Annotated in this window: 869 protein-coding genes, 8 tRNA genes, 1 other RNA gene, 8 pseudogenes and 1 riboswitch; of the genes and pseudogenes, 488 read left to right on the forward strand and 398 right to left on the reverse strand. The window is 61.0% G+C overall.

Features of this window, described 5'->3' with window-relative positions:
- Window positions 1–25: 25 nt before the first annotated feature.
- From PSH94_RS03470 to PSH94_RS03510, 9 genes are all read right to left on the reverse strand, one after another.
- Window positions 26–958, reverse strand: coding sequence for a sigma 54-interacting transcriptional regulator (locus PSH94_RS03470; RefSeq protein ID WP_305436481.1), 933 nt, complete (start codon window positions 956–958; stop codon window positions 26–28).
- Window positions 959–1,224: 266 nt separating this feature from the next.
- A complete protein-coding gene (gene ychF / locus PSH94_RS03475) occupies window positions 1,225–2,325 on the reverse strand; it encodes a redox-regulated ATPase YchF (RefSeq protein ID WP_253510373.1) in 1,101 nt (366 codons plus the stop codon).
- A 21-nt stretch (window positions 2,326–2,346) separates the two neighbouring features.
- Window positions 2,347–2,931, reverse strand: a complete 585-nt coding sequence (pth, locus tag PSH94_RS03480; RefSeq protein WP_095169011.1) for an aminoacyl-tRNA hydrolase — start codon at window positions 2,929–2,931, stop codon at window positions 2,347–2,349.
- Window positions 2,932–3,098: 167 nt separating this feature from the next.
- Entirely contained in the window at window positions 3,099–3,695 is a 597-nt protein-coding gene (locus tag PSH94_RS03485) for a 50S ribosomal protein L25/general stress protein Ctc (RefSeq protein WP_034095781.1), read from the reverse strand.
- A 138-nt stretch (window positions 3,696–3,833) separates the two neighbouring features.
- Window positions 3,834–4,775, reverse strand: a complete 942-nt coding sequence (locus tag PSH94_RS03490; RefSeq protein ID WP_003171603.1) for a ribose-phosphate pyrophosphokinase — start codon at window positions 4,773–4,775, stop codon at window positions 3,834–3,836.
- A gap of 46 nt (window positions 4,776–4,821) precedes the next feature.
- Window positions 4,822–4,896: transfer RNA gene (locus PSH94_RS03495), tRNA-Gln, on the reverse strand.
- 37 nt (window positions 4,897–4,933) lie between these two features.
- Window positions 4,934–5,737: a 4-(cytidine 5'-diphospho)-2-C-methyl-D-erythritol kinase gene (gene ispE / locus PSH94_RS03500; protein WP_266247463.1), complete on the reverse strand. Its 804-nt coding sequence runs from the start codon at window positions 5,735–5,737 to the stop codon at window positions 4,934–4,936.
- Between the two features lie 49 nt (window positions 5,738–5,786).
- Window positions 5,787–6,404 carry a lipoprotein insertase outer membrane protein LolB gene (gene lolB / locus PSH94_RS03505; RefSeq protein WP_305436485.1) on the reverse strand — a complete coding sequence of 206 codons (618 nt, stop codon included), beginning with the start codon at window positions 6,402–6,404 and terminating at the stop codon, window positions 5,787–5,789.
- A 4-nt stretch (window positions 6,405–6,408) separates the two neighbouring features.
- Window positions 6,409–8,133, reverse strand: coding sequence for a tetratricopeptide repeat protein (locus PSH94_RS03510; RefSeq protein ID WP_181079591.1), 1,725 nt, complete (start codon window positions 8,131–8,133; stop codon window positions 6,409–6,411).
- A 183-nt stretch (window positions 8,134–8,316) separates the two neighbouring features.
- On the opposite strand from PSH94_RS03510, the gene hemA reads away from it, so the two are divergent.
- The 6 genes from hemA (at window position 8,317) to PSH94_RS03540 (ending at window position 13,681) form a co-directional block, all read left to right on the forward strand.
- Window positions 8,317–9,606, forward strand: coding sequence for a glutamyl-tRNA reductase (gene hemA / locus PSH94_RS03515; protein WP_266245905.1), 1,290 nt, complete (start codon window positions 8,317–8,319; stop codon window positions 9,604–9,606).
- Window positions 9,603–10,685 (forward strand): peptide chain release factor 1, encoded by a 1,083-nt coding sequence (gene prfA, locus PSH94_RS03520; protein WP_181079593.1) that lies wholly within the window; start codon window positions 9,603–9,605, stop codon window positions 10,683–10,685. The genes hemA and prfA overlap by 4 nt, the downstream gene beginning before the upstream one ends.
- Entirely contained in the window at window positions 10,686–11,516 is an 831-nt protein-coding gene (prmC, locus tag PSH94_RS03525) for a peptide chain release factor N(5)-glutamine methyltransferase (protein ID WP_285427858.1), read from the forward strand.
- Window positions 11,510–12,265, forward strand: coding sequence for a molybdopterin-synthase adenylyltransferase MoeB (locus PSH94_RS03530; RefSeq protein WP_305436488.1), 756 nt, complete (start codon window positions 11,510–11,512; stop codon window positions 12,263–12,265). Before prmC ends, PSH94_RS03530 begins: the two co-directional genes overlap by 7 nt.
- Window positions 12,258–13,052: a glutamate racemase gene (murI, locus tag PSH94_RS03535; protein WP_305436490.1), complete on the forward strand. Its 795-nt coding sequence runs from the start codon at window positions 12,258–12,260 to the stop codon at window positions 13,050–13,052. Before PSH94_RS03530 ends, murI begins: the two co-directional genes overlap by 8 nt.
- 110 nt (window positions 13,053–13,162) lie before the next feature.
- The gene (locus PSH94_RS03540; RefSeq protein WP_181079597.1) at window positions 13,163–13,681 is read left to right on the forward strand and encodes an acyloxyacyl hydrolase; all 519 of its coding nucleotides are present in this window, start codon (window positions 13,163–13,165) and stop codon (window positions 13,679–13,681) included.
- Window positions 13,682–13,737: 56 nt separating this feature from the next.
- On the opposite strand, the gene PSH94_RS03545 is transcribed toward PSH94_RS03540, so the two are convergent.
- The 12 genes from PSH94_RS03545 to PSH94_RS03600 all read right to left on the reverse strand — a co-directional run bounded on the left by PSH94_RS03545 (window position 13,738) and on the right by PSH94_RS03600 (window position 23,733).
- Complete coding sequence (locus PSH94_RS03545; protein WP_181079598.1) at window positions 13,738–14,043, reverse strand: YkgJ family cysteine cluster protein; 306 nt, start codon at window positions 14,041–14,043, stop codon at window positions 13,738–13,740.
- Between the two features lie 54 nt (window positions 14,044–14,097).
- Window positions 14,098–14,577, reverse strand: a complete 480-nt coding sequence (locus PSH94_RS03550; RefSeq protein ID WP_305436493.1) for a DUF2878 domain-containing protein — start codon at window positions 14,575–14,577, stop codon at window positions 14,098–14,100.
- On the reverse strand, window positions 14,570–15,841 hold the full coding sequence (locus PSH94_RS03555) for a cyclopropane-fatty-acyl-phospholipid synthase family protein (RefSeq protein WP_305436494.1): 1,272 nt from the start codon (window positions 15,839–15,841) through the stop codon (window positions 14,570–14,572). The genes PSH94_RS03550 and PSH94_RS03555 overlap by 8 nt, the downstream gene beginning before the upstream one ends.
- Window positions 15,828–16,637 (reverse strand): DUF1365 domain-containing protein, encoded by an 810-nt coding sequence (locus tag PSH94_RS03560; protein ID WP_181079601.1) that lies wholly within the window; start codon window positions 16,635–16,637, stop codon window positions 15,828–15,830. The genes PSH94_RS03555 and PSH94_RS03560 overlap by 14 nt, the downstream gene beginning before the upstream one ends.
- Entirely contained in the window at window positions 16,634–17,881 is a 1,248-nt protein-coding gene (locus PSH94_RS03565; protein WP_181079602.1) for an NAD(P)/FAD-dependent oxidoreductase, read from the reverse strand. Before PSH94_RS03565 ends, PSH94_RS03560 begins: the two co-directional genes overlap by 4 nt.
- Entirely contained in the window at window positions 17,878–18,660 is a 783-nt protein-coding gene (locus PSH94_RS03570; protein ID WP_305436496.1) for an SDR family oxidoreductase, read from the reverse strand. The genes PSH94_RS03565 and PSH94_RS03570 overlap by 4 nt, the downstream gene beginning before the upstream one ends.
- Window positions 18,657–19,079, reverse strand: a complete 423-nt coding sequence (locus PSH94_RS03575; protein ID WP_181079604.1) for a nuclear transport factor 2 family protein — start codon at window positions 19,077–19,079, stop codon at window positions 18,657–18,659. The genes PSH94_RS03570 and PSH94_RS03575 overlap by 4 nt, the downstream gene beginning before the upstream one ends.
- A complete protein-coding gene (gene phrB, locus PSH94_RS03580; RefSeq protein WP_305436497.1) occupies window positions 19,072–20,517 on the reverse strand; it encodes a deoxyribodipyrimidine photo-lyase in 1,446 nt (481 codons plus the stop codon). The genes PSH94_RS03575 and phrB overlap by 8 nt, the downstream gene beginning before the upstream one ends.
- A complete protein-coding gene (locus PSH94_RS03585) occupies window positions 20,518–21,447 on the reverse strand; it encodes a MerR family transcriptional regulator (protein WP_253510386.1) in 930 nt (309 codons plus the stop codon).
- Between the two features lie 15 nt (window positions 21,448–21,462).
- On the reverse strand, window positions 21,463–22,422 hold the full coding sequence (locus PSH94_RS03590) for a DUF523 and DUF1722 domain-containing protein (protein WP_181079607.1): 960 nt from the start codon (window positions 22,420–22,422) through the stop codon (window positions 21,463–21,465).
- Between the two features lie 112 nt (window positions 22,423–22,534).
- Window positions 22,535–22,750 (reverse strand): TIGR02450 family Trp-rich protein, encoded by a 216-nt coding sequence (locus tag PSH94_RS03595; RefSeq protein ID WP_305436500.1) that lies wholly within the window; start codon window positions 22,748–22,750, stop codon window positions 22,535–22,537.
- Window positions 22,747–23,733: an NAD(P)/FAD-dependent oxidoreductase gene (locus tag PSH94_RS03600; protein WP_253510390.1), complete on the reverse strand. Its 987-nt coding sequence runs from the start codon at window positions 23,731–23,733 to the stop codon at window positions 22,747–22,749. The genes PSH94_RS03595 and PSH94_RS03600 overlap by 4 nt, the downstream gene beginning before the upstream one ends.
- A gap of 198 nt (window positions 23,734–23,931) precedes the next feature.
- Between PSH94_RS03600 and PSH94_RS03605 the strand changes: the two genes are divergently transcribed.
- Both PSH94_RS03605 and hemH read left to right on the forward strand, forming a co-directional pair.
- Window positions 23,932–24,831: a TIGR01777 family oxidoreductase gene (locus PSH94_RS03605; RefSeq protein WP_266245917.1), complete on the forward strand. Its 900-nt coding sequence runs from the start codon at window positions 23,932–23,934 to the stop codon at window positions 24,829–24,831.
- Between the two features lie 14 nt (window positions 24,832–24,845).
- Window positions 24,846–25,871, forward strand: a complete 1,026-nt coding sequence (gene hemH / locus PSH94_RS03610; protein ID WP_305436502.1) for a ferrochelatase — start codon at window positions 24,846–24,848, stop codon at window positions 25,869–25,871.
- 5 nt (window positions 25,872–25,876) lie between these two features.
- Here the strand turns inward: hemH and PSH94_RS03615 are convergent, their stop codons facing one another.
- Together PSH94_RS03615 and algW are read right to left on the reverse strand one after the other, a co-directional pair.
- Window positions 25,877–27,970, reverse strand: coding sequence for a TonB-dependent siderophore receptor (locus tag PSH94_RS03615; protein ID WP_305436504.1), 2,094 nt, complete (start codon window positions 27,968–27,970; stop codon window positions 25,877–25,879).
- Window positions 27,971–28,079: 109 nt separating this feature from the next.
- Window positions 28,080–29,234 carry a Do family serine endopeptidase AlgW gene (algW, locus tag PSH94_RS03620; protein WP_181079613.1) on the reverse strand — a complete coding sequence of 385 codons (1,155 nt, stop codon included), beginning with the start codon at window positions 29,232–29,234 and terminating at the stop codon, window positions 28,080–28,082.
- A gap of 102 nt (window positions 29,235–29,336) precedes the next feature.
- On the opposite strand from algW, the gene PSH94_RS03625 reads away from it, so the two are divergent.
- From PSH94_RS03625 to cysN, 4 genes are all read left to right on the forward strand, one after another.
- A complete protein-coding gene (locus PSH94_RS03625) occupies window positions 29,337–30,095 on the forward strand; it encodes a Nif3-like dinuclear metal center hexameric protein (protein WP_305436505.1) in 759 nt (252 codons plus the stop codon).
- 173 nt (window positions 30,096–30,268) lie between these two features.
- Window positions 30,269–31,186 (forward strand): sulfate adenylyltransferase subunit CysD, encoded by a 918-nt coding sequence (gene cysD, locus PSH94_RS03630; RefSeq protein ID WP_003208447.1) that lies wholly within the window; start codon window positions 30,269–30,271, stop codon window positions 31,184–31,186.
- 104 nt (window positions 31,187–31,290) lie between these two features.
- Window positions 31,291–31,632 carry a four helix bundle protein gene (locus tag PSH94_RS03635; protein ID WP_236218003.1) on the forward strand — a complete coding sequence of 114 codons (342 nt, stop codon included), beginning with the start codon at window positions 31,291–31,293 and terminating at the stop codon, window positions 31,630–31,632.
- Between the two features lie 53 nt (window positions 31,633–31,685).
- Window positions 31,686–33,584 (forward strand): sulfate adenylyltransferase subunit CysN, encoded by a 1,899-nt coding sequence (cysN, locus tag PSH94_RS03640; protein WP_305436507.1) that lies wholly within the window; start codon window positions 31,686–31,688, stop codon window positions 33,582–33,584.
- Between the two features lie 110 nt (window positions 33,585–33,694).
- Here cysN and PSH94_RS03645 read toward each other — a convergent pair whose 3' ends face one another.
- The 3 genes from PSH94_RS03645 to PSH94_RS03655 form a co-directional block, all read right to left on the reverse strand.
- The gene (locus PSH94_RS03645; RefSeq protein ID WP_305436509.1) at window positions 33,695–34,594 is read right to left on the reverse strand and encodes an acyltransferase; all 900 of its coding nucleotides are present in this window, start codon (window positions 34,592–34,594) and stop codon (window positions 33,695–33,697) included.
- Window positions 34,595–36,694 (reverse strand): phosphate acetyltransferase, encoded by a 2,100-nt coding sequence (gene pta, locus PSH94_RS03650; RefSeq protein ID WP_253510400.1) that lies wholly within the window; start codon window positions 36,692–36,694, stop codon window positions 34,595–34,597.
- Window positions 36,695–36,773: 79 nt separating this feature from the next.
- On the reverse strand, window positions 36,774–37,064 hold the full coding sequence (locus PSH94_RS03655) for a DUF3565 domain-containing protein (protein ID WP_370694740.1): 291 nt from the start codon (window positions 37,062–37,064) through the stop codon (window positions 36,774–36,776).
- On the opposite strand from PSH94_RS03655, the gene PSH94_RS03660 reads away from it, so the two are divergent.
- Window positions 37,063–37,548, forward strand: a complete 486-nt coding sequence (locus PSH94_RS03660) for a peptidylprolyl isomerase (protein ID WP_181079620.1) — start codon at window positions 37,063–37,065, stop codon at window positions 37,546–37,548. The genes PSH94_RS03655 and PSH94_RS03660 overlap by 2 nt on opposite strands.
- A 213-nt stretch (window positions 37,549–37,761) precedes the next feature.
- On the opposite strand, the gene rpsT is transcribed toward PSH94_RS03660, so the two are convergent.
- Window positions 37,762–38,040 carry a 30S ribosomal protein S20 gene (rpsT, locus tag PSH94_RS03665; RefSeq protein WP_016976313.1) on the reverse strand — a complete coding sequence of 93 codons (279 nt, stop codon included), beginning with the start codon at window positions 38,038–38,040 and terminating at the stop codon, window positions 37,762–37,764.
- 253 nt (window positions 38,041–38,293) lie between these two features.
- On the opposite strand from rpsT, the gene murJ reads away from it, so the two are divergent.
- The 6 genes from murJ (at window position 38,294) to ispH (ending at window position 45,756) form a co-directional block, all read left to right on the forward strand.
- Window positions 38,294–39,832 carry a murein biosynthesis integral membrane protein MurJ gene (gene murJ, locus PSH94_RS03670; protein WP_181079621.1) on the forward strand — a complete coding sequence of 513 codons (1,539 nt, stop codon included), beginning with the start codon at window positions 38,294–38,296 and terminating at the stop codon, window positions 39,830–39,832.
- A 119-nt stretch (window positions 39,833–39,951) separates the two neighbouring features.
- Window positions 39,952–40,890 carry a bifunctional riboflavin kinase/FAD synthetase gene (ribF, locus tag PSH94_RS03675; protein ID WP_253510404.1) on the forward strand — a complete coding sequence of 313 codons (939 nt, stop codon included), beginning with the start codon at window positions 39,952–39,954 and terminating at the stop codon, window positions 40,888–40,890.
- Between the two features lie 14 nt (window positions 40,891–40,904).
- Window positions 40,905–43,736 carry an isoleucine--tRNA ligase gene (gene ileS / locus PSH94_RS03680; RefSeq protein WP_305436514.1) on the forward strand — a complete coding sequence of 944 codons (2,832 nt, stop codon included), beginning with the start codon at window positions 40,905–40,907 and terminating at the stop codon, window positions 43,734–43,736.
- Window positions 43,729–44,238 (forward strand): signal peptidase II, encoded by a 510-nt coding sequence (lspA, locus tag PSH94_RS03685; RefSeq protein WP_181079624.1) that lies wholly within the window; start codon window positions 43,729–43,731, stop codon window positions 44,236–44,238. The genes ileS and lspA overlap by 8 nt, the downstream gene beginning before the upstream one ends.
- Window positions 44,239–44,245: 7 nt before the next feature.
- A complete protein-coding gene (gene fkpB / locus PSH94_RS03690) occupies window positions 44,246–44,683 on the forward strand; it encodes an FKBP-type peptidyl-prolyl cis-trans isomerase (RefSeq protein WP_181079659.1) in 438 nt (145 codons plus the stop codon).
- Window positions 44,684–44,808: 125 nt separating this feature from the next.
- A complete protein-coding gene (ispH, locus tag PSH94_RS03695; RefSeq protein ID WP_181079625.1) occupies window positions 44,809–45,756 on the forward strand; it encodes a 4-hydroxy-3-methylbut-2-enyl diphosphate reductase in 948 nt (315 codons plus the stop codon).
- On the opposite strand, the gene PSH94_RS03700 is transcribed toward ispH, so the two are convergent.
- Window positions 45,710–46,291 carry a GspH/FimT family pseudopilin gene (locus PSH94_RS03700; RefSeq protein WP_285427870.1) on the reverse strand — a complete coding sequence of 194 codons (582 nt, stop codon included), beginning with the start codon at window positions 46,289–46,291 and terminating at the stop codon, window positions 45,710–45,712. The genes ispH and PSH94_RS03700 overlap by 47 nt on opposite strands.
- 207 nt (window positions 46,292–46,498) lie before the next feature.
- On the opposite strand from PSH94_RS03700, the gene pilV reads away from it, so the two are divergent.
- The 5 genes from pilV to thiO all read left to right on the forward strand — a co-directional run bounded on the left by pilV (window position 46,499) and on the right by thiO (window position 49,812).
- Complete coding sequence (gene pilV, locus PSH94_RS03705; protein WP_305436516.1) at window positions 46,499–46,984, forward strand: type IV pilus modification protein PilV; 486 nt, start codon at window positions 46,499–46,501, stop codon at window positions 46,982–46,984.
- Entirely contained in the window at window positions 46,981–47,688 is a 708-nt protein-coding gene (locus PSH94_RS03710; RefSeq protein WP_305436518.1) for a PilW family protein, read from the forward strand. The genes pilV and PSH94_RS03710 overlap by 4 nt, the downstream gene beginning before the upstream one ends.
- A 7-nt stretch (window positions 47,689–47,695) precedes the next feature.
- The gene (locus tag PSH94_RS03715; RefSeq protein ID WP_285427872.1) at window positions 47,696–48,226 is read left to right on the forward strand and encodes a PilX N-terminal domain-containing pilus assembly protein; all 531 of its coding nucleotides are present in this window, start codon (window positions 47,696–47,698) and stop codon (window positions 48,224–48,226) included.
- Between the two features lie 12 nt (window positions 48,227–48,238).
- On the forward strand, window positions 48,239–48,640 hold the full coding sequence (locus PSH94_RS03720) for a type IV pilin protein (RefSeq protein WP_305436519.1): 402 nt from the start codon (window positions 48,239–48,241) through the stop codon (window positions 48,638–48,640).
- Window positions 48,641–48,702: 62 nt separating this feature from the next.
- Window positions 48,703–49,812 (forward strand): glycine oxidase ThiO, encoded by a 1,110-nt coding sequence (gene thiO / locus PSH94_RS03725; RefSeq protein ID WP_305436521.1) that lies wholly within the window; start codon window positions 48,703–48,705, stop codon window positions 49,810–49,812.
- Here thiO and PSH94_RS03730 read toward each other — a convergent pair.
- Complete coding sequence (locus PSH94_RS03730) at window positions 49,799–50,032, reverse strand: PP0621 family protein (RefSeq protein ID WP_181079631.1); 234 nt, start codon at window positions 50,030–50,032, stop codon at window positions 49,799–49,801. The genes thiO and PSH94_RS03730 overlap by 14 nt on opposite strands.
- A 127-nt stretch (window positions 50,033–50,159) precedes the next feature.
- Entirely contained in the window at window positions 50,160–51,185 is a 1,026-nt protein-coding gene (locus PSH94_RS03735) for an outer membrane protein assembly factor BamD (RefSeq protein ID WP_169867962.1), read from the reverse strand.
- A 149-nt stretch (window positions 51,186–51,334) separates the two neighbouring features.
- Here PSH94_RS03735 and rluD point away from each other — a divergent pair, with 149 nt between their 5' ends.
- From rluD to PSH94_RS03770, 7 genes are all read left to right on the forward strand, one after another.
- Entirely contained in the window at window positions 51,335–52,297 is a 963-nt protein-coding gene (gene rluD / locus PSH94_RS03740) for a 23S rRNA pseudouridine(1911/1915/1917) synthase RluD (RefSeq protein WP_024073341.1), read from the forward strand.
- Complete coding sequence (gene pgeF / locus PSH94_RS03745) at window positions 52,294–53,019, forward strand: peptidoglycan editing factor PgeF (protein ID WP_253510418.1); 726 nt, start codon at window positions 52,294–52,296, stop codon at window positions 53,017–53,019. The genes rluD and pgeF overlap by 4 nt, the downstream gene beginning before the upstream one ends.
- A 131-nt stretch (window positions 53,020–53,150) precedes the next feature.
- Window positions 53,151–55,715: an ATP-dependent chaperone ClpB gene (gene clpB / locus PSH94_RS03750; protein ID WP_305436524.1), complete on the forward strand. Its 2,565-nt coding sequence runs from the start codon at window positions 53,151–53,153 to the stop codon at window positions 55,713–55,715.
- 301 nt (window positions 55,716–56,016) lie between these two features.
- Window positions 56,017–56,092, forward strand: a tRNA-Asn gene (locus PSH94_RS03755).
- A gap of 9 nt (window positions 56,093–56,101) precedes the next feature.
- A tRNA-Pro gene (locus tag PSH94_RS03760) sits at window positions 56,102–56,178 on the forward strand.
- A 5-nt stretch (window positions 56,179–56,183) separates the two neighbouring features.
- Window positions 56,184–56,259, forward strand: a tRNA-Lys gene (locus tag PSH94_RS03765).
- 94 nt (window positions 56,260–56,353) lie between these two features.
- A tRNA-Pro gene (locus tag PSH94_RS03770) sits at window positions 56,354–56,430 on the forward strand.
- Window positions 56,431–56,542: 112 nt separating this feature from the next.
- Here the strand turns inward: PSH94_RS03770 and PSH94_RS03775 are convergent.
- From PSH94_RS03775 to PSH94_RS03785, 3 genes are read right to left on the reverse strand one after another with little or no spacing between them, the layout of a single operon-like run.
- A complete protein-coding gene (locus tag PSH94_RS03775; protein ID WP_181079634.1) occupies window positions 56,543–57,841 on the reverse strand; it encodes an NAD(P)/FAD-dependent oxidoreductase in 1,299 nt (432 codons plus the stop codon).
- A 60-nt stretch (window positions 57,842–57,901) separates the two neighbouring features.
- Entirely contained in the window at window positions 57,902–58,075 is a 174-nt protein-coding gene (locus PSH94_RS03780; protein WP_181079635.1) for a DUF3094 family protein, read from the reverse strand.
- A 51-nt stretch (window positions 58,076–58,126) separates the two neighbouring features.
- Entirely contained in the window at window positions 58,127–58,756 is a 630-nt protein-coding gene (locus tag PSH94_RS03785) for a DUF1780 domain-containing protein (protein ID WP_181079636.1), read from the reverse strand.
- A gap of 173 nt (window positions 58,757–58,929) precedes the next feature.
- Here PSH94_RS03785 and PSH94_RS03790 point away from each other — a divergent pair, with 173 nt between their 5' ends.
- Window positions 58,930–59,619, forward strand: a complete 690-nt coding sequence (locus PSH94_RS03790; protein WP_181079637.1) for an energy-coupling factor ABC transporter permease — start codon at window positions 58,930–58,932, stop codon at window positions 59,617–59,619.
- 65 nt (window positions 59,620–59,684) lie between these two features.
- A complete protein-coding gene (locus PSH94_RS03795) occupies window positions 59,685–59,900 on the forward strand; it encodes a hypothetical protein (protein WP_003171680.1) in 216 nt (71 codons plus the stop codon).
- Here PSH94_RS03795 and yacG read toward each other — a convergent pair.
- Genes yacG through PSH94_RS03815 form a run of 4 tightly spaced genes read right to left on the reverse strand, consistent with a single transcriptional unit; the run spans window position 59,897 to window position 62,788 of the window.
- Entirely contained in the window at window positions 59,897–60,097 is a 201-nt protein-coding gene (yacG, locus tag PSH94_RS03800) for a DNA gyrase inhibitor YacG (protein ID WP_181079638.1), read from the reverse strand. The genes PSH94_RS03795 and yacG overlap by 4 nt on opposite strands.
- On the reverse strand, window positions 60,094–60,720 hold the full coding sequence (gene coaE, locus PSH94_RS03805; RefSeq protein ID WP_181079639.1) for a dephospho-CoA kinase: 627 nt from the start codon (window positions 60,718–60,720) through the stop codon (window positions 60,094–60,096). The genes yacG and coaE overlap by 4 nt, the downstream gene beginning before the upstream one ends.
- Entirely contained in the window at window positions 60,717–61,583 is an 867-nt protein-coding gene (locus PSH94_RS03810) for an A24 family peptidase (RefSeq protein WP_181079640.1), read from the reverse strand. Before PSH94_RS03810 ends, coaE begins: the two co-directional genes overlap by 4 nt.
- A complete protein-coding gene (locus tag PSH94_RS03815; protein WP_305436527.1) occupies window positions 61,580–62,788 on the reverse strand; it encodes a type II secretion system F family protein in 1,209 nt (402 codons plus the stop codon). The genes PSH94_RS03810 and PSH94_RS03815 overlap by 4 nt, the downstream gene beginning before the upstream one ends.
- 197 nt (window positions 62,789–62,985) lie before the next feature.
- Between PSH94_RS03815 and PSH94_RS03820 the strand changes: the two genes are divergently transcribed.
- From PSH94_RS03820 to PSH94_RS03835, 4 genes are all read left to right on the forward strand, one after another.
- Window positions 62,986–63,399: a pilin gene (locus PSH94_RS03820; protein ID WP_181079661.1), complete on the forward strand. Its 414-nt coding sequence runs from the start codon at window positions 62,986–62,988 to the stop codon at window positions 63,397–63,399.
- A 35-nt stretch (window positions 63,400–63,434) separates the two neighbouring features.
- A complete protein-coding gene (locus PSH94_RS03825; RefSeq protein ID WP_305436529.1) occupies window positions 63,435–64,835 on the forward strand; it encodes an O-antigen ligase in 1,401 nt (466 codons plus the stop codon).
- Window positions 64,836–64,883: 48 nt separating this feature from the next.
- Window positions 64,884–64,956: transfer RNA gene (locus PSH94_RS03830), tRNA-Thr, on the forward strand.
- Window positions 64,957–65,104: 148 nt separating this feature from the next.
- A complete protein-coding gene (locus PSH94_RS03835) occupies window positions 65,105–65,410 on the forward strand; it encodes a DUF6388 family protein (RefSeq protein WP_305436531.1) in 306 nt (101 codons plus the stop codon).
- Window positions 65,411–65,471: 61 nt separating this feature from the next.
- Here the strand turns inward: PSH94_RS03835 and nadC are convergent, their stop codons facing one another.
- A complete protein-coding gene (gene nadC / locus PSH94_RS03840) occupies window positions 65,472–66,320 on the reverse strand; it encodes a carboxylating nicotinate-nucleotide diphosphorylase (protein ID WP_181079644.1) in 849 nt (282 codons plus the stop codon).
- A gap of 244 nt (window positions 66,321–66,564) precedes the next feature.
- Between nadC and PSH94_RS03845 the strand changes: the two genes are divergently transcribed.
- The 5 genes from PSH94_RS03845 to PSH94_RS03865 all read left to right on the forward strand — a co-directional run bounded on the left by PSH94_RS03845 (window position 66,565) and on the right by PSH94_RS03865 (window position 72,924).
- The gene (locus PSH94_RS03845; RefSeq protein WP_305436533.1) at window positions 66,565–68,715 is read left to right on the forward strand and encodes a DUF1631 domain-containing protein; all 2,151 of its coding nucleotides are present in this window, start codon (window positions 66,565–66,567) and stop codon (window positions 68,713–68,715) included.
- Window positions 68,716–68,776: 61 nt separating this feature from the next.
- Window positions 68,777–69,337: a 1,6-anhydro-N-acetylmuramyl-L-alanine amidase AmpD gene (gene ampD / locus PSH94_RS03850; protein WP_181079646.1), complete on the forward strand. Its 561-nt coding sequence runs from the start codon at window positions 68,777–68,779 to the stop codon at window positions 69,335–69,337.
- Window positions 69,337–70,173 carry a regulatory signaling modulator protein AmpE gene (gene ampE / locus PSH94_RS03855; protein WP_181079647.1) on the forward strand — a complete coding sequence of 279 codons (837 nt, stop codon included), beginning with the start codon at window positions 69,337–69,339 and terminating at the stop codon, window positions 70,171–70,173. Before ampD ends, ampE begins: the two co-directional genes overlap by 1 nt.
- A gap of 1,488 nt (window positions 70,174–71,661) precedes the next feature.
- Window positions 71,662–72,366 (forward strand): methyl-accepting chemotaxis protein, encoded by a 705-nt coding sequence (locus PSH94_RS26020; RefSeq protein WP_370694759.1) that lies wholly within the window; start codon window positions 71,662–71,664, stop codon window positions 72,364–72,366.
- Between the two features lie 126 nt (window positions 72,367–72,492).
- Complete coding sequence (locus PSH94_RS03865; RefSeq protein WP_305436536.1) at window positions 72,493–72,924, forward strand: hypothetical protein; 432 nt, start codon at window positions 72,493–72,495, stop codon at window positions 72,922–72,924.
- Here the strand turns inward: PSH94_RS03865 and PSH94_RS03870 are convergent.
- Both PSH94_RS03870 and cra read right to left on the reverse strand, forming a co-directional pair.
- Window positions 72,871–73,647 carry a TatD family hydrolase gene (locus PSH94_RS03870; RefSeq protein WP_181079650.1) on the reverse strand — a complete coding sequence of 259 codons (777 nt, stop codon included), beginning with the start codon at window positions 73,645–73,647 and terminating at the stop codon, window positions 72,871–72,873. The two genes, PSH94_RS03865 and PSH94_RS03870, sit on opposite strands and share 54 nt — an antisense overlap.
- Window positions 73,648–73,649: 2 nt before the next feature.
- Entirely contained in the window at window positions 73,650–74,645 is a 996-nt protein-coding gene (gene cra, locus PSH94_RS03875) for a catabolite repressor/activator (protein WP_181079651.1), read from the reverse strand.
- Window positions 74,646–74,939: 294 nt separating this feature from the next.
- On the opposite strand from cra, the gene ptsP reads away from it, so the two are divergent.
- From ptsP to PSH94_RS03895, 4 genes are all read left to right on the forward strand, one after another.
- Window positions 74,940–77,798 (forward strand): phosphoenolpyruvate--protein phosphotransferase, encoded by a 2,859-nt coding sequence (ptsP, locus tag PSH94_RS03880; protein WP_266245961.1) that lies wholly within the window; start codon window positions 74,940–74,942, stop codon window positions 77,796–77,798.
- The gene (pfkB, locus tag PSH94_RS03885) at window positions 77,799–78,740 is read left to right on the forward strand and encodes a 1-phosphofructokinase (RefSeq protein ID WP_305436538.1); all 942 of its coding nucleotides are present in this window, start codon (window positions 77,799–77,801) and stop codon (window positions 78,738–78,740) included.
- A gap of 11 nt (window positions 78,741–78,751) precedes the next feature.
- On the forward strand, window positions 78,752–80,470 hold the full coding sequence (locus tag PSH94_RS03890; protein WP_305436541.1) for a PTS fructose-like transporter subunit IIB: 1,719 nt from the start codon (window positions 78,752–78,754) through the stop codon (window positions 80,468–80,470).
- A gap of 140 nt (window positions 80,471–80,610) precedes the next feature.
- A complete protein-coding gene (locus tag PSH94_RS03895) occupies window positions 80,611–82,152 on the forward strand; it encodes an alkaline phosphatase (protein ID WP_285427884.1) in 1,542 nt (513 codons plus the stop codon).
- Window positions 82,153–83,001: 849 nt separating this feature from the next.
- On the opposite strand, the gene PSH94_RS03900 is transcribed toward PSH94_RS03895, so the two are convergent.
- Window positions 83,002–85,527, reverse strand: a complete 2,526-nt coding sequence (locus PSH94_RS03900; RefSeq protein WP_305436543.1) for a sulfite reductase flavoprotein subunit alpha — start codon at window positions 85,525–85,527, stop codon at window positions 83,002–83,004.
- A gap of 128 nt (window positions 85,528–85,655) precedes the next feature.
- Entirely contained in the window at window positions 85,656–87,956 is a 2,301-nt protein-coding gene (locus PSH94_RS03905; protein ID WP_305436545.1) for a TonB-dependent siderophore receptor, read from the reverse strand.
- Between the two features lie 205 nt (window positions 87,957–88,161).
- Between PSH94_RS03905 and PSH94_RS03910 the strand changes: the two genes are divergently transcribed.
- Both PSH94_RS03910 and PSH94_RS03915 read left to right on the forward strand, forming a co-directional pair.
- The gene (locus PSH94_RS03910; protein WP_253510447.1) at window positions 88,162–88,842 is read left to right on the forward strand and encodes a Fe2+-dependent dioxygenase; all 681 of its coding nucleotides are present in this window, start codon (window positions 88,162–88,164) and stop codon (window positions 88,840–88,842) included.
- A gap of 1 nt (window position 88,843) precedes the next feature.
- A complete protein-coding gene (locus tag PSH94_RS03915) occupies window positions 88,844–89,590 on the forward strand; it encodes a tetratricopeptide repeat protein (RefSeq protein WP_305436547.1) in 747 nt (248 codons plus the stop codon).
- Between the two features lie 35 nt (window positions 89,591–89,625).
- Here the strand turns inward: PSH94_RS03915 and PSH94_RS03920 are convergent, their stop codons facing one another.
- From PSH94_RS03920 to PSH94_RS03940, 5 genes are all read right to left on the reverse strand, one after another.
- On the reverse strand, window positions 89,626–90,789 hold the full coding sequence (locus PSH94_RS03920) for a type III PLP-dependent enzyme (protein WP_014716890.1): 1,164 nt from the start codon (window positions 90,787–90,789) through the stop codon (window positions 89,626–89,628).
- Between the two features lie 396 nt (window positions 90,790–91,185).
- A complete protein-coding gene (locus PSH94_RS03925) occupies window positions 91,186–92,343 on the reverse strand; it encodes a betaine/proline/choline family ABC transporter ATP-binding protein (RefSeq protein WP_181080583.1) in 1,158 nt (385 codons plus the stop codon).
- Window positions 92,340–92,993, reverse strand: coding sequence for an ABC transporter permease (locus tag PSH94_RS03930; protein WP_115129013.1), 654 nt, complete (start codon window positions 92,991–92,993; stop codon window positions 92,340–92,342). Before PSH94_RS03930 ends, PSH94_RS03925 begins: the two co-directional genes overlap by 4 nt.
- Before the next feature lie 12 nt (window positions 92,994–93,005).
- Window positions 93,006–93,899, reverse strand: coding sequence for a glycine betaine ABC transporter substrate-binding protein (locus tag PSH94_RS03935; protein ID WP_266245965.1), 894 nt, complete (start codon window positions 93,897–93,899; stop codon window positions 93,006–93,008).
- Between the two features lie 20 nt (window positions 93,900–93,919).
- Window positions 93,920–94,672: an ABC transporter permease gene (locus tag PSH94_RS03940; RefSeq protein WP_232925194.1), complete on the reverse strand. Its 753-nt coding sequence runs from the start codon at window positions 94,670–94,672 to the stop codon at window positions 93,920–93,922.
- 296 nt (window positions 94,673–94,968) lie between these two features.
- Between PSH94_RS03940 and PSH94_RS03945 the strand changes: the two genes are divergently transcribed.
- From PSH94_RS03945 to PSH94_RS03995, 11 genes are all read left to right on the forward strand, one after another.
- Window positions 94,969–96,552 carry a peptide chain release factor 3 gene (locus PSH94_RS03945; protein ID WP_181080586.1) on the forward strand — a complete coding sequence of 528 codons (1,584 nt, stop codon included), beginning with the start codon at window positions 94,969–94,971 and terminating at the stop codon, window positions 96,550–96,552.
- Between the two features lie 180 nt (window positions 96,553–96,732).
- Window positions 96,733–96,972 carry a hypothetical protein gene (locus tag PSH94_RS03950; RefSeq protein ID WP_278407298.1) on the forward strand — a complete coding sequence of 80 codons (240 nt, stop codon included), beginning with the start codon at window positions 96,733–96,735 and terminating at the stop codon, window positions 96,970–96,972.
- A gap of 1,064 nt (window positions 96,973–98,036) precedes the next feature.
- A complete protein-coding gene (locus PSH94_RS03955) occupies window positions 98,037–98,924 on the forward strand; it encodes an ATP-binding cassette domain-containing protein (RefSeq protein ID WP_370694741.1) in 888 nt (295 codons plus the stop codon).
- Window positions 98,921–99,712 (forward strand): ABC-2 family transporter protein, encoded by a 792-nt coding sequence (locus tag PSH94_RS03960; RefSeq protein WP_305436550.1) that lies wholly within the window; start codon window positions 98,921–98,923, stop codon window positions 99,710–99,712. Before PSH94_RS03955 ends, PSH94_RS03960 begins: the two co-directional genes overlap by 4 nt.
- A complete protein-coding gene (locus PSH94_RS03965; protein ID WP_305436551.1) occupies window positions 99,712–100,494 on the forward strand; it encodes an ABC transporter permease in 783 nt (260 codons plus the stop codon). The genes PSH94_RS03960 and PSH94_RS03965 overlap by 1 nt, the downstream gene beginning before the upstream one ends.
- Before the next feature lie 41 nt (window positions 100,495–100,535).
- Window positions 100,536–106,637: a non-ribosomal peptide synthetase gene (locus tag PSH94_RS03970; protein WP_305436552.1), complete on the forward strand. Its 6,102-nt coding sequence runs from the start codon at window positions 100,536–100,538 to the stop codon at window positions 106,635–106,637.
- On the forward strand, window positions 106,594–107,547 hold the full coding sequence (gene sbnA / locus PSH94_RS03975; protein ID WP_278407307.1) for a 2,3-diaminopropionate biosynthesis protein SbnA: 954 nt from the start codon (window positions 106,594–106,596) through the stop codon (window positions 107,545–107,547). Before PSH94_RS03970 ends, sbnA begins: the two co-directional genes overlap by 44 nt.
- A gap of 50 nt (window positions 107,548–107,597) precedes the next feature.
- Window positions 107,598–109,361 carry a non-ribosomal peptide synthetase gene (locus tag PSH94_RS03980; protein ID WP_305436554.1) on the forward strand — a complete coding sequence of 588 codons (1,764 nt, stop codon included), beginning with the start codon at window positions 107,598–107,600 and terminating at the stop codon, window positions 109,359–109,361.
- Window positions 109,362–109,364: 3 nt separating this feature from the next.
- Window positions 109,365–110,603 (forward strand): condensation domain-containing protein, encoded by a 1,239-nt coding sequence (locus PSH94_RS03985; protein WP_278407311.1) that lies wholly within the window; start codon window positions 109,365–109,367, stop codon window positions 110,601–110,603.
- Between the two features lie 56 nt (window positions 110,604–110,659).
- The gene (sbnB, locus tag PSH94_RS03990) at window positions 110,660–111,709 is read left to right on the forward strand and encodes a 2,3-diaminopropionate biosynthesis protein SbnB (RefSeq protein ID WP_278407313.1); all 1,050 of its coding nucleotides are present in this window, start codon (window positions 110,660–110,662) and stop codon (window positions 111,707–111,709) included.
- 60 nt (window positions 111,710–111,769) lie between these two features.
- Window positions 111,770–114,010 (forward strand): PhpK family radical SAM P-methyltransferase, encoded by a 2,241-nt coding sequence (locus tag PSH94_RS03995; protein ID WP_278407315.1) that lies wholly within the window; start codon window positions 111,770–111,772, stop codon window positions 114,008–114,010.
- Window positions 114,011–114,548: 538 nt separating this feature from the next.
- Here PSH94_RS03995 and PSH94_RS04000 read toward each other — a convergent pair.
- From PSH94_RS04000 to PSH94_RS04050, 11 genes are all read right to left on the reverse strand, one after another.
- The gene (locus PSH94_RS04000; protein WP_305436557.1) at window positions 114,549–115,520 is read right to left on the reverse strand and encodes a peptide ABC transporter ATP-binding protein; all 972 of its coding nucleotides are present in this window, start codon (window positions 115,518–115,520) and stop codon (window positions 114,549–114,551) included.
- Window positions 115,520–116,488 carry an ABC transporter ATP-binding protein gene (locus tag PSH94_RS04005; protein ID WP_181080589.1) on the reverse strand — a complete coding sequence of 323 codons (969 nt, stop codon included), beginning with the start codon at window positions 116,486–116,488 and terminating at the stop codon, window positions 115,520–115,522. The genes PSH94_RS04000 and PSH94_RS04005 overlap by 1 nt, the downstream gene beginning before the upstream one ends.
- A gap of 10 nt (window positions 116,489–116,498) precedes the next feature.
- A complete protein-coding gene (locus PSH94_RS04010; RefSeq protein ID WP_003188486.1) occupies window positions 116,499–117,410 on the reverse strand; it encodes an ABC transporter permease subunit in 912 nt (303 codons plus the stop codon).
- Window positions 117,411–117,420: 10 nt separating this feature from the next.
- A complete protein-coding gene (locus PSH94_RS04015; protein WP_305436558.1) occupies window positions 117,421–118,431 on the reverse strand; it encodes an ABC transporter permease subunit in 1,011 nt (336 codons plus the stop codon).
- A 76-nt stretch (window positions 118,432–118,507) separates the two neighbouring features.
- Window positions 118,508–120,103 (reverse strand): ABC transporter substrate-binding protein, encoded by a 1,596-nt coding sequence (locus PSH94_RS04020; RefSeq protein WP_181080590.1) that lies wholly within the window; start codon window positions 120,101–120,103, stop codon window positions 118,508–118,510.
- 79 nt (window positions 120,104–120,182) lie between these two features.
- Window positions 120,183–121,577 (reverse strand): OprD family outer membrane porin, encoded by a 1,395-nt coding sequence (locus tag PSH94_RS04025; protein WP_181080591.1) that lies wholly within the window; start codon window positions 121,575–121,577, stop codon window positions 120,183–120,185.
- Window positions 121,578–121,747: 170 nt separating this feature from the next.
- Window positions 121,748–123,292, reverse strand: coding sequence for an ABC transporter substrate-binding protein (locus PSH94_RS04030; protein ID WP_370694760.1), 1,545 nt, complete (start codon window positions 123,290–123,292; stop codon window positions 121,748–121,750).
- A gap of 364 nt (window positions 123,293–123,656) precedes the next feature.
- Window positions 123,657–125,285: an ABC transporter substrate-binding protein gene (locus PSH94_RS04035; RefSeq protein WP_305436561.1), complete on the reverse strand. Its 1,629-nt coding sequence runs from the start codon at window positions 125,283–125,285 to the stop codon at window positions 123,657–123,659.
- 258 nt (window positions 125,286–125,543) lie between these two features.
- Window positions 125,544–127,145, reverse strand: coding sequence for an ABC transporter substrate-binding protein (locus PSH94_RS04040; RefSeq protein WP_305436562.1), 1,602 nt, complete (start codon window positions 127,143–127,145; stop codon window positions 125,544–125,546).
- Window positions 127,146–127,250: 105 nt separating this feature from the next.
- Entirely contained in the window at window positions 127,251–130,058 is a 2,808-nt protein-coding gene (locus PSH94_RS04045; protein ID WP_305436563.1) for a dermonecrotic toxin domain-containing protein, read from the reverse strand.
- A gap of 350 nt (window positions 130,059–130,408) precedes the next feature.
- Window positions 130,409–131,119 (reverse strand): SIMPL domain-containing protein, encoded by a 711-nt coding sequence (locus PSH94_RS04050; RefSeq protein WP_181080596.1) that lies wholly within the window; start codon window positions 131,117–131,119, stop codon window positions 130,409–130,411.
- Window positions 131,120–131,362: 243 nt separating this feature from the next.
- Here PSH94_RS04050 and PSH94_RS04055 point away from each other — a divergent pair, with 243 nt between their 5' ends.
- From PSH94_RS04055 to PSH94_RS04065, 3 genes are all read left to right on the forward strand, one after another.
- On the forward strand, window positions 131,363–132,625 hold the full coding sequence (locus tag PSH94_RS04055; RefSeq protein WP_181080597.1) for an ATP-binding protein: 1,263 nt from the start codon (window positions 131,363–131,365) through the stop codon (window positions 132,623–132,625).
- On the forward strand, window positions 132,618–133,178 hold the full coding sequence (locus tag PSH94_RS04060) for a response regulator transcription factor (RefSeq protein ID WP_003171731.1): 561 nt from the start codon (window positions 132,618–132,620) through the stop codon (window positions 133,176–133,178). Before PSH94_RS04055 ends, PSH94_RS04060 begins: the two co-directional genes overlap by 8 nt.
- Window positions 133,179–133,278: 100 nt before the next feature.
- Window positions 133,279–135,003: an ABC transporter ATP-binding protein/permease gene (locus tag PSH94_RS04065; protein ID WP_305436566.1), complete on the forward strand. Its 1,725-nt coding sequence runs from the start codon at window positions 133,279–133,281 to the stop codon at window positions 135,001–135,003.
- Between the two features lie 74 nt (window positions 135,004–135,077).
- Here the strand turns inward: PSH94_RS04065 and PSH94_RS04070 are convergent, their stop codons facing one another.
- Window positions 135,078–135,515, reverse strand: a complete 438-nt coding sequence (locus PSH94_RS04070; protein WP_034095870.1) for a YhcB family protein — start codon at window positions 135,513–135,515, stop codon at window positions 135,078–135,080.
- Window positions 135,516–135,662: 147 nt separating this feature from the next.
- Between PSH94_RS04070 and PSH94_RS04075 the strand changes: the two genes are divergently transcribed.
- The 3 genes from PSH94_RS04075 to zapE all read left to right on the forward strand — a co-directional run bounded on the left by PSH94_RS04075 (window position 135,663) and on the right by zapE (window position 138,846).
- Complete coding sequence (locus PSH94_RS04075; protein ID WP_181080599.1) at window positions 135,663–136,292, forward strand: alpha/beta hydrolase; 630 nt, start codon at window positions 135,663–135,665, stop codon at window positions 136,290–136,292.
- A gap of 24 nt (window positions 136,293–136,316) precedes the next feature.
- Window positions 136,317–137,672, forward strand: a complete 1,356-nt coding sequence (locus tag PSH94_RS04080; RefSeq protein ID WP_305436567.1) for a tryptophan--tRNA ligase — start codon at window positions 136,317–136,319, stop codon at window positions 137,670–137,672.
- Window positions 137,673–137,751: 79 nt separating this feature from the next.
- Entirely contained in the window at window positions 137,752–138,846 is a 1,095-nt protein-coding gene (gene zapE, locus PSH94_RS04085) for a cell division protein ZapE (RefSeq protein WP_305436568.1), read from the forward strand.
- Between the two features lie 33 nt (window positions 138,847–138,879).
- On the opposite strand, the gene PSH94_RS04090 is transcribed toward zapE, so the two are convergent.
- Complete coding sequence (locus tag PSH94_RS04090) at window positions 138,880–139,776, reverse strand: GlxA family transcriptional regulator (protein WP_181080651.1); 897 nt, start codon at window positions 139,774–139,776, stop codon at window positions 138,880–138,882.
- A gap of 244 nt (window positions 139,777–140,020) precedes the next feature.
- On the opposite strand from PSH94_RS04090, the gene PSH94_RS04095 reads away from it, so the two are divergent.
- Window positions 140,021–141,157, forward strand: a complete 1,137-nt coding sequence (locus tag PSH94_RS04095) for an acyl-CoA dehydrogenase family protein (RefSeq protein ID WP_305436569.1) — start codon at window positions 140,021–140,023, stop codon at window positions 141,155–141,157.
- Window positions 141,158–141,278: 121 nt separating this feature from the next.
- On the opposite strand, the gene PSH94_RS04100 is transcribed toward PSH94_RS04095, so the two are convergent.
- Window positions 141,279–142,319: an NADP(H)-dependent aldo-keto reductase gene (locus PSH94_RS04100; protein WP_181080603.1), complete on the reverse strand. Its 1,041-nt coding sequence runs from the start codon at window positions 142,317–142,319 to the stop codon at window positions 141,279–141,281.
- A gap of 249 nt (window positions 142,320–142,568) precedes the next feature.
- Between PSH94_RS04100 and rplM the strand changes: the two genes are divergently transcribed.
- From rplM to PSH94_RS04140, 8 genes are all read left to right on the forward strand, one after another.
- Window positions 142,569–142,997, forward strand: coding sequence for a 50S ribosomal protein L13 (gene rplM / locus PSH94_RS04105; protein WP_003171742.1), 429 nt, complete (start codon window positions 142,569–142,571; stop codon window positions 142,995–142,997).
- Between the two features lie 14 nt (window positions 142,998–143,011).
- Window positions 143,012–143,404, forward strand: coding sequence for a 30S ribosomal protein S9 (gene rpsI, locus PSH94_RS04110; RefSeq protein WP_002555064.1), 393 nt, complete (start codon window positions 143,012–143,014; stop codon window positions 143,402–143,404).
- A gap of 266 nt (window positions 143,405–143,670) precedes the next feature.
- A complete protein-coding gene (gene petA, locus PSH94_RS04115; RefSeq protein WP_034095877.1) occupies window positions 143,671–144,264 on the forward strand; it encodes a ubiquinol-cytochrome c reductase iron-sulfur subunit in 594 nt (197 codons plus the stop codon).
- Window positions 144,264–145,475: a cytochrome bc complex cytochrome b subunit gene (locus tag PSH94_RS04120; protein WP_034095878.1), complete on the forward strand. Its 1,212-nt coding sequence runs from the start codon at window positions 144,264–144,266 to the stop codon at window positions 145,473–145,475. The genes petA and PSH94_RS04120 overlap by 1 nt, the downstream gene beginning before the upstream one ends.
- A complete protein-coding gene (locus tag PSH94_RS04125; protein ID WP_181080604.1) occupies window positions 145,475–146,257 on the forward strand; it encodes a cytochrome c1 in 783 nt (260 codons plus the stop codon). The genes PSH94_RS04120 and PSH94_RS04125 overlap by 1 nt, the downstream gene beginning before the upstream one ends.
- Window positions 146,258–146,402: 145 nt before the next feature.
- Entirely contained in the window at window positions 146,403–147,020 is a 618-nt protein-coding gene (locus tag PSH94_RS04130; protein WP_032886246.1) for a glutathione S-transferase N-terminal domain-containing protein, read from the forward strand.
- Between the two features lie 17 nt (window positions 147,021–147,037).
- Window positions 147,038–147,457 carry a ClpXP protease specificity-enhancing factor gene (locus PSH94_RS04135; RefSeq protein WP_181080605.1) on the forward strand — a complete coding sequence of 140 codons (420 nt, stop codon included), beginning with the start codon at window positions 147,038–147,040 and terminating at the stop codon, window positions 147,455–147,457.
- A gap of 159 nt (window positions 147,458–147,616) precedes the next feature.
- Entirely contained in the window at window positions 147,617–148,363 is a 747-nt protein-coding gene (locus tag PSH94_RS04140; protein ID WP_181080606.1) for a FadR/GntR family transcriptional regulator, read from the forward strand.
- On the opposite strand, the gene PSH94_RS04145 is transcribed toward PSH94_RS04140, so the two are convergent.
- Window positions 148,364–149,002, reverse strand: a complete 639-nt coding sequence (locus tag PSH94_RS04145) for a hypothetical protein (protein WP_181080607.1) — start codon at window positions 149,000–149,002, stop codon at window positions 148,364–148,366. It lies immediately after the preceding gene.
- A 137-nt stretch (window positions 149,003–149,139) separates the two neighbouring features.
- Window positions 149,140–150,294, reverse strand: a complete 1,155-nt coding sequence (locus tag PSH94_RS04150) for a phospholipase (RefSeq protein ID WP_181080608.1) — start codon at window positions 150,292–150,294, stop codon at window positions 149,140–149,142.
- 234 nt (window positions 150,295–150,528) lie between these two features.
- Between PSH94_RS04150 and kdgD the strand changes: the two genes are divergently transcribed.
- The 5 genes from kdgD (at window position 150,529) to PSH94_RS04175 (ending at window position 157,073) form a co-directional block, all read left to right on the forward strand.
- Window positions 150,529–151,440 carry a 5-dehydro-4-deoxyglucarate dehydratase gene (gene kdgD, locus PSH94_RS04155; protein ID WP_253510464.1) on the forward strand — a complete coding sequence of 304 codons (912 nt, stop codon included), beginning with the start codon at window positions 150,529–150,531 and terminating at the stop codon, window positions 151,438–151,440.
- Between the two features lie 54 nt (window positions 151,441–151,494).
- Window positions 151,495–152,940, forward strand: a complete 1,446-nt coding sequence (locus PSH94_RS04160; protein ID WP_266245983.1) for an aldehyde dehydrogenase family protein — start codon at window positions 151,495–151,497, stop codon at window positions 152,938–152,940.
- Window positions 152,941–153,038: 98 nt separating this feature from the next.
- A complete protein-coding gene (locus tag PSH94_RS04165) occupies window positions 153,039–154,403 on the forward strand; it encodes an MFS transporter (RefSeq protein WP_181080611.1) in 1,365 nt (454 codons plus the stop codon).
- Between the two features lie 11 nt (window positions 154,404–154,414).
- Window positions 154,415–155,968: a galactarate dehydratase gene (gene garD / locus PSH94_RS04170; protein WP_285427898.1), complete on the forward strand. Its 1,554-nt coding sequence runs from the start codon at window positions 154,415–154,417 to the stop codon at window positions 155,966–155,968.
- 163 nt (window positions 155,969–156,131) lie between these two features.
- Window positions 156,132–157,073 carry an AEC family transporter gene (locus PSH94_RS04175; protein WP_305436570.1) on the forward strand — a complete coding sequence of 314 codons (942 nt, stop codon included), beginning with the start codon at window positions 156,132–156,134 and terminating at the stop codon, window positions 157,071–157,073.
- Here the strand turns inward: PSH94_RS04175 and PSH94_RS04180 are convergent.
- From PSH94_RS04180 to gatC, 6 genes are all read right to left on the reverse strand, one after another.
- Window positions 157,070–157,450, reverse strand: a complete 381-nt coding sequence (locus PSH94_RS04180; protein WP_285427899.1) for a carboxymuconolactone decarboxylase family protein — start codon at window positions 157,448–157,450, stop codon at window positions 157,070–157,072. The two genes, PSH94_RS04175 and PSH94_RS04180, sit on opposite strands and share 4 nt — an antisense overlap.
- A complete protein-coding gene (locus tag PSH94_RS04185) occupies window positions 157,447–158,493 on the reverse strand; it encodes a calcium/sodium antiporter (RefSeq protein WP_253511994.1) in 1,047 nt (348 codons plus the stop codon). The genes PSH94_RS04180 and PSH94_RS04185 overlap by 4 nt, the downstream gene beginning before the upstream one ends.
- 67 nt (window positions 158,494–158,560) lie before the next feature.
- The gene (locus PSH94_RS04190; protein WP_181080614.1) at window positions 158,561–158,932 is read right to left on the reverse strand and encodes a septal ring lytic transglycosylase RlpA family protein; all 372 of its coding nucleotides are present in this window, start codon (window positions 158,930–158,932) and stop codon (window positions 158,561–158,563) included.
- Between the two features lie 155 nt (window positions 158,933–159,087).
- On the reverse strand, window positions 159,088–160,533 hold the full coding sequence (gatB, locus tag PSH94_RS04195) for an Asp-tRNA(Asn)/Glu-tRNA(Gln) amidotransferase subunit GatB (protein ID WP_181080615.1): 1,446 nt from the start codon (window positions 160,531–160,533) through the stop codon (window positions 159,088–159,090).
- 10 nt (window positions 160,534–160,543) lie between these two features.
- On the reverse strand, window positions 160,544–161,995 hold the full coding sequence (gatA, locus tag PSH94_RS04200; RefSeq protein ID WP_305436571.1) for an Asp-tRNA(Asn)/Glu-tRNA(Gln) amidotransferase subunit GatA: 1,452 nt from the start codon (window positions 161,993–161,995) through the stop codon (window positions 160,544–160,546).
- A gap of 16 nt (window positions 161,996–162,011) precedes the next feature.
- Entirely contained in the window at window positions 162,012–162,299 is a 288-nt protein-coding gene (gene gatC / locus PSH94_RS04205; protein ID WP_005784804.1) for an Asp-tRNA(Asn)/Glu-tRNA(Gln) amidotransferase subunit GatC, read from the reverse strand.
- Between the two features lie 210 nt (window positions 162,300–162,509).
- Between gatC and mreB the strand changes: the two genes are divergently transcribed.
- From mreB to tldD, 8 genes are all read left to right on the forward strand, one after another.
- Entirely contained in the window at window positions 162,510–163,547 is a 1,038-nt protein-coding gene (mreB, locus tag PSH94_RS04210; RefSeq protein ID WP_002555108.1) for a rod shape-determining protein MreB, read from the forward strand.
- 170 nt (window positions 163,548–163,717) lie between these two features.
- Window positions 163,718–164,800 carry a rod shape-determining protein MreC gene (gene mreC, locus PSH94_RS04215; protein WP_219855377.1) on the forward strand — a complete coding sequence of 361 codons (1,083 nt, stop codon included), beginning with the start codon at window positions 163,718–163,720 and terminating at the stop codon, window positions 164,798–164,800.
- Window positions 164,800–165,288: a rod shape-determining protein MreD gene (mreD, locus tag PSH94_RS04220; RefSeq protein ID WP_181080617.1), complete on the forward strand. Its 489-nt coding sequence runs from the start codon at window positions 164,800–164,802 to the stop codon at window positions 165,286–165,288. Before mreC ends, mreD begins: the two co-directional genes overlap by 1 nt.
- A gap of 51 nt (window positions 165,289–165,339) precedes the next feature.
- A complete protein-coding gene (locus PSH94_RS04225; protein WP_305436574.1) occupies window positions 165,340–165,936 on the forward strand; it encodes a nucleoside triphosphate pyrophosphatase in 597 nt (198 codons plus the stop codon).
- A 70-nt stretch (window positions 165,937–166,006) separates the two neighbouring features.
- Window positions 166,007–167,464 (forward strand): ribonuclease G, encoded by a 1,458-nt coding sequence (rng, locus tag PSH94_RS04230; protein WP_181080619.1) that lies wholly within the window; start codon window positions 166,007–166,009, stop codon window positions 167,462–167,464.
- Between the two features lie 76 nt (window positions 167,465–167,540).
- On the forward strand, window positions 167,541–171,356 hold the full coding sequence (locus tag PSH94_RS04235) for a YhdP family protein (protein ID WP_305436576.1): 3,816 nt from the start codon (window positions 167,541–167,543) through the stop codon (window positions 171,354–171,356).
- Window positions 171,357–171,419: 63 nt separating this feature from the next.
- Window positions 171,420–172,268, forward strand: coding sequence for a carbon-nitrogen hydrolase family protein (locus PSH94_RS04240; RefSeq protein WP_305436578.1), 849 nt, complete (start codon window positions 171,420–171,422; stop codon window positions 172,266–172,268).
- A 16-nt stretch (window positions 172,269–172,284) separates the two neighbouring features.
- The gene (tldD, locus tag PSH94_RS04245; RefSeq protein WP_253510477.1) at window positions 172,285–173,727 is read left to right on the forward strand and encodes a metalloprotease TldD; all 1,443 of its coding nucleotides are present in this window, start codon (window positions 172,285–172,287) and stop codon (window positions 173,725–173,727) included.
- Window positions 173,728–173,771: 44 nt separating this feature from the next.
- On the opposite strand, the gene yjgA is transcribed toward tldD, so the two are convergent.
- Window positions 173,772–174,293, reverse strand: a complete 522-nt coding sequence (yjgA, locus tag PSH94_RS04250) for a ribosome biogenesis factor YjgA (RefSeq protein ID WP_181080623.1) — start codon at window positions 174,291–174,293, stop codon at window positions 173,772–173,774.
- 108 nt (window positions 174,294–174,401) lie between these two features.
- On the opposite strand from yjgA, the gene pmbA reads away from it, so the two are divergent.
- The 6 genes from pmbA (at window position 174,402) to PSH94_RS04280 (ending at window position 179,652) form a co-directional block, all read left to right on the forward strand.
- Window positions 174,402–175,748 (forward strand): metalloprotease PmbA, encoded by a 1,347-nt coding sequence (pmbA, locus tag PSH94_RS04255; protein WP_181080624.1) that lies wholly within the window; start codon window positions 174,402–174,404, stop codon window positions 175,746–175,748.
- 144 nt (window positions 175,749–175,892) lie between these two features.
- The gene (locus tag PSH94_RS04260; protein WP_181080625.1) at window positions 175,893–176,288 is read left to right on the forward strand and encodes a FagA protein; all 396 of its coding nucleotides are present in this window, start codon (window positions 175,893–175,895) and stop codon (window positions 176,286–176,288) included.
- Window positions 176,281–177,657, forward strand: coding sequence for an aspartate ammonia-lyase (locus PSH94_RS04265; protein WP_305436581.1), 1,377 nt, complete (start codon window positions 176,281–176,283; stop codon window positions 177,655–177,657). The genes PSH94_RS04260 and PSH94_RS04265 overlap by 8 nt, the downstream gene beginning before the upstream one ends.
- 26 nt (window positions 177,658–177,683) lie before the next feature.
- Window positions 177,684–178,112 carry a hypothetical protein gene (locus PSH94_RS04270; RefSeq protein WP_181080627.1) on the forward strand — a complete coding sequence of 143 codons (429 nt, stop codon included), beginning with the start codon at window positions 177,684–177,686 and terminating at the stop codon, window positions 178,110–178,112.
- A 1-nt stretch (window position 178,113) separates the two neighbouring features.
- Entirely contained in the window at window positions 178,114–178,725 is a 612-nt protein-coding gene (locus PSH94_RS04275) for a superoxide dismutase (protein WP_253510480.1), read from the forward strand.
- Window positions 178,726–178,758: 33 nt separating this feature from the next.
- The gene (locus PSH94_RS04280) at window positions 178,759–179,652 is read left to right on the forward strand and encodes a ZIP family metal transporter (protein WP_305436584.1); all 894 of its coding nucleotides are present in this window, start codon (window positions 178,759–178,761) and stop codon (window positions 179,650–179,652) included.
- A 12-nt stretch (window positions 179,653–179,664) separates the two neighbouring features.
- On the opposite strand, the gene PSH94_RS04285 is transcribed toward PSH94_RS04280, so the two are convergent.
- From PSH94_RS04285 to PSH94_RS04330, 10 genes are all read right to left on the reverse strand, one after another.
- Entirely contained in the window at window positions 179,665–179,937 is a 273-nt protein-coding gene (locus PSH94_RS04285; RefSeq protein WP_305436586.1) for an HPr family phosphocarrier protein, read from the reverse strand.
- 16 nt (window positions 179,938–179,953) lie between these two features.
- Window positions 179,954–180,811, reverse strand: a complete 858-nt coding sequence (rapZ, locus tag PSH94_RS04290; RefSeq protein WP_181080631.1) for an RNase adapter RapZ — start codon at window positions 180,809–180,811, stop codon at window positions 179,954–179,956.
- Between the two features lie 2 nt (window positions 180,812–180,813).
- Complete coding sequence (ptsN, locus tag PSH94_RS04295; RefSeq protein WP_181080632.1) at window positions 180,814–181,278, reverse strand: PTS IIA-like nitrogen regulatory protein PtsN; 465 nt, start codon at window positions 181,276–181,278, stop codon at window positions 180,814–180,816.
- Window positions 181,279–181,288: 10 nt separating this feature from the next.
- Window positions 181,289–181,594 (reverse strand): ribosome hibernation-promoting factor, HPF/YfiA family, encoded by a 306-nt coding sequence (hpf, locus tag PSH94_RS04300; RefSeq protein WP_027604812.1) that lies wholly within the window; start codon window positions 181,592–181,594, stop codon window positions 181,289–181,291.
- A 75-nt stretch (window positions 181,595–181,669) separates the two neighbouring features.
- Window positions 181,670–183,163 (reverse strand): RNA polymerase factor sigma-54, encoded by a 1,494-nt coding sequence (locus PSH94_RS04305; protein ID WP_285427906.1) that lies wholly within the window; start codon window positions 183,161–183,163, stop codon window positions 181,670–181,672.
- Between the two features lie 184 nt (window positions 183,164–183,347).
- Window positions 183,348–184,073: an LPS export ABC transporter ATP-binding protein gene (gene lptB / locus PSH94_RS04310; protein WP_048723959.1), complete on the reverse strand. Its 726-nt coding sequence runs from the start codon at window positions 184,071–184,073 to the stop codon at window positions 183,348–183,350.
- The gene (lptA, locus tag PSH94_RS04315; protein ID WP_034095915.1) at window positions 184,073–184,606 is read right to left on the reverse strand and encodes a lipopolysaccharide transport periplasmic protein LptA; all 534 of its coding nucleotides are present in this window, start codon (window positions 184,604–184,606) and stop codon (window positions 184,073–184,075) included. Before lptA ends, lptB begins: the two co-directional genes overlap by 1 nt.
- Window positions 184,593–185,165, reverse strand: coding sequence for an LPS export ABC transporter periplasmic protein LptC (gene lptC, locus PSH94_RS04320; RefSeq protein ID WP_181080634.1), 573 nt, complete (start codon window positions 185,163–185,165; stop codon window positions 184,593–184,595). Before lptC ends, lptA begins: the two co-directional genes overlap by 14 nt.
- 8 nt (window positions 185,166–185,173) lie before the next feature.
- Entirely contained in the window at window positions 185,174–185,698 is a 525-nt protein-coding gene (locus tag PSH94_RS04325) for an HAD family hydrolase (RefSeq protein WP_181080635.1), read from the reverse strand.
- Window positions 185,699–186,673, reverse strand: coding sequence for a KpsF/GutQ family sugar-phosphate isomerase (locus PSH94_RS04330; RefSeq protein ID WP_181080636.1), 975 nt, complete (start codon window positions 186,671–186,673; stop codon window positions 185,699–185,701).
- Window positions 186,674–186,973: 300 nt separating this feature from the next.
- On the opposite strand from PSH94_RS04330, the gene PSH94_RS04335 reads away from it, so the two are divergent.
- From PSH94_RS04335 to hisC, 10 genes are all read left to right on the forward strand, one after another.
- Window positions 186,974–187,783, forward strand: coding sequence for an ATP-binding cassette domain-containing protein (locus tag PSH94_RS04335; protein WP_105520876.1), 810 nt, complete (start codon window positions 186,974–186,976; stop codon window positions 187,781–187,783).
- Window positions 187,783–188,580, forward strand: a complete 798-nt coding sequence (gene mlaE, locus PSH94_RS04340) for a lipid asymmetry maintenance ABC transporter permease subunit MlaE (protein ID WP_167417298.1) — start codon at window positions 187,783–187,785, stop codon at window positions 188,578–188,580. The genes PSH94_RS04335 and mlaE overlap by 1 nt, the downstream gene beginning before the upstream one ends.
- Window positions 188,580–189,047 (forward strand): outer membrane lipid asymmetry maintenance protein MlaD, encoded by a 468-nt coding sequence (gene mlaD, locus PSH94_RS04345; protein ID WP_003171814.1) that lies wholly within the window; start codon window positions 188,580–188,582, stop codon window positions 189,045–189,047. Before mlaE ends, mlaD begins: the two co-directional genes overlap by 1 nt.
- Before the next feature lie 11 nt (window positions 189,048–189,058).
- On the forward strand, window positions 189,059–189,706 hold the full coding sequence (locus PSH94_RS04350) for a phospholipid-binding protein MlaC (RefSeq protein ID WP_181080639.1): 648 nt from the start codon (window positions 189,059–189,061) through the stop codon (window positions 189,704–189,706).
- A complete protein-coding gene (locus tag PSH94_RS04355; protein WP_181080640.1) occupies window positions 189,703–190,008 on the forward strand; it encodes a lipid asymmetry maintenance protein MlaB in 306 nt (101 codons plus the stop codon). Before PSH94_RS04350 ends, PSH94_RS04355 begins: the two co-directional genes overlap by 4 nt.
- Window positions 190,009–190,122: 114 nt before the next feature.
- Window positions 190,123–190,362 carry a BolA family protein gene (locus PSH94_RS04360; protein ID WP_010567702.1) on the forward strand — a complete coding sequence of 80 codons (240 nt, stop codon included), beginning with the start codon at window positions 190,123–190,125 and terminating at the stop codon, window positions 190,360–190,362.
- Window positions 190,363–190,385: 23 nt separating this feature from the next.
- Entirely contained in the window at window positions 190,386–191,651 is a 1,266-nt protein-coding gene (gene murA, locus PSH94_RS04365) for a UDP-N-acetylglucosamine 1-carboxyvinyltransferase (protein WP_181080641.1), read from the forward strand.
- Between the two features lie 328 nt (window positions 191,652–191,979).
- Complete coding sequence (gene hisG, locus PSH94_RS04370; protein ID WP_003188599.1) at window positions 191,980–192,615, forward strand: ATP phosphoribosyltransferase; 636 nt, start codon at window positions 191,980–191,982, stop codon at window positions 192,613–192,615.
- Between the two features lie 125 nt (window positions 192,616–192,740).
- A complete protein-coding gene (gene hisD / locus PSH94_RS04375; RefSeq protein WP_253510487.1) occupies window positions 192,741–194,060 on the forward strand; it encodes a histidinol dehydrogenase in 1,320 nt (439 codons plus the stop codon).
- A gap of 3 nt (window positions 194,061–194,063) precedes the next feature.
- Window positions 194,064–195,116, forward strand: coding sequence for a histidinol-phosphate transaminase (gene hisC / locus PSH94_RS04380; protein ID WP_253510489.1), 1,053 nt, complete (start codon window positions 194,064–194,066; stop codon window positions 195,114–195,116).
- A 63-nt stretch (window positions 195,117–195,179) separates the two neighbouring features.
- Here the strand turns inward: hisC and PSH94_RS04385 are convergent, their stop codons facing one another.
- Together PSH94_RS04385 and upp are read right to left on the reverse strand one after the other, a co-directional pair.
- Entirely contained in the window at window positions 195,180–196,454 is a 1,275-nt protein-coding gene (locus PSH94_RS04385; protein WP_034095928.1) for a uracil-xanthine permease family protein, read from the reverse strand.
- A 2-nt stretch (window positions 196,455–196,456) separates the two neighbouring features.
- Window positions 196,457–197,095 carry a uracil phosphoribosyltransferase gene (gene upp, locus PSH94_RS04390; RefSeq protein WP_181080644.1) on the reverse strand — a complete coding sequence of 213 codons (639 nt, stop codon included), beginning with the start codon at window positions 197,093–197,095 and terminating at the stop codon, window positions 196,457–196,459.
- Window positions 197,096–197,258: 163 nt separating this feature from the next.
- Here upp and PSH94_RS04395 point away from each other — a divergent pair, with 163 nt between their 5' ends.
- The 3 genes from PSH94_RS04395 to PSH94_RS04405 all read left to right on the forward strand — a co-directional run bounded on the left by PSH94_RS04395 (window position 197,259) and on the right by PSH94_RS04405 (window position 198,684).
- On the forward strand, window positions 197,259–197,816 hold the full coding sequence (locus tag PSH94_RS04395; RefSeq protein ID WP_181080645.1) for a hypoxanthine-guanine phosphoribosyltransferase: 558 nt from the start codon (window positions 197,259–197,261) through the stop codon (window positions 197,814–197,816).
- 3 nt (window positions 197,817–197,819) lie between these two features.
- The gene (locus tag PSH94_RS04400; protein ID WP_181080646.1) at window positions 197,820–198,287 is read left to right on the forward strand and encodes a WbuC family cupin fold metalloprotein; all 468 of its coding nucleotides are present in this window, start codon (window positions 197,820–197,822) and stop codon (window positions 198,285–198,287) included.
- Between the two features lie 109 nt (window positions 198,288–198,396).
- Window positions 198,397–198,684: a PA4642 family protein gene (locus PSH94_RS04405; RefSeq protein ID WP_124403101.1), complete on the forward strand. Its 288-nt coding sequence runs from the start codon at window positions 198,397–198,399 to the stop codon at window positions 198,682–198,684.
- A gap of 68 nt (window positions 198,685–198,752) precedes the next feature.
- Here the strand turns inward: PSH94_RS04405 and mqo are convergent, their stop codons facing one another.
- Window positions 198,753–200,261, reverse strand: coding sequence for a malate dehydrogenase (quinone) (gene mqo, locus PSH94_RS04410; RefSeq protein ID WP_305436595.1), 1,509 nt, complete (start codon window positions 200,259–200,261; stop codon window positions 198,753–198,755).
- A gap of 728 nt (window positions 200,262–200,989) precedes the next feature.
- Window positions 200,990–201,223 carry a hypothetical protein gene (locus PSH94_RS04415; protein WP_181080649.1) on the reverse strand — a complete coding sequence of 78 codons (234 nt, stop codon included), beginning with the start codon at window positions 201,221–201,223 and terminating at the stop codon, window positions 200,990–200,992.
- Window positions 201,224–201,419: 196 nt separating this feature from the next.
- On the opposite strand from PSH94_RS04415, the gene PSH94_RS04420 reads away from it, so the two are divergent.
- The gene (locus tag PSH94_RS04420; RefSeq protein WP_181080650.1) at window positions 201,420–202,004 is read left to right on the forward strand and encodes a YajG family lipoprotein; all 585 of its coding nucleotides are present in this window, start codon (window positions 201,420–201,422) and stop codon (window positions 202,002–202,004) included.
- 274 nt (window positions 202,005–202,278) lie between these two features.
- Here the strand turns inward: PSH94_RS04420 and PSH94_RS04425 are convergent, their stop codons facing one another.
- The gene (locus PSH94_RS04425) at window positions 202,279–202,488 is read right to left on the reverse strand and encodes a hypothetical protein (protein WP_181078604.1); all 210 of its coding nucleotides are present in this window, start codon (window positions 202,486–202,488) and stop codon (window positions 202,279–202,281) included.
- Window positions 202,489–202,669: 181 nt separating this feature from the next.
- On the opposite strand from PSH94_RS04425, the gene PSH94_RS04430 reads away from it, so the two are divergent.
- The gene (locus tag PSH94_RS04430; protein ID WP_253510495.1) at window positions 202,670–202,927 is read left to right on the forward strand and encodes a hypothetical protein; all 258 of its coding nucleotides are present in this window, start codon (window positions 202,670–202,672) and stop codon (window positions 202,925–202,927) included.
- A gap of 19 nt (window positions 202,928–202,946) precedes the next feature.
- Here PSH94_RS04430 and PSH94_RS04435 read toward each other — a convergent pair whose 3' ends face one another.
- Window positions 202,947–204,110 (reverse strand): 1-acyl-sn-glycerol-3-phosphate acyltransferase, encoded by a 1,164-nt coding sequence (locus PSH94_RS04435; protein WP_253510497.1) that lies wholly within the window; start codon window positions 204,108–204,110, stop codon window positions 202,947–202,949.
- Window positions 204,111–204,242: 132 nt separating this feature from the next.
- On the opposite strand from PSH94_RS04435, the gene PSH94_RS04440 reads away from it, so the two are divergent.
- Genes PSH94_RS04440 through PSH94_RS04450 form a run of 3 tightly spaced genes read left to right on the forward strand, consistent with a single transcriptional unit; the run spans window position 204,243 to window position 205,354 of the window.
- Entirely contained in the window at window positions 204,243–204,425 is a 183-nt protein-coding gene (locus PSH94_RS04440) for a CPXCG motif-containing cysteine-rich protein (protein ID WP_305436596.1), read from the forward strand.
- 11 nt (window positions 204,426–204,436) lie between these two features.
- Window positions 204,437–204,697, forward strand: coding sequence for a putative signal transducing protein (locus tag PSH94_RS04445; protein ID WP_305436598.1), 261 nt, complete (start codon window positions 204,437–204,439; stop codon window positions 204,695–204,697).
- A 36-nt stretch (window positions 204,698–204,733) separates the two neighbouring features.
- On the forward strand, window positions 204,734–205,354 hold the full coding sequence (locus PSH94_RS04450; RefSeq protein WP_305436600.1) for an SOS response-associated peptidase: 621 nt from the start codon (window positions 204,734–204,736) through the stop codon (window positions 205,352–205,354).
- A 15-nt stretch (window positions 205,355–205,369) separates the two neighbouring features.
- Here the strand turns inward: PSH94_RS04450 and PSH94_RS26025 are convergent, their stop codons facing one another.
- Complete coding sequence (locus tag PSH94_RS26025) at window positions 205,370–206,212, reverse strand: methyl-accepting chemotaxis protein (protein WP_370694761.1); 843 nt, start codon at window positions 206,210–206,212, stop codon at window positions 205,370–205,372.
- A 63-nt stretch (window positions 206,213–206,275) separates the two neighbouring features.
- Window positions 206,276–207,508 (reverse strand): annotated as a pseudogene (locus tag PSH94_RS26030) (methyl-accepting chemotaxis protein); the annotation flags it as partial.
- 244 nt (window positions 207,509–207,752) lie between these two features.
- Here PSH94_RS26030 and PSH94_RS04460 point away from each other — a divergent pair.
- Window positions 207,753–208,571 carry a M48 family metallopeptidase gene (locus PSH94_RS04460; protein ID WP_181078590.1) on the forward strand — a complete coding sequence of 273 codons (819 nt, stop codon included), beginning with the start codon at window positions 207,753–207,755 and terminating at the stop codon, window positions 208,569–208,571.
- Window positions 208,572–208,643: 72 nt separating this feature from the next.
- On the opposite strand, the gene PSH94_RS04465 is transcribed toward PSH94_RS04460, so the two are convergent.
- The 3 genes from PSH94_RS04465 to PSH94_RS04475 all read right to left on the reverse strand — a co-directional run bounded on the left by PSH94_RS04465 (window position 208,644) and on the right by PSH94_RS04475 (window position 211,483).
- Window positions 208,644–209,228 (reverse strand): TMEM165/GDT1 family protein, encoded by a 585-nt coding sequence (locus tag PSH94_RS04465; RefSeq protein ID WP_181078622.1) that lies wholly within the window; start codon window positions 209,226–209,228, stop codon window positions 208,644–208,646.
- Between the two features lie 89 nt (window positions 209,229–209,317).
- Window positions 209,318–209,437, reverse strand: a riboswitch (yybP-ykoY riboswitch).
- Window positions 209,438–209,488: 51 nt separating this feature from the next.
- Window positions 209,489–210,487: a class I SAM-dependent methyltransferase gene (locus tag PSH94_RS04470; protein ID WP_181078588.1), complete on the reverse strand. Its 999-nt coding sequence runs from the start codon at window positions 210,485–210,487 to the stop codon at window positions 209,489–209,491.
- 30 nt (window positions 210,488–210,517) lie between these two features.
- On the reverse strand, window positions 210,518–211,483 hold the full coding sequence (locus PSH94_RS04475) for a 2-hydroxyacid dehydrogenase (RefSeq protein WP_305436605.1): 966 nt from the start codon (window positions 211,481–211,483) through the stop codon (window positions 210,518–210,520).
- An 84-nt stretch (window positions 211,484–211,567) separates the two neighbouring features.
- Between PSH94_RS04475 and PSH94_RS04480 the strand changes: the two genes are divergently transcribed.
- The 5 genes from PSH94_RS04480 to PSH94_RS04500 all read left to right on the forward strand — a co-directional run bounded on the left by PSH94_RS04480 (window position 211,568) and on the right by PSH94_RS04500 (window position 220,594).
- Window positions 211,568–212,200, forward strand: coding sequence for a LysE family translocator (locus PSH94_RS04480; protein ID WP_034095946.1), 633 nt, complete (start codon window positions 211,568–211,570; stop codon window positions 212,198–212,200).
- A gap of 167 nt (window positions 212,201–212,367) precedes the next feature.
- Window positions 212,368–214,050: a fatty acid--CoA ligase gene (locus tag PSH94_RS04485; RefSeq protein WP_181078582.1), complete on the forward strand. Its 1,683-nt coding sequence runs from the start codon at window positions 212,368–212,370 to the stop codon at window positions 214,048–214,050.
- Between the two features lie 328 nt (window positions 214,051–214,378).
- Window positions 214,379–216,238 (forward strand): DUF1302 domain-containing protein, encoded by a 1,860-nt coding sequence (locus tag PSH94_RS04490; RefSeq protein WP_181078580.1) that lies wholly within the window; start codon window positions 214,379–214,381, stop codon window positions 216,236–216,238.
- Window positions 216,239–216,266: 28 nt separating this feature from the next.
- Window positions 216,267–217,631 carry a DUF1329 domain-containing protein gene (locus PSH94_RS04495; RefSeq protein WP_181078578.1) on the forward strand — a complete coding sequence of 455 codons (1,365 nt, stop codon included), beginning with the start codon at window positions 216,267–216,269 and terminating at the stop codon, window positions 217,629–217,631.
- A 236-nt stretch (window positions 217,632–217,867) separates the two neighbouring features.
- Window positions 217,868–220,594, forward strand: coding sequence for a LuxR C-terminal-related transcriptional regulator (locus PSH94_RS04500; protein ID WP_305436607.1), 2,727 nt, complete (start codon window positions 217,868–217,870; stop codon window positions 220,592–220,594).
- A gap of 12 nt (window positions 220,595–220,606) precedes the next feature.
- Here PSH94_RS04500 and PSH94_RS04505 read toward each other — a convergent pair whose 3' ends face one another.
- From PSH94_RS04505 to PSH94_RS04520, 4 genes are read right to left on the reverse strand one after another with little or no spacing between them, the layout of a single operon-like run.
- Entirely contained in the window at window positions 220,607–221,167 is a 561-nt protein-coding gene (locus PSH94_RS04505) for a membrane integrity-associated transporter subunit PqiC (RefSeq protein WP_253510507.1), read from the reverse strand.
- A gap of 17 nt (window positions 221,168–221,184) precedes the next feature.
- A complete protein-coding gene (locus PSH94_RS04510; RefSeq protein ID WP_305436608.1) occupies window positions 221,185–222,837 on the reverse strand; it encodes an intermembrane transport protein PqiB in 1,653 nt (550 codons plus the stop codon).
- Window positions 222,821–223,462 (reverse strand): paraquat-inducible protein A, encoded by a 642-nt coding sequence (locus tag PSH94_RS04515; protein ID WP_181078571.1) that lies wholly within the window; start codon window positions 223,460–223,462, stop codon window positions 222,821–222,823. Before PSH94_RS04515 ends, PSH94_RS04510 begins: the two co-directional genes overlap by 17 nt.
- The gene (locus PSH94_RS04520; protein ID WP_181078569.1) at window positions 223,459–224,049 is read right to left on the reverse strand and encodes a paraquat-inducible protein A; all 591 of its coding nucleotides are present in this window, start codon (window positions 224,047–224,049) and stop codon (window positions 223,459–223,461) included. Before PSH94_RS04520 ends, PSH94_RS04515 begins: the two co-directional genes overlap by 4 nt.
- Window positions 224,050–224,217: 168 nt before the next feature.
- Here PSH94_RS04520 and PSH94_RS04525 point away from each other — a divergent pair, with 168 nt between their 5' ends.
- Window positions 224,218–224,862 carry an MBL fold metallo-hydrolase gene (locus PSH94_RS04525; RefSeq protein ID WP_305436610.1) on the forward strand — a complete coding sequence of 215 codons (645 nt, stop codon included), beginning with the start codon at window positions 224,218–224,220 and terminating at the stop codon, window positions 224,860–224,862.
- Between the two features lie 208 nt (window positions 224,863–225,070).
- Window positions 225,071–225,841, forward strand: a complete 771-nt coding sequence (locus PSH94_RS04530; protein WP_181078566.1) for an OmpA family protein — start codon at window positions 225,071–225,073, stop codon at window positions 225,839–225,841.
- A gap of 68 nt (window positions 225,842–225,909) precedes the next feature.
- Here PSH94_RS04530 and PSH94_RS04535 read toward each other — a convergent pair whose 3' ends face one another.
- From PSH94_RS04535 to PSH94_RS04550, 4 genes are all read right to left on the reverse strand, one after another.
- On the reverse strand, window positions 225,910–226,491 hold the full coding sequence (locus tag PSH94_RS04535) for a BON domain-containing protein (RefSeq protein ID WP_034111799.1): 582 nt from the start codon (window positions 226,489–226,491) through the stop codon (window positions 225,910–225,912).
- Window positions 226,488–227,081, reverse strand: a complete 594-nt coding sequence (locus tag PSH94_RS04540) for a phosphoheptose isomerase (protein WP_024073509.1) — start codon at window positions 227,079–227,081, stop codon at window positions 226,488–226,490. Before PSH94_RS04540 ends, PSH94_RS04535 begins: the two co-directional genes overlap by 4 nt.
- A 92-nt stretch (window positions 227,082–227,173) precedes the next feature.
- Window positions 227,174–227,545, reverse strand: coding sequence for a YraN family protein (locus PSH94_RS04545; protein WP_181078565.1), 372 nt, complete (start codon window positions 227,543–227,545; stop codon window positions 227,174–227,176).
- Entirely contained in the window at window positions 227,545–229,356 is a 1,812-nt protein-coding gene (locus tag PSH94_RS04550; protein WP_305436612.1) for a penicillin-binding protein activator, read from the reverse strand. The genes PSH94_RS04545 and PSH94_RS04550 overlap by 1 nt, the downstream gene beginning before the upstream one ends.
- 187 nt (window positions 229,357–229,543) lie before the next feature.
- Between PSH94_RS04550 and rsmI the strand changes: the two genes are divergently transcribed.
- The 20 genes from rsmI (at window position 229,544) to PSH94_RS04650 (ending at window position 250,943) form a co-directional block, all read left to right on the forward strand.
- A complete protein-coding gene (gene rsmI, locus PSH94_RS04555) occupies window positions 229,544–230,449 on the forward strand; it encodes a 16S rRNA (cytidine(1402)-2'-O)-methyltransferase (RefSeq protein WP_181078562.1) in 906 nt (301 codons plus the stop codon).
- A 96-nt stretch (window positions 230,450–230,545) separates the two neighbouring features.
- Window positions 230,546–230,899, forward strand: an RNA gene (gene rnpB / locus PSH94_RS04560) — RNase P RNA component class A.
- A 355-nt stretch (window positions 230,900–231,254) separates the two neighbouring features.
- Entirely contained in the window at window positions 231,255–231,710 is a 456-nt protein-coding gene (gene mraZ / locus PSH94_RS04565; RefSeq protein WP_003171868.1) for a division/cell wall cluster transcriptional repressor MraZ, read from the forward strand.
- Window positions 231,707–232,654 (forward strand): 16S rRNA (cytosine(1402)-N(4))-methyltransferase RsmH, encoded by a 948-nt coding sequence (gene rsmH, locus PSH94_RS04570; RefSeq protein ID WP_370694742.1) that lies wholly within the window; start codon window positions 231,707–231,709, stop codon window positions 232,652–232,654. The genes mraZ and rsmH overlap by 4 nt, the downstream gene beginning before the upstream one ends.
- The gene (gene ftsL / locus PSH94_RS04575) at window positions 232,651–232,944 is read left to right on the forward strand and encodes a cell division protein FtsL (protein ID WP_124361353.1); all 294 of its coding nucleotides are present in this window, start codon (window positions 232,651–232,653) and stop codon (window positions 232,942–232,944) included. The genes rsmH and ftsL overlap by 4 nt, the downstream gene beginning before the upstream one ends.
- On the forward strand, window positions 232,944–234,686 hold the full coding sequence (locus tag PSH94_RS04580) for a penicillin-binding protein 2 (protein WP_181078617.1): 1,743 nt from the start codon (window positions 232,944–232,946) through the stop codon (window positions 234,684–234,686). Before ftsL ends, PSH94_RS04580 begins: the two co-directional genes overlap by 1 nt.
- Entirely contained in the window at window positions 234,686–236,149 is a 1,464-nt protein-coding gene (locus PSH94_RS04585; RefSeq protein ID WP_305436614.1) for a UDP-N-acetylmuramoyl-L-alanyl-D-glutamate--2,6-diaminopimelate ligase, read from the forward strand. Before PSH94_RS04580 ends, PSH94_RS04585 begins: the two co-directional genes overlap by 1 nt.
- Complete coding sequence (murF, locus tag PSH94_RS04590) at window positions 236,142–237,512, forward strand: UDP-N-acetylmuramoyl-tripeptide--D-alanyl-D-alanine ligase (RefSeq protein ID WP_253510519.1); 1,371 nt, start codon at window positions 236,142–236,144, stop codon at window positions 237,510–237,512. Before PSH94_RS04585 ends, murF begins: the two co-directional genes overlap by 8 nt.
- Entirely contained in the window at window positions 237,512–238,594 is a 1,083-nt protein-coding gene (mraY, locus tag PSH94_RS04595; RefSeq protein ID WP_034111805.1) for a phospho-N-acetylmuramoyl-pentapeptide-transferase, read from the forward strand. Before murF ends, mraY begins: the two co-directional genes overlap by 1 nt.
- A gap of 6 nt (window positions 238,595–238,600) precedes the next feature.
- Entirely contained in the window at window positions 238,601–239,947 is a 1,347-nt protein-coding gene (gene murD, locus PSH94_RS04600; protein WP_305436618.1) for a UDP-N-acetylmuramoyl-L-alanine--D-glutamate ligase, read from the forward strand.
- Window positions 239,944–241,167, forward strand: a complete 1,224-nt coding sequence (gene ftsW, locus PSH94_RS04605; protein ID WP_370694743.1) for a putative lipid II flippase FtsW — start codon at window positions 239,944–239,946, stop codon at window positions 241,165–241,167. The genes murD and ftsW overlap by 4 nt, the downstream gene beginning before the upstream one ends.
- On the forward strand, window positions 241,157–242,227 hold the full coding sequence (murG, locus tag PSH94_RS04610; protein WP_253510523.1) for an undecaprenyldiphospho-muramoylpentapeptide beta-N-acetylglucosaminyltransferase: 1,071 nt from the start codon (window positions 241,157–241,159) through the stop codon (window positions 242,225–242,227). Before ftsW ends, murG begins: the two co-directional genes overlap by 11 nt.
- Complete coding sequence (gene murC / locus PSH94_RS04615; RefSeq protein ID WP_181078552.1) at window positions 242,220–243,668, forward strand: UDP-N-acetylmuramate--L-alanine ligase; 1,449 nt, start codon at window positions 242,220–242,222, stop codon at window positions 243,666–243,668. The genes murG and murC overlap by 8 nt, the downstream gene beginning before the upstream one ends.
- Window positions 243,665–244,621 carry a D-alanine--D-alanine ligase gene (locus PSH94_RS04620; protein ID WP_305436620.1) on the forward strand — a complete coding sequence of 319 codons (957 nt, stop codon included), beginning with the start codon at window positions 243,665–243,667 and terminating at the stop codon, window positions 244,619–244,621. The genes murC and PSH94_RS04620 overlap by 4 nt, the downstream gene beginning before the upstream one ends.
- Before the next feature lie 4 nt (window positions 244,622–244,625).
- Window positions 244,626–245,495: a cell division protein FtsQ/DivIB gene (locus PSH94_RS04625; protein WP_181078548.1), complete on the forward strand. Its 870-nt coding sequence runs from the start codon at window positions 244,626–244,628 to the stop codon at window positions 245,493–245,495.
- Window positions 245,496–245,510: 15 nt separating this feature from the next.
- The gene (ftsA, locus tag PSH94_RS04630) at window positions 245,511–246,773 is read left to right on the forward strand and encodes a cell division protein FtsA (RefSeq protein WP_253510525.1); all 1,263 of its coding nucleotides are present in this window, start codon (window positions 245,511–245,513) and stop codon (window positions 246,771–246,773) included.
- A gap of 117 nt (window positions 246,774–246,890) precedes the next feature.
- Window positions 246,891–248,087, forward strand: a complete 1,197-nt coding sequence (gene ftsZ / locus PSH94_RS04635) for a cell division protein FtsZ (RefSeq protein ID WP_266247976.1) — start codon at window positions 246,891–246,893, stop codon at window positions 248,085–248,087.
- A 112-nt stretch (window positions 248,088–248,199) separates the two neighbouring features.
- The gene (gene lpxC, locus PSH94_RS04640; RefSeq protein WP_003171886.1) at window positions 248,200–249,111 is read left to right on the forward strand and encodes a UDP-3-O-acyl-N-acetylglucosamine deacetylase; all 912 of its coding nucleotides are present in this window, start codon (window positions 248,200–248,202) and stop codon (window positions 249,109–249,111) included.
- Window positions 249,112–249,463: 352 nt separating this feature from the next.
- A complete protein-coding gene (locus PSH94_RS04645; RefSeq protein ID WP_253510526.1) occupies window positions 249,464–249,937 on the forward strand; it encodes a type III secretion system chaperone in 474 nt (157 codons plus the stop codon).
- Window positions 249,930–250,943, forward strand: coding sequence for a hypothetical protein (locus PSH94_RS04650; RefSeq protein ID WP_305436623.1), 1,014 nt, complete (start codon window positions 249,930–249,932; stop codon window positions 250,941–250,943). The genes PSH94_RS04645 and PSH94_RS04650 overlap by 8 nt, the downstream gene beginning before the upstream one ends.
- 63 nt (window positions 250,944–251,006) lie before the next feature.
- Here PSH94_RS04650 and PSH94_RS04655 read toward each other — a convergent pair whose 3' ends face one another.
- The 6 genes from PSH94_RS04655 to PSH94_RS04680 all read right to left on the reverse strand — a co-directional run bounded on the left by PSH94_RS04655 (window position 251,007) and on the right by PSH94_RS04680 (window position 260,486).
- Window positions 251,007–252,500 carry a sensor domain-containing diguanylate cyclase gene (locus tag PSH94_RS04655; protein ID WP_181078539.1) on the reverse strand — a complete coding sequence of 498 codons (1,494 nt, stop codon included), beginning with the start codon at window positions 252,498–252,500 and terminating at the stop codon, window positions 251,007–251,009.
- Window positions 252,501–252,587: 87 nt separating this feature from the next.
- Entirely contained in the window at window positions 252,588–253,916 is a 1,329-nt protein-coding gene (locus tag PSH94_RS04660; protein WP_305436627.1) for an OprD family porin, read from the reverse strand.
- A gap of 270 nt (window positions 253,917–254,186) precedes the next feature.
- Window positions 254,187–255,551: a heavy metal sensor histidine kinase gene (locus tag PSH94_RS04665; RefSeq protein WP_181078535.1), complete on the reverse strand. Its 1,365-nt coding sequence runs from the start codon at window positions 255,549–255,551 to the stop codon at window positions 254,187–254,189.
- Entirely contained in the window at window positions 255,541–256,218 is a 678-nt protein-coding gene (locus tag PSH94_RS04670; protein WP_181078533.1) for a heavy metal response regulator transcription factor, read from the reverse strand. Before PSH94_RS04670 ends, PSH94_RS04665 begins: the two co-directional genes overlap by 11 nt.
- 9 nt (window positions 256,219–256,227) lie before the next feature.
- The gene (locus tag PSH94_RS04675) at window positions 256,228–259,323 is read right to left on the reverse strand and encodes a multidrug efflux RND transporter permease subunit (protein ID WP_266247987.1); all 3,096 of its coding nucleotides are present in this window, start codon (window positions 259,321–259,323) and stop codon (window positions 256,228–256,230) included.
- Window positions 259,320–260,486 (reverse strand): efflux RND transporter periplasmic adaptor subunit, encoded by a 1,167-nt coding sequence (locus PSH94_RS04680; protein WP_305436629.1) that lies wholly within the window; start codon window positions 260,484–260,486, stop codon window positions 259,320–259,322. Before PSH94_RS04680 ends, PSH94_RS04675 begins: the two co-directional genes overlap by 4 nt.
- 213 nt (window positions 260,487–260,699) lie before the next feature.
- Here PSH94_RS04680 and PSH94_RS04685 point away from each other — a divergent pair, with 213 nt between their 5' ends.
- The 3 genes from PSH94_RS04685 to PSH94_RS04695 all read left to right on the forward strand — a co-directional run bounded on the left by PSH94_RS04685 (window position 260,700) and on the right by PSH94_RS04695 (window position 263,174).
- Complete coding sequence (locus PSH94_RS04685; RefSeq protein WP_034111815.1) at window positions 260,700–260,933, forward strand: hypothetical protein; 234 nt, start codon at window positions 260,700–260,702, stop codon at window positions 260,931–260,933.
- 163 nt (window positions 260,934–261,096) lie between these two features.
- The gene (locus PSH94_RS04690) at window positions 261,097–261,873 is read left to right on the forward strand and encodes a transporter substrate-binding domain-containing protein (protein ID WP_266247993.1); all 777 of its coding nucleotides are present in this window, start codon (window positions 261,097–261,099) and stop codon (window positions 261,871–261,873) included.
- Between the two features lie 131 nt (window positions 261,874–262,004).
- Window positions 262,005–263,174, forward strand: coding sequence for a transporter substrate-binding domain-containing protein (locus tag PSH94_RS04695; RefSeq protein ID WP_305436631.1), 1,170 nt, complete (start codon window positions 262,005–262,007; stop codon window positions 263,172–263,174).
- A 40-nt stretch (window positions 263,175–263,214) separates the two neighbouring features.
- On the opposite strand, the gene PSH94_RS04700 is transcribed toward PSH94_RS04695, so the two are convergent.
- From PSH94_RS04700 to PSH94_RS04725, 6 genes are all read right to left on the reverse strand, one after another.
- Window positions 263,215–263,958, reverse strand: coding sequence for a YkgJ family cysteine cluster protein (locus PSH94_RS04700; protein WP_305436633.1), 744 nt, complete (start codon window positions 263,956–263,958; stop codon window positions 263,215–263,217).
- A 101-nt stretch (window positions 263,959–264,059) separates the two neighbouring features.
- Window positions 264,060–264,542 carry an N-acetyltransferase gene (locus PSH94_RS04705; RefSeq protein ID WP_305436635.1) on the reverse strand — a complete coding sequence of 161 codons (483 nt, stop codon included), beginning with the start codon at window positions 264,540–264,542 and terminating at the stop codon, window positions 264,060–264,062.
- Between the two features lie 3 nt (window positions 264,543–264,545).
- Window positions 264,546–265,448, reverse strand: a complete 903-nt coding sequence (locus tag PSH94_RS04710) for a chemotaxis protein CheV (protein WP_181078520.1) — start codon at window positions 265,446–265,448, stop codon at window positions 264,546–264,548.
- 64 nt (window positions 265,449–265,512) lie between these two features.
- Window positions 265,513–266,487, reverse strand: coding sequence for a D-glycerate dehydrogenase (locus PSH94_RS04715; RefSeq protein WP_181078518.1), 975 nt, complete (start codon window positions 266,485–266,487; stop codon window positions 265,513–265,515).
- Between the two features lie 119 nt (window positions 266,488–266,606).
- On the reverse strand, window positions 266,607–267,575 hold the full coding sequence (locus tag PSH94_RS04720) for a LysR family transcriptional regulator (RefSeq protein ID WP_181078516.1): 969 nt from the start codon (window positions 267,573–267,575) through the stop codon (window positions 266,607–266,609).
- A gap of 99 nt (window positions 267,576–267,674) precedes the next feature.
- Window positions 267,675–269,870, reverse strand: a complete 2,196-nt coding sequence (locus tag PSH94_RS04725) for a hypothetical protein (RefSeq protein WP_305436636.1) — start codon at window positions 269,868–269,870, stop codon at window positions 267,675–267,677.
- A gap of 191 nt (window positions 269,871–270,061) precedes the next feature.
- Here PSH94_RS04725 and PSH94_RS04730 point away from each other — a divergent pair, with 191 nt between their 5' ends.
- From PSH94_RS04730 to PSH94_RS04745, 4 genes are read left to right on the forward strand one after another with little or no spacing between them, the layout of a single operon-like run.
- Window positions 270,062–271,573 (forward strand): efflux transporter outer membrane subunit, encoded by a 1,512-nt coding sequence (locus PSH94_RS04730; RefSeq protein WP_181078512.1) that lies wholly within the window; start codon window positions 270,062–270,064, stop codon window positions 271,571–271,573.
- A 10-nt stretch (window positions 271,574–271,583) separates the two neighbouring features.
- Complete coding sequence (locus tag PSH94_RS04735; RefSeq protein ID WP_181078510.1) at window positions 271,584–273,761, forward strand: FUSC family protein; 2,178 nt, start codon at window positions 271,584–271,586, stop codon at window positions 273,759–273,761.
- Window positions 273,751–273,951, forward strand: coding sequence for a DUF1656 domain-containing protein (locus PSH94_RS04740; RefSeq protein ID WP_003171907.1), 201 nt, complete (start codon window positions 273,751–273,753; stop codon window positions 273,949–273,951). Before PSH94_RS04735 ends, PSH94_RS04740 begins: the two co-directional genes overlap by 11 nt.
- A gap of 10 nt (window positions 273,952–273,961) precedes the next feature.
- Window positions 273,962–274,822, forward strand: coding sequence for an HlyD family secretion protein (locus PSH94_RS04745; RefSeq protein ID WP_181078508.1), 861 nt, complete (start codon window positions 273,962–273,964; stop codon window positions 274,820–274,822).
- Between the two features lie 38 nt (window positions 274,823–274,860).
- Here PSH94_RS04745 and PSH94_RS04750 read toward each other — a convergent pair whose 3' ends face one another.
- The 16 genes from PSH94_RS04750 to yaaA all read right to left on the reverse strand — a co-directional run bounded on the left by PSH94_RS04750 (window position 274,861) and on the right by yaaA (window position 294,860).
- Complete coding sequence (locus PSH94_RS04750; RefSeq protein ID WP_266248001.1) at window positions 274,861–275,262, reverse strand: nuclear transport factor 2 family protein; 402 nt, start codon at window positions 275,260–275,262, stop codon at window positions 274,861–274,863.
- Window positions 275,263–276,075, reverse strand: a complete 813-nt coding sequence (locus PSH94_RS04755) for an SDR family oxidoreductase (protein WP_305436638.1) — start codon at window positions 276,073–276,075, stop codon at window positions 275,263–275,265. It abuts the gene before it with no gap.
- A gap of 14 nt (window positions 276,076–276,089) precedes the next feature.
- Window positions 276,090–276,554: a multidrug transporter gene (locus PSH94_RS04760; RefSeq protein ID WP_181078502.1), complete on the reverse strand. Its 465-nt coding sequence runs from the start codon at window positions 276,552–276,554 to the stop codon at window positions 276,090–276,092.
- 260 nt (window positions 276,555–276,814) lie between these two features.
- A complete protein-coding gene (locus PSH94_RS04765) occupies window positions 276,815–278,266 on the reverse strand; it encodes a mannose-1-phosphate guanylyltransferase/mannose-6-phosphate isomerase (RefSeq protein ID WP_181078500.1) in 1,452 nt (483 codons plus the stop codon).
- A 149-nt stretch (window positions 278,267–278,415) separates the two neighbouring features.
- Window positions 278,416–279,072 (reverse strand): alginate O-acetyltransferase AlgF, encoded by a 657-nt coding sequence (locus tag PSH94_RS04770; protein WP_253510557.1) that lies wholly within the window; start codon window positions 279,070–279,072, stop codon window positions 278,416–278,418.
- Between the two features lie 16 nt (window positions 279,073–279,088).
- Window positions 279,089–280,264, reverse strand: coding sequence for an alginate O-acetyltransferase (locus PSH94_RS04775; RefSeq protein ID WP_181078496.1), 1,176 nt, complete (start codon window positions 280,262–280,264; stop codon window positions 279,089–279,091).
- A gap of 11 nt (window positions 280,265–280,275) precedes the next feature.
- Window positions 280,276–281,808: an MBOAT family protein gene (locus PSH94_RS04780; RefSeq protein WP_181078494.1), complete on the reverse strand. Its 1,533-nt coding sequence runs from the start codon at window positions 281,806–281,808 to the stop codon at window positions 280,276–280,278.
- 189 nt (window positions 281,809–281,997) lie between these two features.
- A complete protein-coding gene (locus PSH94_RS04785) occupies window positions 281,998–283,107 on the reverse strand; it encodes a mannuronate-specific alginate lyase (RefSeq protein ID WP_253510559.1) in 1,110 nt (369 codons plus the stop codon).
- Window positions 283,108–283,115: 8 nt separating this feature from the next.
- Complete coding sequence (locus PSH94_RS04790; protein ID WP_305436639.1) at window positions 283,116–284,564, reverse strand: alginate O-acetyltransferase; 1,449 nt, start codon at window positions 284,562–284,564, stop codon at window positions 283,116–283,118.
- An 11-nt stretch (window positions 284,565–284,575) separates the two neighbouring features.
- A complete protein-coding gene (gene algG, locus PSH94_RS04795; protein WP_253510563.1) occupies window positions 284,576–286,144 on the reverse strand; it encodes a mannuronan 5-epimerase AlgG in 1,569 nt (522 codons plus the stop codon).
- Entirely contained in the window at window positions 286,144–287,631 is a 1,488-nt protein-coding gene (locus PSH94_RS04800; RefSeq protein ID WP_181078486.1) for an alginate export family protein, read from the reverse strand. Before PSH94_RS04800 ends, algG begins: the two co-directional genes overlap by 1 nt.
- Window positions 287,628–289,142, reverse strand: a complete 1,515-nt coding sequence (algK, locus tag PSH94_RS04805) for an alginate biosynthesis TPR repeat lipoprotein AlgK (RefSeq protein ID WP_258197660.1) — start codon at window positions 289,140–289,142, stop codon at window positions 287,628–287,630. The genes PSH94_RS04800 and algK overlap by 4 nt, the downstream gene beginning before the upstream one ends.
- 8 nt (window positions 289,143–289,150) lie before the next feature.
- Window positions 289,151–290,317 carry an alginate biosynthesis protein Alg44 gene (locus PSH94_RS04810; RefSeq protein ID WP_181078485.1) on the reverse strand — a complete coding sequence of 389 codons (1,167 nt, stop codon included), beginning with the start codon at window positions 290,315–290,317 and terminating at the stop codon, window positions 289,151–289,153.
- Between the two features lie 37 nt (window positions 290,318–290,354).
- Window positions 290,355–291,824 carry a mannuronan synthase gene (alg8, locus tag PSH94_RS04815; protein WP_034137041.1) on the reverse strand — a complete coding sequence of 490 codons (1,470 nt, stop codon included), beginning with the start codon at window positions 291,822–291,824 and terminating at the stop codon, window positions 290,355–290,357.
- 104 nt (window positions 291,825–291,928) lie between these two features.
- Window positions 291,929–293,245: a nucleotide sugar dehydrogenase gene (locus tag PSH94_RS04820; RefSeq protein ID WP_305436643.1), complete on the reverse strand. Its 1,317-nt coding sequence runs from the start codon at window positions 293,243–293,245 to the stop codon at window positions 291,929–291,931.
- Between the two features lie 835 nt (window positions 293,246–294,080).
- Entirely contained in the window at window positions 294,081–294,860 is a 780-nt protein-coding gene (yaaA, locus tag PSH94_RS04825; protein ID WP_181078481.1) for a peroxide stress protein YaaA, read from the reverse strand.
- Between the two features lie 120 nt (window positions 294,861–294,980).
- Between yaaA and PSH94_RS04830 the strand changes: the two genes are divergently transcribed.
- On the forward strand, window positions 294,981–296,102 hold the full coding sequence (locus PSH94_RS04830) for a polysaccharide deacetylase family protein (RefSeq protein WP_181078479.1): 1,122 nt from the start codon (window positions 294,981–294,983) through the stop codon (window positions 296,100–296,102).
- 342 nt (window positions 296,103–296,444) lie between these two features.
- Window positions 296,445–297,839: a PhoH family protein gene (locus PSH94_RS04835; RefSeq protein ID WP_253510567.1), complete on the forward strand. Its 1,395-nt coding sequence runs from the start codon at window positions 296,445–296,447 to the stop codon at window positions 297,837–297,839.
- A gap of 46 nt (window positions 297,840–297,885) precedes the next feature.
- Here the strand turns inward: PSH94_RS04835 and PSH94_RS04840 are convergent, their stop codons facing one another.
- Genes PSH94_RS04840 through PSH94_RS04850 form a run of 3 tightly spaced genes read right to left on the reverse strand, consistent with a single transcriptional unit; the run spans window position 297,886 to window position 302,533 of the window.
- Window positions 297,886–300,948: a MexW/MexI family multidrug efflux RND transporter permease subunit gene (locus PSH94_RS04840; RefSeq protein ID WP_305436645.1), complete on the reverse strand. Its 3,063-nt coding sequence runs from the start codon at window positions 300,946–300,948 to the stop codon at window positions 297,886–297,888.
- Window positions 300,945–302,096, reverse strand: a complete 1,152-nt coding sequence (locus PSH94_RS04845) for an efflux RND transporter periplasmic adaptor subunit (protein WP_181078473.1) — start codon at window positions 302,094–302,096, stop codon at window positions 300,945–300,947. Before PSH94_RS04845 ends, PSH94_RS04840 begins: the two co-directional genes overlap by 4 nt.
- A 23-nt stretch (window positions 302,097–302,119) precedes the next feature.
- A complete protein-coding gene (locus PSH94_RS04850) occupies window positions 302,120–302,533 on the reverse strand; it encodes a VOC family protein (RefSeq protein ID WP_181078471.1) in 414 nt (137 codons plus the stop codon).
- A gap of 47 nt (window positions 302,534–302,580) precedes the next feature.
- Between PSH94_RS04850 and PSH94_RS04855 the strand changes: the two genes are divergently transcribed.
- The gene (locus PSH94_RS04855) at window positions 302,581–303,507 is read left to right on the forward strand and encodes a LysR family transcriptional regulator (RefSeq protein WP_181078469.1); all 927 of its coding nucleotides are present in this window, start codon (window positions 302,581–302,583) and stop codon (window positions 303,505–303,507) included.
- Here PSH94_RS04855 and ribD read toward each other — a convergent pair.
- The 6 genes from ribD to PSH94_RS04885 form a co-directional block, all read right to left on the reverse strand.
- A complete protein-coding gene (gene ribD, locus PSH94_RS04860) occupies window positions 303,486–304,592 on the reverse strand; it encodes a bifunctional diaminohydroxyphosphoribosylaminopyrimidine deaminase/5-amino-6-(5-phosphoribosylamino)uracil reductase RibD (RefSeq protein ID WP_305436648.1) in 1,107 nt (368 codons plus the stop codon). The genes PSH94_RS04855 and ribD overlap by 22 nt on opposite strands.
- Entirely contained in the window at window positions 304,589–306,292 is a 1,704-nt protein-coding gene (locus PSH94_RS04865) for a WD40 repeat domain-containing protein (protein WP_305436650.1), read from the reverse strand. The genes ribD and PSH94_RS04865 overlap by 4 nt, the downstream gene beginning before the upstream one ends.
- A 69-nt stretch (window positions 306,293–306,361) precedes the next feature.
- Window positions 306,362–306,961 carry a GTP cyclohydrolase II gene (gene ribA / locus PSH94_RS04870; protein WP_181078464.1) on the reverse strand — a complete coding sequence of 200 codons (600 nt, stop codon included), beginning with the start codon at window positions 306,959–306,961 and terminating at the stop codon, window positions 306,362–306,364.
- A gap of 71 nt (window positions 306,962–307,032) precedes the next feature.
- On the reverse strand, window positions 307,033–308,040 hold the full coding sequence (locus PSH94_RS04875; protein ID WP_305436651.1) for an SUMF1/EgtB/PvdO family nonheme iron enzyme: 1,008 nt from the start codon (window positions 308,038–308,040) through the stop codon (window positions 307,033–307,035).
- A 64-nt stretch (window positions 308,041–308,104) separates the two neighbouring features.
- Window positions 308,105–308,851 carry a class I SAM-dependent methyltransferase gene (locus tag PSH94_RS04880; protein ID WP_305436652.1) on the reverse strand — a complete coding sequence of 249 codons (747 nt, stop codon included), beginning with the start codon at window positions 308,849–308,851 and terminating at the stop codon, window positions 308,105–308,107.
- Between the two features lie 90 nt (window positions 308,852–308,941).
- Window positions 308,942–309,388, reverse strand: coding sequence for a DMT family transporter (locus PSH94_RS04885; protein WP_181078458.1), 447 nt, complete (start codon window positions 309,386–309,388; stop codon window positions 308,942–308,944).
- 187 nt (window positions 309,389–309,575) lie between these two features.
- Between PSH94_RS04885 and moaC the strand changes: the two genes are divergently transcribed.
- The 3 genes from moaC to moaE are packed head-to-tail and all read left to right on the forward strand — an operon-like array spanning window position 309,576 to window position 310,740.
- Window positions 309,576–310,049, forward strand: a complete 474-nt coding sequence (gene moaC, locus PSH94_RS04890; RefSeq protein WP_305436654.1) for a cyclic pyranopterin monophosphate synthase MoaC — start codon at window positions 309,576–309,578, stop codon at window positions 310,047–310,049.
- Window positions 310,046–310,288, forward strand: a complete 243-nt coding sequence (gene moaD, locus PSH94_RS04895) for a molybdopterin converting factor subunit 1 (RefSeq protein ID WP_181078455.1) — start codon at window positions 310,046–310,048, stop codon at window positions 310,286–310,288. Before moaC ends, moaD begins: the two co-directional genes overlap by 4 nt.
- 2 nt (window positions 310,289–310,290) lie before the next feature.
- Window positions 310,291–310,740, forward strand: coding sequence for a molybdopterin synthase catalytic subunit MoaE (gene moaE / locus PSH94_RS04900; protein ID WP_181078453.1), 450 nt, complete (start codon window positions 310,291–310,293; stop codon window positions 310,738–310,740).
- Window positions 310,741–310,782: 42 nt separating this feature from the next.
- Here moaE and rhlB read toward each other — a convergent pair whose 3' ends face one another.
- Complete coding sequence (gene rhlB, locus PSH94_RS04905; RefSeq protein WP_370694744.1) at window positions 310,783–312,246, reverse strand: ATP-dependent RNA helicase RhlB; 1,464 nt, start codon at window positions 312,244–312,246, stop codon at window positions 310,783–310,785.
- Between the two features lie 102 nt (window positions 312,247–312,348).
- Window positions 312,349–313,005: an alpha/beta hydrolase gene (locus PSH94_RS04910; protein ID WP_181078451.1), complete on the reverse strand. Its 657-nt coding sequence runs from the start codon at window positions 313,003–313,005 to the stop codon at window positions 312,349–312,351.
- A gap of 345 nt (window positions 313,006–313,350) precedes the next feature.
- Between PSH94_RS04910 and PSH94_RS04915 the strand changes: the two genes are divergently transcribed.
- From PSH94_RS04915 to PSH94_RS04930, 4 genes are all read left to right on the forward strand, one after another.
- On the forward strand, window positions 313,351–314,382 hold the full coding sequence (locus PSH94_RS04915) for an amino acid ABC transporter substrate-binding protein (protein WP_034096005.1): 1,032 nt from the start codon (window positions 313,351–313,353) through the stop codon (window positions 314,380–314,382).
- Window positions 314,383–314,454: 72 nt separating this feature from the next.
- On the forward strand, window positions 314,455–315,636 hold the full coding sequence (locus PSH94_RS04920; protein WP_305436656.1) for an amino acid ABC transporter permease: 1,182 nt from the start codon (window positions 314,455–314,457) through the stop codon (window positions 315,634–315,636).
- Between the two features lie 10 nt (window positions 315,637–315,646).
- On the forward strand, window positions 315,647–316,744 hold the full coding sequence (locus PSH94_RS04925; protein ID WP_181078446.1) for an amino acid ABC transporter permease: 1,098 nt from the start codon (window positions 315,647–315,649) through the stop codon (window positions 316,742–316,744).
- 11 nt (window positions 316,745–316,755) lie between these two features.
- Window positions 316,756–317,520, forward strand: coding sequence for an amino acid ABC transporter ATP-binding protein (locus PSH94_RS04930; RefSeq protein WP_034096008.1), 765 nt, complete (start codon window positions 316,756–316,758; stop codon window positions 317,518–317,520).
- Between the two features lie 49 nt (window positions 317,521–317,569).
- Here PSH94_RS04930 and PSH94_RS04935 read toward each other — a convergent pair whose 3' ends face one another.
- On the reverse strand, window positions 317,570–318,052 hold the full coding sequence (locus PSH94_RS04935; protein WP_305436657.1) for a type II toxin-antitoxin system MqsA family antitoxin: 483 nt from the start codon (window positions 318,050–318,052) through the stop codon (window positions 317,570–317,572).
- A complete protein-coding gene (locus PSH94_RS04940; protein ID WP_305436658.1) occupies window positions 318,049–318,360 on the reverse strand; it encodes a type II toxin-antitoxin system MqsR family toxin in 312 nt (103 codons plus the stop codon). Before PSH94_RS04940 ends, PSH94_RS04935 begins: the two co-directional genes overlap by 4 nt.
- Window positions 318,361–318,519: 159 nt before the next feature.
- On the opposite strand from PSH94_RS04940, the gene PSH94_RS04945 reads away from it, so the two are divergent.
- Together PSH94_RS04945 and PSH94_RS04950 are read left to right on the forward strand one after the other, a co-directional pair.
- Complete coding sequence (locus PSH94_RS04945; RefSeq protein ID WP_305436660.1) at window positions 318,520–319,179, forward strand: FadR/GntR family transcriptional regulator; 660 nt, start codon at window positions 318,520–318,522, stop codon at window positions 319,177–319,179.
- Window positions 319,169–320,434 carry a CynX/NimT family MFS transporter gene (locus tag PSH94_RS04950; RefSeq protein WP_285427814.1) on the forward strand — a complete coding sequence of 422 codons (1,266 nt, stop codon included), beginning with the start codon at window positions 319,169–319,171 and terminating at the stop codon, window positions 320,432–320,434. Before PSH94_RS04945 ends, PSH94_RS04950 begins: the two co-directional genes overlap by 11 nt.
- Here the strand turns inward: PSH94_RS04950 and PSH94_RS04955 are convergent.
- The 8 genes from PSH94_RS04955 to PSH94_RS04990 all read right to left on the reverse strand — a co-directional run bounded on the left by PSH94_RS04955 (window position 320,431) and on the right by PSH94_RS04990 (window position 328,153).
- Window positions 320,431–321,078, reverse strand: a complete 648-nt coding sequence (locus PSH94_RS04955) for a DUF1120 domain-containing protein (protein WP_181078437.1) — start codon at window positions 321,076–321,078, stop codon at window positions 320,431–320,433. The genes PSH94_RS04950 and PSH94_RS04955 overlap by 4 nt on opposite strands.
- 18 nt (window positions 321,079–321,096) lie before the next feature.
- A complete protein-coding gene (locus PSH94_RS04960; protein WP_266248030.1) occupies window positions 321,097–322,236 on the reverse strand; it encodes a DUF1120 domain-containing protein in 1,140 nt (379 codons plus the stop codon).
- 11 nt (window positions 322,237–322,247) lie between these two features.
- Window positions 322,248–324,668, reverse strand: a complete 2,421-nt coding sequence (locus PSH94_RS04965; protein ID WP_370694762.1) for a fimbria/pilus outer membrane usher protein — start codon at window positions 324,666–324,668, stop codon at window positions 322,248–322,250.
- A 103-nt stretch (window positions 324,669–324,771) separates the two neighbouring features.
- Window positions 324,772–325,464, reverse strand: coding sequence for a fimbria/pilus chaperone family protein (locus PSH94_RS04970; protein WP_181078431.1), 693 nt, complete (start codon window positions 325,462–325,464; stop codon window positions 324,772–324,774).
- 31 nt (window positions 325,465–325,495) lie between these two features.
- Window positions 325,496–326,077 (reverse strand): DUF1120 domain-containing protein, encoded by a 582-nt coding sequence (locus PSH94_RS04975; protein ID WP_305437714.1) that lies wholly within the window; start codon window positions 326,075–326,077, stop codon window positions 325,496–325,498.
- Window positions 326,078–326,209: 132 nt separating this feature from the next.
- Window positions 326,210–326,827, reverse strand: coding sequence for a DUF1120 domain-containing protein (locus tag PSH94_RS04980; RefSeq protein WP_305436665.1), 618 nt, complete (start codon window positions 326,825–326,827; stop codon window positions 326,210–326,212).
- Between the two features lie 37 nt (window positions 326,828–326,864).
- Window positions 326,865–327,482, reverse strand: coding sequence for a DUF1120 domain-containing protein (locus PSH94_RS04985; RefSeq protein ID WP_181078425.1), 618 nt, complete (start codon window positions 327,480–327,482; stop codon window positions 326,865–326,867).
- Window positions 327,483–327,529: 47 nt separating this feature from the next.
- The gene (locus tag PSH94_RS04990; protein WP_305436666.1) at window positions 327,530–328,153 is read right to left on the reverse strand and encodes a DUF1120 domain-containing protein; all 624 of its coding nucleotides are present in this window, start codon (window positions 328,151–328,153) and stop codon (window positions 327,530–327,532) included.
- Window positions 328,154–328,610: 457 nt separating this feature from the next.
- Between PSH94_RS04990 and PSH94_RS04995 the strand changes: the two genes are divergently transcribed.
- From PSH94_RS04995 to dacB, 7 genes are all read left to right on the forward strand, one after another.
- Window positions 328,611–329,417, forward strand: coding sequence for a response regulator (locus tag PSH94_RS04995; RefSeq protein ID WP_253510597.1), 807 nt, complete (start codon window positions 328,611–328,613; stop codon window positions 329,415–329,417).
- A gap of 181 nt (window positions 329,418–329,598) precedes the next feature.
- Complete coding sequence (locus PSH94_RS05000; protein WP_181078419.1) at window positions 329,599–330,234, forward strand: response regulator transcription factor; 636 nt, start codon at window positions 329,599–329,601, stop codon at window positions 330,232–330,234.
- Window positions 330,235–330,327: 93 nt separating this feature from the next.
- The gene (locus tag PSH94_RS05005; RefSeq protein WP_253510599.1) at window positions 330,328–330,798 is read left to right on the forward strand and encodes a nuclear transport factor 2 family protein; all 471 of its coding nucleotides are present in this window, start codon (window positions 330,328–330,330) and stop codon (window positions 330,796–330,798) included.
- Window positions 330,799–330,834: 36 nt separating this feature from the next.
- Entirely contained in the window at window positions 330,835–331,110 is a 276-nt protein-coding gene (locus PSH94_RS05010; protein WP_181078415.1) for a GIY-YIG nuclease family protein, read from the forward strand.
- A gap of 76 nt (window positions 331,111–331,186) precedes the next feature.
- On the forward strand, window positions 331,187–332,122 hold the full coding sequence (locus PSH94_RS05015; RefSeq protein ID WP_305436668.1) for a glutathione S-transferase family protein: 936 nt from the start codon (window positions 331,187–331,189) through the stop codon (window positions 332,120–332,122).
- Window positions 332,123–332,232: 110 nt separating this feature from the next.
- The gene (locus PSH94_RS05020) at window positions 332,233–334,653 is read left to right on the forward strand and encodes a TonB-dependent receptor (RefSeq protein WP_305436669.1); all 2,421 of its coding nucleotides are present in this window, start codon (window positions 332,233–332,235) and stop codon (window positions 334,651–334,653) included.
- Window positions 334,654–334,735: 82 nt separating this feature from the next.
- Window positions 334,736–336,181, forward strand: coding sequence for a D-alanyl-D-alanine carboxypeptidase/D-alanyl-D-alanine-endopeptidase (gene dacB, locus PSH94_RS05025; RefSeq protein WP_305436670.1), 1,446 nt, complete (start codon window positions 334,736–334,738; stop codon window positions 336,179–336,181).
- A gap of 1 nt (window position 336,182) precedes the next feature.
- Here the strand turns inward: dacB and PSH94_RS05030 are convergent, their stop codons facing one another.
- Window positions 336,183–336,962 carry an IclR family transcriptional regulator gene (locus PSH94_RS05030; protein ID WP_181078407.1) on the reverse strand — a complete coding sequence of 260 codons (780 nt, stop codon included), beginning with the start codon at window positions 336,960–336,962 and terminating at the stop codon, window positions 336,183–336,185.
- A 120-nt stretch (window positions 336,963–337,082) separates the two neighbouring features.
- On the opposite strand from PSH94_RS05030, the gene hmgA reads away from it, so the two are divergent.
- Genes hmgA through PSH94_RS05050 form a run of 4 tightly spaced genes read left to right on the forward strand, consistent with a single transcriptional unit; the run spans window position 337,083 to window position 341,725 of the window.
- Window positions 337,083–338,366 (forward strand): homogentisate 1,2-dioxygenase, encoded by a 1,284-nt coding sequence (gene hmgA, locus PSH94_RS05035; RefSeq protein ID WP_305436671.1) that lies wholly within the window; start codon window positions 337,083–337,085, stop codon window positions 338,364–338,366.
- Window positions 338,367–338,369: 3 nt separating this feature from the next.
- Window positions 338,370–339,656 carry a fumarylacetoacetase gene (fahA, locus tag PSH94_RS05040; protein WP_285427808.1) on the forward strand — a complete coding sequence of 429 codons (1,287 nt, stop codon included), beginning with the start codon at window positions 338,370–338,372 and terminating at the stop codon, window positions 339,654–339,656.
- Between the two features lie 11 nt (window positions 339,657–339,667).
- On the forward strand, window positions 339,668–340,312 hold the full coding sequence (gene maiA, locus PSH94_RS05045) for a maleylacetoacetate isomerase (protein ID WP_305436672.1): 645 nt from the start codon (window positions 339,668–339,670) through the stop codon (window positions 340,310–340,312).
- 42 nt (window positions 340,313–340,354) lie between these two features.
- A complete protein-coding gene (locus tag PSH94_RS05050; RefSeq protein WP_305436674.1) occupies window positions 340,355–341,725 on the forward strand; it encodes an aromatic acid/H+ symport family MFS transporter in 1,371 nt (456 codons plus the stop codon).
- Window positions 341,726–341,777: 52 nt separating this feature from the next.
- Here the strand turns inward: PSH94_RS05050 and PSH94_RS05055 are convergent, their stop codons facing one another.
- Window positions 341,778–342,581: a SirB1 family protein gene (locus tag PSH94_RS05055; protein WP_253510612.1), complete on the reverse strand. Its 804-nt coding sequence runs from the start codon at window positions 342,579–342,581 to the stop codon at window positions 341,778–341,780.
- Window positions 342,582–342,765: 184 nt separating this feature from the next.
- On the opposite strand from PSH94_RS05055, the gene PSH94_RS05060 reads away from it, so the two are divergent.
- Complete coding sequence (locus PSH94_RS05060) at window positions 342,766–343,806, forward strand: Glu/Leu/Phe/Val dehydrogenase dimerization domain-containing protein (protein ID WP_305436676.1); 1,041 nt, start codon at window positions 342,766–342,768, stop codon at window positions 343,804–343,806.
- 32 nt (window positions 343,807–343,838) lie between these two features.
- Here the strand turns inward: PSH94_RS05060 and PSH94_RS05065 are convergent, their stop codons facing one another.
- Complete coding sequence (locus tag PSH94_RS05065; protein ID WP_012722374.1) at window positions 343,839–344,099, reverse strand: YebG family protein; 261 nt, start codon at window positions 344,097–344,099, stop codon at window positions 343,839–343,841.
- Window positions 344,100–344,522: 423 nt separating this feature from the next.
- Here PSH94_RS05065 and PSH94_RS05070 point away from each other — a divergent pair, with 423 nt between their 5' ends.
- The 3 genes from PSH94_RS05070 (at window position 344,523) to PSH94_RS05080 (ending at window position 345,840) form a co-directional block, all read left to right on the forward strand.
- Window positions 344,523–344,768: a DUF6124 family protein gene (locus PSH94_RS05070; RefSeq protein WP_181078393.1), complete on the forward strand. Its 246-nt coding sequence runs from the start codon at window positions 344,523–344,525 to the stop codon at window positions 344,766–344,768.
- 175 nt (window positions 344,769–344,943) lie between these two features.
- On the forward strand, window positions 344,944–345,183 hold the full coding sequence (locus PSH94_RS05075; RefSeq protein ID WP_181078391.1) for a type II toxin-antitoxin system RelE/ParE family toxin: 240 nt from the start codon (window positions 344,944–344,946) through the stop codon (window positions 345,181–345,183).
- Window positions 345,184–345,351: 168 nt separating this feature from the next.
- Window positions 345,352–345,840: a phosphate-starvation-inducible protein PsiE gene (locus PSH94_RS05080; protein ID WP_181078389.1), complete on the forward strand. Its 489-nt coding sequence runs from the start codon at window positions 345,352–345,354 to the stop codon at window positions 345,838–345,840.
- Here the strand turns inward: PSH94_RS05080 and PSH94_RS05085 are convergent.
- Together PSH94_RS05085 and PSH94_RS05090 are read right to left on the reverse strand one after the other, a co-directional pair.
- On the reverse strand, window positions 345,837–346,154 hold the full coding sequence (locus PSH94_RS05085; RefSeq protein WP_181078387.1) for a DUF3509 domain-containing protein: 318 nt from the start codon (window positions 346,152–346,154) through the stop codon (window positions 345,837–345,839). The genes PSH94_RS05080 and PSH94_RS05085 overlap by 4 nt on opposite strands.
- A gap of 309 nt (window positions 346,155–346,463) precedes the next feature.
- Window positions 346,464–347,840, reverse strand: a complete 1,377-nt coding sequence (locus PSH94_RS05090; RefSeq protein WP_305436679.1) for an L-serine ammonia-lyase — start codon at window positions 347,838–347,840, stop codon at window positions 346,464–346,466.
- Window positions 347,841–347,977: 137 nt separating this feature from the next.
- Between PSH94_RS05090 and PSH94_RS05095 the strand changes: the two genes are divergently transcribed.
- Window positions 347,978–348,925: a LysR substrate-binding domain-containing protein gene (locus PSH94_RS05095; RefSeq protein WP_305436680.1), complete on the forward strand. Its 948-nt coding sequence runs from the start codon at window positions 347,978–347,980 to the stop codon at window positions 348,923–348,925.
- Window positions 348,926–349,139: 214 nt separating this feature from the next.
- On the forward strand, window positions 349,140–349,550 hold the full coding sequence (locus tag PSH94_RS05100) for an HPF/RaiA family ribosome-associated protein (RefSeq protein WP_034096034.1): 411 nt from the start codon (window positions 349,140–349,142) through the stop codon (window positions 349,548–349,550).
- A 60-nt stretch (window positions 349,551–349,610) separates the two neighbouring features.
- On the opposite strand, the gene PSH94_RS05105 is transcribed toward PSH94_RS05100, so the two are convergent.
- Window positions 349,611–351,119 carry an MFS transporter gene (locus PSH94_RS05105; RefSeq protein ID WP_305436682.1) on the reverse strand — a complete coding sequence of 503 codons (1,509 nt, stop codon included), beginning with the start codon at window positions 351,117–351,119 and terminating at the stop codon, window positions 349,611–349,613.
- 105 nt (window positions 351,120–351,224) lie between these two features.
- Here PSH94_RS05105 and PSH94_RS05110 point away from each other — a divergent pair, with 105 nt between their 5' ends.
- Window positions 351,225–352,097 carry a LysR family transcriptional regulator gene (locus tag PSH94_RS05110; protein WP_305436683.1) on the forward strand — a complete coding sequence of 291 codons (873 nt, stop codon included), beginning with the start codon at window positions 351,225–351,227 and terminating at the stop codon, window positions 352,095–352,097.
- Here PSH94_RS05110 and fecA read toward each other — a convergent pair whose 3' ends face one another.
- The 3 genes from fecA to PSH94_RS05125 form a co-directional block, all read right to left on the reverse strand.
- On the reverse strand, window positions 352,098–354,437 hold the full coding sequence (gene fecA / locus PSH94_RS05115) for a TonB-dependent Fe(3+) dicitrate receptor FecA (RefSeq protein WP_285427803.1): 2,340 nt from the start codon (window positions 354,435–354,437) through the stop codon (window positions 352,098–352,100).
- Between the two features lie 90 nt (window positions 354,438–354,527).
- The gene (locus PSH94_RS05120) at window positions 354,528–355,466 is read right to left on the reverse strand and encodes a FecR domain-containing protein (protein WP_305436685.1); all 939 of its coding nucleotides are present in this window, start codon (window positions 355,464–355,466) and stop codon (window positions 354,528–354,530) included.
- Window positions 355,463–355,951 (reverse strand): sigma-70 family RNA polymerase sigma factor, encoded by a 489-nt coding sequence (locus PSH94_RS05125; protein WP_305436687.1) that lies wholly within the window; start codon window positions 355,949–355,951, stop codon window positions 355,463–355,465. The genes PSH94_RS05120 and PSH94_RS05125 overlap by 4 nt, the downstream gene beginning before the upstream one ends.
- Window positions 355,952–356,122: 171 nt before the next feature.
- Between PSH94_RS05125 and PSH94_RS05130 the strand changes: the two genes are divergently transcribed.
- From PSH94_RS05130 to PSH94_RS05150, 5 genes are read left to right on the forward strand one after another with little or no spacing between them, the layout of a single operon-like run.
- Window positions 356,123–356,425, forward strand: a complete 303-nt coding sequence (locus PSH94_RS05130; protein WP_181078368.1) for a DUF3649 domain-containing protein — start codon at window positions 356,123–356,125, stop codon at window positions 356,423–356,425.
- Entirely contained in the window at window positions 356,422–357,996 is a 1,575-nt protein-coding gene (locus PSH94_RS05135; protein ID WP_305436688.1) for a PepSY domain-containing protein, read from the forward strand. Before PSH94_RS05130 ends, PSH94_RS05135 begins: the two co-directional genes overlap by 4 nt.
- Complete coding sequence (locus PSH94_RS05140; protein WP_305436689.1) at window positions 357,997–358,323, forward strand: DUF3325 domain-containing protein; 327 nt, start codon at window positions 357,997–357,999, stop codon at window positions 358,321–358,323. It begins immediately after the preceding gene.
- A gap of 13 nt (window positions 358,324–358,336) precedes the next feature.
- Complete coding sequence (locus tag PSH94_RS05145) at window positions 358,337–358,912, forward strand: RNA polymerase sigma factor (protein WP_286670994.1); 576 nt, start codon at window positions 358,337–358,339, stop codon at window positions 358,910–358,912.
- Entirely contained in the window at window positions 358,909–359,886 is a 978-nt protein-coding gene (locus tag PSH94_RS05150; RefSeq protein WP_305436690.1) for a FecR family protein, read from the forward strand. The genes PSH94_RS05145 and PSH94_RS05150 overlap by 4 nt, the downstream gene beginning before the upstream one ends.
- On the opposite strand, the gene PSH94_RS05155 is transcribed toward PSH94_RS05150, so the two are convergent.
- Both PSH94_RS05155 and yejK read right to left on the reverse strand, forming a co-directional pair.
- The gene (locus tag PSH94_RS05155; protein WP_181078360.1) at window positions 359,887–360,237 is read right to left on the reverse strand and encodes a glutaredoxin family protein; all 351 of its coding nucleotides are present in this window, start codon (window positions 360,235–360,237) and stop codon (window positions 359,887–359,889) included.
- Window positions 360,237–361,241 carry a nucleoid-associated protein YejK gene (gene yejK, locus PSH94_RS05160; RefSeq protein ID WP_123480628.1) on the reverse strand — a complete coding sequence of 335 codons (1,005 nt, stop codon included), beginning with the start codon at window positions 361,239–361,241 and terminating at the stop codon, window positions 360,237–360,239. Before yejK ends, PSH94_RS05155 begins: the two co-directional genes overlap by 1 nt.
- Window positions 361,242–361,637: 396 nt before the next feature.
- Between yejK and PSH94_RS05165 the strand changes: the two genes are divergently transcribed.
- Window positions 361,638–361,919: an HU family DNA-binding protein gene (locus tag PSH94_RS05165; RefSeq protein WP_003188840.1), complete on the forward strand. Its 282-nt coding sequence runs from the start codon at window positions 361,638–361,640 to the stop codon at window positions 361,917–361,919.
- A gap of 68 nt (window positions 361,920–361,987) precedes the next feature.
- On the opposite strand, the gene rlmF is transcribed toward PSH94_RS05165, so the two are convergent.
- Complete coding sequence (gene rlmF / locus PSH94_RS05170) at window positions 361,988–363,004, reverse strand: 23S rRNA (adenine(1618)-N(6))-methyltransferase RlmF (protein WP_181078358.1); 1,017 nt, start codon at window positions 363,002–363,004, stop codon at window positions 361,988–361,990.
- A 224-nt stretch (window positions 363,005–363,228) separates the two neighbouring features.
- Between rlmF and PSH94_RS05175 the strand changes: the two are divergent.
- Window positions 363,229–364,646, forward strand: a pseudogene (locus PSH94_RS05175) (IS1182-like element ISPfl3 family transposase).
- A 116-nt stretch (window positions 364,647–364,762) separates the two neighbouring features.
- Here PSH94_RS05175 and PSH94_RS05180 read toward each other — a convergent pair.
- The 4 genes from PSH94_RS05180 to PSH94_RS05195 all read right to left on the reverse strand — a co-directional run bounded on the left by PSH94_RS05180 (window position 364,763) and on the right by PSH94_RS05195 (window position 370,108).
- Window positions 364,763–367,609 (reverse strand): valine--tRNA ligase, encoded by a 2,847-nt coding sequence (locus PSH94_RS05180; protein ID WP_305436692.1) that lies wholly within the window; start codon window positions 367,607–367,609, stop codon window positions 364,763–364,765.
- 123 nt (window positions 367,610–367,732) lie between these two features.
- Window positions 367,733–368,122 carry a DNA polymerase III subunit chi gene (locus PSH94_RS05185; RefSeq protein WP_181078354.1) on the reverse strand — a complete coding sequence of 130 codons (390 nt, stop codon included), beginning with the start codon at window positions 368,120–368,122 and terminating at the stop codon, window positions 367,733–367,735.
- A gap of 7 nt (window positions 368,123–368,129) precedes the next feature.
- Window positions 368,130–368,558 carry a DNA polymerase III subunit chi gene (locus PSH94_RS05190; RefSeq protein ID WP_305436694.1) on the reverse strand — a complete coding sequence of 143 codons (429 nt, stop codon included), beginning with the start codon at window positions 368,556–368,558 and terminating at the stop codon, window positions 368,130–368,132.
- 59 nt (window positions 368,559–368,617) lie between these two features.
- A complete protein-coding gene (locus PSH94_RS05195; RefSeq protein WP_305436695.1) occupies window positions 368,618–370,108 on the reverse strand; it encodes a leucyl aminopeptidase in 1,491 nt (496 codons plus the stop codon).
- Window positions 370,109–370,393: 285 nt separating this feature from the next.
- Between PSH94_RS05195 and lptF the strand changes: the two genes are divergently transcribed.
- The 10 genes from lptF to tadA all read left to right on the forward strand — a co-directional run bounded on the left by lptF (window position 370,394) and on the right by tadA (window position 380,761).
- Window positions 370,394–371,512 (forward strand): LPS export ABC transporter permease LptF, encoded by a 1,119-nt coding sequence (gene lptF / locus PSH94_RS05200; RefSeq protein WP_253510642.1) that lies wholly within the window; start codon window positions 370,394–370,396, stop codon window positions 371,510–371,512.
- A complete protein-coding gene (lptG, locus tag PSH94_RS05205; RefSeq protein ID WP_305436698.1) occupies window positions 371,505–372,584 on the forward strand; it encodes an LPS export ABC transporter permease LptG in 1,080 nt (359 codons plus the stop codon). Before lptF ends, lptG begins: the two co-directional genes overlap by 8 nt.
- Before the next feature lie 151 nt (window positions 372,585–372,735).
- Window positions 372,736–374,535: a translation elongation factor 4 gene (gene lepA, locus PSH94_RS05210; RefSeq protein WP_181078344.1), complete on the forward strand. Its 1,800-nt coding sequence runs from the start codon at window positions 372,736–372,738 to the stop codon at window positions 374,533–374,535.
- A gap of 5 nt (window positions 374,536–374,540) precedes the next feature.
- Complete coding sequence (gene lepB / locus PSH94_RS05215; protein ID WP_181078343.1) at window positions 374,541–375,395, forward strand: signal peptidase I; 855 nt, start codon at window positions 374,541–374,543, stop codon at window positions 375,393–375,395.
- 146 nt (window positions 375,396–375,541) lie between these two features.
- On the forward strand, window positions 375,542–376,231 hold the full coding sequence (gene rnc, locus PSH94_RS05220; protein WP_033902449.1) for a ribonuclease III: 690 nt from the start codon (window positions 375,542–375,544) through the stop codon (window positions 376,229–376,231).
- The gene (gene era, locus PSH94_RS05225; RefSeq protein ID WP_305436699.1) at window positions 376,224–377,126 is read left to right on the forward strand and encodes a GTPase Era; all 903 of its coding nucleotides are present in this window, start codon (window positions 376,224–376,226) and stop codon (window positions 377,124–377,126) included. The genes rnc and era overlap by 8 nt, the downstream gene beginning before the upstream one ends.
- Before the next feature lie 142 nt (window positions 377,127–377,268).
- A complete protein-coding gene (gene recO, locus PSH94_RS05230) occupies window positions 377,269–377,958 on the forward strand; it encodes a DNA repair protein RecO (protein WP_266248078.1) in 690 nt (229 codons plus the stop codon).
- 52 nt (window positions 377,959–378,010) lie between these two features.
- Window positions 378,011–378,754 (forward strand): pyridoxine 5'-phosphate synthase, encoded by a 744-nt coding sequence (pdxJ, locus tag PSH94_RS05235; RefSeq protein WP_034096056.1) that lies wholly within the window; start codon window positions 378,011–378,013, stop codon window positions 378,752–378,754.
- A gap of 127 nt (window positions 378,755–378,881) precedes the next feature.
- A complete protein-coding gene (locus tag PSH94_RS05240; protein ID WP_181078338.1) occupies window positions 378,882–380,264 on the forward strand; it encodes a multicopper oxidase family protein in 1,383 nt (460 codons plus the stop codon).
- On the forward strand, window positions 380,264–380,761 hold the full coding sequence (tadA, locus tag PSH94_RS05245) for a tRNA adenosine(34) deaminase TadA (RefSeq protein WP_181078336.1): 498 nt from the start codon (window positions 380,264–380,266) through the stop codon (window positions 380,759–380,761). Before PSH94_RS05240 ends, tadA begins: the two co-directional genes overlap by 1 nt.
- A gap of 140 nt (window positions 380,762–380,901) precedes the next feature.
- Here the strand turns inward: tadA and cmoB are convergent, their stop codons facing one another.
- From cmoB to PSH94_RS05280, 7 genes are all read right to left on the reverse strand, one after another.
- Entirely contained in the window at window positions 380,902–381,858 is a 957-nt protein-coding gene (gene cmoB / locus PSH94_RS05250; RefSeq protein WP_305436702.1) for a tRNA 5-methoxyuridine(34)/uridine 5-oxyacetic acid(34) synthase CmoB, read from the reverse strand.
- Window positions 381,855–382,598 carry a carboxy-S-adenosyl-L-methionine synthase CmoA gene (cmoA, locus tag PSH94_RS05255; protein ID WP_305436703.1) on the reverse strand — a complete coding sequence of 248 codons (744 nt, stop codon included), beginning with the start codon at window positions 382,596–382,598 and terminating at the stop codon, window positions 381,855–381,857. The genes cmoB and cmoA overlap by 4 nt, the downstream gene beginning before the upstream one ends.
- A 133-nt stretch (window positions 382,599–382,731) precedes the next feature.
- Complete coding sequence (locus PSH94_RS05260) at window positions 382,732–383,154, reverse strand: hypothetical protein (protein WP_305436705.1); 423 nt, start codon at window positions 383,152–383,154, stop codon at window positions 382,732–382,734.
- 154 nt (window positions 383,155–383,308) lie between these two features.
- On the reverse strand, window positions 383,309–383,953 hold the full coding sequence (locus tag PSH94_RS05265; RefSeq protein WP_305436707.1) for a lysoplasmalogenase: 645 nt from the start codon (window positions 383,951–383,953) through the stop codon (window positions 383,309–383,311).
- Between the two features lies 1 nt (window position 383,954).
- Window positions 383,955–384,344, reverse strand: coding sequence for a protease inhibitor I42 family protein (locus PSH94_RS05270; protein WP_305436709.1), 390 nt, complete (start codon window positions 384,342–384,344; stop codon window positions 383,955–383,957).
- Between the two features lie 190 nt (window positions 384,345–384,534).
- Window positions 384,535–386,955: an endopeptidase La gene (lon, locus tag PSH94_RS05275; protein ID WP_181078326.1), complete on the reverse strand. Its 2,421-nt coding sequence runs from the start codon at window positions 386,953–386,955 to the stop codon at window positions 384,535–384,537.
- Between the two features lie 145 nt (window positions 386,956–387,100).
- Entirely contained in the window at window positions 387,101–388,090 is a 990-nt protein-coding gene (locus PSH94_RS05280) for a GntR family transcriptional regulator (protein WP_253510650.1), read from the reverse strand.
- A gap of 336 nt (window positions 388,091–388,426) precedes the next feature.
- Between PSH94_RS05280 and PSH94_RS05285 the strand changes: the two genes are divergently transcribed.
- The 13 genes from PSH94_RS05285 (at window position 388,427) to PSH94_RS05345 (ending at window position 403,478) form a co-directional block, all read left to right on the forward strand.
- Window positions 388,427–389,758, forward strand: a complete 1,332-nt coding sequence (locus PSH94_RS05285) for an amidase (protein ID WP_305437715.1) — start codon at window positions 388,427–388,429, stop codon at window positions 389,756–389,758.
- 11 nt (window positions 389,759–389,769) lie between these two features.
- Window positions 389,770–390,648 (forward strand): polysaccharide deacetylase, encoded by an 879-nt coding sequence (locus PSH94_RS05290; protein ID WP_266248086.1) that lies wholly within the window; start codon window positions 389,770–389,772, stop codon window positions 390,646–390,648.
- Window positions 390,649–390,671: 23 nt separating this feature from the next.
- Window positions 390,672–392,012 carry an MFS transporter gene (locus tag PSH94_RS05295; RefSeq protein ID WP_181078320.1) on the forward strand — a complete coding sequence of 447 codons (1,341 nt, stop codon included), beginning with the start codon at window positions 390,672–390,674 and terminating at the stop codon, window positions 392,010–392,012.
- A gap of 10 nt (window positions 392,013–392,022) precedes the next feature.
- Entirely contained in the window at window positions 392,023–392,784 is a 762-nt protein-coding gene (locus PSH94_RS05300; protein WP_266248088.1) for an SDR family NAD(P)-dependent oxidoreductase, read from the forward strand.
- 443 nt (window positions 392,785–393,227) lie between these two features.
- A complete protein-coding gene (locus PSH94_RS05305) occupies window positions 393,228–393,977 on the forward strand; it encodes an SDR family NAD(P)-dependent oxidoreductase (protein ID WP_181078316.1) in 750 nt (249 codons plus the stop codon).
- Between the two features lie 13 nt (window positions 393,978–393,990).
- Entirely contained in the window at window positions 393,991–394,290 is a 300-nt protein-coding gene (locus PSH94_RS05310) for a hypothetical protein (protein WP_181078314.1), read from the forward strand.
- A complete protein-coding gene (locus PSH94_RS05315) occupies window positions 394,287–395,261 on the forward strand; it encodes a GTP-binding protein (protein WP_305436711.1) in 975 nt (324 codons plus the stop codon). Before PSH94_RS05310 ends, PSH94_RS05315 begins: the two co-directional genes overlap by 4 nt.
- On the forward strand, window positions 395,258–396,436 hold the full coding sequence (locus tag PSH94_RS05320; RefSeq protein WP_181078309.1) for a PotD/PotF family extracellular solute-binding protein: 1,179 nt from the start codon (window positions 395,258–395,260) through the stop codon (window positions 396,434–396,436). The genes PSH94_RS05315 and PSH94_RS05320 overlap by 4 nt, the downstream gene beginning before the upstream one ends.
- 210 nt (window positions 396,437–396,646) lie before the next feature.
- Window positions 396,647–398,983, forward strand: a complete 2,337-nt coding sequence (locus PSH94_RS05325) for a bifunctional diguanylate cyclase/phosphodiesterase (protein ID WP_305436713.1) — start codon at window positions 396,647–396,649, stop codon at window positions 398,981–398,983.
- A 195-nt stretch (window positions 398,984–399,178) separates the two neighbouring features.
- Window positions 399,179–399,856: a methylamine utilization protein gene (locus tag PSH94_RS05330; RefSeq protein WP_305436715.1), complete on the forward strand. Its 678-nt coding sequence runs from the start codon at window positions 399,179–399,181 to the stop codon at window positions 399,854–399,856.
- Window positions 399,840–402,191, forward strand: coding sequence for a bifunctional diguanylate cyclase/phosphodiesterase (locus PSH94_RS05335; RefSeq protein ID WP_181078303.1), 2,352 nt, complete (start codon window positions 399,840–399,842; stop codon window positions 402,189–402,191). Before PSH94_RS05330 ends, PSH94_RS05335 begins: the two co-directional genes overlap by 17 nt.
- A gap of 10 nt (window positions 402,192–402,201) precedes the next feature.
- Entirely contained in the window at window positions 402,202–403,059 is an 858-nt protein-coding gene (locus PSH94_RS05340) for a DUF3034 family protein (protein WP_181078301.1), read from the forward strand.
- Window positions 403,059–403,478, forward strand: coding sequence for a group 1 truncated hemoglobin (locus PSH94_RS05345; protein WP_370694745.1), 420 nt, complete (start codon window positions 403,059–403,061; stop codon window positions 403,476–403,478). The genes PSH94_RS05340 and PSH94_RS05345 overlap by 1 nt, the downstream gene beginning before the upstream one ends.
- Window positions 403,479–403,894: 416 nt before the next feature.
- On the opposite strand, the gene PSH94_RS05350 is transcribed toward PSH94_RS05345, so the two are convergent.
- A complete protein-coding gene (locus tag PSH94_RS05350; protein WP_305436716.1) occupies window positions 403,895–406,312 on the reverse strand; it encodes a glucose/quinate/shikimate family membrane-bound PQQ-dependent dehydrogenase in 2,418 nt (805 codons plus the stop codon).
- Between the two features lie 572 nt (window positions 406,313–406,884).
- The gene (locus tag PSH94_RS05355; protein ID WP_253510663.1) at window positions 406,885–408,903 is read right to left on the reverse strand and encodes a TonB-dependent receptor; all 2,019 of its coding nucleotides are present in this window, start codon (window positions 408,901–408,903) and stop codon (window positions 406,885–406,887) included.
- Between the two features lie 149 nt (window positions 408,904–409,052).
- Between PSH94_RS05355 and PSH94_RS05360 the strand changes: the two genes are divergently transcribed.
- Entirely contained in the window at window positions 409,053–409,286 is a 234-nt protein-coding gene (locus tag PSH94_RS05360; RefSeq protein WP_034096082.1) for a VF530 family DNA-binding protein, read from the forward strand.
- 4 nt (window positions 409,287–409,290) lie between these two features.
- Window positions 409,291–409,917 (forward strand): Pr6Pr family membrane protein, encoded by a 627-nt coding sequence (locus PSH94_RS05365; RefSeq protein ID WP_305436718.1) that lies wholly within the window; start codon window positions 409,291–409,293, stop codon window positions 409,915–409,917.
- A gap of 79 nt (window positions 409,918–409,996) precedes the next feature.
- Here PSH94_RS05365 and PSH94_RS05370 read toward each other — a convergent pair whose 3' ends face one another.
- Both PSH94_RS05370 and PSH94_RS05375 read right to left on the reverse strand, forming a co-directional pair.
- Entirely contained in the window at window positions 409,997–410,764 is a 768-nt protein-coding gene (locus tag PSH94_RS05370) for a siderophore-interacting protein (RefSeq protein ID WP_305436719.1), read from the reverse strand.
- Window positions 410,761–411,309 (reverse strand): PadR family transcriptional regulator, encoded by a 549-nt coding sequence (locus PSH94_RS05375; protein ID WP_181081868.1) that lies wholly within the window; start codon window positions 411,307–411,309, stop codon window positions 410,761–410,763. The genes PSH94_RS05370 and PSH94_RS05375 overlap by 4 nt, the downstream gene beginning before the upstream one ends.
- A gap of 525 nt (window positions 411,310–411,834) precedes the next feature.
- Here PSH94_RS05375 and PSH94_RS05380 point away from each other — a divergent pair.
- The 7 genes from PSH94_RS05380 (at window position 411,835) to PSH94_RS05410 (ending at window position 419,577) form a co-directional block, all read left to right on the forward strand.
- Window positions 411,835–412,326, forward strand: coding sequence for a CS1 type fimbrial major subunit (locus PSH94_RS05380; protein WP_253510667.1), 492 nt, complete (start codon window positions 411,835–411,837; stop codon window positions 412,324–412,326).
- 119 nt (window positions 412,327–412,445) lie between these two features.
- Entirely contained in the window at window positions 412,446–414,971 is a 2,526-nt protein-coding gene (locus PSH94_RS05385) for a CS1-pili formation C-terminal domain-containing protein (protein ID WP_181081870.1), read from the forward strand.
- Window positions 414,972–415,057: 86 nt separating this feature from the next.
- Complete coding sequence (locus PSH94_RS05390; protein WP_305437716.1) at window positions 415,058–416,236, forward strand: hypothetical protein; 1,179 nt, start codon at window positions 415,058–415,060, stop codon at window positions 416,234–416,236.
- Window positions 416,237–416,325: 89 nt separating this feature from the next.
- The gene (locus tag PSH94_RS05395) at window positions 416,326–417,507 is read left to right on the forward strand and encodes a hypothetical protein (RefSeq protein ID WP_370694763.1); all 1,182 of its coding nucleotides are present in this window, start codon (window positions 416,326–416,328) and stop codon (window positions 417,505–417,507) included.
- Between the two features lie 35 nt (window positions 417,508–417,542).
- A complete protein-coding gene (locus PSH94_RS05400; protein ID WP_370694764.1) occupies window positions 417,543–418,283 on the forward strand; it encodes a molecular chaperone in 741 nt (246 codons plus the stop codon).
- Entirely contained in the window at window positions 418,283–418,816 is a 534-nt protein-coding gene (locus tag PSH94_RS05405; RefSeq protein ID WP_305436722.1) for a CS1 type fimbrial major subunit, read from the forward strand. Before PSH94_RS05400 ends, PSH94_RS05405 begins: the two co-directional genes overlap by 1 nt.
- A 20-nt stretch (window positions 418,817–418,836) precedes the next feature.
- Window positions 418,837–419,577: a molecular chaperone gene (locus tag PSH94_RS05410; RefSeq protein WP_181081874.1), complete on the forward strand. Its 741-nt coding sequence runs from the start codon at window positions 418,837–418,839 to the stop codon at window positions 419,575–419,577.
- 954 nt (window positions 419,578–420,531) lie between these two features.
- Here the strand turns inward: PSH94_RS05410 and PSH94_RS05415 are convergent.
- Window positions 420,532–425,652, reverse strand: coding sequence for an NEL-type E3 ubiquitin ligase domain-containing protein (locus tag PSH94_RS05415; protein ID WP_305436723.1), 5,121 nt, complete (start codon window positions 425,650–425,652; stop codon window positions 420,532–420,534).
- A 98-nt stretch (window positions 425,653–425,750) separates the two neighbouring features.
- Window positions 425,751–428,840, reverse strand: coding sequence for a transglycosylase domain-containing protein (locus PSH94_RS05420; protein WP_305436724.1), 3,090 nt, complete (start codon window positions 428,838–428,840; stop codon window positions 425,751–425,753).
- A gap of 533 nt (window positions 428,841–429,373) precedes the next feature.
- On the opposite strand from PSH94_RS05420, the gene PSH94_RS05425 reads away from it, so the two are divergent.
- Window positions 429,374–430,783, forward strand: coding sequence for an amino acid permease (locus PSH94_RS05425; RefSeq protein ID WP_181080497.1), 1,410 nt, complete (start codon window positions 429,374–429,376; stop codon window positions 430,781–430,783).
- Window positions 430,784–430,826: 43 nt separating this feature from the next.
- On the opposite strand, the gene PSH94_RS05430 is transcribed toward PSH94_RS05425, so the two are convergent.
- From PSH94_RS05430 to PSH94_RS05465, 8 genes are all read right to left on the reverse strand, one after another.
- On the reverse strand, window positions 430,827–431,960 hold the full coding sequence (locus tag PSH94_RS05430) for an OpgC domain-containing protein (protein ID WP_181080498.1): 1,134 nt from the start codon (window positions 431,958–431,960) through the stop codon (window positions 430,827–430,829).
- A 170-nt stretch (window positions 431,961–432,130) separates the two neighbouring features.
- Entirely contained in the window at window positions 432,131–433,750 is a 1,620-nt protein-coding gene (locus PSH94_RS05435) for an FMN-binding glutamate synthase family protein (RefSeq protein WP_305436725.1), read from the reverse strand.
- Window positions 433,751–433,833: 83 nt separating this feature from the next.
- Complete coding sequence (bglX, locus tag PSH94_RS05440; RefSeq protein WP_305436727.1) at window positions 433,834–436,086, reverse strand: beta-glucosidase BglX; 2,253 nt, start codon at window positions 436,084–436,086, stop codon at window positions 433,834–433,836.
- Complete coding sequence (locus tag PSH94_RS05445; protein ID WP_370694746.1) at window positions 436,083–437,678, reverse strand: glucan biosynthesis protein; 1,596 nt, start codon at window positions 437,676–437,678, stop codon at window positions 436,083–436,085. The genes bglX (PSH94_RS05440) and PSH94_RS05445 overlap by 4 nt, the downstream gene beginning before the upstream one ends.
- Before the next feature lie 243 nt (window positions 437,679–437,921).
- Window positions 437,922–439,322 carry an ATP-binding protein gene (locus tag PSH94_RS05450; RefSeq protein ID WP_305436729.1) on the reverse strand — a complete coding sequence of 467 codons (1,401 nt, stop codon included), beginning with the start codon at window positions 439,320–439,322 and terminating at the stop codon, window positions 437,922–437,924.
- Complete coding sequence (locus tag PSH94_RS05455; RefSeq protein ID WP_305436731.1) at window positions 439,319–441,136, reverse strand: DAHL domain-containing protein; 1,818 nt, start codon at window positions 441,134–441,136, stop codon at window positions 439,319–439,321. The genes PSH94_RS05450 and PSH94_RS05455 overlap by 4 nt, the downstream gene beginning before the upstream one ends.
- Window positions 441,133–442,068 (reverse strand): cytochrome-c peroxidase, encoded by a 936-nt coding sequence (locus PSH94_RS05460; protein WP_370694765.1) that lies wholly within the window; start codon window positions 442,066–442,068, stop codon window positions 441,133–441,135. Before PSH94_RS05460 ends, PSH94_RS05455 begins: the two co-directional genes overlap by 4 nt.
- Window positions 442,069–442,125: 57 nt before the next feature.
- A complete protein-coding gene (locus PSH94_RS05465) occupies window positions 442,126–444,024 on the reverse strand; it encodes a bifunctional diguanylate cyclase/phosphodiesterase (RefSeq protein ID WP_305436734.1) in 1,899 nt (632 codons plus the stop codon).
- Between the two features lie 180 nt (window positions 444,025–444,204).
- Here PSH94_RS05465 and PSH94_RS05470 point away from each other — a divergent pair, with 180 nt between their 5' ends.
- Complete coding sequence (locus PSH94_RS05470; protein ID WP_181080507.1) at window positions 444,205–445,506, forward strand: HD domain-containing phosphohydrolase; 1,302 nt, start codon at window positions 444,205–444,207, stop codon at window positions 445,504–445,506.
- A gap of 48 nt (window positions 445,507–445,554) precedes the next feature.
- Window positions 445,555–445,971, forward strand: coding sequence for an NUDIX domain-containing protein (locus PSH94_RS05475; protein WP_305436735.1), 417 nt, complete (start codon window positions 445,555–445,557; stop codon window positions 445,969–445,971).
- A gap of 8 nt (window positions 445,972–445,979) precedes the next feature.
- Here PSH94_RS05475 and metR read toward each other — a convergent pair whose 3' ends face one another.
- Window positions 445,980–446,897 carry a transcriptional regulator MetR gene (gene metR / locus PSH94_RS05480; RefSeq protein ID WP_305436737.1) on the reverse strand — a complete coding sequence of 306 codons (918 nt, stop codon included), beginning with the start codon at window positions 446,895–446,897 and terminating at the stop codon, window positions 445,980–445,982.
- A 182-nt stretch (window positions 446,898–447,079) separates the two neighbouring features.
- On the opposite strand from metR, the gene PSH94_RS05485 reads away from it, so the two are divergent.
- The 5 genes from PSH94_RS05485 (at window position 447,080) to PSH94_RS05505 (ending at window position 450,689) form a co-directional block, all read left to right on the forward strand.
- Window positions 447,080–448,099, forward strand: coding sequence for an alpha/beta fold hydrolase (locus tag PSH94_RS05485; protein WP_181080509.1), 1,020 nt, complete (start codon window positions 447,080–447,082; stop codon window positions 448,097–448,099).
- 54 nt (window positions 448,100–448,153) lie between these two features.
- Window positions 448,154–448,807, forward strand: coding sequence for a DsbA family oxidoreductase (locus PSH94_RS05490; protein WP_305436739.1), 654 nt, complete (start codon window positions 448,154–448,156; stop codon window positions 448,805–448,807).
- Between the two features lie 183 nt (window positions 448,808–448,990).
- Entirely contained in the window at window positions 448,991–449,911 is a 921-nt protein-coding gene (locus PSH94_RS05495; RefSeq protein WP_181080511.1) for an arginase, read from the forward strand.
- Window positions 449,908–450,288, forward strand: a complete 381-nt coding sequence (locus tag PSH94_RS05500) for an EamA family transporter (RefSeq protein ID WP_181080512.1) — start codon at window positions 449,908–449,910, stop codon at window positions 450,286–450,288. The genes PSH94_RS05495 and PSH94_RS05500 overlap by 4 nt, the downstream gene beginning before the upstream one ends.
- Window positions 450,285–450,689, forward strand: coding sequence for an EamA family transporter (locus tag PSH94_RS05505; protein ID WP_181080513.1), 405 nt, complete (start codon window positions 450,285–450,287; stop codon window positions 450,687–450,689). Before PSH94_RS05500 ends, PSH94_RS05505 begins: the two co-directional genes overlap by 4 nt.
- A gap of 63 nt (window positions 450,690–450,752) precedes the next feature.
- Here the strand turns inward: PSH94_RS05505 and PSH94_RS05510 are convergent, their stop codons facing one another.
- A complete protein-coding gene (locus PSH94_RS05510) occupies window positions 450,753–451,523 on the reverse strand; it encodes a MipA/OmpV family protein (RefSeq protein ID WP_305436741.1) in 771 nt (256 codons plus the stop codon).
- Window positions 451,524–451,752: 229 nt separating this feature from the next.
- On the opposite strand from PSH94_RS05510, the gene PSH94_RS05515 reads away from it, so the two are divergent.
- The 6 genes from PSH94_RS05515 to PSH94_RS05540 all read left to right on the forward strand — a co-directional run bounded on the left by PSH94_RS05515 (window position 451,753) and on the right by PSH94_RS05540 (window position 459,059).
- Window positions 451,753–452,451, forward strand: a complete 699-nt coding sequence (locus PSH94_RS05515; protein ID WP_181080515.1) for an MtnX-like HAD-IB family phosphatase — start codon at window positions 451,753–451,755, stop codon at window positions 452,449–452,451.
- Entirely contained in the window at window positions 452,444–453,838 is a 1,395-nt protein-coding gene (locus tag PSH94_RS05520) for an aspartate aminotransferase family protein (protein WP_181080516.1), read from the forward strand. The genes PSH94_RS05515 and PSH94_RS05520 overlap by 8 nt, the downstream gene beginning before the upstream one ends.
- A complete protein-coding gene (locus PSH94_RS05525) occupies window positions 453,835–454,689 on the forward strand; it encodes a carboxylesterase (RefSeq protein WP_305436743.1) in 855 nt (284 codons plus the stop codon). Before PSH94_RS05520 ends, PSH94_RS05525 begins: the two co-directional genes overlap by 4 nt.
- 89 nt (window positions 454,690–454,778) lie before the next feature.
- Window positions 454,779–455,906 carry a GNAT family N-acetyltransferase gene (locus tag PSH94_RS05530; protein ID WP_305436745.1) on the forward strand — a complete coding sequence of 376 codons (1,128 nt, stop codon included), beginning with the start codon at window positions 454,779–454,781 and terminating at the stop codon, window positions 455,904–455,906.
- The gene (locus PSH94_RS05535) at window positions 455,903–457,672 is read left to right on the forward strand and encodes a HAMP domain-containing sensor histidine kinase (RefSeq protein ID WP_266248136.1); all 1,770 of its coding nucleotides are present in this window, start codon (window positions 455,903–455,905) and stop codon (window positions 457,670–457,672) included. Before PSH94_RS05530 ends, PSH94_RS05535 begins: the two co-directional genes overlap by 4 nt.
- Window positions 457,662–459,059, forward strand: coding sequence for a sigma-54 dependent transcriptional regulator (locus tag PSH94_RS05540; protein WP_181080520.1), 1,398 nt, complete (start codon window positions 457,662–457,664; stop codon window positions 459,057–459,059). The genes PSH94_RS05535 and PSH94_RS05540 overlap by 11 nt, the downstream gene beginning before the upstream one ends.
- Before the next feature lie 63 nt (window positions 459,060–459,122).
- On the opposite strand, the gene PSH94_RS05545 is transcribed toward PSH94_RS05540, so the two are convergent.
- The 11 genes from PSH94_RS05545 to PSH94_RS05595 all read right to left on the reverse strand — a co-directional run bounded on the left by PSH94_RS05545 (window position 459,123) and on the right by PSH94_RS05595 (window position 471,502).
- Window positions 459,123–459,461, reverse strand: coding sequence for a GlpM family protein (locus PSH94_RS05545; RefSeq protein WP_253510736.1), 339 nt, complete (start codon window positions 459,459–459,461; stop codon window positions 459,123–459,125).
- The gene (locus PSH94_RS05550; protein ID WP_305437717.1) at window positions 459,461–460,741 is read right to left on the reverse strand and encodes a sigma-54 dependent transcriptional regulator; all 1,281 of its coding nucleotides are present in this window, start codon (window positions 460,739–460,741) and stop codon (window positions 459,461–459,463) included. The genes PSH94_RS05545 and PSH94_RS05550 overlap by 1 nt, the downstream gene beginning before the upstream one ends.
- A 53-nt stretch (window positions 460,742–460,794) precedes the next feature.
- Window positions 460,795–462,696, reverse strand: coding sequence for a sensor histidine kinase (locus tag PSH94_RS05555; RefSeq protein WP_181080523.1), 1,902 nt, complete (start codon window positions 462,694–462,696; stop codon window positions 460,795–460,797).
- A 78-nt stretch (window positions 462,697–462,774) separates the two neighbouring features.
- A complete protein-coding gene (locus PSH94_RS05560) occupies window positions 462,775–463,509 on the reverse strand; it encodes an amino acid ABC transporter ATP-binding protein (RefSeq protein WP_042560754.1) in 735 nt (244 codons plus the stop codon).
- On the reverse strand, window positions 463,506–464,177 hold the full coding sequence (locus PSH94_RS05565; RefSeq protein ID WP_181080524.1) for an ABC transporter permease subunit: 672 nt from the start codon (window positions 464,175–464,177) through the stop codon (window positions 463,506–463,508). Before PSH94_RS05565 ends, PSH94_RS05560 begins: the two co-directional genes overlap by 4 nt.
- Complete coding sequence (locus PSH94_RS05570) at window positions 464,177–464,923, reverse strand: amino acid ABC transporter permease (RefSeq protein ID WP_181080525.1); 747 nt, start codon at window positions 464,921–464,923, stop codon at window positions 464,177–464,179. Before PSH94_RS05570 ends, PSH94_RS05565 begins: the two co-directional genes overlap by 1 nt.
- Before the next feature lie 194 nt (window positions 464,924–465,117).
- Window positions 465,118–466,044: a glutamate/aspartate ABC transporter substrate-binding protein gene (locus PSH94_RS05575; RefSeq protein WP_305436748.1), complete on the reverse strand. Its 927-nt coding sequence runs from the start codon at window positions 466,042–466,044 to the stop codon at window positions 465,118–465,120.
- Between the two features lie 368 nt (window positions 466,045–466,412).
- Complete coding sequence (gene glpD, locus PSH94_RS05580) at window positions 466,413–467,951, reverse strand: glycerol-3-phosphate dehydrogenase (RefSeq protein ID WP_181080527.1); 1,539 nt, start codon at window positions 467,949–467,951, stop codon at window positions 466,413–466,415.
- Between the two features lie 275 nt (window positions 467,952–468,226).
- Complete coding sequence (locus PSH94_RS05585; protein ID WP_027604598.1) at window positions 468,227–468,982, reverse strand: DeoR/GlpR family transcriptional regulator; 756 nt, start codon at window positions 468,980–468,982, stop codon at window positions 468,227–468,229.
- Between the two features lie 83 nt (window positions 468,983–469,065).
- The gene (gene glpK, locus PSH94_RS05590; protein WP_181080528.1) at window positions 469,066–470,571 is read right to left on the reverse strand and encodes a glycerol kinase GlpK; all 1,506 of its coding nucleotides are present in this window, start codon (window positions 470,569–470,571) and stop codon (window positions 469,066–469,068) included.
- A 76-nt stretch (window positions 470,572–470,647) separates the two neighbouring features.
- Window positions 470,648–471,502 (reverse strand): MIP/aquaporin family protein, encoded by an 855-nt coding sequence (locus PSH94_RS05595; RefSeq protein WP_034096127.1) that lies wholly within the window; start codon window positions 471,500–471,502, stop codon window positions 470,648–470,650.
- A gap of 325 nt (window positions 471,503–471,827) precedes the next feature.
- Between PSH94_RS05595 and ybaK the strand changes: the two genes are divergently transcribed.
- A complete protein-coding gene (gene ybaK, locus PSH94_RS05600) occupies window positions 471,828–472,298 on the forward strand; it encodes a Cys-tRNA(Pro) deacylase (protein ID WP_253510745.1) in 471 nt (156 codons plus the stop codon).
- 55 nt (window positions 472,299–472,353) lie between these two features.
- On the opposite strand, the gene PSH94_RS05605 is transcribed toward ybaK, so the two are convergent.
- Together PSH94_RS05605 and argF are read right to left on the reverse strand one after the other, a co-directional pair.
- Complete coding sequence (locus PSH94_RS05605) at window positions 472,354–473,463, reverse strand: ABC transporter ATP-binding protein (protein WP_305436751.1); 1,110 nt, start codon at window positions 473,461–473,463, stop codon at window positions 472,354–472,356.
- On the reverse strand, window positions 473,460–474,380 hold the full coding sequence (gene argF / locus PSH94_RS05610) for an ornithine carbamoyltransferase (protein ID WP_253510748.1): 921 nt from the start codon (window positions 474,378–474,380) through the stop codon (window positions 473,460–473,462). The genes PSH94_RS05605 and argF overlap by 4 nt, the downstream gene beginning before the upstream one ends.
- Before the next feature lie 438 nt (window positions 474,381–474,818).
- On the opposite strand from argF, the gene PSH94_RS05615 reads away from it, so the two are divergent.
- Window positions 474,819–476,927, forward strand: a complete 2,109-nt coding sequence (locus tag PSH94_RS05615) for a molybdopterin oxidoreductase family protein (protein ID WP_305436752.1) — start codon at window positions 474,819–474,821, stop codon at window positions 476,925–476,927.
- Between the two features lie 87 nt (window positions 476,928–477,014).
- Window positions 477,015–477,353: a Grx4 family monothiol glutaredoxin gene (gene grxD, locus PSH94_RS05620; protein WP_060753947.1), complete on the forward strand. Its 339-nt coding sequence runs from the start codon at window positions 477,015–477,017 to the stop codon at window positions 477,351–477,353.
- Window positions 477,354–477,421: 68 nt separating this feature from the next.
- Here grxD and bfr read toward each other — a convergent pair whose 3' ends face one another.
- On the reverse strand, window positions 477,422–477,892 hold the full coding sequence (bfr, locus tag PSH94_RS05625) for a bacterioferritin (RefSeq protein ID WP_181080533.1): 471 nt from the start codon (window positions 477,890–477,892) through the stop codon (window positions 477,422–477,424).
- Between the two features lie 201 nt (window positions 477,893–478,093).
- A complete protein-coding gene (locus PSH94_RS05630; RefSeq protein ID WP_058423779.1) occupies window positions 478,094–478,312 on the reverse strand; it encodes a bacterioferritin-associated ferredoxin in 219 nt (72 codons plus the stop codon).
- A 238-nt stretch (window positions 478,313–478,550) separates the two neighbouring features.
- Here PSH94_RS05630 and PSH94_RS05635 point away from each other — a divergent pair, with 238 nt between their 5' ends.
- Window positions 478,551–479,153: a peroxiredoxin gene (locus PSH94_RS05635; protein ID WP_003231418.1), complete on the forward strand. Its 603-nt coding sequence runs from the start codon at window positions 478,551–478,553 to the stop codon at window positions 479,151–479,153.
- A 65-nt stretch (window positions 479,154–479,218) separates the two neighbouring features.
- Here PSH94_RS05635 and rnt read toward each other — a convergent pair whose 3' ends face one another.
- The gene (gene rnt / locus PSH94_RS05640) at window positions 479,219–479,890 is read right to left on the reverse strand and encodes a ribonuclease T (protein WP_181080534.1); all 672 of its coding nucleotides are present in this window, start codon (window positions 479,888–479,890) and stop codon (window positions 479,219–479,221) included.
- Complete coding sequence (gene pyrC, locus PSH94_RS05645; RefSeq protein WP_181080535.1) at window positions 479,887–480,933, reverse strand: dihydroorotase; 1,047 nt, start codon at window positions 480,931–480,933, stop codon at window positions 479,887–479,889. Before pyrC ends, rnt begins: the two co-directional genes overlap by 4 nt.
- A 156-nt stretch (window positions 480,934–481,089) precedes the next feature.
- Here pyrC and PSH94_RS05650 point away from each other — a divergent pair, with 156 nt between their 5' ends.
- The 3 genes from PSH94_RS05650 (at window position 481,090) to PSH94_RS05660 (ending at window position 484,594) form a co-directional block, all read left to right on the forward strand.
- Window positions 481,090–481,998, forward strand: coding sequence for an OmpA family protein (locus PSH94_RS05650; protein WP_181080536.1), 909 nt, complete (start codon window positions 481,090–481,092; stop codon window positions 481,996–481,998).
- 129 nt (window positions 481,999–482,127) lie between these two features.
- Entirely contained in the window at window positions 482,128–483,345 is a 1,218-nt protein-coding gene (locus PSH94_RS05655; RefSeq protein ID WP_034096138.1) for an argininosuccinate synthase, read from the forward strand.
- 616 nt (window positions 483,346–483,961) lie between these two features.
- The gene (locus tag PSH94_RS05660) at window positions 483,962–484,594 is read left to right on the forward strand and encodes a response regulator transcription factor (RefSeq protein ID WP_181080537.1); all 633 of its coding nucleotides are present in this window, start codon (window positions 483,962–483,964) and stop codon (window positions 484,592–484,594) included.
- An 84-nt stretch (window positions 484,595–484,678) separates the two neighbouring features.
- On the opposite strand, the gene PSH94_RS05665 is transcribed toward PSH94_RS05660, so the two are convergent.
- The 4 genes from PSH94_RS05665 to metG form a co-directional block, all read right to left on the reverse strand.
- Window positions 484,679–484,861 carry a PA3496 family putative envelope integrity protein gene (locus PSH94_RS05665; RefSeq protein WP_253510761.1) on the reverse strand — a complete coding sequence of 61 codons (183 nt, stop codon included), beginning with the start codon at window positions 484,859–484,861 and terminating at the stop codon, window positions 484,679–484,681.
- A gap of 107 nt (window positions 484,862–484,968) precedes the next feature.
- The gene (gene nth / locus PSH94_RS05670; protein ID WP_181080539.1) at window positions 484,969–485,607 is read right to left on the reverse strand and encodes an endonuclease III; all 639 of its coding nucleotides are present in this window, start codon (window positions 485,605–485,607) and stop codon (window positions 484,969–484,971) included.
- Window positions 485,608–485,775: 168 nt separating this feature from the next.
- Window positions 485,776–486,738 (reverse strand): electron transport complex subunit RsxB, encoded by a 963-nt coding sequence (gene rsxB, locus PSH94_RS05675; RefSeq protein ID WP_305436755.1) that lies wholly within the window; start codon window positions 486,736–486,738, stop codon window positions 485,776–485,778.
- A gap of 118 nt (window positions 486,739–486,856) precedes the next feature.
- The gene (gene metG, locus PSH94_RS05680; RefSeq protein WP_181080541.1) at window positions 486,857–488,908 is read right to left on the reverse strand and encodes a methionine--tRNA ligase; all 2,052 of its coding nucleotides are present in this window, start codon (window positions 488,906–488,908) and stop codon (window positions 486,857–486,859) included.
- A 171-nt stretch (window positions 488,909–489,079) separates the two neighbouring features.
- On the opposite strand from metG, the gene apbC reads away from it, so the two are divergent.
- Window positions 489,080–490,174, forward strand: a complete 1,095-nt coding sequence (gene apbC, locus PSH94_RS05685) for an iron-sulfur cluster carrier protein ApbC (protein ID WP_181080542.1) — start codon at window positions 489,080–489,082, stop codon at window positions 490,172–490,174.
- A gap of 497 nt (window positions 490,175–490,671) precedes the next feature.
- On the opposite strand, the gene PSH94_RS05690 is transcribed toward apbC, so the two are convergent.
- The 9 genes from PSH94_RS05690 to PSH94_RS05730 form a co-directional block, all read right to left on the reverse strand.
- On the reverse strand, window positions 490,672–492,090 hold the full coding sequence (locus PSH94_RS05690) for an IS1182-like element ISPfl3 family transposase (protein ID WP_305435084.1): 1,419 nt from the start codon (window positions 492,088–492,090) through the stop codon (window positions 490,672–490,674).
- A 111-nt stretch (window positions 492,091–492,201) separates the two neighbouring features.
- Entirely contained in the window at window positions 492,202–492,525 is a 324-nt protein-coding gene (gene fdxA, locus PSH94_RS05695; protein ID WP_181080543.1) for a ferredoxin FdxA, read from the reverse strand.
- Between the two features lie 142 nt (window positions 492,526–492,667).
- Window positions 492,668–495,247 (reverse strand): DNA mismatch repair protein MutS, encoded by a 2,580-nt coding sequence (mutS, locus tag PSH94_RS05700; RefSeq protein WP_305436757.1) that lies wholly within the window; start codon window positions 495,245–495,247, stop codon window positions 492,668–492,670.
- A gap of 51 nt (window positions 495,248–495,298) precedes the next feature.
- Complete coding sequence (locus PSH94_RS05705; RefSeq protein WP_305436759.1) at window positions 495,299–496,288, reverse strand: tyrosine-type recombinase/integrase; 990 nt, start codon at window positions 496,286–496,288, stop codon at window positions 495,299–495,301.
- 10 nt (window positions 496,289–496,298) lie between these two features.
- Window positions 496,299–496,493: a DUF4224 domain-containing protein gene (locus PSH94_RS05710; RefSeq protein ID WP_005785292.1), complete on the reverse strand. Its 195-nt coding sequence runs from the start codon at window positions 496,491–496,493 to the stop codon at window positions 496,299–496,301.
- Between the two features lie 2 nt (window positions 496,494–496,495).
- Window positions 496,496–496,717, reverse strand: coding sequence for a hypothetical protein (locus tag PSH94_RS05715; protein WP_305436761.1), 222 nt, complete (start codon window positions 496,715–496,717; stop codon window positions 496,496–496,498).
- 36 nt (window positions 496,718–496,753) lie between these two features.
- On the reverse strand, window positions 496,754–496,981 hold the full coding sequence (locus tag PSH94_RS05720; protein WP_177039655.1) for a hypothetical protein: 228 nt from the start codon (window positions 496,979–496,981) through the stop codon (window positions 496,754–496,756).
- Between the two features lie 49 nt (window positions 496,982–497,030).
- Complete coding sequence (locus PSH94_RS05725) at window positions 497,031–497,210, reverse strand: hypothetical protein (RefSeq protein WP_305436762.1); 180 nt, start codon at window positions 497,208–497,210, stop codon at window positions 497,031–497,033.
- Between the two features lie 49 nt (window positions 497,211–497,259).
- On the reverse strand, window positions 497,260–497,550 hold the full coding sequence (locus PSH94_RS05730; RefSeq protein ID WP_305436764.1) for a hypothetical protein: 291 nt from the start codon (window positions 497,548–497,550) through the stop codon (window positions 497,260–497,262).
- A 115-nt stretch (window positions 497,551–497,665) separates the two neighbouring features.
- Here PSH94_RS05730 and PSH94_RS05735 point away from each other — a divergent pair, with 115 nt between their 5' ends.
- A complete protein-coding gene (locus PSH94_RS05735; RefSeq protein WP_305436765.1) occupies window positions 497,666–498,319 on the forward strand; it encodes a hypothetical protein in 654 nt (217 codons plus the stop codon).
- A gap of 25 nt (window positions 498,320–498,344) precedes the next feature.
- On the opposite strand, the gene PSH94_RS05740 is transcribed toward PSH94_RS05735, so the two are convergent.
- Both PSH94_RS05740 and PSH94_RS05745 read right to left on the reverse strand, forming a co-directional pair.
- Window positions 498,345–498,857 (reverse strand): DUF4406 domain-containing protein, encoded by a 513-nt coding sequence (locus PSH94_RS05740; RefSeq protein WP_305436767.1) that lies wholly within the window; start codon window positions 498,855–498,857, stop codon window positions 498,345–498,347.
- A 43-nt stretch (window positions 498,858–498,900) separates the two neighbouring features.
- Complete coding sequence (locus tag PSH94_RS05745; protein ID WP_305436768.1) at window positions 498,901–501,042, reverse strand: DNA cytosine methyltransferase; 2,142 nt, start codon at window positions 501,040–501,042, stop codon at window positions 498,901–498,903.
- An 81-nt stretch (window positions 501,043–501,123) separates the two neighbouring features.
- Between PSH94_RS05745 and PSH94_RS05750 the strand changes: the two genes are divergently transcribed.
- Window positions 501,124–502,071, forward strand: a complete 948-nt coding sequence (locus PSH94_RS05750; protein WP_305436770.1) for a HEPN domain-containing protein — start codon at window positions 501,124–501,126, stop codon at window positions 502,069–502,071.
- A gap of 92 nt (window positions 502,072–502,163) precedes the next feature.
- Here the strand turns inward: PSH94_RS05750 and PSH94_RS05755 are convergent, their stop codons facing one another.
- A complete protein-coding gene (locus PSH94_RS05755) occupies window positions 502,164–502,796 on the reverse strand; it encodes a hypothetical protein (protein ID WP_305436772.1) in 633 nt (210 codons plus the stop codon).
- A 103-nt stretch (window positions 502,797–502,899) separates the two neighbouring features.
- On the opposite strand from PSH94_RS05755, the gene PSH94_RS05760 reads away from it, so the two are divergent.
- On the forward strand, window positions 502,900–503,877 hold the full coding sequence (locus tag PSH94_RS05760; protein WP_305436773.1) for a putative phage abortive infection protein: 978 nt from the start codon (window positions 502,900–502,902) through the stop codon (window positions 503,875–503,877).
- Window positions 503,878–503,909: 32 nt separating this feature from the next.
- Here the strand turns inward: PSH94_RS05760 and PSH94_RS05765 are convergent, their stop codons facing one another.
- From PSH94_RS05765 to bet, 5 genes are all read right to left on the reverse strand, one after another.
- Window positions 503,910–504,224, reverse strand: a complete 315-nt coding sequence (locus tag PSH94_RS05765; RefSeq protein ID WP_305436776.1) for a hypothetical protein — start codon at window positions 504,222–504,224, stop codon at window positions 503,910–503,912.
- Window positions 504,225–504,292: 68 nt separating this feature from the next.
- Window positions 504,293–504,763, reverse strand: coding sequence for a hypothetical protein (locus PSH94_RS05770; protein ID WP_305436777.1), 471 nt, complete (start codon window positions 504,761–504,763; stop codon window positions 504,293–504,295).
- Entirely contained in the window at window positions 504,760–505,002 is a 243-nt protein-coding gene (locus tag PSH94_RS05775; RefSeq protein ID WP_305436778.1) for a hypothetical protein, read from the reverse strand. The genes PSH94_RS05770 and PSH94_RS05775 overlap by 4 nt, the downstream gene beginning before the upstream one ends.
- The gene (locus PSH94_RS05780; RefSeq protein ID WP_305436780.1) at window positions 504,999–506,627 is read right to left on the reverse strand and encodes a YqaJ viral recombinase family protein; all 1,629 of its coding nucleotides are present in this window, start codon (window positions 506,625–506,627) and stop codon (window positions 504,999–505,001) included. Before PSH94_RS05780 ends, PSH94_RS05775 begins: the two co-directional genes overlap by 4 nt.
- The gene (gene bet / locus PSH94_RS05785; protein WP_305436782.1) at window positions 506,624–507,430 is read right to left on the reverse strand and encodes a phage recombination protein Bet; all 807 of its coding nucleotides are present in this window, start codon (window positions 507,428–507,430) and stop codon (window positions 506,624–506,626) included. Before bet ends, PSH94_RS05780 begins: the two co-directional genes overlap by 4 nt.
- A 133-nt stretch (window positions 507,431–507,563) precedes the next feature.
- Between bet and PSH94_RS05790 the strand changes: the two genes are divergently transcribed.
- Window positions 507,564–507,830: a hypothetical protein gene (locus PSH94_RS05790; protein ID WP_305436783.1), complete on the forward strand. Its 267-nt coding sequence runs from the start codon at window positions 507,564–507,566 to the stop codon at window positions 507,828–507,830.
- Window positions 507,831–507,932: 102 nt separating this feature from the next.
- Here the strand turns inward: PSH94_RS05790 and PSH94_RS05795 are convergent, their stop codons facing one another.
- From PSH94_RS05795 to PSH94_RS05825, 7 genes are all read right to left on the reverse strand, one after another.
- Window positions 507,933–508,127, reverse strand: coding sequence for a hypothetical protein (locus PSH94_RS05795; RefSeq protein ID WP_122736550.1), 195 nt, complete (start codon window positions 508,125–508,127; stop codon window positions 507,933–507,935).
- The gene (locus tag PSH94_RS05800) at window positions 508,124–508,315 is read right to left on the reverse strand and encodes a hypothetical protein (RefSeq protein WP_104503097.1); all 192 of its coding nucleotides are present in this window, start codon (window positions 508,313–508,315) and stop codon (window positions 508,124–508,126) included. Before PSH94_RS05800 ends, PSH94_RS05795 begins: the two co-directional genes overlap by 4 nt.
- A complete protein-coding gene (locus tag PSH94_RS05805) occupies window positions 508,312–508,749 on the reverse strand; it encodes a hypothetical protein (protein WP_305436786.1) in 438 nt (145 codons plus the stop codon). The genes PSH94_RS05800 and PSH94_RS05805 overlap by 4 nt, the downstream gene beginning before the upstream one ends.
- A gap of 14 nt (window positions 508,750–508,763) precedes the next feature.
- Complete coding sequence (locus PSH94_RS05810) at window positions 508,764–509,153, reverse strand: hypothetical protein (protein ID WP_177054292.1); 390 nt, start codon at window positions 509,151–509,153, stop codon at window positions 508,764–508,766.
- A 21-nt stretch (window positions 509,154–509,174) separates the two neighbouring features.
- Window positions 509,175–509,372 (reverse strand): hypothetical protein, encoded by a 198-nt coding sequence (locus PSH94_RS05815; protein ID WP_305436788.1) that lies wholly within the window; start codon window positions 509,370–509,372, stop codon window positions 509,175–509,177.
- Between the two features lie 517 nt (window positions 509,373–509,889).
- Window positions 509,890–510,675: a hypothetical protein gene (locus PSH94_RS05820; protein ID WP_305436789.1), complete on the reverse strand. Its 786-nt coding sequence runs from the start codon at window positions 510,673–510,675 to the stop codon at window positions 509,890–509,892.
- A 72-nt stretch (window positions 510,676–510,747) separates the two neighbouring features.
- Window positions 510,748–510,987, reverse strand: coding sequence for a hypothetical protein (locus tag PSH94_RS05825; RefSeq protein WP_305436791.1), 240 nt, complete (start codon window positions 510,985–510,987; stop codon window positions 510,748–510,750).
- 571 nt (window positions 510,988–511,558) lie between these two features.
- Between PSH94_RS05825 and PSH94_RS05830 the strand changes: the two genes are divergently transcribed.
- Window positions 511,559–511,831 (forward strand): DUF1654 domain-containing protein, encoded by a 273-nt coding sequence (locus PSH94_RS05830; RefSeq protein WP_305437718.1) that lies wholly within the window; start codon window positions 511,559–511,561, stop codon window positions 511,829–511,831.
- A gap of 48 nt (window positions 511,832–511,879) precedes the next feature.
- Here PSH94_RS05830 and PSH94_RS05835 read toward each other — a convergent pair whose 3' ends face one another.
- From PSH94_RS05835 to PSH94_RS05860, 6 genes are all read right to left on the reverse strand, one after another.
- Window positions 511,880–512,455 carry a hypothetical protein gene (locus PSH94_RS05835; protein WP_305436793.1) on the reverse strand — a complete coding sequence of 192 codons (576 nt, stop codon included), beginning with the start codon at window positions 512,453–512,455 and terminating at the stop codon, window positions 511,880–511,882.
- 117 nt (window positions 512,456–512,572) lie between these two features.
- The gene (locus PSH94_RS05840) at window positions 512,573–512,899 is read right to left on the reverse strand and encodes a DUF2388 domain-containing protein (RefSeq protein ID WP_078825152.1); all 327 of its coding nucleotides are present in this window, start codon (window positions 512,897–512,899) and stop codon (window positions 512,573–512,575) included.
- Window positions 512,900–513,005: 106 nt separating this feature from the next.
- Window positions 513,006–513,326: a hypothetical protein gene (locus PSH94_RS05845; protein ID WP_305436795.1), complete on the reverse strand. Its 321-nt coding sequence runs from the start codon at window positions 513,324–513,326 to the stop codon at window positions 513,006–513,008.
- Entirely contained in the window at window positions 513,319–513,720 is a 402-nt protein-coding gene (locus PSH94_RS05850) for a hypothetical protein (protein WP_305436796.1), read from the reverse strand. The genes PSH94_RS05845 and PSH94_RS05850 overlap by 8 nt, the downstream gene beginning before the upstream one ends.
- Window positions 513,721–514,057: 337 nt before the next feature.
- Complete coding sequence (locus PSH94_RS05855) at window positions 514,058–514,297, reverse strand: hypothetical protein (protein WP_305436797.1); 240 nt, start codon at window positions 514,295–514,297, stop codon at window positions 514,058–514,060.
- Window positions 514,298–514,301: 4 nt separating this feature from the next.
- Complete coding sequence (locus PSH94_RS05860; protein ID WP_305437719.1) at window positions 514,302–515,138, reverse strand: S24 family peptidase; 837 nt, start codon at window positions 515,136–515,138, stop codon at window positions 514,302–514,304.
- Window positions 515,139–515,250: 112 nt separating this feature from the next.
- On the opposite strand from PSH94_RS05860, the gene PSH94_RS05865 reads away from it, so the two are divergent.
- The 19 genes from PSH94_RS05865 to PSH94_RS05955 all read left to right on the forward strand — a co-directional run bounded on the left by PSH94_RS05865 (window position 515,251) and on the right by PSH94_RS05955 (window position 523,993).
- Window positions 515,251–515,487, forward strand: coding sequence for a hypothetical protein (locus PSH94_RS05865; protein WP_017479602.1), 237 nt, complete (start codon window positions 515,251–515,253; stop codon window positions 515,485–515,487).
- 80 nt (window positions 515,488–515,567) lie between these two features.
- Window positions 515,568–515,993 (forward strand): phage regulatory CII family protein, encoded by a 426-nt coding sequence (locus tag PSH94_RS05870; protein WP_305436798.1) that lies wholly within the window; start codon window positions 515,568–515,570, stop codon window positions 515,991–515,993.
- A gap of 69 nt (window positions 515,994–516,062) precedes the next feature.
- Window positions 516,063–516,914, forward strand: a complete 852-nt coding sequence (locus PSH94_RS05875) for a BRO family protein (protein WP_305436800.1) — start codon at window positions 516,063–516,065, stop codon at window positions 516,912–516,914.
- A gap of 1 nt (window position 516,915) precedes the next feature.
- Entirely contained in the window at window positions 516,916–517,893 is a 978-nt protein-coding gene (locus tag PSH94_RS05880; protein ID WP_305436801.1) for a phage replication protein, read from the forward strand.
- Window positions 517,880–518,668, forward strand: coding sequence for a hypothetical protein (locus PSH94_RS05885; RefSeq protein ID WP_305436802.1), 789 nt, complete (start codon window positions 517,880–517,882; stop codon window positions 518,666–518,668). Before PSH94_RS05880 ends, PSH94_RS05885 begins: the two co-directional genes overlap by 14 nt.
- The gene (locus tag PSH94_RS05890) at window positions 518,665–518,853 is read left to right on the forward strand and encodes a DUF1382 family protein (protein WP_305436803.1); all 189 of its coding nucleotides are present in this window, start codon (window positions 518,665–518,667) and stop codon (window positions 518,851–518,853) included. The genes PSH94_RS05885 and PSH94_RS05890 overlap by 4 nt, the downstream gene beginning before the upstream one ends.
- Window positions 518,850–519,107: a hypothetical protein gene (locus PSH94_RS05895; protein ID WP_305436804.1), complete on the forward strand. Its 258-nt coding sequence runs from the start codon at window positions 518,850–518,852 to the stop codon at window positions 519,105–519,107. Before PSH94_RS05890 ends, PSH94_RS05895 begins: the two co-directional genes overlap by 4 nt.
- Window positions 519,104–519,655 carry a hypothetical protein gene (locus tag PSH94_RS05900; protein ID WP_305436806.1) on the forward strand — a complete coding sequence of 184 codons (552 nt, stop codon included), beginning with the start codon at window positions 519,104–519,106 and terminating at the stop codon, window positions 519,653–519,655. The genes PSH94_RS05895 and PSH94_RS05900 overlap by 4 nt, the downstream gene beginning before the upstream one ends.
- Window positions 519,652–519,879 (forward strand): hypothetical protein, encoded by a 228-nt coding sequence (locus tag PSH94_RS05905; protein WP_305436807.1) that lies wholly within the window; start codon window positions 519,652–519,654, stop codon window positions 519,877–519,879. The genes PSH94_RS05900 and PSH94_RS05905 overlap by 4 nt, the downstream gene beginning before the upstream one ends.
- Window positions 519,876–520,346 (forward strand): hypothetical protein, encoded by a 471-nt coding sequence (locus PSH94_RS05910; protein WP_305436809.1) that lies wholly within the window; start codon window positions 519,876–519,878, stop codon window positions 520,344–520,346. Before PSH94_RS05905 ends, PSH94_RS05910 begins: the two co-directional genes overlap by 4 nt.
- Window positions 520,343–520,603 (forward strand): hypothetical protein, encoded by a 261-nt coding sequence (locus tag PSH94_RS05915; protein ID WP_305436810.1) that lies wholly within the window; start codon window positions 520,343–520,345, stop codon window positions 520,601–520,603. Before PSH94_RS05910 ends, PSH94_RS05915 begins: the two co-directional genes overlap by 4 nt.
- Entirely contained in the window at window positions 520,600–521,235 is a 636-nt protein-coding gene (locus PSH94_RS05920; RefSeq protein ID WP_305436812.1) for a recombination protein NinG, read from the forward strand. The genes PSH94_RS05915 and PSH94_RS05920 overlap by 4 nt, the downstream gene beginning before the upstream one ends.
- Window positions 521,232–521,909: a hypothetical protein gene (locus PSH94_RS05925; RefSeq protein WP_305436814.1), complete on the forward strand. Its 678-nt coding sequence runs from the start codon at window positions 521,232–521,234 to the stop codon at window positions 521,907–521,909. Before PSH94_RS05920 ends, PSH94_RS05925 begins: the two co-directional genes overlap by 4 nt.
- Before the next feature lie 183 nt (window positions 521,910–522,092).
- Window positions 522,093–522,371 carry a hypothetical protein gene (locus tag PSH94_RS05930; protein WP_305436816.1) on the forward strand — a complete coding sequence of 93 codons (279 nt, stop codon included), beginning with the start codon at window positions 522,093–522,095 and terminating at the stop codon, window positions 522,369–522,371.
- A gap of 130 nt (window positions 522,372–522,501) precedes the next feature.
- Window positions 522,502–522,840 carry a hypothetical protein gene (locus PSH94_RS05935; protein ID WP_010211438.1) on the forward strand — a complete coding sequence of 113 codons (339 nt, stop codon included), beginning with the start codon at window positions 522,502–522,504 and terminating at the stop codon, window positions 522,838–522,840.
- Window positions 522,837–523,181 (forward strand): hypothetical protein, encoded by a 345-nt coding sequence (locus PSH94_RS05940; protein ID WP_305436818.1) that lies wholly within the window; start codon window positions 522,837–522,839, stop codon window positions 523,179–523,181. The genes PSH94_RS05935 and PSH94_RS05940 overlap by 4 nt, the downstream gene beginning before the upstream one ends.
- A gap of 163 nt (window positions 523,182–523,344) precedes the next feature.
- A complete protein-coding gene (locus PSH94_RS05945; protein ID WP_269133011.1) occupies window positions 523,345–523,554 on the forward strand; it encodes a hypothetical protein in 210 nt (69 codons plus the stop codon).
- The gene (locus PSH94_RS05950) at window positions 523,551–523,742 is read left to right on the forward strand and encodes a hypothetical protein (protein ID WP_305436819.1); all 192 of its coding nucleotides are present in this window, start codon (window positions 523,551–523,553) and stop codon (window positions 523,740–523,742) included. The genes PSH94_RS05945 and PSH94_RS05950 overlap by 4 nt, the downstream gene beginning before the upstream one ends.
- On the forward strand, window positions 523,739–523,993 hold the full coding sequence (locus PSH94_RS05955) for a hypothetical protein (protein ID WP_305436821.1): 255 nt from the start codon (window positions 523,739–523,741) through the stop codon (window positions 523,991–523,993). Before PSH94_RS05950 ends, PSH94_RS05955 begins: the two co-directional genes overlap by 4 nt.
- A gap of 4 nt (window positions 523,994–523,997) precedes the next feature.
- On the opposite strand, the gene PSH94_RS05960 is transcribed toward PSH94_RS05955, so the two are convergent.
- Complete coding sequence (locus tag PSH94_RS05960; RefSeq protein ID WP_305436822.1) at window positions 523,998–524,426, reverse strand: hypothetical protein; 429 nt, start codon at window positions 524,424–524,426, stop codon at window positions 523,998–524,000.
- An 82-nt stretch (window positions 524,427–524,508) separates the two neighbouring features.
- Here PSH94_RS05960 and PSH94_RS05965 point away from each other — a divergent pair, with 82 nt between their 5' ends.
- From PSH94_RS05965 to PSH94_RS06060, 20 genes are all read left to right on the forward strand, one after another.
- Entirely contained in the window at window positions 524,509–525,123 is a 615-nt protein-coding gene (locus PSH94_RS05965; protein ID WP_305436823.1) for a putative metallopeptidase, read from the forward strand.
- A 32-nt stretch (window positions 525,124–525,155) separates the two neighbouring features.
- A complete protein-coding gene (locus PSH94_RS05970) occupies window positions 525,156–525,632 on the forward strand; it encodes a DUF2280 domain-containing protein (protein WP_034097514.1) in 477 nt (158 codons plus the stop codon).
- Window positions 525,607–526,926 (forward strand): terminase, encoded by a 1,320-nt coding sequence (locus PSH94_RS05975; protein WP_305436825.1) that lies wholly within the window; start codon window positions 525,607–525,609, stop codon window positions 526,924–526,926. Before PSH94_RS05970 ends, PSH94_RS05975 begins: the two co-directional genes overlap by 26 nt.
- Entirely contained in the window at window positions 526,926–528,386 is a 1,461-nt protein-coding gene (locus PSH94_RS05980; protein WP_305436826.1) for a DUF4055 domain-containing protein, read from the forward strand. Before PSH94_RS05975 ends, PSH94_RS05980 begins: the two co-directional genes overlap by 1 nt.
- Window positions 528,304–529,416, forward strand: coding sequence for a minor capsid protein (locus PSH94_RS05985; RefSeq protein WP_305436827.1), 1,113 nt, complete (start codon window positions 528,304–528,306; stop codon window positions 529,414–529,416). The genes PSH94_RS05980 and PSH94_RS05985 overlap by 83 nt, the downstream gene beginning before the upstream one ends.
- An 8-nt stretch (window positions 529,417–529,424) precedes the next feature.
- On the forward strand, window positions 529,425–529,910 hold the full coding sequence (locus PSH94_RS05990; RefSeq protein WP_305436828.1) for a DnaT-like ssDNA-binding protein: 486 nt from the start codon (window positions 529,425–529,427) through the stop codon (window positions 529,908–529,910).
- A gap of 83 nt (window positions 529,911–529,993) precedes the next feature.
- On the forward strand, window positions 529,994–530,767 hold the full coding sequence (locus PSH94_RS05995) for a hypothetical protein (protein ID WP_305436829.1): 774 nt from the start codon (window positions 529,994–529,996) through the stop codon (window positions 530,765–530,767).
- A gap of 3 nt (window positions 530,768–530,770) precedes the next feature.
- The gene (locus tag PSH94_RS06000; RefSeq protein ID WP_305436830.1) at window positions 530,771–531,748 is read left to right on the forward strand and encodes a major capsid protein; all 978 of its coding nucleotides are present in this window, start codon (window positions 530,771–530,773) and stop codon (window positions 531,746–531,748) included.
- A gap of 56 nt (window positions 531,749–531,804) precedes the next feature.
- The gene (locus PSH94_RS06005; RefSeq protein ID WP_305436832.1) at window positions 531,805–532,110 is read left to right on the forward strand and encodes a HeH/LEM domain-containing protein; all 306 of its coding nucleotides are present in this window, start codon (window positions 531,805–531,807) and stop codon (window positions 532,108–532,110) included.
- A gap of 10 nt (window positions 532,111–532,120) precedes the next feature.
- The gene (locus PSH94_RS06010; protein ID WP_305436834.1) at window positions 532,121–532,498 is read left to right on the forward strand and encodes a hypothetical protein; all 378 of its coding nucleotides are present in this window, start codon (window positions 532,121–532,123) and stop codon (window positions 532,496–532,498) included.
- Between the two features lie 2 nt (window positions 532,499–532,500).
- Window positions 532,501–532,893: a hypothetical protein gene (locus PSH94_RS06015; RefSeq protein WP_305436835.1), complete on the forward strand. Its 393-nt coding sequence runs from the start codon at window positions 532,501–532,503 to the stop codon at window positions 532,891–532,893.
- Window position 532,894: 1 nt separating this feature from the next.
- Window positions 532,895–533,479, forward strand: a complete 585-nt coding sequence (locus tag PSH94_RS06020) for a hypothetical protein (protein WP_305436836.1) — start codon at window positions 532,895–532,897, stop codon at window positions 533,477–533,479.
- A complete protein-coding gene (locus PSH94_RS06025; protein WP_134657770.1) occupies window positions 533,476–533,904 on the forward strand; it encodes a phage tail terminator-like protein in 429 nt (142 codons plus the stop codon). The genes PSH94_RS06020 and PSH94_RS06025 overlap by 4 nt, the downstream gene beginning before the upstream one ends.
- 39 nt (window positions 533,905–533,943) lie before the next feature.
- The gene (locus PSH94_RS06030) at window positions 533,944–534,603 is read left to right on the forward strand and encodes a phage tail protein (RefSeq protein ID WP_134657769.1); all 660 of its coding nucleotides are present in this window, start codon (window positions 533,944–533,946) and stop codon (window positions 534,601–534,603) included.
- Window positions 534,604–534,612: 9 nt separating this feature from the next.
- The gene (locus PSH94_RS06035; protein ID WP_134657768.1) at window positions 534,613–534,993 is read left to right on the forward strand and encodes a phage tail assembly chaperone; all 381 of its coding nucleotides are present in this window, start codon (window positions 534,613–534,615) and stop codon (window positions 534,991–534,993) included.
- 17 nt (window positions 534,994–535,010) lie between these two features.
- Complete coding sequence (locus tag PSH94_RS06040; protein WP_305436839.1) at window positions 535,011–535,316, forward strand: DUF1799 domain-containing protein; 306 nt, start codon at window positions 535,011–535,013, stop codon at window positions 535,314–535,316.
- 27 nt (window positions 535,317–535,343) lie between these two features.
- Complete coding sequence (locus PSH94_RS06045; protein WP_305436841.1) at window positions 535,344–538,400, forward strand: phage tail tape measure protein; 3,057 nt, start codon at window positions 535,344–535,346, stop codon at window positions 538,398–538,400.
- Entirely contained in the window at window positions 538,400–538,738 is a 339-nt protein-coding gene (locus PSH94_RS06050) for a phage tail protein (protein ID WP_305436843.1), read from the forward strand. The genes PSH94_RS06045 and PSH94_RS06050 overlap by 1 nt, the downstream gene beginning before the upstream one ends.
- A 9-nt stretch (window positions 538,739–538,747) precedes the next feature.
- Window positions 538,748–539,500, forward strand: coding sequence for a phage minor tail protein L (locus PSH94_RS06055; RefSeq protein ID WP_305436845.1), 753 nt, complete (start codon window positions 538,748–538,750; stop codon window positions 539,498–539,500).
- A gap of 2 nt (window positions 539,501–539,502) precedes the next feature.
- Entirely contained in the window at window positions 539,503–540,303 is an 801-nt protein-coding gene (locus PSH94_RS06060; protein WP_305436847.1) for a C40 family peptidase, read from the forward strand.
- Here the strand turns inward: PSH94_RS06060 and PSH94_RS06065 are convergent.
- Window positions 540,290–540,676 carry an Imm41 family immunity protein gene (locus PSH94_RS06065; RefSeq protein ID WP_236264699.1) on the reverse strand — a complete coding sequence of 129 codons (387 nt, stop codon included), beginning with the start codon at window positions 540,674–540,676 and terminating at the stop codon, window positions 540,290–540,292. The genes PSH94_RS06060 and PSH94_RS06065 overlap by 14 nt on opposite strands.
- A 71-nt stretch (window positions 540,677–540,747) precedes the next feature.
- Between PSH94_RS06065 and PSH94_RS06070 the strand changes: the two genes are divergently transcribed.
- A complete protein-coding gene (locus PSH94_RS06070) occupies window positions 540,748–541,002 on the forward strand; it encodes a hypothetical protein (protein WP_236264698.1) in 255 nt (84 codons plus the stop codon).
- On the opposite strand, the gene PSH94_RS06075 is transcribed toward PSH94_RS06070, so the two are convergent.
- A complete protein-coding gene (locus PSH94_RS06075) occupies window positions 540,995–541,225 on the reverse strand; it encodes a hypothetical protein (protein WP_236264697.1) in 231 nt (76 codons plus the stop codon). The genes PSH94_RS06070 and PSH94_RS06075 overlap by 8 nt on opposite strands.
- A gap of 157 nt (window positions 541,226–541,382) precedes the next feature.
- Between PSH94_RS06075 and PSH94_RS06080 the strand changes: the two genes are divergently transcribed.
- From PSH94_RS06080 to PSH94_RS06125, 10 genes are all read left to right on the forward strand, one after another.
- On the forward strand, window positions 541,383–541,787 hold the full coding sequence (locus tag PSH94_RS06080) for a GNAT family N-acetyltransferase (protein WP_236264696.1): 405 nt from the start codon (window positions 541,383–541,385) through the stop codon (window positions 541,785–541,787).
- Between the two features lie 128 nt (window positions 541,788–541,915).
- A complete protein-coding gene (locus PSH94_RS06085) occupies window positions 541,916–542,236 on the forward strand; it encodes a hypothetical protein (RefSeq protein WP_305436854.1) in 321 nt (106 codons plus the stop codon).
- An 8-nt stretch (window positions 542,237–542,244) separates the two neighbouring features.
- Entirely contained in the window at window positions 542,245–542,667 is a 423-nt protein-coding gene (locus PSH94_RS06090; RefSeq protein WP_122560937.1) for a hypothetical protein, read from the forward strand.
- Window positions 542,668–542,722: 55 nt separating this feature from the next.
- Window positions 542,723–543,316, forward strand: coding sequence for a tail assembly protein (locus PSH94_RS06095; RefSeq protein ID WP_154949674.1), 594 nt, complete (start codon window positions 542,723–542,725; stop codon window positions 543,314–543,316).
- A gap of 414 nt (window positions 543,317–543,730) precedes the next feature.
- Window positions 543,731–547,459, forward strand: a complete 3,729-nt coding sequence (locus tag PSH94_RS06100; RefSeq protein ID WP_305436856.1) for a DUF1983 domain-containing protein — start codon at window positions 543,731–543,733, stop codon at window positions 547,457–547,459.
- 325 nt (window positions 547,460–547,784) lie between these two features.
- The gene (locus PSH94_RS06105) at window positions 547,785–548,441 is read left to right on the forward strand and encodes a hypothetical protein (protein ID WP_305436857.1); all 657 of its coding nucleotides are present in this window, start codon (window positions 547,785–547,787) and stop codon (window positions 548,439–548,441) included.
- Between the two features lie 31 nt (window positions 548,442–548,472).
- On the forward strand, window positions 548,473–549,369 hold the full coding sequence (locus PSH94_RS06110) for a hypothetical protein (RefSeq protein WP_305436858.1): 897 nt from the start codon (window positions 548,473–548,475) through the stop codon (window positions 549,367–549,369).
- Between the two features lie 42 nt (window positions 549,370–549,411).
- A complete protein-coding gene (locus PSH94_RS06115) occupies window positions 549,412–549,945 on the forward strand; it encodes a glycoside hydrolase family 19 protein (protein ID WP_305436860.1) in 534 nt (177 codons plus the stop codon).
- On the forward strand, window positions 549,942–550,460 hold the full coding sequence (locus tag PSH94_RS06120; RefSeq protein ID WP_286800728.1) for a lysis system i-spanin subunit Rz: 519 nt from the start codon (window positions 549,942–549,944) through the stop codon (window positions 550,458–550,460). Before PSH94_RS06115 ends, PSH94_RS06120 begins: the two co-directional genes overlap by 4 nt.
- A 67-nt stretch (window positions 550,461–550,527) precedes the next feature.
- Window positions 550,528–551,322: a DNA adenine methylase gene (locus PSH94_RS06125; RefSeq protein ID WP_181081220.1), complete on the forward strand. Its 795-nt coding sequence runs from the start codon at window positions 550,528–550,530 to the stop codon at window positions 551,320–551,322.
- Here the strand turns inward: PSH94_RS06125 and PSH94_RS06130 are convergent.
- Window positions 551,319–551,999, reverse strand: a complete 681-nt coding sequence (locus PSH94_RS06130; RefSeq protein WP_305436864.1) for an SOS response-associated peptidase family protein — start codon at window positions 551,997–551,999, stop codon at window positions 551,319–551,321. The two genes, PSH94_RS06125 and PSH94_RS06130, sit on opposite strands and share 4 nt — an antisense overlap.
- Window positions 552,000–552,082: 83 nt before the next feature.
- Between PSH94_RS06130 and PSH94_RS06135 the strand changes: the two genes are divergently transcribed.
- Window positions 552,083–552,292: a hypothetical protein gene (locus tag PSH94_RS06135; RefSeq protein WP_305436865.1), complete on the forward strand. Its 210-nt coding sequence runs from the start codon at window positions 552,083–552,085 to the stop codon at window positions 552,290–552,292.
- On the opposite strand, the gene PSH94_RS06140 is transcribed toward PSH94_RS06135, so the two are convergent.
- Window positions 552,271–552,996: a hypothetical protein gene (locus PSH94_RS06140; RefSeq protein ID WP_305436867.1), complete on the reverse strand. Its 726-nt coding sequence runs from the start codon at window positions 552,994–552,996 to the stop codon at window positions 552,271–552,273. The genes PSH94_RS06135 and PSH94_RS06140 overlap by 22 nt on opposite strands.
- 541 nt (window positions 552,997–553,537) lie before the next feature.
- On the opposite strand from PSH94_RS06140, the gene PSH94_RS06145 reads away from it, so the two are divergent.
- Window positions 553,538–554,700, forward strand: a protein-coding gene (locus tag PSH94_RS06145) for an IS3 family transposase (RefSeq protein WP_305436868.1) whose coding sequence is annotated in 2 segments (ribosomal slippage) — window positions 553,538–553,793 and window positions 553,793–554,700 — 1,164 coding nt in all. Because the reading frame shifts where the segments join, the coding sequence is not laid out codon by codon here.
- Between the two features lie 890 nt (window positions 554,701–555,590).
- Here the strand turns inward: PSH94_RS06145 and PSH94_RS06150 are convergent.
- Entirely contained in the window at window positions 555,591–556,505 is a 915-nt protein-coding gene (locus tag PSH94_RS06150; protein ID WP_305436870.1) for a LysR family transcriptional regulator, read from the reverse strand.
- A 122-nt stretch (window positions 556,506–556,627) separates the two neighbouring features.
- On the opposite strand from PSH94_RS06150, the gene lysA reads away from it, so the two are divergent.
- Together lysA and PSH94_RS06160 are read left to right on the forward strand one after the other, a co-directional pair.
- On the forward strand, window positions 556,628–557,860 hold the full coding sequence (lysA, locus tag PSH94_RS06155) for a diaminopimelate decarboxylase (protein WP_305436872.1): 1,233 nt from the start codon (window positions 556,628–556,630) through the stop codon (window positions 557,858–557,860).
- Window positions 557,861–558,212: 352 nt separating this feature from the next.
- Window positions 558,213–558,695, forward strand: coding sequence for a GNAT family N-acetyltransferase (locus tag PSH94_RS06160; protein ID WP_305436873.1), 483 nt, complete (start codon window positions 558,213–558,215; stop codon window positions 558,693–558,695).
- Window positions 558,696–558,733: 38 nt separating this feature from the next.
- On the opposite strand, the pseudogene PSH94_RS06165 reads toward PSH94_RS06160, so the two are convergent.
- Window positions 558,734–558,871: pseudogene (locus PSH94_RS06165) on the reverse strand (transposase domain-containing protein); the annotation flags it as partial.
- 141 nt (window positions 558,872–559,012) lie between these two features.
- Between PSH94_RS06165 and PSH94_RS06170 the strand changes: the two are divergent.
- Window positions 559,013–559,612 (forward strand): histidine phosphatase family protein, encoded by a 600-nt coding sequence (locus PSH94_RS06170; RefSeq protein ID WP_102863185.1) that lies wholly within the window; start codon window positions 559,013–559,015, stop codon window positions 559,610–559,612.
- Here the strand turns inward: PSH94_RS06170 and PSH94_RS06175 are convergent.
- Window positions 559,598–560,695 (reverse strand): annotated as a pseudogene (locus PSH94_RS06175) (IS66 family transposase); the annotation flags it as partial. The gene PSH94_RS06170 and the pseudogene PSH94_RS06175 sit on opposite strands and share 15 nt — an antisense overlap.
- Between PSH94_RS06175 and PSH94_RS06180 the strand changes: the two are divergent.
- Window positions 560,694–561,524 (forward strand): annotated as a pseudogene (locus tag PSH94_RS06180) (DUF4113 domain-containing protein); the annotation flags it as partial. The pseudogenes PSH94_RS06175 and PSH94_RS06180 sit on opposite strands and share 2 nt — an antisense overlap.
- 49 nt (window positions 561,525–561,573) lie before the next feature.
- Here PSH94_RS06180 and PSH94_RS06185 read toward each other — a convergent pair.
- Window positions 561,574–562,479 carry a DUF3800 domain-containing protein gene (locus tag PSH94_RS06185; RefSeq protein ID WP_305436876.1) on the reverse strand — a complete coding sequence of 302 codons (906 nt, stop codon included), beginning with the start codon at window positions 562,477–562,479 and terminating at the stop codon, window positions 561,574–561,576.
- 677 nt (window positions 562,480–563,156) lie between these two features.
- Here PSH94_RS06185 and PSH94_RS06190 point away from each other — a divergent pair.
- The 23 genes from PSH94_RS06190 to recX all read left to right on the forward strand — a co-directional run bounded on the left by PSH94_RS06190 (window position 563,157) and on the right by recX (window position 578,963).
- Window positions 563,157–563,891 (forward strand): XRE family transcriptional regulator, encoded by a 735-nt coding sequence (locus PSH94_RS06190; protein ID WP_181080545.1) that lies wholly within the window; start codon window positions 563,157–563,159, stop codon window positions 563,889–563,891.
- Between the two features lie 595 nt (window positions 563,892–564,486).
- A complete protein-coding gene (locus PSH94_RS06195; RefSeq protein ID WP_181080546.1) occupies window positions 564,487–564,831 on the forward strand; it encodes a phage holin family protein in 345 nt (114 codons plus the stop codon).
- A gap of 21 nt (window positions 564,832–564,852) precedes the next feature.
- Window positions 564,853–565,368 (forward strand): hypothetical protein, encoded by a 516-nt coding sequence (locus PSH94_RS06200; RefSeq protein ID WP_181080547.1) that lies wholly within the window; start codon window positions 564,853–564,855, stop codon window positions 565,366–565,368.
- A gap of 3 nt (window positions 565,369–565,371) precedes the next feature.
- On the forward strand, window positions 565,372–565,983 hold the full coding sequence (locus PSH94_RS06205; RefSeq protein WP_266248159.1) for a phage baseplate assembly protein V: 612 nt from the start codon (window positions 565,372–565,374) through the stop codon (window positions 565,981–565,983).
- 9 nt (window positions 565,984–565,992) lie between these two features.
- The gene (locus tag PSH94_RS06210) at window positions 565,993–566,325 is read left to right on the forward strand and encodes a phage baseplate protein (RefSeq protein WP_181080549.1); all 333 of its coding nucleotides are present in this window, start codon (window positions 565,993–565,995) and stop codon (window positions 566,323–566,325) included.
- Window positions 566,322–567,317, forward strand: a complete 996-nt coding sequence (locus PSH94_RS06215) for a baseplate J/gp47 family protein (RefSeq protein WP_253510778.1) — start codon at window positions 566,322–566,324, stop codon at window positions 567,315–567,317. The genes PSH94_RS06210 and PSH94_RS06215 overlap by 4 nt, the downstream gene beginning before the upstream one ends.
- The gene (locus tag PSH94_RS06220; RefSeq protein ID WP_181080551.1) at window positions 567,314–567,952 is read left to right on the forward strand and encodes a phage tail protein I; all 639 of its coding nucleotides are present in this window, start codon (window positions 567,314–567,316) and stop codon (window positions 567,950–567,952) included. The genes PSH94_RS06215 and PSH94_RS06220 overlap by 4 nt, the downstream gene beginning before the upstream one ends.
- Window positions 567,949–568,491, forward strand: a complete 543-nt coding sequence (locus PSH94_RS06225) for a hypothetical protein (protein ID WP_266248160.1) — start codon at window positions 567,949–567,951, stop codon at window positions 568,489–568,491. Before PSH94_RS06220 ends, PSH94_RS06225 begins: the two co-directional genes overlap by 4 nt.
- 62 nt (window positions 568,492–568,553) lie before the next feature.
- Complete coding sequence (locus PSH94_RS06230) at window positions 568,554–569,306, forward strand: hypothetical protein (RefSeq protein ID WP_266248161.1); 753 nt, start codon at window positions 568,554–568,556, stop codon at window positions 569,304–569,306.
- A gap of 9 nt (window positions 569,307–569,315) precedes the next feature.
- Window positions 569,316–569,552: a tail fiber assembly protein gene (locus PSH94_RS06235; RefSeq protein WP_266248162.1), complete on the forward strand. Its 237-nt coding sequence runs from the start codon at window positions 569,316–569,318 to the stop codon at window positions 569,550–569,552.
- A gap of 86 nt (window positions 569,553–569,638) precedes the next feature.
- Window positions 569,639–569,812 carry a hypothetical protein gene (locus PSH94_RS06240; protein WP_181080555.1) on the forward strand — a complete coding sequence of 58 codons (174 nt, stop codon included), beginning with the start codon at window positions 569,639–569,641 and terminating at the stop codon, window positions 569,810–569,812.
- A 2-nt stretch (window positions 569,813–569,814) separates the two neighbouring features.
- Window positions 569,815–570,981, forward strand: a complete 1,167-nt coding sequence (locus PSH94_RS06245; RefSeq protein ID WP_305436879.1) for a phage tail protein — start codon at window positions 569,815–569,817, stop codon at window positions 570,979–570,981.
- On the forward strand, window positions 570,981–571,487 hold the full coding sequence (locus tag PSH94_RS06250; protein WP_305436881.1) for a phage major tail tube protein: 507 nt from the start codon (window positions 570,981–570,983) through the stop codon (window positions 571,485–571,487). Before PSH94_RS06245 ends, PSH94_RS06250 begins: the two co-directional genes overlap by 1 nt.
- 50 nt (window positions 571,488–571,537) lie before the next feature.
- A complete protein-coding gene (locus PSH94_RS06255) occupies window positions 571,538–572,110 on the forward strand; it encodes a phage tail assembly protein (RefSeq protein ID WP_266248165.1) in 573 nt (190 codons plus the stop codon).
- Between the two features lie 127 nt (window positions 572,111–572,237).
- Window positions 572,238–574,076 (forward strand): phage tail tape measure protein, encoded by a 1,839-nt coding sequence (locus PSH94_RS06260; protein ID WP_305436882.1) that lies wholly within the window; start codon window positions 572,238–572,240, stop codon window positions 574,074–574,076.
- Window positions 574,076–574,459 carry a phage tail protein gene (locus tag PSH94_RS06265; protein WP_253510800.1) on the forward strand — a complete coding sequence of 128 codons (384 nt, stop codon included), beginning with the start codon at window positions 574,076–574,078 and terminating at the stop codon, window positions 574,457–574,459. The genes PSH94_RS06260 and PSH94_RS06265 overlap by 1 nt, the downstream gene beginning before the upstream one ends.
- Window positions 574,452–574,664 (forward strand): tail protein X, encoded by a 213-nt coding sequence (locus tag PSH94_RS06270; RefSeq protein ID WP_181080561.1) that lies wholly within the window; start codon window positions 574,452–574,454, stop codon window positions 574,662–574,664. Before PSH94_RS06265 ends, PSH94_RS06270 begins: the two co-directional genes overlap by 8 nt.
- Before the next feature lie 9 nt (window positions 574,665–574,673).
- Complete coding sequence (locus PSH94_RS06275) at window positions 574,674–575,684, forward strand: contractile injection system protein, VgrG/Pvc8 family (protein ID WP_305436883.1); 1,011 nt, start codon at window positions 574,674–574,676, stop codon at window positions 575,682–575,684.
- A gap of 21 nt (window positions 575,685–575,705) precedes the next feature.
- The gene (locus tag PSH94_RS06280; RefSeq protein ID WP_305436885.1) at window positions 575,706–576,263 is read left to right on the forward strand and encodes a glycoside hydrolase family 19 protein; all 558 of its coding nucleotides are present in this window, start codon (window positions 575,706–575,708) and stop codon (window positions 576,261–576,263) included.
- The gene (locus PSH94_RS06285) at window positions 576,251–576,763 is read left to right on the forward strand and encodes a lysis system i-spanin subunit Rz (RefSeq protein WP_181080564.1); all 513 of its coding nucleotides are present in this window, start codon (window positions 576,251–576,253) and stop codon (window positions 576,761–576,763) included. Before PSH94_RS06280 ends, PSH94_RS06285 begins: the two co-directional genes overlap by 13 nt.
- An 81-nt stretch (window positions 576,764–576,844) precedes the next feature.
- On the forward strand, window positions 576,845–577,345 hold the full coding sequence (locus tag PSH94_RS06290; RefSeq protein ID WP_253510814.1) for a CinA family protein: 501 nt from the start codon (window positions 576,845–576,847) through the stop codon (window positions 577,343–577,345).
- Between the two features lie 83 nt (window positions 577,346–577,428).
- A complete protein-coding gene (gene recA, locus PSH94_RS06295; RefSeq protein WP_123714828.1) occupies window positions 577,429–578,487 on the forward strand; it encodes a recombinase RecA in 1,059 nt (352 codons plus the stop codon).
- A gap of 8 nt (window positions 578,488–578,495) precedes the next feature.
- Window positions 578,496–578,963 carry a recombination regulator RecX gene (gene recX, locus PSH94_RS06300; RefSeq protein WP_181080566.1) on the forward strand — a complete coding sequence of 156 codons (468 nt, stop codon included), beginning with the start codon at window positions 578,496–578,498 and terminating at the stop codon, window positions 578,961–578,963.
- Window positions 578,964–579,087: 124 nt separating this feature from the next.
- On the opposite strand, the gene PSH94_RS06305 is transcribed toward recX, so the two are convergent.
- Together PSH94_RS06305 and PSH94_RS06310 are read right to left on the reverse strand one after the other, a co-directional pair.
- On the reverse strand, window positions 579,088–580,200 hold the full coding sequence (locus PSH94_RS06305) for a TIGR00730 family Rossman fold protein (RefSeq protein WP_253510817.1): 1,113 nt from the start codon (window positions 580,198–580,200) through the stop codon (window positions 579,088–579,090).
- 363 nt (window positions 580,201–580,563) lie between these two features.
- Entirely contained in the window at window positions 580,564–580,998 is a 435-nt protein-coding gene (locus PSH94_RS06310) for a PA3611 family quorum-sensing-regulated virulence factor (protein WP_253510820.1), read from the reverse strand.
- 178 nt (window positions 580,999–581,176) lie between these two features.
- Here PSH94_RS06310 and PSH94_RS06315 point away from each other — a divergent pair, with 178 nt between their 5' ends.
- The 3 genes from PSH94_RS06315 to PSH94_RS06325 all read left to right on the forward strand — a co-directional run bounded on the left by PSH94_RS06315 (window position 581,177) and on the right by PSH94_RS06325 (window position 583,225).
- Window positions 581,177–581,896, forward strand: coding sequence for a tRNA-uridine aminocarboxypropyltransferase (locus PSH94_RS06315; protein ID WP_305436888.1), 720 nt, complete (start codon window positions 581,177–581,179; stop codon window positions 581,894–581,896).
- Between the two features lie 240 nt (window positions 581,897–582,136).
- Entirely contained in the window at window positions 582,137–582,787 is a 651-nt protein-coding gene (erdR, locus tag PSH94_RS06320) for a response regulator transcription factor ErdR (protein WP_181080570.1), read from the forward strand.
- 75 nt (window positions 582,788–582,862) lie between these two features.
- Window positions 582,863–583,225 (forward strand): diacylglycerol kinase, encoded by a 363-nt coding sequence (locus tag PSH94_RS06325; protein WP_003172176.1) that lies wholly within the window; start codon window positions 582,863–582,865, stop codon window positions 583,223–583,225.
- A 3-nt stretch (window positions 583,226–583,228) separates the two neighbouring features.
- Here the strand turns inward: PSH94_RS06325 and PSH94_RS06330 are convergent, their stop codons facing one another.
- Window positions 583,229–584,155 carry a LysR family transcriptional regulator gene (locus tag PSH94_RS06330; protein WP_305436889.1) on the reverse strand — a complete coding sequence of 309 codons (927 nt, stop codon included), beginning with the start codon at window positions 584,153–584,155 and terminating at the stop codon, window positions 583,229–583,231.
- Between the two features lie 124 nt (window positions 584,156–584,279).
- On the opposite strand from PSH94_RS06330, the gene fpr reads away from it, so the two are divergent.
- Window positions 584,280–585,059, forward strand: a complete 780-nt coding sequence (fpr, locus tag PSH94_RS06335; protein WP_181080571.1) for a ferredoxin-NADP reductase — start codon at window positions 584,280–584,282, stop codon at window positions 585,057–585,059.
- Window positions 585,060–585,144: 85 nt separating this feature from the next.
- On the opposite strand, the gene tsaA is transcribed toward fpr, so the two are convergent.
- From tsaA to rimO, 5 genes are all read right to left on the reverse strand, one after another.
- Entirely contained in the window at window positions 585,145–585,840 is a 696-nt protein-coding gene (tsaA, locus tag PSH94_RS06340; RefSeq protein ID WP_181080572.1) for a tRNA (N6-threonylcarbamoyladenosine(37)-N6)-methyltransferase TrmO, read from the reverse strand.
- 3 nt (window positions 585,841–585,843) lie between these two features.
- The gene (locus tag PSH94_RS06345) at window positions 585,844–586,305 is read right to left on the reverse strand and encodes a DUF1456 family protein (protein ID WP_181080573.1); all 462 of its coding nucleotides are present in this window, start codon (window positions 586,303–586,305) and stop codon (window positions 585,844–585,846) included.
- 66 nt (window positions 586,306–586,371) lie between these two features.
- Window positions 586,372–587,082, reverse strand: coding sequence for an rRNA pseudouridine synthase (locus PSH94_RS06350; protein ID WP_305436891.1), 711 nt, complete (start codon window positions 587,080–587,082; stop codon window positions 586,372–586,374).
- 71 nt (window positions 587,083–587,153) lie between these two features.
- Window positions 587,154–587,627 carry a GNAT family N-acetyltransferase gene (locus tag PSH94_RS06355; protein ID WP_266248182.1) on the reverse strand — a complete coding sequence of 158 codons (474 nt, stop codon included), beginning with the start codon at window positions 587,625–587,627 and terminating at the stop codon, window positions 587,154–587,156.
- 102 nt (window positions 587,628–587,729) lie between these two features.
- Window positions 587,730–589,070: a 30S ribosomal protein S12 methylthiotransferase RimO gene (gene rimO, locus PSH94_RS06360; RefSeq protein WP_181080576.1), complete on the reverse strand. Its 1,341-nt coding sequence runs from the start codon at window positions 589,068–589,070 to the stop codon at window positions 587,730–587,732.
- A gap of 288 nt (window positions 589,071–589,358) precedes the next feature.
- On the opposite strand from rimO, the gene PSH94_RS06365 reads away from it, so the two are divergent.
- The 3 genes from PSH94_RS06365 to PSH94_RS06375 all read left to right on the forward strand — a co-directional run bounded on the left by PSH94_RS06365 (window position 589,359) and on the right by PSH94_RS06375 (window position 593,163).
- Window positions 589,359–591,260: a potassium transporter Kup gene (locus tag PSH94_RS06365; RefSeq protein ID WP_181080577.1), complete on the forward strand. Its 1,902-nt coding sequence runs from the start codon at window positions 589,359–589,361 to the stop codon at window positions 591,258–591,260.
- A 125-nt stretch (window positions 591,261–591,385) separates the two neighbouring features.
- Window positions 591,386–592,492 carry an NADH:flavin oxidoreductase/NADH oxidase gene (locus PSH94_RS06370; RefSeq protein ID WP_305436892.1) on the forward strand — a complete coding sequence of 369 codons (1,107 nt, stop codon included), beginning with the start codon at window positions 591,386–591,388 and terminating at the stop codon, window positions 592,490–592,492.
- A 485-nt stretch (window positions 592,493–592,977) separates the two neighbouring features.
- Window positions 592,978–593,163, forward strand: coding sequence for a hypothetical protein (locus PSH94_RS06375; RefSeq protein WP_181079101.1), 186 nt, complete (start codon window positions 592,978–592,980; stop codon window positions 593,161–593,163).
- Window positions 593,164–593,204: 41 nt separating this feature from the next.
- Here the strand turns inward: PSH94_RS06375 and PSH94_RS06380 are convergent, their stop codons facing one another.
- The 9 genes from PSH94_RS06380 to PSH94_RS06420 all read right to left on the reverse strand — a co-directional run bounded on the left by PSH94_RS06380 (window position 593,205) and on the right by PSH94_RS06420 (window position 605,347).
- On the reverse strand, window positions 593,205–594,830 hold the full coding sequence (locus PSH94_RS06380) for a glucan biosynthesis protein D (RefSeq protein WP_181079104.1): 1,626 nt from the start codon (window positions 594,828–594,830) through the stop codon (window positions 593,205–593,207).
- Between the two features lie 357 nt (window positions 594,831–595,187).
- Window positions 595,188–597,050, reverse strand: a complete 1,863-nt coding sequence (locus PSH94_RS06385) for an NAD(P)-binding protein (protein ID WP_305436894.1) — start codon at window positions 597,048–597,050, stop codon at window positions 595,188–595,190.
- A 66-nt stretch (window positions 597,051–597,116) separates the two neighbouring features.
- The gene (locus PSH94_RS06390) at window positions 597,117–598,541 is read right to left on the reverse strand and encodes a gamma-aminobutyraldehyde dehydrogenase (protein ID WP_285427755.1); all 1,425 of its coding nucleotides are present in this window, start codon (window positions 598,539–598,541) and stop codon (window positions 597,117–597,119) included.
- A gap of 170 nt (window positions 598,542–598,711) precedes the next feature.
- The gene (locus PSH94_RS06395) at window positions 598,712–599,521 is read right to left on the reverse strand and encodes an ABC transporter permease (RefSeq protein ID WP_253510856.1); all 810 of its coding nucleotides are present in this window, start codon (window positions 599,519–599,521) and stop codon (window positions 598,712–598,714) included.
- Window positions 599,511–600,443 (reverse strand): ABC transporter permease, encoded by a 933-nt coding sequence (locus tag PSH94_RS06400; RefSeq protein WP_305436896.1) that lies wholly within the window; start codon window positions 600,441–600,443, stop codon window positions 599,511–599,513. Before PSH94_RS06400 ends, PSH94_RS06395 begins: the two co-directional genes overlap by 11 nt.
- Window position 600,444: 1 nt before the next feature.
- A complete protein-coding gene (locus PSH94_RS06405) occupies window positions 600,445–601,479 on the reverse strand; it encodes an ABC transporter ATP-binding protein (RefSeq protein ID WP_253510863.1) in 1,035 nt (344 codons plus the stop codon).
- Between the two features lie 143 nt (window positions 601,480–601,622).
- Window positions 601,623–602,774 (reverse strand): putative ABC transporter substrate-binding protein YdcS, encoded by a 1,152-nt coding sequence (ydcS, locus tag PSH94_RS06410; RefSeq protein ID WP_181079121.1) that lies wholly within the window; start codon window positions 602,772–602,774, stop codon window positions 601,623–601,625.
- A 71-nt stretch (window positions 602,775–602,845) separates the two neighbouring features.
- Window positions 602,846–604,303 (reverse strand): gamma-aminobutyraldehyde dehydrogenase, encoded by a 1,458-nt coding sequence (locus PSH94_RS06415; RefSeq protein ID WP_181079124.1) that lies wholly within the window; start codon window positions 604,301–604,303, stop codon window positions 602,846–602,848.
- Between the two features lie 132 nt (window positions 604,304–604,435).
- Complete coding sequence (locus PSH94_RS06420) at window positions 604,436–605,347, reverse strand: LysR family transcriptional regulator (protein ID WP_181079127.1); 912 nt, start codon at window positions 605,345–605,347, stop codon at window positions 604,436–604,438.
- Window positions 605,348–605,514: 167 nt separating this feature from the next.
- Between PSH94_RS06420 and PSH94_RS06425 the strand changes: the two genes are divergently transcribed.
- The 16 genes from PSH94_RS06425 to PSH94_RS06500 all read left to right on the forward strand — a co-directional run bounded on the left by PSH94_RS06425 (window position 605,515) and on the right by PSH94_RS06500 (window position 621,854).
- Window positions 605,515–606,222, forward strand: coding sequence for a tellurite resistance TerB family protein (locus PSH94_RS06425; RefSeq protein ID WP_181079130.1), 708 nt, complete (start codon window positions 605,515–605,517; stop codon window positions 606,220–606,222).
- Window positions 606,223–606,372: 150 nt separating this feature from the next.
- Window positions 606,373–607,995 (forward strand): methyl-accepting chemotaxis protein, encoded by a 1,623-nt coding sequence (locus PSH94_RS06430; RefSeq protein WP_181079133.1) that lies wholly within the window; start codon window positions 606,373–606,375, stop codon window positions 607,993–607,995.
- Complete coding sequence (locus tag PSH94_RS06435; protein WP_181079136.1) at window positions 607,995–608,507, forward strand: chemotaxis protein CheW; 513 nt, start codon at window positions 607,995–607,997, stop codon at window positions 608,505–608,507. The genes PSH94_RS06430 and PSH94_RS06435 overlap by 1 nt, the downstream gene beginning before the upstream one ends.
- The gene (locus PSH94_RS06440; protein WP_266248198.1) at window positions 608,504–609,757 is read left to right on the forward strand and encodes a protein-glutamate O-methyltransferase CheR; all 1,254 of its coding nucleotides are present in this window, start codon (window positions 608,504–608,506) and stop codon (window positions 609,755–609,757) included. Before PSH94_RS06435 ends, PSH94_RS06440 begins: the two co-directional genes overlap by 4 nt.
- Complete coding sequence (locus PSH94_RS06445; RefSeq protein ID WP_266248200.1) at window positions 609,754–610,452, forward strand: chemotaxis protein CheW; 699 nt, start codon at window positions 609,754–609,756, stop codon at window positions 610,450–610,452. Before PSH94_RS06440 ends, PSH94_RS06445 begins: the two co-directional genes overlap by 4 nt.
- Complete coding sequence (locus tag PSH94_RS06450; protein ID WP_181079144.1) at window positions 610,449–612,716, forward strand: hybrid sensor histidine kinase/response regulator; 2,268 nt, start codon at window positions 610,449–610,451, stop codon at window positions 612,714–612,716. The genes PSH94_RS06445 and PSH94_RS06450 overlap by 4 nt, the downstream gene beginning before the upstream one ends.
- A complete protein-coding gene (locus PSH94_RS06455) occupies window positions 612,713–613,723 on the forward strand; it encodes a chemotaxis response regulator protein-glutamate methylesterase (protein ID WP_305436903.1) in 1,011 nt (336 codons plus the stop codon). Before PSH94_RS06450 ends, PSH94_RS06455 begins: the two co-directional genes overlap by 4 nt.
- Before the next feature lie 51 nt (window positions 613,724–613,774).
- Window positions 613,775–614,776, forward strand: coding sequence for a PleD family two-component system response regulator (locus tag PSH94_RS06460; protein WP_181079150.1), 1,002 nt, complete (start codon window positions 613,775–613,777; stop codon window positions 614,774–614,776).
- Between the two features lie 163 nt (window positions 614,777–614,939).
- Window positions 614,940–616,035, forward strand: a protein-coding gene (gene prfB / locus PSH94_RS06465) for a peptide chain release factor 2 (RefSeq protein WP_098100956.1) whose coding sequence is annotated in 2 segments (ribosomal slippage) — window positions 614,940–615,011 and window positions 615,013–616,035 — 1,095 coding nt in all. Because the reading frame shifts where the segments join, the coding sequence is not laid out codon by codon here.
- Between the two features lie 83 nt (window positions 616,036–616,118).
- On the forward strand, window positions 616,119–617,621 hold the full coding sequence (lysS, locus tag PSH94_RS06470; protein ID WP_305436904.1) for a lysine--tRNA ligase: 1,503 nt from the start codon (window positions 616,119–616,121) through the stop codon (window positions 617,619–617,621).
- Window positions 617,622–617,727: 106 nt separating this feature from the next.
- The gene (locus PSH94_RS06475; protein ID WP_181079154.1) at window positions 617,728–618,444 is read left to right on the forward strand and encodes a TetR/AcrR family transcriptional regulator; all 717 of its coding nucleotides are present in this window, start codon (window positions 617,728–617,730) and stop codon (window positions 618,442–618,444) included.
- Between the two features lie 15 nt (window positions 618,445–618,459).
- The gene (locus tag PSH94_RS06480; RefSeq protein ID WP_305436906.1) at window positions 618,460–619,008 is read left to right on the forward strand and encodes a hypothetical protein; all 549 of its coding nucleotides are present in this window, start codon (window positions 618,460–618,462) and stop codon (window positions 619,006–619,008) included.
- 21 nt (window positions 619,009–619,029) lie between these two features.
- Window positions 619,030–620,307, forward strand: coding sequence for a flavohemoglobin expression-modulating QEGLA motif protein (locus PSH94_RS06485; protein WP_181079161.1), 1,278 nt, complete (start codon window positions 619,030–619,032; stop codon window positions 620,305–620,307).
- 27 nt (window positions 620,308–620,334) lie between these two features.
- Window positions 620,335–621,240 (forward strand): alpha/beta hydrolase, encoded by a 906-nt coding sequence (locus PSH94_RS06490; RefSeq protein WP_181079164.1) that lies wholly within the window; start codon window positions 620,335–620,337, stop codon window positions 621,238–621,240.
- Entirely contained in the window at window positions 621,237–621,563 is a 327-nt protein-coding gene (locus PSH94_RS06495; protein ID WP_305436908.1) for a hypothetical protein, read from the forward strand. The genes PSH94_RS06490 and PSH94_RS06495 overlap by 4 nt, the downstream gene beginning before the upstream one ends.
- 117 nt (window positions 621,564–621,680) lie before the next feature.
- On the forward strand, window positions 621,681–621,854 hold the full coding sequence (locus PSH94_RS06500) for a hypothetical protein (RefSeq protein ID WP_181079167.1): 174 nt from the start codon (window positions 621,681–621,683) through the stop codon (window positions 621,852–621,854).
- 50 nt (window positions 621,855–621,904) lie between these two features.
- On the opposite strand, the gene PSH94_RS06505 is transcribed toward PSH94_RS06500, so the two are convergent.
- The 3 genes from PSH94_RS06505 to PSH94_RS06515 all read right to left on the reverse strand — a co-directional run bounded on the left by PSH94_RS06505 (window position 621,905) and on the right by PSH94_RS06515 (window position 623,798).
- The gene (locus tag PSH94_RS06505) at window positions 621,905–622,690 is read right to left on the reverse strand and encodes an OmpA family protein (protein ID WP_181079170.1); all 786 of its coding nucleotides are present in this window, start codon (window positions 622,688–622,690) and stop codon (window positions 621,905–621,907) included.
- Window positions 622,691–622,745: 55 nt separating this feature from the next.
- Window positions 622,746–623,171, reverse strand: a complete 426-nt coding sequence (locus tag PSH94_RS06510; RefSeq protein ID WP_065886057.1) for a DUF4398 domain-containing protein — start codon at window positions 623,169–623,171, stop codon at window positions 622,746–622,748.
- Window positions 623,172–623,453: 282 nt separating this feature from the next.
- Window positions 623,454–623,798 carry a pilin assembly protein gene (locus PSH94_RS06515; protein WP_181079173.1) on the reverse strand — a complete coding sequence of 115 codons (345 nt, stop codon included), beginning with the start codon at window positions 623,796–623,798 and terminating at the stop codon, window positions 623,454–623,456.
- Between the two features lie 180 nt (window positions 623,799–623,978).
- Here PSH94_RS06515 and ppc point away from each other — a divergent pair, with 180 nt between their 5' ends.
- The 7 genes from ppc (at window position 623,979) to PSH94_RS06550 (ending at window position 631,197) form a co-directional block, all read left to right on the forward strand.
- Window positions 623,979–626,624: a phosphoenolpyruvate carboxylase gene (gene ppc / locus PSH94_RS06520; protein ID WP_305436910.1), complete on the forward strand. Its 2,646-nt coding sequence runs from the start codon at window positions 623,979–623,981 to the stop codon at window positions 626,622–626,624.
- Between the two features lie 279 nt (window positions 626,625–626,903).
- Complete coding sequence (gene adk, locus PSH94_RS06525; RefSeq protein WP_181079179.1) at window positions 626,904–627,551, forward strand: adenylate kinase; 648 nt, start codon at window positions 626,904–626,906, stop codon at window positions 627,549–627,551.
- Between the two features lie 90 nt (window positions 627,552–627,641).
- Window positions 627,642–628,328 carry a tRNA (adenosine(37)-N6)-threonylcarbamoyltransferase complex dimerization subunit type 1 TsaB gene (tsaB, locus tag PSH94_RS06530; protein ID WP_305436911.1) on the forward strand — a complete coding sequence of 229 codons (687 nt, stop codon included), beginning with the start codon at window positions 627,642–627,644 and terminating at the stop codon, window positions 628,326–628,328.
- A gap of 149 nt (window positions 628,329–628,477) precedes the next feature.
- Entirely contained in the window at window positions 628,478–628,780 is a 303-nt protein-coding gene (locus PSH94_RS06535) for a hypothetical protein (RefSeq protein WP_181079185.1), read from the forward strand.
- A complete protein-coding gene (locus PSH94_RS06540; RefSeq protein WP_181079188.1) occupies window positions 628,780–629,640 on the forward strand; it encodes a DUF72 domain-containing protein in 861 nt (286 codons plus the stop codon). The genes PSH94_RS06535 and PSH94_RS06540 overlap by 1 nt, the downstream gene beginning before the upstream one ends.
- A gap of 27 nt (window positions 629,641–629,667) precedes the next feature.
- Entirely contained in the window at window positions 629,668–630,495 is an 828-nt protein-coding gene (locus PSH94_RS06545; protein ID WP_266248217.1) for an oxaloacetate decarboxylase, read from the forward strand.
- A 3-nt stretch (window positions 630,496–630,498) separates the two neighbouring features.
- Window positions 630,499–631,197 carry an extensin family protein gene (locus PSH94_RS06550; RefSeq protein ID WP_305436914.1) on the forward strand — a complete coding sequence of 233 codons (699 nt, stop codon included), beginning with the start codon at window positions 630,499–630,501 and terminating at the stop codon, window positions 631,195–631,197.
- A 3-nt stretch (window positions 631,198–631,200) separates the two neighbouring features.
- On the opposite strand, the gene PSH94_RS06555 is transcribed toward PSH94_RS06550, so the two are convergent.
- On the reverse strand, window positions 631,201–631,821 hold the full coding sequence (locus PSH94_RS06555; RefSeq protein WP_181079196.1) for an energy transducer TonB: 621 nt from the start codon (window positions 631,819–631,821) through the stop codon (window positions 631,201–631,203).
- Between the two features lie 96 nt (window positions 631,822–631,917).
- Between PSH94_RS06555 and PSH94_RS06560 the strand changes: the two genes are divergently transcribed.
- Entirely contained in the window at window positions 631,918–632,700 is a 783-nt protein-coding gene (locus tag PSH94_RS06560) for a class I SAM-dependent methyltransferase (protein WP_253510902.1), read from the forward strand.
- A gap of 6 nt (window positions 632,701–632,706) precedes the next feature.
- Here PSH94_RS06560 and PSH94_RS06565 read toward each other — a convergent pair whose 3' ends face one another.
- Entirely contained in the window at window positions 632,707–633,342 is a 636-nt protein-coding gene (locus PSH94_RS06565) for a TetR/AcrR family transcriptional regulator (RefSeq protein ID WP_305436916.1), read from the reverse strand.
- 93 nt (window positions 633,343–633,435) lie between these two features.
- Between PSH94_RS06565 and PSH94_RS06570 the strand changes: the two genes are divergently transcribed.
- The 3 genes from PSH94_RS06570 to PSH94_RS06580 are packed head-to-tail and all read left to right on the forward strand — an operon-like array spanning window position 633,436 to window position 638,203.
- On the forward strand, window positions 633,436–634,536 hold the full coding sequence (locus PSH94_RS06570) for an efflux RND transporter periplasmic adaptor subunit (protein WP_305436917.1): 1,101 nt from the start codon (window positions 633,436–633,438) through the stop codon (window positions 634,534–634,536).
- Window positions 634,537–634,541: 5 nt separating this feature from the next.
- Complete coding sequence (locus PSH94_RS06575; RefSeq protein WP_181079209.1) at window positions 634,542–637,607, forward strand: efflux RND transporter permease subunit; 3,066 nt, start codon at window positions 634,542–634,544, stop codon at window positions 637,605–637,607.
- Window positions 637,608–637,609: 2 nt separating this feature from the next.
- Window positions 637,610–638,203 carry a LysE family translocator gene (locus PSH94_RS06580; RefSeq protein ID WP_253510913.1) on the forward strand — a complete coding sequence of 198 codons (594 nt, stop codon included), beginning with the start codon at window positions 637,610–637,612 and terminating at the stop codon, window positions 638,201–638,203.
- Window positions 638,204–638,309: 106 nt separating this feature from the next.
- Here the strand turns inward: PSH94_RS06580 and PSH94_RS06585 are convergent, their stop codons facing one another.
- The 3 genes from PSH94_RS06585 to plsB are packed head-to-tail and all read right to left on the reverse strand — an operon-like array spanning window position 638,310 to window position 641,979.
- Window positions 638,310–638,999: a DUF4197 domain-containing protein gene (locus PSH94_RS06585; protein WP_181079215.1), complete on the reverse strand. Its 690-nt coding sequence runs from the start codon at window positions 638,997–638,999 to the stop codon at window positions 638,310–638,312.
- A 22-nt stretch (window positions 639,000–639,021) separates the two neighbouring features.
- Window positions 639,022–639,423, reverse strand: coding sequence for a YbaY family lipoprotein (locus tag PSH94_RS06590; protein ID WP_181079218.1), 402 nt, complete (start codon window positions 639,421–639,423; stop codon window positions 639,022–639,024).
- Between the two features lie 51 nt (window positions 639,424–639,474).
- Window positions 639,475–641,979: a glycerol-3-phosphate 1-O-acyltransferase PlsB gene (gene plsB, locus PSH94_RS06595; protein ID WP_181079220.1), complete on the reverse strand. Its 2,505-nt coding sequence runs from the start codon at window positions 641,977–641,979 to the stop codon at window positions 639,475–639,477.
- Between the two features lie 182 nt (window positions 641,980–642,161).
- Here plsB and PSH94_RS06600 point away from each other — a divergent pair, with 182 nt between their 5' ends.
- Window positions 642,162–642,371 (forward strand): cold-shock protein, encoded by a 210-nt coding sequence (locus PSH94_RS06600; protein ID WP_034096225.1) that lies wholly within the window; start codon window positions 642,162–642,164, stop codon window positions 642,369–642,371.
- A 78-nt stretch (window positions 642,372–642,449) separates the two neighbouring features.
- Here PSH94_RS06600 and PSH94_RS06605 read toward each other — a convergent pair whose 3' ends face one another.
- The 4 genes from PSH94_RS06605 to PSH94_RS06620 all read right to left on the reverse strand — a co-directional run bounded on the left by PSH94_RS06605 (window position 642,450) and on the right by PSH94_RS06620 (window position 647,543).
- Entirely contained in the window at window positions 642,450–642,827 is a 378-nt protein-coding gene (locus PSH94_RS06605; protein WP_181079223.1) for a hypothetical protein, read from the reverse strand.
- Between the two features lie 51 nt (window positions 642,828–642,878).
- Window positions 642,879–643,688: a putative RNA methyltransferase gene (locus tag PSH94_RS06610; protein ID WP_181079225.1), complete on the reverse strand. Its 810-nt coding sequence runs from the start codon at window positions 643,686–643,688 to the stop codon at window positions 642,879–642,881.
- Window positions 643,688–644,839 (reverse strand): succinyl-diaminopimelate desuccinylase, encoded by a 1,152-nt coding sequence (dapE, locus tag PSH94_RS06615; RefSeq protein WP_285427745.1) that lies wholly within the window; start codon window positions 644,837–644,839, stop codon window positions 643,688–643,690. Before dapE ends, PSH94_RS06610 begins: the two co-directional genes overlap by 1 nt.
- Window positions 644,840–644,951: 112 nt before the next feature.
- Window positions 644,952–647,543: a glycosyltransferase gene (locus PSH94_RS06620; RefSeq protein WP_305436920.1), complete on the reverse strand. Its 2,592-nt coding sequence runs from the start codon at window positions 647,541–647,543 to the stop codon at window positions 644,952–644,954.
- A gap of 210 nt (window positions 647,544–647,753) precedes the next feature.
- On the opposite strand from PSH94_RS06620, the gene tcdA reads away from it, so the two are divergent.
- Window positions 647,754–648,563, forward strand: a complete 810-nt coding sequence (gene tcdA, locus PSH94_RS06625) for a tRNA cyclic N6-threonylcarbamoyladenosine(37) synthase TcdA (protein ID WP_370694747.1) — start codon at window positions 647,754–647,756, stop codon at window positions 648,561–648,563.
- Window positions 648,564–648,584: 21 nt separating this feature from the next.
- On the opposite strand, the gene PSH94_RS06630 is transcribed toward tcdA, so the two are convergent.
- The 4 genes from PSH94_RS06630 to PSH94_RS06645 form a co-directional block, all read right to left on the reverse strand.
- A complete protein-coding gene (locus tag PSH94_RS06630; RefSeq protein ID WP_181079236.1) occupies window positions 648,585–648,998 on the reverse strand; it encodes a SufE family protein in 414 nt (137 codons plus the stop codon).
- Window positions 648,995–650,200 carry an aminotransferase class V-fold PLP-dependent enzyme gene (locus tag PSH94_RS06635; RefSeq protein WP_305436924.1) on the reverse strand — a complete coding sequence of 402 codons (1,206 nt, stop codon included), beginning with the start codon at window positions 650,198–650,200 and terminating at the stop codon, window positions 648,995–648,997. Before PSH94_RS06635 ends, PSH94_RS06630 begins: the two co-directional genes overlap by 4 nt.
- A gap of 69 nt (window positions 650,201–650,269) precedes the next feature.
- Complete coding sequence (dapD, locus tag PSH94_RS06640; protein WP_181079241.1) at window positions 650,270–651,304, reverse strand: 2,3,4,5-tetrahydropyridine-2,6-dicarboxylate N-succinyltransferase; 1,035 nt, start codon at window positions 651,302–651,304, stop codon at window positions 650,270–650,272.
- A 32-nt stretch (window positions 651,305–651,336) separates the two neighbouring features.
- Complete coding sequence (locus tag PSH94_RS06645) at window positions 651,337–651,645, reverse strand: arsenate reductase (protein WP_231980866.1); 309 nt, start codon at window positions 651,643–651,645, stop codon at window positions 651,337–651,339.
- Between the two features lie 266 nt (window positions 651,646–651,911).
- On the opposite strand from PSH94_RS06645, the gene PSH94_RS06650 reads away from it, so the two are divergent.
- Entirely contained in the window at window positions 651,912–653,549 is a 1,638-nt protein-coding gene (locus PSH94_RS06650; protein WP_305436926.1) for a Na+/H+ antiporter, read from the forward strand.
- A gap of 18 nt (window positions 653,550–653,567) precedes the next feature.
- Here the strand turns inward: PSH94_RS06650 and PSH94_RS06655 are convergent, their stop codons facing one another.
- The 4 genes from PSH94_RS06655 to map all read right to left on the reverse strand — a co-directional run bounded on the left by PSH94_RS06655 (window position 653,568) and on the right by map (window position 659,219).
- Complete coding sequence (locus tag PSH94_RS06655) at window positions 653,568–654,275, reverse strand: M12 family metallopeptidase (protein WP_305436927.1); 708 nt, start codon at window positions 654,273–654,275, stop codon at window positions 653,568–653,570.
- A 132-nt stretch (window positions 654,276–654,407) separates the two neighbouring features.
- Entirely contained in the window at window positions 654,408–655,607 is a 1,200-nt protein-coding gene (dapC, locus tag PSH94_RS06660) for a succinyldiaminopimelate transaminase (RefSeq protein ID WP_181079250.1), read from the reverse strand.
- Between the two features lie 58 nt (window positions 655,608–655,665).
- Window positions 655,666–658,368 carry a [protein-PII] uridylyltransferase gene (locus PSH94_RS06665; RefSeq protein WP_253510927.1) on the reverse strand — a complete coding sequence of 901 codons (2,703 nt, stop codon included), beginning with the start codon at window positions 658,366–658,368 and terminating at the stop codon, window positions 655,666–655,668.
- Between the two features lie 68 nt (window positions 658,369–658,436).
- Window positions 658,437–659,219 carry a type I methionyl aminopeptidase gene (gene map, locus PSH94_RS06670; protein ID WP_181079256.1) on the reverse strand — a complete coding sequence of 261 codons (783 nt, stop codon included), beginning with the start codon at window positions 659,217–659,219 and terminating at the stop codon, window positions 658,437–658,439.
- A 387-nt stretch (window positions 659,220–659,606) separates the two neighbouring features.
- Here map and rpsB point away from each other — a divergent pair, with 387 nt between their 5' ends.
- The 23 genes from rpsB (at window position 659,607) to ispD (ending at window position 685,756) form a co-directional block, all read left to right on the forward strand.
- The gene (gene rpsB / locus PSH94_RS06675) at window positions 659,607–660,344 is read left to right on the forward strand and encodes a 30S ribosomal protein S2 (RefSeq protein ID WP_049709669.1); all 738 of its coding nucleotides are present in this window, start codon (window positions 659,607–659,609) and stop codon (window positions 660,342–660,344) included.
- Window positions 660,345–660,535: 191 nt separating this feature from the next.
- Window positions 660,536–661,399, forward strand: coding sequence for a translation elongation factor Ts (gene tsf, locus PSH94_RS06680; RefSeq protein ID WP_181079258.1), 864 nt, complete (start codon window positions 660,536–660,538; stop codon window positions 661,397–661,399).
- Window positions 661,400–661,608: 209 nt separating this feature from the next.
- Window positions 661,609–662,352, forward strand: coding sequence for a UMP kinase (pyrH, locus tag PSH94_RS06685; protein WP_003189161.1), 744 nt, complete (start codon window positions 661,609–661,611; stop codon window positions 662,350–662,352).
- The gene (gene frr, locus PSH94_RS06690; protein WP_034096240.1) at window positions 662,349–662,906 is read left to right on the forward strand and encodes a ribosome recycling factor; all 558 of its coding nucleotides are present in this window, start codon (window positions 662,349–662,351) and stop codon (window positions 662,904–662,906) included. Before pyrH ends, frr begins: the two co-directional genes overlap by 4 nt.
- A gap of 17 nt (window positions 662,907–662,923) precedes the next feature.
- Entirely contained in the window at window positions 662,924–663,679 is a 756-nt protein-coding gene (uppS, locus tag PSH94_RS06695; RefSeq protein ID WP_034096241.1) for a polyprenyl diphosphate synthase, read from the forward strand.
- Window positions 663,680–664,489: a phosphatidate cytidylyltransferase gene (locus PSH94_RS06700; protein ID WP_305436930.1), complete on the forward strand. Its 810-nt coding sequence runs from the start codon at window positions 663,680–663,682 to the stop codon at window positions 664,487–664,489. It begins immediately after the preceding gene.
- Window positions 664,486–665,676 (forward strand): 1-deoxy-D-xylulose-5-phosphate reductoisomerase, encoded by a 1,191-nt coding sequence (gene ispC, locus PSH94_RS06705; protein WP_181079263.1) that lies wholly within the window; start codon window positions 664,486–664,488, stop codon window positions 665,674–665,676. The genes PSH94_RS06700 and ispC overlap by 4 nt, the downstream gene beginning before the upstream one ends.
- 52 nt (window positions 665,677–665,728) lie before the next feature.
- A complete protein-coding gene (gene rseP / locus PSH94_RS06710; RefSeq protein ID WP_181079266.1) occupies window positions 665,729–667,081 on the forward strand; it encodes a sigma E protease regulator RseP in 1,353 nt (450 codons plus the stop codon).
- A 74-nt stretch (window positions 667,082–667,155) separates the two neighbouring features.
- Complete coding sequence (gene bamA, locus PSH94_RS06715) at window positions 667,156–669,543, forward strand: outer membrane protein assembly factor BamA (RefSeq protein ID WP_253510931.1); 2,388 nt, start codon at window positions 667,156–667,158, stop codon at window positions 669,541–669,543.
- Between the two features lie 45 nt (window positions 669,544–669,588).
- A complete protein-coding gene (locus PSH94_RS06720; protein ID WP_003219314.1) occupies window positions 669,589–670,092 on the forward strand; it encodes an OmpH family outer membrane protein in 504 nt (167 codons plus the stop codon).
- A gap of 3 nt (window positions 670,093–670,095) precedes the next feature.
- Window positions 670,096–671,151, forward strand: coding sequence for a UDP-3-O-(3-hydroxymyristoyl)glucosamine N-acyltransferase (gene lpxD / locus PSH94_RS06725; RefSeq protein ID WP_181079272.1), 1,056 nt, complete (start codon window positions 670,096–670,098; stop codon window positions 671,149–671,151).
- A 111-nt stretch (window positions 671,152–671,262) separates the two neighbouring features.
- Window positions 671,263–671,703 carry a 3-hydroxyacyl-ACP dehydratase FabZ gene (gene fabZ / locus PSH94_RS06730; protein ID WP_003172281.1) on the forward strand — a complete coding sequence of 147 codons (441 nt, stop codon included), beginning with the start codon at window positions 671,263–671,265 and terminating at the stop codon, window positions 671,701–671,703.
- Window positions 671,700–672,476: an acyl-ACP--UDP-N-acetylglucosamine O-acyltransferase gene (gene lpxA, locus PSH94_RS06735; RefSeq protein WP_181079275.1), complete on the forward strand. Its 777-nt coding sequence runs from the start codon at window positions 671,700–671,702 to the stop codon at window positions 672,474–672,476. The genes fabZ and lpxA overlap by 4 nt, the downstream gene beginning before the upstream one ends.
- A 2-nt stretch (window positions 672,477–672,478) precedes the next feature.
- Window positions 672,479–673,618, forward strand: a complete 1,140-nt coding sequence (lpxB, locus tag PSH94_RS06740) for a lipid-A-disaccharide synthase (protein ID WP_253510935.1) — start codon at window positions 672,479–672,481, stop codon at window positions 673,616–673,618.
- Window positions 673,615–674,247 (forward strand): ribonuclease HII, encoded by a 633-nt coding sequence (gene rnhB / locus PSH94_RS06745; RefSeq protein WP_181079281.1) that lies wholly within the window; start codon window positions 673,615–673,617, stop codon window positions 674,245–674,247. The genes lpxB and rnhB overlap by 4 nt, the downstream gene beginning before the upstream one ends.
- Window positions 674,248–674,323: 76 nt before the next feature.
- Complete coding sequence (gene dnaE, locus PSH94_RS06750) at window positions 674,324–677,845, forward strand: DNA polymerase III subunit alpha (RefSeq protein ID WP_181079284.1); 3,522 nt, start codon at window positions 674,324–674,326, stop codon at window positions 677,843–677,845.
- A 140-nt stretch (window positions 677,846–677,985) separates the two neighbouring features.
- A complete protein-coding gene (locus tag PSH94_RS06755) occupies window positions 677,986–678,933 on the forward strand; it encodes an acetyl-CoA carboxylase carboxyltransferase subunit alpha (RefSeq protein ID WP_181079287.1) in 948 nt (315 codons plus the stop codon).
- A 160-nt stretch (window positions 678,934–679,093) separates the two neighbouring features.
- Window positions 679,094–680,404 (forward strand): tRNA lysidine(34) synthetase TilS, encoded by a 1,311-nt coding sequence (tilS, locus tag PSH94_RS06760; protein WP_305436932.1) that lies wholly within the window; start codon window positions 679,094–679,096, stop codon window positions 680,402–680,404.
- Window positions 680,405–680,677: 273 nt separating this feature from the next.
- The gene (locus PSH94_RS06765; RefSeq protein ID WP_071488807.1) at window positions 680,678–682,309 is read left to right on the forward strand and encodes a CTP synthase; all 1,632 of its coding nucleotides are present in this window, start codon (window positions 680,678–680,680) and stop codon (window positions 682,307–682,309) included.
- 5 nt (window positions 682,310–682,314) lie between these two features.
- Entirely contained in the window at window positions 682,315–683,160 is an 846-nt protein-coding gene (gene kdsA, locus PSH94_RS06770) for a 3-deoxy-8-phosphooctulonate synthase (protein WP_003189190.1), read from the forward strand.
- A gap of 152 nt (window positions 683,161–683,312) precedes the next feature.
- Entirely contained in the window at window positions 683,313–684,602 is a 1,290-nt protein-coding gene (gene eno / locus PSH94_RS06775; protein ID WP_181079292.1) for a phosphopyruvate hydratase, read from the forward strand.
- 171 nt (window positions 684,603–684,773) lie between these two features.
- The gene (gene ftsB / locus PSH94_RS06780) at window positions 684,774–685,052 is read left to right on the forward strand and encodes a cell division protein FtsB (protein ID WP_003172294.1); all 279 of its coding nucleotides are present in this window, start codon (window positions 684,774–684,776) and stop codon (window positions 685,050–685,052) included.
- Window positions 685,049–685,756 (forward strand): 2-C-methyl-D-erythritol 4-phosphate cytidylyltransferase, encoded by a 708-nt coding sequence (gene ispD, locus PSH94_RS06785; protein ID WP_181079295.1) that lies wholly within the window; start codon window positions 685,049–685,051, stop codon window positions 685,754–685,756. Before ftsB ends, ispD begins: the two co-directional genes overlap by 4 nt.
- A gap of 130 nt (window positions 685,757–685,886) precedes the next feature.
- On the opposite strand, the gene PSH94_RS06790 is transcribed toward ispD, so the two are convergent.
- Entirely contained in the window at window positions 685,887–686,783 is an 897-nt protein-coding gene (locus PSH94_RS06790) for a LysR substrate-binding domain-containing protein (protein WP_305436935.1), read from the reverse strand.
- Window positions 686,784–686,892: 109 nt separating this feature from the next.
- Between PSH94_RS06790 and PSH94_RS06795 the strand changes: the two genes are divergently transcribed.
- The 8 genes from PSH94_RS06795 (at window position 686,893) to rpoS (ending at window position 694,091) form a co-directional block, all read left to right on the forward strand.
- Window positions 686,893–688,005, forward strand: a complete 1,113-nt coding sequence (locus PSH94_RS06795) for an S-(hydroxymethyl)glutathione dehydrogenase/class III alcohol dehydrogenase (protein WP_305436936.1) — start codon at window positions 686,893–686,895, stop codon at window positions 688,003–688,005.
- Window positions 688,006–688,095: 90 nt separating this feature from the next.
- Complete coding sequence (gene fghA, locus PSH94_RS06800) at window positions 688,096–688,941, forward strand: S-formylglutathione hydrolase (protein ID WP_305436937.1); 846 nt, start codon at window positions 688,096–688,098, stop codon at window positions 688,939–688,941.
- 54 nt (window positions 688,942–688,995) lie between these two features.
- A complete protein-coding gene (ispF, locus tag PSH94_RS06805) occupies window positions 688,996–689,469 on the forward strand; it encodes a 2-C-methyl-D-erythritol 2,4-cyclodiphosphate synthase (protein WP_124385465.1) in 474 nt (157 codons plus the stop codon).
- Window positions 689,466–690,524 (forward strand): tRNA pseudouridine(13) synthase TruD, encoded by a 1,059-nt coding sequence (gene truD / locus PSH94_RS06810; RefSeq protein WP_305436940.1) that lies wholly within the window; start codon window positions 689,466–689,468, stop codon window positions 690,522–690,524. The genes ispF and truD overlap by 4 nt, the downstream gene beginning before the upstream one ends.
- Window positions 690,512–691,261: a 5'/3'-nucleotidase SurE gene (gene surE / locus PSH94_RS06815; protein WP_181079309.1), complete on the forward strand. Its 750-nt coding sequence runs from the start codon at window positions 690,512–690,514 to the stop codon at window positions 691,259–691,261. The genes truD and surE overlap by 13 nt, the downstream gene beginning before the upstream one ends.
- 41 nt (window positions 691,262–691,302) lie before the next feature.
- Window positions 691,303–691,938, forward strand: a complete 636-nt coding sequence (locus PSH94_RS06820; RefSeq protein WP_181079416.1) for a protein-L-isoaspartate(D-aspartate) O-methyltransferase — start codon at window positions 691,303–691,305, stop codon at window positions 691,936–691,938.
- Window positions 691,939–692,145: 207 nt separating this feature from the next.
- Window positions 692,146–692,982 (forward strand): peptidoglycan DD-metalloendopeptidase family protein, encoded by an 837-nt coding sequence (locus PSH94_RS06825; RefSeq protein ID WP_181079312.1) that lies wholly within the window; start codon window positions 692,146–692,148, stop codon window positions 692,980–692,982.
- A 104-nt stretch (window positions 692,983–693,086) separates the two neighbouring features.
- Window positions 693,087–694,091 carry an RNA polymerase sigma factor RpoS gene (rpoS, locus tag PSH94_RS06830; RefSeq protein WP_181079314.1) on the forward strand — a complete coding sequence of 335 codons (1,005 nt, stop codon included), beginning with the start codon at window positions 693,087–693,089 and terminating at the stop codon, window positions 694,089–694,091.
- 209 nt (window positions 694,092–694,300) lie between these two features.
- Here the strand turns inward: rpoS and PSH94_RS06835 are convergent, their stop codons facing one another.
- A complete protein-coding gene (locus tag PSH94_RS06835; protein WP_002554837.1) occupies window positions 694,301–694,510 on the reverse strand; it encodes a cold-shock protein in 210 nt (69 codons plus the stop codon).
- A 389-nt stretch (window positions 694,511–694,899) separates the two neighbouring features.
- Here PSH94_RS06835 and dcd point away from each other — a divergent pair, with 389 nt between their 5' ends.
- Both dcd and PSH94_RS06845 read left to right on the forward strand, forming a co-directional pair.
- Window positions 694,900–695,466: a dCTP deaminase gene (dcd, locus tag PSH94_RS06840; RefSeq protein ID WP_034096266.1), complete on the forward strand. Its 567-nt coding sequence runs from the start codon at window positions 694,900–694,902 to the stop codon at window positions 695,464–695,466.
- Window positions 695,467–695,573: 107 nt separating this feature from the next.
- Complete coding sequence (locus tag PSH94_RS06845) at window positions 695,574–695,771, forward strand: hypothetical protein (RefSeq protein ID WP_010212420.1); 198 nt, start codon at window positions 695,574–695,576, stop codon at window positions 695,769–695,771.
- A gap of 21 nt (window positions 695,772–695,792) precedes the next feature.
- Here PSH94_RS06845 and pdeM read toward each other — a convergent pair whose 3' ends face one another.
- The 14 genes from pdeM to PSH94_RS06915 all read right to left on the reverse strand — a co-directional run bounded on the left by pdeM (window position 695,793) and on the right by PSH94_RS06915 (window position 710,536).
- The gene (gene pdeM, locus PSH94_RS06850) at window positions 695,793–696,443 is read right to left on the reverse strand and encodes a ligase-associated DNA damage response endonuclease PdeM (protein WP_266248281.1); all 651 of its coding nucleotides are present in this window, start codon (window positions 696,441–696,443) and stop codon (window positions 695,793–695,795) included.
- Entirely contained in the window at window positions 696,443–698,923 is a 2,481-nt protein-coding gene (locus PSH94_RS06855; protein ID WP_305436943.1) for a ligase-associated DNA damage response DEXH box helicase, read from the reverse strand. The genes pdeM and PSH94_RS06855 overlap by 1 nt, the downstream gene beginning before the upstream one ends.
- Window positions 698,924–698,980: 57 nt before the next feature.
- A complete protein-coding gene (locus tag PSH94_RS06860) occupies window positions 698,981–699,745 on the reverse strand; it encodes an ABC transporter ATP-binding protein (protein WP_305436944.1) in 765 nt (254 codons plus the stop codon).
- A gap of 13 nt (window positions 699,746–699,758) precedes the next feature.
- Window positions 699,759–700,877 (reverse strand): succinylglutamate desuccinylase/aspartoacylase family protein, encoded by a 1,119-nt coding sequence (locus PSH94_RS06865; RefSeq protein ID WP_305436945.1) that lies wholly within the window; start codon window positions 700,875–700,877, stop codon window positions 699,759–699,761.
- 9 nt (window positions 700,878–700,886) lie between these two features.
- Entirely contained in the window at window positions 700,887–701,597 is a 711-nt protein-coding gene (locus PSH94_RS06870) for an ABC transporter permease (protein WP_181079329.1), read from the reverse strand.
- Window positions 701,594–702,322, reverse strand: coding sequence for an ABC transporter permease (locus PSH94_RS06875; protein ID WP_181079331.1), 729 nt, complete (start codon window positions 702,320–702,322; stop codon window positions 701,594–701,596). Before PSH94_RS06875 ends, PSH94_RS06870 begins: the two co-directional genes overlap by 4 nt.
- A 57-nt stretch (window positions 702,323–702,379) precedes the next feature.
- On the reverse strand, window positions 702,380–703,159 hold the full coding sequence (locus PSH94_RS06880) for a transporter substrate-binding domain-containing protein (RefSeq protein WP_181079334.1): 780 nt from the start codon (window positions 703,157–703,159) through the stop codon (window positions 702,380–702,382).
- 201 nt (window positions 703,160–703,360) lie between these two features.
- Entirely contained in the window at window positions 703,361–704,995 is a 1,635-nt protein-coding gene (locus PSH94_RS06885; RefSeq protein WP_181079337.1) for an ATP-dependent DNA ligase, read from the reverse strand.
- Window positions 704,992–705,996 (reverse strand): ligase-associated DNA damage response exonuclease, encoded by a 1,005-nt coding sequence (locus PSH94_RS06890; protein ID WP_181079339.1) that lies wholly within the window; start codon window positions 705,994–705,996, stop codon window positions 704,992–704,994. Before PSH94_RS06890 ends, PSH94_RS06885 begins: the two co-directional genes overlap by 4 nt.
- A gap of 258 nt (window positions 705,997–706,254) precedes the next feature.
- On the reverse strand, window positions 706,255–708,696 hold the full coding sequence (locus PSH94_RS06895) for a penicillin acylase family protein (RefSeq protein ID WP_305436946.1): 2,442 nt from the start codon (window positions 708,694–708,696) through the stop codon (window positions 706,255–706,257).
- 163 nt (window positions 708,697–708,859) lie between these two features.
- Window positions 708,860–709,066: an SEC-C metal-binding domain-containing protein gene (locus PSH94_RS06900; protein ID WP_181079345.1), complete on the reverse strand. Its 207-nt coding sequence runs from the start codon at window positions 709,064–709,066 to the stop codon at window positions 708,860–708,862.
- Window positions 709,063–709,545, reverse strand: coding sequence for an LEA type 2 family protein (locus PSH94_RS06905; RefSeq protein ID WP_181079348.1), 483 nt, complete (start codon window positions 709,543–709,545; stop codon window positions 709,063–709,065). The genes PSH94_RS06900 and PSH94_RS06905 overlap by 4 nt, the downstream gene beginning before the upstream one ends.
- A gap of 17 nt (window positions 709,546–709,562) precedes the next feature.
- The gene (locus PSH94_RS06910) at window positions 709,563–710,033 is read right to left on the reverse strand and encodes a YchJ family protein (RefSeq protein ID WP_253510982.1); all 471 of its coding nucleotides are present in this window, start codon (window positions 710,031–710,033) and stop codon (window positions 709,563–709,565) included.
- Between the two features lie 5 nt (window positions 710,034–710,038).
- Complete coding sequence (locus tag PSH94_RS06915) at window positions 710,039–710,536, reverse strand: DUF6231 family protein (RefSeq protein ID WP_253510985.1); 498 nt, start codon at window positions 710,534–710,536, stop codon at window positions 710,039–710,041.
- A gap of 359 nt (window positions 710,537–710,895) precedes the next feature.
- On the opposite strand from PSH94_RS06915, the gene PSH94_RS06920 reads away from it, so the two are divergent.
- Entirely contained in the window at window positions 710,896–711,654 is a 759-nt protein-coding gene (locus PSH94_RS06920; RefSeq protein ID WP_181079356.1) for a collagen-like protein, read from the forward strand.
- 49 nt (window positions 711,655–711,703) lie between these two features.
- Here the strand turns inward: PSH94_RS06920 and PSH94_RS06925 are convergent, their stop codons facing one another.
- On the reverse strand, window positions 711,704–712,168 hold the full coding sequence (locus tag PSH94_RS06925; protein WP_253510991.1) for a CopD family protein: 465 nt from the start codon (window positions 712,166–712,168) through the stop codon (window positions 711,704–711,706).
- Window positions 712,169–712,267: 99 nt separating this feature from the next.
- Between PSH94_RS06925 and dinG the strand changes: the two genes are divergently transcribed.
- The 5 genes from dinG (at window position 712,268) to pdxH (ending at window position 720,018) form a co-directional block, all read left to right on the forward strand.
- On the forward strand, window positions 712,268–714,412 hold the full coding sequence (gene dinG, locus PSH94_RS06930) for an ATP-dependent DNA helicase DinG (protein ID WP_181079360.1): 2,145 nt from the start codon (window positions 712,268–712,270) through the stop codon (window positions 714,410–714,412).
- Between the two features lie 90 nt (window positions 714,413–714,502).
- On the forward strand, window positions 714,503–716,800 hold the full coding sequence (locus tag PSH94_RS06935; RefSeq protein WP_181079363.1) for a beta-galactosidase: 2,298 nt from the start codon (window positions 714,503–714,505) through the stop codon (window positions 716,798–716,800).
- 82 nt (window positions 716,801–716,882) lie between these two features.
- A complete protein-coding gene (locus PSH94_RS06940) occupies window positions 716,883–718,028 on the forward strand; it encodes a serine hydrolase domain-containing protein (protein ID WP_181079365.1) in 1,146 nt (381 codons plus the stop codon).
- A 142-nt stretch (window positions 718,029–718,170) separates the two neighbouring features.
- Window positions 718,171–719,340: an OmpA family protein gene (locus PSH94_RS06945; protein WP_181079368.1), complete on the forward strand. Its 1,170-nt coding sequence runs from the start codon at window positions 718,171–718,173 to the stop codon at window positions 719,338–719,340.
- A 27-nt stretch (window positions 719,341–719,367) separates the two neighbouring features.
- Entirely contained in the window at window positions 719,368–720,018 is a 651-nt protein-coding gene (pdxH, locus tag PSH94_RS06950) for a pyridoxamine 5'-phosphate oxidase (protein WP_181079370.1), read from the forward strand.
- 54 nt (window positions 720,019–720,072) lie between these two features.
- Here pdxH and PSH94_RS06955 read toward each other — a convergent pair whose 3' ends face one another.
- Window positions 720,073–720,315 (reverse strand): hypothetical protein, encoded by a 243-nt coding sequence (locus PSH94_RS06955; protein WP_181079373.1) that lies wholly within the window; start codon window positions 720,313–720,315, stop codon window positions 720,073–720,075.
- A 157-nt stretch (window positions 720,316–720,472) separates the two neighbouring features.
- Between PSH94_RS06955 and PSH94_RS06960 the strand changes: the two genes are divergently transcribed.
- Complete coding sequence (locus PSH94_RS06960; RefSeq protein WP_181079376.1) at window positions 720,473–720,937, forward strand: glycine zipper 2TM domain-containing protein; 465 nt, start codon at window positions 720,473–720,475, stop codon at window positions 720,935–720,937.
- A 77-nt stretch (window positions 720,938–721,014) separates the two neighbouring features.
- Here PSH94_RS06960 and nhaA read toward each other — a convergent pair whose 3' ends face one another.
- Entirely contained in the window at window positions 721,015–722,190 is a 1,176-nt protein-coding gene (nhaA, locus tag PSH94_RS06965; RefSeq protein ID WP_305436947.1) for a Na+/H+ antiporter NhaA, read from the reverse strand.
- Window positions 722,191–722,406: 216 nt separating this feature from the next.
- Here nhaA and PSH94_RS06970 point away from each other — a divergent pair, with 216 nt between their 5' ends.
- Window positions 722,407–723,501, forward strand: a complete 1,095-nt coding sequence (locus PSH94_RS06970; protein WP_305436948.1) for a PLP-dependent cysteine synthase family protein — start codon at window positions 722,407–722,409, stop codon at window positions 723,499–723,501.
- 45 nt (window positions 723,502–723,546) lie between these two features.
- Here the strand turns inward: PSH94_RS06970 and PSH94_RS06975 are convergent, their stop codons facing one another.
- The 3 genes from PSH94_RS06975 to PSH94_RS06985 form a co-directional block, all read right to left on the reverse strand.
- Window positions 723,547–725,163, reverse strand: coding sequence for an NAD(P)/FAD-dependent oxidoreductase (locus PSH94_RS06975; RefSeq protein WP_253511003.1), 1,617 nt, complete (start codon window positions 725,161–725,163; stop codon window positions 723,547–723,549).
- A gap of 106 nt (window positions 725,164–725,269) precedes the next feature.
- Complete coding sequence (locus PSH94_RS06980; protein ID WP_181079386.1) at window positions 725,270–725,941, reverse strand: COG3650 family protein; 672 nt, start codon at window positions 725,939–725,941, stop codon at window positions 725,270–725,272.
- A 95-nt stretch (window positions 725,942–726,036) separates the two neighbouring features.
- Window positions 726,037–726,636: a short chain dehydrogenase gene (locus PSH94_RS06985; protein ID WP_181079389.1), complete on the reverse strand. Its 600-nt coding sequence runs from the start codon at window positions 726,634–726,636 to the stop codon at window positions 726,037–726,039.
- 103 nt (window positions 726,637–726,739) lie between these two features.
- Here PSH94_RS06985 and PSH94_RS06990 point away from each other — a divergent pair, with 103 nt between their 5' ends.
- The gene (locus PSH94_RS06990) at window positions 726,740–727,648 is read left to right on the forward strand and encodes a LysR family transcriptional regulator (RefSeq protein WP_181079392.1); all 909 of its coding nucleotides are present in this window, start codon (window positions 726,740–726,742) and stop codon (window positions 727,646–727,648) included.
- Here the strand turns inward: PSH94_RS06990 and PSH94_RS06995 are convergent.
- From PSH94_RS06995 to PSH94_RS07035, 9 genes are all read right to left on the reverse strand, one after another.
- Complete coding sequence (locus PSH94_RS06995) at window positions 727,645–728,130, reverse strand: DoxX family protein (RefSeq protein ID WP_181079395.1); 486 nt, start codon at window positions 728,128–728,130, stop codon at window positions 727,645–727,647. The genes PSH94_RS06990 and PSH94_RS06995 overlap by 4 nt on opposite strands.
- The gene (locus tag PSH94_RS07000; RefSeq protein ID WP_305436949.1) at window positions 728,127–728,903 is read right to left on the reverse strand and encodes a DUF2063 domain-containing protein; all 777 of its coding nucleotides are present in this window, start codon (window positions 728,901–728,903) and stop codon (window positions 728,127–728,129) included. Before PSH94_RS07000 ends, PSH94_RS06995 begins: the two co-directional genes overlap by 4 nt.
- On the reverse strand, window positions 728,900–729,775 hold the full coding sequence (locus PSH94_RS07005; RefSeq protein ID WP_181079400.1) for a DUF692 domain-containing protein: 876 nt from the start codon (window positions 729,773–729,775) through the stop codon (window positions 728,900–728,902). The genes PSH94_RS07000 and PSH94_RS07005 overlap by 4 nt, the downstream gene beginning before the upstream one ends.
- 31 nt (window positions 729,776–729,806) lie before the next feature.
- Window positions 729,807–730,103 (reverse strand): DUF2282 domain-containing protein, encoded by a 297-nt coding sequence (locus tag PSH94_RS07010; protein WP_181079403.1) that lies wholly within the window; start codon window positions 730,101–730,103, stop codon window positions 729,807–729,809.
- A gap of 174 nt (window positions 730,104–730,277) precedes the next feature.
- Window positions 730,278–730,979, reverse strand: coding sequence for an ABC transporter ATP-binding protein (locus tag PSH94_RS07015; RefSeq protein WP_181079406.1), 702 nt, complete (start codon window positions 730,977–730,979; stop codon window positions 730,278–730,280).
- 1 nt (window position 730,980) lies between these two features.
- Window positions 730,981–731,748, reverse strand: a complete 768-nt coding sequence (gene livG / locus PSH94_RS07020; RefSeq protein ID WP_181079408.1) for a high-affinity branched-chain amino acid ABC transporter ATP-binding protein LivG — start codon at window positions 731,746–731,748, stop codon at window positions 730,981–730,983.
- Window positions 731,745–732,998, reverse strand: coding sequence for a high-affinity branched-chain amino acid ABC transporter permease LivM (locus PSH94_RS07025; protein ID WP_181079411.1), 1,254 nt, complete (start codon window positions 732,996–732,998; stop codon window positions 731,745–731,747). Before PSH94_RS07025 ends, livG begins: the two co-directional genes overlap by 4 nt.
- A complete protein-coding gene (gene livH, locus PSH94_RS07030) occupies window positions 732,995–733,918 on the reverse strand; it encodes a high-affinity branched-chain amino acid ABC transporter permease LivH (RefSeq protein ID WP_034096299.1) in 924 nt (307 codons plus the stop codon). Before livH ends, PSH94_RS07025 begins: the two co-directional genes overlap by 4 nt.
- Before the next feature lie 229 nt (window positions 733,919–734,147).
- Complete coding sequence (locus tag PSH94_RS07035; RefSeq protein ID WP_253511024.1) at window positions 734,148–735,275, reverse strand: branched-chain amino acid ABC transporter substrate-binding protein; 1,128 nt, start codon at window positions 735,273–735,275, stop codon at window positions 734,148–734,150.
- Window positions 735,276–735,630: 355 nt separating this feature from the next.
- On the opposite strand from PSH94_RS07035, the gene PSH94_RS07040 reads away from it, so the two are divergent.
- Entirely contained in the window at window positions 735,631–735,933 is a 303-nt protein-coding gene (locus tag PSH94_RS07040) for a DUF2288 domain-containing protein (RefSeq protein ID WP_305436951.1), read from the forward strand.
- Window positions 735,934–736,294: 361 nt separating this feature from the next.
- Here PSH94_RS07040 and PSH94_RS07045 read toward each other — a convergent pair whose 3' ends face one another.
- From PSH94_RS07045 to PSH94_RS07055, 3 genes are all read right to left on the reverse strand, one after another.
- Complete coding sequence (locus PSH94_RS07045; protein ID WP_181081560.1) at window positions 736,295–738,472, reverse strand: hypothetical protein; 2,178 nt, start codon at window positions 738,470–738,472, stop codon at window positions 736,295–736,297.
- A gap of 204 nt (window positions 738,473–738,676) precedes the next feature.
- The gene (locus PSH94_RS07050; protein ID WP_305436952.1) at window positions 738,677–740,941 is read right to left on the reverse strand and encodes a bifunctional diguanylate cyclase/phosphodiesterase; all 2,265 of its coding nucleotides are present in this window, start codon (window positions 740,939–740,941) and stop codon (window positions 738,677–738,679) included.
- Window positions 740,942–741,079: 138 nt separating this feature from the next.
- Window positions 741,080–741,445 carry a YkgJ family cysteine cluster protein gene (locus PSH94_RS07055; protein WP_181081558.1) on the reverse strand — a complete coding sequence of 122 codons (366 nt, stop codon included), beginning with the start codon at window positions 741,443–741,445 and terminating at the stop codon, window positions 741,080–741,082.
- 254 nt (window positions 741,446–741,699) lie between these two features.
- On the opposite strand from PSH94_RS07055, the gene PSH94_RS07060 reads away from it, so the two are divergent.
- On the forward strand, window positions 741,700–743,046 hold the full coding sequence (locus PSH94_RS07060; protein WP_181081557.1) for an MFS transporter: 1,347 nt from the start codon (window positions 741,700–741,702) through the stop codon (window positions 743,044–743,046).
- Between the two features lie 120 nt (window positions 743,047–743,166).
- Here the strand turns inward: PSH94_RS07060 and rapA are convergent, their stop codons facing one another.
- Window positions 743,167–746,013: an RNA polymerase-associated protein RapA gene (gene rapA, locus PSH94_RS07065; protein ID WP_181081556.1), complete on the reverse strand. Its 2,847-nt coding sequence runs from the start codon at window positions 746,011–746,013 to the stop codon at window positions 743,167–743,169.
- A 218-nt stretch (window positions 746,014–746,231) separates the two neighbouring features.
- Between rapA and PSH94_RS07070 the strand changes: the two genes are divergently transcribed.
- Window positions 746,232–746,573 carry a hypothetical protein gene (locus PSH94_RS07070; protein ID WP_034137285.1) on the forward strand — a complete coding sequence of 114 codons (342 nt, stop codon included), beginning with the start codon at window positions 746,232–746,234 and terminating at the stop codon, window positions 746,571–746,573.
- Here the strand turns inward: PSH94_RS07070 and PSH94_RS07075 are convergent.
- From PSH94_RS07075 to PSH94_RS07085, 3 genes are all read right to left on the reverse strand, one after another.
- On the reverse strand, window positions 746,570–747,751 hold the full coding sequence (locus PSH94_RS07075) for an aminotransferase class V-fold PLP-dependent enzyme (protein ID WP_305436953.1): 1,182 nt from the start codon (window positions 747,749–747,751) through the stop codon (window positions 746,570–746,572). The genes PSH94_RS07070 and PSH94_RS07075 overlap by 4 nt on opposite strands.
- Window positions 747,748–748,215, reverse strand: a complete 468-nt coding sequence (locus PSH94_RS07080) for a RidA family protein (RefSeq protein ID WP_181081554.1) — start codon at window positions 748,213–748,215, stop codon at window positions 747,748–747,750. The genes PSH94_RS07075 and PSH94_RS07080 overlap by 4 nt, the downstream gene beginning before the upstream one ends.
- A gap of 91 nt (window positions 748,216–748,306) precedes the next feature.
- Window positions 748,307–749,179: a LysR substrate-binding domain-containing protein gene (locus PSH94_RS07085; protein WP_305436954.1), complete on the reverse strand. Its 873-nt coding sequence runs from the start codon at window positions 749,177–749,179 to the stop codon at window positions 748,307–748,309.
- Between the two features lie 133 nt (window positions 749,180–749,312).
- Between PSH94_RS07085 and PSH94_RS07090 the strand changes: the two genes are divergently transcribed.
- Window positions 749,313–749,474, forward strand: coding sequence for a hypothetical protein (locus PSH94_RS07090; protein WP_181081552.1), 162 nt, complete (start codon window positions 749,313–749,315; stop codon window positions 749,472–749,474).
- Window positions 749,475–749,617: 143 nt separating this feature from the next.
- A complete protein-coding gene (gene ccoM / locus PSH94_RS07095) occupies window positions 749,618–749,734 on the forward strand; it encodes a cytochrome c oxidase subunit CcoM (protein ID WP_277309687.1) in 117 nt (38 codons plus the stop codon).
- Window positions 749,735–749,887: 153 nt separating this feature from the next.
- Here ccoM and PSH94_RS07100 read toward each other — a convergent pair whose 3' ends face one another.
- Together PSH94_RS07100 and PSH94_RS07105 are read right to left on the reverse strand one after the other, a co-directional pair.
- The gene (locus PSH94_RS07100) at window positions 749,888–751,363 is read right to left on the reverse strand and encodes an inorganic phosphate transporter (protein ID WP_181081551.1); all 1,476 of its coding nucleotides are present in this window, start codon (window positions 751,361–751,363) and stop codon (window positions 749,888–749,890) included.
- A gap of 290 nt (window positions 751,364–751,653) precedes the next feature.
- Window positions 751,654–751,854, reverse strand: coding sequence for a hypothetical protein (locus PSH94_RS07105; RefSeq protein WP_054898413.1), 201 nt, complete (start codon window positions 751,852–751,854; stop codon window positions 751,654–751,656).
- A gap of 553 nt (window positions 751,855–752,407) precedes the next feature.
- Here PSH94_RS07105 and pcaR point away from each other — a divergent pair.
- The 11 genes from pcaR (at window position 752,408) to pcaC (ending at window position 763,091) form a co-directional block, all read left to right on the forward strand.
- Window positions 752,408–753,250 carry a pca regulon transcriptional regulator PcaR gene (gene pcaR, locus PSH94_RS07110; protein ID WP_025855315.1) on the forward strand — a complete coding sequence of 281 codons (843 nt, stop codon included), beginning with the start codon at window positions 752,408–752,410 and terminating at the stop codon, window positions 753,248–753,250.
- 146 nt (window positions 753,251–753,396) lie between these two features.
- The gene (locus PSH94_RS07115) at window positions 753,397–754,737 is read left to right on the forward strand and encodes an MFS transporter (RefSeq protein WP_253511038.1); all 1,341 of its coding nucleotides are present in this window, start codon (window positions 753,397–753,399) and stop codon (window positions 754,735–754,737) included.
- A 141-nt stretch (window positions 754,738–754,878) separates the two neighbouring features.
- A complete protein-coding gene (locus PSH94_RS07120; RefSeq protein WP_305436955.1) occupies window positions 754,879–755,739 on the forward strand; it encodes a CoA transferase subunit A in 861 nt (286 codons plus the stop codon).
- Window positions 755,736–756,515 (forward strand): CoA-transferase subunit beta, encoded by a 780-nt coding sequence (locus tag PSH94_RS07125; RefSeq protein ID WP_181081548.1) that lies wholly within the window; start codon window positions 755,736–755,738, stop codon window positions 756,513–756,515. Before PSH94_RS07120 ends, PSH94_RS07125 begins: the two co-directional genes overlap by 4 nt.
- Entirely contained in the window at window positions 756,512–757,714 is a 1,203-nt protein-coding gene (gene pcaF / locus PSH94_RS07130; protein WP_305437720.1) for a 3-oxoadipyl-CoA thiolase, read from the forward strand. The genes PSH94_RS07125 and pcaF overlap by 4 nt, the downstream gene beginning before the upstream one ends.
- Window positions 757,715–757,737: 23 nt before the next feature.
- Entirely contained in the window at window positions 757,738–758,442 is a 705-nt protein-coding gene (gene pcaH, locus PSH94_RS07135) for a protocatechuate 3,4-dioxygenase subunit beta (RefSeq protein WP_181081547.1), read from the forward strand.
- A gap of 1 nt (window position 758,443) precedes the next feature.
- Window positions 758,444–759,010 (forward strand): protocatechuate 3,4-dioxygenase subunit alpha, encoded by a 567-nt coding sequence (pcaG, locus tag PSH94_RS07140; protein ID WP_253511048.1) that lies wholly within the window; start codon window positions 758,444–758,446, stop codon window positions 759,008–759,010.
- 193 nt (window positions 759,011–759,203) lie between these two features.
- Complete coding sequence (locus PSH94_RS07145) at window positions 759,204–760,499, forward strand: MFS family transporter (RefSeq protein ID WP_181081545.1); 1,296 nt, start codon at window positions 759,204–759,206, stop codon at window positions 760,497–760,499.
- 19 nt (window positions 760,500–760,518) lie between these two features.
- Entirely contained in the window at window positions 760,519–761,883 is a 1,365-nt protein-coding gene (locus PSH94_RS07150; protein WP_266248337.1) for a 3-carboxy-cis,cis-muconate cycloisomerase, read from the forward strand.
- A 10-nt stretch (window positions 761,884–761,893) separates the two neighbouring features.
- On the forward strand, window positions 761,894–762,685 hold the full coding sequence (gene pcaD / locus PSH94_RS07155; protein WP_181081543.1) for a 3-oxoadipate enol-lactonase: 792 nt from the start codon (window positions 761,894–761,896) through the stop codon (window positions 762,683–762,685).
- A gap of 10 nt (window positions 762,686–762,695) precedes the next feature.
- The gene (gene pcaC, locus PSH94_RS07160; protein ID WP_181081542.1) at window positions 762,696–763,091 is read left to right on the forward strand and encodes a 4-carboxymuconolactone decarboxylase; all 396 of its coding nucleotides are present in this window, start codon (window positions 762,696–762,698) and stop codon (window positions 763,089–763,091) included.
- A gap of 20 nt (window positions 763,092–763,111) precedes the next feature.
- On the opposite strand, the gene PSH94_RS07165 is transcribed toward pcaC, so the two are convergent.
- From PSH94_RS07165 to PSH94_RS07195, 7 genes are all read right to left on the reverse strand, one after another.
- Complete coding sequence (locus tag PSH94_RS07165) at window positions 763,112–764,011, reverse strand: polysaccharide deacetylase family protein (protein WP_305436956.1); 900 nt, start codon at window positions 764,009–764,011, stop codon at window positions 763,112–763,114.
- Window positions 764,012–764,095: 84 nt separating this feature from the next.
- Window positions 764,096–765,346 (reverse strand): OprD family porin, encoded by a 1,251-nt coding sequence (locus PSH94_RS07170; RefSeq protein WP_305436957.1) that lies wholly within the window; start codon window positions 765,344–765,346, stop codon window positions 764,096–764,098.
- A gap of 141 nt (window positions 765,347–765,487) precedes the next feature.
- Window positions 765,488–767,101 (reverse strand): J domain-containing protein, encoded by a 1,614-nt coding sequence (locus PSH94_RS07175; protein ID WP_305436958.1) that lies wholly within the window; start codon window positions 767,099–767,101, stop codon window positions 765,488–765,490.
- A gap of 11 nt (window positions 767,102–767,112) precedes the next feature.
- On the reverse strand, window positions 767,113–768,810 hold the full coding sequence (locus PSH94_RS07180; RefSeq protein WP_305436959.1) for a molecular chaperone HscC: 1,698 nt from the start codon (window positions 768,808–768,810) through the stop codon (window positions 767,113–767,115).
- A gap of 176 nt (window positions 768,811–768,986) precedes the next feature.
- Window positions 768,987–770,444 carry an AdeC/AdeK/OprM family multidrug efflux complex outer membrane factor gene (gene adeC, locus PSH94_RS07185; RefSeq protein ID WP_181081537.1) on the reverse strand — a complete coding sequence of 486 codons (1,458 nt, stop codon included), beginning with the start codon at window positions 770,442–770,444 and terminating at the stop codon, window positions 768,987–768,989.
- Window positions 770,441–773,602 (reverse strand): efflux RND transporter permease subunit, encoded by a 3,162-nt coding sequence (locus PSH94_RS07190; RefSeq protein WP_181081536.1) that lies wholly within the window; start codon window positions 773,600–773,602, stop codon window positions 770,441–770,443. The genes adeC and PSH94_RS07190 overlap by 4 nt, the downstream gene beginning before the upstream one ends.
- A 3-nt stretch (window positions 773,603–773,605) precedes the next feature.
- Window positions 773,606–774,751, reverse strand: a complete 1,146-nt coding sequence (locus tag PSH94_RS07195) for an efflux RND transporter periplasmic adaptor subunit (protein ID WP_181081535.1) — start codon at window positions 774,749–774,751, stop codon at window positions 773,606–773,608.
- Window positions 774,752–775,037: 286 nt separating this feature from the next.
- Here PSH94_RS07195 and PSH94_RS07200 point away from each other — a divergent pair, with 286 nt between their 5' ends.
- Window positions 775,038–775,670, forward strand: coding sequence for a TetR family transcriptional regulator (locus PSH94_RS07200; RefSeq protein WP_181081534.1), 633 nt, complete (start codon window positions 775,038–775,040; stop codon window positions 775,668–775,670).
- A gap of 241 nt (window positions 775,671–775,911) precedes the next feature.
- Here PSH94_RS07200 and PSH94_RS07205 read toward each other — a convergent pair whose 3' ends face one another.
- Genes PSH94_RS07205 through PSH94_RS07215 form a run of 3 tightly spaced genes read right to left on the reverse strand, consistent with a single transcriptional unit; the run spans window position 775,912 to window position 778,492 of the window.
- Complete coding sequence (locus tag PSH94_RS07205; RefSeq protein ID WP_253511065.1) at window positions 775,912–776,967, reverse strand: alkene reductase; 1,056 nt, start codon at window positions 776,965–776,967, stop codon at window positions 775,912–775,914.
- Window positions 776,968–776,994: 27 nt separating this feature from the next.
- On the reverse strand, window positions 776,995–778,161 hold the full coding sequence (locus PSH94_RS07210) for an MFS transporter (RefSeq protein WP_181081532.1): 1,167 nt from the start codon (window positions 778,159–778,161) through the stop codon (window positions 776,995–776,997).
- 13 nt (window positions 778,162–778,174) lie between these two features.
- Window positions 778,175–778,492, reverse strand: a complete 318-nt coding sequence (locus PSH94_RS07215) for a helix-turn-helix transcriptional regulator (protein ID WP_181081531.1) — start codon at window positions 778,490–778,492, stop codon at window positions 778,175–778,177.
- 155 nt (window positions 778,493–778,647) lie between these two features.
- Between PSH94_RS07215 and PSH94_RS07220 the strand changes: the two genes are divergently transcribed.
- Window positions 778,648–779,226: an ACP phosphodiesterase gene (locus tag PSH94_RS07220; RefSeq protein ID WP_266248347.1), complete on the forward strand. Its 579-nt coding sequence runs from the start codon at window positions 778,648–778,650 to the stop codon at window positions 779,224–779,226.
- Window positions 779,227–779,264: 38 nt separating this feature from the next.
- Here the strand turns inward: PSH94_RS07220 and PSH94_RS07225 are convergent, their stop codons facing one another.
- On the reverse strand, window positions 779,265–780,056 hold the full coding sequence (locus PSH94_RS07225; protein WP_181081529.1) for a lysophospholipid acyltransferase family protein: 792 nt from the start codon (window positions 780,054–780,056) through the stop codon (window positions 779,265–779,267).
- Entirely contained in the window at window positions 780,056–780,811 is a 756-nt protein-coding gene (gene olsB, locus PSH94_RS07230; RefSeq protein ID WP_034096335.1) for an L-ornithine N(alpha)-acyltransferase, read from the reverse strand. The genes PSH94_RS07225 and olsB overlap by 1 nt, the downstream gene beginning before the upstream one ends.
- Before the next feature lie 184 nt (window positions 780,812–780,995).
- Between olsB and PSH94_RS07235 the strand changes: the two genes are divergently transcribed.
- The 4 genes from PSH94_RS07235 (at window position 780,996) to PSH94_RS07250 (ending at window position 784,318) form a co-directional block, all read left to right on the forward strand.
- Entirely contained in the window at window positions 780,996–782,069 is a 1,074-nt protein-coding gene (locus tag PSH94_RS07235) for a serine hydrolase (protein WP_305436960.1), read from the forward strand.
- On the forward strand, window positions 782,066–782,380 hold the full coding sequence (locus PSH94_RS07240; protein WP_253511075.1) for an amidase: 315 nt from the start codon (window positions 782,066–782,068) through the stop codon (window positions 782,378–782,380). Before PSH94_RS07235 ends, PSH94_RS07240 begins: the two co-directional genes overlap by 4 nt.
- Window positions 782,381–782,568: 188 nt before the next feature.
- Window positions 782,569–783,159 carry a YceI family protein gene (locus tag PSH94_RS07245; RefSeq protein ID WP_305436961.1) on the forward strand — a complete coding sequence of 197 codons (591 nt, stop codon included), beginning with the start codon at window positions 782,569–782,571 and terminating at the stop codon, window positions 783,157–783,159.
- A 1-nt stretch (window position 783,160) separates the two neighbouring features.
- Entirely contained in the window at window positions 783,161–784,318 is a 1,158-nt protein-coding gene (locus PSH94_RS07250; RefSeq protein ID WP_253511082.1) for a phosphatidylserine/phosphatidylglycerophosphate/cardiolipin synthase family protein, read from the forward strand.
- A 114-nt stretch (window positions 784,319–784,432) separates the two neighbouring features.
- Here the strand turns inward: PSH94_RS07250 and bglX (PSH94_RS07255) are convergent, their stop codons facing one another.
- Window positions 784,433–786,724, reverse strand: coding sequence for a beta-glucosidase BglX (gene bglX, locus PSH94_RS07255; RefSeq protein WP_181081524.1), 2,292 nt, complete (start codon window positions 786,722–786,724; stop codon window positions 784,433–784,435).
- Window positions 786,725–786,962: 238 nt separating this feature from the next.
- On the opposite strand from bglX (PSH94_RS07255), the gene PSH94_RS07260 reads away from it, so the two are divergent.
- The 4 genes from PSH94_RS07260 to PSH94_RS07275 all read left to right on the forward strand — a co-directional run bounded on the left by PSH94_RS07260 (window position 786,963) and on the right by PSH94_RS07275 (window position 790,363).
- Complete coding sequence (locus PSH94_RS07260) at window positions 786,963–787,574, forward strand: LemA family protein (protein WP_253511085.1); 612 nt, start codon at window positions 786,963–786,965, stop codon at window positions 787,572–787,574.
- Between the two features lie 18 nt (window positions 787,575–787,592).
- Window positions 787,593–788,321: a YgcG family protein gene (locus PSH94_RS07265; RefSeq protein ID WP_266248357.1), complete on the forward strand. Its 729-nt coding sequence runs from the start codon at window positions 787,593–787,595 to the stop codon at window positions 788,319–788,321.
- A 31-nt stretch (window positions 788,322–788,352) separates the two neighbouring features.
- Window positions 788,353–788,970, forward strand: a complete 618-nt coding sequence (locus PSH94_RS07270; RefSeq protein WP_305436962.1) for a TPM domain-containing protein — start codon at window positions 788,353–788,355, stop codon at window positions 788,968–788,970.
- A 157-nt stretch (window positions 788,971–789,127) separates the two neighbouring features.
- Window positions 789,128–790,363, forward strand: a complete 1,236-nt coding sequence (locus PSH94_RS07275) for an SAM-dependent methyltransferase (protein WP_181081143.1) — start codon at window positions 789,128–789,130, stop codon at window positions 790,361–790,363.
- Here the strand turns inward: PSH94_RS07275 and PSH94_RS07280 are convergent.
- The 4 genes from PSH94_RS07280 to PSH94_RS07295 form a co-directional block, all read right to left on the reverse strand.
- A complete protein-coding gene (locus PSH94_RS07280) occupies window positions 790,347–792,902 on the reverse strand; it encodes a TonB-dependent receptor (protein WP_305436963.1) in 2,556 nt (851 codons plus the stop codon). The genes PSH94_RS07275 and PSH94_RS07280 overlap by 17 nt on opposite strands.
- A 126-nt stretch (window positions 792,903–793,028) precedes the next feature.
- A complete protein-coding gene (locus tag PSH94_RS07285; protein WP_305436964.1) occupies window positions 793,029–793,997 on the reverse strand; it encodes a FecR domain-containing protein in 969 nt (322 codons plus the stop codon).
- Entirely contained in the window at window positions 793,994–794,533 is a 540-nt protein-coding gene (locus PSH94_RS07290) for an RNA polymerase sigma factor (RefSeq protein WP_181081140.1), read from the reverse strand. Before PSH94_RS07290 ends, PSH94_RS07285 begins: the two co-directional genes overlap by 4 nt.
- A 199-nt stretch (window positions 794,534–794,732) precedes the next feature.
- Window positions 794,733–795,749, reverse strand: coding sequence for a DUF4917 family protein (locus tag PSH94_RS07295; RefSeq protein ID WP_181081139.1), 1,017 nt, complete (start codon window positions 795,747–795,749; stop codon window positions 794,733–794,735).
- A gap of 124 nt (window positions 795,750–795,873) precedes the next feature.
- Here PSH94_RS07295 and yiaY point away from each other — a divergent pair, with 124 nt between their 5' ends.
- The 6 genes from yiaY (at window position 795,874) to PSH94_RS07325 (ending at window position 802,384) form a co-directional block, all read left to right on the forward strand.
- Window positions 795,874–797,022, forward strand: a complete 1,149-nt coding sequence (gene yiaY, locus PSH94_RS07300; protein ID WP_181081138.1) for an L-threonine dehydrogenase — start codon at window positions 795,874–795,876, stop codon at window positions 797,020–797,022.
- Between the two features lie 111 nt (window positions 797,023–797,133).
- On the forward strand, window positions 797,134–797,808 hold the full coding sequence (locus PSH94_RS07305) for an NAD(P)H-binding protein (protein WP_305436966.1): 675 nt from the start codon (window positions 797,134–797,136) through the stop codon (window positions 797,806–797,808).
- Entirely contained in the window at window positions 797,808–798,761 is a 954-nt protein-coding gene (locus PSH94_RS07310; protein ID WP_181081136.1) for a LysR family transcriptional regulator, read from the forward strand. The genes PSH94_RS07305 and PSH94_RS07310 overlap by 1 nt, the downstream gene beginning before the upstream one ends.
- Window positions 798,762–798,863: 102 nt before the next feature.
- Entirely contained in the window at window positions 798,864–800,057 is a 1,194-nt protein-coding gene (locus tag PSH94_RS07315; protein WP_266248366.1) for a CaiB/BaiF CoA-transferase family protein, read from the forward strand.
- Window positions 800,054–800,995 carry a hydroxymethylglutaryl-CoA lyase gene (locus PSH94_RS07320; RefSeq protein WP_253511112.1) on the forward strand — a complete coding sequence of 314 codons (942 nt, stop codon included), beginning with the start codon at window positions 800,054–800,056 and terminating at the stop codon, window positions 800,993–800,995. Before PSH94_RS07315 ends, PSH94_RS07320 begins: the two co-directional genes overlap by 4 nt.
- Before the next feature lie 60 nt (window positions 800,996–801,055).
- Window positions 801,056–802,384, forward strand: coding sequence for an MFS transporter (locus PSH94_RS07325; protein ID WP_305436967.1), 1,329 nt, complete (start codon window positions 801,056–801,058; stop codon window positions 802,382–802,384).
- Window positions 802,385–802,391: 7 nt separating this feature from the next.
- On the opposite strand, the pseudogene PSH94_RS07330 reads toward PSH94_RS07325, so the two are convergent.
- Window positions 802,392–802,517, reverse strand: a pseudogene (locus PSH94_RS07330) (EamA-like transporter family protein); the annotation flags it as partial.
- On the opposite strand from PSH94_RS07330, the pseudogene PSH94_RS07335 reads away from it, so the two are divergent.
- From PSH94_RS07335 to PSH94_RS07350, 4 genes and pseudogenes are all read left to right on the forward strand, one after another.
- Window positions 802,516–802,740 (forward strand): annotated as a pseudogene (locus PSH94_RS07335) (LysR family transcriptional regulator); the annotation flags it as partial. The pseudogenes PSH94_RS07330 and PSH94_RS07335 overlap by 2 nt on opposite strands.
- 89 nt (window positions 802,741–802,829) lie before the next feature.
- Complete coding sequence (gene fos, locus PSH94_RS07340; RefSeq protein ID WP_305436968.1) at window positions 802,830–803,240, forward strand: fosfomycin resistance glutathione transferase; 411 nt, start codon at window positions 802,830–802,832, stop codon at window positions 803,238–803,240.
- Between the two features lie 49 nt (window positions 803,241–803,289).
- On the forward strand, window positions 803,290–803,931 hold the full coding sequence (locus PSH94_RS07345) for a LysE family translocator (RefSeq protein ID WP_181081130.1): 642 nt from the start codon (window positions 803,290–803,292) through the stop codon (window positions 803,929–803,931).
- A 118-nt stretch (window positions 803,932–804,049) separates the two neighbouring features.
- A complete protein-coding gene (locus PSH94_RS07350; protein WP_305436970.1) occupies window positions 804,050–804,577 on the forward strand; it encodes a DUF4142 domain-containing protein in 528 nt (175 codons plus the stop codon).
- 55 nt (window positions 804,578–804,632) lie between these two features.
- Here PSH94_RS07350 and PSH94_RS07355 read toward each other — a convergent pair whose 3' ends face one another.
- From PSH94_RS07355 to PSH94_RS07400, 10 genes and pseudogenes are all read right to left on the reverse strand, one after another.
- Window positions 804,633–805,058, reverse strand: a complete 426-nt coding sequence (locus PSH94_RS07355; protein ID WP_181081128.1) for a low affinity iron permease family protein — start codon at window positions 805,056–805,058, stop codon at window positions 804,633–804,635.
- 130 nt (window positions 805,059–805,188) lie between these two features.
- Complete coding sequence (locus tag PSH94_RS07360; RefSeq protein ID WP_285428648.1) at window positions 805,189–805,689, reverse strand: methylated-DNA--[protein]-cysteine S-methyltransferase; 501 nt, start codon at window positions 805,687–805,689, stop codon at window positions 805,189–805,191.
- Window positions 805,690–805,790: 101 nt separating this feature from the next.
- Window positions 805,791–806,123: a hypothetical protein gene (locus PSH94_RS07365; protein WP_305436972.1), complete on the reverse strand. Its 333-nt coding sequence runs from the start codon at window positions 806,121–806,123 to the stop codon at window positions 805,791–805,793.
- A 142-nt stretch (window positions 806,124–806,265) separates the two neighbouring features.
- The gene (locus PSH94_RS07370; RefSeq protein ID WP_305437721.1) at window positions 806,266–806,571 is read right to left on the reverse strand and encodes a DUF6482 family protein; all 306 of its coding nucleotides are present in this window, start codon (window positions 806,569–806,571) and stop codon (window positions 806,266–806,268) included.
- 38 nt (window positions 806,572–806,609) lie between these two features.
- A pseudogene (locus PSH94_RS07375) lies at window positions 806,610–806,768 on the reverse strand (DUF3833 family protein); the annotation flags it as partial.
- A gap of 202 nt (window positions 806,769–806,970) precedes the next feature.
- A tRNA-Gly gene (locus tag PSH94_RS07380) sits at window positions 806,971–807,044 on the reverse strand.
- A gap of 169 nt (window positions 807,045–807,213) precedes the next feature.
- Window positions 807,214–808,098, reverse strand: coding sequence for an alpha/beta fold hydrolase (locus tag PSH94_RS07385; protein ID WP_305436973.1), 885 nt, complete (start codon window positions 808,096–808,098; stop codon window positions 807,214–807,216).
- 304 nt (window positions 808,099–808,402) lie between these two features.
- Window positions 808,403–809,095 carry a pseudouridine synthase gene (locus PSH94_RS07390; RefSeq protein ID WP_305436974.1) on the reverse strand — a complete coding sequence of 231 codons (693 nt, stop codon included), beginning with the start codon at window positions 809,093–809,095 and terminating at the stop codon, window positions 808,403–808,405.
- The gene (locus tag PSH94_RS07395; protein WP_305436975.1) at window positions 809,095–809,307 is read right to left on the reverse strand and encodes a cysteine-rich CWC family protein; all 213 of its coding nucleotides are present in this window, start codon (window positions 809,305–809,307) and stop codon (window positions 809,095–809,097) included. The genes PSH94_RS07390 and PSH94_RS07395 overlap by 1 nt, the downstream gene beginning before the upstream one ends.
- A gap of 84 nt (window positions 809,308–809,391) precedes the next feature.
- Window positions 809,392–811,014 carry a methyl-accepting chemotaxis protein gene (locus tag PSH94_RS07400; protein ID WP_181081120.1) on the reverse strand — a complete coding sequence of 541 codons (1,623 nt, stop codon included), beginning with the start codon at window positions 811,012–811,014 and terminating at the stop codon, window positions 809,392–809,394.
- Window positions 811,015–811,330: 316 nt separating this feature from the next.
- On the opposite strand from PSH94_RS07400, the gene PSH94_RS07405 reads away from it, so the two are divergent.
- On the forward strand, window positions 811,331–811,711 hold the full coding sequence (locus PSH94_RS07405; RefSeq protein WP_181081119.1) for a hypothetical protein: 381 nt from the start codon (window positions 811,331–811,333) through the stop codon (window positions 811,709–811,711).
- A 150-nt stretch (window positions 811,712–811,861) separates the two neighbouring features.
- A complete protein-coding gene (locus PSH94_RS07410) occupies window positions 811,862–812,284 on the forward strand; it encodes a DUF3757 domain-containing protein (protein ID WP_305436976.1) in 423 nt (140 codons plus the stop codon).
- Between the two features lie 3 nt (window positions 812,285–812,287).
- On the opposite strand, the gene PSH94_RS07415 is transcribed toward PSH94_RS07410, so the two are convergent.
- On the reverse strand, window positions 812,288–813,400 hold the full coding sequence (locus tag PSH94_RS07415; RefSeq protein ID WP_305436977.1) for an enoyl-CoA hydratase/isomerase family protein: 1,113 nt from the start codon (window positions 813,398–813,400) through the stop codon (window positions 812,288–812,290).
- Between the two features lie 138 nt (window positions 813,401–813,538).
- Between PSH94_RS07415 and ung the strand changes: the two genes are divergently transcribed.
- Window positions 813,539–814,231, forward strand: a complete 693-nt coding sequence (gene ung / locus PSH94_RS07420; RefSeq protein ID WP_253511132.1) for a uracil-DNA glycosylase — start codon at window positions 813,539–813,541, stop codon at window positions 814,229–814,231.
- A gap of 28 nt (window positions 814,232–814,259) precedes the next feature.
- Here ung and PSH94_RS07425 read toward each other — a convergent pair whose 3' ends face one another.
- From PSH94_RS07425 to PSH94_RS07445, 5 genes are read right to left on the reverse strand one after another with little or no spacing between them, the layout of a single operon-like run.
- Window positions 814,260–815,297 carry an AbrB family transcriptional regulator gene (locus tag PSH94_RS07425; RefSeq protein WP_266248383.1) on the reverse strand — a complete coding sequence of 346 codons (1,038 nt, stop codon included), beginning with the start codon at window positions 815,295–815,297 and terminating at the stop codon, window positions 814,260–814,262.
- Window positions 815,290–816,804: a tripartite tricarboxylate transporter permease gene (locus PSH94_RS07430; protein ID WP_305436979.1), complete on the reverse strand. Its 1,515-nt coding sequence runs from the start codon at window positions 816,802–816,804 to the stop codon at window positions 815,290–815,292. Before PSH94_RS07430 ends, PSH94_RS07425 begins: the two co-directional genes overlap by 8 nt.
- 1 nt (window position 816,805) lies before the next feature.
- Window positions 816,806–817,264, reverse strand: a complete 459-nt coding sequence (locus tag PSH94_RS07435) for a tripartite tricarboxylate transporter TctB family protein (protein ID WP_181081112.1) — start codon at window positions 817,262–817,264, stop codon at window positions 816,806–816,808.
- A gap of 59 nt (window positions 817,265–817,323) precedes the next feature.
- Window positions 817,324–818,313, reverse strand: a complete 990-nt coding sequence (locus tag PSH94_RS07440) for a tripartite tricarboxylate transporter substrate binding protein (RefSeq protein WP_181081147.1) — start codon at window positions 818,311–818,313, stop codon at window positions 817,324–817,326.
- Between the two features lie 44 nt (window positions 818,314–818,357).
- Window positions 818,358–818,531, reverse strand: coding sequence for a hypothetical protein (locus tag PSH94_RS07445; RefSeq protein WP_305436981.1), 174 nt, complete (start codon window positions 818,529–818,531; stop codon window positions 818,358–818,360).
- A gap of 236 nt (window positions 818,532–818,767) precedes the next feature.
- On the opposite strand from PSH94_RS07445, the gene PSH94_RS07450 reads away from it, so the two are divergent.
- Together PSH94_RS07450 and PSH94_RS07455 are read left to right on the forward strand one after the other, a co-directional pair.
- Entirely contained in the window at window positions 818,768–819,439 is a 672-nt protein-coding gene (locus tag PSH94_RS07450) for a response regulator (protein ID WP_181081110.1), read from the forward strand.
- A complete protein-coding gene (locus tag PSH94_RS07455) occupies window positions 819,432–820,817 on the forward strand; it encodes a sensor histidine kinase (RefSeq protein ID WP_305436982.1) in 1,386 nt (461 codons plus the stop codon). Before PSH94_RS07450 ends, PSH94_RS07455 begins: the two co-directional genes overlap by 8 nt.
- Here the strand turns inward: PSH94_RS07455 and PSH94_RS07460 are convergent, their stop codons facing one another.
- The gene (locus PSH94_RS07460; RefSeq protein WP_266248390.1) at window positions 820,818–821,639 is read right to left on the reverse strand and encodes an HDOD domain-containing protein; all 822 of its coding nucleotides are present in this window, start codon (window positions 821,637–821,639) and stop codon (window positions 820,818–820,820) included.
- Between the two features lie 36 nt (window positions 821,640–821,675).
- Complete coding sequence (locus tag PSH94_RS07465) at window positions 821,676–822,617, reverse strand: folate-binding protein YgfZ (protein ID WP_266248392.1); 942 nt, start codon at window positions 822,615–822,617, stop codon at window positions 821,676–821,678.
- 141 nt (window positions 822,618–822,758) lie between these two features.
- Between PSH94_RS07465 and PSH94_RS07470 the strand changes: the two genes are divergently transcribed.
- Together PSH94_RS07470 and PSH94_RS07475 are read left to right on the forward strand one after the other, a co-directional pair.
- The gene (locus tag PSH94_RS07470) at window positions 822,759–823,013 is read left to right on the forward strand and encodes a succinate dehydrogenase assembly factor 2 (protein ID WP_034096390.1); all 255 of its coding nucleotides are present in this window, start codon (window positions 822,759–822,761) and stop codon (window positions 823,011–823,013) included.
- On the forward strand, window positions 822,997–823,443 hold the full coding sequence (locus PSH94_RS07475) for a protein YgfX (RefSeq protein ID WP_181081106.1): 447 nt from the start codon (window positions 822,997–822,999) through the stop codon (window positions 823,441–823,443). Before PSH94_RS07470 ends, PSH94_RS07475 begins: the two co-directional genes overlap by 17 nt.
- Here PSH94_RS07475 and nadB read toward each other — a convergent pair.
- Window positions 823,412–825,028, reverse strand: coding sequence for an L-aspartate oxidase (gene nadB, locus PSH94_RS07480; protein WP_181081105.1), 1,617 nt, complete (start codon window positions 825,026–825,028; stop codon window positions 823,412–823,414). The two genes, PSH94_RS07475 and nadB, sit on opposite strands and share 32 nt — an antisense overlap.
- Window positions 825,029–825,491: 463 nt before the next feature.
- Here nadB and rpoE point away from each other — a divergent pair, with 463 nt between their 5' ends.
- From rpoE to PSH94_RS07500, 4 genes are all read left to right on the forward strand, one after another.
- On the forward strand, window positions 825,492–826,073 hold the full coding sequence (gene rpoE / locus PSH94_RS07485) for an RNA polymerase sigma factor RpoE (RefSeq protein ID WP_003172477.1): 582 nt from the start codon (window positions 825,492–825,494) through the stop codon (window positions 826,071–826,073).
- A gap of 32 nt (window positions 826,074–826,105) precedes the next feature.
- Complete coding sequence (locus tag PSH94_RS07490) at window positions 826,106–826,693, forward strand: sigma-E factor negative regulatory protein (protein ID WP_003172479.1); 588 nt, start codon at window positions 826,106–826,108, stop codon at window positions 826,691–826,693.
- Window positions 826,694–826,709: 16 nt separating this feature from the next.
- Entirely contained in the window at window positions 826,710–827,678 is a 969-nt protein-coding gene (locus PSH94_RS07495; protein ID WP_305436985.1) for a MucB/RseB C-terminal domain-containing protein, read from the forward strand.
- Window positions 827,679–827,913: 235 nt separating this feature from the next.
- A complete protein-coding gene (locus PSH94_RS07500; RefSeq protein ID WP_181081103.1) occupies window positions 827,914–829,356 on the forward strand; it encodes a DegQ family serine endoprotease in 1,443 nt (480 codons plus the stop codon).
- 67 nt (window positions 829,357–829,423) lie between these two features.
- Here the strand turns inward: PSH94_RS07500 and PSH94_RS07505 are convergent, their stop codons facing one another.
- Window positions 829,424–830,857, reverse strand: coding sequence for a M48 family metalloprotease (locus PSH94_RS07505; protein WP_181081102.1), 1,434 nt, complete (start codon window positions 830,855–830,857; stop codon window positions 829,424–829,426).
- 95 nt (window positions 830,858–830,952) lie between these two features.
- Here PSH94_RS07505 and PSH94_RS07510 point away from each other — a divergent pair, with 95 nt between their 5' ends.
- Window positions 830,953–831,192: a sulfurtransferase TusA family protein gene (locus tag PSH94_RS07510; RefSeq protein WP_181081101.1), complete on the forward strand. Its 240-nt coding sequence runs from the start codon at window positions 830,953–830,955 to the stop codon at window positions 831,190–831,192.
- 57 nt (window positions 831,193–831,249) lie between these two features.
- On the opposite strand, the gene PSH94_RS07515 is transcribed toward PSH94_RS07510, so the two are convergent.
- Together PSH94_RS07515 and PSH94_RS07520 are read right to left on the reverse strand one after the other, a co-directional pair.
- Window positions 831,250–831,723 (reverse strand): peroxiredoxin, encoded by a 474-nt coding sequence (locus tag PSH94_RS07515; protein ID WP_181081100.1) that lies wholly within the window; start codon window positions 831,721–831,723, stop codon window positions 831,250–831,252.
- 10 nt (window positions 831,724–831,733) lie between these two features.
- Window positions 831,734–832,294, reverse strand: coding sequence for a glycine cleavage system protein R (locus PSH94_RS07520; protein ID WP_003172487.1), 561 nt, complete (start codon window positions 832,292–832,294; stop codon window positions 831,734–831,736).
- Window positions 832,295–832,567: 273 nt separating this feature from the next.
- Here PSH94_RS07520 and dapA point away from each other — a divergent pair, with 273 nt between their 5' ends.
- From dapA to PSH94_RS07545, 5 genes are all read left to right on the forward strand, one after another.
- Window positions 832,568–833,446: a 4-hydroxy-tetrahydrodipicolinate synthase gene (gene dapA / locus PSH94_RS07525; protein WP_305436988.1), complete on the forward strand. Its 879-nt coding sequence runs from the start codon at window positions 832,568–832,570 to the stop codon at window positions 833,444–833,446.
- A gap of 17 nt (window positions 833,447–833,463) precedes the next feature.
- The gene (gene bamC, locus PSH94_RS07530) at window positions 833,464–834,579 is read left to right on the forward strand and encodes an outer membrane protein assembly factor BamC (RefSeq protein ID WP_181081098.1); all 1,116 of its coding nucleotides are present in this window, start codon (window positions 833,464–833,466) and stop codon (window positions 834,577–834,579) included.
- Window positions 834,580–834,583: 4 nt separating this feature from the next.
- A complete protein-coding gene (locus PSH94_RS07535; RefSeq protein WP_181081097.1) occupies window positions 834,584–835,342 on the forward strand; it encodes an MBL fold metallo-hydrolase in 759 nt (252 codons plus the stop codon).
- Between the two features lie 27 nt (window positions 835,343–835,369).
- Complete coding sequence (gene purC / locus PSH94_RS07540; RefSeq protein WP_010212191.1) at window positions 835,370–836,083, forward strand: phosphoribosylaminoimidazolesuccinocarboxamide synthase; 714 nt, start codon at window positions 835,370–835,372, stop codon at window positions 836,081–836,083.
- Between the two features lie 82 nt (window positions 836,084–836,165).
- Window positions 836,166–836,255 (forward strand) — tRNA-Ser (locus tag PSH94_RS07545).
- Window positions 836,256–836,343: 88 nt separating this feature from the next.
- Here the strand turns inward: PSH94_RS07545 and PSH94_RS26035 are convergent.
- On the reverse strand, window positions 836,344–836,535 hold the full coding sequence (locus PSH94_RS26035; protein WP_370694748.1) for a DUF1508 domain-containing protein: 192 nt from the start codon (window positions 836,533–836,535) through the stop codon (window positions 836,344–836,346).
- A gap of 29 nt (window positions 836,536–836,564) precedes the next feature.
- Here PSH94_RS26035 and PSH94_RS07550 point away from each other — a divergent pair, with 29 nt between their 5' ends.
- Window positions 836,565–837,002, forward strand: coding sequence for a hypothetical protein (locus tag PSH94_RS07550; protein WP_305436990.1), 438 nt, complete (start codon window positions 836,565–836,567; stop codon window positions 837,000–837,002).
- Between the two features lie 160 nt (window positions 837,003–837,162).
- Here PSH94_RS07550 and nadS read toward each other — a convergent pair whose 3' ends face one another.
- Window positions 837,163–837,450 (reverse strand): NadS family protein, encoded by a 288-nt coding sequence (gene nadS / locus PSH94_RS07555; RefSeq protein ID WP_181081085.1) that lies wholly within the window; start codon window positions 837,448–837,450, stop codon window positions 837,163–837,165.
- 2 nt (window positions 837,451–837,452) lie between these two features.
- The gene (locus PSH94_RS07560) at window positions 837,453–837,767 is read right to left on the reverse strand and encodes a type II toxin-antitoxin system RelE/ParE family toxin (protein WP_181081084.1); all 315 of its coding nucleotides are present in this window, start codon (window positions 837,765–837,767) and stop codon (window positions 837,453–837,455) included.
- A 595-nt stretch (window positions 837,768–838,362) separates the two neighbouring features.
- Between PSH94_RS07560 and PSH94_RS07570 the strand changes: the two genes are divergently transcribed.
- Both PSH94_RS07570 and PSH94_RS07575 read left to right on the forward strand, forming a co-directional pair.
- Window positions 838,363–838,536 (forward strand): hypothetical protein, encoded by a 174-nt coding sequence (locus PSH94_RS07570; RefSeq protein ID WP_305436993.1) that lies wholly within the window; start codon window positions 838,363–838,365, stop codon window positions 838,534–838,536.
- Between the two features lie 108 nt (window positions 838,537–838,644).
- Window positions 838,645–838,854 (forward strand): hypothetical protein, encoded by a 210-nt coding sequence (locus PSH94_RS07575; RefSeq protein ID WP_305436995.1) that lies wholly within the window; start codon window positions 838,645–838,647, stop codon window positions 838,852–838,854.
- 99 nt (window positions 838,855–838,953) lie between these two features.
- Here the strand turns inward: PSH94_RS07575 and PSH94_RS07580 are convergent, their stop codons facing one another.
- From PSH94_RS07580 to PSH94_RS07610, 7 genes are read right to left on the reverse strand one after another with little or no spacing between them, the layout of a single operon-like run.
- Window positions 838,954–840,450: a hypothetical protein gene (locus tag PSH94_RS07580; RefSeq protein WP_305436997.1), complete on the reverse strand. Its 1,497-nt coding sequence runs from the start codon at window positions 840,448–840,450 to the stop codon at window positions 838,954–838,956.
- A 48-nt stretch (window positions 840,451–840,498) separates the two neighbouring features.
- The gene (locus tag PSH94_RS07585) at window positions 840,499–842,418 is read right to left on the reverse strand and encodes a response regulator (RefSeq protein WP_253511163.1); all 1,920 of its coding nucleotides are present in this window, start codon (window positions 842,416–842,418) and stop codon (window positions 840,499–840,501) included.
- Window positions 842,408–843,271: a sensor histidine kinase KdpD gene (locus PSH94_RS07590; RefSeq protein WP_181081079.1), complete on the reverse strand. Its 864-nt coding sequence runs from the start codon at window positions 843,269–843,271 to the stop codon at window positions 842,408–842,410. Before PSH94_RS07590 ends, PSH94_RS07585 begins: the two co-directional genes overlap by 11 nt.
- Entirely contained in the window at window positions 843,264–844,271 is a 1,008-nt protein-coding gene (locus PSH94_RS07595; protein WP_253511167.1) for an ATP-binding protein, read from the reverse strand. The genes PSH94_RS07590 and PSH94_RS07595 overlap by 8 nt, the downstream gene beginning before the upstream one ends.
- Window positions 844,262–844,666 carry an anti-sigma regulatory factor gene (locus tag PSH94_RS07600; protein WP_181081077.1) on the reverse strand — a complete coding sequence of 135 codons (405 nt, stop codon included), beginning with the start codon at window positions 844,664–844,666 and terminating at the stop codon, window positions 844,262–844,264. The genes PSH94_RS07595 and PSH94_RS07600 overlap by 10 nt, the downstream gene beginning before the upstream one ends.
- Entirely contained in the window at window positions 844,663–845,025 is a 363-nt protein-coding gene (locus PSH94_RS07605; RefSeq protein ID WP_181081076.1) for an STAS domain-containing protein, read from the reverse strand. Before PSH94_RS07605 ends, PSH94_RS07600 begins: the two co-directional genes overlap by 4 nt.
- Before the next feature lie 2 nt (window positions 845,026–845,027).
- The gene (locus tag PSH94_RS07610) at window positions 845,028–845,879 is read right to left on the reverse strand and encodes an STAS domain-containing protein (RefSeq protein WP_181081075.1); all 852 of its coding nucleotides are present in this window, start codon (window positions 845,877–845,879) and stop codon (window positions 845,028–845,030) included.
- Between the two features lie 168 nt (window positions 845,880–846,047).
- On the opposite strand from PSH94_RS07610, the gene PSH94_RS07615 reads away from it, so the two are divergent.
- Window positions 846,048–846,950: a LysR family transcriptional regulator gene (locus PSH94_RS07615; RefSeq protein ID WP_181081074.1), complete on the forward strand. Its 903-nt coding sequence runs from the start codon at window positions 846,048–846,050 to the stop codon at window positions 846,948–846,950.
- On the opposite strand, the gene PSH94_RS07620 is transcribed toward PSH94_RS07615, so the two are convergent.
- Together PSH94_RS07620 and PSH94_RS07625 are read right to left on the reverse strand one after the other, a co-directional pair.
- Window positions 846,942–847,700: a substrate-binding domain-containing protein gene (locus PSH94_RS07620; protein ID WP_253512073.1), complete on the reverse strand. Its 759-nt coding sequence runs from the start codon at window positions 847,698–847,700 to the stop codon at window positions 846,942–846,944. The genes PSH94_RS07615 and PSH94_RS07620 overlap by 9 nt on opposite strands.
- Complete coding sequence (locus tag PSH94_RS07625) at window positions 847,700–849,004, reverse strand: MFS transporter (protein ID WP_181081073.1); 1,305 nt, start codon at window positions 849,002–849,004, stop codon at window positions 847,700–847,702. Before PSH94_RS07625 ends, PSH94_RS07620 begins: the two co-directional genes overlap by 1 nt.
- A 198-nt stretch (window positions 849,005–849,202) precedes the next feature.
- Here PSH94_RS07625 and PSH94_RS07630 point away from each other — a divergent pair, with 198 nt between their 5' ends.
- From PSH94_RS07630 to PSH94_RS07640, 3 genes are all read left to right on the forward strand, one after another.
- The gene (locus tag PSH94_RS07630; protein ID WP_181081072.1) at window positions 849,203–849,346 is read left to right on the forward strand and encodes a hypothetical protein; all 144 of its coding nucleotides are present in this window, start codon (window positions 849,203–849,205) and stop codon (window positions 849,344–849,346) included.
- Between the two features lie 122 nt (window positions 849,347–849,468).
- Window positions 849,469–850,392 (forward strand): LysR substrate-binding domain-containing protein, encoded by a 924-nt coding sequence (locus PSH94_RS07635; RefSeq protein ID WP_181081071.1) that lies wholly within the window; start codon window positions 849,469–849,471, stop codon window positions 850,390–850,392.
- Window positions 850,393–850,447: 55 nt separating this feature from the next.
- Complete coding sequence (locus PSH94_RS07640; protein ID WP_305437001.1) at window positions 850,448–850,810, forward strand: 5-carboxymethyl-2-hydroxymuconate Delta-isomerase; 363 nt, start codon at window positions 850,448–850,450, stop codon at window positions 850,808–850,810.
- A 33-nt stretch (window positions 850,811–850,843) separates the two neighbouring features.
- Here the strand turns inward: PSH94_RS07640 and PSH94_RS07645 are convergent, their stop codons facing one another.
- From PSH94_RS07645 to PSH94_RS07655, 3 genes are all read right to left on the reverse strand, one after another.
- Entirely contained in the window at window positions 850,844–851,779 is a 936-nt protein-coding gene (locus tag PSH94_RS07645; RefSeq protein ID WP_253511170.1) for a LysR family transcriptional regulator, read from the reverse strand.
- A gap of 137 nt (window positions 851,780–851,916) precedes the next feature.
- A complete protein-coding gene (locus PSH94_RS07650) occupies window positions 851,917–853,104 on the reverse strand; it encodes a cyanate transporter (protein ID WP_181081068.1) in 1,188 nt (395 codons plus the stop codon).
- A gap of 169 nt (window positions 853,105–853,273) precedes the next feature.
- Window positions 853,274–854,899: a 5-guanidino-2-oxopentanoate decarboxylase gene (locus tag PSH94_RS07655; protein ID WP_305437003.1), complete on the reverse strand. Its 1,626-nt coding sequence runs from the start codon at window positions 854,897–854,899 to the stop codon at window positions 853,274–853,276.
- 109 nt (window positions 854,900–855,008) lie between these two features.
- Between PSH94_RS07655 and PSH94_RS07660 the strand changes: the two genes are divergently transcribed.
- Complete coding sequence (locus tag PSH94_RS07660; RefSeq protein ID WP_305437004.1) at window positions 855,009–855,905, forward strand: LysR substrate-binding domain-containing protein; 897 nt, start codon at window positions 855,009–855,011, stop codon at window positions 855,903–855,905.
- A gap of 115 nt (window positions 855,906–856,020) precedes the next feature.
- Here the strand turns inward: PSH94_RS07660 and PSH94_RS07665 are convergent, their stop codons facing one another.
- Entirely contained in the window at window positions 856,021–856,635 is a 615-nt protein-coding gene (locus PSH94_RS07665) for an NAD(P)-dependent oxidoreductase (protein ID WP_305437005.1), read from the reverse strand.
- Window positions 856,636–856,670: 35 nt separating this feature from the next.
- Window positions 856,671–857,537: an MBL fold metallo-hydrolase gene (locus PSH94_RS07670; RefSeq protein ID WP_305437007.1), complete on the reverse strand. Its 867-nt coding sequence runs from the start codon at window positions 857,535–857,537 to the stop codon at window positions 856,671–856,673.
- Window positions 857,538–857,643: 106 nt separating this feature from the next.
- Here PSH94_RS07670 and PSH94_RS07675 point away from each other — a divergent pair, with 106 nt between their 5' ends.
- Both PSH94_RS07675 and PSH94_RS07680 read left to right on the forward strand, forming a co-directional pair.
- Window positions 857,644–858,558, forward strand: a complete 915-nt coding sequence (locus PSH94_RS07675; RefSeq protein WP_181081063.1) for a LysR family transcriptional regulator — start codon at window positions 857,644–857,646, stop codon at window positions 858,556–858,558.
- A gap of 90 nt (window positions 858,559–858,648) precedes the next feature.
- Window positions 858,649–858,825 (forward strand): hypothetical protein, encoded by a 177-nt coding sequence (locus PSH94_RS07680; protein WP_181081062.1) that lies wholly within the window; start codon window positions 858,649–858,651, stop codon window positions 858,823–858,825.
- On the opposite strand, the gene PSH94_RS07685 is transcribed toward PSH94_RS07680, so the two are convergent.
- Window positions 858,818–859,693, reverse strand: coding sequence for a helix-turn-helix domain-containing protein (locus PSH94_RS07685; protein ID WP_181081061.1), 876 nt, complete (start codon window positions 859,691–859,693; stop codon window positions 858,818–858,820). The two genes, PSH94_RS07680 and PSH94_RS07685, sit on opposite strands and share 8 nt — an antisense overlap.
- Before the next feature lie 180 nt (window positions 859,694–859,873).
- On the opposite strand from PSH94_RS07685, the gene pobA reads away from it, so the two are divergent.
- Together pobA and PSH94_RS07695 are read left to right on the forward strand one after the other, a co-directional pair.
- A complete protein-coding gene (gene pobA / locus PSH94_RS07690) occupies window positions 859,874–861,067 on the forward strand; it encodes a 4-hydroxybenzoate 3-monooxygenase (RefSeq protein ID WP_181081060.1) in 1,194 nt (397 codons plus the stop codon).
- 64 nt (window positions 861,068–861,131) lie between these two features.
- Window positions 861,132–862,649, forward strand: coding sequence for an MDR family MFS transporter (locus PSH94_RS07695; protein ID WP_285428636.1), 1,518 nt, complete (start codon window positions 861,132–861,134; stop codon window positions 862,647–862,649).
- A 66-nt stretch (window positions 862,650–862,715) separates the two neighbouring features.
- Here PSH94_RS07695 and PSH94_RS07700 read toward each other — a convergent pair whose 3' ends face one another.
- Both PSH94_RS07700 and PSH94_RS07705 read right to left on the reverse strand, forming a co-directional pair.
- Window positions 862,716–863,555 carry a cache domain-containing protein gene (locus PSH94_RS07700; RefSeq protein ID WP_305437009.1) on the reverse strand — a complete coding sequence of 280 codons (840 nt, stop codon included), beginning with the start codon at window positions 863,553–863,555 and terminating at the stop codon, window positions 862,716–862,718.
- Between the two features lie 50 nt (window positions 863,556–863,605).
- On the reverse strand, window positions 863,606–864,379 hold the full coding sequence (locus tag PSH94_RS07705) for a transporter substrate-binding domain-containing protein (RefSeq protein ID WP_253511207.1): 774 nt from the start codon (window positions 864,377–864,379) through the stop codon (window positions 863,606–863,608).
- A gap of 364 nt (window positions 864,380–864,743) precedes the next feature.
- Between PSH94_RS07705 and PSH94_RS07710 the strand changes: the two genes are divergently transcribed.
- From PSH94_RS07710 to PSH94_RS07740, 7 genes are all read left to right on the forward strand, one after another.
- Complete coding sequence (locus PSH94_RS07710; RefSeq protein WP_181077987.1) at window positions 864,744–866,114, forward strand: glutamine synthetase family protein; 1,371 nt, start codon at window positions 864,744–864,746, stop codon at window positions 866,112–866,114.
- Window positions 866,115–866,215: 101 nt separating this feature from the next.
- Complete coding sequence (locus PSH94_RS07715; protein ID WP_181077989.1) at window positions 866,216–866,812, forward strand: class I SAM-dependent methyltransferase; 597 nt, start codon at window positions 866,216–866,218, stop codon at window positions 866,810–866,812.
- Window positions 866,813–866,937: 125 nt separating this feature from the next.
- Window positions 866,938–868,071 (forward strand): ribonuclease D, encoded by a 1,134-nt coding sequence (gene rnd, locus PSH94_RS07720; protein WP_305437011.1) that lies wholly within the window; start codon window positions 866,938–866,940, stop codon window positions 868,069–868,071.
- Window positions 868,068–868,361 (forward strand): YcgL domain-containing protein, encoded by a 294-nt coding sequence (locus PSH94_RS07725; RefSeq protein WP_181077992.1) that lies wholly within the window; start codon window positions 868,068–868,070, stop codon window positions 868,359–868,361. Before rnd ends, PSH94_RS07725 begins: the two co-directional genes overlap by 4 nt.
- Window positions 868,362–868,467: 106 nt before the next feature.
- Complete coding sequence (locus PSH94_RS07730) at window positions 868,468–869,400, forward strand: D-2-hydroxyacid dehydrogenase (protein WP_253511220.1); 933 nt, start codon at window positions 868,468–868,470, stop codon at window positions 869,398–869,400.
- A 165-nt stretch (window positions 869,401–869,565) separates the two neighbouring features.
- Entirely contained in the window at window positions 869,566–871,170 is a 1,605-nt protein-coding gene (locus PSH94_RS07735; RefSeq protein ID WP_305437014.1) for a hypothetical protein, read from the forward strand.
- 50 nt (window positions 871,171–871,220) lie between these two features.
- Entirely contained in the window at window positions 871,221–873,068 is a 1,848-nt protein-coding gene (locus PSH94_RS07740) for a serine/threonine-protein kinase (protein ID WP_305437016.1), read from the forward strand.
- 116 nt (window positions 873,069–873,184) lie between these two features.
- Here the strand turns inward: PSH94_RS07740 and PSH94_RS07745 are convergent, their stop codons facing one another.
- Complete coding sequence (locus PSH94_RS07745) at window positions 873,185–873,769, reverse strand: nitroreductase family protein (protein ID WP_253511223.1); 585 nt, start codon at window positions 873,767–873,769, stop codon at window positions 873,185–873,187.
- Window positions 873,770–873,922: 153 nt separating this feature from the next.
- Here PSH94_RS07745 and PSH94_RS07750 point away from each other — a divergent pair, with 153 nt between their 5' ends.
- Entirely contained in the window at window positions 873,923–874,372 is a 450-nt protein-coding gene (locus tag PSH94_RS07750; protein ID WP_043046481.1) for a YcgN family cysteine cluster protein, read from the forward strand.
- Window positions 874,373–874,383: 11 nt separating this feature from the next.
- Window positions 874,384–875,604, forward strand: coding sequence for a hypothetical protein (locus PSH94_RS07755; RefSeq protein WP_253511226.1), 1,221 nt, complete (start codon window positions 874,384–874,386; stop codon window positions 875,602–875,604).
- 86 nt (window positions 875,605–875,690) lie between these two features.
- Here the strand turns inward: PSH94_RS07755 and PSH94_RS07760 are convergent, their stop codons facing one another.
- The 3 genes from PSH94_RS07760 to PSH94_RS07770 all read right to left on the reverse strand — a co-directional run bounded on the left by PSH94_RS07760 (window position 875,691) and on the right by PSH94_RS07770 (window position 877,323).
- Complete coding sequence (locus PSH94_RS07760; protein WP_181078002.1) at window positions 875,691–876,041, reverse strand: DUF2892 domain-containing protein; 351 nt, start codon at window positions 876,039–876,041, stop codon at window positions 875,691–875,693.
- Window positions 876,042–876,108: 67 nt separating this feature from the next.
- Window positions 876,109–876,576: an RNA methyltransferase gene (locus PSH94_RS07765; protein ID WP_034096446.1), complete on the reverse strand. Its 468-nt coding sequence runs from the start codon at window positions 876,574–876,576 to the stop codon at window positions 876,109–876,111.
- A 372-nt stretch (window positions 876,577–876,948) separates the two neighbouring features.
- Window positions 876,949–877,323 (reverse strand): YajD family HNH nuclease, encoded by a 375-nt coding sequence (locus PSH94_RS07770; protein ID WP_181078004.1) that lies wholly within the window; start codon window positions 877,321–877,323, stop codon window positions 876,949–876,951.
- Between the two features lie 107 nt (window positions 877,324–877,430).
- Here PSH94_RS07770 and PSH94_RS07775 point away from each other — a divergent pair, with 107 nt between their 5' ends.
- A complete protein-coding gene (locus tag PSH94_RS07775) occupies window positions 877,431–878,351 on the forward strand; it encodes a ParB/Srx family N-terminal domain-containing protein (protein ID WP_285428632.1) in 921 nt (306 codons plus the stop codon).
- A 58-nt stretch (window positions 878,352–878,409) separates the two neighbouring features.
- Here the strand turns inward: PSH94_RS07775 and PSH94_RS07780 are convergent, their stop codons facing one another.
- Window positions 878,410–879,096 carry a spermidine synthase gene (locus tag PSH94_RS07780; RefSeq protein ID WP_181078007.1) on the reverse strand — a complete coding sequence of 229 codons (687 nt, stop codon included), beginning with the start codon at window positions 879,094–879,096 and terminating at the stop codon, window positions 878,410–878,412.
- A 78-nt stretch (window positions 879,097–879,174) separates the two neighbouring features.
- Here PSH94_RS07780 and PSH94_RS07785 point away from each other — a divergent pair, with 78 nt between their 5' ends.
- Window positions 879,175–879,453: a hypothetical protein gene (locus PSH94_RS07785; RefSeq protein WP_181078009.1), complete on the forward strand. Its 279-nt coding sequence runs from the start codon at window positions 879,175–879,177 to the stop codon at window positions 879,451–879,453.
- Here the strand turns inward: PSH94_RS07785 and PSH94_RS07790 are convergent.
- Window positions 879,450–879,923: a cyclic nucleotide-binding domain-containing protein gene (locus tag PSH94_RS07790; protein ID WP_181078011.1), complete on the reverse strand. Its 474-nt coding sequence runs from the start codon at window positions 879,921–879,923 to the stop codon at window positions 879,450–879,452. The genes PSH94_RS07785 and PSH94_RS07790 overlap by 4 nt on opposite strands.
- A 65-nt stretch (window positions 879,924–879,988) precedes the next feature.
- Window positions 879,989–882,043, reverse strand: coding sequence for a S9 family peptidase (locus PSH94_RS07795; protein WP_266248457.1), 2,055 nt, complete (start codon window positions 882,041–882,043; stop codon window positions 879,989–879,991).
- A gap of 24 nt (window positions 882,044–882,067) precedes the next feature.
- On the opposite strand from PSH94_RS07795, the gene PSH94_RS07800 reads away from it, so the two are divergent.
- From PSH94_RS07800 to PSH94_RS07810, 3 genes are read left to right on the forward strand one after another with little or no spacing between them, the layout of a single operon-like run.
- Entirely contained in the window at window positions 882,068–882,598 is a 531-nt protein-coding gene (locus PSH94_RS07800; protein ID WP_181078015.1) for an MFS transporter, read from the forward strand.
- 30 nt (window positions 882,599–882,628) lie between these two features.
- Window positions 882,629–883,405 (forward strand): class II glutamine amidotransferase, encoded by a 777-nt coding sequence (locus PSH94_RS07805; protein WP_181078017.1) that lies wholly within the window; start codon window positions 882,629–882,631, stop codon window positions 883,403–883,405.
- Window positions 883,406–883,416: 11 nt separating this feature from the next.
- Window positions 883,417–883,959 carry a DUF2937 family protein gene (locus PSH94_RS07810; RefSeq protein ID WP_181078019.1) on the forward strand — a complete coding sequence of 181 codons (543 nt, stop codon included), beginning with the start codon at window positions 883,417–883,419 and terminating at the stop codon, window positions 883,957–883,959.
- Window positions 883,960–884,012: 53 nt separating this feature from the next.
- On the opposite strand, the gene PSH94_RS07815 is transcribed toward PSH94_RS07810, so the two are convergent.
- The gene (locus PSH94_RS07815; protein WP_305437022.1) at window positions 884,013–884,930 is read right to left on the reverse strand and encodes a LysR family transcriptional regulator; all 918 of its coding nucleotides are present in this window, start codon (window positions 884,928–884,930) and stop codon (window positions 884,013–884,015) included.
- Window positions 884,931–885,105: 175 nt separating this feature from the next.
- On the opposite strand from PSH94_RS07815, the gene PSH94_RS07820 reads away from it, so the two are divergent.
- The 3 genes from PSH94_RS07820 to PSH94_RS07830 are packed head-to-tail and all read left to right on the forward strand — an operon-like array spanning window position 885,106 to window position 887,479.
- Window positions 885,106–885,849, forward strand: a complete 744-nt coding sequence (locus PSH94_RS07820) for a 5-oxoprolinase subunit PxpA (protein WP_305437023.1) — start codon at window positions 885,106–885,108, stop codon at window positions 885,847–885,849.
- Window positions 885,846–886,550, forward strand: a complete 705-nt coding sequence (gene pxpB, locus PSH94_RS07825; RefSeq protein ID WP_305437025.1) for a 5-oxoprolinase subunit PxpB — start codon at window positions 885,846–885,848, stop codon at window positions 886,548–886,550. The genes PSH94_RS07820 and pxpB overlap by 4 nt, the downstream gene beginning before the upstream one ends.
- On the forward strand, window positions 886,547–887,479 hold the full coding sequence (locus tag PSH94_RS07830; RefSeq protein ID WP_305437026.1) for a biotin-dependent carboxyltransferase family protein: 933 nt from the start codon (window positions 886,547–886,549) through the stop codon (window positions 887,477–887,479). Before pxpB ends, PSH94_RS07830 begins: the two co-directional genes overlap by 4 nt.
- 123 nt (window positions 887,480–887,602) lie before the next feature.
- Here the strand turns inward: PSH94_RS07830 and PSH94_RS07835 are convergent, their stop codons facing one another.
- From PSH94_RS07835 to PSH94_RS07845, 3 genes are all read right to left on the reverse strand, one after another.
- Window positions 887,603–888,781 (reverse strand): VWA domain-containing protein, encoded by a 1,179-nt coding sequence (locus tag PSH94_RS07835; RefSeq protein ID WP_095184104.1) that lies wholly within the window; start codon window positions 888,779–888,781, stop codon window positions 887,603–887,605.
- Window positions 888,781–889,626: a MoxR family ATPase gene (locus PSH94_RS07840; RefSeq protein WP_003189627.1), complete on the reverse strand. Its 846-nt coding sequence runs from the start codon at window positions 889,624–889,626 to the stop codon at window positions 888,781–888,783. The genes PSH94_RS07835 and PSH94_RS07840 overlap by 1 nt, the downstream gene beginning before the upstream one ends.
- A gap of 106 nt (window positions 889,627–889,732) precedes the next feature.
- A complete protein-coding gene (locus PSH94_RS07845; RefSeq protein ID WP_253511262.1) occupies window positions 889,733–890,809 on the reverse strand; it encodes a DUF748 domain-containing protein in 1,077 nt (358 codons plus the stop codon).
- Between the two features lie 125 nt (window positions 890,810–890,934).
- On the opposite strand from PSH94_RS07845, the gene cysK reads away from it, so the two are divergent.
- The gene (cysK, locus tag PSH94_RS07850; RefSeq protein ID WP_305437028.1) at window positions 890,935–891,909 is read left to right on the forward strand and encodes a cysteine synthase A; all 975 of its coding nucleotides are present in this window, start codon (window positions 890,935–890,937) and stop codon (window positions 891,907–891,909) included.
- Window positions 891,910–892,036: 127 nt separating this feature from the next.
- On the forward strand, window positions 892,037–892,975 hold the full coding sequence (locus PSH94_RS07855; protein WP_253511265.1) for an aspartyl/asparaginyl beta-hydroxylase domain-containing protein: 939 nt from the start codon (window positions 892,037–892,039) through the stop codon (window positions 892,973–892,975).
- Window positions 892,976–893,029: 54 nt separating this feature from the next.
- On the opposite strand, the gene acnA is transcribed toward PSH94_RS07855, so the two are convergent.
- The gene (gene acnA, locus PSH94_RS07860) at window positions 893,030–895,771 is read right to left on the reverse strand and encodes an aconitate hydratase AcnA (protein ID WP_305437030.1); all 2,742 of its coding nucleotides are present in this window, start codon (window positions 895,769–895,771) and stop codon (window positions 893,030–893,032) included.
- A gap of 196 nt (window positions 895,772–895,967) precedes the next feature.
- On the opposite strand from acnA, the gene rlmM reads away from it, so the two are divergent.
- Together rlmM and tusA are read left to right on the forward strand one after the other, a co-directional pair.
- On the forward strand, window positions 895,968–897,044 hold the full coding sequence (rlmM, locus tag PSH94_RS07865) for a 23S rRNA (cytidine(2498)-2'-O)-methyltransferase RlmM (protein ID WP_181078039.1): 1,077 nt from the start codon (window positions 895,968–895,970) through the stop codon (window positions 897,042–897,044).
- 133 nt (window positions 897,045–897,177) lie between these two features.
- Window positions 897,178–897,423: a sulfurtransferase TusA gene (tusA, locus tag PSH94_RS07870; protein ID WP_034096464.1), complete on the forward strand. Its 246-nt coding sequence runs from the start codon at window positions 897,178–897,180 to the stop codon at window positions 897,421–897,423.
- Here tusA and PSH94_RS07875 read toward each other — a convergent pair.
- Entirely contained in the window at window positions 897,420–898,814 is a 1,395-nt protein-coding gene (locus PSH94_RS07875; RefSeq protein WP_266248472.1) for an MATE family efflux transporter, read from the reverse strand. The two genes, tusA and PSH94_RS07875, sit on opposite strands and share 4 nt — an antisense overlap.
- Window positions 898,815–898,954: 140 nt before the next feature.
- On the opposite strand from PSH94_RS07875, the gene pdxB reads away from it, so the two are divergent.
- Window positions 898,955–900,097 (forward strand): 4-phosphoerythronate dehydrogenase PdxB, encoded by a 1,143-nt coding sequence (gene pdxB / locus PSH94_RS07880; RefSeq protein WP_181078043.1) that lies wholly within the window; start codon window positions 898,955–898,957, stop codon window positions 900,095–900,097.
- A gap of 58 nt (window positions 900,098–900,155) precedes the next feature.
- Here pdxB and PSH94_RS07885 read toward each other — a convergent pair whose 3' ends face one another.
- The gene (locus PSH94_RS07885; RefSeq protein WP_181078044.1) at window positions 900,156–900,329 is read right to left on the reverse strand and encodes a PA1571 family protein; all 174 of its coding nucleotides are present in this window, start codon (window positions 900,327–900,329) and stop codon (window positions 900,156–900,158) included.
- 208 nt (window positions 900,330–900,537) lie between these two features.
- On the opposite strand from PSH94_RS07885, the gene PSH94_RS07890 reads away from it, so the two are divergent.
- On the forward strand, window positions 900,538–902,346 hold the full coding sequence (locus PSH94_RS07890) for an ABC transporter ATP-binding protein/permease (protein WP_305437033.1): 1,809 nt from the start codon (window positions 900,538–900,540) through the stop codon (window positions 902,344–902,346).
- Window positions 902,347–902,349: the final 3 nt, after the last annotated feature.

The following is a 902,349-nucleotide window of genomic DNA, read 5'->3' on the forward strand; positions in this document are numbered from 1 at the left end:
TGTAGAGTTTCACCGGCTACAGAGGTCATTCTCCATTGAGTGAGATTCCCAGCTGCTTGATCCGATGATAGAGCGTCCTTTTCGCGACACCCAATTCAATCGCCACGGCGTCGATACAGTATTCATGTTGACGCAGTGATTCCTCGATCAACGATCTTTCCATCTGGTGCAATCGTGACTTCAGGCTCTGGTCGGCTTCATGGCGGGGTACCACTGGCGCTGAGAATGTGGGGAGCCCCAGCACGAAGCGTTTCGCTGTAGAGCGTAATTCGCGGATATTGCCTTTCCAGGGGTGTTGCAACAGTTGCTCCAGCAATAGCTTGCCAAGAGGGCTGGGTTTGGAACGCTTAAAGAGTTGGGCCTCTTGCGCAATCATATCCAGAAACAATGGGATGATCCGCTCTCGCCGGTCCCGCAGGGGCGGAAGGTAGATACTGACGACGTTCAAGCGATAGTAGAGGTCCCTGCGAAAGGTGCCTTGCTCGACCATCTCGTGCAGTGATTGTTGGGCGGAGGCGATGACGCGCATGTCGACAGAAATAGATCGAGTTGAGCCCAGGCGTTCGACACTGCGCGATTCCAGTACGCGTAATAGTTTGGCTTGCAATGGGAGCGGCATACTGTCGATTTCATCCAGATACAGCGTCCCCAGATGTGCGGCTTCGATAAAGCCCGCCCTCGACTGCACGGCGCCAGTGTAGGCACCGGTGTTTACGCCGAATAGCTGGCTCTCCGCAAGCGTTTCTGGAATGGCCGCACAGTTCACGGCAATGAAGCTGCCTCGCCGCGCCGATAGGCGATGAATCCGCTGTGCAAGGGAATCTTTTCCGGTGCCTGTTTCTCCCAGTAAAAGCAGGTCAATGTTGAGCGTAGCGGTGCTGTTTAGTATGTTCTCAATGTCCGGACCTTCGATGAGTGAAATGTCTATTTCATTGTCCCTGTGCTTGGAGGCCGGCATTAAGAAGTGCTCCATTATCGCAATGCAATCGAGCGCAGAGTATCAAGCGGATCGCCAAAACTTAAAGTAGTCATTTTCTGGAATGATGTAGGAAAAAGTTCATGGTGTGGGTCTGGAGTTATATTTTTTAACTTTTAATTAAAGAAGGTTGGGCAAGTAGGGTAAGTCGGGAGAGGGATTGTGCGCTCGGCCTTGAAGAGATGGGCACAAAAAAGCCGATGCAGGGCATCGGCTTTTTTATTTGTAACGGAAGTGCTGAGTGATGTTTATACGTTAAAGCGGAAGTGCATCACATCGCCATCTTTAACAATATATTCCTTACCTTCCAGTCGCCATTTACCGGCTTCCTTGGCACCGGCTTCACCTTTGTACTGAATGAAGTCGTTATAGGCGATGACTTCGGCACGGATAAACCCCTTCTCGAAGTCGGTGTGGATCACACCTGCCGCCTGTGGAGCGGTGGCGCCGACCTTTACGGTCCATGCGCGGACTTCTTCGACACCGGCGGTGAAGTAAGTCTGCAGGTTGAGCATTTCGTAACCGGCGCGGATTACGCGATTCAGGCCAGGCTCTTCCAGGCCGAGGGCCTCAAGGAACATGTCTTTTTCTTCGCCGTCGTCGAGCTCGGCTATTTCTGCTTCGATCTTGTTGCACACCGGAACAACGATGGCGCCTTCTTCGTCGGCAATGGCCTTGACCACATCAAGCAGTGGGTTGTTCTCGAAGCCATCTTCGGCGACGTTGGCAATGTACATCACAGGCTTGGTGGTCAGCAGGTGGAAGCCTTTGATCACGGCCTTCTCGTCGGCGCCCATGGTTTTCATCAGGCTACGTGCCGGCTTGCCCAGGGTGAAGTGCGCGATCAACTGCTCCAGCAGGCCTTTCTGGACCACGGCATCCTTGTCGCCGCCCTTGGCATTACGCGCGACTTTCTGCAGTTGTTTTTCGCAGCTGTCGAGGTCGGCGAAGATCAGTTCCAGGTCGATGATCTCGATATCGCGCTTCGGGTCGACGCTGTTGGAGACGTGAATCACGTTCTCGTCTTCAAAGCAGCGGACCACGTGGGCGATGGCGTCGGTCTCACGGATGTTGGCCAGGAACTTGTTACCCAGGCCTTCGCCTTTCGACGCGCCGGCTACCAGGCCCGCGATATCGACGAATTCCATGGTGGTCGGCAGGATGCGCTTGGGATTGACGATCGCCGCCAATGCGTCCAGGCGCGGGTCGGGCATCGGCACGATACCGCTGTTGGGTTCGATGGTGCAGAAGGGGAAGTTCTCCGCCGCAATACCGGACTTGGTCAGGGCGTTGAACAGGGTGGATTTGCCGACGTTGGGCAGGCCGACGATGCCGCAATTGAATCCCATGGTGTTTCCCCTCGGTAAGAGTCAGGCCTTCTGGCTGTGCAGGTTTTTCATCGCACGGTTCCATTCACCGGCGAGGATATCCGGCAGCACGCCGAGGGCAAAATCGATGCTGGCATCGAGTTTTTCCTGTTCGGCGCGTGGCGCACGACCCAGGACGAAATTTGAAACCATACTGGCAACGCCTGGGTGGCCGATGCCGAGCCGCAGGCGGTAAAAGGTATTCTGATTGCCCAACTGCGCGATGATGTCGCGCAGACCGTTGTGGCCGCCATGGCCACCGCCTTGCTTGAGCTTGGCGACGCCGGGTGGCAGGTCCAGTTCGTCATGGGCCACCAGGATTTCCTCGGGTTTGATCCGGAAGAAGCCCGCAAGCGCCGCGACAGCCTGGCCGCTGCGGTTCATATAGGTGGTGGGAATCAGCAGACGAACATCCTGACCCTGATGCGAGTAACGCCCGGTCAGGCCGAAATATTTGCGATCGGCCACCAGGTTGACACCTTGGGCGTGGGCGATGCGCTCAACAAAAAGGGCCCCCGCGTTATGCCGGGTCTGTTCGTATTCGGCGCCTGGATTTCCCAGGCCAACGATCAGTTTGATGGCAGTCACGACAGGGGCCCTTCCTTTGGAGTTGTGGATAACGTCGCCGCGACCTGTGTGCGGCGAAAGTGGACGACAAAGATCATTTACTCAAGAGTAAACGTCGCGTTATCGCCCGCTTTCTCGCTACGTTTCGGTCCGCGATGTTTCCTCAAGCTCCGGCAAGACAGAGTGAATTACTCTGCAGCGCCTTCTTCAGCTTCTGGAGCAACGCGTGGAGCGTGTACGTTGGCAACTGCTTTGTCATCACCGTGAGCCAGTGCAACGAACTCAACGCCTTTTGGCGCCTTGATGTCGGACAGGTGAACGATGGCGCCGATTTCCAGAGCCGACAGGTCGACTTCGATGAACTCAGGCAGGTCTTTCGGCAGGCAGGTCACTTCGATTTCGTTCAGGACGTGCGAGATCTCGCCGCCTTTCTTGACCGGAGCTTCTTCACCAACAAAGTGCACAGGCACGATAGCGGTCAGTTTCTGGCCGGCAACAACGCGAACGAAGTCGGCGTGCATGATGAACTGCTTGGAAGGGTGACGCTGCATCGCTTTAACGATGACGTTCTGCTTGGTGCCGTCGACGTTCAGCTCGATAACGTGGCTGTAGGCAGCTTCGTTTTCGAACAGCTTGGCAATTTCCTTGGCCAGGATGGTCACGGATTCAGCAGGCTTGCTACCACCGTATACAACGGCAGGAATGTTCGCGGCGTGACGCAGGCGGCGGCTCGCACCTTTCCCCAGGTCAGTACGCGCTTGGGCGTTCAGAGTAAATTCAGTCATTTTGTATCTCCAAAATAGCCATCATCGAGTGGCGTTTGCGACCAGCGCCAGGCTCGATATGGGCAAAAAAGCCCCGCCCCAACACAATGCTGGGGCGGGGCGCTTTTCGTCAGTGCTGTGTTGCCAAGGGGGTTGCCCTTAACGGAACATCGCGCTGATCGATTCTTCGTTGCTGATGCGGCGAACCGCTTCGGCTACGACCGGTGCGATATCCAATTGACGGATACGCGCACAGGCTTGAGCGGCGGCGGACAACGGGATGGTGTTGGTCACCACCAGTTCGTCCAGCACGGAATTTTCGATGTTCTCGATCGCTCGGCCCGACAGCACAGGGTGCGTGCAGTAGGCGAAGACTTTGGCCGCACCGTGCTCTTTCAAGGCTTTCGCCGCGTGGCACAGGGTGCCGGCGGTGTCGACCATGTCATCAACCAGAATACAGGTACGCCCTTCGACATCACCGATGATATGCATCACTTCAGAGTGATTGGCTTTTTCACGGCGTTTGTCGATGATCCCGAGGTCCACGCCCAGAGATTTGGCAACTGCCCGTGCACGCACGACGCCACCAATGTCCGGGGACACGATCATCAGGTTTTCAAAGCGCTGGTCTTCGATGTCATCCACCAGGACGGGGGAGCCGTAGATGTTATCTACCGGAATATCGAAGAACCCCTGAATTTGGTCTGCGTGCAGGTCAACCGTGAGAACACGGTCGATGCCTACCACGGTCAGCATGTCAGCCACGACTTTCGCGCTGATGGCCACACGTGCGGAACGCGGACGGCGATCCTGACGGGCATAACCAAAGTAAGGGATTACAGCTGTGATTCGAGTCGCTGAGGAGCGGCGGAAGGCATCAGCCATCACGACGAGTTCCATCAGGTTATCGTTGGTCGGAGCGCAGGTCGGCTGAATAATGAAGACATCTTTACCGCGGACGTTTTCATTGATCTCGGCTGTAATTTCGCCGTCGGAGAATTTACCGACAGAGATGTCACCGAGAGGGATATGCAGCTGACGTACGACACGTCGAGCCAGATCGGGGTTAGCGTTCCCCGTAAAGACCATCATCTTGGACACGCGCAGTACCTAGAGGCTGAGGGTAACCTGGATGAGTATAGGAAAATGGCAGGGGCGGCTGGATTCGAACCAACGCATGGCAGGATCAAAACCTGCTGCCTTACCGCTTGGCGACGCCCCTGTATCTGTTGCAACGAGTACCCAGTACTCGATTCCTTTTAGAGCAGACTTTGCAGCTTGCGATGCAACATCGAAACGTTGCTTCCCTTTGCTACAAACCCTGTAAGGGTCTCTGTAAGAAGGGCCGAGACTTTATCAGCTTCAGCTTTGCTTGGGAAGCCCCCAAACACACAACTTCCAGTTCCGGTTAATTTTGCTTCGGTAAATTTACCTAACAAATTCAATGCGTTACGTACTTCTGGATAACGCCTTGCTACAACCGGTAAGCAGTCATTTCGACTGTTTCCCTTGGGAACGGGGCGCACTTTAATGGGAGGAGAGTTACGTGTCAACAGCGGATCTGAAAAAATTTCTGCTGTACTTACAGATACTTGCGGGACAAGCACGACATACCACGGCTCGTCGGGCTCCACAGGGGTCAGTTTTTCCCCCACGCCTTCGGCAAAAGCCGCGTGGCCACGCACGAAAACCGGGACGTCGGCACCCAGCGTCAAGCCCAGCGCCGCCAGGCGATCAGGGTCCCAGCCGAGCTGCCACAGGTGGTTAAGACCCAGCAGAGTGGTTGCGGCATTCGAGCTGCCACCGCCGATTCCACCGCCCATGGGCAGGATCTTATCGATCCAGATATCGATGCCGAGCGCGCAACCCGATTGCTCCTGGAGCTTTTTCGCGGCGCGCACGATCAGGTTGCTGTCGTGGGGTACGCCGTCGAATTCCGTATGCAGGCGAATCACACCGTCTTCGCGCACGGCGAAGGTCAATTCATCACCGTAATCGAGAAATTGAAACAGCGTCTGCAGCTCGTGGTAACCGTCTTCACGGCGTCCGAGAATGTGCAGCATCAAATTGAGTTTGGCCGGGGAGGGCAGGGTCAGTTTTTCTGCGCTCACGTCATTGCCCCAGCTTGCGCGGTTGCCAGTCCTTGATCACCAGCGTGACGTCCAGATCGGTGCCGTGCAGCTTGATGCGTTCAGGCAGCCAATAGCCGTTCTGTTGCACGTAGCTTAAGTATTCAACCCGCCAGCCATCCTGTTCCAGGGTGGCCAGGCGGCTGTCGCCGTTGAGGCTCAGGCGACTCTTGCTGTCCGGGGCTGGCAGCCCGCGAACCCACCAGACGAGATGAGACACCGGCAACTTCCAGCCAATCTGCTCTTCCAACAGAGCCTCCGGGGAGCTTGCTTCGTAGCGGCCCTGGTTGGCCACTTCAAGGCTGACTTGCCCCGGCCGGCCGGTCAGGCGCGCTGCGCCACGGCCCAGTGGGCCTGAGAGGCGAATATCGTAGTAGTCCTGGCGCTGCAGCCAGAACAATGTGCCGCTGCCGGAATCTTTCGGCGCGCGAACGCCGACTTTCCCCTCGATCTGCCAGCCATCGATGCTGGCCAGCTGATTCTTGTGCTGCTGCCATTGCGCCGGGTTGCCCTGGCCTTCAACGGATTCGCGGGTGCCAAGGCCGGAGCAGCCGGCAAGTAAGGCGATAAGACTGAATATTGCAACGTGGCGCAAAAACATAAGCTTAAAGGGTCTCGGATCCGGTCAGGCGCTTGATGGTGCCGCGCAGAATAGGGCTTTCAGGTTGTTCCTTGAGGAATTTCTCCCAGATCTGGCGGGCTTCACGTTGCTTGCCATTGGCCCACAGCACTTCGCCCAGGTGAGCGGCGACTTCCTGGTCGGGGAAGCGTTCCAGTGCCTGGCGCAGCAACCGTTCAGCCTCATTCAGATTGCCCAGGCGGTAGTTCACCCAGCCGAGGCTGTCGAGTACGGCCGGGTCTTCCGGGTTGAGCTTGTGCGCCTGTTCGATCAGTGCCTTGGCCTCGTCGTAGCGCGTGGTGCGATCAGACAAGGTGTAGCCCAGAGCGTTGAGCGCCATCGCGTTGTCCGGATCGCGCTTGATGATCAGGCGCAGGTCTTTTTCCATCTGTGCCAGATCATTGCGCTTTTCCGCCTGCATGGCGCGGGTGTACAGCAGATTCAAATCGTCGGGGAATTGCAGCAGGGCTTGCTGCAGCACTTTCCAGGCGCGATCGCCTTGATTGTTGGCCGATAATGTCTCGGCCTGGATCAGGTACAGCTGGATGGCGTAGTCCGGCTCGGCAGCCCTCGCCGCGGCCAGGCGCTTTTCCGCTTCATCGGTGCGGCCGTTACTCGTCAGGATATCAGCCTGGCGCAGTTGCGCCGGCAGGTAGTCGTTGCCGGGGCCGACCTGGGCATATTCGAGCAGCGCAGCCTGTGGATCGTTGCGTTCTTCGGCAATACGGCCAAGGTTCAGGTGTGCCGAGTCCACATGGCTTTCGCGCTGGATCAACTCTTCCAGATACCCTTTGGCCTCGTCCCAGGCTTTGGCTTCCAGGCACACCAGGGCCAGCGAATAGCGCAGTTCGTCGTCGTCCGGGTATTGCTGGACCAGATTGGCGAACTGCACTTTAGCGTCCTCCATACGGTCCTGTTCCACCAGCGTGCGGGCGTAAGTCAGGCGCAGGCGCTTGTCTTCCGGGTATTTCTTGATGCTTTTTTCCAGCAGCGGAATCGCTTCCTTGCCGCGATTGAGGGCCTGCAGCAGGCGAGCGCGCAGCAGGATCGGGGCGATCTCGCCGTCGTCCGGCGGGTTCTGCTCCAGCAGTTTCAAGGCCGCCTCGGCCTCGTCATCCTGCTGCAGCAACAGGGCCTTGCCGAAAATCAGCTGACTGTTCTTCGGGTGCTTTTGCAACAAGCGGTCGAAACTTTTCATCAGGCCATTGCGGGTGTCCTGATCGGTGTCGGCGGCCGACAGCGCGAGGAAGTCGAAATGGGTGTCGCCCTTGCCCTGCAGGACTTTCTCCATATACACCATGGAGTCGTCATAGCGTCCGGCCCGCGCCAGTTGGATGGCTGCGGCCCGCTGTGCTTCCAGGTCGTCCGGGGCGTTCTTTGCCCAGATCAGTGAAGTATCCAGCGCCGCTTGATCGGCCCCCAGGTACTCGGCGATGCGAAACGCGCGCTCGGAGATGCCCGGGTCCTGCGTATTGATGGCCTGGGTGACGTAGTTGTCCAGCGCAATGTCGAAGCGATTGCGTTGGCCGGCCAGTTCGGCAGTCAGCAGGCTGTACACCGTTTCTTCACTGAACGATGAATACACCTTGGGCTTTTCTGGGGCGGGGGTGCTGTCTTCCGCCGGCGGCGTACCGTCCGGCTGCGCGGGGGCCATGGCCTGGCAGCCGCTGAGGAAGACAAAAGCAAGGAGCAACGCGGAAGATCTATTCATATAGGAAGAGGACGACTAACCTGCGGTCGGATCATCATGACACAAGCCTTCGGTCAAACATAACCGAGTCTCAGTGCGCGCCTTTTATAGGCACAAGGTATAGGGACAATAGACGACGGTGGTTGTTCTGAATCTTTCGAAGTAGGACAATCGCCGGCTTCCCGACATCATCAGCGATATTGAATGGCCTTCCTCGCACTCGGTATTAACCACAAGACTGCCTCTGTAGACGTGCGCGAGCGCGTGGCGTTTACGCCTGAGCAGTTGGTTGAGGCCTTGCAGCAGCTCTGCCGGCTCACCGACAGTCGCGAAGCTGCGATCCTTTCGACCTGCAATCGCAGCGAGCTCTATATAGAACAGGAACATCTTTCGGCGGATGTCGTTCTGCGCTGGCTGGCCGATTACCATCATTTGAGCTTCGATGAGCTGCGCGCCAGCGCTTATGTGCACGAAGAGGATGCGGCAGTTCGTCACATGATGCGCGTGGCATCCGGTCTCGATTCGCTGGTATTGGGCGAGCCGCAGATTCTGGGCCAGATGAAATCCGCCTACGCCGTAGCGCGCGAGGCCGGCACAGTGGGGCCGCTGCTGGGCCGGTTGTTCCAGGCCACCTTCAATTCCGCCAAGCAGGTGCGCACCGACACCGCTATCGGCGAGAACCCGGTGTCGGTGGCGTTTGCCGCCGTCAGCCTGGCCAAGCAGATTTTCAGCGACCTGCAGCGCAGCCAGGCGCTGCTGATCGGCGCCGGGGAAACCATTACTCTGGTCGCCCGTCACCTGCACGACCTGGGAGTCAAGCGTATCGTGGTGGCCAACCGCACCCTGGAGCGTGCCAGCATTCTGGCCGAGCAGTTCGGCGCCCATGCGGTGCTGTTGGCGGATATTCCCGCTGAACTGGTACGCAGTGACATTGTCATCAGCTCCACCGCCAGCCAGTTGCCGATCCTGGGCAAAGGCGCGGTGGAAAGTGCGCTGAAACTGCGCAAGCACAAGCCGATTTTCATGGTGGATATCGCCGTTCCCCGGGATATCGAGCCTGAAGTCGGCGAATTGGACGACGTTTACTTATACAGCGTCGACGATCTGCATGAAGTGGTCGCCGAAAACCTCAAGACGCGGCAGGGCGCAGCCCAGGCCGCCGAGGAAATGGTCAGCACCGGCGCCGAAGATTTCATGGTGCGCCTGCGCGAATTGGCGGCGGTGGATGTGCTCAAGGCGTATCGTCAGCAGGGCGAACGTCTGCGCGATGAAGAGCTGATCAAAGCTCAACGTCTGTTGGCTAATGGCAGCAGCGCTGAAGAGGTGCTGATGCAATTGGCGCGGGGCCTGACCAACAAATTACTGCATGCACCCAGCGTACAGCTGAAGAAATTGACCGCCGAAGGCCGCCTCGATGCGCTGGCCATGGCCCAGGAACTCTTTGCCCTCGGTGAGGGCGCGTCAGACAGCTCTTCGGATAAAAAACCGCAATGAAAGCGTCACTGCTCAATAAACTGGACGTGCTCCAGGACCGTTTCGAAGAACTGACCGCATTGCTTGGCGATGGCGAAGTCATCGCCGATCAAGCCAAGTTCCGTGCCTATTCCAAGGAATACGCCGAAGTTGAGCCTGTGGTCGCCACCTACAAAAACCTGCTCAAAGTGCAGGCGGACCTGGAAGGCGCCCAGGCGCTGCTCAAGGACAGCGACCCGGACATGCGTGAAATGGCCGTGGAAGAAGTCCGCGAGGCCAAGGAAAAGCTTGCCGAACTGGAAGGCGACCTGCAGCGCATGCTGCTGCCCAGGGACCCCAATGACGGGCGCAACGTATTCCTTGAGATCCGCGCCGGCACCGGTGGCGACGAAGCCGCGATTTTTTCCGGCGACCTGTTTCGCATGTACTCGCGCTACGCCGAGCGTCGCGGCTGGCGGGTGGAGATCCTGTCCGAGAACGAAGGCGAGCACGGCGGCTATAAGGAAGTCATTGCGCGTGTCGAAGGCGACAATGTCTATGGCAAGCTGAAGTTCGAGTCCGGCGCGCACCGTGTACAACGGGTGCCGGCCACGGAATCCCAGGGCCGCATTCACACCTCCGCATGCACAGTGGCCGTGTTGCCCGAGCCGGACGAGCAGGAAGCCATCGAGATCAACCCGGCGGACCTGCGCATCGACACTTACCGCTCGTCGGGCGCCGGCGGCCAGCACGTCAACAAGACCGACTCGGCGATTCGTATCACTCACTTGCCGTCGGGCATCGTGGTGGAGTGCCAGGAAGAGCGCTCCCAGCACAAGAATCGGGCGCGGGCGATGTCCTGGCTGTCGGCCAAGCTTAACGACCAGCAAACCAGCGCCGCTGCCAATGCGATTGCCAGCGAGCGCAAACTGCTGGTGGGTTCGGGCGACCGTTCCGAGCGTATTCGCACCTACAACTTCGCCCAGGGCCGAGTAACCGACCACCGGGTCAACCTCACCCTGTATTCCCTGGACGAGATCCTCGCCGGCGGCGTGGACGCGGTCATCGAGCCGTTGCTCGCCGAATACCAGGCCGACCAACTGGCGGCGATAGGTGAATAAATGACCATCATCGCCAGCCTGTTGCGCGCCGCCGACCTGCCTGACTCGCCCACCGCGCGTCTGGACGCCGAACTGTTGCTGGCCGCGGCCCTGGGCAAATCGCGCAGTTACCTGCACACCTGGCCGGAAAAAATCGTCAGCAGCGAAGACGCCCTGACATTTGCCGGCTACCTGCAGCGCCGCCGTGCGGGCGAGCCCGTGGCTTATATTCTCGGCCAGCAGGGCTTCTGGAAACTCGACCTTGAAGTGGCGCCGCACACGCTGATCCCGCGTCCGGAGACCGAAATGCTGGTGGAGGCGGCGCTGGAATTGTTGCCCGCTACACCCGCCCGGGTGCTTGATCTGGGCACCGGCAGCGGCGCGATTGCCCTGGCCCTGGCCAGCGAACGCCCGGCCTGGCAGGTCACCGCGGTCGACCGTGTGTTGGAAGCGGTGGCCCTGGCCGAGCGTAATCGCCAGCGTCTGCACCTGGCTAACGTCACGGTGCTCAACAGCCATTGGTTCAGCGCCCTGCATGGTCATACCTTCGACTTGATTATCAGCAACCCGCCGTATATCGCCGACAACGATCCGCATCTGGTGGCCGGTGACGTGCGTTTCGAGCCGGCCAGCGCCCTGGTGGCGGGCCATGATGGCTTGGATGACCTGCGGTTGATCATCAAAGACGCGCCGGCCCACTTGAATGCCGGTGGCTGGTTGCTGTTGGAACACGGTTACGATCAGGCCCCTGCGGTGCGCGACCTGTTGCATAGCCAAGGGTTTGAGCACGTGCACAGCCGCGTCGACCTGGGCGGCCACGACCGTATCAGCCTGGGGCGCCGGCCGTGCTGACCGACCAGGAGCTGTTGCGCTATAGCCGACAGATTCTGTTGCAGCATGTGGACATCGACGGCCAGTTGCGCCTCAAAAGCGCCCGCGCCCTGATCGTAGGCCTCGGCGGCCTGGGCGCGCCGGTCGCGCTGTATCTGGCGGCTGCGGGAGTGGGCCAGCTGCATTTGGCGGACTTCGACACGGTCGACCTGACCAACCTGCAACGTCAAATCATCCATGACACCGCCAGCGTCGGGCAGACCAAAGTCGACTCGTCCATGGCGCGCCTGAGCGCGATCAACCCCGACATCCGCCTGGTGCCCCATCGCACCGCGCTGGACGCCGATTCGCTGGCCGCTGCCGTGGCCGGCGTGGATGTGGTACTCGATTGCAGCGACAACTTCTCCACCCGCGAGGCGGTCAATGCCGCCTGTGTCGCCGCCGTCAAGCCGTTGATCAGCGGCGCGGCGATTCGCCTGGAAGGCCAGCTGTCGGTGTTCGACCCGCGTCGCGCCGACAGCCCGTGTTACCACTGTTTATACGGGCACGGCAGCGACGCCGAGCTGACCTGCAGCGAAGCCGGCGTGGTCGGCCCGCTGGTGGGGCTGGTCGGCAGCCTGCAAGCCCTCGAGGCCCTGAAGCTGCTGGCCGGTTTCGGTGAACCGTTGGTCGGGCGTTTATTGCTGATCGATGCCTTGACCACGCGTTTTCGCGAGCTGCGGGTCAAGCGTGACCCTGGCTGCAGTGTCTGCGGCACTCGCCATGGGTAAGGACGCGCCGATCGGTGTGTTCGATTCCGGTGTCGGCGGCCTGTCGGTGCTGGAGGAAATCCAGCAACTGCTGCCCCACGAGTCGCTGCTTTATGTGGCCGATGGCGGACATATCCCCTATGGCGAGAAAACTCCGGCCTTTATCCGCGAACGTTCGCGTTTGGTCGCGGCGTTTTTCCGTGAGCGGGGCGCCAAGGCGTTTGTGATTGCCTGCAACACGGCCACCGTTGCCGCCGTTGCTGACCTGCGTCTGGATTACCCCGATTGGCCGTTGGTGGGCATGGAGCCCGCCGTCAAACCCGCCGCCGCCGCGACTCGCAGCGGTGTGGTCGGCGTGCTCGCCACCACCGGCACCCTGCAAAGCGCCAAGTTCGCGGCGTTGCTTGATCGTTTTGCCGCCGATGTGCGCGTGATCACCCAACCCTGTCCGGGCCTGGTGGAACTGATTGAAACCGGCGACCTGGACAGCCCGGCCCTGCGCCAGTTGCTCCAGGGCTACGTCGGGCCGCTGCTCAGTGGCGGTTGCGACACCATCATCCTTGGCTGCACTCACTATCCCTTCCTCAAACCGCTGCTGGCGCAGATGCTCCCGCCGAGCATCATCCTGATCGATACTGGCGCCGCAGTGGCACGTCAACTTAAGCGTTTATTGAGTGAACGCGACGTGCTGGCCGGCGGCGAACCTGCGATGGCGCAGTTCTGGACCAGTGGCGATCTGTCTCACTTCAGAAATGTCCTACCGACACTATGGAAACATCCCGGAATTGTGCGAAGCTTCCGCACGTGAAAATTTCGTGAAATTTCGCCATTAGAAGCTGAACTTCTGTCACTGCGCAGGCTTCTATAGCGAGATTGCTTGTACAAAAAACCATACAACTCGTTCGGAAGGGATGTTTTATGAAGCGCTTGTTCTGTTTGGCTGCGATTGCAGCCGTCGCGGTAGGACACTCGTTATCGGCGCAGGCCGCCGGCCTCGAATTCGGCCTGGGGGCCACCAGTGATTCGACGCTGACGTATCGCCTGGGGCTGACGTCGGATTGGGACAAGAGCTGGATGCAGAGCGACATGGGGCGCCTGACCGGTTACTGGAGCGGCGCTTACACGTATTGGGAAGGTGACGACCGCGCAGGCGCCAGCAGCCTGTCGTTCTCGCCAGTGTTCGTGTATGAATTCGCCGGGCAGTCGGTCAAGCCGTATATCGAGGCCGGCATCGGTGTGGCGGTGTTTTCCCGCACCAAGCTGGAAGACAACAACATTGGCCAGGCTTTCCAGTTCGAAGACCGCTTGGGTTTCGGGCTGCGCTTTACCGGTGGGCATGAAGTGGGCATCCGCGCCACGCATTATTCCAACGCCGGTATCAGCAGCAACAACGATGGGGTAGAGAGCTACGCGCTGCACTACACCATGCCGTTGTAACCGCCCCTCCCGTAAAACCCTTGCGGCAGGGGGCTTGCCTCCTACCGCATGGCGCATCAGCGATACGCCGTGGCAATGCCCTGGCGTTCGTCCAGACACTCCGGTGCGCCCATCTCGAATTCGCGACAAATCAGCGGTCGCCGCTCGTAAATTGTGCACATCATCGTGTCCCGATCCAGCGCCGCGCACCAGCCGTCGTCCAGGCGCAGCATGACTTCACCGCCCCAATCGTCCGTGTCGATATAGCGCTGCGGTACACCCGTGTCGGTGATCAACATGACTTCCAGCTGACAGCAGCACGCCGCACACGTAGAACAGGTGACGGCGGGTTCAGCAATTTGCAGGTGGGGGATGGTGTTCATAGGCGCGCAGTGTAAGGCAAGCGCAGGCTGTGGGTGTGAAAGGTCTGACAGACGTCAGCGCGCCAGCCGATGCAATCCGACAAAAACCGCCGCCCACAGCAGTGCCAACCCGCTGAGCGTCGGTGCCAGGGCGAAGCCAAATCGCACCCCCGCCAACTGGCTGCCGGCGTAATACGACAGCGGCCCACCCACCGCGCCCAGCAAGGCGGCCAGCCACCAGGGTTGCGCGCTCCAGGCCAGGCAATGCCGCAGCGTGGTCGCCAGTAGGGCCCACAACAGCATCAGCCAGAACGGGATCAACGGCCCCGGTTCGCTGAACTGAAACACCCCCGACACCCGCAGCAAGGTGTCCAGCACAGTGCCCGCCAGGCTCACGCCGATAATCAGCGCGCCGTCCTCGGCCCATGAACTTATCCACAGCAGGTGAACGGCCAGGACTGCCGCACCCACCAGCAACCAGAGGCTGTCGCCGCCCAGCACGCAGGCAAACCAGCCGCACTGGAACAGCGCGGCGTTGGCCACGGTTTTAAGCATTGAAGCGTCCGAGCAGGGGTGGGTTGATGGCTGCGGGCTTGGCCAGCAGCAATTGAGCGGTGCCGATAGTGCGCTCCATAAAGCCACCTTCGCAGTAACACAGGTAAAACTCCCACAGCCGCAGGAAGTATTCGTCGTAGCCCAGTTCCGAAAGGCGGCCATGGGCGCGGCGAAAATTCTCATGCCACAGGCGCAGGGTTTTTGCGTAGTGCAGGCCGAAGTCTTCCATGTGCAACAGGTTCATGTCGGTGTCGCGGCCGACGATGTGCAGCATGTTCTGCACCGAGGGCAGGGCGCCGCCGGGGAAAATGTAGCGTTGGATAAAATCCACACTGCGCCTGGCCTGCTCGAAACGCTGTTCGCGAATGGTGATGGCCTGCAGCAGCATCAGGCCGTCGCGCTTGAGCAACTGCGCGCATTGCTTGAAGTAGGTGGGCAGAAAGCGATGGCCCACCGCTTCGATCATCTCGATCGACACCAGTTTGTCGTACTGCCCCGTCAGATCGCGGTAATCGCTCAGCAACAGGGTGACCTGGTCCTGCAGGCCCAAGGCGAGGATTCGTTGCTGGGTGTAGGCGAACTGTTCTTTGGACAACGTCGTGGTGGTGACCTTGCAGCCGTAATGCTGCGCCGCATACAGCGCCATGCTGCCCCAGCCGGTGCCGATTTCCAGCAAATGGTCGCTGGGTTTGAGCGCCAGTTTCTGACAGATGCGTTCCAGTTTGTTCAGTTGCGCCTGTTCCAGCGTGTCGTCGGCCGTCAGAAATTGCGCCGCCGAGTACATCATGGTCGGGTCCAGAAACGCTTCGAACAAGTCGTTGCCCAGGTCATAGTGAGTGGCGATATTTTTTTGCGAGCCCTTGCGCGTATTGCGGTTGAGCCAGTGCAGGCTTTGGGTGAGCGGGCGCGCGAGGCGGGCCAGGCCACCCTCCATCGCGTCGAGTACGTCCAGGTTGCTGACCATCACCCGCACTACGGCGGTCAGGTCCGGACTGGTCCAATGGCCGTGGATAAATGCCTCGCCGGCGCCGATCGACCCGTTGGCCGCCACCAGGCCCCACACGGCCGGATCGACGATCTGGATTTCCCCCAGCAGGTGCGCTTCCCGTGCGCCGAACACTTGGCGTTCACCATCCTCGATCACCACCAACTGGCCGTGGCGCAATTGGCTGAGTTGACGCAGCACACCCTTGCGCAGCAGCGCGGTGGTCATGCCGTTGACGTTCAGGCGGCTGGCCTTGACCGATAAGCTAGGGGATTTCATGGCGATGTTCCTTGGTATACCCGACGGCGGTGCGAGAGGCGCCATCGGCGGCCCGGTGGGAGAAAATCGGTGTACGTTTAAGCAACAGACGCAAGGCCTGCCAGTAAATCGCCAGGCAGGTCTTGGCGGTCATCCACGGAAAGCGCCACAGGTAGCGGTGCAGGCTGGCGCGGGTCAGCGCCTCTTTGTGCAGGCTGAGGGTGGCGTCGAAGACTTTCAATTCGCCCTGCCAGTCGGCCATGTGCACGCCGAGCCGCTCGGCGGGCGGGCTGAAGCTCATGCGGTATTGCAGGTCGCGCGGCAGGAACGGCGACACATGGAACGCCTTGGCCACGGCAAAATGCTGGTGCTCGTCCGCACCCAGAGCCTGGGCCGGCAGCACGTAGCGATAGCGCTCGCGCCAAGGGGTATTGGTGACTTCACACAGGATCGCGGCCAGTTGCCCGTCGGCCTCGAAACAGTAGAAGAAACTCACCGGATTAAAAGCCAGGCCCCAACTGCGGGCCTGGGTCAGTAGGCAGATAACGCCCTGGGGTGTACGCCCCAGCGCCTTGCCGACTTCCTGGCGCACGGCATCGCTCAGGCTCATGCCGTGGCCGGTCAACTCACGCAGGTAGTCCTGCTGGCGAAAACCAAAAGGCGCCAGGCGGCTGCGCCCGGCCAGGGGCGAGAGCCCTAGCACGTGGTCTTCTTCACTCAAATCCAGGTACAGCAGGCCGATGCGGTAGCGAAACGCATGGCCCTTGGGCGCAAACCGGCGATGGGCGATCCAGCCGCTGTACAGGGCACTGTTCACAGGGTTTCCCCAAAGGCTTGCGCCACGCGCAGGGCGCTGACTACGCCGTCTTCATGAAAGCCATTGGCCCAGTAGGCGCCGCAATAATGGGTATGGCGGGCGCCGTTCAATTCTTCCCAGCGGTTCTGGGCGGCGACGGCGCCCAGGCTGTATTGCGGATGGGCATAGGTGTAGCGCGCAAGAATCTTCAGCGGGTTGATCACCGCCGTCTGGTTGAGGCTCACGCAGAACGTCGTGGCGCTGTCGATGCCTTGCAGGATGTTCATGTCGTAGGTCACGGCAGCCTGGGCCTGGCTGTCGCCGGTCAGCCGGTAGTTCCAACTGGCCCAGGCCAGTGTGCGATCGGGCAGCAGGCGCGTGTCGGTGTGCAGCACCACGTCGTTATCGGCATAGGGCAGGGCACCGAGGATCTCCTGCTCCGCCTGGCTCGGGTCGCCGAGCAACGCCAGGGCCTGGTCGCTGTGGCAGGCGAACACCACGCGGTCAAAGGACTCACTGCCGGACGCGCTGTGGATAACCACGCCGTCCTCGTTGCGCTCGACGTTATGCACAGGGCAGCTCAAGCGGATCCGCTCACGAAAACCGCGAGTCAGGGGTTCGATATACGCACTGGAGCCGCCTTCGATCACGCACCACTGTGGGCGATTGTTCACCGAGAGCAGGCCGTGATTCTTGAAAAAACGCACGAAGAACTGCAACGGAAAGCCCAGCATGTCCGCCAGCGACATCGACCAGATCGCCGCGCCCATCGGCACGATGTAGTGGCGCACGAAGCGCTCGCCATAGCCGCCGGCGGTGAGGTAGTCGCCCAGGGTCATGTCGGCGCTGATGCGGTGTTCCTGTAAATCCAATGGCGCCTGGCGATTGAAGCGCAGGATGTCGCGCAACATGCCCCAGAAGCCCGGCGACAGGATATTGCTGCGCTGAGCGAACAAGCTGTTGAGGTTATTGCCGTTGTACTCAAAGCGCGTGCGCTCGTCGCACACCGAAAAACTCATCTCGGTGGGTTTGAACGCCACGCCGATCTGCCCCAGCAAGCGAATGAAATTGGGGTAGGTCCAGTCGTTGAACACGATGAAACCGGTGTCCACCGCGTAGTGCTGGCCTTCCACCGTGACCTTGACCGTATGGGTATGGCCCCCAATGCGGTCGCCGGCTTCGAACAGGGTGATGTCGTGACGGCGGTTGAGCAGGTAAGCGCTGGTCAACCCGGCGATGCCGCTGCCGATGATGGCGATCTTCACAGGTCGTCCTTCTTCGGCGGAGCACTGCGCAACATGCGCTTGCCGATGATCAACTGCGCGCGGTTAGGCAGCTTCGACAAGGGCCACAGGGTGGCGATAAGCAGCGCGGGGAAGGCGATCTCCAACGGCCGCTTGTGCAGTTTGGCGAAGATATGCCGCGCGGCCTTGTCGGCGGGCCAGCTCAGGGGCATCGGGAAGTCATTGCGTTCGGTCAGGGGCGTGTCGACAAAGCCCGGGCTGATCACCGTGACGTCGATGTTTTCCGGCGACAGGCTGATGCGCAGCGATTCGAACAAATACCGCAGGCCGGCCTTGGAGGCGCCGTAGGCCTCGGCGCGCGGCATCGGCAGGTAGGTCACGGCGCTGGCGACGCCCACCAGGTGTGGCGTCAGGCCGGCGCGCAACAGCGGCAGCGCCGCTTCGATGCAATAACTGCTGGCCAGCAGGTTGGTGCGCACCACATGCTCGATGATGGACGAGTCGAACTGGCGGGCGTCGACGTATTCGCAGGTGCCGGCGTTGAGGATCACGGTGTCCAGCGCGCCCCAGGCGTGGGTAATGTGTTCACCGATTTCGCGCACGGTCTGGCTGTTGGTCAAGTCGCCGGCCACCACCAGCACTTGGCCGGGGTAACGTTGCGCCAGGGCCTCCAGCGGCTCTTTGGAGCGTGAGCTCACGGCCACTTGGGCGCCGCTGTTGAGCAGCTCCTCGGCCAGCGCGGCGCCGATGCCACTGCTGGCGCCGGTCAGCCAATAACGACGGGGCGTCACGCTATTCATCCCACTCTCCTTTTCAGCCAACTGACCACTTTGCCGAGTACGGGCAGGTGTTCATACAGCAGGGCGCCAGCGTCGAAATAGTCACGATGGCGGTAGACCTTGTCACGCCACATCAGGTGCGAGCAGCCTTCCACGCGAATCACCCGGCCATTGGCCAGGCGCGGGTGGCAGAAGCTCATTTTCCAGCGCAGGTAGCCTTCGCCTTCGGCCACCTGATCGAAGCCGTGAAAGTCGAAACGCAGTTGGCTGACATTGCCGTACAGCGTTTCGAAATATCGGTGCAGCGCGGTCAGACCGTGCACCTCGTGCAGCGGATCGGTAAAGACGATGTCCTTGCTGTACAGGCTGTCGAGCAGGTGCAGGTTGTGCTTGTCCAGCGTGGCAAAGGTGTGGGCGAAGCGGCGCAGAAAGTCACTCATGGGCACCCCCGGCGGCTTCGCGCGATGGCAGGCTGCGGAACGCGGCCAGGGCGCGCTCGCGGGATTTTTTCAGATCGACGATGGCGCGGGGGTAATCCGCCACGCCAAACAGGCCGCCAACCGCATCGGGGTTGTGGACTTCCTTTTTATTCAACCCGGCCAGTTCCGGCAGCCAGTGCTTGATGAACACGCCGTCGCGGTCGAATTTTTCCGACTGGCTCAGCGGGCTGAAAATCCGGAAATACGGCGCCGAGTCGGTGCCGGTGGACGAACTCCACTGCCAGCCACCGTTATTGGCGGCCAGGTCGCCGTCGATAAGGTGGCGCATAAAGAAACGTTCGCCTTCACGCCAGTCGATCAGCAGGTTCTTGGTCAGGAACATCGCCACCACCATGCGCAGGCGGTTGTGCATCCAGCCGGTGTCGAGCAACTGACGCATCGCCGCGTCGATGATCGGCAGGCCGGTGCGCGCCTGTTGCCAGGCGGCGAGGTCCTCGGGTGCGTCACGCCAGGCCACCGCTTCGGTTTCGGGGCGGAAGGCGCGATGGCGGGACACGCGCGGGTAGCCCACCAGAATATGTTTGTAGAACTCACGCCAGAGCAGTTCGTTGATCCAAGTGATCGCACCGATATCGCCGCTTTCGAACTCGCCCTGATTGGTTTGCAGCGCCGCGTGCAGACACTGGCGCGGCGAGATCACACCGGCTGCCAGGTAGGCCGACAATTGGCTGGTGCCGGGCTTGGCGGGGAAATCGCGCTCATCCTTGTAATAGCTGATCTGCGCGTCGGCGAAGGTTTCCAGGCGGCGCCGGGCTTCATCTTCGCCGGCAGGCCAGAGTGCGCGCAGGCGCTCGCTGGGCGGTTCGAAGCCATCGACGGCGGTTGGCACGGCGTCGCTCTCGATGGCGAGTTTTTGCTGCGCCTTCGGCGCGTTCACCAGACGCGGCAGGGCGCTGTGCAGGCGGGTGTAGCAGACCTTGCGAAACTGGCTGAACACTTGGAAATACGTGCCGCTTTTGGTGAGCACACTGCCGGGTTGAAAAAACAGTTGGTCCAGGTAGCTGTGGAAAGTCACGCCATCGGCTTCCAGCGCCTTGGCCACCGCTGCGTCGCGGCGGCTTTCATGAATGCCGTACTCTTGGTTGACATGCACCGAGGCCACGCCCAGCTCGCCGCACAATTGGCTGAGCACGGCGGGCACCTGGTCCCAGGTGGCGGCGGTGCGGATCAGCAGCGGGATGTTGAGTGCGCCCAGGGACTGGCTCAAGTGCTGCAGGTTGCGCAGCCAGAAATCCACTTTGCACGGTGCGTCATCGTGGGCCCGCCATTGTTCGGGCGTGATCAGGTAAACCGCCACCAGCGGGCCGCGCTGGCTCGCGGCGGCCAGGGCGGTATTGTCGTGAAGGCGCAAGTCGGTGCGCAGCCAGATCAGGTGCATTTAGACGAGTCCACGCTGGAGCAGAAGCTGGTGGGCCGACAGCGGGTCTTCGGCGACGGACAGATCGGCAAGGTCATGGCTGAGCAACGCCAGCTCGGCCTGATGAATGCTCACCGTGGGACCGACCAGCAGCGTCGGGCAGTCAACACCGCCCAACAGTTTGGCGAAGGCCGGCAGTTGCAAGGCCTTGCTTGAATACAGCAACACTGCGCGTGGTTTGAGATGTTCCACCGCCAGCGCCAGTTCGCCGGCGGGCAGCGGCCAGTCGAAGACTTCCACCGGGCAATCGGCGCTGCTGGCCAGCCAGGCGCTGAGCCACAGGTGCGGCTCCAGCGGCAGGTCGGATTGATTGATCAACAGCAGTGGCGCGCCGTGCAATTGGCGATTGTTGTGGTAGATGCGCGCGCCGAATTTGCTGCGCAGCCATGACAGAAAAAACACCCGCTCCATCTGAGCGCCGAACTGGCCCTGCCAGCGTTGCTCCAGTTCCTGGATCAGCGGCAGCAGCAGTTGCTCGCACAGGGTGCGCGGCGGGTAGAGCGCCATGGCCTGGTTGAAGGCATCGTCCACCCGGCGCTCGGCCAGGTCGCTGATGGCCTGCACCAGGGTCTGGCGCAGGCTCTGCCATTCGTTGGCAACGCTGTCGGGGCTGGTCTGGGCGGAGTCGATCAGGTTTTTCACCTGGCTGACCGGTACGCCTCGGTTGAGCCACGTCAGGATGGTGTGAATACGTTGCACATGCTCGGCACTGAATAGACGATGCCCTTTGGGCGTGCGCTGGGGCACGATCAAGCCATAGCGACGTTCCCAGGCGCGCAGGGTCACTGCGTTGACGCCGGTCTGACGCGCGACCTCACGGATCGGCAGCCAGCCATCTTCAAGGGCTTGGGCAATGTCTTCGCCGGGTTCTTCGTGCACGGCGGTTTTCATGACGCTTTTCATGGGTTAGATCGCATTTCGCAGGCTGAGATTTTCCGGGTGCGGCTGCAAGTACGCCTGCTGCGCGATGTAGCGGTCCGGGTGTTGGCGAAAGTGGTGCTTGAGCAACGTCAGCGGCACCACCAGCGGCACGATGCCGTGGCGGTATTGGCCGATGACGGTTTGCATTTCCTGTTTGTCGTCTGCGCTGATTACCTGCTTGAGGTAGCCGCTGATGTGCTGCAGCACGTTGCTGTGGGTGCCGCGGGTGGCGCATTTTTTCAGGCCGGTCATCAATTCGCTGAAGTAGCCGGCGGCCAGTTCTTCCAGCGGGATGCCTTTGTCCATCGTGCCCAGCAGGTGGCCGAGGCTTTTGTAATGTTGCGGACTGTGGGCCATCAGCAGGTACTTGTAGCGCGAGTGAAAGGCCAGCAAGCGATGGCGGCTCAAGCCTTCGGCCAGCAGTGCTTGCCAGCTTGCATAGACGAACACGCGGGTAAGGAAGTTTTCCCGCAGGACCGGGTCGTTCAGGCGCCCGTCCTCCTCTACCGGCAGGTTGGGGTGGCGCGCGCAGAACGCCTGGGCATAGATGCCGCGACCGCCGCCGTCCACCGGTGTGCCGTTTTCACGATAGACCTTGACCCTTTCCAGGCCACAGGATGGTGACTTCTGCATGAAGATGTAACCGCACAAGTCAGTATGTTCGCGCGCCATCTGCCGGCCGTAATCGTCCAGCGGTTGGGTGACGTTGAGCGCACGGTTCACGGTACCGACGGCCTGCGGCTGGGCAGCGTCGCCTACCAGGCGGATCGGCTCGCGGGGAATGCCCAGGCCGATGGCCACTTCCGGGCACAAGGGAACGAAGTCGAAATAGTCGGCCAGGGTCTGGCAGCAGAGCAGGGATTGCTTGTGTCCGCCATTGAAGCGCACGTTCTCGCCCAACAGACAGGCACTGATAGCGATCTTCGGTTTGGGGCTGTTGGACATGGGCAAACCTCTGCGAAATTCCTATACAAACTCTATAGCCTGTACAACTAAATCTCATCATAGGTTTGATGCTGTACAAGTCAAATTATTTGTATAAGTTTTTGCGCGAATGTTATTTCCAGCCGATTGTCCACGTTTCGGCGTCCTGCAGGGTCTGCCACCGCAGCCGCTCGCCACGCCGGGTCATCACTGCCTGCAGTTCGAGTTCGAGCACGGTGCCTTCCTCATCACGAAACAGCTCAGTGACCAGGAAATGTTTTTCCTTGTTTTTCGGGTGTGCTGCTGTCCATTTCGACAGCAGCAATTTATCCGGGTTGATGCGGTTCATTGCAGATGCTCGATCAGACGGCGCGCCGCTTCCTGGCCACTGAGCCAGGCGCCTTCCACGCGGCCGGACAGGCACCAGTCGCCGCAGACATACAACCCCAGGTCAGCATCGGCGAGTACGCCGAACTCATGGGCGCTGGACGGTCGCGCATACAGCCAGCGATGGGCAAGGCTGAACGAAGGCTCGGGCATGGTGCTGTGCAGCAACTCGGCGAAGGCACCGTGCAGGTATTCCGTGATTGCTTCCTTGGACAGGTCCAGGTGGGCCTTGCTCCAAGCGCTGGTGGCATGCAGAACCCAGGTGTCGAGGCGCGTGTCGCGCCCTGGCTTGCTGCGGTTGCGTGCCAGCCAGTCGAGGGGGCTGTCTTGTACGAAACAGCCTTGCATCGGGGTGTCCAGCGGTGTGTCGAAGGCCAGGGCGACGGCCCAGGTGGGGTCCATTTTTACCCCGGCGGCGACGCTCGCCAGTTTGGGCGCGGCCGCCAGCAGGGCGCTCGCTTGGGGCGCCGGGGTGGCGATGATCACGTGGCTGAAAGGCCCGTGATTGCCGCCGTCGGCGTCCTGCAGGTTCCAGTGATGTTTGCCCTGGAACACCTCGGTGATGCGGCAACCGAACTGCACCGGCAAATCATCCAGCAGTGCGCGAGTGATGGCACTCATGCGTGGTGTGCCGACCCAGCGCACCTGTTCATCGGGGGAGGGAGTGAGCTGGCCGGACTTGAATTGGTAGAGCTTGGGTAGCCACTGATCGACCACGCCCTGCGCCTGCCAGCGCTGCACCTCGGTGGCAAAACGCCGATCACGGGCGGTGAAGTACTGGGCGCCCATGTCCAGCGCACCGGCATCGCTGCGCTTGCTGGACATACGCCCGCCGCTGCCGCGACTTTTATCGAAGAGTTGTACAACATGCCCGGCCTCTTTTAACGCTCGGGCGGCGGAGAGACCGGCAATACCGGTACCGATAATCGCGATGGGTAGAGTCATGGTGAGCCTCATTTACCGTTGCGTACAGGCTACGCCGAGACCAATAGCTGTACAATATTGTTTTTTGGTATAAGTTTTGGCGTACCTGAACCGTTGACGTGTCCTATGGTTAACCATACGCCACGCCCAACTACGAATTGATCCCTGCTTATAAAATAGACCAGTGATCGGCGGCGAACGTTACATGAGGAGCGTCCCATGCATATTTTGCTGACCGGCGGTACCGGCTTGATCGGTCGCCAGCTCTGCCAACACTGGCTGGCCCAGGGGCATCGCCTGACCGTGTGGAGCCGTCATCCGGAAGAAGTGGCGTCGCTGTGCGGCGCACAAGTACTGGGCGTTGCGCGCCTGGAAGAGGTGATCGGCGCAGTGGATGCGGTGGTCAACCTGGCCGGCGCACCCATCGCCGACCGCCCGTGGACCCATAAGCGCAAGGCACTGCTGTGGAGCAGCCGCATCAGTCTTACCGAAACCCTGCTGGCCTGGCTCGAAGGCCTTGAGCAGAAACCGGCGGTGCTGGTGTCGGGCTCTGCGGTGGGTTGGTACGGCGACGGCGGCGAGCGCGAACTGACCGAAGCCAGCGGCCCGGTGCAGGACGATTTCCCCAGCCAGTTGTGCATCGCCTGGGAAGAAACCGCCCAGCGCGCCGAAGCCCTGGGCATTCGCGTGGTACTGGTGCGTACTGGCCTGGTGCTGGCTGCGCAGGGCGGCTTTTTGTCGCGGTTGCTGCTGCCCTTCAAGCTGGCGCTGGGCGGGCCGATCGGCGATGGACGGCAGTGGATGCCGTGGGTGCATATCAAGGATCAAATCGCCCTGATTGATTTTCTTCTGCACAAGGAAGACGCCAGCGGTCCTTATAATGCGTGCGCGCCACACCCGGTGCGTAACCGCGAGTTCGCCAAAACCCTGGGCCAGGTGCTGCATCGTCCGGCGTTCATGCCTATGCCGGCCTTCGCGCTGAAGGTGGGGCTGGGCGAGTTGTCGGGGTTATTGCTGGGCGGGCAGAAGGCCGTACCCGAACGGTTGCTGGCGGCCGGTTTCACTTTCCAGTTCACTGAGTTGCGCGCGGCTCTGGACGACTTGTCCACCCGCCTCTAGAGATAGGATGTTGCATGACGGATCACGCGTTGTTACTGGTCAACCTGGGTTCACCGGCGTCCACTTCGGTGGCCGATGTGCGCAGCTACCTCAACCAGTTTTTGATGGACCCTTATGTGATCGACCTGCCATGGCCGGTGCGACGCCTTTTGGTGTCGCTGATCCTGATCAAGCGCCCGGAGCAGTCGGCGCACGCCTATGCGTCGATCTGGTGGGAGGAGGGCTCGCCGCTGGTGGTACTCAGCCGGCGCCTGCAAGCGCAGATGACCGCGCAATGGACCCAAGGCCCGGTGGAGTTGGCGATGCGTTACGGCGAGCCGTCCCTGGAAACCACCCTGACGCGCCTGGCCGCCCAGGGCATCCGCAAAGTCACGCTCGCGCCGTTATACCCGCAGTTTGCCGACAGCACCGTGACTACGGTGATCGAAGAAGCCCAGCGCGTGGTGCGTGATAAGAAACTGGATGTGCAGTTTTCGATCCTGCAGCCGTTCTACGATCAGCCGGAGTACATCGAGGCATTGGCGGCGAGCGCTCGGGCGTATGTGGAGCAGGATTACGATCACCTGCTGCTGAGTTTTCACGGCCTGCCGGAGCGGCACCTGACCAAGCTCGACCCCACCGGCCAGCATTGTTTCAAAGATGCCGACTGCTGCAGGAACGCGTCGCCGCAGGTGCTTGCCACCTGCTATCGCGCGCAGTGCTTCGCCGTCGCCCGTGATTTCGCTGCACGCCTGGGTTTACCGGACGGCAAATGGTCGGTGGCATTCCAGTCGCGGCTGGGCCGCGCGAAGTGGATCGAACCCTACACCGAGGCGCGCCTGGAGGCGCTGGCCCAGCAAGGCGTGAAAAAGCTGCTGGTGATGTGCCCGGCGTTCGTCGCCGATTGCATCGAGACTCTGGAAGAGATCGGCGATCGCGGCCGCGAGCAGTTCCGTGAGGCCGGTGGCGAAGAGCTGGTGCTGGTGCCCTGCCTGAACGACGACCCGCAGTGGGCGGCGGCGCTCAATACCCTGTGCGAGCGCGCGCCGCAGCAACTGTAGCTGCGTTATAGGTCGAGGGTCAGGCTGACCGTGAGATTGCGCGGTTCGCCTGGGCTGACCCAATAACTGCTGTAGGACCGTTCGTAGTACTTTTCATCGAACAGGTTGTTAAGGTTCAGGCCCACCGTCACGTTTTGCGTGGCTTTGTAATGGGCCAGCAGGTCGACGGTGTGGTAGGCGGGCAGTTCAAAGCTGCCGCCGGCTTCCCCCGAGCGATCCCCCACATAGGTGAATGCTGCGCCCAGGTCCGAGCCGCGCAGGGCGCTCTCCTGGAATTCATACACCCCCAACAGACTGCCGCTGCGCTTGGCCACGCCAAGGATGCGGCTGCCGGCTGGAATGGTGTTGTCACCCTTGGTCACCTCGGCATCGATGTAGGCGAAGGCGCCGATCACGCGCACGGCGTCGGTCACTTGCCCGGTCAGTTGCAGATCGAAACCCTGGCTGCGGGCCTTGCCCATGGCGCGGTTGGTGTTGGTGGCCGGGTCGAGGGCCAGCACGTTTTCCTTTTCGATATGGAAGGCGGCGAGGGTGGCGCTGAGGCGGTCGTCGAACAGTTCGCTTTTGACCCCCACTTCATAGCCCACGCCTTCTTCAGGCTTGAAGGTTTTTCCCGTAGCGTCCAGGCCGCTATTGGGCTTGAACGAGGTCGAGGCGTTGGCGAACACACCGATTTCTGGCGTGAGCTGGTAAAGCAATCCTGCGCGCTGAGTCAGGGCGTCGTGGGTTTGGCGGCTGGTTGGGGCGTTACGGGTAAAGTCATCGACGGTTTGTTCGAAATGCTCAACGCGCGCGCCAATCATGCCGCGCAGGCGGTCGGTGAAGACGATCTGGTCCTGCAGGTTCAAGGCGTGGCTTCTGGTCTGCTCGAAGAAGTCAGTGCCGGAGCGCGCGCCGTTGGGTTTGGGCTGGCCGTAGACCGGGTTGTAAAGGTCGATGGGGTAGCTCCCCGCGACCGCAGTCACGCGCTCGTTCTTGCGGTAGTCCTCGTATTCGGTGCCCACCAACAGCTCGTGCTGCCAACTGCCGATGTCGAACAGGCCGCGCAGTTCCAGCTGGGTGATGCTGTCGTGCCAGCCCATGGAGCGTTCGCGGTAACGGCGATTGAGGGTGTGACCGTCGGCATTCAGCGCGCGGTTTTCCGAAGCATCGCCCCACAGGCTGCCTTGTTTGTAGTGGCTGGCCAGGCGCAGTTTCCAGGCATCGTTGAGGTGATGTTCGAGGGTCGCCTGCAGGCGGTTGTTGTGGTTGTCGATGTCGCCATCGTTGGGTTCGCCGAGGAATGTGCGGCGCGATACGCCGGGAGCGTCGACGATGCCACGGTCGAAGGTGGAGCTGTGGCGCACGAACTCACTTTCCACCAAGAGCGTGGTGTCCGGGTCCAATTGCCAACTGAACGACGGCGCGACAAACACCCGCTTGCTGCCGACGTGATCGCGGAAACTGTGGTTGTCCTCCACCGCCAGGTTGACCCGTGACAGCACGTTAGCTTGGCTGTCCAGCGGGGTGTTGACGTCCAGTGCGGTGCGATAACGATCCCAACTGCCTGCGCTGGTTTGCAGGGTGGTGAAGGCTTCGGGTTGAGGTTTCTTGGTGACGATATTCACCGTACCGCCGGGATCGCCGCGTCCGTAGAGGCTCGCGGCAGGGCCCTTGAGCACTTCGATACGTTCGATATTGGCGGTGTCCGGCGTGCTCGGGTAGCCACGGTTGGCGCTGAAGCCGTCCTGGTAGAACTCCGACGTGGTGAAACCGCGCACGCTGTATTCGTAAAGGGTCAGGCCGCCGAAATTGTTTTGCTTGGACACCCCACCGGCGAATTCCAGCGCGCGTTCCACGTTGGTGCTGCCCAGGTCCTTGAGTACCGTGGCCGGAATCACGCTGATGGACTGTGGGATGTCGCGCAGGGCCGTGTCGGTTTTGGTCGCGCTGGCGGAGCGGGTGGCGCGGTAGCCCTTGACCGGGCCGGTGGCGGATTCATAGGCATCGGTGGTGACGCTGATGGCTTCCAGTTCCAGGCGGTTGTCTTCGGCGAAGGCCGGGTCCAGCAGCAATCCCAGGGCCAGGCCAGCCAGGGGAGCGATTTTTCGAGACGGCATGAGAGAGCGTTCCAATAACAGTATTGAAACAATATAACATGCCTAATGAGAATGAATCGCTACGAAATATCACCCGCGTGCCTGTCAACGGGCACGTGGATGAGGTCGATTATTCCTCTTCTTTTACTGGGGCTGGCGGTGGGCGCAGGCCGATTTCGGCTGACAACTTGATCTCCTTGCCATTGCGCATGACCTGGATCGCAACCTTCTCGGTTGGCTTGATCCGCGCCACCTGGTTCATCGACTTGCGCCCGTCGCCGGCCGGTTCGCCGTTGATGCTTAGAATCACGTCACCCAGTTGCAGGCCGGCCTTCTGCGCCGGGCCGTCGCGGAAGATCCCCGCCACCACGATGCCGGGACGCCCGGTCAGGCCGAACGACTCGGCCAGCTCTTTGGTCAGTGGCTGCACTTCGATGCCCAGCCAGCCGCGAATCACCTGGCCGTGTTCGATGATCGACTTCATCACCTCCATCGCCAGCTTCACCGGAATCGCAAACCCGATGCCCTGGGAGCCGCCGGACTTGGAGAAAATCGCCGTGTTGATGCCGGTCAGGTTGCCATTGGCATCCACCAGCGCGCCGCCGGAGTTACCCGGGTTGATCGCGGCGTCGGTCTGGATAAAGTCTTCGTAGCTGTTGAGGCCCAACTGATTGCGCCCGGTGGCGCTGATGATGCCCATGGTCACGGTCTGACCGACCCCGAACGGGTTGCCGATCGCCAGCGCGACATCGCCTACGCGCAAACCATCGGAGCGGCCGAGGGTGATCGCAGGCAGGTTCTTCAAATCGATCTTCAGCACCGCCAGGTCCGTCTCCGGATCGCTGCCCACCACGCGGGCCAGAGTTTCGCGGCCGTCACGCAGGGCCACCACAATCTGATCGGCGCCGCTGGTCACGTGGTTATTGGTGAGAATGTAGCCTTCGGGGCTCATGATCACTCCGGAACCCAGGCTGGACTCCATGCGCCGCTGTTTGGGCCCGTTGTCACCGAAGTAGCGGCGGAACTGTGGGTCTTCAAACAGCGGATGCGCCGGTTTGTTGATGACTTTGGTGGTGTACAGGTTGACCACCGCCGGAGCGGCGATCACCACTGCGTCGGCATAGGTCACCGGGCCTTGCACCACCGTGGTGGTCTGCGGGGCCTGTTGCAGGTTCACATCAAGGCTGGGTAAGCCCACCAACTGGGGGAAACGCTGAATGATCAGCATCGCGATCAGCACGCCGGCCAGCAATGGCCATCCAAAAAAACGCAGCGCCTTGAGCATCAAGTAAGTCCTGACAGGTTGCAGGGGGCGGGGGAGCGCCCATAATGTCGCGCATTATACGAGGCTGCGAGCGCCTCTGAACGGGATATTTAGGAGACTTTCATGGCCGTCCCCCTTACCACCCTCGTCGAGGAAGCGGACCGCTACCTCGGCAGTGCAAAAATTGCTGATTACTGCCCCAACGGCCTGCAGGTCGAGGGTCGTCCGCAGGTGATGCGCATCGTCAGCGGCGTGACCGCCAGCCAGGCGCTGCTGGATGCCGCCGTCGAGGCCCAGGCCGATCTGGTGCTGGTTCACCATGGTTATTTCTGGAAAGGCGAAAACCCGTGCATCACCGGCATGAAGCAACGTCGCCTGAAAACCCTGCTCAAGCACGACATCAGCCTGCTGGCCTACCACCTGCCGCTGGACCTGCACCCCGCCGTCGGCAATAACGTGCAGCTGGCGCGGCAGTTGGACATCACCGTCGAAGGCCCGCTGGACCCGGATAACCTGAAAGTTATCGGTCTGGTCGGCTCCCTTGCCGAGCCCTTGTCGCCCCGCGACTTCGCCCGCCGCGTGCAGGACGTCATGGGCCGCGAGCCGCTGCTGATCGAGGGCAGCGAGATGATCCGCCGCATCGGCTGGTGTACCGGCGGCGGCCAGGGCTATATCGACCAGGCGATCGCCGCCGGTGTCGATCTGTTCCTCAGCGGCGAGGCGTCCGAGCAGACCTTCCACAGCGCCCGCGAAAACGACGTCAGCTTCATTGCCGCCGGCCATCACGCCACCGAGCGTTACGGCGTACAGGCGCTGGGCGATTACCTGGCGCGGCGCTTTGCCTTGGAGCATTTATTCATCGATTGCCCCAACCCGATCTGACGCGCACTCCTGCGTTTGAGCGGGTCCGACCGGCCCTCGACGCCAAACCTTGGGGCATATTCATATATCGTTTCGGTCTAGATGGCGCCCTAAATAGAAGAAGTTGCTGTGCTAGCATGCCCCGCTCGAACACGGCCCGCTGGCCGTCCATAAGATCGTTTTCGTGAGTAGCCATGGTCGACAAACTGACGCATCTGAAACAGCTGGAGGCGGAAAGCATCCATATCATCCGCGAGGTCGCCGCCGAGTTCGACAACCCGGTGATGCTCTACTCGATCGGTAAAGACTCCGCCGTGATGCTGCACCTGGCACGCAAGGCGTTTTTCCCGGGCAAGCTGCCATTCCCGGTGATGCACGTCGACACCCGCTGGAAATTCCAGGAGATGTACAAGTTCCGCGACAAAATGGTCGAAGAACTGGGCCTGGAGTTGATCACCCACGTCAATCCGGATGGGGTGGCGCAGGGCATCAACCCGTTCACCCACGGCAGCGCCAAGCACACCGACATCATGAAAACCGAGGGCCTCAAGCAGGCCCTGGACAAGTATGGTTTCGACGCAGCATTCGGCGGCGCCCGTCGCGATGAAGAGAAATCCCGCGCCAAAGAGCGCGTGTACTCGTTCCGCGACAGCAAACACCGCTGGGACCCGAAGAACCAGCGCCCGGAGCTGTGGAACGTCTATAACGGCAACGTCAACAAGGGCGAGTCGATCCGCGTGTTCCCGCTGTCCAACTGGACCGAGCTGGACATCTGGCAGTACATCTACCTGGAAGGCATCCCGATCGTGCCGCTGTACTTCGCCGCCGAGCGTGAGGTGATCGAGAAGAACGGCACGTTGATCATGATCGACGACGACCGCATCCTTGAGCACCTGTCCGACGAAGACAAAGCCCGCATCGTCAAAAAGAAAGTCCGTTTCCGTACCCTTGGCTGCTACCCGTTGACGGGCGCGGTGGAGTCCGAAGCCGAAACGCTGACGGACATCATTCAGGAAATGCTCCTGACGCGAACTTCCGAGCGCCAGGGCCGGGTCATCGACCATGATGGCGCCGGCTCCATGGAAGATAAAAAACGGCAGGGGTACTTTTAAGTTTCGAGTTACAAGCGGCAAGCTGCAAGTTAAAGGCGGTATGCGTAATTTGGCGGTTTGGTGCTTGCAGCCGGTTGTTGCGAGCCGCTATCGAGTGACTCGTAATGGACTTCGAGAAGTTGGTCGTTTGGCAGAGAAGCAAATGTTTAGCGGTGGGAGTTTACCGGGAGTTGGCGCAATGCAGGGATCTTGGTTTTAAGGACCAGATCACTCGCTCTGCACTTTCGGTGCCCTCCAATATTGCTGAGGGTACGGAGCGTCGCAGTGCTAAAGAAAAGGCGCGTTTTCTTTGGATAGCGAAGTCTTCTTGTGGTGAGTTACGGACACAGATTCTCATCGGTAGCGACATTGCTTACATCGCCCGCCCGCTGGCTGAAAACTGGATTACAGAAACTCGCGAGCTCTCAAAAATGCTCTGCGGCCTGATCAACAAAATTTCTGACTAGCTGTACGCCGACAAGCTTGCCGCTTGAAGCTTACAGCTCGGAGCTTGAACCCAATGAGCCATCAATCTGATTTGATCAGCGAGGACATCCTCGCCTACCTGGGCCAGCACGAGCGCAAGGAAATGTTGCGCTTCCTGACCTGTGGCAACGTCGACGACGGCAAGAGCACCCTGATCGGGCGCCTGCTGCACGACTCCAAGATGATCTACGAAGACCACTTGGAAGCCATTACCCGCGATTCGAAGAAGTCCGGCACCACCGGTGACGATATCGACCTGGCCCTGCTGGTCGACGGCTTGCAGGCCGAGCGTGAGCAGGGCATCACCATTGATGTGGCTTACCGCTACTTCTCTACCGCCAAGCGCAAATTCATCATCGCCGACACGCCCGGCCATGAGCAGTACACCCGCAACATGGCTACGGGTGCGTCCACCTGTGACCTGGCGATCATTCTGATCGACGCGCGCTATGGCGTGCAGACCCAGACCCGTCGCCACAGCTACATCGCCTCGTTGCTGGGCATCAAGCACATCGTAATCGCCGTCAACAAGATGGATATCAACGGCTTCGACCAAAACGTCTTCGAGGCCATCAAGGCCGATTACCTGAAGTTCGCCGACGGTATCGCATTCAAGCCGAGCACCATGGCGTTCGTGCCGATGTCGGCGCTCAAGGGCGACAACGTGGTGAACAGGAGCGAGCGTTCGCCCTGGTACACCGGGCAGTCGCTGATGGAGATCCTCGAGACCGTCGAGATCGCCAACGACCGCAACTACACCGACCTGCGTTTCCCGGTGCAGTACGTCAACCGTCCGAACCTGAACTTCCGTGGCTTCGCCGGCACCCTGGCCAGCGGCATCGTGCACAAGGGCGACGAAGTCGTGGTGCTGCCGTCGGGCAAGAGCAGCCGCGTCAAATCCATCGTCACCTTCGAAGGTGAGCTGGAGCACGCCGGCCCCGGCCAGGCGGTGACCCTGACCATGGAAGACGAGATCGACATCTCGCGCGGCGACTTGCTGGTGCATGCCGACAACGTGCCGCAGGTGGCCGACGCCTTCGATGCCATGCTGGTGTGGATGGCCGAAGAACCGATGCTGCCGGGCAAGAAATACGACATCAAGCGCGCCACCAGTTACGTGCCGGGTTCCATCACCAGCATCGTGCACCGCGTGGACGTGAACACCCTGGCCGAAGGCCCGGCGAGTTCGTTGCAGTTGAACGAGATCGGCCGCGTCAAGGTCAGCCTCGACGCCGCCATCGCGCTGGACGGTTACGACAGCAACCGCACCACCGGCGCCTTCATTGTCATCGATCGTCTGACCAACGGCACCGTGGCGGCCGGCATGATCATCGCGCCGCCGGTGAACCATGGCGGTGCGTCGCACCACGGCAAGTTGGCCCATGTGGCAACCGAAGAGCGCGCGCTGCGCTTCGGCCAGCAACCGGCTACGGTGTTGTTCAGCGGGTTGTCGGGCGCCGGTAAGAGCACCCTGGCCTATGCGGTCGAGCGCAAGCTGTTCGATATGGGCCGTGCCGTGTTCGTGCTGGATGGCCAGAACCTGCGCCACGACCTCAACAAAGGGCTGCCGCAGGATCGCGCCGGGCGTACCGAGAACTGGCGGCGTGCCGCGCATGTGGCGCGTCAGTTCAACGAAGCCGGCCTGCTGACCCTGGCCGCGTTCGTCGCACCGGACGCCGAAGGTCGTGAACAGGCCAAGGCGCTGATTGGCAGCGACCGCCTGCTGACCGTTTACGTGCAGGCATCGCCGCTGGTGTGCGCCGAGCGCGATCCGCAAGGCCTGTATGCCGCCGGTGGGGATAACATTCCTGGCGAGTCCTTCCCGTACGACGTGCCGTTGAACGCCGACCTGGTCATCGACACCCAGGCCCTGTCGCTGGAAGACAGCGTCAAGCAAGTGCTGGAACTGTTGCGTCAGCGCGGCGCGATCTAAGCTCGCGCAGTCAAATGTGGGAGGGGGCTTGCCCCCGATAGCGATGTACCCGTGACAGAGGTACTGACTGACACACTGCTATCGAGGGCAAGCCCTCTCCCACCTTTTGATTATCGTTTGTCTGGGAAGTCTTTATGTAGCTTGTCCAGTAACGCATCCTTCTCTTCCCACAGCTGGTTGATCCACCCCTGGAACGCCAGTCGATACTCCCCATCCTGCTCATAGTTCTTGCCGATGAACTCACGCGGGATCTGCACCTCATCAAACCGCACCACCACGTCCTTCACCTTCCCGCATAGCAAGTCCCAGTACCCAGGGCGCCCGGCGGGGTAGTGGATAGTCACGTTCACCAGCGACTTCAACTGTTCGCCCATGGCATCCAGCACAAACGCGATACCGCCGGCCTTGGGCTTGAGCAGGTAGCGAAACGGTGAATTTTGCTGCGCGTGCTTGCCCGGCGTAAACCGCGTGCCTTCGGCGAAATTGAAGATGCCCACCGGGTTGTCGCGAAACTTCGCGCAGGTCTTGCGGGTGGTTTCCAGGTCCTTGCCTTTCTTCTCCGGGTGTTTTTCCAGGTAGGCCTTGGTGTAGCGTTTCATGAAGGGAAAGCCCAACGCCCACCACGCCAGGCCAATCACCGGCACCCAGATCAACTCCTGCTTGAGGAAAAACTTGAGCGGGCGAATGCGACGGTTGAGCACATATTGCAGCACCATGATGTCGACCCAACTCTGGTGATTGCTGGTCACCAGGTAGGAATGCTGGTAGTCCAGGCCTTCAAGGCCGGTCACGTGCCAGCGCGTGTGCCGGACCAGGTTCATCCAGCCCTTATTGTTGGTGACCCAGGCCTCATGGGTGTGGTTCATCAGCCATTCACTGAAGCGCTTGGCAAAGGGCAGGGCCTTGAACAGCGCCACGACGAACAGGAACGAACACAGCAGAATTGTGTTCAGCGCCAGCAACAGCGATGCGATCACCCCGCGTACGGCGGCAGGCAGAAAATCCAGCATTTAGATATCCATAGGTCGGTTGGCGGCTTGGATCGCAGTCAGTGCGATGGTGTACACGATGTCGTCGACCTGGGCGCCGCGCGGCAGGTCGTTGACCGGTTTGCGCAGCCCCTGGAGCATCGGCCCCAGGCTTACGCAGTCGGCGCTGCGCTGCACCGCTTTGTGGGTGGTGTTGCCGGTGTTCAGGTCCGGGAACACGAATACCGTGGCCTTGCCGGCGACCGGGCTGTTGGGCGCCAGTTGCCGCGCCACGGTTTCGTTGGCGGCGGCGTCGTATTGCAGCGGGCCGTCGATCAACAGTGCGCTTTGCTGTTCATGGGCAAGCAGAGTGGCTTCGCGGACTTTCTCGACTTCTTCGCCGCTGGCCGAGTCGCCGCTGGAGTAACTGATCATTGCCACGCGCGGGGTAATGCCGAACGCCTGCGCCGAGTCGGCGCTCTGCAGGGCGATCTCCGCCAGTTCGGCGGCGCTGGGGTGCGGGTTCATCACGCAGTCGCCGTACACCAGCACCTGTTCGGGGAACAACATGAAGAACACCGACGACACCAACGTGCAACCCGGTGCGGTTTTAATCAACTGCAAGGCCGGGCGGATGGTATTGGCGGTGGAATGGATAACCCCGGATACCAGCCCGTCGACTTCATCCAGGGCCAGCATCATGGTCGCGATCACCACGGTGTCTTCCAACTGCTGCTCGGCCATCGGCGCATTGAGGCTCTTGCTCTTGCGCAGCGCCACCATTGGCTCGACGTACCGCTCGCGGATCAGGTCCGGGTCGAGAATCTCCAGTCCTTCGGGCAATTCGATGCCTTGGGCACGGGCCACGGCTTCCACGTCCGCCGGCTTGGCCAGCAGCACGCAGCGCGCAATGCCGCGAGCCTGGCAGATGGCGGCGGCCTGCACGGTCAGCGGCTCGCTGCCTTCGGGCAGGACGATGCGCTTGTTGGCGGCCTGGGCGCGCTGGATCAACTGGTAGCGGAACACCGCCGGCGACAGGCGCATCTCCCGCGGCGTGCCGCAGCGTTGGTGCAGCCAGCGTGCATCGAGATGGCCGGCGACGAAATCGGTAATGATCTCGGCGCGCTCGCGGTCATCGATGGGAATTTCCTTGTTCAGGTTGTTGAGCAGGTTGGCGGTCTCGTAGGAGCCGGTACTCACCGACAGCACCGGCAGCCCGGCCTGGAAGGCGCCGCGGCACAGGTCCATGATGCGCGGGTCGGGCAGGGTGTCGCTGGTCAGCAGCAACCCGGCCAGGGGCACGCCGTTGATGGCGGCCAGGCTGACGGCCAGGATAATGTCGTCGCGGTCCCCGGGGGTCACCACCAGCACGCCGGGCTTGAGCAGTTCCACGGTGTTACGCATGGTGCGGGCGCAGATGATGATGCGGGTCATGCGCCGGGTTTCGTAGTCGCCGGCATTGAGGATCTGTGCGCCCATCAGGTCGGCGACGTCACGGGTGCGCGGGGCATTGAGTTCAGGCTGGTAGGGAATGCAGCCTAACAGGCGGAAATCGCCACTGCGCAGCAAGGGCGAATGTTCCTTGAGGCGCGCCGAGAAGGCTTCCATGCTTTCGTCAGTGCGCACCTTGTTGAGGATTACGCCGAGCACTTTCGGGTCTTTCGGCCCGCCGAACAGTTGGGCCTGCAGTTCCACGCGGCCGGACAGCTCGGTGAGTACTTCGTTTTCCGGGGCCGAGACCAGGATCACTTCCGCATCCAGGCTCTTGGCCAGGTGCAGGTTGACCCGTGCGGCATAGCTGGCGCTGCGGGTCGGCACCATGCCCTCGACGATGAGCACATCCTTGCCCACGGCGGCCTGCTGATACAGGGTGATGATTTCTTCCAGCAGCTCATCGAGCTGGCCGTCCCCGAGCATCCGCTCTACGTGGGCCAGGCCCAGGGGCTGTGGCGGCTTGAGGCCGTGGGTGCGCGCCACCAGTTCGGTGGAGCGTTCGGGGCCGGTATCGCCTGGGTGAGGTTGGGCAATCGGTTTGAAGAAGCCGACTTTCAGCCCGGCTCGTTCGAGGGTGCGCACCAGCCCGAGGCTGATGGAGGTCAGACCCACACCAAAATCGGTGGGCGCGATAAAAAAAGTCTGCATGCGAATTCTCTGGAGGTGCATGGCTTCGGTGGCGCCCTATAACTGAGCGCCTGCCGGGAATCAGGTGCCAAGGTTATCGCTATTCGTGGGCTTGCGCACACCAGCCGCAGGCAAAGCGCTGGCCTATTTTTTTGCTGCGTTGCAGCGGGTCGAGTACCCAGGCGCGGGATTGCCAGGGTGGCTGGTGGCGCAGGTGCTGGGTGTGGCCGCAGGACAGCTCGACAACCCATTGCTGCTCGGCGTCCAGGTGGAAGCCGAGGATGCGGGAGACCGTTGGTCGGTCCCGTCCGTCCGGGTTCTGTTCGCTTTCGGGCAAATCCTTGTTTAGACTTGTCCGTTCTTCATTCTTATGCAAAAGGTCTCGCCCCATGACGATCGCCGCTAACAAGGCTGTCTCCATCGACTATACCCTGACCAACGACGCTGGTGAGGTCATCGACAGCTCAGCCGGCGGCGCGCCGCTGGTCTACCTGCAAGGCGCAGGTAACATCATTCCAGGCCTGGAAAAGGCACTGGAAGGCAAAAGCGTTGGCGATGAGCTGAACGTTGCCGTGGAGCCTGAAGATGCCTACGGCGAATACTCCGCCGAACTGGTCAGCACCCTGAGCCGCAGCATGTTCGAAGGTGTTGATGAGTTGGAAGTGGGCATGCAGTTCCACGCTTCCGCGCCGGACGGTCAAATGCAGATCGTCACAATCCGTGACCTGGACGGCGACGACGTTACCGTCGACGGCAACCATCCCCTGGCTGGCCAGCGCCTGAACTTCCAAGTGAAGATCGTTGCCATCCGCGACGCTTCCCAGGAAGAAGTGGCCCACGGTCACGTCCACGGTGAAGGCGGTCATCACCATTGATTGATGTTTTGATCAAGCGGTAGCAAAAACGCCTCGACCGGTTCGGGGCGTTTTTTTTGTGCCCGAAAATACACCGCGATCAAAATGTGGGAGGACTTGCCCACCGGTGGAGCTGCGATGATTTTCAGGCACAAACAAAAATGCCCCGGACCTTTCGGTACGGGGCATTTCTTAACTGTTACGCAACCTGGGCTGCGTTGCAGTTGTTACCACTCAGGCTGCAGCAGCAACGCTCAGAGCCTTGATGTGGCCATTCAGGCGGCTCTTATGGCGAGCGGCCTTGTTCTTGTGGATGATGCCTTTATCGGCCATACGGTCGATAACCGGCACAGCCAGAACGTAGGCTGCTTGAGCTTTTTCAGCGTCTTTGGTGTCGATGGCTTTAACTACATTCTTGATGTAGGTACGAACCATGGAACGCAGGCTGGCGTTGTGGCTGCGACGCTTCTCAGCCTGTTTTGCACGTTTTTTGGCGGAAGGTGTGTTGGCCACCGTCGAGCTCCTCGAAAGACTTTTTAGGAAATAGCAAACAAAATAGGCCGCGAATCATGCCGATGACTTGATGGGTTGTCAAGGGCGGCAGATGCGAACTGCTGAGTGGTCGATCTTAAGAGGCGGGTGATTTATTTCCGGCGCTTGACCTGTAAACTCGCGAGCTTTGGCGCTGTGCTGTTGCAGGCGCGCAGTATCGCATAAGTGGGCGCACAGTTCGCCTGCTCTTTATCCATAGGCGCAAACTCTTTCAATGAATCTGCTCAAATCGCTGGCTGCCGTCAGCTCTATCACGATGATTTCCCGGGTTCTGGGGTTCGTGCGTGACACCCTGCTGGCGCGCATCTTTGGCGCCAGCATGGCCACGGATGCCTTCTTTATCGCGTTCAAGTTGCCCAACCTGCTGCGGCGCATCTTCGCCGAGGGGGCGTTCTCGCAGGCGTTCGTGCCGATTCTGGCGGAGTACAAGACCCAGCAGGGCGAAGAGGCGACGCGAACCTTTATTGCCTACGTCTCGGGCCTGCTGACCCTGGTATTGATGCTGGTGACCGCCCTGGGCATGCTCGCCGCGCCGTGGGTGATCTGGGCCACGGCGCCCGGCTTTGCCGACACCCCGGAAAAATTCGCGCTGACCACCGACCTGCTGCGCGTGACCTTTCCTTATATATTGCTGATTTCCCTGTCTTCCCTGGCCGGGGCCATCCTCAATACCTGGAACCGTTTCTCGGTACCGGCCTTCGTGCCAACGCTGCTTAACGTCAGCATGATCATCTTTGCGCTGTTCCTCACCCCGTACTTCGATCCGCCGGTGATGGCGCTGGGCTGGGCGGTGCTGGCCGGTGGCCTGGCGCAATTGCTTTACCAGCTGCCGCATTTGAAGAAGATCGGCATGCTCGTGCTGCCGCGCCTGAACCTCAAGGACACCGGCGTCTGGCGTGTCATGCGCAATATGTTGCCGGCCATCCTTGGCGTGTCGGTCAGTCAGATCTCCCTGATCATCAACACCGCGTTCGCTTCGTTGCTGGTATCGGGTTCAGTGTCGTGGATGTATTACGCCGATCGCCTGATGGAGTTGCCCTCCGGTGTGCTGGGCGTGGCACTCGGCACAATCCTGCTGCCGACCCTGGCGCGAACCTACGCCAACAAGGACCGCCAGGAATACTCGCGCATCCTCGATTGGGGCCTGCGCCTGTGCTTCGTGCTGGTGCTGCCGTGTTCCCTGGCGCTGGGTATTCTGGCTGAGCCGCTGACAGTCTCGCTGTTCCAATATGGTCAATTTGACGCCCATGACGCCCTGATGACCCAGCGCGCGCTGATCGCCTACTCCGTCGGCCTGCTCGGCATCATTGTGATCAAGGTGCTGGCGCCGGGCTTCTACGCCCAGCAGAACATTCGCACGCCGGTGAAAATCGCGATTTTCACGCTGATCGTCACGCAGTTGCTCAACCTGCTGTTTATCGGCCCGCTGGCCCATGCCGGTCTGGCCCTGGCGATCAGCGCGGGCGCCTGCATCAACGCCGGCCTGCTGTTCTACCAACTGCGCAAACAGCAGATGTTCCAGCCGCAGCCAGGCTGGGGGATGTTCGCGGTCAAACTGCTGGTGGCGGTGGGGATGATGTGCGCCGTGTTGCTTGGGCTGATGCACTTCATGCCCGCCTGGGACCAGGGCCATATGCTCGAACGCTTCATGCGCCTGGGCGTGCTGGTGGTCGCTGGGGTAGTGGTGTACTTCGGGATGTTATTACTGCAAGGTTTCCGGCTGCGGGATTTCAATCGCAAGTCGCTGAGTTAGAGAGTTTGCCGCTATAAAACCGGTGTTTTATCGATTCGACCCATTTGCCCTGCGCTGTTGCCTGTCGTCCGGGGCAGTGTGTGGTTATAATCGACCACTTTATGAGCAAGAAGCGCGTTATGCAGCTGGTTCGAGGTCTCCACAACCTGCGCCCCCGGCATCGGGGCTGCGTCGCCACTATTGGCAACTTTGACGGTGTTCACCGTGGCCACCAGGCTATCCTGGCCAGGCTGCGCGAGCGTGCGGTCGAGTTGGGCGTGCCCAGCTGCGTGGTGATTTTCGAGCCGCAGCCGCGGGAGTTCTTCTCCCCCGAGACCGCGCCGGCTCGTCTGGCGCGCCTGCGCGACAAACTGCAGCTGCTGGCCGAAGAAGGCGTGGACCGTGTCCTGTGCCTGGCCTTCAACCAGCGTTTGCAAAGTCTCAGCGCTGCCGAGTTCGTCGACCGCATCCTGGTCGATGGCCTGGGTGTGCAGCATCTGGAGGTCGGCGACGACTTCCGTTTCGGCTGCGACCGGGTTGGGGATTTCGACTTTCTGCAACAGGCCGGCATCCGCCAGGGCTTTACCGTCGAGGCCGCGCAAACCGTCGAGCTGGACGGCCTGCGTGTAAGCAGTACGCAGGTGCGCAATGCCCTGGCCGCCGCCGACTTCGCCTTGGCCGAGCGTTTGCTCGGTCGCCCGTTCCGCATCGCCGGGCGGGTACTGCACGGCCAGAAGCTGGCGCGCCAATTGGGCACGCCGACCGCCAACGTGCAACTCAAGCGCCGCCGTGTGCCGCTGACCGGGGTTTACCTGGTCAGCGTCGACATCGACGGTCAATCGTGGCCGGGAGTCGCCAACATAGGCGTCAGACCCACGGTTGCAGGTGATGGCAAGGCCCACCTGGAAGTTCACCTTTTGGATTTTGCCGGTGATTTGTATGACCGGCGTTTGACGGTGGTTTTCCACCAGAAGCTGCGTGAAGAGCAGCGTTTCGCCTCCCTCGAGGCGTTGAAAACGGCGATCAATGCGGATGTCGCCGCCGCCCGTGCACTAGCCGCACCTAGCGCCCATCGCTAACCGAAGAGCCTTAAATGACCGACTATAAAGCCACGCTAAACCTTCCGGACACCGCCTTCCCAATGAAGGCCGGCCTGCCACAGCGCGAACCGCAGATCCTGCAGCGCTGGGACAGTATTGGCCTGTACGGAAAGTTGCGCGAAATTGGCAAGGATCGTCCGAAATTCGTCCTGCACGACGGCCCTCCTTACGCCAACGGCACGATTCACATCGGTCATGCGCTGAACAAGATCCTCAAGGACATGATCGTCCGCTCGAAAACCCTGTCGGGTTTCGACGCACCTTATGTTCCAGGTTGGGACTGCCACGGCCTGCCGATCGAGCACAAAGTCGAAGTGACCCACGGCAAGAACCTGGGCGCGGACAAGACACGCGAACTGTGCCGTGCGTATGCCACCGAACAGATCGAAGGGCAGAAGTCCGAGTTCATCCGCCTGGGTGTCCTGGGCGACTGGGCCAACCCCTACAAGACCATGGACTTCAAGAACGAGGCCGGTGAAATCCGTGCCTTGGCCGAGATCGTCAAAGGCGGTTTCGTGTTCAAGGGTCTCAAGCCCGTGAACTGGTGCTTCGACTGCGGCTCGGCCCTGGCGGAAGCTGAAGTTGAGTACGAAGACAAGAAGTCCTCGACCATCGACGTGGCCTTCCCGATCGCGGACGAGGCCAAGCTGGCCAATGCGTTCGGCCTGGCCAGCCTGGCCAAGCCGGCGGCCATCGTGATCTGGACCACCACCCCGTGGACCATCCCCGCCAACCAGGCGCTGAACGTGCACCCGGAATTCACCTACGCCCTGGTGGATGTCGGTGATCGCCTGCTGGTGCTGGCCGAGGAAATGGTCGAGGCCTGCCTGGCGCGCTACGAGCTGCAAGGTTCGGTGATTGCCACCACCACCGGTTCAGCGCTGGAGTTGATCAACTTCCGTCATCCGTTCTATGACCGTCTGTCGCCGGTGTACCTGGCCGATTACGTCGAGCTGGGTTCGGGTACGGGTGTGGTTCACTGCTCGCCTGCCTACGGCGTGGACGACTTTGTGATCTGCAAGAAGTACGGCTTGGTCAACGATGACATCATCAACCCGGTGCAAAGCAACGGCGTCTATGTGCCGTCGCTGGAGTTCTTCGGTGGCCAGTTCATCTTCAAGGCTGACAAGGCCATCATCGACAAGCTGCGCGACGTTGGCGCACTCATGCAGACCGCGACTATCCAGCACAGCTACATGCACTGCTGGCGCCACAAGACGCCGCTGATCTACCGCGCCACCGCGCAGTGGTTCATCGGCATGGACAAAGAACCGGTGGCCGGCGACACCCTGCGCAATCGTGCCCTCAAGGCCATCGAAGGCACCGGCTTTATCCCGGCCTGGGGCCAGGCGCGCCTGCACTCGATGATTGCCAACCGCCCGGACTGGTGCATCTCCCGCCAGCGCAACTGGGGCGTGCCGATCCCGTTCTTCCTGAACAAGGAAAGCGGCGAGCTGCACCCGCGCACCGTTGAACTGATGGAAGAAGTGGCCCAGCGCGTTGAACAGGAAGGCATCGAGGCCTGGTTCAAACTGGACGCCGCCGAGCTGCTGGGTGACGAAGCGCCGCTGTACGACAAGATCAGCGACACCCTCGACGTGTGGTTCGACTCCGGCACCACCCACTGGCACGTATTGCGCGGCTCGCATCCGATGGGGCATCAGACCGGCCCGCGCGCCGACCTGTACCTGGAGGGTTCGGACCAGCACCGTGGCTGGTTCCACTCCTCATTGCTGACCGGTTGCGCCATCGACGACCACGCGCCGTACCGCGAATTGCTGACCCACGGCTTCACCGTCGACGAAAACGGCCGCAAGATGTCCAAGTCCCTGGGCAACGTGATCGCGCCGCAAAAAGTCAACGACACCCTGGGTGCCGACATTATGCGTCTGTGGGTGGCGTCTACCGACTATTCCGGCGAAATGGCCGTGTCGGAGCAGATTCTGCAGCGCAGCGCCGATGCCTACCGTCGTATCCGTAATACCGCACGCTTCCTGCTGTCGAACCTGACCGGTTTCAACCCGGCCACCGATATCCTGCCGGCCGAGGACATGCTCGCCCTGGATCGTTGGGCCGTGGACCGCACCCTGCTGCTGCAGCGCGAGTTGCAGGAACATTACGGCGAATACCGCTTCTGGAACGTCTACTCCAAGATCCACAACTTCTGCGTGCAGGAGCTGGGCGGTTTCTACCTCGACATCATCAAGGACCGCCAGTACACCACCGGCGCCAACAGCAAGGCGCGCCGTTCGGCGCAGACCGCGCTGTACCACATCTCTGAAGCGCTGGTGCGCTGGATCGCGCCGATCCTGGCCTTCACCGCCGACGAACTGTGGGGGTATCTGCCGGGCGAGCGTAACGAGTCCGTGATGCTCAACACTTGGTACGAAGGGCTGACAGAACTGCCGGCTGACTTCGAATTGGGCCGTGAGTACTGGGAAGGTGTGATGGCGGTCAAGGTTGCGGTGAACAAGGAGCTGGAGGTTCAGCGCGCGGCCAAGGCCGTTGGTGGCAACCTGCAGGCCGAAGTCACGCTGTTTGCCGAAGAAGGCCTGAGCGCCGACCTGGCCAAGTTGAGCAACGAGCTGCGTTTCGTGTTGATCACTTCCACCGCCAGCCTCGCGCCGTTCGCCCAGGCTCCGGCGGATGCCGTGGCTACCGAAGTGCCTGGCTTGAAGCTCAAAGTGGTCAAGTCGGCCTTCGCCAAGTGCGCCCGTTGCTGGCACTGCCGTGAAGATGTCGGCGTGAACCCCGAGCATCCGGAAATCTGCGGTCGCTGCGTCGACAATATCAGCGGTGCCGGTGAGGTTCGCCACTATGCCTAACGCCGGCCGTTTCGGACGTCTGGGTTGGCTCGTATTGAGTCTGCTGGTGCTGGTCATCGACCAGGTCAGCAAGGCTCACTTCGAAGGCTCCCTGGAAATGTTCCAGCAAATCGTAGTGATCCCTGACTACTTCAGCTGGACCCTGGCCTACAACACTGGCGCGGCGTTCAGCTTCCTCGCCGACAGCGGCGGATGGCAGCGTTGGCTGTTCGCCCTGATCGCGGTGGTGGTCAGTGCGGTGCTGGTGGTCTGGCTCAAGCGACTGGGCCGCGATGACACTTGGTTGGCCGTGGCCTTGGCCCTGGTGTTGGGTGGCGCGTTGGGTAACCTGTACGACCGTATTGCCCTGGGCCATGTGATCGACTTCATCCTGGTGCACTGGCAGAACCGCCACTATTTCCCGGCGTTCAACTTCGCCGACAGCGCGATCACCGTCGGTGCAATCATGCTGGCGCTGGATATGTTCAAAAGTAAGAAAACCGGAGAGACCGTCAATGACTGAACAAGTATTGGCTGAGCAACGCATCGGCCAGAACACGGAAGTCACTTTGCATTTCGCACTGCGCCTGGAAAACGGCGATACGGTCGACAGCACGTTCGACAAGGCTCCGGCGACCTTCAAGGTCGGCGACGGTAACCTGCTGCCGGGTTTCGAAGCCGCCTTGTTCGGTTTCAAGGCCGGCGACAAGCGTACCCTGCAGATCCAGCCGGAAAACGCGTTTGGCCAGCCCAATCCGCAGAATGTGCAGATCATCCCGCGTTCGCAGTTCCAGGACATGGAGCTGTCTGAAGGCCTGCTGGTGATTTTCAACGATGCGGCGAATACGGAGTTGCCAGGCGTGGTCAAGACGTTCGATGACGCGCAAGTGACCATCGACTTCAACCACCCGTTGGCCGGTAAAACCTTGACGTTCGATGTGGAAATCATCGACGTTAAAGCACTTTGATCAACGCCCCGATTTAAATACGGGAGCGGGCTGGTGTGGGAGCGGGCAAGCCCCCTCCCACCTTTGATCTTCATTGACAGTTCAGTAGCGTCAACTCTGACCAAGCGCCAGGCACGAGGCACAGCATGCAAATCAAACTCGCCAACCCCCGTGGCTTCTGCGCCGGCGTGGACCGGGCGATCGAAATCGTCAACCGCGCTCTGGAAGTCTTCGGGCCACCGATTTATGTGCGTCACGAAGTCGTGCACAACAAGTTCGTGGTCGAAGATCTTCGCGCCCGCGGCGCGATCTTCGTCGAGGAACTCGACCAGGTGCCGGACGACGTTATCGTTATCTTCAGCGCCCATGGCGTTTCCCAGGCCGTGCGCAGCGAAGCGGCGGGCCGAGGCCTGAAAGTCTTCGATGCCACCTGCCCACTTGTCACCAAAGTTCATATCGAAGTGGCGCGTTACAGCCGCGACGGCCGCGAATGCATTCTGATCGGCCATGCCGGCCACCCGGAAGTTGAAGGCACCATGGGCCAGTATGACGCCGGCAACGGTGGCGCCATCTACCTGGTCGAAGACGAGAAGGACGTGGCCAACCTGCAGGTGCGCAATCCGGAGCGTCTGGCGTTCGTGACTCAGACCACCTTGTCCATGGACGACACCAGCCGCGTCATCGACGCCCTGCGCACGCGCTTTCCGGCGATCGGCGGGCCGCGCAAGGACGATATCTGCTACGCCACGCAAAATCGCCAGGATGCGGTCAAGCAATTGGCCGATGAGTGCGACGTCGTCCTGGTGGTTGGCAGCCCGAACAGCTCCAACTCCAATCGCCTGCGTGAGTTGGCCGAGCGCATGGCCACCCCGGCGTACCTGATCGACGGTGCCGAAGACCTGCAGCGCGATTGGTTCGATGGCATTGAGCGTATCGGCATCACGGCGGGTGCTTCAGCCCCGGAAGTGCTGGTGCGTGGCGTTATCCAGCAATTGCACGCGTGGGGTGCGACCGGCGCCGATGAGCTGGCCGGGCGTGAGGAAAACATTACTTTCTCCATGCCCAAGGAGCTGCGGGTTCGCTCGCTGCTCTGAGCGCGAGGTTGCCCGAGTAACCGCGGCACAAGGCCTGTTCGGCCTTATCGCTGCGCAGGCTGATGCGCCCGCTGGGCGCCAGCACTATCTGGTGCAGGCTGCGGGCGTTTTGCGTGTCGCACACATGCACGGTGCCGGCGCGAAACCCTCCCCCCGAAAATACCGGTTCGCCCAGCCCGCTGAAGCGTACCTGGTTCTTCAACGGCCCGTTGCCTACAAGCGGTATGCGTCCGTTGTCCTGACGCTCCAGCAGGATCGGGTTGTCATCGTCCAGATGGCCGCGCCCGCTCACGTCGACAATGATCCGCCAACCGTGGCTCCAATCGCTGTTCAGGGCATGAATGACCACCGGTCGATTGCGTGCGATGGCCTCGGCGCGTGCGAAGCGCAGTCCGTTCGCCAATGAGTGTGCTGCGCCTTGCCGCTGCTGTGATTCCAGCAGGTGCTTGAAACCGGGTACGGTGATGTGAGCCAGAATGCCGCTCACGATCAGCCCGAGCAGCAATTCGATCAGGGTGAATCCTCGTTGTTTCATGGGTTGTCCCTCCGTGGACGCGGCTGAATATGTCAGGTGCAGACCAAGGTATAGCGCCTGGGTCTCGGCCTTGGATGATGGCCTTTATGTCCAAAGTATTTCCCTTTGTTCCTGGCGCGGCACGGGCGAAAAGCTGGCGCTAGTCTTGGGTCACACAGCAGGTTTTTGCCTGCTCTCTTTCGACCCTCGACACGGATGACGATGGTGATGCTCGCTTATTCCAACGCTTATTTTTTTGTTGCATTACCTCGGCACCAAGCCGGCACGACACTGATCGAGGTCCTGGTAGCGGTACTGATTCTTGGCGTTGGCCTGCTGGGCGCGGCGGTTATCCAACTCAACGCGTTGAAGTCCACCGACAGTTCGAGAATGACCAGCCAGGCCAGCTTTATTGCCTACGATATGCTCGACCGAATCCGTGCCAACGCCGGTGCCGACTACGCGTGGGGGCGTGCCGCGCGGGCCCCGGCCAGTGTTGCCGGCGCGAGCGTGCGCGACCTCGACCTGCACGATTTCGAGGCCAATATCCTGGGGTTCGCCGGGGAGAGCGGCGCAGGGGCGGTGGTCGTCAATGCTCATGACGTGACTGTCAGTATCAGTTGGGATGACAGCCGAGGCAGCGGCATCCCCGGCACGCGCGAAACCTTCACGTTGACCAGTCGCCTCGACGCCGATGTGGAGAGCATGCGATGAACCCGTTCATTCGCGGTTTCAGCCTGGTGGAGTTGCTGCTGGCCATGACGCTGGGCTGGGTGCTGGTGGCTGGCGTCAGCCAGGTTGCAATCCCTTCCCGAATGACACACGCCAGCCAACAGGCAGCGATGTTGTTGCAGGACGATGCGCGGTTCGCACTCGGCAAGATGGTTCAGGATATTCGCCAGGTCGGCATGTTCGGTTGCCTGGCCAGCGCTGGCATCGAGCACGCGCCACCGGCCTTTGATCGGCCCGTAAGCTGGAGCGCCGTTGCAGGTTCGAAATCGCTGACCCTGGTCACCGCCAGCGTAGGTGACGGCGCCGGCAGGCCGGACTGGACGGTGCTCTCCGACTGTACGGGCACCGCCCAGGCTTATGCCGGGCATTCACCTGTTCCCGGCCCTGGGCAGATGCGTTTCGCGGTACGCCAACTCACCTACACCTACGAGGCGGGTCAATTGAAGGTCAGTACGCCGGCCGCGCCAGCCAAGGCGGTGCTGGTGGATAACGTGCGGGCGTTCGAGATCAGTTTCGGCGTGGCCGCCGACCCGGCATCGACGCAGGTGGCTCGTTACGACGCCAGCCCGGCCGACGACTCGTTGATACGCAGCGTGCGTATTCAAATGACGCTGCAGGACCCGACCGCTCGCGTCAAGGATCAAACGTACAGTGTCGTTGCGGCGCTGCGTAATCGTCTGGGGTAGGGCGGCCATGGAGCGCACCGCAAGTATTCATCTTCGCCAGGCAGGCATGGTGCTGCTGTTCAGCCTGGTTTTCCTGCTGCTGTTATCGCTGATCGGCCTTTCCTCGATGCAAGCGGTGGTGGCCCAGCAAAAAATGGCCGCCAGCTTCTGGCATCGCAACCAGTCGCTGCAAAGCGCCGAGAGCGGCTTGAGGTTTGGAGAGTGGAGCATACGGCGCAGCGGCGTGGGGTTGCCGCCGTGTTCTTCGCCGGTCACCTGCGCCCCGCCGGAGGAGGCGTTTACAGTCATGAATGCTGGGACGCACCCGGTTTCGGCGATTACCTGGGTCGCGATTAAGGGCGGTCTTTATGGCGTTCAGTCATTGGGTGCTGGCGTGGGGATTGTGCATTTACCGGCGCTGACACCGGCCGCGCTCTATCGCGTGACGGCAGTGGGCCTCAATGGTCAGTCGCGCACCGTGCTGGAAAGCGTGTATGCGCGGGTGGATGGGGAGGGCGGCTCACGATTTCGGCGGGTGTCCTGGCGGCAACTTCAATAAGGAGCAAATGCAATGGGCAAGGAAAGCCGAGGTTTTACCCTGATTGAGCTGCTGGTCGGCGTGGTGCTCATCGCGCTGCTGGCCGGGATTGCTTACCCCGGTTACACCGGCCATGTGAGAAAAGCCTACCGTGCGCAGATCGTCGCCTTACTGACTGAGCAGGCACACGAGCTGGAGCGTTTTTATACCAGGAACGGCACTTTTATTGATGCAGGCGGCGTCAGTGCCGGTAATGATCGCTATAGAATCACCGTCGTATTGAACCCTCAGGATTTCCATCTGCTGGCTACGCCTGGGGCTGACTCGCTCATGGTCGGCGACGCTTGCGGCGAATTCAGCCTGACCAGCACCGGCGCGAGGAGCAATCCAGGTGCGCAGCCGGAGATGTCGCGCCAGGCGTGCTGGGGGCAATGATGCAAATGCTGGATGATTGGGCGCCGGGTGCGCTTGTTCCTATTTATCGGCTGGATCAAATGATGGCTAAGCAACAGCGGGTAGTGATTGTCGGTGGCGGAGTCATCGGCTTGTTGACGGCGTTCAACCTGGCGAACCAGGGCCAGGCGGTGGTGCTGCTGGAGCGCGCCGGCGTAGGGCAGGAGTCTTCATGGGCAGGCGGCGGCATTGTTTCGCCGCTGTATCCGTGGCGCTACAGCCCGGCGGTCACGGCGTTGGCCCATTGGTCGCAGGATTTCTACCCGCAATTGGCCGAACGCCTGTTTGACGCGACGGGCGTCGACCCGCAGGTTCACGTCACCGGCTTGTACTGGCTCGATCTGGACGACGAGGCTGAGGCCCTGGCCTGGGCCGCGCGGGAGGGGCGCCCGCTGAGCAAGGTGGATGTATCGGCCGCCCATGATGCCGTCCCCGTGTTGGGCGACGGGTATTCCCAGGCGCTGTACATGGCCGATGTGGCCAACGTGCGTAACCCGCGCCTGGTCAAATCCCTCAAGGCCGCACTGCTGGCGTTGCCTGGCGTGACGGTTCGCGAACACTGCGAGGTTGCCGGTTTTGTCGTGGAGCATGGTCGCGTAGTGGGTGTTAATACAGCTGATGGTCCGATCCTTGGGGATACGGTAGTACTGGCGGCCGGGGCATGGAGCGGGGAACTGCTGGGTACGTTGGGCTTGTCGCTGCCGGTTGAGCCGGTCAAGGGCCAGATGATTCTGTACAAGTGTGCTTCGGACTTCCTGTCCTGCATGGTCCTGGCCAAGGGCCGTTATGCAATTCCGCGACGGGATGGGCATATTCTCATTGGCAGTACCCTGGAACACGAAGGCTTTAATAAGGCGCCTACCGACACTGCGCTGCAAAGCCTTAAAGCTTCCGCCGTCGAGCTGATCCCCGCGCTGGCGGACGCTGAAGTGGTAGGGCACTGGGCCGGCTTGCGGCCCGGCTCGCCGGAAGGCATTCCCTTTATTGGCCAGGTTCCGAATTTCGAGGGGCTGTGGCTCAACTGCGGGCATTACCGCAATGGCCTGGTGTTGGCGCCAGCCTCCTGCCAGCTATTTACCGACTTGTTGCTGGGGCGAACGCCGATTATCGACCCGGCGCCTTATGCACCCGAAGGCCGGCTCAACGCTGGATAGACTTCGGCCCCTGTTCCAGGTGCGCTTGGGTGCAATACCACTCCTGGCGCAGGCTCAGGGCTCGATCCTGCGGCACATGCACGCCGCAGTGGGCGCAGCGCACCATCAGCGCTGCATTCGGCTCGCTGGCGCGCTGCTGCCTGGCGGCCGGGCTTTTGAACTTGCGCCAGAACCATACTGCGGCAGCAATGACGGCGATCCAGAACAGAAGACGAAGCATGATGGGCAGTTTCTCTACAGGGAATGCGCCAGTTTAGCCAAGGACGTGGCAAGCGCACAGAGCAATAATGCCGGCCCATGAAAAAGGGAGCTCCGAAGAGCTCCCTTTTTTGCCTTACGCCGACGGGTCAGTCGAAGACGCCGAAGGTCATGTAGCTGAACCACGAGCGGTCCTGGTTGTTGCCCAGGGCCTGCGGTTCTTCCTCTTCGATCACGTCGCCGTTCTCGTCGTGGGGCTTGAGGTCCGAAGGAATGGCGTCCTTGGCGTCCTGGAACTGCTTGATCACATCCTGGTTGGCGCGGGTTTCGCCCGGCGGCAGCGGTGGACGGGATTCGATCAGGCCCAGGGTGTACTTGCTCAGCCACGAGCGATTGTCGGCTTCGGCAACCTGGGGCACGAACTGGCCGTCCTTCAGGCTCGGATGATCCGGATAGTTAAGCTTGAGGGTTTCAAGGCTGGTAGTGGCCAGTTCATCCAGGTGCAGGCGCTGGTAGGCCTCGGTCATCACAGCCAGGCCATCACCCACGGATGGGGTTTCCTGGAAGTTCTCCACCACATAGCGGCCGCGGTTGGCGGCAGCGACGTACGCCTGACGGGTCAGGTAGTAGTGAGCGACATGGATCTCGTAGGACGCCAACAGGTTGCGCAGGTAGATCATGCGCTGCTTGGCGTCCGGCGCGTAGCGGCTGTTGGGGTAACGGCTGGTCAGTTGGGCGAACTCGTTGTATGAGTCGCGCGCCGCGCCGGGGTCGCGCTTGGTCATGTCCAGCGGCAGGAAGCGCGCCAGCAGGCCCACGTCCTGGTCGAACGAGGTCAGGCCCTTCATGTAGTAGGCGTAGTCCACGTTCGGGTGCTGCGGGTGCAGACGGATGAAACGCTCGGCGGCGGACTTGGCGGCTTCCGGCTCGGCGTTCTTGTAGTTGGCGTAGATCAGCTCGAGTTGGGCCTGGTCAGCGTAGCGCCCGAACGGATAGCGCGACTCCAGTGCCTTCAGCTTGGCTGTGGCGCTGGTGTAGCTATTATTGTCCAAGTCTTTCTGAGCCTGTTGGTACAGCTCGACTTCGCTCAGGTTTTCGTCGACGACTTCCTTTGTTGACGAGCAAGCAGCAGTCATGGCGAGGATGGCGATCAGCAGCAGGTGTTTCACTTGCATGGCGGCTTGCGTCCCTATGACGGCCGCTGTCTTGGGCGGGGCCGTCCTGTTATGATGAGCGCCCCGTTGAAAGCCTCGGGGCAAAAGACGCCGTATTTAACCACAAGCGCGCAGCCGAAACCAAAGGCTGTGCCACGCCTAGTCTGAGCATGTCCGATAAAATTGAACTTCGCGCAGAGGTGCCGTCCGAATTGGGCGGCCAACGCCTCGATCAAGTCGCCGCACAATTATTCGCTGAGCACTCGCGCTCGCGCCTTTCCGCCTGGATCAAAGACGGCCGCCTGACTGTGGATGGAGCGGTTATCCGCCCGCGAGACATAGTCCATGGCGGCGCGATTCTTGAGCTGACTGCCGAGCAGGAAGCCCAGGGAGAGTGGGTCGCCCAGGACATCGAGCTGGATATCGTCTATGAAGACGACGACATCCTGGTCATCAACAAACCCGCAGGCCTGGTGGTACACCCGGCGGCCGGGCACGCTGATGGCACTTTGCTCAATGCCCTGCTGCACCACGTACCGGACATCATCAATGTGCCGCGCTGCGGCATCGTGCACCGACTGGACAAGGACACCACCGGTTTGATGGTGGTCGCCAAGACCATCCAGGCCCAGACTCAATTGGTCACCCAGTTGCAGAGTCGCAGCGTCAGCCGGATCTACGAGTGCATCGTGATCGGCGTGGTGGTGGCCGGTGGCAAGATCAACGCCCCTATCGGCCGCCACGGCCAGCAGCGCCAGCGTATGGCGGTGATGGAAGGTGGTAAGCAGGCCGTGAGCCACTACCGTGTGCTGGAGCGTTTCCGTTCCCACACCCACGTGCGGGTCAAGCTGGAAACCGGTCGTACCCACCAGATTCGTGTGCATATGGCGCATATCAACTTCCCGTTGGTCGGTGATCCTGCCTACGGCGGTCGCTTCCGCATTCCGCCGGCGGCCAGCGCGACCATGGTTGAATCGCTCAAGTCCTTCCCTCGTCAGGCGCTGCATGCACGGTTCCTGGAACTGGATCATCCGACGAGCGGTAAGCGCATGAGCTGGGAATCGCCGCTGCCGGACGATCTGGTGTGGTTGCTGTCGCTGCTCAAGCAGGACCGCGAGGCATTTATCGGATGAATGACTGGCTGATGCCTGACTGGCCCGCGCCGGCTCAGGTCAAGGCCTGCGTCACCACCCGTGCGGGCGGCGTCAGTCTGGCGCCGTTCGACAGCCTCAATCTGGGCGATCATGTCGAGGACAGCCTGGAGGCGGTCCTGGAAAATCGCCGGCGTCTCTCCCAAACCTTCGATATCCAGCCAGCCTGGCTGCGTCAGGTCCACGGCGTGAACGTGGTCGAAGCCGATCCCGGCCGTACTGTCGAGGCCGACGCCAGTTGGACCGGCACGCCAGGTATCGCGTGCACATCAATGACCGCCGATTGTCTGCCGGCCCTGTTCTGTAACCGCGCCGGAACGCGCGTGGCCGCCGCCCATGCCGGTTGGCGCGGCCTGGCGGCCGGCGTGCTGGAGGCGACGGTCGATAGCCTGTGCGTCGAGCCTGCCGATGTATTGGTCTGGCTGGGCCCGGCGATTGGCCCGCAGGCGTTTGAAGTCGGGCCGGAGGTGCGTGAAGTGTTCATGCAACAACTGCCGGCGACCGCCCAGGCGTTCACGCCGAGCCGCAATCCCGGCAAGTTCATGGCCGACATCTATCAACTCGCGCGCCTGCGCCTGGCTGTGCGGGGAATCAAGGCGGTCTATGGTGGCGGTTTGTGCACCGTCACCGATCCGCGCTTCTTCTCTTATCGCCGCAGTCCTCGTACGGGTCGATTCGCCTCCCTTATCTGGCTTGAGCGCTAGACTCTCCTGATCTACGTCAACTGCCGGCTGCTTGAATCTCCCAGAATCGACCACATCTATAAGGGTATCTGACAGGTTTCTTCATTCAGGATGTGTTTATAGATCCGGCCTGCTCAAAAGGAAGGTGACTAATGCGTATTGATCGTTTAACCAGCAAATTGCAGTTGGCCTTATCGGACTCTCAATCCTTGGCGGTGGGCCTCGACCACCCGGCCATTGAGCCTGCGCACTTGATGCAGGCGCTCCTGGAACAGCAAGGTGGTTCCATCAAGCCCTTGCTGATGCAGGTGGGCTTTGACGTCAACAGCCTGCGCAAGGAGTTGAGCAAAGAGCTCGACCAACTGCCGAAAATCCAGAACCCGACGGGCGACGTGAACATGTCCCAGGACCTGGCGCGCCTGTTGAACCAGGCCGATCGTCTGGCTCAGCAAAAAGGTGACCAGTTCATCTCCAGTGAACTGGTGCTGCTCGCCGCGATGGATGAGAACAGCAAACTGGGCAAGTTGTTGCTGGGCCAGGGTGTCAGCAAGAAAGCCCTGGAAAATGCCATCAACAACCTGCGCGGCGGCGATGCGGTAAACGACCCTAATCATGAGGAGTCGCGCCAAGCCCTGGACAGATACACCGTCGACCTGACCAAGCGCGCCGAAGACGGCAAGCTCGACCCGGTGATCGGTCGTGACGACGAAATTCGGCGCACCATCCAGGTCCTGCAGCGTCGCACCAAGAACAACCCGGTGCTGATCGGTGAACCTGGCGTGGGTAAAACCGCGATTGCCGAGGGGCTGGCCCAGCGCATCATCAATGGTGAAGTGCCGGACGGCCTCAAAGGCAAGCGCCTGTTGTCCCTGGACATGGGGGCGCTGATTGCCGGTGCCAAGTTTCGCGGTGAGTTCGAAGAACGCCTCAAATCCCTGCTGAACGAGCTATCCAAGCAGGAAGGGCAGATCATTCTGTTTATCGACGAACTGCACACCATGGTCGGCGCCGGTAAAGGCGAGGGCTCCATGGATGCGGGCAATATGCTCAAGCCGGCATTGGCCCGCGGCGAATTGCACTGCGTGGGCGCCACGACGCTCAACGAGTACCGCCAGTACATAGAAAAGGATGCGGCCCTTGAGCGGCGCTTCCAGAAAGTGCTGGTGGAAGAGCCGAGCGAAGAAGACACGATCGCGATTTTGCGTGGCCTGAAAGAGCGTTATGAGGTTCACCACAAGGTGGCGATTACCGATGGCGCGATTATAGCGGCGGCCAAATTGAGCCATCGCTATATCACGGACCGCCAGTTGCCCGACAAGGCGATTGACTTGATCGACGAAGCGGCCAGCCGTATTCGTATGGAGATCGACTCCAAGCCGGAAGTGCTCGACCGTCTGGATCGGCGCTTGATTCAACTGAAGGTCGAATCCCAGGCCCTCAAGAAGGAAGAGGACGACGCGGCGAAGAAACGCCTGGAAAAACTCCAGGAAGAAATCGTGCGCCTGGAGCGTGAGTACTCGGACCTCGAAGAAATCTGGACCTCGGAGAAAGCCGAAGTGCAGGGCTCTGCGCAGATCCAGCAAAAGATCGAGCAGTCCCGCCAGGAACTGGAAGCGGCGCGCCGTAAAGGCGACCTGAACCGCATGGCCGAGTTGCAGTACGGGGTTATCCCCGACCTGGAGCGCAGCCTGCAGATGGTCGACCAGCATGGCCATAGCGAGAACCAGTTGTTGCGCAGCAAAGTGACCGAGGAAGAAATTGCCGAGGTCGTCTCCAAGTGGACCGGCATTCCTGTGTCGAAGATGCTGGAAGGCGAGCGCGACAAGCTGATGAAAATGGAAAGCCTGTTGCATCAGCGCGTTATCGGCCAGGAAGAGGCGGTGGTGGCGGTGTCCAACGCGGTGCGGCGTTCGCGTGCGGGGTTGTCCGACCCGAACCGTCCAAGCGGCTCGTTCATGTTCCTCGGCCCGACCGGTGTGGGTAAGACCGAGCTGTGCAAGGCCCTGGCTGAGTTCCTCTTCGATACCGAAGAGGCCATGGTGCGGATCGATATGTCCGAATTCATGGAGAAGCACTCGGTCGCGCGCTTGATCGGTGCGCCACCAGGCTATGTGGGCTACGAAGAGGGCGGTTACCTGACCGAAGCTGTGCGGCGCAAGCCTTACTCGGTCATCCTGCTGGATGAGGTCGAGAAGGCCCACCCGGATGTGTTCAACATCCTGCTGCAGGTGCTGGAGGATGGCCGTTTGACCGACAGCCATGGGCGTACGGTGGATTTCCGCAACACGGTGATCGTGATGACGTCCAACCTGGGCTCGACACAGATCCAGGAACTGGTCGGCGATCGCGAGGCGCAACGCGCGGCGGTGATGGATGCGTTGACCTCACACTTCCGCCCGGAATTTATCAACCGGGTCGATGAAGTGGTGATCTTCGAGCCCTTGGCGCGGGATCAGATCGCAGGCATCACCGAGATTCAGTTGGGTCGCCTGCGTGGTCGCCTGGCCGAGCGCGAGCTGTCTCTGGACTTGAGCAGCGAAGCGTTGGACAAGCTGATCGCAGTGGGCTACGACCCGGTGTATGGCGCACGGCCTCTGAAACGTGCGATCCAGCGCTGGATCGAAAACCCGCTGGCGCAGTTGATCCTCTCGGGCAGTTTCATGCCGGGGACCAGCGTCACGGCCAGCGTGGAAAACGACGAAATCGTGTTCCACTGAGGCCTGGTCGCCGGTTGAGAAGGGAAGGCCCCGCATTGCGGGGCCTTTTTTTTCGCTAGGGCGTTGAACTGTAAGGCAAAGGCTTGTAAAGTGCGCCCCGCAGCAACGTCAGCCCACGGGTTTCTTCTCCCCAAGAGGAAATCAGAAACAAGCGCAAATCATTGTCTTAAAAGCAATTTAAAGGGTTGACAGGGGTTTTTAAGATTGTAGAATAGCGCGCCTCAGAGACACGAACGTAGCGATACGCAAGGGTCGAAGAGGAAGTAAAAAAGCAGTAAGTTGTACGTTTGAAGTGCTAAGTTCCGTGATAGCTCAGTCGGTAGAGCAAATGACTGTTAATCATTGGGTCCCAGGTTCGAGTCCTGGTCACGGAGCCAACTTCAAATCGGGGTATAGCGCAGTCCGGTAGCGCGCCTGCTTTGGGAGCAGGATGTCGGGAGTTCGAATCCCCCTACCCCGACCATATTTGGGTCGTTAGCTCAGTTGGTAGAGCAGTTGGCTTTTAACCAATTGGTCGTAGGTTCGAATCCCACACGACCCACCATTTTTGAAACCAGTTAGCGCTGGGATCAGATCTTAAGATCAGAGGCCAAAAGCACTGATCGAAGAAGGCGACTGAAAGGTCGCCTTTTTATTACCGGGGTATAGCGCAGTCCGGTAGCGCGCCTGCTTTGGGAGCAGGATGTCGGGAGTTCGAATCCCCCTACCCCGACCATATTAAAAATCCTCGTATCGAAAGATACGGGGATTTTTTTTGCGCGCGAAAACTATGACTATGCAAGAGGGGGCTTACTCTCACATCGAACAAGCCCCTCCAGACCCTACTGTCAGTGCAGCTTGAGCCTCGGCTCCGTCCCGCGTCCAATCCGGCTGCCCAGCATCAGCATTGCCGTACGAAACACGCCGTACAACGCCATCTGGTGCATGCGGTACAGCGACACGTAGAACATCCGCGCCAGCCAGCCCTCCAGCATGACACTGCCAGTCAGGTTGCCCATCAGGTTGCCCACCGCCGAGAATCGCGACAGCGAGATTAACGACCCGTAGTCAGTGTATTTGTACGACGGCAACGCCTTGCCTTCGATCCGTAGCTTGAGCGACTTCGCCAACAGCGAAGCCTGCTGATGCGCGGCCTGGGCGCGTGGCGGCACGTTTCGGTCGGTGCCTGGTTGCGGGCACGCGGCGCAGTCACCAAAGGCGAAAATATTATCGTCGCGGGTGGTTTGCAGCGTCGGCAGCACCTGCAACTGGTTGATGCGGTTGGTTTCCAGGCCGTCGATGTCCTTGAGGAAGCCCGGCGCGCGGATACCGGCGGCCCATACCTTCAGGCTGGCCGGAATCACCTGACCGCTGCTGGTGATCAGCGCATCGGCTGTCACTTCGCTGACCGCCGAATTCGTCAGCACCGTCACCCCCAGTTTCTCCAGGGTTTTATGTACCGGCGCGCCGATGCGTTCCGGCAGGGCGGGCAATACCCGCGGGCCGGCTTCGATCAGCGTGATGTGCATGTTTTCCGGCTTGATCCGGTCCAGCCCATAGGCCGCCAGCTCATGAGCGGCGTTATGCAGCTCGGCAGCCAGTTCAACGCCGGTCGCGCCGGCGCCGACGATGGCGACACTGATTTTTTCTACCACGTCGGTTTGCCCGGCATGGGCGCGCAGGTAGTGGTTTAGCAATTGCTGGTGAAAGCGCTCGGCCTGTTTGCGGGTATCGAGGAACAGGCAGTGCTGTGCTGCGCCCTCGGTGCCGAAATCGTTGGTGGTGCTGCCGACAGCGATCACCAGGCTGTCGTAGCCCAGCACGCGCGCAGGCACCAGTTCGCGGCCTTCCTCGTCGAGGGTCGCGGCCAGTTGGATTTTTTTCTGCTCGCGATCGAGCCCGCTCATGCGCCCCAGCTGGAACTCGAAGTGGTTCCATTTCGCCTGGGCGACATAATTGAGTTCGTCTTCCGAAGAGTTCAAGGATCCGGCAGCCACCTCATGAAGCAGAGGTTTCCAGATATGGGTCAGGTTGGTGTCGACCAGCGTGATGCTGGCGGTGCCGCGCTTGCCCAGAGTCTTACCCAGGCGGGTAGCCAACTCCAGGCCGCCGGCGCCGCCGCCGACGATAATAATACGATGGGTCATGGGGATATCTCGCAAGGCTAAAAGAAATCGGAGCAGTTACCCCCGCGAGCGCCAGGCAGCTCATAGCGTGAGGTAACTCAACAGGCGGCTCAGCAGACCAAGCCCGATCACGGCCACCAGCACCACACAAAGGAGCAGCCAGGGCCTGAAAGGCTTGCGCTCGACTCTGTTCTGGGAGAGTTGCAGGTACTCTTCGACACGCTGTTGGTCTTCGGGTTTCAGGCGGCTGGTCATAAAGGCCTCGTCAGGTAGACGTTGCAAAGGGGCGCCACGTTACAGCAGGGCTCAGAGGCTGATGCCCACGTCGAACACTATGCTGCGGCCCAGGTTGTTGCGCAAGAAATCCGGCGCGTCCGGATGGGCGAACAACACCCTGGCAAACGTCGGCCCCACCAGCGACAGCGAGCGCCAGCCCTGGCGCAGGTACTCGGTTGGCGGTGGGAAGTGACTGTTGAGGTCGAGCACCTCACGTTTGAGGCTCGCGAAGGCGACAAGATCCAGTTCGCCCAGGTCCATCCCGCGTTCTTTGTAGTTATGTGCCTTCTTGCGCAACGTAGGCGCCAGGCGCATCAGGAATTCATGCGCCGGAATGCGGCGCGGCTTGGCCTCGCGACGTACCAGCTGACTCAGGGAAAACGCGCTGCGTCGACGTAGCAACTCATCGCGCCATTCGTCGTTCAGTCGTCGGCCCTCATCCAGCACGAAAAACACCTCGAAGCTGGCATCGCGAAACAACACGTCCGGCGGCTCTTGCCCTGCAGGGTGAAACTCCTCGGCGCGGTAGGGCACATTCAGGCCTTGCAGCAGGCGCTGGCATACCCAACGCTCACGCTCCCATTTGCGGGCATTGGATAGGAACGCATTGGCTTGTTCGGCCGCTACGGTGAGCAGGCGCAAGTAATCTGAGTCATCCATAGGTGCAGCTTAGCGTCCAAATGATGACCGCAGGAAGTCCCGCCGCAAAAGCTCGGTGTAGACTGAGATCTCCTGCAATCAAGCCAGTACGAGGAGTGAGCGGTGAGGGGTTTCGGAGGGCTTTCCTACAATCTTACGATCGCGTGTCTCCCGGCCATGGGGCAGGTGAGGCCATGATCGGCGCCGCGGTGCTGGCACCGCAGACCCTCGCTGTCGGTTGGCTGTTGTTTGCGCCAGTGGTGGCATGGGCGGTACTGCGCTCGCCGTGGGTCGAGTTGTTGGCCGACCGACGGCGTCAGCATTTGTTGTTCGGGACGGTGTTCGCGCTGTTCATGTTGTGGCTGGTTCGGCGCGATTTCGACACCGGGGTTTCCTACCACTTCATCGGCATGACGGCTGTGACGCTGCTGCTGGACTGGCCACTGGCGATTGTCGGCGGTGTTGCCGCGCAATTGGGCCTGGTACTGCTCGGGCGCCAGGACCTGGCCGCAATCGGCGTCAATGGCCTGCTGTTGATGGTGCTGCCGGTACTGATCACAGAAGGCGTCGCGCTAAGGGTGGAGCGTGCGCAGCCACGCAATCCCTTTGTGTACATCTTCTGTTCCGGTTTTCTGGCTGCTGCGCTCTCGGCGTTGGCGTGCCTGCTGCTGGGGCTGGGGTTGCTGTGGTTCGATGGGCTTTTCGCCATGCCGGAATGGTTGGAGGATTTCATTGGTTATCTGTGGCTGATCATCTTTCCGGAAGCCTTTATCAACGGCATGGTCGTCAGTGCGCTGGTAGTGTTTTGTCCGGAATGGCTGGAGACGTTCAATCGCACACGCTACCTCTCAGCGCCCTGGAAGGACGACGATTCGCTGCGTTGATCCAGGTCAAACCGCGCGCGCCAAGGCAGGCCCATGCTCTGCGAAATTTTCCAGGAGTGCGGATCATGAGTGTGTATGAGTGGGCACGGCAGGAACTTCGCAGAAGTCAGGACGCGGCCCAGGAAATCGGTTTCGACCCCGGCTTGACCCTGCGCGCCATGCTCAGCGCGGTGGTGCAGCAGAGCAAGGGCGTGCGCAGTTTCGAAGACCTGGCCGACGAGCTGCAATACCTGGCAGAAAACCTCGACGACCAGCAGGAATATGCGTTTATGCGCCCTTAGTGGCGGGGTGGCAGGTCTTCGGAAAATAATTCGTCTTCGGCGTCCGGGGCCACCGGGATCTTGTGCTCTTCGCTGGCCCAGGCGCCCAGGTCGATCAGCTTGCAACGGTCCGAGCAGAACGGCCGGTTGGGGTTGGTCGCTTTCCATTCCACGGGTGCGCCGCAGGTTGGACAGTCGACGGTCAAGGGTTGGCTCATGATCGGCCTCCACGCAAAGTAAGGTAAAAGTGGTGCAGTCGCTCGACCTCGTCGTGCAGCCAGGCGAGGTCTCTGTCATTGACCAGCACGTCGTCGGCATGGTTCAGGCGGTCTTCGCGGCTGGACTGGGCCTTGAGAATGGCCTGCACCTGCTGTTCGCTGATGCCGTCGCGCTGCAGGGTACGCTGAATCTGCAGTGATTGCGGCACGTCGATCACCAGGATGCGCTGGGTCATGCTGTACTGGCCTGATTCGATCAGCAACGGTGACACCAGAATCGCGTAGGGCGAGCGCGCCTGCGCCAGATGGCTGCGAATTTCTTCGCCAATCAGCGGGTGCAGAAGGGCTTCCAGCCAGCGGCGTTCCTCAGGGACTTCAAAGATCAGCTTGCGCAGGGCGGCACGGTCCAACCGACCATCCGGCAACAGCACGCCGTCGCCAAAATGTTCGGCGATGCGTGCCAGTGCAGGACGCCCTGGTTCGACCACCCAACGTGCGGCGTGGTCGGCATCCACCATATCGATGCCCAGATCGACAAAGTGCTGAGCCGCCGCGCTTTTACCGCTGCCGATGCCACCGGTCAGGCCGAGTATCCACGGAGTTGGAACAGAAGAAGGACTCATTGGAAACCGACAGACTGCAAATAGAAGTCGGTTATTTGACCACCCCAGAGCAACGCAATCCAGCCGGCAATCGCCAAATAGGGTCCAAACGGCATGGGTGTGGATACCTGGGCCTTGCGCAGGCGCATCAGGGTCAGCCCGGCAAACACGCCGACCAATGACGCCACAAATAGCGTCATCGGCACGATTTGCCAGCCACCCCAGGCCCCGAGCAGAGCCAGTAACTTGAAGTCGCCGTGACCCATGCCGTCCTTGCCTGTGATCAGCTTGAACAGCCAGAACACCGACCACAGGCTCATGTACCCGACCACCGCGCCCCACACCGCGTCGGACAACGGCACCAGCAATGCGAAATTGTTGACGATCAGACCCAGCCAAAGAAGCGGCAGCACCAGCACATCCGGCAGCAACTGATGGTCGGCATCGATCAGGCTCATCGCCAGCAGGCCCCAGGTCAGCAGCATCACCGCTGCGGCTTGCCAGCCAAAACCAAAATGCCAGGCCACCAGCGCCGACAGCACCCCGCAGGCGAGTTCGGTGAAGGGGTAACGAGCGCTGATGGTTCCCTTGCAGTGGGCGCACCGGCCCCCGAGGAGCAGGTAGCTGAGCAGCGGGATATTGTTCCAGGGGCGGATCGGCTGCTCGCAATGGGGGCAGCAGGAATTGGGGTGCATCAGGTTATAGGTCGGCCCCGCTGCTTCGGCAGGAAAACCCAGCACTTCGTGGGCTTGGGCACGCCACTCCCGTGCAAGCATCTTCGGCAGGCGCCACACCAGCACATTGAGAAAGCTGCCGACGATCAGCCCCAGCAAAGCCGTCAGCGCCACAAACAGCCAGGGGGATTCACTCAACAGCTGGCTCAAAATGCGCTCCCCAATTGGAAGACCGGCAAGTACATGGCGATGACCAGCGCGCCGACAATGCCTCCCAGTACCACCATGATCAGCGGCTCCATCAGACTGGTGAGGTTATCGACCTGATTGTCTACCTCGGCCTCATAGTGGCTGGCGACCTTCTCCAGCATCAAGTCCAGCGTGCCGGACTCTTCACCGATGGCGGTCATCTGGATCGCCATGCCGGGAAACAAGCCGCTGGAGGCCATGGCGCGGTTCAGTTGCATGCCTGTGGATACATCGCGACGCATATGTTCGATTGCCTGTTTGAATGGCCTGGAACCGACGGCGCCGGCCACGGAATCCAAGGCCTGCACCAGCGGAACCCCCGCCGCGAATGTGGTTGAGAGCGTGCGGGCGTAGCGGGCCACGGCCGATTTCTGCAGCAGTTTGCCTGCCAGCGGCATTTTCAACAAACCCCCATCCAGCCAGTAGCGAAAGCGTGAAGATGTTCGATGCGCCTGGCGTAGCCCCATGCACCCCGCGCCAAGCCCCAATGCGACGAGCCACCAGGCTTGTCGCATGAATTCCGACAGGGCGATGACGGCCAAGGTAAAGTCCGGCAACTGACTGCCGACGCCAGCGAACAGGCCCTGGAACTGCGGCACCACTTGCACCAGCAGCACAGCGGTAACCACCCCGGCCACCGCCAGTACGGCGATGGGATACGTCATGGCTTTCTTGATCCTGGCTTTGAGCTGCTCGCTTTTTTCCAGATGAACCGCTACGCGCTCCAGCAGGGTTTCAAGCGCGCCGGCCTGTTCGCCGGCCGCTACCAGGTTGCAGTACAGCTCATCGAAATACCGCGGATGCCTGCCCAATGCGTCAGCCAGGCTGGTGCCGGCGGCGATCTGCTGTTTCAGCGCTTGCAGCAGTTCACGCACGGCCCGGTTTTCGACACCTTCGCTGATCAGGTCGAGGGCTTGCAGCAAGGCAATACCAGCCTTGAGCAATGTGGCCAGTTGACGGGTTAACAGGGCGATGTCGGCGGTGTTGATCGGCACCGCGAAACTTGGCAGCAGCAGGGCTTTCCTGCGCACACGGCTGGGGCGAATGCCTTGCAGGCGCAGTTGCGCCTTGACCAGGGCCGGACTGTGCGCGGTGCTTTGCCCGCACACCCTGCGCCCTTTGCGCGTGGTGCCTTCCCAGGTGTAAGTCGTCGAAGCGTTGTTCATGTCACGGTTCCGCACACGGTCGTTGAGCTTCAAAGCTTAGTCAGGCGGTGAGTTGGGGCAGGCTGCGGCGGCGGATAAAATGTCAGAATATGCGTCTTGCACGCGATTGACGCTCGGCGGATGAGTACACTGGCGCCGCTGCACAACACGGGGCGCAGGAAGCGCCTTGTCATGAGTTCTTTTGGAGAATGAAAGTGATGCGTCAGAAAGGCTTTACTTTGATCGAGTTGTTAATCGTCGTGGCAATCATCGGCATCCTGGCCACCATTGGCCTGCCCATGTACACCACCCATCAGGCCAAGGCCAAGTTCACTGCCGGCCTGGCGGAAATCACTGCGTTAAAGGCTGGGTACGAAGACACGCTCAATCAGGGCACGGTCCCTACCGTGGCCTTGATCGGTGGCACCAGTCCTACCGCCAACTGCAAGATCGACGTGACCGGCGACGTTGCCACCGGCGCAGGTGGCATCAGCTGCGAAATCCTCGACGCGCCGGCGCCGGTCCTGGGCAAGACCATCAGCCTGACCCGCAACGCTACCAGCGGCTGGACCTGCACCACTACTGCCGAGGCCAAATACGTCGCCAAGGGCTGCGCCGCCGGCGGCGCGTGACGGTGCCTGCACCCACACGCACGTCGAGCTGGCCAATGACATTATCCGTACAGCGGCGCGGCAGTATTTTCCTGGTGCTGGCTGTGTGCCTATTGGTGGTGGGTATTTGCACGCCGTTCGGTGGGCACGATCTACAGCGGGTCATGCAGATTGCCATCGGGTTCTGCGCGGTGCTGTACGGTATTTCGGTGACGCCCACTGAACCCTGGGTGGATCGCCAGACGGCGTTGGGCCTGTCGGTAATCGTGGGCTTGGGCGTGACGTCTTCGCTGCTGGCCCATCAGCCGCTCTGGGCGCTGACCGAAGTGGCACTGTTCGTCAGCTGCGCAGCCATCGCGCTGGCCTTTGCATCGCTGCGCCGTCATGGCGGTGAGCCTTTGGATCGGGCGCTGCTGCTGATCGTTGTGCTGCTGTGCCTGATCAAAACGTTTCAGTACCTGTACGCCGGCGTGCTTGCGTTCGCCAGCGGCGGGCCCACGTTGAACCCGGACCTGCTGTTGTCGAGTTTTTCCAATAAGCGTTTCTACGGTCAGTTCCAGACACTCACGCTGCCGTTGCTGGCGCTTCCTCTGCTGTTACCCACCGTTTCTCGCTCACTGCGGGGGATGGCCTTTGCGTTGCTGTGCGCCTGGTGGTTGATTGCGATCAGCGGCGGTACACGCGGCACCTGGCTGGGCATGGGGGTGGCGGGAATGGTACTGGCGCTGCTCGGTCCGTGGGGGCGGCGATGGTTGGGTTGGCAGTTGGCCGCAATGCTGGGCGGCTTGTGGGTTTACTGGCTGCTGTTCACGGTGCTGGCGACCTACCTGGGGATCGAGACGTCCAATGACGCCAGCGAGCGCCTCACCACTTCACTGTCGGGGCGCGGCCCGATCTGGTGGCAGGGTTGGCAGATGATCGCCGAGCGGCCGTGGCTGGGGTTCGGCCCGATGCATTTTGCCGATATTGCCAACAAGGTTGCCGCCCATCCGCATCAGGCTGTATTGCAGTGGGCCAGCGAGTGGGGTGTGCTTTCGACGTTGTGCGTGGCGGTTTTGGCAGGACGCAGTGGCTGGGCCACGGTTGCTGTGTTGCGTGAGCGCGCGCGTTCAAGTGAACGCGCGGACCTGCTGCGCTTATGCCTGTTTGCGGCGTTGGTGGGTGCCCTGACGCAGTCCATGGTCGACGGTGTGCTGGTGATGCCCAATTCCCAGGTCTGGCTTGCGCTGGTCGTGGGGTGGCTGATGGCGTTGCATCGTTGGCGAACACCTGCAACGGCGACTTGGCCGTTGGCCTGGACGGTGTGGAAAGTGTTGAGTGTATTGGCGATCGCGTTGCTGGTGCATGTCGCGCTGCGCGATGTGCCCCACATCAAGCAGGCCCAGCGGCAGTACCTCGACGCCACGGGCAGTTACCTGCAGCCTCGCTTCTGGGCGCAGGGTGTCATCGCCCGCTGAAGGCCGCGAGTTGCCGGACGCCCGATGCGGTGCTAGCTTTAGTCCACCGCCCGTGTAGCTCAGCCGGTAGAGCAGCGCACTCGTAACGCGAAGGTCGCAGGTTCGATTCCTGTCTCGGGCACAAAGGCAACAGCGTTTCAAGGCAACGTTTTCAGCTGATCCCAGAATGGTTCTGAAGGCCAGACGAGCCGGCATCCATGCCTGTTCTTTTGTATCTGCGCAACCTGATGTCCCAGATGCATCCCCATTCCTCGATCTAAGAGAACACCATGACCACGACCGAAATGACCCAGGAAGCGCGGCACGAAGCAGCTCTTGAACATTACCTCAAGGAGTCGCCGCAGCTTAAAGAAGAGATCAAGGACCTGAGCGCCGATGACCAGCACGACCAGATCCAGTGGGCATTCGAGGACGAGGCCGAAAGCCAGGGCCTGCAGCCTTGGGAATTGACCCTCAAGTACACCTCGACACCGGAAGAATTCGAAGCTCAGCGGCTGGTCCTGCACAAGGAAGCGGCCGAGGTGCTGGGCGTCGAATGGGACGAGTATTGCGAGATGAATAACCTGGTGGTTTAGATAAGAGCCGCACGCTTCAAGCTGCAAGTGTTCACTCGACTTGCTTGCAGCTTGAAATGCCTCAAATACTGAGCCGCATCGACAGATCCACCGCCTTCACATCCTTGGTCATCGCACCGATGGAGATGTAGTCCACACCGGTCTCGGCGATGGGCAGCAGGGTGCTTTCATTGATACCGCCGCTGGCTTCCAGTTTCGCCTTACCGCCGCTCAGGCGCACGGCTTCGCGCATGTCCTCCAGGCTCAACTCATCAAGCATGATGATGTCGGCGCCCGCCGCCAATGCTTCGCGTAACTCTTGCAGACTTTCCACCTCGATTTCCACTGGCTTGCCGGGGGCGATCCTGTGCGCGGCAGTGATGGCCTGCGCAATGCCCCCGCAGGCCGCGATGTGGTTTTCCTTGATCAGGAACGCATCGTACAAACCGATGCGATGGTTGTGGCAGCCCCCGCAGGTCACGGCGTATTTCTGCGCCAGGCGCAAGCCCGGCAGGGTCTTGCGGGTATCCAGCAATTTGACTGGAGTGCTGGCGACGAAGTCCGCCAGGAACCGGGCGCGTGTGGCGACTCCGGACAGCATTTGCAGGAAGTTCAGCGCACTGCGTTCGCCGCTGAGCAGCGAGCGCGCCGGGCCCTCTAGGTGGAACAATGCCTGATTGGGGCTGACGCGCTCGCCATCGGCCACCTGCCAATGCACGGCGACCCGAGGGTCCAACTGGCGGAACACCGCGTCCACCCACGCCGTGCCGGCGATCACCGCTGCGTCGCGAGTAATGATGGTGGCCTTGGCCAGCCGTTCGGCAGGGATCAGCTGCGCGGTGATGTCTCCACTGCCGATGTCCTCCAGCAGCGCACGGCGCACGTTGGCTTCAATTTCGGCGGTGAGGTCGGCAAGACGCAGATTCGGCATAACAGGCTCCACAAACAAAGTGCCTCGATTATAGGGGGTGTGTGCCTGCGAACCCAGCGGCCTGCTGATTTATGCGCGAATGTCAGAGCGTGCTGGCGTAACCCCCCTCGTTTGCAAGATAATCTCGCGCCTTGCAATTGGCGTCATAGCTTTGACGTCCTGGTGGTGGCCGGCTTTTGCCAGCGAGCGTGCTGGCGCGCAGCCGGTCCCGCCCCATTCGATACCGCCGTCTCAGGAGGCCAGGATGCACAATGACGGAAAGGTGGTGCCGATCAACAAGGCGCACGCCACGCCATCGCCGCTCGCCCGCCTGCCGGTTGTGTTGCTGCAGGTTCGCGACAAGGCGGCGCAGCAGCTGCAGCAGGGCTTGCAGGACCTGTTCGATAACGCCGACGACACCTTGTTTGAAATGGCCGACAAGGCCCGCAGCAACGTCGACCACCATATTTTCTTTGAGGCCATGCGCGACCTGCGCCTCAAGCGCAAGAATTTCGAGCGCGTGTTCATGGAGCGCCTGTTCGCGGCCTTCGCCAGCCTGGGCGAAGCCGGGCGCGGTGAGCTGCAACTGGTGCCGCTGGTGTCTTACGAAGCTGCGCCCACGACGCCCCGCGATGCACTGGAAAAAGCCGTGGCACTGGAGGCCATGCTCGAGCGTGTGCGGCATCGCGACGGGCTGGCGCTGGCGCAGCTCACCGCACGGCTGAGCGCCGTGTTGGGCAGTCACCTGGCCGAATGTGAAAACCCCCTGGGGCCGGCGCTGCTCTGCGAATGCTTCCTGCAGGCGGGGCGCAGCCTTGGGGTGGAAATCCGCGTCAAGCTGATCATGCTCAAACTCTTCGAAAAATACGTCCTCAGCGATGCCGATCAACTGTATGGCGAAGCCAATCAGTTGCTGGTCGCCACCGGCGTGCTGCCTGAACTCAAGGCCGCGCCGTCGCGGCGCGCGGGTGAGCGTGCCGCTCGTGAGCAGCGGCACGAAGAGGCGTTGCCGCCCACCGAGTTGCCCGTCGACGAGGGCGGCCAGCAAGCCTTCGCTGCGCTGCAAACCTTACTCAAAGCCGTGCGCGGCAGTGTGGCGCCGACCCTGGAAGCCAGTCACCAACCGCAGCCCATCGCCACCCGCGACCTGTTGCGACTGTTGTCCCATTTGCAGCAGTACGTGCCGACGCCGCAGGTCGAGGACGAGTTCGATCTGCGCAACCAGCTTGAGCAATTACTCACCCGCGTCAGCGTCAAGAGTGGCAAGTCGCGGGTGGTGGAAGAAGCCGACGAAGACGTGATCAACCTGATTGCGCTGGTGTTCGAATTCATCCTCAGCGACTGCACCGTCCCCGATACCTTCAAGTCATTGATCGCTCGCCTGCAGATTCCGATGCTGAAAGTGGCGGTGCTGGACAAGGGCTTTTTCAGCCACGCCAGCCATCCGGCGCGACGCCTGCTCAATGACATCGCCGCCGCGACCATGGGCAGCAGCGTGGGAGAAGACGAGCCGCGCGACCCCCTGTACCTGCGCGTCGAGCAACTGGTGCAGCGCTTGCTCAATGAGTTTGTCGACGACGCGGCGATTTTTTCCCAATTGCTCACCGAGTTCAGGGCCTTTACCGCCGACGAACAACGGCGCAGCGCGCTGCTCGAACAGCACACCCGCGAAGCCGAACAAGGCCGCGTACGCACCGACGAGGCGCGTCAGCGGGTGGCCGATGCGCTCAATCGGCGACTGCTGGGCAAAGTACTGCCGCAGGTGGTGGTGCAGTTCCTGCAACAGGCCTGGAGCCAGGTGCTGTTGCTGGCCAGCCTCAAGCATGGCGAGCAGTCGGTGCACTGGCAGGCGGCCTTGCGCACCATGGACGACCTGATCTGGAGCGTCGGCCTGCACGACGACACCGAAGCCGGCCGGCGTTTGCTGGAGCAGTTGCCTGGCCTGCTCAAGGCGCTGCGCGACGGTTTGAACAGCGCCGCGTTCGATCCTTTCAGTGCCCGAGAATTCTTCGTGCAACTGCAGGCGTTGCATGTGCAGCCGGCCGAGCGCATCGACGGGTTGATCGAAGTGCGCGAGCCTTTCGTGCTTGGCACGTTGCCAGGCGGGCCGGCGATCGACCTGCCATCCGACGATCCCGATCTGCTCAAGGTCCATTCACTTCGGGTCGGCGCCTGGATCCTGCGTCAACAGGACGCCACCGTTGCCTTGCGCTGCAAGCTCGCCGCCATCCTGGCACCGGCCAATACCTATGTGTTCGTCAACCGCGCGGGGCTCAAGGTGCTGGAGCAAAGCCCCGGCCAACTGGCGCTGGCATTCAAGCAGGGCGGTTTGCGGGTGCTGGATGACAGCCCACTGTTCGAACGCGCGCTGGCCGCGGTGGTTGACAGGCTGCGGCAACTCAATCACGCCAAGTGATCGCAACCACGGGGTCGAACGCGGCATACTGGTCATCTGTTGTCCCGTTCAAGGAACCTGTATGCAGTTGGACCCCGCCAGCGGTTGGTGCCAGGGCATTGCTCATTGCCCCTCGCCCAACTTCAACGAGCGCCCCGCAGGCGAGATTTCACTGCTGGTGGTGCATAACATCAGCCTGCCACCGGCTCAGTTCGGCACCGGCAACGTGCAGGCTTTTTTCCAGAATCGCCTGGATGTCACGGAACATCCCTACTTTGAAGGGATTGCCGACCTACGGGTCTCTGCGCATTTTCTGATTGAGCGCGACGGCGCGGTGACGCAGTTTGTGTCCTGCCGCGACCGGGCCTGGCATGCCGGTATTTCGCGGTTCGAAGGACGGGAAACCTGCAACGATTTTTCCCTGGGCATCGAACTGGAAGGCACGGATGACCTGCCGTACACGGATGCCCAGTATGCGTCGCTGACCGAGCTGACCCGGCAATTGCTGACGGCTTATCCGGACATCACCGCGCAACGCATTTGTGGTCACAGCGATATTGCCCCGGGACGCAAGACCGATCCCGGCCCCGCTTTTGATTGGGCGCGCTTTCGCAGCGCCCTGCAGGATGGAGGACACACCTGATGAGTTTCCTGGTACTGGTGCTGGCTGTATGGATCGAGAAGTTCTCGGCCCTGCGTCATCGGTTGCAGCGCGATGGCGGCTGGCTGCGCGAACTGGCCAGGCTGGAATCAAGCCCGCGCCTGGCACAGCGGCCCTGGCTGATCCTGACGTTACTGGTGCTGCTGCCGGTGGCCGTGCTGGCGCTGTTGCTGATGGTGCTGGAACCGGTGGCCTATGGTTTGCTGGCACTGCCGGTGCACCTGCTGGTGGTGATCTACAGCCTGGGCCGTGGCGATCTGCTGGCTGATCTGGGGCCGTTCCGCGACGCCTGGCGGCGCGGCGACCTGCAGGCCGCCGAACATGTGGCCGAGCGCGACTTGGCGCTGGGTGCCGACAGCGGCGAGCAACTGCTCGAGCGCGTGCAGGGCCATCTGTTGTGGCAGGCTTACCAGAGTTTTTTTGCGGTGATCTTCTGGTATTTCCTGCTCGGCCCGGTGGCCGCCCTGGCCTATCGTCTGCTGGCACTGGCCAGCGAGCACAGCCTCAACCCTTTGGTTGCCGAACGCGCCGGGCAACTGCGCCACGCGTTCGACTGGCTGCCGGTGCGCTTGCTGGCGGCCAGCTTTGCCTTGGTAGGCAACTTCGTCGCGGTCAGCCGAGTGATGCTCCACGAGTTGCTGAGCTGGGACATCAGCGCAGCCCAACTGGTAGAGAAAGTCGGCCTGGCCGCCGCCGAAATCCCGGCTCCCGCAGTAGGCGCCGAGGGCATCAACAGCCTCGACCGGTTATGGGAACTGCTGCTGCGTGCCGCCGTGCTGTGGTATGCCGGTTTCGCCATCTGGACCGTCTTGCCATAACGGCTATACGCGATACCGTGGGAGCGCGCCGGCTCCCACGGGTTGTTAACCTTAAGTTACAAAACTCCCTGTTGAATTGAGCTATATAGACAGAGCGCCACTAGTGGCCTTCTGCCGCGCTCCTGCGCCCTTAATAAAAATAAAAGAAAAGGGAGTTCACCTGTGAAGAGCTTGCTCTATCCCGCCGTCGCGCTGATGAATCGCCTGAGTTTCGGTATGAAGTTCAGCCTGATCAGCGTGTTGTTCCTGTTGCCGATGCTGGCGACCAACGCGTTCCTGGTGCGTGACGCCTGGCGCGAATTCCAGGGCACTCGCGTCGAACTGCAAAGCCTGGATGTACTCGGCAGCAGCCTGGCCCTGCGCCGCGACCTGGAAACCCTCAACAACCAGGTGCAGATCAATGCCACGCTCGGCCAGTCCGCCAAGGTTGGGGATCTTGAAAGCACGATCAGCGCCCTGGAACAGAGCGTGCTGAGCCGTTTGCAGGGCCTGGCGCCCATAAGCGTCGACCCGGAGCACGTCGCGGTGTTTGAAGCCAAGCGCGCTGAATTGCTCGATGCCTTCAAGGCCCAGCAACAGGAAACCTCGCTACTGAGTAAAAGCGCGCTGATCGGCAAACTGTTGAACAAAGCGCAGATGCTCGGCCAGATCATCGCCAGTCAAGCCGGGCTGAGCCGCGATCCCCAAAGCGACTTGCGCCAACTCAGCGACTTGATCACCAGCGTCACGCCGCAGGTAAGCCAGACGCTGGGGGAGGGGCGCGCGATGGGAGCCTTTTCCCTGGGGCAAGGTTTTCTCAACTCATCATCCAGCACTCGCTTTGATGAACTGCTGCAGCAGCTGGAAAAACTCCACGCCGAGTACGCCTTGAAACTGCAGGATGCACTGGGCTCCAGCAGTGCCGCGCACACGGCGCTCGACGGCCTGGCCAAGGCCAGCAATGCCAGCCTCAAGCAGGGCAGCGAGTTGTTCGAAGAACGGGTGGTCATGGCTGAAACCCTCGACGCGTCCTGGCAGGGTTTTTATGACGATGTCAGCCAACTGATGGCCAAAACCTATGAACTCGATGAGGCCACCCTGGGATTTCTCGATCAGCAGTTGCAGCAACGCCTGGCGCAGAAGCGCCTGCATATGGTGGTGCTGGTGTCGGCGCTGACGGCGGTGTTTTTGCTGATCTTTTACTTGTACGCCGGTTTCTACGCCTCGACGCGCACCACGTTGCGGCACTTGGGCCAGATGATGGACGACGTGGCGGCCGGCGACATGACTGTCACCTTTGTGGCGCGCAGCCGCGATGAGCTGGGCGAACTCGGCCAGGTATTCAACGGCACCGTGGCAAAAATCCATGACTTGATCGAGCGTGTCGGCCACACCGTCAGCCAGGTCGAGCGGCAGGCCGGCCAAGTGGAAGTAGTCTCCGACTCCAGCAACCAGGCGGTCCGTGGCCAGCGCACGCAGATCGAACAGGTCGCGACAGCGATGAACCAGATGTCTTCAACGGCCCAGGAAGTGGCGCGCAACGCCGCCGCCGCGGTGGGCAGCGCCCAGCGTGTCAACGAGGAAACCGTCAACGGCCGGGGCCTGGTGCACTCCCAGCAGAGCAGCATTGCGTGTCTGGCGACGGAGATCGACCAATCGGTGCGGGCCATCCATCAATTGGCCAGCGACAGCCAGGCCATCAGTCGCGTATTGGATGTGATCAAAAGCATCGCCGAGCAAACCAACCTGCTGGCGCTCAACGCGGCGATCGAGGCGGCGCGCGCTGGTGAGCAGGGGCGTGGTTTCGCGGTGGTGGCCGACGAAGTGCGCACCCTGGCGCGCCGCACACAGCAGTCCACCGAAGAGATCGAGCAGATGATCAGCCGCCTGCACCAAGGCGTGGAGGCGGCCGTCACGGCCATGGGCAGCAGCCATGAAATGGCCAGTGGCACGGTCGGGCAATCGGAAAAGGTCCAGCAAGCCCTGGACAATATTCTCGGCGCCGTCGGCCTGATCGTGGACCAGAACCAGCAGATCGCCGCTGCCGTGGAGCAGCAGACCGCCGTGGCCCACGATATCGACCAGAACATCGTCGAAATCAATCGTGCCGGCGAGCATGCCGCCGACGGCGCACAACAGACGGCGGCGGCCAGTCGACAGTTATCGCTGCAGGTAGTCGAGTTGAAGCAATTGATCGGCGCGTTTCGCGTGTAGGGCGCAGGTGTAGGACTAGCCGTTTAGAGCTGTGGTGCGGGTCTGAATTTTCGCGAGCGCCTTTTCTGTTCACGTAAATGAGTGAAAATTTATTTCACTCAAACCGGGAACCGAGGAGGCACCACGATGACCGCTGCACTCGGCATCAAAGGGCATTGCGCCCATTGCGACATCACATTTGAACTCAAGCCTTGGCAATTGAATGCCATCGCCATCGAGGAGCCGTTCGATTGCCCGTATTGCCAGCGAATCCTGCAGTTGAACTGCCCTGTGCAGTTGCGTCATTTCAAGGCGCTTGACCGTTGGGCGCTGGTGCGGCCGAGCATGGTGGCATTAACCTGCATGGTGCTGATCGTGGCGCTGGTGGCTGAGTGGCTTGGGCTGATCAGCGTGATCGGGCAGTTCAACATTTCACTGATGGTGGTGCTGCTGCATTACCTGGTACTGCGCTATGCGCGTCACCGCCAGCGCATGACCCTGGACCTGCACGTTGTCAGCCCCGTGCTACCAATTGAACAGCTCGCGCGCATTGCGGGTGCTCGCCTCAGCCAGCGCTAGCGGGCTGAGGCCCATGCGTTCGGCCAGGGCGCGGCAGATGTCCGGCAGGTGCTCGGGGCTGTTGCGCTGGCCGGGATACATGGCGGGCGGCATGTCGGGCGAGTCGGTTTCCAGCACCACCGCGTCCAGCGGCAAGTGCGCCAGCACCTTGTGCATGCGCAGCGCCTGAGGCCAGGTCGCGGCACCGCCCAGGCCCAGCTTGAAACCGAGCTTGATGTATTCGCGGGCTTCCTCACGGCTGCCGGCAAACGCATGGATGATGCCGCCACGTGGCACGCGTAGGCGCTTGAGGGTGGCAATCACCGCCGCATGGCTGCGACGCACGTGCAGCAGGGCGGGCAGCTGAAAATCCACGGCCAGCCGCAGTTGCGCCTCGAACAGGTGTTGCTGACGCTCGCGGTCCAGGTCTTCGAGGAAATAATCCAGGCCGATCTCGCCCACCGCACACAGCTGCCGATGGCCGCGCAGGCGAGTCAGCCAGTCGCCCAGTTCGGACAGGTCGGCGGGGCGGTGATCGTCCAGATACACCGGGTGAAGGCCGAACGCAGCGAACAGGCCGTCATCGGTCTGCACCAAGTCCCACAGCCGCTGCCAATTCTGCCGATACACCCCCAGCACCACCATGCGCTGTACGCCCAGCTCGCGGCTATGGGCGAGGACTTCCCGGCGGTCGCTGTCGAACTCCGGGAAATCCAGATGGGTGTGGGTGTCGATCAGCGTCACGTTCACGCCTCGTGAATACGCTGCTTGAAGGTGCGGCCGATGGCGTGCACGCCCGGTTGGTACTGCTCTTCTTCGATGGCGGCCAAGGCCAGGCGCAGTGCGGTGTCGGCGATCAACTGATGCTGCTGGGCCATGGCGTTGACCGGCAGCGGCAGGAAGTCCAGCAGTTGAGTGTCGCCGAACGTGCCCAGGCGCAGGGGGCGCGATTTGAGCGGATAGTCGTGCAGTGCATCGAACACGCCTTGCAGCAGGACATAGGACGTGGTCACCAGCGCGTCAGGCAAGTGGCCCAGCCGCTGTAGCAATTGCTCCATCAATTGTCGGCCACAGTCGCGACTGAACGCTTCACCGTGCTCGATGAGCATCTCACCGGTAAAACCCTGCAGGGCTTGCTGAAAACCGGCGGCGCGCTCCTGGCTGATGCTCAGCTCGGGGCGTGCGCCGATCAGTACGATTTGCTTGGGCAGCGGTTGCAGCAGGCTGCTGGTTAACTGATGGCAGGCCTGACGGTCGTCGCTGACCACCGAGCAGAACTGTGTCGACTCCATCACCCGGTCAATCGCGATCACCGGCAGGCCCTTGGCTTGCAATTCACGGTAACTGTCATCGCTGGTGGGCAGGCAACTGGCCACGAATAACGCATCGCAACGTCGGGCGCGGAACAACTGCAGTAATTGGCGCTCGCTGTCGGCGTCGTCGTCGGAGCTGGCGATCAGCAGCTGATAGCCCCGCGCACGCGCGCCTTGCTCCAGCAATTTGGCGATGCGTGCGTAACTGGGGTTTTCCAGGTCAGGCAGAATAAAGCCCAGCGTGCGCGTGTGCCGGCTGCGTAGCCCGGCGGCCTGGGGGTTCGGCGTAAAGCCGTGGGCGTCGACGACCGCTCGCACCCGCTCGACGGTCGCGTGGCTGATGCGTTGCTGGGCGGCTTTGCCGTTGATGACATAACTGGCGGTGGTCACGGACACACCGGCCAGACGTGCGATATCACTGAGTTTCAAACCGGGATTTCCTTGTTTTTTGGAGCTCGCCCCGACATTTTGTCCAATCGTAACCGATTCCGGCGCACGACCAATGTCCCAGCTCAATCGCCGAGTGGTCCTTCAAGGATGCACAATTAACGCGTAATCTGCCTTAAATTCTAGATTAAACGTTTCAGCCAGCGTATTTTTACGACGTTCGCGACCGAGCGGCTCCTGCCAACTGACCGCTCAGTCAGTGATTTTCAAACACCCCTACACTGTTTTATTCAAAACAATACCTAGTGCGCCCAGCGCACTCACTAGGAGAACGGCATGCTTGAGCTCACTGTAGAGCAGATATCCATGGGCCAGGTGGCTGTGGATAAATCTGCTGCCTTGCACCTGCTCGCTGACACACTGGTGGCCGACGGCCTGGTCGCCGAAGGCTATTTAAGCGGCCTGCAAGCCCGTGAAGCCCAGGGCTCGACGTTTCTCGGCCAAGGTATTGCGATCCCCCACGGCACCCCCGAAACCCGCGATCAGGTGTTCTCCACCGGCGTGCGCCTGCTGCAGTTCCCCGAAGGGGTGGACTGGGGCGACGGCCAGGTCGTGTACCTGGCCATCGGCATCGCCGCCCAGTCCGACGAACACCTGCGCCTGCTGCAACTGCTCACCCGCGCCCTCGGCGAGACCGACCTGGGTGAGGCGCTGCGTCGCGCCGCCTCCGCGCAAGCTCTGCTGAAATTGCTGCAGGGTGCACCGCAGGAGCTGGCGCTGGATGCACAGATGATCAGCCTGGGCGTGTCCGCCGATGATTTCGAAGAGCTGGTCTGGAGAGGGGCACGCCTGCTGCGCCAGGCCGATTGCGTCAGCAACGGCTTCGCCGCCGTATTGCAACAGGTCGATGCACTGCCATTGGGCGATGGCCTGTGGTGGCTGCACAGCGAGCAAACCGTCAAACGTCCGGGCCTGGCGTTCGTCACCCCGGACAAACCCATGCGTTACCTTGGCCAGCCGCTCAACGGCCTGTTTTGCCTGGCCAGCCTGGGCGAAGCGCACCAGGCCCTGCTTGAGCGTTTGTGTGCGCTGCTGATCGAAGGCCGTGGCCAGGAACTGGGCCGAGCCACCAGCAGTCGCGCGGTGCTTGAAGTACTGGGCGGCGAACTGCCCGCGGACTGGCCGAGCGCGCGCATCACCCTGGCCAACGCCCACGGCCTGCATGCGCGGCCGGCGAAGATCCTCGCGCAGTTGGCCAAAAGTTTTGACGGCGATATCCGCGTGCGCGTCATCGACGGCCCGGCCACCGCGGTGTCGGTCAAGAGCCTGAGCAAGCTGCTCAGCCTCGGCGCTCGCCGCGGTCAGGTGTTGGAGTTTGTCGCCGAACCCGGCATTGCCGGTGATGCGTTGCCGGCACTGTTGGCGGCGGTAGAAGAGGGGCTCGGTGAGGCGATCGAGCCGCTGCCGACCGTCAGCGCGCAACCCGCAACCGTGGACATAGAACCGGTGATCAGCGCGCCAGCGTCAGGCAGCCAGCTCCAGGCGATCGCCGCTGCGCCGGGAATTGCTATCGGCCCGGCCCATGTCCAGGCCCAGCAGGTGTTCGACTACCCGCTGCGCGGCGAGTCGTGCGCGATTGAGCGTCAGCGTTTGCAGGCCGCCCTTGCCGACGTGCGCGGTGATATCCACGGCCTGATCGAGCGCAGCCCGTCCAAGGCGATCCGCGAGATTTTCATCACCCACCAGGAAATGCTCGACGACCCGGAACTCACCGACGAAGTCGACACGCGCCTCAAGCAAGGCGAAAGCGCCGAAGCCGCGTGGATGAGCGTAATTGAGGCCGCCGCCAAACAGCAGGAATCGTTGCAGGATGCGCTGCTCGCCGAGCGTGCCGCCGACCTGCGCGATGTCGGCCGCCGAGTGCTGGCGCAACTGTGCGGCGTCGAAACCGCGCAGGAACCGAACGAACCTTACATCCTGGTGATGGACGAGGTCGGCCCCTCCGACGTGGCGCGCCTGGACCCGGCCCGCGTCGCCGGTATCCTCACCGCTCGCGGCGGCGCCACGGCCCACAGCGCCATCGTCGCCCGCGCGCTCGGCATCCCCGCGCTGGTCGGCGCCGGCTCGGCGGTGCTGCTGCTTGCCGCCGGTACGCCGCTGCTGCTGGATGGCCAGCGCGGGCGCCTGCATGTGGACCCCGACACAGCCACCCTGCAACGCGCCACCGTCGAGCGCGACACCCGTGAACAACGCTTGCAGGCCGCCTCGGCCCAGCGCCACGAACCGGCGCTGACCCGTGACGGGCATGCGGTGGAAGTGTTCGCCAACATCGGCGAGAGCGCCGGCGTTGCTGCTGCGGTGGAGCAGGGCGCCGAAGGCATCGGCCTGTTGCGCACCGAGCTGATTTTCATGGCCCATCCGCAAGCCCCGGATGAAGCCACCCAGGAGGCCGAATACCGCCGCGTGCTCGACGGCCTCGGCGGACGCCCACTGGTGGTGCGCACCCTTGATGTGGGTGGCGACAAGCCCTTGCCTTACTGGCCGATTGCCGAGGAAGAAAACCCTTTCCTGGGTGTGCGCGGCATCCGCCTGACCTTGCAGCGCCCGCAGATCATGGAAGCGCAATTGCGCGCGCTGTTGCGCTCGGCGGACAACCGCCCGCTGCGCATCATGTTTCCCATGGTCGGCAGCGTCGACGAGTGGCGCGCCGCCCGTGATATGACCGAGCGCCTGCGCCTGGAAATCCCGGTGGCCGACCTGCAACTGGGGATCATGATCGAAGTGCCGTCGGCGGCCTTGCTGGCGCCGGTGCTGGCCAAGGAAGTGGACTTTTTCAGTGTCGGCACCAACGACCTGACCCAATACACCCTGGCCATCGACCGTGGCCACCCGACCTTGTCGGCCCAGGCCGATGGCTTGCACCCGGCGGTGTTGCAATTGATCGATATCACCGTGCGCGCCGCCCATGCCCATGGCAAATGGGTTGGCGTGTGCGGCGAACTGGCGGCGGACCCGTTGGCGGTGCCGGTGCTGGTGGGCCTGGGGGTGGACGAGCTGAGCGTGTCGGCGCGCAGCATTCCCGAAGTGAAGGCGCGTGTGCGCGAATTCAGTCTGAGCCAGGCCCAGCGCCTGGCACAACAAGCACTGGCGGCAGGTTCCCCCGCCGATGTGCGAGCCCTCGTGGAGGCGGTGTAAATGGCAAGGATTCTGACCCTGACGCTGAACCCGGCGTTGGATCTCACGGTGCGCCTGGCCCGCCTGGAACCGGGTGAAGTCAACCGCAGCGAAACCCTGCTGACCCACGCCGCCGGCAAGGGCGTGAATGTGGCGCAGGTGCTGGCCGACCTGGGGCATCAGCTGACCGTGGGCGGTTTTCTCGGTGCGGACAACCCGCAGGCCTTTGAAGCGCTGATCGCCCGTCGTGGTTTTGCCGACGCGTTTATCCGCGTGCCGGGGGAAACCCGCAGCAATATCAAGATCGCCGAGCAGGACGGTCGCGTCACCGACATCAATGCACCGGGGCCGCTGGTGAGCGAGCAGGCGCAACAGGCCTTACTCAACCAGCTCACTCTGATCGCTCCCGTTCACGATGCGGTGGTGGTCGCCGGCAGCTTGCCGCGTGGCGTCAGTGCGCAGTGGTTGCACGATGTGTTGGTGCAGTTGAAGGGCCTCGGTTTGAAAGTCGCCCTGGACACCAGCGGCGAGGCGCTGCGTGCCGGCCTGCGTGCCGGCCCGTGGTTGGTCAAGCCGAACACCGAAGAACTGGCCGATGCCCTCGACTGCCCCACCGATTCCCTCGAACAGCAACGCCAGGCCGCGCAGCGCCTGCACGCTCAGGGCGTGGAGCATGTCGTGGTGTCCCATGGCGCCGACGGTGTTAACTGGTTCAGCCCAACGGCGGCGCTGCACGCCACGCCGCCCAAGGTCAGCGTGGCCAGCACCGTGGGTGCCGGGGACTCGTTGCTGGCCGGCATGCTCCACGGTCTGCTCAGTGACGAAGCGCCCGAGCAGACCCTGCGTCGCGCCACGGCGATTGCCGCCATGGCCGTGACGCAGATCGGTTTCGGCATCAGCGATGACGCGCAGTTGGCGCATCTGCAAAGCGGCGTCGATGTACGACCGCTCACAGAACAATAAGAGGGTTAGTCATGAAGTTAGCCATTGTTACTGCCTGCCCCAACGGCATGGTCACCAGTGTGCTGTGCGCCCGCTTGCTGGACGCCGCCGCGCAACGCCAGGGCTGGAGCACCAGTGTCGAAGTAGTGGATGTGCAACACTCCGAGCGTGCGTTATCCGAAGCGACCCTGGCCGCCGCCGAGTGGGTGTTGCTGGTCAGCAGCACGCCGGTGGATATGCAGCGCTTCGTCGGCAAGCGCGTGTTCCAGAGCACACCGGCCCAGGCGTTGGCGGATGTGGAGGCGGTGTTGCGTCGCGGCGCTGAAGAGGCCCAGGTGTATGTCGCCAGCCAGGCACCCGTGGCGGCGAAAAACGCCCCGCGCATCGTCGCCATCACCGCGTGCCCGACCGGCGTGGCCCATACCTTTATGGCCGCCGAAGCCTTGCAGCAGACGGCCAAGCGCCTGGGTTACGACTTGCAGGTCGAGACCCAGGGCTCGGTGGGCGCGCGTACGCCGCTGAGCGCCGAAGCCATCGCCAAGGCCGACGTAGTGCTGTTGGCGGCGGACATCGAAGTGGCCACCGAACGCTTTGCCGGCAAGAAGATTTACCGTTGCGGCACCGGTATTGCCCTCAAACAATCGGAAGCGACCCTGAACAAAGCCCTGGCCGAAGGCACGGTGGAGAGCGCGGCCGGTGCAGCGGTAGCCAAGCCGGAAAAAACCGGGGTCTATAAGCACCTGCTTACTGGTGTGTCGTTCATGTTGCCGATGGTGGTGGCGGGCGGCTTGCTGATCGCCCTGTCGTTTGCGTTCGGCATTCATGCGTTCGAACAGGAAGGCACCCTGGCGGCGGCGTTGAAAACCATCGGCAACAGCGCGTTTACCTTGATGGTGCCGCTGCTGGCCGGTTATATCGCCTATTCGATCGCCGACCGTCCGGGGATCGCGCCGGGCATGATTGGCGGCCTGCTCGCCGGTACTTTGGGCGCGGGCTTTATCGGCGGCATTTTTGCCGGTTTCCTGGCCGGTTACTGCGTCAAAGGGGTCACGCGCGTGGTGCGCCTGCCGCAGAGCATGGAAGCCCTCAAGCCGATTCTGATCATCCCGTTGCTGGCGAGCCTGTTCACCGGCCTGGCGATGATCTACCTGGTGGGCCCGCCGGTGGCGCGCATGCTCAGCGGCCTGACTGAGTTCCTCAGCACCATGGGCACCACCAATGCCGTGCTGCTGGGTATTCTGCTGGGCGGCATGATGTGCGTGGACCTGGGGGGGCCGATCAACAAGGCTGCGTATGCATTTTCGGTCGGCCTGCTGGCCGCCCATAGCGGCGCGCCGATGGCCGCGACCATGGCCGCCGGCATGGTACCGCCCATCGGCATGGGCATCGCCACGCTGCTGGCGCGGCGCAAATTCGCCCAGACCGAACGCGAAGCCGGCAAGGCCGCGATGATCCTCGGTATGTGCTTTATCTCCGAAGGTGCGATCCCTTTCGCCGCCAAGGACCCGCTGCGCGTGATCCCGGCGAGCATCGCCGGCGGTGCGTTGACCGGCGCGCTGTCGATGTACTTCGGCTGCGTACTGGCTGCGCCCCACGGTGGTTTGTTTGTGCTGGTGATCCCGAATGCGATCAACCATGCGTTGCTGTATCTGCTGGCGATCGTTGCGGGCAGCCTGCTGACCGGGGTGGTGTATGCGCTGATCAAGCGGGCGGAAGTGGTGGAGCTGAGCGTCGCGCCGGCCAACGCCTGACACGGTCCGGCAGGGCCTGAACATGTGGAAGGGGGCAAGCCCCTCCACATTTGGATCTCGGCTCAGCGCAGGGTGAGTGTCACATCCGCTTCATTCCCGTATGGTTAAGTGCCTCTTTTGAGACTCAAGAGGGCACCTGCATGAGCCACTTCGATCTGGGCCGTCGCCGCGTGATGCAAGCCGTCGGCGCCGGTCTGTTACTGCCGGGCCTGGCGCCGGCGGTGATTGCGTCGGTCAAGGACCGGCCGCAACTCACCGATGGCGTGCAGTCCGGCGATCTGCTGGGCGACCGCGCGATGATCTGGAGCCGCAGCGACCGCCCGGCGCGGATGGTGGTGGAATGGGACACCCGCAGTGTGTTCAGCAACCCGCGCCGTTTCGTCTCGCCGCTGGCCGACAGCCGCACGGACTTCACCGCCCGCGTCGAACTCACCGGGTTGCCCGCCGACCAGGCGATTTTCTACCGCGTGCACTTCGAAGACGCCCAGAGCGGCGTTTCCAGCGAACCGTGGTTCGGCCATCTGCGCAGCGTGCCGCAACAGCGCCGCGATATTCGCTTCGTGTGGAGTGGCGACACCGTCGGCCAGGGCTTCGGCATCAACCCGGATATCGGCGGCATGCGCATCTACGAAGCCATGCGCCTGCGTCTGCCGGACTTCTTTATCCACAGCGGCGACACCATCTACGCCGACGGCCCGGTGCCGGCACAACTGGCGACCGAAAGCGGGCGCATCTGGCGCAATATCACCACCCAAGCCAAGAGCAAAGTCGCCGAAACCCTGGACGAATACCGCGGCAACTATCGCTACAACCTCATGGATGAAAACGTGCGCCGTTTCAACGCCGAGGTGCCGCAGATCTGGCAGTGGGACGACCACGAGGTGATCAACAACTGGTCGTCGAGCAAGCAGTTGGACGAGCGCTACCAGACCCGCGATATCAACACGCTCGTAGGCCGTGCACGCCAGGCCTGGCTGGAGTATTCGCCGATGCGCCGCCAAAGCGCCGACGGCGGCGGGCGCATCTATCGCAAGCTCAGTTATGGCCCGCTGCTGGATGTATTTGTGCTCGACATGCGCAGCTACCGTGGCCCGAATGATGACAACCTGGGGGCGGCCAAACCGTTTCTCGGTCGTGAACAATTGGACTGGCTCAAGGGCGAACTCAAGGGTTCAACGGCGCAATGGAAAGTCATCGCCGCCGACATGCCTATCGGCCTGGGCGTGCCCGACGGCGAAGTCAGCCCCGGCGTGCCGCGCTGGGAAGCCATTGCCAACAATGATCCAGGCCCGGCCCAGGGGCGCGAGCTGGAAATCGCTGAGTTACTTGGTTTTCTGCGCGCACAGCAGGTGCGTAACCATGTGTGGCTGACAGCCGATGTGCACTACTGCGCCGCGCACCACTACCATCCCGATCGCGCCGCGTTCCAGGATTTTGAACCGTTCTGGGAGTTCGTCGCCGGGCCGTTGAACGCCGGCAGCTTCGGGCCCAATCCGCTGGATAAAACGTTTGGGCCTGAAGTGGTGTTCGAAAAAGCGCCACCGGCGCAGAACACCTCGCCGTTTGCAGGGTTTCAGTTTTTTGGCGAGGTGAATATCGATGGCCAGACGGGAGAGTTGACGGTGATCCTGCGCGACTTGGATGGAGTCTCGGTATTCGAACAGAAGTTGCAACCCACCTGACTTGAAATGCAATTCCAATGTGAGAGGGGGCTTGCCCCCGATGACGGTGTGACAGTCATTTATCAGACGAGCGATCCACCGCTATCGGGGGCAAGCCCCCTCCCACAGTGGATCGCGCGGCACTCCAGGATTTCGAGCCGTTCCGGGAGTTTGTCGCCGGGCCTGAAGTGGTGTTCGAAAAAGCGCCACCGGCACAGAACACTGACTTGAAATGCAATCCCAATGTGGGAGGGGGCTTGCCCTCGATGACGGTGTGACAGTCATTTATCAGACGAGCGATCCACCGCTATCGGGGGCAAGCCCCCTCCCACAGTGGATCGCGCGGCACTCCAGGATTTCGAGCCGTTCCGGGAGTTTGTCGCCGGGCCTGAAGTGGTATTCGAAAAAGCGCCACCGGCACAGAACACTGACTTGAAATGCAATCCCAATGTGGGAGGGGGCTTGCCCCCGATGACGGTGTGACAGTCATTTATCAGACGAGCGATCCACCGCTATCGGGGGCAAGCCCCCTCCCACAGTGGATCGCGCGGCGCTCCAGGATTTCGAGCCGTTCCGGGAGTTTGTCGCCGGGCCTGAAGTGGTGTTCGAAAAAGCGCCACCGGCACAGAACACTGACTTGAGATGCAATCCCAATGTGGGAGGGGGCTTGCCCCCGATGACGGTGTGACAGTCATTTATCAGACGAGCGATCCACCGCTATCGGGGGCAAGCCCCCTCCCACAGTGGATCGCGCAGCGCTCCAGGATTTCGAGCCGTTCCGGGAGTTTGTCGCCGGGCCTGAAGTGGTGTTCGAAAAAGCGCCACCGGCACAGAACACTGACTTGAAATGCAATCCCACATTGGGTGACCTCAGTAGACGTCGCGGCGATAGCGGCCTTGTTCGATCAAGCGCTCCACCGCCTCACGGCCGAGGATATCCACCAACGCCTGATCCACCCCGGCAGCCATCCCCTGCAAGCTGCCGCACACATAAATCGCCGCGCCATCGGCCAGCCATCTGCGCAGTACATCCGCCGACTCGCGCAGGCGATCCTGCACGTAGATTTTCTCTGCCTGATCGCGGGAGAACGCCAGGTCCAACAGCGCCAGATCGCCGCTGGCCAGCCAGCCTTGCAGCTCGTCCCGGCACAGGTAGTCGTGGGCGATATTGCGTTCGCCGAACACCAGCCAGTTGCGCTGCTGGCCTTGGGCAATGCGCGCTTTAAGCAAGCTGCGCAGGCCGGCCAGCCCGGTGCCGTTGCCCAGCAGGATCAGCGGCACCGGCGCGTCCGGCAGGTGGAAGCCACTGTTGCGTCGCAGACGCAGGCTGATCGCGCCGCCGAGGGGCGCGTGTTCGGTGAGCCAGCCCGAGCCCAGGCCCAGGCGGCCGTCGGCGTGGCGTTCCTGACGTACGATCAATTCGAGCACACCGTCGCCGGCAATCGAGGCGATGGAGTATTCGCGCATGCCCAGCGGCACCAAGGCGTCCACCAGCGCCTGGGCGTGCAGGCCGACCAGGTGCGCGCGGTTGTCCGGCAACTGGCGAGTGGCCAGTGCCTGGTCGAGGGTTTGTGCCAGCCCTTCGATCAGTACGCCGTCGCTGCCTTGCAGGCCCAGGCCCGCCAGAAAGTGCTCGACTGCCGAAGGGGCGTTGCGCGGCAGGATTTCCACCAGGTCGCCGGCGTCCCAGTGCTGCGACGACGTCGACGTGAGGCCCAGCAGGTACACGCCCGCGCCGACGCTGCCGGGGTTGAGCAGGGTGCGCTGGCTCAGTGTCCAGTGTTCGTACTGGGTGCTTGGCCAGGCGGCGGCCGGGGCGTGGCCGGTCAGTTCGCCCAACTGTTGCTGCCAGTGCAGCAATGCGTGGGTGTCGCCGCTGTCCACTTCCACCGGGGCGAATAACGCTGTGCCGCCCTGGTTGGTCAGCCAGAAATGCAGACGCCGGGCGAAGCCGCAAAAGTGCGGGTATTGGCGATCGCCGAGGGCCAGCACCGAGTAGTTCAAGCCCTTGAGCGACAGGCCCTGGCCGAGCACGCTGCGCTCGAAGCCACGGGCATTATCGGGCGCTTCACCGTCGCCGAAGGTGCTGACCACGAACAGCGCGTTGTGCGCCTGGCGCAGCTCATCCGCGCTGACGCTGCCCAGCGCCTGCACTTTCACCGGCAGGCCGGCAGCCTGCAGTTGCCCGGCGGTCTGCCAGGCCAGTTGTTCGGCGAAACCGCTCTGGCTGGCAAAGCCGATCAGCCACGCCGAGGCATCGCTGGGGTTGGCGCCGAGGCGCTGGCGAGCGTCGCGCACCTGGCGTTTTTTGCGACGGCGATCCAGGTACAGCAACCAGCCCGTGATAAAGAACAACGGCATCAACAGTGAACTGACGGTCAGCACGATCCGCCCGATCAAGCCAAAGTAGCTGCCGGTGTGCAGTGCATAAATGCTGGTCAGTAACTGAGCCTTGAGGCTCTTGCCGGCGTAGCGATCATGGGATTGGACCTCGCCGGTGGCCGGGTCCAGGTTGATCTGGTTGAGCGCGCGGTCATGGGGCGAGTCGCTCAGCAGGTAATACACGGTAGCCGGTTGCCCGGCAGCGCCAGGCATGCGGATGTTGTAGGCGCTCAGGTCAGCGCCGGCGTTGCTGTAGAGGCTGCTCCAGATTGCGTCGTAGTTGGCCACCGGTGCCGGGCCTGCGGGCGCTGGGCCGCGCGTGCGTACCCGTTCGTTCTGCGGGGCGTCGGACAACAGTTGGGTCAGCCCTCGGCTGTACCAGTCGTAGGACCAGAACAACCCGGTGAGCGCCGCCAACAGGTAAAACAGCAGGCACCAGGTGCCGAACACTGAGTGCAGGTCCCAATTGAAGCTGCGGCCCTTTTTGCGCCAGTCCAGGGTCAGCCAGGCGCGCCAGCTCGCGACCTGGCGCGGCCAGCGCAGGTACAGGCCGGAGAGGCAGAAGAACACCAGGATCAGGGTGCAGGCGCCGGTGATCTGCCGGCCGGTTTCGCCGATGGCGAGGAAGCGGTGCAGTTGCAGGATAAAACCCAACACATCCTGGCCGACGGCATCGCCCAGGTACTCGCCGGTGTACGGGTCGAAGTAGCGCATCGGGCCACGCCGTTCACCCGGCGGCGGGGTGAAGGCCACGCGCGCGGCATTGCCGCTGTCGCGCTCTACCCACAGCATGGCGACGGTCTTGCCTTCGACGGCTTCGAGCTTGCGCACCAGTTCGGCCGGCGGCAGCACGCCGGCTTCGCGTTTTTGTACGTGCAGGACGCTGGGGTTGAGAGCCCGCAGTATTTCATCCTGGAACGACACGGCCGCTCCGGTGATCCCCATCAAGGCCAGCACCAGCCCGGCAGTAATGCCGAAAAACCAGTGCAACTGAAACAGGGTTTTCTTCAACACGTCGGACCGCCTCGTTCATCGGGATATAAGTGCCACGGCGCGCATTATGCCGTGGGTTGTCGAGAAACTTTGTTGTTTAACACGCAAAAGCCCCACGCATCCGATGCGTGGGGCTCAGGGCCGAGCGTTTAGAAATGGAAGCTGGTGGTCAGCAGCGCCGTGCGACCGGCGGCCTGGTTGGCGAAGTGCGCGGAGTAAGCCTTATCGTAGTAGACCTTATCGGTCAGGTTCTGCACGTTCAGTTGCAAGTCGACGTTCTTGGTCAGCTTGTAGCTGGCCATGGCGTCGTAGCGGGTATAGGACGGCACATACACGGTGTTGCCCACGTCGCCGTAAACCTGGTCGACATAGAACGCGCCGCCGCCAACGGTGAACTTGGGTGTAAGGGCATAGGTGGTCCACAGGCTGAAGGTGTTCTTCGGCGTGTTGGGCATCTGGTTGCCTTCGTTGGAGCCGGCGCTGATCACCCCGTTGCGGCCGTTACGGCCAGCCTTGACCAGTTGGCTGTCCAGGTAGCTGTAGCCGGCGAACACTTGCCATTGCTCGGTGATTTTGCCGCTGGCGGACAATTCCACGCCGTCGACCCGCGACTCGCCGGCGTTCTGGTAGGTGAGGGCGTCCACCAGAATGCGGGTGTTTTTCTTCTCGGTGCGGAATACGGCGGCGGTCAGCGAAAGGCGGTCGTGGAACAGGTCCCACTTGGTGCCCAGCTCATAGTTGACGGTTTCTTCCGGTTGCAGATCGCTGGTGGCCGCGCCGGCAGACAGCGGGTTGCCGTCCGAGCCTTCGCCGACCAGGCCGCCGGGCGGGGTGGCCGAGGTGGCGTAGGAGGCATAGATGCTGCCGTTTTCCAGCGGTTTCCAGACCAGACCGGCCTGCCAGTTGAAGAATTGGCTGTCGTCCTTGATTTTGCTGCGTGCTTTGACCGTCGCACTAGGCACCGCATTGGTGTTGGCTTCGGTGTCGAAAGTGTCGTAGCGCAGGCCGACGTTAAGCAGCCATTTCGGGTCCAGTTCGATAGTGTCGAACACGTACGCGGCGCGGCTGGTGGCTTTGGTGTTGGTGCCGTTGTAGTTGCGCGCGACGGAACCGGTCCAGGCGTCGTCCGGGTTCGGGTTGCTCAATGAGGTGCATTGGCCGCCCAGGCCGCCTTTGGCCGGCGTGCACACCGGATTCGCGTTCGGGCTCACGGTGTAGCTGCTGACGCGGGTTTCTTCACCGGTGAATTCCAGGCCGGTGGAGTAGGTGTTTTTGAAGCCCAGGGCCTGGAAGCTGCCGAACAGGTCGGTCTGGTTGGTGGTCGTGGTGGTGGTGGATACACGCGAATTGGCCCGGCGCCACACGGTGCCGAACTTGTTCACGTTGAGTTTGCTGTCGTCGGGCTGGGTCAGCACGTAGTCCTGGCCGGTACTGCCGTGGCGCAGGGTGTTTTTCAGCGTCATGTTGTCGTTCAGGTCGTGCTCGATGGAGAACGTGCTGATGTCGGCGCGGGTCTTGCGGAAATCGCGGTCTTTGAGGCCGTAGAAGTTATTGCTGTCGCCGCCGTCGTTGGGTTTGTCGTGGACGTGGGCGGTGGCGGTGGCCGAACCGTAGCCGTAGGGAATCCCCGAGTCCGGCAGGTCGTCGCTTTCCAGGTGGTAGTAGCTGAGGTTGACGCGGGTGGGGGTGCCCAGGCCGAAGGTCAGCGAGGGCGCCACGCCCCAGCGGTCGTAATTGACCGCGTCGCGCCCGGCCACGTTCTGTTCGTGGCTCATCAGGTTCAGGCGGAATGCGGCGCTGTCGTCGAGGAACTGGCGGTTCACGTCGAGCACGTAGCGGCGGGTCTGGTCGGAACCGTAGGTGAAACCGCCGTTGGTGAAGTCCCGTGCCTGCGGGGTTTTGCTCACCAGGTTGAGGCTGCCACCGGCCGAGCCGCGTCCGCCGAAGGAAGAGTTCGGGCCTTTGCTGACTTCGATGGACTCGATGTCGAAAATCTCACGGCTCTGGCCGCCGGTGTCGCGCACGCCGTCCAGGTAGGTGTCGCCCTGTGCATCGAAACCGCGGATGAAGGGACGATCGCCCTGAGGGTTGCCGCCTTCACCGGCGCCGAAAGTGATGCCGGGTACGGTGCGCAAGGCATCCTGCAACGAGGTGGCGGCGGTGTCCTTGAGCACTTGTTGCGGCACTACCGTGACCGAGCGCGGCGTATCCACCAGCGGCGCGGTGTATTTCTGTGACGCGGCTTTTTCTACCTGATACGAGGTAGTGTCCTGCTCTTCGCCGGTGATGCTGGTGGCGCCCAGGGAGATGCTGTTGCGCTGGCTTTTTTGCTCAGTGTCCTCGGCCGCCTGTGCCAAGTGGGTCACCGTCGTTGCGCCAAGGGCAACGCCGATGGCCGAGGCCAGCAAACGTGGTGAACTGGCCGGAATTTTTTGTGCAGTGCGCGACATGTCGTGTCCTTTCCCCAAGGATGTAAGGCGGCGGAATATAGGGTGAACACGACTTTCTATCAATTGCGATACATTGCTAATTGCATTGAATTTACATTCTTTACACTTTTACCTTACGGTTTTTACGCGTTCATCCGTCTCCGGGTTTTACAGCGTTGATAAGAATCAATATCATTGGCGCCCCTCCGCACCTAGGTACCACCCCATGCTGCTGCACATTCCCGGCCTGTTCTCCCGCGAGGAGGTGCAACGCATTCGCCTGGCCCTGGAAAACGCCGATTGGGCCGACGGTAAAATCACCGCCGGGCACCAGTCCGCCAAGGCCAAGCACAACCTGCAATTGCCCGAAGGCCATCCCTTAGCCAAGGAAATCGGCGCGGCGATGCTCGAACGTCTGTGGCAAAACCCGTTGTTCATGTCGGCGGCGTTACCGCACAAAGTCTTTCCACCGTTGCTCAACTGCTACACCGCCGGCGGCAGTTTCGACTTTCATATCGATAACGCCGTGCGCCAACCCAAGGGCAGCCCTGAGCGCGTGCGCACCGATTTGTCGTCCACCGTGTTTTTCAGCGACCCCGACGACTACGACGGCGGTGAACTGGAGATCCAGGACACCTTCGGCCTGCAGCGAGTCAAGTTGCCGGCCGGCGATATGGTGCTGTACCCCGGTTCCAGCCTGCACAAAGTCAACCCTGTGACCCGGGGCGCGCGATACGCCTCATTCTTCTGGACCCAGAGCCTGGTGCGTGAAGACAGCCAGCGCACGCTGCTGTTCGAGATGGACGGCGCGATCCAGCAACTGACCCGCGATGTGCCCGATCATCCGGCGCTGATTCAGCTCACCGGCACCTACCACAACCTGTTGCGCCGCTGGGTCGAGGTCTGAGATGAGTTTCCTGTTGCGTCGCCAGGAAGTGCTCACGGTCGAGCAGTTGCAGAACATGCTCGACGGCTCCCCGGTGCGGGCTGCCCAGGCGATTCTGATCGCGGCGAAGGAGGGCGTGGTCGATGCCCAGGCCTTGCTCGGGCAAATCCTGCTGGAAGGCCGTGGCATTGCCCGCGATGAAGCGCTGGCGCTGCGCTGGTTCCGCATCGCGGCGCAGGGCGGTCACCGCATGGCGCGCAATATGGTCGGCCGTTGCCTGGAGCACGGCTGGGGTTGCGCGGCCGATGCGGTGGCAGCGGCGCAGCACTACCGTCTGGCCGCCGAGGCGGGGCTGGATTGGGGGCAATACAACTACGCGAATCTGCTGGCGACCGGCCGCGGTGTGGTTGAGGATCAGGCGCAGGCACTGGCCTTTTATCGTCGGGCGGCGGAGCAAGGCCACGCCAAGTCGATGAACCTGCTGGGGCGCTATCTGGAAGACGGTCAGTATTGTGCGACGGATTTGGAGGCCGCCGTCGACTGGTATCGGCGCTCGGCCGAAGGTGGGGATTTTCGCGGGCAGTTCAGTTATGCGGCGGTGTTGGCCGACAGGGGCCAGGTCGAGACAGCGCTGCAGTGGTTGCGCAAGGCGTTGGCGGGCGGAAATCTCAAGTTCCTGCGAACGGCCCATAAGGCCTTGGCTGCGGCGAGTGATCCGCAGGTTCGAGCGATGGCCGAGGCGTATCGACAGCGTGCCGCGACGCTCTGATCGTTCCCGCCTTGGGAACGATCAGAAGGGGCGGATCAGACGTAGAACGACTTCAACGGCGGAAACCCATTGAACTCAACCGCGCTGTAGCTGGTGGTGTACGCACCCGTGGACAACCAGTACAAACGATCACCGATCGCCAGGTTCAGCGGCAGGCCGTACTTGTAGTTTTCATACATGATATCGGCGCTGTCGCAGGTCGGGCCGGCGATGACCACTTCTTCCATCTCGCCTTTCTTTTCGGTCCAGATCGGGAACTTGATGGCTTCGTCCATGGTTTCGATCAGGCCCGAGAACTTGCCCACGTCCGTGTATACCCAACGCTCGACGGCGGTGCGGGATTTACGCGCCACCAGCACCACTTCGCTGACCAGGATGCCGGCGTTGGCGATCAACGAACGGCCGGGTTCCAGGATGATTTCCGGCAGGTCATCACCGAAATCTTCCTTGAGGAAGCGGATGATTTCCTCGGCGTAGGTTTCCAGGCTGTTGGTGCGGGTGATGTAGTTGGCCGGGAAGCCGCCGCCCATGTTGATCAGCTTGAGGTGGATGCCGTCTTCTTCCTTCAGGCGCTCGAAGATCACTTTGACCTTGGCGATGGCCGCGTCCCACACGCTGATATCGCGTTGCTGCGAGCCGACGTGGAACGAGATGCCGTAAGGCACCAGGCCCAGGTCGCGGGCCAGGATCAGCAGGTCCATGGCCATGTCGGTCTGGCAACCGAATTTGCGCGACAGCGGCCAGTCGGCGGTGGTCGAGCCTTCGGTGAGAATGCGCACATACACTTTCGAACCCGGCGCGGCCTTGGCGATGTTGCGCAGGTCGGCTTCGGAGTCGGTGGAGAACAGACGCACGCCCTTCTCATAGAAGTAGCGGATGTCCTTGGATTTCTTGATGGTGTTGCCGTAGCTGATGCGGTCGGCGCTGACGCCGCGGTCCATGACCTTGTCCAACTCGTAGATCGACGCGATATCGAAACTCGAGCCTTTGTCTTTCAACAGGTCGATGATCTCGACGGCCGGGTTGGCCTTGACCGCGTAATAAACCTTGGCGAATTCGAAACCGGCGCGCAGGTCATCGTAGGCCTGGCTGATCATCGCGGTGTCGATCACCACGAACGGGGTTTCTTGCTTGTCGGCGAACGCCTTCATTTTGTCAAAAGTGGCGCGCGCGAAATAATCTTCGACGTTGATCGACATGCTGGGAACTCCTAAGGGCAAACTGTATTGATCAATGGGTACAACTGAACGTCCTCCGTATCCCCACTTTGGTTCGCCTACTTCCCAAGGCATGTCGCCGAAAGCAAAAAGGCCATGGGATAAGCTGCCCTTGGCCTTGCTGTCTCGTCGTCAGTACTTGAGCCGGATGGATCGTTTCCAGCATGGACGTTCGGCGCGAACTTTAGGGCGTGAGGGGCCATAGATCAACTAAAAATGTCGCGTTTCTGCACGCGTTCGTCGCGCTGCGTTGTGCAGCTACTTATGTAACCGACCGGTGTGACGGATTGATGTTCCCCGGATGGGAGTAATTGAAGGTATTTCCCTGACAGATCACGGACCCAATGTGGGAGGGAGCAAGCCCCCTCCCACATAAGATCAGGCCAGGGCGGTCTCGGCGGGGGAGACGATGCTGGTCTTGCCCCCACGGGACTTACCGGAACTCAGGTACTCGGCAATCGACTCCTGGGTCACTTCCCCCAGGAACACCCGCTCGGCATCCATCACCGGCAACCACGAGCGGTTGAACTCGTACATGCGCGACAACAGGATGCGCAAGTGCTCGTCATACGCTGCGGTAGCGTTGAACTCGCGCAGGTATTGGCCGCAGGTGCCGGTCTGACGATGCAGGTCGCGACGGCGCACATAGCCCAGTGCCTTGTTCTCGGCGCAGGTCACCACCACATAGCGACGGTCCAGTTCGTCCATCAACTCCAGGGCTTCGGCCACCGGGGTTTCCGGGCTTACCGACGGAGCGTTGTCCGCCGCGTCTTCGGCCTTGACCAGCAGCAGGCGCTTGAGGGTGCTGTCCTGGCCCACGAAGTTGCTGACGAACTCGTCGGCCGGATGTGCCAGCAACGTGTCCGGGTGGTCGATCTGCAACAGCTTGCCGGCGCGGAAAATCGCAATCTTGTCGCCCAGCTTGATGGCTTCGTCGATGTCGTGGCTGACCATGATCACCGTCTTGTTCAGCGCCCGTTGCATCTCGAAAAACTCGTTCTGGATCATCTCGCGGTTGATCGGGTCGACCGCGCCGAAGGGCTCGTCCATCAGCAGCAACGGCGCATCCGCCGCCAGCGCGCGGATCACCCCGATGCGCTGCTGCTGGCCGCCGGACAGTTCACGCGGGTAGCGGTGCAGGTACTGCTTGGGTTCGAGCTTGATCATGCTCATCAACTCGCGGGCGCGGTCGTGGCATTTCTGCTTGTCCCAGCCGAGCAACTTGGGCACGACCACGATGTTTTCTTCGATGGTCATGTTGGGGAACAGGCCGATCTGCTGGATCACGTAGCCGATGTTACGGCGCAGGGTCACTTCGTCCAGGTCGGTGGTGTCTTCGCCGTTGATCAGGATCTTGCCCGAGGTGGGTTTGATCAGGCGATTGATCATCTTCAGCGTGGTGCTTTTGCCGCAGCCCGAAGGGCCGAGGAATACGCAAATCTCGCCTTCGTTGACGGTCAGGCTCACGTCGTTCACGGCCGAAACAGTTTTGCCGTTGCTTTGAAAAGTCTTGGTCAGGTTTTGAAGTTCGATCATTTGAGTAGTCCTTTTGGAGTCAGCGAGCGTTGCAGCCATTGCAGAAGCAGGTCGGCGAAGATGGCCAGCAGGCTGACCAGCACGGCGCCGACGATCAGCATCGACATGTCGCTGCGGCTGATGGAGGCCAGAATCAGTACACCCAGGCCACCGGCGCCGATGGTGGCGGCGATGGTCATCACACCGATGTTCATCACCACCGCGGTGCGCACCCCGGCCAGAATCACCGGCACCGCGATCGGCAACTCGACCATGCGCAGGCGCTGGCCGAAGGTCATGCCGATGCCTTTGGCGGCTTCGCGAATGCCCGGTTCCACGCCGGTAAGGGCCAGGTAGGTGTTACGCATGATCGGCAACAAGGAGTAGAGGAACACGGCGGTGATTGCCGGCATCGGCCCCAGGCCCTGACCGAACTTGGAGTAGAACGGCAGCAGCAGGCCGAACAGGGCGATGGACGGCACGGTCAGCAACACTGTGGCGCTGGCCTGCAGCGGGCCGGCAAGCGTCGGGAAGCGCGTCATCAGCACGCCCAGGGGCACGCCGACGACGATTGCCAGCACGACTGCGATGCCAACCAGGGTGATGTGCTGCCAGGTCAGGTGCAGGACTTGGGCCCAATCAAGATGGGAAAAGGCGTTCAGGAATTCCATGTCTTCTCCTCGTTAGTTGATCGGATGCTGGCGCAGGAAGTCGGCGGCCACGGCGGACGGGCTTTCGTGGTCGACGTCGACGCGAGCATTGAGTTGACGCATGGTTTCGTCGTCGAACAGCGCGGCCAGCGGCTTGAGGTCGGCGGCCAGTTGTGGGTGCGCGTCCAGGTAGGCCTGGCGTACCACCGGTGCGGCGGTGTAGTCCGGGAAGTAGTGCTTGTCGTCCGCCAGCAGTTTTAATTTGAAGGCGTTCAGGCGCCCGTCGGTGGTGTAAACCAGGCCGGCGAACACCTGGCCATTACGCAGCGCGGTGTAGACCAGGCCTGCGTCCATCTGCCGGGTGTTCTTGCGGGTCAGGTTCATCTCATACAGTTTGACCATGCCGGCCAGACCGTCGGAGCGGTTGGCGAACTCGGTGTCCAGCGCGACCAGGCGATGTTCCCGGGTGTTTTCCGCCATCGCCTTGGTGAGGTCGCTGATGCTGTTGATCTCGGGATGTTCCTGCGCGACCTTCTGCGGCAGCGCCAGGGCGTAGGTATTGCTGAAGCGCGAAGGCGACAGCCAGACCAGGCCTTTTTTCGCGTCGAGTTCCTTGACCCGAGCGTAGGACTGTTCGCTGTCGAGTTTCTCGTCGATATGGTTGTAGGCCACCAGCGACACACCGGTGTATTCCCAGATCAGGTCCAACTGCCCGCTTTCCTGGGCACTGCGCGCCAGATTGCTGCCCAGGCCGCCGGTGACGCGGGCGTCATAACCTTTGGTGTTGAGGTATTGGGAGGTGATTTCGGCGAGCAGGGTCTGTTCGGTGAACACCCGCGCGCCGATACGGATCACCGGTTTTTCGGCGGCTTGCGCAAACCCTGCGCACAGCAGGATGCAGCTCAGTATCAGTGTCAGCTTTTTCATGTGAATTCCTTTGCCAAGCCTTAAGACGGACGCAACCCGCGTTCCAGCCAGAGGCGGCTGGCCATGGTCACCAGACCGTCCAGCAACAAGGCCAGCAACGCGGTGCACGCAGCGCCGAGCAGCAGTTGCGGCTGGTTGTTCAGGGCGATGCCGGGAAAGATCAGGCTGCCCAGGCTGTTGGCGCCGATCAGAAACGCCAGGGGCGCGGTGCCCACATTGATCGCCAGCGCGACGCGCACGCCGCCGATGATGATCGGCACGGCGTTGGGCAACTCCACGCGAAACAACACCTGGCGCGGGGTCATGCCGATGCCGGTGGCGGCTTCCTTGAGCGAGCCTTGAACGTTTTTCAGGCCTTCGTAAGTGTTGCGCACGATGGGCAGGAGGGAGGCGAGGAACAGCGCGAAGATAGCCGGGCCGCTGCCGATGCCGAGGACGCCGAGGGCGATGGCCAGTACGGCCAGGGGAGGGACGGTGTTGCCGATGTTGAAGATCTGCATGAAGCGTTCTGCGCGCCCGACCATATGCGGTCGACTGAGCAGGATACCGGCGGGGATGCCCACAACGAGGGCCGCCAGCATGGAGACTAGAACGAGAACTAAGTGAGCTTGCAGGTAAAACAACAAATCGTCGCGGTACAACTCGATCGTGTTGATGCCGATCCAGTGGATCAGCAGGGCCAGGAGCGCGACGACAACCGCACCTCCTATCAGCCCTTTGCCATAGCGAATAGCCACAGGCGGACTCCTTTTTTCTTCTGTCGACGAACACATTCCTGCGTGGCATGCCATGGCTGGCTGTCAGCGGAAAGTGAACGCGAAATGCAGCTCGCCAATACCGTCAAAAGCGGTATGAGTTCGAGCCATAAGCGCAGCCTCGTCAGGCTAACTTGCTGATTTTTCAGCCCCTGTTACGAGTGCGATAGCAGGGGAGTGGACGTCTGCACCTTTTAAAAGGTTCCACACTTGGCACCATTTAGCCACCCCTGATCGGGTGAACGGTGGTCCGTCACCTTGGGTTTGCGCTATACTCGCCGCCCTTTTTTGACTCACCTGCCAGGCGATTTCCCATGACCCACCAGGCCGCCGAAGTCGCGAAACGCCGCACTTTCGCCATTATTTCCCACCCCGATGCCGGTAAAACCACCATCACCGAGAAGCTCTTGCTGATGGGCAAGGCAATCGCAGTGGCCGGCACGGTGAAATCGCGCAAATCCGACCGCCATGCCACCTCCGACTGGATGGAAATGGAAAAGCAACGGGGTATCTCCATTACCACGTCGGTCATGCAATTCCCGTATCGCGACCACATGGTCAACCTGCTCGACACCCCGGGCCACGAAGACTTCTCCGAAGACACCTACCGCACCCTCACCGCGGTGGACTCGGCGCTGATGGTGCTGGACGGCGGTAAGGGCGTCGAGCCGCGCACCATCGCGCTGATGGACGTGTGCCGGCTGCGCGATACGCCGATCGTCAGCTTTATCAACAAACTCGACCGCGATATCCGCGACCCGATCGAGCTGCTCGACGAAATCGAAGCCGTATTGAAGATCAAGGCCGCGCCGATCACCTGGCCGATTGGTTGCTACCGTGACTTCAAAGGCGTGTATCACCTGGCCGACGATTACATCATCGTCTACACCGCCGGCCATGGTCACGAACGCACCGATGTGAAAATCATCGAGAAGCTCGACTCCGACGAAGCCCGTGCGCACCTCGGTGACGAGTACGACCGCTTCGTCGATCAGCTGGAGCTGGTGCAGGGCGCCTGCCATGAGTTCAACCAGCAGGAATTCCTCGACGGCCAGTTGACCCCGGTGTTCTTCGGGACCGCCCTGGGCAACTTCGGCGTCGACCATGTACTCGACGCCGTGGTGGACTGGGCGCCGCGCCCGCTGGCCCGCGTGGCCAACGAGCGCACCGTGGAGCCGGTGGAAGAGAAATTCACCGGCTTCGTGTTCAAGATCCAGGCGAACATGGACCCCAAGCACCGCGACCGTATCGCCTTCATGCGCATCTGCTCCGGCAAATACGAAAAAGGCATGAAGATGCGCCACGTGCGCACCGGCAAGGACGTGCGCATCGGCGACGCCCTGACGTTCTTCTCCTCCGAGCGTGAACAGCTCGAAGAAGCCTACGCCGGCGACATCATCGGCCTGCACAACCACGGCACCATCCAGATCGGCGACACCTTCACCGAAGGCGAAGCGCTGGGCTTTACCGGTATCCCGCACTTCGCCCCGGAACTGTTCCGCCGCGTACGCCTGCGCGACCCGCTCAAATCCAAGCAATTGCGCCAAGGCTTGCAGCAACTGGCGGAAGAGGGCGCCACCCAGGTGTTCTTCCCCGAGCGCAGCAACGACATCATCCTGGGCGCCGTCGGTGTGCTGCAGTTCGATGTGGTCGCCAGCCGCTTGAAAGAGGAATACAAGGTGGAGTGCTCGTATGAGCCGATCACCGTGTACTCCGCGCGCTGGATCGAATGCGCCGATAAGAAGAAGCTGGAAGAGTTCTCCAACAAGGCCGTGGAAAACCTCGCGCTCGATGGCGGTGGTCACCTGACCTACCTGGCGCCGACCCGGGTGAACCTGGCGTTGATGGAAGAGCGCTGGCCGGATGTGAAATTCCGTGCGACCCGTGAGCACCATTAAGGTCTGAGCGGTAAAAAGAAGGGTGAAGCTGTGATGGCTTCACCCTTTTTCATGGGCGATGCAAAACCAAATGTGGGAGCGAGCAAGCCCGCTCCCACATTTTAATCTCCACAAGGCTTGGGATTGGCGATAACCCGGCATTGGGTCTAGTTTTATCCAACGACTGAAATGGAGGCCGCTGTGATTAAACGCTCTATTCACCTGATACTGCTCGCCAGTCTGACACTGCCTACCCTCCCAGCCCTGGCCGCCGCCGGGACCCCCCAGTGGAAAGACACCGGCCCCGTCACCAAACGCAAGCAGCAGGAGGTCAACTCCGGCAGCTGGAAACCCCAAGCCCAGCCTGCCCCGAAGGAAGACCAGGAAAACCCCTACAACGAAGGGGAAGACAGCGAAACCTACGACGACGGCGAAACGTGACCGGCCAGTGGCGCAAACCCCGGATCGGAACTAGCTCGATTGACAGTGCCGGTGCAACACTCGGTGAGTGCCATTCACTGGCTGGACGGAAACTGACCATGACTATCTTTCAACGTTTAGCGCTGGCATTTGACGTGCTTGGGCACACAACCCTTTGCAGAGCAGCGCTGCGGGGTTTCCGGCCACGCAAAGTGATCAAGTGAAAGGGCTGCAACCGTCCGAGGAAAAAGGCGATAAAGAAGGCGATGACTCCACTTGAAAGAGCCGGACACCGACTCGGGCAGCACTGATCCGGATGAAGATGACAGCCAAACCTAACCCCAAAAAACCACCTGCCAGACTGATGCGAAATCCGACGGGTGGGGCAGTAGAACTCTTAAAAGGCTCAAACCACGGCAATCGCAAGGTTGCCGATCAGCAGCACTCCCGGTCGAGCAATTCTCACTCATCACTCTGCATCAGGCGCTTTTCATAGTGTCTTGCGAAGCCACAAATCGCTCCCGTACACAGCTTTGAAACTGACGTGGGGAACTTGGTCTCTCAGGATGGGCCGGGCAACCATCATCAACCAAAGGATAAAAAGTATCCTGCTTGAAAGATTGCAATTAAGTCGGGGACGACCCCACCACTACAGTAACTTCTGAAAGTTCTTTCTCTCCAATTTGTAGTCTTATTCCTTCTTTATGTGGGCAGAGGTTTTGCTCTGGACGAAGACGCCTGTATTGATTAGAAATGCTGGGTGCCAGAATTTTTAGCGCGCTTCAAGAGCTACTGTACGGCGCGCAATTTTTTCGATGAGTGTCACGGTATTCGGAATGGGTACTCGTAATGTTTATTGAAGGCGAAAATCGGGTAGGGGATATTCAATTCGCTACTAAAATTTCTTGTGAAGTGTTTGGGTTATTGATCTCGGGGGCTTGCACGCTATGGACAGTATTAGTGTAGAAGGCTTGTCAAAAACTTATCGAGTGAGAGAGTGCTCAGAGGGTATGTGGGGGTGGGTGAGGAATCTTGTCTCTCCTAAAGTTTTCGAAAGGACTGCAGTCGACAATGTTTCGTTTACTGTGAAGCAAGGCGAAGTGGTAGGTTTTCTCGGTGCAAATGGTGCAGGTAAAACAACTACATTAAAAATGTTGTCGGGGCTGCTCTATCCAACGGCCGGGAAAATATCAGTTCTCGGTTATAATCCGCAGCTGCGCAGCAAGGAGTTTCTCAAGTCCATTTCGCTGATCATGGGGCAACGTCAACAGTTGATCTGGGACTTGCCGGCTATGGAAACTTTCCGGCTGAATCAGAAGGTATTCGAAATTTCCGATGAACAGTTCAAACAGAATTATGGATATCTGGATGAATTGCTTAAGGTGTCGAAGTTGGCCAAGGCGCCGGTGCGAACTCTATCGCTTGGCGAGAAAATGAAGTGTGAGCTGGTCGCGTCGTTACTCCATGACCCCAAGGTTCTTTTTCTCGACGAGCCGACTATCGGACTCGATGTCGAAGTGCAAAAGATAGTTCGTTCATTTATTCGGGACTATAGCCGCGAGCGCAATGTGAGCGTTCTGCTGACGTCGCATTACATGCAGGATATTGAGGCCCTGTGTGAGCGAGTCGTTGTCGTTTCCGATGGCAAGATCTCCTTCGATGACACCCTGGAGTCGTTGCGTAAACGCATGTCTGATCACCGCATCATTACGGTGGAATTGTCTGAAAGCGTTATGGCTTCGGCACTTGGTCGGTACGGCCTGGTGCGCTCCGCTGACGGCTTTGTGCATGAGTTTTTGGTGCCGGCTGCCGAGGTGGTGGGTGTCTGTTCGCACGTTCTGGCCGAGCAGCCGGTAATCGACATTTCCATCAGTGATCCACCAATCGAAGAGGCTCTGCGGAAGCTGTTCATGGCCTCTCAGGCCGACGCCGGGCAAAAGGTCAAGGGTGTGCCCGGGGAGCGTGTCGCGTGAGCCGGTTTGCCATGAAAGTTGCAGGCGTTGCGCGCGCAGCCATTCGTCGCAAGGTTGCGCATCGCGCAGAGTTGTTTGTATTGGTGCTCGCCTCTTTGGTGCCGTTATTCATGATGGTTATCTGGATGGGCATTGCAAAGGATGCCGCACTGGAAGGTTTTACCCCGGCCAGGTTTGCCGCTTACTTCGCGCTGGTATTTCTGGTTGGTGAAATCGTCTCCAGTACAGCTGCTGAAGAAGTGGAAAGCGACATTCATTCGGGGGATATTGGAAGTTTCCTGTTGAAACCGTTCAATATTGTCTTCTATTATTTTCTAGGTGAAATGGCTTCGGCGATGGTCAGAGTTATACCGATATTTTTCTTGGTGGCTGGCGTATTCCTATTTTCCGAAGCGGGTAAGTTTTTGCACTTGATCTATCTGATGCCTGCAGTGCTTGGAGTCATGTTTGGGTTTGCCATCAATTATTTGCTTTATTTCATCGGCGGACTTGCGGCGTTCTGGTCCGATCAGGCAAGTGCCTTTGATCTGGTGTTGACTTACATGCTTACGCTGTTTGGTGGGGTCCTTGCTCCGTTGAGTCTTTACCCGGGCTGGATGCAGTCGGTATTTGAGTGGTCACCGTTCCCTTATATTATTAGCTTTCCAATCAGAATTGTCATGGGCGAATTGACGCGCGAACAGTTGGTTAATGGATTGCTATTTCAGGTTGTGCTGGTTGTTGCGCTTTCGTTGTTGGCTCATATTATCTGGGCTAAAGGTGTCAAACGTTATTCGGTATTCGGATAATGAAGGCGCTGAGCGTAGTCAAGGCGCTTCTGATAGCAAGGTTGCAGGCCAATATGAAAGACCATGTGCCGGTCTTAGTCAGCCTGTTGAATACAGTTTTACTGGGTCTGTCCGTTTATGTCGTGATTGAGGTTTTCTTTGGGAGTGTCGAGACAATTGGTGGCTGGAATAAACAGCAGTCGATTGTGTTATATGGTGCCTTTATCCTTGTTCGCTCTTTTGTACAAATGATGGTATTGCCCAACTGCGAGGCCGCCTCGAAGTTGATCATCAGCAAGTCCATTGATACTTATTTGTCCAAACCGGTTGATGTGCAAATCATTCTGGCCTTTGGGCAGTTGCGCCTCTGGCATATTTTCGGGGTCCTGCTGGGGCTGGGTCTGATGCTGGGTGGCAGTCATGCGCAAGGGCAACTGACATTGCAGACGCTCGGCGCTTTCTTGGTTTTCATGGTCCTCGCGTGCGCGCTGGTTTATTCGATCTGGTTCAGCATTGCCAGTCTGGCGTTCTGGACCAAGAAAACCGGCAACATTTCCCACCTGTTGTTTATGTTTCTGACCACCGGACGGTTCCCGTCCGGCGCGTATCCGGAGTGGATCCAGGTCGTGATCATGACCGTAGTCCCTGTCTTTTTCATCATGGAAGTGCCCGCGCAATCAGCGATGGGGATGACGACCGGGCGGTCTTTGGCGGGCGCTGTACTGGCGACTCTGGCCTTCTGGCTGTTGTCTCGATTGCTTTGGCATTGGGGGGTTAAGAAATACCTTCGAGAAGGCGTCTGACACTCGGAAACACCGAACTTAGACCGTAAGGCATAGATGAGATGGACAATTTTCTGGATTTATTCGCCGTCCAGGTTCGACGGGCGCGTGGCGCCATTGCCGCGTCGGATGGCTGCACCAGCCTGAGTTACCACGATCTTGACGAAATATCCGACGGCTTCGCCCGCAGGCTAAGCGCGGCATCCGTCGAGGCCGGCGACATTGTCGCCATCGGTCTGGAGCGCGGGCTTGGTTTTCTGGTTTCGATGATTGGCCTGTTCAAGATTGGGGCAGCTTATCTGCCACTGGACTCCTCGCTGCCGCTAGATAGGCGGGGCTACATGCTGGAGCAATGCAATTGCCGCTACCTGATAGCGGAGAACGACAGCCCGTTGCTGTTCGAAGGTATTGCGCTTCTGACCATGCCCGGCCAACTCGACGAACTTAAGGGGGGCGCGCCGTTCGGGCGCTGCGTACTGAAGGTCGACAGCCTTGCTTATGTGATCTTCACCTCCGGCTCAACAGGGATGCCTAAGGGAGTGATGGTCCATCACGCGGGAATGCTCAATCACCTGCTTGCCAAGGTCGAAGTCCTGAGAATGCACAATGCTCCCAACGTGGCGCAAACAGCATCACAGAGTTTCGATATCTCCGTTTGGCAGTTCCTCGCGCCGCTCATCTGCGCAGGATGTACGGCCATTCTGACCCGTTCGGAGTTTCTGGATCTGGATCGTTTGGGGGCGCGTATTGTTCACGACGAAATCGATATCCTGCAGGTGGTGCCGAGCCATTTGCCGGCCATTCTGGATGCGATCAGCGTGGATGCACAAAATGCGTGCTTCGATCGTCTGAGCTGTCTGGTCACTACGGGCGAAGTGCTGCCCGTTTCGCTTGCCCGACGCTGGTTGGCGGCCAAGCCTCATGTGCCATTGGTCAATGCCTATGGGCCGACTGAGTGCAGTGATGATGTGACTCACCACTTTATCTCCCAGATACCTTCTGCAGATCACGCTATTCCAATCGGGCGGGCGGTACGTGGGGTTCGACTGGTGGTGCGTGACACTGACCAGGTCGCGTTGCCCGTGGGCGAAGTTGGAGAACTCTACGTCGAAGGAATTGCGGTGGGGCTGGGCTACATCGGTCGTCCCGACCTGACCGCCATGGCGTTTGTCATTACCGACGGCCACCGAGCCTATAAGACCGGCGACCTCGTTAGTTGTGATGAAGAGGGTGTCTTTCACTATCACGGTCGAACCGATGATCAGGTCAAGGTGCGAGGTCACCGGATCGAGCTGAGCGAGGTCGAATTCGCCATCCAGCGGCTGGCTTACATCAAACAGGCGGCAGTCGTGCTTAATTCTTCGCACTCCCGAGCCTTTCTGACGGCTTTCTTCGTCGAGCAAGAGGGTGCCGCAACCGATCTCGACGCGCTGCGTCTGGATTTGCGCGAGCTCTTGCCTGAACACATGATTCCATCCGAGTTCCGCGTGCAGTCGCACCTGCCCGAGACGCCCAACGGCAAGATCGACAAGAAAAAACTCACGACCATTGCCAATCAGACACCGGCGCTTGAAACCGTACTGAACGTTGCGGCGACGGCGTCTGGATGGGGACTGGAGCTGCTCGAGATCTGGCGTGATTTTCTGCATAACCCAATGTTGCGACCCACTGACGATGTTTTCCGACAGGGTGCCGATTCGATTCTCGCGTTGCAATTCATTGCACGGGCGAAGGCCCTGGGACATGTCTTCACGCTGGGGGACGTCTTCCGGAACCCGACCACACTCGGTCTGCTCAAGGTGGCCAGAACAAAGGCCGACAACGCCGTTGCCGGGGGGGTAAAACATCTGGATCTGCAACTGGCGCAGGGTGACTCGTCAACGTTAAAACCGCTTTCGCCGGCACAGAAGGGTATTTACGTCCAGTCGCTGCGAGCTCGTCATCACACCACTTACATTCTGCAGTTTTCGTTTCGTATGAGGCTGCCCGATGACGGCGCGGCGTTGGAAGAAGGATGGTGCAAGGCGCACCTACATCATGAACTGTTACGTAGCGCGTTCGTGCTGGCACCGTCGGGCAAGCCGGTGCGTGTCGTTGCCGAGGATGCTCCTCTGAGATGGTCGCGAACCAGTCTTGTGCACCTCGATCAAGAGCAGCAGCGCCAGTACATAAAAGACTTCCTCATAGAGGACAAACAGAGCGGTTTCGAACTCGATCAGCCCGCGCTTTATCGATTGCATCTGTTTCATCTGGGTGGCAACAACTATCAATTTGTCCTCAGTGCGCATCATCTCGTGCTTGATGGTGCCTCGGTTTTTTCGCTGCTCAGCGAAGTACTCTCGGATTCGCCGCCGCCGCCGGATGTTTTTCCAGCCTATATCGTCGGTCAGGAAAAATTCCACCTGCAACCTCAGGATCAAAAGCTCTGGGCGGATCTCCTCGAGCCATTCGAGGTGCCGGTCTGCGTAGCCGACAAGTTTGCCGAGCCCTCCTTGAAACCGGTGGAACACCAATTCTTCAAAAAACGTCTGTCCGTTACTCTTGAGCAGGCAATCGGGCGTCTGTGTAGCCGCGCCGGGGTCACGATTGCGTCTGTTGCGGCAACGGCCTGGGCCATGGCGCTTAATGCCGTAAACGGCGAGCAGCACCAGTTGTTCGGAATGATCGTATCGGGGCGCGCCGATACCGGGGTTGCCCTGGATGACATCGGGATGTACGCCAATACCTTGCCGATGCCCTTGGCACTGGCGGCGTCGCAGAACCCCGAGGTCAGCCTGCAGGCCGTCAGCGGACGCATCGCCGAGTTGCTTCGCTTCGAATCGATTTCGATGAACGATGCGTTGTTCAGTACGCGTTCGCGTTTTGCCAACGGCGCTTTTGATACGGTGCTCAACGTCGAGACGCTGGCGAACTGGGCTGCGCTGGGGGCTCCCGGCATCACGGTCGAACTCACGAAGGTGACGGACCTCACCGAGTTTGCCTTTGCCGTTGAAGTCCTCAGCAGCGGCGATGGAATCACTGTGGATTTCATTCGCGATCCCGAGCATGTCTCCAAGGAGCGAGCAGATGCGCTGTGTGAACACTTCCTCAGTGCATTGACGTATATCTGTGAAGCAAAGCGCCCTTTGCAGGAGTGGCAGAACTGGCAAGGCGTTCCCGTGGTCGGCGATGACGCTCAGGTTGTGAAAGATCTGCCCCCGGTTTACTCGCAGCACACGCCTTTCGACACGTTGGTGCTGGCTGTCACGCGTGCGATCATCGGCAGTGACACGATTACCCTGAAGCAGAATTTCTTCTCTGCGGGCGGTGACTCTATCAGCGCGCTGCAACTCATTGCACGTCTGAGAAGCGAGGGAGGGGGCATTGATCTTGATCGCATTTTTTCCAGTCGCTCGCTAGCCGAAATTGCCCAGGCCGTGCGACCACTGCACAGTGCGGCCAGCGGTGAAAACCATGCGCCGACCGGCGCCACCGCGCTGGTGCCGGTACAGCGTTGGTTTGCTGAACGGCGACTGGTCAATGCTGCACATTGGTGTCTCGGCACGGCGATCGAGATTCACCGCCACGTCGCGTCCGACACCCTGCTCATGTCGACTCGCGAGATACTGGAGCGCTATCCGGTACTTAGTGCACAGTTCAAAGCCGATGAAGGATATGCCCAAACCATTCCGGCCAGTCCGGTCGATGCCCAGACAAGTTGCAGGACAGTGCAACTGACTGCACCGATCGATCAATCGCTTGGGCCAATCCGGGCCGTGTTGGATGAATCCCTGTCAGGTCTCGACCTCGAACAAGGCGATCTTTTTCGCGCGGTGCTGTTCCGCACCCCGGATCCCGCTGCCAGTCTGCTGGTGCTGGTGGCGCACCACCTCGTGGTCGATGCGGTGTCCCTGCGCATCCTCGTCGGGGATTATCTGCGCCTCTGCGCAGGCACCGCGTTGCCTGCGCAGGTCACCTCGTTTCGTAGTTGGGCGCAGCAATTGGCGAGTGACGGGCAGGCCGTCAAAAATGATGTTCTGGCGCAGACCGCCTTCTGGTCACGGGTCATCGAAATGATTCCTGCTGCGACACCTTTTGACCAGAACCGGCGAGCATCTGGTCGCGCCGCATTGGTGTCCCGGGGACTGAGCAGCGTAGCTACCACTGCGCTGATCCGCGAGGTCCCCGCGGCCTATAACACCCGCATCAATGACATCCTGATCTCGGCACTGGTCCGGGCGTTTTCCGCCTGGAGCGCAAGTCCGCATATTGCAATCAACCTTGAAGGACATGGTCGCGAAAGCATCCTGGATGGCATCGACATATCCCGTACTGTCGGCTGGTTCACGTCGGTATTCCCGGTGTGTCTGCATGATCCGCAAGACGGGCTCGGGAGTCTGATTCAGGCAACCAAACGCACACTCGCGGACATCCCGCAACGAGGTGTCGGGTATGGATTGCTGCGTTATCTGTTTAATGAGTCCTGGGTGATTTCTGCTGCCGAACCCATGGTGCAGTTCAACTACCTCGGGCAGTGGGACAGCGTGTCGTATGACGATCCGGATGTTTCGATGCCATCTGCTCAGGTTTTGAGTCTGGTCGATCAGGTGTCGGTGGACTCGCTTAATGCACGCCAGCATGCACTGGAGATCGAGGCACGGATTGCCCAGGGCCGATTTGAAATTGATTGGTATTACGACGACGGGATCCTGTCCCCGCAGGAGGCAGAAAATCTTGCGACGTACTACGTCGATACGCTGACGGAAATCATCGAGCATTGCACCGTGGGCGCCGTGGTACGCGTGCCCGGCGACTATCCGGATGTTGATCTGACAGAGGATGAGTTGCAGTCGCTGATTGACAGCGCCGGCGCCGTACCGGTGGATATCTATCCCTTGTCGCCGACGCAAGAGGGGATCCTGTTCCAGCACCTGATGAGCGATGACGACACCTACTTCCTGCAATACGTCATGGACATCAACGGCGAGGTCGACATCAGCGTGCTGGAAGCGGCCTGGCAATGGCTGGCCGAGCGTCATCCGATCCTGCGCACTGGGTTCTTCTGGGATGCGGTGGCGGGCTCGGTGCAATACGTGGTGCCAGAAGCAACTTGCAGCTGGCAGGTCATCGTTCACAGCGGCGGGTCGACGCAGTACGAGCGCCTGATGCACGATGATCGCTCGCGGATCTTCGATCTGGCGACGCCTGCGCTGAACCGCTTCACGTTGCTGTCCAGGGATTCGCAGACACACAAGTTGATCTGGACCTACCATCACATACTTCTGGATGGATGGTGTGTGGCCAAGGTCATCAAGGAGTTGTTTGCCCTCTACGATCAGATGATCTGCGGCGTGCAGCCCGAGCCTATGTTCAGCCATGTCTATCGCGATTACATCGAGTGGCTGGCCAATCAGCACGAACGGGAGAAGCGTCCGTTCTGGCGACGTTATCTGGCGGGCGTCAGCCCCACTCTGTTCTCCAGTCCGGTTGCCTATCAGTCGTCCTCGCCGACGGATCACAACGTCTATCGCTTCAATCTTGGACGCGACCTTTCGGATGGTATCGAGCGATTCTGCAGCGGGCTGGGTGTGACGGTTACAGTGCTATTCCAGCGTATCTGGGCGCAGATCCTGGCAGAAAACACCCAGAGCCTCTCGCCGGTTTTCGGCTTGGCGATTTCGGGACGGCCTGCAGACCTTGAGGGTTCGCAGGACATCATCGGGCTCATGACCTCAATCGTCCCTTGCAAGGTTGATGTCCAGGAGTCGCTCTCGGCCGAGGTTCTTCGGCAGTTGCAGCGGCGCAGTGTAGCGCTGCAGGACGAAGGGCATATCTCGCTGAGTCATTTCCAGAATGCTGCCGGCCTGGGCCAGGAGGCTTTGTTCAATACCGTTCTGGTGGTCGAAAACTTCGAGCTTCAGGACAACCTGCCGGTGGGTGATCGCTACCGGCTGAGCAATCTGCAATGGGTCGAGAAGTCAGAGTTTCCTTTGGTTCTCGGCCTGGTTCCGGCAGATGATTTTCTGATCGAACTCAACTTCAACCCCGAAGAGTTCTGTGTTGCGCAAATGGCCGATCTCCAACAACGGATTGTTTTCCATACGCGTCGAATATCTTCTCTTGGAAATGGGTACCTCGAGCATGATGCAAATTTACATTGCGAATCAGTATCACAAGCTGGATAACTTTATTAGTGCTGTGCCGGTCTACCTGAAGATAGAAGGGTTGAATCCGGCCGGGTCGATAAAACTCAAGACTGCCATCTCGCTGATCGAGGAAAGTGAGCGCCTGGGGCTGCTTTCGCCGGGGCGAAAAGTCATCGAGTCCAGTTCGGGAAACCTCGGTGTCGCGTTATCAATGATCTGTGCGCAGCGCGGATATCCGTTTACCTGTATCACCGATCCCCACGTCAACCAGATCTGCGTCAACCTGATGAAGGTTTATGGGGCCGAAGTCATTATTTGCGACACCCTCGATCGCAATGGCGGCTTTCTCGGCGCGCGCATTGCTCTTATTCAGGAAATGATCCGTCAGGACCCAAGGTACTTCTGGACCAATCAGTACGCCAACCCGGCCAATCCGCTGGCGCACTACAACAGGACTGCGCCGGAAATCCTGCAGCAGCATCCCAACTGCAAGTGGCTGTTTGTCGGTGCTGGTACCACCGGAACGCTTGTCGGCTGCGCGCAATATCTTCGCGAACATGCGCCGGACATAAAGTTGATTGCCGTCGATACCGTGGGCTCGATCAACTTTCAGGACGTGCCAAAGAAACGCCTGATTCCAGGTTTGGGTACGAGTCGGCGCCCGGAAATTCTCGATCGGGATCTGGTCGGGCATATCGAGTTAGTGGATGAAATCGAGACGGTCCGCATGTGCCGCAGTGTTGCACTGGACTACGGTCTCCTGGTCGGTGGTTCGACTGGGACCGTTCTGGTTGCGCTCAAGCGCTTGTGGAAACAGATTCCTGCGGGCGACGAAGTTGTCGTGATCAGTCCCGATATGGGCGAACGGTATCTCGAAACGATCTATTCGGATAAGTGGTGTGACACGAACTTTGGCAGCCAGAAGTATCAACACACGATGGTGGGTTGAGGATCGGCGGTGCTTCGGTTGATGTTATTTCAGAGCGGAAGGAATCTAGCTTGTCACATCTACAATTTCCCCCGAGTGGTATCGCGCAAACACAGATCTTTCTCGATCAATGGGCCCGCATCAGCCACGATCTCAAGGATGCACCCGCCATGGAAGATAGCGGTGTTTCATATACCTATGCCGAAGTGGATGCAGACAGTCAGCGGATTGCGGCCTATCTGACACACCATTCGATTGGTTCCGGCGCGATAGTTGCCATTGGTTGCCCGCGCGGCAAGGATTTGCTGGTGGCCCTGCTGGGCGTCATGAAGAGTGGCGCAGCCTTCCTCCTTATTGATCTGGACGCCGCTTCTGCGCGCTTGGCTGCCCAGTTGGACGCAGCCACTGCGAAGCTGGTTCTGGTGTCTGACGGTTATAGGGTCGGCAACAACCGCGCTCTGGCCTCCGAAAAGGTCGTGAGCCTCGGTCAGGTGCGTGATGCCGCGCACTCCCTGCGCTTCGAGCAACCGCAGATTAGCCCACAAGACCTGGCGTACGTCATCTTCACTTCGGGCTCTACCGGGCAACCGAAAGGGGTACTGGTTTCACATCGGGGCATCCCTAACCTTGCGCGTCATGCACTGTCGTATGGCATCACGCAGGGCAGTCGGGTGCTGATGTTTTCTCCTGTGTGTTTCGACGCCATCATCGCTGAGATCGTCATGACACTGGTTGTCGGCGGCTGCCTGGTTGCGGTGAGCGACCATGAGCTGCTGGATTTCGACTGCCTCCAAGACCTGCTGTGCAATCGCCGGCTCGACGTCGCCACGTTGCCGCCATCACTGGTGTCACTGCTACCGGCCGAGCTGCCGATCAGCCTGAGTACATTGATTGTGGCCGGCGAGAGGTGCAGCAAACAAGTGATTGAAAACTGGGCGGGCCGAATCCGTCTGGTCAACGCCTACGGTCCTTCCGAAGCAACTGTCGCGACAACGGTCAAACTATGCAACTTCGATACCTCCCCCGCGAATATTGGCCAGGCCATTTCTGGCGTCACTGTGCGCCTGCTCGACGAGGCGCTGGAGGAGATACCAGATGGCGAACTCGGTGAGATCTACATCAGTGGGGTGAGTGTTGCCTTGGGCTATCTGGGTAATCCGGACTTGAGCGACGCACGGTTTGTCCGTGGCCTAGACGGTGATGACAGCCTGAGCTTTCGCACTGGCGATTTCGCTAGGCGCGATGTGAACGCAGACATCTTGTTCGAGGGCCGCAAGGACGATCTGGTCAAGATCAACGGAAACCGAGTCGAGCTTGCGGAGATCGAGGCCTGCGCCATGGCTACGCGGCGCATTCGAAGCTGCCATGCCTGTTGCGTCGAGGCTGACACATTGGGTGTGAGAATTGTGCTTTTTGTAACCCCGTCGGCCAAGGTTGAGGGGGCGCAACTGGAAGCAGAGCTGAGGGCCAGAATCAACGCCGAGTTGCCGATTTACTTCACGCCTGCGCGCATCCGCGTTCTGGATGAGCTCCCGCGAAATCAGGCGGGAAAAGTCGATCGGGCCGCGTTGATCGCGCAGTTGGACGAGGTTACCCATGAAGGTGGAGCTGCCGAGGCAATGAGCCCTCAGGAGGAAACTCTAGCGTTGATTTGGGCGCAGATTCTTGGTCGTCCGATCGATAACCGTGAAGCGAATTTCTTTGCCCTAGGTGGCAACTCTCTTCTGGCGATGCGTCTCGTCGCTCTTATGAAGCGCCATGGCATTCAGATCAATCTTAAGTGCGTGTTTGGCGCTCCGACCCTGGCGAAAATGGCCAGTCTGATCAAGGAGTAGCCAATGACGGGTAAAGGATTGAACCCTTATCAACGTTATTACTGGAGCGCGTCAAGCGCTTACGATCTTGCCGAAACAGCCCGCGTAAGCATCGGGTTTGTGCTGGACGGGCCATTACACATTGCGCCGTTCAGCCACGCGGTGGATGCGGTCGTTAATCGTCACGAGCAGTTGCGATCACACTTCCATGAAACACCCGAGGGAGCGCGACGGTTCCCCGGAGCACCAGTGCGCGATGTATTGAGCGTCGACTGCGAGCCGTTCGAACTGTCCCGACTGGAGGACTGTGTCGAGGACTTGTGCCGGCGTCCGCTTGATCTGAAGTTGGACATACCGTTCAGGGCCTACCTGAAAAAGGCTGGACAGGATCGCCATCTGTTTGTGCTGATCATTCACCACATCGTAGTCGACTCATGGTCGCTGCAAGTAATCCTCGACGATCTGGCAACTGCCTACAACGGAGCGATATCCGGTGCGCCGCAACCGTTGCTAGAGCCATTGAACTTCGATCATGAAACGCTGGCAATTCCTTTGGCACATGATGAGTATCAGCGCCAGGCGCAGTTCTGGCGTGAGTATCTCAAGGACGCGAAGATTCCTCAGATTCCGAACGTGCTGGCCGGTGAGAGCGCGCAAGGCAAATCGACCTTTGATGTAATGACCCTCGGTGCAGAGGTCCATGGGGCCATCAACCGACTTTGTCATGCGCTGGATGTCACACCCTTTGTGGTTTACACCGCAGCGGCCTCCATTGCGCTCGCAGATTTTTGCACCTGCGACGATCTGTTGATTCAGACCAATGTGACGCCACGCTGGACGGAAGGCACGCAAACCGCTGTCGCCTACCTGTCTGCGCGCATTCCATTACGAATACGCGTCGATTCGAAACGTTCACTGCAGGCTCACATTCTCAATGTCGCTGACTCTCTCTACGAGACCTTCGACAGCGTCGGTCTTTCGATCGGCGAAATCATGGCCGAATCCGACATCAGCCAGAGCCTGCCCATTCATATCGGCGCGGAGAGCCCGTTTGACGGTTGGGATCTGGAAGGCGTCGCTGTCTCTCAGGTCCAGTTGCCCGACTACCAGCCCTGGCCGTTGTTTATGTGGGTGCCTGTCCCGGCTGACCATTGCTTTATCAAACTGCAGTACCAAGCCGACCGAATTTCGCTTGAAAACATGCTGAAACTAAAATACCTGCTGAACGAAGCGTTAGATCAACTCTGTCTCCTAGAGGCTTGAAGTAAGCGCTCGTGACATAGCGGCTTTAGACCACGAAGCCATCAATGAGACCTCCCATGAAAGATTCTCAGCCCCTGTCATCTCACGCACTGACCGTCGTTTCCGGTTCGCAGATCGCCAACCTGATGCCTTCGTTGCGCCAAGATATTCTGCGTCTGGTCGAAGCGACTTACCTGCAGCACGACGCTGGCCTGACAAACAACCCCGACAGCTATTTTCTGAGGTTCGAGGAGCGCCAATCGGATCGGATCATTGCCCTGCCTGCTGCGATTGCCAATGACACACCCATTTCGGGCATCAAGTGGATTGCCAGTTACCCGAAGAACATCGAGCGCAATCTGCAGCGCGCATCGGCTGTCCTGCTACTCAACGATTACGAAACGGGTTACCCGGTGGCTTGCCTGGAAGCCTCGCAAATCAGTTCGGCCAGAACGGCGGCTTCCGCAGTGATCGCCGCGAGGGCGCTGGCGGCAGATCGGCAGAAAGCACTGAAAATCACATTCGTCGGCGCAGGGGTTATCTCCCGCGCGATCTTTGATTTTTTCGTGGTCGATGGCTGGAAGTTCGATCAGATCACCGTATGTGATCTGGATTCAGCCTCGGCCACTGAGCTTCGCCACCACGTTGACGCGGGGGCAGGCCAACAAGCGCTTATCGTCGAAGACTGGAGGGTTGCGATCAGCGCTGCCGACATCGTTGTTTTCGCCACCAACGCCGGTACGCCTTACGTGTCGGGAGATGATGTCTTCGCCCCCGGCCAGATCATTCTGAATATCTCGCTGCGCGATATCAGCCCGGACATCATCTGGCAGGCGTTCAACGTGTTCGATGATGTGGAACATTGCATGAAGGCCAATACCTCGCCCCATCTGGCGGAACAGAAATACGGCGACCGCTCGTTCGTGCATGGCACGCTTGCGCACATCTTGAACATCCCGAGCCTGATTGACCGCTCACGTCCGCTGATTTTTTCACCGTTCGGGTTGGGGGTTCTGGACCTTGTGGTCGGTCAACTGTTCGTCGACAAGTGCCTGGAGGCCGGTACCTACACCAACATCGCGGACTTCATTCCCGATACGCGACGTTGGGCCACGTCTCACGGCTGAACCACTCAAGGCGCATAGGCGCGAGCCTTCTCACGTTCGATTCCAGGGAAGAGTGACCCGATGCAAAACAAAAAATGCATGATCATCGGCTTCAATGATTTCTCGTTTGACGAGTATTGTCAGATGCTCGATCAACTAGCACCTGAAGCAGCAGCGAGACGTGATTTACGCCTGGCGTTTGTCACCTACGAAGGCTCGCGGTTTCATGCATTGGGCGTGCTGAACAAGACACGTGAGCGGCAGGGACTGACAAACCTGAACCTGAACAATGCCGACTTTCTATGGCCAGTGGTGATGGTGCTGGGTACCTACCTCGAAAAGCACGGCCTCGCGTTTGACTACGTCAATCTGTTTCAGAACGAGAAGGAAGTCTTGGAGGAAAAACTGGCGTCCGGCACGATCAACACCGTGGTCATCACCACGACCCTCTATGTGATGCCTCATCCAGTGCAGGAAATTGTGGACTTTGTGCGCTCCTGTGCCCCTCAGGTGCAGATCATCATCGGAGGGCCTTATATTAGTGGTTTGTTCAAGGCGCATGATCGCGAGATGCTCGGTGATTATCTGAGTGTTCTTGGCGGCGATATCTATATCAACAGCAATGAAGGCGAAGACACGCTTCGACAGGTGTTGGAGGCGCTTAACCAGAACCGTTCGGTTGTAGGGTTTAGCCGCACGGCAGCGTTCGACGGTGATACGTGGGTGTTCGGTGCAGATCAGCCTGAATACAACGAGCTGAAGGATAACTTCGTCAATTACAGGTTATTCGAACCGCGCGGCATTGGACGTTTTCTGTCCACGCGTACGGCCAAATCCTGTCCGTACGCCTGCGCGTTCTGCGGGTTTCCCCAGCGAGCTGGCAAGTACCGATACCTGTCCACCAGCGATGTAGAGCGCGAACTGGACGCGGTGAAGGCGATTGGCACGGTTGATACGCTGACATTCCTGGATGACACATTCAATGTGCCCAAGCAGCGATTCCGGGAAATCATGCAGATGATGATCGACAACCAGTACAACTTTAAGTGGAACTCCTTCTACCGCTCTGATCAGGGTGATTCGGAAACAATCGCGCTGATGGCGCGCGCAGGGTGTGAAGGGGTTTTTCTGGGTATCGAGTCGGCTTCCGACAAGATGCTTGCGCTGATGCGCAAAACGTCACGCCGCAAGAACTATGAGCAGGCCATCAGCGCATTCCGCTCGGTGGGTATTGCGACTCACGCCTCGTTCATCATCGGCTTTCCAGGGGAAACCTTCGACACGGTGCAAGAGAGCCTGGACTTCATCGAAACCTTTCGGCCGGACACCTTCCGTGCACAGGTCTGGTACTGCGACCCGCTGACGCCCATCTGGAATGACCGGGAAAAATACGGCATCACCGGGTCGGGTTTCGACTGGTCACATGAGACGATGAACAGCGAACTAGCCGCCTCCATCACCGAGCGTTTTTTTCTCACCGCTCAACACTCAACATGGCTGCCGCAATTCGGCTTTGAGCAGTGGAGCCTGTTTTACCTGCATCGCCAGGGAATGGCGCAGGGCAATATCCTCGGGTATCTGGACGGATTCAATGCTGCCGTCAAACATCAACTGTTGCGCGGTGACGACGCTGAGTTGCCCTGCTCGATTATTGACCGTTTCAAGTTCAGTGCCTACCTGCCGGCCCAGAGCCCTGCAGTTTCGCAGCCCGGGTTATCGATGGAGTCGGCGGCGCACTTCAAGGCAGCCGAGGCCCGCTTGCAGGCTTGGGCAGCGTGGCTGGACCCGCAGAATCTCGGGGCCTTGCCGGTGCACACCGGCGAGCATACGAAGACAGTGTTGAACCGACCCGAGAGCAGTGTCATTGGCCACGATCATAACGTCGCCTGGATCGTGGCCTTTTTGAAACACGCTTGCAGTGTCCTGCAGGGCGAGCGATTTTTGCTGCACTACGTCGTCGAAGGCAGTGCCAGGCTGATGGCGGTCGACGACGTGGGCGGCAGCAGCGAGGCGGCTTTGTACGATCGTGTCGCGACATTACTTGCCCAGGCGCCAGTGCTCGATAGTCATGACAACTATCTGTTGTCGCGCCAGTCACGGTTGATTGCTTTCGGCATTGTTTTGCGTCTGCCAGTTCTGCGCGTGTTCGCCGACGATGTTGCCTCCCCCTCATTCGACAGCGGGCTTTACATGCATCTGCTGCTGCCGAGTAACGGACAGGTTCAGGTGCTGAGTAATTTTGTCCGGTGGGCACCCGAGCTTCACGCCGCAAATGCGCAGAGCGCGTTAGCCGAGCAGGCCGTGTTTGTCAGAGTGCAATAGGTCAGGTCAGCAAGGACAACCCTGGCACTCTTCCCTGATATCCTCAGCCTTGCAGCGCTGCTTTCTTGCGTTCCTCGCGGGCGCGGGCAGCTGTCAGTAGTTGCTCGGCGATGCGCAGTTGCAAATGCTCCTCAATGAAGCTGGTGAACAGTGGATGGCCGGCAATGGCTGCATCAGTGTCTCGACGAAGTGTTTGAAATCCCTTGGAAGTTCCTTGTCCACCGTCTTGCTCCTTGGGTATGAGAACGTTCCCGCCTTTTAGCGTGGATTCCTGGCACGAGTGAGCCTGTATCGCTCCCTCCTACAATTTGATCTGCATAAGGTTATGAACTGGCGATAACCAAGCTGCCTGTCTAGCGTTCCCCTATCTGACGACGATCAACAGGCTCCGCCGGAGGATGACAGTGGTGATGATCACGGCGATAGCTACACATAAAAAAAGCCCCACCTGCCGGACTGATGCGCAATCCGACGGGTGGGGCGGTAGAACTCATGCAATGCCCTGGGCTTGATCACCCAGGGCATTTTTGTTGCGATGTCACGCCACGAACTGCTCCGCGTAATGGCAAGCCACCTGCCGATTATCCAATGCCCGCAGCTGCGGCTCTTCGGTGCTGCACCGCGCCGTCGCATAGGGGCAGCGTTTGTGGAACGCGCAGCCAGGCGGCGGGTTCAGCGGGTTGGGCAGTTCGCCGACGATCTTGATCTTCGGCTTGTTCGGGTCCGGGTGAATGGTCGGGGTGGCCGACAGCAGCGCCTGGGTGTAGGGGTGCAGGGGACGTGCGTAGATGTCTTCCTTGGGGCCGACTTCCACCGGGCGACCGAGGTACATCACCATCACGTCATCGGCGACGTGCTGCACCACCGCCAGGTTGTGGGAGATGAACACGTAGGCGGTGTTGAATTCCTGCTGCAGATCCATGAACAGGTTGAGCACCTGGGCCTGGATCGACACGTCGAGCGCTGAGGTCGGTTCATCCGCCACCAGCACTTTGGGCTGCAGCATCATTGCCCGAGCCAATGCAATCCGCTGGCGCTGGCCACCGGAGAACATGTGCGGGTAGCGCTGATAATGCTCGGGGCGCAGGCCCACTTGCTTCATCATCGCCTGCACTTTCTCGCGGCGTTCGGCGGCGGACAGGTTGGTGTTGATCAGCAATGGCTCGGCCAGTTGATCGCCGACTTTTTGTCGAGGGTTCAGCGAGGCGTAAGGGCTCTGGAACACCATCTGCACGTCTTTGCGCAATTGCTTGCGCTGGGCCTTGTCGGCACCGGCGACTTCCTGGCCGGCGATTTTCAGCGAGCCCGACGACGGCTCTTCAATCAGCGTGAGTGCGCGGGCGAGGGTGGACTTGCCGCAACCCGACTCGCCGACCACGGCGAGGGTCTTGCCGGCTTCCAGTTCGAACGACACACCATTGAGGGCCCGCACGGTGGCGTGGCCCTTGAACAGGCCACGGGACACTTCGTAGTGACGGGTCAGGTCGCGGGCAGTAAGAACGACGGCCATTACGCCACCTCCTGGTTCAAGGGGTAGAAGCAACGCGCGAGGCTGTTGGTTTTTGGATCGAGGCCCGGGCGCTGGGCGCGGCAGGTTTCCTGCACGTATGGGCAGCGCGGCGACAGCAGGCAACCCTGCGGACGGTCGTAGCGGCCAGGCACGATGCCGGGCAATGTTGCCAGGCGCGTGGCGCCCAGGCTGTGCTCGGGGATCGCCTTGAGCAGCGCTTCGCTGTAAGGGTGCGCGGGAATATCGAACAATTGCGGCACCTGGCCGACTTCCACGGCCTGGCCGGCATACATCACGCATACGCGCTGGGCGGTTTCGGCCACCACTGCCAGGTCATGGGTGATCAGTACCAGGCCCATGTTCTGCTCTTTTTGCAGGGCCAGCAGCAGGTCCATGATCTGCGCTTGAATGGTGACGTCCAGCGCCGTGGTCGGTTCGTCGGCGATCAGCAGTTTCGGCTCGCCGGCAATCGCCATGGCAATCGCCACGCGCTGGCTCATACCGCCGGACAACTGGTGCGGGTAGGCATCCATACGGCTGGCGGCGCCTGGGATTTCGACTTTTTCCAGCAGCTCGATGGCGCGTTTGCGTGCCTGTTTGCCGGACATTTTCAGGTGCAGGCGCAGCACTTCTTCGATCTGGAAACCCACGGTGTAGCTGGGGTTGAGCGCGGTCATCGGGTCCTGGAACACCATCGCCAGGTCTTTGCCGACGATCTGGCGGCGTTGACGGTTGCTCAGCTTGAGCATGTCCTTGCCGTCGAAGGTCAGCGCATCGGCGGTGACGATACCGGGGTGCTCGATCAGGCCCATCAGCGCCATCATGGTCACGGATTTCCCCGAACCCGACTCGCCCACGATGGCCAGTACTTCGCCCTTGTCCACGGACAGGTCGAGGCCGTCGACCACCGGCACGGCGGTTGCGTCGCCGAAGCGTACGTTGAGATTCTTGATTTCTAACAGTGACATGGGAATCTCCTCAGGCGGCGTTCTTGAGTTTCGGGTCCAGCGCATCGCGCAGGCCGTCGCCCATCAAGTTGATTGCCAGCACGCTGAGCAAAATGGTCAAACCAGGCAGGCTCACCACCCACCAGGCGCGTTCGATGTAGTCACGGGCCGAAGCCAGCATGGTGCCCCACTCCGGGGTCGGCGGTTGTACGCCAAGGCCGAGGAAGCCCAGGGCCGCGGCATCGAGGATCGCCGAGGAGAAACTCAGGGTGGCCTGTACGATCAGCGGCGCCATGCAGTTGGGCAGCACGGTGATGAACATCAGGCGCGGCAGGCCGGCACCGGCCAGGCGCGCGGCGGTCACGTAGTCACGGTTCAGTTCGCCCATCACCGCGGCGCGGGTCAGACGCACGTAGGACGGCAGCGACACGATGGCGATAGCGATCACGGTGTTGATCAGGCCAGGGCCGAGGATGGCGACAATGGCAACCGCCAGCAGCAGCGACGGCAGCGCCAGCATGATGTCCATCAGGCGCATGATGGTCGGGCCCAGCAGGCGCGGGAAGAACCCGGCAAACAGACCCAGGAGGATGCCCGGGATCAGCGACATCACCACCGACGACAAACCGATCAGCAACGACAGGCGCGAACCCTGGATCAGACGCGAGAGCAGGTCACGGCCCAGTTCGTCGGTGCCCAGCAGAAACTGCATCTGCCCGCCTTCCAGCCACGCCGGCGGGGTGAGCAGGAAGTCGCGGTATTGCTCGCTGGGGTTATGCGGCGCAACCCACGGGGCGAAGATCGCGCAGAACACAATCAGCAACATGAACAGCAGGCCGGCCACCGCGCCTTTGTTCTTGGAAAAGGCCTGCCAGAATTCTTTGTACGGGGACGGGTACAGCAGGCTTTGATCGACTGCTGACACTTGAGTAGGTGTGGTCATGGTCATGATCTCAGCGCTGGTGACGGATGCGTGGGTTGGCGAAGCCGTAGAGGATATCCACCACGAAGTTCACCAGGATCACCAGGCCGGCGATCAGCAGGATGCCGTTCTGCACCACCGGGTAGTCCCGCGCGCCAATGGCTTCGATCAGCCATTTGCCGATGCCGGGCCACGAGAAGATGGTTTCGGTCAGGACCGCGCCGGCCAGCAGGGTGCCGACTTGCAGGCCGACCACGGTCAATACCGGGATCAGCGCGTTGCGCAGGCCGTGTACGAACACCACGCGCGTCGGCGACAGGCCCTTGGCCTTGGCGGTGCGGATGTAGTCTTCGCGCAGCACTTCGAGCATCGACGAACGGGTCATCCGCGCGATCACCGCCAGCGGAATGGTGCCGAGCACGATGGCCGGCAGGATCAGGTGGTGCAGGGCGTCGAAGAACGCGTCCGGCTCGTCGGCCAGCAGGGTGTCGATCAGCATGAAGCCGGTGCGCGGCTCGATGTCGTAGAGCAGGTCGATGCGCCCGGAAACCGGGGTCCAGCCCAGGCTCACCGAGAAGAACATGATCAGGATCAGGCCCCACCAGAAGATCGGCATCGAATACCCCGCCAGGGAGATGCCCATCACCCCATGGTCGAACAGGGATCCTCGCTTGAGTGCCGCGATCACCCCGGCCAACAGGCCCAGGATACCGGCGAACAACAGGGCGGCCATGGACAGTTCCAGGGTCGCGGGGAAGAGGGCGGTGAACTCGGTCCACACGCTGGTACGGGTGCGCAGGGATTCGCCAAGGTCGCCCTGGGCGAGCTTGCCGACATAGTCCAGGTATTGCGCATACAACGGCTTGTTAAGACCAAGGCGTTCCATTGCCTGTGCGTGCATCTCGGGGTCGACGCGGCGTTCGCCCATCATGACTTCTACGGGGTCGCCGGGAATCATGCGTATCAACGCAAACGTCAGCAACGTGATGCCGAAGAACGTGGGGATCAATAACCCCAGTCGGCGGGCAATAAAACTAAACATCTTGTTGTGTACCTCAATCAGCCGGTTAGGCAGGTTCGGCACCGCCCATGTCGACGGTGCCGAGCGTTTTTCTTATTTACTTCACCTGGGTGGTGGCGAAGTTATTAGTGGTCAGAGGGCTTTGGGTAAAGCCTTCGACGTTTTTACGCATGGCGGTAAACATTTTCGGATAGGCCATGGGAATCCACGGCTGGTCTTTCTCGAAAACATCCAGGGCTTGTTCATAGAGTGCGGCGCGCTCAGTGGGTTCAGCGTCAGCGCGGGCCTTGTCGATCAAAGCCTGAAACTCTTTGTTACACCAGCGGGCGTAGTTTTCGCCGTTTTTCGCTGCATCGCAACTCAGGTTTGGCGTGAGGAAGTTATCCGGGTCACCGTTATCGCCGGCCCAGCCCGCGGACACCATATCGTGCTCGCCGGCCTTGGCGCGCTTGAGCATCTCGCCCCATTCCATGACTTTAATGTTCACTTTCAGGCCGATCTGCGCCAGGTCCGCCTGCATGCGCTGGGCGCCGAGCATCGGGTTGGGGTTGGTCGGGCCGCCGCCGTTACGGGTGAACAAGGTGAACTCGGTGCCTTCCGGCACGCCGGCTTCCTTGAGCAGGGCGCGGGCCTTGTCCAGGTCGCGCTCAGGGTTCTTCAACTTATTGTTGAAGCCCAGCAGGGTTGGTGGATACGGGCCGGTGGCGTCGATGGCGTTGCCTTTGCCATACAGGGATTCGTTGTAGCCTTTCTTGTCGAACGCGATGTTGATCGCGTGGCGCACCCGCGCGTCGCTCATGTACTTGTGGGTGGTGTTCAGGGCGGTGTACGCGGTGGTCATCGCCGCCAGTTCCGCCACTTTCAGGTTCGGGTCGGCCTTCACGCTCGGCACGTCATCGGGCTTGGGATACAGCGCGATCTGACACTCATTGGCCTTGAGTTTTTGCAGGCGCACGTTGTTGTCGGTAGTGATCGCCAGGATCAGCGGATCGGCCGGTGGTTTTCCACGGAAGTATTCCGGGTTCGCCTTGAAGCGCACCTGGGCGTCCTTGGCGTAGCGGTTGAAGATGAACGGGCCGGTGCCGATCGGCTTGCTGTTCAGCTCATCGGTCTTGCCGGCGGCCAGCAGTTTGTCGGCGTATTCGGCGGAGTGGATAGCGGTAAAGGGCATTGCGACATCGGCCAGGAACGGCGCTTCAGGACGAGTCAGCGTGAAGACCACAGTGTGGTCGTCCGTCTTCTCGACGCTTTTGAGCAGTTCCTTGAAGCCCATGCTTTCAAAATAGGGGAACCCGGTGGCGGACTTGTTATGCCAAGGGTGTTTCGGGTCCATCTGGCGATGGAAGCTCCACAGTACGTCGTCGGCATTCAGGTTGCGCGTGGGTTTGAAGTAGTCGGTGGTATGGAACTTGATGTCGTCGCGCAAGTGGAAGGTGTAGGTCAGGCCGTCGTCACTGATTTCCCAGGATTTGGCCAGTGCAGGCACCACTTCGGTAGTACCGGGCTTGAAGTCCACCAGACGGTTGAACATGGTTTCGGCCGCAGCGTCAGCGGTGACGGCGGTGGTGTACAGGACCGGGTCAAAACCCTCCGGGCTGGCTTCGGTGCAGACCACCAGGGGTTTGGCCGATACACCGATGGCCACGCTTAACAGCGCGGCGGCAACGGCAGCTTGTAGCGGGAGCATTTTCATTAAGAGCCCTCTGCAATCGATGGGACCAGACAACGTGGACGGCAGGCTCGTCCTGAGCCTGCCGTCTACCTGGTGCTGATTAAAGAATGTTGAATGGGATGGTGGTGACCAGACGGAATTCTTTGATGCTGCCGTCGGACTGGAACTCGCTGCCACGGTGCTCAACATACGTCGCGCGCACGGTCGTGGCTTTGAGCGGACCGCTTTGCAGGGCGTAAGAGGCGCCTACACCGTATTCCTGATGCTTCTCGCCGTCTTGAGACTGGATGCCGTCGTAGGCGAACTTGGCCCGGCCATTGTTGCCGGTGTAGTGGGTGCCGTCGATGTCCCAGCCGCGGGCCGAGTAGGCGTTGAACTTCAAGCCTGGCACACCGTATTCGGCCATGTTGATGGCGTAGGCGATCTGGAAGGACTTCTCGTTCGGGCCGTTGAAGTCCGAGGTCAGGGAGTTGGCCAGGTAGATGCCGTTGGTTTCGTGCAGGTAGTCGAAGTACTCGTTACCGTTCACTTGCTGGTAAGCGAAGGTCAGGCTGTGTGCCTGGTGAGTCAGTCCCAGGGACAGGGAGAAGGTATCGTTGTCGATTTCCCCCATCTCTTTTTTGCCTTCATCGACCGTCTTGTAGTAGTTGAAACCGGTGGTCAGCCCCAGTTGTTGAGCGTCGCCCAGTTCGTGGGTAGCGCCGAAGTAGTACTGGTTCCAGAAGTCCTTCACGTTGGCGGCAAAGAAGCTGGTTTTCAGGCTTTTCAGCGGCTGATAGTTCACGCCCAGAGTGGAGACTTTGTCGGTCTCAACGCCATTGCCGTATTCGCTGCGGAATTTCGACAGGCTCTGCTCGGTACGTGGCGAAACGCGGTCAAACACGCCGCCCTGGAACGACAGGTTGCTGAATTCTTCGCTGTTGAAGCTCACACCTTCAAAGCTTGACGGCAGTGCACGGTTGCCGATGGTGTCGACGATGCCGCTGCTGAAATTCTGGCGACCGGCGGTCAACGTGGTGTTGGATACGCGGAACTGCACGTTGGCCAGGCCCAGTTTGCTCCATTGGTCGACGGCGTCGCCGTTGGAGTCGGCCAGGGTGCGGTTGGAGCCGCCTTTGATGTCACGCTTGCTGCGGTCCAGGACCAGCGCGTTGTAAACCGCTACTTCAGTCTTGACACCGACAGTGCCCTGGGTGAACCCCGAGCTGGCGTTAAGGATAGTGCCCTGCACCCAGTTGGTACGGTTACGGTCGGTGCGGGTTTCGCCGTGCTTCTGGTAGGAAAAGGTGCCGCCACGGTATTTGCTTTCGTGGGAGTACCAGTTACGCGTGGTGCCGCCCAGAGTGAAATCTTCGATAAAACCCTTGGCTTCGCTTTGCGCACTGGTACCTGCCAATGTCGTCGGAACGAAGTCCTGGCTGGCCGGTTCTGCGTAGGCGGTGGCCGTGATGCTGCTGATGGCCAGGGCCAGAAGCGCTTTGCTGCTCAGTTTCATGGGTGAAGCTCCTTTGGTTCTCTTTTTTTATGCCGGTCTTTTTAGGTGAACCGGCTATTGGTGTGTAACTCGTTCAAGCCATTGCAAACGTTTGCCGTAGGAAAAATCCCAATCAAAGGCTGCACGTTTGCAGCAGGGCGGCATTCGCCCTGCGCAATCCGGTTATTTTCTTATGGGGTAATACTGACGCCCGAGAACACGTTGCGGCCGAAGGGGCTGACTTTGAACCCTTCGACTTTGACGCTTAACGGCTGGTTGACCGTCGAGTGGGCGACTGGCGTGATCGGCACCTGCTGCTTGAGCAGTTGCTGCGCCTGTTTGTATAGAACAGTCCTTTGTTCACGGTCGGTTACGACCTTGGCTTGCTTGATCAGCTTGTCGTACGCCGGGTCACACCACATCGAGTAGTTGTTCCCGCCGATGGCGTCGCAGCTGTACAGAGTGCCCAGCCAGTTGTCCGGGTCACCGTTGTCGCCGGTCCAGCCGATCAGGCTGACATCGTGCTCACCGTTCTTGGTGCGCTTGATGTATTCACCCCACTCGTAGCTGACGATCTTGACCTTGAGGCCGATCTTGGCCCAGTCGCTTTGCAGCATCTCGGCCATCAGCTTGGCGTTGGGGTTGTACGGACGCTGCACCGGCATCGCCCACAGGGTGATCTCGGTGCCTTCCTTCACGCCGGCGGCCTTGAGCAGTTCCTTGGCTTTTTCCGGGTTGTAGGCGGCGTCTTTGATAGTGTCGTCGTAGGACCACTGGGTCGGCGGCATGGCATTGACCGCCAATTGCCCGGCGCCCTGGTACACGGCGTTCAGAATGCTCGGCTTGTTCACCGCCATGTCCAGCGCCTGGCGCACTTCAAGCTGGTCGAAAGGCTTGTGGCGCACGTTATAAGCGATGTAGCCCAGGTTAAAGCCGGGTTTGGTCAGCAATTGCAGGTTCGGGTCGGCCTTGAGCGCATCGACGTCGGCGGGACGCGGATGCAGGGTCACCTGGCATTCGCCGGCCTTGAGCTTTTGTACACGCACCGATGCGTCGGTGTTGATGGCGAAAATCAGTTGGTCGAGCTTCACGCGGCTCGGGTCCCAGTACTGTTTGTTGGCCACGTAACGGATCTGCGAGTCTTTCTGGTAGCGCTGGAATACAAACGGCCCGGTACCGATCGGCTTCTGGTTGATGTCGCTGGGCTTGCCTTCTTTGAGCAGTTGCTCGGCGTATTCGGCCGACAGGATTGCGGCGAAGCTCATGGCGATGTTTTGCACGAACGCGGCGTCCACCGTGTTCAGGGTCATCACCACGGTGTACGGGTCGGTTTTCTCGACCTTGGCGATGTTCTTGTTCAGGCTCATCCCGTTGAAGTACGGAAACTCAGTGGGGTAGGCCTTGCGGAAGGGATGTTCAGGGTCAAGCATGCGGTTGAAGGTGAACAGCACGTCGTCGGCATTGAAGTCGCGCGTCGGCTTGAATTCCTTGTTGCTGTGGAACTTCACCCCTTCACGCAGGTGGAAGGTGTAGGTCAGGCCGTCGTCGGAAATATCCCATTTGGTCGCCAGGCCGGGCACCACGTTGGTCTCGCCTTTTTCAAACTCGACCAGGCGGTTATACAGCGGCTCGGCCGCGTCGTTATCGGTGGCGGTGGTGTATTGCGCGGTGTCGAACCCTGCCGGGCTGCCTTCGGAGCAGAACACCAGGCTCTTTCTGTCGGCGGCTTGGCCCATCGTGGCCACGGCCAGCAGGCTGGTGCCAAAAATTGCGGATAGAACGGTGGTATGGCGCATGACGATCCCGATCCTTGTTTGTAGTTGTCATCAGCGAGCAATCGCCCTGCCTTTCGGGCAGGGAAACATCACTGATCCCACGCACAGCAAGTGACTTTCCCAAATGGGTATCTCTGCTGTCCTACGACGTTATGGGTCGCGGACTTCGCAGTAAATGCGCCAAATCGGATTGACCTTGTAGGCAACGGAGTCGCGCATCGCAGTTCGTTGCTGTAGGACGCAACGGATGTGAGCGTGGTCTGTTTCCTACCGGCCTGGCAGATGCAATAACGGCGACGTTATGAAGCGTCGCCGTTATTGATCCTTACTTGCCGCTTACGCTAACGCCATAGAACGAGTTCAGGCCGAATGGGCTGATCTTGAAGTCCTGCACGGTGTTACGCATGGGTTGATACACCGTCGAGTGCGCGATAGGTGTCATCGGGACTGCATCTTTGAGGATATGTTGCGCCTGCTTGTACAGCTCGGTGCGTTTAGCGACGTCGGAAGTGGCCTTGGCCTCCTTCACGATGCCGTCGAATTTCTTGTCACACCACTTGGAGAAGTTGTTGCCGGACAGCGAGTCGCAGCCGAACAGCACGTTCAGCCAGTTGTCCGGGTCACCATTGTCGCCGCTCCAGCCAATGATCATGGCCTGGTTCTCGCCGCCTTTGGAGCGCTTGATGTACTCGCCCCACTCGTAGCTGGTGATCTTGACCTTCAGGCCGATCTTGGACCAGTCGTTCTGCAGCATCTCTGCCATCAGCTTGGCGTTCGGGTTGTACGGACGCTGAACCGGCATGGCCCACAGCACGATTTCGGTGCCTTCCTTGACGCCGGCTTCCTTGAGCAGCGCCTTGGCTTTCTCAGGGTCGTACTTGGCATCTTTGATGGTGGTGTCATAGGACCACTGGGTCGGCGGCATGGCGTTGACGGCCAGTTGCCCCGCGCCCTGGTAGACGGAGTCGATGATCTGCTGCTTGTTCACCGCCATGTCCATCGCCTGGCGCACGCGCAGGTCAGCCAGCGGGTTGGGCTGGTCGCTGCCCTTGACCTTGTCCATGACGTTGTAGGCCACGTAGCCCAGGTTGAAACCGGCCTGGTGCGGCAGTTTCAGGTCCTTGTCTTCGCCCAGTGCCTTGAGGTCGGCCGGACGCGGGAAAAGGGTGATCTGGCATTCGTTTTTCTTGAGCTTCTGGATGCGCACCGACGGGTCGGTGGTGATGGCGAAGATCAGGTTGTCGATCTTCACGTCTTCAGGCTTCCAGTAATCCTTGTTGCCGGTGTAACGAATGTTGGAGTCTTTCTGGTAGCTCTTGAACACGAACGGGCCAGTGCCGACAGGCTTCTGGTTGATGTCCGCAGGCTTGCCTTCTTTTAACAGCTGGGCTGCGTATTCGGCCGATTGGATCGACGCGAAGCTCATGGCCAGGTTCTGGATAAATGCCGCATCCACGGTGCCAAGGGTGAACTTGACGGTGTGGTCATCGATTTTCTCGATGTTCTTGATATTGGTGTCCATCCCCATGTCCGTGAAGTACGGGAACTCGGTAGGGTAGGCCTTACGGAATGGATCGTCTTTATTGATCATCCGGTTAAAGGTGAACAGTACGTCGTCGGCCGAGAATTCACGAGTGGGCTTGAAGTACGGGGTGGTATGGAACTTGACGCCTTCACGCAGGTGGAAGGTGTAGGTCAGGCCATCCGGGGACACATCCCAGCTGGTGGCCAGGCCAGGCACCACGGCGGTGCCGCCGCGCTCGAACTGACTGAGGCGGTTGAACATGGTTTCGGCCGAAGCATCGAAGTCTGTTCCGGTGGTGTACTGGCCTGGATCGAAACCGGCCGGGCTCCCCTCGGAGCAGAACACCAGGTTAGCCGCCGCGTGGGCGAAAGGGGCCGCGGCCATAAGGCCAGCGCTGACTAATAGCGGAAGGACTGCGTGTTTAAGCATGTTGGCCTCATGATTTGTTGTCATTTTTGGTGGTGAGGGCGACCTCGTGAGTCGGCCTGCGGATACTTATGCAGGCGCCATACCCATTGCAAGATGTTGAACAGTTGCAAGGCGGAAAGAGTGGTACGAACGTACAGGAATGTCGCAATTATGAAAGTTTCGACATAATTGCACGTCTTTTGAGGGTTTTTTCGGTGCAGCGGCCGCACCAAAAAAGCCCCACCGAGGCGTCTAGCGCACTCGGTTGGGGCGCGGTTGTTACTTCTTCAGACTCACCCCGTAGAACGGCGTCAGCCCAAATGGGCTGATCTTGAAGTCCTGGACCTCCTTGCGCAGGGGTTGGAAAACCGTCGAGTTCGCAATAGGCGTTATAGGTACTTGTTCCTGAAGGATTTTTTGCGCCTCTTGATACCACTTGATGCGCTGCTCGCGGTCGTTGCTGACTTTGGCCTGCTGCACCAGTTTGTCGTATGCCGGGTTACACCATTTGGCGTAGTTGCTGCCCTTGACCGCGGCACAACTGTAGAGCACGCCCAGCCAGTTATCCGGGTCGCCGTTGTCGCCGGTCCAGCCATAAATCATCGCGTCATGCTCGCCATTTTTGGCGCGCTTGATGTATTCGCCCCACTCATAGCTGACGATGTTGGCCTTGATGCCTACTTTGGCCCAATCCTGTTGGATCATTTGCGCCGACATGCGCGCGTTTGGATTGGAGGCGCGTTGCACGGTCATCGCCCACAAATCGATGGTGGTACCTGGTGCAACCCCTGCTTCTTTTAGTAGCGCCTTGGCCTTGGTCGGGTCGTAGGGCGCGTCCTTCACCGATGGGTCATAAGACCACTGGGCCGGTGGCAGCGCGTTCTGCGCCAATTGTCCGGCGCCCTGATACACCGCCTTGATGATGGCGGGTTTGTCGATGGCCATGTCCAGCGCCTGGCGCACCTTGAGCTGGTCCAGCGGCGGGTGCGTCACGTTGTAGGCCAGGAACCCCAGGTTGAAACCGGCCTGTTGCAGTACGCGCAGGTTGGGGTCCTGTTTCATTATTTCGATGTCGGCCGGGCGCGGGTAACCGCTGACCTGGCATTCGCCGGCCTTGAGTTTTTGCAGGCGCGAGGCGGCGTCGGGGGTGATAGCGAACACCAGGTTGTCGAGTTTTACGTCCTCGGGTTTCCAATACTGTTTATTGGCGACGTAGCGAATCTGCGAGTCTTTCTGATAACGCTTGAATACGAACGGCCCGGTGCCCACCGGTTTCTGGTTGATGTCGGCCGCCTTGCCTTCCTTCAACAGCTGCGTGGCGTATTCGGCGGACTGCACCGAGGCGAAGCTCATGGCCAGGTTTTGCACGAACGAGGCGTCGACGTTGTTCAGGCTGAAACGCACGGTGTGATCGTCGAGTTTGTCGACGTGCTTGATCGTGGTGTTCAGGCCCATATCGGTGAAATACGGCGACTCGGACGGGTAAGCCCTGCGGAACGGGCTTTGCGCATCCAACAGGCGATTGAAGGTAAACAACACATCGTCGGCATTGAAGTCGCGGGTCGGCGTAAAGAAGTCGGTGGTGTGGAATTTCACCCCTTCGCGCAGATGAAAGGTGTAGGTCAGGCCGTCGCTGGACACCTCCCAGCTTGTCGCCAGGCCAGGTTCGACTTCGGTACCGCCGCGCTTGAACTGGGTCAGGCGGTTAAATACGGTTTCGGCGGAGGCATCGAAATCGGTGCCGCTGGTGTACTGGCTGGGGTCGAAGCCGGCGGGGCTGGCTTCGGAGCAATAGACCAGGGTGCTGGCAGCGTGGGCGAGAGGCATGAAAGCCAGAAGGCTTGCAGCCAGGATCAGCGGTTTCAAGACGGTTCTTTCCATGGAGACTCCTGAAGTGGCAGGCGTATAAAAGCTGCCCGAACGAAAACGGCGGTCACCGAGGTTACCGCCGTTCAGGGGAGTCAAGTAAGAAGTTATTCGCCGGTTTTATGGATTGGCTGTGACGCTGACATCGATTGTGGTGGGGGCCGCTTTGCCGATCTCATATAAGCTGTTCGACTGATTACCCTCGCCAATCGTGAAGCTTCTCTTGATGGTTACCTGTACGCCGGGAACGCGGTTGATGTCTTGCTCCGGCATAGAGAGGTGCCCTTCAGAGGTGACATGGACCTTCGCCAGGTTGCGGGAGGAGTCATAATCAATCTGAAAATGGGTATTGTCAGCACCGTAGTAGTAGCCTTCCTGCAGTCCCGCCCCCCCATGCAAATCAGCGATGGCAGGGAAGGTAGAGCCTTGATGGGCCACCTCGGAGATGCGGGCCCGCAATTGAGCATCGGGAATTACCGCCTCGAACTGCGCCAACCTTGCTCGCTGGATACCCTCTGACGTGCCGGCTACGGCGTCCAGTTTCGTGGTCACTGACAGACCGTTTTCTGTAGTGGTAACGGTGTAAGGACAACGATTGATATCGAGGACAAAGTTGGGTGAGTACTCGCTGGAACTGAGTTCCGTCATTTGTGCTTTCTCTCCAGGCTCGACAGCGAACCCGGTTTCGTCGATGTTCCAAGAGGTGTTAAACCTTCTTTTAACGAGCCCGTTTTCCTCGAAGTTCCTGCTGGAGAGTTCGAAGTTGGTTCCCGCTCTTGCTCTCAAGACTTCATCGAGTTTTTCGGCTCCGGCCATTTTTTTACCATCAATTTCGAGGAATTCATCGGCGAAGGTGGCAGGAGTCTTTGGATCATCACTGGGCGTTGGCGAAGCCCGGCGTTGCCATGGCCACACAACGCCGCCATCGGCGGCAGCGCGAGCCCATCCGCCCTTGCCGTCTGAGTGCACTATCATCACAGGCTTGCCGTTGGCAGAATCAATGATCTGCGCGTAGTCGTTGCTGAGTTTGAAGTTGCCTTTAATCTCGTACACCTTGGGCGTTCTTGTTGCGTCGGTATAACGGATATACCAATGGTCTGCTCCGGCGCTGTCTTTGACTTGATACATGCCTTTGGAATTTGGCTGCATGCCTTCAATAAGCCCTTCGCCATCTGGTACGGCATATGCGCTGATATCGGCGGCCTGGGACGGGCGCAAGCGATTGGCCGGGCTCTGTTCGATGCCGCGCTCGGTCACAGTCGGCTCGCGGGGTGGCAGCGCTTCTCCCAGGGTTTTTCCCGCAGCGACCTCGCCCTTGGCCAGGCGGGTGGCACCGCCGGCGATGACGGGCAGCGCATTCAGCACACCGAACACGATATGGTCGGCCCCACCTGGCTTGCCATGCCTGAGGTCATCGGCGCCCACCCCGACTTCCACCGCGCCGGCGGCGACGTAGTACAGCTCCAGGCCCACCGCCACTTCGGGCATGACCATGGCGAGCGGGGTCATCATTAAGGCGACTTTAGTGGTGGTCTCCAACACTTCCAGGATCGTGGCTTTGGTGACATCGCCGTCGGTGGTGATTTCGGTTTCGGCATCGGCGTAGGAGCGCGCTTTCTGACGCTGGGTCATGACATCGAACGGGTCATCGGACAGCGTTTCGATGGTGATAAACGTTTGCGGGTCGAATTCGTTCAGGCGTTCGAGAAACCCGGCATCGGGAGCGTCTTTTTTCGACCAGCCGCCGAGCCCGACCAGTGTTTGATTGACCCCGTCGGAGAAATGTCGATCAGCCTGGTCACGCAAGGGGAAATGCATCGACAGGGCTTCGCGCTTGACCGGGTCAGCGGCCTGTTCAGCCAGCCAGCGCTTCATCTGCGCCTGGCTGTCGAAGGTATGCAGCGGCGAAGAATTACCGGGGATGTACAGCAAGGTACGGGTAGCGGGTTTGCCGTCGGCATCGAATCGAGGGGTTTTGTCGGTGATGCAGAGCAGGTCCGTGGACTTGAAGCCATTGATGCTCAGCAGCCCGACTTCCACGCTTGGGTCCTGGGTGGTGGCCGGGGCCAGGTCGTCCAGCTTGAGGTTTTCCCAGGTCGTATTCGGCGGCAGGCCGGCGGCGCGCATCACCAGGTTGGTGTCACTGGCGCTCAAGCTGTCGTTTTCAAATTGACTGAGGGCCGCGCCCACCAGGGATGCCTTGCTCAGTTGTGCGTATTTGCCCTCATGGGCGGGCCAGAACTCGTTCAGGAATTGGGTGTACGGTTTGCTCAGTTCGGTGTTCCACACGATGTCTCGAAACGCCGCTGGCGTCTGCCTCAGCAGGTTGCGACTGTTATAGACCTCCCTGTCGCCAGGTTCTGCCCCGACAAATATGCCTTCATAAGTCCTCTGTCGCCGCGCCAGCGTGTCAATTTCATCCACGACCGCCGGGAGAGGCAGCAAAGGCGCCAGCCGACCAAGCCAGGTGTGCAGGGTGGACCGCTGCTTTTCGAGCGGTGTCTGGTGTTCATCGTTTTTATTGGCGCGCTGTACGTTATGCAGTGCGGCCTGGGTCAGGGAAATCTTATTCAGAACTTTGCCGCCCCTGGGCTGTGGCTGCTTGGGGTCGTAGTTCAAGGTCACGATAAACGTATTGTCGGGATCGATGTCCTTGCCCCAGCGCGTCTTCAGCTCTGACCTGATAATCTCGGCGGTACTCTGACTGGGGGTTTTGAACCCGTCTTTGGCTTTCCAGATGTATTTCTCTACCCCCGGGTTATACGGCAGGCCCGGTATCAGTGTTTGGTGATGATTGCGCCGTTTGGCACTTTTGCGGCGAGGTTGATGTTCAGCGCCCACCGTGTCCGCCTGCAGGTATGGGGTCGCTGACGTGTGCGACGAATCGGATACGGTTGTCGGAATAGTGGTGGTGGCAGGGGTAATCATTCTGTATCGATCTCCGTAAATGAGCCTCCCTGGCGTTCAGGTGTTCGATAGGTGCGTGGGAAATGAGCGCGCGGACGTTCCGGCGTGGGCGTTGTGCGTGTTCACAGGAATGTTGCAAGGGACATCTATGGACATAGATCAGATGGCGGGAGTGCGCGGCCGCCGTGACTGAGGGCGCGTGCCAACCGTGCCGCCGGGCGTCGGCGGGGCGTGGAGGTGTGTAACGTGCGATGTGCCCTGATCAAGGCGGTTACATTTACTCCAAGGGGGCGCAGCCATGAACGAGTGCATAAAGCGGCGAAACGGGCACGCATTGCGCGGTAACAAGCCCGTTCGCCTCAGCCGTGCGCTTACTGCAGTACTTCGATGGTTCCGTCGGCGCTCATGCTGACCTTGCTGGTGCCGGCTTCCACTTCCGGGGTCGGCGCCGAATCCATCAAGGCCCCCTTCATCATCATCGCGCCGCGCTCATACGGCTGTGGATAACCGTTGGTGTTGAAATTCAGGTTGACGATCTTGTAACCCTTGCCCCCCAGTGCGTCGGTGGCCAGTTGAGCGCGGGCCTTGAACGCAGCGACCGCGTCCTTGAGCAGCGCATCTTCGCTGGCTTTGCGGGTGGCGTCGGCGATGGCGAAATCCATGCCGCCCATTTTCAGGGTGTTCAGCAATTCACCTGTCAGTTTGGAGAGCGCCGGGAAGTCCGCGCTTTCCAGGCGCAGTTCGGCGCGTTCGCGCCAGCCGGTGATCTTCTGGGTTTTGTTGTCGTAGATCGGGTAACTGTTGCGGCTGCCCTGGCGCAGGGTCACGGCTTTGACTTCGCGGGCCTGGCCCAGCGCCTGATTCACGGTGGTGGTGATGTCGGCGGCGAGCTTGGCCGGATCGGTGTTCTGGGATTCGGTATAGAGCGTGACGATCATCTTGTCGCGGGCCACTTCCTGGCTGGCCTCGGCGCGCAGGGAGATCTGGTTGTAGTGCAGTTCATCGGCTGCCATGGCCGAAAAGCTGGCCAGGGCGCCGGCGCTGAGGGTGAGGATGGCTGCGCTGCGAGTGAAACGAGACATGGAAGCTCCTTAGGGGGGTCGTATCGGTATGACTGTAGACGGTAGTAACGGGTTCTTCGGGTTTATGAATTGGAAAAAGTTTAAAGCCGCAAGCAAGCGAAGGGCGAGGCGAGTTCTTGCCGCGTTACCTCGCGCCTTGCAGCTACGGCGCCCGGTGCGTCAAAGAGCCACACACCCAATGCCCGAGGCGACGCTTCGTTTATACTGCTGCCGATCCGCCTGCAGCGCTCACCGGGAGAGCTCATGCTCGCCGCCGTAAAACTGACTTCCGCCACCCGCCAGAACCTTTGGCGCCTGACGTTCATCCGTACTCTGGTACTGGCCGCCCAGGCCGGTTCGGTGGGGCTTGCCTATTGGTTCGACCTGCTGCCGCTGCCCTGGCTGCCACTGGGCGTGACCCTTGGGTTTTCCACGGTGCTCTGCGTGTTTACCGCGATCCGGCTGCGCACCACCTGGCCGGTGACCGAGCTGGAATATGCCCTGCAACTGGCCTGCGACCTGTTTATCCACAGTGTGTTGCTGTATTTCTCGGGTGGCTCTACCAACCCCTTCGTTTCTTATTATCTGGTGCCCCTGACGATCGCGGCAGTGACGTTGCCATGGCGCTATTCCGTGGTGCTGTCGGGGATCGCCCTGACCCTTTATACCCTGCTGCTGGCCCAGTTCTACCCGCTGCAGACCTTCCCCATCGCCCGGGAAAACCTGCAGATCTATGGGATGTGGCTGAGCTTTGCGCTGTCCGCCGCCGTCATCACCTTTTTTGCCGCGCGCATGGCCGAGGAATTGCGTCGTCAGGAAGAACTGCGCGCCATTCGCCGTGAAGAGGGCCTGCGCGATCAACAATTGCTCGCCGTCGCCACCCAGGCCGCCGGCGCGGCCCATGAATTGGGCACGCCGCTGGCGACCATGAGCGTACTGCTCAAGGAAATGACCCAGGACCACCACGACCCGGCCCTGCAGGACGATTTGAGCGTGCTGCAGGAACAGGTCAAGCAGTGCAAGCTGACCCTGCAGCAACTGGTGCGCGCCGCCGAAGCCAATCGCCGCCTGGCCGTGGAGATGCAGGACGTGACGCAGTGGCTCGATGAAGCCCTGAACCGCTGGCACCTGATGCGCCCCGAGGCCAGCTATCGCTTCCACCTGCTGGGGCAGGGCACGGTACCGCGCATGGCGCCGCCACCGGACCTGACCCAGGCGTTGCTCAACCTGTTGAACAATGCCGCCGACGCCTGCCCCGAAGGGCTTGAAGTGCAGTTGGACTGGAACACCGAAGATCTCACCATCAGCATTCGCGACCACGGCGCGGGCGTGCCGCTGGCGATTGCCGAGCAGATCGGAAAACCATTTTTTACCACCAAGGGCAAGGGCTTCGGCCTCGGCCTGTTTTTGAGCAAGGCCAGCGTGACCCGCGCCGGCGGCTCAGTGAAGCTCTATAGTCATGAGGAAGGTGGCACGCTCACCGAGCTGCGCCTGCCCCGTGTCGCACGAGGAGATATCGATGAGTGATGAGATCCAAGTCGAAGGCGAAGAACTGCCGCACCTGCTGCTGGTAGATGACGACGCTACGTTTACCCGCGTGATGGCACGTGCCATGAGTCGTCGCGGATTTCGCGTGAGCACCGCCGGGTCCGCCGAAGAGGGCCTGACCATCGCCCAGGCCGACCTGCCGGACTACGCCGCGCTCGACCTGAAAATGGACGGTGACTCCGGCCTGGTGCTGCTGCCCAAGCTGCTGGAGCTGGACCCGGAAATGCGCGTGGTGATCCTCACCGGCTACTCCAGCATTGCCACCGCTGTCGAAGCCATCAAGCGCGGCGCCTGCAACTACCTGTGCAAACCGGCGGATGCCGACGACGTGCTGGCCGCGTTGCTGTCCGAGCACGCCGACCTCGATACCCTGGTGCCGGAAAACCCGATGTCGGTGGACCGCCTGCAGTGGGAACACATCCAGCGCGTGCTGACCGAGCACGAAGGCAATATCTCCGCCACCGCCCGTGCCCTGGGCATGCACCGTCGCACCCTGCAACGCAAGCTGCAGAAGCGGCCGGTCCGACGCTGAACCTAAGCTGAACAACCCGCTTCAGGCCGCACGGAGCCCCGAACCGATCACCTAAGATCGGTTCGAACGCCTGTCATATCTTTCCTACCGAGCCTGAACGATGAATCAGAACGCTGAATATTCCGCGGTCAACGATGCGCTGCGTGGGCATTTCTTTCGCCGAACGTGGGCGATGATCACGCCTTATTGGCGCAGCGAAGAGAAGGGCAAGGCCTGGTTGTTGCTGGCAGTGGTGATTGGCCTGTCGCTGTTCAGCGTGGCAATTTCCGTGTGGCTCAACCACTGGTACAAAGACTTCTATAACGCTCTGGAAAACAAGGACACCGCGGCCTTCTGGCAACAAATCCTGTATTTCTGCGGGATCGCCGCCGTGGCGATTCTCGGCGCGGTCTACCGTCTTTACCTCACTCAGATGCTGACGATTCGCTGGCGTGCATGGCTGACCGAAAAGCACTTCGCCCGCTGGCTTGGCCACAAAAACTACTACCAGCTGGAGCAGGGGGGTTATACCGATAACCCGGACCAGCGGATTTCCGAAGACCTCAATAGTTTTACCCAGAACACCCTGAGCCTTGGCCTTGGGTTGCTGCGCAATGTGGTCAGCCTCGTGTCGTTCTCGGTCATTCTGTGGGGCGTGTCGGGCAGCATCGAAGTGTTCGGCATCACCATCCCCGGCTACATGTTCTGGTGTGCGTTGGTCTACGCCGGTGTCGGCAGTTGGCTGACCCACCTGATCGGTCGTCGTCTGATCGGCTTGAGCAACCAGCAGCAGCGCTTCGGAGCGGACCTGCGTTTCTCCATGGTGCGGGTGCGCGAGAATGCTGAAAGCATTGCCCTGTACAACGGCGAGCCCAACGAAAACCAACGCTTGAGCGCACGGTTCGGCAAGGTCTGGCATAACTACTGGGACATCATGAAGGTGTCCAAACGCCTGACGTTCTTTACCGCCGGCTACGAACAGATTGCTACCGTCTTTGCGTTTATCGTGGCTGCCCCGCGCTATTTTTCCGGCAAGATCGAGTTGGGTGAGCTGATGCAAATCAACTCGGCCTTCGGCAACGTACAAGGCAATTTCAGCTGGTTTATCAGCGCGTACGCCGACCTGGCCAGCTGGCGCGCCACCAGCGACCGTCTATTGAGCTTTCAACAGGCTATGACGGAAAACGAACAACGCCCGGCGGCCATTGATGTGAGCGCGCAGGGCGAGCGTCTTGTCGTGCAGGGGCTGGGCATGAATCTTATGGATGGTCGCCACCTGCTTACCGATGCCAACCTGATCGTTGAACCGGGTCAGCGCATCATGCTCAGTGGCCGTTCCGGCAGTGGCAAAAGTACCCTGCTGCGCGCCATGGGGCAGCTCTGGTCCGCAGGTCACGGCAGCATTCGTTTGCCGGCCAGGCGTTACCTGTTCCTGCCGCAGAAGCCTTACCTGCCGATCGGCACGCTGAAGGCGGTGTTGAGTTATCCACAGGACGCCGGCGTCTACTCGGCGCAACGTTATGCACAGGTCCTTGAAACGTGCCGCCTGCCGCATCTGGTAGGGCAGCTGGATGAGGCCAACCACTGGCAACGCGTGCTCTCGCCGGGCGAACAACAGCGCCTGGCGTTTGCCCGCGCCTTGCTGTTCGCGCCGCAATGGCTGTACATGGACGAAGCCACCTCGGCAATGGATGAGGAAGATGAGGCGACGTTGTACCAGGCGCTGATCGATGCGTTGCCGGGGCTGAGTATCGTCAGCGTCGGCCATCGCAGCAGCCTCAAACGCTTTCATGGTCGGCATGTGCGCATCGAAGGCGGGTGGCTTCAAGAGCAATCCATCTCCTGAGACCCAATGTGGGGGCCAACAAAAAGCCCGGTTGATCATCGATCAGCCGGGCTTTTCTATTGCTTGAAAATGACTTACTTCTTCAAACCGTAATGCTCATCCAGCATGCCTGGAGCATCCGCCGTTTTCGGCGCGTAGTCCCGTGGCGGTTCCTGGTTTTCCCGGGGTGGGGTCAGGCGTTCCCGTGGTGTCTGCGGTGCATCGGAGTGCAGCGCGGCCAGCAGGCGCTGGCGAGTGATGTCGTCGAGGGCCAGGCGGTTAGCGCCATCGGCGAGATGATCCTGTACTTCCTGGTAGCTCTGGGTGAGCTTCTTGACCAGGGTCGCGGTGCTATTGAAGTGGGTAACAACCTCGTTCTGATAACTGTCAAAACGTTCCTGGATGTCATCGAGCTGACGCTGCGTGCGGTTAGGCGCGGCATTCGGCAGCAGGCGAGCAACCAGGAATCCAATGGCGACACCGGCAACCAGGGCAAGAGTCGGCAACAACCAAACTAAGAGCGAGTGTTCCACGAGTCCTTCCTCTATAAACGGCTTTGCTTTACGTTAACGGCTCGGACCTGCGCTGTATACCGCGATTAAGCTCGCAATGATGTCATGCACAGATTTTTAGCTAGACGAGTCGACCCATTGAGAGGTCACGGAGTTCATTCCTTGCTCATGCGCGAAACCCCCGTTTTGATCGATGGCCCGGTAGGCCAATTGGAAGCCCTGTACCTGGATCAGCCCGAACCACGTGGCCTCGCGCTGATCTGCCACCCTAACCCGGTGCAGGGCGGGACCATGCTCAATAAAGTCGTGTCGACCCTGCAACGCACCGCGCGCGATGCCGGTTTGATCACGCTGCGTTTCAATTACCGCGGCGTCGGCGCCAGTGCCGGCAGCCACGACATGAGCAGCGGCGAAGTGGACGATGCCGAAGCGGCCGTCACCTGGCTGCGGGAAAAGCATCCTGGCCTGCCGATCACCTTGCTCGGGTTTTCCTTTGGCGGCTACGTGGCGGCGAGCCTGGGCGGGCGCCTGGAGGCCAAAGGCGAAAAACTCGCGCACCTGTTCATGGTCGCCGCTGCTGTGATGCGCCTGAGCGATAACGATGTGCTGCCCCAGGACTGCCCGTTGACCTTGATCCAACCGGAAACCGACGAAGTGGTCGACCCACAGTTGGTCTACGACTGGTCCGCCGCCTTGAAACGCCCCCATGAGCTGCTGAAAGTGGCAGAATGCGGGCACTTTTTTCACGGCAAGCTCACCGATCTCAAAGATCTGGTGCTGCCGCGTCTCTCGAATTGATAGCAGTCTGATAAGCGATTACCCATGACGACTCGTACCCGTATCCTCACCGGCATCACCACCACCGGCACGCCGCACCTGGGCAACTACGCCGGTGCGATTCGCCCGGCCATCCTTGCCAGCCAGGACGCCAATGCCGATTCCTTCTACTTCCTGGCCGACTACCACGCCCTGATCAAATGCGATGACCCGCAGCGCATCCAGCGCTCGCGCATGGAAATCGCCGCGACCTGGCTGGCCGGTGGCCTGGATGTGAACCGGGTGACCTTCTATCGCCAGTCTGACATCCCGGAAATCCCCGAGCTGACCTGGCTGCTGACCTGCGTCGCCGCCAAGGGCCTGCTCAACCGCGCCCATGCCTACAAGGCCTCGGTGGATAAGAACGTGGAGACCGGCGAGGACCCGGATGCGGGTATCACCATGGGCCTGTACAGCTACCCGGTGCTGATGGCGGCGGACATCCTGATGTTCAACGCGCACAAGGTGCCGGTGGGCCGCGACCAGATCCAACATGTGGAGATGGCCCGCGACATCGGCCAGCGTTTCAACCACCTGTTCGGCAACGGTAAGGAATTCTTCACGATGCCCGAGGCGTTGATCGAAGAAAGCGTTGCCACTTTGCCGGGCCTGGATGGCCGCAAGATGTCCAAGAGCTACGACAACACCATCCCGTTGTTCACCAGCGCCAAGGATATGAAGGACGCGATCTCGCGCATCGTCACCGACTCCCGCGCGCCGGGCGAAGCCAAGGACCCGGACAATTCGCACCTGTTCACCCTGTACCAGGCCTTTGCCACGCAGGCCCAGGAGCAGGCGTTCCGCGACGAACTGCTGCAAGGCCTGGGTTGGGGCGAGGCGAAGAACCGTCTGTTCCAATTGCTGGACGGCCAGTTGGGCGAGGCCCGCGAGCGCTATCACCAACTGATGTCGCGCCCGTCGGACATGGAAGATCTGTTGCTGGTCGGGGCGAAGAAAGCCCGCGCCGTCGCGGCACCGTTTCTTGCCGAGCTGCGTGAGGCGGTGGGCCTGCGTTCGTTCGTGAACCAGGCTGCGGCGCCGGTCAGCGCCAAAAAGAAAACCACCAAAACTGCGCGTTTCGTGAGCTTTCGCGAAGATGACGGCAGTTTCCGTTTCCGCCTGCTGGCCGCCGATGGCGAACAGCTGCTGTTGTCGCGCCATTTTGCCGACGGCAAGGCGGCAGGTGCGGTGACCAAACAACTGCAAAGCGGTGACGCCCTTGACGTGCGCACCGATGGCCTGCGCTTCAGCGTATGGCTGGACGGCGCCGCGGTAGCCGACAGTGCCGAGTTTGCCGACCCTGCGTCGCTTGACGCGGCCATTGAGGCCCTGCGCATCGCGTTGGCCCCCCTCGAGGATTAACCCGACCAAGGGTTGATTGCCATTATCCAGGGCCGTCGTTACAGTGACGGCCCGTTTTTGTTGCCTTGCTAACGAAATTATGACGCCCCTAGAACGATATCAAGCTGATCTGAAACGCCCTGAGTTCTTCCACGACGCGGCTCAGGAAAATGCGGTGCGTCATTTGCAGCGCCTGTACGAGGACCTGCTTGCAGCTTCGCAAAGCAAGCCAGGGATGCTCAGCAAGCTGTTCGGCAAGAAAGACCATACGCCGGTCAAAGGCCTGTATTTCTGGGGCGGCGTGGGCCGTGGCAAGACTTATCTGGTCGACACCTTCTTTGAAGCGCTGCCGTTCAAGGAAAAAGTCCGCACCCACTTCCACCGCTTCATGAAGCGCGTGCACGAAGAGATGAAGACGCTGCCGGGCGAGAAAAACCCGCTGACTATCATCGCCAAGCGCTTTGCCCAGGAAGCCCGGGTGATCTGTTTCGATGAATTCTTCGTCTCCGACATTACCGATGCCATGATTCTTGGCACCTTGATGGAAGAGCTGTTCAAGAACGGCGTAACCCTGGTCGCCACCTCGAACATCGTGCCTGACGGTCTGTACAAGGATGGTCTGCAGCGCGCGCGCTTCCTGCCCGCGATCGCGCTGATCAAGCAGCACACTGAAATCGTCAATGTGGACAGCGGCGTCGACTATCGCCTGCGTCACCTCGAGCAGGCGGAGCTGTACCATTTTCCGCTGAACGAAGCGGCTCACGAAAGCTTGCGAAAGAGCTTCCGTGCCCTGACGCCGGAATGCACCCAGGCGGTGGAAAACGATAAGTTGGTGATCGAAAATCGCGAAATCATCGCCCTGCGCACCTGCGATGACGTGGCCTGGTTCGAGTTCCGCCAACTCTGCGACGGCCCGCGCAGCCAGAACGACTACATCGAACTGGGCAAGATCTTCCACGCGGTGATCCTCAGCGGCGTGGAGCAGATGAGCGTGACCACCGACGACATCGCGCGCCGGTTTATCAACATGGTCGACGAGTTCTACGACCGCAACGTCAAGCTGATCATCTCGGCGGAAGTGGAACTCAAGGACCTCTACACCGGCGGTCGCTTGAACTTTGAATTCCAGCGCACCCTCAGCCGTTTGCTGGAGATGCAGTCCCACGAGTTCCTCGCGCGCGGGCACAAACCCTAAGTGTGAGAGGGGGCAAGCCCCTCCCACATTGGCTTACGCAGCTTGCTGGAATTGCTGGCGGTATTGGTTCGGCGATAACTCGGTGTGTTGGCGAAACAACCGCGCAAAGAAACTCGCATCGTCGTAACCCACCTCATAGCTGATGGTCTTGATGCTCTTGCGGCTGCCCGAGAGCAGGCCCTTGGCCGTTTCGATGCGCAGGCGCTGCAGGTAATGCAGCGGCTTGTCCCCGGTGGCGGTCTGGAAGCGGCGCATGAAGTTGCGGATGCTCATACCGTGTTCCCGGGCGACATCTTCGAAGCGGAATTTGTCGGCGAAGTGCTCTTCCAGCCAGTGCTGGATCTGCAGGATGATCACATCCTGGTGCAGTTTCTGCCCGCCAAAGCCAATGCGGCCAGGTGAATAGCTGCGCTGCACTTCGTAGAGAATGTCGCGTGCCACGGCCTGGGCGATATTGGCGCCGCAGAAGCGTTCGATCAGATAAATATACAGATCGCAGGCCGACGTGGTGCCGCCGGCGCAGTAGAGGTTGTCGGCGTCGGTGAGATGTTTGTCCTGATTGAGCTGGACCTTGGGGAAGCGTTCGCTGAAGGCGTTGAAGAAGCGCCAGTAGGTGGTCGCCTCCTTGCCATCGAGCAGGCCGGCTTCGGCGAGCCAGAACACCCCGGTGGCTTCGCCGCACAACACGGCACCGCGTGCGTGTTGTTCGCGCAGCCAGGGCAACACTTGGGGGTAGCGGGCGCACAGGGCGTCGAAGTCATCCCAGAAGGCCGGTAGAACGATGATGTCGGCGTCTTCCAGGCCGCCATCCACCGGCATGATCACATCACTGAAGCTGCACACCGATTTTGCATCGGGGCTGACAAGACGCGTTTCGAACGCCGGGGTCAGACCCAGGCCTTGCTGCTTGCCATAGCGCAGGCTGGCCAGGTGAAAGAAATCCTTGGCTTGCATGAGGGTGGACGCGAATACCCGATCAATGGCCAGAATGCTGACGCGCCGCAACGGCGTGGAGATTTGGTTAGACATAATTTCATTTATTCTTATAGGGGAAAGTGGTCACCAGACGGCTGGATCGTCTTATTTTTTGTCGCATGTGTCCAGTGTCCCGTGACGCTTGGGCGGCATAGGCTCTGTGGGTTCGTTCTTGTCCGACAATCCACACAGGTGCCCCATGATCCCGAGAACCTTGTTCAGTCCAGACCACGAACTGTTTCGCGAGAGCGTGCGCACTTTTCTCGAAAAAGACGCCGTGCCTTTCCATGGCCAATGGGAAAAGCAGGGCTATATCGACCGCAGCCTGTGGAGAAAGGCGGGGGAGGCGGGCTTGCTGTGCTCTCATCTGCCGCAAGCCTACGGCGGCCTCGACGCTGACTTTCTCTACAGCGCCGTGGTGATCGAGGAGATCGGCCGGCTGGGCCTGACCGGGATCGGGTTCTCCCTGCATTCGGACATTGTTGCGCCGTACATCCTGCATTACGGCAGTGAGGCGCTGAAGCATAAATACCTGCCCAAATTGATCAGCGGCGAGATGGTCACCGCCATTGCGATGACCGAACCCGGCGCCGGGTCCGACCTGCAAGGGGTCAAGACCAGCGCCGTGCTTGATGGCGATGAGTATGTGATCAACGGCTCCAAGACGTTTATTACCAACGGCTATCTCGCCGACCTGGTGATCGTGGTGGCCAAGACCGACCCCAAGGCCGGCGCCAAGGGCACCAGCCTGTTTCTGGTAGAGGCCGATACGCCGGGCTTCGCCAAGGGCAAGCGCCTGGAGAAGGTGGGCATGAAGGCCCAGGACACCTCGGAGCTGTTTTTCCAGGATGTGCGGGTGCCCAAGGAAAACCTGTTGGGCCAGGCCGGCATGGGCTTCGCCTACCTGATGCAGGAATTGCCCCAGGAGCGCCTGACCGTGGCGATTGGCGCGTTGTCGTCCGCCGAGGCGGCGTTGGCGTGGACACTGCAATACACCCGTGAGCGCAAGGCATTCGGCAAGGCGATCGCCGACTTCCAGAACACCCGTTTCAAACTGGCCGAGATGGCTACTGAGATTCAGGTCGGCCGTGTATTCGTCGACCAGTGCATGGCGTTACACCTGGAAGGCAAGCTGGATGTGCCTACGGCGGCGATGGCCAAGTACTGGGCCACGGACCTGCAATGCAAGGTGCTCGACGAGTGCGTGCAGTTGCACGGCGGCTACGGGTTCATGTGGGAGTACCCGATTGCCCGCGCCTGGGCGGATGCGCGGGTGCAGCGGATTTATGCGGGGACCAACGAGATCATGAAGGAGATTATTGCGCGGTCGCTTTGATTTTTTGCTGGTCTTGAATGCGTCATCGGGGGCAAGCCCCCTCCCACATTGGAATGCATTCCAAGTGTGGGAGGGGCGGTGCGACGATTCGACTTGCCCCCGATAGCGGTCTACAGATCGATCAAGGCGCCGGATTCGGATGATCCTTCTGAATCGCCTCAATCCCTTCCAGTACTTCCTTCGACAGCTTCAGATCTGCACTGGCGATGTTGCTGTCCAGTTGCTCCAGCGACGTTGCGCCAATAATGTTGCTGGTCACGAACGGTTGCTGGGTCACAAATGCCAATGCCATCTGCGCCGGGTCCAGGCCATGCTCACGCGCCAGTGCCACATAACGGCTGCACGCCGCCTCCGACTGCGGGTTGAAGTAGCGGCTGAAACGGCTGTATTCGGTCAGGCGCGCCTTAGCCGGGCGAGCACCGTTTTCATATTTGCCGCTGAGCATGCCGAACGCCAGGGGCGAGTAGGCCAGCAGGCCGCATTGTTCGCGAATCGCGACTTCCGCCAGGCCCACTTCAAAGCTGCGGTTGAGCAGGTTGTACGGGTTCTGGATCGACACCGCGCGCGTCCAGCCCCGGGCTTCGGCCAGGGCCAGGAATTTCATGGTGCCCCAGGGGGTTTCATTGGACAGACCGATGTGACGGATCTTGCCGGCCTTGACCTGTTCGTCCAGCGCTTCGAGGGTTTCCTCAAGCGGCGTGAGGTCGTCTTCGTCCTTGTGCTTGTAGCTCAATTGGCCGAAGAAGTTGGTGCTGCGCTCCGGCCAGTGCAACTGGTACAGGTCGATCCAGTCGGTCTGCAGGCGTTTGAGGCTGGCGTCCAGTGCGTCGACGATGTGTTTGCGGTTATGGCGCAGGTGGCCGTCGCGGATGTAGTCGATGGTGTTGCCGGGGCCGGCGATCTTGCTGGCCAGGATCCAGTCGGCGCGGTCGCCACGGCTCTTGAAGTAACGACCGATGTAGCGTTCGGTGGTGGCATAGGTATCGGCCTTGGGCGGCACCGGGTACATTTCCGCGGTGTCGAGGAAGTTGATCCCTGCGGCCTTGGCTCGCTCAATCTGCGCGAAGGCCTCTGCCTCGCTGTTCTGCTCGCCCCAGGTCATGGTGCCCAAGGCTATCGCGCTCACGTTCAGATCCGTACGGCCCAGCTGTCGATAATCCATCGGGTACTCCTGTCGGGGAAAACAATCATAAAAGCAGGTTGAATTTTTTTTCGCAATCTGCATAATTGCCCACCTCTTTCTGCAGTGGAAGTGATGCGCCGCCTGCCGAAGAATCTTGCCGTTGAACGGACGCGCTGACCCGAGCCCCCGATAGCGTCTGTATCCGGCTGCCTTTGACTTGTCAAAGTACGCACTATTCAGTAAGATCCGCCGTCTAATTTACAGGGCGGCCCCTGAGGCTATTAAAGAATGACAACTTTTACTGCAAAACCGGAAACAGTTCAGCGCGACTGGTTTGTCGTCGACGCCGCTGGTCAGACCCTGGGTCGTCTGGCCACTGAAGTCGCCAGCCGTCTGCGTGGCAAGCACAAGCCTGAGTACACCCCTCACGTTGACACCGGTGACTACATCGTGATCATCAACGCTGAGCAGGTACGTGTTACCGGCAACAAAGCGCAAGACAAAATGTACTACCGTCACTCCGGTTTCCCAGGCGGTATCAAGTCTTCCAACTTTGAAGGCCTGATTTCCAAGAAGCCTGAAGCCCCGATCGAAATCGCGGTCAAAGGCATGCTGCCGAAGGGCCCACTGGGTCGCGATATGTTTCGCAAGCTGAAAGTCTATGCGGGCGCTGTCCACCCTCATGCTGCTCAGCAGCCCCAAGAACTGAAGTTTTAACGGAATAGTTCATTATGTCGGCGACTCAAAATTACGGCACTGGCCGTCGCAAAACCGCAACCGCACGCGTTTTCCTGCGTCCGGGCACTGGTAACATCTCGATCAACAACCGCTCCCTGGACAATTTCTTCGGCCGCGAAACTGCCCGCATGGTAGTTCGTCAGCCGCTGGAACTGACCGAGACTGTTGAAAAGTTCGACATCTACGTCACCGTTATCGGTGGCGGTGTAAGTGGTCAAGCTGGCGCAATCCGCCACGGTATCACTCGCGCTCTGATGCAGTACGACGAAACCCTGCGTGGCGCTCTGCGCAAAGCTGGCTTCGTGACTCGTGATGCCCGTGAAGTAGAACGTAAGAAAGTCGGTCTGCGTAAAGCGCGTAAGCGTCCGCAGTACTCGAAGCGTTAATTCGCTTTACGTTCAACAAGAACGCCCAGCCTCCTTACGGAGCTGGGCGTTTTTTATTGCCCGCGATTTGTGCATAAAAATCGCCGTGACAACTTGCCACATCCGTAGACCCCCTATACTACAAGGCCTGGAGCCGGAGCTCCGGGTAATTCCCTTGTCAGAGGTGGGGCTTTTCATTACCATTCGGCAAAATTTTTATAAGTTCAGATTTAATACTTAGTAGACGCCTGATTTAACAGGCCAAAAAGCTGATGGGAGAGGACTGAATGAGCAATGACGGCGTGAATGCAGGCCGGCGTCGCTTCTTGGTAGCAGCCACATCCGTGGTGGGTGCTGCAGGAGCGGTGGGGGCTGCGGTCCCGTTCGTGGGGTCATGGTTTCCCAGTGCCAAGGCGAAAGCCGCAGGTGCACCGGTGAAAGTGAATGTCAGCAAGATCGAGCCAGGCCAGCAGATGATTGCTGAATGGCGCGGCCAGCCGGTATTCATTGTTCGTCGTACCGAGGAAATCCTGGGAAATCTGAAAAAGATCGAAGGCCAGCTGTCTGACCCGAAATCCGAGAAATCCGACCAACCCGCCTACGCCAAAAACGAAGCCCGTTCGATCAAGCCAGAGATTCTGCTGCTGGTCGGACTGTGTACCCATTTGGGTTGCTCACCTACTTTCCGCCCGGAAGTAGCCCCTGTCGATCTGGGCAAGGACTGGGTCGGCGGGTATTTCTGCCCGTGCCACGGTTCTCACTATGACCTTGCCGGTCGTGTCTACAAGTCTCAGCCTGCTCCATTGAACCTGCCCGTGCCACCGCACACCTACGAAACTGACGACCTTATTGTCATTGGCCTCGATAAGGAGAACGCGTGATGAGCAAGTTCATGGATTGGGTGGATGCGCGTTTCCCCGCCACTAAAATGTGGGAAGACCATCTCAGCAAATACTACGCCCCAAAAAACTTCAATTTCTTCTACTTCTTCGGGTCCCTGGCACTGCTGGTGCTGGTCAACCAGATCGTCACCGGCGTGTGGTTGACGATGAGCTATAACCCGTCGGCGGAAGAGGCGTTTGCCTCGGTCGAATACATCATGCGCGACGTCGAGTACGGCTCGATCCTGCGTCTGCTGCACTCCACCGGCGCTTCGGCGTTTTTCATCGTGGTCTACCTGCACATGTTCCGTGGCCTGCTCTACGGTTCCTACCAGAAGCCCCGCGAGCTGGTATGGGTCTTCGGCATGCTGATTTACCTGGCGCTGATGGCCGAAGCCTTCATGGGATACCTGCTGCCATGGGGTCAGATGTCGTACTGGGGCGCTCAGGTGATCATCTCGCTGTTTGGCGCGATCCCTGTGATCGGCAACGACCTGACCCAGTGGATCCGCGGTGACTACCTGATCTCCGGCATCACCTTGAACCGCTTCTTCGCCTTGCACGTAGTGGCCCTGCCGATTGTGATCCTGGGCCTGGTGGTGCTGCACATCCTGGCGCTGCACGAAGTGGGGTCCAACAACCCCGATGGCGTGGATATCAAGAAGCACAAGGACGAGAACGGCATCCCGCTGGATGGCATTCCGTTCCACCCTTACTACACCGTCAAAGACATTGTCGGCGTGGTCGTGTTCCTGTTCGTATTCTGCTCGATCGTGTTCTTTTTCCCGGAGATGGGCGGTTATTTCCTGGAGAAGCCTAACTTCGAACAGGCGAACGCCTTCAAGACACCTGAGCATATCGCGCCTGTCTGGTACTTCACGCCGTTCTACGCGATCCTGCGGGCGATCCCCGACAAACTCATGGGCGTAATCGCCATGGGTGCGGCCATCGCGGTGCTGTTCGTGCTGCCGTGGCTCGACCGAAGCCCGGTCAAGTCCATGCGCTACAAGGGTTGGCTGAGCAAGATCTGGCTGTGGGTGTTCTGTATCGCCTTCGTGATCCTGGGTGTCCTGGGTGTGCTGGCGCCAACGCCTGAACGGACGTTGCTGTCGCAGGTCTGCACCTTCCTGTACTTCGCCTACTTCATTCTGATGCCGTTCTATACCCGGCTCGAGAAGACCAAACCGGTTCCGGAAAGGGTGACTGGCTGATGAAAAAATTATTCGTTGCATTAATGCTTGCGGCACTGCCGCTGCTGTCCTTCGCTGCCGAACATGGCGGCCCGGAACTGGAAAAGGTCGACATTGACGTGTCCGACAAAGCCGCCATGCAGGACGGTGCGCGGACGTTCGCCAACTACTGCATGGGCTGCCACAGCGCCAAGTTCCAGCGCTATGAGCGAGTCGCCGATGACCTGGGCATCCCTCACGAGATGATGCTGGAGAAATTGGTGTTCACAGGGGCCAAGATCGGCGACCACATGAATATCGGGATGAAACCCGCCGATGCCAAGGCCTGGTTCGGCGCCGCACCGCCCGACCTGACACTGGTCGCTCGTGTGCGCGGTACCGATTGGCTCTACGGCTACCTCAAATCATTCTACGAAGATCCGACGCGCCCCTGGGGTGTGAACAACAAAGTCTTCCCGAACGTGGGCATGCCTAACGTTCTGGTCGGCCTGCAGGGTCGCCAAGTGGTAGGATGCAAGCAGGTTCAGGTCGTTGAGAACGGCAAGAAGCAATATGATCCGTTGACCGGAACGCCTCTGACCCATGAGGCCTGCGATCAACTGACCATCGTGCCGAAGACCGGCGCGCTTAACGAGGAGCAGTTTGACGAGAAGGTCAAGAACCTCGTGACCTTCCTGGCTTACTCGGCCAACCCGGTTAAACTGCAGCATCAGCGCATCGGTACCTATGTATTGTTGTACCTGGCTTTCTTCTTTGTATTCGCCTATCTGCTCAAACGCGAATACTGGAAGGATGTGCATTGATCCAACCGTAAGCAATTGCTGTTAATCTTGCGCGCCCAGCGGCCTCTCTGAACCGTAGCGATCTGTCATCAGGTCCTGCAGAGAGGCTCTCTGGGCGCGCTCGTTTTTGAGCTTTCGATAATTTCAACAAGCGAGGAGGACCGCCATGGGCGTGACCAATCGGTTGGCCTGTTACTCCGACCCCGCCGACCACTATTCCCACCGAGTACGCATCGTGCTCGCAGAGAAGGGTGTCAGCGCCGAGATCATCAGTGTGGAGGCAGGACGCCATCCACCGAAACTGATCGAAGTGAACCCTTACGGCAGCTTGCCCACCCTGGTCGATCGTGACCTGGCGTTGTGGGAGTCAACCGTGGTGATGGAATATCTGGATGAGCGTTACCCTCATCCGCCTTTGTTGCCGGTGTACCCGGTGGCGCGTGCCAACAGCCGCCTGCTGATCCATCGGATCCAACGTGACTGGTGCGGGCTGGTGGATGTGATCCTGGATTCGCGCAGCAAAGAGGCGGCCCGTGTTGTGGCGCGCAAGGAATTGCGCGAAAGCCTGACCGGCGTTTCGCCATTGTTCGCCGACAAGCCTTTTTTCCTCAGTGAGGAACAAAGCCTGGTCGATTGCTGCCTATTACCCATACTCTGGCGCTTGCCGATTCTGGGCATTGAACTGCCACGGCCGGCCAAGCCGTTGCTTGATTACATGGAGCGCCAGTTTGCGCGTGAGGCTTTCCAGGCGAGTCTGTCTGGTGTCGAACGCGATATGCGCTAAGGCTTAAGGAGCCGCTGATGAACTCCAGTCGACCCTACCTGGTCCGCGCGCTCTATGAGTGGATTGTGGACAACGATTGCACCCCGCACATGCTGGTCAATTCCGAATTTCCTGCGGTTCAGGTACCGCAGGGTTTTGCCAGTGACGGACAGATTGTGCTGAACGTGTCGCCCAGTGCGGTGCGTCATCTGCATATGGACAACGAAGCCGTTAGTTTCGAAGGGCGTTTCGGTGGTGTGCCGCACACGCTCTATGTGCCGATTGGCGCCATTCTCGGGATCTATGCCCGTGAGAATGGCCAAGGCATGGTGTTCGATCTGGAGTCGCCTTTCGAGGATGACGAAACGATCGACAGTGAAGACGGTGATGATCTGCCTCCGCCGGGCACCGAGCCACCGCGTCCCAGCGGCCGGCCAAGCCTGAAGGTGGTCAAGTAAGCCGTTACGTCCCGGGACGTGTCTGAAGAAAATGCCTCGATCTGTGTCGGGGCATTTTTTTGCGCGCTGGATAGGGATGAAAGTCGTGACTGGACGGTGATCGTACAACCGCCATGGGCTATGATGCGTGCTCAAGTTCGCCGAGAAAGATGATCCATCATGGAAAACGCCAACACCGCCCCTCGTCTTCCCCGCAAGCGCCGCAGCCTTGCCCAGGAATTGGTCACGGTGTTGTCCGAGCAAATCCGCGATGGCCAACTCAAGCGTGGCGATAAACTGCCTACCGAGTCGGCCATCATGGAAGCCCATGGGGTCAGCCGCACGGTGGTGCGCGAAGCCATCTCGCGCCTGCAGGCGGCAGGGCAGGTCGAGACGCGCCATGGCATCGGCACCTTTGTACTCGATACGCCCAGCCCCAGTGGTTTTCGCATTGATCCTGCCACCGTGGTGACGTTGCGCGATGTACTGGCCATTCTGGAGTTGCGTATCAGCCTGGAAGTGGAATCCGCCGGCCTCGCCGCGTTACGTCGCAACGATGAGCAACTGGCGGCCATGCGCGCGGCACTCGATGCGCTGAACGAGAGCGCCGCGCACGCGGGCGATGCGGTTGCATCGGACTTTGCTTTTCACCTGGAAATTGCCTTGTCCACCGGCAACCGCTACTTCACCGACATCATGACCCACCTGGGCACCAGCATCATTCCGCGTACCCGCCTGAACTCCGCGCGCCTGGCCCATGATGATCAGCAACACTACATGGACCGCCTGAGCCGCGAACACGAAGAAATCTACGAGGCGATTGCCCGCCAGGATTCGGACGCGGCACGAGCGGCCATGCGTTTGCACCTGACCAACAGTCGCGAGCGGCTGCGCCATGCTCATGAAGAGGCTGAAAGGGCTGTCTGATCACGCCGGTGGCCGAATATCAGTGGGGGGCTCGGTGACCAAGGTCTCTAGTATCAGCGTCTGGTCGTCGATGTCCTCTCCCATGAAAAAATACCTGCCTTTGACGAGAACCCATAGGTTTGCCAGGCTGAAATAAATGAAATCTCCGACATTCGCGGCTGCTTCGAGCTCAAAATACTGGGGATTGTCGACATTGCCCGGCAGCTTAGTCATGGAGTTGATGTGACATATCGTGCGCATTCCGGTCCTGCGCGATGTGATAGTCAGTGGAATAGTCGATGAGCTCTCTACGCCGGATTCACCTCGGGTCGAGTAACCCACGTGAATGGTTTTGCCAAGGTAGTTCGCGAGTGTCTCCTTGGGAATGGTTACTTTAAGATCGCTGAGAGGGAAGAAGTCCCCATCTTCCGGATCATCGGGCGAAACGCGCCATTCACTGGTGTTGAGCCGACGCATGTCATAACCGGACCACGTTGGAAATTCAGGGTCTTGTATTGGGTCGGTCAGAATGAACGCGTAAACCTGCGAATTAAGCGCTAACTTATCAGTGATGCTCAGGCTCAATGCCTCTGGAAGCTCTGCCAGCCTGATTCTACCTTTGTCGGCTTGTGGCTTGAGGATAGGAGGGGCTAGAGTCATGTTGGGTTCTCCTTGGTATCGGGGTGGTTGTAAAAATTTGCCTCAAGAGCTGCTTGCACTGCCCTTGAGGCGTGTTATCCCCCTCGTCTTGATCCCACGTAACTGTTAAAAATCACAGTTTCGACAAACGGCATTCTTCAAGCCGGAGCATTCGGCGTGTAGTCCTTGAGCAACAAATACGTACTCCATCCCCACCAGTCATTCGTCCAATGCTTGTCGTTCAGGTCATTCACGTCCTTGCGCCTCGCCACCTTGTCGCCTTCCATCTTGAACAACGGTGAAAAGTTGTTCGCCGGGTTCTGCGCGGCGTTCAGGTCCGGCACGTACAGCGGCGCCTTGAAAGTGGCCGGGGAGGGCGCGGTGCCGCTGATAAACGTCTCGAAGATCTCGTCCGCCGAGGCTTGCACCGCGCGCTTGACCTGGACCCGATTGGCCGCGTCGATGTCATCGAAGTAGCGTTTGTCCCCGTAGGCGTGCCATTCGTCGCCCATGGCGTTGCGCACCTTGAGTCCGAATTTACTGTCTTCGTCATGCATGAAACGGCTGATCAGCGAACCGAGATCGCCAGGTGTGACCACGGCGGCCAGTTGCTTGCGCGGGACGCGCAGGTGGCCGGCGGAAAACAGATCGGTCAAAAAGTGATCGGCAAAACTGTTCATGGCGTAGGCCAGTTCCAGCGCCTGATCGGTGCCGGTTTGATGGGCCACCACGGCTTGTTGCAGCGCTGCGGTATGCCCGGCGAGGTAGGCCGACAGTGCCCATTCGCCGAAATGGTCGGCATTGTCCGCCGCCAGCTTGAGGTAGCGACCCAGCGGAATCAGCGCCGACACCGCGCTGCCGCCACCGGTGATGCGGTTCCATTCCTCGGACAAGCTATCCCCCAGGGCGTCATACGCGTCATGGGGCTGTTTGCCGTCCTTGATGGCCTGGTTGACCGCGTTGATCTCCTTTTGCATCACCGCGAGGATCTTGCCGGCTTCTTCCCGTGAGGCCGGCAGCACTGCCAGGGAATTGAAGGCGGCCGTAAATCGTTGCACCCGTTCGGCGGGGGAGGCGCCATCGCTGATGGGATGGCCGGGGATGCCATAGAAATCGCCACCCAGGGCGATCACTTGGCCGTAGGTCAGGGCAAGCCCGTTGGGCAGGTGCAGCAGGACTTGGCGTGCGGGAATTGCCGCCGCGTCTTTGGCGAAACGCAACAGTGTGTCATCGCCGATGGCGGTGTGTTCCCCACCTTCGAAGCGCAGCAGGGGTGATTTTTTTTCGGGTGCCGCGAGTGTAGAACCGGACATGTTAGCTCCTTGCTATGTCGTAGGAATTTTCCCTTTATGCTGTATGGATATACAGCCATTGCGAGCTTAGAGGATAAATGTCCTACGTCAAGGAGCCTCGTATAAACATGGCGCAACGCCACGGTCGATGAATTGCAGTTGACGAATACTTTTATAGTTGTACGATGACGTACGACATCATCAAAACCAACAACAATCTTTCGACAGAAAGTCTTTACCCAGGGTGTTCGAATAATGAATCCACAAGAACTGAAGTCCATCCTCTCTCACGGTCTGCTGTCTTTCCCCGTGACCGATTTCAACGCCCAGGGCGATTTCCACCAGGCGGGTTACATCAAGCGCCTGGAATGGCTGGCCCCTTACGGCGCTACAGCCTTGTTCGCCGCAGGCGGCACCGGTGAGTTTTTTTCCCTGGCTGCCAGCGAATATTCTCAAGTGATCAAGACTGCCGTTGATACCTGCGCCACCAGCGTGCCGATCCTCGCGGGTGTCGGCGGTTCGACGCGCCAGGCTATCGAATATGCGCAGGAAGCCGAACGTCTGGGCGCCAAAGGCCTGCTGCTGCTGCCGCACTACCTCACCGAAGCCAGCCAGGACGGGGTTGCCGCCCACGTTGAAGCGGTGTGCAAATCGGTCAAGATCGGCGTGGTGGTCTATAACCGCAACGTCTGCCGCCTGACGGCGCCGCTGCTGGAACGCCTGGCTGAGCGCTGCCCGAACCTCATTGGCTACAAGGACGGTCTGGGCGACATCGAGCTGATGGTGTCGATCCGTCGCCGCCTCGGTGATCGTTTCAGCTACCTTGGCGGCCTGCCGACTGCAGAAGTCTACGCCGCGGCCTACAAGGCCCTGGGCGTGCCGGTGTACTCCTCGGCGGTGTTCAACTTCATCCCGAAAACCGCGATGGACTTCTACCACGCGATTGCCAGGGATGATCACGCCACCGTCGGCAAGATCATCGACAACTTCTTCCTGCCTTACCTGGACATTCGTAACCGCAAAGCCGGTTATGCCGTGAGCATCGTCAAGGCCGGTGCAAAAATCGCCGGTTACGACGCAGGCCCGGTGCGCACGCCGCTGACCGATCTGTTGCCGGAAGAATACGAAGCCCTGGCCGCGCTGATCGATAAGCAAGGCCCGCAATAAGACATTTACAAGGCCGCTGAGCAATCAGCGGCCTTTTGCGTCAGGAGAAGATTCGTGTCCCAATCCAAGCGTTTTGAGAACTACATCAATGGTCAGTGGGTGGCCGGTGCTGACTACTGCACCAACATCAACCCGTCGGAGTTGTCCGATGTCATCGGCGAATACGCCAAGGCTGATGTCGCTCAAGTCAACGCCGCTATCGACGCCGCCCGCGCCGCGTTCCCGGCCTGGTCCACCTCGGGTATCCAGGCACGTCACGATGCACTGGATAAAGTCGGCAGCGAAATCCTCGCTCGCCGTGAAGAGCTCGGCACGTTGCTGGCCCGTGAAGAAGGCAAGACCTTGCCCGAAGCCATCGGTGAAGTGACCCGCGCCGGTAATATCTTCAAGTTTTTCGCTGGCGAATGCCTGCGCTTGTCCGGCGACTACGTGCCGTCGGTGCGCCCGGGCGTCAACGTCGAAGTCACCCGCGAAGCCCTCGGTGTGGTTGGCCTGATTACGCCGTGGAACTTCCCGATTGCCATTCCTGCGTGGAAAATCGCGCCGGCCCTGGCCTACGGCAATTGCGTGGTGATCAAGCCCGCCGAGCTGGTGCCGGGTTGTGCCTGGGCATTGGCGGAAATCATCTCTCGCGCCGGTTTCCCGGACGGTGTGTTCAACCTGGTGATGGGCAGCGGCCGTGTGGTCGGTGATGTGCTGGTCAACAGCCCGAAAGTCGACGGTATCAGCTTCACCGGTTCCGTCGGTGTGGGTCGCCAGATCGCGGTCAGCTGTGTGTCGCGCCAGGCCAAAGTGCAGCTGGAAATGGGCGGCAAGAACCCGCAGATCATTCTCGACGACGCCGACCTCAAGCAAGCGGTGGAGCTGGCGGTGCAGAGCGCGTTCTATTCCACGGGCCAGCGTTGCACGGCGTCCAGCCGTTTGATCGTGACCGCCGGCATCCACGACCAGTTTGTCGCGGCCATGGCCGAGCGCATGAAGTCGATCAAGGTCGGCCACGCCCTCAAGAGCGGCACCGATATCGGCCCCGTCGTGTCCCAGGCCCAACTGGACCAGGACATGAAGTACATCGATATCGGCCAGAGCGAAGGCGCGCGGCTGGTCAGCGGTGGCGCCCTGGTGACGTGCGACACCGAGGGCTACTTCCTGGCGCCGACGTTGTTTGCCGACAGCGAAGCGTCCATGCGCATCAGCCGCGAAGAAATCTTCGGCCCGGTGGCCAACGTGGTGCGCGTAGCCGACTACGAGGCGGCGCTGGCCATGGCCAACGACACCGAGTTCGGCTTGTCGGCCGGTATCGCCACCACGTCGCTCAAGTATGCCAACCACTTCAAGCGTCACTCCCAGGCCGGGATGGTGATGGTCAATCTGCCGACCGCCGGCGTGGATTACCACGTGCCGTTCGGTGGCCGTAAGGGCTCATCCTATGGTTCGCGTGAGCAGGGTCGCTATGCGCAAGAGTTCTACACCGTGGTGAAAACCAGCTACATCGGTTCGTAATACGCAACACCCAGTGGGGGCCGGATGCGTGCCGGACCCCACGACAAAAACAGAAAACCATTACCCGCAAAAAAAATAATTAGTGGGAGTACTTCTACATGCAAGCGACCAAGCCGACCCACGTCCGCTATTTGATCCTGCTCATGCTGTTTGTGGTGACCACGATCAACTACGCCGACCGGGCCACCATCGCCATCGCGGGCTCCAGCCTGCAAAAAGACCTCGGCATCGACGCGGTCACCCTCGGTTATATCTTCTCCGCATTCGGTTGGGCCTATGTGGCCGGGCAAATCCCCGGTGGCTGGCTGCTGGACCGGTTCGGCTCGAAAAAAGTCTATGCCCTGAGCATCTTCACCTGGTCTCTGTTCACCGTGCTGCAAGGCTATGTCGGTGAGTTCGGTGTCTCCACCGCCGTGGTCGCGCTGTTTATGCTGCGCTTCCTGGTAGGCCTGGCCGAAGCGCCGTCCTTTCCGGGGAACGCGCGGATCGTGGCCGCCTGGTTCCCGACCGCAGAGCGCGGCACGGCTTCGGCGATCTTCAACTCGGCGCAGTACTTCGCCACGGTGCTGTTCGCGCCGCTGATGGGATGGATCGTCTACCGCTTCGGCTGGCAGCACGTGTTCATCGTAATGGGCGCGATCGGTATCGTGTTCTCGCTGATCTGGCTGAAAGTGATCCACAGCCCGCGTCAGCACCCGATGATCAATGAGGCCGAGCTCAATCACATCGCCGCCAATGGCGCGATGGTCGATATGGACCAGGACAAAGCCAAGGGTAAGAAAACCGACGGGCCGAAGTGGGATTACATCCGTCAGTTGCTCACCAACCGCATGATGCTTGGCGTGTACCTCGGCCAGTACTGCATCAATGGCATCACCTACTTCTTCCTGACATGGTTCCCCGTGTACCTGGTGCAGGACCGTGGCATGACCATCCTCAAGGCCGGTTTCATCGCCTCGTTGCCGGCGATCTGCGGCTTTATCGGCGGCGTGCTCGGCGGGGTGATTTCCGATTACCTGCTGCGCAAAGGCCACTCGCTGACCTTCGCCCGCAAGGCGCCGATCATTGCCGGCCTGCTGGTCTCCAGCAGCATCATCGCGTGCAACTATGTTGACGTTGAATGGATGGTGGTGGGCTTCATGGCCTTGGCCTTCTTCGGCAAGGGTGTTGGCGCACTGGGCTGGGCGGTGGTGTCTGACACCTCGCCGAAACAAATCGCCGGTCTCAGTGGCGGCCTGTTCAACACCTTCGGTAACCTGGCGTCGATCACCACACCGATTGTCATCGGCTACATCATCAGTACCACCGGTTCGTTCAAGTGGGCCCTGGTGTTTGTCGGCGCTAACGCGCTGGTGGCGGTGTTCAGCTACCTGGTGATCGTCGGCCCGATCAAGCGTGTCGTACTCAAAGAGCCGCCAAGCAAAGGGCCTGAGTTGACCAACCTAACCGAAGCGCATTCCTGAGAGGCCCTGTGATGCAGTTGATTGAACATGCCGACTCGCCGCGCTCCATTCGCCTGCACGAGCGCGACAACGTAGTGATCGTGGTCAACGACCAGGGTGTACCGGCCGGGACCGAGTTCCCGGACGGCCTGGTGACCGTGGATTTCATCCCCCAGAGCCATAAAGTGACCCTGGAGGATATCCCCGAAGGCGGTCAGATTATTCGCTACGGACAGACCATCGGTTACGCCCTGGCGCCGATTCCGCGTGGCAGTTGGGTCCAGGAAGATCAACTGCGCATGCCTACCGCGCCACCGCTGGACAGCTTGCCGCTGTCCACCGAGGTGCCCGAGGGCCAGGCGCCGCTGGAGGGCTACACGTTCGAGGGCTACCGCAATACCGACGGCACTGTCGGCACGCGCAATATCCTGGGCATCACCACCACGGTGCAGTGCGTGACCGGGGTGCTGGACCACGCGGTCAAGCGCATCAAGGAGGAGTTGCTGCCCAAGTACCCCAACGTCGATGACGTGGTGGCGCTGACTCACAGTTATGGCTGCGGGGTGGCGATCACCGCGACGGATGCCTACATTCCGATCCGTACCGTGCGCAACCTGGCGCGCAACCCGAACCTGGGGGGCGAAGCCCTGGTGATCAGCCTGGGCTGCGAGAAACTGCAGGCCGGCCAGGTGATGCACGACAACGACAGTTCCGTCGATTTGAGCGAGCCGTGGCTGTATCGGCTGCAGGACTCCAGCCACGGCTTCACCGAGATGATCGAGCAGATCATGGAACTGGCCGAAGTGCGCTTGAAGAAGCTCGACCAGCGCCGCCGGGAAACCGTGCCGGCGTCCGAGCTGATCCTGGGCATGCAATGCGGCGGCAGCGATGCGTTTTCCGGCATCACCGCCAACCCGGCACTGGGCTACGCCTCGGATTTGCTGCTGCGGGCGGGCGCGACGGTAATGTTTTCCGAAGTCACCGAAGTACGTGATGCCATCTACCTGCTGACCTCTCGCGCACAGACGAAGGAAGTGGCCGAAGAGTTGGTCAGAGAAATGGACTGGTACGACCGTTACCTGGCCAAGGGCGAAGCGGACCGCAGTGCCAACACCACGCCGGGCAACAAGAAGGGCGGGTTGTCGAACATTGTCGAGAAGTCGTTGGGCTCCATCGTCAAGTCCGGCAGCAGCGCGATCAACGGCGTGCTGGGCCCTGGCGAGCGCTTCAAGGGCAAGGGCCTGATTTTCTGCGCCACCCCGGCCAGCGATTTTGTGTGCGGTACGTTGCAACTGGCGGCGGGGATGAACCTGCATGTATTTACCACCGGTCGTGGTACGCCTTATGGGCTGGCGATGGCGCCGGTGGTGAAGGTCTCGACCCGTACGGAACTGGCGCAACGCTGGCCGGACCTCATCGACATCGACGCCGGGCGCATCGCCACCGGGCGCGCGAGTATCGAGGAGTTGGGCTGGGAGTTGTTTCACTTCTACCTGGACGTGGCCAGCGGCAAGAAGAAAACGTGGGCGGAGCATCACAAGCTGCACAACGACATTACCTTGTTCAACCCGGCGCCGATCACCTGAGATCGAGGCGTCTGCATCGGGGCAAGCCCCCTCCCACACTTGAAGGTATTCACAATTCAAACTGTGGGAGGGGGCTTGCCCCCGATTGCGGTCTAACAGGCACCGCTGAGCTGCATGGCTTATCATTAGCCACCTAACGACGCTCACCAAGGTTCTTCCCGGCATGCTGGCTATCTTTCTCACTACCCTCACGATCACCGCGCCGGTGTTTGCCATGCTGTTTCTGGGTGTGCTGCTCAAGCGCATCAACTGGATCAACGACAACTTTATCCACACCGCATCGTCCCTGGTGTTCAACGTCACCATGCCGGCGTTGCTGTTCCTCGGCATCCTGCACGCCGACCTGCATTCGGCGCTCAAGCCGGGCCTGCTGATCTACTTTTCCGTGGCCACGCTGGTGAGCTTTACGCTGGCCTGGGCCTGGGCCATCTTTCGTTGCCGCAAAGAAGACCGTGGCATCTATACCCAAGGCGCGTTTCGCGGCAATAACGGGGTGATCGGTCTGGCGTTGGCCGCGAGCATGTATGGTGACTACGGCATCTCCCTCGGTGCGATCCTCGCGGCGCTGGTGATCCTGTTCTACAACACCCTGTCGACCATTGTGCTGGCGGTGTACAGCCCGGTGATCAAGTCCGACCCGTGGAGCATCTTCAAAAGCGTGATCGCCAACCCGCTTATCATCAGCGTGATTGCCGCCGCGCCGTTCGCGTACTTTCAGATCGGTCTGCCGGGCTGGCTGGAAAAATCCGCCCAGTATCTGGCCGACACGACCTTGCCGCTGGCGCTGATCTGCATCGGCGGTACCTTGTCCCTGGCGGCGCTGCGCAAAAGCGGCAGCATGGCCTTGAGTGCGAGCCTGATGAAGATGATCTGGCTGCCGCTGCTCGCCACCCTGGGCGCTTGGCTGCTGGGCTTTCGCGGGGCGGAACTGGGGATTTTGTTCTTGTACTTCGGTGCGCCGACGGCGGCTGCCAGCTTTGTGATGGCTCGCGCGGCCGAGGGCAATCATGAACTGGCGGCGGCGATTATTGTGATCACCACGCTGATGGCGGCGGTGACCACGAATATCGGGATCTTTGTGTTGCAGGCCGGGGGCTGGATCTAGGCGTCCTGCTGGTAGCTGTCGATCACTTCCTGCGCTGCCCGAAACGCATCGATGGCGGCCGGTACCCCGGCGTACACCGCACAATGCAGCAGCGCCTCGCGAATCTCTTCCACGGTACAGCCATTGTTCAGCGCGCCGCGCACATGGCCCTTGAGTTCCTGCGGGCACTTGAGCGCGGTCAGGGCGGCGAGAGTGATCAGGCTGCGGGTCTTGAGCGGCAAACCGTCGCGGTTCCACACGGCGCCCCAGGCGTGCTCGTTGACGAAGTCCTGCAGCGGCTGGGTGAACGCCGTGGCGTTGCCCAGCGCGCGGTCGACGAATGCGTCGCCCATCACCTGGCGACGCATCTCAACCCCGGGTGTTTTCTGCTCGGTCATGACGATTCCCTCTTGTGTTGGCGGCGCCAGGCTCGCAGCGTGCTGAACAACAGGAAAGCCACCAGCACTGGCAGGATGTAATACACCATCAAGTGTTCAAGTTTGTTGGCCAGGGGCATGCCGGTGGTGAACGACATCACATGCAGCCCATACGCCAGGTACAAGCCCAGCAGCACCAAACCTTCGGCACGGGTCACGCGGTAGCCGGTATAGAACACCGGCAGGCACAGCACCACCACGCCCAGCATCACCGGCAAATCGAAATCCAGCGCATTGGGCGACACCGACAGCGGCGACGGCGCGAGCACGGCGGTAAGGCCCAGCACGCCCAGCAGGTTGAACAGGTTGCTGCCGATCACGTTGCCTACGGCAATTTCCCGCTGGCCGCGCAGGGCGGCGATCAGGGAGGTGGCCATGCACGGCAGCGAGGTGCCGACGCCGATCAGTGTCAGGCCGATAATGCGTTCCGACAGGCCCAGGTCGCCAGCCACATCCACTGCCGCACCCAGCAGCAGGTGGCCGGCCAGTACCAGGATCAGCAGCCCGCCGAGCATCAGCAGCACACTGCTCAGCCACGGCGCCCGTGCCACGGTGTCGAGCGTGCGCGGGCGCCGTGAGTGTCGGGTCTGATAATGCAGCACGCCGAGATAGGCGCTCAGGGCCACCAGCAGCAACACGCCATCGAGCGGCGTGAGTTCTTCATTGGCGGCCAGGGTGAACACCAGCAGCCCGGCGAGGATCATCACCGGAATATCCAGGCGTACCAGTTGGCGCGACACCCGCAGGGGGATGATCAGCGCAGAAAGGCCCAGGGTCACCAGGATGTTGAAGATGCTGCTGCCGATCACACTGCCCACGGCAATGTCGGTATTGCCGGCCAGGGTGGCCTGCAGGCTGACCGTCATCTGCGGCGCGCTGCTGCCGAAGGCCACGATGGTCAAGCCGATGATCAATGGCCGTACCTTGAGGCTCGCCGCCAGGCGCACGGCGGCGCGCACCAGGATTTCGGCGCCAAGGATCAGCAACACGAGGCCGCTGGTCAGTTCGAGCAGGCTCCAGGGGGAGAGGGCGGTTAATCCGAAAATGGCCAGGGCTCCTTTGCGCTGTGGTTCAGTTGCTCAGGGCTTGCACGCGAACGCGGGCGGTGCCGCTGCCGAGCATACCCAGTTGCTCGGCCGCCTTGCGGGAAAGATCAATCAAGCGCCCACGGGCATGTGGGCCGCGATCGTTGATGCGCACCACCACGGCTCGATCGTTGTTCAGGTTGGTGACCCTGACCTGAGTGCCGAAGGGCAGGCGCCGATGGGCGGCGGTCAGGGCGTTCTGGTTGAAGGGTTCACCGCTGGCAGTCTTCTTGCCATGGTGTCTGGCGCCGTAATAGGAAGCGGTGCCGGTTTCGTCGTAGCCATTGGGGTCGATGATGCCGCTGGCGCAACCGCCTAAAAGAGAGAACAGGGCCAGGAGGCCGAGTAGACGCTTCATTCCAAGGTTACCCCGTTACAAATGTGGGAAGGGGCTTGCCCCGATAGCAGTGTCAGCCGCCACTGGGTTGACTGAATCACCGCTATCGGGGGCAAGCCCCCTCGCACAGGGAGTCCGAGTTAAGCGTGAAGTCTCACTCGGACCATTCATCGCTGTCAGCCTTCAAGCTTGCTTTTGAGCAGCTCGTTCACCTGTTGCGGGTTGGCCTTGCCCTTGGAGGCTTTCATGGCCTGGCCCACAAAGAAGCCGAACATCTTGCCGCGCTTGGCCTCGTCTGCCGCACGATACTGCTCGACCTGCTCGGCGTTGGCCGCGAGCATTTCATCGAGTACGGCCGAAATCGCGCCACTGTCGGTGACTTGCTTGAGGCCGCGCTTTTCGATGATCTCGTCGGCACTGCCTTCGCCGCTGGCCATGGCTTCGAACACGGTCTTGGCGATCTTGCCGGAGATGGTGTTGTCCTTGATGCGCAGCAGCATGCCGCCCAGTTGCTCGGCGGTGACCGGTGCTTCGTCGATTTCCAGGCCCTGTTTGTTCAACAGGCTGCCCAGCTCGACCATCACCCAGTTGGCCGCCAGTTTGGCGTCACCGGCAATGCTTACGACTTTTTCGAAGTAGTTGGCTTGTTCGCGGCTGGAGGCCAAAACGCTGGCATCGTAGACCGACAGGCCGAACTGCGCCTGGAAGCGCTCGCGTTTCTGCTGTGGCAATTCCGGCAGGGTGGCGCGGATGTCATTGAGGAACGAATCCTCCAGCACCACCGGCAACAGGTCCGGATCGGGGAAGTAACGGTAGTCGTTGGCTTCCTCTTTGCTGCGCATGGCGCGGGTTTCGTCCTTGTTCGGGTCGTACAGGCGCGTTTGCTGGATAACCTTGCCGCCATCTTCGATCAGTTCGATCTGGCGGCGCACTTCGCTGTTGATCGCCTTCTCGATAAAGCGGAACGAGTTGACGTTCTTGATCTCGCAGCGGGTGCCGAATTCGACCTGGCCCTTTGGACGGATCGATACGTTGCAGTCGCAACGCAGCGAGCCTTCGGCCATGTTGCCGTCGCAGATACCCAGGTAGCGCACCAGCGCGTGGATGGTTTTGACGTAGGCCACGGCTTCCTTGGCGCTGCGCATGTCCGGCTCGGAGACGATCTCCAGCAGTGGCGTGCCGGCGCGGTTCAGGTCGATACCGGTAGCGCCCGGGAATTCTTCGTGCAGGCTTTTACCGGCATCCTCTTCCAGGTGGGCGCGGGTTACGCCGACACGTTTGATCGTGCCGTCTTCCAGCGGGATGTCCAGGTGGCCCTTGCCGACGATCGGCAGTTCCATCTGGCTGATCTGATAGCCCTTGGGCAGATCCGGGTAAAAGTAGTTCTTGCGTGCAAACACGTTGTGCTGGCCGATCTCGGCGTCAATCGCCAGGCCGAACATCACCGCCATGCGTACCGCTTCCTGGTTCAGCACCGGCAGTACGCCGGGCATGCCCAGGTCGACCAGGCTGGCCTGGGTGTTGGGCTCGGAGCCGAACGTGGTGGCGCTACCGGAGAAAATCTTCGATTGGGTGGCGAGCTGGGTATGAATCTCCAGCCCGATCACGACTTCCCATTGCATAGTGTTCTCCTCAGAAGCCGGTAGGGGTGCGGGTGTGCCAGTCAGTGTGCAACTGGTACTGGTGCGCCACATTGAGCAGGCGGCCTTCCTGGAAATACGGGGCCAGCAACTGCACGCCCACCGGCAGGCCATCGACGAAACCGGCCGGCATGGACAAGCCTGGCAAGCCCGCGAGGTTGGCGGTGATGGTGTAGAGGTCTTCCAGGTACTCGGCGATCGGGTCGCCGGTCTTGGCGCCGATCTTCCAGGCCGGGTTCGGCGTGGTCGGGCCGAGGATTACGTCGACTTCTTCGAAGGCGGCCATGAAGTCGTTCTTGATCAGGCGTCGGATTTTCTGCGCCTTGAGGTAGTAAGCGTCGTAATAGCCGGCCGACAGGGCATACGCACCGACCATGATGCGGCGCTGCACTTCGGCACCGAAGCCTTCGCCACGGGAGCGCTTGTACAGGTCGGTGAGGTCCTTCGGGTTCTCGCAGCGGTAGCCGAAGCGCACGCCGTCGAAACGCGACAGGTTGGAGGAGGCTTCCGCTGGTGCGATCACGTAGTAGGCAGGAATCGCGTGCTGGTTGTTCGGCAGGCTGATTTCCTTGATGACGGCGCCGAGCTTTTCCAGCTCTTTGATGCTGTTATGCACCAACTCGGCGATGCGCGGGTCGAGGCCGGCGCTGAAGTATTCCTTCGGCACGCCGATGCGCAGGCCCTTGATCGAGGCGTTGAGGCTGGCGCTGTAGTCCGGCACCGGTTCATCGATGCTGGTGGAATCCTGCGGGTCGAAGCCGGCCATGCCCTGCAGCAGCAGCGCGCAGTCTTCGGCGCTGCGGGCCAGCGGGCCGCCCTGATCGAGGCTGGAGGCGTAGGCGATCATGCCCCAACGGGAGACGCGACCGTAGGTCGGCTTCAAACCGGTGAGGTTAGTGAACGCCGCCGGCTGGCGGATCGAGCCGCCGGTGTCGGTGGCGGTGGCCGCCGGCAGGAAACGCGCGGCAACGGCGGCTGCCGAACCCCCGGACGAACCACCCGGCACGTGTTCCAGGTTCCATGGGTTTTTTACCGCGCCGTAGTGGCTCGACTCGTTGGCCGAACCCATGGCGAATTCGTCCATGTTGGTCTTGCCCAGAGTCACGGCCCCCGCCGTCGCGAGCTTGGACACCACGGTGGCGTCGTAGGGTGCCTTGAAGTTGTCGAGCATCTTCGAGCCGCAACTGGTGCGAATGCCCTGGGTGCAGAACAGGTCTTTGTGGGCGATCGGGGCGCCCAGCAGTGCGCCGTTCTCACCGTTGGCGCGACGGGCGTCGGCGGCCTTGGCCTGGCTCAGGGCCAGTTCTTCGGTGAGGCTGATGAAGCTGTTGACCTTGGGGTCCAGCTCGGCGATGCGCGCCAGCAGGGTTTTGGTCAGCTCTTCGGAGGAAAACTTTTTATCGGCGAGACCGCGGGCGATCTCGGCCAGAGTCATGTGATGCATGAAAGGCTCTTTCCCTTTAGTCGATGACTTTCGGAACCAGGTACAGGCCGTTTTCGACCGCTGGCGCGATGGACTGGTAGGCCTCGCGATTATTGCGTTCGGTCACCACGTCTGCGCGCAGGCGCTGGCTGGCTTCCAGCGGGTGAGCCAGGGGCTCGATGCCGTCGGTGTCTACGGCCTGCATTTGGTCAACCAGCCCGAGAATGCTGTTCAGGGCTGCGGTGGTCTGTGGAAGATCGGCATCATTAAGGCCAAGCGAGGCCAGATGCGCGATTTTTTCCACGTCGGAGCGTTCAAGCGCCATGGGAATCTCCAGTGGAAAACAGAACGGAGGCTGTCCGTGTGTTAGATTGTCGGAACACTACCGCATTTCTACGGTCTTACGGCCGCGATTGTGGGGGTTGGTGCACAGAAAGTCGGCCAATTTAGCACATTGGCGCCTTGCCCAAAATCCCTGTCGTTGTTAGAGTTTGCCGCACTTTTTTACCCACGCGTTGCCTAGGGTCCCTTTCCCATGTTCAAGAAACTGCGTGGCATGTTTTCCAGCGATCTTTCCATTGACCTGGGCACTGCCAACACCCTTATTTACGTGCGCGAGCGCGGTATCGTTCTGAATGAGCCATCGGTTGTGGCCATTCGGACCCATGGTAATCAGAAAAGTGTCGTTGCCGTCGGCACCGAGGCCAAGCGCATGCTCGGCCGAACACCCGGCAATATTGCTGCCATTCGTCCGATGAAGGACGGCGTGATCGCCGACTTCAGCGTCTGCGAAAAGATGCTGCAGTATTTCATCAACAAGGTTCACGAAAACAGTTTCCTGCAGCCCAGCCCTCGTGTGCTGATCTGCGTTCCCTGCAAGTCCACCCAGGTGGAGCGTCGCGCCATCCGTGAATCGGCCCTCGGCGCCGGTGCTCGCGAAGTGTTCCTGATCGAAGAGCCAATGGCTGCCGCCATCGGTGCCGGCCTGCCGGTTGAGGAAGCGCGCGGTTCGATGGTGGTGGATATCGGTGGTGGTACTACCGAAATCGCCCTGATTTCCCTGAATGGTGTGGTGTATGCCGAATCCGTCCGCGTAGGCGGCGACCGTTTCGACGAAGCGATCATTACCTACGTGCGCCGTAACTACGGCAGCCTGATCGGCGAATCCACCGCCGAGCGCATCAAGCAGGAAATCGGTACGGCCTATCCGGGCGGCGAAGTACGCGAAGTCGATGTTCGCGGTCGCAACCTGGCCGAAGGCGTCCCTCGTGCCTTCACCCTGAACTCCAATGAAGTGCTGGAAGCTCTGCAAGAGTCGCTGGCCACTATCGTTCAGGCGGTGAAAAGCGCCCTGGAGCAATCGCCGCCGGAATTGGCGTCCGACATCGCCGAGCGCGGCCTGGTCCTGACCGGTGGTGGCGCCTTGCTGCGCGACCTCGACAAGTTGCTGGCCCAGGAAACCGGCTTGCCGGTGATCGTCGCCGAAGACCCGTTGACCTGTGTTGCCCGTGGCGGTGGTCGTGCACTGGAAATGATGGATAAGCACACCATGGACCTGCTCTCCAGCGAATAAGACATTGCTGGTTTGCCCATGCGTCGCCCACAGGCAGCACTTTGCAGTGCGGCCTGTGGGCGTTTATCTTCTTCAATCTGCATCCAGGCCGGTTTGATGCCGTATGAATAAAGAGAACATTTGCCTGGGAGGAGCGGCCTATTAAACCGCTTTTCGCCAAAGGCCCCTCATTGGGCGTGCGCTTATTGGTGCTGGTCGTGCTTTCGGTCGCGTTGATGGTGGTCGACGCGCGCTTCGCACTGCTCAAGCCGGTGCGCAGCCAGATGTCGCTGGTGTTGATGCAGACTTACTGGATCACCGACCTGCCGCAACGTCTCTATCAGGGCGTGGCCAGCCAATTCGGCAGCCGCACTGAGCTGGTCGCCGAGAACGAAAAACTCAAGACTGAAAACCTGCTGCTGCAGGGGCGCATGCAAAAGCTCGCGGCCCTGACCGAGCAGAACGTTCGGCTGCGCGAGTTGCTCAATTCGTCTGCACTGGTCAACGAAAAGGTCGAAGTGGCCGAGTTGATCGGCATGGACCCCAACCCCTTTACCCATCGCATCATCATCAACAAGGGTGAGCGCGACGGCGTAGTCCTGGGCCAGCCGGTGCTGGATGCGCGTGGCCTGATGGGCCAGGTGGTCGAGCTGATGCCCTACACCTCGCGGGTACTGTTGCTGACGGATACCACCCACAGCATCCCTGTGCAGGTCAACCGTAACGGGCTGCGCGCGATTGCCAGCGGTACCGGCAATCCCGAGCGTCTGGAGCTGCGCCACGTGGCCGATACCGCCGACATCAAGGAAGGCGACCTGCTGGTCAGTTCCGGGTTGGGGCAGCGTTTCCCCGCCGGTTACCCGGTGGCGACGGTCAAGGAAGTGATCCACGATTCCGGCCAGCCGTTCGCTATTGTGCGCGCCGTGCCCACTGCTGCCTTGAACCGCAGCCGTTACCTGCTGCTGGTATTCAGCGACAACCGCACCCCGGAAGAGCGCGCCAACGAAGCCGCCCAGGCCCAGGAAGCGGAAGACAAAAAGAACGGCACCTCACCGATCATCCCCGCGACGGTGCCCAAGCCCGCGCCGGCAACTCCTGCGGCGCCGGCAACAGCGCCGGCAGCGACCGCGCCTGTGGCCACGCCGGCCAAGCCTGCGGCTCATGGCGCCCATCCGGTCAAGCCCGCCGCCACTAAGCCGCCTGCAACCACCGCGCCAGCCACCAAGCCGCCCGCGGCTGCGGCCCCGGCAGCTACGCGGCAGAGGGAGGAATAATGGCCAGTACCCATTCGCGAAATGGCTGGATCGTCTGGCTGACGTTTGCCATCGGTTTATTGCTCAGCGTGTCGCCACTGCCCCAGTTCATGGAAATCCTGCGCCCGCTGTGGCTGGCGCTGCTGCTGGCCTTCTGGTCGTTGAACCTGCCGCATAAAGTCGGCATGGTCACCGCCATGTTCCTGGGCTTGGCGCAAGACGTACTCTATGGCACCTTGCTGGGCCAGAACGCCCTGATTCTGACCCTGATTACGTTCCTGGTGTTGTCGTTGCAGCAGCGTCTGCGCATGTTTCCGATGTGGCAGCAGTGCCTGGTGATCCTGGTGATTTTCGGCCTGGCGCAGTTGGTACAGTTGTGGCTCAGTGCCCTGACCGGCAATCGTCAACCGACCCTGGCGCTGGTATTGCCGGCACTGGTCAGTGCTTTGTTATGGCCGTGGATCAGTTTCGGCCTGCGCGGGTTACGTCGCCGCTATAAGATCAATTGAATGGATTGCGAGGCTCTGCCTGGTTATCGAACCCTACAGGGAGAGTCTGCAATGAATACGTTGTATCTGGCCTCCGGCTCCCCCCGGCGGCGTGAACTGCTGACCCAGATCGGTGTGCCCTTCACCGTGGTCAGCGCCGCAATTGATGAAACTCCCCTCGCAAATGAATCCGCTGTTGCCTATGTCGAGCGTCTGGCGCGCGGCAAGGCGGCGGCTGGTTTTGCCGCGCTTGGGCAAGGCTTGGGCGGTTGTGTGCTGGGCGCCGATACGGCCGTGGTGGTGGACGCAAAGATCCTCGGCAAGCCCGTGGATCAGGCCGATGCCCTGGCTATGTTGATGGCGTTGGCGGGGCGCGAACACGAAGTCCTGACTGCCGTCGCCCTGACGGATGGCACGCGTTGTGAAGCCCTATGTGTCAGCAGCCTTGTACGTTTTCGCGACATCGCGTTGGAGGAGGCGACAGCCTACTGGCGCAGCGGCGAACCGCGGGATAAGGCCGGCGGCTATGCTATTCAAGGGCTGGGGTCGGTGTTTGTGACAGGGCTCAACGGCAGCTATTCCGCGGTGGTCGGCCTGCCGGTGTGCGAAACCGCGCAACTGCTCGCTCGATTCGACATACCCTGTTGGCAAAACCTTACCGTGCGCTGAATGCGTTACTCCAGCGCCCAGCCTTAAGCGATCGGTCACTATTGTGAAAACGCCTGAACGAGACCCAGCCATGAGTGAAGAGATTCTGATCAATATCACGCCGATGGAATCGCGCGTGGCGGTGGTAGAGAACGGTGTTCTGCAGGAAGTGCACGTCGAGCGAACCCAGAAACGCGGGATCGTAGGCAATATCTACAAAGGCAAAGTGGTGCGGGTATTGCCGGGCATGCAGGCGGCGTTCGTCGACATCGGCCTGGACCGCGCGGCGTTCATCCATGCGTCGGAGATTTCCCTGCGTGAAGGTCCGGCCGTCGAGAGCATCAGCGCTCTGGTGCACGAAGGGCAGAGCCTGGTGGTGCAAGTCACCAAGGACCCCATCGGCTCAAAGGGCGCACGCCTGACCACTCAACTGTCGATTCCGTCGCGTTACCTTGTGTATATGCCGCGTACGGCCCATGTCGGCATTTCCCTGAAGATCGAAGACGAAGCCGAGCGCGATCGTCTTAAGAAAGTGGTCAGCGATTGTGTGGCCGCCGAAGGTATCAAGGAGGCGGGCGGGTTCATCCTGCGCACTGCCGCCGAAGGTGCCGGCGCCGATGAGATCCTTATGGACATCCGCTACCTGCGGCGTTTATGGGACCAGATCGGCGCACAGATCAAGACCATCGGCGCCCCCAGCGTGATCTATGAAGACCTGGGCCTGGCGCTGCGTACCCTGCGCGATCTGGTCAGCCCCAAGATAGAGAAAATTCGCATCGACTCGCGGGAAACGTTCCAGCGCACCACGCAGTTTGTCGCCGAGTTGATGCCGGAAATTGCCGACCGCCTGGAACACTACCCCGGCGAGCGGCCGATCTTCGACTTGTACGGCGTCGAGGACGAAATTCAGAAAGCCTTGGAGCGCAAAGTGCCGCTCAAGTCCGGTGGCTACCTGGTGGTGGACCCGGCGGAAGCCATGACCACCATCGATGTCAACACCGGAGCGTTCGTCGGCCATCGCAACCTTGAGGAAACCATCTTCAAGACCAACCTCGAAGCGGCCACGGCGATTGCTCGCCAGCTGCGCCTGCGCAACCTTGGCGGCATCATCATCATTGATTTCATCGACATGGAAGATGAAGAGCATCAGCGCCAGGTCTTGCGCACGCTCGAAAAGCAGTTGGAACGCGATCACGCCAAGACCAATATCATCGGCATCACCGAGCTGGGGCTGGTGCAGATGACCCGCAAGCGTACCCGTGAAAGCCTGGAGCAAGTGCTGTGCGAGCCGTGCAGCAGCTGTCAGGGCCGGGGGAAATTGAAAACTCCGGAAACGGTTTGCTATGAGATTTTCCGGGAAATCTTACGAGAGGCGCGGGCGTATCAGGCCGAAGGATATAGAGTGCTTGCCAACCAGAAAGTGGTTGACCGATTGCTGGATGAAGAGTCCGGTAACGTCGCCGAGCTGGAGGTGTTTATCGGCCGTACGATTCGCTTCCAGGTCGAAACCATGTATTCCCAGGAACAATACGACGTGGTGCTGCTCTGATCCCCATTCGCTTTCCTTTCACGCGAGCGGCGGCCTTTGTGCCGCCGTCCGACTACTGCCTTGAGGGTCGCCCGACATGGAGCGTCTGATACGCTTTTTTGCCGCTTTGACCCGTTGGGGCCTCGGCCTGTGCGCTTTGCTGCTGGTGTTGGCGGCCGTGTATGTGAGCCTGGGGCGCCAGTTGACCCCGCTGGTGGCCGAGTACCGGGCTGAAGTCGAAGCCAAGACCGAGGCTGCGCTGGGCATGCCCATGCATATCGGGAGCCTTGAAGGGCGCTGGAGTGGCTTTGCGCCCGTGCTGCGTGCCCATGACGTGATGGTGGGCGAGGGCAGCAGCGCCCTGCGCCTGGACCAGGTCGAAGTGGTGCCGGATATCTGGGCCAGCCTGACCGCGCGCGAAGTGCGCATCGCTCATCTGCAACTCAGCGGCCTGCAGTTGAGCGTCAAGGAAGACAAGGACGGCCATTGGGCTTTGCAGGGCCTGCCGGTGCAGGACGACCAGCCGCTGGACCCGCAGCAGGTGCTGACACGCATGCAGCAGGTCAAGCGTGTATCGCTGCTCGACAGCCAAGTGACCCTGCAGCCGTTTGACCAGCCGCCGTCGACCCTCACCTACGTCGGCTTGAGCCTGCACACCGGCATGACCCGCCAGCGCCTGGATGCGCGCCTGACACTGCCCGATGGCCAGCCGCTGGCCTTGAGCCTGCGCAGCCGCATCCGCGCCAGCCAATGGAAGGACGCCGAGATCCAGGCCTATGCGAGCCTGCCTCAGAGCGACTGGGCCAAATGGATTCCGGCTCGGCTGACCGGGCAATGGAAGCTCACGCAATTCAAGGCCGGTGGCGAGCTGTGGCTGAACTGGGGCAATGGCGCCGTGCAAAGCGCGGCGGTGCGTCTCAACTCGCCTCAGGCCAAAGGCAGCTATGCCGAGCGCAAGCCGGTACATATCGAGAACCTCGCTCTCACCGCTTATCTGCAACGCAGTGATACCGGCCTTAACGTCCTGGTCGATTCGCTGGCGATGAGCCTGGGGGAAACCCGCTGGGAATCGCGCATGCAGTTGCAGCAGACGCTGGCTACCGAAAAGGCGCTTGAAGTCTGGAAGTTGCAGGCCGACCGGCTGGACTTGACGCCCATCACACCGCTGCTCAACGCACTGGCTCCGTTGCCGGAAGGCTTTGCCAAGGCGGTTGAACACATCAAGGCCACGGGGCTGCTGCGCAATGTTCTGGTGGATTTCCGTCCCCAGGACAGCTCCGATCAGAAAGTCAGTTTTGCCGCCAACCTCGAACGTGTGGGCTTTGATGCCTATTTCGGCGCGCCGGCCGCGCGTAACGTATCCGGCAGCATCAGCGGCGACCTGGGGCATGGCGAGCTGCGCATGGACAGCAAGGATTTTTCCCTGCACCTGGACCCCATCTTCGCCAAGCCCTGGCAGTACATTCAGGCCAACGCGCGCCTCACCTGGACCCTGGACAAACAAGGGTTCACCCTGATCGCACCGTATATCAAGGTGCTGGGAGAGGAGGGCAAGATCGCCGCCGATTTCCTGATCCGTCTGCATTTCGACCACAGCCAGGAAGACTACATGGACCTGCGTGTCGGCCTGGTCGACGGCGACGGGCGCTTCACGCCCAAGTACCTGCCGGCGGTGCTGAGCCCGGCCCTGGATGAATGGCTGCGCACGGCGATCGTCAAGGGCGCGGTGGACGAAGGCTTCTTCCAGTACCAGGGCTCGCTGAACCATGACGCGGTGCGCGCGGCGCGTAATATCAGCCTGTTTTTCAAGGTGCATGACGCCGAGCTGGCGTTCCAGCCGGGCTGGCCCCATGTGAGCAACGTCGATGGCGAGGTGTTTGTCGAGGAGAGTGGCGTGCGCATCCTGGCGAGCAAGGGCCAATTGCTCGATACCCAGGTCAAGGATATCTACGTCAATATTCCCCATGCTCCGGCGGGCAAGGACAGTCATTTGCTGCTTACCGGTGGTTTCGCCGGCGGCCTGGGCGATGGCCTGAAGATCTTGCAGGAAGCGCCGATCGGCACGGCGTCGACCTTCGCCGGCTGGAAAGGTGAAGGCGACCTGCAAGGCAGGCTGGACCTGGATATCCCCCTGGCCAAGGGCACCGAACCCAAGATCGTGGTGGACTTCCAGACCGACAAGGCACGCCTGCAACTGGCCGAGCCGACCCTGGATCTGACGCAGCTCAAGGGTGAATTCCGTTTCGACAGCGCCAAGGGCCTCAGTGGCCAGAACATATCCGCCCAAGCGTTTGAACGACCGATCACTGCGCAGATCTTCGCCGATGGCAAGCCGGGCAATATCAGTACCCGGGTCATCGCCAAAGGCCAGGTCACGGTCAAGCGACTGACAGACTGGTTGAAAATTACCCAGCCGTTGCCGGTGTCCGGTGATATTCCCTACCAGTTGCAGCTCGACCTGGACGGGGCCGACAGTCAGTTGATGGTCAGTTCCAATCTCAAAGGCGTAGCGGTGGACCTGCCGGCACCGTTCGGCATGCCGGCCAGCCAGGGCCGCGACAGTACGTTTCGCATGACCCTGCAAGGCGCCGAGCGGCGCTACTGGTTCGACTACGGTGAGTTGGCGAACTTCACCTTTGCCGCCCCCCCGGACAAGTTCAATGAGGGCCGCGGTGAGTTGTTCCTCGGTGATGGCGACGCGGTGTTGCCCGGCGGTAAAGGCTTGCGCATTCGGGGTGTGCTCTCGGAGCTGGATATCGACCCTTGGAAAAAGCTGCTGAATCAATACGCCGGCAACGATCCCGGCGGCAGCGCCAAGCAACTGCTCAGCAGTGCCGATTTCAAAATCGGCAAGCTTACGGGGCTGGGCACTCAGTTCGATCAGGTCAGCCTGCAGTTGGACCGCAAACCCGCCGCGTGGGCCGTGCAGCTCGATAGCCGGCAGGCCAAGGGCAGCGTCAGCCTTCCGGACGCCAAGGGCGCGCCGATTGCGATCAACCTGCAATACGTCAAGCTGCCGGCGGTGGACCCGACCGTACAGGCTGACGAGAACGCACCGGACCCATTGGCCAGTATTGACCCCAAGGATATACCCGCGCTGGATATCGCCATTGATCAGCTGTTCCAGGGGCCGGACCTGATCGGGGCCTGGTCATTGAAGATCCGGCCTACCGCCAAGGGCCTGGCCTTCAACAGCCTGGACCTGGGCCTGAAGGGCATGCAGCTCAAGGGCGCCGGGGGTTGGGAGGGAGCACCGGGCGACAGCAGCAGTTGGTACAAGGGCCGGTTGGACGGCAGGAATATCGCCGATGTGCTCAAGGGCTGGGGCTTTGCGCCCACTGTGACCAGCGAGGATTTCCATCTCGATGTGGATGGGCGTTGGCCGGGCTCGCCGGCCTGGGTCGGGCCGAAGCGTTTCTCCGGCAGCCTGGATGCAGCGTTCCGCAAGGGCCAGTTCGTCGAAGTCGAGGGCGGGGCCCAGGCCCTGCGGGTATTTGGCCTGCTCAACTTCAACTCCATCGGGCGTCGACTGCGCCTGGATTTCTCGGACCTGCTCGGTAAAGGGTTGAGCTATGACCGGGTCAAAGGCCTACTCGCGGCGAGTAACGGCGTGTTCGTGACCCGTGAGCCGATTACCATGACCGGACCTTCGAGTAATCTGGAGCTCAACGGTACGCTCGACCTGGTGGCCGATCGCGTTGACGCCAAGTTACTGGTGACGCTGCCGGTGACCAACAACCTGCCGATTGCTGCGTTGATCGTGGGGGCGCCGGCGGTCGGTGGTGCGTTGTTCCTGATCGACAAGCTGATCGGCGATCGTGTCTCGCGTTTCGCCAGCGTGCAATACAAGGTCGAAGGGCCTTGGAAAGATCCGAAGATCACCTTTGACAAGCCATTTGAAAAGCCAAACTGAGTGAGCGTGCAGTAGCATGGTGTCCTCTATGTTTGGTGCATGCCCATTACGGAGTGTCGCCCCATGTCCTTTGCGGTAATTCAGATGGTCAGCCAGAGCGACGTGCCGGCCAACTTGGCCCAGGCCCGACGCTTGCTGGAACGCGCCGCTGCGGGCGGAGCCAAGTTGGCGGTATTGCCGGAAAACTTCGCTGCGATGGGGCGGCGCGACGTGGCGGATATCGGCCGCGCCGAGGCGCAGGGCGAAGGCCCGATCCTGCCATGGTTGAAACAGACCGCCCGCGACCTCACCTTATGGATAGTGGCAGGCACGTTGCCGTTGCCGCCTGAAGGTCAACCGTATGCCAAGCCCAACGCTTGCTCGTTGTTGATCGATGATCGCGGCGAAATCGTCGCCCGCTACGACAAGCTGCATTTGTTCGATGTCGACGTCGCCGATGCGCGAGGTCGCTATCGCGAGTCTGACGACTATGCTTTCGGCAACCACGTGGTGGTGGCGGATACCCCGGTTGGGCGTCTGGGACTCACCGTATGTTACGACCTGCGCTTCCCGGAGCTGTACAGCGAGCTGCGCGCCGCAGGGGCCGAACTGATTACCGCGCCGTCGGCGTTTACGGCGGTGACCGGCGCCGCGCATTGGGATGTACTGATTCGCGCGCGGGCTATCGAGACCCAGTGCTACCTGCTCGCAGCGGCGCAGGGCGGCGTGCACCCGGGACCGCGGGAAACCTACGGTCACGCAGCGATTGTCGACCCATGGGGGCAGGTGCTGGCGCAACAGGATAAGGGCGAGGCGGTGCTGTTGGCCGCGCGCGACAGCAGTGAACAAGCGTCGATACGGGCGCGCATGCCGGTGGTCTGCCATCGGCGCTTTTTCTCGCAGGGCGCGCAGCGGCCTGCTTCGGAACGATGAATTTAAGGCCAAATCTATGAGCGAGTTGTTGTCCTCAGTCAGTGAACACCTCCTGGCACCCGGTGGCGTGACCATCGAAAACTTGCAAACGGTGTTGGGCGATCTGGCCGGGCCGGGCATCGACGCGGCCGACCTGTATTTCCAGGGGCAGATTTCCGAGTCCTGGTCCCTCGAAGACGGCATCGTCAAGGAAGGCAGTTTCAACCTTGACCAAGGCGTGGGCGTGCGTGCGCAGTCCGGTGAAAAAACCGGGTTTGCCTACAGCAATGCCATCACGCTGGAGGCCCTGGGCCTGGCGGCTCGCGCGGCGCGCTCGATCTCCCGTGCGGGCCAGCATGGCACGGTTCAGGCGTTCAGCAGCCAGGACGTGGCCCAGTTGTACGCTCCGGATAACCCCCTGGAAGTGATCAGCCGCGCCGAGAAGGTCGAGCTGCTCAAGCGTGTCGACGCCGCCACCCGCGCCCTGGACCCGCGTATCCAGCAGGTCAGCGTCAGCCTCGCCGGTGTATGGGAGCGCATCCTGGTGGCGTCCACCGATGGCAGCCTGGCGGCGGATGTGCGGCCGCTGGTGCGCTTCAATGTCAGTGTGATCGTCGAGCAGAACGGCCGTCGCGAGCGCGGCGGCCATGGCGGCGGCGGGCGAACCGACTACCGTTATTTCCTCAGCGAGGATCGCGCCATGGGCTATGCCCGGGAAGCGCTGCGTCAGGCACTGGTGAACCTGGAAGCCATTCCGGCGCCGGCGGGCACCTTGCCGGTGGTGCTGGGTTCGGGCTGGTCCGGAGTGTTGCTCCACGAAGCGGTGGGCCATGGCCTGGAAGGCGACTTCAACCGCAAGGGCAGTTCCGCCTACAGCGGGCGCATGGGCGAGAGCGTCGCCTCCAAGCTGTGCACCATCGTTGATGACGGCACACTGGCTGGCCGGCGTGGGTCGCTGAGCGTGGACGATGAAGGCACCCCGACCGAATGCACCACCCTGATCGAAAACGGGGTACTCAAGGGCTACATGCAGGACAAACTCAATGCGCGGCTGATGGGCGTGGCGCGCACCGGCAACGGTCGTCGCGAATCCTACGCGCACCTGCCGATGCCGCGCATGACCAATACCTACATGCTTGCCGGTGAAAGCGACCCGGCGGAAATCATCGCCTCGGTCAAGCGCGGTATCTACTGCGCCAACCTTGGCGGCGGCCAGGTGGATATCACCAGCGGCAAGTTCGTGTTCTCTACCAGCGAAGCGTACTTGATCGAGGACGGCAAGATCACCGCGCCGGTCAAAGGCGCAACATTGATCGGCAACGGGCCGGAAGCCATGAGCAAGGTGTCCATGGTGGGTAACGATCTGTCCCTGGACAGCGGCGTGGGTACGTGCGGAAAAGACGGGCAGTCGGTGCCGGTGGGTGTCGGCCAGCCAACGCTGAAGATTGATGCGATTACCGTGGGTGGCACGGGGTCGTAAGCAGGGAGCTTCGGGTGGCGAAGGCCGCCACCCGGGGAAGAGGATCAGCGCAGGCCGCGTTGAGTCTCGTCCAGCTCACGGATGTACTTGAAAATTTTACGGCTGGTGGCCGGCGCCTTGTTATGCGCCAGTTCGTGCTGGGCCTGACGGATCAGGGAGCGCAGTTGTTGGCGGTCCGCATCCGGGTAGTCCAGCACGAATTTCTCCAGCACCGCGTCATCGCCCGAGATCAGGCGGTCACGCCAGCGCTCCAGGTTATGGAAGCGTTCGTTGTACTGGCGAGTGGAGGCATCGGTTTGATCGAGCAAGGCCAGAATGGCGTCAATGTCCTGATCGCGCATCAGCTTGCCGATAAACGAAATGTGCCGCTTACGCGCGATGTTCGCGGTGTGCTTGGGCGCATCCGCAAGCGCCCGACGCATTTCGTCGGTCAGTGGCAGTTTGGCAATCAAGTCTTTTTTGAGCGTCGTAAGGCGCTCGCCAAGGTCAACCAGAGCATGCAGCTCACGTTTGACCTGGGTTTTGCTTTTCTCCCCATCGAGGGAGTCGTCGTAAGAATCAACCATGGTGGCAGTCCGCAAAGAAACGCCGCCATGATAACCAGTCGGGGGCCGCTTGTCCGGCCCGGTCGCTCGATGGCCTTAACCGAAAGCAGAATTTGAGTGGAGAAAACCATGAGTGCAGCCCAAAGCGTCGGTCCGCAAGCGTTACCGGCACTGCAGGAACAAGTCGAGCAGATTCTTGCCGAGGCCAGGCGCCAGGGGGCCAGCGCCTGTGAAGTAGCCGTTTCGCTGGAGCAGGGGCTGTCGACGTCGGTGCGTCAGCGGGAAGTGGAAACCGTTGAGTTCAATCGCGACCAGGGGTTTGGCATCACGTTGTACGTGGGGCAGCGCAAGGGGTCGGCCAGTACATCCGCCAGTGGTACGGAGGCGATTCGCGAAACGGTTGCCGCAGCGTTGGCAATCGCCAAGCATACCTCCGAGGATGAAAGTTCGGGCTTGGCCGACCAGGCGCTGATGGCCAAGGACGTGAAGGACTTCGATCTGTTCCATGCCTGGGATATCACCCCGGAGCAGGCCATCGAACAGGCGCTGGTCTGCGAGGCCGCGGCCTTTGACGCCGACCCCAGGATCAAAAATGCCGATGGCACCACCTTGAACACCCACCAGGGGTGCCGCGTGTATGGGAACAGCCATGGTTTTATCGGTGGTTACGCGTCCACTCGCCATAGTTTGAGCTGCGTGATGATCGCCGAAGCCAATGGCCAGATGCAGCGTGATTACTGGTATGACGTGAACCGTCAGGGCGATTTGCTCGCCGATCCAGCCAGCATTGGGCAGAAAGCCGCGCAGCGTGCCGCGAGCCGCCTGGGCGCGCGTCCGGTGCCGACCTGTGAAGTGCCGGTGCTGTTTTCGGCGGAGCTGGCCGGCGGTTTGTTCGGCAGTTTTCTCGGGGCGATTTCCGGTGGCAATTTGTATCGAAAATCCTCGTTCCTGGAAGGGGCGATCGGCCAGACGTTGTTTCCAGAATGGCTGACCATCGATGAACGCCCACACTTGATGCGTGCCATGGGCAGTACTTCCTTCGACGGTGATGGCCTGGCGACCTATGCCAAGCCCTTTGTCGAGAAAGGCGAGTTGGTGTCCTATGTGCTGGGCACGTATGCCGGGCGCAAACTCGGCTTGCCCAGCACCGCCAATGCGGGCGGTGTACACAACCTGTTCGTGACCCACGGCGACGAAGACCAGGCGGCGCTGTTGCGGCGGATGGGGCGCGGCCTGCTGGTAACCGAATTGATGGGCCATGGCCTGAACATGGTTACCGGTGATTACTCCCGTGGCGCGGCGGGTTTCTGGGTGGAAAATGGCGAAATTCAGTTTGCCGTCCAGGAGGTCACCATCGCCGGCAATATGCGCGATATGTTCAAGCAGATCGTCGCGGTAGGGAATGACTTGGAACTGCGCAGCAACATTCGCACCGGTTCGGTCTTGATCGAGCGGATGACTGTCGCGGGTAGCTGACGCTCCGAGCGATTTATGGAAAGGCGCGCCATCCCAGTGATGGCGCGCTTTTTTTTGGCGTTTGAAAAGTCGATTCCGGTGCAGTGCTTGTTTTGATTCTCAATATCATCTAATAATAAATCTCATTACCGAGCGAGTGAGATCATGAGTTCTGTCCTGCATGAAGATCCTTATCTGGAGAGCTGGCGTTGGATGAGTCGCCAGATTCGCTGCGGGCTGGACCCTGATGAGCCGCGCCTGATCGAGCATTACCTGAGCGAAGGGCGGTACCTGGCGTGCTGCACCGCGACCCACCCGTGGACGGTCGCCGAAACTTCATTTCGTCTGCTGATCGACACCGCCAACGATATTGCCTTGCCCTGGCATTGGCGTTCCCAGTGCCTTGATCAGGCCTGGCGCCCACTGCGCGACCTGGAAAAGCTTTCTCATTGTGCCTGCCGCCTCAAGCGCTGGCAGGCCTTTGCCTGGCAGTTGGCGACTTGCCAGTTGCTGCCGTCCATACCCGTTTCTGACCTGGCGCAAGGATCCTCCGATGAGTAACACCCGTATCGAACGCGACAGCATGGGCGAACTGCATGTGCCCGCCGATGCCCTGTATGGTGCGCAAACCCAGCGCGCGGTGAACAACTTCCCGATCAGCCAACGCCCCATGCCCGCCCAGTTCATTCGCGCGCTGATCCTGGTCAAGGCCGCGGCCGCCAAGGTCAACGTATACCTCAAGCAAATCGGCGAGGGGCAGGGCAAAGCCATCGTCGATGCCGCTCAAGGCTTGTTGGAAGGCGAATACATGCGCCACTTCCCGGTGGATATCTTCCAGACGGGCTCCGGCACCAGCTCCAACATGAATGCCAATGAAGTGATCGCCACGCTGGCCAGCCGTTTGCTGGGGGAAGTGGTCAACCCCAATGACCATGTGAACTGCGGCCAGAGCAGCAACGACGTCATTCCTACCACGATCCACGTGAGTGCGGCGCTTGTTCTGCATGAGCAAACGCTGCCGGCCCTGCTGCATCTGGTGCAAGTGATCGAGCGCAAGGCCGAGCAGGTTCATCCGTTCATCAAGACCGGCCGTACCCACCTGATGGACGCCATGCCGGTACGCATGAGTCAGGTGCTCACTGGCTGGGCGCAACAACTCAAGGCCAATATCGGCCACTTGCAGGACTTGCTGCCGAGTCTCCAAGCCTTGGCCCAAGGGGGGACTGCGGTGGGCACGGGCATCAACGCGCACCCGCAATTCGCGGCGCGCTTCAGCCAGCAGCTCAGCAGCCTGACCGGCGTCCAGTTCACGCCCGGCAAACATCTGTTCGCGTTGATCGGTTCCCAGGACACCGCCGTCGCCGTGTCCGGCCAGTTGAAAGCCACTGCAGTGTCGCTGATGAAAATCGCCAACGACCTGCGTTGGATGAACTCCGGCCCTCTGGCAGGCCTGGGCGAGATTGAGTTGGAGGGGTTGCAGCCGGGCTCGTCGATCATGCCGGGCAAGGTCAATCCGGTGATCCCTGAAGCGACAGCGATGGTGGCTGCGCAGGTGATCGGCAATGACACGGTGATCACCGTCGCTGGGCAGTCAGGCAATTTCGAGCTGAACGTGATGCTGCCGATCATCGCTCAGAACCTGCTCAGCAGCCTGGAATTGCTGGCCAATTCCAGCCGCCTGCTGGCTGACAAGGCCATCGCCAGCTTCAAGGTGAACGAGGACAAACTCAAAGAGGCGCTGTCGCGCAATCCGATCCTGGTGACGGCGCTCAACCCCATCATCGGCTACCAGAAGGCGGCTGAAATTGCCAAAAAGGCTTATCAGCAGGGGCGTCCGGTGATTGACGTGGCTGTTGAGCACACCGACCTGCCGCGCAGCCAATTAGAAGTCCTGTTGGATCCGGAAAAACTCACCGCCGGCGGCGTGTAATCGCCAACCTGCTTTGGAGACTCACCATGGAGCACTGGAAACGCACGATCGAACGGGCCAACCGCTGCTTTATGCAGGGTGATTGGGTGGACGCGCGCGAGGCCTATCTGCAAGCCCTGGCCCTGGCCTTAGTGCTGTTCGAGCGCTGGGCCGATGCCGAAGAGGCTGTCGCGGCCTGCGTTATTTCCCATCACAACCTGGCGGACCTGCACCTGCGCCTCAACCAGCCGGAGGAAAGTGCGGAATACTTGTGCGCCATCCACCAGCGCCTGCTGCAGGCCATGCAGGACTCGCGTCTTACGCCGCAGCTGCGTGAAGCGGCGCTGCGCCAGAGCAGTAAAACCTACGTTGAGCTGTTGAACTTCATCAGCGACCACGGCGAGTACCCGCGTACCCATCGCTTGCTGGGAGGTACTGCAGCGCACCCCACGCCTTCTCAATACGGAGCACATTGATATGACCTACACCTTGCCTGCCTTGCCCTATGCCTACGATGCCCTGGAACCGCATATCGATGCGCAAACCATGGAGATTCACTACACCAAGCATCACCAGACCTACATCAATAATTTGAACGCGGCGGTAGAGGGCACGGAGTTCGCCGCTTGGCCAATAGAGAAACTGGTGTCGAGTGTGCAGCAATTGCCGGAAAAAATGCGCGCGGCGGTGATCAACCAAGGCGGCGGCCACGCCAACCACTCATTGTTCTGGGCGGTAATGTCGCCTCAAGGTGGTGGCAAGCCCGAGGGCGCACTGAGCAAAGCGATTGATGAGCAGCTGGGCGGCTTCGACAACTTCAAGGAGGCGTTCACCAAAGCTGCGCTGACGCGTTTCGGCAGCGGCTGGGCCTGGCTGAGCGTCACTGCGCAAAAGACCCTGGTGGTGGAAAGCAGCGGCAACCAGGACAGCCCGTTGATGAGCGGTAACACCCCGATCCTTGGCCTGGATGTCTGGGAGCACGCCTATTACCTGCGTTACCAGAACCGCCGCCCGGAATACATCAATGCTTTCTACAGCGTTATCAACTGGCCGGAAGTCGCCGCCCGCTATCAGGCTGCTCTGGCCTGACACCCTTCTTCATAACAAGCACTAAGGCCGATTATGGGCACTGAAACACTGGCGATTGGCAGCGTGCGATTGTTTCGCTATGCGTTTGGCTCGCTGCTGCTGTTGACAGGCACTGCCTTGCTGGTGGCCCACGGGCTGGCTTGGCTCGATCTTGAGCCGCGCATCCTGCGTGCCCTGCAGGGTGGTTCCATTTGCGCGTTGGGCACGGCGCTGGGCGCGGTGCCGGTATTAGTGATTCGGCGCATGCCGATGGCCTTGAGCGATACCTTGCTGGGCTTTGGCGCTGGCGTGATGCTGGCAGCCACTGCGTTTTCGTTGATCGTACCGGGGATTGCGGCAGCTGAAGGGCTGGGGCTGTCCCCCTGGGCCGCCAGTGGCCTGGTCAGTTCTGGCATCATCCTGGGCGCCTTCGGCCTTTATCTGGTTGACCGAAAGGTCTCAAGCGCCAGCCCGGAAATGCTGGTGGGTACGCCGGAGCAACCGGTGATCCCGCCGCGCATCTGGCTGTTCGTGTTCGCGATCATTGCCCATAACATTCCGGAGGGCATGGCCGTGGGCGTTTCCGCCGGGGGCGGCATGCCGGATGCCGACAGTCTGGCCATGGGCATCGCCTTGCAGGATGTACCCGAAGGCCTGGTGATAGCGTTGGTGCTGGCCGGCGCCGGGATGTCGCGGGTCAAGGCGTTCACGGTGAGTGCCGCCTCAGGCTTGGTCGAGCCAGTGTTCGCCGTGCTCTGCGCCTGGCTGGTAAGCCTGGCCGAGGTGCTGCTGCCCTTGGGCCTGGCCTTGGCGGCTGGGGCCATGCTGCTGGTGGTGACTCACGAAGTTATCCCGGAGTCGCGCCGCAATGGCCACGAAAAGCTCGCGAGCCTGGGGCTGTGTATCGGGTTTTGCTTGATGATGGTGATGGATACGGCGTTGGGATGAAGCGTCAGCGAATTATTCCCCTTCGTCGAAGAAGTTGTTGATCAACGCCTCCAAGGCCTTCATTGCCTCTTCTTCCCGCTCGCCTTCGGTCTCAAGGTGAATCTTGGTGCCCTTGCCGGCCGCCAGCATCATCATGGCCATGATGCTTTTACCGTCGACCATGGACTCGCGGGTACGCCCTGCGCGGATCTTGCAAGGGAATTGTCCAGCCACACCGACGAACTTGGCCGAGGCCCGGGCGTGAAGGCCCAATTTGTTGATGATTTCAATTTCACGTGCGGGCATCGCGGGGGTGTTCCTTTCAGCTGAGGTCGCGGTGGCGTACCTGGACATTCTTGAGGGTTTGTTGCAGCACCTGGCCCAGGCGTTCGGTCAGGTAGACGGAACGGTGATGGCCTCCGGTGCAGCCGATGGCGATGGTGACATAGGCGCGGTTGCTTGCAGCGAAGCGCGGCAGCCACTTGAGCAGGTAGCTGGAGATGTCCTGAAACATATCCTGCACATCCGGCTGCGCCGCCAGATAATCGATCACCGGCTGATCCAGGCCTGATTGGTCACGCAGTTCAGGCTTCCAATAAGGATTGGGCAGGCAACGCACATCGAACACCAGGTCGGCGTCTACCGGCATGCCACGCTTGAATCCAAAGGACTCGACTAGAAATGCCGTGCCGGGCTCAGGCTGGTTCAGCAGGCGCAGCTTGATAGCGTCGCGTAGCTGGTACAGGTTGAGGCTAGTGGTATTGATCTTGAGGTCGGCCAGATCGATGATCGGCCCCAACAGCTTCGTTTCGTCCTCAATGGCCTCGGCCAGGGAACGATGCGGGCTGCTGAGCGGGTGGCGACGGCGGGTTTCGGAGAAACGCTTGAGCAGGGTTTCCTCATCCGCATCCAGATACAGCACATCGCAATGTATATGCTTGGCCCGCACTTCTTCCAACAGTTCCGGGAACCGTGAAAGGTGGCTGGGCAGATTGCGGGCATCAATCGATACGGCCACCAGCGGCTGCGCCAGCTCGGTGTGAATCAGCGCGCGCTCCGCCAATTCGGGCAGCAGGCCCGCAGGCAGGTTATCAATGCAGTAGAAACCGCTGTCCTCAAGCACATTGAGGGCGGTGCTCTTACCCGAGCCGGAGCGGCCGCTGACGATGATCAAACGCATGATTACTGCCCGTTTTGCTCATCCAGGACAACCTGATACAGCGCGTCATTGCTGCTGGCGCTGCGGAGTTTGTTACGCACTTCCTTGCGATCGAGCATGCTGGCGATCTGCCGAAGCAGTTCCAGGTGCGCATCGGTAGCGGCTTCCGGGACCAGCAGCACAAACAGCAGGTCGACCGGGGCGCCGTCGATGGCGTCGAAATCGATGGGGGCTTCCAGGTGCAGCAGGGCACTGATGGGATCCGTGCACCCTTTGAGGCGACAGTGGGGTATCGCGATGCCGTTACCAAAGCCGGTGGAACCGAGCTTTTCACGAGCGATGAGAGCCTCGAAGACATCTTGCATTTCGAGGCCCGGCACTTCGCGAGCGATCAGGTTGGCAATTTGTTCGAGGGCTTTTTTCTTGCTGCCGCCCGGCGCGTTCACAAGGGAACGGCCGGGGGTCAGGATGGATTCAAGTCGGATCATGGGGGGAGAGTTAGCGACCTGTGCCTTGGAGCAGGCTCAGATTCTTTTCCTTATGCTTTTTAAGTTGGCGGTCCAGCTTGTCGGTGAGCAAGTCTATCGAGGCATACATGTCTTCATGCTCTGCGTTGGCAACCACTTCGCCACCGGGTATCTGGAGGGTCGCTTCGATTTTCTGCTGAAGCTTGTCGACCTTCATGATGACCTGCACGTTGGTGATCTTGTCGAAATGTCCTTCAAGCTTCCTCAGCTTCTGCTCGACGTAGTCGCGCAGTGGCGGGGTGACTTCTACATGGTGTCCACTGATATTGACTTGCATACAGCTTCTCCTTCGTTGCCAGTGCATAAAGCGACGGGCAAAAATACCCGTCACTGGAACGCTATGGCCCGCCCGTCACATCAAACGCTTACGCTCGCTGGAAGGCGCGATCCCAAGGGACTCGCGGTACTTGGCGACGGTTCGACGGGCGACCTGAATGCCTTGTGCCTCCAGTAAACCAGCGATCTTGCTGTCACTCAACGGCTTTTTCTGATTTTCCGCGGCAACCAGTTTTTTGATGATCGCGCGGATCGCCGTGGACGAGCATTCGCCGCCTTCAGAGGTACTCACGTGGCTGGAGAAAAAGTATTTCAGCTCGTAGATACCCCGTGGGGTATGCATGAATTTCTGTGTGGTCACCCGGGAAATCGTTGACTCGTGCATGCCTACCGCCTCGGCGATGTCATGCAGTACCAGCGGCTTCATCGCTTCGTCGCCATACTCCAGGAAGCCGCGCTGATGTTCGACGATCTGGGTCGCGACTTTCATCAGGGTTTCGTTGCGGCTCTGCAGACTCTTGATGAACCAGCGCGCTTCCTGCAACTGGTTGCGCATGAAGGTGTTGTCGGCGCTGGTGTCGGCGCGGCGCACGAACCCGGCATATTGCGGGTTGACCCGCAGACGCGGCACCGATTCCTGGTTCAGCTCCACCAACCAGCGCTCGTTGTCCTTGCGCACGATGACATCGGGGACCACGTATTCGGCTTCGCTCGACTCGATCTGCGAGCCGGGACGAGGGTTGAGGCTTTGCACCAGCTCGATGACCTGGCGCAGTTCGTCTTCCTTGAGCTTCATGCGGCGCATCAACTGGCTGTAGTCGCGGCTGCCAAGCAGGTCGATGTAGTCGGTGACCAGGCGCTGGGCTTCGACCAGCCAGGGTGTTTTGGCCGGCAGTTGACGCAATTGCAGCAGCAGGCATTCGCTGAGCGTGCGCGCGCCAATACCGGCAGGCTCGAACTGCTGGATGCGGTGCAGGACGGCTTCGATTTCGTCCAGCTCGATATCCAGTTCCGGGTCGAACGCCTCGAGAATCTCCTCGAGACTCTCGTCCAGGTAGCCCTGGTTGTTGATGCAGTCGATCAGGGTTACGGCGATCAGGCGATCGGTGTCCGACATCGGCGCCAGGTTCAACTGCCACAACAGATGGCTTTGCAGGCTCTCTCCGGCGGATGTGCGGGTGGTGAAATCCCACTCGTCGTCGTCACTGCTGGGCAGGCTGCTGGCGCTGGTCTGATAGACGTCCTCCCAGGCGGTGTCCACGGGAAGCTCGTTGGGAATGCGTTCGTTCCATTCGCCTTCCTCCAGGTTGTCCACCGTGGGGGCGGTTTCCTGATAGGAAGGTTCCTGCACGTCGGAATTGGGTTTTTGCTCGATGTTGTCGGCCAATGGGTCTGCATTGTCGAAGTCGTCGCCTTCTTCCTGGCGTTCGAGCATCGGATTGGACTCCAGGGCCTCCTGGATTTCCTGTTGCAGATCCAAGGTCGACAATTGGAGCAGGCGGATGGCCTGTTGCAGCTGCGGTGTCATCGTCAGCTGCTGGCCCATTCTCAGGACTAGCGATGGTTTCATGGCAGGGGCTTAACACCTTATTCGCCGGCGCAATGCGCCATCCACGACAGGGCGCGTGAGCGCCAAACATAAGCAAATTATATGCCTGATATCGGGGGCTTTGCCTAGAGCGCGGTAACAATAAAAAACCGGGGTTTTCATTGACTCCCGCGCACCGTGGCAAACGGCCGTGACACCACGGTGTTTACAGGCGGAATTCGTGACCCAGGTACACTTCCTTGACCAGCTCGTTGGCCAGGATGGTGGCTGAATCGCCTTCGGCAATCAGCTGTCCATCGTTGACGATATAAGCCGTTTCGCAGATATCGAGTGTTTCACGGACGTTGTGGTCGGTGATCAACACGCCAATGCCCTTGGCCTTGAGGTGATGGATGATCTGCTTGATGTCGCCGACCGAAATCGGGTCGACGCCGGCAAACGGCTCGTCCAGCAGGATGAACTTGGGCGCAGTGGCCAATGCCCGAGCGATTTCCACGCGGCGGCGCTCGCCACCGGACAGGCTCATGCCCAGGTTGTCGCGAATATGGTTGATATGGAATTCCTGCAGCAGGCTTTCCAGTTCGGCGCGACGGCCGTCGCGGTCGAGTTCCTTGCGGGTCTCAAGGATCGCCATGATGTTGTCGGCTACCGAGAGTTTGCGGAAGATCGAAGCTTCCTGGGGAAGATAGCCGATACCGGCACGGGCACGGCCGTGCATCGGTTGATGGCTGACATCCAGGTCGTCGATCAGTACGCGCCCTTGGTCGGCCTGGACGAGGCCGACGATCATATAGAAGCAGGTCGTCTTGCCGGCGCCGTTGGGGCCGAGCAAACCGACGATTTGGCCGCTGTCGATCGACAGGCTGACATCGCGCACGACCTGACGGCTTTTATAGGCCTTGGCCAGATGCTGGGCTTTCAGGGTTGCCATTACTCGGCCTTCTTCTTCGGCTGGATAACCATGTCGATGCGTGGGCGCGGCGCGCTGACCTTGGTGCCGTTGGCACGACCCGCCTGGGCGACCTGGGTCTTGGTGTTGTAGACGATCTTCTCGCCTTCGGTGGAGTTACCATCGGCGCTCAGCACCTTGGCCTGATCGATCAGCACAATGCGGTTCTGCTGCGCATGATACTGGATGGTCTTGCCATAGCCCTTCATCGGGCCTGGATCTTCTGCCTTTTGCTTCTGTTCGAAGTAGGCAAGGTTGCCCACCGACGTCACCACGTCGATGTCGCCTGCCGGGGTGCGCGTCAGGGTTACCGTGTTACCGGTGATCTTCATCGAGCCCTGGATAATGATTACGTCACCTTTATAGGTGGCGACGCCTTGCTTGTCATCCAGCTGCGCATCGTCAGCCTGGATACGGATAGGCTGCTCGCTATCGTTCGGCAGAGCCCAGGCGCTCACGCTTCCCAGTGCTGCGCCAAGACCGAGCAAAATCGGGAGAGTTTTAACGAGCCTCATACTGTCCTCTTACGTTCGATAGCAGGTGTATCCTGCTTTCTTTCAAATACGCTTTCATTCCCTTGCCAGTCGATACACCGCCAGCGCCGTCGATTCTAACGTCTTGCTCGGTCTGCGCATATTGCTGTTGTGGGAATACGGTCATGCGACTGCTGGTTATAATCGTGTCGCGGTTCTGGGCGTCAGTGCGTGCGACGCGTACCGAGTCGATCAGTTCGACCTGGGTACCGTCCGGGTTGACCTCGCCATGCTTGCTGGTCACATGCCACGGAAACTCCGTGCCGCGGTACAGGTTCAAGTCCGGGTTGGTCAGCAGGGTGACTTCGGAGGCCTTCAGGTGCTCGACTTTGTCCGAGGTCATCTCGTACTGCACCTTGCCGTCCGGCAGGAACTGCACGCTGTAGGCGTTGGTGGCGTAATAGTCGATAGCGCCCTCATCGACCTGCGCGGCAGGCTGGTCGAGAAAGCGCTCCGGGCTGATATTCCAGTAGCCCACCGCCAGGAACAGCGCGGCGATCACCCCGAATAACAGGAAGTTGCGAATCTTTTTGCTCAGCATATAACGCTCTATAGGTAGGCGGCGTGAGCCGCTTCAAGGCGGCCCTGGGCGCGCAGGATCAATTCGCAGAACTCGCGTGCGGCACCTTCGCCGCCACGGGCCGTGGTTATGCCGTGGGCATGTTCGCGAACGAATGTCGCGGCATTGGCCACTGCCATGCCCAGACCGACCCGACGAATGACCGGCAGGTCGGGCAGGTCATCACCGAGGTAAGCGACCTGCTCATAGCTTAGATTGAGTTGGCCCAGGAGCTCGTCCAGAACCACCAGTTTATCCTCGCGGCCCTGATACAGGTGAGCAATCCCCAGGTTTTGTGCGCGACGTTCCACAACCGGGGTTTTTCGACCGCTGATAATTGCGGTTTGCACCCCTGCCGCTATCAACATCTTGATGCCCTGGCCATCGAGGGTGTTGAAGGTCTTGAACTCGCTGCCGTCTTCGAGAAAGTACAGGCGACCGTCGGTCAGTACGCCGTCGACGTCAAAAATGGCCAGCTTGATGTGCTTGCCGCGTTGCAACAGGTCGCTGCTCATTTACATCACTCCCGCACGCAGCAAGTCGTGCATGTTCAGGGCGCCGATCGGGTGGTCGTCGCTATCGACCACCACCAGTGCGCCGATCTTGTGGTCTTCCATGATCTTCAAGGCTTCTGCGGCCAGCATCTCGGGACGCGCCGTCCTGCCGTGGGGCGTCATCACCGCGTCGATGGTTGCGGTATGGATATCAATGGTCCGGTCCAGCGTGCGCCGCAGGTCACCGTCCGTGAATACCCCGGCCAGGCGCCCATCGGTTTCGAGGATCACGGTCATGCCCAGACCCTTGCGGGTCATTTCCATCAGCGCATCCTTGAGCAGGGTGCCACGCGGTACATGGGGTAACTCATCGCCCGAATGCATGACGTTCTCGACTTTCAGCAACAGGCGTCGGCCGAGCGCGCCGCCCGGGTGGGAAAACGCGAAATCTTCGGCGGTGAACCCGCGGGCTTCCAGCAATGCCACGGCCAGGGCATCCCCCATCACCAGCGCGGCGGTGGTGGAGGAGGTCGGTGCAAGGTTCAGCGGGCAGGCCTCGTGGGCCACATGCACATTCAGGTTCACTTCGGCAGCCTTGGCCAGGGTCGACTCCGGGTTGCCGGTGATGCTGATCATCTGGATGCCCAGGCGTTTGATCAGCGGCAACAGGGTGACGATTTCGTTGGTGGTCCCCGAGTTGGACAGCGCCAGGATGATGTCATCCTTGGTGATCATGCCCATGTCGCCGTGGCTGGCTTCGGCCGGGTGCACGAAAAACGCGGTGGTGCCGGTGCTGGCCAGGGTGGCGGCAATCTTGTTGCCGACATGGCCCGACTTGCCCATGCCAACCACCACCACGCGGCCCTTGCTGGCCAGAATCATCTCGCAGGCGCGTACGAAATCCGCGTCGATATGGGCCAGCAAGCCTTCCACGGCTTCAAGCTCGAGGCGAATAGTGCGCTGTGCGGATTGAATAAGGTCGCTGGATTGGCTCATGTCTGAAATCGTATAGCCTGACGAAAAGTCGGCGATTATAGCGGTAATGATCAATTCCCTCACGCAAGTTCGTCAGGCTTTATTCTGCCGGTGCCTGAGATTCACGCCCGGCAACGTTTTTTCCCTGTCTCTTATCTGAACTGGCGCAGTTCCGGCCTTGGGGGCGTTGTACCAGCAGTGCTATAGTTCGCCGCCAGTTCGGTCCGCTCAGCCCACGTGGCTATATATATTGCGCAACCGTTGCAAACGTTTGTCGCAGAGGTGGTGTCTGAGTGAGAAGCTGCATCCCAAGGAGTTTAGATGAGTGCCGATAACGCCTACGCGGTCGAGCTGAAGGGACTGACCTTCAAGCGCGGGACGCGCAGCATCTTCAATAACGTCGATATTCGCATTCCACGCGGCAAGGTCACGGGCATCATGGGGCCTTCCGGTTGCGGCAAGACCACCCTGCTGCGCTTGATGGGCATGCAATTGCGCCCCAGTGCCGGTGAAGTGTGGGTCAACGGCCAGAACCTGCCGACCCTGTCGCGCAGTGATCTGTTCGATGCGCGCAAGCACATGGGCGTGCTGTTCCAGAGTGGGGCACTGTTCACTGACCTTGATGTTTTCGAGAACGTGGCATTTCCACTGCGGGTGCACACCCAGCTTTCGGACGAAATGATTCGCGACATTGTGCTGCTCAAGCTGCAGGCCGTGGGCCTTCGCGGCGCCATTGACCTGATGCCCGACGAGCTGTCCGGGGGCATGAAGCGTCGTGTCGCCCTGGCCCGTGCTATTGCCCTCGACCCGCAGATCCTCATGTACGACGAGCCTTTTGTCGGCCAGGACCCTATCGCCATGGGCGTGCTGGTACGGCTGATCCGGCTACTCAATGATGCGCTGGGCATCACCAGTATCGTGGTCTCCCACGACCTGGCGGAAACCGCGAGCATTGCCGACTACCTCTACGTCGTGGGCGATGGTCAGGTACTGGGGCAGGGTACGCCTGAAGAGCTGATGAATGCCGACAACCCGCGCATTCGCCAATTCATGACCGGCGATCCGGATGGCCCGGTGCCTTTTCACTTTCCGGCAGCGGATTACCGCGCAGATCTTCTGGGGAAGCGCTGATGCGCAAAACATCTCTTATCGAAAAGGTTCGCCTTTTCGGTCGCTCGGGCATCGACATCGTCGAAGTGCTGGGCCGCTCGACGATTTTTCTGTTTCACGCCTTGCTCGGCCGCGGCGGCATCGGCGGCGGTTTTGGCTTGTTGATCAAGCAACTGCATGCCGTCGGCGTGATGTCCCTGGTGATCATTGTGGTCTCCGGGGTGTTCATCGGCATGGTACTGGCATTGCAGGGCTTCAATATCCTGTCCAGCTACGGCTCGGAGCAGGCGGTGGGGCAGATGGTTGCCCTGACGCTGCTGCGCGAGCTGGGGCCGGTGGTCACCGCGTTGCTGTTCGCCGGGCGCGCGGGTTCCGCGCTGACCGCCGAAATCGGCAATATGAAGTCCACCGAGCAGTTGTCCAGCCTGGAAATGATCGGCGTCGACCCGCTCAAATACATTGTTGCCCCGCGCCTGTGGGCCGGCTTCATATCCCTGCCACTGCTGGCGATGATCTTCAGCGTGGTCGGTATCTGGGGCGGTTCCTGGGTGGCGGTGGACTGGCTGGGCGTCTACGACGGTTCCTACTGGGCCAACATGCAGAACAGCGTCACCTTCAACGGTGATGTACTCAACGGCATTATAAAGAGCATCGTCTTTGCCTTTGTCGTGACGTGGATTGCCGTATTCCAAGGCTACGACTGTGAGCCCACTTCAGAAGGGATCAGTCGCGCCACCACCAAGACCGTTGTGTACGCCTCGCTGGCGGTACTGGGCCTTGACTTCATTTTGACCGCCTTGATGTTTGGAGATTTCTGATGCAAAACCGCACTGTGGAAATCGGTGTCGGCCTTTTCTTGCTGGCTGGCATCCTGGCTTTACTGTTGCTGGCCCTGCGGGTCAGTGGCCTGTCGGCCAGCCCCACCGCCGACACTTATAAACTTTACGCCTACTTCGACAATATCGCCGGTTTGACTGTCAGAGCTAAAGTGACCATGGCCGGCGTGACGATCGGCAAGGTCACGGCAATCGATCTGGATCGCGACAGTTTCACCGGTCGAGTGACGATGCAACTGGACAAGAAGGTCGACAACCTGCCGACCGACTCCACTGCGTCTATCCTCACTGCGGGTCTGCTGGGCGAGAAATACATCGGTGTCAGCGTGGGCGGGGAAACAGCCCTGCTCAAGGATGGTTCGACCATCCACGACACGCAGTCGTCGCTGGTGCTTGAAGACCTGATCGGAAAATTTTTGCTCAATACGGTCAATAAAGACGCCAAATGAGGACTCTGTACATGATCTCTACCTTGCGACGTGGCCTTCTGGTACTGCTTGCAGCGCTGCCATTGATGGCCAACGCGGCGGGTTCTGCGCACGATCTGGTGCAGGACACGACCAACAAAATGTTGGCTGATCTGACCGCCAACAAAGAACAGTACAAGCAAGACCCGAGTAAGTTCTACGATGCGCTCAACAGCATTGTCGGACCGGTGGTGGATGCCGAAGGCATTTCCCGCAGCATCATGACGGTCAAGTATTCGCGCAAGGCGACCCCTGAGCAGATGCAGCGCTTCCAGGAAAACTTCAAGCGCGGCCTGTTCCAGTTCTATGGCAATGCGTTGCTCGAGTACAACAACCAGGGCATTACCGTTGCACCCGCCGGCGATGAGTCGGGTGATCGCACCAGCGTGAACATGAGCGTCAAGGGCAACAACGGTGCCGTCTACCCTGTCCAGTACACCCTGGAGAAGGTCAAGGGCGAATGGAAGTTGCGTAACGTGATCATCAACGGCATCAACATCGGCAAGCTGTTCCGTGATCAGTTCGCCGACGCCATGCAGCGCAATGGCAACGACCTGGACAAGACCATCAATGGTTGGGCCGGTGAAGTCGCCAAGGCCAAGGAAACGTCCGACAAAGAAGCCGGGAAGGCTGCGCAATGACCGAGTCGGCTGTGCGTCTTGGCGACGCCGGTGAGTTATTCCTCAGCGGCGTGCTGGATTACCGCACCGGGCCTGACCTGCGCAAGCAGGGGCAGGCGTTGATCAAGACCAGTACCGCGCCCGCGCTGGTACTGGACTGTTCGGCGGTGACCAAATCCAGCAGTGTCGGCCTGTCGTTGCTGCTGTGCTTCATGCGCGATGCCGAGGCGGCCCAAAAAACCGTCAGCATCCGTGCGTTACCTGAAGACATGCGCGAAATTGCCGAAGTTTCCGGTCTGACCGAGCTGTTGGCGCATCCTTAATACACGTCTTCAAGCGAGCCCCCCGTCAGAGTCCTGCTATGCGGGGTTCGCAGGCGCGGGGCTTTTTTGTATGATGTGCGACCCGCGCGCACTGGGCGCCGATAGAGGTTGAGCATGCAGGCCCTAGAAGTTAAGAGCTTCCTTGAAGGAAAGCTGCCGAATACTGAGGTTGCAGTTGAAGGCGAAGGCTGCAATTTCCAGCTGAACGTGATTAGCGATGAACTGGCGGCATTGAGCCCGGTCAAGCGTCAGCAGCAGATCTATGCCCATTTGAACCCGTGGATCACCGATGGCAGCATCCATGCGGTCACTATGAAATTTTTCAGCCGCGCGGCCTGGGCCGAGCGCACCTGAGCCCCCAAGGCGTCGAGATTCTTATGGATAAATTGATTATTACCGGCGGTGCCCGCCTTGATGGCGAGATCCGCATTTCCGGTGCGAAAAACTCCGCCTTGCCGATCCTGGCAGCGACCCTGCTGTGCGATGGCCCGGTCACCGTGGCCAACCTGCCGCACCTGCATGACATCACCACCATGATCGAGCTGTTCGGTCGCATGGGCATCGAGCCGGTGATCGACGAGAAACTCGCTGTCGAAATCGACCCGCGTACCATCAAGACCCTGATCGCACCGTACGAGCTGGTGAAAACCATGCGTGCGTCGATCCTGGTACTGGGCCCGATGGTTGCCCGTTTCGGCGAAGCCGAAGTGGCACTGCCTGGCGGTTGCGCCATCGGTTCGCGTCCGGTAGACCTGCACATTCGTGGCCTGGAAGCCATGGGCGCGATCATCGACGTCGAAGGCGGCTACATCAAGGCCAAGGCGCCGGAAGGCGGCCTGCGTGGCGCGAGCTTCTTCTTCGATACCGTCAGCGTGACCGGTACCGAGAACATCATGATGGCCGCTGCCCTGGCCAACGGTCGCAGCGTCCTGCAAAACGCCGCGCGCGAGCCGGAAGTGGTCGACCTGGCCAACTTCCTGAACGCCATGGGTGCGAAGGTTTCCGGCGCCGGCACCGACACCATCACCATTGATGGCGTAGAGCGTCTGCACACCGCAACCTACAAGGTCATGCCTGACCGGATCGAGACCGGCACCTACCTGGTTGCCGCCGCCGTCACCGGTGGTCGCGTCAAGGTCAAGGATACCGATCCGACCATCCTGGAAGCGGTCCTGGAAAAACTCCGCGAAGCCGGTGCCGAAATCACCTGCGGCGAAGACTGGATCGAGCTGGACATGCACGGCAAGCGGCCAAAAGCCGTCAATGTGCGTACCGCTCCGTACCCGGCGTTCCCGACCGACATGCAGGCGCAGTTCATTTCCTTGAACGCGATTGCCGAAGGCACCGGTGCCGTGATCGAGACCATCTTCGAAAACCGTTTCATGCATGTTTATGAGCTGCACCGCATGGGCGCGAAGATCCAGGTTGAAGGTAACACTGCCATCGTCACCGGTATCGACAAGCTCAAGGGCGCGCCAGTCATGGCCACCGACCTGCGCGCATCGGCCAGCCTGGTGATCTCCGCGTTGTGTGCGGACGGTGACACCTTGATCGATCGCATCTACCACATAGACCGTGGTTACGAGTGCATCGAGGAAAAACTGCAGATGCTCGGCGCGAAAATCCGCCGAGTACCGGGCTAGTCCCGGAACTGAAAACACCGTCACTGTGGTGAGCGGGCTTGCTGTGGTGAGCGAGCTTGCTGTGGTGAGCGAGCTTGCTGTGGCGAGCGAGCTTGCTGTGGTGAGCGGGCTTGTTGTGGTGAGCGGGCTTGCCCCGCGCTGGACTGCGCAGCAGTCCCCGCTTTGGGGTCGCTACGCAACCCCGCACCGCGCAAGCCCGCTCACCACAGACGGTGTCAGTTCGCGGTATGCTGAATGTGTTCCAAATCGAGGCTGTCATGGCCTCGATCTGTGTCTGGCGCCGTTTGCGACCAGGCAGCAATAGCCTGATGAAGGATTGACGTTTCCCATGTTGACCATCGCACTGTCCAAGGGCCGCATCCTTGACGACACTTTGCCGCTTCTGGCTGAAGCGGGCATCGTGCCGACCGAGAATCCGGACAAGAGCCGCAAGCTGATCATTCCCACCACCCAGGACGACGTTCGTCTGTTGATCGTGCGGGCCACCGACGTGCCGACCTATGTTGAACATGGCGCGGCCGACCTTGGCGTCGCCGGCAAGGACGTGCTGATGGAATATGGTGGCCAGGGCTTGTACGAACCGCTGGACCTGCGTATTGCCCTGTGCAAGTTGATGACCGCCGGCCGCGTCGGTGACGTTGAACCCAAGGGCCGCCTGCGTGTGGCCACCAAGTTCGTCAACGTCGCCAAGCGCTACTACGCCGAGCAAGGCCGTCAGGTCGACATCATCAAACTCTACGGCTCCATGGAGCTGGCGCCACTGATCGGCCTGGCCGACAAGATCATCGACGTGGTCGATACCGGCAACACCCTGCGTGCCAACGGTCTCGAACCACAGGATTTCATCGCTGACATCAGCTCCCGCCTGATCGTCAACAAGGCATCAATGAAGATGCAGCACGCCCGAATCCAGGCGTTGATCGACACCCTGCGCAAGGCAGTGGAGTCTCGACACCGCGGTTGACTCACCCGCGCGGCCATAGGCTGCGCCCGTCTATCCGCCTCATAGCCAGAATTCTCAGGTGCCCAAGCGGAGCGAACGGTAGTTTAGGGCGCCTGAGTTTTTGCCAATCCTATGAGGCCCTCGCTATGACCACGTCCACTGCAATTGCCCGACTCAACGCTGCCGACCCGGATTTCGCCCATCATCTGGATCATTTGCTGAGCTGGGAAAGCGTGTCCGACGACTCGGTCAACCAGCGGGTGCTCGACATCATCAAGGCGGTGCGCGAGCGCGGTGACGCGGCGCTGGTGGATTTTACCCGTCAGTTCGACGGTCTCGACGTGCAGTCCATGGCCGACCTGATCCTGCCGCGTGAACGCCTGGAGCTGGCGCTGACCCGCATTACCGTGCCGCAGCGCGAAGCCCTCGAAGTGGCGGCGGCGCGAGTGCGCAGCTACCACGAGCAACAAAAGCAGGACTCCTGGAGCTACACCGAAGCCGACGGCACGGTGCTGGGCCAGAAGGTCACGCCACTGGATCGTGCCGGCCTGTACGTGCCGGGTGGCAAGGCGTCGTACCCGTCGTCCGTTTTGATGAATGCGATTCCTGCCAAGGTGGCGGGCGTGACTGAAGTCGTCATGGTGGTGCCCACCCCGCGCGGTGAAATCAACGAGCTGGTGCTGGCCGCTGCCTGTATTGCCGGTGTCGACCGTGTATTCACCATCGGCGGTGCCCAAGCGGTTGCGGCGCTGGCTTATGGCACCGAAAGTGTGCCGAAGGTCGACAAGGTCGTTGGTCCCGGCAACATCTACGTCGCCACTGCCAAGCGCCATGTATTTGGCCAGGTCGGTATCGATATGATTGCCGGTCCTTCGGAGATCCTGGTGGTGTGCGATGGCCAGACCGACCCGGATTGGATCGCCATGGACCTGTTCTCCCAGGCCGAGCATGACGAAGACGCCCAGGCGATCCTGGTCAGCCCGGATGCCGAGTTCCTCGACAAGGTCGCCGCCAGCATCGATAAGTTGCTGCCGACCATGGAACGTGCCGAAATCATCGAGAAATCAATCAATGGTCGTGGCGCGCTGATTCTGGTGCAGGACATGGAACAGGCCATTGAAGTGGCCAACCGCATCGCGCCGGAGCATCTGGAATTGTCGGTGGCCGACCCCCAGGCCTGGCTGCCGTCGATTCGTCATGCCGGTGCGATCTTCATGGGGCGTCATACCAGCGAAGCCTTGGGTGACTACTGTGCCGGCCCCAATCACGTGCTGCCGACTTCCGGCACCGCGCGATTTTCGTCGCCGCTGGGGGTTTATGACTTCCAGAAGCGCTCGTCAATCATCTTCTGCTCGCCACAAGGCGCATCCGAGCTGGGCAAGACCGCGTCGGTGCTGGCCCGTGGTGAGTCCCTGAGCGCTCACGCCCGTAGCGCCGAGTATCGAATCCTGGATGAGGGGAAATAACACATGAGCAAATTCTGGAGTCCCTTCGTCAAGGATCTGGTGCCTTACGTACCCGGCGAGCAACCGAAGCTGACCAAGTTGGTCAAGCTCAACACCAACGAGAACCCGTACGGCCCATCGCCCAAGGCGTTGGCCGCCATGCAGGCCGAGTTGAACGATGACCTGCGTTTGTACCCGGACCCCAACAGCGACCTGCTCAAACAGGCCGTGGCCAGGTATTACGCGATCGATGCTGGCAAAGTGTTCCTCGGCAACGGCTCCGACGAAGTGCTGGCGCACATCTTCCACGGCCTGTTCCAGCACGAGCTGCCGCTGCTGTTCCCGGACATCAGCTACAGCTTTTATCCGGTGTACTGCGGCCTCTACGGCATCCAGTCGGCGCCGGTGCCATTGGACGAGCAGTTTCAGATCCGCACGGCGGACTACGCCAGACCCAATGGCGGGATCATCTTCCCCAACCCGAATGCGCCAACCGGTTGTGTAATGGCTCTGGACGCGGTGGAGCAGATCCTCAAGGCCAGCCCGGATTCGGTGGTAGTGGTGGATGAAGCCTATATCGACTTTGGCGGCGAAACCGCCATCAGCCTGGTGGACCGCTACCCGAACCTGTTGGTGACCCAGACCCTGTCCAAATCGCGCTCACTCGCCGGTTTGCGCGTAGGCCTGGCGGTGGGCCACCCGGACCTGATCGAAGCGCTGGAGCGGGTCAAGAACAGCTTCAATTCCTATCCGTTGGATCGTCTGGCAATTGTCGGCGCGGCGGCGGCGTTCGACGATCGTGAATACTTCGAAAAAACCTGCCAGCAGGTGATCGACAGCCGCCACCAATTGGTCGTGCAGCTGGAAGCTAAGGGGTTTGAGGTGCTGCCGTCAGCGGCCAATTTCATCTTTGCCCGCCACCCACGCCACGATGCAGCCGGACTGGCAGCCAAGTTGCGCGAGCAAGGGGTGATCGTGCGCCACTTCAAGCAGGCGCGGATTGCCCAGTTCCTGCGGATCAGCATCGGTACACCGGAGCAGAACCAGGCGTTGATCGATGGGTTGGGTGAGCTCTGACATCCACTGAAATCAAATGTGGGAGGGGGCAAGCCCCTCCCACATTGGTGGGTGCGTCGGCAGTTAGATCAACGGCTCATCCGGTTTCTTGTTCTTCCAGCCATCATTGCCCGGCAGCAACAGGTTCAAGCCAATCGCTACCACGGCACACAGGGCAATGCCCTTCAAGCCGAAGTCATCCGGGCCGGTGCCGGTACCGACCAACACGCCGCCAATCCCGAACACCAGGGTTACCGACACAATCACCAGATTGCGCGCCTCACCCAGGTCGATCTTGTGGCGGATCAGGGTGTTCATGCCCACGGCGGCAATCGAACCGAACAACAGGCACAGAATCCCGCCCATCACCGGCACCGGGATGCTTTGCAGCAGTGCGCCGAATTTGCCGATAAATGCCAGGCTGATGGCAAAGATAGCCGCCCAGGTCATGATCTTCGGGTTGTAGTTCTTGGTCAGCATCACCGCGCCGGTCACTTCGGCGTAGGTGGTGTTCGGCGGGCCGCCAAACAGGCCGGCGGCCGTGGTGGCGATGCCGTCACCCAGCAAGGTGCGATGCAGGCCAGGTTTTTTCAGGTAGTCGCGTCCGGTCACGCTGCCTACTGCAATCACACCGCCGATATGTTCGATCGCCGGGGCCAGGGCCACCGGGACGATAAACAGGATCGCCTGCCAGTTGAATTCCGGCGCGGTGAAGTGGGGTAGAGCGAACCAGGGTGCGGCGGCGATCTTCGCGGTATCGACCACGCCAAAGTAGAACGACATGGCAAACCCCACCAGCACGCCGGAGATAATCGGCACCAGGCGAAAAATGCCCTTGCCGAATACCGCCACGATCAGCGTGGTCAGCAGCGCCGGCATCGAGATCATCATCGCCGTCTGGTAATGAATCAGCTCGGCACCGTCGCCGGACTTGCCCATGGCCATGTTTGCGGCGATCGGCGCCATGGCCAGGCCGATGGAGATGATCACCGGCCCGATTACCACCGGCGGCAGCAGCCGGTCGATAAAGCCGGTGCCTTTGATCTTCACCGCCAGGCCCAGGAACGTATACACGAAGCCGGCCGCCATCACGCCGCCCATGGTCGCCGCGAGGCCGAACTGGCCCTTGGCGAGGATGATCGGGGTGATGAAGGCAAAACTCGATGCCAGGAACACCGGCACCTGTCGCCCGGTCACCACCTGGAACAACAACGTGCCCAGGCCGGCGGTGAACAGCGCGACGTTTGGATCAAGACCTGTGATCAGTGGCATCAACACCAGCGCGCCAAATGCCACGAAGAGCATTTGTGCGCCAGACAGGATCTGGCGCCAAAGCGGGTCGTTGAATTCATCCTGCATGTTCACGCGTCCTTCTGCTTGGTGCCGAAGATCTTGTCACCGGCATCGCCCAGGCCGGGGATGATGTAGCCGTGTTCGTTCAAACGTTCATCGATGGAGGCGGTATAGATCTGCACGTCCGGGTGTGCACTCTCGACGGCCGCGATGCCTTCGGGCGCGGCCACCAGCACCATGGCGCGGATGTCCTTGCAACCGGCCTTTTTCAGCAGGTCGATGGTGGCGACCATGGAACTGCCGGTGGCGAGCATCGGGTCGATGATCATCGCCAGGCGCTCATTGATTTCCGGAACGAGTTTTTCCAGGTAGGTGTGAGCCTGCAGCGTCTCTTCATTTCGGGCCACGCCCACGGCGCTGACCTTGGCGCCCGGAATCAGGCTGAGCACGCCTTCAAGCATGCCGATACCGGCGCGCAGGATCGGGACCACGGTGATTTTCTTACCGGCGATCTTCTCGACCTGGACGGGACCGGCCCAACCTGGGATCTCGTAGCTCTCCAGTGGCAAATCCTTGGTGGCTTCGTAAGTGAGCAGCGCTCCGACTTCCTGAGCAAGCTCACGGAAATTCTTCGTGCTGATGTCGGCGCGGCGCATAAGGCCGAGTTTGTGTCGGATCAGCGGGTGGCGGATCTCGCGAGTGGGCATGGGAAAGGCTCCGGCGGCGGGCAAAAAAACCGGCCTAGATTAATCTATCCGAGGGTGTTGTCCTATAGACATCTAGTACGTTAGTCCATTAAGGCTTGCCCGCAGCGCATGAGAAGCGTACCTTCGCCCGCTTTTCTTGCCACAGCACCCCTTGGAGAGCGCCATGTCCGCTGATCTCGAGCATATCCGTCAAATCATGCGCGAGGCTGACTGCCTGTACACCGAAGCGCAAGTCGAAGAAGCGATCGCCAAGGTCGGCGCACACATCACTCGCGAAATGGCCGACACCAACCCGGTGGTGTTCTGTGTGATGAACGGCGGCCTGATCTTCGCCGGCAAGCTGCTGACTCATCTGCACTTCCCACTGGAAGCGTCTTACCTGCACGCTACCCGCTATCGCAATGAAACCAGCGGCGGCGACCTGTTCTGGAAGGCCAAGCCGGAAGTCTCGTTCATCGATCGTGACGTGCTGATCATCGACGATATCCTCGATGAAGGTCACACCCTGGGTGCGATTATCGACTTCTGCAAACACGCCGGCGCACGTAAAGTGCACACCGCCGTACTGATCGACAAGGACCACGACCGCAAGGCCCGTCCCGAGTTGAAAGCCGATTTCGTCGGCCTGCCGTGCATCGACCGCTATATTTTCGGTTACGGTATGGATTACAAAGGCTACTGGCGCAACGCCAATGGTATCTACGCCGTCAAAGGGATGTAACGCATGGCCCGCTTTCTGGATCAGACACTGTTCACCGAACTGGCCGAGAAAGCGGCCGCCAGCCCCCGTGGGCGGCATCATCATAACTTCCATGACATGGATGAGCCTTGCCATCGCATGGCGGTGGGCCTGCAACCCGGCACCTACGTGCCTCCTCACCGCCATCTCAGCGCGGACAAGGCGGAAACCCTGCTTGTGCTCCAGGGCCGTCTGGGCCTGCTGGTGTTCAACGACAACGGCGAAGTGATCGCCAGGCGCGTGATGCAGGCCGGCAGCGAATGCGCCGGCGTCGATCTGCAGCCGGGGGTGTTCCATGGTCTGGTGGTGCTGCAGCCCGACACCGTGATGTTCGAATGCAAGGCCGGGCCCTATCGACCGGTCGGCGAGGGTGAGCTCGCGCACTGGGCGCCCCGGGAGGGCGATGCCGGCGTCGCCGAGTATCAACGCTGGATGCTTGCCCAGTTCGATTGAACGGCAGTGCCGGGCCGCCCTGTCACATGGGGCCAGCAGCGCTTTCGAAGCCTGCGTTGCGCAGGTAGACTTCAAACCCCGTGTAAATGTCTGCAGGCTGGAGTCGGTAATGCGTAAAGATAAGAAACAGGTGATTGGTGATGAGATCGGCGACGATCAGATCAAGTTGTTCCTGAACTTCGAACCGGTCGACGCCACTTCACCGTCCCTGCACAAACTGATCAAGGCTTACCGTGGCCTGCGTATCGACGACTTCGAGCGGTTCCTGGGGTTCTTCAAGGAAGCCGGCCTGGATCTGGATGGCAAAGACGAGCACGGCCAGACCTTCGTCGACCTGATCAAGGACCAGCGCAATGCCGCCGAGTACATCGAATTGATCGATAAAGCCCGCGGCTGATTGCGTCGCGCAAAAAAAACGCCCCGTTCTCATCGTGAGAGCGGGGCGTTTTTTATTGCAGCAATGCCTTAGGCGAAGCTCTCGGCCTCGTTGCTCTGCTCAACCAGTTCCAGGCTGATGTTGTTCTGCGCGTTGATCCTGCGATACAGCTCGGCGTCGGTCTCCAGCACTTTTTCGCGCGCCGGGAAGATCTCGTGCAGCTTGGCTGCCCATTTGCCGCTGGCCTTGGCCGGGAAGCAGCGCTCGATCAGTTCCAGCATGATCGACACAGTCACCGACGCGCCTGGGGAGGCGCCCAGCAGCGCTGCCAGCGTACCGTCCTTGGCCGCGACCAGCTCGGTGCCGAATTGCAGCACGCCGCCTTTTTTCGGGTCTTTCTTGATAATTTGCACACGCTGGCCGGCCACTTCCAGGCGCCAGTCCTCGGCTTTCGCCTCCGGGTAGAAACGGCGCAAGGATTCCAGGCGCTGCTCCATGGACTGCATCACTTCGCTGACCAGGTACTTGGTCAGGTCCATATTGTCGCGGGCTACGGCCAGCATCGGGCCGATGTTGCCCGCGCGCACCGACAGCGGCAGGTCGAGGAATGAACCGTGCTTGAGGAACTTGGTGGTAAACCCGGCGTAAGGCCCGAACAGCAGCGACTTCTTGCCATCCACCACGCGGGTGTCCAGGTGCGGCACCGACATCGGCGGCGAACCCACGGCGGCCTGGCTGTAGACCTTGGCCTGGTGATGCTTGACCACTTCGGGGTTGTCGCAACGCAGCCACTGGCCACTGACCGGGAAACCGCCAAAACCTTTGCTTTCTTCGATACCCGAGGCCTGCAGCAGCGGCAGGGCCGCACCGCCGGCGCCGAGGAACACGAACTTGGCGTCCACTTCACGACTGTTGCCGCTGTTGACGTCCTTGATGCTCACGGTCCAGCCGGCACCGTTGCGCTTGAGGCCGGTGACGCGCTTGCAGTACTTGACCTGGGCATCGGCCGAGCTGGTGAGGTGATTGAGCAACTGATTGGTCAGGGCGCCGAAGTTGACGTCGGTGCCGTTCATGACACGGGTAGCGGCGATTTTTTCGTCGAGCGGGCGGCCCGGCATCATCAGCGGCATCCACTCGGCCATCTCGCTGCGGTCTTCGGTGTAGTGCATGTCCGAAAACGCATGGTGCTGGCGCAGGGTCTCAAAGCGTTTCTTGAGGAACTCGACGCCTTTCTCGCCTTGCACGAAGCTCAGGTGCGGCACCGGGCTGATAAAGGATTTGGATGAGCCGAAGGTGCCCTTTTTGGTCAGGTACGCCCAGAACTGCTTCGACACCTCGAACTGGGTGTTGATGTGCACGGCTTTCTTGATGTCGATGGAGCCATCGGCGGCCTGGGGTGTGTAGTTCAATTCACACAGGCCGGCGTGGCCGGTACCGGCATTGTTCCACGGGTTGGAACTTTCCGCGGCACCCGAATCCATCAGCTCAACGACTTCCAGCTTGAGGCCGGGGTCGAGCTCCTTGAGCAGTACGGCCAGGGTGGCACTCATGATGCCGGCCCCTACCAGTACAACGTCGACTGCTTCGTTATGCGCCATTTAACGCGTCTCCAAAATCTGCAGCACCAAATTGACGGCATGGCTGCCAGGAGTGACGGGGCGGTTCACGTGTTGCCCCAGGTTACCCATGGCCAGGATCGCCATGTCCGTTTCGCAATTCTTTGCAACGTCAGCACACGCTTGCTGCCTGGCCTGATCTGCCTATGAACGCATTCATGGGCGGCTGTGGCAATTCGACTTATGGTCAAAGCGTGCGATGCGTGCAATCAATCCGTAGCGGACAGGCTCAAGCTCCGGTTGTCGAGGAGCACTCGGTCCTGTGCGGTTGGGCTGTTCCAGACGCTGATGGTGCTTGTACAAACGCCAAACTATTCATTTGCTCGCCACACTCTTGTGAAGTTGTGAAAACCCGTTTTTTTCACGCTCTTTTGAAGACGTGAACCTCAAAAAAGGGCTGCCCCAGCCTGGCACCTGGCCCGCAGCTCTGCGTCGACACGCGGCAGAACGGGCAAACAACTCAAGTGGCCGAGCGCAATGGCAGCTCTGGCAGATTCGGTAAAGACGGGTGGTTTGCAGAGCAAACAGCAAGCGCGCCAGCTTCACAGGATCTGTGTGGGCGGCTCTCTGTGGGCGATTGCTGGGGTTAATACCGAGGCATTAACGGTGCTGCGAGGCCCGATCAGGAGACGTCCTTATAATCGGGGGGAGATTGTAGCGAAGAACGTCAGGGAAATGGGCGTGTTTTATGACTTTTATTAGACATTTGGTCAGGCGGCCAACGCCGGCCGGCGTGACGCCCGCTCCACGCGTGGGCTGACACGGGCATGGGCCGGCAAGGGGCGATGCATCCAGCTCAGACGAATTTCCTCGATTTCCACCCAGCCTTCGCCCACCGGTGGCTGGCTGCACTCTTTGAACGCCTGGCAGCGACCTTGCAGATCGAGCAGCGCAAACTGACGAAGCGCGGGCTTGCGGGTAAACAACGACCAGAGAAATTGCATGGCGATCAGCCTCCTGTGATTGAGGCCAAGCATGCCGGTGCGGGATGACGGAGCGATGTATCGGCTGTGACACGTGAGTGACAGCGAACCGCGCATAATGCCGCGAGTCATAGGTTGTAACTGACGCTGGTTCCCTGCGATGACCCCCCGTTATACTGGCGGCCTGTCGGTACCTGACTTTTCTGGAGAGAAGCGCATGTTGCAACGCCTGTTGTTCGGTTTGATCACTGTGACCACGCTGGCCCTGGTTGGCTGCGCCAACAGCCCGCAACAACTCAGTCCGCAACCGAAACTCACCACGCAGTTGGCGCCGGTGGGCCATGGCCAACCGGTGTCGGTGCGGGTGGTGGACGGCCGTCCGTCGCCGACCTTGGGTTCTCGTGGTGGCCTGTACCCGGAGACCGCGCTGATTTCGGTCAATGCCCAGGATGTGCTGCCCAAGCTGCAGGCCCAGGCCGAGGCGGCCGTGCGTCTGCTGGGCTTTACCCCATCCAACTCGCCGGGCGTGCCGCAGTTGACCGTTACCCTGGCTGAGTTGAAATATCAGTCGCCCAAGGAAGGCCTGTATGTGACCGAGGCTTCCATCGGCGCCACCTTCAAGTCCGACGTCAACGCCGGCACCCGCCGCTACAGCGGCCGTTATGCGGCCTCGCTCAACCAGCGTTTTGGCATGTCGCCCAACCAGGAGACCAACACCAAGCTGGTCAGCGACGTCCTGAGTGATGCCTTGACTCGTCTGTTCAAGGACCCAAGCATCGGTCAGTTGCTCAGCTCGCAATAAGCGCGTCACGAAAAACCGGGCTCAACTGGCCCAATGCCGGTCAGTTAAGAGACGGAACGGGCAACCAGTAACCTGTGGCGAGCGGGCTTGCCCCGCGTTGGGCTGCGAAGCAGCCCCAAAACATAGTCCCGGAGCTGCCTGGCATACTGCGACGCTCCTATTGGGGCTGCTGCGCAGCCCAACGCGGGGCAAGCCCGCTCACCACAGTTACAGTGTTCCTCCTTAACTGACTGGCATTAGGCTCAACTGGCCCGGTTTTTTTTCGCCTGCGCTTTCAGGCTGCCGTGTCGATAAAAAAGTCCAGCAGGCTGACGCCGGTCAGCTGATCGGTCTCCGGCAAGTCCGCGTGCTGGTGTCCGCCGAGGGCGCAATACACCAGCCAATGACGGTCCTGAACGTTGAACGCCAGGCTGTCGATCAGCGCCTCCTGTTCGTCGCTTTGGGCGATCAGATACAGCCGGTCCTGGTTTTGTGCGTGCAGCATGGCAAGCTCCTGAGCGTTCGAAGGGCAACAGAGTGGACTGTTAAGGTGACGTTCAGGTGACGCACTGAATTACTGGATAGATTAGCCGTCCATGGGGCGCGACCCTACAGGCGCAGCCGGCGAGGTGCGCGTGAGGTTGTATCCAAACGGTTACCCAGGCAACGTTTCACCGAGGTTTGCGATGGCACTGCCCGCACTACTGATCAACGCTGTTGCGCTGGCTGTCGCCTGCACAGGCGCCGCGCTGTTGTTCGTCACCCGCCTGCGCGAGCGCCGCGCCATGGCCAAGCTGACCGCGCAAAGCGAAGAACGCGCAATCGACCAGCCAATGCTGTTTCTGGATGTGCGCACCGAGCGGGCGCACCGGCAGGCCTACCGCATCGGGCTCGCCTGCCTTGGGCTGGCACTGCTGACCTCGTGGATCAGCACGCACCTTTAGAACACCGCAAAGTAAGTGTTTAGAGCGGGATCCCAGCCTTGACCCGATACTGATTGCGCACCGGCGTCGCGTATTGCACCACCAGGAATGGCCTGTGTTCCGCCGGGCATTCGCTCAAGCGCCGCTCCCACTCGGCTTTCGCCTTGGCCAGTTCGTCGGCAGGAAACAGGTCCTCGGCCCTCGGCACCGCCAGCTGCGGGTCGGCATCACTCCACTGCGAATACGCCAGGTAGTGCACCGGGAACAGGCGATAGCCGCCGAGAATCTGCCGATCCATTTCCACCGCCAGTACCTTGGTGTCTTCGAATCGCTCGGTAATCGGCGGCGCGAAGTTGATGTGCACCCGGCCCTTGTAGCCGGTGATGCCCAGCGCAATGCTCACGTCATCCTCGCCTGGCGCCTTGCAGTAGGTGCCGGTGGTGGCGCGGATATACAACTCGCGCGCCTTGGCCGCATCGCAGGGGTCGTATTCGTAGCTGATGGACACCGGCGTCAGGTTCAGCGACTGGATCACTTCGGCGAACGGCTCGTCCTTGCGGCTGACGTGGAACATCTTGAGGATCGCCGATTCGGTGCGATCGTCGCCATCCTTGGCACGGCCTTCAGCCTGGGCAATCCAGATCGACTGCCCGTCGTTGCGGATCGAATGATTGATGTAAGCCGACAGCAGGTTGAACGCCGCCATCTTTTCCTTTCGCCCGGTGATGGAGCGGTGCACGATGAAGCTCTTGTTCAAGCGCATCAGGTCGCTGACGAACGGCTTTTGCAGCAGGTTGTCGCCGATGGCGATGCGCGGCGTCGGCAGGCCGGCGTGGTACACGGCGTAGTTGACGAAGGCCGGGTCCATCACAATATCGCGGTGGTTGGCCAGAAACAGGTAGGCGGTGCCCGATTTGAGTTGCTCGACGCCGGTGTAGGTCACGCCGTCGGTCGCCCGGTCGATGGTGTGGTCGACGTAATACTCGACTTTATCCTGCAGCGTCGCCACGGTAGTGACGCCGGCGAACTCACGGCGCAGTTTGCGGGCGATCATCGGCTTGAGCAGCCAGCCCAGGGTGCCGGCAAAGCGTGGAAAGCGGAAGTGGGTCAGGATGTCCAGAAAGGCCTTGTCACTGAACAGCCGCGCCAGCACCGCCGGGACTTCGCTGTCGTTGTAAGGTCGGATGGTATCGAATTCGCCCATCATGCTCTCTTGTTAGAAACGGCTAGGGTAAGTAAAGGAAATGCCAGGGTGCGGTCCGGGGAATGGGTCCGGCCGAGAATAGCCCTGTAAATAGACCGGCGATTATACGCACAAGTCACCTTGGAGGCTGCCATGCTGGAATCTGCGCTGTACGATTGCCCTTATTGTGGCGAGTCGGTCGAGACGTCGGTGGATCTGTCCGGCGGCGACCAGACCTACATAGAAGACTGCCAGGTATGCTGCAGGCCGATCAGTTTCAATCTGCAGGTGCATGGTGAAGAGTGGATGCTCGAAACCCGCGCCGAGAACGACTAACAGGTACGCCCATGCAGCGAATCTATGAACCCGAAAACCTGATGGAAGGCGAGTTGCTGCAACAGATGCTCGCCAGCGAGGGCATCGAGGCGCACCTGGTGGGTCGACACTTACTGGGCGGCACCGGCGAATTGCCGATCTTCGGCCTGCTGGGACTGGAAGTGGATAACGACCAAGCGCTCCAGGCGCGCGAACTGATCACCGCCTATATCGGCGCGCAACCGCTGCCCGGCGATGAACCCGACAGCTTCCCCGACGTGCTGGTCTGTTAGGCTGTCGGCCGGTTTACCCAAGAGTCGTGTTGCCCCATGTGTGGACGTTATGCCCTGTTTCGCTGGAATCCTGCCTTCGCTGCCTTGCCGGGCTTTCCGGCCGACCAGCAGGCCCAGTGGAATATCTCCCCGAATGACTCGGTACTGATCCAGCGCCTGGAAGGCGAGCAGCTCACTCTGGCCCGCGCCCGTTGGGGGCTGACGCCGCCCTGGCTCACCGATATGTCCCGCACCCCGGCCCATGCCCGCGCCGAAACCGTGGCCGAGCAACCGATGTTCCGCGAAGCCTTTCGTCAGCGCCGTTGCCTGCTGCCGGCCAATGGCTTTTACGAATGGCGCGGCACGCAGCGCAAGCGCCCCTACTGGCTGACACCGGGGGAGGGCTCCAGCGTGTTTTTCGCCGCGATCTGGGAAGCTTATCCGGTGCAGGAACACGTGTGGCTGAGTACGGCGGTGGTGACGCAGGCCGCGCAAAGTCAGCGCCGGCCGTTGATCCTGGATGCGGCCGGGCAGGCGGCCTGGCTCAACCCTGACACGCCGCTGCCCGTGTTGCAGGCATTGCTGGCCAGCGAACCGAGCGCGTTGCGCGAGCGGGTCCTGGCCAACCTGATCAACGATCCCAAACTCAATGGGCCGGAGTGCCTGACCCCGGCATGAGCCTGTCGACGCGCCCTACACCTTGAACTGATTGATCAGCCGCCGCTGCTGCTCCGCCAGTTTGGTCAAGTCCGCGCTGGCCGCGCTGGATTCGTCCGCGCCGCCCGCCACTTCATTGGCCACCTGGCCGATATTGATCACGTTGCGATTGATGTCCTCGGCCACCGCGCTCTGCTCCTCGGCCGCACTGGCGATCTGAGTGTTCATGTCGTTGATCACCGACACCGCCTGGGTAATGGTCTCCAGCGCTTCGGCCGCCTTGGCCGCGTGTTGCACGCTTTCGTCGGTGCGGTTCTGACTGTCCTCCATTACCCGCACCACTTCCCGCGTGCCCTGTTGCAACTGCTGGATCATGCTCTGGATTTCTTCGGTGGCCTGTTGGGTTTTCTGCGCCAGGTTGCGCACCTCGTCGGCGACCACCGCGAAGCCTCGGCCTTGCTCGCCCGCCCGTGCGGCTTCGATGGCGGCGTTCAGCGCCAGCAGGTTGGTCTGTTCGGCAATCCCGCGAATGGCGGTAAGGATGGCATTGATGTTCTCGCTGTCCTTGGCCAGCGTTTGCACCACCGCCACGGCCTTGCCGATTTCCTCGGCCAGTACGCCGATGGACGCCGAGGTGTCGCGCACAATGCGCATGCCCTGGCTGGCGGCCTGGTCGGCGTGGCTGGCGGCTTGCGCGGCCTGGGTGGCGTTGCGCGCAACATCCTGCGCAGTGGCGGTCATCTCGTGCACGGCGGTGGCGACCTGGTCGATTTCCACCATCTGCTTATGCACGCCCTGGTTGGTGCGAATCGCAATATCGGCGGTGTGCTCCGATGAATCGCTGACTTTCTGCACCGAACTCACCACCTGGGTAATCATGCCCTGCAACTTGATCAGGAACGTATTGAAACCGCTGGCGATTGCGCCCAGTTCGTCGGCGCGGTCGCTGGTCAGGCGGCGGGTCAGGTCGCCTTCGCCTTGAGCGATGTCGTTGAGCATGGCCACCATCTGCTTGAGCGGACGGGCGATACCGTGGCCCACCAGCCAGATCACCAGCAGCCCGAGCCCGGCCACCACCAGGCCCACAATCGCCATGCCGACAGTGTCGGTCTCGCGCTGGGCCTGCAGGTCGCTTTGCAGTGTCTGCGCGTCGGCCATCACCGCCGCCAATGGCAGTTGCATCATCAGGGTCCAGCGCGCGTCGGTCTGGCCGATCCCGAAGGGCAGGAACAACTCGATATGCCCATGCTCACGGTCAATGGTGTAGCGCACTTCGCCGGGTTTGAGCTGGCTGAGGCCGGCCAGTTCGCTGGCGTCGAGCAGGTCGCTGGCCTTTTCGCCGAGCTTGCCGGCGTCCTTGGTGTAAGCCACCAGGCGGCCGTTGCTGGAGATCAGCGCCAGTTCGCCGGCGCCGCCGTAGAGGGCTCGGTCGGCGCTGGTGAGCATGTCCTGAATGAAGTTCACCGACAGATCGGCGCCGACGATGCCCTGGAACCTGCCGTCGACCATGATCGGTTCGATAAACGACGCCAGCATCACCATGACGTCGCCGACCTTGTAAGGGGCGGGGTCAATGGCGCAGGGTTTCTGGCTTTCCTTGGAGCACAGGTAGTATTCGCTGGCGCGCACGCCGGTGGAGAGCATTTTCTGGTCGGCCACGTCCGCGAGTTTATCCAGGCCCAGGCTGCCATCGGCGTTGCGGTACCACCACGGAATAAAGCGGCCGTCGGCGCCCATGCCGACGATGGCGCTGTTCACGTAGGCGGCGTCGTTATGATCGATCGCGTTGGGTTCCCAGCCGATGTAGGCGCCGAGGATTTTCGGGTTGCGCACCACCGTTTCATGCAGCAGGTTGATCAGTTGTTCACGGCCGACCTGCAACGCGGGTTCGCCTTTGGCGTCTTTCATGGCGAGCAGGGCGTTGGCGGTGGCCAGGCTTTTGGCGGTTACCAGCGGCGCCTCCAGCTCCCGCTGGATCAGGGTCGCCTGGGTCTGCGCGAGGGCGGTCAGGCGCTGCTCCACGATCTGCTCGAACTGCGCCTGGGTGCGCTGCTGCACCATCTCCTGGGTGCGCGCACCCGCGAAGACGGCATAGGCCACCAGCACCGCGACCACGGTCAGCACAATGGCCCCGGTCAGCGCGGCGACGGAAAACTGAATTGACTTGAATTTCATGAACACTCCAAGCGCAGAAGAGACGGGCTGCCTTTATGTATCGGCCGCAGGCGCGCAGGGCATGAGCGACTGGCGCTCAAAAGGCCGTCGGTTGTCGCAAATGGAATGGTCGCTGCCGTAGCCGCAGGTGTGAGATGTATCCGAAATTCAGCGGTTACACGTCTGGTGTATCTAGCGCCGATACACGCGAGCGCCTACGATACGCGCCATGTTTTCAGGTCGTCTTTTCAGGGAGAGTGTATTGATGAAGAAATCACTGGCGGTCAGTGTAATGGCGGCAGCGGTCCTGCTGGCCGGGTGTCAATCGGTCAACACCACCAGCGGCGGCGCCGTCGGCGTTGAGCGCAAGCAGTACATGTTCAGCATGCTGTCGAGCCAGGAAGTCGACCAGATGTATGCCCAGTCCTACCAGCAGACCCTGGGCGAAGCCAGCAGCAAGGGCCAGTTGGACAAGACCAGCGCCAACGCCAAGCGCGTGCAGGCCATCGCCAAGCGTCTGATCGCCCAGGCGCCTACTTTCCGCCCGGATGCGGCGCAGTGGAACTGGGAAGTGAACCTAATCAAGAGCGACGAGATGAACGCCAACTGCGGGCCTGGCGGCAAGATCTTCGTATACAGCGCGCTGATCGACAATCTCAAGCTTAGCGATGACGAACTGGCGGCGGTAATGGGCCATGAGATCGCCCACGCCCTGCGCGAGCATGGCCGCGAAGCCATGTCCAAGGCCTACGGCATCGAAATGGCCAAGCAAGGCGCCGGCGCGCTGTTCGGCCTGGGGCAGGACAGCCTGGCACTGGCAGACACCGTGGCCAACTACGGCATGACCTTGCCCAACAGCCGCAGTAACGAAAACGAAGCGGACCTGATTGGCCTGGAGCTGGCCGCCCGCGCCGGCTACAACCCGAACGCCGCGATCACGCTGTGGAACAAGATGGCCAAGGCCTCCGAAGGCGCTCCGCCGGAGTTCATGAGCACTCACCCGGCCTCCGACAGCCGCATCGCCTCGCTGCAGGCAGCCATTCCCAAGGTCATGCCGCTCTACCAGCAGGCTAAGAAGTCCTAAAGCCTGATGAAGATCCAATGTGGGAGGGGGCAAGCCCCATACCACATTGGATTGCTTTGCAGGCTTAGGTCCCTAGATCCAGCCGCTGCTCTGCATGGCCTTGTACACCGCCACGATCGCCAGGATGAAAAATGCCGAGGCGGCGAGTCGGCGAATCAAGGTCAGCGGCAGTTTCTCTGCGGCAAAATTCCCCGCCAGCACCACCGGCACGTTGGCAATCAGCATGCCCAGGGTAGTACCGATAATTACCAGCCACAGCTCCGGGTATTGCGCGGCGAGCATCACGGTGGCGATCTGGGTCTTGTCGCCGATTTCAGCCAGGAAGAACGCAATCAGCGTGGTCACGAAAGGCCCGAACTTGCGGGAAGTGCTGGCTTCGTCATCGTCGAGTTTGTCCGGCACCAGGGTCCATAGCGCGGTGGCGCAGAAGCTGGCCGCGAGGATCCAATGCAGCACCGCGTCCGAGAAGAAACTGCCGAACCAGGCGCCCACGGCACCTGCGGCTGCATGGTTGGCCAGGGTGGCGGCGACGATGCCGGCGATGATCGGCCAGGGTTTGCGAAAGCGAGCGGCCAGGATGAGCGCGAGCAGTTGCGTCTTGTCGCCGATTTCGGCCAGGGCAACGATTGCGGTGGGGACGAGCAATGAATCCAGCATCAGGTAGGTTTCCAGGGGCGGGTCGACACGGCTATGACACGTACAGCCTTCCCGCCCCGGGTAAGGTGTGCGTGTCATAGGTCTTGTCAAACCCCGGTCCGTCTGTGCGGACTCCTGGGTCGCATACGCCATGGTCTGCTGACCAAGTATGTTGACGTATGCCGGACGAGCGTGGCGCTCGTGGGAGACTACTCCCCTAGGACGGAGCGGATTCTGCCTAGGCAAATGCCATTGGGCAAGCGTTCTTTTTCAAACCTCGATCAACCGCGCTTGGCGCGATAGATGCGAAATCCATTGCCCTCGGCCTTGATTGCGCATACGCCCAGATGTTCTTCGATCAGTGGCTGGTACTTCAGGAAACTGTTAGCCACCAGCCGAAGTTCGCCACCTTTTGCCAGGTGTTTCGCTGCTTTTCGCAGCAAATTCTCGGTAGCGAAATAATCGGTATGCACGCCCACATGGAATGGCGGGTTGCTCAGGATCGCATTCAGCCCCATCGGCGCGGCGTCGATGCCATCGCCGGTCAGCACCTCGGCTTCCAGGCCGTTGGCGGCCAGGGTCAGGCGGCTGCTGGCGGCGGCGAAAGCATCCACGTCGAGCAGAGTGACAGTGTTATGCGGATAGCGGCGTTTGATTGCGGCCCCCAGTACGCCGGCCCCACAGCCAAAGTCCAGCAGATGACCGCTCGGCAATTTATCCAGATGCGCCAGCAACAACTCGGTGCCGCGATCCAGGCGGCCGTGGCTGAACACGCCCGGCAGGCTCACCACCTTCAACGGCCCTTCGGCCAGCGGTACGTCGAACGTCTGTGCCAGGCTCTCCAATGCCACCGCCTGCGGGGCATTGGCCACGGTGACTTGCCACAATTGGCAATGTCGCGCGTTGTCGAGCTTGCGCGGTTTGCCCAAGGCAATCATCTGCTTGGCGGCACTTTCGATGCCGGCTTTTTTCTCACCCACCAGAAACAGTTCGGCGCCGGGCAGGCGCGCAGCCACGGCCTTGAGCAGGTAGTCGGTGAGGTCCTTGGACTTGGGCAGGAAAATCACCGCCGCGTCGAACCCGCGCTCCGGCGCATTCACCCCAAACTGGCTGCGCTGCGGGAAGCGCGCGTCGAGCGCCGCCTGGTCGCCGGCATGCCAGCACCAACCGTGGGCATTGGGCAGGCGCCCCAGCAGGTCGTCGGCGGGCAGGCCCACCAGCAGCAGGTTGCCCTGAAAAAGTTCGGCCTGGCGAAGCAGTACTTCACTGCGCGGATCCATGGTCTGCTCCTTGAAAAGGGGCGCAGTTTATCAACTCACAACCCGCAGCGGGGCGCCGCTGAAAAAGCCCCGCGCGTTTTCCGCCAGTTGGCCGACGATACGCTGGCGCGCCTCGCGGCTGCCCCAGGCGTTATGTGGCGTGACGATCAAGCGCGGGATATCGCCGGCCAACAGCGGATTGCCGTTGACCGGCGGCTCCACGCTCAATACGTCGGTAGCCGCACCGCCCAGATGCCCGCTGCGCAACGCATCGGCCAGCGCCTGTTCGTTGATCAAGCCGCCACGCGCGGTGTTGACCACCAGCGCGCCGGGTTTGAGCAGCGCCAATTCGCGGGCGCCGATCAAGTCGCGGGTGTGCTCGTTGAGCGGGCAGTGCAGGGTCAGCGCGTCGACCTGTGTCAACAGCTCATCCAGCGGCACGCGATCGGCGCGGGCAGGGCGCCCTGGAATCGCGCCCAGCACCACGCGCATGCCAAAGGCCTCGGCCAGGCGCGCCACGGCGCTGCCCAGTTCGCCGTGGCCCAGCAGGCCGAGGGTTTTGCCTTGCAGTTCGATGATCGGATGGTCCAGCAGGCAGAACTGCTTGGCCTCCTGCCATTTGCCGGCGGCCACATCCCGCTGGTAGTCCTTCAGCCGCGTCGCCAGGTTAAGCAGCAGCATCAGCGTGTGCTGCGCCACCGACGGTGTGCCATAGCCCTGGCAGTTGCTTACGGTGATGCCATGGGCGCGGGCGGCTTGGAGGTCGACGTTGTTGGTGCCGGTGGCCGATACCAGAATCAGCTTGAGTTCGGGACAGGCCGCCAGTGTCGGTGCGGTGAGCGCGATCTTGTTGCTGATGACTACCTGGGCACCCTGCAGGCGCTCCAGCAGATTGTGCGGCGTTGTGTCCGAAAACAGCTGCAACTCACTGAAGCTGTTTCGCAAGTGGCTGAGGTCGAGATCTCCAAGGTCGAGGGACGGGTGATCAAGGAAGACGGCGCGGCGATTGTTCGTCATCAACTGTACCTTTTGCGACAGGGTTCGAAGGCGTAATCTGCCGAGCCTATCAGATGAAATAATCAGTTACTTAATGGAGTGCGCATGTACCTCGCCGAGTTCTTGACCGTTGCCTTGATTCACTTGTTGGCCGTGGCCAGCCCCGGCCCGGACTTCGCCGTGGTGGTGCGCGAGAGCGTGACCCACGGTCGCCGCGCCGGCACCTGGACGGCCCTGGGCGTGGGCTCGGCGATTTTCCTGCATGTGGGTTATTCGTTGCTGGGGATCGGTCTGATCGTGTCTCAGTCCATCGTGCTGTTCAACGCGCTCAAGTGGGCCGCGGCTGCCTACCTGCTGTACATCGGCTTCAAGGCCCTGCGCGCGCAACCGGCCAAACCCGCCGCCGAGGGCGAACTGCACCGCGAAGCGGGCGAGCGCACCCCGCGCGGCGCCTTCACCGCCGGTTTCGTGACCAATGGCTTGAACCCCAAGGCCACGTTGTTCTTTCTCTCGTTGTTCACCGTGGTGATCAATCCGCACACGCCGTTGGCGGTGCAGGCCGGCTATGGCGTGTACCTGGCGGTGGCGACGGCGCTTTGGTTCTGCCTGGTGGCGATGCTGTTCAGCCAGCAACGCGTTCGCGCCGGCTTCGCGCGCATGGGCCATTGGTTCGATCGGACCATGGGCGCTGTGCTGATTGCCATTGGTGTGAAACTGGCGTTTACCAGCATGAAATAACACTGGCCCACCCACGTGGACAGGCTCAGGTTCTGTGCAAATGCTGGCGCAAAGCTAGCATTTGCTGAGGTCTGCAAATCATTCCTTTGGCTGATTTAGCGCCAACACAACGTCTCTACAGTGCAGGTCTTCAAGCCAAGACCGTGCAGTCATAAAAAGGGATTCGTATGTTGCAGACCCGTGTTATCCCGCCCGCCGAAGGTGCGTACCAATACCCGCTGTTGATCAAGCGCCTGTTGATGTCAGGCACCCGTTACGAGAAGACCCGGGAAATCGTTTACCGTGACCAATTGCGCTACACCTACCCAACCCTGATCGAGCGCGTCGCGCGTCTGGCCAATGTGTTGACCGAGGCGGGTGTGAAGGCCGGTGACACAGTGGCGGTGATGGATTGGGACAGCCATCGCTATCTGGAATGCATGTTCGCCATCCCGATGATCGGCGCGGTGATCCACACCATCAACGTGCGCCTGTCGCCGGAACAGATCCTGTACACCATGAACCATGCCGAGGACCGGTTCGTGCTGGTCAACAGCGAGTTCGTCGGGCTCTATCAAGCCATCGCCGGGCAGCTCACCACGGTGGACAAAACGCTGCTGCTCACCGATGGCGAAGCCAAAACCGCCGAGTTGCCCGACTTGGTCGGCGAGTACGAAACCCTGCTGGCCGCCGCCAGCCCCGACTACGACTTTCAGGATTTCGACGAGCACTCCGTCGCCACCACGTTCTACACCACCGGCACCACCGGTAACCCCAAGGGTGTGTATTTCACCCATCGCCAACTGGTGCTGCACACCATCGGGGTGGCGACCATCATGGGCAGCGTCGACAGCGTGCGGCTGCTGGGCACCAACGACGTGTACATGCCGATCACGCCGATGTTCCACGTGCACGCCTGGGGCTTGCCGTATGTGGCCACCATGCTTGGCCTCAAGCAGGTCTACCCCGGCCGCTACGACCCGCAATTGCTGGTGGAGCTGTGGCGCAAGGAGAAGGTCACGTTCTCCCATTGCGTGCCGACCATCCTGCAGATGGTGCTCAACACCAAGGCCGCTCAAGGGGTGGATTTTGCCGGCTGGAAAATCGTCATCGGTGGCAGTGCGCTGAATCGTTCGCTGTACGAAGCTTCCAAGGCCCGCGGGATTCAACTGACCGCCGCGTACGGTATGTCCGAGACCGGGCCGCTGGTGTCCTGTGCGCACCTCAATGAGGAGCTGCTGGCCGGCAGCGACGACGAACGCATTACCTATCGCATCAAGGCCGGCGTACCGGGGCCGTTGGTCGATGCAGCGATCATCGACGCCGAGGGCCGTTTTCTGCCGGCCGATGGCGAGTCCCAGGGCGAGCTGGTGCTGCGCGCGCCGTGGCTGACCGAAGGGTATTTCAAGGAGCCGCAAAAGGGCGCCGAGCTGTGGGCGGGCGGTTGGATGCACACTGGTGACGTGGCCACGCTGGATGCCTTTGGGGTGATTGATATCCGCGACCGCATCAAGGATGTGATCAAGACCGGCGGTGAGTGGATCTCGTCCCTGGCCCTCGAAGACCTGGTCAGCCGTCATCCGGCGGTTCGCGAAGTAGCGGTGGTGGGCATCGCCGATCCGCAGTGGGGCGAGCGCCCGTTTGCCTTGCTGGTCATGCGCGAGGGCCATGTGATGGGTGCCCGCGAGCTGAAGGAACATCTCAAGCCGTTCGTGGAATTGGGGCACTTGAGCAAGTGGGCGATTCCGAGTCAGATCGCCGTTGTTACGGAAATTCCCAAGACCAGTGTCGGCAAACTCGACAAGAAACGTATCCGCGTTGACATCATTGAATGGCAGGCTAACAACAGCACGTTCCTGTCTACACTCTGACCCCCTGCGCCGTGCCCGTTCGGGCACGGCAATGCTCTATCTGGCGCCTTCACTTGTGATTTGCCGATTTTCAGCCATCCTTGCGGCGTCGGCCCTCGCCGACATGGCGAAAGGTCTGTGGCAGACGGGTCGGTGATGCAAATCACACTTTAGAGGGATCATGCGGTACCCCCTGCTGGCTATAGTCCCACCTGAGTTTTTCAAGGATGCATCGCTTCGGGCCATGGAGGTTCAGTTGCCAGGCAGCATTGGAATCGTTGTATTCCGGCTGTTACACGCATCATCAAGAACTCACTGCCATAACAATAATGCACATGGAGTAGCGTCGATGACCTCAGTAAACCAGTTCTGGCGCCGGGCAAGATTGCCTCTGGCCGTCAGCCTCGCCTCTACGCTCGCCGGGCCTGCATTCGGCGTCAGTTTCAATATCGGTGAAATCGAAGGCAACTTCGACTCGTCGCTTTCGGTGGGCGCGAGCTGGTCGACAGCCAAGCCTAACAAGGACTTGATCGGCGCCAACAACGGCGGCCGGGGGTTGTCCCAGACCTCCGATGACGGCCATCTGAACTTCAAGCGCGGCGAGACCTTCTCCAAGATCTTCAAAGGTATTCACGACCTGGAGCTGAAGTACGGCGACACCGGCGTGTTCGTGCGGGGCAAATACTGGTACGACTTCGAACTCAAGGATGAAAGCCGTGAGTTCAAGGACATCAGCGACAACAATCGCAAGGAAGGCGCCAAGTCTTCCGGTGGGCAGATTCTCGATGCCTTCGTCTATCACAACTATGCGATTGCCGATCAGCCGGGCAGCGTGCGGTTCGGTAAGCAGGTGGTGAGCTGGGGCGAAAGCACCTTCATCGGCGGCGGTATCAACTCCATCAACCCGATTGACGTGTCCGCATTCCGTCGTCCGGGTGCCGAAATCAAGGAAGGCCTGATTCCGGTCAACATGTTTTACGTGTCACAGACCCTGACCGATAACCTGTCGGCCGAAGCGTTTTACCAGTTGGAATGGGACCAGACCGTCACCGACAACTGCGGTACGTTTTTCTCGCAGCCGGATGTGATTTCCGATGGCTGCAGCAATAACCTGCGCGTGCTGAACAAGCGCTCGACCATTCCGGGGGCTGCCTTGCCGACGTTGACGGCCCTGGGTGTGGACGTTAACAACGAAGGCGTGCTGGTGCGCCGTGGCCCTGACCGTGATGCCCGAGACAGCGGCCAATTCGGCGTGGCCATGCACTACAACTTCGAGCCGCTGGACACCGAGTTCGGCGCGTATTTCATGAATTACCACAGCCGTGCGCCGATCTTCAGTGCACAGGGTGCGCCGGCGTCGGCCTACACCCGTCCGCTGGGGCCGCTGGGCGCCTTGCGGCCATTGGTCGTGGCCGGCAACTCCAACTACTTCGTCGAGTACCCGGAAGATATCCGCCTCTACGGTTTGAGCTTCTCCACCACGCTGCCGACGGGCACCGCGTGGAGCGGTGAGCTGAGTTACCGTCCCAACGCACCGGTGCAGTTGAGCACCACCGATATTCTCTTCGCCGGTGTTACGCCGATCCCGGGCTTTGGCAACGCGTCCGTGCTCAAAGGCACCCCAGGCCAGGATCTGCACGGTTACAACCGCAAGGAAGTGACCCAGTTCCAGACCACCTTCACGCACTTCTTCGACCAAGTGATGGGCGCGAGCCGCTTGACCACCGTCGGTGAAATCGGCGTGACCCATGTGGGCGGCCTGGAAAGCAAATCACAAGCCCGTTACGGCCGTGACCCGGTATTCGGTCCTGGCACCTTGCCGGCTGGCTTCTGCGACAGGCTCAACCAATCCACGGCCAATGGCGCCGGCCTGCCCAACGCCGCCGGCTTGAACACCAATTGCAACAACGACGGCTTCACCACGGCAACCTCCTGGGGCTACCGCGCGCGTGCCATCTGGGAATACCCGGACGTGTTCGCCGGTGTGAACCTCAAGCCCAACGTGGCGTGGTCCCACGACGTGAAAGGTTATTCGCCAGGCCCTGGCGGTAACTTCGAAGAAGGTCGCAAAGCGGTCAGCCTGGGGCTGGATGCCGAATACCAGAACACCTACACCGCGAGCCTGGCGTACACCAACTTCTTCGGCGGCAAGTTCAGCACCGTGGATGACCGTGATTTTGTCGCCCTGAGCGTCGGCGCGAACTTCTAAGCACACTGAATTTCAGGAAGACCGGAATATGAAAATAACTAAAAGTCTGTTGCACGTAGGTGTGCTGGGGCTGTCGATCCTGGCGAGCAACGTCATGGCGGCGGTCTCGGCGGATGAAGCCGCCAAGCTGGGCACCACCCTCACGCCGATGGGCGCCGAGATGGCCGGGAACGCGGCGGGCACCATCCCCAAATGGTCGCCTATGCCGACCAACGCCGGCGCTGTGGATGCCAAGGGGTTCCTCGCCAACCCGTACGCCAGTGAGCAACCACAGTTCACCATCACCGCGCAGAACGTCGAGCAGTACAAAGACAAACTGGCGCCGGGGCAGTACGCGATGTTCAAGCGCTACCCGGAAACCTTCAAGATGCCGGTCTACCCGACCCATCGCGGCGCTACCGTGCCGGCCGATGTGTTCGCCTCGATCAAGAAGAACGCCACCACTACCAACCTGGTGTCCGGCGGCAACGGCCTGGAAAACTTCGAAACTGCGGTACCGTTCCCGATTCCGAAAAGTGGCGTCGAGGTGATCTGGAACCATATCACTCGCTATCGCGGCGGTAGCGTCACGCGCCTGGTGACGCAGGCTACCCCGCAGACCAATGGCTCTTACAGCCTGGTGTATTTCCGCGACCAGTTCGTGTTCCGCGACAAAATGAAGGACTTCGATCCGAAGAACCCGGGCAACGTGCTGTTCTACTTCAAGCAGCAAGTAACCGCGCCGGCGCGTCTTGCCGGTGGTGTGCTGCTGGTGCACGAAACTCTGGACCAGGTGAAGGAGCCGCGTTCGGCGTGGGTCTACAACGCCGGCCAGCGTCGTGTGCGCCGGGCCCCGCAAGTCTCCTATGACGGCCCGGGCACCGCCGCCGACGGCCTGCGGACCTCCGACAACCTCGACATGTACAACGGTGCGCCGGACCGCTACGACTGGAAGCTGGAAGGCAAGAAGGAAATCTACATCGCCTCCAACAGCTACAAGATCGACGATCCGAAGCTCAAGTACGCCGACATCATCAAGGCCGGCCACATCAACCAGGACCTGGCGCGTTACGAACTGCGCCGCGTCTGGCACGTGGTCGCCACCTTGAAGGAAGGCCAGCGCCACATCTACGCCAAGCGTGACTTCTACATCGACGAAGACACCTGGCAAGCCGCGGTGATCGACCACTACGACGGCCGTGGCCAACTGTGGCGCGTCGCCGAAGCTCATGCCGAGAACTACTACGACAAGCAAGTGCCGTGGTACGCCCTGGAAACCCTCTACGACCTGCAGTCCGGCCGTTACCTGGCGCTGGGCATGAAGAACGAAGAGAAACAGGCCTACGACTTTGGCTTCACCGCTACCACCAGCGACTTCACCCCGGCGGCCTTGCGTCAGGATGGTGTGCGCTAAGCTGAACGACTCAATGTGGAAGGGGGCTTGCCCCCGGTAGCGGTGTGACAGTCAGCGCAGCATCGACTGATCCGCCTCTATCGGGAGCAAGCCCCCTTCCACTTTTGTTTGTGGCGATATTTCTTGTCGCAGTTCTTTTCCAGGCAATTGTTGCAAAGATCTACAAACCGGCGGCTTTTACCGCTAGTCTGCGGACATCTGCAATGCCGACAATAGCCTTCAATAAGAGCCCGGCGATGACTGATCTGTCCCGAATCCAAGGGCCCGCCAGTACGGCGATCCCGTCCCTGGACGCGCGTTTCTACAGGCCACCGCTGCCTGACGGCTACGTGCCGCGACCGCGCCTGTGCGAACGGCTGAATGCCGGATTGCAGGGACGGTTGCTGCTGGTCAGCGCGCCGGCCGGCTTCGGCAAGAGTTCCCTGGCGGTCGAGTTCTGCCAAAGCCTGCCGACGCACTGGCAAAGCCTGTGGCTGGGCCTGAGCCCACGGGACAGTGACCCCGGTCGTTTCCTCGAACGTTTGCTCGAAGGCCTGCAACAGTACTTTTCGCCGATCGGCGCCCAGTCCCTGGGCCTGCTGAAAATGCGCCAGCGTCATCAACCCTTTGCCTTTGAAGAATGGCTCGATGGCCTGCTCGATGAGTTGGCCGTTCACTTGTCCACCCGCGCGCCGCTGTTGCTGGTACTCGATGACTACCATCTGGCCCAGGGCCCGGTGCTGGACCGTTGCCTGCAGTTTTTCCTCAACCACTTGCCCGACGGCCTGGTGGTGCTGGTAACCAGCCGCCAGCGCCCGGATTGGCATCTGGCGCGCCTGCGTTTGTCGCGGCACTTGCTCGAACTGCACGAACATGACCTGCGTTTGACCCATGGCGAATCCTTGGCAGTGCTGGATCACCATAGCAATTCGCTGCGCGGCGAAGCCCTCGATAACTTGATCCGGCGCAGTGAAGGCTGGGTGGCCGGACTGCGCTTCTGGTTGCTGGCGGCGTCCGAAGCCGGCAACGAAGGCGCTTTGCCCCAGAGCCTGCACGGCGGCGAAGGTCTGATCCGCGATTATCTGTTGGAAGAGGTGATCGACTGTCTGCCGGCTGACGTGCAGGCATTCCTGTTCGACACCGCGCCCCAGGAGCGCTTTTGCAGCGAACTGTGCGACGCTGTGCGCGAAGCCCACGACAGCGCGGACATCCTGCGCTACCTGCAATCTCACCAGGTGTTTCTGGTGCCGCTGGACGAGCAGGGCGTCTGGTTTCGCTATCACCATCTGTTCTCCGACCTGTTGCGCAGTCGCCGCGCGAACAGCCCGGTGCTGCCGGCCGCGAGCCTGCACCTGCGCGCCTGTCGCTGGTTCAATGCCCAGGGCCTGATCGACGAAGCGGTGGAGCAGGCATTGCGCGCCGGCCATTTGGATGTGGCGGCAAACCTGGTGCAAAACCTGTCCGAAGAACAGCTGCTGGCCGAGCAGAATGTCGGCATGCTGCTGCGCTGGAAAATGGACTTGCCCGACAGCCTGCTGATCAGCACGCCGCGCTTGATTGTGTTGTACAGCTGGGCGTTGGGCCTGGCCTGCCAGCTAGACGCGGCGCAGGAACTGTCCAGTTACCTCAGTCGCTTCCTGCCGGCCCCTTCGGCCACCGCACAACGATCGATGCTGGCGCAGTGGCTGGCGCTGAGCGGCATCATCGCCCGTGGTCGTGGTGATCGCGAGCTGACCCAGCGCTACTGCAGCGAGGCGTTGGACAGCCTGCCGCAGCGCCGCTATGGCCAGCGGCTGATGTGTCTGTCGACCTTATCCAACCTGGCGATTGCCGATGCCGACCTGTGGCGCGCCCGGGGCTTGAATCGCGAATCGCTGGAGCTCGCGCAGCGGGTCGGCAATCCGTTGTTCGAGGCCTTGGCCCACTACGACCGTGCGCGGGTGTTGCAGGCGCGCGGTGAAATCCTGCGTTCGCTCGACGAAGTGCGCCAGGGCCTGCAGCGCCTGCATGGCCTGGCGCCTCAGCGGTTGTATGCGGTGCGCGCGCGCCTGGCGCTGTATGAAGGTTACTTGCTGCTGTTGCGCTTGCAGCCCGAAGCGGGCCTGGCTCGCCTGCGCGCCGGGCTGGCGGAGGCCCGAGCCTGCCGCGATATCAGCGTGCTGATCGGGCACTGTGTGATCGCCAGTTTCGAAGGACGCCGCGGCGACTTTCCTCTGGCCTTCGCCGAGCTGGCTGAAGCCGAGCGCTTGATGCATATCTGGGACGTGCCGCCGATTTACTACCTGGCCATGATCACCCTGATCAAATGCGAACTGTGGCTGGCCCAGGGCCGTACCGACCTGGCCGATGCCTGGCTGACGCGGCTGGGGCAGACCTACAACGGCGACCACGCCGCCGCCGCGCCGGAGTTTCATCCCCACCTGCCGCAACACATCGGCCTGCAACAAGCCGCCCTGGACGCCACGCGTCATCAGCCCGAAGCGGCGTTGCAGCGTTTGGAGCAATTGGCGCAAGAGGCCCAGACCAGCGGCCGCCAGATGATCGCTTTGCTGGCGCTGACCCAGCAGGTGCAACTGCTGCTGGAGGGCGGGCAGCCGGCCAAGGCGCGGCCGATGCTGGCCCAGGCCCTGCAGGCTGCCGCCGGGGGCGCACTGCAACCGTTCCAGCGGCTGTTGGAAAACCATGCTGACTGGATGCGCGAGCAGTTGGCTCAGCACCCTCACGCCCTGGCGAGCCAGGCCCTGCTGGCGTTGTTGCCCACGGCGGCGGCGGGGGTTTCACCCTCCCATGAGGCGCTCAGCGCGCGCGAAATGGCCGTGCTGCAACTGATTGCCCTGGGATGTTCGAATCAGGAAATCAGCAATCAGTTGTTCATTTCCCTGCACACCGTGAAAACCCACGCCAGCCACATCAACAGCAAGCTTGGCGTGGAGCGACGCACTCAGGCCGTGGCCCGCGCGAAGGCCATGGGGTTGCTGGCCTGATCTCGCGGTGGGCTACGGTGTGCCTGGGCACTGGCCAGCAGCGCTGGCGGCTGCCCGGCTGACCTGTGCCGCGAAGCGCTTGAGGTTGTTCTGATGGGCCAGCACCACATCGTCAATGCCGCTGCCCGCCGGCGACTGCAAGGTTGTTCGGCACAGCAGCGACGGGCGTTCAGTGCCGCTGGCGGGCCGCAGACGCCACTGGGCGTCAAACCGGGCGTACTGGCCAGGCACGGAATCAAAGCGCTGCACGTCGACCCGCAACAGCAGCGGTGGCCGAGGATTGCTGTTGGCCAACTGATCCACCAGCGCGCTGCGCATTTCGTCCGCCAGGCTGGCGGCCCACCACTGGGTTTCCAGGATGGCGATGCCCGTGTCGCCCTGGCGCACCACGATCTGCGGTCGGTCCACGGCGGGCGGCACCGTGAGGCTCTCGATGCGGATCGTGCCGGTACCGCCAACCGTGGGCAGATTCGCATGCGCCGGGGTCAGCGTATGGAAGGTAATGGGCGTGCTGCCGCAGGCCGACAGCGCCAACAACGCGCCGAGCAGGGTGGCTTTGAACGGAAACGTCATGGCGCTTGCTCCAGGTTTCATTTGCGCGGTGGCCCTTGCAGGTTCAGGGGCGCGGCGTTGTCGGGGCGACCGCGAATCAGCGATTCCGGGTGACGGCCCAGGTAGTCCGACAGCTCGCGCAACGAGCGGGACATGCGGCCCAGCTCATCCAGGGTCTGGGTCAGTTGCTCGCGCTGCGGTGAGTCTTCGGCGAGGGTCGCGTTGGCCGATTGCAACGTCTTGCTGACGTCGGCCAAGGTCGTCTGTACGCCGGGCAGGGTCTTGGCGTTGAACTGGGTGAGGCCTTTGCGCAACTCGACGAGATTGCTGTCGAGGTTGCCGGCGATGCGTTCGATCGGCAGTTGATTGATCTTGTTGACGATGCTTTCGAGTTTTTCCTGCAGTTGTTCCAGGTTACCGGGAATGGTCGGGATGCTGACCGGGCGCAGGGTGGGGTCGAAGGTGACCTTGTCGGCTTTGGGGTAGAAGTCCAGGGCAATGTACAACTGGCCGGTCAGCAGGTTGCCGCTGCGCGCCTGGGCCCGCAGACCGTTCTCGATGAACGAGCCGATCAGGCGTACGCCGGCGGCTTCATCCTTGGGATCGTTGTTCATGGTCTTGAGCAGCTTGGTATGGGCCTGTCCGAGCAATTGGGGATAGATGACGATGCCGACGTTGAGTGGGAAGCTGCGTTTTTTGGCATCGAAGTCCAGGTTGACCGACACCACTTTGCCGAACTCGATGCCGAGGAACTCCACCGGCGCGCCGACCTTGAGCCCGCGCAGGGCCTGGTCGAAACGCAGGGCCATGTATTGGCCGTCGCCGGTGGGCGGAGCAAGCGCGCTGACCTGGTCGTCGAACAGTTCGAACGTTTGTTCCTCATCGGCGGGCTTATCGTTGGGGCTGTAAGGCGGCGCCAGGAACGCAATACCGCCCACCAGCATGGACGACAGCGATTCGGTTTTCAGCGCGAAGCCATTGGCGCCGACACTCAGGTCGATCCCACTGGCGTTCCAGAAGCGGGTGTTCTGCGTGACATACGCGTCATTGGGCGCATGCACGAACACTTCGAGATCGACCCCTTTGCCTTCGGCATCCAGTTTGTAGGCCACCACTTGGCCGACCTCGATTTTGCGGTAGTACACCGGCGAGCCGATATCCAGCGAGCCCAGGGTCTGCGTATGCAACGTAAAACGTTTGCCCGGTTCGCCGTAGGTGATCGGCGGCGGGTTTTCCAGGCCCTTGAACTGCCTGGCGCGGGTCTCGGACTGGCCGATGTCGGCACCGATATAGTCGCCGGACAACAGCGTGTCGATACCGGAAACGCCACCCGCGCCGATGCGCGGGCGTACCACCCAGAACTGCGAGTCGGCGCGCGTGAAACTTTCGGCCTGCTTGGCCAACTGCACGGTCGCGTTGACGCTTTTCTGATCGTCGCTCAGGGCCACATCGGTCACTTGGCCGATCACCACGTTGCGGTACTTGACCTCGGTTTTATTCGCTGTCAGCCCGCTGCCGGTCCTGAAGTTAAGCGTGATGGTCGGGCCCTGCTGCAGGACGTTGTGGACCACCAGCGAAATCCCCACCAATACCGCAACGATCGGCACGATCCAGACCAGCGACACACTGAAGCGCCGGGTCTTGATGGCCGGCGATCCGGGCGTTTGCGCAGCGTCAGTGCGGGACGTCATCCGAGGTCTCCTTAGTGTGTGGGGGTTCCCAGATCAGCCTCGGGTCGAAGCTCATCGCAGCCAACATGGTAAATACAACCACCAGGCCGAAAAACAGAATGCCCAGGCGCGGCTCGATAGTGCCCAGCGCCTGAAACTTCACCAGCGCGGCCACCAGCGCGACCACGATGACATCCAGCATCGACCAGTAGCCAATCAGTTCGACAAAACGGAACAGCTTCGAGCGCTCCTTGCGCGCCCACAGGCTGTTGCGTTGCACGGTCACCAGCAGCAGCGCCAGAGAAACGAACTTGATCCCCGGCACGGCGATGCTGGCGATAAAAATGATCAGCGCGATGTCCCACGCGCCGTGCTGCCAGAACTCAAGAACCCCGCTCATGATGGTGCTGTCGGCGCCCGAGCCGAACAGGCTGGTATTCATCACCGGCAGCACATTGGCCGGTACATAAAAGGCCAGCGCCGTGAGCATGTAGGCCCAGGTGCGAGTGAGCGAGCGGACCTTGCGCCGGTGCAGGGGCGCGCCGCAGCGTTCGCATTCGCCGGGGGCTGCGCTGATGTCAGCCGCCAGGCCGCAGCTGTGGCACAGGCACAGGTTGAGTTCGCTGGCCGTCGGCGGCGTATTCACACAACGTCCCACAGGTCACGCACATCGCGCCCGGCGATACGGATCAGCAACAGGCTCAGCACGGCCAGCGCAAACAGGCCGGTGCCGGGAATGACATCGAGCATGCCGGCCAACTTGAACACCGCCACCATCGCCCCGAGCAGGCACACCTCGAGCATGCTCCACGGCCGCAGTGCTTCGAGCCAGCGCATGCAGAGCCTGAACGCCGGCGAACGCTGGCCGGCCAAGGCGAAACTCAACACCCATATCAGCAGTAACAACTGGAAAACCGGCGCGATGATGATGGAGATCGCGGCCACCAAGGCGATAAAGGTGATTGGCCCCAGGCTCAGGGCCACCACTGAGTCCCACAGCGTGGCGCTGTTTTTCAGGCCCTGCAGGCTGATCGTCATCACCGGATAGAAGTTAGCGAAAGCCCATAGCACCGCGGCGGTCAGCGTCAAGGCGAGGCGCTGTTGCAGCGTCAGGCCGTTGTAGCGCTGCAACACGCCTGCACAGCGCACGCACACGGCTTTTTGATGCCGGGCGAGCGCGACTTTGCGGTACACGCAGTCGCAGTGCTCGCAGATGATCAAGTGGTTCGCCATGAGGCTCGCTCCAGCGCGGCACGTTTGCGATCTTGGGTGGGGTTGAGGGGCGCCCGCAAAGCTTAGCAGCGGCGGCTTTGCATGCGGGCGAGCGAACCGTCACTTTCGGGTGTGAGGCTTGGTCAACCATACTGTGGCGAATATGCCATATGAAGCGCAGGAGTACCGATGAATATTGAACACAACGCCCTTATCCGCGAAACCTTCCCGGTCGGCCCGTTGCAGTGCAACTGCACGATCATCGGCGACCCCGTCACCAAAAAAGCCATCGTGGTCGATCCGGGCGGCAACCCGGAACGGATCCTGGCGCGGCTCGATGCGCTGGGCCTGAAGGTGGTGAGCATCATTCATACCCATGCCCATCTCGATCACTTCCTCGCTTCGGGTCAATTGAAAGAGAAAACCGGCGCCACCCTGCATCTGCACAAGGAAGACCAATTCCTGTGGGACAACCTGGAGATGCAATGCCAGATGTTTGGGGTGCCCTATACGCCAGTGCCGTCGCCCGACCGCTGGCTGGCCGATGATGAGGCCCTGGCCTGCGGCTGCGGCGTGGCTTTGCACACGCCTGGGCATACGCCGGGATCGATGAGTTTCTGGTTCGCCGATGCCAAATTGCTGATTGCCGGTGACACCTTGTTCCGCCGCGGCGTGGGGCGTACGGATCTGTGGGGTGGCGATCAGGCGACCATTGTGCGTTCGATCAAGCAGCGCCTGTATACCCTGGACGATGATGCCATCGTGGTGACGGGGCACGGGCCGGATACGCGGCTGGGGGATGAGATGCGCGAGAACCCGTTCGTTCGGGCTTGATGTCAGCGAGCGCGCCGTTACAGAAAAATCTCAGGTTGTGTTCAGCGGGTGTCTGCTAGGGTTTTGATGGCGGTCAGTGTTGGCCAGTCTTTTGTTACAGCCTGGAACGCGATGACGGAATTTTTGCCGTTTGTCGCGTTCCAAACCCGGCACAGGTCCGTTGCCAATGTCCTTTGCACCACAGAATGCAAAAGTAGGAGCTTCCTTCATGTTCACTCCGCGTCGTCTGCTTGTTGTCGCTACCGCCGTAGCCCTGTTGTCCGGCTGCGCTTCCCCTAATCCTTATGACGGCAGCAGCCAGGGACAGGCGAATAATGAATCCGGCGGTATGAGCAAGACCGCCAAGTACGGTGGCCTGGGCGCTCTGGCCGGGGCATTGGCCGGTGCGGCCATCGACCACAACCACCGTGGCAAGGGCGCGCTGATCGGCGCAGTGGTGGCCGGTGCAGGTGCCGCCGGCTATGGCTACTACGCCGACCAGCAGGAAAAGAAACTGCGCGAAAGCATGGCCAATACCGGAGTCGAAGTGCAGCGCCAGGGCGACCAGATCAAATTGATCATGCCGGGTAACATCACCTTCGCCACCAACTCCGACGCGATTTCCAGCAGTTTCTACCAGCCGCTGAACAACTTGGCCAATTCGCTCAAGCAGTTCAATCAGAACACCATCCAGATTGTCGGCTACACCGACAGCACCGGCAGCCGCCAGTTGAACATGGACCTGTCCCAGCGTCGCGCTCAGAGCGTGGCCAATTACCTGACGTCCCAAGGCGTGAGTCCGGCCAACCTGAGCGCGCGCGGCGCCGGCCCGGATAACCCGATCGCCAGCAACGCGGACGTCAATGGCCGTGCCCAGAACCGTCGGGTCGAGGTCAACCTGGGTCCTATCCCAGGCCAGCAGTATGGCCAGCCGGCCCAGCAGCAGGCACCGCAGCAAAATAACCAGTTCCAGGGCAACCCGTACCAGCAGTACCAGTAAGCTCGGGTAATAAAAAAGGACGCCGTGCAATGGCTGCACGGCGTCCTTTTTTGTGGGCGGCGTTTACATCAATCGATGTATTCGAACACCTTAACGATCTTCTGCACGCCAGATACGCCCTGTACCAGATTGGCGGCGCGGGTGGCTTCCGCCTGGGTCAGCAGGCCCATCAGGTAGACGATACCGTTATCGGTGACGACTTTGATACGCGAGCCTGGGATGGCGTTGTCGGTGAGCATCTGCGCCTTGATCTTGGTGGTCAGCAGCGCGTCATTGCTGATGGCCAGCAGGGTGATCGGGTCCATCACCTGCAATTCGTTATGCACCTTCTTCACGCGTTGCACGGCCGCTGCGGCTTGCTCGGCCTGGGCCTTAAGATCGGCGCGGGGCGTTTGGCCGGCGAGCAGTACCACGCCGTTGAAACTGGTGACGACGATGCGCGAGGCACCATTGCCCAGGTCCGGCGCGGCTTTGGCGACGTTGACCTCGACTTTGGTTTCGATCAGAGAGTCGTCGATCTTGCTGCCGAAGGTACGCGTGCCCTTGTCGTCCTGGATGGGGGTGTCACGTGTCGCGGTGATTGCCGTGCTGCAGCCGCTGATGGCGAGGCACAGCGTCATGGCCAAAAGGCTGAGGCGGTTAACGGTCATTCTTCACTCCCGAACAGTTGGCTGTCGATCAGATCGCACAGGCAGTGGATCGCCAGCAGGTGGACTTCCTGGATACGTGCAGTGACAGTGGCCGGAACGCGAATCTCCACATCTTCTGGCAGCAGCAGCGAGGCCATGCCGCCGCCGTCGCGTCCGGTCAATGCTACGACAATCATTTCGCGATCATGTGCGGCCTGGATCGCTTGAATAATGTTGGCCGAGTTGCCGCTGGTGGAAATCGCCAGCAGCACATCGCCCGGCTGGCCCAGGGCGCGGATCTGTTTGGAGAAGATCTCGTTGTAGCTGTAGTCGTTGGCGATCGAGGTGATCGTCGACGAATCGGTGGTCAAGGCAATGGCCGGCAGGCTCGGGCGCTCGCGCTCGAAGCGGTTGAGCAGCTCGGAGGAAAAGTGCTGGGCGTCGCCGGCTGAACCGCCGTTGCCGCACGAAAGCATTTTGCCCTCGTTGAGCAAGGCATTGACCATGACTTGACTGGCTTGCTCGATATGCGGTGCAAGTACGTCCATCGCCTGTTGCTTGGTGTCGATGCTGGCCTGGAATAGCTGGCGAATTCGGGATTGCATGTCCATCTGTGTGACCTTAAGTAGCGCGGCTGTTTGGCACAGGAATGTGCAGCCCGCAAAGCAAAGAGCAAAAGTGTGTGGTGTAGAGGTCCGGCGAATCAGCTGTCGAAGGCATTGGGCAGCCAGTTCAGATCAGCCGTCCCCGACGGTGTGCTTTCTATGGCGACCACATCGAAACGGCAGGGGGAGTCGGCCCAGCGATGCTCTTTTTGCAGGAAAAACTGCGCGGCGAGTATCAGCTTTTGACGCTTGCGCCCGTCGATACTGGCGAGCGCGCCACCCCATTGTGCGTGTTTCCTGTAGCGGACTTCGACGAATACTACTGTATCGCCGTCAAGCATGACCAGATCAAGCTCGCCGCGTTTACACAACCAGTTCTGCGCCAGAAGGCGCAGACCCTGTTGCTGCAGGTAGTTCAGAGCTTGAAGTTCGGCATCCTTGCCGCTTTGCGCGCGGGACCGCTCGGGCATCAGCGCGGGGTGTCCGGCAGGCGTTGGACCTGGCCGCCGACGAACTTGGCCCAAGGCATCTGGCGGTCGACGCGCTGGTTGCCGCTGATGCCCAGATTGCCCGACAGGCCATCCATCCGAGTGTCCGGCAGCGCCTTGAGCTGGCCCAGGCGTGGCGCCAGGCGATAGGCATCGACGCCCATCGCATACAGGCGGCCGAGGCTGCCATTGGCTTGTGGCCATTGCGCGGCGACCTGGTTGCGCAGCGGGTCGGTGGTGTTGAGCAGCCAAGGCGTTTCGCAGAACATCACGTTGGTCATGTCCAGGTACTGGTTCTTGTCGCCGCTGGCGCTGAATACGTGGGATGTTGCATACACCGGCACGTCGCCGGCGTACTGGAAGTTGAGGGTCGGCTTGATCTGCTGGGCCAGTTGCGGGGTTACGGCCAGGAAGATGAACTCGATGTCCTGGCGACGTGAAGGTTGTGCCGCCACATCGGTGCCAACGGTGTTTTGCAGGCTCTTGGCGCGGGCTTCGCTTTTACGCAGCTGGAACAGGTCGGCAATCTGCTGGGCCAGGGCCACGGGCTGATCCACATACTCCACACCCATGACCGTACCGCCGTTGGCTTCCCAATCCTGGCGGAACGCCTTGTAGACACGCTCGCCCCATTCGCCACGCGGCACCATGGCTGCGGCGCGGTGCAGGCCATCGGCACGGGCGCGGCGCGAGACTTCGCGGGCTTCGTCTTCGGCGGCCAGGCCGAACTGGAACAGCTGCGGCGGAGCTTGATCGGTTTCGGCGTAATTCAGCGCCAGGGTGGTGATCGGTAGTTGAGGCCGCGCGCTGAGCTGCTTGACGAGTGGCTTCTCCAGCGGGCCGACCACCAGTTGCACGCCGGCGGCCTGGGCCTTGGCGTAGAAATCGTCGAGGGAGGTCAAGCGGGAGCTGTCATAGAACTCAATGACCGGCGGCTTCTGCCCGGCCTGTTCGGCCTGGTAATGGGCCGCCATGAAGCCTTCGCGCAACGCCTTGCCCACGGAGGCCAGCGGGCCGTCCTGTGGCAGCAGCAGGGCGATCTTGTTCAGGGGCTGGCTGGCCAGTTCCTTGAGCTTGGTCAGCGGCGTCGGCAATTGCAGCGCCGCCGGATGGTTGGGGTTCTTCGCGCGCCAGGTGTCGATGGCGGCCTGCTGTTGCTCCAGGGTGCCGGCGCTCTTGACCGATTGAGCCAGGGTGATCCAGCCATCGAGGATAGGGTTGCCGCTGGCTTGCAACTGCTCGGCCGGCAGGGCGGCAATCAGCGCCCAGATGGCGTCATGGTTGGCATGCGCGGCGTCGCCGGTCAGCAACGAGGCCATGGCGACACGCTCACGGGCGGCGGCCAGGGTCTGGCCGTCGGCCTCATAAGCGCGGGCATGAACGGTACCGGTGCGAATCTGCTGCTCGGCAGGCAAGTCCTTGAGGCTTTGCAGGCTCGGGTGGCTCAATGCCGTCAACGCGGCCTTGGGCTGGTTGCGCGTCATCGCCAGCTCGGCAGCCAGTGTGCTGGCAAACACCTGTGCGGCAGGCTTGAGAGCCTCCAGGGGCACTTGTGCAAGAATCTGCGCCGAGCGGCCAGGATTATTCTGGTGGTACGCCAGGTCAGCTGCACTCAGGCGCAACAGTGCGGCCTTTTCCGGCGTCTTGGCGGAGGTGGCCTGTTCGAGCAGTTGCTCGATACTGGCGTCCGGGGTCCGAGGAAGCTCGCCAAGGCTGGACGAGGGCGAGCTGGCGCAGGCGGCCAGTAGGGCAGCGAGGCAGAGGGCGGAGAGCAGCCGCAGGCAAGCGATCATGTAAGTGTTCCTGATACCGATCAAATTAGCGTGGAAGTGTACCCAAGCACTGGCCCAGGCGCGATGTTGCTGGCGTGAAACCGTCGATTTAGGTCGTGCAAAAGCGGCTGACTGGATGTTACCGGACGCAAGCGACCCTGAAGGGATCGGCCTCGATGGCGTTTTTTCAAGGCATCTACGCGCTACAATGATTTTTTTGCCAACCATCGAGGTGTGCGTTTTGACTGCTCCAGGTCCTTTGAATTCCACTGCAGGCTCGCTTTTTGTCGTGGCGACGCCCATTGGCAACCTGGACGACATCAGTGCTCGCGCATTGAAAGTGTTGCGCGACGTTAAATTGATCGCGGCCGAAGACACGCGCCACTCCCAACGTTTGATGCAACATTTTGGTATCAGTACGCCGCTGGCGGCCTGCCATGAGCACAACGAACGCGAGGAAGGCAGCCGCTTTATCGTGCGTCTGCTGGCCGGCGACGACGTGGCGTTGATTTCCGATGCGGGCACGCCATTGATCTCCGATCCCGGTTACCACCTGGTCCGCCAGGCACGCGCCGCAGGTATCAATGTAGTGCCTGTTCCGGGGGCGTGCGCGTTGATTGCTGCCTTATCGGCGGCCGGCCTGCCTTCCGACCGGTTTATCTTCGAAGGCTTCCTGCCCGCCAAGGCGGTGGGGCGTCGAGCGCGCCTTGAGGCCCTCAAGGAGGAACCGCGCACGCTGATCTTCTACGAAGCGCCGCACCGCATCCTGGAGTGTCTGCAGGACATGGAGCTGGTATTCGGCGGCGAGCGCCTGGCGCTGTTGGCCCGCGAGCTGACCAAGACCTTCGAGACTCTCAAAGGCTTACCCCTGGAAGCGCTTCGAGCCTTTGTCGAAGGCGACAGTAACCAGCAGCGCGGCGAGTGCGTGGTGCTGGTAGCGGGCTGGACCGCGCCGGAGAGCGAGGACGCGGTGAGCAGCGAGGCCATGCGCATCCTGGATCTGTTGCTCAAGGAAATGCCACTTAAACGCGCAGCGGCCCTGGCGGCGGAAATCACCGGCGTGCGCAAGAACGTCCTGTATCAAGTGGCGCTGGATAAGCAGAAAGCCGAATAGTTCCGGGGTGGAGGGTGCATTTCATCCGATCATGATGGCAGTCGCGGTCTTTTAATACTTGTCCTGAGACCGCCGTGCCGTTAACCTGCGCGGCGGAGAGTCGATTGGACAGTCGCTGCCCTCTATGAAAATTAGGGGGGGGAGGAAAGTCCGGGCTCCATAGGGCGAAGTGCCAGGTAATGCCTGGGAGGCGTGAGCCTACGGAAAGTGCCACAGAAAATAACCGCCTAAGCGCTTCGGTGCCGGTAAGGGTGAAAAGGTGCGGTAAGAGCGCACCGCACGACTGGCAACAGTTCGTGGCTAGGTAAACCCCACTTGGAGCAAGACCAAATAGGGTCCCAAGGCGTGGCCCGCGCTGGGACCGGGTAGGTTGCTAAAGATGTCCAGTGATGGCCATCGTAGACGAATGACTGTTCAAGACAGAACCCGGCTTATAGATCGACTCTCCACCTTATTTCCTTTTGTTCGAGTCTCGAGCAAAAAAACGGTAGTAACGCAAGACTCCCTCCCTGCCAAATCATTGGCAGATGCATCTTCGTAATACCAAAAAAATCTTACTCTTAATAAATCACTTTAACTTCGAGCTATAGCGCTTTGAGTGCTCTGCGCTTGTTGGGTCAAAAATATCGTCGAACTCGGGTTTCTCCTCCCTTTACGCTCCTAAATCTCCGTTCTGTAAGGCTTTTCCTTGAATCCGTGCCTTGACGGTGTGGTGGGCGCATTCCTATAGTGTGCGCAAGTGGCGGAAAGTGGCACAAAGTGGGTTTTTTGAACGTAAAACGCTAAAATTTGGAGAAACGCATCTGTGTTTCGCGGAGCTAACGCTATCAGTCTCGACGCAAAAGGCCGTCTCGCTATGCCGAGCCGGTATCGCGACGAGCTGATTTCGAGAAGTTCCGGGCAGTTAATCATCACAATCGATGCCGTTGACCCTTGTTTATGTGTTTACCCCCTCGACGAGTGGGAGTTGATCGAAACCAAATTGCGCGCTTTGCCTTCATTGCGTGAAGAAAACCGCCGCCTGCAGCGTTTGCTGATCGGTAATGCCGTCGACCTTGAACTCGATGGCAGTGGTCGTTTCCTGGTACCCCCGCGTCTACGCGAGTACGCCAAGCTCGATAAGCGCGCAATGCTGGTCGGCCAACTGAACAAGTTCCAATTGTGGGACGAAGATGCCTGGGATGCTGTTTCCGCAGCTGACCTGGCTGCTATTCAACAACCGGGCGCCATGCCTGACGAACTGCGTGATCTGATCCTGTGACTATTGATAGCGGCTTTAACCACATCACCGTACTGCTTGACGAAGCCGTCGAGGCTCTCGCCGTACGCGCGGATGGCTGCTATGTGGATGGGACGTTCGGACGGGGCGGGCACAGTCGATTGATCCTTAGTCAGCTCGGGCCGGACGGAACGCTCCTCGGGTTCGACAAAGACCCCCAAGCGATTGCCACCGGGCAAGCGCTAGCGGCCGAAGACGGCCGCTTTGTCGTTGTGCAGCGCAGCTTTGCCGAGCTGGGAGCCGAAGTGGCCGAGCGCGGCATGGCGGGCAAGGTCGCCGGCGTTTTGCTTGACCTGGGCGTGTCTTCGCCCCAGCTCGATGACCCGGAACGCGGTTTCAGTTTCATGAACGACGGCCCCCTCGACATGCGCATGGACCCGTCCCGAGGCGTCAGCGCCGCGCAGTTCATCGCCACCGCGCCGGTGGAAGAAATCGCCCGGGTGTTCAAGGAATACGGCGAAGAGCGTTTCGCCGGCCGTATGGCTCGTGCCGTGGTCGAGCGCCGCGAACTGCAACCGTTCGAGCGCACCGCTGACCTGGCCGAAGTGCTGAAAGTCGCCAACCCAGCCTGGGAAAAGGGCAAGAACCCGGCGACCCGTGCGTTCCAGGGCCTGCGCATTCACGTCAACAACGAATTGGGCGATCTGGAGGCCGGCCTGGAGGCTGCCCTCGACGCGCTGGAAGTGGGCGGTCGCCTGGTGGTGATCAGCTTCCACTCCCTGGAAGACCGTATCGTCAAGCTGTTCATGCGCCGCCTGGTCAAGGGCGAGTCCGACAACCTGCCGCGCAACCTGCCGGTACGTTTCGAAGCCTTTGTGCCGAAAATCAAGATCCATGGCAAAGCGCAGTTCGCTTCCGATGCTGAGCTTAAGGCCAACCCACGTGCCCGTAGTGCGGTCATGCGTGTTGCGGAGAAGTTGCGGTGAGCAAGCTTTTCGCCAAGCCCCTGCCAGGCGGCAGCTTCTTTATGTTGCTGCTGTTTATCGGCGTGCTGGTTTCCGCCATCGCGGTGTCCTACAGCGCCCACTGGAACCGTCAGTTGCTCAACACCCTGTACGGGGAATTGAGCGTGCGCGACAAAGCTCAGGCGGAGTGGGGACGGTTGATCCTGGAGCAAAGTACCTGGACCGCCCACAGTCGTATCGAGGTGCTGGCCACGGAACAGCTGAAAATGCATATCCCCGGCGCAGCTGACGTGCGGATGGTGGCGCCATGATGAAACTTGAAGGCGCGCTCTATCCATGGCGCTTCCGCCTGGTGCTTGGCTTGCTGGCACTGATGGTGGGCGCGATCGCCTGGCGCATCATCGACCTGCAGGTGGTCGACCGCGACTTCCTGATCGGCCAGGGCGACGCCCGCAGCCTGCGTCATATCCCTATTCCCGCGCACCGTGGCCTGATCACCGACCGCAATGGCGAGCCCCTGGCCGTCAGTACACCGGTGACCACGCTGTGGGCCAACGCCAAGGAACTGCAGGTTGCCAAGGACCGCTGGCCGGCCCTCGCCGCCGCCCTTGGTCAAGACCCCAAGGCCCTGGCCGAGCGTCTGGAAGCCCAGGCCAACAAAGAGTTCATCTATCTGGTACGCGGCCTGACCCCTGAGCAGGGCCAGCAGGTGCTCGACCTTAAAGTCCCCGGTGTCTACGGCATCGAGGAGTTCCGTCGTTTCTACCCGGCCGGTGAAACCACCGCCCATATGGTGGGCTTCACCGACATCGACGACCACGGTCGCGAAGGTGTCGAGTTGGCCTACGATGAATGGCTGGCCGGGGTTCCAGGCAAGCGACAAGTCATCAAGGATCGGCGCGGAAGGCTGATCAAGGATGTCCAGGTCACCAAGAACGCCAAGGCCGGTAAGCCCTTGGCGTTGTCGATTGACCTGCGTCTGCAATACCTGGCCAACCGCGAACTGCGTAACGCGATCATCGAGAACGGCGCCAAGGCCGGCAGCCTGGTGATCATGGACGTGAAGACCGGTGAGATTCTCGCCATGGTCAACCAGCCAACCTACAACCCGAACAACCGTCGCAACCTGCAACCGGCGATGATGCGCAACCGCGCCATGATCGACGTGTTCGAGCCGGGTTCGACCATGAAAGCCATTTCCATGAGTGCTGCCCTCGAAACGGGACGCTGGAAGCCCAGCGACAAGGTCGAGGTCTATCCGGGCACGCTGCAGTTGGGCAAATACACCATTCGCGACGTATCCCGGACCGAAGGGCCGGTGTTGGACCTGACAGGCATCCTGATCAACTCCAGTAACGTGGGCATGAGTAAGGTCGCCTTCGATATCGGCGGCGAAACCATCTACCACCTGGCGCAGAAAATCGGCCTGGGCCAACCCACGGGCCTGGACTTTCCTGGCGAGCGCGTCGGTAACCTGCCGAACTACCGCGATTGGAAAAAAGCCGAGACCGCCACGCTGTCCTACGGCTACGGCCTGTCGGTGACGGCAATCCAATTGGCCCACGCCTTCTCCGTGCTGGCCAACAATGGCCGCATGGTGCCGTTAAGCCTGATTCACGTCGACGAAGCACCAAAGGCGACTCAGGTGATCCCGGAAAATGTCGCCAAGACCATGCAAGGCATGCTGCAACAAGTGATCGAAGCACCGCGCGGCGTGTTCCGTGCCCAGGTGCCGGCGTATCACGTGGGCGGCAAATCCGGTACCGCACGTAAGACATCCGTGGGCACCAAGGGCTATGCCGAGAACTCGTACCGTTCGCTGTTCGCCGGCTTCGGGCCGATGAGCGACCCGCGCTACGCCATCGTCGTGGTGATCGATGAACCCAGCAAGGCCGGTTACTTCGGTGGCCTGGTCTCGGCGCCGGTGTTCAGCAAAGTGATGTCCGGCACCCTGCGCCTGATGAATATCACCCCTGACAACCTGCCGCCGACCCAGCAAGCAAACGCCGGACCACCGGCCGCTGCCGTAAAAGCCAATGGAGGGCGCGGCTGATGTCTCTAAGTTTGAACAAGATTTTCGCCCATGCCGGTCGCGACCTGTTGATCCGTGAGCTGACCCTGGACAGCCGCAATGTGCGTGCCGGCGACCTGTTCCTGGCCGTGCCGGGTGGCAGGTTCGACGGTCGCGCGCACATTGCCGATGCGCTGCAACGCGGTGCCGCCGCCGTGGCGTATGAAGCCGAAGGCGCCACCGTGCTACCGATCACCGACGTGCCGCTGATTCCGGTCAAAGGGCTGGCCAAGCAGTTATCCGATATCGCCGGGCGTTTCTATGGCGAGCCGAGCCGCCACCTCAATCTGGTGGGCGTGACCGGCACCAACGGCAAGACCAGCGTGACCCAGCTCGTGGCCCAGGCTCTTGATCTGCTGGGCCAGCACTGCGGCATTATCGGCACTCTGGGGACCGGTTTCTATGGCGCGCTGCGAAGCGGCCTGCACACCACGCCGAACCCGATTGCCGTGCAGGCGACCCTGGCCGACCTGAAAAAAGCCGGTGCCAAGGCCGTGGCCATGGAGGTCTCATCCCACGGGCTGGAGCAGGGTCGCGTCAGCGCCCTGGCGTTCGATGTGGCGGTGATGACCAACCTGTCCCGCGACCATCTGGATTACCACGGCACCATGGAGGCGTACGCCGCCGCCAAGGCCAAGCTGTTCGCGTGGAACGATCTCAAATGCCGGGTCGTTAACCTGGACGATGCGTTCGGTCGCCAACTCGCCACCGAAGACCGCGAAGGGCGCCTGATCAGCTACAGCCTGCAGGACCCAAGTGCCTACCTGTATTGCCGCGAAGCCCGGTTCGACGACGAAGGCGTGCGCGCCACCCTGGTGACCCCGCAGGGCGAACACCACCTGCGCAGCACCTTGCTCGGTCGTTTCAACCTCAGCAACGTGCTTGCTGCCATCGGTGCGCTGCTGGGCCTGGACTATGCCCTCGACGAAATTCTGAACGTACTGCCGAAGCTGGAAGGCCCGGCCGGTCGCATGCAGCGCCTGGGTGGCGGAAAACAGCCGCTGGTAGTGGTTGATTACGCCCACACCCCGGACGCCCTGGAAAAAGTACTCCAAGCGCTGCGCCCACACGCCAAGGGCAAATTACTGTGCCTGTTCGGTTGCGGCGGTGATCGTGATCGCGGCAAGCGCCCGCTGATGGCAGAGATTGTCGAGCGCCTGGCCGACGGCGTGCTGGTGACCGACGACAACCCGCGCAGCGAAGACCCAAGCCAGATTTTCGATGACATCCGTGCAGGCTTCAAAGAAGTCTCCAAAGCTACCTTTGTCGCCGGTCGCGGTAACGCCATTGCCCAACTGATCGCCAGCGCCGGCGTCGACGATGTGGTGGTGCTCGCCGGTAAAGGCCACGAGGACTACCAGGAAATCAACGGCGAGCGGCATGCCTTTTCCGACCTGGTCGAGGCCGATCACGCCTTGAGCGCCTGGGAGATCGCCCATGCTTAAGCCGATGCGCTTCAGCGAACTGACCCAAGCCCTGTCCGCTCGCCTTCTGTCCGGCGATTGCCGCTTCGATGGCGTCAGCATCGACAGCCGTGCCATCCAGCCAGGGCAACTGTTTGTCGCGCTGGCCGGCCCGCGCTTTGACGGCCACGATTACCTCAATGACGTCGCCGCCAAAGGCGCCGTGGGTGCCCTGGTGCAGCGCGAAGTACCGGAGTCGAGCTTGCCGCAGTTGCTGGTCGCCGACACCCGTTTGGCCCTCGGCCAACTGGGCGCACTCAACCGTGCCGCCTTCGAGCAGCCGGTGGCGGCCATCACCGGCTCCAGCGGCAAGACCACAGTCAAGGAACTGCTGGCCGGCGTGCTACGCACACGCGGGCCGGTACTCGCTACCCGTGGCAACCTGAACAACGATTTCGGCGCGCCGTTGACCCTGCTCGAATTGGCCCCGGAACACACGGCGGCGGTGATCGAGTTGGGCGCTTCGCGCGTCGGCGAAATCGCCTACACCGTGGCGCTGACCAAGCCCCACGTCGCCATTATCAATAACGCCGGTACCGCTCACGTGGGCGAGTTCGGTGGCCCGGAAAAGATCGTCGAAGCCAAGGGTGAAATCCTAGAAGGCCTCGACGCTTCGGGCACCGCCGTATTGAACCTCGACGACAAGGCCTTCGAAACCTGGCGCGTGCGCGCCGCCGGTCGCAAGGTCCTGACGTTTGCCGTGCATAACGCAGCGGCTGATTTCCATGCATCCAACATCACCGTCGATGCCCGAGGCTGCCCGTCCTTTACCTTGCACACCCCGCAAGGCAGCGAACACGTGCAACTGAATTTGTTGGGCAACCATAACGTTGCCAATGCCCTGGCCGCCGCCGCTGCCGCGTACGCCCTGGGCGTGTCGCTGTTCGGTATTGCCACGGGCCTTGGCGCGGTGCAACCGGTCAAGGGCCGCACCGTGGCGCAGTTGGCGACAAACGGCATGCGCGTGATCGATGACACCTACAACGCCAACCAGTCCTCGGTCTGCGCCGCCATCGACCTGCTCAAAGGCTTCGACGGCCGCAAGGTACTGGTTCTGGGCGATATCGCTGAACTGGGCGATTGGGCCGAACAGTCCCACCGCGAAGTCGGTGCCTACGCCAGCGGCAAGGTCGACGCCCTTTATGCCGTCGGCCCGAACATGGCCCACGCCGTCAACGCTTTCGGCCCAGGTGCGCAGCATTTCGCCACCCAAGCCGAGCTGATCCAGGCGCTGGCTGCGGCCGAACACGACAAACAGACAACCATTTTGATCAAGGGATCGCGCAGCGCGGTGATGGAAAACGTCGTCGTGGCCTTGTGTGGCTCAAGTACGGAGAAACATTAATGCTGCTGCTGCTGGCTGAGTATCTGCAACAGTTCCACAAAGGCTTCGCGGTCTTCCAGTACCTGACTCTGCGCGGGATCCTGGGTGTGCTGACCGCGTTGTGTTTGTCACTGTTCCTGGGGCCGTGGATGATTCGCACCCTGCAGAACCTGCAAATTGGTCAATCGGTTCGCAATGACGGCCCGCAGTCGCACCTGTCCAAGTCCGGTACGCCGACCATGGGCGGCGCGCTGATCCTGTCCTCCATCGGTGTCAGCACGTTGCTTTGGGCTGACCTGCACAACCGTTATGTATGGGTGGTGCTGCTGGTGACCCTGCTGTTCGGCGCCATCGGCTGGGTGGATGACTACCGCAAGGTCATCGAGAAGAACTCCAAGGGGCTGCCAAGCCGTTGGAAGTATTTCTGGCAGTCGGTGTTCGGCTTGGGCGCGGCGATCTTCCTGTACATGACCGCCCCAAGCGCGGTGGAAACCACGCTGATTCTGCCCATGCTCAAGGACGCCAGCATTCCCCTGGGCATCGGCTTCGTGGTGCTGACCTACTTCGTGATCGTCGGCTCCAGCAACGCCGTCAACCTTACCGACGGCCTCGACGGCCTGGCGATCATGCCGACGGTGATGGTGGGCGGTGCGCTCGGTATCTTCTGCTACCTGTCGGGTAACGTGAAATTCGCCGAATACCTGCTGATCCCCTACGTACCGGGCGCGGGTGAGTTGATCGTATTCTGCGGCGCGCTGATTGGTGCGGGCCTGGGCTTCCTGTGGTTCAACACCTACCCGGCACAAGTCTTCATGGGTGACGTCGGCGCGTTGGCGCTGGGCGCGGCCCTGGGCACCATCGCAGTGATCGTTCGCCAGGAAATCGTGCTGTTCATCATGGGCGGTGTGTTCGTGATGGAAACCCTGTCGGTGGTCATCCAGGTGGCGTCCTTCAAATTGACCGGGCGTCGCGTGTTCCGCATGGCGCCGATTCACCACCACTTTGAACTCAAGGGCTGGCCCGAGCCACGCGTGATCGTCCGCTTCTGGATCATCACCGTGATTCTGGTGCTGATCGGCCTTGCCACCCTGAAACTGAGGTAGAAAAGAGTGTCCCTGATCGCTTCAGACCACTTCCGCATCGTTGTCGGCCTCGGCAAGAGCGGCATGTCCCTGGTTCGCTTCCTGGCGAACCGCGGCACGTCGTTCGCCGTGGCCGATACGCGGGAAAATCCACCGGAGCTGGTCACGCTGCGCCGTGACTACCCGCACGTGGAAGTGCGTTGTGGCGAGCTGGATGTCGAGTTTCTGTGTCGTGCCGACGAGCTTTATGTGAGCCCCGGCCTGGCCTTGTCCACGCCGGCCCTGCAAGCCGCCGCGGCCCGTGGCGTGAAGCTGTCAGGCGACATCGACCTGTTTGCGCGCAATGCCAAGGCGCCGATCGTGGCCATCAGCGGCTCCAATGCCAAAAGCACCGTGACCACCCTGGTCGGCGACATGGCGGCTGCGGCCGGCAAGCGCGTGGCCGTGGGTGGCAACCTCGGCACCCCGGCGCTCGACCTGCTCAGCGATGATGTCGAGCTGTACGTGATGGAACTGTCGAGCTTCCAGCTGGAGACCACCCACGACCTCGGCGCCGAAGTGGCCACTGTGTTGAACGTGAGTGAAGACCACATGGACCGCTACAGCGGCCTGCCGGCGTATCACCTGGCCAAGCACCGGATTTTCCGCGGTGCCAGGCAAGTGGTGGTCAACCGTCAGGATGCCTTGAGCCGTCCGCTGATGGGCGAGGGCCTGCCGTGCTGGACCTTCGGCCTGGGCAAACCGGACTTCAAGGCTTTCGGCATTCGCGAAGAGAACGGCGAGAAATACCTGGCCTTCGAATTCCAGAACCTGATGCCGGTGCGCGAGTTGAAAATCCGTGGCGCCCACAACCAGTCAAACGCCCTCGCGGCCCTGGCCTTGGGGCATGCCGTCGGCTTGCCGTTCGATGCGATGCTGTCGACCCTGCGCACGTTCGCCGGGCTTGAGCACCGCTGCCAATGGGTGCGTGACCTGGATGGCGTGAGCTATTACAACGATTCCAAGGCCACCAATGTGGGCGCCGCGCTGGCCGCCATCGAAGGCCTTGGCGCCGATATCGACGGCAAGCTGGTGCTGATCGCCGGTGGCGACGGCAAGGGCGCCGACTTCAAGGATCTCAAGGCGCCGGTCGCCGTACATTGCCGCGCGGTGGTGTTGATGGGGCGTGATGCCGAGCTGATCGCCGCCGCCCTCGGTGACGCGGTGCCGCAGATTCGCGTGGCCTCCCTGGACGAAGCCGTGATGCAAGGCAAAACCCTGGCCCAACCCGGTGACGCCGTACTGCTGTCGCCGGCCTGTGCCAGCCTGGACATGTTCAAGAACTACGAAGAGCGCGGCCAGCTGTTCGCTCGCGCCGTGGAGGCCTTGGCATGAATCTGAACCTGAGAAACATCATCAAGCCGTACCCGTCGCCGATTATTACCGGGCGCGGTATCGACCTTGACTTCGCAATGCTCGCCGCCGGTCTGGCGCTGCTGGGCCTGGGCCTGGTGATGATTACCTCGGCCTCTTCCGAAGTGGCTGCCGTGCAATCGGGCAATACGCTGTACATGATGATCCGTCACCTGGTGTATCTGCTGATCGGTATCGGTTCCTGCATTGTGACCATGATGATCCCCATCGCCACTTGGCAGCGCCTGGGCTGGTTGATGCTGATCGGCGCGTTCGGCTTGCTGGTGATGGTGATCCTGCCGGGCATCGGTCGCGAGGTGAACGGCTCGATGCGCTGGATCGGTTTCGGCGCGTTCAACGTGCAGCCATCGGAAATCGCCAAGGTGTTCGTGGTGATCTACCTGGCTGGCTATCTGGTGCGACGTCAGAAGGAAGTGCGCGAGAGTTGGATGGGGTTCTTCAAGCCATTCATCGTGCTGCTACCCATGGCCGGTCTGTTGCTGATGGAGCCGGATTTTGGCGCAACGGTAGTAATGATGGGCGCGGCGGCGGCGATGCTGTTTCTTGGCGGTGTTGGGCTGTTGCGATTCGCGTTGATGGTGGTGCTGGCGGTTGTTGCGGTTTATCTGCTGGTTCTGGCGCAACCCTATCGGATGGCACGCTTGATTACCTTCACCGATCCCTGGTCCGATCAGTTTGGTGCCGGTTACCAGTTGACCCAGGCGCTGATTGCTTTTGGTCGAGGCGGCTGGTTCGGTGTCGGGCTGGGCAACAGCGTGCAGAAACAGTTCTACCTGCCTGAAGCCCATACTGACTTCGTATTCTCGGTGCTTGCCGAAGAGCTGGGTGTCGTGGGCTCGCTGTGCACGGTAGCGCTCTTTGTGTTCGTCTGCGTGAGGGCCCTTTACATAGGCCTATGGGCCGAGAAAGCCAAGCAGTTCTTTGCCGCCTACGTGGCTTACGGGCTGGCATTCCTTTGGATCGGTCAGTTCCTTATCAACGTCGGAGTGAATGTCGGGCGTCTGCCGACCAAGGGGCTGACCCTGCCATTCCTCAGTTACGGTGGCAGTTCGTTGGTGATTTGCTGCATCTGCCTGGGCCTGTTGCTGCGCATCGAGTGGGAGAGTCGCACCCACCTGGGCAGCGAAGAGATGGAATTCAGCGAAAGCGACTTCGCCGAGGAGCCGACCCATGGGCGCTAATGTGCTGATCATGGCAGGCGGCACCGGGGGGCACGTGTTCCCGGCGCTGGCGTGTGCGCGGGAATTCCAGAACCGTGGCTACAGCGTGCACTGGCTGGGTACGCCGCGCGGCATCGAGAATGAACTGGTGCCAAACGCCGGATTACCGCTGCACCTGATCAACGTCACCGGCCTGCGTGGCAAGGGCAAGTTGTCGCTGCTCAAGGCGCCGTTTGTGTTGCTCAAAGCGGTGTGGCAGGCGCGCAAGGTCATTCGTGAGTTGAAGCCAGTGTGTGTGCTCGGCTTTGGCGGTTACGTGACCGGCCCCGGCGGCGTTGCGGCCAGGCTGGCCGGTGTGCCGGTGATCGTGCACGAACAGAATGCTGTGGCCGGCACCGCCAACCGTCTGTTGGTGCCGCTGGCCGCGCGGGTATGTGAAGCGTTCCCGAACACCTTTGGCTTGTCGAGCAAACGTCGCACCACCGGCAACCCGGTGCGCACCGAATTGTTCATGGGCATCGCCCGCGCTGCATTGGCCGGGCGCAAGGCGCACCTGTTGATCCTGGGCGGAAGCCTGGGCGCTGAACCGCTGAACAAATTGCTGCCCGAAGCCGTGGCGCAACTGCCGTTGGACCTGCGTCCGGAGATCTTCCACCAGGCCGGCAAAAACCACGATGAAGTCACCGCTGCGCGTTACCGCGAAGCCGGTGTGGAGGCCAATGTACAGCCTTTCATCAAAGACATGGCCCAAGCCTATGGCTGGGCCGACCTGGTGGTCTGTCGCGCTGGCGCGCTGACCGTCAGTGAACTGGCCGCCGCCGGTCTGCCGTCCTTGCTGGTGCCTTTGCCCCATGCGATCGACGATCACCAGACCCGCAACGCCGAATATTTGGCCGGGGAGGGCGCTGCCTTCCTGCTGCCGCAAAGAACGACTGGCGCCGCCGATTTGGCCGCACGCCTGACCGAGGTTTTGATGCAACCGGAACGACTCAACAGCATGGCGAGCACCGCAAGCCGCCTGGCCAAACCTGAAGCAACCCGCACCGTGGTCGATATCTGCCTGGAGGTGGCCCATGGTTGAGAATCAGAAAGCCATGCCACAGCCGGAAATGCGCCGCATCCGTCGCATCCACTTCGTCGGTATCGGCGGCGTGGGCATGTGCGGCATTGCCGAAGTGTTGCTCAACCTGGGCTATCAGGTATCCGGTTCGGACTTGAAAGAATCCCTGGTCACCGACCGCCTCAAGTCCTTCGGAGCGCAGATCTTTATCGGCCACCGTGCCGAGAACGCCGCCGAGGCCGACGTGCTGGTGGTGTCCAGCGCCGTGAACACCTCCAACCCGGAAGTGGCAACCGCCCTTGAGCGCCGTATTCCGGTGGTGCCACGTGCCGAGATGCTCGCCGAGCTGATGCGCTACCGCCACGGCATCGCCGTCGCCGGTACCCATGGCAAGACCACTACCACCAGCCTGATCGCCTCGGTGTTCGCCGCCGGTGGCCTGGACCCGACGTTCGTGATCGGTGGCCGCCTGAATGCAGCCGGCACCAATGCACAGCTGGGCACCAGCCGCTACCTGATCGCCGAAGCCGACGAAAGCGATGCCAGCTTCCTGCACCTGCAGCCGTTGGTGGCCGTGGTCACCAACATCGATGCCGACCACATGGCGACCTACGACGGCGACTTCAACAAATTGAAGAAAACCTTCGTCGAGTTCCTGCACAACCTGCCGTTCTACGGGCTGGCGGTGGTGTGCCTGGACGACCCGGTGGTGCGCGAGATCCTGCCGCTGGTCAAGCGTCCGACCGTCACCTACGGCTTCAGCGAAGACGCCGACGTGCGTGCGATCAATGTGCGTCAGGAAGGCATGCAGACCTATTTCACCGTGCTGCGTCCGGATCGTGAGCCGTTGGACGTGTCGGTGAACATGCCGGGCAACCACAACGTATTGAACTCCCTGGCAACCATTTGCATCGCTTCCGATGAAGGCGTCAGCGATGAAGCCATCGTCGAAGGGCTGTCGCGCTTTGCCGGTGTGGGCCGACGCTTCCAGGTCTACGGGCAACTGCCGGTAGACGGTGGCGACGTGATGCTGGTGGACGACTACGGGCATCACCCGACCGAAGTTGCCGCCGTGATCAAGGCCGTGCGCGGCGGCTGGCCGGAGCGCCGCCTGGTGATGGTCTACCAACCGCACCGCTACAGCCGTACTCGCGACCTGTACGACGATTTCGTCAATGTGCTGGCCGATGCCAACGTGCTGCTGCTGATGGAGGTCTACCCGGCCGGTGAAGAGCCGATCCCGGGCGCCGACAGCCGCAAGCTGTGCAACAGCATCCGTCAGCGGGGCCAGTTGGACCCTATCTATATCGAGCGTGGCGTGGACCTGGCGCCGATCGTCAAGCCGCTGCTGCGTGCCGGCGATATCCTGCTGTGCCAGGGCGCCGGTGATATCGGCGGCCTTGCGCCTAAGTTGCTGGCGAGCCCGCTGTTTGCAGCCGCCAAGAAGGGAGCGTCGAAATGACTGCTGACTACGGCTCCCTGTTTTCGACAATCGCGCCAGCCGACTTCGGCCGCGTGGCCGTATTGTTCGGCGGCAAGAGCGCCGAGCGCGAAGTGTCGCTCAAGTCCGGCAACGCCGTGCTCGACGCGCTGCAAAGTGCCGGCGTGAATGCGTTCGGGATCGACGTGGGCGATGATTTCCTCGCGCGTCTGCAAGCGGAAAAAATCGACCGCGCCTTTATCATCCTGCACGGCCGCGGCGGTGAAGACGGCAGCATGCAGGGCCTGTTGGAGTGCGCCGGTATTCCTTATACCGGCAGTGGCATCCTGGCCTCGGCGCTGGCGATGGACAAATTGCGCACCAAGCAGGTATGGCACAGCCTGGGTATTCCCACCCCGCGTCACAGTGTTCTGTGCAGCGAAGACGATTGTATTTCTGCAGCCAAGGAACTGGGCCTGCCTTTGATCGTCAAACCTGCCCATGAAGGCTCCAGTATCGGCATGGCTAAAGTGAACTCGGCCGCCGAATTGATCGACGCATGGAAAGCGGCAAGTACCTACGATTCGCAAGTGTTGGTGGAACAGTGGATTTCCGGTCCCGAGTACACCATCGCCACCCTGCGTGGCCAGGTATTGCCGCCCATCGCCCTGGGCACGCCCCACACGTTTTACGACTACGACGCCAAGTACGTGGCTTGCGATACGCAGTACCGGATTCCGTGCGGCCTCGACGCAAACAAAGAACAGGAATTGATGGACCTCACGGCGAAAGCCTGTGAGGCGCTCGGTATCGCCGGTTGGGCGCGGGCAGACGTGATGCAGGATGACCAGGGCAACTTCTGGTTTCTTGAAGTCAACACCGCACCGGGGATGACCGACCACAGCCTGGTACCGATGGCCGCCCGTGCCGCCGGCCTGGATTTCCAGCAGTTGGTGCTGGCTATCCTGGCCGCCAGTATTGAGCCAAGAGGCTAACTCCATGAAAGGCGCATCGCTTCGTCATCAGCCCCCACACGCACCGAGCCGCAAGCCGGTGCCCCGGGGTGCCAGTCGCATGGTGGCTAAAGAGCCGATGTCGGCGCGCCTGCCGAAAGCCAATTTCGGTTTCCTCAAGGCGCTGTTCTGGCCGGTGTTGCTGGTAGTGTTGGGCTTCGGCACTTACGAAGGCGCGCAGCGTCTATTGCCATACGCCGACCGCCCGATTACCAAAATCAGCGTGCAGGGCGACCTGAGCTACATCAGCCAGCAGGCGGTGCAGCAGCGCATCGGCCCGTTCCTGGCGGCGAGCTTCTTCACCATCGACCTGGCCGGCATGCGCCGGGAGCTGGAGCAGATGCCTTGGATCGCTCATGCCGAAGTGCGGCGTGTATGGCCTGACCAGGTGACGATCCGCCTGGAAGAACAACTGCCGGTGGCCCGTTGGGGCGACGAGGCGCTGTTGAACAACCAGGGCCAGGCGTTCACCCCGCGTGAGCTGGCCAACTACGAGCACCTGCCGCAGCTGTTCGGGCCGCAGCGGGCGCAGCAGCAAGTGATGCAGCAGTACCAGGCCTTGAGCCAGATGCTGCGGCCACTGGGCTTCTCCATTGCGCGCCTGGAACTGCGTGAACGGGGCAGCTGGTTTTTGACAACCGGGGCAGGCAGTTCCGGCCCGGGCATCCAGTTGTTGCTGGGACGCGACCGCTTGGTGGAGAAGATGCGCCGCTTTATTGCCATCTACGACAAAACCTTGAAAGAACAGATTACGAACATTGCGAGCGTCGACCTGCGTTACGCCAACGGCCTTGCCGTCGGCTGGCGTGAACCGGCTGCGCCCACGGCAGCGCAACCCGCTGTCGCGAAGAATTAAGAAGAGGCAGGACCCATGGCAAACGTGCAAAGCGGCAAAATGATCGTCGGTCTCGATATCGGCACCTCCAAGGTGGTGGCGCTGGTGGGCGAGGTCGGGGAAGACGGCGCGATCGAAATCGTCGGTATTGGCACGCATCCGTCCCGGGGCCTGAAGAAGGGCGTGGTGGTCAACATCGAGTCCACCGTGCAATCGATCCAGCGCGCCATCGAAGAAGCGCAGCTGATGGCTGGTTGCCGAATCCACTCGGCGTTCGTCGGCGTGGCCGGCAACCATATCCGCAGCCTGAACTCCCACGGCATCGTGGCGATCCGCGACCGCGAAGTCAGCTCGGCCGACCTTGAGCGCGTGCTTGACGCCGCCCAGGCCGTGGCGATCCCGGCTGACCAGCGCGTGCTGCACACCCTGCCGCAGGATTACGTGATCGATAACCAGGAAGGCGTTCGCGAGCCGCTGGGCATGTCGGGCGTACGTCTGGAAGCCAAGGTCCATGTGGTGACTTGTGCGGTCAACGCCGCGCAGAACATCGAGAAGTGCGTGCGCCGTTGCGGCCTGGAAATCGATGACATCATCCTTGAGCAACTGGCCTCGGCCTACTCGGTGCTGACCGACGACGAAAAAGAACTGGGCGTCTGCCTGGTGGATATCGGCGGCGGCACCACCGATATCGCGATCTTCACCGAAGGTGCGATCCGTCACACTGCCGTGATCCCGATTGCCGGCGACCAGGTCACCAACGACATCGCCATGGCACTGCGCACGCCGACTCAGTACGCCGAAGAAATCAAGATCCGTTACGCCTGCGCCCTGGCCAAACTGGCCGGCGCCGGCGAAACCATCAAGGTGCCGAGCGTGGGCGATCGTCCACCGCGCGAACTGTCGCGCCAGGCCCTGGCCGAAGTGGTCGAGCCACGCTACGACGAACTGTTCACCCTGATCCAGGCTGAGCTGCGCCGCAGCGGCTACGAAGATTTGATCCCGGCCGGCATCGTGCTGACCGGTGGCACCTCGAAGATGGAAGGCGCGGTCGAACTGGCCGAGGAAATCTTCCATATGCCGGTGCGTCTGGGCGTGCCTCATGGCGTGAAGGGCCTGGGCGACGTGGTGCGCAACCCGATTTATTCCACCGGTGTGGGCTTGCTGTTGTACGGACTGCAAAAGCAGACCGACGGCATTTCCCTGTCGGGCCCGAGCAACCGAGACAGCTATCGCAGCGACGACGAGGCCAAGGCGCCGTTGTTCGAGCGGTTGCAGGCTTGGGTAAAAGGGAACTTCTGACGAAGTTGGCTTCAAGCGACAAGTTACAAGCTTCAAGTTTGCAGCTCATGGCTTGCAACTTGGAGCTGCTGTAAAGCAGTAGGCGAAAAAACTAGAGAAAATGAAAGGAGAGGGAACATGTTCGAACTCGTAGACAACATCCCCGCCAGCCCGGTCATCAAAGTGATCGGTGTCGGCGGTGGCGGCGGCAACGCTGTCAACCATATGGTCAAGAGCAACATTGAAGGCGTTGAATTCATCTGCGCCAACACTGATGCCCAGGCGCTGAAAAGCATCGGCGCGCGCACCATCCTGCAATTGGGCACCGCGGTGACCAAAGGCCTCGGCGCCGGCGCCAATCCGGAAGTCGGCCGTCAAGCGGCCCTGGAAGACCGCGAGCGTATTGCCGAAGTGCTGCAGGGCACCAACATGGTGTTCATCACCACTGGCATGGGCGGCGGTACCGGTACCGGTGCAGCGCCGATCATTGCCGAAGTGGCCAAGGAAATGGGGATTCTGACGGTTGCGGTCGTGACCCGTCCGTTCCCGTTCGAAGGTCGCAAGCGCATGCAGATCGCCGACGAAGGCATCCGTCTGCTGTCTGAAAGCGTCGACTCGTTGATCACCATTCCCAACGAGAAACTGCTGACCATCCTGGGCAAGGACGCGAGCCTGCTGTCCGCCTTCGCCAAGGCTGACGACGTACTGGCCGGTGCCGTTCGCGGTATCTCCGACATCATCAAGCGCCCAGGCATGATCAACGTCGACTTTGCCGACGTACGTACCGTGATGAGCGAAATGGGCATGGCGATGATGGGTACCGGCTGCGCCAGCGGTCCGAACCGTGCACGCGAAGCCACCGAAGCGGCCATCCGCAACCCGCTGCTCGAAGACGTGAACCTGCAAGGCGCACGCGGCATTCTGGTGAACATCACCGCCGGTCCTGACCTGTCCCTGGGTGAGTACTCCGACGTGGGTAGCATCATCGAAGCCTTCGCTTCCGAGCACGCCATGGTCAAGGTCGGTACCGTTATCGATCCGGATATGCGCGATGAGCTGCATGTCACCGTAGTTGCCACCGGCCTGGGTGCCAAGATCGAGAAGCCTGTGAAGGTGATCGACAATACCCTGCACGGTAGCCAGGCCAGTCAGGCCACCGCCGCTCCAGCCCCTGCGCGTCAGGAGCTGCCGTCGGTGAACTACCGCGACCTGGATCGTCCGACTGTGATGCGCAACCAGGCTCAGGCCGGTGCTGCAGCGTCCCGTAGCCCGAATCCGCAAGATGACCTGGACTACCTGGACATCCCGGCATTCCTGCGTCGTCAGGCCGATTAATGGAATGTATCAGGGCTATGAAGGTGATTGGTGTTCAGCAAAGGTCTGGTCTGCTATTATCGCCAGCCTTTGTTGATACCAGTTCGCAATTTGCGCTGAAGCGGTCCAAGCCATGATTAAACAACGCACCCTGAAGAATATTATTCGTGCCACAGGTGTAGGTCTGCACTCCGGGGAAAAGGTCTACCTGACCCTCAAGCCTGCACCTGTCGACACCGGCATCGTGTTTGTGCGTGCCGACCTGGACCCTGTGGTGCAGATACCTGCTCGCGCGGAAAACGTTGGCGAAACCACTATGTCGACCACTTTGGTCAACGGTGACGTCAAAGTGGACACGGTGGAGCACTTGCTCTCGGCCATGGCCGGTTTGGGCATCGATAACGCCTACGTCGAGCTCTCCGCGTCCGAAGTCCCGATCATGGATGGCAGCGCTGGACCCTTCGTATTCCTGATTCAATCTGCCGGCCTGGAAGAACAGGACGCAGCCAAGAAGTTCATTCGCATTCTGCGGGAAGTGACAGTAGAAGACGGCGACAAGCGCGCCACCTTCGTCCCGTTCGAAGGCTTTAAAGTGAGCTTTGAGATCGATTTCGATCACCCGGTATTCCGTGACCGCACCCAAAGTGCAAGCGTGGATTTTTCCAGCACTTCGTTCGTTAAAGAAGTCAGCCGCGCCCGTACCTTTGGTTTCATGAGTGACATCGAGTACCTGCGCAAGCACAACCTCGCACTCGGCGGCAGCGTTGAAAACGCCATCGTGGTCGACGCGGATGGTGTACTGAACGAAGACGGCCTTCGCTATGAAGACGAATTCGTGAAGCACAAGATCCTCGATGCAATCGGTGACCTCTACCTGCTGGGCAATAGCCTGATAGGCGAGTTCAAAGGCTTCAAGTCGGGCCACGCCCTTAACAACCAGCTGCTGCGCAAGTTGATTGAGCAGACAGATGCTTGGGAAGTCGTGACCTTCGAAGATGCCAGCACCGCACCGATCTCTTACATGCGTCCCGTTGCGGCGGTGTAAGTAACAACTCTCTTTCTTTAGTTTTTAAAGGCTGCCTTCGGGTGGCCTTTTTTTCGTCTCGTAAAAACCTGGGTGGTTATTCAGAAAGGATACGTTCCATTCAGCGTTATAGAATTTTCTGGCAAAGATTTTACATTTTTCCTGAGTCGGAATTTGAGAGTTCCTAGTGTAGTGTTTCCTCCGAAGCTTGGCATGGATGCTCTGATAATGATGTTGGCCAGTTTCGGAGTTATGACTATGTTTCTATTTTCAAGGCTGTTGGTATCGATATTTTTGTCGGTAGTTACTCGGCATTATTGGCGCAGTGGGTTGTACGCTATGAGTTTCGTGCTTTGGCTGGAGTTTGTAGAGTATGAAAAAAAATGACGCTGTTTTAAAGCTGTTCGGTGATCAGATTGGTCTGCCTGATCTTAAGTTTGATGAGTGCCAGATGTGCCAAATGAAGATAGAAGGCATGAAGTTGGCGATTTATGATAATCGGGCTCAAGGCTGTATCAGCCTGATTTGCGAATTTCCCCATGTTGCGATAGATGGCTTGGAAATGGACAGCTGGTACCGCTTGCTATTTGAACGTCAGATGGGTTTCTTGCACGAACATATCCCTGTGGTCGGATTCAATAGTGCATCCACAGCGCTGTTGGCAATGAGCCATATTGTAGAGGGTGATGTGTCGCCCAAACGACTTAGCGAGAAGTTGAATGCCCTTATCGATTGGGTTTTGGAAAGTTCATATATGTTTGACACACGCACTCTGAATTCAGCTCGGGTTATACCTGCCCCGGCCCATCATCAATTCCTTCGTCTCGGTGGTGCTCACTATGCCTAGTATCAGCCAGATCAAGACCCCTGGTTTGATTGATTATGCTAAACACGCCGGAAATGAAGGCGTTTTGCAGGGTAATCATATAGAACGTATGTTTGCGAAAGCAGACGTGGGAATCGGTAACGGTATCGCTAAACCTTATTCATCAAGCGACCGGCCTACCATGAATGAAGATGTAGCCGCTCGCCAGATAACCAAAGGAATACGCCAATTTATCAGCGGGAAGTCCCACGAGCGGATGATAAAAAATGGAACGCTATGGAACACCGTTCCTGTCTCTTCGGAAAAAACTTATGTCGATGGTCTTTCTAAGACTAACCTGCGCAATCTTCGAAATGAGTTGGGTGCACTAACTCCGGATGAGAAGCAATTTTTGAATAACTATTTCGAAAGTTCGTTATATGCGACGCATAGTACTGGAGCTCCGGTAAAACGCGACGATGGTAGCGTCGGCTTGTTTTCACGTCAAAAATTGATTGATCGTAATATCATTTTTAATACGGAGAACTCTCCCCAAGAAGATATTAAGATTCTCGGCAATGACGATTTTGTATTTTTTGCCTTGGAAGCGGGAGGCGAGCCAAAAAAACCAAGCAGTCGTTTTGGCGGAACTACCTTTCGTTTTGACTTTGAAAGCCCGGCGTTCAAGGATGCTGCGTGGGTGAGTTTGGTAGAAATGAGGTTTGCGCAAACACCGTATCTTGAACGGCATATCGAACCGCTGACGCAAGGCGAATTTAAGGATATTTCCAGGCGAAAGCTGGAACCTTTCCAGACCGTATTTTCCGGGGATGACATGAAAGCGGGAATCGGACTGTCGATTATCAAGGATCTGCGCAAGTTACCGCCGGAATCAAGTAAACGTCTGCTGGCGGGCACAGGGGAAGAACATATGAATAAGTTGATTAACGGCTTGTATCGTCCTGAGATAAAAGTTGCGAGGCACTTTTTCTCGGATAGCTACATGGAGGCGGCCGTCAAAAAAGATGATAAGACAGGTAAATTGTAAGTGAGTCAGCCAATACTCTACAGACGTCGATAAAGCTTTCTGCGCTCACTGCGCGCGATCGTCTCAATGGCGGATTGCATCGACTATACGATTACGTCCGCCATGCTTGGCCTCATACAACGCCTGGTCCGCACTAAGCAGCAGCGCTTCCAGGGATTGGCGGTTGCGTTTGTCCCAGGTACTCATGCCGATACTCACGGTAATCGGCCCTTCGCTGCCTGCCGCCCGTGGCAAGCGTTCGACGCTGCTGCGGATGTGCTCGGCGATGACCATCGCGCCCTTGGCGTCGGTATGGGGCAGCACCACCGCGAATTCTTCACCGCCGTAGCGCGCCGCGAGGTCAGCCGGGCGGCGGATATTGTCGCCGATGACCTGGGCCACGGCGCGCAAGGCCTCGTCGCCGCCGCTGTGACCGTGGCGGTCGTTGAAGGCTTTGAAGTGGTCTACGTCAATCATCAGCAGGGTCAGCGCTTCGGTCGAGCGTTGGGCGCGGTCCCATTCCTGGCGCAGGCGTTCGTCCAGGACGCGGCGGTTGGCCAGGCCGGTCAGGGGGTCGGTGGCTGCCAGTTCTGACAGCACTCGCTCCGCGCGATAGCGACGTCGCAGCTCGCGACGCAGCATCCAGGTCAGCCACAGCAAACCGACGCACAGAATGCCGGTGGCACCGCTGGTGAGCAGCGCGGCGCGTTTCCAAGGGGCGAACACATCTTCGCGGGACAACGCCACCACCACAATCAGCGGCAGGTCGCCCACGGTGGTGAATGTATACAGCCGTTCCTTGCCGGTGATGGCCGAGACGGCCTGAAAGCTGCCGCTGCCTTCGCGCAGGATGCGCTTGAAGTTCGGGCGTTCGCTCAGGTCCTTGTCGATCATGTCGCGTTCGAGCAACGGTTGCTGGGCCAGTAGAATGCCGCGATTGTTGAGCAGATTGACGCTGCTGCCGTTGCCGATGGTGAGGGTATTGAACAACTGGTCGAAGTACGCCAGGCGCATGGTCGCCACCGCCACCCCGGTAAACTCGCCATTGGGTCCTGATACACGGCGGCTGAAGGCCATGCGCCAGACCTGATCGCACTCGCAGTGCACCCTGAACGGCCGGCTGATAAACAGCCCGGCTTGAGGGTTATTCACATGGGCCTGGAAATAGTCGCGGTCGGCAAAATTGCGCGCGGTGGGTTGCAGGGTCGACGAGTCGGCGATCACCGTGCCATGGGCATCGAGCATCAGCACTTCACCCTTGAAGGGCGCGGCGGTGGCCAAGTCAAACTGCAGCAGATGCTGAATGTTCGCATCGACCTTGGCCAGGTCCTCGCGCTGCCTGGCCGCAATCAGCCCCTTGAGAGCCAGGTCGTAGAGCTCGACGTTACGCAGCGCATCGGCGTTGATCAGTTGGGCAATGTTCGTGGTCGAGCGCGTAGCCGCCTGCAGCGTACTGGCATGTTCGCGAACCAGTAAGGCCGCGACGATGATGACGATCAGGACGACGGTCAGGCCGCTGCCCAGGAGCAGCAGCAATTCCGGGTGTGCTGGCGGGGGACGAACACGGCGTTGACTCATCGGGCAGACTTCAGCGAGATAGATGCTGGCAGTTTAGTTCTACCCGATGAAAATTGAATACTCAGCTAAAAAGAAAGATTCGAGCCCTCAAAACACGTCAATCGGATAGTCGACGATCACCCGATATTCATCCACATCACGATCCACCGCCGAATAACCGCGGCCGCCTCGGTGCGTGGCCCATTGCAGGCGCACGGCGAGGTCCTTGGCGTGACCGTCCTGCACTACGTATTTCAGATCGATATCCCGTTCCCAGTGTTCAGCGTCTTTGCCGTTGGCGCTGTACCAGGCGCTGTAGCCACGGCTTTGCGGATCGACCTGGGTCAGATCGGTTTTGCCGCTGATGTAAGACACCGCCGAGGTCAGGCCTGGCATGCCAAGGCCGGCAAAATCATAAGCGTACTTGAGCTTCCACGAGCGCTCATTCGGACCGTTGAAGTCCGAGTATTGCTGGGAATTGTCCAGGTACACGCTGTCGCCCTGGGTGATGTAGTCGAACGGTGTGTTGCCGTTGACCCGCTGATAGGCGGCGGTGACGCTGTGGCTGCCCACGCCCACGGTGAAATGCAGGCTCCAGGTGTTGTTGTCGATGTCGCCCAGCAGGGATTGGCCGGTGTCCTGCGTATGGTAGTAGTGCAGGCCTGGGTTAAGGCTGACCCGGTCGTTCAACGCGTAGGTGTAATCCAGATCGTAGTAGTACTGCTGCCAGACGTCCTTGAGTTGCGACGCATAGAGGTTGCTGGTCACACCCGGCGCAGCGCTGAACGATACGCCGGCCCAGTCCAGGTGCTGGCTGTCGTGGTTATCGGGCAAGGCGCCGTAGCTGGTGCCGATGCGCCGGTGGCCGCTCTGGTTATAGAGCTTGGTGAAGCTGGCCTGGCCGCCTTCGAACATCCAGCCGTCCAGGCTGCGGTTGGTCAGGCTGACGCCACGGAAGGTCTGCGGCAGCATGCGCGTCATGCCACCGGCGATCACCGGGTTGTTGAGGAACAGGTCGCCGGCTTTGAGTTCGGTGTCGAAGGCGCGCATTTTCAAGGTGCCGCCGGCGGTGGAGAACGACCCCGGCGCCTTGCCGCTGCCGGTGTCGCTGCCATAGGGAAGGATGCTGGAACCGTCAGTGCCGCCACCGCCGTCAAGCTTGAGGCCGAGCATGGCATGAGCGTCCAGGCCGAAACCGAGCGTGCCCTGGGTATAGCCGGACTCGAAGGTGCCGATAAAACCCTGGCCCCATTCCTTGCTGTCATCGGTGTGGATATCGCGACGGTCGCGGTTCATGTAGTAGTTGCGGGTGTCGATTGTCAGGTGTGAACCTTCGACGAAACCGTCGACGGGGACGCTGTCCGCCGCGTGAGCGATGGGCGTAATCGTTGCGGTAATCGCGAGGAATAACGGGGTGAACGTCAGCGAGTTCTGCACCGGTGGAGCTCCTTTGGATCAGACGTAAACGGCCGGTGTCGTGGGAAATGCCCGGCCTTTTTTGACGGCAAAAAAAAGCCGCTGAAGGTCAGCGGCTTTAAGACAGATTCCCAGCGTAGAGCCCTGGAAATAAGTCGAGGGAAATTCGGGTAAACGGGGCAGCTGTCTTTGCCGTCGCGCTCATCGATGCGTCAAATTAACGCAGGCGAGCACTGCGAAACAGAGTGTAACAAGATAATGACTGTTGCCCAAACCGCAACAGTCACGCGCTCATACCGGCAGCGTGATACCAAAGGTATTGCCGCGTCTGTCGCTGCGTACAAACACATCCCCGCCGTGCATCAGCGCAATCGCCTTGACGATGGCCAGGCCCAACCCATGGTTCGCGCCGCTGTTACGCCGCGAGGCGTCGACCCGATAGAACCGCTCGAACAGCCGAGGCAGGTGTTCACTGGCGATGGTTTCGCCGGGGTTGGTCACGCCGATGGCGACGTGATGCGCCTGCACCTCGATGTGCACGTCGATGACCTGACCGGGCGCGGTGTGTTGCACGGCGTTGCTCAGCAGGTTGATCAGCGCGCGACGCAGGTGGGCTCTCTCGATCTGCACCTGTGCGTCGCCATGGACCTGCACCTGCACCTGGGCGTCTTCGAGGATAAAGTCCAGGTAATCGAGGGTCGTTGCGACCTCGTCGGCCAGGGAGCTTTCGCTCAACTTGGTGGCCTTGGTGCCCTGGTCCGCGCTGGCGAGGAACAACATGTCGTTGACGATCGAACGCAGGCGCTCCAACTCTTCCAGGTTCGACTGCAGCACCTCCAGATAATGCTCGGCCGAGCGCCCGCGCGTCAGCGCCACCTGGGTCTGGCCGATCAGGTTGGTCAAGGGTGAGCGCAGCTCGTGGGCCACGTCGGCATTGAACGACTCCAGGCGCGAATAAGCCTGTTCCACGCGGTCCAGCGTGGCATTGAATGTGTTGACGAACTGCTTGAGCTCCGGCGGCAACGGTGACAACAGCAGGCGGCCGGAGAGTTTCGGCGGCGCCAGTTGGCTGGCCTCGTCCGAGAGCTTGCCCAGCGGCTTGAGGCCGATGCGCGAGACCCAGAACCCCAGCAGCGCCGCCAGCAGCACGCCCACCAGCGCCAGGCTGACCAGCGCCACCAGCAAGTGATGCTGGGTGGCGCGGAAGTTTTCGGTGTCGATGGCGATCATAAAGCGCAGCGGCGGGCGCTGGTCCTTGGCGGCGAACTGGCTGACCAGCACTTTGAGCGGATAACGCTGGCCGGGCAGGTGCAAGTCACGCTTACCGGTGCGTTCAGCGGCGAAGGCGCGAATGCGTGCGTCGGGGTTGCCGTATTCATAGGCCGGGTCGCTGCTGACCACCCAGAAATGAATGCGCTTGTCTTCTTCGCTCAGCAGTTTGAGCTTGTTGGTGATCTTGGCCCAGTGGTCCGGGGTGCCGAAGCGGTTCACCGAGGATTCGAGCACGCTGTAGCGTGCGTCCAGTTCGGCCTCCGGCAGCAGGCCCAGGCCGCGGTCCACTTGCTGGTACAGCGCGCCGCCGATCAGCAGGAAGATCAGCGCCGCCACCAGGGTGAACATGCCGCTCAGGCGCAGCGCAATGGAATCAGCCGGCACTGCGGTTCTCCAGCACATAGCCCATGCCACGGATGGTGTGCAGCAGTTTGTGTTCGAACGGGCCGTCGAGCTTGGCCCGCAGGCGCTTGATCGCCACTTCGACCACGTTGGCATCGCTGTCGAAATTGATGTCCCACACCATCTCCGCAATCGCTGTCTTGGACAGGATCTCGCCCTGGCGGCGCGCCAATACGCTGAGCAGCGAGAATTCCTTGGCGGTGAGATCCAGGCGCAGGCCGTTGCGACTGGCCTTGCGGCTGATCAGGTCTATCCACAAGTCGGCGACGGTCACCTGCACCGGCTCATGCCCGCCACTGCGGCGTGTCAACGCCTGCAGGCGCGCCACCAGTTCGAGAAACGAAAAGGGTTTGCCCAGGTAGTCGTCGGCGCCTTCGCGCAGGCCGCGAATGCGGTCTTCCACGCGCTCGCGGGCGGTGAGCATGATCACCGGGGTCTGCTTGCGCGCGCGTAACGCCCGCAGCACGCCAAAGCCATCGAGGCCCGGCAGCATCACGTCGAGCACGATCACGGCATAGTCGTTCTCCAACGCCAGGTGCAAACCTTCGACACCGTCACGGGCCACGTCGACGGTGTAGCCCTGTTCCGTCAGGCCACGGTGCAGATAGTCCGCGGTTTTTTCTTCATCTTCGATAATCAGGACGCGCATGACCCCGCCTCACTCTGTGGTCGCCAGCGCGGGCGCTGGTGTGGGCCGATGGAACAACTTTTCGAGGTACAAGTATATGACCGGCGTGGTGAACAGGGTCAGTGCCTGGCTCACCAGCAGCCCGCCGACCACCGCGATGCCCAGCGGCTGGCGCAGTTCCGCGCCGGGACCGGCACCCAGCATCAGCGGCACCGCGCCAAGCAGGGCGGCGAGGGTGGTCATGATGATCGGTCGGAACCGCGTGACGCAGGCCTGGTAAATCGCCTCCTGAGGCGCCAGGCCACGCACGCGCTGGGCGTCGAGGGCAAAGTCGATCATCAGGATGCCGTTCTTTTTCACGATGCCGATCAGCAGCACCAGGCCGATCAACGCCATGATCGAAAAGTCCTGGCCCATCAGGGTGAGCATGATCAGCGCGCCGAGGCCGGCCGACGGCAGGGTCGAGATGATCGTCAGCGGATGCACGAAGCTTTCGTACAGCACCCCCAGGATGATGTACACCGCCACCAGCGCCGCAAGGATCAGCCACGGCTGGCTGGCCAGAGAACTCTGGAATGCCTGGGCGGCGCCCTGGAAGCTGCCGATAAGGGTGCTGGGCATGCCGATCTCGGCCTTGGCCTGGTCGAGCATGATCACCGCATCGCCCAGGGCTACGCCGGGTGCCAGGTTGAAGGACAGGTTGGCGGCCGGGAACATGCCGTCATGGCTGATGGATAATGGCCCGACGGTCGGTGGGTCGACCTTGGCCAGCGCCGACAGCGGCACCATTTCATTGGTCAAGGGGGAGCGCAGGTAGAAATAGTTCAGGCTCTCGGCCTTGCCGCGTTGTTGGCGATCCAGTTCCAGCACCACCTGGTATTGGTTGATCTCGGTCTGGAATTCGTTGATCTGGCGTTGGCCGAAGGCGTCGTACAGCGCCTGGTCGACATCGGTGGCGCTCAGGCCGAACCGTGCGGCGGCCTGCCGGTCGATGCTGATGTGGGTGATGCTGCCGCCCAGTTGCAAGTCGTTGGACAGGTCGCGAAAGGCCGGGTTGGCGCGCAGTTTCTCGGTGAGGCGCTGGGTCCAGGTGTTGAGCGTCGGGCCGTCGTTGCTCTTGAGCACATATTGGTACTGGGCGCGGCTGGGGCCGGAGCTGAGGTTGATATCCTGGCCGGCGCGCAGGTACAGCACAATGCCCGGCACCTTGGCGAGTTTCGCGCGGACGCGGTCGATAAACTGGCTGGCCGACACATCGCGCTCCCCACGCTCTTTCAAGGCGATCCAGAAGCGGCCGTTGGCGATGGTCTGGTTGCTGCCGGTCACCCCCACGGAATGGGAAAACGCCTGTACCGCCGGATCGTCCTTGATGATCTCGGCCAGTGCCTTGTGTTTGGCGACCATGTCCGGGAAGGACACATCGGCCGCCGCCTCGCTGGTGCCGAGTACGAAGCCGGTGTCCTGCACGGGGAAGAACCCTTTGGGAATAAACACGTAGCCGACCACGGCCAACGCAAGCGTCACGCCGAAGATCGCCAGCATGCTGCGTTGATGGGCCAGGGCACGCCGCAGGTTGCGCGCGTAGCCGGCCAGCAGGCGCTCGCTGAAACCGGGCCTGGCCTGGGTGTGATGGCTGGGCGCGCGCATGAACAACGCGGCCAGGGTCGGTGCCAGGGTCAGGGACACCACCACCGAAATCAGAATGGTCGAGGTAGCGGTGAGCGCGAACTCCTTGAACAGCCGCCCGACCACACCCCCCATGAACAGCAGCGGAATAAACGCCGCCACCAGGGAAAAGCTGATGGACACCACCGTAAAGCCGATCTCGCCGGCGCCCTTGATCGCCGCCGCGCGCTGATCGAGCCCGGCCTCCAGGTGCCGGTGGATGTTCTCCACCACCACGATGGCATCGTCCACCACAAAGCCCACGGCGATCACGATGGCCACCAGGGTCAGGTTATTCAGGCTGAAGCCCATCAGGTACATCAGCGCAAAACTGGCGATCAGCGACACGCCGAGCACGCTGGACACAATCAGCGTGGCCGACAGTTGACGCAGGAACAGCGCCATCACCGCCACCACCAGCAGGATCGCGATCAGCAAGGTCACTTCCACCTCATGCAGCGAGGCGCGGATGGTTTTGGTGCGGTCGCTCAGCACACTGACCTGCACCGATGCCGGCAACATGGCTTGCAGGCGCGGTAGCTGCGCCTGAATGCGGTCGACGGTCTCGACGATATTCGCGCCAGGCTGGCGCGAGATCACCAGGTTGACCCCGGGAGTGTCCCCGGACCAGGCCTGCACGTAGGCGTTTTCCGAGCCGTTGATGACCTTGGCGATATCGCGCAACTGCACCGGCGCGCCGTTTTTGTAGGACACGATCAATTGAGCGTAGTCCTGTGGCTGGAATAACTGATCATTGGTCGACAGGGTCGACACGCTGTTATCACCGTAGATCGCCCCCTTGGCCAGGTTCAGGCTCGACTGCTGAATGGCCAGGCGGATATCGGCAAGCGTCAGACCGATGGCCGCGAGTTTGTCGGGCGAAGCCTGCACGCGAATCGCCGGACGTTGCTGGCCGGTGATGTTGATCTGACCGACGCCATCGATCTGGCTGATCTGCCGGGCCAGCAGGGTTTCCACGTAGTCGCTCAGTTCGGTGCTGGGCATGCTGTCGGAGCTGACACTGAGGATCAGCACCGGGCTGTCCGCCGGGTTGACCTTCTTCCAGGTCGGCAGGCTTGGCATATCGCTGGGCAGCTTGCCGGACGCGGTGTTGATCGCCGCCTGCACTTCCTGGGCGGCAGTGTCGATGCTTTTGTCGAGGGTGAATTGCAGAGTCAGCAGGGTGGAGCCCAAGGCGCTGCTGGAGGTCATCTGAGTCACGCCGGGGATGGCGCTGAATTGCACTTCCAACGGTGTGGCCACCGACGAGGCCATCGTGTCGGGGCTGGCGCCGGGCAACTGCGCGGTGACTTGGATCGTCGGAAATTCCGCTTCCGGCAGTGGCGCAATGGCCAGGCGCGGGAAGGCAATCAGCCCGAGCAGCACCAGGGCGAAGGTCAGCAGCAAAGTGGCGACCGGGTGGTCGACGCACCAGGCCGAAGGCGAGCGGCTGCCGCTCATGGCTGCACCGTGGCGTCGACGGTCTGGATCGCCTGGGGCGGCTCCTTGAGCACCTCGACCCGCGCACCGGCCTTGAGCCGCGACTGACCGTCGCTGACCAGCACATCCCCGGCCTGCACACCGGTGATCAGGCTGAGGTCGCTGTTCTGATACGTCACCTGTACCGGCACCACTTCGGCCTTGTCATCGTTTACCCGGTACACAAAGTGCGAATCGAGGCCACGCTGCACGACGGTCGGCGGCACCACCAAGGCGTTTCTATCGAGGGCGGTCTGGATCTTGACGGTCACCAGTTGGCCGGGCCAGAGACGCTGGGCGGCGTTGCTGAACTCGGCCTTGGCGCGCAGGGTGCCGGTGGTGGAGCTGATCTGGTTGTCGATCAGGCTCAGGTGGCCCCGGCCCAGTAAATCGCCAGTCTGGCCGTCGGTGTCGGCACCCAGATAGGCGTCAACACTGGCTTTTTCCGGAGCGGCGATCAGGCCTTGCAGGGTCGGCAGCATCTGCTGCGGCAGGGAAAATTCCACGGCGATCGGGTCGATCTGCGTCACGGAAAACAGCCCCTGGGCATCGCTGCTGCGCAGGAAGTTGCCTTCATCCACCGTGCGAATACCGACGCGACCACTGACCGGCGAGCGAATCTGCGTGTAGGACAACTGCACTTGAGCCGAATCAATCGCCGCCTGGTTGCCCTGGGCGCTGGCCTTGAGCTGGTTGACCAGGGCTTGCTGCTGGTCATAGGTCTGCTTGGACACACCGTCGTCGACGCTCAATGCCTTGTAGCGCTTGAGGTTGACCTGCGCCACCTGCAACTGGGCCTGGCTCTCGCCCAGTTGGGCCCTGGCCTGGTCGAGGCCGGCGCGGATCGAACGATCATCGAGGGTGGCCAGCAGGTCGCCGGCCTTGACCCACTGGCCTTCCTTGACCAGCAACCGGGTGAGAATGCCATCCACCTGCGGGCGTACCACCACACTGTGCAGCGACAGCACCGTGCCGATGCCGCTGACAAAGCGCGGCACATCCTGCCGGGCCACGCTTACCACGCGTACCGGAATCGCGCTGGGTGCCGCCAGCCGAGGCTTGGCCGGGCGGGTCACGGCCCAGAGAACAACCGCGAAAACCACTAGGACTGCCGCGATCAGGGCGGTTTTTCGCTGAATGTGCATGGGCAGGGGGCCGGGACAGAGGAGTGGAATAGGTAGCGGCCTTTATAGCCCGCCAACCCGGTCAGCACGGTGACGGCTAACTGACAGGGCTGTCAGCAAACGCCGACCATTCGTACAGGCGGTGGTTAAAGAACCGGGGCGGGCAGGTATACTGCGCGCCAGCGTGGCCGGCAAGCGGTCTCGCTTCATTTTTCTGCACGCTCCGGAGCTTCCATGAATTCCCCGACACAATCCCCCGTTGAAGCGGCCGACCTCGCCGATCCGGCCAGCGCCGAAGGCGTTGAAAAGGCCGAGATCCCGGCGTTCAAGTTTCCCTTCAAACCGGGTGAACTTGCCGGAGCCAAGAACGCCGCGCAGCCCTGGTACAAGAACGGCGCCAAGAACGGCCACACCAAGACTCCCGGAATGGCCCCGCCCGGCACGCGTCGCTCCATGGGTAAACGCTGAGTGTAATTACCGTTTAATCGTGATGGCATTTGCCTACAAGCTCTGCTGATATTTCTGCTTGTAGGATCAAGTCCGTTTCTAGAAAGCTTGCCTGCCTTTGCTGCGCCCGTGCATACCGGGCGAGGGGCGATGAGGCTGGTTTCTCTGGAAAAGGATGTTTCCCGTGGCTCTGATACACCTCTGTGTAGCGCTCGCCCTGTTGCTGTCGGTGGATGCCGTCGCGGCCGCCGACCCACCGCGTCAAGAAGTCCGATTTGCCGTCGCCGCGCTGTTCCCCCCGTTCCAGAGCCGCGACCCACAAGGGCAACTGGTCGGTCTGAATATCGAACTGGGTAATGCCCTCTGCGTGCAAATGCATGTGCGGTGTACCTGGGTCGACCAGGTACAGGTGGAAAACTTCCGCGCCCTGGATGCCCGGCGCTTCGACGCCATCATGGGGATCGCGCCCACCTCGGAACGCCGGCGATGGGCGAACTTCACCGATCTGCTCTACCCCTTCACCACCCGCCTGGTCGCTCGCAAGGCTTCCGGCCTGCTGCCCACCGCCAAGTCGCTCAAGGGCAAGCGGGTAGGGGTATTGCTGGGCAGCAATCGTGAGGCGTTCGCCCGTTCCAAATGGGCGCCGAAGGGCGTCATTATCAAAAGTTTCTGGCTCAACACCGACTTGGTCCACGGCCTGCTGGCGGGCGAACTCGACGCGACGTTGCAGGGCACCGTGGAAATTCGCGAGGCCCTGCTCGACACCGACGAAGGCCAGGCCTTCGACTTCCTGGGCCCGGCCGTTTCCGCCGAGCTGTTGGGCGATGGTGTGGCAATCGCGGTGCGCAAGCCTGATACCGCGTTGCGTCATGCGCTCAACCTAGCGCTTGAACAGTTGAAGCAGAACGGTGAGTACCAGCGGATCGTCGCGCCCTATCGCCTGGAAATTCCGAGATTTTAGGGTTTTTCCTACAGCATTACAGGATGAGTGCCGGGCGATTATGCGAGGAGTCCTGCTAAATCTACTGGGGTAGTCGGTGCGGCCATTGATAGGCGCCCGAAAGCCCTCTTATTTTTTGCAAGGACTGAATCATGATCCTGACACGACTGATGTTGGCGCTGGCTTTATGCACGATGACCGGTGTGTTGTGCTCCACGGCTTACGCGAAGGAAAAACGATCACAAGTCATACGGTTTGGCGTCGAGCCTCTGGTACCGCCTTTTGAAAGTCGCAACGCCAAAGGCGAGCTGGTGGGGTTGAATATAGAACTGGGCAACGCACTGTGCGCCCAACTCAAAAGGCGTTGCGAGTGGGTCGACCAGAGCTACGCCACCAATCTGGCGGCGCTTGAAGCCGGCCGCTTTGACGCGATCATGCCCATGTCCTCCACCCCCGCGCGGCGCAAGCAGATCGATTTCACCGATAACCTGTACCCGCTCGAAACCAGGCTGGTGGCGCGACGCGACCTGGCCCTGCAGCCTGATCTGAAGGTACTGCAGGGCCGCCGCATCGGCGTGCTGGCCGGTACCAGTCGGGAGGCCTACGCATTGGCGCGCTGGGCCCCCCATGGGGTCGAGGTGAAGACGTTCAAGCTCAACGCGCAGTTGATCGAGAGCCTGCGCAAGGGCGAGATTGATGCAACGTTGCAGGACAGCATCGAAATCTCGCAAGCCTTGTTGAAAACTGCGCAAGGTGTGGATTTCGCGTTTGCCGGGCCCGCCATCAAGGATGAAATGCTCGGCACCGGGGTTGCCATCGGCCTGCGCAAAACCGACCCTGAACTGCGTGACGCGTTGAACCAGGCCTTGCAACGACTCAAGGACAACGGCCAGCACGCCGCTATTACGGGACGTTATCTCGCCGCCGCGCCAGCGCCCGAGCGCCCTGTACTCCAACCTCTGGGCTTCTCTCCCGCCGACGCAGGCCTACCGTTTTCGCAAACGGTGCGGGCCGGGTCCTTGCTGTTTCTGTCGGGCTTGCTGGGTTTGGACAGCGCTGGCAAGCGCGTACCCGGTGGAATAGAAGCGGAAACCGCCAGGGCCTTGGAGAGCATGCGCACGATTCTCAAGGACAAGGGATTGTCGATGGAACGCGTTGTCAAGTGCACCGTGATCCTCGCCGATATCAACGATTTCGCCGCCATGAACAAAGTCTATAGCCGCTACTTCCCGGCGAATCATCTGCCCGCCCGAACCACGTTCGCTGCCGGTCGGCTGCTACTGGATGCGCGCATCGAAATAGAGTGCGTCGCCAGCTATTGAGGGCGCCAATCAACACCGCGCGGATGGGCGGCGCGTCGCATCACGCCGCCCGCAGCGGAATAAATGTGTAATTGGCCGGCACCTCGGTGGCGATCTGCGCGCCGGCGTCCAGCAGTTGTTCGGCGATGCCCGGGCCGGACACCTGGAACACCCACTCACCGGCCGCAGAGGGGTGGGCCATCGCCAGCTCGATGGCCTGGGCGAATGCGCCCATGTCCGGCAGGTAGGCGGTGAAGCCATCGCCCTTGAGCGCCGTGGTGCGAATGCCCAGCAGGGCGCAGACCGCCTCCTTGGTTTGCACGTCGTCGCGGTCGGCTTGGCGTGATTGCTGGATCAACTGCGCGAGTTCCCGATCGACCAGTTCGCCCCCGACGATCAGTGCCGGGCCCTGTTCCCAGGACTCCGGCGGACAGTCCTTGGCCGCGGGGTTCAACGGGATGTGCGGGTTGATCTCCATCGGGTAGATGCGACAGACCAGCGGGCGCCGTTCATAGATGCGGCACAGGTTGTCTTCGTCAAGATTCCGGCAGCGTCCGGCGTTGTAGGCGGCGAAGGTAATCGCCACGAACGCCTCGGCTGTGCCGCTGGGGACTACCACCGAACGCCGTTCGGCGTGCTCGCGCTGTTGCACGGGCAACCCCAGGCCGTTGCCGAGAAAGCCCTCCACCAGAACGATGACGTTACCGCCGTCCGCCGCCCACATACGGGCTTCGTCGAGGGTCAGGGGCACGTGGTGGTCACTGCAGCATTTGCCGCAACCGACGCAGGAAAAATGAGTGTTCATGGCAGGCTGTCACCAGGCTAGGTCAGAGGGCATGCAACGGCGGTGACGGGTTTTTACCTCTGTTCACCGCAATACCGCTCTGGAAGCAAGTTATGCGCCAGTCATTCTTCGCTGACCACATCGCGCATGACAAACAGCATGCCCGCACTTTCATACAGTCGCCGGGCACGCAGGTTGGTTTCCAGCACCTTGAGGTCCACATAGGGCTCGCCGCGTTGCTTGAACACCTGGAACGCGTGCAGCAACAAGGCGCGACCCAGCCCCTGACCCTGGGCGCAGGGGTGCACGGACAGGTTCTTGATAAACGCGCTGGTCCAGCACTGGGCCACGCCCAGAATGCCCGTCTCGTTGCTGGCGACCAGGCACAGGGTGGGGTCGAACTCGGCATCGGTGACAAACCGGTCCTGCCAGGTGTGCAGATCGGGTACGCGGCCACCGCCCTGTTCCTGAGTCAGGCGCAATACCGCATGAATCGCCGGGGCCAGCTCATCGCGGTAATGATCCAACTGCGTACCGGCCGGCCACTGCGGCGCGGGCAGGCTCCGGGTGAGGGGGCGGCGCAGCAGCTGAAAATATGCAGCCATGGCTCAACGACCTTGTTGCGCCACGGTCTGGGCGGCCACCACCAGGCACTTGGTCAGCTCGGGGGACGAGAACTTGGTCAGCACCGCGTTGGCGCCGGCCAGCCGTGCTTTTTCACTGTTCATCGCACTGTCCAGAGAGGTGTGCAGCAGCACGTAGAGGTGCTGGAAGTCCGGGGTTTCGCGCAGGGTGCGGGTCAGGGCGTAACCGTCCATTTCGGACATTTCGATGTCCGACACCACCACGTTGATTTCTTCGCCGGTGCCTTGCAGCTCCAGCAGCACATCGATGGCTTCCTTGGCACTGCGCGCGGTGTGGCAGGTCAGGCCGAGGTTGCGCAGGGTATGCACCGACTGCTGCAACGCCACCTGGCTGTCATCCACCACCAGGATCCGCGCATGGCCGAGCACTTCGGCTTCTTCCATGGTCAGGTCGGTCGGCGCCGCTTCAATCGGGGCCGGGGCGATGCCGTGGATGACTTTTTCGATATCGAGCACCTGTACCAGGCCGCCTTCCACCTGCGTCACGCCGGTGATGAACGCGCGATTACCGCCGGAGCCGTAGGGCGGGGGGCGGATATCGGTGGTCAGGCAATGCACGATCTTGCTCACCGCCTGAACGTGCAGGCCCTGCTTGGAGCGGCTCACATCGGTGACGATCAGGCAGCCACCATTCGGATCTTCCAGCGGCATCTCGCCAAGGGCGCGGCTCAGGTCGATCACCGACAGCGAGGCGCCGCGCAGGGTAGCGATGCCTTTGACGTGCGGGTGCGACTCCGGCAGTTTGGTCAGCGGCGGGCAGGGGATGATTTCGCTGACCTTCAGCAGGTTGATGGCCATCAGCTTGCCGCTGCGCAAGGTAAAGAGCAGAAGCGAGAGTGAATCTGCGCGGGCTTTGGAGGTAGGCATAAAAACCTTCTGTGAATCAGGGAGGACGATCTATGGAAGGTTATCGACCTGCGCGGCCCAGGCTTTAGCCCTTCCACACTTGCGGGTTCACCAGATCCTGCGGCTTCTGCCCGAGCAGGGCGCTGCGCAGATTGTCCAGGGCACGGTTGGCCATGGCTTCGCGGGTTTCGGTGGTGGCCGAGCCGATGTGCGGCAGGGTCACGGCATTGCTCAGCTGGAACAGCGGCGACTCGGCCAGCGGTTCCTGCTCGTACACGTCCAGCCCGGCGCCGCGAATGGTCCGGTTCTGCAAGGCCTGGATCAGCGCCGGTTCGTCCACCACCGGGCCGCGGGAAATATTCACCAGGATGGCGCTGGGCTTCATCAGCCCCAGCTCGCGGGTGCTGATCAGGTGGCGGGTCTTGTCGTTCAACGGCACCACCAGGCAGACGAAGTCCGCTTCGGCCAGCAATTGCTCGAGACTGCGCAACTGCGCGCCCAGTTCCTGTTCCAGCGCCGGCTTGCGGCTGTTGCCGCTGTACAGGATCGGCATGTTGAACCCCAGTCGCCCGCGCCGCGCGACCGCCGCGCCGATATTGCCCATGCCGACGATGCCCAGGGTCTTGCCGTGCACATCGCAGCCGAACAACGGTGCGCCGACGCTGGCCTTCCACTGCCCGGCCTTGGTCCAGGCGTCCAGCTCGGCCACGCGGCGGGCGCTGCTCATCAACAGGGCGAACGCCAGGTCGGCGGTGCTTTCGGTCAGCACGTCGGGGGTGTTGGTGAGCATGATTCCACGCTCGGTGAGGTACGGCACATCGTAGTTGTCGTAGCCCACCGACACGCTCGACACCACCTCCAGCTTGCCCGCGCCTTCGAGCTGCGCGCGGCCCAGTTTGCGGCCCACACCGATCAAGCCGTGGGCGTGGGGCAGGGCCTCGGCGAACTGCGCGTTGATATCCCCCAGCTTGGGATTCGGCGCGATCACCTCGAAGTCCTGTTGCAGGCGTTCAATCATCGACGGGGTGATGCGGCTGAAGGCGAGGACAGTCTTTTTCATGGCAGGCGGGGCTCATCGACTACGGAAGAATGCCAGGCACGCTAACATTCCTGCCGGCGGTTGTCAGGACACCGCCGATCCAATCTGGGTACCGGACACACTGTGTTGTTTGCTGGCTATCAATTAGCCAACCGCACCCCACCCAGGCTGCCGCTCAATTCATACGCCACCAGTTCGGCCTGATGCGCCGCCAGAATCTCCGGCAGTGAGCCGCGCAGGTATTCCACCCAGGTTTTGATCTTCGCATCCAGGTACTGGCGCGACGGGTAGATGGCGTACAGGTTCAGCTCCTGGGAGCGGTAGTTGGGCATCACCCGCACCAGGGTGCCGTTGCGCAGGCCTTCGATGGCGGCGTACACCGGCAGCAGCCCGACGCCCATGCCGCTGGTGATCGCGGTTTTCATTGCGTCGGCCGAGTTCACCAGGAACGGCGAGGTGTTGATCGCCACGCTTTCCTGGCCTTCCGGGCCGTTGAACGTCCATTTGTCCAACTGAATGACCGGGCTGACCAGGCGCAGGCAGGCGTGGTTGAGCAAGTCCTGGGGGCGCTGTGCGCACCCCTTGGCCTTGACGTAGTCCGGCGACGCGCAGGCGATGCTGTAGGTGATGCCCAGGCGCTGGGATACGAAGCCCGAGTCCGGCAGTTCGCTGGCCAGCACGATGGACACGTCATAGCCCTCGTCGAGCAGGTCCGGCACGCGGTTGGCCAGGGTAAGGTCGAAGGTCACGTCGGGGTGGGTGCGGCGGTAGCGGGCGATGGCATCGATTACGAAGTGCTGGCCGATACCGGTCATGGTGTGCACTTTCAGTTGCCCGGCGGGGCGGGCATGGGCGTCGCTGGCCTCGGCCTCGGCCTCCTCGACATACGCAAGAATCTGTTCACAGCGCAGCAGGTAGCGTTTACCCGCCTCGGTGAGGGCAATGCGGCGGGTGGTGCGGTTGAGCAAGCGGGTTTGCAGATGGGCCTCAAGGTTGGAGACCGCGCGCGAGACGTTGGCCGTGGTGGTGTCCAGCTGGGCGGCGGCGGCGGTGAAGCTGCCGGCTTCGGCCACGCAACTGAAGGCGCGCATGTTTTGCAAAGTGTCCATGGGGGGTTCTCAAGGTCGATGGCAAATTGTGACATGAAGTTGCCAGCAGGTGTGTATCCGCTGGGCACGACCTAAGTCGATGAAAATCCCCGCCAGGGCTCAGTCCAACCGCCAGGCCTCGCTGACTTTCGCCACATAGTGCGGCAGGTAAGCCAGCAACATCCGGTCCAATGCCTGTCGCGCCCGCGCACGATTTTCCGGTGTCGGCGCCGCAAGCGTGTCGGCGGCCTGCTGTGCCAGCGTTTCAACCGCCTGATCGAGTGCCGGGCCGATACGCCTGAGTACGTCCAGCTCAGCGCTCAGGACACTGCCCGGTGATTGTCGGCCCATGGCGTCGAACAGCTTGGACAGGTCATCGCTGTGTGCCTCTATATAACGGTCCCAGCCGGGCCTGTCTTCGGGGTTGGCCAGGTAGCGGCGGGCGACCGGTAGCAGGTGGTCCAGCGAATCGGTGCCCCATTGCTCCTTGTGCAGCGATTGCCGGGTGCGCAACGACTGCAATTGGACGCCGGTGTAGTGGCTGATCGGTTCCGGCAAGGCCAGGTCGCGATGCTTGTCGCGGGTATGGCGGGTCAGAAGCACTACCGGTTGCCCATGCTTGATCTTGACCAGCACGTGGGTGGACGGCTGTCGGGCGGGGTCGAGCAGCGATGCGCTGATGGAGTGGATCAGGTCTTCCCAGTCGAAGGTCTGCTTACCCAGGGCCGCCAATACTTCGCGCAGTGCCGTGACCACCCCTTTTTTGCATTTGAGCGGGGCGATATCGATCGCCAGGTAGTCGCCACTCAAATGTGGATCGTCGGATGTTCGGTGGCTGACCTCGAGGGTCACGCCTTTACCGCCCTCGGCCCGGGACGAGACCGAGGCGCTCACCGACCCGCTCAGTATCTGGGTCGGGGCCTTCAGTTGATAGACGCACAATGCCTGCGGCCGCAGAAGGGCGCGGTGCTGCTGGATCAGGTCGCGTATGTCTGCGTTCACCACTGGATCGACAGGCCCCAGGTCCTGAAGCAGCACGTAGCGCTCCAGCAGTGATTGGGCCTGTTGAGTGCGCAGGTCAACGACGGCGTTTGCGCGCGGTGAGTTGAGCTGTTGAACAAAGTGTCGGCTGCTGGACGCCACCTGTGCATTCAGATCCGCCAGCAGCTTGAGCGGCGTGTCCGCCGACGATTGTCGGGTGGCCAGTTGCTGCCGGGCCAGCGCCGGCGCTGTGTCGTACAGGCCAAGGATATCAAGCGTCTTGGACTGCACAGTGCGTTGCAATGTCAGCGCCATCGCAGTGTTTACCTTCAGAAAGCTGAAGACATCCAGCGCCAGTCTGCTGCCTGCAGTCATTTTAAAACCGCGTTCGGTCATCACCGGCTGCTCGGTGTGTTGCAGGCAGGGCAATTCAACGTCGCCCAGGCCATTGGCGGCCAGTGCCTCGCGGGTGTAGGGCTGGCTCTGTGCGCTGTAGTCCCGATGCCTTTGCAAATGGAAACGGTCACTCAAAATGGCCGGAAAATTCCGTACGGTCCGGGCGATATTTTCACTCAGGGACGTGCGCACCGAGTGGCTGCGGGCATCGGCATAGTGCGCAAGGCTTGGGTACTCCCGTGAGGATAAATAGCCGATTCCCAGTTGATGACCCGACGTGCCCGCCGTCACGTTCGCCAGCGTCGAGTTCAGTTTGCCCAGCAGGCCAACCACGCGGGTGCTCCTGATGCGCTGGTCGTCGGTAACTTCCACCAGAGAATCGGCCGCCAGGTAAGGGCCTGCACTTAACTGTCGCGTGGGTTCCAGCGCGAATTCGTAGCCAAGGTGGCGATGGTTGATACGTTTACCACCGGCATCGATATAACCCAGCGCTGACAACACGCCTTGGGTCAGACGCGTGTGCCTGGTATCGCTGGTAGCGGCCCGGAACTGCCACTTAAGGGCGCGGCACAAGCGATAGTCAGCTTCGATGTTTGGATCATCGACACTGCGGTGGCGCTTGAGCAAGTGCTCGGCCTTTTTGAAAAAATGATAGAAATCGGGCAGTTCCTCAGCCGCCGTCTCCAGCCTGGCCGGACTGTTGGACAGGGTGTGATGAAGCGCTTCGAGCGCCTCTTTATCGCGCGGATAGCCGGCCAGGTTCATCAGCTTTTCCAGCACCGTGTCGAGGACCCAGCGCGCATCGCGCTGTAAGGGCAAACTACCTGGGCTCAGCGGTGCCGGATGAATGTGCAGTTGCCTGCGCAAGCCGTCGGCGCAGGCTTCGGCGGGTGACAGAGGCGCGGCGGCAGGGGCAAGGACGCTCAAGGGAGGAAGCATGGGCGGCTCCGCAAGAAATGAATGTTGCCCATTATGTGAAGCTGCCCGCACCGGACTGTGTAGGGCAAACGCCCGGATTATCGCCTGAACGGTAACAAAGATTCACAGGAATGCCCGCTTATCGGCATCCCCCGCGCCCCCTAGAATTGCGCCACCTCTCCCGCTTCACCCATCTCAGGAATTCGCTTGCCGTGCCGCGTCGCATCAGCAGAGAGCTGAAGACTCTCAGTGTTTGGGCTTTATCGTTAGCAATCAGCGGCTGCATCGGAACCGGAGGAATCGCCCCGCAAGGCCAGGCCCTCGACGCCAATCAACTGGCGACCGACGAGGCGATCCAGCAGGCGGCGCAAGACGCCCACTGGCCCACCGCGCAGTGGTGGCGAGCCTACGGCGACCCGCAACTGGACCACTGGGTCGATCTCGCTACCCGGCACAGCCCAAGCCTGGCCATGGCCGCCGCGCGGGTGCGTGAGGCGCGGTCCATGGCCGGGTTGGCCGAGTCGGCCGAGGCGCTGCAGATCAACAGCGACACCACCCTCAAACGCCACAATTGGCCCAAGGATCAGTTCTACGGGCCGGGCGAATTGAGCGGTGCCAACACCTGGGACAACAATTCGTCCCTGGGCCTGAGCTATGCCCTGGACCTGTGGGGGCGTGAAAGCAATGCCACCGAGCGGGCGGTCGACCTGGCGCACATGAGCGCCGCCGAAGCGCGCCAGGCCCAGCTCGAACTGCAGAACAATGTGGTGCGCGCCTATATTCAGCTGTCGTTGCAGTACGCCAACCGCGACATCGTCGCCGCGACGTTGGCCCAGCAACAGCAGATTCTCGACCTGGCCAACAAACGCCTCAATGCCGGGATCGGCACGCACTTCGACGTGAGCCAGGCTGAAACGCCGCTGCCGGAAACCCATCGCCAACTGGATGCGCTGGACGAAGCCATCGCCCTGAGCCGCAACCAACTGGCGGCGCTGGCGGGCATGGGGCCGGGGCAGGGCGCGCAATTGCGGCGCCCGAGCCTGTCATTGGCTGCGCCGCTCGCACTGCCGTCGAGCGTGCCCGCGCAACTGCTCGGCCAACGTCCGGATGTGGTCGCCAGTCGCTGGCAAGTGGCGGCGCAGGCACGGGGCATCGATGTGGCCCATGCCGGTTTCTACCCTAACGTCGATCTGGTCGGCAGCCTCGGTTACATGGCCACCGGCGGCGGCATGCTGGAATTTCTGGCCGGTAAAAAATTCAATTACAGCGTCGGCCCGGCCATCACCCTGCCGATTTTCGACGGCGGCCGCCTGCGCGCCCAACTGGGTGAAGCCAGCGCCGGTTATGACATCGCGGTGGCGCATTACAACCAGACCCTGGTCAACGCGCTTAAGGGCATCAGCGATCAGTTGATCCGTCGCGAGTCCATGGACAAGCAGCAGGCCTTCGCCGCGCAATCGGTGGCCTCGGCGCAGAAAACCTATGACATCGCGATGATCGCCTACCAACGCGGCCTCACCGATTACCTGAACGTGCTGAACGCCCAGACCCTGCTGTTTCGCCAGCAACAGATCCAGCAGCAGGTGCAGGCCGCGCGCCTGAGCGCCCACGCCGAACTGGTGACCGCCCTGGGCGGCGGCCTCGGTGCCGGCGACGACGTGCCGGCGCCCGCCAAGACCCTTCCGAGCAAAACCCCGGCGGCGCTGGCCGTGTTCGATCACTGAGTAGCTTGCGATGACTTCCTTGCCTGCACCGCTGCGCTGGCTGCACGCCCTTGAGTGGCGCCGTGGTTTTTTCGATTGGGCACGCAGCGACGGCGTGACCTGGGTGTATATCTTCAAAGTGTTGATCGCGGCATTTCTCACGTTGTGGCTGGCCATGCGCCTGGAATTGCCGCAACCGCGCACCGCGATGATCACCGTGTTTATCGTGATGCAGCCGCAGAGCGGCCAGGTGTTCGCCAAGAGTTTTTACCGCTTCCTCGGCACCCTGGCGGGGTCGGCGGTGATGGTCTTGCTGATCGCCCTGTTTGCGCAGAACACCGAGCTGTTTCTTGGCGCGCTGGCGATCTGGGTCGGCATCTGCACCGCCGGCGCCACGCGCAATCGCAACTTTCGCGCCTATGGGTTTGTGCTGGCCGGGTATACCGCCGCGATGGTCGGCCTGCCGGCCCTGGCGCATCCGGATGGCGCATTCATGGCGGCGGTGTGGCGCGTGCTGGAAATCTCTTTGGGGATCATCTGCTCGACGTTGGTCAGTGCTGCGATCCTGCCGCAGACCTCCAGCGCTGCCATGCGCAATGCACTTTATCAGCGCTTTGGGGTATTCGCGTTGTTCGTCACCGATGGCCTGCGCGGGCGCAGCCAGCGCGACGCCTTCGAGGCCGGCAACGTGCGCTTCATCGCCGAAGCCGTGGGCCTGGAAGGACTGCGCAGCGTCACCGTGTTCGAAGACCCGCACATGCGCCGGCGCAACGGTCGCCTCAGTCGTCTCAACAGCGAATTCATGAGCGTCACCACACGCTTCAACGCCCTGCACCAATTGCTCGAACGCCTGCGCGCCGATGCCGCCGACCACGTGGTCGCGGCGATCAAACCTGGCTTGCAGGATCTTGCCGAACGGCTCGATGGTTTCTCCGCACGTGCACTTACGAGTCCCGATGCCGCCCGCCTGGTGACGCAATTGAGTGCCTACAAGGACGGCTTGCCCGCCACCGTGCGCAGCCTGCGCGCAATCTTCCAGGAAACGCAGCCCACCGAAGCCGAGCAACTGGATTTTCATACCGCCTACGAGTTGCTGTACCGCTTTGTCGACGACCTGCACAACTACGCGCAGACCCATGCCTCCCTGGCCGATCACAGTCACGCGCGTGAAGACTGGGACGAGCCCTACACACCGAAAACCAACTGGCTGGCTTGCGCCGCATCAGGCATTCGCGCCTCGTTCATTCTGATTGTGCTGGGCAGTTACTGGGTCGCCACCGCCTGGCCCAGCGGCGCCACCATGACCCTGATCGCAGCGGCCACCGTCGGCCTGTCCGCCGCCACGCCCAACCCCAAGCGCATGGCGTTTCAGATGGCCTGCGGCACCTTCATCGGTGCCCTGGTGGGGTTTGTCGACATGTTCTTCGTGTTCCCCTGGATCGACGGTTTCCCACTATTGTGCGTGATGCTCGCACCGGTCATCGTTGCCGGCGCCTTTCTCGCCTCACGCCCGCAATACGCCGGTGTCGGTGTGGGCCTGCTGATTTTCTTCAGCACCGGTTCGGTGCCGGACAACCTCACGGTCTACAACCCCTACACCTTTATCAACGACTACATCGCCATGGTCATTGGCATGCTGGTATGCGCGGCGGCCGGGGCGATCATCCTGCCCCCCAACAGCCGCTGGTTGTGGCGCCGCCTGGAGCAGGACCTGCGCGAACAAGTGGTGTATGCCATCAGCGGCAGGCTCAAAGGCCTGGCCTCCAGTTTCGAGAGCCGCACCCGCGACCTGTTGCACCAGGCCTACGGCCTCGCCGTGGGCCAGCCGCAGGTGCAGCGCGACTTGCTGCGCTGGATGTTTGTGGTGCTGGAAGTCGGCCACGCGATCATCGAGTTGCGCAAGGAACAGGCGATCCTGCCGGTGCACCCGGCGTACGCCGAATCCCAGCCGTGGCGCCAGGCCATCCGCGTGATGGGGCGTTCGCTGGTGCGGCTGTTCCTGCAGCCCAGCGCGAGCAATCTGGAGCGCGGGCTCGTCGCCGTCGACCATGCGATCAGCCGCGTGCAGGCCACTGACGAACCGTTCGCTCCGCACTTCGACACTTCGGCCCTGCGCCGGGTGAAAAGCTACCTGCACTTTATCCGCACCTCGCTGCTGGACCCGCAATCGCCGCTGGCGGCCCTCAAAGGATCCTCCCATGCCCCGTGAGATCGCATTCCACGGCCTCTACATGCCGACCATGACCCTGATGTTCCTGATCGCCGCCGTGCTGGCCTGGGCGCTGGACCGCTTCCTGGCCGGGTTCGACCTGTACCGGTTTTTCTGGCACCCGGCGCTGCTGCGCCTGAGCCTGTTCGTTTGCCTGTTCGGCGCCCTGGCGCTGAGCGTCTACCGTTGAGAATGCCCCGATGAAAAAATTTTTCAGCCTGCTCGCCACCTTGCTGGTACTGGCCCTGGCGATCTGGATTGGCCGCACGCTGTGGGTGCACTACATGGAGACGCCGTGGACCCGCGACGGTCGCGTGCGCGCCGACATCATCAATGTCGCCGCCGACGTCACCGGTGAAGTGGTCGACGTGCCGGTGCGTGACAACCAGTTGGTAAAAAAGGGCGACCTGCTGATGCAGATCGATCCGGAGCACTACCGCATCGCGGTCAAACAGGCCCAGGCCCTTGTCGCTTCGCGCAAAGCCACCTGGGAAATGCGCAAGGTCAACGCCCACCGCCGCGCCGACCTCGACGCGCTGGTGATCTCCCGGGAAAACCGCGACGACGCGAGCAACATCGCCGACTCGGCGCTGGCGGATTACCAACATGCGCTGGCCCAGCTGGAAGCGGCGGAACTGAATTTGAAACGGACTCAGGTCTTAGCGGCGGTGGACGGCTACGTCACCAACCTCAACGTCCACCGTGGCGACTACGCACGCATCGGCGAGGCCAAGATGGCCGTGGTGGATATGAACTCGTTCTGGGTCTATGGCTTCTTCGAAGAGACCAAATTGCCCCATGTCAAAGTCGGCGACAACGCCGATATGCAACTGATGAGCGGCGAGACCTTGAAGGGCCATGTGGAAAGCATCTCCCGCGGCATCTACGACCGCGACAACCCCGAGAGCCGCGAACTGATCGCCGATGTGAACCCGACGTTCAACTGGGTGCGATTGGCCCAGCGGGTGCCGGTGCGGATTCACATTGATGAAGTGCCTGAGGGCGTGGTGTTGGCGGCGGGGATTACCTGCACGGTGATCGTTGACCAAGCGCAGAATTGAAATGTGGGGGGGCAATCCCCCTCCCACATTTGACTGTGTTATGCCTTGATGAAGGTCTCATGCAAATGCCGCCACAACAGCGCACCACTGGCCTGTTTCTCGAACACCACGGTGGCTCGGCGGTCGGTCTGCGTGCCGCTGTCGTCCACTTGATGTTCGCGATAGGTCACCGTGGCGCCGCGCGCGTGGCGGTCAATCCCGGTCATTTCGCTCAAGGTGATTTTCAAGCCAGGGCGCATGCCGCCCAGGCGGGTGAACAGTGCGTTGACCCCGGCCGCATTCACCCGTGCGCCGGTGGCGGGGGCGATCATGCTGAAGTCGGGCGAGAAACGCGCGAGCAGGTTCTGCAGGGTGCCTTCAGGCGCGACGCCGGCAAACCATTGCTCGATCTCGATGTGGGTCTGGGTCACTTCTTCAAAGAAATCGCTGTAGTCGATCATTTACAACCTCCCATTCAAACCAAAGCGTTTTTTCAACACGGTTTCCAATAATCCTTTGGGCAACAACGCCGCCAACAACGGCAACGCCCGGCTGCCATTGCCCGAGCGCAACAGGCGCGGCGGTTGCGGTTGTCGCACCGCCTTGAGCACATCGGCCGCAAACACTGCAGCGGGTGTCGGTTTGTCCTGGGACGCCTGGCTGCGCGCACGAATGCCCTCGCGCAACGGCCACCAGGGCGATTGTTGGTTGATCAGCAGTTCGGCCTGGGCGCCGGCATTTTTGGCGAAGTGGGTGTCGATGGCGCCGGGCTGGACCTCCATCACGCGCACGCCAAACGGTGCCAGTTCCATGCGCAATGCATCGCTCAACGCATGCACGGCGGCCTTGGACGCACAGTAGGCGCCGGCGAAGGGCGTGACCAGCACACCGGAAACGCTGCCGATATTCACCACCAGGCCCTTGCGTTTGCGCAGGGCCGGGAATAGCGCCTGGGTCACGCCGACGATGGAGAACACATTGGTTTCGAATTGGCGCTGCAGGGCCTCGGTGCCGCCGTCGAGCAGCGGGCCCATGGCGCCGTAGCCGGCATTGTTGATCAGCACATCCAGCTCGCCCAGTTGCTCGGCCAGGCGCTGCAAGGCAGCACTGTGGTTGACGTCAAGTTCGACTGCATTGAAACCGGCGGCGGCGAGGGCGGTTACGTCTTCAGGGCGGCGGGCGCTGGCCCATACGTTGGAGCCGGCAGCCTTGAAGGCATCGGCCAGGGCGCGGCCGATGCCGCTGGAGCAACCGGTGATGAGTACGTTGGGCATGGAGCAGTCCTTTGTCAGTCCGAGAAACTGCCTTGCAGGTGCTCGGCGCGAAATTCCAGGGTTTGCGGGCGGTAGCCGGGGCGTAGCGGTGGGGTGGGCAGGCAATCGTCCCAGGTGGCGCCGGCCTGCAATTCGCCGGGGCCGCGATAGCGCGGGGCGGCGTAGACGTTGTCGGCCAGGTTCACGGTGTCGCCCGGTGCGTAGGCGGCCACGCGCCAGCGCAGTTCGGTGAGGGGCACGTCGTTGCCGTTGTTCAAGGTCAGCTTCAGCGGCCGATCGGCCGGGCAGTCCTGCGGCGCGTAGGTGATGCGCAGTTCCAGGCGCGCCAATTGTGAGGCTTCGCGGTTGTCCAGCCACACCACCCAGACGGCCACGCAACCCAGGCCCGCCAAGGCGGCGAGGGACACCGGCAGTGCTTTGGCCGGGTAGCGCAGCAGCAGGATCAGCCAGGTGATGATCAGGAGAACGCCGAAGAACATGGAGACCACCTCGAATTTGGAACCAGCATCCTAACTTAAGCGTAGGTGGGATTGGGTAGCTTGAGTGCTGTGGTGGCCTTGCGGGCCTTATCGGGGGCAAGCCCCCTCCCACATTGGAATGTATTCACAGATCAAAGGTGGGAGGGGGGCTTGCCCCGATAAGGCCCTCACAGCCAGCGAAAATCAAAAAAAAGCCCCCACCCAACCCACTGCGGATAGGGGACGCAATGGGTTGGGCGAGGGCTTCTTGTACGACTGTTTTACTGCGCGATAGTTTTCACCGACACGCCACGTTCTACCGGCGTCGAGCGGCCGTAGATGTCTTCGAAGCGTTCGATGTCGTCTTCGCCCAGGTAGCTGCCCGATTGCACTTCGATGATCTCCAACGGGATCTTGCCTGGGTTGCGCAGGCGATGCACCGAAGCGATCGGGATGTAGGTGGACTGGTTTTCGGTGAGCAGGAACACGTTCTCGTCACAGGTCACTTCAGCGGTGCCGCTGACCACGATCCAGTGTTCGGCGCGGTGGTGGTGCATCTGCAGCGACAGGCACGCGCCCGGCTTGACCGAGATGTGCTTGACCTGGAAGCGGCCGCCCATGTCCACCGAATCGTAGGAGCCCCACGGACGATACACTTCGCAGTGGTTCTGGGTTTCGCTGCGGCCCTGTTCGTTGAGGGTGTTGACCATCTGCTTGACGCCCTGGACCTTGTCCTTGTGGGCAATCATCATCGCGTCCTTGGTTTCCACCACCACGATGTTGTCCAGGCCGATCACCGACACCAGTTTGCCGTTGCCGTGCACCATGCAGTTGCGGCTGTCCTGGATCACTACGTCGCCTTTGCTCACGTTGCCGTTGGCGTCTTTGTCGTTGACCGCCCACAGCGACGCCCAGCAACCCACGTCGCTCCAACCGGCGCTCAGCGGTACCACGCAGGCGCGCTGGGTTTTTTCCATGACGGCGTAGTCGATGGAGTTGTCCGGGCAGCAGGCGAAGGTGGCGTCGTCGAAGGTCACAGTGTCGGCGGTCTGCTCGCTGCGCTCCAGGGTCAGTACACAGGTGTCGTAGATGTCCGGGTCGTGTTTTTTCAGCTCTTCCAGGAAGCGGCTGGCGCGGAACAGGAACATGCCGCTGTTCCAGAAGTAGCCGCCGCTCTTGACGAACTCGACGGCGCGTTTTTCATCGGGTTTTTCCACGAACTGCTGCACGCGGCTCACGCCTTCTGGCAGCAGCGAATCGTTGGTGGACTTGATGTAGCCGTAACCGGTTTCCGGACGCGTAGCCGGGACGCCGAACAGCACCATCTCGCCGCGCTCGGCGGCCACGGTGGCCAGGGCCAGGGCACGTTGCAGGGCCTTCTGATCGTCGATCACGTGGTCGGCGGGCAGCACCAGCATCAGCTCGTCGCGGCCTTCATTGACCAGCATCATCGCGGTCAGGGCCACGGCCGGCGCGGTGTTGCGGCCAAACGGTTCCATCAGGATGCGTTGGCATTCAAGCTTACGCGCGGCCAGTTGCTCGTTGACGATAAAACGGTGGTCCTTGTTGCAGACCACGATCGGGGCGTCCATGCCTTCGAACACCAGGCGCTCCAGAGTCTGCTGGAACAGCGTGTGCTCACCGGTCAGGGCCAGGAATTGTTTTGGGAACTGTTTACGGGAAAGCGGCCAAAGACGTGAGCCGCTACCACCGGAAAGGATTACTGGGATCATGGGTGTTTCTCCTTGAATCGATTTGGGTCAGAGCCTGTGGGAGGGGGCTTGCCCCCGAGGCGGTGTTTCAGTCGGTACATCTGTTACTGAACCACCGCATTCGCGAGCAAGCCTGCGCCCACAGGGGGAGCGTCAATTTCAAAAGCTAATCAGCGGGTCGACACAGGGCGTTTCACCCAGACTGGCGACAGGCTCGAACCCGAGCCCGTTACATACAGCACCGCCGCTTCACCACGTTCCAACGCAACCGGCTTCACATCGCCGACTTTCTTGTCACCGTCATACAACGCCAGGCTCACCTTCACCGGGTTGATCTCGCGCTCGCCGCGGCCCTTGGCGGCCACCGACTTGACCACGTCGGTCTTGCCGTCGGCGGTTTTCAGGGTCAGGGCCTTGTCGCTGAGGTTCTGCACGCGCACCAGGGATTTCTGCTTGTTCTTGAATGGCGGCTCTTCGATCAGTTGCGGCTGGCCGCTGCTGTTGTTGACCAGGGTGTAGTAGTGATCGGCGGCGAGTTTGACCGGCACGGTCTGGCTGCCCACCTTGGCGCTGTAGTCACCGCCTGGCATGAAGCTGAAGTCGCTGCTGGCCAGCGGGGCCACTTCGCTGAGGTTGGTGTTGCCGACTGTAGCGCTGACTTCCTGGTTGCTGGCGTTGTAGATGCGCACGAAGCTTGAGCCTTTTGGCGCGGTCGGGCCGTACAGGGCGGCGTCGCCGCCGGCGAAGGCAGACATCGATACGAAGCTCAAGCCGGCAGCGATGGCCAGGGTCTTGGCGAGACGACGAGGAGTAGTAGTGAAAGTCATGTGAGTTACCTCTCTTTCAGTTTTGCGCCCGGTCGGGCGTCTCGGATTTTTTAAGGGTGTTCTGTGCCATGTTTTGTTGGCGTGAACCGGCTTGTTTAAGTTGCGCAACCCACGATGGGTCGGCATCACCGATTTCGTTGTTGACCGGCAGATAACGTTCTGGGAACTCCCAGATCAGCACTTGTGGCGGGTTGTTCTTGAAGTCGTCGCTTTTCAGGTAGCTGAGCATGGGCAGGATCGGGCCGTGGCCGTCTTCGGCGTAGCTGATTACATCGCTGCCCAGGGCTTGCTTGAGGGCGCCGACGAAGTTCCAGTTCGGGTTGGCGCTGTAGCTGGTGCCCACCAGTGCAACTGGCGTTTCGCTGTCGCTGAACAGCGCGTCGTCGCCTTTGGTTTCAGCCAGGTGCGTAACGCGTTTTTCCAGCGGCTCCTTGGGCGGCATCAGGTTTTCGAACAGCGGGTCCAGGGGCAGGAACAGACGCAGGTCGCCTTTGTGCGGCTCGATCTTCTCGGCCTCGGTCACAAAGCGCTGCGGCTCGCCACTGAGCGGGGTCTGCTCGGCAATCGCCTTGGCCAGTTGCCTGGCGGCGACTTCCGCGCCGTCCGGGGTCCAGTGGGTGTCGGTGCGCAGGAACACTTGCTTGCCGCTCAACTTGGCCTGTTGCAGCGGGCCAAGCAGGTCGGGAGCGGGAATCTTGTCGGCGGCGACACGGGCGTGGAAGTCCTGGTACAGGTTGGCGTGGATGCTCGCCGGTTTTACCTCACCCAGGTGTTCCGGGTACAGGCGCACCTTGGCCGGCACGATCGCCATCACCAGTTGAATGCCCTGGGCCTTGAGCTTCTGGCGCACGCCTTCGACCAGCGCGTAGTTGCCTTCCAGGTTCTGGTCTTCGTTGACGGCGGGGTTGAACTCCTCGTCGCTGTATAGCCAGTGATCGCGGCCCAGCACCACGCCAGGACGGCCTTCATTGAACAGCTTGTAGTCCAGCGCGGCCCACAGGTTGGTGCCCAGACGCTTGATCGGGAACTCATCGTCATAGTGAGTCTCGACGGCCTTGGTCCAGCGACCGTTGAGCACGGTCGCGTCGGCATTGGTGCTGAAGCCGAAGAAACTGCGCAGTGACCAGGCGCCCAGTGCCAGCAATAGCACCAGGAACAGGCCGATATAGAGGATGCGTAATGAACGGGTCATGGTCGGCTCCCTCAGAATTGGAAGTAAAGGAACGGCGAGAAACTCTGCGCCGACAGTTTGAGAATCGACGCCACGAACAGCGCCAGCACCGCAGCGCGCATGGCGTAGCGTGGCCAGTCAGCGGTCCAGTAGGCCGGTTGCACGGCGGCGTCCTGGCCCACAGTGAAGCCGGGCTGATGGATGCTGCCGGGGTTGTCGCCCGGCACGGCCTTGATCAGGCTAGGGTCGGCCGGCTTGGTTTTATCGGCGGGGCGATTGGTGTAGAAGTCGCGCAGACCGAAGAACGCCAGGGTTGCGTACGCCACCACCAGGGTTGCCACTTGCAGACCGGTAAGGCTGGCGCGGTTGAGTTCCGACAGCGACCACTCGCCAAAGCTGAACATCGCACCGTACATACGGCCGGCGACGTGCAGGTTTTCGGCGCGGAAGATCACCCAGCCCATCACCACCAGCAGGAAGGTGAAGGCCCAGCGCAGCACATTGAAACTGCGCGGCGCGGTGTTCAGGCCGATGGCTTTTTCAATCGCCAGCCACATGCCGTGCCAGGCGCCCCACACGATGTAGGTGATGTTCGCGCCGTGCCACAGGCCACCGAGCAGCATGGTCAGGAACAGGTTGCGGTAAGTAATCAGCGTGCCTTTACGGTTGCCGCCCAGGGTGATGTACAGGTAGTCACGCAGCCAGGTCGACAGGCTGATGTGCCAGCGGCGCCAGAACTCGGTGATCGACTGGCTGATATACGGCTGTTTGAAGTTTTCCATAAAGCGGAAACCCATCATCAAGCCCAGGCCGATGGCCATGTCGCTGTAGCCGGAGAAGTCGAAGTACAGCTGCGCGGTGTAGGCCAGTGCACCCAGCCAGGCATCTCCGGTGGTGGGGTTTTGCAGGGCGAAGCAATGGTCGGCCACCACCGCCAGCGTGTCGGCGATAAAGACCTTCTTGATGAAACCCTGCATGAACCGCGTGCAGCCTTCGGAGAACTTATCCAAGGTGTGAGTGCGGTTGTTGAACTGGTCGGCCAGGTCGCGGAAGCGCAGCACGGGGCCGGCGATCAGGTGCGGGAAAATCGCCACGAACGCCGCGAAATCGATGAGGTTACGCGTCGCCGGGGTGTCGCCACGGTACACATCGATGATGTAGCTGATGGACTCGAAAATGTAGAACGAGATACCGATCGGCAACAGCACGTGGGTCAGGATGAACGGCTCCAGGCCCATCGACTTCATCATCACATTGATGCTGTCGACACCGAAGTTGGCGTACTTGAAGTAGCCGAGGATGCACAGGTCGACGGCCACGCCGAGCAGCAGCCAGCGTTGGGCCGGCTTGGTGCGCACACCGGCGGCACCGACCTTGAGGCCGATCCAGTAATTCCACAGTGTCACAGCGGCAAACAGCGCCAGGAAGTCCACCCGCCACCAGGCGTAGAACACGTAGCTGGCAATCAGCAGCAGCAGATTGCGATAGCGTTGCCCGCTCAAGTAGTACAAGCCGAGAAAGATCGGCAAGAACAGAAACAGGAACACATTGGACGAGAAAACCATCCCGATCTCTCCATGTTTAACCAACAGTCAAGGGCCAACGGCCCCCCCAACCCCCCCACGGTGTCGGGGGAAGCTTTGATCGTTCCCACGCTCTGCGTGGGAATGCCTTTTGTGACGCTCTGCGTCACGCTTTGGGACGCAGAGCGTCCCGTGCTGCATTCCCACGCAGAGCGTGGGAACGATCAGCGACTAGCTGCCTTTATTGCCTTTTTCATGCGCCGGGTCGTAGACCTTGGTCAGGTCGCCGCCCAGGCGGAAGGTCTTGAACGGCTGCATGCCATGCTTGCGTTCGATCACATCCGGCGCGCAGGTGTAGAGGGTGCAGAACGGCTCAAGCCAGGCATATTTCATGTCCTCCTTGAGGTCCTTCATGTCCTGCTCCTTGCCGTTCTTCTGCTCGAAGATCTGCGGGTCCTTGACCCCGGCCAGCACTTTGTCGCCCAGGCGCTTGAGCGCGCTGTTGTTTTCCTGGCGCAGGTCCACGCCATTGACCAGGGCAAAACTGGCGATCATCGACAGCGGCGGCAGGGCGTAGTTGTGGTACGACAGCGCGCGCTGCTGGCGCTTCAATTCGTTAGGCAGGAAGCCTTGGTCGTCGACCTGATTCACGCCGACCTTGTATTCCTTCACCGCCCAATCGAACAGGTCGCGGCGGTTGGTGGCGACGGAGGTTGCCATCACCGACCAGGCGGCCCAGTAGGAATGGTTGTTGGTTTTTTCCAGCGGCAGGTTGTCCCAGTCGCTGACCACTTGATCGGCCAGTTTGTTGAACCAGGCTTCGATCAGCTGCGATTCCTGCTGGTGGTTGGCCAGCGGGTGCGAGTCGGAAAACTTCAGGCGCACATAGGCCGAGGCCATGCTGCCCAGCGCCCATTTGCGCATGGACTTGCCGGTGTGGTTGAAGTCCTTGGACATCAATGCATCGGCCTTGGCCCAGGACACCAACCAGTTGAGCGTGCATTCGAGCTGCTCCGGGCGCCCGTCGCGCATGAACTGCATCACGCGCTTACTGGTGTCTTTTTCCAGCTTGGTGATGTCGGCGGTGCTGTCGCGAAAGGCTTTTTCCGACTGCACGTTCAGGGTTGAGCGCGCCTTGTCGGAACCTTCGTACTTACTGCGAAACTGCAGCGGCCCGGTGTACGGCGTCGGCATGGTGTCGCAGTTTTCCTTGGCCTCGCCGGTCTTGAACGCTTCAATCGGGGCGAAATAGCCTTGAGGCGGACGCAGCGGGGCGGCGGCGTTGACTGAACCGGCGAACATCGCCAGGCCCAGCAGGGTAGGTAGCATCAACTTTTGCATAAGTAACCTCACTTCCCGAGTTGGGCGGTCTGTTGACCACCGCTTGGGAATACGTTGCGTGTGCAAATTTTCGCTTCGACCTTCTGCGCGGCGGCACCCTTTTCAGGGCCCTGCACTTCCACGGCCAGCAAGTTCTGCGAGGCCCAGTCTTCATCGGTGCGCAGTTCAAAGGCGAAACGCCCGTCTGTATCGGATGTTTCGGGTTTCTCGATCTTGATGTCCTCGTGGCGCCCGTTCATGTACCAGAGGGTGGCTTGCAGGGTTTTCACCGACGGATCGGCAAAGCGGATATCAACCTGGTGGTTGGCGTTGCGCAGGTCTTTGTTCGAACTGTTGACCAGCAATTCGTTCTTGCCGGGCTTCAAGGTGGCGCTGGCGCTCATCTGCGCGGTCTTGCCTTCGCAGCCGTTGTCCAGCAGCGCCATCATCTGGCGATAGATGGTTTCCTGGTCGAGGCGATACAGCGGCGAGAACTCCCAGATCAGGATCTTGGGCGGTGTCTTCTGGAATTCGTCGCTGCCCAGGTATTGGATCATCGAGCCTTCCAGGCCGCCGCCCGGGAAGGCGACGTTGAGAATGTCGGCGCCGATTTCTTCTTGCAGGAAGCCGGCGAAGTTGTAGTTCTTGCCGCTGTGGCTGGTGCCCACCAGCGTGATCTGCGGGTTGCCCGAATCGCTGAACAGGTCGCCGTCGCCCGCTTCGCCCTTGGGCTCGGTGGTGAACTGGTCCATGTACTGGATCGCGTAGCTGGTGCCGCACAGTTGCGCGGCCATGTTGTGCAGGGTGCCGGTCTTGCCCATGCGTCCGGTGCGCTTGGTTTCGAATTCGCGCTTGGGAATATCGGCGAACTGCGGCAGCTGTTTGACCTTGGCCGCGACGATTTTCGCGGTGCGCTGAGCGCCGTACGGGGTCCAGTGCTGGTCGCCACGGAAGTAGAAGTCGTGGGCCGGCAGTTCGTCCGGCAGTTGCTCATTGGTCAGCGGCGACAGGTCCGGCACCACATAGCCCATCTTGGCGAAACGGCCGAGCATGGTCTTGTAGTTGGTCAGCGCCTTGTCGAAATCGTACGAGGCTTTTTCCGCAGGGTTGAGCTTGTTGCGGTTCACCAGGCCACGGGTCGGCTGGTAGACCACCACCAGTTCCACGCCCTTGGCCTTGAACGCATCGTGCAACTGCTGCATGCGCTTGTAGCCGGCCGGCGTGGTGTCGAATTCGGTGCGCAGGTCTTCCTGGGTACGGAACAGCCAGTCGCCCTGGGCTTGGACCAGGGTGGTGAAGTTCTGCTGGTAGCGCGTGGTGTAATTTTTCGCGTCGTGGGCGGCCGGGCACAGGCTGCAGCACGGTTCTGCGGTGAAGGTCGGCGCCTTGACGTCGTCGGCGCGTACGCTCTGGCTGGCCGCGAGCAGGCCGAGGGTCAGACCCGAGAGGCTCAGCAGTTTGATCATGTGTGGGTGCATAAGGGTCATCCTCAGTCCTGCATTTCGGTCTGGCGTTCGACAGGGTCGATCAGCACGGCTTTCTGCTGGCGCACCAGCAGGTCGAGAATCTCTTCCTGGCGATCGCCGAGGACGCCGGAGAAGCTGATACCGCTGGATTTGGTCGGCGCCAGCATCGACACGCGATACAGCTCGATACTCAACGGCGAGTCGATGGACAGCGGCCCGCTGCCGTTCCCCGCCAGTTCCCCGCCGACCACGATCAGCGAAACCTTGGCGTCGAACGGGTCGAGGGCGATGTCGCGGTCGGTGTTGGTCAAGTCCTTGATGTGGCCGTAGACGCCGGTCAAACCGTTGGCCATCGCGGTGTTCTCGTACAGCTTGATATTCACGCTGTTACGCACGCGGATGCCGTGGCGACGGTTGCTGATCACCTTGTTGCCCCACAGCAGGTTGTCGCCGCTCTCATAGAGGGTGATGCCGTCGGTGTGGTTGCGGTAGATCTCGTTGTCGGCGATCAGGTTGTTGACGCTGTTCCGGTCGATCACCAGGCCCGAGAGTTTGTTGTCGTAGCTGCGGTTGTTGAAGATGAAGCTGTCGTTCACCTCACGGGAAATGATGATGCCGTGCTTCTTCTTGGTGCCGTAGACGGTGTTGTCCGCGATGATCAGCCCGTGTGAACGGTCGTGAGGGTCAATGCCGTAGACGATGTTGTCTTTGTAGGTGTTGCCCTTGAGCACGAAGCCCGTGGTTTCGTAGCAGTAGAAGCCGTACCACATGTCCGAGAACTCGGAATCGATGATCCAGCCGGTCGGCTCAGGGCGCTTGAGCACCTTGGCCATGTTCGGCGTGTACTGGGAAATACTCACCCCGTACGACTTACTGTTGGCGTAGCCGAAGCTGGCCATCTTGCTGTTGGCGACGTAGGTCTCGGTGCCGCCCCAGGCCAGCAGAAACGGACGAAATTCCTTGGGCGACTTGAACAGCGCCGGGCCGTTGGCCTTCTCGCTCCAGCCAGTGATTTTGGTGTCACGCACAAACAGCTGGCCGTCGTTGATCAGGAACGAACCGGCTTCCTGGGACAGGCGCAGCTCTTGGGTGCGCTTGTCGATTTCGAGGATGCCCTTGCGCCCGACCACGATCGGCAACTTGGCCAGGAACACGCCCGGCGAAGTTTCGCTCAGGTACTGCTTGGGCACTTTGCCCAGCAGGTCCTTGAGGTTCATGTAGCCGTCGTCGACAAAGATCGCCTGGGGAATGCCGTGCTGGCGCACCACCCATTCGGCCATCTTGTTATCGCCGCCGATAAAGTCCTTGAGCGCGTCTTCCTGCATCATGCGACGGATGCTGATCTTGCCCGGCTTGGTCCTGACGATCTTTTTTTCCATGGCCGCGGCGGTGTAGCCCGACAGGTCCGGCAGGGCAGGCTTGGCCATCTCCAGCGGCGCGGTCGGCGGGCTGGAAATGGTGTAGGTCTTGGCCTGTTGCAGTTCCTTGGCGATGGTAGGCGCCTTGGCCGCCGTGTCGGCAAATGCCGGGGCACTGGCCACCAGCATTGCCGCGACGAGTAGGCTTTGAGCATTCATTGCGCAGGCTCCCATCAGAATTTCCAGATCACGTCGACAAACGCGCGATGCATGTACGAGTCGACCTGGCTGCCGTAGGCGTCACCCGGTTTGAACACACCGGCACGGAACCGCACTAACGCCGACGGCTCGTCGATCGACTGGCTGAGCGCGGCCGGCAGCAGGCCGGTCTTGAAGTACTTGGTGACCACCAAGTCCATCTCCTGGCCCAGGTCTTTCTTGCCATCTTCCAGCGGCAGTGAGGTGCTGGACAGGATCGCGCCGGTCACGTCATCGGTGTTGTTCTGCACCGCATCGATGCCATTGCTGCCCACCGGCTTGTTGCCGTCCACGCGCCAGAACTTGTGGTACACCAGGCTGGCGTCGTAGTCCTCGCGCAGCTGCCAGGAACCGAACAGGCTCATGGACTGCATGTTGTTCATCTCGCCGCGAAACGCTTCGCCGAAGCGGTGCACGCGGGACTGGGTGCCGGTCCAATTCGAGCGGTTGCTCTGCAGGCCGTTCTGTTCGTATTCGGCGCTGGCGCGGGCATACGCCGCACCCACTTGCCACTGCGGGTCGAGACGCAGGCGAATACCCAGGTCGGTGGCCCAGCCGTTCACGTCATCGCTGCGCTTGGCCTGGTCCGGGCGGCTGCCGTCTGCTTTGAGGGCGTTGACCGTGTCGCGGTCGCCCTGCATGCCGGTGATGCTGGCCCAGTAGTTGACGGTGTTGGTGTTGCGCCAGTTGTAGGCGTCGCTGTTGGCTTCGATGCCGAGCCAGGTCAGGTCGCCGTTCTCGCGTTTGTCCAACGAGTCGGTGGGCACGCCCGGTTCCGGGTAATCCAGCTTGCCGTCGTCATGGGTGTGATGGCCGCGCAGGCCGATCCACTGGCCCGGCATCCACTGGTAGGACGCATCGGCGTAGAAGTGCTGGCGGTCCTTGTCCTTGGGCGACAGTTCCTTGAGGTCGGTGCGGTATTCGCTGAAACGTTCGGCGGCGCCCACATTGGCCTTGAGCAAGGTGGTGTCGAAGGTCCAGTTCAGCGCCTCGATATTGGTGTCGCGCCACTGGCCGTCGTCGTTGCGCAGGCGTTGACGACCGAACTTGAGAATCTCGCCGGGGTAGGGCGTGAAGCCGCTGTAGCCGACCCAGAACTCGCGCATCGCCAGGTAGTTTTTCTTGGCCTTGCGGTCGTTGTTAGTGGTTTGCTGGTTTGCATCATCGGCCGACTGCTGCAGGGTGTCGGTCTCGATGATGTCGCTCGACACCACCGCCTGGCCCATGGCATAGCCGCTCCAGTTACCGCTCTCGCCGTAGATCCACGGGCGCAGGTCCAGGCCGACACCGTTGACGTCGCCGCCTTTCTGGGTGCCGAGGTCGCGGTCGTCTTCGGACTGTGCGGTGGCTTTGACTTCCAGGCCGAAGTTCTTGGCTTCGGTCAGCGCGGCCAGGGTCGGGCACGACCACAGCAGGGCGAAGGTCAGGCCGATACCGGCCTTGACGAATGGGTTGAGCTTCATAGGGATTCCTCGCCGTCTTCTTCTTGCAGGGCGTGCAGTTGCAGCGTGCTTTGGGCCAGGGTGCCGCGCGCGGCCAGCTCCTGTTGCACCAGGCGTTGGCCTTGGGCGCGTTGTTCAGGAGTCAGTGGGGCTTCGAGTTGAGCGGCCAGGTCATTGGCCTGCGGCGTGTCCTGGGCCTTGGCCAACTGGCTGAAGACATACGCATTGACAGGGTCGGGCTTGGTGCCCTTGCCTTGGGAAAACAATTGGGCGATGGCGAAATCGGCGCTGTTCTGGCCGTTGCGCGCAGCGGTCAGCAAGTGGTCCAGGGCCTTTTGCGGGTAGACCTTGCCCAGGTAGCCACGGCGATAGATCTGGCCGAGGTAGTAATCGGCGGCCACTTCCTTGCCTACGGCCTTTTCGAAATGCGCCTCGGCAGCCTTGGCATCGGCCGGCACCCACTTGCCTTCGTAATAGAGCTTGCCCAGCAACAGTTCAGCGCGCGGCTGGTCGGCGGCGCGGCCGTTGTCCAGGTATTTCATCATTTGCTCGACGTCGCCCAGTTCGGGGAAGTCGTAGAGCAGTTGCGCCAGGCTGACCCAGGAAGCCGGGTAGCCGGGGGCGATTTTTTCCAGCAAGGCCTGGGCCGTCTTTTCGTCGGTCTTGCCCAGGGAGGCATCACCCAATACGCGGGCAACGCTGTCGACCCGTTGAGCGGTGACAGTGCCACGGCTGTAGCCGGCTTCCATCTGCTTGAGCAGTTCGGCCTGTTTTTCCGGCTCGGCTTTCTTCTGGTAGACCGTGGCCAGTTCGACGTAGCAAATGTCGGTGGTGTTCAGCGCGGCTTTGCAGATGCGCTCCACATCATCCAGATGCTGATCGTAGGTGTTCTGGGTGCGATACAGCAGCACCTGGGCCAGGCCCGCTTCCGGGTAACCCGCCGCCTGCCACTGGCTGATCTGCTGCTGGGCATTCACGTTGGGAAAGCTGTGAGGGTATTGCAGGTACAGCATCGCCAGGGGAATCAGGGTGTTGCCTTCGCCATTGGCAAAGGCTTTTTTCAGCAGGGTTTCGGCTTCGTGGTGCTCGGCCTCGGTAGCGCCGGGCTTGGCCACCAGCAGGCGACCCAGGCGCGCCTGGGCGCGAGGCGAGGTATCCGCTGCGGCGCGGTACGTGGCCTCGGCCTGTTTGATCTGCGCCGGGTCGCGGGTGCCTACCTGGATATCGGCCAGGCCCACCTGGGCCTCGCTGTAACCCAGGTCGGCCAGTTGCTGGTAATTCTGCTGCGCGGTGACGGTGTCGCCACGCTTGAGCGCTTCGTTGGCCAGGCGCTGGTCGGGCAGGCCGGCGCAACCGGCCAGCGAGATGGCCAGGGCCAGTGCGCAGTAGGCCGAGGCGAAGTGCGATCTGGAAGGAGCTGGCTTGCCTGCGATACGGGCACCTCGGTGTTGCAGATGTACCGAGTCGATCCCATCGCGGGCAAGCCCGGCTCCCACATTGGTCAACGGTGTATTCGGAAGAGTCACAGGCATGTCCTCGCTTACAGACCGTGAGCCATGGCTTTGTCGATCAGCCAGTTCAGCGACGGGCCACGGTCGCTGGTCACTTCCACCGGGCGACCGGCGTAGGTGCTGTCCAGCGGCGCGTCAGGCTTGATCTGCACGCGGATGTCGGAGGACAGGTCGGCGCTGTTCAGGCTGGTGCTGCTGACGATGGTGCCGGTGCGCAGTTGTTCTTCGTCGGCGACCTGGAAGCTCACCGGCGTACCTGGGCGCACGTCGGCGAACTGGCGGTACGTGAAGCGCGCTTCGACGTTGGCCTGGCTGCCACGTGGCACCAGTTGGAAGATCACGTCGCCCTTGCTGGCGTATTGGCCGTCGGCGACCAGTTGCTGCGCTACCACGCAATCGCACGGCGACGTCAGGGTGCCGGTCATTTGCTTGCCGAACAGTTCTTCGACCTTGGCCGGTTGCAGTTGGTCTTCGTCGAGGTGGCCCTTGAGCACGTCGAGCATGCTGGTGCTGAAGGTGGCCAGCGGCGCGCCCTTGGCGGCCACCGCATCACCTTTGAGCAGGCTTTGCACGGTGCCGTCGCGCGGCATGGTCACGTTCATGCCCGGTACGCTGACCAGGCCGGCCTGGGCGTGGCTGACAAAGTACATGCCGTAGATCGACTTGAAGACAAACCCAAACGCCGCCAGGCCCACCAGGAAGATCGCCAGGCTGAAGGTCACGGCACGCAGGCGACCGAAGGCGCTCATGTTGCTGCCGCCGTCCTTGACCTTGCGCGCCTTGGTGAAGTTGTCGCGCTGCAGGGTCGCCAGTACGTCGCCCATGGTCACGATGTCACCGGACAAGTGCGAGGTGATCAGGTGGCGCAGGGTGGAGATATCCTGGGCGTCGAGGTTCTGGAACTGGCAACCGGTGCGGCCGGTCTGGCGGTCGTAGGAGCGGATCTGCAGCTCGACGTCCATGGCCAGGCCGAGGTTATCGATGACAAATTGCAGGCGACCCTTGTGCACTTCACCGACGTTCAGCGGCTGCGTGGCGGTGAACGCCAGGCCGCCGGCGGACAGGTCGATCACCCGTGCTTCAGTCTGGCTGCGGTCGGTGTTGAAAAAGCGCAGTTTGGCCGGGATTTTCACGCGGGCGTGCTGGCGCTGAGCTTCGGATTCGTGGACAACGTTGGCGTTTACTTGGCTGTTCATAGTGTTCTAGTTCCTAGTTAATTCAGGCTTGGCTGGGTCAGACCATCATCAGCAACACGGCGACGAAAATGCTGCCGGCGGAGAAGGTCATGGTCCGAGACGACCAGGTGTTGAACCAACGCTGAAAGCTGGCCAAATCGCGGGTCAGTTTGGTGTCCTGGCGAGTCCAGGACTGTTGATCAAGGCGGAAGAACACGTAGATCTTCACCAACGCGCCCATGATCTGGTTGTAATAGAGAATCAGCGGGTAGGCCGGGCCGATCTTGTGGCCGGAGCACGACAGCAGCAGGGTCAGAATCAGGCGGGTGATGCCGATCCACAGCAGGTACGCCAGGATGAATGCGCCGCCGTACTTGAAGGTGGCGATGATTGCCACGGTCAGGCCGAGCAGCGAAGTCCACATCGACACGCGCTGGTCGAACAACACGATGCTGGTGAACAGACCCAGGCGACGCACACCCAGGCCCAGGGCACGGGAGTTCTGGCGCAGGTTGTTGCCGTACCAGCGGAACATCAGCTTGCGGCTGGCCTTGATAAAGCTCTTTTCCGGCGGGTGTTCCACAGTGTTGATCGCGGCATCCGGCACGTAGAACGTGTCGTAGCCCAGGCGCATCAGGCTGAACCAGCTGGACTTGTCATCACCGGTGAGGAACTTGAAGCGGCCCAGGCGCCAGTGCTGCAGCGAGTCGCTTTCCACGTCGGCGATAAAGCCCGGGTCGGTGACCACGCTGGCGCGGAATACCGACATACGACCGGTCATGGTCAGTACGCGCTTGGACAGGGCCATGGAGCACATGTTGATGTGGCGTTGGGCGAACCGCAGCTTGTGCCATTCGCTCATGATGTAACCGCCGCGCACTTCGCAGAACTCGTTGGTGGTGAGGCCGCCGACGTTGCCGAACAGCTGGAACCACGGCACGGTCTTGCGCACAACGCCTTCGGCGAGCACGGTGTCGCCGTCGATCACCGCCACGACCGCGCGGTCATCCGGCAAGTGACGCGAAATGGCACGGAAACCAAAGGCCAGGCCGTCGCGCTTACCGGTGCCGGCGATACGCACGAAGTCGAGCTTGACGTGTTCCGGTGGGTTCATCTTTTCCCAAAGGCTCTTGACCAGCAGCTCATCGGACATCTCCACCAGCGAGCAGACCACCGTGGTCGGGAAGCCACAGTCGATCGCTTCGCGAATCACCGAGCTGTACACCTGCGCAGTGGTCAGCGCATCGATGCGGAAACTGGTGACCATCAGGAACACATGGGATGGGTCGGCGGCCTTGCCCAGCTTGCGGACTTTGCGGCGCAGGTGCGGGTAGACCACATACAGGAACAGCATGCCGCGAAAGAAATGCGTAGCACCCATCGAGTAGCGCCAGATACCGACGGCGCCAATCAGGAAAATAAAATTCTTCGACTCGGAGTCGAATGTGCTGGCTGGCAAAGCCAGAGCTAGAAGCGCTAAAAGCGCCAGAAATACTAGCCAGCCAGTCGCTTGGTTTAACCGTTGCATATTTGTGTCCGTCACGGGGGAGTAGGGCCACAAGCGGCAAGCTATAAGCTGAAAAACGATCGCTTCTAACTTGCCGCTTGCCGCTTGAAACTAGCCGCTGCCCCTTACCAACAAATGCCTTCAGTGCGGCCGCTCACGCTGGTGGCCTTGGACATGAAGCCCACCAGGTCGACCACTTGCTTGCCGTCCGGCGCGCTATGGGCCAGGGCGCGGAACTTCTCGTCGCGGTTGCCCAGGATGATCACGTCGGAGTTGTTGATCACGTCGTCGAAGTCCGAGTTGAGCAGGGACGACACGTGCGGGATCTTGCCTTCGATGTAGTCCTTGTTCGCGCCGTGGACACGGGCGTACTCGACGTTGCTGTCGTAGATGCTCAGGTCGTAGCCCTTGCCGATCAGCATTTCGGCCAGCTCTACCAGCGGGCTTTCGCGCAGGTCGTCGGTACCGGCCTTGAAGCTCAGGCCCAGCAGGGCGACTTTGCGCTTGTCGTGGCCGGCGACGATGTCGAAGGCGTTCTGCACCTGGGACTCGTTACTGCGCATCAGCGAGTTGAGCAGCGGTGCTTCCACGTCCAGGGAGCCGGCGCGGTAGGTCAGGGCACGCACGTCCTTGGGCAGGCACGAGCCGCCGAACGCGAAGCCTGGACGCATGTAGTACTGGGACAGGTTGAGGGTCTTGTCCTGGCAGACCACTTCCATCACTTCGCGACCGTCGACGCCGACGGCCTTGGCAATGTTGCCAATCTCGTTGGCGAAGGTGACCTTGGTGGCGTGCCACACGTTGCAGGTGTACTTGATCATCTCGGCAACGGCGATGTCCTTGCGGATGATCGGTGCGTCGAGTTCTTCGTACAGCGACTGCAGGACATCGCCGGAGGCTTTGTCGAACTCGCCGATGACGGTCATCGGTGGCAGGTCGTAGTCGGCGATGGCGGTGGATTCACGCAGGAATTCCGGGTTGACCGCGACGCCGAAGTCGACGCCGGCTTTCTTGCCGGAGCAGTCTTCCAGGATCGGGATCACAACGTTGGCCACGGTGCCCGGCAGCACGGTGCTGCGCACCACGATGGTGTGGCGGCTGGTCTTGTCACGCAGAACAAAACCGATCTCGCGGCATACCGACTCGATGTAGTTGAGTTCCAGGTCGCCGTTTTTCTTGCTTGGCGTGCCGACGCAAATCATCGACAGGTCGGTATCGCGGATGGCTTCGGCGAAGTTGGTGGTGCCGCGCAGTCGACCCGTTTGGATACCCTGGCTCAACAATTCGCCCAGACCCGGTTCAACGATTGGCGATTTGCCGGCGTTGATCAGGTCGATCTTTTCCTTGGAAATGTCCACGCCGACTACTTCGTGGCCACGGGCAGACAGGCAACCGGCACAGACAGCGCCAACGTAACCCAAACCAAATATGCTGATGCGCATCGCATTTACCTCGTTGTCATTGAAGACGGTGTTAATCATGCCAATAAATGGCCGGAGTTCATGTTTGCAAGCGTCACTGATGCCCGCGGAAGTTGGGCGAATAGACGCCGACTTGCCGCGTACAGGCATGTTAAATAGTGAGTGACTAATAATTGCACTCAAGTAGGGCGCAACATGGCCTTGTTATTGGGGCTTGCCCTCAAATGCAGCCGGCCTTCCTGGGAGAAGGGCCTGGCGCCAGTGCCACAGAGCTTTGACAGAGGCAATAAGCCTATAAAAATCAAAACCTTGGGATGTCTCACTGACCCATTGGGGTAAGCGCAGCCTTGGCCTTATAGTTCGTGGCAATACTTCCTTATTGCCGCCTTTAACTAGTCAGTCGGTAATATGACCCATGAGTCAAAGTTAATGTGACAACTTCGCTACTTCCTTTGGTCGCCATGTAAGTCATCTCTTACAGCATCAGAGAATTTCGTTACCGGTGGTATGAGCGGCGCTTTAGGACGAAGTTCCTGGCCGCTCATCCTGTTTCCTGAAATTTCTTGAAATACGAGCAGAGATGGCACTAGTACTATATTGATAGCACTTGCTATTTGGGCCAGTAGTTATGGGGAGTTGGCACGCAGGGATAGTTTTGTGCCACTAGTGTTAAAAAAAACCAGTGCCACTACGAAAAAATTCGATGAATGTCGAGTGAAACTATTGATAGGGTTGTGTCGTGATATTTTTTGACGTCAAATAAATGGCGATTTTGTCTGAAGTGCAAACAAAATGTGGGAGGGGCTTGCCCCCTCCCACATTTGGATTTCATTGTCTGAGAAAGGCTGGTACGGCCTTATTCCGGTGCATGATCGCGCAGGAACACCAGGTTGTCCGGCTTGGACTGCTGCGCATTGAAGCGGTAGCCCTGTACATCAAACTCCTTAAGCTTGGCCGGGTCGTTGATGCGTTCTTCGATCACGAAGCGGCTCATCATGCCCCGCGCTTTTTTCGCGTAGAAACTGATGATCTTGTACTGGCCGTTTTTCAGGTCCTTGAACTCGGTATTGATGATCCGGGCGTTCAGGGCCGTGCGTTTGACCGCCGAGAAGTACTCGTTGGACGCCAGGTTGAGCAGCACATCATCACCTTGCGCGGCGAGGGCTTCATTGAGCCATTCGCTGATCCGCGTACCCCAGAAGGCGTACAGGTCCTTGCCACGAGCGTTGGCCAGCTTGGTGCCCATCTCCAGGCGATACGGCATCATCAGGTCCAGCGGACGCAGCAGGCCGTACAGGCCCGAGAGCATGCGCAGGTGGTCCTGGGCGTAGCTGAAGTCGGCGTCGCTGAATGTGTCGGCGTTGAGGCCGGTGTACACGTCGCCTTTGAACGCCAGCAGGGCCTGCTTGGCATTTTCGGGCGTAAAGGCCGGTGTCCAGCTGCCGAAACGCGCGGCGTTGAGGCCGCCGATCTTGTCGGAGACGTGCATCAATTCGCTGATCTGCGCCGGGCTGAACTGGCGCAGTTGCTCGATCAGTTCCTGTGAGTGGTCCAGGTACTGCGGCTGGGTGAAGCGCGCAGTGACCGGCTTTGACTCGAAATCGAGGGTTTTGGCGGGGGAAATCACCATCAGCATGAAGTTGGCTCCTGTAATCGTGGGCGCGATTCTAGGGGCTTGGGCGATTTGACTCCACCTATGATGGCGATAGGCACGATCCGCTATGATGGCCGGTAGTTCTGGAGAGGGAGACCCTGTGTGCGAATAGCGCTTTTATTGTCCGCTGGTCTGTTGTGCATGAGCGCTCAGGCGGCGTCGGTGGACGTCGCCAGCCTGGACCGTGGCACCTGGCCCGAAAAGCTCACCAGCCCGGCATTGTTCGATGTGGGCTCGCGTGCCGAAATCCTGATGTTTGCTCACAGCCTGCTGGCCAGCGAAACTCAGGATGACGCCGCGCTCAAGCAGCGGCTGGGGCTGAAGATCATCAACCTGGCGGCCATCAACGATCTGCGTCGTGAACTGTGGCGGCGCCTGCTGGAGAATTACAGCGTGGCCCAGCAGAGCTGCGAGGTGGATGCCTCGTTCTGCTATCTGGTGGAAAACATGGACGACCTGCGCGAAGAGGCCGGCAAGTTCGAGGTCAGCGCAAACTCCTTCTATATAGATTGGGCTGCCCCCAGTCATGCCTTCCATGAGCGCTACCTGGACGAGTTGCTGCGCAAGGCCGCGCTGTTTCCGCAGATCGGCAGCGAAGTCGCGCGCTTCGGCGAACATGAGCGCAACGGCGATGAATTCAATGACCGTTTGTTCCTGCTGACCTTCGACGGCGGCCCCGCGCCTGTCAGCGGCAACACTGATTGGCTCGCCGACTATCTGCGCAAACAGAAGATGAACGGGATTTTCTTTGTCCTCGGCAGCAGCCTGCAGACCCGCCTGGAGCGCAGCTCCGCCGCCGATGTGCAGGCGTTGTACCAAGGCCAGTGCGTGGGCACCCAGGGCTGGCAGTACCGCTCCCACAGCCACTGGGTGGACTGGCAAAGTTCGATTACCCGCAGCGCTGCACTGGCGCAGAACCTGATGCCGGAAAACTATGTGCCACTGTTTCGCCCACCCTATGGTCAGCGTCGCGCGGACAGCCAGGGGTTCTTCCAGTCACAGGGCTTGCAGGTGGCGTTGTGGGACATCGATTCCCAGGATGAGCCGGGCAGGCTCAAGGCACAAGAATCGGCGCAGCGCGTGCTCACGCTGATGCTGTTGTGGCGCAAAGGGGTGATTGTGTTTCATGACACGCAGGACAAGGCGCGGGTGGCGTTGCCCTGGTTGTTGCAGGCAACGGCGCAGAGCGGGCTCGGCTGGCAGGACTGTCGCGAAGCGTTTTGAGAAAGTGCCCGGCCCTGCTGGGGATGCGCGGTTTTCGGGGTGATTTGGTGCGACATTTCGATGCAGGCGGACTTCCGACTTTAACGGCGTGGCTGGCACTCGGCTAGTGCTATTCGTCATCCTGAAAAATAAACTTCAAAAAAGCGTCAAAGTGCTTTTTCCTGTCACACGTTTTGCGGTATTACGAAGTCAGATCGCCGAAACCTGCAGCACAGGTGGCGTCTTCCAAGACTCCTCATGTGGGCAATGCACTTGACGTCACTCAGGTGCATTCGGTGGTCGAATCGAGGCGCAGCACCGCCCAGGTATTGCGTCGACTGGCTCCCACAAAGGTGACCGAGTATGGATGATCATGGACGTAACCCTTCTTCCGACCAGCCAATCCTTTACGTGCTTGATACCAACGTATTGATCCACGATCCAAACGCACTGCTCAATTTCGAAGAACACCACGTCGCTATCCCGATGATCGTGCTTGAGGAGCTCGATAAACTCAAAAGCGGCCACCACAGCGTTGCCGCCGAATGCCGCCAGGCCATCCGCCTGATCGACAAGACATTGGGCGAAGCTTCGCCCGACGACGTTGAGGTCGGTGTGCCGATCCAGCGCGGCAAAAGCGGGCCCAAGGGCTTGCTGTCGATTCTGATGAGCAAGCGCAACGAACCCAACAGCCTGCTGCCGGAAAACCTCAACGACAACAAGATCATCAACCAACTGATCGACCTGCACGCGCGCGACAAGGACCTGCGCGTGGTGCTGGTGACCAAAGACATCAATATGCGCCTCAAGGCCCGCGCGTGCGGGATCGCGGCCGAGGACTACAGCACCGACCAACTGGTCGACGACGTGTCGATGCTCTCCCGTGGTTATCACATGATGACCGGCTCCTTCTGGGACCGCGTCAGCAAGGTCGAAACCCGCCAGGACCATGGCCGCACCTGGCATCAGGTTCAGCTCACCGATAACCTGCCGGCTGTGCATATCAATGAATTCATTGTCGATGAGCAGGGTTTTGTGGGCTGGATCAAAGAGATCCAGGTCGACAAGCTGCTGATTCTCGACCTGCATCAGGAGCCTCTGTTGCACCAGGAAGCCTGGGGCCTGAAACCGCGGGACATCTATCAAAGCCTGGCGCTGTATGCGCTGCTCGACCCGGACATCCACCTGGTCAACCTGACCGGTGCCGCCGGCTCGGGCAAAACCATCCTCGCCCTGGCCGCCGCCATCGAGCAGACCATGGTGACCAAGCGCTATCGCCGTATCATCGCCACCCGCAGCGTGCAGGGCCTGGACCAGGAGATCGGTTTCCTGCCCGGTACCGAGGCGGAAAAAATGGAGCCGTGGCTGGGGGCGATCACCGACAACCTCGAAGCCTTGCACATGGATGATGAAAATACCCATGGCAGCGTCGACTACATCCTCAGCAAAGTGCCGTTGCAGTTCAAATCCCTCAACTACATCCGAGGCCGCAGCTTCCAGCAGAGCCTGATTTTGATCGACGAATGCCAGAACCTCACGCCGCACCAGATGAAAACCATCATCACCCGTGCCGGCGCCGGTTCCAAAGTGGTGTGCCTGGGCAACCTGGCACAGATCGACACCCCTTATCTGTCCGCGACCAGTTCCGGGCTGACTTACCTGACCGAGCGCTTCAAGGACTTTCCGAACGGCGTGCACATTGCGCTGCAAGGGGTGCCTCGCTCGATTCTTGCCGAATACGCCGAATCCCATCTCTAAACGATGCACTGACTGGAACGGGCGTCCCTTGGGGCGCCCGTTTTTATCAGGCGGTTTTTTCGACCAGTGCCCAATCGATCGCCGGCTTATGCGCACGCGACAACAGCGTGTACACCGACGGCAGCACGAACAGCGTGAACAACGTGCCCACCAGCATCCCGATCACAATCACCAGGCCCAGGCCAAAGCGACTGCTGGCGCCGGCCCCGGACGCGAACAGCATCGGTACCAGGCCGACCACCATCGCCGCCGTGGTCATCAGGATCGGCCGCAGGCGAATCCGCGCCGCGCGGATGATCGCCTGCGCCGGGGTGCAGCGGTACAGCACCTGCAATTCGTTGGCGAACTCGACCATCAGGATCCCGTGTTTGCTGATCAGCCCGATCAGCGTCACCAGGCCGATCTGCGTGTAGATATTGATCGTGGCCAAGCCCAGGGCCAGCGGGATCAATGCGCCGCAGATCGACAGAGGTACCGTGATCAGGATGATCAACGGGTCGGTCAGGCTTTCATACTGCGCGGCCAGCACCATGTAGATCACGATCAGCGCAAACAGGAACGTCAACATCAACGCATTGCCTTCGTGGATGAACTGTCGGGAATCGGCCTGCCAGTCATGGCTGAAGCTGGCGGGCAGCTGTTGGCTGTACTTCTGCAGGAACGCCACCGCCTGGCCCAGGCTGACCCCCGGCGCTGGAATGCCCTGAAAGGTCGCGCTGTTCTGCTGGTTGAACTGCTTGAGCTTGTTCGGCTCAATCACGCCATGCAGGCTGACCACGGTCGACAGCGGCACCTGCTGGCCTGCGTCGGTATCCAGGTAGAAGGCATTCAGGTCCTGGGGCGTAAGGCGTTGCGACGGCTCGCTCTGGGGAATCACATCATAGGACCGGCCTTGCAGGGCGAAACGGTTGGTGTAGTTTTCGCCGATCAACACCGCCAGGGTACTGCCGATGTCCTGCATGCGAATTCCCAGGCTGTTGGCCTTGCTGCGGTCGATGCGCACCTGGGTCACCGGGTTGTTGAACGCCAGGTCGCTGTCGACTACCGCAAACAGTCCGCTGGCCCGTGCCTGGGTTTTCAGCTCTTCCATGGCCTGGTACAGCGAGCGGTAGTCCTCGGTGCTGCGGATGACCATCTGCACCGGCAAGCCCCCGGTCGAGGCGGGCAGTGGCGGCAGCTGGAACACGAAAATCGAATTGCCCTCCACCGCGTCCACGCTTTGTTGCAATTGGGCCTGGATGCTCGCGGCGCTGCGTTGGCGCTGCGACCACTCGCTGAAGTTGACCCCGGCAAAGCTGGCCGCCACCCCGTCGTTGCCATTGATGATCCACGTACTGACGGCCTCCGGCAGCTGGCCGAGGATCTCGCTCAACTGATAGGCGTAGCGCTCCACGTAATCCAGGTTGGCGTGTTGCGGTGACTTGATTGCCAGCAGCAGGTTGCCCTGATCCTCATTCGGCGCCAGTTCCTTGCTGGCCTGCCCGTACAGCCAGGGCAAGCTGATCAGCACCAGTGCGCCCAGCAGCAGGATCAGCCCACGCTGGCGCAGCGAGCTGAGCAGCGCGCGTTGATACAGGCGTGCCAGGCGTTGGAAGAAGCGTTCGGCCAGGCGGCTCATGCGCCCTTCATGTTCGTGGCTGGGCAGCAGCTTGGCGCACATCACTGGAGTGAGGGTCAGGGCGATGATCCCGGAGACCAGTACCGCGCCGGCCAGGGTCAGGGCGAACTCCTTGAACAGCGCGCCGGTCAGGCCGTTCATCAGGCCGATGGGCATATAGACAGCGGCCAGGGTGATGGTCATGGCGATTACCGGCGAGGCGATTTCCCGCGCGCCGAACAGCGCGGCTTGCAACGCCGTGCGGCCTTCCTTGAGGTGACGGTGAATGTTTTCCATCACCACGATGGCATCATCCACCACCAGGCCGATGGCCAGTACCATGGCCAGCAGCGTCAGCAGGTTGATGCTGAAGCCGAACAGTGCCATCAGGCCCAGGGCGCCGAGCATCGACAGCGGGATGCCGACAATGGGGATGATCACGCTGCGCACCGAGCCCAGGCACAGGTAGATGATTACCACCACGATCAGGATCGCTTCGATCAGGGTTTCGATCACTTCGATGATCGATGCCTCGATAAAGTGTGCGGTCTCGAACGCCAAGGCCACGTTGACCCCCGGCGGCAGGGTTTTCTCGATGGCCGGCAGCAGGCGCTTTATATCGGCGACGATCAGCAGCGGGTTGCCCGTGGGCGTCGCGTACAGGCCCAGGTGCACCGCCGGCTTGGCATCCATCAAGGCGCTGGTTTCATAGACGGCCGAACCAAGTTCCACCGTGGCGATATCGCGCAGGCGCAGCAGGCGATCACCGTTGTTGCTGAGGACCATGTCGCGAAACTCATCCAGGCTGCTCAAGTCGGTATTGACCTGGATCGAGGAGACCACGTATTGACCCTTGATCTGGCCCGGCGCGGCCTGGAAGTTGTTGGCACGGATCGCCTGTTCGACCTGGGCGGCACTGATGCCGTGGCCGGCCATGCGTTGAGGGTCGAGCCACAGGCGCATGGCCAGGCGCTGGCCACCGAAAGTCTCGACCTTGGCTACGCCCTCGATGGTGGAAAACAGCGGCTGCACCACGCGGCTGAGGTAGTCGCTCAGGGCCGAAGCAGACAGCGAGTCACTGGAAAAACCCACATAGGCCACCGCCGTTGCATCGCCGGCGGAGCGTTCGATCACCGGGTCGTAAGCCTGTTCCGGCAGGCGATATTTGACCTGGTTGACCTTGGCGATCACATCGCTCAGGGCCTTGGCCGAATCCTGGTTGAGCGCCATGCGCAAGGTGATCTGGCTGCGGCCCTGCACTGAGGACGAGCTGACGTAGTCCACGCCTTCCACCGAGGCCAGCGACTGGTTGATCGGCTGGGTCACGAAGCCCTGCATCAGTTCGGCGGGAGCGCCGGGATAGTCAGTGGTGACGCTGATCACCGAGCTTTCCAGCAGCGGGTACTGGCGCACGGGCAGATCGAGGTAAGCCTTGAGGCCGGTCAGCACGATCAGCAGGCTGACCACCAGGGCCAGCACCGGGCGGCGCACGAAGAGGTCGGTGAATTTCACGGCTGGTCTCCGGTCATGCTCAATCGCGCGGGCACGTTCGCATCGTTCAATACGGTGCGTTCCATGGGCTCGATGGCAGCGCCGTCACTGAGCTTGATCTGCCCGGAAATGACCACCTGTTCACCCGGATTCAAACCTGAGTCGATCACCACCCGGCCATCGCGGCGTTCGCCGGTCTTGACCAGCACTCGGCGTACAGTCGGCGGGGTGTCGGCGTCTGGCGCGGGCTGCACCACAAATACATCTTCGCCGTAGGCGTTATAGGTGATCGCCGTTTCCGGCACGGTCAGCGTAGTGCTCGACGGCGGCAGGGGCAGGCGCACTTTGGCGAACATGCGCGGCAAGGCGCCGTGTGTCGGCGCTTGCAGCAGGGCCTGGACACTCAGGGTGCGCGAGCGATCGAGGAACGGGTCGATGCTGCTGATGCGCGCGGTGTAGCGCTGCCCCGGCAGGGCATCAAGTTGCACGTTCAGGCTGTTACCGACTTTGAGTTGCGCCAAAGCTTGTTCCGGTACGCTGAAATTGACGTACAAACCCTGGTCGCCGACCAGGTTGATCAGACTGTCGCCTGGGTTGACGTACTGCCCCAGGTGCACCTTGCGAATTCCCAGTGTGCCGGCGAACGGCGCGCGAATGGTCAACTGGTCGATCTGCGCCTTGAGTTCCTGCAGGGCCCCTTGAGCGGTGGTGTACTCGGTCTGGGCATTGTCATAGGCTTCGTGGGAAATGGCGTTGACCTTGACCAGGCTGCGCGAGCGTTCCAACTTGACCTTGGCGTTTTCCAGCTCGCTTTGCAGGCGCATCAGGCTGCCGCGCTGTGGCGCATCGTTGAGCTTGACCAATACCTGGTCGCGCTCGACGCGCTGACCGGATTCCACCGGCAACTGCACGACGCGCCCGCCGACCTCGGCGGGCACGCTCACCTGTTGCACCGCTTCCAGCTCGCCAATTGCCTCCAGGTAGCGGGAGAACGGCGCACCGCTGACCGGCTCAATCGCAACTTTTATCGGCGCCGGGGCATAGGCGGCAACGGCCGGATGGCTCCAGCGCCACAGGCCCCAGGCCACGGCGAGCAGCAGGAGCACGGCGATCAGCAACGTTACGGTGGTTCGGGAAACGGCACGTCCCGGTGTGCTGACGTAAGGCATAAGCTTCATTCCTTGAAGAGTCATCAATAGATGGGCCAGCAGCCCGGTGTCAACAGTTCGACGAGATTCGCATCCGGGTCGCGAAAGTACACACTCGACCCACCCTTGGGCCAGTGCGTACGCCCTTCGATAGCGATATTGGCCGCGTCCAGACGCTGTTCCCAGGTTGGCAGGTCTTCGGCGTCGATGGCGAAACAGATGTGGATACGCCCGTTGGCGTCATGGGGCGGGATCTCGCCGCCGCTCAAGTATTTGGTGTGCAGGGAGGCGCCCCGTTTGAACAACAAGAGAGTATTCTGCTGACCGACGTTGAACGCGACGAGCACGCTGCTCTCGACCATCGCCTCCAGTTGCAGGTGCTGGCTGTAAAATGCTTTGGCGCGCTCGAGGTCATCCACATACAGCGCGGTCTCAATAATTCGTTTGATTTGAGGCATGGTTTGCTCCTTGTTGAAGGGTTGCTCCCTGAAATGGAATTCACCGCATGATCACGGTCTTACTGCGCAATATCGATTTGAATCTGTTAGTGGTGCTCGACGCACTGCTGACCGAAAAACACGTCACCCGCACAGGGGCGCGTCTGCATTTGAGCCAGCCGGCCATCAGTCATTCCCTGAGTAAGCTGCGGGCGCTGCTGGACGATCCGATCCTGATCCGCGACGGCAACGAGGTGATGCTCAGCGCCTTGGCGCAAAACCTCCAGGGGCCGCTGCGGGAGATTCTCAGCCAGATCGAAACCTTGTTCGGCAAGTCCATCGACTTCGACGCGGCCAGCTCCCAACGCACCTTCCAGTTGGCGATGTCGGATTACGGCGCGGCGATTATCTTGCCAAAGTTGCTGGTGCGACTGCGTCACGAGGCGCCGAACACTACCCTGGTAGTGACTCAGGGCAGCCGGCATGGGATGTTCGAGCAAGTGGCACAGGGCAAGATCGACTTGGCCTTGGGGGTATTCCCCAGCCTGACGCCCGATGTGTCGATGGAAGTGTTGTTCGAGGAAAGCTTTTCCTGCCTGCTTGACCGGCGGACCTTGCCCAAGAAAGGCGTGCTGGATCTTGAGAGCTACCTGGAGCGCCCGCATATCCAGGTGTCCATGGACGGCGGCACGAATGGCGAAGTGGACAGCTTGCTGCGCGCCGAAGGCTTGCGCCGTCGTATCGCCGTCAGCGTGCCGCACTGGCGCACCGCGCCGAGCCTGCTGCACAACACGGACCTGATCCTCACCGTGGCGACGCGCACCCTGGAAGACACCTTGCTTAACCCGGATCTGGTGCGATTGCCGCCACCGTTCAGCATTCCGCGCTTTCCCTTTGTGCAAATCTGGCACCAGCGTTTCTGTGACGATCCGGCACATGCGTGGTTGCGCGACCAGGTCAAGCAAGTGGTGGCTCATACCATGCCGGTCGACTGATCGGGGCGCAGGCGCAGGCGCAGGTCCTGCCCCAATTGAGTAACGTCGTACAGGGTGAAGTCCAGCGAATGCGTCAGGTGTTCCAGCTCCGGCAGATGCACCAGCGGACGTGCCAGGTCGCCCAGCAGCCGCGGTGCCACATAGAGCAGCAACTCATCGACGAGGCCCGCGCGCAGCAAGTTGCCGGCCAGCGTCGGACCGGCTTCAACCATGACGTCATGCAGGCCCCGCTGGCTCAGGTGAGTCATCAGGGCGTGCAGATCCAGGCCCTGCTGACTGCCCGGCAGGCCGAGCAGCCGTTCGCCGTTCGCCCCTTGCGGCACATGGCGTTCGTGCATCACATGCAGGCTCGGCGCCTGGTCGTCGAACACGCGTGCGGTCTGCGGCACGCGTGCCTGGCTGTCGAGGATGACCCGCAATGGCGCGATAGCCTCGGCGGACGCCATTTCACGCACGGTGAGCGAGGGGTTGTCCGCCAGTACGGTGCCGCTGCCGGTCAGAATCGCTGCACTACGCGCTCGCCAATACTGCACGTCGGCGCGCGCCCGGGCGCTGGTGATCCACTGCGAGCTGCCGTTGTTGAGCGCGGTGCGGCCGTCCAGACTCATGCCCATCTTCAGTTGCACCCAGGGGCGCTGGCGCTTGACCGTGGATAAAAATCCCCGGTTGAGTTCCCGCGCCGCGACGTTGAGCAAGCCGACCTTGACCTCGATCCCGGCCGCGCGCAGTTCGGCGATGCCGCGACCGTCGGCCTGCTTGAACGGGTCTTCATGGGCCACGATCACGCAGGCCACGCCGGCCTCGATCAGCGCCTGGTGGCAGGCGCCCGTGCGGCCGACATGGCTGCACGGTTCGAGCGTCACATAAGCGGTGCCCCCCCTGGCCAGGGCGCCGGCCTGGCGCAGGGCAAACACCTCGGCGTGCGGACCACCCGCACGCCGATGCCAGCCTTCACCCACGATATGCGTACCGTGAGCGATGACACACCCGACCCGAGGATTGGGCCAGGTGGAGTGAATGCCGCGCTCGGCCAACGACAATGCATGGTGCATATGTTGAAAGTCGATTTCGCTGAAGTGGGTCATTGGCGTGAATGCCGTGCCGAGGCCTGGACGGCGATCGGATAGATGCGGCCATCGTAGGCGCTGGCCAGGAAGCCGCTGCCCTCGGCGTCGTGGGTCAGGCAGGAGATACCGCTGGCGGTGATCTTCTCCACCTTTGCCCAACTGCGCCTGGCCAGGTCGAACACGGCCACGGTGCCGCCGTAGCTGCCGGTAGCGATCATCTTACGGTCCTTGGAGATGGCGATGCACTTGATCGAGTGACTATGCGGGGTGTCGTAGACTTCACTGTTACCGGCCTGCCACAGGCGCAGCTTGAGGTCGCGGCCGATGCTGGCGAAGCCGCCCTGGATCTGCGTGCAACCGTTGGAGATGCGGTCGTGGGCTTTGTCGAGATAGGTCTCCAGTTCGAAGTCGGCAATCCGGAAAAACGCCGCCGCCGCCGTCGCGCACACGCTGAACAGATACTGCTCATCCGCCGCGATGCCCTTGATCGCGTTTTCGTGCATGCGCACTTCGCGCAGAAATTGCGGCTGTTGATCCACCAGCTTGAAGATCAAGGCTTCGCCGGTGTAGGTACCGATCGCGGCATGCAGCTCGCCGTCCTTTTCAAAGGTGGTGCCGCAGTTGAGCGGCGAGCGGTGCTGGTAGACCACGTCCCCGGTCTTGGCGTCGAACACCGTGCCCATCTGTCCGCCCGTCAGCACGCTGGCGCCGAATGGCAGCAGGAAGTTGCACAGGCTGCCGGCCATGGTGCTGGGCTGGCCATTGATCTGCAGGATGCCGGCGTCGCCGATGCTGTAAATGTCGTCGCCGACCACCGTCACCGCGTTCAGGCTGATGGCCGGCTCGATGCCGCCGATGTCCCATTGCTGAGTAGTGAAATCCCAAGTGGCGTAGGTGGAGCCAAAGGTTACGAAGGCGATGCGCTGGTCGCCGAGCAATGCGCAGCTACGTGGCCAGATGATGCTTGGCAGTGAGGTCTGTGCGGTTTTCTCAAGTTGATTGGCGGCGGTCAGTTTCCACAGCATCACGCAACGGTCATAGCTCAAGCTGACCAGCATGCGTTGCGCGTCGTTCCACACAATGCGCTTGATCCCGGCGGCGTGGGCCGGTTGCAGGTAGGTACCGCTGCTGCTGATCACCGAAATTTTGCCCTCGTCGTCGCCGGCAAATATGATGCCTTCGCGGGACAAGGCCACGGTGTCGGTCTCGACGCCGCCGAGGTCGATAATGTCCAGTTGCTCGCCGGTGGCGGCATCCCAGCGGCGGATCGAACCATCATCGCTGCTCGACACCAGGGTCTGGCCGTCGGCGGCCCAGCACACCGAGATTACATCGGCCTCATGGCCGGTCAGGATTTTCCGGGTTTGCCCGCTGAGGTCGAACAGGCGGATGGTGTGGTCGCGCGAGCAGGTGGCGATGGTCTGGCCGTCTGGCGAGAAGGCGGCCATTTCTATGTCGTCATCGTGGCCAACGAGCACGCTTTTCAGGCGCAACGAAGGGATTTCCCAGACCCGAGCGGTGTAGTCGCTGCTGGCACTGACCAGCAGAGTGCCGCTGGCGTTGAACGCGCATTGGTTGGCCAGGTGATCGTGGAGTACGCGCTGGATCGGCGTCTTGGTGCACGCGTCCCAGAGAATGACTTGGTTGTCATACCCGGCGGTGGCGACATAGGTGTCGTTGAACGTTGCAATACCGCTGATAGGGCCAAAATGTCTCATGCGTCATTATCCTTAATGTTGAGGTTGGCTTATTGCGGGCGACCTGAATGATTCAGCCGCGCGAGCGAGTTATTTCACCAGTTTGATGACGTGATTTTTCTTATCGACTTTTGCTTGCAGGTAATGGGTGTTGTGGCGCGTCACGAATACACCCGTAGGAATAACGTTATCGACCACGATACCGTTATCCACCAAGGCCTGGACTTTATCCGGGTTGTTGGTGATCAATTGGCAGTGTTTGATATTCAATGCTTTCAACATGCCCGCGGCCATGGAGAAGTCGCGTCCATCTTCGGGGAAGTTAAGATGGGCGTTTGCCTCGAACGTATCCATGCCGGAATCTTGCAGGCGATAAGCATCCAACTTCGCATATAGTCCGATTCCCCGACCTTCTTGGCGCAGGTAAATCAAATAACCACCGACTTCCCGCATACGCTCGATAGACTCATTTAATTGCGGACCACAATCACAGCGTTGTGAACTGAAAACATCACCCGTCAGGCATTCGGAATGAATCCGGACTAATGGACTGACTGGATTGGCCGGTCCCAGTTTGATGACAATATGTTCGTGGTCGGTTTCGAGTCCGCTGAAAGTATAAAAAGTCCCCGGATTCGAAGTGTCATCCAAGGGAATATCTACGTGACTGCGTACGCTTAGGCGGTTCATGGCGGTTCCTTCCATGCTGAATGATTAACGCGTTTTTGTTCTGAATTCTTTCGTTTTAAGACAAGGAGGGGCTACAGGGTTTTGGCGAGGCGAAAACCCATTACATAAATCTGTCGCGGATATTTGCCGTGGCGCCGGTAGTTGCGTGTCAGGTCGCGGAAGCGCGTGAAACTGCCGCCGCGGGCTATGCGATGAGTGCCCACCACATTGACCAGATCGTCGGTGATGGCCGTGCCACCGGGGTAGGGGGCATAGTCATCGATCACGTATTCTTCGACATTGCCGGCCATGTCCAGGCAGCCAAAGGGCGATGCGCCATCAATCAACAGGCCGACCGGCGTGGTGTCGAACAGGCCCATTTCAGCGGTGTTAGCGTGCTGCGGCAGAAAAGTCGGGCCCCAGGGGTATTCGAGGTTTTCCGGGCCGGCCGCGGCGTATTCCCATTCGGCTTCGGTGGGCAGCCGGTAGGCCTGGCCACTCGCCGCGCTGAGCCAGGCGGCGTAGGCATCGGCGTCTTCAGCGGTGATGCCGTACACCGGGTGGTTGGCGCGTTCGTTGGGGTATTGGCCGAACGCCCAGCTTTCGGGAATCCGCGCCTGGCCTGAGGCTTCGAGAAAGGCGCGGTATTCGAGGTTGGTGACCGGGTATTTGCCAATTGCGTAGGGTTGCAGGTACACCGGGTGGCGCGGTACTTCCTTGGCGATCCAGTCGCGATCCAGGCCAAGGCCCTGCAGGTCGTGCATGACCTGATCCACCGCCGTCTCGGCCAAGCCGATTTCCACCTGGCCGCCACTGATGTGGATCATTGCCGGATTGAGCACGTCGAGCCGCGGGTCCACGGTCAGGGCCAGCAGTTGGGCGGCGGCATAGCGCCAGGCGAGTGGCGAGACTGGGTTTTCCACGCGGTCAGCCAACTGTTCGATGGACTCTTCCGCGAGCTGGCGCCAGGCGGTCAGGGGTAGCTTCAGGTTAAGCGCGCCCTGGAAGTGTTCAGGCAGGCCCATCAAAAATCGGTCGGTCATCTCGGGGGTCAGGGGGCCGTCGAACACCGGCCAATGGTTGAAACCCTTGGAAGTCATAACGCTGGTTATCCTGCTGCGATAAGGAAAAGGCACGCGTATCCAGATGCGGCGCGCCCGGCTTTCATCGGGTGCAGATCAGTCCGGTCTGCAGGCAGTTGCGCTCGAAGTCATCCCAGTAGCCCTCAGGATGCTTGGCCCGTTCGGCATCAGAGATGATGGGTTTTTGCCATTGCAGGCGCGGGAAACCGGCCTTCATGATTGCCAGCTCATAACGCTCACGGCTCCAGCGATGAAAGGTAAAGGCGCTGGGTGGCTGGGTGACGAATTCAGCGTGGTGACGAAAGCCGCCCTCGTGGGCTTCCTCGGTCAGCACATGTACGCCGTACTTGGTGAAGTTGCCGCGTTGCAGTTGGAACGTCGGCTCCACGGTGTAGGCCACGACGCGGCCGCCGGGGGCGAGGTTGTTGGCGGCCACTTGGAACATCTTGTCCAGCTTTGCCGGCGAGTCGGCATAGTTGAATAACCATGCTGCGGTAATCAGATCGAATTTGCCGAGTATGCCCAAATCACAGATATCGCTGACGTGGTACTCGATCGCTTCCTGGTTACGCGCCGATTCCTTGCGAGCCAGGTCTATCATCGAGGCGGAAATATCCACCCCAACCACTTTACTCGCGCCCTGGCGATATAACTCGCGGCCAAAGAAACCGAAGCCACAGGCCAAGTCCAGTACTGACTTGCCTTTGACATCGCCGACCATATGGAAAAACGTCGCGGTTTCTACTGAACGCTGGGAGGCCGTATCCGTGAAAGCCTCGAAGCGTTCGCCAATAGCGTCATATGTAGCGGTTGCAGATTGCTTAGTCATTGCCTCACCTTTTTAAAAATAATAGCTGTCGTCAATCCCTGACTCGGGAACATGAAGAAGTCTTCTGTTTCGGTGACCCGTCTTTCATTTTCATGTGCGCGTTGTAATAAGAAAACCTCCTATGACGACAATCACGCCGACCAATTTATTGATATTAATAGACTGCTTGGGAAATCCGATCAGGCCAAAGTAGTCAATCGCAATTGAAACGATAAGTTGGCCGACCAACACCGCCATGATGAAATTTAGTGCGCCGAGCCGCGGTGCCATCAATAAAGCAACGGTGATGTAAAACACACCCGCGACACCGCCCATCCAAATCCACCATGGACCTTCTTGTACCGTCGATAAGTTTGGGCGGGGGGCTTTTACAACAATGATGACAACGATGAGCACGACCAGGCTGACCAATAAGGAAACGGCGGTTGCCCACAAAGGGTGGCCCAGGAGATTGCCCAGTTTGGCGTTAGTCCCTGCTTGCAAGGGCACTGCGAAACCGGCGAATAAACTGAGCAGGACAAACATCAGTAAGGTCATGGAGTTTGCTTTCCGTTTTTTTAAAGTTTTACGGTGATCGGTTTAACGGCGCCAATTCTTTGTTCTGATGAGCCGTATTCGTCACGCTGATCGGCCATTGGCTGCTACTTGGCCGCGCAGCGGAATCAGGCGTGCGCGATGTTGACCGGCGGGTTTACAATCGGCGCTCCCGATCAGGAGTATCGCTGTGCTGACTCATCTCGATTCCCAAGGTCGCGCCCATATGGTCGACGTCACCGATAAATTCGTGACGTTCCGTGAGGCCGTGGCCGAAGCGCGTGTGCGCATGCTGCCCGAAACCCTGAAAATGATCGTCGACGGCGCTCATCCCAAGGGCGACGTGTTCGCGGTGGCGCGCATCGCCGGGATCCAGGCCGCGAAAAAGACCAGTGATCTGATCCCCCTTTGCCATCCTCTGATGCTGACCGGTGTCAGGGTCGAGCTCAGTGCCGAAGGCGAGAATGCGGTGCATATCGTGGCGCGCTGCAAACTCTCCGGCCAGACGGGCGTGGAGATGGAAGCGTTGACCGCCGCCAGCGTCGCGGCCTTGACGATCTACGACATGTGCAAGGCGGTGGATCGCGGCATGACCATCGAAAACATTCGTCTGCTGGAAAAACTCGGCGGCAAGAGCGGGCATTTCAAGGCGGACCAGGCATGAGCATCAACGTATTGTTTTTTGCGCGATACGCCGAAGCGGTAGGCTTCGATTCGCTGGAGATGGAAGGTGAGTTCGCCACTGTCGACGCCGTGCGCCTGGCGTTGGCCTGTGATCCGGAGTTTGCCGTACTTAACGAGACGAGCCTGATGTGTGCGCGCAACGAGGAGTTGTGTGACCTCGATGAGCCGGTGCAGGCCGGCGACGAAGTGGCATTTTTCCCGCCCGTGACTGGAGGCTGAGCATGACCATTCGTGTGCAGGCCGAGGCCTTTGACCCCGGCGCGGAAGTCAACGCCATGCATGCCGCGAATGTTGGCGTGGGGGCGGTGGTGAGCTTTGTAGGCTATGTACGCGATTTCAACGATGGCCGCGATGTGTCCGGCATGTTCCTGGAACACTATCCGGGCATGACCGAAAAAGCCCTGGCCAGGATCGCCGTGGAAGCCGAGCAGCGCTGGCCGTTGCTCAAGCTGCAGGTGCTGCACCGCGTAGGCGCCCTGGAACCGGGCGAGCCGATCGTGTTTGTTGCGGCGGCGAGCGCCCATCGCCAGGCCGCGTTCGACGCCTGTGCATTTGTGATGGACTACCTGAAGACCCGCGCGCCATTCTGGAAGAAAGAAAACACACCGGAAGGTGCGCGCTGGGTGGAAGGGCGGGACAGCGACCACGCCGCGGCGGATCGCTGGAAGTAGCCAGCCGAAGACCTATCTCAAAATCAGCTTATCGCATTCAGCTCAGGGGCGTTTGCGTTCCACGGCTCGCAATAGATGCGTCGGCGGTGTCTCGCAGCTGATCTTGCGGCCCAGCAGCGCCTCGATCGACGGCAACTGGTAGGAGTCATCCTCACCGGCAAAACTGATCGACACACCCGCCGCGCCCGCGCGGCCGGTACGGCCAATCCGGTGCACATAGTCGTCAGGCACTTCCGGCAGGGTGAAGTTGATCACGTGGCTGATGCCGTCGATGTGAATCCCGCGGCCTGCCACGTCGGTAGCCACCAGCACGCGAATCTTGCCCTCGCGGAAACCTTCCAGGGTCTTGATGCGCTTGTGCTGCGGTACATCACCGGACAGTTGCGCAGCGTTGACGCCATCGCGCACCAGGCGTTCTTCGATGCGGCGCACTTCATCCTTGCGGTTGGCGAACACCATCACCCGCTCCCAACCGTTGTCATTGACCAGGTTATAGAGCAGTTTGTATTTGTCGGCGCCGGCCACGGCGTAGATATGCTGCTCGACATTTTCGCTGGCCACGTTCTCGGCTTCGATCTCGACGATCGATGGGTCGGTGGTCCACTGCTTGGCGAGGTTCATCACGTCTTCGGTGAAGGTCGCGGAGAACAGCAGGGTCTGGCGCTCGGCCTTTGGCGGGGTCTGGCGAATGATCTGGCGCACCTGCGGGATAAAGCCCATGTCGAGCATGCGGTCGGCTTCGTCCAGCACCATCACTTCGACCATGTCCAGGTGCACGTCGCCGCGCTGGTTGAAGTCCAGCAGGCGGCCCGGGGTGGCCACCAGAATGTCGCAGTGGCGCGCTTCGAGGTGCTTGAGCTGCTTGTCGAAGTCCATGCCGCCGACGAACGTCATGACGTTGAGGCCGGTGTACTTGGTCAGGTCGGCGGCGTCCTTGGCGATCTGCACCACCAGTTCACGGGTAGGCGCGATGATCAGCGCGCGCGGTTCACCCATGTAGCGCTCTTTGGGCGGCGGCGTTTGCAGTAACTGGGTGATGATCGAGATCAGGAACGCAGCGGTCTTGCCCGTGCCGGTCTGGGCGCGGCCGATGGCGTCTTTGCCGGCCAGGGTAAAGCCCAGCACCTGCGCCTGGATCGGTGTGCAGTATGGGAAACCCAGGTCCTGGATGGCATGCATCAGTTCCGGGGCCAGCTTGAAGTCATGGAAGCGGGTCTTGCCTTCCTGAGGTTCGACGACGAAATCTTCGAGTTTCCACGGGATGACCGGCGGTTTGGGCGCGCGTTCACGCCGTGGGGCCTTGGGCTGAGGGGCTGGGGCGGCTTGAGCAGGCGTTGCCTGTTGGGGCGCCATCACCGTCGGCTTATCGGGCTGGACGGCAGGTGCGGTCCGGCCGGGCTGTTGACCGTCACTGCGGCTGCCGTGTGTCGGGACAGGGGCGCTGGGAACAGGCGCGAGCGGCTCAGCCTCGCTTTTGCCGAACATCTTCTTGAGTGCTTCGAGCACGGTGATCTCATTAATTGGTTAAGGAATATACGCCGGCCAGTGTAATGCAAGAAACGGGCGCGGCGTAGTGCGTCTGTCATACGGCTACATAACGCCAGGCTTTCAGCGCAGGCGTTCGCTCAGCCACGTGCCAATCTCGCTGATCTCCTGGGGTAACACTTCGTGGCCCATTGGGTATTCCCGCCATGTCACGGTGACACCATGGTGCTTCAAGTACTCCATTGCTGTGCGGCCCATGACGTTTTGCACCACGTTGTCGTGCTGGCCGTGCAGGCACAGGGTGGGAATGCGCTGCTGGCTGGCCGACAGCTCCAGTGCGTCATCGAAAGTCGGCGCGTAAGTGGAGAGGGCAATCACGCCACCCAGGGGCCCCTGCCATTTAAGGAAAGCCGTGTGATAGACCACGGCGCCACCCTGGGAAAACCCCGCGAGGAAAATCCGCGAAGCGTCTATCCCGGTTCTTTTTTGCGCTTCGATCAAATCCATAACGGTTTTTGCCGAGCTTTCCAGCTCTTCCAGGCTGATGGACCTGGCCGGGCTCATGGCCTTTATGTCGTACCAGCTGGGCATCTCATAGCCGCCATTGATCGTCACCGGGCGGGTTGGGGCCTGGGGTAAAACGAAACGGGTCGACGTTAGATTTTTCTGTAGGAGTTCGGCTACAGGCAAGAAGTCATATCGATCGGCCCCCAGGCCATGCAACCAGATTACGCAGGCGTCAGCTGCCTTGGCGGGCTCAAGAATCAAGGGTTCGGTCATGTCTGCTCCAAAAATGTGCGTGCGCTCCGATAGGGTGCGTCGCAACGGTGCGTAGTAGGTTTATCTGTTACGAAAATGTCGCAAGTTTGACTCTTTAGTGCTTGACCATAGGTTGAAGCAACTCCGTCCTCACTCTGGTACGGCGCTTGCTATGCACATGTCGATGTCAGGTCTCTTCCGTGACGGTAACACTATCAGTGACTGCCGCTTTCGGGATAGCAACTGGACTTACAGCGACAGCCTCTTACTGTTTGACCCCAAAAAAAGCCAACACGGGTCAAGGTCGCCTCAAAAGGGTGCGGTGGGGTTCGAGCTCCGACACAACAAGAGCAACTGGAGGTTTGAATGAAGGTTTTGAAATCCACCCTGGCCATCGTTTGCGCGGCCGCTGTATTGGGTGTCAGCGGTTTCGCCCAAGCTGGCGCTACCCTGGACGCCGTGCAGAAGAAAGGCTTTGTGCAATGTGGCGTGAGTGACGGCTTGCCGGGTTTCTCGGTACCGGATGCCAGCGGCAAGATCCTGGGGATCGACGCTGACGTGTGCCGCGCTGTGGCGGCTGCCGTATTCGGCGACGCGACCAAGGTCAAATTCAGCCAGTTGAATGCCAAGGAGCGTTTCACCGCGCTGCAATCGGGCGAAGTCGACATTCTGTCCCGTAACACCACCATGACCAGCTCCCGCGACGCCGGCATGGGCCTGAAATTTCCAGGTTTCATTACCTACTACGACGGCATCGGCTTTCTGGTTAACAACAAGCTGGGCGTAAAAAGCGCCAAGGAACTGGACGGTGCAACCATCTGCATCCAGGCCGGTACCACCACCGAACTGAACGTTTCCGACTACTTCCGTGGCAACGGTCTGAAATACACCCCGATCACCTTCGACACCTCCGACGAAAGCGCCAAGTCGCTGGAATCCGGGCGTTGCGACGTGCTGACCTCCGACAAGTCCCAACTGTTCGCCCAGCGCAGCAAGCTGGCCTCGCCGAAGGACTATGTCGTATTGCCGGAAACCATCTCCAAGGAGCCGCTGGGCCCGGTCGTGCGTAACGGCGACGACGAGTGGCTGGCCATCGTGCGCTGGGTAGGCTACGCCATGCTCAACGCTGAAGAAGCCGGTATCACCTCGAAAAACGTCGAAGCTGAAGCCAAGTCCACCAAGAACCCGGACGTGGCCCGCCTGCTCGGCGCGGACGGCGAATACGGCAAAGACCTGAAAGTGAAGAAGGACTGGGTCGTACAAATCGTCAAGCAAGTGGGTAACTACGGTGAAGTGTTCGAGCGCAACCTGGGCAAGAGCACCCCGCTGGAAATCGACCGTGGCCTGAACGCACTGTGGAACAACGGCGGCATTCAATACGCACCGCCTGTGCGCTGATCGCTGATGGTTCTGTCACCCGGTGGGCCAACCGCCGGGTGATGTTCTGTTCCATTCTTTCCGGGGCACTTCATGCAAAATCAAATCGGCGCACCCAAGCAGAAGCTCAGCTTCAGCGACCCCAAAGTGCGTGCGTGGCTCTTCCAGATCATCACGATTGTGGCGGTGGTCTCGCTGGGCTGGTACCTCTTCAACAATACCCAGACCAACCTTCAGCACCGGGGCATCACCTCGGGTTTCGACTTTCTTGAACGCAGTGCCGGCTTCGGCATCGCGCAGCATTTGATCGACTACACCGAATCGGACAGCTATGCCCGGGTGTTTGTGATCGGCTTGCTCAACACCTTGCTGGTGACGTTCATCGGCGTGATCCTGGCGACCCTGCTCGGCTTTATCGTCGGCGTGGCACGCTTGTCGTCGAACTGGATGATCAACAAGCTGGCGACGGTGTACGTGGAAATCTTCCGCAACATTCCGCCGCTGTTGCAGATCCTGTTCTGGTACTTCGCGGTGTTCCTGACCATGCCAGGGCCGCGTAACAGCCATAATTTCGGCGACACCTTCTTTGTCAGCAGCCGTGGTCTGAATATGCCGGCAGCGCTCGCCGCTGATGGTTTCTGGCCGTTCGTGGCGAGCATGGTGCTGGCCATCGTGGCAATCGTGCTGATGGCGCGCTGGGCCAACAAGCGCTTTGAAGCCACGGGCGTTCCGTTCCATAAATTCTGGGCGGGCCTGGCGCTGTTCGTGCTGATCCCGACGCTGTGCGCGTTGATCTTCGGCGCACCGCTGCATTGGGAAATGCCCAAGCTGCAGGGCTTCAACTTCGTCGGCGGCTGGGTATTGATCCCCGAACTGCTGGCATTGACCCTGGCGTTGACGGTGTACACGGCGGCGTTTATCGCCGAGATCGTGCGCTCGGGCATCAAGTCCGTCAGCCACGGCCAGACCGAAGCCGCTCGCTCCCTGGGCCTGCGCAACGGTCCCACGCTGCGCAAGGTCATCATCCCGCAGGCGCTGCGGGTGATTATTCCGCCGCTGACCAGCCAATACCTCAACCTGGCGAAGAACTCGTCGTTGGCCGCCGGTATCGGTTACCCGGAAATGGTTTCGCTGTTTGCCGGCACGGTGCTTAACCAGACCGGCCAGGCGATCGAAGTCATTGCCATCACCATGAGCGTGTACCTGGCGATCAGCATCAGCATTTCTCTGCTGATGAACTGGTACAACAAGCGCATTGCGCTGATCGAGCGGTGAGGAAACGCACATGAGTTCGCATACTTTCAAACCTGATATGCCGCCGCCGAGCAAAGTCTTCGGGCCGATGGCATGGATGCGCGCCAACCTGTTTTCCAGTTGGCTCAACACCCTGCTGACCTTGCTGTCGATCTACCTGGTGTACCTGGTGGTGCCGCCGATCCTGCATTGGGCCATCCTGGATGCCAACTGGGTCGGCACTACCCGCGCCGACTGCACCAAGGAGGGCGCCTGCTGGGTGTTCATCCAACAGCGCTTCGGGCAGTTCATGTACGGCTACTACCCCGGCGACCTGCGCTGGCGCGTGGACCTGACCGTGTGGCTGGCCATCGTCGGCGTGGCACCGTTGTTCATCTCGCGCTTCCCGCGCAAGGCGATCTACGGGCTGAGCTTCCTGGTGCTGTACCCGATCATCGCCTTCTTCCTGCTGCATGGCGGTGTGTTTGGCCTGGCCACCGTGGCCACCAGCCAATGGGGCGGCCTGATGTTGACCCTGGTGATCGCCACCGTCGGTATCGCCGGCGCCCTGCCGCTGGGCATCGTGTTGGCCTTGGGGCGACGTTCCAACATGCCGGCGATTCGTGTGGTCTGCGTGACGTTCATCGAGTTCTGGCGCGGCGTGCCGCTGATCACCGTACTGTTTATGTCCTCGGTAATGCTGCCGTTGTTCCTGCCCGAAGGCATGAACTTTGACAAGCTGCTGCGGGCGCTGATCGGTGTGATCCTGTTCCAGTCGGCCTACGTCGCCGAAGTGGTGCGCGGCGGCTTGCAGGCCATCCCTAAAGGGCAGTACGAAGCTGCCGCGGCGATGGGCCTGGGTTACTGGCGCAGCATGGGCCTGGTGATCCTGCCGCAAGCGCTGAAGCTGGTGATCCCAGGGATCGTCAACACCTTCATCGCGCTGTTCAAGGACACCAGCCTGGTGATCATCATCGGCCTGTTCGACCTGCTCAACAGCGTCAAGCAAGCCGCCGCCGACCCCAAATGGCTGGGCATGGCCACCGAAGGCTACGTGTTCGCCGCCCTGGTGTTCTGGATTTTCTGTTTTGGTATGTCGCGCTATTCCATGCATCTGGAACGCAAGCTCGACACAGGCCACAAGCGTTAGGAGTTCTTTTGATGAGCGAAGCAATCAAACAGCCTGTGGGCCCTGAAGGCATTATCCAGATGCAGGGCGTCAACAAGTGGTACGGCCAGTTCCACGTGTTGAAAGACATCAACCTGAACGTCAAGCAGGGCGAGCGTATCGTGCTGTGCGGCCCGTCGGGTTCGGGCAAGTCCACCACCATCCGCTGCCTCAACCGCTTGGAAGAGCATCAGCAGGGCCGCATCGTGGTCGATGGCGTTGAGCTGACCAACGACCTCAAGCAGATCGAAGCGATCCGCCGTGAAGTCGGCATGGTGTTCCAGCACTTCAACCTGTTCCCGCACCTGACCATCCTGCAGAATTGCACGCTGGCGCCGATGTGGGTGCGCAAGATGCCCAAGCGCAAGGCCGAAGAAATTGCCATGCACTACCTGGAGCGCGTGCGCATCCCGGAGCAGGCCCACAAGTTTCCGGGGCAGTTGTCCGGCGGCCAGCAACAGCGTGTGGCGATTGCCCGTGCCTTGTGCATGAAGCCGAAAATCATGCTGTTCGATGAGCCGACTTCGGCACTCGACCCGGAAATGGTGAAAGAGGTGCTGGACACCATGATCGGCCTGGCCGAAGACGGCATGACCATGTTGTGCGTGACCCACGAGATGGGCTTTGCCCGCACCGTGGCCAACCGCGTGATCTTCATGGACAAGGGCGAGATCGTTGAGCAAGCGGCACCGAATGACTTCTTCGACAACCCGCAGAATGATCGGACCAAGTTGTTCTTGAGCCAGATTCTGCATTGATCGATGCTTGAAACAATAAACCCGGCCTGGCCGGGTTTATTTTTTCTGTTCAGCAGGCCTTCAGTGCCTTCTGCCCTGTGTTCACGGTATGAGTGAAGCCCCGCAGGTCAGCGCCTTCGGCCAATACCTTGGCGTCGGCGAGCAAATGAGGGTAACGGTCGAGTAATCGCATCAACAGAACCAGTGGCTTCGGTGGCAGAAGCTCACCGCGCTCATACCGTGAAAAAGCGTTGTGACCGCCTCCGGATAACAGCTGCACGGTTTCTTTTTGGGTAAGGTGCAGCTTGCGACGGATACGTTTCATCTCGTTACCGATCATTGTCCGCGCAGCCTGGACGAGTTCATCACCAGCTTTTGCGTGATGCTCCGCACTGTCCGGATCATACATGCCGTCGCCGCAGGCATGGCATTCCCAGCCAGAAAGGTCATCGACACGACGCTCCATCCCTTTGACGCTAATGGTCTCGCTACGGCCCTCGAACCGAGTCATGCCTTCGGGCGTACCGCATATAAAGCACTGTTGAGTTTTCATGAGCTGCACTCCTTGAAGGAGATTACCGGTGGGTTACCACCTGAGCCGTAAGTGACCTTTATGTAAATCTCCATGCCGTGTGAACTGATGTGGTACACGTCCTGCCAGACCTTATGGTCTGCATAGGTAGTCATCGATTTGTACAACATCCTGGTTTGCAATTGAAAACCGACCTCTTGCATTTCATGGATCTCAAAGCCGAGTGTCCTCCCCGTGATCTTCGCCGTTGAGGTAAATGCCTTTTCCCCAAGTCGCCTGACATCCGCCTTTATCACCGCCAAGTCGTGATGAGGTGTGTACTTTTCCATAAGACACCTGAGCCCAATAATTACCCTCTAAGGGTAATTTTACCAATGGAAAATACTGCTCATTTTCCTCCCTAAGAACCCTAGTGCGTTGCGTTCGTAGGCAACTCTGAATAGGCTGTGGGAAAATTCATCCTATGATTGGACGAAATCACGCAACCCATGACAGACATCGCCCCGTTGATCAAACACTCCCTGGTGGACCAGGCCCTTGAGCAATTGCGCTGGCGCATCAGCGAAGGCAAATGGGCCATCGGCGAACGCCTGCCCACCGAACCCGAGCTATGCGCTGAACTCGGCATCAGCCGCAATACCGTGCGCGAGGCCATGCGCGTTCTGGCGTTTTCGGGGTTGATCGAGGTCCGCCAGGGTGACGGCAGTTACCTGCGTTCAATGACCGACCCGTTGGGCACGATGCGCGCGCTGTCCCATTGCACGTTGGAGCAGGCACAGGAAACGCGGCGGATTCTGGAAGTGGAAGCCATCGGCCTGGCGGCGCTGCGCCGTACCGAGCAGGACCTCGAACAGGTGCGTGCGGCGCTCAAGGCCAGCGGCGAGCTGTACCAGGGTGACCTGGAGGCCTACATCAGCGCCGACCTGGTGTTCCATAAACGCTTGGTGGACGCCGCCCACAACCCTGCGTTGAGCGAGCTGTACCAGTACTTTTCCAGCGTCGTCGCCGCCCAGTTGCGCCAGACCTTGAACACCTCACCGCGTCGTCAGGCGGTATTCGATCTGCACACCGCCCTGCTCGACGCCGTGGAACACCAGGACCCGGAACGCGCCCAATCCCTCTGCCGGCAGTTGATCAATGAACCTTGAAACCCGACGCACAAACGAACTCGAAGAACTGTTGATCGACGCCGAGGCCGATGACGACCAGGTACAGCACAGTCACCCCGTGGTCCAACGCCCGTGGCTGCTACTGCTGGGGCTGATCCTGGTGGCGCTGAACCTGCGCCCGGCCTTGTCGAGCATGGCACCGTTGCTCAGCGACGTGTCCGCCAGCCTGGGGTTGTCGGCGGCCAAGGCCGGTCTGCTGACGACCTTGCCGGTGCTGTGCCTGGGCCTTTTTGCGCCATTGGCGCCGATCCTGGCGCGGCGTTTCGGTGCCGAGCGGGTGGTGCTGGGGATTCTGTTGATGCTCGCGACGGGGATCGTTCTGCGCAGCTCGTTCGGTGAAACCGGGCTGTTTGTGGGCAGCCTGATCGCCGGGGCGAGTATCGGCATCATCGGCGTGCTGCTGCCGGGGATCGTTAAGCGCGACTTTGCCAGGCAGGCCGGCGCCATGACCGGCGTCTACACCATGGCGCTGTGCCTGGGCGCGGCGCTGGCGGCGGGTGCCACGGTGCCGTTGAGTCATTACTTTGGCGACCGTTGGAGCATCGGCCTGGGCTTCTGGATGGTACCGGCCGTGGTGGCGGCGCTGTTCTGGCTGCCTCAGACCGGCCAGAAACACGGTGCTCATCAGGCCGCTTATCGGGTGCGGGGGCTGCTGGCGGACCCGTTGGCCTGGCAAGTCACCCTCTACATGGGCCTGCAATCGTCGCTGGCCTATATCGTGTTCGGCTGGTTGCCGTCGATCCTGATCGGCCGTGGCCTCAGCGCGACCGAGGCGGGGTTGGTGCTGTCCGGCTCGGTGCTCGTGCAACTGGCCAGCTCCCTGGCCGCGCCGTGGCTGGCCACGCGTGGCAAGGACCAGCGCCTGGCCATTGTGGTGGTGATGCTGCTGACCCTGGGCGGCCTGTTCGGTTGCCTGTATGCGCCGCTCGACGGGCTATGGGGCTGGGCGATCCTGCTGGGCCTGGGGCAGGGCGGCACCTTCAGTCTGGCGCTGACCCTGATCGTGCTGCGTTCGCGCGACGCCCATGTGGCGGCGAACCTGTCAGGCATGGCCCAGGGCATCGGCTACACCCTGGCGTCCCTCGGCCCATTGGCGGTCGGCCTGGTGCACGACTGGACCGGCGGCTGGACGGCCGTGGGCTGGATCTTCGCCGTGCTTGGCCTGGGGGCGACCATCGCCGGGCTGGGCGCCGGCCGTGCCCGCTATGTGCAAGTGAGCACCGAAGCGCGCTAGAGGTACACCACCTCCAGGGTTGCCGAGCCGTCGAGTCGCACGTCCTGGCTCAGGTCCAGGTTCTGTCTGGCATTGATCACGGCGTCGACCTTGACCGTGCTGATCAGCTCCTGAATTGCCGATGGCCCGCTGGTGCTGCCTTCGATGTCGGTGAACCCCAGATAGCTGTTGGCCCCGATATCGATGGGATTCAAGTTGGCGGTACGCCACGCCACGCCGCCGGTGGTGGATTCGGTGCCGTAGACCTGCGTTGCACTGTCGACCAGGCTTTGGCGCGGATCGAATGTCATGGAATACAGGCCAATGCGATTGCCGCTGTTGTCGAGCCCCAACCCGTAGTAAATCTCACTGTTGACCATGGCCGTGCCGTCACGGTTGTCACGCATGCGCAGGGCGAAGCGGCTCGCGCCGTTACAATACAAGCTGACTTGCAGATGCCTGGCCGCCAGGCGCGTGCCCCTGTCGATATTCAAATCCTGCTGGGAAATCCTGCCGTAGTCGATCACGCCTGCGCTTGAAAGCCGGGGTGTGCATGCGGTGGGCGTTATCGCACCATTGACGCTAAGGTCCACCGTGGACGCGGCCAGACTGTACTGGGCGCTGGTCAGCAGCAGGAAGGAAACTGCGATGCGACGCATCTTCATAATGTGCACTCCAGGGGATTACAGGTAGATGATTTCGAGGGTGCCGGAGCCGTTGATGTACACCACGTTGCGCAGGTCCAGGGATTGGGTCGGCGCAAGATAGGTCTTGATGCGAACGGTGCCGGACAGATTCTGGATCGCCACCGGGCCGAGTGTGCTCCCGGTGCTGTCGGTAAAACCCATGATGCTGTTGGCGGCCATGGGGATTTGTCGTGAACTGGAACTGCTCCAGGCCGCGCCACCGCTGGTGGAGTCGGTGCGATAGAGCCTGGCGAACGCGTCGGCGGTGAATTCCGCCGGATCGATAGTCAGGTAAAAACGGCCGATCTTGTTCTGGCTGTTATCCAGGTCCAGGCCGTAGGCGGTCTCGTCGGTGCCACCGGTGGCGGAGCCCTGGCGGTTGTCGTGCATACGCAGGGCGAAACGTGCCGGCGCGTCACAGCTGATGGACAGCTGCAAGGTGCGAGTAGGCAGTGGCGTTTCGCTGGTCGCGTTCAGATCCTTGACCAGCAAGGTGCCGTAATCCACCAAGCCATCGTTGGACAGCAGCGGACGGCAGGCGACGGGGGTGAAGTGGGCACGCAATGTGAGTTCCTGGGAGTAGCCGCTGCGGCCATTGTGAAATGTCCCATAGGCCTCCCAAGTGGTGGCGTCTCGAACATGGGTGGCGCCGACATCGGCCCAGGCGCCGACAGTCAACTGCAGTGAAAAGCGTCTGCCCGTTAATACCGAGCCGTTTTGTACCGGAGCGATGCCGTGGTCAGCCCGCCAGTTCAATACTGCGCCATTGAGCACGGGGGGTTGACCGTTGGCGGGCAGCAATCCCAACTCGACGGCCTGGCCATCCAGCACGCCATCCCCAGCCTGTATTTCATAACTGCCATGTTCGGTAAATCGCAGGCGTTGCGAGCCTGCCGCCAGCGCGCGATAGAACAGGCTCATATCGGTCGGTTGCGGGCAATTGAAGTGCACGCTCAACCGGCGTTCGCCAAGCCACCGCTGGGGTGCACTATCTTTTTGCGCCGTGCGGTTCATCAGGCCGAAGTCCAGTAACGGTTCGCTGATGGTCAGTTGGCAGTCGTCCTGGGCCTGGGCGGTGCCCAAGGCACCGATCAGCAACCAGGCGCTCAGGTGTCGCAAGCGGTTTTCAAGCGGCATGTCGGTTTTCCTCAAGGCGTGTGGCAGCGCGCGGATGCGGTTTCGAAATACACCGATGGATCACCTTTTTCCGGCAGGTTGAAGCGTAATTCGCAGCGCTTGTTGGCGCTGGTGGTGACCCACAGCGTGGTTTGATCCAGTACGTTGGGCAGGAATACCTGACTGGCGTCCTGGACCAGCGTGACGAACTCGCCGGTGGCCGTGCTGACGGTGGCGCCTCGCGGCAGCGGGGCGCCCCGATCGTCACTGACGGTCAGCAGTACCCGGCGGGTCAGCGACACCCCAAATTCAACCCGGTCCACGGCGCCGCGTCCGGCGGAGATCATCGCCAGGCCGTTATTGATATCGGCATTACGCGGCAGCGAGCGGGTGTGGACTTCGACCGGGCTGCGGCCGTAAGCGCTGACCTGGGGCACCACCGCCTGGCCTTGCCAGTCGGTCCAGACCGGGCCGCTGGGGGTGTTGAGCTTGATGCCGCTCATGTCGCCCACCGAGACCACGGCGAAGGTGTCGCGCACTGGATACGGCGACAACGTGACCCCGCCGCCATGCAGCACTGCGCCGCCGCGCGCGCCGCCCTGGTAGCTCGATCGCTCGGCGTCAGAGCGGCTGTAGCTGAAGTCCAGTTGGCTGTAGCGCGGCAGGGCTGAGACGCCCAGTGTGGTTTCCACCTGCTGGTCACGGGTGTCGTGCTCGGCGCTGAGCCGATAGCCAAATTGATCGTTGACCTGTTCGTTCAGGCCCAACCCTGTGCGCTGTTCGCCGTCTGAGTTGCGCACCCAGCCGCGAACCCGGCGGCTTGCGCCTAGCGGTACGCTGACGTTCAGGTAGACCGCGTTGTCCTGCTGCTGGCGCCCACCCATCTGCCACTCGGCACTGGCCGACAGCGATACCCCGCCGACGCTGGTGCCCCACGATGCCAGCCCCCGGCTGCTGCTGTTGCCATCAAAGCTGCTTGAACGCGAAGCGCCGACACTGAAAGCCCCCAGCCACGCATGGGCCCAGCCCAAGGTAAGGCTTTGTTGATCGCGATAGCGCGAGCGCCGTTGTTGACTGGTTTCAGCCCCGTATGTGGTTTCTTCCAGCTCGCGATAGCCGGCCGTACGCCAGGAGTTGGCGGCGCTGAACGACCATTGTTCATTGAGCCGCTGCGACCAGGCGAGGTCGGTTTGCACGCCGCGTGCGCTGTTCCCGGCGCGGGCGTCGGCGACCTGGCTGGAGAGCTGGATCTGGCCGTCCAGCCACGGCAGCCAGCCCAGGCTCAGTCCGACGGCACTGTAGTCGCTGGTCGTGAGCACGCCGCTGCCGAGGGTCAATTGCGGGTGCACGGCGCCCGTCCAGCCAGCACTGACAACCCACGGGTTGTCACTTCGGGCATCCCCGATAGTGCGCACGCGTCCGGCCGCCACCGAATAGCCGGGGGCGGGCAGACCGAGGCCGAGCATGGCCGCCGGCACGGTAAAACGCCGCTCGCCGCCGCTGCTTTCCTTGACCGTGACTTCGACGTCCGAGCGCGTGTTCAAGCGTCGCACGTCGGTCAGCGAAAACGGCCCGGCGGGGACTACCGTGGAATGAATCAATGCGCCGTTCTGGCGAACCTCGACCTGCGCCGGACTGTCGGCGATGCCGTTGATGGTCGCGCCCTGGCCCTGCTCCTGAAGCGCCTGCTCCGTGAGCACCTGTACCCCGGTGATCTGCGCACCCGCCAGTACCGGGTTGTAAAGGTTGATCTGCCCGGCCTGCACCACCGCCTGATGGCTGGCGAAGGTGCGTTGGGCATAGGCCTCCAGGTGGGTGCTGCGCGTTAGCCCGTCCTGCCAGGTTTTCACCTGGCGGCTGCGCACGATCCAGTCACCGGCATTGAAGCCCACCTCGGTATTGGCCGAGCCGAAGCGGCTGGCATCATCGCCCAGACGATTGTAAAAACCGGTGAGATCGTAATTGAGCAAACCCGCGAAGCCACCGGTTTGATACCCGGAGACGTCCTGCCGCAGCGGACGCAGAGCCTCGGTCGGCACCACCAGCGAAACCGTGAGCGTGGCCGGGTCCGGCTCCACCAGGCTTTGCGGGTACCGGGCGAGAAAGTCGTTACAGCGCTCGCCGTCGCCTGGGTTCACCAGGTTGGCGGCCTCCAGCAACGCGTGGTCAAAACACAGGGTGCCCTGTTGGTCGAAACTGACTTCCACTCGGCCACGGCGCTGGCCATTGACGCGCAGGGTAACGGCGTGGCGGCCGGCGGCGAAACGCGGTGAGTCCAGCAGCAGGCTGGCCAGTTGCGGGTCAATGCCGCGCTGGAGCAAGGTCTTGGCATCGAACTCAGGGCGTTCATCGGCCCACACCCTGGCGGGCCACAAGGCGCACGCCAACAGCGTCGCCGCTAAGGTCAGTCGGGTGGGCGCATTGGGCACGGCTTCGCCGTCACGGTAACTCAATACTGTTTTCACGAAATGCACTCGAGTAAGGGATACCTGGGTGTCCCGGTGACGGTCCTTGAGCCGTCACTTCGTTGTGCAGGCGCGGTGGCGCCTGGTTTTTTCAGAAGGTGATAGGCGCTTCGTAGGCGGAAACGGCAAAGCCATACACCGTCGCCGGCTGCAGGCGTACCTTGCTGGCCGCGCCGCCTGTTGCCGGCACACTAAGGGTTTCCCCCGGCAGCACATAGGTGCGTGGCAACATGGCCTTGCCATCGCCGGGCAGCAGGCGCAGCTCCTGAGCCAGTCGCACCACGTACGGGGTGTCATTGCGCACCTGCAAGGAGCCTCCTTTGAGCGACCAGGTCAGCCCGGTCCACGGAGTGCGATTGGGAGCAAGCCCCTTGGGGTGAATGATGACGGGCAGGTTTTGCCGTACCGTCACCCCGACTCGCGCATGGCCGGCTTCGGTGGCGGGGCGGCCTTGCGGCATGCCTTCGAAAATCACCCTTTTCAGACGTTGGGTCTGCAACGGTTGCCGGTTTTGCAGAATGAAGCGCACCAACTGCGATGCAGAGGCTTCCACCCGCGACAGCGGCGGGGTCAGCACCAGCAACGGCTCGGTGTCCTCGGGAATATCTTCCAGGGTGACGTGCAGCAGTGCCAGTTGGCTGTCGGTGTTGGTGACCGAAACGGCGGCCTCCCCATCCGCTTCATTAACGATCACTACGGATGTCTCCGGGACCATACCGTCGGCCAGTGCCTGTGTACTGATCAGCAAGGCCAGTGCCGCGATTTTCAACAAGGTTGTCGTCATGACGCAGGTTTCCATTGGGGCAACATGGGGGTTAGAGATAGCGCAGATCCAGCACGATGGAACCGTCAAGCGGTATCTCCTGATCCAGGCTCAGGTACCGGGACAGGTTGATCGACGTGTCGATCCGCAACTGGGTGGCCAACTGGCTGAAGAAATCGGGTTGACGGTCCCCTGGCAAGGCGAAACCCATGTAGGTACGTGGGTAGGCATTGGATTCCTGTGTCCAGGTTTCACCGCTGTCGCTTGAGGCCAGTACTTGCAAGGGTTGTGCATCACCCACCGGGTCGCGGTAGGACAACGCCACGGAGCCCAGCAATTCTGCGGGGGCATGAATATTTCTTCCCAGGCCATAGAAATAGTCGGGCGCCAGCGAGGACTCTGCACGGTTGTCGACACCCACCAGCGCAAACAGCATCGGTCGGCTGCAGTGCACGCTCAACGCCAGCCAACGGCTGGGCAGCACGGTGAACTCATTGGCGTTAAGCGTGTGGGCCGGGATTTTCCCGTGATCGACGCTGCCCTCCTCGGACAGTTCCACTTGACAGGCGTCTGGCGTCAATCGGCCGGTCACTGTGAGGTCTACCGATGAAGCGGCGAGGGTCGTGGTGGCCATCGCCAGCACCAGCGGCACCGTCAGGATACGAAAAAGCGTGTTCATCGGTTGGGCCGCTGGCAGAGGTGAGTATGGCCGATACGGGAAAACGTCCTGCCCGTCAGTGGCTGCAAGGCATGTACGTCCACGGCGTTACAGATACTTCACTTCAAGGGTGGCGGAGCCATCGAGGGTCACCTCGTTGCTCAGGTCCAGCCCGTCGGTGCGGGCGATGGTAGTTTGCACCTGCAGTTGCGCCACCAGTTCCTGGACCGGCACCGGTTGAGTGGGGTCATCCATGCTGGCAACCGACATGTACAGACCGGCATCCCAGATTCTTTCGCTGTACCAATTATCCTGGCCGTTGAACGACGCAATGGGTTGTACCGCTGTACCGTCGGCGACCGGATTGCTCAGCGTCAGCGAGAACCAGCCGAGCTTTTGGTCGCCGTTGATCAGGCCCAGCCCATAGTCGGAAGACATGATCGATGAGCCGGCCCGGTTGTCGATCGAATGCAATGCAAAAGGAATGGCTGCATCGCAGGACACCGCGAGGGTGAGGTTGTGTGTGCCGATGAGGGTCGGATTATCGGTGTTCAGGTCCTTGGCGGAGATCTTGCCGTGGTCGATCACCCCGTTGCTCGACAGGCTCGGGGTACAGGCGCTCGGAATGATCAAGCCTCTGACCGTAAGGTCCACGGTTGAGGCGGCGAAGGCTGCGGGACTGCTGATCAGCAAGCTGGTGGCAAGGGCGATGAGGGGCTTTTTCATGGGGCTGAGTTCCTTTCACTTCTATCTTGGGGGGCGCTTAGAGGTAGCTCAATTGCACGGTGGCGTAACCGTCGAGCGGGACTTCATCGGTCAGCGTTATGCGATCGGTAGGGACGAGGTGGGTAAGCACCCCGATGTCGGCATCCAAATCCTTGACGGCAGCGGGCACAAGGTCTGTGTTGCTGGCTGAAATCGCCGTCAGGGTGGCGCTACTGAGGACGTTGTCCGGCGCCCAGCTCATGCCGCCATCCCAGGAAACGATCAGGTGGGCCGGCGCACCGTCGGCCACGGCGTTATGAAGATGAAACGCGGCGCCTCCGATTTTTTCTCCATCAGGCGTGAGGCCAAGCCCGTGCCAATGCTCGTGATTGGCGGAGGTGCCGGCACGATTGTCGATGGTGGTGAGGGTGAAGAACGTCGGGCCTTCGCACCGCACGCTGATTGGCATCGTTTGCGCAGGCAACGCGGTGTGGTGGTCGGGGTTGAGGGTGGCGAACGACATTTTTCCGTAGTCGATCGTACCTTCACCGCCGATCAGCGGTTCGCAGGCGTTGGGGGTGATAGAGCCCCGTACGGCCAGGTCCATGGAACTGGCCGCGAATGCAGGCGGGGCCAACAGCAACGTAAATATGAGGCGGGAGGCAAAAGTGTGCATGTGCAAATAGCCCTTTGTCAGGTGTCATCTTGGGGCGGAGCTCGGCGCTACAGGTACTTCACTTCCATAGTCGCGGAACCGTCCAGCGCGACTTCACTGGTCAGTGTCAAGGTGTTGGTTGCCGCGATGGCGGTGTGAAGGGTGATGTCCATCGTTGCGTTCTGCAAAGGGTGGGGTATCCAGCCGCTGTCGGTCAGGCTGCCCAGCGCGACCAGATCGTTTGGCCTGACGGCATCATCGTCAAAGAGGCGGTACCAGCGGTTGTTCACCTCGTCTCTGGTCAGTAGCGTGGAAGGGGTGTCCGCGGCGGGATTGCCGAAGGTCAAGTGATAACGGCCCAGCTTTTGGTTCTCGTTAATCAGGCCCAGGCCAAACGCAAAACTGTGGATTGCTGAGCCTGCACGATTGTCGATAGGGCTGATCGCGAACAGCGTGGCGGCGTCGCAGTTCACGCTCAGCTGAAGGGTGCGCCGTTCAAGTTCGGTATAGCGGTCCGCCTGGAGGTCCTTCACGGAGATTTTTCCGTAGTCGACCGCGCCTGGGAGCGTCGGCGTGCAGGCGCTGGGCGTGATCACCCCGGTGACGGTCAGCTCCGTGGTGCTTGCCGCCAGCACTGGCAGGGAGGCGGTGAAGAGTAGTGCGTTGCCGAGCGCAACCAAATGCTTGTTCATGTCGATGCTGTTCCGGTGTGTGGCTGACAGGCGCACACGCGCCGATGACTCAGCATCAAGTGCTGGCACTGTCGGGCGGTGTGTCCGGTCTGGTTTTATAACCGCCTGTCGAAGTGGCGGATCGTCACCCTCTAACGGGGTGGTGCGGAATTTAGCGGTGCAGGGTGGTCGGGGATATACAACTTTTACGACAAAGAATTGGAGGTGACGTTACAGCCGAATCAGTGTCAGAAGAAGTAATCGCACGTGTAGGAAAAACTGCCTTTTCGTAGTTTTCGTATGTCGGCTGCGGTTGATCGAGGCTATTTCTGTTCAGGCGACGATGGTCATGTATGTGTCATGTAACCGCTGCACAGTGCGCCTCTTTGACTGTCGCGTCAGTGCCCGCGGGATCACAATCGTTCGTCCCGATCCACAGGGCACTGGAAAAACGAAAGCAACCATGAGGTATGCGAGCGTGCTTTCGAGCGATGTCGCTTCGCGGGAACTGCAACGCCTTGCTTCCCCACCTGCGCATTGGCGGCACTTGCGCGTGCTGGTGGCAGAGGACCATTCAACCTACAGAGCCATGATGGGCTGGTTTCTACACAAGCTCGGGCTTACCCACACATTGGTCGCGGATGGGCGCAGCGCCTTGGTTGCCGTTGCGCGCAAGCGCTTCGACCTGGTGATCAGTGACTGCCAGATGCCGGTGATGGACGGCTACGCCATGGCCCGCGCCATTCGCCGACATGAGCAGGCCTTGGGGCATGGGCGAGTCCCGATCATCGCCTTGACCGGCAACCTGTTGCACGACGATCCGCAACGGTGCCGCGACGCCGGCATGGACGCCTGGCTGCTCAAGCCACTGACCCTCGCCCAGTTGCACGAGTTGCTGTCGCGCTGGCTGCCTGGTCCGATTCATGTGCAGCGGCCCGGCGCGCCGGCAACCCGGGCGTCGACATGGCCGACCCGCGCCGATCTGATCCAGATGTTCGGCAGCGGGCAGGTGGTCGACCAGATGCTCGCCGGCCTGCTCGTTGAAGCGCGTGCGGACAGCTCGGCCCTGGCGCATGCCCGAATGATCCTGGATGCCGCGCTGACCGAGCAGTGCCTGCATCGCCTGGTGGGCAGCCTGGCTTTTCTTGGCGGGACTGAACTGGAGGCCAGGGGAATCGCGCTGATCCACGAGATACGCACCCAAGGGATGTTGCTCAGTTGCGTACATTTGGATGTTTTTATGCGGGATTTAACGGCGTATCTCACTTACTTGAGTGTGTTGTGATGATTTGAATGACTTTAATGTGTTTCGAGTATGTAAGAGCTTTCCTGGTGTTTTGTAGGTTAAATGTTATGAGCTACCAAACATTGGGCGATGCTTGGACAGACTCGAAGTTGCCGGTTGTTGAGGATCGCCCGCAGGGTTATTTTGCGCGGATTCAGGTCGCCATCATCCGTGGGTACTTATGCTTCGAGTAATTATTGCTGACGATCACCCCATTGTTCGCATCGGACAGCGGGTGGTGATCGAGGCGGCAGGCAGGTGCGAAGTGGTGGGTGAGGCCAATGGCCCCGATGAATTGCTCAAACTGTTAAGCACCATGCCTTGCGATATGCTTGTTACCGATTTCGCCATGCCGGGCGACCAGCAGGCCGATGGCTACGGCCTGCTTGGCCTGCTGCACCGCCAGTACCCGACGTTGCCGGTGATTCTGGTGACCATGTTCGCCAATGTCGCCACCCTGCGCGCTTCGTTTGCCCATGGCGCCCAGGCCATTGTCGCCAAAAGTGCCTCGGCCAAGGAGCTGCCGCTGGCGATCAGGGCGGTGGGGGCCGGCCAGACCTTTGTCAGTGAGTGTTTGCGCAACCAACTGGTGGAGGCGGGGCCGGGCGACCAATCACAGCAACCACAGCTGTCCGGCAAGGAGCGCGAAGTGGTGCGCATGCTGGCCAGCGGCATGACCGTCAGCCAGATCGCGGCGCGGGTCAACCGCAGTGTGTCCACCATCAGCAAGCAGAAGTGCACGGCCATGAACCGGTTGTGCATTTCCACGGACGTGGACCTGTTCGCTTATGCCCGCAGTTGCGGCATGGTGCCGTAAGACACGCTATCGGGCGGGTGAATGCCAGTAGCCTTGGCGGCGCAGGCGGCTTATCGTGCGGCTATCTTTTTCGCCGCCAACGGAAGCCTGCCCATGAGTGACGCCCATAACGCCCTGATCACTGAGTTCTACCGCGCGTTCCAGCGCCTGGACGCCGACGCCATGAGCGCCTGTTACACCGACGACGTGGTCTTCAGCGACCCGGTTTTCGGCGAATTGCGCGGGCGTGACGCCGGCGACATGTGGCGCATGCTCACTTCGCGCGCCCAGGATTTCTCGTTGACGTTCGACAGTGTGCGCAGCGATGACGCCCGCGGTAGCGCGCATTGGGTCGCGACGTATCTGTTCAGCGCCACCGGCAACACAGTGGTCAACGATATCCAGGCGCGGTTCGTGTTTCGCGACGGCAGGATCTGCGCGCACCACGACAGCTTCGACCTGTGGCGCTGGTCGCGCCAGGCGTTGGGTACCAAGGGCTTGTTGCTGGGCTGGACGCCGCTGGTCAAGAACGCCGTGCGCGCCCAGGCGCGCAAAGGCTTGAAGGCATTCCAGGCCGGTCGTTGATAAGCTTGGCGCTTCCCCGGTTGATTGACGTTGCCCGTGACTGATCCCGTTCAAACCAAACCCTGGTTCGTCTACCTGGTGCGCGCCGCCAATGGCGCGCTGTATTGCGGCATCAGCAATGACCCGCAGCGCCGCTTCGCGATGCACCAGAGCGGCAAGGGCGCGCGGTTTTTCCTGTCCAGCCCGGCCGTGGCGCTGGTGTACACCGAGCAGTGTGCGAGCAAGGGCGAAGCGCTGCGCCAGGAGCGCTTGATCAAGCGACTGAAGAAGAGCGCCAAGGAATGCCTGGCGGCGAGTGGTTCATTGATCTGACTGATGAATGCTCATCACGGCATCGCTGCACATTGCGCGCTAAGCTGGCGGTTCAACTGGTTAAATGGACCGCGGCATGTCTGAGCTCATTCTTCATCACTACCCCACGTCCCCCTTTGCGGAAAAAGCCCGGTTGTTGCTGGGCTTCAAGGGGCTGTCCTGGCAGTCCGTGCTGATTTCGCCGGTGATGCCCAAGCCGGACCTCACCGCGCTGACCGGCGGCTACCGCAAGACCCCGGTGCTGCAGATCGGCGCCGATATCTATTGCGACACCGCGTTGATCGCCCGGCGCCTGGAGCAGGAAAAGTCCGCGCCGGCGCTGTTCCCTCTCGGCCAGGAAATGATCACCCAGACCTTCGCCACCTGGGCCGACAGCGTCGTCTTTGCCCACGCCGTGAGCCTGGTGTTCCAGCCGGAATCGGTGGCGGTGCGCTTTGGCAAGTTGCCGCCGGAAGCGATCAAAGCCTTTATGGCCGACCGCGCCGCGCTGTTCAGCGGCGGTTCGGCGAGCAAGCTCAGTGCCGAGGTGGCCAAGCATCAATGGCCGGCGATCATGACGCGCCTGGAGCAGCAGTTGCAGTGCGAGGCGGGGGACTTTCTATTTGGCCAACCGTCGATTGCCGATTTCGCCCTGGCTCATTCGCTGTGGTTTTTAAAGGCCACGCCGGTGACGGCGCCGCTGGTGGATGCCTACCCGGCGGTGTGCGCGTGGCTGGGACGTGTGCTCGGGTTCGGCCACGGCACGCCCAGCCAGATGACCGCCGACCAGGCCTTGGAGATTGCGCGCAACGCTGCACCGGCACCGCTGCCGGACGAGGCGTTTGAGGACCTGAACGGCTTTCACGCCGGCCAGGCGGTGAGCATCAGCGCCACTGACTACGGCGTCGACCCGGTGGCCGGCGAGCTGTTGTTCGCCGGGCGCGAGGAGCTGATCCTGCGCCGCACCGACGAGCGCGCCGGCACCGTGCATGTGCATTTCCCACGCTTTGGTTTCCGTATCCAGGCGCACTGACTGAAATTATTTATCCAGAACCGATGAGGTAAACCGCCGGCCCATCCGTGTAGTGCTTGAAACTGCGATCAATTCGCATTAACAGCGTTTTCTACACGGGTTCTCACAGCATGAAGTCGATGGCGGGCGGTTGGGTAAAACAGTGGCTGGGGGCTTCGGTACTGGCGGTGTCAGGCGTGGCCTTGCTGCCGTTGAGCGTGGCGCGGGCGCAGGAGCAGCAAAGCACGGCCTTTAACTTTGCTCTGGCGGCCAAACCGCTGCCCCAGGCCCTCAGCGATTTCAGCCGGGTCACCGGGATCAGCGTGATCTACACCGATGAAGCGCCCTACGGGCTCAGTGCGCCGGCGGTGCGCGGGCAGATGAGCGCGACCCAGGCCCTGCAACGGCTGTTGAGCAACACCGGCATGACCTTCCGCCAGATCGACGCCCGCACTCTGGCCCTCGAACCGGTGCCCACCGACGGCGCGCTCAACCTGGGCGCCACCACCATCAGCGGCATCGGCCAGGTCGAAGACAGCAGCAGCTACCAGCCGCCACCCACCAGCTCGGTGATGCGTTCCCACGGCCTGCTGCTGGAAACCCCGCAAACCGTCAACGTGGTGCCGGCCCAGGTGCTGCGTGACCAGACCCCGCGCAACCTGGACGACGCCCTGGCCAATGTCAGCGGCATCACCCAGGCCAACACCCTGGCCAGCACCCAGGACGCGGTGATGCTGCGCGGCTTCGGCGACAACCGTAACGGTTCGATCATGCGCGACGGCATGCCGGTGGTGCAGGGCCGTGCGCTGAACGCCACGGCCGAGCGGGTTGAAGTGCTCAAAGGCCCGTCGTCGCTGCTGTACGGCATCCAGGATCCGGGCGGCGTGGTGAATATCGTGAGCAAAAAGCCGGAATTGACGCCGTTCACCGCGCTGACGGTGCGCGGCTCTACCTTCGGCGACGGCAAGAACGGCAGTGGCGGCAACCTCGACACCACCGGGCCCCTGGGGGATTCGGGCCTGGCGTATCGGCTGATCGTCGACCATGAAGACGAAGACTACTGGCGCAACTTCGGCACCCATCGCGAATCGCTGGTGGCGCCGTCCCTGGCCTGGTACGGCGACTCCACTCAACTGCTGTTCGCTTATGAGCACCGTGAATTTCTCTCGCCGTTCGACCGGGGCACGGCCATCGATCCCAAGACCAACCATCCGTTGGATATTCCGGCGACCCGCCGCCTGGATGAGCCGTTCAACAACATGGAAGGCCGCTCCGACCTGTACCGCTTCGAAGCCGACCACGATCTGAACGACGATTGGAAAGCCCACTTCGGCTACAGCTGGAACCGCGAAACCTACGACGCCAGCCAGGTACGCGTCAGTGCCGTGAACGCCAATGGCAGCCTGACGCGCAGAATGGACGGCACCCAGGGCGCACTCACCACCGACCGTTTCAGCACTGCCAGCCTGGAAGGCAAGGTCAACGTACTGGGCATGCAACATGACTTGGTGTTCGGCCTGGATGACGAATACCGCAAGATCTACCGCGCCGACCTGATTCGCCAGGCCTCGCGCGGCCCGTTCAACTACAACAATCCGGTGTACGGCAACGAAGTGGCAGGCACCAGCGTCAGTGCCGCCGACAGTGCCCAGACCGACCTGCTGCGCAGCGATTCGCTGTTTTTCCAGGATGCGATTCACCTGACCGACCAGTGGATTTTCGTAGCCGGCGCGCGCTACCAGATGTATGACCAGTACGCCGGCAAGGGCGTGCCGTTCAAAGCCAATACCGACGGCAAGGGCCAGGCCTGGGTGCCGCGTGCCGGGCTGGTGTACCGCTATACCGATGAACTGTCGTTCTATGGCAGTTACACCGAGTCGTTCAAACCCAACTCCACCATCGCCGCCCTGGCCGATGGCAGCACCTTGACCGGCGATCTGACGCCTGAGCAGGCCAAGTCCTGGGAACTGGGAGCCAAGCTCGACATTCCCGGGCGCATCACCGCCAGCGCGGCGTTGTTCACCATCGACAAGCGCAATGTGCTGGTCTCGGTGGGTTCCGGCGCGAACACGATCTACAGCATCGCCGGCCAGGTGCGTTCCCGTGGCCTTGAACTGGACGCCACCGGCCAGTTGAGCGACCAATGGAGCGTGATCGGCAGCTACGCCTACACCGACGCCGAAGACATCAAGGACAACGACCCGACCCTGGAAGGCAACCGCCTGCAGAACGTCGCCAAACACACCGGCTCGCTGGCGCTGGCCTATGACTTTGGCAGCCTGTTTGGCGGCGATCGACTGCGCATGGGCGCGGGTGCGCGCTACGTGGGCGAGCGCGCGGGCGATGCCGCCAATGACTTCACCTTGCCGGGCTACACCGTGGCCGATGCCTTTGCCACCTACGACACGAAACTCGACGGGCAGAAGGTCAAATTCCAGCTCAACGTGAAAAACCTGTTCGACCGCACGTACTACACCTCGGCGGCCAGCCGGTTCTTCGTGTCCATGGGCGATGCGCGGCAGGTGTCGGTGTCCAGCACACTGGAGTTCTAAGGCTGGTGGTAGGCCCGCTCGCCACCGGCATGCGGAGCTGTTAGCGTTGCCGCCACTGAAGATTTTGCGGAATTTCACACTGATGCATGTTGGACGATGGCTACCCCTGCTGTGCCTGAGCGTTTTCATAGGCGGTTGTGCGAGTGTCTCGCCAACCTCCACCCCGGCCATCCTCGACCACCTGCTGGCCGATCCGGCCTTCAACGGCGCAACGGTCTCGTTGATGGTGCGCGACGCCCGCAGCGGCACCACCCTCTACCAGCACAACGCGCGCACGCGTCTGGTGCCGGCCTCCAACCTCAAGTTGCTGACCACGGCGGCGGCGATGGATGTACTGGGGCCGCACTACCGGTTTTCCACGCAGGTGCTGAGCACGGGCGGCCGCCAGGGCGAGCGGCTGGCGGGCAATATGTATCTGCGCGGCCTGGGCGACCCCACCGTGCAGTTCGCCGATTACCAGGCACTCGCGGCGCAACTGGCCAGTCAGGGCGTGCGCGAGGTGCAGGGCGATCTGGTGTTCGACGATACCTGGTTCGACGCCGAGCGCCTGGGCGTCGACTGGGCCCAGGATGACGAAAGCACTTACTACGGCGCGCAGATTTCCGCGCTGACAGTGTCGCCCGACTCGGATTTCGATGCGGGCACTCTGATCGTCACGGCCAAGGCACCTGTGGCAGTCGGCCAGCCGGTGAACGTCTCCGTGAGCCCGGCCACCGATTACGTGCAACTGAGCAATCGCGCCGTCAGCGGCCCCGGCAACGATTACGGCATCACCCGTCAGCACGGCACCAACCTGCTGCAACTTCGCGGTGCGCTGGCGCCCGGCAAGCAGAGCCGGCAATGGGTGAGTGTGTGGGAACCGACCCAGTTGGTGGCGAACCTGTTTGAACAGGCGCTGGCTCAGCAGGGCATCAAGGTGCAGGGCCGGCGCGTGATCGGTGGCGCTACGCCCGCGACGGCGACGACGCTGGCCGAACATCAGTCGGCGCCGTTGCAGGACTTGATCACGCCGTTGCTTAAACTCTCGAACAACAACATGTCCGAAGCCCTGCTCAAGGCCATGGGCCGCAAGACCGCGGATGCCGGCACTGCGGCGGCGGGCGTGGCGGCGGTGGCGGGCTTTATGACACGTCAGGGCCTGGACCCGTCCGCCCTGAGCCAGGTGGACGGTTCGGGCCTGTCGCGGCGCAATCTGGTGTCATCTCAGACTTTCACCGACCTGCTGCTGGCCAGCGCCCGGCAACCCTGGTTCGACGCCTGGTACACCGCCCTGCCGATTGCCGGCGACCCGGACCGCATGGTCGGTGGCAGCCTGCGCTATCGCCTGCGCGGGACGGCGGCGCAGAACAACCTGCATGCCAAGACCGGTTCCATGGCCGGTGTGTCGTCGTTAGGTGGCTATATCACCGACGCCAACGGCCGGCGCCTGGTGTTTTCGATGGTCAGCAACAACTACCTCAGCGACGCCGCGCCGGTGCGCGCCGTGGAGAACCGCGTGGCCCGGGCCCTGGCTCAGTGGCAGGACTGAATCAGGGCTGATAGCCCATGCGCCAGCTCACCGCCCGGGTCGCCGCCAGCAATTGCCGGGCCGCCGGGCCGTCTTCGTCGGCGTGGAACAGCGAGGTGGGGCCGACCACGGTCATTACCGCCGCCACCTGGCCGACGGCGTTGAACACCGGCGCCGACAAAGCGTCCACCCCCGGCATCAGCAAGCCATGCACAAAATGCAGGCCACGCTGGCGGATCTGTTGGCACGTGATGGCGTAGGCCTGGTCGTCCGCCAGGGCGTGGGCGATGCCTGCCTCAATCTCCTGCTGGCGCAGCTCCACGGTTTCCCGCGAGGGCAGAAACGCGCTGAACACCAGGCCGGTGGATGAACTGAGCAGCGGCAGCACCGAGCCCAGTTGCGTCACCACCGTCACCGCGCGCACCGCCGGCTCGATCTGCACCACCGTCGCGCCCTGGTTGCCCCATACCGCCAGAAAGCAGGTTTCATTCAGTTGGTCGCGCAGTTCCGCCAGGGGCAGGGCACCGACTTTCAGTACGTCCATGCTGCCCAGTGCGGCCAGCCCCACGCGCAAGGCTTCGCGGCCCAGGCCGTAATGGTTGGTGGCGGTGTTTTGTTCGGCGAACCCCGAGGCGATCAACGCTTGCAGGTAGCGATGCACCTTGCTCGCCGGCATCTGCACATGTTCGGCCAGGCGCGACAGCGAAGTGGCCGGCGACAGCTCAGCCAGGGCCTTGAGAATATCGGTGCCCACTTCGGCCGAGCGGACTTTCTGTTTACCGGTGTCGCGGGGCTTTTCCATGGAGAGGCGGGGTTCCGAAAGATGAATGGGCGTCTTTATAGCTTGACGCTCGATAGCGATCAAATTACGTTATGCGTAACTGGATTACGATAAAAACAACTTCCGCACAGAGGACGATCCATGACCCTCGAATACCTGTCGGGCTTCGGCAATGAATTTGCCAGCGAAGCCCTGCCCGGCGCCTTGCCGGTCGGCCAGAACTCCCCGCAAAAAGCACCCTACGGCCTGTACACCGAGCTGTTCTCCGGCACCGCGTTCACCATGGCCCGCAGCGAAGCCCGGCGAACCTGGTTGTACCGCATCCAGCCGTCGGCCAATCACCCGGCGTTCGCCAAACTGGAGCGGCAGTTGGCCGGCGGTCCGCTGGGCGCGGTGACACCCAATCGGCTGCGCTGGAACCCGCTGGATATGCCCAGCGAGCCGACCGATTTTATCGACGGGCTCGTCGCCATGGTCGCCACCTCGGCGTCGGAAAAACCTTCAGGCATCAGCATTCATCACTACCGCGCCAACCGCTCCATGGAGCGGGTGTTCTTCAACGCCGACGGCGAATGGTTGATCGTCCCCGAGCACGGCCGCCTGCGCCTCGTCACTGAACTGGGCGTGCTTGAGGTCGAGCCGCTGGAAATCGTCGTGCTGCCGCGCGGCCTTAAATTCCGGGTCGAACTGCTGGATGCCCAGGTGCGCGGCTATATCGCCGAAAACCACGGCGCGCCGCTGCGCCTGCCGGACCTGGGGCCCATCGGCAGCAACGGCCTGGCCAACCCGCGGGACTTCCTCAGCCCCGTCGCCCATTACGAAGACCTGCGGCAACCGACCACCCTGGTGCAGAAGTTCCTCGGCGAACTGTGGGCCTGCGAACTCGATCATTCACCGCTGAACGTGGTGGCCTGGCACGGCAACAACGTGCCCTACAAATACGACCTGCGCCGCTTCAACACCATCGGCACCGTCAGTTTCGATCACCCGGACCCGTCGATCTTCACCGTGTTGACCTCGCCCACCAGCGTGCACGGCCTGGCCAACCTCGACTTCGTGATCTTCCCGCCGCGCTGGATGGTGGCCGAGAACACCTTCCGTCCGCCGTGGTTTCATCGCAACCTGATGAACGAATACATGGGCTTGATCCAGGGCGCCTACGACGCCAAGGCCGAGGGCTTTCTGCCCGGCGGTGCGTCATTGCACAGCTGCATGAGCGCCCACGGCCCGGATGGCGAGACCTGCACCAAGGCCATCAACGTGGAACTGGCGCCGCACAAGATCGATAACACCATGGCCTTCATGTTCGAGACCAGCCAAGTGCTGCGTCCCACCCGGTTCGCCCTGGACTGCCCGCAACTGCAACCTGCCTACGACGCGTGCTGGGCCTCGCTGCCCGTCACCTTCAACCCGAATCGGAGATAACCCATGACTCAGCCCACCCTTGCCCGCAGTTGGGTAGCGTCCGCCAACGGTCACGCGGACTTCCCGCTGCAGAACCTGCCGCTGGGCATCTTCAGCCTCAACCACGCGGCCCCGCGCAGCGGCGTGGCGATTGGGGATTGCATCCTCGATCTGCACGCGGCATTGGACGCGTTCGACGGCGAGGCCCGCCGTGCGGTGCAAGCGACTGCCGGCGGCCAGTTGAACGGGTTGTTCGCCCTGGGGCGTGGCCCCCGCGTAGCATTGCGCGAGCGCCTGCTGGAACTGCTGGCCGAGGGCAGCCCACTGCAAGCCCGTGAGGCGCAGGTGCTGCACCGCGCTGCTGATTGCCAGCTGCACTTGCCGGCGAAAATCGGTGACTACACCGACTTCTACGTTGGCATCGAGCACGCACAGAACGTCGGCAAACTGTTCCGTCCCGACAACCCGTTGCTGCCCAATTACAAGTACGTACCGATCGGCTATCACGGCCGCGCCTCCACCGTTCGCCCCTCGGGCGTCGAGGTGCGTCGCCCCAAAGGCCAGACCCTGCCTGCCGGCCAGACCGAGCCCACCTTCGGCCCCTGTGCGCGGTTGGACTACGAGTTGGAACTGGGCATCTGGATCGGCCAGGGCAACACCATGGGTGAAGCGATCGCCATCGGTGACGCGGCCGAGCATATCGCCGGTTTCTGTTTGCTCAACGACTGGTCGGCGCGGGATATCCAGGCGTGGGAATACCAGCCGCTGGGGCCGTTCCTGTCGAAAAGTTTTATCACCACCGTCTCGCCGTGGGTGGTCACGGCCGAAGCGCTGGCGCCGTTCCGCAAGGCTCAACCGCCACGTCCCGCAGGCGATCCGCAACCGCTGCCGTACTTGCTGGATCAACGCGACCAGGCCGGCGGTGCTCTGGATATCGAACTGGAAGTGCTGCTCAGCACAGCCGCCATGCGCGAGCAAAACCTGCCGGCCCATCGCCTGGCCCTGAGCAACAGCCTGCATATGTACTGGACCGTCGCGCAGTTGGTGGCCCACCACAGCGTCAACGGTTGCCAGCTGCAGCCCGGCGATCTGTTCGGTTCCGGCACCTTGTCCGGGCCCGAAGCGGGCCAGCTCGGCAGCCTGCTGGAGATCACCGAAGGCGGTAAGAAAGTGATCGAATTGGCGTCCGGCGAAGTGCGTAAATTCCTGGAAGATGGCGATGAAATCATCCTGCGCGCGCGCTGCACGCGAGATGGCTACGCCTCCATCGGTTTCGGCGAATGCCGTGGCACCGTGGTTGCGGCGCGCTGAGGGGGCAGGGGATGGAACTCTATACGTACTACCGCTCCACTTCGTCGTACCGGGTGCGTATCGCCCTGGCCCTCAAAGGCCTGGCGTTCACAGCGGTGCCGGTCAACCTGCTGGTGCCGGCAGGGGGCGCCAACCGTCAGCCGGAGTACCTGGCGATTAACCCACAGGGTCGCGTGCCGGCCCTGCGCACTGACGACGGCGATCTGTTGATCCAGTCGCCGGCGATCATCGAATACCTCGAGGAACGTTATCCACGCGTGCCGCTGCTGAGCAAAGACCTGGCGACCCGTGCCCACGAGCGCGCCGTGGCGTCGATCATCGGCTGTGATATCCACCCGCTGCACAACTCCAGTACCCAGAACCTCCTGCGTCAAAGGGGGCATGACGAAGGGCAGGTACTGACGTGGATCGAGCACTGGATCAGCCAGGGGCTGGGCGCGGTGGAGCAGTTGATCGGTGCTGAAGGGTTCTGTTTTGGCGAGCAGCCGGGCATGGCCGATGTGTTTCTGATCCCGCAGTTGTACGCGGCCGAGCGGTTCAAGGTGTCGCTGGCCGATTATCCGCGTATCGGCAGGGTTGCGGCGTTGGCGAAGGAGCATCCGGCGTTTATCCAGGCCCATCCCGCCAACCAACCGGATACCCCTGACGCTTCGTAAATCCGTTGTGTGACACCCATAAAAATAAACAGGTACCTTGCGATGCACTCTCAGATTGCCAGCTTTCGCGCGGCACTCGACGCCCGTCCGGTGTCGCGCTACCAGTGGCTGATCCTCCTGTTGCTGGCGTTACTGCTGGTGACCGACGGCTACGATGCCCAGGTGCTGGGCTACGTGGTGCCGGCGCTGGCCGCGGACTGGGGGCTGGAAAAGCCCGCGTTCGGCCCGGTGTTCAGTGCCAACCTGCTGGGGCTGACCCTCGGTTCACTGTTGGTAACGCCGCTGGCGGATCGCTTCGGTGTACGGCGGGTTCTGCTGGCCTGCGTGCTGATCTACGCCAGCCTCACGGTGTTGATGGTGTTCGCCGACTCGCTGACCACGCTGATGGCCGCGCGGTTCATTTGCGGGATCGGCATGGGCGGCGCGATGCCCAGTGCCATGGCGTTGATGTCAGACTATTCGCCGCCGCGCCTGCGCACCTTGATGGTGACCTTGGCCGCTTGTGGCTTTTCGTTCGGCGGCGCGGCGGGCGGGTTCGTGGCTGCGGGGTTTATCGAGCACTACGGCTGGGAAGCCGTGTTCCTGGCCGGAGGCGTCACGCCGCTGCTGCTGTTTCCATTCCTCGTTTGGCTGCTGCCCGAATCCCTCCCGCGTCTGCTGCGGGATGCGCCGCCCTATCGGCGTTTGCAACGGGTTACGGCACGCCTGTTGCCCGACTGGCAACCGCCGCTGGCAAGTGCGGCTGACGACCCGCAAACACGCGGCAGTCAACTGACGGTGGTGGAGTTGTTTCGGCACGGTTACGCGCGGCCGACCTTGCTGATCTGGGCGACCTTTTTTGTCAGCCTGATCCTGCTGTATTTCATGATCAGCTGGCTGCCGTCGCTGCTGCTGGAAAGTGGCCTGGCGCTTAAGCAAGCCAACCTGGTGACGTCGATGTTCCTGTTTGCCGGCACCATCGGTGCGATCGGCATGGCCTGGTTTGCCGACCGCCTTAAGAACAAAGTGCGCCTGCTTTTTGGCGTGCTGCTGGCTGCGGCGCTGTGCACCGTACTGTTGGGCCTGAACCACGACAATCCGCGTTACCTGGTGGCATGCGTGTTTGCCGCCGGCTTCTGCATCATCGGCGGGCAACTGACCCTCAATGCCTTCGCCAGCAACTTCTACCCGGCCCATGTGCGCGCCACCGGCACGGGCTGGGCGCTGGGGGTGGGGCGCTTCGGTTCGATCCTAGGGCCATTATTAGGGAGTCTGTTGCTCGCGCTGCACATGCCCGTGCAGCAGATTTTCTTCTTCTGCGCGATTCCAGCGGTGATGGCAGCGTTATTGATTATCCAGGTGCGCTCGCCGGCTGCCGGGACGCCGAGGAACCCGTTGCATGGCGATATCCTCAAGACGCCGGTCAATCACTGACGGGCGCGCTTACCACGCAAAACTGGCGTCTTAATCAGAGCCAAAGCGTCCGTCAATGCACCACCGTGTTGGGCGGCAAATGCCCCAACCGCTCGGTCAGGCGTAGGCGTTGGATCGGGTCTTCACTGAGCAGCAGCGCATGTTCCAGGTCGAAGCGTTCGGCGTTGGGGCAGTCCAGGCGTTGATACAGGCTGGCCCGCGCCAGGTAGTCCGCAGCGCTGGCGTTGCCCAGTTCCAGCACGCGCTCGGCGTCGATCAGCGCGGCCAGCGGATCGTCATTGGCCAGGTGCAACTGGCGCAGGTTGCGCGACAAGCGTTGCAGGATCAACCGTGGCTCTGCGGTGAGCAGGTGGTGGGCCTGTAGTTTGAGATGGGGACCATATTGGCGTTGCAGCAGTTCGCGACAGTCGTTGGGGTACAGGCGTCGACCGCCGCAAGGGTCCAGCAGATGGTCGGCGCCGGGCACCCGCAGCAGGAAGTGCCCAGGGAAATTCACGCCGACCATGGGAAGATGCAGGCGACGCGCCAGCTCCATGGCGATCAAGCCTACGGCCAGAGGCTGCCCGCGTTTGCGCAGCAGGACTTTATCCAACAGTGCAGCCGCGGGGCGCAGGGGGGTGAGGTCATCCTGGGCAAACCCCAGGTCGTTCATGCGCCGCAGCAGTGGTTGGCCCAGCTCATCCGCCGGCAGCACGGGCATGCCTGCGCTCACTTGCTGCTGCAGCAACCCCAGTTCCTGCAGAATCTGTAACGGTTGCACGGTTGCGTCATGTTCAGCGGCAATCCATAGCGCGGCCTCGAACAGTGCAGGGGGCGAGCGTTCCAGGCAGGCGAAAAAGGCTTGGCGGGGCTTCATTGCGTTCTCCGGCGGATGCCCCGTTTTAGCCTTGCTGGGAATTTTCGTCCAGTAACTTAAGAAAGATCCTGCGGGCTTATGTCGCAGAACCTACAAAATCGGACGACTTATTCCCGCGCGCTTCGGCAGTTTTCTACCGCGAGCCTATACTTGGCGACACAAGAAGTGATTCGGGAGCTCGACCATGTTTGCTCTCATGCACAGCACCCGCCTTGAATCGCTGCACCTGAGCATCGACCCGGTGACAGGCTTGAAGGCGGTCATAGCCATTCACAACAGCCGCCTGGGGCCTGCCCTGGGCGGCTGTCGTTACCTTGCCTACCCCGACGACGAAAGTGCCGTGGCCGATGCCGCGCGCCTGGCCCAGGGCATGAGCTACAAGGCAGCACTGGCCGGCCTGCCGGTGGGTGGTGGCACGGCAGTGATCCTGCGGCCCGCTCATGTGGAAAACCGTGCGGCGCTGTTCGAAGCGTTCGGGCGCTGCGTGGAACAACTCGACGGTCGCTATATCACCGCCATCGACAGCGGCACCTCGGTGGCCGACATGGATTGCATCGCTCAACAGACCCGCTTCGTCACCAGCACCAGCGCCGCCGGCGACCCTGCGCCCCACGCCGCCATGGGCGTGTTTACCGGCATCCGCGCCACGGCCATGGCGCGCCTGGGCAGCGATAACCTCGAAAGCCTGCGCGTGGCGATCCAGGGCCTGGGCAACGTCGGCTATGCCCTCGCCGAACAACTGCACGCGGCCGGCGCCGAGTTGCTGGTGAGCGACATCGATCACGGCAAGGTGCAACTGGCCATGGAACAATTCGGCGCGCACCCCATTGCCAACGACGCGTTGCTCAGTACGCCCTGCGACATCCTGGCGCCCTGTGGCCTGGGGGCCGTGTTCAATCGCCAGAGCGTTGCCCAACTGCGCTGCGCCGCCGTGGCCGGTTCCGCCAGCGCGCAACTGACCAATCTGCAAGTGGCCGATCAGTTGGAGGGGCGCGGCATTCTTTACGCGCCCGACTATGTGATCAATTCCGGCGGCCTGATCTACGTCGCGCTCAAGCACAGCGGCGCCGAGCTACCCACCATCACTGCACACCTGTCGAACATTGCCACACGCCTGACCGAAATCTACGCCCACGCCCAAGCCGAAAAACGCTCACCCGCGCGGGTGGCCGATGAACTGGCCGAGCGTCTGCTCTACCATGACCGCTTATTAAAAAGGCCCTGAATCAACGATTCAGGGCCTGTTCAATTCGGGCTTTATTCCGCCGGCGCGTTCAGCAACTCGGACAGCGCGTCCGGCTGGCTCTTGAAGGCCTTGGCAAATACATCGCGATTCTTCGCCATGTAGATCCCGGCTTCCTCCACCTGCTGCTCGCTCAGAGACGGCACGGCTTTTTGCAACACTTCTGCCAGCAACTCAGCGAGTTCAAGCATCTTGTCATGACGGTCAGCTTCGGCTTTATCCATGAACAAACGCTCCAGATCTCGGCTGCTGCGGTATACCACTTCGACGGCCATTCACCACCTCACATGCCTTCACGATAGTTGTCTTTTGCGACTACTGTATTTATATACAGCTAAAAGAGTAAGCCAAACCGTGGGGTTTGGGTAGCAGTTTTTTAATGTAGTTGGGAAACGGGGGTTTGCTACACCGGAAATTTCTGACAACTTGCCGGGGTTGCGCTGGATTTGTCCGGTGGCTTACTTTCACCGGGCGCTGCAAATGCAGCTAGCGGGCTTGGCGGCCCAACAAGGAAGCGCAACAACCCCCCTATAAGATTGCAGGCGTTTTTTGCATTTGCATTCTTGTGTCATGGCGGGTTGCGCATGGACCCTTCGGGGTGCCGGGTTGTTCCTTGCCGGTCCGCCAACCTTGTGCAATCCGTCACCCAACCTGCTTGGCGGCAGGCGGTGATGGTTTCTTAACTAAGGAACTAATCTATGAAAAAAATCACTCCCAACCCCTCGCCCACCGATTCGACGCTATTTAGCGTTACGCCTGAAGCTGACACAGAAACCTTACTGGCTAACGCCAGCGAAACCCTGAACAGCGCCCGTGAAATGGCTAATATGCTGGCATTCGACCTTGAAGGTCCGCAGCGAAGTCTGGTATTGGCCATTCACCAATTGGTTGAGATTGGCGGTCTGTTAGTCGACCAAGCGCTAGAGAAAGTCGCACCAGTTTGATGCCAAGCCCTCTGACCGTTCCTGCGTTTATGGGAGCGGTCAAGAAATGGCTTCGAGTTTTCCTGTTGCTCACTTCATCGCTCGGAGCACGACAGTAAAACTCCAGCGACTAGACTCCTTCTTCATCGAATCCAAACGCAAGTAAGGCGATGCTGAGTGGGCTCCCGCAGCGCGGGTGCAACTCCGGCAAATTACTGATTACATCAGCGACTGCAGTCCAGTTGCTGCGCTTGAGGTAAACCAAGCAATAGAAGCCTCCGTGCTGGCTCTTTCTCGTAGGCCCCATCTTTACCGCCCTGGGCGTGTCATCGGTACGCGAGAGATGGTGGTACACCCGAATTATCTGGTCGTTTATAAAGTGACAGACAACATTCGGGTCATCTCGGTTTTACACGACCGCCAGCGATATCCTTGAAAAATCCGCTTCTCGGATGGGCAAAGTATCCACTCTGCTCATCCTCCCACGTGTCTCATGTCACCCCGCCATCATCTTATACCCGCCTCTGGCCTTTTTTCTGCATGCAGAACAACCGTCACGTCCAACCCGCATTATCCGGTCGAGTCGACCTAAGGAAGCATCATCGTGAAAATCAACTGGGCCGAAAAGCTGCGCCACCAGGTCCATGGCCTGGCGGAGTCGCTGGGTAATCTGTTTGTCGAGTCGTTTCACTATCTGGCGCTGTTCGCCATTGGTGCGGTAACCGCCTGGGCAGCGGTGATGGAGTTTCTGGGTATGCTGGAGAACGGGCATATCAAGATCGATGACATCCTGCTGTTGTTCATCTATCTGGAATTGGGCGCGATGGTCGGGATTTACTTCAAGACCAACCACATGCCCGTGCGCTTCCTGATCTATGTGGCGATCACCGCGCTCACGCGTCTGTTGATCTCGAACGTGTCCCACCACAATCCGCCGGATCTGGGCATCATTTACCTGTGCGGCGGGATTCTGCTGTTGGCGTTCGCGATTCTGGTGGTGCGCTATGCGTCGTCGGCGTTCCCCTCGGTGAAGGTCGAAGGCCCGCGCCGCAAGGGCGAGGCGAGCCTGGAGACCGAGAAGGGCGAGCTCTAGAGCCCGACGCTGAGCGGGAGGTCGCGGGCCGGCGGTGGCTGCATCAGTTTGTGGCTGTCGCCGTCGGTCATCACCGCCAGGATTTCCATGGCGCTGTGGCCCTGCTCGATGGCGATGCCGAACTGGATGCTCTGCACCAGGCGTTTGAGCCGTTCGGGGTCGTTGCGTTGCTCGGCGCTGATCATGCGCTTGGCCACCACGCCCGTCTCATCCGAGAGGGTGAGCATGATGCTGCCGTCGAGCCGTTGGATGCTCAAGTTGACGCGGTACTTTGGGCTGAAGGTATCGGTGATGATCTGAAAAGGATTGTCCATGGTGCGTTACCGCCTGATAAGAACATGCAGTCATTGACGACCGGTGTCAGGATTAGTTCGCATCGCCTGACCACCGGCCACTTCGTCGCTGAGGGGCACAAATTCCGTTTGCCTCGTGAGCTGTACAGCAAGGGCCGTGCCGTATAACGACCGTCCTGAAGTGGGAGGGGCTTGCCCCCGATAACGCTCTTTCAGCTGAGTATTTATTGGCTGACACGCCGATAACGGGGGCAAGCCCCTTTCCACCATTGTTTCTGGCCCGTGATCCATTTCAGGGCACTGTCAGCAAAACGATCCCACACAGCGCAATCAGCACTCCACCCAGCTCACCGCCAGGCCGCCCCGTGAGGTCTCTTTGTATTTGTCATGCATGTCGGCGCCGGTGTCGCGCATTGTGCGGATCACCCGGTCGAGGGAAATGAAGTGTTTGCCGTCGCCGCGCAAGGCCATTTGAGTGGCATTGATCGCCTTGACCGCGGCGATGGCGTTGCGCTCGATGCACGGCACTTGCACCAGGCCGCCGACGGGGTCGCAGGTCAGGCCCAGGTTATGTTCCAGGCCGATTTCGGCGGCGTTTTCCAATTGCTCGGGCGTGGCGCCGAGGATGTCCGCCAAGCCGGCGGCGGCCATGGCGCATGCCGAGCCGACTTCGCCCTGGCAACCGACCTCGGCGCCGGAGATGGAGGCGTTTTTCTTGCACAAAATGCCGACGGCCGCCGCCGCCAGGAAGAAATTGACTACGTCATCGTCGGACGCGTCGGCGTTGAACTTCATGTAGTAATGCAGCACCGCCGGGATAATCCCGGCCGCGCCATTGGTCGGCGCGGTCACCATGCGCCCCCCGGCAGCGTTTTCTTCGTTAACGGCCAGGGCGAACAGGTTGACCCATTCCATTGCCGACAAGGTGGACGTGATCACATTTGGTTTGCCGATTTCCAACAGACTACGGTGCAATTTCGCTGCGCGGCGCGGAACGTCGAGGCCGCCAGGCAGGATGCCTTCATCGCGCAGGCCTTGTTCCACGCACTCGCGCATCACGGACCAGATATGCAGCAAGCCGCTGCGGATCTCTTCGTCACTGCGCCACGCCCGTTCGTTGGCCATCATCAGCTCCGACACCCGCAGGCCGTGCTGTTTGCACAGGGCCAGTAGTTCGGCGGCGCTGGAAAAGTCATAAGGCAATGCCACATCGCTGACCGGCGCGATGCCCGACGCCGCCTCGGCAGCCTCGATGATGAAACCTCCGCCCACCGAGTAATACGTTTCTTCACACAACAGACCATGGTCGCCATAGGCGTGCAGGGACATGGCGTTGGGGTGGTAGGGCAGGCTCTCTTCGAGCAGCAGCAGGTCGGTGTGCCAGTTGAAGGCAATTTCCTCGGTGCCTGCCAGCAGTAAGCGGCTACTGTCGCGCAGTTGCTGAATACGCGGATTGATCGAGGTAGGGTCGACCTGATCGGGCCACTCGCCCATCAACCCCATCACGCAGGCGCGGTCAGTGGCGTGGCCGACGCCGGTGGCGGACAGCGAGCCGTACAGGCGTACTTCGACCCGGCGCGTTTGGCTGAGCAAATGTTGCTCGGTGAGCGCCTGGGCGAAGGTCGCCGCCGCGCGCATGGGCCCGACAGTGTGGGAGCTGGATGGGCCGATACCGACTTTGAATAGATCGAAAACACTGATAGCCATGCTAAAGCCTTACAAGCAATGGAGTAGGAATCGCTGCCATTTTTTGTAGGACGAGCGCAATTGGCGCGATACTGAGCGCCTGTAACACCACTGACCAACGAATTCTCCTAAGACACTCTTTAGCAGGACTAAACCATATGGCTCGGCCACTCCATGGTCAGACTTACGTCTGGCTGCATGTTTTCTCCTGTGCGGCGCGGCATTTGTCGTTCACCCGCTGCGCCGAAGAACTGCACATCACGCCGGGGGCGGTGAGTCAGCAGATTCGCCAGTTAGAGGAGCGTCTGGGTTTTCGCCTGTTCCACCGACGCGCGCGCGGCGTCGAACTCAGCGCCGAGGGGCAGCGGCTGGCGGCGACGGTGAGCGAGGCCTACGGCAGCATTGACGCCGAGTTGCAGCGGCTGGACGCGGGCATGATCAGCGGCACCTTGCGGCTGCGGTCGATCCCGTCGTTTCTCGGCAAGTGGTTGACCCCGCGCTTGCCACGTCTGCAGCAACGCTTTCCGGATATCCAACTGCGCTTGGTCGCCGAAGATAGCAGCGTCGCCCTGCACGAAGGCGACTTCGACCTGGCCATCGACCTCAACGACGGCAGCTACCCCGGACTTTTATCCACAGCCTTGCTCGACGAACAGATCTTCCCTGTGTGCGCGCCGAGCCTGCTGCGCGGACGGCCACCGCTGCACGGCCCCGCCGACCTGGCGCATTTCCCGCTGTTGCACGACATCACCGCCTGGCGTGGGAGTTATGAGTACGCCGAGTGGGAGTTCTACTTGAATGCCATCGGCTATCACGACGCCGATGTGCGACGCGGCCACACCTTCAACCGTAACCATCTGACCATCGAGGCGGCCATCGCCGGCATGGGCGTGGCCATTGCACGACGTACCCTGCTCAATGATGAGCTGGAGCGCGGCACCTTGATCGTACCGTTCGGCCTTGCCGTGCCGAACCACAAACGCTACGTATTGCTGTATGCCCCAGGCGCGTTGAGCCACCCAGGCGTGCGTGCGGTGCATGACTGGCTGGTGGAGGAAGCGGCGGTTTTTCGCAGTGTGCACCCGTTGGGAGAGGGGCAATTATGACGATCGAGAGGACGTAAGAAGATGTAACTAACTCCCCACCCTAACAGCGTTTTTGCTCGTCGTCAGGGTTAATTTGTAATGTAGGATTTATCTTTGCAAAGGGGTTGAATTGTTTCCGCAGGTGCTCAATTGTGTAATCAAGAGGTCATGGTTTCACCACAACGGTGTTGCAGTTTGTGACCTCTCGCGAGCTAGCTGAAATAAGGGAAGAACTATGCAAATCCAAGTCAATAGCGATAACCATATTGAAAGCAGCATCCGACTGGAGGAGTGGGTACGTACTACCATTGAGAGCACGCTCGAACGTTATGAAGAAGACCTGACCCGTGTCGAGGTCTACCTGCGGGATGAGAACGGCGACAAGCCTGGCCCCCATGATCTGAGTTGCCGCCTCGAAGCGCGGCCAAAAGGCCATCAACCGCTGTCGGTCCTGCACAAGGCCGATACCCTGGAACAGGCCATCGACGGTGCGGCGACCAAGCTGGACCACGCGCTGGAACACCTCTTCGGCAAATTGCAAGGCAAGCCCCGCGCTGCCGGCAAAGGCCAGCCGACCACCAAAGTCAACGAAGATGAGCTTGAACAGGAGTTCCTGGAAAAAGAACGCGCCGTTTTCAACGGCTGATCACTGACCGTTCTGTCATCCCCTCTGGAAACGGGCCTGCACATGCAGGCCCGTTTTTCGTTACTGGGTTCGTCGGAAAAAATACCTGCTCAATAGCCCCAGTCCAGCCGCGCCCAGCCCGGCAAATACCATCGCCCAGCCTGCTCCGTGGCGCAGCGCCGCCTGCGCATCGGCCGAGCTCAGCCCCACCGCGGTAAGCTTGCCCGACGCCAGGTGCTGGCTGATGGCCCGCCATTCCTGCGCCGAACTGGTGGGTAATACGCCGGCCAGGTAATGACCAATGCCGAGCAACACCACCAGGCCCATCAGCGCAATGGCGAGCGCCAACGTAATCAGGCGCGCGCTCAGATCGATGCCCGAGGCCATTCCCGCGCGATCGGCCGACACCGAACCGGTGGTGGTATTGGTGGTCGGCGAGTTGATCAGTGCCAGACCCACCCCGGCGATCACACAGCTGGCCAGCACCCACCCGACAGCAGCGTGCTCGACTCGGTTGACGGCCGCCATCGCCAGAAAACCCACCCCCATCAAACCCAGGCCCAATGGAATGATGCGCTCGGCGCCATGGCGCAATGCCAGCCTCTCGGCCAAGGGCGGCACCAGTAAGGTCGGCAGGGTGTAGGCGAGCAGGGCCAGGCCGGTGGTCAGGGTGTCGTAGCCCAGGCCGGACTGGAAATACAGCGGCAGGTAGATCATGAACGGCCAGAAACTGACGTTCATGCCGATCGACCCCATCAACGCGCCGTTGAAGCGGCGGATGCGGAATACCGAAAAATCGAACATCGGGTGCGCACTGCGCCGTTCGATCAGCACAAACAACAGCAAGGCGAGCACCGACACGCCTGCCCAGCCCAGCATCATCGGCGTAGCGAAACCGTTTTCGCTGCCCTGGGTGATGAAATACACCAGGGCAAACACCGCCAACGTCAGGGTCAGCATGCCGCCGATATCCAGGCGATGGGCGGCCGGATCGCGGGATTCCTGCACGCTGACGCGCAGCAGTACCAGGGTGAACAGCGTCAGCGGCACATGCACCAGGAACACCCAACGCCAATCCGCGACCGCGAGGATCAGCGCGCCGACCATCGGCCCGAAGCCCAGGCCGATACCGGCGATCACGCCCCAGATGGCGAACGCCCGTGCCCGCGCCGCCGGTTCGCGGAACAGGTGCGAGAGAATCGCGAATTGACAGATCATCATTGCGCCGGCGCCGATGCCCTGGACGAAGCGCGCCGCGATCAGCGTGGCGGCACTGTCGGCCAGCCCGCAGGCCAGTGAGGCCAGCCCGAATACCCACAGGCACAGCACCAGCACGCGCCGGCGCCCAAAGCGATCAGCCAGGGTGCCCGCCGCCATCAGCACACTGGTGCAGGCCAGGGTGTAGGCGTTCATGATCCATTGGGCGTCTTGGAAACCCGTGCCGAGTGCATGTTCAAGTGTGGGCAGAAGCACGGGCACGCTGGAGATTTCCAGGCCGAACATCAGCGCCACCAGGCACACGGCGGTGAGGGCGACGGCCTGTCGGGGAGCGCGCTCGGGGCTGGCGGTCAAGGTAGCGGCGGCGGGCATGGGATTCTCCTGTAAACGGATGGATTAGCCATTTTCAGGGGAATTTAATTCTTTATCCGTGATAAGTTTTCCGTCAGTTAGGGAATTCAAGGCGACAATCACATTATGGTCACCCCCCGTTTCGATGGCGTTGAATTGTTTTTGCAGATCGTGGAAAGCGGCAACCTGACCGAGGCCGCCGAACGCCTGAACCTCACCCGGTCCGCCGTCGGCAAGGGCCTGGCACGGCTGGAGGCGCGGCTTGGCACCTGTCTGTTGCAGCGCTCCACCCGTCGCCAGCGTCTGACTGAGGATGGCCAGGCGTACTACGAGCATTGTCTGCGCGCGCAAGCCGAACTGGAGGCCGCCGAATCGGTGCTGCACAGCGGTCGGCAGCAACCGCGCGGGCGCCTGCGGGCGAGCGTACCGTTGGCGTTCGGTCATCACTATGCTGCGCCGGCGCTGTGGGGCTTGATGGACCGTTATCCGGGGCTGGAGGTGGAGATTTGCTTCGCCGATCGACTGACGGACCTGGCGCAGGAAGGGTTCGATATTGCCGTACGCATCGGTGTGCTGCCCGACACCGATCGACTCAGCGCCAGGCGCCTGGGCGAACAGGTGGTGGGGCTGGCCGCGTCCCCGACTTACCTCAAACGCCTGGGGCCGATCCTGCAGGTCGAAGACCTCGCCGAGCACCGTGGCATTGCGTACCGCAGCCAACCCTCGCAGCGTGCCGGTATCGCCTCGCCGTTGATCATGGACGACCTCCAGGCCGTGGCCGATGCCGCGATTGCGGGTGTCGGCCTGGCCTGGTTGCCTAGTTGGTTGATTGCGCATTACGTGCTGCGTGGGCAATTGGAGGCGGTGCTGCCGGATTGCCGTGAGCAGCCTGCGCCGATCCATGTGATCTGGCCGACGGCCACGCACATGCCGGCCAAGACGCGCTGTGCCATCGATGCGCTGGTGGCCGGCACGCCGTCGTGCCTGGCGGGCAGTTGATCAGAACGCGATGGACGTCTGCACATACACCGTGCGTGGTTCGCCGACGTATTTGCCCTTGTTGTTGTCATCGAACGAACGGGTGAAGTACTGCTTGTTGAAGATATTTTTCACCCCGACGGCCACGTTCAGGTCCGACAGCTGCGGGCCGAAGTCGTACGCCGCGCGACTGCTGAACAGCATGTAGCCGGGGATGCGTCCGTTGGCGCCGTCGGCGGTTTCGGCGCGGGTGTTGGCATTGTCGGCAAACTGGCTGCTCTGGTAGCTGCTGTCCAGGTTGAGTTTCCAGCGACCTTCGGTGTAACCCACGCCCAGCGTGCCTTTGTGCTTGGAGGAAAAGGGCACGCGGTTGCCTTTGTTCGGGCCGTCTTCGCGAATGGTGGCGTCGACGTAGGCGTAGGACGCATAGACATCGAAGCCGGCCAGCGCCGGGTTCAAGCCGTCCAGCGCGTAGTTGACGCTGGTCTCGATGCCCTGGTGCCGGGTTTCGCCTCGGGCGATCACCGAGTCGTTGGTCTGGTTGCTTTCGTACTGGTTGTCGAAGTTGATCAGGAACGCGCCGATTTCCGCGCGCAGGGTACCGTCGTCATAACGGGTGCCCAGCTCCCAGGTGCGGGCTTTTTCCGGTTTGACTTCGCCGCTGGTCACGCGGTTGGGCATCTGGCTGTACTGCACGCTGCCGAACGAGCCTTCGGTGTTGGCGTAGAGGTTCCAGTCGTCGGTCACGTGATACAGCACATTGAGCGCCGGCAGCGCGGTGTTGTAATCCCCCTTGTACTTGACGTTGCTGAGGTTGTTGGTCTGCTGGGACTCGATCATCTCGTAGCGAATGCCTGGGGTTAAGGTCCATTTGCCGATATCAATCCGGTCATCGATGAAAAACGCATTGGCTTCGGTGCCGCCCCGGGTGTCACGGTCATTGCGGCTATCGGTGCTCGGGATCTGCTGGTTATTGGCGTTGATCGGCGTGCGGTAGCGCAGTTCGTGGCCGGCTTCGTTGATGTAGCGGTAGCCGACGCCGACTTCATGGTTGGTCGGGCCGAGGTCGAAGCCCTGGGCGAAGCGGGTTTCCAGACCGCGTACCCAGTATTCGCGCGGCGACAACGACAGGAACGAGCCCTGGTCCAGGTAGCCGCTGCGCAGGGTCTTGGTGAAGAAGCTGTTGACGGTGAACTCGCGACGGTCCTGCTCGTAGCGGTAGCCGACGTTGAACATCGTGCGGCGGCCCCAGAATTTGTCGTAGGGGCGGGTGGACTGATACGGGTCGGCCTTGTAATCCGCGACGTTCAAGCCGCCCGGCATATCGGCCTGGCCTTCGTAATACTGCGCCATGGCGTTGAAGCTGTTGGCGTCGTCGAGCTGGTACTTGCCCTTGAGAATCAGGTCGTCGATGCGCGTGTCGCTGTGTTCGCGCCAATCGCCGCCACGGGTGCCGGAGTACAGCAGCGCGCCACCCAGGCCATTGTCGGCAGTGCCGCCGGCCAGCAGGTTGCCGGTGGTCTTGAAGCCATCGTGGCTGGAGGATGGGCTGGTTTCAGTCTGCAGGCCGCCTTTGACGGTGGGCGCATCCGGAATCGCACGGGTCACGAAGTTGACCACGCCGCCGACGTTCTGCGGGCCGTAGCGTACGGCACCGCCACCGCGTACTACGTCCACCGCGTCCATGTTGCCCATGCTGATCGGCGCGAAGGACAGCTGCGGCTGGCCATACGGCGCGAACGGCACCGGAATGCCGTCCATCAGCACGGTGGAGCGCGAAGCCAGGCGCGGGTTGAGGCCACGGATGCCGAAGTTGAGCGCCATGTCGTGGCTGCCGGTGCCGTTGTTGTCCGGCGCGTTGACGCCGGGGATGCGGTTGAGTACGTCGCGGGCCTGGGTGGCGCCCTGGCGTTCGAAGTCTTCGCGGCGGATTACGTCACGGGCGCCGGGGTGTTCGAACACATGGGTCTGCGCCGCATCGCCGAGCCAGTCGCCGACCACGCTGGAGGTGCCCAGCTCAATGGTCGCGGGCGCGCTGGCCGGTTGCACGCTGTAGGCGTTGGCGCCTTCGGCGCGTGCTTGCAGGCCGGTGCCTTCCAACAACGTTTGCAGGCCGTCGGCGGCGCTGTAGTTGCCGGACAGGCCGCGACTCTGCAGGCCGGCGGTTACCTCGGAGCCGAACGAAATCAACACACCGGCTTCGCGGCCAAACTGATTCAACGCTGCTTCAAGGGAGGCGGGGGCAATGTGATAAGGCTGGGTCTGGGCCGCCATGACCGACGGCAGCACCGTCAGGCTGAGGCTGGCGCCGAGCAGCAGTTGGCGCAGGGTGCGGGCGAGAAGGGTCGGTTGCTGGGGCATGAAGGGCGGTCCTGAGAAGGAAGGATCAAGGGGGCTTTCCTTCTCTGTCACGCGAGGTACGGAAAACGGCTCACGGTGTTGAAAAATAATTTATGCGCGGGCCTGCACCGTGACCCAGTAACGGGTGAAGCGGCGGACTTTCACCGGCAGGCTGATTTCCAGCAGGTCGAGAATGCGTTCGCTGTCATCCAGCGGGTAGCTGCCGGAAATCAGCAGATTGGCTACCTGCGGATCGCAGTTGAGCTGGCCTCGGCGATAGCGGCCCAGTTCGTCGAGGAAGTCCTCCAGACGCATATGCGCAGCCATCAGCATGCCTTCGGCCCAGGCGCCGCTGTTGGCGTCGGTGGCGCGCGGGGTATCCCAGCCCTTACGGGTGAAATTGACCTGGCGCGCGGCTTCGACCACCAGCGGCAGGCCGCTGTAGGTGTTGGGCATCACCTCGACGCGGCCTTTGAGCACGGCCACCTGAGTGTGGTCGTTGAACTGACGCACATTGACGCGCGCGGCCTGGCTGCTGAGCAGGCCCTGGCCGGTCAGTACCTGCAGCGCGGAACTGCCGGCGTTGGCGCTGAGCAGGATCTCGCCTTCGAGCAGGCGCACCAGGCGTTGTTCACCATCGAAATGCACATTCACCGCGCTGCCGGTGTTGAGCTGCAGCTGGCTGCCGTCCGCCAACTGCACCTGGCGGCGCTGGCCGACGGGGCTGCGGTAATCGGCAGTCAGCGGCGGCAGGATGTGCTGCCGGCGCAGGCCCCAGGCCGCGGCCGAGCCGGCACCCAGGAGCAACAACAGCTTCAGCGCCTGACGCCGACTGCTGGTCGGAGCAGTAAGCGTTGCATGGGCGAGGGGCGAGGGCATGCCGCGCAGGCGCTGATTGACGCGTTGGATATGCTCCCACGCGCGCTGGTGTTCGCTGTGGGCGTTCAACCACTGCTGCCAGGCCGCCTGTTGACGTGGGGTGAGCGTGCCTTGCTGCATTTCCAGCAGCCAGTGCACGGCTTGGTCGGCGACATGGCTGGAAATGTTCATAGGGCGAAGTAGCAGCGCAGTGCCGCTTTATGCAGGTGGCGTTTGACGGTGGCGATGGAGATGCCCAGTTCGGCACCGATCTGCGCGTAAGTGAGGCCGTCGAGCTGAGCCAGCAGAAAGGTGCGTTTGACCTGAACGGGCAGGCCGTCGAGCAGTTGATCCAGCTCCATCAGGGTTTGCAGGATGATCGCGCGTTCCTCTTCCGAGGGGGCTAACTGCTCGGGCATCTGCGCGAGGGCGTCGAGGTAGGCGCGCTCCAGATCCTGGCGGCGATAGAAGTTGTACAGCACGCGCTTGGCGACGGTGGTAAGGAAGGCGCGCGGTTCGATCAGTGTGGGCGTTTCGCGGGCGGTGAGCACGCGGATAAAGGTGTCCTGCGCCAGGTCGGCGGCACTTTCCGGGCAGCCGAGCTTGCGTCGCAACCAGCCCGTGAGCCAGTGATGATGGTCGTTGTACAAAACTTCGACGGTGTTGGACGGCGACAACGCGAACACTCCGCAGGCATCGGCAGGCGTTAGAGAACAAGAATTGTTCGCATTGTAGGGCGGGCAACGAGGTTCGGCAATCGGCACGGCTCGGCGATTCATCCGTTCTGTTTTGCTTATGAGAATATTTATCATTAATATTGCGCGCTGACGAACCTGGCGCCGTTCCCCATGAAAAGCAAAACCTCATTGCCCCTGGCTTACCGCTTTGCTGTCACCTCGCGCGTGTTGGCGGCGGTGATTGGCGGTTACCTTATGGCCTCCCTGGCCAGTATCTGCCTGGCACTGTGGTTGCCCACCGCGCGTGCCGACGCGGTGATCACCGGGATGATGAGCTCGTTTGTGTTCTATCTGCTGGCGGTGCTCTGGTGCTTCGCCTGCCGCAGCGCCGCGCGTGCATGGCTTGGCGTGATGCTGCCCAGTGCCCTGTTTGCGACCCTGGCGGGCGTTGGTTTTTGGATGACGCGCACATGAGAGAGGGCTTTCGCCAGGCGATGGCCTGGTTGCACACCTGGGCCGGATTGATCTTCGGCTGGCTGCTGTTCGCGATTTTCCTGACGGGCACCCTGGCCTATTTCAAGGAAGAAATCAGCCACTGGATGCAGCCCGAAGTACAGACCCACCCGGTCGATGACGTGCGCAGCCTGACTGTGGCGCAGCAGTACCTGCAGGCAAACGCCCCGACCGCCGCGCGCTGGTTTATCAACCTGCCGGACGCCCGCGAGCCCGGCCTGTCGGTGATGTGGCAGGACAAGGTCGACCCCGGCCAGCGCGGCAATTTCATGCGCAAAACCCTCGACCCGGTCAGCGGCCTTGCCGTGCAGGCGCGCGAAAGCATGGGCGGCGAGTTCTTCTATCGCTTCCACTTCCAGTTGCAAATGCCCTATCCGTGGGGGCGTTGGCTCTCCACCCTGGCCGCGATGGTGATGTTCGTCGCGCTGATCACCGGCATCATCACCCACAAGAAAATCTTCAAGGACTTCTTCACCTTCCGCCCGCGCAAAGGCCAGCGTTCCTGGCTCGATGGACACAATGCCGTGGGAGTGCTGGTGCTGCCGTTCCACCTGATGATTACCTACAGCAGCCTGGTGATTTTCATGAGCATGGTGATGCCGGCGCCGATTCTGGCCGCCTATGGCAATGACACCCAGGCGTTTTTCAGCGACGTATTCCCGGCCACCGATAATGCTCCCGCGCTCGGCCAGCCCGGTCGCTTGCTGCCGCTGGCATCGATGTACCAACAGGCGCGGGCGCAATGGGCGGGTGGCCATGTTGAGCGGGTGGCGGTAAATAACCCCAGCGACGTAAATGCGTCGGTCAATGTGTTCCGCGCCGGTTCCGACAGCGTGGTGCACGACTTTGGCAGCACCGTGTCGTTCAGCGGCACCACCGGCGAGCTGCTGCGGGTCAGCGGCGAGCCGTCGTTGCCGGCGGTGGTCGGCGGCAGTTTCTATGGCCTGCACATGGGCCGTTTCGCCGGGCCGGTGCTGCGATGGCTGTACTTTATCTGCGGCCTGGCGGGCACGGCGATGATCGGCACCGGGCTGGTGATCTGGCTCGGCAAGCGTCAACTCAAGCATGCCAAAGCCCACGTAATGCCGTTTGAATTGCGTCTGGTGGAGGTGTTGAACATCGCCAGCATGTCCGGCCTGCTGATCGCCATCGCCGCATTCTTCTGGGCCAATCGTCTGCTGCCGGTGAGCTTCGCCGAACGTTCCGGCTGGGAAGTTCAGACCTTCTTCATTGCCTGGGGCTTGAGCCTGCTGCACGCGAGTGTGCGCCGTGGCCGCCGGGGGTGGGTCGAGCAACTGAGCGTCGCCGCGCTGCTGTTTATGGCGATCCCGGTGATCAATGCGTTGACCACGTCCCATCACCTGGGCGTGGCACTGGCCAGCGGCGACTGGGCTATGGCCGGTTTCGACCTGACCTGCCTGGCCTGCGGTGTATTTTTCGCCTGGGCAGCCCGCAAGATGCAGCGTCGCGGCGTGCCCGCGCCCAAGGCTGAGCGCGCACGCCCGTTGACCCTCAAACGTGAGGCCCACTGAATGCTGATCGCGATGTTGATGTGCTACGCGGGTTTCACCGCATTGTGCCTGGCCACCGACCGTCATCATGGCGAACTGCTGCGCAGCAAACCGTCGCCGGCTCGGCGCCTGGGCTTGCGTGTGGCGGGCGGGCTGTTGCTGACGCTGGCCATAGGGCCGGCGGTCTGGGTGTCCGGTTGGGCCCAGGGCCTGGTGGAGTGGTGCGCGGTGTTAATGCTCAGCGCTTTGCTATTGGTGCTGTTGTTGCCGTATCGGCCAAGGCTGGCCTTGAGTCTGGCGGGCGTCGGCCTGCTGGCCAGTCCCGTTGCGGCCTTCGCCATCCTCTGAGTGTGTTTGCATCATGATCGGCAACCCACCCGATTCCCAGGACTCGCCCCAGCCCGACACGCCGGGTGGGCGCGCGCATTTTCTGCAGGTGTTCCTGTCCCAGCGTGCGCAGATGGAAGCTCTGGTGAATCGCCGCGTCGGCTGCCGCGCCACGGCGGCCGACCTGGTGCAGGATTTGTTCCTGCGCTTCTGGCGCCGGCCCCTGGTGCAGGTCGAAGAGCTCAGCACCTACCTGTTGCGTTGCGCAGGTAATATCGCCATCGACCACCTGCGCAGCGAAGGCGCGCGGGTGCGCAGCAACGAAGGCTGGTTGCCGGAGCAGCGCGACAATCATGGCTGCGAACCCCAGGCCGCGTTGGAGGCAGGCAATGATCTGCGGCATGTCGAAGCCGCCCTGCGCAGCCTGCCGGAGCGCACCCGGCACATATTCCTGCTCAACCGCATCCATGGGCGTAAATACGCCGACATCGCCAAGGCCATGGGCCTGTCCCAAAGCGCCGTGGAAAAACATATGATGCGTGCCCTCGAAGCCTGCAAGGCCAGCCTTCGCGAGCCATCGACCCCACGCACGCCAGGGAAAGCACTGTGAACCTCACCCCCACGCCCGAGCAGGAAAAAGCCGCCCTGGCCTGGCTGAGTCTGCTGCACGACCAGCCCAGCAGTGGCGATCAGGCCACGTTCAGCCGCTGGTTGCGCGCCGACCCGGCCCACGTCGAAGCCTACGCCCAGGCTCAGGTGCTGTGGGAGTTGAGCGAAGTGCCCGCGCGCCAGCTCGTGCATGAAGATGCCCAGGCGCTGCAGGGCTACCTCGACGCCATGAACCGCGCGAAGCGCTCGCGGGCGCTGCGTTGGTCCGGCGCACTGGCCATGGCCGCGTGCCTGCTGCTGATGATTTCGATGGGCGCCGGGTGGCAGCCGTCACGCTGGATCGATGACTTCGGTGCCGATTATGTGAGCGCGCCGGGGGAGGTGAAGACCGTGACCCTGGCGGATAACACTCAAGTGACCCTGGATGCCGACAGTGCCATCGCGGTGGATTACAGCCACGGCGAGCGGCATATCCAGTTGCGTCGCGGCGCCGGCTTTTTCAGCGTGACCCACACCGGTGAGCCATTTGTGGTGGAGGCCGGCAGTGGTGAAGCGCGTGTGCTGGGGACGCAATTCGAAGTGCGCCTGCAACCGGCGGGCGCGCAGGTGACGGTGTTGACCGGGCGTGTCGGGGTCACACCCTCTAAACACGGCCAGCAGCAGGTGCTGATCGCCGGCCAGCAGGTAGCTTATGCCGATGGCATCGCCGAACCCTTGCAAGCGGTCGACAGCGAATCGCGCCTGGCCTGGCGCGACGGTTGGCTCAATTACTACAAGGCTGCGTTGGCCGATGTGGTCGAGGATCTTGGACGTTATTACCCGGGCCGCATCCTGTTGCTTAATAAGGAGATGGGCGCCAAGCGCGTCAGCGGCAGTTTCCCGAGCAAGGACCCGCAAGCAGTGCTGAATGCGCTGCAGGCGGTGCTGGGCTTCGAACAGCACAGCTTATTGGACCGGGTGATCGTGGTGCGCTGACTATTTCAGCGCCGCCATGATCTGTTCAGGCTGGTAGTCGCGAATCAGCGTGCCATTGACGTCCACAAACGGAATCCCGCCACCGCCCAGCGCCTCGTACGCCTTGCGCGCCTGAGCGTCTTTTTCGATATCGAATTGCTGGTAGGGAATGCCCTTCTGGTCCAGGAAGCGGCGGATCTGCTTGCAGTAGCCACACCACTCGGTGGTGTAGAGCACCACGCGCGCCTGGGCGCGTACCTGCTCGGACACCGCCTGGGATGGGTTGAACACCCGCTCGATCTTGCCCCAGTTCTGAATGACCACCACCACCAGCAACACCAGCAGGACTTTCTTGAAGACCCCGCCAAGCATCAGTTGCGGCGCTTGAGCTGGTCGGTCAGTTGGGTCGGCAAGCCCTTGATGATCAAGGTGCCGGCGGCCTCGTCGTACTCGATCTTGTCGCCCAGCAGGTGCGCTTCAAAGCTGATCGACAGGCCCTCGGCGCGCCCGGTGAAGCGGCGGAACTGGTTGAGGGTGCGCTTATCGGCGGGGATTTCCGGCGACAGGCCGTAGTCCTTGTTGCGGATATGGTCGTAGAACGCCTTGGGCCGGTCCTCATCGATCAGCCCGGACAATTCTTCCAGGCCCATGGGCTCGCCGAGCTTGGCCTGGCTGCTGGCGTAATCCACCAGGGTCTTGGTTTTCTCGCGGGCGGACTCGTCCGGCAGGTCTTCGCTTTCGACGAAGTCGCTGAAGGCCTTGAGCAGGGTGCGGGTTTCGCCCGGGCCGTCGACGCCTTCCTGGCAACCGATAAAGTCGCGGAAGTACTCCGAGACCTTCTTGCCGTTCTTGCCTTTGATAAACGAAATGTACTGCTTGGACTGTTTGTTGTTCTGCCACTCGGAGACGTTGATACGCGCCGCCAGGTGCAGCTGGCCCAGGTCCAGGTGACGCGAGGGCGTCACGTCCAGCTCGTCGGTCACCGCCACGCCTTCGCTGTGGTGCAGCAGGGCGATGGCCAGGTAGTCGGTCATGCCTTGCTGGTAGTGGGCAAACAGCACATGGCCGCCGGTGGAAAGGTTGGACTCTTCCATCAGCTTTTGCAGGTGCTCGACCGCGGTGCGGCTGAACGCGGTGAAATCCTGGCCGCCGTCGAAATACTCTTTCAACCAGCCGCTGAACGGGTGCGCGCCGGACTCGGCATGGAAGAAACCCCAGGCCTTGCCTTGTTTGGCGTTATAGCTCTCGTTGAGGTCGGCGAGCATGTTCTCGATGGCGGCGGACTCGGCAAGCTCGGAGTCGCGGGCATGGAGAACCGCAGGTGTGCCGTCGGGTTTTTTGTCGATCAGGTGGACGATGCAATGACGGATCGGCATAGGCTTCTCGGCTGGTTGAAGGGGAGCGGTCGGCCTCCCCGAAAAGTTGCCCAGTGTACCGCACCCATTGGTCAAGACGCGCCTGGAACGGGGTTTTGCATGCCGTCCGACGGGGCATATGCCTTTTTTTCACGGTTTAGAGCGATAAAGCTGACCAAATGGGTAGGTAGAAGCGGATATTTCCCCGTCTCTGTGCTAGTTTTGCCCCGTCTTACGCCAAGTCTCGGCGATAAGCGTGCATTCAGCATTTGTCAGGTCGAACCAATCCCCGTTTCAAGCATCTATAACCCCGATCTCCGCGGTTATAGCCAGGGGTGCCAGGCCTAGACGGTCGGGCTCGACGGCTGACACTGCACTCTGCAATCCATATGAATTTGATAGGGAAGGAACACCACAATGGCTATTACTAAAGACCAACTGATCGCTGATCTGGCTGAAGCAGTAGACGCACCGAAAACCACCGTGCGCGCTCTGCTGGACCAACTGAGCCAGGTTGTTGCCGATCAGCTGGAAAACGGCGGCGAAATCACTCTGCCAGGCGTTGGCAAACTGAAAGTGACCGAGCGTCCTGCCCGTACTGGCCGTAACCCTTCGACTGGCGCTGCCATCGAAATCGCTGCCAAGAAAGTTATCAAGCTGGTTGTGGCCAAAGGCCTGACCGACGCTGTTAACAAGTAAGACGCAGCAAAAAAAACCGTGCTTCGGAGCGATCCGGGCACGGTTTTTTGTTGCCTGCGATTCGGGCGCTAGCGCACCCAGCGCTGGCGCCAGATCTGCTGCTCGTTCTTGGTCTGGAAGGTCCAGGCCACGAAGCGGCTCTGCTTCTGCCCCTGGGACATTTCCACCACTTGGCTTTCCAGCACCCCGGCCTTTTTCAGTGCGGTTTCGATGGCTGGCAGGTTCGACGCTTTCGACACCAGGGTGCTGAACCACAACACCTTGTGAGCAAAATGCGCGCTTTCGGCGATCAGCTGCGTTACGAACCGCGCTTCGCCGCCTTCGCACCACAGCTCGGCCGACTGGCCACCGAAGTTCAATACCGGCAACTTACGCTTGGGGTCGGCCTTGCCCAGGGCGCGCCACTTACGCTCGCTGCCCTTGGTGGCTTCTTCCATGGACGCGTGGAACGGTGGGTTGCACATGGTCAGGTCAAAGCGTTCGCCCGGTTCGAGCAGGCCCAGCAGGATCTGCTTGGGGTTGGTCTGCTGGCGCAATTGGATGACCTTGCTCAGGTCGTTGGACTGCACGATGGCCTTGGCCGCCGCCACGGCGATAGGGTCGACCTCCGAACCGAGGAAGTTCCAGCGGTACTCCATGTAGCCAATCAGCGGGTAGACGCAGTTGGCGCCCATGCCGATGTCCAGCACCTTGACGATCGAGCCGCGCGGGATCTTGCCGTCGTTGACGCTGGCCAGCAGGTCGGCGAGGAAGTGCACATAATCGGCACGCCCCGGCACCGGCGGGCAGAGATAATCGGCGGGAATGTCCCAGTGCTGGACACCATAGAACGCCTTGAGCAACGCGCGATTGAACACCCGCACCGCATCTGGGCTGGCAAAGTCGATGCTCTCTTTGCCGTAGGGGTTGATGATCACGAATTGCGCCAGTTCCGGCGTGGTCTTGATCAGGGCCGGGAAGTCGTAACGGCCCGTGTGGCGGTTGCGCGGGTGCAGGGTTGCCTCTTTGCGCGGCACCACAGGCTTGGCTGCGGCGGCGGATTTAGGCTTCTTGCGCGGAGGTTTCGGTGTGCTGGGGGCGGTCATGTTGATTCTGGGTTTGGCTCAATGTGGCGGCCATTGTCACACATCCTGAGCTCAACTCGGGCAAATGTGGGGGAGGGCTTGCTCCTATGGCGGTGTTGCAGGCAAGGGCTTGGGAAAATGCAGGCAAAAAAAAGAGACCCGAAGCAGACTGTGTGAAAACCTAGCAATCTGTCCGGCCCTTTAAGAGAATGCTCCGTATCGAAAGATACGGAGCATTTTTCGTTATGGCCTACATACAAGGCGAGTCCCGCAGCCAGACCAGCCTGTTCCCGGTCTCGCTGGAGGAACTGATCCCTGAAGATCACCTCGTACGGGTCATCGACCTGTATGTCACCAAGCTCGATCTGGGCCAGCTCGGTTTTGAGAAGGCTCAGCCCAAGGCCACTGGGCGCCCAGCTTACGACCCCGCCGATCAGCTCAAGCTCTATCTCTATGGCTATTTTCAGCGCATTCGATCGTCGCGGCGCCTAGAAGCTGAGTGCCAACGCAACATCGAAGTGATGTGGTTGATCAACCGGCTTAAACCCGACTTCAAGACCATCGCCGACTTTCGCAAGAACAACAAAGTAGCGTTCGTTACGACGTGCCGAGCTTTTGTGCAGTTCTGCCGATCCGTCGGCTTGATTGCGGGCGATCTGGTTGCGATCGATGGCAGTAAGTTTCAGGCAGTCGCTTCCTCGCGACGCCACCTGAATTTGAATCAGCTCAAGCGTCAGGAGGAGAAGCTGGATAAACGGATCGCCCAATACCTGGCTGACCTGGATGCCGTTGATAAAGCAGAGGGCGAGCAAGTGGTCGATCGCACTGCGATCAAGGCGGCACTGGCGAAGCTTGAGGCCAAGCAGCAAGACAACCGTAGTTGCCAAGCTTTGATGAAGTCGATGGGGCTGGAGCAATTCAACACGCACGAAAGCGATGCCCGAATGATGCGCACGCCAAAGGGGGCTCGTGTTGCCTATAACGTGCAAACAGCCGTGGACGCAGAGCACTGTCTGATTTTGCACCATGAGGTGACGCAGATGGTGACGACCGCAAACAGCTTGAACCCATAGCTAAAGCTGCCAAGGCCGAACTGGGGCAGGACACGCTGACCGTGACAGCCGATATGGGCTACTCAAATGGCCAGCAATTCCAGGCGTGCGAGGATGCCTCCATTACCGTGTACGTGCCGCCAAACCGAACTTCGAACCCAGGCGGAGAGACATTATTCGAGCGCCAGGACTTTACCTATGACGCTGAACAGGATCGATACCAGTGCCCGGCAGGTCAATGGCTAACCCTGAAGCAGCGTTGCAAAGGCGACCGGATCTACCAGGCGGCAGTCAGCGACTGCGCTGGATGTGCGCTGAAAGCCCAATGTACAAAGGCTCAGCGCCGCTATGTCTCACGTCACGCACAAGAGGAAGCCTTTGAGCGTATGGCACAGCGGATGCAACTGCATCCAGAGATGATGGAGCGACGCAGATCCATCGTGGAGCACCCGTTTGGCAATCTCAAACAATGGCTATTTGGGAACGGGCGGTTCTTGCTACGACAACTTGAAGGGACGAAAGCTGAAATGGCCCTGGCCGTGACCGCGTACAACTTCAAGCGGGCGATCAGTGTCTTGGGAGCCAAGAAAATGATGCAACTGATGGGCTGAAGAGCCTTTTTCAGCACAAAAACAAACGCCCCGAACAAGTCGGGGCGTTTGGTCTAAGGCCTGTCAGTGTGTTTTCACACAGTCTGGAAGGTCTCTTTCTTCACGCGAATCAAGCCTTAGAGGCTGGAAATCCGCGCATGCTGCTCGGCCAGTTTGCCCAAAGCCTGTTCAGCTTCAGCCAGCTTGGCGCGTTCTTTCTCGATCACCTCGGCCGGCGCTTTGTCGACGAACGCCGCGTTGGACAGTTTGCCGCCCACCCGCTGCACTTCGCCTTGCAGGCGCGCGATTTCCTTGTCGAGACGGGCCAGTTCCGCGCCCTTGTCGATCAACCCGGCCATCGGCACCAGCACTTCCATGTCGCCGACCAGTGCGGTGGCGGACAGCGGTGCTTCGGCATCGGCAGCCAATACGGTGATCGACTCCAGCTTGGCCAGCTTCTTGAGCAGCGCATCGTTCTCACTGAGGCGACGCTGGTCCTCAGCGCTGGCGTTCTTGACGAACACGGCCAGTGGCTTGCCTGGTCCTATGTTCATCTCGGCGCGGATGTTGCGCGTGCCGAGCATCAGGCTCTTGAGCCATTCGATATCGCTTTCGGCCGCCTCGTCGATGCGGGCTTCGTTGGCCACCGGCCAAGGTTGCAGCATGATGGTCTTGCCTTCGATACCGGCCAGCGGCGCCAGGCGCTGCCAGATTTCTTCGGTGATGAACGGCATGAACGGATGGGCCAGGCGCAGCGCCACTTCCAGCACGCGCACCAGGGTACGGCGGGTGCCGCGCTGGCGTTCCACCGGCGCGTTTTCGTCCCACAGCACCGGCTTGGACAGTTCCAGGTACCAGTCGCAATACTGGTTCCAGATGAACTCGTACAACGCCTGGGCCGCCAGGTCGAAACGGAACTGATCAAGCTGGCGAGTCACTTCGGCTTCGGTGCGTTGCAGCTGCGAAATGATCCAGCGGTCGGCCAGGCTCAGCTCGTAGGCTTCGCCGTTCTGGCCGCAGTCTTCGCCCTTGTCCAGCACGTAGCGTGCGGCGTTCCAGATTTTGTTGCAGAAGTTGCGATAGCCTTCGACGCGGCCCATGTCGAACTTGATGTCGCGGCCGGTAGACGCCAGCGAGCAGAACGTGAAGCGCAGGGCGTCGGTGCCGTAGCTGGCGATGCCGTCGGCGAATTCGTCGCGGGTCTGTTTCTCGATCTTCTTCGCCAGTTTCGGCTGCATCAGGCCCGAGGTGCGTTTCTGCACCAGGGTTTCCAGGTCGATGCCGTCGATGATGTCCAGCGGGTCCAGCACGTTGCCCTTGGACTTGGACATCTTCTGGCCCTGGCCGTCGCGGACCAGGCCGTGCACATACACGGTCTTGAACGGTACCTGCGGGGTGCCGTCCTCGTTCTTCACCAGGTGCATGGTCAGCATGATCATCCGGGCAACCCAGAAGAAAATGATGTCGAAGCCGGTGACCAGCACGTCGGTGGAGTGGAATTTCTTCAGGAATTCGGTCTGCTGCGGCCAGCCCAGGGTGGAGAAGGTCCACAGGCCTGAGCTGAACCAGGTGTCCAGTACGTCGTTGTCCTGTTGCAGCGCAACGTCGGCACCGAGGTTGTGCTTGGCGCGCACTTCGGCTTCGTCGCGGCCTACGTAGACCTTGCCCGACTCGTCGTACCAGGCCGGAATACGGTGGCCCCACCACAGCTGACGGCTGATGCACCAATCCTGGATGTCGCGCATCCACGAGAAATACATGTTCTCGTACTGTTTAGGCACGAACTGGATGCGGCCATCTTCCACGGCAGCAATCGCAGGCTCGGCCAGCGGCTTGGTGGAGACGTACCACTGGTCGGTCAGCCACGGCTCGATCACGGTGCCGGAACGGTCGCCCTTCGGCACCTTAAGGCCATGGTCGTCAACGCTGACCAGCAGGCCGGCGGCGTCGAAGGCGGCAACGATCTGCTTGCGTGCTTCGAAGCGGTCGAGACCGGCGAATTCAGCCGGGATCTTGCCGTCGACACTGTCGTTGAGGCTGCCGTCCAGGTTGAAGACCTGGCAGGCCGGCAACACAGTGGCGTTCTTGTCGAAGATGTTCAGCAGCGGCAGGTTGTGGCGCTTGCCGACTTCATAGTCGTTGAAGTCGTGGGCCGGGGTGATTTTCACGCAGCCGGTGCCGAATTCAGGGTCGCAGTAGTCGTCCGCGATGATCGGGATGCGGCGGCCGACCAATGGCAGCTCGACGAACTTGCCGATCAGCGCCTGGTAGCGCGCGTCGTTCGGGTTAACCGCGACGGCGGCGTCGCCGAGCATGGTTTCCGGACGGGTGGTGGCCACGATCAGGTAGTCATTGCCTTCGGCGGTTCTGGCGCCGTCTGCCAGCGGGTACTTGAGGTTCCACAGGAAGCCTTTCTCGTCGTGGTTTTCCACTTCGAGATCGGAAATCGCCGTGTGCAGTTTGGTGTCCCAGTTGACCAGGCGCTTGCCGCGGTAGATCAGGCCGTCTTCGTGCAGGCGCACAAAGGCTTCTTTTACGGCCTCGGACAGGCCGTCGTCCATGGTGAAGCGCTCGCGGCTCCAATCGACGGACGAACCCAGGCGACGGATCTGACGGCTGATATTGCCGCCGGACTGATCCTTCCATTCCCAGATCTTTTCCAGGAATTTCTCGCGGCCCAGGTCATGGCGGTTCTGGCCAGTGGCTTCGAGTTGACGCTCCACCAGCATCTGCGTGGCGATACCGGCGTGGTCGGTGCCCGGTTGCCACAGGGTGTTACGGCCCTGCATGCGGCGGAAACGGATCAGTGCATCCATGATCGCATTGTTGAAGCCATGGCCCATGTGCAGGCTGCCAGTGACGTTCGGTGGCGGAATCATGATGGTGTAGGACTCGCCCGCACCTTGTGGGGCGAAATAGTTCTCGGACTCCCAGGTCTGGTACCAGGAAGTTTCAATTGCGTGGGGCTGGTAGGTCTTATCCATGCGCGGCGGGACCCTAGTTGGCATTTATTCAGGAAAGCCGGCAAGTATAGCGGTGTGAAGCAGTTGCAAGCTATAAGCCACAAGCTGCAAGTGGAGTGCAGTGCTTTAACTTGCGGCTTGTGGCTAGTTGTTTGTAGCAGCGGCGATCAGCCGCTCCATCCGCGCATCCATCCGGCGTTTGATCTCGGTTTCGATATGCGGGGCAAAGTCGTCGATCACGTCTTGCATGATCAGTTGTGCGGCGGCGCGCAGTTCGTTGTCCAGGTGCAGCAGCAAGGCGTCGGGTGCCTTTTCGGCAGGCGCGGCTTCCACGACGGCCGGGGCTTCGACACTCGGCTGCGGCGCAACCGGCTTGCCGCCGACCATGTCGAACAACAATGGGATCTGTACCTCACCGTTGACCGCTTCGGTCAGCAGTGGCGGTTGCAAACCCTCATCACCCAGCAACTGACGGATCGACTCCAGGTCGTCCAGCAGGTGGTCATCTTTTTTTAACGGGTTGGAAGTGTCCATCGTGTGCTCAAAGTCGTTGTAACCGGTGATCTTGCAAAGGATAGCCCTGTTCGCGGTAGAAACGGAAACTCTCCCGCGCAGCCTGACGAATAGCCGGATCTTCCACCACCACCTCCGCTACGCGGGCGAATATTCCGGCAAAGGGCGGGACTTTCAAGTCCAGATTGACCAGCAGGTCCTGGTGGTCGCCGCAGTTATCGCCCAGCCCCAGCACCACCCGGCCTTCGGGTTCGGCTTCCGCAGGGCCGTGGGGCACGAAGCTCTCGCCTTTGAAGCGCCACAGGCGGGCATCGAGTTCCTCGCGTTGGGCGTCATCGCTGCAATGCAGGTAGATGCGATGGCCCATGCGCCAGGCTTTTTCCGTGAGTTTGCAGGCAAAGTCCAGGCGCGCGGAGGGATCGGCGCTGGGCAATATGTAGAAGTCGACTTGGGGCATGTGGGTTCCTGCAACGGCCCGCCCCCCTTTTATAGAGGCAAAGGGGGAGGGGGCGTTGGTTAAGCTTTGGCGCGATCGAGCAGGTACTGAGTCAGCAACGGCACTGGACGGCCGGTGGCGCCCTTGTCTTTGCCGCCGCTGGTCCAGGCGGTACCGGCGATATCCAGGTGAGCCCAGTTGAAGTTTTTGGCAAAGCGCGACAGGAAGCACGCTGCGGTGATGGTGCCGGCCTTCGGCCCACCGATGTTGGCGATGTCGGCGAACGGGCTGTCCAGCTGTTCCTGATATTCATCGAACAGCGGCAGTTGCCAGGCGCGGTCGTCGGCGGCCTTGCCGGCGCTGAGCAGTTGCTCGACCAGTTCGTCGTTATTACCCAACAGGCCGGAGGTGTGAGCGCCCAAAGCGACCACGCAGGCACCGGTCAGGGTGGCGATGTCGATCACGGCCTGCGGCTTGAAACGCTCGGCGTAGGTCAGTGCATCGCACAGCACCAGGCGGCCTTCGGCGTCGGTGTTGAGGATTTCCACGGTCTGGCCGCTCATGGTGGTCACGATATCGCCTGGTCGCGAAGCACCGCCGCTCGGCATGTTCTCGGCACACGCCAGGATGCACACCAGATTGATCGGCAGCTTGAGCTCCAGTACGGCGCGCAGGGTGCCGAACACGCTGGCGGCGCCGCCCATGTCGTACTTCATCTCATCCATGCCGGCGCCAGGCTTGAGGCTGATACCGCCGGTGTCGAACGTGATGCCTTTACCTACCAGGGCGTATGGCTTCTCGGATTTCTTGGCGCCGTTGTATTGCATCACGATCAGGCGTGGCGGCTGGTCGCTGCCCTGGCCCACGGCATAGAACGAGCCCATGCCCAGGTCCTTGATCTTCTTCTCGTCCAGCACTTCAACCTTGAGACCCTTGAATTCCTTGCCCAGCGCCTTGGCCTGCTCGCCCAGGAACGTCGGGTGGCAGATGTTCGGCGGCAGGTTGCCCAGGTCGCGGGTGAACGACATACCGTTGGCGATGGCTTGTGCATGGGTCACGGCGCGGGTCACTTCAGCCTGGGCGGCCTTGATGGTCAGCAGGGTGATTTTCTTCAGGGCACGGGGTTCGGCTTTCTGGCTCTTGAACTGGTCGAATACGTAGCCGCCGTCCACCAGGGTTTCGGCCAGCAGGCGGGTCTTGCCGTAGCTGTCGCGGCCTTTGACCACGATTTCATCCAGTGCCAGCGTCGCATCGGCGCCGCCCAGGCCCTTGAGGGTGCCGAGCACACCGCTGATGATCTTGCGGAACGGGCGGTCGCCCAGTTCGGCGTCCTTGCCCACGCCCACCAGCAACACGCGGTCGGCCTTGAGGTTGGGCAGGCTTTGCAGCAGCAGGCTCTGGCCCACTTTGCCGGCCAGGTCACCGCGCTTGAGCACCGCGCTGATCGCGCCGCCGCTGAGCTCATCCAGTTGCTTGGCGGCGACACCGAGCTTGCGGTCTTCGCCGATGGCGACCACGAGGGTGGCGGTCTTCAACGTTTCGGGGCTAACGCTTTTTACAACCAATTCCATGTTCGGGTCCCTTATAAAGGTCTGTGAGCCTGGCGTCTGTACCCAGGCTTTAAAGCTTGGCAGTCGTGTAAACCGCCAGCGACAAAGGCCGCAGTTTGAACCTCGCCGGCGGAGCCTGACAACCCTTGGCGCAGCCTTTGTGCATGCACGTGAGGTTGCGCAGTGACAGGCGCGGTCAATCACAGGATAATGCGCCATCTTTTTAGCCGGCCCCTCGTAAAGGGGGCTGACTCGGTATGCTTGCTTGTTTGGCCGCCTTAGCCTGACAACCCTGGAGTGTCTGGTTTGATCGTCTTCCGTTATCTGTCCCGCGAAGTCCTGTTGACCCTGAGTGCCGTGAGTGCGGTGCTGCTGGTCATCATCATGAGTGGTCGTTTCGTCAAATACCTCGCCCAGGCGGCTTCCGGCGCCCTGGACCCAGGTTCACTGTTCCTGATCATGGGCTTTCGCCTGCCGGGGTTCCTGCAACTGATCCTGCCGCTGGGCCTGTTCCTCGGGATCCTGCTCGCGTACGGTCGCCTCTACCTCGAAAGCGAAATGACCGTGCTCTCGGCCACCGGCATGAGCCAGCAGCGCCTGCTGGCCATGACCATGATCCCGGCAGCCGGCATTGCTCTGATCGTAGCCTGGCTGAGCCTGAGCCTGGCCCCCCAGGGCGCCATGCAGTTCCAGCTGGTGCTGAACAAACAGGATGCCATGACCGAGTTCGACACCCTTGAGCCGGGCCGTTTCCAGGCGCTCAGCGATGGCACTCGGGTGACCTACACCGAAACCATGACCGAAGACCGCGCCAACCTGGGCGGGGTATTCATCTCCGAAAAACGCCTGGGCCAGGATAAGAAGGACCGTGGCATTTCCGTGCTGGTGGCCGACTCGGGCCGCCAGGAAGTGCGTCCCGACGGCAGCCGCTACCTGATCCTGGAAAACGGCTACCGCTATGACGGCAGCCCGGGCCAGGCCGATTACCGCGCGATCAAGTACGATACGTACGGTGTGATGCTGGCTCGTCCGGACGTCAGCAACGAAGTCACCGACCGCGACGCAATTCCCACGGCGCAGCTGTTCGGCAACCCGGAGCTGCGCTCCATCGCCGAGCTGCAATGGCGTCTTTCCCTGCCGCTGCTGGTGTTTATCGTGACCTTGATGGCCGTGCCGCTGTCGCGCGTCAACCCACGCCAGGGCCGATTCCTCAAGCTGTTGCCGGCAATTCTGCTGTATATGGCTTACCTCACCCTGCTGATTTCCGCTCGTGGTTCCCTGGAGAAAGGCAAGCTTTCGCCGGTCGTAGGCCTGTGGGGGGTGCACGCAATCTTCCTGGTGATCGGCCTGGGGCTGCTTTATTGGGAACCTGTTCGTTTGAAGATGAAGAGCCGTCGTGGCCAGAAGGAGTTGGCCCGTGGCTAAGCTTGATCGCTACATCGGTAGCAGTGTGCTCATCGCCATCCTGGCGGTACTGGGCATCATCCTGGGCCTGGCCTCGTTGTTTGCCTTCATCGATGAAGTAGGTAACGTCAGCGATACCTATACGGTCACCGACGTGCTCAGCTACGTAGCGCTCACCGCGCCGCGTCGCCTGTACGACATGATGCCGATGGCCGCGCTGATCGGTTGCCTGATCGGCCTCGGCAGCCTGGCCAGCAACAGCGAACTGACCATCATGCGTGCCGCCGGGGTGTCCATCGGTCGTATCGTGTGGGCGGTGATGAAACCCATGCTGCTGTTGATGCTGTGCAGCGTGCTGATCGGTGAATACGTGGCGCCGCCAGCCGAGTCCACGGCCCAGGCCAACCGCGCCCTGGCCCAGGGTTCGGGCGACGCGCAAAGCGCCAAGCACGGCCTGTGGCACCGTCAGGGTGAAGAATTCATCCACATCAACGCCGTGCAACCTGGCGGCCTGTTGATCGGTGTGACGCGCTATACCTTCGACAAAGAACGCCACATGTTGTCGTCCAGTTTCGCCAAACGTGCGCAGTACGACGCGGAAAAATGGCAACTGAGCGATGTCACCACCACTTATTTCCGCAACGCCGGCCAAGGCACCAAGGCCAGCACCGAAGTGATCAACGTGACGACCGAGGCCTGGGACATCGCCCTCAAGCCGGAACTGCTGAATACGGTGGTAATGATCCCGGAAAGCCTGCCGATCTCCGGCCTGTGGAGCTACATCCACTACCTCAAGGATCAAGGCTTGAATAACGGTCGTTACTGGCTGGCTTTCTGGGTCAAGGTATTGCAACCGGTGGTGACCGCCGCGTTGGTGCTGATGGCGATCTCGTTCATCTTCGGGCCGCTGCGTTCCGTGACCCTTGGCCAGCGGGTGTTCACCGGCGTGCTGGTGGGCTTTACCTTCCGGATTGCCCAGGACCTGCTCGGTCCCTCGAGCCTGGTGTTTGGCTTCTCGCCACTGTTCGCAGTGCTGGTGCCCACCGCCATCTGCGCCCTGGCCGGGTTCTGGCTGCTGCGTCGAGCCGGTTGATAGCGCGCTTATGAATAAAAAATGCCCCGGTTGGAAGATCGGGGCATTTTTGTTCTGGTCAGCAAAGATGACGCCTGGCCTGACCATCAGGTACAATTCCCGGCTATTTTTCAGCGGGCAATCTGCCTGCAGCCTTTTTGAGTGTTGATCCGTGAGTGATTTGAGTCATATCCGCAATTTCTCCATCATCGCCCACATTGACCATGGCAAGTCGACGCTGGCCGATCGATTCATCCAGATGTGCGGCGGCCTTGCCGAGCGTGAAATGGAAGCCCAGGTCCTGGACTCCATGGACCTCGAGCGCGAGCGCGGGATCACCATCAAGGCCCACAGCGTCACGCTGTACTACAAGGCCAAAGACGGCATCACCTACCAGCTGAACTTCATTGATACCCCGGGCCACGTTGACTTCACCTACGAAGTCAGCCGGTCCCTGGCGGCCTGTGAAGGTGCCCTGCTGGTGGTCGACGCCGGCCAGGGCGTTGAAGCCCAGTCGGTTGCCAACTGCTACACCGCGATCGAGCAGGGCCTGGAAGTCATGCCCGTGCTGAACAAGATCGACCTGCCGCAGGCCGAGCCCGAGCGCGTCAAGGAAGAGATCGAGAAGATCATCGGCATTGACGCCACCGACGCCGTCACCTGCAGCGCCAAGACCGGCCTGGGCGTCGACGAAGTGCTCGAGCGCCTGGTCCACACCATTCCGGCCCCCACCGGCAATATCGAAGATCCGCTGCAAGCGTTGATCATCGACTCCTGGTTCGACAACTACCTGGGCGTCGTCTCCCTGGTGCGCGTGCGTCACGGCCGCGTGAGGAAGGGCGACAAGATCCTGGTCAAATCCACCGGCAAGATCCACCTGGTGGACAGCGTCGGGGTGTTCAACCCCAAGCACACCGCGACCGTTGATCTGAAAGCCGGTGAAGTAGGCTTCATCATCGCCGGCATCAAGGACATCCACGGCGCGCCGGTGGGTGACACCCTGACGCTCAGCTCCACGCCGGACGTCGACGTGCTGCCGGGCTTCAAGCGCATTCAGCCGCAGGTATATGCAGGCCTGTTTCCGGTCAGCTCCGACGATTTCGAAGATTTCCGCGAAGCCCTGCAAAAGCTGACCCTCAACGACTCGTCGTTGCAGTACACCCCGGAAAGCTCCGACGCCCTGGGCTTCGGCTTCCGCTGCGGGTTCCTGGGCATGCTGCACATGGAAATCATCCAGGAGCGCCTCGAGCGCGAATACGACCTGGACCTGATCACCACCGCTCCCACCGTTATTTTCGAGCTGTTGCTCAAAACCGGTGAAACGATTTACGTCGACAACCCCTCCAAGCTTCCGGATCTGTCGGCGATCGAAGACATGCGCGAGCCTATCGTGCGGGCCAATATCCTGGTTCCGCAGGAACACTTGGGCAACGTCATTACCCTGTGTATCGAAAAGCGCGGCGTGCAGCGCGATATGCTGTTCCTCGGTACCCAGGTCCAAGTGACCTACGACATGCCGATGAACGAAGTGGTCCTGGACTTCTTCGACCGTCTCAAGTCCACCAGTCGCGGCTATGCTTCGCTGGATTACCATTTCGACCGTTACCAATCGGCTAATCTGGTGAAACTGGATGTGTTGATCAACGGCGATAAGGTTGATGCCCTGGCACTGATCGTGCACAAGGACAACGCGCACTACAAAGGTCGCCAGTTGACCGAGAAAATGAAAGAACTGATTCCGCGCCAGATGTTCGACGTTGCGATCCAGGCCGCCATCGGCGGGCAGATCATCGCGCGAACTTCCGTCAAGGCACTCAGAAAGAACGTACTGGCCAAATGCTACGGCGGTGACGTAAGCCGTAAGCGCAAGCTGCTTGAGAAGCAAAAGGCCGGTAAAAAACGCATGAAGCAAGTGGGCAACGTGGAAGTTCCACAAGAAGCCTTCCTTGCGGTGCTCAGGTTGGATAGTTAGGTCCTATGTCGCTAAATTTCCCGCTGTTGCTGGTCATCGCCGTTGCCGTGTGCGGCCTCCTGGCGTTGCTCGATCTGGTGTTCTTCGCCCCGCGTCGTCGGGCGGCTATCGCGTCCTATCAGGGCAGCGTCAGCCAGCCCGATGGCGTGGTGATCGAGAAGCTGAACAAAGAGCCCCTGCTGGTTGAATATGGCAAGTCGTTCTTCCCGGTTTTGTTCATCGTGCTGGTGCTGCGTTCGTTCCTGGTGGAGCCGTTTCAGATCCCTTCGGGGTCCATGAAACCTACCCTGGACGTGGGCGACTTCATTCTGGTGAACAAGTTTTCCTACGGGATTCGCCTGCCGGTGATCGACAAGAAAGTCATTGAAGTCGGCGACCCGCAACGCGGCGATGTGATGGTGTTCCGCTACCCCGCGGACCCTAGCGTCAACTACATCAAGCGCGTGATCGGCTTGCCCGGCGATACCGTTCGCTATACGCACGACAAGCATCTGTACGTGAACGATCAATTGATCACCGATCAGATGATCGGCACCACGTACGACCCGCAACTGGGTGATGTCGCCGTGTACAAGGAACAACTGGGCGCAGACTCCGAGCACTTGGTGCACAAGGCCATGAGCCGCACCATGCAGGGAGGTCAGTGGAAAGTACCGGCCGGCCATTACTTCATGATGGGCGATAACCGCGACAACTCCAATGACAGCCGCTACTGGGATGATGCAACGATTCCCAAGGAGCTCCAGGGCATGGTCCCCGACGAGAATATCGTCGGCAAGGCTTTCGCCGTCTGGATGAGCTGGCCGGAACCCAAGCTCAGCCACCTGCCGAATTTCTCGCGGGTCGGGTTGATCAAGTAATACAGACGGCGCTGTGAACACAGCGCCGAATGCTTTTCTGGGGCGTGGACAATTCCGGCCTCAGGCAGCACCCACCAGGATTTGAATTTGAACACTGCGTCAATCGTCGATGGCCGCCGGTGCCACCAACTCAATATGGATAAACCGTGACCGTTTCTCTCAGTCGTCTCGAGCGCCAGCTCGGTTACACCTTCAAGGACCAGGAACTGATGGTCCTTGCCCTCACACACCGCAGTTTCGCCGGGCGCAATAACGAGCGCCTGGAATTCCTCGGTGATGCCATTCTCAATTTCGTTGCCGGTGAAGCGCTGTTTGAGCGTTTCCCTCAAGCCCGTGAAGGCCAGCTGTCGCGTTTGCGCGCACGCCTGGTGAAAGGCGAGACCCTGGCCGTACTGGCTCGTGGCTTTGGCTTGGGCGAATATCTGCGCCTGGGTTCCGGCGAATTGAAAAGCGGCGGGTTTCGTCGTGAATCGATCCTGGCCGATGCCCTCGAGGCGCTGATCGGTGCGATCTACCTGGATGCAGGCATGGAAGCGGCCAAGGAGCGGGTTACCGCGTGGCTGACGTCGGAAATCGAAAGCCTTACCCTGGTCGACACCAACAAAGACCCCAAGACCCGCCTGCAGGAATTCCTGCAATCGCGCGGGTGCGAACTGCCACGCTACGAAGTGGTGGATATCCAGGGCGAGCCCCATTGCCGCGTGTTCTTCGTGGAATGTGAAATCACCTTATTGAACGAAAAAAGCCGAGGTCAGGGTGTGAGCCGTCGTATTGCCGAACAGGTAGCGGCCGCCGCAGCACTGATTGCCCTGGGCGTGGAGAATGGCCATGACTGATTCAACCGCAACACGCTGTGGCTATGTTGCCATCGTCGGCCGCCCCAACGTGGGCAAGTCCACGCTGCTCAACCACATCCTCGGGCAGAAACTCGCGATCACCTCGCGCAAGCCACAGACCACCCGCCACAACATGCTGGGCATCAAGACCGAAGGCAACGTGCAAGCGGTCTACGTCGACACGCCGGGCATGCATAAAGGTGGCGAGAAAGCCCTCAACCGCTATATGAACAAGACCGCTTCGGCGGCGTTGAAAGACGTCGACGTGGTGATCTTCGTGGTCGACCGCACCAAGTGGACCGACGAAGACCAAATGGTTCTGGAGCGTGTGCAATACGTCACCGGCCCGTTGATCGTCGCGCTGAACAAGACCGACCGCATCGAAGACAAAGCCGAGCTGATGCCGCACCTGAGCTGGCTGCAGGAACAACTGCCGAACGCGCAGATCATCCCGATCTCCGCCCAGCACGGCCACAACCTCGATGCTCTGGAGCGCGTAATCGCCGAGCACCTGCCGGAGAACGAGCACTTCTTCCCGGAAGACCAGATCACCGACCGCAGCAGCCGTTTCCTCGCCGCCGAACTGGTGCGTGAGAAAATCATGCGCCAGATGGGCGCCGAGCTGCCTTACCAGATCACCGTCGAAATTGAAGAGTTCAAGCAGCAGGGCAAGACCCTGCATATCCATGCGCTGATCCTCGTGGAGCGCGATGGCCAGAAGAAGATCATCATTGGCGACAAGGGTGAGCGCATCAAGCGCATCGGCACCGAAGCGCGCAAGGACATGGAATTGCTGTTCGACTTCAAAATCATGCTCAACCTGTGGGTGAAGGTGAAAGGCGGCTGGTCCGATGACGAGCGCGCGTTGCGTTCCCTTGGCTACGGCGACCTGTAAGGGCGCCGCAGGGCCAATAAATGTGGGAGGGGGCTTGCCCCCGATAGCGGTGGACCAGTTAATAAATACGTGACTGAGCCACCGCCATCGGGGGCAAGCCCCTTCCACATTAGGTTTGTGTTGTTTTCACGATAGAGAACCCATGTCCCAATCCCAACCCCCCAGCCAACTCGCCTACGTCCTGCACAGCCGTGCCTACCGCGAGACCAGCGCGCTGGTGGATTTCCTCACGCCCCAAGGCCGCCTGCGCGCGGTGTTGCGTAGCGCGCGGGGCAAGGCCGGGACATTGGCGCGGCCCTTTGTGGCGTTGGACGTGGAGTTTCGCGGCAAGGGCGAGCTGAAGAACGTCGGCCGCCTTGAAAGTGTCGGCACATCGGCCTGGCTCAATGGCGATGCCTTGTTCAGTGGTCTCTACCTCAATGAGCTGCTGATTCGCCTGCTGCCCGCCGAAGACCCGCACCCGGCGGTCTTCGATCACTACGCCGCCACCTTGCTGGCCCTGGCCGAAGGACGCGCGTTGGAGCCGCTGCTGCGCGCCTTCGAATGGCGCCTGCTCGACGACCTGGGCTACGGCTTCGAACTGCACAACGACCTGCACGGCGACCCCATCGCCGCCGATGGCATGTATCGCCTGCAAGTGGACGCGGGGCTGGAGCGTGTCTACTTGCTGCAACCCGGTCTATTTCAGGGCACCGAGCTGCTGGCCATGAGCGAAGCCGACTGGAGCGCGCCCGGGGCCTTGTCCGCCGCCAAGCGCCTGATGCGCCAGGCCCTGGCCGTGCACCTGGGCGGGCGACCGCTGGTCAGTCGCGAGTTGTTTCGAAAGCCCTGACATCCCCGTGTATGCTGTGCAGCGTTTCTTTCCCCTTTTCAGGAGCGCTTCCGTGACCACCAGCAATCGCATTCTTCTTGGCGTCAACATCGACCACGTCGCTACCCTGCGCCAGGCCCGGGGCACGCGCTACCCGGACCCGGTCAAGGCCGCGCTGGACGCCGAAGAAGCGGGCGCCGACGGCATCACCGTGCACCTGCGCGAAGACCGCCGCCACATTCAGGAGCGCGATGTGCTGCTGCTCAAGGATGTGCTGCAAACCCGTATGAACTTCGAGATGGGCGTTACCGAAGAAATGATGGCGTTCGCCGAGCGCATTCGTCCGGCGCATATCTGCCTGGTGCCGGAAACCCGACAGGAACTGACCACCGAGGGCGGCCTGGATGTGGCGGGCCAGGAAGCGCGGATCAAGGCGGCGGTGCAGCGTTTGTCGAAGATCGGCAGCGAAGTGTCGTTGTTTATCGACGCCGACCCGCGCCAGATCGAGGCCTCGCGCCGCGTCGGCGCGCCCGCCATCGAACTGCATACTGGCCGCTACGCCGATGCCACCACGCCGACAGAGGTCGCAGACGAGCTGCAACGCATTATCGAAGGCGTGAACTGCGGTCTCAATGAAGGCTTGATCGTCAATGCCGGTCACGGCTTGCACTACCACAACGTCGAGGCCGTCGCCGCGATCAAGGGCATCAACGAACTGAACATCGGCCATGCCCTGGTGGCCCACGCGCTGTTCGTCGGCTTCAAAGGCGCGGTTGCCGAAATGAAGGCCCTGATCCTGGCCGCCGCCAAGCACTAAAAACAGCCAAGCTGCAATGTGGGAGGGCGTCACCTCCCACATGAGAACCCTTACTGTTTAGCCCGCGCAGGTGTATCGTATCTGCCCTTTGCAGGCCACGCGCCTGCGGCCGATACGTGAGGTTGTTGTGTCCCGATCCTTTTCCCGTCGACAAATCCTGGGTGGCCTGGCAGGCCTGGCCGTAGTGGGCGTCGGTGCCGGTGGGGCCTACCGCTACTGGCTGGGGAAAGTCGCCGAGGCCGAAGCGGGGCACGATTACGAACTGATCGCGGCACCGTTGGATGTTGAGCTGGTGCCGGGACACAAGACTCAAGCCTGGGCGTTCGGCCCATCGGCGCCGGGCACCGAGTTGCGTGTGCGCCAGGGTGAGTGGTTGCGGGTGCGCTTTATCAACCATCTGCCGGTCGCCACCACCATCCACTGGCACGGTATCCGCCTGCCGCTGGAAATGGACGGGGTACCCTACGTCTCGCAGTTGCCGGTGCTGCCCGGCGAATATTTCGACTACATATTCCGCGTGCCCGACGCTGGCAGCTACTGGTACCACCCCCACGTCAACAGCAGCGAAGAACTTGGCCGGGGCCTGGTCGGGCCGTTGATCATCGAAGAACGCGAACCCACCGGTTTCAAGCACGAACGCACCCTGAGCCTGAAAAGCTGGCACGTGGATGACGAGGGCGCCTTTGTCGCTTTCAGCATTCCCCGTGAGGCCGCGCGTGGCGGTACGGCCGGGCGCTTGTCGACGATCAATGGTGTGTCCCAGGCGGTGATCGATCTGCCGGCCGGGCAGATTACCCGCGTGCGCCTGCTCAACCTCGATAACACCCTGACCTATCGCATCAATATTCCCGACGTCGAAGCACGGATCTACGCGCTGGACGGCAATCCCGTCGAACCGCGCCCGCTGGGCAAGGAATACTGGTTGGGCCCGGGCATGCGCATCTGCCTGGCAATCAAGGCGCCGCCGGCGGGTGAAGAACTGTCGATCCGCAACGGCCCGGTGCGCCTGGGCACCTTTCGTTCGGTGCCTGGCTCCGACGCGCCCGCCGAGTGGCCCGCGGCGTTGCCCGCCAACCCGATCAGCGAGCCGGACCTGGCCAATGCCGAAAAGCTCAACTTCAATTTCGAGTGGGTCGGTTCGGTCTCGGTCAATGTCGACAACGGCAAGCCGCCGAGCCTGTGGCAGATCAACGGGCAGGCCTGGGACATCACCGACAAGACCTGCGCCGACCGCCCGATCGCCAGGCTGGAAAAGGGCAAGAGCTACATTTTCGAATTGAAGAACATGACCCAGTACCAGCACCCCATCCACCTGCACGGCATGAGCTTCAAGGTGATCGCCTCGAACCGCCACAAGGTGATCCCGTACTTCACCGACACCTACCTGCTGGGCAAGAACGAACGCGCGCGCGTAGCGCTGGTGGCGGATAACCCAGGGGTGTGGATGTTCCACTGCCACGTGATCGACCATATGGAAACCGGCCTGATGGCCGCCATCGAGGTGGCGTGATGCGCCAGTTTCGCCCCATCGCAATCATCGACCGCAGCCGTGACCAGGACTTCATGCGCCAAGCCCTGGCCCTCGCCGCCCAAGGCGCGGCGCTGGGTGAAGTGCCGGTCGGCGCGGTGCTGGTGCAGGACGGCGAAATCATCGGGCGTGGCTTCAACTGCCCCATCAGCACCCACGACCCCAGCGCGCATGCCGAGATGGTCGCCATCCGCGCCGCCGCGCAAGCTGTCAGCAACTACCGCCTGCCGGGCAGTACGCTGTACGTGACCCTGGAACCGTGCAGCATGTGCGCCGGGCTGATCGTGCATTCACGCATCGCGCGGGTGGTGTATGGCGCGTTGGAGCCCAAGGCCGGGATTGTGCAAAGCCAGGGGCAATTTTTTACCCAGGGTTTTTTGAATCATCGGGTGTTGTTTGAAGGCGGTGTGCTGGCCGAGGAGTGCGGCACGGTGCTGAGCGAATTCTTCAAAGCCCGCCGGGCCAAACCCGCCCTCTAAAGAACACAGCAGATCAAATGTGGGAGGGGGCTTGCCCCCGATGACGGCGGGTCAGCTAAGGCTATGCTGACCGACACTCTGAAATCGGGGGCAAGCCTCCACCCATATTTTGAGCTTCATTTTTCCAGCGGGACGGGGGCTTACTTTTTGGCGATGATGACGGCCCGCATAGGCGCCGGCAGCCCTTCAATGGTCTTGCTGTGATCATCCGGATCCAGGAAGTCACTCAGCGACTGATACTTCATCCACTCCGTGCCGCGCTGTTCTTGCACCGTGGTCACGCTCACATCCACACAACGCACCTCACTGAACCCCGCACGCCGCAGCCACAGCATCAATGCCGGTACCGACGGCAGGAACCACACGTTACGCATCTGCGCATAACGGTCTTCCGGCACCAGAACTTGCTGCTGATCGCCTTCCACCACCAATGTTTCGAGCACCAGCTCGCCGCCCTTGACCAGGGTGTCTTTCAGCGCCAGCAAATGCTCGATGGGTGAGCGACGGTGGTAGAACACGCCCATGGAAAACACCGTGTCGAAGCCTTCCAGGTTCGCCGGCAGGTCTTCGAAGGGGAACGGCAGGTGCCAGGCCCTGGGCTCGGACAGATAGCGCTGCACAGCCTGGAACTGGCAGAAGAACAGCCAGTTGGGGTCCACGCCGATCACGCTGTCGGCGCCGGCACCGAGCATGCGCCACATGTAGTAACCGTTGCCGCAACCGACATCGAGGATGCGTTTGCCCTTGAGGTCCAGGTGCGGAGCAACGCGCGACCACTTCCAGTCCGAGCGCCATTCGGTGTCCACATGCACGCCGAACAAATGGAACGGGCCTTTGCGCCACGGGCTCAGGCCCATCAGCGCGGTGTGCATCTGTGCGCGGGTGGCGTCGTCGCAATCGGCGTCCAGGGTCAGGCCATTGAGCAAGTCGAGTTGGCTGGGCTGGAGCTCTGGCAGCGCATCCAACGCACTTTGCCAGCGCGCAAGGTCGCCATGCCCCTTCTCCATCTTGCTGTCGAGCTGCGCCTGCAGGCCCTGGGCCCAGACGGCCAGGGGAGTGCCGACCAGATGGCGGGCGAGGGGGGACAAATCAATCATGGCAAGGCAATCAACGAGGCAAAGTTAAGACACTGGAACCACGGCACTACTTTCGAGAACCCGGCCGCCAGCAGGCGTTCGCGGTGTTCTTCGAGGCTGTCGGGCTTCATGACGTTTTCGATGGCGCTGCGCTTCTGGGCGATTTCCAGTTCGCTGTAGCCGTTGGCGCGTTTGAACGCGATGTGCAGGTCGGTGAGCAGCGCGTGTTCTTCAAGGTCATTGAAGCGCAGTTTTTCCGAGAGGATCAGCGCCCCGCCGGGCAACAGCGCCTGGCGAATGCGTCCGAGCAACGCCAGGCGCTCCTCGGGGGCGATGAATTGCAGGGTGAAGTTCAGCGCCACCACCGAGGCCGGCTGGAATTGCAGCGCGAGAATATCGCCCTCGACCACCTCCACCGGCAGCAACTCCTGAAACATCGAGTCCTGGCCATTGAGGTATTCGCGGCAGCGCTCGACCATGGCCGCCGAGTTATCCACCGCGATGACGCGGCAACTGTCGGTGCGCACATGACGGCGCAGGGCCTGGGTCACCGCGCCGAGGGACGAACCCAGGTCGTAGAGCATGCTGTTGGGTTGGGCAAACTGCGCCGCGAGGACGCCAAGGTTCTCGACGATGGTCGGGTAACCGGGCACTGAGCGTTTGATCATGTCCGGGAACACCCGCACCACGTCCTCGTTAAAGGCGAAGTCCGGCACCTGGGGCAGGGGCTGGGCGAATAGGCGATCGGGTTCTTGGCTCACGGTTGTTCCGGCGACGGTGGGGGAAAGGCCGGCATTTTAGCTATGTTGGTAATGTTATGCGCGGTTTGTCTGACTAACCGCGCAGGTTGGGGAGCAGATAGCTTTGTGTTGCAGAGCTGGACAAGATTTAGGATCAAGGGATTCCCGTTCCACCGTGAAGGTCGAACTCGACGAAAACTACGATGCGGTCGTCGGGATCAAAGGTAGCGACAGCCGAAATGGTGCTCTTTCCATAGGAGTGCTTATTTTGATGATTGGTGGTGATGTTCAACGTAGCTGACTTGGTATCGTATAAATATGGTAGTCCGTTGTATCTGACTTCCGCACCTTGGAAGTCCTTGTCGTCAGGGAAGGCATACACGCCAGTCTTGATATCTCTTACAAGTTTAAGTGTTACCGATGTCAGGCGTAATGCTCCTGTGGTGTCCTGACCGTATATCTCCATAGTGTTGTTCGCGTAGTTCACATGAACAAAATCTGCTTCTAAGGCAGGTTTGTCGTCAATCTTGGCGGTTATCGTACCCGTTGTAGGGCTCTTGCGAATGCCCGTCGTCATGTCGTTGTCCTCCGATGAGGGGATCGTTTTGTTCCCCCGTTGGATAACTCTATGAGCCTATATCCGTTATATCTACTGTCATAATTGACAGGTTTCTAGCGTGGTTTGTTATGACTATCTGTGGGTAATTGCATATGGAAAACGTAATCGACGATCAGGTTGTGGGGCATGAGGACTTTGAAAACGCTGATGCTGTAATTCCCCATTGCCCCAACCAATAGGTAATGATCAACAGATACGGCGCGGCATCGAAGGTCACCACAAAGCGGTTGATGCCGATCAGCGTGTCCGAAAACACAAACAATGCCGCGCCAATGGCCGCCAGTTGCGCCGAGCGCTTGGGTACATCGCTGCCCAGGCGAGCCAGTGCACGCCAGAGCATGGCGCTGATCACCAGCGCGTACGCCACCACCGGAGTCAGCAAGTCGCCCAGGCCTTGGGAAATCAGGATGCTCAACAGGATCGTCCCAACCCCCAGCGCCAAGGCCAACGGCAACAGCGCCGGGCGCCGGCAGTCGCTGAAGTAGGCCTTGAGGTACGCCAGGTGCGCGAACAGAAACGCGCCCAGGCCGAAGATAAACAGGTCGCCGGGCCAGGCCAGTAACACGTCGCCTACCAGGGAGAAGATCAACCCCAGGCTGATCCAGGGCCGATAGTCGCTCTGCGGCGCGTCATGCAGCCAACCCAGCAGCGCCAGCACCGGCAACGGTTTGACCAACAGGCACAGTAACGCCGCGTGGACGCTCAGCCCGTAGATGAAGGTGCCGGCGCCCATCAACGCAAGGATCAGCCAGGGCATATCAGTTCACCGTAATGGCGCAGTCGAACACCTCGACGGGTTCGGCTTCCGGTTCCCAGGGTTGCTGTGAGGTCAGGCGCAAACGGCCCTGACCGGCCGCGAAGGCCTGGAAGCGCCACGCGGACTGGCCACCGCCGCCGATCACCCCGGATTCGGTGCTGCTATAGACCTCGGGACCGAGCCCACGCAACACGCCGCCGGCGGAATCCTGGATCGCCCAGCGGTAACCGGTGGTGGGGTTGCTGGGCAGGGTGAGGATCAGGTTTTGTCCGCTTTTCAGCTGAAGCGGGCAGGCGCTCTGATTGTCCACGCTGACGTTTTGCTTCGGCGCGCTGGCACACGCGGTCAGCAGGGCAAGGCTCAAGGGGAGAAGCAGGCGGGCAGCGGTCATGAGGGCTCCGATGTTTGGCGACGAAGACCGAGCATAACCGAAGATAAGACCGGGTGTTACACGCTGGATACAGGTTGCGGCCACTTACGCCATCGGGGGCAAGCCCCCTCCCACAGGTTGAGTTGTGAACCCATTCAAGTGTGGGAGGGGGCTTGCCCCCGATGAGGCCAGTGCAAGCGCTAACGGTCTATCAGAACAGCACCTTCGCCACATCCGCAAAGCGCTTGGCGAAATGCACCGTCATACCTTCCTTCAGGTACTCCGGCAATTCTTCAAAGCTGCCACGGTTCGGTTCCGGCAGGATCAGTTCATGGATCTTCTGACGCCGCGCCGCGATGACTTTTTCGCGCACGCCGCCAATCGGCAGCACATGCCCGGTCAGCGTCAGCTCGCCGGTCATGGCCACGCCTTTTTTCGGCGGTTGGTTGCGTGCCAGCGACAACAGCGCGCTGGCCATGGTCACGCCGGCGCTCGGGCCGTCCTTCGGTGTGGCGCCTTCCGGTACGTGCAGGTGTACGAAGGCTTCGTCAAAGAATTTCGGATCGCCGCCAAACGATTTCAGATTCGAACTGATGTAGCTGTAGGCAATTTCGGCGGACTCCTTCATCACTTCACCCAACTGGCCCGTGAGCTTGAAGCCACGGTTGAGGGTGTGGATGCGCGTCGCTTCGATCGGCAAGGTCGCGCCGCCCATGCTGGTCCACGCCAGGCCGGTGATGACCCCGGTGCCGGACAGTACTTGTTCGTTGCGAAACACCGGCATGCCCAGGGAGCTTTCCAGATCCTTGTTGCCGATCTTGATCACCGTGTCCGGCGCATCCAGCAACTTGACCACGGCCTTGCGCACCAGTTTACCCAGCTGCTTCTCCAGCTGGCGCACCCCGGCTTCACGGGCGTAACCGTCGATCAGCGCGCGCAATGCCCCGTCGCTGATGGTCAGGCTGTTCTTCGCCACACCGGCTTTTTCCAGTTGCTTGGGCCACAGGTGGCGCTTGGCGATGGCGACTTTTTCTTCGGTGATATAGCCCGACAGGCGAATCACTTCCATACGGTCGAGCAATGGGCCGGGGATGGAATCCAGGGTGTTGGCGGTGCACACGAACAGCACCTTGGACAGATCCAGGCGCAGGTCCAGGTAGTGGTCGAGGAATTCGACGTTCTGCTCCGGGTCCAGGGTTTCCAGCAGCGCCGACGCCGGGTCGCCCTGGAAGCTCTGGCCCATCTTGTCGATCTCGTCGAGCATGATCACCGGGTTCATCACTTCCACATCTTTCAACGCCTGCACCAGTTTGCCCGGCAGGGCGCCGATGTAGGTGCGGCGATGGCCCTTGATCTCGGCCTCGTCGCGCATGCCACCGACACTGAAACGGTAGAACGGGCGGCCCAGGGATTCGGCGATGGATTTGCCCACGCTCGTCTTGCCCACGCCCGGCGGACCCACCAGCAGCACGATGGAGCCGGCGACTTCGCCTTTGTAGGCGCCCACGGCAAGGAATTCGAGGATGCGGCTCTTGATGTCGTCGAGGCCCGCGTGGTGTTTATCCAGCACCTTGCGGGCGTGCTTGAGGTCGAGCTTGTCCTTGCCGTACACGCCCCATGGCACCGAGGTGGCCCAATCCAGGTAGTTGCGCGTGACCGCGTATTCCGGCGAGCCGGTTTCCAGGATCGACAGTTTGTTCAGTTCTTCGTCGATGCGTTTTTTCGCCTGGGCCGGCAACACTTTGCCTTCCAGGCGCTGCTCGAACTGCTCGACGTCCGCGCTGCGGTCGTCTTTGGTCAAGCCCAGCTCCTGCTGGATGACTTTGAGCTGTTCCTTGAGGAAGAACTCGCGCTGGTGCTCGCCGATCTTGCGGTTCACCTCCGCGGACAGCTCTTTTTGCAGGCGCGCGACTTCGACTTCCTTGCGCAGCATCGGCAGTACTTTCTCCATGCGCTTGAGCATGGGCACGCAGTCCAGCACTTCCTGCAGCTCGTTGCCGGTGGCGGAGGTGAGGGCGGCGGCAAAGTCGGTCAGCGGCGACGGGTCGTTGGGGCTGAAGCGGTTGAGGTAATTCTTCAACTCTTCGCTGTACAGCGGGTTGAGGGGCAGCAGTTCCTTGATGGCGTTGATCAGCGCCATGCCGTAAGCCTTGACCTCGTCGGTCGGCTCGGACGGCTGGTGTGGGTATTCGACTTCCACCAGATACGGCGGGCGGTGGTGCTTGAGCCAGGTGCGAATCCTCACGCGGGTCAGGCCCTGGGCGACGAATTGCAGTTTGCCGTTTTCGCGGCTGGCGTGGTGCACCTTCACCAGGGTGCCATACAAAGGCAGGCTGGAAGTGTCGAAGTGGCGCGGGTCTTCCGGCGGCGTGTCCATGAAAAACAGGGCCAGGGAGTGATGCTCGGACTTGCTCACCAGTTCCAGGGTTTCGGCCCAGGGCTCTTCATTGACGATCACCGGCAACACTTGCGCGGGGAAAAACGGCCGATTGTGGATCGGGATGATATAGACCTTGTCCGGCAGGTTCTGACCGGGCAGGGCCAGGCCGGTATTGGTCGAGGGGGTTTCAGCGTTTTCGGGATCGGCGTAGTCGTTAAGGTCGTAATCAGGAAATTCTTGCTGGTCGCTCATGGGGCACCTGCATCAGGAAGTATGGTGCTTAGATGGGGCGAGGTAGCGGTGGTTTCAATGGTGGGGGTGAGATAGCAACATATTGCATGAAATTACTGCGGCGACCCGCTCATGGGGGGAGGGGAGCAGCCCGGCCCACATTGGGTCAGCTGATTTTATGAAGGTAGGCGGGGAGTGGCTGTTCCGGCAGCACCGATAGCACTTTCAAGCGCTGCAGCATCCGCTGCCGGGCCCGTTGCAAGTGCTCGCGCAGGTTCAACGCCGCCGCATCGAATGCGCCATGCAGCAGCAGCTCCAAAATCAAGCGATGTTCGGCGAGCATCGCCGGGTCGGCGCCGATCCCCAGCAATCGGTAAAAGATCCGGCTGATGATCATCGGGCTCTGGCCCTGGCGAATCAACGCGGCAATCTTGCGATTTTGCAGGCCGGCCAGGCAGCGCTGGTGCAAGTCCTCTTCGATCTGCTCGATGGCTTCCAGGCTGCACTGGGGGCTGGCCTGGGCATCCAGTACGCGCTGCAGCATGGCTTCCAGCATGTCGCGGTCGAGGTTCGGTGCACTCTGGCGCAAAGCTTCGGGTTCCAGGCAGGCGCGCAATTCGTAATCTTCGGTGACTTCCCGCGCGGTCAGAGGCCCCGCCAGCCATTGGGAATAGGGCTCCTTTTCCACCAGGCCGCGGTCGCGCAGGCGCATCAGCGCCTCACGCACCACCGCGCGGCTTACCCCGTAATGGTCGGCGGCGGCTTGCTCATCCAGGCGGTAATGGCCGAAGGCGATACAGGTGGACAGCGCCGCGCCGATCTCCTCGACGATGCGCTCGCCCAGCGGCCGAGTGTCCATCAGTTCGGCCTCGCCATTGAGGCCCAGGTGCGCATGGCTCAAGGGCAGGCGCAGCGGCTCCATCGCCAGGCCTTCGGGGTTGATCAGATAACCACGGCCGTTGAAGCGGCAGATCAGGCCTTCGTCATGCAGCAGATCCAACGCCTTGCGCACCGGCACGCGACTGGTGCCGAACAGTTCGGCCAGGGGCGCTTCCAGCAATACCAGCCCGTGCCGCGCGGTGCCGCTCACAATCGCGTCACGCAACACCTGGTGAATCATCGCGTAACGGGAGGCCGAGGCGGATGCTGCTTTCATCGATTTCTCAAAGGCATGTAGGACGATGGCCGGGGATTCTCTCATAGAAGCGCCTGTCACTCTGCGCCACGCCGGAGGCACTTTTTTGGGGCCTTAGCCGAGGCGTTGTTACTTTTCTGCACCAAAATGTATTTATTAATAAAACATACATTATTTGGGCCTGGCGGGGATTTCCTTTACGCGTCAGATTTTTCCAACGTTGGAAAAGCCTCTATCCCGCGATTCTTAGCGACAGCCACGGATTAATCGTCAACCCACGAACACAGGCTGGCACGGATACTGCCTTTGTAAAATGTACATTTTATTAATATGTACGTTTTAGAATGGGGTGTGATGATGCCAGATGCCACGTCAATGGCCGAGGATTTCGCCAGCGGTCGCAGCGATCCGGTGCAAGCGCTTGAACATGCGCTCGACCAGGCCCAACGGTCGAGCAGCGTGTTTATCAGCCTCACCGCCGAGCGCGCCCGCCGTGAAGCCGAGGCCGCCGCCGCCCGCTGGCGTGCCGGTCAGCCACTGAGCGGGTTCGATGGTGTGCCCCTGGCGTGGAAAGACTTGTTCGACGTCGCCGGCAGCGTCACCACCGCCGGCACCGCCTACCGTCGTAATGCGCCCGCCGCCGTGCTCGATGCGCCCATTGTCGGCCTGTTGTGCCGCGCTGGGATGGTCAGCGTCGGCAAAACCAACCTCAGTGAACTGGCCTATTCCGGTCTGGGCCTCAACCCGCATTACGGTACGCCGCACAACCCCTATGGCAGCGATCAGCCGCGGATACCCGGCGGCTCGTCGTCCGGTTCGGCGGTGGCCGTCGCCGCCGGTATCGTGCCGATCGCCATGGGCACCGACACCGCCGGGTCGATCCGCATCCCCTCGGCGCTCAACGGCCTGGTGGGGTATCGCAGCAGCAGCCGGCGCTACAGCCGCGACGGCGTCTTCCCTCTGGCCCGTTCCCTCGACAGCCTTGGCCCGTTGACGCGCAGCGTGCGCGATGCACTGACCCTGGACGATCTGCTCCACGGCCGAGCTCAACGCCACATGCCGCGCAGCCTCAAGGGGCAGCGGTTTGTGCTGGAGCACAGTGTGCTGAGCAACGTTGAGCCGGCCGTGGGCAATAACCTGCTGCGCGCCGTGGAGCAACTGAAGGTCGCCGGTGCCTTGATCGAAAATCGGGAAAGCCCGGCTTTCAAGGCCACGCTGGAACTGATCCAGCAACAAGGCTGGCTCGGTGCCTTCGAAGCCTTCGCCCTGCACGAGGTCCTGCTCGACAGCTGCGACGCCGCGCAACTTGATCCACGCGTGCGGCGCCGCCTTGAAACCGCGCGCGGCCTGCCGGCCAGCCAGTTGATCGGCCTGATCGAAGCGCGCCAACGCCTGCAACAACACGTGGTCGACGACCTCGACGGCGCGATCCTGATCACACCCACCGTCGCCCACGTCGCCCCGCCCCTGGCCCCACTGGAAGCCGACGATCAACTTTTCGCCACCACCAACCTCGCCACCCTGCGCCTGACCATGCCCGGCAGCCTGCTGGACATGCCCGGCGTGACCCTGCCCAGCGGCCGCGACGCCCTGGGCCTGCCCACCGGGATGCTGCTCAGCGCCCCGACGGGGGAGGACGCGCGCCTGCTGCGCGCCGCGTTGTCCGTCGAATCCGTACTTAACGTTTAAGGAGACACACCATGGCTAAAGACATCCTCTGTGCATTTGGCGTCGACGTTGACGCCGTCGCCGGCTGGCTCGGCTCCTACGGCGGCGAAGACTCGCCGGATGACATCTCCCGCGGCCTGTTCGCCGGCGAAGTCGGCGCGCCGCGCCTGCTCAAGTTGTTCGAGCGCTACGGCCTGCGCACCACCTGGTTTATTCCCGGCCACTCGATGGAAACCTTCCCCGAGCAGATGAAGGCGGTGGCCGAGGCCGGCCACGAAATCGGTGTGCATGGCTACAGCCACGAAAATCCGATTGCGATGACCGCCGAGCAGGAAGAAATCGTCCTCGACAAGTCCATCGAACTGATCACCCAGGTCACCGGCAAACGCCCCACCGGCTACGTTGCGCCGTGGTGGGAATTCAGCAAGGTCACCAACGAGCTGCTGCTGAAAAAAGGCATCAAGTACGACCACAGCCTGATGCACAACGACTTCCACCCCTACTACGTACGCAAGGGCGACAGCTGGACCAAGATCGACTACAGCCAGCACCCCGACACCTGGATGAAACCCCTGGTGCGCGGCGAAGAAACCGACCTGGTGGAGATCCCGGCCAACTGGTACCTGGATGACCTGCCGCCGATGATGTTCATCAAGAAAGCCCCCAACAGCCACGGCTTCGTCAACCCGCGTCACCTCGAAGAAATGTGGCGCGACCAGTTCGACTGGGTCTACCGCGAACACGAACACGCGGTGTTCACCATGACCATCCACCCCGACGTATCCGGCCGCCCGCAAGTGCTGCTGATGCTCGAGCGCCTGATCGAGCACATCCAGGGCCATGCCGGGGTGCGTTTTGTCACGTTCGATGAAATCGCCGACGACTTTATCCGTCGTCAACCGCGTACCTGACCCCATCCCTTGAGGCGCCACCCATGTCCATCTACAATAAGCTTGACCTGACCGGTTGGAAGCCCCGGCAACTGTCGTCCCAGGAAGTGCGCTTCGCCACCTGGATCGCGTTTTTCGCCTGGGTGTTTGCGGTGTATGACTTCATCCTGTTCGGCACCTTGCTGCCGGAGATCGGCCGGCATTTCGGCTGGGGCGAAGTGGAGCAAGCCGAGATCGCGACCTGGGTGGCGGTGGGCACCGCCGTGGTCGCCCTGGCCATCGGCCCCATCGTCGACAAGTTGGGGCGACGCAAAGGGATTATTTTCACCGTGGCCGGGTCGGCGCTGTGTTCAGCGCTGACCGCGATCGGCGGGGCATGGGGCAAGTCGCCGCTGATTCTGATCCGTTCCCTGGGCGGTCTGGGCTATGCCGAAGAAACCGTCAACGCCACCTACCTGACCGAACTGTACGGCGCCTCGCAAGACCCGCGACTGACCAAACGTCGCGGCTTCATCTACAGCCTGGTGCAGGGCGGCTGGCCGGTAGGGGCGTTGATTGCGGCGGGGTTGACCGCGTTGTTGCTGCCGATCATCGGCTGGCAGGGCTGCTTTATCTTCGCGGCGATCCCGGCCATCGTCATCGCAATCATGGCGCGCAAGCTCAAGGAGAGCCCGCAGTTCCAGATCCATCAGCGCATCAGCGAGCTGCGTAAAAGCGGCGCGGTGAACGAAGCGCAGAACGTCGCCGCGACCTATGGCGTGGACTACGACGAACACAGCAAGGCCGGGCTCAAAGCCGCGTTCCGTGGTCCGGCACGCCGCGCCACCCTGGTGATCGGCGCCGCGCTGTTGCTCAACTGGGCGGCGATCCAGGTGTTCAGTGTGCTGGGCACGTCGGTGATCGTCAGCGTGCACCACATCTCGTTCGAGAACTCGCTGATCATCCTGGTGCTGTCGAACCTGGTGGGTTACTGCGGCTACCTCAGCCATGGCTGGATGGGCGACAAGATCGGCCGCCGCAATGTGATCGGCCTGGGCTGGATGCTTGGCGGCCTGTCGTTCGCCGGCATGCTGTTCGGCCCCAGCAACATGGCCATGGTGGTCGGTTTGTATAGCCTGGGCCTGTTCTTCCTGATCGGGCCGTACTCGGCGGCGCTGTTCTTTATCAGCGAAAGCTTCCCCACCAGCATCCGCGCCACCGGCGGCGCGATCATCCATGCCATGGGGCCTATCGGTGCGGTGGTGGCAGGGTTTGGTGCCACCCAGGTGTTGTCCGCCGGCAGCGACTGGCAGACCGCCGCGCTGTGGTTCGGCGCGGTGCCGTGCTTCCTGTCCGGTGCGCTGATGTTCGCCGCGCGCCATGTCCGCCCGGAAACCGTGCAGTAAGGAGTGTGAGATGAATCGTAAAGTTGCCTTGATCACCGGTGCCGCCAGCGGCATCGGCCAAGCCCTCGCCGTGGCCTATGCGCGCAGCGGGGTGACGGTGGTGGGCGGGTATTTCCCGGCCGATCCCCATGACCCGCACACCACCGTGAGCCTGGTGCAACAGGCCGGCGGCGTGTGCCTGATGCTGCCGCTGGACGTGGGCGACACCGCCTCGGTGGACGCCTTGGCCGCACAGGCCATGCAGCATTTCGGTCGGCTCGACTATGCGGTGGCCAACGCCGGCCTGCTGCGTCGCGCACCGTTGCTGGAGATGACCGATGCGCTGTGGGACGAGATGCTCAATGTCGACCTGACCGGCGTCATGCGCACGTTCCGCGCCGCCAGCCGGCATATGCGCGAGGGCGGCGCCTTGGTGGCAATCTCGTCGATTGCCGGCGGCGTGTATGGCTGGCAGGACCATAGTCACTACGCCGCCGCCAAGGCTGGTGTGCCGGGGTTGTGCCGCTCCCTGGCGGTGGAACTGGCGCCACTGGGCATTCGGTGCAACGCAGTGATCCCGGGGTTGATCGAGACGCCGCAGTCCCTGGACGCAAAAAACTCCCTCGGCCCTGAAGGCCTGGCCAAAGCCGCCCGCGCTATTCCGCTGGGCCGGGTAGGGCGCGCCGATGAAGTGGCGTCGCTGGTGCAGTTCTTGACCAGTGATGCGTCCAGCTACCTGACCGGCCAGAGCATCGTCATCGACGGCGGCCTGACCGTACGCTGGCCTGACTGATGGGTGGTAGGGAGCTTGCCCTCGATGGTGGTGGGTCAGACACAGCTGTCCTGGCTGAACCGCCGCAATCGGGGGCAAGCCCCCTCCCACATTGGAATGCCGCTGGACGACGGATGTACTCGCTTTAACGGTGGGAGGGGGCTTGCCCCCGATGGGGGTGTGCCAGACACAGCTGTCCTGGCTGAACCGCTGCAATCGGGGGCAAGCCCCCTCCCACATTGGAATGCCGCTGCCCGACGGATGTACTCGCTTTAACGGTGTGAGGGGGCAAGCTCCCTCTCACATTGGAAGGACACTGGCCCGGCGGATGTACTGGCTTCAACTGTGGGAGGGGGCTTGCCCCCGATGGGGGTGTGCCAGACACAGCTGTCCTGGCTGAACCGCTGCAATCGGGGGGCAGACCCCTCTCACATTGGAATTGTGTTTGTTTCTGGAGAATCGATATGCCTCAACTCACTGATCGTCGCACTGTGATCACCGGTGCCGGCAGCGGCATTGGTGCCGCCATCGCCCGCGCTTATGCGGTTGAAGGTGCGCGCCTGTTGTTGGCCGACCGCAATGCCGCCAGCCTCGCCGAAACCGCCATCACCTGCCGCAACCTGGGGGCCGAGGTGGTCGAGTGCGTGGCCGATGTCGGTACGGTCGAAGGCGCTCAGGCCGGGGTCGACCGGTGTGTCGAGCACTTCGGCGGCATCGATATTCTGGTCAACAACGCCGGCATGCTGACCCAGGCGCGTTGCGTCGATCTGTCCATCGAAAGGTGGAACGACATGCTGCGCGTCGACCTCACCAGCGTATTCGTCGCCAGTCAGCGCGCCTTGCCGCACATGCTGGCGCAGCGCTGGGGGCGGATTATCAACGTGGCCTCGCAATTGGGCATCAAGGGCGGCGCCGAGCTGAGCCACTACGCCGCCGCCAAGGCCGGGGTGATTGGCTTTACCAAATCCCTGGCTCTGGAAGTCGCCAAGGACAACGTGCTGGTCAACGCCATCGCCCCCGGCCCGATCGAAACGCCGTTGGTAGGCGGGATCAGCGCGGCCTGGAAACGCGCCAAGGCTGCCGAGTTACCGCTTGGCCGCTTCGGCCTGGCCGATGAAGTGGCGCCCACTGCCGTGCTGCTGGCCAGCGAGCCGGGCGGCAATCTGTTCGTCGGCCAGACGCTGGGCCCGAATGCCGGCGATGTCATGCCATGAGCGGGGTATAGCCATGTGCGGACTCTGCGGACTGCTCGGCGAAGACCTGCATTGGAGCGACCCCTTGGGCGATGCCGTGCCCAGGCGCCGTGAGCGCCTGCGCCGGATCGCCGCGATCAACCAGGTGCTCGCAGTATTCCGCCTCAAGGTCGAAGACTTCCAGGGCGCCTCCTATTTGCTGATGGGCGCGACCGGCAAACAGGCCCTGGCCAGCGGCCTGGATCAGCTCTGGCAGGCGGCCGAAAGCATGCTCGGCCGCCCGTTGGACCCGCTCGACCCAAGGCTGTTGGATCACTTGGAGTCAACCTCATGAGCATTGCCTTGAATGTCATCACCGGCTTCCTCGGCAGCGGCAAGACCACCTTGCTCACGCGCCTGTTGCAAGGTGAAAGCCTGGGCGAAACGGCGTTGTTGATCAACGAATTCGGCGATGTGGGCATTGACCATCTGTTGGTCGAAGAGGTCGCGCCGGACACCGTGCTGCTGCCCGGCGGCTGTATCTGCTGTTCGATTCGCGGCGAGTTGAAAGACGCGCTGCTGGCCCTGTTGCAGCGCCGCGAGCGCGGTGAGATCCCGGCGTTCAAGCGCGTGATCCTGGAAACCACCGGCCTGGCCGACCCGGCGCCGATCCTGGCCACACTGAACAATGACGCGCAACTGCGCGGGCGTTTCCATATAGGCCTGGTCATCACGTTAGTGGACGCCAGCCACGCCGCCCTGCAGGAGCGCCTGCACCCTGAGTGGCTGGCTCAGGTAGCGGCGGCCGACCGCCTGCTGCTGAGCAAGACCGACCTGGCCGGCGACTGCACGTGGTTGCGCGCGCATTTGCGGGCGCTGAACGCCGGTACACCGATCCTCGATACCCACGCCATCCTCAGCGGCGACCAATTGCTGCTGGGCGAAGGTGTGCGCAGCGCCGAGCCCGCGCTGGAGGTGCAGCGCTGGCAATTGCACCGATCCACCACCGCGACCCACGGCGCCGCGCAGGTGTGCTGCCTGACCTTCGAACAGCCGCTGGACTGGGTGGGCTTCGGGGTGTGGTTGTCGATGCTGCTAAGATGCCACGGCGACCGAATCCTCCGGGTCAAAGGACTGCTCAACGTGAACGCCAGTACCGCCCCCATCGTCATTCATGGCGTGCAGCATTGCCTGCATGCGCCGGTGCACTTGCCTGCATGGCCGGGCAGCGACCGCCAATCACGCTTGGTATTTATCCTGCGCGGCCTGGATGCCGAGCGGTTGCGTCGATCGTTCGAGGTGTTTTCGCGGCGGTTCGCCCGATGATTACGCTGCGCGTCCTCGGCACCTCCGTGACCTTGCTCGAAACCTTGCGCGTGCGGGCCGAGCAGGAACTTGGCATCCGCCTGGTCTACCAGGTGCACGATGTCGAGCAGGCCCAGCGCATTGCGGTGATGCAACCCGACAGCTACGACCTTTATGACCAATGGTTCCATAACGTCGATTTCGTCTGGCCGGCGCGGGCGATCCAGCCCATCGACACGCGACGCATCGCGCTGTGGCACGAGATCAACGACCTGCCCAAGCGCGGGCGCCTCAGCCCCGGTGACCGCCTGGGCAGCGGCAGCGTGCCCAGCGAGCGCCTGTTCGTGCAGCACGACGGCAGCCTCGGCAGCACCGTGACCGAACGCATCAGCATGCTGCCCCTGACCCACAATGCCGACAGTTTTGCCTACCGCCCGGAGCGTCTGCCCGACGGCTTTTGCCACGGCAATGAAAGCTGGGGCTGGCTGCTGGACCCGGCATGGCGCGCGCGTACCGCGCTGCAAAGCGACGCCGCCATCGGCGCGCTGGATGCCGCGTTGGCGGTGCAGGGCGCCGGGCTCGCCAGCTTCAAGGACATTGGCAACATGAGCATCGAAGACATCGACGTGCTCGCCGATATCCTGGTGCGCAAGCAGAAGGAAGGGCACTTCGCAGCGTTCTGGTCGGACGACAAAGAAGCCGCGCAACTGATGCTCAGCCCGAATATTGATATCCAGAGTCTGTGGTCGCCGACCCTGATGCGCCTGCATCGTGCCGGCGTTAAATACCGCCTGGCGGTGCCGCGTGAAGGTTATCGCGCCTGGTTCGGTGGCTTGTCGCTGTCACGCCATGCCCAGGGGCCGGTGCTGGACGCCGCCTATGCCTACCTCAACTGGTGGCTGTCGGGCTGGCCCGGTGCGGTGATGGCGCGCCAGGGCTATTACATCGGCAACCCGGCCCGTAGTCGCGACCACCTGAGCGCCGCCGAGTGGGATTACTGGTACGCCGGCAAACCCGCACGCGAAGAACTGCCGGGCAGCGACGGCCTGCCGCTGATCGACCGGGGCGAGGTGCGCGACGGCGGTTCCTACGAACAGCGCATGGGCCATATCGCGGTGTGGAACTCGGTAATGGACGAGCACAATTACCTGGTGCGCCGCTGGGGGGATTTCATGCGCGCGCGAGGGCCGGCCTGACGCGCAAAGCCAACCCTCCGTCGCCAATAAGCTGACGGTCAGGCCCCCGGTTTTATTGGGTGGACAAGCGCCTGCCGCGAGCTAATCTGCTCAACACGAATACCCGAATGGGACGGGTATTTTTTGACGCCAGGTCAGCTGTCGCAGGGAATGCACATGACACAGGGACGCAGTGGCACAAACATAAGAACGTTGCCAGAGGGCACGCCGATGACGTGGCGCCATACGTTCCAGACCCGCATCGCCGGCGTGTGGGCGTTGCTGCTGCTGGTGGTGGTCGTCGCTACCTACTTGGCGGTCCAGGCCGCCACCACTCGCGCCGTGGAAAACCAGGCGCGAGCCCAACTGAAAACCGGCAGCCAGGTGTTCGAACGCCTGCTGGATCTGCGAGGCCGGCGCCTGCAATACGACCTTGACTGGCTCACCGCCGATGGCCCCTTCGTCCGTGCAGTGGCCGACGGCGACAGCGCGTCGATCCTGGCGGCGCTGCAGCGCCACGGCAGCGGCATTCGTTCCAGCGAAGTGCTGGTGCTGGGCCTGGACGGTACGGTAAGGGTCAGCACCGCGCCTGGGTTCACCCGCGGCCAGGCCTTCCCCTATGCCGACGCACTGCGTCGCGCACGGCGCAGCGGCCTGCAAATATTGATTGTGACCATGGATCGGCGCCCCTACCTGCTGGTGCAGGACGAGGTGGTCGACGACGTGCCCATCGCTCGTGTGGTCATGGGCGTTCCCATGGACACGTTGTTCGCCAATGAGCTGCGCTCCATGAGCAACCTGGAGGTGTCGTTCCTCAGCGTGCGGGACGGGGAGGCCGGTCAATTGTTCAGCACCCAGCCCGACGCCTATCAGGCCGCAGTGCTCAACCTGTTGCGTGGCGCTCACCCGGGCACCGAGGCGCATATCCATCGCTTCTACGGCGAGCGTGTGCTCAGCCAGGTGCGGTCGCTGGGCAACACGGGCGAGGGCGATGACGTGCGGGTGCTGCTGCAAAGCCCGCTGGACCATGCCGTGGAAGCCTTCGCGCCGCTGGATCGGCAATTCCTCGGGATTGCCCTGGCGGTGCTGGTGGTGTCACTGGCCGGCGCATTGTTCCTGGCGCGGCGCGTGTCGCGGCCGCTCACTGCCCTGGTGGAAGCTGCCGGGCGGATCGGTGCCGGTGACTACCGCACGCCGGTGCGGGTGCGGGGCCACGATGAGTTCGGCCTGCTGGCGCGGGCGTTCAACGCCATGCAAAGCGCGATTGCCATGCGTGAACGGCAACTGGCCCATAACGCCCTGCACGACCCCCTCACCGGCCTGCCCAATCGCGCCCTGGCCATGGAACGCCTGGGCAGTGCGATCAGTGCGCGGCGGCCGGTGGTGCTGCTGTACCTGGGCATCGAAAACTACCGCGCAATCAACGAAGGCTTCGGCCCCCAGGGCGTCGAAGAGATGTTGCGCGAAGCCAGCCGCTGCCTGTCCATGAGCCTGTTGGCCAGCGACACGGCGGCACGTGTGTCCGGCAGCGAATTTCTACTGTTGCTGGAAAATACCCAGGTCGACCGTGCCGTGGCCCGCGCCGACCGTCTCTATGCGCTGCTCACCGAACCCCAGCGCATCGGCCGCGACGAACTGCGCCATCAAGTGAGCATCGGCATCGCGGCGTACCCCACCGATGGTCAGCAGGTGGAAGAGCTGATCAGCCGCGCCGCCATCGCCCGTCACGACGCGGCGACCCTGCCGGGCCACCTGCAGATCTATCAGCAGGACCGCGACCTGGCCCACCAACGCCAGATCACCCTGATCCGCGACTTGCGCCGCGCCGCCGCCGAAGGCGCGCTGCACCTGTGCTACCAGCCCAAGCTCGACCTCAAGCACGGCCAGGTCCGCCAGGCCGAAGCGCTGCTGCGTTGGCAGCATCCCAGGCTGGGGTTGGTCTCGCCCGCCGAGTTCATCCCCCTGGCCGAGCGCACCGGCAGTATGTCCAGCCTCACCTTGTGGGTGATCGAGGAAGCCATCCGCCAGATCGCCGACTGGGCACGGCGAGGCCTGCTGATTCAACTGTCGGTGAACATCTCGGTGGACGACCTGGCCGACGACGACCTGGCGATCCGTGTGACCACGTTGCTCGCGCAGCATGGTGTGGAGGCCCGCCAGATGCTGTTCGAAATCACCGAGAGCGCGATCATGCACGACCCGCGGCAGGCCCTGAGCGTACTCGAGCAATTGCGTGGCTGCGGCATCAGCCTGTCGGTGGATGATTTCGGCACCGGCTATTCTTCTCTGGCCCAGTTGCAGCGCCTGCCGGTGCAGGAGTTGAAGATCGACCAGTCGTTCGTGCGCAACCTCGACAGCGATGGCGGCGATGGGGTGATCGTGCGCTCGACCATCGAGATGAGCCATAACCTGGGACTCAAGGTGGTCGCCGAAGGCGTGGAGTTCGAACCCAGCCTGAGGCTGCTCAAGCAATGGAACTGCGATACCGCCCAGGGTTACCTGATCAGCCGGCCACTCAACGCGATGGCCTTTGAAATGTGGATGCGGCGCGAACGCACGGCGGTCTAGCAATCGCCTTGACCGGCTTCAGCTTTTTCGCAGAGGGTCGATAACAGTGATGCAGCCTGACCGATTGCAGCGTTTTTTACCGACCAACGGTTTGGCGTCTCCCGTGGTTCGATGGTGGCATTTTGCCTTGATTGCGGCATCATGCCTGTGATCGTTCTTTTTCGCCAAGGCTGGCCGTTTTCTACCGGATCTCCCATGGCCCGATGTATTCACCTGTTATCCCACCTAATACTGTTGCTGGCGGCGGCCGGTCCTGCTTCGGCAGCGACCCTTGAAGTGCTGATGCAGCAGGCCGACGGGCGCCCGGTCGCCGACGCGGTGGTGACGCTGCAAGGCCCGGCCGGCGCGGCGGCCGTCGTATCCAGCGCCGAGATGGACCAACGCAGCCAGCGCTTCGCGCCGCATGTGCTGGCGGTGCATACCGGCACGCAGGTGCGGTTCCCCAACAGCGACAATATTCGCCACCAGGTGTATTCCTTTTCGACCGCCAAGCGCTTCGAGCTGCGCCTGTACGAAGGCACGCCGACGGCGCCGCTGCTGTTCGACAAGCCGGGTGTGGTAGTGCTGGGCTGCAATATCCATGACTGGATGCTCGGCTACATCTACGTGACCGACGATCCGCACTTCGGCGTCAGTGATGCCCAGGGCCGCGTGCGCCTGGAGCAACTGACTCCGGGCGATTACCGCGCCACGGTGTGGCACCCGCAACTGGCCGATCTGCAGCCGATGGACGGTGGCACCCTGCATATTCCCGCCGCAGGCCTGAGCCACCGTGTGCTGCTCACACTTGAGCCCGCGTCGGCGGACCTGCCCCCGGCCCCGACGGCCTTCGGCGACGCTTTCAATCGAGCTGCCCGTGAAACTGCGCAGTAGTTACCAGGCGCGGGTCGCCACGGTCCTGATCCTGCTGCTGCTGGTGGTGATCGGTGCGTTGTATTTCAGCGTCAAGGTCGCCACCCGCCAGGCTGTCCAGGGCCAGGCATCGGCACAGTTGGAGGTGGGGACGCGGGTGTTCGAGCGTTTGCTGGATGTACGCGGCCGGCGCCTGGCCGACGGTGTGCAATTGCTGGCCGCCGACTTCGGCTTTCGCGATGCCGTGGCCAGTGGCGATTCGGCGACGATGCGCTCGGTGCTGCTCAACCACGGCAAACGCATCAATGCCAGCGACATGATCCTGCTGGGCATGGACGGCACAGTCCTGGCCAGCACCGTCGACGAAGTCGCCGAGGGTTCCAGTTTTCGCTATGACCAGGCGTTGCGCGAAATGCGCCGCCAGCGCCAGGCCGCGCTGTTGATCGTGCCATTGCAGGGCACCCCGCACCTGCTGGTGGAAGCGCCGGTGCTGGCGCCGTTGCCGATCGCACGGGTGGTGATGGGCTTCAGCATGGACACGGCATTCGCCGATGAATTGCGCTCGTTGAGCAACCTGGAGGTGTCGTTCCTGGCCATCGACCGCCAGCAGCCCGGAACGCTGGTCAGCACCCAACCCCAGGTGCTGCGTGACAGTATCGTCAGCCTGATGCTCGGGCCATCCAGGCATGAGGGTGTGTCCACCACCGAGCACCTCGAACACCGTTTTCTCAGCCAATCGCTGGTATTGGCCACCAATGCCGACAGTCAGGTGCTGGCGTTGCTGCAAAGCCCACTGGATTCGGCGATGCAAGCCTTTGTGCCGCTGGATGAAAAGATCCTCGCCATCGCCCTGGTCGCGCTGGCGGCGTCGTTGATCGGCGCCTTGCTGCTGGCGCGTGGTGTATCGCGGCCCGTGCAAACACTGGCCCAGGCGGCCGAGCGCATCGGGCAGGGCAACTACCAGACCCCGGTGACCCTGACCCGCAGCGATGAACTGGGTCGCCTGGCCCTGGCGCTCAATGCGATGCAAAGCGGCATCGCCGAGCGCGAGCGGCAACTGGCCCACAATGCGCTGCATGACCGGCTCACCGGGTTGCCCAACCGCGCGCTGGCCGTGGAGCGCCTGGGCAGTGCGATTGCCATGCAGCGGCCAATGGCGTTGATTTGCCTGGGCATCGACAACCTGCGCGCCGCCAGCGAAACCGCCGGGCCGGAGGCCGTCGACGCGCTGCTGCTCAACGTCAGCCGGCGCCTGCAGGCCGCGTTGCGTCCACGCGATACGCTGGCGCACCTGATGGCCGACGAGTTTTTACTGCTGCTCGATGGCGCGGGCCGCGACGAAGCGGTAGGCCTGGCCGACAAGCTCCAGCAACTGCTGTTGCGTCCGCAACGTATCGGCGACCACGACCTGGCACTCGACTGCCGCCTGGGCATTGCGGCGTATCCGGCCGATGGCGACACCGCCCACAGCCTGCTTGAGCGCGCGGCGATCGCCATGAAGGATGCCGCGCAGATGCCCGGTCGCCTGCAGGTGTACGAACCGGGGCGCGACCTCGCCCATCGTCGCCAGATCACCCTGATCCGCGACCTGCGCCATGCGCCCGGCCAGGGGCAACTGCTGCTGCATTACCAGCCCAAACTGGATATTCGCCAGGGCCACGTGCGCCAGGCCGAAGCCCTGTTGCGCTGGCAGCATCCGCAGTTCGGTATGGTCTCGCCGGCGGAATTCATTCCCTTGGCCGAGCGCTCGGGCAGCGTTCAGTTGCTGACCCAGTGGGTTATCGAGGAGGGTATCCGCCAGTTGTGCGAATGGAACCGACGCGGCTTGTACCTGCAACTGTCGCTGAACATCTCGGCCGAGGACTTGCTCGGCGATGAGCTGGCCCACCGCGTCTCGACGCTGCTGCGGCGCTATGGCCTGCCGGCCGAACAACTGGTGTTCGAAATCACCGAGAGTGCGGTGATGCGCGAGCCGGAAAAGGCCCTGAAGGTGCTGCACCTGCTGCGTGATTGTGGCATCAGCCTGTCGGTGGATGACTTTGGCACCGGCTATTCGTCACTGGCCCACCTCAAGCGCCTGCCGGTGCAGGAATTGAAGATCGACCAGTCGTTCGTGCGCAACCTGGATGAAACCAGTGAAGACGCGGTGATCGTGCGCTCGACCATCGAGATGAGCCACAACCTGGGCCTCAAGGTGGTCGCCGAAGGCGTCGAATACGCCCACAGCCTGCGCCTGCTGGAGCGCTGGCAGTGCGATACGGCGCAGGGCTACCTGATCAGTCGGCCCTTGAGCGCCGACGCTTTCGAAGCCTGGGTGGCCTTGCCTCTCAGTGCGCAAACTTCGCGGGTACATTGAGGGGCATGACGTGCGTCTTTCTCTTTTGATCGGCTGCGTGGCCGCCCTGAACGTGCCCGCCGCCCTGGCCGATAACGGTCGCCTGATCGCCACCGGCGGCGCCAGCAGCCTGGAGGGCGCGGCGGGTGGCGGCATCACGCCGTGGGCGGTGCTCAGCGGTTATGGCGAACAACACGAGTGGGGCGCGACGGCGTTCGCCACCACGGTCAATCTGCCGGATTATCGGCTCGATGTCGCCGGGTTGGCGCTGGCCTACGACAACCGCGTGGAAGTCTCCTTCGCTCGGCAACGTTTTGACCTGGGCACCTTGGTGCATAAGCTGAACCTGCCCGACGACCACCTCGGCCAGGATGTGCTGGGGATAAAAGTGCGGCTGTTCGGCGATGTGATCTACGACCGCTTGCCCCAGGTTTCGCTGGGCCTGCAATACAAGCATCAGAACACGTTCGATATTCCGCGCCTGGTCGGCGCCAAGCGTGACAGCGACGTGGAAGGCTACCTGGCCGCCAGCCGTCTGTTCATGGGCGCAGCCTTTGGCTACAACGTGCTGGTCAACGGCGGCCTGCGCTACAGCCGCGCCAATGAAACCGGCCTGCTCGGCTTCGGTGGCGACCGCCGCGACCGTCGCAGCCTGCTCAAGGAGGGCTCGGTGGCGCTGTTGTTCAACCCACGCTGGGCATTGGGCGTGGAGTACCGCGAGAAACCCGACAACCTGTCGTTCGCCGGTGAAAGCGACTGGGCGGATGTGTTTCTGGCTTACTTCCCCAGCAAGCAGGTGTCGTTTGTCCTGGCCTATGCCCGCCTTGGCGAGATCGCCACGTTGGATAACCAGAACGGCACCTACCTGTCCGTCCAGGGGAGTTTCTGATGCGTGTATTACCCGTGCTGCTGCTGGCGCTGCTCAGCGCCTGCGCCCAGCAACCGCCCAAGGACGACAGCCTCTACCGCGACCTCGGCGCCATGCCCGGCATCACTCGCATCGTCGAAGGCATGCTGCTCAACATCGCCCGCGACGACCGCATCGTCGAGCGCTTCCGGCGTATCGACATCCAGCGCCTGCGCAACAAACTGATCGAACAGTTCTGCGTCGAAGCCGGTGGCCCATGCACCTACACCGGCGACAGCATGGCCGAGAGCCACAAAGGCCAGAACGTCAGCCGCAGTGACTTCAACGCATTGGTGGAGGATCTGATCAAAGCGATGGACAGCGAAGGGATCCCAGTGCCCACACAAAACCGCCTGCTCGCCCGCCTGGCGCCCATGCGCGGCGAAGTGATCGAACACTGACTTCAGCTCCAACCCCTTTCCAGTGGAGGAGGGGGCTTGCCCCCGATGGCCGGCGGCATCTATATAAACCTCACAGGCTGACCCACAACCTTGTGGTGAGCAGGTTTGTTGTGGTGAGCGGGCTTGCCCCGCGCTGGGCTGCGAAGCAGCCCCAAACCAAGACACCACGGTGTGCCAGACAAGACCACATCGCCTGGAAAGGGGCTGCTTCGCAGCCCGGCGCAGGGCAAGCCTGCTCACCACAGCAGGTCTGCTCACCACAAGAACCGCATGTTTTCGAAGGCTTGTAGATAGCTGTGCCCCTATGGCGGCGGGGCAGTGAGAACTTTTTATTGGCTGACCAGCAGCCGTATTGAACCCATGAAAAAGGCGGCTACCCGTAAGGGACGCCGCCTTTATCTTGCTGCCGGTAACGCTTATTCCGGCAGTTTGAACGCCATCACATAATCACCCTGCTTGGTGCCCAGGGAGCCGTGACCGCCGGCCATGACCAGCACGTATTGCTTGCCGTCCTTGCCGGTGTAGGTCATCGGGGTGGTCTGGGCGCCGGCTGGCAGGCGGCCTTCCCACAGTTGCTTGCCGTTTTTCACGTCATAGGCACGCAGGTACTGGTCCAGGGTGCCGCTGAGGAACGCCACACCACCGGCGGTGGTGAAGGTGCCGCCCAGGCTCGGTACGCCCATGGTCAGCGGCACTGGAACCGGCGAGCTGTCACGCACGGTGCCGTTTTTGTGCATCCAGATGGTTTTGTGGGTGGTCAGGTCGACCGCCGCCACATAACCCCACGCCGGCGCCTGGCAAGGCAAGCCCATCGGCGACAGCAAAGCTTCGAGGATCACACCGTACGGCGCGCCTTTGTTCGGTTGCACGCCTTCGGTTTCGCTGACGCGCGGGCCTTGCTTGGCGATCTCGGCGGCCGGGATCAGTTTGGATTTGAACGCCATGTAGCTCGGGTTTACGAACGCGATCTGACGTACCGGGTCGACGGAAATGCCACCCCAGTCGAACACGCCGAAGTTACCTGGGTACACGATCGAACCCTGCAGCGACGGCGGGGTGAACGGACCGTCATAGCGCATGGATTTGAAATCGATACGGCACAGCATCTGGTCGAATGGCGTCACGCCCCACATGTCACGCTCTTTGAGCGGCGGTGGCATAAAGTTCAGCTCGGACTTCGGCTGGGTCGGGGAGGTACGGTCGCCCGCCACTGCGCCTTGCGGCACAGCCACTTCGTGGATCGGCACCACCGGCTGGCCGGTTGCACGGTCCAGCACATAGATGCTGCCCTGCTTGGTCGACGCCATCACCGCCTGCTTCACGCCGGCTTCGGTCTTGATGTCGATCAGCGAAGGCTGGCCGCCGACGTCCATGTCCCACAGGTCATGGTGGGTGAACTGGAAGGTCCACTTCACGTGACCGGTGTCGATGTCCAGCGCGGTCAGGCCCGCAGCGTACTTCTCGGAATCATCGGTACGGTCGCCGCCATACTGGTCGGGCATCTGGTTGCCCATCGGCAGGTAGAGCATGCCGAGTTTTTCGTCCACGGCGAACATGGACCACATGTTCGGCGAGTTACGGGTGTAGGTCTTGCCCTCGGCCAACGGGGTGGTGTCGTCCGGGTTGCCGCTGTCCCAGTTCCACACCAGCTTGCCGGTGTGCACGTCGAACGCGCGGATCACACCGCTTGGCTCGTCGACGGAAACGTTGTCGGTCACATGACCACCGATGACCACCAGGTTTTTGGTCACGGCCGGTGGCGAAGTGGAGTAGTAACCGCCTGGGGCGAAGCTACCGATATTGGCACGCAGGTCGACCTGGCCTTTGTCGCCGAAGTCTTCGCACATTTTGCCGGTGTCGGCGTTCAGGGCGATCAGGCGGGTATCGGCGGTCGGTACGAAGATGCGTTTCGGGCAGGCATTCGGCGCGGCGGCCGGGCTGGCGCTGCCGGTCGGGCTCTGTTCGGAGGCATAGGCGGCGTCATCGTGATACGACACGCCACGGCAGGTCATGTGCGCCCAGCCTTTGAAGTTCTCGGCACCCTGGCTGCTGATCTTCGGATCGAAGCGCCAGATTTCCTTGCCGGTGTCCGGGTCCAGCGCGATCACTTGGCTGTGCGGTGTGCACACGTAGAGCATGCCGTTGACTTTCAGCGGGGTGTTTTCCGCGGTGGTCTCGCCTGGATCGTTAGGGCCTGGGATGTCGCCGGTGCGGTAGGTCCACGCCGGCACCAGTTTGTGCGCGTTCTCCGGAGTGATCTGCGCCAGCGGCGAGTAGCGATCACCAAAGGCCGAACGGCCGTAGGAATTCCAGTCGCCATCGGCCTGGGCCGGCGCAGCGCTGGCCATGCCCGGCACGGCATCACGGTCCAGTTCGCCGGTCTTGACCATTTCACCGGGGTTGGTGAATTGGCTGGCCAGGGCGGTCGCACCGGCCAGCACCACGGCCACGCTCAGCGCGCCGGTGCCCAGTGGCGCAGGCTGGCCGCACAGCAACGGACGGCGAACCCACGGCAGCAGCATGACGATGCCCAGGGCGAACAGCAGCGCCAGGCGCGGTACCAGTTGCCACCAATCCAGGCCGACTTCCCACAATGCCCACACGGTGCTGGCAAACAGCACCAGTGCGTACAGGCCCAGCGCCGCGCGGCGGGTGGCCAGCAGCAGAACGCCGGTGAGGGTAATACCGATACCGGCCAACAGGTAGTACAGCGACCCGCCGAGCGTAGTCAGCTTGATACCGCCGGCCAGCAGGGCCAGGCCCATGATCAGCAGCAAGACGCCGAGCAGCCTGGGCAGCAGGCGGCTTGGGCGCGAAGCACCATCAGTGCTCATAGTGTGTTTCTCCGTGACGTTGGAATAGTTGTGTAACCCCGTGCTTCACTCACTGTAGATGACGATTTGGCGCGGGCTTGGTTCAGCGTTATTTCGGTTTTTGTGGGGGATGGCGCGGGTTATCCACCGGCGGGCGATTGAACCCCAGGCGCAGGTCGAGATAAGACAGCGCTGTCTTGGGTATGGGAGATATTCGGCAAGATGGGATCGACCGCAGGCGTGAAACGTTTCAGTTTGTTGCGGCAAGGATAAAGAGATGACGCGCCGAGAGAAAGCGCAAATCGCAAGATGCATCATTTCCGATTTGGTAACAGTGACAGAACGTCGCTGCATACACGGTGGTTTCAGCCTTGAGTTGAATGGCGAACGAACTGCCCCCGCGCGGGGCAAGCCCGCTCACCACACCGTTGTGGGTCAGCCTGTGAGACTCGATGGCCATCGGGGGCAAGCCCCCTCCCACAGCGCACAGCACGGGTGTCTACATTTTCTTTGCTGAAAAGAAGCGATTTTTTTGTGGTGAGCGAGCTTGCCTCGCGCGAGGCCGGCCCCTTCACCACAAGAGCCTCGGCTTTTTAAAAGGTCGTGCGAACGCCCACCTGCACGCTGCGGCCCGGTGCCGGGGCGATGTCGCGCAGGATCGAGCTGGCATAGCGCACGGTCTGATTGGTGAGGTTTTCGCCGTTCACGAATGCCAGCCACTGGCTGGTGCCGACATTGAAGCGGTAACCGGCGCTGGCGCCCAGGGTGGTGTAGCCGTCGGTGCCGCTTTCGTTATCCGGTACGCGGCCCTGGCCGGCGGCGTGTTCCACGTCGATGCGCGCCTGCCAGCGGTCCAGTTCCCACAGCAGGCCGCTGTTCAGGCGCAATGGCGCAATGCGCGGCAAGGCTTCGCCGGTGTCCAGATTGGTGGCGCGGGTGTAATCGCCTGACAATTCCAGCGCAAACTTGCCGTAGGCGCTTTCGCCGAGTTTCCAGTGATCCTGGGCTTCGAAGCCGGCGAATCGCGCACGCACACCGGAGTATTCGTACTCGGGGATGCCCGTCGGATCTTCTTCACCTTCGTCGTTCAGCGTACGACCGGTGCCCAACAAACCGATGTAATTGGAAAAGTGGCTGTAGAACACGCCGAAGCTGCCCTTGTGAGTGCCATTGTCGAAACGCAGCGCCAGGTCGCTGGACACGGCTTTTTCTTTTTTCAGGTTGGCATCGCCCAATTCAAAGGTGCCGGTGGCGACGTGCGCACCGTTGGCGTACAGCTCATAGAATGTCGGCGCCCGTTCGGTGTAGCCCAGGGTCGCGGCCAGGGACCAGATTGGCGTCAGCGTATACACCGCGCCCGACGACAGGCTGCCGGCGGTGAAGGTATTGCTTTGGTCGGCACCGGCGAAACGTGCGTTGCCTTTGGCGTCGGGGTCGACCTGGGTGTGCTCCAGGCGCCCGCCAAGGCTGAGCTTGAGGCGTTCGGTGGCCTGCAGTTCTTCGAGGATAAACAGCGCGCCAGCGGTGGTGTCGGTTTGCGGCACAAAGGCTTCTTCGCCCAGGGCCGAGAACTCGTTGCGCGTCACCTGCGCGCCGACCACACCATTGAGCGGCCCGATAGGCTGGTGCCGCGCTTCCACTCGGGCTTCGTAGCCTTTGTTCTTGAACACGGTGCCGGTCTCGCCGCCTTCGATTTCGCGGTGTTCGTAATCGGTGTAGCCCGCGTCGAGTTTTACCGAGGTGAACGGCCCCTGCAGGTTGCGGATCTGCGACGCGAAGGCGTAGTGATCCTGCTGCATGCGGATACGCACGTCCTGTTCGGCGGGCGAGCCGTAGTTGCTGTCGTAGTTGCTGTAGGACAGCCCGGCGTAGCCGTCGTCCCAGGTGTAGGAACCGCCCACCGCGCCGCCGTCCTGACGCCCGTCGCTGTTGCCCAGGCGACCGTTCCTGCCGGGGCCGTCGTCGCTGTTCGGTGCGTGCCGGCTGCGTGCGTCGCCGGGGATTTTCAGATCGTTGAACGCCCGCGCGCTGGCGTCCAGGTGCAGGGCGAACGCACCGTTGCCGGCCTCCAATCTGCCGGCGCTGCTGCGGGTGGTGTCCGCGCCGCCGTAGCGCAGCTCACCGGCGCCCTGGATACCTTCAATGGCTTCGGTGGGGATGCGGTTGTCGAAAGTATTGACCACGCCACCGATGGCGCTGCCGCCATACAACAGCGCCGCCGGGCCGCGCACGATTTCAATGCGCTCCACATTGACCGGGTCCAGCGGCACCGCATGATCGTAGGACAGCGACGACGCATCCAGCGCGCCCACGCCATTGCGCAGCAGGCGAATGCGGTCGCCATCCTGGCCGCGAATGATCGGCCGGCTCGCACCTGGACCAAAGTACGACGAGGACACCCCCGGCTGTTTATTCAGGGTTTCACCCAGGCTGCCTTTTTGCTGCAGGGTCAGTTCATCGCCCTCCAGCACGGTGGTGGGCGAGGCCAATTGTTCGCTGCCCAGCGGGTTGCCGGTGACCACCTGGGTTGGCAGCTCAAGGGCGTGGGTTTCGGTGCAGATCAGCAGCGCGGCGGCGAGTGGGGTCAAGCGCCAGAAGGAGGGGAGGGACATCGGACATTCCTTGGAAAAGCGACGAAAAGATTTGAAAGTAATAGTTACAATATAACATCTCTTTTTGCCAGGGAACGGGAACTTTTTTACCTGGTCTGACGGGGTGATAAGGTGTGCACCCTTCCGACCCGACTCTTCATAGGCCTGGCATGACCGCGACAAGCAACGACCCTCTCCATGGCGTCACCCTGCAACACATCCTCACCACATTAGTGGAGCATTACGAATGGCAAGGCCTGGCCGAGCGCATTGATATTCGCTGTTTCAAGAGCGATCCGAGCATCAAGTCGAGCCTGACCTTCCTGCGCAAAACCCCATGGGCGCGGGAAAAAGTCGAAGGGCTGTACGTGAAGCTGATGCGCACCAAACGACCGTTGGATTGAACCCATGAAGCGGTATGCGGCGGCAGCGGCACTGGCCGGTTGGGTGGGCCTGGCGATTCAGCAGTACCTGATTTTCTATTCGCGCTGGACGTCCGGCGCCAGCCTGATGGGTGGGCTGATCAACTTTTTCAGTTTCTTCACCGTGTTGACCAATACCCTGGCGGTGGTGGTGCTCAGCTATGCCCTGGTCAATCGCCCCTCGGCGGCGCGGCGATTTTTTCTCGCGCCAGCGGTGAGCAGTGGCATCGCGGTGAGCATCGTAGTGGTGGGCCTGGCCTACAACCTGTTGCTGCGGCATTTGTGGCAGCCCGAAGGTTTCCAATTCATTGCCGACGAACTGCTGCACGACGTCATGCCCGTGCTGTCCGCGGTGTATTGGTGGCGGTACGTGCCCAAGGGGCAGTTGCGCTTTACGCACATCGGCCTGTGGGTGATCTACCCGCTGGTGTATTTCGGCTACGCGCTGCTGCGTGGCGATCTGCTCGGGCAATATCAGTACCCGTTCATCGACGTGAGTACGCTGGGTTATCCCCAGGTGTTCGTGAATGCCGGGGGGATTCTGGCGGGGTTTGTGCTGATTGCGACTGTGGTGGTGGGGGTGGACAAGTCTTTGCGGTCGCCATCGCTCTGACGTGGGCATGTCAGCCGGTTCATCGTTGGCTGACATGCTGCTATCGGAATTGGATCATCCTCTGTTCTGGAGGGACGAGTTATTCCTCTTCGCTACCGTCGGCGCGCCAGTAACCGACAGCCTTGAGGTACTCCTCGTTCACACGGTGCGTGTCGAGCAGCACCCGTCGCAGTTGGCGCGACACCTTGGTTTCGGTCGCCACGAAGCAGTACAGCGAACCCTCCGGCATCCTCAGGTTCTGCACCGTCTGAACCAGGTCATCCTGGCCACGCACCACCCAAATGACCTTCACATTGGCTGCACTGTGCAGTAGCTGTTGCTCCGCCGCATCGGCGATTTCAATCACCGCCAATACCGTGCGCCCGGCCGGCAGTTCTTCCAGGCGTCGACCGATGGCCGGCAGCGCGGTTTCGTCGCCGATCAGCAGGTAGCTGTCGAATATGTCGGGCACGATCAACGAGCCCCTTGGCCCGCCGATGTAGAGGTGCTGGCCGGGTGTGGCCTGTTCGGCCCAGGTGGAGGCGGGGCCGTCGCCGTGCAGCACGAAGTCGATGTCCAGTTCGCCGCGTTGCGCGTCATGGCGGCGTGGCGTGTAGTCGCGCATGGCCGGTTGCGGGCCATCGCCCTTGATGTTGAACGTCGGGCTCTCCAGTGCGGCCTGTCCGGCGGCGTCGCGCGGGAACAACAGCTTGACGTGGTCGTCGCTGCCCAGGCTGATAAAGCCCGCCAGCTGCGGCCCGCCCAGGGTGATGCGGCGCATGCGTGGGGTGATATCGACAACGCGTAGCACGTCGAGGCGGCGGCGTTTGATTTCGTGGGTGACGCGGTGGATGACTGGCCTATTCATTGAGCTTTCCCGTCAGCGATGGCTTGGGCGGTGCCGTTGAGCAACGCGGCGACCCGCACGATTTCTTCCGGGCTCCAGCGCCCGTGGTGCGAATGCAAGGCGTGGCGCAGGTTATGCACCGCCTCGTGGATTTCCGGCGGACGATCATGCCCGCGCAGCGAGCGCTTGCTTACGTCCATGCGCAGGCGAATGCCATCGAGGGCAACCGCTTGTTCGCTCAAGAAGAGACGGCCGGCGTCGGTGATGGTGTAGCGTTTTTTTCCGCCTTCGGCGTCGCCGCTGATCAATTCGCTTTCCTCCAGGAAGGTCAGCGTGGGGTAGATCACACCCGGGCTGGGGCTGTAGGCACCGTCGAACAGGGCTTCGATCTTGCGGATCAGGTCATAGCCGTGGCAAGGCTGCTCGGCGATCAGTGCCGGTAGCAGCAATTTCAGATCACCCGGCGCAAATACACGTGGGCCACGTCCGCCGCGTTCGCGGCCGGGGCGTTTTTCGAAGCCGTCGCGGCTGTCACCGTGGTCTCGGTGATGATGAGGGTCTCTCATGGTCGTAGCCTCTGTCTGATTTAGATACAACTTAAGATATATCTTACGAAAAGGGCAACGTTGTCTGACCAGCGGTATCGACTGCCGCACCCCGCGTCGAAGAACGGAAAACGGCAGGGAGAAGCCGCGCCTATATCGAGAGTTGTCGATTAAATAAATAGCATTTTCGTGAATAACGCTTACAGTTGTTAGTTGGAGTTATTACTCTAAAACAAGTAATGGTCAGGCAGGCTGTGGCGTGTAGTACATTTCTTACAGTTAAGTGCATTAGATAAGTAGTATCTGGGCCTAATTAGTTGTGGTAACCGGACTACAGTAATTATTCATAATATTGAATTTAATGATTTTTTTCCTTCTGCTCATGTTGTGCATTACTACGCTTTAATACGAAACGGCTGGCTTCATTAAGTTGGTTTTCGAGGGACTATTTACGTGCTTCGCAAGACCCGGTTCGAATTGGGCTGTGCGACGCACGGAAATGCGTTGTTCAACTAACTTTCTGACGTGATAAAACAGGTACTTAAAATGCTTAAGAAGACCGCTTTCGTACTGCCATTGATGGCGCTGGCTTTCGGCTCCTCCAGCGTATTCGCTGCCGGTGAAGCCTCCAGCATCATCAACATCAAGGCGACGATTCCGACCCAGCAGTTCCATGCACAGCCGGTTGATCCGAACTGGGGTCGCGATGAAACCATGAACTACAACACCGTCACCGGTGACCTGAGTTCGCTGCGCGCCACCTACAACGTGAAAAACACCGACGGCTCCATCAAGGCGTACATCGAAGGCGGCCCAGCGTCGTTGACCAACGGCACCGACTCCATCGCGCTGACCACCACCTTCAACAACGTAACCCTCACCGGTTCGCCGCTGGAAGTGGTCGATGACCCCAGCTCCACCCCAGGTACCCAAGCCGACATGGTGGTGACTGCCGCCAAGCCAGCGGCTGGCATTGCCGGTCTGTTCACCACCAGCTACACCGTGGTGTTTGACCACGAGCCACGTGTAACCCCTTGAGGCATAGCCAACTGAGCAATAAGCACCGTTTTATTGCCGGGTAGCGATACCGGTCGACAGGCAGCTTCTGTCGGTCGACCGGTTTTCCCATGAAGTCCGAAATTCAGAGAATTCAGTTCATGTTCCCGATGACTCCCATCGCGGCAGCGCTTGCCTTGTTGTTTTGTGCCGGCGCGCTCGCGGCCGGCACCACCGACGGCACGACACCTCGTAGTTTGTTATCCCAGGCAAAGGGTTTGCCGGCGGACTTTGAAGAGCACTTTTTCGATGTGCCACTGGCGGTCAGGGTTGAACTGGATAGAGAGTTTGTCTCCGAGGCAATGATTGTCTTGTCCCGTGATGACCGCCTGACATTGCTCGACTTTACCGACCACGACGGCAGCGTGATCCAGGATGAAGAGCGCGACCGTTGGGCCGAATACCTAAAACAGGGCGTGGCCCTGGGCACATGTGAAAGCGCCTGCCCCGAAAGGCTCATGGCCGTGCATTACAACCTGGAAAACTCCACGGTTTCCCTGCTCACCGAAAACGTCGAGCGCGACGACAAGGCGCAGCGTTATTACTTCCTGCCTGCCGGTGGCAGCACCGGTCTGATCGTACGCAACCAGTTGAATCTCACCGGTGGCCAGGACCAGGACGTCGGCGGCCGCTTCGGCATCGACGCCAGCAGCAGCCTGGGCTTGTGGAGCCAGACCCTGAACATGCAGTTTTCACGACTGAGCGGGCCGGATGACAAAGACCTCAACCATGCCGTTTATTCGCTTTATACCCAGCGCGAGCTGGAAGGCCGTTTCTTTCGCTTGGGCTACTTCACCCCCAATGCCGAAGGGCTGACGCGCCAGTTGCGTACCTTCGGCGCCAGCCCGGATACAGCCATCGGCGTGATGTACGGCAGCTCCGACAGCTTGATGATCAATAATGCCAAGCCCGCCGTGTTCCCGATCTACGTCACCGCCAGCCGCCAGGCTTCGGTAGAGATTTACCGCAATGGCCTGTTGCTCAATACCCAGGCCGTTGGCAGCGGCCTGCAAAGCCTGGATACCCGGTCATTGCCTGGCGGCATCTATGAAGTGGAGGTGCGACTGGTAGAGGACGGCCAGATCACCAGCACCACCCAGGAATTGGTGTACAAGCCCAACAACTGGAGCAACCACGAAGAGCGCTGGCGCTACAATTTGTTCGCCGGCCAGGAAAGCAAGCTGCTGAGTAACTTCGACGAGCAGACCAGCGGCAGCGCCACCGCCGGTGTGTCCGTCAACTACCTGGCCCACCCGCGCGTGGTGCTGGGCGTGTCCGGACGCCAGGTCAAGGACAACATGCAGTTAGGTACTTCGGTGGACTGGACGGTCGCCGACCAGGCCAACCTGTATGCCAACATTTACCGGACCGAAAAGTATGGCACCGGCCTGGACCTTAACGGCCTGTACAACTACGGTGCCGGCAGCGTGGTGTTCAACCACACCCGTAGTTGGCTCGACACCCGCAACACCTACGAGACCCTGCCCGATGGCACGCGCATCCGCCAGCGTGATGTCTTCGTCGGCCAGACCAGCAACTCGTCGCTGTCCGTCAACCACCGCCTGAGTAACCTGCGCTCGATCAATGGCCGTCTCTCGTACAGCGAAGGCAATGTCGAGGGCGTCGGCCTGGACTTGGGCTGGACCGAGCGTACGCGTCTGTTCGACAACGATGCCCATTGGCGCTTGTCGGTGTTCGACCGACCAGCCACCGCCAGTACCGGCGACCAGCGCAATCGCGGGGTCGACCTGAGCGTCAGCCTGGCCCTCGGCGCGCCGGGCGAGCAATGGTCCGCCAGCATCGGCACGCGCACCGCCCGCGATGGCTCGCGCGACAATAATGCCTCGCTGACCTACCGCAAAGACTTGCAGGACCACGTGCTGCAGAGCGTCTCCGCCACTGCGACGACCGATACCTACGGCGTCGGTCTGTCCGGCATGGCCAGCTTCGAGAATGACTTCGTTCGGGGCGACGGCTTCGTCCAGCGCTCTTCATTCAACGATGAGCTCAGCGGCGGCCTGAACCTGGACAGCACCTTTGCCGTGGGGCAACGCCAGATGGTGCTTACCAGCCAGTACCACGGCGGTGGCTCCGGGCTGATCGTCGACGTAGAGACCGACCTCGACGACATCGCCCTGCGGGCCGACGACATGAGCGGCGGCAGCGTGGCCCTGCGCCCTGGGCGCAACTTCATTCCGATCACCGCCTACAAGGGCAGCTCGGTAGCGTTCGACTTCGAAGGCAATCACGCGCCGTCGGCCGCTATCCAGCCACCCCGCACCCGCTATCACCTGAACAAGGGCGGCGTGGAGTATCGCAAGATCAGCGTCATGCAGACCGTGACGGTGCTGGGGCGCATGGTCGACTCCCAAGGCAAGCCGCTCAAGGGCCTGCACATCATCAATCACGCCACGCGCGGGGTGAGTGAGGTCGACGGCTTCTTCTCGCTGGAAATGAACGCCAGCTCGCCCACCCTCGAAGTGCGCCGCGATAACCAATTGCTGTGCCAGTTCCGACTCGATCCGTCCAAGGCGCGCATTGAGAGCAACGTCCTGATGATCGGCGACCTGCGTTGCACGCCGGATACCTTGGCTGACTCAAGCTTTAACACTGGAACGGCGGGGTGATGAGGGTGAAGCTGTTGAACGCATCGACGTTGTTGAGGTTTGCGCTGAAAGCCGTGCTGTTAGGCGGGGCCGGTGCACTGCCCGCCATGGCGGCCGAGTTGGATATACGCGCAGAGTTCCGGCCGGACCCCGCACAGCCTCATTTGAACAAGTTTGAAAACAAGACGCCCAACAGTGGTTACTGTGGGAGTTATCCAAGTCAATGCGAGCCCTATGGGCAATTCAGTCTGCAGGCCCCTATACAATTTTATTCCAGCCAACCCATTACGGCATTCCACACTGATCCAAGGCAAGGTGCGATGTTCGGTGTTCCCTCTGAATGGCGGGAGCTCACTGTCGTGCATCGCCAGACCCAGGAGCAGGAAACGGTAAAAGTGCGAGTGGCAGGGTTAGGTTCGCGATATGTGACACACAATCCGATCGAACTGGTGGGGGGAGGTGTAACCGGGACTCGTGCGCATCAACTTTTATGGACCGGGTCGAGTTGGGTCAACGCACCAACGCCCTGCAGAGGTACCGGTTACGGTTTGTTGACCGTGACCTGGTATCAATTTTTCTGGAGAACCCCCACGACCGGGGACGGTGTGTGCGCCAAGCAGGCGCGCTTCGATATTCCTTGGCTACGTTACGAATACCTGGATTTTTCCTACGAGCTGATCACGCCTAACCCGTTGGGAATGTCTTCCGGCGAGTACACCGGTACTTATCATTACACCGTCGGTCCCGGCCAGGACTTTGATATGGGCGACGTGATGATTCCCAGCGACTCGATGTTGTCACTGAACTTTACTCTTTCGGTAGAACATGACCTCAAAGTCGAAGTCCCCCCCGGCGGCAACCGCATTGAACTGGTGCCCCAGGGCGGCTGGCAAGCCTGGCTGAACCAGGGCCGCAAACCGGCGCGGTTGTTCCGCGACCAGACCTTCACTATCTCGGCCTCATCGCGTTTCAAGATGCAGTTGGAGTGCGAGCGCGTGATGGGCGACACCTGCGCGCTGCGCAACGCCGCCGGCCACCAGGTGCCGCTCACCCTCAGCGTCAGCCTGCCCAACGGCCTCAACCGTCCCGATGGCTCCGCCGTCAGTCGCCAGCCCTTGCTGCTCAGCGGCGCCGGCACCGAGCAGTTCGACCCTCGGTACTACGTGAACCGTCGTCCTGGAACCCTGCATTTCGAAGTCGCCAGGGAACACACCGAGACCATGCTGGCTCAGGGCGGCAGCACCTATTCGGGGCAGGCCACGGTGATCTGGGATTCAGAGCTTTGACACGTATGTGGAGCAATCACGTGAACGTATCGCAATTGATAGAGCAACGTCTGGGCGCCGGCGCCTGCCTGCTGTTGGCATTGCTGGCAATGCCGGCATCGGGCGTGGATATGCCCATTGAGGCAGAGTTCAAGCCGGACCCTGCCAACCCTCACTTGAACAAGTTTGAAAATAAGACACCCAACAGTGGTTACTGCGCATCGTATCCGACGCAATGCCAGGGTCTTGGGATATTCAGCTTGCGGGCGCCCATTCGGTTTGATTCCAGCCAACCCATCGCGGCGCTCCATACCGATCCCCGGCAAGGTGCCATGTTCGACGCCCCGACTGAATGGAGGGAGCTCACTGTCGTGCATCGCCAGACGCAGGAGCAGGAAACGGTAAAGATACGCGTGGCAGGCTTCGGCTCGTCATATGTGACGGAAAACGTGATTGATCTGGTAGGTGGCGGTGTCCCCGCTCCCGAAGCACACGGGCTCTTATGGACTGGCGGGGGCTGGCTCAGAAGCGCGCCTCCCTGCACGGGGTCGGGGCTCGCGGCTTACGCGGTTAACTTCTACGTCTTTTTCTGGAGAACGCCTGTAGAAGGGGTCTGTGCCAAGCCGGCCCGTTTCGATATTCCCTGGCTGCGTTACAACTACCTGGACTTTACCTACGAGTTGATCACGCCTAATCCGCTGGGCATGTCGTCTGGGGAATACGAGGGGACTTATCAGTACACCCTAGGGCCGCATCAGGATTTCGATATGGGCGATGTAATGCTGCCCAACGACTCGCTGCTCACGCTGAACTTCACGCTGAGGGTTGAACATGACCTCAAAGTCGAAGTCCCCCCCGGCGGTAATCGCATTGAACTGGTGCCCCAGGGCGGCTGGCAAGCCTGGCTGAACCAGGGCCGCATTCCTGCGCGGTTGTTCCGTGACCAGACCTTCACTATATCGGCCTCATCGCGTTTCAAGATGCAGTTGCAGTGCGAGCGCGTGATGGGCGACACCTGCGCGCTACGCAACGCCGCCGGCCACCAGGTGCCGCTCAACCTCAGCGTCAGCCTGCCCAACGGCCTAAACCGCCCCGATGGCTCCGCCGTCAGTCGCCAGCCCTTGCTGCTCAGCGGCGCCGGTACCGAGCAGTTCGACCCTCGGTACTACGTGAACCGTCGTCCTGGAACCCTGCATTTCGAAGTCGCCAGGGAACACGTCGAGGCCATGCTCACCCAGGGCGGCAGCACCTATTCCGGGCAGGCCACGGTGATTTGGGATTCGGATTTGTAATGGCGTACCGCGTCTTATTGGAGAGAGTCATGTGGATCAGATATCTATTGGTGCTGGGCGCATTGTGCGGTTTTCCGCTGTGCGCGAACGCTGGCCCCAGCCTCAACGTCGGGGTGTTCTACGACTACCTGGACGGCGATAAAAGTACCTACCTCAAACGGGTCTATAACGCCGGCGACAGTACCGCCTTCGTGCGTATCCAGGTGTTGGAAATTCTCTACAACGCCGACGGCTCATCCGAAGAGGTGGAGCTCAAGCCCGGCGCAGACCCCAGCGTACGGGAGGGGCTGATGGCCAGCCCGTCACGCCTGATTGTGCCGGCCGATGGCGTCCAGAGCACCCGCTTGCTGTACCTCGGCGAGCGGGAAAAAGAGCGTTATTTCCGCGTGCGCTTCGTACCGGTAATGCCCGAGAAGGACGACGAGTTCGCCCTCCCGGAGGAAGAACGCGAAGCCTACAAAGGCGCTTTGTCGGCCGGGGTTACGGTGCTGGCGGGGTACGGCACGGTGTTTTTCGTGCGGCCCAAGACCGCTTGGTTCGAAACCGGCGTGGACGACAGCGCCGGCCGTTATCAGTTGAACAACGCCGGCAACAGCGTGGTGGTGGTCGATGAGTTCAAGGACTGTTCCGCCGCCGACCCAACGGACTGCCAGCCCACTACCAAGAACCACATCTTGCCGGGCCGTGCGTTCGGCTTTGATAAGCAGGCGGGGCGGGTGTACCGCTTCAGCCTGATCGAAGGCAGCGAGAAAAAAACCTATGAGGTCAAAGGCTGATGGTCAGTGAAAAAAACCACCCCGAGTGGCCCCGGCAAACGTATGGCGTGCGGTATAAAATCCTGATGGGGCTGGTGGTGCTGGTGGGCGTATTGCTCAGCTCCCCGGCGCAGGCGATTCGCGAAGTCGAGGTGTTCGACGTTTCGGTGACCATTCCTACCCAGGACTTCTACGTGTTGCCGGTGGACCCAGGGTTCCTGGAGCGTGAGCAGCAGATGGTCTGGGAGCTGGTGCCGGGGCGCCTGCGGCCGCTGCGCGAACACTTCGACGTGAAAAGCTCGGCGGGCGGCATCAATGCACGCCTGGGCGCGTTGCCCACGCTGTTCAATGGAGGGCGTACCTACATCGACCTCAGCGTGACCTTCAACGGCCAGGTGCTGGGCCTGGACGACAGGTTGGTGGTGTCCCATGACGAGGCGCGGCTGGGCAAGCGTGTCCTGCTGGACATCTCGGCGGTGCAGCCGGCGGACGGTTTTACCCCGGGTGAGTACTACGGCAGCGTCGAGCTGCTGTTCGATGCGGTGCGGCCGTGATGGTTTTCCAAGGAGTCATTATGAAACGTGTATGTGCGGGCCTGGCTTTATTGCTGTGTTCCCTGGGCGCTCAGGCGGGGCCGAACATCAGCGTCGGCGATTTCTACGACTATTTGCCGGGCGACAAAGGCACTTATCTGAAGCGGATATACAACGGCGGCACTTCCACTGCCTTCGTCAAGGTCAACATCAGCGAAATGCTCTACAAGCCCAACGGCACCTACGATGAAGTGCCACTGGAGGTCGGCCCGGACGGCCGTACGCGCAATGGCCTGATCGCCAGCCCCGCGCGCCTGATCGTGCCGGCTGATGGCATGCAAAGTACGCGGTTTGTGTTCATCGGCGACCGTCAGCGCGAACGCTACTTCCGCGTGCGCTACCTGCCGGTTGCGCCGGAGAAAGGCGACGAGTTTGGTGTGAGTGAGGAGGAACGCAAAGCTTATGTAGAAACCGTAGTGGGCGGTGTCCAGGTAATGGCTGGGTATGGCACGGTATTCTTTGTGCGGCCCGATAACAGCCGCTTCGATACGCGCATCGAAAACGGCGGGCAGCGCTATACGTTGCGCAACGCCGGGAACACCGTGGTGATGGTGGATGAGTTCAAGGATTGCTCGGTGGCCAAGCGCACGTCGTGCGCGCCGACCACCAAGAACCATATCTTTCCGGGGCGTACTTTCAGCTTCGAAAAACAGGCCGGGCGCACGTATCGTTTTTATCTGGTCGAAGGCGACAGCCAAAGGCTTGTGGAGGTGAACGGCTAAACGGCGCACAGCACGGGTATCTACATTTCTGCGGTGAAAATAAGCGATTCTTTTGTGGTGAGCGGGCTTGCCCTGCGCTGGGTCAGCTAAACCACTTCGCCTCAAATGGGGCTGCTTCGCAGCCCAACGCGGGACAAGCCCCCTCACCACAGAGTTATTTCAACCTTTGAAACGTGTGTAGATATCTATGGCTATCGGGGCCAAATGCACCGAGTCGCCGGATGGCGCGGTGTTGCTGAGTTAGGTGTTTGGATGTAGCGAGTGGTGATCCCTCTCTGACCCATAGGAATCTAACTGTGGGAGGGGGCTTGCCCCCGATGGCGGCCTGACAGCCGACCAGGATGTTGGGTCAGACCGAGTACATATCCGTTGCTGCGGTCATGGCGGCTATGGGTTCCGCCCTTACGGCGGGTCACTTTTGGAAGAGCGCCAAAAGTAACCAAAAACGCTTCGCCCCACCACTCGGCACCTCGCTCAGGCTCGGTGTGCCCGGAATCCGACATTGATTTGGGGGGCCGCCGCCACGCGCCATCCATGGCGCGGGGCGGCTAAACCGGCATCCCTGCCGGTTTACCCCCCAAATCAATGCCGAATTCCGGCCAGCGTGGTTAACGGGGCGCCTGAGGTCAAAAGCGATAGCAAGAGCGGCTCGCTTCGCATCGTGGTTAGGGTTGGTGGCTACACATCTTCGGTGAAAACATAGCCTGAGAAAATGAGGTTCTTGTGGTGAGCGGGCTTGCTGTGGTGAGCGGGCTTGTCCCGCGTTGGGCTGCGAAGCAGCCCCATTTGAGGCGAAGTGGTTTAGCTGACACACCGAGGTGCCTGGGTTTGGTGCCGCTTCGCAGCCCAGCGCAGGGCAAGCCTGCTCACCACAGCGTGGTGTGGCAGCCTGTGCGGTTTATGTAGATATTGACGGCCACCGCGGGCAAGCCTTTGTGAAGATACCTATGCCGGTCAAATCATGTCGGCCAGGGCTTGGCGCGTCAGTTGCCGGCCCAGTTCGATGTAATCACGCTGGATATGGGTGTAGAGCCGCAGCACGGTGTCGTCCGCCAGTGGTTGGTCGCTCAGCGCCTCGTCCTGTGCGATCTCCAAAGCGTCCGCCAGTGCGACAAGTTGCTCGCGCAGGCGGGCTTTGCGCTCAGTCGATACGGACGCGTCGGCCCATTGCTTTTGCAGGTCCAGCAAGTCTTCCAGCTGGCTGCCTGCCTGGTTGCGAGCCTCGCGTCGAGTGTTGAACGCTTCCAGATACGTGTCCTGTAAATAATCGCTCCAGAACGGCTGTTTCAGCATGCCGTCGACCAGGCCGTCGCCTTCTTCGGCCGCGGCAATCTTGATGGCCGCGTCGTCGAGGTGTGTCTGCGTGACCCTGGCGGTGTTGCGGTACACCATATGTTCGGATAACCACGGCAGGTCGAGGCGCGTCTTGAGCCCGGTCTGGTAGGCCAGGTGCACCTGCACATCGTCGACCTCGTTGGCACCGCTGCCAAAGGCCAACCCCAGTCCGCCCTTGCTGACGGGTTTGACACGGTACTCGATTTCCTTGCCGGCCAGACGGTTGACCTCATCCAGTCGCCAGGACTGCATGGCCAGGTGTGCCAGGCGGCTTTCCCGGGTGGCCAACCCTGGCGCGCTGTTGTCTCTGTGTATCTCTTCCAGCAGGGTCTCGACGCCCATGCGATTGAACGTATACGCGCCGGCGTCGGCGCAATTGTCCGGCACGCCGGCCAGGCTGAACATCCGTTCACAGAATTGTGGGTTCTCATCCATCGCGAAGAGCATCTGCCAGACTCGGATGGAAAGGTCCGAGCGGCCCGCCTCATAGAGCTGTGCATCGAGTTCGGTCTGGAACTGTTCGGGCGGTTGCAACAGCCTGAGCACGTCGAAGAAGCCTTGGGAGCCGTGTTCCCGCTCGAGGTCATCCCATACTTTTATGGCGACGGCGAGCGATTCGCCCTCCAGGCCCGCGACCCAATACTGGCTGGCAGCCCTGCCGCCGCGCGGAACGGTGCGGTAAGGGTCGATACCGAAGCCTCGGCGATAGCTGACGAACCGGTCTTCATCAAGGCGTTCAAGCTTTGTGCGGTCCAACCAACTGCTGGCCACGATCCGGGCGCCCACCGAATCCAGTGCGAACTCGGGAACGGTCGTGATCGCGGTGTTGCTCAGGTCCAGTTCCGGGATATCGAGCCTGGGGCTTTCCAGCCCGTTCGGCCATTGGCTGATGCGGGTTCGGCGCAGCACCAACTGGCGCAGGTCCCTCATGTGGCTGATGTCCGGCGCAATTTCCAGTTGGGTATTGCCTTCCAGGTTCAATGACCGAAGGTGTGGACATTGTGCAAGGATCGCGTAGTCGGAGGGGCGCCAGGCGATGGGGTTCTCGCTCAGGTTCAGCGCGCGCAGGTTATTCATCTTCGGCAGTTGGGGCGGTAGGGCGCTGAGGTTATTGTGTGATAGGTCCACGGCCCGCAGGTTGGGGAAGTTTTCCAGGAAGGTACTGTCCCCGTCCCCCAGCCTCGTGCCGCTGAGATTCAAGCGGGTGACATGGCTGAAATCAGCCGCCAGCGGCTCCAGGCGCCGTATGTAACGGCCCAGTACCAGTTCGCTCAGGTCCAGCAGGGTGCCGCGAGCTCTCGGTTGCGCAGGGAGCATGCGCAGATAGGCGCCGTCTTCCCAGTTGCTTCGCAATTCAATGATGATTTTGGCTCGCATGAGCCGTTCATCAAGCGTAAGGAGGCCTTCTGCTCGCACTAGTGTGGGGTGGCTGTTGCGGAACTTTTCCAGTTCTTTAAGCAGCTTCGTGTGGTCAGCTTCCAGCGCGTTGAGCAGTTCTTCGCCTTGCGATGTGTTCAGCGATGCCGTCACCTGTTGTATCTGTTCCTCGCTCAGGCGAGGGCACAATCGGGTCAAGGTCTGTTTAACCGTCGGGCGTTGCCTGGGCGGGTCATCCCGAAGCCAGCGGCGGAAGGTTTTGAACAGGGGTCTTTGCAACAAGGTTTGCACTGTACGCTCGTCGACCCGGCGTCGCGTCGCCGCTTGCAGCACGGTGCGCCGTTCAACCGGTGGCTCCAGTTTCTCCTTCAACCACGCCTTGAAGATCGCGCCCTGGCCAGGTCGGTAGTCGAGCGCGTCCGGCGGGACGGCACGCAGCACCGCCTCATAAAAGCTGTACTGCGCCTGGGGCGCCGGTTGCCGTGGCTCATGAATCTGATATCGGCCCTGTCCCTTGTACAACAGAATGCTCTGACTGCCGGCCTCGGCCGGCCCCAACTGGCAACGCAAGGCGCCGTTGGCGGTCTGCTCGTGGATGGCAATGGTCAGGTCGCCCAGCGCATCGGTATGCAGGCGCAGGATATTGAGGGCCATGCGCTCGGTATCCGGTGTCAGCCAGGCGTCGTTGTAGAACCCTTCACTGGCGTGGCTGGCCCGAACTTCGTTGGCCAGTGCCCGGCCAAGGTTTTTCAGGCGCAGGGGGATGCGTTGCTCGCTGCTCATCACCGCCAGCTCTCGGGGCGAGACTCGCAGCAGCAGGCTGGCCGCCAGGTCTTTGGGCAGTTGCGGGAACTGTTGCTGGAGCAGTTGGCCCTGAACGGTGTCGAGTACCTCACCGGTGCTGTAGAGGTGGTTGAAGATGACGATGTTCTCCTGCTCCAACTTATCGGCCAGATAGTTGCGCAAGGCCTGGGTTCGTTCTGCCGAGGATTCAGCCAAGGCGCCCGGAAGCAAGGCGCGAAATTGCGCTTCGCTTAAAAAGCCGCTGAGCCGCTCGGGTAGCTGGTTCGCTTCGACGGCCTGGTGACTGATCCTCAGGGTGTTGGCCTCGGTCGCGTCGATGGCGCCGTAGGTCATGGAATAGCCGCTCAAATCACTGTTCGTGAACACCTTGATGGCCTTGCCCGCCGGCCAGCCCGGCAGCTCACTGGTGACCTGCACCGACCAGTTGGTGGGCAGTTCGATGGCGGCCCCGGCGCGGATTTTTTCCGGCCCAAGCTGGACTTCATCACGCAGCTTCAAACGCTTGAGGCTATCGGCCAACAGGGGCGGCACGCTGTCGCGATTGGCGTACATCATGCGCAACGCGCCGTCGTGGGTGCCGCTGATCTCGCAGGCGAGTTCGCGTTGAGCGGGGGTGAGCCCCTCGACCAACGGTCCCAGGCGGCTTTGGAGTGTCTCGCTGCCCCAGGTGTCCGGGGCTTCGCCTTCATGCACCCAGGCGCCACTGGCATGGCGTTCGATCAAGGGGGCATAAGCACCGGGCCGGCTCGGGTGTTTGACCCGGTGGAGGTTGCTCTGCGCGTCGTGTTCGACGATCAAGTGCTGGTCGTCAAGACGCAGCACCTTTTGCCCTTGGTGCTCATACAGGCCTGATGCATCGGGTTGACTGCCTTCCGGCACACTCAAGTCTTTGCGCGCATAAGGTGTCAGGTCCGGGTTCCACAGGCGCGGTTGGTCGTTCACTGTGACCGCCTTGAGGCTGTCGACAAACGTGGACGGTTTGAACAGCACCTCCTTGGCCAGCACCCCGCCGGTGCCCAGAATGGCCAGTTGCATCACGTCGGTGATCACGCTGATAACGTGCTGGGCCGCTTCGTCAGCCTGGCCCTCGCTTAGCTCGACGATACTCTCCATCACGTCGTCGGTCAGTTGGTACAAGGTGTACGCCAGCATCAGTTCGCCCAGCAACGGCACGAACGGGGTCACCACCAACAGCGCCATGTTCAACAGGCTTGACGCGATCTTCAGGGTGTTGTCCCACCACCTGCGACGCTCATTGTCATCCGCCTGGGCCGTGGAGACGGCAAGGCTGCGCGCGTCGTTGAGGATCTTGTTGAAGCTGGCCTGGTACAGCTGCCGCCACAGGTCACCGGTTATCGGGGTTACGTCGAATTGCAGCAAAGGTTTGCTCACCGGGTCTTCGCACCAGGCGGGAGCCGGGTCCAACGGGCCGCGTTCATGCCATTGCACGTGGTACAAACGCTCGGCCAGCGTGGCGAAAAACAGGCCGCGCCGTGAGTGGGGCACGAACTGGCTGAAAAACTGCTGATAGGTGTGTTGCGGCACGTGTTTGCTGGACGCCAGTGCCGCGTTGAGTTGCAGGCGCCGCGACAGTTCCAGCGCGAACTCGGCGGTTGAAGCGTATTGCTTGAGCGGGCTGACCTGGTCATGGGGTATGTAGGCGATGACCTTGGCGATGTGGCTGGCTTTCTCAAGATCACTGGTGATCAACAGGATTCCGGTGAGCGGCGTGTCGAGCATATTCAGTTGGTAGAAGGTGGCGCGTTTTTCCGTGCCATCGAGCACACCCATTACGACCGCATGGCCGGACGCGTCCAGGTCATTTTTCATCAGGGCCACTTGGGCGGCAGCCTTGAGCGCGGCTTTCTGACTGGCGATAACGTGCAGTTGCAGATACGCCTGGGCTACCGGTTCAGACGGTAGCAGGCTTTCGTTGAGATGGCGTTGATAGCGCGCTCCAAGGTCCAAGCCGCGACACAACTGCTTGAACTGCTCAAGGCTCATCGTGCGCTCCAGGCGCAGGATGTTGAAGTGGCCGCGATAGTCGGGCCGGGTGATGTAGCAGGAGTACCGTTCGAACCTTTCGTGACGGGCAAAGTTATGCAGCGCAGCGTCGAGTAAGGACACGTCCCTGGACGTGACGCCATTGGATAGCGCCAAGGCATACCAGGGCAGCTGCTTGGGCGTGTAAATATGCAGATAGGTGTTTTTGACATCAAGGTCCAGGCCGTACTGGTCCTTGATCGCCCGTGTGAGTAACGGCTCGGCGAAAGCATAAACGTCCTGCACGTGACGCAGTTTCTGGTCCACCTTGTTTTGCGCGGCCCAGGCCTGGCCGTTGAGCGCATTGAGGGTGGCTTGCTGTTGCAGGCTGGCGTTCACATGCCAGTTGGGTCGATGCAGGGCCAGGTCGTTGAGCGGGTAGACCCTCTCCAGATCGGCATTGGCGAGCCAGTCTGGGGTCTTGGTTTTGATCAACTGATAGTGCGGGCCTTTGTCATCGGCGGCCGCTGTTTGAAGGGGATCGGCGAGAGGGTGAAGCGTATTTACGTCAGGCATAGGAGTTGGCTTGTCGGTGGGTTAAACCGTGAGCCTATGCTGGTGAAGTTGGCTTGAAGCTTTAAATAATTGGCGTATCTAAATGCGTGAGAGAAGATTCAGAGCCGCTGACAGCCCACTGCCCCAGCCCCCTGCAAATACGGCATCAGCAACGGCGCCATGCCCTTGAGCACCTGCACCGGCAACGCCGAGGTGAAGGTGAAGTTCTGCGCGGTGCTGCCGGGCACGAACGCGGTGAGGGTGCCGAAGTGGTGATCGCCGATGTAGAACACGAACGTCGCGGTGCGGTTGATCGCCTTGGAGCTGAGGATGCGCCCACCGGCGCCGATGGCTTCGATGCGGTTGTCGCCGGTGCCGGTCTTGCCACCCATGGCCATCGGGGTGCCGTCTTCCTGTTTGAAGCTGCCGGCCACGCGCTTGGCGGTGCCGGCGTCCACCACTTGGGAGAGCGCGCCGCGCAGGGCGGTGGCGACTTCGGAGGGCATGACCCTTCGGCCCTGGCTGGGATTGTTGACCAGTCGGGTTTCATAGGGCGTGCCGGCGGCGAAGTGCAGGCTGTCGATGCGCAGCACCGGAATGCGCACTCCGTCGTTAAGAATGATGCCCATCAACTCGGCCAGGGCGGCGGGGCGGTCGCCGGAGCTGCCGATGGCGGTGGCCAGCGACGGCACCAGGTGGTCGAACGGGTAGCCGACGGCTTTCCAGCGTTGGTGAATCTCCAGGAACGCTTCGATTTCCAGCATGGTGCGAATGCGGCTGTCGCGAGCGCGCTGGTGCCGGCTCTTGAACAGCCAGCTGTAGACTTCCTGGCGCTCGAATTGGCTGGCCTTGACCACCTCGCTGAACGTCGCCTGCGGGTGGTTGAGCAGGTAGCCCAGCAGCCACAGGTCCAGGGGATGCACTTTGGCGATATAGCCCTGATCGGGGAGGTCGTAGGCGCCGGGACCATAGCTGTCGTACAGCGTGTCCAGGCGTTTGTCGGTCAGCGCCTGCTGGCCCTTGGCGCTGACCAGGTGGGCGCGCACGAACGCGTTGAAACTCTCCCGGCTGGCTTCCGGCAGCAGGTAGCGGTGCACGGCGGCCAGGCGAATGGCCGTGGGGTGCAGCCCGTCGAGGAAAGTTTCCAGGCGAGCCTGGGTCTCTTTCTTCTGGTACTTCTTCCAGAACTTAAGCAGGAACGCGGTGCCTTCGCGGTCGGCGAACTGCGCCAGGTATTCCTGGCGGCGAGGCTCGCTGTCGTCCTTGAGCAATTGCGCGGTGTTGTTGGCGCCGGCGTAGGTGGTGTAGCGCACCAGGTCACGCATCAGGCGAATAAACGGCAAGTTGATGGATTCGCGCAGGGCGTCGCGCAGGGTCGGGTTGCGGCCGTTGTCTTCGTTGCGAAAATTGTGGAAGCGATGCAGGCCGCCACCGGTGAAGAAACTCTCCGCGGGGCTGGCCGAATAGGTGCGATCGAGCGCGGCGTCGAGCATGTTCGCCAGTGTTTTACCGGGGTTTTGCAGTAGATAGTCCACGGCCCAGCGGCTGATGCGGTCCTGCTCGTCTACCTCGACCTTCTTCAACGCCGCCGGCGCCAGGGCGCCGTAGCGGTCGTGCAGTTCGGCGACGATTTGCAGGTAGGTGGTGAGCACCCGCAGCTTGGCGGTGGACCCCAGTTCCAGCTTGCTGCCTTCGTTGATATCGAAAGGTTGGTCGGTATTGTCGGTCTGCACCCGCACTCGCGCGCTGTCGTCGGTACGTTCGAACAGGGTAAAGCTGTAGCGCACCTGCGGCGTGCTGGCCGGAGTAAGCAGGCGCTCGCCCAACAGCCCGACCTGGCCGGCGAACGTGGGGTCGGCCAGGTGCTTGAGGTACGCCGTGACCTGTTCCTGCAACTGGCCCTGCAAGGTGCTGGTGGCGGAGAGATCAAGGCGGTCGAGGTCATACAGCGGGCGGTCGAGCAGGGCGCCCAACCGGCTGCGCGCGACGCTGACGCCTTTATTGGTATCGATCATCTGGATCGTCGGCTGCTGCTGCCAGTCGCGGTAACCGACCTTGCTCGCCAGCGCCGCCGTGAGCAGTGCCGGCTCGATCACACCGTTTGCCGCCAACAGCCTCAAGTGGCTGTTGGTCAACTGCGCCAGCTCTTCGCGGCCCTTGGACAGGTAATGCGAAGGCCGCCGTTGGGCGATCATCAGCGACAGCACTTCGCGCAGGGCCAGGCCTTTTGGCGCGAGGTCGCCGGGGTCGCTGCTCGCGAGCAACGCATTGCTTTTGTCGAAGTCGGCGCCGTACCAGACCCGCAAGCCTTCAGCCATGCCATGCACTTCGCCATGCCCCGGCACGGCGGACAACGGCACGCTGTTGAGGTAGTCGCGCACGATATTCCGCCGGGCCTGCAAGGTCTGCGGGCCGTCCTGATAGGCGCGCACGCTGGCGGAAATCATCTGGCGGATTTTCTCGCCGCCCGAAAGGGTCAGGCCGTCGGGCGAATGGCGATATTTTTCCAACTGCGTGGCCAGGGTGCTGCCGCCGGCGGTCTGCCCCGGCAGATGCAACAGCCTGGCCACCTGCGACCAGGCGGCCTTGGCGAAGCGCGGCCAATCCACCGCCGGGTTGGCTTCGGGCGGATTCGGGTCGAGCAAGTCGCGGTTTTCGATGAACAGCAGGCTGTCGACCACCACCGGCGGTATGGCGGCAAAGCTTTGGTACGACTGCTGTGGGTAGATGAACTGGTACAGCGGCGCGGCGCGACAGTCGGTGATCGACAGGCCGGCCTGGATTTTTTCGGCGTAAGGCACGAACAGGCCACGCTCGGTATAGGCCATCAACGGCGCGGAAAAACGTGCCTGGCGTTCAATCAGGTAATTACGTTTGAGCAGGCGCGGCAGGAACGTGTCGAGGTCGCTGTAGCCCAGGCGCTTGTCGAAGGGCCCGGCGCCGGGATAGACGATCGCATCGCTGGGCCCGGCCTGTATCTGGTAGGTCAGGGTGGCGGCCAGGCGGCTCAGCTGTTGGGACTGCCATTGGGCGGTGCGCATTTCCCGATGGGCGGCCACGCCGGCGGCAATCAGCAACATTGTCAGCAGCAGCCCTGCCATGCGCCACCCGTAGCGTTTTCTACGCGGGCGTTTTGGCAATGGCTGCTCATCCAGGCTGCTGGTGGAGGCTGCGCACTGGGTTGAAGCGGTTTGCCATAAAGCGCCCATAGTCGATTGATCCATTCACGCAGATTGATCGGACTTGAATGAAGCTTAGACGCTGATTGGCGTGCGCAAGGCGTGCGTACACGTCCTTTTTTATCGTCGTCGCCAATGCGGGACGGGCTCGCATCGCGGGGTTCGCCAGGCATCGGCGATTGTGTCGGATGCAGGCCCAGGTGTTGGTCAAAGGCTTGATCCAGAGCCTTCGCCGTTAGCCCTGAAGCTGCGCCTAGGGATAGGATGCCGCCCCCAGGCTGTGCAATACTCGCCGCCGTTTCGCTGGGTCAATGCTCCGCCAGGCAGTTAATGCCCCTCCGTGTGAGCGGGTTTTGCCGCGAGTTCTGGCCAAATTTTGCCATTTATTGAGTGAAAAGCCCTGTCGCGGGCTTTTTATACTGCACGCCCGCTGATCTGGCCGATTGTTCTGTCAGACGCGTCCGCCCACGAGGCCGGCGCGGTTCTCCAGGCACACGCGCTCACCCGCGCGAACGCCCACGACTCGGTGGATCAATCCAATAACAAGACGAGGTTGTATCCCTATGCCCTCCGGCAACCACCTGCCCCATGGCGAGACCGCTCAAGGCGGCCCGCTCAAACGCGAACTCGGTGAACGGCATATCCGCCTGATGGCCCTGGGCGCCTGTATCGGCGTCGGCCTGTTCCTCGGCTCGGCCAAGGCCATTGAAATGGCCGGCCCGGCAATCATGCTGTCCTACATCATCGGCGGCCTGGCGATCCTGGTGATCATGCGCGCCCTCGGCGAGATGGCCGTGCACAACCCGGTGGCCGGCTCGTTCAGCCGTTATGCGCAGGATTACCTCGGCCCTCTGGCGGGCTTTCTGACCGGCTGGAACTACTGGTTCCTATGGCTGGTGACCTGCGTCGCCGAGATCACCGCCGTGGCGGTGTACATGGGTGTCTGGTTCCCCGACGTGCCGCGCTGGATCTGGGCGCTGGCGGCCCTGGTGAGCATGGGCACCATCAACCTGATCGCGGTCAAGGCGTTCGGTGAATTCGAGTTCTGGTTTGCCCTGATCAAAATCGTCACGATCATTGCCATGGTCGTCGGCGGCGTCGGCATCATTGCCTTTGGTTTCGGCAACGACGGCGTGGCCCTGGGGATTTCCAACCTGTGGGCCCATGGCGGCTTCATGCCCAACGGCATGACCGGCGTGCTGATGTCCCTGCAAATGGTGATGTTCGCCTACCTGGGCGTGGAGATGATCGGCCTCACCGCCGGCGAAGCGCGCAACCCGCAGAAGACCATTCCCAATGCCATCGGCTCGGTGTTCTGGCGCATCCTGCTGTTCTACGTCGGTGCGTTGTTCGTGATCCTGTCGATCTACCCGTGGAACGAAATCGGCACCCAGGGCAGCCCGTTCGTGATGACCTTCGAGCGCCTGGGCATCAAGACCGCCGCCGGCATCATCAACTTCGTGGTGATCACCGCCGCGCTGTCGTCATGCAATGGCGGCATCTTCAGCACCGGGCGCATGCTCTATAGCCTGGCCCAGAACGGCCAGGCACCGGCCACCTTCGCCAAGACTTCCAGCAATGGCGTACCGCGCCGGGCGCTGCTGCTGTCGATCGCCGCGCTGCTGCTGGGTGTGCTGCTCAACTACCTGGTGCCGGAAAAAGTCTTTGTGTGGGTAACGTCGATCGCCACCTTCGGCGCAATCTGGACCTGGGTGATGATCCTGCTGGCACAGCTCAAGTTCCGTAAAAGCCTGAGCCCTGCCGAACAGAAAGCCTTGAAATACCGCATGTGGCTGTACCCGGTCAGCTCGTACCTGGCGCTGGCATTCCTGGTGCTGGTCGTGGGCCTGATGGCGTACTTCCCGGACACCCGCGTGGCGTTGTATATCGGCCCCGCGTTCCTGGTGCTGCTGACCGTGCTGTTTTACGTGTTCAAGCTGCAACCGACCCAAGCGGCGGCGCAGTCGGCTTGAGCCGGTGAACCCTGCGATCGCGCAAGGCGGTCGCAGGTCGGCGTTACCGGTCGGTGCCCAGCGGTGCCGGCCGTGGCGCGCTCAAACGCTGATTCAATTCCAGCCAGGCCGCCAGCACCGCCATCAACAGTAAACCCAGCAACGCACTGAATACCTGCATCGGCCAGGCATCCTCGACCTGGGCGTTGAGCATGTCCGCCAATGGGGCGAGCAACACCCCAAGGCAAAACACTTCCAGCGAATAACGCCCCATGCGACAGCACTGCCGCGCCGGCCAGTTCTGCGTCCAGCCGTGGGTGGGCAGCAGCTTGGCGGTGACATAGGCCAGGGCCAGAAAGTGCAGCAGGCGCACCGGCGACAGATCGGTCTTACTGATCGGGTACAACCATTCGCCGAGCAGCGCCGGCATCAGCGCGTCGTGAACGTGTGGCCAGCGCCACGACAGGGTGATCACGCCGGCCGCCAGCGCATACACCGCCGCTGCCACAAACAATGGCTGGCGCATCAATGGCCGGGTGTCAGACGCGCGCGGTGCGCGGTAGTGAATCGACGCGGCGCCACCGAGCACGAACAACAATTGCCAGGTCACCGGGTTGAAGTACCACACACCGTCGGCGATTGCCGCCAGGTTCCAGCCCAGTTTCGGCGCCAACAGGTACACCGTCAGCGACACCGCCACCACCGCCAGCGGCGCCCGCACCAGTATCGGCAGCACCAGCGGCAGGCCGAGCAACAGCACGATATACAGCGGCAGCGGGTCCATCAGGTTGGGCTTGAAACGCAACAGCAGCTCATCGGTCAACGCCTGCTGCGGGTGGGTGATGAAGTGCGTGAGGCCCATCTCCTGCACCAGGTCGCGGGTCTCTACCTTGCTGTTGGCGAAGAACACGATGCCCATCAGCATCGCCAGCAGGAAGATATGCACCACGTACAACACCCAGGCCCTGCGCAGTATTTTAAGGCAGGCCATCCAGTAGCCTTCGCGTTGCAGCACCTTGCTGTAGGCCAGCACCGAGGCATAACCGGCAAGGAACACAAAGACCTCGGCGGCATCGCTGAAACCGATGTTGCGCAGGGTGATCTGGCCGAGGGGGTTGTGGGGCACGTGATCCCAGAAAATGAAGATCAACGCCAGGCCCCGAAAAAAATCGATGCGCGGGTCGCGTCCGTTCAGCATGGCAGCGGGCTCTTGAACAGTAGGTTTAGTCGTGGCGGGTAAGTGGCGGCGATGTCGTACGCCGCGTGTCGGGCGGGCGCAGGTTGGCGGTATTTGTAAGCAATTGCAAAGGCTGGGTATTACTGAATGTCTCGACAGCCCGCCCAAGTTGGGCGGGCTGAGGGCGTAGATCAGGCAGCAGCAACTTCAAGGGGTTCAAAGCTATCGGCCCGCGCCATCTGCCACATGCGCGAATAAAACTCGCCGTTCACTTCCCCGCTCAGTAACTCCCCTGGCTTGAGGAACACATGCAACTGCGAGAACAACTTGATCTCCGTCGCCGACATGCGCCGCACCAAGTGCTTGGCCGACAGTTGTGATGGGTGATCCAGCCCCGCCGCCGCGAGCATTTCGGCTAGGGCCTTGAGCGTGTTGCGGTGGAAGTTGAACACGCGCTGGGCCTTGTCCGGTACCACCAGGGCGCGCTGGCGCAGCGGGTCCTGGGTGGCGACGCCGGTGGGGCATTTGTTGGTGTGGCAGCTCTGTGACTGGATGCAGCCGATGGCGAACATAAAGCCCCGCGCCGAGTTGGCCCAATCGGCGCCGATGGCCAGCACACTGGCGATATCGAACGCGCTGACGATCTTGCCGCTGGCGCCGAGTTTGATCTTGTCGCGCAGGTTCAGACCCACCAGGGTGTTGTGCACGAACAGCAAACCTTCGCGCAGCGGCACGCCGATATGGTCGGTGAACTCCACGGGTGCCGCACCGGTGCCGCCTTCCTTGCCGTCGACCACGATAAAGTCGGGCAGGATGCCGGTTTCGAGCATGGCCTTGGCGATGCCCATGAATTCCCATGGGTGGCCCAGGCAGAACTTGAAGCCCACCGGTTTGCCGCCGGACAGTTCACGCAGTTGGGCGATGAACTGCATCAGCTCGATCGGCGTGGAAAACGCACTGTGGCGCGACGGTGAGACGCAGTCTTCCCCCATCAGGATGCCGCGGGTTTCGGCGATCTCTTTCGTCACTTTGTGCTTGGGTAGAATTCCGCCATGGCCGGGTTTGGCGCCCTGGCTCATCTTGATTTCGATCATGCGCACCTGCGGGTTTTGCGCCTGCGCGGCGAAGCGTTCCGGGTCGAAACGGCCGTCGCTGGTACGGCAGCCGAAGTAGCCGCTGCCCAGCTCCCAGGTCAAGTCGCCGCCATGTTCGCGGTGGTAGGGGCTGATGCTGCCTTCACCGGTGTCGTGGGCAAAGTTACCCAGCTTGGCGCCCTGGTTCAGCGCGCGGATCGCATTGGCGCTCAATGAGCCAAAACTCATCGCCGATATATTGAACACCGACGCCGAATACGGCTGCGTGCACTGCGGGCCGCCGACCATCACGCGAAATACGCTGGGGTCGCTCAGCGGCGCGGGGCGCATGGAGTGACCGATAAATTCGAAGCCCGACTGGTACACGTCGATCAAGGTGCCGAAGGGTTTGTCGGCGGTTTCATTCTTGGCGCGCGAATACACCAGCGAGCGCTGGGCCCTGGAGAAGGGCAGGGCGTCGCTGTCGGATTCGAGCAGGTACTGGCGGATTTCCGGGCGGATGGCTTCCACCAGGTAACGAATATTGCCCAGGATCGGGTAGTTGCGGCGTACCGCGTGGGGGCTTTGCAGCAGGTCGAACAGGCCGATCAGGCTGAGCAGGCCGGTAACCCCGGTGATCGGCCACAGCCAGTCATGGTGGATAAACGGCAGGCTGGCGAGGGTGAACAGGACACACACGGCAAAGAAGGCGTAACGGCTTAGCAAGGACAGGCTCATACGGTTTCCTTGGGGTCGGACTCTTACAGGTCGGTGCGGCATTCTGCGCCGCAAAGGAAGGCCCGGACAACCGTAGGCTGCACTCAGGGCGGCCTGGACAGCCCCGTTTCAGACAGCGCGCGGCTGTCGGTGACGTCGAACCACGCCTGGTTGGCGGTCGTCGAATCGGCCCCGACGAACACCGTGAAGCGACCGGCTTCTACCACCGGCAGCCAGTGTTCGTCCAGCAAGGCAAAGTCCTGCGCGTCCAGGGTAAAACTCACGCTCCGCGTTTCACCGGCCTCCAGGTGGACCTTGCGAAAGCCGCGCAACTGGCGGACCGTGCGGGTCACGCTGGCGACGTCATCGCGTAGGTATAGCTGCACGATTTCATCGCCCGCGCGCTGGCCGGTATTGGTGACGCTGACTTGCACCGTCAGGGTGTCGGTGGAGGCAATCCGGTCAGCGCTGAGCCGAGGCGTGGAGTAGCTGAACGTGGTGTAGCTCAGGCCGAAGCCGAAGGGATACAGCGGTGACCACGGCGTGTCAATGTAGGCACTGACCCAACTCTCCCCTTCGCGAGGGGGGCGGCCGGTATTTTTGTGTGCGTAATAAAGAGGGATTTGCCCGACGCTACGGGCAAAGGTAATCGGCAATTTACCGCTGGGGCTGACATCGCCGAACAGGATGTCGGCCACGGCACTGCCCATTTCCGTGCCCAGAAACCAGGTCTCAAGTAAAGCGGGCGCCCGTTGAACGTTCTCAGAGAGCACCAGCGGGCGGCCATTCATCAGAACAATGATCACCGGCTGACCGGCGTCCAGAAGCGCGCGCAATACAACGTCCTGATTGCCCGGCAAGCCAAGGTCGGCGCGGCTGTGCGCTTCCCCGCTCTGGTCAGCGCTCTCCCCCAGCACGGCGATCACGACCTGGGCTTTCTGCGCAGCCTGTCGGATGGCCGGAAGGTTTTGAACCTTTTGACTGAGCGGGGAGGCGTCGGGCAGGTAAACGACCTCGGTGTTCGGTGCAACGGCGTTGCGTATCCCCTGCAGGATGGTGATCGAATCTTCGGCACGCCCTTGTGCGGACCATGGGCCGATCGTGGCCTGGGCATCCGTGGCGAGGCTGCCGACCACCAGCAGGTTGCGCAGGTGCTTGGGCAACGGCAGGAGCGCGTCGGTGTTTTTCAACAGCACGATGGATTGCTGCGCCGCTTCTCGGGCCAGGGCACGGTGCTGCGGCGTGAGGACGCTGGCCCGCTGCCGTGCCTCATCGCTGTAGCGGTAGGGGTCGGCAAACAGGCCCAGACGCTGCTTGGCCTTGAGGACGCGGCGCACCGCGTCATCCACGGCAGCCACGGGCACCAGGCCATTGCGCACCAGTGAGGGTAAAAATTCTCGGTAGGCGTGGCTGACCATTTCGATATCTATCCCAGCGTTGAACGCCAGACGGGCCGCGTCGCCGGGCACATCGGCAATCCCATGCTGGCTCAGTTCCCAGACGGCATTGGCGTCACTGATAGTGAGCCCGGTAAACCGCCACTGATTGCGAAGCACACCGCTCAATAGCGCCGTATTGCTGTGCAGCGGAACGCCGGCCAGTTCGTTGAACGATGGCATGATCGCGTCGACACCCGCCGCCACGGCTGCCTGGAACGGGGGGAAGTAGACCTCGCGCAAGGTGCGCTCTGAAACGTCGGCCACGTTATAGTCGCGTCCGCCTTCTGCCGCGCCGTAGGCCACGAAGTGTTTCGCGGTCGCCAGCATAAAAGAGCGGTCCGGCGGCCCTGCGCCATGAAATCCACGGACCTTGGCCGCCGCCAGCGCGGCACCGAGGAACGGGTCTTCGCCGGCGCCTTCCACTACCCGACCCCAGCGTGGGTCACGGGCAATGTCGACCATTGGCGCATACGTCCAATGCACGCCGCTGGCCGTGGCTTCGACGGCGGCCGCGCGGGCGGTGCGGTAGGCCAGGTCCGCGTCCCAGGCCGCGGCTTCGGCCAGCGGTACCGGAAATATCGTGCGATAACCGTGGATTACGTCAAAGGCAAACAGCAGCGGGATATGCAGGCGCGATTGGTTGACCGCCTGTTCCTGCAACCGCCGGGTCTGCTCGACGCCATAGGCGCCAAGCACCGAACCGACGGTGTTGATGGACGCCGGGGACAGTTCACCGTAGTCAATGACCGGACCGGTCGGCGTGGTCTGGATGCCGAGCTGGCTGAGCTGGTCGATCTTCTCTTGCAGCGTCATCTGCCGCAGCAGGTCTTCCACCGTGTCCTGCTCGATGGCCTGCACGGCACCGCCGGTCATGCTCAATGTCAGGTAGATCAGTGCCAGTTGACGGTAAAACTTCATGTCGGTGGGCCGTTGTCGACCGGCCAAGGGGTACCGATGGCCGTCGATTCCGAGCGGAAGGGGTGGTACTGATACAGCCAGGTTTCAGACAGAGGCTGGCCATCCAGGCGCAGAAACAGTCGCATTTCCACGGGGTCGTTACCGTCGACGGTCAGATCGAACTGAGCGCGCCAATGGCCGGCCACACCGTTCGGCACTGCTTCGGTAAAGACCAGGCTGAGTTCGCCTCTGGAACAGCTGATCACGGCCTCGGGTTTGACGCCGGGCGCGAGCTTTTCCAGGGGCGCGCCCTGGAATTCCACCACGAATTTTCGTGTGCCCGCCGGCCGCGTCCGGCCGGGTTGACCACCCTTGCCCAGGCGTGTGGCCAGGCAACGCGCCAGGGACGATGGGTAGGGCTCATCGGCCAGCCAGTGCAGGCGATAACGCAGGTCATACCGATTGCCCGCTTCCGCAGGCGCCGAGGGCACCCACATCGCTACGATGTTGTCGTGGATCTCGTCGTCGGTGCCGTTTTCCATCAGTTGCACGCTGCCTTCGCCCCAATCCCCCAACGGCTCGACCCACAGACTGGGGCGCCGCTGGTAATTCACGCCATCGAGGTAGTGGTCGAAGTTGCGATCGCGCTGCGACAGGCCAAAGCCCTTCGGCTGACGATCGCTGAATGCCGATACCATCGTGCGCGGAGGGTTGTTCAAAGGGCGCCAGATGCGTTCGCCGTTACCGGTCCACAGCGCCAGGCCGTCACTGTCGTGCACTTCGGGTCGCCAGTCGGCGGCCGTGCGCTTGGCAGCTTCGCCAAACCAGAACATCGACGTCACCGGGGCGATGCCCAATCGTCTGACGTTGTGACGCAGGAAAACCGTACAGTCCACGTCCATGATCACGCCGTGGGTACGGCTGATCACGAAACGGTATGCGCCACATAGGCTGGGTCCGTCGAGCCGTGCATAAAGGGTCATCGATTGGGCGTGTTCGTTCTTGGGTGGCTCGAACCAGATGTGGGTGAAGTCCGGGAATTCTTCCGCTTTACCGGCCTGGGCCACATCCAGGGCTATGGCACGTGCCGACAGACCGTATTGGTACAATTCGCCGATGGCGCGAAAGTACGATGCACCGAGAAACGCCACCCAATCGTTCCTTTCCCATGCCAGATTGGCCTGGTTGCCCAGGCGGCTCTCCTGGATACGAAAACCGGCGAACCCACTGTTACGCGGCAGATCGTGGGCCGGGCTGTCGGCCGGCATGTCAAAGTGCGCCGGGTCGTACACAATCTCGCGTGCCACGGTGTTGTCCAGGACATACATTCTGACGGGGGTGCGAAAGAATGAGCCTAGATGGAAAAACGTTACCGGAAACGGCCCCGGCCCTTTGGCGAACAATGCCTGCTCAGGTTTGAAGTGGATCTGGCCGTGGGCGCTGTAGTCCAGCTTGGCCAGCAGCGCGGCGGAGGCATGATTGGGGTAAACATAGGGTTTCAAGGCATCGGCCTGCGCCTGTTCGATCAGGTGTTCGAAAGAAAAGGCGCTGGCTTGCTCGGCATCGTCGGCAGCCAGGGCTCCTCGGCTCAGGGGCGTGAGGAGGGCGATCATTGAAGCGTACGTCAGAAACTCGCGGCGCGTAGACATGGTGGCCTTTGCTCGAAGAAAGTAACCAGGCACCACGATCGGTACTACGCGGTCAGGCAACCCTGTGGCTTGCCTGGAGTTTTGAGCGGAAGGAACGGTAGCGTCTACTGTCAGAAATAACAGGTCGGCAGGTATTTCCGATAATCGGCAGTGCCCGGTTTTGCGGCGCGGCTGATGCCGGTTTGCATGCCCGGGCGGTGTGCAGCCCTACGCCGCCGTCTGCCGAATCGGCAACACCACGCGAAAGGTCGTACCTTTGCCCGGTTCGCTGCTCACGGAAATATCACCGTGATGCTTCTTGATAATGCCGTACGACAGCGACAGCCCCAGCCCCGTGCCTTCCCCCACCGGTTTGGTGGTAAAGAACGGATCGAAGATTTTCTGCACGGTTTCGGGCGCAATGCCGCAGCCGTTGTCGGCGACTTCCAGCCACACGTTATCGCCCTCCACGCCGTTGCTGATGGTGATGGTGCCGCGCTCCGGGCCCATGGCCTGGGCGGCGTTGATAACCAGGTTCATCACCACCTGGTTAAGCTGCGAAGCCAGGCATTCGATTTCCGGCAGCGCGCCGTATTGCTTGATCACGTCGGCCTTGTACTTGAGTTCACTGGCGACGATGTTCAGCGTGGAGTCGATGCCCTGTTGCAGGTTGGCCCACTGCCAGGTCTGGTCATTGTCCACCCGCGAGAAGTTTTTCAGGTCCTTGACGATCTGCACCACTCGCCCGATGCCTTCCTTGGACTCTCTGATCAGGATGGGAATGTCTTCCTTGAGAAAATCCAGCTCCAGCTCGTCGCGCAGGGCTTTGAGCGGGTCGCGCTGCTCGGCCGACGTGAGGCTGTCTTCGACCTGTCGGTAGGCATCGAGCATCTGTTGCAGCTGGTTGAAGTAACTGTCGAGGGTGCTCAGGTTGGAGGAGATGAACCCCACCGGGTTGTTGATTTCATGGGCGACGCCGGCCGCCAGTTGGCCCAGGGACGCGAGTTTTTCCGACTGCACCAGTTGGCTCTCCAACTGCTTGCGCTCGTCGATTTCCAGTTGCAACGCCTCGCTGGCCTGGGTCAGCGCCACGGTGCGCTGCGCCACCAGTTGTTCCAGGTGGCTGGTTTTCAAGGAGGCGCGCCGGGCCATGTCCCACTTGCTGGACAGGGTATTGGCCATTTGCTGCACTTCGATGTTGTCGAAGGGTTTTTTCAGGATCAGCAAGCGATCATGGCCCTTCAGGCGGTACAGCAGGTCATCCCAGGAATAATCCGAATACGCCGTGCACACCACCACTTGCAGGCCGGGGTCGACTTTCCATAACTCTTCGATGGTCCTGGCACCATCCCAGCCCTGGGGCATGCGCATGTCGACGAACGCCAGGGCGTAGGGGCGTCTTTCCGCCATGGCGACGGTGAGCAGTTGCAGGCCTTCTTCGCCGCCGTACGCCGAATGCAATTCGAAGGCCTGGACCTCGGTTTTGCTGGTGTCGCCGAACAGCGCCGACTCCAGGTCGTCGAGAACCTGGTTGTTCTCGACGGTTGGCATGAGGATCTTGCGGAAATCGTCGTGAATCGACGGCGTGTCATCGATCAACAGGATGCGCCGATTGGGAGGCTGGTTCATGCGGGGCTTCCGGCAGGGGTCATAGGGATCGTCAAGGTAAACACCGCACCCAGGCCAGGCCCGTCGCTGTGGGCGCTGAGCTGGCCATTCATTTCAACGGCGGCCAGCGCACAGCTGTGCAGGCCGAAGCCGTGGCCTTCCTTGCGGGTGGTAAAACCGTGGGTGAAGATCCGCGTCATGTTCTCGGCGGGGATGCCTTCGCCGTCGTCCTTCACGCTGATCTGCAAGATGTTGTCTTCCAGCGCCTGGACTCTCAGGGTTATCTGGCGTGGCCGGTCGCTGAGTTTGGACATGGCGTACTTGGCGTTGCTGATCAGGTTGACCATGATCAGCAGCAGGCGGTGTTTGTCGGCGAGGATTTCCGGTATTTGCGCGTATTCCTTCACCACCGTGACGTGATGGCGGCTCAGCGCACCGGCGTTCATGCGCAGCGCATCTTCCATCAAGGCGCTGATATGCACCGGCTCCAGCAGTGTGGAGGCGCCGGCATAGGATTGCTGGGTAGAGACGATGTCCTTGATGTGGTCCACGCTTTTGCTCAATTGCGCCAGTTCATCGGTCATGGCCTGCTGTTCCGAGGCGATGGCGTCCACCAGTTGGTTGAGGTAGCCGGGCAGCAGCTTGCCTTTCTCATCGTCGGTGAGGAACGTGCCCAGGTCCGCTTTATGCTCATTGATCAACTGCATCGCCTTGCCCAGGCCCAGCGCTTTGCTGCTGCGCAGTTTGCGCGTGACCAGATCGGCGGAGATGTTCACGCTGTTGAGCACGTTGCCCACGTTGTGCAGCACGTTGGTCGCGATTTCGGCCATGCCGGCCTGGCGTGCGCTGTCGAGCAATTCACTCTGCGCATCCTTGAGCTGCTGGGTGCGTCGCTCCACGCGCTGTTCCAGGGTTTCGTTGGCGGCCTGCAATTCGCGGTTGACCCGGTTGATCTCGGCGAAGCTGCGCAACAGGCGCACCGCCAGGTAAAGCAGCATCGCCACCAGCAGGGTCGAGAAGATCAGCAGGTAGCGGTGGTATTGGTGGTCGATGCGGTCAGCCGCCTGCTGATCCTGGTCGAGGTGGGTGGTCAGGTCGTCAAGACGTTCGGCCACGGGCACTTCGGCGATTCGCTCAAGCAGGTTGTTGACCACCGGCTGTTCGCGCAGGATCAGCGCAATGTGATTGCTCAGCAGATCCACCGGGCCCTGGAACTCGCTCGGCAGTTGTTCCTTGTTGGTGGCCAGTTTGCCCAGGCCCACCAGGATATCGGCGGCCCGATCGTCACTGGTGACCTGAGCGAATTCCAGGCTGCTGAGCAGCAGGTCGTAGGTGTCGGTGGCCACGCCTTGCAATTGCAACCGGCCTTCGTCGTCCAGGCGATTGAACTGGGCCTGGATGTCGTCTTCGGCGGTCGGCAGGAATGCCAGGGAGTTGCGCAGCACGGCGTTGTGGGATTTGAACTGGTCCACCAGCCGGGCTTTTTCCTGGACTGCGATCTGGTAGGCGGCTTGCGTGGCTTGCCAACCGCTCAGGTCGCTTGGGTTGTGGTAGGTGTCGCGGCGGTTCAGTTCGGCCCAGATCCGGGTCATTTCCGTGAGCGGTGTGACCAGAGGATCATAATTGTGGGTGATCGCGATCCTGGCCTTGAGCACTTCGCTGTCCCACTGCGCATTGAGTTGTTGCAGCTGGCGGATCAGGTCCCGCGACTGGGTGTAGCTGGCGGTCTGGTCGCGGGCGGCCTTCAGGTACAGAAACACCAGGGTCGAGGCCAGCAGCACGGTCACCAGACCAAGCACGAATTGGGTGAAGCGACGGCGCGACTGAGTCGTCATAGTGGCTTGCCCGCCCATTCACCGGTCAATGTCTTGAGAAACTGCACGATCAAGTCTTTGTCTTCCTGGTTCGGATTACGCCCCAACTGGTACTTGAACATCACGTCGACGGCTTCTTCCAGAGTCTTGGCCGAGGCATCGTGAAAATACGGCGCGGTCACCGCCACGTTGCGCAGGCTGGGCACCTTGAACACATGACGGTCATCTTCTTCCTGGGTCACCAGGTAGCGGCCCAGGTCGGCCTCAACCGGGTTGCCGCGGGCCTTGAAGTAGTCTCCCATCACGCCGAACTTCTGGAACATGTTGCCGCCGATATTGATGCCTTGGTGGCACGCGATGCAGCCGTAATCCTTGAAGCGCTGATAGCCGTACTTTTCCTGGAGGGTCAGGATCTCGGTGTTGCCCAGCAGGTATTGGTCAAAGCGTGAATTGGGCGTGAGCAGCGTGCGCTCATAGGTGGCCAGGGCGTTTTGCACATTGGCGGCGGTGACCCCGTCGGGGTAGGCCTGGCTGAAGGCGCGTTGGTAGAGCGGCAGGGCAGTGAGGTTCTGCACCACGGTGTTCCAGTCGCTGCCCATTTCCATGGGGCTGATGACCACCTGTTCGATCTGCGCTTGCAGGGTGTCCACCCGGCCGTTCCAGAACTGCTTGAAGTTCAGGCTGGCATTGAACACGGACGGGGTATTGACCTGCACCGGCTTGCCGTCGAACCCCAGGGAAAACGGCTTGTTATCGGCGCCTCCGGTTTCAAGCTGATGGCAACTGGCGCAGGACAGGGTGTTATTGACCGACAGGCGCGGTTCATTGAACAGCCGGCGGCCCAGTTCGACCTTGGCCGGGTCCAGCGCGGGCACCGGCGGCAGCGGTTTGAGCGCCTCGTCCAGCGGCGCGGCCGCCAGCGACTGAGTCAAGCCCGAGCACAACACCAGCATGACGCCGAAACGGTAACGTGAGACTTCGCTCAAGCGAGCACTCCTTGCAGGCACGGCCTATGGGTTGGGCATCAGTGTGGGACTGCCCACTTGCAGCAACTGGGCGAAATCCTTCGGCGGTACGGCCTTGCTGAACAGAAAGCCCTGGCCCTCTTCGCACGCCTGGCTTTTCAGGAACGCGAGCTGTTCGAGGGTTTCCACCCCTTCGGCGATGATGTTCAGCTCCAGGCTCTTGCCCATGCCGATGATAGCGCTGATCAGCTGCGCGTCCTGGCTATTTACGTTCAGCCCGCGCACGAACGACTGGTCGATTTTCAACACGTCGATGGGAAAGCGGCGCAGGTAGCTGAGGCTGGAGTAACCGGTGCCGAAATCGTCCAGCGCCAGGCGCACGCCCAGGGCCTTGATCTTGTGCAGGAGGTCCACGGTGTCATCGACGTTCTGCATCAGTACGCTTTCGGTGATCTCCAGCTCCAGTCGTGCCGGCGGCAGGCCGGTTTGCTTGAGGATCGCGGCCAGGTTGTCGACGAAATCACGCTGGCGGAAGTCGATGGCCGAGACATTCACCGACACGCACAACGGCGGCAGGCCCATGCCGCGCCACGCTTGTGCCTGTTCGCAGGCCTGGCGCAGCACCCATTGGGTCAACGGCACGATCAAACCGCTGTCCTCGGCCACTGGGATGAAATCGACCGGGCTGACCCAGCCCGAACGCGGCTGAAACCAGCGTATCAGCGCCTCTGCACCGACGATGCGCCCGGACTTGAGGTCCAGCTTGGGTTGGTAGTGCAGCACAAATTCATCGCGGTCCAGGGCCTGGCGAATCGCGCTCTCCAGGGTTTGCTGACGCTGGGCGCGCAGGTTCATGTCTTCGGTGTAAAAACTGAAGTCGTTCGCGCCGCGTTCCTTGCTGGTGTGCATGGCGGTTTCGGCGTGCTTGATCAATTCCACTGCGTTGCAGCTGTCGTTCGGGTAGAGGCTGATGCCCAGGCTGGCGGTGACGCTCAGGTCATGCCCGGCCACGTGGCGCGTTACGCTGATGGCCTTGAGCACCTTGTGCGCGATGTGCTGGGTCTGCTGCGGGTGCTGCACGTCGTGGAGCAGGATCACAAACTCATCGGAGCCGTAGCGGAATACTGAATCCGACGCGCGCACCGCTGCGACCAGGCTGTGGCTGACCTGTTGGAGCACCTCGTCGCCCACCGGGTAGCCCAGGGCGTTGTTGATACGTTTAAACCGGTCGAGTCCGATAAACATCACCGCCAGCTGTGTGTCGTGCCGCCGGCCAAGGGCAATGGCCTGGGTCAGGCGGTCGCCCAGCAGGGTGCTGTTGGGCAGCTCGGTGAGCGCGTCGTATTGCAGCAGGTGCGAGACTTTCAGCAGTTCCTGCACCCGTTCTTCGATGGTGCGTTCCAGGCTGATCACCTTGAGGGCCACGTCCTGGGCCAGTTGCCACTTCCATGTCAGGGCACTGGCCATCTGGCGGATCTCCAGGTGGTCGAAGGGTTTTTTCAGGATCAGCAATTGGTCGTTGTATTTCAGCCGTGCCTCGATGGCCTCGAAGGAGTAGTCCGAATACGCCGTGCACAGGGCGATCTGCAGGTTGGGGTCGACGTTCCACAGCTGTTCGATGGTTTGCAGGCCGTCCCAGCCGGGCGGCATGCGCATGTCGATAAATGCCAGAGCGTAGGGCGCATTGGCGGCCAGGGCCTGGTTCACCAGTGCCAGCGCTTCCTGGCCCTGGTAGGCGGAATCCAGTACGAAAGCCTGACGCACAGCGGCGGTGGTGCCGAACAGGGCCTCTTCGAGGCTGTCCAGGGATTGTTCGCTTTCTACGTCGGCACACAGGATCTTGCGAAAGTCCTCATGGATGGAAGCGGCGTCATCGACGATCAGGATGCGGCGGTTGGCGCGTGCCGAGCCTGCATCCGGTACTTCCAAAGGGCTCGATGACATAACGGTTCCTTCCCTGGTTTCACTTCTGAACGGGGCCGACTACTGTGACAGCATAGTCGAGCTCCCTTGAAATTGATGGCCAGTTGGCGTCAAATCAAGCCCGCGCCTCGGCGAGGGATCATGGCTCGGCACGACGGTTCAATGTAGCTCAATTCGGTTTAATTTGAAGGCGCAGCACGCATGGATGAACAACTGGCGACGAAACCCACGATTTTGCTGGTCGACGATGAAGAGTCGATCCTCAACAGCCTGCGCCGGCTGTTGCGCGGTCAACCGTTCGATGTGGTGCTGGCCGGCAGCGGTGCTCAGGCCCTGGAAATCATGGCCGCCCAACCCATCGACCTGGTAATGAGCGACGCCCGTATGCCGGGCATGGACGGCGCGCAGCTGCTGGCCGAAGTGCATCGCCTGTACCCGGGCACCAGCCGCATCCTGCTCACCGGTTACGCCGACCTGCCGACGATCGTCAAGGCGATCAACGAAGGGCAGATCCACCGCTACATCAGCAAGCCCTGGAACGACGAAGAATTGCAGCTGGTCTTGCGCCAGACCCTGGAGCACCAGCGCCTGGAGCGCCTGACCCAGGTGCAGAACGATCAGCTCAAGCAACTCAACGCCAACCTGGAAAAACGCGTGGCGGCGCGCACCAGCGAGCTGCAGCAGACCGCCGACATGCTCGACCTGGCCTACGACGAACTCAAGCGCAGTTACGTGACCGGTACGGAAGTGTTCTCGCTGCTGGCCAACCTGCGCTTGCCCAAGAATAAGCAAACCAACCGCGCGCTGATTGAACTGGTGCGGGTGTACTGCGCCGCCCAATTTATCGATGAAGCCAGCTCGCGCGACCTGGCGATGGCCGCTGCGCTGTACAACATCGGCAAGCTGAGTTGGAGCGACAGCATGCTGATAGAACCTTCGGACAAGCTGCACAGCACCGACCGCGAGCGCTATCGCAGCTATCCGACCCAAAGCGAATCGCTGCTGATGACCCTGGAGCCGATGAAAGATGCCGCGCGGATCATTCGTCATCACCAGGAGCGCTGGGATGGCAGCGGCTTTCCCGACCATCTCAAGGGCGATGCGATCCCCTTCGGTTCGCGTCTGCTGAAACTGGCGGTGGATTTTATCGAGCTGCAAAAGGGCCTGATCCTGGAGCGGCAGATGAATAGCGATGAAGCGCTGTTGTTCATCCGCAAATACGCCGGGCGCCTGTATGATCCTGAACTGGTCGAGGGCTTTGTGCAGGCCTGCGCCACCTTCCTGAGTGACGTGACCCTGGGCGACCCGACCGTCAAGGTGCTGACCACCCGCGAACTGCAGGACGGTATGATCCTGGCGCGCAACCTCAACGCCGACAACGGCATGTTGCTGCTCAACGCCGGCAAGGTGCTGAACCTGCCGCTGGTGGACAAGCTGATTGCGTTCGAGGCGATGGAGGGTGCCAAGTACAGCGTCTTTATCAAGGAACCGGACGAGGCGTAAGCCTTGTGCGGTGATTTTTACTGATTTGAATTCAAGGCTTTTTATCGTATGTCCACCACTATCCGCATCGCTGCCGCGCTCCTGATCGGCGACGACGGCCAGACCCTGCTGGTGCGCAAGCGCGGCACCCAGGCTTTCATGCAACCCGGCGGCAAGATCGACGCCGGCGAGCAACCTGCCGAGGCCCTGGCCCGTGAGCTGTTCGAGGAATTGAACCTGCGCATCAACCCCGACGCCGCCGTCTACCTGGGCCATTTCTCGGCGCCGGCGGCCAACGAGCCGGGTTTTACCGTGCAAGCCGAGCTGTTTCAGGTCAACATCGATGTGGCGGTGACGCCCGCCGCCGAAATCGAAGAAGTGCGCTGGATCGACCCGGCCGGCGACGGCGGCCTGGTCCTGGCGCCGCTGACGCGTGACCTGATCCTGCCGTTCTATCGCTCGTCCCTGACGGCCTGTGTCGGCTGACTCGCCCCTCAGCGCACCGCACTCACGCCGTCCAACGTAGAAAACGACGTGTCCTTGGCCGTCAGCAGGAAGTCGCGCATATACGGCGCATCCAGCATGTCGGCGCGGATGCCGGCGTACAGCGTTGCGAACAAACCCTTCTCACCCAGGCGCTTGGCCTTCACGTAGCCGCGCGAGCTGTATTCGTGCAGCGCCCAATGGGGCATGCCGCATACGCCACGGCCGCTGGCCACCAGCTGCATCATCATCACCGTCAGCTCCGAGGTGCGGAGCTGGGCCGGTTCCACATCGGCCGGCTCCAGGAAGCGCGTGAAAATATCCAGGCGGTCGCGTTCCACCGGGTAGGTGATCAGGGTTTCGCTGAGCAGATCTTGCGGCACGATGTAGGACTTGTTCGCCAGCGCATGCTGGTTGGCCACGGCCAGCATCGCCTCGTAGGTGAACAACGGCACATAGGTGATGCCCGGCAGTTCCAGCGGGTCGGAAGTCACCACCAGGTCCAGGTCGCCACGGGCCAGGGCCGGCAGCGGTGCGAAGGCAAAGCCCGAGGCCAGGTCCAGCTCGACTTCCGGCCAGGCGTCGCGGAACTGGTCGATGGTCGGCATCAGCCACTGGAAGCAACTGTGGCATTCGATCGCCATGTGCAACCGCCCGGCGGTGCCGCCGGCCAGGCGCGCGATATCGCGCTCGGCGCCGCGCAGCAAGGGCAGGGTGGCATCGGCCAATTGCAACAGGCGCAGGCCGGCGCTGGTGAAGCGCAGCGGCTTGGTCTTGCGCACGAACAGCGGCATGCCCAGGCGTTCCTCCAGCTCCTTGAACTGATGGGACAGCGCCGATTGCGTCAGGTGCAGGCGCTCGGCGGCTTCCACCAGGCTGTCGGCTTCGCGCAAGGCGTGCAGGGTCTTGAGGTGACGGATCTCGAGCACGGGCTCTCCATGAAGATAATTTGTGACGGCGTACAATGGCGTGAGTTTGGCTCATGTTGCAGAACCTGTCGACCATGACCATCGGGCACTCTTCATCAAACTGTCATCGAACTGTGGCAGCGCGCTTGAACAAACTTCATCAGACTCGCGCTCTACTGGGGTTCTGCGTTTTGGTGTTTTTCATGCGTGTGTTGCTGTTACTGGCCGCCTTCCTGTTCGGCCTGCCGTCTTTTGCGGCCTCTCGTTGCGATATCAATGTCCCGACCCAAACGGTCGACCTGGATCAGGTGAGCCTCGCCTACCAGAGCATCGGTCGCGCGTCCGACCCGGCCTTGCTGCTGGTGATGGGCCTGGGCGGGCAGTTGATCCACTGGCCGGATGAAGTGGTGGTCGCCCTGTGTCAGCAGGGCTTTCGGGTGATCCGCTACGACAACCGCGACGTCGGGCTGTCCACCTGGCGCCAGACCCCGGCCAGCGCCAATCTGACCTTTGAAGTATTGCGCTACAAGCTCGGCCTGCCGGTGGCGGCGCCCTACACCCTGACCGATATGGCCGATGACGCCCTGGGCCTGATGGATGCTTTGCAGATCCAGCAATTTCATGTGTTGGGCGCAAGCATGGGCGGCATGATCGCCCAGCACCTGGCTGCCATGGCGCCGCAGCGGGTCGAGAGCCTGACCCTGGTCATGACCAGCTCCGGCGCCGAAGGGCTGCCGGCGCCGAACGCGGCGTTGGTGCAGTTGTTGTCGCGGCGCAGTGCGCCCAACCGCGAAGTGGCCCTGGAGCAGCAGGCCGACCTGCTCGCGGCGCTGGGCAGCCCGAACATCAAGGACGACCGCCAGGCCCTGCTGCACCAGGCGGCGCTGTCCTACGATCGTGCGTTCAACCCCGAAGGCGTGAAGCGCCAGATCATGGCGATTCTCGCCGAACCCAGCCGCGTGCCGTTGCTCAACCAGCTGCGCGTGCCGACGCTGGTGGTCCACGGCACCGCCGACCCGTTGCTGCCGGTGATGCACGGCGTGCATCTGGCGGCGCATATCCAGGGCAGCCAGTTAAAGCTGATTCCGGGCATGGCCCACCGGTTCCAGGAAGCGTTCAAGGCGCCGCTGCTGATGGCGGTGCTGCCGTACCTGCAAGCCCATCGCGAGGATGCCGCGCACTGGGCACGCATCGAGCCGGTGGCACCTTCGAAGGTGCTGTGACATTGGTGTATGGTGCAACCTTTGTGGCGCATATGGCCTGCGAGGTTGCCTAGCATGAGTACCCCCCTGAAAATCGATTTCGTCAGCGATGTGTCCTGCCCCTGGTGCATCATCGGCCTGCGCGGCCTGACCGACGCTCTGGACCAACTGGGCGCCGAGGTACAGGCCGAGATCCACTTCCAGCCGTTCGAACTCAACCCGAACATGCCGGCCGAGGGGCAGAACATCGTCGAACATATCACCGAAAAATACGGCTCCAGCGCCGAAGAGTCCCAGGCCAACCGCGCGCGCATCCGCGATTTGGGCGCGGCGCTGGGCTTTGCCTTTCGCACCGATGGCCAGAGCCGCATCTACAACACCTTCGATGCGCATCGCCTGCTGCATTGGGCCGGCCTTGAAGGCTTGCAGTACAACCTCAAGGAAGCGTTGTTCAACGCTTACTTCACCGACCAGCAGAACCCCTCCGACCACGCCACCCTGGCGATCATCGCCGAAAGCGTCGGCCTGGATATCCAGCGCGCGGCCGCGATTCTCGCCAGCGACGAATACGCCGCCGACGTGCGCGAGCAGGAGCAGCTGTGGATTTCCCGTGGCGTGAGTTCGGTGCCGACCATCGTGTTCAACGACCAGTACGCCGTGAGCGGTGGCCAGCCGGCCGAAGCGTTTGTGGGGGCGATTCGCCAGATCATCAACGAGGCCAAAAACTAGAACCCATATCCAAAGGTGGGAGGGGCGCTGCGACGATTCGATGGCTGAGTGTCAGTCAGCGCCTGTAGCGCCCCAACCACCTAGCGAGGGCAAGCCCTCTCCCCCAGGGTTTGGCAGTGTGCTTGGGGTAGGTGCTGGCCCGCGCCTTGCATTGACCCCCTAAAGCCTTAGGGGAACACTGCCGTGAATATTCTCGATCTAGACCACAGCCTCACCGCGCAGGCGCCGATTGCCCGGCGGTTGGCCAGCGGGCAGGCGACGCGTATCGATCTGTTGGACCTGGGCCCGAAGCTGCGCCTCTGGTCTACCGAAAAGACCTGGAAACGCTTCGTCGAACGCCTGGCCCGGCGGCCGCGGCCCACGGACGCGCGGCCGGAGATCCTGTTTGTCGGCTCCGGCGATTACCACCACCTCACGCCGGCGTTCCTGGCCGACTTGAAAGAGCCGGTCAGCCTGATCCACTTTGACAATCACCCCGACTGGGTGCGCCTGGCGCCCAAGCGCCACTGTGGGTCATGGGTCAACCGCGCGTTGAAGATGCCGGCGATCAAACGCATTGTCACCCTCGGCCCGTGCAGCGATGACCTGCATAACCCGCAACTGCGCGGCGGCAACCTCGCTGCGCTCAAGCGCGGGCAGTTGCAGCTGTTTCCCTGGCAGCATGCGCCGTCGAAAGTATGGGGGCGGATCGGCGATGGCGCCGGGCATCAGCAGCGCGAAGATCACTTGTATTGGCGCAACCTGGCCGAGCTGGATTGGACTGCATTTCTCGAACAGATGATCAGCAGCCTGCCCACCGACGCGGTCTGGATCACAGTGGATAAAGACGTGCTGGCCAGCGAAGACGCAGCCACCAACTGGGACCAGGGCGGCATGCGCCTGACCCACTTGCTGCAGGCCCTGCGCGCCTTGGCCGCACGCAAACGCATCATCGGCATCGACGTCTGCGGCGAGTTCGCCACGCCGGCGTTCAGCAACGCATTCAAGCGTTGGGAGGCCAAGTCCGACCAGCCTCCCGCCGAGCGCTGGAGCCCTGAGGATCTGCAGCGCAATGCCGCCACCAATGCGGCCCTGATCGACCTGTTCGAGGAATTGTTCCCGTGAGCCTGACCGTGGTGGTGCTGGTGGCGTTTTCCATCGTGCTCGATGTGATCGGCCAGCTGTGTTTCAAGATGGGCCTGGACCGTTTGCCCGAACTGGAGGGCGATTTTCGCCTGAATGCGTTCTGGGGCCAGGTGTTCAATGCGCCGCTGTTGTGGGCGGGAATCGGCGCCTATGTGATCGAGTTTTTCGTCTGGCTCGAAGCCTTGTCCCGTGCGCCGCTGAGCCTGCTGTTTCCGGCGGCGGCGCTGGCGTACTGCGGCGTGGTACTGGCGGGCAAACTGGTGCTGGGCGAAACCGTCAGCCGCCGGCGCTGGCTGGGCACGTTGGTGATCACGTTAGGGGTGATGTTGGTGGCGATTGGAGGAGGGCAGGCATGAGTACGCAAAACGTCAATGCCGGTTGGCTGCACGAACGCCTGGGCACGGTGGTGCTGTGGGCCTTGTTGATCTGCACCGAGAGTGCCGGCCAGCTGTTTACCAAGATCGCCGGCGATCAGTTGGGGCAGATGGATTTCAATTGGCAGTGGCTGGTGGAAGTCGCGCATAACCCCGGCATCCTGGCGGCGATTGCCTGCTACATCGGCGCGTTTTTCGTGTGGATGCTGATCCTGCGGCGCAGCAGTTTGTCACTGGCCTTTCCCCTGAGTTCACTGGTGTTCGTGGTGGTGCTGCTGGGGTCGTGGCTGGGTCTGGGGGAACATATCAGCCCGCTGCACTGGGTGGGGGTTGCAGTGATCATCGGTGGCATCGCCCTGCTGGCCGAAGGCGAAGAGAACTGATGGTCGAGGGGCTTGGCCCCCCGATGTTCATGGGTGGGAGGGGCAAGCCCCTCCCACAGTGGATCAATCGAACTTGTAGCTGATCGCCGTTTGCACCTGACCCTGGTTCACATCGCCAGTCTGCTTGACGATGCTGCTGTTCGCCGCCGAACCCACCAGGTGCACCCAGCTGGCGCTGGTCAACAGCGACCAGTGAGGCGCCAGGGGAAATTCAAAGCTCTGGGTCAGCGTTACATTCTGGAAACCGCCGCTGGCGTTATACGGGCGAAAACCGGTGGCGGCGGCCTCGTGGTCGTCCACGCCGAAAAACGTATTGGCTTGGCGCGCGTCGGCAAAATGCGCCACCAGGCCGCTGCTGCCGATGATCCCACCGCCCAGCGGGTAGCCCAGTTCGCCACCCAGCTTGCCCAATGTGCCGCTCTGGGAGTGGCCGCCGCCGACGGCCTGGCCCAACTGCGCGTAAACCCGCCAGAAGTCAGCCGGTGCGTATTGCACGAAGCCACCGACCTCGGCCATGTCCGACACGTTGCGCAACCCCTGCAGCGAGCCGTTGGACGTACGCCCCTGCAGGTAATTGATATACGGCCCGGCGCTGAAACCGTGGGTGTCCAACGCGCTCCAGGTCAGGCCGTCGTCGGTGCTCAGGCTGACATTGCCCCAGTCCAGATCCACATAGGGCACGGGTCGCGTTTCGTAGCGGCTGCCGGTCGGGTCGTGGGGCTGATAACTCAGGCCGGCGCCGACTTCACCCCTGATGCCGTCGGCCAACGCGGTATTGGAAACGCCCCACAGGCCAAGCAAACCGGCGAGTGCCGCGCAGGTGATCCTCAACATGGTCACTGTTCCTTGATTGAATACCCGCGCATGAACGCGCAAAGCACGGTGGCCGTGCAAGCACTCATGTTGTTTGTAGCAAGCTACAAAAATTGTAGCTGTCACGACACATATGAGCCCCGCACCCCGAGCAAAGCCCCGGCTGCACGGGGTGATGGCCACTTGGCACAGTCTCTGCTCTACCCCTTGGGCAAGCGCATGCAGCGCGCCCTCTTCAAGGTAAACGCAGATGATTGACTGGCATATCGTGTGTGACTTCGACGGGACCATCACGCCCACCGATGTCATCGACAACGTCCTCCAACGCTTCGCCGGCCCCGAGTGGGAAACCATCGAGCAGCAATGGCTGGACGGGCATATCGGTTCACGCGAATGCCTGAGCCGCCAACTGGCGCTGATCAAGGCCACGCCCAGCGAATTGCTGGCGTACTTCGACAGCGTCGAGATCGACCCGGATTTTCCGGATTTCGTCGATCACGTACTCGGCCTGGGGGCGAGTCTGGACGTGGTCAGCGACGGCATCGAGCAAGGCATCGCGCGGATTCTGTCGCGCAACTATGTGACCTTGCTGCCGATCCTCGCCAACCGCCTGCGCCAGGTCGACCAGAACAGCTGGCGCATCGACTTTCCCTATTCAAGCGATGCCTGCCGCGCCGCGTCCGGCAACTGCAAGTGCAAATCCACCCCGCGCAACAAGCGGGTGCTGGTGATCGGCGACGGCAAGTCCGACATGTGCGTGGCCTCCACCGCTGACTTCGTGTTCGCCAAGGGCAGCCTCGCCGAGTACTGCGTCGCCAACGCCATCCCCCATGCGCGCTTCGACACCTTTGCCGAAGTGACGGCATTGCTGGCGCGGCTCCCGCAGAGCATTGCCGCCAATACCTCCTCCTTCGCTACTGACTCCCAGGAACTCTTCCATCATGTCTGATATCCGCATCGCAACCGCCGAAGACCAGGTGCTTCTGGACAAAGAGGCCAAGTACTGCTCCTACGGCGATACCGTCCATTACATCGAGCCGCCGCGCATTTTCAGCCGCTGTGAAGGTTCCTACGTGTGGGACACCGAAGACCAGGCCTACCTCGACCTGCAAATGTGGTACTCGGCGGTCAACTTCGGCTACGCCAACCCGCGCCTGAACAATGCGCTGAAACAGCAGATCGATACCCTGCCGCAGATCGCCAGCCAGTACCTGCACAAGGGCAAGATCGAGTTGTCGGAAATGATCGCCGTCGACGCCAAGAACAAATTCGGCCTCGACGGCCGCGTGCACTTCAACGTCGGCGGTTCGCAATCGATTGAAGACTCCCTGAAGGTGGTGCGTAACGCCACCAACGGCAAGAGTTTGATGTTCGCCTTCGAAGGCGGCTATCACGGGCGCACCCTCGGCGCCTCGTCGATCACTTCCAGCTACCGCTACCGTCGCCGCTATGGCCACTTCGGCGAGCGTGCGCAGTTCATCCCGTTCCCTTACCACTTCCGCGGCCCCAAGGGCATGACCAAGGAAGAGTATGGCAGCCACTGCGTGCAGCAATTCGCGCGGCTGTTCGAGACCGAATACAACGGCGTGTGGGACCCGAAAGTCGGCCAGAGCGAATACGCCGCGTTCTACGTCGAACCGATCCAGGGCACCGGCGGCTATGTGATCCCGCCGATGAACTTTTACCGCGAACTCAAGCAGGTACTGGATCAGCACGGCATTCTGCTGGTGTCCGATGAAATCCAGATGGGCTTCTACCGCACCGGCAAGCTGTGGTCGATCGAACACTTCGACGTGCAGCCGGATGTGATCGTGTTCGGCAAGGCGCTGACCAACGGGCTCAACCCCCTGGGCGGCATCTGGGCTCGCGAAGAGTTGATCAACCCGAAGATCTTCCCGCCAGGCTCGACCCACTCCACCTTCGCCTCCAACCCGCTGGGCACGGCGGTGGGTCTGGAAATGTTCAAGATGACCAACGAAGTCGACTACGGCGCGATGGTCATGGCCAAGGGCAAGTTCTTCCTTGAAGGTTTGCAGGATTTGCAGAAGCGTTTCCCGATCATCGGCGACGTGGACGGCCTGGGCCTGGCCCTGCGCTGCGAAATCTGCGGTCCGGATGGATTCACCCCGGACAAGGCGACCCTGGACTACATGGTCGAGGAAGGCATGAAGGGCGATATGGTGGTCGACGGGCAGAAACTCGGCCTGATCCTCGACGTGGGCGGTTACTACAAAAACGTGATCACCCTGGCGCCGTCCCTGGAAATCAGCTACCCGGAAATCGAACTGGGCCTCAAGCTGCTGGAACAACTGCTGGTACGGGCGACCAAGCGGTGAACGGTCACGGGTTCGACCTCGGTAAAGGTGATGCCGGTTTCGTGCTCGGCAACGGTCCGGTCGGGGTCCTGTTGATCCACGGCCTGACCGGCACCCCGAATGAATTGCGCCAGGTCGCCAAGGGCCTGGCCAGGGACGGTACGTGCACGGTGTACGTGCCGACCCTGGCCGGACACTGCGGCGGCAACAGCGACTTGCAGGCCACCGGCTGGCGCGACTGGTACGAAGGCGTGCGCAAGACCTTCGTGCAGGTGCGCCAGCGGCATGGGCAAGTGTTCGTCGGTGGCTTGTCCATGGGCGCGGTGATGTCGATGTACCTGGCTTCGGAGCATCCGGGCCAGGTCGCCGGGCTGCTGATGTATTCCACCACCCTTAAGTACGACGGCTGGAGCATCAGCAAAATGGCGTTCATCACGCCGTTGCTGATCCGCATCCCGTTCGGCGTGCGCCTGTTCCGGTTTACTGAAAAGCCGCCCTACGGCATCAAGAACCAACGGTTACGGGCAATCGTCGAGCGGCAGATGAAGGAGGGTGAAAGCAGCGAGGCGGGGTTATTGACCATGGAAGGGGTGACGGTGCGCGAGTTGCACTGGATGAACGCCGTGGTGAAGAAACGCATGCCGTCGATCAACGTCCCGGCGCTCGTGCTGCATTCGATCGAAGACGACATCACCAGCCGCTGGAACGCCGACTACGTCGAGCGCTACCTGGGCGGACCGGTGACCAAGATCCTGCTGGACGACTGCTACCACATGATCACCGTCGACCTGCAATACCGGCGTGTGATCGAACTGAGCGCCGCTTTTATCCGCGAACGGGCGACCGACGATGTGTTGGCGTGTTGTGGTTAACGCGACGGATGTGCTGAGCGGGCTCTGTGGCAAGCCTGCTCACCACTCGAACTGACCCAACCAGATCCTCAGCCAAAAAAGGGGAACACGTGATCACCACCCAAGCCTTTGCAACCATCCGGGCTCTGCAGCGCAGTGCCTGGAACGATTGTTTTCCCGGTGCGCTTGAAGATTGGGACTATTACGTCGCCGTGGAAAACGCCGCCGTCGAGGATTTCCAATGGCGCTACCTGGCCGTGTACGACAATGGAACGCTGGTGGCCGTGGCGCCGGCCTTTATTACCCATTACCGTCTCGACACCACCGTGTCCGGCGTCGGCAAGCGCTTGACCACGCGCCTGCAACGCCTGTGGCCGGGAGCGTTGCAGCTGGGGTTGTATGCCTTGGGCTCGCCGCTGGCCGAGCGCTGCGACGTCGGGTTTGCCAGCGAGGTACCGCAGGTGCGCCGCCCGCTGGTGCTCACGCATCTGCTGCAGGCCGCCCGACAGGACGCCGATGACCTCGGCATCGGCCTGCTGGCGGTCAAGGATGCCCCCAGCCACGACCCGCACTGGCGCGAAAGCTGCCGCGCCGCCGGTTTCCAGAGTATGCCGAGCCTGCCTACTGGCGTGCTGCCGCTGCCCTATGGCTCGGTGGACGCCTACCTCGGTTCGTTGGGCAAATCCACGCGCAAGGACCTGCGCCGCAAGCTGCGCGCGCCGGGGCCGCGTGTCGAGTGGCGGGACAATATCGATGATGTGCTGCCCGAGGTCATGAGGCTGTACGAAGCCACGCTTACCCGCGCCGAGTTGCAGTTCGAACGCTTGCCCGCCAGCTACTTCACCGGCGTGCTCGAACGCCTCGAAGGCCGCGCGGTCTGTGTGCTGTACTGGGTCGAGGAGCAATTGGTGGCGTTCAACCTGATCCTGATGGACGAACATCGGCTGGTGGACAAGTTCTTCGGGCATGACGTTGCGTTCACCCGCGACTACAACCTGTACTTTCGCAGTTGGCTGACCAATGTCGACTACTGTATTCAACACAAAATTGCAGCGTACGAGTGCGGGCAGGCCGGCTATGCCAGTAAGCTGCGCCTGGGCTGCAAGTTCCAGGGCAATCAGGTGTTCTTCCGGCACCGTAACCGCCTGGTCAACGGTCTGCTCGCGCTGGTAAAACTGTTTATCCGACCGGATCGTTCCGACCCTGCCATGGCTGCTGCAATAAGCGAATCCCGATGATCACCAAGACCCGCCAGAAAGCCCGTCCGTTTGCCATTTCGCGCTGGAGTGTCCAGCGCAAGCTGGTGCTGGCGTTCTGGTTGGTCAGTGTGATCCCCACCATGATTGCGGCGGAGCTGGCCGCCACCACACTGTCGGAAATTTTCGACAGCAACGTGCGCATCTGGCTGCAGGAGTCGACCAAGATCGTCAAGGACGAGATCGGCGATATCCTTCACGACAACGCGCGCATGGCCAAGCTGTTCCTGCGCTACACCAGCCCGCCCGCGAGCAGACAGGCGGCCAAGCACGACCGGCTGACGGCGGACATTGCCGATGCCACCGACATCGATGTGGTCGCGCTGATTCGCGTCAGTGACAACAAACCGGTGTTCAGCACTGCCGCCGACGACATCGTCAAACAGATCAGCCTGGCCAGGAACACCGTCTTGCAGACCGTGCAGGTGGGCGGCGTGTCCACCGGCATCGTGGTCTCGACCTTCGAGACCACCCAGGACGGCGTGGATTACGTGCTGCTGGTCGGCACCTACCTGGACAGCAGCTTCCTCACCAGCGTGGCCGATGTGCATTCCCTCGACCTGCGGCTGTACCTGGCCAACCCGGAAGGGTTCTCGGAGATTTTCTCGACCCAGCGTTTCGAGGATCACCCCTCGCGCATCCCCAAGGATGTCGAGGCGGCGATGCGCAGCACGCGCCAACCCAGCGAGCAGTTCACCCATAACTACAGCGGGCTGTACTGGCCGATCTTCAACGATGCCGGCGAGTTGCAAGGCGTGATTTTCAGCGGGTTGCTGCGCCACACCAGCCTGGTGGGGCTGGTCAACCAGAGCAACCTGTTCGTGCTGATCTTCCTGCTCAGCTCGGCGCTGTCACTGGCCGCCGGGGTGCTGGTGTCGCGGCGCCTGACCCGGCCGCTGCGGGATCTGTCCCAGGGCGTGAGCGCGGTGATCTCCGGCGATTACGCACACCGCGTCGAGGTCAGCGGCGGCGATGAACTGGCGCAGTTGAGCAGCACCTTCAATCACATGACCGAGCGCCTGGGCGAATTGCACCAGCTCGAAGCCCAGTTGCGTCGCCGCGACCGCCTGCACGCGCTGGGCGAAGTCGCCATGGGCCTGGCTCACGAGATCCGCAACCCATTGGGCATCATCAAGACCGCCACCCAGTTGCTGCACCGTCGCGCCGACCTGCCGGCCGCCGACAAGCGCCACCTTGAATACGTGATCAGCGAAGTCAGCCGCATCAATGACCTGATCACCGAATTCCTCGACTTCGCCAAGCCCAACCCGCCGCTGCGCGTGGTGCAGCCGGCGCGGGCGCTGGTGGAGGAGATCCTCGGCTTCTGCGCGCCGGAGCTGGCCACCCATAACATCGATGCGCAGATCGACGACCAGGCGCCGGGCGCGACGCTGTATGCCGACGCCCGGCAACTCAAGCAGGCCTGCCTCAACCTGATTATCAACGCCATCGACGCCATGCCCGACGGCGGGCGTTTGACCCTGGGCATCCGCAGCGTCGGCGAGAATACGGTCATCAGCATTGCCGACAGCGGCCAAGGCATTCCTGCCGAGATGATCGAGCGTATCTTTACGCCGTTCGTCACCACCAAGGCCTCCGGCACCGGGCTGGGCCTGGCCAAGGTCTATTCGATCATGGAAAGTCACGACGCCAGCATTGAATGCACAAGTGAGAAAGAGGCCGGCGCCACGTTCAGCCTGTACATTCCGGCGCGGGGCGAAGACGAGGAGGACAGTCATGACGCATAACGTATTGGTGGTCGACGACGAGCCCAAACTCTGTGATTTGCTCTCGTCGGCCCTGGGCCAGAATGGCATCCAGGTGTTCACCGCCGGCAACGGCCTGCACGCGCTCAAGGTGCTGGAGCAGGAAGACATCGACCTGGTGATCAGCGACTGGCGCATGCCGGGCATGGACGGGCCGGCATTGCTGGCGGAAATCAAGACGCGCTATCCCCAGGTGCCGGTGATCGTGATGACCGCCTACAGCACGGTAAAAAACGCCGTGCAGTCGATGCGCAACGGCGCTTATGACTACATCGCCAAGCCGTTCGATATCGACGAACTGGACATCACCGTGGCCAAGGCTCTGCAGTTTCGCGACATCCTGCGCGACAACGCACGCCTGCGCGCCGAGCTGGACGAACACGCGCAGTTCGATAGCCTGGTGGGCGACAGCCCGGCGTTTCGCAAGGTGCTGCAGGCGGTGGATTCCGTGCGTGACAGCAGCGCCACCATCCTGCTGACCGGCGAGAGCGGCACCGGCAAGGAAATGGTGGCCCGCGCCATCCACAAGCACGGTAGCCGTGCCGACCAACCCTTCGTGGCGGTCAACTGCGCGGCGATTCCCGAAGGCCTGCTGGAGAGCGAGATGTTCGGGCATCGCAAGGGCGCGTTCACCGGCGCGGTGTCGGACCGGGTCGGGCGCTTCCAGCAGGCGGACAAGGGCACGCTGTTTCTGGATGAAGTGGGCGATATGCCCCTGGCGTTGCAGGCCAAGATCCTGCGCGCCTTGCAGGAGCGGGTGATCGAGCCGGTGGGTGACCCGCGCGAGCGCAAGGTGGACGTGCGCGTAATCGCCGCCACCAATAAAAACCTGCTGGAGGCGGTGGCCAACAAGGAGTTTCGCGAAGACCTGTATTACCGCCTCAATGTGTTCCCGATCCCGCTGCCGGCCCTGCGCGAGCGGGTGGAAGACATCGCACCCCTGGCCCGGCATTTCGCCCAGACCCTGAGCGCCACGGCGGGCAAGCGGATCACCGGCTTCAGCCCTGAGGCGTTGCAGGCCATGGCGGCTTATCACTGGCCGGGCAATATCCGTGAACTGCAGAACTGCGTGGAACGCGCGACCATTGTGGCCGCCACGCCGGTGATCGAAGACATTGATTTGCCGGGTTATCTGTTTGCGTCCAAGCCGAGCGAGGGCGGCGTGACGACGATTCTCAGCGACGGACCGGGCATTCCCCAGGACCTGGATGCGGCGCTGGCCGAGGTCGAGAAAGCCTACATCCTTGCGGCGTTGCAGGAGAGCAACGGCGTGCAGGCCGCGGCGGCGGCCAAGATCGGGATTTCCGAGAGAAGCTTCTGGTATCGGCTGAAGAAGCTGGGCATCCAGGTCGACAAGATCGTCCGTTGACTCAACCGGGATAAAACTGTGGGAGGGGGCAAGCCCCCTCCCACAGTTTTTGACCGAGTCCGGTCAGGTATGGAGGCGTACCCAGATGCTCACCAGGATTGTGGCGGCCATCAGCCAAGCCAGCGCCGCCACGGCTAAAGAAGCTTCCAGGCGCATTCGGTCCACCATCACATACAACGCAGCCAGGTACACAAAGTACGGAATGATCGACCACATGCCGAACAGGATGGTGGTCTTCAAGTCTTCCACCGAACGGCCTTTGCCGACGATGTAGTGGGCGATCAGCGCAAAGGTCGGGAACAGCGGCACCAGCCCGGCGATGTAATAGTTTTTGGTCTTGGCCAGCGCGGCCAGTATCAGCACCACCGCCGCGCCCAGGGCGGCCTTCAGAAACAGATCCATCAGTGGCTCAACCCGTATTTTTTGACCTTGTCGAACAGTGTGGTCTTGGCCATCCCCAATTCCAGGCTGGCCTGTGTGAGGTTGCCGCCGCTGCGTTGCAGGGCGTCCATCAGCAGGTTGCGTTCAAAGGCTTCCACCGCCTCGGTAAAGGCCAACCCCTGGCCGCCGCTGCCGGTGCCGCTTTTCTTGAACGCGGGCAGGCCCAGGGCGAAGCGTTCGGCGACGTTGCGCAGTTCGCGGACATTGCCGGGCCAGTCGTGGCTCATCAGGCTGGACAGGGTCTGGTTGTCCAGCTCCGGCGCTGTGCGGTCGAAGCGCAGGGACGACTGCTGCAGGAAATGTTCGAACAGTTGCAGGATGTCTTCGCGGCGCTCGCGCAGGGGCGGCAGCTCCAGGGTCACCACGTTGAGGCGGTAATACAGATCGCTGCGAAACTGACCGGCGCGGCTCAGTTCGTCCAGATCGGATTTAGTGGCCGCAATGACCCGGCAATCCACCGCCACGCTCTGGTTGGACCCCAGCCGTTCCAGGGTGCGTTCCTGCAGGACCCGCAGTAATTTGATCTGCAGGTTGATCGGCATGCTTTCCACTTCATCGAGAAACAGCGTGCCTTCGTGGGCGTGTTCGATCTTGCCGATGCGTCGCTTGCCCGCGCCGGTGAAGGCATTGGCCTCGTGGCCGAAAATCTCGCTTTCGAAGAGGTTTTCCGGCAGGCCACCGCAGTTCAGGGCGACAAATTGGTGGGCGTGACGCCGGCTGAAATCGTGCAGGCAACGGGCGACCAGTTCCTTGCCGGTACCGGTTTCGCCTTCGATCAGCACGTTGGCCGACGTGTCGGCGACGTTGGCGATCAGCTCGCGCAGGCTCTGCATGGCCGGCGAGCGCCCGATGATGCGGCCTTCCAGGGAGTCGCGCTCGGCCAGTTGACGACGCAGCGCCCAGACTTCCCGCGCCAGCCCGCGCTGCTCCAGGGCGCGTCGGGCGACGTCCACCAGGCGTTCGGGGGAGAAGGGTTTTTCCATGAAGTCATAGGCGCCGTTGCGCATTGCGCCGACGGCCATGGAAATATCGCCATGCCCGGTGATCAGCACCACCGGCAGGCTTTTATCCAGCGCCTTGAGGCGGGTGAGCAGCTCCAGGCCGTCGATGCCCGGCAGGCGAATATCGCTGATGACAATGCCGGCGAAGTTCTCGCCGACGCGCTTCAAGGCTTCCTCGGCGCTGCCCACGCCCACGCTGGTGATGTCCTCCAGCGCCAGGGCCTGCTGGCAACCGAGCAGCACATGGGGGTCGTCTTCGACGATCAGGACGGTGAGGTCGTTGCGGTCTGTATTCATGTCGACTCAGTGGGTTGAGCGCCCGCCAACGGCAGGCTCAGGACAAAGGCCGTACCACCGCTGGCCGGATGCTCCACGGCGAGGTTGCCACCCGTGGCGGCCGCCAGGCTGGCCGACAGGGTCAGGCCCAGGCCCAGGCCCTGTTCGCCGGGTTTGGTGGTAAAGAACGGTTCGAACAAATGCTTGCGCGCCTCGGGGTCGATGCCGTGGCCATTGTCGCGCACCTGCAGGCGGTACTTGCCCTCGCTGCCGCTGCCTTCCAGCCACAGTTCGGGGGCCGGTTGCGCCTGCATGGCGTCAAGGGCGTTGCCGATCAGGTTGACCAGGATCTGCTCCAGGCGGGTCTGATCGATCTGCAAGGCAGCGTCGGCGAAGTCTCGGTGCAGGGTCAGCGGCAAGTTGTCCAGACGCGCGCCCAGCACCTGGAACGCGGCGTCCACCGCTTTGGCCAGGCTGGCCTCGCCCTGGTCATCACCGCGCCGGGCAAAGGAGCGCAGGCTGGCGGTGATGCGGCCCATGCGGTCGATAAGTTCGTTGATCGTCTTGAGGTTGGCGCTGGCGGTGTCCAGCGCGCCGCGCTCAAGAAAACGCACAGTGTTGCCGGACAACGTGCGCAGCGCTGCCAATGGCTGGTTGAGTTCATGGGCGATGCTGGTGGACATTTGGCCGATGGCCGCGAGTTTGCCGGCCTGTACCAGTTCATCCTGGGCACGGCGCAGGGTTTCTTCGGCCTGGCGCCGTTCGCGGATCTGACCCTTGAGCCGTTCGTTGCTGGCGCGCAGGTCGGTGGTGCGTTCGGCAATCCTGCGCTCCAGCTGGCTGTTGGCTTCCTGCAAGGCTTCCCGCGCGGCGAGGCGGGTGGCGATGACCTTGCGTCGCTCGTTCCAGGCGATCAGCAGGAAGGCGACCAGGCCGAAGGCCACTGCCACCAGGATGCCCTGGTTGATGGCCGCGCGACGCAGGTCGTTGAGCGGGGTGAGCAGGGTAAAGCTCCACGGTGTGTCGTTGAGCGGACGAGTCTGCGCCAGGTAGCTGACGGCGTGCTCGTCATTGACCACTTCGCTGTTGGCCGGGAAGGTCAGTTTTTCGGTGCCTTCCTTCAAACGCTCGCGGGCCAGGGGCTCCAGCTCGTTCAAGGTGGCCCAGTAGTATTGCAGGCTGTGGGCCAGGCGTTCCTTGACCTCATCGCTCAGGGGGCGCACGGCCTTGAGACGGCGGGCCGGGTCGCTGGAGAGGATGATGATGCCGTTCTCGTCGCTCACGAATGCTTCGAGGCGCGCGCGCTGCCAGCGTTCTTCGAGGGCTTCGAGGCGCACTTTGACCACGGCGACGCCGATGATCTTGCCGTGCTCTTCCAGGCCATGGGCGAGGTAATAGCCGGGCTCGCCGTTGGTGCTGCCGATGCCGTAGAAACGGCCGGGCTGACCGCGCACGGCGTTCTGGAAATAGGCGCGGAAAGACAGGTCTTCACCCTGGTAACTGTCGGCATCGCGCCAATTACTGGTGGCGAGCACGCGGCCAGTGGTGTCCATCACGTAGATGGCGCGGCTGCGGCTGCGACGGTTCAGGCCTTCGAGGTATTCGTTGACGGCTTTGCGGGTTTCCTGATTCGGATCGGCCAGCAGTGTGGAGACGCTGGTTTCCAGCTCCAGCAGACTGGGCAGGTAGGTGTACTTGCTGATCTCGCTTTCGACGGTGCGGGCATGCAGTTCCAGTTGGCGCTCGCCATTGTCACTGAGGGTGCGGATGCCATAGTACTCGCTGATCCAGAAGCCGATGTAACCCAGGCCGACCATCAGGGCGATGATCAACGGCGGCAGGAACAACTGGCGAATCAGACGAGGTTTCACGGCAAGTGATGGCGGTGCGGCGCGAAATTGGTTGGGGTCGCATTTCATCACAGATGCCTTGGGTCAACCAGAGCTGCCATGTAGGAGGGGGCTTGCCCCCTCCCACACTGGCTCGGGCTTAATTGCTTAGTGCTGCAGGATTTTCTCGAGGAAGTGCTGCGCGCGCTCCGAGCGGGCGCTGATGTCGCCGAAGAACTCTTCCTTCGGGCAGTCTTCGATGATCTTGCCGGCGTCCATGAAGATCACGCGGTCGGCCACTTTACGCGCGAAGCCCATTTCGTGGGTCACGCACATCATGGTCATGCCTTCCTGGGCCAACTGCACCATCACGTCCAACACTTCGTTGACCATTTCCGGGTCCAACGCCGAGGTCGGTTCGTCGAACAGCATGACGATCGGGTCCATGGCCAGGGCGCGGGCAATCGCCACACGTTGCTGCTGGCCACCGGAGAGCTGGCCAGGGTGCTTGTGGGCGTGTGCCGACAGGCCGACGCGCTCAAGCAGTTGCAGGCCTTTCTTGGTGGCCTCTTCCTTGCTACGGCCGAGCACCTTGATCTGCGCGATGGTCAGGTTTTCGGTGATGGTCAGGTGCGGGAACAGCTCGAAGTGCTGGAACACCATACCGACGCGCGAGCGCAGTTTCGGCAGGTTGGTCTTCGGGTCGGCGATGGAGGTGCCATCGACGACGATGTCGCCTTTCTGGAACGGTTCCAGCGCATTCACGCACTTGATCAGGGTGGATTTGCCCGAGCCGGACGGCCCGCACACCACGATCACTTCGCCTTTTTTAACCTCGGTGCTGCAATCGGTCAGCACCTGGAAGTCGCCATACCACTTGTTGATGTTCTTGATAGAGATCATACGGCAAACCTTTTTTGCAGACGCTTGACCAGCAGCGAGGCGGAAAAGCTGATGATGAAGTAGACGACACCGGCGAAGATCAGGAACTCATTGGAGCGGCCGATGATGTCGCCGTTGGAGCGGGCGGAGTTGAGGAAGTCCACCAGGCCCACGGTGTAGACCAGCGAGGTGTCCTGGAACAGGATGATCGACTGTTGCAGCAGCAACGGGGTCATCTTGCGGAACGCCTGGGGCAGGATGATCAGGCGCATGGTCTGGCCATAGGTCATGCCCATCGCCTGCGCCGCCGCCATCTGGCCCTTGGGGATCGACTGCACGCCGGCCCGCACGATTTCACAGAAGTACGCGGCTTCGAACATCATGAAGGCCACGACGCAGGAGGTGAACGCACCGATCGGGGTGTCTTCTCCGGTGATCCAGCGCAGCACGAACGGTACCGCGAGGTAGAACCAGGTAATCACCAGCAACAGGGGGATCGAGCGGAAATAGTTCACATAGGCGCCGGCCAGCCGCGACAGCAGTTTACTGGACGACAGGCGCATCAGCGCGAGGAGCGTGCCCAGGATAATGCCGCCCACCACGCCCATGACCATCAGCTTCAAGGTCATGACCATGCCGTTCCACAGGCCCGGTATGGCGGGGATGATGCCGCTGAAATCGAGTTCCATTATTTACCCCCCACGGAGATCAGGCCGGGCACTGCGACTTTCTTCTCGACCAGGCGCATCAGCAGCATCAGGCTCATGTTCAGGGTGAAGTAGATCAGCGTGGCCAGGGTGAAGGCTTCGAACAGGTTGGCCGAGAACTCGGCGGTCTGTTTGGTTTGCGCCAGCAGTTCCATCAGGCCGATCAAGGACGCCACGGAGGAGTTCTTGAACACGTTGAGGAATTCCGAGGTGAGCGGCGGAATGATGATGCGGTAGGCCTGGGGCAGCAGCACGTTCCAGTAGATCTGCGGCAGCTTGAAGCCCATGGCGCGCGCGGCGGATTCCTGGCCACGCGGCAGCGCCTGGATACCGGTGCGCACTTGCTCGCACACACGGGCGGCGGTGAACAGGCCCAGGCACACGACGACGCTCAGGTAGGCCGAGGTGGTCGGGTTCAGGTCCTGCTTGTACCAGTCCTGCAGGTTCTGCGGCAGCAGGTCGGGCACCAGAAAGTACCAAATGAACAGCTGCACCAGCAGCGGTACGTTGCGGAACAGCTCCACGTAGCAGGTCGCGATGCCCGATACCAAACGGTTCGGCACGGTGCGCATGACCCCCAGAATGGAGCCCAGCAGCAAAGCGATGATCCATGCCACGACAGCGATGGCGATGGTCCAGCCCAAACCGGCGATGTACCAGTCGAGATAGGTCTCGCTGCCCACGCCGGTGGACTTGAAGAACACGCCCCAGTCCCAGTTGTAATTCATTAGGGTCTCCCCTCGAAATCGATCGATGTACAAGCACCCGCTTGGGGAAAATCCATTCCCGCCTGACGTTGAACGCCAGGCACACGCGATCGGCTCGAAAACCGCCAGGTCGAGTGTTCCAAGTTAAAACCAGCAGGTAGTAGCAGACGCCTGAGGGAGGGTTGGCTCCCTCAGGAGATAAGGTTAGTCAGCTTTTAGATCTTTACTTCCGGAGCCGGCTTATCGGTCGGGTTCTTAATCAGTTCCTTGACCTTGTCGCTCATCGGGAAGTTGAGGTTCAGGCCTTTTGGTGGAACCGGGCTTTCGAACCATTTGGCGTAGATCTTGTTGATCTCACCGGATTTATACAGGCCGATGATGGCGTCATCCACGGCTTTCTTGAACGCTGGATCGTCTTTGCGGACCATGCAGGCGTAGGCTTCGAAAGACTGTGGGGTACCGGTGATGACCCAGTCATCCGGCTTCTTGGCCTTGGCTTCTTCGCCGGCCAGCAGGGCGTCGTCCATCATGAACGCTACCGCGCGACCACTTTCGAGCATCTGGAAGGATTCGCCATGGTCTTTGGCGGAGATGACGTTCATGCCCATCTGCTTGTCGGCGTTCATCGACTTGATGATGCGCTCGGACGTGGTACCGGCGGTGGTTACCACGTTCTTGCCTTTAAGGTCGGCGAAGTCGGCGTAGCTTGGCTTGCCGTCCTTGTCCTTCTTGACCAGCAGGCGCGTGCCGATTTCGAAGATGTTGGTGGTGAAGGCGACTTGTTGGGCGCGTTCGGCGTTGTTGGTGGTGGAACCGCACTCGATGTCGACGGTGCCGTTCTGAACCAGTGGAATACGGGTCTGCGAAGTTACCAGGTTGTACTTGGCCTGCAGATCGGGTTTGTTCAGGTCTTTTTTCAGGGCTTCAACGATGGCCAGCTGAATGTCGTGGGAGTAGCCCACAGGTTTGCCCGAACCATCCGCGATATAGGAAAACGGGATGGAGCTGTCGCGGTGCCCGAGGGTGATGGTGCCGGAGTCGTTGATTTTCTTCAGAGTGCCGGTGAGTTCGGCGGCAAAAACTGGAGTGCTGATCAGAGCAGCAGCGATAGCTGCGCCCAGGATATGGGGAACGATGCGCATCAATACTTCCTCGACATTTGTTTTTTTTATGAAGCCAGCTAAACGGCTCTCTTGTACAGCGAATGTCCGTGACGGCTCCTGAGGCGTCTCGGCAATCGTCCAAGAGTGTAGAGCATGAGTCGTGCCAGGCTCGAAACAAAAGCTTAAATATATGATTTACATAAAGATTAAGTTTGTATGACAGGTTTTTTCCAGCGCTGCGATCCGGCAAACCGAATAGCTCGGGGTGTGGCGTTCGGAAATCCGAATGGTCCTGCAGTGGCCCGGGTACGAATTCCTACGTGAGCACTGCAAAAACGCCGCGTTTATTCCGAATAAACGCGGCGTTCCGGGGGGAGCGAGCAAGCTCGCTCAGTACAGCGCGGTCATCAGGCCGCTTCGATCTTGCTGCGGTTCTGCTCAACCTTGGAGAGGTAACGCCGTACGCCTTCCTGTTCCTGTTCGGTGGTGAACAGGCCGAGCTTAGTCCGGCGCCACAGGATGTCATGGGCCTGGGTGGCCCATTCTTCAGCGCACAGGTAGTCGACTTCGCGGGTGTACAGGCCACCGCCCAAGTGCTCGCCCAGGTCGGCCAGGGATTGCACGCCCTCCAGCAGGCGCCAGGTGCGGCTGCCGTAGGTGGTGGACCAGCGACGCGCAATCTCGCTCGGCACCCAGTCGAACCTGGCGCGAATCGCCTCGGCCAGCGCTTCGGGCGTGCTCATGTCTTCGCCGCCCGGCAGGCTGGCCGTGGCGGTCCAGCTCGGGCGCATCTGCGTGAAGTACGGCGCCAGTTGGGCCATGGCCGATTCGGCGAGCTTGCGGTAAGTGGTCAGCTTGCCACCGAACACGGACAGGATAGGCGCCTCGCCGGTGCCCCCGGACAGTGCCAGGGTGTAGTCGCGGGTAATTGCCGACGGATTGTCCGACTCGTCGTTGCACAGCGGGCGCACGCCGGAGTAGGTGTGCACGATGTCATCGCGGCTCAGTTGCTTCTTGAAGTGAGCGTTGACCACTTGAAGCATGTAGTCGGTTTCGCCCTCGGTGATCGCCACTTTCGCCGGGTCGCCGGTGTATTCGCGGTCGGTGGTGCCGATGATGGTCAAGTGGTTCAGGTAAGGAATAGTGAAGACGATACGCTGGTCTTCGTTCTGCAGGATGTGGGCGTGCGCGCCTTCGTACAGTTTTGGCACGATCAGGTGGCTGCCCTGAATCAGACGAATACCGTAGGGCGAATCCAGTTTCAGGTCGTCCTTGATGAACTTGGCCACCCATGGGCCGGCAGCATTCACCAACGCACGCGCGCGGATCGAGAACAGGCTGCCGTCGGCACGTTCCATGTTCATTTCCCACAGGCCCTTGCTGCGATGGGCGCTGATGCAACGGGTCTGAGTGTGGATATGGGCGCCTTTTTCACGGGCGGCCATGGCGTTGAGCACTACCAGTCGGGCATCGTCGACCCAGCAGTCGGAATACTCGAAACCCTTGGTGATTTCGCTTTTCAGCGGGCTGTCCGGGCCGAACTTCAGGCTCTTGGAGCCCGCGAGTTTTTCGCGCTTGCCCAGGTGGTCATAGAGGAACAGCCCGGCACGAATCATCCACGCCGGGCGCAGGTGCGGGCGGTGCGGCAGGACAAAACGCATTTGCTTGACGATGTGCGGCGCCTTGGCCAGCAGCACTTCGCGTTCGGCCAGGGCTTCACGCACCAGGCGGAATTCGTAATGCTCGAGGTAGCGCAGGCCGCCGTGGATCAACTTACTGCTGGCGGAAGATGTGTGGCTGGCCAGGTCATCCTTTTCGCAAAGGAATACCGACAGCCCGCGACCGGCTGCGTCTGCTGCAATGCCGACGCCATTGATCCCGCCACCGATCACGGCAACGTCATAGACTTCGGCAAGCGGTGGAGCAGGCAAGGTAGAAGGGTTCATCGGCTGGCCTCGCGATCTTTTCGTATTGGAATTCGAACATTAATGTTCATTTGCGAAAATGGTAGCTGATAAACGCGGGCACAGCCACCCGACTTCGATTGAAAAAACTCATCGAAGGGCGAGGAAAGGAAAATTTGTGAACATTGGCCCGTTTAAGGCTCGAGATGTTTCAGCGAGTATTGATAGCTATCGGGGGCAAGCCCCCTCCCACATTTGAATGGTTTTACACATCAAAGTGTGGGAGGGGGCTTGCCCCGATAGCATCAATAAAGGCCCTACACGACTTCCAGCCTAACCTTATGCTGATTCAGCAACTGCACCAGCGCCGGCACCGGCTCCTGATCAGTTACCAGGCAATCCACCAGGCTGATTGGCCCCAGGCGAATCATGGCATTGCGCCCGAATTTGCTGGAATCCGCCGCCAGTATCACTTGCCGCGCATTGGCGATGATCGCCTGGGACACGCGCACTTCCTGGTAATCGAAGTCCAGCAGGCTGCCGTCCTCGTCGATGCCGCTGATGCCCACCAGCGCGAAGTCGACCTTGAACTGATTGATGAAATCCACGCTTGCCTGGCCCACCACGCCGCCGTCGCGTCGCACATTGCCGCCGGTGAGCAGCACGTCGAAGTCGTCCTTGGCGCTGAGCATGGTGGCAACGTTGAGGTTGTTGGTGATGATTTTCAGATGGTTGTGGTTCAGCAGCGCACGGGCAATGGATTCGGTGGTGGTGCCGATATTGATGAACAGCGAGGCGTGATCGGGGATCTGGGCGGCGATGGCTTCGCCGATGCGTTGTTTTTCATCGCGCATCTGATCGGCACGCATGGCGTACGCAGTGTTTTCGACGCTGGAGTCATAGGCCGCGCCGCCGTGGTAGCGGCGCAGCAGATTGGCGTCCGCCAGTTGGTTGATATCGCGGCGGATGGTTTGCGGGGTGACAACGAACAACTGCGCCATTTCCTCGATACTGACGTAGCCGCGCTCGCGGACCAGTTCGAGGATTTGTTGCTGGCGGGGAGGCAGATTCATGGGGCGTCCTTTGGGCTGCCATACAAAAGTGGCCCATGATGACGCAGGAATCTGCTCCCTGCCAGTTACAACCCGACGTTGGCTTATTCAGCGCCTTCGTGGGGCTCCCAATCACGGGTGCGGCTGACCGCTTTCTGCCAGCCGGCGTAGAGCTTTTCCTTTTCCTTTTCGTCCAGCTGAGGTTCGAATTCGCGCTCGATCACCGCCTTGCCACGCAACTCGTCCAGGCTGCCCCAGAAGCCGCAGGCCAGGCCGGCCAGGTATGCGGCGCCAAGGGCTGTGGTTTCGCGCATTTGCGGGCGCTCCACCTGGGTGCCGAGGATGTCGGCCTGGAACTGCATCAGGAAGTTGTTGGCCACCGCGCCGCCATCCACGCGCAGGGCTTTGAGGCGTTCGCCGGAATCCTGCTGCATGGCGTCCAGTACGTCGCGGGTCTGGTAGGCAATCGACTCCAGGGCGGCACGAATAATGTGATCCACACGTACGCCACGGGTCAGGCCGAACAACGCGCCACGGGCATAGGGGTCCCAATACGGTGCGCCCAGGCCGGTGAATGCCGGCACCAGGTACACGCCGTTGCTGTCCTTGACCTTGCCGGCAAAGTATTCGGTGTCATGGGCATCGTTGATGATCTTCAGCTCATCGCGCAGCCACTGCACGGTGGAACCGCCGTTGAACACGGCGCCTTCCAGGGCGTAGGCCACTTCGCCACGCGGGCCGCAGGCGATGGTGGTGAGCATGCCGTGCTTGGATTTCACGGCCTTGTCACCGGTGTTCATCAGCAGGAAGCAGCCGGTGCCATAAGTATTCTTGGCCTGGCCGGCTTCCACGCACATCTGGCCGAACAGCGCGGCCTGCTGATCACCGGCGATGCCGCCGATGGCGATGCCGCTTTTGGTGCGGCCGTAGATTTCCGACGAGGACTTCACTTCCGGCAGCATTTCGCGCGGGATGTCGAGGATCTCCAGCATCTTCGCGTCCCACTCCAGCGAGTGGATGTTGAAGAGCATGGTGCGCGAGGCGTTGGTGTAGTCGGTGACGTGGGTTTTGCCGCCGGTAAATTTCCAGATCAGCCAGCTGTCGACGGTGCCGAACAGCAGTTCGCCGTTGCGTGCACGCTCGCGGCTGCCTTCGACGTTGTCGAGGATCCACTTGAGCTTGGTGCCGGAGAAGTACGGGTCGGTGACCAGGCCGGTAGTGTCGCTGATGTACTGTTCGTGACCGTCGCGCTTGAGCTGTTGGCAGATCTCGGTGCTGCGACGGCACTGCCAGACGATAGCGTTGTAGATCGGGCGGCCGGTGACTTTGTCCCAGACCACCGTGGTTTCCCGCTGGTTGGTAATGCCGATGGCGGCAACCTGGTCATGGTGCAGGCCGGCCTGGGCCAGCGCTTCGACCATCACCGCGCTCTGAGTGGCGAAGATTTCCATCGGGTCGTGTTCGACCCAGCCCGCCTGCGGATAATGCTGGGCAAACTCGCGCTGGGCGGTGCAAACCACGTTGGCGTCACGATCAAAGATGATTGCCCGCGAACTGGTGGTGCCCTGGTCGAGGGCAATGATGTAGTTCTTATTCTGAAGGTCGGTCATGTCGATTGCCTTGAACGAAATAGGAAGTCAGAAACCAGCCTGGGCCGCGAAGGGCAGGGGCGCCAGGCCGGCGCTTTCAGGAAATACGGGTATTACCGTTGACAGCCGTGTCAGGTGTTTCAATTACCGCAGGCGCGGCGCTTGGCAGATGGCGGGCAATCAGCCCGCGATAGGCAGCGGCACCGAGGCATGCACCCACAATCGGCGCGAAGATCGGCACCAGGAAGTAAGGAATATCGCGTCCGCCAGTAAGGGCCATTTCACCCCAGCCGGCGAAAAAGGTCATCAGCTTCGGCCCCAGATCCCGCGCCGGGTTCATTGCGAAACCGGTCAGTGGTCCCATGGAGCTGCCGATCACCGCGATCAACAAACCGATCAGCAGCGGCGCCAGCGGGCCGCGTGGCAGGCCATTGTTGTCATCGGTCAGGGCCATGATCACGCCCATCAGGATGGCGGTGATGACCATTTCCACCAGGAATGCCTGGGCGGTACTCAGCAGGGCGTGGGGGTAGGTAGAGAACACCGACGCCAGTTCGAGGCTGGCTTGAGTGCCGCGCACCAGGTGATGGGTTTGTTCGTAATCGAAAAACAGATTGCTGTAGAGGGTGTACACCAGGGCGGCGGAGCAGAAAGCGCCGGCGATCTGGGCGAGGATATAGAACGGCAGTTTGCGCTTGTCGAAATCAGCGAACAGGCACAGGGCGATACTGACCGCCGGGTTGAGGTGGGCGCCGGAAATCCCGGCGCTCAGGTAGATCGCCATGCTCACGCCGACCCCCCAGATGATGCTGATTTCCCACAAGCCAAAGCTGGCGCCCGCAACCTTGAGCGCAGCGACACAACCGGTACCGAAGAAGATCAGAAGCGCAGTGCCCAGAAACTCGGCCATGCATTGGCTTGAAAGTGAAGGCTGTTGAAGAGCAGTTGTCATGGAAAACCTCAATTGTTTTTCTTGTCTGGCGTTTGGCCTCGTTGGGCCTGGCGCGATTTTCACCGTGGCGGGGATCCCCATCTCCGTCACGGCTTACTGCTCGAATGCGTAGGATTATTTCCACGGTATTCGGAAACGAAAAAATATAGACAAGAATGACCGCTGTCAAAGGTCGAAAGTGAACTGCCAGTCACTTTCAAACTATTGGTCTGATGAATGATCACGTCGGCGTAGCGTGGCGGGTGCCAAGGCAGGCGGCGCACTAGAGCGTTTTGTGCGGGGTTGGCTTAGAATTGGCCATCCGTTCGCCACGCCTGGAGCGTCCATGACCCCTGCATTGGATCTGTTGAAAAAAGTTCGCGCCGAACATCGCATTCACAGTTACGAACACGACCCCAAGGCCGCCTCCTATGGGCTGGAGGCCGCAGAGAAATTGGGCCTTGACCCGGCGCAGGTGTTCAAGACGCTGCTGGCCAGCAGCGAGAAAGGCGAGTTACTGGTGGCCGTAGTACCGGTCGTCGGAAGTCTGGACTTGAAGGCACTGGCTCATGCGGCGGGGGTCAAGAAAGTCGAAATGGCCGATCCTGCGGCGGCGCAGCGTTCGACCGGTTATTTGCTGGGCGGCATCAGCCCGCTGGGGCAGAAGAAACGCTTGCGTACGTTTATCGATGTGACGGCGCAGCCGTTCGCGACGATTTTTGTCAGTGCGGGCAGGAGAGGGCTGGAAGTGGAGTTGCCCGCCGCGGTGCTGGCGGAACATACCCAGGCCAAGTTCGCCGAGATTGGCCGGACGTAATTCAAGTAGCCGGGAATCCAATGTGGGAGGGACTTTCCGCCCTCCCCCCTATTTATCAACTGACAGGGCTGTAGCGCCGTACGCCGGATTCGACTTGCGGAATCTGCGCCGCAACGCTGCCTGACGCCTGGAACAGCACCAGGTGTTCAGCCGCAACACGAATGCCCACCTCCGCGCCCACCTGATGATCGGCATGGCTGGGAAAAATCGACTCCAGTTGTGCGCCGGTCGGCAGTTGCAGGCGGTACAACGTCGATGCACCGAGGAAAGTCTTGCCGACAATCCTTGCCTTCAACGCGCTGTCCGGCGCGTAGACGATGTCATCCGGGCGCAGCAACACATCCACCGCGCCTCCGGTGGGCCACGTGTAGGCACGGTTGCCACGCAGGTCGCCCAGTTCGGTACTCACGGATTCCGGCGAACTCAACTGCCCGCGAATGAAGTAGCCCTGCCCGATAAAGCTGGCCACATAAGGCGTCTGCGGTTCGTGATAGAGGTTATAGGGCGTGTCCCACTGCTCGAGGCGGCCTTCTTTGAACACTCCCACCTGATCGCTCACGGCGAAGGCTTCTTCCTGGTCATGGGTGACCAGGATTGCACTGGTGCCGCGCGCCTTGAGGATATCGCGCACCTCATGGCTGAGTTTGCGGCGCAATTCGCCATCAAGGTTGGAGAACGGTTCGTCCAGCAGCAGCAATTGCGGCTCCGGCGCCAAGGCGCGGGCCAGGGCCACGCGTTGTTGCTGACCGCCGGAAAGCTCGTGGGGGAAGCGCTTGCCCAGGTTTTTCAGATTGACCAGTTCCAACAGCTCGGCGACCACGCGTTCTTTGTGCGGATGCTTGCGAATGCCAAAGGCAATGTTGTCGGCCACGCTCAGATGAGGAAACAGCGCGTAGTCCTGGAACACCATGCCGATGCGACGTTTCTCCGGAGCGAGTGTGAAGCCGGCACTGGAGATGACCTCGCCCGCCAGGCTTATTTCGCCCTCGTGCACCGGCTCGAACCCGGCGATTGCACGAAGCGTGGTGGTTTTGCCGCAGCCAGAGGAGCCTAGCAGGCAGCCGATGTCACCGGCATTGAGGTGCAGGTTGAGGTTCTGCACCACCCGTTGGTCTTGATAGCCGCATGCCAGGTTGCGCAGGTTCAGCAGTAATGCATGGCTCATGCGTGGTGGTACGCCGGCTCGACCAGGAATTCGAGCAGGGCCTTTTGCGCATGCAGGCGGTTTTCGGCCTGGTCCCAGGCGACCGAACGCGGATCGTCGAGCAGGTCGAGGCTGATTTCTTCGCCACGGTGCGCGGGCAGACAGTGCATGAACAGCACGTCCGTCGCGGCCAGATCGAGCAGGTCGCGGTTGACCTGATAGGGCGCGAACAGGGCCATGCGCTTGGCTGTTTCGTCTTCCTGGCCCATGGAGGTCCAGACGTCGGTGGTCACCAGATGGGCGCCGACCACGGCGTCTTTCGGATCGCGCAGCAGTTGTACGCGCCCATCGGCCTTGGCCAGGAACTGGGCATTGGGTTCGAAACCTTCCGGGCACGCGATGCGCAGATGGAAGTCGAACTGGATCGCCGCTTCTATATAGCTGTTGCACATGTTGTTGCCATCGCCGATCCAGGCCACGGTCTTGCCCTGGATTGAGCCACGGTGTTCAAGGAACGTTTGCATGTCGGCCAGCAACTGGCAGGGGTGCAGGTCATCGGACAGTCCGTTGATCACCGGCACGCGCGAGTTGGCGGCGAATTCGGTCAGGGTGCTGTGGGCAAAAGTACGGATCATCACCGCGTCGAGCATGCGCGACATGACGATGGCGCAATCGCTGATCGGCTCGCCACGGCCCAGTTGGGTGTCACGCGGCGACAGGAAGATCGCCTGGCCGCCCAGCTGAATCATGCCGGCTTCGAAGGACAAGCGGGTGCGGGTGGACGACTTCTCGAAAATCATCCCGAGCACGCGGTTTTTCAAAGGCTCGAACAGTACGCCGCGGTTACGCAGGTCTTTAAGCTCAATGCCTCGACGGATCACACTGACCAGCTCTTCGGGCGTGCAGTCCATCAGCGAGAGAAAGTGCCTTGCGCTCATCATTAACTACCTTTTGCAACAGACCGCAGATTCTCAAAGCCTTGTTTATTGTGACAACGGGCGAGACCTGCGGCGGAAGCCGCACGGGGGCGACGAAATAGGGGAAGGCGCGATATTGACATTAAATGTCGCGTCTTACCAATAGGGGCTACGTTTTTAGGGGTGTTCAAGCAGGACGCCGAGGCGCGTTTGAAGACAATTTCCTGACAGCAGCGGGCCATTTGTACACTGGCGCTGCAACCTTTTGCAATGTGCGGGGGCGGGGCTGGGGCAGGCCGCGTCGGTTTCAGTGGGCCTGTGCCAGGTTCTGTAACATTTGCTCATGCTTACTCCCGCATGGCCCGGCCTGATGCCTGTCGATTCACGGCACGAACGATGCTGGCGCCTGCCGCGGCCACGGCCCATAGTCTGGCCAAAGCCCCTATAAAGAGACTGGCCATGACCAAGACTCTCCATCACCGTGCCTGCCATCTGTGTGAGGCCATCTGCGGCCTGACCGTGGAAACCACTCGAGCCGACGACGGCAGTCTGGCGATCACGTCGATCAAGGGCGATCCACATGACACGTTCAGTCGTGGCCATATTTGCCCCAAAGCCGTGGCGCTGCAGGATATCCAGAATGACCCCGATCGCCTGCGCCAGCCGATGCTGCGGGTGGGGAGCGAATGGCAGCCGATCCCTTGGGATGATGCGTTTGCCCTGGTGGCAGAGCGATTGGCGGGCATCCAGGCGCAGCATGGGCAGAATGCGGTCGCGGTTTACCAGGGCAATCCCAGTGTGCATAACTACGGACTGATGACCCACAGCAATTACTTTCTAGGCCTGCTCAAGACGCGCAACCGGTTTTCCGCAACGTCCGTGGATCAATTGCCCCATCACCTCACCAGTCACCTGATGTACGGGCATGGGTTCTTGCTGCCCATCCCGGATATCGACCATACCGACTTCATGTTGATCCTGGGTGGCAATCCGCTGGCTTCCAACGGCAGCATCATGACGGTGCCGGATGTGGAAAAGCGCCTGAAGGCGATCCAGGCCAGGGGTGGCAAAGTGGTGGTGGTCGACCCGCGACGCAGTGAAACGGCCGCGATTGCCGACCAACACCTGTTCGTACGGCCTGGCGGCGATGCGGCATTGCTGTTTGGCGTGCTCAATACCTTGTTCAGCGAGAATCTGACCCGCACCAGCCATTTGCCCGTTGAAGGCCTGGGTGAGGTACGCGATGCGATCAGCGGCTTTACCGCCGAAGCGATGAGTCGCCAGTGCGCTGTACCGGCCGCGCAGATCCGTCAATTGGCGCGGGATTTCGCAGCGGCGGACAAGGCGGTCTGTTACGGGCGCATGGGGGTGTCGACCCAGGCGTTCGGCACCGTGTGTCACTGGCTGGTGCAATTGATCAATCTGGTGACGGGCAACCTGGACCGTGTCGGCGGCGCAGTATGCACCTCGCCTGCGGTGGATCTGGTGGCGTCAACCGGCGGCGGTCATTTCAACCGCTGGCAAAGCCGGGTTTCCGGCCGGCCGGAGTACGGTGGCGAGCTGCCTGTATCGGCTCTGGCGGAAGAAATGCTTACCGAGGGCGAAGGACAAATCCGCGCCCTGGTGACGGTGGCCGGCAACCCGGTGTTGTCCACGCCAAACGGTCGCCAACTGGAGCAGGCGCTGGAGGGCTTGGAGTTCATGGTCAGCGTCGACCTGTACATCAACGAGACCACGCGCCATGCCGACCTGATTCTGCCGTCTACGTCGGCGTTGGAAAACGATCACTACGACACCACGTTCAATATGTTCGCGGTACGCAATGTCACCCGGTTCAATCGCGCGATCCTGCCCAAACCCGAGGGCGCGTTGCATGACTGGGAAATCTTCGTGGGCCTGGCCCAAGCGTTCGCGGCAAAGACCGGCGCCGCCCTGAAGCCGACCCTGCCGCCCGCGCAGATGATCGACTTCGGGCTGCGTGCCGGGGCGTACGGCGATGGCTCCAGCCATAAACTGTCGGTGGCAATGCTGGCGGACCACCCCCACGGCGTGGACCTGGGTCCGCTGCGGCCCAATCTGGCCACGCGGCTGAAAACGGCGGATGGCAAGGTGCAGGCCGCGCCGGCGGTAATTCTTACTGACCTCGCGCGCTTCGCGGCGCAGCCGGTGCCGACCGCCGATGAGTTGCTGCTGATCGGGCGTCGGCATGTGCGCAGCAATAACTCCTGGATGCATAACTACCATCGCCTGGTGAAGGGCAAGCCGCGCCATCAGTTGCACATGCACCCCGACGATCTGGCCCGTCGTCAATTGCATGATGGCCAGCGGGTGAAGGTCAGCTCGCGTATCGGGATGATCGAGGTGGAGGTGGTCGCCAGTCTCGACATGATGCCGGGCGTGGTCAGCCTGCCTCACGGCTGGGGACATGGCCGTCCCGGTGTGCGGATGAGCATTGCCAGCGAGCAGCCAGGGGCCAGCGCCAATGACCTGACCGACGAGCGGCAATTGGACGAGTTATCCGGCAATGCGGCCTTGAATGGCGTGCCCGTGCAGGTAGCGGCGGCGTAAGCTTGCCTGAGCACCGTGCTGGAATTTTGCGTTACAATGCGCCAAAGTGCCGACCTGTGAGTCGCAAAGTTCCTGCAGAGGTGTTCCATGGATATCATCGAAACGATCAAAGAGCAGATTGCCAACAACACCATTCTGCTTTACATGAAGGGTGCCCCGAACGCTCCTCAATGCGGTTTTTCCGCGAAGGCGTCCCAGGCCATCATGGCGTGCGGCGAGAAATTCGCTTACGTGGATATCCTGCAAAACCCTGAAATCCGCGCCAACTTGCCCAAGTACGCCAACTGGCCAACGTTCCCGCAACTGTGGGTTGCTGGTGAGTTGGTCGGCGGCAGTGACATCATCGTCGAGATGGCGGCTGATGGTTCGTTGCAAACGCTGATCAAAGACGCAGCGGCAAACGCGGCGGCCAAGACAGACGCTTGATTCGACCGCATTAAAAAGCCCCGCTTCTCGAAAGAGAGCGGGGCTTTTTTGTATCTGCCAGCGAAGGGTTACTCACCCATTTGCGATTGCAGATAGTTCTCCAGGCTGACTTTGTCGATCAGGCCCAATTGGGTTTCCAGCCAGTCGATATGCTCTTCCTGGTCTTCCAGGATGTCTTCCAACAGTTCACGGCTGCCGAAGTCAGCGCTCGCTTCGCAGTGAGCGATGGCGGCCTTGAGGTCGCTGTGGCTCTTGCGTTCAAAGCCCAGGTCGCTGCTGAGCATCTCCTGGCTGTGCTCGCCAATGGTCAACTTGCCCAGGTCCTGTACGTTAGGCAGGCCTTCCAGGAACAGGATGCGCTTGATCAGCGCATCGGCGTCCTTCATGGCCTTAATGGACTCTTTGTATTCACGCTTGCCCAGCTTTTCCAGGCCCCAATCGTCATACATGCGCGCATGCAGGAAGTACTGATTGATCGCGACCAGTTCATTGGCAAGGATTTTGTTAAGTTGCTGGATGACTGAGATGTCGCCTTTCATGACTGGGGTCCTGCCCTGTAATAGCTGTGTATAAGGCGGAGTTTGAGCGGCGAACTCTTTGGTGTCAAACCTAAGTTATTGAATAATAAATGAAAATTAATCGGAATAAGAATGTTTGTGTTCCGCGTCTTGGCGCTAACTGTTTGAATTACAGACATAAAAAAACCGGACATCAAGTCCGGTTCTTTAAAACACGTCTGATCAGGCGTGTGTAAATTCTGCTGAATAGGGGAGTGCAGCCTGGGCTGTCTGTAACTGCGTCAGGGTTTCCCTTACCACTTGCTTGGCCAGGCAGGCGCATTTGCCGCACTGGCTGGCGACGCCGGTGGCTTCACGCACTTCCTTGTAGCTGCAGCAACCTTCGTAGATTGCTTCGCGGATTTTTCCGTCGGTGACGCCGGTACACAGGCACACATACATAAGGGAGAACCGTCGCGGGTTTAGGGCTTAAGTGCGTTGGATCTTAATGTTAACGAGAATGATTGTCAAAGTAGAATCGTGCACTTTTCGCGGGGCGGCCCTCGCGCTGACGAACGGTTTTTTCCGTGTATGATGGTCGGTCTTCACGAAGCGTGACCGCGTCACAGGCCTGTCGCTTGAACACGGCAGACTTTGTCCGGTCCCATTACTTCAATCTTCACCTATCAGGAGATACCCCATGAGCGTACTCGTCGGTAAACAAGCCCCGGATTTCGACGTACCTGCCGTCCTCGGTAATGGCGAAATCGTTGACAGCTTCAAGCTGTCTGAAGCCATCAAAGGCAAATACGGCCTGGTGTTCTTCTATCCGTTGGACTTCACCTTCGTCTGCCCTTCCGAGCTGATCGCCCTGGATCACCGCATGGACGATTTCAAGGCGCGCAACGTGGAAGTGGTTGCGGTGTCCATTGACTCCCATTTCACCCACAACGCTTGGCGCAACACTGCCATCAACGATGGCGGCATCGGCAAAGTCAAATACACCATGGCAGCCGACATGAAGCACGAGATCGCCAAGGCCTACGACGTTGAGTCCGAAGGCGGCGTGGCTTTCCGTGGCGCGTTCCTGATCGATGACAAGGGCGTCGTGCGTTCGCAGATCATCAACGACCTGCCGCTGGGCCGTAACATGGAAGAGCTGATCCGCCTGGTTGACGCGCTGCAATTCCACGAAGAGCACGGCGAAGTGTGCCCTGCCAACTGGAAAAAAGGCGACAAAGGCATGACTGCTTCCACCGAAGGTGTTGCGGCTTACCTGACCGAGAACGCTGGCAAGCTGTAAGCCAGGGTTGAGGTACAAAAAAACCGGTCTGTGAAGGCCGGTTTTTTTATGCGCAGGGTCTGGCTTCAGTCGCTGAAGTCTTCCCAGCCGCCCATCTGCTTCCAGCGATTGACGATGCCGCAGAACAGCTCGGCGGTCTTCTCGGTGTCATAGCGTGCCGAGTGGGCTTCGCGACCGTCAAAGTCGATACCGGCGGCCTGGCAGGCTTTCGCCAGTACCGTCTGCCCATACGCGAGGCCGGCAAGGGTGGCGGTATCGAAGCTTGAGAACGGGTGAAACGGGTTGCGCTTCATGTCCAGTCGCGCCACGGCGGCATTCAGGAAACCCAGGTCGAAGCTGCTGTTGTGGCCAACCAAGATCGCGCGTTTGCAGCCATTGGCCTTCAACGCTTTGCGCACACCGCGGAAGATATCGGTCAGCGCCGCTTCCTCACTCACAGCCATGCGCAGCGGGTGATCAAGCTTGATCCCGGTGAATTCCAGCGCGGCGGCTTCAATGTTGGCGCCTTCGAACGGCTCGACACGGAAGAAGTGGGTATGTTCCGGGAACACGAAACCCTGCTCGTCCATGCCGATTGTCGTGGCAGCGATTTCCAGCAAGGCATCGGTGGCGCAATTGAAGCCACCGGTTTCTACGTCGATGACAACCGGCAGATAGCCACGAAAACGCTCGGCCATCGGGTGACGGGAACCGCCGCCATTGTGCTCGTGTTCGTCGTCGTAATGGTCTTCACTCACTTGCTTTCCTCCAGCAGGCGCCAGCGCAGTGTTTCACCGGCGCGCAGCGGGATGACAGTCAGCTCGCCGAACGGCAGGCTGGCAGGGGCGGTCCAGTCTTCACGGACCAGGGTGATGCGGTCGGTGTTGGCCGGCAGGCCGTAAAAACGCGGACCGTTGAGGCTGGCAAAGCCTTCGAGCTTGTCCAGCGCATTACGCTGGTCGAACGCTTCGGCATACAACTCGATCGCGGCATAGGCGGTGTAGCAACCGGCACAGCCGCACGCGGCTTCCTTGGCGTGCTGGGCGTGAGGTGCCGAGTCGGTGCCGAGGAAGAACTTCGGATTACCGCTGGTGGCGGCATCCAGCAGGGCGACCTGATGAGTGTTGCGCTTGAGGATCGGCAGGCAATAGAAGTGCGGCCGAATCCCGCCCACCAGCATGTGGTTGCGGTTGTACAGCAGGTGATGCGCAGTGATGGTCGCGCCGACGTTGGCCGGGGCCTCGGTGACGAACTGCACGGCATCGGCCGTGGTGATGTGCTCGAACACCACCTTGAGCGTCGGGAACAACTCGACCACGCGGCGCATATGCTCGTCGATAAAGATCTTCTCGCGATCGAACACGTCCACATCGCCACGGGTGACTTCACCGTGGATCAGCAACGGCATGCCGACTTCAGCCATGGTTTCGATGGCCGGCAGGATCTTGTCGATGCTGGTCACGCCGGAATCGGAGTTGGTAGTGGCCCCGGCCGGGTAGAGCTTGGCGGCGTGTACGAAACCGCTGGCCTTGGCCTGGCGAATTTCTTCGGGCTGGGTGCGGTCGGTCAGGTAGAGCACCATCAGCGGTTCGAAGCGGCTGCCGGCCGGGCGTGCCGCGAGGATACGCTGGCGATAGGCGTCGGCTTCGGCGGCATTACGCACCGGAGGAACCAGGTTAGGCATGATGATGGCGCGGCCAAACGTGCGCGCAACATCGGCCACGGTATGGGGCAACGCGGCACCATCGCGAAGATGAATGTGCCAGTCATCGGGACGCAGCAGGGTCAGGCGGTCGGACATTGGGGATTCCAGGCGGGTCAATCTGGTGGGAATGCTACCGGAAAAGACTCGTGCAGGCACTCGCTATCAAGTTTTGCAGGATGCGACCGATAGCTCTGGGTATGCCTTAACGATGTATGACGCTTTGAAGTGTTGTAGAAACCAGTGGAGCCTCCCGTGCGCCAGCATTATCTAGCCCTGCTCAGTGTGTTCGCCAGCCTGCCTGCGATGGCACTCACGTTCCAGACCCGTCTGGAGAACATTGAGTGGAAGGTGGAAGGCGATCAGTTCGAGTGCCGCCTGACCCAGCCGATCACGGATTTCGGATCGGGTGAGTTCGTGCGCCGGGCCGGCGAGCAGGCAACATTTCGACTCAAAGCCTATAACGGTTCCCTGGGCGCAGGATCGGCCACTTTGCTGGCCGCTGCGGCTCCGTGGCAGCCGGGGCGCGGCGATATTAACCTGGGAGCGGTGCGCGCCGGCAGCGGCGATGTCCTGTTCAACAGCTCCCAGGCCCAGGCGGGGCGTCTTTTTACGGGCTTGCTTGAGGGCCGCTCACCCACCGTACGGCATTACGGGCGCGAAGGCGGTTATTCGGAAATCCGTTTGCTGCCGGTGAAATTCAACAAGGCCTATAGTGACTACCAGCTGTGCACAGCCAAATTGCTGCCGATGAATTACGATCAGGTCAAGCAGACCGAGGTCGGCTTCCCCGGCGGTGGCATCGAGCTGGATGCGGCGGCCAAGCAAAAGTTGTCGGTGATTCTGGCGTTCATGAAGGCGGACCCCACCGTCAACCATATCGAGTTGAACGGCCACTCGGACAACAGCGGCAATCGCCTGACCAACCGCGATGTCTCGCGCCGACGCGCGTTGGCGGTCATGGACTACTTCAAGGCCAATGGCATCGCGGAATCTCAGATTACCTTACGCTTCCATGGCGAAAGCTATCCCTTGGCCCCCAACACCAATGCGGCCAACCGTGCTCGTAACCGCCGCGTGAATATTCAGCTGGAAAGGGTGGCCGCGCCGGAGAAACCGGCGCCCCAAGCGACCGCTCCGAGCAACCCGGCGCATACTTCCTGAGGTGCGACCATCGGTCGCCCCTTCGACATAATCTGTCGCTTTATCTTCATTTGCTGTCGCGCCCCTGTAAATTCACGGTTTTGATCGGTAGAATCGACGCCTTTCCGTACAACCCCGTGGAGTGATGGCATGGCCGACGTAAACAAGGTCGTTCTCGCGTATTCCGGCGGCCTGGACACTTCGGTGATCCTCAAGTGGCTGCAGGATACTTATAACTGTGAAGTGGTGACCTTCACCGCTGACCTGGGTCAGGGCGAAGAGGTCGAACCTGCACGTGCCAAGGCGCAAGCCATGGGCGTGAAAGAGATCTACATTGACGACCTGCGCGAAGAGTTCGTCCGCGATTTCGTTTTCCCGATGTTTCGCGCCAACACCGTCTACGAAGGCGAGTACCTGCTGGGTACCTCCATCGCACGTCCGCTGATCGCCAAGCGCCTGATCGAGATCGCCAACGAAACCGGCGCCGACGCCATTTCCCATGGTGCTACCGGCAAGGGCAACGACCAGGTGCGTTTCGAGCTGGGCGCGTATGCGCTCAAGCCTGGCGTCAAGGTAATCGCGCCGTGGCGTGAATGGGACCTGCTGTCCCGTGAAAAGCTGATGGACTACGCCGAAAAGCACGCGATCCCGATCGAGCGTCACGGCAAGAAAAAATCTCCGTATTCGATGGATGCCAACCTGCTGCACATCTCCTATGAAGGTGGCGTGCTGGAAGACACCTGGACCGAGCACGAGGAAGACATGTGGCGCTGGACCGTCTCCCCTGAAAAGGCGCCGGATACCCCGCAGTACCTGGAGCTGACCTACCGTAACGGCGACATCGTGGCGCTGGACGGCGTGGAAATGACGCCTGCCACCGTACTGGCCACCTTGAACCGCATCGGCGGCGAACACGGTATCGGTCGTCTCGACATCGTGGAAAACCGTTACGTGGGCATGAAGTCCCGCGGCTGTTACGAAACCCCCGGCGGCACCATCATGCTGCGCGCTCACCGTGCCATCGAATCCATCACCCTGGACCGCGAAGTGGCTCACCTCAAAGACGAGCTGATGCCCAAGTACGCCAGCCTGATCTACACCGGCTACTGGTGGAGCCCTGAGCGCCTGATGCTGCAACAGATGATCGATGCGTCCCAGGCTCACGTAAATGGCGTGGTACGTTTGAAGCTCTACAAGGGCAACGTGATCGTTACCGGGCGTAAGTCCGACGAGTCGTTGTTCGACGCCAACATCGCCACCTTCGAAGAAGATGGCGGCGCTTATAACCAGGCGGATGCGGCGGGCTTTATCAAGTTGAATGCGCTGCGCATGCGTATCGCTGCCAATAAGGGCCGCTCGTTGTTCTGAGTGAACCCGTTGTGAAAATGGCCCCTTTTTCAAGGGGCCATTTTTTTTGAGCTTTTTTAGCCATTGTTCGATGTTTATTCCTGTTTAAAAACAAGTCCTTGGTTCAAATAACGCCTATCAGACTAGAGGGCGTGTATGAGCTCCATAAGCTTTTTGTAGGAATTAATTATTTTTTTATGTCCATGTAGGAACTGGTCTTACAGGAAATTCACTCATGTAAACGTAATGACCTGTAAGTCATAGAAAGTTCTGTAGGAAAAATGGATGTAAATAAATATGTTGAATGGAACTGAAACAATCAGATATTTGCTGCGTGCCGCAGCTTCCCGTGCCTGCGGGCAAGGGGCATTTGCTGAAAGTCCTGTGCGCCGCGTTTACCTCAAGCCCCTCTCTCAAAGGAGATTTCACTCGAAATATGTAAAACCCCGGAAAGGTCTGAAAGGCTCCATAAAACTGGATACATCCGAGTTGGTGTTTTTTTGTAGGGCAATTCCTTTATCGTTGTGGGTTGGGTCTCTGCTTGCTGTTGCTCGGGGGGGAGCGCTATGCCAACTAGGAAACGACTAGGCTATTGTGCTTGCTCTGAATAATTCGAACAGCGAAATTGGACTTTCTCATGAATAAAGTGCTGATCGTGGATGATCATCCTGTCATTCGTCTTGCTGTGCGTATGCTAATGGAGCGTCATGGTTATGAAGTCGTTGCCGAGACTGATAACGGTGTCGATGCGTTGCAACTTGCACGGGAACATATGCCGGATATCGTCATACTGGATATTGGAATTCCCAAACTGGATGGGCTGGAAGTTATATGCCGCTTGTCTTCCACCAAGCAACCTTCACCGTTCAAGGTGCTGGTACTCACCTCTCAGGCCCCTGGCCATTTTTCAATGCGCTGCATGCAGGCGGGGGCCGCCGGGTATGTATGCAAGCAACAGGACCTGACCGAGTTGCTCAGTGCGATCAAGGCTGTCCTGTCGGGCTACAGCTATTTTCCGAACCAGGCGCTCAACTCGGTGCGCTCCACCATAGGCAACGCCAGTGAAGCCGACATGGTCGAACGCCTGTCCGGGCGCGAGATGATGGTGTTGCAGCAATTGGCCCGCGGCAAGACTAACAAAGAGATCGCCGACGGCATGTTCCTCAGTAACAAAACTGTCAGCACCTACAAGACTCGCCTGCTGCTCAAGCTAAATGCCCGTTCCCTGGTGGATCTGATCGAGCTGGCTCAACGCAACGGTCTGGTCTAGAGGAGGGCGCAACACCCTGCGTGCTCAGGGTGTCCGGCAGAAAAAAGCCTCCGTCAGGGAGGCTTCCGGTCGTCGACCGCTTGATCAAAGGTCGAAGTCGTAATCGGCCAATTGTTTCTGCAAGCGTCGCTCTTCCAGAAGATTGTCGATGGTGCGGCGTTTGCTCAGATTGGTCTTGGCCACTTCCGCAACAGGTGCATCAGTTCCATCTTCCTCCGACTCCACAAGGTCGTCTTCGATTTCCAATTCTTCTTTGCCAGTGCTCATAAGGTTAACTCCAGGCTAAGACTGCCGTTGGCGCTCCTTATAGCGATAATCTGCGAATGGGTAAAAAAGATTTTTTCAATCGAAGGATATGGAAAATCAATAATTCCTCAATCGTCAGAAGTCTTGTCTTTGTATTCACACAAATCTTCGATCTTACAGCTGCCGCAGCGCGGCTTTCTGGCCTGGCACACGTAACGCCCGTGCAGGATGAGCCAGTGGTGGGAATCGAGCAGGTAAGGCTTGGGCACGAACTTCATCAGCTGCTTCTCCACCTCCACTACGTTTTTCCCGCGAGCGATACCGGTGCGGTTACTGACCCGGAATATATGTGTATCCACGGCCATGGTCAGTTGTCGAAAGGCGGTGTTGAGCACCACGTTGGCGGTCTTGCGGCCTACGCCTGGCAGGGCTTCCAGCGCTTCACGAGTCTGCGGTACTTCGCTGCCATGCTGTTCAACGAGCAAACGACAGGTTTCAATCACATTCTTGGCCTTGCTGTTGTAAAGGCCGATGGTCTTGATGTATTCCGACAGCCCTTCAACCCCCAGGGCATAGATGGCTTCGGGGGTATTGGCCACGGGAAATAACTTGGCTGTGGCCTTATTGACCCCCACGTCTGTGGATTGGGCTGACAGAATCACCGCAATCAGCAACTCGAACGGTGACGAGTAAGCCAGCTCCGTCTTGGGTTCCGGATTGTCTTCGTGGAGCCTGCGAAAAATTTCCAGGCGTTTTGCGGCATTCATGGGGCGAAGTGTTCCTTACAGGCGGTCAGCGGGATGTCGAGTGGGGCACCCCTATGTGGGGGGCCTATGGGCGACAGTTCAAGCAGAATAAACCCGACGGGCATCAATGTGATGTCGGAGGCTGCGCGTCGAAAGGCCAATAGCGCCAGGTTCAGTGCCTGTTACAGCTCAGTCGCCATGGCTATCGACCTGGCGTTGGGCTTCATCGAGTCTGTGTTGTGCATCCGCCAGTCGCTGCGCGTCGGCCTGTTGGTCCTGGGCCTTCTTCAACTCGGCGCGGCGCATCGCCAGCTGAATCTTGGCGCGTTTAAGGTCAGCGGTTTTGCTGTTGGGTTGTTCGGCTGCCGGAGCGCTATTGATCTCCAGTGCTGTCAGGGCCTGTTCCGCTGCCTCGAACTGCTGTTGCAGGACAACCAGCTGCGATTGTTGCTCAAACGTCGGCGGATGCCCAAAGGCTTTCAAGGATTTGTGCAGTTGGGCGCGGCTCATGGTTACATTGATCCTGGCCTTTTTCACCGCCGCATCGCGTGCAGCGTTTGCCGCGTCTGTCGGCATTGCTTCTACCGGCGCCGAACGCTTGGAGCGGGCCAGGCGTTCGGCGAGTTTGTGTGTTTCTTCGCGCTGCAGACGCGCATTGCGCTGCTCGAAGCGGCGACGGGCGCGACTGCGTTTGGCGTCGCGCTCAAAGCGTTCTTTATCATTGCTCGCCACACCACCCACAAGCGCAACGGTGCCGAGCGGCGGACGCATCTCGATGCAATCAACCGGACAGGGCGCCACGCAAAGGTCACAGCCGGTGCACTCGTCGATGATCACCGTGTGCATCAGCTTGGCGGCGCCGACGATGGCATCCACCGGGCAGGCCTGGATGCACTTGGTGCAGCCGATGCATTCGGCCTCGCGGATGTAGGCGATCTGGGCTGGAGCGTTCCCTCGGCTGGTGTCCAGTTCCAGCACCGGCACGCTCAGCAATTGCGCAAGCCCAGCAATGGTTTCCTGACCACCAGGCGGACACTTGTTAATTGCTTCGCCCTTAGCAATGCCTTCTGCGTAAGGCTTGCAACCTGGGTGGCCGCATTTGCCGCATTGGGTCTGAGGCAGCAGCGCGTCGATACGTTGAATGAGGTTCATGCTGAGATCGTTTGCATGCCGGTTGATTGAACCAAACAGAGCCTGATTATCCGGCAGGCAAGAAGGGGGGACCTGCTCTATAGCCCCGTCGCCGAAACGACAGGGCTGTTGTGCACACTTACTTGATGCGCTGACCCGGCTTGGCGCCACTGTCGGGGCTCAGCAGGTAGATTTCTTCCCCGCCAGGCCCTGCCGCCATCACCATGCCTTCGGAAATACCGAACTTCATTTTCCGCGGCTTGAGGTTGGCGATCATCATGGTCAGGCGTCCATCGAGCTTGGACGGGTCCGGGTAAGCACTCTTGATGCCCGAGAACACGTTGCGCCGCTCGTCACCGATATCCAGCGTCAGGCGTAGCAGCTTGTCGGCGCCCTCAACGGCTTCGGCCTTGACGATCAGGGCAACGCGCAAGTCGATGGCGGCGAAGGCGTCGAAATCGATTTGCGGGGCAAGTGGGTCCTTGGTCAGTTCGCCATTGCCGGCCGGAGTCGCTTCGCCGGTATCGGTCTGGCTGGCGGCCAGATCTTCTTTCGACGCGTCGGTCATCGCCTGCACCTTCACGGGGTCGATTCGGGTCATCAGGGGCTTGAACGCATTCAACTGATGGTTGCCGAGCAAGGTGGCGTGGTCGTTCCAGGTTAATGGCGCAACGTTGAGGAACGCTTCGGCATCGGCGGCCAGCAGGGGCAGTACCGGCTTGAGGAAGATCACCAGTTGGCGGAACAGGTTGACGCCGGTGGCGCAGATCGCCTGCACCTCAGCTTCTTTACCTTCCTGCTTGTTCAGCGACCACGGCGCCTTGTCGGCGATCCAGGCGTTGGCGCGGTCGGCCAGGCCCATGATCTCGCGCATGGCGCGGGCGAAGTCACGGGCTTCGTAAGCATCAGCAATGCTTGGCGCGGCGGCCAGGAAGGCGTCGGTCAGTTCCGGCGCGGCATTCTCGGCCACCAGCACGCCCGCATTGCCCTTGTGGATAAACCCGGCGCAACGGCTGGCGATATTTACGACTTTGCCTACTAGGTCCGAGTTGACCTTCTGTACGAAGTCTTCCAGGTTCAAGTCCAGATCGTCGACGCCACGGCCCAGTTTGGAGGCGTAGTAGTAGCGAAGGTATTCCGGCGACAGGTGGTCCAGGTAGGTGCGCGCCTTGATAAAGGTGCCACGGGATTTGGACATTTTTTGCCCGTTGACGGTCAGGTAGCCGTGTACGTTGATGCCGGTCGGCTTGCGATAGCCCGAGCCTTCAAGCATCGCCGGCCAGAACAGCGCGTGGAAGTTGACGATGTCCTTGCCGATGAAATGGTAAAGCTCGGCGGTGGAGTCTTTGCCCCAGAACGCGTCGAAGTCCAACTCCGGCGTGCGGTCGCAAAGGTTCTTGAAGCTGGCCATGTAGCCGATCGGCGCGTCCAGCCATACATAGAAATACTTGCCCGGCTCGCCCGGGATCTCAAAGCCAAAGTACGGCGCGTCGCGGGAGATGTCCCACTGCTGCAGGCCGGCATCCAGCCATTCGGCAATCTTGTTGGCCACGGCGTCCTGCAAGGTGCCGCTGCGGGTCCAGGTCTGCAGCATCTGCTGGAAGTCCGGGAGCTTGAAGAAGAAGTGCTGAGAGTCCTTGAGCACCGGGGTGGCGCCGGAGATTGCCGACTTCGGGTCCTTCAGGTCGGTGGGGGCGTAGGTGGCCCCGCATTTCTCGCAGTTGTCGCCGTACTGGTCTTCGGTGCCGCACTTGGGGCAGGTGCCCTTGATGAAGCGGTCGGCCAGGAACATTTTCTTTTCCGGGTCGAAATACTGGGTGATCGAGCGCGTGGCGATGTGCCCGGCGTCCTTCAACCGCAGGTAGATCTGGCTCGACAACTCACGGTTTTCATCGGCGTGGGTCGAGTGGAAGTTGTCGAAGTCCACCAGGAACTCGGCAAAGTCGGCGCTGTGTTCAGCCTGCACGTTGGCGATCAGTTGTTCCGGGGTGATGCCTTCCTTTTCGGCGCGCAGCATGATGGCCGAACCGTGGGCGTCGTCCGCGCAGACATAGATGCATTGGTTGCCGCGATGCTTCTGAAAGCGCACCCACATATCGGTCTGGATGTACTCAAGCATATGGCCAAGATGGATGGAACCATTGGCATAGGGCAGGGCGCTGGTGACGAGGATCTTGCGTGGCTCGGACATGGGGCTCGGCTACTTGATGAAACGGAGGTCGGCCACTATAAAGCGCCGGCAAATTTATTTCACCCCGTGGTGCTGTTTCAGCCTCCTGCAAACTGTCGAAAGCATGCCGTTAAGCGCCTGGAACGGTTAGGATAGCCGCCTGTTTCAGTCAGTCTTTTTCGGGAGTAGCCCATGAGCGCCGTGAATCGCGCAGCGGTGGAAGCCGTTCTTCGCCAGTACACCGACCCCTATTTGAACCAGGACCCGGTCAGTGCCGGATGTGTGCGTTCCATCGAGGTCCTGGGAGATCAGGTCTCGGTCCGGTTGGAGCTGGGCTACGCCGCCGGCCTGTTCAAGAACGGTTGGGCGCAGATGCTGCAGATGGCCATCGAAGGCCTGGACGGCGTGCGTTCGGCCAGCGTCGACATCCACTGCGTGATCGCCGCTCACAAGGCCCAGGCACAGATCCCTGGCCTCGCCAACGTCAAGAACGTGGTAGCGGTAGCGTCGGGCAAGGGGGGCGTGGGCAAGTCCACCACGGCGGCGAACCTGGCCCTGGCCCTGGCTCGCGAAGGTGCGCGGGTGGGCATCCTCGATGCCGATATCTATGGTCCGAGCCAGGGCGTCATGTTCGGCATAGCCGAAGGCACGCGGCCGCAGGTCAAGGATCAGAAGTGGTTCGTGCCCATCGAGTCCCTGGGCGTGGAAGTGATGTCCATGGCGTTCCTTACCGATGACAACACACCCATGGTGTGGCGTGGGCCGATGGTTTCCGGCGCCTTGCTGCAATTGGTCACCCAGACCGCCTGGGGCGACCTGGATTACCTGGTTATCGACATGCCGCCCGGCACCGGCGATATCCAGCTGACCCTGGCGCAAAAGGTACCGGTAGCCGGCTCTGTGATCGTTACCACGCCCCAGGACCTGGCGCTGCTCGACGCGAAAAAAGGCGTGGAGATGTTCCGCAAGGTCAACATCCCAGTGTTGGGGGTCGTGGAAAACATGGCGGTGCACATTTGCTCCAACTGCGGCCATGCCGAGCATTTGTTTGGCGAGGGTGGTGGCGAGAAGCTGGCGACTCAGTACGGTGTCGAGTTGCTGGCGTCGCTGCCGCTGTCGATGCTGATTCGCGAACAGGCCGACGGCGGCAAGCCGACGGTGGTGGCAGAGCCCGACAGCCAGATCGCAATGATTTATCAGGAGCTGGCCCGTCACGTGGGCGCGCGGATTGTCTTGCAGGAAGCCGCAATGCCGGCCATGCCGACAATTACCGTCAGCGAAGATTGAAGCGTGTAGGGAGTCGTTACGCTTTTGCCCAATTGCACGTGTAAGCATTCGCTTACTTTTTCGTAAGCGAATGGTTTTTTTAGCCGAACCAAGACGCTAAAAAACATGCAGTCTTTTTCTATCTAGTTGAAAAATAACAATTATTTAGGTGCGCTTGAATGCTGCCGGGTGCTGGTGCGGATGTAGCATCCCGTTGAACTTCCCTTGGAACTCTCTAACATCAGCCCTGTGTCCACGGATTGGCACGGCCATCACGGAACGATGGTTTAAGGAATATCGCAGGACGCGATTCATCAGGATGATGAAAAGGAATACAGGGACTAGGGAAAAAATGTGGGCGGGTCATACCGCCCCTTTTTTTGCCTGTAGAAAAGTAAAAACAGATGCCAATAAATGCAAAAAGGCCCGCAACAGACTGTGTGAAAACACACTGACAGGCCTTAGACCAAACGCCCCGACTTGTTCGGGGCGTTTGTTTTTGTGCTGAAAAAGGCTCTTCAGCCCATCAGTTGCATCATTTTCTTGGCTCCCAAGACACTGATCGCCCGCTTGAAGTTGTACGCGGTCACGGCCAGGGCCATTTCAGCTTTCGTCCCTTCAAGTTGTCGTAGCAAGAACCGCCCGTTCCCAAATAGCCATTGTTTGAGATTGCCAAACGGGTGCTCCACGATGGATCTGCGTCGCTCCATCATCTCTGGATGCAGTTGCATCCGCTGTGCCATACGCTCAAAGGCTTCCTCTTGTGCGTGACGTGAGACATAGCGGCGCTGAGCCTTTGTACATTGGGCTTTCAGCGCACATCCAGCGCAGTCGCTGACTGCCGCCTGGTAGATCCGGTCGCCTTTGCAACGCTGCTTCAGGGTTAGCCATTGACCTGCCGGGCACTGGTATCGATCCTGTTCAGCGTCATAGGTAAAGTCCTGGCGCTCGAATAATGTCTCTCCGCCTGGGTTCGAAGTTCGGTTTGGCGGCACGTACACGGTAATGGAGGCATCCTCGCACGCCTGGAATTGCTGGCCATTTGAGTAGCCCATATCGGCTGTCACGGTCAGCGTGTCCTGCCCCAGTTCGGCCTTGGCAGCTTTAGCTATGGGTTCAAGCTGTTTGCGGTCGTCACCATCTTGCGTCACCTCATGGTGCAAAATCAGACAGTGCTCTGCGTCCACGGCTGTTTGCACGTTATAGGCAACACGAGCCCCCTTTGGCGTGCGCATCATTCGGGCATCGCTTTCGTGCGTGTTGAATTGCTCCAGCCCCATCGACTTCATCAAAGCTTGGCAACTACGGTTGTCTTGCTGCTTGGCCTCAAGCTTCGCCAGTGCCGCCTTGATCGCAGTGCGATCGACCACTTGCTCGCCCTCTGCTTTATCAACGGCATCCAGGTCAGCCAGGTATTGGGCGATCCGTTTATCCAGCTTCTCCTCCTGACGCTTGAGCTGATTCAAATTCAGGTGGCGTCGCGAGGAAGCGACTGCCTGAAACTTACTGCCATCGATCGCAACCAGATCGCCCGCAATCAAGCCGACGGATCGGCAGAACTGCACAAAAGCTCGGCACGTCGTAACGAACGCTACTTTGTTGTTCTTGCGAAAGTCGGCGATGGTCTTGAAGTCGGGTTTAAGCCGGTTGATCAACCACATCACTTCGATGTTGCGTTGGCACTCAGCTTCTAGGCGCCGCGACGATCGAATGCGCTGAAAATAGCCATAGAGATAGAGCTTGAGCTGATCGGCGGGGTCGTAAGCTGGGCGCCCAGTGGCCTTGGGCTGAGCCTTCTCAAAACCGAGCTGGCCCAGATCGAGCTTGGTGACATACAGGTCGATGACCCGTACGAGGTGATCTTCAGGGATCAGTTCCTCCAGCGAGACCGGGAACAGGCTGGTCTGGCTGCGGGACTCGCCTTGTATGTAGGCCATAACGAAAAATGCTCCGTATCTTTCGATACGGAGCATTCTCTTAAAGGGCCGGACAGATTGCTAGGTTTTCACACAGTCTGGCAAGGGGCCTTTTGACGAACGGTGACGCTGTCAGCGTTCGAGGTCGGCGAGTTTGCCTGGCTTGCCATCCCACTCTTCGGCGTCAGGCAGCGCGTCTTTCTTCTCGGTGATGTTGGGCCAGATATCAGCCAGCTCAGCGTTCAACGCAATGAAGTTCTCCATGCCGGCAGGCACCTCATCTTCAGAGAAGATCGCGTTGGCCGGGCATTCTGGCTCACACAGGGCGCAATCGATGCACTCGTCCGGGTGGATGACCAGGAAGTTCGGGCCTTCGTAAAAGCAGTCCACCGGACAGACTTCTACGCAGTCGGTGTACTTGCACTTGATGCAGTTGTCGGTGACGACGAAGGTCATTTCTAATTTTCTCCTCAGGCGGCGGCAGCGAAACCCTTTATGGCAGGGCTCGCGAGGTTCGGGAGCGATAGTCTGCAGGCCAGGCTAAGAGTCTGCAGCATCCCAAACCGCGCGAGAGTCTACCAGCTTGCACGCGTATGCGTTATATCCGAGTCTTCAGTGCATATAACATTTCGAGCGCTTTACGCGGCGTCAAGTCATCCAGGTCAAGCTTGGCCAACTCATCCAGCACTGGATGGGGCAGGCTGGCGAACAGATCGCTCTGATGCGGTGCGCTGGGTTTGCTGGCGGCCTTGGATGGGCGCGCGACCACGGTTTCATGAGGCAGGGCCGTGGTTTCCAGGCGACGGAGGTGTTCGCGCGCGCGGGTGATCACATCGTTTGGTACGCCGGCCAGTTGCGCTACGGCCAGACCGTAACTCTGGCTAGCCGGCCCAGGCAGTACGTGGTGCAGGAACACGATGCGCTCGTTGTGCTCGGTCGCATTCAGGTGCACGTTGGCGACCAGAGGTTCGCTTTCCGGCAATACCGTCAGTTCGAAATAGTGGGTGGCGAACAGCGTGTATGCGCGCAGATGCGCCAGGCGTTCGGCCGCTGCCCAGGCCAGGGACAGGCCGTCGAAGGTACTGGTGCCTCGACCCACTTCGTCCATCAGCACCAGGCTGCGGTCGGTTGCGTTGTGCAGGATATTGGCGGTTTCGCTCATTTCCACCATAAAGGTCGAGCGGCCACCGGCCAGGTCGTCGCTGGAGCCGATCCGGGTGAAGATCCGGTCTACCAGCGACAGCTCGCAACTGGCCGCCGGCACGAAACTGCCGATGTGCGCCAGCAGCACGATCAACGCGGTCTGACGCATGTAGGTGGATTTACCGCCCATGTTCGGACCGGTGATTACCAGCATGCGGGTATCGTCATCCAGCGACAGGTCGTTGGCGACGAACGGCGTGGTCAGCACCTGCTCCACCACCGGGTGACGCCCTTGCACGATGCGCATGCACGGCTCGCTGACAAACCGCGGGCAATTGAGGTCAAGGTTCAGCGCCCGCTCGGCGAGGTTGCTCAGTACATCCAGCTCGGAAAGCGCGGCGGCAGTGTCCTGCAGCGGTGCCAATTGGCCGATCAGGTCTTCGAGCAACGCCTCATAAAGCATTTTTTCCCGCGCCAGGGCTCGGCTCTTGGCCGACAGTGCCTTGTCCTCGAACTCTTTGAGTTCCGGGGTGATGAAGCGCTCGGCGCCCTTGAGCGTCTGGCGCCGCTGATAGTCGATCGGTGCCTGCTCGGCCTGTTTGCTCGGCAACTCGATAAAGTAGCCATGCACCCGGTTGTAGCCGACCTTCAGGTTGGCCAGGCCGGTGCGGGCTTTTTCGCGGGCCTCCAGGTCGATCAGGAACTGCCCGGCGTTTTCACTCAGCGACTGCAGTTCGTCCAGTTCGCTGTCGTAGCCGCTCTTCAGCACGCCACCGTCGCGGATGATTGCCGGAGGATTGTCGATGATGGCTTTTTCCAGCAGCGCCGCCAGTTCAGGGTATGTGCTGGTGGTGACGGCCAACTGCTGCAGGTGCGGCGCGTCCAGTTCAGCCATGGCGGCTTGCAGTTGCGGCAGGGCGCCAAGGGCGTCGCGCAGTCGTGCCAGATCGCGCGGGCGTGCGTTACGCAGGCCGATCCGCGCCAGGATGCGCTCGATATCGCCGATTTCCTTGAGCTGCGGTTGCAGCTTTTCAAAACGGTAACCGTCCAGCAGGCAAGTAATGGAGGACTGGCGCGCTTGCAGCACCTTCAAATCCCGCAGCGGGCGGTTCAGCCAACGGGTCAGCAGACGGCTGCCCATGGCGGTCTGGCAGCGGTCGACCACCGATTGCAGGGTATTGTCGCGTCCGCCGGATAGGTTGGTGTCCAACTCCAGGTTGCGCCGGCTGGCGCCGTCGAGCACTACGGTATCGTCCAGGCGCTCGTGGCGCAGGCTGCGCAAGTGCGGCAGGGCGGTGCGCTGGGTTTCCTTGGCGTAGCTGAGCAGGCAACCGGCGGCGCCGATGGCCAGTGTCAGGGTTTCGCAGCCGAAGCCTTTAAGGTCTTGCACCGAGAACTGCTGGCACAGACTTTTCAATGCCGAGTCACGCTCAAAATCCCACGGCGCGCGACGCTTTGTCCCACGACGTTTTTCCGCAGGCAAATCCTTGGGCCAATCGTCCGGGATCATCAGCTCAACCGGGTTGATGCGTTCCAACTCCGCCAGCAGGTTCTCCCAGCCCTTGATCTCCAGCACCGTGAAATTACCACTGGTGATATCCAGCACCGCCAAGCCGAACAGACGCTCATCGCCCAGCACCGCCGCGATCAGGTTATCGCGACGCTCATCCAGCAGCGCCTCGTCACTCACCGTGCCCGGCGTAATAATGCGCACCACCTGGCGTTCCACCGGGCCTTTGCTGGTGGCCGGATCGCCGATCTGCTCGCAGATCACCACCGACTCGCCCAGCTTCACCAGCTTGGCCAGGTAGCCTTCCAACGAATGGTAAGGAATCCCACACATCGGAATCGACTGCCCCGCCGACTGCCCGCGCGCGGTCAAGGTGATGTCCAGCAGCTTGGCGGCCTTCTTCGCGTCTTCGTAGAAGATCTCGTAGAAGTCGCCCATGCGGTAGAACATCAGTTGATCAGGGTGCTGGTTTTTCAGGCGCCAGTACTGCTGCATCATTGGAGTGTGACTTGAAAGGTCTGTCATACGGGGCTTTCGGCTCTACCTGTCTATTTGACAATTCACATCTGTCTAATACTACAGGGATTTTTTAGGCATTGTTGGCGGCAGGCCTACGTTGATTTTGCGCAGGCGCAGATAACGTTGCGTCATCTTGGCGTCGGTGTGGCCACCGAGCTTCTGTGCATCGTTTCCCTGGTCATCCGTGTCCGAAAGCGACTTGGCGCGCAGGTCGTGGAGGCTGGCATCCTCGACGCCAGCCTTCTTGCAACTGATCGCAAACGCATCTTTAACCGAGCTGTAGTGCACCGGCTTGCCGCCGCGCGGCGAGCAGAACAACGTGAGCCCGCGGATCTTCCGTGGCAGCGCCTTTGCCCGGGCTACCAGGTCTTCCAGGTCTGGCGTCATCTGCACCAGCAGCCTCGCGTTCGTCTTCTCTTGTTTGAAGGCGATGCCCTCGGGGCTGATGTCGGCCAACCGGATGGCCAGCACGTCACCGATACGCTGGCCGGTCAGGTAGCACATCTCGTAGATGACGCGCATGTTGTCGCTTGAGTTGGCGCAGATCGCCTGGAACTCGCCGTGAGTGATGTACCTGTCGCGCTTGTGCTCCAGGTGCCGGCGCACGCCGATGCATGGATTCGAGTCGACAATCTGCTGCTCCAGGGCATAGGTGAAGACTGCCCGCAGCACCGAGATCACCCGGTTCGACATGTTCGGCGTGTCTGCCATGTGCAGCTTGAGCGCTACGACGTGCCGCTGAAGCACCTCGCGCGGCTCGAAGTCGGCGAAGTTTTCCTTCAGTCGCTCGGCCGCTGCCTCGTATTGCTTGAGCGTGTTCGGCTTCAGCGCCGGCTTCGTCCTGGTGCGCATGTGCTCGAGCGCGTCGTCGATCAGTTTGGGCATCCCGCCCAGGCTGCGCTTGTCCAGCAACATGGCGTATTCGGCGAGAGACGCCTGAAACTCAGTGCCGAGGCGCATCCACTTGCCCTTGCGGACCAAGTAGTACGCGCCGTGCTTCTGGTACATGCACGCCGGCAGGTGCCGGTCCTTCTTGCGCGGTCGCATCTATCTCACCTCAGCACAGCCGCAACTCCGGCCCCTTCCTTGATTGAATACCACCCAGCCGCCCGATGACAACCTGGCGCAGCACCTTTGGGTGCCCATCACCACCTACCGCGAAACCGTATCGTTCGGCGGTCAGCCACTTTATCTGCGCCCCTGGTTTTTTGTATCCGGTCAGGTCGGCAACTTCCTCAGCTGTTAAAAACATAACTACCTCCCGCCGCCCGCCGTGGGCCGCGCTGTCTTGATGATGTGAATGGCAATGCCGAAGCTGACCAGCAGCCAGGCGCAGGTGCCGGCGAAGGCGTAGAGAATGTCGGCTACCTCGCCGTCCATGAGCAGCACCGGGGCGAGCCAGAAGAACCAGCAGACCGTGGCTGACACGTACAGCACGGCGCCCAGCATTAGCAGGGTGAGTTTTATTGAGTGCATGGGGTGTCCTTGCCGCGCTGGGCGGCAGAAGGTGGGTTATTCGGAGGGGTCGACGATGCTGTGCGAGATTGAGACCGTCTTGCGCGCGGCGTCTCCGAGATAGATCTCGTTCATGACTTTGTCATGCTGAATGGATACGGAATCGGTGGCGTCCTCGTCATCGCCAAGCTCAGAAAGGCCCAGTTGGCGGACACGCAAAAGATCAACGCCGTCCGGAACCTCGAATACGGTCGTGATCGCGCTCGTTATCATGATGAAGGGCATAGGAATACCTCGCCCGCCGCTCACCGGCAGGCATGTAGGGGGATTGGGGTTAGGGGTAGTTCTTGCTGATGCGCTGGGCGATGGCTTCGAGCTTTTCGGCCATGCTCCACATGTCGTTGTTGTCGCGGCGGGACACGACTGCCGCGCGCTGTACATTGCGATCGATCAGGATCTTTGCAGCCAGCAGGATCAGCCAGGCCTCGGCCTTGCGGCGAAGGAACTTACTCATGGCCTGGGCCCCTTGTAGATGAAGACGTAGGCGAACCAGAGGGTGGCGATCATGGCGTCACCGCCAGCTTCTGCCATTCCTTGTAGCCGTCGGCGTACTCCCAGCAATAGGTGGCCGGCCAGGCGCCTCGCGTGCCTTCCTTCACGATGTTGTAGTTCCAGCCCCCTTTGGTTGGTGTGGTCTTAATCCAAACGTGCTGCGGTCCGCCCAGGAACCACCCGTGGTACTGGGTAACGGCCTCAGTCATAAACTCGGTGAAGTCGTGGTGTCCTTTGCTCATGACGATGTAGGTGTCACTGCCTACGCTCTCCACGTCGAGCGGATACTTTTCTTCAGGCATGCCGGGTTCCTTGCCGCTATAGCGGCTGACTTTGAAGGGGGTTGGGTGGAGGTTTCTCTTTCAGGCTTTCAATTACAGAGTTACATTCGTAAATCCTAGAAAAGGCGGCCAAAAAATGGATGTAGAGGCGACAAATCTGGCGATCAAACGTGCCCAGCAAGTGCTCGATACCGCTTTTTTTGGGCTTAAGGTCCTCAAAAGTGGCGACCCTTCAGAGCGGTCAGCCGGCTTGAGAAACGTATTAGTTTTCGGACGATCTGTGACGTTTGTTATACAAAATCTTCGATCCATTGTTGGTGAGTCGAGATTCAATAGCTGGTATGCACCATTTCAAGATGAGATGCGTGCTGATCCTCTTATGCGTTACTTCGTAGAAGCGAGGAACAATTTAGAGAAGCAGGGGCGTTTAGACGTAGCTGTTTCCGGAACGGTCCACAGCTTCAACGGCTATGACATGGAAAGGCTTGAAAAGCCGCCTTTTGAATCCACATCTTTTTTTATGGGGGACCAGAACGGCGGATCCGGCTGGGAGATGGATTTGGGGGGTGGCGAATCGGTCAAGTACTACATAAGCATCCCCAAATCCATTGGAGAGTTTCGTCAGGTATTCCATAGCCTGCCGGATAATATTCCGCAGGAACTCAGAGAGCTAAGTACGGATGAGCTTTGCTCAATCTATCTTGAGAAATTATCGAAACTGCTTGCTGCGACAAAGAAGGAGTTTCTTTTAGGGCCTAAGGAGCGACCGTATCTTCGATTGGTTAAATGACGGGATTACTGCGCGGAATGGAAATTTAGGCATTGCTTACAACCTCCCTCGTTATCAGATCATGGGCATCCACAACGGTCATGCCGAGGCGTTCTGCGATCAGGACTTCCAGGCGGGCGCCTTGCGACTTATCCCGCTCGGGGAGCAGGGCGATCATTCCGCAAAGGCCCAGGCGTGTCAGGTCGTAGGCCATGTAGTCGGCCCGCTGGGCGCCCTCGACGATGCCATGCTCTGCGGGGTTCTCGACTTTGTAGCCCAGGCCGCGCAGCTGATCGGCCACGGCGTTGAAAGCCGGGTAGTTGAAGTCAGCTATTCCGGTCATTGGCCCGGCCACGTAGACGCGGTTGGCGCGGGCGGCCTGGAGGGTTACTCCTGGCTTGCTGGCGAGCTTCTTGCCGCGCTCCAGGCCCATGGCGTACGCGGCATCCTGGAACACCATCAGGTCATCGGAAAATCGCTCTACTTTGCCCACATAGTGCTGGTGTAGGCGCTCGATGGCATCGTGATCGTCTGGGTGGTTTCGGTTTTCTGTGGGCATGGATAATCCTTGCCGGGCCAGGCCCGGCAGTCGTGTGGGGAACTTAGGCGGCTCGCACCTGGCGCTCTTCTGCGCGCCATGGATCGTTGGCATTCGCGATAGCCGCCATGGGTGGTGGGCTGACGCTGTTACCGCACATGTGCACCTGCTGGGTCTTGGTGAACGGCTTGCCGTCGGCACCGTGGCTGATGATGTAATCGGCCGGGAAGCCTTGCGCTTTGTACAACTCGGCCGGCTTCAGCATCCGCAAGCAGATGTCGACGATCACGTAGGGCGTGCCCTTGACCATAACGGTCACCATGGCCAGGCGGTCCTTGGTGGTGATCGTCGGGGCCGGCGAGTCGCAAGCGCTGATGTTCTCTGTTCCGTAGTAGCTGATCAGGAAGGCGGCAACGCGCAGGGCGCCCGCTTCATGCTCTGGCGAGAGGGTGAGCGACACAAGCGAGCTCTTGCCACCGCCGCCAGCGGTGATGGTCGGCGCCGGCTCTTCCAGGCCCTGGCCAATGCTGCCGCCGAATGCTCGCTCCATGAATGCGCTGACCAACCCGTGGTGCTGGCCGCCGGCGCTGATGGTGTGCAGCGGATCATTTACGTCCCGCGCATCGCAGTTGCCGCGCATGTGCACCAGGTTTGCTGCAACCAATGCATGGTGTTGACCGGTGGTCACCGTCGGCACTGGCCCGGCAAGATCGCTGGGAGCATGGCCCGTAGTGTTCGTGATCAAAGTCGCGCTGACCAACTGCTGCTGGCTGCCGGTGTTTGTCACCGTGGTCATCGGGTCTTCGATGCTCTTGGCGACCGTGGTGTTGAAACCGCCATTCATCTGGGCCATGAACACCGTGGATATGCCCATGGCGTGGGCTGCGCCGGCCGGGCGCTGATAGTTGCCACCGCTGGTGATGGTCGGCAGTGGCTCGTCCAGCGCCTTGCCCGCGTCATCGAAGCGGAACTTCACCAGGTGCGCCGCTGCAATCGCGCGGTGGTTCTGGGTCGTGACCGTACCAGTCGGCTGGTCGACGCTCACCGGCTTACCGGAATACTCGGGGCCGCCGGCCCCAATCATCAACGGGCTGATCAGCGTCAGCTCGCCGCGGTTTGCGCAGGTCACCGTCGGCAACGGGTCGAGCGGGTCGTTGATTCGGTCGCTGCCCTGATGGGTAGCCGGGGCAATGATCGGGCTGACCACCGAGAAGGCGCCGCCCTTCGGGTAGGAAGTGACGGTGCGCAGCGGCTCATCGGCTGACTGCACTGCCTCGCCGGACCAGTTGGCAATCGGCACAATGAACGGCGCCGCGCTATCGATGACGAATTTCTTCATGCCCTTGGCAACGCGGCGCAGGGTGGCTGGGGCCAGGTCCTTCTTGCGACCGAAGATGCTTTTGCCCAAGTCGGTGAAGTCGATGCAGTCAGCGGCCGTTTTCCACTTTTGTTGGCCCTTGGCGGGGTTCTTGGCGTGGGTCGCCTCAGGCCACACGATTGGCTGACCGTCGCATCGGGCGATCATGAACAGGCGTTCCCGGCTGGTCGGCGCGCCGAAGTCGCACGCCTTGATCACCTTCCACTCAACGACGTAGCCTATGGCTTCGAGCAGGGCAACGAAGCGGCGCCAGGTGCGGCCGCGCTGTTTCGGGTCAGGGATCAGGAACTGCTGGCCCACCGGCACGACCTCGCCAGGTGCCGCGATGTTGCCGTCCAGCTTCACCACTCGCCCGGTGGCCTTGTCGCGCTTGGCGATCAGTCGGCCCCACTGCAAGATCTGCTTCACGTTCTCCAGGCTGATCACCCGGGGCCGCTTCATACCTGCCCACTTGAGCCCGATCCATGAAAGGTTCCGGATCTCGCGCTTGCGCGGTTGACCGCCGGCGGCCTGGCTGTGGTGGGTGCAGTCCGGCGACATGTGGAACCAGCCTACGGCCTTGCCGCCGCATTCGGTGTCCGGGTCACCCTCGAACACGTCGGTGGTGAAGTGCTGGGCGCCCGGGTGGTTCATGGTGTGCATGCTGATCGCTTGCGGGCTGTGGTTCTTCGCCACATTCACTGCGCGGCCCAGGCCAATCTCCAGGCCGGTACCGGCGCCGCCACCACCACAGAAGAAGTCGACAACGATCTCATCGTCCTGAGGGGTGAAGCCGAGCCCGTATTGGGTTTTGAAATCGAAGGGGTGTTTCTTCTGTTGTGCGGACATAGGGAGATCCTCGCCGGCTGGCGTTGTTGATTGATATGAGTTATATGCTGCAAACAAAATCGGTTGCTTGGGGGCTCTGAAATGAAAGTAAAAATAGTTTCGACATTGCGCTGGCTCAACGTAGATGCGGAGCCGGGTATATACGAAATGATGCCTGGGATCTCTATTGTTAATGATCCAAAGCTTATAAGAAGTGTTCTTGATGCACCTTTCAAGTATTTTGTCGGATATATTGAACACGATCATCTGCTTCGTGCTGATCATTTAGTAGTATGTAGGCCGGAAGAGGTTTCTATTTGGAAAGAGTATGACCATAGTGAACCTTTGCTACTTACATGGCTAATATGGCTCTCTATGATTATTGAGGACTCATGGCTGGTGAAAGATAATGCGATAGGGTGTGAGCTGGCACACTGTCACCTCAACAACAGAGGTCAGGATTTCTGGACCAGTAACGGATTGTATTCAACGCTGTCTAAGGCTAATGGCGACGCCTTGATGGATACTACGTTCAACGCGTTAGAAATAAATCAGTGGCGGGATGTCAGTTTTGAACTTAGAAGTCACCTCCATGACAGGGGGTTTAGCATGTCCCAGTCACCTGTTTCGAAAAAAAGCACGCGGTTTGACCGCTTCCTAAGCTTCGTAACTTCTTCTCGGAAAACTCAATATCCATCCCTGAAAATTGCACAAATATGCAGTGCGCTAGAAAGTCTTTTTTCAACTAGTACCGGTGAATTAACTCACAGACTTTCTGAACGAGTTGCTCACTTTCTAGGTGGTTCAGCAAAGGATATGGAAGCGCGATACCAATTCATGAAAAAAGCCTATGGAATTCGCTCTCAAGTCACTCACGGTTCTCATATAAAACAAGCAGATATTGACGCTTCACTTTCTATAAGCCAAGGCTTGCAAGATATTTGTCGGGAAATTGTATTTGTGATTTTGCGGGACTTGAAAAAACAAGAGGTTGTGTATGGGACGAGTGAGTTTATTGAGGATTATTTTAGAAAAGAACTATTCAGATGAGGTAATACTGCATTGCCTGAGTCAGTACCGTAACCTTGTACTTGCGATTTTGTAATAATTTAGGTATTTCAGGTGACCGGCATGGAGCCGGATCAAGGAGTGTTGCTTGCCCCGCAGTTCCGGCAGTCTTCGCGATAGGGTTGAGCGTCACTGATGAACCGGCCGCAGCCATCACAATTGAACATCATCATTTTGGGCTTCTTCGGCTTGGCCAGCTTGATGCCGGTGCCGCGCAGGGCTTCTTTGATATTCACGTCGTCGCGCTCAACAAGGCGCCGGGAGTGGGCGTCGATGTAGGGCTTGGGCCAGACCACCGCGCCTGATTGACCGAGCTTTCCGATCCAGGTGACGGTGTGGGCCCTCGGCACCACGACAGCCTTCGACAGATCGCTGGTGAATACTCCGTCGTCACAAAGCCAAATCAGGTTGTTGCCGTTCCAGCACTGCGGCTTCTGGATGTAAAAATCGGCTGCGTCGGGGTACTGGTCCAGCGCCTCGCTCAAAGTGACATTCTGGCAATCAACTCCGACGCGCGCCCGGGCATCGACATAGGCCTTGGGCCACGGGATGTCAGTGTCGCGGTGATTACAAGCGCCTTCACGGGTGAACACCTGGGCCTTGCTCAGATCGGTGACATACCCGGAGCCACCAAAGCCCCAGAACGACAGCCCGTCGCCGACGTAGGCGTAGCTGCGACTGTCTTGAAGGTAGAACTGGTCGTCCATGGATTGCCTCCAGTCAGGCGCTGCCGCCCACCGTGATCGGTGGTGGCAATTCGCCTCAATTTAAGGTATGAACTCAGATAAATAGGTATGGTGAGATGTCATAATGAGCTGGTTTGATATAAGTGCTGACAACCTGCGCTACGTTGTCAGTTCTGGTGGTGATTCTGAAGCGATATATGACGGTATTGCTGCTTCAACTTTTTCAAGTTTGGGATGGTGGATTTACGCTGTTTCTATAGTAGGTATTCTATTGGTCGGGTACTCTATATTTTCGAGTATGAAGAAGGTAGAAGTAAATCTTGGTAGCTACTGGAAATTTGCGATTGTTTTGTCTTTGGTTTTTTGCACCTATTCAGCTTTTTTCGTAATGCTTTTATGGGATGTTCCTTTTGGTCTCATTGCTTCAAAAATGAGGGATGGGACTTTCGGTGACAGCTTTGGTACTTTAAATACATTGTTTTCAGGCATGGCATTTGCTGGTGTGCTCATAACCCTTTTGTTTCAGCGAAAAGATTTGTCCGAAACCCGTGCGCAAATTGCACATCAACAAATTGAATCCCAATTTTATAGCATGCTGGACTTGCAGCAGGAGGTCGTAAGGAACTTCGATTTACAGCAAAGAGGTGCTAGTGAGATAGTGTCCAAGGGTCGGGACTGCTTTAAACATTGGGCTCGCTGGATCCCACATCATTATGACCGGGAGGAGGGGTCTCATGAAGAGAAGATGGCGAAATCTGTCGCGTCACTCATTGAAAAGCATAAAGCCGATTTAGGGTTGTATTTTAGAAGTCTCTACTCCGTATTTAGGTTTGTCCATAGTTGCGAGCATAAAGATAGAGCGCAATTCGGCTTGGTTGTCCGCTCCCTATTGTCAGATTATGAGCTGATAGTTCTTTTTTATAACTCGTTAAGTCCTCGCGGAGAGAAATTCAAGAGGTTTATTTATGAGTTCGCGCTGTTTGATAATCTCGAGATTGACCTTCTGTTGAGAGATGAGGATATTAATCTGTTCGAGTTTCAAGCGTACGGCAGCAACCGAAAGATTCTGGAAGAACTTTTAGTAAGCCCTTCCGGAGACTGATTATTTCGAGCTTCAAGTGCCATGATCTCCGCCTAAGCTTCTTCAGAGTCGAGCCGTGATGCTTGGCGCTGGCCGTGGCTGTAGAGTTGGTGCGCCACGTTTTCGTCAACAACGATTTCGTGGCGCGGATAACGCAAGAACTCGATCAGCTCGTTGTCGCACATCAAGTCCATCTTCATGATCGCGATCTGTAGAATTTCGCTGATGATTGGAACCTTGCCGCGCAGCCGGATACGCTCCATGGCCTGCTCGATGCCCGGCCTGACCTTGTGCCGCAACTCCTTTTCGGCGACCGCCAGGCGTTTCTGCGCAGCCTTGGCTGACCGTTCCTGTACTGATTTGGCCATGGCCTACCTCTTCTATTCCGCTGGCCGGCAGTGCGGCCAGGTTTGTCGTTTGCGTTGCTGGGTGCGGGCTATGCGGCGCATGAGTCGACCTTTACCTGGCGCCAGGCGCCGACGGCTTCGAATATCCGCGCGGCGTGCGCCTCGTCCAGCGATATCGCTTCGGGTATAGCGATCCAGCCCGAGGCCACCATCTGGCTCTGGTTGGCTTCGTTGCGCAGTTGCTTGTAGCAATGCTCGATCACGTCGGCCAGGTGGTCGGATAGATAAACGCCATTGGGTGCGATCTCCACCGACTTGCTGTAGCGGTCGCCGCGGGCGTCAATGCAAAGCGCTCTGAGGTAGATCGTCCACCGGTGGGGGATACCGCAAACGGCCTGGCCGATCTTCCCCGGTGCGATGTTCTTCAGCGACTTGTAATTGATCATGCCCTGGCGGTCGCTGGGGTCGATGTTCACCACTGCGACGTGGTTGGCGGCCAGCAGCGACCGGCAGGACCGGTCAATGCGTGCTTTGAGATTGTGGGGTTTGCGCTTGCTCATAAAGCCTCCGCGAGTTTGCGCAGTGCTTCACGCTCGGCCCGGGTGATGGGCGGCTTGCGGCGCTTGAGGATGGTTGTCGGGTCGATGAATTCCGAACGCTTCGCCGGGTCTGGATTCATCGGCGGACTATCGCCTATGGTGAGCTTGCCGCCGGCGGCCAGATGACGCCGGACCTGACTGGAAAGCTCCAGCGCTTTCTCGCGCCGAAACTCGATGTCTGATTTCAGGTTGCTGATCATGCTGCCGCCTTGGCCAGCGTCACCCCGGCCATGCTGAAGGTTGATCCCTGCTCGGCGACCATAGCGTCGAGCACTTCCCAGTTGACCAAGAGAACGGTGATCGGCGCCTGACCATATGCCACGGCTTTCACCAGGGCCTCGAAGTCAGTCACGTTGGCCTGCAGCGTTACCTGCTCGACGGTATGGCTCGCCACAGGCTTTGTGGTCTGTCCAACGGGTGCCGCTGCCTGGACCGGAGCAGTGCGGACAGGCTCTGGTGTTGCCACCTTCTCAACGACCGGCTCCGGCTTGATGGCCGCCAGGCGCTGGGCTTCCTGTTCTTCAGCAATGCGCTTCGCGTCGGCCTTTTCCTTCTCCGCCTTCTGGTGTTCGGAGATTCGGAATTTGATCAGCGTCACCAGGTCATCGTTGGCTTTGGTGACCAGCTGCTGCACGTCGCTGAACAGGAAGGCGTAATCAACGGCGAGCTCCGCCAGGCTGGTCAGGTTCAAGCGAATACTGTCCGCTGCCTGACTTGCATCTATCTTCGCCCGGGCCAGTTCGGTATCAACTGCATCCTGAAGGCTGGCGATAGTGCGCTTGCTCTTCATGGCGCCGGCGAAGTCCGAAACGACATGAGGCAGCGTGACTTTGCCAAGGGTCTTGTTGATTGCGGCGATGTGATCCGCCAGGGCGAGCTCGGCTTTTTGCTTGATGTTGGTCTTCACCAGCAGCTCTTGAGCCTTCACCAGCTTGTCGACTTTCAGTCGAGTCTCGCGAGCATGGGCACTGATGCGATCCAGCGACGAAAACAGCTCGTCGATGCTTTGGGTCTGCGAGAGAGCCTGTTTCTTGGCGACCGACACGGCCTCTTCGACATCACCGCACCACTTGACCGCCTTCTTCGCATCGGCGAAGTCCTGGTCGGTGGAGAGCGTGGTTTTCACCGAGTCGATGACGGCCAGAGCCGAATCTTCAAACACCTTCAGGTTGCTGGCGGTAACCATGCCGGTCAGCTCGATGCGCAGGGCTGGCAGTTCGTCAGGTGCCTTGCCGACGACGATTGAAGGCGCGTCGGCCATCTCGAAGTGGGCCAAGTCTGCCTCGAACTGTTTCCAGCCTTCGATCAACTGGGCCGCGCGCCCGGCGACGGGCCGGTACTCCATGTGCACGAAGTTCTCCGGCGTGCCGTCCGAGCAAACAAAGATGACCCGCTCAGCGCCGCTCACCAGCAGTTGCTGCTCAAGCTGCCAGTAATAGTGCGGAGCCAGGTCGCCGGCCCTCACCTGGGCCACGACCGACTCATTCCACAGTTTGTGCTCGAACAGTGTCTCGCCGAGCATCGTGGCGCCGTCCATGGAGGCGAGCAGGTTGCCCTCCGTGGCGACGATCGGATAAAGCTCTTCGCCGATCAGTGCTTCGGCCAACGGCCGGGCCATGGCTTCGGTTGCGTGGCCTTTGTCGAAGATAAACTGCTGCGAGGGCGTTACGTCCGGCGTGATACCGGTCTTCTTGGCCATCAGCAAGTCGGTGCGGGATTGGTACTTCGACGCGCCCATCATTGCCGGGGCTTCGGAGGCGGTGCGGTACTTGGCGCGAAGGGCAAGCCACTCGGCGGAGCCTTGAGCTACGTTGTGAATTTTCATGCTGCGTCTCCATCGAGGGCTTTGAGGTTGGTGATCTTTTCAATCTGCGCCGGGCTCAGCGTGTACTTGCTGCTGATGGTCGCAATGAGGTGTTCAGGGCTGGTTCGGTTCGAGTCGATCAATGGCTGCCACTTCACGATGTTCTCGGTCAGCAGGTCGTCGGAGTAGGCGGGCAGCGCTTCCGGTTCAGACTGGGCTTGCTGTCGTGGGCTGACATCGCGCGCCGGCTCCTCGAATGCCTTGCCCTCCATCTCATCCGCCGTTGGCGCCGATCCAACTTCAGGGAATGCTTTGCGCAGGGCCTGTGCCTCGGCGCATTTGGCGAGCTGGGCAAATGCTCGACGCTTCCACATGGCGTTGGGCGCCGCAGTGTCCTTGCTGGCTGTTGCGTAGTTTTCGATCCAACGCTCGTTGGCCGTGTATTCGGCAACCAGGCCGTTGCTCATCTGCCGCTTGACCGTCACGCGGCACCATTCGGGATACGTGACTTCAACGCCGCTCAGCTTCGCCGTTACAGGAGGGCCATATTCAGGCTCGCTGATACCTGCGTACTGGCCGGTGCGCGCCGCCTGGATGCGGTACAGGCCGATGCCTGGCATCACCGTGTCCTGCATCTTTTTCGTCTTGGAGTTCCAGATCGGAACGATGTGCACAGGCTTCAACATCGGATCCAGGTGCGCGGCCTGGCAGTAGGCCAGGACCATCACAACCGAGTTCTTTTCTGCGCCGGGGTAGAGGCTGCTGCTCAGCACTTCAACGAGCGCGGCCTCCGACAGTGCAGGAAAGTTTTCGTCCTGCTTCATTATTGCGGACATGGGGAATCCTTGCCGCGATGCTCGCAGCGATCGAGATGAAAACTAGTGAGAAAAGACTGCTGGTATTCAGATATACGAGGTTGATAGGATCACAGGCCGATAACTCACAAAGGGACTTGTCATGGCCAAGAAAAAGGCGCCTCCATCCTTCCTAATTAAATTTGAACCGATGCGGGTTTCAATCGAACATCGCGGGAAAGGGAGTAAGTTTGGAAAAGCTGATTCACTTTATATTCGGACCGAGCACGGCGTGGCGTCCATTCAATACGCCGGTGATATCGCGGAAGATGCTTACAATCTGATCCAAATGCCGAGCGAACCTGAGTTTTTACGAAAGCTGGCCAAACAACTGAAGGCTTTAGCGAAGAAACTCGACCCTACTGAGTGATTCGATCAGCGAGTGCGCTGAGCAACATCAGGAAGGTGAAGAGTGCGAGGGCAGAAAAGGAGCCGTGCCAGATGAGCAGGCGCCGGTTGCGCTGGCGGGTTGTCAAGGCCGAATCCTCACCGCAATCCGACCACCTTTCATGGTTGGCGCTAGGCGCTGCGGCAGATCCCGCACCAGGTCCTCACGCTTGCGACCTATCAGCTCGTTGAAGGGAAGGCCGAAGCCCAAAATGGCGATGCGGCGCTCAACTTCATCGAGCTGCTCGTCTATCAGTGATTTAACCGGTGCGGTGGTCATGCGGCCTCCTTGCGGAGCCTGGTGATTTTCAGCAGGCGCTGGCAGTAGTGGTTGAATTCGTCGACGGTGATTGCGTCGCCGGTGAGCATGTTTGTGATCATCCGTACCACGACGGCTTGGGCGCCTGGCTCGCTGCTGGGATGCTCAAGCGCTTCAAGCGCCTCATCGATCAGGATGTGCGGGCTCATACATCGGCATCCACGTCGTCTTCGCGCTCTTCGCGTTCCGCCGCTACAGCGTCTTCGGCGTAGGGCCGCAGCAGCGCTACAGCGAGCTTCTCGACTGCTTCAATGGGCTTTTGCTGGCCCAGCAGGTCGGCAGCGTGGGATCGGGCATCGCTCTGGCTGCCGAGCATTGCCGACAGCAGTAGGCGGGCGAACGAATCACGCTGGTCCAAGCCGTCGATCTGGCGCTGGTTTAGGTGACCCTGCAGGACAGTGCAGAACCGGTCGAACGTCACCACCTGCGGCTGGCCGTAGCGGCGCCTCCACTTGATGTCGACGCCGCACACCAGGCGCTCTGCCGAATGCTCAAGCCAGTCCGTGACCTCGTCGCTGTCGCTGACCTCTGGAGGCAACCGAGCGTCGTAACGCTCCTGGCATATCTTCAATGCTGCGTTCATGGTCGCCCCCAGGCTCACCTGATTGATTCGTAACCGCCGCCATCGCTGGCCCCGTAGTCCATATCGGAAAGGCCATCCATGGCGTCTTCATATTGATCGCGGTTGTTTTTCTGGAACATGGCTCCAGCCAGCACGCCACGAATCCACTTAGGCGGCTTCTTTTTCTTTTTGCCGGACGGGTTTATCAGGGGCATTGATGGGAGAGCCCCAAGCCGCTGTGAATACCGGACGATGTTCGGTATGCGCCTCGGTGCCGGTGCGTCGCTGCGGGCAACGCCGAACTCTCTGAACTTGGCAGCGCACGACTTGTTGCAGCACTTCGCCCAGCCGCGCGCGCGGTCTGCCGTGCGCGCGGTAAACGTCTCAGCGCACCATGCGCAACTCACTTCAACTGTTGCGCTCATGGCGACCTCCAGTGTTTGGGGTTAGGCGGAAACAACGACCGGAACAGCTTCACGAAAGCGCGATGGGCTCCAGTCGCACGATTCGTCAGCCGGGATATGGCCGAACATCGCGGTGCAGCGCTTGCAGTGCACGCAGTCGCCGCAGGTTTTGCCCTCGGGCAGGTTCATCTGGTCAGCGTTGTTCGCCGACCTTGGGTAGGGCGCTCGTTGCTCGCTCATGACTCTCTCCATTCGTTGGTTCACCTGTATTCGTTCAACACTCATTCCTCCCGCTGGTTGCCGATGGGCGCGGGGGAGGAGTGCTGACGTAATAGAGGTGGAATAAAGAAAGCCCGGTTGGACGTCCGGGCTTTCGGATGCAGTGGTTTGTATTTTTTGGGCGGGGCCATCAGCGCCAGAACGCAGACAGACCCGATCTAGAACGCCAGCGCTCACGATGGAAGCGCAAGGGACCGGTTGGCAGGCCGTCATCAGGTGGCGGTTCTGGCCGCGCATGGCTGAGCGCTGCGCCGATCAGGAACAGTAGGAGCATGGTGATCTCCGGTTGGGTTGGGTGATGCAGGTGGGCGGTTATAGGCCGTAGTTTCGTCCGCATCGGGGTGTGAACTGCATGACGTTTGTCTGCCTTTGCTCTCGCGCTGGCCGGCGGTACTCAGTTCACACTCCGATGCGGCCTGGTGCTTGGGAGTACCAGGGCCTCGGGCAGTTAACGACAGGCTGTCGTGGCGCTGGTTGTTCAGTCGTAAAGCCCGTAGCTCAGGTCATCCGTATCGCAATCGATCAAAAGTATTGCGTTGCCGAAGTACAGGGCTGCCAACATGCGCTCCCACTTCGAATAAACCTGCATGTTGATGGCTAACTTTTTGTCATCCAGCTTTGCGCTGTAGACCTCGCCGAAGGCGATGGTTGGTTTCCACCGATCGCCGGTTTCACGTTCGCCTTTGATGCTCACGTGCAGAGCATGTTTTAGGCTGTAGTTGCTGCGTGAGGATGACGAGTAGTGGCTGCTCCGGTAACTGCCTTCTGGCTCCGGATCGAAGTAGATGTGAAGTATTTTGTGTGAGTAGCTGCCGTCTCCTTCTTCAACACGGATTTCCGGGCGCTCCCATTGGCCTTCTGCTGCGCTGTCCTTGTGATGCTCGATGAATTCGTCGAGCAGGGCCTTCAGCGATACCTCGCCAGCTATCAGGCCATCGCCGGTAAGCACCTCAGTGATCGACTTGTCCGCCTGCTCCAAGATGATTGCACCCAGGCCAGCCGCTTCCCACCGCTGACGAAGCGCATTCGCCACGACTGCGTTGTAACGCTGAAGGTCGAACACGTCGGAGACGTTGGCCGGCAATGCAGCCTTGACAGCCTCCTTGATGGCTCCGCCGAAATCGCCGTAGGAGCGGAAGGTGTCGCTAACAACTTCTTTGAACAGCTTTTCGATACCCTCGTCGATCAGCTCGCGCGGGCGGTCTGACTGGGCGTATGCAGTGACGCGCTCGGCAAGCAGCGCTTGAAGGGTTTGTTCGCTCATTTGAGGCTCCGTGCTTGATCGGTTGTTTTCCCGATGCCCACCGCTCTGGATGGGCATCAGTGAAAAGGTCCGTCATACCAAAACGTTGTTGTCGTACTGCCTGGCGCCTGTGTCGCAGTGGCTATGCCCTTGGGCAGCGGCGTCATAGTGGTAGAACAGCGAACCAGTAGCGCGGCACTCTCCACTGTCTTCGTCGGCGATCACGACAGCCGTGATCCGAGTGTTGCGAGCGCTGCTAGTGAAGTGAGCGGTGTATTCGCCCAGGCGTGCGATGGTCTTTCCGTTTTCTTCAGTGCTGGTGAAATTGAACATTGCATCGCCCCCCAGGGCTCGGCTGTCATCCCAAGCAGCCCTCGCGAGAAGGCTGCTCAGTGATGCTTTCCGCCGTGACCCGCTACTGGCGTCAGTCACCGGCTTAAATCAAATGCTCTTCCAGCCGCGGGCCTTTCGGCTTGTTCTCCCGCTGGATAACTGTTCTTGGCGCTTTACGCTGCACGCCCGGGTCAGTTGCCAACCCTCTGAACCGTTTAGGCCGGTTCATCGCTGCCTTTGAATCTGAGCCGGTGGTGATCCGGCAAGGGTGAAGCTGTGTGGCTAAAGAGCTGGTCAGGCCCTGAGGCCCTGGCGAGTCCCTGTTGGGTGACTCGATGGAGTTAATTTAGCCCCAAGCTAAAATATCGTCAATAGCTCCAAGCTAAATATTTAGCGATAGGCGAAATTTAACAAGGCTTGGCTCCTCTGAAAAGCCTGATGAATGGCCGTTTGAGCGCTTTACGCAACGCTTAGCAGTGCGCTATGATTTTTCTTAATCTGTATGTATATACAGTATTTGTGGGAGGGATAAATCGTGGCGAAGACGGCGAATACAGCAGTACGGCAGGAAATGAGCGGCATGGCACGCTTGGGGTTACGCGTCTCATCGATGATCAATCACCCCGTGGCGCAGGCGCAGCGCTGGGTGACGATTCATCGCCTGGACACGGATGGGGATCGGGAGTGGGAAGAGGTTCTGAGCGTGATCGCTGATACCGACGAGCTCGAGCTGACGCTCAATGACGATGGCAGCGTGACGGTGAGGTGGGAGCAGCAGGAAGTCGAGGTGGCGGGGAGGGGAGAGGTCGAGTTTGAGCCAGAAGAAGAGGCAGCGCCTTTCTGACTGACAAGAAAAAGCCCGCGCTTTGCGGGCTCACTTAAGAATGGTTAGTCAGTCTGTAATCGGCGGGTACTTGCCGCTAACCGAGTCCCTGTAAACAATCTCGCTGAACAACCTGGGGCCGTCGCGCATTGCGACCAGGGCCTTCTTTGCCTCTTCCTTCGTTTCAAATGGGCCGGCACCCACTGCCAGGCCGATCATTGGAACAACCGGAAGTCCGGTGCTGGTAATTGCCTCAATGGTTCGCAGCTGTTCTTCTTCGTCACGGCAGGCAGTTGATGCGACCCATCCATTTTTAAGGCGCGGGGCGGCTACTGGCTCAACATCGGCGCCGCAGTGCTTGCACTTGACCGCAGCAGTCTTGATGCTCTCGGCACACATAGGGCAGGGGCGAGTATCTTTCTCTACCTGGACGGCAGCAGGGGAGCTTTTACCGCCCAGCAAAACCATGAGAAGGCCTGCGAGCGCAATCACTCCGCCAACAATGGTGTGGATCTGGCGGTCGGCCATGAGCCCTAGGTTATTCACTCGGCCGCCGGCGCCGGTAGGTACGGATACATCCATGCTCAGCGCGAAGATCAGCCAGCACGCGCCGACGATCAGCGCGAATATCCCAAATCCTTTCATTGGATCCCTCCCGTAATTGAGCCCGCACTTTACCATCCGTGGCGTACGGCCACCATTGGAAGGCAGGGAAGGGTAGGCGCAAGAAGCCCGGCCCAGTTGAAGGCCAGCAATTCGTTTTCAGAGGGAAGTTGCGATCGCCCGGGCGAGTTGGGCGTCTGACATCAGCGGCGGTGCGGCGTTGGAGCGGTAGTATCTGGAGGCTTGCTCAAACTGCGCGCCGCGGATCTCGCCATCCGAACCAATGAACGCCAGAGCGTCGGTCTTCGCCGATTTGAAAACCTTTGGCGGCTCGGTCGTGAGTGATGTGGTCGCCCCAACCAAAATGGTTGGCGCGGAGATTGTGAGAAATATCGCGGCAGCGATAGGGTTGGCGCCATCACCTGATACGGCCTGCGTGCTGACCGATGCCAGCAGTGCGATCGCTAGAGTCTTCCATGAGTCCATTCTTCTTTACTTCCATTGCATCAAGAGGGCGCCACAATAGCAGAGCAGAGCGTTCGCCAGATACAAGAAGCCCGGCGCAGGGCCGGGCTTATTCAGTAGCTAAATACTATGCCGTTTGCGCTGGGCGCGTCGCCTGGGTTTTAGGCTTTACCACGTCCCTTGCGGTGACCACGAATAGGACAATGCCCGCGATAAAGAACGCCCACGAAACCCCCTCCATTTTTGTGATGTACTCAGGATAAAAAGAGCACGCCACAAATGCTATGCCGTTCGGCACCCCCGCCGCTGAAACCAATTTACCTAATGAAATCTGGAGGTTGTCTTCGGAGTGTCGAGCCCAGAACATGTGTAATGCGAAGATAATCAGGCAAAAGCCCCCTGTGATTTTCCACAGGTTCTGAAAATAAAACTCAAGGTATTCAATCATTGCGCTTGAGCCTCAGCCATCCAGATAGGTAGCGACCAGCCACGAAAGCTGCAAGGACTATCACCAATGATGCGGCGTTGGCTGGAGGGGTGCCAAATAGTGCTTTTGAAATTTCGCCTGATGCTGCCCCGGCGATCGATGCCAATCCCACCATCATAGATAGGTCTCGATTGTCGAATTTCAGAAAATTGATCACGATTCCCCTCCTTGCACTAGCGTTGCGTACCGTTACAGTGTAACCCGAAAAGACGATACTATCGACTGATCGAATATAAGCATGGTCACAAGCGATTTCAATCCGGTGGCGAACTTGACCCTGCTGCGTGAAGTGGACAGGCCTAGAAATTCCCGAGCCCGCCTCAATCGACTCCAAAAACTGAACGGCAATGCTCATCAGATCCACCCCATCAGGCGCGACACTACGGTTTGAGCAGAAAACGTTTCCATTCCGCCGCATCGAGCACAGGATATATAGAAGGAGTTTATACCTCCCGAATGCTGATAAGGGGTGGATAGGTTTAGTACAATAGGCATTCCGTCGTGGGATGGAATGTCCCAGGTCTCACTACCACAAAACCTACACCCAGCGCTGTTGAGATTGTTTTTTAAAACAAAATCACGAAGCTCTTCCAAAGAAACGTCTTGCGCGTAAGCCTTGCCGTCTTCCCTTATTTTCAATTTAAAACTCCATTATTCAGATATACAGCTTCTCGCCGCGTCGAACCATGCGCCTACTCGGGCTTGCTCCGGATTATTTGCCCCGCCTTCACCTCTTCCGCATAACCCGCCAGTCGATCCTCGTCCGCATGAAGCACCGTGCACATCTTCAGCACGGCCTGAGCGTCCGCCTCATTCCCGGCAAGGCTCAGTCGCTCTGCAATCCTCATCAGCTCTACGGCTGACCACTTGAGGTCGGAGGCGACGCCTTGCAGGTCGCGCTTTAGGTCTTGGTTTGGCTTGGTCAGGGACATAGCGTCACACCGGTTGTCCGTTCCAGACATAAAGCACCCGGGCCAGGATATGGGTGTCATCCACTCGAATGTCCTCTGGGGCGTGATGCTTGTTGTCCGAAATCATCTTGAAGCGATCCTTGCCTTTCTTTTGAAGGCGCTTCACGTACAGCATCTCGTCGTGGGAGAAGAGGTAGATGCCATCGCCGGAGAACTCCCGGATCGTGATGTCGACCAGTAGCGGGTCGCGATCCTTGATGGTTGGAGCCATCGACTGACCCCAGCCGGTGATCATCTTGAGATGGAAGTGTTCTTTGAAGGTGACGCCCAGGTCACGCAGGTGCTTAGGGCTGACCCGTATGTCCTGGAGCATTTCCGGGTATTCGTGCGGGATCTGCCCGCCGCCCATCGCTGCTCGTACGTCGTAGTGCGCAATCCACACCTCGTCACCGACCTGTCCGGGGCGAGAAAAGTCGACGGTTATGACGTTGCTCGTCTCGTCCGCCGCCGCGATGATCCGGTCACGAGCGGTACTGGTTAATCCTTTGACCTTCGAAAGCATCCGCTTTATCTGCTCTGCCGCAGTTTGTGCTGACTGCGCGTCCGGCTGCTCGTCAGGAAAAGTTCCGTCAACTGACTCCATCGACTCGCCCGGCGATATGGAATCGAACCAACCTCTGGGCAGCTTTTCGATCGCCTCAATTCTCCTCGCTACATCGTCTCCCAAATTTTTCGCAGTCTTGTCCGACAAAATTTGACTCAGGTGAGCAGGGGCCATCCCCCAGCGCTCGGCGCACGCGCCTTTCCGCTGGGTTCCTATAAGGCTGATCAGTTTCTGCTTGCGAATCGCATAGATATCCATGCGGGCAAGAATGCCAGCGTTTAGCTCAATGCTAAATGTGCTCAAAGCTAAATATTCCTTGCTACGATATTAGCCATAAGCTAAATTTCTCCTATGTTTAAGGAGAGATCCCATGAATGACCATCTGCGTGACTGGCTCGCCAGCGCTTCAAACGAACGGCGCCAGTCAGTGGCTGCTGCTGCCAAGACGACGGTAGGGCACCTGTGGCAGCTGGCAGGCGGTCACCGAAAAGCCTCGGCCGACCTAGCAGAGCGCCTTCAGGACGCATCAGGTGGAGAGATCACCATCGCAGGTTTGCGACCGGATCTTCTCGACCTGGCGCACAAAGTCCTACGCGGCGCCGCCTGACATCCCTGCCCGCCGTTCCATTGAGCAAATGATCGCCTCTGCACCTGCAGGGCGCCACGTAAAGAATTTCGAGGTGTTACATGCAGGAATTGATGAAGGCGATCTATGACGTGGTGGACGACCACGGGGCAGGGCGGATTGCGGACGGCGCCAGCTTCTCTTCGAAGACGCTGCTTTCTCAAAAGGCGAACCCGGACTACGACAGCCACAAGCTGAACGTCCAGGAGCTGCACCGAATTATGAAGTTCACCCAGGACTTCCGCCCACTGAAGGCATGGGCTGAGGCTTTTGGCTTCGACTTGGTGCCGAAGGAAAAGCCCGAGGGCATCAACCTCAACACAGCACTGCTGCGCCTGCACGCCGACCTGGCCGATGTGACCCGCCTTGCGTTCGACGCCCAGGCCGATGGTCGCGTTTGCTCTCGCGAGAAATCCGAACTGCTCAAGGAGGCTGAGGAAGTGATCGTCAGCCTGGAAGTGTTCAAGCAGTCCGTGAAGGCGGCCTGAATTACAGACACAAAAAAGCCACCGGACGAGGGTGGCTTTTTCTACAGCGGTAAACAACTGGAGCGAATCATGCACCAACACACAGAATCGATCAATAGCCACAACAATCTCGCGCCACGTTTTTCGCAATCTGAAAACGTGGCGCGCAATTCAGCAGTAATTCCGTTCGACTTCGACGGGGCCGCAATTCGGGTCATCACCGACAAGCTCGGCGATCCGTGGTTTGTCGCGCGCGATGTCGCTGACGCCCTCGGCTACTCCAAGCCAGAGAACGCCGTGTCCCGTCACTGCAAGGCTGCGACCACTACCCCGAAACAGGGTGGTGGTTTCATGACCATCATTCCTGAGCGGGACCTGTACCGGCTGGTGATGAAGTCCAAGCTGCCGGCTGCCGAGAAGTTTGAAGAGTGGGTGGTGGGCCAGGTCCTGCCGAGCATTCGAAAGACCGGCACCTTTTCCACCCAGGGCCCGAACAACTCCAAGATCGTCGGCGAGCTCGCCATCTTGGAATGCTTCGACCGCCTGCTGAAGCCTGCGAACTCCAGCAAGATGATGATGCTTGCGCAGATCGCCGCCAACAACGGCTTGGATGCCAAGTTCCTCCCGGGCTATGCCGTGGACGCTGCGCCTGATGCTGCTGGCGGCTCTTCCATGCCGACCAAGGCAATCACCGCCCTTATCAAAGATCACGCCATAGCTAGCACCGCGCACGCCTTCAACATTGCACTGGAGGCCCACGGCTTCCTCAGGATTCTCCAGCGCAAAAACTCCAAGCAGGAAATGGTCGATTTCTGGTCCGTGACCGAGAAGGGCATGGCCTACGGCAAAAACCTCACCAGCCCTCAATGCCCCCGCGAGACGCAACCTCATTGGTACGTGGATCGCTTCCTTGAATTGGCCGCTAAGGTCGGGAAGGCCTGACATGCAATACACCGTCACGATTAACCAGGTGAAGGCGCTGGAGTGGGGGCTGAATTCTCAGCAGGCCCTGCTGTTTGCCTTCGTCTACGGCTGCCCGAGCTGGACCAAGCCAATCAAGACCGATGACGGGGTCTTCTTCGCGCTGAGCAAGGCAAAGATCACTGAGGAGCTGCCGCTGCTCACAGACAAGCCAGACACCGCTTACCGCATGCTGAAGGCCCTTGAAGAGGCCGGGTTGATTGAGCTTTCCAGCACTTCGAACATCACGCTTTTTCGCCTTACCGAGAAGGCCATCGAGTGGAACCAGAAGCTCGACGGGTCGGAAAAATATCCGACCCCACCAAACAATAAGGGTCGGAAAAAAATCCGATCTACCTCGGATAAATCTCCGAGCAAGGTCGGAAAAAAATCCGAGCAAGGGTCGGATAAATCTCCGACAAATCAGGATACCACTCATCAGGGTACCAATCAGGACACCAGTCAGGACTTGCAGGACGCCACCGGCAAGCCGGCTCAGTCCCGCGGCTTGGTGCTGGTGGTTGACCGCACCGATACTCCCCGGGTCGAGATCCCCGCTGACATGCCGGGCCCCAAAGACCAAACCTGCAAAACCTTCAAGGTCTGGGCGAACTACGCCATGGCTTACCGCAAACGCTACGGCGCCTGGCCGGTGTGGAATGCCAAGGTCGGCGGCCAGCTCGGCCAGCTGGTTGACCGCCTCGGCGCCGATGTTGCCCACCACGTTGCCGCCCACTTCCTGAAAACCAGCGATGCCGCTGTACTGCGCAAGTGCCATAGCCTCAACGAGCTGCTGGCCAACGCCGAGAGCTATCACACCCAGTGGGTAACCGGGCAGCGCATCAACGGCACAACCGCCCGCCAGATGGAACGGACTGAGGCAAACCTATCCGCCGCCGAGCAGGCCGCCCAGATGGTTCTGGCCAAACGCCAAGCAGGTGACCGCAATGAATACCTCTGAAATGAACGACCAGCAGGTTGCCGGGCTGGCCGCCGCCATCTGCGCCACAGCCGAGGCCATGGGCCAGGAAATGAACCCGGGGACCGCCGCAATGATGGCCGAAGACCTTTGCGCTTACCCGGTGCCCGTCGTCAAAGCAGCGCTGAAGGCCTGCCGCTTTGAGGTGAAGGGCAAGCTGGCGATGGCCGACATCCTGCAGCGCGTCCAGTCCTCCGATGGGCGCCCGGGCAAGGACGAAGCCTGGGCCATTGCCATGACCACCAACGATGAATTTGAAACGGTGGTGCTCACCGACGAGATTCAGCTGGCCCTGGCCGCTGCGAAACCCATCTTGGATGGCGGCGACAAAATCGGGGCACGCATGGCGTTCATCGACGCCTACCAGCGGTTCGTGGGCCAGGCCCGCGAGGATGCGAAGCCGGTCAACTGGCACGTATCCGTAGGCTTCGACGCCAACCTCCGTATCCAGGCTGTGACCAAGGCGATGGAGCTGAAGCGCATCCCCCGCGAACACGCACAGAAGTACCTGGCCGACCTGAGCATTGTTCCGATCACCGAGGATGGGCGCGCTATTGCTGGCCTGCTCACTGGTGCTGTGACTCAGCCTGCGCCGGTGCTGCGCAAGAAGCTGGAACTGGTGAAGAACTCAATGATGGAAATGCGGATGGCCAGCGAAGAGCGAAAGCTTGAAATGCGCATTGAAGCGGCAAACGAGTTGGCGGATCGCCGGGCGTTGCTGATCAAGCAGGCACAGGAATTGGAGTCACGAGCATGAAACGAGCAAACCCAGCACAGCTACGCCAATCCCTTGAGATGGCGAACACCATGGTCAAGCACGGCATTCGTTTTGTGTGCATGCCGGTGGTGGATGAGGCGGACATGGCCAATCTCGCCAGCCAGGCCGCTGAGCGCTTTGATCGCCTGGCATTGATCGCAGAAGCAGCGGAGCGACGGACATGACCGACAAGATGCGTGAAGAGTTTGAAGTCTCGGTGCTGAGCGAATACCCAAATCAAAACATGGGCAGGTTTGCCACTGGGGATTACCAAAGCACCACGATTGAGCATTGCTGGTGGGCGTGGAAGAAATCCCGCGAGGCTCTGGTGATCGAGCTTCCAGAGCACTATCAATACGACAGCCCAGGCGAAGTAATTCCAGTCCTCAAAGATTGCCGCGCAGCTATCGAGGCCGCTGGCGTGAAGGTGTCCCAATGAATCTCTCGGCAGAGAACATCGGGCAAATCCGAGAACTGGTGCGCAGTGGCTACCCGCTCAAGGCGCGCGATGCCAAGGATTTGCTGGGTCACAACGACCACCTGGTCGAACTGCTGGAGGCTCGAGGCCGTTTGATGCTCGGCGTTGAGATCGAGCGCGACCAGCTCAAGGCCGAGAACGAGGCGCTGCTTGAAGAAGTCGCGCTGGACGACAAGCTCATTGCTGACCGTGATCGCCTGCTGAATATGTTCGAGTGCCCTGTTCACGGGCAGTGCATCCCTTACGCGATGGGCCAGGTCGAGGCGCTGCGCAAGGATGCTAGTCGGTGGCGTGCATTCATCACCTGCGCCCACATCAAGTTCTTCGGATGGGTCGGGTACGGGGAGAAAGACCCCTATGGAAACAGCCCTGGCAACTACCGGCACTTCGGCGGTGAGTTCTGGACGATCCACGACGCGCCAACTGCCGACAAGGAGAAGGCCGCCGAGATCCTGAACGGTTTCGCTGACGCAGCGGTCGCCGCCATGGGCAAGGGAGAGCAGTCATGAGCCTCAGCTCAATCGCTTTGTGGTTGGGCTACGGCTCAATGATCGTTGGCGCCGTGCTGCTGATCACGTCGATGCTCTTCGTTGTCGGTTGCGCGCTTGCCGCGGTCGCCAACAAGAACCTTCGCGCGCTGATCCGTATTTATGACTTGAAGACCCTGCGCGCGACCATGCGTCAGCTTGAGGCAGAAGGAAAAGTCAGCAAGAAGACGGGGGCTCAGTCATGACTGACAAGATCAGCGTCAACTGCCGCTCCATGCTCACTGAGGCCATCACCCGCATGTCCAAGATGTTCGAGGACAAGCACTTCGTGGTGGTCTCGCTGCGCCCGGGCAAGGATCGCACCCTGGACCAGAACCGCCTGTGGTTCGCCATGTACAAGCGCATTGCCGAGATGACCCAGTTGGGCGATCCGGCCGAGGCGCGCAAGTACTGCAAGCTGCACATCGGCGTACAGATCCTGCTGAACGAGGACGCCGGTTTCCAGGCTGAGTGGTACCGGGTAATGCGCCACCTCCCGTACGAAACCAAGCTGGACATGATGGGCGAGTGCCACCTGTTCGGGCCGGACGGCTTCCCGGTGACCAGCCTTTTTAACCGTGCCCAGGGCATCGCTTACACCGACCGTATCGTCGCACGCTTTGCTCCGCAGGGCGTGTACTTCTCTGACCTGCTTAGCCAGGAGGCCGCATGAGCCATAACTTCAAGGCGGCCGATCTGGCGCTGACGCTGGTAGGGAATGATCTGTACCCGGCGATGACGCAGGTCGAGCTGGTCGAGACTCTGAAAGCCGGGGATGTATGGATCTACAAAGGCTTAACGCTTCCATTGGCGAAAACAGTTTGGGTGTGTCGATCCCGTCACTGGGAAATGATTTATCAGGCTAGCGATTTGATGCCCCTGCGCGGCGACTTCACCCCAGAGCAGCAGAAAGCCAAGGAGGCTGTATGAAGCGCACACCGCTGCAACGAAAGACTCCCCTCGCGTCCGGTGGGCCACGCCGCCGGCGCTGCCCAGAGTGCCGGGTGATGTTCGTGCCATTGCGCGATTCGCAGGCCGTGTGCGGTGAGATCGAGTGCGCGATCGCACACGGCAAATCCGAGAAGGGCCGCGCGATCGCCGGTAAAGCCCTGGCAGAAGTAGGACGCCGCGAGATCAAGGTCCGCAAGGAGAAGCTGAAGAGCAGGGCGGATCACCTCCGCGAAGCCCAGGCCGCGGTGAACGAGTACGTGCGCCTCCGTGACGCGCACCTGCCGTGCATCAGCTGCGACTCCACGCCGAACGACAACGACCTCATGACCGGCAGCCGCTGGGACGCCGGGCATTACCGCTCCGTCGGCGCCTGTCCGGAGCTGCGCTTCGAGCCGCTGAACATCCATCGCCAGTGTGTGAAGTGCAACCGCAACCTTTCCGGCAACGCCGTGGAGTACCGAATCCGACTGGTACAGCGCATCGGTGCCGAGAATGTCGTATGGCTGGAAGGGCTGCACCCTGCCTGCAAGTACACCGTCGAAGAGATCAAGGCCATCAAGGCCAAATACCGCGCAATGACCAAAGAACTGAAGAAGGGGCTCGCAGCATGAAACTGATCAATGCAAGGCAGGTATGGACTGAGGCTCAGCACGAATCGAACGCGTCGATCAGCGCTGTAGCCATCGACAAGGCCCAGTCAGCACCCATCAAGAAAGGTCAGCGCATGCGCCGCGCCGAGGCGGTGTTCGCTGCACTGGGCGATGACAAGGAGGAGCGCATTCAGGTCGTGCGCCAGAAGATCAGCATCAGCGAGACGCGCGGGACGCCCCTTGGCCGGTCCACTGCCCGCGCCGCACACCTCGCGACCATCGGCAAGGTGTTGCGCGCCATCGACACGCTGCCTTTCCAGGTGCAGCAGTTCGGCCACTATCTCTACCATCCAGCGATGAACATGCGGCATCTGCTTAATGCAGTGCTGCTGATCACCGCCAAGGCAGCATTGCCTGACCTCACTTCGGCCAAGCGAGTGAAGGCGCAGTACCTGGTTACCCTGGCCCTGCAATCTTACAAGGGGGAGGTAGCCGGATCTGCCGAATGGGGCCCAGCGCGGGTTGCTGCCGAGATGAACGCCTTCTTCGGCGTGACCATTGATCCGAAGAACTGGACGCGCGACTGGCTCGACCTGTGGGAATCCCTGAAAGAAGTTATCAAGGAAGTGGATATTCAGGCACAACAGCCGCTTTGGCAGGTGATCCACTCGGAAAAAGACCAAGAGGCGGCATAATCATATTGACATGACGGGGTTTTGCGCGTACTTTTCCCATAGTGCACAAGTAACGCGAAACGCACACGAGACCCTGAACCCGGCCAATCGCCGGGTTTTTGTTGGCTTATGCTGTGGAGATGCTTTCGATTCTGAGTATGCTGAGGTGTCGCAATCCGCGATGCTTTAGCTAAGGAAGCAGAGATGAGACGTAATTTGGATAGGGTTAAGCATTTACTTGATTTGGTTCAAGCCTATGCGGATCATGATGGCATTCTAGTAAATGAGCTGAAAGTGAAGTGGGCAGAGTCGGGCGGTGGCCAGACTCTGCCAGAAGAAGAGCTTCTCTATCTCAGTGCCCTGTGCGTGCACGAGGGTCTATTGAACATGTCGGAAAAGACGTATGCAGGCGGAAGGCTGATCCAAATGACCTGGAAGGGGCACGATTATCTTGATTCCAAAACTGTGAGCCCCCAAGGCTAGTTTTATTTTTTCTAAAAGCCCCGCCAACGTGCGGGGCTTTTTCGTTTTTGGCTCCACCACACCCATTGCTCCGAGCTGGGAGTGCTGCTGGAGCTGACCTATTTCAAACATGCCCCACGGAGTCGAGCGCATGGAGTATCTACAGCGCCTGCTCGACAAGATCGACAGGTTCGAATTGTTGATTGCGGGCCTGATTGGGGCTGTTGTTGCGAGCTGGTGGCACAAGGACGACTTGTCCGACTGGCGCGCCTGGATGGTGTTCTTGATCACAGGAGTTGCCTGCTCGCTGTACCTGACGAGCATGGTAAGCGCGTACCTGAATGTCACTGAGCCAAAGATCGTCGCCGGGATTGGTTTCCTCCTGGGCACCTTCGGCGGCTCGCTCCTGGCAGCAATCAACCGAGCCATCAAAGCCGCTGACCTCTGGGCGCTCATTCGCCAGCGGTTCGGGGGAGGCAATCCACCATGAATCTTGAACTGATCAACTCCATCGCCTGCGGCCTTATCGCGGCCTGGGCGACCTGGTGCGTACTGAGCGGGAAAGTGAGGGACGGCATCCTCGGGAAGCTGATCTACTCGACGATCGCGATCAGCGGTTTCGTCGTTATGGCTCGCAGCCAGAACATCTTCTTCGGCCCGACCAGCGCCGGCCTGACGCTGCATGTGTCCCTGGCCCTGGCCGGTGCCCGGCACGTCTTCATGGTCACGTACTGGCAGCCGGTTAAAGCCTGGCTGTGCCGGACGCTGAACTGCGAGCACTGCATGAGCTGTGACAAGGCGCCAGGTGGTGTCGAGCGCCGGGGTAAGTAATCCGCGCCACGTTTTCGCAACTCACCAAATTGTGGCGCGGAATGCGCCGAGGGCATCGCCATGGCTTCGAATACCAATTCCTCCAAGACTGTCACCCTGTTGGGCGGGATCGCGCTTGTGATTATCGTCCTGGCAGTGGCGGCCTTCAGTTTCGTGTGACGCCATGAAAGTAATCGTAACCAAGCTCTTGGGGTCGGCTGAGGTCGAGTTCCTGCGTGAAGGTGTGGTCGTCCACCGTGAGCGCTTTACCGGCAAGACAGATTCCGAATACCGCCGCACGATCGCCACAAAGGAGCCGTTCGACAGCCACCGCTGCCGGTTTGTGACGGCAACGCCTGCTGATCGCGCATTCCAGTACGAGGTTGCACCGTGAGCAAAGTGACTCGCCTGCGGCACGTACTGCCGATGAGCCCGGACATCAACGCTGCGGTAGGCGCTCTCGACAATGCGATTGCCGATGCAGTGGACGCCGCCAAGGCTGCCGGGCTACCCCAGGGCCTGATCGTTGGACTGCTCCACGGCCACGCCCATGCACAGACGCATCAGATGGTGACCGTATGACCGTCAAGGTTCTTGAGTTCAAGCGGGAAGACTGGCGCGATGCCGCCAAGACCCTGCGCAAAATTGCCGATGACCTTGATGCTGGCGAGCATCCCGAGTGCGCTGTAGGCGCCTTGACGCTGATCGGCGCGAAGGGAGAGGTGACCGTGTTCGGTCTCGGCCCGAAGTGCGACGACCTGCAGTGCCTCGGTGCGATGCGTCTGGGTGAGCAGAAGCTGATTGATGTGCTGCTGGACAGCCTTGATGGTTGAGTAATCATTTCTCGGTTCGAGCCCGTTTTGCGATCAAGGCTTCTCTTTTCAAAGCTACTGCAAGCATGGCCGTTGCGGTGAGGGCTGGCATCAGAAAAATGTATGTTGTGTTCGCAATCTCTTGGGCAATGCACGCCCAAAGCACGCCCCATATCGCAGTGGCTACAACTCCGACTATCAGAATGCTCTTGTTCTGTATTTTTGGAGCGGAGGACATTGAGATCTTATAGATCTTCCAATTTGTCCATAGGCAGAAGACTGAAATCGATATGGCGCCGAGTACCGGGGGCAACATGGTCCAGCCTTCTGGCAGGGAGCCTATCGTTCCGGCGAGGAAAAAGAAGGCGCCCCAAATAAAAATCAAAGTTACCGGCAACATTCCCGCAATTGCGCTGATGGTCAGAAAGATTCGGAGTTTCGTAAGGCTATTCAACGTTCCCCTCCAAGGGCTTCTGTGCTCCAACTACTTATTCGTAATCTCTGCATATGGCCATTATTTAACTTTAAGGTGAATTATGGACCGGCCGATGCCGCCAGCGTCAACGCTTGAGCTGTCCGACTTCGGTATCCGCCTGACACCGGCTCCTGAAGTATGGGAATGGCTCCAAGCCGAGATCCTTGCCGACACAGGCAGCATCCATAACGAAGATCATGCCCACTTACTGGATGCAGACATCCGGGTCATGTGGGCGTCGTCAAGCTTCGAGAAGCAAGGCCGCACCGTCCTGGGCCAGGCCGAACAGGTAGCGTTCCGCGCTGGTGGCTGGCAGAAAGCGCGAATGGAGCAGCAGATGCGTGATTGGTTCGGCGATGTGCCGGCCTTCATCATCACCCTGGCGGCTGACTACTGCTCCCAGTGCAGCGACACCGACTTCTGTGCCCTGGTAGAGCATGAGCTGTACCACATCGCACACGCCATGGATAAGTACGGTCAGCCAGCCTTCAACAAGGAAGGCGCACCCAAGCTGGAGATGCGCGGCCATGACGTCGAAGAATTCGTCGGTGTGGTCCGCCGCTATGGTGCGAGCCCTGACGTTCAAGCGTTGGTGGATGCTGCAAACAGTCCTGCTGAGGTGGGGAAATTGAACATTGCGAGGGCCTGCGGAACCTGTCTGCTCAAGTCGGCCTGATTCCATGACAGGTATTGACGGATGACAACCATATGGCAGTACTACGAAGCGAGGTCAAAGCCTTCATCGTTCAGGCTCTGGCCTGCTTCGATACGCCGTCCCAGGTGGTAGCAGCGGTCAAGACAGAATTCGGGATTGAGATCACCCGACAGCAATGCGAAACGCACGACCCGACAAAGTTTGCCGGGCAGAAGCTCGGCAAGACCTGGGTGGACCTGTTCCACGCTGCTCGCAAGCGATTCCGTGAAGAGACAACCGATATCCCCATTGCCAATCGCGCGTACCGACTTCGCGGTCTTGGGCGGCTGGCCGAGAAGGCTGAGAGCATGCGCAACCTGGCGCTGACTGCTCAGTTGTATGAGCAGGCCGCCAAAGAAGTGGGCGATGCCTACGTGAATCGCCGCCTTGAACCTGAAAAGCCTTTGGGCTCCCACGCTGACCAGCAGCACGCCGTTGCTGAGTACACCCTGGAGCCTGATGAGAATGTCCCCGCTACCCCGTACCTATGACCCGCCGGTAAAGCTGACGCCGAAACAGGCGAACATTTACTGCTGGGGTTTTCAGCCTGAGGCCCGCTTTCGCGATGCGGTGTGTGGTCGCCGGTTCGGTAAGACGTTCCTGGGTAAGGCTGAGATGCGCCGCGCTGCACGTCTGGCTGCTGAGTGGGGCGTGAGCGTTGAGGACGAGATTTGGTATGGCGCGCCGACCTTCAAGCAGGCCAAACGCGTGTTCTGGCGTCGGCTGAAGCAGGCCATCCCCGAAGCATGGCGCGCCCACCGTCCGAACGAGACGGAATGCTCGATCACGCTCAAGTCCGGCCACATCATGCGCGTGGTTGGGCTCGACAACTACGACAATCTGCGGGGCTCAGGTCTTTTTTTCGTCCTGGTGGATGAATGGGCGGACTGTCCATGGGAGGCATGGGAAGAGGTCCTGCGTCCTATGCTCTCGACCTGCCAATACTCGATACCGGGCATCGGCATGCGAAAAGGTGGCCACGCGCTGCGCATCGGCACGCCAAAGGGCTTCAACCATTGCTACGACACGTTCCTCGATGGCCGACCAGGTCATGAGCCCGATCACAAGAGTTGGCTGTACACATCGCTCGACGGCGGAAACGTTCCGGCCGAAGAGCTGGAAGCTGCCCGCCGCAAGATGGATCCTCGGACCTTCCGGCAAGAATACGAGGCCAGCTTCGAGAACTACCAGGGCGTCGTCTACTACACGTTCAATCGTGAGGCGAACCGAACCAGCGAGACGATCAAGCGCGGCGAGGCGCTGCACATCGGCATGGACTTCAACGTCATGAAGATGGCCGCCGTGGTGCATGTCATCCGTGACGATCTGCCATTGGCCCTCAGCGAGTTCTCCGAGGTGCGCGACACGCCGGAGATGATCGAGAAGATCAAGCTTCGCTTCCCTGATCACAGCATTGCGATCTACCCAGACGCCAGTGGCCAGAACACAAGCAGCAAGAGCGCGAGCGAGTCTGACCTGTCACTGCTCAGGAAGGCCGGGTTCACCGTGGTGGTGGATTCGACTAACCCAGCGGTGAAAGACCGGGTCAACGCCATGTGCGCGATGTTCGCCAACACGTACGGCGAGCACCGTTACTTGGTCAACGTCGATCAATGCCCGAAATACACGCAGTGCCTGGAACGCCAGATCTACACCGACAAGGGCGAGCCCGACAAGAAGGCCGGCTATGACCACCTCGTGGACGCCCCTGGCTACTTCATTGCCAAGCGCTACCCGATCAAAACACGCACAGGCGGAACACGCCGAATTGGAGGCTTGGCCTGATGCCAGTGCAATCGACAAACCCTGACTACGACGCGCACATCGCTGAGTGGGAGATGATGGACGACGCGCTCGAGGGTGAGTGCGCCGTGAAGCGCAACGAGCGCAATCTGCCAAAGCCAAGCGGCATGGTCGAAGCCGAAAAGATCGACGGCGCCGGCAACAAGTACCTCTACGAGAACTACACGAACCGGGCTCAGTACGAGCACTGGGTGCGCGACTCGCTGCGTTCGATGATGGGCCTGGTCTCGCGGCTTATCCCGGAGATTGATCTGCCTGCCGGGCTGAAGGGGCTGGAGGACAATGCCACAGCCGACGGCTTCGGCCTGAAGCAGTTGTTCTTCCGCCTAGTGCGCCAGGCAATTTCCCATGGCCGGGTACCGCTGGTGGTGAACATCGACGATAGCGGCGAACCATACTTCTCGACGTACGCCACGCGCAACGCGATCAACTGGGACACGGCTGATCAAGGCGGCCGGCAGGACCTGGTGCTTTCTGTGTTCCGCGAGTTCCGCAAGAAGGGCGGCGATCGCTACAGCCATGACTGCATCACGGTTTTCCGTGAGTTCTTCATGCTAAACGAGGTCTGCTACACCGCCGTGCGGAATGAAGGCGGTGAGCTGATCGAGGACGAGAGGCCGCTGGGCACCACCGGTACCGACAACCGCCTGATCAAAGGCCTGCCATACCTGCCAGTTATCTACTGCGGTTCCACCGACAACTCCCCGGATGTCGATGAGGTGCCGCTGCTCACCATGGCGCGGGCCGCGCTGAAGTCCTACCAGTTGAGCGCTGACTACTTCACCTCGCTGCACCAGACCAGCCACCCGCAGCCGTGGGTCTCTGGTTTGGATGAGGCGGTGGAGCTGAGCGTCACCGGCCCATCGGCGGCATGGGACCTCGGTCCGAATGGCGAGTGCGGTTACCTGGAATTCCAAGGCGCCGGCATCGAAGCCGTGCGCAAAGCCATGGATGACCAGAAGAACGCCGCGCTTGAGGCAGGCGCCAAGGTCATGGACGTGGCCGGCACCGAGTCGGGCGAGGCGCGTAAAACACGCCAGAACGATCAGCACGCCACGCTGCACAGCATTGTCATCACGGTGGCCGAGGCAGTGGAGCAGGGCCTGCGGTACGCCGCAGAGTGGAAGGGCTACGACCCCAAGCAGGTCAAGTTCAAGGTGAACCCTGAGTTCGTCACCCCCGTGGTTGATGCCCAGGTGCTCGCCGAACTGCTCAAGGGCGTGATGGCCGGCACGCTCAGCGCCGACACCTACTGGCAGTACCTCACCACCGGCAAGCTGCCGGACCGCCCATACGAAGAAGAGGCCGACCTGATCAGCGATGAGCGCGAGTCGGCCGGCATCAACCTGGACAACGACGATGCCAACGACAACCCTGGCGCAGGCGGAAAGCCAACTGCTGGAGCAGACGACCCGCCACTCAGTAATGCTGGAGCGACTTAAGGCCGGTGAGGTCAAGAAGTTCGAGAAGTACCTGCGGCAGATCGACAAGCTGGTGCGGGAGCAGCTCACCCGAAAGGAACTTACCACCTACAGCCGGGACCGGCTTGAGCAGTTCCTGGCCCGGGTGGACGGAAAGCTGCTGGAGATATACAAGGCCTACGGCGACCTGGTGCAGGCAGATCTGGTCGATATCGCGCTGTACGAGTCGAGCTTTGAGGCCAAAAGCCTGAGCAATGCACTCTCCATCGATGCGGTGGTGCCGACCAACACGGTGATCCGGGCGGCGGTGTTCTCCTATCCGCTTCAGGTAAAGGGCGTCGACGGCGGCAAGCTGCTGAAGAGCTTCGTCAGCGGCTGGACGCGGACCGAGACGATGCGGGTTACGAACACGATCCGGCTCGGCTTCGGCCAGGGCCAGACCAATGCCCAGATTATCCAGGCGATTCGCGGTACCGCGGCGCAGAACTTCACGGACGGCGTCTTGGCGGTGAGTAACCGCAATGCTGCCTCTGTGGTGCAGACGGCAATCCAGCATGTGGCCACGACGGCACGGATGGAGACGCTAAAGGCCAACAGCGACGTGGTGCTAGGCTATCGCTGGGTGTCGACGCTCGACCGCAAGACCTCGCAGCAATGCAAGGGCCTGGACGGTATGCGCTTCGACTTGGGCAAGGGGCCGCTACCGCCGGCGCACATCAACTGCCGGTCAACCACGGTGCCGACCACCAGGCTTTCGGAGATGTTCGCCAAGGACGCCACGCGCGCTTCGGTGGGCGATAACGGCGGGGCCCAGGTCGACGCAGGCCTGAATTATTACGAGTGGCTGGCAACGCAACCGGCGAGCTTCCAGGATCATGCCCTCGGGCCTGTCCGGGGCAAGCTGTTCCGTGACGGCGGGCTGACGCCGGAGAAGTTCGCCAAGCTGCAGCTCGACAAGTCGTTCAAGCCGCTGACCCTGGCGCAGCTGAAGGAAGCCGAACCTGACATGTTCACCCGAGCAGGCGTTACACTTGGCACTCAACCAGGTTGAGATAGCACATGCAGATCATCGTTGAGGACGGGAACGGCAGGCCAGACGCGAATAGCTTCGTGCCGCTGGAGAAGCTGACCTTCTACCGCGACTACTACGGGTTCCGGATACCTGAAGCAGAGGCTGAGCAGGTCGAACTGCTGCTGCGCGTTGCGGCCGACATCAACGGTCGCCAGTGGAAAGGGCGCAAAGCCAATCCTGAACAGGCAATGGCCTGGCCCCGACGTGACTGCAAGATCGAATACCAGACATTGTCTGAGACGTTCGTGCCCTTTGAGCTTGAATGGGGTCAGGTACGGCTGGCGATCGAGCTGTATGCAGCAGAGCAGGGCTTTCAGATCGAAGAGCCGACCCACTGTACCGAGCCAAACGGGCGGCGGACTCGATTGAATCGAGATACGCCAGGCCTGCGTATGCGACCGCCGCCATATGCGCCGAGCAGGACACAGTTCGCCGATTACCTGGTCATGCGCGGGCTTTCGATAGTCCGATAAACCACAGAATTCACACCAAGCCGCCCAATGGGCGGCTTTTTTATGCCCGTCAGGCGGGCCAACCAAGTCCCCAGGGGATACCCATGCCATTTGAATTTGACCCGGCCGCCGCTGGCCTCACCCTCGACGCAACTCAGACCGCAGCCCTTCAGGAGGCGCTAGGCGGAAAGGTTCAGGAGTATCTGGACAAGGAAGTAACCGGCCTCAAGTCCAAGAACCAGGAGTTGCTGGGCTCGAACCGGACCATCAAAACCGAACTGGACAAGCTGAAGGGGCAGTTCGAAGGCCTGGACATCGAAGCGGTCAAGGGGCTGCTTGCGAAGGTTGGCCAGGACGAAGAAACCAAGCTGATCGCTGAAGGCAAGCTGGACGAGGTGATCACCCGCCGCACCGAGCGCCTGCGCAGCGACTACGACACCAAGCTGAGCGCCGAGAAGACCCGCGCCGACAAGGCCGAGCAATTCGCCGCCAAGTACAGCGACAAAGTGCTGGCCGATTCCATCCGCGCTGCTGCCATCAAGGCCGGCGCGCTCCCTGAGGCTGCCGAGGACATCATCCTGCGCGCCCGGGGCACTTTCAAACTCAGTGAAGACGGCGAGGCGATCGCAACCGACCGTGACGGCGAGGTCGTTTACGGAAAGGACGGAAAAACCCCGCTGTCGCCGCTCGAGTGGGCGGAATCTCTGCGTGAAACAGCAACACACCTGTGGCCAAGGGCTCAGGGTGCCGGGCAGACCGGCGACAACGGTGGCAAGGCCACGAAAAAGTGGGGTGAGTACACGGAAACCGAGCGCGCAGCGATCGCCCGTGACAACTCTGAGCTCTTCAAGAAAATCCAGGCCACCAAAGGAACCTAATCCATGCCTACTACCCAATTGACCGACATCTTCGTCGGCGACTACTACGCCTCCCTGGCACCGGTTAACAGCCCGGAAAAGACCGCTGTGTACGAGTCGGGCATCGTGACTCGCTCGCCCGTGCTGGACGCGATCGCCTCCGGCAGCCAGGGCACTGCCGAGATCAGCTACTGGCAGGATCTCAACGCCGATGAAGCGCCGAACATCAGCAACGACGACCCGAACGACCAAGGCGAAGTCGGAAAGGTCACCCAAGACAGCATGCGTGCCCGCGTTCTGTACCTCAACAAAGGCTACGGCGTCACCGACCTGACCGCTGAGCTGGCGAACAGCGAGCCTCAGCAGCAGATCCGCAACCGCTTCGGCACCTACTGGACCCGTCAGTGGCAGCGTTACACCCTGGGCGCGGCCCGCGGCATCATCGCCTCGAACATCGCGAACAACAGCGGTGACATGGTCATCGACGCGGGCGCGACCATCAGCGCGAACGCCTTCCAGGATGCTGCGTTCACCGCCGGCGATGCCGCTGACCAGTTCGGCGCGATCGGCGTGCACTCGGTCGTGATGAACCAAATGGTCAAGCAGGACCTCATCGAGTACCTGCGCGACTCCGACGGCAAGATCATCCTGGCCACCTACCTGGGTAAGCCGGTGTTCATGGACGATGCCCTGGTATATGGCGCGGGCAAGTACCTGTCCGTGTTCTTCGGCCAGGGCGCTTTCGGCTACGGCGAAGGCACTCCGAAGGTGCCGGTAGAGCTGGAGCGTAAGCCGGGCGGCGGTAACGGTGGCGGTGCCGAGGTGCTGTGGGAGCGTAAAACCTACATCCTCCAACCCGCCGGCTTCAGCTGGAAGGGTTCCGAGGCTCAGAACCTCAGCCCAACCGCGACTCAGTACGCCTCCGCAGGAAACTGGGAGCGCGTGTTCAACCGCAAGCAAGTTCCGTTCGCCGCCGTCATCAGCGGTACAACCACGCCGTAATCCGGCCCACACAACCTGGCGCCTTTATGGGCGCCGGGGTGCTTTTGAGGTGACTCATGAAAGTGATCTACACGAACAATCCGGGCAATGAGCGCGGCGTGTGCTACCGCCTGCTGAGCGAGTTCTTCGGCGTGATCGGCACCGCTACCGAGGTGGTGGTTGATGGCGATGCCCCGGACATCTTTGACGCCTACCAAGCGGCCGGCATCAAGGTGTCCGACGGCAAGGAGCCAGAGATCAAAGAAACCGACCCTCTGAAAATGAAGGTCCCCGAGCTGAAAGAATGGCTGACTGAGAAGGGCATTGTCTTCGACCCGTCCGCCAAGAAAGAAGACCTGCAGGCCCTGGTGCCAGCGGAATAAGGACAAGCACATGACCGACTTCATCACCGTTGCCGATGTTGACGCCCAGCTCGGTCCTGACTGGGCCGGCACCGGTGATCCGGTCCTTGCTGTGACCATGGCCAACGCCTGGCTCACAGCCAAGATTAAGCGGGTTGTTCCTGATCCGGTTCCGGCCGAGATCAAAACAGCCGGTGCCCAAGTCGCCAAAGAGGCAGCAGCGGGCAAACTGTACACGGCCACCCAGAAGGAAGTGCAGAGCAAAACGGTCTCGGCTCAGTCCGGCACGTCCGTGAGCAAGACCTACGTGGCAGGCTCTACCGATCAGTCGGCGGGCGTCAACTTCGCCCTGGCGCTGCTGGCACCTTGGATCACGCGCTCCGGCGTGATGATGCTGAAAAGGATTTGATCATGGGCATGCGCGAAGAGATCCAGGCCGAACTGGCTGAAGCGTTCGATGATCCTGATGGTTTGGCCGATGCAGTCAAGCCGGTGACAGGCGCGCGCAAGGTCGCTGGCGAGTATGACCCCGATCTGGGCGGCGAAACGCCGGAGACCACTGTAACGTACTCGGGGCGCGGCGTTCTTGGCAGCTACTTGTCCAAGGAAATCGACGGCTCTCTGATCCAGACCACCGACAAAAAGTTGTTGTTGCTGCAAAACGAGCTGTTCGTATCGGAGGCTGGCGTTCCTACGGCGGTACCGGCTGCCCCGGCTATTGGCGATATCGTCAACGGTTTGCGGGTGATGAACGTGTCTGCGGACCCTACTGACGCGACGTGGACGGCGCAACTGAGGAAATGATATGGCGACCCAATCCGGCAGCTTCGCCCTGAGCCTGGCCGAGTTCGCCGCCCAGACCGGTGAAGCCATCGATGCCAGCGTGCGTGAAATCATCATCGAGGTCGGAAGCAGCCTGATCCGCATGTCTCCCGTGGGTAACCCGGAGATCTGGGCGCAGAACGCAGTGGCCACCCAGTACAACAAGGCCGTCGACGATCACAACAGCGCGCTGCGTAGTGACCCGGCCAACCTCACGAAGGGCGGCAGGCTCAAGAAGGGCCGCAAGCTCAACGACGGCATGGACATCAAGGCGCCTGAAGGCTACGTCGGCGGCCGGTTCCGTGCGAACTGGCACATATCGCTCGGCGTGGTCGAAAGCGTCACCTTTGACGAGGTAGACCCGAGCGGCGCGGAAACCACGGCCGCGCTGGTCGCTGCAATGAGCGACTTCACCGCCGGCCAGATGGCCTACATCATCAACAATTTGCCCTATTCCATCCCGCTGGAGTTCGGCCATTCCACCCAAGCGCCCGGCGGTATGGTTCGGGTAACCGTGGCTCGCTTTCAGCAAATAGTGCTGGAGGCCATTAGGAACAACCAGGTATGAGTCACGCACGCGCTCGTCAGGCCATAGAAACGAAGCTGGCCGCATGGGCGGCTGCGCGCCCAATACGAGTGGCCTATCCAAATCAGCCGTTCACACCGAATTCGTCTGAAACCTATCTACGGGCTTTCCAGTTGCCGGCCAGCACCACCTGCCGCTATCTCGGCGGGGATGCCTACGAGTACTCAGGTGTGTACCAGATCAGCATCGTGTGCCCCTCTGCCCAAGCCATGGCCATAGCCGAGTCACTTATAGACGAACTGACCTGGCTGTTTCGCGTCGATACGCCACTAGCACGCAACGGGTTCGAAGGCTTGATCACCGAACCAGTAGACCAGGGACCAACTATCACAGAGTCGGCGACCTACACGGTCCCGGCCAGCTTCACCTATCTGGGTGTCGCAGACCAACTGCCCGCTGGGGCATAACCTACCGCCGTCAGGCGGGCACTCAAGAGGAAATACATCATGGCCGCACGCTTCCCGCTGCCGAACGGCGCTGTGCTGGAGATCGCCAGCGTTTTGGGATCTGCCGTACCGTTCACTGCCCTGACAAATGCCAAGCCGCCAGTCGCCGCATCTGTCGGCCATAGCATCGAAAACGGTGATGTCCTGCTGATCAATTCCGGCTGGGCTTTGATCAATGATCGCGCAGTAAAGGCATCTAGCATCACCGCTGACGCTTTTTCTCTGGCCGGCCTAAATACCACGAACACCGACAAGTACACAGTCGGTGCTGGGGCTGGCTCGGTGATCCCTGTTTCCGGCTGGACGCAAATCTCGAAGGTCACATCTTTCACATCCTCCGGCGGCGAGCAGCAGTATCAAACTGTCGGCTACCTGGAGGATGACGACGACAAGCAGTTTCCAACCAACCGCAACCCGACCACGATCACCATCGTGGTAGAGGATCAGCCAGCGGCGCAGTACGTCGAAACCGTCGAAGGCTATGACGATACCAAGGAACTGGCTGTGGTCCGCATGAAGCTGCGTAACGGCGATCAGATCCTCTACCCGGGTTACGTGAGTATCACTCCGGATCCGACCATGGAGCGAAACAACGTGATGACGCGCACCATCAGCATTGGGCTTTCGGCTCGCTCGCTCCGCTACTTGGCTGGCGCATAAGGAGCTCCCATGGCAAAGATCAGGATTGCCCAGAACCCAACATTCAAGGCATTTGTATTGATCCCGATTGTTGGGGAGGAGCCCGAGAAAATCGAGTTCACCTTCAAGTACCGGGATCGCCCAGGGCTCGCCGCGCTGTTCGATGATTGGAGCGCAAAGGGAAAGGAGATGCGCGCCAGTTTTGGAGTCGACACCACATTGTCCGATGTCGTCGCGGCCGAGACCGAGCTTCAAGTGCAGCAGATCAAGGATCTGGTCGTTGGCTGGGGCTTCGATGACAAGTTCGACGATAAGGGCATCCAGGCCCTTGTTAAGTCCTGTCATGGAACCGCCGAAGCGGTTGTTAACGCTTATCAGAGCGCGTTCAGCCAGGCTCGCTTGGGAAACTGAGGGCGGCAGCCAGCGCGATGTATGCAAGCGGTCAATCTGCTGAGCAGTTGGCTGCTCTCGGGCTTACGGCTGCCGACCTCGATGAGGAAGATGTGGAAGTTTGGCCCTGTAACTGGCCGGCCTTTCTCTTGTTCAACCGCATGTCCACCCAATGGCGAGTTGGCACTGGCGGTGCAGTCGGTCTCGATTACAGCAGCATTCGCGACGTGGCCGGCTTCCTCGGCATCAAGAAAAAGAAACTAGCTGAAATCTTCCCTGACCTTCAGGTGCTGGAAGGCGAAGCCCTGCGCGTCATGGCGGAGGAAAGGGAAAACAGCCCGTGAAGACGGGCACTTATTCAAGGTGAGTCGATGAACATTGCAGAACTCGGCGTCAAGATCGACTCGGCCGATGCAATCCAGGCAAAAACGAGTCTGGATGAAATGGCGAAGGCCGGCGGCCGGGCCGAGCAGTCCGCCGTTTCGCTGATGAACGAAATGCAGGCGCTGGAAAAGTCTCTTTCCACCAGCGCCAAAACCACCCAGGACCTGGCAAAGCAGCGTGACGCTCTCGCTAAGCTGACCAAGACCGGCGCCTACGGTGAGGCCGAGGCGGCGAAGATCTCGGCTCAACTCGATAAGCAGCAGGTGGCTTTGGCAAAGTCCGCTATGGACGAACAGAAGGCCCTCAACAGCCTGCTGGGGGCTATTGATCCTGCCCGCGCGGCGCTGGCAAAGCTGGACACGCAGGTCGAACAGCTCGGCAAGCACCTCGACGAGGGCCGGATCAGCCAGGACCAGTACAACAGCGCTCTGAGCAAGATCGACAAGGATTACGGAAAGCTCGAAAAGACCGCCACCGGCTTCGACAAGCTGCGGCTCGGTACTCGCCAGGCCCAGGAAAACGTCGTACAGCTGGGTAATGCGCTGTCGTCCGGTGATTGGGGTAGCGGCGTTCGTGCTGTCGCACAGTTGGGTGCCGGTGCGGGTGCAGGAGCTGCCGGCCTGTTGGCTATCCTGGCTCCTCTGGCGCTGGCTACCGCCGCCGTTGGCGGTTTGGCCTACGCCTACCACAAGGGTAGCGAAGAGCAGGATAGCTACAACAAGTCGCTAATCCTCACCGGCAACTACGCAGGGGTGAGTGCTGGGCAGTTGGGCGACATGGCTCGGCAGGTCAGCGCAACCATGGGCACAACCGGTCAGGCTGCCGCCGTTCTGGCAATGCTGGCGGACAACGGCAAGATTGCAGGCGAGAGCTTTGCCAGCATCGCCCAGGCCGCCGTGTCGATGCAGGAAGCCACCGGCAAGGCCGTCAGCGAGACGGTATCCGAGTTCGTCAAGCTTGCGGATGAGCCAGTCAAGGCATCTGCGGCGCTGAACGAGCAGTACCACTATCTGACAGCCTCGGTGTTCTCTCAGATCGCCGCCCTGGAAGAGCAGCGCGACCACGCCGGCGCTGTGAAGCTTGCAACCGAGTCCTACGCTGACGCCATCAACGAGCGCACGCCAAGAATTCTGGAAAACCTGAGTTTCTGGGAGAAAGGTTACAACGCTGTCGCGCGGGCCGCCGATAGCCTCAGCAATATCGGGCGCCCGGATATCGGCGCCGACATTGAGCAAGCTCGTCGAGACCTCGCGAGCGCGCAATCCGGCGACGTCGGCTTGTTCCAAAACAAGCAGGAGATGATTGATCTCTATCAAAATCGCCTGAACATGCTCGAGGACCAGAGGGCGGCTCAGGCTGAAATCGCCAAGCTAGAAGGCGATCAGGCGAAGGCTCAGCAGTCCGCAATCACTTCGATGCAGAAGGTTGACGCACTCACCAAGTCGTCGTGGACGAATGAGCAGAAGCGGGCTGACGCGCTCAAGGACTACAAAAAACAACTCGACGATATCCGCAAGGTAGCGCCGAACGATCCTCGCCTGGCTCAGGCAGCGGTCGATAAAAACATCGCCAACATCAACGACAAGTTCAAGGACCCGAAAGCTGCCGGTACGCAGGTCGATCTGACCAGCTTCAACAACGCCAAGAACGACCTGGCGGCGATCACCGACACCTACAAGAACTATCAGAAGGAACTGGAAGCTGCTCAAAAAGCCGGCCTGCTGTCGGAGGAAGACTACCTGCTCCGCCGTCAGGCCCTGATCGGCAACGAACTCGACCAAACGACGGCAGCATACGAGGCAGAAATTGCAGCGCTTGAGGCAGCCAAGGGCAAGAAGTCCACTTCGGCTGCGCAGAGCATCCAGCTGGACCAGAAGATCGCCGACGCGCGCGCAGGGCTGGTCAAGGCGCAGAAGGATGCCGACAGCCAGCTTGAGGTGTTGGCGACCAACGAAACCGGGCGCCTGGCAAAACAGGAGCGGGCGATCAGCACCTACGTGCAGGCGCTGGGGCAGCAACAGCGGGCTTTGGAACTTGCAGGTCAGCGTGCAGTGCTCGGCGTGGGGCAGGGCGATCGACAGAACGCGCTCAGCGGCGAGCTGAACAGCCAGCAGGACCGGTTTGCGCAGCAGTCGCTGGAGTTGGCCAGCCAGAAGTCTGATCCCTCGCGCAACATGTCGGAGGAGGAGTTCACTCGTAAATCTCAGGCTCTCGCAGACGCGAACAAGGCCGCGACGGACCAGATCCGGCAGAACTATGCGGATGTGGAGAATGCCCAGGGCGATTGGACGAAAGGCGCGACGGCAGCCTGGGATAACTACCTGGATTCGGCGCGCAACATCGCCGGGCAAACAAAAAGCCTGTTCGGCAACGCCTTCAGTTCCATGGAGGATTCCATCGTCAACTTTGCCATGACCGGTAAGGCGTCGTTCTCGGACTTCGCCAAATCGATCCTGGCCGACATGGCGCGCATAGCGACCCGCCAAGCCAGCTCCGCATTGCTGGGCAGTCTGGTTGGTGCGGCGGCGAGCTACCTCGGCGGCAGCGCTGCTGGAGGTGGCAACGGAATGGCCGCCGGCTCTGCCGGTGCTACATCTTCGAACTTGGGCGCGTCCTCGGCCGGCTACTCCAGCACCTACTTTCCGCAAGCCAAGGGCGGCGCGTGGTCTGGCGGCGTCCAGATGTTCGCCGACGGCGGTGCATTCACGAACTCCATCGTCAGCAAGCCCACCGCGTTCGGTATGGCCAACGGCAAGACCGGCGTCATGGGTGAGGCTGGAGAAGAGGCGATTATGCCTCTGACCAGGACGTCGAGCGGCAAGCTGGGCGTTATGGCGATGGGCGGCGGTGGATCTGGTGGCACACAGATCAGCGTCGAGGTGCATATCGATGGTGACGGTAACGCGATGTCTACCGCTGACACGCCAGGCTATGACCTGTTCGGCAAGGAGCTGGCGACCTTTGTAGAGCAGAAGTATCAAGAGCTGCGCTCGAAGGATATGCGCCAGGGCGGCGTCATCAACAAAGCAATCAAGGGGCGCTAATGGCTATCGAACGATTCACCTGGGCGACGGAGAAGGGCGCGGAGGGCGATATAGCCCAGCGCGTCCGCTCCAAGAAGTTCGGCGATGGATACGAGCAGTCGGTCGAGGATGGCCTCAACAACCGGTCGCAATCCTGGCCGGTGACCTTCACTGGCTTGAAGCCTCGCATCAAAGACATCATGGCGTTCCTCGATCGACACAAAGGGGCGAAAGGCTTCCTCTGGGAGCCGCCCCTGGGTGAGCTTGGCCTCTACAAGTGCAACGGCTACAAGCCAGTGCAACGTGGTGGCCAGGTCTACGCCATCACCGCCACCTTCGAACAAACCTTTCACCCCTGAGGCCTGCCCATGGCACTGATCACGGACATCCAGAAACTGGAGCCCGGCGGCGAGATTCGCCTATTCGAAATTGACGGGACCGAATACGGCGCGGACTACCTGCGTTTCCACGGTCACGCGATACCGCACACGCCAGAGGAATTGCTGGCCTATGAGGGATCGGAAGAGGATCTGCCCACCAAGTCGATTATCTGGCAGGGCCAGGAGTACGCGGCCTGGCCGGTGCAGATTGAGGGTATCTCCTCGAGCAGCGACGGCACCGCCTCTCGGCCGACGTTCGCCGCGGGCAACGTGAATGGGCGGGTTACAGCTTTGTGCCTGGCCTTCGAGGACATGCTCAAGTTCAAGCTGACGGTCCGCGAGACTCTGGCCCAGTACTTGGACGCGGCAAACTTCCCTGACGGCAACCCAGCTGCCGACCCGACTCAGGAGGCGCTCGAAATCTGGTACATCGACCAGAAAACCAGCGAGGACGGCGAGGCGGTGGTCTGGGAGCTGTCCTCTCCGGGCGAAATCGATAACCACGGGCTGCCCGGCCGGCAGATGACAACGTTCTGCCACTGGGCCATGACCAATGGTTACCGCGGGCCAGATTGCGGCTACACCGGCGCCGCCATGTTTGACGACGAGGACAACCCAACGGACGACCCCGCGCTGGATCAGTGCAAAGGCTGTCTGTCGTCGTGCAAATTGCGCTTCGGCGAGAACAACGAACTGTCCTTCGGTGGATTTCCTGCCGTTTCCCTCATAGCCCGGAGCTGATCATGCGCAAGAACATCATCGCGGCGATCCAGGCGCACGCGGCGGCGGAATATCCGCGCGAGTGCTGCGGCCTGCTTCTGGCCGTCGGGCGCGCACAGAAGTACTTCCCGTGCCGGAACATCGCCACGGAGCCGAACGAAGAGTTCCGGCTGGATCCCGAGGACTACGCCGCTGCGGAAGACCTAGGTGAAGTGATCGGCATCGTTCACTCGCACCCGGACGCTACCAGCAGGCCGTCACCGCATGACCTGGCCATGTGCGAGGCCACGGCCTTGCCCTGGCACATTTTGTCGTGGCCCGAGAGCGACATGCGCACGATCATGCCAACGGGCAGCACGTCGTTGCTCAAGCGTCCGTTCGTGCACGGCGCCTGGGACTGCTGGCAGGTCTGCGCCGATTGGTACCAGCGCGAATGGGGTTTGGAATTTGAAGCCTTCAAGCGCACTGATGGCTGGTGGGAGAGCGCAGAAAGCACCAGTCTGTACGAGGCGAACTACGCCGCCGCTGGCTTCGAGCGGGTCGACACCCCTCAGCGCGGCGACATGATCGTTATGCAGGTCGGGCGCACGGCTCACCCGAACCATGCCGGGATTTACCTGGGTACCGATCCGGCGTTACCAGAGGAAGAGTCGGGCGCCTTCGGGCCTGGCCCCTTCTTGCTGCACCACCTGTACGGCAGGCCGTCCGAGATCATCGTCTACGGCGGACCATGGCATGACCGAACACGCCTGATCCTCAGGCACAAAGACAGGCGTGCATCATCTGATGTGAAGGAGGTACTTCAGCAAGTTAATGGACGGTGAGCAGCAGTGGGTTCTCTTCTTCAAAGATGTTTTGCTCAGGCATATTTCTGGAGAAAAACCCCTCAAATACCACCTGGAATCTCTCCCGACAGTCGTATAGCTGTGCTCTCTTGAGGTTACGTATTTTGTAGCCGTCATTCCGATCGAGGTGGCAGCCAAATGAAAGGAAACAGTGGCTGAAGATGCGAAACACCTGCCAGTAGAGCTGAGGGTCGATTTCCTCTTCCTTGGCCAATTGGTAGAGAGCCCACTCTAAGAGCCAGTATTCATCTTGTGCCCAGAGCGCGTGCTCGTGTAACTGGCCATTGAATGAGTTTTCGTCGTAGTCATCGCACCGCGGGAAGTTTCTTTGAACTACAAATCGAGGGTCCATCACGAGGTTCCTTATGTCTGCGTGGCAGACAGTTCTTTATCCACGACGATGATCTAAGCTCGGAGGGCCACATGCAAATCATACACCGCTACATGCTGACCATTCATGACCTCTTCACCATCACCGGTGGCGGTATCTGCGGCGCTGAAGCCGAAGTCGCCATTCTTGATGGCGGTGTCGAGATGGATCGCGTGAAATTTTCCGGCAAGTGCCAGAGCAAAGGCGGCTACAGCCGCAGCTACCATGGCAAGTCAGGGCTTCAGGCTGCGCTTGTATCTGGTCCGGGTAGAATTGATTTTGGCTTGGCGCAGGCAGCCGCTATCTAGGCTCTTCGCCACCGCCCATGAACTCATCGGTTCCGAGCCTGTGCGACCCATACCTCACAGTGTGGCCATTACCCAGGCGCTCGGCCTCTATCTCCGCGACATGCTTGTCGGCGTAGATGTCAATAAAGCTCCATGGATCATTACGGCCCACTGCCCATCCCAGTACCCACCCAGGCATGTCTGGGTCTGCAGGTAGATTCTTTGCGAGGCTTCTGATTGACATGCCCTATCCCTGGCTGCTGTATATGAAGGCGCAAAGCTACTACGGCTGAATCCAATCCCGTTACTGGGTTTGCGTCCAGGCTGGATGGGTGGACAGGGGGCTTTCCATCGCTCTGCTGTATAGTGCTAAAGTGCCATCTTTTGCTAGGAGCACTGAAATGGTCAGCGGAACTTTGCTGCGGGTTGCCACGGAGATTGAAATTGCGAGGCTTCAAAATCTGTTAGAGCAAGACACCAATAACAGTATTCGGGCGGTGCGCAATGGATCTGAAGTTCTGGGCGAAACTGTGCTTGCGATCTTGCATGGTGGCAAATATGCCGGTTTCTGCACGTTCAGAGCTGGCGGCAATGAAATCTTCCCACTAGTTGTCTTCGGCCCATTTCGCGGAATCGGGGTAGGCTTCTCCGCTATGCAGCAGCTGATCGGGATGTTGCGGGAGGACGGGATCCGAGACGTGAGCATTGAGGTGCTACCAGGGGCCGAAGCTTTCTGGAAGAAGGTATTTGCCGGCTTCCCAGAGACAGCTCACTTTGGTGGAAAGAACTTTACATACGCCATTTAATGTTTCACTTAGGAAGCCCAGCCCCGCGCTGGGCTTTTTGCATCTGCCCCTCAGTGCTACAGTCCAGCCAAACCAAAGAGGGAACGACATGGACATGGCGTCAAGACTTACCCCGTACGGGTTGACACATGGATAAGCTTGATCGCTTAAACGATCTGCTGCGTGGGCATGACTGCGTAATGTCGGTCGACATCAAATTCGACGAATTCAAATACGATTTGGTTTTGACGCTGTCTGCCACTGCGCCAGGCTTGAATGCGGTGTCGCTCATTTTTCATGATATCAGCGCTCTTGAGTTGAACGGATTCGGTGGTGGCCTGACCCAGTTCATGCGCCTTGAAGCATCTCGGGTGGATAATGGGCTCGACAGAATTCGCTTTGAAATGAGAGATGTCGGTGACGATAAAATATCGTTCAAATTCTCCACTTTCGGCGAGTCAAATTTTTAGGAGTGGGCATGCGGATTTTGATAGCGGCTGTAGCGGTGGCGATGCTGGCGGGATGCGCCTCATCGGCGATTTCGGTGCGTGATGCGAAGCCGGTCCCGTCGGACGAGGTTTATGCCTTCCAGACTAAACCAGCTGGCGAGAGCGGAAAAATCACCGTGGTGCGCGACTCCGGCGCGGTCGGTTCTGGCTGCGACATCGTTGTTTATGTCGACGGGCGCAGGGCTGCAAAAATCGGAACTGGTCAGCGGGCCACATTCTACCTTCCGCCGGGGTCGCCCAATCTCGGCGCAGGCCTGGCTGGCTCTGGCTTGTGCGCGGGCGCTGCAATTCGCACCATCGCAGCAACGGTGCAGCCAGGCAAGGAAAGCCTGTACCGTATCAGCGGCGACATGGCCGGGTTCTACATAGGGCCTTATGTCGATTACAACTGAATCAAGAAAACTTTGAATTCGCCTCCGGGCGGTTTTTTTATGCCTGGAGAAAGTTGTGCATAGCTCAGCCATCAACTACCAACCGATGACCACCATTCGTCTGCATGGGCAACTCCGGCAGTTTGGGAAGTCCTTCAGGCTCGCGGTAAACTCGCCGGCCGAGGCCATCAAGGCACTATGCGTGCAGATCCCTGGGTTCGAGCGGTTCCTGTCTAACGCCAAGTCGCGCGGGCTTGAGTTCGCGGTGTTTCGCGACAAGCGCAACATCGGTGAAAAGGAGCTGAACTACAGCGGAGCCGGCGACATTCGTATTGCACCCGTGGTGGTGGGGAGCAAGCGAGGCGGCATCCTTCAGACCATCGTTGGCGCGATACTGATCGTTGTGGGCGTCATTTTTTCCGCGACCCCCTTCGGCACACCGCTTATTGGCGCCGGCATCGGCCTTGTCGCCGGCGGCGTTATCCAGATGCTCAGCCCCCAGGCCGGCGGCCTCAAGACCAGCGCAGCGCCCGAGAACACCCCCGGCTACGCCTTCGGCAGCGCCAAGAACACCACGGCCTCCGGCAATCCTGTGTCGCTGTGTGCCGGTCGCCGGCGCTGGGGTGGTGCGATCATCAGTGCCGCCATTTACGCCGAAGACCAGATGTAGGGATGTTACGGAAGATTGGCTGTGGTCGGCCTTGGCTGTTTCCTAAAGTTAGATGTTCGAATGTATCTAGCGAGCTTCCATAGTCCGTTACCGATAGCCGCCAATACGACAACCACGAAGAAGTCGAAAATTCGTGCTCCGATGAGTTCAGGCGTCATAAATGTGGTAAGCATTTTCACTGTGGTGACGAACATATATACGGTGAAAATCCAAAAACCGACTGACACTGCGTAAACCGGTATCGAAAAAGTTGTGCGTAGCCAGGTGGGGGCTTTATTCATCAGCGGTTACTTCCTTGAAAGCTGAGTGGAGCTCCCATGGTAAGGGCTTCTCGCGCCAAGTCCAGCACCGTTGCCGACATACAAATGCCAACACACCGCCCACGAGGCGGTTTTTTATTGCCTGGAGAAAAGCATGGGCGCAGCACGCAAAATCGATGTTTATGGCGCCAAGGGCGGTTCCGAAAAGCCTAAAACCCCAACCGAGGCACCAGAGAGCCTGCGCTCAGTCGCCATTGCGAAAATGCTTATTGCTGTGGGTGAGGGCGAGTTTGACGGTGCCCCTACCGCGAAGGACATCTTTCTCGATAACACGCCGCTGCAAGACCCGCAGGGAAACATGAACTTCCCGAACGTGAAATGGGAATGGCGCAGCGGGGCTGTGGACCAGTCCTATATTCAGGGCATCCCATCGGTCGAGAACGAAACAACCATCAGCACCGAACTGCGCAGCGGCACACCTTGGGTTCGAGCAATCAACAATACCCAGCTCTCAGCTGTACGTGTGCGCTTTGCTTGGCCTGCGCTCCAATCGGTTGATTTAGGCGGCAACATCAACGGCTACACGATCGGGTATAAAGTCGAACTCGCAACGGATGGTGGCACGTACCAGGAGGTTTTGAACGAGGCCGTGTCCGGCAAGACAACCAGCCTGTACGAGCGAACACGCCGCATCAATTTGCCGCGCGCGACAACCGGGTGGCTGCTGCGCATCACTCGACTGACGGCCAACCAGAACAACAATAAAATCTCCGACACCATGCAGATTGCCGGCTTCACCGAGGTGATCGACGCGAAGATTCGATACCCGAACACCGCGCTGCTTTACATCGAATTTTCTGCCGAGCAGTTCCGCAGCATCCCTGCGGTGACGATCGAATGCGATGGTCGTAAATGGCAGGTCCCGAGCAACTACGACACCAGGTCGCGCACCTACACGGGTGTCTGGGACGGAACGTTCAAAGAGGCCTGGACCGATAACCCTGTTTGGCACACTTACGGCATCACCACGAACGACCGTTTCGGCCTCGGCCGTCGCATCAAGCCGTGGATGGTGGATAAGTGGGAGCTCTACCGCATCTCCCAGTACTGCGATCAAATGGTGCCGGACGGAAAGGGCGGCCAAGAGCCGCGCTTCATCTGCAACCTGAACCTGCAGAGCAAGGCTGACGCTTGGTCGCTATTGCGCGACATCTCCACCATCTATCGGGGCATGACTTATTGGGCCCAGGGCCAAGTGTTCACGCTGGCGGATATGCCGCGCGCTACTGACTTCGATTTCGCCTACACCCGTGCGAACGTCATCGACGGCAAGTTCACCTATTCGAGCGCATCGGAGCGAACCCGTTACACGCGGGCTCTGATCAGCTACGACAACCCCCTGAACAACTACGACACCGACGTTACTGTGGTAACCGACCAGAAGCTGCAGCGGCGCTACGGCGACAACCCGCTGGAGATCAGTGCCATCGGTTGCACCCGCGAATCCGAGGCTCAGCGCCGCGGTAAGTGGGCGCTGCTCACCAACTCCAAGGATCGAGCGGTTACCTTCAGGGTCGGTATGGACGGGCGTATCCCGCTGCCTGGGTATGTAATCCCGATCGCTGACGAGCTTATTGCCGGCCGGCCTGTGGGTGGGCGCATATCGGCGGTGAATGGCAAGGTCATAACCTTGGACCGCGACACCCAGGCCAAGCCCGGCGACCGGCTGATCCTCAACCTGCCCGACGGCAAGTGCGAGGGTCGCACGGTTCAGCTTGTCAGTGGCCGGCAGGTCACCGTGACCGTCGCCTATTCCGTGCCGCCTGAGCGCGAGTTGGTGTGGGCGCTGGATGCTGACGACCTGGCCATTCCGCTCTACCGCGTGGTGAGTGTGGCCCGGCCAGAGCCAGGCGTGTTTGAGATCTCGGCAGTTCAGTACGATCCGAGCAAGTTTGCTCACATCGACACCGGCGCGCGTCTGGAAGAGCGCCCGATCAGCGTGATTCCGATCACGGTGGTACCGGCACCGGCCAGCGTCACGTTGACGTCGAGCTACTCGGTGAATCAGGGCATCGCCATCAGCACCATGAACATCTCGTGGCCGGCCGTCACCGGCGCCGTCGCGTATGACGTGGAGTGGCGCAAAGACAGCGGAAACTGGATCAAGGTGCAGCGCACCGGCTCCACGAGCGTCGACGTCACCGGCATCTACTCGGGCGCCTATCTGGCCCGTGTGCGCGCGGTGAGCGCGTTCGACATCTCGTCGGTGTGGAAAAACTCCGTCCTCACCGACCTGCAAGGGAAGGTTGGCCTACCGCCTGCGGTGTCATCCCTGACCACTAAAAGCGAACTCTTCGGTATCAGCATCAAGTGGGGCTTCCCCGCCGGTGCCGAGGACACCCAGCGTACCGAGCTTTGGTATGGCCCGGCGAACAACCTGGCGGCGGCGACCAAGCTGGCCGATCTGGCGTATCCGCAGGCCGATTACCGCATGCAGTCGCTGCTCGCTGGCGCAACCCTGTTCTTCTGGGCGCGCCTGGTGGACCGCACCGGCAACATTGGGCCGTTCTACCCGGTGGTCAATGGAGTTATGGGTCAAGCCAGCTCGGACGCTGGGCCGATTCTTGAGCAGATCAAAGGGCAGATTGACGAAACCGCCCTTGGTCAGCACCTGAAGGACCGAATCGACCTGATCGACGGAAACGGTCCAGGCTCTGTGAATGGTCGCATTGACGCGGCCAAGGATGAGCTGGAGCACCTGATCGGGGAGGTTGTCGATGCGCTGGAGTACGTGCCATCCAAGGCGTACGCGCTGAACGACATCGTTCGCGTGGGCCAGCACCTGTACCAGGCCAACGGCCCGGTGCCGGCGAATAACCCGCCGCCGAACGCCACCTATTGGACCGACATCGGCACCGTCACGCAGACTGTCAACGCCCTGGTGACCCAGGTTCAACAGAACTCGGCGACGATTAACCAGCACGGCCAGGACATCACCGCCCAGGCCTCGCAGCTGAACGCCGTGAAGGCCACGGTAAACGATCCTGTCACCGGCGTCACCGCAACGGCCAGCGGGCTTAGCACCCTAAAGGCCACGGTGACCACGCTCGACGGCAAGGTCACCACCACGGCGCAGCGGGTCGACGGCATTTACCTGCAGGTCAACCCGCCGCTCCAGGGCGACGACAGCGCGCTGATGGGCTCGGAGGCCAGCTACGTCGGTGTGTGGTCCACTCAGTCCGCTCTCATTGAGGGCGACCTGGCGCAGGGCCAGCGCACGGATGTGGTGGAGGTTAGCGTTGCGGCTAACGCTGCGGCGATCGTCAGCGAGCAAACCGCACGCATCAATGCCGACGGCGCCCTGTCGTCCAGCATCGAGACGGTTAAAACGTCCGTGAACGGCAACACTCTGGCCATTCAGACCAACACCACGGCCATTCATACGGTCGACGGCAAGGTCACTGCGAACTGGTCGGTGCGCATGCAGTACGAAACCGCCACCGGCCTTTACAAGTACGCCGGGATCGGCCTGGGCTTGGAGAATGGGCCTGGTGGCCTGCAGTCGCAGTTCATCATCGACGCCGACCGCTTCGCCATTGGGCAGGCCGGCACGGTGCCGTTCGCTGTGCAGGGCGGGCAGACCTTCATCAAGGCCGCGTTTATACAGGACGGCACGATCACAAATGCGAAAATCGGTAACTACATCCAGTCGAACAACTATGTTGCCGGGCAGACGGGATGGAAGTTGTTCTTCGACGGAACGTTTGAGATCAACAGTTCATTGGGGGCCGGTCAGGCGCGGCAGGTTATTAACAACGCTGGCGGCACGGTATTTGACGAGAATAACCAGCGCCGCTACCAGTGGGGGTATTTCCCTTCATGAGCTATGGGATAAGGATTTGGGGGCCTACTGGTGTTCTAGAGCTTGATGAGAACTCCTTTACAGTCGGAGTTATCTATTCTGCCCTGGTCCCAAAGTCGGCTGGTAGATTCATTGATATATCAGTGTCTGGTGTTGAACCTACCAAGTATTCGGCAGTTTGCATTCCAGTCGGTGCTTACGATACCGGCGCGCAGTTCAATAGCGCTATCGGTTTTATTCCTGAGGTATTAAATGGAATAGTTAGGGTTTGGTTCGGCAATAGACAAAGCTCAAACGGTCCTCTTGGTACTACTACGCAAAGACTACTTGTAATGAGGTATAGGTGATGCCTTACGGAATGAGGTTCACAAATGGCTCTGACGTCGTAACGCTTGATTCTGAGTTCTCCAGGCTGACCGTCTTGGAAAAGGGCGCGTGGAGCGGTACAGGCGCTGGAGTTTATGTGCCATTCGCCAAAACCATTACCACCGATGAGCCTCCCTTAATATTCGTTCGACCAAGCCAATCAAACACATTTTGTTTTTGTTTGGTTCGTGGCTCTCAGGGAGCATGGACTGGTTTTTCATTTTCTGGGGTAGTTGGTCAAGCCACCTCAGGAAGCTGGTTTGCTGCCGCTTTCAAGTCGGTGCCAACCGCAAAGTACGGTTTTCGTCTTTGGGACGGCAGCGGGAAGTTGCTTTTTGACAATGGTACTCCGTGCGCGCAATTCACGAGGACTATTAGCAGTTGGTCTTATCTTGGGGCAGTTCAAGATCCTCAAGGACAAACGCGACTAAGTTGGACGGCTCCATCCAGCCTGGCAACTGGCGACTATATGCTCTTGAACAACATTGCTATGGATGTTGCTGGGCTCACATCTAGACAAGGGAATATGTATGCAGTCTGGCAGTACAACAATGACCGATTGGTGATGCAAGTCGTCGGGGTTGATATATCAAGTACGCTCTATAATCCGGTGGTTTTCGCCAAGCCGGTTAGTTGAATTTTTAATTAATTTGAAGAGGCTTTAATTTATGGCAAGACAAGAAATCAACCTCGGCACGGCGCCAACCGGTGCCGGTGGAGACACCACGCGTACCACTGGCGTGAAGATCAACGCGATGACGACAGAGCTGTATGCGCGCAATGCTTTGTTGGGTACAGCTTCAAATCGCAACGTGGGTCTTCTGGTAGGCAATATTCAGGACGTGGGCTCGCCCGCGCCAATGGCTGGTAACTCTGCGTTTGCCGAGCAGGGCAGCCATTTTATTAACTACGGCGACAATACTACCGTGGTGCCGCCAGGAGGCGCCTATTGGTCGGGCATTCGAGCGCAATACCCATTCCAGAATTGTGCGATGGACCTGGTGGCTCAAGTGGTCACAGGAAACAGCATGAACCTGATGTTTCGCACGATTGCTCAGAACGGTGGTGGCGATCCATGGCGCAAGATCTACCACGACGGCAACACTACCAGAGGCTCGGGTGGCGCGCTTTCAGCAGCATCGCCAATCGTGCGCATCGCAAACGTTGCTGACAGCAATCGCCTTGATTTGCAGGAAAGCACCTTTGAGCCCGCTGGCAGCTGGGGAGTGGCGAATGATCAGGCTTACGGCGTTTCGGTTGAACGATTGAGCGTCGGTGAGTACCGCGTAACCGGAAGCCTGGGGCTTGCCCTGGAAGGCTGGCGAACGCACGACCCAAGCTCGCCAGATGGCGGCCGCATGCTGGGCATCACGGATAGTCAGCAAGCGGACGACGGTTCCATTGTGGTCCGGCTATTCAAGCAGCGCTGGACGCTTAGCGATGACGGCGAGATGGTTCCAGGTCGTGGCGCACCTATGGACGTGCCCCTCAACAGCTGGATCGATGTGCGGCTCGAGATGCCCAAGGCTGAATCGCCACCGCCCATGACCGCAATCGAAGAATAGTAGCCCGCCACCGAGCGGGCTTTTTTACGCCTGGAGAAGGCCATGCCGATCACCGAGCAGCAGTTGCTGCAGATACTCCCAAACGCCGGCCGCAATGCCGGCGTTTTTGCTCCTGTGTTGAATGCGGCCATGGGCCGGCACGCGATCGTGATCCCGCTGCGCATCGCAGCATTCATCGCTCAGGTCGGGCATGAGTCGGGCCAGTTGCGATACGTGCGAGAGATTTGGGGGCCGACGAAGCAACAGGCCGGGTACGAAGGTCGTGCCGATCTGGGCAACACCGTGAAGGGAGACGGCTCCAAGTTCCGCGGGCGTGGCCTGATCCAGGTCACCGGGCGCGCCAACTATGCCGCGTGCGGCGAGGCCCTGGGCCTGGACCTGATCAACAAGCCTGAATTGCTTGAGCTGCCCCAGCACGCCGCCATGTCAGCGGCCTGGTTCTGGTCGACCAAGGGCTTGAACACGCTGGCGGATCAGGGGCAGTTCGCGAAGATCACCCGGCGGATCAATGGTGGGCTGACCGGCCAGGACGACCGACAGGCGCTGTACGACAAAGCGCTGAAGGTGCTGGCATGACGCCGGTGCAGAAGCTGGCTGGCCTGGTGCTGCTGGTATTGGTGCTAATGGCTGGCGCCGCGGGCGTGACCTGGCAGGTGCAGGACTGGCGGATGGGCAAGAAGCTATCCGAGCAGGCCGGCCTGCATCAAGAAGATCTGACCAGGATCAGCATGGCCGCTGCCGCCCAGGCCCGCGCCGATCAGAGCAAGCGACTGGCCACCGAGCAACAGCTCGCCATCCAGGACCAACAACACACCAAGGAATTATCCGATGTCCAACGTACCCAAGCTGCTCTGCGCGATCGCCTTGCCACTGCTGATGTGCGGCTGTCAGTCCTTGTCGACGCAGCGGATACAGCCAGTGGCTGCAACATGCCTACCGCCGCCGGCGCCGTCGGCGTGGTTCATGCAACGCGTCGAGCCCAACTTGACCCAGCGCATGCTCAACGAATTATCGCCATCACCGATGCCGGCGACCAAGGATTGATCGCGCTGCGGGCGTGCCAGGCGTATGTCAGGGCCATTGCGCCCTGACATAGATTCCCGGTCGCAAAAATTAGCATGACCCCAACAAACACCCACTTTGCAAAGGATTGCAAAAATGACAAACCCAATTGTTCCATGGATGGGCGGCAAGCGTCGCTTGGCTGATCGCCTTATTCCTCTGTTCCCACCGCACGAATGCTACGTTGAAGTGTTTGCTGGTGGTGCTGCGCTTTACTTCATGCGCCCTCAGGCCGCCCCGGTCGAAGTTCTCAACGATATCAATGGCGACCTGGTGACGTTGTACCGGGTTGTGCAGAACCACATGGAGGAGTTCGTACGCCAATTCAAATGGGCCCTGAGCTCGCGCCAAGTGTTTGAGTGGCAGAAAATGACCCGACCGGAAACCCTCACCGATATCCAGCGAGCTGCCCGTTTTTTCTACTTGCAGCACCATGCCTTCGCCGGGAAGGTCAGCGGCCAGACCTTCGGCACTGCCACTACGGGCCCGGCTATTAATCTGTTGCGGATCGAAGAGAACCTTTCCGCAGCCTGGCAGCGCCTCTCCGGAACCTATGTCGAAAACTTAGGATGGCTCGAATGCGCCGAACGCTACGACCGGCCCCACACCTTCCACTACATGGACCCACCTTACTGGCAGACCGCGGGCTACGGGGTGGACTTTCCGTTCGAAAACTATGAGCGAATGGCCGACTTCATGCGTCGTTGCAAAGGCAAGGTCATGGTGAGTATTAACGATCATCCTGATATTCGGCGGGTGTTTGAAGGGTTCCACTTTGAAACGCTGGAAATCCGCTACAGCACCGCCAATCAGCGCCAGGGAAAAGCCGAGGTCAGCGGCGAGCTTGTGATCATGAATTGGAAACCCTCCGACCTCGGCGGGCTGTTCTAGGGTGCAGGCTGTATCAGGTTGGGCCCCTTGTTCCGCACATTGCCCACGGCCGGGTCGACCTTGAACCATTCGAACACCTCGGACGGCTCGCCCTGGTGCAGTACCATCTGCTCGGCGCGTTCCTTGGGCGTGGCCGGGGCCAGCCATTCACGGGCCAGTTCAGGATTCAGCACTACGGGCCGCCGGTCGTGGATGTCCACCATTCCGCCCGCGCTGTCGGCGGTGATGATCACGAAGCCGTCATGCTCACCTGCGCCTTCGTCAGCGTTGGGCAGCTGGCCGATAGCTGCGCAGTAGATCGGAGCCCCGTCGCGCCGGCGGATCAGGTAGGGCTGCTTCTTCGGGCCTCCTTCATCGACCCATTCAAACCAGTTATTGATCGGTGTGATTGCCCGGTGCGGCCAGATCGCCCGGAAGAACGGGCCGTGGGCGACTTTCTCGACGCGCGCATTGATCGGCGCCGCGCGGTCCTTGGCCCAGTGCGGTCGCCATCCCCAGCGCACTGGATCAGCAAGCAGCAATTCGCCCTGTACATGGAGCAGGGCGACTTGGGTGGTGGGGGCGACGTTGTATCGTTCCAAGGGCAGCTCGCCAACCGAGTTGACCATGGCGTTAGGCATGCTGAGGGCCGCAACGAAGTCATGAATGCCGCTGTACTGTGAAAGGCGTCCGCACATAACTGTCTCCGCTCGTCGGGCTTGATGAACAGCCGCTCCCCGGCCGATCTCTACACTGTAGACACCGGTACCGGAGATTCGTCATGACAACCGATATACAGCAGGTCAACGAAATGGAGGCGTGGCATGCGCTGCTCAACGACGCCGAATTCACAGCAGGCGGCCCCGAGTATCGCTATGAAACGCGTCTCTCACTGGCGGACAACATGCTGGAGCGAGGCGTGATCGACAGTGGAGAATGGCGCGAGCTGGTCGAGGAAGCGTCCGCCGCCTATTCCGACGAATTAGGCTGAGTGACAGCTGTACTGACAAAGCCGTTACCTGCGCAGTTGCTGCAATCCTCGCGTTGTCCGAATCGGTCCAGGCAGGCACCACACTTGGCGAACTGCGCGGAGAGCAGTAGAGGACGGGCCTTGCGATAGCTCTCAAAATCGCGGACTTCCAAGGCGACCTGTGCGCAATCTACCAATGCACGATAGGTGTCGGCATCGCAGATGACTGGGTAAACCTGCCCATAGATAAATTGCGCAGTCTGTACCAGGTCGTACAGCTCGCCAGATGGCGCGGTAAGGACCAACCCATTTATCGCCCAAGCCTGGTTGTCGCTGCGAAACACCAAACGCAAGTCAGTCTTATCGCGAAATACCTTTCCATCAAACCCAGCAGCACCTGGGCCGATGGCTGAGTAATATGTGTTGCTACGGATGTAACCGACACACCGCGCTGTCGCTCGTTGAATGACGTCATAGTAGCCGCCGTAGGTGTACCCCGCGGGAGTGGTGGCAAGCTCTTCAACGGCATGCCAGTAAGCCGCGTCGGCCAGCTCATCCATCTCAAATTTTTCCATCTCATCAATGACGCCTGCCTCCAGCATGTCGCTAGTCTCCCATCGGCACATCGTTCGATGAGCTTCGGGGTTATCCATGCGGGATGCGTTGTCGTCGAGGATTCTTCGCCATTTGGCGAGCCATTCCTTCCTGAGTTCTGTAGGGGCCATTTGAGTGACTGCTTATTTATACTGTATGCGCATACAGTAATCGAGGCTTCGCGGATTGGGGAGTGGTGTTCGTCGGCAGGACGCCGGGGAGGGTGGTTCACTGTCTAATACTGCCTAGTGTTAGCCCGGTTTTATTGCTCCTAAAGCGTCCAAAATGACGCTAGAGTTTTAGACAGAGGAACCTTAAAAGCCCCGCGTAACGCGGCTTGCGCATCGATCAAGCCCATACTGCTGCATCATCGGGGTGTGGGAGGATAGGTCTGAAATTGCTTTGTTCATCAATGGTTTAGAGTGGTTCTGATAAAAGAGTGGGGCAGAAATGGGGCGAAATCCAAACAGGTATCGACCAGATTTCTGTTGAGTTGAGTGAGGTTAACATAGGGGCTGGTAGAGATCGCCAGTCGAGGCTATGTTGAGGTGGACGCCATCACCTAGCTATCACCCAAGGCTAAAGCAAAATGAAAAGCGAGTTCCCAGTGTAGTGGTCTAATGAAACCGGACACCCATTTAGGCGAGAATGCTCGCCAGATCGAGGTGTCAGATGACCAAACAACGCCGCTCCTTTACTCCTGAATTCAAGCGCGAGGCTGCCGACCTTGTGCTCAAACAAAACTACAGCTACATCGAAGCCAGCCGTTCGCTCGGCATTGGTGAGTCGGCATTGCGTCGCTGGGTTGACCAGATTCAGAAAGAACATAAAGGCGTCACCCCGCAGAGCAAGGCACTGACTCCGGAACAGCAAAAAATTCAGGAGCTGGAAGCCCGGATTGCTCGGCTTGAGCGAGAGAAATCAATACTAAAAAAGGCTACCGCGCTCTTGATGTCGGAAGATCACGAGCGTTCGCGCTGATTGACCAGTTGAGGGCACATGAGCCGGTTGATTGGCTGTGCAAGGTGTTTGACGTCACTCGCTCGTGTTACTACGCCCAGCGCCTGCGGCGCCGCACGCCGGATGTTGAACGGCTTCGATTGCGGAGTCGCGTCAGTGAGCTGTTCTCGCAAAGTCGCAGCTCTGCGGGCAGTCGCAGCATCCTGTCACTGATGCGTGAAGACGGTGAGCAACTCGGTCGATTCAAAGTGCGTAGCTTGATGCGCGAGCTTGATTTAGTCAGCAAACAACCCGGCTCCCATGCCTACAAACGAGCAACAGTAGAAAGACTGGATATCCCGAACACATTGAACCGCGAGTTCGGCGTGCCTGCGCCCAATCAAGTCTGGTGCGGCGATATCACCTACATTTGGGCGCAAGGAAAGTGGCATTACCTGGCTGTCGTCCTGGATCTTTGTACGCGTCGGATCGTGGGCTGGGCGCTGTCGGAAAAGCCAGACGCTGAACTGGTGATCAAAGCGCTGGATATGGCTTACGAGCTGCGTGGCAGGCCTTCGGATCTGCTATTCCACTCTGACCAGGGATCGCAATATGCAAGCCGACTCTTTCGCCAGCGGTTATGGCGATACCGCATGCGCCAAAGCATGAGTCGACGAGGAAACTACTGGGATAACGCACCGATGGAGCGCGTATTTCGCAGCTTGAAAACAGAATGGATACCGACCGTGGGCTATCGAACTGCGCAGGAAGCACAGCGCGATATCAGCCATTTTTTGATGCATCGGTACAACTGGATTCGGCCTCATCAATTCAACGATGGGTTGGCACCAGCGCGGGCCGAGGAAAAACTTAACGTCGTGTCCGGGATTAGTTGACCACTACATAAATGAGGCTACGTAGGAGCTATGGCGCGAATCTACTTGTTGTTGGTTGTCCGAAGATTTTGTTTTTGTGCCGAGTCCTTTTTAGGCTAGTACGCGGCTGGCTTTTAAGTCAATGCTTGTTGCTGTTTTGTTTTGCGGGCGTAAGTTGGGTAAGTGACACCCACTTACGCACGTGCTTGGGATCGATGCCCTATAGTGGCCGTTTTTGTTGGGGTTGCTCCCGTAGGCGTTGTCATGCTCTCCGCTAGCAGTGCTTTAGCGGTCTAGCGATAGCATAATGGGTTTTAACGTTTTAACTGCAAGGTACATAGGTACATAGGTACATAGGTACATAGGTACATAAGTACATAAGTACATAAGTACATAAGTACATAAGTACATAAGTACATAAGTACGTAGGTACGTAAGTACGTAAGCGCAAAGGTACAAAGGTACAAAAGGGCATTGTAGTGAATCGACGAAATAACGAAATAACGAAATAACGAAATAACGAAATAACGAAATAACGAAATAACGAACTAAAGGGGTTATGAGTTTATGAGGTTGTGAAGTGACGAAATGACGGAATGACGGAATGACGGAACGACGAGGTGGCGAAGTGACCATAACGAAATAGCGAGTGAGTAATGCTTCATTAAAATCACATGAGGGTGGATCCTTCCAGGTTGCTCGTTTTGAGCAAAACCCCAGAATTTTAGCAGCTAAAATTTCCTCGAACCGTATTGCTGCTGCGGCAGCCTATTTCCCGCGTAGCTATGCCCCAAGGACATACGAATGCTTCATCGTGCGCTAGGTATCCGAAAGCCTTGAAGCTGCATCTTTCGGCGCAGTGTTACTGTGAGTCGCTGAGGACCTGACCTCTACGTGATCGTGTTGCCATTTCAAACCCCTTTCGCCAAACGAGCTGTAAGGTCTAGCGCCTTCGCGCGCAGTACCGTGCAAAACAAATCTGCTGCCGCTGAACTCGGTCTATGTTCGGGCCGTATCAATATGACTGAATAGGGGACGCTAACGCCCAGACGTCGAATCGACAGCCCGTTGTGCGCTGCTTCCAGGCCACTCAATGGGTTGATAATCGCCACTCCCAGCCCTTGTTTGACCATGGCACATACCGATGCCGCGCTGGTCGTCTCGATGACCGTGCGCCTGTTTACCCCCGCAGCTCTGAAGTGCTGATCCAACCGTTGCCGGTAGGTATCCAGGCTCGCTAGATTGATGAAATTCACCTCGTGAAAGTCGCTCAACTCTAGTTGTGGCTTGTTCAACAAGGGGTGTAGATTCGGTAACACGCAAACCAAGCTAGAGCTAAATAGAAGCTCTCCCTGAGCACCTCGTGGCACTTGCTCGACTTCAGTCAAGCCAAGGTCATGCTGTTGTGCCAACAGTGACTCTTCCAGCAATGGCGACTCCTGTGCAGTGATGCTCACGCTGACTCCCGGGTGGCTCTGATGAAACTGCTGACACACCTCGGGGAGCAAGGTGTGAGAGAACAGCGGCAGGGAAGTGATAGCCAGCCTGCCATGTTCAAAGTTGCGGATTGCTTGGGCGAATCGATCAATGCGCTCCAGGCCGACGTAGGCCCGCTCGACTTCCTTGATCAGCAGTAACGCCTGCGCTGTCGGCAGCAGGCGTCCCCCCTCACGGTCAAAAAGGCGCAACCCAACAACCTGCTCCAATCGAGCCAGTTCACGGCTAATAGTCGGCTGTGAGGTGAACAGCAGTCGCGCAGCATTGGTAACGCTGCCGGCCGCCATGATGGCTCGGAATATTTCGATGTGGCGCAGCGATAGCTTCATGGTAAGACCTAGAAAGAAAAAAGCTGGGTATATCAGATATGAATAGAATAAAGACAAAAAGCTATTTTTATCATGCTTTCACCCGGTTCATGCTGGTCGCATTCTTGTAACGAGGCACGCTCATGAATGCTAATGCACCTTTTGAATTGTTAGCCGCTGCGGTCCGCCGTCATGGTTCACCACTTTGGGCGTATGACGCTCGGACGATTATTGATCGAATTGAAAAACTGCACGGCTTCGATACGGTGCGCTACGCCCAGAAAGCCAATTCCAATCTGCATATTCTTCGCTTGATGCGTGAGCGGGGGCTAGTTCTCGATGCGGTTTCTTGGGGGGAGGTGGAACGTGCCCTCGCGGCGGGAGCGGCGGTGGATGGCGATCCCGCTGGTGTTGTGCTGACATGTGACCTTCTGGATCAAACGACCTTGGCCCGCGTAATCGAGTCAAAGATCGAGGTCAATGTAGGCTCGATCGATATGCTTCACCAGTTGGGGGAACGGTCGCCAGGGCATCGGGTTTGGCTCCGTATTAATCCCGGATTCGGCCATGGCCACAGCCGCAAGACCAACACGGGCGGCGAAAATAGCAAGCATGGTATCTGGCATGCACAACTGGAAGAGGCACTCGACTGCATTAGCACTTGGGGGCTGCACCTGGTAGGTGTCCATATGCACATTGGCTCGGGCGTGGATTACCCCCACCTGGCGCAGGTAGCTAGGTCGATGACTGACCTCATCGCTCGGCTGGACCGGGATATAGAGGCCTTCTCCATTGGTGGAGGTTTGGCTACACCCTACACAAATACCGACAAACCCGTCGACATCAATCAGTATGCCGGGATTTGGGATACTGCCCGGAAAAAAATTGAGGAAATTCTTGGGCATGCTGTACGCATGGAGATCGAACCGGGACGCTTTCTGTTGGCTGAATCGGGTTACCTCGTGACCGAGGTTCGCGCTGTGAAGCAGGCAGGCCGAAATACGTTTATTCTGGTCGATGCCGGCTTCAATGACTTAATGCGTCCGGCCTTGTATGGCTCGTATCATCATATGACTTTGCTCGACGTTGATGGCCTACCAGTGTCTCGTCCTCTGCAACCCACCCTGGTGGCCGGCCCACTCTGTGAGGCTGGTGATGTGTTCACCCAGAATGAACACGTGATGGCTCCCCAGGACTTGCCCCATGCAAGAGTCGGCGACTTGTTGGTGATTCATGATACGGGCGCCTATGGTGCTTCCATGTCTTCGAACTACAACAGTCGCCCCCTGTTGCCGGAGTTCCTGATCGAGAACCAAAGCTACCGCATGATAAGGCGGCGGCAGACCGTCCAGGAACTCTTGAATCTAGAGTTGTGACAATGAAGCGGCCACTCCATCTCGGATAGGTGCTCGCTTCACGCCCTTATGAAACTAGCCAATGCTAGTGATGTCGACATCAGATCCAGATGTTATTCACCGCAGTTCGCTCGCTTCCTTCATGACTGGTATTCAAAAAAACTTACGGCTCGTAGTGACCTTCAAGCTTCAGATGTCTCAAATGCGCGCAGCTACGACGCGAAGCCGTTCATCAAGATGGGCGGTAAGCGTCCGGCGAACACATCCCCTTGACGCTGAAATGGAGCCATCGCCTCCATTGAGCCGAGGCAGTAGTGGTTATGCGGATTCTGTTCTCTATAATGACTGACCGGCCATGTTTAGGGTGCTTGTTATGCCAGCCTCCGCTGATCAAAACTCCGCTGTCGTTTTATGCGCAGCTTCCACTAACGACCTGGAAGATCTGGTAGCCATCAGGATTGAGGCCATGCGCGAGAGCCTTGAACGGCTTGGACGATTTAATCCAGATCGTGCGCGCGAACGATTTCTTGGTGGGTTCGACGCTAACAGCACACGCCGCATAGAAGTATCAGGTGATCTGGTCGGTTTTGTCGTTATCAAAGACCATCAGAGCGAGCTTCTGCTTGACCACTTGTATGTGATACCCAGTGCTCAAGGAGCAGGAATCGGCTCTGAAGTTCTTACTCAGATTTTCAGAGAGGCTGATCAAATCGGGCGTCCCATTAAGGTTGGTGCTCTCAAAGAAAGCGCTTCAAATCGTTTTTACACTCGCCATGGCTTCGTGTTTGTCGAAAGCGGTGAATTCGATAATTATTACGTCCGGATTAACGGCAATGCCGTTAATTTGGGCGACTAGGCAGATCTTGATACGGTGCCCCGTCAGAGGTTGCACCGTTAGATGGGCATCCACCTGTGCGGCAGTAGGTCGGTGATCGCATTCGCTCGCTGCATCGGCAACCGCGTCAGCACATCTTTGAGATAGGCATACGGATCATGCCCATTCATACGCGCTGACTGGATCAAGCTCATGATCGTGATGAGCTTGATCGGGGCGTTGGTGCCGGCAGCTGGTAAGCGTCTGGGGAATACACCTGTCCCAAAACCCGGTCTTGGTGCGTTCACCGGCGATGGAAAGGTACAATCTATCTCTTATATTTCGCTGAGACGGATTTCATGCATTTATACATCGTGCGGCATGGTGAAACCTGGGCTAATGCCGAACATCGATACCTTGGATCTCTTGATCCAGAGCTTACCGCGCTGGGCCGCCAGCAAGCTCAAACGCTTTGCGAGCAATTGCCCGCAAGCCTTGATGTACTTGTCGTTTCTCCACGCCTCAGGGCGGTACAAACCGCGAGTATTCTGAACGAACGCCTCAAGCTCTCGCCTGAAATAATGGACTGTTTCAGAGAGCGGGATGTCGGCGTTTTCGAGGGGCTGACCCAAGGCGATGCCAAGAAGCGCTATCCGCAACTCTGGTCGCAGAACATTACTCGACTTTGGGATGCTGGGCCGACCGATGGTGAGTCGATCTCTGACGTTGTGAAACGAGTGCGAGACGGTTTAGCTGAGCTGGAATCGAAATACCCCTCCAAAACTGTTTTGCTTGTAGCACACGGCTTCGTTGCAAAAGTAGTCAGAGCACTGGCCATAGGAGACTTTTCAGACTTCTACGAATGGCAGCTTTCAAACGGTAACATGCTGTTTTTGCAAAGCTTCAATATACCTACACAAGATCTTGAAACTCTGAGGCGCTCTCTACCCATAGCGTGATGTGGGCTGCTGCCAGTTTTGCGGCAGCAACTCCTTAATCTCACTTGCCCGCTGCGTCGGTAGACGAGCCAGCACGTCCTTCAAATACGCATACGGATCATGACTATTCATACGCGCCGACTGGATCAGGCTCATGATTGCCGCCGCCCGCTTGCCGCTACGCAGCGACCCGGCAAACAACCAGTTCGACCGCCCAAGCGCCCATGGCCGGATCAAGTTCTCGATCTGGTTGTTGTCGATGGGCACAGCACCGTCTTCCAGATAGCGCGTCAGCGCTACCCAGCGTTTGAGGCTGTAATCCAGAGCGTTGGCCGTGGCCGAACCCTCAGGCACAAGTCCACGCTGGGCCAACATCCACTCATGCAGCTTTTCAGCGATGGGTACGGCTGTTTCCTGGCGTAATCGCCAACGATCTTCGTCGCTCATTTCCTTGGCGTGTCGCTCGACTTCGTACAGCCCGCCAATCGAGTGAAGCGCCTGCTCCGCCAATTGGCTTTTATTGGCTACATGCAAGTCAAAGAACTTGCGGCGTGCATGGGCCATGCAGCCGATCTCGGTGATGCCCAGCTCAAAGCTGGCCTTGTAGCCGGCAAAGTCATCACAGACGAGCTTGCCGTTCCAGGTGCCCAAGAAGTTACGCGCATGTTCGCCAGCACGGCTGGGGCTGAAGTCGTAGACAACAGCCTTTAAGGCCGAGAACGGCGCAGTGCTGCAGTCCCAGACATAAGCGCGGTGGGTTTTCTTCTCGCCGGGCGCCAGCATTTGTACCGGCGTTTCATCGGCGTGGACGACGCGCTGGGCCAGCACTGCTTCTCGCAACGCATCGACCAGCGGCTGAAGCTGCACGCCGGTTTGGCCCACCCAGTGCGCCAGTGTCGAGCGCGGGATGGCCAGGCCGGCGCGGCCGAAGATCTTTTCCTGTCGATACAGCGGCAGGTGGTCGGCGAACTTGGCCACCATCACGTGTGCCAGCAGGCCGGCAGTGGGGATGCCCTTGTCGATCACCTGCGGCGGTACCGGCGCCTGGATCAGTGTTTCGCACTTCCGGCAGGCCCATTTCCCACGCACGTGGTGTTCGACGGTGGCAAACCACACCGCTAAGCGTCTGCAATCGCAGACCGGGGGTGTGGTCAACATTACCGACCCGGTTAAGCGCGACTGGGTGCTGCGTAATACGGACGTGGCGGAGGTGTGGGGCGTTGGCCTTAAGATGAAGCTTCACCTCGATGCGATGGGCATTAAGTCTGCAATGAATTTGGCTAAGGCCGACCCATGGACGCTCCGCAAGAAGTTCAGCGTTGTGATCGAGAAGACGGCCAGGGAGCTGGGCGGCACGCCTTGCTTGGAGCTGGACGAGCCGGATCCGCCAAAGCAGGAGATTTGTTGCAGTCGCATGTTCGGCCAGCGACTGACGGAACTGCCGCCTATCAAGGAGGCGGTGGCCACCTACATGATGCGAGCTTCTGAGAAGCTTCGCGCCCAGAACTCGCTGTGCAAGAAGGTTCGCGTTTGTATCCGCGCCGGGATGTTCAATCCTGGGGAGGCGAAATACGCCAATGGTGTAGTGGTAGACATGCCTTACCCCACTGACGACGTTCGCCTGCTGACCCAGGCGGCGGTGGGAGCACTTGATCGTATATTTCGATCTGGCTTCAAATATAGCAAGGCCGAGGTAATGCTGATCGACCTATGCCAGCCAGGCGAGTACACCGATGATCTGTTCGCTAAATCACAGTCGGTAGAGGCAACTCGGGTGATGACTATTCTGGACCAAATCAACGAACGGTGGGGTAGGGGGACACTGCGATCAGCCAGCGTGCCCGTCAACCCTGAATGGGGTATGCGGCGTGAGATGATGAGCCAGAGCTATACAACCGGGCTTGATCAGCTTTGGTCGGTTGTCTGCGATTAGTCTCAGTTTTCGGAAATCCCTGATCTAGGATTTGTCTGAATCGTGTGATCTACACAGCCCCATCATTGGAGCTGGCTTGTAGTGGCACGGCCACTTGTGTAGGCGCTACAGGTCGCGGTTGGGGGAAAATTGAGGTCCGGCGACCATGCGGGTCGTCTACGGTAATTCCCCACCTCCTTTGGCCGTTTTCTGCGCAATTATATTGCATAGCCTTGATGCGTTTGGAGTATCGCTGAACAATCGAGTCGTAATTTGGATGGGTGTGGACGTTGTTGAAAGTACCATCACAAACAATGCGGCCAGCGATAGGGTAAAGGATAGTTGAACAGATCAAGTCCGCAATTTGCAGACAGGCGTGGTTGTCGCTGATACCGAAGACTGCGGCTTCCTCAATAGAGGGGTAGGCATCTCCTCCTTTACCCAGCTTGTGCTTTTGAGTAAAGATTGAGTGAGCCACATACCGGTTGCGCGCAGGGTCACGAAAATCCGCGATGATCATGCCACGGGATTCTTGGTCAATTAGAAAATGCTGGAACCGCTTCGCAATGTTTTGAGCGGTGATGGTGTAGACAGACCGGTCATCGAGAGCTTGACCGTACTTCTTGACCCAAACCCGCGCTACTAGCTTGATGCCGTGAGCTTTGCATATGCTCAGAACGCCATCGATAAATTTGAAGTGATGCTCGATCCGTGGATTGGTCACAGGGTATCGTCTTACATCGCTCCTCAAGTCCGACCCTTTAATCTCTTTGAGTAGCACGTTAAGGGCGTGCCGCTCATCTTTGAAGAGCTTGGGATAGAACCGGCGTTTGAGGCTTATGAACTCATCGGTGATTCTGCTGATGCGTTGCGCATCCACAAAAAGCCCCGCAACGATCAACATAGGCTGCTTATCGTCTATGTTGCTTTGGACGGGTTGTGAATCGCCGGACTCGTCGATATAGCAGATATGCATTCACAACCCCCAGAAATAGAACAGCCACCTTAAAGGTGGCTGTGGTCTGCATGCGCAGTATGTTGCATCGGACTTAACCGACACTTTGGTCAACCGTTCGACGGCTGTGCGCGTATATTGAGCACAGCAAATCACCTTGTCAACCCTTGTAGATGCTTGTAAATCAGAACTGGATAGGCGGCCGACTAACAACCTTCAACCCAGGCTAGCGGTGTTTCGGGGTACGACTACGATCAACATCGGACAGATCTTCCTGTCGAGCCTTGCCCACCGAGAATGGGGCAAAGATGGGGCAACCTGTACGCCAATCTATGCCAACCAATGCCACTTATGCGTTTATGCATCCTGATGCAATCTCTCATCGCAGCCAGCAATTACGGGCCTATCGCCTGAAATCCCTCGCATACTCCTACACAATCGGGGTGTGGGAGGACAGGTCGGACGTGTTTTTACTCATTGGGTAGTATGCAAATTCGTTGAAAGTGATGGGGCAAAGGGGGCGCTTGGCCCAGCATTTTTTGCGATGGGCGCAAGGTTAACACGCGAGGTCGGCCCTTCGCAGGTCGCAAACGGCCGGGTAAAACACAAACTCGGCGCTACGGGTTATCTGCCCTTTATGCATAAAATATGCAAAATAGCATTTGCCAACGTTAAAAACTCCGTTCACTATCCCGGTTATGCAAAAACGCAACGTTTCTATCGTACTAAGAGAGCTGCTGGACCGCGACCGGATCTCCCCCACGGAGCTTCACCGGCGCACCGGCGTGCCTCAATCCACGCTGTCCCGGATCCTCAGCGGCAAGATCGTCGATCCGTCGGACAAGCATATCTCCCGCATTGCCGAATACTTCGGCGTGAGCACCGACCAACTGCGCGGGCGCATGTCGGTGGGCGCGGCGCGGGACGAAGGGCGCGACCCGATGCATTCGGAACTCAAGGACATAAGCCTGTGGGACGACGACACCCCTATCAATGACGATGAGGTGTCGATCCCCTTTCTGCGCGAGGTTGAATTGGCTGCTGGATCAGGAAGATTCGTCATCGAGGAAAGCGAGAAGGCCAGCCTGCGCTTTGGAAAGCGCAGCCTGCGGCACAATGGCGTGCAGTTCGACCAGGCCAAGTGCGTGACGGTGCGGGGCAACAGTATGTTGCCGGTGCTGCGCGATGGCGCGACTGTCGGGGTGAATGCCGGTAAGAGCGGCATTGGCGACATCGTTGATGGTGACTTGTATGCCATCAATCACAATGGTCAGTTGCGTGTGAAGCAGCTCTACCGCCTGCCTTCCGGCATTCGTCTGCGCAGTTTCAATCGTGACGAACATCCGGACGAGGACTATAGCTTCCAGGACATCCAGGACGAGCAGATCAGTATCCTCGGCCATGTGTTCTGGTGGGGCATGTACGCTCGTTAACCCAGTTCAATAGGACAAAACCCGCCAAGCTGCGGGTTTTTTTTCGCCTGCAAAAAGCTGGCAACCCCTTGAACACCCACGCAAAAATGCATTTGAGCATATTTTGGGCAAAAATAAATGCATTTACGCATTGACTGTATATGCATGCATGCATATTCTGTGTCTCAAGCCAGCCGACAAGGCCTGGTGGAGGCGGCAAGGATGCTGCCAAGGAAGACAAGGAAGACACGCAACACTGGCAAGGACGCCATCCGAGCGATGGCAGGGAGGCCAGGCAACACCGGCAAGGATGCCGACGCTCTTTAGTGGCACCGCTTTACAAGAACAGGCAGCGATGAACCGGCCTTAACGGTTCAGAGGGTTGGCAACTGACCCGGGTGTGCAGCGTAAAGCACCAGAAGCAGTTATCCGGCAGACAGGGATCGTGGTCGGAAAAACATTGAGGAAAGAACCGTACCGCGCCAGTAGCGCCGAACGTTCGAGGACAGCATTACTGAAAAGCCCGGGCGACCGGGCTTTTTGGAATGCCTACCTATAAATGGATTTACCCGGAAAACCGGCGTTCAGCCGGCATTGCTCAGCCAGGAGGCGTGACATGACAAACGAGCAGCAAGCGTTAGCGGAAATGCCTATCTGGCTGGTGATCGCACTGGCCCTGATCGGCGGAGTGTCCGGCGAAATGTGGCGCGCCGACAAAGAGGGTGCCCGCGGCTGGTCGTTGATTCGACGTCTGGCCTTGAGGTCCGGAGCGTGCATGGTCTGTGGGGTTTCAGCCCTGATGCTGTGTTATGCCGCCGGTATGTCGATCTGGACCGCCGGCGCCATCGGATGCCTCACCGCTATGGCGGGGGCCGACGTGGCTATTGGTCTTTACGAGCGTTGGGCGGCCAAACGAATTGGGGTCAACGAGACGCCTACTTCACGCCCGGATCAGCAGTAATCGCTGCAAGGAAGCAACGACATGACACTTATCGAAAAACCTTCCCAGTTGCCTGCCGCGATCGCAGCGGTATTGAAGCCGGTGTTCCCGCACTTGAGGGTGGGCAATCACCGGGACTTTGCGGGCGCTGCGGATACAAGCGGCATCCTGATCAACGTGGAGCGCAACGGCTCCGGCACTCGCACCCTTGAAGGTCGCAAGGCACATGCCTTGCTGGTCTCGCTCACGGCCACCATCACCAACGCTTCGGCGCCTTTCGATACCTGTGACCTGGCCAGTCAACTGATGGACCTGGCCCTGGACAACCGCTGGGGCTTGCCGCCCGAGCATTGCGACCTGCCCATGTCCATCGTTGCAGCGCCCTCGATATCCGTCAGTAGCGAAACGGACTACGACACCTGGACGGTTTCCTTTACCCAAAACCTCTACCTCGGCCCGTCGTTGCTCGACGATCCCACGGGCATACCGCTGGTTGCCCGCACCTGGGAAGTCTCGAATATCGACGACCCCGATCAATACCGCCCACTGCAGGAGTAGTCCATGTTCGAAGCACTGCTACGCATGCAGCTGGGGCCGATCATCGAACGGCTGGCGGAAATGGAAACCCAGCTCGAGGACCTGTACCGCCGCGCCGACAGCTTCTGCCGCATCGGCACATGCCAGCAAGTCGACGCCGCCAGTCATACCTGCAAGGTCAGCCACGGCGATCTGCTCACCCCGGCCATTCGTTTTTTCAATCCCAGTGCCGGTGCGCAGACGGAAACCCGCATTCCTTCAGTGGGCGAACAGTGCCTGCTGCTTAACTACGGCAGCGGGGAAGGCGGCGCGCAGTCCGTAGCCCTGTTCGGCCTGAACAGTAGTCTGTTTCCACCGGTCTCCAGCCTTGCAACCTTGACCCGTCGCCAGCATCAGGACGGTACTCAAAGCGAATACGACGACGCCAGTCACGTATTCAATTGGCGTAATGGTCCCACCACCGTCACAGGCTCTCGTGAGCAAGTGATCGTAAACGTCGGCGCCGCCAACCTGGTGATGATGGCCGACAGCATCACTCTGCAACTCGGCGCTGCCGGTCTGCGATTGGATGCCGGCGGCGTGCATTTAAGCGGCCCGGTGGTGGATCACCAGGGCCGCGTGATCAGCAGCGCATAAGGATTTGCCATGATCGGAATCGATAGGAATACCGGGGCAGCCGTCGATGACTGGCTGCAGTTTGTGCAGCGTGCCACCCGAGCGCTGACTACCCCCGTGGGCAGTCGCCAGAAACGTCCGTTGTACGGCTCGCTGATCCCGCAGTTGCTCGGCCGGAACCTGGGCGACGACCTGCTGATCCTCGCCCAGAGCCACGCGGCCCAGGCGTTCTACAACACCCAGAACGGCATCGCCGACTTTCAACCCGACGTCATCGTCGCCACGCGGCAAGGCGCCGGCCTGTTGCTGCGCTTTGCCGGCACCTGGAAAAACCGTCAACAAACCTTCGAGGTCGTGACATGAGTATGTTGATCCCAGGCCAGAACCAACTGGCGGAGCCGGCCCTTATCGCCGTGGATGCGTTCGAACCCTTGCTGGCGGAGTTCAAAGCGTTCGTCATCGACTACGTTGCCAGCCGTGCGCCGCAGAGCGCGGCCAAGCTCAAGGTCAGCCTGGACAATGAAAGCGAACTGCTGACCCTGGCCCTGGAAGCGTTCTGCGTGCGCCTGCAAACCCATGAACGCAAATACAACGCCCGCATCAAGCAGATGCTGGCCTGGTGGGCCAACGGCAGCAACCTGGATGCACGCCTGGCCGACATGGGGCTGGAGCGCCAGGTGCTCGACCCCGGCGACCCGGCGGCATTCCCGCCCGTGCCGCCGACCCTGGAAAGTGACGACGATGCCCGCCTGCGCTATTACCTGGCGCCCCATGCGCCGGCGGCGGGTTCGCGGATGCAGTACCGCCGCGAGGTCTTCACCCTGGGCGAGCGGCCGTCGGTGAAGGTGCAAAGCGCTACACCAGGGCTGGTCACAGTCAGCTACACCTTTGATCCGGACGGCTATGCAGCCCAGGTCAAGGACGGCAATGGACGACGCACCGCTCCAGGCGAAGTGATGGTCACCGTGCTGTCCCGAGAGGGTGATGGCACTGCTTCCGCCGATTTGCTTGACGGTGTACGACGACATTTCGCACGGCCGGATGTGCGGCCGGAAACCGACCTGGTCAGCGTGCAGAGTGCGCAGATCCTTCCCTACAAGATCCGCGTAGTGGCCAGGATCAACGCCGGTCCGGACTCCGGCTTGACCCAGGTCGCGGCGCAACGTCTGCTGCAAACATATGCGGAATCCTGCCATCGCCTTGAAGGACGCGTCGACCCCAGCTGGATCGACTACGCCATTCACAGCGCCGGCGCGGCGCAATTGCAGATTCTCGAACCCCTGGAGCCTATCGTCACCACGGCCTTCCAGGCCCCTTACTGCACCGGTGTCGAGGTGGAGGTACGCACGCTATGAGTGACATCACCGCGAGCCTGTTGCCGGCCAATAGCTCACCGTTGGAGAAGGCGTTGGACGTAGGCTTCGGCACATTGCTCGACCGCGTTATACCGCCGTTTCCCGCCTTAATGAACCCGCTGCTGACGCCCGTCGAGTTTCTTCCCTACCTGGCGGCCGACCGCGGTGTCAGCGAATGGGATGCACACGCTACCGAAACAGAGAAGCGCCTGACCGTGGGCCTGTCCTGGCAGATTCAGCGTCAGGCGGGCACACCCAAGGCGTTGAGCCATGCGGTGGAGTCACTGGGTTTTACTCCCAACATCAGCGCTTGGTACCAGCAGCGGCCTTTGGGTGTGCCCTACACGTTCGACGTGCAGGCCATTATTGGGCGCAGCTGGTCCAGTGGCGACCATAACCGGTTGATCCGGCGTATCAACGCTGCCAAGAGCGAGCGGGATCAGGCGACGATCACCATCGTGCATGAAACCGCAGGTCAGCTTGCGTTTGCGCAAGTCCTCGAGGCCCCCTTAAGCGACGGGGAGTTCTCGCTCAGCGGCGCATTGCCTGAATTGGCGCTGGTTGCTGGGCTAAACAGTGCAGGCGTCGCCCGGCACTACACCATTAACGACTACGACCTCAGGGCGCAGCCATGACAGATGACATTACGCGCCTGGTGCGCTTCACCTCCAAGGGATTGGATGAAGTGCTGCAGGCAAAGAACCAGGGTTTGAAAGGTGAAATAACCCACATTGGCGCCGGCACCGGGCGCTACAACCCGGACGGCAGCGAAGTGGCCTTGCGCGACGAACGCCAGCGGGTCGCCATCGTGGATTATGAAGACCTGGGCAACCACCAACTCAGGATGGCCGCGCTGTTTGATGGCGACGGTGAATATGAAATTGGCGAGTTTGGTTTTTATCTCGCCAGTGGGACGTTGTTGGCGGTGTATTCCGTCGCCGGGAAGTTGCTGACGTATAAAGCGGCGGCGGCTCGGGTACTGCAGAAGTTTACGCTGGATGTTTCGCCGTTGCCGGGGGATAGCTTGGTGATTGTGGTGGGGAGTGAAAATCTGAATGTGTTGTTGATCGATGAGTTGGCAGCGTTGTCCGCAGCCAGTGTAGACAACATGGCCAGAGGGGTAGGGCTCATGTTTCGAGTAATGAAACTCGAAAGTGTTGGCGGCGGCATCTAGTTTTGTCGGCTTTCTAAATTGAGAAACTGTCTGGTCATTGTAAAAGATAAGGAGATCATATTTTGAGTACAGAACAACAACTGGCCGCCGTGGTCAGTGCAGCGAATAACCTTACCCAAGTTATCACCGGAAAGGTCGGAGAGATTGATAAAGCGATTGCTGAGGCACGACGTGCCTATGAAGCGCAATTGTTGGATCTTAAAAATCGCTTGCCAAGGCTGGCGGTGACTAAAAATTTCAATTTGTACCCCAGCGCCGACGGGAAATTGATTGATAACTGGGGTATTCATGGTGAAGTAACTTGCAACAAACTTCGTTCGATAACTGCTACCTCTCAAGCCACGGGACGCCCGCAGGCGGATGTGGACTTCATGTTGCAGGTACAGGCGGACGTGCGTGAACAGTTTCCTGAATTTGATATTAGGGCCAGTGAGTACTGGCGAACTATCGTCAACGTGTGGCAGTTGAAATGGGCAACCGCCGGTGTGAGTCCGTGGCTGGCTTTCCCCTACACCGTAGATACGGCGCTTGCAAATGGGACTGGCGCGGTGCCGCTTAACTCTTACATTACATTGGGGGCTTTTGTCCGAGTTGTAGAGGGGGCAATTGCTGGTGCTTGGAGCACAGGGGTAGAAAAAGGCAAATGGCGCTGGTGCTCTGCGGTTGTAGCACCCACCGAGCTCTTCGGTGCTTATTATCATCTGCACCCAATGCGCAACTCCGCATCCGGGGTTGTCGAGGTGATGCTGGCAGGTGCATGTACGGGTGTTGTTACTAGTCCAGGTGACTGGGGAACTATGTTGGCGTTGAATTAAGGAGAAATTATGAAACCGATTTTTGTACCTGCTGAACTTCATCCGCTAATCAAGTGGCAGGTAATTCGTAGTGCTCGCGACCAGGATCTGGCTGCCAGTGATTATGCGGCTATGCCAGATTATCCAATGGAGGAGTCAAACAAGGCTGCGTTTTTAACCTATCGTCAGGGCCTGCGAGATATCCCGGACCAAGGCAGCGACCCGGACGCGGTCGAGTGGCCATCTAAACCTCCCTTTCTCAAATAACCTCACCGCGAAAGCGGTTTTTTTTCGCCTCCCCAAAGCCCCTCGCCGCAGGGGCTTTGGCGTTCTACACCCGGAGAATTCCACTCATGTCTGACCGCCAAACCTACACCGTCCTCATCCCATTCCCCACCGGCAAGGGCCATTGGTCCACCGTCGGCGAGGAGCTCGAACTGTTGGACGTCGAAGCATCCGCCCTGCGCACCGCCGGCCGTCTGGAACTGACCAGCGTCCTCAACTCCACCCCCAAGAAGGCTGAATAACCATGGCTGAGGTTCTTAACTTCGAGCACAACGGCATCACCGTGAATGCCACCGAATCCCCCGAGGCCATGGGTGGCCTGGGTGACAACGTGATCGGTCTGGTCGGCACCGCGCCGAACGCCCATGCGTCGATTCCGAAAAACGCACCGTTTCGCATCAATAGCTTCACCACCCAGGCGCTGCTGGACCCCACCGGGGCCGAGTCGGGCACGCTGTTCCACGCCGTCTACCAGATTCTCAAAGTCGTAAAGGTGCCGGTCTACGTGGTGATTGTGGAGGAGGGCGCGACGCCCGCTGACACCCTCAACAAAGTGATCGGCGGCAACGAGCCGGTGACCGGCCGCAAACTGGGCCTGGCCGCCCTGAGCAGCGTCCCCGAAGACTTGACCATCATCGGCGCTCCAGGCTTCACCGGCACCAAGGCCGTGGCCGGCGAGTTCGCCGCGTTCGGCAAGCGCGTCAAGGCACGTGTCGTGCTCGATGGCAAAGATGCCAGCGTCGCCGACCAAGTGGCCTACAGCGGCGAACTGGGCGGCGCCGACCTGGGTTTCGACCGTTGCCTGCTGGTGCACAACATGCCGTCGGTGTACTCCAAGGCGGCGAAGAAAAACGTGTTCCTGTCGCCGTCGTCCCTGGCCATCGCTGCGCTTGCTAAGGTCAAACAGTGGGAAAGCCCTGGTAATCAGGTGACGTTCGCCGAGGACGTTTCCCGCGTCGTCGAGTACAACATCCTCGATACCTCCACCGAAGGCGACCTGCTCAATCGCTATGGCGTCAGCTACTACGCCCGCACCATCCTTGGCGGTTTTTCGTTGCTGGGTAACCGTTCCATCACCGGTAAGTTCATCAGCTATGTGGGCCTGGAAGATGCCATCAGCCGCAAGCTGGTCAAGGCCGGCCAGAAAGCCATGGCCAAGAACCTCACCAAGTCCTTCATGGACCAGGAGGTCAAGCGCATCAACGATTGGCTGCAAACCCTGGTCGTCGACGAAACCATTCCCGGCGGCAGCGTGTACCTGCACCCGGAGTTGAACAGCGTCGAGAAGTACAAGAACGGCACCTGGTTCATCGTCATCGACTACGGCCGCTACGCGCCAAACGAACACATGATTTATCAACTCAACGCCCGCGATGAAATCATCGAGCAGTTCCTGGAGGACGTTCTCTAATGTTTACCAACCGAGTCAGACAGGCCATTGCGGCCACCCTCCAAGGCCTGCCGTTGTCCGCGACCGTGGAAGAGTTCAACCCGCCGAAGATCGAGTTCGAGATGGAACCCATGTCCGGCGGCCGCTTTATTGCCGAGGAAATGGCCAAGAGCGGCAAGGTGCTCGGCGCCACGCTGGTGCTGCAAGGCGCCGGCCCGGAAATCATGCTGGCCCTGGGCGTGCGCATGGGCGACGACATCCTGCTGAACGTGCGTGAGGCCGGCCAGGACCAGGACGGCAAAACGTATTTCACTTACCACACCGTCGGCGGCAAGCTCAAATCACTCGATGAAGCGAAGCTGAAAATGGGCGACAAAGCCCTGACCACGCTGGAGTTGTCCTGCCGCACCTACACCCGACTGGAGAATGGCATCCCGGTGATTGATATCGACGTGCGCACCCAGAAATTCGTGCTCAACGGTGTCGATATTCTGGGCGATGCCCGCCGCGCCGTGCTGATGCCTTAAACCCCTTGGGGCGAGCACGCTCGCCCCTTGTTTGAACAAGGAATTGCCTCATGGCCTGGATGCCACCGCTGCATCACCTGCTGTCTCCGATCACCGCCGACACCGGTGCAACGATCGAGCAGGTGCAACTCAAACCGCTGTACTACGCCGCGCAAAAAGATGCGCTGGCCCGGGCCGGTGACGACGAGGACGACCAGTTCTTTGAACTGGCGAAACTCGCCACCGGCCTGTCGGAAAAAGAGCTGGATCAGCTGAAACGCCCGGACTACGTAAGCATCGCTCAATACGTGCACGATATGTCGACACGCCCGGCGTCGTTTTTCCTGAATGCCCACGAGGCGCCGCCTTACGACCAGCCCGTGCAACTGCTATTGCCCCTGGAAGCAGCCGGCCGAACCCTGACCGAACTGCCTCTGGAGATGCCGGCTCTGCGCGCCACCAAGGTGATGAAAAAGCTCGCCACCAATAAAGAGCGCGCCGAGTTTATTACCGCCCATTGCACAGGGTTGATGATCCCTGACCTGTCGGGGTTGACCGTGCCCGACTGGACCGAGCTGCAGGAGCGGATCGACGATTTTTTAAATCAACCGGCGGACTTCTTTCGGAACGCGACATCGAGGTAATCCTCGACGTGGTGCCGCTGATCTACTCGGTCAACGAGGCGGAGATCCTCGACTGGGACGCCGGAAAAGCATTGCGCCGCTACGACATTGCGATCACTCGCCTTGGCGTTAAACAGGAGTAAGCGGGATGCAGGACAAGTATTCGCTCGCGTATGCCGTGGTCAAGGATGGCCAGGGTGTATTTCGCCACGCAGACGGCGCGCAGGGTGCCGACAGTGTTAACCCAGGCCCTCTGGCGTCTGGAAGTCACGCAGAGGCGGCGCCGTTGTTTTCGATGAGTCTGGCGCTGACCAACGCCGGCGTGCAACTCAACGGTCTTTCGCTGGCCCTGGGGTTACTGCGTGACAGTGTGGACGCGCTGCAAACCTCCTTGTCGCAGCTTAAGGCGGTGGACAGTGAGGCGTCTAAAATCGGCAAGGGGACCGAACAAAAGGCAACGACTGAAGTTAAGTCGAGTACATCGAAAGACCAGCATCTGGTCCGTGAGACCATGACGCTGCTCGACGTAAAGGCCCTCGATCCCGTTGCCGCTTTTCAACAATCGTTCGCTGCGCCGGCCGTCAAGGAAAAAACAATAGCGCAACTGCGGGAGTCGTCGGCAAAGAGTGAGGAGCGCCTCTCCACGACGCTTAAACCCGCACCGGTACTCTGGGAAGACGTGTGGCTGCGAACCAAGACCGCTGTGACCGACAAAGCCAACGTCTGGGCCGGCGAGTCGCCAGCCGCCGCCACCACTGTCAAAACCGCGGAGGCCGTGGTTCTGCCGATGTTTTCACCGGTGGTTACCGGCTTTTTCTCGGGCATGGGAGACACGATCAAAAGCCGGGTGACAGGCAACGTGCTCGATCTGACGCTGGGCAAACTGCCTGGCGGGCTTGGCAAACTGTTCAAAAGCGATGGCTTCAAAAAGAGCCAACCATGCTGCTGCGCCACCGCGACCCAAGCCCCGGTGAGTAGCCGCCGCCCTGGTCGCAGAGGCCCGTCCGCCGGCAAAAAGCCTACCTCCAAGCCTAAGTCCCAGAAAAACCGCAAAGCGCAGAGCACGCCGAAGAAACAGGGCCCTCAGAAGAAACCGGCATCTGGGGCGCGGTCGCCTGCCGCAAGGCTTGCACCCCTGAAAGGTCGCGGCGCGATGTCGATGCTGCGTGGTTTGCCTGAGCGCCTGATGCAACCGTTTTTCCCGGCTCAGTCCACAGGTTTCCATGCCGTTGCCCCGGTGCAGGGCCTGCAGCCGCGCGACGCGCAGGTCAATAGCCGAACGAGCCACGCCGACCTGCGCCAACCGCTCCCAGCCAGAGCCCCTGGGCTGATTGAAACCCTGGAACGTGGCGGCGTGCCTCTGCCTGCCGACGCGCGCGCAACTGCCCAGCCGCACACGCAGAACTCCAGTCACGAGCGTTCAACCGTACCTGGGGTGACTCACGCGCCCAAAATACCGGCCTCCGAGCTGACCGGAGTGATGAGTAAGCTGGAGTCCGCCGGCGCCCGCCGTCTCGGGCCGCTGAAGTACGTCGACGCCGCCATTGACGTGGTCCAGGGCGTGCGCAATGGCGACGCGAAGGCTGTCGGCGCCGGTCTCAGCACCGCCGGTGGCGCCTGGGCCGGGGCTTCCGCCGGCGCGGCGATCGGCACCTTGATTTTTCCCGGAGTCGGCACCGCGGTCGGCGGCGCCATTGGCGGCTTGCTGGGCAGCGAAGCGGGCAGTTGGATCGGTGACAAACTGTTCGGTTCGAGTGATCGCCTGCCCGCGCCGAATACGTTGAGCGAGGAACTCAACAGTGCTCGCACCGATAACGTCCAGGTCACGATCTCACCGAGTATCCAGATCACTGGCGTCAACCCCGCCGAGGCCCAGCAGGTCGTCAACCAGGTGATGCAAGCCCTGCAGTTTCAATGCATGCCCATGGTCACCGATTCCCTGGGCATTCGACGCAACGCGGCACTGACCGATACAGGAGGTGATTGATGCGACAACAGATGGTACTGGGCGATTTTATTTTTGGCCTGTCCCGTGGCTTCGCCTACGCCTCGCTCATCCATAGCAGTTACGGCGGCTGGAGCAACCTGGAAATCATTGCCAGCAAGCCGCAGTCAAGGCAGAACGGCCAGCAACTGGAAAAGCTCTCGTTCAGCGGCATGGCGATGTACGCCGTGGGCATGCAGCGCCTGGACGAATTGCGCGCGTTGCAGGATGCGCGGGCGCCATTGCCCCTGGTCGATGGCATTGGCCGTAACTGGGGCTTGTGGCGTATCAATTCGTTGGTGGAAACCCAAAGCAACGTGATCGATGACGGCACCGCCATGGTCGTGGCCTGGACCCTTGAATTGGAGGAATTCGTCAATGCGTAGAGTGCGAAGTATTGCCGGCGATTCGGTCAACCTGTTGCTTTACCGCGAGTTGGGGCGCTGCGACGACGCAGCCGAAGAAACCCTCTGGCGCTTGAACCCCGAGTTGGCCGAGCATGGCCCGGTGTTGCCGGCCGGCGTGTGGGTGGTGGTGCCGGAGATGCCCGCGCGGCCGACGGTGTCGCAACCTGTTTCAGCGTGGGATTGAGGAGGCTGCATGGCACAGGGATTCACCCCGATCGTCGAGTTCTACGGCGCCAATGCGGCGCTGCTCAATCAACGCTTGATGCACTGGAGCCACACCGACGCCGCCGGTATCAAAGCCGACAGGCTCGAACTGACACTGAACATCGAGGGCCTGGAAGGGTTGCCGAGCCTGAGCGGCAAGATCGGCCTGCGGGTCGGCTATCAGGAGTCGGGATTGGTGGAAAAAGGCCAGTTTGTCATCATGCAGCGCACTCCCGTGCTGTTTCCGATGCGCCTGCTGATCGTCGCTACCGCCGCACCTTTCAGCGCGGCGGACCCCAGCCATTACCGACAGCGCCGCTCCGCCAGTTACGGGCCCACCACCCTGGGCGCGCTGTTTCGCCAGGTCATCGGTCGACATGGCTATTCACCCCGCGTCGCGCCGGCACTGGAAAGCATTCCGATCCCCCATATCGATCAATCCAACGAAAGCGACATGGCATTTATCACGCGCCTGGCCAGTCGCTACAGCGCCGTCACCAAACCGATCAACGAACTGTACGTGCTGGCGGAAGCCGGCAAGGTCCATTCGCTCTCGGGCCAGCTGCTGCCGGAGGTGACGCTATCCGTGACCCAAGACAACCGCCCCGGCGACCGGGCATTCATCACCGCCAAGCTCGACGAGCAGTCGCGCTCCAAATATATGGGCTGCCGCGTGACTTGGTGGGATGCCGTGGGGGCTAAGCAGCATGTCGTGGAGTTGGGCATCGCGCCGTTCAAAAACCTGCGCCAACGCTGCCAGAACGAAGCCGAAGCCCGTGCCGTGGCCGAAGCCGAACTGCGACGCGTGGGCCGGGAAGATTTGAAACTGCAGATCGAGTGCCCTGGCAACCCGCTGCTCGCCGCCGAAGGGTTGCTGCGCCTGGATGAAAGCTGGCCCTCGTATATGCAAGGGCGCTGGTCGATTATCCAGGTTACCCATGTGGGCGACCCGGTGACGGGGTATCGCAGTTCGATTGTGGCGGGTGGGTTGTCGATCTAGACCTTTTGCAGAGTAGAAACCATGCTGATTACGCTTCCCCAGCTTGTCCACGTCATGCCAACGGCCCGCCTCACAGCGGGTCTTTTTTTGCCTGCCATAAATGCGGCGATGGCCCGGCACTCGATTACCAGCCCCCAGCGCATCGCTGCGTTCCTCGCCCAGATCGGTCACGAATCCGGCGAACTGCAGTACCTGCGCGAACTGGGCAGTGATCGCTACCTGAGCAAATATGACACCGGACCCCTTGCCGCCAGACTGGGCAATACCCCTGAAGCGGATGGCGACGGCCAGCAGTACCGGGGCAGGGGGCTGATACAGATCACCGGGCGTCGCAATTACCTGGCGTGCAGTCGGGCGCTGTTCGGTGACGAACGGTTATTGGCCCAGCCTCAACTGCTGGAACAACCCCAATGGGCATGTGAATCCGCCGCCTGGTTCTGGCAGAGCAATGGCCTGAACGAGTTGGCCGACAAGGACCAGTTCACCACCATTACTCGACGTATCAATGGCGGCCTCAATGGCCTGGATCATCGTATGCAGCTATGGGCGAGGGCGAAGGCGGTGTTATGCGCTTCCTAGCGTCCTACCGCTTGCTCGGTTATTTCCTGCTGCTGGTGATGGCGGCGGGATTGACCTGGCAGGTTCAGGCCTGGCGATATGACGCACAGCTTGAGCGGTTGTCGGCCGTGCACGCGCAGGCGCTCGATCAACAAACCCGGCAGGCGTTGCACCAGCAGCAGGCCGAACAAGACAGGCGCCTGGCTCTTGAGCAACAGCTCAATGCCAGCGACCGACAGCATGCTCAGGAGTTAAGCGATGCCCAACGTCATCAAGCGGTTTTGCGTGATCGCCTGGCCACTGCTGATGTGCGGTTGTCAGTCCTTCTCGACGCCACCGAACCCGCCAACGGCAGCTCGGTGCCAGCCCCCGCCCCCGCCGGCGGCGTGGTTCATGCAGCCCCTCGAGCCCGACTTGACCCGGCGCATGCTCAACGAATTATCGCCATCACCGATGACGGCGATAACGCCGTGATTGCCTTGCGTGCGTGCCAGGCGTATGTGCACGCCGTCGCGCGTTAGCATCCTGATGCAGCCTGTCGCTTGCGTGTGCGATTTGCTCCTGTAGGGTAGGCGAACGCCCGCTCATTCCCGGAGACGACCGTGAACGAAATCACTCAACTTGCCGCTGAACTGGGGCGCCGACTCCAGGTGCTCAATGCTCATGTCACCACTGCCGAGTCCTGTACCGGTGGCGGTATTGCCGAGGCTATCACTCGGATTCCCGGCAGTTCGGCGTGGTTCGAAGCAGGTTACGTCACCTATTCCAACCGGCAGAAGACTCGACAGTTGAATGTACCGGAGGGCTTGTTCAACAACGTGGGCGCTGTCAGCCAGGAGGTGGTGGAGGCGATGGTGCGTGGCGCGCAGGAGAAAAGTCTGGCGCGGTTCGCCGTGGCGGTCAGCGGCGTGGCAGGGCCGGATGGTGGTTCGCCGGAAAAACCGGTGGGCACGGTGTGGCTGGCGTTCGGCGTGGGGGAGGCGGTCACGGCACAGCGCGAACACTTCTCCGGCAACCGTGACGAAGTCCGTCGACAAACGGTAAAAGCTGCGCTGGAGGGCTTGTTGCGACGAGCTGCACTAGAAATAGAAAATCAGGGGTAGGCGATCTCCGATCTTTGTGGAACAATACTGTCTACTTATACAGGTGTTGGCCGTCAGGCCTTATTGATTACGTGAGGACTTTAATGGACGACAACAAGAAGAAAGCCTTGGCTGCGGCCCTGGGTCAGATCGAACGTCAATTCGGCAAGGGTGCCGTAATGCGTATGGGCGATCACGACCGTCAGGCGATCCCGGCTATTTCCACTGGCTCTCTGGGTCTGGATATCGCACTCGGCATTGGCGGCCTGCCAAAAGGCCGTATCGTTGAGATCTACGGTCCTGAATCTTCCGGTAAAACCACCCTGACCCTGTCGGTGATCGCCCAGGCGCAGAAGATGGGCGCCACCTGCGCATTCGTCGACGCCGAGCACGCCCTGGACCCTGAGTACGCCGGCAAGCTGGGCGTCAACGTCGATGACCTGCTGGTTTCCCAGCCGGACACCGGTGAGCAGGCCCTGGAAATCACCGACATGCTGGTGCGCTCCAATGCCATCGACGTGATCGTGGTCGACTCCGTGGCGGCACTGGTGCCCAAGGCTGAAATCGAAGGCGAAATGGGCGACATGCACGTGGGTCTGCAAGCCCGCCTGATGTCCCAGGCACTGCGTAAAATCACCGGTAACATCAAGAACGCGAACTGCCTGGTGATCTTCATCAACCAGATCCGTATGAAGATCGGCGTAATGTTCGGCAGCCCGGAAACCACCACGGGTGGTAACGCGTTGAAGTTCTACGCATCGGTCCGCCTGGATATCCGTCGTACTGGCGCGGTGAAGGAAGGTGACGAGGTTGTCGGGAGCGAAACTCGCGTCAAGGTTGTGAAGAACAAGGTGGCTCCACCATTCCGTCAGGCTGAATTCCAGATTCTCTACGGCAAGGGCATTTACCTGAACGGCGAGATGATTGACCTGGGCGTGTTGCACGGTTTCGTTGAAAAATCCGGTGCCTGGTACGCCTACAACGGCAGCAAGATTGGTCAAGGCAAGGCCAACTCGGCCAAGTTCCTGGCGGATAACCCGGACATCGCCGCTACGCTTGAGAAGCAGATTCGCGACAAGCTGCTGACCGCAGCACCAGATGTGAAAGCTGCCGCCAACCGTGAGCCGGTTGACGAGATGGAAGAAGCCGATACCGACATCTGAAGCCAGCGATGACTGTTGTACTGGATACACTCGTCGCCGTTCGGCGCACTGCAATGGACCTGCTCGCTCGCCGCGAGCATGGTCGAGTCGAGCTGACGCGTAAGCTGCGTCAGCGCGGCGCGGAGCCCGAAATGATCGAAACCGCCCTCGACCGGTTGACGGAAGAGGGTCTGCTTTCCGAATCCCGTTACCTTGAAAGCTTTGTGTCCTATAGAGCCCGTTCCGGCTACGGCCCCGCGCGAATTCGCGAGGAGTTGAGCCAGCGCGGTTTGCAGCGTGGCGATATCGACCTCGCGTTGCGCGAGTGCGGTATCAATTGGCAGTCGCAACTGGAGGATACCTGGCGCCGCAAGTTCTCTGGTCATTTGCCAATCGATGCCAGGGAACGTGCGAAACAAGGACGCTTTTTGAGTTATCGCGGGTTTCCGATGGACATGATCAGCCGCTTGCTCAGCGGTCGAGAGATGGACGACTGAGAGCCGGAGATTTGTTCCGACAAACTGTGACGTAACCCATAGCCACTCAATACGATCCCCTGATACACCCAAAAAGGCCCGCTATGAAAATAGCGGGCCTTTTTTGCGTTTAGCGTTTATGGATTCACGCCGGCTCCGGTGCCACCCGCTGCTGCGCCGTGCCTTGGGCGTGCGCCCAGTTCTCCGGCAGGTTGATGTAGTCCACCAGCTCCCGCAACCGACCTTGATCCCGTCCATTGAAGTTGAACACCAATCGCGTCAGGTGGCTGAACTTTGCCTCATCATGTTCCTCCCCGGTATATGCCAGTTGCTGGAACTCCCCGCTCAAACGCAGGCTGGCAAATTCCGTCTGCAAGTGGGTGAGGGCGCGCTCGCTGAGCGGATGGTTCATGCGCATCACGAACTCGCGTTTCAGCCAGCGCGTGGAGTGGAAGTTGGCGTAGAACTGATTGATCTCCTCTACAGCCTCTTCGGCGCTGTACACAAGCCTGACCAGCTTAAGGTCGGTCGGCAAGATGTAGCGATTGGCCTCCAGTTGATTGCGGATAAAGTCCAAGGCGCCTTGCCAAAACCCGCCACCCGGTGCGTCCAGCAACACCACCGGCACCAGAGGGCTCTTGCCGGTCTGGATCAGCGTCAACACCTCCAGCGCTTCATCCAGGGTGCCAAAGCCGCCAGGGCACAAGACCAGCGCATCGGCTTCCTTGACGAAGAACAGCTTGCGGGTGAAGAAGAAGTGGAATGACAGCAGGTTTTCCGTGCCATCAATGGTGGGGTTGGCGTGCTGTTCAAACGGCAGGGTGATGTTGAACCCCAGGCTATGCTCCAGGCCGGCACCCTCATGCGCTGCCGCCATGATGCCGCCGCCACCGCCGGTGATCACCATCAGGTCAGAGCGCGCCAAAGCTGCGCCCACCTCGCGAGCCAAGGCATACAGCGGGCTTTCTACGGGGGTACGTGCTGAGCCGAACACCGTGACTTTGCGTCGGCCCCTGAACTGTTCCAGAACCCGGAACGCATGATCCAGTTCGCGGATGGCCTGCAGGGTGATTTTGGCGTTCCAGCGGTCGCGGTCGTCCTGGGCCATGCGCAGCACGGTGAGAATCATGTCGCGATAAAGAGGGGTATTCGGGCTGTTGGGGGCTATCTGCTCGAGCTGCGCGTCGACTTGCTGTGCGAGCTGGGGCCCGTGTTCTTCAAAATGGCGTAGCAAACTGTCATTCGATTGGTAAGGCATTCAACGTCTCCTTCTTCACAGAGGTTGGGCCGACGGCAATCGATCGTCCGCAGGCCACGACACTGCATGTGTCGCTGCATGCCATAGGCGTTGCACCTGTTTGCCTGTCGGCAAAGCGCGCTCTGTATAGTCCTTGTGATTTAAAAACCTTTGCACTTCAAGTCCGCGGGAGGGCAACCCTCTTGTGCCCGGGAAATGTTACAGGACGGCGTGAGCGCCGTTGTGCAAGGGGGGCTGGGATGGCCTGATCATGGGCCGAAAAAGCCTTGGCTGGCAACCGCTTATTGGTTGGTCAGATGGGCGAGGAACAATGGCAAAGCGGGGGAGCGCGCCGCGGGACCGCGGCGCGAGGATAAGGCCAGATTACTTTTTCTTCTTCGATGGCGCCGGGCAGTCCGCTTCCGCAAACTTCACCGAGGCCACTGGACGGTTGCTCTTGTTCTCGGTGATTTCATAACGCATCACCGCGCCCTTGGCCATCAATTCGCGGTAGCCCGCGTTCGTGCAAACGCTGCGGCCCAACTGAAAGTACACAGCCTTGGGATTGGCGCGCATCTGTTCGGCGCGGTCAGGCATCACGCTCAGGTGGTCAATTAACTGCATACCTTCAACGGTGTAGGCCACTTCGAGGGTTTTTTCGTCGATTTCCCGCGGCAGGCCCTTGTTGCTTTCAGCAGCGACACTTTGCAGCTTCCTGTTCATTTGAGCCTCCAGCAGCGAGGCCGCCTGGGCGCCGATGGGCAGGACCAGCGCAAGCGCGACGGATGGGGCGACAAGACGCAGCATGGAACGCAGCATGAAATTCTCCTGATTCGGTTACAGGTGCATAGACCCGCCACTGCGCTGTGCGTTCAGTGGCGGGCGATTATAGGTGAGGCGTCGCCACTACAGCCAGGCGTATCGCTGGTAAACTGCCGCCACTTCAACCCATTTTGAGTGACCCTGTGTCGATTTACCCGTCCATGCGGCGCATCCGATGAGCCACGCCGTCTCCCGCCTGCGTGCTCAGCGTCTGGCGCGCGCCATCAAACCCTTCGTTAATCGTGGCTCGCGCGCTGAACGCTGTTCCGGCTGCCGCGTGATTGCGCAATATTGCCTGTGCGCCTGGCGTCCCGAGGTCGCCGCCAGGTCCGCCATGTGCCTGCTGATGCACGATGTCGAACCGATGAAGCCCAGCAACACCGGCTGGCTGATCGCTGATGTCATCAAGGACACCACGGCGTTCGCCTGGTCGCGCACCGAAGTGGATCCGGAGCTGCTGCTCCTGCTGGCCGACCCGCAGTGGCAGCCCTATGTCGTGTTCCCCGGCGAGTTCGTGGCGCCGGAGCGGGTCGTCAGTGCCGTGACGGTGGGAGAGGGCAGACGACCGTTGTTCATCCTGTTGGACGGCACCTGGAGTGAAGCGCGCAAGATGTTCCGCAAGAGCCCGTATCTGGAGCATCTGCCGGTGCTGAGCCTGGCGCCTGAGCAGCTGTCGCGCTACAAACTGCGGCGCTCCAAGCGCGATGATCATTTCTGCACCGCCGAAGTGGCGGCGCTGTGCCTGGAGTTGGCCGAGGATGCGGTCGCCAGTGAGGTGCTGGACGCTTACCTTGACGTATTCAGCGCCCACTACCTGGCCGCCAAGTTCCAGCTGCCGCTGGACCCGACGGATGTCGTGCACACGCGTCTTGCGCCCTATGTCCCAGCGCTTTAGCCAGACGACGTTTGCATGATGGCACCTTACCCGCTCCCCCGCTAAACTGCCCACGGGCGTAGTGCTTGACCCCCCAGGCTACGCTGGGCATGCTGTGCGCCGATTGAGGCGCCAGCATGGAGATTCGACGTCGTTTTGCGTCGAGCACGCCCTCTGGCGATGGCTGCCTGGTCGCCGCCTTGTGTATTGGTGAACCCTGAACCCATTGGGGCTCCCATAAAAAACAGGATCATTTAATCAATGGCCACATACGAAATCCTGATAGCCGACGATCACCCGCTGTTTCGCAGTGCGTTGCGTCAAGCGGTGACGCTGGGCCTTGGGCCGGATGTCCGCCTGGTCGAAGTGGCCAGCATTGCCGAGCTGGAAAGCTGCCTGACCGATAAAACCGACTGGGACCTGGTGTTGCTTGACCTGAACATGCCCGGTGCCTATGGCTTCTCCGGGCTGGTGTTGCTACGCGGCCAGTACCCGCAGATTCCGGTGGTGATGGTCTCGGCGCAGGAAGAGGCCGATGTGGTGGTGCGATCCAGGGAATTTGGTGCCAGCGGGTTCATTCCCAAGTCCAGCGCCATGGAAGATATCCAGAAGGCGGTGCGTGCCGTGTTGGACGGCGATATGTCCTGGCCGCCCCAAGCATTTGAACACATCAATGTATCCGACGAAGCCAAGGCCGCTCGTGATGGCTTGGCCAGCTTGACCCCTCAACAGTTCCGGGTATTGACCATGGTCTGCGAGGGCTTGTTGAACAAGCAGATTGCCTACGAGTTGAAAGTTTCGGAGGCAACCATCAAGGCGCACGTCACTGCCATTTTCCGCAAGTTGAACGTGCGCACCCGCACCCAGGCGGCGTTGCTCCTGCAACAACTTGAGTCAATTTCGCAGCATTAAGATCTCACCGATTCACGCTTTTTTGACTTTGCGTGATCTAGTTTCCCCACTCCTTTGGTTCAGTTGCCTACATCTATGTCGCCTTTCAAGGGTCAAACCGGTATCAAACGTATCTTCAATGCTGGGGGATATTCCCTGGATGGCCTGCGCGCAGCGTTCACCGGCGAGGCGGCATTCCGGCAGTTGGTGTTGCTCAATGTGATCCTCATCCCACTGAGCTTTTTCCTCAATGTCAGCCGTGTCGAGCGGGCGTTGCTGATTGCCGTATGCCTGCTGGCGTTGATTGTCGAGCTGCTCAACTCGGCGGTGGAAGCGGCCATCGATCGCATCTCCCTGGATCGCCATCCTTTGTCGAAAAACGCCAAGGACATGGGCAGCGCCGCGCAATTCGTGGCCCTGACCATGATTACCCTGGTGTGGGCCGTCATCCTGATCTAAGCCTCAGGCAATGTTGGGCAGCACGATTTCGTCGCTGCGCTGCACGCCGGCGGTGAATGCGCGGCAGAGTTCCAGGAACTCGCGCATCGCCGAGGTCTGGTATTTCTGCTTGTGCCAGATGAAGTAAAACTGCCGTGCCAAGTCCAGATCAGGGGTTTCCACCGGCACCAGGCTGCCACGACGAAACGCGTCACGCAGCGCCAGCCTTGAGATACAGCCGATCCCCAGACCCGACTCCACCGCACGCTTGATCGCCTCGGTGTGTTCCAGTTCGAGGCGGATGTTCAGTGCGCTGCGGTGATGGCGCATGGCTTGGTCAAACGTCAGGCGTGTGCCTGAGCCTTGTTCGCGCAGGATCCACGCTTCATGGGTCAACTCGTCCATGCTCGCCACGCCACGTTTGGCCAGGTGGTGCTGTGGGGCGCAAAACACCACTAACTCGTCTTCTACCCAGGTCTGTACTTCGATATCCGGGTGGCTGCAGTCGCCTTCGATCAGACCCAGATCAATTTCGTAATGCGCCACTTGATGCACGATATTTGCGGTGTTCTGCACGTGCAATTTCACCTGGCTTTCGGGGTGCTGCTGCATGAAGCTGCCGATCAGCAGCGTCGCCAGGTAATTGCCGATCGTCAGGGTGGCCCCGACCGCCAGGGAGCCGAAGCCGGACTTGCCGTTGAGCAGGTCTTCGATCTCCTTGGCCTGGTCCAGCAGCGCGACCGCCTGGGGCAACAGCTGATGGCCCAGGGCATTGAGACTCAAGCGTTTACCGGCGCGGTCGAACAATTGGCAGCTGGATTGACGCTCCAGTTCGGTAATCGACGTGCTGGCGGCGGATTGGGATAAAGCCAGAAGGCCAGCAGCGCGCGAAACGCTTTCCTGCTGGGCGACGGCGACGAAGACTTGCAGTTGACGGAGAGTAAATCGCATATCGATATAACCGATAACCCTTATCTTAATAATCCAGTTAACAGATATTGTCGCCGCCATTAGAATGCGCTGCAATTGCGCATTTCACATTTGGCGCAGACCCATTTCCAGGAGTTCCCCGTACATGAGCAACATGAACCACGAGCGTGTCCTCAGTGTTCATCACTGGAACGACACTCTGTTCAGCTTCAAGTGCACCCGCGATCCGGGCCTGCGCTTCGAGAACGGTCAGTTCGTGATGATCGGCCTGCAGCAACCCAACGGCCGCCCGCTCATGCGCGCTTATTCCATTGCCAGTCCGAACTGGGAAGAGCATTTGGAGTTCTTCAGCATCAAGGTGCCGGATGGCCCGCTGACTTCCCAATTGCAGCACCTGAAGGAAGGCGATGAGGTCCTCATCAGCAAGAAACCGACAGGCACCCTGGTGCTGGACGACTTGAAGCCCGGAAAACACCTGTACCTGCTCAGCACCGGCACTGGCCTGGCGCCGTTCATGAGTGTGATCCAGGATCCGGAAACCTACGAGCGTTTTGAAAAAGTGATCCTGTGCCACGGCGTGCGCTACGTCAACGAAGTCGCCTACCGCGAGTTCATCACCGAGCACCTGCCGCAGAACGAATTCTTCGGCGAGGCCGTGCGTGAGAAGTTGATCTACTACCCCACCGTGACCCGCGAGCCCTTTGAAAACCAGGGCCGCCTGACCGACCTGATGCGCAGCGGCAAGCTGTTCCGGGACATCGGCTTGCCGCCGATCAACCCCGAGGACGACCGCGCCATGCTGTGCGGCAGCCCAAGCATGCTGGACGAGACCAGCGAAGTGCTCAACAGCTTCGGCCTGAAAGTTTCGCCACGCATGCGCGAGCCAGGTGATTACCTGATCGAACGCGCATTCGTCGAGAAATAAAGCAGCCAAACCATCTGCTGACTGGACAATACAGAAGACCTGAATGTGGGAGGGGGCTTGTCCCCACCCACAGTTGGTTTGCGGTTTATCCCGCTGTCACCACTTCCAATACGCAAATCACCCCAGCCTCGGGATAGTGCCAGCGCACATCCACATCCCAGAAGCGCACCCCGTACTCGCGCTCCGGCCCAGGCGTCTGGTACGCGGGCCGGGGGTCCTGCGCCAAACACTGATCAATCAATTCCACCAACGGCTCGCCGAGACGCTGGGCATGGCCTTGTGCTTGCTGCAGCGCAGTCTTCAGCCACTGTACGGGAATCAACGCCGGCGCCCCGCTGGCGATGCGGTTGCTGGCCGTGTCGATGATGTCGGCGTAAGGCACGTAAGGCTTGATGTCCAGCACCGGCGTGCCGTCGAGCAGATCGATCCCGGAGATCCACAACCGACCCGGCTCGACCCTGTCCAGTTTCACCACCGACTGGCCGATGCCATTGGGCCGATGGGTCGCACGGGTGGCGAACACCCCCATGGACGTATTGCCCCCCAGGCGTGGCGGGCGCACTTTCAGGCGCGGCTTGTCTTCCAACGCCTGATGGAACAGAAACAGCAGCCACACATGGCTGACTTGCTCCAGGCCTTGAACGGCCTCGCCCTGGTCGAACGGCGCCACCAGCTCCAGCACGCCGCGGGCGGCCGGCGCCAGTTGCGGTTGGCGCGGGATGGCGAACTTCTCCTTGAAACAGGAGCGCACGAAACCGACGGGGGAGACCAAGTGACTCATGGCTTACGCACGCACCCGCAGAGTCAGCCCCTTGAGGAAGTTACGCAGCAACTGGTCGCCGCACGGGCGATAGTTGGTGTGGCCGAATTTGCGAAACAGCGCGCTCAATTCCGGCTTGGACACCGGGAATTCGGCGGCCTTGAGAATGGCGTGCATATCATCTTCCTTCAGTTCGAAGGCCACGCGCAGCTTCTTGAGAATGATGTTGTTGGTGACCGGCGTCTCGATCGGCTGCGGTGGACGGCTTTCATCCTTGCCACGCTTGAAGATCACCAGGCCATCGAGAAAGTGCGCCATGACCTCGTCCGGGCAGAACACGAAGCCTTCTTCTTCGTCCTTCTTGAGGTAAGTCAGCAGGTCATCCTTGGTGATGTCCATGCCGCCGAGCTTGGTGATCTCGACCATCTTGTTGTCGCTGATATCGAGCATGTAGCGCACGCTGCGCAGTACGTCGTTGTGAATCATGGTGGGCAATCCTGGTTTTCAACGGTGGACAACGCCCGGCGGGGCGCTGTCGAAAGGGGGAGCAGCTTAAAATTTCTCTTTGCCGGACAGGTAACGCCATTGGCCCACTGGAACCTTGCCAATGGACACCCCGCCTATGCGGATGCGGCGAATAGCCACGACCTTCAGGCCGACCGCCTCGCAGAACAGCGCGATCATGCCGGGTTGCGGATTTTTCAGCGCAAAGCGCAGGCGATTTTCGTTCTGCCAGCTGGCTTTTACGGCTGGCAGCTCTTTGCCTTTGTAGGTCAGGCCGTGGTTCAGGCGGTTAAGGCCGTGGGCAACCATCTCGCCTTCGACCTCCACGACATACTCCTGCTCGATCTTGGCGGCATCGGCGGTCAACTTGCGCAGAATCTTCCAGTCCTGGGTAAACACCAGCAGGCCGCTGGCCTTGGCCTGCAGGTCGGCGCTGGCGCTCAGGCGCAGGAAGTGGCCTTTGAGCGGACGCTTGCCGAAACGATGTTCGTCCGACAGGGTTTCGGCGCTGATCATCGCCATCGCGGTATCAGCATCCACACCGGCCGGGGCGTGCAGCAGGATGGTCACCGGTTCCGGCGCGGTAGCCTTGGCCTCGGGGTCGAGTTCGACTTTCTGGGTGGTGACCTTGAACTGCGGTTCGTCGATCACTTCACCGTCCACCGAGACCCAGCCGCCTTCGATAAACAGCTCAGCCTCCCGACGGGAGCAACCGACCAGTTCGATAAGGCGTTTGGAGAGGCGTATGGGGTCAGTCATGACAAGGGCCGTAACAAAAGGGGGCGGCTATTGTACCTGCCTGGCGCCGGTTAATCCCGGCCCCATTTCATTTAGCCCTGGCGCGCCTGTGACGACAGCTGGCGCAAGCGCATGCGCAGCAACGGATAAGGCTGGCCGAGGCCGTCATGCTCGGTGCGTCCGATCACCTCGAAACCTTGCTTGAGGTAAAAGGCCAGGGCCTGGGGATTCTGTTCGTTGACTTCCAGCTCGTCGGCGTTCATGCACTCCACCGCGTAGCGCAGCAACTGGCGGCCCAAGCCTTGGCCACGGTGTTGCGGATCGATGAACAGCATCTCGACTTTTCCCGCCGCTACCCCGGCAAACCCAGTGATGCGCTGGCGGGCGTCCTTGGTGCAGACCAGCATCACCGCATCCAGGTAGCGGGTCAGCACCAGGTCTTTGAGTAATACGATGTAGCTGTCGGGCAGAAAATCATGGGTGGCGCGCACCGACGCTTCCCACACCCGGACCAGTTCCGGGTAATCGCGGGTGTTAGGTGTATGAATGACCGAATGCTGCCGCATGCCCGTTGCCTCTTGCCGATGTGTGCGCCGATGGGCAAAACAATAGACCGAAAAAAGCCCCGCATCTTGTCCAGAAGCAGGGCTTTTTCAAGTTTCCAGCGATCAGTCGCGTTTTTCGGCCCACAGGTCGTATTCATCGGCGTCGGTCACGGTGCACCAGACCTTGTCGCCCGGCTTCAAACCGCTGGCATCGTCGATAAACACATTGCCGTCGATCTCCGGCGCATCGAAGAAGCAACGGCCCACGGCGCCTTGTTCGTCGACTTCGTCGATGAGCACTTCGATTTCCTTGCCGATGCGCAGTTGCAGGCGCGCCGAGCTGATGGCCTGTTGGTGCGCCATGAAGCGTTCCCAACGGTCCTGCTTGACGTCGTCCGGCACCACGGCCAGGTCCAGCAGGTTGGCCGGGGCGCCTTCCACCGGCGAGTACTGGAAGCAGCCGACGCGGTCCAGTTGGGCCTCGGTCAGCCAGTCCAGCAGGTACTGGAAGTCTTCTTCGGTCTCGCCGGGAAAGCCGACGATAAAGGTGGAGCGGATGATCAAGTCCGGGCAGATCTCGCGCCAGTTCTTGATGCGCGCCAGGGTTTTGTCCTCAAAGGCCGGGCGCTTCATGGCCTTGAGCACTTTCGGGCTGGCGTGCTGGAACGGGATGTCCAGGTACGGCAGGATCTTGCCGGCGGCCATCAGCGGGATCAGCTCGTCCACATGCGGGTAGGGGTAGACGTAGTGCAGGCGCACCCACACGCCCAAGCTGCTGAGGGCTTCGCAGAGTTCGGTCATGCGGGTTTTTACCGGCGCGCCGTTCCAGAAGCCGGTGCGGTATTTCACATCGACGCCGTAGGCACTGGTGTCCTGCGAGATCACCAGCAGCTCCTTCACGCCAGACTTGACCAGGCGCTGGGCCTCGTCGAGCACGTCGCCCACCGGACGGCTCACCAGCTTGCCGCGCATTGACGGGATAATGCAGAAGCTGCAGCTATGGTTACAGCCTTCGGAGATCTTCAGGTACGCGTAGTGGCGCGGGGTCAGCTTGATGCCTTGGGGCGGCACCAGGTCGATCAACGGGTTGTGATCCTGGCGTGGCGGCACCACGTCGTGCACAGCGTTGACCACTTGCTCGTACTGCTGCGGGCCGGTCACCGCGAGCACGCTGGGGTGCACATTGCGGATATTGCCTTCTTCCACGCCCATGCAGCCGGTCACGATGACCTTGCCGTTTTCCTTGATGGCTTCACCGATCACCTCCAGCGACTCCGCCTTGGCCGAGTCGATAAAGCCACAGGTGTTGACCACCACCACATCCGCGTCCTGATAAGTGGACACCACGTCATAGCCTTCCATGCGCAGTTGGGTCAGGATGCGCTCGGAATCGACCAGCGCCTTGGGGCAACCCAGGGATACAAAGCCGACCTTGGGGTTGGCCGTTGCGGGAGTGGTGGACATGTCTAACCTCGGTATTGAATGACGCCGCCGCCGCAAAGGGCAGGGCAGCGGACGGGCGCTTGGCGCGCCTCTGATCAAAAAGTGCGCAATTCTAGCGATGGGCAACGCACTTGACCAGCTTTATGCAGGGAAATACGACGAGCGCTGCGCTATGCTTCGCGCCGTTACGCATGGGTAAAACCCTTGGGTCAATAAAACGTCTGTTACGAGAAGTAAAACGGCGCATGCTAGCGTCGGCTTAGACGCGTTGTTCATATAAGACCTCAGGTCAAAGGGCAGGAGTGGTTGATGGGTCAGGCAAGTAGTCAGGCAGTAGGTGCCGAGCATTCAAACGCCAAACCGATTGGCATGCTGGTGGCAGCGGTCGGGGTGGTTTATGGCGATATCGGAACCAGCCCGCTCTATACCCTTAAAGAGGTGTTCAACGGCGGTTATGGGGTTCAGGTCAACCACGATGGCGTGCTGGGGATTCTGGCGCTGATCTTCTGGTCGCTGATCTGGGTGGTGTCGATCAAGTACATGCTGTTTGTACTGCGTGCCGACAACCAGGGCGAAGGCGGGATTATGGCCCTCACCGCGCTGGCGCGGCGGGCGGCGGGGGAGCGCAGACGGCTGCGCAGTTTCCTGGTGGTCTGTGGCCTGTGCGGCGCGGCATTGTTCTACGGTGACAGCATGATCACCCCGGCAATTTCCGTATTGTCGGCCGTGGAAGGCCTGGAACTGGCGTTCGATGGCCTGGAAAAATGGGTAGTGCCGATTGCCCTGGTGGTGTTGGTGGCGCTGTTCCTGATCCAGAAGCACGGCACCGACCATATCGGCAAACTGTTCGGGCCGGTGATGGTGACCTGGTTTCTGGTGCTGGGCGGCCTGGGTGTGTACGGCATCACCCTGCACCCTGAGGTACTCCATGCCCTGAACCCGATCTGGGCCGTGCGTTTCTTCGAGGCCCATCCAGGCATCGGCGTGGCGATCCTCGGCGCGGTAGTGCTGGCATTGACCGGCGCCGAAGCGCTGTATGCCGACATGGGCCACTTCGGTCGCAAGCCGATTGCCCGTGCGTGGTTCATGCTGGTGTTGCCGGCGTTGGTACTCAACTATTTCGGCCAGGGCGCGATGCTGCTGGGCGATCCCGAAGCCGCGCGCAACCCGTTTTATCTGCTGGCGCCGAGCTGGGCGCTGATCCCGTTGGTGGTGTTGTCCACCCTGGCCACTGTGATTGCCTCCCAGGCGGTGATTTCCGGTGCGTTCTCCCTGACGCGCCAGGCGATCCAACTCGGTTACATCCCGCGCATGCATATCCAGCACACCTCCAGCGCCGAACAGGGCCAGATCTATATCGGCGCGGTGAACTGGTCGTTGATGGTCGGCGTGATCCTGCTGGTACTGGGTTTCGAATCGTCCAACGCGTTGGCCTCGGCCTACGGCGTGGCGGTAACCGGCACCATGCTGATGACCACCATCCTGGTGTCGGCGGTGATGCTGCTGCTGTGGAAATGGCCGCCGGTGCTGGCGGTGCCGGTGCTGGTCTGCTGCCTGTTGGTCGACGGTCTGTACTTCGCCGCCAACGTGCCGAAGATCATCCAGGGCGGCGCGTTCCCGGTATTGGCGGGCATCGTGCTGTTCGTGCTGATGACCACTTGGAAGCGCGGCAAGCAATTGCTGGTGGAGCGCCTCGACGAAGGCGGCCTGCCGCTGCCGATCTTTATCAGCAGCATCCGCGTGCAACCGCCCCATCGGGTGCAGGGTACGGCGGTGTTCCTCACGGCGCGCCCGGATGCGGTGCCCCATGCGCTGTTGCACAACCTGCTGCACAACCAGGTGCTGCATGAGCAGGTGGTGCTGTTGACCGTGGTCTACGAAGATATTCCACGCGTACCGGCCACCCGACGTTTCGAGGTGGATGCCTACGGCGAAGGCTTCTTCCGCGTCATCCTGCACTTCGGGTTCACCGACGAGCCGGACGTACCCCAGGCGCTGAAGCTGTGTCATCTGGACGAACTGGATTTCAGCCCGATGCGTACCACCTATTTCCTCAGCCGTGAAACGGTGATTGCCTCGCGCATCAAGGGCATGGCGCGCTGGCGCGAAGGCTTGTTCGCGTTTATGTTGAAAAACGCCAACGGCAACCTGCGCTTCTTCAAACTGCCGGTTAACCGGGTGATCGAGCTGGGTACCCAGGTCGAGATGTAAGCCCACGCAGCACGGGCGCCGGCCATCGGCGCCCGTGTTGTGCTGAACCCTGTGCGATCGCGCGTTGTCGACTAGGCTCTAAGCACGCTTTGAAGAGTGCCCACAGAACCCAGAAGAGGTGCGCCATGAGTCAACTGCTCGAATCCTACACCCTGCGCCAATTGACTTTGCCCAACCGCATCGCCGTATCGCCGATGTGCCAGTACTCCAGCGCCGATGGCCTGGCCAATGACTGGCACTTGGTGCACCTCGGCAGCCGTGCGGTAGGCGGCGCTGGCCTGATCTTCACCGAAGCCACTGCGGTGAGCGCCGTTGGTCGCATTACTGCCCAGGACCTGGGGCTGTGGAACGACCAACAGATCGAACCGCTGCAACGCATTACGCGCTTTATTGCGGCCCAGGGTGGGGTGGCCGGAATCCAGCTGGCGCATGCCGGGCGCAAGGCCAGCACTCACCGCCCGTGGCTCGGCAAGCACGGCAGCGTCAAGCCTGAAGACGGTGGCTGGGTGCCGGTCGCGCCGTCGCCGATTGCCTTCGACCCCCAGCACACCCAGCCCAAACCATTGGATGAAGCCCAGATCCAGCAGGTGATCGCCGACTTCGTCGCGGCCGCCAGACGCGCCCTGACGGCCGGCTTCAAGGTAGTGGAGATCCACGCGGCGCACGGCTACCTGTTGCATCAGTTCCTCTCGCCGCTGAGCAATCAGCGCCAGGACGCATACGGTGGTTCGTTCGAAAATCGCATTCGCCTGGTGCTGCAAGTGACCGAGGCCGTGCGCGAGGCGTGGCCACGGGAGCTGCCGTTGTTCGTGCGGGTATCGGCCACCGACTGGGTCGAAGATGGCTGGAACCCGGATGAAACCGTGGAATTGGCGCGCCGCCTGAAGGACCTTGGGGTGGATCTGATCGACGTCTCGTCCGGCGGCACCGCCGCCAACGCCGAGATCCCCACCGGGCCGGGCTATCAGACGCGTTTCGCCGAACGCGTGCGCAAGGAGGCGGGCATCGCCACCGGCACCGTCGGCATGATCACCGAGCCGGCGCAGGCCGAGCACATCCTGCGTACCTGCCAGGCCGATATCATCTTCCTGGCCCGAGAGCTGCTGCGCGATCCGTATTGGCCCTTGCATGCCGACGACGACCTGGGCGGGCGCAAGGCGACCTGGCCGGCGCAATATCAGCGCGCGACCCATCGGGATCAGCCGATCCATGAGTCTGACTTGAAGAATTAGCCTTCGTCGCTTCAAAACCCACCCTGACCCGGTCAATGCCGGTCAGTTAAGAGACGGAACGGGCAACCAGTACCCTGTGGCGAGCGGGCTTGCCCCGCGTTGGGCTGCGAAGCAGCCCCAAAACATAGTCCCGGAGCTGCCTCGCATACTGCGACGCTCCTATTGGGGCTGCTGCGCAGCCCAACGCGGGGCAAGCCCGCTCACCACAGTTACAGTGTTCCTCCTTAACTGACTGGCATTGCCCTGGCCCGGTGGGTTTTTTTACGCCTCGCGATGGGGAAAAGGCTGTAGGTATTTGTTACCCAAGTATTTTTTTAAGTGAATACTCTAAAAAAATCCCACGCGCTGCGAGATTGTTTCTACGCTTACGGTAAGCCTGATTTCTGGCCCAGGAAGTCAGTCGGCTTGCCGTCGGGGCGTTGCGCTTCACGGGACGCAGGTGATGGGCGCAAGGAGTAGTTGTTCGATATCAGGAGAAGCAGTCCATGGCCAAGTCCTATGGTGTAGCGGGTGTGGTGACGTCATTTCTGACGCGCAGGGTGTCTTTGCGGGGGCGAAGGTTGAGTTCGGACGAAGTGGAACTGCTGGCGCAGTATCGCGCATTGACGGAGGACGATCAGGTGGCCATGCGCTATTTGATTGGCGCGATGAAAAGCGTGTCGCGGTTCTGATCCGCCCTCCAGTCAGGGGGAGCGGGTGCTCCCCCTTGTTATCACGTGTACTTGCGCTGCTCCGGTGCCGGCGGAAAGTACTGGTACAGCCAGGTTTCGCTCAAGGTGCGGTCCTGGGTGCGAATGAACAGGCGCAATTCCACCGGCTCCACGCTGTCGCTGGTCGGGTACCAGTCAAACAGAATGCGGTAGCCCTTGATGTTGTCGAGCACCAGCACGCTGAAATCCTTTACCTCGCCGTGGGAACAGGTGACCACCGGTTCGATCCCGGTGCCGGCCGGCAGGCGGTCCAGGCCGCCGCCTTTGAAGTCCACGGCAAAACGCCGTGCCCATACCTCCGGATAATGCTCGCCCGGTGCCCAGCCCTCGGTAAAACCGCCCATGCCGGAGCGGGTGGCATCCACCTGCGCCAGCGGCGTGCTTACCGGCGGCAGGGCGCTCCAGTACAGTTTGTAGCCGTAGTTGAGCGAATCGCCGGCGGCCACCGGTTTTTTCGGGGTCCAGAAGGCCACGATGTTGTCCAGGGTTTCGCCGGTGGTGGGAATTTCCAGCAAGTCGATCGAACCTTCACCCCAGGCTGTCGTGGGTTCTACCCATAGGCTTGGGCGTTTGCTGTACCAGTCCACGGTGTCCTGGTAGCTGGCGAACTCATGGTCGGTCTGCACCAGGCCGAAGCCTTTCGGGTCGGTGTCGGCGAATGCGTTGAATTGCAACTTGGCCGGGTTGTTCAACGGACGGCAGACCCACTCGCCGTTGCCGCGCCACATGGCCAGGCGGTCCGAATCGTGGATCTGCGGGTGGATGGTGTCGCACATGCGGCGCTCGTGGGTGCCGCAACTGAACATGCTGGTCATCGCCGCGATGCCCAGTTGCTCGATTGCGGTGCGCGCATTGATATGCGCGTCGATGGCCATCACGACCTGGTTGGCCTGGCAGTCGATATCGAAGCGATAGGCACCCGTGGCGCTCGGCGAATCGAGCAGGGCGTAGACCACAAAGCGGGTGGCGTTCTTGTCCGGGGTCTCGAACCAGAACTGCGTGAAATCGGGAAACTCTTCACGCTTTTTCGCGTAGGTGTCGATCGCCAGACCGCGGGCGGATAACCCGTACTGACCGGTGGAATCGACCGCGCGGAAGTAACTGGCGCCGAGAAACGACAGCACGTCATGACGGTCCAGCTCCGGCGCCTTGAACAGTTTGAAGCCGGAGAAACCCAGGTCGCCGGTCAGCTGTTTGGTGTCGACCGTGGTTTTTTCATAGTTGAACAGTGAAGGGCGGAAATGCACCTCACGCGCTTCACGCGTCTTGGGGTCGACGCTGTGCATGCGCACCGGCGTCTTGAAACCCATGCCGACGTGGAAGAATTGCACGTCGAGCTGGCCATTGAGTTCTTTCCACAGCGAATGGTTGCCGTCGTAGCCGATCGCGTTGAAGTTCTGCGGAGTCATGGTCGCCAGCGTCGGCGGCAGTACTTGTTTGGTGTCTTTGTAGGCGGTTGCGGCCAGTTGTTTGGCCTGGGCCTTGAGCGTTTCGAAGTCGAACGCCACGGCTTTGCCATCGGCGGCGCGGTTCCCGGCCCAGGCCTGGGCAGCGAGCAGGCCACTGGCCGACAGACCGGTATAAGCCGCAATGGCCATGGACGCTTTGAGCAAATTCCTGCGATGCATAGAGACAACCTGTCGTGAGCAAATCCCGCGCCGTTCCTGGCACGTGCTGGATCAGAAAATACGGTTCGGACATGCCTTCGGCCAAACGCTACGGACATTAAACAGACGCCGGATAGCTTAAGCGGTTCGGTGGAGGAGGAAAATTGATTGGTGGCGGGGTGATGGCATTGCAAATGCGACAAGACATTTCCGGGGCTGTGGACGAACACATTACTCAAGAATTATGAAAATCCAATGTGGGAGCAGGCTTGCCCCCTGATAGCGGTGTATCAGCCAACTATTTCAGTGCTGACCCACTGCTATCGGGGGCAAGCCCCCTCCCACAAAGAGTTTTGTATTGTCTGTCAGAGGTGTGTTTCAGGCCACTTCGCCCACGGCTCGGTACGCCTCGTCGATCGCCGCATGGGCGTACGCACTCCACGCCGCGTCCGAGTTGGCGATGCTCACATGCCCCAGGGGTTTGCGCGCCAGGTTCATCAGCGCTTCGCTTTCGTCGGCGTCATCGAACAGGCTGTTGGAAAAATACGCATAGCCGTGGGACCAGCGATTCACTGTGATCGCCAGAATATCCGTCTCATGGTTGAACCCGCCCGGGCCGAGCATGCGTTGCAGTTGGTCACGCAACTGCGCTTCCAGTTGCTCGAATGTCTGCCCATACAAGCGGCCACGTCCGGCGCGGGCCTGATCGCGGGCGTTCATGCCGCTGTTGGGGCTGGTGGGCACGTAGACCATATGCAGGCCGATGGGTTGCGTGGGGTCGCGCGGGTGGTCGTAACCGCCCATGCTCACCGGGTAGTCCAGTTTGATGCGGCTGTACGGCTGGGTGGCCGCGTAGATTTCATGCACCCCCAGCTTCTGAAACGCTTGCCAATTTCGGATCACTACCTTGGTGTACACCAGCGGGAATTTCACGTTCTGGCTCAAGGCGTGGGCCTGAGGCGCGGGCAGGCCTTTGAGCAGGTAAGGAATCATCATGTTGTAGCAGGCCAGGATGCAGCGTTTGCCGCGCACCTGTGCGAGTTGTCCGCCTCGGCTGTAGCCGATATGCACGCCATCGCCGACATTGCGCACGCTCACCACCGTGCTGTTCAAACGCAGGCGCACCGGTGCCTTGGGTTGATCGAGCCTGGCGTAGTCGAAGGCCGCCAGCACGATATCGTCCATGCTGTGCCCTGGCGCCACCCCGGGAATCAGGCTGCGCACCAGGAGGCGTGCGAGCGACGCATTGCCGTCCGGGAAATGATAGATGTAGGGCTCTTCCATTTCTGCGGCGGCTTCTTCGCTGATAGGCGCCAGATTCATTCCGCCAAAACCTGGGAAACCCACATTGTAGGCATCGGAAGCAGCCACGGCATCGATGCTCAAGGCCATGAAGTCGTTGGTACGGCTCTGAAAATACTTCACCGCGCCTTCCGACAATCCCACGTTCTTGAGCAGGAAATCCCGGTAGCTGGTGGCTGCCAGGTAGTCAGCCTTTTCCTTGGCATTCTTGCCGGGCAGGTAGTCCCTGGGGGCGGTGTGCAGCTCGATCAGCGCCTGGCGGTCGGCGGTCGGCAGTGGGAAGTCATTGATGAAGTCACCGAGGGCACGCGCATGCAACTGGTCCGGGGCGATGTCGTCAGCCACCATCGGCGTCGGGTCGCCGGTCACCAGTTTGTCTTCGCCGAAATTCTCCTTGTCGAAGAACACCCCGCGCGACAGCCCCAGGTTTGGGTAGAACTGGCGGTCGAAGGCCGTTTCGAAGCGCTTGATAGTCACCCCGAGTTTTTTCAGCAGGCCGTTCACCGGTTTGCTGAACAGGTGGTTGGGCGACTGGAAGGCCTCACTGCCGCCGTAGCCGATGATCATGCGGCCGCCGGCCTGGAACTCATTGCGCTTGGCGTGGCCGCCGAAGTCGTCGTGGTTCTCCAGGATCAGGATTTTCGCATTCGGATGTTTCTCGCGGTAGAACCACGCCGCCGACAAGCCGCTCAGGCCACCGCCGATCACCACCAGGTCATAGTGCTCGGTGATGGGCAATTTATCGGTGTCGAAGACTTTCTTTTCCCAACCCATCTGGTGCGCCACTTCGAAGGCGCCGACATGGCTGCCGCGCAGGCCGGTGAGGGCGGGTGGGTAATAGCGACCGTCGGGCGCGGCCCGAAGGATCTGCAGCGGCGTCATGCCGGCAGCGACGGTGATGGCGACGCCGTTGAGGAAGTCGCGGCGGGTGATGTCCATGGGCAATCCTGAAAATTATTGTTATGAGCCCCCTGCAAGCGCCTGCGTGCAGGGGGGGGCGGCGAATCAGTGCTTGAACATCACATGCCGGACCGTGGTGTAGTCCTCCAGGCCATACATGGACATGTCCTTGCCATACCCCGACAGTTTCTGACCGCCGTGGGGCATTTCGCTGACGAGCATAAAGTGGGTATTTACCCAGGTGCAGCCGTACTGCAGGCGCGCGGCCAGGCGATGGGCGCGGCCTACGTCGGCTGTCCATACCGACGAGGCCAGGCCGTAGTCCGAATCGTTGGCCCAACCCAGCACCTGGGCTTCGTCGTTGAACTTGGTCACTGACACCACTGGCCCGAACACCTCGCGGCGCACGATTTCGTCGTCCTGCTGGGCGTCGGCCAGCACGGTCGGTTCAAAGAAGAACCCATTGCCCTCCACGGCCTTGCCGCCGGTGATCAAACGGATATGCGGTTGTGCCACGGCACGTTCGACAAACCCGGCCACGCGGTCGCGGTGTTGCGCGGTGATCAATGGCCCCAGCTCGGTGTTCGGGTCATCCTGCAAACCGTACTTGATGCTGGCGACCGCCGCGCCGAGCTTCTCGACAAACGCGTCGTAGATGTCCGCCTGGGCATAGATGCGGCACGCCGCCGTGCAGTCCTGGCCGGCGTTGTAGAAGCCGAAGGTGCGGATGCCTTCAACGGCGGCGTCGATGTCCGCATCGTTGAAGATAATCACCGGTGCCTTGCCGCCCAGCTCCATGTGCATGCGTTTCACGCTGTCGGCAGTGTTGGCGATGATGTTCGCGCCGGTGGCGATGGAACCGGTCAGTGACACCATGCGTACTTTCGGGTGCTGCACCAGTGGGCTGCCCACGGTCGGGCCACGGCCGAACACCAGATTGAGCACGCCGGCCGGGAAGATCTCCGACGCCAGTTCCACCATGCGCAACGCCGTCAGTGGGGTTTGCTCCGACGGTTTGAGCACCACGGTATTACCGGCGGCCAGGGCCGGGGCGATTTTCCACGCGACCATCATCAGCGGGTAGTTCCACGGCGCGATGGACGCGATCACGCCTACCGGATCGCGGCGGATCATCGAGGTATGGCCGGGCAAGTATTCGCCGCCGGCCGAACCGCTCATGCAGCGGCTGGCGCCGGCAAAAAAGCGGAACACGTCGGCAATCGCCGGGATCTCGTCGTTGAGCGCGGCGCTGTAGGGTTTGCCGCAATTGTCCGACTCCAGTTTGGCCAGCTCTTCACCGTGGGCTTCGATGGCGTCGGCCAATTTGAGCAACAGCAGCGAGCGGTCCTTGGGCGCGGTCTGCGACCAGTTCTCAAACGCGGCATCGGCGGCCCGCACGGCGGCGTCGACCTGGGCTTCGCTGGCTTCGTTGATTTCCACCAGCACACGGCCCAGGGCCGGGTTGAACACCGCTTGTGCCGGGCCTTCGCCTTGTACCAGTTGGCCGTTGATCAGCAGTTTGGTTTGCATGATTGAGTCCTCCAAAAAACGCGTGTTATTTCCCTGAAGAAACCGGATTTAAATGTGGGAGGGGGCTTGCCCCCGATGCCAGTGGTTCAGTGACAGCTGTGTTGGCTGTCACACCGCTATCGGGGGCGAGCCCCCTCCCACATTTGAACCGCGTTCCTTCAGTGGCCAAGTTATTTACCGCCACTCCCCGCCACGCTTTCACCGCCGCGGGTCAAGTAATAAGCGCCCAGGATCGGGAACATCGTCACCAGCATCACCAGCATCGCCACCACGTTGGTCACCGGCACATCCCGTGGCCGGCTCAACTGGTTGAGCAACCACAGCGGCAAGGTGCGTTCATGCCCGGCGGTGAAGGTGGTGACGATGATTTCGTCGAACGACAGCGCAAACGCGAGCATGCCGCCGGCCAGCAACGCCGAGCCCAGGTTGGGCATGATGATGTAGCGGAACGTCTGCCAGCCGTCGGCGCCCAGGTCCATCGACGCCTCGATCAGGCTGTGGGAGGTGCGGCGCAGGCGCGCGATGACGTTGTTGTAGACAATCACCACGCAAAAGGTCGCGTGGCCGACGATGATGGTGAACATCCCCGGCTCGATGCCCAGGGTCTTGAACGTCGCCAGCAGAGCGATACCGGTGATGATCCCCGGCAGCGCAATCGGCAGGATCAGCATCAGCGACACGCCCTGTTTGCCGAAGAACTCCCGTCGATACAAGGCCGCCGAGGCCAGCGTGCCGAGCACCATGGCGATCAGGGTGGCGATGGCAGCGATCTGCAGCGACAACTTGATCGCTTCCAGCACGTCGGACCGTGCGAACGCCACGCTGAACCACTTCAGGGTAAAGCCCTGGGGCGGAAAGCTGAACGCGGCTTCTTCGGTGTTGAAGGCGTAGAGGAAGATGATCAGGATCGGAAAGTGCAGGAACAACAGGCCGCCCCAGGCGGCCATGCGCAGACCAAGAGTGGCTTTTTCAGAGTGCATCGAAGGCCCCCAGGCGTTTGACGATGGACAGGTAAATCGCGATCAGCACGATCGGCACCAGGGTGAACGCCGCCGCCATGGGCATATTGCCGATGGCACCTTGCTGCGCGTACACCATGCCGCCGACGAAGTAGCCCGGCGGGCCCACCAGTTGCGGCACGATAAAGTCGCCCAGGGTCAGCGAGAACGTGAAGATCGACCCGGCGGCGATCCCCGGCACCGACAGCGGCAGAATCACCTGCTTAAAGGTCTGGCGCGGCTTGGCCCCCAGGTCGGCCGAGGCTTGCAGTAACGACGGCGGCAAACGCTCCAGGGACGCCTGAATCGGCAGAATCATGAACGGCAGCCAGATATAGACGAACACCATGAACCGTCCCAGGTGCGAGGTGCTCAAGGTGCTGCCGCCCACGCCGGGGATGCCCAGCACGAAATGCAGCAGCGGCTCCAGCCCCAGGTGCTGCACAAACCACTGCGCCACGCCGCCCTTGGCCAACAGCAAGGTCCAGGCGTAGGCCTTGACGATGTAACTGGCCCACATCGGCATCATCACGGCGATGTAGAAAAACGCCTTGGTCTTGCCGGTGGTGTAGCGCGCCATGTAGTACGCAATCGGGAAGGCGACAATGGCGCTGGCGATCGACACCACGATCGCCATGCTCAGGGTGCGCAGGATGATGTCGAAGTTCGACGGCTGGAACAGCGCGGCGAAGTTGGCCAAGGTGAGGTCTGGAGTGACCGCCATGGTGAAGTCATCGAAGGTGTAGAAGCCTTGCCACAGCAGGGTCAGCAACGACCCCAGGTAGATCGCGCCGAACCAGATCAGCGGCGGCACCAGCAGCATTGCCAGGTACAGGTTGGGCTTGCGGTACAGCAGGTTGGAAAACCTGCGCATCGGCGCGTGTTGGGAAAGGGCCAGGCTCATGTCACACCTCGCCTGCGCTGTCAGTCAGCGGCGTCATGGCTTCCCGCGCCCAACGCGCGGTGAGGGGCTGGCCGACCTGATGGGCGCCGCTGGTGTCCAGCCACTGGTTGTTGGCCTGGCTGATGTTCAGGGTCTGGCCGTTGTCCAATTTCAGCTCAAAGCGGGTGGCGCTGCCCTGGTACTGGATGTCATGCAGCACGCCGCTGATCTCCACATCACCGGCGCCCAGCGGGCCTTCGGCAAACCGCACGTGCTCCGGGCGGATCGAAAACGGCTGGGCGCTGCCGCCCAGGCGCCGGGCCAGTTCGCCGCGGATCACGTTGGAGGTACCGACGAATTCGGCGACGAACGCCGTGGCCGGTTTCATGTACAGGTTGCGTGGAGTATCGACCTGTTCGATACGGCCCTTGTTGAACACCGCCACGCGGTCGGACATCGACAGCGCTTCGGTCTGGTCGTGGGTCACGAAGATAAAAGTGATGCCGAGCTGGCGTTGCAGCTTTTTCAGCTCGCTTTGCATTTGTTCGCGCAGCTTGAGGTCGAGGGCGCCCAATGGCTCGTCGAGCAACAGCACGCGCGGACGATTGACCAGCGCCCGGGCCAGGGCTACCCGTTGGCGTTGGCCGCCGGAGAGCTGCACGGGTTTGCGCTCGCCGTAGCCGCCCAGCGCCACCATGCCCAAGGCTTCCTCGGCGCGGTTGAGGCGTTCGGCCTTGCCTACGCCCTTGACCTTCAGACCGTAGGCCACGTTGTCGCGCACATTCATATGGGGGAACAGTGCGTAATCTTGGAACACGGTGTTTACGTCGCGCTGATACGGCGGCAGGCCGGCGGCTTCCTCGCCATGAATGCGGATCGAGCCGGCGCTCGGTTGCTCGAAACCGGCAATCAGGCGCAGGCAAGTGGTCTTGCCCGAGCCGGAGGGGCCGAGCATGGAAAAGAACTCGCCGTCCTGGATATCGATGGACACCCGGTCAACGGCCTTCACTTCGCCGAATTGACGGGAAACGTGGGTGAATTGGACTGCAAGCGTCATGGTGCGGTGCTCCAAAAAGGCGCGGGTCGTCGCAGCGGCCCGGCCTGGACTTCTGAAAAAACAAAACATCTGTGAGTGCGGTCAACGTGGGAGGGGGCTTGCCCCCCCCTCCCACAGGAGACCTTCAAATAACCTGAAGGTCGTTACCGGCCGCCCATGATCGCGATGTAATCCTGGGTCCAGCGGCTATACGGCACGAACTTGCCACCCTCGGCCTGCGGGGTTTTCCAGAAGGCGATTTTGTCGAATTGGTCGAAGCCATTGGTCTTGCAACCCTCGGCGCCGAGCAGTTCGCTCTCCTTGCACGCGGCCGGCACCGCCGGCAGCGAGCCGAACCATGCGGCGACATCGCCCTGCACCTTCGGCTGCAGCGACCAGTCCATCCACTTGTAGGCGCAGTTGGGGTGTTTGGCCTCGCTGTGCAGCATGGTGGTGTCGGCCCAGCCGGTGGCGCCTTCCTTGGGAATAGTCGAGGCGATCGGTTGTTTCTCGTTGACCAGCCCGTTGACCTGATATGGCCAGGCGCTGGAGGCCACCACGCCCTCGTTCTTGAAGTCACTCATCTGCACGGTGGTGTCGTGCCAATAGCGGTGAATCAACGGTTGCTGGGCACGCAGCAGGTCAAGCACGGCCTTGTACTGGGCTTCGGTCAGTTCGTAGGGGCTCTGGATGCCCAGCTCCGGCTGGGTGGCCTTGAGGTACAGCGCCGCATCGGCAATGTAGATCGGGCCGTCATACGCCTGCACGCGGCCCTTGTTCGGCTTGCCGTCCGGCAGGTTCTGCGGGGCGAACAGCACGCTCCAACTGGTGGGTGCGGTCTTGAACACGGTGGTGTTGTACATCAGCACATTCGGCCCCCACTGGTACGGGGTGCCGTAGGTCTGCTGGCCGACCACGTACCACGGCGCATCCTTGAGACGCGGGTCGATGTTTTTCCAGTTGGGAATCAGCGCCGTATTGATCGGCTGCACACGCTTGCCGACGATCAACCGCAGCGACGCATCGCCGGAGGCGGTCACCAGGTCATAGCCGCCTTTGGCCATCAGGCTGACCATTTCGTCAGAGGTGGCGGCGGTTTTCACATTGACCTTGCAGCCGGTTTCCTTCTCGAAACCGCTGACCCAATCGTAGGCTTTGTCGCTTTCGCCACGTTCGATATAGCCGGGCCAGGCGACGATATCCAATTGGCCTTCGCCGGCGCCGAGTGCTTTGAGCGGTTCGGCGGCCTGCAGGCTGGCGCTGGCCAGCAGCGCGGTGGTCAAGGCACTGAGCAGTGCGGTCTTGTGCGCGGACATGGGGGTTCCCTCTTCTTTAATTATGGTCGGGGCAGTGTGTGAAGCCGTGACGCATGAGCTTAGTTGTTGTTTTAAAGGTGCTGACCGTGACGCGCCATGATGTGGCGCACCACGCTGTAGTCTTGTAGTGAGTCGCTCGACAGATCTTTCCCATACCCCGAACGCTTCAAGCCGCCATGGGGCATTTCGCTGACCAGCATGAAATGGCTGTTGATCCAGGTGCAGCCGTATTGCAGGCGCGCGGCCACTTGCATGGCTTTGTCCAGGTTCTGGGTCCACACCGACGAAGCCAGGCCGTATTCGGAGTCGTTGGCCCAGTCCACCGCTTGCTCCAATTCATCGAAGCGGGTCACGGTGACCACCGGGCCGAACACTTCGCGCTGGACGATTTCATCGCCTTGCTTGCAACCGGCCAGCAGCGTGGGTTGGTAGTAGAAACCGGCACCGGAATGCACCGCGGCGCCAGTGACCCGTTCGATGTGGGGCTGGCCGAGGGCGCGCTCGACGAAACTGGCGACGCGGTCGCGCTGGCGTGTGCTGATCAGCGGGCCGAGTTCGTTATCGGCATCGCGTTTGCCGGCAAAGCGCAGGCTGCTGACAGCGGCGCCCAGTTCGGCGACCAATTTGTCGTGAATCCCGGCCTGGGCGTAGATGCGGCACGCGGCGGTACAGTCCTGCCCGGCGTTGTAATAGCCATAGGCGCGCACACCCTCGACCACGGCCTGCAGGTCGGCGTCGTTGCACACGATCACCGGCGCCTTGCCGCCCAGTTCCAGGTGCGTGCGTTTCAGGGTCTTGGACGCGGCTTGCAGAATCTTCTGGCCAGTGACGATATCGCCGGTCAGCGACACCATGCGCACCTTGGGGTGGCTGACCAGATGGCTGCCAACGCCTTCGCCGCCGCCGCAAAGAATGTTGATCACCCCGCGTGGCAACAGCGCTTTTAGCACGGGCGCCAGGGCCAGGATCGACAACGGCGTGTGTTCCGACGGCTTGAACACCAGGGTATTGCCGGCGGCCAGGGCCGGGGCGATCTTCCACGCGGCCATCATCAGCGGGTAGTTCCACGGCGCAATCGAGGCCACCACGCCAATCGGGTCGCGCCGCACCATGCTGGTGTAGCCCGGCAGGTATTCGCCGCTCAGTTGGCCGGTCTGGCAACGCACCGCGCCGGCGAAGAAACGGAACACGTCCACCGTCGCGCTCAAATCATCCTGGCGCGCCAGATGCAACGGCTTGCCGCAGTTCAGCGATTCCAGGCGGGCCAGGTAGTCGGCTTGTTTTTCGATGGCATCGGCGATGCCCAGCAGCAGGTTGGAGCGTTGCTGCGGCGTGGTGCGTGACCAACCGGCAAATGCACGATGGGCGGCGAGGATGGCGCTTTCGACTTGCTCGGTGCTGGCTTCGGCGATGTGAGTCAGCACGTCACCGGTGGCCGGGTTGAGGATCGGCTCGACAAATCCTTGGCCCTGAACCAATTCGCCGTCGATCAGCAACGCAGTGAGCAGCGGGGTGGGCGCGCCGGACATTTTTCGCGATCTCTTTTCTTGTGTGGCCATGGGCGTTCTCTTACAAGGCGCCCGGCTTTCTCTTATGGATGAGCCGAGAGTAGAGCGCGGGCGCGAGGTCAACAAATACTAAATACTGAATGCAGCATTCGATTAAATAGATGGCTTGCGTGGGTGTGGCTGTTCGCGCGCCACGGTGAGGAACGGGTCCACTAGGGTTGGCCGTGCGGTGCCACGGCGCCAGGCCAGGCCCACGTCGAGGGTCTGGCTGAGGTCGGCAATCGACCGCGCTTCGATGATGTCGCCTTCCAGCGACCATGGGCGGTAGGTCATGTCCGGCTGGATCGACACCCCCAGGCCCGCCGCCACCAGGCTGCGCACCGCTTCGGTGGAGGCCGTGCGCAGGGTCACGCGCGGTTGCAGGCCGGCGCCGGCCCACAGGCGCTGGGCGTTATGGTCCATTTCGTCGACGTTCAGTTGAATCAACGGTTCGCGCGCCACGTCGGCGAGGTTGATGCTGTCGTGTTCCAGCAATGGATGCTGCGCCGGCAGCCACAGGCGATGGGGCGAATGGGTCAGGACTTCGGTCTGCAGGGCGTGACGATCTTCAAGGTTGGAGAGGATCAGCACACCCACGTCGATTTCGCCGCTGACCAGTAAGTGCTCGATATACGGCCGCTCGTCTTCCATCACGCGGATTTCCACATTGGGGTAGGCGCGTTGGAAGCGAGTCAGCAGGTCGGCCAGATAATAGCCGGCCACCAGGCTGGTCACGCCGATGATCAATTGCCCGGCTACCTGGTCGGTGCTCTGTTGCAGGCTGCGCTTGGCGTTGTCGACGGTGGCGAGAATCAGGTGCGCCTGACGCAGGAACTGATGGCCCTGGTGGGTCAGGGTCATGCCCTTGGCGTGGCGATTGAACAGGTTGACGCCAATCTCCTGTTCCAGTTGCTGGATCGCCAGGGTCAGAGTCGACTGGGAAATGAACGCAGTCTGCGCTGCGGCGGAGATCGAGCCGGTCTCGGCCACCGCAATGAAGTGGCGAATTTGACGCAAGGTCATCATGCGGGAATTACCAGAAGGCTGTTTTTATAGATGTGCGCGAGTGTATATCGGTTTTAGCGAAGGGCAGCGGCGTTACATCTGGAAGCACTCTAGATCCAGGCTTTTTGGCACTTAGTTTTACGCTGGCGGCCTATTGGTCCTATGAACTCAAGTATCTGGAGGCTGTTATGAACACCCGTGGATTGCTCGATCAGTTGCTCAAGTCCGGCCAGGACATGTTGCAGAACAAGGCCGGCGGCCAGCGTAAACAGGAAGACAAGGGCGCCTTGGGCGGTCTGCTCGGCGGTGGCGGCCTGGGCAGTCTGCTCGGTGGCTCCGGTGGCGGGGCCCTGGCGGCCGGTGCCATGGGGCTGTTGCTGGGCAACAAGAAAGCCCGCAAATTCGGCGGCAAGGCGCTGACCTACGGCGGGCTGGCCGCCTTGGGCGTCATCGCCTACAAAGCCTACGGTAACTGGCAGGCGCAACAGGCCAGCGCGCCCCAGGGCGAGCCGCAGACCATCGACCGTCTGCCACCGGCCCAGGCCGAGCAGCACAGTCAGGGCATCCTCAAGGCATTGGTCGCGGCCGCCAAGGCCGACGGGCATGTGGATGAGCGCGAGCGCGCACTGATCGAAGGCGAATTCACCAAGCTGGACAACGACCGCGAATTGCAGCATTGGCTGCACGCCGAACTGAACAAGCCCTTGGACCCTGCCGATGTCGCCCGCGCCGCCGGCACCCCGGAAATGGCCGCCGAGATGTACATCGCCAGTGTGATGCTGGTGGATGAGGAAAACTTTATGGAAAAGGCCTATCTGGATGAATTGGCGCGCCAGCTCAAACTGGAGCCGGGCTTGAAGCTGGAACTGGAAAAGCAGGTACGCCTTAACCCATAACCACCGGTTTCAAACAAAGTATGGGAGGGGCCTGCCCCTCCCACCGACGTTTTAGTGTTTATGTCGGTACCCCACCAAAACCCATTCATAAATGAGCGCTGCTGCTCAGCTATACTCCCCCCCATTTGAATGGGCCTTCGAGGAATTACTGTGAAGAACTGGACCTTGCGCCAACGGATCCTGGCAAGTTTTGCGGTCGTTATCGCCATCATGCTGTTAATGGTCGTGGTCTCTTATTCACGGTTAATGAAAATCGAAGCCGGGCAAGAGGCCGTGCGCGATGACGCGGTGCCGGGGGTGTATCTCAGTTCCATGATCCGCAGCGCGTGGGTCGACAGTTATCTGCTGACCCTCGATATCATCGGCATGCGTGAAGACAAGACCCTCACCAGCGCCGACAAGAGCGATTATCAGAGTTTTGAAAAGCGCATCGAACAGCAGATGGCCAACTACGAGAAAACCATCGGCAACCAGGCCGACCGCATGGAGTTCGATAACTTCAAGGCTGCGCACATCAATTACAACAAGGTTCTGGCTCAGGTGATCGAGCGCATCCAGGCCAATGATTTACCGGCCGCGCACGACCTGCTCGAAGAGCAACTGACGCCCGTCTGGACCGAAGGCCGTATGAAGCTCAATGACATCATCACCGAAAACAAAGGCGTGTCCGACAACGCCACCTCCGCTATCGATGAAGCCGTAGCTGCCGCCAAAGTCAGCATGTTCGTGTCCCTGGCCGTGGCGATCCTCGCCGCCGGCCTGTGCGGCCTGCTGCTGATGCGCGCGATCATGTCGCCGATGCAGCGTATCGTCGAAATCCTCGAAACCATGCGCACCGGCGATCTGAGCAAACGCCTGAACCTGTCGCGCAAGGACGAATTCAACGCGGTGGAAACCGGCTTCAACGACATGATGACCGAGCTGACCGCCCTGGTGTCCCAGGCCCAGCGCTCGTCTGTGCAGGTGACCACTTCGGTTACCGAGATCGCCGCCACCTCCAAGCAGCAACAGGCCACCGCCACCGAAACCGCCGCGACCACCACCGAGATCGGCGCCACGTCCCGCGAAATCGCCGCCACCTCCAAGGACCTGGTGCGCACCATGACCGAAGTCTCCACCGCCGCCGACCAGGCATCGGTGGCCGCAGGTTCCGGCCAGCAGGGCCTGGCGCGCATGGAAGAAACCATGCACTCGGTGATGGGCGCCGCCGACCTGGTCAACGCCAAGTTGGCGATCCTCAACGAGAAGGCCGGCAACATCAACCAGGTGGTGGTCACCATCGTCAAGGTCGCCGACCAGACCAACCTGCTGTCGCTCAATGCCGCCATCGAAGCCGAGAAGGCCGGTGAGTACGGGCGCGGCTTTGCCGTGGTGGCCACCGAGGTGCGGCGCCTGGCCGACCAGACCGCCGTGGCGACTTACGATATCGAGCAGATGGTGCGTGAGATCCAGTCGGCGGTGTCGGCCGGGGTGATGGGCATGGACAAATTCTCCGAGGAAGTGCGTCGAGGCATGTTCGAAGTGCAGCAGGTGGGCGAGCAGCTGTCGCAGATCATTCATCAGGTCCAGGCGCTGGCGCCGCGGGTGCTGATGGTCAACGAAGGCATGCAGGCCCAGGCCACCGGTGCCGAGCAGATCAACCATGCGCTGGTGCAACTGGGCGACGCCAGCAGCCAGACCGTGGAGTCTCTGCGTCAGGCCAGCTTCGCCATCGATGAACTGAGCCAGGTTGCGGTGGGTCTGCGCAGCGGCGTGTCGCGTTTCAAAGTCTGATGAGCGACCTCGCGGCTAAACGCGGCGCCGTCCCGGCAGCGAAAAAAGCGTTGTTCCTGGTATTTCATATCGGCAGCGAACGCTATGCCCTGCGGGCCACCGAAGTGGCCGAAGTGCTGCCGCGCCTGCCGCTCAAGCCCATCGCTCACGCGCCTGCGTGGGTGGCGGGGATTTTTGCCCATCGGGGCGCGCTGGTGCCGGTGATCGACCTCAGCGCCCTGGCTTTCGGCACACCGGCCCAGGCCCGCACCAGCACGCGGCTGGTACTGGTGCACTACCAGCCGCAGCCCTGGGTTGCGGCGCGCCGGCTGGGGCTGATTCTGGAGCAGGCCACCGACACCCTGCGTTGCGGCCTTGAAGAGTTCCAAGCGTATGGCCTGGACAACCGCGAGGCGCCGTACCTGGGGCTGGTGCGTGAGGATGCACAGGGCTTGATGCAGTGGATCGGCGTCAACGATCTGCTCACCGACGACGTGCGTGCCCTGTTGTTCGCCGACGAGCAAAGCCTATGAGTAACGACCCGCGCTTTTTCGCTTTTCTCAAGGAGTGCATAGGCCTGGACGTTGCGTCGGTGGGCGAGGCCATCATCGAGCGCGCGGTGCGCCAGCGCAGCAAAGCTGTCGAGGCGCGCACGCCGGATGATTACTGGCAGCACCTGCAGCGCTCCCACGACGAGCAGCAGGCGCTGATCGAAGCGGTGATCGTCCCTGAAACCTGGTTTTTCCGTTACCCCGAATCCTTTGCAACCCTGGCGCGCCTGGCCTGCACGCGCCTGGCCGAGATCAACCAGATGCGTGCGCTGCGCATCCTGAGCCTGCCGTGTTCCACCGGCGAAGAACCTTACTCGATCGCCATGGCCTTGCTCGATGCCGGCCTGGCGCCGCATCAGTTCAAGGTGCAGGGCGTCGACGTCAGCCCACTGTCGGTGGAGCGCGCCCGGCGCGGCGTGTACGGCAAAAATTCGTTTCGCGGCGGCGACCTGGCGTTTCGCGAACGCCACTTCACCGAGCATGGCGACGGTTACCACATCGCCGAGCGCGTGCGTGAGCAGGTGCGCCTGCAAGTGGGCAACCTGCTCGACCCGGCGCTGCTGGCCAGTGAGGCCAGTTATGACTTCGTGTTCTGCCGCAACCTGTTGATCTACTTCGACCAACCGACCCAACAGCAAGTGTTCGACGTGCTCAAGCGCTTGACCCACGTTGACGGCGTGCTGTTCATCGGCCCGGCCGAGGGCAGTCTGCTTGGACGTCATGGCATGCGTTCGATTGGCGTGCCGCAGTCCTTTGCCTTCAGCCGACATGTCGAGCCGACCAAGCCGGCGCCGACCTTTGTACCGACGCCCAGGCCGCAACGCAGCGCGGCACCGATTCCCGCCAAGCCTCGGCCGTTCAGCACGGTGAGTGCCCAGGTGATGCCGATCCAGGTGCCGCCGTCCGAGGCGGGCACCTTGCTCAGTCGTATCGCGACCCTGGCCAACGAAGGCAAAAGTGCCGAAGCCCGTGCTGCGTGCGAACAATATTTGAGCAACCACCCGCCGGCCGCCCAGGTGTTCTATTGGCTGGGGCTGCTCAGCGATGTGGAAGGTAGCGCCCTGCAGGCGCAGGGGTATTATCGAAAAGCCTTGTACCTGGAACCCCAGCATCCGCAGGCCCTGATGCAGTTGGCCGCGTTGCTGGAGTCCCAGGGCGACCGTGCGGGGGCGCGTCGTTTGCAGGCGCGGGCCGTGCGCAGCGAGCGAGCTGACAGTGAGTCCAAACCATGAGTAGTGACGCGCTCGACACCACCGGCCTGGACCTGACCCTGGCCGACACCCAAGCCATCGACGATTGCTGGAATCGCATCGGCATCCATGGCGACAAATCCTGCCCGCTGCTGGTGGAGCATATCCACTGCCGGAACTGCTCGGTGTATTCCGCCGCCGCCACGCGCCTGCTGGACCGCTATGCGTTGCAGCAGGGCGATCATCGCGCCCACGTCGCCGAGACGGTCGACGAGGACGTGGTCACCCGTTCACTGCTCATGTTCCGCCTTGGCGAGGAGTGGCTCGGTATCGCTACCCGTTGCCTGGTGGAAGTGGCACCGCTGCAACCGATTCACTCCTTGCCCCACCAGCGCTCACGCGCCCTGCTCGGCGTGGCCAATGTGCGCGGTGCGCTGGTGGCGTGCCTGTCGCTGGTGGAACTGCTTGGCCTGGACGCCGCCGGCGCTGGCCCCGTTGGCGGGCGCAGCATGCCGCGCATGTTGATCATTGCCGCCCAGGATGGCCCGGTGGTGGTGCCGGTGGATGAAGTGGACGGTATCCACGCCATCGACGAGCGCATGCTGAGCGCGGCGTCGGTGTCCGGCACCCAGGCCAGCGCGCGCTACACCCAGGGCGTGCTGCAGTGGAAAGGCCGCAGTCTGCGTTGGCTGGACGAGGCACAATTGCTGTCTGCCGTGACCCGGAGCCTTACATGACCCCCGACCAGATGCGCGATGCCTCGCTGCTGGAGCTGTTCAGCCTGGAAGCCGATGCGCAGACCCAGGTGCTGAGCGCGGGGCTGCTGGCGCTGGAGCGTAACCCGACCCAGGCCGACCAGCTTGAGGCCTGCATGCGCGCGGCCCACTCCCTCAAGGGCGCGGCGCGCATCGTGGGGGTGGATGCCGGGGTCAGCGTGGCCCACGTCATGGAGGACTGCCTGGTCAGCGCCCAGGAAAGCCGTCTGTACCTGCAACCTGAACATATCGATGCGTTGCTGCAAGGCACCGACCTGCTGATGCGCATCGCCACGCCTGGTAATAACGTAGGGCCGGCGGATATCGAGGCATACGTGGCGTCGATGGAGCGCTTGCTCGACCCCGCGCAACCGAGCGCCGCAATCGCGCCGCCGACGGTACCCGAGCCGGCGCCCGAAGCACTGGCGCGGGAAGCCGAGCCGGCACCGCCCGTCGCCAGCGACCCGCCGCGCCAAGGCAAGCGCATGACCGAGGGCGGCGAGCGCGTGCTGCGCGTGACCGCCGAGCGCTTGAACAGCCTGCTGGACCTGTCGAGCAAGTCCCTGGTGGAAACCCAGCGACTCAAGCCGTACCTGGTCAGCCTGCAGCGCCTCAAGCGTATTCAAAGCCAGAGCGTGCGCGCCCTCGACACCCTGGACGGTCAGCTCAAGACCCAGCACTTGAACCTCGAAGCCCAGGAGGCCCTGACCGATGCACGCCGCCTGTTGGCAGAAGCCCAGGCGCTGCTCGCGGAAAAAACCGCCGAGCTCGATGAGTTCGGCTGGCAGGCCGGGCAGCGCGCCCAGGTGCTTTATGACACCGCGCTGGCCTGTCGCATGCGTCCATTTGCCGACGTACTCGGTGGGCAAGTGCGCATGGTGCGCGACCTTGGCCGCAGCCTGGGTAAGCAGGTGCGTCTGGAGATCGAAGGCGAGAAAACCCAGGTCGATCGCGACGTGCTGGAAAAGCTCGAAGCGCCACTCACGCATTTATTACGCAATGCCGTCGATCACGGCATCGAAATGCCCGAGCAGCGCAGACTGGCGGGCAAGCCGGCCGAAGGGCTGATCCGCCTGCGCGCCTCTCACCAGGCGGGGTTGCTGGTGCTGGAACTGAGCGACGACGGCAATGGGGTGGACCTGGAGCGCCTGCGCGGCACTATCGTCGAGCGCAAGCTGTCGCCGCTGGAAACCGCATTACGCTTGAGCGAGGAGGAGTTGCTGACGTTCCTGTTCCTTCCGGGGTTCAGCCTGCGCGACAAAGTCACCGAGGTCTCCGGGCGCGGCGTCGGGTTGGACGCGGTGCAGCATATGGTGCGCCAGTTGCGCGGCGCGGTAGTGCTGGAGCAGACGGCGGGGCAGGGCAGCCGCTTCCATCTGGAGGTGCCGCTGACCCTGTCGGTGGTGCGCAGCCTGGTGGTGGAGGTCGGCGAAGAGGCGTATGCGTTCCCGCTGGCGCATATCGAGCGCATGTGCGACCTGGCGCCCGAGGACATTGTGCAATTGGAAGGGCGCCAGCATTTCTGGCACGAAGGCCGGCATGTCGGCCTGGTCGCCGCCAGCCAGCTGCTGCAGCGCCCGGCGGGGCAGAGCCCTTCAGAAACGCTGAAAGTGGTGGTGATCCGCGAGCGTGACGCGGTGTACGGTATCGCGGTGGAGCGTTTCATCGGCGAGCGCACGCTCGTGGTGTTGCCGCTGGACGATCGCCTGGGCAAGGTTCAGGACATTTCCGCCGGTGCGTTGCTCGACGACGGCTCGGTGGTGTTGATCGTCGATGTCGAAGACATGCTGCGCTCGGTGGACAAGTTGCTCAATACCGGCCGCCTGGAGCGCATTGCCCGCCGCAGCCAGCAGACCACCGAAGCACCGCGCAAACGCGTGCTGGTGGTCGATGACTCGCTCACGGTGCGTGAACTGCAACGCAAATTGTTGCTTAATCGTGGCTACGAAGTGGCCGTGGCCGTCGATGGCATGGACGGCTGGAACGCCTTGCGTTCCGAGGACTTCGACCTGCTGATCACTGACATTGATATGCCCCGCATGGACGGTATCGAATTGGTCACACTCTTGCGCCGTGACAGTCGCCTGCAATCGTTGCCGGTGATGGTGGTGTCTTACAAAGACCGCGAAGAAGACCGCCGGCGCGGGCTCGACGCCGGGGCCGACTATTATCTGGCCAAGGCCAGTTTCCACGACGACGCCTTGCTTGATGCGGTGATGGAACTGATCGGAGGCGCGCGGGCATGAGGATCGCCATCGTCAACGACATGCCCCTGGCGGTCGAGGCCTTGCGCCGTGCGTTGAGTTTCGAGCCGACGCATGAGGTGGTGTGGGTGGCCAGCAATGGCCTGGACGCGGTGCAGCGCTGCGCCGAGCTGACCCCGGACCTGATCCTGATGGACATGATCATGCCGGTGATGGACGGCGTGGAGGCCACGCGCCAGATCATGGCCGAGACCCCGTGTGCGATCCTGATCGTGACCGTCGACCGCCAGGCCAACGTGAGTCGTGTGTTCGAAGCCATGGGGCATGGCGCCCTCGATGTGGTGGATACACCGGCGCTGGGCGTGGGCAACCCCAGGGATGCGGCCGCGCCGTTGCTGCGCAAGATCCTCAATATCGGTTGGCTGATCGGCCAGCGCGGCAGCCGTGTGCGCGCTGAAGTCGCGCCCCCGCGCCATGAGGGTAAACGCCAGCGCCTGGTGGCCATCGGCTCATCGGCGGGTGGTCCTGCGGCCCTGGAAACCCTGCTCAAGGGCTTGCCCCGGGATTTCCCTGCCGCCATTGTGCTGGTCCAGCACGTCGATCAGGTATTCGCCGCCGGCATGGCCGAATGGCTCGGCAGCGCTTGCGGCCTGCCGGTGCGCCTGGCCCGTGAAGGTGAGCCGCCCCAGAGCGGGGTGGTGTTGCTGGCCGGCACCAACCATCACATTCGTTTATTGAAGAACGGTACGCTGGCCTATACCGCCGAGCCGGTGAACGAGATCTATCGCCCTTCGATCGACGTGTTTTTCGAGAGCGTCGCCAGCCACTGGAATGGCGATGCCGTCGGCGTATTGCTGACCGGCATGGGCCGTGACGGGGCCCAGGGCCTCAAGTTGCTGCGTGAACAAGGTTATTTGACCATCGCCCAGGATCAGCAGAGCTCGGCGGTGTATGGCATGCCCAAAGCGGCGGCGGCAATCGATGCCGCTGTTGAAATTCGCCCACTGGATAGAATTGCGCCTCGTCTGCTGGAGGTCTTTGCACAATGAGCAAGGCCTTGCGCGGTGCTGGTTTGCAGGTGGTAATTCAGGTGACTGCAGATGAATGACTTACAGATCGACGACATCAAGACCGACGAAAACGCCGCCATGGTGTTGCTGGTCGACGACCAGGCCATGATCGGCGAAGCCGTCCGGCGTGGCCTGGCCCAGGAAGAAAACATCGACTTCCATTTCTGCGCCGACCCGCACCAGGCGATTGCCCAGGCCATCCGCATCAAGCCCACGGTAATCCTGCAGGACCTGGTGATGCCCGGCCTCGACGGCCTGACCCTGGTGCGTGAGTACCGCAATCACCCGGCCACGGCGAACATCCCGATCATCGTGCTCTCCACCAAGGAAGACCCGCTGATCAAGAGCGCGGCCTTTGCAGCCGGCGCCAACGATTATTTGGTCAAACTGCCGGACAATATCGAGCTGGTGGCGCGCATCCGCTATCACTCGCGTTCCTACATGACCCTATTGCAGCGTGATGCGGCGTACCGTGCGTTGCGGGTCAGCCAGCAACAGTTGCTGGACACCAACCTGGTGCTGCAACGGTTGATGAACTCCGATGGCTTGACCGGGTTGTCCAACCGCCGCCACTTCGACGAATACCTGGAGCTGGAATGGCGCCGCGCCATGCGCGACCAGACCCAGTTGTCGCTGCTGATGATCGACGTGGATTTCTTCAAGACCTACAACGACAGCTTCGGCCACGTCGAAGGCGACGAAGCCCTGCGCAAGGTGGCCGACACCATTCGCGAAGCCAGCAGCCGCCCGTCGGACCTGCCGGCGCGCTACGGCGGCGAAGAGTTCGCCCTGGTGCTGCCCAACACTTCGCCGGGTGGCGCGCGTTTGGTGGCGGAGAAACTGCGTATGGCCGTCGCCGCGTTGAACATCCCGCACAACGCCCCGACCGAGGGTTCGTGCCTGACCGTCAGCATCGGCCTGTCGACCATGACGCCGCAGCAGGGCTCCAGTTGCCGGCAGGTGATCATGGCCGCGGACAAGGGGCTGTACACGGCCAAGCACAATGGGCGCAATCAGGTCGGTATCGAGTGACCTGAGGCTATGCTCAACTCACTGTGGGAGAGGGCAAGCCCGCTCTTACAGTGGATTTTCATGGGAGTTGAAACCGCCTTTTCGGCTCAGCGGGCTGCCGTTTCCAGCTGTTTGCCGTTATACTCGCCGGCTTTCAAAAGTTCGCCAACGAGTGCTGCCCGCCATGGAAATCAACCCGATCCTTAACACCATCAAGGACCTGTCCGAGCGCTCCGAAACTATTCGGGGGTATCTTTGACTACGATCAAAAGCATGAGCGTCTGACCGAGGTCAATCGCGAGCTTGAAGATCCGAGTGTCTGGAACAAACCTGAATACGCCCAGGAGCTGGGTCGCGAGCGCGCTGCGCTGGCGCAGATCGTCGACACCCTCGATGAGCTGAACACCGGCCTGGCCGATTGCCGTGATCTGCTGGACATGGCCGTTGAAGAAAACGACGAAGGCGCAGTGGGCGATGTGGTCGCCGAGCTGGCCCGTCTCGAGGAGAACCTCGCCAAGCTCGAATTCCGCCGCATGTTCAGCCACGAAATGGACCCGAACAACGCCTACCTGGACATCCAGGCCGGTTCCGGCGGCACCGAGGCCCAGGACTGGGCCAACATCCTGCTGCGCATGTACCTGCGCTGGGCCGACAAACGCGGCTTCGACGCGACCATCATGGAGCTGTCGGCCGGTGAAGTCGCCGGCATCAAGGGCGCGACCGTGCACATCAAGGGCGAGTACGCCTTTGGCTGGCTGCGTACCGAGATCGGCGTGCACCGCCTGGTGCGCAAGAGCCCGTTCGACTCCGGCAACCGTCGTCACACCTCATTCTGCGCAGTGTTCGTCTCGCCCGAGATCGATGACAAAGTGGAAATCGAGATCAACCCGGCGGACCTGCGGATCGATACCTATCGCTCCTCCGGTGCCGGTGGTCAGCACGTTAACACCACCGACTCGGCCGTGCGGATTACCCACGTACCGACCAACACCGTGGTCAGCTGCCAGAACGAACGCTCCCAGCACGCCAACAAGGACACCGCCATGAAAATGCTGCGGGCCAAGTTGTACGAGCAGGAAATGCAAAAGCGCAACGCCGCGTCCCAGGCGCTGGAAGACACCAAGTCGGACATCGGCTGGGGTCACCAGATCCGCTCCTATGTGCTTGATGCCTCGCGGATCAAGGATCTGCGCACTAACATCGAACGCAGCGACTGCGACAAGGTGCTCGACGGCGATATCGACGAGTACCTGGAAGCCAGCCTGAAGTCCGGCCTGTAACACCCTCTGTGGGAGCGGGGTTGCCCGCGATCCCCAGGCCGAAGGCCTGGGGGCAACGAACCTGTGATGGAAAATCTAAAGACATGAGCGACGAACAACTCGACCCGCAAGCCCTGCAACAGGAAGAAAACTCCCTGATCGCCCTGCGCAAGGAAAAGCTTGCTGCCGAGCGCGCCAAGGGCAACGCCTTCCCCAACGACTTCCGCCGCGACAACTACTGCGATGCCTTGCAGAAACAGTACGCGGACAAGACCAAGGAAGAGCTGGCTGAAGCGGCGATCCCGGTCAAGGTGGCAGGTCGCATCATGCTCAACCGTGGCTCGTTCATGGTGATCCAGGACATGACCGGGCGTATCCAGGTCTACGTCAACCGCAAGACCCTGTCCGAAGAAACCCTGGCCTCGGTGAAAACCTGGGACATGGGTGACATCATCGCCGCCGAAGGCACCCTGGCCCGTTCCGGCAAGGGCGACCTGTACGTGGAAATGACCAACGTGCGCCTGCTGACCAAGTCCTTGCGCCCGCTGCCGGACAAGCACCACGGCCTGACCGACACCGAGCAGCGCTATCGCCAGCGCTACGTCGACCTGATCGTCAACGAAGACGTACGCCACACCTTTCGCGTCCGCTCGCAGATCATCGCCCACATCCGCAGTTTCCTGATGCAGCGTGACTTCCTGGAAGTGGAAACGCCGATGCTGCAAACCATCCCCGGCGGTGCCGCAGCCAAACCGTTCGAAACCCACCACAACGCGCTGGACATGGAAATGTTCCTGCGTATCGCGCCTGAGCTGTACCTCAAGCGCCTGGTGGTCGGTGGCTTCGAAAAGGTCTTCGAGATCAACCGCAACTTCCGCAACGAAGGCGTCTCGACCCGTCACAACCCTGAATTCACCATGTTGGAGTTCTACCAGGCGTACGCCGACTACGAAGACAACATGGACCTGACCGAAGAACTGTTCCGCGAGCTGGCGCAGCTGGTCCTGGGCAGCACCGACGTGCCGTACGGCGACAAGGTGTTCCACTTCGGCGAGCCGTTCGTGCGCCTCTCGGTGTTCGATTCGATCCTCAAGTACAACCCCGAGCTGACCGCCGATGACCTGAACGACATCGACAAGGCTCGCGCCATCGCCAAGAAAGCCGGCGCCAAGGTGCTGGGCTTCGAAGGCCTGGGCAAACTGCAGGTGATGATTTTCGAAGAGCTGGTGGAGCACAAGCTGGAGCAGCCGCACTTCATTACCCAGTACCCGTTCGAAGTGTCGCCGCTGGCCCGTCGCAACGATGACAACCCGAACGTCACCGACCGTTTCGAGCTGTTCATCGGCGGCCGCGAAATCGCCAACGCCTACTCCGAGTTGAACGACGCTGAAGACCAGGCCGAGCGCTTTATGGCCCAGGTGGCCGACAAAGACGCTGGCGATGACGAAGCCATGCACTACGACGCCGACTTCGTCCGCGCCCTGGAATACGGCATGCCGCCGACCGCCGGTGAAGGGATCGGCATCGATCGCCTGGTGATGTTGTTGACCAACTCGCCGTCGATCCGCGATGTGATCCTGTTCCCGCACATGCGGCCACAAGCGTAACCGTCGCGAAATCCAGAGCCGCCTTTTATAAGGCGGCTTTTTTATGTGGCGTTTATAAGCGTCAAGCAAACAGCGCCAGGTTTTGATCTGTTCAAGGATGTAAGTCGTGAACCGCGTAACCCCACAAGAAGGCGCCGCCGGCATTGCTGCTGCCGTGGTTGAAAGCGTCCAGTACCAGGGCCGCAAGGCCAGTCGCCAAGGCAGCGAGCAGCGCCGGCAAGATATTCTGGATGCCGCCATGCGCATCGTGGTGCGCGATGGCGTGCGGGCCGTGCGCCATCGCGCGGTGGCGGCCGAGGCGGGGGTGCCGCTGTCGGCGACCACCTATTACTTCAAAGACATTGACGACCTGCTCACCGACACCTTCGCCCAGTACGTGGAGCGCAGCGCCGCGTTCATGGGCAAGCTGTGGGTGCGTAACGAAGGTTTGCTGCGCGAGATGGTTGCCTATGGCGATGGCAGCCCGCAGTCGCGTTCGCAGTTGGCGGACGACATCGCGCGCTTGACCGCCGATTACGTCATGCGCCAATTGACCAACCGCCGTGAGCACCTGATGGCCGAACAGGCGTTCCGTCAGGAAGCCTTGCTCAACCCGCGCCTGGCGCAACTGGTGCGTTCCCATCAACAGATCCTGCTGCAGGGCACCGGGCAGTTTTTCCAGGTACTGGGTTCCCGCGAGCCGCAACAGGATGCCAAGGTGTTGACGGCGATTATCGGTCGGATGGAATATCAGGGCCTGCTGGGCGGCCCGGAGCCTCTGACCGCTGACGAGATGCTTGAGATTCTCAAGCGTTATATGCATTTGGTGTTGGCCTCGGTCTGACACCGGGGGAGTCCGATGAAAACCTGGCGTGTGGCGGTAATCGCCGTGTGGTTCCTGTTGCTCGGGGGTTGCCTGGTAACGTTCAAGGACCCGTTGCCCGCCCATGAGGCGGCGCCGGATGAATTGCTGGGCCATTGGAACAGCAGGAATGCCTGGGGCGAACCGCTCAATCTGCAAATCAGCCGCGCCGGTGAGCACCGTTACAAGGCGGTGAGCTACCCTAAAGCCTCGCCGACGCAGCGCGATGAGTACCTGTTTACCGTGACGCGTCATGGCAGCCGCTGGTACCTGTCGGCACCGTTGCCGGCCAGGTTCGGAGGGCACTATTTTCTGGCGGGATTCGAGTTCGACGATAAGCACGAATTGGTGGTCTATAACCTGGACCTCGAGCAGATTCGCCAGGCCATCGGGCAACAGCTACTGCAGGGCAGCCCCGTGGACACCGTCGAAGGCGCCGGTGTATGGGTCGACAGTGCCATGAACCAGGTGTTTGCCTACCTGGATGATCCGGCCAATGCCGATGTGTTCGTTGAAGCCGTGCGCTACCGGCGCGCGGGTCAATAACGTTTAAAGAGGAAATACCGGGTGGACGATTACCAGCAGACGATACGCACCTTGTCCGATCGCATTGTGCTGGCGCAAACCCCGATCCGCGTCCTCGACGCCGTGAAGTGGGACGAGAACATCCGTCAGGGGTTTCTCAAGGCCAAGGGCAAAGCCATGCCGGCCGTGGATCGCGACTATTACCTGAACCGGCCGCTGTCCTTCGACTCCAGCGCGGTGAAGCTGGAATTTCAGAATATCGAGCGTGACATCACCCGCCGTCTCGGCCAATTCAGCCCGGTCGGGCAGATCATGCGCCGCATGTGCAAGGAATACCGCATGGTGGTGCGCATGCTGGAGGCCCGGGGCACCGAGGATTTCGGCCTGATCTCCCAGGAACTGTACGGCGCTGCTTCCGATGCGTTCCACGCCGGCGACCCGACCCTGGCGGACCTGGGCCTGATGCTCTCCGATTACTTGAACAATATCGATGGCCGTGGCGACCTCAAGGACGAAGCAAAGACCCTGACCGCCAAGGACGCCGTGGCCCTGCTGCAGACCCGCCTGAACAAGGTGTTTGGCGAGGCCGAGGAAACCATCCGCGTGTTCGAGTCCGACGGTATCGTCGCCGACGCGGCGGCGGGAGCCGACTACATCAAGATCCGCGCCGACGCGATGTTCAACGACCGCGATGTGCGCGCCTTGGAAGTGCATGAAGGCCTGGTGCATGTGGGCACCACGCTCAACGGCCAGAACCAGCCGATCTGCACGTTCCTGTCCAAGGGCCCGCCGTCGTCGACCGTGACCCAGGAAGGGTTGGCGATCCTGATGGAGATCATCACCTTTGCCTCCTACCCCAGCCGCTTGCGCAAATTGACCAACCGCACGCGCGCCATCCATATGGTGGAGGAGGGCGCCGACTTCCTGCAGGTGTTCGAATTCTTCCGTGAGCAAGGCTTTGAAATGGCTGAAAGCTACGGCAACGCCAGCCGCGTGTTTCGTGGCTCGGTGCCGACCGGTCTGCCGTTTACCAAGGACCTGTCTTACCTCAAAGGCTTTATCATGGTCTACAACTACATCCAGTTGGCCGTGCGCAAAGGCAAGCTGGAACAGGTGCCGCTGCTGTTCTGCGGCAAGACCACCCTGGAAGACATGCGCACCCTGCGCCAACTGGTAGACGAAGGCCTGGTGGTGCCGCCCAAATATCTGCCCGACCAATTCCGTGACATGAACGCCCTGGCGGCATGGATGTGTTTCTCCAACTTCCTTAACCACCTGAGCCTGGATCGGATCGAGGCGGACTACTCCAATATCCTTTAAATGCTGTTATTTACGAGGCTTCAACGGATGAGAATCCTCGGCATTCTGTGCCTGCTACTCACATTGAACGGCTGCAGCTCGCTCTTGTTCTATCCCGAACCCGGCCTGCCGTTCACGCCGGAAAAAGCGCGCCTGGACTACCGCGACATCACCCTGACCACCGCCGACGGCGTCCAGCTGCACGCTTGGTGGTTGCCGGCCAAACCCGGCGTGCCGCTCAAGGGCACGGTGCTGCATCTGCACGGCAACGGTGGCAACCTGGCCTGGCACTTGGGCGGCAGTTGGTGGTTGCCGGAGCAGGGCTACCAAGTGCTGTTGCTGGACTACCGTGGTTATGGGTTATCGCAGGGCAAACCGTCGCTACCGGCGGTTTATCAGGACGTGGACGCGGCGTTCCGCTGGATCGATAAGGCCCCTGAAACCCAAGGCCAGCCCTTGATAGTCCTGGGTCAAAGCCTGGGCGGCGCGCTGGCCGTGCATTACCTGGCGGCGCACCCGCAGCGTCAGGCCCAGCTCAAGGCGCTGGTGCTGGACGGCGTGCCGGCCAGTTATCGTGACGTAGGACAATTCGCCTTGAGCACCTCCTGGCTAACATGGCCGTTGCAAGTGCCCTTATCCTGGCTCGTGCCCGACGCGGACAGCGCGATCAATGCCATGCCCCAGTTGAGCGGCGTGCCGAAACTATTGTTTCACAGCCTCGATGACCCGATCGTGCCCGTGGCCAATGGCATCCGCCTGTACCAGGCCGCACCGCCGCCCAGAGTCTTGCAATTGACCCGGGGCGGGCATGTGCAGACCTTTGCCGATAAAACCTGGCAAACCGTGATGCTGCGCTATCTGGACGACCCGCAACATTTCAATGGCCTGCGGCGCCTGGGCGAAATTCCGAACTATCCGACTCCTAACGTTGATCCATCAGAGAGCCCGCAATGAGCGAAGAACGCAACATGATCCCGCTGATCCTCACCGGCATCGGCACCATCATCGGTACCGTCGGTTGCCTGTGGTATTACGGCTACCTGCACTTCGCCAAACCGGAAGACGCGCTGTTGCTCAGCGATTTCACCATGCTCAAGACCGTGCCGGGCGAAGACTACAAGATCTCCCTGACCCTGGCCGCCCAAGTGGCACAGTGCGTGGATGGTGTGCTGGTCATGTTCGATACCGAGCAGAAAGGCCTGAGCGGCGTGCTGGTGAATAATAAAAAACAGGCGGTGCGTTGCATGGGCCAGGAAACCCCGCAATTGCAGCAATAGTTGGCTCGATGCCCACGCTTTGCAAATAGCTGGAACCCTTGCGCCTCAGTCGCCACTCACGGGGCAGTCAGCCTGGCTGACTCACCCTTTGGAAACAGCGAGCGCAGGAGAGTCGCGATGCAGATTGGTGCGATCGTTAAATGGCTGGAGATGGCAAGGGCGCAGGCGAGCCTGGATCTGTACCAGGAATGCGATGAGGAGCGGTCGCAACGGCAGCCTGAAAAGTTGCAGCAATCGACGGAGCCTGAGCCGGTGGGCTACGAAGAGAGCAAAGGGCCGATCCCGTTCTGAGGGCAAAAAAAACCACCGTTTCCGGTGGTTTTTTTGGGTGCATCAATCCATCAGTTAGCCATGGACGAACGTGGCTTGACCGGCTGGTTATCGTTGGAGATGGTCACTTCAACGCGACGGTTCATGGCACGGCCCGAAGCGCTGCCGTTGTCGGCAACCGGGTATTCCTTGCCGTAACCCTGGGTCACGATGCGCGAGATATCCACGCCTTGCTGGGCCAGTGCACGTTGCACGGAAGCGGCACGGCGCTCCGACAGGCTCTGGTTGTACGAGTCCGAACCGGTGCTGTCGGTGTAGCCTTCGACGATCACTTTACGGTCCGGGTTGTCGCGCAGGAACTGAGCCAGCTTGGTGATATTAACCAGGCCGCTGGATTTCAGGTCGGACTTGTTGGTGGCGAACAGCACATCACCGAACGTGACCAGTGTGCCGCGATCGGTCTGCTTGGCGTTCAGGCTGTCCTGCAGCTGCTTGATCTGCGCATCGCGAGCATCCAGCAGGGCGCGGGCACGTTCGTCGCCGGCGTTCTTCAGCTTCGCTTCGGATTCGCGCAGCACGATGGTGTCTTTGGCCACTTCAACGCGCTGGTTGGTCAGGTAGGCCAACTGGTCGACCTTCTTCTGGTCTTCCTTGTCGCGATAGGCTTTATCGGCTTTGTCCAGCCACTCCTGAGCGTCTTTGGTTTCCAGCGCCGCAAGCTTGGTGGCCTGTGGGTTGGTCTGCAGAGAGGAGAAGTTGGTGCGGGCGTTTTCCAGGTTCGCGTTCGGCGGGGTGGAGCAGGCCGCCAGGGCAACGCTCATTGCCAACAGGGCAGGGATCATCAGTTGTTTACGCATAATCGTGTCGTCCTTTCAATTCGATATCGGGTGCGGTGCAGTCAAGGGGCTCGGATTACTTCTGCTGGATAGCAGCCGGGCGCATGCCTTCTTTACGCAACTCGTCAACGGCCTTCTGGGAATCCTTCACCGCTTGCTCAGCTTTGGCAGCCTGGGCTTTACGTTCTGCGACACGGGCGTCCCACTCGGCTTGTTCAGCCAACATACGAGCCTTGTCGTAGTTTTTGTCGTGCATCGCGATTTCAGCTTCTTTGAGCTTGTCCTGGGCCGACTTCATTTCCACGGCTGCGAACTCGGTGCCGCCGGCGCTGACAGCGCTGTTGACCGCAGACTGGGTCACCGCATATTGCTCAGTCGGCGGGTTGCCGGCGCAGCCAGCCAGTACGAAGCTGGTGCCGATTGCCAGCGCGGCCAATTTGAGCCCGCGCAGGTGGTTAAACGAGGATTTGGCAGTGCTGGTCTTCATCGTCTTCAACTCCATTGGATAACTCCTGAAAAAATCAAAATCCATCTCAGTCAGTGAACGGCTGCGAGCCCGGTAATAAAGCGCCTGGTGCCCTTTCAAACGGCCGTTCCAAGTGATGGCTTACTGGCTGTGACCGGAGGCTTTTTTCAAAAGTTCAGTAGAGATGGCGATTTGCCTAAAAAAATAATTGACTGACTGGTCAGGGAAAAAAATTGGAACTTTTGCAGTGCCGGATAGTATTTCGGGCCTGCGTCAGGCCCGAAATACATAGGAAGGAGTGGATTAAACGACAGTACCTCAGTGCTGGGATTCGTCCGCACTGGTAGATAAATCATGCAGATAGCGACGCGACAGCGACAAAAAGCGTGGGGTGGGGCCGACGTCTTCGTACAGCGGGTCGCCCTCCTCATCGGTCGCAATCACGTGCTGACCCTTGATGTAGGGAAAGCTGGCTTCAAGTTCTTCAAGCGCGGCGCCGATCAGCTCGCCCAGTAACTCTTCGGTGTTGCGCTTGGGGTACATCTCGGCGATGGCCGCCAGCCGGGCGGCGGCTTCTACATCCAGGTGAATCGCGTATTCGGTCTTGGTCAGGCGACCCTTGGCATTCTCTTCCCAGTGCTGGGCCAATTCTCGGATTTTCATGGCAACCTCAATAAAGCCCACGGTGGGCGGGCGGTGATGAGTGACCAGCCGCTCGCGTATCGCGACGGCTTAACGTTGAGACTAGCTGCAACCCACAAGGTTTAAAGTCTTGTCATAAAACAATGCGGGCGGCACTCTGGCAGGTCTGCGCGTCCCGGATTTCTGGCTGGAGAGTGGCTGATGAGTGATATCGATGCACGCTTGCGAGAGGATGTTCACCTGCTGGGTGAGCTGTTGGGCAACACGATTCGAGAGCAGTATGGCGACGATTTTCTCGACAAGATCGAGCAGATCCGCAAAGGCGCCAAGGCCGACCGCCGTGGCACCGACTCGGAGAAAACCGCTGGCGATGAACTGAGCGCCAGCCTCAACCAGTTGCAGGAAAATGAACTGCTGCCGGTGGCCAGGGCTTTCAACCAGTTCCTCAACCTGGCCAACATCGCCGAGCAGTATCAGTTGATTCATCGGCGCGATGAATCGCAGCCCGCCCCCTTCGAAGCCCGTGTGTTACCCGAGTTGCTGGCGCGGCTGCAAAGCGAAGGCCACAGCGATGAGTCCCTGGCCCGCCAATTGGCGAGCCTTGAGATCGAACTGGTGCTCACCGCCCACCCGACCGAAGTGGCGCGCCGTACGCTGATCCAGAAATACGACGCCATTGCCGCGCAGTTGGCCCTGCAGGACCACCGCGACCTCACCAGCGCCGAGCGCGAGCAGATCCGCGAGCGCCTGCAACGTCTGATCGCCGAAGCCTGGCACACCGAAGAGATCCGTCGCACCCGGCCCACCCCGGTGGACGAGGCCAAATGGGGCTTCGCGGTGATTGAACATTCGCTGTGGCACGCCATCCCCAATTATCTGCGCAAGGCCGACCAGGCCTTGCATGCCGCCACCGGCCTGCGCCTGCCCCTGGAGGCCGCGCCGATTCGCTTTGCATCGTGGATGGGCGGCGACCGTGACGGCAACCCGAACGTGACCGCGCCGGTCACCCGAGAAGTCCTGCTGCTGGCGCGCTGGATGGCCGCCGACCTGTACCTGCGCGATATCGATCACCTGGCCTCCGAGCTGTCGATGCAACAGGCCAGCCCGGCGCTGCAGGCCAGGGTCGGCGACAGTGTCGAACCCTATCGCGCCTTGCTCAAGCAGTTGCGCGAACGCTTGCGCGCCACGCGCCAGTGGGCCCACACCGCATTGAGCAGCAGCACGCCGGCGCCCGCCGAGGTGTTGCAGGACAACCATGACCTGCTCGAACCGCTGCAGTTGTGCTACCAGTCGCTGCATGCATGCGGCATGGGCGTGATCGCCGATGGACCGCTGCTCGATTGCCTGCGCCGCGCGGTGACGTTCGGCCTGTTCCTGGTGCGCCTGGATGTGCGTCAGGATTCCACTCGCCATTGCGCGGCCATGACCGAAATCACCGACTACCTCGGCCTTGGGCGCTACGAAGAGTGGGACGAGGAGACCCGTATCCGTTTCCTGATGCAGGAACTGGACAACCGTCGACCGTTGCTGCCGGGTTATTTCCAGCCGTCGGACGACACGGCCGAAGTGCTCAATACGTGCAGGGAAGTGGCGGCAGCCCCGGCGGCATCGCTGGGTTCCTATGTTATTTCCATGGCCGGCGCGGCCTCGGATGTGCTGGCGGTGCAGTTGCTGCTCAAAGAGTCGGGCGTGCAGCGACCGATGCGCGTAGTGCCGCTGTTCGAAACCCTGGCCGACCTGGATAACGCCGGCCCGGTGATTGAACGATTGCTGCTGTTGCCGGGCTATCGGGCCCGGTTGCAAGGCCCGCAGGAAGTGATGATCGGCTACTCCGACTCGGCCAAGGACGCCGGTACCACCGCCGCCGCCTGGGCGCAGTACCGCGCGCAGGAGCGTTTGGTGGACATCTGCCGCGAACAGCAAGTGGAGTTGCTGTTGTTCCACGGCCGCGGCGGCACCGTCGGCCGTGGCGGCGGCCCGGCGCACGCGGCGATCCTGTCCCAGCCTCCGGGCTCGGTAGCGGGGCGCTTTCGCACCACCGAGCAGGGCGAAATGATCCGCTTCAAGTTCGGCCTGCCGGACATCGCCGAGCAGAACCTTAACCTCTACCTGGCCGCCGTCCTGGAGGCGACGCTCTTGCCGCCACCGCCGCCTGAACCGGCCTGGCGCCATTTGATGGATGAATTGGCGGCGGACGGTGTAAGGGCCTACCGCGCCGTGGTGCGGGAAAATCCGCAGTTCGTTGAATATTTTCGCCAGTCCACCCCCGAGCAGGAGCTGGGGCGCCTGCCCTTGGGCAGCCGCCCGGCCAAGCGCCGCGCGGGTGGTATCGAGAGCCTGCGCGCCATCCCGTGGATCTTCGGCTGGACCCAGACGCGCCTGATGCTGCCGGCCTGGCTCGGCTGGGAGGCCGCGTTGAGCAAGGCCCTGGAACGGGGTGAGGGCGACTTGCTGGGGCAGATGCGCGAGCAGTGGCCGTTCTTCCGCACCCGTATCGACATGCTGGAAATGGTTCTGGCCAAGGCGGATGCGGATATTGCGCGGCTGTATGACGAGCGCCTGGTGGAGCCCGATCTGTTGCCATTGGGTGCGCACTTACGCGACCTATTGTCGCAGGCGTGCTCGGTGGTGCTAGGGCTGACCGGCCAGTCGCAACTGCTGGCCCACAGCCCCGATACCCTGGAGTTCATCCGCCTGCGCAACACTTACCTCGACCCTTTGCACCTGCTGCAGGCCGAATTACTGGCGCGCTCGCGTCGCCAGCAAGCCGCGCAGGACAGCCCTCTGGAACAGGCGCTGCTGGTGTCCGTGGCCGGTATCGCGGCAGGCCTGCGCAACACCGGCTGAGGTTTTTCGCGTGTTCTCAATAGCTTGCGGGTAAACCTCGACGACCGCCCCGAATGGGGCGGTCGCTGTTCAAGGGCCAGGGTTGCACGTTGGCATACCCTACCTATGACGCATGCGCGGCGCGGGTTCCTCCGACTTTCGGCGGCTTGTGTGGGCAGGGCCTGCTGTGTATCTTGATCAGCCTTTGGCCGTTTGGTCGGCCCGAATCACATTTTTACGAGATTGGCCCCATGCGGCGAATCCGAGCGTCATCTCTATAAAAAATTGAGGAGCACATCGATGCGCGTCATTCTGCTGGGAGCTCCCGGGGCCGGTAAAGGTACTCAGGCAAAGTTCATCACTGAAAAATTCGGCATTCCACAAATCTCTACCGGTGACATGCTGCGCGCCGCGGTAAAAGCAGGCACCGACCTGGGCATCCAGGCCAAGAGCATCATGGACGCCGGCGGCCTGGTTTCCGATGACCTGATCATCGCCCTGGTCAAGGACCGTATCGCGCAGCCTGACTGTGCCAACGGCTTCCTGTTCGACGGTTTCCCTCGCACCATTCCCCAGGCCGAGGCGCTGGTAACGGCCGGTGTCGAACTGGATGCGGTGGTGGAAATCGCGGTTGATGATGAAGAGATCGTCCAGCGTATCGCCGGTCGTCGCGTTCACGAAGCCTCGGGCCGCGTGTACCACACCGTCTACAACCCGCCGAAAGTTGAAGGCAAGGACGACATCACGGGCGACGACCTGGTACAGCGCAAGGACGACACCGAAGAAACCGTGCGTCATCGCCTGTCGGTCTACCATTCCCAGACCAAGCCGCTGGTGGATTTCTACCAGAAGCTGTCCGCTGCCAACGGCAAGCCCAAGTGCAGCCACATCCCGGGCGTTGGTTCGGTGGAAGCCATCACCGCCAAGGTCATGGAAGCCCTGAGCTGATCACCCGCTCGGCGTTACACACAACGGCCCGCTTGCGGGCCGTTGTTGTTTATACTGGCGCACTTTTTTCCGACTTGGACACCGACACCGATGAGCACCCTGCTGGCCCTGGACACCGCAACCGAAGCTTGCTCCGTTGCCTTGCTGCACGACGGCAAAGTAACCAGCCACTACGAGGTGATCCCACGCCTGCACGCGCAGAAGCTGTTGCCGATGATCAAGCAACTGCTCGAAGACTCCGGCACCACATTGGCGTCGGTGGACGCTATCGCCTTTGGTCGCGGCCCCGGCGCATTTACCGGTGTGCGCATCGCCATCGGCGTAGTACAGGGCTTGGCCTTTGCGCTGGAGCGCCCGGTGCTGCCGGTCTCCAACCTTGCCGTGCTGGCCCAGCGCGCCTTGCGTGAACACGGCGCCGTGCAGGTGGCCGCCGCCATCGACGCGCGGATGGATGAAGTCTACTGGGGCTGTTATCGCGCAGCCGAAGGCGAAATGCGCCTGGTCGGCACGGAGGCCGTGCAGCCTCCCGAAGCGTCGGCGCTGCCGCAGGACGCCAGCGGCGACTGGTTCGGCGCGGGCACCGGCTGGGGCTACGGCGAGCGCATCGCGGTCAAGCTGGCTGGCCAGGATGCGGCCATGCTGCCCCATGCCGAAGACCTGCTGACCCTGGCGCGTTATGCCTTCGAGCGCGGTGAGGCGATCCCCGCCGATCAGGCGGCACCGGTGTACCTGCGCGATAAAGTCGCGCAAACCAAAGCCGAACGCGGGCTGATTTGACGCCAAAGTGATGGCAATCTGCGCCAATCGTCAGAATTTGCCCCAGGATTTAAACCTTTTTCAAATTATGTGTTCTAGTTATCACCAGAGCATTTGCGCGCAACGGAAGTCGCCACTAAAATGCCATCACTGATAGCGAGTTCGCATCGATGCGTATAGACGGATTTTCCTCACAGTCCTACCCCCTCAAACGTAAGCCGCGCAAGGCGAACGTCACGGTAGACGATTCGGTCGAAGATTCGCCGGACTTCATCGAAGTCCAGTCCGAAGCAGCGTCGTCGGCCCAAAGCGCCGGCAGTGCGCGTATCAGCGGCCTGCCTGCCCGTCAGCAGGATATGGTGTTCCCACGTTCCATGAGCAAAAGCGTTGCCACGGCCCTGGCCAGTTACCTGACTACCGCCGGCTTTGTCGAATGGGATATGGAAGTGCTGGGCCTCGACGTTCACATCTGATGCGTCGGCCTTACTACCTCGGTTGCCCGTCCTGGAGTGAAAACGCCTGGCGTGAGTATCTTTACCCAGCCGACGCCCGCGCCAGCGATTACCTCGCCCTTTATTCCCAAGTTTTCAACGCCGTTGAAGGCAACACCACTTTCTACGCTCGCCCCTCGGCCGCCACGGTGCAGCGCTGGGCCGAAATCATGCCCGAGGATTTTCGTTTCACCGCCAAATTCCCCAGGGATATCAGCCACGATGGCGATCTGCGCGAGCAACTGCCGGCGGCAGAGAGCTTTGTGGGCCTGATGAGCCCGTTGGGTGAGCGCGTCACGCCGCTATGGCTGCAGTTGTCGACCTCGTTCTCACCGCAGCGCCTGGCGGAACTGGCCGGTTTTATCGACGGGCTTGAGCGTCCGATGGCGGTGGAAGTCCGTCATCCCGAGTTCTTCGCCAAAGGCGATGCCGAGCGCAGGCTTAATCGCCTGTTGCGTGACCGGGGTGTCGAGCGCATCTGCCTGGACCCGCGTGCGTTGTTCAGTTGCACCTCGACATCGCCGGCGGTGCTGCACGCGCAATCGAAAAAGCCCAAAGTGCCGCCGCGGCCGGCTGCGCTGACTCAGTTTCCGCAGGTGCGCTTCATTGGCCATCCGGAGCTGGAGGCCAACGACCCGTTTCTAGTGCCTTGGATTGAAAAAGTCGCCGGTTGGATCGAAGAGGGCCGCACTCCCTACGTGTTTCTGCATACCTCGGACAATCGCCTCGCCGCCCAATTGGCCATGCGCTTTCATACCCAACTGATGGCACGCTTGCCCGGCCTTGCGCCGTTGCCCATGTTGGATCGCGAGCCCGAAGCGGAGCAACTGGGGTTACTCTAAGGTTCCTTTTCCCGCCTGGAGCCTGCCATGGATGCTCAAACCCTTCGCGCCGAAACCTTCAAGCTCCTGCATGAACGCGACCGCGCGTTCGTGATGCCCAACCCGTGGGACGCCGGTTCCGCCGTGATGCTTGCCAGCCTGGGGTTCGAAGCCTTGGCCACCACCAGCGCGGGTTATGCCTTCAGCCTTGGTCGGCCGGATGCGGAGGGCGCTTTGTCTCTGGACGACACCTTGCTCAACGCGCACCAGATCGCCCAGGCCACGACACTGCCGGTGGCGGCCGACCTGGAAAACGGCTTCAGCGACAGCCCGGATGGCTGCGCCCAGACCATCCTGCGTGCGGCGGCCACGGGGATTGTCGGCGGTTCCATCGAAGACGCCACCGGACACTCTGGCGATCCCATTTATGCCTTCGACCTGTCTGTGGAGCGAGTACAAGCGGCGGTAGTCGCGGCCCGCAGTTTGCCGTTTGCGTTCACGCTCACCGCCCGCGCGGAAAACCTTCTGCATGGACGTCTGGATCTGCCCGACACCCTCCGCCGTCTGCAGGCCTACGCCGAGGCCGGTGCCGATGTGCTTTACGCACCGGGCCTGCGAACTGCCGATGAGGTGTTGGCGGTGGTCAAGGCGGTCGCGCCCAAACCGGTGAATGTGTTGATGTCCGGTGCGCTGAAACTCAGCGTCGCGCAATTGAGCGCGATGGGCGTCAAGCGCATCAGCGTCGGCTCGGCGATGGCGCTGGCCGCTTACGGCGAGTTCTATCGCGCGGCTCAGGAAATCCGCGAGCTGGGCACCTTTACCTTTACCGATCGCTCGATGCCGTTCAGCACGGCCAATCAGTTTTTCAAGGTCTGACCCATGCGGTTTATCAAGGTGATGGGCGTGCTGCTGGTGCTGGGCGGCGCGGTGGTTGTTGGTGTGTGGCGTGGCTGGGTGCCGTTGCCACCAGAGTGGAATCCATGGGCGCCGCTGGATGTGCGCGCCAGCCCGAACCTGTTGACGCGTTTTAAGCTGGGACGTCTGCAGGACGACCCGGCGCTGTGCGATCAGGTGCTGAAGACGTCAGGCTTGCGCGTGAGCCATCAAGCTGATTCACCCGCCGATGCCGCCTGTCCATTGCGCAACACCTTGCGCGTGCAGGGTGCAGAGGTGGGATTGAGCAGCAGCTTTCTCGCCAGTTGCCCGCTGGCCGTGGCGTTCGCGCTGTTCGAGCGCCACAGCCTGCAACCGGCGGCCCAGGCGGCGTTTGGCCAAGCCGTGACGCGGGTCGATCACCTGGGCAGTTTTGCCTGCCGCACGATGTATAACCGTGCCGGCGGGCGAATGAGCCAGCATGCATCGGCCAATGCGCTGGATATCGCCGGCTTTCGCTTGGCCGACGGACGCAGCATCAGCGTGCTCCGGGATTGGCCGGGGGAGGGCGCCAATGCGCGGTTCCTTCGCCAGGTGCGCGACAGTGCCTGCGATGATTTCAATGTAGTGTTAAGCCCGGACTACAACGCCGCGCACCGTAATCACTTTCACCTGGATATGGGGCGCTGGTGGGTGTGTCGCTGAGGATCAGGCGGCCAGGCGCAGGTTATGGGTGATCAATGGGCGCGCCCAGTAGTAGTCGAAGTCCAGGGCTTTTTGCTGCTCCACCAACGCTTCTTCGGGGTAAGGCGTAGGCGGCGGTGGCAACAGGTCCAGTTCGAACTCAGCGATCGGCAAGTGCAGGGCGCGCGGTTCCGGCGCGGGGGCTGGCTCCGGCAATGGCTGCCCGGCGCTCAGTACGATGGGGCGTACCCAGCCGCTTTCGAAATTCTGCTGACGTTGCTGGGCGACGATTTCCTCTTCCGGGAATGGCGTGGCGGCCGGTGGCAACAACTCGGTTTCGAATTCAGCGATGGGCAGGAACAACGGTTCTGGCGGGGCGATTTCGGTGTCTTTGACGTCGCACTCGCGCTGAGTGAGGATCTGCGACAGCAGGTCGGCCCCGGCGCTGGGTTCTACCGCCGGGTCCATCGGTGCCGGCGCCTGGGCCGCCAGCGCGTCCGGCGTGTCGCCGAGCTGCTCGGCCAATGCCCGGGCGAAGAAGTCCTGCCACACATGACTCACGCCGGCCAGCGCTTGTGTATTGCGCAGGCCGTAGTGGTTGTGGGTCGGCAGTACACCGATGGTTAGGGGGAGAATGTCTGACATTTTCTTCGGTCGACGCTCAGCTCTGGCAAAATACCTGACTGTTGGTTTTATCGGCCGGTATTGGCCGATCCTTAATATTTTTGAGCGTAGCGATTGATGAGCGAACAACCAGCGGCCAGCCGCATCCGGGTCGAGGCCTTGGCCGACGCTTTCCAGGCCCGCGCCGAGCAGTGGGCTGCCCAGCTTGGCTTGCCGCTAATGCTGGCGGATGCGGATTTTTCCTTGCAGGTCGGCGAACACGGCCTGCAATTGCAGCAACTGAGCCCTGACGCGCCGGGGCCGGTGCGTGTGGACTTTGTTGAGGGTGGCGCGGCGCACCGACGGTTATATGGCGGAGGCAGCGGGCAGATGATTGCCAAGGCCGTGGGCATCGCCCAGGGCGTACGCCCGCGAGTGCTGGATGCCACGGCCGGTTTGGGCAAGGATGCCTTCGTGCTGGCCAGCCTGGGTTGCGATATGAGCCTGATCGAACGCCAACCGTTGATTGGCGCTTTGCTTGAAGACGGCCTGGCGCGTGGCGCGGATGATTTCGAGGTGGCGCCGATCGTGGCGCGCATGCAGTTGCTGAAGGGCAACTCCATCGAGGTGATGCGCAACTGGGAAGGCGAGCCGCCTCAGGTCATCTACCTCGATCCGATGTTTCCGCATCGTGAGAAAACGGCCCTGGTGAAGAAGGAAATGCGCCTGTTCCGTCCACTGGTGGGCGATGACCCGGATGCTCAGGCCCTGCTCGCCGCAGCATTGGCCCTGGCCAGCCACCGCGTGGTGGTCAAGCGCCCGCGCAAGGCGCCGTGCATCGATGGGCCCAAGCCAAGCCATGCGCTGGAGGGTAAATCCAGTCGCTATGACATTTACCCCAAAAAAGCACTCAAGCCCTGAAATCCTTTAAGGCTTATAGGCCCGCATAAACAATCCCACCACATCCTGCACATGGGCTTCGGCGGCGTCCTCACTCAATTGGCCGCCGCAGCCATACAGCAGGCAGAAGTTCGCCGTGCCTTTGAGCAGGCAGAAGAAATGCTCGGCCGCCTTGAACGGCTCGTCGATGCTCAGGGCGCCACTCCGGTTGATTGTGCTGAGCAGACGCTCCATGCCCTGCAGCATGCGCATCGGGCCGGCCTCGAAAAAGATCTGTGAGAGTTTCACGTCCTGGCTGCCGGTGGTCATCATCAGCCGGTGCAGGTTCACCGATTCTTCGCTGTTGATCAGCCGATGGAAACCCCGGGCGATGGTCAGCAGTACCGTTTCCACCGGCACGCCTTCGGGCATCTCGAAATACATCACCGGCAATTGTTCCTCGCACTTGGCCACGACGGCTGCGGTGAACAAGGTTTCTTTGTCGGTGAAGTGGCTGTAGACCGTAAGTTTCGACACGCCGGCCTCCAAGGCCACCGCGTCCATGCTGGTGCTGGCGTAACCATTGCTCAAGAACAGGAATTTGGCTGCTTCGAGGATTGCCTGGCGTTTTGCCATATCCTTGGGACGCCCGGGGCTATTGATGTTGAGAGGATTGTCGGACATTTTCACCTTTAATACTGGACTGGCGAGTTTGGTATTAATAACATACTGGCCAGTATAATTATTCCTAGCATCATTTGCGAAAGGTCCTTCAGCATGCGCAGCACTTTCCTGCCCCTTGCGTTGCCTGCGTGTCTGGCCCTCCTGGTGGCCGCCTGCGGCCATGAAGAGACGGCCCAGACCACCCTCCGCCCGGCCATGGTGGTGCAGCCGCAGCCGTCGGCGCAGTCGATGGACAGCTACCCCGGTGAAGTGCGCGCCCGCTATGAACCGGACCTGGCCTTTCGCATCGGCGGCAAAGTCAGTAAGCGCCTGGTGGACGAAGGCGAGCGGGTCAAGGCCAACCAGGCCCTGGCTGAACTCGATCCCCAGGATGTGCGTTTGCAACTGGAGGCCAGCCGCGCCCAGGTCGCCGCCGCCGAGGCCAATCTGAGCCTGGTGCGCGCCGAGCGTGACCGCTACAAGACGCTGCTGGAGCGTCAGATGGTCAGTCGTTCCCAATACGACAATGCCGAAAACCTCTACCGCTCAGGTGAAGCCCGCCTCAAGCAGATCAAAGCCGAATTCGATGTGGCGAGTAACCAGGCTGCCTACGCGGTCCTGCGCGCGCCGCAGGATGGCGTGGTGGCCAAACGTGCCGTGGAGGTCGGTCAAGTGGTGGCAGCAGGACAAACCGTATTCACCCTGGCCACCGATGGCGAGCGCGAAGTGCTGATCAGCCTGCCCGAACAGGGTTTCGGTCGCTTCAAGATCGGGCAGCCGGTGTCCGTGGAGTTGTGGAGCCAGCCGGACCAACGCTTCGCCGGGCGCATCCGTGAGTTGTCGCCCGCTGCCGACCCGAAGTCGCGCACCTTCGCGGCACGCGTGGCGTTTACCGGGGGCAAAGTCCCGGCTGAGTTGGGGCAGAGCGCTCGCGTGTTCATCCAAGTTGATGGTGATATTCCGCTGTCCGTTCCGCTGTCTGCCCTCAGCGCGGAGAACGGTGCGTCCTACGTCTGGCGTGTGGAGCCGGACTACACCCTCAAGCGCACGCCTGTGCGTATCGGCGCCTTCGGCGAAAAAACCGTGCCGGTGCTGGAAGGCTTGAGCGCCAGTGATTGGGTGGTGGCGGCGGGTGTGCATGTGCTCCACGAGGGGCAGCAGGTGCGCCCGGTGGATCGCTCCAACCGTGTGGTGAATCTGGCGGCCAAGGAGTAGTCCCGATGGGTTTCAATCTTTCCGAATGGGCGTTGCGTAATCGCCAGATCGTGCTGTTCCTGATGATCCTGCTGGCCGTGGTGGGCACGTTGTCCTACACCAAGCTGGGGCAAAGCGAAGACCCGCCCTTCACCTTCAAAGCCATGGTGATCAAAACCAATTGGCCGGGCGCCACGGCCCAGGAAGTCTCGCGGCAGGTAACCGAGCGCATCGAGAAGAAACTCATGGAGACCGGTGACTACGAGCGCATCGTCTCGTTTTCCCGGCCCGGCGAGTCACAGGTGACCTTCATCGCCCGCGACGCAATGCACTCGGCGCAGATTCCCGAACTGTGGTACCAGGTGCGCAAGAAAATCAGCGATATCCGCCAGACGCTGCCGCCGGATATCCAGGGGCCGTTTTTCAACGACGAATTCGGCACCACCTTCGGCAATATCTACGCCCTGACCGGCGACGGTTTCGACTATGCAGTGCTCAAGGACTACGCCGACCGCATCCAGATACAACTGCAGCGGGTGGCCGATGTGGGCAAGGTCGACCTGCTCGGGCTGCAGGACGAAAAAATCTGGATTGAACTGTCCAACCTCAAGCTCGCCACCCTCGGCTTGCCGCTGGCCGCCGTGCAGCAGGCTTTGCAGGAACAGAACGCGGTGTCCACCGCCGGTTTCTTCGAAACCCCGAGCGAGCGTGTGCAGTTGCGCGTCTCGGGCAACTTCAAGACGGTCGAGGAAATCCGCAATTTCCCCATTCGCGTGGGTGACCGCACCTTCAGGATCGGCGATGTGGCCGATATCCATCGCGGTTTCAACGATCCACCCGCACCGCGCATGCGCTACATGGGTGAAGACGCCATCGGGCTGGCCGTGGCGATGCGCGAGGGCGGCGATATTCTGGTATTGGGCAAGGCGCTTGAAGGCGAATTCGCACGCCTGCAAAAGAACCTTCCGGCGGGCATGCAACTGCGCAAGGTGTCGGACCAGCCCGCCGCAGTAAAAACCGGTGTCGGCGAATTCGTCCAAGTGCTGGCCGAGGCATTGGCCATTGTGCTGCTGGTGAGTTTTTTCTCCCTCGGCCTGCGCACCGGCATGGTGGTGGCGCTGGCGATCCCGCTGGTGTTGGCAATGACCTTTGCCACCATGTATTACCTCGGCATCGGTCTGCACAAGATCTCTCTCGGCGCTTTGGTATTGGCCCTCGGCCTGCTGGTCGATGACGCCATCATTGCCGTAGAAATGATGGCAATCAAAATGGAGCAAGGCTACGACCGGCTCAAGGCCGCCAGCTTCGCCTGGACCAGTACCGCCTTCCCGATGCTCACCGGCACGCTGATCACTGCGGCGGGCTTCCTGCCGATTGCAACCGCGCAGTCGAGTACCGGCGAATATACCCGTTCGATCTTTCAGGTGGTGACCATTGCGTTGCTCGCTTCCTGGGTCGCCGCCGTGGTGTTCGTGCCCTACCTGGGGGAAAAACTCCTGCCGGACCTGGCGAAAATTCATGCCGCCAAGCACGGTCACGATGGCCCGGATCCCTACGGTACGCCGTTTTATCAACGTGTAAGGCGGGTGGTGGAGTGGTGTGTGAAACGGCGCAAAACCGTGATCGTGCTGACACTTATGTTATTCGTCGGCTCGGTGGCGTTGTTTCGCTTCGTGCCGCAGCAGTTCTTCCCCGCGTCCGGTCGCCTGGAGCTGATGGTCGACCTGAAACTGGCCGAAGGCGCGTCCCTGAGCAACACCGCCGACCAGGTCAAACGCCTGGAAACGCTGCTCAAGGAACATGCCGGTATCGACAACTATGTGGCCTATATCGGCACCGGTTCGCCGCGCTTTTACCTGCCCCTGGACCAGCAATTGCCGGCCACCAGTTTCGCCCAGTTCGTGGTACTGGCTAACAGCATCGAAGAGCGCGAAACCCTACGCACCTGGCTGATTGGCACGCTCAACGAACAGTTTCCCGACCTGCGCTCGCGTGTCACTCGCCTGGAGAACGGTCCTCCCGTGGGCTACCCGGTGCAGTTTCGCGTAACCGGCGAGCACATCGAGCAAGTCCGCGCCCTGGCACGCAAGGTCGCTGCGAAGGTTCGCGAAAACACCCACGTGGTCAACGTACACCTGGACTGGGAAGAACCGAGCAAAATCGTCTCCCTCAATATCGACCAGGATCGCGCTCGGGCCTTGGGCGTGAGCACCGCCAACCTGTCGAAATTCCTGCAGAGCTCGTTGACCGGTTCCAGCGTCAGCCAGTACCGCGAGGACAACGAGTTGATCGAAATCCTCCTGCGCGGCACTCGCCATGAACGCACCGAACTGTCGCGGTTACCCAGCCTGGCAGTGCCCACCGACAATGGCAAAAGCGTTGCGCTGTCGCAGATCGCCACCCTCGAATACGGTTTTGAGGAAGGCGTGATCTGGCACCGCAACCGCTTGCCCACCGTGACGGTCCGCGCGGATATCTACGGCAAGGAACAACCTGCGACGCTGGTGCAGCAGATCCTGCCGACCCTCGCCGACGTGCGCGCTGAACTGCCCGACGGTTACCTGCTGGAAGTCGGCGGCACCGTTGAAGATTCCGCGCGCGGCCAGAATTCGGTGAAGGCCGGGGTACCGCTGTTTATCGTGGTGGTGCTGACGTTGCTGATGTTGCAGCTGCGCAGTTTCTCACGCATGGCGATGGTTTTTCTGACGGCGCCGTTGGGTCTGATCGGCGTGACCTTGTTCCTGCTGGCGTTCCGTCAGCCTTTTGGCTTCGTCGCCATGCTCGGCACCATTGCCCTGTCCGGGATGATCATGCGCAACTCAGTGATTCTGGTGGATCAGATCGAGCAGGACATCAAGGCCGGCCTGGCCCCCTGGCAGGCAATCATCGAAGCCACCGTGCGCCGCTTCCGGCCGATTGTGCTGACGGCACTCGCGGCGGTGCTGGCGATGATCCCGCTGTCGCGCAGCGTATTCTTCGGGCCGATGGCGGTGGCAATCATGGGCGGGTTGATCGTGGCCACGGCATTGACCCTATTGTTCCTGCCGGCCCTGTATGCTGCGTGGTTCCGAGTGAGGAAGGACGTCGCGTAATCATGCTGGCCACCGTTTCAGCCCTGATGTTGTTGTTGCTTGCCCCTGGCCCGACTAACACGCTGTTGTTCCGCGCCGGTGTGTTGTTCGGCCTGCGGGCGTCGTGGAAGCTGGCCTTTATCGAATGCCTGGCGTACCTGCTGCAAGTGTCGGTGTGGGGAGTGGCGCTGCTCTACCTGGCGGCTTACTCCCCTTGGGCCGTCAAGCTGATCCAGTTGGCGGCGGGCACCTACCTGCTAGTGGTGTCCTGGCGCTTATGGCGCAGCGTAAAAGCTCTGGAAGACGTGAACCAGGACCGCTTCACCGGTGGGTATTTTTTCTGGATGACGGTGATGAACCCTAAAGGGCTGTTGATCGCCTCGTTGATCGCGCCACCCGATACGTTTATCCACTGGACCGGTTACCTCGCCTTCATGGGCACGCTGGCATTGGTCGTGATACCGGTCGGGGCGGCCTGGATCGTGTTCGGCGCCGGCGTCGTCGGACGCGGGCGGCACTGGCTGACGCCGCGTGTCATCAACCGGACCGCCGCGCTCGCCATTGGTTGTTTTGCGACGGTGCTGCTTGGCCGCCTGGCGACCTCGATTCTCACCTGACACATTATCGAATCGTCCCGCCTGGCTTTGTGCGCGGTGAAAAACAAAAAAGCCCTGAGGAGATCAGGGCTTTTTTGTGGTTCATCGGTACTGTTCTGTGCTTCGTTTAAAGGGTGCCGAACACTTTCTTCGCCAAACTGGTGGCAGCCGCCGCAGGGTTCTGGCGAATCGTCTCTTCCTGCTGCGCGATCATCTTGAACAAACCATCCAGTGCCTGTTCAGTCACGTAGTTTTCGACGTTGGCGCTCTTGGCGTCCAGGGCGCCGAAGGCTGCGGCCTTGCCGGCCAGGGCGTTGTATTGCTGCGCGACGCCGACCTTGTCGGTCGCGGCCTTGACGATGGGCAGGAACTTGGCGCGAATTTGTTCGCGGCTGCTTTTATCCAGGTATTGGGTGGCCGAATCCTGGCCGCCGCTGAGGATGCCTTTGGCGTCGGTGACGCTCATGTTTTTCACGGCATTCACCAGAATCGGCTGGGCCTGGGTCACGGCCGTTTCGGCGGCTTTGTTCATGCTGGTTTCCAGCTGGGTGACCTGGTCGCCCATGCCGAACATTTTCAGTTTGTCGGCGACTTTGCCCAACTTGCCCGGCAGGCCGATCTTCACTTCGGGGTTATTGCTGAAACCACCGGGCACGCCCAGCTGCTTGACGGCGACCTGAGCGCCTTGGGTCAGGGCATCCTTCAGGCCGCCGGCGGCGTCGCTCTGGGACAGGCTGCCCAGATCCAGGGCCAAGGCGTTGGCGCCTAGCAGCAGGCCGGCACACAGGGCAGTGAGGCGAAGGGAGTTGCGGAGCATGAGCGCTTCCTTATGTTCGAATTCAGGGGGCCACGGCATTGACGCGCAGGCGCAGCGGCTGTGGATCCTGGCCGTCGAGTCGCACTGTGTGGCGTTCAGTCGTGGTAAACAGTAGCTTGCCCTCCAGCTCGATACGAGCACTCACCGCATAACTGTGGCCAGGCTTGACCTGCGCCGGGTCGTAGCTCAAGTGAAATGCCAGCGGTACCTGACCTTTGACCGGGCCTTTCTGCTCGGCCAGGACCGCTGCGGGCGCGTCCGCCAGGGACACGTCCTGCAGGCTCACGCTCAAGGTCGCCGTTGGCGGCAGGGCGATACGTTGCAGGTAGAACACTTCGCCGTCGAGGCTGGCCTTGGGCGCGGGACTCATGGATTGGCAGGCTCCGAGCAGGGCGGTGAGGCCCAGAAGAATGATCTTTTTCATGGTGCAGCTCCTTTTCAACGGGGCCGGAGGCTCTCCGGCGCGTTATTCAATCTAGTGGCTTTCTTGCGCTTGCACCGGCGCATCCCCGGCACCGTCCACACGGTGCAAGGCCACCTGGCGGATCGACAGGCGAATCTCGGCCGGCAGTACGCGTTTGGCCGCGCCTTCGGCCAGCTCGCCGAGCAGGTCGTGATAGCTCAACTTGCCGGCGTCATCGCGGCGCAGCACATCTTGCTCCAGCAACGTCTGAATGAAATGTCGGAAAAGACTCTTGTCGAAGAACTCCGGCGCGTTGAGACCATGCAGGATCGACAGGCGCTGGGCCATGATCGTGCACAGGTCTTCCAATTCTTCGGCGCTGATGCTGTTCTGGCCGCTGTTGAGCAGCAGCGAGATCGCCATGTAGAAGCGCTGCAGGGTCTGGGCGATGCTTTTGGACAGCAGCGTCAACAGCACAAAGTGTCGCGAGCTCGGGGCCGGGCGCAGGTACACATCGTTTTCGAAACGCAGCAGGCCTTGTTCGACGAACGCTTCCAGCCATTGATCGATGACGGCGTCCAGCTCGTCCAGGGACCAGCGGATAAACAGCTCCGATTGCAGGTACGGATACAGCGCGTGGGTGTACCGCAGGATCTGTTCGCGGCTCATGCGCGAGCTGCTCTGGAAGAAGCTCGCCAGCAGCGCCGGCAGAGCGAAGATGTGCAGCACGTTGTTGCGGTAGTAGGTCATCAAGACCGCGTTCTGCTCGTCCAGGTACAGAATCTTGCCCAGAGCGTCACTTTGTTCCGACAGCAGCTTCATGTCTTTGACGTGCCGGATCAGCGCCATGCCATCGCCTTCCGGCACGGTGGTATGGGGCGAGTACGGCACGCGGCGCAACAGCGTCAAGTACAGATCCAGCTGACGGGCCATGGCCTGTTCATCCAGGGCCAGGCGCGTAGTGGACAGCAGCGCCAGGGCCACCAGGTTCACCGGGTTCACGGCGGCGGCTTCGTTCAAGTGGCGCGCCACCTGTTCGCCCAGGCGATGGGTGGTTTCGTTGAGCCATGCCGGCTTGTAGTTCGGCCCCAAATCCTGGGCGCGCCAGTCCGGTTGCTCGGCGTCGAGAAATTCCGCCAGCTTGATCGGCTCGCCGAAGTTGACCGCGACCTGGCCGAAGCGCTGCTTGAGCGCACCGACCACCTTGAAAATATCGAAGATCGACTCTTTCTTCTTGCTCGCCCCGCGCAATTCTCCGAGGTAAGTGCGGCCTTCGAGCACGCGCTCATAACCGATGTACACCGGCACGAACACAATCGGCATGCGCGATGAGCGCAGGAAGCTGCGCAATGTGATCGCCAGCATGCCGGTCTTCGGCTGCAGCATGCGCCCGGTGCGCGAGCGTCCGCCTTCGACGAAATACTCCACTGGGAAGCCCTTGGTGAACAGCGTATGCAGGTATTCGTTGAACACGGCGGTGTAGAGCGGATTGCCCTTGAAGGTGCGGCGCATGAAAAACGCACCGCCACGGCGCAGCAGGCTGCCGATCACCGGCATGTTGAGGTTGATGCCGGCGGCAATGTGCGGCGGGGTCAGGCCGTTCTTGAACAGCAGGTAGGACAGCAGCAGGTAGTCGATATGACTGCGATGGCACGGGACGTAGATCACCTCGTAGCCCTGGGCGACCTGTTGCACACCCTCGATGTTATTGACCTTGATGCCGTCGTAGATCTTGTTCCAGAACCAGCTCAGCACCACTTCCAGAAAGCGGATCGCGGTGTAGGTGTAGTCCGAAGCGATTTCGTTGCCATACCGCAGGGCCTGGGCTTTGGCTTTTTCCGGCGAGATCTTTTCGCGTTCGGCTTCGTCGGCGATGGCCTGGCGCACCAGCGGCATATTGACCAGACCCTTCACCAGATTGCGCCGATGCGACAGGTCGGGGCCGATCACCGCAGTCTTCAGGTTACGAAAGTGCACACGCAGGATGCGCTGGGCCATGCGCACGGTGCGTTCGTGACCTTTATTGTGCTCGATCAATTCACGCAGGTTGATAGGCGCGGAGAATTGCACACGGGTCTTGCGTCCCAGAATCAGAATGCTCAACAGCCGACGCAGACGCCCGGTGACCGCCCAACTGTCGGCGAAAAGCAGCTTCCACGGGCTGGACTCGCTCTCGGGGGACTGGCCCCAGAACACGCTGACCGGAATGATTTGTGCATTCTCTTCGGCATGGTCGCTGAGGGTGTTGACCAGGCGGGTCAGGGTCGGTGGCGCGCCGCGCTTGTCCTGGCGACCCAGCCAGTCCGGTTCCGGCGTGAGGTAGAAGAACGCCGCCGGCTCCATCAGCGGGCCTACCGACACCGGCAACACCGGGCGTGGCAGGCCGGCCTTGGTGCACTCGGCGTCGACTACGGCCAGTTCGGTGAGGGAGGGCGATTGCAGGACGTAGAACACCGGCCGGCTGCGGTCCAGGTTAAGGGTAAGGGACGACTGGTTGATCGTCTCCGAGCGAACCCAGAGGTACAACAGTCGGCGCAAGGTGCCAAACACCAGACGGCGGAACGGGGAGCGGGTCATAGGCGAGCTGCTTCAAGTGAGAAAAACCGAGCAGGCGCTCGGGCGGGTAGTGTGCCGTATTCGCCGAAAATCGGCAAAAAAGCAGCGATGTAAACTTGAGTTGAAGGCTTTGAACCTGCCATATACCCGGCAGTTCAACGCGAACCGGCTCAATAATAAAAACCGAAGTGGGAGTAAAACAGATGGCAACGCGTGAAACCGGCAATGTGAAGTGGTTCAACGATGCAAAGGGCTATGGCTTCATTCAGCGTGAGGACGGCCAGGATGTGTTTGTGCACTACCGCGCCATTCGCGGTGAAGGCCACCGCTCCCTGGCCGAGGGCCAGCAGGTGGAATACGCCGTGGTGAGCGGCGAGAAGGGTTTACAGGCCGAGGATGTGGTCGGCCTGTAGGCTGAGTGGCAGGTTTTAAGCTGCAAGCTGCAAGCTACAAGCGCTTTGGCTTACAGCTTGCAGCTTGAAGCTGCTTTTTCAACCCGTCCTCCAAGTAATCTGCTCTTCACCGTCTGCACTGATGCGAATCCAGGTGTCGGCGCTTTCTTCACCTTCTTCCTCGACCCACGAGCCCGGCGCGCAGCGCACTTCAACGTTCAGCGCGGCAAACGCGGCGCGGGCGCAGGCGATGTCGTCGTCCCATGGGGTCTGGTCGCTTTCCAGGTACAGGCTGTTCCATTTGCCGACGGCCTTTGGCAGCCAGGTGACAGGCACGTTGCCGGCCGTGCACTTGTAGGTCTGGCCTTTCTGGACCCAGTCGCTGCACGTCCCCAGGGCGGTGCCGAGCCAGGCAGCAATGGCCTTGTGGTCGACGTCGGCGTCCTTGAGGTAAATCTCGATATCGGGTTGGCGCATGGATGTTCCTCGTTGCGGGATTCGAAAATCCATTCGCGAAAATAAAGTCGGTTATTGAAGCACGAAATAATCGTAGCGCATCGACACCGTGACCTTAAGCGGCTCAACCGCTTCGATCACTTCGGCGCGGCGTTCGGCGCTGGCCCGCCAGCCGTGGGGCGTCATGGCCAGCAGGTTGGCGCGGTCCCGGGGATCGGCCAGGCTCAGTGTGAATTCGAGGATTTCACTGTGTGCCAGGCTCATGCCCGATGGCACCAGGGCCAGGTGCTTGTCGTCGGTGTATTCGCGCACTTCGTCATACAGACGTTCGCGCAGCTCCATCAGGTGGCCGCGGGTAGGGCCGACCTTCATCAAGCCGCCGCCGGGGCTGAGCAGGCGCTTGGCTTCCTGCCAGTCCAACGGGCTGAACACGCTGGCCAGGAACTGGCAACTGGCGTCGGCCAACGGCACGCGAGCCATGCTGGCGATCAACCAGGTCAGCGCCGGGTTGCGCCTGCACGCGCGTTTGACCGCTTCCTTGGAAATATCCAGCGCGTAGCCGTCGGCATGGGGCAGCGCCTCGGCGATCTGCGCAGTGTAATAGCCCTCGCCACAGCCGATATCCACCCAGCGCTGCGGTGCACGTTCAGCGGCCAGTTCAGCCAGGCGCCTGGCCACCGGGGCGTAGTGCCCGGCATTGAGGAAGTCGCGACGGGCCTCGACCATGGCCAGATTGTCGCCGGGGTCGCGGCTGTTCTTGTGCTGCACCGGCAACAGGTTCAGGTAACCCTGGCGCGCACGGTCGAATCGATGTCCGGCCGGGCACGCCACGCCATTGTCCACTGCGTTGAGCGGAGCGCTGCAAATGGGGCAGGCGAGCATCAGGCGAGCAACTTGATCAGGGTCTGGTAATAGATTTCGGTCAGTACATCGAGGTCGCTGGCCAGAATGCGTTCATTGACCTGGTGGATGGTCGCGTTGACCGGCCCCAGTTCGACCACTTGGGTGCCAAGGGTCGCAATGAAGCGGCCATCGGACGTGCCGCCACTGGTGGACGCCTGGGTGTCGCGACCGGTGATCGCCTTGATGCTGGCCGACACCGCGTCCAGCAACGCTCCCGGTTCGGTCAGGAACGGCAGTCCCGACAGCGCCCATTCCACGTGCCAGTCCAGGCCGTGCTTGTCGAGAATCTGCGCAACTCGTTGCTGCAGACCTTCCACGGTGGACTCGGTGGAAAAGCGGAAATTGAACACTGCCGTCAGCTCGCCGGGAATCACGTTGGTGGCGCCGGTGCCGGAGTTGAGGTTGGAAATCTGGAAACTGGTAGGCGGGAAGAACGCGTTGCCGTCGTCCCAATGCTCGGCGGCCAGCTCGGCCAGTGCCGGCGCGGCCAGGTGGATGGGGTTCTTCGCCAGGTGCGGGTAGGCCACGTGGCCTTGCACGCCGCGCACGGTCAACGTGGCGCCGAGTGAGCCACGGCGCCCGTTCTTGACTACATCGCCGACCAGGGTGGTGCTCGACGGTTCGCCGACGATGCACCAGTCCAGGCGCTCCTTGCGCGCGGCCAGGCGCTCGATCACGGCCTTGGTGCCATGGTGCGCCGGGCCTTCTTCATCGCTGGTGATCAGGAAGGCCACCGAGCCCTTGTGGTCCGGGTAGTCGGCGACGAAGCGCTCGGACGCTACAAGCATGGCCGCCAGGCTGCCTTTCATGTCGGCTGCGCCACGCCCGCAGAGCATGCCGTTCTCGTCGATCAAGGCGTCGAATGGGTCGTTCTGCCAGGCCTGCACGGGGCCGGTAGGGACCACATCGGTGTGACCGGCGAAGCACAACACCGGGCCGTCGTGCTTGCCATGGGTGGCCCAGAAGTTGTCCACGTCCTCGATGCGCATCGGCTCCAGCGCAAAACCGGCGTCGCCCAGGCGCTGCATCATCAGCTTCTGGCAATCGGCGTCGATCGGCGTGACCGAGGGACGACGGATCAGGTCGATGGCAAGTTGAAGGGTCGGCGAAAGGTCGGCATGGGCCGTCATGGGGAAAACTCCGGAAAGCGTGTTTGGAAGAGCAGGGCGGGCGGACAAAACGGCCGTTATCTTATAGCAAAACGGCGGCCAGAGGCCGCCGTTTAGTGCATTGCGCAAGTTTTTACGCGGCCGGCGCGGGCTCCACCGCCGGCGCCGGTTTGGGCAGCGACGACAGGAACGCCATGATCAGCGCCGCCACGTACGGCAGCGACTGCACCAGCAGCATCACCACCCAGAAGCGCATGTCATTGCTCGGCAGGCCCTGCACCAGGTAGATCCCCAGCGCCGCGCCCCACAACAGCAGCATGATGAACATTTCTTCGCGGGCTTCGGAAATCGCCACCCAGAAACCGTGGTTATCCGCGTTTTTCGGTGTACGAAAGAACGGAATACTGGTGGTGAAGAAGCCATACAGCACCGCCTTGGCGATGGTGTGGGACAACGCCAACCCGGCCAGGGCTGCGCAGAACGCATCCTTGAGGTTCACGCCCACCGCACGGCGGTACAGGAAGATGATCTTGCCCACCTTGAACACGAACAACGCCAATGGCGGAATCGCGAAAATCAGTAATGGCGGGTCGACCCGCGTCGGCACGATGATCATCGCCGCCGACCACAACAGCGCGCCGACGGTGAAGAAGATGTTCATGCCGTCCGCCACCCACGGCAGCCAGCCCGCCAGGAAGTGGTAACGCTGGCCACGGGTCAGCTCGGTGTCCTTGCCGCGCAGCAGGCTGGCGGTGTGGCGCTTGATGATCTGGATCGCACCGTAGGCCCAGCGGAAACGCTGTTTCTTGAAGTCGATGAAGGTATCGGGCATCAAACCTTTGCCGTAGCTGTCGTGGTAATACGCCGCCGACAGACCTTTCTCGAATACCCGCAGGCCCAGTTCGGCGTCTTCACAGATGCACCAGTCGGCCCAGCCCAGCTCTTCGAGCACCGAGCGGCGGGTCATGGTCATGGTGCCGTGCTGGATGATCGCATCGCGGTCGTTGCGGGTGACCATGCCGATATGGAAGAAGCCTTTGTATTCCGCGTAGCAGAGCTTCTTGAAGGTGCTCTCGTTCTGGTCGCGATAATCCTGCGGCGATTGCACCACGGCGATTTTCGGGTCGGCGAAGTGCGGCACCATGTGCTTGAGCCAGTTGGGCGATACGCAGTAGTCGGAGTCGATCACCGCGATCACTTCGGCGTCCTTGGCGGTGTGCGGGATCAGGTAGTTCAGCGCGCCGCCCTTGAAGCCGGCCAGTGGCGCGACATGGAAGAACTTGAAACGTGGACCGAGGGTCTCGCAGTAATCGCGCACCGGCTCCCAGACGGCCGGGTCCTTGGTGTTGTTGTCGATGATCAGGACTTCGTAGTCCGGGTAATCGAGGGCGGCCAGGGCGTCCAGGGTCTGTTTGACCATCTCCGGCGGCTCGTTGTAGCACGGCACGTGGATCGATACTTTCGGGCGGTAGTCCGAATCGCCGAGCACCGGCAGGAATTCACGCCGACGCTTGTGGGTCCACACCGCTTCGGCCAGTTCGTGGGCTTCGGTCAGCAACACGATGAACACGCCCAGTGCACCGAGCGCCAGCAAAAAGCCGACGGTCAGGCTGAACCAGGTGCTGTATTGCTGGCTGTAGTCGTAGCCGATCCATACCAGCACCGAACCGCACAGGAACGCGATAAAGGTCAGGAACGTCCGGCCGCGCTGGCGCAGGGCCGAGCCGTCGATCATCAGCAGGGTCAGGGACAGCAGTGCCAGCACCACCGAGCCGATGGCCAGCACGCGCCATTGCGGAATCGCCACGACCGGCCCTTCGAAGTTGAATTTCTGTTGGCGCGCGGCGTTGAACACGCCCCAATAAGCGCCGACCGAGCCTTCATCACTGGCCTTCCACGGCTGGTCGAACGCCTCGATCACAAAGTAGTTGTAGCCCTGGCGATTGAGCTTGTTCACCAGCGTACGCAGGTAAATCGCCTGGTCAGCGGGCGATGCGTCAGCCCCGCCGCGCATGCGGCCGTTGCTCGGCCAGCCGACTTCCGACAGCAGCAGCGGTTTTTTCGGGAAGGTTTTCTTCAGGTCCCTGGCGCGGTCGAGTACGAATTGGCCGGCTTTATCCACCGGAATATGTTCCCAGTACGGCAGGATGTGCGCGGCGATCAGGTCAACGTGCTTGGCCAGTTGTGGGTTGTGTTCCCAGATGTGCCATTGCTCGGAAGTGGTCACCGGAACTTTGACGGCACCGCGCACGCGGTCCAGCAGCACGATCAGGGCCTCAGGGGTGATCTCCTCGCGGAACAACGCTTCGTTGCCCACCACCACGCGCACAACGCTGCGCGAGCCGTTGGCGATCTCGATGGCGCGCTGGATTTCGCGTTCGTTGCGCTCCAGGTCTGGGCTGATCCAGATCCCCAGGGTTACTCGCAGGCCGAACTCTTCGGCCAGTTTGGGAATATCCCCCAAGGTGCCGTCGACCGAGTAAGTACGGATGTTGTCCGTCAGCTTGCTCATGATCGCAAGGTCCTGACGCATCTGTTCATCGGTGGGGTATTGGTCTTTTTGCGGGTACTGGCCTTGCTGGAACGGCGAGTAGGAAAACCCGGAGATTTGTTCAGGCCAGTTGGGTGCGGAGACCGGGCGGTTGATCAGCGCCCAGAAGCCGGTGAACAGCGCGGCAATTGCCAGCACCACCACCAGGTTGAGTCCAAATTTACGCGATGCCATGGTTATGCGGGTTCCAAAGGGTGTGGAACGAAATGAGGTGCCGGCCTGCGCCGAACGGCGCGCATCCTACACCGGCCTTTCCCTGACCGTACAGCAAGCCGAGAAAAACCGGACATTGGGCAGCGAAAGTACATCTAAGTTCTTAACTTGTAGCTTAAAACTTGTCGCTGCGTAGCCCTATAATGCGCGCCGGTTTTTGAGGTGGTGGTCATGAGTACAGAAGATCCGCGGTTTGCAGGCGTTGCCCGTTTGTATGGCATTGAGGGCCTGGAACGCTTGAAAGCGGCCCATGTGGCGATCGTCGGCATCGGCGGCGTGGGCTCGTGGGCGGCTGAGGCCATGGCCCGCTGCGGTGTCGGCGAGATTTCGCTGTTTGACCTGGACGACGTCTGCGTCAGCAACAGCAACCGCCAGTTGCACGCCCTCGACAGCACCGTGGGCAAGCCCAAGGTCGAGGTCATGGCCGAACGCCTGCGCGGCATCAACCCGGACTGCACGGTGCATGCGGTGGCGGATTTCGTGACCCGCGACACCATGGCCGAGTACATCACGCCGAACATCGATTGCGTGATCGACTGCATCGACGCCGTCAACGCCAAGGCCGCGCTGATTGCGTGGTGCAAGCGCCGCAAGATCCAGATCATCACCACCGGCGGCGCGGGTGGGCAGATCGACCCGACACTGATCCAGGTCTGCGACCTGAACCGTACTTTCAACGACCCGCTGGCCTCGAAAGTGCGCTCCACGTTACGCCGCGACTATGGTTTCTCCCGCACCGTGACCCGTCACTACAGCGTGCCGTGCGTGTTTTCCACCGAACAACTGCGCTATCCCAAGCCGGATGGCAGCATCTGTTTGCAGAAAAGCTTCGTGGGCGATGGGGTGAAACTGGACTGCGCCGGTGGGTTTGGCGCGGTGATGATGGTCACCGCGACCTTCGGCATGGTGGCGGCGACCAAGGCGGTGGACAAAATTGTGGCCGGGGTGCGCCGGCCGTCGGAGCGGGTCAAGCCCACCTGAGTCTCGCCGCGCCTCCCACATTCAGTTCTGTGTTTGGCTTAGTGTTCGCATGCGCTGCAGGACTGCATTCAAGCCATTGCTGCGCGACGGCGACAGTTGGCGGGAAAGCCCGAGTTGATTGAACCAGTCGGGCAAGTCGACCACCTGCAACTGCGCGCTCGATAATCCGTTGACCCGCGCCAGCAGCAATGCCACCAACCCACGAATCATCCGCGCATCGCTGCTGGCGGCGAACTGCCAGTGGTCGCTCTCCAACCGGCCAACCAACCACACCAGGCTCTCGCAGCCCTGCACCAGGTTGGCATCGACCTTGTCTTCATCCGCCAAGGCGGGCAGGCGTTCGCCCCACTGCATCAGCATTCGGGCGCGTTGTTCCCAGCTGCCGACGGCTTGAAACGCTTCAAGCGCACTCGCGGCCTGCGTGGGCAAGTTCATCGCAACATCTCCAGCGCCTGATCCAGCGCGCCGAAGAAGCGTTCCAGGTCATCGGAATCGTTGTACAGCGCCAGGGATACACGGACCGCCCCCGACAAGTGCATCGCCTTGAGCAGCGGCATTGCACAGTGATGGCCGGCGCGTACGGCAATCCCTTGCTCGGTGAGCAGGTGCGCGAGGTCGGCGTTATGGATGCCGTCAACCACAAAGCTGACCAACGCGGCCTGCGGCGAGCCCAGCACGCGCACGCCGTTGCGGGCTTTCAGGCCGCGCAGCAGGTAATCATGCAGCGCGGCTTCATGGGCGAGAACCGCCTGAGGGTTCAGCGAGCTGAGGTAATCCAGGGTCGCGCCCAGGCCGATCACGCCGGCGATCGGCGGCGTGCCGGCTTCGAAACCCAGCGGCGCGGGGCGGAAGCTGGCGCTGTGATAGTCCGCCTGCTGGACCATCTCGCCGCCAAATTGCCAGTGGCGCAGGCCATGCAGGGCCTCATTGCGGCCAAACAACACGCCGACGCCATCCGGGCCGTACAGTTTGTGGCTGGAAAAGGCATAGAAGTCGCAGCCCAGGGCCTGCACGTCATGGCGACCATGGACGATACCCTGGGCGCCATCCACCACGGTCAGGGCGCCGTGGGCTCGGGCCATGGCCAGCAAGGTTTCCAGCGGTTGCCAGGCTCCCAATACATTGGACAACTGGCTCACCGCCAGCAGGCGCGTGCGGGGGCCGATCAATCCTGCGGCGGCTTCAACATCGATCACGCCGTCATCATTGAGTGGCAATACCACCAGCTCCAACTCGCGACGTTCAGCCAGTTGCTGCCACGGCAGTAGATTGGCGTGGTGTTCCAGGGCGCTGATAACGATTTCATCGCCCGCTGTGAATAAGTGCTCAAGGCCATAGGCCAGGAGGTTCAGCGCAGACGTTGCGCCATGGGTAAATACGATTTGCCCGCTGTCACCTGCATTCAACCACTGTGCGACCTTGCTGCGGCTGTCTTCGAAGGCCTGGGTCGCATGAGCGCCGGGCAAGTGTTGGGCGCGGTGTACATTGGCTGCGCCGTTGGCGTAGTAATGGCTGATCGCGTCCAGCAGCGCCTGGGGTTTCTGCGTGGTGGCGGCGTTGTCCAGATAGGTCTGGTCCTGCCGTTGCAGGGTGGCGATCGCCGGAAAGTCCGCGCGCCAGGGGGAGGGCACAAGCATGATGATCAAGACTCGTATAAGCGGGCCGCACCGCGAAGGTAAGGCCCGCCAGTGGCATCGAGTGGCTGCTTAGTTGTGAGCGTGCAGCGCTTCGTTCAGTTCGATGGCCGATTTGTGGGTTTTGCACTCCACGGCACCGGTCTCGGAGTTGCGACGGAACAGCAGGTCGGGCTGGCCGGCCAGCTCGCGCGCCTTGACCACCTTCACCAGTTGGTTCTGCTCGTCGAGCAGCGCAACCTTGGTGCCGGCGGTGACGTACAGGCCCGACTCCACGGTATTACGATCGCCCAGCGGGATACCGATACCGGCATTGGCCCCGATCAGGCAGCCTTCGCCGACCTTGATCACAATGTTGCCGCCGCCCGACAGGGTGCCCATGGTGGAGCAACCGCCGCCCAGGTCCGACCCCTTGCCGACGAATACACCGGCCGATACGCGGCCTTCGATCATGCCCGGGCCTTCGGTGCCGGCGTTGAAGTTGACAAAACCTTCGTGCATCACGGTGGTGCCTTCGCCGACATAGGCGCCCAGGCGCAGGCGCGCGGCGTCAGCGATGCGCACACCGGCCGGGACCACGTAGTCGGTCATTTTCGGGAACTTGTCCACCGAGAACACTTCCAGCAGCTCGCCACGCAGGCGCGCTTCCAATTGACGCTCGGCCAGTTCGCCGATGTCGATCGCGCCCTGGCTGGTCCACGCCACGTTCGGCAGTTGCGGGAATACACCGGCCAGGTTCAGGCCATGGGGCTTGACCAGGCGATGGGACAGCAGGTGCAGCTTGAGGTAGGCCTCAGGCGTGGAGGTCAGCGCGGCGTCGTCGGCCAGCAAGGTGGCGACCAGCGGCGTGTGGCTTTCGGCCAGACGGCTGAGCAGCGCGGCCTGGGTAGCATCGACGCCTTTGAGCGCATCCGCCATTTGCAGGGCCTGAGTGACGGTAAACGTGATGGCCTGGTTGCCTTCGCTGTAACCGAGGATCGGCGCGATGGCCGCGACGATTTCAACCGAAGGGTTGAGCAACGGCTGTGCGTAGAACACTTCCAGCCAAGCGCCTTGGCGGTTCTGAGTGCCGACGCCGAAGCCCAGGCTGAACAGGGAATGGGACATGCTGTTACCTCTACAAAAATAAAAGGGCTGGCCTACTTGAGGGCCGCCGAATAAATGTCTGGCTTGAAGCCAATCAGGGTTCTGTCGCCGAGATCCAGCACCGGGCGCTTGATCATCGAGGGTTGCGCGAGCATCAATTCAATGGCTTTCGACTGATCGAGATCGGCTTTGCGTTCGTCTTCGAGTTTGCGAAAGGTGGTGCCCGCGCGGTTCAACACCACTTGCCAGCCGTGCTCGTTGCACCATTGGGTCAAGTGTTCGCGGTCGATACCGGCCGTTTTGTAGTCATGGAACTCATAATTCACCGCGTGCTCATCGAGCCAGGTACGCGCCTTTTTCATGGTGTCGCACGCTTTGATACCGAAAAGGTGCAACGTTTTGCTTGAAGCGGTCAAGGAATTGCCCCCCTCTGATCCAATGGAATGGGCTGATGAAAGCCAAAGGTCTGGGATTATGCCACGCCCAGCGCATTTGGGTGCCGCTCGTCAGCGCCGTGCGACTTTTGTGCAAACGCCAGCGCGCAGCATAGGCGGCTAATATGGCACTTCAACGGCGCGTTGTTGCCAGAGGGGTGTCGTTGCTTGTTGATTGTCCGGGAACCCGCGTTATGCAAACCGCCTACACCGTTCTTATCCTGCTGATGCTGGTCAGCGTTTCGCGCCTGGTCGGGCGTGTCATCCCGTTGCCGTTGCCTTTGGTGCAGATTGCCGCTGGCGCCTTGCTGGCCTGGCCCACCTTGGGGCTGCACGTGGCGTTGGACCCTGAGTTATTTCTGTTTCTGTTCTTGCCGCCGCTGCTGTTCTCCGATGGCTGGCGCATGCCCAAGCGTGAATTATGGCGTTTGCGCGGGCCGATCCTGACGTTGGCGGTAGGGCTGGTGCTGTTTACCGTGGTGGGTGCCGGTTACTTCATCCACTGGATATTGCCCGCGACCCCGCTGCCGGTGGCCTTCGCCCTGGCGGCCGTGTTATCGCCGACCGATGCCGTGGCGGTGTCGGCCATTTCCCAGAATCGCTTGCCGACGCCACTGATGCACATGTTGCAGGGCGAGGCGTTGATGAATGACGCGTCGGGTCTGGTGACCTTCAAGTTCGCCTTGGCCGCGGCGTTGACCGGGGTGTTTTCGTTGGCCGATGCCAGCCTGACCTTCGTGCTGGTTGCCGTCGGTGGCCTGGCGGTGGGCGTGGCATTGAGTTGGCTGGTCGGGCGGTTGCGCGCTTGGATGATCGCTCGCGGCTGGGACGATCCGGCGACGCATGTGGTGTTCATGTTGCTGCTGCCGTTCGCCGCCTATGTGCTTGCCGAGCGCTTGGGCGCCTCGGGCATTCTCTCGGCGGTGGCGGCCGGCATGATGCAAAGCTGGCTCGACCTGCTGCCACGCCAGACCAGCACACGCCTGCTTAATCGCAGCGTATGGTCGTTGCTGGAGTTCGCCTTCAATGGCCTGATTTTCCTGCTGTTGGGCCTTCAGTTACCGGACATCATCAAGGCAGTGGTGAGTCATGAATCGACGCTGTGGCCGACCTTGCTGTATCGCTGTCTGGAAGTCGTCGCAATTTTCCTGGTCTTGGTGGTGTTGCGCTTCGTCTGGGTACAAAGCATCTGGCGCCTGTCGGGGCTGCTGCGACGGCTGCGTGGCAAAAGCGAACTGACATTGGTCCCAACCGCGCGCTCCTGCTGGCTGTTGACTGTCGGCGGTGTGCGCGGTGCCGTGACCCTGGCCGGTGTCATGTCAGTGCCGCTGCTGCTCGCGCCAGGCCAGGATTTTCCCGAACGTGATTTGCTGATCTTCATCGCGGCCGGGGTAATCCTTCTGTCGTTGATCGCCGCCTGCATCGCCTTGCCGCTACTGTTGCGCGGTATCGAAAAGAGTCCTGACGAAAAGCGCCATAAAGAGGTGCGCGAGGCTTGGAAAAAGACGGCGGTGGCCGCTATCCATGCGTTGGAAATCGAGGAGTCCAACGAGACACAGGATGCGGCACAGGCGGCGTTGGCCACCGAACTCAAGGCGCGAATCATGTCGGAGTACCGCCATCAATTGGAGGTGTTCAACGACTCCGCCGAAGCACAGGCGTTGGCGTTGCAACTGGATCAATTGGAAAGCAGGTTGCGGCTCAAGGCATTGAGGGCCCAGCGATTGGAGCTGTATCGGCTCAGCCGCCAGCACCAGATCGGCGACGATGTATTGCGCGAGGTGCTGGCAGACCTGGACATGAGCGAGGCCAACCTGGGGCCGCGAAAGTGAAGGGAGTCGCTACTGGGGTCACTCGGCGGTCGCCGGCGCCCTGGGGTAGGCCTTCTTCGCCCAGGCGATATCGCCCTGGCTGAGCATCGCGTTCCTTGAGTGCACGACGGTGTCGGTGGTCCACCCGCTTGGAGTGGAATAGTGCATGACCGAGTCCGGGTCATAGGGCAAAAGGTCATACGTACCGCTGCGCGGCACCTTCAGGAAGTTGTCTTGCAGCATGCTCTGCGTGAACTGTCGACTCAGAGCGGGCAGGTTCCACGAGATAGTTGCGTCGGGGTGCTGATGGGCGTGGAGGGCGCCGAGCATGTGCCCGAATTCGTGAATGACGGTGTACTCGAAGTTGGCAGCCGTATGGTCCAGAGGCAACAGCATGGTTGGGGTACCGAATGTGTTCACGGCATCGGTGCCTATTTCAGAGCTGCCTCCGCTTTTGTTGCCGTGCTGCGTGATGCGCACATCACCCGTGTCTCCCGAGACGAACTCGAAGCGTAGATTGATATGCGGCAACCACTGGCTGGCGGCGTTTTTGACGGCCACCACATAGGGATCATTCATTTCGTAATCGGATAGTGCGATCTTGAGGGTGCTGTTCTGTGGCCAGTATTTGGCAGGCTCTCCCACATTGCGGCGGGTTCTTGCGCCTCTTTCGGATGGGTGTGCGTTTTCGACGCTGCAGTCAGTGATTGACGGATAAATCGGGGTGAAGTGCGTGGGAGAAATCATGCGGGCTGACCTGTGGTGTTGAAGGACAAGGGTGTGCCTTGAGTCGTCCTGACCACAGGGTGGTTCCAGCATCAGGTATGAGGGCGTGTAAGTTTGGCCCGTATGCGTTGTGGCGCGTACGGGCCGCAGGCCTCAAATATTGCGTTGGACAAAGGCGCGCACGCGTTCGGCCGCTTCCACGCACTCCGCCAATGGCGCCACCAGCGCCATGCGCACACGCCCTGCGCCTGGGTTGAAACCGTCCACCTCGCGCGACAGATACGAGCCGGGCACTACGGTCACATGCTCCTGCACGAACAGGTCGCGACAGAACGCAGCGTCGTCGCCATTCACCTTCGGCCATAAGTAGAACCCGCCGTCCGGGGCCTGCACATCCAGCACCGGCTTGAGGATCGCCAATACGGCGTCGAATTTCTCGCGGTACAGCTCACGGTTAGCCTGGACATGAGCCTCGTCCTGCCAGGCCGCGATGCTGGCCAGTTGCGTCTGCACGGGCATAGCGCAGCCATGGTAAGTGCGGTACAGCAGGAAGGCCTTCAGAATCTCGGCATCACCGGCCACAAAACCTGAGCGCAGACCCGGCAGGTTGGAGCGCTTGGACAGGCTGTGAAACACCACGCAACGCTTGAAGTCCTGGCGACCCAGTTCAACGCAGGCGCTGAGCAGGCCCGGCGGCGGGGTTTGCTCGTCGAAATACAGCTCGCTGTAGCACTCGTCGGCGGCGATCACAAAGTCGTATTCGTCGGCCAGGGCGATAAGTTTTTTCAGGGTGTCGATTGGAATCAACGCGCCGGTCGGGTTGCCGGGGGAGCACAGGAACAGGATCTGGCAACGGTTCCAGATGTCCGGCGAGACCGCGTCGAAATCCGGGTTGAAGCCGTTGCTGTCCAGGCACGGCAGATAATGCGGCTGGGCGCCGGCGAGGAACGCGGCGCCTTCGTAGATCTGGTAGAACGGGTTCGGGCTCACCACCAGTGCGTCGTCACCGCGATTGACCACGGTTTGAGTGAACGCGAACAGGGCTTCGCGGGTGCCGTTGACCGGCAGGATATTGCGCGCCGGGTCCAGCCAGCCCTTGGGCACGCTGAAGCGACGTTCGCACCAGGCACCTATGGCCTCGCGCAGCGCCGGAATGCCCAGTGTGGTGGGATATACCGCCATCTGATCGAGATTGCTGCTCAACGCCTCGGCCACGAATGTCGGCGACTTGTGCTTGGGTTCGCCGATGGACAGGGCAATGGGGCGCTTGTCCGGGTTTGGCGTGACGCTGCCCAGCAGGGCGCGCAGTTTCTCGAACGGGTAGGGCTGCAGCTGGTTCAGGGCGTTGTTCATCGGTGGATCTCGTGCAAGGCGTTAAAACTGCAAAAGGAGCGGCGGGCCGCTCCTGATATCAAATTGTCAGGCGCGTCAGCTCGACTCCGGGCTCCTGTGTCACGCTCAACTGCTGGACGATGGCTTCCTGCAAGCGCCGGCACAGTTCAGGGTCCGACAACGGTTGGTTATCGGCATCGGTAATGAAGAATACGTCTTCGACCCGCTCGCCGAGCGTCGCAATCTTGGCGTTCTGCAGCGACAGGTCGAACTCCAGGAAGATCCCGCCGATGCGTGCCAGCAGGCCAGGGCGATCCGGCGCACTGAGCTCCAGCACGGTGACCGGGCGTTGCGCATCGTTGGAAATAGTCACCTGGGGTGCGAACGCAAAGTGCTTGAGCTGGCGCGGCACGCGGCGCTGGATGATGGTCGGGTAGTCGTCGGGGTTGCGCAGGGCCTCGGTAAGGCCTTCGCGGATCTTCTTCACGCGCGCCGGGTTATCGCCGATCGAGTCGCCATCGGTGTCGAGCACGATATAGGTGTCGAGGGTGAACTGGCTGCTGGAGGTGATGACCCGAGCGTCATGAATGTTCAGGTTGAGCTGGTCCATGGCAGCCACGGTCACGGCGAAGAAATCATGCTGGTCCGGCGCATAGATGAAAATCTGCGTGCCGCCCTCGAATTCCCGCTGGGTGGTTTCCTTGATCAACACCAGCGGGCCGCCGTCGGCGGGTTGCTGCAGGATCGCGTCGGTGTGCCAGGCCACATCGCCGGCGGTGTGGCGCAGGAAGTAATCGTCACCCAATTGCGACCACAATTGCTCGACATCGTCGGGGTCGTTGCCGCCGCGCACCAGGATATCCAGGGCGGCACTTTGGGTGCGGCGGATCTGCTCCTCGCGGTCCACCGGGTTTTCCAGGCCACGGCGCAGGGCGCGCTTGGTCTCGGTGTACAGCTGGCGCAGCAGGCTGGCGCGCCAGGAGTTCCACAGAGTGGGGTTGGTGGCGTTGATATCGGACACCGTGAGCACGTACAGGTAGTCGAGGCGGGTTTCATCGCCGACCACCTGGGCGAAATCGTGGATCACCTGCGGGTCGGACAAGTCCTTGCGTTGGGCGGTGGTCGACATCACCAGGTGGTTCTGCACCAGCCAGACGATCAGGCGGCTGTCCCACAGCGGCAGTTGATGACGCTGACAGAAGGCCTCGGCGTCAACGGCACCGACTTCCGAGTGGTCGCCATGCCGACCTTTGCCGATGTCGTGATACAGCCCGGCCAGGTAAATCAATTCGGGCTTGGGCAGTTTGGCCATGAGCTTACTGGCCAACGGGAATTTTTCCGATACTTGGGTGTACTGCAACTTACGCAGGTGTTTGATCAGGTTGAGCGTGTGCGCGTCGACGGTATAGATGTGGAACAGGTCGTGCTGCATCTGCCCCACGATAAAGCCGAACTCGGGCAGGTAGCGCCCGAGGATGCCGTAGCGATTCATGCGGCGCAGGTTGCGGTGGATGCCGATCTTGCACTTGAACAGCTCGATGAACAGGCTGGTGTTACGGATATCGTTGCGAAAGTCGTCGTCGATCAGGTGGCGATTTTCCCGCAGCAGGCGAATGGTGTCGGCGCGCACGCCTTTGATTTCCGGCTGCTGGGCCATCAGCACGAAGATTTCCAGCATGGCGAAAGGCGTGCGGCGAAAGACATTGTCGCTGCGTGCTTCGATATAGCCGTCGTGCAACTGGAAGCGCGCGTTGATTGGCTGCGGCGGTGCTTCATCTTCGGGGGCCAGGATGACCTCTTCGAAGTGCTGAATGATCAGATCGCTCAGTTGCGCGATGCTCATGACCACGCGGTAGTACTGCTGCATGAAGCTTTCGATGCTGGTCTTGGCGTCTTCGCCTTCGAAGCCGAGCAATGTGGCGATGGAGCGCTGGTGGTCGAACAACAGGCGGTCTTCGGCGCGCCCGGCGAGCATGTGCAGGGCGTAGCGCACTTTCCACAGGAATTCCTGGGAGGAGGCCAGCAGCGCATTTTCGCTTTCCACCAGGAACGCTTCGCCGGCCAGGGCGCGCAGGTTCAGGGTGCCGTACTGGCGACGGGCAACCCACAGAATGGTCTGGATGTCCCGCAGGCCGCCGGGCGAGCCCTTGACGTTGGGTTCCAGGTTGTACTCGGTGTCGTTGTACTTGTGGTGCCGGGCTTTCTGCTCGGCGCGCTTGGCCAGAAAGAAGTCCTTGCTCGGCCACATGTGCGCGGTGCTGGTGACGTCGAGCATGCGCTGGCGCAGGCGTTCGGGGCCGGCGATGGTGCGGCTTTCCATCAGGTTGGTGATCACGGTCAGATCGGCACGGGCCTCTTCGGCGCATTCGTCCACCGAGCGTACACTCTGGCCGACTTCCAGGCCGATGTCCCACAACAGTGTGAGAAAACGCTCGATGGAATCGCGAAAGACCTCATGATCGGCGCTGCCCAGCAGGATCAGCAGGTCGATGTCGGAGTAGGGGTGCAATTCGCCACGACCGTAGCCGCCGACCGCCACCAGGGCGATATCGGCGTCGGTGCTCCAGGTGAACTGCTCCCAGGCCTTTTGCAGAATGTTATCGACAAACCAGGCGCGGTCCTCGATCAGGCGACGGATGTCGCGCCCACTGCGAAAGCGCGCGTCGAGCACCTCGCGGGCCTGGCGGATGGCTTTTTTGAAGGCGGCGATCGGGCTCGCCTTCAATGCCAGTTCGGCCTGGAACTGGCCGCGGTCGAAGAGTTCGGGATCCACCTGGGGCATCGTTCGGCTTTCCTTTCTATCTATGAATCAGTCACAACACCGTTTGGGAAAACCAACGCAGCCTTGGATTACGCCGAAACGCGCGGGATGGTGTCGTCTGCGCGCAAGGTAAAGATCTCGTAGCCCGTCTCGGTGACCAGCAAGGTGTGCTCCCACTGGGCCGAGAGCTTGCGATCCTTGGTGATGGCGGTCCAGCCGTCGCCCAGCACCTTGGTGTCGGCCTTGCCCTGGTTGATCATGGGCTCGATGGTGAAGGTCATGCCCGCCTTCAGTTCCATGCCGGTGCCGGCGCGGCCGTAGTGCAGGATCTGCGGTTCTTCGTGGAACACGGTGCCGATGCCGTGGCCGCAGAATTCGCGCACTACCGAAAAGCCGTTCTTTTCGGCATGCTTCTGGATCACTTCGCCGATATCGCCCAGGCGGCAGCCGGGTTTGACGATCTCGATAGCCTTGTACATGCATTCCTGGGTGACCTGGGACAGGCGCTCGGCCCATACCGGAACGTTACCGACGTGGAACATGCGGCTGGTGTCGCCAAAGTAGCCGTTCTTGATCACGGTCACGTCGATGTTCAGGGTGTCGCCGTCCTTCAACGGCTTGTCGCCGGGAATACCGTGGCAGACCACATGGTTGACCGACGTGCAGATCGACTTGGGGAAGCCTTTGTAGTTGAGGGGAGCAGGGATAGCCTTCTGCACGTCGACGATGTAGTCGTGGCAGATCTGGTTCAGGGTTTCGGTAGTGACGCCGGGCTTGACGTGTTCGGCAATCATTTCCAGCACGTCGGCAGCCAGTTTGCCGGCAATGCGCATGCCGGCAATGTCTTCGGCGGTTTTCAAACTAACGGTCATACAGGCTCTCTCTAGCGCGACGCGCTGAAATCAATACGGTTTACGGGTGTGCGACAAAAGGCTGCAGAATTCGCACAAGCCCCAAAAAACGCGATTCTAACAGACCAGGGTCTCAAGTCATGAACGTCTGGTGATCGCTTCTCTCTATAGGGTGGGGCTGTTTCGGCTGGTTTCAAAGGCTTGCGTTGAGACAGCTGACGGCAACTGTGATTGCGGGTTTCGTTTTCGCCCTTCGTGTGGTATAAAATGCGCCGCTTTCCGGGGATACCCCGAAAAGCTTAAATCCACACACGTGTCGACACGATGACCTGGGTGCCGGAGGCCTTGATGCCGCTGGTTGGTCATTGGGATACGTGGAGGCCAAACCCGACTTATTAAGGAACTATCATGTCCCAAGTCAACATGCGCGATATGCTGAAGGCCGGTGTGCACTTCGGTCACCAGACCCGTTACTGGAACCCGAAAATGGGTAAATACATTTTCGGCGCGCGCAACAAGATCCACATCATCAACCTTGAAAAAACCCTGCCAATGTTCAACGAAGCTCTGACTTTCGTAGAGCGCCTGGCCCAGGGCAAAAACAAGATTCTGTTCGTCGGCACCAAGCGTTCCGCCGGCAAGATCGTTGCTGAAGAAGCAGCACGTTGCGGTTCGCCGTACGTCGATCACCGCTGGTTGGGCGGCATGCTGACCAACTTCAAAACCATCCGTGCTTCCATCAAGCGTCTGCGTGACCTTGAAGTGCAAGCCGAAGACGGTACCTTCGCCAAGCTGACCAAGAAAGAAGCGCTGATGCGCACTCGTGACCTGGAAAAGCTCGATCGTTCCCTGGGTGGTATCAAGGACATGGGCGGTCTGCCTGACGCACTGTTCGTTATCGACGTTGATCACGAGCGCATCGCGATCACCGAAGCCAACAAGCTGGGCATCCCTGTTATCGGCGTAGTCGATACCAACAGCAGCCCGGAAGGCGTTGACTACATCATCCCAGGCAACGATGACGCTATCCGCGCTATCCAGCTGTACATGGGTTCGATGGCTGACGCTGTAATCCGTGGTCGTAACCACGTTGCTGGTGGTGCCGAGCAGTTCGTTGAAGAAGCTCCGGTAGCTGCCGCTGAGTAATTGACGCCCTGGCGTTGACTCAGTAAGCAAAAAGGGGGCTTGGCCCCCTTTTTGCCCCCTCGAAAACCATTTGTCGGCAGCGCAGCTACATCATCTGTAACGTGCAGCGGCCTACAAGGGTGGTTCGAGAAGAATTGATCGCCCGTTTGCTCGGGTGGAATGGTTGAAAACCTATCCAAGAGGATTTTGAAATGGCAGAGATTACTGCAGCGTTGGTTAAAGAACTGCGTGAGCGTACCGGCGAAGGCATGATGGATTGCAAAAAGGCCTTGACCAAGGCCGGCGGCGACATCGAAAAAGCCATTGATGACATGCGTGCTTCCGGCGCCATTAAGGCTGCCAAGAAAGCAGGCAACGTAGCTGCTGAAGGCGCCATCGCTCTGAAAGAAGACGGCAAGTCCGCTGTTCTGCTGGAAGTGAACTCCCAGACCGACTTCCTGGCTCTGCAGGACGACTTCAAGGCATTCGTTGCGGCCAGCGTCGAAAAAGCGTTCGCTGACAAGCTGACCACCGTCGAGCCTCTGATCGAAGCTCAGGAAGCTGCCCGTCTGGTGCTGGTCGGCAAGGTTGGCGAAAACGTCAACATCCGTCGCCTGGTCCGTGTTGAAGGTGACGTGGTTGGTGGTTACCTGCACGGCAACAAGATCGGCGTTGCGGTAGTTCTGAAGGGCGGCAACGTTGAGCTGGCCAAAGACATCGCGATGCACGTCGCAGCCAGCAACCCTGAGTTCCTGCTGCCTTCGGAAGTATCCGCCGAAGCCATCGAGCGCGAAAAAGCGGTGTTCCTGCAGCTGAACGAAGAGAAAATCAAAGGCAAGCCGGAAAACATTGTTGAGAACATGGTCAAAGGCCGTATCAGCAAGTTCCTGGCAGAAGCGAGCCTGGTTGAGCAGGCGTTCGTCAAGAACCCTGAAATCAAGGTTGGCGAGCTGGCCAAGAAAGCCGGCGCTGAAATCGTTTCCTTCACTTACTTCAAAGTAGGCGAAGGCATCGAGAAGCCGGTCGACAACTTCGCTGAAGAAGTTGCTGCCCAGCTGGCTGCCGCCAAGCAATAAGACAGTTTCAACTGTCGCCCGAAAGAGGCTGCCCGCTCACGCGCGCAGCCTCTTTTCAAATGGGAAGGCCGATTTTATTTGGCTTCCCGTCGGAACTGGCTTACAAAGCCGTGTTCCGATGGCGCTGTGATAGCGTCCAGCTAGAGTGAACGCAAGCCGTAAACGGCTCGCCAAGAATTTTTGAAAATACGCCGCAGGAGAGATTCGCAATGGCTCAGCAGGGCAGTGGTTATCAGGCTCGCTATAAACGCATTCTACTCAAGCTCAGCGGCGAGGCCCTGATGGGCTCGGAAGAGTTCGGGATCGATCCCAAGGTGCTCGACCGCATGGCGCTGGAAGTCGGCCAACTGGTCGGCATTGGCGTGCAAGTGGGCCTGGTGATTGGCGGTGGCAACCTGTTTCGTGGCGCGGCACTGAGTGCTGCCGGCATGGATCGGGTCACCGGTGACCACATGGGCATGCTGGCCACTGTGATGAACGCCCTGGCCATGCGCGACGCCCTGGAGCGCGCCAACATTTCGGCCATCGTAATGTCGGCTATTTCCATGGTCGGCGTGACCGATCACTATGATCGTCGCAAAGCCATGCGTCACTTGAACTCCAAAGAAGTGGTGATCTTCGCCGCAGGCACGGGCAACCCGTTCTTCACCACGGACTCGGCGGCTTGCCTGCGTGCCATCGAGATCGATGCCGACGTGGTGCTCAAGGCCACCAAGGTGGACGGTGTGTACACCGCAGACCCATTCAAAGACCCACATGCCGAGAAGTTCGATCATCTGACCTACGATGAAGTGCTGGATCGCAAGCTGGGCGTGATGGACCTGACGGCTATTTGCCTGTGCCGCGACCACAAGATGCCGCTGCGCGTATTTAACATGAACAAGCCCGGCGCCCTGCTGAATATCGTCCATGGCGGTGCGGAAGGGACTCTGATCGAGGAAGGCCAACAATGATCAACGAAATCAAAAAAGACGCCCAAGCGCGTATGCAGAAATCCCTGGAGTCTCTGAGCCATGCATTCGGCCAGATTCGTACCGGCAAGGCGCACCCGAGCATCCTGGGCAGTGTCATGGTGCCTTACTATGGCGCCGACACCCCGCTGAGCAGCGTGGCCAACGTCACCGTCAAGGACTCGCGGACCCTGCAAGTCGTAGCCTTCGAGCGCAACATGCTCGCTGCGGTCGACAAGGCGATCCAGAGCGCCGGTCTGAACCTCAACCCGACCAACCTGGGCGAGTTGTTGCTGATCTCCATGCCTGCCCTGACCGAAGAAACCCGCAAGGGCTTCACCAAGCAGGCGCGCAGCGCGGCGGAAGACGCGCGCGTTGCAGTGCGTAACATTCGTCGCGATGCCCTGGGTGAGCTGAAGAAGCTGGTCAAGGACAAGGAAATCAGCGAAGACGAAGAGCGTCGCGCCGTTGCCGATATCGATAAGCTGACCAAGGAAGCCGAGGCGAAGATCACCCAGGCAACCGAAGAAAAAGAAAAGGACCTGATGGCCGTATAAGGGGTCAGGACGCCTTCATGGAAAAGACCAAGCAGACTGTACCCTCCGTGGTGCCGCGCCATGTCGCGATCATCATGGATGGGAATAATCGCTGGGCGAAGAAACGCTTCATGCCAGGTGTTGCCGGGCATAAAGCGGGTGTCGATGCAGTGCGGGCGGTGATTGAGGTGTGTGCCGAGGCCAAGGTGGAAGTACTCACCTTGTTCGCGTTCTCCAGTGAGAACTGGCAGCGGCCCGCCGAAGAAGTCAGCGCTCTGATGGACCTGTTCTTCAAGGCCCTGCGTCGTGAGGCCAAGCGCCTTAACGACAACAACATCAGCCTGCGCATCATTGGTGATCGCTCGCGGTTCCACCCGGAACTGCAGGCGGCCATGCGTGAAGCCGAGGCGATTACCGCCGGCGCCGACCGTTTTGTGTTGCAGATCGCAGCCAATTACGGCGGCCAGTGGGACATCGCCCAGGCCGCGCAGCGGCTGGCCCGCGAAGTGCAGGCCGGTCATCTGCGACCGGACGACATCACGCCCGAATTGCTGCAAACCTGCCTGGTGACCGGCGATCTGCCATTGCCGGACTTATGCATTCGCACCGGTGGCGAACACCGCATCAGTAACTTCCTGTTGTGGCAGTTGGCCTATACCGAGCTGTACTTCTCCGACCTGTTCTGGCCGGACTTCAAACACGATGCCATGCGCACTGCGCTGGCCGATTTCGCTTCCCGTCAGCGTCGCTTTGGTAAAACAAGCGAGCAGATCGAAGCTGGAGCCCGGGTCTAAATGCTTAAACAACGAATCATCACCGCCCTGATCCTATTGCCGATCGCCTTGTGTGGGTTTTTCCTGCTCGACGGTTCCGGCTTCGCCTTGTTTATTGGCCTGGTCGTGACCCTGGGCGCCTGGGAGTGGGCGCGCCTTGCCGGTTTTACTGCCCAGTTGCCGCGCGTGGCCTACGCAGCGGTCGTGGCGGTGTTGCTGTTTTTGATGCATACCCTGTCGAGCATCGTGGTGCCGTGGGTGTTGGGGGCGGCCGTGCTGTGGTGGGCGCTTGCGACCTTCCTGGTGCTGACCTATCCGCGTACCAGCGGCCATTGGTCCAGCGTCGCCACCAAGCTGGTGATTGGCCTGTTGATTTTGCTGCCGGCCTGGCAAGGGCTGGTGGAAATCAAGAATTCGCCGATGGGCAACTGGCTGATCATGGCGGTGATGGTGCTGGTCTGGGGCGCGGATATCGGCGCCTACTTCTCGGGCCGGGCATTCGGCAAGCGCAAGCTGGCGCCGGCCGTGAGCCCGGGCAAGAGCTGGGAGGGTGTTTACGGTGGCCTCGCAATGACACTGGTTATCGCGCTGGTGGTCGGTCTCGTGCGCGGCTGGACAGGTAAGGAAATTATTCTGGCCCTGCTGGGCACGGCCATCGTGGTGTTTATTTCGGTGGTGGGTGATCTCACCGAAAGCATGTTCAAGCGCCAGGCCGGTATCAAGGACAGCAGTAATCTGTTGCCTGGACATGGCGGGGTGCTTGACCGTATCGACAGCCTTACCGCCGCCATTCCGATCTTTGCCGTATTGCTGTGGATGACCGCTTCGTGAGTCGCCTGCAGCAGGTGACCGTGCTGGGGGCCACCGGTTCGGTGGGGCTGAGCACGCTGGATGTGATCGTGCGTCACCCGGACCGCTATCAGGTGTTCGCGCTGACCGGCTATACCCGCCTCAGCGAGCTACTGGCATTGTGCGTGCGCCATGCGCCGCGCTTCGCCGTGGTGCCCGAGGCGGCTGCGGCGCGCGCCTTGCAGGATGATTTGCGCGCAGCCGGGCTCGCCACCCAGGTGCTGGTGGGCGAGGAGGGACTGTGCCAGGTTTCGGCGGATGCCGAAGTCGACACCGTGGTTGCGGCCATTGTCGGTGCGGCGGGCCTGCGGCCTACCCTGGCGGCCGTCGATGCGGGCAAAAAGATCCTGTTGGCTAATAAAGAAGCACTGGTGATGTCCGGTGCACTCTTTATGCAGGCTGTGCGCAGGAGCGGGGCGGTGCTGCTGCCGCTCGACAGCGAGCACAACGCCATTTTCCAATGCATGCCCGGTGACTTCGCACGGGGTTTGAGCCAGGTCGGCGTACGTCGGATCCTGCTCACGGCCTCGGGCGGTCCGTTCCGGCAAACGCCGTTGGCCGAGCTGGAGCAGGTCTCTCCCGACCAGGCATGTGCCCATCCGAACTGGTCGATGGGGCGCAAGATCTCCGTGGATTCGGCAAGCATGATGAACAAGGGTCTGGAGTTGATCGAGGCCTGCTGGCTGTTCGACGCGCGGCCTGAGCAGGTCGAGGTGGTGATTCACCCGCAAAGTGTGATTCATTCCCTGGTGGATTACGTGGACGGCTCGGTATTGGCGCAGTTGGGTAATCCCGATATGCGTACGCCGATCGCCAATGCTCTCGCATGGCCTGAGCGCATCGACTCGGGCGTGGCGCCGCTGGATCTGTTTGCCGTGGCTCGCCTGGATTTCGAAGCGCCCGACGAGCAGCGTTTTCCCTGTCTGCGCCTGGCGCGCCAGGCGGCGGAGGCGGGTAACAGTGCGCCGGCGATGCTTAATGCGGCCAATGAAGTGGCCGTGGCGGCGTTTCTCGAGCGGCGCATCCGTTTTCCACAGATCGCGAGTATGATCGAGGACGTCTTGAGCCGTGAGCCTGTCGTAGCCGTCAATGATCTGGGCGCAGTGTTCGAGGCGGACGCCAAGGCCCGGGCCCTGGCCGAAGATTGGTTGAGCCGCAGCGCGCAATAGTCTGCAGGCGCGTTGAGCCTTCAGGCACTGGATTGGAATGCGGAGAAATTAGATGAGTGCGCTTTATATGATTGTCGGCACCCTGGTTGCTCTGGGTGTGCTGGTTACCTTCCACGAATTCGGCCACTTTTGGGTGGCGCGTCGTTGCGGCGTCAAGGTACTGCGCTTTTCCGTCGGTTTCGGCATGCCGTTGGTGCGTTGGCATGACCGCCACGGTACCGAGTTCGTGATCGCGGCCATCCCTTTGGGTGGCTACGTCAAGATGCTCGACGAACGCGAAGGCGAGGTGCCGGTTGATCAGTTGGATCAATCCTTCAATCGCAAGACCGTTCGTCAGCGTATCGCCATAGTGGCCGCCGGTCCGATCGCCAACTTTCTGTTGGCCATGCTGTTTTTCTGGGTGTTGGCCATGCTGGGCAGCCAGCAGATCCGCCCGGTGATCGGCGCGGTCGAGGCAGACAGTATCGCGGCGAAGGCCGGTCTGGTAGCGGGCCAGGAAATTGTTTCCATTGATGGCGAACCGACCACGGGTTGGGGGGCGGTCAATCTTCAGCTGGTGCGCCGCCTGGGTGAGAGCGGCACCGTCAACGTCGTGGTGCGTGAGCAGGACTCCAGCGCCGAAGCCTCACGTGCGTTGGCCCTGGACCACTGGCTCAAGGGTGCTGACGAGCCCGATCCGATCAAGTCGCTGGGCATTCGTCCGTGGCGTCCGGCGTTGCCGCCGGTGCTCGCCGAACTCGACTCCAAAGGCCCGGCCCAGGCCGCAGGCCTGAAAACCGGCGACCGCCTGCTGGCGCTCGATGGTCAGCCGTTGAGCGAATGGCAGCAGGTGGTTGATCTGGTTCGTGTGCGCCCTGATACCAGAATTGTGCTGAAAGTTGAGCGCGATGGTGCTCAAATCGACGTCCCGGTAACCCTGGCGGTGCGCGGGGAAGCCAAGGCGGCCGCAGGTTACCTGGGTGCGGGTGTCAAAAGTCCCGAGTGGCCGCCTTCGATGATGCGCGAGGTCAGCTTCGGTCCATTGGCGGCAATTGGCGAGGGTGCGAAACGCACCTGGACCATGAGCGTGCTGACGCTCGAATCCCTCAAGAAAATGTTGTTCGGCGAGCTCTCGGTAAAAAACTTGAGTGGGCCGATAACCATTGCTAAAGTGGCGGGCGCTTCTGCCCAGTCGGGTGTCGCGGATTTCCTGAATTTCCTGGCTTATCTGAGTATCAGCCTGGGGGTTCTGAATTTGTTGCCCATTCCAGTATTGGATGGGGGACATCTGTTGTTTTATCTGGTCGAGTGGGTGCGTGGTCGCCCCTTGTCGGATCGTGTGCAGGGTTGGGGGATACAGATCGGTATCAGTTTGGTGGTCGGGGTGATGTTGTTAGCCCTGGTCAACGATTTGGGTCGACTGTAACGCTTCGCTGAATTGCGAATCTGCCGCATTTTGCGGCAGTTTGTTTATTGCCAGTTGGAATAAGAAAGGACTTCATGAAACGTCTGCTGCTAACTGCGGTTCTCACCGTATTGATGATCGCCGAAGTTCACGCCGAGTCCTTCACCATCTCCGATATTCGCGTCAACGGCCTCCAGCGGGTTTCCGCCGGTAGCGTCTTTGGTGCCTTGCCGTTGAACGTCGGGGAACAGGCTGATGATCGTCGCCTGGTGGAATCCACTCGTGCGTTGTTCAAAACCGGGTTCTTTCAAGACATCCAACTGGGTCGAGAAGGCAACGTCCTGGTCATCACCGTCGTCGAGCGACCATCCGTCGCCAGTATCGAGATCGAAGGCAACAAAGCGATCTCTACTGAAGACCTGATGAAAGGCCTGAAGCAATCGGGCCTGGCCGAAGGTGAAATCTTCCAGCGCGCCACCCTTGAAGGCGTGCGTAACGAGCTGCAGCGCCAGTACGTCGCCCAGGGTCGCTACTCCGCGACCGTGGAAACGGAAGTGGTTCCGCAGCCGCGTAACCGTGTCGGCCTCAAGGTCAACATCAACGAAGGGACCGTGGCCGCCATTCAGCACATCAACGTGGTAGGCAATACCAAGTTCCCGGATGAAGACCTGGTCGACCTGTTCGAACTCAAGACCACCAACTGGTTGTCGTTCTTCAAGAACGATGACAAGTACGCCCGTGAGAAACTCTCCGGTGACCTGGAGCGCCTGCGTTCCTACTACCTGGATCGCGGCTATATCAACATGGACATCGCCTCCACCCAGGTGTCCATTACGCCGGACAAGAAGCACGTCTACATCACTGTCAACGTCAACGAAGGCGAGAAGTACAAGGTTCGTGACGTCAAGCTCAGCGGTGACTTGAAAGTGCCTGAAGACCAGGTCAAGTCCCTGTTGCTGGTGCAGAAAGACCAGGTGTTCTCGCGCAAGCTGATGACCACCACCTCCGAACTGATCACCCGCCGCCTGGGTAACGAAGGCTACACCTTCGCCAACGTCAACGGCGTGCCGACCCCCAACGACGAAGACCACACCGTTGATATCACCTTCGTGGTCGACCCCGGTAAGCGTGCTTACGTAAACCGCATCAATTTCCGTGGCAACACCAAGTCCGCCGACGAAGTGCTGCGTCGTGAGATGCGTCAGATGGAAGGTGGCTGGGCTTCGACCTACCTGATCGACCAGTCCAAGACCCGTCTTGAACGCCTGGGCTTCTTCAAGGAAGTCAACGTCGAAACGCCGGCTGTGCCAGGTGTGGACGACCAGGTTGACGTGAACTATGCCGTTGAAGAGCAGGCCTCGGGCTCGATCACCGCCAGTGTCGGTTTCGCGCAGAGCGCCGGCCTGATCCTGGGTGGCTCGATCACCCAGAACAACTTCCTGGGTACCGGTAACAAGGTTTCCATTGGCCTGACCCGCAGCGAATACCAGAGCCGCTATAACTTCGGTTATGTCGACCCCTACTGGACCGCCGACGGTGTGAGCCTGGGCTACAACGCCTTCTACCGCACCACCGACTACAAAGATCTCGACGTAGACGTAGCTAGCTATGCGATCGACAGCCTGGGTGCCGGCGTGAACATCGGCTATCCGATCAGCGAAACCTCGCGCCTGACCTTCGGCCTGACTGCGCAGCAGGATGAGATCAAGACCGGTATTTATACCGTGGACGAGATCTTCGACTTCACCCGTCGTGAAGGCGACAAGTTCCTGAACTTCAAGGCGTCCGCCGGCTGGTCCGAGTCGACCCTGAACAAAGGCGTGCTGGCAACCCGTGGCCATTCCCAGAGCCTGACGGCCGAAGTCACCACGCCGGGCAGCGACCTGTCGTTCTTCAAACTCGACTATCGCGGCCAGTTGTTCCAGCCGTTGAGCGACAACTACACCATGCGCCTGCACACCGAGCTGGGCTATGGCGACGGTTACGGTTCGACCAATGGCTTGCCGTTCTATGAAAACTACTATGCAGGTGGTTTCAACTCGGTACGTGGCTTCAAGGACAGCACTCTCGGCCCGCGCGGTACCCCGAGCCGCGGTGTTGCGCAAACCGGTAACATCGGCACTCAACCTGACACTGACAACGACCCACTGCCGTTCGGTGGTAACGTGTTGATCCAGGGTGGTGCTGAAATTCTGTTCCCACTGCCGTTCGTGAAAGATCAGCGTTCCCTGCGCACATCCGTATTCTGGGACGTGGGTAACGTGTTCGATTCCAAGTGCGAGCAGATCAAAAACCCAAGCGGTTTGAAGTCCAATACCCAGTGCAACGACGTGAGCCTCAGCAACATGGCGAGCTCCGTGGGTGTGGGTGTGACGTGGGTGACTGCGCTGGGCCCGTTGAGCTTTGCGCTGGCCATGCCAATCAAGAAACCGGATAACGCTGAAACCCAGATTTTCCAATTCTCCCTCGGCCAGACGTTCTAAGCGTCTGACCTAAGATAACGACAACGGATTCTGTAGGAGTGCATCGTGCGTAAGTTGACTCAATTGGTTCTGCTGGCAACCGTGCTGGTAGCCACCCCGGCCTTCGCCGAAATGAAAATCGCCGTTCTGAACTATCAGATGGCCCTGCTGGAATCCGATGCGGCCAAAAAATACGCCGTGGATGCCGAGAAAAAATTCGGTCCGCAACTGACCAAGCTCAAGACCCTGGAAAGCAGCGCGAAGGGCATCCAGGATCGTCTGGTGGCCGGTGGTGACAAGATGCAGCAAGGCGAGCGCGAGCGTCTGGAGCTGGAATTCAAGCAAAAGGCCCGTGACTATCAGTTCCAGTCCAAAGAGCTGAACGAAGCCAAGGCTGTGGCCGATCGCGAAATGCTTAAGCAGCTCAAGCCGAAACTCGACAGTGCTGTGGAAGAAGTGATCAAGAAAGGCGCCTTTGACCTGGTGTTCGAGCGCGGCGCCGTGATTGACGTCAAGCCTCAATACGACATCACCCGTCAGGTGATCGAGCGCATGAACCAGCTGAAGTAAGCCATGACCGCGACTATCAAGCTCGGCGAGTTGGCCGAGTTCCTGGGGGCCACTTTGCATGGCTCCCCGGAGAAAGAAATCACTGGGCTAGCCACCTTGCAGGAGGCTGGCCCAGCTCAGTTGAGCTTCCTCGCAAACCCTCAATACCGTAAATACCTCGTCGACAGCCGCGCCGCAGCCGTATTGCTCAAAGCCGCCGATGCCGAAGGTTTTGCCGGGGATGCGCTGGTGGTGGCCGACCCGTACCTGGCGTACGCCAAGGTGTCGCACCTGTTCGATCCCAAACCCAAGGCAGCCGGCGGCATTCACCCGTCAGCGATGATCGCCGATGACGCCCAGGTCGACCCTGCGGCCAGCATTGGTGCCTTTGCGGTGATCGAGAGTGGTGCGCGCATTGCCGCAGGCGTCACGGTGGGGGCGCACTGCTTTATCGGTGCGCGATGCGAGATCGGTGCCGATGGCTGGCTCGCGCCGCGCGTGACGCTGTATCACGATGTGCGTATCGGCCAGCGTGTGGTCATTCAGTCGGGCGCGGTGATCGGAGGCGAAGGCTTCGGATTTGCCAACGCCAAAGGCGTCTGGCACAAGATTGCCCAGGTCGGCGGCGTGCTGATTGGCGACGACGTGGAAATCGGCGTGAACACTGCAGTTGATCGCGGGGCCCTGGCCGATACCGTGATCGGCAATGGCGTCAAGCTCGACAACCAGATCCAGATCGCCCACAACGTACAGATTGGCGATCACACCGCCATGGCGGCGTGCGTGGGGATTTCCGGCAGCACCCGTATCGGCAAGCATTGCATGCTCGCCGGCGGTGTCGGCCTGGTAGGGCATATCGATATCTGTGACAACGTCTTCATCACCGGAATGACCATGGTGACCCACTCGATTACCGAGCCGGGTGCCTACTCTTCCGGTACCGCCATGCAACCTGCGGCTGAATGGCGCAAGAGTGCGGCGCGTTTGCGCCAGCTCGACGATATGGCCCGACGGCTCAAGCAGCTGGAAAAGCGTGTTGGAGAAGTGACCCCTGGCGGTAATGCTTCATCAGAAGGCTGATACCATTTTCATATCAAGTGTGCACAGCCGCTAGACTGCCTCCTTGATTTGCTAGCGGGGCGTGCCTTTAGTCCGCCCGCCCCCAATCTTTATTACAGGCTTCCCCCCGAAATGATGGACATCAACGAGATTCGCGAATACCTGCCCCACCGTTACCCGTTCCTGCTGGTGGACCGTGTAGTGGACCTCAACGTCGAGGAAAAGCGCATTCGCGCCTACAAGAATGTCAGCATCAACGAACCGTTCTTCAACGGTCACTTCCCCGCGCATCCCATCATGCCGGGCGTGTTGATCATTGAAGCGATGGCCCAGGCTGCCGGTATCCTTGGTTTTAAAATGCTTGACCTCAAGCCTGCCGACGGCACGCTCTACTATTTCGTGGGCTCTGACAAGCTGCGTTTCCGCAACCCGGTCACCCCGGGTGATCAGTTGATCCTCGAAGCCAAATTCATCAGTTGCAAGCGCCAGATCTGGAAGTTCGAATGCCAGGCCTCGGTGGATGGCAAGCCGGTATGCTCCGCCGAGATTATCTGTGCGGAACGCAAACTATGAGTTTGATTGACCCTCGCGCAATCATCGATCCGTCGGCCGTACTGGCCGCCGACGTTGAGGTCGGCCCCTGGTCGATCGTCGGCGCAGGTGTGGAAATCGGCGAGGGGACTGTCATCGGGCCGCACGTGATCCTCAAAGGGCCGACCCGTATTGGCAAACACAATCGCATCTACCAGTTCTCCTCGGTAGGCGAAGACACACCGGACATGAAATACAAGGGTGAAGAAACACGCCTGGTCATCGGTGATCACAACATCATTCGAGAAGGCGTGACCATTCATCGCGGCACCGTGCAGGATCGCGCCGAAACCACCCTGGGTGATCACAACCTGGTGATGGCTTATGCCCATATCGGCCACGACAGCGTGATCGGCAACCACTGCATACTGGTCAATAACACCGCCTTGGCCGGGCATGTGCACGTTGACGACTGGGCGATCCTGTCGGGGTTCACGCTGGTGCACCAGTACTGCCATATCGGCGCCCACAGCTTTTCCGGCATGGGCACCGCTATCGGCAAGGACGTTCCGGCGTATGTCACGGTATTCGGCAACCCCGCCGAAGCTCGCAGCATGAACTTCGAAGGCATGCGTCGTCGTGGTTTCAGCGACGAGGCCATTCACGCCTTGCGTCGTGCCTACAAGGTGGTTTACCGCCAGGGGCTGACCGTGGAGCAGGCATTGACCCAACTCACCGAGCCGGCTGCGCTGTTCCCGGAAGTTGCGGTGTTCCGCGACTCTATCCAGATGTCGACGCGCGGCATCACTCGCTGATCATGGCCAATATGCGTATAGCGCTGGTAGCCGGAGAAGCTTCCGGCGACATTTTGGGCGCAGGTCTTATGCGGGCGCTAAAGGCACAGCACCCGGCCGTGGAATTCATCGGTGTCGGTGGTCCGTTGATGCAGGCTGAGGGGCTTGTGTCCTATTTCCCTATGGAGCGCTTGTCGGTCATGGGGTTGGTAGAGGTGCTGGGGCGCCTGCGCGAACTCCTGGCGCGCCGCAAGCTGTTGATTCAGACGCTGATCAAGGAAAAGCCCGACGTCTTCATCGGCATCGATGCACCCGATTTCACCCTCAATATCGAACTCAAGCTGCGCCAGGCGGGCATCAAGACCGTGCACTACGTCAGCCCATCCGTGTGGGCGTGGCGTCAGAAGCGCGTGCTGAAGATCCGCGAGGGTTGCGACCTGATGCTGACCCTGTTGCCCTTCGAAGCCAGGTTTTATGAAGAGAAGGGCGTGCCGGTGCGGTTTGTCGGACATACCCTGGCCGATGAGATACCTTTGCAGGCTGATCGAGCCGCGGCCCGTGCCGAACTGGGCTTGCCCGATGGCCCGCTCGTGGCGCTCATGCCCGGCAGTCGAGGCGGTGAAGTCGGGCGCCTGGCCAGCGTCTTCTTTGATGCCGCCGAACGTCTGCAAGACCTCAAGCCTGGCGTGCGGTTTGTGTTGCCGTGTGCCAGCCCGCAACGCCGTGCTCAGATCGAAACCTTGCTTCAAGGCCGCAACCTGCCGCTAACCCTGCTCGATGGTCAATCGCACCTGGCCCTTGCGGCCTGTGATGCGGTGCTGATTGCTTCGGGCACCGCTACGCTGGAAGCCCTGCTGTACAAGCGCCCCATGGTCGTGGCCTATCGTCTGGCGCCGCTGACCTTCTGGATCCTCAAGCGCATGGTCAAAAGCCCTTACATCTCCCTGCCCAACCTGCTGGCCCAGCGCCTGTTGGTGCCGGAGTTGTTGCAGGACGATGCGACGCCTGACGCCCTGGCGCAAACCCTACTACCCTTGATCGACGGCGGCGAAGAGCAGACCCGTGGTTTCGATGCGATTCACCGCACACTGCGTCGTGATGCCTCGAACCAGGCGGCTGACGCCGTGTTGACCTTGATCGGCAAACAACAGGAAGCTTTATGAGTACGCAAATGGGCCTGGATTTCAGCCTGGTTGCTCAAGTCCATGAGCTGGTGGCCGGCGTCGACGAAGTCGGCCGCGGCCCGCTGTGCGGCGCAGTGGTCACGGCGGCGGTGATCCTGGATCCGAACCGTCCGATTCTGGGGTTGAACGATTCGAAAAAGCTCACTGAAGCCCGCCGTGAAAAGCTGTTCGACGAAATCTGTGAAAAAGCCTTGAGCTGGCATATTGCCCGGGCTGAAGTCGAAGAAATCGACAAGCTGAATATTCTGCACGCCACCATGCTGGCCATGCAGCGTGCCGTCGAAGGCCTGCACATCACCCCGAAAATGGCCATGATCGACGGCAACCGTTGCCCGAAACTGGGGATGCCGTCGGAAGCGGTGGTGAAGGGGGATAGCAAGGTGCCTGCAATTGCGGCGGCCTCGATCCTGGCCAAAGTCAGTCGTGATCGCGAAATGGCCGCGTTTGAATTGATCTACCCCGGCTACGGCATTGGTGGGCACAAAGGCTACCCGACGCCCGTTCATCTGGAAGCTCTGGCACGCCTGGGTCCCACGCCGATTCATCGGCGCTCGTTCGCCCCGGTACGCCAGGCCTACGAGCTGCGCGAGAGCTTCATCGAGGTTTAGTCGCGAAGCTGATGTTTTTGCCAAGGCCCGGTACAATCCGGGCCTTGTTGTCTTCACGTATTGGAACAGGATCACTATGCCGGCTTCATTCGTTCACCTGCGCCTGCACACTGAGTATTCCCTGGTCGACGGCCTGGTACGGATCAAACCTCTGGTCAAAACCCTGGTGGGCATGAACATGCCTGCGGTTGCGGTGACTGATCAGAACAACATGTGTTCTCTGGTCAAGTTCTATAAGAATGCCATGGGCGCTGGCATCAAGCCGATCTGCGGCGCCGATCTGTGGCTGTCCAACAAAGACCCGGACAACCCCTTGAGCCGTATAAGCCTGCTGGCGATGAACGGCGTGGGCTATCGCAATCTGACCGAATTGATTTCCCGTGGTTTTATCGAGGGTCAGCGCAACGGCTCGATCATCATCGAGCGTGAATGGGTCGCCGAGGCCAGCGAAGGTCTGATCATGCTGTCCGCCGCCAAGGAGGGCGAGATCGGTATTGCGCTGCTGGGCGGCAACCCGCAGGAAGCCGAAGTGCTGGCTCGCGAGTGGATGCAGGTCTTTCCCGACCGTTTCTACCTGGAAGTGCAACGCACCAACCGTCCCAACGATGAAGAACACCTGCACGCCGCCGTGGCGCTGGCCGATAAGCTCGGCGCACCACTGGTGGCGACCAACGATGTGCGCTTTATCAAGCGAGAGGATTTCGAGGCCCACGAAACCCGCGTGTGCATCGGCGAAGGCCGGGCCCTGGACGATCCGCGCCGTTCGAAGAACTACAGCGAAGAGCAGTACCTTAAAAGTGCCGAAGAAATGGCCGAGCTGTTCAGCGACCTGCCCGAGGCCCTGGAAAACTCCGTCGAGATCGCCAAGCGCTGCAATATCGAGGTGAAACTGGGCAAGCACTTCCTGCCCAACTTCCCGATTCCCGATGGCATGACCATCGATGAGTATTTCCGCAAGGTGTCGTTCGATGGCCTCGAGGAGCGGCTGGCGGTTCTGCTGCCCAAGGACACCACCGAAGACTACGAAGCCAAGCGCCAGGTCTACGTCGACCGGCTGAATTTCGAGCTGGATATCATTATCCAGATGGGCTTTCCCGGCTACTTCCTGATCGTGATGGACTTTATCCAGTGGGCCAAGAACAACGGCGTGCCGGTTGGTCCGGGCCGAGGGTCAGGTGCTGGCTCGCTGGTGGCCTATGTGCAAAAGATCACCGACCTGGACCCGCTGGAATACGACCTGCTGTTCGAACGCTTCCTGAACCCGGAGCGGGTTTCCATGCCCGACTTCGACGTCGATTTTTGCATGGACGGTCGCGACCGCGTGATCGAATACGTGGCCGAGAAGTATGGCCGCAACGCCGTGAGCCAGATCATTACCTTCGGTTCCATGGCGGCCAAAGCGGTGATCCGCGACGTGGCGCGGGTGCAGGGCAAGTCCTACGGCCTGGCCGATCGCCTGTCGAAGATGATCCCGTTCGAAGTCGGCATGACGTTGGAAAAGGCTTACGAGCAGGAAGAAATCCTGCGCGATTTCATCAAGGTCGACGAAGAAGCCGCCGAAATCTGGGAGATGGCCCGCAAGCTTGAAGGTGTTGTGCGTAACGTCGGTAAGCACGCCGGCGGCGTGGTCATTGCGCCTACCAAGCTCACCGACTTTTCGCCGATCTATTGCGACGAAGAAGGCGACGGCCTGGTGACCCAGTTCGACAAGGATGACGTGGAGGCGGCCGGCCTGGTGAAGTTCGACTTCCTCGGCCTGCGCACCCTGACCATCATTGATTGGGCGCTCAAGACCATCAACCGCGACCGCGCCAAGGTGGGCGAGGAACCGCTGGATATCGCCTTTATTCCACTGGATGACAAGCCGACGTACACCCTGCTGCAAAAAGCCGAAACCACGGCGGTGTTCCAGCTCGAGTCGCGCGGGATGAAAGAGCTGATCAAAAAGCTCAAGCCCGACTGTCTGGAAGACTTGATCGCACTGGTGGCCCTGTTTCGTCCGGGGCCGCTGCAATCGGGCATGGTGGATGACTTCATCAACCGTAAGCACGGGCGTGCCGAGCTGGCGTACCCGCACTCCGATTACCAGTACGAAGGCCTCAAGCCGGTATTGGCGCCGACCTACGGCATCATCCTGTATCAGGAACAGGTGATGCAGATCGCTCAGGTGATGGCGGGTTACACCCTTGGCGGAGCGGATATGCTGCGTCGGGCCATGGGTAAAAAGAAACCCGAGGAAATGGCCAAGCAGCGGGGCGGTTTCATTGAAGGTTGCGCCACCAACAATATCGATGCCGACCTGGCGGGTAACATCTTCGACCTGGTGGAGAAGTTCGCCGGTTACGGCTTCAACAAATCCCACTCCGCCGCCTACGGTCTGGTGTCTTATCAGACCGCCTGGCTGAAAGCCCACTATCCGGCGCCGTTCATGGCCGCGGTATTGTCGGCGGATATGCACAACACCGACAAGGTCGTGACCTTGATCGAGGAAGTGCGCACCATGAAGCTGCGCCTCGACGCGCCGGACGTGAACGCCTCGGAGTTCAAGTTCACGGTGAACGACGAAGGTCGCATCATTTATGGCCTGGGCGCGATCAAGGGCGTGGGCGAAGGCCCGGTGGAAGCCATCACCGAAGCGCGTCAGGACGGGCCTTTCAAAGACCTGTTCGATTTCTGCGCGCGGGTCGACCTCAAACGCATCAACAAGCGCACCCTCGATGGCCTGATCCGCAGCGGCGCACTCGACCGTCTCGGCCCGTATTTCCACGATGAGCCCAAGGCTTACCAGGCCAATATCGACCGCAACCGCGCCGTGCTGCTGGCCGCGATGGAAGAGGCGATCAAGGCAGCGGAACAGACTGCCCGTACCCACGACAGTGGGCATGCCGACCTGTTCGGTGGCTTGTTCGTCGAAGAAGACGCGGATGTGTACGCCAACCACCGCAAGGCCAAGGAGTTAACGCTCAAGGAGCGTCTCAAGGGCGAAAAAGATACCCTGGGGCTCTACCTTACCGGCCATCCGATTGACGAGTACGAAGGCGAAATCCGCCGTTTCGCCCGCCAGCGCATCATCGACCTGAAACCGGCGCGGGATACCCAGACCGTGGCCGGCATGATCATTGCGCTGCGGGTGATGAAGAACAAAAAGGGCGACAAGATGGGCTTCATTACTCTTGATGACCGTTCGGGGCGGATCGAAGCCTCGTTGTTTGCCGATGCGTTCCATTCTGCTCAGTCGCTGTTGCAGACCGACGCCATGGTGGTGGTGGAAGGGGAGGTCAGCAACGATGACTTCTCCGGCGGCCTGCGCCTGCGGATCAAGCGGGTGATGAGCATGGAGGATGCCCGCACCAACCTGGCCGAGAGCCTGCGCCTGAAGGTGAAAACCGAGGCCCTGAAAGGCGATCAGCTACGCTGGTTGGGTGATCTGCTCAAGCGTCACCGTGGCGCGTGCCCGGTGACCATGGAGTACACCGGTAACGATGCGAAGGCCATGCTTCAGTTCGGCGAAAGCTGGCGAATTGATCCCGCCGATGGCTTGATTCAAGCATTGCGTGACCAGTTCGGGCGAGACAACGTCTTCCTCCAATACCGTTGATGGCTGGCCCGGTAGTGGCGTTCAGCTTGATCGACAAAACATTTAATCTCGACCTAAACGCGCCTCTCCCTTAAGGTAGGGCGCGAATAGACAACCGGCTGGCCAGGCACTCCCTGGCCGTCGACCCAAGACGGACGCTTATGAACCCGAATTTTCTTGATTTCGAACAGCCGATCGCTGACCTGCAAGCCAAGATCGAAGAGCTGCGCCTGGTCGGCAATGACAATTCGCTGAACATCGGCGATGAGATCGCCCGCCTGCAGGAAAAGAGCAGCACGCTCACCGAGGACATCTTCGGCAAGCTGACCAGTTGGCAGATCGCGCGTCTGGCTCGCCACCCGCGCCGTCCGTACACCCTGGACTATATCCAGCACATCTTTACCGAGTTCGACGAACTGCACGGCGATCGTCACTTCTCCGACGACGCGGCTATCGTGGGTGGTATTGCACGTCTGGACGACCAGCCGGTCATGGTTATCGGCCACCAGAAAGGCCGTGAAGTGCGCGAGAAGGTGCGTCGCAACTTCGGCATGCCGCGTCCGGAAGGTTACCGCAAGGCCTGCCGCCTGATGGAAATGGCCGAGCGGTTCAAGATGCCGATCCTGACTTTTATCGATACGCCGGGCGCGTATCCAGGCATTGACGCCGAAGAGCGCAACCAGAGCGAAGCGATTGCCTGGAACCTGCGTGTCATGTCGCGCCTGAAGACCCCGATCATCGCCACCGTGATTGGTGAAGGCGGTTCCGGCGGTGCGCTGGCGATTGGCGTCTGCGACCAGTTGAACATGCTGCAATATTCGACCTACGCGGTGATCTCGCCCGAAGGTTGCGCTTCGATCCTGTGGAAAACCGCCGAAAAAGCACCGGACGCCGCCGAGGCCATGGGTATCACCGCCGACCGCCTCAAAGGCCTGGGTATCGTTGACAAAGTGATCGCCGAGCCCTTGGGCGGCGCCCATCGCGACCCGGCTGCCGCTGCCGCCACCATCCGTGCAGAATTGGGCTCGCAGCTGGCGATGCTCAAGAAGCTGGATAACGAAGCGCTGCTGGCTCGTCGCTACGAGCGCCTGATGAGCTACGGTCTCTAAGGTCGCAACAGCATTAATGTGGGAGGGGGCCTGCCCCGATAGCGGTGCATCAGTCAGCAAATACAGTGACTGACACTCAGCAATCGGGGGCGAGCCCCCTCCCATATTTGCTGTGTGTATGCTTGGTCAACGTATTTCAGATTTGCGGCGGTAACGTTTGATGAAACCGACTTTGCCCGCCAAGCTCCTGCACGCCCTGGCCCCGTGGCGCAACGCCCCGGCTTGGCATATCGCCTTCTCTGGCGGCCTTGATTCCACTGTTCTGCTGCATCTCCTGGCCAACTCCGAGTCAATTCCGCCTCTAAGCGCTGTGCATGTCCACCATGGCTTGCAAGCCGCCGCCGACGCATGGCCGAGCCATTGTCAGTCAATCTGCGACCACCTGGGCGTGCCCCTGCGTGTCATGCGCGTGCAGGTGCAGCCCGGCGCCAGTTTAGAAGGTGCGGCGCGTGAGGCGCGTTATCAGGCGTTTACCCAGGTGATGGGGGCAGGGGCGGTGATGCTCACTGCCCAGCATCGTGAAGACCAGGCCGAAACGCTGTTGTTTCGCCTGTTGCGCGGCGCGGGCGTACGTGGGTTGACGGCAATGCCCGTGCATCGTCCGTTGGCGGGTGGTCACTTGGTGCGCCCTCTGTTGCATGTCTATCGGGGCGAGCTGGAAGCCTATGCCATGGCGCATCAGCTCCAGTGGATCGCCGACCCTTCCAATACGGACACTCAGTTCTCCCGCAATTACCTGCGCCACCGCGTATTTCCGAGACTGACCGAGCGGTGGCCGCAAGCCGTCAGCCGCCTGGCCCGCAGCGCGGAACACTTGAACGAAGCCCAGGGCTTGCTCGATGAGTTGGCCCGGATAGATCTGCAGGCAGCCGATCAGCCCTCGCCATTTCCCTGGCTGCCCTTGCCATCCCTGATGCTTGCTTGTCTGCGAGAGCTTTCCGATGCCCGGCAGCGCAACGCCTTGCGCCATTGGCTGAGTCCGCTGACACGCCTGCCCGACAGCGATCACTGGGTCGGCTGGCAGTCCTTGCGTGATGCCCGGCACGACGCGCAGCCGTTATGGCGTCTGGCTGATGGGCAATTACACCGTTGCGGCGAGCGCATCTGGTGGTTGCCTTCCTCATGGTCGGAATTTTCCGACACCGCAGTGAGCTGGCCTGATGCGCAACACCCGCTACCGTTACCCGGCAATGGCCTGCTGACAATTGTCGGCAAGGCGCCGGCAGGTCCGTTCGAGGTCCGTTATCGCCAGGGCGGTGAAACCCTTGACGTGCCGGGCCGCGGTCGACGAGATCTGAAGCGTTTGCTCAACGAAAGCGGCGTGCCGGGCTTCGTCCGTGGCAGATTGCCGCTGCTGTATCAGGGCGAACGATTGCTCGGCGTGCCCACCCTCGCTGGACTGCGGGTCGCACCGAGTGAAGGCTGGCAATTGCATTGGGTGCCACAGACCTGCGATCAAGGTTTGAGCTGATAGAGCCTTTCCGGTAGACTACGCTCCCTTCTTGATACAACTTCTGTGGATTCGCCTGAATCGCAGCAGTTGCCGATTACCAAGCAGTCTTTGCTGGGCGATTCCAAAAAATGTGTAGCGATCAACGTACCGGTGTTCCATTGCTGGTCTGTCACCACGCGGCGGTTTTTTTGAAAGGTGCACTGTGATTAATGCAGGTGATCGGGGGCTTCGGCCTCTCTTCGCTTTCCCCGGCGGCTCGGACCGCTTTAACGCAGACTTCTAGGGTTTTTCATGACGCGCTACATATTCGTCACGGGCGGTGTTGTTTCTTCATTGGGGAAAGGCATTGCCTCCGCTTCATTGGCGGCCATCCTGGAGGCGCGGGGGCTTAAAGTCACCATGCTCAAGCTGGACCCGTACATTAACGTCGACCCGGGCACCATGAGCCCGTTCCAGCACGGTGAAGTGTTCGTCACACACGACGGCGCCGAGACCGACCTGGACCTGGGCCACTACGAGCGGTTCATCCGCACGACCATGACCCAGAACAACAACTTCACCACTGGCCGTGTCTACGAGCACGTGCTGCGCAAAGAGCGCCGTGGTGACTACCTGGGTGCAACCATCCAGGTGATCCCGCACATCACCGACGAAATCAAGCGCCGCATCATCAAGGGTGCGGGCGATGCCGACGTGGCGATGGTCGAGATCGGCGGTACCGTGGGTGACATCGAGTCCCAACCGTTCCTCGAAGCCATCCGCCAGTTGCGTTTCGAAGTCGGCGCCAAGCGCGCGATGCTGATGCACCTGACCTTGGTACCGTACATCGCCACTGCCGGCGAAACCAAAACCAAGCCAACCCAGCACTCGGTCAAGGAACTGCGTTCCATCGGCCTGCAGCCGGACGTGCTGGTATGCCGCTCCGATCACCCGATCGATATTTCCTCGCGTCGCAAGATCGCGCAGTTCACTAACGTTGAAGAACGTGCGGTGATTGCCCTGGAAGACGCCGACACCATCTACAAGATCCCGGGCATCCTGCATTCGCAGGGCCTGGACGATTTTGTGGTCGAGCGTTTCGGCCTGCAGTGCAACGGCGCGGACCTGTCCGAGTGGGAAGCGGTGGTCGACGCCAAGCTCAACCCCGAGCACGAAGTCACCATCGCCATGGTCGGCAAGTACATGGAATTGCTGGACGCGTACAAGTCGCTGATCGAAGCGATGAGCCACGCCGGTATCAGCAACCGCACCAAGGTCAACCTGCGCTATATCGATTCCGAAGACATCGAGAACCAGGGCACCGCGCTGCTCGAAGGCGTGGATGCGATCCTCGTGCCTGGCGGTTTCGGCCTGCGTGGCGTGGAAGGCAAGATCACCGCCGTGCAGTACGCCCGTGAAAACAAAGTGCCGTACCTGGGTATCTGCCTGGGCATGCAAGTGGCCGTTATCGAGTTCGCCCGTAACGTGCTGGGCTGGAAAGACGCCAACTCCACCGAGTTCGACAGCAAGAGCGGTCACCCGGTCGTGGGCCTGATCACCGAGTGGGAAGACGCCACCGGTGCGGTCGAAGTGCGTACCGAAGCCTCCGATCTGGGTGGCACCATGCGCCTGGGCGCGCAGGATTGCCTGCTGGAGCCGGGCTCGCTGGTTCACGATTGCTACGGCAAGGACGTGATTGTCGAGCGTCACCGCCATCGTTATGAAGTGAACAACAACCTGCTGCCGCAGATCAAAGAGGCCGGCCTGAAAATCTCCGGTCGCTCCGGCGATGGCGCGTTGGTTGAAGTGGTCGAGGCGCCGGATCATCCGTGGTTTGTGGCTTGCCAGTTCCACCCTGAGTTCACCTCGACTCCACGTGATGGTCACCCACTGTTCAGCGGTTTCGTCAAAGCTGCACTGACGCAACATCAGAAAAAGGCGTAAACCTGATGGCCCAGAAGATCATTCGCGTAGGCGACATCGAGATTGCCAACGACAAGCCCATGGTGCTGTTCGGCGGCATGAACGTGCTGGAAAGCCGTGACATGGCGATGCAGGTCTGTGAAGAATACGTGCGGGTTACCCAGAAACTGGGTATTCCTTATGTGTTCAAGGCCAGCTTCGACAAGGCCAACCGTTCGTCCGTAACCTCCTATCGTGGCCCGGGCCTTGAAGAAGGCATGCGGATCTTCCAGGACATCAAGCAGGCCTTCGGCGTGCCGATCATCACCGATGTCCACGAGCCTGAACAGGCTGCCGTGGTCGCCGAGGTGTGCGACATCATCCAGTTGCCGGCCTTCCTGTCGCGCCAGACCGACCTGGTCGTTGCGATGGCCAAGACCGGCGCTGTGATCAATATCAAGAAAGCCCAGTTCCTCGCGCCTCAGGAAATGAAGCACATCCTGAGCAAGTGCGTGGAGGCGGGTAACGACCAGTTGATTCTCTGCGAGCGCGGTTCGAGCTTCGGCTACAACAACCTCGTGGTGGACATGCTCGGTTTCGGCATCATGAAACAGTTCGAATACCCGGTGTTCTTCGATGTGACCCACGCGCTGCAAATGCCCGGCGGTCGCTCGGACTCCGCCGGCGGGCGTCGTGCCCAGGTCACCGACCTGGCCAAGGCGGGCATGAGCCAATCCCTGGCCGGCCTGTTCCTGGAAGCCCACCCGGACCCCGACAATGCCAAGTGCGACGGTCCTTGCGCCCTGCGCCTGGACAAGTTGGAGCCGTTCCTGGCACAGCTCAAGCAGTTGGATGAGCTGGTAAAGAGTTTTCCGACGGTAGAAACCGCATAACTGCGCTTTCTCCGTGCAGGAGCCGAGCTTGCTCGCAATGAGCCCTGAGAGGGCACTATGACTGGCAAGTTTGTTCCAAATATTGCAATGTGCGCGACAAGTTAAATCGAGCGGTATAGAGCGTTTTCGTCAACTTTGGAGTGTTTACAACAATGGCAAAAATCGTCGACATCAAAGGTCGTGAAGTTCTCGACTCCCGTGGCAACCCCACCGTCGAAGCCGACGTGCTTCTCGATAACGGCATCATCGGCAGCGCCTGCGCGCCGTCCGGTGCTTCCACCGGTTCGCGCGAAGCGCTGGAACTGCGTGATGGCGACAAGAGCCGTTACCTGGGCAAGGGTGTCCTCAAGGCAGTAGCCAACATCAATGGCCCGATCCGTGACCTGCTGTTGGGTAAAGACCCGCTGGACCAGAAAGCGCTGGATCACGCGATGATCAAGCTCGACGGCACCGACAACAAAGGCAGCCTGGGCGCTAACGCCATCCTCGCCGTGTCCCTGGCCGCCGCCAAGGCCGCTGCCCAGGATCAGGACCTGCCGCTGTACGCGCACATTGCCAACCTGAACGGCACTCCAGGTGTCTACTCGATGCCGGTGCCGATGATGAACATCATCAACGGTGGCGAGCACGCCGATAATAACGTCGACATCCAGGAATTCATGGTGCAGCCGGTTGGCGCCAAGACCTTCTCCGAAGGCCTGCGCATGGGCACCGAGATTTTCCATCACCTCAAGGCTGTGCTAAAGGCCCGTGGCCTGAGCACCGCGGTCGGTGACGAGGGTGGTTTCGCCCCAAACCTGGCCTCCAACGAAGATGCCCTCAAGGTTATCTCCGAAGCCGTGGCCAACGCCGGCTACACCCTGGGCACCGACGTGACCCTGGCGCTGGACTGCGCGGCCAGTGAATTCTACGAAGACGGCAAGTACAACCTGTCCGGCGAAGGCCAGGTGTTCAACTCCGAAGGTTTTGCCGAGTACCTGAAGGGCCTGACCCAGCGCTACCCGATCATCTCGATCGAAGACGGCCTGGACGAGTCCGACTGGGACGGCTGGAAAATCCTCACCGACAAGATCGGCGAAAAAGTCCAACTCGTGGGCGACGACCTGTTCGTGACCAACACCAAGATCCTGAAAGAAGGCATCGATAAAAAGATCGCCAACTCGATCCTGATCAAGTTCAACCAGATCGGCACCTTGACCGAAACCCTGGAAGCCATCCAGATGGCCAAGGCCGCCGGCTACACCGCCGTAATCTCGCACCGTTCCGGCGAAACCGAAGATTCGACCATTGCCGACCTGGCCGTGGGCACCTCGGCTGGTCAGATCAAGACCGGTTCGCTGTGCCGCTCCGACCGTGTTTCCAAGTACAACCAATTGCTGCGTATCGAAGAGCAACTGGCCGGCAAAGCCAAGTACAACGGTCGCGGCGAGTTTCGCGGCTGAGCGTCACATGGTAAAAAGTCGGCGGATTGCGTCGGAAAACTCACGGCAATGTGAATTTCGGCGTTAATCTGGTGACTATCTAGCACAAGCCTGGTTCTTCCAGGCTTCGTGCTATCAGTTGCTCCAAAAGTGATGCATGGCTGTCTTTTTCCACTGGATACCCGATATTCGATGCGCAGTCCCAATTGGTTGTTTCTCGTCTTGCTCCTGCTGCTGGCTGGCCTGCAGTACCGCCTATGGGTAGGTAACGGCAGCTTCGCGCAGGTAAAAGACCTGACCCAACAAATTGCCGACCAGCACGCCGAAAACGAACGCCTGCTGGAGCGCAACCGCGTCCTCGACGCCGAAGTGCTTGAGTTGAAAAAGGGCACGGAGACCGTTGAAGAACGGGCTCGCCATGAGTTGGGCATGGTCAAGGAGGGTGAAACCCTCTACCAGTTGGCCCAATGAGCTATCGTTTGCCGGCCTTCTGGGCCGTGATTCCTGCCGCGGGCGTCGGTGCCCGTATGGCCGCGGACCGTCCCAAGCAGTACTTGCAATTGGGCGGGCGCACTATTCTTGAACACAGCCTGGGCTGTTTTCTTGACCACCCTCTGCTCAAGGGCCTGGTGGTCAGTCTTGCTGTTGATGATCCGTATTGGCCCAACCTGGCATGTGCCGCTGACCCGCGTATCCAGCGTGCGGACGGTGGTTCGCAGCGCTCGGGCTCGGTGCTCAATGCACTGCTGCACCTCAATGCCCTGGGCGCCAGCGATGACGATTGGGTGTTGGTGCATGATGCGGCGCGGCCTAACCTGAGCCGTGATGATCTCGATAAGTTACTGGCTGAGTTGGCGGACGATCCGGTCGGTGGCCTGCTGGCGGTGCCGGCTCGCGATACCCTCAAGCGCGTCGACAAGCAGGGGCGGGTGGTGGAAACCGTCGACCGCAGCTTGATCTGGCAAGCCTATACGCCGCAGATGTTCCGCCTCGGAGCCTTGCACCGCGCGTTGGCCGACAGCCTGGTGGCGGATGCGCTGATCACCGACGAGGCCTCGGCCATGGAATGGTCCGGGCAGGCGCCGCGCTTGATCGAAGGGCGCTCGGACAATATCAAGGTGACCCGGCCGGAAGACCTGGAGTGGCTGCGGCTGCGTTGGGCCAATCGCCGGTAGTCAGTTGCACCGGGTCGAGTTCATCGCAGGCAAGCCAGCTCCCACATTCGATCACGTTCTCCCCCAGGCAACTCGGTCAACTGTGGGAGCTAGGCTTGCCCGCAATGAGGCCCGCCCGGACACCCAATACTCAACCGCTGTACTCCGGCCGCTCGGCCAACCCCTCCTTCAAAAAATCCACCAACTTCCTGACCTTTGGCGACAAATGTCGTTGCTGCGGATACAGCGCCCACACCGCGGTATTCGGTGGTTGATACGCCTCCAGCAGCGACACCAACGCGCCGCTGTGCAAGTGCTCCAGCACGTAATAGTCCGGCAGTTGGCACAACCCGACCCCTTGCAGCGCCGCATCCAACACGGCTTGCCCACTGTTGCAGCGCCAGTTTCCCTGTACCCGTTGGGAAAATTCGCGCCCGTCCTGGGCCAGTTGCCAGATGTCCGAGCTGCCGATCAGGCAATTGTGCCGACTCAATTCCGACAAGCTATGCGGCCGGCCGTACCGGGCCAGGTAGGACGGTGACGCACACAGGTACATTCGCCGAGGCGCGAGGCGGCTGGCGACCATGCTTGAGTCTTGCAGGCGCCCCAGGCGAATCGCCAGATCGAGGCCTTCGTGCACCAGATCAAGTTGGCGGTTGCTCAGCTCGATATCCACCCGCAGTTGCGGATAAAGCCCCATGAATCGCGTCACCAATGGCACGATAAAACGCTCGCCGTAAGCCACGGCACAGGTCATGCGCAACATGCCCTTGGGTTCGCTGGTCAGGTCGCCCACCGCGCGCAAGGCTTCTTCGCGTCCATCCTGCAGGCGCTGGCAGTGTTGCAGAAAGGTCTGACCGGCCTCTGTCAGTGTGACCTTGCGGGTGCTTCGGTAGAGCAGCCGCGTCTGCAGCCGGTCTTCCAGGCGCGCAACTTGCCGGCTGATATGGGACGACGAAACCCCCAGGCGTTCGGCGGCGGCGGTGAACTGGTTGCATTCGGCGACCGCGACGAACTCATCGATGCCTTCCCAGCGGTTGTCCTGCATGGCGATTATCCCTGTACAGCAATAAAGTTTTGCTTTTGGTCGGATTATTAATCAGCCGGTCATGTTTTACACTCATCGCTTCAGTTTTCAACCCGATGGAGATTTCCGGATGATCAAGTCCCGCGCCGCCGTAGCCTTCGAAGCCAAGAAACCCCTTGAGATCGTAGAAGTGGATGTCGCCATGCCAAAGGCCGGCGAAGTACTGTTGCGCGTGGTCGCGTCCGGCGTGTGCCATACCGACGCCTATACGCTGTCGGGCGCCGACCCGGAAGGCATCTTCCCGTCCATCCTTGGCCATGAGGGCGGTGCGGTGGTCGAGGCCATCGGCGAGGGCGTGACTTCAGTAGCGGTGGGTGACCATGTGATCCCGCTGTACACCCCGGAATGCGGCCAGTGCAAATTCTGTCGCTCGGGCAAGACCAACCTGTGCCAGGCCATTCGCGCCACCCAGGGCAAAGGCTTGATGCCCGATGGCACTACGCGTTTCTCCTACAAAGGGCAGCCGATTTTCCACTACATGGGCACCTCGACGTTTTCCGAGTACACCGTGCTCCCGGAAATTTCCGTGGCCAAGATTCCTAAAGAAGCACCGTTGGAAAAGGTCTGCCTGCTCGGTTGCGGCGTCACCACCGGTATCGGTGCGGTGATCAACACCGCCAAGGTCAAGCCAGGCGACACCGTGGCCATCTTCGGCCTGGGGGGCATTGGCCTGTCTGCGGTGATCGGGGCGGTCAAGGCCAAGGCCGGACGTATCATCGCCATCGACATTAACCCGGCCAAGTTCGAAATCGCCAAGCAACTGGGTGCAACCGACTGCATTAACCCGAAAGACTACGACCGCCCGATCCAGGACGTGATCGTCGACCTGACGGATGGCGGCGTGGATTTTTCCTTCGAGTGCATCGGCAATGTCCAATTGATGCGGGCCGCGCTTGAGTGCTGCCACAAAGGCTGGGGCGAATCGGTGATCATCGGCGTAGCCGGGGCCGGCCAGGAAATCGCTACCCGTCCGTTCCAACTGGTCACCGGTCGCGTCTGGCGCGGTTCGGCGTTTGGCGGCGTACGCGGTCGCAGCGAATTGCCAAGCTACGTGGAAATGGCCCAGACCGGCGAAATCCCCCTGGATACCTTCATCACCCACACCATGAGCCTGGAAGATATCAACAAAGCGTTTGACCTGATGCATGAAGGCAAGAGCATTCGTACCGTCATTCACTTTTGAAGCAGCGGCAAGCGGCAAGCTATCAGCAGCAAGTGGGTGCACGCCTTACTTGCCGTTTGAAGCTTGCCACTTGCAGCTGGGAGTACTCCCATGACCCTGGAAAATATCTCCTGCCAGAAGAGTTTTGGCGGCTGGCACAAACGCTACAAACACAGTTCCCACGTGCTCGGTTGCGACATGACCTTCGCCGTCTACCTGCCGCCGCAAGCGGAGCAGGGCGGCAAGCTGCCGGTGCTGTACTGGCTGTCCGGCCTGACCTGCACCGATGAGAACTTCATGCAGAAAGCCGGTGCCCAGCGCATGGCGGCGGAACTGGGGTTGATCATCGTGGCGCCGGACACCAGCCCCCGCGGCCCCGGCGTGCCGGGTGATCCTGACAACGCCTGGGACTTCGGCCTCGGCGCCGGCTTCTACCTGAACGCCACCCAGGAACCCTGGGCCAAGCACTATCGGATGCATGACTACGTGGTGCAGGAATTGCCGGCGTTGGTGGAGGCACACTTCCCGGCGTCCGATAAGCGCGGCATCAGCGGCCACTCCATGGGCGGACATGGCGCATTGGTGTGTGCGTTGCGCAACCCGGAGCGTTACCTTTCAGTGTCGGCTTTTTCGCCGATCAGCAACCCCATGGACTGCCCATGGGGCCAGAAAGCCTTTTCCCGCTACCTGGGCGAAGAACGTTCCAAATGGCGTGAGTGGGATGCCTGCGTGCTGATCAGCGAAACCTCGCACAAACTTCCATTACTGGTGGATCAAGGCGATCGCGACGATTTCCTCGCCGTGCAGCTCAAGCCTGAAGCGCTGCGCCAGGCCGCGAAGGCGGCCAACCATCCGCTGGAACTGCGCCTGCAACCAGGCTACGACCACAGCTACTTTTTCATTGCCAGCTTCATCGAAGATCATTTGCGGCATCACGCACGTGCTTTGCTCGGTTAATGTGAGAAAAAAGTAGGTAGAATCACGCCCTGAATTAAATCGGGGCGTTTTTTTATGCGTATTGGCCACGGCTACGATGTGCACCGTTTCGCTGAGGGCGATTTCATTACCCTGGGCGGTGTGCGCATTGCGCACCACCACGGATTGCTGGCGCATTCCGACGGCGATGTCGTCCTGCATGCCTTGAGCGATGCATTGCTCGGCGCGGCGGCATTGGGTGATATCGGCAAGCACTTCCCAGACACCGACCCCACTTTCAAGGGCGCCGACAGCCGCGTGCTGCTGCGCCATGTGGTCGGCCTGATCCATGCCAAAGGCTGGAAGGTCGGCAATGTCGATAACACCATTGTCGCCCAGGCACCGAAAATGGCGCCCCATATCGAATCGATGCGTGCACTGATAGCCGCAGACCTGCAAATTGAAGTGGATCAAGTCAACGTGAAAGCCACCACCACCGAAAAACTCGGGTTCACCGGTCGTGAAGAGGGCATCGCGGTGCACTCCGTCGCCTTGTTGCTGCGCGCATGACTGACCTGCAACTGCTGGGCCCGCGGGCCTATGGCGAAGCGCTGGGCTGCGCGGTACTGAAAGCCACGGCCGAAGATTTCCAAGTGGACGAAGTGCTCGACATCCCGCTGACCGGCGAGGGCGAGCACCTGTGGCTGTGGGTGGAAAAGCGCGGCTTGAACACCGAAGAGGCGGCGCGGCGGATAGCAAAGGCGGCCGGCGTGCCGTTGCGCACTGTCAGCTATGCCGGACTCAAGGATCGCCAGGCGCTGACCCGACAGTGGTTCAGCGTGCAATTGCCGGGCAGGGCCGACCCGGACATGAGCGCGGCGCAAAACGACAGCCTCACCATCCTCAAAACCGCGCGCCATAAACGCAAGCTGCAGCGCGGCGCGCATTCGGCCAACGGCTTCACCTTGCGTCTGACTCAATTGGCCGCGGATACCGCCGCGATCGACGCCCGCTTGCAGCAGATCGCCAAGCACGGCATCCCCAACTATTTCGGTACCCAGCGCTTTGGGCATAACGGTGGCAACGTCGTCGACGCTCGCGACTGGGCGGCGCGCAAGGCCTTGCCCGAACAGCGCAATGTGCGCTCGCGGCTGTTGTCCACCGCGCGCAGTTTCCTGTTCAACAAAGTCCTGGCGGCGCGAGTCGCCGACGGCTCCTGGCAGCGCGCCCAGGTGGGCGATTTGCTCGCCTTTACCGACAGCCGCAGTTTTTTTCCGGCCGGTGAAGCCGAGTGCAGCGATCCGCGCCTGGCGATCCTGGACCTGCACCCGACGGGGCCGCAGTGGGGCGAGGGCGATTCACCTGCCGCGGGTGCCACCTTCGAGCTGGAACAGGCGGTCGCCGCCAGTGAGGCCGACCTGCGCGATTGGCTGGTCAAGGCGGGCATGAGCCAGGAACGTCGCATTCTTCGACTGCCCATTAGCGGGTTGACGTGGCATTATCCCCGGCCTGACATTCTGCAATTGGAATTCGTCCTGCCGGCCGGATGCTTCGCCACTGTCTTGGTGCGCGAGCTTGTTGATCTGGTGCCGGTGGGGCAGACGGACAGCCCATGCGTATTCTGATATCAAACGATGACGGTGCCACCGCACCCGGCCTTGCCGCGCTCCATGCCGCGCTGCAGGATTACGCCGAGTGCATAGTGGTCGCCCCCGACCAGGACAGGAGCGGCGCCAGCAGTTCGCTGACGCTCGACCGTCCCCTGCACCCGCAGGTTCTGGCCAATGGCTTTATCAGCGTGAACGGCACCCCTACCGACTGCGTGCACCTGGCGATCAACAGCCTGTTGGAGCAGGAGCCGGATCTGGTGGTGTCGGGCATCAACCTCGGCGCCAACCTGGGCGATGACGTGCTGTATTCCGGCACCGTGGCCGCTGCCCTGGAAGGGCGTTTCCTGGGGCGCACCTCGTTCGCCTTCTCCTTCGCCTCGCGCCAGCTCGACAACCTGCCGACCGCCGCCCATTTTGCGCGCCTGATGGTGGAGGCCCACGCTTCCTTGGACCTGCCGCCGCGCACGGTGCTGAACGTCAACGTTCCCAACCTGCCGTTGGACCATATTCGTGGTATCCAGCTCACGCGCCTGGGCCACCGCGCCCGCGCGGCGGCGCCGTTGAAGGTGGTGGACCCGCGTGGCAGGGAGGGTTATTGGATCGCGGCCGCCGGCGATGCCGAAGATGGCGGCCCCGGCACGGATTTTCACGCGGTAATGCAAGGTTATGTGTCGATTACACCGTTGCAACTCGATCGCACCTTCAGTGATGCCTTCAGTGGTCTCGATGGCTGGCTGGAGGGGTTGCGCTGATGGCACGTGAACAAGACGATCTATTGCGTCGCGGCATCGGCATGACCTCCCAGCGTACCCGCGAGCGGCTGATCCAGCGTCTCTACGAAGAGGGGCTGTCCAACGCCCAAGTGCTGGAAGTGATCCGGCGCACGCCGCGGCACCTGTTTGTCGATGAGGCCCTGGCCCATCGCGCCTATGAAGACACCGCGCTGCCCATCGGGCATAACCAGACGATTTCCCAGCCGTACATGGTGGCGCGCATGAGCGAGCTGCTGTTGGCGGCGGGCCCGTTGGACAAGGTGCTGGAAATCGGCACCGGTTCCGGTTACCAGACGGCGGTGCTGTCGCAGCTGGTGGAACGGGTGTTTTCGGTGGAGCGCATCAAGGTGTTGCAGGACCGCGCCAAGGAGCGCCTGGTTGAGCTGAACCTGCGCAACGTGGTGTTTCGTTGGGGGGACGGCTGGGAAGGCTGGCCGGCGCTGGCGCCGTATAACGGCATCATCGTCACCGCCGTGGCCACCGACGTGCCGCAGGCCCTGCTCGACCAATTGGCACCGGGTGGGCGCCTGGTCATTCCGGTCGGCTCCGGCGAAGTGCAGCAACTGATGCTTATCGTTCGTGAGGATGAAGGCTTTTCCCGGCATATCCTGGGAGCCGTGCGCTTTGTGCCGTTGCTCAACGGCCCGCTGGCCTGATCTATTTGCGCGGCCAGTGAATTCTGCTGGCGCGGATGTGTCTTACGGCGGGGTCTATCAAGTCAGCATGATGGGTGGATGCATTCGGCACGCTCAAAGATTCGTTTCGCACGTGTGCCGGTAAAACTTCAATGCCCAGTTATACTTGCGTCATCTTTCCAGCCTGATACAGGCGTCCATGTTCAGCCACCACAAAGGGAGCGGCGGGTGAGTCTCACAGGTCTTGCGCAGCGTATGAGTAAAACAAGTTTTCAGCGACTGGTGCTTGGCCTCGTCTTCAGTTCCGTGTTGGTCGGCTGCTCCAGCTCGCCAAGCAGTGGCGCACGAGTCGTTGACCGCAACAGCTCGGTACCGCAAAAACCTACCGTCACCACTGGACAATACGTGGTACGCAAGGGCGATACGTTGTTCTCCATTGCCTTCCGTTATGGCTGGGACTACAAGGCGCTCGCAGCTAGAAACAATATTCCCGTGCCGTATACGATTCATCCAGGCCAGACCATTCGCTTCGATGGGCGTAGCGGTTCTGCGCCTACGACAGTTGTGACAACCTCTGGATCTTCGGCCTCGTCTTCCAGCAAAACCACCATCACTACGCGGCCTGCGGGCACGGCGGTGCCGACCCCCGCAAACAAGCCGGCGCCCGCGCCGTTGCCACCTGCGGGGCCTGCGCCGACCGGTTGGGGATGGCCCTCAAACGGAGTGTTGATTGGAAAATTCTCTTCAAACGGTAGTTTGAATAAAGGCATTGATATCGCCGGGGATTTGGGACAGCCTGTTTTAGCTGCGTCTGATGGGACAGTGGTGTACGCCGGGAGTGGTCTACGGGGTTACGGCGAACTCGTCATCATCAAACACAGTGACACCTACGTCAGTGCTTACGGTCACAACCGCAGGCTGTTGGTTCGGGAGGGACAGCAGGTCAAAGTCGGACAGACAATTGCCGAAATGGGGTCAACTGGTACGGACCGGGTGAAACTGCACTTTGAGATTCGCCGTCAAGGGAAGCCTGTAGATCCATTGCAATTCCTACCCCGTCGTTGATGTGTTGCCAGCCTGTTCCTAGCGTAGAAGGAACAGGCTCCAGCGTTGCCAAGGATAAAGGCGTCGCTTGAGCTTGAGGTCGAACTCACCAAAGGACTATAACAATGGCTCTCAGTAAAGAAGCGCCGGAGTTTGACATCGACGATGAGGTTCTCCTTATGGAGACCAGCATCGCTATGGAATCGATGTCGAATGAGGGACCTGCTACACCTTCAGTTCGAACCAAATCCAAGAACTCCTCCGCGTTAAAGCAACACAAATACATTGATTACACCCGGGCGCTTGATGCGACCCAGCTGTACCTCAATGAAATCGGCTTTTCCCCTCTGCTTACCCCTGAAGAGGAAGTCCATTTTGCGCGCTTGTCGCAAAAAGGCGATCCGGCTGGGCGCAAGCGCATGATTGAAAGCAACCTGCGGCTGGTAGTGAAAATTGCCCGGCGCTACGTCAATCGTGGGCTGTCCCTGTTGGACCTGATCGAGGAGGGCAATCTTGGCCTGATTCGAGCAGTGGAAAAGTTCGATCCTGAACGCGGCTTCCGTTTTTCGACCTACGCCACCTGGTGGATTCGTCAGACCATCGAACGGGCGATCATGAATCAGACCCGCACGATCCGGTTGCCGATCCATGTGGTCAAGGAGCTCAACGTCTACCTGCGGGCGGCGCGTGAGCTGACACAAAAACTCGATCATGAACCCTCACCCGAAGAAATCGCCAACCTGCTGGAAAAACCAGTAGCGGAGGTCAAGCGCATGCTTGGTCTTAACGAGCGCGTGTCTTCGGTCGACGTCTCGCTGGGTCCGGATTCGGATAAAACCCTGCTGGACACCCTCACGGATGATCGCCCTACAGACCCTTGTGAGCTGTTGCAGGACGATGATCTGTCCCAAAGCATTGACCAGTGGTTGTCTGAACTTACGGACAAACAGCGTGAAGTGGTGATTCGCCGCTTCGGCCTGCGCGGCCATGAGAGCAGTACCTTGGAGGATGTAGGCCTGGAGATCGGTCTGACCCGCGAGCGGGTGCGGCAGATCCAGGTTGAAGGGCTCAAGCGCCTGCGTGAGATCCTGGAGAAAAATGGCCTGTCGAGTGAGTCGCTGTTTCAATAGCGTCTGCTTGAATGCCTGAATGTGGGAGGGGGCTTGCCCCCGATAGCGGTGTGACAGTCAATGCAAATGTGACTGCTGACCCGCCATCGGAGGCGAGCCCTCTCTCATATTTTTTTATGTCAGGCATCAAGTGGGTTTGGATACCAAATCCCAGGCATAAAAAAACCCCGCTTTTAAGGGCGGGGTCTTTTCGACTAAGTCAGTACAAGTTAGATAACTTGAACTTCTTCAGCTTGCATGCCTTTCTGACCGCGGGTAGCGATGAAAGAAACCTGTTGGCCTTCTTTCAGGCTTTTGAAGCCGTCGGATTGGATAGCTTTGAAGTGAACGAACAGGTCGTCACCGGATTGTGGAGTGATGAAGCCGAAGCCTTTTTCATCGTTGAACCACTTAACGGTACCAGTTTGGCGATTAGACATGGTGTATCTCCTTGGACAAAGTTAACTGCGACTCAGGAAAAGCCCTGGCCGAGACTGAGTGCAAAGAGCAGGAAAAATTCTTGGAGATGGTTGGATCGAAATTCAACATATCGTGTAGAGATTCTCAGTGACACAAGCAGCACAGTGGCGCCACCTTAACCCTTTTTCCGGAACGTGCCAATGGTATTTCCGAAGGTTTCTCTATTTTCGTGACTGGCGGTGGTATTTACCGACACCCCACGCAGCGCGATGGCTCCCGGCCCCGCTGGCTGCGGCTCCAGGTCCAGGGCGCATTCATCAAGAAAACCCCCACGCCCTTTGAACCCCAACGCCGGCCCCGGTAAGATGCCTCACAGAATTTTTCCACCTCGCTATTCAGGACACCCGCCATGAGCATCAAATCGGACAAGTGGATTCGCCGCATGGCGCAAGAGCACGGCATGATCGAACCCTTTGTCGAGCGCCAGATGCGTGGAGAGGGCGCCGAACGCCTGATTTCGTACGGTGTGTCCAGCTACGGCTACGACGTGCGTTGCGCCGATGAATTCAAGGTGTTCACCAATATCAATTCGGCAACCGTCGATCCGAAAAACTTCGATGAAAAAAGCTTCGTCGATATCAAGAGCGATGTGTGCATTATCCCGCCGAACTCGTTCGCGCTGGCGCGCACCGTGGAGTTCTTTCGTATCCCGCGCGACGTGCTGACCATCTGCCTCGGCAAAAGCACCTACGCCCGTTGCGGCATCATCGTTAACGTGACCCCCCTTGAGCCGGAATGGGAAGGCCACGTGACGCTGGAGTTCTCCAACACCACCACGTTGCCGGCGAAAATCTACGCCAACGAAGGGGTGGCGCAGATGCTGTTCCTGCAATCCGATGAGGCCTGTGAAGTGTCCTACAAGGACCGTGGCGGCAAGTATCAGGGCCAGCTCGGCGTCACGCTGCCGCGCGCTTGATCGAAAGCTCCGACACGCAAAGGGAATTAGTCTGAAGAAAGTGACTCTATTGGGTGTACTGCCTCGGCACGTGTAAAACGTGTCGAGCCACGCTTGAGGAGTACCTTATGAAGATCGACCCCCGAATCAGCGCAGAACTCGCTCGCCTTGAACCCAATCAGATTGGCGTTCTGGCATGGTCTCTGATGGCCGATCCTGCCTATGCGGGCGGCATCCCCGGCCAACCCGAGCCGGATTACCCGCAGCCCACCGAGCCCGGTGAGCCTACCCTGCCGGACGAGCCGCCACCCGCGCCCGTTGCTTGAGGCCTTTAGGGTTGGCCTGCATCACCTGACAGGCCATACCTCCTGATCGCCAATCACCAGAATCCGATGGTTGGCGTCCGGCTCGACCGCATAGCCCCCTGTAAACGCCCCGAACGCCGGTAGCAGGCTGACCCGTGGCCCGAGCTGAAAGCAGGGCAGGCGCAGGCTCTGGCGCCCCTTGCCGCGCAAGCGGTACACCGGATGCACATGACCTGCCAGCACATGGTGGCTGGGATGAGCGTCGGGTTCGTGCTGCAAGGCAAACGGGCCCATCAACAGCGGTTCTGGCACCACGTCGATCCCGAGGTCGCCAGGCGGGTCACCCGCACGCTTATCGTGATTGCCGCGAATCAACGTCAGCGGCAGGTCACGATGCTGTTCGCGCCACGCTCGCAGGGCGCCCAACGTGCCGCTGGCATGGGAGCCTGGGCCGTGCAGGAAGTCACCCAGAAACACCACTCGCGCACAATCGAATGCCTCCAGCACCCGGTCCAGGCGCGCCAGGTTGTCGGTGGTGGTGCCCTGGGGCACCGGCTGTCCCAGGCTGCGATAGGCCGATGCCTTGCCAAAATGCGCGTCGGCGACCAGCAAGCACCGGCGCGCGGGCCAGTAGATGGCCTTCTGGGCCAGCAGCCATAGCTCTTCGCCTTCCAATTGAACTGAGCAATACATCAAGCTTTTCCGTTATCCGCGACTTTTTCCAAATCCTTGACCATCCGCGCGATGCGCTCCGAGAGTTTTTCCGAGCTCATGCTTTCGCGCATGCGCTCCACCAGCAGCGGAAATGCCAGGGGCGTGGGCCGTTCAATCTGGTGCAGCTCCAGTGTCAGAGTGGACAGGTGCCGTAGCGCCGCTTCCAGTCGACGAATGTCCAATTCGTCGCGCAACACTTCTTCGCCGGCCTGAGCCAGTAACAGGTTGTGCGGGTCATACTGCTTGAACACTTCAAAGAACAAGCCGCTGGAGGCCTGCACTTGCCGGGTGCTTTTCGGCGCGCCGGGGTAGCCGGCAAACACCAGCCCGGCGATGCGCGCGATTTCGCGAAAGCGCCGCAGGGCCAGTTCACCGGCGTTCAGGCTGGCGGCGACGTCCTCCAGCAAGCGGTCCGGGCTCAGCAGCGGGGCGTTCAACAGCGCGGGCCAATCCACCGGAGTGGCGCTGAGCAATTCGAGGCCATAGTCGTTGACCGCGATGGAGAATGTAACGGGTTGCCCCTGGCTGACGCGCCACGCCAGCAAACTGGCCAGGCCCAGGTGCACCTGGCGCCCGGCGAACGGGTAAAGGAACAGGTGCCAACCCTCGCGGGATTTCAGGGCTTCGGCCAGCAAGTGCGCGCGGGTCGGCAGGCCGGACCAACGCAGCTGCGTCTGCAGGAGTGGTTGTACCGCCTGCATCTCCGGGCCGTCGAAGTGACCCTGGGCAGCGGCATCGAAGCGTTCCACCACGGCCTGGGCCAGTTCGTTGGAAAGGGGCATGCGCCCGCCATTCCAACGCGGCACTGCGGCCTTTTTGGCGGTACTGCGGCGTACGTAGGCGGTCATGTTTTCCACCCGCACCAGCTCCAACAAGCGACCGGCAAACAGGAAACCGTCCCCCGGTTTGAGTCGCGCAATAAAGCCTTCTTCCACACTGCCCAGGTTCTTGCCGCCACCGCCCTTGCTCCAGAATTTAAGCTGGATGCTCGCATCGCTGACGATAGTGCCCACGCTCATGCGATGGCGCCTGGCCAACCGTGCATCCGGCACCCGCCAGATGCCGTGCTCGTCGGGCTCCACGCGGCGGTAATCCGGGTAAGCGGTCAGTGATAAGCCGCCGTGGCGCACAAAGCCCAGGGCCCAGGCCCAGTCGGCGTCAGTGAGGTCGCGATAGGCCCAGGCGCCGCGTACTTCCTCCAGCAACGATGCGGGCATAAAGCCGCCACCCAAGGCCATACTCACCAAGTGTTGTACGAGCACATCCAGTGGTTTGTAAGGAGATTCCCTGGCTTCGATGCGTCGCTCGGCAATCGCATCCTGCGCCGCTGCGGCTTCGATCAGTTCCAGGCTGTGAGTCGGCACCAGCGTCACCCGCGACGGCCGCCCGGGTGCGTGGCCGGAGCGCCCGGCGCGCTGCATCAGGCGCGCCACGCCCTTGGCCGAACCGATCTGCAGCACGCGCTCGACCGGCAGAAAATCCACCCCCAGGTCCAGGCTCGAGGTGCACACCACCGCCTTGAGTTGCCCGTCTTTCAGCGCCCGTTCGACCCAGTCGCGCGTCTCCCGGGACAACGAACCATGGTGAAGGGCTATCACTCCGGCCCAATCCGGCCGCGCATCGAGCAATGCCTGGTACCAGATTTCCGACTGTGCCCGGGTGTTGGTGAACACCAGGCAACTGCTGCTGGTGTCCACCTCGGCCACCACCTGCGGCAGCATTTTCAAACCAATATGTCCGGCCCAGGGGAAGCGCTCGGCCACGGGTGGCAACAGCGTATCGACGTGCAGCGCCTTGGCCGTTTGCCCCTGCACATTGATTCCTCCGCCTTGTGGGACCAGTACCTCCAAGGCGTGGGATTGATTGCCCAGCGTCGCGGAAATCCCCCACACCAGCAATTCAGGCTGCCAACGTCGCAAGCGCGCCAGGGCCAGTTGCAACTGCACCCCGCGTTTGTTGCCGATCAGTTCGTGCCATTCATCCACTACCACCATGCGCACATGGGCCAGGCTGGCTTCGCTGTCGGCGCGGGCCAGCATCAGGGTCAGGCTTTCCGGGGTGGTGACCAGTGTGGTCGGCTGGCGACGGGTTTGTCGGGCGCGTTCGGCACTGCTGGTGTCGCCGGTGCGCAGGCCGACACTCCACGGAATTTGCAACGCCGGCAGCGGCGCTTCCAAGGCGCGCGCGGTGTCGGCGGCGAGGGCTCGCATCGGCGTGATCCACAACACCGTCAGCGGCTCGGCCGGTGGCTTGCGTTTGCCGGTGGCCGGTGGGCGCGTGATGGCGAAGCGATTGAGCGCGGCAAACCACAGTGCGTAAGTCTTGCCGGCACCGGTGCTGGCATGCAGCAAGCCGGAATTTCCCTCCTTGACCGCCGTCCACACGGCTTTTTGGAAGGCGAACGGTTTCCAGCCTTTGGCGGCGAACCATTGCCTGGCGAAGTCGTGGGGTTTTGCCATGCGGCGGCTGACGCTCTGGAGGGCTTATTCCACAGACCCCCCAGGCATCACAAAGGTTTACTTCAAATTACCGCTCAGGAACTGTTGCAGGCGCTCGCTCTTGGGCTTGCCCAGCACGTCTTCCGGCGCGCCTTGCTCCTCCACCAGGCCTTTGTGCAGAAACAGCACCTGGCTGGACACTTTGCGCGCAAAGCTCATTTCGTGGGTGACCATGATCATGGTGCGGCCTTCCTCCGCCAGGCCCTGGATCACCTTCAGCACTTCGCCCACCAGTTCCGGATCGAGGGCCGAGGTGGGCTCGTCGAACAGCATCACCTCCGGCTCCATCGCCAATGCGCGGGCGATGGCGACGCGCTGTTGCTGCCCGCCGGAGAGAAACGCCGGGTACTGATCGGCCACGCGAGCCGGCAGGCCGACCTTGTCCAGGTAACGGCGGGCGCGGTCTTCGGCGTCCTTCTTACTGCAGCCCAACACCCGGCGCGGAGCCATGGTGATGTTCTCCAGCACGCTCATGTGGCTCCACAGGTTGAAGTGCTGGAACACCATCGCCAGCCGCGTGCGCAAGCGTTGCAGTTCGGCGTCGTCGGCCACGCGCATGCCGTGGCGGTCGCTGACCATGCGGATCGGCTGGCCGTCGAGGGTCATGGCGCCATCGTTGGGCGTTTCCAGAAAATTGATGCAACGCAAAAAGGTGCTCTTGCCCGAGCCGCTCGCGCCGATCAGGCTGATCACGTCACCGGTCCTGGCCTTGAGCGAAACACCTTTGAGCACCTCATTGTCGCCATAGCTTTTATGCAGGCCTTCAACGGTCAATTTGTACATGGGGCGTGCATCCTCAAGGCGAAAGTAGATAGCCGCTGCGGTAGGCTTCGGTGCCTGCGACATGGCCGATGACCATCCCGGCAGTGGCCATGCGGCGCAGCGAACGGGCGTAAAGCAGGCCGGCCGTGCGGCAGCGCACGGGCGTTACGCGGTCGGTAATGGGGTCGATGATTTCAGCGAGCAATTGCCCGGCTTCCAGGTACTCGCCGGGCAGGGCGGCAAACACCAGCAAGCCGCCCACCGGCGTGGCCACCGGCTCCACGCCGGCCAGCGGGGTGGCCGGGTAGGGCAGTTCGGGCAGGGGCGGTGCGTCGCCGGCGATGGCGCCGAAGCGGATCAGATAATCGATGATCGCCTGGCTGTCGAGGCTCGCCAGGCCATGGTTGACGTCGCCCTGGCCGCGCAGTTCGACGGTCACCGACAAACTGCCCAAGGGGATCGGAAACCGCGCGCCGAAGCGCTGCTGCAACTGCCACCACACCAGGCTGAAGCATTCGTCGAAGGACTGGCCGCCCGAGTCCGTGGCCAGCAGGTTGGCCTCCGAGCCAAGGTAGCGCGCCAACGCTTCGACCTGGGGCCAGGCTTCAGGTGTGGTGTACAGATGCGCCACCGCTTCGAAATCGCAGTGCAGGTCCAGCACCAGATCGGCGTCGCAGGCCAGGCGTTGCAGCACCAGGCGCTGGGACTGCAACTGGGTCGTTGCGCTTTGCCCGGCCAGGGCGCTGACCAGGGCGGCACGGATCACTCGCACGTTGTGCTGCGGATCGTCGCCGAGCAACGCTTGGACCTGATTGCCTACCTCGTCGCTGAGGTCGACGAACAGCCGATTGAAGTTCTGCCCGCTCTCCAGTTCATAGCGGCCCAGCGGGGTGTCCATCAACACCTGTTCCAGGCCCGTCGGGTTGGCCACCGGCACCAACACGATTTCGCTGCGCAGGCGCCCGGCGGCGGCCAGTTCGGCCAGGCGCGCCTTTAAATGCCAGGCCACCAGCATGCCCGGCAATTCGTCGGCGTGCAGCGACGCCTGGAGGTAGACCTTGCCGTGGCTGTGTTCCGGGCCAAAGTGAAAACTGTGGATCTGCCGCGCGGTGCCGGGCACCGGCGCGATCAGTTGATGAATCCGATGACGCATGAGCGCTCCTTAGTGGCTGGGGCCGAGAAACGCCAGCCAGCGCCGCTCCGCCAGGCGAAACAGGCCGACCAGGGCGAAGGTCACGGTCAGGTAGATCAGCGCGGCAATACCGAATGACTGAAAGGTCATAAAGGTGGCCGAGTTGGCGTCCCGAGCCACCTTGAGGATGTCCGGAATCGTCGCGGTAAACGCCACTGTGGTCGAGTGCAGCATCAGGATCACTTCGTTGCTGTAGTACGGCAGCGACCGGCGCAGCGCCGAGGGCATGATCACGTAGGCATATAGCTTCCAGCCGCTGAGCCCGTAGGCCTTGGCGGCTTCGACCTCGCCGTGGGCCATGCTGCGGATCGCGCCGGCGAAGATCTCCGTGGTGTAGGCGCAGGTGTTGAGGGCAAAGGCCAGGATGGTGCAGTTCATCGCATCGCGGAAAAACGCGTCCAGCACCGGCTGCGCGCGCACGGCGGCAATGCTGTAGATGCCGGTGTAGCAGATCAGCAGCTGTATATAGAGCGGCGTGCCGCGAAACAGGTAGGTGTAGAACTGCACCGGCCAGCGCACCAGCGGGTTGCGCGAGACGCGGGCAATGGACAGCGGGATCGATACCAGAAACCCGATGACCAGTGCGGCGCTGAGCAGCCACAGGGTCATGGCCAGGCCGGTGACGTGCTGGCCGTCGCTATACAGAAACGGGCGCCAGTATTCCTGCAGGAGTTCGATCATCGCACGGCCTCCCGGGCGCCAGCGGAGTAGCGGCGTTCAAGACGGCGCAGGACAAAGTTGGAGGCACTGGTGATCAATAGGTAGATCAACGCGGCCAGTACCAGGAAGTAGAACAGCTGATAAGTGCTTTTGCCGGCATCCTGTGCCGCCTTGACCAAGTCCGCCAGGCCGATGATCGACACCAGCGCGGTGGCCTTGAGCATCACCATCCAGTTATTGCCGATGCCCGGCAGGGCAAAGCGCATCATCTGCGGGAAAGTCACGTAGCGAAACCGCTGGCCGCGCTTGAGCCCGTAGGCGGTGGCGGCTTCCAGTTGGCCACGGGGTACGGCGAGAATCGCGCCGCGAAACGTCTCGGTGAAGTAGGCACCGTAGATAAAGCCCAGGGTGATTACCCCGGCGCTGAATGGGTCGATCTCGATGTACTCCCATTCCATCAAGTCGGTCAGACCAGTGAGCCAGGTTTGCAGGCTGTAGAAAATCAACAGCATCAGCACCAGGTCGGGTACGCCGCGGATCAGCGTGGTGTAGAGCTGCGCGGGGATACGCAGAAAGGGCAGGCTGGACAGTTTGGCGCTGGCGCCGAGCAACCCCAGCAATACGCTGACGGCCAGGGACAGCACCGACAATTTGATGGTCATCCAGGTGCCTTGCAGCAACAGCGGGCCGAAACCCTTCAAGCTGAGTGCGCTCAGCCCGAGGGTTTGCAACAGTTCTTCGAACATAAATCGGGACCTATGGCGATAAAAAAGCGCCCCTGAATAAACAGGGGCGCCCAGGCATTATTTGCCGCTGTACAGGTTCAGATCGCCAAAGTGTTTCTTCTGAATGGTGGCGTAGGTGCCATCATCGTGTAACGCTTTGATACCTTTATCCAAAAGGGCCTTCAACTCAGTGTTACCTTTTTTGATACCGACGGCGGTTTTGGACGGCAGCAAAGGGTCGTCGATGGCCGCGCTGACTTCATAGCCGGCGCCGGCCGGCGACTTCAAAAAGCCCAGTTCGGCTTGCAGCATGTCTTGTACCGAAGCGTCGAGGCGGCCGGAGGTCAAGTCAGCGTAAACCTGGTCCTGGTTCGCGTAGGCCTTGGTGGTTACACCGGCTTTATCCAGTACGGCCTTGGCGTAGGCTTCCTGAATGGTGCCTTGCTCGTAGCCAACGGTTTTGCCCTTGAGCGACTCCGGCGTGGAGTAGCCCGCGCCTTTCTTGAACACCAGCGAGGTCGGGCCGGAGAACAGCTCGTTAGAGAAGTCGATGGCCTTCATGCGGGCATCGGTGACGGTCATGGACGAAATCACGCCGTCGAATTTGTTGGCCTTGAGACCCGGAATCATGCCGTCGAAATCGCTTTCGACCCACTTGCACTTGACCTTCAGCTCGGCGCAGATGGCATTGCCCAAGTCGATATCGAAGCCCACCAGGCTGCCGTCGGCCGCCTTGGATTCGAACGGGGCGTAGGACGGGTCGACACCAAAACGCAATTCCTTGTATTCCTTGGCCAGCGCGGTACCGGCGGCCATGCACAGAGCCAGTGCAGAAAGGGTCAGCAATGCTTTTTTCATTATGTAATCCCTTGAAACCAAGATAAGCGCTTGTGGCGCGATTAGGACTGTTACTGAACGGTGTCAGACGGATCCCAAGTAGCAATTTCTGCACCATAGTTCCGAATGAGCGTTTTAAAAGGTAGGAAGGTAGCGTCGAGAGTGTAGGAGATGCCCAAAAATGGGCACCGATTTTTCAATGCACCATTTGGGGGATTTGTCTCAGGCCAACAGGTCCTGCAAGGTCGCGAGGTTGTCGGCGTCTTCCACACTTTTATCCTGGCGCCAGCGCAACATTCGCGGGAACCGTACCGCAATCCCGCTTTTATGGCGCTTGGACAGAGCGATGCCCTCAAACCCCAACTCGAACACCATGCTCGGCGTCACGCTGCTGACCGGGCCGAATTTTTCCACGGTGGTCTTGCGCACGATGGCATCGACCTTGCGCATTTCCTCGTCGGTCAGCCCGGAGTAGGCCTTGGCGAACGGCACCAGCGTGCGTTCGCTGCCCGGCGGGCCATCCCACACCGCAAAGGTGTAGTCGCTGTAAAGGCTGGCGCGCCGCCCGTGGCCGCGCTGGGCGTAGATCAGCACCGCGTCGACGCTGAACGGGTCGACCTTCCATTTCCACCACACGCCCATGTCCTTGGTGCGGCCCACGCCGTAAAGGCCGTCGCGTGCCTTGAGCATCATGCCTTCCACCCCCAGCCTTCGCGAATCCTCGCGCTGCTGCGCCAGATCCTGCCAGGTCGCGCCCGTCAGCAGCGGCGAAGGCAGCAGCACGGGTTGGTTGCACTGGGCGATCACCTGTTCCAACTGTGCCCGGCGCTCGGCCTGGGGATGGTTGCGCCAATCGTGACCCTGGTGTTCCAGCAGGTCATAGGCGAGCACTGCCACTGGCGCGTCTTCCAGGACTTTTTTGCTCAGGGTCTTGCGACCGATCCGCTGTTGCAGCAGGGCAAAAGGTTGCACTGCGTCCTTCCACACCACGATCTCGCCATCGATCACCGTGCCGTCGGGCAGGCCGCTCACCAGGCTGTGCAGTTCAGGAAAACGCTCCGTCACCAGCTCCTCGCCTCGGGACCAGACCCACAGGCGGCCCTCGCGCTTGACCACTTGCGCGCGAATGCCGTCCCACTTCCACTCCACCTGCCAGTTGCTGGGTGAACCAAGCAGGGTGTCGAATTGCTCCACCGGTTGCGCCAGGCCATGGGCCAGAAAAAACGGATACGGCTGCCCGCCACGCTGAGCGTGTTCGTCCGACGATTCGGCGGCGATCAGCTTCAGATACCCTTGCGGCGTAGGGCGATTGGACAGATCGGTGTAGCCCACCAGCCTTTGTGCCACTCGCTTGCTGTCCAACCCGGCCATCGCCGCGAGGGCGCGGGTGACCAGCAGTTTGGACACCCCCACACGGAAGCTGCCGGTGATCAGCTTGATACACACCATCAGGCTCGGTTGATCCAGTTGCGCCCACAGCGCCGGCAAGCGTTCGGCCAGCTCCGCCGGCGGCAGGCCACGCAAGGGCAACAGTTTTTCCTCCAGCCACACGGCCAGGCCGTCCTCCGAGGTGTAGGGCGATTCCGGCAGCAGCAGGGAAACTGTCTCGGCCAGGTCGCCCACCGATTGGTAGCTTTCTTCGAACAGCCACGGCTCGATGCCCGACGCCTCGGTGGCCATGTCACGCAGCAGGCGGGTCGGCACCAGTTGCCGTGGCCGCCCACCGGAGAGGAAATACACCGCCCACGCGGCGTCGGCCGGCGGGGCCTGGCGGAAGTAGGTCTGCAAAGCGGCAAGCTTGGCGTTGCTGGAGGTGGTGGCGTCGAGGTTGGCGTACAGCTCGGCGAAGGCCTTCATGCCGAGACCTCTTCTTCGTCGTCCCCGTATTCGGTGGTGAAGCCCTGTGCATCCAAGCCTTTTTCGCGCAGATGGCGAACCAGGACGCCGACGGAGCCGTGGGTCACCATCACCCGCTCGGCGCCGGTTTGCTCGATGGCCCACAACAGGCCCGGCCAGTCGGCGTGGTCCGACAGGACAAAACCGCGATCCACTCCGCGCCGCCGTCGGGTGCCGCGCAGGCGCATCCAACCGCTGGCGAAGGCATCGCTGTAATCGCCGAAGCGGCGTATCCATGTGCCGCCGCCGGTGGAGGGCGGCGCGATGATCAGCGCCTGGCGCAGCAGCGGGTCGTTTTTCTTGAAATCGCCGGCGTACAGGGTTTCGGGGATATAGATGCCGGCATCGCGATACACCCGGTTCAACGGCTCGACCGCGCCGTGGCAGAGGATCGGGCCGATGCTGGCGTCGATGCCATGCAGGATGCGCTGGGCTTTGCCGAAGGAATAACAGAACAACACGCTGGCTTTGCCATTGGCGATATTCCCACGCCACCACTCGTTGATTCCCGCAAAGATCTGCGCCTGCGGCTGCCAGCGGTAGATCGGCAGGCCGAAGGTGGATTCGGTAATAAACGTGTGGCACCGCACCGGCTCGAAGGGCGCGCAGGTGCCATCGGGCTCGACTTTATAGTCGCCGGACGCTACCCAGACTTCGCCCTGATATTCGAGGCGCACCTGGGCCGAACCGAGTACATGCCCCGCCGGATGGAAACTCAAGGTTACCCCGTGGTGCACCAGACGTTCGCCGTAGGGCAAGGTCTGCAGGTTGATGTCATGCCCCAGTCGCGAGCGCAGGATGCCTTCGCCGGGCGCGGCTGCAAGGTAGTGGGTGTTGCCGGTGCGGGCATGGTCGCCATGGGCGTGGGTGATTACGGAGCGTTCCACCGGGCGCCAGGGGTCAATGTAGAAATCCCCGGCGGGGCAATAGAGGCCTTCGGGGCGGGCGATGACAAGGTCCATGGGATGACCGCAAGAGGGGCTTGTTACTTATGAGGCAGGGGCGAGCGCAGAAGTTCTATCTGAATGCATGTGGATCCTGGTTGTTCCAGCAGGCTACCGATGATCAACGGCGAAACCGGCTGATCGTACTTCAATAGACGTTCGACACTGGCTGAAAAGGTGGGAGGGGCATAGGCATCTGCATCAATCTAAAGGCAGACACCTGACTCTGTGGTGAGCCGGTTTACCACAACAAGCCCCTCCTGCATTTTCCAGCGTTTACTTGCCTGGGGTCAGGGTCAGGCGGGTCTTGCCGTACACCTTGTCGAAGTTCTGCGGCTGCATCGGGAAGCTCAGGTATTGCGCCTTGAGCGACGGGTCGATGCCATTGGCATAGTTCGGACTGGCCGGGTTACCGGATTGGCCGATACCGCCCTGGCCCATCATCGGTTCCGCCTGGCCGAAGTCGACGATCATGCGCAATGCCGGCACCTGGGTAGTGTTGAAATCCTGGCCCCAACTGTAAGGCGCCGAGTTCAAGGTGTTGTGGTCGCCGCCACTGGCCAGCGGCCCACGGATCACTTGGCCTTGCGCGTTTTTCCAGGTGGTGCTGTGCAACTTGCCCCACTGCCACGCCTTGTGGTCCGTACCCAGTTGGCTGTCGCCAGCGGTAATGGCGGCCGCCAGGCTGCGTGCGAGGATCGTCGGCTTGTCTTCCTTCTGTGCGGTGCGCACGTCGTCCCAGAACGGGCTGTCTTCACGGCCCAGCAGGTGGTCGGCCTGGGCGGCGTAGGAGAGGCCGGCGTTGCTCACGAAGGCTTTCCAGCTGGCGCTGTTTTCCGGGCCGAGTTCGTCGAGGAAGATCTGTCGGGTGCTCTCCTGCAGGAACAGTTCGTAGAGCGCTGCGTCCGAGGACGTCGATACCAGGCGACCATCGAATGCCATCAAGCGCTTCAGCGCTTCCCGTGCCTTGGCCTGCTCGGCGGCCGGCAACCCATCCATCGCCTGCTTCAATGGCTGGGCCATGCCCGGCGCCTGGAACATGCTCTTGAGCTTGGCGGCGAAGGCCGTGGTCTGGTCGTATTGCATGGCGATCACGCTGCGGCTGTCGTGTTTGCCGGCATTGGCCAGTTGCGCCAGGCGTTCGCTGCGCTCCGGCGCATCCCAGGAGTTGGATAGCTGCATGCCATAGCCGCGTGGCGCGGTGCGCTGGTTGGCGGTGCCGATCCAGCCCTGGGGCGGGTCCTGATCATAGGGGTGCAGCATCGCATCGGCGTAACCGTCCCAGTCAAAGCGACCCTCCCAGCCCGGCGACGGCAACAGGCCTTCACCTTCACGGCGGTTGGGAAAGCGACCGGTGACCTGCCAGCCGATATTGCTGGCGTCGGCGAAGATCATGTTCAGGGCGATCGCGCGGATTTCCCGGGTGGCGTCCGAGGCTTTACCGGCATTTTGCGCGCGGGACAGGTCGAAGAACGCGTCCAGGCTCTTATCATCTTTGAAGTCGGCGCTTTGCAGGGCCAGGCCCAAACCGCTGGTCAAGGCCTGGCTGCTATTGAGCAGAGCACCGTGGCGGGTTTCGTAGACGACTTCGCGGATTGAGCGTTGGCCCTTGATAAAGAAGGTTTCGTTACGCACGCCGGCCGGCAGCCATTTGCCGTTGTTTTCGTAATACAGGGCGGAGCCCTGGCGTTTGACCTTTTCCAGGAACAGGTCCTGGGTGTCGCCCTTGACCGCGCTCATGCTCCACGCCACTTTGCCGTTGAACCCGGACAGCAGTGTGGGCAGCCCGGCAATCGAGGCACCCACGGCCTGGTATTTCGGGGCGCGGATCTGCACGTAGCTCCACGGCGACGGTGCCTGTGGCTGGGCTGCGAGATCGCTGGCCAGCAGGCTCTTGCCGGCGCGGCTGCGCTGCGGACCGATGGCCCAGTTGCTTGACGTGGTGACCGCCAGCGCGTTGAGGCTGCTCAACTGCTGACTGACCGCGTCGAGTCCCGCCAGGCCGGTGATCTGGCCCAGATTGATGCCTTTGAGTTTGTCGGCTTCGGCCAGTGGGATCGGCTCATCCGGCGCGCTTGGTGTAAGCCAGGCGAGCTTGTCGACGCCAACTTTCTGCGCCAGCACCAGGGACGCCAATTCCTCCTGCAGGTTGGCCGACTCGCTGAAATTGAGCAGGCAGAACAGCAGTGCGGAATCTTCCGGTTTCCAGTACTCGGGCGTGTAGCCGGTCTGGGCCAGATCCGGCGGCAGCTTGTCGCGGTAGCGGAACAGATAGGCATTGACACCGCGGGCGTACACTTCGAAGAACCGCTTGAGGCGCGGCGACGAGGCGTTATACAGCTCGCCGGCACTTTTTTTCAGGTTGACCGCTCGCATAAAGCGGTCCACGTCCAACACCTCAGGGCCCGACATTTCCGCCAGACGGCCCTGGGCCAGCAGGCGCAGGGTGACCATCTGCTGGATCCGGTCGCTGGCGTGCACGTACCCAAGGCTGAACAGCGCATCGTGGAAGGTGTTGCTTTCGATCAGCGGCATGCCCTGGGCATTGCGGCGCACCGACACATTCTGGGCCAGGCCCTTGAGCGGCTGTACGCCGGCCACCGGCGGCAGGGTGTCCTGGGTGCTTTGGAGTTGGCAACCGGCCAGGCTCAATGCACTGGCCACTGCCGCGGCAACGCCGAACCGGGGAAGAAAATGTGAAAGGGCTGGCGAGGCCATGGCAAAGCTCCTGCGGGGGGTAGCGTCAGTAAAGGCGCTACGTTAGTGAACGCGGTGAAACGACGCAAGCAGGAGTTGTGTAATTGCGTAAGCCTTGGGCAAAACAGTGTGGGAGGCGGTTGGAATCCTCCCACGAGGGTCAAGTGAATGTCAGCGGTCGCGATCAGGCGCCGTGGCACTTCTTGAATTTTTTCTCGCTGCCGCATGGGCAAGGATCGTTGCGACCAACGTCCTTCAGCGCATTGCGCACCGGCTCCTGGTGAGCATGACCGCAGTTCGGGCCGTGGACATGGCCGTGGTCATGATCATGGTGAACGTGATCGTGATCGTGGTTGCAGTCAGGACCATGGACATGGGGTTGTTGAGTCATCGATGTCGCTCCGGAATAAAATCGCCGGGGATTATCTGCCCATTGTGCGCGACCTGCACGTCATAACCGATGAATAATCCGGTTTTCAGCTCGCCTTCCAGACGGTAAGGCACGGGCTTGTCGGGTTTTTTCAGCATCTGCACCACATCACGTATCTGCGGCCACAGGTTGGTGCGCACCGTGACCTTGAAAACGGCGTGGCCGTGCGGCGCCACAGTCAGCCATTCATTGGACTCGCCTTCGGTCAGCACGAAATCGCCCAGGCTTACCTTGTAGACCAAGCCGCGCACGGTCAGGTCGGCGTCGTCGCGGTTGTCTACACGAAAGTACAGCTTGAATTTCTGCTCCAGCAATTTGGCGCGCACCACCTCGACCTTCACCAGCGACACGTGAGGCGGTGGCGTGTCGTCTTCGAACCACGACGCGCAGCCGCTCAGGCCGAGGGTTAACGCCAGCATCAAGCTGTATATCCGAAGCATGGCGCGATTCCTGGGGGTTAGAGGTAGCTGGAACAACACTTCTTGAATTTCTGCCCGCTGCCGCATACGCAGGCATCGTTGCGACTGGCCTTGACTTGCACTGTAGGGTCAATGAAGTACCAGCGCCCGTCATTCTGTACGAAAGAGGACTGTTCGCGGTGGCTATGTTCGCCGGTGCTGTCATGCCAGCGTGCGGTGAAGGTCACGAACGCGTGTTCCGGCTGGCCGCCGAACACCTCCGAACTTTCCACCTCAAGGCCCAGCCAAGTGCTTTGGGCGCTCCACGCGGCGATGGCGTCGCGGTCCAGGCCGGCCTGTTGCGCGGGCAGGGTGGTGGCCACCAGATAATCCACCAGGCCCAATACGTACGCGCTGTAGCGCGAGCGCATCAACGCGGTGGCACAGGGCGCCGGGTGGCCGGCGTGATAATGGCCGCAGCAGGCATCCAGCAGGTTGCCACTGCCGCAGGGGCAAATGGATGTACTCATCGGGATCACCACCAGTACTTTCCGAAGTTTTCCGGGTTGGCCCAGAACCGGGCGTTGAGCCAGTCGGGCACCTGTTTATAGTCAAGCAGATCGTAGGTGAACAAGGTCAGGACCTGCTCGTCGCGCTGGAAACGCTCGCCGGCCTGCAGCGCCAGGGAGTAGAAGTCGGTGTCCTTCCAGTCGCAGGCGCCCAGGTCGACCAGCACGGCAATGCGGCTGGCATTGAGGTTGCGGATGCCGCCGAGCAGCGTCAGGCCCTGGGGTTTTGACAAGTGTTCCAGGCAGTCGACCACCAGCGCCAGGTCAAAACGCTGGGCCGCCAGGTCTGCCGGCAACGGGCCGGGCCCGGCACAGCACACTTGGCTGTCCGGGTGCGCTTGTTCAAAGGCCTCCAGCGCCGGGAACCGACCGACGCTCAACACCAGCAAGCGTTTGGGCGCGTGCTGGTCAAGGAGGGCGGCCAGGGCTTGCTGGGGTGTACGGGCAGAGTTACCGGCGGTCATCACAGATCCTCACATCAGGACCATAGAGACTAGCGCGGCTGAGCGTGCGGGCCTAGAGCGGGTGGTGGCGAAAAAGTCCTGTGAAGCGGTCAATCCCAATGAATCCGGGGCTGGTACAGTTGAAAAGAGCGCGCTTTATGCTGCGGCCCCGGCGCGAGAAGTCGCGCGCTGAAACTGTACTACGCAAATCCACAACAACCGCTGACCGCCGTTGCCCCAGTGGAATCCGCTGGGGTGTTGCCGCCAGGCCTCCTGCATCGTTCCCTTCTCAAGTTTTTTGATCCTTCACTGGCAAACCGTCCGTAGAAGTCGTTACTGTGCGTCCAAAGAAAAATTCGAAAATACTCAGGAGCCCCATGATGCGTAAGGTTTTTCTGTTGGCCCTGTTGGTCAGCCCCATTGCCCTGGCCCAGAGCGTCAGTGTGGAAACCAACTCGTTGATGCGCCTGCCCAGCAGCACCAGCGTGTTGCAACTGGAACGCCTGGACGTGGCGGACTACGGCACCTTGCTGGTGCCGGCCACCATCAGCCAGGTCACCGTGGAAGAGTTGCATCTGGGCCGCGACGCGCGCATCGCCATTGTTCCCGGCAGTACCGCGCTGCAATTGCAGGTGCGCCAGGCGCAGCTGGACCCTGGCAGCCAGATCACCTCGCGTGGGGCTCCCGGCACCCATGAAAAACCGGCCAAGGCCGGGCGCGACCTGACTTTGCGCATCAATGCCCTGACGGCCGAAGAACTCTCGGTGGACGCCCGTGGCGGCGCCGGTGCCCAGGGCTACGCCGGTCTGGATGGCGCCAACGGCGAAGACCCGGGCTGCACCTGGGGCGCGGCCGGGCGAGGCGCCAACGGGGATAATGGCGGCGATGGCTTGCCAGGCGCGGCGGGCGCGCAGGTGCGGGTCGAGTTGCCGAAAGACTTCCCGGCCGAACGGATCAAGGTGTGGGTGGATGGCGGTCCGGGCGGCCTTGCCGGAACGGCGGGCAAGCCGGGTAAAGGTGGGCAATCCAAGGGCTGCCTGGTGTACCGCACCGAGGGCGGCGAAAAAGGCCGCCCAGGTTTGGAAGGGCAGCCAGGGCCTGCCGGGCCGGCGGGTGCCGTGACTATTCAGCGGCTCTGAAACGCCGCAGCGTCAAGCTGCAAGTCAAGGCTTGCAGCTTGCCTGACCCTCAGAACATCGGTCGCGCCGAAGCAATAGCCACCACCACCAGCCCGATGATCAGGTTGCTCCCCACCAACCTGCGAATCTGTCCCAGGGCCGCCGCGCCCGCCGGCCAGTCCTCGGCCACCACCGCCGCGCGCAGCGCCGGGAATTTCAACGCCTGGATGCGGATAAACAATGCGGTCATCACCAGATACAAGCCCATCATCACCTGCACATAACGCGGCGCGGTTTCAAAGCCGTTGAAGCGCAGGTGCAGCAGGCCGACACCGCTGATCGGCAAAATCAGCACCGCCACCCAGATCCACACAAAAAAACGTTGAAACACATTCGCCCACAACCTGAGCCGGGCAGGGCCTTCAAGGGCCGCCACAGCGGCGGGGCGCAGGATCATCCAGGCGAAAAACATACCGCCGACCCATACCAGGGCGGCCAATACATGCAGGGTGTAAGCGAGGCTGAAGACGGTCATTGCGGTACTCCGTTCTGCGCGGGATTAATTAGCGGGGTATGATAGCCGCCGATCCGAACCACTGAAAATTTATCCAGCGTTTTTTGCGCCCGACTATTCATGATCAGCACTGAACTCAAAACCACGATCCAGGGCGCCTACACGCGTTTTCTCGAAGCCAAGAGCTTGAAACCGCGCTACGGCCAACGCCTGATGATTGCCGAAGTGGCAAAAGTCCTCGGGGATATCGACACCGACGACGAAGGCCGCCGCGAAGGCGAGCCTGCGGTCGTGGCCGTCGAGGCGGGCACCGGTACCGGCAAGACCGTGGCCTACAGCCTGGCCGCGATCCCGACCGCCAAGGCCGCCGGCAAGCGCCTGGTGATCGCCACCGCCACGGTCGCGCTGCAGGAGCAGATCGTCTATAAGGACCTGCCCGACCTGATGCGCAACAGCGGCCTGAACTTCACGTTCGCCCTGGCCAAGGGCCGTGGCCGCTATATGTGCCTGTCCAAGCTCGACGTACTGCTGCAGGAAGGCCACGCGCAAACCGCCACCGCGCAGCTGTTCGAAGAAGAAGGCTTCAGGATTGAAGTCGATGAGGCCAGCCAGAAGCTGTTTACCAGCATGATCGAGAAACTGGCCGGCAATAAATGGGACGGTGACCGCGACAGTTGGCCCACCGCCCTGGAAGATTCCGACTGGGCGCGCCTGACCACTGACCACAGCCAGTGCACCAACCGGCATTGCCCCAACTTCGGCCAGTGCGCCTTTTACAAGGCCCGCGAAGGCATGGGCAAGGTCGATGTGATCGTCACCAACCACGACATGGTGCTGGCCGACCTGGCGCTGGGCGGCGGTGCGGTGTTGCCCGATCCGCGCGACACGCTCTATGTCTTCGACGAAGGCCACCACCTGCCCGACAAGGCCATCGGCCACTTCGCCCATTACACGCGCCTGCGCTCTACCGCCGATTGGCTGGAGTCCACCGCAAAAAATCTGACCAAACTGCTGGCCCAGCACCCGCTGCCCGGCGATCTGGGCAAGCTGATCGAGCAGGTGCCGGAGCTGGCGCGGGAGATCAAGACCCAGCAGCAGTTCATGTTCAGTGCCTGCGAGCAGGTGGCCGACTTCAAGCCCGGCGAAGACGTGGAAGGCCGCGAACGGCCACGCCACCGTTTCGTCGGCGGCCTGATCCCCGAGCACATGCGCGAAATGGGCATCGAGCTGAAGAAGGGTTTTTCACGCCTGACCGACCTGTTCACCCGCCTCACCGACCTGCTCAAGGAAGGCATGGATGGCGAGGTCAACATCGGCATCGCCAGCAACCAGGCCGAGGAGTGGTACCCGCTGTTCGGCAGCCTGCTGTCGCGCGCGCAGGGCAACTGGGAGCTGTGGACCGCCTTTACCGTCGAAGACCCGGAAGACAACCCGCCCATGGCGCGCTGGCTGACCCTGGCCGAAAGTGGTGCGCTATTCGATATCGAGGTCAACGCCAGCCCGATCCTTGCCGCCGACATGCTGCGTCGCAACCTGTGGAACGTGGCCTATGGGGCCTTGGTGACGTCGGCCACATTGACCGCGCTGGGTACGTTCGATCGTTTCCGCATGCGCGCCGGGCTGCCGAAAAAAGCCGTCACCGCCGTGGTGCCGAGCCCCTTCCACCACGCCGACGCCGGCGTGCTGAGGGTGCCCGACCTCAAGGCCGACCCACGGGACGCGGCGGCCCACACCGCGGCAATCATCCGCGACCTGCCGGAACTGGTCGAAGGCTCGCGCGGCACCCTGGTGCTGTTCTCGTCGCGCAAGCAGATGCAGGATGTGTTCGACGGCCTGGATCGCGACTGGCGCAAGCAGGTGTTTATCCAGGGCAACCTGTCCAAGCAGGAGACCCTCAACAAGCACAAGGCGCGGGTGGACGGCGGCGACTCCAGTGTGCTGTTCGGCCTGGCGAGTTTCGCCGAGGGCGTGGACTTGCCGGGGGCCTACTGCGAACACGTGGTGATCGCCAAGATCCCTTTCTCGGTTCCGGACGATCCGGTCGAAGCGGCGCTGGCCGAATGGATCGAAGCGCGTGGCGGCAACCCGTTCATGGAAATCTCGGTGCCGGATGCCTCGCTGAAGCTGGTGCAGGCCTGCGGCCGCCTGCTGCGTACCGAACAGGATCGGGGCACCATCACCTTGCTCGACCGCCGACTGGTCACTCAGCGCTATGGCAAGGCTATCCTTAACGCATTGCCGCCGTTCCGGCGCGAAATTTCTTAATCCACCGTGGGCGAATTCGCCCACTTTGTGGTCTATCTCATCACCGTCATCACAGGCCATTCACCGGCCGTCTGGGAGAACCTTGCTCGTATGATTCGCACGCTGCCTGCTCTTTTTGCCTTGCTGTTCGCAGCGCCCTTGATCGCCGCGCCCGCCGGGCAGCAAACACTGTTCAACTTCGTCCGACCTGCCGATGTGGTCAAGGTGGCGACCCAGGACGCCAGCCTGCCGCAATACAATGCCGAGCAAACTCCCGAGGGCGAGGTGCTGCGGCGCATCACCTTTAACCCGGCGGCCGAACCGAGCCTGGTGCTCAGCCCGCAAAGCGGTGCATGGGACTGGTCGCAGTCCGGGGCCGTGAGCCTGCGCATTCAAAGTGCCATGGACTGGGCGCTGACCTTGTATGTCAAGGTGCAGAGCAATGACGGCCGCACGTTGACCAGCCGCATCGACCTGCCGGCCGGCCCGGCCCAGACCTTGCTGATCCCGCTGCAAGCCAACTCGGCGCTGAGCCAGGGCATGAAGGCCGGCCCGCCGATGCCGATCACGGTGGACGGCCAGCGTGTACTGTTGGCCAGCAGCGCCGGCGAGATCGACCGCAGCCAGGTGGTGTCGGTCAGCGTGTCGATGCTCAATCCCAATGTGGCCCAGAGCATCCTGCTGGAGCGCTTCGGCGTACAGGACGTGGAACCGGTCATCAAGGCAGCCTACAGCGAACTGGTCGACGCCTATGGTCAATCCACTCGTGCGCGCTGGCCGGAGAAGGTCAGCAGCGATGAGCAACTCAAGGCTGGCGCCGCCAGGGAGCAGCAGCAACTGCAGGCATGGCTGGCCACGCGGGACAAATCCTCGCTGGACCCTTACGGCGGCTGGAACAAAGGCCCTGCGTTCACCGCCAGCGGCTTTTTCCGCACCGAAAAACGCGACGGCCGCTGGTACCTGGTGACCCCTCAGGGACATCCGTTCTATTCCCTCGGCGTAAACACCGTGGCTGCGGACAATAGCCAGACTTATGTGGCCGGTCGTGAATGGATGTTTGCCGCCTTGCCCAAGGCCGGCGAGCCCTTCGATAAATATTACGGCAGTGCTGATCACCGCACCGGCAACGGTTCGGGCGAAGGCCGCAGCTTCGGCGCCGGGCGCTGGTACGATTTTTACCGCGCCAATCTGGAACGCGCCTACGGCACGGCAGGGTTCGACCAGAAACGCTGGGTCAACCACACCCTCGACCGTTTGCAGGCCTGGGGCTTTAACACCGTAGGCAATTGGAGCGACCCGGACCTGGCCACCGCCGACCGTGTGCCGTACACCTTGCCGCTGTCCATCGTCGGCGACTACGCCAGCATCAGCACGGGCACCGACTGGTGGGGTGGCATGCCTGACCCGTTCGACCCACGCTTTGCCATGGCCACCGAACGCGCCGTGGCCATCGCCGCCCGCGATCATCGCGACGACCCTTGGCTGATCGGCTTCTTCGCCGATAACGAACTGGCCTGGGCCGGTCCTGGCGATGACCCCAAAGCCCGCTATGCCCTGGCATATGGCACCTTGCGCATGACCACCGATGTACCGGCCAAGCGTGCGTTTCTTAAGCAATTGCGCGACAAATACCGCAACGAGGAGGGCCTGTCGAAAGCCTGGGGGATCGAGCTTACAGGCTGGGAGCTGATGGAAGATCCCGGTTTCGAGCCGCCGATGCCCAGCCCTGCGCACCCGGAAATCGAGGCCGACTTCAAATACTTCCAAAAAACCTTCGCCGATGCGTATTTCAAGACCATCTCCGACTCGCTCAAATGGCACGCCCCCAACCAGTTGCTGCTCGGCGGCCGCTTTGCGGTGAGTACGCCGGAGGCCGTGGCGTCCTGCGCGCAGTATTGCGACGTGCTGAGCTTTAACATGTACACCCTCAAACCCCAGGATGGTTATGACTTCGCCGCCCTGCGTGCGCTGGACAAGCCGGTGCTGATCACCGAGTTCAACGTTGGCTCGGCCGACCGTGGTCCTTTCTGGGGCGGTGTGACGCAGTTGGCCAGGGAAGAGGATCGCGGCGCGGCGTATGCCAACTTCCTCAAGCAAGCCATGGCCGAGCCGTCCATTGTCGGCGTGCATTGGTTCCAATATCTGGACCAACCCGTGACCGGCCGTTTGCTGGACGGTGAAAACGGCCATTTCGGCCTGGCAGGCATCACCGATGTGCCATTTCAGGGCTTCGTCGAGAGCGTGCGCAAAAGCAACCTGGCGGCGGTCGAGCAACTGGGCAAGGAAGCCGAGAAAGCCAATGCGGCCGCGGCAGCGCAGGAAAAGGCAGGCGGTCGCTCGGCCCATGACGGCAAAGGCGCTGCGCAGGGCGCCGGGCACGCGGGTGGGCATTCTGGAAATGGTCATTGATTCAGCGCTGACGGGTTCACAAACCCCACAAGGGCTGGAACAATGTCGCCCACTTTTCATGGTGCTTCACGAGGGGGCTTAGGTGCAGATTCAGGGTCATTACGAGCTCCAGTTCGAAGCGGTACGTGAAGCCTTCGCCGCGTTGTTCGATGACCCGCAGGAGCGTGGAGCGGCGCTGTGCATTCAGATCGGCGGTGAGAGCGTGGTCGACCTGTGGGCCGGCACCGCCGACAAGGACGGCGCTCAAGCCTGGCACAGCGACACCATCGTCAATCTGTTCTCCTGTACCAAAACCTTCGCCGCCGTCACGGCCCTGCAACTGGTGGCCGAGGGCAAGCTGCAATTGGACGCACCGGTCGCCCAGTACTGGCCGGAATTCGCGGCGGCCGGCAAGCAAGACATCACCCTGCGCCAATTGCTGTGCCACAAGGCCGGTTTGCCGGCGATCCGCGAGGCCCTCCCCGCCGAAGCCCTGTATGACTGGAAGCTGATGGTAGACACCCTGGCTGCCGAAGCCCCGTGGTGGACACCGGGGCAGGGCCATGGCTATGCGGCGATCACCTATGGCTGGCTGGTCGGCGAGCTGCTGCGGCGTGCCGATGGCCGTGGGCCAGGCGAATCGATTGTGGCGCGGGTCGCGCAGCCGCTGGGGCTGGACTTTCATGTAGGCCTGGCCGATGACCAGTTTCATCGGGTTGCGCATATAGCCCGCAGCAAAGGCAATATGGGCGATGAAGCCGCGCAACGTTTACTGCAAGTAATGATGCGTGAACCGGCGGCCATGACCACGCGGGCTTTTACCAACCCACCGTCTATTCTGACCAGCACTAATAAACCCGAATGGCGACGTATGCAGCAGCCAGCGGCAAATGGTCACGGTAATGCGCGCAGCCTGGCCGGTTTTTATAGTGGTTTGTTGGACGGTAGTTTGCTGGAAGCTGACATGCTCGAACAATTGACGCGCGAACACAGTATCGGGCCGGATAAAACATTATTGACCCAAACCCGCTTCGGCCTGGGCTGCATGTTGGATCAACCCCACTTGCCCAATGCCACATTCGGCCTTGGCGCCCACGCTTTCGGGCATCCGGGGGCGGGCGGTTCGGTAGGTTTTGCCGATCCTGAACATGATGTAGCGTTTGGGTTCGTCACTAATACACTCGGCCCTTATGTACTTATGGACCCGCGTGCGCAGAAGTTGGTCGGAATATTGGCCGGTTGTCTGTAAAACCCTTGCCGTTTCACAATTTTTTGTTACAAAGGCAACTATAAAAGGCGCTGAACGAAATCATGTAACTTAAATGTTCTGTAAGCGTCTGTTTAACGGGTCGCTCAGACCCCCGTTTCTTTTCTCATTTTGTGGATATCTCATGTTATCGAACAAGTCCTTGGCTCTGGCGCTTTGCCTCACTGTTACCGGCTGTGCACAAACTCCACAAAATGATGCCGAAGGTGGGCATTGGTGGTCATTCGGATCGGACAAGGCGGCTACCAAGGACGTTGTGAGCCAGGCCGATGCCAAGCCGGAGGCTAAACCCGCCGCTGGCGCCAAGCCTGCCGCACCGGCCACCGCTGCTGCTCCTGCGGCGACGCCTGCCCCAGCGCCTGCGCCGGTGGCCAAGGCCGACACCGGCTCCAGCTGGTGGCCGTTTTCATCCAAGAGCGCCGATGACAAGGCCGCCGACGCCAAGGCCGATCTGAAAGCCGATCTCAAAGCCGCAGACCCGGCCCCAGCCGTGGCCAAGACCGACACGGAGACCCATTGGTGGTGGCCGTTCGAAAGCAAGCCAAAGCCATTGGCCAAGGTCGACGTCGCCAACGTGCAAATGCCTGACCCGAAAATCACTCAGGCCTGGCTGGACGACTACGAGCCGCGCCTGCGTGCTGCCATCAAGGACAGCAACCTGCAATTGGAACGCCGCGACAACGTGCTGGTGGTGATTGCCCCGGTCGACGGTTCCTACAACCCCAAGCGCCCGGCGATGTTGTTGCCAGTGACGCTGGGGCCGTTTACCCGTGTGGCCAAGGCGGTTGAGTCCGATCCCAAGACCGCCGTGCTGGTCCTGGGGCATGTCGACGCTACCGGCAGTGCCCCGGCCAGCCAGGCGTTGACCAAGGAACGTGCGCAGTCCATCGCCTCGATTTTCAGCCTCAGCGGCCTCAAGCAAGACCGCCTGATGCTGCGTGGCATGGGTGACCTGATGCCGCGTGCGGCCAACGACAGCAACCAGGGACGCGCCCTGAACCGTCGCATGGAAATCATGTTCACCCAGCGCACCACCATGCTGGCGTTGCTGAACAAGTACAACTCCGGCAAGACCCCGCCCGTGGCTGAAATGGTAGCCGTGCAGAACGTGCCGGCCCCTGCGCCGGCCGCCAAGGCGCCGGCAAAAAAAGCCGCTGCCGCCAAACCTGCCGCCAAGAAAGCCGCCGCCAAGCCGGCTGCCAAAAAGGCGCCTGCCAAGCCTGCCGCGAAGAAACCTGCTCCGGCCAAGGCCAAGGCGGCAGATCCGGCTGCAAACGACCAGGCGAAAAACTGACCCGCTGAACCAAAAGGATAAAGCCGCATGACCCAGGCACTGGCCGATATGCGTCGTGACTACACACGGGACGGTTTGAGCGAGGCCCAAGCCCCGAGCGAGCCGTTTGCGTTGTTTCACCAGTGGTTTGCCGATGCGGTGAAAACCGAGCAGCCGCCGGTGGAGGCCAATGCCATGACCCTGGCCACGGTCGATCAGGACGGTCGACCTCACTGTCGTATCCTGTTGCTCAAGGGCCTGGATACCCAGGGCTTTACCTTCTTCACCAACTACGAAAGCGCCAAGGGCCAGCAGCTCGCGGCGCGGCCGTTCGCGGCCATGACCTTCTTCTGGCCGACCCTGGAACGCCAGGTGCGCATCGAAGGGCGGGTGGTCAAGGTCACGCCTCAGGAGTCGGACGCTTATTTCCAGGTTCGTCCACTGGGTAGCCGCCTGGGCGCCTGGGCCTCACCGCAGAGCCGGGTGATTCGCGACCGTGAAGCGCTGCAGGAGCTGCTCAAGGCCACTGAACAACGCTTCAGCGACAGTCAGCCCGACTGCCCCGAGCATTGGGGTGGCTACCGCCTGTTGCCCGAGCGCATTGAGTTCTGGCAGGGCCGCGCCAGCCGCCTGCATGACCGCCTCAACTATCGTCTGCAAGACGACACCCAGTGGGTCCGCGAGCGCCTGGCGCCCTGAGCTTCACCTTTCGTCACTTCAACTGAATGATGCCCTTCACCCCGCGGTCTCTGTTCAAGAGACTGCGGGCGTGTAGTGCTGCGCGGCGTCTTTCAGCCAGCCTGGCAAGTCCCTGCGTTTGATCCTCAGGGCGCGCGCCGTCTCCAGTTGTTGCAGCATGAAACTGCGTTTATGCGGGTCATCACCTGCCAGTGACAGCGCGAGGTCGCGATCCACCCAGCGGCGGATGCGCACGTAGAGCCAGCCGTGGAAATACAGGCCGGCGAGGGTTGTGACTACAATGATGAAATAGTCCATGGATGTCCTGATGACGACCGGGGTGTTACTGTTCGTCGAGTTGTCGGGTACGGGCTGTCTGTACTGGGGCTGAATGAAAACAGTTTTCTGCCGGGCTTGCCGTGACAGGCGTCAAGCGGCAGCGTTTAATGAATACCTGTCCTTTGGAGTTGATGCTATGCGTAAGTCTGTTTTACTGGTTGCCTGCTTTACCACCTTGTCGTTGCTGTTGGGTGGCTGCGCCTCGAGTCTGACCGGCGACTCGTACTCCCGTGACGAAGCGCGTCGTGTACAGACCGTTCGCATGGGTACCATCGAATCCCTGCGTCCGGTGAAAATCGAAGGCACCAAGACGCCTATCGGCGGCGCTGCCGGTGCAGTCGTCGGCGGCGTGGGTGGCAGTGCCATCGGCGGCGGTCGCGGCAGCATCGTCACGGCGGTGATCGGTGCGGTGGCCGGCGGCCTGCTGGGTTCGGCGACCGAAGAAGGCCTGACTCGTACACAGGGTGTTGAAATCACCGTACGCGAAGACGATGGCAGCATGCGCGCCTATGTTCAGGCCGTGCAGGAGAATGAAATCTTCCGCATCGGCGATCGTGTGCGCATCATGACCGTTGACGGTACCAGCCGCGTTACCCGCTGAGGGTTAATCGACGGGTAAAGAAAAACCCCAACCGGGTGACCGGTTGGGGTTTTTTGTTGCGCCGTTTACGCGCGTAGTCAGACTTTTTTGCGGCTCGCCATCGCGGTGACGGCGTAACCGATGCAAGCCGCCAGTATCGACCCGGTCAGGATACCCATGCGATCTTCACCGGCAAACTCGCTGGCCCCCGGCACAAACGCCAGGGAGCCGACGAACAGGCTCATGGTGAAGCCGATACCGCACAGGATCGCCACACCGAACACCTGGCCCCAGTTGGCGCCGGTCGGCAGAGCGGCAAGGCCGGTCTTGATGGCCAGCCAGGTCAGGCCGAACACGCCGATAGTCTTGCCGAACAGCAGGCCGGCGGCGATGCCCATGGGCACATGGTGGGTAAAGCTTTCCAGGCTGACGCCGGTGAGAGACACACCGGCGTTGGCGAAGGCAAACAACGGCAGAATGCCGTAGGCCACCCACGGGTGAAGGGCGTGTTCCAGGGTCAGCAATGGCGAAGGCTCGGCATTTCTGGTGCGCAGCGGGATGCAGAACGCCAGGGTCACACCGGCCAGCGTGGCATGCACGCCGCTCTTGAGCACGCACACCCACAGGATCAGCCCGACGATCAAGTAGGGAGCCAGCTTGATCACGCCGAGGCGATTCATCGCGATCAACGCCACCAGGCAGGCGCCCGCACCGGCCAGGGCGGCACCGGACAGGTCGGTGGAGTAGAACACGGCGATCACAATGATCGCGCCCAGGTCATCGATGATGGCCAGGGTCATCAGGAACAGCTTCAGCGACACCGGCACGCGCTTGCCCAGCAGGGCCAGCACGCCGAGGGCGAAGGCAATGTCGGTCGCCATCGGGATCGCCCAGCCGGACAGCGCGGCAGGGAAGTCCTTGTTGATGGCCCAGTAGATCAGCGCCGGCACCACCATGCCGCCAATTGCCGCCGCGCCCGGCAACACCACTTGGGACGGTTTGGACAGATGGCCATCGAGCAGCTCGCGCTTGACCTCCAGGCCAATCAGCAGGAAGAACAGGGCCATCAGGCCATCGTTGATCCACAGCAGGGCCGGCTTGGCGATTTGCAATGCGCCGATCTGCGCCACCACCGGCACGTCCAGAAACGCGGCGTAGAGGTGCGACGACGGTGAGTTGTTGATGATCAGCGCCAACGCTGCGGCGGCGATCAGCAGCAGGCCACTAGCGGCTTCGAGCTGAAAGAAACGGGTAAACGTGCTACGCAGAGGCAAGGGATGCTCTCCAATCCAGGTTCAATAGGTGGGTACCCTAACCCGTACCGTTAGTTGTTAAAACAAAAGTTATATTCTTATTTGTTATAAGTGGCAGGTGGCAGAGGCGTTGCGCCAAAGACTAGCAATTGTGTGTCCAATTCAGTCTTCACTGTATCTGTGTGGAGTGTAGGAAACATCCTAAGATTGCGTTCAACATCCTTAGAGATATCCCCGATGAGCGACCACCGTCCCTGGGCCCGCGAAGCCATTCGCATCATTGAAGCGGACTTCCAGCGCAGCGCCGACACCCACCTGATCCCACTGCCATTACCGGGCCTGCCGGGTATCGAGTTGTATTTCAAGGATGAGTCCAGCCACCCCACCGGGAGCCTGAAGCATCGGCTGGCGCGCTCGTTGTTTCTGTATGCGCTGTGTAACGGCTGGCTCAAGCCGGGCGCGCCGGTCATTGAAGCGTCCAGTGGCTCCACGGCGATTTCGGAGGCGTACTTTGCGCGTCTGCTCGGCCTGCCGTTCATTGCGGTGATGCCCGCGACCACGTCCCAGGAAAAGATCGCGCAGATCGCGTTCTATGGCGGCAAGAGCCATCTGGTGCAGGATCCGACGCGGATTTACGCCGAGTCGGAGCGTCTGGCCGAGGAAAGTGGCGGTCATTTCATGGATCAGTTCACTTATGCCGAACGTGCCACCGATTGGCGAGCGAACAACAACATTGCCGAGTCGATCTTCCAGCAGATGCGCTTTGAGCAGCACCCCGAACCAAGCTGGCTGATCTCCAGTCCGGGCACCGGCGGCACGACCGCCACCCTGGGACGTTATGTTCGCTATCGCCAGCATTGCACCCGCGTGTTATGCGCCGATGCCGAGCGTTCGGTGTTCTTCGACTTCTACCAGAGCGGCGACGCCACCCTGCGCCTGGACTGCGGTTCGCGCATCGAAGGCATCGGCCGACCACGGGTCGAAGCGTCGTTTCTGCCGAAGGTCATCGACGCGATGGTCAAGGTGCCTGATGCGCTGTCCCTGGCCGCGATGCATTACCTGGCCGAGCGCCTGGGACGACGCGTCGGCGGGTCCAGCGGGACCAACCTGATCGGCGCGCTGATGGCCGCGCAGCAGATGAAAGTGGCGGGGGAGTCGGGCTCGATCGTGGCGATTTTATGTGACGGTGGCGAGCGCTATGCCACCACCTATTACGATCACGCGTGGCTCGCGGGGCAGGGGTATGAACTGGGTGCTTTGATATCGGCCGTTGCCGCCAGCGTGGAGCGCGGCGAACCGCTGCCCGCCAACGTACTGCGGGCGAATATTTAAGAGGGCAGCGGCAAGTCAGAGCAGACGCACTTGCCGCTTGCCGCTTCAGCCCCGCCTGGCCAACATGTCCCGCGCCAATGCCTCGGCGATCCGGATCCCGTCCACGCCCGCCGATAGAATCCCGCCGGCATAACCCGCACCTTCGCCGGCCGGGAACAGGCCCTTGACGTTCAGGCTCTGCATCGATTCGTTACGGGTAATCCGCAGCGGCGACGAGGTGCGGGTCTCGATACCGGTCAAAACCGCATCGTGCAGCGAGTAGCCCTTGATCTGCTTTTCGAACGCTGGCAACGCTTCACGAATCGCTTCGATGGCGAAGTCCGGCAGCGCCAAGGCCAGATCGCCCAGGGACACGCCCGGTTTGTAGGACGGTTCCACGCTGCCCAAGGCGGTGGAGGGCTTGCCTGCAATAAAGTCACCGACCAGTTGCGCCGGTGCCTCGTAGTTGCTGCCACCGAGAACATAAGCGTGGGATTCCAGACGCTCCTGCAGCTCGATACCGGCCAGCGGGCCACCGGGGTAGTCCACTTCCGGCGTGATGCCGACCACGATGCCGGAGTTGGCATTGCGCTCGTTACGCGAGTACTGGCTCATGCCGTTGGTCACCACGCGGTGCGGCTCGGACGTGGCCGCGACTACGGTGCCACCCGGGCACATGCAGAAGCTGTAGACCGAACGGCCGTTCTTGGCGTGGTGAACCAATTTGTAGTCGGCGGCGCCGAGTTTCGGGTGGCCCGCATACTTGCCCAGGCGCGCGGCATCGATCAACGACTGCGGGTGTTCGATGCGAAAGCCTACCGAGAACGGCTTGGCTTCCATGTACACGCCCCGGCTGTGCAGCATGCGGAACGTATCGCGGGCGCTGTGGCCGAGGGCCAGGATCACATGCCTGGACAGGATCTGCTCGCCGCCATCGAGCACCACGCCGTTCAGTTGGCCGTCTTCGATCAGCACGTCGGTTACCCGTTGCTCGAAGCGCACTTCACCGCCGAGGGCGATGATCTGCTGGCGCATATTTTCCACCACGCCGGTCAGGCGGAAGGTGCCGATATGGGGCTTGCTGACGTAGAGGATTTCTTCCGGCGCACCGGCCTTGACGAACTCGTGCAGCACTTTGCGGCCGTGGAACTGCGGGTCTTTGATCTGGCTGTACAGCTTGCCATCGGAAAAGGTCCCGGCGCCGCCCTCACCGAACTGCACGTTGGACTCGGGGTTGAGCACGCTTTTACGCCATAGGCCCCAGGTATCCTTGGTGCGCTGGCGCACTTCCTTGCCGCGTTCGAGGATGATCGGCTTGAAGCCCATCTGCGCCAGCAATAGCCCGGCAAAGATGCCGCATGGGCCGAAACCGACCACCACCGGGCGCTCCACCAGATCGGCCGGCGCGTGGCCGACCACTTTGTAGCTGACGTCCGGGGCCGGGTTGACGTTGCGGTCATCGGCAAACTTGCGCAGCAGCGCGGCTTCGTCACCTTTGACGGTCAGGTCGATGGTGTAGATAAAGCACAGCTCCGACGATTTCTTGCGCGCGTCGTAGCTGCGTTTGAACAGCGTGAAATCGAGCAGGTCATCACTGGCGATGCCCAGGCGCTGCACGATGGCGGGCCGCAGGTCTTCTTCGGGATGGTCGATGGGCAGCTTGAGTTCGGTGATTCGTAACATGACGGGATCCGGTGTGCGGCGCCTGGTAAGGCCGGCGGTTTTGCAAACCGGCGATTATAAGCCCCAACGCGGGTGTCCCGTCATGTTAAAACAGCGCGGGCGCCGATCAATCGTCCCGCGAGCCGCCGAACGCCGCGCAGCCACGCTGGACTTTACCGTTGATCCGCAATTCGGCGCTCATGTGCTGCAGGCTGCCACTGACGCTGTCCACGCAGCGTTGCGGGGCCACCCACAGTTCGATGTGTTCGTTGTTGGCTTCGGTCATCAGGTTGAAACGGCCGTCTCCGAGCTGCTCCTCCACATAGGGCACTGCCAACGGCGGCAAGCCTTCGCGCTCGAGCACCATGCCCTTGGCCGCGACATTCAGGGCCCACGCAGGCTTGTGGCCATTGGCGCGCAGGATCATGCGCTTGAAGTCGGGATCGTCGCAGGCGGAGGTGGACCGTTCGACGCGGTACAGCTGCTGCAACTCCACTTCGCCCTGGGTACCGCTGGCGACGCCGGAGAACTTGCCGCGCAGGTCCGCAAACAAGGCGCCCTGCTGCCCGGCCAGGGACGCGGCTTCCTGTAGGATGCTGGTGCCGCCGGTGTCCTTGACCACGTAGTTGCGTTTGTCGTTGCACGGCTGGAACAGCAGCTTGTCGCCTGCCGCCGTCAGCTCGCCCTGCATGCGGGTCAACCCGGCGAGGGAGGGCTTGGCCGGCTCGCTTTCGAACAGCTGACACGCGGCGAACAGGGGAAGCAAGGCGAACAGGGCGAGGGTACGGGCGGCACGCATAAAGGGTCTCCAGGCAAGTGCCGCCACGTTACGCAGGCTGGCGTCGCATCACAAGCCCACCCGCCAGCATCAGGCAATTCTTACGGAATGGACTTTCACCCCACGATAAACGTCTGGCCGGTTTGTAGGCCTTCTACGCTTTTGGCGTAGGCCAGTGCCACATCGGCAGCGCTGACCGGTTTGTAGCCACGGAAATACGGCGCGTAGCTGTCCATCGCTTCCACCAGCACTGTGGGGCTTACCGCGTTGATGCGCAGCCCGCGTGGCAATTCGATCGCCGCGGCTTTGACAAACCCGTCGATGGCACCGTTGACCAAGGCGGCCGACGCGCCGGTACGAATCGGATCGCGGTTGAGGATGCCGCTGGTGAAGGTGAAGGAGGCGCCGTCATTGGCGTACTCTCGGCCGATCAGCAGCAGGTTGACCTGGCCCATCAATTTGTCCCGCAGGCCCAGTTCGAAGTCACCCTCATGCATCTCACCCAAGGCGGCGAACGTCACGCTGCCGGCGGCGCAGACCAGCGCATCGAACCTGCCGGTCTGTTCGAACAGGCTGCGGATGGACGCGCTGTCGCTGATGTCCACCTGGAAGTCGCCGCGGGTGCGGCCGATGCTGATAACGTCATGACGTTGGGCGAGCTCCGCCTTGACCGCCGAGCCGACCGTGCCGTTGGCGCCAATCAATAGGATTTTCATGGTGCTGTTCCTTCAAGGGTGAATGTCGACCCAGTCTAGGGTGGCTTTTGAACGGGATAAACGCGCTAATAGGCAACCTTTGGTTTTCATTTGGAAACAATCCATGAGCGAGATGGATGACCTTGCGGCCTTCGCCGTGTTGATCGAGGCCGGCAGCTTTACCGTGGCCGCCGAGCAATTGGGCTGCAGCAAGGGCCAGTTATCCAAGCGCATCAGCCAGTTGGAAGCACAGTTCAGCGTGGTGTTGTTGCATCGCACCACGCGGCGGCTCAGCCTCACCGCGGCCGGCGCGGCGTTACTGCCCCAGGCTCAGGCGTTGGTGGCGCAGGTGGAGCGGGCGCGCCAGGCCCTGGCGCGGCTCAAGGACGACCTGGCGGGACCGGTGCGAATGACGGTGCCGGTGTCGCTGGGCGAAACCTTCTTTGATGGCTTGCTGCTGGAATTTACCGAGCAGTACCCCCAGGTGCAGATCGAGCTGGAGCTCAACAACCGCTATCGCGACCTGGCGCGGGACGGTTTCGACCTGGGGGTGCGATCAGGCGCGGTCGAGAACGAGCGCCTGGTGGCCAGACCGCTGCTGGCCTGGCGCGAAATGACCTGCGCCAGCCCGGCCTACCTGGAGCAGCATGGCGAACCTCGGACCCCGGCGGATCTGGCCCTGCACCGTTGCCTGCTCAACAGCCACTACAGCGGGCGCGAAGAGTGGCTCTACCACCAGCAGCACGAACTGTTGCGGGTACGGGTCAGCGGCACGTTCGCGTCCAATCACTACAACCTGTTGAAAAAAGCCGCACTGGTGGGCGCGGGGATCGCGCGGCTGCCGTCCTACGTGTTGCCGGCGGAGCTGGCTGACGGACGTTTACGCTGGCTGCTGCGCGATTACCAGACGGCCAGCCAGCCGATGTACCTGGTTCATCCCTATCAGGGTGGCCTGCCGCGTCGCACCCAGGTGTTGGCCGATTACCTGGTGGATTGGTTCAAGCGCGGCGGCGAGGCCCTCGATCGGCTTTAACGGTAGCGACGGGCAATCAGGTGATCGATGGACAGACGCCCCGGCCCTTTGGCGACTAACAGCAATAACAGGGCAAGCCAGGTGCCGTGGGTCGGATAAGCGTCCGGGTAGACGAACAGCTGAATCACCAGGGTCATGCCGATCAGGGCCAGCGCCGAGAACCGTGTGGCCAGCCCCAGCAGGATCAGCAACGGGAAAAAATGCTCGGCGAATGCGGCCAGGTGCGCGGCCACTTCCGGGGTCAGTAACGGCACCTTGTATTCGCTGCGAAACAGCGGCAGCGTCGAGGCTGCCAAGCGCGGCTCCCCCAGCTCGAAGGTGCCGTTGACCAGGTCAATGGCAAAGCCCTGGACCTTGGTCTGCCCGGATTTCCAGAACACCGCGGCGATGGAGAAGCGCGCGAAAAACCCGATCAGGCTGTAAGGCATTTGTTCAAAAAGCTGGATGGCCCGTTTGATCAGGCACTGTGCGTGGGTGTTCATGGCGATACCTTTGAGTCCAGGTGTAAATAAGTGATGGCGTGGTGGCTGATCAACAGCGTCAGGCATTGGTGCAGGTCGAAGTCGTTGCTGGCGTCCAGGGCCCGTTCTACGGCGGTCTGCAATGTTTCGCCCCAGACGAGGCGCTGGATGAAGGTCACGGAGCCGGCGTCGATGGCGAACACCTTGACCCCCAAGCCCTGGCGCAGCACCAACGCGCCTTGCGCGTACCCGGGATCGAGGGTGGCCAGGCCGCCTTCGGTCTGATGCGCCGCCCATACTGTGACTACGGCATACGGTGACATCAGCGTGGCGACGCTGGGATGCAGCTGCAGGCGCACCGCGCCGAGGTCGGCGCGACCTTGCAAGGCGTCGAGCACGGCCTGTGGCGCCAGCGGCTGGTCATCGGCGGCGTGGTAAGCACGTACCCGCAGGCGCTCCAGGCGTGCGATATCCGCCAGGTAGGGCACGCCGGCCGCCGGTTCGAAGTCTTGGATAAACCCGGCGAAGGTGCTGCCGTATTCGCCGATCAATGGGCTGGTGGGCGGATGCGCCTGCACGTAGAGGCCGGCCATGGCGCGAAAGAAGGCATCGCCCACCAGTTGCAGAGTGACCGGGTACGCCGATGCCAGCGCATTGATCAAGCCGTTGTGCACGTTATTGCGGTATACCGCAAAGCGGCTGGCCGGATCGGCACCGTTACGGCTGAACAAACCAGCCGGGCAGGCCCGGTCGGGTTCCAGCAGTGCGCGGGCAAATGTGCCGTGGGTAGTCATGGGCGCACCTGCGACAGCTGCCATTCGGCCTGCCACGCTTGGGCCAACAACACCGATAAGGCGGGCACCTGGTTGTCCCGCTCGATCAGCGTCGGTACCGCGCCGATCCGCCCCAGCACCCGTTGATACAGCTGCCATACGGCGTTATCAATGGGGGCGCCATGGTCGTCAATCAGCAGGCGATCGCCCAGGCTGTCGGTGTCTTCGGCAAAGCCGGCCAGATGTATCTCCCCCACGGCATGCAAGGGCAGGGCGTTCAGGTAGGCATCCGGATCACGCTGGTGGTTGGTGCACGTCACATAGACATTGTTCACGTCCAGCAGCAAACCGCAGCCAGTGCGCCGGATGACCTCGCTGATGAAGTCAGTCTCGTCCAGGGTCGAACGTTCCAATAACAGGTAAGTCGACGGGTTCTCCAGCAGCATTGGCCGCTTGAGCGTGCTCTGGACCTGGTCGATGTGATCGCACACACGGTGCAGGGTGGCGCTGTCATAGGCCAGGGGCAGCAGGTCGTTGAGAAACACCGGGCCATGGCTGGACCAGGCCAGGTGTTCGGAAAAAGCCTGGGGTTGATAGCGCTCAAGCAGCGCAGCCAGGCGTGCCAGGTGGTCACGGTCGAGCGGGCCTTCGCCGCCGATGGACAGGCCCACGCCGTGCAGCGACAGCGGGTAGCGTTCACGGATCAGCCCCAGGTAGTGATGAAACGGGCCGCCGGCCATCATGTAGTTTTCGGCATGCACTTCAAAAAAACCGAGGTCGGGCGAGGTTTCAAGCACTTCGACAAAGTGCTCGTGCTTGAGCCCCAGCCCGGCCCGATCAGGCAAGCCGGGCGCCTGAGCCGGTGAGCATGTGGGCGGGAATATAGGTGTCATCGTCGATACTCAGGCGCGGCCGGGTGGGGGTTCAGGATTTGGCGGCGAACGCGGCTTCCTGGCCGAAGCCGGTCGGCGAGGTAGTGCTGGGGGTCTGGGTGCACGTACCGGCGGGGACCAGTTTCCAGGCATCGGCCTGATCCTTGGTTTTCGAGGTGCCCGCACAGGAAGTGCCGGGGCCGGCGGCGCAATCGTTCTTGCCGGCTTCAGCAACGCCGAAGCACTTTTGCATGTCATCGGCCGCGTGGGCGCTGGTGGTCAGGGCGGACAGGCTCAAGGTCGAGCCCAGGGCGAGGATGAGGGCGGTGGCGGACAGTTTGGTCGTCATTGAGGTAACTCCAGCAGTGGGTTGAGAAGCGGGCTTGAATGCCTGCTTGCACCACTAGAGGTAGGAGGACGCGGTTCGTTACAGGGGCGGGAGAAATAACCTCAAACAATGCAAAAAAAATGGGAGGGGCTGCCCCCTCCCACATTTGGATCCGGTTCGTTCAGCAACCTTCTCTTAACCGCCCAGGTACGCCTCGCGCACTTTCGGGTCGGTCAGCAGTTGCTCGCCCGAGCCTTGCATCACCACCCGGCCGTTCTCCAGCACATAGGCACGGTCGGCGATCTTCAGCGCCTGGTTGGCGTTCTGCTCCACCAGGAACACGGTTACACCGTCCTTGCGCAGTTGTTCGATGATGTCGAAGATCTGCTGGATGATGATCGGGGCCAGGCCCAGGGACGGTTCGTCCAACAGCAGCAACTTGGGCTTGCTCATCAGCGCTCGGCCGATGGCGAGCATTTGCTGCTCGCCGCCGGACATGGTGCCGCCGCGCTGGCTGAAGCGTTCCTTGAGCCGTGGAAACAAGTGCAGCACCTTGTCCATCTGCTCCTGATAGTCGCCCTTGTCGGTGAAGAACCCGCCCATTGCCAGGTTTTCTTCCACGGTCAGACGCGAAAACACCCGACGGCCTTCCGGCACCACAGCAATGCTCTTGCGCATGATCTGCGACGACGGCTGGCCCACCAGTTCCTCACCCATATAACGGATGCTGCCACTGTAGGCCTGGGGCGAACCGCACAAGGTCATCAGCAGGGTCGACTTACCGGCACCGTTGGCACCGATCAGGGTGACGATCTCACCCTGGCGCACTTCCACATTGACGCTGTGCAGGGCCTGGATCTTGCCGTAGAAAGTGGAAACGTTTTCGAATTGCAGCATTTTACGCTTCCCCCAGATAGGCTTTGATCACTTCGGGATTGTCGCGGATCTGCTCCGGGGTTCCGTCGGCCAGCGGTGTGCCCTGGTTGATCACCACGATATGGTCGGAGATGCTCATGACCAGTTTCATGTCGTGTTCGATCAGCAGCACCGTCACGTTATTTTCCTCACGCAGTACGCTGATCAGCGCCTTGAGGTCTTCGGTTTCCTTGGGGTTCAAGCCGGCGGCCGGTTCGTCGAGCATGAGGATCCGTGGGCGGGTCATCATGCAGCGGGCGATTTCCAGCCGACGTTGCTGACCATAGGCCAGGGTGCCGGCGGGACGGTTGGCAAACTCGGTGAGGTTGACCTTGTCCAGCCAGTACGCGGCGTATTCCATGGCCTCGCGCTCGCTCTTGCGGAACGCCGGGGTCTTGAACAGGCCGGCGAAGAAGTTGGTATTCAGGTGCCGGTGCTGGGCAATCAGCAGGTTCTCGACCGCCGTCATGTCCTTGAACAGCCGCACGTTCTGGAACGTGCGCACCACGCCCTTGCGCGCGATTTCGTGACCGGCCAGGCCCTGGATCGGCTGGCCGTCCAGCAGGATGCTGCCGCCGCTCGGTTTGTAGAAGCCGGTGAGGCAGTTGAACACCGTGGTCTTGCCGGCGCCGTTGGGGCCGATCAGCGCCACAACCTGTTTCTCTTTCACAGTCAGGGCCACGCCGTTGACCGCGAGCAGGCCGCCGAAGCGCATGCTCAGATTTTCGACTTTCAGGATCTCGCGGCTCATTTGCGCAGCTCCATATGTGGACGTTGCATGGGCAGCAGGCCTTGAGGACGCCAGATCATCATCAGCACCATCAGGGCGCCGAACATCAACATGCGGTATTCGCTGAACTCACGCATCATTTCCGGCAGCAGGATCATCACGATCGCCGCCAGGATCACGCCCAACTGCGAGCCCATGCCACCCAGTACCACGATGGCGAGGATGATCGCCGATTCGATAAAGGTGAACGATTCCGGTGTCACCAGGCCCTGGCGCGCGGCAAAGAAGCTGCCGGCGAAACCGGCGAACGCAGCGCCCAGGGTGAAGGCGGAGAGCTTGATGATAGTGGGGTTCAGGCCCAGGGCGCGGCAGGCGATCTCATCTTCGCGCAGCGCTTCCCAGGCACGGCCGATCGGCATGCGCAGCAGGCGGTTGATCACGAACAGCGCAGCCAGCGCCAGCAGCAGCGCGACCAGGTAGAGGAACACCACTTTGCTCACCGGGTTGTAGTCGATCCCGAAGTATTCGTGGAACGTCTGCAGGCCTTCGGCAGCGGTGCGGTCGAAGGACAGCCCGAAGAACGTCGGCTTGGGGATGCTGCTGATGCCGTTGGGGCCGCCGGTGATGTCGGTGAGGTTACGCAGGAACAAGCGGATGATTTCACCGAAGCCCAGGGTCACGATGGCCAGGTAGTCACCGCGCAGGCGCAGCACCGGGAAGCCCAGCAGGAAGCCGAACGTGGCCGCCGCCATGCCGGCCAGCGGCAGGCAGATCCAGAAGCTCCAGCCCAGGTAGTGCGACAGCAGCGCGTAGGTGTAGGCGCCTACCGCATAGAAGCCCACATAACCGAGGTCGAGCAGGCCGGCCAGGCCCACCACGATGTTCAGGCCCAGGCCCAGCAACACGTAGATCAGGATCAGGGTGGCGATGTCGACTGCGCCGCGCGAGCCGAAGAACGGCCAGATCAACGCGGCCACGATCAGGCCGATGATGATGTAGCGCTGGGTACGCGGCAGGGTCAGGAATTGGCTGACCTTGGGCGACATCAACGGGCCACGGTTGCTTTTGAACAAAGCCCCGACCTGCTGGCTGAACAGCACCCGCAGGAACATCAGCACCGAGCACAGGGCGATGATGGTCAGGGTCACGGGACCGGTGCCATGCACTTCCAGGTTGATGCCGACAATGCTCAGTTTGAGGCCGAGTACTGGAAAGGCCACGGCCCAGACCAGCAAGGCGCTGAAGAACGCCGATTTAAGATATCTGCTCATACTTTCTCAACCTCCGGACGGCCCAAAATGCCGGTCGGACGGAACAACAACACCAGGACCAACAGGCCGAACGCCACGACGTCCTTGTACTGGTCGCCGAAAATATCGGCGCCAAACGCTTCGGCCACACCCAGCACCAGCCCGCCGAGCATGGCGCCCGGGATACTGCCGATACCGCCCAAGACCGCCGCGGTAAAGGCCTTGAGGCCTACCAGGAAACCGGCGTTGGGGTTGATCACGCCGTACTGCATGCTCAGCAGCACCGCCGCGACGGCAGCGAGCGCGGCACCGATCACGAAGGTCAGGGCGATGATGTTGTTGGTATTGATGCCCAACAGGTTGGCCATCTTGATGTCTTCGGCGCAGGCCCGGCAGGCGCGGCCCAGACGGGAGCGAGAGATAAACACGGTCAGGCCCAGCATCGCCACCAGCGTGACCACGAAGACCAGGATCTGCATGTAGGAAATCAGGACTTCTTCCGCGCCGCCTGGGCCGAAAGAGATGCTCCCCGGGATCAGGTTGGGGATGGATTTATCCTTGGAGTCCTGGGACAGCAATACGGTGTTCTGCAGGAAAATCGACATGCCGATGGCGGAAATCAACGGGATCAGACGGTTGCTGCCGCGCAGGGGACGGTAGGCAACGCGTTCGATACTGTAGCCATAGGCACTGGTTACGACGATCGATGCAATGAAGGCAGCGGTCATCAACAGCGGCAGGGAGTGGATACCCATCATGGCCAGCCCGGCAAGGGCGATGAAGGCCACGTAGGAACCAATCATGTACACCTCGCCATGGGCGAAGTTGATCATTCCAATGATGCCGTAAACCATTGTGTAGCCAATGGCTATCAAGGCATAGGTGCTGCCAATGGTCAGGCCATTAACCAGCTGTTGGAAAAAATGATAGATCTCAGGCATTACAGCGCTCCTAAAAACCCGATACGCATTTCACTGGTGGAGTCATGTTCCGGCCCTGCGCTGTGTTCTGTGAGCACATTTGCACAAAGCGTTTGCCAGCGAACCGCTGGTGACGGTTTTAAGATTTTCAGGTGAGCCAGCGCCCGGATCGCGGGTGACATGGCCCATAAACCTCGTAAAACAAAGCCCACTGCTTTCACAGTGGGCTTGTTGACCAGTAATGCCTGGCTTACTGAGGAGAAACTTCGGTTTTAGGTTTGCCGAAGTGCCATTCGTAGACCACGAACTTGAAGTCTTTCAGGTCGCCCTTTTTGTCAAAGCTCAGGTCGCCGGTAGGGGTCTTGAAGGTGCCGGCGTGGATGGCTTCGGCCACTTTGGCGGTGTCTTCGCTCTTGGCGGCTTTGATACCGCCGGCGATGACTTCGATGGCCGAGTAGGCCGGGAACACGAACGGACCGGTCGGGTCCTGCTTGTTCTTGGTGAACTCTTCCACGATGGCTTTGTTGGCCGGATCGGTGTCGAAGGATTTCGGCAGGGTTACCAGCAGGCCTTCGGAAGCGTCCTGGGCGATCTGGGAGATCGAGTCGTTGCCGACGCCTTCCGGCCCCATGAACTTGGCGTTCAGGCCTTTTTCCTTGGACTGGCGCAGGATCAGACCCAGCTCAGGGTGGTAGCCGCCGTAGTAGACAAAGTCGACGTTGGCTTGCTTGAGTTTCTGGATGATCGAGGAGAAATCTTTGTCACCGGCGTTCAGGCCTTCGAAGACGGCAACTTTTACGCCTTTCTTCTCAAGGGTCTGCTTGACCGCGGTGGCGATGCCTTCACCGTATTGCTGTTTGTCGTGCAGTACCGCAACGACTTTGGGCTTCACGTGGTCGGCGATGTAGTTACCGGCCGCGGGGCCCTGGGCGCTGTCCAGGCCGATGGTGCGGAAGATCAGCTTGTAGCCACGGGCAGTGATTTCCGGGCTGGTGGCTGCCGGGGTAATCATGATGACGCCTTCGTCTTCATAAATATCCGAGGCGGGTTGAGTAGAGCTGGAGCACAGGTGACCGACCACGAACTTGACGCCGTCGTTCACCACTTTGTTGGCCACGGCCACGGCTTGCTTGGGATCGCAGGCGTCGTCGTATTCCTTGGCTTCGAGCATCTTGCCGTCGACGCCGCCCTTGGCGTTGATGTCGGCGATGGCCTGCTTGGCGCCCATGAACTGCATGTCACCGTACTGGGTCACAGGGCCGGTCTTCGGACCGGCGATGCCGATCTTGATGGTGTCGGCAGCGAACGAATGGCCCGCAACCCCAGCCAGGACCATAGCGGCAAACAGTTTGGAAATCTGCTTAGTAGCCTTATTCATAGTGCTCCACTCTTACTGTTGTATTTTTTATAGTTCTAGCGGCCTGATCGGCAGCTGAACCGGATCGGATATCTGGAATATCCCCCCGGCAACCGCCTGGCAACTGTACCGGTACAGTGTAGAGCGCCGGTTGATCGCTTGAAAAGCTGGCTGCCAGGGGCAAATTCCGTGGGTGTCGCTTTAACGACAGGAAAAGACAGAATTGCGGCGCGGGTGGTGACAGACGCTTCGGCAATCCTTGGCTTTCCTGACGTTTTTCTCGATGACTCAATTGCAACCGGGTTTTTCTGCCTTGGGTTTTTCTAAACGAGACGTGACGCTATGATTGCGCCGACTTTTTCCAAGGTGGACTCCCATGACGCAAGAACCTAGCACCCTCTATGCCAAGCTGCTCGGTGAAACCGCCGAAATCTCCTGGAAGGAGCTTGAGCCATTCTTTGCCAAGGGTGCCCTATTGTGGGTCGATGCCAGCCTGGATCTGATCGAGGCGGCTGAGGGCATGGCCGAAGATAACCGCGACAAAGTCGCCGCCTGGCTGGCCTCCGGCAGCCTGGGCGAAGTGTCTGCGACGCGGGCGCTGGACTTGGTCGAGCGTGACCCGAGCCTATGGGCGGTTGTGGTTTCGCCGTGGATTCTGATCCAGGAAAGGGCGGCGTGAGGAGCGGCGCACTAAAAGGGTGCATGTATTTTTGCGCGTCGAGTGTGTAGCGGAGTAACCGCTGCGCCGGTGATGGCACCTTGCCGTGAAGAAAGGTCACAGATCAGGGTGACGTAAACGTCACGGGAACAGTTTTGCGTGGGAAGGAATGCGTGGGGAATTGTTTCCGGGTGTGGCAATAAAGGTTGTGATTTGTGAGTTAGTGGGTCGGGGGGGCGCGTCGTCTGGAATGGGGCCGCTTCGCGGCCCAGCGCGGGGCAAGCCCGCTCACCACAGCAAGCCCGTTCACCCAGTAAGCCCGCTCACCACAGCGTCAGGGGGCTGCCCATGGATTTCCAGGCCGCGATGGCCGCGCCTCAACCTAGCCGGTCTTGCCGGTGTGGTTGTTCAGTGAAATCACCTTGGTCTTGCCGATGCGGTGACGGTAAATCTCGCGCAGGTACTTGATCGCCTTTTTCACGCAGTCCCGTGACAGGCGAATGTCATTGATGGACACGAACTTCTCTTTGTCGTTGATCAGCTCGCGGTACTTCTTCTCGTACATCGGTTTGATCGCGTACCAGTTGGTATCGAGGATTTTCGCCGGGTTCTCGAACTCGTTGAGCAGTTCGTCGATGCGCTCCTCATCGAAATCCTCGTGGATGATGAAGTCCAGGATCGAGTTGTCCAGGGTGTCATCGAATCGGTAGGGGTTACGGGCGAAACAGCGTTTGATAAATGCCACGATCAGCGTCAGGAAGTCGTCCGACAGGCACGGGCTCTTGGCGATCAGGGTGGTCAGCGATAGGTTGGCCGACGCGCCGATCACCAGGGCATAACGCTTGAGCGTGGTGTTGGGGAACAGGCTGTTGAGGTGCGTCTTGAGCCGATTCAGGTCCATGTAGGACAGCTTGTAGTCCTTGGGCAATGAGACGATCGACACCACCGACGAGCAGTTCTTGAAGAAGTGCAGGTCGTGCAGCGCCGCTGCGTCATAGCCGGAGTTCTTGTATTGCTCCAGGGATGCCTTGTAGCGCTTGGACTCGATCGGCAACAGGCTGATGCCTTCGATGGCCTGGGTGACCTTGTTGAAATGCGGCAGGTCGATGGACCGGAAGAACAGGTCGTCGATGTTCAGGCGCTGAGGTTCTTTTTCGAACACCTTGAATTTGTCATTCGAGGGCGCCGGGGTTTCGGGGACGACGGATTCAGCGTACGCAATCGCCACAGGGCCGGCCAGGCTCATAAACAAGTCGTTGGCATCCAGGCGAATGGTCTCGCCGATGTCGATGCCGGCGCGTCGGAAGTAGTTCTGATCGTAGTCGGTCGTCACGGCCTGGGCCGTAAGAATGTTGAAGATCTGCTGTGAGATGTATTGGTTGGCGTGTTTTTCCATGGCATTGACATCAATGTTCTGGATGTTGCCGTCATCGCTTTCTTCGGCATAACGCATGATGTCGTTGGAGATCAGCATCATGGCGTTCCAGGGCCGGATACGCCCTTTCACACTGGCTTCGCTGCTGTCTTCATTGGCGAAGTTGTAAGAGAAATCCCATTCTTCCGACAGGTATTTGCATAGCAGACGCCCGGCGTTGATGTGCAAGGCCTCGGACATCTCGCTGCGATGGTCGGAAATATTCGGCAGCACGCAAATGCCGCTGGTAAAGATCGGCTCGAACACGAAGGCGTGGCCGCTCTTGCTGTCGTGCTCGTCGGCGGGCTTGGTGTCGAATGTCTTGTTCATGTACGAATGCTGCTGGGCCAGGCCGAACTCCGAAGCCATGCCCGAGCCGGTGCCACCGCCGGCGCTGAAGATCGAAAAATACAGGCGCGACTGGTTGGCCTTGATGCCGCATGAATCGATGAGGTACGAGTGAATCATCTTCCAGTCGGGGCTGGAAAAGCGCTGGGTGTCTTTATTGAGGATGATCTTGGCCAGGTACTGGCCCAGGATTGGCGCGTTGCCGGCGCCACCGGCGTGCACTTCCGACAGGTCCATGATTTTCATTTTGCTGTAGTCGCGCAGGAACCCGCTTTTTTCGTTCTTGCGCGAGAAGCGGATGCGCCCGGCGATGTCCTTGTCCAGATCGCCCAGCATGACCAGCGGCTCCACCAGGAATACCGGTTTGCTGGCCTTGCCATTGCCCAGGCGCAGGTTGTTGCGGATCCACTGGGCCGGGCTGTAACCCTTATCGATCGACTTGTCTTCAGTGCTGAACTCGTTCAGGTAAAACTTGCGCGCGTTGTACACCAGCTCTGCCACATCCAGGGCGATGTTCGAACCGCAACGACCCAGGCCGATCAGGCACACCGAGGGGAATTCCTGGTCGCTGTGCTGTTCGCCATCGCCCTCGGCGTGAGGCGGACGCGGGAACACCATGTCACGCAGACCGTCGAGATTGTCGAGGATGCGGTCGGTATTGGTCTCGGTGAAGTACAGGTATTGCTGGGTGGCCAGCGCGGAGGTGGAGCTCAATGACTTGGAACCTGAGGGTTTTTCCGCAGGAGCTGTGAGCAACACGTCGGATACCACGGTGGCAGAGTTATTTTTAGAAGTCATTGTGCGCCATGTGCCTGGGCGGATGGCTGGAAAATCTCAAAGGGCCATCACGGATTGGGTTGTTCGCGACTTTGCAGTGCGTCCTTGTCCTGAACCATTGGCCTTAGGCTTGATGGGCTCGGCAAAACCTGGCCGGACGTTCATGGATCGGCCGTTCGTCGGACTTCTTTAGATAAATGATGGCTAACTGCCAAGGATTCGACGTCAGCGGATTGGCCTCACGGTTGAGCCGGCGCTGCCGCGGTTTGGCGACACCGCTTTGGACGGTGCAGGCTCTTTGTTCGCCGCAGGTGTGAAGGTGTGCAGCGGATTATGCCGCTCAATGCCTTGTACTACGCCGATGATCTCGCCGATGCCCACCGCCGGGCTCAACAGGTAGCCCTGGATGAAGTCGCAATCAAGGCTATGAAGCAGTTCGAACTGGGTGTGGGTTTCCACGCCTTCTGTCACCACCTGCAGGTGCAGGGTATGGGCCATGCCGATGATGGCTTGGACGATTTCCAGGTCGGCGGTGGATTTGGGAATGTCCTGGATAAAGGAGCGATCGATCTTCAGCGTGTTGAGCGGCAAGCGCTTGAGGTAGGCAAGGGACGAGTAGCCAGTGCCGAAATCGTCGATGGCCAGCGATACCCCGAGCGAACGTATTTGCCGCAACAGCGCCAGGGTGCTGCTGATATTGCCCATCAGCGCATTCTCGGTCACTTCCAGTTCCAGGCGGTTGGCGGCCAGGCCGCTGAAGCGCAGGGCATCTTCGATTTCATCCGCCAGCTCGTCGCGCGCCAGGTTCAGGGCCGAGCAATTCACCGATAGCGTGAGCTGGGTGTAGCCTCGGTCGGTGAGCTGGCTGAGGTCATGACAGGCCTGGCGCAGTACCCAATGGTCCAGCTCGGCGATCAGGCCGTTGCTTTCGGCGATCTCGATAAACCGGTCGGGTGCGAGCAGCCCGTGCTGTGGGTGCTGCCAGCGCACCAGAGCCTCCAGGCGGCTGACCTTGCCCAGTTTCATGTCGAAGATCGGTTGATAGAACAGCACCAGTTGGGTGCCGGTGCGCAGGGCGTTGCGCAGCTCTTCTTCCAACTGCAGTTCGAGGGTGGCGCGGGTCTTTAAGTTGGAGCTGAAAAAATTCAGGCTGTTGCGTCCCGCATCCTTGGACTGATACAGCGCCAGGTCGGCGGTTTTCAACAGTTCTTCACAGGTCATGCCGTCATCGGGAAACAGGCTGATGCCAATGCTGGTGGTCATCACCATCCGACGGCCGGCCAGTTCCACGGGCTCTTTCATTTTTTGCATGATGCGCTGGGCCAGATGGCGCGCTTCGTCGCGGTGATGGATGCTGATCAGGATGCAGAATTCATCGCCGCCAAAGCGCGCGACTACGTCGGCATGACTGCGCACCGAGCCTTTGATATGGCTGGCCAGTACGGTCAGCAGTTGATCGCCGGCGTCGTGCCCGAGGCTGTCATTGATGCGCTTGAAGTGGTCTATATCGAGGAAGATCACCGCCATCATGCCGTGGGTGGCGGTCTTTTCCGCGACTTTTTCCGCAAAAATCTGGTTGAACCCGCGACGATTGAGCAGGCTGGTCAACGCATCGTAATGGGCCACCTGCTGCAGGGACGCGCGGGCCTGGTCCAATTCGCTGAGCAGCGCGTTGACCCGACGCAGGTCGCGTTCCTTGTGTTGCAGTTTCTTGTCCGCCAGCGCCGCGCTGATGCTGCTGCCGATTACCAGCAAGGTGATCACCGCCACCGACAGGCCCAGCTGCATGGGGTTATTGTTGGGCGCAACCGAGAGGTCAGCACCGGTAGGCACTACCATCTGCATGGCGGCCATGCCAGTGAAATGCATGCTGATAATGCCCGCGCCCAGGACCAGGCTGGCGGCATATTTAAGCAGTTGGTGGAAGATCCCGGCCCCAGTGCGCAGATAATTCGACAGCAACAACGCGGCGAGGCTGGCACCGATGGCAATGCCGATCGAGGCCAGCAGCAGCCATGAGTCGAAGTACATCCATGCCTGGGAGCGTATCGCTGACATGCCGACGTAATGCATCAAGGCGATGCCAAGTCCCATCCACACCGAGGCCAGCAGGTATTGAAGCAGCCGCAGCTTGGGATGGCTGAGGGTTTTCATGGCAAATAACGACGCAATCAGCGCGATCAGCAATGACACGAAGGTCATCGTCAGTTCGTAGTGAATTGCGATGGGCGCCTGGAAGGCCAGCATGCTGATGAAATGTGTCGACCAGATGCCCCCAGCCAGGCAGCCGGCCCCCAGCCAGCGCCAATGTCGGCGCGCGGTGGGGTCCTCGACATGGCCGACCCGCTCGGCCATGTCCAGCGTGCCGAACCCTGCCGCGCAGGCCACCAGATAAGCCAGCAGCACCAGAAACGGGTTATGACTGCAATTGAGTAATAAATGCCCGTTGGTGGGGAGGTCGGTAAAGAAATGCAGACCCAGCCATTCCATAGCATGTCCTGTCATAGCGTCACGTCACGGCCTAAGGCGATGACCTATGAGGTCGAGTATAGAAGCCTCGCGGAATTTGCCAGGGATAATGGCACTTTGCTAAGAACCTTTTCGGCATGCTGCCCATAGCGTTTGATGCTAAGCGCTGATGGGCAGCTCGAATTCAAACGGTGCCTGCAGGGGCGGCAGGCCGAAGGCGGCGCGCGCGGCATCGCAATCGACGTTCTGCACGCCCTGGCTCCAGGACGATTCGAACTCGCGGCATACACTGGAGCGCTGCTCATAGATCGTGCAGCGCGTCCCTTCGCCCACCGTGCCTTCAAGGCTGCAGCAGCGCGCAGGTTTGCGGTCGGTGCCGATCATCGCCACGCGAGTGGGATTGATCTGTTCCACCAGATCATCGGGCACCGTACCACCCGACGAGGCGCACTCGCCCCAGAAGAACGACACGCGAAAATAGGAACAGCAGGCACCGCAACTCAGACACGGACTGGCTTCGGACATGGGCGTCATCGATAAGAAAAGTGGGATAGGGGCACTGCAGGAAGGCTCGCCATTCTATCCACGCCAACGCCATTGGGAAGAGGGGGGCACACATATATTTTGTGTAGGCGAAGTCCCGCAGTGCCGGGTGAAATTACGTCCTATCAGCTTTACGAATCATTACAGACAACCACCGCCGGCGTGACTATGTTGCAGTTACCTGAGCGGGATGCATCGGGCATCGCAGCTCTCATAACAATAAAAGAGACGGACCCATGCAGAACTCGACCCAAGCGGCGAATGCCTGGCGCATTCTGTTCCTGCTGTTCCTCGCCAACCTGTTCAATTTCTTCGATCGCACCATTCCGGCAATCATCATCGAACCCATCCGCATGGAATGGCACCTGAGTGACTTTCAGCTCGGCATCATCGGCACCGCCTTTACCATCGTCTATGCCATCGCCGGCCTGCCCCTTGGGCGTCTGGCCGACACCGGCTCGCGCAGCAAGTTGATGGGCTGGGGGCTGTTTGCCTGGAGCGGGCTCACGGCGATCAACGGCCTGGTAGGCAGTTTCTGGAGTTTTCTGCTGGTGCGCATGGGGATCGGCATCGGTGAAGCGAGCTACGCGCCGGCGGCCAACTCGCTGATCGGCGACTTGTTCCCGGCGCACCGCCGCGCCCGCGCCATGGGGATTTTCATGCTCGGGCTACCGTTGGGCCTGCTATTGGCGTTCTTTACCATCGGGGCGATGGTCAAGGCGTTCGACAGCTGGCGCGCGCCGTTCTTTATCGCCGCGGTGCCGGGGCTGATCCTGGCGGTGTTCATGTTCTATATCAAAGAACCCAAGCGTGGCGCGGCGGAGGCGGTGCAGGTGTCCCAGGCGCGCGTCGACCGCCCGATCCGCCGCGTGCTGGCGGTGCCGACGTTCCTATGGCTGGTGCTGGCCGGGTTGTGCTTCAACTTCGCCACCTATGCCTGCAACTCGTTCCTGGTGCCGATGCTGCAGCGCTATTTCCTGTTGCCGTTGCAGGACGCGGCGGTGGCCACCGGTTTCATCGTCGGTGTCACAGGCCTGATCGGCCTGACACTGGGCGGCTGGATCGCCGACAAGATCCATCAGCGGATCGCCAATGGCCGGCTGCTATTTGCCGCGTGCAGCCTGATTATTTCCACCGTCACCACCGCTTGGGCCCTGCATGCCGGGCGCATCGAGATCGGCGTGTTTGTCGCGCTGTTCAGTGTCGGCTGGCTGTTTGCGTACAACTTCTACACCTGCGTCTACACCGCGATTCAGGACGTAGTGGAACCGCGCCTGCGGGCTACGGCGATGGCGCTGTTTTTTGCCGGGTTGTACCTGCTGGGCGGCGGCATGGGGCCGATTGTGGTGGGCGGTTTGTCCGACCACTTTGCCCATTCGGCGATGTACGCCGACGGTGCGCAACAGATGACGGAAGCCTACAAAGCCGTGGGCCTGCACGACGCCATGTACCTGATCCCGGTGGCGCTGTTCTTGACGATGCTGTTTCTGTTCCAGGCCTCGCGCAGCTTTGTGCGGGATGCCAAGCGCATGAAGGAGGGGTTGAGTGCGGTTGAGGTGCCGGCTGTTGCCGCGACCGCTTGAGACTGGGGTGAAGCCATCGGGGGCAAGCCCCCTCCCACATTGATCAGTGATCGACATGACAACTCGGTCAACTGTGGGAGGGGGCTTGCCCCCGATAAGGTCAGCAGGGCAGGAGGGTCATCAACCCGCCACCAGCACCCGAATCGCCTCCAGGCGCAGCGCAGCCTTGTCGAGCATGGCCAGGCCCTGTTCGCGTTGCTGGCGCAAGGCAATCAGTTCACTGTCGCGCACGGTCGGGTTGACCGCCTGCAGTGCCGTCAGGCGAGCCAGTTCTTCATCGGTGTCCGCCGCCAGGCGCCGTTTGGCTTCGGCCACGCGTTCGGCATGGCGAGGGCTGATCTTTTCTTCGCCGGCATTGATGCGCGGCGTGAGTTGATCGCGCTGGGCCTGGACGAACTTGTTGGCGCTGGCCCGTGGCACGCTTTCCAACTGATCATTCAGGGTTTCGAACGACACGCGGCCGGACAGGTCGTTGCCGTTGGCGTCCAGCAGGCAGCGCAGGGCGGCCGGTGGCAGGTAGCGGCCCAATTGCAGCGAGCGCGGCGCCACCACTTCACTGACGTACAGCAGTTCAAGCAGCACGGTGCCCGGCTTGAGCGCCTTGTTCTTGATCAGCGCCACGGCGGTATTGCCCATGGAGCCGGACAGCACCAGGTCCATGCCGCCCTGCACCATCGGGTGTTCCCAGGTGATGAACTGCATGTCTTCACGCGACAGCGCCTGGTCACGATCGTAGGTAATGGTCACGCCTTCGTCGTCGCCCAGGGGGAAGCTGGCGTCGAGCATTTTTTCGCTGGGCTTGAGGATCAGGGCGTTTTCCGAATGGTCTTCGCTGTCGATGCCGAACGCATCGAACAGGGTTTCCATGTAGATCGGCAGCGCGAACTGATCGTCCTGCTCCAAAATGGCCTCCACCAGCGCATCGCCTTCGCCTGCGCCGCCGGAGTTGAGCTCCAGCAGACGGTCGCGACCTGTGTGCAGTTCCTCTTCCAGGCGTTCGCGTTCGGCACGCGCTTCGTCGATCAGCGCTTGCCACTCGCCATCGTCGGCGTTTTCCAGCAGCGGCAGCAGGCGCGGGCCGAACTGATGCTGCAAGGCGTTACCGGTCGGGCAGGTGTTGAGAAAAGCGTTCAGCGCTTCGTGGTACCACTGGAACAGGCGCTCCTGCGGGCTGGTTTCCAGGTAGGGCACATGCAGTTCGATTACATGTTTCTGGCCGATCCGGTCCAGGCGGCCGATCCGCTGTTCCAGCAAGTCCGGGTGGGACGGCAGGTCGAACAACACCAGGTGGTGGGAGAACTGGAAGTTGCGGCCTTCACTGCCGATTTCCGAGCAGATCAACACTTGGGCGCCGAATTCTTCGTCGGCGAAGTAGGCGGCGGCGCGGTCGCGCTCAAGGATATTCATACCCTCGTGGAACACCGTGGCTGGAATGCCGGAGCGCACGCGCAGTGCATCTTCCAGGTCCATGGCGGTTTCGGCGTGGGCGCAGATCACCAGGACCTTGGTGCGCTTGAGCATTTTGAGCTGATCGATCAGCCACTCCACGCGTGGGTCGAAACGCCACCAGCGATGTTCTTCTTCGATGTCCGGCTGCGACTGGAAGCTGACTTCCGGGTACAACTCGGCGTGCTCGCCCAGCGGCAATTCGAGGTATTCGTCCGGGTTCGGCAGCGGGTAAGCGTGCAGCTTGCGCTCCGGGAACCCTTGCACCGCGGCGCGGGTGTTGCGAAACAGCACGCGGCCTGTGCCGTGACGGTCGAGCAGCTCGCGCACCAGGCGTGCACTGGCTTCGGTGTCGCCATCGTTGACGGCGGTGAGCAGCGCTTCACCTTCGTTGCCGAGAAAACCCTGGATGGTCTTGTGCGCGGCAGGCGACAGGCGACCTTTGTCCAGCAGCTCCTGCACGGCTTCGGCGACGGGGCGATAGTTCTCGCTCTCGGCGCGGAAGGCCTGCAGATCGTGGAAGCGGTTCGGGTCAAGCAGGCGCAGACGCGCGAAGTGGCTGTCCTGGCCCAATTGCTCCGGGGTGGCGGTGAGCAGCAATACGCCCGGAATCACTTCGGCCAGTTGCTCGACCAGCGCGTATTCCGGGCTGGCCTTGTCTTCATGCCAGACCAGGTGGTGAGCCTCGTCGACCACCAGCAGGTCCCAGCCGGCGGCGAACAGCGCGTCCTGAGCTTTCTCGTCGTCCACCAGCCATTCCAGCGCAACCAGGGCCAGTTGAGTGTCTTCGAACGGGTTGGTGGCATCGCTTTCGATAAAGCGTTCTTCGTCGAACAGCGCCACCTGCAGGTTGAAGCGGCGGCGCATTTCCACCAGCCACTGGTGCTGCAGGTTTTCCGGGACCAGGATCAATACGCGGTTGGCGCGGCCCGACAGCAGTTGGCGATGGATCACCAGGCCGGCTTCGATGGTCTTGCCCAGGCCCACTTCGTCGGCCAGCAATACGCGCGGTGCGATACGGTCAGCGACTTCACGGGCGATGTGCAGTTGGTGCGCAATGGGTTGCGCACGCACGCCACCCAGGCCCCACAGCGAGGATTGGAGTTGACGGCTGGTGTGTTCCAGGGTGTGGTAACGCAGCGAGAACCAGGCCAATGGGTCGATCTGCCCGGCGAACAGACGGTCGCTGGCCAAACGGAACTGGATGAAATTGGAGAGTTGGGTTTCCGGCAGGGTGACCTGCTCGTTCTGCCCATTGAGGCCGTGGTACACCAGCAGGCCGTCGACGTCGTCGACTTCCTGCACGGTCATTTTCCAGCCTTCGAAATGGGTGATGGAGTCGCCCGGCGAGAACCGCACGCGGGTGAGGGGCGCATTCCGTAGCGCATACTGGCGGGTGTCGCCAGTGGCCGGATAGAGCACGGTCAACAAGCGGCCGTCCTGTGCCAGAACGGTGCCTAACCCCAGCTCTGCTTCGCTGTCACTAATCCAGCGTTGCCCCGGTTGATACTGCTGCGCCATGCTGCCTGACTCCCGCCGTGAAAAAGCCGACTATCTTAACGGAACAAGGTCCACCGCCCAAGGACTCTGACAAAAACTACGCCGTTCGCGGGCAGCGATGCGTGTCGAGTCGACGGGTGGCGGGCACTTGCGAGTGTCGACTGGGTCACAGGTTCCAACCTTGGTGCTCAAGTCGCTCTGCGCCGCGCCGACAGCCTGAGATCAGGAGAGAAAAACTTATGCTGCCACCCATGCTGCCCGTCAGCGTCGTGCCGGTCACGTCACAACTTGACCCGGTGCGCCAGAAGCCGGATATCCCGCCCGTGGTGCCCGTGCAACAGGGCTCCAACGAAAGTACGATCGATCTGAAAAAGGGCGACGCCGAGCAATCCACCTTTCTGCTGCGCGAGGAACAGCGTCGCCAGCAGGAACAGCAGAAGCGTCGGCGGGAGGCGGATGAAGACCCGGAGCAGCACCTGGCCATTCCTGGCGATGTGCTCAACGCCGATAACACCGTGCCGGTCGTGCCGCTGATTGAAGATGCGCCGCGCCAGGGATTGTGGGTAGACGTCGAAGTCTAGCCACGCAGTGCGCGCAGGGCGTTCAGCAAGACCTCGATATCGCCCTCGTCGTTAAGCGGGCTGACGGAGATGCGCGCGATGCCGGGCAGGCTCCTTGCCTGCATGTCCAGCGGGGTATAGGCCACGTTATTGGCGCCGATATTGATGCGTTGCAAGGCCAGTTGCCGTTTGAGTTCGAACCCGTCCCAGCCTTCCAGGTTGAAGGCGATCAAGCCCGATCGATGCTCGCCCAGGTCATGCAGCGAGATGCCCTCGATCTCACCCAATGCCTGGCGAATTCTCGCACTTGTCTGCGCAACCCTTTCCCATACTCGCTCGATCCCAAGCTGATTGATCTCGTGCAATGCATTGCCCAATCCGGCCAATAGGGCGTAGGACACTTCGCTGGTTTCAAAACGCCGGGCGTCATTGCGCAGGTCGAAACCATGCGCGCTCCACGGTGCGGAAAACACATCGCGCTGGGCCGGGTCGAGGCGCGGCAGAAACGCCGGCCGCACATACAGCAGTGCCGTTGCGCGTGGCCCGCGCAGGTGCTTGCGCCCGGCGCACTTGAGTACATCGCAGTGCAGCGCCTGCACATCCACCGGGATCTGGCCGACGGCTTGGCCGGCATCGATAAAGTAGGCAATGCCATGGCGCCTGGCCACTTCGCCGATGGCCTGGGCCGGGTTGATCAGGCCACCGTTGGCGGGCAGCCAGGTCAGGTCGATAAGCTTGACCCGCGCGTCGATCATCGCCGTCAGCGCCAGCGGGCATACGGCGCCGCTGGCATCGCAGGGGATCACTTCCACACGGGCGCCCGCTTTTACGGCCACTTGCATGCTCGCCAGGTTGCCGCCCCATTCATGGCGCCCGACCAGGATCCGGTCCCCCGGCTGCCAGGGACCAAGGGCCTGGAATGCCAGGTTCCAGGCGCTCGAACCGCTGCCGGCGAAGGCGATGGAGGAGGGCGGGGCGTTGAGCAACCGCGCGGCGGCGCGCCTGGCATTGTCCGCCAGTACGGCGCCGTGCTCGCCGGCTTCCATTGGCCCGTCGCGCGCCTCGCGCTGCAGTTGCTCGATGATGGCATCGACGGTCGCCTGGCTCGGCAGGGAGGCGCCGGCATGATTGAAATGCACCAACCCCGACTGGCAGCCCGGCGTGGCCGCGCGCAATTGCCGAACCTCCAGCGGGCTCACGGCTGCACCTCGAACACCGCATCAACCTCCACCGCCACGCCGGCGGGCAGGCTGGCCACGCCTATCGCAGTGCGGACATGCCGGCCTTTTTCGCCCAGGACGTTGACCAATAGGTTCGATGCGCCGTTGGCCACCATGCCCTGGCGTTGAAAATCGCTGCTGGCGGCAATGAACACGCCCAGGCGCAGCGTTCGTACCAGGCGCGACAGGTCATCGCCCAGGGCATCGCTCAATTGCGCGAGCAATCCCAGGGCCGCCAGTTCCGCGGCCCGAACGCCTTCTTCATCGCCGAGGGTCTCGCCCAATCGGCCCACATAAGCAGGCTTGCCGTCCACCAGCGGGATTTGCCCGGAGATAAACAGTTGATGGTGGCTGGCGACATGGTTGATGTAATTGGCAATCGGCTGGCTGGGGGAGGGCAGCGTCAGGCCCAGAGCATTTACGCGGGCGCGGAGGGAGTCCATGGTCAAACCTCTTAAGAGTGGGAGGCGTGAGCATGTTGGCCTTGAGCGGCGGCGACAAACGGATAGATCTCACCCGACGTATCGAAATAACTCACGCGTCAGTGCAGGCGTCCTTCAGCCACTCAACGAAGCATTCGGCCGCTGGGCTGATACCGCCTGGCGGGGCGATCAGCCAGTAACCGATATCGCTGTGATAAGGCGGCCAATCGAAGGCTGGCACCAGGCTGCCATCCTGCAAACGCCTTTCGATCAAACGATGCCGGCCCATGGCAATGCCCTGGCCGGCCACGGCTGCTTCGACGACGATGTTGTAGTCGTGCAGCAGCACGCGGGGGTGGTGCTCCAGATCGACCTGGTAATGCGCGGACCAATCGCTCCACTCGAACGGCCGGTGCGAAGTGGCCATCAGCAACGGCCCCTTGTGCAATGGGCCGGCCTTGAACGCAGGGCTGCACACCGGGGAAATCACCTCCGGCATCAATCGTGTGGCATGTACATCGGGCCAGTCGCCTTTGCCATAGCGGATCGCCAGATCGACTTCGGCGGCGGCGACATTGGCCAGTTGAATGGCCGGCAGCAACTCAACCTGAATAGACGGGTAGCGGTTGAGAAATCCGGCCAGGCGCGGGGCCAGCCACAGTGTGGCGAACGAGGCCAGCAGACCGATGCGCAAGACCGTCGTACTGGGCGCCGCCCGTTGCGCACGGGTGGCGACGGCGATCGCGTCGAGGGCCGGGCGAATGTCGTCGTAATACTGTCGGCCATCGGCGGTCAGATCAATCGCACGTGTGCGCCGGACAAACAGTGATTTACCCAGATGCTGCTCCAGTTTCTGCACTTGATGGCTCAACGCGCTCTGGGTCACCGACAATTCAGACGCTGCCTTGATAAAGCTCAAATGTCGTGCCACGGCTTCGAAAGCGCGCAGGGCCAGCAGCGGTGGAAGGTCTTTGTGCAGTGCCACCTGGGGACGCCTCAAAAGGTTGGACAGACGCGTCGATTTTGGTCGATGGCCTGCCTTTTGTCGCCCGCTGATTTGCCGTCGGGCGGGCGAGGCCGCATTATTGAGGCCTTCCCGCCACCACGTAAGCCAAGCCATGAGTGATGAACCCAAGCTGATCGACCTGAATGCCGAACGTGCCAAGCGCGTGCATGACCTGAACGACAAGCGTCTGAACGAAGTGCGCCAGGCGTTTGAACAGGCCATGCCGCTTGGGAAAACCAAGAAAAAACCGAAAAACAAACCCAAAAAGCGTTGAAATGCCCTGCATCTATTGATGCAGGTCAGTTATTGCCCTTCTTTACGCCCCGTTGCGGGCGACATTGATCCTCGTCAATTTTCCCCTGCACCATCTCCGTTAACTTAGCCCCATCGCAACAGGGCAAGCACGGGAGGGCGGTCATGTTCATCGATAATGTGGTGTTTGCCGGAGTGCTGACCGTCAGCCTCATGGTGATGTTCTTTGTAGGGTTTGGATTTTTTATCTGGAAAGACGCGAATAAGCGTAAAAAACCATAGGTCTTTCTGGATTACATGAGCACGCAAGGCATTTTGGGCGACTTCGGTCGCCCTTTTTTTTACCTGCGATTTGAGCTCTTCGCTAATGCCCAGTCATAAAAAAAGGTGCGGTCCTCTTGCGAGGCCGCACCTTCTTTTTTCAGCGTAGGGCGATCAGCTGCCCAGCGCCTTGGACGCCAGCCAGAACAACCCGGCCGACAGCGCAACGGTCGCCGGCAGGGTCAGCACCCAGGCCATCAGGATGGTCTTGACCGTGCCGCCTTGCAGGCCGCTTTTGTTGGCAACCATGGTGCCGGCGACACCCGACGACAGCACGTGGGTGGTCGATACCGGCAGGCTGAAGATGTTGGCCAGGCCAATCATGCTCGCCGTGGTGATCTGCGCCGACATGCCTTGTGCGTAGGTCATGCCCTGTTTGCCGATCTTCTCGCCGATGGTCAGCACTACGCGCTTCCAGCCCACCATGGTGCCCAGGCCCAAGGCCAATGCGACGGCCAGGATTACCCAGAACGGTGCGTATTCGGTCGTGGCGGTCAGGTCTTTGCGCAGCTTGTCGAGGTCCGACTTCTCGCGCGCATCCAGGCCTGGCAGCTTGCCGACTTTCTTCGCGGTATCGTCCAGGCAGAGCAGGTAGCGACGCACTTCGATGCGGTGATCGGCGCTCAGCGAGTGGTAGTCGGATACACCTTTCAAGGTGTTGACCAGCGCATTGATCGTCGGCTCGGTCTGCTGCGGGTTGCACTGGAACTTGCCCGGCAGGTCATCTTTCACGCTTTTGCCCAGGGCCAGGAACTCGCCGAGGGTTGCGTTATTGCGCTCATAGAACTGACTCAAATGCACAGTGGCGTCGCGGGTGCGTTCGATCTGGTAAGTGGTGCTGCCCAGGTCGAGAACGAATTGCGCCGGCACGATACCGATCAGCACCAGCATGATCAGGCCGATACCTTTCTGACCGTCGTTTGAACCGTGCACGAAGCTCACGGCCATGGCCGAGATCACCAGCACCAGACGGTTCCAGAACGGCGGGTGCTTTTTGTCGTCGAGCTTGCGGCGCTGGTCCGGAGTCTTGTGCATCTTCGACAGCGGGCGCCACCACTTCAGGCCGATCAGCACCAGGGCTGCCACCAGGAAACCGGCCATCGGCGAGAACACCAGAGAGGCACCGATATCGACTGCCTTTTGCCAGTTCACACCGTCAGCCAGGGGGATATCGTTGATCAGTGCGTTGGCCAGGCCGACGCCGAGGATCGAGCCGATCAGAGTGTGGGAGCTGGACGCGGGGATACCGAAGTACCAGGTGCCCAGGTTCCAGGTGATCGCCGCCGCCAGCAATGAGAAGACCATGGCTAGACCATGACCGGTGTTCACATTGATCAACAGCTCCACCGGCAGCAGGTGCACGATGGCGTAGGCGACACCGACACCACCGAGCAACACGCCGAGGAAGTTGAACACCCCGGAGAAGAACACGGCCAGGTGCGGCGGCATGGCTTTGGTATAGATGACTGTGGCCACCGCGTTAGCGGTGTCATGAAAGCCATTGATGAACTCGAAGGCGAGGACAAAGGCCAGGGCGAGCAACAGGCTCACTAGAACCCACGCATCCAGTCCGCTGAATAAATCGATCATGAAGGTTTTCTGACCCGGTCGTAAGGGGGCGCGATTATGCCAGAAAACCTCAGTAATCGATGCACTAGCTGCTCATCGGTAACAATCTTCACTGGAAAAACACCGGGGAGCGCTGTGCATCCCAGGGTTTCCGGGGCTTTGACAAGTCATTGATTTATATAGCCGCGGCCCCTTTGCGAGGGCGATTGTCGCCAAAACGTCATCTCTGAAACATTTGTATGAAATTTTACCGAGGGCGCAGAGAGGCGGATTGGCTCGAGCTGGCTATGCGCCATCCTTTTGTGCTGCGCCTACGGCTCTTCGGTCTTGAGTTCCTCTTCAATCTTCTGGATTTCCTGGGCAAAGGCCTGGTCCAGCAGGCTGGCGCGCTTGCGCCATGGCTTACGCTCAGGTTCAGGCTGGGCGGCGTAGGTGGTGACTTCCCCGCCGTAAACGTCCTTGTAACGTTGTTCCTGGCGCTCTAGTTCCGCGCGCAGTTCATCTTTCGTCACATCGTTACCTAATTGAGTTGGGTGTAAGTAAGTTAAAGCGTTATGCCTGGATGGCGTCTCAAGGCGAACAGAGTTGACCCCTTGCAACGCCAACTTATGAAACACAGGTGCCTTTGCATGCGACGTGCGGGTCATTTCAGGCTGATAGTGCGCTTGCCCCGCACTCCTGTGCAGTGGCGGCAGGCGTGGTCGGCGAACCTGCAGACCGCGATCCGGGCGCAGGGTGCATTATAGCGGCGCATTTGTATAACACTATCGGCATAGAGTTAAAAAGCTTCAACTTTGTATGAGGCTTTTGTTACATCGGTGTGTGAGCATTTAATAAGTGCCTGCGCTTCACAATTGGTTAAACGCTGTTAATGCATTTGTACAACTTTCCCTTGGCACACTCACGGCTAAGCACTCTGCGGTGTGCTCGCGCTAAATTGCGATTATCGAATCATCGTCCGATAATCGCACAGTGATGTCGGCGCAATCTTGTATCCCGCAGCCGGCGCGGCTTGTAATACCTGGCAAACCTCCCCAGCGGCTGACAATAAGAGAAGGCATCGAGATGAACGATCAATTGCGCAATTCCTTCGCGTCCGTGGCGCCTCCGATCGTTGCCTCGCCGGCCAAGCGCATCCAGGCGTTCACCGGTGACCCCGACTTCATGACCTCCCTGGCTCGCGGCCTGGCGGTGGTGCAGGCGTTCCAGGAGCGCAAGCGCCACCTCACCATCGCCCAGATCAGCCACCGCACCGAAATCCCGCGTGCCGCCGTGCGCCGTTGTCTGCACACCCTGATCAAGCTCGGCTACGCCACCACCGACGGGCGTACCTATTCGTTATTGCCCAAGGTGCTGACCCTGGGCCATGCGTACCTGTCGTCCACGCCACTGGCGGTGTCGGCCCAACCTTATCTGGACCGCATGAGTGAGCAACTGCACGAGGCATGCAACATGGCTACCCTCGAAGGCGACGACATCCTCTACATTGCGCGTTCGGCGACCACCCAGCGGCTGATCTCGGTCGATCTGTCCGTCGGCGGGCGTTTGCCGGCCTATTGCACGTCCATGGGGCGCATCCTTTTGGCGGCGCTGGACGACGCTTCGCTGCAGGACTACCTCGATCATGCCGACCTGCAAACCAAGACCAGCCGCACCCTCACCACCCCCGAAGCGTTGTTCGAATGCCTGCAGCAGGTACGCCAGCAAGGCTGGTGCATCGTCGACCAGGAGCTCGAGCAAGGCCTGCGTTCCATCGCGGTGCCGGTCTATGACGCTTCCGGGCAGGTGCTCGCGGCGCTGAACGTCAGCACCCACGCCGGGCGTGTCAGCCGCAGCGAGCTGGAGCAGCGCTTCCTGCCGAGCATGCTCAGCGCCAGCCGCGAGCTGAGTGCGCAATTATTTGCGTAAGCTGTTCGGTGACCGCACAGATCCCGAGCTGATCAATTGACGCTGTTTCCCCCGGCTTATTAATGTGCGGCAGCGCTGTTCAAGCGCCACTTAATAAGAATGACGGCCCCAGGCCGTCCGCCCGCCATCGGTGTGGAATAAAAATAATGAATCAGCCTTCTGTCGGTACCACCCTGGACGTGCAGTCCTTTATTAATGCCCAGCCGCTGTCACGCTATCAGTGGCGCGTGGTTATCCTGTGTTTCCTGATTGTGTTCCTCGATGGCCTCGATACGGCAGCCATGGGCTTTATTGCACCGGCGTTGTCCCAGGACTGGGGCATTGACCGCGCCAGCCTCGGCCCGGTGATGAGCGCCGCGTTGATCGGCATGGTGTTCGGCGCCCTCGGCTCCGGCCCGCTGGCCGACCGCTTCGGGCGCAAAGTCGTGCTGGTAGGCGCGGTGCTGGTATTCGGTGCCTTCAGCCTGGCTTCGGCCTACAGCAGCAACGTCGATCAGTTGCTGGTGCTGCGTTTTCTCACCGGGCTGGGCCTGGGGGCGGGGATGCCCAACGCCACCACCTTGCTCTCCGAATACACTCCTGAACGCCACAAGTCGCTGCTGGTGACCAGCATGTTCTGCGGCTTCAACCTGGGCATGGCCGGCGGCGGGTTTATTTCGGCCAAGCTGATTCCGGCATTCGGCTGGCACAGTCTGCTGCTGATCGGCGGCATCCTGCCGTTGATCCTGGCCGTGGTATTGCTGGTGTGGTTGCCGGAATCGGCGCGTTATCTGGTGGTACGCAACCGTGGCGCCGACAAAGTGCGCCGGACCCTCTCGCCCATCGAACCCAACCTGGTCGCCCAGGCCACTCATTTCAGCGTGCCCGAACAAAAAACCGTGAAGGCCCGCAACGTGTTCGCGGTGATCTTCTCCGGTACCTACAGCGCCGGCACCTTGCTGCTGTGGCTGACGTACTTCATGGGCCTGGTAATCGTGTACCTGTTGACCAGTTGGCTGCCGACGCTGATGCGCGACAGCGGCGCAAGCATGGAGCAGGCCGCGTTTATCGGCGCGTTGTTCCAGTTCGGCGGCGTGTTGAGCGCGGTCGGCGTAGGTTGGGCGATGGATCGGTTCAATCCGCACAAGGTGATCGGCACGTTTTACCTGTTGGCCGGGGTATTTGCCTACGCGGTCGGGCAGAGCCTGGGCAATATCACGCTACTGGCCACCCTGGTGCTGGTCGCCGGCATGTGCGTCAACGGCGCGCAATCGGCGATGCCTTCCCTGGCGGCGCGGTTCTACCCGACCCAGGGCCGCGCCACAGGCGTGTCGTGGATGCTCGGCATCGGGCGTTTCGGCGCGATTCTCGGCGCCTGGATGGGCGCCACGCTGCTGGGCCTGGGCTGGAACTTCGAGCAAGTGCTCAGCGCCTTGGTGATTCCCGCCGCACTGGCCACCACTGCCGTGGTGATCAAAGGCATGGTCAGCCACGCCGACGCGACCTGATCGATAGCCTGCCAACAATCGGTTCGATAATCGAACGCTTAGTCGATTATCGGATTGTTTGGCCTATTTGCCCGGCTTAATCTGCAAGCACTTCGGCGCCCCCTCAGCGCCTTTTTCGATCAACACCGGGAGCCCGACCCCATGGCTGAAATCCTCGCGCTGCGTGATGCGGTAAAGCAATTCGTCAATGACGGCGATACCGTCGCATTGGAAGGCTTTACCCACCTCATACCTACGGCAGCGGGTCATGAAATCATCCGTCAAGGCAAGAAAGACCTGACGCTGGTCCGCATGACGCCCGACCTGATCTACGACCAGTTGATCGGTGCCGGTTGCGCCCGCAAGCTGATTTTTTCCTGGGGCGGCAACCCCGGCGTAGGTTCCTTGCATCGTCTGCGCGACGCGGTCGAGAAGCAGTGGCCGCAGCCGTTGGAAATCGAAGAACACAGCCACGCCGACCTGGCCAATGCCTACGTTGCCGGCGCCTCCGGCCTACCCTTTGCGGTGCTGCGTGCTTACGCCGGTTCCGACTTGCCCAAGGTCAATCCACTGATCAAGAGCGTGACGTGCCCGTTCACTGGCGAAGTGCTGGCGGCCGTGCCGTCGGTGCGCCCGGACGTCACGGTGATTCACGCGCAGAAGGCCGACCGCAAGGGCAACGTACTGCTCTGGGGCATTCTCGGTGTGCAGAAAGAAGCCGCGCTGGCCGCCAAGCGTTGCATCGTCACCGTGGAAGAAATCGTCGACGACCTGAATGCGCCGATGAACAGCTGCGTGCTGCCGACCTGGGCCCTGAGCGCGGTGTGCCATGTGCCCGGCGGCGCGCACCCGTCCTACGCCCATGGCTACAACGAGCGGGATAACCGCTTCTATCAGGCGTGGGACCCAATCGCTCGCGACCGTGGGACGTTTACTGCGTGGATCGACGACTACATCCGCGGCACTGCCGATTTCACTGCGTTCCAGGCCAAACTGGCCGCCGCCCAGGAGGCCAAGCAATGACTTATTCGACCCATGAAATGATGACCGTCGCCGCCGCGCGTCGCCTCCAGAACGGCTCGGTGTGTTTCGTCGGTATCGGCCTGCCTTCCAAAGCCGCCAACCTGGCGCGCCTGACCTCGTCGCCGGATGTGGTGTTGATTTACGAGTCCGGTCCGATCGGCGCCAAGCCGTCCGTGCTGCCGCTGTCCATCGGTGATGGCGAGTTGGCGCAAACCGCTGACACCGTGGTGCCCACGGCCGAGATTTTTCGCTACTGGCTGCAGGGCGGGCGCATTGACGTCGGGTTTCTCGGCGCGGCCCAGGTAGACCGCTTCGGCAATATCAACACCACTGTGGTCGGCGATTACCACCAACCCAAAGTGCGCCTGCCGGGGGCCGGGGGCGCGCCGGAGATCGCCGGTTCGGCCAAGAGCGTGTTGATTATCCTCAAACAATCGGCGCGCTCGTTCGTCGACAAACTGGACTTCATCACCTCGGTCGGCCACGGCGAAGGTGGCGACTCGCGCAAACGCCTGGGTCTGCCGGGTGCAGGTCCCGTAGGGATTATTACCGACCTGTGCATCATGGAGCCGGAGGAGGGCACCCATGAGTTTGTGGTCACCACGCTGCATCCCGGCGTGACCCGCGAACAGGTGGTGGCCGCCACCGGCTGGGCGATTCGCTTCGCCGAGCAGGTCGGCACTACCCCCGAACCCACCGTCGTCGAGCTGACCGCGTTGCGCGATCTTGAAGCCCGCACCGCCGCCGCCCACGGCCAAACCCCGGGAGAAGCCTGATGCGCGAGGTATTTATCTGCGACGCCGTTCGCACCCCCATTGGCCGCTTTGGCGGTGGTTTGTCCAGCGTGCGTGCCGATGACCTGGCGGCGCTGCCGATCAAGGCGTTGATGGCGCGCAACCCGTCGGTGCAATGGGACGCGGTCGATGAGGTATTCCTCGGCTGCGCCAACCAGGCCGGCGAAGACAACCGCAATGTCGCGCGCATGGCGCTGCTGCTGGCCGGCCTGCCGCAGAGCGTGCCCGGTGTGACCCTCAACCGTTTGTGCGCCTCGGGCATGGAAGCCATCGGCACCGCGTTTCGTGCCATCGCCAGCGGCGAAATGGAGCTGGCGATTGCCGGTGGCGTCGAGTCAATGTCCCGTGCGCCTTTCGTGATGGGCAAAGCCGATGCCGCGTTTTCGCGCAACATGACGCTGGAAGACACCACTATCGGCTGGCGTTTTATCAACCCGTTGATGAAAGCCCAGTATGGCGTGGATGCGATGCCGCAGACCGCCGACAACGTGGCCGACGACTACAACGTCTCCCGTGCCGACCAGGACGCGTTCGCCCTGCGCAGCCAGCAACGTGCGGCTGCCGCGCAAGCCGCCGGCTACTTTGCCGAGGAAATCGTACCGGTGCGGGTCGCCCATAAAAAAGGCAACACCGTGGTGGAGCGCGATGAGCATCCACGGGACACCACCCTGGAAGCCCTGACCACGCTCAAACCCGTCAACGGCCCGGGCAAGACCGTCACCGCCGGCAATGCCTCGGGAGTCAACGACGGCGCGGCGGCGCTGATCCTGGCGTCCGCCGAGGCCGTGCGACAACACGGTTTGACCGCCCGTGCACGCGTATTGGGCATGGCCAGTGCCGGTGTGGCGCCGCGCGTGATGGGTATTGGCCCGGTGCCGGCGGTGCGCAAATTGTTGGCGCGTCTGGACCTGGCGGTCAGCGACTTCGACGTGATCGAACTCAACGAAGCCTTCGCCAGCCAAGGCCTGGCCGTGCTGCGTGAACTGGGCCTGGCCGACGATGCGCCGCAGGTCAACCCGAACGGCGGCGCCATCGCCCTTGGTCATCCGTTGGGCATGAGCGGCGCGCGGCTGGTGTTGACGGCCCTGCATCAATTGGAAAAAACCGGCGGCCGCAAAGGCCTGGCAACCCTGTGCGTGGGCGTCGGCCAAGGCCTGGCCCTGGCGATCGAACGCGTCTAAGCCTAATAAGAGAGGATGGCTCCATGAGTGATAAGCCCGGTTACCGGCGCCCCCAGGCGGGCACCCAGCCTGACTACCTGCACCCGGCATACCAGTCGACGAACCTGCGTTCGCCGTCCAAGCCGTTGGTGTTTCTGCCTCATTCCTTGTCGGAAATCACCGGCCCGACCGTCGGTGCCGAGCGGATCGGCGAGCAGGACAACGACCTCACCGCCCAGCACGACGGTGAGCCCCAGGGCGAACGCATCATCATTCATGGCCGCGTGCTGGATGAAAATGGCTTGCCGGTACCGGGCATTCTGGTGGAGATCTGGCAGGCCAACGCCGCCGGGCGCTACCACCACCCGCGCGACCTGCACGACGCGCCGCTGGACCCCAACTTCACCGGCACCGGGCGCACGGTCACCGACGCCGAGGGCTGGTACCAGTTCCAGACCATCAAGCCCGGCGCCTATCCGTGGGGCAATCACCACAACGCGTGGCGCCCGGCGCATATCCACTTTTCGCTGTTCGGCCCCAGTGTGCTGACGCGGTTGGTGACGCAGATGTATTTCCCCGGCGACCCGCTGCTCGAATACGACCCGATCTACAACTGCGTGCCGGACACCCGTGCCAAGGAACGTCTGATCGCGCGTTTCGACCTGGAAAAAACCATCCCTGCCTATGCCCTCGGCTACCGCTGGGACATCGTCCTGCGCGGCCGCGACGCCACGCCGATGGAGAAATAAGATGACACTCAACGCGACCACATCCCACACCGTCGGGCCGTATTACCACATCGGCCTGACCTGGCTGAACCGCGAGGACCTGACCACCGCGGCCACCCTCGGCGAACGCGTGGCGATCAGCGGGCAGGTGTTGGATGGCAATGGCGAGGTGGTCAACGACGCCATGCTGGAAGTCTGGCAGGCCAATGCCGCCGGCAAGTACGCCCACCCCGAAGACGAGCAGGACAAAGCCCTCGACCCGAACTTCGACGGCTTCGGCCGCGTGCCGGTGGACGCCGAAGGGCGCTTCCGGTTTACCACCATCAAACCGGGCAGCGTGCCCGGACTGAAGGGCACCACCCAGGCGCCGCATCTGGTGGTGCTGGTGTTTGCCCGTGGGTTGGTGAAGCACCTGCTGACGCGGATTTACTTCGACGGTGAGGCGCTGAATGGGGATGACCCGTTGCTGGCCTGTGTGCCGGCAGAGCGACGGGGCACGTTGATTGCCACGCCGGGTGAGCACGGTGTGTATCAGTGGAATGTGATTTTGCAGGGGACCGATAAGGAAACGGTGTTCTTCGATTATTGAGTTGCTTGTTGGGGCCTCATCGGGGGCAAGCCCCCTCCCACAGTTGATAGGTGGTGCGATCAAAATGTGGGAGGGGGCTTGCCCCCGATGACGCCGGCCCAGGCACTGCCTGCCTTCCTGAAAGTCTGCTTGCGGAACATGGTTGTTGAGAAGTATGTCTAGGCTATAACCGTTCCCATTGAGTAAAAAAATCATGACCACAAAAACCAGTCATTACACCGGAGAAGAACGCAGCAAACGGATCTTTGCGATTGTGGGGGCGTCCTCCGGCAACCTGGTCGAATGGTTCGACTTCTACGTCTATGCCTTCTGCGCCATCTACTTTGCCCCGGCGTTTTTTCCGTCGGACAACCCCACCGTGCAATTGGTCAACACCGCCGGGGTATTCGCCGCCGGTTTCCTGATGCGTCCCATCGGTGGCTGGCTGTTTGGCCGCGTGGCGGACAAGCACGGGCGCAAGAACTCAATGATGATCTCGGTGCTGATGATGTGCGCCGGCTCGCTGGTCATCGCGTTCCTGCCGACTTACAACGACATTGGTGTGTGGGCGCCGATCCTGCTGCTGCTGGCGCGCCTGTTCCAAGGCCTGTCGGTGGGCGGCGAGTACGGCACCACCGCCACCTACATGAGCGAAGTGGCGCTCAAGGGCCAGCGCGGGTTTTTCGCTTCGTTCCAATACGTAACGCTGATCGGCGGCCAGTTGCTGGCGGTGCTGGTGGTGGTGATTCTCCAACAGTTCCTCACCGAAGAAGAGCTGCGCGCCTGGGGCTGGCGCATCCCGTTTGTGATCGGTGCCATCGCGGCGGTGATCTCGCTGCTGCTGCGTCGCACGCTCAAGGAAACCACCAGCAAGGAAATCCGCGAAGACAAAGACGCCGGCAGCATCGCCGCATTGTTTCGCGACCATAAGGCGGCGTTCATTACGGTGCTGGGGTACACCGCCGGCGGTTCGTTGATTTTTTATACCTTCACCACGTATATGCAGAAATACCTGGTGAACACCGTCGGCATGCACGCCAAGACGTCGAGCTACATCATGACCGGCGCGCTGTTCCTCTATATGTGCATGCAGCCGGTGTTCGGCATGCTGGCGGACAAGATCGGCCGGCGTAATTCGATGCTGTGGTTCGCGGGCCTCGGCACATTACTCACCGTTCCTATCCTGCTCACCCTCAAGACCGTCGCCAGCCCGTTCCTGGCGTTCGTGCTGATCACATTGGCATTGGCCATCGTCAGTTTCTACACCTCGATCAGCGGCCTGGTGAAAGCCGAAATGTTTCCGCCACAGGTGCGCGCCCTCGGTGTCGGCCTGGCGTATGCGGTGGCCAATGCGGTCTTTGGCGGTTCGGCGGAGTTCGTCGCGCTGGGCCTGAAATCCATGGGGATGGAAAACACGTTCTACTGGTACGTCACGGCGATGATGGCGGTGGCGTTCCTGTTCAGCCTGCGCCTGCCCCGGCAGGCGGCGTACTTGCACCACGATCTGTAATCGGAAGTAGGAAAGCCTTATGACATTGCGCACGAGCAACCAACTGTTCGACGCCTATTTCACCGCCGACAGCATGGCTGAGGTGTTCTGCGACCACGGCCGCTTGCAAGGCATGCTCGACTTTGAAGCCGGCCTGGCCCGGGCGCAGGCTCGCGTGGGGTTGATTCCGCCAGCGGCGGTGGCGCCGATTGCCCAGGCATGTCTGGCGTCGCTGTACGACGTTGACGCCCTCGGCGTAGCCATCGCCTCGGCGGGCAATTCGGCGATCCCGCTGGTCAAGGCCTTGGGCAAACTGATTGCCAGTGAAGACGCCAACGCCGAGCGCTATGTGCACCTGGGGGCCACCAGCCAGGACGTGATGGACACCGGCCTGGTGCTGCAACTGCGGCGCGCCCTGGTATTGATCGAAAGCGACCTGGCGCAATTGGGTGAAGTGCTGGCCGCGCAAGCCCAGCGCTATGCCGCCGTGCCGTTGGCCGGGCGCACCTGGTTGCAGCATGCGACGCCGGTGACCCTGGGTATGAAAATCGCCGGTTGGCTGGGTGCGGTGACCCGTTCCCGGCAACGTCTGGCCGAACTCAAACCGCGCCTGCTGGTGCTGCAATTGGGCGGCGCATCCGGCACCTTGGCCGCCCTGGGTGAACAGGCCATGCCGGTAGCCGAAGCCCTGGCCGCCGAATTGCGCCTGACGTTGCCCGAACAACCCTGGCACACCCAGCGCGATCGCCTGGTGGAGTTCGCCAGTGTGCTGGGCCTGATCGCCGGCAGCCTCGGCAAACTGGGCCGGGATATCAGCCTGCTGATGCAGACCGAGGCGGCGGAAGTGTTCGAGCCTGCGGCGCCGGGCAAGGGCGGTTCTTCCACCATGCCGCACAAACGCAACCCGGTCGGCGCCGCCGTACTGATCAGCGCCGCCACCCGCGTACCGGGCCTGGTGGCCACAATGCTCAGCGCCATGCCCCAGGAGCACGAGCGCAGCCTGGGCCTGTGGCATGCCGAGTGGGAAACCCTGCCGGATATTTGCCGGTTGGTCTCCGGCGCGTTGCAACAGGCGCTGCTGCTGGGCCGAGGCTTGGAGGTCGATCCGGCGCGCATGGCCCACAACCTTGATTTGACCCAGGGTCTGGTGCTGGCCGAGGCGGTGAGCATGGTCCTCGCCCAGCGCCTGGGCCGCGAAACCGCGCACGATTTGCTCGAGCGCTGCTGCCGGCGCGCGGTTGCCGAGGGACGCCATCTGCGCGCGGTATTGGCCGATGAGCCGCAGGTGAGCGCCGAACTGTCCGCCACCGAGTTGGATCGCCTGCTCGACCCGGCCCATTATCTGGGCCAGGCGCACACCTGGGTTACCCGCGCCGTGACCGACCATTTTGCATTGAGTGCCTGAGGAGACTGCTGTGGCTTTTGTACAACTCGCCGAGGGCGACCTGCATTACCAACTGGAAGGTCCTGTCGATGCGCCGGTGCTGGTGCTGTCCAATTCATTGGGCACCAACCTGCGTATGTGGGATATCCAGATCCCGGCGTTCACCGAGCATTTTCGCGTGTTGCGTTACGATACCCGTGGCCATGGCAAGTCGCTGGTGACCGAGGGGCCTTACCGCATCGAGCAGTTGGGGCGCGATGTGCTCGCGCTGCTGGATGCGCTGCAGATTCCCCGCGCGCATTTCTGTGGCCTGTCCATGGGCGGCCTGATCGGCCAATGGCTGGGGATCAACGCCGGCGAGCGCCTGCAGCGGCTGGTGGTGTGCAACACCGCCGCCAAGATCGGCACGCCCGAGGTGTGGAACCCACGCATCGAGACGGTGCTGCGCGATGGCCCGGATGCGATGGTGGCCTTGCGCGATGCATCGATCGCGCGCTGGTTCACCCCCGACTTCGCCGCCGCCAACCCGCACCAGGCCAAACTGATCACCGATATGCTCGCCGCCACCTCGCCTCAAGGCTACGCCGCCAACTGCGCGGCCGTGCGCGATGCGGACCTGCGCGGGGCGTTAGCGTCGATCCAGGTGCCGACCCTGGTTATCGCCGGCAGTGAAGATGCCGTCACCCCGCCTGCCGGTGGCCACTTTATCCAGCAACAGGTCAAGGGCGCCGAATACGCCGAGTTCTATGCCGCGCACCTGTCCAACGTCCAGGCCGGTGCTGCGTTCAGTGACCGGGTGATTAAATTCCTGCTGTGCCGCTAAGGAGCTTTTCGTGGACGAGAAACAACGTTATGCCGAGGGTCTGCAGGTGCGCCGCGACGTGTTGGGGGACGCCCATGTCGACCGCAGCCTCAATGCCCTCACCGAGTTCAACAGCGAATTCCAGGAGATGATCACCCGTCATGCCTGGGGCGATATCTGGACCCGTCCCGGTCTGCCCCGGCACACCCGCAGCTTGATCACTATCGCCATGCTGATCGGCATGAACCGCGGCGAAGAACTCAAGCTGCACCTGCGCGCCGCCGCCAGCAACGGCGTGACCCGCGCCGAGATCAAGGAAGTGTTGATGCAGAGCGCGATCTATTGCGGGATTCCAGCGGCGAATGCGACTTTTCATCTGGCCGAGTCGGTATGGGACGAGCTGGGTGTTGAATCCCGCCAGGGCTGACAGATGGGCGCCACGCCGGGTCAGTGGGAATCCGAGTCCCATACCCAGTTCCACACACCCGGCAGGTGCACGGCTTCATTCACATCCTTGACGGTACGGGCCAGTGCGGCGCGTTGCAGTGCGGCGTGGTCGGTGTAGAAAGGCTCGGCGGCGGTGTGCATGCCGTTGATGCGGGCACTGTCCAGCAGGATCTGCAAGTACTCCTGCAGGTGCCGCGCGGTGTAGCGGTTGATGTCGTGGAAGGTCACCACCACCGGGATCACGCCGTCCACCGTAGGCAATTCGCCCAGGGCGATACGCTCGCGCACCACCGACAGTTGCCGGTACAGGTTGGCGCGCCGCCTCGGGCTGGCGTTGAAGCCCCAGATCTTGCCGTCATTGGCGCTCAGGTCCGTGAGCAGTACCTGCATGCCGTGGCGCTGGTAGGCGGCGAAGGTGCGGCGGTCGTAATTCCAGAACGGCGGGCGTACCAGGCGCGGCGGTGCGCCGGTGATGGCGGCGATATCGGCCGCGCCCTGGATGAGGGTACGTTCCAGCTCGGTGTCGTTGAGCCAGCGGTGATTGGTGTGGAAGGTGGTGGCGGTGTGAAACGCCAGCACATGCCCGCCGGCGTACTCGCGTTCCATGGTCTTGCGACCCCGCGAACTGCCGCCTGCGCGCGCGGATTCGGTCTGCAGGAAAAACACCGCCTTGATGCCCGGCAATATCGGGTTGTGTGCCAGGTCGGCGATCACCGAGCGGGTCGGATTGTTGTAGCCCGAAGCGCTGGGGCCGTCATCGAACGTCAACAGAAAGCGGATCGGCGCCTGGGCTTGCAGGCGTTGCTCAGTCTGCGGCGTCAGGGCGATGGGCGCGCCGATGCAGCCGCCGAGGCTCAGGGCCAGGGCCAGCACGGCAGCGGCGAAAGCATAGAGTTTCATGGTGGGCACGGGCTCGGCAAAGAGGCCGCTGCTGGGCGAATCAGCAGCGGCAGGCGCGCACCATACAGCAAGTGCCGCGCCGGTTTACAGCAGACTGATCGGGTAACTGACGATCAGCCGGTTTTCATCGAACTCGTTGTTGCTGTAGTCGCGGCGCATGCTGGAATTGCGCCAGCGTACTGTAAGGTTTTTCGCCGCACCGCTTTGCACGGTGTAGCCCACTTCGCTTTCGCGCCCCCATTCCTTGCCATCGGTAACGGTGCCGCTGTGCACATTGCTGCCGCTGATATAGCGGTTCATCAGGGTCAGGCCTGGCACGCCGAGGGCGGCGAAGTTGTAGTCGTGGCGCACTTGCCAGGATTTCTCCCGGGCGTTGTCGTAGCTTGAGTTGTAACTGTCGTTGGCCAGGGTGCCGCCGCTGGTGCCGTTGACGCGCATCCATGCACTGTCGCCGCTGAGCTTTTGCAGGCCCACATAGAACGTGTTGCCGCCGTATTTGGCCGAGAACAGGCCGGACCAGGTTTGATTGTCCAGCTCGCCCGCGCGGGCGCTGCCGTCTTGCTTGCCGTAGAAGAACCCCAGGTTGGCGCTCAGGGTCCAGTCGCCCACAGGCTGGCTGTGGATCAGGTTGACGAATTGCTGGCGGTAAATGTCCTTGAGCTGGGCGTTCCACAGGCCGATCTGGGTGCGCTTGTCGTTGAATGCGTATTCGGCGCCTTGGAAGTTGAAGCGGTCCGAGGTGAAGGCCGTTTTGCCCACCATCGACATGTCCGACAGACTGCTGTCGTCGCGCGGGCTGTTGGCGCGGAACTGGCCGCCATAGAGGGTCAGGCCGTCGATTTCTTTCGACGTGATCTGCCCGCCGCGCAAGGTTTGCGGCAGGGAGCGGCCATCGTCGGCGCGCAGGATCGGCAGCACCGGCATCCACTCGCCCACCTTCAGCTCGGTCTTGGACAGCCGTGCCTTGAACGCCACGCCCAAACGCCCGAAGTCATCGGCCGGGCGACCGTCGTGATCCAACGGCAACAGCTGGGTGCCGCCGGTGCCGCGTCCGCCGTCGAGCTTGAGCGAATACAGCCCCAGCACGTCCACGCCGAACCCCACCGTGCCCTGAGTGAAGCCGGATTTGGCGTCGAGAATAAAACTCTGCGTCCATTCCTGGGCGCCGCCCTGGGTTTTGCTCGGGTTGGTGAAGTTACGGTTGAAGAAGAAATTACGCAGATTGAGGTTGGCGCCGGCGTCTTCGAAAAAGCCGTGCTCTTGGGCGACGGCAGGCAGGGCAAGACTGGCGACAGCGATGGCCAGCAGCAGCCGGCGCGGATGGAAAGTGCTCATGGTGGCGGACCTGTTGTTATTGGGGTTATGCAGGTGGCGGCCATGGTGCGCGGGGCTGCGGGCGCGCTTCAATCGGGGGAGGGCGGGTTGTGGGCGGTGATCGAACGCAAGTTGCCGGGCGCTGGGGCCCGGCAGGCAGGCTCAGCGTTTGGGCAGGTCGATGTGGGTCCAGGGGAACGCCGGCAAGTAATGCTGGGCCGCGACGATCACGGCCACCATCACCACCAGGAACACCACTTGCCACGGGCTCCAGAACGCCCAATGCAGGCCGTTGAGCCACGGGTAGCCTTCGCTGAAGCGTTGGCTCATATGACCGATGCGTTTTTTGTGCAACAGGTTGATCAGCACCATGCCGGCATAGGTGAACGCGCCGAGTACGCCGAGCATCAAGCCGCAGGCCACCAGCATGATCGCCTGCGGCACGCCGTGGCGGATCACCAGCCAATAGTCGTTGGGGTTGAGTCGCTTGGGGATCAAGCGCTGGCTCAGCCACAAGTCCAGCACTCTGTAGGTCGAACTCATCCCGGCCCAAAACTGCGTGACGCGAAAACCGATACCGGCCGGCACCAGTGCCATGAACATAAAGATCGACACCGACATCAAGTCCAGTTTGTCGGGCCTGGAGTGGGCGATGCTCAGGCCGATACCCAGGGCGAACACGGCCCACAACCGGATAAATACTTGGGTGTAGATCGGCCGTGGCACGAATTTGCGCCAGAAGAACAGGTCAGGTTGAGGCAGCCGCTCGATCAGTTGCGGGTAGCGCCAGGTCAACGTTTCGGCCAGGTGCTGGCAGGCGTTCCATTCGTTGTCGCCGAAGGTATCAATGATGCGTTTTTGTTGCGTGGCGGACATCGGCGTCAGCAGCAGGCGCGCGGCCAGGGCGTCGGCGGAGTTGCGTCGGGTGTCCTGGGCTTTCTCCTGCAGATGAGCGAAGAAACTCTCCTGCTCGCAGCGCGACACCAACTGGCGCCACATCCACGCCGGTTCCGGGTAAACGCCTTTCTGGTCATCCCAACCAAACGCCTGGCACACCCGTTCGAACAGCGGCACGCTCCACTGGGTGTCATGCAGCAATTGCAGAACGATGCGTTGCCACTGTTGCTGCAGGTCGAATACCTGCAACCAGGCTTGGCTGTTGTACTGCGTCAATTGGCGGATGAACTCGCGTTCGGCCTGCTGCTCCAGCAGCTCTTGCAAGGTGCGGCGGTAGTCCTGCAACAGTTCGCCGGTCAGCGCCTCGTACTGCCAGGCGGTCATCGCCACCTGCTGCCACGGCGTCAGCCATTCCAGGTGCTGCGCGGCCCATTGGGCGATGGCGCTGCGTTCGCCGGGGGCAGTGAAACAATGGCGCAACAGGCCGGCCTGGAACGCGTCGGCGCAACCCTGTTGCCGAGCCTGCGCCCAGCGTTCATCGAGGTTATGGGCATTGAGGCCGCAGATCAGCGCCTCGGCTGGGTCTGGCGCGGGGGCGTCGAACGGCGCCGGGCTGAGGGGGCGCACGTCCATCAGTCCGGCCAGGTCGCTGAGATTGCCGGGGGCCGCTTCGGCCGGCGGTGCGTCGACGGCCACCTGCTCGTCGTTGTCCACGCGCCAGCGCGCTTCGCTCAGTGCCTCTTCATAGGCCTCGCGCAGGCGCTGGAAGCCGACGGCATCCTCGTCCGGGCGGCAGCTTTTGAGCAAGCGTGCATAGCTGCGCTTGATGGTGCGCTCGTCGGCATCTTCCGGCAGCTGCAATACGGTCCAACAATCCATGGGAGGTTTCCTCAGCGCCAGAACCCGTTATCGAGCTGCTCCAGTTGCCGGGTCAGTTCGCTGCGGGCTTCGCGGATGCGGCGTTCGTCCTGGGTATCGAGCACCTGCTGGAACTGCGCGGCCCAATGCCCGAGCTGTTCGCGCAGCTCACCCAGGCTTTCCTGATAGAGCCGTTCAAGGCGCGCGGTCAGGACGGTGTTGACCTGCTGGTCGCGCGGATGAATTTTCAGCAGCGCCAGGGCTTGCAGGCGTTGCTGGATTTCCTGCGCGCTGAGCACGCCGGGATTGTTCTCGATCACCAGGGAGTGCTGCTCGCCGGTCAGCGGGATATTCACCTGGGCTTCGAGCAGGCCGTTGTTGTCGTAGGTGAAGCGCACGTCCAGCGAGACTTCGCCGGCCTTGCGCTTGGGCACGGCGATTTCCAGCTGGCCCAGTTCGATGTTGTCTTTTACCAGGCGGCTTTCGCCCTGGTAGATCTTCAACAGGACGCGGCTCTGGTCGTCATGCAGGGTGACCACGCTTTTGACCCGGCTCACCGGCACGCTGCTGTTGCGTTCGATCAAGGGCAGGTACAGCCCGCTCTCGATGTGGCCGCCGTACTGGTTTGAGGTTTCGATGCCGAGGGTGTAGGGGCACACGTCGGTCAGCACGACTTCTTCCAGCGCGGCGGAACGCGCCTTGAGCGCGGCCTGGATCGCGGCGCCGTGGGCGACCACCTGGTCGGGGTCGAGGCTGATGGACGGGAAGCGCCCGAACAGCCCGGCGGCGAGTTTGCGCACCAGCGGCATCCGCGTGGTACCGCCCACCAGCAGGATTTCATCCAGGTCACTGACACGGATGCGCGCATCGCGTAGGGCACGCTCGATCGGTGCCCGCAGGCGCTCGAGCAGTGGCGTGTAGAGCTTGGCCAGTTCCTGTTGGCTGATGGTCTTGACCCACTGTTGGCCGTCGACGCGCAGGGTGAAGTCGGCGCTGTCATCCTGGCCCAACGCCTTGCGCACACGCTCGGCCTCGCGGCGCAGGGCCTGCAGCACGCTGCTGGTGGGTGGAAAACCCTGGGCGTTGCGCTGGCTGTCGACGAAATGCTCCAACAGCAGCGTGTCGAAGTCTTCGCCGCCCAAAAAGTTGTCACCGGCGCTGGCGCGCACCTCCATCACCCCGTCGAACAGCTCGATGATCGACACGTCAAACGTGCCGCCACCGAGGTCGAACACCAGGAACGAGGTTTCTTTGTCGCGTTGATGCAGGCCGTAGGCGAGGGCGGCGGCGGTGGGTTCGTTGATCAGTTTTTCAACGTTGAGCCCGGCCAGTTCACCGGCAATGCGCGTGGCTTTGCGTTGGCCGTCGCTGAAGTAGGCAGGCACGCTGATCACGGCTTCGGTGACGGCGTGGCCGTAGGTGCGTTCGATGTCTTCTTTCAGGCTCTTGAGCACCAGCGCCGAGAGTTCTTCCGGGCGAAACGAACGGTCGCCCAGGCGCACCTCGGTGGCACTGCCCATATAGCGCTTGAACAGCGACGTGGTCAGGTGCGGGTGCGTGTGCAGGCGCTCCTTGGCGGCCTGACCGACCAGCACGTGGCCCTGGTCGTCCAGCCCAACCACGCTCGGGGTCAGTAACTGGCCGAGGGCATTGGGCACCAATTCGGCGGCATCGCCGCGCCAGACCGCTGCGAGACTGTTGGTTGTCCCCAGGTCGATTCCTACGATCATTACGACAAGCTCCCTCTGTGGTCTGTAAGAATCTGTGACAGATTTTACCGCGAAAGGTTGAAGGGAATGCAAGGCGGATGGCTGACGGGGCGAGTGATGCGGCGATTGGGCAAAGCGCCGTCGCCAAAAAAAACCGCCTCCTGTGAGGGAGGCGGTTTTTTATGACAACGCCGTTATCAGAACGCCTTGAACGCCGGCGCTTCTTCTTTCAGCGGTTCGTTCTTCGCGGTCTGCTCATTCCAGCCACCGCCGAGGGCCTTGTACAGGTTGACCTCGCTGGTCAACTGCGCCAGACGGTCGGTGATCAGCGATTGCTGAGCGCTGAACAGCTGGCGCTGGGCATCGAGGAACGTCAGGTTGCTGTCGACACCGATGCGGTAGCGACGCTCGGCCAGGCGGTAGTAATCCTGGTTGGCCTCGACGAAACCGCGCTGGGCTTCCAGTTGCTGCTTGTAGGTCGCCCGCGCGGCGAGGCCATCGGAGACTTCCTGGAAGCCGGTCTGGATCGCCTTCTCGTAGTTCGCCACGTTGATCTCTTTCTGGATCTTCGAGTAGTCCAGGCTGGCACGCAGGCTGCCGGCGTTGAAGATCGGGATGTTGATCTGCGGGGCGAACGACCAGGTGCCCGAGCCGCCCTTGAACAGGCCGCCCAGGTTCGGGCTGGCGGTGCCGGCGCTGGCGGTCAGGCTGATGCTTGGGAAGAACGCCGCGCGGGCCGCGCCGATATTGGCGTTGGCGGCCTTGAGGTTGTACTCGGCCTGCACAATGTCGGGGCGACGTTGCAGCAGGTCCGAAGGCAGGCCGGCCGGTACTTCGCTGAGCAGGTTATCCGACAGCGGCTGGCTGGCCAGATTGGCCGGCAGGCCGGTACCCAGCAGCAGGGTCAGGTTGTTTTCGTCCTGGGCCACCTGGCGGGTGTAGCGCGCCAATTGCACGCGCGCGTTCTCCACCGAGGTGCGCGCCTGGCTCAGGTCGAGGGCCGAGGCCACGCCGACTTCGTTGCTGCGCGAGGTGAGTTTGAAACTTTGCTCGAACGCGCCAAGGGTGTCCTGGGTCAGCTTGAGCAGTTCCTTGTCGGCCTGCCAGGTCAGGTAGGCGTTGGCCACGCTGGCCACCAGGCTGATCTGGGTGCTGCGCCGCGCTTCTTCCGTGGCGAAGTACCTTTGCAGGGCTTCTTCACTCAGGCTGCGCACGCGGCCGAACAGGTCCAGCTCATAGGAACTGATTCCAAGGCCGACCGAGTACTGGCTGGCGATCCTCGATTCGCCGGTCTGCGACAGGCGAGCCGGGGTGCGCGAGCGTTCGCCGCTGCCCGTGGCCGATACGGCCGGGAACAGGTCGGCGCGCTGGATGTTGTATTGCGCGGCGTAGGCATCGATGTTCAGGGCCGCGACACGCAGGTCGCGGTTGTTCACCAGTGCGGTCTGGATCAGTTGCTGCAGGGCAGGGTCATGGAAAAACTGCTTCCAGCCTTGCTCGGCGGCAGCCTGGCCCGGCGCCTGGGCCGACGAATAGGCCGGCCCCTGCGGGTATTGCGCCGCTACCGGCGCTTCGGGGCGCTGGTAGTCAGGGATCAGCGAGCAGCCACTGAGCACGAATGCTGTGACGGCCAGGGAAAGTAGCGACTTGCTCATTGGCCAGCCTCTTTAGAAGTTTGCTTGGTTTCGGGTTCTTTGCGGTTGCCGATGGCCGACACGGTGGCGAAGAACAGCGGCACCCAGAAGATCGCCAGGACAGTGGCCGTGATCATACCGCCGATCACGCCGGTACCGATGGCGTGCTGGCTGCCTGAACCGGCACCCGAGGAGATCGCCAGCGGCAGTACGCCGAGGATGAACGCCATGGAGGTCATGATGATCGGACGCAGACGCATGCGAGAGGCTTCGATGGCCGACTCGACGATGCCCTTGCCTTGTTCGTGAAGCTCTTTGGCGAACTCCACGATGAGGATGGCGTTTTTCGCCGCCAGACCCACCGTGACCAACAGGCCCACCTGGAAGAACACGTCGTTGGACAGCCCGCGCATGCTGGTGGCGATCAACGCACCCACCACGCCCAGCGGCACCACCAACACGACTGCGATCGGAATCGACCAGCTTTCGTACAGCGCCGCGAGGCACAGGAACACCACCAGCAGCGACAGCGCGTACAACGCCGGTGCCTGCGAGCCGGACAAGCGTTCTTCGTACGACAGGCCTGTCCACGCATAGCCCACGCCCGCCGGCAGTTGCTTGGCGATGCGCTCGACTTCGGCCATCGCTTCACCGGTGCTGTGGCCCGGTGCCGGGGTGCCGAGGATTTCCATCGCGGCCACGCCGTTGTAACGCGAGAGCTTCGGCGAGCCGTAGATCCACTTGCCGGTGGCGATGGCCGACAACGGCACCATCTTCCCGGAGTCGCTGCGCACGTACCACTTGTTCAGGTCTTCTGGAGACATGCGGCTGGCGGCGTCACCTTGCACGTACACCTTCTTCACACGACCACGGTCGATGAAGTCGTTGACGTAGCTGCCACCCAGGGCAATCGCCAGGGTCTGGTTGATGTTGGACAGGGAAATGCCCTGGGCGCTGGCCTTCTCGTCGTCAACGGTGAGCTCGTATTGCGGCTCGTCGTTCACGCCGTTGGGGCGCACGCCGGCCAGGATCTTGCTCTGTGCCGCCATGCCCAGGAACTGGTTGCGCGCGGCCATCAACTTCTCATGACCGACACCGCCCTGGTCCTGCAGGAACACGTCGAAACCGGTGGCGTTACCCAATTCCAGTACCGACGGCGGCACGATGGCGAACACCATGGCGTCCTGGAACGTCTGCATGAAGTAGCCCTGGGCACGTTTGGCGATCTCGAACACCGAAGTGGACGCATCACGCTCGTCCCACGGCTTGAGCATCACGAACGCCAGGCCCGAGCTTTGGCCACGACCGGCGAAGTTGAAGCCGTTCACGGTAAACACCGATTTGACGCCTTTGCCTTCGCCTGGCTCACCTTCCTTGTCGTTGAGCAGGAAGATGCGCATGTCGTCGATGACTTTCTGCGTACGTTCCGCGGTGGAGCCGACCGGTGTCTGCACCTGGGCAAAGATTACGCCCTGGTCTTCGTCGGGCAGGAACGCCGCGGGGATGCGCATGAACAGCCAGATCATGCCGGCGAAGATCAGCAGGTAGACCAGGAACGCCGGGATCTTGTGCTTGATCATGTTGCCCACGCCGCGCTCGTAGCTCACCACGCTACGGTCGAAGGTGCGGTTGAACCAGCCGAAGAAACCACGCTTGGGCTGGCCGTGCTTTTCGGGGTCGATCGGTTTGAGCATGGTGGCGCACAGCGCCGGGGTGAAAATCAGGGCAACCAGTACCGACAACGCCATGGCCGAAACGATGGTGATGGAGAACTGTTTGTAGATCACACCGGTGGAACCGCCGAAGAACGCCATTGGCAGCAGTACCGCCGACAGCACCAGGGCAATACCCACCAGGGCGCCCTGGATCTGGGTCATGGACTTGACCGTCGCTTCTTTAGGCGACAGGTGCTCCTCGGCCATCACCCGCTCAACGTTCTCCACCACCACGATGGCGTCGTCCACCAGCAGGCCGATGGCCAGGATCATGCCGAACATGGTCAGGGTGTTGATGGTGAAACCGAACGCCGCGAGGATGCCGAACGTGCCCAGCAGTACCACCGGAACGGTCATGGTGGTGATGATGGTGGCGCGGAAGTTCTGCAGGAACAGGAACATCACCAGGAACACCAGCACGATCGCTTCGACCAGGGTGTGCACCACACCGGAGATCGATTCGGTCACTACCGGGGTGGTGTCATACGGCACCACTGCCTTCATGCCTGGCGGGAAGAACGGCTCCAGGGACGCCACGGTGGCGCGGATGGCCTTGGCGGTGTCCAGGGCGTTGGCGCCGGACGCCAGCTTGATCGCCATGCCGGAGGCCGGTTTGCCGTTGAACTGCGCGCTGATGCTGTAGGTCTGGCCGCCCAGCTCGATGCGCGCGACGTCCTTGAGGCGAACCTGCGAGCCGTCGGTGTTGACCTTCATCAGGATGTTGCCGAACTGCTCTGCGGTCTGCAGGCGTGTCTTGCCGATGATGGTGGCGTTCAGCTGAGTGCCGGGCAGGGCAGGCAGGCCGCCCAATTGGCCGGTGGCCACCTGCACGTTCTGTGCGGAAATGGCGGTGCTGACGTCGACCGGAGTCAACTGGTAGTTGTTCAGCTTGGCCGGGTCGAGCCAGATACGCATGGCGTACTGGGAACCGAATACCTGGAAGTCACCCACGCCGGCTGTCCGCGAGATCGGGTCCTGGATGTTGGACACGATGTAGTTGGACAGGTCGTCCTTGGTCATGCTGCCGTCTTCGGACACCAGACCGATCACCATCAGGAAGTTCTTCACCGACTTGGTCACGCGGATCCCCTGCTGCTGTACTTCTTGCGGCAGCAGCGGGGTGGCCAGGTTCAGCTTGTTCTGCACCTGAACCTGGGCGATGTCCGGGTTGGTACCCTGGTTGAACGTCACGGTGATGGTCATGCTGCCGTCGGAGTTACTGTCCGAGGAGACATAACGCAGGTTGTCGATACCGTTGAGCTGTTGCTCGATCACCTGCACCACGGTGTCCTGCACGGTTTGTGCGGACGCGCCTGGGTAGGTCACCTGGATATCGATAGCGGTCGGCGCGATGGCCGGGTATTGGTTGATGGGCAACTTCAGGATCGACAGTGCCCCGACCAGCATGATCACCAGGGCAATCACCCAGGCGAAAATGGGACGGTCGATAAAAAATTTCGACATGGGTTACTCCCCTTTGCCAGCAGCGGCAGCAGGAGCGGCGGTACCGGCGGGCTTGGCGTTGTCCGCGTCCTTGACCTTGACCTCGGCGCCCGGCTTGACGTACTGCAAGCCTTCTGTGATGACACGGTCACCGGCGTTCAAGCCTTTCTCCACCAGCCAGTAGGCACCGGCGGTACGGTTGGCCACCAGTTCACGTTGCTCGACCTTGTTTTGCGCGTTGACGATCAACGCCGTCGGAGTGCCTTTAAGGTCGCGGGTCACGCCTTGCTGCGGGGCCAGGATCGCCTTGCTGTTCACGCCGGCTTGCAATTGGGCGTGTACGAACATGCCCGGCAGCAGGGTGTGGTCAGGGTTGGGGAACACAGCGCGCAGGGTCACGGAGCCGGTGGTCTGATCGACCGACACTTCGGAAAATTCCAGTTTGCCGTCGTGTTGATAGTCGCTACCGTCTTCCAGGGTCAGCTTGACCTTAGCCGCATTGGCGCCGGCTTTTTCCAGTTGGCCGCTTTCCAGGTCGCGGCGCAGCTTCAGCATTTCGGCCGAAGACTGCGTGACGTCGACGTAGATCGGGTCCAGTTGCTGGATGACCGCCATGGCATCGGCCTGGCCATTGCTGACCAGCGCGCCTTCGGTCACCGAAGAACGGCCGATACGCCCGGAGATCGGCGCGAACACTTTGGTGTAGCGCACGTTGATCTGGGCGGTTTGCACGTTGGCTTCGGCGGTCATGCGATTGGCGACGGCGGTGTCGTATTCCTGGCGGCTCACGGCCTGCTCATCCACCAACTGCTTGTAGCGGTCGCTGATGGATTTGGTCTGGCTCAGGGTGGCCTGGGCGCTTTTCAGAGTGGCCTCATAGACCGACGGGTCGATCTGATAAAGCTGCTGGCCTTCCTTCACGTCCGCGCCTTCTTTGAACAGGCGCTTGAGAATGATGCCGTTGACCTGCGGGCGAACTTCCGCGATGCGAAAGGCCGTAGTGCGGCCAGGGAGTTCGGACGTCAGGGTAAAGGCTTGCGGTTGCAGGGTGACCACGCCGACCAGAGGGATTTGAGCGGGCGGAGCCGCTTCTTCCTTTTTACATCCGCTGAGCAGCGATGCCAGGGCGACGGCAGTGACCAGAGCGGTAACAGCTGGCTTAAGTTGCATGAAGATCCTCGGGTCAGGCGCGCAGAGTGCGCACAAGAAGTGTGGAAGGGTAAAAAACGAGCCGTGAGTAGATAAGTAGCTTGCTACGCAATATACTTACGTTCATGGTTGTTTGTAAACTCTTGACAGGTTTCGCGCGTTGTTGACAAAGCAGCGGCCAAAGCCTCGATTTTAGTACGTTCGGTGCCCATGACGGCGTCGTCCCACAATTATTCAGATGATCGATACCGTCTATTAACACAGCATTATCGATAGTCCTAAGTGTTCTGATTGAGGTTTTACTGCCATGGTTCGTCGCACCAAAGAGGAAGCTCAGGAAACGCGCAGCCAGATTCTCGATGCCGCCGAGCAAGCCTTTTACGAGCGTGGCGTCGCGCGGACCACGCTGGCGGACATCGCCGCACTGGCCGGCGTAACGCGAGGCGCTATCTATTGGCATTTCAGTAATAAATCCGATTTGCTCCAGGCGCTGCTCGATACGCTGCACGAGCCCTTGGACGAGTTGGCCCGGGCCAGTGAAAGCGAGGATGAACTCGACCCGCTGGGCTGTATGCGCAAGCTGCTGATTCGTTTGTTCCATCAAGTGGCCCTGGACCCGAAAACCCGACGCATCAATGAGATCTTGTTTCATAAGTGCGAATTCACCGACGAAATGTGCGACATGCGCCGCCAGCGCCAAACGCATAGCCTGGAATGCAACCTGCGCATCGGCCTGACACTGCGTAATGCGGTCCATCGCGGGCAACTTCCGGAAAACCTCGACACCACGCGTGGCGCGGTGTGCATTCATGCCTACATCAATGGGCTGATCGGCCAATGGCTGCTGGTCCCCGACAGCTTCCAATTGCAGCAGGAAGCCGAACGCTGGGTAGAGGCAGGGCTGGACATGCTGCGCTTGAGCCCAAGCCTGCGCAATTGAGACAAAATGCGTAATTGCGTCCAGTTGTGTCAACAGTAAAGCCTAAGGACGGTCAATCGTCCTTCTGACTTATTCGTGGGGTGACTTTATATACGGGCTGGCCGGCGCTTGATAGGTAGCCGCCTAAGTATTTTGTAGGGAATTTGTTGCAGGGCTGTGAAGGAATGTTACACAGGCAACGACGGGGCAAACATGTGGGAGGGGACAGACCCCTCCCACATTTGGTTTGTGTCTCAGGCGATTACAGCGGCAGGGTCGGGTAGTCGATGTAACCCACCGGGCCTTTGCCATAGAACGTCTCCGGATGCGCTTCGTTCAGCGGGGCATCGGCCTTCAGGCGAGCCGGCAGGTCCGGGTTGGCAATGAACGGCACGCCAAACGCCACCGCATCCGCCTTACCCTCGGCCAGCCATGCGTTGGCGCTGTCTTTAGTGAAGCGTTCGTTGGCGATATACGCGCCGCCGAAGGCTTTTTTCAGCTGTGGACCGAGGCTGTCGGCGCCTTCTTTCTCGCGCGAGCAGATAAACGCGATGCCGCGCTTGCCCAGCTCAGTGGCGACGTAGGTAAAGGTTTGCGCCAGGTTGGCGTCGCCCATGTCGTGCGCGTCGGCGCGGGGTGCCAGGTGCACGCCCACGCGGCCAGGGCCCCACACGTCGATGGCCGCATCGGTCACTTCCAGCAGCAGGCGTGCGCGGTTTTCCAGGGAGCCGCCGTACTGATCGGTGCGCTGGTTGGTGCTGCTCTGCAGGAACTGGTCGAGCAAGTAGCCGTTGGCGCCGTGGATTTCCACGCCGTCAAAGCCTGCAGCCTTGGCATTCTCGGCGCCGGTGCGGTAGGCGTCGACGATGTCGGCGATTTCAGCGGTTTCCAGGGCGCGCGGGGTCGGATAGTCGGCCAGCGGACGCACCAGGCTGACGTGGCCCTTGGCCTGGATCGCACTCGGTGCCACGGGGGTTTCGCCGTTCAGGTAGGACTCGTGGGAGATCCGGCCGACGTGCCACAGTTGCAGGAAAATCTTGCCGCCCGCGCCGTGTACGGCCTTGGTCACGTTGGCCCAGCCACGCACCTGGTCGTTGGACCAGATGCCCGGGGTGTCCGGGTAGCCCACGCCCATTGGCGTTACGGAGGTGGCTTCGCTGAGGATCAGCCCGGCGGAGGCACGCTGCACGTAATACTCGGCCATCAGCGCGTTGGGCACGCGGCCGGCGTCGGCGCGGCAGCGGGTCAGCGGGGCCATGATGATGCGGTTCGACAGCTCCACGTCACCCAGTTTGATCGGATCGAAAATAGTCGTCATCGCACAATACCTTCTTTATTACATTGATCAGTTGGTCGCAGGGGCCAGGTCGGCATCGCCGCTCTGACGGAAAGTTATCAAGGTCACCACGAGGGCAAGGATCGCCAGGGCAGCGGCCGCCAGCGGCACACTGGTCAGGCCGAAACCATGGGCGATCACGCTGCCGCCGACCCAGGCGCCGAGGGCGTTGCCGATGTTGAACGCGCCGATGTTCAAGGTGGACACCAGGTTCGGCGCGGCCTTGCCAAAGGTCACCACGTTGATCTGCAGCGCCGGTACGGCGGCGAACGCGGCGGTTGCCCAGAGGAACAAGGTGATTTCGGTGGGGATCACGGCGACGCTGGTCCAGCTCAGCGCGGTGGACACCACGGCCATGCTGATAAACACGCCGATCAGAGTGGCTGCCAGGCGCTTATCCGCGAGCTTGCCGCCGATGATATTGCCGACGGTCAGGCCCAGGCCGATCAGCAGCAGGGTCCAGGTCACGCCTTTGGGCGATACACCGGTGACATCGCCCAACAGCGGCGCCACGTAGGTGAAGAGGGTGAACATGGACGCCGCGAACAGGGCGGTCATGCTCAGCGACAACCAGATACCGGCGCCTTTGAGGGCGGCCAGTTCGGCGCGCATGTCGAGCTTTTCTTCGTCGCGCTTGGCCGGCAGGAAACGAATCAGGCCGATCAACGCCACCACGCCGATCACCGTCACCGCCCAGAAGGTCGAGCGCCAGCCGGCTTGCTGGCCCAGCGCAGTGCCCAGGGGAACACCAAGCACGTTGGCCAGGGTCAGGCCGGTAAACATCAAGGCCACGGCCGAGGCCCGCTTGTTGGCCGGCACCAGGTTGGCGGCGACCACCGAACCGATCCCGAAGAAGGCGCCGTGGCACAGCGCGGTGACCACGCGAGCGAACATCAGCACGTTGTAGTCGCTGGCCAGGGCGCAGAGCAGGTTGCCAATAATGAAAATCCCCATCAACGCTACCAGGGCGGCCTTGCGCGGCAATTTAGCCGTGGCCAGCGCCATAAAGGGCGCACCAATGGCCACGCCCAGGGCATAACCGGTGACCAGCCAGCCGGCGCCCGGGATCGATACGCCGAGGTCCGCCGCCACATCGGGCAGCAGGCCCATGATGACGAACTCGGTGGTGCCGATGGCGAAGGCGCTCAGGGCCAGGATGAGGAGCGAGAGGGGCATTTGCGGGGTCCTTTTACAGCGGTTCGGCGCTGAGTTCAGTGATGAGCGCTGTGAGGAAGGCTTGGATCACTTCCTCATTGCGTTTGAAAAAGTGCCACTGCCCGGCCTTCTGGCTGCTGATCAGACCCGCGCGTTGCAAGGTGGCCAGGTGGGCCGACACGGTCGACTGGGACAAGCCGCAGCGTTGGTCGATCTGCCCGGCACAGATGCCGTACTCGTGGTTGTGCAATTGCTCGGGGAATTGCACCTTCGGGTCTTTGAGCCAGGTGAGGATGTCTCGCCGTACCGGGTGCGCCAGGGCTTTTATTATTTCGTCGAGGTCGATGGACATGGCAGTGTGCTCGGTGTTGTAAAGCGTTATATCGCGATGAGGCGAACTTTAAATCGGTATATTCCGATATACCAATACGATTTTGCTCTGAGGTCAGACTGAATCGGTATATCGGGTTATAACGATACGTTAAGCGCAGTGCTAGACTGCGCGCCATGAATTATCTCGCACATCTGCACCTGGGCGGCCAGTTGCCTGCGCAACTGCTGGGCAGCCTGTATGGCGACTTCGTTAAAGGCCGCCTGCAGGGCCAGTTCAGCCCATCCATTGAAGCGGCGATCCAGTTGCATCGTTCGATCGACCGTTTTACCGACAGCCATCCGTTGGTAGGGCAGGCGTTGTCACGCTTCAGCCTGACCCGTCGGCGCTATGCCGGGATCGTTCTGGACGTGTTCTTCGATCACTGCCTGGCGCGGGATTGGGCGTTGTATGCCGACCAGCCGCTGGAAGACTTCACTTCGCGGGTGTACCGGGTACTGGCGGCCGAACCGGCGTTACCCGGGCGGTTGGCGCAGATTGCGCCTTATATGGCAGCGGACGATTGGCTGGGCTCATACCGCGAGTTTGCGGTGATGGAGCACGTGCTGCGCGGGATTTCGCGGCGGCTGACGCAACCTGAGGAATTGGGGCACGCGATGCAGGAGTTGCGACTTTTATATGAACCGTTGAGTGAAGACTTCCGGCGCTTCTACCCTCAATTGCAGGTGTTCGCACAGGCTCAACTGACGCCATAAAACTAAATGTGGGAGGGGCTTGCCCCTCCCACATGGTTTCAAGCAGCGAACGCTGGTCGCGCCGCTACCGGTTCAACTTCAGCGATCGGCCCGAACAACGCCTTCTGCACCGCCTGCTGCGCCTGGAACGCCAGGGCGGCACGCTCCTGCCCGGCGCAGGCAATCGGTGTGAGTACGTGGATTTCCACATCGCCCTGATCATTGGCAAACAACCGCATCAGGTGCGAGAGCAAATCGTCATCGCCAATGAACGGCGCCAGCGGGTCCACCTGCCCATCGCGCAGGTAACGGATCGCCACCGGTTGCAGCGACACATCCGCATCGATCGCGCTGGCCAGCAGGCGGCCGTGGAAGGTGCGCAGGCTGCGGCCGTCGGTGGTGGTGCCTTCGGGGAACATCAACAGTGGATGTTGCTGCTCCAGATGCCGGGTCATCTGCTTGCGGATCAATTGGCTGTCGCCCGAGCCCCTGCGGATAAACAGGCTGCCGGCCTTCGCCGCCAACCAGCCGGCGACCGGCCAGGTGCGCACTTCGGCCTTGGACAGAAACGACATCGGCGCAACCATGCCCAGCAGCGGTATGTCGGTCCAGGACACGTGGTTGCTCACCCATAGCATCGGTTGCGTCGGTAACTGGCCATGAACCGTCACGCGAAAGGGCAGGGCGTTGGTCAGCCGGGCCATGAAGAACCGCGACCAGCGCTGGCGGCGCACCATCGAATTGGCCACGCCCAAGCGTTCGAAAAGGCCAAACACGCTGGCCATGCTCAAGCCCAGCGCCACCACCAGCAGCACGCGGGCGATGCGCCCGTATACACGCAGGCGGCTCATCACATGGCCGCCTTGAAGTGGCGCGCATAGCGCGGGCACAACTCGTCGCGCTTGAGCAGGATAAACACGTCGGCGACCTGGAAGTCTTCGTCCCAGCATGGCTCGCCGCAGATCTTCGCGCCCAGGCGCATATAGGCCTTGAGCAGCGGCGGCATTTCGGCGATCACGTTGGACGGCAGATCCAGGGCCGGCAGCGGCTTTTTCGGCTCGGCGCGCAGGTGTTCGTTGCACAGGTAGCGTTCGCGCAGGCGCTGCATGATCGCATGGGCCTGGATGCCGCCGTCGTGCATCGGAATGCTCGCACAGCCCATCAAATAGCTGTAGCCGCCCTGGTTGAGCACCTCGGCCAACTCGCCCCACAACACCGCGATGGTGCCGCCGTTGCGGTAGGCCGGGTCGACGCAGGTGCGCCCGATTTCCAGGATCGGGCCCTTCAGGTGGAGCAGGCCATGCAGGCTGAATTCTTCTTCGCTGTAGAACCGGCCCAGGGTGCTGGCGGCCTGGTGGTCGAGCAAGCGAGTGGTGGCTACCAGTCGACCGGTGTTCAAGTCCCGCACGCCGATATGGCTGCAGTGCACATCATAGTCATCCATGTCCAGGCCGTGTTCCGCGCCTTTCAGCTTGGCGTTGAACTCGCCGCTGAATACGTTGAACCGCAGGGCCTGGGCTTCCTGCAAGGCCTGGGCGCCGATCAGGCGTTCGGCTTGCAGACGGCGTTCATTGCCGGTGTCGCTGATGCGGGCGATCTGAGTCATGGCGAGTCTCCGAGTGCCGGCCACGTTTCGGCCGGTCGACTTTGTTGTCCGAAGTCAGGCTATGGAGGCCCGGTGTCATCTCCATGAAGTTATGGTGACGCTTGGATGACAGGCCCTTTGTCGTCAATCTGTCATGCGCCTGGGCTAGCCTCGCGGGTTTGAATGCCCCGTCGAGTTCGCGTCCATGGTCAGAGGCCTGTTGTGCGTTGCGCTGTTGTTGTTCACCGTTAACGGCCACGCTGAAACCTGGCCCGACCCGCAATGGGCCGAGGGCACGCGGCTCACCGGTCCCGCGCTCCAAGCCCTGGACGCCTATGCCTTTCCCCCGCGCGACGACAGCACCCGCCAAGGCATTCGCACCGACGCCCTGCTGGTGATACGCGACGGTGAAGTCATCTACGAACGCTATGCCGCACCCACTACCGCCAGCACGCCGCACTTGACCTGGTCGGTCAGCAAAAGCCTGATGGCCTGCGTGCTGGGGGTGGCCTACGGCGACAACCGCTTCAAATTGAGCGACCCGGTGGCGCGGTTTTACCCGCCGATGAAACAGCATCCGACGGTCACAATGGCCGATCTGCTGCACTGGGCCTCGGGGCTGGACTGGCAGGAAGACTACGAATTCGCCCCGCTGAAATCCTCGGTGGTGGCCATGCTCTACACCCGTGGCCGCACGGACATGGCTGAGTTTGCCGCGAACACGGAGGCCTCCAGCGCGCCGGGCCAGGCGTTCCGTTACTCCAGTGGCGACAGCAATCTTTTATCCGCCGCACTGAAAGGCATGCTCGGTCACAAGGCCTATATGAGTTACCCGTGGGATGCGTTGTTCAAGCCATTGGGCATTCGCAATGCCACGTGGGAAACCGACGGCGACGAGACGTTTGTCGCCTCGTCCTACGCTTACCTCACCGCTCGCGACCTGGCGCGGGTCGGCCTGCTGATGGCGCGGGAGGGGCGTTGGGGTGACCAGCAACTGCTGCCCAAGGAGTGGGTGGCCTTCAATCGGCAGCCGTTCAACCGATACCAAACCGGGCAGGACGAAGCTGTCCCCGGCGGCCATTGGTGGCTCAACCAAGGCACGCCAAGGCCTTGGCCCGACGCTCCCGCCGATACCTTCGCGGCGCTCGGCCACTGGGGCCAGGCACTGTTCGTATTGCCCGATGAACGCCTGTTGATCGTGCGCTACGGCGACGATCGTGACGGCAGCTATCGCCACAACGAATTGCTCAAACGCGTGCTTGCGGCGGTGCAGCCATGATCCGTCGTCGGCCGTTGACCGGTTTTTTTCTGCTGTTATTGCTCGCGCTGTTGGCGTGGGTCTGGCACGAACGCGTCAACCTGCAAGCCTTCCCCGATATCATCGCGGCGTACACCGCCAAGGAATATTGCTCGTGTCGGTATGTGGCGAATAACCCGGCGCAGTACTGCAAGGGGTATGTGAAGCAGTACGTGCCGACCAGCGCCTTCAGCGACAACCCGGAGCGCAGTGAAGTGACGGCGAGCGGGCTGGGCCGAACCCACAGCGCAAGGTGGCTCGGCGACCGTCAAGGCTGCCGCCTGAATCCCTGACACGGCACACTTCCCCTGCGGGAGCTGGCTTGCCTGCGATGACGACGGCACAGGCGACAGTGATGTTGACTGACCTGCCGCTATCGCAGGCAAGCCAGCTCCCACAGTTGATCTGCTTCGTCAGTTACATTGCGCCCGGCAGGCGGCGCAGTTAAGGTTCGTCCAGGTTTTTTGCCCCTCGAGTCTTTATGTTCAATGCTTCTCTGATAAAACCCCTGGCCTTCGCCTTGCTGGCGGTCGCTGCTGTGCCCGCCCATGCCGACTGGTACTTGGATAACGAATCCTCGCGCCTATCCTTCGTCGCCACCAAAAACACTGAGATTGCCGATGTGCATCGTTTTCTGGTGCTGCACGGCAAGGTCGACGACAAGGGCGCGGCGCAGGTGCAGGTGGAATTGGAGTCGGTCAACAGCGGCGTGCCGCTGCGCGATGAGCGCATGCGCAATCAGTTGTTTGAGATCAAGACGTTCCCCGAGGCGTTGATCAGCGCGCAGATCAATCTGCAGCCCATTAACGACCTGGCCCCCGGCGCGCAATTGGAGTTGCGCCTGCCACTGAGTGTGACCTTGCACGGCAAAACCCAGGCCTACAGCGCCGAGCTGCTGGCCACGCGCCTGGATGACCGGCGTTTCCAGGTGGTGACCCTGGAGCCGGTGGTGCTGCATGCCGAGGATTTCGACCTGGCGCCGGGGGTGGCCGCGCTGCGCAAGGCGGCCGGGCTGAAGTCGATCAGTTTGTCGGTGCCGGTGGGTGCGGTACTGATCTTCACGGCGCGCTGACATGGGCGGCGCGGTGTTTCCGTGGCGCAGCGCCAACCGTTTCGAGTTGTTGATCGACGGCCCGCAGTTTTTCCCGCAGATGCTGGTGGGCATTGCCCGTGCCGAACAGCAAGTGGACCTGGAGTTGTACCTGGTGGAGGCCGGTGCGTGCGCCGAGGCCATGGTGCAGGCACTGGTGCTGGCCGCCGAGCGCGGTGTGCGCGTGCGGTGCCTGTTCGATGACTACGGCAGCCTGGCGTTTACCCTGTCGCTGCGCAAACGCCTGACTGACGCCGGGGTGGAGCTGCGCTTCTACAATCGTCTGAGCTGGCGTCGCTGGATGCGTAACCTGTACCGCGACCATCGCAAGCTGTTACTGATCGACCAACAGCTCGCCGTGGTCGGCGGCACGGGCGTGACGGATGAGTTCTGGACGCCGGGCCAGGACACGGCCGAGTGGCACGAGGTGATGGTGCAGGTCAGCGGCCCGCTGGTGCTGGACTGGCAGGCGCTGTTCGACCGCCAATGGCACGCCAACGCGGCGCGGCGCGCATGGAAACCCGCCACGCATTTCGGTTTGCCGCGTCTGCCCAAGGTGCCGGCGACGGGGCCGGGGCTGGGCCGGGTGGCCTACGCGGATTCCCGACAGCACCGCGACATCCTGCAATCGTTGATCCGCGCGCTGAACAGTAGTCAGCAACGTATCTGGTTCGCCACGCCGTATTTTCTGCCCACGTGGGGTGTGCGCCGCGCATTGCGCCGGGCAGCAGGGCGTGGGGTGGATGTGCGTTTACTGTTGACCGGCCCGCGCACCGATCACCCGTCGGTGCGTTACGCCGGGCACCGCTATTACCCGCGTCTGCTGCGCTCGGGCGTGCAGATTTTTGAATACCAACCGTGCTTTCTGCACCTGAAGATGGTGCTGGTGGACGACTGGGTGAGCATCGGTTCGTGCAATTTCGACCACTGGAATCTGCGTTTCAATCTGGAGGCCAATCTGGAAGCGTTGGACCCTGAGCTGACCCAGGCGGTGGCGGCGAGTTTTACCGCGGATTTTGCCCAGAGCCAGGTGGTCAGCCTGGAGGCGTGGAAGGCGCGGCCATTGTGGCGGCGGGTGAAGCAGCGGGTGTGGGGCTGGATTGATCGGTTGGTGGTAAATCTGCTGGATCGACGCGATTAACGATCGTTCCCACGCTCTGGGTGGGAATGCCTCTTGTGACGCTCTGCGTCACGCTTTGGACGCGGAGCTTCCTGGGGCTGCATTCCCACGCGGAGCGTGGGAACGATCATTGAATCAAAGCAGCTCGAAGGTCTGCTGCTGTACATCCTGGGAATCCAACCCGATCTGCACATTGAACTCACCCGGTTCGGCCGCGTACTTGAGCTGGGTGTTGTAGAACTTCAAGTCTTCTTCGGTGATGGTGAAGTGCAGCGTGCGCTCTTCACCGGCCTTGAGCATGACTTTCTGGAAGTTCTTCAACTCCTTGATCGGACGGATCATCGAACCGGCCACGTCCTGGATGTACAGCTGCACCACGGTTTCGCCGTCGACCTTACCGGTGTTTTTCACGGTGACGCTGGCGTCGAGCTTGCCGGTCTTGTTCAGGGTCGTGGACGACAGCGCCATATCCGACACGCTGAACGTGGTGTAGCTCAGGCCATAACCAAACGGGAACAGCGGCCCGGTGGTGTCATCGAAGTACTGCGAGGTGTAGTTGCCCGGCTTGCCTGGGGTGAACGGCCGGCCGATGGTCAGGTGGTTGTAGTAGGTCGGAATCTGCCCAACGGAGCGCGGGAAGGTGATCGGCAGTTTGCCCGACGGGTTGTAGTCACCGAACAGCACATCGGCGATGGCGTTGCCGCCTTCGGTGCCGGCGAACCAGGTTTCCAGGATGGCGTCGGCCTGTTGGTTCTCGTCGAGGATCGACAAGGGGCGGCCGTTCATCAGCACCAACACCAGCGGTTTGCCGGTGGCCTTGAGCGCCTTGATCAGGTCGCGCTGGCTTTGCGGGATGTTCAGGTCGGTGCGGCTGGAGGACTCGTGGGACATGCCACGGGACTCGCCCACGGCGGCGACGATCACGTCGGCCTGCTTGGCCGCTTGGACCGCCTCATCGATCAATACCTGCGGCGAGCGCTTGTCATCCACCACTTCCGGCGCATCGAAGTTGAGGAAGTTGAGGTAGTCGACCACCGCCTTGTCGTTGGTGATGTTGGCGCCACGGGCGTAGAGGATTTTGCCTTTTTCACCGATCACGGCGTTGAGGCCGTCGAGCAGGGTCACCGATTGCTCGGGTTTACCGGCAGCCGCCCAACTGCCCATCATGTCGATCGGCGCCTTGGCCAGCGGGCCGACCAGGGCGATGGTCGCGGATTTTTTCAGCGGCAGGGTGTTGTTCTGGTTTTTCAACAGCACTAGGCTGCGGCGCGCAATATCACGCGCTTCGGCGCGGTGCAGGCGGCTGTCGGCGTAGGTGTCGGCCGGGTCGTCCTCGGCCTTGCCGATACGCAGGTACGGGTCCTTGAACAGGCCCATGTCGTATTTGGCGCCGAGGACTTCGCGCACGGCGTTGTCGATGTCGCTTTGCTCGATCTCGCCGGACTTGAGCAGCCCCGGCAGTTCCTTGCCGTACAGCGAGTCGTTCATGCTCATGTCGATGCCGGCCTTGATCGCCAGTTTGGCGGCTTCACGCCCGTCCTTGGCCACGCCGTGCTTGATCAGTTCGAAGATCGCGCCGTGGTCGCTCACGGCCAGGCCCTTGAAGCCCCAGTCCCTGCGCAGCAGGTCGTTCATCAGCCAGGTATTGGCGGTGGCGGGTACGCCGTTGATCGAGTTGAGCGCCACCATGACGCTGCCGGAACCGGCCTTGATCGCCGCGTGATACGGCGGCAGGTAGTCCTGGTACATCTTGACCGGGCTCATGTCGACCACGTTGTAGTCGCGCCCGCCTTCCACCGCGCCATACAGGGCGAAGTGCTTGACGCTAGCCATCAGGCTGTCGGCATTGGCGGGGCTGGTGCCCTGAAACGCCTTGACCATCACGTCGGCGATGCGCGAGACCAGGTAAGTGTCTTCGCCGAAGCCTTCGGAGGTGCGGCCCCAGCGCGGGTCGCGGGAGATGTCGACCATCGGCGCGAAGGTGATGTCCAGGCTGTCGGCCGCAGCTTCCTGGGCGGCGATGCGGCCGGAGCGGCCGATGGCGTCCATGTCCCAGCTGGAGGCCAGGGCCAGGCTGATCGGGAAAATGGTGCGGTGGCCGTGGATCACGTCGTAGGCGAAGAACATCGGGATCTTCAGGCGACTGCGCATGGCCGCGTCCTGCATCGGACGGTTTTCCGGGCGGGTGATGGAGTTGAACGTGCCGCCGATGCGGCCGGCGGCGATTTCCTTGCGGATCAGCTCGCGGGGCATTTCGGGGCCGATGCTGATCAGGCGCAACTGGCCGATCTTTTCATCCAGGGTCATCTGCTTGAGCAGGTCGCTGACGAAGGCGTCCTTATCCTTAAGCGCAGCAGGCTTTGTTTCTGCCCATACGGGGTGAGTGGCCAGCGTGGCAACAAGGCCGAGCAAACACAGCTTTTTCATGAATATCCTTTTTCGGCTCACTGCACAGCGCTCGCGCTGACGGCCAAAATGTGGGGAGCGTCTATTGTTGTTCGGGCGTTGTTCAGAGAAATACCGCACACTTCTGAACTCTTATTCGCGCTGGGCATCTTTGTAGCTGATTGGCTCGATGCATACCAGTGGTGGCGGATTATGCCCCAAGCGCGCGGTTTATAGGGCAGGTCATCCAATTCCATCCAGTTTGGGCAGGAGATACATCATGCAAGCAGCACACGTTAACCGCTGGGGCCTCAAAGCCGCGGCTCTGCTATTGATCAGCACGGTGCTGAGCGGTTGCGGCATCAACACCATTCCCACCCTCGACGAGCAAGCCAAGGCGGCTTGGGGCCAGGTGCAGAACCAGTACCAGCGCCGCGCCGACCTGATCCCCAACCTGGTGGAAGTGGTCAAGGGCTATGCCGCCCATGAGCAGGACACCCTGACCGCCGTGATCGAAGCGCGGGCTAAGGCCACCTCGATCCAGGTCGACGCCAGCACCCTGGACAACCCGGAAAAACTCAAGCAGTTCCAGCAGGCCCAGGACGGCTTGAGCGGCGCCCTCAGCCGCTTGATGGTGGTGTCCGAGCGCTACCCGGATCTCAAAGCCAACCAGAACTTCCTGGCCCTGCAATCCCAGCTGGAAGGTACCGAAAACCGTATCGCCGTGGCGCGCCGCGACTTTATCCAGGCCGTGCAGGCGTACAACACCGAGATCCGCACCTTCCCAGGCCGTTTGTGGCACAGCGTGATGTACAGCGATTTGCCGATTCGCGCCACGTTCGAAGCCACCAGTGCCGATGCCGATAAAGCGCCGCAAGTGAAGTTCAAATAAGGCTGCACTGAGGTGTCGATGCGTTTATTAAGGATAGGCCTGGCGCTGTGGCTGTTGGCCTGCGCGGGCGCGGCCCAGGCAGCGTTGACCTTCCCGGCGCTGACCGGGCGGGTGGTGGACAACGCCCAAATGATCGACCCGGCGGTGCGCGCGCAGTTGACCCAGCAGTTGCAGGCGCTGGAGCAGACGCGCGGCGCCCAGATCGTGGTGGTCACCGTGCCCGACCTGCAAGGCGTGCCGATCGAGGACTTCGGTTATCAATTGGGGCGCCAGTGGGGCATCGGCCAGAAGGGCAAGGACAACGGCGCGCTGTTGATCGTCGCCCGCGATGAACGCAAGTTGCGCATCGAAGTGGGTTATGGCCTGGAAGGCGTGCTCACCGATGCACAGTCATGGGTCATCATCAACCAGGTGATCGCGCCCAAGTTCAAGGCCGGCAATTACAGCCAGGGCATCAGCGACGGCGTGGCCGCGATGGTCCAGGTGGTCGGCGGTGAACCCCTGGCGGTGCCGGCCCATGTGGCGGACGGCAATTTTGCCAAGGATAATCCCGGCCTTTCCATTGGCCTGTTCGTGCTGCTGATCGGTGTGCTGTGGCTGTGCAATCGCCTGGGCCTGCCGGTGGGCGCGATCCTGCTGGCGATCCTCAGCAGCAGTGGACGCGGCGGCGGTGGCGGGGGCGGCGGCGGTGGTTTCCGGGGCGGCGGGGGTGGCTTCGGCGGGGGCGGGGCCTCGGGCGGCTGGTAATGACAATAACGATAAAAGAGCATCTATAACCATGACACTACTGAGTGAACACGAACAACGCCAGGTCGCCGAAGCGATCGCCCGGGTCGAGCAGCAGACCGACGCCGAGCTGGTGACAGTCCTGGCCGCCCGTGCCGATGACTACGCGTACATCCCGTTGTTGTGGGCCAGCCTGATCGCCCTGGTGGTGCCGGGGGTGGTGCATTACCTGTCCGGCTACCTGACCATGTACACCTTGCTGCTGGCGCAGTGGGCGACGTTCATTGTGTTGTGCCTGGTGTTCCGCTTGCCCAAGGTGACGACCCGCCTGATCCCGCGTTCGGTGCGGCATTGGCGCGCGTCGAACCTGGCGCGCCGGCAGTTTCTGGAGCAGAACCTGCACCACACTGTGGGCAGCACCGGCGTGCTGATTTTTGTCAGCGAGGCCGAGCGCTATGTGGAAATCCTGGTGGATGAAGGCATCTCCAAACGCCTGGACGACAGCAATTGGGACGCCGTTGTCCAGGCCTTCACCCAGCAGGTGAAACAGGGCCAGACACTGGCCGGTTTCATTGCCTGCATCCAAGCCTGTGGCGAGTTGCTCAAGGTGCATGTGCCGCTGACCCAGGCGCGCAATGAACTGCCCAATCGCCTGGTGGTACTTGAGTAGCCCGAATACCTCGATCAAACCGTGTGGGAGGGCTTGCTCCCTCCCACATTCAGCCCCGGTCTGTTCAAGCGCCGTACCGTTGATCAAATAACTCCGTGCCCTGAACCCTCATCCCCCCTAAAATGCCCGGCATTCCCTGCCCGAGGCGTTTTTGTTCATGTCCGTCACCGCTCAACCCGCCCGCCCTGCGCCGGATCATCACGCCCAGTTCATCGAACTGCTCGGCGAAAGCCTTGCGCACAGTGCCTTTATCAAGCTGGTGCTGGCCAAGTACGTCGGTGACGAAGCCGAGCTGCAACGGCTGATCATCAAGCCGGTGACCGTCAAGGAGCAGGCGTGCCTGTCCTTCGTGTACCGCTACAAAACCCGCGACATCACCAAGAACCTGCCCGTGGCCGAAGGCGTCGCGGCGATTGCCGCGCTGTTGCCGGCGTCGTTCAAGAACGCGCACTTGCTGGCGCTGACCGACGAAGCCCAGCTGGAATACAGCAAGAAGAACAAAAGCTCGCTGTTCAAGAGCAAGCCGCAGCAACTGCGTGAGGCGCCGTCGGCCGAGCACAACCGCGAAAAGCATCGTTTTCTCGACCTGAGCCGACCGTTCCTTGCCGACCTGGGCGTGACCGACGCCAAGCAGACGCTGATCCCGTCGATGTCGCGCAAGTGGAAACAGATCAACAAATTCATCGAGGTGTTCAGCCATGCGCTGACCTCGTCGCCGCTGAAACTGGACCAGCCGGTGCGGGTCGCCGATTTTGGTTCGGGCAAGGGCTACCTGACCTTCGCCATCCACGATTACCTGCGCAATACCCTCAATGCCGAAGCTGAAGTGACCGGCGTCGAGCTGCGTGAAGACATGGTGACCCTGTGCAACAGCGCCGCCGCGCGTCTGGATCACCCTGGGCTGGTATTCAAATGCGGCGACGTGCGCAGCGTGGCGCCCAGCGAACTGGATGTGATGATCGCGCTGCACGCCTGCGACATCGCCACCGACTATGCGATCCATACCGGCATCCGCTCCGGTGCGTCGATCATCATGTGCTCGCCGTGCTGCCACAAACAGATCCGCCTGCAGATCCAGAGCCCGGCGCTGCTCAAGCCGATGCTGCAATACGGCCTGCACTTGGGCCAGCAGGCGGAAATGGTCACCGACAGCCTGCGTGCGCTGTTCCTGGAAGCCTGCGGCTACGAGACCAAAGTGTTCGAGTTCATCTCACTGGAACACACCAACAAGAACAAAATGATCCTGGCCGTCAAGCGTGCCGAGCCGGTGGATAACGCGTCGTTGCTGGAGAAAATCCAGGCGCTGAAAGCGTATTACCACATCACTGAACACTGCCTGGAAACCCTGCTGCGCGCGGATTTATCCGTACACCTGCTCAGAAAAAACGCGTGACGCTGATCTTCGCATCGCGGCCCTTGGTGTAGGCCCGGTCGCCGCTCAGGGCCGGGCGATAGTTGTTGTTGAACATATTGTCGAGGGTGAAGTTGACCTCGGTGCCCTTCAGGTAAGCCTGCTGCGGCTTCCATTTGGCGAACAGGCCCTGGGTGTTGTAGCGCTTGTTGTTGTATTGGTCGTAAAAGGTGTCGCCGACGCTGCTGCCGGGGCCGCCGGAGTATTTGTCGCTGGGCAGGCGGTCGGTGGCGCCGACGAACTGGCCCATCCATCCCACTTGGGCGTCCCAGGCCGGAATATGAGTGCCGAGCACCAGCACCCACTTGGTCGGTGGAATGTCCCGCGCCGACACATCCGGGCCCCACGGGTTGGTGTACGCGCCTTCGTGCTGGCCGGTGGTATAGGCATACGACACCGAGCCGAACAGGTAGGTGGAGTTATAAAACGATTCCACCTCGAAGCCTTTGATGGTCACGCCGCCGATGTTGCGGTAGTTGGCCATCGGCCCCGGCGGGCAGGCCGTGGAAATCGTGCCGCCATTGATTGCCTGGTTCTGGCAGCCGACGCCGGTGGCCTTGAAGATTTCGTCTTCGACTTTGTTGTGGAACAGCGTCGTACGCACTTGCAGGCTGTCGTCCTGAGCAACCAGGTTGTCGAAGCTGGTGATATTGCCCACGGTGATCGACGTGATGCGCTCCGGGTCGAGGTCGACGCTGGTGGCGGTGCGACTGCCCACGCCCTGCACTTCATATTGTTCGTCGATCACCGGGGCGCGCCAGGTCTGGCTCCAGTTGGCAAACAGCCCGACCTGCGGGGTGACGGTCCAGAACAGCGCCAGACGGGGCGACCATCCGGTGTAGGTGCGGTCGCTGTAATCATGGCCAACCGCCGGATCGGGATTGCTGTAGTACGGCGCATCGTTGGCCTCGCCACGGTTGCGCACGTGGTCGTAGCGCAGCGACGGAGTGACCGTTACGTCGCCCAGGGTGACCGCATCCTGAATGAAGACACTGTTGGTATCGACCTTGCCGTGGGGCATGAAGCCCGGCTGGAAATGCCCGTAGTTGTAGCGCGGCGTGTTGTAGGTGGCGCCGGGCATCCACATCTCGGTTTCCCGCGTATGCCTGCGGATCTGCGTGCCGACGGTGACCGCGTGCTGCAGCGGCCCGGTGTCGAACAGGCTGACGTTGCGGATATCGAGGTTTTTGTCGGTGTAGGCGGTGTCCATCCGGCGGCCGCCACTGGCCAGTTGGAAAAACGCCGTGTCGGTGCGCTCGTCGGTCTGCTCGGTGTTGGATTGCGAATATTTGACGGTCAGGTCCACCAGCGGGTTATCCAGCGGCTGGTATTCGTACTTGCCGGACCAAGTGGTGTCGACCGTATCGCGGTTGGCCAGGAAACGCTTCAACGCGCCTTCGTAGCCGTAGCGGTCGATATTGGCCTGGGTCGGTGGCGTGGGGTAGCTGGCGGCTGAAAACGGGGTCCAGCGGTCGCTGTGGGAACGCGAGTACGACAGGCCGACGCTGTGCTCATCGGTGAAGTGCGCATTGACCTTGAACAACTGGCCGTCGACGTTCTGGGCGGAGTTGGGCAGGCGCTGAGGGTTGATCGGGTACTGGTTGTTCTCGTTGGGCAACTTGGCGGCGACTTTCATGTCGTCACCGTCGCGCTTGGTCAGGTAGGCCAGGGCATCGAAACGACCGTCGTCGGTGCGACCGAACACGGCACTGCTGTAGACCTGCTCATGGTCGTTGCTGGAGTAGCCATATTTGAGCATCGCGCCGCTGTTGCGGCCCTCTTGCAGCAGGTCGGGGGCGTCCTTGGTGGTCATATTGACCGTGCCGCCAAAGCCACCGTTGCCGGTGAAGGGCGAGTTAGGGCCTTTCTCCACCTCAATGCTCTTGATCAGTTCCGGTTCGATAAACACCGTGCCCTGCTGGTAGCGCTCGAAGCCGCTCTTGGTGGCGCCGTCAACGGTCAGCGGCACGTCTTCGGCATCGCCGAAACCGCGAATGTTAATGGTCTGGCCGCCGGGTTTGAGCGAGCCGCCCTGGCTGACCCCGGGCAGGGTCTGCAGCAGGCTGGGAATATTGTTGGCTTGATAGCGCTCGATGTCGGCCTGGCTCAGCGTGGAGCGGCCGACGGTGCTGGAGTCGACTTCATTGCCGGTGCCGATCACGCTCAGGGCCTCCAGCTGGATCGTGCTGCTGGAAGTGGTCCTGGCCGCTTCGGGTTTGACCACGTAAGTGCTGCCGACCTTGATCAGGATGAACTCGCCGTTGTTCAGCAAGTTGCGAATCGCCGTTTCCGCGCTGTAGTCGCCGTCGAGCGCCGGGGCCTGCAGGTTCTTGAGTTGGGCCTCGTCGAACAACAGCTGGATTTTGGTCTGCTGCGCCACTTGGCTCAAGGACGCGGCCAAAGGCTGGGCGGGCAGGTGCAGCGTGAACGACTCGGCCTGGGCGCCCAGGCTGAAGGCCAGGCAGGTAAAGGCAAGGGTCGGTCGAAACATCGGCGAAGCGAGGCAAGGCGCGCGAAACATGAAATCCCCCAGGGTGGCTGAAAGGCCGAAAAGGTGTGCGTATCAAACGCAGACGGGAGGAAGACGGGGCTGGAAAAAAAATCCACACATGCGAATGCAAAATATTCTCATGTGTGGGGCCTGGGATTATTGGTTCGGTTCGATCCTGATCGCACCGTCGGCCGCGCTTACGGTTTTCACCGGCAGTAACGCAGGCAGGGCGTTGAGCAGGGCGTCGGGGTCGTTCACATCCAGGTTGCCCGATACTTTCAACTGCGCCACGGCTTGACTGACCTGCAACGGTGCCTGAGGCCGGTACAGGCTCAACTCATCCACAAGGCTGGCCAGTTCGCGATTGCGAAAGGCCAAATGCCCGCTGCGCCAATCGGCGACCGCTTCGTCGGAGAGGGTCTGCTGGACCAGCGTGCCCTTGGCGTAGGTGTAACTGGCGCGCTGTTGGGCATGGAGCTGGAGAGTCGGGCCTTGGGGCGTAGGTGCGAACGCGACCTGGCCGTGGGCGACGCTGACTACCAGTTGCCGGGGACCACGACGTACATCAAACCCGGTGCCGACCACGCGCACACTGGCCTCACCGGCGCGCACGAAGAGCGGGCGTTCCTTGTCGGGCGCCACGTCGATATACAACTGGCCTTCCTCCAACTGCACGATGCGCTGCAGGGCGCTGAAATCCACGCGCAGACGAGTGTTGGCGTTCCCGTAGAGCGTGCTGCCATCCGGCAGGCTGAGCGTGCGCGCGCCCTTGGCCTGGGCCGACACCTGGAGGTGATACAGCTCGCGGGGCGCGCCGAGTTGCGTGGCCATCAAGGCGCACAGGACCGCCGCCGCTACCGCCAGCGCCGGGCGCCATACCGATGCCTTGCGCGGCGGCAGCGCCACGGGTTTGTTCAGTTGCTGCAACTGCGCGAGATCGGCCCACAACTGCTCGAATTCGGCATAGGCGCGGGCATGGGCCGGTACGGCGTGCCAGGCGGCGAAAGCCTTGCGGTCGGCACGGCCGGTGTCTTCACGGTTGCGTGCAAACCAACTGGCGGCCTGGGCATCGATGGAATCGCTGGCTTCGATATCCAGAATGTCGGTGTCGCTCAGGCGGTTCATTCTGGCTGCTCCGTGCCGGGTTCGTGTTGAAGGCGTCGCTTGCAATGCAGCAAGGCAAAGGCGATGTGTTTTTCCACCATGCTGATCGAAATGCCCATGCGCGCGGCGATCTGCGCCTGGCTCAGGCCTTCGAAGCGGTGCAGCATAAGGGCTTCTCGCCTGCGGGGCGAGAGTTCGGCGAGGACTTCTTTCAATTGTTCCAGACGCTGCAGGCGCAGTGCGGCGGCCATGGGTTCGTTCTGCTCCTCGGTGACTGCTTCGGCGTCCTTGTCGACCTGCTCGCACTGCACGGTCTGGCGCACCTTTTGTTTGCGCCAATGGTCACGCAGCAGGTTGCGCGCTACCTGAAACAGAAACGCCCGAGGCTGCTCGACGTTGGCCCGGTCGCGGTAACCCAGCCATTGGGCGAACACATCCTGGGTCATGTCCGCCGCGTCGCTGACGTTATCCGTGCGCTTGCGCAGAAAATGCAGAATGTCCGCATAGAATCCGCGAAAAGCATCGGCCGACAACGGGTCGGGCTTGGGACGAGACATGGATATCCTTCCTGACGCAGAGGGGGTGTGAAAACGTCGCGGATGATATCGAGAATTATTGTCATTTGTCTCCAGGTAAAGCTGGCTTTCCTTATATCGTTAGGTCTCGACACATGTTCAGCGGAAATAACACCCGAGACCACAACCCGTGTGTCCGCCGCTCCGCCTGTGGTGTCTGCCTTTCGATGGGTGTCGTGACCTATGGCTCCACAGGGACCGACAACGCCGGATTGCCCAGCGCATGGGTGCGTGCCGCAAAGAACCTCAGCGCCACTCCGGTGCCGTCGAACAACTGCGAATACCGGCGCTTCTGCTGACGAATGAAGCCATCACTGCGCCCTGAAACCGAGATCGCCAACAGGCTCGGCCTGGCGTGACGAATCGCGTCCACCAAATGACTGTCCTGCGTGCCCAGCTCATGGCCGAAGATGCACAGCGCGCCCTGGTGAGCGAGCAGTTGCGCGTAACAGAACGACAGGTAGTCCGAACCGCGGATGGTCTTGAGCTTCTCCTGCACCGTGCCTTCGCTGACGAACAGCGGCACATCGTCCAGGGTCTTGAGCGTGTTGTTGATCGCGAAGCTGCTGAGCAGCGTGCTGTCGGTGGTCGGCAGTTTGCGTGCGGTGCCGTCCAGGTTGCGCACCAGGTGCAGCCCGCCGTGCAGGTACAGGATACGCGTGGCCTCGCTGCGGGTGTCGCGCAGGTCGAAGCGGGCGTCGGCGCCGCGGAACAGGTCATCGATGCCGGGGGTGTGCAGGATCGCCCAGTAGTTGAGCAGGTCGTAATTGCTGGTGAACACCGTGGGGTAGCGGGCCAGTTCCGCATTGATTGTCGCCAGCGTCGACGGCTGCACCAGGCGCCAGGGAATATGCACGGCGTGAATCGTATTGATCAGCGCCTCCTTGATCGCGTAGTAGCGATTGCGCGGCGCGGCCGAGCTGACCGCCAGCGCTTTGTTGACCCGGCTGGTGGTTTTCAATGCGCTCAGGGCTTGCTCGAAGCTGCGGGTCTGCAACGCATCAAACACACTCAGTTCGGAGGCGCTTAAGGGTTTTTCTTCAACGGTGCGGGCGTTTTCGAACAGCGAGTCGTAGGCAAAGTCTTCCCAGATCGCCCGGCTGGCGCCGTTGCCGATCAGTATCGCGCTGAAGTCGTGGGTGCTGCGCAGCGCGCTCCAGTCTTCAAGGTGGGCGTCAATATCCTGGAAATCCTTCATTGCGGCGGGTCTACTCGAAATCGGCTGGGCGGTGACTTTATCACGAGCCGGCGTTGATCCTGATCAAGGTGCGCCCTGCGGCTGAGGTTGATGCTGTACGTATAACGTCATCCGAGGATTCGCCATGAGCAGCACTTTCTTCATTCCAGCCGTCAACATCATGGGCACCGATTGCCTCGACGAAGCCATGAACGCCATTCGCAACTACGGCTTTCGCAAGGCCCTGATCGTCACCGACGCGGGGCTTGCCAAGGCCGGCGTGGCCGCGATGATTGCCGAGAAACTGGCGATGCAGGACATCGACTCGGTGATCTACGACGGCGCCAAGCCCAACCCCAATGTGGAAAACGTCGAAAAAGGCCTGGCGCTGTTGCAGCACAGCGCCTGCGACTTCGTGGTGTCCCTGGGCGGCGGCTCGCCCCATGACTGCGCCAAGGGCATCGCGCTGTGCGCCACTAACGGCGGGCATATCAGCGACTACGAAGGGGTCGATCAATCAACCAAGCCGCAGTTGCCGCTGGTGGCCATTAACACCACCGCCGGCACCGCCAGCGAAATGACCCGGTTCTGCATCATCACCGACGACACCCGCCACGTAAAAATGGCCATCGTCGACCGCAACGTCACGCCGCTGCTGTCGGTCAACGATCCGTCGCTGATGGTCGGCATGCCCAAGGGCCTCACCGCCGCCACCGGTATGGACGCGCTGACCCACGCCATCGAAGCCTACGTGTCCACCGCCGCCACGCCGATCACCGACGCCTGCGCGATCAAGGCCATCGAATTGATCAGCGCCAACCTGCGCCTGGCCGTGCGCGACGGCAGCGATAAAGCCGCGCGGGAAAACATGGCCTACGCACAGTTCCTCGCCGGCATGGCCTTCAACAACGCGTCCCTGGGCTTCGTGCATGCCATGGCACATCAGTTGGGCGGTTTCTACGACCTGCCCCACGGCGTGTGCAACGCAGTCCTGTTGCCTCATGTACAAAGCTTCAACGCCAGCGTCAGCGCCAAACGCTTGAGCGACGTCGGCCGCGCCCTGGGCGCCGATACCCAAGGCATCAGCGATGAAGAGGGCGCCCAGGTCGCCATCGCCGCCATCCGCAGCCTGGCCCACGACGTGGAAATCCCCGCCGGCCTGCGTGAACTGGGCGCCAAGTTGCAGGACATCCCCCTGCTGGCCACCAACGCACTCAAGGACGCCTGCGGGCTGACCAACCCACGCCGGGCCGATCAGCGTCAGATCGAGGAGATCTTTCGCAGCGCGTTCTGACAGGGGCGGGCATCGGCCGCAAGCGGTAAGCTACAGGTTGCCAAAGTGTGGAACTTCCACTGCGATCAACTTGCGGCTTACCGCTTGCGGCTTAATGCTGAGGTCCCTTTTATGAGAGTCTTGTTATTCGGCGCCACTGGCATGGTCGGCCAGGGCGTGTTGCGCGAGTGTCTGCTGGCGGTGGATGTGCAGGAAGTCGTCGCCGTTGGCCGCACCCCGCTGCCGCAGGTGCATGGCAAGCTGCATCAGGTGTTGCACGCCGATATGCTGGATTTCCAGGCGTTGGAAAATCTGTTGCAGGGCTTCGATGCGTGTTTCTTCTGCCTGGGTGTTTCTTCGGCGGGCATGAATGAAGCGCGCTACACCCATCTGACTTACGACTTGACCCTGGTCGCTGCCAGCACCCTGGCGCGGCTCAATCCGCAGATGACGTTTATCTACGTGTCCGGCGCCGGCACCGACAGTACCGAGACGGGCAAGTCGATGTGGGCGCGGGTCAAGGGCAAGACCGAGAACGCTTTGCTGCGCTTGCCGTTCAAGGCGGTGTACCTGTTCCGCCCCGGGGTCATTCAACCGTTGCACGGTGTGCGCTCCAAGACGCCGCTGTATCAAGCGTTCTACAGCGTGTTCGGGCCGCTGCTGTCGCTGGTCCGTCGGGTAAAGCCTGAATGGGTGGTGAGCACCGAGTCGGTTGGTCGCGCGATGTTGGCGGCGGTGCGCCATGGCGCGCCGCAGGCGGTGGTGGAACAGGCCCAAATCCAGCGTCTGGCCGGCGAGCGTGTGTGATGTTGCACAAGAGTCTGGTACGGCGCCTGGACCTGATCACCCTGCAACTGTTCGTCGCGGTGTTCGAAGAAGGCACGCTGACCCGCGCCGCCACCCGTGAAGCCATTGCGGTGTCCGCTGCCAGCAAGCGCCTGATGGAACTGGAACAGGTGCTTGGTGTGAGCCTGTTTGTGCGCCGGGCCAAAGGCATGGAGCTGACTGCCGCCGGTGAGACCCTGCTGCACCATGCGCGCAGGATGCTGTTCAACGTCGAGAAAATGGGCCTTGAGCTGGGCGAGCACAGCCATGGCGTGCGCGGCTATGTGCGGATGCTGGCCAATCTGTCCGCGATCATTCAGTTCCTGCCCGAAGACCTGCGGGATTTTTCCGAGCTGCACCCCGAAGTCAAAACCGATCTGGAAGAGCGCCCCAGCAACGGCGTAGTGCAGGGCGTGCTGGACGGGGTGGCGGACCTGGGAATCTGTTCCTGCGACACCGACACCAAGGGCCTGCCCAGCGTGACCTATCGCCACGACAAACTGGTGGTGCTGATGCCGCCGGACCATCCTCTGGCGGGCCGGCCGAGCCTGGCGTTCGCCGACACCCTGGGCAGCGATCACATCGGCCTGCACGCCGCCAGCTCCATCAACATGCGCACCCATGCCGCCGCGCGCGAGGCGGGCCAGATGCTGCGCCTGCGCATTCATGTGCCGGGCTTCGATGCGATGTGCCGCATGGTTCAGGCCAAGATGGGCATCGGTATCTTGCCGCGCAAGGCCTATGAACTGTTCGGACGTCCCCTGGGCCTGCATGCCGTGGCGCTGACGGATGCCTGGTCGGACCGCAGTCTGATTCTCGTCGTACGGGATGAAGCACAATTGTCGCCGGTCAGCCGTTTATTGTTCGACTACCTGAGCCTCTCAATGCCTTCCCTGGAGCGGCCTGACAGCCTGGTCCTACGGAAAAATTCATGAGCGTTCGCGTTTAGCGAACGCTCCTTGCCCACTGACGGTTGGATTTCCCGCGCGGTGCTCCTCTAGCCTTGGTCACTATTCCAAGAATAAGAGGTGCACCCGATGACAGCTCCCCTGAGCGGAATCAAGGTGATCGAGATCGGCACGCTGATCGCAGCGCCGTTCGCCGCACGCCTGATGGCCGAGTTTGGCGCCGATGTGATCAAGATCGAATCCATGGGCCAGGGCGACCCGCTTCGCAAGTGGCGAAAGCTGCATGAAGGCACGTCGCTGTGGTGGTACCTGCAATCGCGCAACAAAAAGTCCCTGGCGCTGGACCTCAAGTCCCATGAAGGCCTGGGGCTGATCAAGCAACTGCTCGGCGATGCCGACGTGCTTATTGAAAACCTGCGCCCCGGCGGCCTGGAAAAGCTCGGTCTGGGCTGGGAGGTGCTGCATGCCTTGAACCCCAGGCTCACCCTGGTACGCATCTCCGGCTACGGCCAGACCGGCCCTTATCGGGACCGTCCGGGTTTCGGTGCGATCGGCGAGGCCATGGGCGGCATTCGCTACACCACCGGCAACCCCGATTCGCCCCCGGCGCGGGTCGGAGTGAGCCTGGGCGATTCCCTGGCATCGCTGCATGGCGTGATCGGTGCGTTGATGTCGTTGCTGCGGGTCAAGACCGGCCAGGGCGACGGGCAGGTCGTCGATGTGTCCCTGGCCGAAAGCGTGTTTAACGTGATGGAGAGCCTGGTGCCGGAGTACGACATGCTCGGCCATGTGCGCGAGCGCAGCGGCGGGGCGTTGCCCGGCATTGCGCCGTCCAATACCTACCCGACCGCCGACGGTGCCTACGTGGTGATCGCCGGCAACAGCGACCCGATCTACAAACGGCTGATGCACGCCATCGGCCGCGCCGATCTGGCCGATGCGCCGCAGTTCGCCCACAACGACGGCCGCGCCGCCCAGAGTACCTTGCTGGATGCGGCCATTACGCACTGGACCGCCGGCCAACCGATCGACCGCGTGCTCAGCGTCCTGGAGGCTGCCGAAGTCCCGGCCGGGCGCATCTATTCGGTGGCGGATATCGTCAATGACCCGCACTACCAGGCGCGCGACATGCTGCTCGATGCCCAGTTGCCCGGCGGTGTGTCGGTGAAGATGCCGGGCATCGTGCCCAAGCTCTCGCAAACCCCCGGCGGCGTGAAGTGGCAGGGCCCTGCGCTGGGCCAGCATACCGACGAAATCCTCGGCAACCTGGGCCTGAGTGGCGCCGATATCCAACGCCTGAAAAACGCGGGGGTGGTGCAATGATCCATAACTATGGCGACCCGCTGATCGTGCAGGAAGTCTCGCCGCGCGACGGCCTGCAGATCGAACCGACCTGGGTCGAGACCGCCGACAAAATTGCCTTGATCGACCAGTTGTCCCTGGCCGGTTTTTCCCGCATCGAAGCCGGCTCGTTCGTGTCGCCCAAAGCTATCCCGGCGTTGCGTGATGGCGAGCAGGTGTTCCGGGGCATCGAACGTCGGCCGGGGGTGATCTACGTGGCGCTGATCCCCAACCTTAAGGGCGCCCAGCGCGCGATCGAGGCCCGCGCCGATGAATTGAACCTGGTGATGTCCGCCAGCCAGACCCACAACCTGGCCAATATGCGCATGCGCTGCGAAGCCTCATTGGCGGCTTTCGCCGATATCGCGCGGTTTGCCGCCGAGCATCCGGTGCGCCTCAACGCCAGTGTCTCTACGGCGTTTGGCTGCCCGTTCGAAGGGCGCATCGACGAAGACCGTGTGCTGCAGATAGTCGAGGCGTATCAGGCCATGGGGATTGAAGGCATCAGCCTGGCCGACACGACCGGCATGGCCAACCCGCGTCAGGTGCAGCGTCTGGTCAAGCGCGTGCTGCAGCGGGTTTGCGCAAGTGACCTGACCCTGCATTTTCATAACACCCGTGGCTTGGGTTTGTGCAACGTGCTGGCGGCTTACGAAGTGGGCGCGCGTCGGTTCGATGCGGCCCTCGGCGGCCTGGGTGGCTGCCCGTTTGCACCGGGGGCGTCGGGCAATATCTGCACCGAAGACCTGGTCAACCTGTGCGACGAAGTGGGGATTCACACCGGCATCGACCTGCCGCACCTGTTGCAGCTGTCCCGGCGCTTGCCGGTCTTGCTGGGCCATGAACTGCCAGGGCAGGTGGCCAAGGCCGGGCGTAATTGCGATCTGCATCCGCCACCGGCGCACACCGCCGCGCTGTAACGCCATACCAGACAACAAAAACAATCGGACGCCTTGGAGCGGTCCGCTGGGAGAAAAACAATGAGCACCAACACAGTAGAGACCGGCGCGCGCCCGGTCGGTGAAGTCGATCCGGTCAAGGCGGTGGTCCGCAAGGTTGCCTGGCGCCTGATGCCGTTGATCATGGTCTGCTACCTGTTCGCTTTTTTTGACCGCATCAACATAAGCTTCGCCAAGTTCCAGCTGCAGGCCGACCTGGGCCTGAGCAACACCGCCTACGGCCTGGGCGCGGGATTGTTCGTGATCGGCTATGTGATCTTTGAAGTGCCGAGCAACATGATGCTGTACAGGGTCGGCGCCCGCCGTTGGATCGCACGGATCATGGTGTCCTGGGGCCTGGCCACGGCGGCCATGGTGTTCGTCACGGCCGAATGGCAGTTCTATGCCCTGCGCTTTCTGATCGGGGCCATGGAGGCCGGGTTTGCCCCCGGTGTGCTGTATTACCTGACGTTGTGGTTTCCCCAGGACTTCCGTGGACGCATCACCTCGATGCTGTTCCTCGCCTCGGCGTTTTCCGGGCTGGTGGGCGCGCCGTTCTCCGGCCTGGTGCTGGAACACATGGACGGGGTGCTGCAGATGCGCGGCTGGCACTGGTTATTCCTGCTTGGCGGTCTGCCGTGCGTGGGGCTGGCGTGGATGGTGCTGACGCAATTCAAGGACCGCATCGAAGACGCGCCGTGGCTGAGCGCCGAGGAAAAAACCCTGCTCGCCAGCCGCATTGCCGTGCACGAGGTGCACAAGAAAGGTTCGCTGCTCCAAGCCCTGCGCATCCCCGGTTTTCTGATGCTGGGATTGATCTACTTCCTGATCCAGGTAGCGTCTTACGGACTGAACTTCTGGGCGCCGCAATTGATCCGCAGCGCGGGCATCGAAAGCGCGGTGGTGATCGGTCTGTTGACCGCCATCCCGTATATCTGCGGCGCGATTACCATGGTCGTGGTAGGACGCTGGTCTGACGCCACCGGTGAGCGGCGTAAGTTCGTCAGTGGGTTGGTGGTCATGGGCGCTGTAGGGTTTTTCTGCGCGGGTATCTTCGATGACCAGCAGGTGTTTCTGATCATTGCCTTGGGCCTTTTGGGCGCCGGCATCATTGCTTCGATCCCGACGTTCTGGACCTTGCCGCCCAAACTGTTGGCGGGCGCCGGAGCAGGGGCGGCAGGCGGGATAGCGCTGATCAACACGCTGGGGCAATTGGGCGGGATCGTCAGCCCGGTGATGGTGGGGCGCATCAAGGACATTACCGGCAGCACCACGCCGGCGTTGTATGTGATTGCCGTGTGCGCCTTGATCGCCGCCGCACTGTTGATGTGGGGCCTGCCGCACAAAATGCGCACGTCCGACAAGCGCTGACGCGGGTTCATGCGGACGCCAGCGCTTTGCCTGGCGCGCCGCCGAACTGAATCAACGCCACGCCCCCCATCAGCAACAACGCCCCGACCACCCGGGGCGTTGTCAGCTGACGCTCTGCAAGACCGAACAGGCCGACTTACCTGGCACGCCCCCACGTGCTGCTGGAAATGCGCGGCAGCGGCACCCCGGAAATCGAGCGGGCACTGAGGGCGATCCGCCAGCGCCGATATGTGGCGATCAGCGTGCCGCACTGGGGCGTGGCGCCACAGTTGATCCTGAGCACGGACCTGATCCTGACGATGTCCGCCCGTGGCGTGCAGAACGTTGATCATCGGCAATTGCTCACCCTGCCACCTACAAGCGGTGGTGGGTTGAGGTCCGCTCGCTTCATAATCTGCGCTCGCACTGTTGGATCTTGCTCACGCTATTGCGCCGAGGAAATATCATGCTTTCTGGTTTCAACCACCTGACTCTGGCCGTCACCGACGTGCCGCGCAGCGTCCATTTCTACCATGATGTGCTGGGGCTTCAGCTCGACGCCACGTGGGATAATGGTGCGTATTTATCATTGCCGGGGTTGTGGTTGTGCCTGTCCCTCGACCGCTCATGCGGGTCGGAGCCGGCTGCGGACTACACGCATTACGCGTTCACGGCTGAGCCGCAGGGGTTCACCGCGCTGGTCGAACGTCTGCGTACCGCCGGTGTGCAGGAATGGCGCGATAACCGCAGCGAGGGCGCCTCGTTCTATTTTCTCGACCCCGACGGCCATAAGCTCGAAGTCCACGTCGGCGATCTGGCTTCGCGCCTGCGAGCCTGTCGCACCCGGCCTTATACCGGCATGACCTTTTACCCATAACGCCGGAACGTGCAAAATCCTTGCACCGCTCACTTATCAGAGTCGCGCCATGACCCCTTCGTTGCTGCTCGCTGTGCTTGCTTCGGGTTTTATCTACGGGATTACCCCTGGCCCCGGTGTACTGGCCGTGTTCGGCATCGGTGCCGCTCGTGGTCGGCGGGCCGGAGCGGGGTTTTTGTGCGGGCATTTGCTGGGGGACGTGGTGTGGTGCAGCACTGCGTTGATTGCCATCGTCGGTGCGCGAGAGGTGGGCAGCAGCGCGTTCGATGTGCTGGGCGTGCTCAGCGGTGCGTATCTGTTCTGGCTCGGCTGGCGCGCGATTCGCACCCGGCGTCGCAGCAGCGATGCTCCCGAAGGCGCGGCGCGGCATCCGTTCTGGCACGGCATTCTGTTTGGCTTGACCAACCCCAAGGCCTACCCGGTGGCGGTGGCCACCTTTACTGCGTTGTTGTCCAGCCGTGCCGAGCTGCTGACCTGGTCGATGCTGCCGTGGTTGATCGTGTTGAGTTTTATCGGCGGGTTGCTGGCTTATGGGATTCTGATCGGCGTAGTCGGCGCTCATCGGGTGCGCACCCTGTACCAACGGCATGAAATTCTTATCACCCGTCTCTGTGGCCTGATGTTTATCGGTTTCGCCATCAACGCACTGGCCCATGCCTTGCCCGGCTTGTTTGGCAGCAAAGCGGCCTGACGAGCCGATGACCGTTCGTCGCACTGGTAAGTTTTTTCTAAACCTTTACTCCTGTGAAAATTCGAATTCAGGGCGAGGCCTGTGCCCCGCCCTAATTTTTGCTCTGGAGGAACCCATCATGAGCCGCATGGCTATCCGGTTACGCACCGCCAGTTTCGCGATGCTGCTGGGCCTCGGCACCAGCAGTGCTTTCGCCCAGTCGCCCGCTGAGTTCATCGAGCAGGCGTCGGCCAAGGGCATGGCCGATATCGAGACCAGCCGCATGGCCCACTCCAAAACCTCGTCCCAGGAAATCAAGGACTACACCATCGAGGTGATCAACGAGCGCACCCTGGCCAACCAGCATCTGGCGGCCATCGCCAAGAAGCTCGACCTGCCGGTGGCCCCGCGGGAAAAAATCGTCGATAAAGCCGAAACCCTGATGCCTGAACTCAAGGACGGCGACTCCTTCGATGCGGCCTACGCAGCGCAGCAGGTCAAGGAAAACGAAGAGGCCATCGCACTGTTCAAAAAAGAAGGCGCCGCTTCCGATGTGCCGGAGATTAAAGCGCTGGTGGATGAAACCTTGCCGCGCTTGGAAGAACGTCTGCAAAAGGCGCGTGCGTTGGCATCGACCTATGGCAAAGGCCACCAAGGCGACGGTTGAACCGGTGGGTTGAATAACGAAACGGCGGTTGGATAAGCTCCAACCGCCGTTTTTTTCAGGCCTGGTTCAAGTCGGTTTTCGTCGGCGCCGCATCGTCGGCGGCATGCCCGCAACTGCTGTTGAGGTTGACCGTCCCGGCCTGGCCAATGCTGCGGTATTCCTGACGCAGTTTTTCCAACTCCTTGCGGTCCAGGCCATCAAGGCTGAGGACGGCGTTCTGAGCGTCCTTGGACACGCGCAGCAGCTCATCGATCTTGATATGCAGGATGTCGTTGTCACGGTTCTGCGTGTTCTGGATCAGGAACACCATCAGGAACGTGATGATGGTGGTCGAGGTGTTGATGATCAGTTGCCAAGTGTCGTTGAAGTGAAAATAAGGCCCGCTCAGGCTCCACGCCAGAATCAGCGCCACCGCTGTGTAGAACGTCCGGGGGCTGCCTGCCCAACGGGACAGGGTTTGTGAAACAGCGGAGAATTTCATGACCGTTTTCCTCAAAGAAGTGGGTGATGAATAAACTGACCGCAGCTGAGCTTTGAAATTTCTTTTTACAAATACACAGGCGGACGAGATGAATGTTCAAGTCCGCCGATACCTTCGAAAAAACCAGCCATTAAAAAAGCAGCCCCGCCTGACCAGTGCCTTCCAGCGCCAGCAGATACTGTTTGGCTTGCAGCCCTCCGGCGAACCCGGTCAGTCCGCCGGACGCGCCGATGACGCGATGGCAGGGCGCGATGATTGAGATCGGGTTGCGCCCATTCGCCGCGCCCACGGCACGCACGGCTTTCGGGTTGCCGATCTGCTGGGCGATCTCACTGTAACTACGGGTTTCGCCGAAGGGGATAGTCAGCAGCGCCTGCCACACCAGCTTCTGGAAAACGGTGCCGGTGAAGTCCAGTTCCAGCTCGAACCTGTTGCGCCTGCCGGCGAAGTACTCGGTCAGTTGACGTTCGGTCTCCAGCAGTACCGGGCTGTCATTGGCCTCATTCAACTGCCCCAGTCGGACGCGGTTGGCGCGCTCGGTTTCCCAGAGGATGGCAGCGAGTTTGTCATCGCGCGCCACCAGAGTGAGCACGCCAACGGGTGAGGGCATAAGCTTGTAGTGGCAGGGCATGAGCGGTGTCCTCGACTGGGTGGGGTTAAAAGCGACAGGCCCATTCTAGTGCCGCCCGTCTCAGTGGAAACTACGTTTCTTGCGGTGCAATTCCCAGCCGTTTAGAAGTACCCATAGACCCAGCTGGCGTGGTACTCGTACCAGTAATACCAGGCGATCAGATACGGCACCTTGAGCAAGGATGCAGTCCCCAGCATGAACATCGAAAAGGCATTGAACACGGTGACGATCAGCGCGAACAGGGTCACGCGCCGGCTGGCATGGCGGCTGGCGAACCACACGCCATAGGCCGAAGCAGCGATGCTGCCCAGCCCCAGCAACAGCCCGAATGGGAATGGCAGCCGCAAAAACGACACCAGCAAGGGCAACACCAACACCCAGCCGATGACTTGACGCCGGATGTGGCGGGGAGTGGTTGGGGCGTATCCAGGCATTGCGTCATTCCGCTCTCGGGCTCAAGGGATGGTCATCATCACTATAGTGAACCCTCGCGCGCATTCGGATTTTACTGAGTATCCACCCGCTTCCCGCCGCTGCGTTTCTGGCCGCTCATCGCATTGATCGGCCGAAAGGCCCTCAAAACGTGGCGCCCAGCGAAAACGGCACGCGCAACGCTGCGATGGGCCCATCGCGGACCCCGCACATCTCGTCATGTGCGCACTGTTGCACCAGCACACAGGGGAAGGGCGTCACGCCCAGCAGCAGGTCTCGCAGGTGCGTGGTAGAGCGGATGCGCAGCGGCTGACCATCCTCTCCCAGCAGCATCGCTTCCCCATGGTCAAAGCGGATGCGCGCCACATAGAAACCGCCTTCCAGCGACAGCAGTTGCAGCTCGCGGACTTCACCTTTTGCAGCCCGATCCGACAGCATTTGCTTATTCATCATTCACCCCAAGCCTGTTGACAGGCACGACAAGCGCTTTATTGGCGACGGAAAAACAACGTGACCTGGCCCCACTCGACACCGAACTTGGACATGCTCGAACGGTTGATCAGTGTGTCTTCGTCCATCAGGTACATCCAGTCGTCGAAGCTGACCTCATACACCGAACCGTCCACTGGTAGGTTGAGGCGGTAGCGCACTCCATGATCGTGCGGGGAAAGACACCCCGATAGGGCGTAATACTTGTACAAAAATATAAATTTGTACAGGTTTTTGCGGCAAGCAGCGGAGTGACCAAGCGCTGTGATGGCTGAATCGCATGCATAAAAAAACCGGCCACCAAGGACCGGTTTTTCAAGCGTTCCCGTCGGTAACTGCGTGACGGGAAGCACATTTGAGTGGAGCGGGTGAAGGGAATCGAACCCTCGTTATCAGCTTGGGAAGCTGGAGTAATGCCATTATACGACACCCGCTCAGAGCGGCTGACTTTGTACCAGATGTGCGCCGGGATTTGAAGTTTTTCTTTGGGAAATGTACGGGTTGCGCGCAGTGGCCGATCCGGCGAACGCACTCAATGCGCGTGCTGGCTTACGGTGGCGAGCCGGTTCGCTCGTCACCGTAAGCCAGCACTGAGCCTGTGTTTCACAGCGCGAAGGCGTGCTGGGTCTGGCCCTGGTCATAGCGCAAGCGGCTGGGGCGGCGTGTGTGTGTCAAGAAGCCCACCACGGCTTCACGGCTGTCCCTGCATGCCGCCTTGTGCTCCATGTCCAGGAAGTGCCCGGTGGCCTGGATGACGCTGAAGCTGCTGTGGGGCACGTAGTGCCCGAACTGCCTGGCGTCTTCGGCGCTGGTGTACTCGTCCCATTCGCCGTTGACGAACAGCACCGGTATATCGATTTGCCTGGCGGCCTTGAGGTAGCACAGTCGATCGCTGTTCAGTACCTGGCTGATGTGGAAATGCATTTGCCCGTATTCATGCTCGGCCAGGCTGCTCACGTGCTTGTAGTTGAAGCGCTTGAACAACGACGGCAGGTGTTTGCCGATGGTGGTATTGACCAGATGGCCGACGCGATCGCGGTCCAGGTTGCCCAGGTAGTCGACGCCGCGTTCGAGGTAGTCGCGCATGGGCGCGTTGATCACCGGTGAGAACGAGCTGATCACGGCCTTTTCCACCCGGCGCGGGCGCTGGGAGAGGGCCACCAGGGTGGCGGCGCCGCCCCAGGAAAACGACAGCACGTGTTCGGCGGCGAAATGGTCGATCAGCTCCAGCAGGATCTGGCCTTCAACGTCCTTCGTCAGCATATGCTCATGGCGGTTGTGGATCTTGGAGCGGCCGGCGTAGGGCTGGTCGTACAAAACCACATTGAACTGCGGGTGCAGGCTTTTCACGGTTTGGGCGAAGGATGCCGTGGTGGCCATCGAGCCGTTGACCAGGATGATGGTCTTTTCAGCAGCGTCCGCGCGATAGAACTCCGTGTAAACCCGATACTGACCCTGTATATCCAGCACAGCGATTTCTGGCCTCATGTCGTAAGACTCCTGGCAAGCGGGTAGGGCGCGCAGAACACTCTGCACGCGCTTTGTGACAGGCAGGCATACGCCTGGAAAAGGAGGGCCCATGTCGGTCCGATAACGGCTGGCCGGCGGGTGTTGTTATGGCGGGCGGTTTGCCTGGAAGGCCCGTGGATCAAGCGCGGGCGGGGCAAGGTAGGTCTTGGAGGTTATAGGCGACTCATCAGTCATAGTGCGGCTGACGTGGTGATTCAAGCAGCAGACCCGGGATGCCGCAAGGCGCTCGAACCGGTTTTTGCCTGCACCGGCTGAACGGTGGTCAGACCTGGCGGATTTCCGCGTCGGTCAATGCCCGATACTCGCCCGGCGCGAGGGTCGCATCCAGCTCCAGCGGCCCCATGCGCTCGCGGTGCAGATCGATCACTTTATTATCGAAATGCCCGAACATCCGTTTGACCTGATGGTAGCGGCCTTCGACGATGCTCAAGCGTGCAATCCTCGGTCCCAGCAACACCAGCTCGGCGGGCTGGGTGGTGAGGTCTTCGAAAGCAAAGTACAGGCCGGCGGCGAACGTCGCCGCGTACTCAGGGCCGATGTCCTGTTGGGTGTGGACCCGATACACCTTGGGCAACTTGGTCTGCGGTTGCGTCAGGCGGCGCGACCATTGGCCGTCGTTGGTGATCACCAGCAAACCGGTGGTATTGAAGTCCAGCCGCCCGGCGATATGCAGCTCGCCTTTATCCGGCTCGTCCAGCCAGTCGAGCACGGTCGGATGCCGGGCGTCCGCCGTCGCGCTCACGCAGCCCTTGGGCTTGTGCAGCATGAAATAACGCGCCGGTCTGCCCGCCTGCAGCACTTGCCCGTCCACGCACACCCGGCTGAATTCGCGCACGTTATGATGGGGATCGCTGACGGCCACGCCGTCGACGCTGATCCGGCGTTCCACCAGGAGCAGGCGCACTTGCTGGCGATTGAAGCGCGGCAGGTTGCTGAGGAAACGATCGACACGCATCAGGACGGGCCGGCGTCGCGCAGTTGCTGGTCGACCTGGGCGCAGCGCGGGCACAGGCAGGCCTGGTTGCGCAGTGCATCGGGCAAGGCTTGCAGCACTGCCGGATCGATGGTGACGCGGTAACACCAGCAGGGCTGGTCAACGCGGCGTGGGTCGGCCAGGGCGCAGTCGTTGCGGGCACCACAGGCGGGGCAGAGGGTGGGCGTGGTCATCGGTGGGTTCAGACGGTATCGGGCAAGGAGCCGGTCAATTCCGGCGTGCCTTGCACGATACAGGGCCGACCTTGCGTCGGCTACTCAGAGCTTGAACTTGCTCACCAGCACATTGAAGGAGGTGGCCAGGCGCGACAGGTCCTGGCTGGAGGCGTTGGTCTGGTGCGCACCGGCCGCGGTCTGGGTGGACAGGTCCTGGATATTGAGCAGGTTGCGATCCACTTCACGGGCCACCTGGGCCTGTTCCTCGGAGGCCGAAGCGATCACCAGGTTGCGCTCGTTGATCCTCGCCACGCTGGCGGTGATGCGCTGCAGCGCTTCACCGGCACTCTGCGCCAGGGTCTGGGTGTTATTGGCCCAGGTCAGGCTCTTGTTCATTGCCGCCACCGCGCCATCGGCACCGACCTGTACTTCGCCGATCATTTTTTCGATATCGACCGTGGACGTCTGGGTGCGATGGGCCAACGCGCGTACTTCGTCGGCAACCACGGCAAAACCACGGCCTTGCTCGCCAGCGCGCGCCGCTTCGATCGCAGCATTGAGGGCCAGCAGATTGGTCTGGTCGGCGATGCTGCGGATTACGTCGATCACCTTGCCGATTTCGCGCACCTGGTTGGCCAGGTCGGCGACCGATTGCGTCGAATCGTTGATCTCCAGCACCATCGACGACATGCCCGACACCGCCTGTTCCACTTGCTGGCGACCCTCCTCGGCTTCGGTGGTGGCCTGGTGCGAGGCTTGCGAGGTCGATACGGCGTTGCTCGCCACTTCGTCCACTGCGGCGGTCATCTGGTTTACGGCGGTGGCCGCCTGTTGGATCTCATCGTTCTGGCGGGTCAGGCCGCGGCTGCTTTCATCGGTGACCGCGCTCAACTCTTCGGCGGCCGAGGCCAGTTGATCAGCCGCATTGGCAATTTCCACCAGAGTGCTTTTCAGGCCGCCCTGCATGTCGGACAGCGCCATCAACAGTTGCCCGGCTTCGTCGGTGCGCTCGGTGAGAATGGCGTGGGTGAGGTCGCCGTCGGCAATGCGCTGGGCGCTCTGTACCGCCTGTGCGATGGGGCGCGTGATCAGACGGGTGATCAGCACGCCCACGCTGATGGCGATGATAAAGGCCAGGACGATGCCGCTGATCATCCACGTCAACGCGCTGTCGCGCAGTTGCTCGGCAGCGATGGCGCCTTCCTTGATCTGGCGGTTGTTGGAATCGATGATTATGCGGATCAGTTCGCGCGCCTGGCGGAACAGCTCGTTGTTGGTGGTGTTGAGCTCCACGCGGGCCTGGTCGATCTTGCCGCCGTCGAGCAGCGTCATGATGCGTTCGGCACTGCTGATATAGGTTGGCCAGATCTGATCGAGCTTGTCACCGGCCGCCCGTTCGTCGTCTTCCAGCGGGGTTGCCCGGTAGGTGGCGTAAGCGCTCTGACTGCGCTTGAGTTCGTTGCCGATATCCTGGCGTACGCGGTCGCGGTCCTGCTGCGCCACATCGCCTCGGCTGGCGTCCATCAGGCGGTACAAACCTCGGTTGTGCGCCACCAGCCCATTAAGGGTGGCCGCCGTATTACTCACGGACACCAGGTTGTTGGAAAACGTCAGTTCCAACGCCGTGGCGAGCCGAACGACCCCCTTGATACCCAGCAGGCCGACCCCAAGGGTGACCAGCGCACACAGTAGAAATGAAAGCAGCAGCTTGGTTGAAATTTTCATGGCTCGAATCCGGGGATGTTAGCGAAGGATGCACGCTAGAGCCTCCCTGGCGTTGCGCGACATCATAATGACATCATCGTAAGCCGAAGAGTTTCGGTGTTTCAAAATTAACTGAAACGTTAAAGCTGAAGCCGCCGTGGGAGCCGCTGGCGACGTGGCTTCGTCGGCCTTGCCGCCGGTCGACATAGATGTATCAATGTGTTGCCGGAACGCACCAGATTCCGTTTTTGATGTCAGATATTTCGTCATTCGGTGAAAGCTGAATGCCGCCCTTCAGCGTCGCTGAAGGTGCTCCCTCGCGGTCCAGGAGGCCGCCATGTATCGACGAATGCTGCTCAGCGCTTTACTCGGTCTGACCCTTACCGCTTGCGTGCCTTATTACGATGGAGGCCAGAGCTATTACCGTTCCGAGGTCTACACCTCACCTGCACCGGCGTACTACTACGGTGGCGGTTCGGTGTATCAATACCGGCGCGACTACTACCCGGCACCGCGTTACTACACGCCTGCGCCGCGCTATTACTCCGCCCCGCGTTACTATCAGCCGGCACCGCGCTATTACCCTGCGGGCCCGCGCGCCGGCTACCGGCCTTATCCAAACCCCGGTTGGGGTGATCGTGGAGGGCATGGTGGCTATGACCGGGGCGACCGCGGCCATCGAGGTGATCATGGACAAGGCCGCGGCGGTCACCGCTGAAGGTCCTGAATGAGCAGCGGCGCATCGAGCGCCGCTTTTTTTGCAACCGTTTATCGGGACTGTCATTTATAACAGGTTTCTTTTTTGCCCAGGATGTCCTTCACTCACAGGATAGTGAGTGCCTTTTGGGGGCGTCCTTTGACCAGATCCATGTCCTGTCTACTTCTGCTGTTGAGCTATGCAGTCATACAGACGAGCGCCGCGCAGGGGTGCCCGTACCCATCGACCGTTCGCTACGAAAAAAACCGGTTCCAGGGGCTTGATGGAAGGACCCTCTGGCGCAGCCCCAGCGTTCCGTACGACGGTTATGTCGAGCGTTTCGTAGGCGCCGTGTTTATTCCGAAGGAGGGGGACTCGCGCGACGAGGGGTATTTTGAACAGTGCATTTACAGCACTAATCGCGGCCAGTCGGTCGCATTACGCTACAGCGCGAAGAACGGCCCCTACAGCTTTTCGCTGACCACGACTTCGCACTGGCGCCTGGTCGAGGATCCCTTCGGCCGGGACGTGTACATCTGTGAAGACCGCCAGCCGGACAACTGCTCGTTTACCGTAAAGCAACTCCGAAGATAGCTGTCAGTAATCAGAAAGATCTGCCAGAGGATTCCTACCTTCCCACGCTTTGCTGAAATGCGCGTGCACCACGGCGTCGGGCACCGTGTTGATATCCGGCCAGTGCCAGTGGGGCGTCTGATCCTTGTCGATCAACCGCGCCCGCACCCCTTCGGCGAACTCCGGGTGGCGGCAGCAATTGAGGCTTAGGGTGTATTCCATCTGGAACACCTGAGCCAGGGACAAATGACGCGCGCGCTGGATCTGTTCCCACACCAGATGCGCCGTCAGCGGGCATCCTTCGCTCAACGTCTTGCCGGCGCGGTTGAACAGCGGATCGGCATGCTCGCGCAGGGCACTCAGGGCCCGCCATGCACAGCGCACATCGCCCACGTCCAGCCAGGCGTCGATCTGTGCACGCCGCGGCAGCCACTGTGCTTCGGGCTGTTGGTCCTGCGCCTCCTGGGCCAGGGCCTTGAGCAGGCTGTTGAGTTGCATCGCGGTCTGTTCCTGCCAATTCAGTTGCAACAGGCCCTCGACCAGCTGATCTTGTTGGTCATCGCGCAGAAAACGGTCGGCCAGCCCCAGGTCCAGGGCATCACGCCCATTGATATGCGCACCGGTCAGGCCCAGGAACACACCGAGTTTGCCCGGCAGGCGCGACAGGAACCAACTGGCGCCTACATCCGGGTACAGGCCGATGCTGATTTCCGGCATGGCCAGCCGGCTGCTCGGCGTGACGATACGCACCGCCGCGCTTTGCAGCAGGCCCATGCCGCCGCCCAGCACGTAGCCATGGCCCCAACAGATCAGCGGTTTGGGATAGGTGTGCAGGCGATAGTCGAGGCGATATTCAGCGGCGAAAAACTGCGCGCCCAGCGCGGGCACTTCACCTGGGTGCTCAAGGCACGCCTGGGCCAGGCTGCGTACTTCGCCACCGGCGCAGAACGCTTTGGGGCCATTGCCGCGCAGCAACACACAGACGATTTGCGGGTCTTTGGCCCAGGCTTCCAGGCGGTCGCCAAGGGCCAGAATCATCGGCAGGGAGAGGGCATTGAGCGTTTTTTCCGCGTCGAGGCTGGCGATGCCGATACGGGCGCCGCCGCTGCCGGTCAGTTCTTCAAAGTGCAGATTCATCGTGACCTCAATCGAGAAAGTGAAGGATCAGTATGATCCTTTGGTGGGAAAGTGCCGGTGGTGTGTCAGATCAATTGACAAGCGGAGTCGGCTTTCCTAGGGTTCGCCTCATTCTTTTTTTTACAAGACACTTCAACGATGACCGACGGCGACCGCATCAAACTCGAACCCAGCTGGAAAGACGCCCTGCGCGACGAGTTCGACAAGCCCTACATGGCCCAGTTGCGCGAATTCCTGCGCCAGGAGCATGCCGCCGGCAAAGAGATCTACCCGCCCGGCCCGCTGATATTCAATGCGCTCAACTCGACGCCCCTGGACAAGGTCAAGGTGGTGATACTCGGCCAGGACCCCTACCACGGACCTGGCCAGGCCCATGGTCTGTGCTTCTCGGTGCAACCGGGCGTGCCGGCGCCGCCGTCGTTGGTCAATATCTATAAAGAACTCAAGCGCGACCTGAACATCGACATCCCCAACCACGGTTATCTGCAGAGCTGGGCCGACCAAGGCGTGCTGATGCTCAACACCACCATGACCGTGGAGCGCGCCAACGCCAATGCCCATGCGGGTAAGGGCTGGCAGTTTTTTACCGATCGGATCATCGAGGTGGTCAGCGAGCACCAGCCGCACCTGGTATTCCTGTTGTGGGGCGCCCATGCGCAGAGCAAGCAGAAGCTGATCGACGCCACCAAGCACCTGGTGTTGACGTCGGTGCATCCGTCGCCGCTGTCGGCGTACCGGGGGTTTATCGGCTGCGGGCATTTCAGCCGCGCCAACAAGTTTCTCGAGCAGAACGGCGAGACGCCGATTGAGTGGCGCCTGCCGCCTCTTTAAGGCCAGGCCTGCTAAAAACGGGGAGGGTCTAGAGTGTTTCCGGCTGACGATTCCACCGCCTGAACAATGGCTCGGCCAGGAACAACACAAACAACAAGCGCATCACCTGCATCGCGGTCACCAGCGGCACCGACAGTTGCAAGGTCTCGGCCGTGAGGCTCATCTCGGCAATGCCTCCGGGCATCATGCCCAGGGTCAGCGAGCGCAGGTCCAAGTGGGTGAGGGCGCTCAGGCCCACGGCGGCCAGCGTCGCCAGTACCATGGTCAGGGCGGTGCCGATCAAGGTACGGGCCATGAACGATGGGGCGCGGCGGAAGAACTGGCGGTTGAAATGGCAGCCCAGGCCGCTGCCGATCAGCCATTGGCCAATCTGGCTGCCGCCGTCGGGCAGGCCGATATGCAAATCCCAGACAACGCTGGCGGTCGCACTGACCAATAACGGGCCGAACAACCACGGGTTTGGCTGACGCAGGCGCTGCCAACCCCAGGCCACCAGAGCCCCGAGTGGAAACAGCAACGCCAGCCACGCCCAACTCACCGGTGCCGGATGAAACTGCGGCGCGCCGCCCCCCAGCAAATACTTGAAGATCGCCGGTACGCACAGCACCACCGCCAGCACGCGCAGACTCTGCCCCGCCGCGACACGGCTGAGCACCGCGCCATTGCGTGCGCCGAGGTTGACCATCTCACCGGACCCGCCCGGCATGCTGGAGAAAAACGCGGTGGCGCGGTCTTCACCGCTGCGGCGCATCAGCCACACGCCCACCACGCTCGACAGGCTGGTGACCAGCGCGCCGAAGAAGATCAGGCCGAAGTGGCTCATCACCTGCTCGATCACCACCGGGGTGAAGTGCAGGCCGATGCCGATCCCCACTACCCACTGGCCGCATTTGCGCCCGCCGGGAATCTCCGCCAACTGCCACGGCGTGAGGCAGCGCACCAGAATGATCGCCAGCAACGAGCCAACCATGTACGGCAACGGCCAGCCGATCAGGCTGGCCAGGTAACCGCCGGCCAGGCCGACCAGCGGCGTTCCCCACCACTGTTTAAAGGTGACCTCAGACATCGGCCACGGCGCGACGCTGCAGGGCGCGTTTGCGGTAGATGCGGATCAGCGGAAAGACCAGCATAAACGCCGTCAGCACCCAGACACCGAAGGTGATCGGGCTCGACCACAGAATCTCCAGCGCACCGTTGGAGATCGACAGCGCGCGGCGCAGGTTCTGCTCCATCAGGCCACCGAGGATAAAGCCCAGCAGCACCGGCGACAGCGGGAAGTCCAGCTTGCGCAGGATATAGCCGAAGATGCCGATCCCGACCATCAGGAACAGGTCGAACGTGGTGGCATGCACCGCGTACACACCGATCGCGGTAATAATCGCAATCACCGGCACCAGCGCCCAGTTCGGCACGGCGAGGATGCGCGTGAAGATACGGATCATTGGGATGTTGAGGATCACCAGCATGATGTTGGCGATAAACAACGAGGCGATCAGGCCCCAGACGATGTCCGGTTGCTGTTGGAACAACAGCGGGCCGGGGGTGATGTTGTACAGCGACAGTGCGCCGATCATCACCGCTGTGGTGCCCGAACCGGGCACGCCCAGCGTCAGCATCGGCACCAGAGCGCCGCAGGCGGAGGCACCGATTGCGGTTTCCGGGGCGGCGAGGCCGCGCATATCGCCCTGGCCGAACTTGCCGCTGGCGCCGGCCATGCGTTTCTCGGTCATGTAGGCCACGGCCGAGGCCAGGGTTGCGCCGGCACCCGGCAACACGCCCATGATGAAACCCAGCAGACCGCAGCGGATGTTCACCACGAACACCGACGCCGCTTCCTTGACGTTGAACATCATGCGTCCGGTGGCCTTGACCGCTTCCTGGCCACGGTGGGTTTTTTCCAGCAGCAACAGGATCTCACTGATGGAGAACAGGCCCAGCACCAACACGACGAACTGGATGCCGTCGGTGAGGTGAATGTTATCGCCGGTAAAACGGTACACGCCGCTGTTGGCGTCGATGCCCACCGCCGAGAGGAACAGCCCGATCAATGCCGCGACAAAGGTCTTCAACGGCTTGTCGCCGGCCATGCCGCCCAGGCACACAATCGCGAACACCATCAGGACGAAATATTCCGCCGGGCCGAAGGCAATCGCCCACTTGGCCAGCAACGGCGCAAACAGCACCATGCCACAGGTGGCGATAAACGCACCGATGAACGAACTCCACGCCGACAGCGACAGCGCCACACCCGCCAGGCCCTTACGGGCCATCGGGTAGCCGTCGAGGGTGGTCATTACGGTGGAGGCCTCGCCCGGAATGTTGAGCAGGATCGAGCTGATCCGGCCACCGTATTCGCAGCCCAGGTACACCGCCGCCAGCAGGATCAGCGCCGATTCCGGCGGCAGGCCCAGGGCGAAGGCGATGGGGATCAACAGCGCCACGCCGTTGATCGGGCCCAGACCCGGCAGCAGGCCGACCACGGTACCGATCAAGGTGCCGCACAGGGCGGTCACCAGGTTGTAAGGAGACAGCGCCACGCCGAAGCCCTGGCCCAAGTAGCCGAAAGTATCCATATCAGTTCTCCAGAACGTCGAGCAGGCCGAGGGGCAGCGGCACATCCATGGCTTTATCGAACAGCAGGTACAGCCCGATGGCCATCAAGGTGACGATCACGATGCTGGGCACCCAGCGACCGCCGTACAGGCGCGCCATGGGGATGCCGATCAGCATGCTGCTGAGGATGAAGCCCAATGGTTCGAAGGTGGCGGCGAACACAATCAGCAGCGCCACGCAGAAACCGATCTTGACCAGGGTTTCGCGATCCAGCGCCGGTTCTTCTTCGGTGTGCTTGGTTGGTTGCGGGCGGAACAGCATGTAGATCAGCGCCAGGCTCATCAGCCCGAGCATCAGCAACGGGTAGGCGCGAGGCCCTACGGGTTCGTAGGAAAACGACGCCTGATACGGCCAGGCCATCAGCGCCAGGCCGGCGCAGGCCAGCAGCAGCGCGGCGGCGAATATGCGTTGTAAGAGCATGGTGAACTCCTGGGCCATGCCTGGGGTTTGCCAGGCATGGCCGCGCGACAGAGGGGCGTTTACTGAATCAGGCCGAACTCTTTGGCCAGCACTTTGTAGTCAGCCACCTGTTTCTTCACATAGGTGTCCAGCTCCGGGCCGGTCATGGCGAACGGGAACAGCTCGCGCTGGTCACGCAGCTTGGCGAACTCTTCGGACGCCAGCAGTTTGTCGAAGGCGTCTTTCCACCAGGCGTAATCGGCATCGCTGACTTTAGGCCCGAGGTAGAAGCCGCGCACCACTGGCCACACGATGTCGTAGCCTTGCTCCTTGGCGGTTGGGATGTCCTTCATTTCCGGCTCGTCCAGGCGCTGCTCGGAGAACACCGCCAGCAGGCGCATGTCGCCGCTGAGGATGTGGGGCATGGAGTCGGAGATGTCGGTACTGCCCACCTGAATGTGGCCACCGAGCAGCGCGGTGGCGATTTCACCGCCGCCTTCAAGGGCCACATAGCGCAGCTCGCGCGGGTTGATCCCGGCGGCCTTGGCGATCAGGGCGGTTTGCATCCAGTCCTGGCTGCCGACGGTGCCGCCGGAACCGATTACCACGCTGCCTGGATCTTTCTTCAGGGCTTGAACCAGGTCGTCGAGGGTCTTGTAGGGCGAATCGCTTTTCACTGCGATGGCCCCGTAGCTGGTGCCAACCGCGGCCAGCCAACGCACGGCGCTTTCGTCGAAACGCCCGAACTTGCCCTGGGCCAGGTTCAGCAGCGAGCCGCTGGACCAGGCCACCAGGGTGCCGGCATCCGCCGGGCGCTGGGCGACCACGGCGTTGTAGGCCACAGCGCCAACGCCGCCGGGCATGTAGGTCACGCGCATGGGTTTGGTCAGCAGTTTCTCGTTGACCAGTGCGCTTTGCGCCAGTTTGCAGGTCAGGTCGAAACCGCCGCCGGGGGAGGCGGGGGCGATACATTCCGGACGCTTGGGCTCGTCGGCGGCCAGCAGTTGGCCGGCGAACAGCATGCAGCCGGCGGCGAGGGCCAATTTACGCAATGAAAGAGTCATGGGTATCTCCGTCTTTTTTGTTATGAGGTTCTACTACCAGGCACTGCTTATCAGCGTGCGGCGCCTTTGCGGACCAGCAGGCGCACTTCATCGGCATCAGCGGCCGTGCCGCGGTCTTCGAGGACGACGGTTTGGCTGAACGACGAAATAACGCCGGCGAGAGCGGCGTGGTTCAAGCGAGGAAAACGAACAGGCGGGCGGTTCTGGCGCTGTGTCGACAGCATGGTTGTGCACTCCGTTATTGTTCTTATTGTGACGAAAACGCATCGAGGCGTTTTGCGGGCGCTGCGGCTTGGGCAACTGGGTGGGCAAGGCTCACCGTGAGCTGGATGCTAATGGGCGAAGCTTTCACTAACCTTTCAGCAGTCTTTCAATGTTTCCGGGCTTCACAGGGCCTCGGGCGCCTGTAAACTCCCCGCCAAAGCGTGGCGTCGACCACCCCTGAACGAGGCAGAAAACCATGCGTGTCCTTCTGGTTGAAGACCATTTGCAACTTGCCGACAGTGTGGCCCAGGCGCTCAAGAGCACGGGTCTGACGGTCGACGTGCTGCATGACGGCGTGGCCGCCGACCTGGCCTTGAGCAGCGAGGATTACGCGGTCGCGATCCTGGATGTGGGGCTGCCGCGCATGGATGGTTTCGAGGTGCTCGCACGCTTGCGGGCCCGTGGGAAAAACCTGCCGGTGTTGATGCTGACCGCGCGCAGCGACGTGAAGGACCGCGTGCATGGCCTCAACCTGGGCGCCGACGACTACTTGGCCAAACCCTTTGAGCTGACGGAGCTGGAGGCGCGGGTCAAGGCCCTGTTGCGCCGCAGCGTGCTGGGCGGCGAGCGTCAGCAGGCCTGCGGCGTACTGGTGTATGACCTGGATACCCGGCGCTTCACGCTGGGTGGCGAACTGCTGACGTTGACCTCCCGCGAGCAGGCGGTGCTCGAAGCGCTGATCGCGCGCCCGGGCCGGGTGATGAGCAAGGAGCAACTGGCTTCGCAGGTCTTTGGCCTGGACGAGGAGGCCAGCCCCGATGCAATCGAAATCTATGTGCATCGCCTGCGCAAGAAGCTCGATGGCCAACCCATCGCCATTGTGACTTTCCGCGGCCTCGGCTACCTCTTGGAAGCTCGCGATGCATAAGCCCAGCAGCCTGCGCTGGCGCCTGGTGTGGAACCTGGCCCTGTTGCTCGTATTGTTGATGCTGGCCAGCGGCATGAGTGCCTACTGGAACGGCCGCGAAGCCGCCGATACCGCTTACGACCGCACGTTGCTCGCGTCGGCGCGCACCATCGCCGCAGGCCTGACCCAGGTGGACGGCACCCTCAGCGCCAATGTGCCCTATGTGGCCCTGGACACGTTCGCCTACGATAGTGCCGGGCGCATTTATTACCAGGTCAACGACATTGATCGCAAGCTGATCTCCGGCTACGAGAACCTGCCCGGTCCGCCTCCCGGCACGCCGCGCACCGATGATTACCCGGCGCTGGCGCGGTTCTACAACGCCAAGTATCAGGGCCAGGAAGTACGGGTGGTGAGCCTGCTCAAGGCGGTGTCCGAGCCGAACATGAACGGCATGGCGGAAATCCGTGTGGCCGAAACCGACGAAGCCCGCGTCAGCATGGCTCGCAGTTTGATGGCCGATACGCTGCTGCGCCTGGGCATGCTGGCGGTCGGCGCGTTGCTCCTGGTGTGGTTTGCCGTGAGCGCCGCGCTGCGCCCGCTGGAGCGTCTGCGCAAGGCCGTGGAAGAACGCCAGCCCGACGATCTGCGGCCGCTGCCATTGGTGGAAGTGCAGCACGAATTCGGCCCGCTGGTCAGTTCGCTCAACCACTTTACCGAGCGCCTGCGCGGGCAGTTCGAACGCCAGGCACAGTTTATCGCCGATGCGTCACACGAACTGCGCACCCCTTTGGCCGCGCTCAAGGCGCGCCTGGAGTTGGGCCTGCGCGCCGAAGACCCGGCCACCTGGCGCAGCACATTGGAAACCGCTGCGCAGGGCACTGATCGCCTGACCCATCTGGCTAATCAATTGCTGTCTCTTGCGCGTATCGAGAACGGCGCACGGGCAATTGCAGAAGGCGGCGCGCAGTTGTTGGATCTGAGCCAGTTGGCCCGTGAGTTGGGGATGGCGATGGCGCCCCTGGCCCATGCGCGTGGCGTGGCGCTGGCATTGGAAGCCGATGAGCCGGTGTGGTTGCGCGGCGAGCCAACGCTGTTGAACGAACTGCTGAGCAACCTGGTGGACAACGCCCTGGCGCACACGCAGCCCGGTGGCAATGTAATCCTGCGGGTGACGGCACCGGCGGTACTGGAGGTGGAGGACGACGGCCCGGGGATCCCGCAGGATGAGCGGGAGCGGGTGTTCGAACGCTTTTACCGGCGCAGTCAGCAGGGCATGGGTTCGGGCCTGGGCTTGGCGATTGTCGGGGAAATCTGCCGGGCGCATCTGGCCCAGATCAGCCTGCACGATGGCGAGCGCGCGGGGCTGAAAGTAAGGGTGAGTTTTATCGCCGGTTGATCAGTAGAACATCGAGCGTGCTTCATCGAGCTCCGCGCGCAGGCGGTCGCTGTAGGGGTCGACCTTGAGCTTTTTCATCGCCGGCACTTCGGAAACCACCACGCCTGCCAGTGGGTGATCGGTGCCGCGATAGCAATACAGCACCGCCAACTGCACCAGGTCGATGTAGTCAAGGCGGCTGGAGTCGCGTTCAAGGTTCAGGTATTGGCCGGGCAGTTTCGCCAGCATCTCCGGAAAGTCCCAGCGGCCGAGCAATTTATCACCCAAGGCTGGATGGATAGTGTCGATCAGGTGGTTGAGGCTGACCGGGTCGGACAGCAACTCGTAGTGATCTTCGGCGTAGGTCAGGATCGGCAGCACGCCGATCTGGTGCACCAGACCGCCAAGCGCTGCCTGGTCCGGCTTGAGCTGGCTGTGGCTGCGACACAAGGCGTAACTCACGCCGGCTACTTCCAGGCTGCGGCGCCACACTTCACGCATTTTCTGATCGACCGTTTCAGAGCGGGCATGAAAAATCTGCTCCATCACCAGGCCGATCGCCAGGTTGCTGCTGTAGTTGGTGCCCAGCCGTGTGATGGCGGTGTGCAGGTCGGTGACTTCCTGGGTGGCGCGCAGCAGCGGACTGTTGACCACTTTGATCAAGCGTGCGGACAGGGCGGTATCGCGACCGATCACTTTGCTCAAGTGGCTGATGCTGATTTCCGGGTCCTCGGCGGCCTTGCGAATATTCAGGGCCACTTCCGGTAATGTCGGCAGAACCAGGTCATCGTTTTCGATGGCCGTGACCAAAGCCTGTTGGACTTTTTCCGCCAGCTTGTTCATTCATGTTCTCTAGGGTGTTGCAAAAAAGTACGGCGACTAACGCTGGATCTCTCGATCGCGGTCCAGCGTGTAGGGTAAGTCAAGCAGTTGCAGGCCGGGGCCTTCGAGCGTGCCTAAATGCACATCGCCACTATCGGCAGCTTCGGCTTGCAATACGGCCAGAAGTTCAATCACCGGACCCGCATTGGCCGCGATTACCACCTCACCGATCGAACTGTTATGGCTGGGCGAAAACAGCGGGGTGCCTGGCTCGGGCATTTGCGTCGATTCAAGGCTCAAGCGGTACAGGCGGCGCTTGAGTTTGCCCAGGTACTGCATGCGCGCGACGATTTCCTGGCCGGTGTAGCAGCCTTTCTTGAAACTCACGCCACCGACGGCTTGCAGGTTAAGCATCTGCGGGATGAACAACTCGCGGGTCTGGGGCATGACCTGGCCGATACCGGCACGGATCTGGCCCAGTAGCCACTCGTTCAGATCGGCTTCTTTCAATTGCGCACTCAACTGGCCATGTACCGCGTCGGCCTGTTCCGCCGGCACCCAGAGTTCGCTGCGATCAGGTGACACGCGAATCGCGATCAAGTGTTCGTTGCGGGCAACGCTGTCGGTGTCGGCCGGCAGTTCAAGCCCGAGGCTGGCCAGGGTTGAATCCGCGTTGTACAGGCCCAGGCGTGCCCACGCGGCGCTTTCGTCGGTGAGCTTGGATTTGGAGAACACCGCGTATTTCTTCAGATCGGCCAGTTGCGGTTCCAGCAGCTCGGTGGCCATCGCCAACAGCACACCGTCGCCTTGCAGCAGGATGCGAAAGCTGGACTGCATGCGCCCTTTTTGTGTGCAGCGCGCGCCCAGGCTGGCCTGGGTGTCGCTCAGATAGTTGAGGTTGCAGGTCAATTGGCCCTGCAGGAATTTGGCAGCGTCGGCACCGCGCACGGCAAGAACGCCTTCGTGGGACAGGGGGCAGAAAAAAGCAGAGTCGGCCATGGGTCATCGCAGGTCAAAAAGTCTTGGGTGCATCATAGAGGGGCGCCCGGCAAATGGATAGTTTCCGTGGGAGCACGACCAAAGCCGACTGTTGCGCTGCCGTCGGGCCTGTATACTTGCGCTCTATTTGAGGAGCGCTCCATGGTCGAAGATGTAGAACTCAATCGCCTCTATTGGCACAGCCGTCGCGGCATGCTTGAGCTGGACGTGTTGCTGGTGCCATTCGTCAAAGAGGTTTATTCCACGCTCAATGAGGTGGATCGCAAGGTGTATGTGCGACTGCTGGAATGCGAGGACCAGGATATGTTCGGCTGGTTCATGGAGCGCGCCGAGTCGGACGATCCGGAACTGCAGCGCATGGTTCGGATGATCCTGGACCGTGTCCAGCCCAAGTAACCGTTTCGAATGCCGCTGGCAGCCTTCGCGCAGGCTGCTGGTGGCGTATTTGCTTGCCCAGGTGTTCGCGCTGGGTGCCTTGTCGGCAGTGGATGTGCCATTTTCAAGCCTTTGCATGCTGCTGTGCCTTGCGCATGCGGGTTGGGTGCTGCCCAGACATATTCTGTTAACCCATCCTTCATCGGTCTGCGGCCTGCGCCGAGATGAAGAGGGTTGGCAGTTGTTCAGTGAACAGCGTGGCTGGCACGCCGTGCAGTTGCGCCCCGACAGCCTGGCACTGCCACCGATCGTGGTGCTGCGCTATCGCGTGCGCGGGCAATGGTGGTCGCGTTCGATCTGCGTGCCGAGGGATTCGCAGGCCACCGATACGCATCGGCGCCTGCGGGTACGCCTGAAGTTCAGCCGCCGTAGGTGGTTGGCACCAGGATAGTGTCGCGGGCCTCCGGCAGCATCTGCGGGTAGTCGAGGGTGTAATGCAGGCCTCGGCTTTCCTTGCGCTCCATGGCGCAGCGGATCATCAGCTCGGCGACCTGGGCCAGGTTGCGCAGCTCGATCAGGTCGCGGCTGACCTTATAGTTGCTGTAGAACTCGTCGATTTCATCGAGCAGCAAGCGCACTCGGTGCTGCGCGCGCTGCAGGCGCTTATTGGTGCGCACGATCCCCACATAGTCCCACATGAAACGCCGCAACTCGTCCCAGTTGTGGGCAATGATCACGTCTTCATCCGAGTCGGTGACCTGGCTGGCGTCCCAGCGGGGCAGGGCGGCCGGCACCGGGATTCGCGGCAATTGCTCGAGTATGTCCGCCGCCGCCGAACGCGCGTAGACGAAGCATTCAAGCAGCGAGTTGCTGGCCATGCGATTGGCGCCATGCAGGCCGGTGAAGCTGGTCTCGCCAATCGCATACAGGCCCGGCACGTCGGTGCGGCCATGCTGGTCGACCATTACGCCGCCGCAGGTGTAGTGCGCGGCAGGCACTACCGGGATCGGGCCTTGGGTGATGTCGATATTGAAGGTCAGGCAGCGTTCGTAGACGGTGGGGAAGTGGGTCTTGATGAATGCTTCAGGCTTGTGGCTGATGTCCAGATACACACAGTCGATGCCCAGGCGCTTCATTTCATGGTCGATGGCGCGTGCGACGATATCGCGCGGTGCCAGTTCGGCGCGCGGGTCGAAACGCTGCATGAAGCGTTCGCCGTTCGGCAGTTTCAAGTGTGCGCCTTCGCCACGCAGGGCTTCGGTGATCAGAAAGCTTTTGGCCTGCGGGTGATACAGGCAGGTGGGGTGGAACTGGTTGAATTCCAGGTTGGCCACCCGGCAGCCCGAGCGCCAGGCCATGGCGATGCCGTCGCCGCAGGCGCCGTCGGGGTTGCTGGTATAGAGGTAGACCTTGGCTGCGCCACCCGAGGCGAGGATGGTGAAGCGCGCGCCATAGGTGTCGACCTCGCCGCTGCCGCGGTTGAGCACGTAGGCGCCAAGGCAGCGTTCGCCGTCCAGGCCCAGGCGCTTTTCGGTGATCAGGTCGACCGCGACGCGCTGCTCCAGCAGTTCGATGTTCGGGCGCTGTCGAGCCTGGTCGAGCAGGGTCTTGAAAATGGCTGCGCCGGTTGCATCGGCGGCGTGGATGATGCGCCGGTGGCTATGGCCGCCTTCACGTGTCAGGTGGAACTCGAAGCCGCCGTCGTCGGCGCGTGCGTGCTCGTCACGGGTGAAGGGAACGCCCTGGTCGATCAGCCATTGGATCGCTTCGCGGCTGTGCTCGACGGTGAAGCGCACCGCGTCCTCGTCGCACAGGCCGCCGCCGGCGTTGAGGGTGTCTTCGACGTGGGACTGCACAGTGTCGGCGTCATCCAGAACCGCCGCCACGCCGCCTTGGGCCCAGAATGTCGAGCCGTTGGCCAGGTCGCCTTTGCTCAGCACCGCGATGCGTAGGTGGCTCGGCAGGGTCAGGGCAAGGCTCAATCCGGCTGCGCCGCTGCCAATCACCAGAACATCGTGTTGAAACTGTTGGCTCATTTATAGGATTCCGCAAAAAGCGATCCGCAAGGGTGGCGCTGACAGAACGCCGGGATCGGCGAATCAAAGGGTCACACGGCCCACTAGTATATAGAGGGGGGTACCGGCACAATAGCCAGGCATGCGTGGCAATATGAGATTACGGTGCGTGGCTTGGGTATAATCAGCCGGTTATCGAATCGGGAACTTTTTGCATGGCTCCCGACTCAATAGCAGGTTGCCCGAAAGCTGGGAAAACGTTGAGTTTATTGGCCCGTCGGGAGCATTGGACGCGTCAGAAAACCGACGACAAGATTATTCGCGCAGCCGGCGTTACCCGCGCTGCGTTTTTCGTGTGTGCCAAATCAGTGCATGCCGGAAACTTGCTTGGAGGGGGAGAACTTTTGCGAAAAGACCGAGTCTATGTTTGCAAGCCTGATCGTTTAGTTATGCAAGCCTCCTTCAAGTACTACGAGGAGTGTTCATGCTAACCCAGGAAGAGGATCAGCAGCTGGTTGAGCGCGTACAACGCGGCGACAAGCGAGCATTTGATCTGCTAGTGCTGAAATACCAGCACAAAATTCTCGGGTTGATCGTGCGGTTTGTGCACGACACCCATGAAGCGCAGGACGTTGCACAGGAAGCTTTTATCAAGGCTTACCGTGCACTCGGCAATTTTCGCGGTGACAGTGCGTTTTATACGTGGCTGTACCGAATCGCCATTAACACGGCGAAAAACTATCTGGTGTCTCGCGGCCGCCGCCCACCGGATAGCGATGTAAGTTCAGAAGATGCTGAGTTTTATGATGGTGATCACGGCCTCAAAGATCTCGAGTCGCCGGAGCGTGCATTGCTGCGCGACGAGATCGAAGGAACCGTTCATCGCACAATTCAGCAACTGCCGGAAGATTTGCGTACCGCATTAACTTTACGTGAATTCGATGGTCTGAGTTACGAAGACATTGCGAGCGTCATGCAATGTCCGGTGGGGACTGTAAGGTCACGGATTTTCCGGGCCCGGGAAGCCATCGACAAAGCCTTGCAACCGTTGTTGCAGGAAAACTAAAGACAGCGGCGACAGCCAAGAGAGGAACCGCCATGAGTCGTGATGCCCTGCAGGAATCGCTGTCCGCAGTGATGGATAACGAAGCGGATGAACTGGAACTTCGTCGAGTGCTCAACGCATTTGATGATGCCGAAACCCGTGATACCTGGTCTCGTTACCAAGTCGCTCGGGCGGTGATGCACAAGGATCTTCTAATCCCTCGTCTGGATATTGCTGCGGCTGTTTCTGCCGCGCTGGCTGATGAAGCCGTTCCGGCTAAAGCTGCTCGTGGTCCTTGGCGTAGCCTGGGTCGCCTTGCAGTGGCAGCCTCGGTAACTGTTGCCGTGCTGGCGGGTGTTCGCCTGTACAACCAGGACGAAATTGCCGGTGCCGAATTGGCCCAGCAGACCCAGCAGCCGGTTATGGCTGGCCCGCAGGTCAAAGGTCCGGCCGTACTTGCCGGCTACAAGGAAAGCTCCGACACGACCGGCCCGATGGCTAACGGCGTGCTTCAGGGGCAATCCGGCTGGCAGGATCAGCGTCTTCCAGGTTACCTGCGCCAACACGCTCAGGAATCGGCCTTGAAAGGCACTGAAAGTGCTCTGCCATACGCTCGCGCTGCAAGCCTGGAAAACCGTTGAACCGTTAAGGAGCTTTATGCGCGCCATACCGCTCCTTACGCTGTTGATCAGTGGTTGGTTTGTACTCCCCGCCCATGCCGATGAAGCGCAGGACTGGCTTAATCGACTTGGGCGTGCAGAGCAGACCCAAAGTTTTGAAGGTACGTTCGTCTATGAACGTAATGGCAGTTTTTCCACCCATGACATCTGGCATCTTGTCCAGAACGGTCAAGTCAGAGAGCGCCTTTTGCAGCTCGATGGCTCTGCCCAGGAAGTCGTGCGAGAGGATGGCCGTACCCAATGCGTAAGCGGCACTTTAGTGCCCGGGCTTGGGAATTCCCGCGATGCACCTTCGCGCGCGCTTGATCCGCAAAAACTCAATCAATTTTATGAACTGGCCGTCATCGGAAAATCCCGTGTGGCTGGTCGTAATGCTGTGATTGTGGCCGTTACACCGCGTGACCAATACCGGTATGGGTTCGAGTTGCATCTGGATCGCGAAACCGCACTCGCGCTCAAATCCCTGCTGCTTAACGACCAAGGGCAACTGCTGGAGCGATTCCAGTTCACGCGCTTGAACACCTCGGTCCAGCCGGATGATCGCAACTTGCAGCCGAGTAAGGACTGCACGCCCATTGCCCTGGCTAATAGCAGTGCGCCTGAGGTGCAGCCCACCCACATATGGCGTTTGGATTGGTTGCCGCCGGGGTTTCAGCTCACCCGCACTAGTGCGCGAAAGGATGTCCACACCAAAGCCATCGTCGACAGCATGATGTATGACGACGGCCTGGCACGGTTCTCGGTGTTTCTGGAGCCGATCAGCGATGGCAGTGTCACGGAAGCTCGAACGCAGCTGGGCCCGACCGTCGCAGTGTCCCGGCGTCTGAATACCGTTGATGGCGAAATGATGGTGACGGTGGTAGGAGAAATCCCCATAGGTACTGCCGAACGCATCGCGTTATCGGTGCGCGGTGAAAAAAAGGCATCCGCCAAACTTGCACCGTGAGTTGTTAATCCTATGTTCATCTTGACCTTTCAACTTACGTCCATGCCCGCCTGGCTGCCGAGAGCATGAAATGTCTGGATCAGGATTTTCACTTGCAAAAACCTTCCATGTTTTTTATAGGTCAGGGCTTGTCGGCTCTGGCCTTGTTTTGTTCGCGGAACAAAGACGTCGGTCGCGGTTTTCCGGCGTTTATTGAACCCTGTCGCTCAACCCTGCTCGTCGTAACGGGAGCTGTATGTCGATACCACGTTTGAAATCCTATCTATCCATAATCGCCACGGTGTTGGTTCTGGGTCAGGCCGTGCCTGTGCAAGCGGCCGATCTGCCTGACTTCACCCAACTGGTTGAGCAGGCCTCGCCAGCCGTAGTGAACATCAGTACCACGCAGAAGCTGCCGGATCGCAAAGTGTCGAACCAGCAGATGCCGGATCTCGAAGGCCTGCCACCCATGTTGCGTGAGTTTTTCGAGCGTGGCATGCCACAACCCCGGGCGCCTCGGGGTGGCGGTGGTGGCGGTCAGCGTGAAGCGCAATCGCTGGGTTCGGGCTTCATCATTTCCCCGGATGGTTACATTCTCACCAATAATCACGTGATTGCCGATGCGGACGAGATCCTCGTGCGCCTGGCTGATCGCAGCGAACTCAAAGCCAAGTTGATAGGCACCGATCCGCGCTCCGATGTGGCGTTGTTAAAGATCGATGGCAAGGATCTGCCGGTGCTGAAACTGGGCAAGTCCCAAGACCTGAAGGCCGGTCAGTGGGTGGTCGCCATCGGTTCGCCTTTTGGCTTTGACCATACGGTAACGCAAGGTATCGTCAGCGCCATTGGTCGTAGCCTGCCCAATGAAAACTACGTGCCGTTCATCCAGACTGACGTGCCGATCAACCCGGGTAATTCCGGTGGGCCGCTGTTCAATCTGGCGGGTGAAGTCGTAGGGATCAACTCGCAGATCTATACCCGTTCCGGTGGCTTCATGGGCGTGTCGTTTGCCATTCCGATCGACGTGGCCATGGATGTTTCCAATCAGCTCAAAAGCGGTGGCAAGGTCAGTCGTGGCTGGTTGGGCGTGGTAATCCAGGAAGTGAACAAGGACCTGGCTGAATCCTTCGGACTCGACAAGCCGGCGGGCGCACTGGTTGCGCAGATTCAGGACAATGGTCCGGCCGCCAAGGGTGGCCTGCAGGTCGGTGACGTGATCCTGAGCATGAATGGCCAGCCGATCATCATGTCGGCCGACCTGCCGCATCTGGTCGGTGCATTGAAGGCGGGCAGTAAAGCCAAGCTCGAAGTGATCCGTGATGGAAAGCGTCAGAATGTGGAGCTGACCGTCGGCGCCATTCCTGAAGAAGGCGCCACCCTGGATGCGCTGGGTAACACCAAGCCGGGCGCCGAGCGCAGCAGCAATCGCCTGGGCATTGCGGTGGCCGAGCTGACTGACGAGCAGAAGAAGAGCTTCGACCTCAAGAGCGGTGTGGTAATCAAGGAAGTGCAGGATGGGCCTGCCGCGTTGATCGGTCTGCAACCGGGTGATGTGATTACGCACCTGAACAACCAGGCGATCGACACGACCAAGCAGTTCACTGACATTGCCAAAGCGCTGCCGAAGAATCGTTCTGTGTCGATGCGTGTACTGCGTCAAGGCCGTGCCAGCTTCATTACGTTCAAACTGGCCGAGTAACGCGCCAGCTCAATAAAAAGCCCCGCTTTCCTTTAGAGAGAGCGGGGCTTTTTTGTGGGCGATGGATTCAGCTCATCATCCCTTTGACCAGTCGTTCCTGTTCGATCAACTCACGCTGGCGCGCATCGATCCGCGACGACAGCGGGAAGTTGTTGCCGGCACGGCGCTTGGCAAAGTCCAATTGCTGGATAGCCTGCTGGAAGTCGCCTACCAGCGCGAAGTATTCGGCGCGGGCCTGGTGCAGGCCGATGATGTTGCCGGACAAACCGCGCGTCTCGGCGACCTGATACCACACGTCCGGATCATCCGGGCGGGATTTGAGCAGCGCATCCAGGGCCTTTTCCGCATCGGCGGTGCGATTCTGCTTGAGCAGCAGGTCGACCCGGACCTGATTCAGCGGGTAGTTACTGGGGTATTGGGTGAGCATCTTGTCGGTGCGTTGCTGGGCATCGGGCAGGCGGTTGTTGATGATGTCTAGCTCGATCTGCGCCAGGTTGTAGGTGATATCGTTGGGAGCCTTAGCCAGCAGCGGCGCCAGGTTTTCCCGTGCTTCCTTGAGTTTCGTGCCTTTGATCTGAGCAATGGCGAGGCCGTAGCGCGCCACATCGTTTTTTGGATTTTCGTCGAGCTGTGCCTGGAAGCGTTTCGCAGCCAGGCCTGGGGTGTCTTCGTATTTCAACTGCACCCTCGCGCGAATCAACTGGTAGCGCAGGCTGTCTTCCTTGCCGCCGGGCTTGGCTTGTTCGGCGCGGTTGCGGGTGTCGGCGATCCGGGACTCGGTTACCGGGTGAGTCAACAGGAATTCCGGTGGCTTGGCGTCGAAGCGGTATTGGCGCATCAAGCGCTCGAACATGGTTGGCATTGAGCGTGGGTCGTAACCGGCTTTTTCCAGATTGACGATGCCGATGCGGTCGGCCTCTTGTTCATTCTGTCGGGAAAAACGACGCTGCTCCTGGATCGCTGCGGCCTGGGTGCCGGCAATCGCTGCAATACCAGCGTCGCCCGCGCCTGCTGCGGCAGCGATGATGCCGCCGAGCAGTGCGGCCATCATCGGTACCTGCATGCGCTGTTGTGCTTCAACGCCTCGTGCGAAGTGGCGCTGGGACAAGTGAGCCAGCTCGTGAGCCAGCACCGAGGCGTATTCGCCTTCGGTCTGGGCATTGAGGAACAGTCCGCCGTTGACCCCGACAATCCCGCCCGGTGCGGCAAAGGCGTTCAATTGCGGGCTGTTGATCAGGATGAATTCCAGGCGCCGGTCGTTGACCTGGCTGGTCTCCACCAGCTTGTAGACGCTGGTTTCAACATAATCCTTGAGTTGGGGGTCGTTGAGCTGCGAGACCTGGCCCCGCAGGTACGCCAGCCAGGCACGACCCAGTTGGTATTCCTGTTGCGGCGAGACAATGGCAGAACTGGCGTCGCCCAGCGACGGCAAGTCATCGGCGAAGCCGGGAGAGGCCAGCAGGCAGGCCAGCGTCAGCAGGGAAGGGCGCAAAAAATTCATGCACGAGGCCTTTCGACAAAGAGCTTACTGTAGCCGGACACTGAGCTTCGGACCAGATATTCTAAGCGCCCCGAATGCTTGTCCCGGAGTAAGACATGACCGACCCCATCGCCTTCGACGCCGAGCTTGATGCCAGCGGCCTCAATTGCCCGTTGCCCTTGCTCAAGGCCAAGCTGGAGCTCAATCGATTGGCCAGCGGTGCGGTGCTCAAGGTGATCGCCACCGATGCAGGCTCGCAGCGCGACTTCCGTACCTTCGCCAAACTGGCCGGGCACACCTTGTTGCGCGAAGAAGATGCCTGCGGTGTGTACCGGTATTGGTTGCGCAAGGCCTGATCTGTCTGGCCCGCTGCCGCTGCAGGCGAGAGCAGGCCCTCGCCTGCCGATGCCGGTTCAGGCCTTGTTCAAGGCCTGGGCGGCGGCCAGCACCGCATCCACATGCCCTGGCACTTTCACGCCGCGCCATTCCTGGCGCAGCACACCGTCTTTATCGATCAGGAACGTGCTGCGATCCACGCCCAGGTATTCCTTGCCATACAGCTTCTTCAACTTGATCACGTCAAACAGCTGGCAGACCGCTTCGTCCTTGTCGCTGAGCAGCTCAAAGGGGAATGCTTGCTTGGCTTTGAAGTTTTCGTGGGACTTCACGCTGTCGCGCGACACGCCGAACACTTCGGTGTCGGCAGCCTGGAACGCCGCGTGCTGGTCGCGGAAGCCCTGGCCCTGGGTGGTGCAGCCCGGCGTGCTGTCCTTGGGGTAAAAGTAGAGCACCACCTGCTTGCCCTTGAGGGCGGCCAGGCTGAACGTCCGGCCGCTGGTGGCCTGGGCTTCGAAGTCGGGTACGGGTTGGTCGATGACTACCGCCATGGGTACATCCTTACATTGGGTTCTGTGGTCGCCACGGTTCGATCAGGGCGTCGAGGTTCAGCGCATCGGCGAAATCCAGGAACTGGTCGCGCAGCCAACTGATCTGCACGCCGGCCGGCAACGTCACGGTGAATGTGGCGTTGAGCATGGTGCCGCCGGTCTGGGGCGCCTGGTAGGTGTCGCACGTCAGGTTCTCCAGCTCGACGTTATGGTCGATGAAGAACTGGCACAGCTCATTGACGATGTCCGAACGGTAGGCCGAGCTGACATAAGCTACGTAAGGCAGGGCCTGGGGACGGTTCTCCAGGGCCGCGCTGCGTACCACGTTAACGGTGAAGTCATGCTTCTTGGCCAGGCCCGGCAAGCCGGTCTCAAGGCGCGCCAGGGCGTCCCAGGTCCCGGAAATCTGCAGCACCAGGGCGCTGCACTCGCCATGGCGGGTCAGGCGAGAGGTTACGACGGCGCAGCGGTTCTCATGGCTGGCGCGGCACAGGACGTTGGTCAGCTCCATGGGGTTGGCGCCGAGGGCACTGATAACAAGGAATTGTTCGCGAACTGTGGGGGTGGACATGCAGCCTTCCTAAAGCGATGAGCGGTCGATACCGAGAGGGCCGTATCGATCAAAGGATCAAGGGTAGCGAAAAGCGTCGCCAAGGGCTAGGAGGTGGCGATTTCATTGCGTCATCGGCCCGATTCCAGCGGTCCTCGAATCGCCCTTTGGCCCGATGATGGCATCGATCGCCGTTTAGTTGCGTCAGAACGCATCCTCACGCGGTACTTCGCTTGTGCAAGCATCTTGGCGCCAGTACCATTACGGCTCTCTTTTTCCGGCAGGAGCGGTTGCATGATTGCGGGCAGTATGGTGGCACTGGTCACACCCATGGATGCACAAGGTCATCTCGACTGGGACAGCCTGGGCAAACTGGTGGACTTCCACCTGCAAGAAGGCACCAATGCCATTGTTGCGGTCGGCACCACGGGTGAATCGGCCACACTCGATGTGGAAGAACATATCCAGGTCATCGAGTTCGTGGTCAAGCGCGTGGCCGGGCGTATCGCGGTCATCGCCGGCACGGGCGCCAATTCGACGCGTGAAGCGATCGAACTGACCAAAAACGCCAAGAAAGCCGGTGCAGATGCCTGCCTGCTAGTGACCCCGTACTACAACAAGCCGACCCAGGAAGGCCTTTACCAGCACTTCCGCACCATTGCCGAAGCCGTCGACATTCCGCAGATCCTCTATAACGTGCCGGGTCGTACCGCCTGCGATATGAAGGCCGAGACCGTAATCCGCCTGTCCACCGTGCCGAACATTGTCGGCATCAAGGAAGCCACCGGCGACCTGCAGCGCGCCAAGGACATCCTGGCCGGCGTGAGCGCCGACTTCCTGGTGTATTCCGGTGACGACGCCACTGCCGTCGAGCTGATCCTGCTGGGCGGCAAGGGCAATATCTCCGTGACCGCCAACGTGGCCCCCCGTGCCATGAGCGACATGTGCGCCGCCGCTCTCGCCGGCGATGCCGCCAAAGCCCGTGCGATCCACGTGAAGCTGATGCCGCTCAACAAGACACTGTTTATCGAATCCAACCCTATTCCCGTGAAATGGGCGCTGTTCGAGATGGGCATGATGCCGGACGGTATCCGTCTGCCGCTCACCCGTCTCAGCGAAGCCTGTCACGAACCGCTGCGACAGGCCCTGCGCCAGTCCGGCGTCCTGGTTTAATTGAGGAAGCACTACGCATGAAGCGATTGGCCGGACTTTCCGCACTTGCCTTGATTATCTCCAGCACCAGCGGCTGCGGTTGGATCTGGGGCCCGGAAGGCTACTTCCGTGACCGCGGCAGCGATTATCTGGAAGCACAAGCAACCAAACCGATGCAATTGCCGCCGGACGTCAATGTCGCCAAGCGCCTTGACCCATTGCTGCCGATTCCACGCAACGTCGCCGATGACACCACCAAGGGTGAGTACGTGGTGCCACGTCCACAGCCGATCGCGGCCGTGGCCGATGCCAGCGACTACAGCCTGCAGAAAAGCGGCGACTCGCGCTGGATCGTTGCTCAACGTCCACCTGCCGAAGTCTGGCCGGTGGCGGTGCAGTTCTTCCAGGACAACGGTTTCCGCATTGACGAACAACGTCCGCAGACCGGTGAATTCACCACTGCGTGGCAGCAGGGCAATGAATTGTCCGCCAGCATGGCCAAGCGCCTGCAAGCCGGTGGCGTCGCCGCCGATAGCGAAACGCGTGTGCGCGTGCGGATCGAACCCGGCGTACAGCGCAATACCAGTGAAGTCTATGTGGTGAGCGCCGAGCGCCCTGCCGGCAGCACGTCCAACGTCGAGTTCACCAATCGCTCGGTCAATACCGGTGTCGACTCTGCACTGGTCGATGAAATGCTGGCCAGCATGAGCCGGATCTCCGAGAAGGGCGGTTCGGTCTCGCTGCTCGCGGCCCGCGATTACGACACCCCAAGCCGCGTCAGCCTCACCGAGGACGGCAGCGGCAACGTGGTGCTGAACCTGGGTGAAGACCTGGATCGCGCCTGGGCCAGCGTCGGCCGTGCCTTGGAGCAAGGCCCATGGCGCGTTGAAGACATCAACCGCAGCCTGGGTCTTTACTACATCAACGTCGCCGAAAAGGCCGAGCGCAAGGATGACGAGCCTGGTTTCTTCGGCAAGTTGTTTGGCAGCACACCGACCAAGGAAGAAGTCGAGACCCGCGCCGAGCGTTATCAGGTCCGTTTGAGCAAGGTTGGCGAAACCGTGCAAGTCACGGTCGAGAAGAACATCAATACCGTAGCGCCAGCTGAAACAGCGCGCAAAGTGTTGGGAGTGATTCAGGACAACCTGGGCTGATCCGATGCGTTTTGCCGTTCTCGGCAGCGGTAGCCAAGGGAACGGCACGCTGGTCGCCCATGACGACACGTATGTGCTGGTCGATTGTGGTTTCTCGCTGCGGGAAACCGAGCGACGCCTGCTGCGCCTGGGGGTTCACCCCACGCAGTTGAGCGCGATTCTGGTGACCCACGAACATGCCGACCACGTGCATGGCGTGGGTTTGCTGTCTCGGCGCTACAATCTTCCGGTGTACTTGAGTCGCGGTACCTTGCGCGGGATGCGCAAACCCATTGAACCCGCAGGTTTCCTGGCCGGTGGCGAGACGTTGCAGGTCGGTGCCTTGAGCATCGACGTGATTGCCGTCGCGCACGACGCTCAGGAACCGACGCAGTATGTCTTCAGCGATGGGGAGCGGCGTTTCGGCGTGCTCACCGACCTGGGTTCCTACTGTGCCAAGGTGCTGGACGGTTACCGCAACCTCGATGCGTTGATGATCGAGTCTAACCACTGCCGAGACCTGCTGGCGCGTGGTCACTACCCGTATTTTCTCAAGCAGCGGGTGGGCGGCGAACGGGGGCATTTGAACAACCACCAGGCGGCGTACCTGGTGTATGAGTTGGGCTGGCAAGACCTGCAACATCTGGTCCTGGCCCACCTGAGCAGCAAGAACAACCTGCCGACGCTTGCCCGGCAATGTTTTGTCGACACCCTCGGGTGCGACCCGGACTGGCTGCAACTGGCCGATCAAGATTCAGGGCTCGACTGGCGACATATCGCCTAGCCCACCTCACTCAAAGCGGAGCCCATCATGGAAAAACGTGAAGAACTCTACCGCGGCAAAGCCAAGTCGGTGTACAAGACCGACGACGCCAACCGCCTGATCCTGCTGTTTCGCAACGACACCTCGGCGTTCGACGGCAAGCGCATCGAGCAACTTGATCGCAAGGGCATGGTGAACAACAAGTTCAATGCCTTCATCATGCAGAAGCTCGAAGCGGCCGGTATTCCGACCCAATTCGACAAGCTGCTGGGCGACAACGAATGCCTGGTGAAGAAACTGGACATGATCCCGGTCGAGTGCGTCGTGCGTAACTACGCCGCCGGCAGCTTGGTCAAGCGCCTGGGTGTGGAAGAGGGCCTCAAGCTCAACCCTTACACCTTCGAACTGTTCCTGAAGGACGATGCCAAGGGCGACCCGTTCATCAACGAGTCCCACGTTGTGGCTTTCGGCTGGGGCACCGCCGAGCAATTGGCGCGCATGAAGGAATTGTCCCTCAAGGTCAACGACGTGCTGAGCAAGCTGTTCGACGACGCCGGCCTGCTGTTGGTGGACTTCAAACTGGAATTCGGCGTATTCCATGACGGCTCCATCGTCCTGGGTGACGAGTTCAGCCCGGACGGCTGCCGCCTGTGGGACAAGGACACCAAGAAGAAGATGGACAAGGACCGCTTCCGCCAGGGCCTCGGTGATGTCATCGAAGCCTACGAAGAAGTCGCCAACCGTCTGGGCGTACCGCTTTAATCGACGCAAGCATCTGATAGCACGGAAAAAATCTCGCAAGAGCTTTGCTTCCACGAAACAGGCTGTTATGATGCGCGCCGTTGGAGAGATGCCAGAGTGGCCGAATGGGACGGATTCGAAATCCGTTGTACCTTCACCGGTACCTAGGGTTCGAATCCCTATCTCTCCGCCATTATTTAAAAAGCCCTGTAATTCAATGAGTTACGGGGCTTTTTGTTTTCCGATTCTACCCAGTATTTTTACCCATCTTTTACCTCTGTTTACTCTGTGTAGAAGATCTTTGATGCAGTTGAATTTTGCATCAGATTGATGGAATGCGTGCAGTCTGAACGATTCACGTAGCTCTCACAGCTCCGAGCGATTTCCTCTCCATTCTTGGCGTAATCGATCCAGTACCACTGCCTAGAATTGTCTTTTTTCTGCCAGTAGCACGGATATGTAACCTCACCCATTTCCTGCTCCCTTTATTCAGGCGGACACCATGTCCAGCGTGAAGCGTAGGCGAGCATTCCCGTTCTACAACCATTCCACGCCCCTAATTCTTGGCAGGCTGCTATACCTCCCGGAAGGCGTGACGCCGTATCTTGAAAATATGGAGCAGGGAATGATTCGGAATATCGTCGTGGTCGGATTGCTGGGTTTTTCAGGGTTGGCGTTAGCTCAGTGGGGTGACGTGGAATACAATGCCACGTTGAAAAAGGAATACATCTACTGCGCTAGCCAAAAGTCGCTAGACGAATTCGGGGCCTTTGCTCAAGACGGGGATGAGGACGGCGCGAATAAGATGGTCAGTGACGGCAAGTGCCGCATCAGCTCCGGAATGAAGGTGCGGGTGTTCCAGGAAAACGAATACGCTGCAAGCTTCCTTTCACCCAGCGGGAAGGTGTTCTACACGTTTAAAGCATGGTTGAAGAAGTAGGAAAAAAGCTGCTGAATCAGCGAAGGCGGATGCGCTTAGTACTCGTATAAAAAACCGAATTTGCACCCTTTTTAAATCGGCAAATATTGGAGCTCTGGGGTGGCTTACTGCCTGCCCCTGAATCGCCCCGGATTCTTTAGACACCTTGCAAGCTCATTGCTCAACCCGCCAATGCGTTCAGCACATGTACTGGATCGTTATGAATGGCCTTAAGCAGTGCTTTTGCTGGGCCAGTAGGCTCGCGCCGTCCCTGCTCCCAATTGCGTAAGGTTCCGAGTTGCACATCAATCAGTGCGGCAAACTTGGCTTGAGTCAGGCCCGTTGCTTTGCGAATCTCTTTGACCTGTAGCGCATCAACGTGGAATTCGCGCGAAGGCTGACGCTCACCTCGTAGGATTTCGTTCATTTCCTGCACGCTTCCCATCAGCTCGTCAAAAAATTTGCTCATGATTATCTCCAGTGTTCGATTGCAGCCTTCAACGCTTTGCGTTCGTCGCTGGTCAGGTCGTGCTGTTCATTCTTCGGGTAGATCATCAACAGAATAATCTGCGACATCGAGACGAAGTGGTAGTAGATCACTCGGGCTCCACCTTGTTTGCCATGGCCCTTCGCAGCAATTCGAGCTTTACGAATTCCACCGGTGCCTTCGATCACGTCACCTGCGGACGGGTTAAGCATCAATGCACGCTGAAAAACAGTGTAGGCATCGTCATCAATCAATTCTTTCACACGGCGCGTGAAGGTTGGGGTCTCAATGAAAATCATAGCTAATGTACGCCATTGGCTTAGTTTTCGGCAATGCTAAGCCCGTATACGTCAGCGTGCAGCCGATGAGTTGTAACTGGTTTTTTTTACGAGTCTCGATGTATCGCAGGACTGTCGATATGCCATCCAGTAAAGACCCTACCGCTTGGGCCGTTGCCCTCGCATGGCGGGCTCAACTGTGGCTGCACCACTCTGGCAATCCTCTCTGGGCTAAGCCTGCTAGAGCTCCCACAAGAGGCGGCAGCGTTCGTGGGGGCATGGTTGGGCTACCGGCGTCGACAAGGCGCGCAATCTGGCTGAACGCTTCGCCGGTGCCAAAATCCCCCCGACGCGACGAGGATGAATTAACACACCCCCCCAGCGCGGCTACGGCTACCGTTGGCAGCAGGCTCGCCTCGGCTGGTTAAGACATCACCCGCTGTGCGCCGAATGCGAGCGCCACGGCCGTATCACCCAAGCATCGGTCGTCGACCACATCCAACCCCATAACGACGCCCACAAACAACGCTTCGAAAAATCCGGCGTAATTCTCGGCTGCACAATCGACGGCCAACTCTGCTGCTGTCCTGGCAATCCTTCGTTGTCGATAGTCTATTTGGCTGGAAAGGCTCAGACGGTTTCCGCCGCTTCCGCACCGCCTACATCGACCGCCAAAGGCTCCGGCAAGTCGCCGCTGGCCACCGGCATCGGCCTCTACGGCATGACCTCGGACGCCGCAGCCCGCGCCGAGATCTACGCAGCCTCGACCAAAAAAAACACCAAGCGATGATCCTGTTTCGCGACGCGGTTTCGATGGTCGACCAATCCGCATTGCTGGCCGAGCGCCTGGAGAAATCCGGTCGCGGCGAAAAGGTCTTGAGCCTGGCCCACTTCGCCTTTGGCAGTTTCTTCCGCCCAATCAGCGCCGACGACGGCGCGTCCGCCTATCGCGTTGCTGGACGAAATCCACGAATACAAAACCCGTGTCGTGGTGGACATGATCCGCGCAGCACCAGAAGTCGTCGCCACACGCCTCGGCGAACTGGCCGCACGGTTCAACATCGTCGGCGTGGCGTTCGATCCCTATCTCTCCGCCATTATTGAATAACCAAAAGCCCCTGAAAGGTTTAACCCTTTCAGGGGCTTTTGCGTTTCCGATGGCTTCATCGTAGAGGTGGGTTGTGTCCGGTGCGGGTACCGGCGTCCTTCACTCAAACACTAACCCCTCACTCTCCAAAGCCTCCACCATCTGCGCAAACTCCGGCAGCCGCGCCACATATTCCGTTTCGAACGCCAGATACCGATCCTGCGCCGCTACGTAACGAATCTGCGGTTTCACTCGCGGGATGTCTTTGGAGGACAGTTTCAGCACGTCATTGCTGCGCTGGTTCCAGAACCACGCCAGCGTGTGCGTGCCGAAGGTTTGCGTGTGGTAATTCCACACCCACCAATCGCCATGGCCGCGGGCGACGTGCAGTTGCCCATGAAAGGTGCGCAGGGTGATGACCTGCTTGGGTTGCGTGGTCAGCAGGCGCGTGTCCTGGCGCAGTTCGCTGCCGAAGCCGTCCATGACTGCACGGGTGCTGGCGCCGGTGATGAAATTGAAGCGCCACGCCAGCAGCACGGTTTCCTGATAGCCCGTGTGTTCGCGGTTGGGCCGTGTGCCTTCGCTGAACAACAGTACCTCGTCGCCTTCCAGGTACGCTGTGGCTGCGCGCAACTGATAACCCTCAGCCGGCATCGGTTTGGCGGCGATGACGGCGTGTTGCGCGGGGGCTTGGTTGCAGATCCAGCACTGCGGGCCGTTGTGCTGCATAAACAGCAAACGGTTGGGCCCGATAGGCAAGAGGGTCAGTTCATCCGGGTGTTCGAAAATGACCTCGCTGGTCTGCGCGGTGATGCGCCAGATCCGCGTCAACGGCTCGGGGTCGTAGAGGCGTTGACGCTCGTATATCTGCCCATCGACCACCACGCAGGGCTCTTCAAACGCCGGCCATTGGATCTGGGCAGGCCCGAAACCCTCCACAGCATCACCCTGGCGGATCTCGTACTGATAGCGGTCATCCGAATCGTACGCGCCGCGCGTCACCTGACGCTTCCACAGGCTGTGTTGAACGTTGGCATCGATAAGTTGAAGATCGGCGCCGTCCACGCCGTCATCGCGGGCTTCGAGCATGTCCTGCTCGGTGGGTGGCCAGGGGTTGTAATCAATCAGGAAGCACAGCCAGCGGTCTTCGTCCTGCTCGGTAATCGCGGCCCAGCCGTTGCGGTAGTTGTACGCGTGCACAGAGGTCGGGCCGGGGTAGTCGTGCACGTCCTGCAGCCACTTGAGCTTGCTGCGCCTGGGTGGGCGCGCGGGCGGTGTTTGCGCTTCGATCAGCGTGGGCGTGAAGCGTGGCGCTGCGTTGTGCTCGCGCCAATGCCGGGCAAACCGCTCGCGCTGATCGGTCGGGACAATCACCGGGCGGTAATCGTCGCCACCGGCGTCGAGGTTCCACAGGTCGAAGCCCTCGCGCGCCAATGCAGTGGCCAACGCATCGAAGCACACCTCGGGCATTTCATTGCACAGCTCGTCCAGCAGCGCCTCGAATGCCGGGCCGCACAGCACAGGGATATGGGGGTAGGAAGGCGGCAACAGGGCCAGCCATTCGCCGCCGGGAGTTTTCCAATCGATATGCACCAACGGATCGAAACCAGCTGTCATGACGCCTGCCTGCCCTGGGATTGTGTACCACGCCTCTTAAAGCCCGAATCAAACCTCCAGGCCGTGGCGGATTTTTTCCAGCAATTGATCGATATGAAACGGCTTGGTGATCAGGTCCATGCGTTCGCCGAGAAAATCCTGGCGGTTCGCCGCATTCTCGGCGTAACCGGTCATGAACAGGATCGGTAATTCCTGGCGCAGATCCCGCGCATGATCGGCCAGCTCGCGGCCGGTCATGTACGGCAGCCCGAAATCGGTAAGCAGCAGGTCGATCGTCGGATCGGCTCGCAGCATGACGATGGCTTCGTCACCGTCCGCGGCCAGGCTGCAGCGATAACCAGCATCCACCAGCACTTCAGCCACGAAACCACGCACCGAAGGCATGTCTTCGACCACCAGAATGTGCTCGCCGTTGCTCACCCCTGGCACGGCCTCGACTTTCGTGGCCAGGGCGGCCGGGCCGTCGGCGGCGGGCAGCATGATGGTCACTTCGGTGCCTTGGCGGGTCACGCTGCGGATCTGCGCATCGCCGCCGGACTGGCGGGCGAACCCATAGATGGTCGACAGGCCCAGGCCGGTGCCCTGGCCCACCGGTTTAGTGGTGAAGAACGGGTCGAACACTTTGTCGATCACGCCGGGCTCGATACCCACGCCGTTGTCGCGTACCGACAACGCAATGTACGGGCCGTTTTCCAGCTTGGGGTTGCCGGTGGAATGCGCAGGGTACGTGGTTACCCAGATGACGCCACCCTGGGGCAGGGCGTCTCGGGCGTTGATCACCAGGTTGAGCACCGAGCTTTCCAGCTGGATTGGGTCGACCAGCGCCACGGCGGGGTGGGTGGTCAGCTCCAGATTCAGCACGATGTGTTCGCCGATGGTGCGCATCAGCAGCTCTTCCAGAGAGCGGATATGCGCATTGATATCGGTGGGGCGGGTGTCCAGCGGCTGCTGGCGTGCGAACGCGAGCAAGCGGTTGGTCAGGCCGGCGGCGCTCAGGGCGGAGTTCAGCGCGGCGTCGGCATAATTGAGCACCTTGTCGGTGCGCTGGCTCTGAATGCGTTTCTTGATCAGCTCCAGGCTGGTGATGATCCCGGTCAGCAGGTTGTTGAAGTCGTGGGCGATGCCGCCGGTAAGCTTGCCCAATGCATCCATTTTCTGCGCCTGCAGCAACTGCGCCTCGGTGCGGGCCAACTGGCTCGCGGCATTGGCCAGTTCGGCCTGTTGATGACGTTCGCGATGACGGTGCTCGGTGACGTCCTCCACGAACACCAGGCTGAGGCCGGCGCTACGGTAAGGCGAAATCTGCCATTCGGTCTCGCGCAGCTGGTCGTCGACCTTCATCAATAACGTGCCTTTCCAGCGTTCACCGGCGGCCAGGCGCAGGCATAGCTCCTGGATCACGGCCAATTGATCGGTGGCGAAGCATTCCAGCAGGGCGTCGGGGTTGAGGTTGGCGTGGATCAGCTGGGCGAAGGCATGGTTGCATTCGTGGACTTTGAGGTGCGCGTCCATCACCGCGATGGGCGCGCTGATGTTGAAGAAAATCTCGCGAAAACGCGCTTCGCTTTCGCGCAAGGCGTATTCAGTGTCGCGTACGCGCAACAAGGTGCGCAGCGTAGCGAGCAGCACCTCCGGGTCCACCGGATGGATCAGGTACGCATCGGCGCCGGCGTCCAGGCCGGTGATGATATCGCCGGTCTCGATCGACGCCGCCGAGACATGCACCACCGGCAGTAACGCGGTGGCGGGGTCGGCGCGCAGGCCGCGCACGATATCGAAACCGCTCATGTCCGGCAGGTTGACGTCCAGGATCAGCGCATCGATGGTGCGACTGGCGATCAGGTCCAGACCGTCCTGGCCGGTGCCGGCTTCCAGTACCCGATAGTGATGGTTTTCCAGGCGCCGGCGCAGGGCGTAGCGCGTGGCAACGTTGTCGTCGACGATCAACACTTGGATGTCACGTTTCATCGACGATCTCGTTGGCGATGGAAAGAGGAATGACCACATAGAACAGCGAACCCACGCCGGGCTTGCTCTCCACGCCGACCCGGCCACCCAGCAATTGAGCGAAGCGCTTGCACAGTGACAGTCCCAGCCCGGTGCCGCGCAGGCGCTTCTGCAGCGGGGAGTCGATCTGGGAAAAGTCCTCGAACAGATTGCTGTGCAGTTCGACCGGGATACCCAGGCCGGTGTCCTGCACCGCGAAGCGGATCTCCCGCTCGTTCTCCATGCACGCCGACACGCGTACCTCACCCTGCAGCGTGAACTTCAGAGCGTTGGAGATAAAGTTGCGCAGGATCTGCGCGAGCTTCTTGTCATCGGTGTACAGCTTGGGCAGGCCGGCCGGCTCTTCGAAGATCAGGTCCACCGCCGAGGCATCGACAATCGGCCGGAACATGCCGCGCAGCGCCGAAAACAGGTCGAACATGTCGAACCAGGCCGGGGAGATACTGATGCGCCCGGCCTCGATCTTGGCCAGGTCCAGCAGGTCATCGACCATCTCGCGCAGTTCCCGCGCCGAGCTGCGGATAAAGCCCACCTGGGTGTGCTGCTCAGGGCTGAGCGGGCCGTCGAGTTCATCGTCCAGCAGGCTGGTGATACTCAGGATCGAGCCCAACGGCGTGCGGAACTCATGGCTCATGTACGACAGGAAACGGCTCTTGAGGTCCGAAGCCTGGCGCAGTTGGTCGGCCTGGGTGTCCAGCTCGGCATACAGCGCCAGCACGCCCTGGTTGGTTTCATCCAGCTCGGCGCGCAAGGCGTCGGCTTCCTGGCGCAGGCGTTGCACCTCAGCGGCGAGCGAGGCAGTGGTGTCAGCCATCGATGGCCTCCAGGGCAATCACGAAAACGGTGACGTCATCCCGCCCGCGACAGAAGTCACGGTGCAGGATGGCGGCGATCAAAGCCGGGTGGCGGTGCGTCAGCCCAGGGTAGTCGGCCAGGTTCCAGCGTGACTGCAGGCCGTCGCTGTACAGGATCAGCAACTGGCCGCCGACCTCAGCGTAGTCGAACGGCTGCGCCTTGCGAAACTGCACGCCGACGATGCCCGGGTGGGACGCCAGGCCACGGGACTTGCCGGAGCCGATCAGGCTGGCGCCGATATTGCCCACGCCGGTGAAGCGCAGGCTGCCGGTCGCGGCGTTGTATTGCGCCACGGCCACCGCACCGCCACGGGTGCCGGTCATGCCGACATGCATGTCGGCCATCAGCCGCGTGGCTTCATCAAAGGCGCTGCGTGCAAATACCTGTTCGCCGTCCCGCGCGGCGCGTTCGGCTTCGCTGCCATGGCCCAGCCCATCGGCCACCATCACGCTGAAACGGCCGGGTTCGATTGCCAGGTGCCAGGCGTCGCCGCAGGCCGGGTCGTCATGCAGCGAATGCTGGCTGACCCCGTAGCGAATGTCGCTGACCGTGGAGGCTCGTGGATACAGACGCGCGAGCATCGCCGTGCCGCGAGGGTCGGCATATACATCGAACACCTGGGCCACCCGTGAAATGGCGCCCATGCCGATGCCCTGGGTGCCGCCGGTGGAAAACCCGTCCACCAGACAGCTGTCCAGGTCAAAGCCCTGGCCGCGGTCCACGGCGATCATCTCCACACCGCCGTTGCCGGTGGCGCGCAGGTGCAATTGGCCGTGAGCCGCATGCTTGAGGATGTTGCTGCTCAGCTCGGTGGCCACCAACGCCACTCTGCCGGCGTCGGTTTCGTCGAAGCCCAGGTGTTCGGCGAGTTTCTGCGCGGTGCGTCGGGCGTGGCCAATCTGGCTTACATCCTCGATCAACAACACCTCGGTGAGGGCGCTGGGAATATTCAGGCCCATCGAGTGATCGTCACGCGGGTGCCCTGGCCGGGTGCGGTGTCCAGTTCGAATTCGTCCACCAGGCGCTTGGCGCCGGTCAGCCCCAGGCCGAGCCCGCCGCCGGAGGTCCAGCCGTCGGTCATCGCCAGCTTGAGGTCGGGAATGCCCGGGCCTTCGTCGCGAAACGTCAGGCGAACGCCGGGGCGCAGGTCCTTCTCGACTATTTCCCAATCCATATACCCGCCACCGCCGTAGACCACCGTGTTACGCGCCAGCTCGCTGACCGCCGTGACCAGTTTGGTCAGGTCGATCAGGCGCATGCCGCAGTCCTGGGCCAGTTTGCGGACCAATTGCCGAGCCAGCACGACGTCCTGTTCGATCAGCACGGGGTGCGTGCCATTGCTGGCCACGGTCATGAGTGGTCCACCCGTTCTCGCAACAGCTTCATGCCTCGTTCGACATTCAATGCGGTGGCGACGCCGGGCAGGGTCATGCCCAATTCCACCAGGGTAATGGCCACCGCCGGTTGCATGCCCACCAGCACGGTCTGCGCGTCCATGATCCGCGACAGGCCGGAGATGGTGCCGATCATGCGGCCGATAAAGGAGTCGACCATGTCCAGCGCCGAGATATCGATCAATACGCCACGCGCCGAGGTGCGATTGATGCGTTCGGACAGGTCGTCCTGCAGCGTCAACGCCAACTGGTCGTGCATGTCCACCTGGATGGTCACGAGTAGAAACTCGCCCATCTGCAAAATCGGGATGCGTTCCATAATCAGACGGCCTTGGTCACGGTCACGCCCAGGCGCTTGAGGGACAGGGCCAGGGCGTCGGCCAGATTGGCCTTGGTGACCACGCCTTGCAGGTCAAGGCCCAGGTGCACGATGGTCTGGGCGATCTGCGGGCGCACGCCGCTGATGATGCAGTCGGCACCCATCAGGCGAATGGCGGTCACGGTCTTGAGCAGGTGCTGGGCCACCAGGGTATCGACGGTCGGCACACCGGTGATGTCGATAATTGCGATTTCCGCGCCGGTGTCGACGATGCGTTGCAGCAGCGACTCCATCACCACCTGGGTGCGCTGGGAATCCAGGGTGCCGATCATCGGCAGGGCCAGTACGCCATCCCACAGTTTGACCACCGGCGTGGACAGTTCGAGCAGTTCTTCCTGCTGGCGCTTGATCACCAGTTCACGGGACTTCTGGAACGTGCGAATGGTGTGCATGCCGAGGGCATCGAGCAGCTCGGAAATTTCCCACAGCTGTTCGGCCAGTTGCGCCGGCTGTTCGACGTATTCGCGTTGCAGCAGGGCGAACAGCGGGCCTTTGAGCGCGAAGATGAAACTGGCGGTCTGTTGCGAGTCCTGGCCGACCAGCGCGCGGCTATGGGACAGCTTTTCCAGGAGCACGCGGGTTTCGGCCCAGTTCTCGTGGTTGACGTTCTGCGAACCGCCTTGTTCCAAGGCTGCAATCAGTGTGCTCAGGAAGTCGTTGGCCTGTTGTTTCAGCTCGGCTTCCTTGACGTTACGGGTGGCACCCGAGGCCTCGAGGCTTTCGATCCATGTGCTCAACAGGCTGAGTTTGTTGGTTTGCAGCGCCTGAACGGTGTTCGCGTGAAGTGTCGCCATGGGAAAGCTCCTGGATGCCTGATATATGCTGCGCGCAATCTATACCAAAATGTGTCGTTTGAAACTGTTTACACGGATTATTGCGGGGGATGTCTACAAACTGCGTCGCCCCACGTTCATGGGCCTCGGGTACTATAGATCGACCCTCTCAGTCGGCCAGTGCTTCCCGTGATTATCAATTTCGACCTCAACGACCTGCAGGCCTTTCGTGCCGTGGTGGACAAAGGCAGTTTTCGCGGCGCCGCCGAAGCGATCCGCATCTCGCAACCGGCCTTGAGCCGACGCATCGAAAAGCTCGAATCGGCGCTCGATGTGAAGCTGTTCGAGCGCACCACCCGACGTGTCAGCCTGACCATGGTGGGGCGCGCGTTTCTCCCGCAGGTCGAACGCATGCTCGACGACCTCGACCTCGCGCTGATGGGCATCAGCAATGTGGCGTCCACGCGCATGGGCAATGTCACCATCGCCTGCGTGCCCTCCACCGCGTACTACTTCATGCCTCATGTAATCTCCGAGTTCCACAAGCTCTACCCGAAGATTCGCCTGCGCGTGCTCGACGCCAGTGCCGGCGAGGTGTGCAGTGCGGTGGAAAGCGGCGAGGCGGATTTCGGCGTGAGTTTCAGCGGCAGCCTGGCCGATGAGGTGGAGTTTGAACTGTTGCTGCAGGAACGTTACGTGCTGGCGTGCCGGCGTGACCATCCACTGGCCGGGCGCGACAGCGTGACCTGGGCCGAAGCCTATGAGCATGACTACATCACCGTAGATAAAACCTCGGGCAACCGCTTCCTGCTCGACCAGGCCTTGCGCGGCGTGCGGGTAAAGAAGCCGAGTATCTGCGAAACCCACCACGTGACCACCATGATCGGGTTGGTAGAGGCGGGGCTGGGCGTGGCCATGGTGCCATCGATTGCAATGCCGGCGTGCGAACACCCGATTCTGGTGAGTGTGCCGCTGGTGGAGCCGCAGGTGATGCGCAATGTGGGCTTGATCAAACGCCGCGGGCGGACGTTGCCGCCGGCGGCGTTGGAGTTGGAACGGTTGGTGCGCGAGATGCCGTTTCGGTCAGTGTGATACCGAGTCCAGGCCGGTGGCGCGCACCGCCGGTTGTACCTCGGGAGAGGCGAGGTACTGCAGCAGCGCCTTGGCCTGCGCTGGGTGATCGGCGTTCACCGGGATACCCGCGGCGAAGCGCGTCACCGATTGCACGTCCTCGGGGATTTTGCCTACGTAGGTCACGCCCGGCACCGGTAACAGTTCTGCCACCTGCTGCAAGCCCACTTCGTAGTCGCCCTTGGCAACCTGCTCGGCCACCGGCAGGCGTTCGATCATAGTGCCCTTGGCCGGCATGCCGAGTTTCTTGAACAGCTCTTTCTCGACATACACGCCACTGGCGCTGTCCGAGTAAGCCACGGACTTGGCCTTGCTCAGTACGGCCTTGAGCTCGGCATCGGTGCCGATCGCCGGTTTCGGCTGGCCTTGCCTGACCACCAGGCCAATGCGCGAATCGGCCAATTCCACCCGCGAGGCCGGGTCGACCTTGCCTTGCTTGATCAACTCATCCAGGGCGTAGCCGACCATGATCACCACGTCGGCGTGTTCGCCACGGGCCAGGCGGTTGGGGATCGCTTCCGGCGCCTTGCCCATCGACGGGCCGAGAATGGTGTCGAGGGTGTCGCCGCTGCGCTGGGCATATTGCGGGCCCAGCACTTTATAGGCTGCCGTGAAGCCACCGGAGGTCATGACCTTGAGCTGCTCGGCCTGGGCCGTCAGCGCCAGGGCGCCGAGGGCGAGGGCGGTCAGCGTATTGAACAGCGGCTTCATCATGCGGCCCCCTGCATCACTTGGCCACGGGCGTTGGCGCGGCGGTACAGCGCCAGGGTCGAGCACAGTGCACACAGCGCGGCGAACATCATCCAATAGGCCGGCGAAGCTTTGTCTTCAGTGATGTGAATGAACCAGGTGGAGATCGCCGGGGTGAAGCCACCGAAGATCGCGGTCGCCAGGCTGTAGGCCAGGGAGAAACCCGCCACGCGCACTTCCACCGGCATGATTTCGGTCAGGGCCGGGATCATCGCACCGTTGTACATGCCGTACAGGAAGGAGAACCACAGCAGGGTTTCCAGCATATGTGCAAAGCTCGGCGCGTTAACCACGTAGGACAGGGCCGGATAGGCCGTAAGCACGGTCAATGCGGTCATGGCGATCAGCACCGGTTTGCGCCCGAAGCGGTCGCTGAGGGTGCCGCCGATGGGCAGCCATACGAAGTTGGAGATGGCCACCAGCAAGGTCACCAGCAGCGCGTCGGAGGTGCTCAATTGCAGGACGGTCTTGCCGAAGGTCGGCGCGTACACGGTGATCAGGTAGAACGCGGTGGTGGTCATGGCCACCATCAGCATGCCGCCGATCACCACGGTCCAGTTCTTCACCAGGGTTGCGAGCACTTCGCGCATGGTCGGGCGATGCTTGCGATTGGCGAACTCTTCGGTTTCCTGCAGGTTGCGACGCAGCACAAAGATAAACGGGATGATCACGCACCCTACGGCGAACGGAATGCGCCAGCCCCAGTCGGCGACCACCGACGGTTCCATCCACACGTTCAAACCGTAGCCCAGCGCGGCGGCGACCACGATGGAGATCTGCTGGCTGCCCGACTGCCAGCTGGTATAGAAGCCTTTGCGGCCCGGCGTGGCCATTTCGGCCAGGTACACCGACACCCCGCCCAGTTCCGCGCCGGCCGAGAAGCCTTGCAGCAGGCGGCCGAGCAGCACCAGCAACGGCGCCCATAGGCCAATGCTCTGGTAGCCCGGCACCAGCACGATCAGCAGCGTACCGCTGGCCATGATCGACAGCGTCACGATCAGGCCTTTGCGCCGGCCGACGTCATCGATATACGCCCCCAGAATGATCGCGCCCAGGGGCCGCATCAGGAAGCCGGCGCCGAATACGGCGAAGGTCATCATTAATGATGCAAACTCATTAGCGGCGGGGAAGAACGCGGCAGCGATATAGGTGGCATAGAAGCCGAACAGAAAGAAGTCGAACTGTTCGAGGAAGTTACCCGATGTAACGCGCAATACCGCACCCACTTTGGAGCGGGCAGAGTCAGGCCGGGTTGAGCTAGTCATGGTTTTGTGTCTCCAGCGTTCTTTTTAAAGTGCTTGTTTCGCTTAAGACCTGGGATAGTGGCTGACACATTTAGAAATGATAAGTGAAAATTTTGGATTTATTGATGCGTCATGGCTATCAATCGGCGACCGCATCCGAAACCCTTGTCCTGTTCTATGCTGATAACGATGGTCAATGCTTACGCAAGGGAGGTGACAATGGGTAACGAACCGAAGCACCACGATGAGCCGGCGCAGGAGCAATCCCGGCGTCACGAAGAGGAGAAACCACAAACCTGGAAGCATCCGGACGATGGCACGGAGTTGTCCGAGCGCGATCAGGAAATGCCGCTCAAACCCTGAGCGCCAGGTCTGACAGGCACCGGTGGGCCATGGCCTACCGGTGTATCCGGCGCTGTCGCGCGTAGACGCCGCTCGCGGCGCTTTCTACACTGCGGTTCGTCTTGGGGAAAGGGCAGGCGCCGATGAATCGCAACGAATTACGCAAGGCCGACATCAATCTGATGGTGGTCTTCGAAGCACTGATGCTCGAGCGCAACGTCACGCGGGTGGCGGAGAAACTATTTCTGGGCCAGCCCACTATCAGTTCGGCGCTCAACCGTTTGCGTACCTTGTTCAACGACCCGCTGTTTATCCGCGTCGGCCACCGCATGGAGCCCACCGCGCGAGCCGAAGAGATAATCCAGCACCTGTCGCCGGCCCTGGATTCGCTGTCGTCGGCCTTGAGCCTGACCCACGATTTCGACCCGTCCATCAGCACCATGACCTTCCGCATCGGCCTGTCCGACGATGTGGAGTTCGGCCTGTTGCCGCCTTTGCTGCGCGCCTTGCGCCAGGAAGCGCCGAAGGTGGTGTTTGTGGTGCAGCATGTCGATTACTGGCGCATCCCCGATCTGCTGGCATCCGGTGACATCACCGTCGGCATTACCCAGACCCGCGGCCTGCCGGCCAATGCCAAGCGCAAATTGCTGCGTCATATCCGTCCGCGCCTGTTGCGCGCCGATGCGTCGGACACGCCGTTGACCCTCGATGAATATTGCGCACGGCCCCATGTGCTGGTGTCTCACACCGCCAACGTGTCGGGGTTTGCCGATGAATGGCTGGCGGAAATCGGCCGCAAGCGGCAGGTGGTGTTGTCGGTGCCGCAATACAGCGCCTTGCCGGCGCTGTTGGCCGGCACCGACCTGATCGCCAGCCTGCCGGACTACACCGCAGAGGCCATGGCCGTGTCAGGCCAGCTGTTTTGCGAGCCGTTTCCGTTCGAGACGCCGACCCTGGATTTGTCCATGGTCTGGCTCAGCCACGTGGATACCGACCCGGCCGAGCGCTGGGTGCGTTCGCGGTTGGAAGCGTTTATGAGCGATCGCGGGCCGCTGAATCCTGCCTGACGGTTTTTTCCGTGATATATCTAAGAGCCTTCCTACAAATAACTCGGAGCGATCCATGCCGCACTTGCACCTGGAGTACACCGCGAACCTCACCGGCCTGGCCGTCGAGAAAGCCTTGTTGCGGCTCAACAATGTGCTGATGGCATCCGGGCAATTCGGCTCGGAGTTCGATATCAAAAGCCGCGCGGTGAAAGTCGAGAGTTTCCAGGTGGGCACGTCCTTCAACCCACGCGGTTTCATTGCGGTGAAATTGTCGCTGCTCAGCGGACGCTCGCCTCAAGTCAAGAAACAGCTGTCGGAAGGCCTGTTGGCGGCGTTGCACGATATGGGCGACTGGCCGGCGGACATGCAGGTGCAGCTCAGCGTGCAACTGCTCGATATGGATCGAGAGTGCTACAGCAAGGTTGTCATCGGCTGATCACCGCCCCGCAAAATCACTGCAGAGCCTGCGTCAGAGCAGCCCTTGTTCTGCGCAGACTTTCACCACCTGTTCCCTGAACCAGGTATTGGCGCGGTCCTGCTCGCTGCTTTCGTTCCACTGCATATCCAGAGTAAAACCCGGCAAGCCGTTCGGCGCTTCGCAGTGACCGAAGGTCGAGGCCGGTGCCAGTAGCTTTTGCACACGGCGGGGCAGGGTGACGACATAGTCGGTGCCCGTGATCATCTTTAATGCCGCGCTGTAGCTGTTGGCCCGCGCCACCACGTGGCGTTTATGCGCCAGGCGGCCCAGCCAACCGTCGATCATATTGGTATCGGACGTCCACGGTGTGGGAAACACATGGCGTCGCTCCACAAACGATTGCAGGCTGAACGCCGGTTCCTGTGGCGCGGCGCGTTTGTCGAACACGCACACCAGATCATCCTCCAGCAGCATCTGGGTTCTGAAGTCTTTGTGGGTGCGATGAAAGTGCGGGCCGAAGCAAATCACCAGGTCCAGGCGACCTTGGCGCAGGTCCTCGGCGGGGATATCGGCTTCCAGCTTGCGCACATTGACGATCACCGGCAGGTCGGCGCGGTCGAATTGCTTGAGCAGGCGCGGCAGGATCAGCTGTTCGAAGTATTCCGGGGCGCACACATTGAAGGTCACCGCCTGCTGGGTCGGGTCGAACGCCTGGCCACCGGCATGACACAGGTTGATGCTTTCGAGAATCTTCTGCACATGCCCGTACATGGTGGTGGCCTTGTACGTCGGTCGCATGCCCGCACGGGTGTTGATAAACAGTTCATCCTCGAAACTGGTACGCAGTTTCTTGAGGCTGTAGCTCACGGTGGACTGGCTGACGAACAGCGTTTCTGACACATCGGTAACGCTGCTCTGGTCATAAACGGCGATAAACACCATCAAGTCCTGCATATCGAGCTTTCTGAGCAAGTTACTGTTTAACATCGGTTTCGTCCGTAAACCCCATGTACCGAATTCAGTACAAGACAGCGCAAAAGATTAACGGAACGGGCGTCCCAATAGGAAGCTTCGTAGGCTGTTTCTATGTTGGGTGTGGGACAAAAACTGTTGGCGACACGACCTCAGCGAATTTGCTGCGCGTAGCGCTTGGGGTCGAAGCGCGTCACGATCAGCAGCATCACACCGATCACGGCAGTCAGCGCCCACCAGGCCCATTCGAAACTGCCCAGTTGGTCGCGGATCACGCCGGCGATCAGAGGCGACAGCCCCGCGATCAGGTAGCCGATGCCCTGCACAAAGGCCGTAAGACCACCGGCGCGGCGGGGGTTGTCCAGGTGGTCGAGGGACAGGATCAGGCTCATCGGAAACAGCCCGCCGATGCCCAGGCCGAGCAGGCAGGGCCATAGCAGGCTCAGGTGCTGTGGCGCGAGGATCAGGCCGCAGAACCCGAGGATGATCAGCACCAGCAACACCGCCACTACGCCGCGTTTATCCCGGCGACGGTTGGCGATGGCCGGCGTGACCAGCCCCGACACCACTTCCATCGCCGTGAGAAAGCCCAGCAGCAGTCCGGCGTTCTGTTCACTCCAGCCTTGCTCTACGTAGTACGGCGCCAGCCACGCGAGTACACAGGTGTAGGACGCCGTGCCAAGACCAAAGAAGATCGCCAGCAACCAGGCGCGTGCGTTACCGAAAAAGCTTTCCTGCGCGCCGGAGCCGGCCTGGGGCACCGTCGGCAGCGTCGCACGCTGGGCGCACCAGAACACCAGCGCCAGCACGGCGAGCGTTGCCCAGATCGCCAGGCCGATGCGCCAACTGCCGGTCCGTGCCTGCACGAACGGCGCGAATGATGCGGCCAACGCGGCACCGCCCATGATTGCGGTGACATACAGGCCCATGAACAACGACACATTCTGATTGAAGCGGGTCTTGATCAGCGTCGGCATCACCGCCTGAATCAACGCGATCCCCACCCCGGCGGCGATGGCGCTGACGATCAGCTCCAGCGCCGAATCCAGCCACAACCGTGACAGCGTCGCCACGCCGATTACCCCCAGCGACAGCACGATGCTGCGGTGTTCGCCAAGCCGCTTGGCCAGGCCCATACCGAAAAACATCGCCAGCCCCATGGCCATCACCGGCAGCATGGTCAACAGTGCCGCGCTGCTGAAACTCAACGGCACATCGCCGCGAATCGACGATAACAACGGCCCGACTGCCGCCATCGACGGACGCAGGTTAAGGGCGACCAGCACAACACTGAGCATCAGCCAGACGGCCGTAGTGGGTTTTGCGTGAACGTTTTCCATGGGCAAGCCTTGAGTGAACAAGCGCGAATCAGGCCACGGCGGATGCAGGCGGAGCAAATGAGAAAGTCGCAGGGGTTATTGAAAAAATTGCGCGGGGGTTGATGGGCTTGCAACAGACTGCTCGCTCACCACAACCAGTGTGTACGCCGCTCCCCTGCGGTGACTGGGCTCACACCGCCACCTCCTTCATCCACAGCCCCTGGTCGATTTCAATCAGGGTCGGCCCCTGCCGTTGCGCGGCGGCATCCAACGCCCTACGCAGCTGCGTAACGCTGTGCGCACTGGCGGTGGCGCTGCCGAGGGCTTTGGCCACGCCGATAAAATCGGGCGTGTAGATGTCCACGCCCACCGGCTCGATGGCGCGGTTGAGCATATAGCGCTTGATCTCTTCATAGCCCTGGTTGTTCCACAGCAACACGATGATCGGCGTACGAGCCTCCACCGCGCTCGCCAGTTCCGGCAGGGTGAATTGCAGGCCGCCGTCGCCGATCAGGCACACCACCGGCCGGCCGTCGCCGCGTCCAAGCCAGGCGCCGATGGCGGCGGGCAGGGCGTAGCCCAGGGTGCCGTAGCCGGTGGAGGCGTTGAACCAGCGGCGCGGTTGGTCGAGGTTCAGGGTCAGGTTGGCGCTGTACACCGGCTGGGTCGAGTCGCCCACCAGCACGGCGTCCGGCAAGGCGTGCAGAACCGTATTGATGAACAGGCTATGCGCGCGCGTGGCGGCGTCCCAGGTGGGCGTCAATTCAGCCCACAACCGCGCCACGCGTAGGCGCCCCCAGTGGGGTTCACGCGCAGGCAGTGGCCCGCGCAAAACGTCGGCCAGCAGGGCGTCGGCGGCGATCCGCGCGTCCGCCACCAACGCCACCTCGGGCCGGTAGTTGCGCACGGTCTGGTCCGGGTCGATATCGATGCGCAGCAAGACACCGGGGATTTCGAAGCCGCCGGCGAAGGTGGTGTCGTAGTCGGTTTCCGCAAGCTCCGTGCCGATGGCCAACACCACGTCGGCTTCGGCCACCAGGGCGCGGGTGGCGGGCAGGCTCTGGGTCGAGCCGATCAGCAGCGGATGTGCGGCCGGCAATAGGCCCTTGGCGTTGATGGTCAGCGCGACCGGTGCGCCGAGGGTGTCGGCCAGTTCGGTCAGCGCAGCGGCGGCGTCAATGGCACCGCCGCCGGCCAGGATCAGCGGGCGCTTGGCCGCGACGAGCAAACGGCTCATCTGTGCGATCGCCGCCGGTGCCGCGCCGGCGCGGGCCACGTTAACCGGTGCGCAGGGCAGCAGCGCATCGGCGTTTTCCACCAGCACGTCCAGGGGGATTTCGATATGCACCGGGCGCGGCCGCCCGGCCTGGAATAACGCAAACGCCCTGGCCAGCACGCCCGGCAGCTCCGCCGCCGACATCAGCGTGTGGGAAAATGCCGCCACCCCAGCCACCAGCGCGCTCTGGTTCGGCAGCTCATGCAATTTGCCGCGTCCACCGCCCAGCTGGCTGCGCGATTGCACGCTGGAAATCACCAGCATCGGGATCGAGTCGGCATACGCCTGGGCCATGGCCGTGGTGATATTGGTCATACCGGGGCCGGTGATGATGAAGCACACGCCCGGCTTGCCACGGGTGCGTGCGTAACCGTCGGCCATAAAGCCGGCGCCCTGTTCATGGCGCGGGGTGACGTGGCGGATACCGGAGCGGGCCAGGCCGCGATACAGCTCCACGGTGTGCACCCCGGGTATGCCGAACACATGGTCCACGCCGTAGCCTTCCAGGAGGTTGACCAACACTTCGCCGCAGGTCGCCATACAGGTCGCTCTTGTGAATGAGAGAAGGCGGTATTGGAACGGTTGGCCCATGGCGCCCACAATCGATAAAACGTCATACTCGCCATGTCCTCACGTCATGGCTCATCGCATGAAACGCCTTCCGCCGCTGCCTGCGCTGCACACGTTCTGGGTCACGGCCCAGTGCTGCAACTTCACCCGCGCCGCCGAGCGCCTGCATATCACCCAGGGTGCGGTGAGCCGGCAGATCGCCGGGCTGGAGCGCCACTTGGGCTACCCCTTGTTTGTGCGTCAGGCGCGCGGTTTGAGCCTTACCGAGCAAGGGCGTGAATGGCAGCAGTGCACGCAGCAGGTGTTTGGCCTGGTCGGTGCCGCGGTGGAACAGATCGGCCGTCGGCGTCAGGCCCTGCAACTCAAGGCTTCCACCTGCGTGATGCGCTGGTTGCTGCCGCGCCTGATGCAATGGCAACGGGAACGCCCTGATGTGCCGGTTGAGCTCACTACCACCGTGGCCAACACCGTGGACTTTCGTCGCGAGTCTTTCGATGCGGCCGTGATTTACGCGCACATCGCCGAACAGCCCGCCGAGGCCGTGCATCTATTCGACGAACGACTCACCCCGGTCTGCGCGCCGGCCTTGCTCGCGACGCTGCGCGCGCCGGCAGACCTGCAACACCAGGTGCTGCTGCACCCCACGCGCGACGAACGGGATTGGACGCTCTGGCTGAATGCGGCGGATGTGCGCTTGAGCACCGTGAGCCAAGGCCATCACTTCGAAACCCTGGACCTGGCGATGACAGTGGCGTCCCAAGGCTCCGGCGTGGCGATCGGCGACTGTGCGCTGATTGGCGAGGATGTGAAGGCGGGGCGGCTGGTCATGCCGTTTGAACGGCGTGTGCCGACGGGGATGGGCTATTACCTGGTGTCTGCGCCGGGCGCGCGGCCCCTGCCGGAGCTTGAGGCATTGATGGCTTGGCTGCAGAGCCAGGCGCACTCTTCAGATCAGGGGTGGGGCAGCGGTACTTGAACTGACCGATCGATCGCCATCGGGGGCAAGCCCCCTCCCACAGTTTGATCTGGTTTCCTCAGTTCATGTGGGAGGGGGCTTGCCCCCGATAGCGATGGATCAGTCACTCCACCAATCAGTAACCGACCGTAAAACGCTGGCGCGGGTGCTGATGCTTTTCCACTTCATCGATCAGCGCGATGGCGTAGTCGGCAAAGCTGATCCAACTGCGGCCTTCGGCGCTCACCAGCAAATTGTCGTGACCCAGGCGGAAGCGGCCGGTGCGTTCGGTCTCGACGAATTCCGCCGACGGTGACAGAAAGGTCCAGTCCAGTTCCTGTTCCTGGCGCAGGGCTTCGAGGAACTCAGCACCGGCACTGGCTTCGGCTTTGTATTCAGCCGGGAAGCCCGGACTGTCGATCACGCGGCTGCCGTCCGGCAGCAGCAGCGAACCCGCGCCGCCCACCACCAGCAGGCGCTTGACCCCAGCTTTTTTCACCGGGCCGATCACGGCGGCAGCGGGCAATGTGGCAAAGTGCGCCGCGCTGATCACCACGTCGCTGCCGCTGATGGCCTGTTGCAAAGCGTCGGCATTCAGGGCATCGACCTGTTCGACGGTGACGCCGGCGCGCGCCGCCAGGGTATCGGTATTGCGCGCGATGGCGACCACGCTATGCCCGCGACGCAGCGCTTCTTCCAGCAGTTGGCTGCCGGCACGGCCGGTGGCGCCAATGATTGCGATCTTGCTCATGATGTCCTCCAGTAAAAGTCAGGGTTTACAGCGGTTCACCACTTCATTTCGCCCTTGGCGACTTTGGCGCTCAGCTCCAGCGAGCTCTCGTCGGCGAGGGTCGGGTAGCGCTTTTTCATGGCTGCGATCAGCGCGGCGGCGTCCTTGGCCTTGGCGGTTTCCAGGTCAAAGGCCTTGATGTAGTCAGCCGTGAAGGCCACCGACGCCAGCGACGGCGTGCCCAGGTAATGGCCCGGAATCACGGTGCGCGGCTGCAGCTGTTGGATGCGTTGCAAGGTCGCCAGCCAGTCTTTGTGGGACTGTGCGCTTTGGGTGTCAGCCATCCATACATGAATGTTCTGGGCCACCACCACGCCACCGACGACCGCCTTGATCGACGGGATCCACACCACGCTGCGATCCGGCTGTGGGCCATCCAGGCCGACCACTTCCAGTGTCTGGCCCTCCAGGCTCAGGCTGTGGCCTTCAAGTACCTGCGGCACGATGGTTTTAGCCGGTTTGTCGGCGCCCATTTTCGGGCCCCAGAATGCCAGTTTGTCGGCCACGGTGGCCTTGATGTGCTCGACCACCGGTTGCGGCGCCAGCACCTTGGCGTCGGGGAAAGCCGCAGTCAGGGTGTCGAGGCCGAAGTAGTAGTCCGGGTCGCCATGGCTGATGTAGATGGTGGTCAGGTGCTTGCCGCAGGCGCGGATGTTCTGCACCAGTTGCTCGGCCTGGCTTTTGCCGAATTGCGCATCCACCAGGATCGCGTCCCTGGCGCCGCTGACCAGCACCGAGGTGACTGGGAAGATTGCCGCTTCGCCGGGGTTGTACACGTCGAGCTTCAGCTCGGCCGCGGCCGCATGGGCGGCGAAGGCCAGGGCGGCGGTGGCCAGGCTCAGGCGCTTGAAGGTTGAGAACATTGGGCAGCTCCAGCATCGATTCAAAGGATGCACAGAGCTTAGTTGCACCAAACCAGACTAAAAATGCGATGCTGGAACATAGTTTGTTTCTAAAAGCGGGCAGATCATGGATCGTCTTCAAGCAATGCGCGTGTTTGTCACCGTGGTCGACCTGGGCAGCCAATCCGCCGCCGCCGATCATCTGGACCTGTCACGCCCGGTGGTATCGCGCTATCTGGCCGAGCTGGAGGACTGGGTCGGCGCGCGCCTGCTGCACCGCACCACACGCAAGCTCAGCCTGACCGCAGCGGGCAGCGAAACCCTGCCCCGTTGCCGGCAAATGCTGGAATTGGGTGCCGACATGCAGGCCGCCGTGAGCGAACCGGACGACGCGCCTCGCGGCCTGTTGCGCCTGAGTGTGAGTACGTCGTTCGGCCAGGTGCAATTGGCCGAGGCCATCGCCGAATACGTCAAGCGCCACCCGTTGGTGACGGTGGATCTGCAACTGCTCGACCGCACGGTAAACCTGGTGGATGAGCGCATCGATCTGGCGATTCGCATGAGCAACGACCTGGACCCCAACCTGATCGCCCGGCGCCTCAGCGTTTGCCGCTCGGTAGTGTGCGCCACGCCTGAGTACCTGCGCGAGCATCCGGCGCCGCGCAAAGTCGAAGACCTGGCGCGCCACAATTGCCTCACCCACTCCTATTTCGGCAAGAGCCTGTGGCATTTCGACGAGCGGGGTGAGCATGTGTCGGTACCGGTGAGCGGCAATATCACCGCCAACGAGGCCAGCACCTTACTGCGCCTTACCCTGGCCGGCGCCGGGGTCGCCATGCTGCCCAGCTATCAGGCGGGCGACTATGTTCGTCGTGGTGAACTGGTACGCCTGCTGCCTGGCGCCGATCCCCGGCAGATGAACATCTACGCGGTCTACGCCTCGCGCAAACACATGCCCTCGGCGTTGCGCAGCCTGCTGGATTTCCTGGTCCTGCGCTTTCCCGAGGAGCCGGCGTGGGATGAGGGCTTATACGCGACATAAACGGGTTGAATGGCGGCCAATAATGGCAACCTGCCCTGACTGACCTATGCTTTAAACAGCACCGTGTAGAACCGTGCAGAGGTCAGTGCCATGAGCATCAAAACCCGCAAGTACCTGACGATTTTCGCCCTCAGCGTCTTGGCCAGCGCGCTTTACGCAACGGCCGCCTACCGCGTCGAGCAAACCCGTATGCAGCCGACCTTTGCGATCAGCTGCCATCAGGATCTGTGCGTTCCGCGCAGCGGCAGTTTCAGCGCGCTCAGGTAGGCTGCCTGGATTTAAGCTGCTCGCGAAAGGCCTTGGGCGAAAAGCCGACCCGGCGACGGAACAACCGCGAGAAATTGGTCGGGTCGGAAAAACCCAACACCTCAGACATCTCATTGATGGTCATGCTGGTGTACGTCAGCAAGCGCTTGGCTTCCAGCAACTGGCGGTCATGCATGATCTGCAGCGCGGGCTGGCCGCCCAATTCACGGCAAGTGCCGTTCAGGTGCGACACCGAGATCCCCAGTTTGTGGGCCAGGTCTTCGATCTTCGGATGCTCGCGGTAGTGCTGTTCAACCAGTTGGGTGAACCGCCGGAAATACTCACGCCCGCGTGGCGCCCGAGGGTGACGACGCTGGATTGCCTGACGACTGATCCACACCAGCAACACGCTGACCAGGGCATGCATCAGCATGTCTCGGGCCGGTTGCTCATCGGCGTATTCCTCCTGCAGGCGGGCGAACAGGCGGTTGAGGTACTCGCTGTCCTTGCCCGCCGGGTAACTGCCCGGCATCTGCAACGCGTCGGCCGTGGCGCCCAGTTGCGCCTGTAGATGGTCCACCAGCGGGGCCGCCAGCGTCAGCACGTAACCTTCGACATCCTCGGCAAAGTGGAAGCCATGCACGCACAGCGGTGGCAGCACCTGCAACGTGGCTTCATTGAGGGTGGTGCGCTGGCCTTCGATTTCCAATTGGGCCTGGCCTTTGTGCACATAAAGCAATTGGCACAGATCCGCGTGCCGGTGGGGCTGGATTTCCCACTGGTATTCCCGACTGCGCCGGGAAATGGTTTCGCAGTGCAACAAATCGGGCGTCGGCCATTGCTGGCTTTCCCCGTAAAGCTTGAAGACCGGAATCGCGGTTTTGGTCATGGTTTAAATCCGATACTCGGGATAGTTGTGCGGTAATCGCCCCGATTGGCAAAAAGCGCAGGCTTTGGCGCAGTTTTCACCTTCTTATGCTGGGCGCTCAAGTGAAAAATGTCAGCTACAAGACCAATGACAACTCTTTCACTCGATCCGTTCGGGTGGAACTTGCGGGCCATAAAAATAATGAAAACGCTGAACACCCAAGTCGCCATTATCGGCGCCGGTCCATCCGGACTGCTCCTCGGCCAGTTGCTGCACAACGCCGGCATCCAGACTCTGATCCTTGAGCGCCAGAGCGCCGATTACGTGCTCGGCCGCATTCGTGCCGGCGTGCTGGAGCAGGGCATGGTCGATCTGCTGCGCGAAGCCGGCGTGAGCCAGCGCATGGATCGCGACGGCCTGGTGCACGACGGCTTCGAACTGGCGCTCAACGATAGGCTCGCCCACATCGACCTCAAAGCGTTGACCGGCGGCAAATCCGTGATGGTCTACGGCCAGACCGAAGTCACCCGTGACCTGATGGCGGCGCGTGCCGATGCGGGCGCCATCACTCTGTATGAAGCACGTGACGTCCAGCCCCACGACCTCAAGAGCGATCGGCCCTGGCTGACCTTCGAACATCAGGGCCAGACGTTTCGCCTGGAGTGCGACTACATCGCCGGGTGCGACGGTTTTCACGGAGTCGCCCGCCAATCGATCCCGGCCGATGCCTTGAACATTTTCGAACGGGTCTACCCGTTCGGCTGGCTGGGCATCCTCGCCGACACACCACCGGTGCACGCGGAACTGGTGTACGCCAAGCACCCTCGTGGCTTTGCCCTTTGCAGCATGCGCTCGCCCACCCGCAGTCGCTATTACCTGCAGGTGCCGGCGGATGAAGCACTGGAGCAATGGTCGGATGCGCGGTTCTGGGAAGAGCTCAAACAGCGTCTGCCCGCCGCATTGGCCGAGCAGTTGGTGACCGGGCCGTCGATCGAAAAAAGCATCGCGCCGCTGCGCAGCTTCGTGGTGGAGCCGATGCAGTACGGGCGCCTGTTTCTGCTGGGTGACGCCGCGCACATCGTGCCCCCTACCGGCGCCAAGGGCCTTAACCTGGCGGCCAGTGATGTCAGTACCTTGTTCAGGATTCTGCTCAAGGTGTATCGCCAGGGCCGGGTGGATTTGCTGCAACAGTACTCGGCGATCTGCCTGCGCCGGGTGTGGAAGGCCGAGCGGTTTTCCTGGTGGATGACTTCCATGCTGCACACGTTTGATGAAGCCGACGGGTTCAGCCAGCGCATCGCCCAGAGTGAGCTGGACTACTTCATCGACTCCGAAGCCGGGCGCCGGACGATCGCGGAAAATTACGTCGGACTTCCTTATGAGGCTATCGAATAGCCTGCTATCGTATTCGCCATTGTCGTGGGGCGCCTTTCCCACGACCTTGTTCGAAGGTTCCTGCGTGACTCAGCTTAATCATCCCACCCCGCCGTTACCCGCCGTGCGCAGTATTCTGGTCGCGCTGATGATGGCCATCTTTCTTGGCGCCCTTGACCAGACCATCGTCGCGGTGTCCATGCCGGCCATCTCGGCGCGTTTTCACGACGTCAATCTGCTGGCCTGGGTGATTTCCGGCTACATGGTGGCCATGACGGTGGCGGTGCCGATCTACGGCAAGCTCGGCGACCTGTATGGGCGTCGGCCGATGATGCTGATCGGCATGGGCGTGTTCACCGTGGCGTCGCTGTTCTGTGGCATGGCGCACAGCATGGAGCAACTGGTGCTGGCGCGGGTGCTGCAAGGGATCGGCGCCGGGGGCATGGTTTCGGTGAGCCAGGCGATCATCGGCGACATCATCGCGCCTCGCGAACGCGGGCGTTACCAGGGCTATTTCAGCAGCATGTACGCGGTGGCGAGTGTGGCCGGGCCAGTGCTGGGCGGTTACATGACCGAGTACCTGTCCTGGCGCTGGGTGTTTCTGATCAACCTGCCTCTGGGCGCCGCTGCGTGGTACGTGGCCCACCGCACCCTGGTGGGGCTGCCGGTGCCTCAGCGCAAGCCGATCATCGATTACCTCGGCACTGTGCTGATGATCATCGGTTTGACCGCCCTGTTGCTGGGCGTCACTGAAATCGGCCAGGGCCATTCCTGGCGTGACTCGCAGGTGCTGGGCCTGCTGGCCGGCGCGCTGGTGGTGCTGACGCTGTTCGTGTGGCATGAACGCCGCGCGCGCGAACCGCTGCTGCCGATGCATCTGTTTGCCAATGCCAGTGCGGTGTTGTGCTGGTGCACGATTTTTTTCACCAGTTTCCAGGCGATTTCCCTGACCGTGCTGATGCCGTTGCGCTTTCAGACCGTGACCGGCGCCGGTGCCGACAGCGCCGCCCTGCACCTGCTGCCGCTGGCGATGGGCCTGCCAATCGGTGCCTACTGCGCCGGGCGTCGGACCTCGGTGACCGGGCGCTATAAACCGATGATCCTCAGCGGTGCATTGTTGAGCCCGCTGGCCATCTTCGGCATGGCTTACAGCGCGCCCCAGGATGTGTTGCTCACCGCCATGTTCATGCTGCTCTGCGGGATCGCCGCCGGCATGCAGTTCCCGACCTCCCTGGTGGGTGCGCAGAATTCGGTGGCGCAGCCGGATATCGGCGTGGCCACCAGCACCACCAACCTGTTCCGTTCGCTGGGCGGTGCGGTGGGCGTGGCCTGCATGTCGGCGTTGCTGCTGGCGCTGCTGCAGGACTCCGGCTTCGCCCACCTGTCCAGCGGCGCGCTGGTGGCCGAGGGCAGTTCGGGCAACGTGCTGCTCGACGGCCTCAACGCCGCCCCCGGCCCGGCGCAGGATGCCCTGCGCGCCGAACTGGCAGTGACATTCCGACACTTGCTGCTGGTGAGTGCGGCGGTGTCGCTGCTGGGGCTGGCGGCGGCCATGGCCATGCCCAACCGCCTACTGCGCGGGCGCGAGGACAAGGCGAAATAACCGGCACCATGAAGACTAAAACTGGGGCGGGGGCAAGTCTGCCACCTGAACGCATTCCAATGCCGATCAGGGGCTGTAGTAGCCGACCGCAACCATGTAATGCCCGCTCTTGCGGATATACGCATGTTTGTTCTCGACCTTGTCGGTGATCGGGTTTTTCCAGCGGTATTTGTATTCGCCCTGGTCCTGCTCCGTCATCAGTTTGAGTATCGGCTCGCCCACCGGTTTGCCGTCGGGATCCTTGATCTTGCTGAAGTCGGTGTTGATCAACCGCAGCGTGGTGCCATGGGCCACGTAGCGCTGGGTATTGAGGTCCACCACGAACACGTACAGGTCATCCTGCAGAAAGCCGCCCTGCAGTGAGTTGATCGCCTTGAGCGTACCGGCTTCGTCCTTGACCAACGCATTCACCGCTTTGTTGCGCAGCGCCCGGGCCTGTTCCGGGGTGGCCCGTGGCAGGTAGTAACCCACCGCCAGGATGCGCTCGCCCACGCGCTGGTAAAACACGTGCTTGTGTTCGACCTTGCCGTCGTTCCAGTTCTGCCAGCGATAGTCGGCCTGCTGCATGCCCTGGCCCTCGGGCACCTTGAGCGCCTGCTCGAATGACTCGCGCAGTTCCGGCCCGAGCACCTCGGATACGTCGCGGCCGATCAACGCGGAGGAGGGGCCGCCACTGGCCAGCAAGACACCCTGGGTGTCGACCACGAACACATAGCGGTCATGGTCGACAAACTCCCCCTGGCGGCTGAAAGCGGCAAAGGCCTTGTCGCCATTGCTCTGGTAATAAACCAGGGCTTTTTCCAGCAGCGCCTTCGCGGCCTGGGCATCGTCATCCTGAGCGGTATCGGCATGCACCTGGCTGAATCCCAACAGCAGCAGCCAGGTCATTCTCAGCAGTCCCTTCATGAACCCTTCCTCGTTCTTGTTGATGTGAGCACAGCGTAGACGCCTATGGCTCAGGGCGCCGCCAGCCATTGATTGACGATGCCGTCGTACACGCCGGTGGCCACGCTCAGGTGCAACCACTGGTCCACATAGCTTTTCCACGCCACGTCGTCCCGGGGCAGCAGAAAGGCTTTTTCGCTGTACTGCATTTGCTTGTCCGGGTTGACCGCGCACAGCCCCGGCTTGAGCTTTTGCTGGAAGCGCGCCTCGCTGGCATCGGTGATCATCACGTCGGCCTTGCCCGCCAGCAACTCGTCGAAAATCGTCACGTTGTCGTGCAGGCGAATCTGCGCTTTGCCCAAGTGCGTACGGGCGAACACTTCGTTGGTACCGCCTGCCGGTTCGATCACTCGTACCTGGGGCTGGTTGATCTGTTCGACGCTCTGGTAGCGCTGCACGTCGACGCAGCGAACCAGCGGGATCTTGCCGTCGACACCAAGGGACTGACTGAAAAAGGCCTTTTTCTGACGCTCCAGCGACACCGAAATGCCCCCCACCGCGATATCGCAGCGCTGGGCCAGGAAGTCCGGCATCAGGGTTTTCCACGTGGTAGGCACCCATTGGATCCTGGCGTTGAGGCTTTTGGCCAGGGACTCGGCCATGGCAATGTCGATGCCTTCATAGCGGCCATCGGCGCGCAGCGAGGTGTAGGGCTTGTAGTCGCCGGTGGTGCACACGCTGAGGGTGCCACGCTGCAACACCTCATCGAGGCGCGACGCACCGGTGTCGGCCAGGGCCGACGTGGCCAGGCTCGCCAGTACACAGAGGGCTAAAGGAGCTTTCATGCGGTCGAGTCCTTGGGGTGAGGGCGGGTGGCCATTATTTCCAGCGCGGGGCAGGGTGGCAAGGCGTGACGATTGTTTAGCCGGGCTGCAACCACACTCCGCCAAGCGTGAATTTAACCGGCGGTCACCGCGTGTGAGGCTGGCGCGCATCCCACCAGTGTGATTGCCCATGGCCGCTTCCCCCGACGCTCACCTCGCGACACTGCCGTCCGCGCTGGCGTTCTGGGCGCTGTTCCACTGCCGTCACGCGCGCCCGCCGGATACCGCTCTCCTACGTTGATTGTCCCGTTGGATGACGCACACCTGTGCGCATCTGCCCGGTGGCGCCCGCGCGCCTGCCTGACGTACCCGTATGAGAGCCCCCATGAGTATTTTTGCCAGCCTGCACGAAGCCCAGTCCTTTCTTGAACACAACCCGGACATTGAACTGTTCGAGCTGTTTATCCTCGACAACAACGGCGTGCCACGCGGCAAGCTGCTGCACCGCGATGAACTGCTGGCGGTGTACGCAAGCGGCCGCCCGCTGCCCAGCACCATTCTGGGCCTGACCATCAACGGCGATGACGTGGAAAATTCCGGCCTGGTCTGGGACGTGGGCGATATCGACTGCCGCGCCTACCCGATCAGCGGCAGCTTGCAACGCATGCCGTGGAGGTTGATCCCCACCGCAGCGGTGCAGGTGAGCATGCACCCCCGCGAAGGCCTGCCCGCCACCGTGGCGGACCCGCGCCAGCTGCTGGCCAAGGTGGTGGACGCGCTCAAGGCCGACGGCTATTACCCGGTGATGGCGGCCGAGCTGGAGTTCTACCTGCTTGACCAGACACCCGACAGCCACGGCCGCCCGCAACCGGCGCGCGACCAGGACGGCGGCCGTCCGCGCGCGACCCAAGTCTATGGCCTGCGCGAACTGGAGCAGATCGAACCGTTTCTGGCCGACCTTTACAGTGCCTGCAAGCTGCAAGGCATCCCGGCGCGTACGGCGATTTCCGAATACGCCCCCGGCCAGGTCGAAATCACCCTGGAGCACCGCGCCGATGCTCTGCAGGCCATGGACGAAGCCGTGCGCTACAAGCGTCTGGTCAAGGGTGTGGCCCACAAACACGGGATGACCGCCTGTTTTATGGCCAAACCGTTCGACGACCTGGCGGGCACCGGCCTGCACATGCATGTCAGCCTGGCGGATGCCGACGGCCACAACCTGTTCGCCAGCGACGCAGCCGATGGCACGCCGCTGCTGCGTCATGCGGTGGGCGGCATGCTCAGTACTTTGCTCGACGCGTTGCTGCTGTTTTGCCCCAACGCCAACTCGTATCGGCGCTTCCAGGCCAACAGCTACGCACCGCTGGCCGCCACCTGGGGGGTCGACAACCGCACCGTCAGCCTGCGCGTGCCGGGCGGGCCGGCGCCTTCGCGGCATATCGAACACCGCATCTGCGGTGCCGACGCCAACCCCTACCTGGCTGCCGCGGCGATCCTGGCCGGCATCCATCGTGGCCTGCGCGAGCAGCGCGACCCCGGCGCTCCGGTGCAAGGCAACGGCTACGCCCAGGCCAAAGAGCTGCTGCCCACCGACTGGCTCACCACCCTGCGCGCGCTGGAAGGCTCCCAATGGGCGCGCGAAGCGTTCGGCGAAGAATTTCTCGGCGTGTACCTGGCGGTCAAACGCGCCGAATACCGCCAGTTCATGGGCGAAGTCGGGGAGCAGGATTGGCGTTGGTACCTGCATCAGGCATGACGGGATTAACGGTAGAAAGTCTTCGACCTTTTTTTCACGTGGCGGCCGTTAAGCTGCCAATCAAGGTCGTTCACTACCGTTTCGCCCAGATGAGCCCATAGATGTCGTCACAACCACCATCCTCCATCGAGATCGAATACGCCGAACGCTGTGGCCGTGAACACGCCAGCGTCTGCGGTGACACGCGCCCGCCAGGGCTGCGTCGGCGCCTGGTGGCGTGGCGCGATGCCTGGCTGGTGCGCCAGGCATTGAAAGTGGCCGGCGAGCCGGGGCTGATCCTCGACCTGGCCTGTGGCTCGGGGCGCTTCTGGCCGGTGCTGGCCGAGCACGTCAACCGCGTGATTCTGGCGTCGGACAACTCCCAGGCCATGCTCGACCATGCCCGCACCCATCACCCGGCATCCTTGCTCAAGCGGGTCAAGACGTTCCAGGGCTCGGCGTTTTCCATCGGCCTGTCGGAAAACGCGGTGGATTGCATCTTCTGTCTGGAATTGTTTCGTCATGTACCCGACAGTGAAGGACGCCTGGCGCTGCTGCGCGAGTTTCATCGGGTCAGTCGCGACACCGTGATTATCTCGGTCAACTCCCGCACCGCGGTTGAGGGCGAGTTTCGCCAGGCGGGTTTCAAGGTGCTGCACCATCAGGAATTCGTACCGGGCTCCGCGGTATGGCGTGTCTATGTTCTGCGTAAGAGATGATAACTCCCGCCTGTCGGACTATTCTTCAATGCCTGTCTGAGTTTTCATGATCGGCTGTGCACTGCGGATGCTCGCAAGGCTCTTTCGCGATATATACTGCGCGCCATTCTTCAAGGGAGAGCCGTGTGGCCATCGATATTCACTGGATCTGCGACAACGATAGCCTCGGCCAGCATTGCGCCGAATGGCAGCAGTTGCCATTCGTCGCCCTCGACACCGAATTCATGCGGGTCGACACCTTCTATCCCATTGCCGGGCTGATCCAGATCGGTGACGGCGTACGCGCTTACCTGATCGATCCCCTGACCATCGACAATTGGCAACCCCTGGCTGCTTTGCTGGAAAACCCGGCGGTGATCAAGGTGGTGCATGCCTGCAGCGAAGACCTCGAAGTGCTGCTGCGCCTGACCGGCAGCCTGCCGGTGCCACTGTTCGACACCCAACTGGCGGCTGCGTACCTGAACCTTGGCTTCTCCATGGGCTACTCGCGCCTGGTCCAGGCCGTACTGGACATCGAGTTGCCCAAGGGCGAAACCCGCTCGGACTGGTTGCAACGCCCGTTGTCCGAGACCCAGATCAGCTACGCCGCCGAAGACGCGGTGCACCTGGCCGAAGTCTACGAACGCGTGCGTCCACGCCTGTCGGACGACAAATTCGCGTGGGTGCTGGAGGATGGCGCCGAACTGGTGGCCAACCTGCGCCGCGAAGTCGACCCCTACGAGGTGTACCGCGACGCCAAGCTGGCGTGGAAACTGTCCCGCGCGCAGTTGGCCGTATTGCGTGAGCTGTGCGCCTGGCGCGAGCAGCAGGCCCGTGCCCGGGACCTGCCGCGCAACCGCATCATCCGCGAACATTCGCTCTGGCCCCTGGCCAAGTCCCAGCCGGATAACCTCGCCGCCCTGGGCAAGATCGAAGACATGCACCCGCGCACCGTGCGCCAGGACGGGCAGTTCCTGCTGGACCTGATCAAGCGTGCCGGCAGTGTGCCCGCGGACCAATGGCCGCCGGCCGTGGCCGAGCCCTTGCCGGTGGATGCCGCCGCGCTGATCAAACAGCTGCGCGCCCTCGGCCAGGCCGAAGCCGAACGCCTGGACATGGCGCCGGAACTGATGCTGCGCAAGAAAACCCTCGAAGCCCTGGTTAAAAGTGGCTACCCCGATGGACCTTACCAATTGCCAGACTCGCTGCGTGGCTGGCGCCGCGAGTTGATGGGCCAGGCGCTGCTCGACAGCCTGGCCACTGCCGGAGAACAGCCTTGAAACGTATTTGCTCCATCTACCGCAGCTTGAAAAAAGACGGCATGTACCTCTATGTGCTCAAGAGCGATGCCCTTGAGCGCGTGCCCGAGCCCTTGATGGTGGCGTTCGGCAAACCGCACCTGGCCTTCGACATGGTCCTGACACCAGAGCGTAAGTTGTCGCGCGAGGACATCGCCGTGGTCCTGGAAAACCTCGATAAACAGGGCTACCACCTGCAAATGCCGCCGGCCGAGGACGAGTACATCGAACACTTGCCCGAAGAGCTGCTGCGTCGCAATGACCCGATGTGATCGGTAGGTGCCCTGTCCGGGGCACATTCTCAATGAAATCGTTTGAGTTGGCGGTGGCCGTAAGGATACGGGCGGCCGTCTGCACTGTTTTTGAAAGGTTTGAACCATGCGTGTTCTGATTGCTGAACAGGATCACCCGCTGTATGCCCGACTGCTCAGCGAAGCAGCGCCGGAGCTGGAAGTGCTGACCAGCGGCGACTCCGCCGAGCTGTCGCGCCTGGCCGCCGACTGCCCGGTGTGGCTGGGCCAGCCGGACCTGCTGGCGACCCTGCTGCGCCAGGGCCACCACCCGCAATGGCTGCAGTCGACCTGGGCCGGCATCACGCCGCTGCTGGCCGACGGCTTGCCGCGCGACTATCGCCTGACCCGTGCGGTGGGGATTTTCGGCCAGGTGATGGCCGAGTTTGTGCTGACCTACATGCTCGGCCATGAGCGCGAGGTGCTGGCGCGCCTGGTCAGCCAGGTCGAGCGCAAGTGGGACAACCGCATGGGCCAGAGCCTGGCCGGACGCAAGGTGTTGATCGTCGGTACGGGGGATATCGGCCAGAGCGTCGCCCGATTCCTCGTGCCGTTTGGCGTCAAGCTGTACGGCATCGCCAGCACTGCACGTGAGCAGGAGCCCTTTATAGAAGTGGCCGGGCCGGACCAACTGGGCCGGTTGGTGGGGGAGGTGGATTATGTGATCAACCTGTTGCCCAACACACCCAACACCCATGACCTGTACGACGCGGCGCTGTTCAAGCAGTTCAAGCCCACCGGCCTGTTCATCAACGTCGGGCGTGGCGTGGCGGTGGTCGATGCGGATCTGGTCGAGGCGTTGAAAGAAGGGCACCTGGCCGGTGCGGTGATCGACGTGTGCCGCCAGGAACCGCTGCCGCAGCGCCATCCATTCTGGACCGCCTGGGGGCTGTTGTTGACTGGGCACAGCTCTGCGCCGACGTCGCCGCCGATGATGGTGGAGTTGTTTCTGGACAACGTACGCGCATACAAGGCAAAGCAAGCCTTGCGCGGTGAAGTGGATTTCGAGCGCGGTTACTGACCGCCGCACCCGGCCATCGGACGCGTTTTGATCTACGTTCGGTCGTGTACACAAAACCTGACAGTCCGGTTGGAACCGCCCTGGCGGGCCTGCCACCCAGTGATCGCAAAGGCGCAAGGTTGCGTCTTTTAAAGGATATCCACTGGATTAAGGACAGGTACTGTCATGACTACACCCACACCGCCTGCTGTTTATGTGCGCCACAGGGAGTATTTGCACTCCGCTATCGCCTCCGCTGACGAACCGTCTGAAACGCTTGCCACCCCTGTGCCCCGACCTATTTCGGCATTCAAGAACGCCTTGGGCGACCACTGCGACCGACGAACCCTGAGTCGGCGGCTCCAGACCGTCATTCAGCAACTCCCGGGCCAGCTCGTGCCCGATGACACGTTAACTCCTGCCAAAGCCAGAGAAAGGATGGAGACCGCGCTCGCCTCGCTCTTGAGCAGCACAACGATGTATGTGTGCGAGGACGCCTCCTATCAACCACCCCAGCCGCTGCCGCCCAACCGTCTGGTCAGTCTTGATGCGTACCTTCAAGGCTGTGCGCTGCAGGTGCCCAAAACCCTGGAAGCGCTGGTCGAGCTGAAAAATGCGCTGTCCGCGCAAGCTCAGGCCCATCCGCTGGGGAACCTCGGCGGTGCCCTGTCCTGGCCGCGAGCGATGCCCGGTGAAGACCAGAACACCCTCGTCCACCTGCTGCACAGCAATGAAACCGGCTTACAAAGTCTGCCTTTGCCTGAGGGCGGGAAGGGGGCCTTGGGCTATCTGCTCAGTGGCAGCTCGGTGGTTGAGGCCGACCTCAAACACCCGATGGTCGCGATGGAGAAGCTGCTCGCCTCCCCCAAGGCGCGGGCTTTGGAGCAAGCCCTGCGGGCGCGGCTGGGCGGTATGCCTGCCGTGGGCTGTAACAGCGATTATGTGATGACGGCGATCCAGTTGGGCCTTGATCCGGAGTCTTTGGCGGCCCCCGCTCGCAATCACGTTGCCGGTTTTGACTTGGCGAGCAGCCAGTATTGGGGGCAACCGGCCTCAACGGTGGTTGAGGCGCTAGGCAAACTTTTGATCGAGCAAGGCCGTGTCAGCGCGACGACCGCCCATTTAGGAGCCTATCTGCTGCTGGCCAAGGCTGCTCCTCACTACCTGGTCAAAGACATTCCCCAAAGCATGACCTACGGTAGCGTCCTGTGGGCACAATTGACGATGGCCGTGGCCAGGATCGAGGTGCAGACACCCGGACGCACCCTCGCCATGGGGTACGCCGAGATTCTGCTGGCTGCCGAACAGCTCGATAGCGATGAAACGGTCAGCCAGCCTATCGATTACCAGGCGCTGAGGGATTGGGGCATCGCCAGTGGCTTTCTCGTCGGCGCGGAACAAGTGCCTTCGGCCAGCGATATGGAGCGCGTGCGAACAGCGTATAACCATCACCTGAGTTCGCTCAAAGACGCCAGTACGTTGCTGCAAACTGACATTCCCAGTCGCAAGGCGATGGCACTTACCCAGCTCAAGGCCGCGTTTCCCGACCTGGACAGCCACCTCTTTGAGGTGCGCACGCTCCACAAAGCACGCTTGAAGGAAGGTCGGCCAGGCCTGTATCCCGGCGAGCGCTCAATGCTGGACGTCGTCATGGAAGGCGGCGCGCTGGGGCCTGAAGATCATTGGATAAGCACTGACAAACGGCTACCCGTCCAAAGGTTCTGCGCGCTTTACGAGAAGGGTGGATTGGGGGTTGCCGCGCCCTCCAGGCTTCATATGACGAGGCCCTGAGCGCACTGGAGGACGGTCAGCAACGCCTGGTTCGGCACCTGATCTCCACGTTGCCTTTGGAGGACCGCAGGAACCTGGAAGAGGGCAAGCTGGAATTCTTCCATACCAACCAATACACAATTGCCGGTGATCTACTCACCCCTCCCGCCCTGCATGTCAGAGGCCACACATTGGAGGTGAAGACCACCACCCGAGATGGCCCAAACCTCTACACCATCGACACGCGCAGAGGTGTCATCGAAAAAGAGAACTTCCTGCTACGCCGACGTACCGAGCCGTATACCACCCGCAAAATGGAACAGCGCGAGGCCAATATCCTCTCGCGAACGGCAGTGTTTGACCCCTATGACGGTAAGCGCGCCGCGCATTATGCGCAGCAACCGCAGGGGACGGGGCAGCCTGATAGTTTTAATTCCCCTCGCAGCCAGTTGATCGCCGATGTTTTCGTCAAATCACTGGACCTGAACAACGCCGATCTACTGCAGGAGGCCAGAGGGGTTACTTCATATGATCAAGACCGCAGCCGGAACCACGCGATTTCCGAGTTCTTTCTGAACCTCATCCCTTTACGCTCGGCCATCGTCAACTTTCAAAACGGCAGTGTCGGGCAGGGCCTCTTCGACTTGGGCATGGATGTGGTCGGCCTGGTCACCCTGGGTGCCGGCAAGGCTGCGCAAGCGGGCAAGGCATTGGGTAAAACTCTGTCAACGGCGAGCAGGCTGGCCAAGGCCGCGCGGTTCGTCGGCGCGACTGTGGTTGAGGCGTTCAACCCCTTGAGCGGTCTGGGCGATCTGGCATTGGTCGGTGGCCGCTTGGCGTTGAGAGGTGGTCGTACTGTGGTGAATCACCTCAAGGGTGCCACCGGTAGCTATGACCTGCTCAAAATTGCCAGCAAGCAATACGGTGACGTGGCAACGGGCAGCTTCAAAGTGGCTGGTGAACGTGTTGAAGGCGCAGCGACGCTGCACAATGGCAAATGGTATGCCCTGGACGCGCAGGCCATGCGGCCTTATGGCCGTCCGCTCGAAGATTTTGTACCGGCTGCCCGCGCAGTGGAGGGCAAGGTGACCCTGTTGCCGAAGGCGCCGGACGCTGAGCTGAGTAATGCGTTGTTTGGCTCATTCAACGTGCCCGAAGCGAAGATCGCCGGGTGTCCACGCAACAGCCAGGGGGTGTATGTCGCCGCCGATGGCCACGTATCGCATATTCGCCACACCGACAGCACGGGCCGGACAGCTGTTTACGAAGTCCGACAGGTCACGCGCACCGAGGATGGCAGGGTGCAGGCGCGGGTTTATCACAACAATCGACAAACGTCGTTGCTGGTTGAGCATGTCCAGGGTGATCAATGGCAGCGACTGGGAGCCCGTGGGGGGAGTCCGGCTTCAGTGAAAGCGGACCTGGGACGTGAGATTGGGCGAGGTACCGAAGGCGTCGTCTATGAGAGTCTCGATGGGCGTAGTGCCTATAAGGACATGGGGGCTACGAGCTCCGACGTTCTGCCCGACTACACGAGGCATAAAACCCGAGCGCTGAACCAATATTACGGAGAGGGTTTTGCCACGGCGATTCTTGAGGATGGCCGCTCATATATCAAAATGCCGAAACTGGACGGCGTCAGCATGGCGAAAATTGAAAAGCGCAGTTTGCCCCCAGAGGTTCGAACCTTACTTGAGGACGCATTGAACGGGATGGAAGCCAAGGGCGTTTATCACCAGGATCTGCAGTTGAAGAACCTTTTATATTCCTCCAGAGACAACAAAATCTATCCGGTTGATATTCAGTCGCTACCGCCTGAACTGATGGTGCCGGGCGAGGCGCTTTATGAGATGGAAATCGCGGCGTATACGCGCAGCAAGAACGATCTCAAGAGACGCTTGAGTGAGCTGCTTGCCTAGTCGACAGGGGCAGAAAAGCCCGTGCACTTGAATGCGCCGCACATTCAAACGTGTGCCTGCCGGGGAGGGGCAGCGCTGACAAAGTATCACCTGGCCCATCCCCGACACGCTTAGCCTTAATGGCTGAAATCGCCCTCCGATACCAACTCGCTCAACGGTTTGCGCGGGCTGGGCGCTTCACGGCCTTGCAAGTACTCCGGCAAGGTCGCCTTGTCCCCCAGCTTGCCGATCGCCACCGCCGCATGCAGGGCATAGCCTTCTGGGATCTTCAACTCGTTGCGGGTCAGTTCCTGATCGAAGCCGGCCATGCCGTGGGTGTGCCAGCCACTGAGGCTGGCTTGCAGCGCCAGGTGGCCCCAGGCCGATCCGGTGTCGAACGTATGCCACAGTGCCGGCGTTTCTTCGCTGGCGCCGGGAGCGACAAAGTCGGTTTTCGAGGCAATGATCACTAAGGCCGAGGCGTGCTGTGCCCAGCTGCGGTTGAATTCATTGAGCAGGCCCAGGAAGCGTTCCCAGTCCGGCGTGTCGCGGCGAGCGTAGAGAAAACGCCAGGGTTGCGAGTTGTAGGCCGACGGCGCCCAGCGTGCGGCTTCGAAGAAACTCAGCAGGGTTTCCTTCGAGATGCTTTCGCCGGTGAACGCGCGCGGCGACCAGCGGTCGGTGAATTGGGGATGGATCGGGTAGTCGGCAACGCGGGTCATAGGTGGTTCCTGATCGTCAATTCGATGCTCAAAGCTACTGCGCGCCCGCTAGACTGACAAGTCTTGCAACACCGCCAGTCGTAAGCGCTTGGCCGCGGACGGCCATCGCACTAGACTGGCGGCCCTTTTACCGACCGATACCCACGTAGAGCCATGGCCGCCAAAGTCGAACCTTTCTGGATACGCAAGACCCTCGAACAGCTCGACCAGGAGGAATGGGAGTCGCTGTGCGACGGCTGTGGCTTGTGCTGCCTGCAAAAACTTGAAGACGAAGACGACAACAGCGTTTATTACACGCGCATCGCCTGCAAGTTGCTGGACCTGAAAACCTGCCAGTGCACCGACTACCCCAATCGACGCGCGTCGGTGCCGGACTGCATCCAGCTCACCCCGGGCCAGGCCGACCAATTCAAATGGCTGCCGCCCACCTGCGGTTATCGCCTGGTGAGCGAACGCAAGGATTTGCCGCTGTGGCACCACCTGGTGTGCGGCGACCGCGACGCCGTGCATCACGAACGTATTTCCCAGTCCGGACGCATGCTCAGCGAAGGCAGCGTGCCCGAAGACGACTGGGAGGATTACCTGATCTTCCGCGCTGGCTGAGAGGAATGTGTATGAAGGTTGCAGCCAAGCTGGCGGCGGGCCTGATGGTGCTGGCCATCAGCAGTGCGGCGTGGAGCGCCCGAAAAGTCGACCTGGATTACCACGTCAAACTGTTGCCCCAGACCGAACAGGCCGAAGTCCGCGTGAGCCTGTCCCAAGGTTCGGCGGTGCGTAGTCTGGATTTCGACCTGGGCCACGACGGCACCTACAGCGATTTCAAGGCCGACGGGCAATGGAAAGTCACGGGCCACCGCGGCCTGTGGCAACCGAGCGCCGACAAGGCCAGCCTGACCTACCGGGTTCGCCTCACCCAGGCGCGTAAACCCGGTGTGTATGAAGCGCGCGTGACCCCAGGTTGGGCGATGTTCCGTGGTGAGGACCTGGTGCCCACCGCGCGGCTCGACCAGCAGGATGGCGTCGAGCTGGTCTCGCGCCTGATGTTCGAGTTGCCGGCCGGCTGGAAGAGCATCGAAACCGCCTGGCCGCGCATCGGCAAACACAAGTTCCGTGTCGACAACGTTTCGCGCCTGTTTGACCGTCCCACCGGCTGGATGCTTGCCGGCAACCTCGGCAGTCGCCGCGTGCGCCTGGGTGAAACCGAAGTCACGGTGGCATCGCCCAAAGCGCAGGGCATGCGGCGCATGGATGTGCTGACGTTGCTGACTTTCGTCTGGCCCCAGGTCGAAGCCGCCTTCCCGCGCCATCCGGCCAAGCTGCTGGTGGTTGGAGCCAGCGACCCGATGCGCCGCGGCGCGTTTTCAGCGCGCGATTCGATCTTTCTCAACAGCCGTACGCCGCTGGTCAGTGAAAACGGCGGCAGCCCGTTGATCCGTGAGGTGGTACAGGCGATTGGCCGTTTCAATGACCATGACAGCAGTGACTGGATCAGCGAAGGGATGGGCGAGTTCTACGCCATCGAACTGTTGCGCCGTGCAGGCGGCGTGACCGATGAGCGGTATCAGGCGATACAGGCGCGGTTGGCCAGGGAAAGCAAGGACGTCACCAGCCTGCGCGGCGAACACGTCAGCGGCGCGACGGTGTCACGGGCAGTGCTGGTGCTGCAGGAACTGGATCGGGAGATCCGGGTGAAAACCCATAACAAGCGCTCCCTCGATGATCTCGCGCAGGCGGTGATGCGCGCCGACCGCATCACCACGGCGGAATTTGTGCAGCTGGCTGAAAGCATCATCGGCGAATCGTCGGTAGTCCTCGATTCCAAGCTTCTGCGCTGATCCTCAACCCTGTACAGATCCCACTGCAGGAGGAGGCTCGCCACCTCCTGCATTCATTTGTAACTCCAGCAGCTCAGCTGTCGGGATCAGCCAGTGGTTTTAACCGCTTTTTCGGCCGCCACTTCCGCACGGGTCTTGAGATTCTTCAACTCTTCCCCGGCACGTTCGATCTTGGTGCGCACGCTGTTCATTTCACGGCGGCCCTGCTCGAGTTTGTCCTTGAGCGAGCTGTGCCCGGTAAAGCCACGGGCCAGCGCCACGCCGCCAATCGCCACCTGAATCAGACCAAAAATGCCACCACGGCGCAGGCCTTTGCCGACCATCATCACGCCGCCGGCCACCGAGCCGATGCGTTCCCAACCGTGCACATTCTGCGTCGGCTGAGTCTGGAACGGCGTGTGTTCGATGACGGGGCGCAAGGTTGTGCTGTCGCTCATGATCTCTCTCCAACAAGGGCAAGTGTCTGCAGATGACTGCCGGCAGGCGCCGGATGTTCCGAAAAAATCAGTACTTGGGGCCCGAACGGGTGTTGTTGCCCTTAGCCAACCGGTCGTAGAGCACCACGTTGACGGTGGCGGCAAGGTTCATGCAACCGGTGGTGGGGATGTACACCACGTCTTCGCACCAGTCGCGGATATCCTTATCCAGCGAGCCATCTTCCGGGCCGAAGATATACAGCGCACGGTCGGGGTGAGTGTACTCGGGCAGCGGGCGGGCGCCGTCCACCAGTTCCACGGCCACCGGGATGCAGCCCAGCGGCAGGATCTTTTTCAGGTCGTCGATGCCGATCAGCGGAATATCGTGATGGACCTTCTTGGTGTCGGTGATAAAATCCCGCGCGCGTTCGTAACGCACCCCGGTGTAAAACACCGACGCCACGCCATAGCAGCCGGCGGCACGCATCACCGAGCCGACGTTTTCGGGGGATTTTGGGTTATACAGACCGATGCAGCTGTAGCGTTTATTGCCCACGGGGAAGGGTGCCTTGAAGAAAAGCGGCGATTATACGGCCTGAGGGGGATGTCGTGCTTGGGCCAGCGCTATCGGGGGGGGCAAGCCCCAATGCCGGTCAGTTAAGAGACGGAGCGGGCAACCAGTAACCTGTGGCGAGCGGGCTTGCCCCGCGTTGGGCTGCGAAGCAGCCCCAAAACATAGTCCCGGAACTGCCAGGCATACTGCGACGCTCCTATTGGGGCTGCTGCGCAGCCCAGCGCGGGGCAAGCCCGCTCGCCACAGTTACAGTGTTCCTCCTTAACTGACTGGCATTGGGGCAAGCCCCCTCTCACCTGTCTATTGTGAGCCCCTTCATCTGTGGGAGGCAGGCGCAACGGACGACGACAATCTTCAGTCGTCTTTCTTCATCAACCCCGCCAATGCCGCGAACGGGTTGTGGGTGGCCTTGGCAATCGTCGGGCTGCTGGTGGAGCCTTCGCCGAAGTACTGCTGGTCGGTGTAGCGCGAGTGCTCGTTGTCATGGCAATACAGACACAGCAGTTCCCAGTTGGAGCCGTCCTGGGGATTGTCATCATGATTGTGGTTGCGGTGGTGTACCGTCAGTTCACTCAGGCGCTTGCCGGAGAATTCGCGGGCGCAGCGGCCGCACACGTGGGGGTACATCTTCAGCGCTTTGTCGCGGTAGCCCATTTCGCGGTCGCGCTGGGCATCGGCGAGGATGCGGTCCAGCTTGGCGGTGTGGGAGGGCGGGTTGCTCGAGCTCATCATGGCTCCTGGCTATTAGGTGGGTCACGGACAGTGTTGATTCTAGCCGCTCGCGCCGCAAATGACCGCTAGGTTCGATTCACTTTATCGATAAGGAATGGGAAGTCATGCGTTGGCCATCATGGACTGTTGCACTGCTGCTGTGTGTGGTCGCCGCTCAAGCTCAGGCGTTGTCGGTGCCCAAGCCGGGGCAGGTGATCGAAGTGACCCTCGAACAGCTGCACCCGACCCAGGCGGTGGTGGGGTTCGATCAGATCCATTACAGCCTCGGACTGTTTGCAGCCAAGCCCGCCAAGGCCTTCGATGAATACTGCGAAACCAACGGCCAGGGCGAGGCCGCCAACGTGCCGAAAAACGCCGACCTGCGCCAGCCCGCCAGTTTCAGCTGCGCCAGCCCGGTAGGCACCCATGCGTCCGACATGAAAACCGTGGTGGTGGGCCTGGGCGGTCAGTTGTACCTGACCGATGGTCACCACAGCTTCACCACACTGTGGGAAACCCCAGGCGGCGGGCCTCGGTTGAAAATGTGGGTCAAGGTCACCGACGACTTCAGCGACAGCCCGAACCTGGCTGTTTTCTGGCAGCGCATGGAGGCTGCACGCAAGGTCTGGCTCAAGGATAACCAGGGCCAGCCCCTGCGGCCCGACCAGTTGCCGGCCCACCTGGGCTTCAAGTCCCTGCAGGACGACACCTTCCGCAGCCTGGTGTACTTCACTCGCAAGGCGGCCTACGGCAAACCGGACGAGGGTGAAGTGGCGCCGGAATTCCTGGAGTTCTACTGGGGCAACTGGCTGCGTACCCAAGTGGATTTGACGGCGTACAACCTGAACAAGAAGGGCGGCTATCGTGACGCGATTGAAGCGGTCGCCAAACGCATGGTCAGCCTGGCGCCGGGCGCGCAGGTAGGCGACAGCGGTTTCACGGCCCGTCAACTGGGCGGCATGCCCCAGTTGGACCGCGATGAGCTGGAGAAAACCTTCGAGAAAAAAGTGCCGTACGTGATCGACTACCGCCACTCCCATCACTGATATGGGAAGGGCGGTGTGACGATTCCACGTGCCCCCGATAGCCACGACACAGCGTGATTCAGCCCTTAAGCTTTTCCGCTATCCATATGGTGTGCCGGGTGCCCTTGTTGCCATGGGCGAATACCTGCACTTCCTCGGCCTTGAAGCCGGCCTTGCGCAGTTTGTCGCTGAACAGCTTATCCGCGCTGGCCGACCACACGGCCAGCACGCCCTTGGGGCGCAGGGCCTTGGCGCAGGCGGCCAGGCCACCGGCCGAATAAAGCCAACTGTTGGCCTTTTGCGTGAGACCTTCGGGGCCGTTGTCGACGTCGAGCATGATCGCGTCAAAGCCCTGGGGCTCGGCCTGCAGCACCTTGGCCACGTCTTCCTGGCGGATCACCGTGCGCGGGTCCAGCAATGGCCGACCGGATTTTTCCCCCAGCGGCCCTCGGTTCCATTCCACGACGCCAGGCACCAACTCCGCCACCACCACTTCGGCGCTCTTGCCCAGGTGCTTGAGGGCCGAGGCCAGGGTGAAGCCCATGCCCAGGCCGCCGATCAAGACCCGCGAGCCCGGCCGGCCGGCGACCTTGCGGCAGGGAATTTCGGCCAGTGCGTCTTCGGAACCGTGCATGCGCGTATTCATCAACTGGCCACCGTCGCCGCCCTGGATCTTGATGACAAAATCCTCGCCATATTCGAACAGGCACAAAGCGCCGCCGTTGTCGGGGATCGGGGTGGTGTCCAGCAGAACGAAACGTTTCATGGAAATCTCATTGGGAAGGGCATTCTTGCGCGGTTGGGAGTAGCCTTAGGACATTCCGGTCAGGCCATGGAGCCATCGATGAAGTGCAGCATTCTAACGGTCATTGTGTTGAGCGCGCTCACATTGGGTGCGGCGCAGGCTCAGGAGTTGCAAACCGTACCGGTCGCCCCCGCGCCCACGCCTGGCGCACCGGGCACCCCAACGCCCACCCTCTACCCTCAGGTCACGCCGCCAGCGGTGCCGAAGACAAACGGCTCGCCGCCCCTGGCGCCCATTGTCTTGCCGACGCCGCCCAAGGATCAGCCGGTGCCCGGCCTGCAGCAGAACGACAGCAAGCCGAAGACACCCGGCGGCTAGAACTGCTGGGCCAGCAGTTGCCCGTCGGCCATGCGCAGGCGCTTGGACAAGGCAATCGCAATGGCGCGGATGATCTTGGCGGCCACCCGCGGCGCTTCGTTGAGCATTTTCTCCAGGGAGTCCTTGCCCAGGTTCAACAGCACGCAGTCGCTGGCGGCCATGCAACTGGCCGAGCGCCGCTCGCCGTCGAGCACCGCCATCTCGCCAAAGGTGCGGCCGCTGCGCAGGGTGGCGATGGTCACGGGTTGACCTTCGTGAGGTGTTTTCTGCACCGCCACCTGGCCGCTGTGGATGATGCACATGAAGGTGCCCGCATCGCCCTCGAGAAAAATCACTTCGCCCTGGGCAATGCTGCTGATGTTGAAGTAGCCGGCGGCGATATGAAAATCTTCCGGCAGCAGCGGATCGAATAATCCGCAGTCCATGAGCATGTCGCGGATTTCATTATTGAGTTGGGTAGGTGGTGGCATAGCTGCAATTTGGTCCATCAAACAGTGGCGGTCCTGTGTTCAGACCGAACCGCCGCACTAAGTTCCTAAATCAGCCCGAGCGCCTTGAATACAAATGCATATTCGAGCGCTACATCACGTAATCCCTGATAGCGGCCGCTCATCCCACCGTGGCCGGCGCCCAGTTCGGTCTTGAGCAGCAGCAGGTTATCGTCGGTCTTGGTGTCCCGCAGCTTGGCCACCCACTTGGCCGCTTCCCAGTACTGCACGCGGCTGTCGTTGTAGCCGGCGATCACCAGCAGGGCAGGGTAAGCCTGGGCCCGTACATTTTCGTACGGCGCGTAGGCCTTGATCCGTGCGTAGACCTCCGGGTCTTCGGGGTTGCCCCACTCGTCGTACTCAGTGACGGTCAGCGGCAGTTCCGGGTCGAGCATGGTGTTGAGCACATCCACGAACGGCACTTCGGCAATCGCCGCCTGGAACAGCTCGGGGCGCTGGTTGAGAACGGCGCCGATCAACAGGCCGCCGGCACTGCCGCCGCTGATGGCCAGTTGCTTGGAAGTGGTCAGGCCCTGGGCGATCAAGTGTTCGGCGCAGGCGATAAAGTCGCTGAAGGTGTTCTGCTTGTGCTCCTGCTTGCCGTTGCGATACCAGGCTTCGCCCAACTCGCCACCGCCGCGCACATGCGCAATCGCAAACGCAACGCCTCGGTCCAGCAGGCTCAGGCGCGCGTGGGAGAACCACGGGTCCAGGCTCGAACCGTAAGCGCCGTAGCCATACAGATACAACGGCGTCGGCTTGCCCAACTGATCGCGCCTGACCACCAGGCTGATCGGCACTTGAGTGCCATCGGCCGACGTGGCCCACAGGCGCTGGCTCACGTAGTCGTCGGCATTGAATACGCCAAGCACCGGGGTTTCCTTGAGCACCTGCTGCGCACCGCTGGCCAACTCCAGCTGGCGCACCTGGGCGGGACGGTTCAGCGCTTCATAGCGCAGGCGGATCCTGTCGCTGGGAAATTCCAGGCTGTTCTGTACGTAGAGACTGTAGGCGGCGTCGGGCAATTCGACGCGGTAGGCCGCCAGGTCCTGGGGATGCACTTCGATCACCGGCAAGCCGCCGATGCGCAGGCTCAGGGTCATGGCGCTGGCGTTCAGGCTCACGCCGTCGAGCATTACGTCGTCGCGGTGCGGGATCAGGTTGCGCCAGTGGGCTTCGGTGGGTACCTCGCCGGTATCGGCGGCGACGAACAACGCGTAGTTGATGCCATCGCGGTTGCTGCGGATAAACCAGGTCCACTCGCCATCGAGCTGGCCGTGGTCCACATCGTATTCGTGATCCTCGACCCGTGGCGCCAGGCAGGTGAAGTCCAAGTGCGGCTGGTTGGCGTCCAGCGCCCAGATTTCGCTGGTGGTCTTGCTGCCCAGGGCCAGCAGCAGCTGGCGTTCGGAGCTTGAACGGTAGCAATGCAGGAAGAACCGTCCGTCAGGCTCGTGGAAGACTTCCTGCGCCGCCGTACCATCCAGGCGATAGCGATACAGTTTGTGCGGGCGATGGGTATCGTCCAGTTCGCCGAAGAACAGCGTCAGGCTGTCGTTGGCCCAGGTCATGCTGCCGTCGCAATTATCGAATACCAGTTCGCTGACCTTGTCGGTGGCCAATTCCTTCACGTACAGGGTGTAGATCTCGTCGCCACTGGTATCGAGGCTGTAGGCCAGGCGCTGGTGGTCGGGGCTGATGCTGAACGCGCCGAGGGAGAAGAAGCCGCCGTTGGCCAGTTCGTTCGGGTCCAGCAACAATTCCTCGCTGCTTTCATCCACCTGGGTGCTGTCGTCGGCCGGGCGACGGCAGCGGTAGTGACGCGCATATTCGTCACCGGCGGTGGTGCGCGTGTAATACAGGTACGGGCCCCAGGGTGAGGGCAGTGACAGGTCGGTTTCGAGGATGCGCCCCTTGATCTCTTCGAACAGGCTTTCGCGCAGCGCGGCTTGGTCGGCGAGCTGGGCTTCCTGCCAGGCGTTTTCGGCCTTGAGATAATCGAGCACTTCGGCGCTGTCACGTTCTTGCAGCCAGGCGTACGGGTCCTGGCCGGGGGCCTTGCGGGCAATCGGGGCGGCAGTGATGTGGGTCGATGACGGCATGGATCACTCTCTGTCTGGCGGAAGGTGGCCGGCATTGCAGCCGCGACACGCAAAAGCCGTTATCATAGCCGCCTGTTTGCCTACCTTGCCATGGACACCATGACCGAGAACGACTATCTGACCGCTTGGGGCCTGTACGCCTTCGCCGCTTTGGGCTGCCTGTTGGTGTGGTGGCGCATGACGCGCTGGATCTGGCGCTGGCTGCGCGAGCCGCTGCAATTGCTGATGGCGGTGCTGCTGCTGAGCCCCACCATCGTCGACCCGGTCAAGACCCAGTTCGCGCCGGCCGTGGCCATCACCGCGCTGGACCTGGTGCTCAAGGTTGGCAATAACGCCTGGCGGGCCATTTCCGATTTGTTCATGTACACCATGATCGCATTCGGCGTGTACCTGGTCTTCGTGTTGATCCGCTGGCCCATCGAGCGCGCCGCCAAGGCACGCCGTGAACGCAAGGCCGCCACCGACGCCGCCCTGGCCGCCGAAGACCCGGAGGATGACGAACCCTTCCGGCGTCCGGCGCCCGTCAGCGGTATGCGGGTCGAACCGCGCCTTTAACGTTGTAAGCCCTGCAGCGAGAGCCCTGGCATGTGTGAATTATTGGGCATGAGTGCCAACGTCCCCACCGATATCGTGTTCAGCTTTACCGGGCTGATGCAGCGTGGCGGGCGCACCGGGCCCCACCGCGACGGTTGGGGCATCGCGTTCTACGAAGGCCGTGGCCTGCGCCTGTTCCAGGACCCGGCCGCGAGCAGCGAATCGGAAGTTGCGCTGCTGGTGCAGCGTTACCCCATCAAGAGCGAAGTGGTGATCGGTCATATCCGCCAGGCCAACGTGGGCAAGGTGAGCCTGGCCAATACCCACCCGTTCGTGCGCGAGCTGTGGGGGCGCAACTGGTGTTTTGCCCACAACGGCCAACTGGCGGACTTCGCCCCGCGCGCCACGTTCTATCGGCCGGTGGGCGATACCGACAGCGAAGCGGCGTTCTGCGATTTACTCAACCGCGTGCGCGAAGCCTTCCCAGAGCCGGTGGACCTGGAGCAGGTGCTGCCGGACCTGATCGCGGCCTGCACCGAATACCGCAGCAAAGGCGTCTTCAACTGCCTGCTCAGCGATGGCGACTGGCTGTTCTGCTATTGCTCGACCAAACTGGCCCAGATCACCCGACGTGCACCGTTTGGCCCGGCGCGCTTGAAAGATGTCGACGTGATCGTCGACTTTCAGGCCGAAACCACCCCCAACGACGTGGTCACGGTGATTGCCACCGAACCCCTGACCGACAACGAAAACTGGACCCGCTACGAACCGGGTCAATGGAGCCTGTGGCGGCGCGGTGAATGCGTCAGCCAGGGCATTACCGAGTAAGGACATCGACTATGTTGCTCAGCTATCTGCGGTTGGTGCTGTTTGCCATTGGCCTATTGGTCGGTGTGCAGGTGCCGGGGTTTATCAGCGATTATGCCAAGCGCGTCGAGGCCCACCTGATCGAGGCCCAGACCAGCCTGCGCGGCTTCGAAACCACGGCGCAGCAGTTCTTCAAGGGAGATATGCACGCCCTGGTCGAGCATTACCGCGCCAGCGATGACCCGGTGTTCCAGAGCGATGCCAGCAGCCTGGGCGCCTTGCTTGATCGCCAGGTGGCGTTGGACAAGCAATTCCAGGCCATGCAGGGCCCGTGGTACATCCGCGCGCTGCAAGTGGCGGTGGCCGCCGATCCGGATATCCGCCTGGAAACCTGGAACGGCTACAGCTACCAGATCCTGCTGACTCCCGAAGCCATGGGCTGGGGCCTGGGCGGGGCGATGCTGTTGTCGTTCGGCCTGGAATGCCTGTACCGGTTGATCGACTGGATCGTGCTGGGCGGCAAGCGCCTGCGCCAGAGCCGGCCGATTGAGGAGCGGGACCTCAAGGGCCTCTAACGCCCAACTCGGTCAACTGTGGGAGGGGTGCCCCTCCCACATTCATATCCGGTTTATTCAGCTGCCAGCACCATCCGTTCTTCGCCGACTTCCTCGGCATACCGGGCCACCACCTTCTGGCACAACTCCACGATCTCCTCCACCAATTCCACCCCAACGCGCCACGACACCACCACCTGCAGGTTCGGCAAACGTTGCTCCATGGGCAGCATCAACAGTTCGCCGCGCGCCAGTTCTTCGCTGACCAGCACCGGCGGCAGGGCGCCGATGCCGAAGCCGTCGCGCAGCAGGCGGGTGATCGCCGACACCGAGTTCACGCAGTTCATGCGCGGCGCGGCGACGCCGTTGGCCTGCATCAGGCGGATAACGTCCTGGTGCGGGTGGGAGTTTTTCGAATAGGTGATGATGCGCTCCTGGGCCAGGTCGGCGAGGGACGCATAGTCGCGGTTGTAGATCGACTGGCTGGCGACGATCCAGGCCATGGGGTGGCTGCCCAGCTCCAGGCTGCGCACGGTTTCCAGGCGCAGCAGGTCGGTTTGCAGAATCAGGTCGAGGAAGCCTTTTTGCAGCTGATCGCTGAGGTTCAGTGCGGTATCGGCGACCAATTCGATTTCCACCAGCGGGAAACGGTCCATCAATTCCGCCACCAGCGGGCTGAGCCAGGTGTGGATCACCGTGTCCATGGCGCCGATCCGAATCCGTCCGACCTTGCTGCTGGTGGTCTCCAGTGACTGCTTCAAACCTTGCAGGGTCACCATCATCTGTTCGGCGTAATCGAGCACCTTGACGCCTTCCGGGGTCAGGCTCACACCCCGCGAATCGCGCAGGAACAGCTTGACCCCCAGTTCGCTTTCCAGCACGGCGATGCGGCTGGAGATCGATGCCTGGGTGGTGAACAGTTTTTCGGCGGTCAGGCGAAAGCTCTTGAGCCTGGCGACCCAGACGAAGGTTTCGAGGAACTTCAAATTCATGGGATCAACTTTTTCTTATGCTTGGATCGGTTTTTATTAGTTGGACGCGGCACGGGGCCAGCGCCAAAAATCGGTTCGTTCCACGATAAGCGGCGTGGGGGTGCCAGGACAAGTTGCGTGTCCTGCGGTAAAAATCCCACACTACAAAATAACAAAGCCTACAGGAGCGACCACCGTGAGCCGCCTGCTACTGAACTGTGATATCGGCGAAAGCTTTGGCAACTGGACCATGGGTCTGGACGCCGAGGTCATGCCGTTCATCGATTGCGCCAACGTGGCCTGCGGCTTCCATGCCGGCGACCCGAGTATCATGCGCAAGACCGTCAGCCTGGCGCTCACGCATGGCGTGCGAATCGGTGCACATCCGGCTTATCAGGATCTGCAGGGGTTCGGTCGTCGTTCGATGGCTTACAGCCCTGAAGAAATCCAGGACCTGTTGCACTACCAGATCGGCGCCCTCGACGGCATCTGCCGGACCCAGGGCGCGCGCGTCAGCTACGTCAAACCCCACGGCGCGCTGTACAACGACATGATGGCCAAGCCGGCGCAGCTGCGCGCAGTCATGCAGGCCATCGCGGCCTACGACGCCGGCCTGCCGCTGATGCTGCTGGCCACCCGCGACAACAGCGCGGCCCAGGCGATGGGTGACGAATACGGCCTGACCCTGTGGTTCGAAGCGTTCGCCGACCGTGCCTACGACAGCCACGGCCACCTGGTCTCGCGCCAACTGCCGGGCGCGGTGCATCACGACGCCGACACCGTGCTCCAGCAAGCCCTGACCATCGCCCGCGGCGAGCCGCTGACCGCCAGCGACGGCAGCGCCCTGGTGTTGCAGGCCAATACGTTGTGCGTACACGGCGACAACGCCAGCTCCATCGCCGCGGTGCAACGCATTCGCCAAGCGTTGAAGTCAGCATGAAGCCATGTATTGAAGTGGTGGCCATCGATTGCCTGATGGTGCGTCTGTTCGAGGTCATCGCCGAAGCCAATATGCCGTGGATGCTCGCCGCTACCCAGCAATTGCGCGGCGCATTCGGCCCGGCCTTGGTGGACCTGGTGCCGTCCTATACAACACTGATGGTGCATTACGACCTCACCGCGTTGAGCCCGGCCGAGGCGCGACAACGCATCGATCGAGCCCTCGCCGACCTGCAACCCCAGGCCCAGGGCAGCGGCCAGTGCCATGTCCTGCCGGTGTGGTACGACCTGCGCGTCGGCCCCGAACTGGGCTTGCTCAGCCAGCGCAGCGGCTTGACGGTGGATGAGGTGATCCGCCGCCACAGCGCTCACGAATATCAGGTGTTCGCCCTTGGGTTTGCTCCCGGATTCGCCTTTATGGGGCTGGTGGATGAAGCCCTGGCCACCCCGCGCCTGAGCACCCCGCGCAAACGCGTGGCGGCCGGCAGCGTGGGCATCGCCGAACGCCAGACGGCGGCCTACCCGGTGGTGTCGCCGGGTGGCTGGAACCTGATCGGCCGCACCCCGGCCAAACTCTTCGACCGCGAGCGCGACGGCTACAGTCTGATGCAGCCCGGCGACACGGTGCGTTTCCATGCGGTGGATCACGCCGAATTCATCCGGTTGGGTGGCGATGACGCACCGCTGGAGGCGCATGCATGAGCCGTTTATTGATCCAGGCCAGCACGCCGCTGTGCCTGTTGCAGGACGCCGGGCGTTTTGGTGTGCGCCATCTGGGCGTAACCCAGGGCGGTGCGTTGGATTGGGTGTCGATGGCCTGGGCCAATTGGTTGCTGGGCAATGCGCTGAATGCGCCGGTGGTGGAAATCACCCTCGGCGGCTTTACCGTGAAGGCCGAGGACTATTGCCTGCTGGCGTTGGCCGGTGCCGACCTGGGGGCCTTTATCGACGAGCGCGCGATCAGCCCCGGGCGCAGTTTTGTCCTGCAGAAGGGCCAGCGTCTGCGCTTTACCCAGCCATTCAGCGGTGCGCGGGCGTACCTGGCGGCACCGGGCGGGTTTGATGCGCCGGCGGTGTTGGGCAGTTGCGCCACGGTGGTGCGTGAAGCCCTCGGTGGCGTGGAGGGAAGGGGTAAGGCGCTGGCCGAAGGCGGTCGGTTGGCCTATTCCGGTACGGGCGGTGCCCTGCAGGAGCTTAGTCAGCCCGCCTTGCCGACCGGCGGCTCGCTGGACGTGATTGTCGGCGCGCAGATCGGCCGGTTCAGCGGGCAGAGTCTGTTTGACGCGTTCAACACCGACTGGACGCTCGACAGCCGTGCCGACCGCATGGGCATGCGTCTGCTGGGCACGCCGTTGCAGTATCAGGGGCCGTCGTTGATCTCCGAAGGGATTCCCTTGGGGGCGATCCAGGTTCCGCCGGATGGGCAGCCGATCGTGCTGCTCAATGATCGGCAGACCATTGGCGGTTACCCACGGCTGGGTGCGCTTACACCCTTGGCGTTGGCCAGGCTGGCGCAATGTCTACCGGGGGAGACCGTGCGATTGGCGCCGGTGGTGCAGGAAACGGCGCATCGGCAGCACATCGAGTATTTGCGCCGCTTCCAGACGGCGGGAAGGGCTTGCACCCGATAGCGGTGTATCAGTCCATCCGTCGGTGACTGCACCATCGGAATCGGGGGCAAGCCCCCTCCCACATTGGATGTCGGTGTACTTGTAGAGAGTATTTGCACCGCTTCCAATCTGTGGGACCGGGCATTATTTGGAGAGAAAGCGCATGCCTTCTTCCAGCCCGCGCAGTGTCAGGGGATACATCTGGTCCTCCACCAACTCCCGCACAATCCCGGTGGAGGCGGTGTACCCCCAAGTGTCCTTGGGATACGGGTTAATCCAGATCAGCTTCTTGTACTTGGCCATGAAGCGCTGCATCCACACATACCCCGGCTCTTCGTTCCAGTGTTCGACGCTGCCGCCGGCCTGGGTGATTTCATACGGCGCCATCGAGGCATCGCCGATAAAGATCACTTTGTAATCGGCACCGTACTTGTGCAGCAGGTCCTGAGTGGAGGTGCGTTCCGAGGTGCGGCGCTGGTTGTTTTTCCACACCGATTCGTACACGAAGTTATGGAAGTAGAAGTACTCCAGGTGCTTGAACTCGGTCTTGCACGCGGAGAACAGCTCTTCGCAGATCTTCACATGGGCATCCATCGAACCGCCGATATCGAACAGCAGCAGCAACTTGATGGTGTTGCGCCGTTCCGGGCGCATCTGGATATTCAGCAAGCCGGCATCGCGAGCGGTGTGATCGATGGTGCCGTCGATGTCCAACTCTTCCGCCGCGCCCTGGCGCGCAAATTTGCGCAGGCGACGCAGGGCGATTTTGATATTGCGCGTGCCCAGTTCCACCTGGTCGTCGAGGTTCTTGTACTCGCGCTGGTCCCAGACTTTGACGGCCTTGCCCTGGCGCTTGCCGGCGTCGCCGACGCGGATGCCTTCGGGGTTGTAGCCGCCGGAACCGAACGGGCTGGTGCCGCCGGTGCCGATCCACTTGTTGCCGCCGGCGTGGCGTTCTTTCTGTTCTTCCAGGCGTTTCTTGAATTCCTCGATCAGTTTGTCCAGGCCGCCGAGGGACTGGATCTGCGCGCGTTCTTCGTCGCTGAGGGAACGCTCGAATTCTTTGCGCAGCCAGTCTTCGGGGATCAACGCCTGCAAGTGATCGTCGAGCTTTTCCAAGCCGTTGAAATAGGCACCGAAGGCGCGGTCGAACTTGTCGAAATGCCGCTCGTCCTTCACCAGGATCGCCCGCGCCAAGTAATAAAACTCGTCCATGTCGGCAAAGGTCACGCGTTGTTTGAGCGCGTTGATCAGGTCGAGCAATTCGCGCACCGACACCGGCACCTTGGCTGCGCGCATTTCATTGAACAGGTTGAGCAACATCAGCGATTACCGCGACGGCTCATGAACGCCAGACGCTCCAGCAACTGCACGTCCTGCTCGTTCTTCACCAGGGCACCGGCCAACGGCGGGATGGCCTTGGTCGGATCGCGCTCGCGCAGCACCGCCTCGCCGATGTTGTCGGCCATCAGCAGCTTGAGCCAGTCCACCAGTTCGGATGTGGAGGGTTTTTTCTTCAGGCCAGGGACTTTGCGCACGTCGAAAAACACGTCCAGCGCTTCGCTGACCAGGTCTTTCTTGATGTCGGGGTAGTGCACGTCGACGATTTTCTGCAGGGTGGTGCGATCGGGGAAGGCGATGTAATGGAAAAAGCAGCGGCGCAGGAAGGCGTCCGGCAGCTCTTTTTCATTGTTGGAGGTAATGATGATGATCGGGCGCTTTTTGGCCTTGATGGTCTCGTCGATTTCGTAGACGTAGAACTCCATCTTGTCGAGTTCCTGCAACAGGTCGTTGGGGAACTCGATGTCGGCCTTGTCGATTTCGTCGATCAGCAGAATCACGCGCTCCTCGGACTCGAACGCCTCCCAGAGCTTGCCTTTTTTCAGGTAGTTGCGCACGTCGTGCACCTTGTCCACGCCCAGCTGCGAGTCGCGCAGGCGGCTCACCGCGTCGTACTCGTACAGACCTTGGTGGGCCTTGGTGGTGGACTTGATGTGCCAGGTAATCAACCTGGCACCGAAGGACTCGGCCAGTTGTTCGGCGAGCATGGTCTTGCCGGTGCCGGGCTCGCCCTTGACCAGCAGCGGACGCTCCAGGGTAATGGCAGCGTTGACGGCCAGTTTCAGGTCATCGGTGGCAACGTAAGCCTGGGTGCCTTCGAACTTCATCGGTCATTCCTCGAATTCATCAATGCCCGGACTATACCGCGCGGCCCCGGCGACTGTGAACGCAGACGGGCTATTCAGTCTCTGAATGGCCGGTCACGCCGAGCGCTCAATCGGCACTGGGCTTGGGCTGTTCATAGCGGGCATTGAATGCCTGGATGAACCCGTTGCGCAAAATGGCAATCACCGCCGAAAACGCGCTGACATTTTGCTGGTGCACGCTGCCGCTCAACTCGACGCGGGTGGCGAACTGGTTTTTGCGCTGGTTCTTCAATACCGTTTCGCTGGCGCCCACCACGGCCTCCCAGATCGAACGGAAGATGTTTTTGTCTTTGTTTTCCACGTCCTGCTGCCAGTCGAACACTTCCACATCCCGCAGTAACGGCTTGATGTAGCCGGACAGCTGGCCTTTTTCGGCCTGGGCTTCAATGACCAGGTCGCCGGTGCCTGCCTTGAAATCGAACTTGCCATAGGCCGAGGCGAAATCGTTCATGCGCTTGAGCTGCAAGTCGCGGGCACGGAAGCGGAATTCGAAGTCTTCGAAATCGCTCAAGGGGTCGAAGGTGGCGTTGGCCTCCAGCGGGGCCTGGCCCAGCAGCAGTGCTTTACCTTCAAAGCGCGCATCGCGCCTGCCCTCGGTGTCGACCACGTTGGTCAGGTTGTAGAAGCTGGCGTTGACCCCGGTGGCATTGATGTTCACCGCCGGTTTGGAATTGAAGTTATGGAAGGCGATCTTGCCGTCTTCGATGCGCACTTCGTTGAGCGTGATCGGCAACAACTTGCCCAGTTGCTCGCGCCAGTCGGTGCCCTTACCGGTCTGGGACGCCTGTTTGTTGGCGCCGCCGTCGACAAAGTTGATTTCCGGCCGCACAAAGTGGCCTTCGGCGACAACGGCATGGTCGTACCACAGCGAATGCCAGCTCACCGCGAACTCGATCACTGGCGCCTTGACGAACGGCACCGGCACCTTGCCGTCCACCTTGACGATCTGCAGGCCGTTGATGCGGTACGCGCCGCGCCACAGGGCCAGGTCTACGTCGGCGATTTCGCCACGGTATTCGCCCATATTGGCGAGCTTGTCATTCAGGTAGTTGCGTACCAGGTAGGGCAGCGCGATGTTCAGGGCGATCAGCACCACCACCAGCCCGGCGATGGTCCATAGCGGCCAACTGTAGCGACGTTTCATGGGGCAGTTCTCCTTGCTCGTAAGCAGATGGACTCCCGCGCCGGCCTCAACGTTCCTCCGACTGGACGCCCCGGAAGACCAGGCATACCCTTGAAACCTTTCGCAACCGCCCAATAGGACTCGCCATGAGCCGCATTTTTGCAGATAACGCGCACTCCATCGGTAATACGCCCCTGGTTCAGATCAACCGCATCGCCCCGCGCGGCGTGACCATCCTGGCCAAGATCGAAGGGCGTAACCCCGGTTACTCAGTGAAGTGCCGCATCGGTGCAAACATGATCTGGGACGCCGAAAGCAGCGGCAAACTCAAGCCGGGCATGACCATCGTCGAACCCACCTCCGGCAACACCGGCATCGGCCTGGCGTTCGTCGCCGCGGCCCGTGGCTATAAATTGCTGCTGACCATGCCGGCGTCCATGAGCCTGGAACGGCGCAAGGTGCTCAAGGCCCTCGGCGCCGAGCTGGTACTGACCGAGCCGGCCAAAGGCATGAAAGGCGCTATCGAGAAAGCCGGCGAGATCGTCGCCAGCGACCCGGCCCAGTACTTAATGCCGGCCCAGTTCGAAAACCCGGCCAACCCGGCGATCCACGAAAAAACCACCGGCCCGGAAATCTGGAACGACACCGACGGCGCCGTGGATGTGCTGGTGGCGGGCGTGGGCACTGGTGGCACCATCACCGGGGTGTCGCGCTATATCAAAAATATCCAGGGCAAGCCGATTCTGTCGGTGGCCGTCGAGCCCATCGGTTCGCCGGTGATTACCCAGACCCTGGCCGGTCAGGAGGTCAAGCCCAGCCCACACAAGATCCAGGGGATCGGCGCCGGCTTTGTGCCGAAGAACCTCGACCTGTCGATGGTCGACCGCGTGGAACTGGTGAGCGACGAGGAATCCAAGGCCATGGCTCTGCGTTTGATGCAGGAGGAGGGGATCTTGTGCGGGATCTCCTGCGGTGCCGCGATGGCGGTGGCGGTGCGGCTGGCGCAGAAACCGGAGATGCAGGGCAAGACCATCGTGGTGGTGCTGCCGGACTCCGGCGAGCGCTACCTGTCGAGCATGTTATTCAGCGATCTGTTCACTGAGCAGGAAAACCAGGCTTGATGCAGGTCAGCTGGTCGGGGCGGGCCTTCTGCATAATGGCGCAACTGTTTATCATGGCCGGCTGCTACGTCTGGCATCCCGCCCAGGGGGGGCTGTCGGCCAGACGCTTATTTCCAGGAGTTGCCGCATGACCTTTTCTCTGACCGCCAAACTGTCGGTGCTGCTGTTGTTTATCGGCAGCACGCTGTACGTGCACCTGCGCGGCAAGGCCCGTTTGCCGATGTTGCGCCAGTTTGTCAACCATTCGGCGCTGTTCGCCCCGTATAACGCCCTGATGTACCTGTTTTCGGCGGTGCCGTCCAAGCCCTACCTGGACCGCAGCAAATTCCCGGAACTGGATGTGCTCAAGGACAATTGGGAAGTGATCCGCGAAGAGGCCATGCACCTGTTCGACGAGGGTTACATCCGCGCCGCCGAAAAGAACAACGACGCCGGTTTCGGTTCGTTCTTCAAAAAGGGCTGGAAGCGTTTCTACCTCAAGTGGTACGACAAACCGCTGCCGTCGGCCGAGGCGCTGTGCCCGAAAACCGTGGCGTTGGTGAGCAGCATTCCCAACGTCAAAGGCGCGATGTTCGCGCTGTTGCCGGGCGGCAGCCACCTCAACCCGCACCGTGACCCGTTCGCCGGTTCCCTGCGCTATCACTTGGGCTTGTCCACGCCCAATTCCGACGACTGCCGCATCTTTGTCGACGGCCAGGTGTACGCCTGGCGCGACGGTGAAGACGTGATGTTCGACGAAACCTATGTGCATTGGGTCAAGAACGAAACCGAGCAGACCCGCGTGATCCTGTTCTGCGACATCGAGCGCCCGCTGAGCAACCGCCTCATGACCCGCGTCAACCGTTGGGTCAGTAAGCAGCTGGGCCGCGCCACCGCACCGCAGAACCTCGACGACGAGCGCGTGGGCGGGATTAACCAGGCGTATGCCTGGAGCAAGCGTTTCAGCGATAAGTTCAGTGGCGTGGTCAAACAGTGGAAGCGCAAGCATCCGAAGGCTTACCGCATTGCGCGACCGGTACTGGCGGTGGTTGTGCTGGTGCTGCTGTGGAAGTGGCTGTTCGGCTGATCGAACAAACTGTGGGAGGGGGTTGCCTCCTCCCACATTAGATCTCCTATGTTCTTAGGAGGCGATCAATTGGCGTAGCACGTAGTGCAGGATGCCGCCCGATTTGAAGTATTCCACTTCATTGAGCGTATCGATCCGGCACAGCACTTCGACCTTCTCCGTACTGCCATCCTCCCGAGTAATCACCAGCGTCAGGTTCATACGCGGCACGATCTCCACGTCGCTCAGCCCCAGGATATCGATCTTCTCCTTACCGGTGAGTTTGAGCGCCTTGCGGTTCTGGTCCAGCTTGAACTGCAACGGCAATACGCCCATGCCCACCAGGTTGGAACGGTGGATACGCTCGAAACTCTCGGCAATCACCGCTTTGACACCCAGCAGGTTGGTGCCCTTGGCCGCCCAGTCGCGGCTGGAGCCGGTGCCGTATTCCTGCCCGGCGATCACCACCAGCGGCGTGCCCGCGGCCTGGTATTTCATCGCGGCGTCGTAGATCGCCATCTTCTCGCCAGTGGGGATATACAGCGTATTGCCACCTTCCTCGCCGCCGAGCATTTCATTGCGGATACGGATGTTGGCAAACGTGCCGCGCATCATGACCTCATGGTTGCCCCGGCGTGAGCCGTAGGAGTTGAAGTCACGCGGTTCCACGCCCTGTTCGCGCAGGTAGCGGCCGGCGGGGCTGTCGATCTTGATATTACCGGCCGGGGAGATGTGGTCGGTGGTCACCGAATCGCCCAGCAGCGCAAGCACGTTGGCGCCCGTGATGTCTTTGATCACTGGCAACGGGCCGGCGATGTCATCGAAGAAGGGTGGGTGCTGGATGTAGGTCGAGTCCTTCTGCCACACGTAAGTCGCCGCCTGCGGCACTTCAATGGCCTGCCACTGTTCGTCGCCGGCAAACACCTCGGCGTATTCCTTGTGGAACATGCCCGTGTTGACCTGGGCCACGGCGTCGGCAATTTCCTGGCTGCTGGGCCAGATGTCCTTGAGGTAGACCGGGTTGCCCTGCTGGTCGTTACCCAACGGCTCGCTGCTGATATCGATGCGCACGGTGCCGGCCAGGGCGTAGGCCACCACCAGGGGCGGCGACGCCAGCCAGTTGGTTTTTACCAGGGGGTGCACGCGGCCTTCGAAGTTGCGGTTGCCCGACAACACCGACGCGACGGTGAGGTCGGCTTTCTGGATGGCTTTTTCGATCGGCTCGGGCAACGGCCCGGAGTTGCCGATGCAGGTGGTGCAGCCATACCCCACCAGGTCGAAGCCGAGCTTGTCCAGGTACTGGGTCAGGCCCGCGGCCTTGTAGTAGTCAGTGACCACTTTGGAGCCGGGCGCCAGGGAGCTTTTGACCCAGGGTTTGCGCGTCAGGCCTTTTTCCACGGCCTTTTTCGCGACGAGGCCGGCGGCCATCATCACGCTGGGGTTGGAGGTGTTGGTGCAGGAGGTGATCGCGGCGATCACCACGGCGCCGTTTTTCAGGCGATAGGTCTGACCTTCGAAGTCGTAATCGGCTTCACCCACGAGGTCGGCATTACCCACGGCGACACCGCCGCCGCCTTCGCTTTCCAGGCGGCCTTCTTCTTTATTGGTGGGCTTGAATTGCAGGTCGAGGAAGTCGCTGAACGCCTGCCCGACATTCGGCAGCGCCACCCGGTCCTGCGGGCGTTTCGGCCCGGCCAGGCTGGCCTCGACGCTGCCCATGTCGAGCGCCAGGCTGTCGGTGAACACCGGTTCCTGGCCAGCGTTGCGCCACAGCCCCTGGGCCTTGGTGTACGCCTCGACCAGTTTCACCGTTTCTGTCGGACGGCCGGAGAGGCGCAGGTAGTCCAGGGTCACTTCATCGACCGGGAAAAAGCCGCAAGTGGCGCCGTATTCCGGGGCCATGTTGGCGATGGTGGCACGGTCCGCCAGGGGCAGGTCAGCCAGGCCGTCGCCATAGAACTCGACGAATTTACCCACTACGCCTTTCTTGCGCAGCATCTGGGTCACCGTCAGCACCAGGTCGGTGGCGGTGATGCCTTCCTTGAGCTTGCCGGTGAGCTTGAAGCCGATCACTTCGGGAATCAGCATCGACACCGGCTGGCCGAGCATCGCCGCTTCCGCTTCGATACCGCCCACGCCCCAGCCGAGCACGCCCAGGCCGTTGATCATGGTGGTGTGGGAGTCGGTCCCCACCAGCGTGTCGGGGAAGGCATAGGTGCGGCCGTCTTCGTCCTTGGTCCACACCGTGCGGCCCAGGTATTCGAGGTTGACCTGATGACAGATACCGGTGCCCGGCGGCACCACGCTGAAATTGTCGAACGCGCTCTGGCCCCAGCGCAGGAAGGCGTAGCGTTCGCCGTTGCGCTGCATTTCGATGTCGACGTTCTGCTCGAAGGCATCGGCGTTGCCGAACTTGTCGACCATCACCGAGTGGTCGATCACCAAATCGACGGGGGACAGCGGGTTGATGCGCTGCGGGTCGCCGCCGGCCTTGGCCACGGCGGCGCGCATGGCGGCAAGGTCGACCACGGCGGGTACACCGGTAAAATCCTGCATCAGCACGCGGGCGGGGCGGTACTGGATCTCACGGTCGGACTGGCGCTCTTTGAGCCAGGAGGCGATGGCCTTGAGGTCGGCGCCGGTGACGGTCTTGTTGTCCTCCCAACGCAGCAGGTTTTCCAGCAGCACCTTGAGCGACATCGGCAGCTTGTCCAGGTCGCCCAGGCTCTTGGCGGCTTCGGGCAGGCTGAAGTAGTGATAGGTCTTGCTGTCTATTTCGAGGGTTTTAAGGGTTCTCAGGCTATCAAGCGATGACATGACACGACTCCTTATGGTCCGCACGGTCACGGACCTGACGGGACGAACAGAGCTATCACGTTAGCCCTGTTTTGATTAGCAGGCTAATAACTGGACTCTATGGTTAAGTCCAAGGTTCCGAACTCGGCTATCATGCGCGCGTTTTCATGACAGGCATTGCGATAGCGCAATGTCGGTCGAGTCACCAGGAGAGTTGATGAACACCCTTTTTATGCACTGCCGCCCAGGGTTTGAAGGCGAAGTCTGTTCCGAGATCGCCGAGCTTGCCGCGCGCCTGAACGTATCCGGCTACGCCAAGGCCAAGACCGGCAGCGCCTGCGCCGAATTCGTCTGCACCGAAGAAGACGGCGCCCAGCGCCTGATGCACGGCCAGCGTTTTGCCGAGCTGATCTTCCCGCGGCAATGGGCGCGTGGAGTGTTTATCGACTTGCCGGAAACCGACCGCATCAGCGTGATCCTTGCCCACCTGCGCGAATTCCCGGTGTGCGGCAGCCTGTGGCTGGAAATGGTCGACACCAATGACGGCAAAGAGCTGTCGAACTTCTGCAAGAAATTCGAAGTGCACCTGCGCAAAGCCCTGCTCAATGCCGGCCGGCTGGTGGATGACCCGAGCAAACCGCGCCTGCTGCTGACCTTCAAGAGCGGCCGCGAGGCGTTTATGGGCCTGGCCGAATCGAACAATTCGGCGATGTGGCCGATGGGCATCCCGCGTTTGAAGTTCCCACGTGAAGCGCCGAGCCGCTCCACGCTCAAGCTGGAAGAGGCCTGGCACCACTTTATTCCTCGCGACCAATGGGACGAGCGCCTGCATGGCGACATGACCGGCGTCGACCTCGGTGCCGCGCCCGGTGGCTGGACCTGGCAATTGGTCAACCGTGGCATGCTGGTGACCGCCATCGACAACGGCCCGATGGCCGAGAGCCTGATGGACACCGGTCTGGTGCAGCACCTGATGGCCGACGGTTTCACTTTCGTGCCCAAGCAGCCGGTGGACTGGATGGTCTGCGACATCGTCGAGAAACCCGCGCGTAACGCGGCGCTGCTGGAGACCTGGATCGGCGAAGGGTATTGCCGCGAGGCGGTGGTCAACCTCAAGTTGCCGATGAAACAGCGCTATGCCGAGGTCAAGCGCCTGCTGGAGCGCATCGAGGAAGGCTTCAAGGCGCGTGGCATTCGTGTGGAAATCGGCTGCAAGCAGCTGTACCACGACCGTGAAGAAGTGACGTGCCACCTGCGTCGGTTGGAAAGCGTAAAGAAACCCAAGGCCCGCTGACTCACCGCTCAAAATGTGGCAGCGGGCTTGCCCGCGAAAGCGGTATAACTGTCGAAATTTATGTTGAATGTGCCCGCGTCTTCGCGAGCAAGCCCGCTCCCATAAAAGATCGGGTTGGTTTTAGGAGTGAAATATGAGTCTTGAATTGCCCGTCGACGCCACCCTCGACGCCACCGGCCTCAACTGCCCGGAACCGGTGATGATGCTGCACCAGCACATCCGTGACCTGCCGGCAGGCGGCTTGCTCAAGGTGATCGCGACCGACCCGTCGACCCGTCGCGATATCCCCAAGTTCTGCGTGTTCCTGGACCACGAACTGGTGGAGCAACAGGAGCAGGCCGGTACCTATCTGTACTGGATCCGCAAGAAAGCCGATTAGCCCCGTGCCTTGTCGGCCCGAATGCGCCGGCGTGCACTGCGCGCCAGGCGCACCAGCAGCATCCCCGCCGCACAGCTCAAGCCTACGATCAGCCCTTGCCACAAACCGCTCGGGCCGCTGGGTTCGCCGAGCCAATCGGTCAGCCCCAGGGCGTACCCCACCGGCAGCCCCACGCCCCAATAGGCAAACAGCGTCAGTACCATAGTCACCCGCGTGTCCTGGTAGCCGCGCAGCGCACCGGCGGCGGTGACCTGGATCGAGTCCGAGAACTGGAACAGCGCTGAGAACACGATCAGCGTGGACGCCAGGTGAATCACCACCGGGTCCGGGGTGTAGATACTTGCGATCTGTTCGCGCAACAGCAGCATCAGGCTGCAGGACAGGCAGGCGTACGCCAATGCCGTGCCCATGCCGACCCCGGCGGCGAAGCGCGCTTCACGCGGCTCGCCACGTCCCAGGGCCTGGCCGACGCGCACGGTGACCGCCATGCTCAGGGAGTAGGGGATCATAAACACCAGGGAACTCACGTTCAGCGCGATCTGATGCCCCGACACCACGGTGGCGCCCAGGCTGCCGAGCAGCAGGGCGATTACCGCGAAGATGCTCGATTCGGCAAAGATCGCCACGCCAATCGGCAGGCCAATGCCCAGCACGCGCTTGATCACCGCCCACTGCGGCCAGTCGAAGCGTTTGAACAGTTCGCTGCTCTGGTAGGCGGCGCCCCAGCGCGTCCAACCGGCCAGGCCGAGCATCATCACCCACATCGCGATGGCCGTGGCCCAGCCGCAGCCCACGCCGCCCATGGCCGGCACGCCAAAATGACCGTAGATGAAGATGTAGTTCAGCGGAATATTCAGCCCCAGGCCGACCAGGCCCATGACCATGCTTGGCCGGGTGCGGCCCAGGCCGTCGCTGAAGCAGCGCAGCACGTAATACAGCGCCACCGCCGGCATGCCCGCCGCGATGCCATGCAGGTAGCCCATGGATGGCGCGATCAGGTCGGGTTCGACCTTCATCGCATGCAGGATCGGTTCGGCGCACAGCAGCAACAATGCGCCGATGGCCCCGACGACCACCGCTAACCACAATGACTGGCGTACCAACGGGCCGATCTCACTGAACCGGCCCGCTCCGTAACGCTGGGCGACCTTCGGCGTGGTGGCCAGCAGCGTGCCGGTCATCAGCAGGTACACCGGGATCCAGATCGAATTGCCCAGGCCCACCGCCGCCAGATCCTGCGGGCTGACGCGTCCGGCCATCACCGCGTCGACAAAGCTCATGGCGGTGGTCGCCAGTTGGCCGATCATGATCGGCAGCGCGAGCGTCAGCAGGTCGCGCACTTCCCGGCTGATGCGGGCGGGGCGGGTGAGGGGAGCGGTGGCAGTGTTCACGTACAGGTGTCCAGTCGAGAGGTGCGCAAGGACCGCGGATTCTACGCCTTGACGCAACGGTCAGGAAAAAACCTGTGTTAGGGATTTGTAAGCGATGCCCGCGATCCCTGTACACTGCCTGTCCGCCAAAGGAGCCCGCCATGCTGATTGTTGCCGACGAAAATATCCCCCTGCTCGACGCATTCTTCCAAGGGTTCGGCGAGATTCGCCGTGTGCCCGGCCGTTCCATCGACCGCGCGACCGTCGAGCAGGCCGATGTGCTGCTGGTACGCTCGGTGACCAACGTCAACCGCGCTTTGCTTCAAGGCACATCGGTGCGGTTTGTCGGCACCTGCACCATCGGCACCGACCATTTGGACCTGGATTACTTCAAGCAGGCCGGTATCCAGTGGGCCAGCGCCCCCGGCTGCAATGCCCGCGGCGTGGTGGACTATGTGCTGGGCAGCCTGCTGACCCTGGCCGAGATCGAAGGTGTGGACCTCACCCGGCGCACCTACGGTGTGGTCGGCGCCGGTGAAGTGGGCGGGCGCCTGGTTCAGGTGCTCAAGGGCCTGGGCTGGAATGTGCTGGTGTGCGATCCGCCGCGCCAGATCGCCGAGGACGGCGACTATGTCAGCCTGGCGCAGATCATCGAGCAGTGCGACGTGATCAGCCTGCACACACCGCTGATCAAGTCCGGCAACGGCTCTACCTGGCACCTGTTCGACCGTCAGCGTCTCAACCAGCTCAGGCCCGGCGCCTGGCTGATCAACGCCAGCCGTGGCCCGGTGGTGGACAACGCCGCGCTGCGCGAGGTGCTGTTGGCGCGCGAAGACCTGCAAGCCGTGCTGGATGTGTGGGAAGGCGAGCCTGAAGTCGACGTGGCACTCGCCGACCTGTGCGTGCTGGCCACGCCGCATATCGCCGGTTACAGCCTGGACGGCAAACAACGCGGCACGGCGCAGATCTATCAGGCGTTCTGTGCCCATCTGGGCCAGGCACCGAGCATTCAGCTGAGCGATCTGCTGCCGCCTCCGTGGCTGGCCGAAGTGCACCTGAACCCAGCCACGGAACCGGCCTGGGCGTTGGCGACCTTATGTCGCAGCGTGTACGACCCGCGCCGTGACGACGCGGATTTTCGCCGTAGCCTGGTCGGCACGGTGCAGGAGCAGCGCCTGGCCTTTGACCGGCTGCGCAAACATTACCCGCAGCGTCGCGAGATCGAGGGGCTCAAGGTGCGAATCAACGGCGAGTCGGCAGAGCTGGCGCGCATTGTCAGTGCTCTGGGCGCCCAACAGCTGTAGGAACGCGGCGCATAAAAAACCCGGCCACCGGGGCCGGGTCTGAAAGAGCGTGGGCGTTTCAGCCTTGCTGGGCAGGCTTGACCAGTCGCTGTTCCAGCTCGCTGCAGGCGCGCTGGATCATTTCTTCGGTAATCTGCACTTCGTCACCCTTGGCGTCGATGTACGAGCAAGGCAACGCCTGTGGCTGGCGGATTACGTCAATCTTGGCATCGCTGCTGTGTTGCAAGGACATGGCCTGTCTCCTCATCAGGTTGTGTACCTACTTTAATTCCCCCGCGTGACCGAGCTATTACAACTCCTTACAAGATCACCGGTTCGAACGACCAGTCCACCAGAAACCGCCGAGGATTTCCAGCCGGGCGTTAGACCGATAGCATCTAGTGGCCAGTATCGGCGGGCATAATTAACCTGACTCATTGTTATTCGCCCAAGTTCCCCCCATGTGGGTGTGTACAGGTTCCTCATCGGTGACGCCCTCCATGCTCTCAGTCCGACAACGCCGCGCGATTCGCCTGGCCAGCCGCTTCATTGCGCCCTACCGCTGGCAGGCCTTCGGTGCCTTGGTGGCGCTGATCGTCACCGCCGGCATTACCCTGTCCATGGGGCAGGGTATCCGTCTCCTGGTGGACCAGGGTTTCATGACCCAGTCACCGCACCTGCTCAACCAGTCCATCGGCCTGTTTATGCTGTTGGTTGTGGGGCTGGCGGTCGGCACCTTCGCGCGGTTTTATCTGGTGTCGTGGATCGGCGAGCGAGTGGTGGCGGACATTCGCCGGCAGGTGTTTAACCATTTGATCTATCTGCACCCCGGTTTCTACGAGAACAACCGCAGCTCGGAAATCCAGTCGCGGCTGACCACGGACACCACCTTGTTGCAGTCAGTGATCGGCTCGTCGCTGTCGTTGTTCCTGCGCAACGCGTTGATGGTCATCGGCGGCATCGTGCTGTTGTTTGTCACCAACCCTAAACTCACCAGCATCGTGGTGGTGGCACTGCCGCTGGTGCTGGCGCCGATCCTGATCTTCGGTCGGCGTGTGCGCAGCCTGTCGCGCCAGAGCCAGGACCGCATCGCCGACGTGGGCAGCTATGTGGCTGAGACCCTCGGCCAGATCAAGACGGTTCAGGCCTACAACCACCAAGTACAGGATGAGCAGCGTTTTGCCGTCACCGTCGAACAGGCGTTCAACACCGCGCGCAAACGCATTGCCCAGCGTGCCTGGCTGATTACCCTGGTGATCATGCTGGTGCTCGGTGCCGTGGGCGTGATGCTGTGGGTCGGTGGCATGGACGTGATCAGCGGGCGCATCTCCGGCGGCGAACTGGCGGCATTCGTGTTCTACAGCCTGATCGTCGGCAGCGCCGTCGGCACCCTGAGTGAAGTGCTCGGCGAGCTGCAGCGCGCCGCCGGTGCGGCGGAACGCATCGGCGAGCTGTTGCAGTCGAACAACGAAATCCAGGCGCCCGCCACGGGCCTCGTAACGCTTCCAGAACGGGTCAGTGGCCGCATGGAGCTGCAGGATCTGCGTTTTGCCTACCCTTCGCGGCCGGACAGCTACGCCATCGATGGCCTGAACCTGACCATCAACCCCGGCGAAACCCTGGCGCTGGTAGGCCCCTCCGGTGCAGGTAAATCGACGCTCTTCGACCTGTTGCTGCGCTTCTACGACCCCCTGCAGGGCCGCATCCTGCTTGAAGGCCAACCGTTGACCAACCTCGACCCAACGGACCTGCGCCGCCACTTCGCCCTGGTATCCCAGAGCCCGGCGCTGTTTTTCGGCAGTGTCGAGGAGAACATCCGCTACGGTAACCCGGATGCCACCCGCGAGCAGGTCGAAGCCGCCGCTCGGATCGCCCACGCCCACGACTTCATCCTGCAAATGCCCGACGGCTACCAGACCCACCTCGGTGATGGCGGCCTGGGCCTCTCCGGCGGCCAGCGTCAACGCCTGGCCATCGCCCGCGCGCTGCTGGTGGACGCGCCGATCCTGCTGCTGGACGAAGCCACCAGCGCACTCGACGCCCAAAGCGAACACCTGATCCAGCAAGCGTTGCCGCAGTTGATGCAGGGCCGTACCACGCTGGTTATCGCGCATCGGTTGGCGACGGTGAAGAACGCTGATCGCATCGCCGTGATGGACCAGGGCAAGCTGGTGGCGGTGGGCACCCATCAGCAGTTGATTGCGAGCAATCCACTGTATGCGCGGTTGGCGGCGTTGCAGTTCAGTGATGGGGAAGAGTCGGCCAGTTAGGCG

It is taken from the genome of Pseudomonas sp. FP2254, assembly GCF_030687695.1.
Taxonomy (GTDB): domain Bacteria; phylum Pseudomonadota; class Gammaproteobacteria; order Pseudomonadales; family Pseudomonadaceae; genus Aquipseudomonas; species Aquipseudomonas quebecensis.

What these genes read in the sequence shown, in the direction of transcription:
- PSH94_RS05465 (WP_305436734.1), bottom strand. Translation starts at nt 444,024, where the DNA reads ATGTCATCGAGCCCTTTGGAAGTACCGGATGCAGGCTCGGCACGCGCC.
- plsB (WP_181079220.1), bottom strand. Translation starts at nt 641,979, where the DNA reads ATGACCCGCTCCCCGTTCCGCCGTCTGGTGTTTGGCACCTTGCGCCGA.
- PSH94_RS06535 (WP_181079185.1), top strand. Translation starts at nt 628,478, where the DNA reads ATGCGTATAGACGGATTTTCCTCACAGTCCTACCCCCTCAAACGTAAG.
- hpf (WP_027604812.1), bottom strand. Translation starts at nt 181,594, where the DNA reads ATGCAAGTCAATATCAGTGGACACCATGTAGAAGTCACCCCGCCACTG.
- PSH94_RS07070 (WP_034137285.1), top strand. Translation starts at nt 746,232, where the DNA reads ATGCTGCCACCCATGCTGCCCGTCAGCGTCGTGCCGGTCACGTCACAA.
- clpB (WP_305436524.1), top strand. Translation starts at nt 53,151, where the DNA reads ATGCGTATTGATCGTTTAACCAGCAAATTGCAGTTGGCCTTATCGGAC.
- PSH94_RS07040 (WP_305436951.1), top strand. Translation starts at nt 735,631, where the DNA reads ATGACGCAAGAACCTAGCACCCTCTATGCCAAGCTGCTCGGTGAAACC.
- PSH94_RS06315 (WP_305436888.1), top strand. Translation starts at nt 581,177, where the DNA reads ATGAGCCACGCCGTCTCCCGCCTGCGTGCTCAGCGTCTGGCGCGCGCC.
- recX (WP_181080566.1), top strand. Translation starts at nt 578,496, where the DNA reads ATGACTGTTGTACTGGATACACTCGTCGCCGTTCGGCGCACTGCAATG.
- PSH94_RS04415 (WP_181080649.1), bottom strand. Translation starts at nt 201,223, where the DNA reads ATGCAATTTCTCTGGTCGTTGTTTACCCGCAAGCCCGCGCTTCGTCAG.
- PSH94_RS07125 (WP_181081548.1), top strand. Translation starts at nt 755,736, where the DNA reads ATGACTTATTCGACCCATGAAATGATGACCGTCGCCGCCGCGCGTCGC.
- PSH94_RS06540 (WP_181079188.1), top strand. Translation starts at nt 628,780, where the DNA reads ATGCGTCGGCCTTACTACCTCGGTTGCCCGTCCTGGAGTGAAAACGCC.
- murJ (WP_181079621.1), top strand. Translation starts at nt 38,294, where the DNA reads ATGAATCTGCTCAAATCGCTGGCTGCCGTCAGCTCTATCACGATGATT.
- PSH94_RS06960 (WP_181079376.1), top strand. Translation starts at nt 720,473, where the DNA reads ATGCGTAAGTCTGTTTTACTGGTTGCCTGCTTTACCACCTTGTCGTTG.
- PSH94_RS04835 (WP_253510567.1), top strand. Translation starts at nt 296,445, where the DNA reads ATGGATGATCATGGACGTAACCCTTCTTCCGACCAGCCAATCCTTTAC.
- PSH94_RS04450 (WP_305436600.1), top strand. Translation starts at nt 204,734, where the DNA reads ATGTGTGGACGTTATGCCCTGTTTCGCTGGAATCCTGCCTTCGCTGCC.
- PSH94_RS06000 (WP_305436830.1), top strand. Translation starts at nt 530,771, where the DNA reads ATGCCTACTACCCAATTGACCGACATCTTCGTCGGCGACTACTACGCC.
- PSH94_RS03550 (WP_305436493.1), bottom strand. Translation starts at nt 14,577, where the DNA reads ATGCTTAAAACCGTGGCCAACGCCGCGCTGTTCCAGTGCGGCTGGTTT.
- PSH94_RS04480 (WP_034095946.1), top strand. Translation starts at nt 211,568, where the DNA reads ATGTACCTCGCCGAGTTCTTGACCGTTGCCTTGATTCACTTGTTGGCC.
- PSH94_RS06500 (WP_181079167.1), top strand. Translation starts at nt 621,681, where the DNA reads ATGCAGATTGGTGCGATCGTTAAATGGCTGGAGATGGCAAGGGCGCAG.
- PSH94_RS06910 (WP_253510982.1), bottom strand. Translation starts at nt 710,033, where the DNA reads ATGAGTACATCCATTTGCCCCTGCGGCAGTGGCAACCTGCTGGATGCC.
- PSH94_RS07625 (WP_181081073.1), bottom strand. Translation starts at nt 849,004, where the DNA reads ATGACTAGCTCAACCCGGCCTGACTCTGCCCGCTCCAAAGTGGGTGCG.
- bet (WP_305436782.1), bottom strand. Translation starts at nt 507,430, where the DNA reads ATGAAGCAGGACGAAAACTTTCCTGCACTGTCGGAGGCCGCGCTCGTT.
- PSH94_RS05070 (WP_181078393.1), top strand. Translation starts at nt 344,523, where the DNA reads ATGAAAAAAATCACTCCCAACCCCTCGCCCACCGATTCGACGCTATTT.
- PSH94_RS06015 (WP_305436835.1), top strand. Translation starts at nt 532,501, where the DNA reads ATGGGCATGCGCGAAGAGATCCAGGCCGAACTGGCTGAAGCGTTCGAT.
- PSH94_RS07280 (WP_305436963.1), bottom strand. Translation starts at nt 792,902, where the DNA reads ATGTTTCGCGCGCCTTGCCTCGCTTCGCCGATGTTTCGACCGACCCTT.
- PSH94_RS03635 (WP_236218003.1), top strand. Translation starts at nt 31,291, where the DNA reads ATGGACTTCGAGAAGTTGGTCGTTTGGCAGAGAAGCAAATGTTTAGCG.
- PSH94_RS07190 (WP_181081536.1), bottom strand. Translation starts at nt 773,602, where the DNA reads ATGTCGAAATTTTTTATCGACCGTCCCATTTTCGCCTGGGTGATTGCC.
- PSH94_RS03555 (WP_305436494.1), bottom strand. Translation starts at nt 15,841, where the DNA reads ATGAAATCCCCTAGCTTATCGGTCAAGGCCAGCCGCCTGAACGTCAAC.
- PSH94_RS26025 (WP_370694761.1), bottom strand. Translation starts at nt 206,212, where the DNA reads ATGATTACCCAGGTGGTGAGTTCGGTGCAGAAAGTCAGCGATTCATCG.
- PSH94_RS05505 (WP_181080513.1), top strand. Translation starts at nt 450,285, where the DNA reads ATGAGTACGCAAAACGTCAATGCCGGTTGGCTGCACGAACGCCTGGGC.
- PSH94_RS06325 (WP_003172176.1), top strand. Translation starts at nt 582,863, where the DNA reads ATGTCGCCTTTCAAGGGTCAAACCGGTATCAAACGTATCTTCAATGCT.
- PSH94_RS03925 (WP_181080583.1), bottom strand. Translation starts at nt 92,343, where the DNA reads ATGATCGAACTTCAAAACCTGACCAAGACTTTTCAAAGCAACGGCAAA.
- lolB (WP_305436485.1), bottom strand. Translation starts at nt 6,404, where the DNA reads ATGTTTTTGCGCCACGTTGCAATATTCAGTCTTATCGCCTTACTTGCC.
- PSH94_RS03835 (WP_305436531.1), top strand. Translation starts at nt 65,105, where the DNA reads ATGACCACGACCGAAATGACCCAGGAAGCGCGGCACGAAGCAGCTCTT.
- PSH94_RS03700 (WP_285427870.1), bottom strand. Translation starts at nt 46,291, where the DNA reads ATGAAACAACGAGGATTCACCCTGATCGAATTGCTGCTCGGGCTGATC.
- glpK (WP_181080528.1), bottom strand. Translation starts at nt 470,571, where the DNA reads ATGACCGACCTTCAGAATAAGAACTACATCATTGCCCTCGACCAGGGC.
- PSH94_RS04845 (WP_181078473.1), bottom strand. Translation starts at nt 302,096, where the DNA reads ATGCCTTACGTCAGCACACCGGGACGTGCCGTTTCCCGAACCACCGTA.
- PSH94_RS05450 (WP_305436729.1), bottom strand. Translation starts at nt 439,322, where the DNA reads ATGAACCAGCCTCCCAATCGGCGCATCCTGTTGATCGATGACACGCCG.
- PSH94_RS07760 (WP_181078002.1), bottom strand. Translation starts at nt 876,041, where the DNA reads ATGAGCGACAGCACAACCTTGCGCCCCGTCATCGAACACACGCCGTTC.
- PSH94_RS06790 (WP_305436935.1), bottom strand. Translation starts at nt 686,783, where the DNA reads ATGCAGGACAACCGCTGGGAAGGCATCGATGAGTTCGTCGCGGTCGCC.
- PSH94_RS06385 (WP_305436894.1), bottom strand. Translation starts at nt 597,050, where the DNA reads ATGGACATCACCCGCCGCGACTTCCTCAACGGCGTCGCCATCACCGTC.
- ychF (WP_253510373.1), bottom strand. Translation starts at nt 2,325, where the DNA reads ATGGGATTCAATTGCGGCATCGTCGGCCTGCCCAACGTCGGCAAATCC.
- PSH94_RS05485 (WP_181080509.1), top strand. Translation starts at nt 447,080, where the DNA reads ATGCGTGTGTTGCTGTTACTGGCCGCCTTCCTGTTCGGCCTGCCGTCT.
- petA (WP_034095877.1), top strand. Translation starts at nt 143,671, where the DNA reads ATGAGCAATGACGGCGTGAATGCAGGCCGGCGTCGCTTCTTGGTAGCA.
- PSH94_RS06630 (WP_181079236.1), bottom strand. Translation starts at nt 648,998, where the DNA reads ATGAACTTGCCCACGCAGGCCGCGAGTGCGCTTGAAGCGTTTCAAGCC.
- dnaE (WP_181079284.1), top strand. Translation starts at nt 674,324, where the DNA reads ATGCCGGCTTCATTCGTTCACCTGCGCCTGCACACTGAGTATTCCCTG.
- PSH94_RS05630 (WP_058423779.1), bottom strand. Translation starts at nt 478,312, where the DNA reads ATGTATGTGTGCCTGTGTACCGGCGTCACCGACGGAAAAATCCGCGAA.
- rng (WP_181080619.1), top strand. Translation starts at nt 166,007, where the DNA reads ATGAGTGAAGAGATTCTGATCAATATCACGCCGATGGAATCGCGCGTG.
- ileS (WP_305436514.1), top strand. Translation starts at nt 40,905, where the DNA reads ATGACCGACTATAAAGCCACGCTAAACCTTCCGGACACCGCCTTCCCA.
- PSH94_RS05455 (WP_305436731.1), bottom strand. Translation starts at nt 441,136, where the DNA reads ATGACGACTCAGTCGCGCCGTCGCTTCACCCAATTCGTGCTTGGTCTG.
- PSH94_RS03545 (WP_181079598.1), bottom strand. Translation starts at nt 14,043, where the DNA reads ATGAACACCATCCCCCACCTGCAAATTGCTGAACCCGCCGTCACCTGT.
- PSH94_RS06510 (WP_065886057.1), bottom strand. Translation starts at nt 623,171, where the DNA reads ATGGAGTTGAAGACGATGAAGACCAGCACTGCCAAATCCTCGTTTAAC.
- PSH94_RS06455 (WP_305436903.1), top strand. Translation starts at nt 612,713, where the DNA reads ATGAGGATCGCCATCGTCAACGACATGCCCCTGGCGGTCGAGGCCTTG.
- PSH94_RS04585 (WP_305436614.1), top strand. Translation starts at nt 234,686, where the DNA reads ATGTCTCTAAGTTTGAACAAGATTTTCGCCCATGCCGGTCGCGACCTG.
- PSH94_RS04325 (WP_181080635.1), bottom strand. Translation starts at nt 185,698, where the DNA reads ATGAGCAGCGACCTGTTGCAACGCGGCAAGCACATCAAGCTGGCCATT.
- kdgD (WP_253510464.1), top strand. Translation starts at nt 150,529, where the DNA reads ATGAATCCACAAGAACTGAAGTCCATCCTCTCTCACGGTCTGCTGTCT.
- PSH94_RS05925 (WP_305436814.1), top strand. Translation starts at nt 521,232, where the DNA reads ATGAAACTGATCAATGCAAGGCAGGTATGGACTGAGGCTCAGCACGAA.
- ispE (WP_266247463.1), bottom strand. Translation starts at nt 5,737, where the DNA reads ATGCTGCACATTCTCGGACGCCGTGAAGACGGTTACCACGAGCTGCAG.
- tadA (WP_181078336.1), top strand. Translation starts at nt 380,264, where the DNA reads ATGCGCCAGTTTCGCCCCATCGCAATCATCGACCGCAGCCGTGACCAG.
- lpxA (WP_181079275.1), top strand. Translation starts at nt 671,700, where the DNA reads ATGAGTTTGATTGACCCTCGCGCAATCATCGATCCGTCGGCCGTACTG.
- PSH94_RS05325 (WP_305436713.1), top strand. Translation starts at nt 396,647, where the DNA reads ATGACGTGGCGCCATACGTTCCAGACCCGCATCGCCGGCGTGTGGGCG.
- tldD (WP_253510477.1), top strand. Translation starts at nt 172,285, where the DNA reads ATGAGCGAGTTGTTGTCCTCAGTCAGTGAACACCTCCTGGCACCCGGT.
- PSH94_RS04075 (WP_181080599.1), top strand. Translation starts at nt 135,663, where the DNA reads ATGCGCGAAACCCCCGTTTTGATCGATGGCCCGGTAGGCCAATTGGAA.
- PSH94_RS06210 (WP_181080549.1), top strand. Translation starts at nt 565,993, where the DNA reads ATGATCGGAATCGATAGGAATACCGGGGCAGCCGTCGATGACTGGCTG.
- ung (WP_253511132.1), top strand. Translation starts at nt 813,539, where the DNA reads ATGACCGACGGCGACCGCATCAAACTCGAACCCAGCTGGAAAGACGCC.
- PSH94_RS04435 (WP_253510497.1), bottom strand. Translation starts at nt 204,110, where the DNA reads ATGGGCGAATTCGATACCATCCGACCTTACAACGACAGCGAAGTCCCG.
- PSH94_RS06860 (WP_305436944.1), bottom strand. Translation starts at nt 699,745, where the DNA reads ATGTACAAATTGACCGTTGAAGGCCTGCATAAAAGCTATGGCGACAAT.
- PSH94_RS06405 (WP_253510863.1), bottom strand. Translation starts at nt 601,479, where the DNA reads ATGACGCTTGCAGTCCAATTCACCCACGTTTCCCGTCAATTCGGCGAA.
- PSH94_RS05565 (WP_181080524.1), bottom strand. Translation starts at nt 464,177, where the DNA reads ATGGAACTCGATTTCAGCGGCATCATCCCCGCCATACCGGGCCTGTGG.
- PSH94_RS05130 (WP_181078368.1), top strand. Translation starts at nt 356,123, where the DNA reads ATGAAAAGCAAAACCTCATTGCCCCTGGCTTACCGCTTTGCTGTCACC.
- PSH94_RS07840 (WP_003189627.1), bottom strand. Translation starts at nt 889,626, where the DNA reads ATGAAGTTCGAAGGCACCCAGGCTTACGTTGCCACCGATGACCTGAAA.
- PSH94_RS05585 (WP_027604598.1), bottom strand. Translation starts at nt 468,982, where the DNA reads ATGAATCTGCCTCCCCGCCAGCAACAAATCCTCGAACTGGTCCGCGAG.
- murI (WP_305436490.1), top strand. Translation starts at nt 12,258, where the DNA reads ATGGGTAAGGACGCGCCGATCGGTGTGTTCGATTCCGGTGTCGGCGGC.
- PSH94_RS06235 (WP_266248162.1), top strand. Translation starts at nt 569,316, where the DNA reads ATGAAACCGATTTTTGTACCTGCTGAACTTCATCCGCTAATCAAGTGG.
- PSH94_RS07200 (WP_181081534.1), top strand. Translation starts at nt 775,038, where the DNA reads ATGGTTCGTCGCACCAAAGAGGAAGCTCAGGAAACGCGCAGCCAGATT.
- PSH94_RS06890 (WP_181079339.1), bottom strand. Translation starts at nt 705,996, where the DNA reads ATGGACCTTGTCATCGCCCGCCCCGAAGGCCTCTATTGCCCCGCCGGG.
- PSH94_RS06555 (WP_181079196.1), bottom strand. Translation starts at nt 631,821, where the DNA reads ATGTCAGACATTCTCCCCCTAACCATCGGTGTACTGCCGACCCACAAC.
- PSH94_RS06400 (WP_305436896.1), bottom strand. Translation starts at nt 600,443, where the DNA reads ATGAGCCTGGCCCTTTCCCAACACGCGCCGATGCGCAGGTTTTCCAAC.
- PSH94_RS06575 (WP_181079209.1), top strand. Translation starts at nt 634,542, where the DNA reads ATGGGTTTCAATCTTTCCGAATGGGCGTTGCGTAATCGCCAGATCGTG.
- PSH94_RS04755 (WP_305436638.1), bottom strand. Translation starts at nt 276,075, where the DNA reads ATGCCCAACGTACTCATCACCGGTTGCTCCAGCGGCATCGGCCGCGCC.
- PSH94_RS05715 (WP_305436761.1), bottom strand. Translation starts at nt 496,717, where the DNA reads ATGCACTCAATAAAACTCACCCTGCTAATGCTGGGCGCCGTGCTGTAC.
- PSH94_RS04885 (WP_181078458.1), bottom strand. Translation starts at nt 309,388, where the DNA reads ATGACCTTACTGATGTTTGTCCTGCTCAGTTTATTCGCCGGTTTCGCA.
- PSH94_RS07170 (WP_305436957.1), bottom strand. Translation starts at nt 765,346, where the DNA reads ATGAGCACTTTCCATCCGCGCCGGCTGCTGCTGGCCATCGCTGTCGCC.
- PSH94_RS05865 (WP_017479602.1), top strand. Translation starts at nt 515,251, where the DNA reads ATGAATGACCATCTGCGTGACTGGCTCGCCAGCGCTTCAAACGAACGG.
- PSH94_RS03935 (WP_266245965.1), bottom strand. Translation starts at nt 93,899, where the DNA reads ATGAAAAAGCTGACACTGATACTGAGCTGCATCCTGCTGTGCGCAGGG.
- PSH94_RS05345 (WP_370694745.1), top strand. Translation starts at nt 403,059, where the DNA reads ATGCGTGTATTACCCGTGCTGCTGCTGGCGCTGCTCAGCGCCTGCGCC.
- PSH94_RS05390 (WP_305437716.1), top strand. Translation starts at nt 415,058, where the DNA reads ATGGCGGCCGAGTTGGATATACGCGCAGAGTTCCGGCCGGACCCCGCA.
- PSH94_RS05890 (WP_305436803.1), top strand. Translation starts at nt 518,665, where the DNA reads ATGAAACGAGCAAACCCAGCACAGCTACGCCAATCCCTTGAGATGGCG.
- PSH94_RS06135 (WP_305436865.1), top strand. Translation starts at nt 552,083, where the DNA reads ATGACAACCGATATACAGCAGGTCAACGAAATGGAGGCGTGGCATGCG.
- PSH94_RS04445 (WP_305436598.1), top strand. Translation starts at nt 204,437, where the DNA reads ATGCAGCGAATCTATGAACCCGAAAACCTGATGGAAGGCGAGTTGCTG.
- PSH94_RS06795 (WP_305436936.1), top strand. Translation starts at nt 686,893, where the DNA reads ATGATCAAGTCCCGCGCCGCCGTAGCCTTCGAAGCCAAGAAACCCCTT.
- PSH94_RS05510 (WP_305436741.1), bottom strand. Translation starts at nt 451,523, where the DNA reads ATGTTGAGGATCACCTGCGCGGCACTCGCCGGTTTGCTTGGCCTGTGG.
- PSH94_RS07795 (WP_266248457.1), bottom strand. Translation starts at nt 882,043, where the DNA reads ATGCCGTCATCGACCCACATCACTGCCGCCCCGATTGCCCGCAAGGCC.
- PSH94_RS04980 (WP_305436665.1), bottom strand. Translation starts at nt 326,827, where the DNA reads ATGAAAAAGCCCCTCATCGCCCTTGCCACCAGCTTGCTGATCAGCAGT.
- PSH94_RS07310 (WP_181081136.1), top strand. Translation starts at nt 797,808, where the DNA reads ATGTTGCACAAGAGTCTGGTACGGCGCCTGGACCTGATCACCCTGCAA.
- PSH94_RS05745 (WP_305436768.1), bottom strand. Translation starts at nt 501,042, where the DNA reads ATGTCCGCACAACAGAAGAAACACCCCTTCGATTTCAAAACCCAATAC.
- PSH94_RS04875 (WP_305436651.1), bottom strand. Translation starts at nt 308,040, where the DNA reads ATGACTTCCAAGGGTTTCAACCATTGGCCGGTGTTCGACGGCCCCCTG.
- alg8 (WP_034137041.1), bottom strand. Translation starts at nt 291,824, where the DNA reads ATGCAACGGTTAAACCAAGCGACTGGCTGGCTAGTATTTCTGGCGCTT.
- ribA (WP_181078464.1), bottom strand. Translation starts at nt 306,961, where the DNA reads ATGAACCGCCTAAGCGTACGCAGTCACGTAGATATTCCCTTGGATGAC.
- fghA (WP_305436937.1), top strand. Translation starts at nt 688,096, where the DNA reads ATGACCCTGGAAAATATCTCCTGCCAGAAGAGTTTTGGCGGCTGGCAC.
- PSH94_RS06925 (WP_253510991.1), bottom strand. Translation starts at nt 712,168, where the DNA reads ATGACCGTCTTCAGCCTCGCTTACACCCTGCATGTATTGGCCGCCCTG.
- PSH94_RS04485 (WP_181078582.1), top strand. Translation starts at nt 212,368, where the DNA reads ATGTTGCAGACCCGTGTTATCCCGCCCGCCGAAGGTGCGTACCAATAC.
- bglX (WP_305436727.1), bottom strand. Translation starts at nt 436,086, where the DNA reads ATGAAGTTTTACCGTCAACTGGCACTGATCTACCTGACATTGAGCATG.
- PSH94_RS03775 (WP_181079634.1), bottom strand. Translation starts at nt 57,841, where the DNA reads ATGACCCATCGTATTATTATCGTCGGCGGCGGCGCCGGCGGCCTGGAG.
- PSH94_RS07830 (WP_305437026.1), top strand. Translation starts at nt 886,547, where the DNA reads ATGAGCCGTTTATTGATCCAGGCCAGCACGCCGCTGTGCCTGTTGCAG.
- PSH94_RS04540 (WP_024073509.1), bottom strand. Translation starts at nt 227,081, where the DNA reads ATGGACATGCAATCCCGAATTCGCCAGCTATTCCAGGCCAGCATCGAC.
- PSH94_RS07780 (WP_181078007.1), bottom strand. Translation starts at nt 879,096, where the DNA reads ATGAAACGTTTCGTTCTGCTGGACACCACCCCGATCCCCGACAACGGC.
- PSH94_RS04850 (WP_181078471.1), bottom strand. Translation starts at nt 302,533, where the DNA reads ATGCCTCAAATCAAACGAATTATTGAGACCGCGCTGTATGTGGATGAC.
- PSH94_RS07210 (WP_181081532.1), bottom strand. Translation starts at nt 778,161, where the DNA reads ATGCCCCTCTCGCTCCTCATCCTGGCCCTGAGCGCCTTCGCCATCGGC.
- PSH94_RS06935 (WP_181079363.1), top strand. Translation starts at nt 714,503, where the DNA reads ATGATTCGCACGCTGCCTGCTCTTTTTGCCTTGCTGTTCGCAGCGCCC.
- rseP (WP_181079266.1), top strand. Translation starts at nt 665,729, where the DNA reads ATGAGTGCGCTTTATATGATTGTCGGCACCCTGGTTGCTCTGGGTGTG.
- fdxA (WP_181080543.1), bottom strand. Translation starts at nt 492,525, where the DNA reads ATGACCTTCGTCGTCACCGACAACTGCATCAAGTGCAAGTACACCGAC.
- PSH94_RS26035 (WP_370694748.1), bottom strand. Translation starts at nt 836,535, where the DNA reads ATGGGTGAGGTTACATATCCGTGCTACTGGCAGAAAAAAGACAATTCT.
- PSH94_RS03540 (WP_181079597.1), top strand. Translation starts at nt 13,163, where the DNA reads ATGAAGCGCTTGTTCTGTTTGGCTGCGATTGCAGCCGTCGCGGTAGGA.
- PSH94_RS04750 (WP_266248001.1), bottom strand. Translation starts at nt 275,262, where the DNA reads ATGATCGACTACAGCGATTTCTTTGAAGAAGTGACCCAGACCCACATC.
- PSH94_RS07770 (WP_181078004.1), bottom strand. Translation starts at nt 877,323, where the DNA reads ATGAGCTCGAGCAACCCGCCCTCCCACACCGCCAAGCTGGACCGCATC.
- algW (WP_181079613.1), bottom strand. Translation starts at nt 29,234, where the DNA reads ATGCTCAAGGCGCTGCGTTTTTTTGGATGGCCATTGCTGGCCGGCGTG.
- PSH94_RS06650 (WP_305436926.1), top strand. Translation starts at nt 651,912, where the DNA reads ATGCAAACCGCCTACACCGTTCTTATCCTGCTGATGCTGGTCAGCGTT.
- PSH94_RS07600 (WP_181081077.1), bottom strand. Translation starts at nt 844,666, where the DNA reads ATGACCGTGGCCAGCAATGGCACGCACCCCGTGCTGATCGAACAGGAC.
- PSH94_RS07180 (WP_305436959.1), bottom strand. Translation starts at nt 768,810, where the DNA reads ATGATCGTAGGAATCGACCTGGGGACAACCAACAGTCTCGCAGCGGTC.
- tsf (WP_181079258.1), top strand. Translation starts at nt 660,536, where the DNA reads ATGGCAGAGATTACTGCAGCGTTGGTTAAAGAACTGCGTGAGCGTACC.
- nadB (WP_181081105.1), bottom strand. Translation starts at nt 825,028, where the DNA reads ATGAGCCAACAGTTTCAACACGATGTTCTGGTGATTGGCAGCGGCGCA.
- PSH94_RS04100 (WP_181080603.1), bottom strand. Translation starts at nt 142,319, where the DNA reads ATGGATTATCGACAGCTGGGCCGTACGGATCTGAACGTGAGCGCGATA.
- PSH94_RS03605 (WP_266245917.1), top strand. Translation starts at nt 23,932, where the DNA reads ATGCATATTTTGCTGACCGGCGGTACCGGCTTGATCGGTCGCCAGCTC.
- PSH94_RS04425 (WP_181078604.1), bottom strand. Translation starts at nt 202,488, where the DNA reads ATGCTGCACGCACAAAACCAGGACCGGCTGTATCTGATCGCCCAAAGC.
- PSH94_RS07755 (WP_253511226.1), top strand. Translation starts at nt 874,384, where the DNA reads ATGAAGGTTGCAGCCAAGCTGGCGGCGGGCCTGATGGTGCTGGCCATC.
- PSH94_RS06570 (WP_305436917.1), top strand. Translation starts at nt 633,436, where the DNA reads ATGCGCAGCACTTTCCTGCCCCTTGCGTTGCCTGCGTGTCTGGCCCTC.
- PSH94_RS05190 (WP_305436694.1), bottom strand. Translation starts at nt 368,558, where the DNA reads ATGCCCCAAGTCGACTTCTACATATTGCCCAGCGCCGATCCCTCCGCG.
- PSH94_RS06920 (WP_181079356.1), top strand. Translation starts at nt 710,896, where the DNA reads ATGCGTAAGGTTTTTCTGTTGGCCCTGTTGGTCAGCCCCATTGCCCTG.
- PSH94_RS07290 (WP_181081140.1), bottom strand. Translation starts at nt 794,533, where the DNA reads ATGTCTCGTCCCAAGCCCGACCCGTTGTCGGCCGATGCTTTTCGCGGA.
- PSH94_RS05375 (WP_181081868.1), bottom strand. Translation starts at nt 411,309, where the DNA reads ATGAGAGACCCTCATCATCACCGAGACCACGGTGACAGCCGCGACGGC.
- dapC (WP_181079250.1), bottom strand. Translation starts at nt 655,607, where the DNA reads ATGAACAACGCCCTGAACCAGCTGCAGCCCTACCCGTTCGAGAAACTG.
- PSH94_RS04675 (WP_266247987.1), bottom strand. Translation starts at nt 259,323, where the DNA reads ATGAGCGGCAGCCGCTCGCCTTCGGCCTGGTGCGTCGACCACCCGGTC.
- PSH94_RS05830 (WP_305437718.1), top strand. Translation starts at nt 511,559, where the DNA reads ATGAGCGGCATGGCACGCTTGGGGTTACGCGTCTCATCGATGATCAAT.
- PSH94_RS05395 (WP_370694763.1), top strand. Translation starts at nt 416,326, where the DNA reads ATGCCGGCATCGGGCGTGGATATGCCCATTGAGGCAGAGTTCAAGCCG.
- PSH94_RS06605 (WP_181079223.1), bottom strand. Translation starts at nt 642,827, where the DNA reads ATGCGCCAACCCGATATCGAGATTTACCTCAAGGACGCCGACGTCGAC.
- PSH94_RS04525 (WP_305436610.1), top strand. Translation starts at nt 224,218, where the DNA reads ATGAATATTGAACACAACGCCCTTATCCGCGAAACCTTCCCGGTCGGC.
- PSH94_RS07175 (WP_305436958.1), bottom strand. Translation starts at nt 767,101, where the DNA reads ATGGATTGTTGGACCGTATTGCAGCTGCCGGAAGATGCCGACGAGCGC.
- lysA (WP_305436872.1), top strand. Translation starts at nt 556,628, where the DNA reads ATGAATGCTAATGCACCTTTTGAATTGTTAGCCGCTGCGGTCCGCCGT.
- PSH94_RS04530 (WP_181078566.1), top strand. Translation starts at nt 225,071, where the DNA reads ATGTTCACTCCGCGTCGTCTGCTTGTTGTCGCTACCGCCGTAGCCCTG.
- PSH94_RS03600 (WP_253510390.1), bottom strand. Translation starts at nt 23,733, where the DNA reads ATGACTCTACCCATCGCGATTATCGGTACCGGTATTGCCGGTCTCTCC.
- PSH94_RS07750 (WP_043046481.1), top strand. Translation starts at nt 873,923, where the DNA reads ATGGCCGCCAAAGTCGAACCTTTCTGGATACGCAAGACCCTCGAACAG.
- PSH94_RS05285 (WP_305437715.1), top strand. Translation starts at nt 388,427, where the DNA reads ATGCCAGATGCCACGTCAATGGCCGAGGATTTCGCCAGCGGTCGCAGC.
- PSH94_RS07415 (WP_305436977.1), bottom strand. Translation starts at nt 813,400, where the DNA reads ATGAATCTGCACTTTGAAGAACTGACCGGCAGCGGCGGCGCCCGTATC.
- PSH94_RS07025 (WP_181079411.1), bottom strand. Translation starts at nt 732,998, where the DNA reads ATGAGCAGATATCTTAAATCGGCGTTCTTCAGCGCCTTGCTGGTCTGG.
- PSH94_RS07705 (WP_253511207.1), bottom strand. Translation starts at nt 864,379, where the DNA reads ATGAAAGCTCCTTTAGCCCTCTGTGTACTGGCGAGCCTGGCCACGTCG.
- PSH94_RS05350 (WP_305436716.1), bottom strand. Translation starts at nt 406,312, where the DNA reads ATGAGCACTGATGGTGCTTCGCGCCCAAGCCGCCTGCTGCCCAGGCTG.
- PSH94_RS05965 (WP_305436823.1), top strand. Translation starts at nt 524,509, where the DNA reads ATGGACCGGCCGATGCCGCCAGCGTCAACGCTTGAGCTGTCCGACTTC.
- PSH94_RS04465 (WP_181078622.1), bottom strand. Translation starts at nt 209,228, where the DNA reads ATGCTGGATTCATTGCTCGTCCCCACCGCAATCGTTGCCCTGGCCGAA.
- PSH94_RS06820 (WP_181079416.1), top strand. Translation starts at nt 691,303, where the DNA reads ATGACCTCCCAGCGTACCCGCGAGCGGCTGATCCAGCGTCTCTACGAA.
- sbnA (WP_278407307.1), top strand. Translation starts at nt 106,594, where the DNA reads ATGATGCAAATTTACATTGCGAATCAGTATCACAAGCTGGATAACTTT.
- PSH94_RS05050 (WP_305436674.1), top strand. Translation starts at nt 340,355, where the DNA reads ATGCACTCTCAGATTGCCAGCTTTCGCGCGGCACTCGACGCCCGTCCG.
- PSH94_RS07455 (WP_305436982.1), top strand. Translation starts at nt 819,432, where the DNA reads ATGCATAAGCCCAGCAGCCTGCGCTGGCGCCTGGTGTGGAACCTGGCC.
- bamC (WP_181081098.1), top strand. Translation starts at nt 833,464, where the DNA reads ATGAAGCGATTGGCCGGACTTTCCGCACTTGCCTTGATTATCTCCAGC.
- PSH94_RS05290 (WP_266248086.1), top strand. Translation starts at nt 389,770, where the DNA reads ATGGCTAAAGACATCCTCTGTGCATTTGGCGTCGACGTTGACGCCGTC.
- PSH94_RS05545 (WP_253510736.1), bottom strand. Translation starts at nt 459,461, where the DNA reads ATGGATCTGTTTCTGAAGGCCGCCCTGGGCGCGGCGGTGGTGCTGATA.
- PSH94_RS04475 (WP_305436605.1), bottom strand. Translation starts at nt 211,483, where the DNA reads ATGACGAACAATCGCCGCGCCGTCTTCCTTGATCACCCGTCCCTCGAC.
- PSH94_RS05165 (WP_003188840.1), top strand. Translation starts at nt 361,638, where the DNA reads ATGGCTATTACTAAAGACCAACTGATCGCTGATCTGGCTGAAGCAGTA.
- ispD (WP_181079295.1), top strand. Translation starts at nt 685,049, where the DNA reads ATGAGCTATCGTTTGCCGGCCTTCTGGGCCGTGATTCCTGCCGCGGGC.
- PSH94_RS06895 (WP_305436946.1), bottom strand. Translation starts at nt 708,696, where the DNA reads ATGGCCTCGCCAGCCCTTTCACATTTTCTTCCCCGGTTCGGCGTTGCC.
- PSH94_RS07445 (WP_305436981.1), bottom strand. Translation starts at nt 818,531, where the DNA reads ATGCTGTCGACACAGCGCCAGAACCGCCCGCCTGTTCGTTTTCCTCGC.
- bglX (WP_181081524.1), bottom strand. Translation starts at nt 786,724, where the DNA reads ATGAAAAAGCTGTGTTTGCTCGGCCTTGTTGCCACGCTGGCCACTCAC.
- PSH94_RS05005 (WP_253510599.1), top strand. Translation starts at nt 330,328, where the DNA reads ATGAGTGACGCCCATAACGCCCTGATCACTGAGTTCTACCGCGCGTTC.
- PSH94_RS07050 (WP_305436952.1), bottom strand. Translation starts at nt 740,941, where the DNA reads ATGGAATGGCTGGGTCTGCATTTCTTTACCGACCTCCCCACCAACGGG.
- PSH94_RS04030 (WP_370694760.1), bottom strand. Translation starts at nt 123,292, where the DNA reads ATGGGCCAAGCCGCCGACAGAAAGAGCCTGGTGTTCTGCTCCGAAGGC.
- PSH94_RS06355 (WP_266248182.1), bottom strand. Translation starts at nt 587,627, where the DNA reads ATGCGGCAGCATTCGGTCATTCATACACCTAACACCCGCGATTACCCG.
- pcaR (WP_025855315.1), top strand. Translation starts at nt 752,408, where the DNA reads ATGAACGATCAATTGCGCAATTCCTTCGCGTCCGTGGCGCCTCCGATC.
- PSH94_RS06275 (WP_305436883.1), top strand. Translation starts at nt 574,674, where the DNA reads ATGGCACAGGGATTCACCCCGATCGTCGAGTTCTACGGCGCCAATGCG.
- PSH94_RS04685 (WP_034111815.1), top strand. Translation starts at nt 260,700, where the DNA reads ATGAATTCCCCGACACAATCCCCCGTTGAAGCGGCCGACCTCGCCGAT.
- PSH94_RS05380 (WP_253510667.1), top strand. Translation starts at nt 411,835, where the DNA reads ATGCTTAAGAAGACCGCTTTCGTACTGCCATTGATGGCGCTGGCTTTC.
- PSH94_RS04470 (WP_181078588.1), bottom strand. Translation starts at nt 210,487, where the DNA reads ATGGATCCGCGCAGTGAAGTACTGCTTCGCCAGGCCGAACTTTTTCAG.
- PSH94_RS04970 (WP_181078431.1), bottom strand. Translation starts at nt 325,464, where the DNA reads ATGACGACAACCTTGTTGAAAATCGCGGCACTGGCCTTGCTGATCAGT.
- livG (WP_181079408.1), bottom strand. Translation starts at nt 731,748, where the DNA reads ATGAGCCGCGAGATCCTGAAAGTCGAAAATCTGAGCATGCGCTTCGGC.
- PSH94_RS06505 (WP_181079170.1), bottom strand. Translation starts at nt 622,690, where the DNA reads ATGCGTAAACAACTGATGATCCCTGCCCTGTTGGCAATGAGCGTTGCC.
- PSH94_RS03655 (WP_370694740.1), bottom strand. Translation starts at nt 37,064, where the DNA reads ATGGGGCGAGACCTTTTGCATAAGAATGAAGAACGGACAAGTCTAAAC.
- PSH94_RS06010 (WP_305436834.1), top strand. Translation starts at nt 532,121, where the DNA reads ATGACCGACTTCATCACCGTTGCCGATGTTGACGCCCAGCTCGGTCCT.
- ispF (WP_124385465.1), top strand. Translation starts at nt 688,996, where the DNA reads ATGCGTATTGGCCACGGCTACGATGTGCACCGTTTCGCTGAGGGCGAT.
- PSH94_RS05780 (WP_305436780.1), bottom strand. Translation starts at nt 506,627, where the DNA reads ATGAAAATTCACAACGTAGCTCAAGGCTCCGCCGAGTGGCTTGCCCTT.
- pgeF (WP_253510418.1), top strand. Translation starts at nt 52,294, where the DNA reads ATGAATGACTGGCTGATGCCTGACTGGCCCGCGCCGGCTCAGGTCAAG.
- mutS (WP_305436757.1), bottom strand. Translation starts at nt 495,247, where the DNA reads ATGACAGACCTTTCAAGTCACACTCCAATGATGCAGCAGTACTGGCGC.
- PSH94_RS04975 (WP_305437714.1), bottom strand. Translation starts at nt 326,077, where the DNA reads ATGGCCACCACGACCCTCGCCGCTTCATCGGTAGACCTCACAGTGACC.
- PSH94_RS04285 (WP_305436586.1), bottom strand. Translation starts at nt 179,937, where the DNA reads ATGCCCGCACGTGAAATTGAAATCATCAACAAATTGGGCCTTCACGCC.
- PSH94_RS04865 (WP_305436650.1), bottom strand. Translation starts at nt 306,292, where the DNA reads ATGAGACATTTTGGCCCTATCAGCGGTATTGCAACGTTCAACGACACC.
- PSH94_RS07465 (WP_266248392.1), bottom strand. Translation starts at nt 822,617, where the DNA reads ATGGCCGACTCTGCTTTTTTCTGCCCCCTGTCCCACGAAGGCGTTCTT.
- PSH94_RS06285 (WP_181080564.1), top strand. Translation starts at nt 576,251, where the DNA reads ATGCGCTTCCTAGCGTCCTACCGCTTGCTCGGTTATTTCCTGCTGCTG.
- PSH94_RS05935 (WP_010211438.1), top strand. Translation starts at nt 522,502, where the DNA reads ATGGAGTATCTACAGCGCCTGCTCGACAAGATCGACAGGTTCGAATTG.
- thiO (WP_305436521.1), top strand. Translation starts at nt 48,703, where the DNA reads ATGGCTAAGCAACAGCGGGTAGTGATTGTCGGTGGCGGAGTCATCGGC.
- PSH94_RS06110 (WP_305436858.1), top strand. Translation starts at nt 548,473, where the DNA reads ATGGCAAGACAAGAAATCAACCTCGGCACGGCGCCAACCGGTGCCGGT.
- PSH94_RS07620 (WP_253512073.1), bottom strand. Translation starts at nt 847,700, where the DNA reads ATGAAGCCGCTGTTCAATACGCTGACCGCCCTCGCCCTCGGCGCCCTG.
- ybaK (WP_253510745.1), top strand. Translation starts at nt 471,828, where the DNA reads ATGACCCCTGCATTGGATCTGTTGAAAAAAGTTCGCGCCGAACATCGC.
- PSH94_RS05270 (WP_305436709.1), bottom strand. Translation starts at nt 384,344, where the DNA reads ATGACCGCTGCCCGCCTGCTTCTCCCCTTGAGCCTTGCCCTGCTGACC.
- PSH94_RS07400 (WP_181081120.1), bottom strand. Translation starts at nt 811,014, where the DNA reads ATGAAAATTTCAACCAAGCTGCTGCTTTCATTTCTACTGTGTGCGCTG.
- PSH94_RS05560 (WP_042560754.1), bottom strand. Translation starts at nt 463,509, where the DNA reads ATGATCTCTATCAAGAACATCAACAAGTGGTATGGCGACTTCCAGGTG.
- PSH94_RS07390 (WP_305436974.1), bottom strand. Translation starts at nt 809,095, where the DNA reads ATGCGTGTCGATCGTTTCCTCAGCAACCTGCCGCGCTTCAATCGCCAG.
- PSH94_RS07560 (WP_181081084.1), bottom strand. Translation starts at nt 837,767, where the DNA reads ATGATTTTCATTGAGACCCCAACCTTCACGCGCCGTGTGAAAGAATTG.
- PSH94_RS06645 (WP_231980866.1), bottom strand. Translation starts at nt 651,645, where the DNA reads ATGAAAAAGGCGCGTACCTGGCTCGATGAGCACGCGGTGAATTATGAG.
- PSH94_RS05055 (WP_253510612.1), bottom strand. Translation starts at nt 342,581, where the DNA reads ATGAAGCCCCGCCAAGCCTTTTTCGCCTGCCTGGAACGCTCGCCCCCT.
- PSH94_RS04035 (WP_305436561.1), bottom strand. Translation starts at nt 125,285, where the DNA reads ATGCTTAAACACGCAGTCCTTCCGCTATTAGTCAGCGCTGGCCTTATG.
- PSH94_RS07710 (WP_181077987.1), top strand. Translation starts at nt 864,744, where the DNA reads ATGAGTATTTTTGCCAGCCTGCACGAAGCCCAGTCCTTTCTTGAACAC.
- PSH94_RS05435 (WP_305436725.1), bottom strand. Translation starts at nt 433,750, where the DNA reads ATGAGCCTGTCCTTGCTAAGCCGTTACGCCTTCTTTGCCGTGTGTGTC.
- PSH94_RS07265 (WP_266248357.1), top strand. Translation starts at nt 787,593, where the DNA reads ATGCGTTTATTAAGGATAGGCCTGGCGCTGTGGCTGTTGGCCTGCGCG.
- PSH94_RS07680 (WP_181081062.1), top strand. Translation starts at nt 858,649, where the DNA reads ATGAGCATCAAAACCCGCAAGTACCTGACGATTTTCGCCCTCAGCGTC.
- PSH94_RS07225 (WP_181081529.1), bottom strand. Translation starts at nt 780,056, where the DNA reads ATGAGCCGCCTGCGTGTATACGGGCGCATCGCCCGCGTGCTGCTGGTG.
- PSH94_RS05090 (WP_305436679.1), bottom strand. Translation starts at nt 347,840, where the DNA reads ATGGCTATCAGTGTTTTCGATCTATTCAAAGTCGGTATCGGCCCATCC.
- gatA (WP_305436571.1), bottom strand. Translation starts at nt 161,995, where the DNA reads ATGCATCACATGACTCTGGCCGAGATCGCCCGCGGTCTCGCCGATAAA.
- PSH94_RS05105 (WP_305436682.1), bottom strand. Translation starts at nt 351,119, where the DNA reads ATGCCCGCCGCCGCTACCTTGACCGCCAGCCCCGAGCGCGCTCCCCGA.
- PSH94_RS07195 (WP_181081535.1), bottom strand. Translation starts at nt 774,751, where the DNA reads ATGCAACTTAAGCCAGCTGTTACCGCTCTGGTCACTGCCGTCGCCCTG.
- PSH94_RS04065 (WP_305436566.1), top strand. Translation starts at nt 133,279, where the DNA reads ATGAATCAGAACGCTGAATATTCCGCGGTCAACGATGCGCTGCGTGGG.
- PSH94_RS04235 (WP_305436576.1), top strand. Translation starts at nt 167,541, where the DNA reads ATGGAGCGTCTGATACGCTTTTTTGCCGCTTTGACCCGTTGGGGCCTC.
- PSH94_RS04785 (WP_253510559.1), bottom strand. Translation starts at nt 283,107, where the DNA reads ATGCAAAAGTTGATGCTACCTACCCTGCTGGGCCTGGCGATGTTCGCC.
- PSH94_RS06070 (WP_236264698.1), top strand. Translation starts at nt 540,748, where the DNA reads ATGCAAATCATACACCGCTACATGCTGACCATTCATGACCTCTTCACC.
- PSH94_RS06090 (WP_122560937.1), top strand. Translation starts at nt 542,245, where the DNA reads ATGCGGATTTTGATAGCGGCTGTAGCGGTGGCGATGCTGGCGGGATGC.
- phrB (WP_305436497.1), bottom strand. Translation starts at nt 20,517, where the DNA reads ATGCACCTGATCTGGCTGCGCACCGACTTGCGCCTTCACGACAATACC.
- PSH94_RS04240 (WP_305436578.1), top strand. Translation starts at nt 171,420, where the DNA reads ATGTCCTTTGCGGTAATTCAGATGGTCAGCCAGAGCGACGTGCCGGCC.
- PSH94_RS07430 (WP_305436979.1), bottom strand. Translation starts at nt 816,804, where the DNA reads ATGGATACTTTCGGCTACTTGGGCCAGGGCTTCGGCGTGGCGCTGTCT.
- PSH94_RS05520 (WP_181080516.1), top strand. Translation starts at nt 452,444, where the DNA reads ATGTCTGATATCCGCATCGCAACCGCCGAAGACCAGGTGCTTCTGGAC.
- pyrH (WP_003189161.1), top strand. Translation starts at nt 661,609, where the DNA reads ATGGCTCAGCAGGGCAGTGGTTATCAGGCTCGCTATAAACGCATTCTA.
- PSH94_RS06665 (WP_253510927.1), bottom strand. Translation starts at nt 658,368, where the DNA reads ATGCCCCAGGTGGATCCCGAACTCTTCGACCGCGGCCAGTTCCAGGCC.
- PSH94_RS04775 (WP_181078496.1), bottom strand. Translation starts at nt 280,264, where the DNA reads ATGACCCGTTCATTACGCATCCTCTATATCGGCCTGTTCCTGGTGCTA.
- PSH94_RS06040 (WP_305436839.1), top strand. Translation starts at nt 535,011, where the DNA reads ATGTATGCAAGCGGTCAATCTGCTGAGCAGTTGGCTGCTCTCGGGCTT.
- recA (WP_123714828.1), top strand. Translation starts at nt 577,429, where the DNA reads ATGGACGACAACAAGAAGAAAGCCTTGGCTGCGGCCCTGGGTCAGATC.
- recO (WP_266248078.1), top strand. Translation starts at nt 377,269, where the DNA reads ATGTCCCAATCCCAACCCCCCAGCCAACTCGCCTACGTCCTGCACAGC.
- PSH94_RS04745 (WP_181078508.1), top strand. Translation starts at nt 273,962, where the DNA reads ATGAAAAAATTTTTCAGCCTGCTCGCCACCTTGCTGGTACTGGCCCTG.
- PSH94_RS03570 (WP_305436496.1), bottom strand. Translation starts at nt 18,660, where the DNA reads ATGAATAGCGTGACGCCCCGTCGTTATTGGCTGACCGGCGCCAGCAGT.
- adeC (WP_181081537.1), bottom strand. Translation starts at nt 770,444, where the DNA reads ATGAGCAAGTCGCTACTTTCCCTGGCCGTCACAGCATTCGTGCTCAGT.
- hisG (WP_003188599.1), top strand. Translation starts at nt 191,980, where the DNA reads ATGTTGACCATCGCACTGTCCAAGGGCCGCATCCTTGACGACACTTTG.
- PSH94_RS05750 (WP_305436770.1), top strand. Translation starts at nt 501,124, where the DNA reads ATGAAAGTAAAAATAGTTTCGACATTGCGCTGGCTCAACGTAGATGCG.
- acnA (WP_305437030.1), bottom strand. Translation starts at nt 895,771, where the DNA reads ATGTCATCGCTTGATAGCCTGAGAACCCTTAAAACCCTCGAAATAGAC.
- moaD (WP_181078455.1), top strand. Translation starts at nt 310,046, where the DNA reads ATGAGCATCAACGTATTGTTTTTTGCGCGATACGCCGAAGCGGTAGGC.
- PSH94_RS07240 (WP_253511075.1), top strand. Translation starts at nt 782,066, where the DNA reads ATGATCCGTCGTCGGCCGTTGACCGGTTTTTTTCTGCTGTTATTGCTC.
- PSH94_RS04130 (WP_032886246.1), top strand. Translation starts at nt 146,403, where the DNA reads ATGGGCGTGACCAATCGGTTGGCCTGTTACTCCGACCCCGCCGACCAC.
- dapA (WP_305436988.1), top strand. Translation starts at nt 832,568, where the DNA reads ATGATTGCGGGCAGTATGGTGGCACTGGTCACACCCATGGATGCACAA.
- fabZ (WP_003172281.1), top strand. Translation starts at nt 671,263, where the DNA reads ATGATGGACATCAACGAGATTCGCGAATACCTGCCCCACCGTTACCCG.
- hemA (WP_266245905.1), top strand. Translation starts at nt 8,317, where the DNA reads ATGGCCTTCCTCGCACTCGGTATTAACCACAAGACTGCCTCTGTAGAC.
- PSH94_RS05155 (WP_181078360.1), bottom strand. Translation starts at nt 360,237, where the DNA reads ATGCTTGGCGGGGTCTTCAAGAAAGTCCTGCTGGTGTTGCTGGTGGTG.
- PSH94_RS04695 (WP_305436631.1), top strand. Translation starts at nt 262,005, where the DNA reads ATGATCCTGACACGACTGATGTTGGCGCTGGCTTTATGCACGATGACC.
- PSH94_RS05365 (WP_305436718.1), top strand. Translation starts at nt 409,291, where the DNA reads ATGAAGCGGTATGCGGCGGCAGCGGCACTGGCCGGTTGGGTGGGCCTG.
- PSH94_RS06460 (WP_181079150.1), top strand. Translation starts at nt 613,775, where the DNA reads ATGAATGACTTACAGATCGACGACATCAAGACCGACGAAAACGCCGCC.
- PSH94_RS05305 (WP_181078316.1), top strand. Translation starts at nt 393,228, where the DNA reads ATGCCTCAACTCACTGATCGTCGCACTGTGATCACCGGTGCCGGCAGC.
- PSH94_RS04500 (WP_305436607.1), top strand. Translation starts at nt 217,868, where the DNA reads ATGACTGATCTGTCCCGAATCCAAGGGCCCGCCAGTACGGCGATCCCG.
- PSH94_RS07090 (WP_181081552.1), top strand. Translation starts at nt 749,313, where the DNA reads ATGAGTGATGAACCCAAGCTGATCGACCTGAATGCCGAACGTGCCAAG.
- PSH94_RS05370 (WP_305436719.1), bottom strand. Translation starts at nt 410,764, where the DNA reads ATGAATAGGCCAGTCATCCACCGCGTCACCCACGAAATCAAACGCCGC.
- PSH94_RS04350 (WP_181080639.1), top strand. Translation starts at nt 189,059, where the DNA reads ATGATCTCTACCTTGCGACGTGGCCTTCTGGTACTGCTTGCAGCGCTG.
- PSH94_RS03485 (WP_034095781.1), bottom strand. Translation starts at nt 3,695, where the DNA reads ATGACTGAATTTACTCTGAACGCCCAAGCGCGTACTGACCTGGGGAAA.
- PSH94_RS07100 (WP_181081551.1), bottom strand. Translation starts at nt 751,363, where the DNA reads ATGATCGATTTATTCAGCGGACTGGATGCGTGGGTTCTAGTGAGCCTG.
- PSH94_RS04305 (WP_285427906.1), bottom strand. Translation starts at nt 183,163, where the DNA reads ATGAAACCATCGCTAGTCCTGAGAATGGGCCAGCAGCTGACGATGACA.
- PSH94_RS06240 (WP_181080555.1), top strand. Translation starts at nt 569,639, where the DNA reads ATGTCTGACCGCCAAACCTACACCGTCCTCATCCCATTCCCCACCGGC.
- PSH94_RS03820 (WP_181079661.1), top strand. Translation starts at nt 62,986, where the DNA reads ATGCGTCAGAAAGGCTTTACTTTGATCGAGTTGTTAATCGTCGTGGCA.
- PSH94_RS04055 (WP_181080597.1), top strand. Translation starts at nt 131,363, where the DNA reads ATGCTCGCCGCCGTAAAACTGACTTCCGCCACCCGCCAGAACCTTTGG.
- PSH94_RS06870 (WP_181079329.1), bottom strand. Translation starts at nt 701,597, where the DNA reads ATGATCGAACTCCTGCAGGAATACTGGCGCCCGTTTCTGTATAGCGAC.
- PSH94_RS06450 (WP_181079144.1), top strand. Translation starts at nt 610,449, where the DNA reads ATGACCCCCGACCAGATGCGCGATGCCTCGCTGCTGGAGCTGTTCAGC.
- map (WP_181079256.1), bottom strand. Translation starts at nt 659,219, where the DNA reads ATGACCGTTAGTTTGAAAACCGCCGAAGACATTGCCGGCATGCGCATT.
- PSH94_RS05655 (WP_034096138.1), top strand. Translation starts at nt 482,128, where the DNA reads ATGGCCGACGTAAACAAGGTCGTTCTCGCGTATTCCGGCGGCCTGGAC.
- PSH94_RS07220 (WP_266248347.1), top strand. Translation starts at nt 778,648, where the DNA reads ATGAATTATCTCGCACATCTGCACCTGGGCGGCCAGTTGCCTGCGCAA.
- PSH94_RS07295 (WP_181081139.1), bottom strand. Translation starts at nt 795,749, where the DNA reads ATGAAGGATTTCCAGGATATTGACGCCCACCTTGAAGACTGGAGCGCG.
- PSH94_RS07145 (WP_181081545.1), top strand. Translation starts at nt 759,204, where the DNA reads ATGACCACAAAAACCAGTCATTACACCGGAGAAGAACGCAGCAAACGG.
- PSH94_RS06995 (WP_181079395.1), bottom strand. Translation starts at nt 728,130, where the DNA reads ATGAACACCCACGCACAGTGCCTGATCAAACGGGCCATCCAGCTTTTT.
- pyrC (WP_181080535.1), bottom strand. Translation starts at nt 480,933, where the DNA reads ATGTCCGACCGCCTGACCCTGCTGCGTCCCGATGACTGGCACATTCAT.
- PSH94_RS04400 (WP_181080646.1), top strand. Translation starts at nt 197,820, where the DNA reads ATGGCCCGCTTTCTGGATCAGACACTGTTCACCGAACTGGCCGAGAAA.
- PSH94_RS03625 (WP_305436505.1), top strand. Translation starts at nt 29,337, where the DNA reads ATGGCCGTCCCCCTTACCACCCTCGTCGAGGAAGCGGACCGCTACCTC.
- cysD (WP_003208447.1), top strand. Translation starts at nt 30,269, where the DNA reads ATGGTCGACAAACTGACGCATCTGAAACAGCTGGAGGCGGAAAGCATC.
- PSH94_RS06990 (WP_181079392.1), top strand. Translation starts at nt 726,740, where the DNA reads ATGAGCGAGATGGATGACCTTGCGGCCTTCGCCGTGTTGATCGAGGCC.
- PSH94_RS04150 (WP_181080608.1), bottom strand. Translation starts at nt 150,294, where the DNA reads ATGTCCGGTTCTACACTCGCGGCACCCGAAAAAAAATCACCCCTGCTG.
- PSH94_RS03710 (WP_305436518.1), top strand. Translation starts at nt 46,981, where the DNA reads ATGAACCCGTTCATTCGCGGTTTCAGCCTGGTGGAGTTGCTGCTGGCC.
- grxD (WP_060753947.1), top strand. Translation starts at nt 477,015, where the DNA reads ATGGATATCATCGAAACGATCAAAGAGCAGATTGCCAACAACACCATT.
- PSH94_RS07635 (WP_181081071.1), top strand. Translation starts at nt 849,469, where the DNA reads ATGAATCGCAACGAATTACGCAAGGCCGACATCAATCTGATGGTGGTC.
- PSH94_RS05570 (WP_181080525.1), bottom strand. Translation starts at nt 464,923, where the DNA reads ATGAATTACAACTGGGACTGGGGCGTGTTCTTCAAGTCCACCGGCGTG.
- ribD (WP_305436648.1), bottom strand. Translation starts at nt 304,592, where the DNA reads ATGACCCACTTCAGCGAAATCGACTTTCAACATATGCACCATGCATTG.
- PSH94_RS03995 (WP_278407315.1), top strand. Translation starts at nt 111,770, where the DNA reads ATGCAAAACAAAAAATGCATGATCATCGGCTTCAATGATTTCTCGTTT.
- PSH94_RS05420 (WP_305436724.1), bottom strand. Translation starts at nt 428,840, where the DNA reads ATGGGCGCTTTATGGCAAACCGCTTCAACCCAGTGCGCAGCCTCCACC.
- PSH94_RS04680 (WP_305436629.1), bottom strand. Translation starts at nt 260,486, where the DNA reads ATGCACATTCAGCGAAAAACCGCCCTGATCGCGGCAGTCCTAGTGGTT.
- PSH94_RS05185 (WP_181078354.1), bottom strand. Translation starts at nt 368,122, where the DNA reads ATGGACACTTCCAACCCGTTAAAAAAAGATGACCACCTGCTGGACGAC.
- PSH94_RS05575 (WP_305436748.1), bottom strand. Translation starts at nt 466,044, where the DNA reads ATGCGCATCGTTCCCCATATCCTGGGCGCAGCTATCGCTGCTGCTCTG.
- pdxB (WP_181078043.1), top strand. Translation starts at nt 898,955, where the DNA reads ATGCTGATTGTTGCCGACGAAAATATCCCCCTGCTCGACGCATTCTTC.
- PSH94_RS05515 (WP_181080515.1), top strand. Translation starts at nt 451,753, where the DNA reads ATGATTGACTGGCATATCGTGTGTGACTTCGACGGGACCATCACGCCC.
- PSH94_RS06365 (WP_181080577.1), top strand. Translation starts at nt 589,359, where the DNA reads ATGGGTCAGGCAAGTAGTCAGGCAGTAGGTGCCGAGCATTCAAACGCC.
- PSH94_RS07215 (WP_181081531.1), bottom strand. Translation starts at nt 778,492, where the DNA reads ATGTCCATCGACCTCGACGAAATAATAAAAGCCCTGGCGCACCCGGTA.
- PSH94_RS06600 (WP_034096225.1), top strand. Translation starts at nt 642,162, where the DNA reads ATGGCAACGCGTGAAACCGGCAATGTGAAGTGGTTCAACGATGCAAAG.
- PSH94_RS05770 (WP_305436777.1), bottom strand. Translation starts at nt 504,763, where the DNA reads ATGAGCAAGCGCAAACCCCACAATCTCAAAGCACGCATTGACCGGTCC.
- PSH94_RS07495 (WP_305436985.1), top strand. Translation starts at nt 826,710, where the DNA reads ATGCGCGCCATACCGCTCCTTACGCTGTTGATCAGTGGTTGGTTTGTA.
- frr (WP_034096240.1), top strand. Translation starts at nt 662,349, where the DNA reads ATGATCAACGAAATCAAAAAAGACGCCCAAGCGCGTATGCAGAAATCC.
- truD (WP_305436940.1), top strand. Translation starts at nt 689,466, where the DNA reads ATGACTGACCTGCAACTGCTGGGCCCGCGGGCCTATGGCGAAGCGCTG.
- PSH94_RS04440 (WP_305436596.1), top strand. Translation starts at nt 204,243, where the DNA reads ATGCTGGAATCTGCGCTGTACGATTGCCCTTATTGTGGCGAGTCGGTC.
- rsmI (WP_181078562.1), top strand. Translation starts at nt 229,544, where the DNA reads ATGATTTTTTTGCCAACCATCGAGGTGTGCGTTTTGACTGCTCCAGGT.
- PSH94_RS07515 (WP_181081100.1), bottom strand. Translation starts at nt 831,723, where the DNA reads ATGGCGGTAGTCATCGACCAACCCGTACCCGACTTCGAAGCCCAGGCC.
- PSH94_RS05845 (WP_305436795.1), bottom strand. Translation starts at nt 513,326, where the DNA reads ATGATTGAATACCTTGAGTTTTATTTTCAGAACCTGTGGAAAATCACA.
- hmgA (WP_305436671.1), top strand. Translation starts at nt 337,083, where the DNA reads ATGACCCTCGAATACCTGTCGGGCTTCGGCAATGAATTTGCCAGCGAA.
- PSH94_RS07060 (WP_181081557.1), top strand. Translation starts at nt 741,700, where the DNA reads ATGCAGAACTCGACCCAAGCGGCGAATGCCTGGCGCATTCTGTTCCTG.
- fahA (WP_285427808.1), top strand. Translation starts at nt 338,370, where the DNA reads ATGACTCAGCCCACCCTTGCCCGCAGTTGGGTAGCGTCCGCCAACGGT.
- tcdA (WP_370694747.1), top strand. Translation starts at nt 647,754, where the DNA reads ATGAGTACAGAAGATCCGCGGTTTGCAGGCGTTGCCCGTTTGTATGGC.
- PSH94_RS06150 (WP_305436870.1), bottom strand. Translation starts at nt 556,505, where the DNA reads ATGAAGCTATCGCTGCGCCACATCGAAATATTCCGAGCCATCATGGCG.
- PSH94_RS04145 (WP_181080607.1), bottom strand. Translation starts at nt 149,002, where the DNA reads ATGACTCTAGCCCCTCCTATCCTCAAGCCACAAGCCGACAAAGGTAGA.
- PSH94_RS07715 (WP_181077989.1), top strand. Translation starts at nt 866,216, where the DNA reads ATGTCGTCACAACCACCATCCTCCATCGAGATCGAATACGCCGAACGC.
- pobA (WP_181081060.1), top strand. Translation starts at nt 859,874, where the DNA reads ATGAAAACGCTGAACACCCAAGTCGCCATTATCGGCGCCGGTCCATCC.
- PSH94_RS06440 (WP_266248198.1), top strand. Translation starts at nt 608,504, where the DNA reads ATGAGTAACGACCCGCGCTTTTTCGCTTTTCTCAAGGAGTGCATAGGC.
- PSH94_RS06580 (WP_253510913.1), top strand. Translation starts at nt 637,610, where the DNA reads ATGCTGGCCACCGTTTCAGCCCTGATGTTGTTGTTGCTTGCCCCTGGC.
- PSH94_RS03720 (WP_305436519.1), top strand. Translation starts at nt 48,239, where the DNA reads ATGGGCAAGGAAAGCCGAGGTTTTACCCTGATTGAGCTGCTGGTCGGC.
- PSH94_RS07460 (WP_266248390.1), bottom strand. Translation starts at nt 821,639, where the DNA reads ATGAACAAGCTGGCGGAAAAAGTCCAACAGGCTTTGGTCACGGCCATC.
- PSH94_RS05945 (WP_269133011.1), top strand. Translation starts at nt 523,345, where the DNA reads ATGAAAGTAATCGTAACCAAGCTCTTGGGGTCGGCTGAGGTCGAGTTC.
- nth (WP_181080539.1), bottom strand. Translation starts at nt 485,607, where the DNA reads ATGAATGCCGCAAAACGCCTGGAAATTTTTCGCAGGCTCCACGAAGAC.
- PSH94_RS03790 (WP_181079637.1), top strand. Translation starts at nt 58,930, where the DNA reads ATGATCGGCGCCGCGGTGCTGGCACCGCAGACCCTCGCTGTCGGTTGG.
- PSH94_RS04945 (WP_305436660.1), top strand. Translation starts at nt 318,520, where the DNA reads ATGACAGACATCGCCCCGTTGATCAAACACTCCCTGGTGGACCAGGCC.
- PSH94_RS05980 (WP_305436826.1), top strand. Translation starts at nt 526,926, where the DNA reads ATGCCAGTGCAATCGACAAACCCTGACTACGACGCGCACATCGCTGAG.
- PSH94_RS05970 (WP_034097514.1), top strand. Translation starts at nt 525,156, where the DNA reads ATGGCAGTACTACGAAGCGAGGTCAAAGCCTTCATCGTTCAGGCTCTG.
- PSH94_RS05110 (WP_305436683.1), top strand. Translation starts at nt 351,225, where the DNA reads ATGGTCACCCCCCGTTTCGATGGCGTTGAATTGTTTTTGCAGATCGTG.
- PSH94_RS07385 (WP_305436973.1), bottom strand. Translation starts at nt 808,098, where the DNA reads ATGAGGCCAGAAATCGCTGTGCTGGATATACAGGGTCAGTATCGGGTT.
- PSH94_RS05760 (WP_305436773.1), top strand. Translation starts at nt 502,900, where the DNA reads ATGAGCTGGTTTGATATAAGTGCTGACAACCTGCGCTACGTTGTCAGT.
- PSH94_RS05385 (WP_181081870.1), top strand. Translation starts at nt 412,446, where the DNA reads ATGTTCCCGATGACTCCCATCGCGGCAGCGCTTGCCTTGTTGTTTTGT.
- PSH94_RS04420 (WP_181080650.1), top strand. Translation starts at nt 201,420, where the DNA reads ATGTTGCAACGCCTGTTGTTCGGTTTGATCACTGTGACCACGCTGGCC.
- PSH94_RS07670 (WP_305437007.1), bottom strand. Translation starts at nt 857,537, where the DNA reads ATGTTCTCAACCTTCAAGCGCCTGAGCCTGGCCACCGCCGCCCTGGCC.
- lspA (WP_181079624.1), top strand. Translation starts at nt 43,729, where the DNA reads ATGCCTAACGCCGGCCGTTTCGGACGTCTGGGTTGGCTCGTATTGAGT.
- PSH94_RS06915 (WP_253510985.1), bottom strand. Translation starts at nt 710,536, where the DNA reads ATGACCGCCGGTAACTCTGCCCGTACACCCCAGCAAGCCCTGGCCGCC.
- PSH94_RS05820 (WP_305436789.1), bottom strand. Translation starts at nt 510,675, where the DNA reads ATGAGCGAACAAACCCTTCAAGCGCTGCTTGCCGAGCGCGTCACTGCA.
- PSH94_RS05605 (WP_305436751.1), bottom strand. Translation starts at nt 473,463, where the DNA reads ATGAGCCATGCATTACTGCTGAACCTGCGCAACCTGGCATGCGGCTAT.
- PSH94_RS06255 (WP_266248165.1), top strand. Translation starts at nt 571,538, where the DNA reads ATGGCCTGGATGCCACCGCTGCATCACCTGCTGTCTCCGATCACCGCC.
- PSH94_RS06200 (WP_181080547.1), top strand. Translation starts at nt 564,853, where the DNA reads ATGACACTTATCGAAAAACCTTCCCAGTTGCCTGCCGCGATCGCAGCG.
- pdeM (WP_266248281.1), bottom strand. Translation starts at nt 696,443, where the DNA reads ATGTATTGCTCAGTTCAATTGGAAGGCGAAGAGCTATGGCTGCTGGCC.
- mreB (WP_002555108.1), top strand. Translation starts at nt 162,510, where the DNA reads ATGTTCAAGAAACTGCGTGGCATGTTTTCCAGCGATCTTTCCATTGAC.
- PSH94_RS04800 (WP_181078486.1), bottom strand. Translation starts at nt 287,631, where the DNA reads ATGAAGCTCAACCCATTCGTCAAGGCCGGTATCGGCCTGACCTTCGCC.
- PSH94_RS04735 (WP_181078510.1), top strand. Translation starts at nt 271,584, where the DNA reads ATGACTTCCTTGCCTGCACCGCTGCGCTGGCTGCACGCCCTTGAGTGG.
- PSH94_RS07835 (WP_095184104.1), bottom strand. Translation starts at nt 888,781, where the DNA reads ATGTTGCTCAACCTGTTCAATGAAATGCGCGCAGCCAAGGTGCCGGTG.
- PSH94_RS03595 (WP_305436500.1), bottom strand. Translation starts at nt 22,750, where the DNA reads ATGAACCGCATCAACCCGGATAAATTGCTGCTGTCGAAATGGACAGCA.
- PSH94_RS05410 (WP_181081874.1), top strand. Translation starts at nt 418,837, where the DNA reads ATGAAACGTGTATGTGCGGGCCTGGCTTTATTGCTGTGTTCCCTGGGC.
- PSH94_RS03815 (WP_305436527.1), bottom strand. Translation starts at nt 62,788, where the DNA reads ATGAACAACGCTTCGACGACTTACACCTGGGAAGGCACCACGCGCAAA.
- PSH94_RS06310 (WP_253510820.1), bottom strand. Translation starts at nt 580,998, where the DNA reads ATGCTGCGTTCCATGCTGCGTCTTGTCGCCCCATCCGTCGCGCTTGCG.
- PSH94_RS05920 (WP_305436812.1), top strand. Translation starts at nt 520,600, where the DNA reads ATGAAGCGCACACCGCTGCAACGAAAGACTCCCCTCGCGTCCGGTGGG.
- PSH94_RS04405 (WP_124403101.1), top strand. Translation starts at nt 198,397, where the DNA reads ATGCGTAAAGATAAGAAACAGGTGATTGGTGATGAGATCGGCGACGAT.
- PSH94_RS07010 (WP_181079403.1), bottom strand. Translation starts at nt 730,103, where the DNA reads ATGACGACCAAACTGTCCGCCACCGCCCTCATCCTCGCCCTGGGCTCG.
- PSH94_RS05735 (WP_305436765.1), top strand. Translation starts at nt 497,666, where the DNA reads ATGGATGTAGAGGCGACAAATCTGGCGATCAAACGTGCCCAGCAAGTG.
- PSH94_RS04010 (WP_003188486.1), bottom strand. Translation starts at nt 117,410, where the DNA reads ATGACCACACCTACTCAAGTGTCAGCAGTCGATCAAAGCCTGCTGTAC.
- PSH94_RS04125 (WP_181080604.1), top strand. Translation starts at nt 145,475, where the DNA reads ATGAAAAAATTATTCGTTGCATTAATGCTTGCGGCACTGCCGCTGCTG.
- PSH94_RS26020 (WP_370694759.1), top strand. Translation starts at nt 71,662, where the DNA reads ATGTCTTCAACGGCCCAGGAAGTGGCGCGCAACGCCGCCGCCGCGGTG.
- PSH94_RS03920 (WP_014716890.1), bottom strand. Translation starts at nt 90,789, where the DNA reads ATGTCGATCAACGTCGAAGATTATTTCGCGCGCGCCACTTTTGACAAA.
- PSH94_RS06560 (WP_253510902.1), top strand. Translation starts at nt 631,918, where the DNA reads ATGAGCGAACAACCAGCGGCCAGCCGCATCCGGGTCGAGGCCTTGGCC.
- PSH94_RS06765 (WP_071488807.1), top strand. Translation starts at nt 680,678, where the DNA reads ATGACGCGCTACATATTCGTCACGGGCGGTGTTGTTTCTTCATTGGGG.
- lptB (WP_048723959.1), bottom strand. Translation starts at nt 184,073, where the DNA reads ATGGCAACCCTGAAAGCCCAGCATCTGGCCAAGGCCTATAAAAGCCGT.
- PSH94_RS07790 (WP_181078011.1), bottom strand. Translation starts at nt 879,923, where the DNA reads ATGCCACCACCTACCCAACTCAATAATGAAATCCGCGACATGCTCATG.
- PSH94_RS05195 (WP_305436695.1), bottom strand. Translation starts at nt 370,108, where the DNA reads ATGGAATTGGTTGTAAAAAGCGTTAGCCCCGAAACGTTGAAGACCGCC.
- yacG (WP_181079638.1), bottom strand. Translation starts at nt 60,097, where the DNA reads ATGAGCCAACCCTTGACCGTCGACTGTCCAACCTGCGGCGCACCCGTG.
- PSH94_RS07650 (WP_181081068.1), bottom strand. Translation starts at nt 853,104, where the DNA reads ATGGAAAACGTTCACGCAAAACCCACTACGGCCGTCTGGCTGATGCTC.
- PSH94_RS05870 (WP_305436798.1), top strand. Translation starts at nt 515,568, where the DNA reads ATGCAGGAATTGATGAAGGCGATCTATGACGTGGTGGACGACCACGGG.
- PSH94_RS04930 (WP_034096008.1), top strand. Translation starts at nt 316,756, where the DNA reads ATGAGCGAAGCAATCAAACAGCCTGTGGGCCCTGAAGGCATTATCCAG.
- PSH94_RS05875 (WP_305436800.1), top strand. Translation starts at nt 516,063, where the DNA reads ATGCACCAACACACAGAATCGATCAATAGCCACAACAATCTCGCGCCA.
- PSH94_RS06020 (WP_305436836.1), top strand. Translation starts at nt 532,895, where the DNA reads ATGGCGACCCAATCCGGCAGCTTCGCCCTGAGCCTGGCCGAGTTCGCC.
- tsaA (WP_181080572.1), bottom strand. Translation starts at nt 585,840, where the DNA reads ATGAGTCACTTGGTCTCCCCCGTCGGTTTCGTGCGCTCCTGTTTCAAG.
- PSH94_RS05430 (WP_181080498.1), bottom strand. Translation starts at nt 431,960, where the DNA reads ATGCTGAACGGACGCGACCCGCGCATCGATTTTTTTCGGGGCCTGGCG.
- maiA (WP_305436672.1), top strand. Translation starts at nt 339,668, where the DNA reads ATGGAACTCTATACGTACTACCGCTCCACTTCGTCGTACCGGGTGCGT.
- PSH94_RS05790 (WP_305436783.1), top strand. Translation starts at nt 507,564, where the DNA reads ATGGCCAAGAAAAAGGCGCCTCCATCCTTCCTAATTAAATTTGAACCG.
- PSH94_RS04740 (WP_003171907.1), top strand. Translation starts at nt 273,751, where the DNA reads ATGCCCCGTGAGATCGCATTCCACGGCCTCTACATGCCGACCATGACC.
- PSH94_RS06565 (WP_305436916.1), bottom strand. Translation starts at nt 633,342, where the DNA reads ATGTCCGACAATCCTCTCAACATCAATAGCCCCGGGCGTCCCAAGGAT.
- PSH94_RS04165 (WP_181080611.1), top strand. Translation starts at nt 153,039, where the DNA reads ATGCAAGCGACCAAGCCGACCCACGTCCGCTATTTGATCCTGCTCATG.
- PSH94_RS04645 (WP_253510526.1), top strand. Translation starts at nt 249,464, where the DNA reads ATGAAAAAAAATGACGCTGTTTTAAAGCTGTTCGGTGATCAGATTGGT.
- PSH94_RS05665 (WP_253510761.1), bottom strand. Translation starts at nt 484,861, where the DNA reads ATGAGCACTGGCAAAGAAGAATTGGAAATCGAAGACGACCTTGTGGAG.
- PSH94_RS05855 (WP_305436797.1), bottom strand. Translation starts at nt 514,297, where the DNA reads ATGTCCCTGACCAAGCCAAACCAAGACCTAAAGCGCGACCTGCAAGGC.
- rlmF (WP_181078358.1), bottom strand. Translation starts at nt 363,004, where the DNA reads ATGACCGCCCCCAGCACACCGAAACCTCCGCGCAAGAAGCCTAAATCC.
- PSH94_RS06350 (WP_305436891.1), bottom strand. Translation starts at nt 587,082, where the DNA reads ATGACTGACCCCATACGCCTCTCCAAACGCCTTATCGAACTGGTCGGT.
- rpsI (WP_002555064.1), top strand. Translation starts at nt 143,012, where the DNA reads ATGTCGGCGACTCAAAATTACGGCACTGGCCGTCGCAAAACCGCAACC.
- argF (WP_253510748.1), bottom strand. Translation starts at nt 474,380, where the DNA reads ATGAGCGCAAGGCACTTTCTCTCGCTGATGGACTGCACGCCCGAAGAG.
- PSH94_RS07665 (WP_305437005.1), bottom strand. Translation starts at nt 856,635, where the DNA reads ATGAGCAAGATCGCAATCATTGGCGCCACCGGCCGTGCCGGCAGCCAA.
- PSH94_RS07205 (WP_253511065.1), bottom strand. Translation starts at nt 776,967, where the DNA reads ATGACGACTATTTTCGATCCGATCAAACTGGGTGACGTGGAGCTGTCG.
- PSH94_RS03865 (WP_305436536.1), top strand. Translation starts at nt 72,493, where the DNA reads ATGACCGCTGCACTCGGCATCAAAGGGCATTGCGCCCATTGCGACATC.
- PSH94_RS06435 (WP_181079136.1), top strand. Translation starts at nt 607,995, where the DNA reads ATGAGCGACCTCGCGGCTAAACGCGGCGCCGTCCCGGCAGCGAAAAAA.
- PSH94_RS04260 (WP_181080625.1), top strand. Translation starts at nt 175,893, where the DNA reads ATGAGTTCTGTCCTGCATGAAGATCCTTATCTGGAGAGCTGGCGTTGG.
- PSH94_RS05000 (WP_181078419.1), top strand. Translation starts at nt 329,599, where the DNA reads ATGCTTCGAGTAATTATTGCTGACGATCACCCCATTGTTCGCATCGGA.
- PSH94_RS07000 (WP_305436949.1), bottom strand. Translation starts at nt 728,903, where the DNA reads ATGACTACCCACGGCACATTTGCCCGCGCACTGCTGGAACCCGACCGG.
- rnhB (WP_181079281.1), top strand. Translation starts at nt 673,615, where the DNA reads ATGAGTACGCAAATGGGCCTGGATTTCAGCCTGGTTGCTCAAGTCCAT.
- PSH94_RS05120 (WP_305436685.1), bottom strand. Translation starts at nt 355,466, where the DNA reads ATGAACATTTCCAGCCATGTCGCCGACCAAGCCGTGCACTGGCTGCTG.
- ftsZ (WP_266247976.1), top strand. Translation starts at nt 246,891, where the DNA reads ATGTTCGAACTCGTAGACAACATCCCCGCCAGCCCGGTCATCAAAGTG.
- PSH94_RS05095 (WP_305436680.1), top strand. Translation starts at nt 347,978, where the DNA reads ATGGCTCGGCCACTCCATGGTCAGACTTACGTCTGGCTGCATGTTTTC.
- ftsW (WP_370694743.1), top strand. Translation starts at nt 239,944, where the DNA reads ATGAATCTGAACCTGAGAAACATCATCAAGCCGTACCCGTCGCCGATT.
- PSH94_RS06205 (WP_266248159.1), top strand. Translation starts at nt 565,372, where the DNA reads ATGTTCGAAGCACTGCTACGCATGCAGCTGGGGCCGATCATCGAACGG.
- PSH94_RS06845 (WP_010212420.1), top strand. Translation starts at nt 695,574, where the DNA reads ATGAAGATCGACCCCCGAATCAGCGCAGAACTCGCTCGCCTTGAACCC.
- PSH94_RS07035 (WP_253511024.1), bottom strand. Translation starts at nt 735,275, where the DNA reads ATGAATAAGGCTACTAAGCAGATTTCCAAACTGTTTGCCGCTATGGTC.
- PSH94_RS06270 (WP_181080561.1), top strand. Translation starts at nt 574,452, where the DNA reads ATGCGTAGAGTGCGAAGTATTGCCGGCGATTCGGTCAACCTGTTGCTT.
- PSH94_RS05850 (WP_305436796.1), bottom strand. Translation starts at nt 513,720, where the DNA reads ATGAGCATTGCCGTTCAGTTTTTGGAGTCGATTGAGGCGGGCTCGGGA.
- PSH94_RS07325 (WP_305436967.1), top strand. Translation starts at nt 801,056, where the DNA reads ATGAGCACCAACACAGTAGAGACCGGCGCGCGCCCGGTCGGTGAAGTC.
- PSH94_RS04985 (WP_181078425.1), bottom strand. Translation starts at nt 327,482, where the DNA reads ATGCACACTTTTGCCTCCCGCCTCATATTTACGTTGCTGTTGGCCCCG.
- PSH94_RS05265 (WP_305436707.1), bottom strand. Translation starts at nt 383,953, where the DNA reads ATGCCCTGGCTGATCCTTGCGTTGATGGGCGCCGGCACCTTCATCTAC.
- PSH94_RS05885 (WP_305436802.1), top strand. Translation starts at nt 517,880, where the DNA reads ATGAATACCTCTGAAATGAACGACCAGCAGGTTGCCGGGCTGGCCGCC.
- PSH94_RS05490 (WP_305436739.1), top strand. Translation starts at nt 448,154, where the DNA reads ATGAGTACCCCCCTGAAAATCGATTTCGTCAGCGATGTGTCCTGCCCC.
- PSH94_RS06130 (WP_305436864.1), bottom strand. Translation starts at nt 551,999, where the DNA reads ATGTGCGGACGCCTTTCACAGTACAGCGGCATTCATGACTTCGTTGCG.
- kdsA (WP_003189190.1), top strand. Translation starts at nt 682,315, where the DNA reads ATGGCCCAGAAGATCATTCGCGTAGGCGACATCGAGATTGCCAACGAC.
- PSH94_RS07235 (WP_305436960.1), top strand. Translation starts at nt 780,996, where the DNA reads ATGGTCAGAGGCCTGTTGTGCGTTGCGCTGTTGTTGTTCACCGTTAAC.
- PSH94_RS06985 (WP_181079389.1), bottom strand. Translation starts at nt 726,636, where the DNA reads ATGAAAATCCTATTGATTGGCGCCAACGGCACGGTCGGCTCGGCGGTC.
- hemH (WP_305436502.1), top strand. Translation starts at nt 24,846, where the DNA reads ATGACGGATCACGCGTTGTTACTGGTCAACCTGGGTTCACCGGCGTCC.
- PSH94_RS07640 (WP_305437001.1), top strand. Translation starts at nt 850,448, where the DNA reads ATGCCGCACTTGCACCTGGAGTACACCGCGAACCTCACCGGCCTGGCC.
- PSH94_RS04460 (WP_181078590.1), top strand. Translation starts at nt 207,753, where the DNA reads ATGAAGAAATCACTGGCGGTCAGTGTAATGGCGGCAGCGGTCCTGCTG.
- ftsA (WP_253510525.1), top strand. Translation starts at nt 245,511, where the DNA reads ATGGCAAACGTGCAAAGCGGCAAAATGATCGTCGGTCTCGATATCGGC.
- PSH94_RS07490 (WP_003172479.1), top strand. Translation starts at nt 826,106, where the DNA reads ATGAGTCGTGATGCCCTGCAGGAATCGCTGTCCGCAGTGATGGATAAC.
- PSH94_RS03645 (WP_305436509.1), bottom strand. Translation starts at nt 34,594, where the DNA reads ATGCTGGATTTTCTGCCTGCCGCCGTACGCGGGGTGATCGCATCGCTG.
- fpr (WP_181080571.1), top strand. Translation starts at nt 584,280, where the DNA reads ATGAGCAACATGAACCACGAGCGTGTCCTCAGTGTTCATCACTGGAAC.
- livH (WP_034096299.1), bottom strand. Translation starts at nt 733,918, where the DNA reads ATGCCTGAGATCTATCATTTTTTCCAACAGCTGGTTAATGGCCTGACC.
- PSH94_RS07735 (WP_305437014.1), top strand. Translation starts at nt 869,566, where the DNA reads ATGACTACACCCACACCGCCTGCTGTTTATGTGCGCCACAGGGAGTAT.
- PSH94_RS07890 (WP_305437033.1), top strand. Translation starts at nt 900,538, where the DNA reads ATGTGGGTGTGTACAGGTTCCTCATCGGTGACGCCCTCCATGCTCTCA.
- pcaG (WP_253511048.1), top strand. Translation starts at nt 758,444, where the DNA reads ATGACACTCAACGCGACCACATCCCACACCGTCGGGCCGTATTACCAC.
- PSH94_RS06065 (WP_236264699.1), bottom strand. Translation starts at nt 540,676, where the DNA reads ATGGACCCTCGATTTGTAGTTCAAAGAAACTTCCCGCGGTGCGATGAC.
- dacB (WP_305436670.1), top strand. Translation starts at nt 334,736, where the DNA reads ATGCATGTTGGACGATGGCTACCCCTGCTGTGCCTGAGCGTTTTCATA.
- PSH94_RS05260 (WP_305436705.1), bottom strand. Translation starts at nt 383,154, where the DNA reads ATGACGACGGGCATTCGCAAGAGCCCTACAACGGGTACGATAACCGCC.
- mreD (WP_181080617.1), top strand. Translation starts at nt 164,800, where the DNA reads ATGGCCAGTACCCATTCGCGAAATGGCTGGATCGTCTGGCTGACGTTT.
- PSH94_RS07355 (WP_181081128.1), bottom strand. Translation starts at nt 805,058, where the DNA reads ATGAAATTCTCCGCTGTTTCACAAACCCTGTCCCGTTGGGCAGGCAGC.
- cysK (WP_305437028.1), top strand. Translation starts at nt 890,935, where the DNA reads ATGAGCCGCATTTTTGCAGATAACGCGCACTCCATCGGTAATACGCCC.
- PSH94_RS04855 (WP_181078469.1), top strand. Translation starts at nt 302,581, where the DNA reads ATGATCACGGTCTTACTGCGCAATATCGATTTGAATCTGTTAGTGGTG.
- PSH94_RS04535 (WP_034111799.1), bottom strand. Translation starts at nt 226,491, where the DNA reads ATGACCGTTAACCGCCTCAGCCTTTTGGCCATGACGCTGTGCCTCGCC.
- PSH94_RS04095 (WP_305436569.1), top strand. Translation starts at nt 140,021, where the DNA reads ATGATCCCGAGAACCTTGTTCAGTCCAGACCACGAACTGTTTCGCGAG.
- PSH94_RS05835 (WP_305436793.1), bottom strand. Translation starts at nt 512,455, where the DNA reads ATGAAAGGATTTGGGATATTCGCGCTGATCGTCGGCGCGTGCTGGCTG.
- uppS (WP_034096241.1), top strand. Translation starts at nt 662,924, where the DNA reads ATGGAAAAGACCAAGCAGACTGTACCCTCCGTGGTGCCGCGCCATGTC.
- pmbA (WP_181080624.1), top strand. Translation starts at nt 174,402, where the DNA reads ATGAGTGCAGCCCAAAGCGTCGGTCCGCAAGCGTTACCGGCACTGCAG.
- PSH94_RS06835 (WP_002554837.1), bottom strand. Translation starts at nt 694,510, where the DNA reads ATGTCTAATCGCCAAACTGGTACCGTTAAGTGGTTCAACGATGAAAAA.
- PSH94_RS04020 (WP_181080590.1), bottom strand. Translation starts at nt 120,103, where the DNA reads ATGAAAATGCTCCCGCTACAAGCTGCCGTTGCCGCCGCGCTGTTAAGC.
- hisC (WP_253510489.1), top strand. Translation starts at nt 194,064, where the DNA reads ATGAGCAAATTCTGGAGTCCCTTCGTCAAGGATCTGGTGCCTTACGTA.
- prfA (WP_181079593.1), top strand. Translation starts at nt 9,603, where the DNA reads ATGAAAGCGTCACTGCTCAATAAACTGGACGTGCTCCAGGACCGTTTC.
- mraY (WP_034111805.1), top strand. Translation starts at nt 237,512, where the DNA reads ATGCTGCTGCTGCTGGCTGAGTATCTGCAACAGTTCCACAAAGGCTTC.
- PSH94_RS05880 (WP_305436801.1), top strand. Translation starts at nt 516,916, where the DNA reads ATGCAATACACCGTCACGATTAACCAGGTGAAGGCGCTGGAGTGGGGG.
- PSH94_RS05180 (WP_305436692.1), bottom strand. Translation starts at nt 367,609, where the DNA reads ATGGATAAGACCTACCAGCCCCACGCAATTGAAACTTCCTGGTACCAG.
- PSH94_RS04960 (WP_266248030.1), bottom strand. Translation starts at nt 322,236, where the DNA reads ATGCCGCTTGAAAACCGCTTGCGACACCTGAGCGCCTGGTTGCTGATC.
- PSH94_RS04040 (WP_305436562.1), bottom strand. Translation starts at nt 127,145, where the DNA reads ATGGAAAGAACCGTCTTGAAACCGCTGATCCTGGCTGCAAGCCTTCTG.
- PSH94_RS05060 (WP_305436676.1), top strand. Translation starts at nt 342,766, where the DNA reads ATGTTTGCTCTCATGCACAGCACCCGCCTTGAATCGCTGCACCTGAGC.
- PSH94_RS06005 (WP_305436832.1), top strand. Translation starts at nt 531,805, where the DNA reads ATGAAAGTGATCTACACGAACAATCCGGGCAATGAGCGCGGCGTGTGC.
- pdxH (WP_181079370.1), top strand. Translation starts at nt 719,368, where the DNA reads ATGACCCAGGCACTGGCCGATATGCGTCGTGACTACACACGGGACGGT.
- PSH94_RS07550 (WP_305436990.1), top strand. Translation starts at nt 836,565, where the DNA reads ATGTCCAGCGTGAAGCGTAGGCGAGCATTCCCGTTCTACAACCATTCC.
- PSH94_RS04520 (WP_181078569.1), bottom strand. Translation starts at nt 224,049, where the DNA reads ATGGCGAACCACTTGATCATCTGCGAGCACTGCGACTGCGTGTACCGC.
- PSH94_RS05100 (WP_034096034.1), top strand. Translation starts at nt 349,140, where the DNA reads ATGCAAATCCAAGTCAATAGCGATAACCATATTGAAAGCAGCATCCGA.
- PSH94_RS04550 (WP_305436612.1), bottom strand. Translation starts at nt 229,356, where the DNA reads ATGATCGCTTGCCTGCGGCTGCTCTCCGCCCTCTGCCTCGCTGCCCTA.
- PSH94_RS04135 (WP_181080605.1), top strand. Translation starts at nt 147,038, where the DNA reads ATGAACTCCAGTCGACCCTACCTGGTCCGCGCGCTCTATGAGTGGATT.
- mqo (WP_305436595.1), bottom strand. Translation starts at nt 200,261, where the DNA reads ATGGCGCATAACGAAGCAGTCGACGTTGTACTGGTAGGGGCCGGCATC.
- PSH94_RS04935 (WP_305436657.1), bottom strand. Translation starts at nt 318,052, where the DNA reads ATGAAAACTCAACAGTGCTTTATATGCGGTACGCCCGAAGGCATGACT.
- PSH94_RS04620 (WP_305436620.1), top strand. Translation starts at nt 243,665, where the DNA reads ATGACTGCTGACTACGGCTCCCTGTTTTCGACAATCGCGCCAGCCGAC.
- PSH94_RS06955 (WP_181079373.1), bottom strand. Translation starts at nt 720,315, where the DNA reads ATGGACTATTTCATCATTGTAGTCACAACCCTCGCCGGCCTGTATTTC.
- PSH94_RS04705 (WP_305436635.1), bottom strand. Translation starts at nt 264,542, where the DNA reads ATGGCTGCATATTTTCAGCTGCTGCGCCGCCCCCTCACCCGGAGCCTG.
- PSH94_RS06445 (WP_266248200.1), top strand. Translation starts at nt 609,754, where the DNA reads ATGAGTAGTGACGCGCTCGACACCACCGGCCTGGACCTGACCCTGGCC.
- PSH94_RS04385 (WP_034095928.1), bottom strand. Translation starts at nt 196,454, where the DNA reads ATGCAGGATGAATTCAACGACCCGCTTTGGCGCCAGATCCTGTCTGGC.
- PSH94_RS04990 (WP_305436666.1), bottom strand. Translation starts at nt 328,153, where the DNA reads ATGAACAAGCATTTGGTTGCGCTCGGCAACGCACTACTCTTCACCGCC.
- glpD (WP_181080527.1), bottom strand. Translation starts at nt 467,951, where the DNA reads ATGAACCCTTCTACCTTGCCTGCTCCACCGCTTGCCGAAGTCTATGAC.
- PSH94_RS03945 (WP_181080586.1), top strand. Translation starts at nt 94,969, where the DNA reads ATGACCCACCAGGCCGCCGAAGTCGCGAAACGCCGCACTTTCGCCATT.
- PSH94_RS05815 (WP_305436788.1), bottom strand. Translation starts at nt 509,372, where the DNA reads ATGAGCGAGCAACGAGCGCCCTACCCAAGGTCGGCGAACAACGCTGAC.
- algG (WP_253510563.1), bottom strand. Translation starts at nt 286,144, where the DNA reads ATGGGAGCCTGCGCAATGAATGCTCAAAGCCTACTCGTCGCGGCAATG.
- lpxC (WP_003171886.1), top strand. Translation starts at nt 248,200, where the DNA reads ATGATTAAACAACGCACCCTGAAGAATATTATTCGTGCCACAGGTGTA.
- PSH94_RS05635 (WP_003231418.1), top strand. Translation starts at nt 478,551, where the DNA reads ATGAGCGTACTCGTCGGTAAACAAGCCCCGGATTTCGACGTACCTGCC.
- pta (WP_253510400.1), bottom strand. Translation starts at nt 36,694, where the DNA reads ATGCAGACTTTTTTTATCGCGCCCACCGATTTTGGTGTGGGTCTGACC.
- ispH (WP_181079625.1), top strand. Translation starts at nt 44,809, where the DNA reads ATGCAAATCAAACTCGCCAACCCCCGTGGCTTCTGCGCCGGCGTGGAC.
- PSH94_RS06620 (WP_305436920.1), bottom strand. Translation starts at nt 647,543, where the DNA reads ATGGCATCGCGTAAATTTGGACTCAACCTGGTGGTGGTGCTGGCAATT.
- ampE (WP_181079647.1), top strand. Translation starts at nt 69,337, where the DNA reads ATGAGTTTCCTGGTACTGGTGCTGGCTGTATGGATCGAGAAGTTCTCG.
- PSH94_RS07285 (WP_305436964.1), bottom strand. Translation starts at nt 793,997, where the DNA reads ATGAACCGCCTGAGCGACACCGACATTCTGGATATCGAAGCCAGCGAT.
- PSH94_RS06610 (WP_181079225.1), bottom strand. Translation starts at nt 643,688, where the DNA reads ATGCTCGCCTGCCCCATTTGCAGCGCTCCGCTCAACGCAGTGGACAAT.
- PSH94_RS06170 (WP_102863185.1), top strand. Translation starts at nt 559,013, where the DNA reads ATGCATTTATACATCGTGCGGCATGGTGAAACCTGGGCTAATGCCGAA.
- lepB (WP_181078343.1), top strand. Translation starts at nt 374,541, where the DNA reads ATGTCGCTAAATTTCCCGCTGTTGCTGGTCATCGCCGTTGCCGTGTGC.
- PSH94_RS06515 (WP_181079173.1), bottom strand. Translation starts at nt 623,798, where the DNA reads ATGAAAATCCGAGAATTGGCCCAGCACTGGGAAGAGAATGCCAAGGGT.
- PSH94_RS07675 (WP_181081063.1), top strand. Translation starts at nt 857,644, where the DNA reads ATGGATCGTCTTCAAGCAATGCGCGTGTTTGTCACCGTGGTCGACCTG.
- ydcS (WP_181079121.1), bottom strand. Translation starts at nt 602,774, where the DNA reads ATGTCCGCGCACAAGACCGCACTGCTCAGTGCCTTGACCACCGCGCTG.
- metG (WP_181080541.1), bottom strand. Translation starts at nt 488,908, where the DNA reads ATGTCCGAGCCACGCAAGATCCTCGTCACCAGCGCCCTGCCCTATGCC.
- PSH94_RS07610 (WP_181081075.1), bottom strand. Translation starts at nt 845,879, where the DNA reads ATGGCGACACTTCACGCGAACACCGTTCAGGCGCTGCAAACCAACAAA.
- purC (WP_010212191.1), top strand. Translation starts at nt 835,370, where the DNA reads ATGGAAAAACGTGAAGAACTCTACCGCGGCAAAGCCAAGTCGGTGTAC.
- erdR (WP_181080570.1), top strand. Translation starts at nt 582,137, where the DNA reads ATGGCCACATACGAAATCCTGATAGCCGACGATCACCCGCTGTTTCGC.
- PSH94_RS04760 (WP_181078502.1), bottom strand. Translation starts at nt 276,554, where the DNA reads ATGTTCTTCGGCGTTCTCCTGATCATCACCTGGCTGATCCTGCTGCTG.
- PSH94_RS06075 (WP_236264697.1), bottom strand. Translation starts at nt 541,225, where the DNA reads ATGTCAATCAGAAGCCTCGCAAAGAATCTACCTGCAGACCCAGACATG.
- PSH94_RS06215 (WP_253510778.1), top strand. Translation starts at nt 566,322, where the DNA reads ATGAGTATGTTGATCCCAGGCCAGAACCAACTGGCGGAGCCGGCCCTT.
- PSH94_RS06245 (WP_305436879.1), top strand. Translation starts at nt 569,815, where the DNA reads ATGGCTGAGGTTCTTAACTTCGAGCACAACGGCATCACCGTGAATGCC.
- yejK (WP_123480628.1), bottom strand. Translation starts at nt 361,241, where the DNA reads ATGCCGATCCGTCATTGCATCGTCCACCTGATCGACAAAAAACCCGAC.
- PSH94_RS04060 (WP_003171731.1), top strand. Translation starts at nt 132,618, where the DNA reads ATGAGTGATGAGATCCAAGTCGAAGGCGAAGAACTGCCGCACCTGCTG.
- PSH94_RS04505 (WP_253510507.1), bottom strand. Translation starts at nt 221,167, where the DNA reads ATGACGTTTCCGTTCAAAGCCACCCTGCTCGGCGCGTTGTTGGCGCTG.
- lptC (WP_181080634.1), bottom strand. Translation starts at nt 185,165, where the DNA reads ATGCTGAGCAAAAAGATTCGCAACTTCCTGTTATTCGGGGTGATCGCC.
- eno (WP_181079292.1), top strand. Translation starts at nt 683,313, where the DNA reads ATGGCAAAAATCGTCGACATCAAAGGTCGTGAAGTTCTCGACTCCCGT.
- ccoM (WP_277309687.1), top strand. Translation starts at nt 749,618, where the DNA reads ATGTTCATCGATAATGTGGTGTTTGCCGGAGTGCTGACCGTCAGCCTC.
- PSH94_RS06395 (WP_253510856.1), bottom strand. Translation starts at nt 599,521, where the DNA reads ATGCACTCTGAAAAAGCCACTCTTGGTCTGCGCATGGCCGCCTGGGGC.
- bamA (WP_253510931.1), top strand. Translation starts at nt 667,156, where the DNA reads ATGAAACGTCTGCTGCTAACTGCGGTTCTCACCGTATTGATGATCGCC.
- PSH94_RS06220 (WP_181080551.1), top strand. Translation starts at nt 567,314, where the DNA reads ATGAGTGACATCACCGCGAGCCTGTTGCCGGCCAATAGCTCACCGTTG.
- PSH94_RS07730 (WP_253511220.1), top strand. Translation starts at nt 868,468, where the DNA reads ATGCGTGTTCTGATTGCTGAACAGGATCACCCGCTGTATGCCCGACTG.
- PSH94_RS04655 (WP_181078539.1), bottom strand. Translation starts at nt 252,500, where the DNA reads ATGAGTCAACGCCGTGTTCGTCCCCCGCCAGCACACCCGGAATTGCTG.
- PSH94_RS05730 (WP_305436764.1), bottom strand. Translation starts at nt 497,550, where the DNA reads ATGCCTGAAGAAAAGTATCCGCTCGACGTGGAGAGCGTAGGCAGTGAC.
- PSH94_RS07520 (WP_003172487.1), bottom strand. Translation starts at nt 832,294, where the DNA reads ATGTCCACCCCCACAGTTCGCGAACAATTCCTTGTTATCAGTGCCCTC.
- PSH94_RS07815 (WP_305437022.1), bottom strand. Translation starts at nt 884,930, where the DNA reads ATGAATTTGAAGTTCCTCGAAACCTTCGTCTGGGTCGCCAGGCTCAAG.
- tilS (WP_305436932.1), top strand. Translation starts at nt 679,094, where the DNA reads ATGAAACCGACTTTGCCCGCCAAGCTCCTGCACGCCCTGGCCCCGTGG.
- PSH94_RS03915 (WP_305436547.1), top strand. Translation starts at nt 88,844, where the DNA reads ATGAGTTTCCTGTTGCGTCGCCAGGAAGTGCTCACGGTCGAGCAGTTG.
- murG (WP_253510523.1), top strand. Translation starts at nt 241,157, where the DNA reads ATGGGCGCTAATGTGCTGATCATGGCAGGCGGCACCGGGGGGCACGTG.
- PSH94_RS07505 (WP_181081102.1), bottom strand. Translation starts at nt 830,857, where the DNA reads ATGAATTTTTTGCGCCCTTCCCTGCTGACGCTGGCCTGCCTGCTGGCC.
- era (WP_305436699.1), top strand. Translation starts at nt 376,224, where the DNA reads ATGACTGATTCAACCGCAACACGCTGTGGCTATGTTGCCATCGTCGGC.
- PSH94_RS05705 (WP_305436759.1), bottom strand. Translation starts at nt 496,288, where the DNA reads ATGCGACCGCGCAAGAAGGACCGGCACCTGCCGGCGTGCATGTACCAG.
- PSH94_RS06380 (WP_181079104.1), bottom strand. Translation starts at nt 594,830, where the DNA reads ATGCATCGCAGGAATTTGCTCAAAGCGTCCATGGCCATTGCGGCTTAT.
- PSH94_RS04725 (WP_305436636.1), bottom strand. Translation starts at nt 269,870, where the DNA reads ATGCTTCCTCCCTTGAGCGTCCTTGCCCCTGCCGCCGCGCCTCTGTCA.
- PSH94_RS04770 (WP_253510557.1), bottom strand. Translation starts at nt 279,072, where the DNA reads ATGACTTTCACTACTACTCCTCGTCGTCTCGCCAAGACCCTGGCCATC.
- PSH94_RS05595 (WP_034096127.1), bottom strand. Translation starts at nt 471,502, where the DNA reads ATGACAACTGCTCTTCAACAGCCTTCACTTTCAAGCCAATGCATGGCC.
- PSH94_RS03965 (WP_305436551.1), top strand. Translation starts at nt 99,712, where the DNA reads ATGAAGGCGCTGAGCGTAGTCAAGGCGCTTCTGATAGCAAGGTTGCAG.
- PSH94_RS07785 (WP_181078009.1), top strand. Translation starts at nt 879,175, where the DNA reads ATGAAGTGCAGCATTCTAACGGTCATTGTGTTGAGCGCGCTCACATTG.
- PSH94_RS04715 (WP_181078518.1), bottom strand. Translation starts at nt 266,487, where the DNA reads ATGAAAAAGACTGTCCTCGCCTTCAGCCGCATCACCCCGTCGATGATT.
- mlaD (WP_003171814.1), top strand. Translation starts at nt 188,580, where the DNA reads ATGCAAAACCGCACTGTGGAAATCGGTGTCGGCCTTTTCTTGCTGGCT.
- PSH94_RS06495 (WP_305436908.1), top strand. Translation starts at nt 621,237, where the DNA reads ATGAGCGAAGAACGCAACATGATCCCGCTGATCCTCACCGGCATCGGC.
- PSH94_RS06635 (WP_305436924.1), bottom strand. Translation starts at nt 650,200, where the DNA reads ATGCTTGTGCCCTCCCCCTGGCGCGCGGACTTTCCGGCGATCGCCACC.
- rluD (WP_024073341.1), top strand. Translation starts at nt 51,335, where the DNA reads ATGTCCGATAAAATTGAACTTCGCGCAGAGGTGCCGTCCGAATTGGGC.
- PSH94_RS06305 (WP_253510817.1), bottom strand. Translation starts at nt 580,200, where the DNA reads ATGCCTTACCAATCGAATGACAGTTTGCTACGCCATTTTGAAGAACAC.
- algK (WP_258197660.1), bottom strand. Translation starts at nt 289,142, where the DNA reads ATGCCTGTGACTCTTCCGAATACACCGTTGACCAATGTGGGAGCCGGG.
- rpsB (WP_049709669.1), top strand. Translation starts at nt 659,607, where the DNA reads ATGTCCCAAGTCAACATGCGCGATATGCTGAAGGCCGGTGTGCACTTC.
- PSH94_RS06970 (WP_305436948.1), top strand. Translation starts at nt 722,407, where the DNA reads ATGAGCGACCACCGTCCCTGGGCCCGCGAAGCCATTCGCATCATTGAA.
- PSH94_RS06855 (WP_305436943.1), bottom strand. Translation starts at nt 698,923, where the DNA reads ATGGCAAAACCCCACGACTTCGCCAGGCAATGGTTCGCCGCCAAAGGC.
- PSH94_RS03825 (WP_305436529.1), top strand. Translation starts at nt 63,435, where the DNA reads ATGACATTATCCGTACAGCGGCGCGGCAGTATTTTCCTGGTGCTGGCT.
- PSH94_RS06060 (WP_305436847.1), top strand. Translation starts at nt 539,503, where the DNA reads ATGCGCAAGAACATCATCGCGGCGATCCAGGCGCACGCGGCGGCGGAA.
- nadS (WP_181081085.1), bottom strand. Translation starts at nt 837,450, where the DNA reads ATGAGCAAATTTTTTGACGAGCTGATGGGAAGCGTGCAGGAAATGAAC.
- PSH94_RS05905 (WP_305436807.1), top strand. Translation starts at nt 519,652, where the DNA reads ATGAGCCTCAGCTCAATCGCTTTGTGGTTGGGCTACGGCTCAATGATC.
- PSH94_RS05280 (WP_253510650.1), bottom strand. Translation starts at nt 388,090, where the DNA reads ATGAAAGCAGCATCCGCCTCGGCCTCCCGTTACGCGATGATTCACCAG.
- PSH94_RS06885 (WP_181079337.1), bottom strand. Translation starts at nt 704,995, where the DNA reads ATGAAGGCCTTCGCCGAGCTGTACGCCAACCTCGACGCCACCACCTCC.
- PSH94_RS06545 (WP_266248217.1), top strand. Translation starts at nt 629,668, where the DNA reads ATGGATGCTCAAACCCTTCGCGCCGAAACCTTCAAGCTCCTGCATGAA.
- PSH94_RS05360 (WP_034096082.1), top strand. Translation starts at nt 409,053, where the DNA reads ATGACCGCGACAAGCAACGACCCTCTCCATGGCGTCACCCTGCAACAC.
- PSH94_RS05975 (WP_305436825.1), top strand. Translation starts at nt 525,607, where the DNA reads ATGTCCCCGCTACCCCGTACCTATGACCCGCCGGTAAAGCTGACGCCG.
- PSH94_RS05535 (WP_266248136.1), top strand. Translation starts at nt 455,903, where the DNA reads ATGATCACCAAGACCCGCCAGAAAGCCCGTCCGTTTGCCATTTCGCGC.
- rplM (WP_003171742.1), top strand. Translation starts at nt 142,569, where the DNA reads ATGACAACTTTTACTGCAAAACCGGAAACAGTTCAGCGCGACTGGTTT.
- PSH94_RS06190 (WP_181080545.1), top strand. Translation starts at nt 563,157, where the DNA reads ATGCAAAAACGCAACGTTTCTATCGTACTAAGAGAGCTGCTGGACCGC.
- PSH94_RS03905 (WP_305436545.1), bottom strand. Translation starts at nt 87,956, where the DNA reads ATGTCGCGCACTGCACAAAAAATTCCGGCCAGTTCACCACGTTTGCTG.
- PSH94_RS05900 (WP_305436806.1), top strand. Translation starts at nt 519,104, where the DNA reads ATGAATCTCTCGGCAGAGAACATCGGGCAAATCCGAGAACTGGTGCGC.
- pfkB (WP_305436538.1), top strand. Translation starts at nt 77,799, where the DNA reads ATGGCAAGGATTCTGACCCTGACGCTGAACCCGGCGTTGGATCTCACG.
- PSH94_RS07595 (WP_253511167.1), bottom strand. Translation starts at nt 844,271, where the DNA reads ATGGGCCTGAATATTCCCAGCGCCCTCACCGAGGTGTTGTTGATCGAG.
- PSH94_RS05985 (WP_305436827.1), top strand. Translation starts at nt 528,304, where the DNA reads ATGCCAACGACAACCCTGGCGCAGGCGGAAAGCCAACTGCTGGAGCAG.
- mlaE (WP_167417298.1), top strand. Translation starts at nt 187,783, where the DNA reads ATGCGCAAAACATCTCTTATCGAAAAGGTTCGCCTTTTCGGTCGCTCG.
- PSH94_RS06945 (WP_181079368.1), top strand. Translation starts at nt 718,171, where the DNA reads ATGTTATCGAACAAGTCCTTGGCTCTGGCGCTTTGCCTCACTGTTACC.
- PSH94_RS04190 (WP_181080614.1), bottom strand. Translation starts at nt 158,932, where the DNA reads ATGAAGCGTCTACTCGGCCTCCTGGCCCTGTTCTCTCTTTTAGGCGGT.
- PSH94_RS05825 (WP_305436791.1), bottom strand. Translation starts at nt 510,987, where the DNA reads ATGTTCAATTTCACCAGCACTGAAGAAAACGGAAAGACCATCGCACGC.
- surE (WP_181079309.1), top strand. Translation starts at nt 690,512, where the DNA reads ATGCGTATTCTGATATCAAACGATGACGGTGCCACCGCACCCGGCCTT.
- PSH94_RS06590 (WP_181079218.1), bottom strand. Translation starts at nt 639,423, where the DNA reads ATGAAAAAGATCATTCTTCTGGGCCTCACCGCCCTGCTCGGAGCCTGC.
- dinG (WP_181079360.1), top strand. Translation starts at nt 712,268, where the DNA reads ATGATCAGCACTGAACTCAAAACCACGATCCAGGGCGCCTACACGCGT.
- PSH94_RS04270 (WP_181080627.1), top strand. Translation starts at nt 177,684, where the DNA reads ATGGAGCACTGGAAACGCACGATCGAACGGGCCAACCGCTGCTTTATG.
- rapZ (WP_181080631.1), bottom strand. Translation starts at nt 180,811, where the DNA reads ATGCGTTTGATCATCGTCAGCGGCCGCTCCGGCTCGGGTAAGAGCACC.
- ampD (WP_181079646.1), top strand. Translation starts at nt 68,777, where the DNA reads ATGCAGTTGGACCCCGCCAGCGGTTGGTGCCAGGGCATTGCTCATTGC.
- PSH94_RS04280 (WP_305436584.1), top strand. Translation starts at nt 178,759, where the DNA reads ATGGGCACTGAAACACTGGCGATTGGCAGCGTGCGATTGTTTCGCTAT.
- PSH94_RS05840 (WP_078825152.1), bottom strand. Translation starts at nt 512,899, where the DNA reads ATGGACTCATGGAAGACTCTAGCGATCGCACTGCTGGCATCGGTCAGC.
- PSH94_RS07410 (WP_305436976.1), top strand. Translation starts at nt 811,862, where the DNA reads ATGTCCTGTCTACTTCTGCTGTTGAGCTATGCAGTCATACAGACGAGC.
- PSH94_RS06865 (WP_305436945.1), bottom strand. Translation starts at nt 700,877, where the DNA reads ATGCGTCATCGGATTCATCAACTGATCGCGCCGGTGCCCGGCACCGCG.
- coaE (WP_181079639.1), bottom strand. Translation starts at nt 60,720, where the DNA reads ATGAGTCCTTCTTCTGTTCCAACTCCGTGGATACTCGGCCTGACCGGT.
- PSH94_RS04955 (WP_181078437.1), bottom strand. Translation starts at nt 321,078, where the DNA reads ATGAAGATGCGTCGCATCGCAGTTTCCTTCCTGCTGCTGACCAGCGCC.
- PSH94_RS05470 (WP_181080507.1), top strand. Translation starts at nt 444,205, where the DNA reads ATGGATGAACAACTGGCGACGAAACCCACGATTTTGCTGGTCGACGAT.
- PSH94_RS05725 (WP_305436762.1), bottom strand. Translation starts at nt 497,210, where the DNA reads ATGAGTAAGTTCCTTCGCCGCAAGGCCGAGGCCTGGCTGATCCTGCTG.
- PSH94_RS04080 (WP_305436567.1), top strand. Translation starts at nt 136,317, where the DNA reads ATGACGACTCGTACCCGTATCCTCACCGGCATCACCACCACCGGCACG.
- PSH94_RS05955 (WP_305436821.1), top strand. Translation starts at nt 523,739, where the DNA reads ATGACCGTCAAGGTTCTTGAGTTCAAGCGGGAAGACTGGCGCGATGCC.
- PSH94_RS05805 (WP_305436786.1), bottom strand. Translation starts at nt 508,749, where the DNA reads ATGAACGCAGCATTGAAGATATGCCAGGAGCGTTACGACGCTCGGTTG.
- yiaY (WP_181081138.1), top strand. Translation starts at nt 795,874, where the DNA reads ATGAGCAGCACTTTCTTCATTCCAGCCGTCAACATCATGGGCACCGAT.
- PSH94_RS04430 (WP_253510495.1), top strand. Translation starts at nt 202,670, where the DNA reads ATGGCACTGCCCGCACTACTGATCAACGCTGTTGCGCTGGCTGTCGCC.
- gatC (WP_005784804.1), bottom strand. Translation starts at nt 162,299, where the DNA reads ATGGCGCTTGAACGCTCCGACGTGGAAAAAATCGCGCATCTGGCCTCG.
- PSH94_RS07660 (WP_305437004.1), top strand. Translation starts at nt 855,009, where the DNA reads ATGAAACGCCTTCCGCCGCTGCCTGCGCTGCACACGTTCTGGGTCACG.
- ftsB (WP_003172294.1), top strand. Translation starts at nt 684,774, where the DNA reads ATGCGCAGTCCCAATTGGTTGTTTCTCGTCTTGCTCCTGCTGCTGGCT.
- PSH94_RS05475 (WP_305436735.1), top strand. Translation starts at nt 445,555, where the DNA reads ATGTCCACCACTATCCGCATCGCTGCCGCGCTCCTGATCGGCGACGAC.
- PSH94_RS06345 (WP_181080573.1), bottom strand. Translation starts at nt 586,305, where the DNA reads ATGATTCACAACGACGTACTGCGCAGCGTGCGCTACATGCTCGATATC.
- murC (WP_181078552.1), top strand. Translation starts at nt 242,220, where the DNA reads ATGGTTGAGAATCAGAAAGCCATGCCACAGCCGGAAATGCGCCGCATC.
- PSH94_RS03795 (WP_003171680.1), top strand. Translation starts at nt 59,685, where the DNA reads ATGAGTGTGTATGAGTGGGCACGGCAGGAACTTCGCAGAAGTCAGGAC.
- PSH94_RS04920 (WP_305436656.1), top strand. Translation starts at nt 314,455, where the DNA reads ATGCAAAATCAAATCGGCGCACCCAAGCAGAAGCTCAGCTTCAGCGAC.
- PSH94_RS06025 (WP_134657770.1), top strand. Translation starts at nt 533,476, where the DNA reads ATGAGTCACGCACGCGCTCGTCAGGCCATAGAAACGAAGCTGGCCGCA.
- PSH94_RS07470 (WP_034096390.1), top strand. Translation starts at nt 822,759, where the DNA reads ATGGTCGAAGATGTAGAACTCAATCGCCTCTATTGGCACAGCCGTCGC.
- PSH94_RS04820 (WP_305436643.1), bottom strand. Translation starts at nt 293,245, where the DNA reads ATGCGCATCAGCATATTTGGTTTGGGTTACGTTGGCGCTGTCTGTGCC.
- PSH94_RS05915 (WP_305436810.1), top strand. Translation starts at nt 520,343, where the DNA reads ATGAGCCATAACTTCAAGGCGGCCGATCTGGCGCTGACGCTGGTAGGG.
- bfr (WP_181080533.1), bottom strand. Translation starts at nt 477,892, where the DNA reads ATGAAAGGCGACATCTCAGTCATCCAGCAACTTAACAAAATCCTTGCC.
- PSH94_RS07845 (WP_253511262.1), bottom strand. Translation starts at nt 890,809, where the DNA reads ATGAAACGTCGCTACAGTTGGCCGCTATGGACCATCGCCGGGCTGGTG.
- PSH94_RS06105 (WP_305436857.1), top strand. Translation starts at nt 547,785, where the DNA reads ATGCCTTACGGAATGAGGTTCACAAATGGCTCTGACGTCGTAACGCTT.
- PSH94_RS07250 (WP_253511082.1), top strand. Translation starts at nt 783,161, where the DNA reads ATGGGCGGCGCGGTGTTTCCGTGGCGCAGCGCCAACCGTTTCGAGTTG.
- PSH94_RS07590 (WP_181081079.1), bottom strand. Translation starts at nt 843,271, where the DNA reads ATGGCTGACACCACTGCCTCGCTCGCCGCTGAGGTGCAACGCCTGCGC.
- PSH94_RS07630 (WP_181081072.1), top strand. Translation starts at nt 849,203, where the DNA reads ATGGGTAACGAACCGAAGCACCACGATGAGCCGGCGCAGGAGCAATCC.
- PSH94_RS05310 (WP_181078314.1), top strand. Translation starts at nt 393,991, where the DNA reads ATGTGCGGACTCTGCGGACTGCTCGGCGAAGACCTGCATTGGAGCGAC.
- PSH94_RS04000 (WP_305436557.1), bottom strand. Translation starts at nt 115,520, where the DNA reads ATGGCCGTCGTTCTTACTGCCCGCGACCTGACCCGTCACTACGAAGTG.
- PSH94_RS06140 (WP_305436867.1), bottom strand. Translation starts at nt 552,996, where the DNA reads ATGGCCCCTACAGAACTCAGGAAGGAATGGCTCGCCAAATGGCGAAGA.
- PSH94_RS07510 (WP_181081101.1), top strand. Translation starts at nt 830,953, where the DNA reads ATGACCGACCCCATCGCCTTCGACGCCGAGCTTGATGCCAGCGGCCTC.
- PSH94_RS07395 (WP_305436975.1), bottom strand. Translation starts at nt 809,307, where the DNA reads ATGACCACGCCCACCCTCTGCCCCGCCTGTGGTGCCCGCAACGACTGC.
- PSH94_RS03890 (WP_305436541.1), top strand. Translation starts at nt 78,752, where the DNA reads ATGAAGTTAGCCATTGTTACTGCCTGCCCCAACGGCATGGTCACCAGT.
- PSH94_RS04330 (WP_181080636.1), bottom strand. Translation starts at nt 186,673, where the DNA reads ATGAGCCAATCCAGCGACCTTATTCAATCCGCACAGCGCACTATTCGC.
- fecA (WP_285427803.1), bottom strand. Translation starts at nt 354,437, where the DNA reads ATGCCCCAGCAACCGACCCTTCTCGCCCGCACCCTGCGCCAACTGCTG.
- PSH94_RS05540 (WP_181080520.1), top strand. Translation starts at nt 457,662, where the DNA reads ATGACGCATAACGTATTGGTGGTCGACGACGAGCCCAAACTCTGTGAT.
- dapD (WP_181079241.1), bottom strand. Translation starts at nt 651,304, where the DNA reads ATGTCCCATTCCCTGTTCAGCCTGGGCTTCGGCGTCGGCACTCAGAAC.
- yaaA (WP_181078481.1), bottom strand. Translation starts at nt 294,860, where the DNA reads ATGCTGATGGTGATTTCCCCCGCCAAAACCCTCGATTTCGAGTCAAAG.
- cysN (WP_305436507.1), top strand. Translation starts at nt 31,686, where the DNA reads ATGAGCCATCAATCTGATTTGATCAGCGAGGACATCCTCGCCTACCTG.
- yjgA (WP_181080623.1), bottom strand. Translation starts at nt 174,293, where the DNA reads ATGGTTGATTCTTACGACGACTCCCTCGATGGGGAGAAAAGCAAAACC.
- PSH94_RS05775 (WP_305436778.1), bottom strand. Translation starts at nt 505,002, where the DNA reads ATGATCAGCAACCTGAAATCAGACATCGAGTTTCGGCGCGAGAAAGCG.
- PSH94_RS04025 (WP_181080591.1), bottom strand. Translation starts at nt 121,577, where the DNA reads ATGAAACTGAGCAGCAAAGCGCTTCTGGCCCTGGCCATCAGCAGCATC.
- PSH94_RS06655 (WP_305436927.1), bottom strand. Translation starts at nt 654,275, where the DNA reads ATGATTTCTCCCACGCACTTCACCCCGATTTATCCGTCAATCACTGAC.
- PSH94_RS06900 (WP_181079345.1), bottom strand. Translation starts at nt 709,066, where the DNA reads ATGACTCAACAACCCCATGTCCATGGTCCTGACTGCAACCACGATCAC.
- murF (WP_253510519.1), top strand. Translation starts at nt 236,142, where the DNA reads ATGCTTAAGCCGATGCGCTTCAGCGAACTGACCCAAGCCCTGTCCGCT.
- PSH94_RS06330 (WP_305436889.1), bottom strand. Translation starts at nt 584,155, where the DNA reads ATGCGATTTACTCTCCGTCAACTGCAAGTCTTCGTCGCCGTCGCCCAG.
- PSH94_RS04625 (WP_181078548.1), top strand. Translation starts at nt 244,626, where the DNA reads ATGAAAGGCGCATCGCTTCGTCATCAGCCCCCACACGCACCGAGCCGC.
- PSH94_RS05710 (WP_005785292.1), bottom strand. Translation starts at nt 496,493, where the DNA reads ATGTTTTTAACAGCTGAGGAAGTTGCCGACCTGACCGGATACAAAAAA.
- PSH94_RS04950 (WP_285427814.1), top strand. Translation starts at nt 319,169, where the DNA reads ATGAACCTTGAAACCCGACGCACAAACGAACTCGAAGAACTGTTGATC.
- PSH94_RS03985 (WP_278407311.1), top strand. Translation starts at nt 109,365, where the DNA reads ATGACGGGTAAAGGATTGAACCCTTATCAACGTTATTACTGGAGCGCG.
- PSH94_RS03470 (WP_305436481.1), bottom strand. Translation starts at nt 958, where the DNA reads ATGCCGGCCTCCAAGCACAGGGACAATGAAATAGACATTTCACTCATC.
- lpxB (WP_253510935.1), top strand. Translation starts at nt 672,479, where the DNA reads ATGGCCAATATGCGTATAGCGCTGGTAGCCGGAGAAGCTTCCGGCGAC.
- PSH94_RS05065 (WP_012722374.1), bottom strand. Translation starts at nt 344,099, where the DNA reads ATGGCCGTCGAAGTGGTATACCGCAGCAGCCGAGATCTGGAGCGTTTG.
- ppc (WP_305436910.1), top strand. Translation starts at nt 623,979, where the DNA reads ATGAGTGATATCGATGCACGCTTGCGAGAGGATGTTCACCTGCTGGGT.
- PSH94_RS05995 (WP_305436829.1), top strand. Translation starts at nt 529,994, where the DNA reads ATGCCATTTGAATTTGACCCGGCCGCCGCTGGCCTCACCCTCGACGCA.
- PSH94_RS07005 (WP_181079400.1), bottom strand. Translation starts at nt 729,775, where the DNA reads ATGACACCTATATTCCCGCCCACATGCTCACCGGCTCAGGCGCCCGGC.
- hisD (WP_253510487.1), top strand. Translation starts at nt 192,741, where the DNA reads ATGACCACGTCCACTGCAATTGCCCGACTCAACGCTGCCGACCCGGAT.
- PSH94_RS07810 (WP_181078019.1), top strand. Translation starts at nt 883,417, where the DNA reads ATGTTGCTCAGCTATCTGCGGTTGGTGCTGTTTGCCATTGGCCTATTG.
- PSH94_RS04510 (WP_305436608.1), bottom strand. Translation starts at nt 222,837, where the DNA reads ATGACGTCCCGCACTGACGCTGCGCAAACGCCCGGATCGCCGGCCATC.
- lpxD (WP_181079272.1), top strand. Translation starts at nt 670,096, where the DNA reads ATGACCGCGACTATCAAGCTCGGCGAGTTGGCCGAGTTCCTGGGGGCC.
- PSH94_RS04005 (WP_181080589.1), bottom strand. Translation starts at nt 116,488, where the DNA reads ATGTCACTGTTAGAAATCAAGAATCTCAACGTACGCTTCGGCGACGCA.
- PSH94_RS06415 (WP_181079124.1), bottom strand. Translation starts at nt 604,303, where the DNA reads ATGTCCGGCGCGCCCACCCCGCTGCTCACTGCGTTGCTGATCGACGGC.
- PSH94_RS04765 (WP_181078500.1), bottom strand. Translation starts at nt 278,266, where the DNA reads ATGATCCCAGTAATCCTTTCCGGTGGTAGCGGCTCACGTCTTTGGCCG.
- PSH94_RS04710 (WP_181078520.1), bottom strand. Translation starts at nt 265,448, where the DNA reads ATGCCTACCTCCAAAGCCCGCGCAGATTCACTCTCGCTTCTGCTCTTT.
- PSH94_RS03590 (WP_181079607.1), bottom strand. Translation starts at nt 22,422, where the DNA reads ATGTCCAACAGCCCCAAACCGAAGATCGCTATCAGTGCCTGTCTGTTG.
- PSH94_RS06420 (WP_181079127.1), bottom strand. Translation starts at nt 605,347, where the DNA reads ATGATGACCTTGCGTCAAATTCGCCACTTCATTGCGGTGGCCGAGACC.
- PSH94_RS05940 (WP_305436818.1), top strand. Translation starts at nt 522,837, where the DNA reads ATGAATCTTGAACTGATCAACTCCATCGCCTGCGGCCTTATCGCGGCC.
- PSH94_RS04275 (WP_253510480.1), top strand. Translation starts at nt 178,114, where the DNA reads ATGACCTACACCTTGCCTGCCTTGCCCTATGCCTACGATGCCCTGGAA.
- PSH94_RS06980 (WP_181079386.1), bottom strand. Translation starts at nt 725,941, where the DNA reads ATGCGTGCCGCCCGTACCCTCGCCCTGTTCGCCTTGCTTCCCCTGTTC.
- PSH94_RS03735 (WP_169867962.1), bottom strand. Translation starts at nt 51,185, where the DNA reads ATGCAAGTGAAACACCTGCTGCTGATCGCCATCCTCGCCATGACTGCT.
- PSH94_RS06035 (WP_134657768.1), top strand. Translation starts at nt 534,613, where the DNA reads ATGGCAAAGATCAGGATTGCCCAGAACCCAACATTCAAGGCATTTGTA.
- PSH94_RS05660 (WP_181080537.1), top strand. Translation starts at nt 483,962, where the DNA reads ATGAATAAAGTGCTGATCGTGGATGATCATCCTGTCATTCGTCTTGCT.
- PSH94_RS06425 (WP_181079130.1), top strand. Translation starts at nt 605,515, where the DNA reads ATGAACACCCGTGGATTGCTCGATCAGTTGCTCAAGTCCGGCCAGGAC.
- PSH94_RS03930 (WP_115129013.1), bottom strand. Translation starts at nt 92,993, where the DNA reads ATGGAATTCCTGAACGCCTTTTCCCATCTTGATTGGGCCCAAGTCCTG.
- PSH94_RS05135 (WP_305436688.1), top strand. Translation starts at nt 356,422, where the DNA reads ATGAGAGAGGGCTTTCGCCAGGCGATGGCCTGGTTGCACACCTGGGCC.
- PSH94_RS07435 (WP_181081112.1), bottom strand. Translation starts at nt 817,264, where the DNA reads ATGCTCTTACAACGCATATTCGCCGCCGCGCTGCTGCTGGCCTGCGCC.
- PSH94_RS07360 (WP_285428648.1), bottom strand. Translation starts at nt 805,689, where the DNA reads ATGCCCTGCCACTACAAGCTTATGCCCTCACCCGTTGGCGTGCTCACT.
- PSH94_RS03575 (WP_181079604.1), bottom strand. Translation starts at nt 19,079, where the DNA reads ATGAGTGACTTTCTGCGCCGCTTCGCCCACACCTTTGCCACGCTGGAC.
- PSH94_RS05320 (WP_181078309.1), top strand. Translation starts at nt 395,258, where the DNA reads ATGATTACGCTGCGCGTCCTCGGCACCTCCGTGACCTTGCTCGAAACC.
- PSH94_RS05140 (WP_305436689.1), top strand. Translation starts at nt 357,997, where the DNA reads ATGCTGATCGCGATGTTGATGTGCTACGCGGGTTTCACCGCATTGTGC.
- PSH94_RS07425 (WP_266248383.1), bottom strand. Translation starts at nt 815,297, where the DNA reads ATGTCTGAGGTCACCTTTAAACAGTGGTGGGGAACGCCGCTGGTCGGC.
- lon (WP_181078326.1), bottom strand. Translation starts at nt 386,955, where the DNA reads ATGAGCGACCAGCAAGAATTTCCTGATTACGACCTTAACGACTACGCC.
- PSH94_RS04780 (WP_181078494.1), bottom strand. Translation starts at nt 281,808, where the DNA reads ATGGTTTTCTCGTCCAATGTGTTCCTGTTTCTGTTCTTGCCGATCTTT.
- PSH94_RS06875 (WP_181079331.1), bottom strand. Translation starts at nt 702,322, where the DNA reads ATGTTCGAAGAACTGTTGCAAACCCTCGGGCTGAGCGCACTCAGCTTG.
- PSH94_RS06055 (WP_305436845.1), top strand. Translation starts at nt 538,748, where the DNA reads ATGGCACTGATCACGGACATCCAGAAACTGGAGCCCGGCGGCGAGATT.
- PSH94_RS06100 (WP_305436856.1), top strand. Translation starts at nt 543,731, where the DNA reads ATGGGCGCAGCACGCAAAATCGATGTTTATGGCGCCAAGGGCGGTTCC.
- PSH94_RS07320 (WP_253511112.1), top strand. Translation starts at nt 800,054, where the DNA reads ATGATCCATAACTATGGCGACCCGCTGATCGTGCAGGAAGTCTCGCCG.
- PSH94_RS06375 (WP_181079101.1), top strand. Translation starts at nt 592,978, where the DNA reads ATGGCCAAGTCCTATGGTGTAGCGGGTGTGGTGACGTCATTTCTGACG.
- PSH94_RS07700 (WP_305437009.1), bottom strand. Translation starts at nt 863,555, where the DNA reads ATGAAGGGACTGCTGAGAATGACCTGGCTGCTGCTGTTGGGATTCAGC.
- rimO (WP_181080576.1), bottom strand. Translation starts at nt 589,070, where the DNA reads ATGTCCACCACTCCCGCAACGGCCAACCCCAAGGTCGGCTTTGTATCC.
- prmC (WP_285427858.1), top strand. Translation starts at nt 10,686, where the DNA reads ATGACCATCATCGCCAGCCTGTTGCGCGCCGCCGACCTGCCTGACTCG.
- dcd (WP_034096266.1), top strand. Translation starts at nt 694,900, where the DNA reads ATGAGCATCAAATCGGACAAGTGGATTCGCCGCATGGCGCAAGAGCAC.
- PSH94_RS06080 (WP_236264696.1), top strand. Translation starts at nt 541,383, where the DNA reads ATGGTCAGCGGAACTTTGCTGCGGGTTGCCACGGAGATTGAAATTGCG.
- PSH94_RS06280 (WP_305436885.1), top strand. Translation starts at nt 575,706, where the DNA reads ATGCTGATTACGCTTCCCCAGCTTGTCCACGTCATGCCAACGGCCCGC.
- PSH94_RS04650 (WP_305436623.1), top strand. Translation starts at nt 249,930, where the DNA reads ATGCCTAGTATCAGCCAGATCAAGACCCCTGGTTTGATTGATTATGCT.
- PSH94_RS07585 (WP_253511163.1), bottom strand. Translation starts at nt 842,418, where the DNA reads ATGAAACGTGACATCCAAGTGTTGATCGTCGACGACAACGTTGCCACG.
- PSH94_RS05910 (WP_305436809.1), top strand. Translation starts at nt 519,876, where the DNA reads ATGACTGACAAGATCAGCGTCAACTGCCGCTCCATGCTCACTGAGGCC.
- PSH94_RS07315 (WP_266248366.1), top strand. Translation starts at nt 798,864, where the DNA reads ATGACAGCTCCCCTGAGCGGAATCAAGGTGATCGAGATCGGCACGCTG.
- PSH94_RS07775 (WP_285428632.1), top strand. Translation starts at nt 877,431, where the DNA reads ATGCGTTGGCCATCATGGACTGTTGCACTGCTGCTGTGTGTGGTCGCC.
- PSH94_RS07245 (WP_305436961.1), top strand. Translation starts at nt 782,569, where the DNA reads ATGTTCAATGCTTCTCTGATAAAACCCCTGGCCTTCGCCTTGCTGGCG.
- PSH94_RS07150 (WP_266248337.1), top strand. Translation starts at nt 760,519, where the DNA reads ATGACATTGCGCACGAGCAACCAACTGTTCGACGCCTATTTCACCGCC.
- PSH94_RS06045 (WP_305436841.1), top strand. Translation starts at nt 535,344, where the DNA reads ATGAACATTGCAGAACTCGGCGTCAAGATCGACTCGGCCGATGCAATC.
- PSH94_RS04720 (WP_181078516.1), bottom strand. Translation starts at nt 267,575, where the DNA reads ATGGACACTTTGCAAAACATGCGCGCCTTCAGTTGCGTGGCCGAAGCC.
- PSH94_RS07120 (WP_305436955.1), top strand. Translation starts at nt 754,879, where the DNA reads ATGGCTGAAATCCTCGCGCTGCGTGATGCGGTAAAGCAATTCGTCAAT.
- PSH94_RS06250 (WP_305436881.1), top strand. Translation starts at nt 570,981, where the DNA reads ATGTTTACCAACCGAGTCAGACAGGCCATTGCGGCCACCCTCCAAGGC.
- rlmM (WP_181078039.1), top strand. Translation starts at nt 895,968, where the DNA reads ATGAACACCCTTTTTATGCACTGCCGCCCAGGGTTTGAAGGCGAAGTC.
- PSH94_RS07645 (WP_253511170.1), bottom strand. Translation starts at nt 851,779, where the DNA reads ATGTTAAACAGTAACTTGCTCAGAAAGCTCGATATGCAGGACTTGATG.
- olsB (WP_034096335.1), bottom strand. Translation starts at nt 780,811, where the DNA reads ATGACTCAGATCGCCCGCATCAGCGACACCGGCAATGAACGCCGTCTG.
- PSH94_RS07365 (WP_305436972.1), bottom strand. Translation starts at nt 806,123, where the DNA reads ATGCCTGGATACGCCCCAACCACTCCCCGCCACATCCGGCGTCAAGTC.
- PSH94_RS07450 (WP_181081110.1), top strand. Translation starts at nt 818,768, where the DNA reads ATGCGTGTCCTTCTGGTTGAAGACCATTTGCAACTTGCCGACAGTGTG.
- ptsP (WP_266245961.1), top strand. Translation starts at nt 74,940, where the DNA reads ATGCTTGAGCTCACTGTAGAGCAGATATCCATGGGCCAGGTGGCTGTG.
- PSH94_RS06115 (WP_305436860.1), top strand. Translation starts at nt 549,412, where the DNA reads ATGCCGATCACCGAGCAGCAGTTGCTGCAGATACTCCCAAACGCCGGC.
- PSH94_RS07605 (WP_181081076.1), bottom strand. Translation starts at nt 845,025, where the DNA reads ATGGAACGCATCCCGATTTTGCAGATGGGCGAGTTTCTACTCGTGACC.
- lptA (WP_034095915.1), bottom strand. Translation starts at nt 184,606, where the DNA reads ATGAGGCTCGTTAAAACTCTCCCGATTTTGCTCGGTCTTGGCGCAGCA.
- PSH94_RS05990 (WP_305436828.1), top strand. Translation starts at nt 529,425, where the DNA reads ATGCAGATCATCGTTGAGGACGGGAACGGCAGGCCAGACGCGAATAGC.
- PSH94_RS04225 (WP_305436574.1), top strand. Translation starts at nt 165,340, where the DNA reads ATGAATACGTTGTATCTGGCCTCCGGCTCCCCCCGGCGGCGTGAACTG.
- PSH94_RS06390 (WP_285427755.1), bottom strand. Translation starts at nt 598,541, where the DNA reads ATGCAAACCAAACTGCTGATCAACGGCCAACTGGTACAAGGCGAAGGC.
- rpoS (WP_181079314.1), top strand. Translation starts at nt 693,087, where the DNA reads ATGGCTCTCAGTAAAGAAGCGCCGGAGTTTGACATCGACGATGAGGTT.
- rpoE (WP_003172477.1), top strand. Translation starts at nt 825,492, where the DNA reads ATGCTAACCCAGGAAGAGGATCAGCAGCTGGTTGAGCGCGTACAACGC.
- PSH94_RS05755 (WP_305436772.1), bottom strand. Translation starts at nt 502,796, where the DNA reads ATGGACGACCAGTTCTACCTTCAAGACAGTCGCAGCTACGCCTACGTC.
- PSH94_RS05445 (WP_370694746.1), bottom strand. Translation starts at nt 437,678, where the DNA reads ATGATCGCCCTCCTCACGCCCCTGAGCCGAGGAGCCCTGGCTGCCGAC.
- nadC (WP_181079644.1), bottom strand. Translation starts at nt 66,320, where the DNA reads ATGCCGAATCTGCGTCTTGCCGACCTCACCGCCGAAATTGAAGCCAAC.
- PSH94_RS05300 (WP_266248088.1), top strand. Translation starts at nt 392,023, where the DNA reads ATGAATCGTAAAGTTGCCTTGATCACCGGTGCCGCCAGCGGCATCGGC.
- PSH94_RS04940 (WP_305436658.1), bottom strand. Translation starts at nt 318,360, where the DNA reads ATGGAAAAGTACACACCTCATCACGACTTGGCGGTGATAAAGGCGGAT.
- PSH94_RS03845 (WP_305436533.1), top strand. Translation starts at nt 66,565, where the DNA reads ATGCACAATGACGGAAAGGTGGTGCCGATCAACAAGGCGCACGCCACG.
- PSH94_RS06550 (WP_305436914.1), top strand. Translation starts at nt 630,499, where the DNA reads ATGCGGTTTATCAAGGTGATGGGCGTGCTGCTGGTGCTGGGCGGCGCG.
- fos (WP_305436968.1), top strand. Translation starts at nt 802,830, where the DNA reads ATGCTTTCTGGTTTCAACCACCTGACTCTGGCCGTCACCGACGTGCCG.
- PSH94_RS05085 (WP_181078387.1), bottom strand. Translation starts at nt 346,154, where the DNA reads ATGGACAATCCTTTTCAGATCATCACCGATACCTTCAGCCCAAAGTAC.
- PSH94_RS05690 (WP_305435084.1), bottom strand. Translation starts at nt 492,090, where the DNA reads ATGGCCTACATACAAGGCGAGTCCCGCAGCCAGACCAGCCTGTTCCCG.
- PSH94_RS06120 (WP_286800728.1), top strand. Translation starts at nt 549,942, where the DNA reads ATGACGCCGGTGCAGAAGCTGGCTGGCCTGGTGCTGCTGGTATTGGTG.
- PSH94_RS03785 (WP_181079636.1), bottom strand. Translation starts at nt 58,756, where the DNA reads ATGGATGACTCAGATTACTTGCGCCTGCTCACCGTAGCGGCCGAACAA.
- adk (WP_181079179.1), top strand. Translation starts at nt 626,904, where the DNA reads ATGCGCGTCATTCTGCTGGGAGCTCCCGGGGCCGGTAAAGGTACTCAG.
- PSH94_RS06480 (WP_305436906.1), top strand. Translation starts at nt 618,460, where the DNA reads ATGAAAACCTGGCGTGTGGCGGTAATCGCCGTGTGGTTCCTGTTGCTC.
- pxpB (WP_305437025.1), top strand. Translation starts at nt 885,846, where the DNA reads ATGAAGCCATGTATTGAAGTGGTGGCCATCGATTGCCTGATGGTGCGT.
- PSH94_RS04265 (WP_305436581.1), top strand. Translation starts at nt 176,281, where the DNA reads ATGAGTAACACCCGTATCGAACGCGACAGCATGGGCGAACTGCATGTG.
- PSH94_RS04335 (WP_105520876.1), top strand. Translation starts at nt 186,974, where the DNA reads ATGAGTGCCGATAACGCCTACGCGGTCGAGCTGAAGGGACTGACCTTC.
- PSH94_RS05615 (WP_305436752.1), top strand. Translation starts at nt 474,819, where the DNA reads ATGACCAAGACTCTCCATCACCGTGCCTGCCATCTGTGTGAGGCCATC.
- PSH94_RS07115 (WP_253511038.1), top strand. Translation starts at nt 753,397, where the DNA reads ATGAATCAGCCTTCTGTCGGTACCACCCTGGACGTGCAGTCCTTTATT.
- PSH94_RS03970 (WP_305436552.1), top strand. Translation starts at nt 100,536, where the DNA reads ATGGACAATTTTCTGGATTTATTCGCCGTCCAGGTTCGACGGGCGCGT.
- PSH94_RS07055 (WP_181081558.1), bottom strand. Translation starts at nt 741,445, where the DNA reads ATGTCCGAAGCCAGTCCGTGTCTGAGTTGCGGTGCCTGCTGTTCCTAT.
- PSH94_RS04490 (WP_181078580.1), top strand. Translation starts at nt 214,379, where the DNA reads ATGACCTCAGTAAACCAGTTCTGGCGCCGGGCAAGATTGCCTCTGGCC.
- PSH94_RS06260 (WP_305436882.1), top strand. Translation starts at nt 572,238, where the DNA reads ATGCAGGACAAGTATTCGCTCGCGTATGCCGTGGTCAAGGATGGCCAG.
- PSH94_RS04180 (WP_285427899.1), bottom strand. Translation starts at nt 157,450, where the DNA reads ATGACCGAGCAGAAAACACCCGGGGTTGAGATGCGTCGCCAGGTGATG.
- PSH94_RS04545 (WP_181078565.1), bottom strand. Translation starts at nt 227,545, where the DNA reads ATGCCCGAGCGGTCCCGCGCGCAAAGCGGCAAGGATGCCGAACTTCAA.
- PSH94_RS06030 (WP_134657769.1), top strand. Translation starts at nt 533,944, where the DNA reads ATGGCCGCACGCTTCCCGCTGCCGAACGGCGCTGTGCTGGAGATCGCC.
- PSH94_RS03780 (WP_181079635.1), bottom strand. Translation starts at nt 58,075, where the DNA reads ATGACCAGCCGCCTGAAACCCGAAGACCAACAGCGTGTCGAAGAGTAC.
- PSH94_RS06050 (WP_305436843.1), top strand. Translation starts at nt 538,400, where the DNA reads ATGGCTATCGAACGATTCACCTGGGCGACGGAGAAGGGCGCGGAGGGC.
- PSH94_RS03940 (WP_232925194.1), bottom strand. Translation starts at nt 94,672, where the DNA reads ATGTGTTCGTCGACAGAAGAAAAAAGGAGTCCGCCTGTGGCTATTCGC.
- PSH94_RS04015 (WP_305436558.1), bottom strand. Translation starts at nt 118,431, where the DNA reads ATGTTTAGTTTTATTGCCCGCCGACTGGGGTTATTGATCCCCACGTTC.
- ribF (WP_253510404.1), top strand. Translation starts at nt 39,952, where the DNA reads ATGCAGCTGGTTCGAGGTCTCCACAACCTGCGCCCCCGGCATCGGGGC.
- PSH94_RS06160 (WP_305436873.1), top strand. Translation starts at nt 558,213, where the DNA reads ATGCCAGCCTCCGCTGATCAAAACTCCGCTGTCGTTTTATGCGCAGCT.
- PSH94_RS06975 (WP_253511003.1), bottom strand. Translation starts at nt 725,163, where the DNA reads ATGTTACGAATCACCGAACTCAAGCTGCCCATCGACCATCCCGAAGAA.
- PSH94_RS06125 (WP_181081220.1), top strand. Translation starts at nt 550,528, where the DNA reads ATGACAAACCCAATTGTTCCATGGATGGGCGGCAAGCGTCGCTTGGCT.
- PSH94_RS04175 (WP_305436570.1), top strand. Translation starts at nt 156,132, where the DNA reads ATGCTGGCTATCTTTCTCACTACCCTCACGATCACCGCGCCGGTGTTT.
- PSH94_RS04360 (WP_010567702.1), top strand. Translation starts at nt 190,123, where the DNA reads ATGCAGGCCCTAGAAGTTAAGAGCTTCCTTGAAGGAAAGCTGCCGAAT.
- PSH94_RS07080 (WP_181081554.1), bottom strand. Translation starts at nt 748,215, where the DNA reads ATGGACTCCCTCCGCGCCCGCGTAAATGCTCTGGGCCTGACGCTGCCC.
- PSH94_RS04810 (WP_181078485.1), bottom strand. Translation starts at nt 290,317, where the DNA reads ATGAACAGCCAAGTAAACGCCAACGTTGTCCACGAATCCGAAGCTCAG.
- PSH94_RS06755 (WP_181079287.1), top strand. Translation starts at nt 677,986, where the DNA reads ATGAACCCGAATTTTCTTGATTTCGAACAGCCGATCGCTGACCTGCAA.
- PSH94_RS05425 (WP_181080497.1), top strand. Translation starts at nt 429,374, where the DNA reads ATGCCCTCCGGCAACCACCTGCCCCATGGCGAGACCGCTCAAGGCGGC.
- PSH94_RS07885 (WP_181078044.1), bottom strand. Translation starts at nt 900,329, where the DNA reads ATGTCCTTGCAACACAGCAGCGATGCCAAGATTGACGTAATCCGCCAG.
- PSH94_RS07045 (WP_181081560.1), bottom strand. Translation starts at nt 738,472, where the DNA reads ATGACTTCTAAAAATAACTCTGCCACCGTGGTATCCGACGTGTTGCTC.
- lysS (WP_305436904.1), top strand. Translation starts at nt 616,119, where the DNA reads ATGAGCGACGAACAACTCGACCCGCAAGCCCTGCAACAGGAAGAAAAC.
- PSH94_RS04045 (WP_305436563.1), bottom strand. Translation starts at nt 130,058, where the DNA reads ATGATTACCCCTGCCACCACCACTATTCCGACAACCGTATCCGATTCG.
- PSH94_RS04050 (WP_181080596.1), bottom strand. Translation starts at nt 131,119, where the DNA reads ATGTCTCGTTTCACTCGCAGCGCAGCCATCCTCACCCTCAGCGCCGGC.
- rapA (WP_181081556.1), bottom strand. Translation starts at nt 746,013, where the DNA reads ATGGCGCAGCAGTATCAACCGGGGCAACGCTGGATTAGTGACAGCGAA.
- PSH94_RS07165 (WP_305436956.1), bottom strand. Translation starts at nt 764,011, where the DNA reads ATGAAACTCTATGCTTTCGCCGCTGCCGTGCTGGCCCTGGCCCTGAGC.
- PSH94_RS04670 (WP_181078533.1), bottom strand. Translation starts at nt 256,218, where the DNA reads ATGCGCGTCCTGATTATCGAAGATGAAGAAAAAACCGCGGACTATCTG.
- PSH94_RS04925 (WP_181078446.1), top strand. Translation starts at nt 315,647, where the DNA reads ATGAGTTCGCATACTTTCAAACCTGATATGCCGCCGCCGAGCAAAGTC.
- PSH94_RS06370 (WP_305436892.1), top strand. Translation starts at nt 591,386, where the DNA reads ATGAGTCAACTGCTCGAATCCTACACCCTGCGCCAATTGACTTTGCCC.
- PSH94_RS07655 (WP_305437003.1), bottom strand. Translation starts at nt 854,899, where the DNA reads ATGGCGACCTGCGGCGAAGTGTTGGTCAACCTCCTGGAAGGCTACGGC.
- PSH94_RS06585 (WP_181079215.1), bottom strand. Translation starts at nt 638,999, where the DNA reads ATGCTCCGCAACTCCCTTCGCCTCACTGCCCTGTGTGCCGGCCTGCTG.
- PSH94_RS03615 (WP_305436504.1), bottom strand. Translation starts at nt 27,970, where the DNA reads ATGCCGTCTCGAAAAATCGCTCCCCTGGCTGGCCTGGCCCTGGGATTG.
- PSH94_RS03510 (WP_181079591.1), bottom strand. Translation starts at nt 8,133, where the DNA reads ATGAATAGATCTTCCGCGTTGCTCCTTGCTTTTGTCTTCCTCAGCGGC.
- zapE (WP_305436568.1), top strand. Translation starts at nt 137,752, where the DNA reads ATGACGCCCCTAGAACGATATCAAGCTGATCTGAAACGCCCTGAGTTC.
- PSH94_RS06700 (WP_305436930.1), top strand. Translation starts at nt 663,680, where the DNA reads ATGCTTAAACAACGAATCATCACCGCCCTGATCCTATTGCCGATCGCC.
- PSH94_RS04880 (WP_305436652.1), bottom strand. Translation starts at nt 308,851, where the DNA reads ATGACTAAGCAATCTGCAACCGCTACATATGACGCTATTGGCGAACGC.
- PSH94_RS05720 (WP_177039655.1), bottom strand. Translation starts at nt 496,981, where the DNA reads ATGCCCTTCATCATGATAACGAGCGCGATCACGACCGTATTCGAGGTT.
- PSH94_RS06185 (WP_305436876.1), bottom strand. Translation starts at nt 562,479, where the DNA reads ATGCATATCTGCTATATCGACGAGTCCGGCGATTCACAACCCGTCCAA.
- PSH94_RS04915 (WP_034096005.1), top strand. Translation starts at nt 313,351, where the DNA reads ATGAAGGTTTTGAAATCCACCCTGGCCATCGTTTGCGCGGCCGCTGTA.
- PSH94_RS04395 (WP_181080645.1), top strand. Translation starts at nt 197,259, where the DNA reads ATGTCCGCTGATCTCGAGCATATCCGTCAAATCATGCGCGAGGCTGAC.
- PSH94_RS05315 (WP_305436711.1), top strand. Translation starts at nt 394,287, where the DNA reads ATGAGCATTGCCTTGAATGTCATCACCGGCTTCCTCGGCAGCGGCAAG.
- PSH94_RS07580 (WP_305436997.1), bottom strand. Translation starts at nt 840,450, where the DNA reads ATGACAGCTGGTTTCGATCCGTTGGTGCATATCGATTGGAAAACTCCC.
- PSH94_RS05415 (WP_305436723.1), bottom strand. Translation starts at nt 425,652, where the DNA reads ATGCCTGACGTAAATACGCTTCACCCTCTCGCCGATCCCCTTCAAACA.
- PSH94_RS06880 (WP_181079334.1), bottom strand. Translation starts at nt 703,159, where the DNA reads ATGAAAAAAGCATTGCTGACCCTTTCTGCACTGGCTCTGTGCATGGCC.
- PSH94_RS03895 (WP_285427884.1), top strand. Translation starts at nt 80,611, where the DNA reads ATGAGCCACTTCGATCTGGGCCGTCGCCGCGTGATGCAAGCCGTCGGC.
- PSH94_RS05810 (WP_177054292.1), bottom strand. Translation starts at nt 509,153, where the DNA reads ATGAGCGCAACAGTTGAAGTGAGTTGCGCATGGTGCGCTGAGACGTTT.
- murA (WP_181080641.1), top strand. Translation starts at nt 190,386, where the DNA reads ATGGATAAATTGATTATTACCGGCGGTGCCCGCCTTGATGGCGAGATC.
- ptsN (WP_181080632.1), bottom strand. Translation starts at nt 181,278, where the DNA reads ATGATCCGACTTGAATCCATCCTGACCCCCGGCCGTTCCCTTGTGAAC.
- PSH94_RS05460 (WP_370694765.1), bottom strand. Translation starts at nt 442,068, where the DNA reads ATGCTGGTGTTGTGCTCGGGCTTGACTCAGTCGCTGGCGGCCGCGCCG.
- PSH94_RS05930 (WP_305436816.1), top strand. Translation starts at nt 522,093, where the DNA reads ATGAGACGTAATTTGGATAGGGTTAAGCATTTACTTGATTTGGTTCAA.
- PSH94_RS05740 (WP_305436767.1), bottom strand. Translation starts at nt 498,857, where the DNA reads ATGCCCACAGAAAACCGAAACCACCCAGACGATCACGATGCCATCGAG.
- gatB (WP_181080615.1), bottom strand. Translation starts at nt 160,533, where the DNA reads ATGCAATGGGAAGTCGTGATCGGGCTGGAGATTCATACCCAGCTCGCC.
- tusA (WP_034096464.1), top strand. Translation starts at nt 897,178, where the DNA reads ATGAGTCTTGAATTGCCCGTCGACGCCACCCTCGACGCCACCGGCCTC.
- PSH94_RS05800 (WP_104503097.1), bottom strand. Translation starts at nt 508,315, where the DNA reads ATGAGCCCGCACATCCTGATCGATGAGGCGCTTGAAGCGCTTGAGCAT.
- PSH94_RS04910 (WP_181078451.1), bottom strand. Translation starts at nt 313,005, where the DNA reads ATGACCGAACCCTTGATTCTTGAGCCCGCCAAGGCAGCTGACGCCTGC.
- PSH94_RS04700 (WP_305436633.1), bottom strand. Translation starts at nt 263,958, where the DNA reads ATGAACACTCATTTTTCCTGCGTCGGTTGCGGCAAATGCTGCAGTGAC.
- PSH94_RS05555 (WP_181080523.1), bottom strand. Translation starts at nt 462,696, where the DNA reads ATGAAATGCGACCCCAACCAATTTCGCGCCGCACCGCCATCACTTGCC.
- PSH94_RS07685 (WP_181081061.1), bottom strand. Translation starts at nt 859,693, where the DNA reads ATGACCAAAACCGCGATTCCGGTCTTCAAGCTTTACGGGGAAAGCCAG.
- PSH94_RS06905 (WP_181079348.1), bottom strand. Translation starts at nt 709,545, where the DNA reads ATGCTTCGGATATACAGCTTGATGCTGGCGTTAACCCTCGGCCTGAGC.
- rsxB (WP_305436755.1), bottom strand. Translation starts at nt 486,738, where the DNA reads ATGAACCTCATTCAACGTATCGACGCGCTGCTGCCTCAGACCCAATGC.
- PSH94_RS05330 (WP_305436715.1), top strand. Translation starts at nt 399,179, where the DNA reads ATGGCCCGATGTATTCACCTGTTATCCCACCTAATACTGTTGCTGGCG.
- PSH94_RS07270 (WP_305436962.1), top strand. Translation starts at nt 788,353, where the DNA reads ATGACACTACTGAGTGAACACGAACAACGCCAGGTCGCCGAAGCGATC.
- PSH94_RS07805 (WP_181078017.1), top strand. Translation starts at nt 882,629, where the DNA reads ATGTGTGAATTATTGGGCATGAGTGCCAACGTCCCCACCGATATCGTG.
- PSH94_RS07535 (WP_181081097.1), top strand. Translation starts at nt 834,584, where the DNA reads ATGCGTTTTGCCGTTCTCGGCAGCGGTAGCCAAGGGAACGGCACGCTG.
- PSH94_RS07370 (WP_305437721.1), bottom strand. Translation starts at nt 806,571, where the DNA reads ATGAATAAGCAAATGCTGTCGGATCGGGCTGCAAAAGGTGAAGTCCGC.
- PSH94_RS05765 (WP_305436776.1), bottom strand. Translation starts at nt 504,224, where the DNA reads ATGGCCAAATCAGTACAGGAACGGTCAGCCAAGGCTGCGCAGAAACGC.
- PSH94_RS05405 (WP_305436722.1), top strand. Translation starts at nt 418,283, where the DNA reads ATGGTCAGTGAAAAAAACCACCCCGAGTGGCCCCGGCAAACGTATGGC.
- PSH94_RS03660 (WP_181079620.1), top strand. Translation starts at nt 37,063, where the DNA reads ATGACGATCGCCGCTAACAAGGCTGTCTCCATCGACTATACCCTGACC.
- PSH94_RS05020 (WP_305436669.1), top strand. Translation starts at nt 332,233, where the DNA reads ATGAAGTCGATGGCGGGCGGTTGGGTAAAACAGTGGCTGGGGGCTTCG.
- PSH94_RS07015 (WP_181079406.1), bottom strand. Translation starts at nt 730,979, where the DNA reads ATGCTGCAATTCGAAAACGTTTCCACTTTCTACGGCAAGATCCAGGCC.
- PSH94_RS07500 (WP_181081103.1), top strand. Translation starts at nt 827,914, where the DNA reads ATGTCGATACCACGTTTGAAATCCTATCTATCCATAATCGCCACGGTG.
- PSH94_RS05860 (WP_305437719.1), bottom strand. Translation starts at nt 515,138, where the DNA reads ATGGATATCTATGCGATTCGCAAGCAGAAACTGATCAGCCTTATAGGA.
- PSH94_RS06195 (WP_181080546.1), top strand. Translation starts at nt 564,487, where the DNA reads ATGACAAACGAGCAGCAAGCGTTAGCGGAAATGCCTATCTGGCTGGTG.
- PSH94_RS04495 (WP_181078578.1), top strand. Translation starts at nt 216,267, where the DNA reads ATGAAAATAACTAAAAGTCTGTTGCACGTAGGTGTGCTGGGGCTGTCG.
- PSH94_RS07305 (WP_305436966.1), top strand. Translation starts at nt 797,134, where the DNA reads ATGAGAGTCTTGTTATTCGGCGCCACTGGCATGGTCGGCCAGGGCGTG.
- PSH94_RS03715 (WP_285427872.1), top strand. Translation starts at nt 47,696, where the DNA reads ATGGAGCGCACCGCAAGTATTCATCTTCGCCAGGCAGGCATGGTGCTG.
- PSH94_RS05030 (WP_181078407.1), bottom strand. Translation starts at nt 336,962, where the DNA reads ATGGAAAAGCCCCGCGACACCGGTAAACAGAAAGTCCGCTCGGCCGAA.
- PSH94_RS05795 (WP_122736550.1), bottom strand. Translation starts at nt 508,127, where the DNA reads ATGACCACCGCACCGGTTAAATCACTGATAGACGAGCAGCTCGATGAA.
- upp (WP_181080644.1), bottom strand. Translation starts at nt 197,095, where the DNA reads ATGCCCACTCGCGAGATCCGCCACCCGCTGATCCGACACAAACTCGGC.
- moaE (WP_181078453.1), top strand. Translation starts at nt 310,291, where the DNA reads ATGACCATTCGTGTGCAGGCCGAGGCCTTTGACCCCGGCGCGGAAGTC.
- PSH94_RS04120 (WP_034095878.1), top strand. Translation starts at nt 144,264, where the DNA reads ATGAGCAAGTTCATGGATTGGGTGGATGCGCGTTTCCCCGCCACTAAA.
- PSH94_RS03910 (WP_253510447.1), top strand. Translation starts at nt 88,162, where the DNA reads ATGCTGCTGCACATTCCCGGCCTGTTCTCCCGCGAGGAGGTGCAACGC.
- PSH94_RS04790 (WP_305436639.1), bottom strand. Translation starts at nt 284,564, where the DNA reads ATGCACCCACACATGATCAAACTGCTGAGCCTCTCGGGTCTGACCCTC.
- PSH94_RS06265 (WP_253510800.1), top strand. Translation starts at nt 574,076, where the DNA reads ATGCGACAACAGATGGTACTGGGCGATTTTATTTTTGGCCTGTCCCGT.
- PSH94_RS06085 (WP_305436854.1), top strand. Translation starts at nt 541,916, where the DNA reads ATGGATAAGCTTGATCGCTTAAACGATCTGCTGCGTGGGCATGACTGC.
- PSH94_RS07350 (WP_305436970.1), top strand. Translation starts at nt 804,050, where the DNA reads ATGAGCCGCATGGCTATCCGGTTACGCACCGCCAGTTTCGCGATGCTG.
- cmoB (WP_305436702.1), bottom strand. Translation starts at nt 381,858, where the DNA reads ATGATTGATTTGTCCCCCCTCGCCCGCCATCTGGTCGGCACTCCCCTG.
- pcaH (WP_181081547.1), top strand. Translation starts at nt 757,738, where the DNA reads ATGAGTGATAAGCCCGGTTACCGGCGCCCCCAGGCGGGCACCCAGCCT.
- dapE (WP_285427745.1), bottom strand. Translation starts at nt 644,839, where the DNA reads ATGACGGCCCATGCCGACCTTTCGCCGACCCTTCAACTTGCCATCGAC.
- sbnB (WP_278407313.1), top strand. Translation starts at nt 110,660, where the DNA reads ATGAAAGATTCTCAGCCCCTGTCATCTCACGCACTGACCGTCGTTTCC.
- PSH94_RS07275 (WP_181081143.1), top strand. Translation starts at nt 789,128, where the DNA reads ATGTCCGTCACCGCTCAACCCGCCCGCCCTGCGCCGGATCATCACGCC.
- PSH94_RS05015 (WP_305436668.1), top strand. Translation starts at nt 331,187, where the DNA reads ATGTCTGAGCTCATTCTTCATCACTACCCCACGTCCCCCTTTGCGGAA.
- PSH94_RS06490 (WP_181079164.1), top strand. Translation starts at nt 620,335, where the DNA reads ATGAGAATCCTCGGCATTCTGTGCCTGCTACTCACATTGAACGGCTGC.
- garD (WP_285427898.1), top strand. Translation starts at nt 154,415, where the DNA reads ATGCAGTTGATTGAACATGCCGACTCGCCGCGCTCCATTCGCCTGCAC.
- PSH94_RS04355 (WP_181080640.1), top strand. Translation starts at nt 189,703, where the DNA reads ATGACCGAGTCGGCTGTGCGTCTTGGCGACGCCGGTGAGTTATTCCTC.
- PSH94_RS04580 (WP_181078617.1), top strand. Translation starts at nt 232,944, where the DNA reads ATGAAACTTGAAGGCGCGCTCTATCCATGGCGCTTCCGCCTGGTGCTT.
- PSH94_RS07345 (WP_181081130.1), top strand. Translation starts at nt 803,290, where the DNA reads ATGACCCCTTCGTTGCTGCTCGCTGTGCTTGCTTCGGGTTTTATCTAC.
- apbC (WP_181080542.1), top strand. Translation starts at nt 489,080, where the DNA reads ATGAGCGCCGTGAATCGCGCAGCGGTGGAAGCCGTTCTTCGCCAGTAC.
- PSH94_RS07405 (WP_181081119.1), top strand. Translation starts at nt 811,331, where the DNA reads ATGTATCGACGAATGCTGCTCAGCGCTTTACTCGGTCTGACCCTTACC.
- PSH94_RS05295 (WP_181078320.1), top strand. Translation starts at nt 390,672, where the DNA reads ATGTCCATCTACAATAAGCTTGACCTGACCGGTTGGAAGCCCCGGCAA.
- PSH94_RS06225 (WP_266248160.1), top strand. Translation starts at nt 567,949, where the DNA reads ATGACAGATGACATTACGCGCCTGGTGCGCTTCACCTCCAAGGGATTG.
- PSH94_RS03730 (WP_181079631.1), bottom strand. Translation starts at nt 50,032, where the DNA reads ATGCTTCGTCTTCTGTTCTGGATCGCCGTCATTGCTGCCGCAGTATGG.
- PSH94_RS07745 (WP_253511223.1), bottom strand. Translation starts at nt 873,769, where the DNA reads ATGACCCGCGTTGCCGACTACCCGATCCATCCCCAATTCACCGACCGC.
- PSH94_RS03585 (WP_253510386.1), bottom strand. Translation starts at nt 21,447, where the DNA reads ATGAAAACCGCCGTGCACGAAGAACCCGGCGAAGACATTGCCCAAGCC.
- PSH94_RS04140 (WP_181080606.1), top strand. Translation starts at nt 147,617, where the DNA reads ATGGAAAACGCCAACACCGCCCCTCGTCTTCCCCGCAAGCGCCGCAGC.
- PSH94_RS07260 (WP_253511085.1), top strand. Translation starts at nt 786,963, where the DNA reads ATGCAAGCAGCACACGTTAACCGCTGGGGCCTCAAAGCCGCGGCTCTG.
- PSH94_RS05145 (WP_286670994.1), top strand. Translation starts at nt 358,337, where the DNA reads ATGATCGGCAACCCACCCGATTCCCAGGACTCGCCCCAGCCCGACACG.
- PSH94_RS05895 (WP_305436804.1), top strand. Translation starts at nt 518,850, where the DNA reads ATGACCGACAAGATGCGTGAAGAGTTTGAAGTCTCGGTGCTGAGCGAA.
- PSH94_RS05355 (WP_253510663.1), bottom strand. Translation starts at nt 408,903, where the DNA reads ATGTCCCTCCCCTCCTTCTGGCGCTTGACCCCACTCGCCGCCGCGCTG.
- PSH94_RS07855 (WP_253511265.1), top strand. Translation starts at nt 892,037, where the DNA reads ATGACCTTTTCTCTGACCGCCAAACTGTCGGTGCTGCTGTTGTTTATC.
- tsaB (WP_305436911.1), top strand. Translation starts at nt 627,642, where the DNA reads ATGAGCACCCTGCTGGCCCTGGACACCGCAACCGAAGCTTGCTCCGTT.
- pilV (WP_305436516.1), top strand. Translation starts at nt 46,499, where the DNA reads ATGCTCGCTTATTCCAACGCTTATTTTTTTGTTGCATTACCTCGGCAC.